The 922,746-nt window shown below is 45.6% G+C and carries 789 protein-coding genes, 10 tRNA genes, 3 rRNA genes, 5 pseudogenes and 3 riboswitches (1 of these 810 only partly in view); of the genes and pseudogenes, 334 read left to right on the forward strand and 473 right to left on the reverse strand.

Translation table 11 applies throughout. The features are described from left to right. Positions 1 to 97 precede the first annotated feature (97 nt). Positions 98 to 3,694: a hypothetical protein gene (locus SPEA_RS17950; RefSeq protein WP_012156621.1), complete on the forward strand. Its 3,597-nt coding sequence runs from the start codon at positions 98 to 100 to the stop codon at positions 3,692 to 3,694. Positions 3,695 to 3,804: 110 nt separating this feature from the next. Here the strand turns inward: SPEA_RS17950 and SPEA_RS17955 are convergent, their stop codons facing one another. Next, the gene (locus SPEA_RS17955) at positions 3,805 to 5,649 is read right to left on the reverse strand and encodes a toxin-antitoxin system YwqK family antitoxin (RefSeq protein ID WP_012156622.1); all 1,845 of its coding nucleotides are present in this window, start codon (positions 5,647 to 5,649) and stop codon (positions 3,805 to 3,807) included. Between the two features lie 457 nt (positions 5,650 to 6,106). After that, the gene (locus tag SPEA_RS17960; RefSeq protein WP_012156623.1) at positions 6,107 to 7,183 is read right to left on the reverse strand and encodes a linear amide C-N hydrolase; all 1,077 of its coding nucleotides are present in this window, start codon (positions 7,181 to 7,183) and stop codon (positions 6,107 to 6,109) included. A gap of 100 nt (positions 7,184 to 7,283) precedes the next feature. On the opposite strand from SPEA_RS17960, the gene SPEA_RS17965 reads away from it, so the two are divergent. Together SPEA_RS17965 and SPEA_RS17970 are read left to right on the forward strand one after the other, a co-directional pair. After that, positions 7,284 to 8,324, forward strand: coding sequence for a GGDEF domain-containing protein (locus tag SPEA_RS17965; protein WP_012156624.1), 1,041 nt, complete (start codon positions 7,284 to 7,286; stop codon positions 8,322 to 8,324). 225 nt (positions 8,325 to 8,549) lie between these two features. Continuing rightward, complete coding sequence (locus tag SPEA_RS17970) at positions 8,550 to 8,846, forward strand: hypothetical protein (RefSeq protein ID WP_012156625.1); 297 nt, start codon at positions 8,550 to 8,552, stop codon at positions 8,844 to 8,846. 157 nt (positions 8,847 to 9,003) lie between these two features. On the opposite strand, the gene SPEA_RS17975 is transcribed toward SPEA_RS17970, so the two are convergent. Next, positions 9,004 to 10,305, reverse strand: coding sequence for an NAD(P)/FAD-dependent oxidoreductase (locus tag SPEA_RS17975; RefSeq protein WP_012156626.1), 1,302 nt, complete (start codon positions 10,303 to 10,305; stop codon positions 9,004 to 9,006). Positions 10,306 to 10,722: 417 nt separating this feature from the next. Here SPEA_RS17975 and SPEA_RS17980 point away from each other — a divergent pair, with 417 nt between their 5' ends. Both SPEA_RS17980 and SPEA_RS17985 read left to right on the forward strand, forming a co-directional pair. Further along, positions 10,723 to 11,106 carry a DUF2541 family protein gene (locus SPEA_RS17980; RefSeq protein WP_012156627.1) on the forward strand — a complete coding sequence of 128 codons (384 nt, stop codon included), beginning with the start codon at positions 10,723 to 10,725 and terminating at the stop codon, positions 11,104 to 11,106. A gap of 167 nt (positions 11,107 to 11,273) precedes the next feature. Then, the gene (locus SPEA_RS17985; RefSeq protein WP_012156628.1) at positions 11,274 to 11,798 is read left to right on the forward strand and encodes a hypothetical protein; all 525 of its coding nucleotides are present in this window, start codon (positions 11,274 to 11,276) and stop codon (positions 11,796 to 11,798) included. A gap of 106 nt (positions 11,799 to 11,904) precedes the next feature. On the opposite strand, the gene SPEA_RS17990 is transcribed toward SPEA_RS17985, so the two are convergent. Further along, positions 11,905 to 12,432 carry a hypothetical protein gene (locus SPEA_RS17990; RefSeq protein ID WP_012156629.1) on the reverse strand — a complete coding sequence of 176 codons (528 nt, stop codon included), beginning with the start codon at positions 12,430 to 12,432 and terminating at the stop codon, positions 11,905 to 11,907. A gap of 130 nt (positions 12,433 to 12,562) precedes the next feature. Further along, positions 12,563 to 13,348 (reverse strand): AraC family transcriptional regulator, encoded by a 786-nt coding sequence (locus tag SPEA_RS17995; RefSeq protein WP_012156630.1) that lies wholly within the window; start codon positions 13,346 to 13,348, stop codon positions 12,563 to 12,565. A 100-nt stretch (positions 13,349 to 13,448) separates the two neighbouring features. Here SPEA_RS17995 and SPEA_RS18000 point away from each other — a divergent pair, with 100 nt between their 5' ends. After that, entirely contained in the window at positions 13,449 to 14,699 is a 1,251-nt protein-coding gene (locus SPEA_RS18000; RefSeq protein ID WP_012156631.1) for an MFS transporter, read from the forward strand. 74 nt (positions 14,700 to 14,773) lie between these two features. Here SPEA_RS18000 and SPEA_RS18005 read toward each other — a convergent pair whose 3' ends face one another. Next, positions 14,774 to 15,832 carry a DUF2955 domain-containing protein gene (locus SPEA_RS18005; RefSeq protein WP_012156632.1) on the reverse strand — a complete coding sequence of 353 codons (1,059 nt, stop codon included), beginning with the start codon at positions 15,830 to 15,832 and terminating at the stop codon, positions 14,774 to 14,776. 52 nt (positions 15,833 to 15,884) lie between these two features. After that, complete coding sequence (locus tag SPEA_RS18010) at positions 15,885 to 16,952, reverse strand: HlyD family secretion protein (protein ID WP_012156633.1); 1,068 nt, start codon at positions 16,950 to 16,952, stop codon at positions 15,885 to 15,887. 100 nt (positions 16,953 to 17,052) lie between these two features. Between SPEA_RS18010 and SPEA_RS18015 the strand changes: the two genes are divergently transcribed. Further along, a complete protein-coding gene (locus SPEA_RS18015) occupies positions 17,053 to 17,919 on the forward strand; it encodes a LysR family transcriptional regulator (protein WP_012156634.1) in 867 nt (288 codons plus the stop codon). Between the two features lie 75 nt (positions 17,920 to 17,994). On the opposite strand, the gene SPEA_RS18020 is transcribed toward SPEA_RS18015, so the two are convergent. The 4 genes from SPEA_RS18020 to SPEA_RS18035 form a co-directional block, all read right to left on the reverse strand. Beyond that, positions 17,995 to 18,459, reverse strand: a complete 465-nt coding sequence (locus tag SPEA_RS18020) for a GNAT family N-acetyltransferase (RefSeq protein WP_012156635.1) — start codon at positions 18,457 to 18,459, stop codon at positions 17,995 to 17,997. A 124-nt stretch (positions 18,460 to 18,583) separates the two neighbouring features. After that, positions 18,584 to 21,418, reverse strand: coding sequence for a TonB-dependent receptor domain-containing protein (locus SPEA_RS18025; protein ID WP_012156636.1), 2,835 nt, complete (start codon positions 21,416 to 21,418; stop codon positions 18,584 to 18,586). Positions 21,419 to 21,770: 352 nt separating this feature from the next. Beyond that, positions 21,771 to 23,153, reverse strand: a complete 1,383-nt coding sequence (locus tag SPEA_RS18030) for a Na+/H+ antiporter NhaC family protein (protein ID WP_012156637.1) — start codon at positions 23,151 to 23,153, stop codon at positions 21,771 to 21,773. A 369-nt stretch (positions 23,154 to 23,522) separates the two neighbouring features. Further along, entirely contained in the window at positions 23,523 to 24,485 is a 963-nt protein-coding gene (locus tag SPEA_RS18035) for a hypothetical protein (RefSeq protein ID WP_012156638.1), read from the reverse strand. Positions 24,486 to 24,741: 256 nt separating this feature from the next. On the opposite strand from SPEA_RS18035, the gene SPEA_RS18040 reads away from it, so the two are divergent. Further along, positions 24,742 to 25,812 carry a permease gene (locus SPEA_RS18040; protein WP_012156639.1) on the forward strand — a complete coding sequence of 357 codons (1,071 nt, stop codon included), beginning with the start codon at positions 24,742 to 24,744 and terminating at the stop codon, positions 25,810 to 25,812. Positions 25,813 to 25,876: 64 nt separating this feature from the next. On the opposite strand, the gene SPEA_RS18045 is transcribed toward SPEA_RS18040, so the two are convergent. Together SPEA_RS18045 and SPEA_RS18050 are read right to left on the reverse strand one after the other, a co-directional pair. Next, entirely contained in the window at positions 25,877 to 26,788 is a 912-nt protein-coding gene (locus SPEA_RS18045) for a LysR family transcriptional regulator (protein ID WP_012156640.1), read from the reverse strand. A gap of 98 nt (positions 26,789 to 26,886) precedes the next feature. Further along, a complete protein-coding gene (locus tag SPEA_RS18050; RefSeq protein ID WP_012156641.1) occupies positions 26,887 to 27,834 on the reverse strand; it encodes a LysR family transcriptional regulator in 948 nt (315 codons plus the stop codon). A gap of 464 nt (positions 27,835 to 28,298) precedes the next feature. Between SPEA_RS18050 and SPEA_RS18060 the strand changes: the two genes are divergently transcribed. Continuing rightward, the gene (locus SPEA_RS18060) at positions 28,299 to 33,305 is read left to right on the forward strand and encodes a S8 family serine peptidase (protein WP_041411619.1); all 5,007 of its coding nucleotides are present in this window, start codon (positions 28,299 to 28,301) and stop codon (positions 33,303 to 33,305) included. 261 nt (positions 33,306 to 33,566) lie between these two features. Then, positions 33,567 to 33,779 carry a ribosome alternative rescue factor ArfA gene (locus SPEA_RS18065; protein ID WP_012156643.1) on the forward strand — a complete coding sequence of 71 codons (213 nt, stop codon included), beginning with the start codon at positions 33,567 to 33,569 and terminating at the stop codon, positions 33,777 to 33,779. A gap of 59 nt (positions 33,780 to 33,838) precedes the next feature. On the opposite strand, the gene SPEA_RS18070 is transcribed toward SPEA_RS18065, so the two are convergent. The 3 genes from SPEA_RS18070 to SPEA_RS18080 form a co-directional block, all read right to left on the reverse strand. Beyond that, the gene (locus SPEA_RS18070) at positions 33,839 to 34,366 is read right to left on the reverse strand and encodes a DUF3465 domain-containing protein (protein WP_012156644.1); all 528 of its coding nucleotides are present in this window, start codon (positions 34,364 to 34,366) and stop codon (positions 33,839 to 33,841) included. 38 nt (positions 34,367 to 34,404) lie between these two features. After that, a complete protein-coding gene (locus tag SPEA_RS18075) occupies positions 34,405 to 35,283 on the reverse strand; it encodes a 3'-5' exonuclease (protein WP_012156645.1) in 879 nt (292 codons plus the stop codon). A 90-nt stretch (positions 35,284 to 35,373) separates the two neighbouring features. After that, the gene (locus SPEA_RS18080) at positions 35,374 to 35,973 is read right to left on the reverse strand and encodes a hypothetical protein (protein WP_012156646.1); all 600 of its coding nucleotides are present in this window, start codon (positions 35,971 to 35,973) and stop codon (positions 35,374 to 35,376) included. A gap of 232 nt (positions 35,974 to 36,205) precedes the next feature. Here SPEA_RS18080 and SPEA_RS18085 point away from each other — a divergent pair, with 232 nt between their 5' ends. Then, positions 36,206 to 37,483: a lipopolysaccharide biosynthesis protein gene (locus tag SPEA_RS18085; RefSeq protein ID WP_012156647.1), complete on the forward strand. Its 1,278-nt coding sequence runs from the start codon at positions 36,206 to 36,208 to the stop codon at positions 37,481 to 37,483. A 214-nt stretch (positions 37,484 to 37,697) separates the two neighbouring features. Here SPEA_RS18085 and SPEA_RS18090 read toward each other — a convergent pair whose 3' ends face one another. Together SPEA_RS18090 and SPEA_RS18095 are read right to left on the reverse strand one after the other, a co-directional pair. Beyond that, positions 37,698 to 38,234 (reverse strand): hypothetical protein, encoded by a 537-nt coding sequence (locus SPEA_RS18090; RefSeq protein WP_012156648.1) that lies wholly within the window; start codon positions 38,232 to 38,234, stop codon positions 37,698 to 37,700. A 10-nt stretch (positions 38,235 to 38,244) separates the two neighbouring features. Beyond that, positions 38,245 to 39,066 carry a cytochrome c3 family protein gene (locus SPEA_RS18095; RefSeq protein WP_012156649.1) on the reverse strand — a complete coding sequence of 274 codons (822 nt, stop codon included), beginning with the start codon at positions 39,064 to 39,066 and terminating at the stop codon, positions 38,245 to 38,247. 454 nt (positions 39,067 to 39,520) lie between these two features. Between SPEA_RS18095 and SPEA_RS18100 the strand changes: the two genes are divergently transcribed. Together SPEA_RS18100 and SPEA_RS18105 are read left to right on the forward strand one after the other, a co-directional pair. Beyond that, positions 39,521 to 40,273: a winged helix-turn-helix domain-containing protein gene (locus SPEA_RS18100; RefSeq protein WP_012156650.1), complete on the forward strand. Its 753-nt coding sequence runs from the start codon at positions 39,521 to 39,523 to the stop codon at positions 40,271 to 40,273. 56 nt (positions 40,274 to 40,329) lie between these two features. Then, positions 40,330 to 40,848 (forward strand): hypothetical protein, encoded by a 519-nt coding sequence (locus SPEA_RS18105; RefSeq protein ID WP_012156651.1) that lies wholly within the window; start codon positions 40,330 to 40,332, stop codon positions 40,846 to 40,848. Positions 40,849 to 40,967: 119 nt separating this feature from the next. Here SPEA_RS18105 and SPEA_RS18110 read toward each other — a convergent pair whose 3' ends face one another. Beyond that, a complete protein-coding gene (locus tag SPEA_RS18110) occupies positions 40,968 to 41,798 on the reverse strand; it encodes a hypothetical protein (RefSeq protein WP_012156652.1) in 831 nt (276 codons plus the stop codon). A 478-nt stretch (positions 41,799 to 42,276) separates the two neighbouring features. Between SPEA_RS18110 and SPEA_RS18115 the strand changes: the two genes are divergently transcribed. Continuing rightward, the gene (locus SPEA_RS18115) at positions 42,277 to 42,933 is read left to right on the forward strand and encodes a thiol:disulfide interchange protein DsbA/DsbL (RefSeq protein WP_012156653.1); all 657 of its coding nucleotides are present in this window, start codon (positions 42,277 to 42,279) and stop codon (positions 42,931 to 42,933) included. Between the two features lie 82 nt (positions 42,934 to 43,015). Here the strand turns inward: SPEA_RS18115 and SPEA_RS18120 are convergent, their stop codons facing one another. Together SPEA_RS18120 and SPEA_RS18125 are read right to left on the reverse strand one after the other, a co-directional pair. Then, positions 43,016 to 44,029, reverse strand: a complete 1,014-nt coding sequence (locus SPEA_RS18120) for a glycosyltransferase family 4 protein (protein WP_012156654.1) — start codon at positions 44,027 to 44,029, stop codon at positions 43,016 to 43,018. Between the two features lie 203 nt (positions 44,030 to 44,232). Beyond that, entirely contained in the window at positions 44,233 to 44,625 is a 393-nt protein-coding gene (locus SPEA_RS18125) for an SMI1/KNR4 family protein (RefSeq protein WP_012156655.1), read from the reverse strand. Positions 44,626 to 45,032: 407 nt separating this feature from the next. Here SPEA_RS18125 and norR point away from each other — a divergent pair, with 407 nt between their 5' ends. The 5 genes from norR (at position 45,033) to SPEA_RS18150 (ending at position 51,646) form a co-directional block, all read left to right on the forward strand. Further along, positions 45,033 to 46,583, forward strand: a complete 1,551-nt coding sequence (gene norR, locus SPEA_RS18130) for a nitric oxide reductase transcriptional regulator NorR (protein WP_012156656.1) — start codon at positions 45,033 to 45,035, stop codon at positions 46,581 to 46,583. A gap of 82 nt (positions 46,584 to 46,665) precedes the next feature. Next, on the forward strand, positions 46,666 to 48,084 hold the full coding sequence (locus SPEA_RS18135; protein ID WP_041411622.1) for a M16 family metallopeptidase: 1,419 nt from the start codon (positions 46,666 to 46,668) through the stop codon (positions 48,082 to 48,084). Continuing rightward, entirely contained in the window at positions 48,084 to 49,685 is a 1,602-nt protein-coding gene (locus SPEA_RS18140; protein ID WP_012156658.1) for an insulinase family protein, read from the forward strand. Before SPEA_RS18135 ends, SPEA_RS18140 begins: the two co-directional genes overlap by 1 nt. A 197-nt stretch (positions 49,686 to 49,882) precedes the next feature. Further along, on the forward strand, positions 49,883 to 50,896 hold the full coding sequence (parM, locus tag SPEA_RS18145; RefSeq protein ID WP_012156659.1) for a plasmid segregation protein ParM domain-containing protein: 1,014 nt from the start codon (positions 49,883 to 49,885) through the stop codon (positions 50,894 to 50,896). Between the two features lie 9 nt (positions 50,897 to 50,905). Continuing rightward, a complete protein-coding gene (locus tag SPEA_RS18150) occupies positions 50,906 to 51,646 on the forward strand; it encodes a hypothetical protein (protein WP_012156660.1) in 741 nt (246 codons plus the stop codon). A gap of 223 nt (positions 51,647 to 51,869) precedes the next feature. Here SPEA_RS18150 and dsdA read toward each other — a convergent pair whose 3' ends face one another. Beyond that, a complete protein-coding gene (gene dsdA, locus SPEA_RS18155) occupies positions 51,870 to 53,195 on the reverse strand; it encodes a D-serine ammonia-lyase (RefSeq protein WP_012156661.1) in 1,326 nt (441 codons plus the stop codon). Between the two features lie 18 nt (positions 53,196 to 53,213). Next, positions 53,214 to 54,551 carry a D-serine transporter DsdX gene (gene dsdX, locus SPEA_RS18160; RefSeq protein ID WP_012156662.1) on the reverse strand — a complete coding sequence of 446 codons (1,338 nt, stop codon included), beginning with the start codon at positions 54,549 to 54,551 and terminating at the stop codon, positions 53,214 to 53,216. Positions 54,552 to 54,761: 210 nt separating this feature from the next. On the opposite strand from dsdX, the gene dsdC reads away from it, so the two are divergent. Then, positions 54,762 to 55,733, forward strand: coding sequence for a DNA-binding transcriptional regulator DsdC (dsdC, locus tag SPEA_RS18165; protein WP_012156663.1), 972 nt, complete (start codon positions 54,762 to 54,764; stop codon positions 55,731 to 55,733). A gap of 611 nt (positions 55,734 to 56,344) precedes the next feature. Next, complete coding sequence (zapE, locus tag SPEA_RS18175) at positions 56,345 to 56,866, forward strand: AFG1/ZapE family ATPase (protein ID WP_012156664.1); 522 nt, start codon at positions 56,345 to 56,347, stop codon at positions 56,864 to 56,866. A gap of 293 nt (positions 56,867 to 57,159) precedes the next feature. Here zapE (SPEA_RS18175) and SPEA_RS18180 read toward each other — a convergent pair whose 3' ends face one another. The 5 genes from SPEA_RS18180 to SPEA_RS18200 all read right to left on the reverse strand — a co-directional run bounded on the left by SPEA_RS18180 (position 57,160) and on the right by SPEA_RS18200 (position 60,871). Then, positions 57,160 to 57,672, reverse strand: a complete 513-nt coding sequence (locus SPEA_RS18180; protein ID WP_041411437.1) for a hypothetical protein — start codon at positions 57,670 to 57,672, stop codon at positions 57,160 to 57,162. Between the two features lie 139 nt (positions 57,673 to 57,811). Then, positions 57,812 to 58,669, reverse strand: coding sequence for a phage exclusion protein Lit family protein (locus tag SPEA_RS18185; RefSeq protein WP_150102220.1), 858 nt, complete (start codon positions 58,667 to 58,669; stop codon positions 57,812 to 57,814). 150 nt (positions 58,670 to 58,819) lie between these two features. Continuing rightward, entirely contained in the window at positions 58,820 to 59,602 is a 783-nt protein-coding gene (locus tag SPEA_RS18190; protein ID WP_012155131.1) for a hypothetical protein, read from the reverse strand. Positions 59,603 to 59,768: 166 nt separating this feature from the next. Continuing rightward, positions 59,769 to 60,131 carry a hypothetical protein gene (locus SPEA_RS18195; RefSeq protein ID WP_041410914.1) on the reverse strand — a complete coding sequence of 121 codons (363 nt, stop codon included), beginning with the start codon at positions 60,129 to 60,131 and terminating at the stop codon, positions 59,769 to 59,771. Between the two features lie 533 nt (positions 60,132 to 60,664). Continuing rightward, positions 60,665 to 60,871, reverse strand: coding sequence for a helix-turn-helix domain-containing protein (locus SPEA_RS18200; protein ID WP_012155133.1), 207 nt, complete (start codon positions 60,869 to 60,871; stop codon positions 60,665 to 60,667). Positions 60,872 to 60,999: 128 nt separating this feature from the next. Here SPEA_RS18200 and SPEA_RS18205 point away from each other — a divergent pair, with 128 nt between their 5' ends. After that, the gene (locus SPEA_RS18205; protein WP_012155134.1) at positions 61,000 to 61,539 is read left to right on the forward strand and encodes a VspR family transcription factor; all 540 of its coding nucleotides are present in this window, start codon (positions 61,000 to 61,002) and stop codon (positions 61,537 to 61,539) included. Positions 61,540 to 61,544: 5 nt separating this feature from the next. Continuing rightward, entirely contained in the window at positions 61,545 to 62,963 is a 1,419-nt protein-coding gene (locus SPEA_RS18210; RefSeq protein ID WP_012155135.1) for a DEAD/DEAH box helicase, read from the forward strand. Positions 62,964 to 63,117: 154 nt separating this feature from the next. Here SPEA_RS18210 and SPEA_RS18215 read toward each other — a convergent pair whose 3' ends face one another. The 7 genes from SPEA_RS18215 to SPEA_RS18245 all read right to left on the reverse strand — a co-directional run bounded on the left by SPEA_RS18215 (position 63,118) and on the right by SPEA_RS18245 (position 72,385). Then, on the reverse strand, positions 63,118 to 63,930 hold the full coding sequence (locus SPEA_RS18215; RefSeq protein WP_012155136.1) for a hypothetical protein: 813 nt from the start codon (positions 63,928 to 63,930) through the stop codon (positions 63,118 to 63,120). 339 nt (positions 63,931 to 64,269) lie between these two features. Further along, positions 64,270 to 64,695: a hypothetical protein gene (locus tag SPEA_RS18220; protein WP_041410915.1), complete on the reverse strand. Its 426-nt coding sequence runs from the start codon at positions 64,693 to 64,695 to the stop codon at positions 64,270 to 64,272. Positions 64,696 to 64,778: 83 nt separating this feature from the next. After that, positions 64,779 to 65,147 carry a hypothetical protein gene (locus SPEA_RS18225; protein WP_041410916.1) on the reverse strand — a complete coding sequence of 123 codons (369 nt, stop codon included), beginning with the start codon at positions 65,145 to 65,147 and terminating at the stop codon, positions 64,779 to 64,781. Between the two features lie 740 nt (positions 65,148 to 65,887). Then, positions 65,888 to 66,271, reverse strand: coding sequence for a DUF6262 family protein (locus SPEA_RS18230; RefSeq protein ID WP_012155138.1), 384 nt, complete (start codon positions 66,269 to 66,271; stop codon positions 65,888 to 65,890). A 1-nt stretch (position 66,272) separates the two neighbouring features. After that, positions 66,273 to 68,315, reverse strand: coding sequence for an integrase (locus tag SPEA_RS18235; RefSeq protein ID WP_012155139.1), 2,043 nt, complete (start codon positions 68,313 to 68,315; stop codon positions 66,273 to 66,275). After that, entirely contained in the window at positions 68,315 to 71,005 is a 2,691-nt protein-coding gene (locus SPEA_RS18240) for a hypothetical protein (protein ID WP_012155140.1), read from the reverse strand. Before SPEA_RS18240 ends, SPEA_RS18235 begins: the two co-directional genes overlap by 1 nt. Further along, on the reverse strand, positions 71,006 to 72,385 hold the full coding sequence (locus tag SPEA_RS18245; RefSeq protein WP_012155141.1) for a tyrosine-type recombinase/integrase: 1,380 nt from the start codon (positions 72,383 to 72,385) through the stop codon (positions 71,006 to 71,008). A gap of 130 nt (positions 72,386 to 72,515) precedes the next feature. Between SPEA_RS18245 and zapE (SPEA_RS18250) the strand changes: the two are divergent. Continuing rightward, positions 72,516 to 73,415: pseudogene (gene zapE, locus SPEA_RS18250) on the forward strand (cell division protein ZapE); the annotation flags it as partial. A 501-nt stretch (positions 73,416 to 73,916) separates the two neighbouring features. Here the strand turns inward: zapE (SPEA_RS18250) and SPEA_RS18255 are convergent. After that, positions 73,917 to 74,933 carry an IS110-like element ISSpe2 family transposase gene (locus SPEA_RS18255; RefSeq protein ID WP_012153491.1) on the reverse strand — a complete coding sequence of 339 codons (1,017 nt, stop codon included), beginning with the start codon at positions 74,931 to 74,933 and terminating at the stop codon, positions 73,917 to 73,919. A gap of 278 nt (positions 74,934 to 75,211) precedes the next feature. Between SPEA_RS18255 and SPEA_RS18260 the strand changes: the two genes are divergently transcribed. Together SPEA_RS18260 and SPEA_RS18265 are read left to right on the forward strand one after the other, a co-directional pair. Then, positions 75,212 to 75,481 carry a hypothetical protein gene (locus tag SPEA_RS18260; RefSeq protein ID WP_012156666.1) on the forward strand — a complete coding sequence of 90 codons (270 nt, stop codon included), beginning with the start codon at positions 75,212 to 75,214 and terminating at the stop codon, positions 75,479 to 75,481. A gap of 179 nt (positions 75,482 to 75,660) precedes the next feature. Beyond that, positions 75,661 to 76,416 (forward strand): leucine-rich repeat domain-containing protein, encoded by a 756-nt coding sequence (locus SPEA_RS18265; protein WP_223296528.1) that lies wholly within the window; start codon positions 75,661 to 75,663, stop codon positions 76,414 to 76,416. Positions 76,417 to 76,539: 123 nt separating this feature from the next. On the opposite strand, the gene SPEA_RS18270 is transcribed toward SPEA_RS18265, so the two are convergent. The 4 genes from SPEA_RS18270 to SPEA_RS18285 form a co-directional block, all read right to left on the reverse strand. Beyond that, a complete protein-coding gene (locus SPEA_RS18270; protein ID WP_012156668.1) occupies positions 76,540 to 77,250 on the reverse strand; it encodes a hypothetical protein in 711 nt (236 codons plus the stop codon). Between the two features lie 285 nt (positions 77,251 to 77,535). After that, positions 77,536 to 78,048 (reverse strand): DUF3592 domain-containing protein, encoded by a 513-nt coding sequence (locus SPEA_RS18275; protein WP_012156669.1) that lies wholly within the window; start codon positions 78,046 to 78,048, stop codon positions 77,536 to 77,538. Further along, a complete protein-coding gene (locus tag SPEA_RS18280) occupies positions 78,035 to 78,502 on the reverse strand; it encodes a hypothetical protein (RefSeq protein ID WP_041411078.1) in 468 nt (155 codons plus the stop codon). Before SPEA_RS18280 ends, SPEA_RS18275 begins: the two co-directional genes overlap by 14 nt. Before the next feature lie 200 nt (positions 78,503 to 78,702). Beyond that, complete coding sequence (locus SPEA_RS18285; protein ID WP_012156671.1) at positions 78,703 to 79,401, reverse strand: hypothetical protein; 699 nt, start codon at positions 79,399 to 79,401, stop codon at positions 78,703 to 78,705. Between the two features lie 944 nt (positions 79,402 to 80,345). Between SPEA_RS18285 and SPEA_RS18290 the strand changes: the two genes are divergently transcribed. Next, the gene (locus SPEA_RS18290) at positions 80,346 to 80,600 is read left to right on the forward strand and encodes a hypothetical protein (protein ID WP_012156672.1); all 255 of its coding nucleotides are present in this window, start codon (positions 80,346 to 80,348) and stop codon (positions 80,598 to 80,600) included. A 284-nt stretch (positions 80,601 to 80,884) separates the two neighbouring features. On the opposite strand, the gene SPEA_RS22435 is transcribed toward SPEA_RS18290, so the two are convergent. The 3 genes from SPEA_RS22435 to glnE all read right to left on the reverse strand — a co-directional run bounded on the left by SPEA_RS22435 (position 80,885) and on the right by glnE (position 85,576). Further along, positions 80,885 to 81,427: a hypothetical protein gene (locus SPEA_RS22435; protein ID WP_049767985.1), complete on the reverse strand. Its 543-nt coding sequence runs from the start codon at positions 81,425 to 81,427 to the stop codon at positions 80,885 to 80,887. A 283-nt stretch (positions 81,428 to 81,710) separates the two neighbouring features. Further along, positions 81,711 to 82,436: a DUF4347 domain-containing protein gene (locus SPEA_RS18300; RefSeq protein ID WP_041411626.1), complete on the reverse strand. Its 726-nt coding sequence runs from the start codon at positions 82,434 to 82,436 to the stop codon at positions 81,711 to 81,713. A 281-nt stretch (positions 82,437 to 82,717) separates the two neighbouring features. Then, the gene (gene glnE, locus SPEA_RS18305; RefSeq protein ID WP_012156675.1) at positions 82,718 to 85,576 is read right to left on the reverse strand and encodes a bifunctional [glutamate--ammonia ligase]-adenylyl-L-tyrosine phosphorylase/[glutamate--ammonia-ligase] adenylyltransferase; all 2,859 of its coding nucleotides are present in this window, start codon (positions 85,574 to 85,576) and stop codon (positions 82,718 to 82,720) included. Between the two features lie 341 nt (positions 85,577 to 85,917). Here glnE and SPEA_RS18310 point away from each other — a divergent pair, with 341 nt between their 5' ends. The 8 genes from SPEA_RS18310 (at position 85,918) to SPEA_RS18345 (ending at position 92,804) form a co-directional block, all read left to right on the forward strand. After that, positions 85,918 to 86,877, forward strand: coding sequence for a hypothetical protein (locus SPEA_RS18310; RefSeq protein WP_012156676.1), 960 nt, complete (start codon positions 85,918 to 85,920; stop codon positions 86,875 to 86,877). A 13-nt stretch (positions 86,878 to 86,890) separates the two neighbouring features. Then, on the forward strand, positions 86,891 to 87,790 hold the full coding sequence (locus SPEA_RS18315; RefSeq protein ID WP_012156677.1) for a DUF350 domain-containing protein: 900 nt from the start codon (positions 86,891 to 86,893) through the stop codon (positions 87,788 to 87,790). Between the two features lie 115 nt (positions 87,791 to 87,905). Then, the gene (locus SPEA_RS18320) at positions 87,906 to 89,633 is read left to right on the forward strand and encodes a polyamine aminopropyltransferase (RefSeq protein ID WP_012156678.1); all 1,728 of its coding nucleotides are present in this window, start codon (positions 87,906 to 87,908) and stop codon (positions 89,631 to 89,633) included. A 91-nt stretch (positions 89,634 to 89,724) separates the two neighbouring features. Next, complete coding sequence (locus SPEA_RS18325) at positions 89,725 to 90,138, forward strand: YjfI family protein (RefSeq protein WP_012156679.1); 414 nt, start codon at positions 89,725 to 89,727, stop codon at positions 90,136 to 90,138. A gap of 12 nt (positions 90,139 to 90,150) precedes the next feature. After that, positions 90,151 to 90,840, forward strand: coding sequence for a PspA/IM30 family protein (locus SPEA_RS18330; RefSeq protein WP_012156680.1), 690 nt, complete (start codon positions 90,151 to 90,153; stop codon positions 90,838 to 90,840). Positions 90,841 to 90,851: 11 nt separating this feature from the next. Further along, positions 90,852 to 91,502, forward strand: a complete 651-nt coding sequence (locus SPEA_RS18335; protein WP_012156681.1) for a hypothetical protein — start codon at positions 90,852 to 90,854, stop codon at positions 91,500 to 91,502. 116 nt (positions 91,503 to 91,618) lie between these two features. Continuing rightward, positions 91,619 to 91,948 (forward strand): hypothetical protein, encoded by a 330-nt coding sequence (locus SPEA_RS18340; RefSeq protein ID WP_012156682.1) that lies wholly within the window; start codon positions 91,619 to 91,621, stop codon positions 91,946 to 91,948. Between the two features lie 58 nt (positions 91,949 to 92,006). Next, positions 92,007 to 92,804 carry a potassium channel family protein gene (locus SPEA_RS18345; RefSeq protein ID WP_012156683.1) on the forward strand — a complete coding sequence of 266 codons (798 nt, stop codon included), beginning with the start codon at positions 92,007 to 92,009 and terminating at the stop codon, positions 92,802 to 92,804. A gap of 104 nt (positions 92,805 to 92,908) precedes the next feature. Here the strand turns inward: SPEA_RS18345 and SPEA_RS18350 are convergent, their stop codons facing one another. Next, on the reverse strand, positions 92,909 to 94,396 hold the full coding sequence (locus SPEA_RS18350; RefSeq protein WP_012156684.1) for a CYTH domain-containing protein: 1,488 nt from the start codon (positions 94,394 to 94,396) through the stop codon (positions 92,909 to 92,911). A gap of 232 nt (positions 94,397 to 94,628) precedes the next feature. On the opposite strand from SPEA_RS18350, the gene SPEA_RS18355 reads away from it, so the two are divergent. The 6 genes from SPEA_RS18355 (at position 94,629) to SPEA_RS18380 (ending at position 105,620) form a co-directional block, all read left to right on the forward strand. Next, the gene (locus SPEA_RS18355; RefSeq protein ID WP_012156685.1) at positions 94,629 to 95,309 is read left to right on the forward strand and encodes a TIGR00153 family protein; all 681 of its coding nucleotides are present in this window, start codon (positions 94,629 to 94,631) and stop codon (positions 95,307 to 95,309) included. A gap of 24 nt (positions 95,310 to 95,333) precedes the next feature. Next, on the forward strand, positions 95,334 to 96,602 hold the full coding sequence (locus SPEA_RS18360) for an inorganic phosphate transporter (protein ID WP_012156686.1): 1,269 nt from the start codon (positions 95,334 to 95,336) through the stop codon (positions 96,600 to 96,602). Between the two features lie 192 nt (positions 96,603 to 96,794). Further along, entirely contained in the window at positions 96,795 to 97,340 is a 546-nt protein-coding gene (locus tag SPEA_RS18365) for a TIGR04211 family SH3 domain-containing protein (protein WP_012156687.1), read from the forward strand. A gap of 654 nt (positions 97,341 to 97,994) precedes the next feature. Continuing rightward, complete coding sequence (gene putA, locus SPEA_RS18370) at positions 97,995 to 101,189, forward strand: bifunctional proline dehydrogenase/L-glutamate gamma-semialdehyde dehydrogenase PutA (RefSeq protein ID WP_012156688.1); 3,195 nt, start codon at positions 97,995 to 97,997, stop codon at positions 101,187 to 101,189. 353 nt (positions 101,190 to 101,542) lie between these two features. Continuing rightward, entirely contained in the window at positions 101,543 to 103,423 is a 1,881-nt protein-coding gene (locus SPEA_RS18375; protein ID WP_012156689.1) for a methyl-accepting chemotaxis protein, read from the forward strand. A 367-nt stretch (positions 103,424 to 103,790) separates the two neighbouring features. Next, positions 103,791 to 105,620: a methyl-accepting chemotaxis protein gene (locus tag SPEA_RS18380; RefSeq protein WP_223296529.1), complete on the forward strand. Its 1,830-nt coding sequence runs from the start codon at positions 103,791 to 103,793 to the stop codon at positions 105,618 to 105,620. Between the two features lie 66 nt (positions 105,621 to 105,686). On the opposite strand, the gene cydC is transcribed toward SPEA_RS18380, so the two are convergent. The 4 genes from cydC to SPEA_RS22875 form a co-directional block, all read right to left on the reverse strand. Continuing rightward, the gene (gene cydC, locus SPEA_RS18385) at positions 105,687 to 107,426 is read right to left on the reverse strand and encodes a heme ABC transporter ATP-binding protein/permease CydC (RefSeq protein ID WP_012156691.1); all 1,740 of its coding nucleotides are present in this window, start codon (positions 107,424 to 107,426) and stop codon (positions 105,687 to 105,689) included. After that, positions 107,426 to 109,246 (reverse strand): heme ABC transporter permease/ATP-binding protein CydD, encoded by a 1,821-nt coding sequence (cydD, locus tag SPEA_RS18390; RefSeq protein WP_041411082.1) that lies wholly within the window; start codon positions 109,244 to 109,246, stop codon positions 107,426 to 107,428. The genes cydC and cydD overlap by 1 nt, the downstream gene beginning before the upstream one ends. Positions 109,247 to 109,600: 354 nt before the next feature. Then, a complete protein-coding gene (locus SPEA_RS18395; RefSeq protein ID WP_012156693.1) occupies positions 109,601 to 109,942 on the reverse strand; it encodes a DUF3622 domain-containing protein in 342 nt (113 codons plus the stop codon). Between the two features lie 204 nt (positions 109,943 to 110,146). After that, positions 110,147 to 110,347: a DUF3565 domain-containing protein gene (locus SPEA_RS22875; RefSeq protein ID WP_012156694.1), complete on the reverse strand. Its 201-nt coding sequence runs from the start codon at positions 110,345 to 110,347 to the stop codon at positions 110,147 to 110,149. Between the two features lie 406 nt (positions 110,348 to 110,753). Here SPEA_RS22875 and SPEA_RS18400 point away from each other — a divergent pair, with 406 nt between their 5' ends. Continuing rightward, positions 110,754 to 112,289, forward strand: coding sequence for a DEAD/DEAH box helicase (locus SPEA_RS18400; RefSeq protein WP_012156695.1), 1,536 nt, complete (start codon positions 110,754 to 110,756; stop codon positions 112,287 to 112,289). Between the two features lie 194 nt (positions 112,290 to 112,483). Here the strand turns inward: SPEA_RS18400 and dbpA are convergent, their stop codons facing one another. The 3 genes from dbpA to SPEA_RS18415 all read right to left on the reverse strand — a co-directional run bounded on the left by dbpA (position 112,484) and on the right by SPEA_RS18415 (position 115,305). Further along, positions 112,484 to 113,893, reverse strand: a complete 1,410-nt coding sequence (gene dbpA / locus SPEA_RS18405) for an ATP-dependent RNA helicase DbpA (protein ID WP_012156696.1) — start codon at positions 113,891 to 113,893, stop codon at positions 112,484 to 112,486. Positions 113,894 to 114,234: 341 nt separating this feature from the next. Further along, positions 114,235 to 114,930, reverse strand: coding sequence for a DUF3313 domain-containing protein (locus SPEA_RS18410; protein ID WP_012156697.1), 696 nt, complete (start codon positions 114,928 to 114,930; stop codon positions 114,235 to 114,237). Positions 114,931 to 115,095: 165 nt separating this feature from the next. Then, positions 115,096 to 115,305, reverse strand: coding sequence for a YheV family putative zinc ribbon protein (locus tag SPEA_RS18415; RefSeq protein ID WP_012156698.1), 210 nt, complete (start codon positions 115,303 to 115,305; stop codon positions 115,096 to 115,098). Positions 115,306 to 115,446: 141 nt separating this feature from the next. Between SPEA_RS18415 and SPEA_RS18420 the strand changes: the two genes are divergently transcribed. Together SPEA_RS18420 and SPEA_RS18425 are read left to right on the forward strand one after the other, a co-directional pair. After that, positions 115,447 to 117,357 carry an ABC transporter ATP-binding protein gene (locus tag SPEA_RS18420; protein WP_041411084.1) on the forward strand — a complete coding sequence of 637 codons (1,911 nt, stop codon included), beginning with the start codon at positions 115,447 to 115,449 and terminating at the stop codon, positions 117,355 to 117,357. 141 nt (positions 117,358 to 117,498) lie between these two features. After that, positions 117,499 to 117,972 (forward strand): TIGR02444 family protein, encoded by a 474-nt coding sequence (locus tag SPEA_RS18425; RefSeq protein ID WP_012156700.1) that lies wholly within the window; start codon positions 117,499 to 117,501, stop codon positions 117,970 to 117,972. A 118-nt stretch (positions 117,973 to 118,090) separates the two neighbouring features. Here the strand turns inward: SPEA_RS18425 and SPEA_RS18430 are convergent, their stop codons facing one another. Both SPEA_RS18430 and SPEA_RS18435 read right to left on the reverse strand, forming a co-directional pair. Beyond that, complete coding sequence (locus SPEA_RS18430) at positions 118,091 to 119,686, reverse strand: GMC family oxidoreductase (RefSeq protein WP_012156701.1); 1,596 nt, start codon at positions 119,684 to 119,686, stop codon at positions 118,091 to 118,093. Positions 119,687 to 119,867: 181 nt separating this feature from the next. Next, on the reverse strand, positions 119,868 to 120,386 hold the full coding sequence (locus SPEA_RS18435) for a hypothetical protein (RefSeq protein WP_012156702.1): 519 nt from the start codon (positions 120,384 to 120,386) through the stop codon (positions 119,868 to 119,870). Between the two features lie 166 nt (positions 120,387 to 120,552). Between SPEA_RS18435 and SPEA_RS18440 the strand changes: the two genes are divergently transcribed. The 3 genes from SPEA_RS18440 (at position 120,553) to SPEA_RS18450 (ending at position 122,799) form a co-directional block, all read left to right on the forward strand. After that, on the forward strand, positions 120,553 to 121,533 hold the full coding sequence (locus SPEA_RS18440) for a hydrolase (RefSeq protein WP_012156703.1): 981 nt from the start codon (positions 120,553 to 120,555) through the stop codon (positions 121,531 to 121,533). After that, positions 121,527 to 121,781 (forward strand): YheU family protein, encoded by a 255-nt coding sequence (locus SPEA_RS18445; protein ID WP_012156704.1) that lies wholly within the window; start codon positions 121,527 to 121,529, stop codon positions 121,779 to 121,781. The genes SPEA_RS18440 and SPEA_RS18445 overlap by 7 nt, the downstream gene beginning before the upstream one ends. Before the next feature lie 130 nt (positions 121,782 to 121,911). Continuing rightward, positions 121,912 to 122,799, forward strand: a complete 888-nt coding sequence (locus SPEA_RS18450) for a phosphoribulokinase (protein ID WP_012156705.1) — start codon at positions 121,912 to 121,914, stop codon at positions 122,797 to 122,799. A gap of 734 nt (positions 122,800 to 123,533) precedes the next feature. Here the strand turns inward: SPEA_RS18450 and SPEA_RS18455 are convergent. Beyond that, a complete protein-coding gene (locus SPEA_RS18455; RefSeq protein WP_012156706.1) occupies positions 123,534 to 124,316 on the reverse strand; it encodes a tetratricopeptide repeat protein in 783 nt (260 codons plus the stop codon). Between the two features lie 453 nt (positions 124,317 to 124,769). On the opposite strand from SPEA_RS18455, the gene crp reads away from it, so the two are divergent. The 4 genes from crp to SPEA_RS18475 all read left to right on the forward strand — a co-directional run bounded on the left by crp (position 124,770) and on the right by SPEA_RS18475 (position 127,927). Further along, positions 124,770 to 125,405, forward strand: a complete 636-nt coding sequence (crp, locus tag SPEA_RS18460) for a cAMP-activated global transcriptional regulator CRP (protein WP_012156707.1) — start codon at positions 124,770 to 124,772, stop codon at positions 125,403 to 125,405. A gap of 80 nt (positions 125,406 to 125,485) precedes the next feature. After that, a complete protein-coding gene (locus SPEA_RS18465) occupies positions 125,486 to 125,821 on the forward strand; it encodes a PepSY domain-containing protein (RefSeq protein ID WP_041411086.1) in 336 nt (111 codons plus the stop codon). A gap of 109 nt (positions 125,822 to 125,930) precedes the next feature. After that, entirely contained in the window at positions 125,931 to 126,605 is a 675-nt protein-coding gene (locus SPEA_RS18470) for a response regulator transcription factor (RefSeq protein ID WP_012156709.1), read from the forward strand. Further along, positions 126,602 to 127,927, forward strand: a complete 1,326-nt coding sequence (locus SPEA_RS18475; RefSeq protein ID WP_012156710.1) for an ATP-binding protein — start codon at positions 126,602 to 126,604, stop codon at positions 127,925 to 127,927. The genes SPEA_RS18470 and SPEA_RS18475 overlap by 4 nt, the downstream gene beginning before the upstream one ends. 71 nt (positions 127,928 to 127,998) lie before the next feature. On the opposite strand, the gene SPEA_RS18480 is transcribed toward SPEA_RS18475, so the two are convergent. From SPEA_RS18480 to orn, 43 genes are all read right to left on the reverse strand, one after another. Then, positions 127,999 to 128,799 carry a DUF1338 domain-containing protein gene (locus SPEA_RS18480; RefSeq protein ID WP_012156711.1) on the reverse strand — a complete coding sequence of 267 codons (801 nt, stop codon included), beginning with the start codon at positions 128,797 to 128,799 and terminating at the stop codon, positions 127,999 to 128,001. Between the two features lie 422 nt (positions 128,800 to 129,221). Then, positions 129,222 to 130,682: a succinylglutamate-semialdehyde dehydrogenase gene (gene astD, locus SPEA_RS18485; RefSeq protein WP_012156712.1), complete on the reverse strand. Its 1,461-nt coding sequence runs from the start codon at positions 130,680 to 130,682 to the stop codon at positions 129,222 to 129,224. Positions 130,683 to 130,691: 9 nt separating this feature from the next. Next, a complete protein-coding gene (astA, locus tag SPEA_RS18490; RefSeq protein WP_012156713.1) occupies positions 130,692 to 131,711 on the reverse strand; it encodes an arginine N-succinyltransferase in 1,020 nt (339 codons plus the stop codon). A 135-nt stretch (positions 131,712 to 131,846) separates the two neighbouring features. Further along, positions 131,847 to 133,064 carry an aspartate aminotransferase family protein gene (locus SPEA_RS18495; RefSeq protein WP_012156714.1) on the reverse strand — a complete coding sequence of 406 codons (1,218 nt, stop codon included), beginning with the start codon at positions 133,062 to 133,064 and terminating at the stop codon, positions 131,847 to 131,849. A gap of 665 nt (positions 133,065 to 133,729) precedes the next feature. Next, positions 133,730 to 134,872, reverse strand: coding sequence for an HDOD domain-containing protein (locus SPEA_RS18500; RefSeq protein ID WP_012156715.1), 1,143 nt, complete (start codon positions 134,870 to 134,872; stop codon positions 133,730 to 133,732). A gap of 612 nt (positions 134,873 to 135,484) precedes the next feature. Then, entirely contained in the window at positions 135,485 to 137,980 is a 2,496-nt protein-coding gene (locus SPEA_RS18505) for a S9 family peptidase (protein ID WP_012156716.1), read from the reverse strand. A gap of 691 nt (positions 137,981 to 138,671) precedes the next feature. After that, on the reverse strand, positions 138,672 to 139,244 hold the full coding sequence (locus SPEA_RS18510) for an anthranilate synthase component II (RefSeq protein WP_012156717.1): 573 nt from the start codon (positions 139,242 to 139,244) through the stop codon (positions 138,672 to 138,674). Positions 139,245 to 139,373: 129 nt separating this feature from the next. Further along, on the reverse strand, positions 139,374 to 140,738 hold the full coding sequence (locus SPEA_RS18515) for a tetratricopeptide repeat protein (RefSeq protein ID WP_012156718.1): 1,365 nt from the start codon (positions 140,736 to 140,738) through the stop codon (positions 139,374 to 139,376). A gap of 2 nt (positions 140,739 to 140,740) precedes the next feature. Continuing rightward, positions 140,741 to 141,379 carry an energy transducer TonB gene (locus SPEA_RS18520; RefSeq protein ID WP_012156719.1) on the reverse strand — a complete coding sequence of 213 codons (639 nt, stop codon included), beginning with the start codon at positions 141,377 to 141,379 and terminating at the stop codon, positions 140,741 to 140,743. Continuing rightward, complete coding sequence (locus SPEA_RS18525) at positions 141,379 to 141,780, reverse strand: ExbD/TolR family protein (RefSeq protein ID WP_012156720.1); 402 nt, start codon at positions 141,778 to 141,780, stop codon at positions 141,379 to 141,381. The genes SPEA_RS18520 and SPEA_RS18525 overlap by 1 nt, the downstream gene beginning before the upstream one ends. After that, the gene (locus SPEA_RS18530) at positions 141,773 to 142,291 is read right to left on the reverse strand and encodes a MotA/TolQ/ExbB proton channel family protein (RefSeq protein ID WP_012156721.1); all 519 of its coding nucleotides are present in this window, start codon (positions 142,289 to 142,291) and stop codon (positions 141,773 to 141,775) included. Before SPEA_RS18530 ends, SPEA_RS18525 begins: the two co-directional genes overlap by 8 nt. Beyond that, complete coding sequence (locus tag SPEA_RS18535) at positions 142,278 to 143,687, reverse strand: MotA/TolQ/ExbB proton channel family protein (RefSeq protein WP_012156722.1); 1,410 nt, start codon at positions 143,685 to 143,687, stop codon at positions 142,278 to 142,280. Before SPEA_RS18535 ends, SPEA_RS18530 begins: the two co-directional genes overlap by 14 nt. After that, positions 143,687 to 144,469, reverse strand: coding sequence for a DUF3450 domain-containing protein (locus tag SPEA_RS18540; protein WP_012156723.1), 783 nt, complete (start codon positions 144,467 to 144,469; stop codon positions 143,687 to 143,689). Before SPEA_RS18540 ends, SPEA_RS18535 begins: the two co-directional genes overlap by 1 nt. After that, entirely contained in the window at positions 144,463 to 145,290 is an 828-nt protein-coding gene (locus tag SPEA_RS18545) for a hypothetical protein (RefSeq protein WP_012156724.1), read from the reverse strand. The genes SPEA_RS18540 and SPEA_RS18545 overlap by 7 nt, the downstream gene beginning before the upstream one ends. Next, the gene (locus SPEA_RS18550; protein WP_012156725.1) at positions 145,287 to 145,979 is read right to left on the reverse strand and encodes a hypothetical protein; all 693 of its coding nucleotides are present in this window, start codon (positions 145,977 to 145,979) and stop codon (positions 145,287 to 145,289) included. Before SPEA_RS18550 ends, SPEA_RS18545 begins: the two co-directional genes overlap by 4 nt. Further along, entirely contained in the window at positions 145,976 to 147,310 is a 1,335-nt protein-coding gene (locus SPEA_RS18555) for an ATP-binding cassette domain-containing protein (protein WP_012156726.1), read from the reverse strand. The genes SPEA_RS18550 and SPEA_RS18555 overlap by 4 nt, the downstream gene beginning before the upstream one ends. Next, on the reverse strand, positions 147,310 to 148,356 hold the full coding sequence (locus SPEA_RS18560) for a FecCD family ABC transporter permease (RefSeq protein WP_012156727.1): 1,047 nt from the start codon (positions 148,354 to 148,356) through the stop codon (positions 147,310 to 147,312). The genes SPEA_RS18555 and SPEA_RS18560 overlap by 1 nt, the downstream gene beginning before the upstream one ends. After that, entirely contained in the window at positions 148,347 to 149,345 is a 999-nt protein-coding gene (locus SPEA_RS18565; RefSeq protein ID WP_012156728.1) for an ABC transporter substrate-binding protein, read from the reverse strand. The genes SPEA_RS18560 and SPEA_RS18565 overlap by 10 nt, the downstream gene beginning before the upstream one ends. 9 nt (positions 149,346 to 149,354) lie before the next feature. Further along, positions 149,355 to 151,391, reverse strand: coding sequence for a TonB-dependent receptor plug domain-containing protein (locus SPEA_RS18570; RefSeq protein WP_012156729.1), 2,037 nt, complete (start codon positions 151,389 to 151,391; stop codon positions 149,355 to 149,357). Positions 151,392 to 151,792: 401 nt separating this feature from the next. Beyond that, complete coding sequence (locus tag SPEA_RS18575) at positions 151,793 to 152,254, reverse strand: ClpXP protease specificity-enhancing factor (RefSeq protein ID WP_012156730.1); 462 nt, start codon at positions 152,252 to 152,254, stop codon at positions 151,793 to 151,795. Next, positions 152,254 to 152,883, reverse strand: a complete 630-nt coding sequence (gene sspA / locus SPEA_RS18580; protein WP_012156731.1) for a stringent starvation protein SspA — start codon at positions 152,881 to 152,883, stop codon at positions 152,254 to 152,256. Before sspA ends, SPEA_RS18575 begins: the two co-directional genes overlap by 1 nt. A 109-nt stretch (positions 152,884 to 152,992) precedes the next feature. After that, complete coding sequence (locus SPEA_RS18585; RefSeq protein WP_012156732.1) at positions 152,993 to 153,688, reverse strand: cytochrome c1; 696 nt, start codon at positions 153,686 to 153,688, stop codon at positions 152,993 to 152,995. After that, complete coding sequence (locus SPEA_RS18590; protein ID WP_012156733.1) at positions 153,688 to 154,902, reverse strand: cytochrome b; 1,215 nt, start codon at positions 154,900 to 154,902, stop codon at positions 153,688 to 153,690. The genes SPEA_RS18585 and SPEA_RS18590 overlap by 1 nt, the downstream gene beginning before the upstream one ends. After that, entirely contained in the window at positions 154,902 to 155,492 is a 591-nt protein-coding gene (gene petA / locus SPEA_RS18595) for a ubiquinol-cytochrome c reductase iron-sulfur subunit (protein ID WP_041411088.1), read from the reverse strand. Before petA ends, SPEA_RS18590 begins: the two co-directional genes overlap by 1 nt. Before the next feature lie 410 nt (positions 155,493 to 155,902). Continuing rightward, the gene (gene hflC, locus SPEA_RS18600; protein ID WP_012156735.1) at positions 155,903 to 156,781 is read right to left on the reverse strand and encodes a protease modulator HflC; all 879 of its coding nucleotides are present in this window, start codon (positions 156,779 to 156,781) and stop codon (positions 155,903 to 155,905) included. A gap of 3 nt (positions 156,782 to 156,784) precedes the next feature. Next, positions 156,785 to 157,936, reverse strand: a complete 1,152-nt coding sequence (gene hflK, locus SPEA_RS18605; protein WP_012156736.1) for an FtsH protease activity modulator HflK — start codon at positions 157,934 to 157,936, stop codon at positions 156,785 to 156,787. 49 nt (positions 157,937 to 157,985) lie between these two features. After that, positions 157,986 to 159,281 (reverse strand): ribosome rescue GTPase HflX, encoded by a 1,296-nt coding sequence (hflX, locus tag SPEA_RS18610; protein ID WP_012156737.1) that lies wholly within the window; start codon positions 159,279 to 159,281, stop codon positions 157,986 to 157,988. Positions 159,282 to 159,301: 20 nt separating this feature from the next. After that, on the reverse strand, positions 159,302 to 159,580 hold the full coding sequence (hfq, locus tag SPEA_RS18615; protein WP_012156738.1) for an RNA chaperone Hfq: 279 nt from the start codon (positions 159,578 to 159,580) through the stop codon (positions 159,302 to 159,304). Positions 159,581 to 159,673: 93 nt separating this feature from the next. After that, positions 159,674 to 160,600: a tRNA (adenosine(37)-N6)-dimethylallyltransferase MiaA gene (miaA, locus tag SPEA_RS18620; RefSeq protein WP_083766694.1), complete on the reverse strand. Its 927-nt coding sequence runs from the start codon at positions 160,598 to 160,600 to the stop codon at positions 159,674 to 159,676. Further along, positions 160,590 to 162,476: a DNA mismatch repair endonuclease MutL gene (gene mutL, locus SPEA_RS18625; protein ID WP_012156740.1), complete on the reverse strand. Its 1,887-nt coding sequence runs from the start codon at positions 162,474 to 162,476 to the stop codon at positions 160,590 to 160,592. The genes miaA and mutL overlap by 11 nt, the downstream gene beginning before the upstream one ends. 19 nt (positions 162,477 to 162,495) lie before the next feature. Next, complete coding sequence (locus SPEA_RS18630; RefSeq protein ID WP_012156741.1) at positions 162,496 to 163,818, reverse strand: N-acetylmuramoyl-L-alanine amidase; 1,323 nt, start codon at positions 163,816 to 163,818, stop codon at positions 162,496 to 162,498. Further along, positions 163,802 to 164,278: a tRNA (adenosine(37)-N6)-threonylcarbamoyltransferase complex ATPase subunit type 1 TsaE gene (gene tsaE, locus SPEA_RS18635; RefSeq protein WP_041411627.1), complete on the reverse strand. Its 477-nt coding sequence runs from the start codon at positions 164,276 to 164,278 to the stop codon at positions 163,802 to 163,804. The genes SPEA_RS18630 and tsaE overlap by 17 nt, the downstream gene beginning before the upstream one ends. 80 nt (positions 164,279 to 164,358) lie before the next feature. Next, positions 164,359 to 165,837 carry a bifunctional ADP-dependent NAD(P)H-hydrate dehydratase/NAD(P)H-hydrate epimerase gene (locus tag SPEA_RS18640; RefSeq protein ID WP_012156743.1) on the reverse strand — a complete coding sequence of 493 codons (1,479 nt, stop codon included), beginning with the start codon at positions 165,835 to 165,837 and terminating at the stop codon, positions 164,359 to 164,361. 195 nt (positions 165,838 to 166,032) lie between these two features. Further along, positions 166,033 to 166,488, reverse strand: coding sequence for a hypothetical protein (locus tag SPEA_RS18645; protein WP_012156744.1), 456 nt, complete (start codon positions 166,486 to 166,488; stop codon positions 166,033 to 166,035). Positions 166,489 to 167,151: 663 nt separating this feature from the next. Continuing rightward, positions 167,152 to 167,227: transfer RNA gene (locus SPEA_RS18650), tRNA-Gly, on the reverse strand. 20 nt (positions 167,228 to 167,247) lie between these two features. Then, positions 167,248 to 167,344 (reverse strand) — tRNA-Gly (locus SPEA_RS23175). 13 nt (positions 167,345 to 167,357) lie between these two features. Further along, positions 167,358 to 167,433: transfer RNA gene (locus tag SPEA_RS18655), tRNA-Gly, on the reverse strand. Positions 167,434 to 167,480: 47 nt separating this feature from the next. Continuing rightward, a tRNA-Gly gene (locus tag SPEA_RS18660) sits at positions 167,481 to 167,556 on the reverse strand. Positions 167,557 to 167,603: 47 nt separating this feature from the next. Continuing rightward, positions 167,604 to 167,703, reverse strand: a tRNA-Gly gene (locus SPEA_RS23180). Positions 167,704 to 167,718: 15 nt separating this feature from the next. Beyond that, positions 167,719 to 167,794, reverse strand: a tRNA-Gly gene (locus SPEA_RS18665). A gap of 16 nt (positions 167,795 to 167,810) precedes the next feature. Continuing rightward, positions 167,811 to 167,886 (reverse strand) — tRNA-Gly (locus tag SPEA_RS18670). A 48-nt stretch (positions 167,887 to 167,934) separates the two neighbouring features. Next, positions 167,935 to 168,010 (reverse strand) — tRNA-Gly (locus SPEA_RS18675). A 113-nt stretch (positions 168,011 to 168,123) separates the two neighbouring features. Then, positions 168,124 to 168,669 carry an oligoribonuclease gene (orn, locus tag SPEA_RS18680; protein WP_012156745.1) on the reverse strand — a complete coding sequence of 182 codons (546 nt, stop codon included), beginning with the start codon at positions 168,667 to 168,669 and terminating at the stop codon, positions 168,124 to 168,126. Positions 168,670 to 168,780: 111 nt separating this feature from the next. On the opposite strand from orn, the gene rsgA reads away from it, so the two are divergent. The 5 genes from rsgA (at position 168,781) to SPEA_RS18705 (ending at position 175,752) form a co-directional block, all read left to right on the forward strand. Then, positions 168,781 to 169,845 carry a small ribosomal subunit biogenesis GTPase RsgA gene (gene rsgA / locus SPEA_RS18685; protein ID WP_012156746.1) on the forward strand — a complete coding sequence of 355 codons (1,065 nt, stop codon included), beginning with the start codon at positions 168,781 to 168,783 and terminating at the stop codon, positions 169,843 to 169,845. Positions 169,846 to 170,010: 165 nt separating this feature from the next. Next, the gene (gene asd / locus SPEA_RS18690) at positions 170,011 to 170,874 is read left to right on the forward strand and encodes an archaetidylserine decarboxylase (RefSeq protein ID WP_012156747.1); all 864 of its coding nucleotides are present in this window, start codon (positions 170,011 to 170,013) and stop codon (positions 170,872 to 170,874) included. A gap of 15 nt (positions 170,875 to 170,889) precedes the next feature. Continuing rightward, positions 170,890 to 171,768, forward strand: a complete 879-nt coding sequence (locus tag SPEA_RS18695) for a DMT family transporter (protein WP_012156748.1) — start codon at positions 170,890 to 170,892, stop codon at positions 171,766 to 171,768. Positions 171,769 to 171,837: 69 nt separating this feature from the next. Continuing rightward, a complete protein-coding gene (locus tag SPEA_RS18700; protein ID WP_012156749.1) occupies positions 171,838 to 175,026 on the forward strand; it encodes a mechanosensitive ion channel domain-containing protein in 3,189 nt (1,062 codons plus the stop codon). Positions 175,027 to 175,050: 24 nt separating this feature from the next. Beyond that, positions 175,051 to 175,752, forward strand: a complete 702-nt coding sequence (locus SPEA_RS18705) for a glycerophosphodiester phosphodiesterase (protein ID WP_012156750.1) — start codon at positions 175,051 to 175,053, stop codon at positions 175,750 to 175,752. A gap of 79 nt (positions 175,753 to 175,831) precedes the next feature. Here the strand turns inward: SPEA_RS18705 and SPEA_RS18710 are convergent, their stop codons facing one another. After that, on the reverse strand, positions 175,832 to 176,176 hold the full coding sequence (locus tag SPEA_RS18710; RefSeq protein WP_012156751.1) for a DUF3392 domain-containing protein: 345 nt from the start codon (positions 176,174 to 176,176) through the stop codon (positions 175,832 to 175,834). 49 nt (positions 176,177 to 176,225) lie between these two features. On the opposite strand from SPEA_RS18710, the gene SPEA_RS18715 reads away from it, so the two are divergent. After that, entirely contained in the window at positions 176,226 to 177,152 is a 927-nt protein-coding gene (locus SPEA_RS18715; protein WP_012156752.1) for a D-2-hydroxyacid dehydrogenase, read from the forward strand. A 180-nt stretch (positions 177,153 to 177,332) separates the two neighbouring features. After that, positions 177,333 to 177,524, forward strand: a complete 192-nt coding sequence (locus SPEA_RS18720) for a bacterioferritin-associated ferredoxin (RefSeq protein ID WP_012156753.1) — start codon at positions 177,333 to 177,335, stop codon at positions 177,522 to 177,524. 433 nt (positions 177,525 to 177,957) lie between these two features. Here the strand turns inward: SPEA_RS18720 and parC are convergent, their stop codons facing one another. The 7 genes from parC to nudF form a co-directional block, all read right to left on the reverse strand. Next, positions 177,958 to 180,225: a DNA topoisomerase IV subunit A gene (parC, locus tag SPEA_RS18725; RefSeq protein ID WP_012156754.1), complete on the reverse strand. Its 2,268-nt coding sequence runs from the start codon at positions 180,223 to 180,225 to the stop codon at positions 177,958 to 177,960. Beyond that, a complete protein-coding gene (locus tag SPEA_RS18730) occupies positions 180,225 to 181,268 on the reverse strand; it encodes a PQQ-dependent sugar dehydrogenase (RefSeq protein ID WP_398353692.1) in 1,044 nt (347 codons plus the stop codon). Before SPEA_RS18730 ends, parC begins: the two co-directional genes overlap by 1 nt. Before the next feature lie 136 nt (positions 181,269 to 181,404). Next, positions 181,405 to 183,291 carry a DNA topoisomerase IV subunit B gene (gene parE, locus SPEA_RS18735; protein ID WP_041411629.1) on the reverse strand — a complete coding sequence of 629 codons (1,887 nt, stop codon included), beginning with the start codon at positions 183,289 to 183,291 and terminating at the stop codon, positions 181,405 to 181,407. 55 nt (positions 183,292 to 183,346) lie between these two features. Then, positions 183,347 to 183,919, reverse strand: coding sequence for a YqiA/YcfP family alpha/beta fold hydrolase (locus tag SPEA_RS18740; RefSeq protein WP_012156757.1), 573 nt, complete (start codon positions 183,917 to 183,919; stop codon positions 183,347 to 183,349). A gap of 27 nt (positions 183,920 to 183,946) precedes the next feature. Continuing rightward, positions 183,947 to 184,786, reverse strand: a complete 840-nt coding sequence (gene cpdA / locus SPEA_RS18745; protein WP_012156758.1) for a 3',5'-cyclic-AMP phosphodiesterase — start codon at positions 184,784 to 184,786, stop codon at positions 183,947 to 183,949. Between the two features lie 21 nt (positions 184,787 to 184,807). Beyond that, positions 184,808 to 185,242, reverse strand: coding sequence for a DUF1249 domain-containing protein (locus SPEA_RS18750; protein WP_012156759.1), 435 nt, complete (start codon positions 185,240 to 185,242; stop codon positions 184,808 to 184,810). 47 nt (positions 185,243 to 185,289) lie between these two features. Continuing rightward, entirely contained in the window at positions 185,290 to 185,901 is a 612-nt protein-coding gene (gene nudF / locus SPEA_RS18755; RefSeq protein ID WP_012156760.1) for an ADP-ribose diphosphatase, read from the reverse strand. Between the two features lie 293 nt (positions 185,902 to 186,194). Here nudF and tolC point away from each other — a divergent pair, with 293 nt between their 5' ends. Next, the gene (gene tolC / locus SPEA_RS18760) at positions 186,195 to 187,499 is read left to right on the forward strand and encodes an outer membrane channel protein TolC (protein WP_012156761.1); all 1,305 of its coding nucleotides are present in this window, start codon (positions 186,195 to 186,197) and stop codon (positions 187,497 to 187,499) included. 106 nt (positions 187,500 to 187,605) lie between these two features. On the opposite strand, the gene SPEA_RS18765 is transcribed toward tolC, so the two are convergent. From SPEA_RS18765 to SPEA_RS18775, 3 genes are read right to left on the reverse strand one after another with little or no spacing between them, the layout of a single operon-like run. Next, positions 187,606 to 188,343, reverse strand: a complete 738-nt coding sequence (locus tag SPEA_RS18765) for a TIGR04219 family outer membrane beta-barrel protein (protein ID WP_012156762.1) — start codon at positions 188,341 to 188,343, stop codon at positions 187,606 to 187,608. A 2-nt stretch (positions 188,344 to 188,345) separates the two neighbouring features. Beyond that, complete coding sequence (locus SPEA_RS18770) at positions 188,346 to 189,317, reverse strand: DUF2333 family protein (RefSeq protein WP_012156763.1); 972 nt, start codon at positions 189,315 to 189,317, stop codon at positions 188,346 to 188,348. 12 nt (positions 189,318 to 189,329) lie between these two features. Further along, entirely contained in the window at positions 189,330 to 189,809 is a 480-nt protein-coding gene (locus SPEA_RS18775; RefSeq protein ID WP_012156764.1) for a copper chaperone PCu(A)C, read from the reverse strand. 33 nt (positions 189,810 to 189,842) lie between these two features. Here SPEA_RS18775 and SPEA_RS18780 point away from each other — a divergent pair, with 33 nt between their 5' ends. Continuing rightward, the gene (locus tag SPEA_RS18780; protein ID WP_012156765.1) at positions 189,843 to 190,580 is read left to right on the forward strand and encodes an enoyl-CoA hydratase-related protein; all 738 of its coding nucleotides are present in this window, start codon (positions 189,843 to 189,845) and stop codon (positions 190,578 to 190,580) included. A 207-nt stretch (positions 190,581 to 190,787) separates the two neighbouring features. Here the strand turns inward: SPEA_RS18780 and SPEA_RS18785 are convergent, their stop codons facing one another. From SPEA_RS18785 to SPEA_RS18805, 5 genes are all read right to left on the reverse strand, one after another. Continuing rightward, entirely contained in the window at positions 190,788 to 190,988 is a 201-nt protein-coding gene (locus SPEA_RS18785) for a PspC domain-containing protein (protein ID WP_012156766.1), read from the reverse strand. A 128-nt stretch (positions 190,989 to 191,116) separates the two neighbouring features. After that, entirely contained in the window at positions 191,117 to 191,422 is a 306-nt protein-coding gene (locus tag SPEA_RS18790) for a hypothetical protein (protein WP_012156767.1), read from the reverse strand. 339 nt (positions 191,423 to 191,761) lie between these two features. Beyond that, positions 191,762 to 192,748 carry a tRNA dihydrouridine(20/20a) synthase DusA gene (dusA, locus tag SPEA_RS18795; RefSeq protein WP_012156768.1) on the reverse strand — a complete coding sequence of 329 codons (987 nt, stop codon included), beginning with the start codon at positions 192,746 to 192,748 and terminating at the stop codon, positions 191,762 to 191,764. Positions 192,749 to 192,972: 224 nt separating this feature from the next. Beyond that, positions 192,973 to 193,923: a LysR family transcriptional regulator gene (locus tag SPEA_RS18800; protein ID WP_012156769.1), complete on the reverse strand. Its 951-nt coding sequence runs from the start codon at positions 193,921 to 193,923 to the stop codon at positions 192,973 to 192,975. Further along, positions 193,907 to 194,884, reverse strand: coding sequence for a LysR family transcriptional regulator (locus SPEA_RS18805; protein ID WP_012156770.1), 978 nt, complete (start codon positions 194,882 to 194,884; stop codon positions 193,907 to 193,909). The genes SPEA_RS18800 and SPEA_RS18805 overlap by 17 nt, the downstream gene beginning before the upstream one ends. A gap of 419 nt (positions 194,885 to 195,303) precedes the next feature. Between SPEA_RS18805 and SPEA_RS18810 the strand changes: the two genes are divergently transcribed. Further along, entirely contained in the window at positions 195,304 to 197,445 is a 2,142-nt protein-coding gene (locus SPEA_RS18810) for an OmcA/MtrC family decaheme c-type cytochrome (protein ID WP_223296530.1), read from the forward strand. A gap of 600 nt (positions 197,446 to 198,045) precedes the next feature. Here SPEA_RS18810 and SPEA_RS18815 read toward each other — a convergent pair. The 8 genes from SPEA_RS18815 to dnaB all read right to left on the reverse strand — a co-directional run bounded on the left by SPEA_RS18815 (position 198,046) and on the right by dnaB (position 209,208). Further along, entirely contained in the window at positions 198,046 to 199,806 is a 1,761-nt protein-coding gene (locus SPEA_RS18815) for a flavocytochrome c (protein WP_012156772.1), read from the reverse strand. 194 nt (positions 199,807 to 200,000) lie between these two features. Beyond that, positions 200,001 to 201,677, reverse strand: a complete 1,677-nt coding sequence (locus SPEA_RS18820) for an HAL/PAL/TAL family ammonia-lyase (RefSeq protein WP_012156773.1) — start codon at positions 201,675 to 201,677, stop codon at positions 200,001 to 200,003. 428 nt (positions 201,678 to 202,105) lie between these two features. Then, entirely contained in the window at positions 202,106 to 203,326 is a 1,221-nt protein-coding gene (locus SPEA_RS18825) for a sensor histidine kinase (protein ID WP_012156774.1), read from the reverse strand. Further along, positions 203,313 to 203,987, reverse strand: a complete 675-nt coding sequence (locus tag SPEA_RS18830; RefSeq protein WP_012156775.1) for a response regulator transcription factor — start codon at positions 203,985 to 203,987, stop codon at positions 203,313 to 203,315. Before SPEA_RS18830 ends, SPEA_RS18825 begins: the two co-directional genes overlap by 14 nt. 3 nt (positions 203,988 to 203,990) lie before the next feature. Further along, complete coding sequence (locus SPEA_RS18835) at positions 203,991 to 204,758, reverse strand: LuxR family transcriptional regulator (RefSeq protein WP_012156776.1); 768 nt, start codon at positions 204,756 to 204,758, stop codon at positions 203,991 to 203,993. Positions 204,759 to 205,255: 497 nt separating this feature from the next. Beyond that, positions 205,256 to 206,518, reverse strand: a complete 1,263-nt coding sequence (locus tag SPEA_RS18840; protein WP_012156777.1) for a BamA/TamA family outer membrane protein — start codon at positions 206,516 to 206,518, stop codon at positions 205,256 to 205,258. Between the two features lie 113 nt (positions 206,519 to 206,631). Continuing rightward, on the reverse strand, positions 206,632 to 207,708 hold the full coding sequence (gene alr / locus SPEA_RS18845; protein ID WP_012156778.1) for an alanine racemase: 1,077 nt from the start codon (positions 207,706 to 207,708) through the stop codon (positions 206,632 to 206,634). Positions 207,709 to 207,801: 93 nt separating this feature from the next. Next, entirely contained in the window at positions 207,802 to 209,208 is a 1,407-nt protein-coding gene (gene dnaB, locus SPEA_RS18850; RefSeq protein WP_012156779.1) for a replicative DNA helicase, read from the reverse strand. 123 nt (positions 209,209 to 209,331) lie between these two features. Between dnaB and SPEA_RS18855 the strand changes: the two genes are divergently transcribed. Continuing rightward, positions 209,332 to 211,563 carry a S46 family peptidase gene (locus SPEA_RS18855; RefSeq protein ID WP_012156780.1) on the forward strand — a complete coding sequence of 744 codons (2,232 nt, stop codon included), beginning with the start codon at positions 209,332 to 209,334 and terminating at the stop codon, positions 211,561 to 211,563. Between the two features lie 634 nt (positions 211,564 to 212,197). Here the strand turns inward: SPEA_RS18855 and rplI are convergent. The 4 genes from rplI to rpsF are packed head-to-tail and all read right to left on the reverse strand — an operon-like array spanning position 212,198 to position 213,644. Continuing rightward, the gene (gene rplI, locus SPEA_RS18865) at positions 212,198 to 212,650 is read right to left on the reverse strand and encodes a 50S ribosomal protein L9 (protein WP_012156781.1); all 453 of its coding nucleotides are present in this window, start codon (positions 212,648 to 212,650) and stop codon (positions 212,198 to 212,200) included. Positions 212,651 to 212,677: 27 nt separating this feature from the next. After that, complete coding sequence (gene rpsR / locus SPEA_RS18870) at positions 212,678 to 212,905, reverse strand: 30S ribosomal protein S18 (protein ID WP_005497284.1); 228 nt, start codon at positions 212,903 to 212,905, stop codon at positions 212,678 to 212,680. Positions 212,906 to 212,916: 11 nt separating this feature from the next. Beyond that, complete coding sequence (gene priB / locus SPEA_RS18875; protein ID WP_012156782.1) at positions 212,917 to 213,222, reverse strand: primosomal replication protein N; 306 nt, start codon at positions 213,220 to 213,222, stop codon at positions 212,917 to 212,919. Between the two features lie 8 nt (positions 213,223 to 213,230). Next, complete coding sequence (gene rpsF / locus SPEA_RS18880; protein WP_012156783.1) at positions 213,231 to 213,644, reverse strand: 30S ribosomal protein S6; 414 nt, start codon at positions 213,642 to 213,644, stop codon at positions 213,231 to 213,233. 323 nt (positions 213,645 to 213,967) lie between these two features. Between rpsF and SPEA_RS18885 the strand changes: the two genes are divergently transcribed. Further along, positions 213,968 to 214,711 (forward strand): DUF481 domain-containing protein, encoded by a 744-nt coding sequence (locus SPEA_RS18885; protein ID WP_012156784.1) that lies wholly within the window; start codon positions 213,968 to 213,970, stop codon positions 214,709 to 214,711. A 74-nt stretch (positions 214,712 to 214,785) separates the two neighbouring features. On the opposite strand, the gene SPEA_RS18890 is transcribed toward SPEA_RS18885, so the two are convergent. From SPEA_RS18890 to zapE (SPEA_RS18930), 9 genes are all read right to left on the reverse strand, one after another. After that, positions 214,786 to 216,873 (reverse strand): prolyl oligopeptidase family serine peptidase, encoded by a 2,088-nt coding sequence (locus tag SPEA_RS18890; protein ID WP_012156785.1) that lies wholly within the window; start codon positions 216,871 to 216,873, stop codon positions 214,786 to 214,788. A gap of 212 nt (positions 216,874 to 217,085) precedes the next feature. Further along, positions 217,086 to 217,826, reverse strand: a complete 741-nt coding sequence (rlmB, locus tag SPEA_RS18895) for a 23S rRNA (guanosine(2251)-2'-O)-methyltransferase RlmB (RefSeq protein ID WP_012156786.1) — start codon at positions 217,824 to 217,826, stop codon at positions 217,086 to 217,088. Next, positions 217,827 to 220,286 carry a ribonuclease R gene (gene rnr, locus SPEA_RS18900; RefSeq protein WP_012156787.1) on the reverse strand — a complete coding sequence of 820 codons (2,460 nt, stop codon included), beginning with the start codon at positions 220,284 to 220,286 and terminating at the stop codon, positions 217,827 to 217,829. It abuts the gene before it with no gap. A gap of 42 nt (positions 220,287 to 220,328) precedes the next feature. Next, positions 220,329 to 220,952: a tetratricopeptide repeat protein gene (locus tag SPEA_RS18905; RefSeq protein WP_012156788.1), complete on the reverse strand. Its 624-nt coding sequence runs from the start codon at positions 220,950 to 220,952 to the stop codon at positions 220,329 to 220,331. Positions 220,953 to 221,136: 184 nt separating this feature from the next. Next, a complete protein-coding gene (locus SPEA_RS18910; protein WP_012156789.1) occupies positions 221,137 to 222,432 on the reverse strand; it encodes an adenylosuccinate synthase in 1,296 nt (431 codons plus the stop codon). A 66-nt stretch (positions 222,433 to 222,498) separates the two neighbouring features. After that, positions 222,499 to 222,687 (reverse strand): DUF2065 domain-containing protein, encoded by a 189-nt coding sequence (locus SPEA_RS18915; protein ID WP_012156790.1) that lies wholly within the window; start codon positions 222,685 to 222,687, stop codon positions 222,499 to 222,501. A gap of 264 nt (positions 222,688 to 222,951) precedes the next feature. Beyond that, a complete protein-coding gene (rpsI, locus tag SPEA_RS18920; protein WP_012156791.1) occupies positions 222,952 to 223,344 on the reverse strand; it encodes a 30S ribosomal protein S9 in 393 nt (130 codons plus the stop codon). A 14-nt stretch (positions 223,345 to 223,358) separates the two neighbouring features. Beyond that, positions 223,359 to 223,790 (reverse strand): 50S ribosomal protein L13, encoded by a 432-nt coding sequence (gene rplM, locus SPEA_RS18925; RefSeq protein WP_012156792.1) that lies wholly within the window; start codon positions 223,788 to 223,790, stop codon positions 223,359 to 223,361. Between the two features lie 365 nt (positions 223,791 to 224,155). After that, positions 224,156 to 225,259: a cell division protein ZapE gene (gene zapE, locus SPEA_RS18930; RefSeq protein WP_012156793.1), complete on the reverse strand. Its 1,104-nt coding sequence runs from the start codon at positions 225,257 to 225,259 to the stop codon at positions 224,156 to 224,158. 290 nt (positions 225,260 to 225,549) lie between these two features. On the opposite strand from zapE (SPEA_RS18930), the gene SPEA_RS18935 reads away from it, so the two are divergent. The 3 genes from SPEA_RS18935 to degS all read left to right on the forward strand — a co-directional run bounded on the left by SPEA_RS18935 (position 225,550) and on the right by degS (position 228,713). After that, complete coding sequence (locus SPEA_RS18935; RefSeq protein WP_012156794.1) at positions 225,550 to 225,906, forward strand: ZapG family protein; 357 nt, start codon at positions 225,550 to 225,552, stop codon at positions 225,904 to 225,906. 232 nt (positions 225,907 to 226,138) lie between these two features. Beyond that, positions 226,139 to 227,494, forward strand: a complete 1,356-nt coding sequence (locus SPEA_RS18940) for a DegQ family serine endoprotease (RefSeq protein WP_012156795.1) — start codon at positions 226,139 to 226,141, stop codon at positions 227,492 to 227,494. Between the two features lie 136 nt (positions 227,495 to 227,630). Next, positions 227,631 to 228,713 carry an outer membrane-stress sensor serine endopeptidase DegS gene (degS, locus tag SPEA_RS18945; protein ID WP_012156796.1) on the forward strand — a complete coding sequence of 361 codons (1,083 nt, stop codon included), beginning with the start codon at positions 227,631 to 227,633 and terminating at the stop codon, positions 228,711 to 228,713. Positions 228,714 to 229,004: 291 nt separating this feature from the next. On the opposite strand, the gene SPEA_RS23300 is transcribed toward degS, so the two are convergent. From SPEA_RS23300 to SPEA_RS18995, 11 genes are all read right to left on the reverse strand, one after another. Next, positions 229,005 to 229,169 carry a hypothetical protein gene (locus SPEA_RS23300; protein WP_190272083.1) on the reverse strand — a complete coding sequence of 55 codons (165 nt, stop codon included), beginning with the start codon at positions 229,167 to 229,169 and terminating at the stop codon, positions 229,005 to 229,007. 180 nt (positions 229,170 to 229,349) lie between these two features. Further along, the gene (locus tag SPEA_RS18950) at positions 229,350 to 231,020 is read right to left on the reverse strand and encodes an Ig-like domain-containing protein (RefSeq protein WP_012156797.1); all 1,671 of its coding nucleotides are present in this window, start codon (positions 231,018 to 231,020) and stop codon (positions 229,350 to 229,352) included. Between the two features lie 154 nt (positions 231,021 to 231,174). Beyond that, entirely contained in the window at positions 231,175 to 231,849 is a 675-nt protein-coding gene (locus SPEA_RS18955) for a response regulator (protein WP_012156798.1), read from the reverse strand. After that, on the reverse strand, positions 231,849 to 233,243 hold the full coding sequence (locus SPEA_RS18960) for a sensor histidine kinase (protein ID WP_012156799.1): 1,395 nt from the start codon (positions 233,241 to 233,243) through the stop codon (positions 231,849 to 231,851). The genes SPEA_RS18955 and SPEA_RS18960 overlap by 1 nt, the downstream gene beginning before the upstream one ends. A 144-nt stretch (positions 233,244 to 233,387) precedes the next feature. Further along, a complete protein-coding gene (gene murA, locus SPEA_RS18965; RefSeq protein WP_012156800.1) occupies positions 233,388 to 234,650 on the reverse strand; it encodes a UDP-N-acetylglucosamine 1-carboxyvinyltransferase in 1,263 nt (420 codons plus the stop codon). A gap of 21 nt (positions 234,651 to 234,671) precedes the next feature. Then, positions 234,672 to 234,923, reverse strand: a complete 252-nt coding sequence (locus tag SPEA_RS18970) for a BolA family protein (RefSeq protein ID WP_012156801.1) — start codon at positions 234,921 to 234,923, stop codon at positions 234,672 to 234,674. Positions 234,924 to 234,936: 13 nt separating this feature from the next. Then, positions 234,937 to 235,230, reverse strand: a complete 294-nt coding sequence (locus tag SPEA_RS18975; RefSeq protein ID WP_012156802.1) for an STAS domain-containing protein — start codon at positions 235,228 to 235,230, stop codon at positions 234,937 to 234,939. Beyond that, complete coding sequence (locus SPEA_RS18980; RefSeq protein WP_012156803.1) at positions 235,230 to 235,901, reverse strand: MlaC/ttg2D family ABC transporter substrate-binding protein; 672 nt, start codon at positions 235,899 to 235,901, stop codon at positions 235,230 to 235,232. The genes SPEA_RS18975 and SPEA_RS18980 overlap by 1 nt, the downstream gene beginning before the upstream one ends. A 32-nt stretch (positions 235,902 to 235,933) precedes the next feature. Next, positions 235,934 to 236,404, reverse strand: a complete 471-nt coding sequence (gene mlaD, locus SPEA_RS18985) for an outer membrane lipid asymmetry maintenance protein MlaD (protein WP_012156804.1) — start codon at positions 236,402 to 236,404, stop codon at positions 235,934 to 235,936. 72 nt (positions 236,405 to 236,476) lie between these two features. Further along, a complete protein-coding gene (mlaE, locus tag SPEA_RS18990; protein ID WP_012156805.1) occupies positions 236,477 to 237,262 on the reverse strand; it encodes a lipid asymmetry maintenance ABC transporter permease subunit MlaE in 786 nt (261 codons plus the stop codon). Continuing rightward, the gene (locus tag SPEA_RS18995; RefSeq protein WP_012156806.1) at positions 237,249 to 238,061 is read right to left on the reverse strand and encodes an ATP-binding cassette domain-containing protein; all 813 of its coding nucleotides are present in this window, start codon (positions 238,059 to 238,061) and stop codon (positions 237,249 to 237,251) included. The genes mlaE and SPEA_RS18995 overlap by 14 nt, the downstream gene beginning before the upstream one ends. Before the next feature lie 175 nt (positions 238,062 to 238,236). On the opposite strand from SPEA_RS18995, the gene SPEA_RS19000 reads away from it, so the two are divergent. The 12 genes and pseudogenes from SPEA_RS19000 to mgtE all read left to right on the forward strand — a co-directional run bounded on the left by SPEA_RS19000 (position 238,237) and on the right by mgtE (position 247,827). Next, positions 238,237 to 239,196, forward strand: coding sequence for a calcium/sodium antiporter (locus SPEA_RS19000; protein WP_012156807.1), 960 nt, complete (start codon positions 238,237 to 238,239; stop codon positions 239,194 to 239,196). A gap of 46 nt (positions 239,197 to 239,242) precedes the next feature. Continuing rightward, positions 239,243 to 240,220: a KpsF/GutQ family sugar-phosphate isomerase gene (locus SPEA_RS19005; protein WP_012156808.1), complete on the forward strand. Its 978-nt coding sequence runs from the start codon at positions 239,243 to 239,245 to the stop codon at positions 240,218 to 240,220. Between the two features lies 1 nt (position 240,221). After that, positions 240,222 to 240,773: a 3-deoxy-manno-octulosonate-8-phosphatase KdsC gene (kdsC, locus tag SPEA_RS19010; protein ID WP_012156809.1), complete on the forward strand. Its 552-nt coding sequence runs from the start codon at positions 240,222 to 240,224 to the stop codon at positions 240,771 to 240,773. Further along, on the forward strand, positions 240,770 to 241,327 hold the full coding sequence (gene lptC, locus SPEA_RS19015; RefSeq protein ID WP_012156810.1) for an LPS export ABC transporter periplasmic protein LptC: 558 nt from the start codon (positions 240,770 to 240,772) through the stop codon (positions 241,325 to 241,327). Before kdsC ends, lptC begins: the two co-directional genes overlap by 4 nt. 70 nt (positions 241,328 to 241,397) lie before the next feature. Next, complete coding sequence (gene lptA / locus SPEA_RS19020; RefSeq protein WP_012156811.1) at positions 241,398 to 241,937, forward strand: lipopolysaccharide transport periplasmic protein LptA; 540 nt, start codon at positions 241,398 to 241,400, stop codon at positions 241,935 to 241,937. Beyond that, the gene (gene lptB, locus SPEA_RS19025) at positions 241,934 to 242,665 is read left to right on the forward strand and encodes an LPS export ABC transporter ATP-binding protein (protein ID WP_012156812.1); all 732 of its coding nucleotides are present in this window, start codon (positions 241,934 to 241,936) and stop codon (positions 242,663 to 242,665) included. The genes lptA and lptB overlap by 4 nt, the downstream gene beginning before the upstream one ends. Before the next feature lie 136 nt (positions 242,666 to 242,801). After that, entirely contained in the window at positions 242,802 to 244,265 is a 1,464-nt protein-coding gene (locus tag SPEA_RS19030) for an RNA polymerase factor sigma-54 (RefSeq protein ID WP_012156813.1), read from the forward strand. Positions 244,266 to 244,295: 30 nt separating this feature from the next. Next, positions 244,296 to 244,583: a ribosome hibernation promoting factor gene (gene hpf / locus SPEA_RS19035; RefSeq protein ID WP_012156814.1), complete on the forward strand. Its 288-nt coding sequence runs from the start codon at positions 244,296 to 244,298 to the stop codon at positions 244,581 to 244,583. Between the two features lie 2 nt (positions 244,584 to 244,585). After that, positions 244,586 to 245,029: a PTS IIA-like nitrogen regulatory protein PtsN gene (gene ptsN / locus SPEA_RS19040; protein WP_012156815.1), complete on the forward strand. Its 444-nt coding sequence runs from the start codon at positions 244,586 to 244,588 to the stop codon at positions 245,027 to 245,029. A 207-nt stretch (positions 245,030 to 245,236) separates the two neighbouring features. Then, positions 245,237 to 246,104 (forward strand): annotated as a pseudogene (gene rapZ / locus SPEA_RS19045) (RNase adapter RapZ). Then, the gene (locus tag SPEA_RS19050) at positions 246,091 to 246,366 is read left to right on the forward strand and encodes an HPr family phosphocarrier protein (RefSeq protein ID WP_012156816.1); all 276 of its coding nucleotides are present in this window, start codon (positions 246,091 to 246,093) and stop codon (positions 246,364 to 246,366) included. The pseudogene rapZ and the gene SPEA_RS19050 overlap by 14 nt, the downstream one beginning before the upstream one ends. 96 nt (positions 246,367 to 246,462) lie before the next feature. After that, a complete protein-coding gene (gene mgtE / locus SPEA_RS19055; RefSeq protein WP_012156817.1) occupies positions 246,463 to 247,827 on the forward strand; it encodes a magnesium transporter in 1,365 nt (454 codons plus the stop codon). Positions 247,828 to 247,895: 68 nt separating this feature from the next. Here the strand turns inward: mgtE and SPEA_RS19060 are convergent, their stop codons facing one another. Both SPEA_RS19060 and SPEA_RS19065 read right to left on the reverse strand, forming a co-directional pair. Continuing rightward, positions 247,896 to 248,690, reverse strand: coding sequence for a molybdate ABC transporter substrate-binding protein (locus SPEA_RS19060; RefSeq protein WP_041411095.1), 795 nt, complete (start codon positions 248,688 to 248,690; stop codon positions 247,896 to 247,898). A 272-nt stretch (positions 248,691 to 248,962) separates the two neighbouring features. Then, positions 248,963 to 249,637: a YiaD family glycine zipper/OmpA-like lipoprotein gene (locus SPEA_RS19065; protein WP_012156819.1), complete on the reverse strand. Its 675-nt coding sequence runs from the start codon at positions 249,635 to 249,637 to the stop codon at positions 248,963 to 248,965. A 452-nt stretch (positions 249,638 to 250,089) separates the two neighbouring features. Between SPEA_RS19065 and SPEA_RS19070 the strand changes: the two genes are divergently transcribed. Further along, on the forward strand, positions 250,090 to 250,305 hold the full coding sequence (locus SPEA_RS19070; protein ID WP_041411096.1) for a hypothetical protein: 216 nt from the start codon (positions 250,090 to 250,092) through the stop codon (positions 250,303 to 250,305). A gap of 199 nt (positions 250,306 to 250,504) precedes the next feature. Here the strand turns inward: SPEA_RS19070 and SPEA_RS19075 are convergent, their stop codons facing one another. From SPEA_RS19075 to SPEA_RS19090, 4 genes are all read right to left on the reverse strand, one after another. Beyond that, positions 250,505 to 252,040: an FG-GAP repeat domain-containing protein gene (locus SPEA_RS19075; RefSeq protein WP_012156821.1), complete on the reverse strand. Its 1,536-nt coding sequence runs from the start codon at positions 252,038 to 252,040 to the stop codon at positions 250,505 to 250,507. A 110-nt stretch (positions 252,041 to 252,150) separates the two neighbouring features. Further along, positions 252,151 to 252,603 (reverse strand): GtrA family protein, encoded by a 453-nt coding sequence (locus SPEA_RS19080; protein ID WP_150102251.1) that lies wholly within the window; start codon positions 252,601 to 252,603, stop codon positions 252,151 to 252,153. Beyond that, positions 252,588 to 254,027: an ArnT family glycosyltransferase gene (locus tag SPEA_RS19085; RefSeq protein ID WP_012156823.1), complete on the reverse strand. Its 1,440-nt coding sequence runs from the start codon at positions 254,025 to 254,027 to the stop codon at positions 252,588 to 252,590. Before SPEA_RS19085 ends, SPEA_RS19080 begins: the two co-directional genes overlap by 16 nt. Continuing rightward, complete coding sequence (locus tag SPEA_RS19090; protein WP_012156824.1) at positions 254,027 to 255,064, reverse strand: glycosyltransferase family 2 protein; 1,038 nt, start codon at positions 255,062 to 255,064, stop codon at positions 254,027 to 254,029. The genes SPEA_RS19085 and SPEA_RS19090 overlap by 1 nt, the downstream gene beginning before the upstream one ends. A 129-nt stretch (positions 255,065 to 255,193) precedes the next feature. Between SPEA_RS19090 and SPEA_RS19095 the strand changes: the two genes are divergently transcribed. Beyond that, a complete protein-coding gene (locus SPEA_RS19095; RefSeq protein ID WP_041411634.1) occupies positions 255,194 to 255,874 on the forward strand; it encodes a response regulator transcription factor in 681 nt (226 codons plus the stop codon). 2 nt (positions 255,875 to 255,876) lie between these two features. Continuing rightward, complete coding sequence (locus SPEA_RS19100; protein ID WP_012156826.1) at positions 255,877 to 257,226, forward strand: sensor histidine kinase; 1,350 nt, start codon at positions 255,877 to 255,879, stop codon at positions 257,224 to 257,226. Between the two features lie 25 nt (positions 257,227 to 257,251). On the opposite strand, the gene SPEA_RS19105 is transcribed toward SPEA_RS19100, so the two are convergent. Beyond that, the gene (locus SPEA_RS19105; RefSeq protein ID WP_012156827.1) at positions 257,252 to 257,827 is read right to left on the reverse strand and encodes an esterase/lipase family protein; all 576 of its coding nucleotides are present in this window, start codon (positions 257,825 to 257,827) and stop codon (positions 257,252 to 257,254) included. 216 nt (positions 257,828 to 258,043) lie between these two features. Here SPEA_RS19105 and SPEA_RS19110 point away from each other — a divergent pair, with 216 nt between their 5' ends. The 4 genes from SPEA_RS19110 (at position 258,044) to SPEA_RS19125 (ending at position 262,757) form a co-directional block, all read left to right on the forward strand. Next, the gene (locus SPEA_RS19110; RefSeq protein WP_041411098.1) at positions 258,044 to 259,081 is read left to right on the forward strand and encodes a class I SAM-dependent rRNA methyltransferase; all 1,038 of its coding nucleotides are present in this window, start codon (positions 258,044 to 258,046) and stop codon (positions 259,079 to 259,081) included. A 607-nt stretch (positions 259,082 to 259,688) separates the two neighbouring features. After that, positions 259,689 to 260,858: an MFS transporter gene (locus SPEA_RS19115; RefSeq protein ID WP_012156829.1), complete on the forward strand. Its 1,170-nt coding sequence runs from the start codon at positions 259,689 to 259,691 to the stop codon at positions 260,856 to 260,858. Positions 260,859 to 261,106: 248 nt separating this feature from the next. Then, positions 261,107 to 262,243, forward strand: a complete 1,137-nt coding sequence (gene rlmC / locus SPEA_RS19120; protein ID WP_041411099.1) for a 23S rRNA (uracil(747)-C(5))-methyltransferase RlmC — start codon at positions 261,107 to 261,109, stop codon at positions 262,241 to 262,243. A 304-nt stretch (positions 262,244 to 262,547) separates the two neighbouring features. Beyond that, positions 262,548 to 262,757 (forward strand): TOBE domain-containing protein, encoded by a 210-nt coding sequence (locus tag SPEA_RS19125; protein ID WP_012156831.1) that lies wholly within the window; start codon positions 262,548 to 262,550, stop codon positions 262,755 to 262,757. Between the two features lie 119 nt (positions 262,758 to 262,876). Here the strand turns inward: SPEA_RS19125 and SPEA_RS19130 are convergent, their stop codons facing one another. The 8 genes from SPEA_RS19130 to SPEA_RS19165 form a co-directional block, all read right to left on the reverse strand. Continuing rightward, the gene (locus SPEA_RS19130) at positions 262,877 to 263,200 is read right to left on the reverse strand and encodes a hypothetical protein (RefSeq protein ID WP_012156832.1); all 324 of its coding nucleotides are present in this window, start codon (positions 263,198 to 263,200) and stop codon (positions 262,877 to 262,879) included. 107 nt (positions 263,201 to 263,307) lie between these two features. After that, on the reverse strand, positions 263,308 to 263,856 hold the full coding sequence (locus SPEA_RS19135) for a NifB/NifX family molybdenum-iron cluster-binding protein (RefSeq protein WP_012156833.1): 549 nt from the start codon (positions 263,854 to 263,856) through the stop codon (positions 263,308 to 263,310). A 2-nt stretch (positions 263,857 to 263,858) separates the two neighbouring features. Further along, positions 263,859 to 264,149, reverse strand: coding sequence for a DUF134 domain-containing protein (locus SPEA_RS19140; protein ID WP_012156834.1), 291 nt, complete (start codon positions 264,147 to 264,149; stop codon positions 263,859 to 263,861). A gap of 242 nt (positions 264,150 to 264,391) precedes the next feature. Beyond that, on the reverse strand, positions 264,392 to 264,988 hold the full coding sequence (locus tag SPEA_RS19145; protein ID WP_012156835.1) for an ATP-binding cassette domain-containing protein: 597 nt from the start codon (positions 264,986 to 264,988) through the stop codon (positions 264,392 to 264,394). Next, complete coding sequence (locus tag SPEA_RS19150) at positions 264,972 to 265,679, reverse strand: ATP-binding cassette domain-containing protein (RefSeq protein WP_012156836.1); 708 nt, start codon at positions 265,677 to 265,679, stop codon at positions 264,972 to 264,974. The genes SPEA_RS19145 and SPEA_RS19150 overlap by 17 nt, the downstream gene beginning before the upstream one ends. Next, positions 265,673 to 266,506, reverse strand: coding sequence for an ABC transporter permease (locus tag SPEA_RS19155; RefSeq protein ID WP_223296533.1), 834 nt, complete (start codon positions 266,504 to 266,506; stop codon positions 265,673 to 265,675). Before SPEA_RS19155 ends, SPEA_RS19150 begins: the two co-directional genes overlap by 7 nt. Then, positions 266,496 to 267,473, reverse strand: coding sequence for an ABC transporter permease (locus tag SPEA_RS19160; RefSeq protein ID WP_012156838.1), 978 nt, complete (start codon positions 267,471 to 267,473; stop codon positions 266,496 to 266,498). Before SPEA_RS19160 ends, SPEA_RS19155 begins: the two co-directional genes overlap by 11 nt. Further along, entirely contained in the window at positions 267,470 to 269,002 is a 1,533-nt protein-coding gene (locus SPEA_RS19165; protein WP_012156839.1) for an ABC transporter substrate-binding protein, read from the reverse strand. Before SPEA_RS19165 ends, SPEA_RS19160 begins: the two co-directional genes overlap by 4 nt. Positions 269,003 to 269,188: 186 nt before the next feature. On the opposite strand from SPEA_RS19165, the gene nikR reads away from it, so the two are divergent. Continuing rightward, entirely contained in the window at positions 269,189 to 269,599 is a 411-nt protein-coding gene (nikR, locus tag SPEA_RS19170; protein ID WP_012156840.1) for a nickel-responsive transcriptional regulator NikR, read from the forward strand. A gap of 184 nt (positions 269,600 to 269,783) precedes the next feature. Beyond that, positions 269,784 to 270,452 (forward strand): YoaK family protein, encoded by a 669-nt coding sequence (locus SPEA_RS19175; protein ID WP_012156841.1) that lies wholly within the window; start codon positions 269,784 to 269,786, stop codon positions 270,450 to 270,452. Between the two features lie 72 nt (positions 270,453 to 270,524). Here the strand turns inward: SPEA_RS19175 and SPEA_RS19180 are convergent, their stop codons facing one another. Beyond that, positions 270,525 to 271,016, reverse strand: a complete 492-nt coding sequence (locus tag SPEA_RS19180) for a peptidylprolyl isomerase (protein ID WP_012156842.1) — start codon at positions 271,014 to 271,016, stop codon at positions 270,525 to 270,527. A gap of 360 nt (positions 271,017 to 271,376) precedes the next feature. Here SPEA_RS19180 and SPEA_RS19185 point away from each other — a divergent pair, with 360 nt between their 5' ends. After that, entirely contained in the window at positions 271,377 to 272,762 is a 1,386-nt protein-coding gene (locus SPEA_RS19185; RefSeq protein WP_012156843.1) for an aminotransferase class V-fold PLP-dependent enzyme, read from the forward strand. Between the two features lie 105 nt (positions 272,763 to 272,867). On the opposite strand, the gene SPEA_RS19190 is transcribed toward SPEA_RS19185, so the two are convergent. From SPEA_RS19190 to SPEA_RS23485, 7 genes are all read right to left on the reverse strand, one after another. Continuing rightward, a complete protein-coding gene (locus tag SPEA_RS19190; protein ID WP_012156844.1) occupies positions 272,868 to 275,237 on the reverse strand; it encodes a putative bifunctional diguanylate cyclase/phosphodiesterase in 2,370 nt (789 codons plus the stop codon). Further along, positions 275,224 to 276,150, reverse strand: a complete 927-nt coding sequence (locus SPEA_RS19195; protein ID WP_012156845.1) for a transporter substrate-binding domain-containing protein — start codon at positions 276,148 to 276,150, stop codon at positions 275,224 to 275,226. The genes SPEA_RS19190 and SPEA_RS19195 overlap by 14 nt, the downstream gene beginning before the upstream one ends. 442 nt (positions 276,151 to 276,592) lie before the next feature. Then, on the reverse strand, positions 276,593 to 277,762 hold the full coding sequence (gene norW, locus SPEA_RS19200; protein WP_012156846.1) for an NADH:flavorubredoxin reductase NorW: 1,170 nt from the start codon (positions 277,760 to 277,762) through the stop codon (positions 276,593 to 276,595). Position 277,763: 1 nt separating this feature from the next. Then, positions 277,764 to 279,245, reverse strand: a complete 1,482-nt coding sequence (gene norV / locus SPEA_RS19205; RefSeq protein WP_012156847.1) for an anaerobic nitric oxide reductase flavorubredoxin — start codon at positions 279,243 to 279,245, stop codon at positions 277,764 to 277,766. A 348-nt stretch (positions 279,246 to 279,593) separates the two neighbouring features. Further along, positions 279,594 to 280,706: a cysteine synthase A gene (locus tag SPEA_RS19210; RefSeq protein ID WP_012156848.1), complete on the reverse strand. Its 1,113-nt coding sequence runs from the start codon at positions 280,704 to 280,706 to the stop codon at positions 279,594 to 279,596. Between the two features lie 186 nt (positions 280,707 to 280,892). Beyond that, positions 280,893 to 282,128 carry a pyridoxal phosphate-dependent aminotransferase gene (locus tag SPEA_RS19215; protein WP_012156849.1) on the reverse strand — a complete coding sequence of 412 codons (1,236 nt, stop codon included), beginning with the start codon at positions 282,126 to 282,128 and terminating at the stop codon, positions 280,893 to 280,895. 343 nt (positions 282,129 to 282,471) lie between these two features. Continuing rightward, positions 282,472 to 284,655 (reverse strand): immunoglobulin-like domain-containing protein, encoded by a 2,184-nt coding sequence (locus tag SPEA_RS23485; RefSeq protein ID WP_012156850.1) that lies wholly within the window; start codon positions 284,653 to 284,655, stop codon positions 282,472 to 282,474. A gap of 66 nt (positions 284,656 to 284,721) precedes the next feature. Then, positions 284,722 to 284,804, reverse strand: a riboswitch (cyclic di-GMP riboswitch). A gap of 441 nt (positions 284,805 to 285,245) precedes the next feature. Between SPEA_RS23485 and SPEA_RS19230 the strand changes: the two genes are divergently transcribed. Beyond that, entirely contained in the window at positions 285,246 to 285,557 is a 312-nt protein-coding gene (locus SPEA_RS19230) for a hypothetical protein (protein WP_041411102.1), read from the forward strand. After that, positions 285,554 to 286,585 (forward strand): HlyD family secretion protein, encoded by a 1,032-nt coding sequence (locus SPEA_RS19235; protein WP_012156853.1) that lies wholly within the window; start codon positions 285,554 to 285,556, stop codon positions 286,583 to 286,585. The genes SPEA_RS19230 and SPEA_RS19235 overlap by 4 nt, the downstream gene beginning before the upstream one ends. 95 nt (positions 286,586 to 286,680) lie before the next feature. On the opposite strand, the gene SPEA_RS19240 is transcribed toward SPEA_RS19235, so the two are convergent. Then, a complete protein-coding gene (locus SPEA_RS19240; RefSeq protein WP_012156854.1) occupies positions 286,681 to 287,361 on the reverse strand; it encodes a Bax inhibitor-1 family protein in 681 nt (226 codons plus the stop codon). A gap of 282 nt (positions 287,362 to 287,643) precedes the next feature. Between SPEA_RS19240 and SPEA_RS19245 the strand changes: the two genes are divergently transcribed. Beyond that, positions 287,644 to 287,895 carry a DUF2999 family protein gene (locus SPEA_RS19245; RefSeq protein WP_012156855.1) on the forward strand — a complete coding sequence of 84 codons (252 nt, stop codon included), beginning with the start codon at positions 287,644 to 287,646 and terminating at the stop codon, positions 287,893 to 287,895. Between the two features lie 126 nt (positions 287,896 to 288,021). On the opposite strand, the gene SPEA_RS19250 is transcribed toward SPEA_RS19245, so the two are convergent. Then, positions 288,022 to 289,332, reverse strand: coding sequence for a toxin-antitoxin system YwqK family antitoxin (locus SPEA_RS19250; protein WP_041411104.1), 1,311 nt, complete (start codon positions 289,330 to 289,332; stop codon positions 288,022 to 288,024). A 212-nt stretch (positions 289,333 to 289,544) separates the two neighbouring features. After that, positions 289,545 to 289,644: riboswitch (purine riboswitch) on the forward strand. Positions 289,645 to 289,748: 104 nt separating this feature from the next. On the opposite strand from SPEA_RS19250, the gene SPEA_RS19260 reads away from it, so the two are divergent. Next, positions 289,749 to 291,119 (forward strand): NCS2 family permease, encoded by a 1,371-nt coding sequence (locus SPEA_RS19260; protein WP_012156857.1) that lies wholly within the window; start codon positions 289,749 to 289,751, stop codon positions 291,117 to 291,119. Between the two features lie 68 nt (positions 291,120 to 291,187). Here the strand turns inward: SPEA_RS19260 and SPEA_RS19265 are convergent, their stop codons facing one another. From SPEA_RS19265 to SPEA_RS19285, 5 genes are all read right to left on the reverse strand, one after another. Then, a complete protein-coding gene (locus tag SPEA_RS19265) occupies positions 291,188 to 292,720 on the reverse strand; it encodes a TerC family protein (protein WP_012156858.1) in 1,533 nt (510 codons plus the stop codon). A 381-nt stretch (positions 292,721 to 293,101) separates the two neighbouring features. After that, the gene (locus SPEA_RS19270; RefSeq protein ID WP_012156859.1) at positions 293,102 to 295,669 is read right to left on the reverse strand and encodes an immunoglobulin-like domain-containing protein; all 2,568 of its coding nucleotides are present in this window, start codon (positions 295,667 to 295,669) and stop codon (positions 293,102 to 293,104) included. A gap of 373 nt (positions 295,670 to 296,042) precedes the next feature. After that, positions 296,043 to 296,819 (reverse strand): hypothetical protein, encoded by a 777-nt coding sequence (locus tag SPEA_RS19275; protein ID WP_012156860.1) that lies wholly within the window; start codon positions 296,817 to 296,819, stop codon positions 296,043 to 296,045. A 23-nt stretch (positions 296,820 to 296,842) separates the two neighbouring features. Then, positions 296,843 to 298,009: a BamA/TamA family outer membrane protein gene (locus tag SPEA_RS19280; protein ID WP_012156861.1), complete on the reverse strand. Its 1,167-nt coding sequence runs from the start codon at positions 298,007 to 298,009 to the stop codon at positions 296,843 to 296,845. Between the two features lie 268 nt (positions 298,010 to 298,277). Continuing rightward, positions 298,278 to 301,586, reverse strand: a complete 3,309-nt coding sequence (locus SPEA_RS19285; protein ID WP_012156862.1) for an HD domain-containing phosphohydrolase — start codon at positions 301,584 to 301,586, stop codon at positions 298,278 to 298,280. A 283-nt stretch (positions 301,587 to 301,869) separates the two neighbouring features. On the opposite strand from SPEA_RS19285, the gene ppnP reads away from it, so the two are divergent. After that, a complete protein-coding gene (ppnP, locus tag SPEA_RS19290; protein ID WP_012156863.1) occupies positions 301,870 to 302,151 on the forward strand; it encodes a pyrimidine/purine nucleoside phosphorylase in 282 nt (93 codons plus the stop codon). Between the two features lie 110 nt (positions 302,152 to 302,261). On the opposite strand, the gene SPEA_RS19295 is transcribed toward ppnP, so the two are convergent. The 3 genes from SPEA_RS19295 to SPEA_RS19305 all read right to left on the reverse strand — a co-directional run bounded on the left by SPEA_RS19295 (position 302,262) and on the right by SPEA_RS19305 (position 304,157). Beyond that, positions 302,262 to 302,666, reverse strand: coding sequence for a hypothetical protein (locus SPEA_RS19295; protein WP_012156864.1), 405 nt, complete (start codon positions 302,664 to 302,666; stop codon positions 302,262 to 302,264). 87 nt (positions 302,667 to 302,753) lie between these two features. Continuing rightward, positions 302,754 to 303,050 carry an SEL1-like repeat protein gene (locus SPEA_RS19300; RefSeq protein ID WP_012156865.1) on the reverse strand — a complete coding sequence of 99 codons (297 nt, stop codon included), beginning with the start codon at positions 303,048 to 303,050 and terminating at the stop codon, positions 302,754 to 302,756. A 450-nt stretch (positions 303,051 to 303,500) separates the two neighbouring features. Further along, positions 303,501 to 304,157, reverse strand: coding sequence for a Qnr family pentapeptide repeat protein (locus SPEA_RS19305; RefSeq protein WP_012156866.1), 657 nt, complete (start codon positions 304,155 to 304,157; stop codon positions 303,501 to 303,503). Between the two features lie 520 nt (positions 304,158 to 304,677). Between SPEA_RS19305 and SPEA_RS19310 the strand changes: the two genes are divergently transcribed. Then, positions 304,678 to 306,537 (forward strand): methyl-accepting chemotaxis protein, encoded by a 1,860-nt coding sequence (locus tag SPEA_RS19310; protein ID WP_012156867.1) that lies wholly within the window; start codon positions 304,678 to 304,680, stop codon positions 306,535 to 306,537. Positions 306,538 to 306,852: 315 nt separating this feature from the next. Next, a complete protein-coding gene (locus SPEA_RS19315; RefSeq protein WP_012156868.1) occupies positions 306,853 to 307,209 on the forward strand; it encodes a hypothetical protein in 357 nt (118 codons plus the stop codon). Between the two features lie 346 nt (positions 307,210 to 307,555). Here the strand turns inward: SPEA_RS19315 and SPEA_RS19320 are convergent, their stop codons facing one another. Next, complete coding sequence (locus SPEA_RS19320; RefSeq protein ID WP_041411640.1) at positions 307,556 to 309,175, reverse strand: BCCT family transporter; 1,620 nt, start codon at positions 309,173 to 309,175, stop codon at positions 307,556 to 307,558. Between the two features lie 419 nt (positions 309,176 to 309,594). After that, positions 309,595 to 310,098, reverse strand: coding sequence for a glycine cleavage system transcriptional repressor (locus SPEA_RS19325; RefSeq protein ID WP_012156870.1), 504 nt, complete (start codon positions 310,096 to 310,098; stop codon positions 309,595 to 309,597). Between the two features lie 474 nt (positions 310,099 to 310,572). Here SPEA_RS19325 and SPEA_RS19330 point away from each other — a divergent pair, with 474 nt between their 5' ends. Then, positions 310,573 to 310,773: a hypothetical protein gene (locus SPEA_RS19330; protein WP_049767987.1), complete on the forward strand. Its 201-nt coding sequence runs from the start codon at positions 310,573 to 310,575 to the stop codon at positions 310,771 to 310,773. A gap of 866 nt (positions 310,774 to 311,639) precedes the next feature. Beyond that, the gene (locus SPEA_RS19335; RefSeq protein ID WP_012156871.1) at positions 311,640 to 313,790 is read left to right on the forward strand and encodes a bifunctional 2',3'-cyclic-nucleotide 2'-phosphodiesterase/3'-nucleotidase; all 2,151 of its coding nucleotides are present in this window, start codon (positions 311,640 to 311,642) and stop codon (positions 313,788 to 313,790) included. Between the two features lie 130 nt (positions 313,791 to 313,920). Here SPEA_RS19335 and SPEA_RS19340 read toward each other — a convergent pair whose 3' ends face one another. After that, positions 313,921 to 315,099 (reverse strand): transglutaminase-like domain-containing protein, encoded by a 1,179-nt coding sequence (locus SPEA_RS19340; RefSeq protein WP_012156872.1) that lies wholly within the window; start codon positions 315,097 to 315,099, stop codon positions 313,921 to 313,923. 293 nt (positions 315,100 to 315,392) lie between these two features. Between SPEA_RS19340 and SPEA_RS19345 the strand changes: the two genes are divergently transcribed. Beyond that, positions 315,393 to 315,959: an excalibur calcium-binding domain-containing protein gene (locus SPEA_RS19345; protein ID WP_012156873.1), complete on the forward strand. Its 567-nt coding sequence runs from the start codon at positions 315,393 to 315,395 to the stop codon at positions 315,957 to 315,959. Between the two features lie 58 nt (positions 315,960 to 316,017). Here the strand turns inward: SPEA_RS19345 and SPEA_RS19350 are convergent, their stop codons facing one another. After that, the gene (locus tag SPEA_RS19350) at positions 316,018 to 316,221 is read right to left on the reverse strand and encodes a hypothetical protein (protein WP_041411107.1); all 204 of its coding nucleotides are present in this window, start codon (positions 316,219 to 316,221) and stop codon (positions 316,018 to 316,020) included. A 79-nt stretch (positions 316,222 to 316,300) separates the two neighbouring features. Between SPEA_RS19350 and SPEA_RS19355 the strand changes: the two genes are divergently transcribed. Together SPEA_RS19355 and SPEA_RS19360 are read left to right on the forward strand one after the other, a co-directional pair. Beyond that, the gene (locus tag SPEA_RS19355) at positions 316,301 to 316,861 is read left to right on the forward strand and encodes a hypothetical protein (RefSeq protein WP_012156874.1); all 561 of its coding nucleotides are present in this window, start codon (positions 316,301 to 316,303) and stop codon (positions 316,859 to 316,861) included. 1 nt (position 316,862) lies between these two features. After that, a complete protein-coding gene (locus tag SPEA_RS19360) occupies positions 316,863 to 317,300 on the forward strand; it encodes a hypothetical protein (protein ID WP_012156875.1) in 438 nt (145 codons plus the stop codon). Positions 317,301 to 317,654: 354 nt separating this feature from the next. On the opposite strand, the gene SPEA_RS19365 is transcribed toward SPEA_RS19360, so the two are convergent. Then, positions 317,655 to 318,626: a transposase gene (locus tag SPEA_RS19365; RefSeq protein ID WP_012156876.1), complete on the reverse strand. Its 972-nt coding sequence runs from the start codon at positions 318,624 to 318,626 to the stop codon at positions 317,655 to 317,657. 99 nt (positions 318,627 to 318,725) lie between these two features. After that, positions 318,726 to 319,342, reverse strand: a pseudogene (locus SPEA_RS19370) (transposase); the annotation flags it as partial. Positions 319,343 to 319,573: 231 nt separating this feature from the next. Here SPEA_RS19370 and SPEA_RS19375 point away from each other — a divergent pair. After that, positions 319,574 to 319,873: a hypothetical protein gene (locus SPEA_RS19375; RefSeq protein WP_012156878.1), complete on the forward strand. Its 300-nt coding sequence runs from the start codon at positions 319,574 to 319,576 to the stop codon at positions 319,871 to 319,873. Between the two features lie 111 nt (positions 319,874 to 319,984). On the opposite strand, the pseudogene SPEA_RS23535 reads toward SPEA_RS19375, so the two are convergent. Further along, positions 319,985 to 320,065: pseudogene (locus SPEA_RS23535) on the reverse strand (Mobile element protein); the annotation flags it as partial. 393 nt (positions 320,066 to 320,458) lie between these two features. Here SPEA_RS23535 and SPEA_RS19380 point away from each other — a divergent pair. From SPEA_RS19380 to SPEA_RS19395, 4 genes are all read left to right on the forward strand, one after another. Then, a complete protein-coding gene (locus SPEA_RS19380) occupies positions 320,459 to 321,520 on the forward strand; it encodes a nuclease-related domain-containing protein (protein WP_012156880.1) in 1,062 nt (353 codons plus the stop codon). A gap of 126 nt (positions 321,521 to 321,646) precedes the next feature. Beyond that, entirely contained in the window at positions 321,647 to 322,726 is a 1,080-nt protein-coding gene (locus SPEA_RS19385; protein WP_012156881.1) for a hypothetical protein, read from the forward strand. Further along, positions 322,723 to 323,073 (forward strand): STAS-like domain-containing protein, encoded by a 351-nt coding sequence (locus tag SPEA_RS19390; RefSeq protein ID WP_012156882.1) that lies wholly within the window; start codon positions 322,723 to 322,725, stop codon positions 323,071 to 323,073. Before SPEA_RS19385 ends, SPEA_RS19390 begins: the two co-directional genes overlap by 4 nt. A 1-nt stretch (position 323,074) precedes the next feature. Continuing rightward, positions 323,075 to 323,608, forward strand: a complete 534-nt coding sequence (locus SPEA_RS19395; RefSeq protein ID WP_041411111.1) for a hypothetical protein — start codon at positions 323,075 to 323,077, stop codon at positions 323,606 to 323,608. A gap of 576 nt (positions 323,609 to 324,184) precedes the next feature. Here the strand turns inward: SPEA_RS19395 and groL are convergent. After that, a complete protein-coding gene (gene groL / locus SPEA_RS19400) occupies positions 324,185 to 325,828 on the reverse strand; it encodes a chaperonin GroEL (RefSeq protein WP_012156884.1) in 1,644 nt (547 codons plus the stop codon). Positions 325,829 to 325,917: 89 nt separating this feature from the next. Continuing rightward, positions 325,918 to 326,208: a co-chaperone GroES gene (locus SPEA_RS19405; protein WP_012156885.1), complete on the reverse strand. Its 291-nt coding sequence runs from the start codon at positions 326,206 to 326,208 to the stop codon at positions 325,918 to 325,920. Positions 326,209 to 326,457: 249 nt separating this feature from the next. Here SPEA_RS19405 and SPEA_RS19410 point away from each other — a divergent pair, with 249 nt between their 5' ends. The 3 genes from SPEA_RS19410 (at position 326,458) to SPEA_RS19420 (ending at position 329,145) form a co-directional block, all read left to right on the forward strand. Continuing rightward, positions 326,458 to 327,819: an MATE family efflux transporter gene (locus tag SPEA_RS19410; RefSeq protein ID WP_012156886.1), complete on the forward strand. Its 1,362-nt coding sequence runs from the start codon at positions 326,458 to 326,460 to the stop codon at positions 327,817 to 327,819. A gap of 101 nt (positions 327,820 to 327,920) precedes the next feature. Continuing rightward, positions 327,921 to 328,577, forward strand: coding sequence for a Qnr family pentapeptide repeat protein (locus SPEA_RS19415; RefSeq protein WP_012156887.1), 657 nt, complete (start codon positions 327,921 to 327,923; stop codon positions 328,575 to 328,577). A 169-nt stretch (positions 328,578 to 328,746) separates the two neighbouring features. Then, on the forward strand, positions 328,747 to 329,145 hold the full coding sequence (locus tag SPEA_RS19420) for a c-type cytochrome domain-containing protein (RefSeq protein WP_012156888.1): 399 nt from the start codon (positions 328,747 to 328,749) through the stop codon (positions 329,143 to 329,145). 112 nt (positions 329,146 to 329,257) lie between these two features. On the opposite strand, the gene SPEA_RS19425 is transcribed toward SPEA_RS19420, so the two are convergent. After that, positions 329,258 to 330,208, reverse strand: coding sequence for a LysR family transcriptional regulator (locus SPEA_RS19425; protein ID WP_012156889.1), 951 nt, complete (start codon positions 330,206 to 330,208; stop codon positions 329,258 to 329,260). A 195-nt stretch (positions 330,209 to 330,403) separates the two neighbouring features. On the opposite strand from SPEA_RS19425, the gene SPEA_RS19430 reads away from it, so the two are divergent. The 4 genes from SPEA_RS19430 to SPEA_RS19445 all read left to right on the forward strand — a co-directional run bounded on the left by SPEA_RS19430 (position 330,404) and on the right by SPEA_RS19445 (position 335,605). Next, positions 330,404 to 331,486, forward strand: coding sequence for an efflux RND transporter periplasmic adaptor subunit (locus tag SPEA_RS19430; protein WP_012156890.1), 1,083 nt, complete (start codon positions 330,404 to 330,406; stop codon positions 331,484 to 331,486). Positions 331,487 to 331,548: 62 nt separating this feature from the next. Further along, positions 331,549 to 334,626, forward strand: a complete 3,078-nt coding sequence (locus SPEA_RS19435; protein WP_012156891.1) for an efflux RND transporter permease subunit — start codon at positions 331,549 to 331,551, stop codon at positions 334,624 to 334,626. Between the two features lie 202 nt (positions 334,627 to 334,828). After that, positions 334,829 to 335,200, forward strand: a complete 372-nt coding sequence (locus SPEA_RS19440; protein WP_012156892.1) for a hypothetical protein — start codon at positions 334,829 to 334,831, stop codon at positions 335,198 to 335,200. Positions 335,201 to 335,251: 51 nt separating this feature from the next. Beyond that, entirely contained in the window at positions 335,252 to 335,605 is a 354-nt protein-coding gene (locus SPEA_RS19445) for a DUF6677 family protein (RefSeq protein ID WP_012156893.1), read from the forward strand. A 76-nt stretch (positions 335,606 to 335,681) separates the two neighbouring features. Here the strand turns inward: SPEA_RS19445 and SPEA_RS19450 are convergent, their stop codons facing one another. The 5 genes from SPEA_RS19450 to SPEA_RS19470 all read right to left on the reverse strand — a co-directional run bounded on the left by SPEA_RS19450 (position 335,682) and on the right by SPEA_RS19470 (position 344,600). After that, positions 335,682 to 335,999, reverse strand: coding sequence for a hypothetical protein (locus SPEA_RS19450; RefSeq protein WP_012156894.1), 318 nt, complete (start codon positions 335,997 to 335,999; stop codon positions 335,682 to 335,684). 137 nt (positions 336,000 to 336,136) lie between these two features. Next, positions 336,137 to 336,574: a hypothetical protein gene (locus SPEA_RS19455; RefSeq protein WP_012156895.1), complete on the reverse strand. Its 438-nt coding sequence runs from the start codon at positions 336,572 to 336,574 to the stop codon at positions 336,137 to 336,139. Between the two features lie 149 nt (positions 336,575 to 336,723). After that, the gene (locus SPEA_RS19460) at positions 336,724 to 339,129 is read right to left on the reverse strand and encodes a zinc-dependent metalloprotease (RefSeq protein WP_012156896.1); all 2,406 of its coding nucleotides are present in this window, start codon (positions 339,127 to 339,129) and stop codon (positions 336,724 to 336,726) included. A 191-nt stretch (positions 339,130 to 339,320) separates the two neighbouring features. After that, complete coding sequence (locus SPEA_RS19465; protein WP_012156897.1) at positions 339,321 to 343,025, reverse strand: response regulator; 3,705 nt, start codon at positions 343,023 to 343,025, stop codon at positions 339,321 to 339,323. Positions 343,026 to 343,205: 180 nt separating this feature from the next. Continuing rightward, a complete protein-coding gene (locus tag SPEA_RS19470) occupies positions 343,206 to 344,600 on the reverse strand; it encodes a PhoH family protein (protein ID WP_012156898.1) in 1,395 nt (464 codons plus the stop codon). 329 nt (positions 344,601 to 344,929) lie between these two features. Between SPEA_RS19470 and rapA the strand changes: the two genes are divergently transcribed. From rapA to SPEA_RS22890, 3 genes are all read left to right on the forward strand, one after another. Beyond that, entirely contained in the window at positions 344,930 to 347,836 is a 2,907-nt protein-coding gene (rapA, locus tag SPEA_RS19475) for an RNA polymerase-associated protein RapA (protein ID WP_012156899.1), read from the forward strand. A gap of 138 nt (positions 347,837 to 347,974) precedes the next feature. Beyond that, positions 347,975 to 348,901, forward strand: coding sequence for a DUF3530 family protein (locus tag SPEA_RS19480; protein ID WP_150102253.1), 927 nt, complete (start codon positions 347,975 to 347,977; stop codon positions 348,899 to 348,901). Between the two features lie 57 nt (positions 348,902 to 348,958). Continuing rightward, a protein-coding gene (locus tag SPEA_RS22890; protein ID WP_086024287.1) for an IS3-like element ISSpe1 family transposase occupies positions 348,959 to 350,193 on the forward strand; the annotation gives its coding sequence in 2 pieces (ribosomal slippage) (positions 348,959 to 349,316 and positions 349,316 to 350,193; 1,236 coding nt in all). A 47-nt stretch (positions 350,194 to 350,240) separates the two neighbouring features. Here SPEA_RS22890 and SPEA_RS19495 read toward each other — a convergent pair. Together SPEA_RS19495 and SPEA_RS19500 are read right to left on the reverse strand one after the other, a co-directional pair. Further along, positions 350,241 to 350,732: a YqhA family protein gene (locus tag SPEA_RS19495; protein ID WP_041411114.1), complete on the reverse strand. Its 492-nt coding sequence runs from the start codon at positions 350,730 to 350,732 to the stop codon at positions 350,241 to 350,243. A 172-nt stretch (positions 350,733 to 350,904) separates the two neighbouring features. Next, on the reverse strand, positions 350,905 to 351,711 hold the full coding sequence (locus SPEA_RS19500; RefSeq protein ID WP_012156902.1) for a crotonase/enoyl-CoA hydratase family protein: 807 nt from the start codon (positions 351,709 to 351,711) through the stop codon (positions 350,905 to 350,907). Between the two features lie 275 nt (positions 351,712 to 351,986). Between SPEA_RS19500 and SPEA_RS19505 the strand changes: the two genes are divergently transcribed. After that, on the forward strand, positions 351,987 to 352,982 hold the full coding sequence (locus tag SPEA_RS19505) for a response regulator (RefSeq protein WP_012156903.1): 996 nt from the start codon (positions 351,987 to 351,989) through the stop codon (positions 352,980 to 352,982). Position 352,983: 1 nt separating this feature from the next. Continuing rightward, positions 352,984 to 353,946, forward strand: a complete 963-nt coding sequence (locus SPEA_RS19510) for a GGDEF domain-containing protein (protein WP_012156904.1) — start codon at positions 352,984 to 352,986, stop codon at positions 353,944 to 353,946. Between the two features lie 101 nt (positions 353,947 to 354,047). Here the strand turns inward: SPEA_RS19510 and rraB are convergent, their stop codons facing one another. From rraB to SPEA_RS22895, 6 genes are all read right to left on the reverse strand, one after another. Then, positions 354,048 to 354,461 carry a ribonuclease E inhibitor RraB gene (gene rraB, locus SPEA_RS19515; RefSeq protein ID WP_012156905.1) on the reverse strand — a complete coding sequence of 138 codons (414 nt, stop codon included), beginning with the start codon at positions 354,459 to 354,461 and terminating at the stop codon, positions 354,048 to 354,050. 29 nt (positions 354,462 to 354,490) lie between these two features. Next, positions 354,491 to 355,219: a 1-acylglycerol-3-phosphate O-acyltransferase gene (locus SPEA_RS19520; protein WP_012156906.1), complete on the reverse strand. Its 729-nt coding sequence runs from the start codon at positions 355,217 to 355,219 to the stop codon at positions 354,491 to 354,493. A 252-nt stretch (positions 355,220 to 355,471) separates the two neighbouring features. After that, a complete protein-coding gene (locus SPEA_RS19525) occupies positions 355,472 to 356,263 on the reverse strand; it encodes a metal ABC transporter permease (RefSeq protein ID WP_012156907.1) in 792 nt (263 codons plus the stop codon). 110 nt (positions 356,264 to 356,373) lie between these two features. Next, the gene (locus SPEA_RS19530; RefSeq protein WP_012156908.1) at positions 356,374 to 357,297 is read right to left on the reverse strand and encodes a metal ABC transporter solute-binding protein, Zn/Mn family; all 924 of its coding nucleotides are present in this window, start codon (positions 357,295 to 357,297) and stop codon (positions 356,374 to 356,376) included. Beyond that, the gene (locus SPEA_RS19535) at positions 357,281 to 358,468 is read right to left on the reverse strand and encodes a membrane protein (RefSeq protein ID WP_012156909.1); all 1,188 of its coding nucleotides are present in this window, start codon (positions 358,466 to 358,468) and stop codon (positions 357,281 to 357,283) included. The genes SPEA_RS19530 and SPEA_RS19535 overlap by 17 nt, the downstream gene beginning before the upstream one ends. A gap of 76 nt (positions 358,469 to 358,544) precedes the next feature. After that, a complete protein-coding gene (locus tag SPEA_RS22895) occupies positions 358,545 to 358,826 on the reverse strand; it encodes a hypothetical protein (RefSeq protein ID WP_012156910.1) in 282 nt (93 codons plus the stop codon). A 230-nt stretch (positions 358,827 to 359,056) separates the two neighbouring features. Here SPEA_RS22895 and SPEA_RS23460 point away from each other — a divergent pair, with 230 nt between their 5' ends. After that, on the forward strand, positions 359,057 to 359,182 hold the full coding sequence (locus SPEA_RS23460; protein ID WP_259650767.1) for a hypothetical protein: 126 nt from the start codon (positions 359,057 to 359,059) through the stop codon (positions 359,180 to 359,182). An 80-nt stretch (positions 359,183 to 359,262) separates the two neighbouring features. On the opposite strand, the gene SPEA_RS19540 is transcribed toward SPEA_RS23460, so the two are convergent. Continuing rightward, positions 359,263 to 359,481: a hypothetical protein gene (locus SPEA_RS19540; protein ID WP_223296534.1), complete on the reverse strand. Its 219-nt coding sequence runs from the start codon at positions 359,479 to 359,481 to the stop codon at positions 359,263 to 359,265. Between the two features lie 294 nt (positions 359,482 to 359,775). Here SPEA_RS19540 and SPEA_RS19545 point away from each other — a divergent pair, with 294 nt between their 5' ends. After that, the gene (locus SPEA_RS19545) at positions 359,776 to 361,392 is read left to right on the forward strand and encodes a mechanosensitive ion channel family protein (protein WP_012156912.1); all 1,617 of its coding nucleotides are present in this window, start codon (positions 359,776 to 359,778) and stop codon (positions 361,390 to 361,392) included. A gap of 78 nt (positions 361,393 to 361,470) precedes the next feature. On the opposite strand, the gene SPEA_RS19550 is transcribed toward SPEA_RS19545, so the two are convergent. The 3 genes from SPEA_RS19550 to SPEA_RS19560 all read right to left on the reverse strand — a co-directional run bounded on the left by SPEA_RS19550 (position 361,471) and on the right by SPEA_RS19560 (position 365,545). Continuing rightward, positions 361,471 to 363,183, reverse strand: a complete 1,713-nt coding sequence (locus SPEA_RS19550) for a formate--tetrahydrofolate ligase (protein WP_012156913.1) — start codon at positions 363,181 to 363,183, stop codon at positions 361,471 to 361,473. Positions 363,184 to 363,689: 506 nt separating this feature from the next. Then, positions 363,690 to 364,556 (reverse strand): MaoC family dehydratase, encoded by an 867-nt coding sequence (locus tag SPEA_RS19555; protein WP_012156914.1) that lies wholly within the window; start codon positions 364,554 to 364,556, stop codon positions 363,690 to 363,692. A gap of 104 nt (positions 364,557 to 364,660) precedes the next feature. Next, positions 364,661 to 365,545 (reverse strand): TraB/GumN family protein, encoded by an 885-nt coding sequence (locus tag SPEA_RS19560; RefSeq protein ID WP_012156915.1) that lies wholly within the window; start codon positions 365,543 to 365,545, stop codon positions 364,661 to 364,663. Between the two features lie 45 nt (positions 365,546 to 365,590). Here SPEA_RS19560 and SPEA_RS19565 point away from each other — a divergent pair, with 45 nt between their 5' ends. Both SPEA_RS19565 and SPEA_RS19570 read left to right on the forward strand, forming a co-directional pair. Then, the gene (locus SPEA_RS19565; protein WP_012156916.1) at positions 365,591 to 365,902 is read left to right on the forward strand and encodes a hypothetical protein; all 312 of its coding nucleotides are present in this window, start codon (positions 365,591 to 365,593) and stop codon (positions 365,900 to 365,902) included. A gap of 104 nt (positions 365,903 to 366,006) precedes the next feature. Further along, complete coding sequence (locus SPEA_RS19570; protein ID WP_012156917.1) at positions 366,007 to 367,749, forward strand: bifunctional diguanylate cyclase/phosphodiesterase; 1,743 nt, start codon at positions 366,007 to 366,009, stop codon at positions 367,747 to 367,749. 63 nt (positions 367,750 to 367,812) lie between these two features. Here the strand turns inward: SPEA_RS19570 and SPEA_RS19575 are convergent, their stop codons facing one another. Then, entirely contained in the window at positions 367,813 to 368,337 is a 525-nt protein-coding gene (locus tag SPEA_RS19575; protein WP_012156918.1) for a DUF3016 domain-containing protein, read from the reverse strand. A gap of 279 nt (positions 368,338 to 368,616) precedes the next feature. Here SPEA_RS19575 and SPEA_RS19580 point away from each other — a divergent pair, with 279 nt between their 5' ends. Together SPEA_RS19580 and SPEA_RS19585 are read left to right on the forward strand one after the other, a co-directional pair. Beyond that, positions 368,617 to 368,922 carry a hypothetical protein gene (locus tag SPEA_RS19580; RefSeq protein ID WP_012156919.1) on the forward strand — a complete coding sequence of 102 codons (306 nt, stop codon included), beginning with the start codon at positions 368,617 to 368,619 and terminating at the stop codon, positions 368,920 to 368,922. 300 nt (positions 368,923 to 369,222) lie between these two features. After that, complete coding sequence (locus SPEA_RS19585) at positions 369,223 to 369,531, forward strand: hypothetical protein (protein WP_012156920.1); 309 nt, start codon at positions 369,223 to 369,225, stop codon at positions 369,529 to 369,531. A gap of 113 nt (positions 369,532 to 369,644) precedes the next feature. On the opposite strand, the gene SPEA_RS19590 is transcribed toward SPEA_RS19585, so the two are convergent. Continuing rightward, positions 369,645 to 370,154: a DUF4240 domain-containing protein gene (locus tag SPEA_RS19590; protein WP_012156921.1), complete on the reverse strand. Its 510-nt coding sequence runs from the start codon at positions 370,152 to 370,154 to the stop codon at positions 369,645 to 369,647. A 166-nt stretch (positions 370,155 to 370,320) separates the two neighbouring features. Here SPEA_RS19590 and SPEA_RS19595 point away from each other — a divergent pair, with 166 nt between their 5' ends. The 5 genes from SPEA_RS19595 to SPEA_RS19615 all read left to right on the forward strand — a co-directional run bounded on the left by SPEA_RS19595 (position 370,321) and on the right by SPEA_RS19615 (position 373,470). After that, positions 370,321 to 370,716: a hypothetical protein gene (locus SPEA_RS19595; RefSeq protein WP_012156922.1), complete on the forward strand. Its 396-nt coding sequence runs from the start codon at positions 370,321 to 370,323 to the stop codon at positions 370,714 to 370,716. 95 nt (positions 370,717 to 370,811) lie between these two features. Next, complete coding sequence (locus SPEA_RS19600) at positions 370,812 to 371,609, forward strand: response regulator (protein WP_012156923.1); 798 nt, start codon at positions 370,812 to 370,814, stop codon at positions 371,607 to 371,609. Between the two features lie 136 nt (positions 371,610 to 371,745). Further along, on the forward strand, positions 371,746 to 372,018 hold the full coding sequence (gene hbs, locus SPEA_RS19605; RefSeq protein ID WP_012156924.1) for a non-specific DNA-binding protein Hbs: 273 nt from the start codon (positions 371,746 to 371,748) through the stop codon (positions 372,016 to 372,018). Positions 372,019 to 372,265: 247 nt separating this feature from the next. Beyond that, the gene (locus tag SPEA_RS19610) at positions 372,266 to 372,958 is read left to right on the forward strand and encodes a TorF family putative porin (RefSeq protein ID WP_012156925.1); all 693 of its coding nucleotides are present in this window, start codon (positions 372,266 to 372,268) and stop codon (positions 372,956 to 372,958) included. A gap of 332 nt (positions 372,959 to 373,290) precedes the next feature. After that, positions 373,291 to 373,470, forward strand: a complete 180-nt coding sequence (locus tag SPEA_RS19615; protein WP_012156926.1) for a PA3496 family putative envelope integrity protein — start codon at positions 373,291 to 373,293, stop codon at positions 373,468 to 373,470. Positions 373,471 to 373,561: 91 nt separating this feature from the next. Here the strand turns inward: SPEA_RS19615 and SPEA_RS19620 are convergent, their stop codons facing one another. The 5 genes from SPEA_RS19620 to SPEA_RS19640 form a co-directional block, all read right to left on the reverse strand. Beyond that, entirely contained in the window at positions 373,562 to 374,941 is a 1,380-nt protein-coding gene (locus SPEA_RS19620; RefSeq protein WP_012156927.1) for an alanine/glycine:cation symporter family protein, read from the reverse strand. A 486-nt stretch (positions 374,942 to 375,427) separates the two neighbouring features. Further along, complete coding sequence (arsJ, locus tag SPEA_RS19625) at positions 375,428 to 376,642, reverse strand: organoarsenical effux MFS transporter ArsJ (protein WP_012156928.1); 1,215 nt, start codon at positions 376,640 to 376,642, stop codon at positions 375,428 to 375,430. Between the two features lie 149 nt (positions 376,643 to 376,791). Continuing rightward, on the reverse strand, positions 376,792 to 377,805 hold the full coding sequence (locus SPEA_RS19630; protein WP_012156929.1) for an ArsJ-associated glyceraldehyde-3-phosphate dehydrogenase: 1,014 nt from the start codon (positions 377,803 to 377,805) through the stop codon (positions 376,792 to 376,794). Between the two features lie 111 nt (positions 377,806 to 377,916). Then, positions 377,917 to 378,954, reverse strand: coding sequence for an ACR3 family arsenite efflux transporter (gene arsB / locus SPEA_RS19635; RefSeq protein WP_012156930.1), 1,038 nt, complete (start codon positions 378,952 to 378,954; stop codon positions 377,917 to 377,919). A 45-nt stretch (positions 378,955 to 378,999) separates the two neighbouring features. Then, positions 379,000 to 379,344, reverse strand: coding sequence for a metalloregulator ArsR/SmtB family transcription factor (locus SPEA_RS19640; RefSeq protein ID WP_041411117.1), 345 nt, complete (start codon positions 379,342 to 379,344; stop codon positions 379,000 to 379,002). A gap of 198 nt (positions 379,345 to 379,542) precedes the next feature. Between SPEA_RS19640 and SPEA_RS19645 the strand changes: the two genes are divergently transcribed. Next, positions 379,543 to 380,826, forward strand: coding sequence for an alpha/beta fold hydrolase (locus SPEA_RS19645; protein WP_041411118.1), 1,284 nt, complete (start codon positions 379,543 to 379,545; stop codon positions 380,824 to 380,826). A gap of 520 nt (positions 380,827 to 381,346) precedes the next feature. Here SPEA_RS19645 and pmbA read toward each other — a convergent pair. Further along, a complete protein-coding gene (pmbA, locus tag SPEA_RS19650) occupies positions 381,347 to 382,687 on the reverse strand; it encodes a metalloprotease PmbA (RefSeq protein ID WP_041411119.1) in 1,341 nt (446 codons plus the stop codon). Positions 382,688 to 382,894: 207 nt separating this feature from the next. Between pmbA and yjgA the strand changes: the two genes are divergently transcribed. Both yjgA and SPEA_RS19660 read left to right on the forward strand, forming a co-directional pair. Next, positions 382,895 to 383,437: a ribosome biogenesis factor YjgA gene (yjgA, locus tag SPEA_RS19655; RefSeq protein WP_012156934.1), complete on the forward strand. Its 543-nt coding sequence runs from the start codon at positions 382,895 to 382,897 to the stop codon at positions 383,435 to 383,437. Between the two features lie 157 nt (positions 383,438 to 383,594). Next, positions 383,595 to 386,150 (forward strand): Ig-like domain-containing protein, encoded by a 2,556-nt coding sequence (locus SPEA_RS19660; protein WP_012156935.1) that lies wholly within the window; start codon positions 383,595 to 383,597, stop codon positions 386,148 to 386,150. Positions 386,151 to 386,707: 557 nt separating this feature from the next. On the opposite strand, the gene SPEA_RS19665 is transcribed toward SPEA_RS19660, so the two are convergent. The 35 genes from SPEA_RS19665 to SPEA_RS19835 form a co-directional block, all read right to left on the reverse strand. Then, entirely contained in the window at positions 386,708 to 387,862 is a 1,155-nt protein-coding gene (locus tag SPEA_RS19665; protein WP_012156936.1) for an ABC transporter permease, read from the reverse strand. Position 387,863: 1 nt separating this feature from the next. Continuing rightward, entirely contained in the window at positions 387,864 to 389,027 is a 1,164-nt protein-coding gene (locus SPEA_RS19670) for an ABC transporter permease (protein ID WP_012156937.1), read from the reverse strand. Positions 389,028 to 389,057: 30 nt separating this feature from the next. Continuing rightward, entirely contained in the window at positions 389,058 to 390,029 is a 972-nt protein-coding gene (locus tag SPEA_RS19675; protein WP_012156938.1) for an HlyD family secretion protein, read from the reverse strand. Then, a complete protein-coding gene (locus SPEA_RS19680; protein WP_012156939.1) occupies positions 390,019 to 391,410 on the reverse strand; it encodes a TolC family protein in 1,392 nt (463 codons plus the stop codon). Before SPEA_RS19680 ends, SPEA_RS19675 begins: the two co-directional genes overlap by 11 nt. A gap of 117 nt (positions 391,411 to 391,527) precedes the next feature. Further along, complete coding sequence (gene tldD, locus SPEA_RS19685; protein ID WP_041411120.1) at positions 391,528 to 392,976, reverse strand: metalloprotease TldD; 1,449 nt, start codon at positions 392,974 to 392,976, stop codon at positions 391,528 to 391,530. A 109-nt stretch (positions 392,977 to 393,085) separates the two neighbouring features. Continuing rightward, positions 393,086 to 393,925, reverse strand: a complete 840-nt coding sequence (locus SPEA_RS19690) for a carbon-nitrogen hydrolase family protein (RefSeq protein ID WP_012156941.1) — start codon at positions 393,923 to 393,925, stop codon at positions 393,086 to 393,088. Next, a complete protein-coding gene (locus tag SPEA_RS19695) occupies positions 393,849 to 398,168 on the reverse strand; it encodes a YhdP family protein (protein ID WP_012156942.1) in 4,320 nt (1,439 codons plus the stop codon). Before SPEA_RS19695 ends, SPEA_RS19690 begins: the two co-directional genes overlap by 77 nt. Beyond that, the gene (rng, locus tag SPEA_RS19700; RefSeq protein WP_398353693.1) at positions 398,168 to 399,634 is read right to left on the reverse strand and encodes a ribonuclease G; all 1,467 of its coding nucleotides are present in this window, start codon (positions 399,632 to 399,634) and stop codon (positions 398,168 to 398,170) included. Before rng ends, SPEA_RS19695 begins: the two co-directional genes overlap by 1 nt. A gap of 200 nt (positions 399,635 to 399,834) precedes the next feature. Continuing rightward, positions 399,835 to 400,431 (reverse strand): Maf family protein, encoded by a 597-nt coding sequence (locus SPEA_RS19705; RefSeq protein ID WP_012156944.1) that lies wholly within the window; start codon positions 400,429 to 400,431, stop codon positions 399,835 to 399,837. A gap of 79 nt (positions 400,432 to 400,510) precedes the next feature. Further along, the gene (mreD, locus tag SPEA_RS19710; protein WP_012156945.1) at positions 400,511 to 400,999 is read right to left on the reverse strand and encodes a rod shape-determining protein MreD; all 489 of its coding nucleotides are present in this window, start codon (positions 400,997 to 400,999) and stop codon (positions 400,511 to 400,513) included. Beyond that, positions 400,996 to 401,883 carry a rod shape-determining protein MreC gene (mreC, locus tag SPEA_RS19715; RefSeq protein WP_012156946.1) on the reverse strand — a complete coding sequence of 296 codons (888 nt, stop codon included), beginning with the start codon at positions 401,881 to 401,883 and terminating at the stop codon, positions 400,996 to 400,998. The genes mreD and mreC overlap by 4 nt, the downstream gene beginning before the upstream one ends. A gap of 41 nt (positions 401,884 to 401,924) precedes the next feature. Next, the gene (locus SPEA_RS19720) at positions 401,925 to 402,974 is read right to left on the reverse strand and encodes a rod shape-determining protein (RefSeq protein WP_012156947.1); all 1,050 of its coding nucleotides are present in this window, start codon (positions 402,972 to 402,974) and stop codon (positions 401,925 to 401,927) included. Between the two features lie 172 nt (positions 402,975 to 403,146). Continuing rightward, positions 403,147 to 407,295, reverse strand: coding sequence for a DUF8470 domain-containing protein (locus SPEA_RS19725; RefSeq protein ID WP_012156948.1), 4,149 nt, complete (start codon positions 407,293 to 407,295; stop codon positions 403,147 to 403,149). Continuing rightward, complete coding sequence (locus SPEA_RS19730) at positions 407,288 to 407,788, reverse strand: hypothetical protein (protein ID WP_012156949.1); 501 nt, start codon at positions 407,786 to 407,788, stop codon at positions 407,288 to 407,290. The genes SPEA_RS19725 and SPEA_RS19730 overlap by 8 nt, the downstream gene beginning before the upstream one ends. Then, on the reverse strand, positions 407,778 to 408,665 hold the full coding sequence (locus SPEA_RS19735; protein WP_012156950.1) for a PilW family protein: 888 nt from the start codon (positions 408,663 to 408,665) through the stop codon (positions 407,778 to 407,780). Before SPEA_RS19735 ends, SPEA_RS19730 begins: the two co-directional genes overlap by 11 nt. Then, positions 408,665 to 409,240: a type IV pilus modification PilV family protein gene (locus tag SPEA_RS19740; protein WP_012156951.1), complete on the reverse strand. Its 576-nt coding sequence runs from the start codon at positions 409,238 to 409,240 to the stop codon at positions 408,665 to 408,667. The genes SPEA_RS19735 and SPEA_RS19740 overlap by 1 nt, the downstream gene beginning before the upstream one ends. Continuing rightward, positions 409,227 to 409,703 (reverse strand): pilus assembly FimT family protein, encoded by a 477-nt coding sequence (locus SPEA_RS19745; RefSeq protein ID WP_012156952.1) that lies wholly within the window; start codon positions 409,701 to 409,703, stop codon positions 409,227 to 409,229. Before SPEA_RS19745 ends, SPEA_RS19740 begins: the two co-directional genes overlap by 14 nt. A 322-nt stretch (positions 409,704 to 410,025) precedes the next feature. Further along, on the reverse strand, positions 410,026 to 410,550 hold the full coding sequence (locus SPEA_RS19750) for a type II secretion system protein (protein ID WP_041411122.1): 525 nt from the start codon (positions 410,548 to 410,550) through the stop codon (positions 410,026 to 410,028). A 26-nt stretch (positions 410,551 to 410,576) separates the two neighbouring features. Next, entirely contained in the window at positions 410,577 to 411,113 is a 537-nt protein-coding gene (locus SPEA_RS19755) for a type II secretion system protein (RefSeq protein ID WP_012156954.1), read from the reverse strand. Positions 411,114 to 411,250: 137 nt separating this feature from the next. Then, positions 411,251 to 411,859: a type II secretion system protein gene (locus tag SPEA_RS19760; RefSeq protein WP_012156955.1), complete on the reverse strand. Its 609-nt coding sequence runs from the start codon at positions 411,857 to 411,859 to the stop codon at positions 411,251 to 411,253. A gap of 79 nt (positions 411,860 to 411,938) precedes the next feature. Then, complete coding sequence (locus SPEA_RS19765) at positions 411,939 to 412,430, reverse strand: hypothetical protein (protein ID WP_012156956.1); 492 nt, start codon at positions 412,428 to 412,430, stop codon at positions 411,939 to 411,941. A gap of 18 nt (positions 412,431 to 412,448) precedes the next feature. Continuing rightward, positions 412,449 to 413,669, reverse strand: a complete 1,221-nt coding sequence (locus SPEA_RS19770; protein ID WP_012156957.1) for a type II secretion system F family protein — start codon at positions 413,667 to 413,669, stop codon at positions 412,449 to 412,451. A gap of 2 nt (positions 413,670 to 413,671) precedes the next feature. Continuing rightward, positions 413,672 to 415,405 (reverse strand): GspE/PulE family protein, encoded by a 1,734-nt coding sequence (locus SPEA_RS19775; RefSeq protein ID WP_012156958.1) that lies wholly within the window; start codon positions 415,403 to 415,405, stop codon positions 413,672 to 413,674. Next, complete coding sequence (locus SPEA_RS19780) at positions 415,405 to 416,691, reverse strand: tetratricopeptide repeat protein (RefSeq protein WP_012156959.1); 1,287 nt, start codon at positions 416,689 to 416,691, stop codon at positions 415,405 to 415,407. Before SPEA_RS19780 ends, SPEA_RS19775 begins: the two co-directional genes overlap by 1 nt. Then, the gene (locus SPEA_RS19785; protein WP_012156960.1) at positions 416,688 to 417,596 is read right to left on the reverse strand and encodes an ExeA family protein; all 909 of its coding nucleotides are present in this window, start codon (positions 417,594 to 417,596) and stop codon (positions 416,688 to 416,690) included. The genes SPEA_RS19780 and SPEA_RS19785 overlap by 4 nt, the downstream gene beginning before the upstream one ends. Before the next feature lie 2 nt (positions 417,597 to 417,598). Next, a complete protein-coding gene (gene mshL / locus SPEA_RS19790; protein WP_012156961.1) occupies positions 417,599 to 419,269 on the reverse strand; it encodes a pilus (MSHA type) biogenesis protein MshL in 1,671 nt (556 codons plus the stop codon). A gap of 1 nt (position 419,270) precedes the next feature. Next, positions 419,271 to 419,609, reverse strand: coding sequence for a hypothetical protein (locus tag SPEA_RS19795; RefSeq protein WP_012156962.1), 339 nt, complete (start codon positions 419,607 to 419,609; stop codon positions 419,271 to 419,273). Continuing rightward, complete coding sequence (locus SPEA_RS19800; protein WP_012156963.1) at positions 419,590 to 420,246, reverse strand: hypothetical protein; 657 nt, start codon at positions 420,244 to 420,246, stop codon at positions 419,590 to 419,592. The genes SPEA_RS19795 and SPEA_RS19800 overlap by 20 nt, the downstream gene beginning before the upstream one ends. Continuing rightward, a complete protein-coding gene (locus tag SPEA_RS19805; RefSeq protein WP_012156964.1) occupies positions 420,243 to 420,851 on the reverse strand; it encodes a PilN domain-containing protein in 609 nt (202 codons plus the stop codon). The genes SPEA_RS19800 and SPEA_RS19805 overlap by 4 nt, the downstream gene beginning before the upstream one ends. Continuing rightward, on the reverse strand, positions 420,848 to 421,729 hold the full coding sequence (locus tag SPEA_RS19810) for a hypothetical protein (RefSeq protein ID WP_012156965.1): 882 nt from the start codon (positions 421,727 to 421,729) through the stop codon (positions 420,848 to 420,850). The genes SPEA_RS19805 and SPEA_RS19810 overlap by 4 nt, the downstream gene beginning before the upstream one ends. Positions 421,730 to 422,120: 391 nt before the next feature. Continuing rightward, positions 422,121 to 424,028, reverse strand: coding sequence for an RNase E specificity factor CsrD (gene csrD, locus SPEA_RS19815; protein WP_012156966.1), 1,908 nt, complete (start codon positions 424,026 to 424,028; stop codon positions 422,121 to 422,123). A gap of 225 nt (positions 424,029 to 424,253) precedes the next feature. Next, complete coding sequence (locus SPEA_RS19820) at positions 424,254 to 425,504, reverse strand: malic enzyme-like NAD(P)-binding protein (RefSeq protein WP_012156967.1); 1,251 nt, start codon at positions 425,502 to 425,504, stop codon at positions 424,254 to 424,256. A 204-nt stretch (positions 425,505 to 425,708) separates the two neighbouring features. Next, positions 425,709 to 426,482 (reverse strand): thermonuclease family protein, encoded by a 774-nt coding sequence (locus tag SPEA_RS19825; RefSeq protein ID WP_012156968.1) that lies wholly within the window; start codon positions 426,480 to 426,482, stop codon positions 425,709 to 425,711. A 196-nt stretch (positions 426,483 to 426,678) separates the two neighbouring features. Beyond that, complete coding sequence (gene rpmE, locus SPEA_RS19830; protein WP_012156969.1) at positions 426,679 to 426,891, reverse strand: 50S ribosomal protein L31; 213 nt, start codon at positions 426,889 to 426,891, stop codon at positions 426,679 to 426,681. A 219-nt stretch (positions 426,892 to 427,110) separates the two neighbouring features. Further along, on the reverse strand, positions 427,111 to 427,839 hold the full coding sequence (locus SPEA_RS19835) for a FimV/HubP family polar landmark protein (RefSeq protein WP_012156970.1): 729 nt from the start codon (positions 427,837 to 427,839) through the stop codon (positions 427,111 to 427,113). Between the two features lie 267 nt (positions 427,840 to 428,106). Here SPEA_RS19835 and priA point away from each other — a divergent pair, with 267 nt between their 5' ends. The 8 genes from priA (at position 428,107) to tsgA (ending at position 437,525) form a co-directional block, all read left to right on the forward strand. Further along, a complete protein-coding gene (gene priA, locus SPEA_RS19840) occupies positions 428,107 to 430,302 on the forward strand; it encodes a primosomal protein N' (RefSeq protein WP_012156971.1) in 2,196 nt (731 codons plus the stop codon). 124 nt (positions 430,303 to 430,426) lie between these two features. Then, positions 430,427 to 432,172, forward strand: a complete 1,746-nt coding sequence (argS, locus tag SPEA_RS19845; protein ID WP_012156972.1) for an arginine--tRNA ligase — start codon at positions 430,427 to 430,429, stop codon at positions 432,170 to 432,172. 10 nt (positions 432,173 to 432,182) lie between these two features. Further along, positions 432,183 to 432,758, forward strand: a complete 576-nt coding sequence (locus tag SPEA_RS19850; protein WP_012156973.1) for an SPOR domain-containing protein — start codon at positions 432,183 to 432,185, stop codon at positions 432,756 to 432,758. 150 nt (positions 432,759 to 432,908) lie between these two features. Beyond that, positions 432,909 to 433,433, forward strand: a complete 525-nt coding sequence (gene hslV / locus SPEA_RS19855; protein ID WP_012156974.1) for an ATP-dependent protease subunit HslV — start codon at positions 432,909 to 432,911, stop codon at positions 433,431 to 433,433. A 49-nt stretch (positions 433,434 to 433,482) separates the two neighbouring features. After that, positions 433,483 to 434,808 carry an ATP-dependent protease ATPase subunit HslU gene (gene hslU, locus SPEA_RS19860; RefSeq protein ID WP_012156975.1) on the forward strand — a complete coding sequence of 442 codons (1,326 nt, stop codon included), beginning with the start codon at positions 433,483 to 433,485 and terminating at the stop codon, positions 434,806 to 434,808. A 129-nt stretch (positions 434,809 to 434,937) separates the two neighbouring features. Continuing rightward, positions 434,938 to 435,333 carry a gamma-butyrobetaine hydroxylase family protein gene (locus SPEA_RS19865; protein WP_012156976.1) on the forward strand — a complete coding sequence of 132 codons (396 nt, stop codon included), beginning with the start codon at positions 434,938 to 434,940 and terminating at the stop codon, positions 435,331 to 435,333. Positions 435,334 to 435,551: 218 nt separating this feature from the next. After that, on the forward strand, positions 435,552 to 436,256 hold the full coding sequence (deoD, locus tag SPEA_RS19870) for a purine-nucleoside phosphorylase (RefSeq protein WP_012156977.1): 705 nt from the start codon (positions 435,552 to 435,554) through the stop codon (positions 436,254 to 436,256). Positions 436,257 to 436,355: 99 nt separating this feature from the next. Further along, positions 436,356 to 437,525, forward strand: a complete 1,170-nt coding sequence (tsgA, locus tag SPEA_RS19875) for an MFS transporter TsgA (RefSeq protein WP_086024327.1) — start codon at positions 436,356 to 436,358, stop codon at positions 437,523 to 437,525. A 209-nt stretch (positions 437,526 to 437,734) separates the two neighbouring features. On the opposite strand, the gene SPEA_RS19880 is transcribed toward tsgA, so the two are convergent. From SPEA_RS19880 to SPEA_RS19895, 4 genes are all read right to left on the reverse strand, one after another. After that, positions 437,735 to 438,406, reverse strand: coding sequence for a Crp/Fnr family transcriptional regulator (locus SPEA_RS19880; RefSeq protein ID WP_012156979.1), 672 nt, complete (start codon positions 438,404 to 438,406; stop codon positions 437,735 to 437,737). A gap of 181 nt (positions 438,407 to 438,587) precedes the next feature. Next, a complete protein-coding gene (locus tag SPEA_RS19885; RefSeq protein WP_012156980.1) occupies positions 438,588 to 439,643 on the reverse strand; it encodes an MJ1255/VC2487 family glycosyltransferase in 1,056 nt (351 codons plus the stop codon). A gap of 8 nt (positions 439,644 to 439,651) precedes the next feature. Further along, the gene (locus tag SPEA_RS19890; RefSeq protein ID WP_041411123.1) at positions 439,652 to 440,164 is read right to left on the reverse strand and encodes a phosphatase PAP2 family protein; all 513 of its coding nucleotides are present in this window, start codon (positions 440,162 to 440,164) and stop codon (positions 439,652 to 439,654) included. Between the two features lie 203 nt (positions 440,165 to 440,367). Beyond that, a complete protein-coding gene (locus SPEA_RS19895; RefSeq protein WP_012156982.1) occupies positions 440,368 to 440,619 on the reverse strand; it encodes a YgjV family protein in 252 nt (83 codons plus the stop codon). Positions 440,620 to 440,957: 338 nt separating this feature from the next. Here SPEA_RS19895 and rraA point away from each other — a divergent pair, with 338 nt between their 5' ends. From rraA to hemB, 12 genes are all read left to right on the forward strand, one after another. Beyond that, entirely contained in the window at positions 440,958 to 441,443 is a 486-nt protein-coding gene (gene rraA, locus SPEA_RS19900) for a ribonuclease E activity regulator RraA (RefSeq protein ID WP_012156983.1), read from the forward strand. 143 nt (positions 441,444 to 441,586) lie between these two features. Further along, a complete protein-coding gene (locus tag SPEA_RS19905; protein ID WP_012156984.1) occupies positions 441,587 to 442,621 on the forward strand; it encodes a formimidoylglutamase in 1,035 nt (344 codons plus the stop codon). Between the two features lie 203 nt (positions 442,622 to 442,824). Further along, positions 442,825 to 443,580: a bifunctional demethylmenaquinone methyltransferase/2-methoxy-6-polyprenyl-1,4-benzoquinol methylase UbiE gene (gene ubiE / locus SPEA_RS19910; RefSeq protein ID WP_012156985.1), complete on the forward strand. Its 756-nt coding sequence runs from the start codon at positions 442,825 to 442,827 to the stop codon at positions 443,578 to 443,580. An 11-nt stretch (positions 443,581 to 443,591) separates the two neighbouring features. Beyond that, positions 443,592 to 444,215, forward strand: coding sequence for a ubiquinone biosynthesis accessory factor UbiJ (locus SPEA_RS19915; protein WP_012156986.1), 624 nt, complete (start codon positions 443,592 to 443,594; stop codon positions 444,213 to 444,215). Beyond that, positions 444,212 to 445,861, forward strand: a complete 1,650-nt coding sequence (gene ubiB, locus SPEA_RS19920; protein ID WP_012156987.1) for a ubiquinone biosynthesis regulatory protein kinase UbiB — start codon at positions 444,212 to 444,214, stop codon at positions 445,859 to 445,861. Before SPEA_RS19915 ends, ubiB begins: the two co-directional genes overlap by 4 nt. 60 nt (positions 445,862 to 445,921) lie before the next feature. Continuing rightward, positions 445,922 to 446,191, forward strand: coding sequence for a Sec-independent protein translocase subunit TatA (tatA, locus tag SPEA_RS19925; protein ID WP_012156988.1), 270 nt, complete (start codon positions 445,922 to 445,924; stop codon positions 446,189 to 446,191). Positions 446,192 to 446,197: 6 nt separating this feature from the next. Then, complete coding sequence (tatB, locus tag SPEA_RS19930) at positions 446,198 to 446,593, forward strand: Sec-independent protein translocase protein TatB (RefSeq protein ID WP_012156989.1); 396 nt, start codon at positions 446,198 to 446,200, stop codon at positions 446,591 to 446,593. Positions 446,594 to 446,596: 3 nt separating this feature from the next. After that, positions 446,597 to 447,358, forward strand: coding sequence for a twin-arginine translocase subunit TatC (gene tatC, locus SPEA_RS19935; RefSeq protein ID WP_012156990.1), 762 nt, complete (start codon positions 446,597 to 446,599; stop codon positions 447,356 to 447,358). 190 nt (positions 447,359 to 447,548) lie between these two features. After that, a complete protein-coding gene (locus SPEA_RS19940; protein WP_012156991.1) occupies positions 447,549 to 448,052 on the forward strand; it encodes a hypothetical protein in 504 nt (167 codons plus the stop codon). Continuing rightward, entirely contained in the window at positions 448,052 to 448,846 is a 795-nt protein-coding gene (locus SPEA_RS19945; protein WP_012156992.1) for a TatD family hydrolase, read from the forward strand. Before SPEA_RS19940 ends, SPEA_RS19945 begins: the two co-directional genes overlap by 1 nt. Continuing rightward, a complete protein-coding gene (locus SPEA_RS19950) occupies positions 448,846 to 450,711 on the forward strand; it encodes a sensor domain-containing diguanylate cyclase (protein ID WP_012156993.1) in 1,866 nt (621 codons plus the stop codon). The genes SPEA_RS19945 and SPEA_RS19950 overlap by 1 nt, the downstream gene beginning before the upstream one ends. A gap of 24 nt (positions 450,712 to 450,735) precedes the next feature. Then, on the forward strand, positions 450,736 to 451,746 hold the full coding sequence (hemB, locus tag SPEA_RS19955; protein ID WP_012156994.1) for a porphobilinogen synthase: 1,011 nt from the start codon (positions 450,736 to 450,738) through the stop codon (positions 451,744 to 451,746). Between the two features lie 798 nt (positions 451,747 to 452,544). On the opposite strand, the gene rrf is transcribed toward hemB, so the two are convergent. The 8 genes from rrf to SPEA_RS19995 all read right to left on the reverse strand — a co-directional run bounded on the left by rrf (position 452,545) and on the right by SPEA_RS19995 (position 463,174). Next, positions 452,545 to 452,660: ribosomal RNA gene (gene rrf / locus SPEA_RS19960) — 5S ribosomal RNA — on the reverse strand. Between the two features lie 132 nt (positions 452,661 to 452,792). Beyond that, a 23S ribosomal RNA gene (locus tag SPEA_RS19965) occupies positions 452,793 to 455,687 on the reverse strand. A gap of 371 nt (positions 455,688 to 456,058) precedes the next feature. Then, positions 456,059 to 456,134, reverse strand: a tRNA-Ala gene (locus SPEA_RS19970). Positions 456,135 to 456,199: 65 nt separating this feature from the next. Next, positions 456,200 to 456,276: transfer RNA gene (locus tag SPEA_RS19975), tRNA-Ile, on the reverse strand. A 74-nt stretch (positions 456,277 to 456,350) separates the two neighbouring features. Next, a 16S ribosomal RNA gene (locus SPEA_RS19980) occupies positions 456,351 to 457,893 on the reverse strand. The 16S, 23S and 5S rRNA genes sit together here with 2 tRNA genes alongside, the layout of an rRNA operon. 206 nt (positions 457,894 to 458,099) lie before the next feature. Next, positions 458,100 to 458,797, reverse strand: a protein-coding gene (locus SPEA_RS19985; protein WP_223296535.1) for an IS1-like element IS1A family transposase whose coding sequence is annotated in 2 segments (ribosomal slippage) — positions 458,100 to 458,548 and positions 458,548 to 458,797 — 699 coding nt in all. Because the reading frame shifts where the segments join, the coding sequence is not laid out codon by codon here. 693 nt (positions 458,798 to 459,490) lie between these two features. Continuing rightward, entirely contained in the window at positions 459,491 to 462,214 is a 2,724-nt protein-coding gene (secA, locus tag SPEA_RS19990) for a preprotein translocase subunit SecA (RefSeq protein WP_012156995.1), read from the reverse strand. Between the two features lie 60 nt (positions 462,215 to 462,274). Further along, entirely contained in the window at positions 462,275 to 463,174 is a 900-nt protein-coding gene (locus tag SPEA_RS19995; protein WP_012156996.1) for a M23 family metallopeptidase, read from the reverse strand. A 27-nt stretch (positions 463,175 to 463,201) separates the two neighbouring features. Here SPEA_RS19995 and SPEA_RS20000 point away from each other — a divergent pair, with 27 nt between their 5' ends. After that, positions 463,202 to 463,654 (forward strand): DUF721 domain-containing protein, encoded by a 453-nt coding sequence (locus tag SPEA_RS20000; protein WP_012156997.1) that lies wholly within the window; start codon positions 463,202 to 463,204, stop codon positions 463,652 to 463,654. A gap of 7 nt (positions 463,655 to 463,661) precedes the next feature. On the opposite strand, the gene lpxC is transcribed toward SPEA_RS20000, so the two are convergent. The 15 genes from lpxC to mraZ all read right to left on the reverse strand — a co-directional run bounded on the left by lpxC (position 463,662) and on the right by mraZ (position 480,669). Continuing rightward, positions 463,662 to 464,582: a UDP-3-O-acyl-N-acetylglucosamine deacetylase gene (gene lpxC, locus SPEA_RS20005; protein ID WP_012156998.1), complete on the reverse strand. Its 921-nt coding sequence runs from the start codon at positions 464,580 to 464,582 to the stop codon at positions 463,662 to 463,664. 177 nt (positions 464,583 to 464,759) lie between these two features. Beyond that, the gene (gene ftsZ, locus SPEA_RS20010) at positions 464,760 to 465,947 is read right to left on the reverse strand and encodes a cell division protein FtsZ (protein WP_012156999.1); all 1,188 of its coding nucleotides are present in this window, start codon (positions 465,945 to 465,947) and stop codon (positions 464,760 to 464,762) included. Between the two features lie 31 nt (positions 465,948 to 465,978). Next, positions 465,979 to 467,214, reverse strand: coding sequence for a cell division protein FtsA (gene ftsA / locus SPEA_RS20015; RefSeq protein ID WP_012157000.1), 1,236 nt, complete (start codon positions 467,212 to 467,214; stop codon positions 465,979 to 465,981). A gap of 3 nt (positions 467,215 to 467,217) precedes the next feature. Continuing rightward, entirely contained in the window at positions 467,218 to 467,982 is a 765-nt protein-coding gene (locus SPEA_RS20020) for a cell division protein FtsQ/DivIB (RefSeq protein WP_150102255.1), read from the reverse strand. Positions 467,983 to 468,087: 105 nt separating this feature from the next. Next, complete coding sequence (murC, locus tag SPEA_RS20025; RefSeq protein ID WP_012157002.1) at positions 468,088 to 469,557, reverse strand: UDP-N-acetylmuramate--L-alanine ligase; 1,470 nt, start codon at positions 469,555 to 469,557, stop codon at positions 468,088 to 468,090. 1 nt (position 469,558) lies between these two features. Continuing rightward, positions 469,559 to 470,656 carry an undecaprenyldiphospho-muramoylpentapeptide beta-N-acetylglucosaminyltransferase gene (gene murG, locus SPEA_RS20030; RefSeq protein WP_012157003.1) on the reverse strand — a complete coding sequence of 366 codons (1,098 nt, stop codon included), beginning with the start codon at positions 470,654 to 470,656 and terminating at the stop codon, positions 469,559 to 469,561. 11 nt (positions 470,657 to 470,667) lie between these two features. Further along, positions 470,668 to 471,885 carry a cell division protein FtsW gene (gene ftsW, locus SPEA_RS20035; RefSeq protein WP_012157004.1) on the reverse strand — a complete coding sequence of 406 codons (1,218 nt, stop codon included), beginning with the start codon at positions 471,883 to 471,885 and terminating at the stop codon, positions 470,668 to 470,670. Continuing rightward, positions 471,875 to 473,194 (reverse strand): UDP-N-acetylmuramoyl-L-alanine--D-glutamate ligase, encoded by a 1,320-nt coding sequence (gene murD / locus SPEA_RS20040; protein ID WP_012157005.1) that lies wholly within the window; start codon positions 473,192 to 473,194, stop codon positions 471,875 to 471,877. Before murD ends, ftsW begins: the two co-directional genes overlap by 11 nt. Positions 473,195 to 473,244: 50 nt before the next feature. Then, a complete protein-coding gene (gene mraY / locus SPEA_RS20045) occupies positions 473,245 to 474,327 on the reverse strand; it encodes a phospho-N-acetylmuramoyl-pentapeptide-transferase (RefSeq protein WP_012157006.1) in 1,083 nt (360 codons plus the stop codon). Then, the gene (locus SPEA_RS20050) at positions 474,327 to 475,706 is read right to left on the reverse strand and encodes a UDP-N-acetylmuramoyl-tripeptide--D-alanyl-D-alanine ligase (protein ID WP_012157007.1); all 1,380 of its coding nucleotides are present in this window, start codon (positions 475,704 to 475,706) and stop codon (positions 474,327 to 474,329) included. Before SPEA_RS20050 ends, mraY begins: the two co-directional genes overlap by 1 nt. Then, entirely contained in the window at positions 475,703 to 477,169 is a 1,467-nt protein-coding gene (gene murE, locus SPEA_RS20055; protein ID WP_012157008.1) for a UDP-N-acetylmuramoyl-L-alanyl-D-glutamate--2,6-diaminopimelate ligase, read from the reverse strand. The genes SPEA_RS20050 and murE overlap by 4 nt, the downstream gene beginning before the upstream one ends. After that, positions 477,169 to 478,905: a peptidoglycan glycosyltransferase FtsI gene (locus SPEA_RS20060; RefSeq protein ID WP_012157009.1), complete on the reverse strand. Its 1,737-nt coding sequence runs from the start codon at positions 478,903 to 478,905 to the stop codon at positions 477,169 to 477,171. The genes murE and SPEA_RS20060 overlap by 1 nt, the downstream gene beginning before the upstream one ends. Then, on the reverse strand, positions 478,902 to 479,216 hold the full coding sequence (ftsL, locus tag SPEA_RS20065) for a cell division protein FtsL (RefSeq protein WP_012157010.1): 315 nt from the start codon (positions 479,214 to 479,216) through the stop codon (positions 478,902 to 478,904). Before ftsL ends, SPEA_RS20060 begins: the two co-directional genes overlap by 4 nt. Positions 479,217 to 479,232: 16 nt before the next feature. After that, entirely contained in the window at positions 479,233 to 480,180 is a 948-nt protein-coding gene (gene rsmH, locus SPEA_RS20070; protein ID WP_012157011.1) for a 16S rRNA (cytosine(1402)-N(4))-methyltransferase RsmH, read from the reverse strand. A gap of 30 nt (positions 480,181 to 480,210) precedes the next feature. After that, entirely contained in the window at positions 480,211 to 480,669 is a 459-nt protein-coding gene (gene mraZ / locus SPEA_RS20075) for a division/cell wall cluster transcriptional repressor MraZ (RefSeq protein ID WP_012157012.1), read from the reverse strand. A 516-nt stretch (positions 480,670 to 481,185) separates the two neighbouring features. Here mraZ and SPEA_RS20080 point away from each other — a divergent pair. Further along, positions 481,186 to 481,530: a hypothetical protein gene (locus SPEA_RS20080; RefSeq protein ID WP_012157013.1), complete on the forward strand. Its 345-nt coding sequence runs from the start codon at positions 481,186 to 481,188 to the stop codon at positions 481,528 to 481,530. Between the two features lie 19 nt (positions 481,531 to 481,549). Here the strand turns inward: SPEA_RS20080 and glpK are convergent, their stop codons facing one another. The 7 genes from glpK to leuA form a co-directional block, all read right to left on the reverse strand. Next, the gene (glpK, locus tag SPEA_RS20085; RefSeq protein ID WP_012157014.1) at positions 481,550 to 483,031 is read right to left on the reverse strand and encodes a glycerol kinase GlpK; all 1,482 of its coding nucleotides are present in this window, start codon (positions 483,029 to 483,031) and stop codon (positions 481,550 to 481,552) included. A gap of 12 nt (positions 483,032 to 483,043) precedes the next feature. Next, complete coding sequence (locus tag SPEA_RS20090) at positions 483,044 to 483,577, reverse strand: nuclear transport factor 2 family protein (RefSeq protein ID WP_012157015.1); 534 nt, start codon at positions 483,575 to 483,577, stop codon at positions 483,044 to 483,046. 609 nt (positions 483,578 to 484,186) lie between these two features. Further along, positions 484,187 to 485,473, reverse strand: coding sequence for an outer membrane protein transport protein (locus SPEA_RS20095; RefSeq protein ID WP_012157016.1), 1,287 nt, complete (start codon positions 485,471 to 485,473; stop codon positions 484,187 to 484,189). Between the two features lie 513 nt (positions 485,474 to 485,986). Continuing rightward, positions 485,987 to 486,592: a 3-isopropylmalate dehydratase small subunit gene (gene leuD / locus SPEA_RS20100; protein WP_012157017.1), complete on the reverse strand. Its 606-nt coding sequence runs from the start codon at positions 486,590 to 486,592 to the stop codon at positions 485,987 to 485,989. A 9-nt stretch (positions 486,593 to 486,601) separates the two neighbouring features. Continuing rightward, a complete protein-coding gene (gene leuC, locus SPEA_RS20105; protein ID WP_012157018.1) occupies positions 486,602 to 488,002 on the reverse strand; it encodes a 3-isopropylmalate dehydratase large subunit in 1,401 nt (466 codons plus the stop codon). 2 nt (positions 488,003 to 488,004) lie between these two features. After that, positions 488,005 to 489,099 (reverse strand): 3-isopropylmalate dehydrogenase, encoded by a 1,095-nt coding sequence (gene leuB, locus SPEA_RS20110; protein WP_012157019.1) that lies wholly within the window; start codon positions 489,097 to 489,099, stop codon positions 488,005 to 488,007. 85 nt (positions 489,100 to 489,184) lie between these two features. Beyond that, positions 489,185 to 490,756, reverse strand: coding sequence for a 2-isopropylmalate synthase (gene leuA / locus SPEA_RS20115; protein ID WP_012157020.1), 1,572 nt, complete (start codon positions 490,754 to 490,756; stop codon positions 489,185 to 489,187). A gap of 524 nt (positions 490,757 to 491,280) precedes the next feature. Here leuA and SPEA_RS20120 point away from each other — a divergent pair. Then, positions 491,281 to 493,071, forward strand: coding sequence for a nucleotidyl cyclase domain-containing protein (locus SPEA_RS20120; RefSeq protein ID WP_012157021.1), 1,791 nt, complete (start codon positions 491,281 to 491,283; stop codon positions 493,069 to 493,071). 65 nt (positions 493,072 to 493,136) lie between these two features. Here the strand turns inward: SPEA_RS20120 and recQ are convergent, their stop codons facing one another. After that, complete coding sequence (recQ, locus tag SPEA_RS20125; RefSeq protein WP_012157022.1) at positions 493,137 to 494,960, reverse strand: DNA helicase RecQ; 1,824 nt, start codon at positions 494,958 to 494,960, stop codon at positions 493,137 to 493,139. Between the two features lie 171 nt (positions 494,961 to 495,131). On the opposite strand from recQ, the gene SPEA_RS20130 reads away from it, so the two are divergent. Beyond that, positions 495,132 to 495,596 (forward strand): thioesterase family protein, encoded by a 465-nt coding sequence (locus tag SPEA_RS20130; RefSeq protein ID WP_012157023.1) that lies wholly within the window; start codon positions 495,132 to 495,134, stop codon positions 495,594 to 495,596. A 176-nt stretch (positions 495,597 to 495,772) separates the two neighbouring features. Further along, positions 495,773 to 496,660, forward strand: a complete 888-nt coding sequence (gene rarD, locus SPEA_RS20135; protein ID WP_012157024.1) for an EamA family transporter RarD — start codon at positions 495,773 to 495,775, stop codon at positions 496,658 to 496,660. Positions 496,661 to 496,712: 52 nt separating this feature from the next. On the opposite strand, the gene SPEA_RS20140 is transcribed toward rarD, so the two are convergent. The 5 genes from SPEA_RS20140 to radC all read right to left on the reverse strand — a co-directional run bounded on the left by SPEA_RS20140 (position 496,713) and on the right by radC (position 500,410). After that, positions 496,713 to 497,225: a PH domain-containing protein gene (locus SPEA_RS20140; protein ID WP_012157025.1), complete on the reverse strand. Its 513-nt coding sequence runs from the start codon at positions 497,223 to 497,225 to the stop codon at positions 496,713 to 496,715. 69 nt (positions 497,226 to 497,294) lie between these two features. After that, positions 497,295 to 498,617, reverse strand: a complete 1,323-nt coding sequence (gene argA, locus SPEA_RS20145; protein WP_012157026.1) for an amino-acid N-acetyltransferase — start codon at positions 498,615 to 498,617, stop codon at positions 497,295 to 497,297. A 573-nt stretch (positions 498,618 to 499,190) separates the two neighbouring features. Next, positions 499,191 to 499,364 carry a 50S ribosomal protein L33 gene (gene rpmG / locus SPEA_RS20150; protein ID WP_012157027.1) on the reverse strand — a complete coding sequence of 58 codons (174 nt, stop codon included), beginning with the start codon at positions 499,362 to 499,364 and terminating at the stop codon, positions 499,191 to 499,193. Positions 499,365 to 499,370: 6 nt separating this feature from the next. After that, on the reverse strand, positions 499,371 to 499,607 hold the full coding sequence (rpmB, locus tag SPEA_RS20155) for a 50S ribosomal protein L28 (protein WP_012157028.1): 237 nt from the start codon (positions 499,605 to 499,607) through the stop codon (positions 499,371 to 499,373). Positions 499,608 to 499,732: 125 nt separating this feature from the next. Continuing rightward, positions 499,733 to 500,410, reverse strand: coding sequence for a RadC family protein (gene radC / locus SPEA_RS20160; protein WP_012157029.1), 678 nt, complete (start codon positions 500,408 to 500,410; stop codon positions 499,733 to 499,735). 149 nt (positions 500,411 to 500,559) lie between these two features. Between radC and coaBC the strand changes: the two genes are divergently transcribed. The 5 genes from coaBC (at position 500,560) to folE (ending at position 505,934) form a co-directional block, all read left to right on the forward strand. Then, positions 500,560 to 501,753: a bifunctional phosphopantothenoylcysteine decarboxylase/phosphopantothenate--cysteine ligase CoaBC gene (gene coaBC, locus SPEA_RS20165; protein WP_012157030.1), complete on the forward strand. Its 1,194-nt coding sequence runs from the start codon at positions 500,560 to 500,562 to the stop codon at positions 501,751 to 501,753. Beyond that, positions 501,753 to 502,211, forward strand: coding sequence for a dUTP diphosphatase (dut, locus tag SPEA_RS20170; RefSeq protein ID WP_012157031.1), 459 nt, complete (start codon positions 501,753 to 501,755; stop codon positions 502,209 to 502,211). The genes coaBC and dut overlap by 1 nt, the downstream gene beginning before the upstream one ends. Positions 502,212 to 502,310: 99 nt before the next feature. Beyond that, positions 502,311 to 502,904: a nucleoid occlusion factor SlmA gene (gene slmA / locus SPEA_RS20175; protein ID WP_012157032.1), complete on the forward strand. Its 594-nt coding sequence runs from the start codon at positions 502,311 to 502,313 to the stop codon at positions 502,902 to 502,904. A 136-nt stretch (positions 502,905 to 503,040) separates the two neighbouring features. Continuing rightward, positions 503,041 to 505,005: an alpha/beta hydrolase family protein gene (locus SPEA_RS20180; RefSeq protein ID WP_012157033.1), complete on the forward strand. Its 1,965-nt coding sequence runs from the start codon at positions 503,041 to 503,043 to the stop codon at positions 505,003 to 505,005. A gap of 269 nt (positions 505,006 to 505,274) precedes the next feature. After that, on the forward strand, positions 505,275 to 505,934 hold the full coding sequence (gene folE, locus SPEA_RS20185) for a GTP cyclohydrolase I FolE (protein WP_012157034.1): 660 nt from the start codon (positions 505,275 to 505,277) through the stop codon (positions 505,932 to 505,934). Between the two features lie 523 nt (positions 505,935 to 506,457). On the opposite strand, the gene pyrE is transcribed toward folE, so the two are convergent. Both pyrE and rph read right to left on the reverse strand, forming a co-directional pair. Further along, positions 506,458 to 507,099 carry an orotate phosphoribosyltransferase gene (pyrE, locus tag SPEA_RS20190; RefSeq protein WP_012157035.1) on the reverse strand — a complete coding sequence of 214 codons (642 nt, stop codon included), beginning with the start codon at positions 507,097 to 507,099 and terminating at the stop codon, positions 506,458 to 506,460. 119 nt (positions 507,100 to 507,218) lie between these two features. After that, the gene (rph, locus tag SPEA_RS20195) at positions 507,219 to 507,932 is read right to left on the reverse strand and encodes a ribonuclease PH (protein WP_012157036.1); all 714 of its coding nucleotides are present in this window, start codon (positions 507,930 to 507,932) and stop codon (positions 507,219 to 507,221) included. A gap of 272 nt (positions 507,933 to 508,204) precedes the next feature. Here rph and SPEA_RS20200 point away from each other — a divergent pair, with 272 nt between their 5' ends. Continuing rightward, positions 508,205 to 509,068, forward strand: a complete 864-nt coding sequence (locus tag SPEA_RS20200; protein ID WP_012157037.1) for a YicC/YloC family endoribonuclease — start codon at positions 508,205 to 508,207, stop codon at positions 509,066 to 509,068. 100 nt (positions 509,069 to 509,168) lie between these two features. Here SPEA_RS20200 and SPEA_RS20205 read toward each other — a convergent pair whose 3' ends face one another. Continuing rightward, the gene (locus tag SPEA_RS20205) at positions 509,169 to 510,488 is read right to left on the reverse strand and encodes a type II toxin-antitoxin system HipA family toxin (RefSeq protein WP_012157038.1); all 1,320 of its coding nucleotides are present in this window, start codon (positions 510,486 to 510,488) and stop codon (positions 509,169 to 509,171) included. Then, positions 510,488 to 510,769, reverse strand: a complete 282-nt coding sequence (locus SPEA_RS20210; protein WP_012157039.1) for a helix-turn-helix domain-containing protein — start codon at positions 510,767 to 510,769, stop codon at positions 510,488 to 510,490. Before SPEA_RS20210 ends, SPEA_RS20205 begins: the two co-directional genes overlap by 1 nt. A 355-nt stretch (positions 510,770 to 511,124) precedes the next feature. On the opposite strand from SPEA_RS20210, the pseudogene SPEA_RS20215 reads away from it, so the two are divergent. Then, a pseudogene (locus SPEA_RS20215) lies at positions 511,125 to 511,394 on the forward strand (endoribonuclease YicC domain-containing protein); the annotation flags it as partial. 133 nt (positions 511,395 to 511,527) lie between these two features. Here SPEA_RS20215 and SPEA_RS20220 read toward each other — a convergent pair. Beyond that, positions 511,528 to 512,826: a restriction endonuclease gene (locus SPEA_RS20220; RefSeq protein ID WP_049768020.1), complete on the reverse strand. Its 1,299-nt coding sequence runs from the start codon at positions 512,824 to 512,826 to the stop codon at positions 511,528 to 511,530. A 584-nt stretch (positions 512,827 to 513,410) separates the two neighbouring features. Between SPEA_RS20220 and SPEA_RS20225 the strand changes: the two genes are divergently transcribed. Beyond that, positions 513,411 to 514,250, forward strand: coding sequence for a 5'-methylthioadenosine/S-adenosylhomocysteine nucleosidase (locus SPEA_RS20225; RefSeq protein ID WP_012157042.1), 840 nt, complete (start codon positions 513,411 to 513,413; stop codon positions 514,248 to 514,250). Between the two features lie 160 nt (positions 514,251 to 514,410). Beyond that, positions 514,411 to 515,679, forward strand: coding sequence for a NupC/NupG family nucleoside CNT transporter (locus SPEA_RS20230; RefSeq protein WP_012157043.1), 1,269 nt, complete (start codon positions 514,411 to 514,413; stop codon positions 515,677 to 515,679). 125 nt (positions 515,680 to 515,804) lie between these two features. Here the strand turns inward: SPEA_RS20230 and SPEA_RS20235 are convergent, their stop codons facing one another. From SPEA_RS20235 to SPEA_RS23305, 6 genes are all read right to left on the reverse strand, one after another. Next, entirely contained in the window at positions 515,805 to 518,774 is a 2,970-nt protein-coding gene (locus SPEA_RS20235; RefSeq protein WP_012157044.1) for a hypothetical protein, read from the reverse strand. A gap of 158 nt (positions 518,775 to 518,932) precedes the next feature. Then, positions 518,933 to 519,583 carry a GntR family transcriptional regulator gene (locus SPEA_RS20240; RefSeq protein ID WP_012157045.1) on the reverse strand — a complete coding sequence of 217 codons (651 nt, stop codon included), beginning with the start codon at positions 519,581 to 519,583 and terminating at the stop codon, positions 518,933 to 518,935. A gap of 81 nt (positions 519,584 to 519,664) precedes the next feature. Continuing rightward, positions 519,665 to 520,567, reverse strand: a complete 903-nt coding sequence (locus SPEA_RS20245; RefSeq protein WP_012157046.1) for a LysR substrate-binding domain-containing protein — start codon at positions 520,565 to 520,567, stop codon at positions 519,665 to 519,667. A gap of 93 nt (positions 520,568 to 520,660) precedes the next feature. Continuing rightward, positions 520,661 to 521,842 carry a UxaA family hydrolase gene (locus tag SPEA_RS20250; protein WP_012157047.1) on the reverse strand — a complete coding sequence of 394 codons (1,182 nt, stop codon included), beginning with the start codon at positions 521,840 to 521,842 and terminating at the stop codon, positions 520,661 to 520,663. After that, positions 521,839 to 522,174 (reverse strand): SAF domain-containing protein, encoded by a 336-nt coding sequence (locus SPEA_RS20255; RefSeq protein WP_012157048.1) that lies wholly within the window; start codon positions 522,172 to 522,174, stop codon positions 521,839 to 521,841. The genes SPEA_RS20250 and SPEA_RS20255 overlap by 4 nt, the downstream gene beginning before the upstream one ends. 189 nt (positions 522,175 to 522,363) lie before the next feature. Next, entirely contained in the window at positions 522,364 to 522,519 is a 156-nt protein-coding gene (locus SPEA_RS23305) for a hypothetical protein (RefSeq protein WP_190272084.1), read from the reverse strand. Positions 522,520 to 522,694: 175 nt separating this feature from the next. On the opposite strand from SPEA_RS23305, the gene SPEA_RS20260 reads away from it, so the two are divergent. Together SPEA_RS20260 and SPEA_RS20265 are read left to right on the forward strand one after the other, a co-directional pair. Further along, complete coding sequence (locus SPEA_RS20260) at positions 522,695 to 524,287, forward strand: BCCT family transporter (protein WP_049767988.1); 1,593 nt, start codon at positions 522,695 to 522,697, stop codon at positions 524,285 to 524,287. 3 nt (positions 524,288 to 524,290) lie between these two features. Continuing rightward, complete coding sequence (locus tag SPEA_RS20265) at positions 524,291 to 525,412, forward strand: mandelate racemase/muconate lactonizing enzyme family protein (RefSeq protein WP_012157050.1); 1,122 nt, start codon at positions 524,291 to 524,293, stop codon at positions 525,410 to 525,412. Between the two features lie 22 nt (positions 525,413 to 525,434). Here SPEA_RS20265 and SPEA_RS20270 read toward each other — a convergent pair whose 3' ends face one another. After that, positions 525,435 to 525,659 (reverse strand): hypothetical protein, encoded by a 225-nt coding sequence (locus SPEA_RS20270; protein ID WP_041411130.1) that lies wholly within the window; start codon positions 525,657 to 525,659, stop codon positions 525,435 to 525,437. Between the two features lie 425 nt (positions 525,660 to 526,084). On the opposite strand from SPEA_RS20270, the gene SPEA_RS20275 reads away from it, so the two are divergent. Genes SPEA_RS20275 through SPEA_RS20305 form a run of 7 tightly spaced genes read left to right on the forward strand, consistent with a single transcriptional unit; the run spans position 526,085 to position 534,885 of the window. Next, positions 526,085 to 526,945, forward strand: coding sequence for a DmsE family decaheme c-type cytochrome (locus SPEA_RS20275; protein ID WP_150102327.1), 861 nt, complete (start codon positions 526,085 to 526,087; stop codon positions 526,943 to 526,945). 6 nt (positions 526,946 to 526,951) lie between these two features. Then, positions 526,952 to 528,676, forward strand: a complete 1,725-nt coding sequence (locus SPEA_RS20280; RefSeq protein ID WP_223296536.1) for an MtrB/PioB family outer membrane beta-barrel protein — start codon at positions 526,952 to 526,954, stop codon at positions 528,674 to 528,676. Between the two features lie 10 nt (positions 528,677 to 528,686). Beyond that, positions 528,687 to 531,137, forward strand: coding sequence for a molybdopterin-dependent oxidoreductase (locus SPEA_RS20285; protein ID WP_012157053.1), 2,451 nt, complete (start codon positions 528,687 to 528,689; stop codon positions 531,135 to 531,137). Between the two features lie 10 nt (positions 531,138 to 531,147). Continuing rightward, on the forward strand, positions 531,148 to 531,765 hold the full coding sequence (locus tag SPEA_RS20290; protein ID WP_012157054.1) for a DMSO/selenate family reductase complex B subunit: 618 nt from the start codon (positions 531,148 to 531,150) through the stop codon (positions 531,763 to 531,765). Between the two features lies 1 nt (position 531,766). Then, complete coding sequence (locus SPEA_RS20295; RefSeq protein WP_012157055.1) at positions 531,767 to 533,854, forward strand: hypothetical protein; 2,088 nt, start codon at positions 531,767 to 531,769, stop codon at positions 533,852 to 533,854. Between the two features lie 54 nt (positions 533,855 to 533,908). Next, positions 533,909 to 534,529, forward strand: coding sequence for a TorD/DmsD family molecular chaperone (locus SPEA_RS20300; protein ID WP_012157056.1), 621 nt, complete (start codon positions 533,909 to 533,911; stop codon positions 534,527 to 534,529). Continuing rightward, on the forward strand, positions 534,520 to 534,885 hold the full coding sequence (locus SPEA_RS20305) for a hypothetical protein (RefSeq protein WP_012157057.1): 366 nt from the start codon (positions 534,520 to 534,522) through the stop codon (positions 534,883 to 534,885). The genes SPEA_RS20300 and SPEA_RS20305 overlap by 10 nt, the downstream gene beginning before the upstream one ends. Before the next feature lie 62 nt (positions 534,886 to 534,947). Here SPEA_RS20305 and SPEA_RS20310 read toward each other — a convergent pair whose 3' ends face one another. Then, positions 534,948 to 535,640, reverse strand: a complete 693-nt coding sequence (locus SPEA_RS20310) for a TetR/AcrR family transcriptional regulator (protein WP_012157058.1) — start codon at positions 535,638 to 535,640, stop codon at positions 534,948 to 534,950. 269 nt (positions 535,641 to 535,909) lie between these two features. Here SPEA_RS20310 and SPEA_RS20315 point away from each other — a divergent pair, with 269 nt between their 5' ends. Then, a complete protein-coding gene (locus SPEA_RS20315) occupies positions 535,910 to 537,643 on the forward strand; it encodes an OPT family oligopeptide transporter (protein ID WP_012157059.1) in 1,734 nt (577 codons plus the stop codon). 24 nt (positions 537,644 to 537,667) lie between these two features. Here SPEA_RS20315 and SPEA_RS20320 read toward each other — a convergent pair whose 3' ends face one another. The 5 genes from SPEA_RS20320 to SPEA_RS20340 form a co-directional block, all read right to left on the reverse strand. Next, positions 537,668 to 538,882 carry an OmpA family protein gene (locus tag SPEA_RS20320; protein ID WP_012157060.1) on the reverse strand — a complete coding sequence of 405 codons (1,215 nt, stop codon included), beginning with the start codon at positions 538,880 to 538,882 and terminating at the stop codon, positions 537,668 to 537,670. A 7-nt stretch (positions 538,883 to 538,889) separates the two neighbouring features. Beyond that, the gene (locus SPEA_RS20325) at positions 538,890 to 550,412 is read right to left on the reverse strand and encodes an Ig-like domain-containing protein (protein ID WP_041411132.1); all 11,523 of its coding nucleotides are present in this window, start codon (positions 550,410 to 550,412) and stop codon (positions 538,890 to 538,892) included. 459 nt (positions 550,413 to 550,871) lie between these two features. Further along, entirely contained in the window at positions 550,872 to 551,306 is a 435-nt protein-coding gene (locus SPEA_RS20330) for a hypothetical protein (protein ID WP_012157062.1), read from the reverse strand. Between the two features lie 37 nt (positions 551,307 to 551,343). After that, on the reverse strand, positions 551,344 to 552,786 hold the full coding sequence (locus SPEA_RS20335) for a pyridoxal phosphate-dependent decarboxylase family protein (RefSeq protein ID WP_012157063.1): 1,443 nt from the start codon (positions 552,784 to 552,786) through the stop codon (positions 551,344 to 551,346). A 190-nt stretch (positions 552,787 to 552,976) separates the two neighbouring features. Further along, entirely contained in the window at positions 552,977 to 554,236 is a 1,260-nt protein-coding gene (locus SPEA_RS20340; protein ID WP_012157064.1) for a metal-dependent hydrolase family protein, read from the reverse strand. A gap of 210 nt (positions 554,237 to 554,446) precedes the next feature. Between SPEA_RS20340 and SPEA_RS20345 the strand changes: the two genes are divergently transcribed. Continuing rightward, positions 554,447 to 555,145 (forward strand): SOS response-associated peptidase family protein, encoded by a 699-nt coding sequence (locus tag SPEA_RS20345; protein WP_012157065.1) that lies wholly within the window; start codon positions 554,447 to 554,449, stop codon positions 555,143 to 555,145. 15 nt (positions 555,146 to 555,160) lie between these two features. Here SPEA_RS20345 and SPEA_RS20350 read toward each other — a convergent pair whose 3' ends face one another. The 3 genes from SPEA_RS20350 to SPEA_RS20360 all read right to left on the reverse strand — a co-directional run bounded on the left by SPEA_RS20350 (position 555,161) and on the right by SPEA_RS20360 (position 558,486). Next, a complete protein-coding gene (locus SPEA_RS20350) occupies positions 555,161 to 556,228 on the reverse strand; it encodes a phosphotransferase enzyme family protein (protein WP_012157066.1) in 1,068 nt (355 codons plus the stop codon). Between the two features lie 97 nt (positions 556,229 to 556,325). Beyond that, entirely contained in the window at positions 556,326 to 557,231 is a 906-nt protein-coding gene (locus SPEA_RS20355; RefSeq protein WP_012157067.1) for a nucleotidyltransferase family protein, read from the reverse strand. A gap of 127 nt (positions 557,232 to 557,358) precedes the next feature. Further along, entirely contained in the window at positions 557,359 to 558,486 is a 1,128-nt protein-coding gene (locus SPEA_RS20360; protein ID WP_012157068.1) for a DUF805 domain-containing protein, read from the reverse strand. A gap of 337 nt (positions 558,487 to 558,823) precedes the next feature. On the opposite strand from SPEA_RS20360, the gene gmk reads away from it, so the two are divergent. From gmk to SPEA_RS20505, 28 genes are all read left to right on the forward strand, one after another. After that, positions 558,824 to 559,447: a guanylate kinase gene (gmk, locus tag SPEA_RS20370; RefSeq protein ID WP_041411657.1), complete on the forward strand. Its 624-nt coding sequence runs from the start codon at positions 558,824 to 558,826 to the stop codon at positions 559,445 to 559,447. 61 nt (positions 559,448 to 559,508) lie between these two features. After that, entirely contained in the window at positions 559,509 to 559,793 is a 285-nt protein-coding gene (gene rpoZ / locus SPEA_RS20375) for a DNA-directed RNA polymerase subunit omega (protein ID WP_012004474.1), read from the forward strand. Between the two features lie 13 nt (positions 559,794 to 559,806). Continuing rightward, a complete protein-coding gene (gene spoT / locus SPEA_RS20380) occupies positions 559,807 to 561,912 on the forward strand; it encodes a bifunctional GTP diphosphokinase/guanosine-3',5'-bis pyrophosphate 3'-pyrophosphohydrolase (RefSeq protein WP_012157070.1) in 2,106 nt (701 codons plus the stop codon). Positions 561,913 to 561,939: 27 nt separating this feature from the next. Further along, a complete protein-coding gene (ridA, locus tag SPEA_RS20385) occupies positions 561,940 to 562,323 on the forward strand; it encodes a deaminase RidA (RefSeq protein WP_012157071.1) in 384 nt (127 codons plus the stop codon). A gap of 141 nt (positions 562,324 to 562,464) precedes the next feature. Beyond that, positions 562,465 to 563,151, forward strand: a complete 687-nt coding sequence (trmH, locus tag SPEA_RS20390) for a tRNA (guanosine(18)-2'-O)-methyltransferase TrmH (protein WP_012157072.1) — start codon at positions 562,465 to 562,467, stop codon at positions 563,149 to 563,151. A 312-nt stretch (positions 563,152 to 563,463) separates the two neighbouring features. Further along, positions 563,464 to 565,119, forward strand: a complete 1,656-nt coding sequence (locus SPEA_RS20395) for an AMP-binding protein (RefSeq protein ID WP_012157073.1) — start codon at positions 563,464 to 563,466, stop codon at positions 565,117 to 565,119. A gap of 180 nt (positions 565,120 to 565,299) precedes the next feature. After that, positions 565,300 to 566,223 (forward strand): calcium/sodium antiporter, encoded by a 924-nt coding sequence (locus tag SPEA_RS20400; RefSeq protein WP_012157074.1) that lies wholly within the window; start codon positions 565,300 to 565,302, stop codon positions 566,221 to 566,223. A 217-nt stretch (positions 566,224 to 566,440) separates the two neighbouring features. After that, complete coding sequence (gene recG, locus SPEA_RS20405) at positions 566,441 to 568,516, forward strand: ATP-dependent DNA helicase RecG (protein WP_041411136.1); 2,076 nt, start codon at positions 566,441 to 566,443, stop codon at positions 568,514 to 568,516. A 141-nt stretch (positions 568,517 to 568,657) separates the two neighbouring features. After that, positions 568,658 to 569,521 (forward strand): DUF3014 domain-containing protein, encoded by an 864-nt coding sequence (locus SPEA_RS20410; RefSeq protein ID WP_012157076.1) that lies wholly within the window; start codon positions 568,658 to 568,660, stop codon positions 569,519 to 569,521. Positions 569,522 to 569,776: 255 nt separating this feature from the next. Further along, positions 569,777 to 570,502 carry a beta-ketoacyl synthase chain length factor gene (locus SPEA_RS20415; RefSeq protein ID WP_012157077.1) on the forward strand — a complete coding sequence of 242 codons (726 nt, stop codon included), beginning with the start codon at positions 569,777 to 569,779 and terminating at the stop codon, positions 570,500 to 570,502. Next, positions 570,495 to 571,313: a lysophospholipid acyltransferase family protein gene (locus SPEA_RS20420; RefSeq protein WP_012157078.1), complete on the forward strand. Its 819-nt coding sequence runs from the start codon at positions 570,495 to 570,497 to the stop codon at positions 571,311 to 571,313. The genes SPEA_RS20415 and SPEA_RS20420 overlap by 8 nt, the downstream gene beginning before the upstream one ends. After that, positions 571,310 to 571,564, forward strand: coding sequence for a phosphopantetheine-binding protein (locus SPEA_RS20425; protein ID WP_012157079.1), 255 nt, complete (start codon positions 571,310 to 571,312; stop codon positions 571,562 to 571,564). Before SPEA_RS20420 ends, SPEA_RS20425 begins: the two co-directional genes overlap by 4 nt. Positions 571,565 to 571,572: 8 nt before the next feature. Next, positions 571,573 to 571,821, forward strand: coding sequence for an acyl carrier protein (locus SPEA_RS20430; protein WP_012157080.1), 249 nt, complete (start codon positions 571,573 to 571,575; stop codon positions 571,819 to 571,821). Beyond that, positions 571,821 to 572,369: a COG4648 family protein gene (locus SPEA_RS20435; RefSeq protein WP_012157081.1), complete on the forward strand. Its 549-nt coding sequence runs from the start codon at positions 571,821 to 571,823 to the stop codon at positions 572,367 to 572,369. Before SPEA_RS20430 ends, SPEA_RS20435 begins: the two co-directional genes overlap by 1 nt. Next, a complete protein-coding gene (locus SPEA_RS20440) occupies positions 572,366 to 573,745 on the forward strand; it encodes an AMP-binding protein (protein ID WP_012157082.1) in 1,380 nt (459 codons plus the stop codon). Before SPEA_RS20435 ends, SPEA_RS20440 begins: the two co-directional genes overlap by 4 nt. Next, positions 573,742 to 574,128 carry an ApeI family dehydratase gene (locus SPEA_RS20445; RefSeq protein WP_012157083.1) on the forward strand — a complete coding sequence of 129 codons (387 nt, stop codon included), beginning with the start codon at positions 573,742 to 573,744 and terminating at the stop codon, positions 574,126 to 574,128. Before SPEA_RS20440 ends, SPEA_RS20445 begins: the two co-directional genes overlap by 4 nt. Next, complete coding sequence (locus tag SPEA_RS20450; RefSeq protein ID WP_012157084.1) at positions 574,128 to 575,885, forward strand: glycosyltransferase family 2 protein; 1,758 nt, start codon at positions 574,128 to 574,130, stop codon at positions 575,883 to 575,885. The genes SPEA_RS20445 and SPEA_RS20450 overlap by 1 nt, the downstream gene beginning before the upstream one ends. Continuing rightward, on the forward strand, positions 575,882 to 577,444 hold the full coding sequence (locus tag SPEA_RS20455; protein ID WP_012157085.1) for an HAL/PAL/TAL family ammonia-lyase: 1,563 nt from the start codon (positions 575,882 to 575,884) through the stop codon (positions 577,442 to 577,444). Before SPEA_RS20450 ends, SPEA_RS20455 begins: the two co-directional genes overlap by 4 nt. Further along, positions 577,444 to 577,893, forward strand: a complete 450-nt coding sequence (locus SPEA_RS20460) for an acyl-CoA thioesterase (protein ID WP_012157086.1) — start codon at positions 577,444 to 577,446, stop codon at positions 577,891 to 577,893. The genes SPEA_RS20455 and SPEA_RS20460 overlap by 1 nt, the downstream gene beginning before the upstream one ends. Continuing rightward, positions 577,890 to 578,636 (forward strand): outer membrane lipoprotein carrier protein LolA, encoded by a 747-nt coding sequence (locus tag SPEA_RS20465; protein WP_012157087.1) that lies wholly within the window; start codon positions 577,890 to 577,892, stop codon positions 578,634 to 578,636. Before SPEA_RS20460 ends, SPEA_RS20465 begins: the two co-directional genes overlap by 4 nt. Next, on the forward strand, positions 578,636 to 581,050 hold the full coding sequence (locus SPEA_RS20470) for an MMPL family transporter (RefSeq protein ID WP_012157088.1): 2,415 nt from the start codon (positions 578,636 to 578,638) through the stop codon (positions 581,048 to 581,050). The genes SPEA_RS20465 and SPEA_RS20470 overlap by 1 nt, the downstream gene beginning before the upstream one ends. After that, positions 581,040 to 582,329, forward strand: a complete 1,290-nt coding sequence (locus tag SPEA_RS20475; protein WP_012157089.1) for an NAD(P)/FAD-dependent oxidoreductase — start codon at positions 581,040 to 581,042, stop codon at positions 582,327 to 582,329. The genes SPEA_RS20470 and SPEA_RS20475 overlap by 11 nt, the downstream gene beginning before the upstream one ends. Beyond that, positions 582,317 to 583,012, forward strand: a complete 696-nt coding sequence (locus tag SPEA_RS20480) for a DUF3261 domain-containing protein (RefSeq protein ID WP_012157090.1) — start codon at positions 582,317 to 582,319, stop codon at positions 583,010 to 583,012. Before SPEA_RS20475 ends, SPEA_RS20480 begins: the two co-directional genes overlap by 13 nt. Positions 583,013 to 583,034: 22 nt before the next feature. Continuing rightward, positions 583,035 to 584,333, forward strand: a complete 1,299-nt coding sequence (locus SPEA_RS20485; protein ID WP_012157091.1) for a beta-ketoacyl-[acyl-carrier-protein] synthase family protein — start codon at positions 583,035 to 583,037, stop codon at positions 584,331 to 584,333. Next, a complete protein-coding gene (locus tag SPEA_RS20490; protein ID WP_012157092.1) occupies positions 584,326 to 584,802 on the forward strand; it encodes a hotdog family protein in 477 nt (158 codons plus the stop codon). Before SPEA_RS20485 ends, SPEA_RS20490 begins: the two co-directional genes overlap by 8 nt. 78 nt (positions 584,803 to 584,880) lie before the next feature. Then, the gene (locus SPEA_RS20495; protein WP_012157093.1) at positions 584,881 to 585,606 is read left to right on the forward strand and encodes a 3-ketoacyl-ACP reductase FabG2; all 726 of its coding nucleotides are present in this window, start codon (positions 584,881 to 584,883) and stop codon (positions 585,604 to 585,606) included. Continuing rightward, the gene (locus SPEA_RS20500; protein ID WP_012157094.1) at positions 585,603 to 586,850 is read left to right on the forward strand and encodes a beta-ketoacyl-ACP synthase; all 1,248 of its coding nucleotides are present in this window, start codon (positions 585,603 to 585,605) and stop codon (positions 586,848 to 586,850) included. The genes SPEA_RS20495 and SPEA_RS20500 overlap by 4 nt, the downstream gene beginning before the upstream one ends. Positions 586,851 to 587,464: 614 nt before the next feature. Continuing rightward, entirely contained in the window at positions 587,465 to 587,791 is a 327-nt protein-coding gene (locus SPEA_RS20505) for a rhodanese-like domain-containing protein (RefSeq protein ID WP_012157095.1), read from the forward strand. A 17-nt stretch (positions 587,792 to 587,808) separates the two neighbouring features. On the opposite strand, the gene SPEA_RS20510 is transcribed toward SPEA_RS20505, so the two are convergent. The 5 genes from SPEA_RS20510 to SPEA_RS20530 form a co-directional block, all read right to left on the reverse strand. Next, the gene (locus SPEA_RS20510) at positions 587,809 to 588,258 is read right to left on the reverse strand and encodes a thioesterase domain-containing protein (RefSeq protein ID WP_012157096.1); all 450 of its coding nucleotides are present in this window, start codon (positions 588,256 to 588,258) and stop codon (positions 587,809 to 587,811) included. A gap of 49 nt (positions 588,259 to 588,307) precedes the next feature. Next, positions 588,308 to 588,745: a D-aminoacyl-tRNA deacylase gene (dtd, locus tag SPEA_RS20515; protein ID WP_012157097.1), complete on the reverse strand. Its 438-nt coding sequence runs from the start codon at positions 588,743 to 588,745 to the stop codon at positions 588,308 to 588,310. 344 nt (positions 588,746 to 589,089) lie between these two features. Further along, positions 589,090 to 589,671, reverse strand: a complete 582-nt coding sequence (locus SPEA_RS20520; protein WP_012157098.1) for a M14 family metallopeptidase — start codon at positions 589,669 to 589,671, stop codon at positions 589,090 to 589,092. Positions 589,672 to 589,690: 19 nt separating this feature from the next. Beyond that, complete coding sequence (locus tag SPEA_RS20525; RefSeq protein ID WP_012157099.1) at positions 589,691 to 590,623, reverse strand: alpha/beta fold hydrolase; 933 nt, start codon at positions 590,621 to 590,623, stop codon at positions 589,691 to 589,693. Continuing rightward, complete coding sequence (locus SPEA_RS20530) at positions 590,623 to 591,645, reverse strand: virulence factor BrkB family protein (RefSeq protein WP_012157100.1); 1,023 nt, start codon at positions 591,643 to 591,645, stop codon at positions 590,623 to 590,625. The genes SPEA_RS20525 and SPEA_RS20530 overlap by 1 nt, the downstream gene beginning before the upstream one ends. Before the next feature lie 136 nt (positions 591,646 to 591,781). Here SPEA_RS20530 and SPEA_RS20535 point away from each other — a divergent pair, with 136 nt between their 5' ends. From SPEA_RS20535 to SPEA_RS20545, 3 genes are all read left to right on the forward strand, one after another. Next, positions 591,782 to 592,006, forward strand: a complete 225-nt coding sequence (locus SPEA_RS20535) for a hypothetical protein (protein WP_041411139.1) — start codon at positions 591,782 to 591,784, stop codon at positions 592,004 to 592,006. Positions 592,007 to 592,036: 30 nt separating this feature from the next. After that, a complete protein-coding gene (locus SPEA_RS20540; protein ID WP_012157102.1) occupies positions 592,037 to 592,684 on the forward strand; it encodes a DUF2959 domain-containing protein in 648 nt (215 codons plus the stop codon). A gap of 183 nt (positions 592,685 to 592,867) precedes the next feature. Then, complete coding sequence (locus SPEA_RS20545) at positions 592,868 to 594,082, forward strand: 4Fe-4S binding protein (protein ID WP_012157103.1); 1,215 nt, start codon at positions 592,868 to 592,870, stop codon at positions 594,080 to 594,082. Positions 594,083 to 594,417: 335 nt separating this feature from the next. Here the strand turns inward: SPEA_RS20545 and pdxY are convergent, their stop codons facing one another. From pdxY to typA, 3 genes are all read right to left on the reverse strand, one after another. Further along, positions 594,418 to 595,281 carry a pyridoxal kinase PdxY gene (gene pdxY / locus SPEA_RS20550; protein ID WP_012157104.1) on the reverse strand — a complete coding sequence of 288 codons (864 nt, stop codon included), beginning with the start codon at positions 595,279 to 595,281 and terminating at the stop codon, positions 594,418 to 594,420. Between the two features lie 289 nt (positions 595,282 to 595,570). After that, positions 595,571 to 597,025 (reverse strand): disulfide bond formation protein B, encoded by a 1,455-nt coding sequence (locus SPEA_RS20555; protein WP_012157105.1) that lies wholly within the window; start codon positions 597,023 to 597,025, stop codon positions 595,571 to 595,573. Positions 597,026 to 597,884: 859 nt separating this feature from the next. Continuing rightward, complete coding sequence (gene typA / locus SPEA_RS20560) at positions 597,885 to 599,696, reverse strand: translational GTPase TypA (RefSeq protein WP_086024330.1); 1,812 nt, start codon at positions 599,694 to 599,696, stop codon at positions 597,885 to 597,887. Between the two features lie 692 nt (positions 599,697 to 600,388). On the opposite strand from typA, the gene glnA reads away from it, so the two are divergent. The 4 genes from glnA (at position 600,389) to SPEA_RS20580 (ending at position 604,223) form a co-directional block, all read left to right on the forward strand. Next, positions 600,389 to 601,798: a glutamate--ammonia ligase gene (gene glnA, locus SPEA_RS20565; protein WP_012157107.1), complete on the forward strand. Its 1,410-nt coding sequence runs from the start codon at positions 600,389 to 600,391 to the stop codon at positions 601,796 to 601,798. A 205-nt stretch (positions 601,799 to 602,003) separates the two neighbouring features. Continuing rightward, positions 602,004 to 603,236, forward strand: coding sequence for a dicarboxylate/amino acid:cation symporter (locus SPEA_RS20570; RefSeq protein ID WP_041411140.1), 1,233 nt, complete (start codon positions 602,004 to 602,006; stop codon positions 603,234 to 603,236). Positions 603,237 to 603,431: 195 nt separating this feature from the next. Then, the gene (locus SPEA_RS20575) at positions 603,432 to 603,863 is read left to right on the forward strand and encodes a hypothetical protein (protein WP_150102256.1); all 432 of its coding nucleotides are present in this window, start codon (positions 603,432 to 603,434) and stop codon (positions 603,861 to 603,863) included. A 45-nt stretch (positions 603,864 to 603,908) separates the two neighbouring features. Further along, on the forward strand, positions 603,909 to 604,223 hold the full coding sequence (locus SPEA_RS20580; protein ID WP_012157110.1) for a helix-turn-helix domain-containing protein: 315 nt from the start codon (positions 603,909 to 603,911) through the stop codon (positions 604,221 to 604,223). A 66-nt stretch (positions 604,224 to 604,289) separates the two neighbouring features. Here SPEA_RS20580 and SPEA_RS20585 read toward each other — a convergent pair whose 3' ends face one another. Next, on the reverse strand, positions 604,290 to 605,300 hold the full coding sequence (locus SPEA_RS20585; RefSeq protein WP_012157111.1) for a WD40/YVTN/BNR-like repeat-containing protein: 1,011 nt from the start codon (positions 605,298 to 605,300) through the stop codon (positions 604,290 to 604,292). Positions 605,301 to 605,546: 246 nt separating this feature from the next. On the opposite strand from SPEA_RS20585, the gene SPEA_RS20590 reads away from it, so the two are divergent. Next, positions 605,547 to 605,852 (forward strand): hypothetical protein, encoded by a 306-nt coding sequence (locus tag SPEA_RS20590; protein WP_012157112.1) that lies wholly within the window; start codon positions 605,547 to 605,549, stop codon positions 605,850 to 605,852. Positions 605,853 to 605,896: 44 nt separating this feature from the next. Here SPEA_RS20590 and SPEA_RS20595 read toward each other — a convergent pair whose 3' ends face one another. Continuing rightward, positions 605,897 to 607,012, reverse strand: a complete 1,116-nt coding sequence (locus SPEA_RS20595) for an aminotransferase class V-fold PLP-dependent enzyme (RefSeq protein ID WP_012157113.1) — start codon at positions 607,010 to 607,012, stop codon at positions 605,897 to 605,899. Between the two features lie 4 nt (positions 607,013 to 607,016). Continuing rightward, on the reverse strand, positions 607,017 to 608,189 hold the full coding sequence (locus tag SPEA_RS20600; protein ID WP_012157114.1) for a PrnB family protein: 1,173 nt from the start codon (positions 608,187 to 608,189) through the stop codon (positions 607,017 to 607,019). A gap of 170 nt (positions 608,190 to 608,359) precedes the next feature. Here SPEA_RS20600 and SPEA_RS20605 point away from each other — a divergent pair, with 170 nt between their 5' ends. The 3 genes from SPEA_RS20605 (at position 608,360) to SPEA_RS20615 (ending at position 610,911) form a co-directional block, all read left to right on the forward strand. Beyond that, complete coding sequence (locus SPEA_RS20605) at positions 608,360 to 608,812, forward strand: Lrp/AsnC family transcriptional regulator (protein ID WP_012157115.1); 453 nt, start codon at positions 608,360 to 608,362, stop codon at positions 608,810 to 608,812. 159 nt (positions 608,813 to 608,971) lie between these two features. Beyond that, complete coding sequence (locus SPEA_RS20610; protein ID WP_012157116.1) at positions 608,972 to 610,129, forward strand: iron-containing alcohol dehydrogenase; 1,158 nt, start codon at positions 608,972 to 608,974, stop codon at positions 610,127 to 610,129. Positions 610,130 to 610,233: 104 nt separating this feature from the next. Beyond that, positions 610,234 to 610,911 carry a type 1 glutamine amidotransferase domain-containing protein gene (locus tag SPEA_RS20615; RefSeq protein WP_012157117.1) on the forward strand — a complete coding sequence of 226 codons (678 nt, stop codon included), beginning with the start codon at positions 610,234 to 610,236 and terminating at the stop codon, positions 610,909 to 610,911. 156 nt (positions 610,912 to 611,067) lie between these two features. Here the strand turns inward: SPEA_RS20615 and SPEA_RS20620 are convergent, their stop codons facing one another. Beyond that, positions 611,068 to 611,712 (reverse strand): MliC family protein, encoded by a 645-nt coding sequence (locus SPEA_RS20620; protein ID WP_012157118.1) that lies wholly within the window; start codon positions 611,710 to 611,712, stop codon positions 611,068 to 611,070. Positions 611,713 to 611,782: 70 nt separating this feature from the next. Then, positions 611,783 to 611,935, reverse strand: coding sequence for a hypothetical protein (locus tag SPEA_RS23310; protein ID WP_190272085.1), 153 nt, complete (start codon positions 611,933 to 611,935; stop codon positions 611,783 to 611,785). Between the two features lie 137 nt (positions 611,936 to 612,072). Here SPEA_RS23310 and SPEA_RS20625 point away from each other — a divergent pair, with 137 nt between their 5' ends. The 3 genes from SPEA_RS20625 to glnG all read left to right on the forward strand — a co-directional run bounded on the left by SPEA_RS20625 (position 612,073) and on the right by glnG (position 615,238). After that, entirely contained in the window at positions 612,073 to 612,618 is a 546-nt protein-coding gene (locus SPEA_RS20625) for a DUF4124 domain-containing protein (RefSeq protein WP_012157119.1), read from the forward strand. A gap of 152 nt (positions 612,619 to 612,770) precedes the next feature. Beyond that, on the forward strand, positions 612,771 to 613,811 hold the full coding sequence (gene glnL / locus SPEA_RS20630; protein WP_012157120.1) for a nitrogen regulation protein NR(II): 1,041 nt from the start codon (positions 612,771 to 612,773) through the stop codon (positions 613,809 to 613,811). 17 nt (positions 613,812 to 613,828) lie between these two features. Further along, positions 613,829 to 615,238: a nitrogen regulation protein NR(I) gene (glnG, locus tag SPEA_RS20635; protein ID WP_012157121.1), complete on the forward strand. Its 1,410-nt coding sequence runs from the start codon at positions 613,829 to 613,831 to the stop codon at positions 615,236 to 615,238. A 68-nt stretch (positions 615,239 to 615,306) separates the two neighbouring features. Here the strand turns inward: glnG and fieF are convergent, their stop codons facing one another. Both fieF and SPEA_RS20645 read right to left on the reverse strand, forming a co-directional pair. Beyond that, a complete protein-coding gene (gene fieF, locus SPEA_RS20640) occupies positions 615,307 to 616,176 on the reverse strand; it encodes a cation efflux pump FieF (RefSeq protein WP_012157122.1) in 870 nt (289 codons plus the stop codon). A gap of 159 nt (positions 616,177 to 616,335) precedes the next feature. Further along, on the reverse strand, positions 616,336 to 616,818 hold the full coding sequence (locus SPEA_RS20645; protein ID WP_012157123.1) for a Spy/CpxP family protein refolding chaperone: 483 nt from the start codon (positions 616,816 to 616,818) through the stop codon (positions 616,336 to 616,338). Between the two features lie 231 nt (positions 616,819 to 617,049). Here SPEA_RS20645 and SPEA_RS20650 point away from each other — a divergent pair, with 231 nt between their 5' ends. Together SPEA_RS20650 and SPEA_RS20655 are read left to right on the forward strand one after the other, a co-directional pair. Next, a complete protein-coding gene (locus tag SPEA_RS20650; RefSeq protein WP_012157124.1) occupies positions 617,050 to 617,733 on the forward strand; it encodes a response regulator in 684 nt (227 codons plus the stop codon). Further along, positions 617,734 to 619,110, forward strand: a complete 1,377-nt coding sequence (locus SPEA_RS20655; RefSeq protein WP_012157125.1) for an ATP-binding protein — start codon at positions 617,734 to 617,736, stop codon at positions 619,108 to 619,110. 15 nt (positions 619,111 to 619,125) lie between these two features. On the opposite strand, the gene SPEA_RS20660 is transcribed toward SPEA_RS20655, so the two are convergent. Beyond that, complete coding sequence (locus tag SPEA_RS20660) at positions 619,126 to 619,773, reverse strand: TetR/AcrR family transcriptional regulator (protein ID WP_012157126.1); 648 nt, start codon at positions 619,771 to 619,773, stop codon at positions 619,126 to 619,128. A gap of 121 nt (positions 619,774 to 619,894) precedes the next feature. On the opposite strand from SPEA_RS20660, the gene SPEA_RS20665 reads away from it, so the two are divergent. After that, entirely contained in the window at positions 619,895 to 620,782 is an 888-nt protein-coding gene (locus SPEA_RS20665; RefSeq protein WP_012157127.1) for a LysR family transcriptional regulator, read from the forward strand. A gap of 469 nt (positions 620,783 to 621,251) precedes the next feature. On the opposite strand, the gene dddY is transcribed toward SPEA_RS20665, so the two are convergent. From dddY to ardA, 3 genes are all read right to left on the reverse strand, one after another. Further along, positions 621,252 to 622,496: a dimethylsulfoniopropionate lyase DddY gene (gene dddY, locus SPEA_RS20670; RefSeq protein WP_012157128.1), complete on the reverse strand. Its 1,245-nt coding sequence runs from the start codon at positions 622,494 to 622,496 to the stop codon at positions 621,252 to 621,254. 279 nt (positions 622,497 to 622,775) lie between these two features. Further along, positions 622,776 to 623,129: an acrylate reductase cytochrome subunit ArdB gene (gene ardB / locus SPEA_RS20675; RefSeq protein ID WP_012157129.1), complete on the reverse strand. Its 354-nt coding sequence runs from the start codon at positions 623,127 to 623,129 to the stop codon at positions 622,776 to 622,778. A gap of 28 nt (positions 623,130 to 623,157) precedes the next feature. Beyond that, positions 623,158 to 624,678 (reverse strand): acrylate reductase flavoprotein subunit ArdA, encoded by a 1,521-nt coding sequence (ardA, locus tag SPEA_RS20680; protein WP_012157130.1) that lies wholly within the window; start codon positions 624,676 to 624,678, stop codon positions 623,158 to 623,160. A gap of 471 nt (positions 624,679 to 625,149) precedes the next feature. Between ardA and SPEA_RS20685 the strand changes: the two genes are divergently transcribed. After that, a complete protein-coding gene (locus tag SPEA_RS20685; protein ID WP_012157131.1) occupies positions 625,150 to 626,082 on the forward strand; it encodes a LysR family transcriptional regulator in 933 nt (310 codons plus the stop codon). Between the two features lie 317 nt (positions 626,083 to 626,399). Here SPEA_RS20685 and acuI read toward each other — a convergent pair whose 3' ends face one another. Further along, the gene (acuI, locus tag SPEA_RS20690) at positions 626,400 to 627,380 is read right to left on the reverse strand and encodes an acrylyl-CoA reductase (NADPH) (protein ID WP_012157132.1); all 981 of its coding nucleotides are present in this window, start codon (positions 627,378 to 627,380) and stop codon (positions 626,400 to 626,402) included. 257 nt (positions 627,381 to 627,637) lie between these two features. On the opposite strand from acuI, the gene exaC reads away from it, so the two are divergent. From exaC to SPEA_RS20705, 3 genes are all read left to right on the forward strand, one after another. Further along, the gene (exaC, locus tag SPEA_RS20695) at positions 627,638 to 629,158 is read left to right on the forward strand and encodes an acetaldehyde dehydrogenase ExaC (RefSeq protein WP_012157133.1); all 1,521 of its coding nucleotides are present in this window, start codon (positions 627,638 to 627,640) and stop codon (positions 629,156 to 629,158) included. 213 nt (positions 629,159 to 629,371) lie between these two features. After that, positions 629,372 to 630,925, forward strand: coding sequence for a YjjI family glycine radical enzyme (locus SPEA_RS20700; protein ID WP_012157134.1), 1,554 nt, complete (start codon positions 629,372 to 629,374; stop codon positions 630,923 to 630,925). A gap of 30 nt (positions 630,926 to 630,955) precedes the next feature. Then, complete coding sequence (locus tag SPEA_RS20705) at positions 630,956 to 631,834, forward strand: YjjW family glycine radical enzyme activase (protein ID WP_012157135.1); 879 nt, start codon at positions 630,956 to 630,958, stop codon at positions 631,832 to 631,834. Positions 631,835 to 633,776: 1,942 nt separating this feature from the next. On the opposite strand, the gene SPEA_RS20710 is transcribed toward SPEA_RS20705, so the two are convergent. Continuing rightward, positions 633,777 to 634,724 (reverse strand): LysR family transcriptional regulator, encoded by a 948-nt coding sequence (locus tag SPEA_RS20710; protein ID WP_012157136.1) that lies wholly within the window; start codon positions 634,722 to 634,724, stop codon positions 633,777 to 633,779. Between the two features lie 263 nt (positions 634,725 to 634,987). Here SPEA_RS20710 and trmL point away from each other — a divergent pair, with 263 nt between their 5' ends. Continuing rightward, complete coding sequence (gene trmL, locus SPEA_RS20715; protein ID WP_012157137.1) at positions 634,988 to 635,449, forward strand: tRNA (uridine(34)/cytosine(34)/5-carboxymethylaminomethyluridine(34)-2'-O)-methyltransferase TrmL; 462 nt, start codon at positions 634,988 to 634,990, stop codon at positions 635,447 to 635,449. A gap of 99 nt (positions 635,450 to 635,548) precedes the next feature. On the opposite strand, the gene SPEA_RS20720 is transcribed toward trmL, so the two are convergent. Both SPEA_RS20720 and SPEA_RS20725 read right to left on the reverse strand, forming a co-directional pair. Continuing rightward, complete coding sequence (locus SPEA_RS20720; protein WP_012157138.1) at positions 635,549 to 636,994, reverse strand: M16 family metallopeptidase; 1,446 nt, start codon at positions 636,992 to 636,994, stop codon at positions 635,549 to 635,551. After that, positions 636,991 to 638,322 carry a M16 family metallopeptidase gene (locus SPEA_RS20725; RefSeq protein WP_012157139.1) on the reverse strand — a complete coding sequence of 444 codons (1,332 nt, stop codon included), beginning with the start codon at positions 638,320 to 638,322 and terminating at the stop codon, positions 636,991 to 636,993. The genes SPEA_RS20720 and SPEA_RS20725 overlap by 4 nt, the downstream gene beginning before the upstream one ends. A gap of 273 nt (positions 638,323 to 638,595) precedes the next feature. On the opposite strand from SPEA_RS20725, the gene SPEA_RS20730 reads away from it, so the two are divergent. Continuing rightward, positions 638,596 to 639,264 carry a PilZ domain-containing protein gene (locus SPEA_RS20730; RefSeq protein WP_012157140.1) on the forward strand — a complete coding sequence of 223 codons (669 nt, stop codon included), beginning with the start codon at positions 638,596 to 638,598 and terminating at the stop codon, positions 639,262 to 639,264. Positions 639,265 to 639,338: 74 nt separating this feature from the next. On the opposite strand, the gene SPEA_RS20735 is transcribed toward SPEA_RS20730, so the two are convergent. The 3 genes from SPEA_RS20735 to SPEA_RS20745 form a co-directional block, all read right to left on the reverse strand. Then, positions 639,339 to 640,310 carry a hypothetical protein gene (locus SPEA_RS20735; protein ID WP_150102257.1) on the reverse strand — a complete coding sequence of 324 codons (972 nt, stop codon included), beginning with the start codon at positions 640,308 to 640,310 and terminating at the stop codon, positions 639,339 to 639,341. A gap of 72 nt (positions 640,311 to 640,382) precedes the next feature. After that, the gene (locus SPEA_RS20740) at positions 640,383 to 641,018 is read right to left on the reverse strand and encodes a class I SAM-dependent methyltransferase (RefSeq protein ID WP_012157142.1); all 636 of its coding nucleotides are present in this window, start codon (positions 641,016 to 641,018) and stop codon (positions 640,383 to 640,385) included. Between the two features lie 38 nt (positions 641,019 to 641,056). Continuing rightward, the gene (locus tag SPEA_RS20745; protein WP_223296537.1) at positions 641,057 to 641,422 is read right to left on the reverse strand and encodes a hypothetical protein; all 366 of its coding nucleotides are present in this window, start codon (positions 641,420 to 641,422) and stop codon (positions 641,057 to 641,059) included. A gap of 363 nt (positions 641,423 to 641,785) precedes the next feature. Here SPEA_RS20745 and SPEA_RS20750 point away from each other — a divergent pair, with 363 nt between their 5' ends. Continuing rightward, a complete protein-coding gene (locus SPEA_RS20750) occupies positions 641,786 to 643,930 on the forward strand; it encodes an EAL domain-containing protein (RefSeq protein WP_012157144.1) in 2,145 nt (714 codons plus the stop codon). Positions 643,931 to 644,192: 262 nt separating this feature from the next. Here the strand turns inward: SPEA_RS20750 and SPEA_RS20755 are convergent, their stop codons facing one another. Continuing rightward, positions 644,193 to 644,786, reverse strand: coding sequence for a tRNA-uridine aminocarboxypropyltransferase (locus tag SPEA_RS20755; protein ID WP_041411661.1), 594 nt, complete (start codon positions 644,784 to 644,786; stop codon positions 644,193 to 644,195). A 299-nt stretch (positions 644,787 to 645,085) separates the two neighbouring features. On the opposite strand from SPEA_RS20755, the gene SPEA_RS22440 reads away from it, so the two are divergent. Beyond that, positions 645,086 to 646,102 carry a hypothetical protein gene (locus SPEA_RS22440; RefSeq protein WP_012157146.1) on the forward strand — a complete coding sequence of 339 codons (1,017 nt, stop codon included), beginning with the start codon at positions 645,086 to 645,088 and terminating at the stop codon, positions 646,100 to 646,102. Positions 646,103 to 646,217: 115 nt separating this feature from the next. Here SPEA_RS22440 and SPEA_RS20765 read toward each other — a convergent pair whose 3' ends face one another. Beyond that, entirely contained in the window at positions 646,218 to 647,420 is a 1,203-nt protein-coding gene (locus SPEA_RS20765) for a multidrug effflux MFS transporter (RefSeq protein WP_012157147.1), read from the reverse strand. A 100-nt stretch (positions 647,421 to 647,520) separates the two neighbouring features. On the opposite strand from SPEA_RS20765, the gene SPEA_RS20770 reads away from it, so the two are divergent. Both SPEA_RS20770 and SPEA_RS20775 read left to right on the forward strand, forming a co-directional pair. After that, positions 647,521 to 648,489 (forward strand): LysR substrate-binding domain-containing protein, encoded by a 969-nt coding sequence (locus SPEA_RS20770; protein WP_012157148.1) that lies wholly within the window; start codon positions 647,521 to 647,523, stop codon positions 648,487 to 648,489. Positions 648,490 to 648,653: 164 nt separating this feature from the next. Next, positions 648,654 to 648,983, forward strand: a complete 330-nt coding sequence (locus SPEA_RS20775) for a hypothetical protein (RefSeq protein ID WP_012157149.1) — start codon at positions 648,654 to 648,656, stop codon at positions 648,981 to 648,983. 17 nt (positions 648,984 to 649,000) lie between these two features. On the opposite strand, the gene SPEA_RS23550 is transcribed toward SPEA_RS20775, so the two are convergent. The 3 genes from SPEA_RS23550 to SPEA_RS20790 all read right to left on the reverse strand — a co-directional run bounded on the left by SPEA_RS23550 (position 649,001) and on the right by SPEA_RS20790 (position 652,885). After that, complete coding sequence (locus tag SPEA_RS23550) at positions 649,001 to 650,269, reverse strand: hypothetical protein (protein ID WP_012157150.1); 1,269 nt, start codon at positions 650,267 to 650,269, stop codon at positions 649,001 to 649,003. A 342-nt stretch (positions 650,270 to 650,611) separates the two neighbouring features. After that, entirely contained in the window at positions 650,612 to 652,033 is a 1,422-nt protein-coding gene (locus SPEA_RS20785; protein WP_012157151.1) for a DUF4145 domain-containing protein, read from the reverse strand. A gap of 117 nt (positions 652,034 to 652,150) precedes the next feature. Further along, on the reverse strand, positions 652,151 to 652,885 hold the full coding sequence (locus SPEA_RS20790; RefSeq protein ID WP_012157152.1) for a hypothetical protein: 735 nt from the start codon (positions 652,883 to 652,885) through the stop codon (positions 652,151 to 652,153). Between the two features lie 183 nt (positions 652,886 to 653,068). On the opposite strand from SPEA_RS20790, the gene SPEA_RS20795 reads away from it, so the two are divergent. Both SPEA_RS20795 and SPEA_RS20800 read left to right on the forward strand, forming a co-directional pair. After that, complete coding sequence (locus tag SPEA_RS20795) at positions 653,069 to 653,587, forward strand: DUF2780 domain-containing protein (RefSeq protein WP_012157153.1); 519 nt, start codon at positions 653,069 to 653,071, stop codon at positions 653,585 to 653,587. A gap of 104 nt (positions 653,588 to 653,691) precedes the next feature. Next, positions 653,692 to 654,159 carry a tellurite resistance TerB family protein gene (locus SPEA_RS20800; protein ID WP_012157154.1) on the forward strand — a complete coding sequence of 156 codons (468 nt, stop codon included), beginning with the start codon at positions 653,692 to 653,694 and terminating at the stop codon, positions 654,157 to 654,159. Between the two features lie 527 nt (positions 654,160 to 654,686). On the opposite strand, the gene SPEA_RS20805 is transcribed toward SPEA_RS20800, so the two are convergent. The 5 genes from SPEA_RS20805 to SPEA_RS20825 all read right to left on the reverse strand — a co-directional run bounded on the left by SPEA_RS20805 (position 654,687) and on the right by SPEA_RS20825 (position 657,679). Next, positions 654,687 to 654,977 carry a cytochrome c3 family protein gene (locus tag SPEA_RS20805; RefSeq protein WP_012157155.1) on the reverse strand — a complete coding sequence of 97 codons (291 nt, stop codon included), beginning with the start codon at positions 654,975 to 654,977 and terminating at the stop codon, positions 654,687 to 654,689. 21 nt (positions 654,978 to 654,998) lie between these two features. Continuing rightward, the gene (gene nrfD / locus SPEA_RS20810) at positions 654,999 to 655,940 is read right to left on the reverse strand and encodes a cytochrome c nitrite reductase subunit NrfD (RefSeq protein WP_012157156.1); all 942 of its coding nucleotides are present in this window, start codon (positions 655,938 to 655,940) and stop codon (positions 654,999 to 655,001) included. Next, positions 655,937 to 656,620, reverse strand: coding sequence for a 4Fe-4S dicluster domain-containing protein (locus SPEA_RS20815; RefSeq protein ID WP_012157157.1), 684 nt, complete (start codon positions 656,618 to 656,620; stop codon positions 655,937 to 655,939). Before SPEA_RS20815 ends, nrfD begins: the two co-directional genes overlap by 4 nt. A 14-nt stretch (positions 656,621 to 656,634) precedes the next feature. Beyond that, positions 656,635 to 657,105: a multiheme c-type cytochrome gene (locus SPEA_RS20820; protein WP_012157158.1), complete on the reverse strand. Its 471-nt coding sequence runs from the start codon at positions 657,103 to 657,105 to the stop codon at positions 656,635 to 656,637. Between the two features lie 82 nt (positions 657,106 to 657,187). Further along, positions 657,188 to 657,679 carry a DUF2726 domain-containing protein gene (locus SPEA_RS20825; RefSeq protein WP_012157159.1) on the reverse strand — a complete coding sequence of 164 codons (492 nt, stop codon included), beginning with the start codon at positions 657,677 to 657,679 and terminating at the stop codon, positions 657,188 to 657,190. Positions 657,680 to 658,222: 543 nt separating this feature from the next. Between SPEA_RS20825 and SPEA_RS20830 the strand changes: the two genes are divergently transcribed. Continuing rightward, positions 658,223 to 659,188 (forward strand): LysR family transcriptional regulator, encoded by a 966-nt coding sequence (locus SPEA_RS20830; protein ID WP_012157160.1) that lies wholly within the window; start codon positions 658,223 to 658,225, stop codon positions 659,186 to 659,188. Between the two features lie 77 nt (positions 659,189 to 659,265). On the opposite strand, the gene SPEA_RS20835 is transcribed toward SPEA_RS20830, so the two are convergent. Next, a complete protein-coding gene (locus SPEA_RS20835; RefSeq protein ID WP_012157161.1) occupies positions 659,266 to 660,219 on the reverse strand; it encodes a LysR family transcriptional regulator in 954 nt (317 codons plus the stop codon). 235 nt (positions 660,220 to 660,454) lie between these two features. On the opposite strand from SPEA_RS20835, the gene menD reads away from it, so the two are divergent. From menD to menE, 4 genes are all read left to right on the forward strand, one after another. Then, a complete protein-coding gene (gene menD, locus SPEA_RS20840) occupies positions 660,455 to 662,164 on the forward strand; it encodes a 2-succinyl-5-enolpyruvyl-6-hydroxy-3-cyclohexene-1-carboxylic-acid synthase (RefSeq protein WP_041411145.1) in 1,710 nt (569 codons plus the stop codon). After that, complete coding sequence (menH, locus tag SPEA_RS20845) at positions 662,164 to 662,949, forward strand: 2-succinyl-6-hydroxy-2,4-cyclohexadiene-1-carboxylate synthase (RefSeq protein ID WP_012157163.1); 786 nt, start codon at positions 662,164 to 662,166, stop codon at positions 662,947 to 662,949. Before menD ends, menH begins: the two co-directional genes overlap by 1 nt. 55 nt (positions 662,950 to 663,004) lie before the next feature. Beyond that, positions 663,005 to 664,078: an o-succinylbenzoate synthase gene (gene menC / locus SPEA_RS20850; protein ID WP_012157164.1), complete on the forward strand. Its 1,074-nt coding sequence runs from the start codon at positions 663,005 to 663,007 to the stop codon at positions 664,076 to 664,078. Positions 664,079 to 664,158: 80 nt separating this feature from the next. After that, positions 664,159 to 665,613, forward strand: coding sequence for an o-succinylbenzoate--CoA ligase (gene menE / locus SPEA_RS20855; protein WP_012157165.1), 1,455 nt, complete (start codon positions 664,159 to 664,161; stop codon positions 665,611 to 665,613). A 63-nt stretch (positions 665,614 to 665,676) separates the two neighbouring features. Here menE and SPEA_RS20860 read toward each other — a convergent pair whose 3' ends face one another. Together SPEA_RS20860 and SPEA_RS20865 are read right to left on the reverse strand one after the other, a co-directional pair. Next, the gene (locus SPEA_RS20860) at positions 665,677 to 665,982 is read right to left on the reverse strand and encodes a DUF6804 family protein (RefSeq protein WP_041411148.1); all 306 of its coding nucleotides are present in this window, start codon (positions 665,980 to 665,982) and stop codon (positions 665,677 to 665,679) included. Continuing rightward, positions 665,982 to 666,263: a hypothetical protein gene (locus tag SPEA_RS20865; protein ID WP_012157166.1), complete on the reverse strand. Its 282-nt coding sequence runs from the start codon at positions 666,261 to 666,263 to the stop codon at positions 665,982 to 665,984. Before SPEA_RS20865 ends, SPEA_RS20860 begins: the two co-directional genes overlap by 1 nt. Positions 666,264 to 666,947: 684 nt before the next feature. On the opposite strand from SPEA_RS20865, the gene SPEA_RS20870 reads away from it, so the two are divergent. Continuing rightward, a complete protein-coding gene (locus SPEA_RS20870; RefSeq protein ID WP_012153491.1) occupies positions 666,948 to 667,964 on the forward strand; it encodes an IS110-like element ISSpe2 family transposase in 1,017 nt (338 codons plus the stop codon). 581 nt (positions 667,965 to 668,545) lie between these two features. Here the strand turns inward: SPEA_RS20870 and rpoH are convergent. The 4 genes from rpoH to ftsY form a co-directional block, all read right to left on the reverse strand. Then, positions 668,546 to 669,403, reverse strand: coding sequence for an RNA polymerase sigma factor RpoH (rpoH, locus tag SPEA_RS20875; RefSeq protein ID WP_012157167.1), 858 nt, complete (start codon positions 669,401 to 669,403; stop codon positions 668,546 to 668,548). A gap of 233 nt (positions 669,404 to 669,636) precedes the next feature. After that, entirely contained in the window at positions 669,637 to 670,602 is a 966-nt protein-coding gene (ftsX, locus tag SPEA_RS20880) for a permease-like cell division protein FtsX (protein ID WP_012157168.1), read from the reverse strand. Positions 670,603 to 670,611: 9 nt separating this feature from the next. Next, a complete protein-coding gene (gene ftsE / locus SPEA_RS20885) occupies positions 670,612 to 671,304 on the reverse strand; it encodes a cell division ATP-binding protein FtsE (RefSeq protein WP_012157169.1) in 693 nt (230 codons plus the stop codon). 93 nt (positions 671,305 to 671,397) lie between these two features. Then, positions 671,398 to 673,329, reverse strand: coding sequence for a signal recognition particle-docking protein FtsY (gene ftsY, locus SPEA_RS20890; RefSeq protein ID WP_012157170.1), 1,932 nt, complete (start codon positions 673,327 to 673,329; stop codon positions 671,398 to 671,400). 225 nt (positions 673,330 to 673,554) lie between these two features. Between ftsY and rsmD the strand changes: the two genes are divergently transcribed. Together rsmD and SPEA_RS20900 are read left to right on the forward strand one after the other, a co-directional pair. After that, complete coding sequence (rsmD, locus tag SPEA_RS20895) at positions 673,555 to 674,184, forward strand: 16S rRNA (guanine(966)-N(2))-methyltransferase RsmD (RefSeq protein WP_012157171.1); 630 nt, start codon at positions 673,555 to 673,557, stop codon at positions 674,182 to 674,184. Then, positions 674,185 to 674,466, forward strand: coding sequence for a DUF1145 domain-containing protein (locus tag SPEA_RS20900; RefSeq protein ID WP_012157172.1), 282 nt, complete (start codon positions 674,185 to 674,187; stop codon positions 674,464 to 674,466). It begins immediately after the preceding gene. A gap of 629 nt (positions 674,467 to 675,095) precedes the next feature. On the opposite strand, the gene SPEA_RS20905 is transcribed toward SPEA_RS20900, so the two are convergent. Continuing rightward, positions 675,096 to 675,659, reverse strand: coding sequence for a NapC/NirT family cytochrome c (locus SPEA_RS20905; protein WP_012157173.1), 564 nt, complete (start codon positions 675,657 to 675,659; stop codon positions 675,096 to 675,098). A gap of 389 nt (positions 675,660 to 676,048) precedes the next feature. Here SPEA_RS20905 and SPEA_RS20910 point away from each other — a divergent pair, with 389 nt between their 5' ends. The 6 genes from SPEA_RS20910 to SPEA_RS20935 all read left to right on the forward strand — a co-directional run bounded on the left by SPEA_RS20910 (position 676,049) and on the right by SPEA_RS20935 (position 683,492). After that, positions 676,049 to 676,477, forward strand: coding sequence for a hypothetical protein (locus SPEA_RS20910; protein WP_012157174.1), 429 nt, complete (start codon positions 676,049 to 676,051; stop codon positions 676,475 to 676,477). A 204-nt stretch (positions 676,478 to 676,681) separates the two neighbouring features. After that, positions 676,682 to 677,101 (forward strand): DUF2057 family protein, encoded by a 420-nt coding sequence (locus SPEA_RS20915; RefSeq protein ID WP_012157175.1) that lies wholly within the window; start codon positions 676,682 to 676,684, stop codon positions 677,099 to 677,101. 118 nt (positions 677,102 to 677,219) lie between these two features. Next, the gene (locus tag SPEA_RS20920) at positions 677,220 to 677,636 is read left to right on the forward strand and encodes a hypothetical protein (RefSeq protein WP_012157176.1); all 417 of its coding nucleotides are present in this window, start codon (positions 677,220 to 677,222) and stop codon (positions 677,634 to 677,636) included. A gap of 143 nt (positions 677,637 to 677,779) precedes the next feature. Further along, positions 677,780 to 678,394, forward strand: a complete 615-nt coding sequence (locus SPEA_RS20925) for a heavy metal-binding domain-containing protein (RefSeq protein ID WP_012157177.1) — start codon at positions 677,780 to 677,782, stop codon at positions 678,392 to 678,394. A 24-nt stretch (positions 678,395 to 678,418) separates the two neighbouring features. Next, positions 678,419 to 680,341 carry an efflux RND transporter periplasmic adaptor subunit gene (locus SPEA_RS20930; RefSeq protein ID WP_012157178.1) on the forward strand — a complete coding sequence of 641 codons (1,923 nt, stop codon included), beginning with the start codon at positions 678,419 to 678,421 and terminating at the stop codon, positions 680,339 to 680,341. A 13-nt stretch (positions 680,342 to 680,354) separates the two neighbouring features. Further along, positions 680,355 to 683,492, forward strand: coding sequence for an efflux RND transporter permease subunit (locus SPEA_RS20935; RefSeq protein ID WP_012157179.1), 3,138 nt, complete (start codon positions 680,355 to 680,357; stop codon positions 683,490 to 683,492). Positions 683,493 to 683,572: 80 nt separating this feature from the next. On the opposite strand, the gene SPEA_RS20940 is transcribed toward SPEA_RS20935, so the two are convergent. After that, entirely contained in the window at positions 683,573 to 683,836 is a 264-nt protein-coding gene (locus SPEA_RS20940) for a hypothetical protein (RefSeq protein ID WP_041411149.1), read from the reverse strand. A 192-nt stretch (positions 683,837 to 684,028) separates the two neighbouring features. After that, positions 684,029 to 684,811 (reverse strand): VOC family protein, encoded by a 783-nt coding sequence (locus SPEA_RS20945; RefSeq protein WP_012157180.1) that lies wholly within the window; start codon positions 684,809 to 684,811, stop codon positions 684,029 to 684,031. Between the two features lie 191 nt (positions 684,812 to 685,002). On the opposite strand from SPEA_RS20945, the gene SPEA_RS20950 reads away from it, so the two are divergent. After that, on the forward strand, positions 685,003 to 686,193 hold the full coding sequence (locus tag SPEA_RS20950; protein ID WP_012157181.1) for a GGDEF domain-containing protein: 1,191 nt from the start codon (positions 685,003 to 685,005) through the stop codon (positions 686,191 to 686,193). An 83-nt stretch (positions 686,194 to 686,276) separates the two neighbouring features. Here the strand turns inward: SPEA_RS20950 and SPEA_RS20955 are convergent, their stop codons facing one another. Together SPEA_RS20955 and SPEA_RS20960 are read right to left on the reverse strand one after the other, a co-directional pair. Then, positions 686,277 to 687,500, reverse strand: coding sequence for an HlyD family secretion protein (locus SPEA_RS20955; protein WP_012157182.1), 1,224 nt, complete (start codon positions 687,498 to 687,500; stop codon positions 686,277 to 686,279). Next, on the reverse strand, positions 687,493 to 687,840 hold the full coding sequence (locus SPEA_RS20960) for an MFS transporter (protein WP_012157183.1): 348 nt from the start codon (positions 687,838 to 687,840) through the stop codon (positions 687,493 to 687,495). The genes SPEA_RS20955 and SPEA_RS20960 overlap by 8 nt, the downstream gene beginning before the upstream one ends. 137 nt (positions 687,841 to 687,977) lie before the next feature. Here SPEA_RS20960 and SPEA_RS20965 point away from each other — a divergent pair, with 137 nt between their 5' ends. After that, a complete protein-coding gene (locus SPEA_RS20965; protein WP_012157184.1) occupies positions 687,978 to 689,006 on the forward strand; it encodes an AraC family transcriptional regulator in 1,029 nt (342 codons plus the stop codon). Between the two features lie 37 nt (positions 689,007 to 689,043). On the opposite strand, the gene mtr is transcribed toward SPEA_RS20965, so the two are convergent. Continuing rightward, complete coding sequence (gene mtr, locus SPEA_RS20970; RefSeq protein WP_012157185.1) at positions 689,044 to 690,300, reverse strand: tryptophan permease; 1,257 nt, start codon at positions 690,298 to 690,300, stop codon at positions 689,044 to 689,046. Next, on the reverse strand, positions 690,300 to 692,723 hold the full coding sequence (gene plsB, locus SPEA_RS20975) for a glycerol-3-phosphate 1-O-acyltransferase PlsB (RefSeq protein WP_012157186.1): 2,424 nt from the start codon (positions 692,721 to 692,723) through the stop codon (positions 690,300 to 690,302). The genes mtr and plsB overlap by 1 nt, the downstream gene beginning before the upstream one ends. Positions 692,724 to 693,131: 408 nt before the next feature. On the opposite strand from plsB, the gene lexA reads away from it, so the two are divergent. From lexA to SPEA_RS21005, 6 genes are all read left to right on the forward strand, one after another. Beyond that, positions 693,132 to 693,752: a transcriptional repressor LexA gene (lexA, locus tag SPEA_RS20980; protein ID WP_012157187.1), complete on the forward strand. Its 621-nt coding sequence runs from the start codon at positions 693,132 to 693,134 to the stop codon at positions 693,750 to 693,752. Next, a complete protein-coding gene (locus tag SPEA_RS20985) occupies positions 693,749 to 694,297 on the forward strand; it encodes a cell division inhibitor SulA (protein ID WP_012157188.1) in 549 nt (182 codons plus the stop codon). Before lexA ends, SPEA_RS20985 begins: the two co-directional genes overlap by 4 nt. Positions 694,298 to 694,774: 477 nt before the next feature. Beyond that, positions 694,775 to 696,349, forward strand: a complete 1,575-nt coding sequence (gene coxB, locus SPEA_RS20990) for a cytochrome c oxidase subunit II (protein ID WP_012157189.1) — start codon at positions 694,775 to 694,777, stop codon at positions 696,347 to 696,349. 9 nt (positions 696,350 to 696,358) lie between these two features. Further along, the gene (gene ctaD, locus SPEA_RS20995) at positions 696,359 to 697,963 is read left to right on the forward strand and encodes a cytochrome c oxidase subunit I (protein WP_012157190.1); all 1,605 of its coding nucleotides are present in this window, start codon (positions 696,359 to 696,361) and stop codon (positions 697,961 to 697,963) included. Between the two features lie 2 nt (positions 697,964 to 697,965). Next, positions 697,966 to 698,541 carry a cytochrome c oxidase assembly protein gene (locus tag SPEA_RS21000; protein WP_012157191.1) on the forward strand — a complete coding sequence of 192 codons (576 nt, stop codon included), beginning with the start codon at positions 697,966 to 697,968 and terminating at the stop codon, positions 698,539 to 698,541. A 2-nt stretch (positions 698,542 to 698,543) separates the two neighbouring features. After that, the gene (locus tag SPEA_RS21005) at positions 698,544 to 699,419 is read left to right on the forward strand and encodes a cytochrome c oxidase subunit 3 (protein WP_086024378.1); all 876 of its coding nucleotides are present in this window, start codon (positions 698,544 to 698,546) and stop codon (positions 699,417 to 699,419) included. A 20-nt stretch (positions 699,420 to 699,439) separates the two neighbouring features. Here the strand turns inward: SPEA_RS21005 and SPEA_RS21010 are convergent, their stop codons facing one another. Further along, positions 699,440 to 699,658, reverse strand: a complete 219-nt coding sequence (locus tag SPEA_RS21010) for a DUF2909 family protein (protein ID WP_041411150.1) — start codon at positions 699,656 to 699,658, stop codon at positions 699,440 to 699,442. Here SPEA_RS21010 and SPEA_RS21015 point away from each other — a divergent pair. The 6 genes from SPEA_RS21015 (at position 699,657) to SPEA_RS21035 (ending at position 703,894) form a co-directional block, all read left to right on the forward strand. Further along, complete coding sequence (locus SPEA_RS21015) at positions 699,657 to 700,391, forward strand: SURF1 family protein (RefSeq protein ID WP_041411151.1); 735 nt, start codon at positions 699,657 to 699,659, stop codon at positions 700,389 to 700,391. The two genes, SPEA_RS21010 and SPEA_RS21015, sit on opposite strands and share 2 nt — an antisense overlap. A 195-nt stretch (positions 700,392 to 700,586) precedes the next feature. Then, positions 700,587 to 701,129, forward strand: a complete 543-nt coding sequence (locus tag SPEA_RS21020) for a redox-active disulfide-containing membrane protein (protein WP_012157194.1) — start codon at positions 700,587 to 700,589, stop codon at positions 701,127 to 701,129. A 12-nt stretch (positions 701,130 to 701,141) separates the two neighbouring features. Then, positions 701,142 to 701,285, forward strand: a complete 144-nt coding sequence (locus tag SPEA_RS23315) for a hypothetical protein (protein WP_190272086.1) — start codon at positions 701,142 to 701,144, stop codon at positions 701,283 to 701,285. Further along, positions 701,275 to 702,258 carry a COX15/CtaA family protein gene (locus SPEA_RS21025; protein ID WP_012157195.1) on the forward strand — a complete coding sequence of 328 codons (984 nt, stop codon included), beginning with the start codon at positions 701,275 to 701,277 and terminating at the stop codon, positions 702,256 to 702,258. The genes SPEA_RS23315 and SPEA_RS21025 overlap by 11 nt, the downstream gene beginning before the upstream one ends. Positions 702,259 to 702,324: 66 nt before the next feature. Then, positions 702,325 to 703,230 (forward strand): heme o synthase, encoded by a 906-nt coding sequence (cyoE, locus tag SPEA_RS21030; RefSeq protein ID WP_012157196.1) that lies wholly within the window; start codon positions 702,325 to 702,327, stop codon positions 703,228 to 703,230. Positions 703,231 to 703,264: 34 nt separating this feature from the next. Beyond that, positions 703,265 to 703,894: an SCO family protein gene (locus SPEA_RS21035; protein WP_012157197.1), complete on the forward strand. Its 630-nt coding sequence runs from the start codon at positions 703,265 to 703,267 to the stop codon at positions 703,892 to 703,894. A gap of 63 nt (positions 703,895 to 703,957) precedes the next feature. Here the strand turns inward: SPEA_RS21035 and SPEA_RS21040 are convergent, their stop codons facing one another. After that, positions 703,958 to 705,004, reverse strand: a complete 1,047-nt coding sequence (locus SPEA_RS21040; protein ID WP_012157198.1) for a polysaccharide deacetylase family protein — start codon at positions 705,002 to 705,004, stop codon at positions 703,958 to 703,960. A gap of 18 nt (positions 705,005 to 705,022) precedes the next feature. Between SPEA_RS21040 and SPEA_RS21045 the strand changes: the two genes are divergently transcribed. Continuing rightward, complete coding sequence (locus tag SPEA_RS21045) at positions 705,023 to 706,354, forward strand: MATE family efflux transporter (protein ID WP_012157199.1); 1,332 nt, start codon at positions 705,023 to 705,025, stop codon at positions 706,352 to 706,354. A gap of 92 nt (positions 706,355 to 706,446) precedes the next feature. On the opposite strand, the gene nfuA is transcribed toward SPEA_RS21045, so the two are convergent. Beyond that, positions 706,447 to 707,025: a Fe-S biogenesis protein NfuA gene (gene nfuA / locus SPEA_RS21050; protein ID WP_012157200.1), complete on the reverse strand. Its 579-nt coding sequence runs from the start codon at positions 707,023 to 707,025 to the stop codon at positions 706,447 to 706,449. 210 nt (positions 707,026 to 707,235) lie between these two features. Between nfuA and SPEA_RS21055 the strand changes: the two genes are divergently transcribed. Further along, positions 707,236 to 709,776 carry a M14 family zinc carboxypeptidase gene (locus tag SPEA_RS21055; protein WP_041411152.1) on the forward strand — a complete coding sequence of 847 codons (2,541 nt, stop codon included), beginning with the start codon at positions 707,236 to 707,238 and terminating at the stop codon, positions 709,774 to 709,776. Positions 709,777 to 709,810: 34 nt separating this feature from the next. On the opposite strand, the gene SPEA_RS21060 is transcribed toward SPEA_RS21055, so the two are convergent. After that, positions 709,811 to 710,560, reverse strand: a complete 750-nt coding sequence (locus SPEA_RS21060) for a ComF family protein (RefSeq protein ID WP_012157202.1) — start codon at positions 710,558 to 710,560, stop codon at positions 709,811 to 709,813. A 21-nt stretch (positions 710,561 to 710,581) separates the two neighbouring features. Here SPEA_RS21060 and bioH point away from each other — a divergent pair, with 21 nt between their 5' ends. Both bioH and SPEA_RS21070 read left to right on the forward strand, forming a co-directional pair. Continuing rightward, entirely contained in the window at positions 710,582 to 711,349 is a 768-nt protein-coding gene (gene bioH / locus SPEA_RS21065) for a pimeloyl-ACP methyl ester esterase BioH (protein WP_012157203.1), read from the forward strand. Between the two features lie 122 nt (positions 711,350 to 711,471). Continuing rightward, positions 711,472 to 711,969 carry a hypothetical protein gene (locus tag SPEA_RS21070; protein ID WP_012157204.1) on the forward strand — a complete coding sequence of 166 codons (498 nt, stop codon included), beginning with the start codon at positions 711,472 to 711,474 and terminating at the stop codon, positions 711,967 to 711,969. Between the two features lie 56 nt (positions 711,970 to 712,025). Here the strand turns inward: SPEA_RS21070 and SPEA_RS21075 are convergent, their stop codons facing one another. Further along, complete coding sequence (locus SPEA_RS21075) at positions 712,026 to 714,374, reverse strand: Tex family protein (protein ID WP_041411154.1); 2,349 nt, start codon at positions 714,372 to 714,374, stop codon at positions 712,026 to 712,028. A gap of 153 nt (positions 714,375 to 714,527) precedes the next feature. Further along, on the reverse strand, positions 714,528 to 715,007 hold the full coding sequence (greB, locus tag SPEA_RS21080) for a transcription elongation factor GreB (protein WP_012157206.1): 480 nt from the start codon (positions 715,005 to 715,007) through the stop codon (positions 714,528 to 714,530). Between the two features lie 338 nt (positions 715,008 to 715,345). Between greB and ompR the strand changes: the two genes are divergently transcribed. The 3 genes from ompR to SPEA_RS21095 all read left to right on the forward strand — a co-directional run bounded on the left by ompR (position 715,346) and on the right by SPEA_RS21095 (position 719,583). Continuing rightward, the gene (ompR, locus tag SPEA_RS21085) at positions 715,346 to 716,071 is read left to right on the forward strand and encodes an osmolarity response regulator transcription factor OmpR (protein WP_012157207.1); all 726 of its coding nucleotides are present in this window, start codon (positions 715,346 to 715,348) and stop codon (positions 716,069 to 716,071) included. Positions 716,072 to 716,199: 128 nt separating this feature from the next. Next, the gene (gene envZ / locus SPEA_RS21090; RefSeq protein WP_041411665.1) at positions 716,200 to 717,516 is read left to right on the forward strand and encodes a two-component system sensor histidine kinase EnvZ; all 1,317 of its coding nucleotides are present in this window, start codon (positions 716,200 to 716,202) and stop codon (positions 717,514 to 717,516) included. A 126-nt stretch (positions 717,517 to 717,642) separates the two neighbouring features. Beyond that, complete coding sequence (locus tag SPEA_RS21095) at positions 717,643 to 719,583, forward strand: methyl-accepting chemotaxis protein (RefSeq protein WP_012157209.1); 1,941 nt, start codon at positions 717,643 to 717,645, stop codon at positions 719,581 to 719,583. Positions 719,584 to 719,675: 92 nt separating this feature from the next. Here SPEA_RS21095 and SPEA_RS21100 read toward each other — a convergent pair whose 3' ends face one another. The 3 genes from SPEA_RS21100 to SPEA_RS21110 form a co-directional block, all read right to left on the reverse strand. After that, positions 719,676 to 720,653 carry a LysR family transcriptional regulator gene (locus tag SPEA_RS21100; protein WP_223296538.1) on the reverse strand — a complete coding sequence of 326 codons (978 nt, stop codon included), beginning with the start codon at positions 720,651 to 720,653 and terminating at the stop codon, positions 719,676 to 719,678. A 179-nt stretch (positions 720,654 to 720,832) separates the two neighbouring features. After that, positions 720,833 to 721,591, reverse strand: a complete 759-nt coding sequence (locus tag SPEA_RS21105; RefSeq protein ID WP_012157211.1) for an outer membrane protein OmpK — start codon at positions 721,589 to 721,591, stop codon at positions 720,833 to 720,835. Between the two features lie 50 nt (positions 721,592 to 721,641). Beyond that, positions 721,642 to 723,432: an aryl-sulfate sulfotransferase gene (locus SPEA_RS21110; protein WP_012157212.1), complete on the reverse strand. Its 1,791-nt coding sequence runs from the start codon at positions 723,430 to 723,432 to the stop codon at positions 721,642 to 721,644. Positions 723,433 to 724,153: 721 nt separating this feature from the next. Between SPEA_RS21110 and SPEA_RS21115 the strand changes: the two genes are divergently transcribed. Both SPEA_RS21115 and SPEA_RS21120 read left to right on the forward strand, forming a co-directional pair. After that, positions 724,154 to 724,765, forward strand: a complete 612-nt coding sequence (locus tag SPEA_RS21115) for a thiol:disulfide interchange protein DsbA/DsbL (protein ID WP_012157213.1) — start codon at positions 724,154 to 724,156, stop codon at positions 724,763 to 724,765. 9 nt (positions 724,766 to 724,774) lie between these two features. Beyond that, a complete protein-coding gene (locus tag SPEA_RS21120; RefSeq protein WP_012157214.1) occupies positions 724,775 to 725,410 on the forward strand; it encodes a disulfide bond formation protein B in 636 nt (211 codons plus the stop codon). Between the two features lie 198 nt (positions 725,411 to 725,608). Here the strand turns inward: SPEA_RS21120 and SPEA_RS21125 are convergent, their stop codons facing one another. Next, positions 725,609 to 726,274, reverse strand: coding sequence for a TetR/AcrR family transcriptional regulator (locus tag SPEA_RS21125; protein ID WP_012157215.1), 666 nt, complete (start codon positions 726,272 to 726,274; stop codon positions 725,609 to 725,611). Positions 726,275 to 726,438: 164 nt separating this feature from the next. Here SPEA_RS21125 and SPEA_RS21130 point away from each other — a divergent pair, with 164 nt between their 5' ends. From SPEA_RS21130 to SPEA_RS21145, 4 genes are all read left to right on the forward strand, one after another. Continuing rightward, on the forward strand, positions 726,439 to 727,185 hold the full coding sequence (locus SPEA_RS21130; protein WP_012157216.1) for an outer membrane protein OmpK: 747 nt from the start codon (positions 726,439 to 726,441) through the stop codon (positions 727,183 to 727,185). Positions 727,186 to 727,199: 14 nt separating this feature from the next. Beyond that, positions 727,200 to 728,960, forward strand: coding sequence for an aryl-sulfate sulfotransferase (locus SPEA_RS21135; RefSeq protein ID WP_012157217.1), 1,761 nt, complete (start codon positions 727,200 to 727,202; stop codon positions 728,958 to 728,960). 68 nt (positions 728,961 to 729,028) lie between these two features. Continuing rightward, positions 729,029 to 729,640, forward strand: coding sequence for a thiol:disulfide interchange protein DsbA/DsbL (locus tag SPEA_RS21140; RefSeq protein WP_012157218.1), 612 nt, complete (start codon positions 729,029 to 729,031; stop codon positions 729,638 to 729,640). Between the two features lie 9 nt (positions 729,641 to 729,649). Further along, complete coding sequence (locus tag SPEA_RS21145) at positions 729,650 to 730,273, forward strand: disulfide bond formation protein B (RefSeq protein ID WP_012157219.1); 624 nt, start codon at positions 729,650 to 729,652, stop codon at positions 730,271 to 730,273. Positions 730,274 to 730,464: 191 nt separating this feature from the next. On the opposite strand, the gene SPEA_RS21150 is transcribed toward SPEA_RS21145, so the two are convergent. The 9 genes from SPEA_RS21150 to caiT form a co-directional block, all read right to left on the reverse strand. Further along, on the reverse strand, positions 730,465 to 731,355 hold the full coding sequence (locus tag SPEA_RS21150; RefSeq protein ID WP_012157220.1) for a LysR substrate-binding domain-containing protein: 891 nt from the start codon (positions 731,353 to 731,355) through the stop codon (positions 730,465 to 730,467). Positions 731,356 to 731,543: 188 nt separating this feature from the next. Then, complete coding sequence (gene lipP1, locus SPEA_RS21155; protein WP_012157221.1) at positions 731,544 to 732,482, reverse strand: LipP1 family hormone-sensitive lipase; 939 nt, start codon at positions 732,480 to 732,482, stop codon at positions 731,544 to 731,546. A 175-nt stretch (positions 732,483 to 732,657) separates the two neighbouring features. Then, a complete protein-coding gene (caiE, locus tag SPEA_RS21160) occupies positions 732,658 to 733,326 on the reverse strand; it encodes a carnitine operon protein CaiE (protein ID WP_012157222.1) in 669 nt (222 codons plus the stop codon). 79 nt (positions 733,327 to 733,405) lie between these two features. Further along, a complete protein-coding gene (locus tag SPEA_RS21165; RefSeq protein ID WP_012157223.1) occupies positions 733,406 to 734,257 on the reverse strand; it encodes a MaoC/PaaZ C-terminal domain-containing protein in 852 nt (283 codons plus the stop codon). A 93-nt stretch (positions 734,258 to 734,350) separates the two neighbouring features. Continuing rightward, positions 734,351 to 735,136 (reverse strand): crotonobetainyl-CoA hydratase, encoded by a 786-nt coding sequence (gene caiD / locus SPEA_RS21170; protein WP_012157224.1) that lies wholly within the window; start codon positions 735,134 to 735,136, stop codon positions 734,351 to 734,353. A 62-nt stretch (positions 735,137 to 735,198) separates the two neighbouring features. Further along, entirely contained in the window at positions 735,199 to 736,752 is a 1,554-nt protein-coding gene (caiC, locus tag SPEA_RS21175; RefSeq protein WP_012157225.1) for a crotonobetaine/carnitine-CoA ligase, read from the reverse strand. A 10-nt stretch (positions 736,753 to 736,762) separates the two neighbouring features. Continuing rightward, positions 736,763 to 737,989 (reverse strand): L-carnitine CoA-transferase, encoded by a 1,227-nt coding sequence (gene caiB, locus SPEA_RS21180; protein ID WP_041411667.1) that lies wholly within the window; start codon positions 737,987 to 737,989, stop codon positions 736,763 to 736,765. Between the two features lie 230 nt (positions 737,990 to 738,219). Then, positions 738,220 to 739,356, reverse strand: coding sequence for a crotonobetainyl-CoA dehydrogenase (caiA, locus tag SPEA_RS21185; protein WP_012157227.1), 1,137 nt, complete (start codon positions 739,354 to 739,356; stop codon positions 738,220 to 738,222). Between the two features lie 41 nt (positions 739,357 to 739,397). Continuing rightward, complete coding sequence (gene caiT, locus SPEA_RS21190) at positions 739,398 to 740,957, reverse strand: L-carnitine/gamma-butyrobetaine antiporter (RefSeq protein WP_012157228.1); 1,560 nt, start codon at positions 740,955 to 740,957, stop codon at positions 739,398 to 739,400. A 975-nt stretch (positions 740,958 to 741,932) separates the two neighbouring features. Here caiT and SPEA_RS21195 point away from each other — a divergent pair. The 7 genes from SPEA_RS21195 (at position 741,933) to SPEA_RS21225 (ending at position 750,147) form a co-directional block, all read left to right on the forward strand. Then, a complete protein-coding gene (locus SPEA_RS21195) occupies positions 741,933 to 742,706 on the forward strand; it encodes an electron transfer flavoprotein (protein WP_012157229.1) in 774 nt (257 codons plus the stop codon). Positions 742,707 to 742,716: 10 nt separating this feature from the next. Further along, positions 742,717 to 743,661, forward strand: coding sequence for an FAD-binding protein (locus SPEA_RS21200; protein WP_223296539.1), 945 nt, complete (start codon positions 742,717 to 742,719; stop codon positions 743,659 to 743,661). Positions 743,662 to 743,752: 91 nt separating this feature from the next. Then, positions 743,753 to 745,042 (forward strand): FAD-dependent oxidoreductase FixC, encoded by a 1,290-nt coding sequence (gene fixC, locus SPEA_RS21205; protein WP_012157231.1) that lies wholly within the window; start codon positions 743,753 to 743,755, stop codon positions 745,040 to 745,042. After that, positions 745,039 to 745,326, forward strand: coding sequence for a ferredoxin family protein (locus SPEA_RS21210; protein WP_012157232.1), 288 nt, complete (start codon positions 745,039 to 745,041; stop codon positions 745,324 to 745,326). The genes fixC and SPEA_RS21210 overlap by 4 nt, the downstream gene beginning before the upstream one ends. Positions 745,327 to 745,601: 275 nt before the next feature. After that, positions 745,602 to 746,960, forward strand: a complete 1,359-nt coding sequence (locus tag SPEA_RS21215) for an MFS transporter (protein WP_012157233.1) — start codon at positions 745,602 to 745,604, stop codon at positions 746,958 to 746,960. 219 nt (positions 746,961 to 747,179) lie between these two features. Next, the gene (locus SPEA_RS21220; RefSeq protein ID WP_012157234.1) at positions 747,180 to 748,319 is read left to right on the forward strand and encodes a hypothetical protein; all 1,140 of its coding nucleotides are present in this window, start codon (positions 747,180 to 747,182) and stop codon (positions 748,317 to 748,319) included. 409 nt (positions 748,320 to 748,728) lie between these two features. Next, the gene (locus SPEA_RS21225; protein ID WP_012157235.1) at positions 748,729 to 750,147 is read left to right on the forward strand and encodes a magnesium transporter; all 1,419 of its coding nucleotides are present in this window, start codon (positions 748,729 to 748,731) and stop codon (positions 750,145 to 750,147) included. 119 nt (positions 750,148 to 750,266) lie between these two features. On the opposite strand, the gene SPEA_RS21230 is transcribed toward SPEA_RS21225, so the two are convergent. Both SPEA_RS21230 and SPEA_RS21235 read right to left on the reverse strand, forming a co-directional pair. Next, the gene (locus SPEA_RS21230) at positions 750,267 to 751,526 is read right to left on the reverse strand and encodes a hypothetical protein (protein ID WP_012157236.1); all 1,260 of its coding nucleotides are present in this window, start codon (positions 751,524 to 751,526) and stop codon (positions 750,267 to 750,269) included. A gap of 252 nt (positions 751,527 to 751,778) precedes the next feature. Further along, the gene (locus SPEA_RS21235) at positions 751,779 to 752,543 is read right to left on the reverse strand and encodes a class I SAM-dependent methyltransferase (protein ID WP_398353699.1); all 765 of its coding nucleotides are present in this window, start codon (positions 752,541 to 752,543) and stop codon (positions 751,779 to 751,781) included. 277 nt (positions 752,544 to 752,820) lie between these two features. Between SPEA_RS21235 and SPEA_RS21240 the strand changes: the two genes are divergently transcribed. The 3 genes from SPEA_RS21240 (at position 752,821) to SPEA_RS21250 (ending at position 757,576) form a co-directional block, all read left to right on the forward strand. After that, entirely contained in the window at positions 752,821 to 755,115 is a 2,295-nt protein-coding gene (locus SPEA_RS21240; protein WP_012157238.1) for an OmcA/MtrC family decaheme c-type cytochrome, read from the forward strand. Between the two features lie 326 nt (positions 755,116 to 755,441). Next, positions 755,442 to 756,677 carry a winged helix-turn-helix domain-containing protein gene (locus SPEA_RS21245; RefSeq protein ID WP_150102260.1) on the forward strand — a complete coding sequence of 412 codons (1,236 nt, stop codon included), beginning with the start codon at positions 755,442 to 755,444 and terminating at the stop codon, positions 756,675 to 756,677. A gap of 56 nt (positions 756,678 to 756,733) precedes the next feature. Next, complete coding sequence (locus tag SPEA_RS21250; RefSeq protein ID WP_012157240.1) at positions 756,734 to 757,576, forward strand: 23S rRNA (adenine(2030)-N(6))-methyltransferase RlmJ; 843 nt, start codon at positions 756,734 to 756,736, stop codon at positions 757,574 to 757,576. Positions 757,577 to 757,757: 181 nt separating this feature from the next. Here SPEA_RS21250 and SPEA_RS21255 read toward each other — a convergent pair whose 3' ends face one another. Both SPEA_RS21255 and SPEA_RS21260 read right to left on the reverse strand, forming a co-directional pair. Beyond that, positions 757,758 to 758,015 (reverse strand): hypothetical protein, encoded by a 258-nt coding sequence (locus tag SPEA_RS21255; RefSeq protein ID WP_041411157.1) that lies wholly within the window; start codon positions 758,013 to 758,015, stop codon positions 757,758 to 757,760. A gap of 537 nt (positions 758,016 to 758,552) precedes the next feature. Beyond that, the gene (locus SPEA_RS21260) at positions 758,553 to 759,431 is read right to left on the reverse strand and encodes a LysR family transcriptional regulator (protein ID WP_012157242.1); all 879 of its coding nucleotides are present in this window, start codon (positions 759,429 to 759,431) and stop codon (positions 758,553 to 758,555) included. Between the two features lie 249 nt (positions 759,432 to 759,680). Between SPEA_RS21260 and SPEA_RS21265 the strand changes: the two genes are divergently transcribed. After that, positions 759,681 to 761,078: an MATE family efflux transporter gene (locus SPEA_RS21265; RefSeq protein ID WP_012157243.1), complete on the forward strand. Its 1,398-nt coding sequence runs from the start codon at positions 759,681 to 759,683 to the stop codon at positions 761,076 to 761,078. Positions 761,079 to 761,237: 159 nt separating this feature from the next. On the opposite strand, the gene SPEA_RS21270 is transcribed toward SPEA_RS21265, so the two are convergent. The 3 genes from SPEA_RS21270 to SPEA_RS21280 all read right to left on the reverse strand — a co-directional run bounded on the left by SPEA_RS21270 (position 761,238) and on the right by SPEA_RS21280 (position 763,657). Then, positions 761,238 to 761,981, reverse strand: a complete 744-nt coding sequence (locus SPEA_RS21270; protein WP_012157244.1) for a lytic transglycosylase domain-containing protein — start codon at positions 761,979 to 761,981, stop codon at positions 761,238 to 761,240. Beyond that, a complete protein-coding gene (locus SPEA_RS21275; RefSeq protein ID WP_012157245.1) occupies positions 761,978 to 763,000 on the reverse strand; it encodes a DUF3137 domain-containing protein in 1,023 nt (340 codons plus the stop codon). Before SPEA_RS21275 ends, SPEA_RS21270 begins: the two co-directional genes overlap by 4 nt. A gap of 87 nt (positions 763,001 to 763,087) precedes the next feature. After that, positions 763,088 to 763,657, reverse strand: coding sequence for a LemA family protein (locus SPEA_RS21280; RefSeq protein WP_012157246.1), 570 nt, complete (start codon positions 763,655 to 763,657; stop codon positions 763,088 to 763,090). Between the two features lie 1,091 nt (positions 763,658 to 764,748). Here SPEA_RS21280 and SPEA_RS21285 point away from each other — a divergent pair. From SPEA_RS21285 to yfcE, 3 genes are all read left to right on the forward strand, one after another. After that, entirely contained in the window at positions 764,749 to 766,368 is a 1,620-nt protein-coding gene (locus SPEA_RS21285) for an AbgT family transporter (RefSeq protein ID WP_012157247.1), read from the forward strand. Between the two features lie 534 nt (positions 766,369 to 766,902). Next, a complete protein-coding gene (locus tag SPEA_RS21290) occupies positions 766,903 to 768,522 on the forward strand; it encodes an AbgT family transporter (protein ID WP_012157248.1) in 1,620 nt (539 codons plus the stop codon). 300 nt (positions 768,523 to 768,822) lie between these two features. Further along, a complete protein-coding gene (yfcE, locus tag SPEA_RS21295) occupies positions 768,823 to 769,380 on the forward strand; it encodes a phosphodiesterase (protein WP_012157249.1) in 558 nt (185 codons plus the stop codon). A 367-nt stretch (positions 769,381 to 769,747) separates the two neighbouring features. Here yfcE and SPEA_RS21300 read toward each other — a convergent pair whose 3' ends face one another. From SPEA_RS21300 to SPEA_RS21310, 3 genes are all read right to left on the reverse strand, one after another. Then, the gene (locus SPEA_RS21300) at positions 769,748 to 772,906 is read right to left on the reverse strand and encodes an efflux RND transporter permease subunit (protein ID WP_012157250.1); all 3,159 of its coding nucleotides are present in this window, start codon (positions 772,904 to 772,906) and stop codon (positions 769,748 to 769,750) included. Positions 772,907 to 772,915: 9 nt separating this feature from the next. Then, positions 772,916 to 774,067 carry an efflux RND transporter periplasmic adaptor subunit gene (locus tag SPEA_RS21305; protein ID WP_012157251.1) on the reverse strand — a complete coding sequence of 384 codons (1,152 nt, stop codon included), beginning with the start codon at positions 774,065 to 774,067 and terminating at the stop codon, positions 772,916 to 772,918. Positions 774,068 to 774,432: 365 nt separating this feature from the next. After that, positions 774,433 to 775,122, reverse strand: a complete 690-nt coding sequence (locus SPEA_RS21310; protein WP_012157252.1) for a DNA-3-methyladenine glycosylase I — start codon at positions 775,120 to 775,122, stop codon at positions 774,433 to 774,435. A 142-nt stretch (positions 775,123 to 775,264) separates the two neighbouring features. Here SPEA_RS21310 and SPEA_RS21315 point away from each other — a divergent pair, with 142 nt between their 5' ends. Next, entirely contained in the window at positions 775,265 to 775,966 is a 702-nt protein-coding gene (locus tag SPEA_RS21315) for a glutathione S-transferase family protein (protein ID WP_012157253.1), read from the forward strand. 230 nt (positions 775,967 to 776,196) lie between these two features. Here the strand turns inward: SPEA_RS21315 and SPEA_RS21320 are convergent, their stop codons facing one another. Then, positions 776,197 to 776,769: a thioesterase family protein gene (locus SPEA_RS21320; RefSeq protein WP_012157254.1), complete on the reverse strand. Its 573-nt coding sequence runs from the start codon at positions 776,767 to 776,769 to the stop codon at positions 776,197 to 776,199. Positions 776,770 to 776,891: 122 nt separating this feature from the next. Beyond that, positions 776,892 to 778,931 (reverse strand): oligopeptidase A, encoded by a 2,040-nt coding sequence (prlC, locus tag SPEA_RS21325; RefSeq protein WP_012157255.1) that lies wholly within the window; start codon positions 778,929 to 778,931, stop codon positions 776,892 to 776,894. 275 nt (positions 778,932 to 779,206) lie between these two features. On the opposite strand from prlC, the gene SPEA_RS21330 reads away from it, so the two are divergent. The 4 genes from SPEA_RS21330 (at position 779,207) to SPEA_RS21350 (ending at position 783,616) form a co-directional block, all read left to right on the forward strand. Further along, a complete protein-coding gene (locus tag SPEA_RS21330; protein WP_041411670.1) occupies positions 779,207 to 779,989 on the forward strand; it encodes a hypothetical protein in 783 nt (260 codons plus the stop codon). Positions 779,990 to 780,147: 158 nt separating this feature from the next. Continuing rightward, entirely contained in the window at positions 780,148 to 780,630 is a 483-nt protein-coding gene (locus tag SPEA_RS21335; RefSeq protein ID WP_012157257.1) for a hypothetical protein, read from the forward strand. 302 nt (positions 780,631 to 780,932) lie between these two features. Next, positions 780,933 to 782,288 (forward strand): glutathione-disulfide reductase, encoded by a 1,356-nt coding sequence (gene gorA, locus SPEA_RS21340; protein WP_012157258.1) that lies wholly within the window; start codon positions 780,933 to 780,935, stop codon positions 782,286 to 782,288. Positions 782,289 to 782,387: 99 nt separating this feature from the next. Further along, a protein-coding gene (locus tag SPEA_RS21350; RefSeq protein WP_086024290.1) for an IS3-like element ISSpe3 family transposase occupies positions 782,388 to 783,616 on the forward strand; the annotation gives its coding sequence in 2 pieces (ribosomal slippage) (positions 782,388 to 782,739 and positions 782,739 to 783,616; 1,230 coding nt in all). 87 nt (positions 783,617 to 783,703) lie between these two features. Here SPEA_RS21350 and SPEA_RS21355 read toward each other — a convergent pair. Both SPEA_RS21355 and SPEA_RS21360 read right to left on the reverse strand, forming a co-directional pair. Next, positions 783,704 to 785,656 carry a BCCT family transporter gene (locus SPEA_RS21355; RefSeq protein ID WP_012157259.1) on the reverse strand — a complete coding sequence of 651 codons (1,953 nt, stop codon included), beginning with the start codon at positions 785,654 to 785,656 and terminating at the stop codon, positions 783,704 to 783,706. 567 nt (positions 785,657 to 786,223) lie between these two features. Beyond that, positions 786,224 to 787,324, reverse strand: a complete 1,101-nt coding sequence (locus SPEA_RS21360; protein WP_012157260.1) for an NADH:flavin oxidoreductase — start codon at positions 787,322 to 787,324, stop codon at positions 786,224 to 786,226. Between the two features lie 370 nt (positions 787,325 to 787,694). On the opposite strand from SPEA_RS21360, the gene SPEA_RS21365 reads away from it, so the two are divergent. Continuing rightward, positions 787,695 to 788,798: a hypothetical protein gene (locus SPEA_RS21365; RefSeq protein ID WP_012157261.1), complete on the forward strand. Its 1,104-nt coding sequence runs from the start codon at positions 787,695 to 787,697 to the stop codon at positions 788,796 to 788,798. A gap of 915 nt (positions 788,799 to 789,713) precedes the next feature. Here SPEA_RS21365 and SPEA_RS21370 read toward each other — a convergent pair. The 4 genes from SPEA_RS21370 to SPEA_RS21385 form a co-directional block, all read right to left on the reverse strand. Then, positions 789,714 to 790,868, reverse strand: a complete 1,155-nt coding sequence (locus SPEA_RS21370; protein ID WP_012157262.1) for a M20 aminoacylase family protein — start codon at positions 790,866 to 790,868, stop codon at positions 789,714 to 789,716. An 82-nt stretch (positions 790,869 to 790,950) separates the two neighbouring features. Then, on the reverse strand, positions 790,951 to 791,937 hold the full coding sequence (locus tag SPEA_RS21375) for a DMT family transporter (RefSeq protein ID WP_012157263.1): 987 nt from the start codon (positions 791,935 to 791,937) through the stop codon (positions 790,951 to 790,953). 39 nt (positions 791,938 to 791,976) lie between these two features. After that, complete coding sequence (locus SPEA_RS21380; protein ID WP_041411159.1) at positions 791,977 to 792,756, reverse strand: maleate cis-trans isomerase family protein; 780 nt, start codon at positions 792,754 to 792,756, stop codon at positions 791,977 to 791,979. Between the two features lie 65 nt (positions 792,757 to 792,821). Next, the gene (locus SPEA_RS21385; RefSeq protein WP_012157265.1) at positions 792,822 to 793,988 is read right to left on the reverse strand and encodes a M24 family metallopeptidase; all 1,167 of its coding nucleotides are present in this window, start codon (positions 793,986 to 793,988) and stop codon (positions 792,822 to 792,824) included. Positions 793,989 to 794,327: 339 nt separating this feature from the next. On the opposite strand from SPEA_RS21385, the gene SPEA_RS21390 reads away from it, so the two are divergent. From SPEA_RS21390 to SPEA_RS21405, 4 genes are all read left to right on the forward strand, one after another. Next, positions 794,328 to 795,008 carry a helix-turn-helix transcriptional regulator gene (locus SPEA_RS21390; RefSeq protein ID WP_012157266.1) on the forward strand — a complete coding sequence of 227 codons (681 nt, stop codon included), beginning with the start codon at positions 794,328 to 794,330 and terminating at the stop codon, positions 795,006 to 795,008. Positions 795,009 to 795,027: 19 nt separating this feature from the next. After that, entirely contained in the window at positions 795,028 to 795,411 is a 384-nt protein-coding gene (locus tag SPEA_RS21395; RefSeq protein ID WP_012157267.1) for a RidA family protein, read from the forward strand. Positions 795,412 to 795,518: 107 nt separating this feature from the next. Beyond that, positions 795,519 to 796,697, forward strand: a complete 1,179-nt coding sequence (locus SPEA_RS21400; RefSeq protein WP_012157268.1) for a diaminopropionate ammonia-lyase — start codon at positions 795,519 to 795,521, stop codon at positions 796,695 to 796,697. A gap of 600 nt (positions 796,698 to 797,297) precedes the next feature. Continuing rightward, positions 797,298 to 798,278: a YeiH family protein gene (locus tag SPEA_RS21405; protein ID WP_012157269.1), complete on the forward strand. Its 981-nt coding sequence runs from the start codon at positions 797,298 to 797,300 to the stop codon at positions 798,276 to 798,278. A 504-nt stretch (positions 798,279 to 798,782) separates the two neighbouring features. On the opposite strand, the gene SPEA_RS21410 is transcribed toward SPEA_RS21405, so the two are convergent. The 8 genes from SPEA_RS21410 to SPEA_RS21445 form a co-directional block, all read right to left on the reverse strand. Next, the gene (locus SPEA_RS21410) at positions 798,783 to 799,496 is read right to left on the reverse strand and encodes a DJ-1/PfpI family protein (RefSeq protein ID WP_012157270.1); all 714 of its coding nucleotides are present in this window, start codon (positions 799,494 to 799,496) and stop codon (positions 798,783 to 798,785) included. A gap of 207 nt (positions 799,497 to 799,703) precedes the next feature. After that, positions 799,704 to 800,888 carry an HD-GYP domain-containing protein gene (locus SPEA_RS21415; RefSeq protein ID WP_012157271.1) on the reverse strand — a complete coding sequence of 395 codons (1,185 nt, stop codon included), beginning with the start codon at positions 800,886 to 800,888 and terminating at the stop codon, positions 799,704 to 799,706. A 243-nt stretch (positions 800,889 to 801,131) separates the two neighbouring features. Then, positions 801,132 to 801,368, reverse strand: coding sequence for a hypothetical protein (locus tag SPEA_RS21420; RefSeq protein ID WP_041411160.1), 237 nt, complete (start codon positions 801,366 to 801,368; stop codon positions 801,132 to 801,134). Further along, positions 801,368 to 802,126, reverse strand: coding sequence for a DNA-binding protein (locus SPEA_RS21425; RefSeq protein ID WP_012157272.1), 759 nt, complete (start codon positions 802,124 to 802,126; stop codon positions 801,368 to 801,370). The genes SPEA_RS21420 and SPEA_RS21425 overlap by 1 nt, the downstream gene beginning before the upstream one ends. Before the next feature lie 84 nt (positions 802,127 to 802,210). Next, on the reverse strand, positions 802,211 to 802,747 hold the full coding sequence (locus tag SPEA_RS21430) for a hypothetical protein (RefSeq protein WP_012157273.1): 537 nt from the start codon (positions 802,745 to 802,747) through the stop codon (positions 802,211 to 802,213). Then, positions 802,744 to 803,415, reverse strand: coding sequence for an energy-coupling factor transporter transmembrane component T (locus SPEA_RS21435; RefSeq protein WP_012157274.1), 672 nt, complete (start codon positions 803,413 to 803,415; stop codon positions 802,744 to 802,746). The genes SPEA_RS21430 and SPEA_RS21435 overlap by 4 nt, the downstream gene beginning before the upstream one ends. After that, a complete protein-coding gene (locus SPEA_RS21440; protein WP_012157275.1) occupies positions 803,405 to 804,769 on the reverse strand; it encodes an ATP-binding cassette domain-containing protein in 1,365 nt (454 codons plus the stop codon). The genes SPEA_RS21435 and SPEA_RS21440 overlap by 11 nt, the downstream gene beginning before the upstream one ends. 17 nt (positions 804,770 to 804,786) lie before the next feature. Then, positions 804,787 to 806,739 carry a TonB-dependent receptor gene (locus tag SPEA_RS21445; RefSeq protein ID WP_012157276.1) on the reverse strand — a complete coding sequence of 651 codons (1,953 nt, stop codon included), beginning with the start codon at positions 806,737 to 806,739 and terminating at the stop codon, positions 804,787 to 804,789. A gap of 444 nt (positions 806,740 to 807,183) precedes the next feature. Here SPEA_RS21445 and SPEA_RS21450 point away from each other — a divergent pair, with 444 nt between their 5' ends. From SPEA_RS21450 to SPEA_RS21460, 3 genes are all read left to right on the forward strand, one after another. Continuing rightward, positions 807,184 to 808,536, forward strand: coding sequence for an isochorismate synthase (locus tag SPEA_RS21450; RefSeq protein WP_398353700.1), 1,353 nt, complete (start codon positions 807,184 to 807,186; stop codon positions 808,534 to 808,536). A gap of 217 nt (positions 808,537 to 808,753) precedes the next feature. Next, a complete protein-coding gene (locus SPEA_RS21455) occupies positions 808,754 to 809,413 on the forward strand; it encodes a 7-cyano-7-deazaguanine/7-aminomethyl-7-deazaguanine transporter (protein ID WP_012157278.1) in 660 nt (219 codons plus the stop codon). A gap of 122 nt (positions 809,414 to 809,535) precedes the next feature. Beyond that, entirely contained in the window at positions 809,536 to 809,994 is a 459-nt protein-coding gene (locus SPEA_RS21460) for a GNAT family N-acetyltransferase (RefSeq protein ID WP_012157279.1), read from the forward strand. A gap of 774 nt (positions 809,995 to 810,768) precedes the next feature. On the opposite strand, the gene SPEA_RS21465 is transcribed toward SPEA_RS21460, so the two are convergent. Both SPEA_RS21465 and SPEA_RS21470 read right to left on the reverse strand, forming a co-directional pair. Further along, positions 810,769 to 812,907 carry a sensor histidine kinase gene (locus SPEA_RS21465; protein WP_041411162.1) on the reverse strand — a complete coding sequence of 713 codons (2,139 nt, stop codon included), beginning with the start codon at positions 812,905 to 812,907 and terminating at the stop codon, positions 810,769 to 810,771. 31 nt (positions 812,908 to 812,938) lie between these two features. Continuing rightward, the gene (locus SPEA_RS21470) at positions 812,939 to 814,324 is read right to left on the reverse strand and encodes a sigma-54-dependent transcriptional regulator (RefSeq protein WP_041411164.1); all 1,386 of its coding nucleotides are present in this window, start codon (positions 814,322 to 814,324) and stop codon (positions 812,939 to 812,941) included. 276 nt (positions 814,325 to 814,600) lie between these two features. Between SPEA_RS21470 and SPEA_RS21475 the strand changes: the two genes are divergently transcribed. From SPEA_RS21475 to moaA (SPEA_RS21500), 6 genes are read left to right on the forward strand one after another with little or no spacing between them, the layout of a single operon-like run. After that, on the forward strand, positions 814,601 to 815,413 hold the full coding sequence (locus tag SPEA_RS21475; protein WP_012157282.1) for an ABC transporter substrate-binding protein: 813 nt from the start codon (positions 814,601 to 814,603) through the stop codon (positions 815,411 to 815,413). Continuing rightward, the gene (locus SPEA_RS21480; RefSeq protein WP_012157283.1) at positions 815,410 to 816,117 is read left to right on the forward strand and encodes an ABC transporter permease; all 708 of its coding nucleotides are present in this window, start codon (positions 815,410 to 815,412) and stop codon (positions 816,115 to 816,117) included. The genes SPEA_RS21475 and SPEA_RS21480 overlap by 4 nt, the downstream gene beginning before the upstream one ends. Positions 816,118 to 816,122: 5 nt before the next feature. After that, positions 816,123 to 816,869, forward strand: a complete 747-nt coding sequence (locus SPEA_RS21485; protein ID WP_012157284.1) for an ABC transporter ATP-binding protein — start codon at positions 816,123 to 816,125, stop codon at positions 816,867 to 816,869. Positions 816,870 to 816,921: 52 nt separating this feature from the next. Then, on the forward strand, positions 816,922 to 817,524 hold the full coding sequence (gene mobA, locus SPEA_RS21490; RefSeq protein ID WP_012157285.1) for a molybdenum cofactor guanylyltransferase MobA: 603 nt from the start codon (positions 816,922 to 816,924) through the stop codon (positions 817,522 to 817,524). 8 nt (positions 817,525 to 817,532) lie between these two features. Beyond that, on the forward strand, positions 817,533 to 819,332 hold the full coding sequence (locus SPEA_RS21495) for a bifunctional molybdopterin-guanine dinucleotide biosynthesis adaptor protein MobB/molybdopterin molybdotransferase MoeA (protein ID WP_012157286.1): 1,800 nt from the start codon (positions 817,533 to 817,535) through the stop codon (positions 819,330 to 819,332). 20 nt (positions 819,333 to 819,352) lie between these two features. After that, a complete protein-coding gene (gene moaA / locus SPEA_RS21500) occupies positions 819,353 to 820,339 on the forward strand; it encodes a GTP 3',8-cyclase MoaA (RefSeq protein ID WP_012157287.1) in 987 nt (328 codons plus the stop codon). Positions 820,340 to 820,484: 145 nt separating this feature from the next. On the opposite strand, the gene SPEA_RS21505 is transcribed toward moaA (SPEA_RS21500), so the two are convergent. From SPEA_RS21505 to SPEA_RS21515, 3 genes are all read right to left on the reverse strand, one after another. Further along, positions 820,485 to 821,489, reverse strand: coding sequence for a DUF2806 domain-containing protein (locus tag SPEA_RS21505; RefSeq protein ID WP_012157288.1), 1,005 nt, complete (start codon positions 821,487 to 821,489; stop codon positions 820,485 to 820,487). A gap of 874 nt (positions 821,490 to 822,363) precedes the next feature. Beyond that, a complete protein-coding gene (locus SPEA_RS21510) occupies positions 822,364 to 824,394 on the reverse strand; it encodes an Ig-like domain-containing protein (protein WP_012157289.1) in 2,031 nt (676 codons plus the stop codon). 356 nt (positions 824,395 to 824,750) lie between these two features. Then, positions 824,751 to 825,137, reverse strand: coding sequence for a hypothetical protein (locus SPEA_RS21515; RefSeq protein ID WP_012157290.1), 387 nt, complete (start codon positions 825,135 to 825,137; stop codon positions 824,751 to 824,753). A gap of 1,395 nt (positions 825,138 to 826,532) precedes the next feature. On the opposite strand from SPEA_RS21515, the gene SPEA_RS21530 reads away from it, so the two are divergent. Both SPEA_RS21530 and mutM read left to right on the forward strand, forming a co-directional pair. Further along, on the forward strand, positions 826,533 to 826,991 hold the full coding sequence (locus SPEA_RS21530) for a hypothetical protein (protein ID WP_012157291.1): 459 nt from the start codon (positions 826,533 to 826,535) through the stop codon (positions 826,989 to 826,991). Between the two features lie 69 nt (positions 826,992 to 827,060). Next, positions 827,061 to 827,876: a bifunctional DNA-formamidopyrimidine glycosylase/DNA-(apurinic or apyrimidinic site) lyase gene (gene mutM, locus SPEA_RS21535; RefSeq protein WP_012157292.1), complete on the forward strand. Its 816-nt coding sequence runs from the start codon at positions 827,061 to 827,063 to the stop codon at positions 827,874 to 827,876. A gap of 38 nt (positions 827,877 to 827,914) precedes the next feature. On the opposite strand, the gene SPEA_RS21540 is transcribed toward mutM, so the two are convergent. From SPEA_RS21540 to moaA (SPEA_RS21615), 16 genes are all read right to left on the reverse strand, one after another. Continuing rightward, positions 827,915 to 828,580 (reverse strand): TVP38/TMEM64 family protein, encoded by a 666-nt coding sequence (locus tag SPEA_RS21540; RefSeq protein WP_012157293.1) that lies wholly within the window; start codon positions 828,578 to 828,580, stop codon positions 827,915 to 827,917. Between the two features lie 91 nt (positions 828,581 to 828,671). Beyond that, entirely contained in the window at positions 828,672 to 830,171 is a 1,500-nt protein-coding gene (locus SPEA_RS21545; protein WP_012157294.1) for a capsule assembly Wzi family protein, read from the reverse strand. A gap of 6 nt (positions 830,172 to 830,177) precedes the next feature. Further along, entirely contained in the window at positions 830,178 to 830,657 is a 480-nt protein-coding gene (gene coaD / locus SPEA_RS21550) for a pantetheine-phosphate adenylyltransferase (protein WP_012157295.1), read from the reverse strand. 195 nt (positions 830,658 to 830,852) lie between these two features. Next, positions 830,853 to 831,542, reverse strand: a complete 690-nt coding sequence (locus tag SPEA_RS21555) for a TIGR01621 family pseudouridine synthase (RefSeq protein WP_012157296.1) — start codon at positions 831,540 to 831,542, stop codon at positions 830,853 to 830,855. Positions 831,543 to 831,591: 49 nt separating this feature from the next. Continuing rightward, positions 831,592 to 832,815, reverse strand: coding sequence for a sensor histidine kinase (locus SPEA_RS21560; protein WP_190272120.1), 1,224 nt, complete (start codon positions 832,813 to 832,815; stop codon positions 831,592 to 831,594). An 82-nt stretch (positions 832,816 to 832,897) separates the two neighbouring features. Beyond that, positions 832,898 to 833,575, reverse strand: coding sequence for a response regulator transcription factor (locus SPEA_RS21565; RefSeq protein ID WP_012157298.1), 678 nt, complete (start codon positions 833,573 to 833,575; stop codon positions 832,898 to 832,900). Positions 833,576 to 833,578: 3 nt separating this feature from the next. Beyond that, a complete protein-coding gene (locus tag SPEA_RS21570; protein WP_012157299.1) occupies positions 833,579 to 834,100 on the reverse strand; it encodes a PepSY domain-containing protein in 522 nt (173 codons plus the stop codon). Positions 834,101 to 834,142: 42 nt separating this feature from the next. After that, positions 834,143 to 834,493, reverse strand: coding sequence for a NirD/YgiW/YdeI family stress tolerance protein (locus tag SPEA_RS21575; RefSeq protein WP_012157300.1), 351 nt, complete (start codon positions 834,491 to 834,493; stop codon positions 834,143 to 834,145). Positions 834,494 to 834,624: 131 nt separating this feature from the next. Further along, positions 834,625 to 835,731 (reverse strand): ABC transporter ATP-binding protein, encoded by a 1,107-nt coding sequence (locus SPEA_RS21580; protein ID WP_012157301.1) that lies wholly within the window; start codon positions 835,729 to 835,731, stop codon positions 834,625 to 834,627. Then, the gene (gene modB / locus SPEA_RS21585) at positions 835,712 to 836,392 is read right to left on the reverse strand and encodes a molybdate ABC transporter permease subunit (protein WP_012157302.1); all 681 of its coding nucleotides are present in this window, start codon (positions 836,390 to 836,392) and stop codon (positions 835,712 to 835,714) included. The genes SPEA_RS21580 and modB overlap by 20 nt, the downstream gene beginning before the upstream one ends. After that, entirely contained in the window at positions 836,392 to 837,171 is a 780-nt protein-coding gene (gene modA, locus SPEA_RS21590; RefSeq protein ID WP_012157303.1) for a molybdate ABC transporter substrate-binding protein, read from the reverse strand. The genes modB and modA overlap by 1 nt, the downstream gene beginning before the upstream one ends. A gap of 43 nt (positions 837,172 to 837,214) precedes the next feature. Beyond that, complete coding sequence (gene moaE / locus SPEA_RS21595; protein ID WP_012157304.1) at positions 837,215 to 837,661, reverse strand: molybdopterin synthase catalytic subunit MoaE; 447 nt, start codon at positions 837,659 to 837,661, stop codon at positions 837,215 to 837,217. A 1-nt stretch (position 837,662) separates the two neighbouring features. After that, positions 837,663 to 837,914 carry a molybdopterin synthase sulfur carrier subunit gene (moaD, locus tag SPEA_RS21600; RefSeq protein ID WP_012157305.1) on the reverse strand — a complete coding sequence of 84 codons (252 nt, stop codon included), beginning with the start codon at positions 837,912 to 837,914 and terminating at the stop codon, positions 837,663 to 837,665. An 8-nt stretch (positions 837,915 to 837,922) separates the two neighbouring features. Beyond that, entirely contained in the window at positions 837,923 to 838,399 is a 477-nt protein-coding gene (gene moaC / locus SPEA_RS21605; protein ID WP_041411171.1) for a cyclic pyranopterin monophosphate synthase MoaC, read from the reverse strand. A gap of 80 nt (positions 838,400 to 838,479) precedes the next feature. Further along, entirely contained in the window at positions 838,480 to 839,004 is a 525-nt protein-coding gene (gene moaB / locus SPEA_RS21610; protein WP_012157307.1) for a molybdenum cofactor biosynthesis protein B, read from the reverse strand. Positions 839,005 to 839,101: 97 nt separating this feature from the next. Beyond that, positions 839,102 to 840,082 (reverse strand): GTP 3',8-cyclase MoaA, encoded by a 981-nt coding sequence (gene moaA, locus SPEA_RS21615; protein ID WP_012157308.1) that lies wholly within the window; start codon positions 840,080 to 840,082, stop codon positions 839,102 to 839,104. Continuing rightward, a riboswitch (molybdenum cofactor riboswitch) is annotated at positions 840,070 to 840,206 on the reverse strand. Its footprint overlaps the gene before it by 13 nt. 257 nt (positions 840,207 to 840,463) lie before the next feature. On the opposite strand from moaA (SPEA_RS21615), the gene SPEA_RS21620 reads away from it, so the two are divergent. Then, entirely contained in the window at positions 840,464 to 842,113 is a 1,650-nt protein-coding gene (locus SPEA_RS21620) for an electron transfer flavoprotein-ubiquinone oxidoreductase (protein ID WP_012157309.1), read from the forward strand. 119 nt (positions 842,114 to 842,232) lie between these two features. Here SPEA_RS21620 and SPEA_RS21625 read toward each other — a convergent pair whose 3' ends face one another. The 4 genes from SPEA_RS21625 to SPEA_RS21640 all read right to left on the reverse strand — a co-directional run bounded on the left by SPEA_RS21625 (position 842,233) and on the right by SPEA_RS21640 (position 846,494). Next, positions 842,233 to 842,583: a DUF4870 domain-containing protein gene (locus SPEA_RS21625; RefSeq protein WP_012157310.1), complete on the reverse strand. Its 351-nt coding sequence runs from the start codon at positions 842,581 to 842,583 to the stop codon at positions 842,233 to 842,235. A 43-nt stretch (positions 842,584 to 842,626) separates the two neighbouring features. Then, a complete protein-coding gene (locus tag SPEA_RS21630) occupies positions 842,627 to 843,325 on the reverse strand; it encodes an MOSC domain-containing protein (RefSeq protein WP_012157311.1) in 699 nt (232 codons plus the stop codon). Positions 843,326 to 843,434: 109 nt separating this feature from the next. Further along, on the reverse strand, positions 843,435 to 844,892 hold the full coding sequence (locus SPEA_RS21635; RefSeq protein ID WP_012157312.1) for a sensor domain-containing diguanylate cyclase: 1,458 nt from the start codon (positions 844,890 to 844,892) through the stop codon (positions 843,435 to 843,437). 759 nt (positions 844,893 to 845,651) lie between these two features. Further along, positions 845,652 to 846,494 carry a PfkB family carbohydrate kinase gene (locus SPEA_RS21640; RefSeq protein ID WP_012157313.1) on the reverse strand — a complete coding sequence of 281 codons (843 nt, stop codon included), beginning with the start codon at positions 846,492 to 846,494 and terminating at the stop codon, positions 845,652 to 845,654. A gap of 327 nt (positions 846,495 to 846,821) precedes the next feature. Here SPEA_RS21640 and SPEA_RS21645 point away from each other — a divergent pair, with 327 nt between their 5' ends. Beyond that, positions 846,822 to 847,007, forward strand: coding sequence for a hypothetical protein (locus tag SPEA_RS21645; protein ID WP_041411174.1), 186 nt, complete (start codon positions 846,822 to 846,824; stop codon positions 847,005 to 847,007). A 31-nt stretch (positions 847,008 to 847,038) separates the two neighbouring features. Here SPEA_RS21645 and SPEA_RS21650 read toward each other — a convergent pair whose 3' ends face one another. From SPEA_RS21650 to SPEA_RS21730, 18 genes are all read right to left on the reverse strand, one after another. Next, on the reverse strand, positions 847,039 to 848,367 hold the full coding sequence (locus SPEA_RS21650) for a coproporphyrinogen III oxidase family protein (RefSeq protein ID WP_012157314.1): 1,329 nt from the start codon (positions 848,365 to 848,367) through the stop codon (positions 847,039 to 847,041). 265 nt (positions 848,368 to 848,632) lie between these two features. Next, positions 848,633 to 849,616 (reverse strand): formate dehydrogenase subunit gamma, encoded by a 984-nt coding sequence (locus SPEA_RS21655; RefSeq protein ID WP_012157315.1) that lies wholly within the window; start codon positions 849,614 to 849,616, stop codon positions 848,633 to 848,635. A gap of 80 nt (positions 849,617 to 849,696) precedes the next feature. After that, positions 849,697 to 850,266, reverse strand: coding sequence for a formate dehydrogenase FDH3 subunit beta (gene fdh3B / locus SPEA_RS21660; RefSeq protein WP_012157316.1), 570 nt, complete (start codon positions 850,264 to 850,266; stop codon positions 849,697 to 849,699). Between the two features lie 29 nt (positions 850,267 to 850,295). After that, the gene (locus SPEA_RS21665; protein ID WP_012157317.1) at positions 850,296 to 853,169 is read right to left on the reverse strand and encodes a formate dehydrogenase subunit alpha; all 2,874 of its coding nucleotides are present in this window, start codon (positions 853,167 to 853,169) and stop codon (positions 850,296 to 850,298) included. Positions 853,170 to 853,187: 18 nt separating this feature from the next. Then, the gene (locus SPEA_RS21670; protein WP_012157318.1) at positions 853,188 to 853,385 is read right to left on the reverse strand and encodes a twin-arginine translocation signal domain-containing protein; all 198 of its coding nucleotides are present in this window, start codon (positions 853,383 to 853,385) and stop codon (positions 853,188 to 853,190) included. Between the two features lie 1,331 nt (positions 853,386 to 854,716). After that, positions 854,717 to 855,697 (reverse strand): formate dehydrogenase subunit gamma, encoded by a 981-nt coding sequence (locus SPEA_RS21675; RefSeq protein ID WP_012157319.1) that lies wholly within the window; start codon positions 855,695 to 855,697, stop codon positions 854,717 to 854,719. A gap of 75 nt (positions 855,698 to 855,772) precedes the next feature. Continuing rightward, a complete protein-coding gene (gene fdh3B, locus SPEA_RS21680) occupies positions 855,773 to 856,342 on the reverse strand; it encodes a formate dehydrogenase FDH3 subunit beta (protein WP_012157320.1) in 570 nt (189 codons plus the stop codon). 29 nt (positions 856,343 to 856,371) lie between these two features. Further along, complete coding sequence (locus tag SPEA_RS21685) at positions 856,372 to 859,227, reverse strand: formate dehydrogenase subunit alpha (protein ID WP_012157321.1); 2,856 nt, start codon at positions 859,225 to 859,227, stop codon at positions 856,372 to 856,374. Between the two features lie 18 nt (positions 859,228 to 859,245). Next, positions 859,246 to 859,443, reverse strand: a complete 198-nt coding sequence (locus tag SPEA_RS21690; protein ID WP_012157322.1) for a twin-arginine translocation signal domain-containing protein — start codon at positions 859,441 to 859,443, stop codon at positions 859,246 to 859,248. 637 nt (positions 859,444 to 860,080) lie between these two features. Further along, the gene (locus tag SPEA_RS23465) at positions 860,081 to 860,206 is read right to left on the reverse strand and encodes a hypothetical protein (protein ID WP_263053337.1); all 126 of its coding nucleotides are present in this window, start codon (positions 860,204 to 860,206) and stop codon (positions 860,081 to 860,083) included. A 111-nt stretch (positions 860,207 to 860,317) separates the two neighbouring features. Then, positions 860,318 to 861,325 (reverse strand): formate dehydrogenase subunit gamma, encoded by a 1,008-nt coding sequence (locus SPEA_RS21695; protein ID WP_012157323.1) that lies wholly within the window; start codon positions 861,323 to 861,325, stop codon positions 860,318 to 860,320. Positions 861,326 to 861,378: 53 nt separating this feature from the next. Beyond that, positions 861,379 to 861,966: a formate dehydrogenase FDH3 subunit beta gene (gene fdh3B, locus SPEA_RS21700; RefSeq protein WP_012157324.1), complete on the reverse strand. Its 588-nt coding sequence runs from the start codon at positions 861,964 to 861,966 to the stop codon at positions 861,379 to 861,381. A gap of 26 nt (positions 861,967 to 861,992) precedes the next feature. Next, positions 861,993 to 864,842, reverse strand: coding sequence for a formate dehydrogenase subunit alpha (locus SPEA_RS21705; RefSeq protein WP_012157325.1), 2,850 nt, complete (start codon positions 864,840 to 864,842; stop codon positions 861,993 to 861,995). A gap of 15 nt (positions 864,843 to 864,857) precedes the next feature. Continuing rightward, the gene (locus tag SPEA_RS21710; RefSeq protein ID WP_012157326.1) at positions 864,858 to 865,058 is read right to left on the reverse strand and encodes a twin-arginine translocation signal domain-containing protein; all 201 of its coding nucleotides are present in this window, start codon (positions 865,056 to 865,058) and stop codon (positions 864,858 to 864,860) included. A gap of 174 nt (positions 865,059 to 865,232) precedes the next feature. After that, positions 865,233 to 865,907 (reverse strand): TorD/DmsD family molecular chaperone, encoded by a 675-nt coding sequence (locus SPEA_RS21715; RefSeq protein ID WP_012157327.1) that lies wholly within the window; start codon positions 865,905 to 865,907, stop codon positions 865,233 to 865,235. 10 nt (positions 865,908 to 865,917) lie between these two features. Then, on the reverse strand, positions 865,918 to 867,597 hold the full coding sequence (locus tag SPEA_RS21720) for a 4Fe-4S binding protein (protein ID WP_012157328.1): 1,680 nt from the start codon (positions 867,595 to 867,597) through the stop codon (positions 865,918 to 865,920). 147 nt (positions 867,598 to 867,744) lie between these two features. Further along, positions 867,745 to 868,395: a DUF3306 domain-containing protein gene (locus SPEA_RS21725; protein ID WP_012157329.1), complete on the reverse strand. Its 651-nt coding sequence runs from the start codon at positions 868,393 to 868,395 to the stop codon at positions 867,745 to 867,747. After that, positions 868,392 to 868,859, reverse strand: a complete 468-nt coding sequence (locus SPEA_RS21730; protein WP_012157330.1) for a DUF3305 domain-containing protein — start codon at positions 868,857 to 868,859, stop codon at positions 868,392 to 868,394. The genes SPEA_RS21725 and SPEA_RS21730 overlap by 4 nt, the downstream gene beginning before the upstream one ends. 296 nt (positions 868,860 to 869,155) lie before the next feature. Here SPEA_RS21730 and SPEA_RS21735 point away from each other — a divergent pair, with 296 nt between their 5' ends. Both SPEA_RS21735 and SPEA_RS21740 read left to right on the forward strand, forming a co-directional pair. Then, positions 869,156 to 869,986, forward strand: a complete 831-nt coding sequence (locus SPEA_RS21735; RefSeq protein WP_223296541.1) for a formate dehydrogenase accessory sulfurtransferase FdhD — start codon at positions 869,156 to 869,158, stop codon at positions 869,984 to 869,986. A 47-nt stretch (positions 869,987 to 870,033) separates the two neighbouring features. Then, a complete protein-coding gene (locus tag SPEA_RS21740) occupies positions 870,034 to 870,939 on the forward strand; it encodes a substrate-binding domain-containing protein (RefSeq protein WP_012157332.1) in 906 nt (301 codons plus the stop codon). Between the two features lie 11 nt (positions 870,940 to 870,950). On the opposite strand, the gene SPEA_RS21745 is transcribed toward SPEA_RS21740, so the two are convergent. The 3 genes from SPEA_RS21745 to SPEA_RS21755 form a co-directional block, all read right to left on the reverse strand. Next, a complete protein-coding gene (locus SPEA_RS21745; protein ID WP_012157333.1) occupies positions 870,951 to 871,322 on the reverse strand; it encodes a nuclear transport factor 2 family protein in 372 nt (123 codons plus the stop codon). Positions 871,323 to 871,443: 121 nt separating this feature from the next. Then, positions 871,444 to 872,586: a 23S rRNA (adenine(1618)-N(6))-methyltransferase RlmF gene (gene rlmF / locus SPEA_RS21750; protein ID WP_012157334.1), complete on the reverse strand. Its 1,143-nt coding sequence runs from the start codon at positions 872,584 to 872,586 to the stop codon at positions 871,444 to 871,446. A gap of 57 nt (positions 872,587 to 872,643) precedes the next feature. After that, on the reverse strand, positions 872,644 to 873,045 hold the full coding sequence (locus tag SPEA_RS21755; protein WP_012157335.1) for a flagellar basal body-associated protein FliL: 402 nt from the start codon (positions 873,043 to 873,045) through the stop codon (positions 872,644 to 872,646). 151 nt (positions 873,046 to 873,196) lie between these two features. On the opposite strand from SPEA_RS21755, the gene SPEA_RS21760 reads away from it, so the two are divergent. Beyond that, a complete protein-coding gene (locus tag SPEA_RS21760) occupies positions 873,197 to 873,754 on the forward strand; it encodes a chorismate--pyruvate lyase family protein (protein ID WP_012157336.1) in 558 nt (185 codons plus the stop codon). Between the two features lie 54 nt (positions 873,755 to 873,808). Here the strand turns inward: SPEA_RS21760 and SPEA_RS21765 are convergent, their stop codons facing one another. The 4 genes from SPEA_RS21765 to SPEA_RS21780 all read right to left on the reverse strand — a co-directional run bounded on the left by SPEA_RS21765 (position 873,809) and on the right by SPEA_RS21780 (position 880,021). Next, on the reverse strand, positions 873,809 to 876,625 hold the full coding sequence (locus tag SPEA_RS21765; protein ID WP_012157337.1) for an immune inhibitor A domain-containing protein: 2,817 nt from the start codon (positions 876,623 to 876,625) through the stop codon (positions 873,809 to 873,811). Between the two features lies 1 nt (position 876,626). Continuing rightward, entirely contained in the window at positions 876,627 to 876,926 is a 300-nt protein-coding gene (locus SPEA_RS21770) for a hypothetical protein (RefSeq protein WP_012157338.1), read from the reverse strand. 143 nt (positions 876,927 to 877,069) lie between these two features. Further along, the gene (locus SPEA_RS21775; RefSeq protein WP_012157339.1) at positions 877,070 to 879,235 is read right to left on the reverse strand and encodes an MGH1-like glycoside hydrolase domain-containing protein; all 2,166 of its coding nucleotides are present in this window, start codon (positions 879,233 to 879,235) and stop codon (positions 877,070 to 877,072) included. Between the two features lie 189 nt (positions 879,236 to 879,424). Beyond that, a complete protein-coding gene (locus SPEA_RS21780; protein ID WP_012157340.1) occupies positions 879,425 to 880,021 on the reverse strand; it encodes a YhgN family NAAT transporter in 597 nt (198 codons plus the stop codon). 217 nt (positions 880,022 to 880,238) lie between these two features. On the opposite strand from SPEA_RS21780, the gene SPEA_RS21785 reads away from it, so the two are divergent. Both SPEA_RS21785 and SPEA_RS21790 read left to right on the forward strand, forming a co-directional pair. Further along, entirely contained in the window at positions 880,239 to 881,891 is a 1,653-nt protein-coding gene (locus SPEA_RS21785; RefSeq protein WP_012157341.1) for a hypothetical protein, read from the forward strand. An 86-nt stretch (positions 881,892 to 881,977) separates the two neighbouring features. Further along, a complete protein-coding gene (locus SPEA_RS21790; protein WP_041411674.1) occupies positions 881,978 to 882,748 on the forward strand; it encodes an NRDE family protein in 771 nt (256 codons plus the stop codon). Positions 882,749 to 882,977: 229 nt separating this feature from the next. Here the strand turns inward: SPEA_RS21790 and SPEA_RS21795 are convergent, their stop codons facing one another. Then, on the reverse strand, positions 882,978 to 883,400 hold the full coding sequence (locus tag SPEA_RS21795) for a YybH family protein (RefSeq protein ID WP_012157343.1): 423 nt from the start codon (positions 883,398 to 883,400) through the stop codon (positions 882,978 to 882,980). 134 nt (positions 883,401 to 883,534) lie between these two features. On the opposite strand from SPEA_RS21795, the gene SPEA_RS21800 reads away from it, so the two are divergent. Both SPEA_RS21800 and SPEA_RS21805 read left to right on the forward strand, forming a co-directional pair. Continuing rightward, positions 883,535 to 884,086: a lysophospholipid acyltransferase family protein gene (locus SPEA_RS21800; RefSeq protein ID WP_012157344.1), complete on the forward strand. Its 552-nt coding sequence runs from the start codon at positions 883,535 to 883,537 to the stop codon at positions 884,084 to 884,086. A 64-nt stretch (positions 884,087 to 884,150) separates the two neighbouring features. Continuing rightward, positions 884,151 to 884,777, forward strand: coding sequence for a LysE family translocator (locus tag SPEA_RS21805; protein ID WP_012157345.1), 627 nt, complete (start codon positions 884,151 to 884,153; stop codon positions 884,775 to 884,777). Between the two features lie 89 nt (positions 884,778 to 884,866). Here SPEA_RS21805 and SPEA_RS21810 read toward each other — a convergent pair whose 3' ends face one another. Continuing rightward, positions 884,867 to 886,120, reverse strand: coding sequence for a mechanosensitive ion channel family protein (locus SPEA_RS21810; protein ID WP_041411176.1), 1,254 nt, complete (start codon positions 886,118 to 886,120; stop codon positions 884,867 to 884,869). 191 nt (positions 886,121 to 886,311) lie between these two features. Between SPEA_RS21810 and SPEA_RS21815 the strand changes: the two genes are divergently transcribed. The 8 genes from SPEA_RS21815 (at position 886,312) to SPEA_RS21850 (ending at position 893,722) form a co-directional block, all read left to right on the forward strand. Further along, positions 886,312 to 886,851 (forward strand): TonB-dependent receptor, encoded by a 540-nt coding sequence (locus SPEA_RS21815; RefSeq protein ID WP_223296542.1) that lies wholly within the window; start codon positions 886,312 to 886,314, stop codon positions 886,849 to 886,851. Positions 886,852 to 887,220: 369 nt separating this feature from the next. Beyond that, complete coding sequence (locus tag SPEA_RS21820) at positions 887,221 to 888,372, forward strand: iron-containing alcohol dehydrogenase (RefSeq protein ID WP_012157348.1); 1,152 nt, start codon at positions 887,221 to 887,223, stop codon at positions 888,370 to 888,372. Between the two features lie 67 nt (positions 888,373 to 888,439). Then, positions 888,440 to 888,835, forward strand: a complete 396-nt coding sequence (locus SPEA_RS21825; RefSeq protein WP_012157349.1) for a cupin domain-containing protein — start codon at positions 888,440 to 888,442, stop codon at positions 888,833 to 888,835. A gap of 177 nt (positions 888,836 to 889,012) precedes the next feature. Then, positions 889,013 to 889,675, forward strand: a complete 663-nt coding sequence (locus SPEA_RS21830; protein ID WP_012157350.1) for a DUF3157 family protein — start codon at positions 889,013 to 889,015, stop codon at positions 889,673 to 889,675. Positions 889,676 to 889,926: 251 nt separating this feature from the next. Beyond that, positions 889,927 to 890,646: a sulfite exporter TauE/SafE family protein gene (locus SPEA_RS21835; protein WP_263053351.1), complete on the forward strand. Its 720-nt coding sequence runs from the start codon at positions 889,927 to 889,929 to the stop codon at positions 890,644 to 890,646. 80 nt (positions 890,647 to 890,726) lie between these two features. After that, complete coding sequence (locus tag SPEA_RS21840) at positions 890,727 to 891,746, forward strand: D-cysteine desulfhydrase family protein (RefSeq protein ID WP_012157352.1); 1,020 nt, start codon at positions 890,727 to 890,729, stop codon at positions 891,744 to 891,746. A 110-nt stretch (positions 891,747 to 891,856) separates the two neighbouring features. Next, a complete protein-coding gene (locus SPEA_RS21845; RefSeq protein WP_012157353.1) occupies positions 891,857 to 893,263 on the forward strand; it encodes a Na+/H+ antiporter NhaC family protein in 1,407 nt (468 codons plus the stop codon). A gap of 72 nt (positions 893,264 to 893,335) precedes the next feature. Continuing rightward, entirely contained in the window at positions 893,336 to 893,722 is a 387-nt protein-coding gene (locus SPEA_RS21850; protein ID WP_012157354.1) for a RidA family protein, read from the forward strand. Positions 893,723 to 893,855: 133 nt separating this feature from the next. Here SPEA_RS21850 and SPEA_RS21855 read toward each other — a convergent pair whose 3' ends face one another. From SPEA_RS21855 to hutC, 4 genes are all read right to left on the reverse strand, one after another. Next, complete coding sequence (locus tag SPEA_RS21855; RefSeq protein WP_223296543.1) at positions 893,856 to 894,767, reverse strand: LysR substrate-binding domain-containing protein; 912 nt, start codon at positions 894,765 to 894,767, stop codon at positions 893,856 to 893,858. Positions 894,768 to 895,164: 397 nt separating this feature from the next. Further along, positions 895,165 to 896,697 (reverse strand): histidine ammonia-lyase, encoded by a 1,533-nt coding sequence (gene hutH, locus SPEA_RS21860; RefSeq protein WP_012157356.1) that lies wholly within the window; start codon positions 896,695 to 896,697, stop codon positions 895,165 to 895,167. A 3-nt stretch (positions 896,698 to 896,700) separates the two neighbouring features. After that, a complete protein-coding gene (gene hutU / locus SPEA_RS21865; RefSeq protein WP_012157357.1) occupies positions 896,701 to 898,389 on the reverse strand; it encodes a urocanate hydratase in 1,689 nt (562 codons plus the stop codon). 131 nt (positions 898,390 to 898,520) lie between these two features. Then, entirely contained in the window at positions 898,521 to 899,225 is a 705-nt protein-coding gene (hutC, locus tag SPEA_RS21870) for a histidine utilization transcriptional repressor HutC (protein ID WP_012157358.1), read from the reverse strand. A gap of 163 nt (positions 899,226 to 899,388) precedes the next feature. Between hutC and hutI the strand changes: the two genes are divergently transcribed. Then, positions 899,389 to 900,633: an imidazolonepropionase gene (gene hutI, locus SPEA_RS21875; RefSeq protein ID WP_012157359.1), complete on the forward strand. Its 1,245-nt coding sequence runs from the start codon at positions 899,389 to 899,391 to the stop codon at positions 900,631 to 900,633. Positions 900,634 to 901,010: 377 nt separating this feature from the next. On the opposite strand, the gene SPEA_RS21880 is transcribed toward hutI, so the two are convergent. From SPEA_RS21880 to SPEA_RS21900, 5 genes are all read right to left on the reverse strand, one after another. Beyond that, positions 901,011 to 901,670, reverse strand: coding sequence for an HNH endonuclease family protein (locus SPEA_RS21880; RefSeq protein WP_012157360.1), 660 nt, complete (start codon positions 901,668 to 901,670; stop codon positions 901,011 to 901,013). After that, entirely contained in the window at positions 901,663 to 902,910 is a 1,248-nt protein-coding gene (locus tag SPEA_RS21885; protein WP_012157361.1) for an AAA family ATPase, read from the reverse strand. The genes SPEA_RS21880 and SPEA_RS21885 overlap by 8 nt, the downstream gene beginning before the upstream one ends. A gap of 468 nt (positions 902,911 to 903,378) precedes the next feature. Then, positions 903,379 to 905,799: an ADOP family protein gene (locus tag SPEA_RS21890; RefSeq protein WP_190272087.1), complete on the reverse strand. Its 2,421-nt coding sequence runs from the start codon at positions 905,797 to 905,799 to the stop codon at positions 903,379 to 903,381. After that, positions 905,747 to 906,454, reverse strand: coding sequence for an ABC transporter ATP-binding protein (locus tag SPEA_RS21895; RefSeq protein WP_041411178.1), 708 nt, complete (start codon positions 906,452 to 906,454; stop codon positions 905,747 to 905,749). The genes SPEA_RS21890 and SPEA_RS21895 overlap by 53 nt, the downstream gene beginning before the upstream one ends. After that, positions 906,447 to 907,718, reverse strand: a complete 1,272-nt coding sequence (locus SPEA_RS21900) for an efflux RND transporter periplasmic adaptor subunit (RefSeq protein WP_012157364.1) — start codon at positions 907,716 to 907,718, stop codon at positions 906,447 to 906,449. Before SPEA_RS21900 ends, SPEA_RS21895 begins: the two co-directional genes overlap by 8 nt. Before the next feature lie 171 nt (positions 907,719 to 907,889). On the opposite strand from SPEA_RS21900, the gene SPEA_RS21905 reads away from it, so the two are divergent. Both SPEA_RS21905 and SPEA_RS21910 read left to right on the forward strand, forming a co-directional pair. After that, complete coding sequence (locus SPEA_RS21905; protein ID WP_012157365.1) at positions 907,890 to 908,363, forward strand: hypothetical protein; 474 nt, start codon at positions 907,890 to 907,892, stop codon at positions 908,361 to 908,363. Between the two features lie 234 nt (positions 908,364 to 908,597). Then, a complete protein-coding gene (locus SPEA_RS21910; protein WP_012157366.1) occupies positions 908,598 to 909,647 on the forward strand; it encodes a murein transglycosylase domain-containing protein in 1,050 nt (349 codons plus the stop codon). Positions 909,648 to 910,148: 501 nt separating this feature from the next. Here SPEA_RS21910 and SPEA_RS21915 read toward each other — a convergent pair. Continuing rightward, positions 910,149 to 911,360 carry an alpha/beta hydrolase-fold protein gene (locus tag SPEA_RS21915; RefSeq protein WP_012157367.1) on the reverse strand — a complete coding sequence of 404 codons (1,212 nt, stop codon included), beginning with the start codon at positions 911,358 to 911,360 and terminating at the stop codon, positions 910,149 to 910,151. Between the two features lie 358 nt (positions 911,361 to 911,718). Here SPEA_RS21915 and mtnC point away from each other — a divergent pair, with 358 nt between their 5' ends. Next, the gene (mtnC, locus tag SPEA_RS21920; RefSeq protein ID WP_012157368.1) at positions 911,719 to 912,399 is read left to right on the forward strand and encodes an acireductone synthase; all 681 of its coding nucleotides are present in this window, start codon (positions 911,719 to 911,721) and stop codon (positions 912,397 to 912,399) included. 52 nt (positions 912,400 to 912,451) lie between these two features. On the opposite strand, the gene SPEA_RS21925 is transcribed toward mtnC, so the two are convergent. Beyond that, positions 912,452 to 913,405: a hypothetical protein gene (locus SPEA_RS21925; protein WP_012157369.1), complete on the reverse strand. Its 954-nt coding sequence runs from the start codon at positions 913,403 to 913,405 to the stop codon at positions 912,452 to 912,454. Positions 913,406 to 913,531: 126 nt separating this feature from the next. Further along, positions 913,532 to 914,293 carry a DUF4344 domain-containing metallopeptidase gene (locus SPEA_RS21930; protein WP_012157370.1) on the reverse strand — a complete coding sequence of 254 codons (762 nt, stop codon included), beginning with the start codon at positions 914,291 to 914,293 and terminating at the stop codon, positions 913,532 to 913,534. A 120-nt stretch (positions 914,294 to 914,413) separates the two neighbouring features. Between SPEA_RS21930 and SPEA_RS21935 the strand changes: the two genes are divergently transcribed. Both SPEA_RS21935 and SPEA_RS21940 read left to right on the forward strand, forming a co-directional pair. Next, a complete protein-coding gene (locus SPEA_RS21935; protein ID WP_012157371.1) occupies positions 914,414 to 914,842 on the forward strand; it encodes an acyl-CoA thioesterase in 429 nt (142 codons plus the stop codon). Positions 914,843 to 914,922: 80 nt separating this feature from the next. Beyond that, positions 914,923 to 915,171, forward strand: coding sequence for a GNAT family N-acetyltransferase (locus SPEA_RS21940; RefSeq protein WP_012157372.1), 249 nt, complete (start codon positions 914,923 to 914,925; stop codon positions 915,169 to 915,171). A gap of 37 nt (positions 915,172 to 915,208) precedes the next feature. On the opposite strand, the gene SPEA_RS21945 is transcribed toward SPEA_RS21940, so the two are convergent. The 5 genes from SPEA_RS21945 to SPEA_RS21965 form a co-directional block, all read right to left on the reverse strand. Beyond that, entirely contained in the window at positions 915,209 to 915,613 is a 405-nt protein-coding gene (locus SPEA_RS21945; protein ID WP_012157373.1) for an acyl-CoA thioesterase, read from the reverse strand. Between the two features lie 356 nt (positions 915,614 to 915,969). Further along, positions 915,970 to 917,766 carry an AMP-dependent synthetase/ligase gene (locus SPEA_RS21950; protein WP_012157374.1) on the reverse strand — a complete coding sequence of 599 codons (1,797 nt, stop codon included), beginning with the start codon at positions 917,764 to 917,766 and terminating at the stop codon, positions 915,970 to 915,972. A gap of 290 nt (positions 917,767 to 918,056) precedes the next feature. Continuing rightward, positions 918,057 to 919,361, reverse strand: a complete 1,305-nt coding sequence (locus tag SPEA_RS21955) for a hypothetical protein (RefSeq protein ID WP_012157375.1) — start codon at positions 919,359 to 919,361, stop codon at positions 918,057 to 918,059. Next, on the reverse strand, positions 919,358 to 920,200 hold the full coding sequence (locus SPEA_RS21960) for an ABC transporter ATP-binding protein (RefSeq protein WP_012157376.1): 843 nt from the start codon (positions 920,198 to 920,200) through the stop codon (positions 919,358 to 919,360). The genes SPEA_RS21955 and SPEA_RS21960 overlap by 4 nt, the downstream gene beginning before the upstream one ends. 45 nt (positions 920,201 to 920,245) lie before the next feature. After that, positions 920,246 to 920,620, reverse strand: a complete 375-nt coding sequence (locus SPEA_RS21965; RefSeq protein ID WP_012157377.1) for a GntR family transcriptional regulator — start codon at positions 920,618 to 920,620, stop codon at positions 920,246 to 920,248. A gap of 90 nt (positions 920,621 to 920,710) precedes the next feature. On the opposite strand from SPEA_RS21965, the gene SPEA_RS21970 reads away from it, so the two are divergent. Both SPEA_RS21970 and SPEA_RS21975 read left to right on the forward strand, forming a co-directional pair. After that, complete coding sequence (locus SPEA_RS21970) at positions 920,711 to 922,270, forward strand: alpha/beta hydrolase (RefSeq protein WP_012157378.1); 1,560 nt, start codon at positions 920,711 to 920,713, stop codon at positions 922,268 to 922,270. Positions 922,271 to 922,280: 10 nt separating this feature from the next. Further along, positions 922,281 to 922,746 carry the 5' portion of an ABC transporter ATP-binding protein gene (locus SPEA_RS21975; protein WP_012157379.1) on the forward strand. The gene runs 269 nt beyond the window's last position, so 466 of the gene's 735 nt are visible here — the first part of the coding sequence; it begins with the start codon at positions 922,281 to 922,283; the stop codon falls past the right edge of the window.

Genomic DNA, 922,746 nt, shown 5'->3' on the forward strand with positions numbered 1-922,746 from the left:
ACCTGTTCTTAAAAGGGTAATAGGCTATTATCCAATCAAAACCTAGCCGTGAAACCACTCTCGGCAGCAATCGATTCAGCGTTAATAGGACAGAAGTATGGACGCATTTAGCCAGCTACAAGTTATCGAATTTAACCGCCACGACAGCGCTAGTATTGAGCAAGCCTTAAAGGCATATCAAGCTCAATTAGAAGCGCATCAAGCCTTTGATAGAGGCGGTCTATTCAACTTGATGTTTATGGATAACAGCAGCGGCACGCGTGAACACCTGCAACTGGACATGCTACAAGATCAACAGCTTGCAATGGCAGCACTCTCACTCAATCCAGATGGCGGCCACTTAAGTAGTTATGTTGTCAGTGATGAACGTCTGCTGTATCTATCTGAAACCCTATTATTTGCCCTAGCGCTAGAGCATGAGTCGCTCACACCACAGCTACGCAAGACTGCACAAGCCATGGTCAACTACGCCCGCTTTGAAAACGACACCAGTGAGATGTGGCTCGATGAGACCCGAGTATTTGGCGCAGAACCCCTGTATATGATGGCGGCCAAAGACGCTAATGACGCCACTTATTTAGCGCAGTTTTTTATCCCCTATTGGGATGGTGACCATGCGGTAGGCTATGGCGATATGTTGCTAAGCCTACTCAGGAAACATGGTTGGTGCGAGGCGATGATGAACGCCTTTATCTGGTGTGACAATCACAGCTTTAGATTCGCTTTTTACGGCAGTGATTGGGAACAACCAGCTCCAAGATACCAGCCACTTGGGGATTATTTAAAAGCTAATCCAGATAAATACCCACGCTTTATTGAGCTGGTTAAGCAACGCTTTCATGCCCAGCCTGCACTGGTATATAGCCAACATGACTCGCTGGAAGAGCAAAAGCCGATCCTCAATTTATATATCACCTTAATTGCAGAGTGTTGTGGTCTAGACAGTGAAGGGATGAGCGCTGAGCTGGCTGAGCACTTTATTCATGATAGCCTTGAAAATGAGGCGATGGACCTGCAAAATCTGCTAAAACATGAGCTTAATGGCAAACTCAGTTGTTACGCAGGCAGTATTGCCCAGCAACGAAAGCAACGAATTGAGCGCGCAGAGCGTAAAGAAGCACGCGATAAGTATCTAGGCGGACTTAAGATGGTCAGCGAGTTTATGCTGAGCCTTGAAAATAGCCACGCTCTACTGTCTTACATATCTACTGGTGAAAATCCGGAGATCCTCGATGATATTGAATGCTTTAACATCATCCCTCATAGTGAAAAGCACGCATTAACCTTTTTTGAAGCCATCCATGAGTCTTGCTGGGATATGGACGATTTTGACCATGTGCGCGATAATTTCCATGAGGTGATGGAGCACCTAGCAAAAGATTTGCTACAAGATAATGATGAGGACATGAGCGAAGCTGCAATCAATGGCTTTATCAGTCGAGTCAATGCTCGTGCAGATACGCATTGTAATGATACGGAGCAGGCATCGGCTAACACTCAGCCGGCAAGCCAAGTACGCGACGCGCAAACCATGCTGCGCTTTGTCGACATTTTCTATCGTTTCTTTGGCCAGCAAGCCTTTAATGACGAAATGTGCGACCTGTTTACGGGCGAATCAGAATATCAAGCCATTATCAGCGTTGAACAATACTACGCCCGTTTCATGCCAACCGATGCCACACCAAAGCTGGGTTCAGATGTAAGCAGAACGGAGCAAAAGGCACTTGAAAGCCTGCTCGATGAATTTATCGATATGGGTTACAACCAGATCTCTGCTGAAATGCTTAAGCAAACTGATGAGCTATTTGCAAATCGCGCCTGCTTAGACTGCCAAGACTGGCCCGAAGATGAGCTAGGTATCGACGCGCTTTGCGCTTACTTGCTGTTGCAAGATAAACAGCAAAATCACAATGATGACTACACCCAAGCCTTGCGAGCAAAGCTAAATGGCGTGTTTGAGCGTGCATTAAACTTGATGCTAGAAAACGCCAACATTTTAGGTGATGGTCCCTTTACTGAAAAAGGCTTAAACGACGTTGAGCAAGCACAAATCAAAGCTTACTTTACCGATACTGATCCTGAGCTTAATCAGCAACAGATGATAGCCCTATTAAACCAGCACCTTTTTAGCCAAGATATCTGTCGTCAGGCATTTTTATATTTCCCAAAAATTAGCCCAGTGCAAAAAAGCTATAGCTTCTTAGATGATCATGACGATGACTATCAACGCGTGGTACTGATTTGCTTATGGCTAAAACAACTCGATATCCCCGAAGCCATTAACGCAGAGCGTATTTGGCAACTGCTAATCACTATGGCACCTATTAGAGTTGTTCATGTTATCGCTAAAGCCTTTAGCGAGCATAGCCGTAAATTCAAGTGTGATTCGCCGTTAGATGAAATCAACTTCTTCGACATGCTAAACAGCCACGGCATAGATAAAGCCTTCACCTTGACCTACCAGGTTGAGCAGTTTAGCACTAGCACCTCACGTACAGGTGATTACCTTAACTTAGTGGAACTGATTGGAGAGCTCGTCGATGAGGACTCCGCGATTATAGATCAGAGCATGCTGGCCGCCGCAAGACGTAGTGATGCCAAGGCGTTACTGCGCGGCCTAGATTACAGCTATCAACCAATAAAGCTAGATTTTCATAAGCACGTGGCGATGCGTTTTCCAAGCATGCCTTTTGCACTCGATAATGAACTAAAGCAATGCCTGAGTGACTTTATCAAGCTAAACCACAACTCGTGGGAAGAGGTGATTGAGAGCAAATTTACAGACTATGTGAGCTTCTCAGGCTTTGTCACTGACGCTGGCGAGCTACCTAAAAAGTTACGATTACCACTGACATTGCATCCTAATGCCGATCTGAGTCAAACCCGCAGAAACGATAGGATGGATTGGATATGCTGCGAGATCTTGCTGCAAGTTGGCGACGAGCTACAGGTGTTAGTGGCTGACAAAGATACCGTTAGAGAAGGCAATCTCTACCTCGGCGGCGAGGTGTTAATCCTTAACGACAAGGTAGACGCCCAAAGCGTTATTGATGCAGTCAAAAACTTACCTAGTCCAGAAGAGCGCCGAAACGAAATTAACCAGAACCTATGGGCATATCTGCAAGGCGAGCTAGATTATGCTGAGTTTGCGCCGCAATTTAACCAATATGTCAGCTATGAAACCACGGCCAATTTGAAAGAGTATCGTAGCCATGCGTTAAGCCAGTATCTGTGGCTACTCGATGATGAACGCTGTGGCCGCTTAGTAGAACTACTCGCAAACCATAGCTACGCAGCCTATAAGGTGTTTACCGATGGCCTTGTAGATAGCTATATGGATCAGCTTGCTTTGCAGGGCAAAATGGATTTGGCCACGCGCCTAGCATGTAATGAAGATGCCTATGAAGCGGCGGCCAATCAAGTGCTGCTAGATTGGCTATTTAGCCGAAACGTTAAACGTGAATATCTACTGCTATATATGATCAAAAACTACCATCCATGTATGGGCGATTATATTGCAGCCATGGCGCGCCGAGATGAAATCAAGCCACTGATGTCATTCTTGCATATTGAAACCAAGGCTGATTTGGTCGATATATTGGCGAGCCATCCCTATGAGAATGATTTTATGACGCTATTTGCTAAAGAGAAGTCACGTAAAATCCGTGATCGAGTTGAGGCGGCATTAAGCTAAGCAGCTTAAACCAACATCGTGAAGTCAATTAGTTTTAACGGTCACTTCAATGATGTAACTAAAAAGCGCTAGTCCATTTTTGCTAGCGCTTTTTATCATACCAATGCTAGTTAATCGGCCTTATCATTAACCAACCTAGGACCTGGGAAGGTCGGAATTTCAAGTTCATCCGGCAAGTTTGGCAGCAGCAATTGCACTCCCTCACGGCCACCTAACGCCTCAACAAACTTCCAGTTTGCGCCACTGTCTTTAGATACCCCAATCAAAGCCGACTCAGCCACTATATCGCCTACTGGCGAGCTCATATTGATTTCCATAGGCAGGTAACCGTAATATTCATCAAGCTCCTCCTGCATATAAATTTTTGTCGGTTTCTTGAATCTTGTCGACTCAAGCTTAAGACCTTCGCTTTGTAACTTATCCATCATTGCTGCTATCTCACGCTTCAATGCAGCTTCACCACCCGCGTTATCAATAACGTCACTAAGAGCAAAGCGCGTATAAGCGTCGTAATCCTTATCGATAATAGACTGCCTCATGACTTTAGCTGCAACTAACGCCTTGTCGGCAATAAGCTCACCGTTTTGATCGAAATATTTTTGCTCACCCGCTGCTTGCTGAGCAGCTAAAGTCGTCTGTGACTCATTAATCAATCTAGGCTCTGGGAAAATCGGGATCACAAGCGCATCCGGCAGGTTTGGTAGCAAAACAAGCACTTCCTCACGCCCAATGGAAGCCTCTACAAATTTCCAGGTTTGGCCGATATCTTTAGAGAACCCAATCAAAGCCGTCTCTGCAACACCATCGCCTATAGGCGTGCTCATATTGATCTCCATAGGCAGGTAAACGTAATATTCGTCCACCTCCTCCTCTTGCAGAAACATTTTTGTCGGCCCGTTGAATATCGTCGAGACCTGCTTAATACCATCACGCTGCAAGTTGTCTATTATTGCTGCTGTACCAATTTTAAATGCAGCTTCACCGCCCGCATACTCAATCATGTAGCTAAAGGCGAAGCGCATATAGGTGTCGTAATCCTTATCGATAATAGACTGCTGCATGACCTTAGCTTCAGTTAGGGCCTTTTCAACAATGAGCTCGCCATTTTCGTCGAAGTATTTTTGCTCGCCAGTAGGTTGCCGAGCAACCAGCGCAGTCTCCCACTTAAGTGCCCCGTTAGGCCAAAACTCCTGATGCATGCCATTACCATTGGCATCAAACAGTGTCTTTTCTTCTAGCCCGCCATCTTTAAAATAGCGCTCATTCACACCTATCAACTCGCCATCTTGGTAATTGCGCAAAGTGTCCAAGTGCCCATCGAAGTCATAGTTCTTAAACGTCCCCTGCTTTACCCCATCTTCAAAATACCCCTCTTCTAGGAGTAGGCCATCTTTAGAAAACTGCTTTTGCACACCACTGGGATGTTGAGAATCAAATCTTAAGCTGCCGTCATCAAAAAATATCTGCCAATGACCCACCTTATCGCCATCAAGCTTATAGCCCCGACTCTGCAACTGACCATTTTCATAAAAGTTCTCTACTAGCTCGGGCTTAGGCTCGACCTTAGGCGTTATGGGAAAGTCTGCCGTTTGGATGGTAAAGTTGATATGAATGCTATCGCCTCTTTCACGCTCAGCTTCGGGCAGTGCCTCCATAGTGACAAGTAGCGCCTCCATTGAACGCTGCAACTGCTCTTTAGCAATGGCATCAAACTCAGCAGAGCCACTGGACTCGTGAACCTTAGTGTGCACATCGCCGCCCGCGTCATAATCCACCGCCACAATCACTTTTAATTGGCTGAATTCGGAATTAGCCTGTGTCTCTTTCACTGCCTGCCCCAAGCTTAAATTGAAACACGTATTGAAGGTATCACACACCATTTGAGCGGGTTTATCACTGCAACCAGACAGCAACAAAGCTGCGGTAACGCTGGCAATAAGAGTTAATATTTTCATAAATTCACAGGCTTACTAAAAAGATAGCGAGCATGCTAGATGAAAACGTTAAATTTGGGTTATATCAGTATGCTTTATGTGTAGCGGTTCACAAACAATGCTCAACTCAATAAGAATAAGCAATAAAACCAAGTCACTAAATCAGAGAGACACAAGCTTAAAGAGAGACAAACTGCTCAGTGAAGTTAAATTGACAGAGAAAGTAAAGCTTAAACACTGCAAGAATTAGAACAGATCGAAGCGACATTTGAAGCCGCTGAAGACAGATGAGCCCCAAGCAATTAAAACACTGTAAGATTCAGCCAGCCAAAGCGGGCATGCCCGCTTTGGCTGAGTGACAGCGAAGTTTATCTCGATGCAGCAAGCCGTCAGCTCTCCCAATCCGTAGAGGAGGAGATGGCAAACTCTGTATGCATCGGATGTTGCTTCAGCTGCTATAGCTCAGCCCTTTCCTATGTTAGCTTCTGTACGGATCTTCACATGCCATTAAATGGCGACTCATTTCTCCCTGAAGCTGTTGATGGTTGTCGATTTCACCACTGTCATTATTCACAGAAATTAGCTTTACCCTCGCACATTGACTAGCGTCGGCATTCACTTCTAGCCAAACTGGCATCATATTCAGCGGGTTTAAGAAGTAATAAACGCCTGCTTTATGATCGCTAAGGTTTGTCCAGCGCGTACAAGTAGCCAGCTCCTTTTGACTTGGGTTAAACGCAAATGGGATCGCGCCATTTTGCATCAGCGCACGAGTTTGAGCTAACACATCAGTTGGGTTTTGTGCGGGATCAGAAAGGGTTAAATAAAACGCTGCTCGCTCAAAACTTTGGGTTGCCGATACGCCACCCGGAACAGAAAATACAGGCGTAGCGATTGCTGGCTTTGTTTGCCCCCATAGGTATTGCCAGTACTTTAAAATATCAAGCTGAGTTGGATAATCTGGTTCATTGGTGACAATTTGATTTTCTTCGCCCGCATAAACATGCAGCTCACCATTTTTAATCTCAATCACAGCAGAGTGACCATTAGAGTCAGACACTGCAAGGTGGATCTTATCCTGCATCAAGTCTTTCGCTTTACCGCCTTCGGGGATCTGTTCGCGGATCAGCTGTAAGGTGTTGCTCTTGGCATAGTTGACCACTTGGTCAACATTGGCAAAGCTATCTAATATATATTGCGGCCAGCGTAATATACTGATGTTACCGTTTTTAAGGTAATGCTTGGGCTTTCCATAGGTCGCTGGCGTGTCATATAACACATTAACCACTAGGCCCTCTGAGTTCATTCCATCAACGGTCGCATAACCTTGAGCCTCATCTCCCATCATGGATACGACACTGGCGTACTGCGACTTCCAGTGAAATATCACACTCGGATCAAGATCGCTCTTGTGCGCCTTCTTTGCTGATAGGCCTATTTTCTCAAGTCCTTGGGGGAATAGAAACAGATTGGCTTCTATCGGCCTAAACCAGTTCATATTCCTGCCCGTTACGGGATAGTTTGAATTGAGGTTATTTAATACTCTTAAGCACATATCAGTTCCTTTAATATCTCTTATCAAAAATGGTTATTTGAAATTAAAGCGAAATACAATAACATATAAGTAACACAATGGAGTTGGGCCTAATACGGATATGAAAAACATAGAGTTAAATAGTACCTACAACTTAAGGAGGGTCGTGTTAATTGGCATGTGCACGCTTTTAGGCTGCCTGAGTTTTCTACTCGGTATTATCAACCTCTCAATCGCTGCAAAGTGGATAACACTTGGTTTTATCGAACTATTCTACGCACTGTGTTCATTCACACTGGCGGTACTAGCAGTCAAAAGAAGACACCAATTTTGGCAAGTTATCCTGTATATTTTTGCCTTAACCGTTATCGTCATTTACGCCGTATCTCTCTCAAAAACCATAGGTTCAATGATCTGCTGGGTACTGGTTTTACCCACGGTTTACTATCTTCTTTTAGGTAAGAAGTTTGCGAATTTACCGGTAATTATTCTTTTCTCTGCAGTAGTTGCAGACATCATTGGTAAATATGGTTTTACCGTTAATCCGCTGCTAGTTAATTTCATTTTTAGTTATTTGCTTATTTGGGCTGTTTCTCATATTTACGAGAAAAACCGCGCAAATTCAGAAGCTAAATTACAAAAGCTCGCACTGCAAGATCCACTGACATTAAGCTATAACCGACTAGCGCTAACCAAGTATTTTGAGAATGTGGGTTCAAAGCCGTCTCTGCAAGAGCTTGACGAAGAGCTGCATCTACTGATCTTAGATATCGATTTCTTTAAACAGGTAAACGATGAGTATGGTCATGAGGCAGGGGATACGGTTCTACAAGAGTGCGCAAAAATTATCAGTCGCATTGCCGGTGATAAACAGACATTTAGGATCGGTGGTGAAGAATTTTGCGTAATGATTGAAAACAAAAAACAAGATGAAGCGATAGCACTTGCCCAGTTAATTAGAACAAAACTGGCTCAACATACTTTTAGACTCGCAGAGCAAGACAATATCAATATCACCGTCAGCATTGGGCTTAGCAATTATCAACCAGGTATGGCGTTACCAAGTCTATTACGCCAAGCAGATCAGCGGTTATATCGCGCTAAACACACAGGTCGAAACCAAGTGATTTACCACAACGCACCACTTGCGGCTTCGGCATAACAAAAATGGGACATGCTTGCAGCATAGGTAGATCCTGTTCGCCCTTGTCCAAAGTAGAAGCAGCGTTAAACTAACGCCTTTAGCCTAGCAAAGCTCGATAGCATGGGGATCACAACGTATTTTATGCTAAAATCCCTCATCAGCTTTATGAATGTGTAACAGATCTCATTTGTTTGACTGAAGGTAGTGAAATCCTACCGAAATAAACTAATGAGGATACGAGATATGAAAAAATTAAATGCCGAACAGCGCAAAGCCCGAGATAACGAACGTTTTGCACAACGAGTAGATGAACGCAGAACCAAGGGCGAAGATGTTGTCGCTTACGCACTTTCCAATGCAAAAGCCTATAAGTTTCTGACTAAACCAGAGAGACACGAGCTCAAGCAAAGACAAGCTGCCCTGCTCAATGAAGTTAAATTGACAGAGGAAGAAAAGCTTAAGCTTAGACATGAGCAAGAGTTGCAACAAATTGAAGCGACATTTGAAGCCGATAAAGACGCTTCAGCCTCAAGCAATTAAGACACTGTGAGTTTGAATCAATAAAAATGGGACTGCTTAGCTGCTGTCTCGGCATAATAAAAGGGAATAACTTCCCTTTTATTATTTGAGCTTGTAAATGCTAATTCAATCTCTAAATATAAGTGCAGCCTCTAAATATTAGTACCACTTGTAAATATTAGTGCAGCTTCATTCTTGGACGCACCACGCGCATCACCTTTTCAGCGCACCACAAAGCCACCGTTTTAAAAGTGCCGTGAATCGCTTGCTGATGCATACGGTAAAGCGAGATATACACTAAACGCGCGATCTTCCCCTCAACAAACATGCTGCTTTTTGTCAGGTTACCCATCAAACTACCCACAGTGCTGTAACGCGATAGGTTCACTAACGAACCATGATCGACATACATATAATCGTTCAGCGGCTCACCTTTTAGCTCGTTAAAGATGTTCTTCTCAACACACTGTGCCATCTGATGCGCTGACTGCGCCCGCGGCGGCACAAAGCTGCCATCGGCTTGCATGCAGGCACAACAGTCACCTATCACGTAAATATCATTACTTACGGTGCTGAGCAGGTTAGGTTTAACCATAATTTGATTAGCGCGGTTAAGCTCAAATAAACCGATATCCTTAATAAAGTCAGGCGCCTTAACCCCTGCAGCCCAAAGCATAATATTGGCTTCTATCAACTGGCCTTCAGAGGTAACAAAACCTGCTGCTGTCGCCTCGCTAATACGGGTGTTTTCCATCACATTGACGCCAAGCTTGCTCAGCTCAACTCTTGCAGACGTCGCAATGCGCTCTGGTAGCGCTGGAAGAATTCGCTCACCCGCTTCAATCAAATGAATATTAAGCTTATCGGCGGTCATCTTACTTAAGCCATAAACTTTAAGCATGTCGGTCACATGGTAGAGCTCTGCCGACAATTCAACACCCGTTGCGCCACCGCCAACAATGGCGATATTAAGCTCATTGATACTTTCTGATTGATGCACCCGAGTAAAACTATCTAAAAGCGCATTATGGAAACGATTGGCTTGCTGGTGCGAGTCGAGGAAGAAACAGTTTTCTTTGACACCAGGAGTATTAAAGTCATTACTGACGCTACCAATAGCAATCACTAACTTATCATATTGAATTTGGCGCTCAGGCAGCATTACTTTACCCGCTTCATCTACGATAGGAGCGACTGAAATCGACTGACTCGCTTCATCTAAACCACAGAAAGTACCAAGCTGAAATTGGTAACCGTGCTTAGCGGCATGAGCAGAGTACACAACCCCATCAAGTGCAGAGTCAAGAGAACCTGTAGCCACCTCATGCAGTAATGGTTTCCAAATGTGAGTCCGGTTTCTATCGACTAAGATGATTTGAGCTAAGTTTTTCTTACCTAACTTATGACCCAGCTGAGTCGCTAACTCCAAACCACCTGCGCCACCACCAACAATCACAATCTTTGGGTTTGCCGATCTCATTACTTCGTTCCTCTATCTAGGCCAACTGCTGAAGACCCAATTAGGCTTCAACATGGTAAAATACTAATTTAACGACCACTTACTTAATACTCGCTATGTTGACGCAAAACGAGACCTAAGTCACGCCAATAAAAACTAAAAAATTGACATAAATCAGTTGATTTAACCAGTAAAAACAAACATCGCAACAAGATCTACAACAAAGAGCCACAGCATCACCGCATTAAATATAAAATATATAAACAACCTGTTCTGTAACATCAAAACCTAATTGCTAACCAAGGTGACAAGAACAACAAACACTCTCTAAAACAGCCTGAATAATTGCAAGCTAGATCTAAATTCACTCAATATTTGCTAGCGCTAAAGCAAACAAAAGACTAATTTAGCCGCCCTTTTGAATCACTAAACGAAAATATGAACATAAAAACATTTGTGGCAAGCATCATAGTCGCTGCCAGCATGCTAGGTAGCAGTTCTGTCGCTATGGCGGATGAGCAGATCACTCTAGGTCGTACCATCTTATTGGGCGGCGGCGATCACGGCGCAAAAATCCCACTACTCGTTTGCCGTAAAACAGATGCTATCCGCGTTAAAGCTGAGCGTAATCTTCACCTAGAAAAAATTAAAGTGACCTTTAACAATGGTCAAACTAAGACTATTCACTTCTATCGTGATCTAAAGAAAAACAAATACACAGACTGGCGTAAATTCGCTTACCCTCGCTGTGTGAAGAAGCTTGAAGTCTTCGGTAACTCTGACGGTTCAAAGGCTGGTGTAAAAGTATTAGGCCGCAAGTAAACAGATAAAAAGTAGACGACTGTACTATTGACGGCTATTTTCACGATTGCTACTTTAGCGATCGGTATGAAGTGACTATTATTGATTCAATCTTTTATCTATTAAAATTTTTGAATTGTTATAGTCACTTTAAAAGGATTAGTGTTTTGACTTAATGGACTAGAAAAATGAAAAAGATTCTTCTTTGCACATTGGTGCTCAGCCTTAGCGCCTGCAAAAGCAACGACATTAAAAATATTGCGGATTCGGTTTCAGACATTGCCAGTATAGGTTCCTCCACTAGCGGTTCAGCGACCAGCTCTCCTAATCCTGGTTACAGCCACAGCCAACCGCAATACGCCAATAAATCAGAAAATATATACGCGCCACTGACTGGAAAAACCAGCCGAGATTACGGTGTAATTCGCTCAATTGAATCAGAAAAAAACCCTAAAGGCATGACTATGGTGCGCTTTCTTGCCTTTCATCAAGATAGCGGTGCAGCTCTGGAAGCCGACCAATACTTGTATACTATTGATGGAAATGGCTGGATGGCCGATAACAGCATTGCCGCCTATAACACCCGCACAAAAATGCTTAATAGCGGTCAATATTATCTAAAAGCTAAGGCTAAAGACGGTAAGTTTTACACCACAGGTATGCTAAATCTGGCTCCAGGTGTGACTAACATAGTGACGATTGACCTTGAATAATCCTGCCTCAGCCTTTTTATTTGCTAGTTTATAAAATAGCGAAAACAACAATGACCACTCAATGAGTGGTCATTTTGTTATTAGGCCCAAGTGATAGCTATCAGTACTAATTAGCTTGCTGTTGGCACTCTAGCAATAGCTGTTGAAAATGTGCACCTAAGTCTTGGCTAGCAAACTCTTCGCTAGCTGTTGCCATCTGTTGCAAGTGCTGTAACCCTTGCTCAACACCTTGATCGGCAATAATCTGCTTAGCATAAGCCGCCGCATCGGCCCCTTTTTGCAAAAGACTCGACATATTCTCCAAACTAAAATCTTGTTCCATCAAGGCTTCTAGCTCGCTAAGCAGCTCTGTAACCTTTGCCGACTCGACCAGTGCTCCCTCTACATTAACAAGCTCGCCAACTGGATCCATCTCTAGTTTGCTAGCGACACAAGCCGCCACACTACCGGCCTCAGCACCACTGGCAACGGCTTCGATACCTTGACTGCGGATCTGCTCAATGACCTGCTGTAACTGTTCATTTTTGGCTAACCAAGCTTGCTCTAACTGCTGCTTTTCATCACCGCCAAAATAACCACAACCGCTTAAGCCAAACGCCAAAACAGCCGGAACCATTACCGTCTTTAACTGCATTTATATACTCCAAAAATCAAAGGCTAATTAGCCACTGCCGCTAGTATACCTAGATAATGAAATAGCGACTTTTAAACATAATTAATCTTGCTTTCAGCACCGACTATAGCGGATTGAAATTAATCGTTTATCACTCTTTATACTTAATATATTGTTTCGGCGATTGACCTAAGGTTTTCTTAAAAAAAGTAATAAAGGCACTTACCGATTCATAGCCTAACTCTTCTGCAATACGTTGCACTGAATCCCCTGAGGCCAATTTTTGCAAGGCTAAAACAATATGTAATTGCCCGCGCCAGCGACCAAAGGTCATGCCTATTTCACTCTTAACTAATCTCGCTAGCGTACGCTCACTCATTGCAAACTCACACGCCCATTGCGCTACCGTACGTCTATCTTGGGGGGCTTCGATTAATGCGTTAGCAATAGATTTTAGCCTAGGCTCTGCTGGGATAGGAAAGTCATAATGCTGTGTTGGCATAATACGCAGTTGGTCGATAAGCACACCGACCAGATTATCTGTGGCACTACCTTGCTGATAAGCCTGTTCCTGCGCCGTTAAGTGCACGATTAGCTCTCTTATCAAAGGCGTCATTGACAAGGTGCAGCTCTGAACGGGCATGCCTTCAACATCAGGGTCAACAAATAGCATGCATACATTGGCATTTTTAGAGATCTGATTACTGTGAGGTACCTGGCTTGGGATCCACACCGCACAATTTGGCGGGACCATCCAGATAGCATCATCAATTTTACATTTCACAAAACCATTCAATGCCAATACCAATTGGCACTTTCTATGCTGATGAAACGGCGTCTCTGCATCTTCCTTATCACCAACGAGTCCCAATGCTACCACTCGCTGAGGGTAATGATCGGAATCAAATTCCGGTAATGATGGCGAGTTGAACTTCATAGGATGACCGTTTTTAGCAATATAGAGTCACTATAGCCCAATACTGCAATCAATTAGAAGCGTAAGCTAGCGAACTTTCATGACTTTAAAGGAGCCTATTGTGACGTTATCGCATCCTTCTCGTTTTGCCAGCAGTGCATTCTTGCTACTTGGCGTACTCTTAATCGCTATCAGCTTACGCAGCCCAATCACTGGCGTAGGACCGCTACTCGATGCCATTAGAGCCGAATTACACCTGTCTGCAACACAGGCCGGAATGCTAACAACATTACCATTATTAGCCTTTGCTTTTTTCTCACCTGTAGCCTCTAAAATCGGTGCAAAACGCGGCCTAGAACAGGGGCTAATGCTGTCGTTACTATTTATCCTTACTGGTCTAGTGGTACGTTCACTCGGTTCTACCAGCGCGCTATTTATCGGCACTGTGGTCATTGGTGCGGGAATCGCCTTCGCAAACGTACTACTGCCAAGCTTAATGAAACGTGACTTCCCGACTCGAATAACCACCATGACCTCCATGTATGTATTGATGATGGGGGCAGGATCAGCCATGAGTGCCAGTCTAGCCATTCCATTGACTGAGATGGCTAATCAATTGTCGATAACTGTGATCCCAAGTTGGGCATTTGCCTTAGGGGCTCTCGTGATATTCCCATTAATTGCGATTATAGTTTGGTTACCACAAATGCGTAATCACACCGCGCCAAGTCAAGATACCCAAGCATTCGATAGTCACAGTTATCTGTGGCGTAATGCTAGCGCCTGGCAGATCACGCTGTTTTTGGCGCTCAATTCCTTCTTGATGTATATCTTTATCAGCTGGTTGCCGACAATATTGGTAGACAGTGGCTTTAGCCATCATGAAGCAGGTGTGATCCACGGTGTGCTACAGCTATTTACAGCGGTACCCGCCTTAGTTTTAATTCCGTTTATGAATAAGTTTAACGATAAACGCCTGCTCAGCTTGAGCCTAACTTTGATGGCATTGATAGGCATTATAGGGCTAATCGTTAAACCTGAGTTTGCCATGATTTGGGGAATGCTATTTGGCTTTGGGGCTGGTGGTGGATTTATTGTGGCGCTAGCCTTAATAAGCCTTCGAACCACTAGTGCACAGCAAGCGGCCACATTATCGGGCATGGCACAATTCTTAGGTTACTTACTCGCTGCTACGGGCCCAATGATAATTGGCGAGTTACATGAGCTGACTGCTAACTGGCAGATACCGCTTATGCTCTGCGCTTTCTGCGCTGTGCTATGGAGTGTGTTCTCGGTTTTTGCGGCAAAGGATGAGCTCATCACCCCCTCAGAACATGATACCCCTGCCCCATTGGTCGAAAACCTCTCATAACATAAAGCTAGTCCGGGAGTCTTCGCTCCTAGAACTTGGCTGTTACGCCTTAAACTAATTGGTATTATTTACGCCTAAATCACCTGCGCTGGCGCTTTAGGCTTTATCAGCCGCACTAACAAATGATGTACGACCCAAATCATTAGCGAGGTAACCACTACTGCTACCACAATAGAACTAAAGCGATAACAGATAGAGAAGAAAGCATCTTGCTGCTCAGGCACAAAAGCGGTAGTCAGCGGTACAGTCAATGCAGACATCGCCGAGAAACCGATACCCGCTTTAATGCCGCCGATAGCCAGCCAGCGACAAAAAATAGCCGCAGCAATTGCGTAGCCGAGTACAAACAGCAACAGGTTATTAGCCAGACTGTATAGGGTTAGCTGCAGGAGCATCCCGGCTAAGCAACCAAGAAATGTACCTATAATACGAATTTTAGCCACCGCCATCGAGCCTATCAAGGTCATGGGAGCCAACACAATCAAAATTGAGGCTTGAGCCGATAAGGAGTCATTAAGAGTGGCTACCTGAAACAAGATAAATGCTGCCATTGCAATAATCCAACCCAGCGCCGCTTGCCTCACCATGCCCAGATGATCTTTCCGCTGATTATCAATATGACTACTCGCCTGATTGGTGTTGCCTAAGCTAGATAGCGGCAGCTTAATACTAGGCTCAGGGAACAAGTAAAAGGCCAGCGCAACAACCGGGGCAGTCAGCAGAGACGAAGCGATTAACCCCATCACAAAGTCTTCTAAATCGAAGCCTTGGTAGCTGGCATAGTTAAGTAGAATAGAGCCTATCAAGAGCCCAATGTAACCAAAGAGATAACTGCTCTTATGTGTCATCGCGATACACTTAAACATCAGCATAATTGCCACCGCAATCGCCATTAACAGTGGCGTTGACTGAAAGAAACCGACAATAAAACTGACCTGTATGCTGACCCAAGTGACGCCCACAATAAGCTGCACTATGATGCCACTATTCCACTTATCAATTTGGGTGAGCACAAACATGGGTAACAGCGCCGCAAACATACCGTTTGACCAGCCAAATACTAAGGAGGTGGCCAGCCCAAATACACAACCAAACCAGATCCGTTGGGTTTTTCTCAAAGTCTCGAATTGCAAAATGTAGCCTCTGGTCGTCAGCAAAGTTAATAACGAATGTTAATAACTAATGTTAATAAATGAAGTGAAGCCAACTCACGATCTTAATTTGAGTCTTGGCTAACAAGCTCCAAAAGGCATTATCATCTGGATAGATCACCACACTCGCACGAGAGCCAACAAATAGCGGATTAGGTAATGCACTTGGGCTGCTCAGGTTAATCCGCACTCGCTGGGCATCCCGCACCCAACGATTATTAGTCTCAACCTGAGTCAATTGGCCGTTAGGGCTTTGCTGAGCCGCCGCCACCCCAAAGTCACGGCTCTGCACATTTAAAGCAAATACCCGCCCCGGAAAGGCATCAAATGCAACCAGCCCACGTGAGTGACTGTTTATTCGAGCGACTGCTTTTTCACGAAAGTCTGCGGCAACCCAGAGTGAGTCTGTAGGAATAAAAGTCAGTAACGGCATATTGGCATTGGCAATGCTCCCTACCTCCAATTGCAAGTTGGTAACCACGCCATCACTCGGTGCAACCACTTGAGTATGGGAAAGATCTAGCTTCGCCTGTTTAAGTGCATTTAGAGCTGAACGGACACCACTACTCTGCCCAGGTTGACTACCAAGCTGCACGGTTAATGCCCGCAGCTCCTGCTGAGCAGCGCGTAGATTAGCTCCAGATGCATTATTATTTGCTAGAGCGTTATCTAACATAGACACCGAGACTAGCTTTTGCTTCGCCAGCTGACTGATCCGTCGATACTCACTTCTGGCATTATCAAAAGCGGCTTGATTAGTGGCGACTTTTGCCTCAGCCACCTCCACTTTGGCGTACATAGCCTCCTCCTGTTCATGGGCCTGCTCTAGCGCCAACAGGGCTTTCTCCAACGCAAGCTGATACTTACGCGCATCGATACGAAATAGCTTATCTCCCTTGGTTAACTTCTGATTATTGTACACCTGAACCTCAGTGACGCTTCCTGTGACTTCCGGGGCAATTTGGATCACGTAACCTTGCACTCGGCTCTCTGTAGTGAGTGGTGCATAGCGGTCGGCAATAACGATATAGCCAATCAAAATGATGAAGATAACAAGCAAGCTTTGCATCCAACGACGAAAAGCATGTTCTGCGGTTTGCATGAATGAGTCCAAGGTCTATCTGAGGGGCGACTATTATAGATATTGCTAATTAGATTAAATAGAATGACAAATAGCACACTTGAGACCTATAGGTAGGACAATGAATATTAGCTTAGATGATCTACATCTGTTTGTATTAACCGTGCAACATGGTGGAATTAGCGCTGCGGCAAAGCAACATTCGCTCCAACGCTCGAAAGTGAGTCGGCGCCTGCAGGAGTTAGAAAAAACCTTAGGTTGCCAGCTACTTATTCGCACGACTCGTCAAATTGAGTTAACCGAGAATGGCCGGTTGCTTTATCAGCAGGTCAGTCAGCCGCTAACCGAGGTCACCCAAGCCGCCAAACTCCTTAGCAATCAGCAGAAATCATTGCAAGGTGTGTTACGCGTCGCGGTCCCAGCAGCGCTTATCACCTCCAATATGTTTAGCCTATTAATCGATAAATACCTAGGCCAGTTTCCCGATGTCTTGTTAGAGGTACTACACTGTCAGGAGAGCGTCGATCTCAAACGAGAGAATATCGATATCCAAATCTTACCCGACGGAGTGAAAGTGCAAAATGAAGATTATGTACAACAAACCCTGCTGCGTTTTCCCAGTAGTTTAGTCGCATCAAAGGAATACCTTCAAAGCCACCAGCCCATTACAGAGTTAAGTGAGTTAGTCGCTCACCCATTAATGGTCAGTCGCTATAACCAAGCCTCTTTACCCGATACCCTAACCCTTAGGCTCTGCTCTGATGATCTGCGCTTAATTCAGCATATGGCGACAACGGGCAAAGGCATTGCGCTGCTGCCAAGTATTTTACTTAAAGACGCCCTTAAATCCGGTGAGTTAACCGCAATATTGGTCAACGAAAAACTACCTGAAATCAAACTGACGCTTATCTACCCTTCAAAGCAGTTTTTACCGGAAAAGACCCGAGCGCTAATCACACTGCTTAGAGATACTTTTAAACTCACTTAAAAAGCAAGAAACTTAAACCACAAGCGCTTTGCGGCTAAACGCTGTTAGACCAAGTACTGTTCAACTGAGCGCTATTTAATTAAGAACTTTAGACATAGGCACGCAAGCGAGCTCGAAACCCAGAGGGTGTATCCAAGTACTTGGTGCACTGGCCACATAACCTAAACTTTGGTAGAAACCTTGAGCATTCAAAGAGGAAGAGAGTGATAGCTTGTTAAGCCCAGAAGCAAGGGCTTGTCGCTCAAGCTCAATAGTCAGAGCTTTACCGACGCCTTTACCTACACTTTGCGGTGCAACAAACAGAGACTCAAGACTCGCGGTCTCCACATCGATAAAACCAAAGCCGAGTAGTTTGCCATCTTGTTCAAATACCAGCGCCTTAAGCTTTAGCAGTATCTGGTCGAACTCTTGTGGCATAGGCGAGTTAGCCCACTTGCTGGTGATTTCAGCGGAGTAATCAGGTACACATGAGGTTAAGATTGCCTCGGTCCGCAACTGCCACACTTTGCCTGTATCTGATTTTTTAGCGAAACGTATCATAAATGATCCTTTCTTAATTTAACGGCCCACTTTAGATAATAAAAAAGCCAGTAGCGATAAGCTACTGGCTTTTATCAATATCAATGTTCATTAGAACACGATATGACTCACTAATTATTTAATATTAAAGCTTATAGTTTGCACCTAGGAAGAATGCACGACCCGTGGTGTCATAGTACCCTGCGCCATCGTAAACATATGGGTTACGTGGTGGCTCAATATCAAAGGCATTCAAGACACCGAAGCGTAAAGATAGATCATCATTAAAGGCATAAGAACCAGTGAAGTCCCAAACTGTATGCGATGGAATATCGTTATAGTTGTTGTTCTCTGGCTTCCAGTCGTTGCTAGCAACGGCTGAATGACGGTAGTTCGATCTTGCTTCTAAACTTAGTGCGTCATACTTCCAGCCTAAGCTAAACATCGCCTTCCAACGTGGATCTGTGTACTCACCCACATCAACTTGTAAGTCTTCAGCAAAGCCTGTTGGGTTGGTTTGCCATTGCTCTAAGTAAGTAGCAATAACATGAACGCGGAAGTCACCAAAGCTATCAGTTGGAATATCGTACTGACCTTCGATATCTAGACCTTTCACATCAAACGATGCTGAGTTTACAGGGCTCTGTACGAAATCGACGATATCTCCTGATACTGGATCACGAGTAAATCGATCACAATAGACATTATCTAATGACTCAGAGTCATAGCAATAACGTACGGCTGTATCGACACCTATGTATTGAATCGCATCAGAGATCTCAAATGCCCAGTAATCAACTGTGATAGAGAATCCATCTAGGTAGCTAGGGGTATAAACTGCACCAACAGTGTAATCGTTTGAAGTCTCAGCTTTTAGGTCTGGATTACCTGCATTGCTTCCAGGATGGTTACTCAAGTACCAAGAATCTGATGGGTTCCAACCTTCTGGCAAGCCTGATGCTTGACAGTTTTTCTTACGGTTGTCATTTGGACCTAGTTCAACGTTGATCTTGTCACACACATCGGTGAAGCTTTCGAATGTCTGGCCTGCAGGACTAAATAGCTCACCAATATTTGGCGCTCGAACTGACTTTGAACGCGTTGCACGTAGACGAAGATCTTCGATTGGCGCCCAGTTTAGGCCGACCTTCCAAGCATCATCTTGACCCGCTGTGCTGTAATCCATCCAGCGATAAGCTAAGTCTAGAGCTAAATCGTGGGCAAGGAACATATCAGAAAGTAATGGAACATTAAATTCAGCTGCAAATTCAGTAACATCATACTCACCCTTCATAGGGTTAGCGCTGTTACCAAAAATAGTACCATCGATTAGCGCTTGATCTGGATTTGTTTCAGACTCTTCTTTACGGTAGTCGGCACTGAATGCCGCACTGACATAACCTGCAGGCAGATCAAACAGTGCACCACTAACCACTAAACCAGCACTTGTTTGTGTTGTCTTAGCCGTTTGGCCAGCACTAGTGCCAACCCAGTCGATTGACTCTTGACTTGCTTGGTTTACACCAAGTAAGTTCATTGGTACACATCCTGCTGCACGTGCATCTGTATCACGACAAACGATTTCACCGTCAACTAAGATGGCATCTTTTGCTTGCTCATAACGCTCATCCCAGATCTGGCCTTTCCATAATGTGGTTTCTTTTAACTGACCACGTTGAGCATGGAAAGAGTAATCCCAGTCATCGCTAATTGAACCTTCAAGCCCGACTAAGAAACGCATTGTCTCACGGTCTTGGTTATAAGTACGGTTACCAAACTCACCATCGATACGATAAAGATTGAAGTATTCCATATCTGTATCAGCCATTAGGTCCTGCGTTTCTTGTGGAAGAAAAGCATTATCAGCCATAATCGGATTCCAAGTATGGAATACCGGCGTGCTCTCACCGTTAGATGTGTAATCTACATAAGTAATTTCAGTGAAAACCTTATGGTTATCATTAATCTCGAAATCAGTATTTAAGGTAAATACCATACGCTCTAACGGCGTACGCACTAAACCGTAATCAACTGGATCATAACCTTCACAGCTTGGGCCACAATAGTTGCCGTTAGTACCTGGACCTGGGATTAGGCCTTCACCATAATCAAACTCTCTCATGGCACCATCTGAGCCGAAGGTATATTGGCCGCCGTCACCAGCAAAGAAAGTACCCGCCTCGTTGATCCAAGACAGTGGCTTTCGACCCTCATAAGGAATACGTGCAGGCGCACCTTCTGAAGTATCAGGGTTATAAATACTTGTGACAGGATTATCTAAGAAGTCTCTATCGGTATTGCGCAACTCTTGCTGCTCTGCATAGGTAAAGTTAAATACAGTCGACAATTTATCATCTAAGAAGTTACCACCCGCCGTTAACGAGAACTGACTCTCTTCACCACCGCTTTGCTCAGGCTGAATATAAGACGCGTCAAGTTCAACACCCTGAACATCGGTTCGAGTGATAATGTTAATAACACCTGCAATCGCATCAGAACCATATACCGCTGATGCACCACCAGTAATCACTTCAATTCGAGAAACCATTGCCGTTGGAATAGTGTTCAAGTCAACAGCAGAGTCACCATTAGAGCCCGCAACAAAACGGCGACCGTTGACCAAAACTAGCGTACGGTCGGTACCTAAGCCACGTAGGTTTGTTTGGTTTAGACCGTTAGCAAAAATAGTGTTGTTAGAAGTCTCTGGAGAGATACCAACTGTTGATGATGGAAGTTTATTCAAGATATCAGCCACGTTAGTGATACCCATATCCATCATATCTGCACCTGTGATTACAGTTACAGGAGTTGGAGATAGTTCACCGATTCGCTTAATTTTCGAGCCTGTCACCTCGATTCTTTCAATACCATCGCCCTCTTGCTCTTCAGCATAGGCTCCGGCACTTGTCATTAATGCTGCACTTGTCGTTGCTAAAAGCGCGACCTTTACTGCTTTAGATAAACGGCTTATTGACGTCATATTTAACATTCCCTTTGTTAATTGCGAACTCAATTGATTCAAATTTGTTGAGTTTTCTAATTTTTAAGCCAAGGTTGCTACCCTTAGCTAAGCAACAAAATTACAGGTTTGTTACCCTGCGTCAATACTTTGTCGTATTTTTGTTAACTAAAGCCGTGTAAAGTTAAATTTGCTAACAAATGTGTAAGCACTATCGCCTAACAAATACTCTATCCATGAAATAAATTAATTGTTAAATATTGATAAAAAATCAGACACTATAAGGTTTCTGTAGATAAAAAAGGCTGCACAAAAAGTGCAGCCTTTTTAAATGGCAAGTAACTAGTTACTTCTACAACTAATCTAGTAAGACTTATGCCATTAGTAAGAAACCAACAAAGGTTAAACCAGCTGCAATCAGTGCATAAGGCAGCTGAGTCACTGCGTGACTGACTAAGTTACAGCCCGAGCCTTGCGCCGCGAGCACTGTGGAGTCTGAATAGAAACACGCTTGACTGCCAAATGATGATGCCGACAGTAACGCGCCAATCACTAATGGAATATTTGCATCAACCGATTGAGCCAATGGCATCACGATTGGGATAGACACGGCGAAAATCCCCCAGCTAGAGCCGGTCGCAAATGCCAAAATCGACATACTTAAGAACACCACTGCGGGTAGCAATTGCGGTGTCATAAACGGGCTTAAGCTCTCTATCACATACTGTGGCAACATTAGTTTGTCGCACACGTCTTTAAAAATAAACGCCGCGATTACCGTACCTATTGCTGGCAGCATATTCTTAAAGCCATCAATCATCTGCTCCATCATCTCTGATAATGGCATCAGCTTTTGCAGCCCATAATAAGGCAAGGTGACCGCTAATGTGGCAATCAAACCTTTTAATACATCGATGTCAAAATAAACGGTAAAGCCAACTAACAATAAAATTGGTACAAAGAAATTATGCAGCTTACCGCTATCATCGGCGTGCTTAAACTCATCCTCAATGGCTTTTAGTGCATATTCATCAGAGGTTTGTACTTCATCTAAATCCATCTGCTTAATCGCAGGTTCGCCTTGAGCGGCAGCCAATTGCGCTTTTTTCATCGGCCCAAACGCTGGTACTATGCCTAAGATAACCAACAATACCATCGCCACAGCAAGCCATGCGTACAACATATAAGGAATCGCTTGCATATAAACTGCGACACCTTGACCTTCAGCAGCAATACCGTTATCGACTAGCAAACCACCAAAAAATACCGCCCATGTTGATAATGGCACAAGCACGCAAACAGGTGCAGCAGTTGAGTCGACCACATAAGCTAACATCTCACGCGAGACTTTAAACTTATCGGTTACGCGCTTCATGGTTGAACCAACCGTTAGCGCATTGAGGTAATCATCAATAAAGATAATCACACCTAAAATAAAGGTCATAAACAGTGATGACTTTTGTCCATTCGCAAACTTTAGCGCATAACGACCGAACGCCATCGATCCACCTGTACGCACAAGTAGAGCAATCAAGGCACCGAAGCCGCCACAGACTAAAATTAACCAACCGATCGTTTCATCGGCCATAACGGACAAAGACGTATCAGCAAAATTAGTCAATAGATTCTCTGGCTCATACATAGCCAAACCAACTAATGCACCGATAATCAAAGAGAGAATTGGGCGGCGTAGCACAATCGCTAACACCAAAACCACCACTGGTGGGATAAGACTTAAGGCTGTCGGTTCAGACATGCGCTAAGGTCCTTATAATGAAGTGCCAAAATGGCAATTAATCACCAAACTCAAACAATTATTTGTCGAGTCTAATTGCTGCTCTACTGTTGAGATACCTGCCGATATCTTGAATTTTACGGGCAATTTTTGAGGGCCCTAGTAAAAACATCGGCAGCAAAATAATCCCCATTGGCCCCTGAGTCAATCATAAATATCCTCTTTTACTGAATTTTTATAACACCACAAAATGAAAAAGTCGCAAACAGCTGAATTCAGTGGATTTAATAAAATGAAATTCAATAACAAATAAGATTTATTTTAAGCGAAGAAGAGTAAAAAACAGACCAACAATGGCGGTAATTTATTCAGAGTGCGTAAACTATGTTATTAATTCTCTTCCGATTTAGAAATAAACACCCGATTGAGATCATTATTCCATAATTGAATAATCTTGCGGGTTTTCGCTTTATTCCAAAAGCACTTGCCGAACAAGATAATCGCTGCGCCTTCAAAGTCTCGACGCTCATTCAAACCGAATCGTTGCTTTAATGGCTCGGCTATCTTATCGATAGGAATACCAACCTCTTTAGTATCGGCAGGATTGAGCCATAGCTGTTCTTTGTCGATATGAGATACCGTGCCCCAATACATCCGCGGTGAACCGTTTTCGGTGGGTTCAGCATCGGCAAAGTTGACGAACAAATTCTTGGCTCGCCAGCGATACTTATCATCTGTGTATACCCAAAGATCAGACTCTGCCAACTCACTACCGCGCATCAGGCTATTTAGTAACTTCTCTAAGCCCTCTTTCGCGATACGTTTGCTTGGCGTAGCTTGTTGCGCATCGCTTCGAGCGTTCGCTTCATGCCCAGATAGGGCAGCAGACTCCGAAGTTAATTGAGATGTTGATTGAGAAACTGATTGAGAAGCTGAGGCCGATTTAGCTTTCTGGCTAATATCTTCGTTAGCGGACTCATGCTTGCCGAGTTCATTCTTAGCTAGTTCACTCTTGATTAGCCTAGCCTTACTTTGACTTGGCTGGCGACTAAAGTCGATGATCATTGCATCACTATCGACCAGTAACTGATTGACCTCAATAGCATGCAGCTCTTCACGCTCTTTTGCCGCCGATGGCTTGAATTCGCGGCAATCGGCATTATGGTAACGAGAGCCAAAACAAGCCGCCTTACCGTCTTTAGAGGCTTTACGATAATAGGCCTTGCCAGCACAAGCTGGGCACACCAATGCTTGACGATACTTCTCGATATCGAGATCACTGAGTTTTTGAAACTTAAAAACAGAATAAGTGACAGGGTTCGAATCATCGAATAAACATATGGCGTCAAGCATGCTAACTCTCTCAATTACATTATTTTTTCATCATAGTGAATATCGTTACTGGCGACAAGCTACCCCGAACTAACCAAAGTGCCATCTATGTTATTGCGTATTCACCCCGATTATCATTCTCACAGTCATTTTCATGGCCATTTCCATGTTAATCGAAATAATGGTTGACTATTTTATGAATCGGACTATTATCTCTGCAAATTCGTTATTTCGATAAAACCAGAAATAACAAACAAAGCTTATTAAGGTAAATATTATGACTCCTGAAATCATGGCAATGGCCAAAGATACTGCCGGCATGTTTCTATTTCTCGCGGCTGAATTAACTCTGCTGTTTCTAGCGATTAGTTATATTGTCGGCATACTACAAGAATACATTCCGCCTGAAAAAATCCAGTCGATTCTGAGTTCGAAGAAAGGCAAAGGCTATATTATTGCGGCCCTACTCGGCGCTATAACACCATTCTGCTCATGCTCAACGATTCCTTTCTTGAAAGGCTTATTAAGAGCTAAAGCAGGCTTCGGCCCTATGATGGTATTCCTGTTCTCTAGCCCGCTATTGAACCCAATTATCATAGGCCTGTTTATCGTGACCTTCGGTTTTAAAGTGGCACTGTTTTACTTCGCCGTTGCTATGGTTGTTTCAGTCACTGCGGGTTATGTGCTGGAGAAACTAGGATTTGAGCGTTACGTTAAGCCTGAAGCTTATGAAGCAGCTGATAGCGCTAGTTGTGGTACTAGCTGTGGCGATAGTGCAAAAGTAGAAGCGAAAGCTGAAACGAGTTGCTGCACTGCGCCAAATAAAGAAGTGGCTCCAATTGCGAACACAAGCTGCTGCTCAGCTCCTGCCGAACCAGTTAGCTGCTGTGGTACAGCAACAAGCACTTGTGGCTCAACAGCAGTCGTAAAGGAAGACAGCCGTTGGATGCGTGTATGGCGAGCAACCTGGAAAGACTTTAAACAAGTTCTGCCTTACTTAATGCTGGGTATTTTGCTTGGATCATTTATCTATGGCTTTATACCAACAGATCTAATCGCTAAATATGCGGGTGAAGGCACCTGGTATGCGATCCCGATTGCAGCTGTAATTGGTATCCCACTGTACATTCGTGCAGAAGCGGTTATCCCATTAAGCTCAGCGTTAGTGGCTAAAGGTATGGCGTTAGGTTCAGTTATGGCACTGATTATTGGTAGTGCGGGCGCAAGTTTAACGGAAGTGATCTTGCTGAAATCTATCTTTAAGAATCAGATGATTGCCGCATTCTTAGCTGTCATCTTAGGTATGGCGATTACTGCAGGTTATCTATACACAGTTCTTTTTGCCTAAGTCTATAGTATCTCCTAACAACTAGCTTGCGAACATGCTTAATGCTCGCAAGCTCCCTTAACACTTATTTGAATTTACTATTAACACAGTCAATCACACACTGCTGTAACCACTCATCCAACGGATTACGACGCGACTTATTAGCATAGATTAATGCAAAGTCTGACGATGGCTGTTCTAGCTCAGGGTCAATATCAATGATTCTAAAGCGATCAGATAATGTTTTGGCTAATAACTTCGAGCAGGGTAATAACATATCGGTCAGCTCTAAACTGCTTAAGATAATATTCATTTTGCTACTTGATAGCTGCACTCTTGGCTTATAACCCAATTTTTTTAACGCTTCAACGGTAAAGTTTTTTGTTTCGTTCCAGCCCGGGACAATATGTGAGGCTAATGGATATTTCGGGAAGTCTTCAGCACCTATCACCTCCTTTTGGAATGGATGATCTTTACGGCAGAGTACAACGAAGTCATCACTGCCTAACTTCTCTTGGATTAGCTGCTTTGTCAGCTCTAATGGAAAATAGTTAATCGCCAGTTGAATTTCACCGTTAATAATTTTATCCGATGTACTCTCCTCCCAATTAGCCATGTAAATTTCCATATTAGGTGCTTTTTCGGTTAACGCTTTAATTAGCGGAGGCACTAGCCAATGAGCAATAAAGCCATTCACTGCAATTGTGACTTTACCACTATAAAACTGAGGCTCGAACTCCTCCTTAACATTAAGCGCTTCAAATAATTGATCCATGGCTTCAGGTAAACGTGAACCAATAACCAGCGCCTTCGAGGTGGGCTCGAGACCGTGAGCGCTTCTTACAAACAACTCATCACCAAAATAATCTCTTAAACGCCTGAGAGCACGACTCACCGCGGGCTGGCTTAAATGTAATATTTCAGCAGCCTTGCGAGTATTTTTTACTTCGATGAGTACACGAAAAACTTTTAATAGATTGAGATCAAGTTGGCTCATAAGTCTGTAATATCAAGAGAAAAGTGGCATCTACCTTCATTTGATATTAGATGGATAGCAATACAAAAGATACCCGAAGCCTAAACTCATCTAACGAGTTAAACGGTAACGAGCTCCGACTGCTGTCGAGTTGGCATGTTTTTTTGAGGATGACAATTCAATAGAAATTCAATAAAACCAGTAGTAACAGGACTTAGGCTTTTTGACTTAAGGTAAACAATGCTAAAGCAACTTGTTAGCTTTACCATATCCGATACAGGCAAACTCACCAGCCTTCCCTCGGCTAGCTCTTTTCGCACAGCGATCTCAGGCGTAATGGCCACCATATTGCAATTTAGAAGTGACTCTTTAATTGGATAAAATTGATCAAACTTAACTAAGCCACCAAAGTCATGACGATCTTTATCAAACAGATCACCAAACTGTGTCTGTACACTTGAAGGCATGGCGCGAGGAATGGCCAGAGGATATTCTCTTAAATCATCAAGCATTAACACTTTACTCATCATCAGGGGATGATCGGCCCTCACACAAAAAATAATATCGTACTCGGGTAAAGGTAAGGTCGCGAGCTCATCTCGCTTATCAAAATCAGTTGCTTTAGTCTCAGCAACAAACATAGATAATCCACCACCGATTAAGCGTTCATAGAGCTCTGCGGGTGACTCAACAATTAATTCAACGTTAATATGTGGATAGAGTCGAATAAAGTTTCCAATAGCCGCTCCTAGCAATGCATTTGAGGGAATCGGACTTGAACCAATCAAGATGTCACCTGCATCAAGGCCATTGAGTGAACGAATATCTCTGTACAAGAGATCCACATCATCGATAATTTTTTGCCCCTGCCTTACCACCAGCTCCCCAAACTCAGTTAACGAAACTGATTTGGAGTTACGCTCCAATAATTTAACACCTAGGCGCTCTTCCATCTTTTGAATGCTGCGAGACAATGAAGGTTGAGCCAAGTTAAGCTGCACTGCAGCACGATTAAAATGTTTAAGCTTTGCTAGAACTAAAAAGTGCTTTAAATGCCTCAACTCCAATGAAAACTCTCCTTACTTATCCGTTTACTTTCTGACCTGTTATCTTAATCTGTTCAGCTTCTGCTGGATAATGACTCTCTGGTATTCAAGAAATAACAAAAACGTATTGCCAAACTTTGTTAACTCACCAGCGCTTTCCCAGACAAAGATTATCAATTTGTATCCTTCCTTCATTCGACATCGCTTTAAGAATCTATTTTTATTTTTTCCTACACCGCCCATTTTTACGACTCTGATCTTCTACAGCTCTATGATTGGAAAGCTTTTTAAGCGGCATCCTTCTGACTGTTAATGCTAATTCGGTGAATAATAAGTAAGCCTTCCACATATTACCAATGCAAAAAACGCATCAAACATTGATTAATTTCGCATTAGCCAAATGTTGCACACTTGTTTAAAGATTGTATCGAGCAGAGGGTTTCAATCCCTCTCTAATAACAATAACGATAAGCGGGAGATTGACTGTGAAGTTAAATACTATTTCTATCGCAATAAGTAGTACCATCTATGGAGCGTTAGCTATGTCGAGTGCTCAAGCATTCGATGCTGAGCGCATAAAATCTATCAACATCATGGAGCTATACCAGGCTCAACAAGAAGCAAAGGCCAAGAGCAGCGAATTACCTATAAAGCCACTAAGACGCGGTGACATGAGTAATATCCACTTCACCCCCAAACAGGCCAAAGACAAAATTCAAATAGAGAAAGATCTCGTCGGACAACACACCTATATCGTGCGCCTACACGGCAGTTCTGTGGCAACCTATGAAGGTGAAATTCCTGGATTGCAAGCCACGAAATCAACGCTGAACTCTCAGAGTAAGAAACTCTTTCGTGCAGGCCAGCCAACCGAAGGCCGTGGCGCAGCCATCGATGCTTACACCAACCATCTGTTAAATAAACAGCAAGACTTTATCCAAAAATCTGGCGTTGAGGTAAAACAACAATTCACGCTGGCGGCGAATGCCGTCACCGTTGAAATGACGCAAGCAGAAGCTCTACAAGTCGCTAGCATGTCTGAAGTCGCTTATGTTCAGCGATCTAAAATCTATCAATTACATACCGATATAGGCCCTGAGCACGTAGGTGCAAGCGGTGTATGGGATGGCACCAAAACCAGCGATGGTAACGCTTATCTTGGTGAAGGCATGATCGTCGGCATCATAGATACAGGCATCAATACCGATCACCCCTCATTTGCGGCAGTCGATGGTGATGGCCATGCCCATACCAACCCTCTCGGCCAAGGTAACTACTTAGGTGATTGTGCCTTAGAAGAGTTTGCTAACCGCTGTAATGACAAGCTCATTGGGGTCTACACCCACAAAGACATTACCGCCGAATACAGCGATGAATGGGGTAATAAGCTAGCACCTGATTTTGGTGAAGACTTCCAAGGCCATGGTAGCCACGTTGCCAGTACTGTCGCAGGTAACATCCTCTATGATGTTGATGTTGTAGGCTCTCAATTAGGCGGTGGTGAGGGTAAGCCTATTGGGGTTCAGATGCCAAAAATATCCGGCGTTGCTCCTCGCGCTAATATCATCTCTTATCAAGTCTGTATGGTAAGCGGAGGCTGTTCTGGTGACGCTATGCTATTTGCCATTGAGCAAGCTATCAAAGACGGCGTCGATGTCATTAACATGTCGATTGGTGGCTCTGAAAGTTTTCCTTGGGATGACGCTTTTGAAATGGCTTTCTTATCGGCCCGAGAAGCAGGTGTTGCTGTAGCTCTGTCTGCAGGTAACTCTGGTGCCGCTTACGGCACAGACTCTCTATATACAGTCGATCACACCTCCCCTTGGGTGCTTAATGTGGCAGCCACGACCCATGCTCGCTCTATCGTTATCGAAGACAAAGCCCTAGATAGTTTTGTGGGGGGCGATGCCTCACTTATGCCCTCAAGAATAGAGGCTGCAGGGATCTCAAAGGCCTTCAGCGGTGAATTTGTTATTGCTGCGGATTATGGTGATGCTCGCTGTAATAGCCCTTTCCCTGCCGGCACATTTGAACCTACACATATCGTCATCTGTGAACGTGGCGACATTGCCCGAGTTGATAAGGCCGCAAACGCTGCAGCAGGTGGCGCTGGTGCGTTTGTTCTCTATAACACATGGGATGAAGGTGACAGTGTCGTCAATGATACCTATGTGATCCCCGGGATCCATATTTCGGCCAAACAATGGTACGGAAACTGGCAGGTAACGGGCCTTCAGCCTTGGCTGGCGTCGGGTACAGGTCTTGAAGGAACGATCACTGCTTCAAATGCGAACCGTGTCATTACTCCCGAAGATGCAGACTGGTTAGCCAGTTTCTCCTCACGGGGTCCATCGAGTACTGTCGATGAGATCTTCTCTCCGGGTATTGCGGCCCCTGGCGTCGATATTTTTGCCGCCTGGAATGATGAAAACCCATTGAACCCTCAAGCTGATACTCGTAACTACAACAGCATCAGCGGAACTTCGATGGCCAGCCCACATATTGCGGGCATTATGGCCTTAGTTCGTCAAGCAAACCCTAGCTGGTCCGCATCAGAGGTGCAATCGGCACTACAGATGACAGCTGATAGTCAGGCAATAAAGACCCATCACCCTCTTGATCAAAAAGTCGAAGTGGCGGGGCCGTATCGTGCAGGTCACGGTTTAGCTAATATCGAGCGAGCGATCAATGCAGGCCTTATCATGGATGAGTCTGCAGTTAACTTCCGCCGAGCTAATCCACAAAATGGTGGTCAGGTTCGAGAGCTTAATCTTCCACAATTAATCAATAAGGATTGTGGCCTAAGTTGTAGCTGGATCCGTACGGTTAAAGCAACTCAAGATGGTACTTGGACCGTTAACACCAACTACTCCGATAGAGATCCTCTCTACTGGAATTTCACCTTAGACCCTACCGCCAAAGTATCGGTGACACCATCAACCTTCACCCTAAAAGCGGGTGAAACCATAGATTTAACGGTAACCAGTCTGTTTAAAGAGTCTGATATGGCTTGGTACGATGGCACAGTACAGACGGCTGCGGGTTCGATTGAGTTTGTGTCGAGTGATACCAAGATCCCGAGTGCTCATTGGCCTTTCTTGACCACCTATAAAGGCAAAACCCTGCCCAACACGATCAACATCACCGCCCATGATGATGAGTCTAAGCATGTGATTGCCGATGTACCTTTTGGCGCACCGGGATCCAGCTTAACTGGCGTTGCATATACTCCGGTTGAGGCAACGACGACTGAGTTCAGCCTCTCTAGAATGCAGTTTGGGATCTCTATGATGGATGATGAGTTCTATTGGGATACAAGCCAGCCTAATATCAAGACTTTTGATGTAACGGTACCAGAGAACAGCGCCGTATTTAGAGCCGAACTACTGGGTCGAGTGAGTTCAGAGATAGATCATGCCCTCAATCAATACCTTGATTCCAGTATCTACATCTTTAAAGACTTCAATAACGATGGCCGCCTACACCAGTCTGAAGCCATTTGTGCCTCTATGCGTGGACAAACGACTAAGGGCGAATATTGTGCGTTAGAAAACCCTGAGGCAGGTGAATATACCATCATGGTGATGAGCGCTTACCCACTATTCCCTTGGGAAAACGTTGATACGATTGAGATGGCTCATGTGGTCATTCCCAAAGAGCAAACATCCTCTATCAGTCTTAACTTTGAGGACACGAGTGAGCGTAACTCTAACCTGACTATCGACTGGAACATGGAGATGGAACAGGGTAAGCGTTACTACTCTGCAGCCGCTATTTCTGCAGGCGATAATGCTGAAGGCTCTCTTGCCATGGTGCCTCTTAATATTACTCGCGGAGTAAATAGTGTCTCGGTCGAAAGCTCTCAAGACGCCGCTCGTGTTGGCGATATCATCGACATTAGCGTTACCGTACAGCCGAATCTATCGGGCAGTGACAGAGAAGTTGAACTATCAGCTGTGTTATCTGATGGCTTAAAGCTAGTACCGGGTTCCATCACTTCCGTTGAAGGGGTGACCGAAACCGAAAACGGCTTCTCTCTATTGAGAACTCAACTGAATACTGCAGCTAAAGAAACCAACTACAAGGTTACCACTAACCTTGAAGATGCAATGTGTCGAACTCCTCTCGATTTTAATTACCCAGACGGTACACCTATCGATGGTGGCTATGTAGACTTAGCAAGGTTTGGGTTTGACGTGACTTGGGGAAGCTTCTATGACGTCAATGAGTGGGGCTGGGGCAACTGGGTTCACGATACTGAGATCCCATTGATGGCTGGAACATTGGCACCGTTTGATAATGCCGATTACTTCACTACCGACAGTATTATTCTAAGCTCTAAAGGTTGGCTACAGCTGGATGTTTGGAACTATAACCCTTGGGACTATATTCCTATGGATATGTACCTAGAGTTACCTACTAACGATTACGCTACGCCACCGGATTTCATCGTAGCACCATTTTGGGGAGGTAAAGATGCAGCAGGCGATATCTTTATTGATCAGAAGTGGAACCTCGCCATGTATGAACCCAACTGGAACCCAAGTGAAAGTAAGGGTGTTACTCTCGCTTATGCCGATGACTACACCATTATCGAATGGAATAAAGCTGCCACACACGATAAGAGCTGGGATGAAAACTGGAACACGATTATTACACCACGTGAGGATAGCTACGACTTCCAGGTATTCCTAAAAGCGAATACCAGCCATAAACCTGGCGGATATGAGATAGTGATGGCCTATGCCAACATCGACTTTGCTGGCGAAGCGGGTGAAGGTTCTATCGGTGTTCGTGGTTACAATGGTCCTCGTGGTACCTATGGTCCTCTTAAAGGCCATACAGGCCAGAGTTACGCCTATAACGATCTGACCGATAAGGTCTCAAGTGATTTAGTTGTCTGTTATGACATCAGTGGTCCTAGCGACAGCATCGTGGTGGTTAATATGCAGGCTGAAGTCACCCATGATTCATTAGGCATAGACCAAACGGTAACAGTGACTGGCGAAGTCGAAGGGATCTCCGATGCCAATAGTCAGCAGGTTATCGCTGTTGCCTCTAACATCATCATGTCAGCCATTAGTGATAAAGTTGTCCCAGAGAATACAAGCCTAGAGGGCATTGTAGTGAGCTATGCGGATAACGATGGTGGACTGTCGGCCAATACCATTACTGTAACGGGTGAGAATATTACGGCACAGGTCAATGGCCATACGTCAGGCTCAACCTTTGATATCACGCCTAATGCAGACTTCTGGGGAGAAACCATGGTCACTGTTACTGTGTCTGATAATCTCTTCCCTAATGATGCAGCCTCTCAAAGCTTTATGCTGACGGTTACCTCTGACGGCGTAGAGCCAACACCGCCGCCGGTAACTGAGGAGCCCGCTCCTGCGCCAGAGTCTGACTCAGGTGGTAGCCTTGGATGGTTAGGTCTGCTCGCACTAGGCTTAATGAGCCTAAGTCGCCGTAAACTTGGCTCTGCTAAATAAAAGCTTCTGACGTCAACGGTTCCAGTATAAAGGCCTTCACCTGAAGGCCTTTATTTATGGCAGGCCTTTATTTATCAGCCCTCCTCAAAGCTCCCCCCTTTACTAGATTCACAATAGTGGCGGTCAAAATATGTACACACCGACATAAAGTCGCGTATAATTGCGCGTCGTTTATGGCGCGAGTATTCACTTGAGATACAGGGGCAATAATGGCGGTACATACCAAAATCACAGCTTGATAAAGAAAAAATAGGAGTATTGATGGCTAAACATCAAAAGCGAACACAGGTGCTTGAGCACGAAAGTGGCCGCGGAGTAATTAAAGATAATGCCTTAAAGGCTATCGTTACCAGTCGCTTATTTAGTACACGTACTGAGAAACCGAAAAAGGGCAAAGGGTCATATAACCGCAAACAACACAAGGGGCAAAAGCTGAAGGGCTTTGCCCCTTTTGACTATCTGGTACTCGCCTAAATTGTCATCAGGTTCAATATCGCTTCAGCCATCCCTTTCAAACATCAATGCACTCAAGATTATTGATAAGTTTGGCCATTATGTTTAAGCCAGCCACCAATATGATGCCCTCTAGGATCATGATGGGTCCAATGCACTACACCGCCACGATTGTTCCACTCGTATTCGCCGTAAAACTCAACACTATCGCCAACAGATAAGTTATGAATTCTCGGCGCGAGATCTATATTATGAGCAATAAGAATTGTCTGACCGTGGGGCAATTGCAGAATAAACCGTTGATGACGGCTGCCTTGATTATCATCCGCGAGCACTTTACTCACCACACCAACACTTTGCACTTGTAGGTTACTTTGTCCCTGTTCAAAGGCACGCTGTAATCTTAGCGATCCAGTATTAATCTCCTCTGATAACGCTCCCGCAGGGCCAGTTATCTGCGCAGCTTGCAACCCAATTCCGTTTGTAACAAATCGGTCATAGGCAAAGCTTGCAATCGCCAGTACCACCAGCATGATAGCAATTCGGTATAAAATGCCCTTAATCGGGTTCGCGTCTCTATTCTGCTTCACGGGTTCTCTCTTCGACATAGCGTCAAATCCTATAATGAGGGAATAAATCCCCTCTGTTACTCAAACAAGTCTGTTAAGCGTTGCTGCAAGGGTAATGGCCACAGCGCCCTATAGGGCCTTAACTGCTCGAGTAATCCGTACAAAATATCTAGCGCCACAAAGGCATCGGCCGCAGCATATTGTAACTGAAGCTCACTCAAGGGCTCGGCTAACGGTTTAGCCCAGTTAGACAGGGTGACCTTTTTACTCTTGGGTAGCTTTAGGGCTAATACAGTGGCAGCCATCTGTTGAGTGCCCAGTTGCTTGGGCGCACCGAGTTGGTTCATCAACCAGTTAAGATCCAGCATAGAGTTAACACTTATCTCAAAGTCTCGCTTCATGGCATTAAGATCGCTCCTAAGGCCTATACCCACTTTCAGCAATTTATCGCCACTCAAAATTGGCGCTAATGCAGCCATAAACGGAACGATATTCTCACCCTGCATACGAAACAGGTAGCTGTGTGTAGGCGTCGCAATTTGGATCAACGAGATAGGATTAGGATTACGCCGCCCCTTCTCAAAGGTTGCTGCGGTCTCAGTATCGAAGCCGATGCAAGTTTGCGCCTCAATATCGGCAACAGCCGCGGTCAGAGAATCCGGCGTGACCACGATAACCTGCCGAATCTGACCGTTCAGCTTGGCCGACACATTTTGAGTCAACTCAACATTGAAATCTCTTAATCGAGATAACTCTCTATCGTCAACACGGGTGTTCAAGTCTGTGCGTAGCTGTAACCAGTCGAGTTTGAGTCGATTATCCGCTGTGATAATCGAGCTAAAAAAGGCTTTCTCGGCCACCTGCATCGCCTCAAAGTAGCCATCGGCATCACGACCTAACTCACGGCGAATGGTGGCAGACTTGTCTGGGGATAGACCAAATTTAAATAGGCTCATCGATATACTCTATATCTGTTGTTTTGCTAGTTTATAGAACTAGTGAGTGCTTAGATATGCCAAGCACTTGAATGCAGTTAAATCAAACAATTACTGGGTGACCCACAGCAAACCAAACCCCTGTCTCTCAGCTTCACTCACCTTGGTATAAAAGCCTTGCCAACCTTGAGTCATCTCAAGGTATTCATCTTCTCTGGGCAGGTAATCGGGATTATGTTCAAGTAGCCAAGCATTAAACCTATCTCTAACAGTCTGCTCATCTAGCCTTGCTAGCAGGGCCGATAGCTCAGGGAGCATCAGACTTTGAAAGGCAAAAGACTCATTATCGGCATCCATTTTGATGGCATCGTGATTGTTGATATCGAGCCAGGTTTGAAACAAGCTGCCAGCCCCTTTCACCCGCGCTTCGGTATTGTTGAGGATGTAATGGTAAAGGTCGACATTTCTATGGTTCACATCAGGGCCAATCATCTCCATCTCCGTACTTGGCCAATCTAGAGGCAGAGTAGGCTTTTTAGCCCCACTCAAAAGCCGAACAAACTGTACAAGTAGAGGTTGCGGCTTAGCCGCGGCAAACGTTTGAACTGTCGGTATTTGCCCTAACAGGTAATCTTGCAGGGTTTGCGGCTCGTGCTTTAAAAATTGAATGTGCTCATCTGGTAATGACAACACATTTAGACATAGCGCCATGTGGGCTCCGTAAACCGTTTATACCTAACAGGTATATTTCAAGATAATGACTAAGAGTAAACAAGACTCATTGTGACAAGCAATAGTTTTACTCATCTCTTGGGACCTGCCCATGCTATCGATAGATTACATCTGCATCACAGCTTTCAGCAACAGAACTGACTCATAGGCGGTTAATGGTTAGTATTTACCGCCATGGAACATGCAGCCTTCTATCGAGTAAAGATAAATCATGACAGAGTCTTCTTTCGAACGCGCTAAAAGCGCCTTTATTAATGCTATCTGGGCAACGCTCGCCAGCGTGTCTCTGGGCTTAGCGTTTAAGATCTGGTTAGCCCAGTGGGTCGAAAAAAGTGACTTAGCTCTCTACCACACTGTCGTGGATATTATTTCCATGTCTCTTATTCTTCTCAGTGGCTTTCGCGCCTCCATGGTAGTGAGCTTTTCACAGACCAAGAACGATAGAGATATTACCAATATCTTCCGTTACTCCTTGATTATTATGGTGCTGTTTACTTGGGGATTAGTCCTGCCCTACATCAAGCATCAGCTTAATATCGATGTTGAATATATTCAGTTGGTAGGCATTATTCTCGGGATGGGCTTTAAGGTTTACTTTACCAACCAGATTGGAATGTATCGCCTGTACGACATCGCCAATAAGAGTATCTGGATAGAGCCATTAGTACAGATAATACTGTTTCTTGTTTGCTACTACCTGTTAGCGCAGACCCCTACCGCCTCACTCTTTTTCAGCTTAATGCTGTCGAACTTGGCCGCTGCCGCCTATATGTTTATCCAGCGCAGGAAGCTGATTGCCACCACGCCTTTAGCGCCGGTTCAACTCAATCCTGATATGAAAAACTTTGTCAAAAAGAGCGTGATGTCATCACTCGAGGTGGGGGCCAGTATTTTGATGGTCTACATCACTGTATTACTGACGATTGGCTACTTCACTATAGATGAACTCGGTGACTTTCAGGTGGTGGTTCGGCCGATGATTGCCTACTTAACCATGTTGTTTGTTTTCCCGGTATATCGTTATATTTTACCTGAGCTGGCTCAGTGCATCCGCAATAAAGATCATCAGCAGATAGCACTGATAAGGCGTTGGTTTATCAAGCTAAGCCTGACAATCAGCTCGGTATTGCTCATTAGCTTACTTATGTTTCGCCATGAGCTAGTCGATTTAGTCTTCCCAGAAACATACGCAAAGGCCGCGCCTATTCTGCTGCACTTCGGCCTCTTTTTTGGCTTTATGATGCTCAATGCCTATCAGATTGCCTATATCAAATCCCATGGTTTATTCTTGCAGAGTTTGTTGATCCGTCTACTTGGTGTGGTGACACTCTTGATCATGTTTTACCTGCTAAGATTACACACCGACAATGTGGTTGCGGTGATCTTAGCCTTAGGTTGTGGTTACTTCAGTATGTTTATCGCCTCAAGCATTATAGAGAGACGTTTGCTTAAGCAGCACAAGCTCAATCAAACTCAAGAAGTAAGCTGAATCACCAATCGATTAAGTAAAGAGTGAGGCATCGACTTACTGAGTTGGGAGCTTTAAGACTGAAAACAAAAAGAGCCGTAACTCAGAGGATGTTACGGCTTTGAAGGCTTAACTCAATCTAGGGAACAAGCCCTCCTGCATAGATTGAGGTTAGGCAGGGTGCTTATACTTATCTAAGCTGGTTTCTAATAATGAAAACTCATACGGCTGCGTATTACTCTTCGGCGGCAATAAGCTCTATCTCATTGCTAGCCTGCGCCCCATGGATCTGAATAGCTACTTTATATAAAGCAACCGCTCCAGCTGCAGCCTTACCTTCTAGATCGAGATCGATTGCATCGAAGGTGTATTGCCCCTTAGTCGCCGTCTCAGTCAAGATCCCTACACACTCTTCATCAGTACTAGTGTCACACTTATAGCCTTGGGTCACATGCCAGCGTTTCCAAGCCTTTGCCTTAGTCGAAGGTGAAGCGGGGTCCGGATAACCAAAATAGAAGATATCGTAATCGGTCGCCTTGGTAATGGCTTTATTATCACCATCTTTAAGGCTAAAGGTTAACGCTCCTGTAGCGGCATCGACACTGTCTAAACTCATCGCTATGGTGCTTGCCTCATCGATGTCGATCACCTCTTCAACTGGAGGCGGCACTACCACTGGCGGCTCAGTTACATCGTTGTTGTCATCATCGCTGCCACAACCAAGTAGGAGCATTGAGCTTGCCAACATGGCGCTCAGTAATTTGACCTTCATAGCTTACTCCTTAGTTAAAGTGACCTGTATGACAAGTAGTACACTCCATATCTGTCTTCACGCTAGCAGCAGGCCCCATGGTTTCAGTTACACCATGACAAGACTGACAAGCCTGCGCCTCAGCTGAAGGCTTAGCCTCAGGTAGAAGAGAAATATCTTCACCACCGTGCGCACGGTTGAGTAGCTCTACGATGTGATAGGCCAAACTGGCAGACAGGCGCTTACAGCGTTCACCTTTTTCCTTAAACACCTTACCCGAAGCGGCAGACCAATTACTGATTGAGGAGTGACAAAGCGGGCTATTGGCAATAGATGTGGCGCCCACTTCAAGGCTCTTTTCAGCAGTAGAGCCGATACCAGCGACAAATTCATCAGATGAAAGTGGCAAGTCTTCAGTTTCGTAATAACGAAATGTTGCGCCAATTACAGCATCATTTTGACCATTGATATCATCGAGAATATTGATCAACATACCCGCCGCATTTAGGTTACCGCAGATGGTGCCTTGACCAACGATACCTGCCCAGCCATAACCCGCAAGCGCTGTTGGAATAGTGGCAAACTTCTCGGCATCGACGCTATTTGATTGCGCTAACATAGTCACAATCGAATGGAATACTTGGTGCATACAACCACCACCCGTTTCATAGGCAAGCTTGGCTGTCGCCATTGCATCGAGTGGCACATACTTGAGTGTCTCTCCCATCTCTAAACGGTAGTTTCCGTCTGCATCTGTGGCAGCAAAGGCTGAGGTTCCCACCAAAGCGGCACCCGCAGCGGCTGTGCTTAATCCGATAATTTTAGTTAACGCCTGACGTCTATCAATACTCATAATAATCACCCTATATCCATCATTATTTTATTTTGGTCATAAGCCTTATGACCTATTACGGTTAGTAAACGAGTTCAAATTTTGGATAACGACTCGATGGGTTAACTTTAAGAAGTATGAAAAATAAAAGTGTGATTTAAAGCGAATGAAGCGGGAGTATAAAAATGCCGATAATTACTGCTAGCCTTAGTCAAGATTACTGCCTCAGAGACCGACAAACCTCATGTTTTCATGAACGATGTCACATTATTATTGGGCATTTGCGCTAATATTTATGTTTCAGTAGGTTAATTAATTGTATGAATGAGTGTGACTAACGTCTCATTTATCCATACTCACACCGGCATAGCACTCAAAATTGCCACGACGGCAGAACTTAAGCATCAGGATCACAGACTTCATTAGTTTAAGTTCATAGACTCACTCTATAGATGGTTCTAATGAGGCGACGAAGATGCAACTGGGGCATTGCAGATTTGATATTGATAAACAAGAGCTGACAAACCTAGACAGTGGTGATGTTTGGCACCTGCCTAGAGCCGAATTTCAAGTCTTATGTCTGCTGATTGACTATCAAGGCAAAGTCGTTGCTAAGCCGTTATTGAAAAAAGGCGATGGTGAGCAAGCCCCTCTGAGTGACTCCTCTGTGACTCGCGCCGTGTTTACACTGAGATCATTTCTCGGCCCACAATATGAATCGCTCATAGAAACAGTAAAAGGCCAAGGCTACCTGCTACGACATCACCGCTGCCGCAAAGAAAAATACTCGAGTTCAGATATAAACAGATTCTCAGCTAAGTTATTGGCGGGGGTAGCAGTGGTTTTACTTGTCATCTTCAGCTGTGGTTGGATAGTTTATGACTCCACTCGCATATCTGTATCGACTCCAGTCCCTTTGCAGAGCAACAAGGTTAAGACAATCTCAGGCCATACGGTCAAGGTTATTCTCTATGCCCACTCCAAAACCAATAATGGCTTATTGACCGAACTCGGGCAGACCATGTTGCAAAGCTTCAGCCAATGCAAACTCACCAGCTGGAAGAATGTCTATCTATCTCTGTCACACGATAAACAAGTCCTCAATGTCACTCTACGTGGTGAGCAATTTGGCCAGTCGATTATTCGCAACTTAAAAATTAGTGACCTACGCCAACCTAAACAGTTTATTAATCAGCAATGGCTGCAAGGTGTGGACATTTGTGACTAGAAAAATGCATTAGGTCACAGAGCTGGAATAACAACAGAGTACACAAGGAACTGATAATGAGCCGAACATGGCGCTGGGCGATTAACATCATTATGCTACTGATTTTACTGGTTTGCGTAGGAGTGATATATAAGCTTACCGCAAAACAGCCAAGCTTTATGCTTAGCTGCAGTTCAGAGCTGTTTAATCGACAGCAAGACGATCAAGACAGTAAGCATTATCTGTTGGTCGACCTATTTTCTAAAGATGGACAGGCACAGATAAACTATCGCTACTTCGACTTAGAAGGCAACTCGACAGGCTCGGTGTCGATGCAGGGGCAAGTAAACAGTGTCGACCTTGATAACATGCTCTACGACATTTCAGTCAAGACTAAGCAGGAGTATCCTCACTCCGAACTCAATCAAGCCCCGGAGCACTATAAATATCTTTCCTATGTCAGCAGCTTAAACCTGAATAAGAAAGGGATGCATAACTTGAGCGTTCAAGTATTAGAACGTGATGAAAATAAAGATTTTGCAGTGGTCTTGTTTCAGCCCAGCAATACGGTTTGTGGTTGCCGTTTAGTCAATTAAGCCTAATCTGAAGCAAGTGAGATATATCTAAGTATTTTAGCGAATAAAAAACCATGGACTCCATGGCTTTTCTGCTCACTTTTGAGTATTCACGTTTACCTACTAGCCTTCACGGCCGGTTAACCCCATGGCATGTCCACATAGATCCTGACTAAGGTATCTCTATCCCAAGGTAAGATGGGCATATAATCAGGTGAGGTTTTATCTCTATTATCATAGGGGTCGAGGTTGTACTCGCTGTGCTCCACGCTCAGCTTAATTTCACTGCCTTCAATCCAGCGGTCTGAGTGAAAACTCACTACGCCAGATATCTTATTTTCCAACCAATCGCTGCCATCATTCCAAGTTTGCGCCCCGGCGTAGAGATCGACCCCATCCCCCAATGGCAACCGAGTATCGAATGCGACTGAATAAGCCCCGGTTTTATTTTGAAAATCACCGCGATCATAGCCGCGATCCCTCGGCACATCGTCGTCAATTTCTAACATGTAATAACCAGCAGCGACCTCAAAGCCTGCGTAAACACTGTCATTATCGAATCTCGCCACTATGCCAGGAAAGAGTTTCACCTGCCTTTCTATCGAGCTCACCGTATTACTCTTGCTCTTTAAGCTGACTTGCCACTGAAGGTTCATCAGTTCCGAGAAACGATACAAGTTTCCATCGACAGAAAAAGCACTTTGAAACCAGATAGGAATATGATCGGGGTCGAGCTTATCTTTATCGTCATCGATAAAGATATCGACTTCACCTTTCCACAGCAGATCCCACTGCGATCTATGCTCGACAAAGAATCCGCCGTGAAGACCTAATGTTTGAGAGTCTGCCTGATCGACTATGGTGTCATGAGCACCGATTGCGATGCGCCAATCTGCCGCCAGTGAACTTGTTGACACTCCAGAAGCTAACAGCCCCAGCGTAATAATGAATAGCTTTGATTGATAATTCAATTATCTCCCCCCACCTCTGCTAGAGATAAAAACATAACCAACTGAATAGCAATAACTAATTATTAGGTAACAGTAAAATCTTATACTGTTCATTAAGATCATCTGATTAATCTTAGTCATCAAATTGGCTAAAAGCTTCAAAATTACCGCTTTAACTCGAGTTTGTTTTTTGCCTAAATCCCTTATCCCGAAAGGTATCGCTTAAAAAACCGAATTAGTTCCCTTGAAATGCTTATTTATTCGAAAATTCCACTCAGATTGTGAAGCTTGGCAAAATTTAAAATGAAAACTGCAGATTCCGCTTAAAATCACCATATTGGTCACACTCTAGGGCATGTATTGGCCGTCAAATTCAGTCATAATTAAGCATCTGGTCTTATTCTTAACAACATTATAATTTGCTGTAACGGATGAATAATATTTGTATTATTCGTTATCGCCTGACTACTTATACTAACGTCACCTAGAGGACACTAGTTTGATTAAACATATTGCTTTAGCGTTAACACTTGCCGTTGCTCCACTGAGCAGCTTTGCCGCACAATTTGTTGAAGGTAAGCACTTCACAGTTGTTTCAAATAAAGCACCAAGCAGCGAGCCAAAACTAACTGAGTTCTACTCGTTTTACTGCGGTAACTGTTTCAACATGGAAAAAATGTACTTAGCTGACATCAAAGCTAACCTTAATAAGCAGGTTACTTTTGACAGCAAGCACGTTGATTTTGCCAACACAGAAATTAACACTGAAGTAATGCGCTCTCTTGCGGTTATCCAAACTTTAGATAATCAAAAGCCACTAACTGACGCCATGTTTAAAGTAATCCAAGGCGACAATGGTGAAAAGCATGATCACAGCGCACCTGGCCACAAGCATGACGAGCCACTAAAAAGCCGTGACGACATCAAGGCAGTATTTGCTAAGTTCGGCGTTGACTCAGCTCAATACGATAAGATTGCAGATAGCAAAGAAACCAATGAGAAATTGGCACTATGGCGTACACAGCAACGTGAATTCCAAGTACAAAGCGTTCCAGCTTTCATCGTGAACGACAAGTACGCGATTAACATGGGCTCTATCCGTACACTAGGCGAACTAATCGACCTAATGAACTACTTAGCACTAGAGCACAAGTAACCTCAAACCCATTTTGAGAAATAGAAAAAGGCGCTGATTAGCGCCTTTTTTGATCTTTACAACCTATCTTAACAGTCAGTCACTATCTACGATGTTGCAACTGATTTTCTAAAACTGTCTGCCAGCTATTCAGCATCTGCTGCCATGCCTGCTCAGCCGACTGGCGCTGTTGGCAATTAATCCGTAACGGCTCAGCATCTAACACTCGGTTGATAGCCCTTTCGATCCCCTCAACTGATAAGTCATCGATTAACTGATATCCGCCGCCCTTCTGCTTGAGCCACTCGACTTGATCCCCCAAGCCATCTACATTTGCCAAGATCACAGGCTTACCCGCCGCGATAGCTTCTAAACAGGTCAAACCAAATGGCTCCCACCGAGAAGGGATGATAACCACATCGCCAGAGTCTAAAAATCGCGCGACATCTTGCACCTCACCGATTAGACGTACATGAGGAAGTGGCCTGGCTAAAGCATTTAATGCACTAGCCTCCTCACCCTCTCCAGCTAAGGTCAGGCTCACCCTATCAGCGGGTAACTTTACCATCGCCTTTATCAGTAAATCGAAACCCTTTTGCCGACTTAACCGCCCACAAGCCACCAGCTTAAGCGGTGAAGAGCATGCTCTGCTCGGTAAATGTCTAAACTTATCCAGCTCTTTTGCCTGACCCAGGCATACCCTTTTATCTGTTGCGAGGATCTTAAGCTCATCTAACCAATTCACTTGTGCTTGCGATACCAGCAACACCTTATCCATCAAGCCGTAGCCAAACTTAAGCATGCTATAGAAGCGTTTAGGATGAACCACACATTGCGCCACAAACTCACGGCTATAGTGATGCTCTTGATAGAGAATCGGCGTGCCAAAATTCGCGAGTTTAAGCGTCAACAGTGCCGGGAACTTTCGCCAGCTAAGTGCGCCGTGTACCACTATGATATCGGCGGTGTAACGTCTAAAGGAGGGGAATGAGAAACGTCTATGAATTAACTTAAACCTAAAGAGTTGATTCAACTTTGAGGCTGCCAGACTCTCTAGCGCCAAGTTGACGCCACCAAGTTTGTTATCATCAATAAGATGGATGACGGTTGGCTGCAAAGTGAATCCTTAATTAATCAGTTCCTTTTACTTAATACAAGTTAAGTTAAAGAAAAACTAACTCATTTGAAAGCATTGTTTTACTCAGTGCTCCTACCCGCTTCAGCAAATCGGCATAAGGCCACGCAGAAAGGAAACAGCCAAATCTTTGCAGCCTCTAATCTTTACCTTGGTGCTTTAAGGGGCGATATAAAATGACTTTTCTATAGCTTCTCTATGCCTCGAAATGAATCGGCTAACTCTTGAACTTCCCCTGTTTCGTGAAGCCATAGGTAAACGATATCTCTGAATTTGTCATTATCTCTCAGAAAAATCATTTGGTCGCCGAGACCATTTCCCGCTATTGCTAAAGCGCCCTCAGGGAAGCTCCCAAAGCCACGACACGAAGACGTTTCAACGATAATGTGGTTGCAGGTGCGAACTAGACGCTTTCTATCTGAGGTATCCTTTATTGGATATAACTCCCAATCATCTTCTTCTGTCGAAGCTTCACCACCGTTATCAGCCTTCATAGCCTCTCGGTAATCGTGGGGCAGTTTTGCGCCCAATTCTAATTCAGTATTCGATAACTGAACTTCTGATAGGTTAAAAGGCACCTATATCTCCTAAGCTATAACATTTTAATATGAGGCACACCCGTTTTGCCGATCGCTGCTGGGAAATGGCTACTAAATTATTAATTAAAACCAATTTAATAACAATAGCTTAGATGATAATTTAGAGTTGAATTTAAGATTCCTTTGGCAAAAATGCGCTTACAGACTTTGCTTGTCCTGTTACCACTGATACTCAAGCGCACACTTACATCTTTATGATTTAGCATATTTTTCATAACTCCCACTCTAGTCAAAGTGTAAAATTGACATTGATGCCACAGACCTAAATACTGTTAAAAAGACACACTCTAGTAGCCTATATGCATGCACTAGAAATCAGCACACTGGAATGTGCGCACTAGAAAACTCGCACAAGGTTAACGATTTAACCTGAAATTGGAGCACCCATGGCACTGAGTCAAAGCGACCTTACCCGTATTGCACTGGATATCACTTCAGGCTTGTCCGACCATGACAGATTCTCAAGGCTACTCGATACAGTGAGGCAAACTCTGCACTGTGACGCCGCCGCGCTGCTGCAATTTACTGGGCGACAATTTACGCCGCTGGCGATCGATGGTTTGAGCCCCGACGTGCTAGGCAGGCGCTTTATCTTAAGCGAGCATCCAAGGCTCGAGGCCATTGCTCGTGCTGGCGATGTGGTGAGATTTCCTGCCGACAGTGAACTACCCGACCCTTATGATGGTTTAATCCCTCATCAAGAAGATCATTTGATGGTGCATGCCTGTATTGGTCTGCCTTTAGTCGCTGACGGCGCGCTTATCGGCGCGGTCACTATCGATGGTTTCGACCCTGAGCAGTTCAACGATTTTAGCGATAAAGAGCTACGCACCTTAAGTGCTATCGCTTCGGCATCACTGAATAACGCCCTGCTTATTGAGAAGCTAGAAAAACAGGCGCTGCAGTCGCAAGAGCCATCATCATTTAATCACAGCAGCGACAGTGAAGTTGAAATGATTGGCCAATCACCTGCCATGCTAGCGATGAAAAATGAGCTTAAGGTAGTGGCCAGCACCGATCTTAACGTGTTGATTTTAGGTGATACAGGTACCGGTAAGGAGCTAGTCGCTAAATCCATCCACCAAGGTTCTCCCCGTTCAAGCAAGTCTCTGGTTTATCTTAACTGCGCAGCATTACCAGAATCTGTCGCCGAAAGTGAGCTGTTCGGTCATGTAAAAGGGGCCTTTACTGGCGCTATCAGCCACCGTAGTGGTAAGTTTGAAATCGCCGATAAGGGCACACTATTTTTAGATGAAATAGGCGAGTTACCGCTGTCATTACAGTCTAAATTGCTGCGAGTATTACAGTATGGCGACTTGCAAAAAGTCGGCTCAGATAAAAGCCTAAAAGTGGATGTGCGGATCATTGCCGCTACCAATAAAGATCTCAAACAAGAAGTGTTAGCGGGTCGTTTTAGAGCCGACCTTTACCACAGACTCAGTGTATTTCCCGTTATAGTGCCGCCTCTAAAAGAGCGCGAAGGTGACATTATTTTACTGAGCGGTTTCTTCGTCGAGCGCAGCAGAGGGAAATTGGGTCTAAAGAGCCTTAGACTCAGCCCAGATAGCATAAAATTGCTAAACAGTTACGACTGGCCCGGTAATGTGCGAGAACTCGAACATGTATTGCACCGCGCCGCGGTGTTAGCTCGCGCCCAAGCCCAATCTAACATTGCACTGATCACGCCGCAGCACTTTGATTTTTATAATCAACAAGCAAAAAATATCGCAGCAGTGCCCCCTAGTATCGGCTCTAAATCAGTCTTACAGTCAACAAAGACTGAGCAAACTCTTAAGCTGGCAACCGAAGCATTTCAGGCGCAATATATTCGCCAAGCATTAGCTGCCAACGGCCATAACTGGGCGGCAACCGCAAGGGCACTCGATGTCGACTCGGGCAACCTACACCGCCTAGCAAAGCGCATCGGCATAAAATAACTCGGACGTTAAAGAGGGTTAAAAGGAATTGAAACGATTAATATTCATCAACAAAGCGAAAAACTATATCACCACAGTGACTGTGGCAGCCCTGTCGACATTGGCGATCAGTTTACCTGTTAGTGCGCTAACCAAAACTGAGCCTGCTGCCTGCAATCTAAATAAACTCGCTCAGCCCCTCTACGAAGTTGAGCAGAGAATTCAATATCGTCAGCTGGATAATGGTCTGCAAGTGCGCACCCTGCCCCTTAAAAATACTCAAGCCGTGTCAATCGCTAGCCAGTTTGATGTGGGCTCGCGCAATGAAGTTAAGGGTCAAGCCGGTTATGCCCACCTGTTTGAACACATGCTGTTTAAAGGCAGTAAGCATGCACCGGGTGATAGCTATACCCAGACCATGAGCGCCTTAAGCGGCCAGTTTAATGCCAGCACCTTTTTCGATTTCACCAATTATTACTTAACCATCCCCTCCCAAGCACTCGAACTGAGCCTATGGCTAGAAGCCGACCGCTTTCGCTACCCAAGCTTGAATGAAACCACAGTTAAAAATCAACAAGGCGCGGTGCTTGAAGAGATGGCCACCAGCATAGATAACCAGCCCTATGTGCGCAAAGCGATGGAGTTTTTATTGTCTCAGGTTGAAGGGACGCCCTATGGTCATGCGGTTATCGGCAGTGTGGCTGATGTCAAAGCTGCCACACCACAAAGCTTAAATGCGTTTCATCAACGCTATTACCGCCCCGACGCCATGCAGCTAAGTTTAGTGGGCGATATCCCTAAGCAGACTCAGGATTGGATAGATGCGCAGTTTAGCGATTGGCAGGCGCCTGATATCGAGCTGACTCAAATGGATGATCTTAAGGTTTCGCCAAAGCCAGTATATGGCGAAATCGTCGACGAGCGTGGCCCTTGGCCTGCGGTGCTATTTGCTTGGCACACAGTTGGCTCAAACTCAAAAGATGCCGCGGGCCTTGCACTGCTGGAAGCTTATCTGTTTCAAAACAAGAGCAGTCTAATTCAAGGTACTAGCCTTAGCGATCCCGACCAACTGCTGAGTTACTCGATCCCGTTGACCATGACCCATCACGGCATGACCAATCTGGTACTCGTGCCCCGCGCCCGCACCTCCCTCGATAAGCTCAGTAAGAATGTCGAGTCACTGATAGCCTCTGTCGCCGCGCAGACCCTAGATGATGCACACCTATGCCAGTTAAAACAAATTTGGCTCAATAAGGCGTTATCCACTTTAGACTCCCCCTCTCGGCTAGCGAGAAGCCTTTCGGCAACTCAACCCCGAGATAAACTCCATCCGCTTACCGGGCCATGGCAACGTATCGATGCCGTTAGCGCTAAAGAGCTTCAAGCCATCGCCCAGAGGTACTTTATCGGCAATACCGTGCGGCTGGATCTGCTGCCCCCTTGGTATATTCGCGCCACTAAATCGATTCTTGAGTTGTTACCTAAAGAGATGAGCGATAGCCTTGAAGAGAGTGTAATGTGATGCAATCAATTAAAAATCTTAGCTTTTTAGCACTAGCTTGTAGTCTCATTATCAGTGCGCTTGGTTGCCAGCAGACTCAGATAGCCTTTACGCCAAAAGCAGCCCCCAAGTTACCTGTGTTTGACAAACTAACTGGCGCACCTGAAATTGCGCCGCTTAAGTTTCAGCAAACGTCTCTGTCTAAGCTTGTGCCTGTTAGCCCTAAACTGGATTTATATCTGTTTGATGACACCCTCTCGGGCCTTAACCACCTATCTTTAGTGGCCTACAGCAAGTTGCCTATGGAAAATCTAGATGTGTTGCTACAAGCCTTTGATGAGAAAAGGGCTTGGCTAGTACAGCAATCGACACTTGCCTGCGCCGAGAGCCTGAATATCCGCCCGACCATGCACAGCCTGACCATTAGCATTGACTGCCCCGACTCGCCAATCTTAGCCAGCGAGCTGTTGATGCAGTTTTGGCAAGCCGATGACGTTAATCAAATGGGCAGCTTTGATGAAATAGACATAGCTAACGTACGGCGTCAGCTCAAATTGGCCAAACACATCAACGCCTACAGCGGCGCCGAAATCGATGATGTGTGGGCCAAGAAAATCTTGGGTAAGCAGCATGTTTATAATCAAGCGCTCAACGATAAAACCCTTGCCGATGAGTTGGATTTAAGCAGCCTTAACCAAGTTAGAGACAAGATTTTAGCGCAGTCTAACTGGGCTTTTTTTGCTAATCGCAGTCTTGAACAAGACCAAGGGTTTACCTTGGCTGTGACTCAACAGTTTGAATCGTTAATGTCTATAGCGTCTAAGGCCGAACTATCAAACTCTAAAGCGAATTCCGAAGCTTATTCAGAAGCTAACTCAGAAAAAAGCACTGACTCTGCCACTATCTCCGGCTCAGCAATAAACACCAGAACCGAAACAAGCACCAGCGCAGATATTCCTCCGAGCAATAATAACAAGACCTTATACCTTATCGATGTGCCCGGCAGCGTACAAACACAAGTGCGTATAGGCTATCCTCTGGGGAACATGCTAGATGGCAGCGATAATGATAACGATAAAAGTATCGATAGCGCTCAAGACTGTAAGCTACTGGCCAGCTGGCTTGGGCGCAGTTTCTCAGGTCGCTTATATTACGACCTACGCGAGATTCGCGGCTTAACCTATGGCATCTATGGTCGCTGCTTCGACAATCCACTATCACGTACACTTAAGTTTTATGGCAGCACTAAACTTGAACACTCCGGTGCCTTTATTAGTGGCGTGCTCGACCATTTAGCGCTGACCACAGACTCAACAGCATCGCTTGATGAACTAACGGCGTTAAAGACCTACCTCACCAGTCAACAGATCCTGCGTCAGGCGAACTTTCGCGCCGTCGAGGCCGATACCATCAAGCAACTTATCCGCGGCGTTTCACCTGAGCAGGAGCTGGCTCAAAACCAACGACTCAGCAAGTTAACCCCTGAGCAATTACAACAGATTGCCCGTTCGGTGTTTTTAAACACGCCTTATATCGTGATCCGTGGTGATAGGGATAAAATAGAAGCCGACTTAAAACATAAGCTTGCCGATTGGAACATAGTCGAAGTCGTGGCTGACTAGTTTATGTGGCCATGGCCGTGACTGTTGCTGTGACTGTGACGGTTGCTGTTATGGCGATTAATCACCCGCAAAGTTCACCTTTTATTCAGCCAACAGTTGCAGCCCAATTAAATGCAATAATTTGCAAAATAGATTTCAGTTCCTGACAAACCCGGTCGCTCTAATATGCAAAATTGGGTTTATTTATAGGAACACTCATGCATTCAAGCATCATGAAATTCGCCATCGACGATGGCTCGACCAACGTTAAGATCAGCTGGCTTGAGGACGGTCAAGTGCGTAGCGTAACCTCGCCCAACTCATTTCGTAAGGACTGGAAAAGCGCGGCTTTGCTTAATGATCGTAAGGTATTCAACTACCAAGTTGCATCGACTAAATATACCTACGACGCCACATCCGATAAGGCACTGTCGACGACTCATGTCGCCTTCCAATATGACGATTTGAACCTACTTTCTGTGCACCATGCGCTATTACAGACTGGCGTAAAGCCTTGCCCGGTCAGTATTCTTGTCACTCTGCCGATCACTGAGTATTACCAGGCCGACGATTGCCAGAAAAACGAAGAAAATATCGCCCGCAAGAAAGCCAACCTGATGCGTGAAATCAGCCTAAACAAGGGCGAGCTATTCACTATCGTCGATGTTGAAGTCCTGCCTGAAAGCTTGCCTGCGGTGCTGACCACATTGATGGATTCTGGCGTAAATGAATTTACCAAGTCTCTCGTTATCGACTGCGGCGGTACCACGCTAGATATGGGCGTGATTGTCGGCGAGTTCGACGATGTATCAGCCGTTTATGGCAATGCCGAAATCGGTGTCTCTATGGTGACCAACGCTGCAAGAAAAGCCTTATCTGCTGCCGATAGCGATGCTAGCTACTTAGTCGCCAACGAACTGATTAAGCGTCGTCATAACCGTGAATTCGTTGAAGAAGTGATTAACGATATCAGCAAGGTAGACTGGGTACTTGAGCGTATCGAAAATAAGATTGCCGAGCTTGGTGCTGCTGTTGCGTACGAAGCCAAGACCTTCACCCGCAATCCAAACCGCATCTACTTAGTGGGTGGCGGCGCCATGCTGATTGAAACAGCTATTCGTGAAGCTTACCCGTCGCTGGGTGAAAAAATCGTCATGATAAAAGATCCACAAGAGGCGCTATCGCGTGAGATCTGTTGCTACCACGCAGCTGATAGCAGCGACGCGGCTTAAGAGGTAATTATGCGCATTCGATTCAATGTGGGCCTAGAGCCTGAGCTCTTCGACTCCCACAGCTACGCCATTAAGTGCTTAAGGCTTTGGCAGCAAGAGGAAAAAGCGCGCAATGATGAGACCGATACAGTGCTACAGCGCCGGATCCAGTTTCATCGTGACCTGTATCTGTCGGGCTTATTTCTGCATGAATTGGCGCCGCAGTTGCCGTCCATGCTCACCCAAACCTTGCTGCAGGATAAGGTGAACTGCCAAACCTTGGCATGCCAAATAAAATCGGCAGGCCTGAGCTTGGAGCCTGCTGCTGAGAGTGGCCTTTCAGAACCGCAGTGGCAAAAACTAAGCGCTATGCTAGAAGCCGCCAGTTCGGCTAAGCAGCAAAGCGAGCCGTCTAACTTAACTGCCATTGAGCAGCAATTAGCCCAGCTACAACAGCTAATGCTTGACGGGCAAGAACAGCTAAGCTCAGTGCTCACTCACGCCGAGGCAAGTCACGCTGCATCAAGTAACACAGAGTCAAATCAACCAGAGTTAGGCGCTGAAAATGGCCAGCAACAGGTAGATTTTACCAGCCAGTTTAATCAACTTAAGCAGGGCCAAGAAAAGTTAATGGCGCAGATGAAAAGCTTATCTAGCCAATTAGCTCAAGTATCTGGCACTGCTCTTGCTAATAAGCCAGCTAATGACACTCCCAGTTTAGAGACTCAACTGGAACGCGCTAGACGGGTAAAATCCAAAGGACTCTGGTAGCCATTCTTTGGCTTTATACCAAGCTTAAAAATAGAAAATCCACCTCGTTAGGGTGGATTTTTTTGGCTTGAACTTTGCGTTCTTTAGCGAGCAAAAAGCAGAGCCAATAAAAAAGCAGAGCCGAGGCCGAATATCATCAGCCCTGCAAGCTCTGCTCTTTTGACGTTAGTAATCTAGCTCTACTAACTCTACTAACTCTACTAACTCGAACTTATATGAAAAATTAGCTAGCCGATTGCCCTAGGTATTTCGCCATCTCTGCTGCTGGTACCATGCCGCCGCCTGTCGCCCACACTACGTGAGTCGCATTGCTCATCATCTCAGGTGTTAGCCCCATACGCGCCTGATACTCGCTATCGCCGCTCACCCTAAGTGCGCCCGGCATACCCGCAAGGGCCGATGGTTCAAGTTCAATACCTTCACTCTTAGCCAATAGGCCAAGTAGGTCATACATATGCTGATCGCTTAAGGTGTAGTAACCATCTAGCATACGCTCCATGGCGCGGCCAACGAAACCTGAGGCGCGGCCTACCGCTAAACCGTCGGCAGCTGTCACGTTGTCGATGCCTAAGTCCTGCACGGCGATTTCGTCATGCAGACCCGTGTGCACCCCTAGTAACATACAAGGTGAATGTGTCGGCTCGGCGAAGAAGCAATGAACGTTATCACCGAAGGCTAACTTAAGACCAAACGCCACACCACCAGGGCCACCGCCCACACCACAAGGCAGGTAAACAAACAGTGGGTGCTCGCTATCAACCTTAATGTCAGCTGCGTCAAACTGTGCCTTCAAACGCTCACCGGCAACCGAGTAGCCTAAAAATAGCGTGCGCGAGTTTTCATCGTCGATAAAGAAGCAATTAGCATCAGATTCAGCCGCCTTACGACCTTGCTCAACCGCTACGCCGTAATCTTGCTCATATTCAAATACATTCACGCCGTGGCTACGTAACTTGTCTTTCTTCCACTGGCGAGCATCTGCCGACATATGCACGCTCACGTTGAAACCAAGCTTGGCACTCATGATACCAATAGACATGCCTAAGTTACCGGTCGAACCTACCGCAATGCTGTAACCGTTAAAGAAGCTCTTCATCTCTTCAGTGAACAGCATTTGATAGTCGTCAGACTCTTTAAGCTTACCCGCAGCAATCGCTAGTTTTTCAGCATGGGTCAGTACTTCATAAATGCCGCCACGCGCCTTGATAGAACCAGATATTGGCAGATGGCTGTCTTTTTTCAACATCAGCTGGCCTGCGATCTTCTGGCCGTATTTAGCTTCTAGCGCTTGCTTCATCTGTGGAATGGCCACCACTTCAGACTCGATAATGCCATTCGATGCCGCCGTCTCAGGGAAGGCTAGCGCTAGGTAAGGTGCAAAGCGCTGTAAACGTGCGCTGGCATCGGCCACATCTGTGCTATCTAAGCCAACATAAGGTAATGCTTCGGCTAAGTTGGTCGCCTTGGTTTCAAACCAGCTAACTTCTTCAAGCTTGATAAGCTGAGTCAGCAAAGGGAAGTCGTTTATCAGTTGTTCGGTGTTCATCATTTCAGTTCCCCTTTAGGATTAAATAACATAAGACAGTGCAAAAGTCGCAGCCAGTGCCACAAGTGAGGCAATAAAGGTCGCGCTGGTGTAATACATAAATGTTTGTTTCATTGTGGCGCCGGTGTACTGCTTAACCAACCAGAACAAAGAGTCGGTGACGATAGTGCAACCTATAGCGCCAGAGCCGATAGCTAAGGTCACGATAACTGGGTTCAAATCTGGGTATAGCACTAATAACGGCGACACAATCGCGGTAGCGCCCATCATAGCAACCGTTGCCGAACCCACCGCCGCGTGCAAGATAATGGCCACTAACCAAGCCAGTAGCACTGGATGCATATCAAGGTTTGCCAAGATTTGCGCTAGGCTGTCGCCCATGCCGCTGCCACTTAATACGCCGTTAAACGCGCCGCCTGCACCGATAATCAGCAAGATGTTAGCGATAGAGGCGAAACAGTCTTCGGTTTTAGTCAGCAAGGTGCCCATGGTCATCTTGTTGCGAAGACCAAGCAGGTAATAAGCCACAAAGGCTGCGATAAACATCGCGGTGATTGGGTTACCAATAAATTCAAGGGTGGTATAAAGCGCAGTGCCCGGCTCCATGTACAGCTCGGCCACGGTTTTAACCAACATTAAAATGATTGGCAAAAGGATGGTGAACAGTGTTGTGCCAAGTGATGGCAACTCACTCTCTTTACGGGTTGAAACTTCACTAAACTCGGCAGGTACGCTTAAGTGTGGCAGCTTGTCGCCAAACAGCTTAAGGAATAGTGGACCACCTATTAACGAGGCCAATAGACCGATTAGCAGACCCCAGATAATTACCGAACCCACATCGGCGCCTAGTGCATTAGTCACAAACAACGCTGCAGGGTGTGGCGGCACAATACAGTGCACAGCCATCAAGGCGGTACATAGCGGAATGGCAAGTTTTAGCAAGGATGTATTGGTTTTACGAGCGATAGAGAAAGCGAGTGGAATAAGCAATACCACGCCCACTTCTACGAACAAGGTGATACCGCAAATAAGGCCCACCAGCACCATGATCACATCAGGGCTTAGGTAACGAGATTTTAGCAGGGTGATACCAATTCGCTCAGCGGCGCCTGAGATCTCCATCATCTTACCCAAGATGGTGCCCAGACCGATTACGATAGCCAAGAAGCCTAAGGTGCCACCAATGCCTGACTCCATCGCCTTGATCATTTCAAGTGGCGCCATACCCATCATGCCGCCCACAAAGAAGCTGGCTAACAAGAGTGCCAAGAACGGGTGCAACTTGAACTTAACGATGCTGATAACAATCAGCAAGATACTGCTAAGCAGAGTACCGATAATCCACAGTTGTGATTCCATTGTATTTCTCTATTAGTTAAAGGAGTGAAAAGGAATTAGAAAGTGGCGCTATTAAAGCCAATCAATGAAATGCTGACAAAAGATATAAATTGCGTTTCGCTTGAGCTAGATTGCGGCAAGCTGTATTCAATGGTCACAAAAATGGCTTTAACATGATCTAAGCTTCAACTGTGTTGATCTAATCAGCGTTAAAACGCGCCTTAGAGTAAAATGCTCACATCACAATTTGAGAAGTCAGTCATGTATTCCCAGCAAGATGTGTTCAGCAGAAGCCGCTTACTTAGCAGTTATCAACTGGCAAAACTGCATACCTTCGAAGTGGTGGCTCGTCACCAATCCTTTTCTCTCGCCGCCGAAGAGCTATGTGTCAGCCCCTCGGCCGTTAGCCATAGAATTAGCGCACTGGAGAGTGAGCTAGGCTTTAAACTATTTAGCCGCTTTCATCGAAGAATCGAGCTAACTGAAGACGGTAAACGGCTGTATTCAAAACTGAAAGACAGTTTAAAAAGCCTGAATCAGGAGGTGTTTGAGATTAAAAACCAAGAGGTGTCGGGTAAGCTGACTGTCTACTCTCGCCCCTCCATTGCCCAGTGTTGGCTAGTGCCTAAGATTGCCGATTTCAGCCGCCAGTATCCGGCGATCTCGATTAATATTTTGACGGGCAACGAGAATGTTAACTTCAACAGTTTTCATATCGACTTGGCGATCTACTACGACAATCGCCCCCGCAGCAAACTGTTTTGCCAGCACTTGATGGATGAGACCATCATGCCAGTCTGTAGCCCTGAGTACGCCGCCGAGCATGATCTTATCGGCAAGCCTGAGCACTTGAGCCGTTGCACCTTGCTACACGACAACCAAGCCTGGGAGTACGATTCAGATTGTGATGAATGGAAGTATTGGGCCGAGACCCAGAGCCTCAGTATTGAAGATAACCGCTCAATCGGTTTTGACCGCTCAGACTTAGCCGTCATCGCCGCCATGAACCATGCCGGTATCGCCATGGGACGTGGTCAACTGGTGAGTAAGCGCATAGTCAGAGGTGAACTCATCGCCCCCTTTGCTGGCCAACAGGTAAACTGTGAGCAGACCTATTATGTGGCTTCCCATGACAAAGAGCTCAACCCTAAGGCTAAGCTGTTTGTTGAGTGGCTAAAGCAACAAGCAAACCAAACTTTATAGTACGCCTCTGTCATGAGGCCACTCATTATTTAGTTAGTAGCAATCAAACTTCGTTTGATAAAAATCATTAAGTTAGACCTCATCTTACAATTAACGTCGTGGCGTTTCGACCACATGCAAGATTAAAAGCATCAGGCTTCACCTGACCAAGGTCGTGAGCTTCCAGCTCACACTCGGGAAAAAGGGGATCAACAGCAATCCCCTCTTTCATCTCCCCTGCCGCCCCGACGAAGTTACATGCATTAGATACAAGCCTCATACTTATGGATAAATAGCTAACGCTTCCGATGGGGCATCCTGCCCCGCGAAAGCTACGCCGACATCCCTGTCGGCATTACGCGATTTATTCCAACGTAATTCGGCAACTTCGATGGGGAATTAATGTTCTCTGTGAGTCCAATATAACCAACTAGCTTTTTAGCTTATGGCTAAAACAAGTCATATTAGGAGTGCCCTATTAACCCTTTAATTAATCTTTACTCAACCCCTAGCATTTATACGACTTTCAAATTGGAGCATAAATTATTAAATTTACTCACATTGACTGTTCCCCAATAGATGAGCGCGAGCTGATATAATCCTTAGCATCTCCAAGCCAGTAATGGAATGCTATGACCCGCCAAGCTGCTAACCTGTTGAGCCAACAGCAACAATTAATTGTCAGAGATGCTGAGACCAGTGTTGATGCCTGTACTGGTGTTGATCTTAATATTGCACGCCGCGGGCCCCTCGCGCGCTATCAAGACCTGGTCGAGCAGCAACAGATTATCGACGACGGCGCGCAGCACCAAGCCATAGCAGCACTGGAACGATTGCATCGGCAGCTCATTCAAGTGCCTCACACTCAGCAGCCTAGCCATGTTCATCCAGAGTGTCAGGGGATCTACATGTGGGGGGATGTCGGCCGCGGCAAAACCTACTTGATGGATCTGTTCTATCAAAGCCTTGAATGTGAAAGTGAAAGCGAATCTAAAACTGAAGTCCCCAAGCTCAGGCTGCACTTTCATCGTTTTATGGCGCGCATTCACAAAGAGCTGATTAGTGAGGCGGCGTCTCTAATCACATCTATCAAATCTCAATTAATGTTACACGTGTTGCCAGTAAAGGGTTTTACTGGTGTAACAAAAATATGACTTAAACTCATTGTCTCTCCATTCATATAACACCAATAAGTTAACTTTGTTACTAACTGTCGACTAACAATACAGTTTGATCAGATATGTACCTCTTTTAAGTTTCCCATAACGATATAAGCTTTAAAGTTTAATAATGTTGAGGCTCATTGATACTAACAAGGCTGCAACAAATGAATAAAGATTGATCAATCTCAGAAACGTGTTTGGACAGAAATTAGTTCGTGATAAAGCAGTCAAGATTATGAGTCTCATTAGGGAAAGTGGATATACGGTAACGCCTTGTTATGCGTTCACTCCCCAAGCACCCAATTTACTACGTTGTTTTGGTAATCCTTACTTGACTGTTGAAGCAAAGGCTCCTTGTTGAGCAGTGACAAAATTACAGAAATAGTGTAATCACCAGCAGCAACCTCTTGAATAAGTTGGATCACCTGAGATTTAAAGTTGCTCTCATCAATTTTTGTATCCAAGCACCCAGTTAAACCAATAGTTAAACTATGAGCTATTTCATTTCTCGCTTCTCTCGCAGCATGGAGGATATCTTTTACGGCATCAGCTATCGGAAGTGATTCAATATTTTTATATAGAACTCGGAATTTACCTATCAATTCTGTCGCATAAGCCTCGAATTCCTGTCTATCAACGACCATTACAAACGAGTTTTTTAGTTCAAGATATTTCGATGTATGATCGCACAAGTAATCAAAACGAGTTGCAACTATCAAACAACGTCCAAGTATTGCCTGTAGTTCTTCCGTATTTTCTGTAATTTCAAAATCATCTAAAAAGATATCTGGACTCACAATTTGCCCCTGACGCCGCATTAAGGTGTGAGCAACGCAACCACTGAACTTAACCATACCACTTTAAACACGAAACCCAACGATGGAATTAAAAATGCCAAGCTTTGGGAGTCACTCTTAAATGCTTGTTAGCTGAATTTTAACGCTTATTTACATTTATTTGATACAAAGCTTCTCCTAACATATCTGAGAAGTTCAGGTCGCTCATAGGAGCTATGTCTATTTTAGTCATAGATTGTAACGTCACGATACTCATTGCTTGACTGATTTCATCACCTATTTCAGAGTGTTGTGATAAGTTATCAAAAATACGATTACTCGCATCAGGATGAGTACCTTTAAAGCAAGATTTAGAATCTAGCTCTAAGCTCTGAATTGCTAACAATGCGATAGTTATACCAACAATACGTTTTTTTGATTCTGCTGCTATAGTAGAAGAACTTAGTATCCAATTGGTACTATATAAGTCAGCATCTTTTTCTTCTTGTATTGACAAGGTATTAATTTCTAGAGAACTATGACCTAACTCAATATGTGCAATTTCATGCCAAATAATCCATCCTAAAGCACAAAGGAATATTTCCGTTGCTACCTCCTGATCAATTTCCTCAACACTTATTAAAGCGCTAAAGTTTTTATTTGGGTCATAACTTTCCGCATATAGACTTTCTTTCAAATATTCAGTTAACTGACTTGTTCCAGCATAACCATTAATAGTTTCCAAGTCTAAGTTTTGTTCACCATTCAATTGTGCCTGAGCGTATGCTTGATAAAGTAACCAAGCTTTCAAACTAAACGTCCATAAATACTCCAAGCCGCCATAAGGGATCTTTATAACCTTTGTTTTTGTGTTAACACGAAAAGTAAAGCCTGACTCTTTCAAAAAAAGTAGCGAAAAGTCATGCTTGTTAGATAACTCCACTAGCTTACTTTCATTCTCAGGTGCAACTCGCGATGCAACTGCTGACATTAATTCAAAATGCTCTCTTGTAAACAATGTATTGCTTCCTCTGAACTATGCTAATTCTGCTAACGCCGCGTTAAGGTGTGAGCAAGCCACCACTTAACCTAACTATGCCACCTTAAATACGAAACCCAACGTGGAATGAAAAATACCATGCGTTGGGAATCTGTCTTAAACGCTTTGTTAAGTGCGATTACGAAGCTTGTCGAAAAGCTCTTTATCACGTTCTGTAAATTCTTTTCTTATTGAAACTGCGATCTTTTCAGCATCATTAGCGAAAGTATCAAGCTCTGTTTTAGTCATGACGGTTACTGAGGTCGAAACTCTTTCAGGATGATAAGAACTAAAATTGAAACAACTACGCTGTACTTCCTGAAGTTCCAACTCACCTGAGTCATTGAGAGAACATTCAAACAATGGAGAATCCACAACAATAACTGGAAAACAGTAGCACAACCTATCAGGCAAATCGTGAGTACGGTCTTGGATATAACCCAAACATGCTTTTATCACTCCAACAGCTGCACTATAGGCAGGATCATGATCACCTCCCATCGCTTGCCGAAAATCGTAGCCAGCATATTTTGACGTCTCTGTATAATCACGGATATGTTCCAACCCATGATCCATCAATTTGTCCACAAAAGCTTCTCTTCCTTTATCTGAAGCAATACAAAATGAATTTAGTCTGTGGTAACTATCTGACAATACTTCACCTTTGAGTACAACCCACGGTTTTTTAGAAGCTTTACATTCCATGACAAAAGAAACATCGGTTATGCCTGTGCTATTTTGGTCAATATGTATTGCCAATACATCGATTTCTCTGCCTTTGTCGCTATCATAATCTTTGTAACAATGAGATTGATACACATCAAAACTATGCTTTCTGAAACTAAGAGCTGTTTTCATTTCTAGCGGAAAGCCTGTCTTATTCATCCAGTCTAGAACTTTATTCGACAACATTTAATTATTTCCTCTTAGCAACTAACGCCCTCTTTGGGTATGAGTAACGCAATACCGCTACTTCCGCATACAACCTTAAACACTAAACACAACGCATAGTAAAAATTCCACGTATTGCGAATCCCTCTTGAACGGTTTGTTATGAACGTATTCAACTCATGCGATATTACTCATCGAGCTTTGTTGGCAAATCGACCGGTATTTCAAATTGAACACGATGAGCTGTATGAGATTCATCATGGCTTTTAGCCCCGCCCCCGATTGAAAGGACAGCTAGCTTCGCCTTAGCGCTAGTATCCACACCTGAGCTTTCTTTAACCTGTAGTGCGATATCGAATTTGATTGTTTGTTTATCAGGCCTTATCTTAAATTTTTGTGAGCTAATATGACTGCCATTACATGCTTGATATTCAGTATCAACACTCGCTGGATTAACTATACCGCCAAGAGTTTCTACTTCCTCGGAAGCATCTTTAACACCTTTGGCAATCTGCACTAAGGTTTCTTTTATGTATTCATCTAACTGCATTTTCACTCCGAGTTCATAACAACTTATTAGTGCGCATGCGCGTATGTTTGGCAAAACACGCATGCATATTTAACAACCTATCATTTAAGACCTGCCAAATTAAAGACTTTGATTTATAAGAACTATATCAGAGTGATGCTGGATAAACGAGCATAAGAATTTGCAGGGTGAGTATTGATATTAAGGTTGAATCGAAAGCTATAAATGACTGCTATTTATTGATGAGCATAAGTAGGTAAATAAGCTCGTCACTACTCTGAACAGCTTATTGCCTGTAACTAATAAAGAGGCAATAGAAGTTAGATATCAAACCTCTATTGCCTAAAGTCGTACAACAATTTTCGGTGTAGATATGGCAGCGGGCTTCGATGAAAAGGATGTCATCTCAGCGTTTCAAGGCTGTATCTGCATATACTCCAGCTACTGCGATTTCTAGCATCAATAAACCTGTCTGATTCATCAAGTTCATTATACCTGTAAAGAGTTACAGTTATTTAGGTTTTTATAGGAAGATTCTTTTCGGCCTTATCAGCTTATGGAAGTAACTCTCTGACGTCACATTCTAATACCTCAGCGAGCTGATAAGCTTTTTCTAACGTGATATTGACTTCTCCGCGCTCGATTCTCCCCCCATAACTGCGATCTATTTCAGCTAAAAGCGCCAATTTATCTTGAGACATTCCCAACTCTTTGCGTTTTTTTCGTAAATTGAAGCCAAATTGGATTGCTAAGTCTTTCATTTTTCATCTCGTTAAAGATAAAGACTATCCAAAGTTGCGGCTTATAAAGCCACGGATTATAATCCGCATTTAGTTTGTAATGTTTTTCTACTCCCTAGAGCTAGTGATTAACACCTTGTGAGAAAGTCATGCCAAAAGTTTCAATCAAAATATGCGCTACGTTGCATACTATTCTCCAGGATGAGAGCTTCAATAATTTCCAGGTCGTGCAGTTACGCGATAGATTTTTGTCTGCATTAAGTAGCAACCAAAGTGTTAGTGAAGCCTATAAATTTATTTATAGGCAGGTCTGTCGACTCGTTAAGAAGAAAGCCTTACGAAAAGTTAATAAGGAGAGCTCGAAAACGGTCACTTATCAAAAGACAGAGTTATTTGATCAAATCAACTTCGTCATAAATGACTCCATTGAGACTAGTAAGCCCTCGCAAAAATTACTAGATAAGACTGAACTCGCAGTTATTCAACAACTTCAAGAGCGCCTTAAACAAACAGAAGTCGATCTACTTACTAGCATTGGAGAGTCTGAAGAATATATGCGGCTATACAAATCTTTCCCAGAGATGAAGGAACACCTTGAGTCGCAGTACATGCTAGCTAGAGAAAGTAGCTCGAAGTTACTTGGTCAAATTAAAGCGATTAAATCGGTACTCTCGCACCAACAGAAGTAACTCAAATGCAATTAAGACAATGGCAATTAGAGTGCGTCAATCGCGCTCTAGAGCATTTTAATGCCAACCAAAGACACTTTCTCTGCTTAGCAACTCCAGGGGCTGGAAAGACGATTATGGCAGCAGAGGTTGCAGCTGAGTTATTCGAACAAGATCTTATTGATTTTGTATTATGCTTTTCGCCTTCTGTAAATATCTCGAAAGGCATTCAGAAAACATTCTCACATCGATTAGAGTGTCGCTTTGATGGAGTAATAGGTGCAGTAGGTTGTTCTTACACATATCAAGGAATGCTATCTTTTAAAGAAGACTTTTGGCAGCTACTAAAAAGGAATCGGGTATTGGTGATCTTTGATGAGATCCATCATTGTTCTGGCAGTACTCTTGAGGATGCGAATGCTTGGGGAGAGGAGATCTTACTAAATATACAAGATCAAGCACAATACACCTTGGCATTGACTGGGACGCCTTGGCGCTCTGATCAAGCCCCCATTGTTTTATCTCGATATCTAGACCCTGATAACGAAATTCAGTGTGATTATGTTTACGGCTTAAAAGAAGCTGTGAGAGATGGTGTTTGTCGGAATCCTAAAATAGTATTAATTGATAACGAAGAGCTTTCAGTTAAAAATCAGTATAATGAAATCCAAACTTTCAGCAGTTTTAATGAGCTTTTTAAAGGTTCATCAATTCCGTATCAATTAGTCATCAAAAATGATTTAGCTATTCATCATGTTTTGAGCTTAGCAATTGATAAGCTAGGTAGCATTAGGCAATTGAACCCCGATGCAGCTGGTTTAGTGGTCGCATCTTCAATCGAACATGCGTGCTTTATCTTAGAAATCCTCAAAAATACATTCAAACAAACAGCAACAATCGTAACTTATCAAGAAATTGCCCCGTCGGATACAATTAACAAGTTTCGGCATGATGATACACAATGGATTGTTAGTGTAGGAATGATTAGCGAAGGTACTGATATTCCGAGGTTACAGGTTTGCTGCCATTTAAGTAGAGTAAAAACCGAATTATATTTTCGGCAAATACTAGGTCGTATTTTACGAACAACTAAAGCACATGATCAACAAGCTTGGCTCTTCACTTTTGCAGAGCCCAAACTAACCGATTTTGCATATCGAATAGCGATTGAACTACCAGAAGGCTCAACTGTAATTAGAGAGAAGAAACCTAGAGGAAGTATGAAGTTAACAATATCGAATAATTGTAAAATAACTAATGAACCTCCGAGCCTGCCAAGTTGTTTTACACTTAGTATGGGTGATGCTATAGGTAGGAAACAGATTAATTCATTACCAAGTCAGGCAATTAATGATGCTCACTTAATCAGTTCAATGAACCCATCAATGCTGCTACTAGGCAGGTTTAGGGAGAAGGTCATTTCGACTTTTGATTCTCCATTTTAATACTTATTTATGGTGCATATACAAATAAGAATCAGTGTAATGGCCAGCTAAAACTGGCCACGGCTATATAGCATTTCTGAGTTAGGAATTATACTGATTTAGCAGTATCGCGGATGACCAAATGTATAGTACATTTAGCCCCTAAGCTTTCGGGTTAATCTTCTTTACAAAGCCGTTTATATTTCCGCTTTGCATTTCTTACTTGTAGATCATCGACTAGCTTATCAAATGGAATATCAAAAGCGACATTCGCAAAAGCAGCAATGGCTTGGTTCGATAATTCAAAATCATCAGGTATTTTAAAGTTGCAATAGTCTCCATCATTTTCTTTAGAAAACTGCACAGTTCTTAATATTGCCCTGATTTGATCTGCACTAGATGAGCGCTCAGTTCTTGTGAGAATCAGATCTAGTTCTGAACTAGTCTCAATTGAAGAATTTTGAGCATCAATCCCAAGTTGAGTAACTATTTGACTAATGGATGGGTAATACCTTAAGCCATACGGGCCAACAGTATTTCTCAACGGTTCTTTTAAATAACTCTCAAACATGTAATTTGATTGTCCAGCATCTTCTATAAGTTTGAATAGAGCATAGTGAGTATTGCTTGTAAATGAAGTACTTTCATGTAGTTGAGTTCTCTTATCCAGTTGTTCAGCTAGTTCAAATGCAAGCTTGTAAATTTTGTCATTAATCGCTTTCAACTCTTTGGGGACTGCTCTTACTTCCCCTACTTCACTCTCATTTCCGAATGCCACGGCGTCGATTACAAGGCCAATGAAACGATTCATTTGAGGAATTGTTAGGGCTTTGGACATCAGCTTTACATGTAGCTCAAGCTCTGAATACCGTTCTATAAGCCTCTTAATTACCGCATAGTCAGAACGGTGCCTTTTTCCCTCAGCGGCCTCCTTTAACTGCCCCTCCAAATACTCAAATGCATTAAGGTCTATAAATTCACCCATCATACTATTCTCCGGTCTTGTTAACTGGTGCTGTGCAAAGCTAATAGATCCCGAACCCAAAGTACCAATCTGAGTTAAATATTTTTTTGACGAACTGAGATTGGAAACCTCAATCTGAATCGCTACAATTGCTCTGGGACTGTAAAAGCTTGCTCAGGTGGTTTTATCAAAGTTTGGGGCATAAGTGAGTCAGCGCTGACTCGAAAATGGACAAAAGTTTGTTAGAGTTAAAGTTCTGGAAGTAATAATTGGTATTAGGGAAAGTATGGCAATCAAGTATGCGGTAATGCCGCACACAACCGTGGAGTAGTTGTCGGTTTGCTTGGTCTTGTTATGTTCCTGCTACTTACTGAATTTAAACGGTTTTACTTCCTGCAACGCATACACGGAACTTAGAGCACCTGCAGGATTAGGTGAAAAGCTATAGGTCTTACGGTAAAATTCACCGTATAGTCTCACTGTTTTGTGATTCCACTTAACATGAAAATCTTGTTGTATGTCCTCAGAAAAACTCACCGTTAATTCTATCGCCTCAGACACAATGAAATGCTCTGCTGAATAATTATTAGGGAAGAGGTACACTCTATAACCAGGCTGAGGATACCCTGCATCGGTAACCACTATTACTCCTGTTAAGCTCACCAAATTTGAATCAAACTCCTCGGGAAAGGTTATGAGCTGATACATCGAAATAGATATCCCTCTATCGGTGGCAGCAAATGCTGTCGTTTGCGATAAGATGAGGAGAAAAAATATAAAAAGTTTCACTGAACTCCCTTTGAAACATAACTCTGCGTTATGCGGTGAGTAATTGTTGGCTAAAATGTGAAGCGAAACCGAGCCAACTGTTATTAATCCGACTTTAAGGCCTTGTTAGCACTCAATTGCTTGTACCAATTCATAGCCCAATTACCCATTACAATTAGAAAGCCAACACTTAAATAACCTAAAAACAGTACAAAAGTGGTAGGAGTTATTTTTAAATCAAATCCAGATGCTATAAGCAATAATATGTTTGCAAGAATACTAGAAACAAAAATCATTATGCTTACAGAATTTACATTTTTAAGACGCTCAGCGGAAGCTTGGAGTGACATTAAGGCTACAACAAACCAGTGATGATTTGTATAAACTTCTTCCTTTGCAATAAGAATATAAATCATAGTAAAAATAAAACCGAGCATAGGTAACAAGGCAACCGAATTTAAAAATTTACTCATAACTCCCTCTTGAGTGTTAACATTTGTATAGTGCGCATGCGCTTATTAAACCTGTTATTTAAATCAAAACAGCATAAGACATTGATATTATAGCACAAACCTTCCTCCCTCAAGTATAGATGAGTATAATTCACACAACATTTCCCTAGAAAAACGAGCAAAGCAGATAATACTGTGTAAAGAAACTGTTTAAGAGTAACTTCCCATGACAGCTAAAAAAGCCCTTTTTTGGCTCAAGTTAGACATCAAGCAACACCAACCTAAATGAGTGCACCAATTACCCTGTGTAGATACGGCCGTGACCGTCCATGACAAGGTGAGAGATAACGAAGTTATCAAGCTTTCGAACTAGAGGCAGGATGTCGAACTAGCTTTTTAGCTGGGATGCTATTCGTCATGACCGAGCTTCCAAGGACCTTTCCGTTATTGAGAAGTACTGCGTGTCGCGAAAGTGTCTGCACATGCGTCCGCTGCAGGTGATTGATAGCTATGAAACTACAAGTTCAAACACTCAAGTTGGTATCACTCATCCAAAAAAAATGTAATCACCCTTCATTCAAAGGCTAACTCACTTTGGGGCATAAATGTTTTAGCTTGTCTGTCCCATACCTTCTGACACTGCTCAAAAGCAATCAAACTTTATTGGGTTCGTTCAGACTATATTGTTAGCCAACACTAACAGAGATGTTGGCAGTGATACTTGTAAAACATCGTGCTTTATTTCTTAAATTAGCAGTTAATTAGCTTTCCAATTCAAGAATACGTTGAGCAAAAGCGTTACGCTCCTCCAATAAAGAGTCATACATAGAGTAAAGCTCATGTATGTGTGCCATTAGCATGGCTATAGTTTCCTTATCGTCCTTCCCCTTTGCTTCAGCAAGCTTGCGCTCAAGGTTTTCGTTTCGTTTAAGTAGCTTCTTTGTTTGGTCTTTTTGCTGATCAACTAACGCTTGTTCTTTTTGTTTTTTCTTGAGGTTGTTGATCATCTCCTTGATGTCAGGGTGACGGTTGTAAATGAGCGAATGCGATAAACCACATTTGTGAGCAACTTTGCTTATGGTGATCGATTCACTGTTTTGTTCAAACTCTCTTACACAAGATAATAATTGCTCTCTGGTGTCCATATTAGCTCTCTACGGTTGTTTGCTCGTTAATTGGTGTGGTGGAAGTAAGGTTATTTATGATTTCATTAGCAGCGTTAAGGTTGTCTTCTAAGCCTGTTAAGAAGGACTGGTAGCGCGAAGTGTCAGGTAAGGTATTAATACGCGCTATCTTTTGCTCACAGCTATACTTAATCGCTTTCCAATAGGGCAAGTGTTTGGGGGTGGCATAGTATGTATCACAATACAAACAATGTGAGGGATCAGACGCATTCTTTATTTTACACCCTGCGCCTTTAGTGCAATAGCCATGCGGCAAACCTCTCACACTATCACTGTGGCGAGTGGCAAAATCAATTAACTCCTGAGTGCTATTGAAATGTGGTTGTTGGGCCGTTGTATAAATGACCTGTGATTGATTAACGTTTAACTTAGCAAGGAACTTGGAAAGCCTATCACCACCTCCTCCTGCTACCTGTTTTTGTTTGGCAGACTCTACAATGTCTTCAATGGCCTGTTTGTTGGTTAGCTCCTCAAAGTATTCAATGCACGTTCTAAGCTCACTAAGGGATTCATAACCACGCTCAGAATAAACAAACGTCATTACAGAGTTAAGGTGCTTAAACTGGTATTTAATGTCATCTAAATCACCTAATCGGTTGGCGATAATAAACCAAGCAAAAGTATGTCTAAATTGATGCGATGTTAAGTTAAATAAATCACCAACTTTATATTTTAAGCCTCGTTTGCCACTCAGCTGGCTAACTGATTGGTAGTTGCAGTTCATTTTTTCAAGCTGCTCGATGTCAATAGCTGTCACCTGAAATGAATGTTTGCTCATAGAGATACCACTGTTAGCGTCCGACGCTCTGGAAGCCTGCACAAATCTGGCGGTATTTTTAGTGTGTTGTATGCCAAACAACCGGTTGTCTTTAAGTCCTTTTTCATATCGGTCTAAATGACCTTTAGGCATCTTGTGCATATGGTGCTCAAGCATCAATCTAGCGCGCTCCCTGTAAATCTCGTTAACCTTACTCAGTAAGTCTACCGCTTCAAACACGATTTCATTTGCAACCCAATCCAGCTCAATCGTTCCCTCGGTAGTTTTTGATAGTTGACTTTTGATGGTGAATACGGTTTCGCCAGTTTCTACTCGTTGCGAGTGGCTGTTGTTTTTTAGCGCATAGACTTCGTTATCACGCATACCAGTAAACGCTAATACCAATGTGTAGACATGGAGGTTTAGGTCTCGTACTAAGTTGTAGCCTAAACCTAGTTCATTATCAAAATTACGGCAGGACGCCGCAATGATACTGCCAGGATTGCTGCAATTATTTCCTTCAATTCTTTTGTTGGCTTTTGTATGTGGTTCTATGAATAAGCCAATGTTGGACTTAACGTTGTTTATGTAGTCGGTTGATGACTCAATCACTGACTTCATCACCCCTGTTGGAATGATGGAATGCTTTAAACGGTGTTGTTCTTCATGTTTCGTGATTTTAGAAATGGTGAGTTCATCGACCAATGGAGCCAGTAGTGAGCTATTTACCAAACCATATGTATACAGAAAGGTTAATCCCTCACGGACGGTCTTAGCAGCTGAGGTGTGCTTCCCCTGCTCCATACCACCTTTTGATTTAGGAGCGTTCAAAAAGTCCGTGATTAAATTCCGAAGTTTCAACTCTGGTGACTTGTTTAACTCTCTAAAAGACTTGTAACCTTTTGTCTGCAAGAAAGAGCAAAAAGATTTTAATGTGCGAACCCGACTGACAACTGTCTTCCATTTATACGGTGTGCCGCCTTTTACTGTTCCAAGGTGTAATGCTGCAATCATCATTGTCTTAAGTTCGTAGTCGAACATTAGTGAGCTTGTATCAATTACAAGTCCTTTCTCCTTGGTTGACTGTCTAAAGTAGTTTCCACCAAATGTCATCGGCTTTTCGTCTGGTGTTTTGTCCCACAATACAAGCCGAGATAGTTCGTTAATATCACTGGTAGATAATTCCTTTACCACGATATCGTTGCTGACATTTATGATGGTTGAGATTATTTTATTGAGATCGGACATTAAGACTCTCCATTAACAATCGAAAAGGATGGGGTGGCGAATTCCCAGTCTGGATGAATGCCATGTTGCTTAAAGAGCGCAAAACCATCCTCTACTGCTTTACAGTTTCTCTCTCGTAGGTTCTCAATAATGTCATCTACGCGTTGTTTTAGAATATTGATATTGGTGATCTGATTGTCGGTATTGTCAAAGTCAATAACTGACATTTCCATATCTTGTAATATGTAGTTCTTATAACTGAGTAGCTTCCATACATGCTCGGCATCCACGACAACACGGAAATACTTACACCAAACGCAGCTAAGAAAATCTGCACACATTTTCTGATTACTGTCTTCATTAATTTGATGTAGTTTTCGATGCTCTCTAGCGTAGCGTTCTGCTTCTTCGTTTTGACCTTTCGCTGCACAAGTACCGGTAGGAACTATTTGATGCTGATTAGCGCTCATGTCTGTAATGATGTGAATGTCAGATGATACTTCCTTGCCAGCAAAGTAGTCAGACATTATTTTAGTTGCTTGGTTGAGAGAGTAGCGAGATTGTTCAGGGTTGATCCGCAAATAGTTAGACTCAAACACATCAAAAGAATGTTTGACCGTATCGGTGTACTTCTTGATGCTTTTATTAACTTTTCGATAGATATGATTCACACCACCTTTGCGGATTTTTTTAGCCACAAATGGAACACTGCATCCTGCTTTCTTTAGTATGCTGCTCAGGTGTTTTACTGTTGAGTATTCAAGTTTTAACACTTCATCATTGCGCGGGTAGATAAACAGGTAATTACTGAACTTTGTTTGTGCCCTAAGCTCAGTGGTGAGTTCATCGCGAATAATTAACAAATCTGATATTGCACTTTTCAGGGTATCTGATTTTAACTCTGATTTGTCAAAGGTATATGTGTCGCTTCTATAGCCAGCTCTGGCTTTTTGAAGAACAACGGCATATTCGGTTTTATTGGTGATTGGAGATACAACCTCAGCAATGTCGTCACATTCTAACTTAAGTAACGGACTAATGTTCCATCCAGTTTTCAGTATTACCTTACCAAAGGTAAGTAAGATCCTGTGATATAGGCTTGTACTGCCATCGCGTAATAGTTTTTCAATATAAAAGGCCAACTCTCGACACTGTAGCTCTGTGTAGAAGTCATCAGTATTAAGGCGCTGTTTATGTTTGACGGTTTTAGTATTCTTGATTGGGTAAATATTGTTAAACGGAATGTCAAACTCCCGCAAGAACCATGACAAGCTGCTTCTATATATTCTGGCAGTTGTCCTATTGAATGAAGCGTTGTTCACGCTTGATTGTAGTTCAGCTAAGAGGTGATTTTGAGTAAGTCCTCCATCTATACCAAACCCATTAATACCATGTTGTCTAAGGATACCTAGGTGTTGGTGGTTCAGTGTTCCGCTGTACTTATTCAGGAGCGATTTTAGTTGTTGGTAGTTGTGATAAACTGTGACCATAGAGTAATCCCTCAGGTCGATATCTACCTTGCATAACTCAAGAAAATTGGCTAAGTCTGTGTAAAGAGTATCAGAAATGGCTTTAATGGTTGAAAAGTCAGACAGTAGTTCACGATTGTTATCTATGTTAGGAAATGAAAACAAGTTATCTCGAAACGAATTTAGCTCAGGAGTGTTATCAGGGTAAATACAGGTGCAGATTTCATGTATTAAGAGAAACATCCAACTTGGTAAATTGGGGGAGTCATGAAGGCGCTTAAGTGTTTCATCGCTATTTAATAACGCCTTCAATCCTTCAGCTAGCATTGCCGAGTTTAAACTATCAGAGAGCTCTGCCTGTATAATCGGTAACGCTCTTTTGAATCCAAAAAGCTTGTCACGGACACTTGCTGGTTTAAGGTGTGAACTTATGGAGTGACCAATAATTTTTGAATACTGTTCAATATCGTTAAACAGAGATTGAGAGGTGCGGTATAACTCAGTAAAACTAACCTCATACTTGTCTTTCGCGACTACCGACTTTTGTATAAATGTTTCACAGTCGTAGTGCGACAACATAAGCTGAAAGTGAATGGAATTGTAACTATCCACTTTAGCTGCATCAGCCAGAATGTCAGTGTTGTTCACAAATGCGCCTAAGCCATATTTTGCTAACAGTTCTCGATAGCTGTCCTTTTTCATCAGTTGGGTAAGGGTGGCGTGAGTACTAGCCTTGATGTCCCTTAGCTGTTTTTGCGGTCTGTCGGTATCCAATACGTGAAACATAAAGTCGCGGTATTGGTTAAAAAGAAGATCGGAAGCACCATAAAGTTTCGCTAAATCGGTCACGTATCCCTTTAGGTCTATTCTACTTGGCGGCTTCAAGTCAATATCGTCATTGAACAGCCTAACCAGTGTTATAAATGCGTTCTTAATCCCTTTGCCTGTTCTTAGGGCTGCATACTCAAGGAGATCCCACACGGTATTGCTTTTAAGAGCCGATAATCCTTGTTCTAGCAATGCCTTTAATGATTCAGGGTTAAGTATGTCTATTAGTTTTTCAAATTTAGAGCAGATGTAGCGAATCTGTAATGCAATAGTCACCTCTGTCTTGTTCCATTTGGCTTTGTTAGCCATATAACGCTTGTGACAAAACTCAATATCATTAGCTAGTTGTTCGCTGTGGACTAATATCCTATCGAGTCGGATGTTGAGGTTTGGATTACTAAATGCAAGATACATCTATCGAACTCCTATCTCTAGCTCAGTTACTTCAACGCTTAACTCTTGCTCTAAACCTCCAAACACATCCTCAACCCAAGATTTCATGCGCTTGTCATAAGTAATGGTTCGTGCCAGATCGATGTATTTCTCAGTAGTCGAAAACTTAGAGTGACCCAATAAAGTCATAAGCCTGTATTGGATGAATCCAAGGGGTAAATCTTTCTCCAACAAAAAACGCGCTAATGAGGTAGCAAAAGTTGAGCGCAGATCATGAAACGACCTATAAAACTCAATTTTACTGGTGAGTAATTCTTTCGCAGCGTTGGACGTAATATTAGTGATCGACCCTTCATTTAGGATATTGCCAGAACGGTTAATGAAAAGAGGTTTGTCTATTTCTGCATTCTGGTTTGCCCCCCATTTGGCAGAGCGCTTTAGTCTTTCTGGTGAGTTCCTGTAGTTCCAGAGTCTCGACATCAAAGAACGTGGTACAAGTATCTGTCTATGCTTATTAAACTTGCCAAGTACATCAACGCTGTAAACTTTGGTATCGTCCAAGGCTGTATCAACAATTTCAGACTCCTTTAAAAGTACCACTTCAAAAGCTCGTAACCCACACAACAACGCTAAATCTGCCCATAGTCTGCGGGACTCTGATTGCATGTGGTTTGTAGAGTAGAAATCCTTTAACTCTTTTTGGCTATACGGGGAAAGTCCATCGTTCAACACCATTTTCTTTTGTCGATGCTTTTTAGGAATAGTTAAGTCATTAGTTTGAACTACCATCCCTCTGTCATAACTAAAGGATGCGAATATCAAATCAAACTCTGAGTTAGAGCGTTTTTTCCTAATCACCTTGTCGGTATATTTAAATGGCAGTTTTTCAATTCGACGTGTTCGCCAAGCCCATTCATACAATTGTCTAACATGAGATATGTACAAATTTGCGGTATCGAGCGATAGCTCATTATTCTTGATTCGGTCAATCAAGTGGGTGCGAAAGCGATAAGGCAGTAACCACTCTTTTGCTTTCTCTGATGCTGAGACAGCATATAGGTCTTTCCACTCTAATCCTGCGGCCTCTAGCCACACCAGAAAAACTTTAAGCGAGTTGGCAATGCTTTTAATTGTTTTTACCGTTACACCTCCTAAGAGGTTCTTATGACCTCCTCTAGAGGGGCGAAGAAACTTGCCTTTGTAACGATACTCAAGGAACAGGTTTATTTCTAAACAATCTTTTAATCGTGTATCACTGAATAGTAATGGGAATTTATCGACCTCATGGTGGCGTTGGTGGTTAATATTTCGGATCTGATACTCGCCTGCAATATCCAGTAACTCCCCATCAAACGATGGCAGTGAGCCTAAGTTAAGCTTTGTTTGAATAATAGAGATCATAGATAGTGTCCTGCCATATATAAACCACACGAGATTTAGTCTTCATTTTTAATCATGAAGTAACATAATTGCACATAAATATAGATGGGGTTAGTAACTAAGTAAAGAAGGTGTAACTAGCAATCGCGATCCACTTAAGCGCATTGCTAAACGGGTAGCGCAAGAGTGCCGAGTGCTGTGTTTCGATGAGTTTTTTGTCAGCGATATCGGCGATGCGATGATCCTCGCCAAGCTATTTGAAGCCCTGTTAGAGCAAGGTATTACCTTAGTCGCCACCTCCAATATTCCTATCGATGAGCTTTATAAAAATGGCCTGCAGCGACAGCGTTTTCTGCCGACTATCGAGCTACTTAAGCGCTTTACTCAAGAGATCCATTTAAGCGGATTGCAAGACCACCGCTTACATCAATCAGCGCACTTAAGCACGGAGCTAGCCACAGGCCAGCGTTACTTTGTAGACGCGTTTGATAGCGACTCGATTGAGTGGCCAGCAAGATTTGAGCAGGTTTTTAATGCGGGCCCTCCAAGCGAGACTGCGGCATGGATAGACGCACCGTTATTAGTCCATGGCCGTATAATCGATACCGTAAAATACAACCAGCGTGTAGCCTGGTTTGAGTTCGACGCCCTATGTGATGGCCCACGTTCCCAGCTCGATTATATCGAAATAGCCAGCCGCTTTAGCACGGTTATACTCACTAAAGTCCCCGTATTAGGCGGAGAGCCTCGCAGTTGGATTAGAGCGCGCGGCACAGAAGATGGTGCGCAGCCTTTTGAGACAGTAGCAATAGAAACTGCTGCTTTTGAAACAGCTGCTTTTAATACCGGCAACAGGCAACTGTCTTATGCGGTGAGTGATGACCCCGCGCGGCGGTTTATCAGCCTCATCGATGAGTTATACGATCAAGGTGTTGAGCTGTATATTCAAGCCTATGTGCCTATGGGTGAACTCTACAGCGGCGGCGCGTTAAGCTTTGAGTTCAGGCGCACATTGAGTCGCCTGACTCAGATGCAGAGTTTAGAATATTGATTTCCCCAATAACGGGGGAATTGGCTTTGGCCTCTAGAATTAACGTTAGACTTCGGCTAACAACCTAGATAAATCAAGCTCCGCTTGATAAAGGTCGTGAGCTTCCAGCTCACACACGGGAAAAGGGGAACAACAGTAATCCTCTCTTTCATCTCCCCTGCCGCCCCGACGAAATTGTTGATCCTCGCTCATTTTCGAAAATCGCTATCGCCTCATATTCGCCATATATGGACCCATCCGGTTTGCAAGATATTTAATATCGACTTTGAGAAGAGTTCATTGCACCCATATATTCGGCCTGTTATTGAGGTACTCCTCTGGCCCTGATGGATATTTGCTTCTACTTTCCTTATCATCCTTACGGCTTCTTTAGAGCCTGTGGCGAAGCAAGGTTTTAAGCAGAACAGTCTGACTGTCTCATCATCAAATCAATTATCTTGGCAACTTGGTGGTTAGCAAAACTTATGATTATCTCGTTAAGTTGACGCGTTAATGATTAATTTATACTGTGATACGGTATTCATCTTCTCTTGCTGCTATAACCCACGCTATTCGTGCAAGCTTATTAGCTACGGCAACACAAGCTCTGTTAAAGCCACGCCTTTCTGCAAGTGCGCTAGCCCAGCAACTAAATCTGTCAGTTTTATTAGAACTATGCTGTAAGACAGTTCTTGCCCCGTGGATAAATAGCGTTCTCAAATAAGCGTTTCCTCGCTTACTAATACCAAGCAAATTATTTTTCCCGCCACTACTATGCTGTTTGGGTACTAGACCGCACCATGCTGAAAAATGTCTCCCATTGGTAAAATCTTTACCTTGCCCAACAGCTGCATAAAATGCTGTGGCAGTCACAGGGCCAATGCCTGGTACGCTTTCTAAGCGCTGGCATACTTGGTTACTTTTCACCTCTTGTTGAACTTGGGCATCACAGTTTTTAAGTCGCTTCTCAATGTCATTAAACTCTTCATATAGTTGATAAAAAACACTTCGGCCTTTGACTGTTAATTCGTTATCGGCATTTTCTAGAATATCTGGTAGCTTTGTCCTAAAAGACGCTTTTCCTTTTGTGATGACAATGCCGTACTCAGCGAGCATACCTCTCACTTGATTTATCAGTGCAGTAGATTGTTTGTTTAGTCTTTCTCTCATTCGATGCAGCATCTGAATATCTTGCTGCTCTACTGGCTTAGGCTCTACAAAGCGCATGTTGGGGCGTTGTGCTGCTTCAGCTATCGCAAGTGCATCGTTATAGTCATTCTTATTTCCTTGTCTGTAGGGAACGACATACTGGGGTGCTATTAACTTAACTTGATGGCCAACTTTCTCGAACTCCCTAGCCCAATAGTTTGCACCGCCACAGGCTTCCATCACAACAAGGCAAGGTTCTATTTGAGCAAGAAAAAGCACTAACTCTTTGCGCTTAATTATCTTCTTTTTGACAAGCTTTCCGGCTTTATTAACGCCAACAAAATGAAAAACGGACTTTGCGATATCAAGACCAATTGTAGTAATGTTCATAGTGGACCCGTCCTCTTTCTGATGAGTTTAAGCAACTACATCGTGGCCCATTGCGAGGCCGATTAAAAGTGGATGGGTCCATTCCATTATCCATGACTCGCTCACGCGATTGTTCTTCAATGACCTCGGCAACTTCGATGGGGAAATAGGCGTTTCCTGCGAGTTTTGTAACTCACTTCTCTCCCTATTTACTTTATTCCTATTAAGGTTCGATTAAATCTATTGCTTGCATTGAGCTTGCGGCATAATGGCGCCAATTACATTACAGAGTCGTAAAAATGGACAATCAGCAAGACAGTTACATGACTGAAGAAACCTTAATTGAAACAGTCGAAAATCAGATCGCCGACGGTGAGCCTAAAAAGGTCAAAGAGACCTTGATGCGTTTGGTGATGACAGGTACGCCTCGCGAAGAAGCGATTCAATGGATGGCTTGTGCGCTCGCTATCGAAGTCAGCGATGTGATGCTAAATGGCGCCTCGTTTAACGAAAAGCGTTACAACCAGCATTTAGATGCCATGCCAAATTTGGATTGGATGGAAGACTGATTTTTAAAATCAATCGCTTTAGCAGCAACTTATCTCACAGGTTAAGTGCTGCTCTAGTTACCATGCTGCTTGGGCTTTCTATGACAGAAAGCTCAGCGCATCAAGCCGAGTTAACACTAAGTCCTACGACTAAAGCTACAACTACAACAACTACAACTACAACAAAAAGAGAATTAACAGTGAGCCAGCCACATACCCTTACATTAGATGACGTCTCATTTGATAAAAAACAAGGCAGGATTGATGTTTACAAGGGCAAGCATAAACATATCATCATCCCTGATAATTTTGACGGTATCCCCGTCACCAAGATCTGGGATTATGCTTTTTCAGAGGTTGAGGAGTTAAGCGAAGAATTCGAAGAGGTCCCAGAGAACCTAATAGCCAGCGTGGTTATCCCTAATACAGTCACCGAAATTGGTGAAGGCGCATTTCAGCGTAACGCCCTTACCGAGGTAGTGATCCCAAGTTCTGTGACTCGTATTGGTTACAAGGCCTTTGCTGAAAACGCACTTACCAGCGTGGACATCCCAGATTCAGTGACTGAAATTGCAGAAAGAGCATTTGCCAAAAATGCATTAACTCAGCTGAGCCTGCCAAATGCATTGACTAAAATTAATGATCGAGTGTTTCAATTTAATGCGTTAACCAGCATCACTATTCCTGATTCCGTGACTGAAATCGGTTTAGGCGCATTTAGGGGGAATGAACTTCAAAGCATCACAATTCCTGACTCTGTAACTGACATAGGTTCAGAAGCGTTTGCAGATAATGTCATAACCAATGTATTCATTCCGACTTCGGTCACTTACATGGGTAATGACGCTTTTACCGGTAACCCATTAAGGGGCAGGATTATCAAAGGCTTTGGCAACAAAAAGCCGCCCAAAGAACTCACTGACGAAGAGTGGCTCGAAGCCTATGGTGACTTATAAGCTAAAGCATTGCTGCGCGCACATCTAACATCTGATAGCGCGTAACCTTGTGAGCTTACTGCTCACAAGGTTTACAGCAGAGAAGTAACTGTCCCCTGTTATACCATCTACAACAACTTCAAGTTAATCGTACTCAGCTACTAGCATGACTTTCTTTAACTCTGGCTGGTAAAACACCATAAACTCACCGGCAAAGCCCAAGTACTCACTATCTCTGACCAAGTAAGCTTCATCTTTAAAGCTGCCTATGAAGGTATATTCTTTATTGTCTTTCTGATCCAGATAAACGATATCGCGAGTGCTCATATGTTCAAATTCAGGATGATTAAGGCTGCAGGTCACTTCATAGTAATGATCCAGCTCTGGGTTCTTTGCCAGTTCATTATATAAACATGAAGCCCAATTCTGGCCAAATCTAGGTTGGCCGCCCAAAGTGATTAATGGCAGCTTTTTGTCACGACGCATCAAACACTTATTGGCAGCAAATTCGTCCTGCGCTTGCTGATAGTTGTCTAAGTACTCGTCTTGCTCCTCAAGCGTATCATCATTGGCGTACTCGTCATCTAAGCACCAGCCTTGTTGCTCATCAATATACGAATAGGTGATTGGGCCATAATCACCATCGGGAATGCCTTGCAGATTAGGGAGTGCAATGAGTATTTTGTCGTCAATGCTTGCATCAAACATATTGAATGACAACAACCCAATTGGAATTAATTTCTCACGGTCAAAAACCACAGACTCAGCAGTTGGAAATGCAGCATAACCAGCTTCATCATGGAAGATATCGGTTTTAGCTACATTCAATTTGGTATCTTTAATTATAAACGCCATATTTAACAACACATTCCTTTTATTAATAGTTTAACCTGCTAATTCGCTAGCATTTTCCACAAGCGATTCATAGATTATTGATGCCAGTATACGCTCTTGTTAGGGGAAATTGGCGTATTCAAATACGCCGAAAATCACACTTTGAGAAGTCAAATTGAGTCTGATAAGAGTCATATCAATAACGCTACATTTTACATGCATAAATGCGCGAAAGCCTCCATGTACTATTAAGGAAGCCTCGTCATCCATGCCTCACACATCGGCGAACGGTTAGAATAAAATCAGTTACACATTACGAACGATAAAGCTGTCACGGCTTGAGGTCATCTGCAGATACATCAGATAACAGACGGGTATTAATATCAGGGAGAACACCACCAAAGCGATAATCATAAACAGATGCATTGTTGGCTTGATAACCGCTGTATCTGGGTTGCTGGGGTTGTAATGCACTTGGATCTTCTTACCACTAGGAAACTCAGCCACCAAGGCTTCGGCCTCCTCCCAAGAGTAACCCGGAATAGCACCAGTGATGTCGGTCTTATTACTCTTGTGGTAAATTTTACCGTCAACAGCATAAAAATACTCGATAGCCACCTCGTAATGAGATTCTGCGCTGCTTCTTTCATGATAGCGCTCAATACTCCAACAATTCACCACGACTCCTTTAGCCGTAGGCCAATTAAAAGAGGCATGAAACTGATGCACTGCGTAGGTTGCCACTCCAACAGCAGTGGAGAACATGATAAACATAAACCAGATTAATATTGAAACCTGCGACAGCTTAAAGCGCTTCACTATTATTCACCTCATTACCCTCACGACTATCCTCACAACTGCCCTTATAAATAACCATCAAAACTCGATAGCCTTTCACTAATCTAATCAATGGCCAAAGAGTGCCAATAATCAGCAATACCGCCCCAAGAAAACCAAAGCCAAGCAGGTAGCCAAACTCTTCAGCTCCAGTCGTTGAAAACAGCCCACCATAATTAAATCTACTGGCCACCATAAACGAGGCTAAGGCCGCTAAATGCAGCCCAAGGTAAATCCCTATCGACTGCAATAGATTCAAATAGCCTTGTTTAAAAACGGGGGAAGTAACGCGGTGCCAGCAACCCCCAGCCCAACTAAGCAAGACTAGCCACAGGGTCGCGGCAGGCCACCAAATCCAGCTAAGCAGATAAATTACCGCCGCGGCTAGGTAACTGTAACGCACCAGTGCTAGCAAAGAGCACTTTGAAAAGTCCATTATAAATCCTTATTTACAGCGACTTTAGATAACACGGCATTAGATAACACGGCATTAGATAACACGGCATTAGACTAAAGCGACTCTAGTTAGTCTTGCTGTAATACATCTTGGTTTTAATCTCGAGTATTAGGCCTTGATATCCAAGGGAGAGCCAAAAACATGCCATTAACAATGGGGGGCAATATTAGCATCCATTGCTAAATGTCAGAGGCTTTTGATTCGTAGGTTAAGGGGGGAAACTCACTGTGTTGTAATAGATAGACGACTTCCCACGGAGTTTTATCGGTTTGCCTGAATGTTTCAGCATAGTACATATGACTTTCAGCCAGCGCCTTGGGGGCCGGTGGTGTGTCTATCCATTTTGACCCGGTGATGTTATTGAATTGATAATTGAAAGGCAGGTGCAACGGGCTACGCAATGAAAATTTGGCAGTGTAGCCGGCATCGCGGTGTTTTTCTGTTATCCAGACGCTCACGTAAAAGGCCGGCGCGGTATCCCAGGTTCCCTGAATACGGTATTCCCAATCCCGGTCTTGTGTTATCTCCACTGACGCGATTTGTGGATGGTCCTGCAATACATCATTAAGACTGGTGTGTGGGTCAATACCGAATGCAGTCAGTTCCTCTATAATCATTTGATAGTGTGCCTGCCCACCGCCCTCTTCTATTTGTTGGCTTGAGAGTTGATGACTGTTGTAGATCATGTCCGCCATACTCATGTTCATTACGAATCTGGCCGGTGAGTTAATGTAATAGAGGGCAGCATAAGCCAGTGCAGCCAGAAGCGTGATTGAGCAGAACCGTTTCCAGTTTATCCTGACCAGAGTGCGTTTGAGTTTGCTTTTAAACAGGTTGTGGGTTTTGCGCTTAGAGAAAGGGGTGGGTTTTCGCAACATTCAGGATACCAACATTAGGCGTTTTGGCTTATTCAGCCGAATGGCGCACAGCGTAAAGATATATTGGAGCTGGAGCAAGTCAAATGTTTGATCAGGATACACTTTTACTTATATGGACTCCCCCTGCGCATGGTTAAAAATAAGCTAAAACATAAGCCCTCAATGCTAAATCAACAATAAGTGGCGGGCCAAAAACATGCTATTAACAATGGGGGTCAATACTGGATTTCTATCAAGCTTCGCTTGATAAAGGTCGTGGCTTTGCCACATATCAGGCTACGCCTGACTAAGGTCGTGAGCTTCCAGCTCACACTCGGCCAAGAGGGGATCAACAGCAATCCCCTCTTGGCCATTTCTTTCATAAAGAGTCCTGCCGCCCCGACGAAGTTACATGCATTTTATACGGGCCTCATACTTATTCGAAATAGCCTAACGCTTCCGATGGGACATCCTGTCCCGCGAAAGCTACGCCCACATCCGTGTGGGCATCACGACTATTTCTTCAACGTACTTCGGCAACTTCGATGGGGAAAGTGTGTTTCCTGTAGACCTACAAGGATTATCTAGCTTGTTAGTTATGGCTTAAGATAGAGGACTGCTACTTTAAGAACTAAACATCAACTCAGAAAGTTTACGCTGACCCCACTTATCTGCGGTAACTTAAGTAGAGAGTCGCTGTTATCTGCATGCTCAATATGAGCAACTCGCTATTGGTTTATGGCTACAGGCTACAGATAGAGCAACTGCTTATTGAGAACGAAGCATCGATTCAGAATAGTTCCCCCAGCCCCACACATCCTTGTTTTTATGACAATTTGTATCCACCAAACACTAGCTGTATACATGTCATTAACGGAATACGTACAATACGCTTCTCTTAATACCGCTTGTTTATCTTATTGGATTTAGATTCGACTCCGCTTTCGAGGCGCTAAAGGCTAACTATGCAAAAAAATAACTTTGATTACGATAAAGCCATAAAAAACATAACTTATTTTGAGATTCTTGTCGGAATATCACTAGCAATAGATATTGTATTTAAATTTTACGGAGCATCAAAAGGCATACTTAGCTGTGGTGCAGAACCATCACTGACTTGGCTCACCTTTGCAGCTCTCGGTAGGCTAATAGGACATAGCGCTAAGAGCATTCTTCAAGCATTAAAATCGAATAGTGAAAATAATAGGGAGCAAAACTGAGTCAAAAACTAACAGAAAACACCTGTTCCCCATCGGAGTTGCCGAAGTACGTTGGAATAAATCGCGTGATGCCGACAGGGATGTCGGCGTAGCTTTCGCGGGGCAGGATGCCCCATCGGAAGCGTTAGCGATTTATCCATAAGTACGAGGGAGACAACTTCGTCGGGGCGGCTCGGGAGATGCAAGAGGGGGTAGCTGTTGACCCCTTCTTGCCCGTGTGTGAGCTGGAAGCTCACGACTTTGGTCAGGCGCAGCCTGATAAGAAAACAGTTTTTAGACGAAGTCTAAATAAACATCGCAATCATGCCACCCACCGTGGCAGCTGCCTTAACATATTGGCCTGCAGAATATGAAGGGTCACCGTTCTCATCGATCTCCTCGGGATGATCGAGTCCTAAAGCCCCAAACACAAAAGATTCAAAATCGCCATCTTCCTCAGCTTCAGCCTTCGGTACAGAGCCATCAGCTTTAGATAAAGAGCCTTCAGCTTTAGGTAAGGAGCCTTCAGCTTTAGGTAAAGAGCCGTCAGCTTTAGGTAAAGAGCCGCCGGCTTTAGCAGCCGTCTGCTCATCGGCAAGCTTTTGCTGAGCATCAGCCGAGATAGCCACATTGGTGCTGGCACCCACATTGGGTAAAGGCGCTGCTTGATTCGCTGTAGAGCTCGCAGTAAGAGTCGCAGAAGTCGCCGCTTCATTGGCAACCGTCACGGGTGCATTGGCAGATGTATTAACCTGCGAATTACCCACGGCATTACCAAGGGGGGCGCTCACATTAGCACTTACATTAGCATTCACACCTGCACTAACACCCGCACTCACAGAAGTCATCAAACATTCCTCTAATTAATCCCTTTTACAACAGTGGGATATACAAGAGCAGATAGTAAGCAGGAAAGCATTAACCTCAAAGCAAATTTTGTCGAAAATTTGATACAAAACGTATCAAAGGGAACCTAGTCCAAATTGTTGTCAGCCCTTAATTAGGCTATACTTAATTAGGCTTTACTTGACTGGATTCTGTATTAGGCGCTTTATTAAGTTCTTTATGAAAAGAGGTAATCTTCAATGCAACAACTGGATGGAGCATTGAGGTAAAAATAAAAGATCAAACTTAAAAATCATATTGCTCTCGCTGTACCCATAGCGGATCGTAGTGCTGGCCCTGCATATAAATAACATCCACATTCATCTGCGTCAGCTCTTCAAATAAACCTATAAATTGGCCTCCACCATGGCTTGCAGTCAAGTTAGTGGTATATAGCGAAAGCGGGCTTCCGTTAGCAAACTGGCGGGAAAAAGTCGCTAAACTATGTTGATGTTCAAGTAAGTAATGTTTATCAATCCAGCGCCCGCCTAGGTAGATTGCTGAGCTTGAGGCCTTAGCGACAATACTCACATTCGAGTAAGGCGGCTCTTGGTATAGCGCCTGATTTATCTGCTCAAATGGCTCCATATTGTCTTCTAGAATAAGCAGATGCACCTCCCCACTAAAGCCTGACAATAACGCCTCGAGCTGCTCTAGCGAACTATCGACGATGATCAGGCTGACGCTTTGCTCGGCTTTCACCAATGAGCTCTTTATCTTAGTCAGCGTAATTGACTCAGCCTCAAACGCTGACTCAAACTCTGGCTCAAAGTTTGGCTCTGCTATGGCATCATTGATAAACAGCAGTAGGCAGAGTAATACTATCCAGTAGACGGGAAAGTCATGGCTGAGACGGCGCTTCGTTTTCTTGTTGGCGATAAGCCCCCTTATCGAGAGATCGTTAAAGATCGTCATGCCGGTTAAGCTATCGTTGAAGTTAGTGTAGCGGCTTGTCTGTTTGAGATAATTCATAATGAGCTCGAGCCGATAAACAATAAACTTACTGATGCATAGAACAAACCACATCGGTATAGCAAAAATGAAATTGGCTTTCACATTTGGATTCAATTAGTTAATAACGTCTCATTTCGCTTGTGGTTACCTTTTTAAATCCCGTCCAGCTCTGCAAATGAATTTGCAACGCATTTTGCTTGCGGCTTTACAGTGAAATATCCGTTCAATTAAACAAAAAGCCTCTTAGATTTAAATCTAAGAGGCTTTAAAACGGTCACGTTTATAATGGGATGAGAGGCTTATGAGCCACCTAAGATCGCTTGATAGATCTCTATGACTCGTTGAGTATGGAGCTTAACCGCTTCTACCGGCAACACGGTTCTCTTCTCTTGCAGTACTAATCGATGGTTTTCATCACGTAGGTGGCAGTAGGCTTGAGTCAGTGCCTGAGCGCTATCAAGCGGTAGCAGTTCAAGCTCAGCAAGCTCAGCGAAGATCCTCACATTATCAGACCAAAAAGACAGGGCCTTGTGCTCACTGGCGTTGGCTAAGACCAAGTACTGGGCAATAAACTCTATATCGGCAATGCCTCCACTGCTCTGCTTAAGATCGAACATATTTTCTTCGACTCTTAATAGATGATCGCGCATCTTAACCCGCATCTCTCTGACATCTTTGGCCAAAGCCTCTGTATCACGCGGGCTTTCAAGCACCTCGGCCCTAAGCTCATTGAATCGACTGGAGAGTGACATGTCACCAAACATAAAGCGCGCCCTAACTAAGGCTTGATGCTCCCATGTCCAGGCTTCATCTCGTTGATACTCGCCGAAGCGTTCAATCTCGCTCACCAATAACCCCGACGCACCCGATGGCCGCAGGCGCATATCGACTTCATACAATTCACCTGAGTTAGTGCGGGTCGAGAAAAAGTGCAATATACGCTGGGCAAGCTTTAGGTAAAAGTGTCCGATATCTATGGCTCTATCGCCATTGGTCTGCCCGGCCTGACTGCCGTTATGCAAAAACACTAAGTCGAGATCTGAGCCGTAACCTAGCTCGATGCCGCCTGCCTTGCCGTAGCCGACAACCGCAAAACCCATCTCATTATCTTTAAGGTTTTCAGGTACGCCATGGCGAGCACTCACCTGCGCCCACGCCTGATGAACCACCTGTTCGATAATCGCTTCGGCTAAGTAGGTTAAGTGATCGCTCACCTCCATCACTGGCAGTACTCCAGTGACATCGGCAGCGGCTATCTTTAGCTGCTGCGACAATTTAAATTGGCGTAGCGCTTCCATCTGCTGTTCTAAATCATCTTCTGGTACGCGTAGCAGGTACTGACGAAGCTCGCTGCCGTAGTCATCTAATGATGTGGTGTCATACAGCTGGGCTGGGTCTATCAGCTCATCGAGCAGCATGGGGAATTTTGCCAGCTGCAGGGCAATCCATGGGCTAGCAAGACACAGGCTAACCAGCTGCTGCCTCGCGCCAGGGTTTTCACACAAGAGCTCAAGGTAAGTGGTGCGAGTCAGAATTTGATCGAGCACTTTAGAGACTTGCTCAAACGCTTTAGAGGGATGGGGAAGATTGGTAAATTCGCACAGCAGCTTAGGCATGAGTTTATCTAAGGTTTCGCGCCCTCTTGGACCAATGGTGCGACGCACCACAGTTTCGTGCCAGCGGTTAAGCAGCGGCCACAGCTTTTCATCCTCAATCCCCTGCTCTTCTAGAATTGAGAGCGCATGCTCATCTTCATAAGCGTTCCATAAATGCTGAGTCCAGGTCTCGTTCTGATCATCAACAATATTGCCGCCAACGGTTTCCAGAAAATGGCTGTGGATCTGTCTCATCGCCGTCTCTATCTGTTGACGTAGATCCATCTCAGAATCAGCACTGAGGGCGTGGCAGAGGCGTTGCCAGTTGAGCTCATCACTTGGTAAGGTTTGCGTCTGTTCATCGTTAATGGCCTGCAGTAGGTTCTCTACGCGGCGCAGCAAGACATAGCTTTTCTTTAGCTCATCCACAGCCAAGTATTCCAGCTGACCTAACTGATACAAGGTATCTATTGCGGCAAAAAGACTCTGCTGACGCAATGCGGGCTCACGGCCACCACGAATTAACTGAAAACTTTGCACCACAAACTCGACCTCGCGAATACCGCCGGCGCCGAGTTTAATATTGTCGGTAAGCTTTCTGCGACGCACCTCTTGGGTGATCAGTCCCTTCATCTTTCGCAGTGACTCGATGGCCGAAAAATCTAAGTAGCGCCGGTAAACAAAGGGTCTGAGCAGATCGTGTAACTCATCTGAATCCGATGTCCAAGGGCCGAGTGCTCGCGCCTTTACCATGGCGTAACGCTCCCAGTCACGCCCCTGCTCTTGGTAATAATCCTCAAGACCACTGAAACTCACCACCAAGGGCCCGCTTTCACCGTATGGGCGAAGGCGCATATCGACCCGATACACAAATCCATCGACCGTGACCTGATTTAATAGATTCACTAGACGCTGCCCCATGCGAATAAAGAACTGCTGGTTCTCTATCGAACGGCGTCCACCAACGGTTTCTCCGTGTTCTGGGAAGGTAAAGATAAGATCGATATCGGAAGAGAAGTTAAGCTCACGCCCGCCAAGCTTGCCCATACCTAAGATCAGCAACTTTTGTGGCTTTCCTTGGCTATCGGTTGGCGTGCCTTGCTGCGCGCACATCTCGTGATATAACCAGTCTCGTCCAGCAATGACTAGTGCCTCTGCTAGGGCCGACAGGTCTAATAAGGATTCTTCTAATACGCTGTAATTAAAGAAGTCACGCCAAGCTATGCGCACCATCTGTCGGTTACGATATTGACGTAATACTCGTTTTGCCTGTTCTTCATCGCTGATCGATTCAAGTTGCTCTGCAAGCTCATGCTCAAACTCTAGACGTTCGATATTCTCGAGCTCTGAAGCGAAGAGTGCGGGGATCCATTGAGCATGTCGACACAACTGAGTGGCAATAAAATCACTTAATGCAAATGCCTGTTTTAATTCCTGTTGCTGCTCTTCGGTGAGTGAGCTGACCACCTCGGCCGCAGTGTCATTGAGCCGCTGCCAATATCGTTCTGCAGCCGCAGCCATTTGCGTGCTGACAGGCTGATTATCCAGTGAAGCCGTGCGCATAATAATCCCTAACAATTTAGTGCATCGACATATTATGTCGTTAATGATATAGATAGAGCGTAACCAATTGTGAGCAGCTTTGGTCGAGGATGTTGGCTAGTTGAGTCATTTGTCTCTAACTGAGCCATGAAAACAGGATCCTTGCTATTTTTATGCTCTAATAGGCAATACTATACTAAATGCGCTAAAACCAAATAATTTCTCTTGAGAATTCAATGTTTCAGCAAGTGAAAACTGGTTTAATGAGCTAAGATAGCAACAGCATTTTAGGCCAAGATATCCTGGTGTTGTGTAATATAGGTTTGGCCACTTTGAGTAAAATAACCGAATTTGGAGAAACTATGGCAGGAATGCTAATCCGCGTTCTCACCGTCTTAATGGTATTCGCCCTCGCAGGATGTGGCGATGATAGACCAGAGCAAATTGCTAAGTATCAGCAGCTCACTCAGCAACGCTTAGATACTCTTAGCACTATGCTTAATGACGGTCAGGTACGTAACGCTAATTTGCTCAAACAATACGTACAAGTATTGGAGAAGCAAAAGCCCGACTTAAGCCCTTTGCTTAATGAGTTGGCTATGGACGCAACTAATCGCGGACCTATGTTTACCTCGCTCACGCGGCGCTTAACCGATACCCAGAATCCGGCTAACTATATCGATCTCGATCAGCAATTGGCCGAAGTCGAAAACCTGTATCAAGCCGCAGACCCAAGTTTATACAACGATATGTTGTCTGATCCACTTAACGTGGTTGCCGACATGTCTGACGGGGCTCTGGCGCGAGTTAACTCCATTAGCCGTGAAGCCGCTGCTCTAGCCAATGGCGCGGAAGACTTTGGTGCGGGCAGTCAGCTTGTTGGTAATCCCTCTTACGGTAGCTGGCAGACAGGCTCTAATGGCATGTCATTTTGGGCTTGGTATGGCATGTACTCCATGTTCTCAAATCTGACCCGTGGCCCAATTGGCTATGACAGATGGTCGAGCCGTCGTAACTACAGTTACTACAACGATGTGGGACGCTACCGCTATACCTCGCCTAAGCAAGCTCGCGCGCAAACACAAACCTATGAGCGCACTAAGAAGCAGTTTAGTTCTCAAGGACGTAAGTTTGATAGCCCGTATGCTAAGTCGCGCACAGGCTCAACCAGTCTTTCGAGACAGAGTAGTAGTACCCCAAAAGCCAGTTCAACAGGACGCACTGCGAGCAGTAAAAGCAAGTTCCGCTCTAACTACTCCAAGGACAGCAGCTTCCGTAATTCCAGCAGTCGTACCACTCGCGGTGTTCGCCGAGGCAAATAATTAAGGAACCCTTATGACATTTTTAGAAAACTACGGCCTCACTCCAGATTTGATGATTATTCTATTCATCGATATCACTATTGCCGTGCTGCTACTGACATTAATGCGCTACCTGCAAGGGTGGACGGTAAAGGTCGATAGCCGCCATGAACTGGCTGAAAACGATAACTTTGCCTTCGGTATTAGCACCGCGGGTGCCGTGATGGCGTTGGGTATCGTGTTAACTGGCGCGATTACCGGTGAAGCCGCTGAGTCGTACTTAGTCGAGGCTATAGGCATGACAGCCTACGGCTTATTTGGTCTAATATTGATTAAACTCGGTCGTTTCCTACACGATAAAATTGCACTTAATAATATCGATAAAAACGCGCTAATTATTAAGGGCAACCTCTCGGTCGCCATCGTCGATGCCACAGCCGCGATCGCCACCGCAATCATCATCCGCTCGGTATTAATGTGGGCTGAAGACCTTACCGTCTACACCTTTATCGCCATCTTTAGTGCCTTTGCGATTTCACAGCTAATGTTAGTGTTACTGACGCGTGGCCGTGAGAACCGCTACGCCAAGCGTAACCAAGGTGCATCGATGCAAAAAGCGATTGCTGAAGGCCATGTTGCGCTAGCGATCCGCCATAGCGGCTATATGCTTGCCATGGCCTTTAGCTTCAATGCCGCGAGTCACTTCATCATCTTTGATCCACAAGCCTACGTGGCTAACTTGATCGGCTGGCTGATCTTCTCAGTGGTAATGCTACTTTCTCTATCGCTACTTATCACCTTGGTCAAGAAACTGGTACTGGCCAAGATTAACCTGTGTGAAGAAGTCGAGAAACAACACAACATAGGTTTAGCCTTCGTCGAGGTCGCAATTAGCGTCTCTATCGCGATAATCTTGGCAGCCTTGATGGCCTAAGCAGAATAATAAAGGGAGCGCTTAATACGCTCCCTTTTCTATTACTTATTTCGTCATCATCCATTAAAACGATCTCTCACAAAACCATCTCTAATAAATAAGCAACTGACACCCAATGCAAACCGACTCAAATAACTCCACCACCGAATCTAGCAACCCAACCATAGAATCAGGCAAATTAGGCTGGTTCGATGATGTGCTTCTGCTTGGCATCATGGCCGTGCTCGCTGGATGCGGCCTTATCTATGAGTATCTACTCTCTCATTATGCCGGACGCATTCTAGGCGCCCTCGAAGCTGCTATTTACACCATGATAGGTCTGATGATCGTATCCATGGGGCTCGGCGCCTTTGCCGCCCGCAAAATTCGCTGCGCCTTTACTGGCTTTGCCGTGTTGGAACTTTGCGTCGCGCTTTGTGGATCGCTAGCAATCTTAATTACTGCAGCCGTTATCGGCTTTGGCCAGCAGCTTCCCCTTGTTATCGCCAATACTCTTGGCCTACCTGCGGATCAACTGCCTGATGGTGGTTTTATTGGCACCTTGCAAAAGCTCAGTGAATATTTGCCTTATGTGTGGGGCGTGCTACTAGGCCTGATGATAGGCATGGAGATCCCACTGATCGCACGCGTGCGCCAAGCACTATCAGAGGCGCACTTAATGCACAACGCTGGCACCATCTATGGCGCTGATTATGTCGGTGCGGGTATCGGCGCTGCCATTTGGGTTGGTTTTATGTTGGCAATTGATATTCAGCTAGCGGCGGCGCTGACTGCCAGTTTTAATTTGTTAGCCGGCTTTATCTTTATTTGGCGCTTCTGGCATCAAATTCGCCATGTAAAACTGCTCCTCGTTGGCCACTTTATCGCAACGGGGATCTTAGTGTTATTGGCGCTACACGGGCCATCATGGGAACAGAGCTTTAATAACCTGCTCTATAAAGACAAGGTGGTTTATGCCAAGGCGACTCGCTTTCAACAGCTGACCTTTACTGAGCGTCTTAGAGGCAACGGTCTTGGCCCTGTGCATTCGCTGTATATCAACGGACGATTGCAGTTCTCCAGTAGCGATGAGCATATCTATCACTCTTTCTTGGTACACCCGACCATGGCGGCTAGCGCACGTCACGACAAGGTGTTAATCATTGGCGGCGGCGATGGCTTAGGACTTACCCAAGTGTTGCAATGGCAACCAGAGCAGGTGACGCTAATGGATCTTGATAAGGAACTGGTTGAGCTGTTTAAGCAACCCGCTAGCGATATGCCCGATCATTTAAGCCGAGCACTACTCGCACTCAACCAAGATGCGCTAAACGACCCTCGAGTAAGAATTATGTATGAGGATGCCTTTAACGGAGTTGATAAGTTATTAGCTAAGGAAGAGAAGTTCGATGTCATTATTGTCGATCTGCCCGACCCGAGTCATCCAGATCTTAACAAGCTGTATTCCGATGCCTTCTATTTAAAGCTCAAGGAACTAATGAGTAATGACGCTGCCTTAACCATACAGTCGACGTCACCTTATCACGCCCCTAACGCCTTTATTTCGGTAGGTAAGACCTTGGAGCTTGCTGGCTTTAGAGTCGATCAGTACCACCATAACGTACCCAGTTTTGGTGAATGGGGCTGGAGCATTGCTACCTTAGGTGGAAAAAGTGCCCGCACTAGGCTACAAAGTCTGCAGCAGCTGCCTGTCGATGACCCTTGGTTAACTCCAGGTCTAATCCATGCAGCCTTTGAGTTTCCGGGGAATTTTTACCAGAACAAAGCAGAAATTAAGCCCAATGTTTTAGGTTCAAGCCAGCTGTATCAATATCATCAGCAGGCTTGGTTAGAAAATCAGTAGAGTTTATTTTTGAATCGTAAAGATAGCCCTTGACATATTATGTCGTAGTGTTATCTTTAATCACAGACATAATATGTCAATAAGGACAAATATGAATATCCACACAATTGCCAACCACCTAAATGAACTTGGCGACAACAGCCATACTGGCTTTCAATTTGATTGTTATCCAATTAATGGTGACGTGGAAGTCTTACAAGTTAACGTAGTTGGTCGTGAAGAGATCCCGGTATTTGTATCGGTCACGGACAACCAGATCCTTTGCATCAGTTATCTCTGGGGCGAGGATGAAGTAAATCAAGAACGTCGTAGCGAAATGTTTGAGACCATGTTGGAGCTCAACATTCCAATGCCACTGTCATCGTTTGCAAAAATTGACGATAAGTACGTGGTTTACGGCGCACTATCAGTGCACTCAAGCATGCAAGAGATTGAGCAAGAGTTATCTGTTCTTTCTGACAACTGTCTCGAAGTTATCGACGAACTCGTCGACTACCTTAATTAAAGGAGCCACATTATGGGCATTCTAAACAAAATTCTTACGGCCTTCCGTGGCGGTGCTACTGAAGTTGGCCAAGGCATCGTTGATGCTAACTCTACACGTATTTTTGAACAAGAGATCCGTGATGCAGAGAAACACCTCACTAAGGCTAAGCGTGACTTAACTGAAGTGATGGCCAAAGAGATGCAAGCGAGCCGTGAAGTCGATCGCCTAAAGCGTTCAATTGCCGAGCACGAAGGCTACGTAACTCAAGCACTTGAGAAAGGTGACGAGCCGCTAGCACTTGAAGTGGCTGAAAAAATTGCTGAACTTGACCAAGAGCTTAACGATCAACAGTCGGCAAATGATAGCTTCAGCGCACACGCTACACGCCTAAAAGAGCTAGTACGTAAAACTGAGCGTCAAGTGACTGATTACCAGCGTCAATTAACTATGGTTAAAACCACTGAGAGCGTGCAGAAAGCGACGGCGACTATTACCGACTCATTTGCAGGCAGTAACTCTAAGTTACTTAATGCTAAAGATTCGCTAGAGCGTATCAAGGCTCGCCAGCAGTCATTTGATGACCGCCTAAAAGCCTCTGAAACGTTAGCTGAAGAGAACAGTGACAAGGCGCTGCACGACAAGCTAGCAGCAGCTGGTATTGGTGAGCAAAAGTCTAACGCTAACGCCGTACTTGACCGCATTAAAGCGCGTAAGGGCTAAAGGAGACTGACGTGGGATTTCTAAGCAGCCTATTTGGCAAAAAAGAGGAACCTAAACGTCAACTCGACCACCCAACAAAACTCAACAAGGGAGATATGATCTCCCTTGATGACAGTTTTGCGCTGCCGCCACAACTTCGTGGTCAGCAGCTGCGAGTTGAAGCGGTGAACACCTATGAGTACCAGCGTAAACAACAGACTGAGTGGGTACTAAAGGGTCACAGTGGCGATGCCATTTTCCTCAGCCTTGATGAAGATGACGAAACCTATCTGGCTCTCTCGATTAAGATCAGCCGCGGTCAGGTCGAACAGTTCTTCGATCTCGATCAGTTTAGCGATATCTTTGAAGAAGCTGGGAAAGCCGAGTTAGATACGCAAACTCTGTCACCAGACTTAAATGATTATGAACAGTGGTTATCGCCTCATTATCATCAAGTGACGACTGGAAGTTTTGGTTATTTCCATCGTCAAGATTATCGTGGCTTAAGACCTCCCCAAGACGCCGAAGGTGCAACGGGTGAGCCGTTTGAGTCCTATCAACTGCTTGACGATGACGAAGACAAGGCTGTCGATGTTGAGGTCTATGAAAGCGGTGACACAGATGTAATGCTGACGCTCTATCGTCCCTTGTCCGATATCAGAGAATATTGGCCAGGCGCATAAATTAATGGTTCTAGATGTAAATCTAGAACCATTTTTGTTTCAACTCCGATGAGTGGTAGCATAGGAGAGATCCCGTAGCTTGTTAATACGGATTGGTAAATTTAGGTATCGCACGCATGACCAAACAAACAAAGACCTTACCTGCACAGTGGCAACAGAACCAAAAAGCAGCCAAGGCGACACAAATTGCCTTCGATCTGGATGAAAAATTCCAATATGCTATTCGTAAAGCCGCGCTCGATGCAGGTGTAAGCCCATCGGATCAGATCAGGGAAATACTTGGCTTAACTGTGACTAAACGCCCTAAGCGTCCTCGCCTTACTGTATCGCTCAGCCCGACTGATTATGAAATGTTGGCCGAGAAATATAACCTCTCTGCCGATCAGCAACTTGAAATTAAAAAGTATGTGTTAGATGATTTAATACAATTTAGTGCTGATAAATAGGCACAAAACACGGTGCCAGATGGATATTAACTGGCGCCTCTAAAGATGGACCTAATCGATGGCAAATAAAAAGCGCTGGCTACTTCAGCCTGAAACGCCCCCTACCCCGATTCAACTTGCGATGATGTTACTGTCATTACTGTCGGTGATAGTGGTGCTAGTACTGACATTCGGTCGCGTCGATGGCGAAACCAAGCGCCTTTTGTTTATGATAGATTTCAGTATCTGTCTTATCTTCATGTCTAACTTCTTTTTTGAACTGTTCAAAGCCAACGAAAAAGCCAGCTATTTAAAGCACCACTGGATAGATTTCGTCGCCAGTATTCCCGCCATTGAAGCCCTTAGAATGGCGCGTCTGTTCCAGATCCTACGAGTTATCCGTCTCATTCGCATGAGCCGCTCATTGATTGTTCCTATGCTGAAACAGCGTAGGCAAGCGACGATAGCGAGCTTATTAGTTGCTCTCATCACCATTTTAACCTTTGCTTCAGTGCTAGTGCTGATTGTTGAGAGCGGCGTAGAAGGTGCCAATATCGATACCGCCGAGAGTGCAATTTGGTGGGCCTTAGTGACAATATCGACTGTAGGTTATGGTGATTATTACCCTGTGACGACAGCAGGCCATATCATAGGTGGTGTGGTGATTGTTTGTGGCGTCAGTTTCTTCGGTGTGATTTCAGGTTATATGGCATCGGTTTTTGTCGCGCCCGATGAAGCAGAGAAGCTCGATAGCCATACAGAAGAAATTCGCTCAGAGCTTAATACCAGCCTTGCGCGCATGGAGGCGAATCAAGAGAAGTTGATCGCCGAGCTCAATGAGCTAAAACAAGCCATCGAAGATAAGAAGCCTGAATAATTTAGGAAATCAGAAGCTGCTCCTGAATTTGTGTCTTTCTGAGTCTAAGTCGTAAAAAAGCCCACATCAATGTGGGCTTTTTTACGACTGCAGTTACCCGCACATTAACGCCAATATGGCTCATTGAGCATGGCGCTACGACGAGAGAACTCCATCGCCTGAACTAAACTTTGCTCTTTGTTCTCTAGCCAGCCACTAATATCTAAGTAAGCAGTCTCGCTAATCATCTTTAGCTGACGATAAGCAGCTAAGGTGCGGATCCCTAAGGCTAAGTCCTGCCAAGGCGCTCTAAACTGATCTCGTGATTTTTCGCTGTAGAGCCCACCGTAGGCGACACCAACAAAAATACTGTCATCCAGTGCCTTAGCAACCGATAAATAGTCGGAGCTACTCAACTCATTATCTCGCGGCATTACATCTAGAATTCTTTGCCATGAGTTTTCCTGTATCTTATCGGCGAAACTTCTCAAATCGAGCGCTTTATCTATAATGACCTTACCATCATTAAGCTGCATCAATAGGTCAACCAAGTGCACCTGTAGGCGGCCGTAGCAAATATCTCCAAGCAAAGCTTCAGCTTGCTCGATAATATTCAGCTGTTGCAATTTAACTAGAGCCACATCGACCAAAGCCTGATGCATAGGTAATTTAGCCACTAATGCCGCATCATTCTCGATGATGCTATAAAGACTTAAGCCTTCTTCAATAAAGTTAAGCCGCTGTTCAATACAGTCAAAGTCAGTTTGGAATGAGTCTTCAAGCAATCCGAACTGTTTCAGAGTATTTTTCAACAAACGGATACAGGCGCGTAGACGATAGCTCAGCATCGGCAAAGCCATGATGTTCTGTGTAGGCGCTAAAATCAGTGCTTCTATGGTCTGCCAGCGATCTAACCCTACGGCCAATAAGTTAATCGCGACATGCTTAAGACTTTGCTGAGGATCAATTTCAATAAACTTAAGTGCCTCAATAGACTCGATGCTAGATTGCCCCGCAAGTTGATAGCCTCGCTGTGCCTTGCTCGCTTTACCCAAACGCACAGGAATTGCTCGACTGACGATGCCCGCAAGGGTCAATAACGCGCTGGTATCACCTGCAATTAGCTCAAATTCTAACTCGCAAATGGGGTCTACGGCCTCACCGACGCGGATCTCCCCCATGTCTAAAGCGACTTCAACTAGGCTGTCATCGACAAAGACATGCCAACGCTGACGGGCAAAATCAGTATTAAACAGGCAGTAGAGTTCTGACTGGGTCTGTTCAACATTCGCACCTTCAGGCCAAATTTTATTCGGAAATAAATTTAATTGAGGAAAGTTTTGATCTATATCAATATTGTACTCAGGACGAGAATGGATCCCCCCTACAACCTGACCTTTTGTCTTAATTGTCTGCTCTAAATGTTGATTAATGCCTCTAATTCGTAGACCCATGTCCCATTTTCTTAAAGTTAGGTCTGGGGTATCAAAGTAACCATTTGTCAGTACTTCTCTACCTTTAGCATCGCAACTAGGTAAGCTATCTAACAGGTTTATAAGGCTTTTCTTTTCATTCTCATTAAAAAAGAGTTTCAGCTCAATCTCAGCGTCCATCGATGTATCTGCCACCTTGTCATCAAAAATTAATCAATCTGTCATTAAAGTTACACACTGTAATATTTCTGCAATAATATCGCCGTAGGATCCGCTTTGCAGTTAGGATATAACTAGCTAGAATAAAAAACTGTCAATTTAAATCGTAAAACACAGTTTTCTTACGCGGCCGCTTGGGTTAACATGCGCCCGCTTTTTCCAATAGTGGAATAACCAAAATAGGTACACGGCAATGCCAGTAAACTCTATTTTAGGCGTGTTTGCAAAATCGCCAATTAAGCCTCTTCAAGAGCATATCGACAAAGTATACGACTGTGCGTCATTACTTGTCCCATTTTTTGAAGCTACTGTCGCAGGAGACTGGGACAAAGCCGTTCAATTGCGTAAGCAAATTAGCTTTGCAGAGCAAGAAGCTGACTCACTAAAACGTGAGATCCGCCTAACTCTGCCTGGCGGTCTGTTTATGCCTGTTGAGCGCACTGACTTACTGGAGCTACTTACCCAGCAAGATAAGATTGCTAACAAAGCAAAAGACATTTCCGGCCGCGTCATTGGCCGACAGTTAGAGTTACCTCTAGTCATTCAAGAACCATTTATTGCTTATTTACAGCGCTGCCTTGATGCAGTTTCTCTGTCAAAAGAAGCAATTAACGAACTCGATGATCTGTTAGAAACAGGTTTTAGAGGTCGTGAAGTGGATCTTGTCGCTAAAATGATCGCAGAGTTAGATTCTATCGAAGAAGATACTGATGATTTACAGATTAAGATCCGTAGACAGCTTTTCTCCATCGAGTCTGAATTAAGCCCTGTAGATGTAATGTTCCTCTACAAGATAATTGAGTGGGTTGGTGACTTGGCAGATCTTGCTGAACGAGTCGGTTCTCGCTTAGAGCTAATGTTAGCTCGCGTCTAATCAAAAGATTATCAAGGTAACAACATGGTTGATGTATTAGTCACCAATGGCCCGTGGCTTATTGGTATTGCGGCTCTATTTGGTTTTTTAATGGCATGGGGTATTGGCGCCAATGACGTAGCCAATGCAATGGGAACCTCTGTAGGTTCGAATGCGATTACAATTAAACAAGCGATCATTATCGCTATGATCTTCGAGTTTGCAGGTGCGTATCTTGCTGGTGGTGAAGTCACCAGTACAATCCGTAACGGCATTATTGACTCTGCTTATTTTGTCGATTCACCAGAACTTCTGGTTTACGGTATGATTTCAGCATTGCTTGCTGCAGGTATCTGGCTCGTTTTTGCCTCTGCACTGGGCTGGCCAGTATCGACCACTCACTCTATCGTTGGCGCCATCGTTGGTTTCGCCGCAGTTGGTGTGGGTGCAGATGCTGTAGCATGGGGCAAAGTAGGTGGAATCGTTGGTTCTTGGGTCGTCACACCGGCAATATCTGGCTTTATCGCCTTTATGATATTCCAGAGTGTACAAAAGCTCATTTTCAATACCGACAATCCTCTAGAGAACGCTAAGCGTTACGTTCCATTCTATATGGCTCTTGCTGGCTTTGTTATGTCACTAGTGACTGTTAAGAAAGGCCTTAAGCATGTCGGCCTAGATTTCAGTAATGGTGAAGCGTATGCGTTATCACTGGCACTGGCAGTATTAGTCGGTATCGGTGGTATGATTGCGATTAAGCGACTTAAGATGGACAGCAAGGCTGACCGTCAAACACAATTTGGTAACGTTGAGAAAGTCTTCGCTATCCTAATGGTTGTGACCGCTTGTTGTATGGCATTCGCTCACGGTTCTAACGACGTTGCTAACGCAATTGGCCCATTAGCAGCAGTAGTCTCTGTTGTTGAAAGTGGCGGTGTGATCAGCAATAAAGCAGACCTTGTTTGGTGGATCCTTCCTCTAGGTGCTGTTGGTATCGTTTTAGGTCTTGCTATCTTTGGTCAACGCGTAATGCAAACCATAGGTAAGAACATTACTCACCTAACGCCAAGCCGTGGTTTCGCAGCTGAACTTGCTGCGGCATCAACCGTGGTTATTGCATCGGGCACAGGTCTACCAATCTCTACTACACAAACATTAGTGGGTGCAGTACTAGGTGTGGGTATGGCTCGTGGTATTGCGGCAATTAACATGGGTGTTGTTCGTAACATCGTGGTTTCTTGGGTTGTAACCCTTCCAGCGGGTGCTGGCCTTTCAATCATATTCTTCTTCATGATTAAAGGCATTTTTAACTAAATCCAAGCAACATCAGTATTACAAATACTGAGTAAAAATGAGGGAAGTTTGATAATTTTAGTATCAAACTTCCCTTTTGCATTTTATCCCTCTTTTGCCACTTGCATTACCCCCTTTAAATCCCTAGCATGTGGGCTAAATTTCGTAGATGAGAATAGATTAGTGTTAAGAATTCTAATTATTGTGGGAACGATGTTACTTTCCCCTTCTTTGCTTGCAGCAAACCAAACGCGCTACATCTCAGATGATGTTTACATCTACCTCCATGGTGGCCCAGGAACTCAGTTCCGTATCTTGGGCAGCATCGAAGCTGGCCAAGAGGTAACGTCACTTAAGGAAACCCAAGGCGACTACAGTAAAATAGTCGACCACAAAGGTCGTGAAGGCTGGGTTCAGAGCAAGATGCTAAGCGCTAAAATGAGCCTTCGTGTTCAGCTTCCTGCGATACAAGCAGAGCTTAAGCAAACCAAAGCTGAACTAGAGACAGCATTAAGCAGCGGCGATAACAATGCCCAGGAGCTGAGACAAGTTAAATCTCAACTTGCTGCGGCTCAAAAAGCCTTGGACAGCGCTAGCAACGAGCGCGATAGCGCCAAGGCTAAACTTGCGAGTATGCAGAGAAACGAACGTTTCGAGATGTGGAAGCAAGGTGGTTTTATCGCAGCGGGTGGTTTACTACTGGGTATCATCTTAGTCTATCTACCAAGGCCACAGCGTAAGCCTAAGAGCCGCTGGTAACTAATGATATTGCCGCTGCAGTCTACTGCTTAGCAACATTATTAGTTTAGCTATCTAAACAACAGTCACAGCGTAAGCCTAAGAGTCGCTGGTAACTAATGATATTGCCGCTGCAGTCTAACTGCTTAGCAACATTATTAGCTTAGCTATCTACCAAGGTCACAGCGTAAGCCTAAGAGCCGCTGGTAGTCGCTATCAGTCTAACTTAGCAAACTCCCCAATGAAGCCTGTGCTATCTATGCACAGGCTTTTTTATTGCCCGTGTACGGCTGAAATTACGCCGCCAAGAGTTCGACTAATCACTGCAAGGAAAATGAAAAGGGTTATCGATTCTAGGTATCATCTTGGTTTGCTTCATAAAATATAAAACGGCTAAAATTCGTCGGTAATAATTCAGTGAAACCGCATATAAAGCCGCTACGATTAAAACACTGTGTTATTTTTAATCTTTCGCTAGCCCGTACACCATAAGGGCTAGCGCACCTTACTCGCAGTCAAAATCAAACGCAGATCACACTAAATATGTCATTATTGCCACTCATCACATTTTATGGTTATAATCGGCCCCGCGAACGCCTTGGATTGTATACAAAAGAATAACAACAGAGGTTTTGTCGCAACACCTTACCCAAGCAATCGGCCCCTACGGCCTAGATGGAAGCGATTATTATGTTCAAAGCGAGTGAAGTTCTAGCTGGTCATTATGATACAGCCGATCTCAACGAACTGTTCCAAGCGATCAGCGATAATTACATTGTCGATGAAGAACAATATTTATCTGATTTGATAAAGCTAGTTCCTTCAAGTGATGAAGAGATCAACCGTGTGACCACCCGAGCACACGAGCTAGTTAATAAAGTCCGTCAATACGACAAGAAAGGCCTTATGGTCGGTGTTGACGCTTTCCTTCAGCAATATAGCTTAGAGACTCAGGAAGGCATTATTTTAATGTGTCTTGCCGAGGCGCTACTGCGTATTCCTGATGCCGCCACCGCCGACGCACTAATCGAAGACAAGCTATCGGGTGCTAAGTGGGATGAACATTTAAGCAAGAGTGATTCAATCCTAGTAAATGCATCCACCTGGGGGTTAATGTTAACGGGTAAAATCGTTAAGCTGGATCATAGTATTGACGGTAAACCCAGTAGCCTACTCAACCGCCTAGTCAATAAAGTTGGCGAACCAGTCATTAGACAATCCATGCTTGCAGCAATGAAGATCATGGGTAAGCAGTTTGTACTAGGTCGTACCGTTAAAGAAGCCCTCAAGAACAGCAACGACAAACGTAAACTTGGCTACACCCATAGCTACGACATGTTAGGTGAAGCGGCGCTAACGAAAAAAGACGCGCTAAAATACTTCGAAGATTACTCAAGCGCTATTGCTTCTCTAGGTGCTCAAGAATATGACACTAGCGATGCGCCTCGCCCAACTATCTCTATCAAGCTTTCTGCACTGCATCCTCGCTATGAAGTCGCCAATGAAGACAGAATACTCACCGAGCTGTATGACACGCTAATTCTGCTTATCAAGCAAGCTCGCAGCCTTAATGTGGGGATTTCAATTGACGCAGAAGAGATGGATAGACTTGAACTTTCTCTCAAGCTATTCCAGCAATTATATAACTCAGATGCAGCAAAAGGCTGGGGACTGTTAGGTATCGTTGTTCAGGCCTATTCAAAGCGCGCCTTACCTGTACTTTGCTGGTTAACCCGCCTGTCAAAAGATCAAGGCGATGAGATCCCACTGCGCTTAGTGAAAGGAGCCTATTGGGACAGTGAACTTAAATGGGCACAAGAGAACGGCGAAGGTGGTTACCCACTTTATACTCGCAAAGCCGGTACCGATGTTTCATATCTTGCCTGTGCGCGATACTTGTTATCTGATGCTACTCGCGGCGCGATTTACCCGCAGTTTGCTAGCCATAACGCACAAACCATTGCCAGTATAACGGACATGGCTGGCGATCGAGAGTATGAATTCCAACGTCTACATGGCATGGGTGAAGAACTCTATGACACGCTCTTAGCCGAAAGTGGCGTGAAAAACGTACGTATTTACGCGCCTGTTGGCGCACACAAAGAGCTTTTGCCTTACCTTGTTCGCCGCCTACTTGAAAATGGTGCCAACACCTCATTTGTACACAAGCTCGTTGATCCTAAGACCCCTATTGAGTCATTAGTGGGACACCCTTTGACAACACTTATGGGTTACAGAAGCCTGGCTAATAATAAAATCGTTATGCCTGAAGATATATTTGGAGCGGAACGTAAAAACTCCAAGGGACTGAACATGAACATCATCTCTGAATCTGCACCATTTTTTGCCGCACTCGATAAATTTAAAGACACCACTTGGTCAGCGGGTCCGTTAATTAACGGTGAAACCTTAACTGGAGAAACCAAGGAAGTTGTAAGCCCATTCGATACTAATTTGGTTGTTGGTAAGATAGCCTTCGCCAACAATCAAGCAATAGAGCAAGCACTATCGAGTGCCGAAGCCGCTTTTCCAAGTTGGTGTAATACACCTGTTGAAGTACGTGCCAATGCCCTACAAAAACTGGCCGACCTGCTTGAAGAAAACCGTGAAGAGCTTATCGTGCTTTGTACGCGAGAAGCCGGTAAGAGCATACAAGATGGCATCGATGAAGTTCGTGAAGCTGTAGACTTCTGTCGCTACTATGCTGTGCAAGCGAAGAAGATGATGGCTAAGCCTGAGTTGCTTCCTGGCCCAACAGGAGAGCTCAACGAGTTATACTTAGAAGGTCGCGGCATATTTGTTTGTATTAGCCCATGGAACTTCCCATTAGCTATCTTCTTAGGTCAAGTGACTGCTGCTCTAGCGGTAGGTAATACCGTAATCGCAAAACCAGCAGAGCAGACATCGATTGTTGGTTACAGAGCGACTCAGCTTGCACATGAAGCAGGTATTCCTAAGGACGTGCTGCAATTCCTACCAGGTACTGGTGCTACAGTCGGAGCGGCGATTACTTCAGACGAACGTATTGCTGGCGTATGTTTTACTGGTTCTACTGCCACAGCGAAGCTAATTAACCGTACACTTGCCATGCGTGAAGGTGCGATTATTCCACTGATTGCGGAAACTGGCGGCCAAAATGCCATGGTGGTCGATTCAACATCTCAACCAGAGCAAGTGGTTAATGATGTCGTATCTTCTTCTTTCACCAGTGCTGGGCAGCGTTGCTCTGCGTTACGAGTGCTGTTTTTACAAGATGACATCGCCGATCGCGTGATCGACGTGATGAAAGGCGCGATGGAAGAACTGACTATTGGTAATCCAAACTCAGTGAAAACCGATGTTGGCCCAGTAATCGATGCCGCAGCGGCTGCTAACTTAAATGCGCATATTGACCATATTAAGCAAGTGGGCAAGCTACTCAAGCAAGTCGAACTGCCTGAAAACACTAAAAATGGTTACTATGTAGCGCCAACAGCAGTAGAGATTGACTCGATTAAAATGCTGGAAAAAGAGCACTTCGGTCCAATTTTGCATGTTATCCGTTACAAGTCTTCAGAGCTTGATAAGGTAATCGCCGAGATCAACTCAACCAACTTTGGTCTGACTTTAGGCATTCACAGCCGTAACGAAGGCCACGCCCTCAAACTCGCTGATAAGGTGAGAGCGGGTAACGTTTATATCAATCGTAATCAGATTGGTGCAGTAGTTGGGGTTCAACCTTTCGGTGGCCAAGGCCTATCTGGCACAGGCCCTAAAGCCGGTGGTCCACACTACCTAACGCGCTTTATTACTGAAAAAACTCACACCAACAATATTACCGCTATTGGTGGTAATGCGACCCTGTTGTCATTAGGTGATAGCGAAGATTAGTGACCACTTAAGTCGCTAAACAGATAAAGGCGTTACGCCACTGTAATAAAGGCCGCTTACGATTGTAAGCGGCCTTTTTAATCGCCACCTTTCACGCACTATTGACACTGTAATAGACTCATATAAAACACAGGGCTCACCAATCTACACAGCTGCACACCACTCTAATTAACAAAGAGTTGGATTATTGTATATTATTTGAGACAATCCTCTCAGTTATTACATTATTGATATACTGAGTTTAAATAACTGCTCTATAATCCAGCTGATTTTTAATCTCTTTTTTGCTCTAATCTTCCATTACTCTTTAGCTTAAGCAACTTATTAAACTGATTTTATTAGCGGTAAATAAAATGAATCTCACAATAAAGCACAAAATTCAACTAGCCGTATTAATGACCATACTTGCCATCAGTGCCACGCTGGCCACTTTGTCTACTCGTCAGCTAACTCATGATACTGAAATGGCTATTTCAACTCGGTTTAAGCTACAAGCAGAGTCAGTGACTAACAATATTTTCAGCTGGTTAGAGGATAAGAAACGCATTGTTAAAGCTAACGAATCACGAATTAAACGCGGCCTAGACAGTGATAGAGAGTTATGGTTATCGATTAACAGCGGTGGCTTTATCGACGTATACGCAGGTTTTGATACTGGCGATATTATCTCTGGTGATAAGGCACAACCTTGGCCTGAAGATTATGACCCGCTCACTCGGCCTTGGTATAAGCTGGCTTATAACAGCTCAGAAATGATTATTACACCGCCCTACGTCGATATTACGGGCGCCGCCGTAGTGACATTAGCTCAACGTTTTAATGGCGCAATGAATGGTGTGTTAGCCGCAGACTTGAGTATTGGGTATATTACCGAGCAAATTAATAACCTGCAGATCGATAATGCGGGGTTTGCTTTCTTGCTAGATGAACACAACAAGGTCCTCGCCTATCACGACACTAATTACGCTCAAAAGGATGCCAATCGTCTAGCTCAGTCATTAACCGCCCCCAATATTGAGTCATTACGAGATCAAGGCGAAATCACCACGATTAAATGGCAAGACGGCAGTGAAAAGTTACTGCGATTAACCAAACTGAAGGGCACCAACTGGACCTTAGGCCTAGTTGAGGACAGAGATTTAGCTTATCAAGCCATCGAAGAGCAAGTCATCAACAAGCTAATTGTTGTTGTCATACTTGCATTTATCATCTTGATTATCGCTTCTGTCATCGTTAACCACATGTTTAAACCTTTGCAGCAGCTATCTAATGCGATTGAAGCTCTATCTAAAGGCGATGGCGATCTAACTCAACGTTTTGCAGCAAGAAAGCAAGACGAAATAGGTCAACTAGAGAGCCACATGAACCGCTTCCTAGAGAGTCTACAGCTAATGGTTAGAGCAATTTCTAGCGATACTGAGCTGCTAATCAAGCAGATCAACGAATCCTCAGACATTGCAGCAAAAGCCAGTGAAGGCGTTAACGGCCAACATCAAGACGTAGATCAAATCGCAACGGCAATCCACGAAATGTCAGCCACAGCAAGCGAGGTCGCTAATCATGCAGAGATGACAGCCAGCGCCGCTCAAGTATCAACTCAAGCCTGCGTAGAAGGTAACGAGGTGATAGTGAAAAGCAGCGACTCGATTGAGCAGCTTTCACAGCAACTTGGTGATGCATCGAAAGTGGTTTCGGCACTTGAAGAAAATGCCACAGAGATCAATCAAATCCTCTCAACCATTCAAGCGATTGCCGAGCAAACCAACTTGCTTGCTCTTAACGCCGCCATTGAAGCTGCACGCGCCGGTGAACAAGGTCGCGGTTTTGCTGTTGTTGCCGACGAGGTACGTGTACTGAGCCATCGTACTCAAGACTCTACCGAAGAGATTCGCTCCATGATCGCCACCCTGCAGCAAAACAGCCAGCATGCTGTGTCGTCGATGGCATCGAGTACGAATATTGCCAAGTCTAGCGTCGAATTTGCCAATCAAGCAAAGCACAGCCTAGAGCGGATCACCGACTCAATCACCGAGATCTCTGACATGGCAACCCAAATTGCAAGTGCAGCCGAAGAACAACGTGCAGTATCAGAAGATATTAGCCGCAACACCCAGGCGATCAGTGATACTTCCAATGAACTATCGCACCAAACGCAAGAGGTCAGTGACAACGCGCAGCTGATGCTGCAAACCTCAGGTGAGTTAAGCGAACGGGTCTCACGCTTTAAGATCTAAATCTACAGACCCTTGCCTCCTAATTAAGCCCTGTCATTCACAGGGCTTTTGTTTACCTCGCCCCGGTGTCAGCCCTCAGTGAACCAATATCTAGTCGACAAAAGGAATCTATTCCCCTGATGCTTGTTAAAACATCATCAATTATTTTATTGTGAGTTATTAATAGTTTGAGACTGAACTCTCACTGATGAGATGATTCAAATGCTCAATTAATTATCATCGATTATAATCCGCCCACTCTCAACAAGACCTAGCAGGTACTGACAAGCTTTAGCCGCTCTTGATTAAATGACTCGTCGGTCAATATTATAAACATATGAACCTTACAATTAAGCAAAAGATACAGCTCGCTGTCTTGCTGGTTATCGTGACGATAACAGCAGTTCTAGCCCTAATCTCAACTAAGCAACTAAACCAACATACCGAACACGCTATCGCGACTCGCTTTGCACTTCAAGGTGAAGCAGTCAGTAACAATATTTTTAGCTGGTTAGCAGACAAAAAGCGCATTATCAGCGCCAATGAAGCTCCACTTCAAAATGGCTTAGATAATGCCAAGGAACTCGAACTCAGCATCCGGGCTGGCGGCTTTATCAACCTGTATATGGGCTTAGATAATGGCAAAGTGATCTCTGGTGACAAGAGCGTTGAGATCCCTGCAGATTTTGACGGTAGAACCCGGCCTTGGTACCGAGATGCATTCAATAGTCATGAGATCATCACCACCTTGCCTTATGTGGATATCTCTGGCGATACCGTAGTGACCTTAGCTAAGCGTTTTAACGGGCAGTTTTCTGGTGTATTAGCGGCAGATTTGAGCATTAGCTATATCACGCAGCAGATCGACAACCTAAATATTGCCAACTCAGGTTTTGCTTTCCTACTCGATGAAAACAATAACATCCTAGCCTTTAGAGATAGAAGCTATGCTCAGCAAGACGCCAAGCGTTTATCACAACAACTGACTCAGTCAAATATTCAAACCCTGCGTAATAGCGGCGAAATTAGCACCATAGAGTGGCAAGATGGTCAGGATAAGCTAATCAGTTTAACGCAGCTTAAGGGGACAAACTGGACCTTAGGCTTAGTCGAAGACAAGAATCTTGCCTATCAGGCGATAGAACAGCAGATCCAACAGTCTCTATTTGCAGTAACAATATTGGCCATCATCATATTGCTGATTGCTTCTGTCGCCGTAAACTATCTGTTTAAGCCACTGCAACAACTTAGCCTTGCTATTGAAGCCCTATCGAAAGGCGATGGTGACTTAACCCAACGCTTTGCGGCAAATAGAGAAGATGAAATTGGTCAGTTAGAACGCCATATGAACCGCTTCCTAGCGAGTCTACAGCAGATGATTAAGGCGATATCAAATGATACCGAGCAGTTGATCAAGCAGATCCATGAGTCTTCAGACATAGCAGCCAAAGCCAGTGACGGCGTGAATGGCCAGCACCAAGATGTGGATCAGATAGCCACTGCTATCCATGAGATGTCGGCAACCGCGAGCGAAGTGGCCAATCATGCCGAAATGACTGCCAATGCTGCGCAAGTATCAACCCAAGCCTGTATCGAAGGCAATGACGTTATTATTAAGAGCAGCGACTCTATCGAGCTGTTGTCAGAGCAACTTGGTGATGCCTCGAAAGTGGTTTCTGCACTCGAAGAGAACGCCACCGAGATCAATAAGATCTTATCGACGATTCAAGCCATTGCCGAGCAGACAAACTTACTGGCACTTAACGCAGCTATTGAAGCTGCCCGAGCCGGTGAGCAGGGACGAGGCTTTGCCGTAGTGGCCGATGAAGTACGAGTGCTGAGTCATCGTACTCAAGACTCTACCGAAGAGATCCGTGCGATGATCACCACCTTGCAGCAAAATAGCCAACAAGCGGTAGCATCTATGGCATCGAGTACTGATATTGCCCACAGCAGTGTCGAGTTCGCTAACCAAGCTAAGCAGAGCTTAGAGAGTATTACCGATTCAATCACCGAGATCTCCGATATGGCGACCCAAATCGCCAGTGCAGCAGAGGAGCAGCGCGCCGTTTCAGAGGACATTAGCCGTAATACTCAAGCGATTAGCGATACATCCCATCAACTGTCATCTCAAACCCAAGAGGTGACCGACAATGCGGTGCAGATGCTACAGACCTCGAGTAGCTTAAGTGAACGGGTTTCTCGTTTTAAGATCTAAACGAACTGCTAGCATTAGTCATAAAAAGCCCTGAACATTCAGGGCTTTTTACTCTCTATTGATTAACTAGACTAAACGCTGGTACAGGCTCGCGTAATAGTCATCTGAATCGAGTAACTGTGCATGGTTACCGCTAGTACGGATCCCACCTTGGTCCATCAAGTGGATAGTGTCCATCTTGTTCATCGCGGTGAGTCGGTGGCTGATCATTAGCATGGTTTTTCCTTCAGCAAACTCGAACAACAGCCGCAGAATTTCACGCTCGGTGCGCTTATCTAGGCCCTCCGTTGGCTCATCAAGAAGCAAAATTGGCGCATCTCGGAGCAATACTCTTGCCACGCCGATCCGGCGTTGCTCACCACCAGAGAGCTGACGCCCCCCTTCTCCTATCCAAGTATCTAAGGGCTTTTCCCCCTGCAGTAAGCAGTCTAGTCCCACCTTTTGCAGCACTGCAATCAGCTTATCATCATCCTTACGGGTCGCTCCTTCAATGGCCAAGGCGAGGTTATCACGCAAACTTCCGCTGAAAAGGTAGACCCGCTGACTCACCACGGATATAGCTTGGCGCAGTTGCTGCTCGGTATAGTCCGCCACATCATGACCGTCGATAGTGATTAATCCTTGGCTTGGCAACCACTCCCGAGTTAGAAGCGATAATAGGCTCGACTTACCACAGCCCGTTTGCCCAAGCAGTGCGACCTTTTTCCCCGCAGGGATCTCAAGATTGAGTCCCTTTAGCACACATTGATTTTCCACATAGCCGAAGTCGACTTGGTTAAAGCCGATATTACCGCTAGTGATCTCTACGCTTGCTTGCTGAGCGAATGTAACGCTTGGGCTCTGCTCTACTACTTCATTGAGCCGTGTCGCCGCAGAGCTACAGGCCGACAGATGTTGGAAGGCGCCAGCGAGTGGCATCATCATCTCTATGGTTGCCATGGTTAAGAAGACAATCATGGCGAGCCTTGGCCCCGGAGGCACGGCACTGCCAACCCCCGTAGCAGCCAAATACAGCATCAGTAGCACAGCAAAGCCATGACACAGAATCAAGCAGGCTTGGCTTAGGGCGGTCACCCGGTTCATCGCATTTTGACTATTAATCATCGCGCTCTGCGCCTGATTGAGCCTGTCTCTATATGCCTTTTGCGCGCCAAACAGCGTGAGCTCGGCCTGACCTTGCAGGTATTCCAATAGCTGGACTCTTAACAGCCTCTTGGTCTCTAACTGAGCGATACCCGGCCAACGACCCAGAAAATAGAAGCTCGTAGGCAGCAATAACCAAACAGCTAACAGCAGGCTACATAAAGTGCGAGCCAGTTCTGGGTCGAAATGCCCCACAAAAAAATACAATGCCAACATCATCAATAATGATGCCGCTAACGGCGTGATTAAACGCAGATACAGATGATCTAAGGTATCGATATCGGCGACTAAACGATTAAGCAAGTCGCCTTGGCGCACACCTTGTAAATTCTTCGCGCTCAGCGGCAGCAATTTATTCCAGACCCAACAGCGTAGATCGGTCAGCAGGCTAAAGGTCGCCTCATGGGTTGCCAAACGCTCGCCGTAACGACTGGCGGTACGCACTATCGATAGGAAGCGAACGCCCCCCGCTGGTGAGAAATAGTTAAATGTTTGCGCCGTGGCCACAGTCAAACCAGCAACAGCGGCAGCCGACAGGAACCAGCCAGATAGAGATAATAGCCCTATACCAGCCATCAAGGTGGTTACGCTTAAAAACAAGCCGATAAACATCATAAACCATTGGCTTTTAAAGCGTTTAATATAAGGAAATAGTGCTCTCATTACTTATCTCCCTCAGCTTGTGTTTGCTGCATATGCGCGTCTTGAGTGTCGACTTTAAGCTCGAACTCACTCACACTTGCTGCTTCTTCTAGCATCTGTTTAAAGGTACCGGGCTTTGAGGCAAGCTCTTCATATGTCCCTTGCTGCACTATAATGCCCTTCTCCATCACCAAGACTTTATCCATGGCGCTCAGATTCTCTAATCTATGGGTAACCATCACACATGCCTTACCTTGCATGGCTGCCGTTAAGGCACTTTGTACCGCCTGCTCACTTAAGCTATCTAGACTCGCAGTAGGCTCATCGAGAATGAAGAGTTGCGACTGCTGAGCCAGTGCACGCGCCAAGGCTATTCGCTGCGCCTGACCCACAGATAATCCTGCCGTTTGCTCCCCAATAGGATAATCCAGCCCCAGTGGCTGCTGCTCAACAAAATCTAAGATCTGTGCCTGCTCTAACAACTTACAGATCGCTTCATCCGATAGGGCTCGTCCCATGGCAATATTGTCTCGTAAAGTGCCGTGGAAAAGCTGCGGCTCTTGCCCAAGCCATGCCAACTGCTTACGCCAATCTTCGAGCGCTAATTCGCTTAGCTCAGTACCTGCAATCTTAAGTTGCCCCTTGTAAGGCAAAAAACCCAGTAGGGCGTTAAGCAAACTGGTTTTGCCAGCGCCACTTGGGCCAACTATCGCCACATGTTCATTGGTCTCAATCTGGAAACTGACAGGCCCCAGTAATAGGCTGCCATCTAAGCTATAGACAGATACATCTTTGGCCTCAATCTCCACGGCGCCGTTCACTTGTTTATCACCCCCATATTGCTCGGTAGGGTGGTCCAGCAACGCCATTAGCTCTTGTGCCGCACCAATAGCTTGAGCTTTGGCGTGATAGTGAGTGCCCATGTCTCTAAGAGGCTGATAGAATTCAGGCGCTAAGATCAACACAAACAAACCAGTAAACAAACTGATTGAAACGCCATAGTGACCAAAATTCAGATGGTGTAAGTAGCTAAAGCCAAAGTAAACAGCGAGTACCGCTATCGATACCGCCGCAAAAAACTCCAGTACCGCAGAGCTTAGAAACGCCATTCGCAGCACCGCCATGGTGCGCTCGCGAAATTCTTCCGACGCCTTACGGATAACTCTTGCTTCTTTCTCGCCTTGATTGAATAACTTGAGGGTAGACAGGCCTTTTAGCCTATCCATAAAGTGGCCGCTTAAGCGAGCCAATGCACTGAAATTCTTGCGATTAGCATCGGCAGCGCCCATGCCAACTAAAATCATGAACATAGGAATAAGCGGTGCGGTCGCCAACAAAATAAGGCCCGCCGCCCAATTGATCGGAAATACCGCGACCAAAATGATCAAGGGAATGAATCCCGCCAACACCACTTGTGGCAGATAACGGGCGTAGAAATCTTGTAGATCTTCCACTTGCTCCAGCACGATACTGGCCCAGCTGCCAGCGGGCTTGCCCTTAATAAAGGCTGGGCCGAGCAAGGCTAACTTATCGAGCACCGCGCCGCGCATCTGAACCCGAAGCCTTGCTCCAGCCTGAAAACTGGCACGCTCACGAGCAAAAGCGAGTACACCACGAACTACCGTTAGTGCTAGCAGCGCCCAGAAGTGATTAATGAAATCGCTCTTAGGTAACTCATCAATAATAATCCCTTGCAGCACTGTTGCTATGAGCCAGGCTTGGCACATCAAGCTTAGTCCGGTTAACACACCGAAAAAAACCGACAGATTCAGATAAAAACCACAGGCTTTTTTCTGCTGTTTAAGCCATTTAGTAAGCTTTTTTTCTACTGTTTTATCCATGTTATTCCAGACTAACGACGATGGGAATGAGTTGATGCTTGGCATCTTTACTAATCGAGATGCGCACCTTGTTAAAGACTTTGATTCAGGGCTTAAGTTCAATAGCGATAAACGTAATAAAACGAGAATGCATCTTAATATTGTCTGAGTATCGCAGGCATTAATCGCAGAATAAAATGGGGTTGATATATTTGCTATCGGACTCACAAAAATTGAGCTAGATCAATAAAAGTGAGCTTATCAACTACTGTAGAACCTGAATGACGGATATAAAAAAACCGCATCAAGCTAGGCTTAATGCGGTTTCTCAATTTATTTAGCTATCGCTAAAACAAATAGACTTGCTAAGCAAGATTAACCTTCTGAGTCAGACTCATAATCTAGGTTATCTTCATCGAATCCAGACTCTTTGCTTGGACGCGCATTGCGCCATGCATCAGCAGCTAACTCTTTAGCTTCAGCCGCTTCGTTACGCTCTCCACGAGCCTTAGCCTTGCGTTCGTTACGCTTAATCAAGTTCTCTAAGAATGACTTAAGCTCAGTCTCGCCCCAAGCTTGCGCTTCTGCTTCAGTGGCAAAACCTTTCTTGCTCTTAGATACAACGATCTTTCTTGCCGTTTGACGACGAGTGATCTGACCGGTCCAAGTTGCGCCATCAGCGACTACGCGAAAATCATACTTCTTAGTTTGTGTCATGTTACTTTTATCCTAACAATAATTCTAATACTTGAGCCAAACAGACTATACACCCTAGCAGGCCCCATAGGAGGGAAGCCAATCCGATATAGTTATAGCTAAGCTCAATCAATACGCAAGACCAACACCCTAAGCATCACTCTCGCGTTCATAATTCTGTTTATCAACCACGTCGCTAATGATCACCTTTCATTGCCACGAGGCTTATTCCATTCCCGAGTCTAATTCACACAGCTTACAATTCAGCTTGTAACCAAGCATGGCATTTCTGCCTTCTCGATGAATTACCCAATCTCGTCGTTCCCAAGGAGGACGATGGCGTACGTGCTGAGTATGACCGCAAGACAAATTGGCAACCCAATGATTTTCATCATCTTGATGATAGCTCACGATAGGCTGCAGCATGACAAACCGCCGAATTAGGTATAATCCTTACCTAGATTTTGCTGGTAAAAATCGGTAGAGAAACTTTCAGGGGCGCGAGATTAACACATGCGGCGCTGATACAACATCTTTTAATTGCCCAAAAATCACACAATCGATATTTTTTTTCAAAATTAGTCGATTTCAGCGGCTAACAATTATCAATCCACTGCAATTCCACCAGGCCAAACGCCATTTAGTGCCATACTCATTTAACAACAAAAAACGATTGGCAGGCTGAGCTGATTATTTAGCGGCTGATTGTTTAATAATTAGCGCTTTTTAAGCAGATCCTGTAAGCTGCACGACCGCCAGCATCCGCAGGCCCCCTGAAACCGCTGCCAGTCGCACTTTAACGCCTATTTCGCAGCCGAAATGAGACCTATCTATGAGTTTTGCCTCACTGGGCCTATCAGCCCAAATTTTGAAAGCCGTTGCCAATAAAGGTTATGACACTCCTTCACCAATTCAGGCGCAAGCAATTCCAGCCGTACTTGAAGGTAAAGACGTGATGGCCGCTGCGCAGACAGGTACAGGCAAAACAGCAGGCTTTACCCTGCCATTACTAGAGTTACTTTCAAAAGGCACTAAGGCTCCAGCTAAACAAGTGCGTGCATTAGTATTAACCCCAACACGTGAGCTTGCGGCTCAGGTTGGCGAAAGCGTTGAAACCTATGGTAAAAATTTACCGCTAAAATCAGCCGTAGTATTTGGTGGTGTCGGTATTGGCCCACAAATCACTAAGCTTAACCGCGGTGTCGATATTCTTGTAGCGACCCCAGGTCGTTTACTCGACTTATATAATCAACGTGCCTTGAGCTTTAGTCAGCTTGAAGTACTGGTGCTTGATGAAGCCGATCGCATGTTAGACATGGGCTTTATTCACGACATTAAGAAGATCCTTGCGATTCTGCCTGCTAAGCGCCAGAACTTAATGTTCTCAGCAACCTTCTCAGATGATATTCGTCAACTAGCCAAAGGCTTAGTTAACAATCCAGTTGAGATCTCAGTTACCCCACGTAACGCAACAGCCAACACAGTGCAGCAGTGGGTTTGCCCTGTCGATCAAAGTCAAAAAACTGCAGTTTTAGTCAAACTAATTAAACAGAATGATTGGCAACAAGTATTGGTATTTAGCCGTACGAAGCACGGCGCTAACCGCCTAGCAAAAAACCTTGAGGCCAAAGACATTACCGCAGCGGCGATTCACGGGAACAAGAGTCAAGGTGCTAGAACCAAAGCCTTAGCAGACTTTAAGAGTGGTGCTGTTCGAGTGCTGGTAGCAACCGATATTGCAGCTCGTGGTCTTGATATTGACCAACTACCACAAGTAGTTAACTTTGACTTGCCAAACGTACCAGAAGATTACGTGCATCGTATTGGCCGTACAGGCCGTGCAGGCGCATCTGGCCATGCCGTATCGTTAGTGAGCAACGAAGAGACTAAACTACTACGTGACATTGAACTACTGATCAAGCAGAACTTAGAGCGTCGTGTAGTTGAAGGTTTAGAGCCGACTCACAACTTACCTGAAACTGATTTGACCGGTAAGTCTCATGGCCAGAATAGAGGTCCACGTAACAGTGGTAATCAAAGTCGCGGTAACGGACGTTCACGTAGCCCTAACTCTGGTGGAGCTGGTAACAAACCTCCTCAACGTCGCCAAAGCAATGGTCAGAATAATGCCCAAAACAGCAACGACGGTGCTAAAACTGAACATAGAGACGGCCAACGTAGTGGTGAAATGGCTCGCGGCCACCAGCCTAGTCCTAATTCACAACCAAGTAAGCCTAGACGCCAACGCAGACCAAATACGGCTAATGGCAACTCAAATGGCGGCCCAGAGCGCAGTCAAAGCAAGCCATCTGGTCAACGTCGTTCTAACGCTAACAGAAGTGCAAATAAGCCAAGCCAGAATAGCTAATCATTAGCTGTTAGCTCATTGTTCCAGGCACAAATACCAAGACTATCCATTGGTCTTGGTATTAGCGCCCTTGGCATAAGTGTTACAGACACAAAAAAAGCAGCGTTTATACGCTGCTTTTTTTATGGCTTAACTTTGTCATTGTCAGAGTGAATCAAATGGGTAGACTCACTCCAATAATAAAGAAAATGCGCTTAACGCATTTCCCATGCACGATATGAACGGCCTTTTAGCTTGCCGTTAGTAATTTTTTGCAGTGCCTTTTTAGCCACTTTGCGGTTAACCGCCACATAAGCGCGCATATCGGTGATTTTAATCTTACCGACTTCGCTACCTTCAATACCGTTCTCGCCCGTTAGCGCACCTAAGATATCACCAGGACGTAACTTCTGCTTTTTACCACCATCAATTTGCAAGGTGATCATCACAGGTTGTACCGGGAAGGTATCTAACAAGTGCTCTGAAGGTAGGGCTTCATTAACGATATCACGCTCTAAGTAATCTTCGAGTAGTGCAATCTTGTAGCCGTCTTCGTCATTGTAGAAAGTGTGCGCCGAACCTTTGCTACCCGCACGACCAGTACGGCCAATACGGTGAATGTGAACTTCGGTGTCATAAGCTACGTGATAGTTAATTACCGCGTCTAATGCGTCGATATCAAGACCACGAGCAGCAACGTCTGTCGCCACCATGATAGACACACTCTTATTGGCAAACTGAAGTAGTGTTTGATCGCGATCGCGCTGCTCAAGATCGCCATGTAGCGCTACAACGCTAAAACCGTCATTCTTCAGCTGCGCCGCAACGTCTTTGGTTTCACGCTTGGTATTACAAAATACCACTGCGCTCTCAGGGCGGTATTGCAGCAGCAATAACTTAAGCGCACGCATGCGATCGTTATTATTACCCACTTCATAGAAGTGTTGTTCAATGGTACTTGTAGCATGAGTCGAAGCCACTTTAACCAGCACAGGCTTGAACATGATCTTATCGGCAATCGACTGGATCTGCTCAGGGAAAGTAGCACTAAATAGCAGCGTCTGGCGCTCTATTGGCATGCGATCCATGATACCTTCGAGTTCTACTTGAAAACCCATCTCTAGCATACGGTCGGCTTCATCAAGTACTAAGGTATGCACATTTTCTAGATCTAAACGACCGCGATCTAAGTGATCGATAATACGGCCCGGCGTACCAACTATGATATGTGCGCCATGCTCTAGTGAGCCAATTTGCGGCCCCATTGGCACACCGCCACAAAGGGTCAACACTTTAATGTTGTGAATACCGCGCGCTAGTGTACGGATCTCTTTTGCCACTTGGTCGGCAAGTTCGCGTGTTGGGCATAAAACCAAACACTGAATACGAAAACGTTTAACGTCTAACTTGTGCAATAAGCCCAAACCGAACGCAGCAGTTTTACCTGAGCCAGTCTTACCTTGGCCAATAACATCTTCGCCATTAAGGATTGCAGGTAAGCTTTGCGCTTGAATCGGGGTCATAGAGTCATAACCCATTGTTTTCAGGTTATCTAGCAGCTCAGTCTTCAGCTTAAGGCTTGAGAATGGCGCTTGGCCTTCGGTATTCGGGACTGTTTGAGTCAAAGTATCTTTCCTAAGTATTCACTGCTCATTAGGGATCTTGAACTCGATACCTTACTAAGGCTCATCAAATCGCGCTTGGCAGTGATAAAATCATGGTGACAAGGCTCCAAATCATCAGGAGCAAAAGCTGTCGTTTTCTATCGCTATAAATTATAGCGCGCTATTGTAGCAGTTATTCTTTTAGTTGCAGCATATCGAATAGTGATTAGCGCTAAATATGCCTCATTTGGCCTGTTGCCTCAGTGATTTACTACTGCAGAGTTTCATTCCCAGAAAAAAGAGCATAAAAAAGCTGGCACAATTGAGCCAGCTTTTAATCTTGCTTGCTGTTTTCAGCTAATCTAGAGTGCCTCTCCACGCAAAGTTGAGCCTAAACGCTCAACCCACCAATCGACGGCATCTTTTGCATCATCAGTAGAATCTATCATGGTGCTAAAGTCTTTACTGCCCGCTTTTCGGTCGATAACAGCAACGATAGGTTGACCCGTTTTTGCATCGCTAATCATAAGTTCTATCGTTGCGCTGCCCACATTAGTATGCTCACCCGTCACAACCTTTGAGATACTCGAGATCCCAAGTCCTACAGGCAGAAGGCTGCTGGTAACGGCTAAAATCGGATTAGGGGTTTCAATATTGGTTAGGGCAACACTGACTCTTAAGGTTTTAGCGCTATCGCTGTTGAGCGTGTCTTGATCAATGACGTTAAAGCGCTTACTGGCTTTGTCTTTAATCTTACTCACCAAGTACCGCGACACTTCAATAATATCTTGCTCGTCTAAGTTGTCATATCGGGTCTTGTCATCTAATACCAACCAAGCCTGATCGACGATAACATTGTCGTATTGACCGAGGATGTGATTAAGATCTTCTAGACTCTTAATCCCCGGCTGCGCCCAAATCAAATCGCTGCCACCTTCAGGACCTGGACGAAAATCTTCGAACGAGCTAAACATCTGTGAGTTTCTATAATCCTGAACGACTCCACAGCCAGTTAATAGTAGGGTCATAGTCAGAATAAATATACGTGTGGCAGTCATTATGGTTACTCACTTAAAGTCTACGCCGACAGTCTTGCTAGCGCTAAAAGAACAAAGTTTACACGATCCCAAACACAAACAACAGCCTGGTACACAGATGTATAATCATACCTTGATTAAAAACCTCAGCATCTGCCTTGCCTAATATAGTCACACTATTAAGCACTAATCCGGATTAAACACACCAATCACTGCACCACTGGCCTTTTTCACAACTTTCTCTTCTGTCTGTTGCTCACGATAATCACAGTCGACACACTCAACAGTCTCGATGCCGTTTTCTTTAAATAGCACGATAGACTCTTTGGCCTGACACTTAGGGCACTTAGCGCCAGCCACGAAACGTTTTTTCACTTTTTTAGTTGTTGTAGTCATGATTTTACTTCCAGTCCATATATGTCTAACATTTTGCCACAAAAGCTGCGCTATGACCGTATTTTTCCCCGATGTGCGTAGATGTTGCTATGCCTTCTAGGCTATTATCCCTGCCAATATTTACTGTGTAAGCCGACTTCAATGATCACCATCTCTCAAGCTCAACTCGTTCGTGGCTCGAAAACCTTGCTCGATGAAACTTCATTAACCGTCTATCCAGGCCACAAGGTCGGTCTCGTTGGAGCAAACGGCAGCGGCAAGTCTTCATTGCTTGCGCTTATCTTGGGCAAAATCAGCCTAGATAAAGGTGAATTTACTATGCCTAGCGGTTGGCAGATGGCCACTGTGGCACAGGAAACACCTGCACTTGACGTATCGGCAATTGAATATGTGATCGATGGCGATAGCGAATACCGCGAACTTGAAGCCGAGTTACATGCAGCCCAAGAAGCCGACGATGGTCATAAGATTGCCCTATTGCATGGCAAAATTGATGCTATTGGCGGCTATGCCATTCATTCTCGCGCCGCAAGCTTACTTGCCGGCCTAGGTTTTAGCGAGCAAGAGCAAAGCAATCCAGTGAAGAGTTTCTCGGGTGGTTGGCGCATGCGTCTTAACTTAGCCCAAGCTCTGTTATGTCGCTCAGATCTACTACTTCTCGATGAGCCAACTAACCACTTGGACTTAGACACCATGTACTGGTTAGAGGGCTGGATTAAAGCCTATCAAGGCACGCTTATTCTGATCAGTCACGACCGCGACTTTATCGATGGTATCGTCGATGAAATCGTTCATGTCGAAAACACAAAACTGAACTACTACAAGGGTAACTACACCTCGTTTGAGCGTGTTCGTGCCGAGCGTATGGCGCAGCAACAAGTCGCCTTTGAGCGTCAACAAAAAGAGCGCGCCCATATGCAATCTTTTGTTGACCGTTTCCGCTATAAAGCCAGTAAAGCCAAGCAGGCTCAAAGTCGCTTAAAAGCGCTTGAGCGTATGGCTGAGCTACTGCCATCACAAGCCGACAGCCCATTCCATATGGCATTTAGAGAACCTGAAGCCTTGCCAAATCCACTGGTGACAATGGAGCAGGTTTCTATCGGTTACGGTGAAACCGAAATCCTTAAGAAAGTTCATCTCAACCTAGTTCCCGGTGCTCGTATCGGTTTGCTAGGTCGCAATGGTGCGGGTAAGTCGACCTTAGTAAAACTGCTCTCTGGCGAGCTCTCGCCGATGAAAGGTCAGTATGAAACAAATCCGGGCTTAAACATCGGATATTTTGCTCAGCATCAGCTGGAATTTTTAAGCTTAGATGACTCACCGCTGCAGCATATGGTGCGCCTAGCCCCAACAACTAAAGAGCAGGAACTACGTAACTTCTTAGGCGGTTACGGTTTTAACGGCGATATGGCATTGTCACCGGTTCGCCCCTTCTCTGGTGGTGAAAAGGCACGTTTAGTACTGGCATTGCTTGTATGGCAACGCCCAAACCTATTGCTACTCGATGAACCAACTAACCACTTAGATCTAGAGATGCGTCATGCGTTAACCATGGCTCTACAGACCTTTGAAGGTGCAATGATTATCGTCTCGCACGATAGACATCTATTGCGCTTAAGCTGCAGTGATTACTATCTCGTCGACCAGGGGGAAGTAAAAAGCTTCGACGGCGACCTAGATGATTATCATCAGTGGTTGCTCGATGCAGCTAAGACCGCTGGCAAGTCGGAAGAGACTGAGACTGGCAAGCCAGTTCAAGACAAGAAGCTACAGAAACGCTTGGATGCAGAGCTAAGACAGAAGCTGTCACCACTTAAGAAGGTGCAGACTAAACTTGAAAAAGAACAGCATAAAGCTAACGAGCGCCTAAAAGAGCTTGAAGATATGCTGGCCGATACTAGCCTTTATGATGCCGATAACAAGGCTAAACTCACCCAAGTACTCACTGAGCGTACAACGCTGACTCAAGGGTTAGAGGAGAGTGAAATGGAGTGGCTAGAAATCCAAGAAGAGATCGAAACCATAGAGCAAAGCGTTCGCGCCGAAGCCTAGCTTAGATTTCAGTTTAAGTCGGAGTTCGAGCCAAAGTTCGAGCCAAAGTTTTAGGCTGAATTAGACAAATGGGGAGCACGGCTCCCCATTTTGTTATCATGGCTTAATAATGAGTGAAACGATAATCAGAAGGTTCACCCTATGACATTGTCTAACCGTTTATCTCTTAGCTTGTGGAGTGATTGCGACCCCCTCTATATGCAGCATCAGAGTCTGTGTTTACAATTGCAAGATGACCACCAGCTCAATGTCAATTTGCTGCTATTAGCCCTTTGGCTCGATATGCATCACTACTTACTGCCCAAGCTACAATGGCGTCAACTACAGCAAGACACTCACAGCTGGGAAAGGAAGCTGTTACTGCCCTACAGACAATTAAGACGCCAAAGCAAAGCCTGTCTTGCAACAGGCGAATACCGACAGATGTTAGAGCTAGAGCTGATGTTGGAGCGAAAATCTCAGGCGATGATTTTAACTGCACTCAAACTTATGCCGCTAGAAGAGCAAACAAGCACTAGTACTAATATAAGTAGTTACCATAACCTCAGCCATTATTTAGCCCTGTTTAATTTAGATAGCCGCAATTACCCCTCATTGCAGAGCGCTTCACAATAGAAAAGCCAGCCCTAGCTTTTCTTCGCGTCCTCCGTGTAGCAAACCAAGTGAGCACTTCATGGTTTATCGCTTTTAAAGCAAAGAACTCAGTTTGTGCTGAGTTCATATTTTTTATCTATTAACTAGCTTGGGGCTTAAGCCTCTCAGCCAATCGAGTCGCGTTTCTGGCGGTAATACCATAGATAGACAACTGAGGATTGGCCCCTAGGCTGGTTGGGAATATCGAGCCATCCATCACTGACAGGTTATCAAAGTAGTGTGATTCACCAAAGCTGTTCACCATAGCTAACTTGGGGTCCTCACCAAATGGGCAGCCCCCCATCACATGAGCCGATGCCACTACGGTTTTCAGCGGTGCCAAATCCATTTCGCTAATAGCCTTTTTAGCCTCATTCCAGCTCGACAAGTAAGGCATACCCTCACTGATTGGCAGCACTTGCTGCGCCCCTGCCGCAAACTGCAACTCTGCCATGCTGGCATATGCACGCCGCGCCGCACGCCAAAACGCATCGGTAAGAGGGTAATCTAGGGTAAAGCCATGGTCTGTCAGCTTAACCTGCCCCCCCTGACTATTGTCATGATAACCGTCTCTTACTAATGCGATAGTGACCTGTAATTGGTTAAATTTCTCCATCAGCTGCGCGTGACTCTTGCCATAGCCAACAGTTTTTGAAGCGATCAGAATTGGGTGAATGGGTGGCACTTCAAGCTTGTAGCCTAGCTCTCCGTCGGCGCCATCTTGCCAGACAAATTCATCAGAATAGATAGACTGCGGCGCCCCGCTGTGACCATTAATCGGATCGCTAAAAACAGCACCGCTGAGCAAGGTCGGATGTAAGAAAGTACGCTTACCTATGATCTCATGAGGATCCGGTAGCTTGGAGCGCAGCATAATGCTTGGAGTATGAATCGCCCCGGCCGCAAGAATATAGTGCTTAGCCTTAAACATCACTTCCACAGGCATAGGCTTCATATTTTTATCGACCGCTTGAGCCTTAACAGCGAAGATCTTGTCGTTATGATGCTCAAGCTTAATGACCTGAGCCTGACTCACCAGTGTTGCACCGCGATCTAGCGCCGCGGGAATCGTGGTCACCAACATAGACTGCTTAGCATTTACCGGGCAGCCCATGCCGCAATAGCCCGTATTCCAACAACCTTTGACGTTACGCTTAATCACAGTGTGCTCCCAACCTAATGTCTCACAGCCTTGCTTTAAGGCTTGATTATTACGGTTAGGATCGTAGGCCCACTTGCTGATATTAAGCCGTTGCTCCATCTTCTCAAACCAAGGATCTAGCTCGGTGCGAGAGAGCCCTACAACAGATTTTGTCTGCGCCCAATAATCCAATGCGGGCTCTGGAGTGCGGATAGAAGTGGTCCAGTTGACTGTGGTGGAGCCACCTACGCCGCGGCCCTGAAAAATACCGATCGCCTTGTCGGTTGTCTTCATCCCCGCCGCTTGCTGGTAGAGATCTGGATAAGCGACTCGCTCCTCCATGACAAAATCTTTCGATGACTTTAGTTGACCGCCCTCAACGATGATCACAGATAAGCCAGCCTCGGTAAGAATTTCTGCCGCGACGCCGCCTCCCGCGCCACTGCCGACAATCACCACATCGGCCTCTAAGGTTTGGTTTTCACTGAGCTTAGATGCATTAATATGCGCCCATCCAGAATCGAGTCCGGTTACGATAGGATCTTCAATGGCCATATAGGCTCCCCTTCCCTTTTAGCTCAGAGTTAAGAAATAACTTCACTTCATATCCTCCAGACTTCATATCTTCAAGGAACGTCGGTTTAGCATAATACAGTCGGCTCCAATGCTCACGGCTAGAGCGCTCGGAGCTAGCGCCGTAAGCTAGATAGTTAACTAATCGCACCACTTCATGTCCTCAAGACTTCATATTTTCAAGGAACGTCGGCTTAGCATAATGCAGTCGGCTCCAATGCTCTGGGTTAGAGTAGTAACTCGCCATCACCAACTCCCTTAGTCCTTGGTAGGCGGTCACCATCATGTCCATATAGCTTGTTCGCCAAGCTTGTAGCATCTCTATCAGTTCGGCCTGGTTGCGCATCATCAAAGGCGTCATGCTGCCAGTTAATATCAACAGTCCCAACCGCCCCTCTAGCATCTCGAACAGTTGCTCCAGTTCATCAAAGGTGTCTTGGGGAAGAATGGAGATGGTGTGCTCGATAGCATCTAGAGTTCTATTTATCGAATCGCGTTTTAGCGTAGCAACATCGGGTAGCGCGCCATCTAAGAATACTGGCACCAGCACACTAAATAACAAACGGTGCTTGTCATCGAGCTGCTTATTAACGCCGATATAATCGGTCGAGTAATAATTAACGCCCAGCGCTAAGCATGCAGTACCTGCCAATGCGGTTGTGATAAAAGTCCGTCGCTCCATCGAGTCCTCTCATTCTTATAATTAAGTTCGTGTCGGCAAAACATCACGGCCCAGCCACTTACAACTGGAAACAAAGCGAATAAAAGACCAGTTTAAAATCTATGTTACACTCTGCTGACAATAACAATTAAACACACGTTTTAATTTTCAGCAATAGCCAATTATTATGAGCCAGATATTTTCTCCCCCTTGGTGGGCTAAAAACCCCCATATTCAAACGATTCTTCCGGTACTGACCAAAGTGGACAAACCACAGCTGCGACGTGAGAGGTTGGAACTCAGCGATGGTGATTTTATCGATCTAGACTGGCAAGGTTCGCCTAAAGACAATCAGCCAATACTGGTGATCATCCACGGCTTGGAGGGTAGCGCTCAATCCCATTACGCTCGTCGTATGTTAGCCGCCTGTAAGGCACTAGACTTATGCGCTGTGGTGCATCACCACCGTAGCTGTTCAGGTGAGCTCAATCGACTCGTTAGGGGTTATCACAGTGGCGATACTCAAGATTTGCAAACCAGCTTGAGTCACTTAAAGACCCAGTACCCCGGCAGTCGCCTACTTGCGGCAGGCTATAGCCTAGGTGGCAATGTGCTGGTCAAATATCAAGGCGAGCAACAAGAACGTAGCCTAATTGATAGAGGCGTTGCCATCTCGGCACCACTGCAACTCGGTTCCTGTGCCAATAGATTAGAGAAAGGCTTCTCTAAAGTTTACCAAAGCTATCTAATTAAACAGTTACAAGAAAAAATGCGTGGAAAGATAGCGAGGCCAGAGCTGCAAGCCTTAATGCCAATAAGTAAGAGGGATATTGAGCAGCTCACCACCTTTTATCTATTCGACGATAAGATCACCGCGCCGCTACATGGCTTTACCGATGTCGATGACTATTACACCCGCGCCAGTGGCTTGCCTTACTTAAGTCAGATCACTAAACCGACCTTAGTGATCCACGCTAAAGATGATCCCTTTATGACTCATGCGGTGATCCCGACGCCACTGCAGCTGTCGGCTCAAGTGCAATATGAACTGCACGATAATGGTGGTCATGTGGGCTTTATCGAAGGTGGTAGCCCTTGGCGTCCGCAGTATTATCTTGAAAAACGTGTATTAAACTTTTTAACCTCAATGGAAACATCAGTATGTTAGTGCCTTATGAGTCTTTAACCCAGTTACCTAGCGACACTTTTGACAACCTAGTTAAAGAGTATCTGATTAGCCAAGTCGAAGATGGCAGTTTTTCTGGCGATGGTGAACACAGCATGGATAGGGCCATGATTCAGTGTAAGACTGCACTCAAGCAAGGCCTTTTAGTGGTTGAATATAATGAAGAAGAGGAATCTATCGGTATTAGACGTAAAGAAGATATCGTCTCTCAAGAGAGTGCTTACGATTAAATTGACCTAAGCTAAGCGAGTCCGTATAACTGAAGATACTGAATCGCAATCTGCTTACCAAAGTCACTATCGTTAGCTTTTTTGGCTAGTGTACAGGTGATAGTTAACTCTCTATATTTTGGATAAAAAAATGTCAGCGAAACATCCTATTATTGCAGTAACTGGCTCCTCTGGTGCAGGCACAACGACCACAACAACGGCATTCAACCATATCTTTAGGCAACTAGGTATCAATGCAGCCATTGTTGAAGGCGATAGCTTTCATCACTTCACCCGACCTGAAATGGCGGTGATGATCCGTAAAGAGAAGACCGAGAATCGTAATATTAGCTACTTTGGCCCAGAAGCTAATGACTTTAACCGTCTTGAGCAGTGCTTTAGTGATTACAGTAATACAGGGCAGGGGGAGACTCGCGCCTACTTACATACCTTCGATGAAGCAGTTCCCTTCAATCAGATGCCTGGTACTTTTACCCAGTGGCATCCACTGCCTGAAAATACCGATATGCTTTATTACGAGGGGCTTCATGGAGGTGTTGTTACCGATGACTGTGATGTTGCCCAGCATGTCGACCTGCTCATAGGCATGGTACCTATCGTCAACCTTGAGTGGATCCAGAAGATTATTCGTGACACCTCAGAGCGAGGACATAGTCGTGAGAAGGTGATGGACTCTATTGTGCGTAGTATGGATGACTATATTAACCATATGACGCCACAGTTCTCCCGCACCCATATTAATTTTCAGCGTGTCCCCACGGTAGATACCTCTAATCCATTTAGCGCCAAGAGCATTCCAACTTCAGATGAAAGCTTTGTGGTGATCCGTTTTCGTGGCATGAAAAATGTCGACTTTCCCTATTACCTAAAAATGATCCAAGGATCATTCATGTCACGCATGCATACCTTGGTGGTCCCCGGTGGCAAGATGTCCCTAGCCATGGAGCTTATTCTAACTCCCCTGGTAAAAGACTTGATGGATAAGCGGCTAGAGCTAATTTCTGAAGATGGTGAGTAACTTTCGCTAAGCTTATTAAGATTAGTTTAAGCCTGATTATGTAGACTGCTGCTTATCGGGATTTCAGGCGAAAGAACGATAAGTTAGCATTCCCTTGGAGGTAAATTCCCCCATCTTGATCTGTTTACCTTCTTGGGATTGCTAGCTGACCTTATCTTATAAATATCTTCAAAAAACAAATCCATAAATAACCAACATAGTAAATTCTACATCCATGCTTGATCCGTTTACCTTCTTGGGATTGCTAGCTGACCTTATCTTATAAATATCTTCAAAAAACAAATCCATAAATAACCAACATAGTAAATTCTACATCCATGCTTGATCCGTTTACCTTCTTGGGATTGCTGACTGACCTCTCCTTAAAATACTCACGAAAAGCAAATTCTACCTTCACGCTTGATCTGTTTTTCTGCTTGGGATTGCTGACTGACCTTATCTTATAAACTCCCTTAAAAAGCAAATTCTACCTTCATGCTTGATCTGTTTATCTGCTTGAGATTGCTAGCTGACCTTATCTAGACCTCACCTTTTTTGTAAAAATACAAAAAGTAAATTCCACCTTCACGCTTGATCCGTTGTTCTTCTTGGGATTGCTAGCTGACCTCTCCTTACCTTAGTTCTATCATCGAAAACAAATTCCACCTTCATGCTTGCTCTGCTGCTCTTTGCGTTTTTCAAACACAAAAAAAGCCCCTATTTAGGAGCTTTCTATTCATGGGAGCTAATAATAACTAATTGTCGGTTAGCGGCAAGACTTCACGGTAAGGTTCGTAATTTTGATAAGTCTTAAGGCGCTGCTTGAACTCTGCTGTTTTACTTTGATCTTTACTAAGGTTAAGTGCCTTAATCGCCTTCTGCTGAGTCGAGATAGCTGCGTTGAAATCACCAATTTCGGCATAAGCGGCAGCAAGGTTATCTAAGTTAGTTGGGTCTTGCTCATCTGATTCTAGCAATGCTAAGGATAACTCTAGCGCTTTATTACCGTTACGATATTGTGCTTCTGGACAGGTCGCTAAAATCCAAGCCACATTGCCTAAAGAGATCATATCGCCCACGGCGTTAAACTGTTCGACCGCCTTGCCACAATTTCGCTCAATGCCTTGGCCGCCAGCGGCATAAATAAAACCGAGTCTAAAATTAGCCCACTTATTTCCCTGTTTGCTTAACTCGCTATACCACTGCTCGGCAGTCGCAATATCTCGCTCGATGAGACTACCTTCAAATGCCAAATCGGCAATAGTCTGCTGCGCTTTGGCATGTCCAAGCTCGGCAGCGTCTGTGAGCCACTGCAGCCCCAAGTCTCTGTCTTGTGCGACAAAACGACCAGATAAGTACATTAAACCCAACAGATACTGTGCATCTTCATCACCCTGGGTCGCTTTAAGTTGAATATGTGCGAGGCGGCTTGCTTCTTCGGCGCCTTTAGGTTGTGGGATCGAGAATGCACTAGCTCCACTGCTGACAGCTAAACACAAGACCACAACAGTATTTAAAATCCAAGGTCTACAATTCACGACGCTCTCCTACAACTCATAAAAATGACTGAAAACATGAACAATCGCCATCAGCCTCTTTAATATTATTCTGCCTCAAGTTAGCCAGAAATAAGCTTGAATGTCGAGTGTAAATACCACATTATTAGTAATGAGAATTGTTTTCATTGGTAACAACCCGCTGTTTAGCGCATAAAATACACACAGAAATCTTGCCCAGCATTCATACAAGGGAATGAGATTGTAACAAGATGTGATATAAGCCTAATTGTTAACTCAACAATTAGGCTTAGCTGCGGATTCAGTTGACATATATTGCTAATGTATCAGAATACGTATATCTAAATGGCTAGGCGGCTTTGAACGGGTAAGTCCAAACTAAGACTTCTATCAAGGTTTTAATAGCTTAATTGACGTAAGATGCTTAATTAGCATACTCTTACTTTATAATGTAATCAGCCGAGGAACATAGGCATGGCTCTGATTGGAAAGCCAAAACCAGATCCAACTTTGGAATGGTTTTTATCACACTGTCACATTCATAAATATCCAGCCAAAAGTACTTTGATCCACGCTGGTGAAGATTCAGATACACTTTACTACATAGTAAAAGGCTCTGTTGCTGTCTTGATTAAAGACGAAGAAGGTAAAGAGATGATTCTTTCTTACCTTAACCAAGGCGACTTTATCGGTGAGCTAGGTTTATTTGAAGAGCAAGCAGAACGTACTGCATGGGTTCGTGCTAAGCAAGCTTGTGAAATTGCTGAAATCTCTTACAAGAAGTTCAAGCAGCTAATTCAGGTTAACCCAGAAATCTTGATGAAGCTTTCATCACAGATGGCTTACCGCCTACACAGCACAAGCCAGAAAGTAGGTGATCTTGCTTTCCTTGACGTTGCTGGAAGAATTGCACAAACATTGCTTCACCTTGCAAAGCAGCCAGATGCAATGACGCATCCAGATGGCATGCAGATCAAGATCACTCGTCAAGAGATTGGCCAAATCGTTGGTTGTTCTCGTGAGACAGTAGGTCGTATCTTGAAAATGCTTGAAGAACAAAACCTTATCCAAGCGCATGGCAAAACTATTGTGGTTTACGGAACACGATAAGCCAGTATTAAGCTCGGTTTAAGACAGCTTCTATAAAGTGGCCTGAGATTATCTCAGGCCATTTTTTTTAGGAGTTCTGTGTGAAACTAGCATTATATCTATGCCTTATGGCTGCGATGCTACACTTGCCTGCTGCGGTCGCTAATCAAAAAGTTGAAGTTCAGCACTATGAAGCGCAGACTTTAGTCAAAAGCGGTCAAATACTCTCCCTTGACCTCACTCTTAGCAGTATTCAAGCCATGTGTCATGGCAAGCTCATTGATGCTCACTTATATCAACACCATGGCAAGTGGCGCTATGAAGTACAAATTCGTACTCTAAAAGGCCAACTCGTTGAACTAATACTCGACGCCAGCACTGGCCAACTTGCCAAACCCACTCAGCTTCCAGCCAGCTGTAACGCCGAACAAGTTTAATAATGACTTAAGAATCAAATCTAATTGCACTGGTGTGGCACTTTTGGGTTAACATGAACTAACTCTGTAAAACGCCTTCCACTCTACTAGGCATCATTGAGAGCACCCTATGAAATTACTTCTTGTTGAAGACAACACCTTATTAGTCGAAGAGCTAGTGAAACAGCTTAAACAGGCTGGTTATGTTACTGACAGCACAGATAAAGTCAGTGAAGCAGATTATCTAATCAAAGAAACCAACTACGACTGCGTCATTCTCGATATTGGCCTACCAGACGGTAATGGCCTAGAACTGCTTGAAAGCTGGCGTGAGCAAGGTATCCATACCCCTGTGATTATGCTGACCGCACGCAGCCAGTGGCATGAAAAAGTCGAAGGGTTTAACTCGGGCGCAGACGATTATCTAGGTAAGCCATTCCATACCCAAGAGTTGCTGGTTCGCATTCAGGCTCTTATTCAGCGTGCGCACGGCAAGGCTAACACCCCTAACAAGCAGCTCACCTATGCAGGCGTAGCTCTCGATGAGGGGCAGCAATCGGTAACAGTTGGCGAGCAAACGTTTGAGCTTACGGCCATGGAGTTTAGGTTACTCAAGATCTTCCTGATGTCTCCTAAAAAGCTCCTGTCTAAGGCACAACTGACTGACAAGCTTTATCAGTTTGACGATGAAAAAGAGAGTAATGTGGTTGAAGTTTACGTGACCCACTTACGTAAGAAGCTTGGCAAAACCGCCATCGAAACTCGTCGTGGCCAAGGGTATATCTTTCACGGCCTAACCCAATGATATCAATCCGCACCAAACTAAGCCTGTGGTTAACAGGCTTAGTGGTGATCTCCACTGCGGTGGGGATCATCTTTTTCGAGTCTATGCTACGCCAAGCTTTCCACGACTCGATCATCGCCAGATTACAAGAAGATCTGCAGCAAGTCTTGCTCGCCACTCACCTAGAAGATAGCACCTTTAGCATAGATGAAAGCCAACTTTCCAGCTTCTATCGTCCTGTTTATTCAGGGCGTTACTATCAACTAGACCTACCTGAACAAGAATTAAGATCGCGCTCACTATGGGATCAACGCCTCGAGGTGGTGGATCTAGAGAAAGGTGAAACCCGAGCTTGGCAGACTAAAGGGCCGCAAAACCACGATATTCAGCTGCTCTCTATCGGCCTGAGATCTGATACGTCTGGCCTTAACGCCACTCTTACGGTTGCGCAAGATCTGAGTATCGGACGCAAAGTTTTCTCCGAGGTCTATGGCACTAAACTCATCGTAAATCTGGCCATGTTACTGGCGATGATCACAGGTATATTCTTAGTTCTACGCCAATCGTTTAAACCTGTTCATCAGATGAAGGACACCTTGGCTAAATTGCGAGAAGGCGAAATATCCTCTTTTGACCTCAACTCTATTCCCTTAGAGCTGCAGCCTTTAGCCAAAAACTACAATGAGCTACTCGCCTACTCCAGCAAGCAGATTGAACGCAGCCGCAATAATTTGGGTAACTTAAGCCATGGCCTAAAGACACCGTTAGCTGTGATGCAGCAACAGGTAGAAGCTCTGTATTTAAAAGAGCCCGAATCCGCCGAGGCGCTACAAAAACAACTCAATTTGGTGCATAAGATGATTGAGCGAAAACTGGCTGCGGCGCGGATCACCGGCGACATGCTACCTGCAGCGCAGATGCAACTGCCAAAAGATATCGAAGACTTAGCCCAAACCTTAGACAAGGTTCATCGCACCAAATCGATTCACTGTCGCTTCGATATTCCAAGCGCCATCACTCGGCTCCCTATGCATCGTGAAGACGGCATGGAGCTATTGGGTAACCTACTCGATAACGCTTATAAGTGGGCCAGTTCAGAAATTCGAGTCTGCATTAGCAACCATGAACAGCAGTTAAAATTGACCATAGAAGATGATGGTCCAGGGGTTGAAACCGAGCAATTAGCCCAACTAACCCACAGAGGCAAACGTCTCGATGAAGCCACCATGGGCCATGGCTTAGGTTTGTCGATCGTTAAAGATATTGCCGAACAGTACAAGATTGAACTTAAGTTTGAGCACAGTCAGAGTCTACCAGGTCTAAAAGTGACGTTATTGTTCTAATCTTTATCCATAATGAGCAGCCAATAAAAAAACCGGACTCTGTCCGGCTTTTTTGTCTCTATCCGTAGATACTAGCCATTGACGTTAGTACTTTCGAAGATCTTGTCAGCAGAGGCCGCCACAAAGCCTGTGTAAAGCTCTCCATCCGCTTTAGGATAGCGCAATGCAAACTCATAAAAACAGCTAGGGATGTTAATCACAGCGTCTGAGAAGCTAACTGAGATCTTATCAGCCATAGTTGATGACTGCTCGAGTAACACCTCAGGTGTGCCCTTCACTTCACCGCCAGATGCATTCAACACAAAGCCTGCCGCTTTTAAGGCATGGTTCACTTCAAAAATAGTGTCATAGTCGGCTAGGTGATTAATCGACACCGTAAAGTGGTTAGCTCGATAGCCAAAAGCTGCGACCCAAGCAGCGTACTCACTCTCAGCTAATAAGGCCTCATAGGTCTTAGTGTCTAACTCCCAGTGACGACCAGAATACAAGAAATCGTCGGCAGTGGTTGCAGCAGTATCAATCTGCTCAATCAATCCCTTAACGGTTGATTGCAGTTCATCACTAAACTCTTCGACTAATAGCTCAGAGATAAACACTTTAGGCTGTGTACTGTCAGGGTGCTCAAAATGTTTAGCATTTAGCTTCTTAGCTTCAAACTTGTAGTCACCACAGGCAACATAGCCGATCGACTCAAAATGCTTAGCTAATACTTCAAGGTTAACCTTGGCAATATTAAAGGTTCTAAGTGCGATATGGTCATTGATAATCGCACTGCCTTTCGACAGCAGCTGGTGAACCTTAGCTGCCGATGGCGTCATTTCGATATAGTCTTGCCAAAGTGCTTCAAATAGCGTGTTTACATTCGTGTGCATTATTCACTCCTTTACGCCAGCGTGTTTACCTGCTTATTTATTTATCTATTTAGGTCACGCGGCTGTACACGTTTTAGGGATACTGCTTGCTTGTTTTGTCGTAATAATACCAATCAGTATAAGAAGTTGATCTACTCAGAGCGTTTTTTGGCAAACTAATTCAAGGCGAATAGCTGTAAGAATGGCTCTTCCCTTGTTAAGCTGTTCAACGCTGAAGTAGGCAGCCAAAAACGCTCCAGAATGGCGAGTTTTAGCGGCTCTGATACTGCGTTAACGAGCTTAACCGTAGAACAACTATGCTCTTCACTCGTTGCCTTGTCTCAGTGCCGCTAAACTATCGCTGAGCGACCAAATCTTTATACTGATTGGTATAAACAAAAGGGAAGCGCCCCGAGCGCTTCCCTTTCGATTTGTGCCTAAGGTTAAATACTCAAACCCGGACTCAATGTGGCTGGCAGACTGACTGCATCGGCTTCGACAGAAGCGACAGGGTATGCACAGTAGTCGGCAGCGTAAAACGCACTCGCTCTGTGGTTACCCGAGGCACCGACACCACCAAATGGTGCCGCGCCTGAAGCGCCAGTGATCTGCTTGTTCCAGTTGACGATACCAGCACGAATACGTGCAAGGAAATAGTCATAATCTTCACGACTATCAGCCAAAATACCTGCCGATAGGCCGTAACGCGTCGCGTTAGCTAACTTGATCGCTTCATCAAAGTCGCTATAACGTACCACTTGTAATAGCGGCCCAAAGTACTCTTCATCAGGCAGTTCGATGACACCTGTCACGTCGATAAGCCCTGGTGAAACTAAGCCTGTTCCCACCTCAAGATGAGTAAGCTCAACCAATGCGTTACCGCCTAGGTTTACAAGATTACGCTGCGCTTCAACCATGCCCTTTGCCGCGGTCTCTGAGATCATAGAGCCCATAAATGGTTGCGGCTGGGCGTTCCACGGACCGACTTGAATCTGCTTAACTGCAGCAACAAGCTGCTCAAGCAGTGCATCACCAGCAGCGCCTTTCTCAACATAGAGACGACGTGCACAAGTACAGCGCTGGCCAGCAGAAATATAAGCAGACTGAATGATGTCGTGCACGGCGGCTTTGGTATCTGCCACATCTTTGATGATAAGAGGGTTGTTTCCGCCCATCTCTAGTGCCAAGATCTTGCCTGGATCGCCTGCATACTGTTGATGCAGGATATGACCCGTGCGTGAGCTACCTGTAAAGAATAGACCGTCAATTTGCGGGTGAGCCGCGAGTGCCTTACCGGTCTCTACCTCGCCTTGAACTAGGTTAATCACGCCTTTCGGTAGACCCGCTTTCTCCCAAAGCTTAAGCATCAGCTCAGCCACTTTTGGCGTCAGCTCCGATGGCTTAAATACCACTGTGTTACCGGCAAGCAATGCAGGAACGATGTGACCATTCGGCAAGTGACCCGGGAAGTTGTAAGGTCCAAATACTGCAACCACGCCGTGTGGCTTATGGCGCAGTACTGCTCGGCCTGCCGGAGTGTCATTCTCTGAGGTTCCAGTACGCTTGTGGTAAGCGGCAACAGAAAGACCTATCTTACCTATCATGGCGCCCGCTTCTGTCGCAGTTTCCCATTGCGGTTTACCGGTTTCTTGAGCAATCACTTCCGCCATCTCGGCCTTGTTGGCTTCTAGCTGATCGCGATACGCTTCAACGATGGCGAGACGCGCATCAAAGCCAAGCATAAACCAATCAAATTGTGCATTACGTGCCGCATCGACGGCGACACCGACTTGCTCTGGTGTCGCTGTTTTACTGTTCCAGATCACTTTTTGGTTGGCTGGGTTAATTGATGTCACTTCGTGACCTAGGCCTTCAACCCACTTACCTTCAATAAATTGTGTCATTTTCTATTCCTACATTGGCAAGACGCGGATCTGATCACCCTCTGCGACCATTAGGCCCTCTGCAGTTTGGGGATCTAAGATCACGTCGTCACTGTCGTCGACTACAGCTAAGTTGACAGCTGTAGCACGGTAATTAGCTAATTGGGTATTTGAAACTATGTAGCTTGTAGCATCGCTTGGCGTCTCACCGATAGTGACTGTGAGCAAACGACTCTCACGCACGGAACGAATATCATGAAGCTGACACTCGACCGTTGGGCCTGCATCGAAAATATCGACATAACCACGACACCTAAAGCCTTCAGCTTGCAGCAGGTTAAGTGCTGGGCGAGTATTAGCGTGCACTTCACCAATCACTTTCTGCGCTTCTTTAGGCAATAGACATACATAGACTGCATTTTTGGGCATCATCTCTGCCATAAATGCTTTTTGACTCAGTCCTGATAGGTAATCAGCCTGAACAAAATCGATACCTAAGAAGTGCTCCTGTAACCAACCATAGAATGGCGAATTGCCCTCTGCATCGCTTTCACCACGCATCTCGGCAATGACTGTGTCACCGAATCGCTCAGCGTGTTGCGCCAGAAACAGGAATCGGCTTCTTGAGAGCATGCGACCATTATTATTCTTACGATAACTACTGCGTAAAAACAGGGTGCAAAGCTCAGCGGCTCCGGTGTAATCGTGGCAAAGGGTTAAGGTTTCAACCTCATTACGGACACCAATCTGCTCAGAGTGGTAAACTTCTGTACCGAGTCGATAATGGTAAAAAGCATCTTCCATACCTACTGCGGCCTCAAGACCGCACGTACCGACAACTTCACCAGTTTCAGTATCTTCAAGCACCATCAAATAGCCTTCATCGAAAGGCTTATCGATCTGCTTGGTAAATGAAGCTTCGACTCGAGCAATTTTGCTTCTGAGTAGATCGGCATTCACTGGCAGGGATGTGAACCCATGTCCCGACTCTTCTGCAATTTGATATAGGGCATCGAAGTCAGTCGATCGGATTGGACGTATAACTAGCATCTAGGAGTCTCCTCGCTATCACTTGCCGTTAGCTGTCAGTCTTATCAATATATGACAAGCACTGGTCAATAAACGTTCAAGTTATCCTAAAGACAAAAAAAGGAGCGCTATCATTGATAACACTCCGTTTGGCCTTTAGGCTTCGACAACTTTAGCGACTGCACGCTCAAAACGCGCTAGACCTTCGGCAATATCCGCTTCTGGGATCACTAGAGATGGCGTGAAGCGAACTACGTTTGCACCCGCAACTAGGCTCATTACGCCTTCGTTAATAGCGGCTACTAAGAACTCTTTAGCACGACCCTGGAATCTTTCATTCATGACCGCACCTAACAACAGACCTTGGCCACGGATTTCAGAGAACACATCATACTTTGCGTTGATCGCAATTAAACCATCACGCAATAACTGCTCGCGCAGCTTAACACCGTTCAATACTTCTGGCGTGTTAACCACATCCAGTACCGCATTACCTACGGCACAAGCTAGAGGGTTGCCGCCGTAGGTAGAACCGTGAGTACCTATCTTTAGATGATCGGCAATCTCTTTTGTTGTTAGCATAGCTGCTATCGGGAAGCCGCCACCTAACGCTTTTGCCGTTGTTAATACATCAGGCACTACATCACCACGCATGTAAGCGTAAAGCTCGCCTAGACGACCCACACCGGTTTGTACTTCATCGAATACCAATAATGCATTGTGCTTATCACAAAGGGCACGAACCGCCTTTAAAAACTCTGGATCAGCATCGATAATACCGCCTTCGCCTTGAAGCGGCTCCATCATGACTGCACAAGTCTTATCAGAGAAGACGGCTTCTAGGGCTGCGATATCATTGAACGGAACATGAGTAATGCTCTGTGGCTTAGGACCGAAACCGTCAGAATAAGCGGCTTGGCCACCCACACTCACAGTAAAGAAAGTACGACCATGGAAGGCTTTATCAAATGCGATGATTTGATCTTTTTCAACGCCAAATTTATCCATTGCATAACGGCGTACTAGTTTAAGTGCCGCTTCGTTTGCTTCTGCACCTGAGTTAGCAAAATAGACGCGGTCGGCAAATGTGGCATCGACAAGCTTAGTCGCTAGCTCAAGCGCTGGCTCGTTGGTCATTACGTTAGCAAGATGCCAAAGCTTTTCGCCTTGGGTCTTTAGCGCGCCAACTAAGGCTGGATGACAATGACCTAAACAGTTAACCGCGATACCACCAGCAAAGTCGATATACTCTTTACCTTCTTGATCCCAAACTCGGCTACCTTCGCCACGAACAGGAATTACTGCAGAAGGCGCATAGTTAGGCACCATAACTTCGTCAAATTGGGCACGTGTAAGATTCATTTTTGAGCTCATTGCTTCTCATCCTTCATAATTATCGACCTTTTAGCTGGTCGTTTTCCGCCCGGTGTCTTTATCTTGTGTAGGTGACACGGCGATTGCTTGTGTAACATGGAGGACATTATTAGCTAAAATGTGATCAAAATACCAGTTTTTAACAACATTCAGGTGAGCTAGGTCTGTAAATACTGCATAAAGATTTGAGTTTTGGAATTAACAAAGCGGATATAGCGGGGCTTTAAGCATAAATAGTCACAAAAAAGTTGCCTTGCACCATGAATTACTAGTTATTCACGCAAAATGAATAACTAACTACGCAATTATATCGATTTTAGTTAAACTTTTTATAAATTTGCCGAGTTCTTAACCATACCAACATAGGGGAGTGACAGGCAGTTCAAGGGCGGCGGAATTGTATACTATTTATCGAATCGATTAGCTGGGCTTTTTTTGTTTAATAAATACTGCATAAATCACAAAAAAGTTGCATCATCAGCCGGATGACAAGTATTAAAAGTTAGGTTAAAACCTTAGCAAAAACCAGTAAAGATACTAAGAATTTAAACAAGTTTCTTACACAAATACTGGTGAACGAACACTCAACACGACTAAACCATAGTTTAATCGCTCAATATCAAGTCGTGTTGGTTAACAAAATGAGTAAACTTAAAAGACTAAACTTAAAAGAGTACAAGCTTACTATAATTTTGCCCGCTCAAACGGATCTGTTCCTGCTCTGATATTTGATAATAATCAAACATTAAACGGCACTCTGCAGCAGTAATATTTTTAGCCTCTTTTAACAAATAGACTTTTGCATAACAGTTAGCCCGCTCGATTAAAGCAGAATCCTCATCCAGCTCAGCATATTTAATCTTAGTATCGATGGCCTTGTAGGTTTGGGTTAGACGGCTATTGTCAAACTTAAGCAGGCTGAGTAACTGCCAGTTAAGCGAGCGACTATGGCTCAACACTAGCTGATAGACATCATTGGCGGGGAACTCTGTTGCCATTACGGCATCATAAAGCTCTTTATCACGGCTAGCACTCGCCTCCCTCAACCAAGCTCCCCACATATCATCAAAAGTTTTTGCACATTGATTAATGACGCAAGTGACGCCCAGTTGGCTCATCAGGCTGCAGCTGTAAATAAAAGCTCTGTCTTTTTCATGTAGCTCGGCTAGCGCTTGAGCCGCAATCGAAGAGACCATGCTGTACCGCCATATTTTTCGCGTTAACCACAACATTTGTGGCTGGCCAGCAGGCATTAAATGCCTTAGGCAATAATAGGGAACTAAGGATTGTAAGTTTTCGATACCAATATAATTGAGCACCAACTTGATATCAGTAACCTGTACCTCTGATGATTTGGGCCGGCGATGCCTAAATGTTGGGCTATTGACCATATTGACCAAGTCCCGCTCTAACCATGGCAGTGCCGTTACTAATGGCCTTATACGGACTAAGTCAACCTGAGGTGAATACAATAGTTCCAATAATAAAATCTGTTTTTCATCGAGCTTTGACAGTTGCAGTACTTGCTCTGGAGAAGATAGCTGATGCTCGATATTAGCATTAACACTCGTGAGTAATTGGTTAGAGACAGCGTCATAAATGGCCTTAGCCTGATTCTGCTTCGCTAATCTTGCTTGAATTGCCTCACGTTCAATCTCGAGCTTATTGGCATCATCTTCTAGCTCAGGGCTAATATCATCAGCCATCACAACCGCTTTGCCCTTTCCAACAATTAATTGCTTTTGCAGTCGTTGCTCTACCTCTATGATTTGTGCAGGTTTAACCCCGCCTGCTACCGAAATTGCCACTGATTAACACGCTCCCTTTAACGATTATTACCAGTCTACCGATTAATCATAAGTTTGGCTAAAACTGACGGGGATAAAATACAGAATCCACCTTCTGAACGAATTAACTCGATATAGGAAAAGTAAAAGATCCACCTTCTGAAGAAGGTGGCTTTGCCCATCTGTTATAAAGCAGACTCCCTAAAAGGGAGCTTTCCTACCGTGCGTTAACAAGACGCCGTAAATATATCCCTATAGGCTCTACTAAATCACTGACTGCCATGGATTGGCGGAAATGCCAACAAATGTAGGGAACATTTGTGGCCCTGATTTAGAAGCTTGTACCGCACTATTAGCAAAGCTCACGTATCACTTGAGTTAATAAGCTATGTTTAAATGAACTTATAAGCCGTGTATCGCATGGATGCGATAAGCGAGCCTCCATGGACACTTTCTTTTCAAACAAAAGTCGGCGTGCTTATAAGTCATTAAACATTGCCTTACTCCGCAATGCCATTGAACGTACTTCAGGCAGAGCCTAATTGATGATAACCATCTACTGAAGTAGGTGGTTTAGGGCTGAAAACAAAAAGGCTCCCGTGGGAGCCTATAAATTAACAGCTAAATGCAGAACTATTTTTTTAGTTCCTGCTCAAATAGCTCATGAATGCGGCGGTATTCATCCAACCAGCTTGATGGCTGACGGAAACCGTGTGGCTCAACTGGATAAATTGCAGTTTCAAACATCGGCTTTTCAAGTTCAATCAAGCGCTGTACTAGACGCACACTATCTTGGAAGAACACGTTGTCATCAAGCACACCACTCATAATAAGCAGTGGCTTTTGTAAGCCTTCGGCATGCTCAATCGGTGAACTACGCTCATAGGCAATAGGATCGACATCAGGTGTGTTGAGAATATTAGACGTATAAGGTGCGTTGTAATGTGCCCAATCCGTTACCGGACGTAACGCAGCGCCAGCTTGAAACAGTTCAGGTTCATTAAACAGCGCCATAAAGGTTAAGAAGCCACCGTAAGAGCCGCCATAGGTACCTACTTTACCTGCATCAACATTAACGTTGGCCGCCATCCAGTTTACGCCATCTTTAAGATCTTCAACTTCTGGCGTGCCCATTTGACGATACACTGCAGTACGCCAATCGCGGCCGTAGCCTTTAGAGCCTCGATAATCCATGTCCATTACCACATAGCCTTGCTGCGCTAATAAGTTATGGAACATGAACTCTCTGAAGTAACCCGAAAAACCGTAGTGTGCATTTTGCAGATAGCCCGCACCGTGATTAAAGATCACCGCAGGGTACTTATCTGCGTTGTTTTTATCATAGCCTTGAGGCAAATAAACCCGCGCGTAAACCTCGCCCGCACCGTGAGTCGATGGCACAGCAACAACTTCAGGCGCCTGCCATGCATAATTGTTAAAGGCATCGCTGGTGTAGTTCGTTAACTGCTTAAGCTCACCACCTATCGCCTGCACAAACAGTTCAGCAGGCTGAATGCGAGTCGATGCGTTTAATAAAAGGGCCGTGCCATCAGGGCTTAAGGTGTAATCAAGCTGACCTTGCCACTGTGTTAGCTGCTCATCTTTACCTGTTGCAATTTCAACGCGGTAAACGTTATCCATACCAGGGTGAGTCTTATTAGCCTTGTAATAGATAAACTGAGCTTTAGGGCCTAAGGTGATATCACTCACCACAAATTTACCTTGAGTTAATGCCTTGGCTTTCTCGCCTTGCTCTTTTAGGTAAAGATGAGAAAAGCCAGTTTCTTCAGATAGGTAATATAGGCTGTCGCTATTTGGTAACCAACCATACTGATTAAAGTTGTAGTTAACCCAGGCATCATCGTGCAGACGATGTTGAGTCGTTAAGCTAGCTTTCTCGAAGTTAACCGTAGCTATCCAGCGATCTTTATTGTCTACGGCTTCAAGCATTACTGCTACGTTATCGCCTGATTCCGACCATTGAATAGCACTTTGCGACCAGCCCCAATCTTGCATCAACTGTAGCTTGCGTGGCGCTTTCTCACTATCGTAGCTCTCACCTTTGGCTTTAGCGTTCTCAGTTTTTACCGCCGCTAATACATCCTCATCAAAACCAGTTAAGCCTTCGATGGTAATATCTTTTTTTGCATGGGTATCAAGATCTAACAGCACTAGACGCTCACCCGGATTTTTATCTTCTGCAACACGAGCGCGGGCAGGAACAGCATCGACATAACCGTCTTTACCAAGATAGTTTGGCATGATGTCGTGCTCGCCACGCCAGCTATAACTCTTATCTTTTAATGCCAGAATCACGTAGCGACCATCAGGTGACAGGCTTAAGTTAGTAACCACTTCTTTATCACCTAGATACCAAGTCTTAGCCGACATGGTTGGATCGGCTTTAGTTAGCTCAGCTTTATAGTCTTGTTTCGCTTTGGCATTATCTTGCTGCATCGCCACATATTGGATTAGTCTGTGTTGCTGCTTAGCAATATAAGTCGATGGAGCTTGCACGCCTTTAGGCTCAGCGGCCATCTTGATGCTAGCAATCTCCTCTACCAATCCAGAACCTTGATGGATTTTAAAAATATTATCGCCTTGCCAATAAGAGATATCGCCATTATTTAAAAAGCGCACGCCATCTACAGCTGTATTTTGGCGGGTTAGCTGACTCACCTTGCCACTGTTTAGATCTTTAACAAACAAATTACCTTGATAGATATAAGCTTTACGCGTCTTGTCATTATTGAGCACACCGCGGCGTTGATCTGCACTATGCAATTGATTCAGTGCTAACTCACTTGCAGCTGTACCATCAATACTTTGCTGATAGTAAGTTTTGGTCGGTGCGCCGTGGGCCTGTCTAGCGAAATAAATAGACTGACCGTCATCGCTCCAGTAAGCACCTTGGGCAAATAGTCCCATCCAATCAGGATTAGCCATGATTTGATTTAACGTTAACGCTTGGTCGACCTGTGGAGGTGCCGATAAGGCAACTTGAGTAGTTTGGTTAGTACTTTGATTAGTCGTTTGAGCTTGCTCAGAAGAAACTGTGGTTGCACCGCAACCCGCTAATACTGCCAATGAAAGTGCACTTAAGCCGACATGACGAATGACGCTTTTCATATCCATCCCTATTATTATTGGTATTTTTGCGGACTTTTATACCACATTTCGGCAACGGGTTTATCTGAAAAAGCGGTAAAATTTGTAACAGATGGTAGCGATTTAGGTGTTCTTGAGCATGTTGGCTAACAGCTCGTGGCATTGTTCGGTCAATATCGATACTTAGACTGAGAATGAAACTGCACACCATCTATTTTGAGCAGGCTCGCTTACTTGATGCTTATACTTATAACAGAGGGCAAAAATTTAAGTAAGCTTGATAAAGTTTGCTAACAACTCATGGCCTTCTTCGGTCAATATCGATACTGAGACTGAGATTGAAACTGCACATCATAGACACCCTTAACAAGCGTGCTCTATGATTGCTATTTGAAGTTTGTGAAGGAAGGCAAAGAGGTTAGGTGATTTTAATAAAGTTGGCTAATAGCTCGTGGCCTTATTCGGTCAATATCGATACTGAGACTGAGACTGAGAATGAAACTGCACACCATCTATTTTGAGCAGGCTCGCTTACTTGATGCTTATACTTATAACAGAGGGCAAAAATTTAAGTAAGCTTGATAAAGTTTGCTAACAACTCATGGCCTTGTTCGGTCAATATCGATACTGAGGCTGAGAATGAAACTGCACACCATCTATTTTGAGCAGGCTCGCTTACTTGATGCTTATACTTATAACAGAGGGCAAAAATTTAAGTAAGCTTGATAAAGTTTGCTAACAACTCGTGGCCTTGTTCGGTCAATATAGACTCAGGATGAAACTGCACACCATAGATCTTCTTGGCAGGCATACTCATGGCCATAATTTCACGCCCATGCACAGGATCGTCGAACCAGGCATCCATGATAAAACCATCAGGAATAGCATCCACCAGCAGGGAGTGGTATCGAGTGACGGTAAGTGGATTATTCAATCCACCAAATAAACCGCCACCAGTATGGATGATTTGACTCGTCTTACCATGCATGACTCGCTTGGCTCTAACCACATTAGCACCAAATACCTGCGCTATCGCCTGATGCCCTAGACAAACTCCTAGAATAGGCAGCTTGCCTGCAAAATGCTCAATGAACGACAGCGACATTCCAGCCTCGTTAGGCGTGCAAGGGCCGGGTGAGATCACTAAGTGACTCGGTGCTAGAGACTCAATATCTTCAAGACTGATTTCATCGTTACGCTTGACTATAATCTCTTGCCCAAGCTGCTGGAAATACTGCACCAAATTGAAAGTAAATGAGTCGTAGTTGTCGATCATTAAGATCATAAAAGATCCAAAAACCTATATCGCTGTGTTTTATTGCCTCAAGCTTAGCCAGTGGGCCTGCTAAGTATGCTCAATAAAACTAAATGTGGATGAATTGGGCGCAGATGCTACCACAGCCATCATATTGGATCACCTGAGTTTATCTTCTCGCAGCGTGAATGACTCTAAACGCTGCCCAAAAGCGGCGGCGAGTGTTTCAAACCCAGGGGTTTGCGCCAACTTTCGGTAACTAGCCTGAGCCTCTGGCCATTGCTGCTCTAGCCAGTAACTCTGGCCAATTAACAACTGTGCTTGCCCCTGCAGCTCATTACGCCGCTGACGTGCGTGTTTGATCTCAGCTGCAGTGCCCAAAGGCAGAATTTGTTGACCAACTTTACTCCAGGCCTTGCGCGCATTATCGCCCTGTTTTAGCGCCGCATATAGCTGCCCTTGGAGCAGGTAAAAATCGTCTATTAACCTAAGTGAGCTTTTCATACTGTCATTATCGTCATTGAGATTCGTGTCTTTGAAACTAACGTGACCGAGGTTGCCTTGATTTAAGCGACCTCTGTCAACTGCAGTGCCATGTAAGTTATCACTATTAAAGGCTTGTAAAAAAGCTAGCCCTTGATCATATCGTCCCGATAGCCATGCATATTGTGCGCAAGCTAAATCTTGTGTATCAAACGCTTCGAAAGACAAGCTATTCGCAGTCAGAGTTAATGACGTACAAGACGCCGCAAGATTATAGGCTTTAATCTGCCCAAATAGCCCAAACCTATTTTGCAGGCTACGGCTCGCACTACTCAGCCCTTGCAACTGAGCAGAAACATCACTTGCAACAGCAGCCTCAAGCTTATTATCTAACCCTAGCTCAGCCCGAGTTAATACTTGCCAAGCAGTAAGGTTAGCGGGCTCAAAAGTAAGCCACTGCTGCGCACTTACTTTGCTCTGCTGCCATTGCTCAAGCGCAAGCTGACTGTAACTAATAATAGGCCACCAATGTAGTTTCACATCTGCAGAGTACAACAGATCAATTGCCGCTTGATATTGGCCTAACTGATAATGAGCATAACCTCGCATATAGCGTATTTGCGCTGCAATAGGCTCATCTAGCATCGATAATTTCAGCCGGGTTAATGTCGCGATAGCCGCCTTATATTGCTCAAGCTGTAATTGACTATGGCCTAAATTAATCGCGATTTGGCTTTGCTGCGGATAAAGTTGATAGCCTCTCAGCCAGCAGCTTAGCGCCTTAGTATCAGCACCTGTATCACCTAGAGTCTTACATACATATTGAAATACGACTTGGTGAGGCTTTGATTGCTCAAGTAGCGGTATCATGAGTTTAAGCGCGACATCCAATTCATTACGTTCTAATAATGCAGTCGCTTTACTTAATACACCTGACTCATATCGATTTAAATCCCGACCAACGCTAGTATTCACATCTTGCCCATGGCTGAGACTTGAGACCAGCAATAACATTAGTGCCGATAATTTGAGGTAATTCATTGTTAACCAACCTTAAAGTTAATCGGTACATCAACAAAGACTTTCACCGCTTCACCAGATAAAACGGCTGGTTTAAATCGCCACTTTCGTGCAGCCTCAATTGCTGACTGGTCAAACACTTGCTTAGGTTTAGCTTCTAACACTTCTGCTTGGCTAACGACACCATCAGCCTCCACTATGAGCCGTAACAGCACTCTGCCACCTTGCTTAAACTTGCGCCCAGCCAACGGCATTTTAGGTTGAATAAAACGTAATAACTCTGGCGCTTTGTCGACATCTTTAATTCCTGCTATAACAGGTGTAATGCTTGGCAGACTTAAACTATTAACTGTCGGAACCGCCATAATAGGCACCTGCAACGGCATATCTGCAACCGTTGGCATAATCGGTATGCTAGTGGACACTGGTGTTGCGGCGTTTGCAGTTACTGGTTTGCTTTGCACCTCTTTTGCCGTTGGTATTTTAGGTTTTTCAGGTGGCAACAGCGGCAGAGGTAGCTCCTTAGTTTGCTTGGCAAGGAACTGCCTTGGTTGATTATCATTGAGGCTGTTAGGCAAGTAATAACAGAGCAGTATCGTTACGACTATAGACAGCAAAAACCGTGCACTAATAACCAAGGCTCTATGGACGACTATGCTCATCAGTGGATCTCTGATGCTACGGAGCTAAAGCTTATTCCGGCCTGCTTGGCAATATCCAGCACTTTTATCGTTACCCCTGTTGGGCAGTTGGTATCAGCTACGACTAACAACTTAGCTTTAGGTGTTTGACTGGCAATCTGCTGCAACTTGCCTGGCAGATAATAGATATCAATCTCTTTGGATTCAAAATAGACCCGCCCAGTGGTATCAAGTGTCACTACAATTGGGCTGCCATCGACACTGGTGGCCGTGCTGGCTTGAGGGCGCTTGATCTCGACAGATGATTGCTGCACAAAGTTGGTCGACACAATAAAGAAGATCAGCAAGATAAACACCACATCAAGCATAGGCGTCATGTTGATTTCAGGATCTTTATCTTGTCTAAATCGATCGCTAAGCATTAGCGCCTCCAGCTAATAAATTAGTATCGACACGGTTTAATTTTCGCTGCCAAAAAAAAGCTAATATGGCGCCAGTTAAACCGACAAACAAACCGGTTTGTGTGGTCACCATCGCCATAGAGATCCCGGCAGAGATCACCGCAGGATCGTGAAACCCATAATTGCCCCCCGCATCAAACATGGCGATCATACCGCTCACAGTGCCAAGTAATCCTAATAACGGTGCCACCATAGCAAGTAACTTAACCCCTTGAAGATCGCCATACTGCTGAGCCTGTGCCTGTCTTAGTGCTAACGAGCGCAAACGTTGATTAAGCCAGTCACGCTCTGTTGTTAGCCCACTTTGCTTGGCTTCTAAGCTAGTCTCTTTAAATAAGGCACGACTGACTAACCATAACATCCATAAACAGCAGATAAATAGCGGCCACATCACTATGCCACCTAGCTCAATAAAGCCTAAAACGGCATGAAAAAATTGCTCTAATGACCCTATCAAACTACTTTGAGCCATGGCATTCCCCTTGCTCAAGGTTGAGCGCTAGTAACAAGGCTGATTGCTGCTCCATATTCAAACTTAAAGCTTGAGCGCGGCGCTTTAACGGGTAATGCAGCAATAACAGAGGCAGTGCCACCAGCAAGCCAGCCTGAGTGGTGATTAGCGCCTTACTGATCCCTTGAGATAGCAATTTAGGGTCGCTATTGCCGAACTCGGTTAAAGACTGAAATGTTTCAATCATCCCCGACACAGTTCCTAGTAAACCTAGCATTGGAGCCATGGCAGCAAGCAGCGCAATAAAGCCAAGACCTCGCTCAAATTGCGCCATCTGTTTCAGCATCAACTGCTTGAGCCGCTGATCCATTGCGTCAACACAGCTACCTTCAACAATGGCATTAGCTAACACTTTCGCTGCTGGCACTCGAGACACACTCTGTAGTTGCTGCTTAATCTTTAGCAGATCCGCTTTAGCGCTATCATCTTTTTGAAGCTGGGCTAATGGACGCCAATACAGCAAGATCACCGCGCGCCAAAGGGCGATCAGTAAGCCAAGCGCTGCTAAAATAAGAATTGGCCACAACACTTCGCCACCATCTTTTACCCATTGGCCAACGCTTTGCTTTTGCGCCAAGCTTGGCAACATGCGGCCTTGACTTAAATCCATTGCCAATAGTTGAGTTTCCCCATCTATCCACGCTTTTAGCTGCAGACTAACACCGGTATCAACAGGCGTAATTGCGGTTGGCAGTTTGTCAGTAAAGGCAATGAAACTCGGTAAATCCGTATCGGTTACGGCCATTAAACCACCAAATACGAGTAGCTCTTTTGTGCTAACACTGCCATCGGCTTGGCTTATTGGTGCAGAAGTACGGGCAACTTGTGCTGTCATCTGCATATCGTCAACGGCGTAACCGATAAGCTCATTAAGTTGCGACAGGCTTGGAAAGCTTGAGCTCGCCTTAGCGACAGCTAAACTTTGCTCTCGCTGCACTTCAATTAAGCTTGTAGAACTTTGCTGCCATTGCTGCGTTAAACTACTCAGCGCTTTTTGATAAGCCCCTTGAACCAGCTGCATATCATCAACAGCTAGTTGATAACTGCCAGTTAACTGCTGCTTTTGCTGATTAAGCGCGACTAGTTGCTCATTTAATGCTGCGAGCTGTGCGCGTTTACTGGCTAATCTTGCGCTTAACTCTTGTTGGTTAGATTTAACCTCATCGATCTCTTGTTTTAATTGATGCTCCCAAGCGCTATTTTGCTGACGGATATCAGCCACTCGGTTATCGATTTGTGCCTTTTGCTGCAGATAATTACCAGCAGCTTTGCTCACTTGAGTGTCTGCAACAGCTTGGCCTTGGGCAAAGACTTGAATAGAAGCACTAAAGAATAAAATAGCAATCACAGCCCTCATTATTTAGAACCTCCTAATGGAAGCTTCACAATCTTCGCTACCTGTTTATTGGCGGTGATAGCCATGGCTAATTTAATGTCACCTTGTTGATCGACAGGTAATGGCCGCCACTGGCGAGACTGCCCATCAAACCAACCTAAATGTTGCTCATCAGGCGTAATATAAAACCAAGATAAACGTCCAAGTCGCAATAAATTAACCTGCACTGGCTGCTCATCGACTGCGATAACCTCTTGAGTTAACTGCAGTCCATAACCATAAGCAACCTCTATGGTCATCACATCGAGTAAGCGCCTGAAACGCTCGGCTAATGGCAGAGCATTACTATCCATTGCGGTACGTAAAAATGCTAAGCGACGTTTACGCTCATCAAAGTCAAACGGAAGATCGCTGCTCACTTGACGCTCTAACATGGCATACCAGATCTCAAGCTGTGGCTCGAGCTCCTGCTTTAATGCAGTTATCGTGGCAATGTCTTGCTGCAACTGCGCAACCTCAGCTTGCAAGGACGCTAAATACCTTTGCTGTTTTTGCAGCTGATACTCAGTCCAGTAAAGCTCACCTAAGTCTTGTTGTTGCTGCGATAAAGACTGTGCTTTTTGCTGTTGCCATGCAGCCGCCTCTTCGCCAAGCTGCACTGCTTGTATTACAGGTTGTTGTATTTGTTCTAGCCAGCGCTCTGCTAACTGGCGATTAGAGTCACTTGCAACCGAAGTCGCACTGGCCGTTAGTGGCAACACACTAAAAGCTGCTAATAAACTGATATAAACTCGAGCTAGCATTTGCGGCCCCCTTTTTTGATTGAGCGACGCCAAAACACCAGCCCTTGTAACAGTAAACTCACCAGCAATAAGCAATAACAGATAAAGAAATAGTTAATCAGTGGGTTATGTACCGCTAACATCTTAACTTGCACGCCTTTTGCCTCTTGTTGATAAGGCACACGAAAGTCCGTCACAGTGATATACAGATCGCCCCAGTTAAATGGACGCAGGAAACCTGCATGACCACTGACTGTCTGCTCGCCGTTGCTTATCTCAAAATAAGCATTATTAATGCGCGGATCGAATACCTCTACGCTACGACGAGTGATACGGCCTGCCGGGCTAAAACCTTCTTCATCTTCGATAATTTGGCTGACATCATTGCGGTAATCCACTTTGACTAACTCGATTTGGTAACGACCACTGTTAATACGCTCACCTTGATGCAGCACTACGCTGTCGTGGCCATGAATAAACACTAAATCGACACCGTGGAAAATAAACACCAATAAGGTCAGAATATGGATCGGTAGCATCATGATCCGTGGGCTACGCCAGCGCTTATGGCGCCAAGTCGGCAGCAGATCGCGCCAAGAACACAGTGCGGTGTTTAGCCCAAGTAAAAACATCAAACCAAATAGGCCAACAAGCCAACTTGCCACAATAGGCGCATTAGCTAAACTCTGCATCCACTGCGACATTGGCAGATCGTTCAGTGAGCGCAGTACTTGCCGATAAGCATCTTGTTCACTCATGGCTACGCCAAGTGCAAACCACACAGACAACAGCAGTAGCAGCACAAAGGCTAACCGCATCGAAAATAACCAGTTCATTTTCATGACAGGCGATACCCCAACATCAATACGCAAATAAAGCCAAGCACTGCAGCCTTGCCTAAAGCCAACGCTTTGCCATTAGCAAACCAAGCTTTTGGTAAGTGAAACACTAAGATAAATAGCAGGTAAGTGAGGGCCGAGAAAAAGAAATGCCCACTCCAACTCCAGCTGCGTCCCCAGCCAATAAAAGCCCAATAGCTACCAGAGATTTCCCCACCAAGAAACGCGGTACCCGCTAATAAACTTAATAAATGGCTATGGTTCTCTAAACGAGGATCACGAGCAAACGCGTGCAATAAGTAACCCACACAGCCTGCAATGGCTAAGCCCAATGCAATGGGGCGAGAAAGAAAGAACAGCTGCGCCCACAGTGAAGTAAGCATGGCGCTGTCACCTATTGGTGGCTCAAGTGTTTTGCTGTAGATAAGCAGTAATAACGCTAAGACACACACAGACCAGACATAGTTAGCTTGTAAACTGCTACGGATAGGTAAAATGCAAACAGCTAGCAAGCTCACAATAGCAGTCACAACAAGGTAAGTTGCCACACTGCTACCCGGAAACAGTAGGCTATTAGCATTGATTAAGATAAGTGTCATAATTGATAATGCTAACAACACCATGCTTACTAAACGCGCTGCAATAAAGCCTTGTTCAAATGACTTAGCTTGCTTCAAACTGACATCATTCATTTGTTGGGTTCACCTGTTAATGCCGCATTGCCTACGCTAACAAACTGCATTAGTTTTTGCGGCAAATTAGCATCTTCAACATCAATAATTTCAGGATTATTAAGCGACCAGTGGCGGCAAACCTGCTCGATTAAACTTGGTCGCACCACCCAGATATGTCGGCTATTCGTCACAGAAAGCAGAGGCGCTATCTGCTTGCCAAAGCCTTGTCCACCAAGCTCCATCGGCCCTATTTCATCTACAATACAGATATCGCCTTGCATAAAGTGGATGTGGTCAAGCGCCCGTTTGCCTAATGCGATCCCCTCTTCGGTAAAGGTGAATCGAGTGCCGGTTTTCTTATCGAGTACTCCTGTGCGATGACCAAACAAGCACTTCTCACCTGTGGCGATATCGACAATATCGCTACTAAAACGTCGACCATCCTGCATCACTCCTGGACATAGCATTCCTTTAAGCGCTATCTGGTGTTGCTTACACCGCGCGATAAATGCCCCTAAGGCAGTGGTTTTGCCACTACCACTTTCGCCAGTAATAATGAGCACTTTACTCATACTGAGCCCCAATATATTTTGCGGCATAAAAAACTCCTGCTCGGCGACTTGATAGCTGGCCGTTGCCAAACCATACAATCGACTAATATTTTTGCTGGTCATCACGGCGTTACGCTCGCCATAATCCAACACTTTACCGTGCTCCAATAGCAGCACTTTATCAGCGTATAGCTGGGCTAAGTTTGGATCGTGCAATATGGCAATCACGGCGGTTTTAGATTCAACGCAGCTACGTTTAACCTGCGAAAGGATTTGATATTTATTACGGTAATCAAGATGGTTCGTTGGCTCATCGAGCAGTAATAATTGCTCACTCTGAAATAGCGCTCTAGCCAGTAACACCAACTGACGTTCGCCACCCGACAGACGGTTATAATCTGCTTTGGCCAAGGCTCCAACATCAAGCAGTTGCATCACTCGTTTAGCGTCATTAATATCTTGCTCAGAAGGAGACTCGAAGGTTGATAGAAAAGGGGTACGCCCCATTACCACCATTTCAAGCGCAGTAAAAGCAAAGGCAGTTTCTTGCTGCTGTGGCACCAAAGCCATCTGCTGGGCAATTTCGGCTCGGCTCATTTTCTCCAGCGGACGAGAATTAAGATGAACAGCACCTTTGCTAGGTTGATTGAGACCACATAGACAGTTCATCAATGTGGTTTTACCTGCACCATTAGCCCCTAAAACCGCTAAAAACTCGCCTGCTGCTAACTCGAAACTAATATCTTCTAATAAGCACTTGTCACCGACAGCGTAACTAATATGGTTAACCGATAGCATTAGTAGGCCCCTCCCTGACGGAAACGAAACAGCAAAAAGGCAAACAGTGGTGCACCAACCAATGAGGTCACGATACCGATTGGGATCTCCATGCTAAAGCTCGCCCGTGCCACACTGTCTGCGAACAGCAAAAATATCGCACCTACCGCAGTTGATAAGGGAATAAGCCGCATATTGTTAGCACCAGTAAAAGTGCGCACCATGTGCGGTACAACGAGACCAATCCAAGCAACTGAGCCAACGGTTGCGACACAAGAAGCGACGATAAACGAGCTAGTCACAATTAACACCATACGCAGTCTTGCAGGTTCCACCCCAAGGCTGCGGCATTGGTGATCGCCCAAGCAAAGTACATTGAGGCGATAACGCAGCGTATGGATAAGACCATAACCTAGAGCTACAGGCACAATCAGCTGCGCCACAGTACTCCAGCTGCTCACCGACAAAGATCCCATCAACCAAAAAACAATAGCTGGTAGCTCACCATAAGGATCAGCTAGCGCTTTTAACATGGTAAGGCCTGCGCCAAATATCGAGCCGACAATAATGCCGGTCATAATCATCAGCAGTAAGCTGTTACTACCAAAGCGCTTAGCCATAAACATGGCAGCACATGCTGCAGTTAAACCACAAATAAATGCCAGCAATTGCACCATAAGCCAACTGCTACCCGGTAAAATCAGCCCCATAGCCGCGCCAAACATACAGCCAGATGCCACACCTAAAATGTCGGGAGAAACCAGCGGATTACGAAAGACTCCCTGATAAACCGCGCCAGATACGGCCAGCCCGGCGCCAACAATCAGTGCTGTCAGTAAGCGAGGAAAACGGATCAACAGAATGACCCGCTCTTCCTGAGTCAAGTTATCAGGTACTTGGCCTGTAAGTATTAAACTACTCAGCACCGATGGCAGTTTTTGAATAGCGCTGAATAAATCGCTTGGGTTAATCGAGAAGCGCCCAGCACAAATACCAACTAAGCCAACCACAATGGCAATCCCGAGCCATTGCACAGGTTGTATCGCGCGTGTTTTTGCTACAAACATTGGCTCATCTCTTGTAGCGGTGAAAGGCAAGCGTCACCAAAGGCCACTTGATAGTAATGGGCAATTTCGGCATTTAGATCGATGTTTATAAATCTTTCAGGGTAAGCATGCGCGGCAATATATAAAGCACCCGCCATCGCCATCGGTGACGGCATATCCCAAAAGCTACCTTTAGGTATTTTGATGTGCGGCAACTGAGCGAGTTGGGTCATCAGTGACTTGTTCAGTTGCTCATCCACTTTAGTTGAATCATTAGACTCACGTACCAGCACCTGTGGCTGCCATAACAGGAGTTGCTCAGCATTCACTTTTGGATAGAAACCCGGTACGCCAGTGGCAACGTTTTCTACTCCAGCAACTGCCATCAGCTGATGCTGAAACATCTGTTCACTCGCTGTGCGGTATAGATCTGAGCTATTAGCATAATATGCACGTAGGCGTTGATCGTCACTAAGCCCTTTCAATCCTGTTTGAATAATTTCGGCTAAACGTTGGTTTTCAGCTGCTATCTTAGCCGCCTTGTCTTCCGTACCCGTGGCTTTCGCTAATAGCGACAGCACAACTTCACTATCTTTAAAACTTTCAGGTTGGATAACCAAGCTAGCAATGCCTAAAGAAGTCAGGCGATCCGCCAATCTATAACCGTCTTTCTTACCAAAGACTAAAACCAGATCCGGCTTCAATGCGACGATGGTTTCTAAACTCGTTCCAGCCGAACGACTGCCGATCACCACTGGATCGCGCTCAGCTAAAATACGGTTTATAAATGGAGAGTGCTTGGTGCTACCACCGATACCAACAAGTTGATCTGCAAGCCCAAGGCTTAAAGAAAATAGGTTAGCAGGTGTAAACGTCGTCACAATACGTGAGGCAGGCTTTTGCAGAACCACCTCACGGCCTTGTTGATCGACCAAGTGTATCGGCGCTGCCGATACACTTGAAAGACCACAAAGGAGAATGACAACAGCACTAAATAGTCTGTTTAGCATTCTGACTCCTTAGAAGCGGTACTTTACGCCCACTTCATAAGAGCGGCCTTCGTTTGGCTGACCGTATCCTTCGTAGTGCGACTCATCGAGTAGGTTGTTTAGATTAACGTAAGCAGAAAGCTGCGGTGTAATCGATTTCTTAATACCCATATCAATAGTTAACGTATCTGACTCCCACTCATCTGAACGCTCATCAATCATGATGTCAGTGCGGTAGCGAACGCGTAAGTTACTATCAATATCTAACCAAGGCTGATACCAGTTAACGATCGCAGTAACAGAGTCTTTTGGAATGTCACGGAAGTAATCCGAATCACGGTCAACACTCTTGTTACGTGCATGGGTATAAGTGTAATCCAGAGATAAGCTGATATTTTCTGTTAGCTGACTTAAGGTAGTGATCTCGATACCGTAAAACTCTGACTTACCAATGTTTTGGTAGATTTCAAGGTCCCAACCTGGATCCGTTGGATCAGGCATATAAGTAGAGACAATCTTATCGCTCACATCATGGTAGAACAGGCCGATATCGATACTGTTTAATAATTTATGGCTAAAATCATTCTTCCAGCCTAAGGTATAGCTAGTATTACGCTCAGGTTTAATATCGTGGCGCGCACCAGTGTCGTCATACATCTCAGTAAAAGTCGCAAAGCGAGTCTTTTGAGCAATAGAGCCATAAACTAAACCTGCGTTATCGAAGGTGTAGCTCATACCTAACATTGGATCGAGTGTATCCGAGCCATCTTCACCCGGTGCCGCATCGTTGCCACGGTCTTCAACCACCGTTTGTTTATGCCATGCAACACCTGCAACCACATTTAAAGCACCAAATGTCATGGTATCTTCAGCGGCCAAGCTAATGGTATCAAGCTGAGAACGCTCATAAGCGTGAGAGCGGTCAGGATCCACATAGGCAACATTCTTCTTCTTATGAACGTCATTCTTAAAGTTCACAGAAAGACTTAAACTGTTCCAATCGGCTAGCGCCATATCGGTAAACAGAGCGCCACCAGCGGTATAATCGCTAAAGCTACTGGTCGCAAGTTTTACCTCTTTCTCAGGATTGCTATAGGAGTCATAGCTATCGTTATGCATGTGGTAGTAACCTAAAGCACGCACTGTTAGCCAATCATTAACGCGGTGTAAACCGCTTAAATCCATACCGGTATCTTTGTATTCAGAGATATCAGCAAAACTACTAAAGTCACTAAACACCTTGTTATTACGGGTGTTGTATGGCAATTCGCGATCTGAATCTAAACTAAAAACACTAGCAAATAGTTCGGTACTTTCGTTGGCGTAACCACCACGGACCCAGATGTTAGTCGACTCGTAGGCTGAGTTTTCGCGCTTACCGCCATCTTCAACAACCATCTGCTTTGGCAAGTCGCCATATTTATCTCTAATGTCAGATAAAACAGGCTCGAAATCATTAGACATGCGCATCGCATCACGACCACGATGATCAACAGTTGCGAATAAGCTAAAGCCATTTTTGCCTAGGCTAAGTGAAGCTGACTCATGATTCTGGCCCATCTGCCCGAATGAAGCCTGAACATCACCACTAACACCATCTTGACCTTTCTTGGTGATAATATTGACGACGCCACCCATGCCATTAGGTCCATAAAGTACAGATGAAGCACCTTTAACAACCTCGATCTTGGCAATAATGCTCGCTGGAATTTGATTAAGATCTAGCTGACCGTAGTTGGTTTCATAGTAAGGCACACCATCAAGTAAAATAAGCACTTTATCTTGCTCAAACCCTTGAATGGTCAGAAATTTCTCACCTTTACTCGATTGAGCAACATGTACTCCAGGGACATAGTCGAGTGCATCAGCCGCAGTCTTTGCACCAATTAACTCAATTTGCTCTGCGGTCATAGTGTTGTTGATAGCAATATCTTTAACACCTGTTTGGTCTGACACGACGATTTCACCAAGTGAAAAAACATCGTTTGCTTCATTAGCCATTGCAGCAGGGCACGACAATAAACTGCTGATGATAACTGCTATTTTTGTATTTCTTGTTCTGATCACCTAAGACTCCGATCTGCTCGTTATAGTGACTAAGCAAACTTCCATACGAAAGTGTTAGCTAGTCATAAATTCGCGCGTATCTTAGTCTTAATCTGCTGTTACGAGTTTTTACAACACTAAACTCTAGACAGGTGTCACCCAATAAAAAACCAATTACGACGTAACAACCTATTGTTACAGCAACAAAAGGACAAATAGTCACAACCAGACAAGTTGACCAACCTAATATGTCTACAGTTAAACCTGTAACTCCTTAATAAATATAACCTAAATTAAGGAGGGCTAAGTTATCTCCATATTTAACGAACCATGCATTTATTTAAGGTTAGACCTAATAATTTTCCATAAAAAAAGCCAGTCCTAAGACTGGCTTTTTATTCGCTTGAAACTGACTTATCAGCTTATTTAACTAAGGTTAAATGACCGCGTCGTTTTGGCTCTTTAGCCTCCACTTTCTCGGCTTCTGGTTCGCTAGTTTCAACCACTGGCTCTTTCACAACTGAAAGTCCTGCTTCCTCTTCGAAGTCATCATCTAATTGATACGCTTCTTCGAGTTCGAAGACGGTACCAGCACCGTTCTCACGGGCGTAGATAGCAACAATAGAGGCCATAGGCAATAGTACCTGCTGAGGAACACCGCCAAAACGCGCACTGAACTCAATAAACTCGTTAGTGATCTGTAGTCCAGCTACAGCACTCTCGGTAATATTAAGTACAATTTGACCATCTTTAACATATTGCTGCGGAACTTGAGTGCCGGGCACATAAGCATCAACAACAACATGGGGCGTTAACTGGTTATCCATCAACCAGTCGTAATAGGCCCGCAGCAAATATGGACGGTTCGGGGTTAGCTCTTTCATTAGATACCCATGCGCATTTCGCGCTCAGTCTCAGTTAGAGAAGCTTTAAATGATTCACGATCGAATAAACGTGTCATGTAAGCTTTGATATCTTTAGCAGTACGGCTATCAAGTTCGATGCCTAATACTGGTAGGCGCCACAATAATGGACCAAGATAGCAATCTGCTAGGCCAAATTCTTCGCTCATGAAGTAAGGCACTTCACCGAAGATTGGCGCGATAGCAGTAAGACCTTCTTGAAGCTCTTTACGAGCCGCATCAGCACGATCGCCTTTGCGAATACGCTCAACAAGGGCATACCAGTCTTCTTCGATGCGGTGCATCCAAAGACGTGTTTGGCCACGTGAAACCGGATAAACAGGCATTAGTGGAGGATGAGGGAAACGCTCATCTAGATACTCCATAATGATACGAGAGTTATAAAGAACTAGCTCTCTGTCTACCAAAGTTGGCACTGTGTTGTATGGGTTTAGCTCGATCAAGTCTTCAGGGATCTCATTAGGATCAACCTGTAGTACATCAACCGTAACACCTTTTTCAGCAAGAACGATACGAACTTGATGGCTATAAAGGTCGTCTGCACCTGAATACAGGGTCATGATTGAGCGTTTATTGGCAGCAACAGCCATTGATACCCTCCGGGATTCACAAATAAAAAGCACAAAATGCAAACGTAAACGAGGAGCAAGGCTCCCCGTTTACAATTTGCGGATAATACATTCTAACCTTTATTTGAGGTTAGTGTACATCTTTCCAGTACTCTTTCTTTAAGAGGTAGGCCACAATAAAGAAAATGAACAAGAAGCCCATCACCCACCAACCTAGAGTTTCACGCTCAAGTTTGACCGGGTCGCCAGAGTAAACCAAGAATCCTGTGATATCACGAACCACTTGATCATACTCTTCAGCAGACAAGGCACCACCGGTCGCAACCAATGTTCCATCTTCCTGTTTAATCGGAAGACCTTGAAGGCCTTCAAGCACATGCGGCATACCTACCAATGGGAAGATTGTGTTGTTCACACCAAATGGACGGCTTTCATCTTTATAAAAACCGTGGAGGTATGAGTAGATCCAATCTTCACCACGTACTCGAGCAACCAAAGTTAAGTCAGGAGGTGAGGCACCGAACCATTTAGCCGCATCGGCATCAGGGATAGCATTCTCCATCAACTCACCAATTTTGGCACCTTCAGGTAAGTACTTAATACGCATCTCATCTAATGGAATGCCTAAGTCAGTCGCTACACGTTCATAGCGCTGATACTGAGTACTATGACAACCTGCACAGTTATTTTGGAATAAATCCAATCCACGCTGCAGAGACTCTTTGTCGTTTAGATCAATATTGGCCTTCTCTAGAGGTGCTCCACCTCCGGCTGCAATAGCCAGAGTTGGCACCAATGCAACTAATGCAATCAGTAATTTTTTCATTAGTGTGTCAACCTCTCTGGTACTGGCTTAGTCTTTTCATTCTTACTGTAAATCCATAGGAATAAGAAGAAACCAAAGTAAGTTAGAGTGAAGATACGTGCTGCTATTGTTAGCGCCGGAGTAGCAGGCACCGCACCTAAGTAACCCAGTACCAAGAACGAAACTGCAAACTGAGAAATGTTCAGCTTGTGAGTCATGCTACGGTAGCGAATTGACTTAACCTTACAACGATCTAACCATGGCAATACAAACAGCACTGCAATAGCTAAGCCCATGCCGATAACACCCATTAATTTGTCTGGGATAGCACGTAAAATTGCATAGAAAGGTGTGAAATACCAAACAGGTGCAATATGCTCAGGTGTCTTCATTGGGTTAGCCGCTTCAAAATTCGGCTTCTCGAGGAAGTAACCGCCACCTTCAGGCATAAAGAACAATACATAACAGAAGACAATTAGGAAGCCTGCGACGCCCATGATGTCTTTAACTGTGTAGTATGGGTGGAATGGAATACCATCTTTTGGCCAGCCATTCTCATCTTTGTTCTGCTTAATCTCGATACCGTCAGGGTTGTTAGAGCCCACTTCATGCAGTGCGATTAAGTGTAAGAACACTAAAACAACAAGCACAAGCGGCAGAGCAATAACATGCAATGCGAAGAAGCGGTTTAGAGTCGCCCCCGAAACAACGAAGTCACCTCGGATCCACAGCGTTAGGTCATCACCGATAACAGGAATTGCACCAAACAAGGAGATAATTACCTGTGCGCCCCAGTAAGACATCTGTCCCCAAGGTAGTAGGTAACCCATAAAGGCTTCTGCCATCAACACAAGGAAGATGAGCATACCAAATAACCACAACAACTCTCTAGGCTTCTGGTATGAACCGTAGATTAGACCACGGAACATATGAAGATAGATCACCACAAAGAAGGCTGAGGCTCCGGTGGAGTGCATATACCGCAGCAACCAACCGTACTCAACATCACGCATAATATATTCAATAGAAGCAAACGCACCTTCTGCTGTAGGTACGTAGTTCATTGTTAACCAGATACCTGTCAGCAACTGGTTTACCAGTACTAACATGGCTAGTGAGCCAAAGAAGTACCAGAAGTTGAAGTTGGTTGGTGTCGCATACTGACCTACATGACGATTATACGTAGCGGTCATTGGAATGCGCTCATCAATCCAGCTGATAATATTCTTAACCATTACGCAGCTCCTTTATCAACACCGATAAGCACGGTGCTATCATCAAGATATTGATGTGGAGGGATGACTAGGTTTAACGGCGCAGGTACACCTTGGAATACGCGACCAGCCATATCAAACTTTGAGCCGTGACATGGGCAGAAGAATCCTGACGCAACACCTTCAACTTGTTCACCAAATGTGTCTGGTAAGTAAGTTGGAGAACAACCCAAGTGAGTACATAAGCCAACGGCAATGAAGTACTCAGCTTTAATTGAACGCCCAGGGTTCTGCGCATATGCAGGTTGCTGCGGCTCAACTGAATCAGGATCGCGAAGCTGTGCATCAATTGCTGGTAGACCATCCAAGATCTCCTGCGTGCGACGAACAACCCATACAGGTTTACCACGCCATTCAACTCGAATAAGTTGACCTGGCTCTACTTTACTTATGTTTACTTCAACCGGCGCACCTGCAGCTTTCGCTTTGGCACTCGGATTCCATGACTTTATAAACGGAACCGCTACAGCAGCGGCACCAGCACCACCAACTACGGCGGTGGCTGCGGTCAGAAATCTGCGACGTCCGGTATCGACTGGCGCATTGCTCATCCACTTGTCTCCAGAGAGTGTTGGAATTTTTGTTTTATCTATCTTCTTCATAACTGATTCAAACCGGAATTTGAATCCAAGTTTGAGACGGAGCCCATTATAGCCAAAAATTAGAACCAGATCATAGTTAAAACACTCAACTTAGTTAACTATGTTGCCATTATTGCTACTTCTGCATAAAAAGCATGCATCAGAACTCACAAAAATGGTCATTTCCTGTAGCAGAACATTTAAATACTTTCATTCATATTCTTCTAAATTAGTGACTTAGGTGGTGTAAATTGATTTTTATTGGCTACAACTTGATAGTTGACTGAATAGGTAGGAATTAACGACCGGTCATAAATTGCGTATATCAGGCATAAAAAAAGGCCTAACTTATCGTTAGACCTTTTTATTAATCAAAAAGATTATTTTCCAGTAGAACTCTTCATATATCTAAAGAACTCACTGTCTGGTTCAAGCACCATTACATCTTTATCACCAGAGAAGCTTGCCTTATATGCGTCTAAACTACGCGTAAAGCTGAAGAACTCTTCATCTTTGGTGTAAGCGTCGGCATAGATCTTAGCCGCCTCTGCATCACCTTCACCACGAATAGTCAGAGCTTTACGCTCAGCTTCCGCAGTTTGAATGGTTACACTAGCATCAGTCTTAGCACGGATAATTTCCGCTTGCTCCTGACCCTGTGCACGATGTTCTTTAGCAACGGCTTGACGCTCTGCGCGCATACGCTGATAAATACTGGTACTGACGTTTGCAGGTAAGTTAATTTGCTTAACTCGAACATCGACAACTTCAACACCTAAGTCTTTCGCACTCTCGGCTGCATTTTTCAATGCATCCGATTGCAACTCATCGCGGCTACCAGAAACAATCTCTTTAATCGTTCTGCGACCAAACTCGGTACGAAGATCGTTGTTAATCTTACGCTGTAGCAAAGTTTCGGCATTAGCCTTAATACCACCATTGGTAGAAAGGTAATAACGTTCGAAATCTTTAATGCGCCACTTCACGTATGAGTCGACCATTAAGTCTTTCTTCTCAGAAGTTACGAAGCGGTCCGCTGCGCCATCTAGAGTTTGTACTCGCGAATCCATATACTTGATTTTATCAAGCATAGGTATTTTCAAGTGAAGACCTGGAGCATAAACACGCGTCACACCGTCGTCTTTAAGAACTTTACCGAAGCGTGAAACAATGGCACGTTCGCCTTCGTTCACAACCAAAAGTGAAGACAATGAAATCGCAATAAGCACCGCTACGATTATCGCTGTAAATCTACCCATCACTTAGTTCCTCCCCAACGAACGTTCACCTCTAGATGGGCGACCATCGAGAGGAATGCTGCTGTTAGTGTGAGTTGTACTATTAACTGACATCGCAGGCTTTGCCGGTTTAGTATTAGTGCTGGCAGACTTATGCGACTGGCTATTCTGCATCAACTTGTCTAATGGTAAATACATCAAGTTACCACTATTCTTGGCATCGATAAGAACTTTATTGGTGCCACTCATAACTTCCTGCATCGTATCAAAGTACATACGTTCGCGAGTCACTTCTGGCGCCGCTTGATACTCAGGCAGTAACTGTTCGAAACGAGCTACTTTACCTTTCGCTTCTAAAATCACTCGCTGCTTATAAGCAATCGCTTGTTGATCCATGCGCTGTACAGTACCACGAACCTTTGGCTCTAACTGACGTGAGTAAGCTTCAGCTTCACGAATGAAACGTTGCTCATCCTCTTGTGCTGCAATCGCATCATCGAAGGCATCTTTCACCTCTTCTGGTGGACGAGCTGGCAAGAAGTTCACATCAACAACTGAAATACCGAGTTTATACGGTTTGATAATTCGCTCGATTTCGTCCCATGTGTCACGACGAATTTTATCACGACCAGTAGTCAAGATATCATCCATAGTGTTATGGCCGATAACGTAACGTAGCGCGCTATCTGTCGCCTCACGCAAACTCGCATCTGCATCGACTACGCTATAGAGGTAATCTTTCGCGTTACTCACTCGATACTGCACATCTAGTTGAACAAGGACAACGTTTTCGTCGGCTGTTAGCATACTTCCAGAAGCTGGAATAGAACGAACCGTTTGTACGTTTACAGGCGTCACTTCATCAATAAAAGTGGCTTTCCATTGAAGGCCTGGATCGACTTCCCCGATATATTCGCCAAAACGAAGAGCAACACCTTTCTCAGCTTCTTTAACCGTATAGAAACCTGAAAGTCCCCATACAACTATTGCGATAACTAGAACAATGATTAAGCTGGCCGCACTAATGCTGCCTCCAGAACCATTACCCTTGCCACCGAAGCGCTTAGAAAGGTTACGAAAAACTTCATCTAAATCTGGTGGTCCTTTATCATTACCACCTTTATTGCCATTTCCCCAAGGGTCTTGACCCTTGTTACCGGGCTCGTTCCAAGCCATTTAGTACTCCATAAGTGTATGAAATAAACGAGATTACTAAAATACTTAATTATGCGACGACTGGGTCGACCACAAAAGTCTCTAATTCACCTTGGCTCTGTTTTACTAATCGGCGCCAATCGGCATCCAATAAGCGAACAGAGATCATACAGTTCCCCAGATCGTCATACTCTTTCTGCTGTATTACATCCAGTTTATAAAACTGGCCGAGATAATGCCCCGCCGAAGCTGGGATTTGCAAGGTTAGCTCTTGGATTGCTTTACCAACAAGTTGGTTAATGGCGTCCTCAACTAATTCCAAGCCTTTTTGCTGCTGAGCAGAAACCCAGACTCTAATCGGTGTCCCCTCGTCATCGTAGTCGATGCGTGGTTTCACCTCATCCAATAGATCGATTTTATTGCAAACGATCAACTGTGGAATATCTATGGCATCGATCTCTTTGAGCACTTTTTGAACTTGCTCAAAGTTATCGGCCATCTTTTCATCTGCACTATCGACAACATGCAGCAGTAGATCTGCCTGTCGTGTTTCTTGCAGCGTTGCTTTAAATGCAGCGACTAAATCATGAGGCAGATGCCTAATAAATCCAACAGTATCAGCAAGGATAACATCACCATCAGGCAATTCTAACTTACGTAACGTTGGATCTAATGTCGCAAAAAGCTGATCCGCAGCATAAACATCAGATGTTGTTAAGCCGTTAAACAGTGTCGATTTACCCGCGTTGGTATAACCTACCAAAGACACGGTTGACATATCACTGCGTTGACGTGCTCTACGGCTCTGATCACGCTGCTTATCAACTTTCTCTAAGCGACGATTAATTGTGCGGATCCTTCCTCTCAATAGACGCCTATCGGTTTCTAATTGAGTTTCACCAGGGCCACGAAGACCAATACCGCCTTTTTGACGCTCTAAATGCGTCCAACCTCTGATCAGGCGAGTAGACATGTGGCGCAATTGCGCTAGCTCCACCTGTAGCTTACCTTCGAATGTTCTTGCTCTTTGAGCAAAAATATCCAAGATCAAAGTTGTTCTGTCTAGTACACGGCACTCGCAAATTTTCTCAAGATTACGCTCTTGAGCCGGACTTAATTTGTGATTAAATATAACCACATTGGCATCCGTTGCCGCAACCATCGCAGCTAATTCTTCAGCCTTGCCCGAGCCAACAAAATATTTACGGTCCGGTGAACGACGACTTCCTGAGATCACACCAATTGACTGAGCACCAGCCGAGTCAACTAAAAGCTTTAGCTCATCTAAGTCTTCTCGGTTGTTTTCATCAGTAAAGTCGATATGGACAAGTACCGCTTTCTCTCCCGCCTCATAACGATCAAACAAAAAGCAATCTCCTTAACAAGTTACTTCTCGTCGCCATCGTCATGCTGAGCGTTATAGCCAGCTTGAGCATTTGTCGCTTGGTGGTTGCTCACGTTGAATGGACGTGAAGGCACCACAGTAGAAATGGCATGCTTGTAAACCATTTGGCTTACTGTATTTTTAAGCAAAATAACAAACTGGTCGAAAGACTCAACTTGTCCTTGAAGCTTAATGCCGTTAACAAGATAAATAGATACTGGAACGCGTTCACGACGCAATGCGTTCAAAAACGGGTCTTGTAAAGATTGCCCCTTTGCCATTTTCTAATTTCCTTTTTAATTAAAATTAATAGTTATTTTAATACAATAAAACTTTATCTTTGGTTTTAGTATTATACAGCAGCAGCTATTAAGCTAGCGACTATGTCGCATTACTGTTGCTAGATTATTTTCAGCCCCGCTTTCTAGCCAGATTAAATCGGGCCAACCGCGTAACCATGTTAATTGACGTTTAGCTAATTGCCTAGTAGCAACAATAGCTTTTTCAACCATAGTATCATAGTCAATTTCACCATCTAAATACTGCCAGCACTGCCTATATCCTACACAACGCATAGATGGCAGGTCTAAATTCAAGTCCGTTCGAGCCTTTAAACGCTCAACTTCGCTAGTAAACCCTTGTGCTAGCATGGCTTTAAATCGAGTCTCTATAGCCCTATGTAACACCTTTCTGTCACTTGGTGCAATCGCAAATTGCACCACATCGTAAGGGAATACGTCAGATTTGGTCTTAGTCAGCTCAGTGAGAGTTTGACCACTAACTCGATATACCTCCAAAGCTCTCGCTAGTCGCTGCGGATCATTCGGGTGAATTCGCTCAGCAGAAACGGGATCAATTTCGCGCAACTGATCATGCAGAGCTTGCCAACCTTGCGCTTCGGCTTCAGCTGCAATCTGCTCCCTTATCGCTTCATCTGCACCAGGTAGCGGCGATAAGCCTTCTAACAATGCCTTGAAATACATCATGGTGCCACCGACGAGTAACGGCGTCTTACCACGACTCAAAATATCTTCAATCTGAGCCAAGGCGTCACGTCTAAAGTCCGCCGCAGAGTAGCTCTGCGCGGGATCAATAATATCAATCAGTCGGTGAGGCGCTGCCGCTTGCTCAGCTGCATCTGGCTTAGCGGTACCGATATCCATATCTTTGTAGATCAATGCTGAGTCCACAGAGATGATCTCACAGTCATACTGCTTAACAAGCTCAATCGCTAATGCGGTTTTACCTGAGGCTGTAGGCCCCATCAAGGTAATAACTTTCTGTGATTTTTTATCGGTCACTCTGATTTTCTTTCATCCATTGCTCCCAAGGTAACTCTTGGGAGTGATTATAAAGCTCACACTGCACATCATCCGGCAATGCACTGAAGGCAAACCATGCCTCACTGGCCGAAGTAAATCGGTTTGCTGCTTGCTCTGCAAGCCACTTTATAACAGCGGCATCGCTTGGTAATTCTAATCTAATCCACTCTAGTAATTCAGGGATTAAGGCTGCCAGTTGACTATCTCTTAGATATGGGGGCACTTTCTTAATAATCAACTGCCCGAGACGAATAGAGAGCTCTATTCCCAACTTTCGTAATAACTGCTCACGATTATCGATAATCTCAGGCCAATCATCATCAACACTAATCGCTACAGGCATCAATAAAGGTTGGCCAATTATACCTTGTGCAAGCTTGGCTGCTATTTCTGCTTTCAATGCCGCCTTTGCTACCATGGCAATATCCAGCAGAGATATTTTATCCTCTTTAACTAGCACCCAGTATTGGCCCGCTATGACTGGCGGCATACTCGCCGCCCCATGAGAGGTAGACATCATGCCGGCTTGATGAGCTGCTGGACGTAGAGGCACATTCGTGCTTTGAGTCTGAACAGAGTCAGTACTCAAGAGCTCACCATATGCACGAATACTCGTCTGAGAGGGTAAACTTACCTCGGAGTTTCTAGAAGCTGGTTTAAGTTGACTCCTATAACTCCCCCCGCCCCCTGAGTAACCCGCTTGACTGGCGCTTGAGTGTCTTTCACGTACATCGAACACTGCCGATGGCTTACTCTTCGATTCGTCAACGTAGTGAGACGGTGCTACAGCTCCTCGCGTCGGGCTTGTTTGCCATGCAGTAGTCTGTTCGGACTCTGGTTCTATATCAACACTAAGTTGAGTCGATTGCGCCATCGCCGACTGCAGGGCTTGTAAAATATAGTCGTGTACGTAACGACTCTGATGAAAACGTACCTCATGTTTTGCCGGATGTACGTTCACATCCACTTGATGCGGGTCAAGCTCTAGCATCAGCACGTAACCAGGAGAAATACCCTCGGCATATTGCGAAAACGCCTGACGAACGGCGTGATTAACCAGTCTGTCTTTTACTAGGCGACCATTCACATAGAAATACTGGGTCTCACTGTAGCCGCTAGCAGCACTAGGTGATTGTAAGTAACCACTTAGTTTTAAGTCATTATGCTCACACTCTATACGCAGGCAGGTTTCTGCGAATGCTTTACCGCAGATTTGCCCCAAGCGCTGAATATACTGAATCTCGGTATTCGCAGGACGGTAATTGCGTACCGTCTTACCGTTGTGTTTTAAGGTGAAATGGATATCACGCCTAGCCAAAGCTATACGCTTGAGCCACTCATCAATATGGGTGAACTCTGTCTTATCACTCTTTAAGAAACGACGCCTTGCTGGGGTATTAAAAAACAAATCCACAGCTTCGACAGTTGAACCGACAGGATGAGCCGCTGGTAATACCTTAACGGCCATCTCGGTACCCTCGGCGTGCGCTTGCCAGGCCTCTGTTTGCTCGGCTGTTCGTGAGGTTAAGATAAGCCGCGAAACAGAGCTAATACTCGCTAACGCTTCGCCGCGAAAACCAAAGCTCAAAATAGCCTCTAAATCATCCAGCGATTTAAGCTTGGACGTGGCATGTCGAGACAAAGCTAGACTCAGATCTTCTTTTGGGATCCCTGAGCCATTATCGCGGATCCGAATAAGTTTAGCGCCGCCTTTTTCAATCTCGATATCGACGCGTGTAGCCCCTGCATCGAGACTGTTTTCAACCAGCTCTTTAATCACAGATGCAGGACGTTCGACCACCTCACCTGCGGCGATCTGATTAGCTAATTGTGGCGGTAATTTTTCTATTGCCATTGTGTACTCTCAAAAGCCCTTACGCACTCGGAATCTTTAATTTCTGACCAATTCGTAGGTTATTTGATTTAAGGTTGTTTGCCTTCTTCAAACGGCTTATCGAGATCTGGTAACGATGCGCAATAACCGATAACGACTCTCCACTTCGAACCTTATGCTCAACACTGCTCTTACTCGCTAGTAATGAGTTGACTGGAGGGTTAGCCTCAAAATACTTAACCACACCTTTGTGGATCGCCTTAGCGACATTATTCTGATGATCACGCTGTGATAATAGTCGCTCTTCTTTTGGGTTTGAGATAAAGCCAGTTTCTACCAAAATAGATGGAATATCTGGGGACTTGAGTACGGCAAAACTGGCTGATTCAGGTTTATGCTTATGCAGTTTAGTCACGCGTCCAAGGTTGGAGAGCACATCACCAGCAATATTATGGCTAATCGCCATAGAGCGATCCATAGACATATCTAACAATGTCATCGCAAGATACTGTTCATTATCGGTATTTTGAATTATCTCTCCCGCACCACCAAGTAGTTCGGAATGTTTTTCTTTTTGCTCTAACCAGCGACCAATTTCACTGTTTGCACGGCGCATGGATAATACCCATACCGATGCCCCCCTAGGCTGGGGTGAAGTAAAGGCATCCGCATGGATAGAAATGAGAAGATCAGCCTTACTATTGCGGGCGATGTCAGAGCGTTTATTCAAATTAACAAAATAATCGCCTGTTCGCGTCATTACAGCCCTCATACCCGGTGTGGCATTAATTTTTTGAGCGACTTTTTTAGATATCTCTAATACTAGTTTTTTCTCATAGATACCAGTCGGTCCGATAGAACCGGGATCTTCTCCACCATGACCCGCATCAATGGCAATCACCACATCTCTTAATTGAGTTTTTGGTTTAGTGACAGTAGGCTTTTTCGCTGTCGATCCTGCACCATCTAAATCAACCACCAAACGATTCCCGTATGGTGCGGTTGGAGGCAATGCAAACAAACTCGCCTTGACTGGCTTAACTAGATCGATAACCAACCGCAACGTGCCCTTCTCTGGAGGGGTACTCTTACGTACCTTCTTAACCAGCTTACTGTTATTTTTTATCTTATTGAGATCGACTCTATTGGAGGAGGTCTTCAAATCCACCACTAATCGATAAGGATTAGTAAGAGTGAAATAGCTATAGTCTGGAGACTGACTCAAATCGAAAACAAGACGAGTCGAGTCTGGCGCAGCCCAAATCCTTACGCTTTCGAGTTTATTCGCACTCTGCGCAAAGAATGAAGCACCAAACGTAACAAGAAGTAGAAATAATCTAAATATATTACTGTTTATTATCATTATTATTTAGGGCCGCTAGGATTTGTTCCCCTTTTGGAGAAAGTGCCTGTAACTCAACTTGCCTTCCAGTATTAACATATTCAATGTGGATATGTACATCAGCACAAGGTAATAAACCATGACCACGATCTGGCCACTCTACGATACAAAGGCTACGATCTGTAAAATAATCGCGTATACCCATAAACTCTAATTCTTCTGGATCGTATAAACGGTACAGGTCGAAATGATACACGTCTAACCCATCAAGCTCGTAAGGCTCAACTAAGGTATAAGTAGGACTTTTTACCGCCCCTTGGTGGCCAAGACTTTGAATAAGTCCACGACTAAAAGTCGTCTTGCCAGCACCTAAATCACCGCTTAAATAAACAGTTAATGGAGGCGTGATCAGCCCTGCTAACTCAGTACCTAGGTTAACCGTTTCTTGTTCGTCACTTAAATTTAATCTAATTGCTTGCATACTCATTTCGAATCGAAAAGCGTCCTAATAAAACCCTGCGTAGAATGCATTACTTTAACCTAATCACCTAACTTTCTAAACTAGATTTCATTAACTAACTGGCGAATATAGGGCATTAAGTCACTCGCTAGCATTCCACGCTCGCCCATTCTAGCCGCCAAATCTGCCGCACCACCATGGATCACCACAGCTAAACAGGCAGCCTCCATACTCGAGTAGCCTTGTGCCACTAGGCCACCAATCACGCCAGCAAGCACATCACCACAGCCTCCACTTGCAAGCCCTGGGTTACCAACTGGTGCTACCACACACTTATTACCATCATAAATTAGTGTGCCAGCTCCCTTAAGCACAATCACCCCGCCGTACTCCTGATGCAGCAGACTTACGGCCTTGAATCTGTCTTGCTCAATCTCTTCGATGCTTATGTCGAGTAGCCTAGCGGCTTCACCAGGATGAGGCGTTAATATCCAATCTTTTTGCCTCATAGGCATATCTTTCAGCAAGTTAAGGCCGTCAGCATCGATCACGCAGGGCTTATCGCTTAGATCCACCGCCTTGAGTAAATTATACCCCCAGTCATCAGTCCCTAGACCGGGGCCGATCACTAAGGCCGAAGCCCACCCTAGCCTTAAATACACTTCCATATCAACCAGCTCGCAACCCCAAAACATCAGTTCGGGACGAGTCGCGCTGACAATAAGCTGGTGTTCAGGTCTTGATATAACAGTAACTAAACCCGCTCCACTCCGCAGGCAACCCTCTGCAGCTAGCCTCACAGCTCCTGCCATACCGTAATCGCCACCAATGACAGAAACCTTGCCACAGTCTCCTTTGTGAGCATCTCTTTTACGGGGAACAAGCGCCTTAATACACTGATTACAGACAATCTGCGTAGCACTTGGTTCAGGTAAATAGCCCGTTAGTCCCAACTCAGCAATCAACAGCTCCCCACAATTGTGACGCGCCTTTCCCGTTAGCAAGCCTTGCTTTAAAGCGCCAAAGGTCAGAGTCACGTCAGCTTCAATCGCTGCGGTAGTGTAACTTCCCGTATCAGGATTCAGGCCCGATGGCACATCAAGACTTAGTACCCAGGCACTACTTTTGTTTACGGCGTCAATAACGATGGCCAGTTCAGCACTTAATTCACCAGTGATCCCTGTGCCTAACAACCCATCCACGATCACTTCAGCCTCTGCAATCTGAGAGCCACAAAACTTAACCGCCTCTCCTCCCGCTTCTAAAAATCGATGAATCGCACATGTAAGCTCGTCACTCGGATTGCTTGGTGTACTTGCTTGTAATTTAACGCAAAAGCCCGCTTCAAGTAACAAAGTAGCTGTAACATAAGCATCGGCACCATTGTTACCATGCCCCGCCAATATCACTATTCTGCTCGTATTTGCTTGCCTTTCACTTATAACTTGGAAGGCCGCAGCCCCGGCTCTTTCCACCAATTGATATAGGCTGACGCTACCACTATTTACGGCATTTAATTCAGCGGTTCTAACTTGCTCAGTTAGAAATAGGGATGTCGGTAATGAGTGTACTTGGCTCATATCACGGTTCCTAGAAGTTGGAGAGATATTAATCAATGTAATAGCTTAAGGGCTTAGGCTTAAGTGCAAATGAATCCTAGAAGCCAATAACTAGCCGAAGTTTGATCTTCAACAATTATAGCGGCTCAATCTGCTGCAATATTCAATCAAAAAAGGCACCTCACGGTGCCTTCGTTAACTAAGTCAAATTTAAGCTTAGATATCATCCATTCGAATGCTACTGTGAACAAGGCGTTGCTGTTGGATTTTTTCGACTCTCACGAGATCATCTAATGCGCCTTTTGTTTCAGCCGTAGCTGATGAGTTAGCAGTCTTCTCTAGCAGCCCGATTAAGCTGTTATCCAATTTTAAATGAAGTTCCAGCACATCATCTTCACTCATATTGGCTGGCAAAGTAAGCTTCTGGCAGTGTCCAATAAAATCTTCAAAAACAATATCTTTATACCAAGTGTCTAGAATTTTTCTCGGAGCTTCATCAATATAGTTTTCTAACTTTTCAGAGGTATTGCGTTCGTGTTGCTGAAAATACTCTAACATCAACTTTACCCTAGAAGAGTCAGCATTAGCATGCAAACGGCTATAGAGTTGCGCCATCTCTATGCGACATCTCGCCACATAATCTAGAAGTTCACTGAGTTGTTGAATACGCATTTTTCCTCTCCTTAGTCCGCCACATTAAGAGTGACACGGCCAAATATTAGTCATTTTTTATTATGGTATGAAAAAGCGACTTATTATTTGAACGCAGTCAAACTTTAGAAAAGCCAAAAGCACTTACTTTAGACATTATGAAAGAAACAAGCGCTCGATCACGTATTCCCCCTGTTAAGCCATGACGATAAATAACAACTGAGCTAATGCTGCATAAACATTTTGGTTTTTATTAAGGTTTGGATTTGAGATATTTCGGAATTTACAGGAGGAAGATTGGAGCGACTTTAGTTTTAACAAGAGTGATTTAAACAAGAGTGGGTTCGAACCAGCTGTTTACACAAGTTATGTCTATACCTTGGCAAAAAAAGAGGTATCAACATTTCTACGAGCGCAACTGAGCTAATGCTGCATAAACATTTTGGTTTTTATTAAGGTTTGGAGTTGAGATATTTGGGAGTTTACAGGAGGAAGATTGGAGCGAGCTTTTGATTTAATAGAGAGTGGGTTCGAACCGGCTGTTTACACAAGTTGTGTCTATACCTTGCCAAAAAAAGAGGTATCAACATTTTCTACGAGCACAACTGAGCTAATGTCGCATAAACATTTTGATTTTTATTAAGGTTTGGAGTTGAGATATTTGGGAATTTACAGGAGGAAGATTGGAGCGACATATCGGGTTCGAACCGATGACCTATACCTTGGCAAGGTATCGCTCTACCAACTGAGCTAATGTCGCGTAATCTTTACTTTGATTGAAACGACATATCGGCTTCGAAACAAACAACCGATGACTTATACCTTGGTAAGGTATCGCCCTTTTGCTCTCATAAAGAGTCAACTGAGCTAATGTCGCCTAATCTTTAAATTGGAGCGACATATCGGGTTCGAACCGATGACCTATACCTTGGCAAGGTATCGCTCTACCAACTGAGCTAATGTCGCGTAAATCTTTTTACTTACCGGACTTGGTGTTCCCATAAGCTTTAAATTGGAGCGACATATCGGGTTCGAACCGATGACCTATACCTTGGCAAGGTATCGCTCTACCAACTGAGCTAATGTCGCGTAAATCTTTTTACTTATCGGACTTGGTGTTCCCATAAGCTTTAAATTGGAGCGACATATCGGGTTCGAAACAAATAACCGATGACTGATACCTTGGTAAGGTATCGCCCCTTTGTTCTCATAAAGAGTCAACTGAGCTAATGTCGCACAATCTTTAAAATTTGGAGCGACATATCGGGTTCGAACCGATGACCTATACCTTGGCAAGGTATCGCTCTACCAACTGAGCTAATGTCGCATAAATCTTTTTAAATTGGAGCGACATATCGGGTTCGAACCGATGACCTATACCTTGGCAAGGTATCGCTCTACCAACTGAGCTAATGTCGCGTAAATCTTTTTAACTTACCGGAATTGGTGTTCCCATAAGTTTTAATTTGGAGCGACATATCGGGTTCGAACCGATGACCTATACCTTGGCAAGGTATCGCTCTACCAACTGAGCTAATGTCGCATTTCAACTTTTTCAATAATCACTAAGTTGGTGCTTAGCGAAAAGTTGAGGCCGCATTATATGAAAATTTCCCTACTCTGCAACCCTTTCTTTCAAATAATCTGTCTGATCGGTTAAATAGTAAATACTTTAGCTCGATAAAACTGCAATTCGGCGATAGATTCTTCAATATCTTGCAAAGCTTGGTGGGTGTTCTTCTTGCTAAAGCCCTCCATCGCAGATGGCTCCCAACGACGGACCAACTCTTTAATAGTGCTCACATCTATATTGCGGTAATGGAAATAACCCTCTAGCTCTGGCATATAACGGTTTAGAAAACGACGATCTTGGCCAATACTATTACCACACATAGGTGAAGCACCCGCTGGCACATATTGCGACAAGAACGCAATAGTCTCGGCAATTGCTTGTTCTTCATTTATCGTACTCGCTCTCACGCGATCAACTAGACCCGACTGACCGTGATGTTTCTGGTTCCAATCATCCATTAGAGCAAGCTGCTCATCGGATTGATGGATAGCAAAAACAGGCCCTTGCGCAATAATATTGAGCTCTTTATCTGTCACTATCGTGGCAATTTCAATAATTCTGTCAACGTCAGGCTCAAGCCCTGTCATTTCCAAATCGACCCAAATCAGATTGTTTTCATCTATAGCCATAACGCGACCTGTTTTCCTGTTAGCCTAAATTCAGGCTTTTTTATTCTAGACCGTGTATCATACTGCTTTTTTAAGCAACACAAAATCACCTTTATCATTGAAGACTAATACGTGAGTAAAAAGAAACCGCTAAGCCATGGTCAATTACGCAGAATGCGGACCAACCAAAAAAAGAAATTACAGAGCCACGATGCAGGTGAAACTACTGACTTACAAGACAGTATGTTAGGCCCTGAGCAACAAGGCACCATTATTTCACGCTTCGGCCAACACGCTGACGTCGAGACTGACTCTGGCCACCTTGCTCGCTGTAATATTCGCCGTAATATTAAGAGCCTAGTGACTGGTGATAACGTTATCGTTCGTTTAGCACTGACCAGTGAGTCAGGGGCTAGTCGTATCGAAGGTATTGTTGAAGCTGTGCATCCAAGGCACTCTCAGCTCTCACGCCCAGATCTTTACGATGGCGTGAAAATCATTGCTGCGAACATCGATCAGATTTTAATTGTCACTTCTGTAAAGCCAGCATTTACCACCCAGATTATTGATCGCTACCTAGTCGCGGCTGAAGATACTGGTATCGAACCTGTCATCATCTTAAATAAAGTTGACTTGATAACGCCAGAAGAAGCGCCTGAGATCGATGCAGCGCTTGAGAGATATAAGAGCATTGGCTATCGAGTCTATCGAGTGAGTAGCAAAACAGGTGAAGGTGTTGAACAGCTTCATGCCTTGATGAACGACAAAGTAAACGTGTTTGTTGGTCAATCGGGTGTAGGTAAATCTTCAATGATTAACGCCATGATGCCAGATGCAGAGCTTATTACTGGTGATATTTCTGAGAACTCAGGGCTAGGTCAGCACACGACCACCACGGCAAAACTTCTGCATATTTCAACTGGCGGAGATTTAATTGACTCTCCTGGTGTGCGAGAATTCGCGCTATGGCACCTGCCCGCTGACAGAGTCGGCTGGTGTTTCGTTGAATTTAGAGATTATTTAGGTACTTGTAAATTTAGAGACTGCAAACACTTAAACGATCCAGGATGCTCGATTACCGAAGCGTTCAATGCCGGTGAGATCACTGAAGACAGATACAATAATTACCATCGTATTATTGCCAGTCTGGATGAGCAAAGACACGCTCGTCACTTTAGAGCCGGTCCTGACGAGTAGTCAGTCGATACTAGTTAAGTAATTGAAGCAAAGATATTCAAACCAGCGATAAGCTTAAATATGAATTTTCCTGCGGCAATTTATGCCGTAACACAGTAAGCGGTTTGGTTTGATTGAAAATAGATAAGATTTCACCTCAGGTGAAAAGATTAAAGGATATTGAAATTGGATAAGATCAAAATTGCCCTGCAATACATCATGCCAAAGCACTTACTCTCTCGTCTTGTAGGTAAGCTTGCAGCGGCTCAGATGGGTTCTGTCACTACAGCCGCTATTAACTGGTTTATCAAACAATACAAGATTGATATGAGTGAAGCAGCTCAGTCAGAGGCTACTGCTTACGCCAGCTTCAACGACTTTTTTACCCGTGCACTAAAACCTGGAATTCGTCCACTATGTGAAGACAATGACTATATTGTTCATCCCGTAGATGGTGCCGTCAGTCAGCTAGGTCCAATTAAAGAAGGCCGTATCTTTCAAGCCAAAGGACATGATTATTCTTCACTTGCGCTACTAGGCGATCAAGCCGATGATGCTAAGCGTTTTGAGGGTGGTGATTTTGCCACCATTTACCTTGCGCCAAAGGACTATCATCGTATTCATATGCCGATTAAAGGCACCCTGTCTAAGATGACCTATGTTCCAGGTGAACTCTTCTCTGTTAACCCGTTAACGGCAGAGAATGTACCAGGCCTATTTGCTCGCAACGAACGTGTTGTAGCAATTTTTGAGACAGAAATTGGCCCAATGGCAATGGTACTGGTCGGTGCAACAATCGTAGCTAGTATCGAAACGGTTTGGGCTGGAACAGTAACACCACCAACAGGCAAGAAAGTATTCACTTGGGATTATCCAACTGAAGGTCCTAATGCTCTGACACTTGAGAAAGGCGCCGAAATGGGTCGCTTTAAACTCGGTAGCACTGTTGTGATGTTATTCGCCAAAGATGCCCTCGATAAATTTGCTGATGGAGTAGAACCAAAGAGCGTGACGCGTATGGGTCAAGCCTTTGCAAAAATCGAAGACTAATTTCTAAAGGCAGGCATGGACAATAAAAAAACAGGGCTGTTAGAACTACACTTTGCGGTACTACTTTTTGGTGGTACCGCACTATTCTCCAAGCTTATTCCCCTTAGCGCACTCGACATTACCTTACTACGCTGCGTCGTTGCTGCCATTGTGCTTGCGCTAATCGTAAAACTCAGCAAGCAACGTCTGTTATTAAACGCAAACAAAGACTACTTCATTGCAATAGGACTTGGCATCATCGTCAGTCTGCACTGGGTAACCTATTTTGCCTCAATGCAACTATCATCGGTCGCCATAGGCATGATTGCGTTCTTTACCTATCCGGTAATGACGGTGTTAGTCGAACCGATAGTCACAAAAACTAAACTCAAACTAGCGGATGTGATTAGTGGCATAGTCGTGCTCATTGGTGTGTCCTTGCTGATCCCAGAAGCAAACCTAGGTAATGACGTCACACTAGGAATCGCTATTGGCATTTTATCTGCCGCTTTCTTTACTGCTCGCAACCTACTGCACAAACGTTATTTCAGCGCATACAGTGGCAAACAAGCCATGTTCTATCAGACCTCTGTTGCCGTTTTCTTTTTAGCCCCCTGGCTAAGCGTTGAAATCAGTAGCATAGAACAAAATGTATGGTGGTTGATTATTTTACTCGGGGTGGTCTTTACCGCTGCGCCCCACGCTCTGTTTACCTCGGCATTAAGGCTCCTAAGCGCAAAAACCGTAGGCTTGGTCTCCTGCCTACAACCTTTTTACGGTGCCATGTTGGCGCTAATTTTACTGGGGGAAGACTTAGCGCTAAAAACGGTTATTGGCGGAACTTTAGTCGTTGCTACTGCACTATTCGAAACTCAGCAAAGCCACAGATCGAATAGGATAAAAAAGACTGCTTAGAGTGATTTATTTATCAGCTCAACTTGGCTAATATAACTGTGTCTTTTTTGCCTTATTCATACTCTTATCATGCATCGTTTTTTATTGCTTCTGCTGTGCCTATTTGCCTTATCGGCTAACGCTAACTCGCCACTTCAAATTGAAAAACGACTAGGGCTCTCATCTACAAATACTGAGTTAACCCCACAGGATCAATTAAGCCTGTTACAGGACAAGATCCATGAGTTAGCCCTAACAGAAAATAGCGCTCGCGAGCTGTTAAATAACTATGCCGAGCATAAGCAAAATTTGCTTAGTCAAATTCAAGATGCACAAAACACATTAAACGACTCTGATCAGCAGGATATCAATCAGCAGGCCTCACTCGCCTATCTACGTTTATCAGAACTCAAAGATGTTGAGATCAGCTTAGGGCAGAAAATCAATGCGCTAATAAAGTCTCACAGCCAGCTGCCAGATGCCTTAGTAAACGCCAGAGCCGCATTACAAAAGCACAAAAAAATTCGCATCGGTGAAGAGCAAACCATTAACAATCAGCTCATCAGCGCCCAAGGACAGCTTTATGAGCAAGATGTTAAAACACTCGAAGCCGTATTAGCCAGCAGCCAAAAAGAGATCGACTTAAACCAGCTACAGCTAAAGTTGGTGCGTGAACAATTGGCTCAACAAGAGCTACTGATCGAGCGCTTGAACCAAAAGATCGTCTTGCAGAGAGAGGCACGCACCGAAGCCGCCATTGCCGGCAGTTTATTACCCGACGACAAAAGCCACGATCCTATTGCTCAAGAGCTCAGCGATAGCAATTTAGTGTATGGTGAGAATTTAAAGCAACTGAATCAAAAAATCAGTCTTACCCTGACTCAACAAGAAAAAGCTGAAGCCCAATACCAGGCTCAGGCCAAACAGCTAACAACAATACAGCAGCAAATTGGCTGGATTAAGCTCAATTCAGCCTTCGGTGAACGCTTCTTACAGATGCTGCAAGCCCTGCCTAAGCCGCCAAGTCAGGAACCTCTTCAAAGCGAAATAGCTAACACACGACTCGCCCGATACCAGATTGAGCAAGCGCAAACCCTAAATAGCCAGCAAGTCACATCGATTGGCGCCGATAACTCGCTGCAGGCGAAACTGCTCTCTTCGCAAGGGCTACTACTGCAACAGCTATTACAGAGTTATGATCAATACATAAGCGAGCTGGCCGATCTTAGGGTCAGTTATGAGCAGCTAAACCAGCAATATTTGACCCTAAAGAGCACTCTCAATGAGCACCTGTTCTGGGTTCCTAATGCTAACAGCATAGGCGGTTTATGGATCACCGATCTACACCAGAGTATTCAGTGGATGCTGCAGCAAGCCCCATGGGGACAGATGCAAAGCTCCTTTGATGAACAAAGCACCCTATGGTCACTGTGGCTCATTCTGTTTGTTATCAGCATCATCACCCAAGATATTTTGACACCGAAATTTAAGTCAGCAATGCGTCGAGAGCTACCTTTTGTCGGCAATGTGACTCAAGATAAGTTCATCTATACATTCCATGTACTGAGCAACTCGCTGGGTTACAGCCTACTCAAGCCCCTACCTATCGTTTTGGCTGGCGGGATCTTCTACCTATCAAGCCATAACTTTGTCTCAGCCATAGGCATGGGGATCATGGCATTGGGTCTACTCTACCAACTCTACCGCTTCATCTATCTACTGGCGTTAGACAGAGGCTTGTTAATCAACCACTTTAAGGCACCCAAAAGCATGGTGCGTTCCGGACAGGAACGCTTTAGAAAGTTCACCATTATGGCAACACCTTTTCTAGCCATCATGGCCTTTACCGAAGTAATAGATACCTCTCTGGTTCGAAATAGTCTGGGCCGTGGTGCATTTATTATCTTCTGTCTTATGCTGTTTTGGTTTTACAAAGACATGCTCAGCCTATCTAACAAAGAAAATACCGCAGAGCACAGTAAGAATAAGAAGCTGCTGCAGAAGCTATTGTGGGCCATGCTGATTTTCATGCCCCTCGCCTGTGCTGTGCTAGCATTTCAGGGCTACTATTACACCGCATTCCAGATGTTCCTGCAGCTGCAGTTATCATTGATATTCGGTTTAGGCTTCTTGTTGCTGTTCAACTTAATCAAGCGTTGGATGTTAATAGAGCGTCGCCGTATCGCCTTCGAACGAGCTAAGGCCAAACGTGCAGAAGTGCTCGCACAACGTGAAAAAGGTGAGCTGAATGTTAACGAGCAAGCCGACACCTACGAAGAGCCGATCGTCGATCTTGAAACTATCTCTAGCCAGTCTTTAGGATTAGTGCGCTCACTGTTATTGCTGGCATTTTTAGCCAGTATCGTCGGCTTATGGACTCAGACCCACACCGCACTGTTCTCTTTACTCGACGGAGTCACCTTGTGGTCGAGTAACACCACAGTCAACGGTATAGACCAGCAGATCCCGATAACCCTTAAGTCCCTGCTTTTATCGCTAATCATCGTTGGTTTCTCGATGATGATTGCCACTAACCTGCCCGGTCTTATCGAGCTGACAATTCTACAAAGGCTAGATCTCAGCCAAGGCACGGGCTTTGCTTTAACCACAGTTAGCCGCTATTTAGTGGTGATGTTCGGTGTGCTGGCAGGTTTTTCTACTTTAGGCATGGAATGGTCTAAGTTACAGTGGCTGGTTGCCGCACTCTCGGTTGGTTTAGGTTTTGGCTTACAAGAGATCTTTGCAAACTTTATCTCGGGTTTGATCATTCTATTTGAGAAACCAGTGCGGATTGGCGATACCGTCACCATCCGCGATCTCACTGGTACCGTGAGTAAAATCCAAATTCGTGCCACCACCATTATCGATTGGGATAGAAAAGAGATCATCGTGCCCAACAAGGCCTTTATTACCGAGCAGCTAATCAACTGGTCGCTATCAGACCCTATCACGCGAGTGATAATCTATGTGTCTGTTGCCCGAGACTCTGATCCTGCACGAGTAGAAGCGGCGCTTTATCAAGCAGTGCAAGAATGTGACGATGCGCTACTCTCACCAGAGCCAGAGGTGTGGTTTGCAGGCTTTGGCCAACATACTCAAGATTTCGAAGTACGCGCTTATGCAAAAGATATGGGCACCCGTTGGCCGCTTAAGCACAAGCTGCATAAACAGATCAGTAAGAAACTGCGGGAGAACGATCTAGAGCTGGCTTACCCGCAGCTTGAAGTGCATCTTTCTTCTAACCAGAATAAAGACGTTCAGAGCTTATTGAGAACCTAAATTAGAGGCGGTTAAGACAGCATTATGATGATATTTGCCCATAGAGGAGCCAGTGGTTATCTGGCTGAAAACAGCCTTGCCGCCTTTGCAAAGGCCGTTGATCTTGGAGCCACTGCGGTTGAGCTCGATATCCACTTAGTCGAAGATGAACTGTACGTGTTTCACGACAGACGACTTGAACCTAAAAGCACGGGAAGTGGTCTTATTGAGCAATACACTAAGCAAGCTTTGAGTCTGATTACTATCGACGGGGAGCCTATTCCGACTCTGGTGCAAGTATTAAGTTTACTAAAACCTCACAACACCTTGGTCAACATTGAGCTTAAAGGATTGGGCTGTCTCGACGCCTTTATCGCCCTCTACCCTAAACTTATCAATGAACTTGGGTACGATAAAAACAAACTGCTAATGTCATCGTTTAACCACCCATTTCTCGCAACCTTTAAACAGCAATACCCTGCGGCGTTAATCGCCCCACTCATAGAAGGGGTACCGCTGAATTTTGCAGGCATTGTCAGCCAACTCAATGCTTACTCCATTCATCTTGGACTAAGCTTCACCACCCAAGAGATGGTTGATGACGCCCATAAACGCGGTGCCAAAGTCTATGTCTATACCGTAGATAATCTTGACGATCTCGATATGCTTAAGCAAATGGGTGTCGATGGTGTATTTACTAACTATCCTGACCGAGCGATTAGCTACCTTGGCCTAGATTTAGGTTAAATAAAGCCATCTACAGCGGGGATAAAATAGCGACAAGTTGCCTAAATTAATGAAAACAATCTACACTAAAATTAATAACTTAAACTTGTCTGTTGCGCTGCGCCCAGCTACCTATCGCGAAGAAAATAGCGATAACTAGAGCAAATAACCAATGAGATGGGATCTTAGCCATATTTTGCGCTAACAAAGGGCTTAAATGGATAATAATAAGTCCATAACCAAACGCATTGACGATGACAAAAATCAGCGTGCGTAGCAGAAAAGAGCGTCCCGCAAAGTAGCGACGTAGAAAACGATTGATATCGGCACCAAAGACCACAAGACAACAGGCTACAATTGCCGTGGAAACTTCTGGTAGCCAAGGGTAGATAAATGACCCTAAATAGTTAAAAAATTCAATAACCTTAGACATTGTATTAGACATCAGCCCTGCAGGTTTAAATCTAGGTGGATGTAGAATATAGGGAGTTAGTATGGGACACAAGCTACTATTACTCACCAGAGAAAATGAGCGATATCGTCAACTTTTAAATTCGTGCCACCTGCCAAATACTGAGATCTTAGACGATGATCCCCAAGGTATTTTTAATGCCGATATCTGGTTAGCCGAGCCCAAGCTTGCTGCGCCTTTGCTGCCCCACGCTGCCAACTTAAAGTGGATGCAGTCTACTTTTGCAGGGGTTGATGCCCTAGTAAAACCAAGACAACGTAAAGACTATGAGCTCACTAATGTTAGAGGTATTTTTGGGCCACTGATGAGTGAATACCTATTTGGTTATCTGCTGGCTTACCAAAGAGAACATAGAAAGTACCGCACTCAGCAAGATCAAAAGATTTGGTTACCGGGCAGCTTTAAGACCTTGCAGGGGCAAACCCTACTACTCTTGGGCACAGGCTCAATTGCCAAGCATATAGCTCAAACGGCTAAACACTTTGGCATGCATGTCATTGGCATCAACCGCGGGGCTAAGCCCACTAGAGGCTTCGACGAAGTCGACACCTTGGCCAATCTTACTCGCTACCTGCCTCAAGCCGATGCTGTCGCCAGCATTCTGCCTAGCACCCCAGATACCCGAGGCGCTCTCAATAAGCAGACTCTGTCACTACTGAAAGAAGAGGTGGTGCTGTTCAACCTAGGCCGCGGCGACGTTCTCGATTTAGACGCTCTGTATCAGCAATTAATCAAGCATCCTGAGCAGCAAGCCATTTTAGACGTGTTTAACCAAGAGCCGTTACCTGAAGAGCACCCCATCTGGTCGCTAGACAATGTCGTTATTACGCCGCATATCGCTGCGCCGAGTTTTCCTGAGCAGGTGGTCGAAATTTTCACAGAGAATTTTCACAAGTGGATTAAGGGTGAAAAACTCTCTCACAGAGTGCACTTCGAGCGTGGCTACTAACGCTATTAGGTGATACGCAAAATATGAGTGTTATATCAGTCTGCTAAAATATGTGATTTGGGCACGTTTTTTAATAACTGCCTTAGGCGATCCGACTAACAATTATTCCTAGCGGTTATTAGCATTGAGAATCATTTTCATTTATACTTCGAGCCATGTTCGATATAGAGATGATATTCCATGTACGTTTGTCTTTGCCACGCAATCACAGATACACAGATCAAAGAAGCCGTTAGCCAAGGTGACATGTCGTTAGCCGACGTTAAAAAGCGCTTAGGTGTGGCAGATCAATGTGGAAAATGTGCCAAGATGGCAACCCAGATCATTCAGCGACAAGTCGATATCGAACCTAACTACTACGAAGTAGCTTAATACCAATCAATATAAAGATTTGATCGCTCAGCGAGAGTTTAGCGGTCCTGAGGCAAGGTCATTAAATGCTCCTGCATTAATGACATTCACCACATCCATGTGGTTTGCAGCGAGTGAAGAGCATCGTGAAACTAGGTTTAAGCTCCCTTTTGTTCCTTAAGAGTCGCAGCATCAGAACCGCTAAGACTCGCCTGTAAGGAGTGTTTTTGGCTGCCTAATTCTGCGTTGAATGAACTCATAAGGGAACAACCATTATGTCGTCCATTCGCCTTGAATTAGTTTGCCAAAAAGCACTCTGAGTAGATCAACTTCTTATACTGATTGGTATAACTCCCCGAATTACATCTAAAAAAATGCAGCCACTTGGCTGCATTTTTTGTTTTACTTACTCTTATATGGACTTAGTCTTGTTGTAACTTAACCTCGTAAGAGCTTAGAGAACAGGCTCACCATCGCCTAGCTCTACACTGTCTACACGTTGCAGACCACGCGGTAACTTGGCACCACGGCGGCCACGCTCACCTCGATAATGCTCAAGATCACTCGGCTTCAAGGTTAGCTTGCGCTTACCCGCCCACAGGGTTACCGAAGTGTCTTCAGGGATAACATTCAGGTGCAATAACAACTCTTCACGATTCTTAGCTCGTTCACCTGGAATACCGATAATCTTATTACCTTTGCCCTTCGATAGCTGCGGCAGCGCATCGAGAGAAAACAGCAGCATTCGACCTTCATTAGTGATAGCTAGAATCGATTGAGCTTTAGACTTATCGACTCTCTGCGGGAACAACACCTTAGCATTAGCAGGTAAGCTCAAAAGTGCCTTACCCGCCTTATTACGCGATACCATATCTTTATTAGCACAGATGAAGCCGTAACCTGCATCAGATGCGAGTAGGTAGCATTGCTCCTCATCAGACAGCAGTAGGTGCTCCATGGTCGCTCCAGAAGCTAGATTGAAGCGAGTGGTAATTGGTTCCCCTTGAGAACGAGCAGACGGTAAGGTATGGGTTTCGGTGGCAAATGCTCGACCCGAGGTATCAATAAACACGCTCGGTTGATTGCTACGCCCTTGAGCGGAGCGTAAGAAGCCATCGCCCGCCTTATATGACAGACTCTTTCCATCAACCTCATGGCCTTTAGCGCAACGCACCCAGCCTTTCTCTGATAAAACGACAGTAACAGATTCAACAGGCACTAACTCTTGCTCAGTTAACGCTCTAGACTCTGTACGCTCAACTAGTGGTGAACGACGCTCGTCACCATAATCTTCACTGTCTTTGATAAGCTCTTTCTTGATCAGCGTCTTCATACGGCGCTCAGAACTTAGCAATAGTTGTAACTTATCACGCTCAGCTTCAAGCTCGCTCTGCTCAGCCTTGATCTTAAATTCTTCAAGCTTGGCTAAGTGGCGTAGTTTTAAATCAAGAATCGCATCGGCTTGCTTGTCTGACAGATTGAAGCGTGAGATCAATTCAGCCTTGGGATCATCGTTATAACGAATGATCTCAATCACTTCATCGATATTCAAAAATGCAATCATCAAGGCATCTAGAATATGCAGTCTCGATAAAATCTTGTCTAATCGATACTCTATACGGCGCTTAACCGTAGTCATTCTGAACGTGAGCCATTCAGTTAATAACTCTAGTAGGCCTTTGACTTGCGGCCGACCGTTTAGCCCAAGTACGTTTAAGTTAACTCGATAGCTTTTCTGTAAATCTGTTGTCGCAAATAGATGCGCCATCATCTGCTCACAGTCGACGCGATTAGAGCGAGGTACAATCACCATGCGAACCGGGCTTTCGTGATCGGATTCATCACGCAGATCCGTCACCATAGGCAACTTCTTTGCCTGCATCTGGCTGGCTATCTGCTCTAAAATCTTACCGCTACTGGCTTGATGCGGCAGCGCAGTAATCACGACTTCGCCATTTTCTACGGTATAAACCGCACGAGCCTTAATCGAACCACGACCCGTCTGGTAGATTTTAGTGATATCAGCCGCTGGCGTAATAATCTCTGCTTCGGTTGGATAATCTGGCCCAGGCACAAACTCCATCAGGCGTGCTAAATCGGCTTTAGGGTTATCCAGTAACTCAACACAGGCGCCCACCAGCTCTTTAACATTATGTGGGGGTACATCTGTTGCCATACCCACCGCGATGCCAGTGATACCATTGAGTAAAATGTGCGGCAAACGTGCAGGCAGCACTAACGGCTCTTTCATGGTGCCGTCGAAGTTAACGCCCCAATCCACTGTACCTTGACCTAGCTCGCTAAGTAGTACTTCCGAGAACTTAGACAGTCTAGCTTCGGTGTAACGCATGGCAGCAAAGGACTTAGGATCGTCGGGAGCACCCCAGTTACCTTGACCATCAACCAGTGGATAGCGATACGAGAATGGCTGCGCCATCAATACCATGGCTTCATAACAGGCACTATCACCGTGAGGGTGATATTTACCTAACACGTCACCGACGGTACGCGCTGATTTCTTATGTTTAGATTGAGCCGATAAGCCTAGCTCACTCATGGCATAGACAATACGTCTTTGAACTGGCTTGAGTCCATCGCCAATATGTGGCAACGCACGATCCATGATGACATACATGGAATAGTTCAGATATGCCTCTTCCGTGAAGCGGCGTAGAGGCATTTGCTCGACGCCATCAAGGCTTAAATCTATCGCATCACTCATTAATCATTATCCTGTGACTGATTTTTTGCTGATTCTTTATAAAACAAACGGTAGACGTTGCCCTTTAGATCATCAGAAATATACATAGCACCATCGGGTGCAGTGACCAATGCATATGGTCTAGCGACGGGAAATTCTCCGTCTAGAAAACTCACTACGGTACTTCTTTTGGCTACTTGGCCATTTTCAATCTCTAACATCACGACTTGATAGCCGACCTTACTCGAACGGTTCCAAGAGCCATTTTCGGCAACAAACATCTGATTATGGAAACGCTCTGGAAACTGGGTACCGCGATAAAAGTGTAGCCCCTTTGCACCAACATGGGCCGGTAACTCATAGGTTGGAGGCACCACTTTTAGGTTTTTAGGTTTGTCGTAAGCGGGCTCAATAATATCGGTGGCATGAATATAGGGAAAACCAAAATGACTCCCCTTGCGTTCGACTTTATTGATCTCATCTGGAGGTAAGTTATCCCCCATCCAATCACGGCCAAGATCGGCAAACCACAGGGTGTTATCTTCGACTGCCCAGTCAAAAGCCAATACCTTACGCACACCACTTACGATCTGCTCGCTGTTACCAGTTTCAACATCTATTGCTATGATACTGCTATAGGGCACTTCGGATTCACAGACGTTACAGGGGGCTCCAATGGCAATATATAGCAATCCATCGGGGCCAAACTGCATAGCGCGGCGGCTTTTCTTGCTATTGCCCGGCAATCGGTCGTAAATCTCTTTCGGGCGTCCCGGCCTACGTAGGCGAGACTCAATTTGATTGAAGCGTAAAATACGCTCCTCTTCAGCAACGTATAAAGCACCATCATGAAACGCGATTGCTTCTGGGTAATCTAAACCTTTTGCAATCACATAACGCTTATCGACCCGGCCATCATTGTTATCGTCGACTAAGGCGGTAATGCTACCGTCTCGATAAGAGCCGACAAATAAAGTGCCATTGTCACCCACCGCCAGTTGCTTAGCATCACCTAGGGCTGAAGCATACAAGGTTAAGCCAAAGCCTTTCGATACTGTGATCATGACAGGTTCGGCAGCAAATGCGCTGCAACTTAGGATAAAGTTAGCGCAAAGTGCAGAGATCCCAACGGCGAATTGATTTCGATAGTTTTCAAACGTCATTATTATTCTTTTGTCTGATGATAATCTTTTTAGCCGACTAGATCTGGGCGAGATCACCCTTAGTCTCTAGCCAAATTTTTCTGTCACCAGAACGTTTCTTGGCTAAAAGCATATCCATAAGCGCCAAAGTATCCTCGGCGTCATCTATGGTAAGTTGCACTAGTCGACGCGTATTGGGGTCCATCGTCGTTTCACGTAGTTGCAATGGGTTCATCTCACCCAGCCCCTTAAATCGTGTAACTTGGACTTTTCCTTTGCGTTTTTCTGCGGTTATTCTATCAAGAATACCGTTTTTTTCAGCCTCATCGAGGGCGTAAAATACATCTTTACCTATATCGATACGGAACAGTGGCGGCATAGCAACATAGATATGCCCCTGCTCTACCAGCACTCGGTAATGCTTCATAAACAAAGCGCATAGCAAGGTCGCAATATGCAAACCATCCGAGTCAGCATCGGCGAGGATACAGATTTTACCGTATCTCAGTTCAGAAATATCGGCACTATCTGGGTCGCAACCAATGGCTACCGAGATATCATGAACTTCTTGTGAAGCTAACACCTGAGAGGCATCGACCTCCCAAGTATTCAAAATCTTACCACGTAGCGGCATAATCGCCTGGAACTCACGATCGCGAGCCTGCTTAGCACTACCACCCGCAGAGTCACCCTCCACTAGAAATAGCTCGCCACGCATTGGATCTTGTCCGCTACAGTCCGTCAGCTTACCCGGCAGGGCTGGGCCTGAGGTAATACGCTTACGGGCCACTTTCTTGGCCGCTTTTAAACGCTTCTGTGCATTATTAATACACATATCGGCTAAGGCTTCAGCCTGTTCGGTGTTGGTGTTTAACCAAAGGCTGAAGGCATCGCGTACAATGCCCGATACAAACGCAGCGCACTGTCTGCTTGAAAGCTTCTCTTTGGTTTGGCCTGCAAATTGCGGATCTTGCATCTTGATCGATAAGATAAAGGTGCTGCGATCCCAGATATCTTCTGGGGTTAGCTTAATGCCTCGCGGCATCAAGTTTCTAAATTCACAGAATTCACGCATAGACTCGAGCAAGCCCTGTCTAAAACCGTTAACGTGAGTACCACCAAGCGGCGTAGGAATAAGGTTTACATAACTTTCGTTGAGATACTCACCACCTTCAGGCAACCAAGTAATCGCCCAATCTGCGGCTTCTAAATTACCGGCAAAACTGCCAACAAATGGCACTTCAGGCAGTGTTGGAACACCTTTGAAGGATGATCTTAAGTAGTCTTCTAAGCCACTTTCATAAAACCACTCTTGGGTTTCATTGGTCTGCTTATTAACAAATTTAATCCGTAGACCCGGACAAAGTACGGCCTTAGCTTTAAGTAAATAGGTCAGCTTGGAGATCGAGAAATTACCCGAGTCGAAATAACTCGCATCAGGCCAAAAATGCACGCTAGTGCCTGTGTTACGACGACCACAGGTGCCAGTCACATGTAAGTCTTCGACTTTTTCACCGTGCTCAAAGGCCATCTCATACACTTCAGCATTACGCCTAACGGTAATTTCGACTCGGCTTGATAGCGCGTTTACAACCGAGATCCCCACACCGTGAAGACCACCTGAAAACTGATAGTTTTTATTAGAGAATTTACCACCCGCGTGCAGCTTAGTTAGAATAAGCTCGACACCTGGGATCCCCTCTTCAGGGTGAATATCGACAGGCATACCACGGCCGTCATCGATGACTTCCAATGAATTATCGGCATGCAAGATAACGTCGATACGACTGGCGTGGCCCGCCAATGCCTCGTCGACACTATTATCTATGACTTCCTGTCCTAAATGGTTTGGGCGCGAAGTATCGGTATACATACCGGGGCGACGTTTAACAGGGTCGAGTCCATTTAGGACTTCAATAGCATCTGAGGTGTATTGGTTTGTCATGGCACACATATTATTTTGTTATTCAGGCCATGTTGCGGCCCTACGGGTCTATTTGTCAAGAAAACAGATATTCACAGATAGAAGCAAGCTGGTCCTCATAGCCGATAAAGCTATGGTCTCCACCAGGTTCTATTAAGAGCTTACAACAGTGATATTTCTGCACGGCCTGTTTATAGTCGAGCACTTCATCGCCTGTCTGTAACAGTACATAAAAGCGATCGGGATTGATAATTGCGGGCGTATTGTATCGCGCCACATCCTGCTTATGTTCAGCAACAACTTGGTAGGTTTCATCCGTATAGGGATTGTACTGAGTGCCAATGAATTCATCAAACAGTTCGAAAGGTTTTACCGCAGGATTGATTAAAACTGCGCGGCCGCCATAAGTTTCCGCCAAATAACTTGCGAAATATCCACCTAAGGAGGAACCAATATAAGTAAGAGGCTGCCCCTCTTTTTTGGCCTTTTCAACAATCTCAATCAGCAGTGCCATCGCTTCGAGTGGCTCACTGGGAAGTTGCGGCTGTTGAAAGTGTAAATCAGGATAGTTTCGCGCCATGAAGCGCGCGGTGACTAAACCTTTATCTGAAAGGGGTGAACTATTAAATCCATGTATATATAGCAGCATACTTCCTCACACTGCGGTTTCTGTTAGCTAATAACCGCCTGCATCTTTATCTGGTGAAAATGTTTCACCCGGCACCCGGTAAACATTAGTCAGAATGCTACCATCAGACTTCAGCTCCAGCAAACGATAGCCAGGTTGCAGTGCGTCGAGCGCAAAATAGGGCGACTTAGGCTTAAACTGAATGCAGGTTGACGGTGTTGCCATCAAATGCAGCGCTCCATGTGGCCCCATGTGTTTAGTGTCTATACTTTGGTGAACGTGGCCCCAGAGCAAGCCCTTTACTTGTGGGTACTGGGCGACTCTCTCTATAAAGCTTGCACCATTATCCATGCAATGCTGATCCAGCCAATTACACCCTGTTAGAACTGGGTTGTGGTGCATCACCAGCAGTACATTACGGCCTGGTTCTGCTTTTATCGAACTGTCGATAAGCTCAAGTTCCGCTTCAGACATATGTCCGCCAGGGCGCTCTCTTACAGTCGAATCCAACATAATAATCTGCCAATTTCCCGCCAAGATACGCTTTTGAGCAAAAATCTTGGGCCCTTGCATATGTAGATTCATGATGCGCGGGTCATCATGGTTACCGGGTAAGTAATGACAAGGTAAGTTAACAGGCTCAATAGCTTTAACAAAGCTGTGATATGACTCGTTTGAGTAATCTTGGCTAATATCACCGGTTGCTAGCATTAAGTGTGCAGGGTAATTAACTGCAGAGATGGTATTTAACACAGCGCCTAGACTATTAGCCGTATTAACACCTAATAGCTGGGCTTCGGGATCGGCAAACAAGTGAGGATCTGTGACTTGCACGATTCTCACACTCTCGACTTCAGAAATTGAATAAGAGATAGCCGCTTTCAACAAATTAATTACCTAATAATCAGATTAACTGACGAACTTAGTTAAGTTATCTATCTTCAATAACTCTTCTAGAAAAGCATTGACTTGGTACTTTTCATCCCGATGATGCATATGCATATTTGGATAATCATACACTGGTCGCAATTGGTAAATCTGTTGACTAGTTAACACTTCTGCTAATTTAGCGTCATGGTAAATGCGTACCGAAACTTTTGGCGTTGTTAGCCACTCATTGCCGCCCACACAGCGGGAAATCTGTACTAACTGGGTATATCGAGTGTTTTCTAGCAGGCAGACATCTAATTGACCGAACTCCCCTTGAACTAGCCATTGCTTGCCTTCGCAAGGTTCAAGAGTCAGCCACCTTTGAATATGCATATAATTACGCCCACAAAGTGCCAAGAACTGGCTGATATTAGGCTTATACTTACTTTTTTTCGCGAACTCGACGTTTGACACAAGTCTATCCTAACTCTCTCTAACTTCACCACTTGGGCAACTTGGCTTTAAGCGTGCTGCTTACCTATCTCTTGATAGTTTAATTGCAGCCACAGCAAGCCTATCACGGTAGATGCATTATCAATCCGCCCAGAGAGTAGCATCTGGTAAGCCTGCTCTCGGCTTAATACATGCACTCGAATATCTTCCTGCTCATGTTCTAAACCATGAACACCTTTAGCTTCTGCGGCGCAAACTTTAGCCCAGTAAAAGTCGAAACGCTCGCTGGTTCCGCCCGGACTTGAAAAGAATTCATTTACTTTGGTTAACTCTTGAGCAAATAGGCCTGCTTCTTCTTGTAACTCGCGGCGGGCAGCTTCGGCGGAAGTCTGGCCACTGTCGATCATGCCAGCAACAAGTTCGAGTAACCAAGGGGTTTTGCCACTTTCAAGCACTGGAATTCGGATCTGCTCTATTAATACAACCTCATCCGATATGGGATCGTACGGCAGAACCACGACAGCATGGCCACGTTCGAACACTTCACGACAAACCTCCTCGCTCCAACCGCCGTTAAAGAGACGATGTTTAAAGCGATACTCGTCCATTTTAAAGAAGCCTTTATAGAGGGTCTTCTTCCCCAGTAACTCGACATCATTACGATTAAATGTATTGTTCATTTCTCGTCCTAAATATACTTGTTTATAAAGGTATTAATGACACAATAAAGCCAAACAAAAAATATTAATACTATGATGAAAGCAGCACTAATCATAAGCAAAAAAAACTGTTACACTTCTTAGTTGACTTAGAATTTGTACATTTTTAATATTTAACCCACTAAGTTTAGATGTATTGGGAAGCGTCGGGAAGCGCAAACCGCCTTACTGCCTATGAGAAATTGTAAGGCAAGGCTAAACATAACAAGTTAAATTCGCTCCTCAATGGAGAATTTTGTCTAAAAGGACAGCAAATGAAATTCAAGATCCGTTCTCTATGTGCCGCATTAACCCTTGCAGCAACAACGCAAGTAGCTCATGCCGATGACCTTCTACAAATATATCAACAAGCATTGACCAGCGATCCAATTGCGCTACAAGCTAAAGCTCAACGCGATGCCTTGTATGAACAGATTGAAGAAAATCGTGCGCCACTACTGCCTACTATCAGTGCTAATATCGGTTACGATAAAGCTTGGAATGATCCAAGCGAAGACAGCAGCGGTATTGTTGGCGGCGTAACGCTTAATCAGGTCATTTACGATCACAGCGCGTGGGTAGGCTTAAGCCTAGCAGAAAAAGCAGCTTCTCAAGCAGACTCGGCATACGCCTCTGCATTACAGAGCCTGATTATCCGTGTAACCAATGCTTACTTTGACGTGCTAACAGCCAAAGATAACTACGAGTTCCAAGGTTCAGAGAAACGTGCAATTGAGCGTCAGCTTGAGCAGACTAAGCAACGTTTTGCTGTAGGTCTTACTGCGATTACCGACGTACATGAAGCGCAAGCGCAATATGACTTGGCTAACGCGACAGAGATCTTAGCCGAAAACACACTAGCGAACAGCTACGAAGCATTACGTGAAATCACGGGTATCGATCACAAGAGCATCAATATCCTTGATACTAACCGTTTCTCAGCAACATCGGTTGCACCAGCGTCTTCATCTGAGTGGATCAAGATGGCTGAAACCAACAGTGTTGACCTGATGACCACGCGTATCGGTAAAGATATCGCCGAAGAGACCATTACGCTTTATAAAGCTGGCCACATGCCATCGCTAAGCTTAAATGCCGGCTATAACAAAGGTATTGAGCAAGAGCCAGGAAACGACTTTGATAACGGCACTGTAGGCGTCACCCTAAGCATTCCTATCTTTGAAGGCTTCAAGGTTTCTTCTCGTGTAAATCAGGCGCAATACCAATACGTAGAAGCAAGCGAGAAGCTTGAACAGACTCACCGCCAAGTAGTTAAAAATGTTCGTAATAACTTTAACAACGTCGGTGCATCTATCAGCTCAATCCGTGCTTATGAGCAGTCAGTGATCTCTTCAGAGAGCGCATTGAAAGCGACTCAGGCTGGTTTTGAAGTGGGTACACGTACCATTGTTGACGTATTAAACCGTACACGTGACCTATACGATTCAAAGCGTAAGCTGTCTGATGCACGTTATGGCTACATCAATTCAATCCTAGCGCTTAAACAAGCTGCGGGTACATTGAACGAAGATGATGTTGCCTCAATTAACAACGGCCTTGTAGCTCCAACTGCTAACTAATCCCTGTTGTTAACGCTATAAAAAAACCGCCAAATGGCGGTTTTTTTATAGTTCATAATTACTACTAATAGCAGCGACTAACGAGAGCCGCTACTATTAAGGCAAATTAAAAGACTAGTTCAACACCAGCAAAGTAACCTTTGAACTGCATATCTGCCGTTACGCCATCGAAGCCGTTAACGTCAAACTTAAAGTCACGGTAACCCGCACGAATACGGTAATCTAGAGCGGTACCATCGAAGTTCCAGCCAAGACCCAATGAGTAATCGTATACGCTTGACTCATCGACGCCCATCATGATGTCTGCAAAACCATAAAGGCCCAGACCTGGAATGCCAACCTGCGCATCGACATAACCCATCACGATACCGCTATCGAGATCTTTAGTCTCTGGGTGACCCGCATCGGCTACACGGAACTTGCCATCCATCTTCTTGTAAGCTGCACCAAGATCAAGGGCTACGATATCATTATCTAAGATCTCGTAGTAAAGCACGAAATCAGTATTGCTTAGATCGCTAGTGCTGTTTACGTCACCTTTAAAATTATGACCATTATAGTTAAAATCCGCACCGCTCATCTTGCCATCGGCATCCAAGCTATTTTGTCTAATCTTAACATTTGGAATTAGCGGAATTGGATGCTCAACTGCAACCCAGATACTGCCTTGAGAAGATGAGTTATAGTTAAACTCTTGCTGTGGTTGACCCTTTTCAGCAAAAGTACCATTAGTATCAGCTTTCCAATAATCACCGCCAATTTTAAAACCGACAACGGTAGCAGCTTGAGCAGAAGTGCCCACTAATGAAGTTAATAGTGCACACGCCAATAACGTCTTTTTCATAGTTAACCTTGAGTCAATAAGTTAGTTAGATCGATAACCGCAGCATTTGCGCGGGAGATGTAGTTTGCCATCACCAAAGAGTGATTAGCGACAACCCCAAAGCCTGAACCATTTAAAATCATCGGGCTCCAAACAGGTTGTTGTGTTTCTTCTAGCTCACGAATAATCTGACGTAGACTAACCTGAGCATTTTTCTTTTGTAATACATCGGCAAAATCGACTTCAATCGCCTTCATAAAATTCAGTAGCGCCCAAGTTGCACCACGGGTCTCATAGAAAACGTCATCGATTTTCCACCAGCTGGTTTTTATCTCTTGTGCACCATAGCTAGGAGTCGATTGTCTTGCGGCGCTGTCGCCTGAAAGATCGGTGTTTAATCGCTCCTGACCAACACTCGCCGATAGTCTTTGCGACATGCTACCAAGACGCTTTTGCACCTCTTTAAGCCACTCATTGAGGTTATCGGCGCGGGCATAAAACTGTGCGTCTTGGTTTTCAGTTGCCATCATACGTGCGCGATAAAGCTTAAGTAGCTTAACCGCATCACGGTACTCACCCTCGGCACTTGGCACTAGCCAGCTAGTGTGTTCAATATTAAGTTTTGAATGCGCCGCAAGAAGATCTTTGTCAGCGGTCGATTGCGACTGGGAACGGCTGAACTCTTTACGCATGATCAGTGCTAAGTCTCGCGCCTGCTCGATGGCGCCAAATTCAAATGCAGGCATGTTATCCATAAAAATAGACGGAGGCGTAACATCATTAGATAACCAACCACCCGATTTATCCAGTAGGGCTTCGACAGTTAAGATCAGCGAGGTTGTCGTAGCATAACCGACGACATTCTGGCTGTTTTGCTGACTATAGACATTCTGCTCGATAGGATCAGGCTCAACACTCCACCAAACACTCACTAGATAGCCGATAAAGAAAACAATAACCGCGGCTGCTAAGACTTTCTTCCATGTCACCTGCATTTGACTCGCTCCTTAGTGGTGATGATGGTGGTGCGCACCATCGCTTTGCTCTGCTTGTTTCTTAACGGGCAGACTAATTTTTTGTGTCGTGCCATCGGCAAACTTTAGTGTCATGTCCACACTAGAATCGATGACTAATGGCGACGTTAATCCCATGAGCATAATATGATTTCCCGATTCTGACAGCACTAAACTCCCATGAGAGTCTATGTCAAACCCCTCAACTTGGCGCATTTTTATCATGCCATTTTCTTCAATTAAGGTGTGTAGCTGCGCTTCTTTGGCAAACGGAGCGTCGACAGCCACTAAACGAGTCGCATCGCCATGATTTTCAACTGTGATATAGGCGGCGCTATTGGGGACGGTTGGCGGCATCGCGCGCACGTAACCATCGACTAGCACCACTTGGGCATAAGCCGTGAAGGATAAACCGCTTAATAGCGCCAAGTTAAACAGTTGTTTGAATATTAGCTTCAATGTCTTAAACTCCATGTAAACCCAATTCGTACAACGAGGATATAACGAATGAGCACGATTCAGGTTAAGGACGATAATGGGGTACGTATCATTACGTTTAATCGTCCGGATAAGCGTAACGCGCTTAACCTACAAATGTATACACAACTAACAGAATACCTTATCCAAGGTGAGTCGGACAATGAAATTCGAGCCTTTATGTTTCGTGGCCAAGATGATTGTTTTACTTCAGGTAATGATGTCGCAGACTTCCTACAAAATAGTGGCTTAGGAGCCCAACATCCTGCTTTTCGTTTCCTCTTCTGCCTACTCGATCTACAAAAGCCTGTTGTGGCCGCCGTCACTGGCGCCGCCGTCGGCATTGGCACCACCATGCTACTGCATTGCGATTTAGTTTATGCGGACCAGAGCGCCAAGTTTCAACTACCATTCGTGCAGCTTGCATTAGTCCCTGAAGCGGGAGCTAGCCTATTGCTACCTCAGGTTATTGGTCAGGCAAAAGCCAGTGAGCTATTAATGTTAGGTGAGAGCTTTAATGCTGTTCAAGCCCAAAGCTATGGACTTATTAATGACGTTATCGACAGCGAGACTATTTTTGAGTACGCCTTGAGTCGTGCACATCAGTTAGCGACGCTGCCACCCATATCGCTACAAACTACCAAAAAATTAATTCGCTATAACAGGGAAGAAGTGCGAGCGCAGATGAAGAAAGAGCTTATCGAATTTGAAGCCAGGCTGGCAAGTGACGAAGCCAAAGCAAGATTTGCTGCGTTTTTAAAACGTTAATACAGCCTCGTTAAATACAGTCCCATTAAAGACTGTCTCATTAAAGACATTGAGTGCGGATGCTAAGCCTTGCTTGACAGCATCCGCATTTTATCGCGATTACCATGGCATTTTGATGCGCTTGATAACGACTCGAGGCGATGTATTTCACGGGAATGAGTACTCTCATTTGGATATCCTCTTTCTCATTATTTTAAAGCGCCAGCCTTAATAAGGCTTTTCCCATTTAGGTAACACTAAAGCCAACACAAAATAGGCCAATAAACCCATCGCAGGATTGCAGAATATAGCCACTGCACAAACGACTCGAGTCCACATGCACGACCAGTCAAACTTATCAGCCATCGCGGCGGAAACACCACATACCAATGAACTTGAATCTTTTAAACGCTCGACAAAATCAACCATAACAAACTCCCTCTTCTATTAATCTTCTAGCTTGTGCCACTCTAGTGAACACACTAAACAAGCAAACATCACTAAACTAATAACAGGCAGTAGTAGCAACATCATAAACTGAGCTAAGAACAACATGATTAATCCTTAGCTACCGCACTCGTCACTAATGTCTGTGGCTTGTTTTCTGCTGCAAGTTGCTCGTTAGTGACTTGCTCACTTTCCATATCAAACAACATCTCAGACATCTGGGCTTGAATAGAAAGACTCAGCTCTGTCTGTGCTTTTGCCATCATATCCTGCATCTGAGCAGAGATATTTTGCTCAATGTTGTTAGCCACATCGGTAACGATGGAGTTTTCAGCGTGGGCAGTGGCACTTACACCTAGGAGTACGGCTGTTAATACAGAAGCTTTAACGGTTTTTAATACAGTAGAGTTAAACATAATGGATTCCTTTTCGAGTTTTGCCTAATTGCATTGTTCTGAATAAAAGAGCTCTGAGTGACTAACTTTAAATTACAGACTTCTTAATTACAGATTAGTTAACTACAGATTTCTTAATTACAAGATTTTTTAATTACAAGATAACTAATACAAGCAGTGTGCCAACTTTTCGAAAACTGATTAAACCCATGTTTTACATTGGAATTTTACATTTGAAGGTTTTACTGGGGAGTGAGCGATATTTAAACATAAAAAGAAATTAGTGAAACTCACCATGCTCTGGCCAATTTCACTAATATAGATTCTCTAATATGGAATCACTAATGCAAATAACTAATACTATAGGCTCACAACCGAGTCCATCTCGGCTCTCGCCTGAGTTATCACCTCAATACCAGCGCCTTGCTTATGAGCATTTTCGCTTATATATCGGCGCCATACACGGGAGCCTACCTCACCTTGGAAAAGACCAATAATATGGCGAGAAATATGGTTAAGGCGTCCGCCTTGCTGCAGATGTTTCTCTATATAAGGAAGTAGTTTCTCCAAAACAGCATCTCGACTCATCACCGGCGCATCGATACCGCATAACTTCTGATCGACTTCTGCAAGAATATATGGATTTTGATAGGCTTCACGACCCACCATTACTCCGTCAAGGTGCTGCAAGTGAGTCTGACACTCCTCTAGCGTTTTAACACCGCCGTTAATCGAGATATTTAACTCTGGGTAATCTCGTTTAAGTTGATATACACGCTCATAATCTAATGGCGGGATCTCGCGATTCTCTTTCGGACTCAAACCTTGAAGCCAAGCCTTACGTGCATGGATAATAAATTCTTCACAGCCAGCAGCTTTTACTGTATCGATAAATTGAGTTAAAAACTCATAGCTATCTTGCTCATCGATACCAATACGAGTCTTAACCGTAACCGGAATATCCACCACTTGCTTCATTGCCGTCACACATTCAGCCACCAACTCAGGCTCAGCCATCAGGCAGGCGCCAAAGCGGCCATTCTGCACTCTATCCGATGGGCAGCCGACGTTAAGATTAATCTCATCGTAACCACGCTCGGCTGCGAGCTTGGCACAGGCTGCAAGATCTACTGGATTCGAACCGCCAAGCTGCAATGCTAACGGGTGCTCTTCTTGGTTATAAGCTAGGTAATCACCTCGTCCATGCAAAATCGCCCCGGTTGTTACCATCTCGGTATATAGCAAGGTCTGAGAAGACATCAGACGCGCAAAATAGCGGTAATGCCTGTCGGTCCAATCCAGCATGGGAGCGATTGAGAAGGTGCGATTGATTGGTCTAACTGACATAAACTAATTATCCAACTTTAAATAAAGACAGTTTTTGCCCTATTCAGGGTGACGTGCCTATCTGAAAAAATGCCCGACTTCAGCCTAACCCAAATAGGGCTTAGCAAGATTTACATCGAAGGAAGATAAATCGGCGAAGTGCAATAATCGCGTATTATAGCACTACATCAGCTAGGAGGATAAAGCTCTGCGGCTAATGTTTAACTTCTAAGTGTCTCGCGCCATTATTTATGAGATTTTACGATATACGACTCAAGGGTTCGCTGAAGCCACATCGGAGCCTGTACCTTGCCATCTAAAGCCCGTTTGAGCCATAAATAAACAGTCGGATAGGAGAAACCTTTCAGTAAAAACTGATCCTCGGCGTATTCCATTTTACATGCCTTGAGCCCGTTAATACTGGCTAAAAAATCCACAGCACTTTTAACACCAACAATCATAAAAGCATTGGAGTTTAATAAACTACTGGCGGCACTGCCTAAATCTGGAGCCGTAGCATAAGTCTGCATCGGCTTACCCGTGGTTTTTGCATATACGCCGATAGGAGATTTGTTGGCAGGAAATGGCATGGTCACCAGTTTAACCATTGGATAGTTAATCATATTATCGATTGTAGGAGACTGCCATAAAGGATGCCCTGCACGTGCAACTAAGTATCCACCACGATGTTGAATTATTGACTTTGATAACAACTCTTTTCTGGTTGAGGGCTTGAAGCAAATTACCGCGTCAATTTCACCATCAATTAATTGCTGCTCACTTCTCTCAGACCAAGCAACGGTGGATATCGGAATACTATCGCTGACACCATTGTTATCAGCCTCTTCAATAACCTGCTGAGCTAAACCAATTTCCAACTGAGGCACGGTACTAATGACAATATGCGGCTCTGGCGTAGAAATACTATTAATAACATCAGTTTCAACTTCGCCAGCACAAGATAAAATATCTGAAAATGAGTGATACAAACTATGTGCAAGCTCTGTGGCCACCATTTTATTATTCGTACGAATAAATAATGGCTCATCAAATACATCTCTTAGTGCATTTAAGGCGCGGCTCACCTTAGGCTGTGAAGTCCCCAGCGCAAGTGCCACTTCTTTGGTACTATTTTTAATGTAAAGTTGGCAAAATATTTCTATGCTAGAAAGACTAACACTACTTAATCTCTTCATTATAGCCTTCACTATCTGAGGTTATATTTGCTTGAATATAACGATGGATCTCTTTGCCTACCCAGCTAGGAGAAGCTGTATTCTTACGCATCTGCGTCAAATAATAATGGTATCGACCACTTCTTTGATTGATCGATTCACATAAGCTTCTCTCTAATTTTAATGCGCCAATATTGCCTCGCTGACATAAAAACTCAACGGCATCCAAATGGCTTAAAAGTGCAATAGCATCGCTCTGCTCTAGCTGCAGCATGAGATCAGCTAAAAAACAAACTTTCACAACTAACTTTAATTTACGTTCGACATCTAAGGCGTAGCACTCCAGCGGATCAATCACATCGTTGAGCTCATTACCTGAAAAACTTATGTATGGGTAATCAAATATATCATCAAGTTCCAAAGACTGTTGGCGGCTCAACAATGGGTGCCCTTGTTTGGCAACCAACACATAGTTACTTGATGTTGCAATTAAACTTGATGTCAATTGTTCAGTATTGTAAGCGCTATAAGTTACTGCAATATCAACATGTTGCTGCTTTATAAGCTCAGCCACATTGCTCGTACAAGGTTTAATATGAAAAAGAAAAGATTCTTGATCCTCACAGGCCCTAGCTTGTAAATGATTAAGCAGGTTTAGCGATAATGTCGGTGGGCAAGCAATAACCAGCTTACGAGTACGCAAGTTATCTGTACCCACTTCAATCTTTTCACAGTGTTTAGCAAGCTCAACGATACGCTTCATTTTAGGATAGATATCGTTTGCCAAGTCGCTGGCCTCAAACCCTTGTTGTTTACGAATAAACAGCGGCGCATTCAAAGAGTGCCTTAACGACTTAAGGCTACGGCTGATTTTAGAGCTCGGCACACCTAACGTTTGACTAACGGCAGTCGCATTGAGTGACTCATACAATAAAACAAAGACTTGAATATCAAATAGACTATTAACGCTTAACTTACTCATTTGCCCTCAAAGTAATGTGCTGAATCCCTAATTAAGCAATCTAAACCATTCACTATGCATTACGTATAAATTGCGTTTATTTTCGTGATTTTCATATTATTTAATACGTCATTTTGTGACTCATATTGGTTATTTTAACTATCTAATTCGATTCAAATTTAGGATTTGCAAAATATGAAATTTACATTTTCACATTCCGCAAACAGATAGATAACACCATGATTAAAGATAAAATCAAACATAACAACCAAGTGGCGGCGCCGCGACCAGACTTATAAACCAAGATTGAACACCTAACCAGCCATTCTAACTAATAAAGCAAGAATTCATCAAGTGATCCACTTCATATCAAAGGCCAAGCAAGATTAATAACATTTCAGCAACCGAGAATGGTTACCTTTAAGGAATGTATGATGATAATGACAAAAAAAACATCACTAGCTTTACTGATTGGCTCAGCGCTATTTATAGGCGGTTGCTCAGATGGTAAAGATGGCAAAGATGGAGAAGATGGCACACCTGGTGGCGGCGGAGAACCTGGCACTTCAGGCCTACACATAGATATGGCCGCTGAAGCCATCGCAACAATCAATAATGCCGTATATGCAGACGGTATCATCACCCTTGATTTTGAACTTGAAAACAAACAAGGCGTTGGCTTATACGGTTTAAGCTCAGACAACAAGTTTCACGATTTCCGCTTCTCACTCGCCCAACTACAAACCAACGATGGAGCAGAGCTAAAACAGTGGTTTTCACTATTAAACGCAGCAACAAATGACGCAGGAACCACCTTCGAGCAAGGGTTCGAATCAATTAAAGATTGCGCTGATTGCTTAGTTGACCATAAAGACGGTACTTACACTTATACTTTCAAGACTAATCTCACAACAGCTGACGACGCTGCAGGCATCGTTTTCGATCCAGCATTAACCCAGCGTATTGCAATGGAAATGCAGTTTGAATATGACTCAGGTCATGAGCTAGCAGAAAACGCCCATTACGATTGGATCCCTGCGACAAACGCAACTGACGGTGTTGAGACTCGCGATCTTGTGACCTTAGAGACATGTTACTCTTGTCACCAACCTGCTAGCCTAAAAGCGCACGGCGGCCGCCGCTTAGACATGGAAAACTGCCAATCTTGTCATAACGGTCTTGTTACCGATCCTAAGGCTATCTCGGTAGAGCTAGGCCATATGGTGCATGCTATTCATATGGGCGAAAACCGTGAAGGCAAAGATGCTGAAGGTAATGTAGTGCCTATGCCATACACCATTGCTGGCTACGGCGGCGATCATGCATTCGACTACCCAGCATTCCCAACTAAGCCTGTTATGGACTGTACAACCTGTCACGTTGAAGATGAAACCCTAGCAGATAAAGATCTGTGGTTGGCCAACGCCAATACCAATTCCTGTACAGGCTGTCATACAGACTCTCCTGCACAGCACAAATCGGATAAGAATCCTGAACTTGCTTGTACCGATTGCCACCAAGTTGACCACCGCAAGTTTAATAAGCCATACGAGTCAGCAGCCGCTTATGACGTGAAATTTGAAAATGTTAAAGTAGAAAACGGTGCTATTAGTTTCGAAGCAAAAGCCCTGGATAGTGAAGGCGCGATTGTTTCAGGCTTAAGTCACAAAGTTTATAAATATACCGCACCTGTGGTACAGGTTTCTTGGAATGTTGAGAACGACGGCGCAATTGGTGATGCAACAGCAGACTCTAGCCCATGGGCTCGCGAAATTGAGTTCCTTCGTCCAACAACGACTAACCCAACGCCAGATCATGTATTACCAGACAATGGTGTGATGACGGTTGATACGAAGGATATGGGTATTCCAGACGGCGTGTCTGTAGAGCTTATGCCAATCTTCAGCATCTGTTTCGATGCGCAAGGCGTTGATATTGACTGCGCTTCAGATAAAGTTGCAGGCAGTGCTTATATCAAATCAGAGCCACACCGCATCAATATGCCAACCGATGACAAAGGCGATGTCGTTGCACGTCGCGCCATCTTAGATGAAGCTAAGTGCCGCGATTGTCACAGCGCTGAAATTCGTCATAAAGATAACGGTCTTGTCGCCTGTGAGGCTTGTCATACCAGCGATCAAGGCTTACAAGATGATACGGTAGATGGCGTAAAACAGTTCCGTGGTGCAGGTTTTGCTTGGAAGGTACACAAAGCATCTGGTCACTATATGAATAAGAAATATGGTGGTTCAGGTACGGTAATGAAGACCGACTGTGCAACTTGTCACGTGACAGATGAAAGCGGCAATGTCGACGGTATCGAGTTAGGCCGTGCTAGCGAAGGCCGTACCTACGTATTCCCAACCACTAAGACTGATGGCACAGCTATGTACGCTTCTGCTGACGCTGGTGCTTGTATGACTTGTCACTGGGGTCATGAGAGTGACGCCATGCTAAGCCACTTCAAGAGCAATGGCGGCTACTATGGTCCAGATAAGGCTGATGCAATAAAAGGTACAGCTGAAGAAGCTTGCGCCGTTTGTCATAGCCCAGCCAAGTTGATGGAAGTACACAATAAGTAAACTGATTCAGCTTACTTAAGCAGTCTGAGGCGCCCTCGGGAGCCTCATCTGTTTACCTGATAAAGAGAAACGTCAGGTAAACACCACCTAGGATAAAGGGCACCGCCCTTATCTGTAATAGAGCGCCTAACTTGTCCCTAGGTCAGCTCTAAGTTACATCTCCCTGCAAAAGTCAAAGGCACCGAAAGGTGCCTTTTTTGCGCTTAGCACATCATCCACTTAGCAAGTGCGTTATAGAGCAATCAACGCAGCCAGAGGAGGCTTGTTCATCATTTAAATCTCTTTTTATATTATCCCCGATATCGGGTGCTCGTGAGATTAGGACAAGCCAAGCAAATAACTACTATTAGATTTAGTAGAAATAGACTCAGTTTTAGCGAGTTTGTGACTTGGATATTGAATGTTAAGCGGCGAGTGGCATTCGAAAAACAAGTTAAGTGTCTAAGAAATTATGGGCTTAACAGATGCACAATCTCAAACACATAAAAAAGCCGACCATATGGGTGGTCGGCTTACTTTTTACTTTTTACTTTTTACTTTTTACTTTTTACTTTTTACTTTTTACTTTTTACTTTTAACTTTTAACTTTTAAAACTGTAATTATTGTGCCGCGGCTTGCTGACCAGCAATGCGACCAAAAACGATGATATCGGTATAGGCGTTACCGCCAAGACGGTTAGAGCCATGAGTTAGACCGGTTACTTCACCAGCAGCGTATAAGCCTTTGATGATGGTGCCACTATTGTCTAATACTTCTGCTTTAGTCGTTGTAGCAACACCGCCCATTGTGTGATGGACTGATGGCGTTGCTTTTAAGATCCAGTACTTGCCTTCAGACATGTCAACAAGACCTGCACGGTTATTAAATGCTAAATCCTTGCCTGTAGCCGCATACTTATTAACATCACTGATAGTGCTTTGTAGCGCAGCTAAAGGAATATTGAATTTCGCAGCCGCTTCTTCGATGCTGTCAACTTCAAACATTAAACCACGTGAGTGTAGATCGTTGAATTCGCCAGGGTGCATGTCGATAGTCTTAGCAAGATCATCGATTTTTTGGTTCCAAATAACATAAGTGTATTTGCCCGTTTGGTTCAAGATTGCGTTAGAGATAACGTCACGGCGATCAAGTTCTTCTACAAAGCGCTTACCCTCTTGGTTAACCAAGATAGCACCAAAGAAACGCGCATCGGCGATTAACGCGATAGCACCTGTTTCAGGGTTACAGATTGGGTACGCTTGGATTTCGCCTAGGTTGGCAGTCTTAGCGTTAACCGCTTCAGACATTAAGATACCGTCACCGGTTGCACCTGAGTGGTTAGTTGTACCGTAGCGCTCATCGTATTCAGGGTTGAATTTCTTACGCATTTCGATATTTGCGCCAAAGCCACCAGCAGCCATTACCACCGCTTTCTTAGCGTGATAAGTGATAACCTTACCGTTCTTCATCGCCTTAACGCCTACAACGCGGCCTGTCTCATCTTGGATAAGGTTCTTTGCCGTTGTGTTCATATGAACAGGTAAACCAATCTCTTCAGCCTTAACAGCAAACTTGCTTAATACTTCTGCGCCAGTGTGTCCTTTAGGGATGACGGCACGTTTTACTGAGTGGCCACCAAACTGGAAGATTTGGTCTTTGTAGAAATCAACTTTGATATCGTCACGTAACCATTCGGCCGCTTCAACAGCATTATCAACCATTACCCGCACCATCTCTGGATCACCTTTATAGTCGCCGCCCTTTAACGTATCTTCAATAAACGACTCTTTGCTATCGGTGATGCCCATTCCTTTTTGAACCCAGCTACCCGCCACGTTCATTTCGCCGCCAGAGATAAGTGAGTTACCACCAATAATAGGCTGCTTTTCGATGATAACAGCAGATACGCCAGCCTCAACCGCTTCGATACCTGCAGAGAAACCGGCACCACCGGCACCAATAACAACAACGTCATAGGTGTATTCTGATGGCTGTGCATCAACTTTTTTACCATTGATTGCTGCTGTTGCGAGCAGTGTCACCCCTGCAAGCTCAGCCGACTTAGCAACCGCCTGCTTGAAGCCATCAGAAGTGGCCGTTGCACCAGAGATGCCATCCACGTTGACACTGTTGTTATCAATGATTGCTTGCTTTACGTCTTTATAAACGGCTGCGGATAGAACTTTATTCTCTTTTTGTTTTACGATATCAATTGCAGTAATTTGACCATTCTGGAACGTTGTTTCTACAGTAATATCACCATGTCGACCTTTAGCCGTACCTTGTGATTTGATCATTTCGCTTGTTACTGCACAACCAACTAATATTACAGGTAAGGCAATTGCCACGCCTAGCGCTGACTTTTTTAATTTGAAATTCATAGGGGTCTCTTTAAAAGTAATGAGTGTTCAATAGAACAATTAATTACGGTTTCACTAATTTTTTCATAGGTAAATGACATCAAACTAAAAGTTTGATGTCATTTATTAAGGCTTAATAGTTTAACTACTTATTATCTAGTACTTCTAACTTCACAAATAACTACTAATTTATTTCGTAAATACTTTATTGATTATTAGTATTTCATTAAGAATTTTTGTGATGCTTCAATATCAACAGTAAAAGTGCGAGTATCATCGGCATAGAACTTTACTGTTTCACGTAAGTCTTTTAATAAAGCCTTATTCGCATCAGACAAGTCACGGTCATGCACTTTCTTCTGAAGGTCTAGCGCTTGACCATAAGTCATTAACTCGAATGCGTAGATGTAAGAAACGCCATCCACAACTGTAGTTAAGTTCTTAGAAGCCTGATGGAAGTTACTGAAGTTATCTTCGATACCACCTTGGTTAGCCTGACCATAGAAAGATACTGGGTTAGACGCGTGAGCGATATCAACAAACAGCGCTGTAAAGCCATTCTGTAGGGTATAGAAACTCTGACCGTTAGTATCATCTGGGTTCACAAGTGCACGTGGTAGGCCTGTGAAGTATGGGTCAATCATCTTAATTTGACGATTCGATGAATACTTACCTAGCTGAGCCATCGCAATGCTGAAGGCTTCAGTTGTCGTTGCTAACTGAATGGTGTCGAAGTTAGCAGACGAGTTAATCGCGCCAGATACCCTGCCATCTGTGAAGTACTGCTCAACTTGTGGATACTTGTTGAAACGTGAGTGCTTAGCATTCAAGTATACCGTTGGATTATCGTCAGAGCTGTTGATCTGAATGTGTACCAACTCTTCAAGATTGTTGTACTGGCTAATAGCGTTAGCTACAGGCCAATGCGCGCCACGGAATGATAAGCTATCTTGTAGAGGACGCTTCTCATCACGTTGGAACAGATAACCGCCTTTCAGGTTTTTAAGAATGTCATTACCTACGTCTTGTACGTGTGGCATAGGACGGGCATCTAGCGTATGAGGCAGAATTGGGCTGATGTTGCCATTAATAGACTCAAGGCCCGCAGCAATCAGCTTTGGAGAGAATTCGATTAACTGCTCTGCTTGCCCCATCGCATGGACTAACTGCGCTGTTGATAGCGCGTTGTTAGAAAGAATAGATAAACCATCTTTACCGAATGGTACCAGAGGCTTAACACCTGCAGCCTTTAGTGCCTTAGCAGCTGGCATACGCTCGCCTTTATAGAACACCTCATGCTCACCCATCATTGCCGCACCAATGTGCGAAGCAAGCAGAATGTCAGAAAGGCCTACCGAACCATCTGATGGCACAACAGGAATAATGTTCTTGTTTACAAACTGCTCGTACAAACGAGCCACGTCAGGTTGTACGCCTACATGGCCAGTCGCGATCTGGTTTAGACGGATAGTCATAGCCATACGCACAACTTCTTGGGCGATCGGCTCGCCAGACGCTGCAGCGTGAGTGAATAGCATGTCACGGTTGAAGTCTTCAGACAGCTTTACCGCTTCATCTGACATCTTACCGTCTTTACCGAAAACTTCTGTATCCTTGTTCTTACCCACGCCAACCGTTAGACCATAAACTGGTGTGCCTTGGCGAGCTGAATCCATTAACAGATCGAAACTGTCTTGGATGTTCTGTTTGCCTTTTTTGCTGACAGTCACATTGGCTTCACCACTTTGAACTTTAAGCAACTGCTCAATAGTAAGATCTTTACCTGTTAGACTAATTGTTTCAGCCATAGCGCTGAATGAAGTCATAGGAACAACGGCACAGCTTAAGGCAATAGCCAAAGAGCTTAGTTTCAATTTATGTTTAACAATCATTTCCATTCCTTTATATAACTGTGTGATGCCACACTAGCCCACATAAAATTTGAGTTAGAACAATGACAAGATGTTTTATTAAAAACCTAAACAAAGATTAACCTATAACAAATATTATGAAGTGATATCGCTCACTATAATATTGCACTGCATCAAAACAGTGTGGGAACAAACAGTAGTTTTAATGAAAAAACCAAATAAAGTTCAATAAGTGAGCTGAAACGAGTAAACAAGCTCACTTTTAATACCAAACATTATTAACTCTGACTTATCACGATCCATTACCAACAATAAGTCAGCCATCACAGAAACATTAAAAACAATTGTCAGTTCAAATACCAAAACCACACTAAACACCATAACTCTGACTAATATCAAATAACGTCAACAATAATAACTGTGATCACAATATTATTTATTCTCTCGCGCTACAGACTCGAATGGATAATGATTCTTGCCCTAAAATAATTATCATCATCAATTGTTGAGTAATCCCAGTTAAGCTGCTTAGTTAACCTTTCCACTAACATCAAGCCCAATCCAAAACCGCTGCTATTGTGTTTTGATAAAGGATTAACAATATCAATTCGGTTACCGACTTGCTCAATGACTACCCCCTTAGCACCATGTTCTAAACTGTTACGGATCAGATTATTCAATACGATTGTCAAAGGCTCTTTGAGCACGTAAAGCTCGGTTTCATCGCAGATCAAGTCCACATTGATATCACTGCCCTGAGCATACTTTTGATCATCGACTATGCTCGCCAGTAAATGTGATAACTTCACATCACAACAATTCATTGGACTACAGTCTGAACTCATTAACCAAAGCAGGGTCTCCGTGATTGATTTCATCTGAGTTGTCGCTTGGCTAGCATGTAAAGTTGGCCCTGAGAGCTCTCCTTGTTGCAGCGATAAAATTTCAAATGATGACTGGCATATCGCGATGGGAGTTCTTAGTTCATGACTGGCAAATCGCAGAAAGGAAAGCTCCCTTTGCTGGGACTCTTTAAGTTGCTTAATCGAGCTGTCCAGTGCATCGACAATAGATTGGAGTTCGGCATAACATTGCTTTGGAAACCTAAGTTGCTGCATACCTTGCCAATCGTGTTGCTTGATTGCTTCACTGATCTGATGCACAGGTAAAATTACCCGACGCTGCAGATACCAGGCGAGAATGGCATTTACCGAGAATGTCATGATAACTAACAGGAGGATCGCTGCCATGTTCTTAGGAGCAAACTCTAATGCGTGAGTGGCGTTATAATGCAGCCAAACATAATAGGCTTTGCCCTCTTTGGTAGAGTAAAGCATCAGGCCATCGATAAATTTCCCATCTGAATGCTGATGCTTAACATCAAGTGCCTGCTCTGGAGGCAAGCCACCATTGATCGCCTTAACTTGATCTGGCACTAGATCCCAACTGGTGTAAACGGTAATATTTTCAGTTTCAATCGCATTTTGGCTTGCGCTTGCATAGACTTCTGCAGCTTGAGCTGCATTTCTCATGGTGATTTCATGCATGCTAAACATTCCCGCACACATCATACACAGAGGAATAAGGAAGTTTATAACCAAGGTGATAGCTAAAAAACATAAGCCGTAAACCTGATATACACGCTTCAAACTCAGCTTAGGCTTCATCATTTTCCACTCTTAAGCATAAGCCAACACCACGAATCGTATGAATAAGATGCTGTTCGAATGGCTTATCAACCACCCTTCGAAGCAGGTGTATATGACTTTTTAAGCTGTCGCTATCGGGAGGGCTATCTGGCCACAGTAATCGCTCTATCTCTTCCCGTTCGACGGTTTCAGGGCTTCTTCGAGCTAAAAATGAAAGGATCTGCCATCCTGTTCGTGACAAAGCAAGGTCCTGACCCTGACGATGTACCTGATGGGCACCAAAATCAAACTCGAGATCGCCAATAGTCAGCCGCTTTGGCGATGGACGCCGCTGAGATACAACCTTAAGGCGTGCGACTAACTCCGCCAGTGCAAAAGGCTTAACCAGATAATCATCGGCTCCGGCCTCGAAACCTGAAAGCCTATCTTGTAAGTTGCTCCTAGCCGTCAGCATAATGATTGGAGCCATAATGCATTGCTCTTTCCATCTCTGGCATGCTGTAATGCCGTCGCCATCGGGTAAATTAAGATCTAAAATGATCGCATCAAAGGTACTGCTAAATATTCTTTCCTCTGCCCGTTCCAGAGTCTCCGCATAGTCACATTCAATCTCATTTAACTCGAGATACTGAATAATATTTTTAGCCAGTAGGCGGTTATCTTCGACAAGGAGAACCAACATCTTCTATATAATTTCCAGTTGATGAGCGATATGAACTAAATTGGTCCTATTACTGGCAGACAACTTATTTCTTAAAGATTCAAGGTGGTATTCCACCCCACGAACGGTAATATCCAATTGCTCTGAAATCTCGCGATTATGTAATCCAATCGCAGCCATCCTCAATGCTCTTATTGCTGTTTGATTAAACAGGTTATATTGACGGTATGGGTTTATCTCATTATGAAAATGTTCAAATATCGTCAGTTGAGCTTGCTTTAGTGTCTGTTCTAATTCTGTAAGCCTTAACTCTTCATATGGATATTTTGATAATAATGTAAATCGACCACTCCAAGTATCTGATGCAAAATGCTTCAGCGGCCAACTAAGAACCGTATTAATACCGTGGCTATTGAACAGTTTTTGAACTTTAGTCGGCTGACCATCTTCACAAAGAACATAGTGATAGGGGGAATCGAGTCGCAAGGCGGCTGCAAAGTTAATATCGGTAGGCGCAACACGTGTTACGTATTGTTGATGCAGCTGCTTAACCGTCGGTGAAGAAGAAAAAACGCCGCCGCTGCTTCTTAGCACTTTACGTGTCAGTAGACTCTTACGGTTGTTACCTAAGTAGTCTTGGTAAGCGCTATTGGCGATTCCTTGAAACCAAAACCCACCGAAGCCCAAATCCGCAATTGGGGATTTAATACTATTGAGGATCTCTTCAGCTAATGGTGTTAAATCAGACTTACTTTCATCTATTAACCATGCACTGTTATTCATCTGTCCCATAATTCCGAGCCCAATCAAAACTATTTAAAGTCACAAGCGACCAAATCACTCAAGGTAAAGCCAGTACAATCAACTTTACTCAAATAGCCTTAACGGATAAACATTCTTAATGGAGATTTTCTAACCACCCAACAGAAACATAAAATTTAATTTAGAGAGTAGTAATTTTGACGCAATTTTGACGTTGCTTGCTCTATAATTATTTTAATTTACCAGAAATAAAATCAATTACTGAACATAAGCTTTAACTAAACAGTTTGTAAGTAAGAGAGACGTTTATTCAGAAGTAATACTCTATTTACGCATCTATATCGGTGCGCCATCAAGCTCACATTTTTCAGTATAGAATTGCAATATTCAAGGCATAACTCTTTTGTAGTCTATAGCCTAAAAGGCAGCAGTAGATCTCCCCCTAGACTATTCTACTCAAGAACAATTTTAGCTAGAGGCTGCACTTTAAACAGCCTCCCACCACAGGGATTAAAACAATAAGCCGCTTAGAATGGTTGATTCACCATGATCCAGAATTGATTCGATTCGGCGCTAAAAGCAAGCTCTGCACGCACTACGATACTTTCAACTTCAAATCGCGCTCCAAAACCTGCCGACCACTTCAAATCTTCATGTAACGCGCTGGCATTAAAGTCATCACTCACCTGCCCCGCCTCAGCAAAGGCAACCCACTGCCACCAAGGCACATCGTATAAGTTAAATACTGGCCACTCTTGCAATGGTTGCCATCTAGGTTGCACGCGATATTCTGCGCTATAGAGCACTGCTGAGCGGCCAGTGTAACGCTTGCTGGTGTAACCACGCAGGCGTTCAAATCCGCCTAAGCTTATCCCTGCAAAACTAGGGGGTTGATGCAAGTCATCTTCAGAACCTGAGGTCCAAGTTGGCGTATCGGCTAAATAAAAGTTAAACGCTAAAATTTGCTGACCAAACCATTCATTAGAATCGATAGACACGAAAGCGCTTTGCTCAAACTCCCAAGTGGTCCAACTATTGCGAGAACCGCTACCAAAGTCGCGAGTCACCTTGAAGCTTGTTTGTCCGCCTTGACTACTATTTTTGCCGTTATCACGGTTATCCCAATCTAGCTCTAGCGCAAGCCCCTTGGCCTCTTCGGGTAAAAACTCAAAGCCCTCTAACTCCCGACTCTGGCTAAAAGGGCTAAATTTTAGGCTGGTGACACCTGATTCGAGTGGGTTCCAACTAATATCGCCTCTTGCACGCCCAAGGCTACGCACAGTACCTTGACTACCACGTCCTATTGGCAAAATATATCTGGCATGAAACTTAGTATAAGATTCATCACCTAAGGTTATTGTTCGCTCGTTCTCTCCCAAGGCTCCAGCTTGCTGCGGCACATAATAGACCCCCTCTTGAAAGCGGGCTTGATAAGTTTCTATCGAGAATAACCATTGATCAATGGAAGGAATTTGGTAGTCGTTAAAACGCAGGTAACTTACCCAACTATTATTGGTGCTATATACACCAATACCCAATATCGAGGACTGGATCTGCCCGGCGTGTTTAAGTACACCGGCTCCACCAAAGGCGGTACTTAAACTTTCACTGGAAAAAGCGAAAGGCACCGCTGCAAACTCTGCTTGATAATCGGGTAGCTTATCATCGCCCTGCTTAGACTTGGCTGTAGCCTTAGGCGAAACAGATTCTATAATCACAGTTTCTTCGCCCGAACGCTGCTCTTTAGTTATCTCAGTCGAAGTTGGCGCGGCAAAAGCCAGTGGCGACATTAGCCCTAATGCGGTAAAAGTACGCAATAAATAAGTTTTCAATTTAAAAGATCTTCATTCTGATGAAGGGCATCCAGCCTCAATCACCACTACAGAATAAGGTGTTTATTTGCTCAATCTAGGCAAACAGCGACTCGGGGAGTCAATTTAGTCACAAGTTCGTAGGCGATAGTCCCAATATGCTCTGCCACCTCCTCTACCGGAAGGTCTTTCCCCCAAAGCACGGCTTTATCGCCAACATTATCCTTAGCACCAGCGCCAAGATCCACCGTCAACATGTCCATTGAGACGCGACCAACGATAGGTGCTAATCGACCGTTTATCAGTACTGGGGTTCCTAACGGCGCATTTCTTGGATAACCATCACCATAACCGATAGCAACAACTCCAAGTTTGGTATCTTTCTCTGCAACCCAATGACTACCATAACCAACGGGTTGTCCAGCTTTATGATCGCGAATCGCAATCAGCTGCGACACTAGCTCCATCGCAGGAATAAGCCCGTGTTTGGTACCTAGATCGCCAACCACAGGAGATACACCATAGAGCGCAATACCAGGGCGGATCCAACTTGCTTGGCTTTGCTGCCAAAAGAGTGCGCCAGCCGAGTTGGCTAGAGTACGATCGCCAAGTAAGTCTTTAGTTAGTTCTTCGAAAACAGCAATCTGCTTGGCAGTACAGTCATTATCTGGTTCATCGGCACAGGCAAAGTGGGTCATCAAGTTAATTGGCTTGGCGATATTGTCACAGGCTAATAGACGCTGATAAATCTGATGAAATTCATCAGGTACAAACCCGAGTCGATGCATACCAGAGTCTACTTTCATCCACACTGTGACGGGTTTGTTCAACTCTGCCTGCTCGAGCATTTCGATTTGTGACTCGTGGTGAACCACAGTTTCAATATCATGCTCAACTAAGGTGACTAAATCAGTCGCTCGGAAAAAGCCTTCCAATAATAAAAGCTTGGCCTTAACACCGCCCGCTCGAAGCGCTAATGCTTCTTCGAGCCGGGCTAGGCCAAAACCGTCGGCATTATCTAAACATTGAGCGACATTGAGTAAGCCATGGCCATAGCCATTAGCTTTAACAACCGCCATCACTTTACTCGATGGGGCTAATTCATGCAGCCGAGCAAGATTATTCTTCAATGCATGGCGGCTGATTTCTGCTCGTGGGAATGGTTTCAAGAGTAACCTTGTTTATCTAATCTAAAAATAAGAGCCTCATTGAGGCTCTATTGTATTTTATCACTGTGTAAAAAAAGTGATGATGACCAATAATTAATCTTCTTCGAATTGCGGACCTGCATAATTGTCAAAACGAGAGAATTGGCCTTGGAAGGTTAAGCGCACGCGGCCAATAGGACCGTTACGTTGCTTACCAATAATGATCTCAGCAGTACCTTTATCTTCAGAATCGTTGTTATACACTTCATCACGATAAATAAACATGATCAAATCCGCATCCTGCTCAATCGCGCCCGATTCACGCAAATCCGAGTTTACAGGACGTTTATCGGCACGTTGCTCCAATGAGCGGTTAAGCTGTGACAATGCTACTACTGGGATCTCTAGCTCTTTTGCCAAAGCTTTTAATGAGCGAGAGATTTCTGAGATCTCCAATGTACGGTTATCTTTTAGCGCTGGCACCTGCATCAACTGAAGGTAATCGATCATGATCATCGACAGGCCTCCGTATTCACGGGCGATACGTCTGGCTCGACTGCGTACATCGGTTGGGGTTAATCCTGAGCCGTCATCGATATACATCTTACCTTGCTCAAGCATGATCCCCATGGTTGAGGATACGCGAGCCCAATCGTCATCATCTAGCTGACCAGTACGAATTTTTGTTTGATCGACGCGACCGAGTGAGGCCAACATACGCATCATGATCTGTTCTGAAGGCATCTCCAAGCTGAAAATAAGCACGGGCTTGTCTTCATGCAGCGCCGCTTGCTCACACAAGTTCATCGCAAAGGTGGTTTTACCCATAGATGGACGCGCCGCAACAATGATCAAATCGCCAGACTGGAAACCTGCGGTCATTTTATCTAAATCGCCAAAACCGCTCGACACTCCGGTTACACCGTTGGTCGGGTTATTGTAGAGTTCTTCGATTTTATCGACAGTTTTCTCTAGAATCGCCTTGATACCTTCAGGGCCTTCGTTGGCGTTAGCACGCTGCTCTGCAATTTTAAACACTTTGGTTTCGGCTAAATCGAGTAGCTCACTCGAATTACGCCCTTCAGGGTTAAAACCTGCATCGGCAATTTCATTGGCCACCTTGATCATATCGCGAACAACGGCACGCTCACGCACAATACTGGCATAAGAGAGGATATTACCGGCACTCGGGGTATTTTTGGCTATCTCACCAATGTAGGCAAATCCTCCGACATCTTCGAGTTGGTCTTCGAGTTCTAATTGTTCAGAGACAGTAATTAAGTCAATCGGTTGACCCGCACTGACTAAAGACTCCATCGCAGTAAAAATCGTACCGTGAGCACGCGAATAGAAGTCTTCTTTAACAACTGCTTCAGCCACTCTGTCCCAAGCGTCAGAGTCCAACATCAAACCACCGAGAACCGATTGCTCAGCTTCAATTGAATGCGGTGGCATCTTCAGCGCGTCCATCTGAAGATCTCTTGGTTTCTCTTTGCCCTTAAAGGCGCGTTGTTGTGACATTAAATCTCCAAAATTCCAACGTTTAAGCAAAATGTGGTATAAAACCGTGGTAAAACAGAGCAGGCTTTTAACATCATACGACCTGCAACTAAAAATAAACTATAACAATATTAAGGAAAGAACATGCGCAATGCATTGATTGCCGCCATCGCTCTATCTTCGGGGATGCTGCCATCAGCCGTAGCATTGGCTGATGAAGGACAGTGGCAACCCTATCAAATGCCATCCATCGCCGATAAGCTCAGCGAACGTGGCATCGATATTCCGGCTAAACAGTTAGCAGACTTAACCAGCTACCCTATGAATGCTGTAGTCGGACTGGGCTATTGTACCGCCAGTTTTGTTTCGCCCCAAGGCTTAGTTGTGACAAACCATCATTGTGCCTATCGCGCCATTCAATATAACAGCAAAAAAGAGCATAACTATCTGGCAGATGGCTTTTTAGCGACCAGTAAAGATAAAGAACCGACAGCGGGGCCAAACGAGCGCCTTTATATCACCGAAGTGGTTACCGATGTATCAGAGCGAGTCAAAAAACAGATTGGTGACGATCCGCTTAAGCGTTATGAGAATATCCAAGCCAATCGCAAAGCCTTAATCAAAGAGTGCGAAAGCGATGATAACTATCGCTGCTCGGTAAGAAGCTTCCATAACGGTCTTGAGTATTACCTGATCAAGCAGCTCATTATTCGTGACGTGCGCTTAGTGTACGCGCCACCAGAAAGTGCAGGCGCCTTTGGTGGTGATATCGACAACTACGAATATCCACGCCACTCTGCTGATTTTACCTTTCTGCGTGCCTACGTTGGTAAAGACGGCAAACCAGCAGCTTTTGCTGAAGACAACGTACCTTACGTGCCTAAGAGCTATTTAAAGATTAATGCCGACGGTGTAAAAGCCGGTGACGGTGTATTTGTGGCAGGCTACCCAGGTTCAACCAGCCGCTACCGCTTAACCAGCGAACTTAAGTTTGCTAGCGATTGGCTATATCCAACGCTTGCGACGCGTTATCAGCTACGCATCGATACTATCGAAGCCATGAGCACAAACAATAAAGACGTTAAAATCAAGTACGCGGGCACGCTTGCTGGTATGGCAAACCGTATGAAGAAGTACAACGGTTTGTTAGATGGCTTTAAAGCGACTGATATAACGGGCATTAAGCAAAGCCGTGAGGATGATTTTAGCGCATGGCTTGCAAAAGACCCCGAGTACCAATCTTTCCAAACTCAATTTGATGAGCTTGAAACCCTGTTGGTCCAGCAACGCCAGCTACGCCAAGGCCGTTACTACTTTGAAAACGCCCAAAGCAGTGCACTGCTCGCTACCGCTAACAAGCTTTACCGCTTAGCCAAAGAGAAGCAAAAGAGCGATGCTGAACGTGAGGAGGGTTATCAAGAGCGCGACATGAAGATGTTTAAAGCGCGCCTTAAGCGTTTAGACTCGAGCTTTGCCATCAGCGTCGATAAAACCCTGTGGATGCAGGACTTAAAAGCCTACCTTGCCCAAGACAATCGCGTAGCAGAGCTTGATGCCATGCTCAATGAAGGTGATAGTGATAGTGATAGCGAGATCAGCCTGAGCGAAAAGCTTGATGCACTGTACGCGCTTAGCTCGCTAACAGAGAAAGACAAGCGTCTTGCCTGGATGAACGCCGATGCAGCAGAGTTTGAGACTAGCGCCGATCCATTTATCCGCCTTGCTGTTGCCCTGTACCCGCAAAATATGCAGGCAGAGAAAGATGCTAAGACGTTAGCAGGTAAGCTATCCAAAGCTCGTCCTGACTATATGAAGGCCATTATCGCTTACAACAAGGCCAATGGCTGGCCAGTCTACCCTGATGCTAACGGTACGCTACGTATCACCTATGGTATGGTAGACGGTTACCAATCAACTGATGCGCTTTATAAGCAGCCCTTTACTCGCTTAGAAGGCATTGTAGCTAAGCATACTGGTGTAGAGCCGTTTAACGCGCCAACAAAACTACTAGAGGCGATTGAGGCTAAGCGTTTTGGTAGCCACGCGGTAGAAACCGTTTATCAAGATCCTGCTTCTTGGTTATGCCGCCTATTCTCTTGTTTAGATAAGCCTGAGAACTTTGGTTCAGTGCCTGTTAACTTCTTATCGAGCGTTGACACCACTGGCGGTAACTCTGGCTCTCCAGTATTTAATGGAAAAGGCGAGCTAGTCGGCCTTAACTTTGACTCGACTTACGAAGCAATTACTAAAGACTGGTTCTTTAATCCAACCATCACCCGCGCCGTACACGTGGATATTCGCTATATCCTCTGGATGATGGATGAGGTAGATAACGCACAAAATCTGATTGAAGAGCTAGACTTAGTGAACAACTAATTCGGCTAGGCGACATACTTAAAAGGCATATGAGTTCTGCTCATATGCCTTTTTACTTGAACAGCTACTCATGCTCTACCTTGCTACTTTTCCTCGAGCTATCTCGATATCTAGATGGGTATTATACCAATCAGTATAAGAAGTTGATCTACTCAGAGCGTTTTTGGCAAACTAATTCAAGGCGAATAGCTGAAAGAATGGTATTCCCTTGTGAAGCTGTTCAACACAGAATTAGGAAGCCAAAACGCTCCAGAATGGCGAGTTTTAGCAGTTCTGATGCTGTGACTCTTAAGGAACAAGAGGGAGCTTAACCCTAGTTCAACTATGCTCTTCACTCGCTGCCTTGCCTCATAACAGCTAAACTCTCGCTGAGCGACCAAATCTTTATACTGATTGATATTAATGCCAACAAGCTTTTTGCATTGGATTGTATTTTCTTGCTTGAGCTAAACACTGAATATGCCCAATATTGACGGGCTAAAGCCCGACCTACAACAAATTGGCCTTTCCTGCCTTTCCTGCCTTTCCTGCCTTTCCTGCCTTTCCTGCAATGCCATTTTTCAGGCATAAAAAAACGCCGCACTAATAAATTAGTACGGCGTTTTTAATTAAAGCATTTGCTTAGAGCAAATTATTAAGCTTCTGCAACAACAGAAAGTTTAACGATTGCTTTAACTTCAGTGTGAACTTGAACTTCAACTTCGAATTCACCAGTAGTGCGGATAGCACCTAGTGGAAGACGAACTTCGCTCTTAGCTAGTTCAACACCAGCAGCTGTAACTGCATCAGCGATATCACGGTTGCCAATTGAACCGAATAGCTTGCCTTCGTCACCAGCTTTAGAAGCGATAACAACAGACTCAAGTGCAGAGATTTTCTCAGCGCGTTGAGTTGCAGCAGCTAGGTCAGCAGCTAACTTAGCTTCTAGATCAGCACGACGTGCTTCAAAAACTTCAGTGTTAGCAGTGTTAGCAACAACAGCTTTACCTTGTGGTAAAAGGAAGTTACGTGCGTAACCAGCTTTTACAGAAACTTGGTCACCCAAGTTGCCTAGGTTAGCGATTTTATCAAGTAAAATAACGTTCATTTTATATTCCTCTAAATTAATGCAGTATTACTGATGTAAATCAGTGTACGGCAGTAGAGAAAGATAACGAGCACGCTTGATAGCGCGAGCTAGTTGACGTTGATATTTAGCATTTGTACCAGTGATACGACTAGGAACAATTTTACCACTTTCAGTGATGTAGTTCTTCAAAGTTACGATATCTTTGTAATCGATCTCGGTAACGCCTTCTGCAGTGAAACGGCAGAACTTGCGACGACGGAAATAACGTGCCATGTGACAGTCTCCTAAGTTTTCAATTCGACATTTTCAGCGTGTAAAACCAAGCGATTTTGACCATTTCTGCTCTGTTGCAGATTAATGAAGCCCTCGACTTGTATTTCAACGCCGGCTGTTAAGTTTTTTGCAACGCCATTAAAGCGTTCACCACTTAATACAACTTGGATTTGGCAATAAACGTTGCGTAACATTCCTGCTTCGTAACGCTGCGATTTGTGTTCCAACATCACTACCGTATGGGCAATGCCTGCTGGACTATCAAACTGCCTAGAACGCGTAATGGTTCCCGCTAATACCAAATTGTTTGTGGTCACAAAAAAACTTACTCAGCAGTGTTTTCAGCGCTTTCTTCAGCTTCTTCAGTAGCTTCTGCACGAGGTGCACGCTCTTCAGATGAACGACGTGTGTCGCGCTCGTCTTTAGCTTTAGCCATTGGAGATGCTTCAGTGATGGCAGCTTTAGTACGCATAACCATGCTACGCAAAACAGCGTCGTTGAAACGGAAAGCTGTTTCAAGTTCTTCAACCGCTTCTGCAGTAGTCTCTACGTTCATAAGAACATAGTGAGCTTTATGCAATTCGATGATTGGGTAAGCCAATTGACGACGGCCCCAGTCTTCTAAACGGTGGATTTGACCGCCAGCTTGGGTAAGAATACCCGTGTAACGTTCGATCATACCTGGCACTTGTTCACTCTGATCAGGGTGAACTAAAAATACGATTTCATAATGACGCATTTTTTGCTCCTTACGGTTATCTAGCCTCGTTGTTGGCTCAGTCAAACCTAATAGAGGCAAGGAACTAATTAAAGTGACTGAATTAAGCCGCGGAATATTACATAAACCAAAGCAAAAATTCAAGCAATTATTAACCACTTTGATAATGGTCTAATGAATTGGAGCAGGTAACCCGGCAAACCTTCGCTAGTCTTGGGTCACGTTCTCCGCCTTATAGGCTGAAAAGCTAATACAATCTAGTTTGCGCCTAAGCTGATTCTAGGTATTATGTCGCTACGACAAAGTGATGATAAACCCCCCAAACAACATCAAGAATAAGAATAATGCTAAAAACTGTCTTCATTGTATTTGGTCTTTTGTGCTCCCCCGCTGCCTTCGCACTAGTGCCGCCTGATTATCAAGAGCCTCCGAGCGATCTTACCGCCGAAATTGAAGCGGGTTTTCAGCTAAATACAGGTAATACTGAGTCTAGTAGCTTCAACGGTAGAACCAAACTCGTTTACGACACCACTCAGACAAGGCAGGAAGGAACGGTTAAAGCCTACTTTGCTGCCGATAATGAGAAAACGACGGCAGAGAAGTATGACCTACAACTTCAGTCAAACTATAAGATTAGTGGTGGCTACTTTTTTGGTCGAGGTGACTTCACTTGGGATCAATTTGGTAGTTATACGCGTATATCAACGGTTTCAGGCGGTTATGGTTTCGATGCTGTTAGCACCTCAAAGACTAACCTCAGTTTAGAAATTGGTCCGGGTTATCGATATAACCTGCCGATTGCCACTGACGATGCCCCGATTCCCGAAGCCAATAAAGACCTTATTTTACGTACAGCGGCAAAATTTGAGATGAAGCTGCAGGAATACACCAGCCTTAATGCGGATCTCACCGCCGAAACGGGTGAAGACAACAATACACTGACGCTGGATATGAGCTACAAAAATACCCTGTTCCAAGACTGGGCATTTAAAATAGGCGTCAACGTGAAATACACCGAAGTGGTACCAGAAGGCTCGAAGCAAACCGATACTATAACCACCTTCAACTTGCTCTATACCTTTCAATAACCGCTAACGTCACAAACAATAAAGGGCAAGCTCTGTCGAGTTTGCCCTTCACAATTAATGGACCGAATTACAACTTACCTTAGTTGTTGCATAAGATAAGCGTATACCATCGACTTTAGCTCCGCCGCCTGATTATTATCAGCAGCGCCAGCGTGACCCCCTTCGATATTCTCATAATACAAGACATCAATGCCCATGCCTTCCATCTTAGCCACCATCTTGCGAGCATGAGCGGGATGAACCCTGTCATCACGGGTTGAGGTGGTGAAAAACACCTTCGGGTAAGCTGTATTCGCCTTTAGGTTATGGTAAGGCGAAAATGTCTTAATATAATCCCACTGGGCAGGAATATCCGGATCGCCGTACTCCCCCATCCAGCTCGCTCCAGCCAACAGCTTGTTGTAGCGCTTCATATCCAGTAACGGTACCTGGCATACAACTGCACTATAAAGCTCAGGTTTACGAGTAAATGCAGCCCCCATCAGCAAGCCACCATTACTGCCACCTTGGATCCCTAGATGCTCACTCGAGGTAATCTTCTTAGCTATCAAGTCCTCTGCAATTGCCTCAAAATCTTCATAGGCTTTATGACGATTCTGTTTCAGAGCCGCTTGATGCCAAGCTGGGCCATATTCGCCTCCACCACGAATGTTGGCTAGCACATAAACACCGCCTTGCTCCAACCAATTTTTACCGATTGTTGCCGAATAAGAGGGACGCAGAGAAACTTCAAAACCACCATATCCATAAAGCAGAGTCGGATTTTTGCCATCACGTTTAAGATCTTTCGCCATCACCACAAAATAGGGCACCTGAGTACCATCTTTTGAGGTAGCGAAATATTGTTTAGTTTCAAACTTTGAGGCAGCGAACTGCTGTTTCATGCCCTTAATCTTTTCGGCTTTCATGGTCACAGCATTAAAGCTATATAAACTTGAAGGCTCTAAGAAGCTAGTATAGTTAACGAAGAAGTCATCACTATCACGCTCGACATCAAACACGCTAATGGTGCCATTAGCATCGAACGGCGCTTGCATGCTTTTCCACTGACCGTTTTTTGCTTGAGAGTAACGTACCAATTTGCCTTTGACGTTATCTAACCAAGTAACGAAAATCGCACTCTTGGTAAATTTAACTTGTGAGATAGAAGCGGTTTCCGATGGCTCCACTAACACGTTAAATTGTGGCTTCTGCTCAATAAGCGTCTCTACCGGAGCATAGATAATGCTACCTTGCTTGAAGCTCTCGCTCCCTGTTTTAAGATCGCTTTTTAGCTCGATATACAGCTGGCCGTTAAAATAGCCTTTAAGTTCAGCATCTTTTGGTAGAGGCAATAAGGTGAGTTTTCCATCGCGGTAAACATAATGCTCGGCGGTATAGAAGGTCAACGCCTCTGACACTAGCTCCAAGGAATTATCGCCGTCAAACAGTACATAGCCTGATACCGCTACCGACGCTTTATCACCACTGAAAACCGTTGTTGCTTCAGAAAGCTTAGTACCACGCTCCCAAAGCTTAACCACCTTAGGGTAACCAGAATCCGTCATGCTATCGTCACCAAAGTCGGTGCCAACAAAGACGTTATTCTTATTAATCCAGCTCAGGCTCGACTTAGCTTCTTCGAGAAAGAATGCTTGTTGTTTTTCCCCCACAAAGGAGAGCGTATTGAGATCAAACTCTCGCACCTCAGTTGCATCGGCGCCCCCACGTGAAAGAGAGACAAAGCAACGATCATTTTCAGGGTAACGACAGTTAAAGCCCTTATAGACCCAGTTAACCCCCTCATCTTTGCCTAGCTTGTCGATATCGAGTACCGTTTCCCATTTAGGCGAAGTCTTCTTATACTCCTCCATGGTAGTTCTGCGGTAGATCCCTCTAACGTGGTTCTCGTCTTTCCAGAAGTTATATAGGTAATCGCCAATACGACTGGCGTATGGGATGCGCTCTTTGTCGTTTAGGATGGCCAGGCTATTACTCACTAAGTTATCGAAGCCTTCGAATGCCTTAATCTCTTTGGCCGAAATAGCATTTTGCTGTTTCACCCATTCCATCGGCTTTGCGCCTTCAACATCTTCTAGCCAGAGGTAGTTATCATCCTCTGCGTGAGCGGGTACGGCAGCAATTGCACCCAGTACGCACAAAGATAAAATTTGATTTCGCATGTAAACATCCTGTTTTAGAATTTGTCAGCTTAAGCTACTGCATAATGCGGAACAATTAAATAGAGCCTATCGATACAGTACTGGCTATGGTGTAACAAAGGGTTTCCTGTTTGTGTTTGTCTCTAAATAGCCAAGCGACAGATGCAAAAATGCCGATAAGGCGTTAACCCTATCGGCATTTAAAATCTAAGCCTAAACTGCAGACTCTTACGTTACGCCAGTCTCTGACGCACTGCTTCAAATAAGCAAACGCCGGTCGCTACCGACACGTTTAAGCTTGAAACGCTACCCGCCATTGGGATAGACACTAAAGTGTCACAGCTTTCACGTGATAAACGGCGAAGACCTTTGCCTTCTGCGCCCATTGCGATAGCTAACGGCCCCGTTAGGCTCGCTTGGTATAGCTCACAATCAGCTTCACCGGCTGCGCCAATAATCCAAATACCTTTCTCTTGCAGGCTACGCATGGTGCGCGCAAGGTTAGTCACTTGGTATAGTGGTACCACTTCGGCCGCGCCACAGGCAACTTTGCTCACCACTGGCGTTAAGCCAACTGAGTTGTCTTTTGGTACGATAACGCCGTGAACACCAGCGGCGTCGGCATTACGCAGACATGCGCCTAGGTTATGCGGGTCAGTAACCCCATCTAGGATCAGTAGAAAAGGCACTTCGGTCTTTTCTAGCATTGCAGACAATTCGTTATCGCTAAGAATTTTCGCTGGCTTAACTTTAGCAACGATACCTTGGTGTTGGCCACCGTCAGACTTATCATCCAACGCCTTACGAGAAGCATATTGCACTGACACGCCCCACTCGGCTGCCATTGCAAGAATTGGCGTGAGTCTCGCGTCATCACGACCTTGTAGTACCCACATTTCAATTACACGCTCAGGGCTGTTTTTTAGTACTGCTTCAACAGCATGCAATCCAAAGGTCATATCTTGCTTTTTCATCTATTTCTTACTCGCTTTACGCTTGGCTGACTTAGCTTTACTCGCTGAAGATTTTTTTGCCGAAGCTTTTGTCTTAGTCTTTTTAGCTGCAGCGCTGCTGCCGCTCTTATATTTACCGCCGCTCGACTTACGCTTTGCCCCTGACTTAGCCTCAGAGTCACCCTCTGCGCCTTTGCCTCTAGAAGACTCACGCTTAGCACCAAGCTTTGCACCTTCACGGTTCACTCGCTCACGCGCGGTTAATGGTTTGGTTGGCCTACGACGTTTACCGCCTGCAGAGTCGCCTTCCATCATCAAGTCAATCTGACGGTCATCAAGATTAACCCCAGCAACTTTGACCGTAACCGTATCACCAATCTGATAAACCTGTCCCGAGGCTTCCCCCACTAAACGCTGGCGCATATTATCATACTGATAATAATCACTACCTAGGCTTGAGATATGCACGAGACCATCGATAAACAGATCGTTTAGGCGAACAAACATGCCAAAATGTGTCACCGAAGCGATCACAGCTTCGAAAGTGTCACCGACATGATCTTGCATAAACTCACACTTAAGCCAGTCACTCACATCTCGAGTTGCTTCATCGGCGCGACGCTCGGTAGTCGAACACTCTTCACCTAACAGATCCAACTCTTCAATCTTATAATTAAAACCGCCATCTGCAGTCCATTGATCAGTTAAGTTACCTTCTTGCTTAGCAAGTAAATAACGGATCACGCGGTGCAAGATCAAATCTGGATAACGACGAATTGGCGAGGTAAAGTGAGAATACTCCTCAAGTGCCAAACCAAAGTGACCTTCATTATCTGGGGTATAGGTTGCTTGACGCATAGAGCGTAGCAACATTACCTGAATAAGCTCTGCATCGGCTCTGTCAGCAATTTGCTCCATCACCGCTTGGTAATCTTTAGGCTCTGGCTCTAAGCCACCTTCCATCGTTAAGCCACGCTCTTTAAGGAAATCCTTAAAGTTGGTTAGCTTTTGCTCTGAAGGCGCCTCATGCACACGGTATAACACTTCACCTTTGTGCTTTTTAACAAATTTAGCAGACGCAACGTTAGCCAAAATCATACACTCTTCGATGATCTTGTGTGCCTGGTTACGGTTACGCGGCACAATCTTGTCGATCTTACGCTGCTCATTGAAGATAAATTGCGTTTCAGTAGTTTCAAATGCAATTGCACCACGCTCTGCGCGGGTCTCTTCTAATGTCAGATATAGCGATTGCAATGTCTGTAGGTGCGGGAATATAGGCTTAAGCTCATCACTCACCTCTCCGCCCTCAAGCATGTCAGCCACTTGGGTATAAGTTAAACGCGCATGCGAGTGCATTACTGCAGGGTAGAACTTATAACCCGACAATTTTCCTACTGCAGAGATGGTCATCTCTGCAACCATGCATAGACGATCGACCTTAGGCATTAAAGAGCACAGACCATTAGAGATCTTCTCAGGCAGCATAGGGATAACTTGCGATGGGAAATACACCGAGTTACCACGAGCGCGCGCTTCTTTATCGAGTGCAGATTCTGTGCGTACGTAATGACTCACGTCCGCAATGGCTACCCATAAGCGCCAGCCGCCAGACTTTTTCTTCTCGGCGTAAACTGCATCATCAAAATCTCGTGCATCTTCACCATCGATAGTCACTAATGGCAAATTACGTAAGTCAACGCGACCTTCTTTGTCAGCTTCGGTAACTTCGTCAGGGATTTTACGCAGCTTCTTCTCAATCAGGCCTGACCATGTGTGCGGCAGATCGTAATTGCGCAGCGCAATCTCAATCTCCATGCCCGGTGCCATCTCTTTACCTAGCACTTCAGTCACTTTACCAGCGGCTTTGACGTAACGACCTGGACGGCGTGTTAGCTCAAGTACCACGATATCGCCTTGACGCGCGCCCTTGCGATCTTCTTCGGGAACTAAAATCTCTTGGGTGATGCGGCGGTCATCGGCAATCACAAAACCCATGCCAGCGTCTAGGTGAAAACGGCCCACTAATGCGGCGCTACGCTCTTCAACCAAACGTACAATACGCGCTTCACGGCGACCCTTACGGTCTACACCCGCTTTTTGCGCAAGGACTCTGTCACCGTGGAAATACATCAACATGTCACGGTTATTGATATAAAGGTCGTCGCCGCCCTCTTCTAATTTCAAGAAACCAAAGCCATCACGGTGACCAATCACGGTACCGGTTAACAGGTCCATTCTCTCAGGCAAGCCATATGACTGACCACGGGTAAACACTAGTTCACCGTCACGCTCCATCGCACGCAGGCGACGACGAATTGCTTCTAGCTGCTCTTCGCCTTCAATTTTTAGGGCTGTAGCAATATGTTCACGAGTTAATGGTGACGTTTGTGAGCGCAAGTAATCTAAAATGTACTCACGACTTGGAATTGGGTTTTCGTATTTTTCTTGCTCACGCTTAATATGCGGATCTTGTATCATTCATTTTCCAAATTATTGACATGACCTCTTTCTAGGGCATGCTTATTGTTGCGTTCTAAGGTGCTCTTTCTTTGCCCTAGCAACTGCGCTGGGCGGCATTTTTGCCTCTAACACCTTTAACAAATTAATTGCTTCGGCTTGCGTGGTCTCATCGCTAAACACTTCGTTATATAGCCAATGAAAACCCACTTCGTAATCTCGAGGACTACCATAGCCCTCACCAAATAACCGAACCAACATCATTCGCGCAGGCAGATCGCCTGTCGCGGCAGCTGGCAATGTATATTGCACAGCGCGTTGTTTATCTTCGATGACAAATTTACCATCGTGATAATACTCAGCCATTCTTACCATGGCTTCAGCACTCCCCTGCTCAGCAGAGGTTTTTAACATAGCAATCCCGCGCGGCGGATTCGCCTTTACGCAGATGCCATAATTGAGCATTTCCGCCCAAAGATACTGATACAAAGGCTGCTTTAGTACCTCAGCCCTTGCTTCAATATCCTGTACTATCTGGCAGTCATCACCTTTAACTTGTGTTAAATAGCGTTTAGTTCGAATTAGATCAACCAGTTGCTCCTGAGTATAGACATCAATAGCCTTGATAGTCGCAAAACTTGGTAGAGACAATATAGACAAGATTGTAATCAATACATAACGCAGCATAAGGATTCTCAATGACAGTAGGTTAATCTAATAGCCGTTCATCAAGCTACCAATAATAAAGGATAACTTGAATATACTCTATTTAATGTCATCGGCAGTATAACGTATTTCTTGAGTGCTACAGTCGCGATGTCGTCACTTGCAAGCAAGGCAATAAAAAGGCCGCTAATTGCGGCCTTTTCTATTAACTGAACGGATTCACTAGAATCATGGTCTCGTTTCTATCCGGACCCGTTGAGATAATATCGATTGGCGTTTCTAGCAACTCTTCAAGACGCTTAATGTAGTTCAATGCCGCTTGTGGCAATTGCTCAACAGAAGTTGCGCCGAAAGTTGACTCGCTCCAACCAGGCATAGTTTCAAGAACAGGGGTAACCTTCTCGTAACCTTCAGCCGCTAGAGGAGTCGTTGTCGCTACAGTTCCATCAGGATACTGGTAGCCAACACAGATCTTAACTTCTTCTAGGCCGTCTAGAACGTCTAGCTTAGTTAAGCAGAAACCGCTAACACTGTTGATTTGAACCGCGCGCTTCATAGCGACGATATCTAACCAACCTGGACGACGCTTACGACCAGTAGTTGCGCCGAATTCGTGACCCTTAGTACCTAAGTAATCGCCGATTTCGTTTTTCAATTCTGTAGGGAAAGGACCAGCACCAACACGTGTGGTGTATGCCTTCATAATACCCAAAACGTAGTCTAGATGACGTGGGCCAAATCCTGAACCTGTTGCAACACCACCTGCGGTAGTATTAGAAGAGGTTACGAACGGATAAGTACCATGGTCAATATCTAGTAACGTGCCCTGAGCACCTTCAAATAGAATTGGTTCACCTGCTTTACGCGCCTGATCAAGAAGTTCAGAAACGTCAGTGCACATGCTCTTCAAGTAATCAGCAATTGCTAGAGCATCTTTCAATGTCTCTTCGTAATCAACAGCTTCACACTTGTAATATTCAGTCAGCATGAAGTTATGGTAAGCCATCACTTCTTTCAGCTTAACGGCAAACAATTCTGCATCAAACAGATCGCCTACACGTAAACCGCGACGAGAAACTTTATCTTCGTATGCTGGACCAATACCACGACCCGTTGTACCAATTGCATTGTTACCGCGCGCTTTTTCGCGAGCAATATCAAGGGCACAGTGGAATGGTAGAATTAGAGGACATGCTTCAGAAATTAATAAACGTTCCTCTACAGGTACGCCACGCTCTTTAAGCATGTTAATTTCTGTCATCAGCGCGTCAGGTGCTAGCACCACGCCGTTACCAATAATGCACTTAACATTATCGCGTAAGATCCCTGACGGAATAAGATGAAGAACGGTTTTGTCGCCATCAATTACTAGAGTATGACCCGCATTGTGGCCACCTTGGTAACGAACGACATATTTAGCCTGTTCGGTAAGAAGATCGACTATCTTACCCTTTCCTTCGTCACCCCATTGGGTGCCGAGAACTACAACGTTTTTGCCCATTATTTGCTGCACGGTAGTGGTTAAAACGGGATTTTAGCAGATCTATGGGGGCTATAGGCAAGTAATTTATGAAAAAATAATCAACAGCACTATGCCTACGGTGACTAAGGAACCACCAAGTCTTTGCAAAAGTTGCTGATTTTGATTGGAAATTTCTTTTAGATAGGCCCGCCAACGATTTGGAAACAAAAGTGGACCAATTCCTTCAATTATTAATACCAAACCTAACGACAGCATGATTAACTCAAAAGACATAACAATGTGTTCCTATAGGTGAACAATCCAGCGGATAAAACCTAAAACTTGAACTTAAGTAGTTCAAAACGGTGCTACCTAGACTCGCTATAATGGGTCAGGAAACGGCAGCAAAGTGACACCAGATTGGTGGCATATTTATTAGTGTAAATTAATGTCGTTCAAAGCGATGAGTAAAGACGAGTGATTAATACAAAATAGCAGATTTTAGATAATAAAAAACCCAGCATATAGCTGGGTTTTTTGAACTCTGAAAGCGAAAAATTAACGCTTTGAGAATTGTGGCTTACGACGTGCTTTACGTAGACCAACTTTCTTACGCTCAACTTTACGAGCATCACGGGTAACGAAACCAGCAGCACGTAGAGAAGGACGTAGAGACTCGTCAAGTTCCATCAACGCACGGGTAATACCGTGGCGGATTGCACCTGCTTGGCCAGTGTTACCACCACCCTTTACAGTTACCATGATGTCTAACTTCTCAGTCATTTCAACTAGCTCTAGAGGCTGACGAACAACCATGCGAGAAGTTTCACGACCGAAGTATTCGTCTAGAGGTAGCTTGTTAACGATAATGTTACCAGTACCTACTTTAGCGAATACGCGAGCTGTAGATGTTTTGCGACGGCCAGTGCCGTAGTATTGAGTTGCAGCCATTGCTATAATCCCGTTTAGATATCAAGAACTTGAGGTTGTTGTGCAGCGTGGTTATGCTCTGTACCAGCGTAAACTTTAAGCTTACGGAACATGGCACGGCCCAATGGACCTTTAGGTAGCATACCCTTAACAGCCTTTTCGATAATCATTTCAGGCTTATGAGCTTGTAGCTTCTCAAAAGTGATCTGCTTAATGCCACCGATGAAACCTGAATGTGAGTAGTAAACTTTGCCTTTAGCTTTGTTACCAGTCACAGCAACTTTATCAGCGTTAATAACGATGATGTAGTCACCAGTATCTACATGAGGCGTATACTCTGGCTTGTGCTTACCGCGTAGGCGAGTAGCGATTTCAGTAGAGATACGACCCAAAGTTTTACCTTCGGCGTCAACGACGAACCAATCACGAGTGACTGTTTCTGGTGTAGCAGTAAAAGTAGTCTTCATTTTACAAAAACCCAATGTTAAAATTCTGTCTCACATGCTTATGCCATCATTGGCAAAAACACAAAAAGTGCCATTCCCCGCCCCTTCGAGCAAAGAATAAGCTTTACAACTTCCACCTAATTGGTGGATAACGAGGGCAGGTTGCGGATTATAGACAAAGCTGAGTTAAAAATCACCTAATTTTTTAGATTAATTCTTATCAGTTTTAATTTATTCCGCCCCCTTTTGCGCACTCATTGCAAAAAATACCAAGCAGACTGGTGAAAGATCCTTCTAGTAAGGCTCTTTAATGTCGCTGCAAACATTTTTGGCCGCGAACAATAAGCGATCCTGCTGCAGTTTTCTATTATTTTTAAACAGAAAATCTACGGGATATGCTCCAAAGCCAGATAATCATGAGATTGCATCTCAGTTAACCTAGAGCGGCAGCGCCTAAACTCGAAGCTTAATAAGCCTTCGGTATAGATCTCCTCAAGAGTAACCGCCGATGAGATAATCAGTTTTACATTACGCTCGTAAAACTCATCCACCATAGCTAAGAAGCGACGCGCGATATCATCACCAGTTAAATGTTCCCCCATCTGTTCGACATTACTCAATAGCACCGTATGGTATAACCTTGCCACTTCCATATAATCTCGCTGGCTTCTAGGGCCATCACATAAGGCTCTAAAGTCGATAAGCAACACCCCTTGCGCCTGCTGACGAATAGCTATGATTCGACCATCGATTTCCAAGCCTTGGGTCGATACTTCAGATTCCGGCGCGAGTTTCTCAAAGTACTCTTTTAGATTTTGCTCGGCTTTAGTGTCCAAGGGGGAATGGAAGATCTCAGCCTGCTCTAAAGTTCTTAAGCGGTAGTCGACACCTGAATCAACATTGAGCACATCGCAATGTTTATTGATGGCGGCAATCGCAGGCAAGAAACGCGCACGCTGCAGGCCATTACGATAGAGTTCATCAGGAATGATGTTAGAAGTTGCGACTAGAGCTACGCCTTCGGCAAAAAGTGACTCAAACAAGCTACCGAGCAACATGGCATCGGTAATATCTGATACAAAGAACTCGTCAAAACAGATCACCTGATATTGCGTCGCCATTTTCTTCGCAATAGCAATGAGAGGGTCTCTTTGCCCTTGTAACTCAGCAAGATCGATATGTAGTTGATGCATAAAACGATGAAAATGTGCTCGTAATTTTTTATCACTAGGCAAGGCATCGAAGAAAGTGTCCATCAGATAGGTCTTACCGCGACCTACCCCGCCCCATAAATATAAGCCTTGAACCCCTTGTTTACGTTTTTTGCTAAACAGAGAGAATAAGCCCTTACTCTGATTATCATTTAAGGCGATCAGATCATCATAGACCCGCTGTAACTGTTTTACGGCCAGCTCTTGAGCGGCGTCATATGAAAAATCATCTCGAGTTAGATCTTGCTGATAATGCTGCCATGGAGTTAATTGCGACACGTAAATACTTCTCTATTTATAGGGGAATACACAAATCAGCCCACTTAAATTAAAGACAGAGCCGTTTGATGAGGTATTTTTAATCATTCTCAGTCAATGGTATCACGCTAGAAAGCCACAATGCATCACCAATTCAGATACATAAATTATTCAATACTTGCTGAGGATGAATACAGTTCAGCTCAATTTTAGCCATTTGCTGACTTATTTTAAGTAAACAGTACCGCACCAGAAATTCGCAATGTATATTTGGTGCAATCAGCATCATATAAGTAAATTTAGGAGTCTATATGGAGTGGGCATTAACCTTTGCCGCGTTTGTGATTGGTGGCGTATTTGGCTACGTGGGCCATACTTTATTGGCTAAAAACAATCGTCATAAAAATAATAATGAGCAGTTGGAGCAAACACAGCTAGAACTCAGTCAATACAAGCAAGAAGTATCAGACCATTTCGATGACCATTATAAGCAGTTGGCAGAATTAACTGCCCAGTTAAATAGAGTCAATCAGCAGTGGAATGCATCTGCCAGTTTATTCACATCGCCAGTGACAGATAAACAACTACCTGAGCTAGGAGTTCAAAGTACAGAAAAGAGCGATGAGAAAATTGATTCTATTGAGGAACAAAAGCTAGCTCCAGCATAAAGATATGGGGATAAATTAACCTTTATTAATAATTGATGAACTTTTGATTCTCACTTGAGTCCGAATCAATATTGAATGAAACCGCGTACTGATACTCAGTAATTCGCGCAGTACTGGCTATAAGTAGCCATTCTCATTGTTTTTACAATTTTGGTTTTGAAAACTTGGGCTTTGAAACTTGGTTTTCAGACGGTTTTGAAATTTCAGTTTTGAAAATTGGAGCAACATATAAATGAAGACTAAATTATCCTTACTTTCAGCTGCGATATTGAGCGCAACCCTGACACTAGCCCCTGTTGCTTCTCAAGCTGCAATTCCTTTAGCCGTCGACGGACAAGAGCTACCAAGCTTAGCGCCCATGCTGCAAGAAACAACGCCAGCCGTAGTAGCAGTTGCAGTCTCTGGAACCCATGTTTCTAAACAGAAGGTCCCCGATGCTTTCCGTTATTTCTTCGGCCCTAACGCTCCACGTGAACAAGTGCAAGAACGTCCATTTAAAGGGCTAGGTTCAGGGGTCATTATCGATGCCAAAGAAGGTTATATCGTCACTAACAACCATGTGATTGAAGGTGCCGATGAGATCCTTATCGGGCTACATGACGGCCGAGAAGTCGAAGCGAAACTAATTGGCACTGACGCAGAGTCTGATATCGCTTTATTGCAGATAAAAGCCAAGAATCTGACCGCATTGAAACGCGCCGACTCAGATAAACTCCAAGTCGGTGACTTTGCTGTAGCCATTGGAAATCCATTCGGTCTAGGTCAAACAGTTACTTCAGGAATAGTCAGTGCCATGGGCCGAAGCGGTCTTGGCATCGAGATGCTAGAAAACTTTATTCAAACCGATGCCGCAATCAATAGCGGTAATTCCGGTGGCGCCTTGGTTAACCTCAATGGTGAGCTTATCGGTATCAATACCGCGATTGTAGCTCCTGGTGGCGGCAACGTCGGTATTGGTTTCGCTATCCCTGCCAATATGGTTAATAACCTCGTTAAGCAGATTATTGAACACGGTGAGGTTCGCCGCGGCGTGCTTGGCGTGATGGGACAAGATCTCACCAGTGAACTCGCCAAAGGTTTCGGTATCGAAACTCAGCACGGCGGCTTTATCAACGAAGTGATGCCTGACAGCGCCGCTGCCAAAGCGGGTATAAAAGTCGGTGATATTATTGTCAGCGTTAATGGACGCAGCATTAAGAGCTTCCAAGAGCTACGTGCAAAAGTCGCGACTATGGGCGCGGGCACTAAAGTGGAATTTGGTTTAATCCGCGATGGCGATGAAGAAACGGTTACCGCAGTACTCGGCGAGTCAACTCAGGCGGCAGAAGCCGCTGCGGGCGCAGTGCATCCTATGCTACAAGGGGCGAAGCTGGAAACGGCAAGTTCGTCTGGAGTTGAGATCACAGATGTAGCTCAAGGCTCTCCAGCTGCAGCAAGTGGCTTAATAAAAGGTGATATTATCGTTGGTGTTAACCGCACTAAGGTGAAAAACCTCAAAGCCCTTAAATCTGCGCTTGAAGATCAAAAAGGCTCAGTGGCGCTAAAAATTAAGCGAGATAACACTAGCTTGTATTTGATCCTGAGGTAAACACTCCAATCGTTAAGTAGGAAGCCGAGCAATTTGCTCGGCTCTCTTTTTGGATTTAAAGCGCTTTATCATGATTGCGTACAAGCTAGTACAATCATGTTAATATAATTCATCTTTTCAGTATTTATTCTCAGACATGATCATTAAAGACACTCTTATATATGTCGGTAAAGCCATTCTGTTTGGCCTTATCATGGCTGCAGTTATTATTTTTGTTTTGCCATTTATTACAGGGCAGAGCTTAACCAATGGCATCACTAGCCGTGTTTCGACAAGTAGCAACGAGCTATCTTTCTCGAAAGCTGTGCGCAGAGCTGCCCCTGCCGTAGTAAATATCTACAGCCTAAGTATCGATCAATCTAAACCGTTAAACCCTGGGTCTCTTCAAGGTCTAGGTTCTGGCGTGATAATGAGTAAAGAGGGCTACATACTCACCAACTACCACGTTATCAAGAAAGCTGATGAAATTGTCGTTGCTTTGCAAGATGGCCGTAAGTTCACCTCTGAAGTGGTTGGCTCCGACCCTGAAACCGATTTAGCCGTACTCAAAGTTGAAGGTGATAATCTCCCTGTTGTACCAGTCAATTTAGAGATCCCCGCACGTGTCGGTGATGTCGTTCTAGCTATTGGTAATCCATATAACCTTGGGCAAACGATTACCCAAGGCATTATCAGCGCGACAGGACGCAACGGTTTAAGCTCTGGTTATCTAGATTTCTTGCAAACAGACGCGGCAATTAATGCCGGTAACTCAGGCGGCGCACTAATAGATACCACTGGCCAGCTTATTGGTATTAATACCGCAGCCTTTCAGGTTGGCGGCGAAGGTGGTGGTCACGGTATTAACTTCGCGATTCCAATTAAGCTAGCCCACAGCATTATGGGTAAACTAATAAAGAATGGTCGAGTGATCCGTGGCGCCCTTGGTATTGGCGGTGAGCCCGTAGGTCCTGTTATGGCACAAATTTTAAACCTACCAGATCTAACTGGTGTTGTAATTACTAGCATTGACCGTAACGGCCCGGCCGCACAGGCTAAGCTACAACCTCGAGATGTGATCACTAAGTATGAAGGTGAGTCAATTCCAGGTGTTGAGATGCTGATGGATAGAATTGCCGAAACTACGCCAGGAAAGAAGGTGATGATGACAGTTATTCGAGATGGTAAATCTTACGAAGTGCCGGTAGTGATAGCCGAGAAGCCTGTTCATTATAATTAGGTTCTAGGTTCTAGGTTCTAGGTTCTAGGTTCTAGGTTCTAGGTTCTAGGTTCTAGGTTTGAGCATCAAACAAAACGCGAAAAGGCAAAACAGGTTCAGCTGTTTTGCCTTTTTCATTTCATGCGGCTCTCTTACTAAAGCGACTTTCTCGATCACCGCCTAGGCTTCACCGTCTTAGTTTTTCCTAGAACCTAGCACCTTTCTCTGCCTTTCCTAGGACCTGCCTTTCCTAGGACCTGCCTTTCCTAGGACCTGCTTTTCCTAGCACCTAGGATCTTTCTTAGCCCTTCCCTAGGACCTGCTATTTTGCCTGAACACGCCAACCCAAAATGTCAGCTCAAGCAGTACGCCAATAATAAGTAGCCCTGTCGCACCTTTTGCCATTCCAGCCACATAACAGCCTATCGCAGCACAAATCAACGCGGCTAAAATCGTGACTCTCATCCATAATGACATAATGCTCTCCCTTTCTACTTTCCATAAAACCTAAGCCTAACAAAGTGTAGCTAATCACTTATCTATTTAAGATTAAATGTTATTCACTCTCGCTGAGAGTTACTCAGTGCTTCGCCCACAAAAAAGCCACGCTAAATATGTTTAGCGTGGCTTGTCGGGAGGGACTAGTTAAAGATAAGCTTATTTATGGATTTTTGGCAGTGCCGCAGCTCTAGCTTCATAGTCCGCATGACACTCGCCGCAGGAGTACTGCGCTGTAGACCAAGGCATCTGGAACTTACCATCGTCACTGAACTGCTTCGCTGCAGGGTCTAAGTCGATAGTGAATAGATGAGACTTCACATCTCCAAACACCACACCATTCTTCTCCTTAGTTACAGCGCTCTTAGCAAGCTTTGGCATATGACATGTTGTACACTCAGCCGCCTTATGCGGTCCAGCAGCCCACGTATTCTCTGCAAACTCCTTATTATGACAAGCTGTACACTCTTTCACTGCACCTGCATGCAGGCCGTCGCTACTATCTTGATTGACAGTCGACTTGTGTGAGTCATGACAAGTTGTACAGCTCATGTCACGCTTAGGACCGATCTCATCACCCGCTTTATAACTAGCATGATCTTGTGGAACTACGCCAAGAACCTCATCGCCAGTTTGATGATGCTGCGCAAGACCACCTTTAGCAACAATACGACCACCGACTTGACTGCCATCAGGGAAGGCTGCGTTGTATGCACTCACATACGTAGGGTAATCCTTCTCGCCATCACGAGTATGACACTCGGCGCAGGTAACCGCTTTACCGTAAGCCATATCTTCGGCTAGGAAGTCTTCAGTAGTACGAGCCGTGGCGATTTTAGTAATGTTAGCTTGGGTCGGTGCCTTAATATGGTCACTACCTGCACCGTGACAAGATTCACATTGAATACCTTGCTCGGCAAAGGTCCCCCCCATGCCAGGCAGCTCATCTTGACGCTCTAGATTACGTATATCACCATCTTCTGTGGTCGTACGCTTCCAGCCTGTGGTATGGCAGTTACCGCACTTATACTGGTAGTTCATATCGCCCGTTTTATAATTACCCATCACATCGGGATCGTTTAAATGATTATCAGGGATATTCAGCTCACCGTCGCCATTGCGAATGTTATATTGAACATTCTCACCTGTGACTATGTAACCATCCGCATCCATCCAACGCATCTTCCAGTGGTAACCACCGACAACATAAGTTACATCGTCATAGCTTGTTGGCGCGCCGAGTGCATTGTTAGTCGTACCGTCACCCTCTGGGCCTGCAAATTGCAGTAGGCCAATTGACCCTGTAATCGTCTCTTCAGGAGTATATGGGAAAGCAGGCTGCTCACCGTTAGCAATCTTTTGGATCTTAAAGTTATGTCCCGTCTTGGCAAACGTCTTGTGCTGATCACTATGACAACCAGCACAGGCCGCGCTGCCTACATAAGTGAGTGGCTCAGGCTCGGGAGCGGCTTCAACCGTTATCGTCACAACGGCAGATGCTTCATCGGTGCCGTCGGTTATCGTATAGTTAAACTTCACCTCTCCCGCTTCAGCACCCGCAGTAAAGTCGACCTTGCCATCTTTTATCACGGCACTAGCCGAATCGACTGAAACGATTGTTAATGTATCGCCGTCGGCATCTGTATCATTGGCAAGCACATCAATCGTCACTACCTTTTCAGCTAAGACATTTGCAAAGTCAGCCACGGCGACTGGAGGGGTATTTTCAACGGGGAGATTTGTATCGTTATCATTATCGCTACCGCAAGCAACCAACATGGTTACCATGCTGGCTAGTAGTAGTTTTTTACATGGAATTTGTGCGTTCATAAGTTCATCCTCAACATTGCTATTCATATCGCCAACGTTGCAGGGAATGGCGATTGATATGCCTCTATGGACATGTTTCAAGTATTGAAGAGTTACTACTAAAGAGATAGATAACCAGAGTTCACCACTCATGGAAAGTTGTGAACTTTAGTTATCAACTACCAACTAAAACACTGTTTAAAAAGGAAATTCCCTCCTGCGAAATGTTATGATTTGTTAACACGAATTGGCCTGTATTTGTCAAAATGTAGAGCTTGTTCTCATTTTGCATCACAAGCCCCGCCTTTTTTAACTGACGCAGATGAAAATTAAACTTTGTATGATCCTCTATTTCAACTAGGCGGCATAAGTCCATAAACTTAACAGCCTTATGGATTGCCAGCACTGTAAGCGCCTTACGCCGATAAGGATTCGCCAGTGCGCTGTAGACAAGGTCAGGATCGAGATCGATACGACTCTTGAACAGCTGTTTTTCCGCGAGGCTACGCCTTATGGTGACGATAAGCTCGCTACTCTTAAACGGCTTGGTCATCACACTGTCGGCACCTTTTTTCATCGCATCGACGGCGGTATCGACGGTTGCATAAGCCGTGATAATAATGACGGCAATTAATGGCTGGTTTTGTCTTAGGTTCGAGATAGCTTCAACCCCTGTCATGCCCGCCATTAGCAAGTCCATCAGTGCGATATCAAAATGTTGCTTCTCACTCGCTCTAATCGCAGCCTCTGCACTTTCAACCGCGGTAACACTAAAACCCTCAAGTTCAAGAATTTCAACCATATTTTGGCTAAGCTCTCTATCATCCTCAGCTAGCAAAACTGTCACCATTAATCTTGCTCCCGATAAAAGGTTAGCTCCACACGAGTGCCCTTCTGTTTACTGCTCACAATATGCATCTTCCCATTATGTAGTGCGACTATCTGCTCACAAATCGCCAAACCTAAGCCAGTGCCATGGCCTAAGGCCTTGGTGGAATAAAATAATTCTGTCGCGTGAGCAAGCTCCTCCTCAGTCATGCCACAGCCTGAGTCCTCGACATACACACAGACCTTGTGCTCATCTTGCGTCGCACTCACGATAATCGAACTCTGCGGACTCGATGCATCAAGGGCATTACATAAAAGATTGATAAATAGCTCCTCTAACTTCACCTTCTCGGCATAGAGCACAATATTATCACTGCAATCAAACTCAATAGAATGCTGCTTAGTGCGGTGTGACAACAGCTTGGCTGCAGAATCTAACACCTCCCTCAAAGAGACAAAGCAGCGTCTGCCAGAGGCAGGCCTTGCGTAGCTGAGTAGCTCTTTACTTATTGAGGAGGCGCGCTCAATGCCTAGGCGAACACGGCTTAGGTAATCTGCTTCTGAGTCAGACTGGTGGGGATGCTTTCGCTCCCATAGATCCAAAGCCAATGTCGACGATGCTAAGGGGTTATTGATCTCATGAGCGACTCCCATAGCGAGCTGACCAATGGCTTTATACTTATCCGCTTCGATGGCGCGTTTAAGCTTTGCGGCTGTTGCCTGCTCCTTTTCTAAGTCAAACACTTTCAGCGCCTTAAATAGGGCGACTAAGATAAGACCACCCGCCAGTGTTCGATAGATTGGCACGCTGTAGTGATACTCTGTCGGCACGAGTCCCGACAGCACACCATAAACCATTAGGCCGAAACCACAGAGTGCAAAGTAAAGTCCGTAGCTATGCTCTTCTTGCCGCAAGCTATTGCCGTAAATCACCATACCCACACCCGCTAGCATCGCACTACCGAAGCCTATCAGTATTCGTGTGTACTGGCTGGCCTCAGCAAAACCAGTTTGATTAACCGCGAGATGATGCAAATCCGGGATCACTAAATAGGCATAGCAGAGTAATAGAGTGATAATCACACCATGGCCTATATGCGCTAGACGCTTATTATTGATGGTTAAGATCTGCCAAGCAAATACCATCAAGGCGGCGTAAGATAGAAATAATTTTGCCAAGCAGAGCCACTGTGTCAGCAGGCGATACTCAGGCGCGATATGGTCTGTAAAAATGAGTACATATAGCTCAGACCACTCATGAAAAGCATGGGAGAACCCGAAGGCGGCCAGCGCCCATAGCGTCGGTGCAACCTTTAATTGGCTATAGCGAAAATTACGAAAAACAACGGCACAGCCCATAGAGAAAAACACGAGGCCGTAAAAAAGGTAGATATTGAATGTGACAAATACTGGCATTAGATAAACATAACATCTACCTATAAAGTATGACTTGATCTGCTTCTGATTTTATAACTCAGCAATTTGCGCTAGTTCATAAAACAAAAAAGCCACTTAAGTGAATACACTTAAATGGCTTTTTTATTAGTAGGGGCTTAAAAGCTATGACTTAACACGTTCAACGTGTCCGCCTAAGCCTTTAAATTTGTCTTCAATATGCTCGTAACCACGATCTAAGTGGTAAATACGATCGACAATTGTCGTGCCTTCTGCCACTAGGCCAGCAATCACAAGGCTTGCTGACGCACGTAGATCCGTTGCCATCACCTGTGCCCCATTTAGCCTTTCAATACCGTGAATAATACAAGTATTACCTTCCAGCTCCATCGTTGCGCCCATACGGCTTAACTCTGGTACATGCATAAAGCGGTTTTCGAAAATGGTTTCGGTAATCGTTGCAGTGCCTTCGGCGAGAGCGTTAAGCACGCAGAACTGCGCCTGCATATCGGTTGGAAAACCTGGGTAAGCCACGGTCTTGATATTTACTGCTTTAGGGCGCTTGCCCTGCATATCTAGCTCAATCCAGTCATCACCCGTGGTGATGTTTGCACCAGCGTCTTCAAGCTTAGCTAATACCGCTTCAAGCGACTTAGGGTCTGCTTTCGTACAACGGATCTTACCGCGAGTAACCGCAGCTGCCACTAAGAAGCTACCAGTTTCGATGCGGTCAGGCATCACTCGGTAATCACAGCCTTGCAATGACTCTACCCCCTGAATGCGCACAGTATCGGTACCCGCGCCTTCAATTTTTGCGCCCATTGCAATTAAGCAGTTTGCCAAATCGACCACTTCAGGCTCACGAGCAGCGTTTTCGATAATGGTTTCACCATCGGCTAATGATGCTGCCATTAGCAAGTTTTCTGTCGCACCAACGCTGATCATATCCATAAAGATATGTGCGCCTTTCAAACGCCCATCAACACGAGCCTTAATGTAACCCTCTTGCACTTCAATTTGTGCGCCCATCTGTTCAAGACCTTGCAGATGCAAGTTAACAGGACGGGCACCAATCGCGCAGCCACCCGGCAAAGACACATCGGCGGTGCCATAGCGCGCAAGTAGCGGACCTAAAATAAGAATCGATGCACGCATGGTTTTAACCAAATCATACGGCGCACAAAACTCATTAAGGTTAGTCGTAGAGATACACACCTTGTCAGTGCCAGAGCGAGTCACTTCGGCGCCTAAACAGCGTAATAATTCGCAGCTAGTGTTCACATCTCTTAAATTCGGTACGTTAGAAACATTGAAGTCTGTCTCGGCCAGCACACCTGCCATTAAAATAGGCAATGCGGCATTTTTAGCACCTGAGATAACCACGTTTCCAGCAAGTGCACCACTTGCTTCAATTTTTAATTTATCCACTTTAACTCTCTAAATCCGCGATTACATATTAAAGACTTTTTCACGCTTCCACTGTGTAGGCGTGAAGGCATTAATCGTAATAGCGTGTAACTCACCGCTAGTAATGTGAGCCATTAATGGGCCGTAAATTGTTTGCTGCTGCTTCACTCGTCCCATACCGTCAAAGCACTCACCTACAGCAATAATCTTGTAGTGTGTTCCCTCTTGGGTCACTTTAACTTCCTCTAAAGAAAGCGCGTCTAAAAGGATGGTTTCAATTTCTTTGCATTCCATGGAACAGTTCACCTTACTTAGCTTCTTCGATAAAGAAGTCGTTTAAATCGTATAATATAATAAATTTCTTAAGCTGCTCTGAAGGGGATACCAGCTTTAAGCTCGCGCCTTTAGCAGCAAAAGTGCTGACTAACTCAAGTAAAAATGCCACGCCAGCACTATCACAATATTCAATTTCTGAAAGCCACAAAAATGCGGTATCAGGATCTAAAATACTACTGCGTCCATTCCATAGACTGCGCACCGCCTCTTGGTCTAAACATCCAGATACGGTGCAATTAATCCCTTGCTGATTAAATGAAACCACTAGCTCTTTTTCTCATTCGCGTCTAAATCGATATGTTGATTTGTGCGCTCATTGAGCATAGTAATCACAGACTCGATACCTTGTTGACGTACAAGGTTAGTGATTTCAGACTGCTTAGATGATAACAAGCTAACGCCTTCGGCAATTAAGTCAAATGCTTTCCAATTGCCATTTTTTAAACGACGCGCCTTAAACTGCAACTTGATCGCAGGACGTCCCTGCTCGATGATCTGCACATCAACGTTAACGAACTTCTCGCCAGCAAAGTCTACCGCCTTGGCATATTGTACCTTTTGGTCGGTATATTCCGTAAATGCTTGGGCATAAGTCGAGATGAGATAGCCCCTAAACGCTTCAACAAAACGGTCACGCTGATCTTTAGTGGTATCACGTAGATATTGACCTAATACCTTATAAGAAGCGTACTTATAATCAACATAAGGCATCAACTCTTCTGTCACGATAATTTTTAAATGATCGGGGTTCTCCGCGATGAGCTTCTCATCTTGATGAAAACGCGCAAAGGTCTTGTTAGCAACAGCCTCAACCAAGGTAAAAGGGTTGGTTTGATCGATATCGGTACTTACCTCTGCATGAGCACTAACACTCAAACTAACACTAAGCAGCGCCATAATGACTAACATCGCACTTCGATAAAAACCTTTAAACATTTTGAAATACTCCAACAACTTATCTTAAGAGGTTAGTCCTTTGATCCCGTGCTATACAGGAACTGGCCAATCAAGTCTTCTAACACTAGCGCCGAATGGGTATCTTCGATACGGTCACCATCGGCTAACAGCTCAATATCATCATCCATAAAGCCTGGTGTTAACCCTAAAAATTGCTCGCCTAACAAGCCTGAAGTTAAAATCGACAGTGTGCTTGTTTCTGGAAAATAGTGATAACGCTTATCCATCGCGATAGTTACCACTGGAATTAACTTTTCTGGATCTAAATTGATTGCACTCACTCGGCCAACCACAACCCCACCAACTTTAACTGGCGAGCGGACTTTGAGACCACCGATATTACTAAACTTGGCATACAGGGTATAACTGCTATCGCCTGATTTAACCTCGACATTGGCAACGTTAAAGACTAATACCAAGAAGGCTGCCAATCCGGACAATAAGAATAGACCGACTAGAATCTCAATTTTCCTTGTCAACATAACTTATTTACCACTCTATTCAATAAATCTAAATAATAATTAACGACTAGGTATGTACACTCGTCATATCGACTAACTACCAAACATTACCGCTGTCAATAAGAAGTCTAATGCTAAAACGGCTAAACTTGACTGCACAACCGTCTGGGTCGTTGCCCTGCTAATCCCTTCAGGGTTCGGGATCACATGATAGCCTCGATAAAGCGCAATCCATGTCACCACCACAGCAAATAACAAACTCTTGATAATGCAGTTAACGATATCTTCTCGCCACTCAACAGATGCCTGAAGTATTGACCAGAAGCTACCGCTATCAATGCCTTTCCACTCGACACCAACAAGGTGACCACCGTAGATCCCGACTGCGGTAAACATCAGCGCCAGCAGTGGCAAACTGATAACACCAGCCCAAAAGCGTGGCGCAATAATCTGCCTCAATGGGTCAATAGCCATCATCTCTAGACTAGATAACTGCTCGGTACTCTTCATTAGGCCGAGCTCAGCCGTTAACGCAGAACCTGCGCGGCCGGCGAATAGCAGTGCGGTGACCACAGGGCCTAACTCTCGCAATAAGCTCAGGGCAACCATGGGGCCCAGGCTCTCCTCAGTGCCAAAGCCTACTAAGATATTATAGCCTTGTAGCGCCAGCACCATGCCGATAAACAGCCCAGAGACTATGATGATCACCATAGACTGTACTCCAATAACATACAGCTGCTTTAGCAGTAACGGCGTACCTTTACGAAATCTTGGGCGATGCACAATGGCGCCCCACAGCATTAGACCGGCTTGTCCTAGCCCAATAACTAACTCAATTGCAGCCCGACCTAGTCGAGCAATATGATCAATCAAGCTCACCGATAAGTTCCTTCTTGTAATCTTGTGCAGGATAATGAAACGGTACTGGACCGTCAGGCTCACCACCAATAAATTGCTTTAATTGCGGATTATCTGATAAACGCAACTCCTCTGGCGTGCCTTGAGCAATAATACGTTTGTCAGCTAATACATAAACATAATCCGCAATGCCGAGCACTTCCGCCACATCGTGAGAAACCACAACCGATGTTAGGTTAAGCGCATCGGAAAGCTCACGAATAAGCTTAACCAGCACGCCCATGGAAATAGGGTCTTGACCGGCAAAAGGCTCATCGTAGAGCACCATTTCAGGCTCTAATGCGATTGCTCTCGCCAAGGCTGCGCGGCGCTGCATTCCGCCCGACAGCTCTGTCGGCATCAATTGTGCCGCCCCTCTAAGCCCCACAGCTTCGAGTTTCATCAATACGATGCGGCGAATAATCGCTTCCGGTAAGCCTGAATGTTCTCTAAGGGCGAAGGCGACATTATCGAATACATTCATGTCGGTAAACAAAGCACCGCTTTGAAATAACATGCTCATACGCTTACGCAGGACAAAAAGTTCGCTACGACTGCATTTATGGACATCGACGCCATCGAATAGTACCGAGCCACTGTCCGGAGTTAGCTGCCCACCAATAAGCTTAAGCAGCGTGGTTTTTCCTATACCACTAGGCCCCATAATCGCGGTGACTTTCCCCTGAGGAATAGACAAGGTCACATCTTCAAAAATGACATGGTTACCGCGGCTAAACGCCATATTTTGGGTTTTAACCAATGTTTTCGGGGGTTGAGTCATACACGCACCCTGCAGCTAAATTATAGAAACTTCCATTTTCCGTACCGGAAAGGGAGAAATTGTACGTAATTGGCCACAGGGGCACAACCAAATCGATACTATCTCGCCTCAATACTTTCATTTTTCTTCAATTACAGCGAAAATAGCCCGCTATACCCAAAAATACTAAGAATCGATGTTATTTAATATTTTTATGTTAGTGGCAGGCTTAGGGGCTCTCGTTTGGAGCGCTGATAAGTTTGTTTACGGTGCAGCCGCTTTTGCTCGTAACCTTGGCTTACCACCCATGTTAATCGGTTTAACGATTGTCGCCATGGGTAGCTCTGCTCCCGAGATGTTTGTTGCGGCCACAGCATCCCTCGAAGGCATGACCGATACCGCAATCGGCAATGTGCTGGGCTCTAACATAGCAAACATCACATTAATCTTAGGTATTACAGCCTTACTCGGAGCGATTTCTGTCAGTTCACAGACGCTGAAACGTGAAATTCCAATGATGCTGGTAGCCACCGTAATTGTGGGTTACTTCCTACATGATGGTTTCTTAACGCGTATCGAAGGTGTCAGCTTATTAGTGATGTTCATTGGCTTAATGGGCTATCTGATTTGGCACGGACTTCATAGTAAAAACCGTGACGCTTTAGCCGTAGATGCCGAAAATGAGATCCCTGCCGATGTGCCTACAGCTAAAGCGGTTTTATGGCTTGTAGTCGGCATGGTATTGTTACCATTATCGGCAGATTGGATGGTCCAAGGCGCAGTAGGGATAGCAAAGGCGTATCACCTATCGGATCTAGTGATCGGCCTAACTATTATTGCCGTGGGTACCAGCTTACCAGAGCTTGCCGCTTGTGTTGCCGGAGTCTTAAAAAAAGAAGACGACCTTGCGATTGGTAACATAGTTGGTTCAAACTTATTCAATATTTTAGCGGTACTTGCGATACCTGGCATCATAGCGCCAGGCGCTGTCGATGCGGCGGCGAGTACTCGAGACTTTTATATGGTGCTTGCCACGAGCAGTGCACTGGCAATACTTATCTTATTATCAGGCCGTGCTAGACAGTTAAAACCCTGGCATGGCGTAGTATTACTTATTACATTTATCGCATACCAAGCACTACTTTTCCTATCTTAGCTGTGGGTGCGGTACGTTAAGCAGAAATTTAAAGAGAGACCAAGAAATGGTAGATGAGAATCAACTACGCCAATGGGGTACAAAAGTTATCGATATCGAGAAACAAGCACTCGATAATCTATACCAGTACATCGACTCTTCAGAATTTGCCCAGGCTTGCCAATTAATTTTGCAATGCACAGGTAAAGTTATCGTGATGGGCATGGGCAAATCAGGCCATATCGGCAACAAGATCTCAGCCACATTAGCCAGCACAGGTACACCAGCATTTTTCGTTCACCCAGGTGAAGCTAGCCATGGCGACCTTGGCGTTTTGAGCGAAAACGATATCGTACTTGCGATTTCAAACTCTGGCGAATCGAGCGAAATCTTAACCCTAATGCCTGTGATTAAGCGCATGGGGTTACCTATGATCTCGGTAACCGGTAAGCCTGACTCTAATATGGCCAAGCTTGCACAGCTGCACCTTTGCATTGAAGTGCCAGAGGAAGCCTGCCCATTAGGGCTAGCACCAACATCTAGCACTACGGCAACCTTAGTAATGGGGGATGCCCTAGCGGTGGCACTGCTGCAAGCACGTGGCTTTACTCAAGACGACTTCGCACTGTCACACCCTGGCGGTAGCCTAGGTCGCAAGTTACTGCTAAAAGTTAGTGATGTAATGCATAAAGGTGATGAGTTACCTCGTGTGCAAGATAATATCTGCATCACAGATGCCTTATACGAGATATCGAAGAAAGGCTTAGGCATGACAGCCGTTGTGGACAGTAACAATACCTTAGTCGGCATCTTCACCGATGGCGATCTACGTCGAGTTATCGATGCTGACGTTAACTTAAGAACCACACCGATTGCCGATGTGATGACCAAAGGCTGCGTCACCATTACCGAAAATGTACTTGCAGCTGAAGCGTTAAAAGTCATGGATACTAAGAGCATTAACGGCCTAGTGGTGATTAATGACAAGCAGCAACCTGTCGGCGCATTAAACATGCTCGATATGGTCAAAGCAGGAGTAATTTAATATGTCTCACCAAGGCTTCTACGGCCCGATTAGCGATGATGTTTGGCAAGCGGCAAGCAAGATCAAACTACTGATTTGCGATGTTGACGGCGTGTTTTCAGACGGCTTAGTTTATATGAGCAACAGCGGTGAAGAGCTTAAGACCTTCCATACTCGTGACGGTTATGGTGTACGTTCAGTACTCACTAGCGGCATACAGGTAGCCATTATTACCGGCCGTAAGTCGCAGATCGTCGAAGACAGATTTACCGCCCTAGGCGTGACGCATATCTATCAAGGAGTCGATAATAAACTGGCTCCCTATAACGAGTTACTTACACTTTATAATGTAAGCCCTGAAGAAGTCGCCTATATTGGTGATGATATGGTGGACTTACCGGTTATGCTGAAAGTGGGTCTATCAGTATGCGTTGCAGATGGTCACCCTTATGTGAAACAACACGCTAAAATGACCACCCATATTAAAGGCGGTCATGGTGCCCTTAGAGAGCTAACCGACTTACTACTGTTAAGCCAAGACAAGTTTGACTCGGCCCATGGGATGAGTATATGAACCGCGTTACCCTAGCGATTATCGCTTTTTTTGGCACTGCACTTCTGCTCTATTGGCAGGTACAGTCTAAGAAAAGCGAACAAGAGCTGGATATCGATATGAGCCAGCGACCCGACTATATCATCGACGACCTACGCAGTATCGAATATAACGAATTAGGCTTAGTCAACAGCAAGGTCTCGGCTAAACACATGGAGCATTTTGATAGCGCCAACATGACCTATTTTACTGAGCCTGTTTACCTCATCTATCCTGATGATGGTCAAGCCCAATGGCGTCTGCAAAGCGCTAAAGGTAGCCATAATAAGCTCACAGGCAAGGTAAGTTTAGAAAACAATGTTATTATCGACTCAATAAGCCCAGAAGAGCCGATCCAGACGTTAAGTACCAGCTACTTAGAGCTTGATTTGAATACCATGATCATGACCTCAGATGAAATGATCCACGTCACTGGCAACGAATTCGTCATTCAAGGTTTAGGCTTGTACGCCGATCTGAATGCCCAGAGTGTCAAGCTGGTAAGCCAAGTCGAAGGCATCTACGAAGCTAAGTAACACTCATAAATTGAACACTTTTGCACTCATGCTAACTAAGCGAATCGCTTTAGCTGAGTAGAAGGACGCTATGAAATACAATAAATCTATCCTTGCTGGCCTTTTTTGCCTGCTAAGTTTCAGCTCTACAGCTAAAGTCGATGATCTACTGCAAGAAGTGAAAATTGCAGCGGCAAGCCAAGAAGCCGACATTAAGAATAATCAGGTTATCTTTTTTGGGCCTGTTGAAGTGACTCAGGGCTCTATTAAGATGAATGCCGATGAGCTACGTGTATTTTCAAAAGAAGATAAGAGCGGTAAAACGCTAGTGGCTACAGGTAATCCAGCCACCTACACCCAAATGATGGAAGATGGTCGCCCAGCGACCGCTAGCGCGAAAGAGATCCGCTACGAACTTGCGACTCGCACATTGACCTTAGTCGGTGAAGCGACCCTAGCGCAAGACGGCAGCCAAGTCACTGGTAACCGCATTAAGTACAACATTAGTCTACAACAGCTTATTGCTGAAAGTACTGGCAAGGGCGATGACAGAGTCATCACCATTATTCAGCCTGAAACCTACCAGGAAGAGAAGCCTGACACGCCAGTGAACAAGCAGGAACAGCAATGACCCAAATTACCTTAAAAGCGGCTAATCTTGCTAAAAGCTATAAAAACCGTGCCGTCGTACAAGATGTCAGTCTCACCGTAAAAACGGGGCAAATTGTGGGCCTACTCGGCCCTAACGGGGCCGGCAAAACAACAACCTTCTACATGGTGGTCGGCCTAGTACAGAGCGATAAAGGCAAGATCTTTATCGATGACGATGATCTCACCCTAGATCCTATGCACCTGCGTGCTCGTAAAGGGATTGGCTATCTGCCCCAAGAAGCCAGCATTTTTAGAAAGCTTTCGGTGCGTGACAATATCATGGCAGTGTTACAGACCCGCCATGATATCAATAACGAGCAACGTGAAGAGCAGCTCGAACATTTACTCGAAGAGTTCCACATCACTCACATTCGCGATAGCCAAGGCATGGCATTATCGGGCGGTGAACGACGTCGAGTAGAAATTGCCCGAGCATTGGCCGCTAATCCAAAGTTTATTTTATTGGATGAGCCATTTGCCGGTGTCGACCCAATTTCAGTTATCGATATCAAAAAGATTATTGAGCAACTCAAAAGCCGCGGCCTAGGTGTACTGATCACTGACCACAATGTTCGAGAAACCTTGGACGTTTGTGAACACGCTTACATCGTGAGTCACGGAAACCTCATTGCCGAAGGCACACCTGCCGAAATCTTGGACAACCAACAGGTTCGAGCAGTGTACTTAGGTGAGCAATTCAGGCTATAGTTAATTCATAGTATGGAAGCTGAAAAACTCAATATGGATTTACTTCCAAATAAAATCAAAGTGTTGAGTTTTCAAGCTACCTTCGCCAGTTCAGCGAGCTTTAACGTTTAACTACAGTGTAGGGAATAGCGGTAAAATGAAAGCGTCACTCCAGCTCAAAATGGGTCAGCAGCTCACCATGACTCCCCAGTTACAACAGGCCATTCGCCTGTTACAACTGTCTTCTTTAGAGCTGCAACAAGAGATCCAACAAGCATTAGACTCTAATCCGCTATTGGAATTAGATGAAGAGCAGTCAGACGGTGATTTAGGCGACAATGAAGACCAATCATCAAACGATGCCAATAGTGACCTCATCCAAGATAGCGCTAGCGTTGAAACCTCCGATGCCCTAACCCAAGACTCTATGCCAGATGATCTGCCAATGGACACCACTTGGGATGAAGTTTATACCGTCTCGTCAAACTCCAGCTCTGGAGTTAGCCGTGAAGACGATATGCCATTCCAAGGTGAAACCAGCGAAGGCTTATATGAACATTTAGAGTGGCAGAAAAACCTCACACCGTTTTCAGATAACGATCTTGCAATCGCCACCGCGATTATCGACGCCATTGACGAACGTGGCTACCTTACCCAAAGCTGCGACGATATTTTAGAAGCTATGGGCGATCCTGAAACCGAGCTTGATGAAGTCGAAGCGGTATTAAAGCGCATCCAGCATTTTGACCCTATTGGTGTCGCCGCGCGTAATTTGAGTGAATGCTTGCTTATCCAGCTGGCACAATATGCTGCAGAAACCCCGCATATCGACAATGCCAGATTACTGATAAAAGATTATTTAGACTTAATTGCAGGCCGCGATTTTAGGCAGTTAATGCGTAAAACCAAGCTTAAAGAAGATGAACTACGTGATGCGATAACACTTATTCAGACCCTTAATCCAAGACCAGGGCTGGCGATTGCTCGCAGCAAAGACGAGTATGTTATCCCTGACGTTTCCGTGTGCAAGAAAAAAGGTCGCTGGGTGGTTGAGCTTAATCCTGACTATATGCCTAAGATTAATGTTAACCAACATTATGCCTCTATGGCGCGTAGCACCACTAATCAGGCCGATGGTCAATTTATTCGTGGTCATCTGCAGGAAGCTAAGTGGTTTATTAAGAGTCTCGAGAGTCGTAATGACACCTTATTGAAAGTAACCAACTGTATCGTTAAATTCCAGCAAGGCTTCTTTGAGTATGGCGAAGAAGCCATGAAGCCTATGGTACTCAATGATATTGCCGAAGCAGTTGAGATGCACGAGTCGACCATTTCACGGGTGACTACCCAAAAATATATGCACACTCCAAGAGGTATTTTTGAACTAAAGTACTTCTTCTCAAGCCATGTCGGTACCGACGATGGTGGGGAGTGTTCATCGACCGCAATCAGAGCGTTTATTAAGAAGTTAGTCGCCGCAGAAAACCAGAAGAAGCCATTAAGCGATAGCAAGATGGCACAACTTTTGGCAGAACAAGGGATTAAAGTTGCTAGACGTACGATAGCAAAATATCGAGAAGCGATGCTGATCCCCCCCTCAAACCAACGTAAGAGTTTATAACTCAAAATTAGGCACTTGGAGGATCGATATATGCAAATCAACCTGACTGGACACCACGTCGAAATCACCGATTCACTGCGCGGTTATGTAGAAGATAAATTCACAAAGCTTGAACGACATTTCGATCAGATCAATAATGTGCACGTTATTTTGAATGTACAAAAGATGCAACAGATTGCCGAAGCCAAAATCCACCTTAAGAAAGGGGAAGTATTTGCCACTTCGGAACATGCGGATATGTATGCCGCAATTGACTCCCTGATCGATAAGCTCGACCGTCAGGTTATTAAACACAAAGAGAAACTAATTAAACACTAACGATGGAACTAAGTACCATCCTGCAGCCGGAATGCACTACCTGTGCCACTCCGGGCAGTAAGAAAAAGGTATTGGAGTTAATCAGTGATATTGCCGCTGTCCAGTACCCTACCCTTTCTTCACAAGAAATTTTTGAAAGTCTCTTGGCGAGAGAAAAAATGGGTAGCACGGGTATAGGTAACGGTATAGCGATTCCTCACGGAAGGCTGACAAATATAGAGCGCCCTGTTGCGGTTTTAGTTAAGTGTGAAGATCCAATCGCATTCGACGCTATCGATAAACAACCTGTCGACATTCTATTTGCGCTATTGGTGCCTTCCGAGCAGTGTGAGCAGCATTTAGCAACACTGTCTCTAATGGCTGAAAAACTCAACGATAAGGCGGTAGTCAAACAGTTGAGAAAAACCAGTAATGAGTCAGAACTATACCAAGTCATTACCCAGTAACCTCTTACTGAGGTCTTTAGATTCATCACCCACCTAAAAGTAGGTAGTGATAATTTAAAGGCCTAAGTAATTATTACAGCAATATTATTTCTTATAATCATCTGCTCAAATTCTTGCTTTCGGTTTTAAAAAAGTTAATCTATACACTTATACAAAATCGTCACAAACCACAAACATTTAGTTTAACCTCAATCAGGTAGTTATAAGATGAAGCTTGTTTTAGTCTCTGGTCGCTCCGGCTCAGGCAAATCTGTTCTATTAAGAATGCTCGAAGATCTCGGCTACTATTGTGTCGACAACCTGCCTTTACCTATGATGGGTACTCTGCTAAAAGAGCTATCAGGCAACACTAAGCTGGTCGCCATTAGCGTTGATATTCGTAACCTTCCAGAGAAAGAGAGCGAGCTGACCAAGCACCTTACCTTCCTACCGGATGGGGTCGAGCTATTAAGCTTCTTCCTCAACTCTACCGATGAAGTGCTGCTTAAACGCTATAACGAAACACGCCGCCTGCATCCTTTATCTCACGATAATGTATCGCTCAAAGAGGCGATTGAGCTAGAGGGCCGCTTGCTTGAACCGCTTGCTTGAACCGCTTGCCAATATTGTCGATCATTATATCGATACCTCAAGCTTAAACATCTACGATCTTAATGATCAGGTGCGTGAGATCTTACTTGGCAACCTTGATAAAGAACTGATGATCAATTTTGAGTCGTTTGGCTTTAAGCATGGTATGCCAACGGAAGCTGACTTTATGTTTGATGTGCGCTTTCTGCCAAATCCACACTGGGAACCTGAATTGCGGCCGATGACGGGTCTCGATAAACCTGTGCAAGACTTCTTAAATGAACGCCCCCGAGTCAATCAATTTATTCAGCAAATTGAAGGTCTGCTCGAAACTTGGCTGCCCGATCTAGAACGCAATAATCGCAGTTATCTCACCATCGCGATTGGCTGTACAGGTGGCCAACACCGCTCAGTTTATATCACCGAGCGCCTCGCGGCACATTTCAAAAAAGGCAAACATAAGGTCAACGCCCGCCACCGTGAGCTAAACAATGCCAACCATTAAGCGTGAAGTCACCATCTGTAACAAACTTGGTCTTCACGCTCGCGCAGCAACAAAACTGGTTGTTCTAGCCTCCGAATTTGACGCCGAAATCACCATCATTCAAGGTGAAAAACAAGCTTCAGCGACGAGTGTTCTAGGCTTATTAATGTTAGAAACTGGCATGGGCAAGACCGTACAACTCATTGCAACGGGAAGCGATGCCCAAGGGGCGCTCGACGCAATTTGTCAGCTGATTAACGCTAAATTTGATGAAGATAATTAATTCGTAATTTCCTGTTTGATTTCCTGTGTTAGCGCAAACAAATATCCAGTACTTAAGTTATGATAAGCGCCTTTAAAACTACCCTGTGAGGGAGCCATGCCGATTGAAGTCTTAGACAACGAAACAACAGATCAACGCCTCAATCAGCTAACAAAAGCATTGGGCAGCGGTATGTTTGTCCATGTCCGCAATATGTTGCAGGACATGGCTGCTTCAGATATTGCTTTTATTCTCGAATCTTCTCCACCTCGCACCCGTCAAGTGCTATGGCAGCTAATTGACCAAGAACACACAGGTGAAATTCTCGATGAGCTTGGAGAAGAGCTAAAAGATAGTCTGATCACCCAAATGAGTCCTGAGCGTGTCGCCAAGGCGGCCGAAAATATGGACACCGATGACTTAGCCTATATTCTTCGTAGCCTGCCTGACAGCGTATTTAGACAAGTCTTACAGTCGATGACTAAGCAAGACAGAGTTCGTGTTGAGCAAGCTCTGTCATACCCAGATGACACAGCCGGTAGTTTAATGAATACCGACACCGTCACCTTGCGCCCCGACGTCAATATCGATGTGATACTGCGCTACTTGAGAATTCGTGGTGAGCTGCCCGACGCCACCGATATGCTCTATGTTGTCGATAAGCAAGATAGAGTATTAGGCGGTGTACGTATCGCAGACTTACTCACCTGTGACCCTAATGCTTCAGTGCGTGAAATCATGATGTCAGATCTCGAAGCTATCCCGGTAGGCATGTCAGACAGCGAAGTCGCACAGTTGTTTGAGCGCCACGACTGGATGTCAGCCCCAGTTATAGATGAAAACGACAAGCTACTTGGTCGTATTACTATCGATGACGTGGTTGACGTAATTCGTGAAGATGCCGAACATTCCATGATGGGGATGGCCGGTATGGATGACGATACTGACACCTTTGGTCCAGTATTAAAGAGTACCTTTCGCCGTTCACTATGGTTGACCGTTAACTTATTTGCGGCGCTACTCGCGGCGTCAGTCAGTAATATGTTCGAAGGCACAATTGAGCAGTTTGCCACTATCGCGATTCTGATGACTATCGTACCGAGTATGGGCGGCGTTGCAGGTAACCAAACCTTAGCACTGGTTATTCGTGGTATTGCACTCGGTCAAATCGGCCAAAGTAACTCTCGCTGGCTGATTGGCAAGGAGCTTGCCATTGGCTTCCTTAACGGCTTGCTGTGGTCCATTTTAGTTTTTGCAGCTGTTTGGGTATGGAAAGGTGATATCGCCTTAGGAGCCTTGATTGCGGGCGCCATGCTTATCAATATGACGGTTGCAGGACTTGCTGGTGCCAGTATTCCACTCATATTAAAGAAGATGAATATCGACCCCGCACTCGCTGGCGGTATGGTATTAACTACAGTGACCGATGTTATTGGTCTATTTGCCTTCCTCGGCTTGGCGACAATTTTCTTAATGAACTAGCCGCTGAACACTGTGACATAATAAAGGCCGCAAATGCGGCCTTTTTGCTCTCTAATTTATGATGATAATTACTGCTTAAGCGGCGCATCAAAACCGTAATCTGCAAGGATGCTTTGTCCTGACTCAGACAGAATAAACATGGCTAACTTCCAGGCATCGGCTTGAGCATCGTCGAGTACAATCAAACCATAGTTAGCGCCAACCGCTAATGGTTCAGGCATCTGTACTATTTGCAGATCTTGCACCTCTTTTTGCGCCAATACCGCATTAGTACAGTAAGTTAAGAATAGGTCTGCACGCTTGTTTTCCATCACCCAAGCATAAGTGTTACGGCCCTTAGGGGCTTTAGCGCTATTCTCACCGCCAGTGAGCTGCAGTGCTTTATTCTCAAGTTTTGTTTGGGCACCAGCTTGTAACTTGCCCGCTTTGGCGAAAATCTTCCAAGCATAGTCTCCTGACGGATCGGCTTTTGGTGTCGATGTACCCACACGGATATTAGGATCGAGCATAACGGCGAGTAGCCCTTCACTGTCGGTATTGACATTTGGCTGTGCGAGGGCGCACATCTGATTACGGGCAAACATCACCACATTGTCACCTTTTCCTGAAGACTGTAACGTTAGCGGGTGCTTCATATTCGCCGACGCAAAGACTCCCACTTTTTCACCATCCTCGATACGCATTCTCAGCAAACCTGAAGGCCCAAAATCAGCATGCACATCTTTTTGAGCCACTTGCTGATAAGCCATAACAATATCATTCATGGCATTTTTTAAACTGCCAGCCGCTCTTAGCTCAATAGGCTCAGCGTTAACGACAAAAGGTAGGCTTAAAAGCGAAACTAGGATCCATTTTTTCATCATTTTTTCCATGGTTGAAATTAATTATCACGCAGGTGAATTAAAGTGTTAACCAATGAGAAAACATCTGCAGTCGAATAACAATGGCTTAGACTGAGTGTCTTGGAGCAAGAGCTTAACGCCGAGACTTGAGTCACCCCGCCCAAGGGTAGCGAAGACAAAAAGTCCCAACCGTAAAGCATAGCAATCACTACCTGCAGTCGCGTATTTAGAGCTGAAAATAAAAAGCCACCTTATGTAGAAGGTGGCTTTCATTACTCACGCAAGTTAAACAGTTAAGCGTTTGGCATTGGGCTTAAGATAATCTCTACACGACGATTTTCGGCTCGGCCCTGCTTGGTTTCATTGGAGGCGATCGGCTTGGACTCGCCCATACCATGAGAAGCCACACGCTGAGCTGGTACCTTCTGGCGGGTTAGGTAGTTTGCCACTTCACTGGCACGTACTTGCGACAGCCTTAGGTTATACGATTCCGCACCTGAGCTATCGGTATGACCCATCACGTTTAGCTTAGTCTCATCATATTCAAGCGCTACCAGTACCACACTGTTTAACACTTGCTTAGCACGCTGACTCAGGTCGGTTTGATCCACACCAAAAGTCACATCATTTGGCATGTTCAAAATAATATTGTCGCCACTGCGAGTCACACTCACACCTGATGATTGCAGCTGCTTACGAAGCTCGGCTTCCTGCACGTCCATGTAATAGCCAATACCACCACCTAATGCCGCACCAGATGCAGCACCGATCAAGGCGCCTTTAGCGCGGTCACTTTTACTCGATGACGCAACGCCAATCGCCGCGCCAGCGATTGCTCCAATCAAGGCACCGTTAGTCGCTTTGCCATTTTGAGATTCGTTGGTATAAGGATTGGTTGTCTGGCAACCAGACACCAACATGGCGGCGATAAGGCCACCAGCAAGAATAGAACTAGGTTTAACGCTCATATGTACCGCTCCTAACTGCTTTTGCCTGTCACAAAAGCGACTAATAAGTTGTATTTTTTTAGCAGTATATAAACCACAGTGAATTAGACAATGGTCAAGCTACTAAGTGGTTTAAAAATAAGCACTGCGAGAGCATTGATACGCACCGTCAGCGCACCACAATCGTGCATGATGCACCACTTTAGGGCGAAGTTATTAAGAGGTTTTGCCTCAAATTGGCACCACAAGTTTTAACCATCTGAAATATAATGATTTAACGTGTGGGAACAAGTTGGCACAGCTTAAGCATACTCATTATGGAGTACTCACTGACGATAAAAATAATTAATAACAATGCTCAGAGAGTCACGACAGGGCCAAGTTTTAACGCCTTGCCAAGGGAACTCCGTCACCACGCTCAAAGACGTACAAACCACTGATGTCTAGCCATAGAGTTTATAAAGAGAATGCCGATGGAAGCTATGAACCTTAACCTTAAAGTTATTAACGAAGTCAAAAATAACGGCCGTCTATTATCTGACGTAGCCAAAGATTATGGCCTGTCGACTAAAACCGTTTATCAGATTGTTCAAGAGAGTGAGCAGAGAAGCAATAGAGGCTCACTTCCTATTCTAAAACAGACTAAACAACTGAGCTTACGCATTAAACAGCTGCTTAGTCGTCGCTAGATTTAACAGGCTGTACCCTGTTAAGCAGAGGCGGAAAACACTATTTTCGCCTTAACGAAATCAAAAAATTAATGCGCTAACTCTATACAAATAAAATACGCTTAATGTGAATTTCGCCTCTGCACCCCATCACGTGCTGCAATAAAAAAGCGACCCGATTAGAGTCGCTTTATAGTTATCGATACAGGGACAGTATTGGCTAACTGGCTAATAACACCCTGAACTGCTTAGAGAGCTTTTTATCATCTTGGCGACCATACTTGATCAGCAGATCTTCTCTGCCATCACCATTTAGATCCTCCGCCTTTAACATGCCCCCTTCGATAGGTAGTTTCAGCTCATGCTCTTGTGCATCACGACTAAACAACCCATCACCACGCTTACCTAAATAGACTTTCAAGGTCGACTCATCCTCTGACAGCAACAGATCTTTTAGCCCATCACCATTTAGATCCGCAAGCTTGACCACAGGGCTGCCAGCTTGTCCCGAGCTAAAGCTAAAGTTAAGCTCCACCTCTTTTGTCACGTTGGAGTCGTCGCTAAAACGGCCTGTAGAGTCCATCTTAAATAGATGCACATCTTGGTCGATACTGCCCGAAAGCAACGCACCAATAATCTGTGACACACCGATATCAAAGCCTGCGACCATCACCTCATCTTTATCGTCACTGTCGATATCGACAAACTCCAGTCCAGTTAAGGTGCCTTCGGCCCTGATCACACTGCTAGCTTCTTTAGGGAAAACCAACACCCCCTTGTTGTTTTCACCGAGATAGATCTCATAATCGTTTACCCTATCGAATACGCCGCTACTTTTGGTATAGCGGATCACCATATCGGTAACACCATCGGCGTTGAGATCTTTAAGCTGCTCTACCTTACGATAAACAAGCTCGCTTTGATCTAATTGCTCACCAAAGGCGTCGCGTTTATTCCACCAATCGACACCACTAATAGGTTGGCGCACAGAGATAAACTCGGCAATAGGATCGAAGCCTCTAGCTTGCGTCTGCTTATAGACCTCTAACTCGCCCTCACCTATCTTAACGATATCCACCAAGCCATCTAAATTGATGTCAGAGACATAGAGTTTAGATTGGGTATATGTAGCGCCATCATCAAATAATCGAGATTGTGGCTTAATCGGTAGAGTTTGACGCCCAAAGCCTTGTTCACCCGCTAAGAATAGGTGCACCTGATTGAAATCATGGATCAAGATGTCATCACGTAGATCGCCATTAAGATCCTGAATAAAATCACCGCGGCTGATAAAGTCGGGCCGGTCTTTAAAAGATAACGAATTAATCTTGGCCACTGTTTCAATATACAGCTCAGAGCTATTTTCCTTGCTAACTAAGAGCTTGAGCTCGTCTTGAGATAGGAAATACAATTGCTGCAGTTCACCCGCTGTAGACTCTGTTATATCGAAACTGTGTAACTCTTGAGGAAGCTCTCGCTTCATTGCAAGTTGATATTGCCCCTTTTCAAATGCGTAAATAGCCATCCAACGATGACTTAAGCCATCTACACCCAATATCACCAGCTCTTTTCCCGGCTCAGGTAACAGGTCAGCAGCAATGATCGGGTGAGTCAGCTCAAAAGGTGCATCGATAGCCGACTCGGTAAAACTTAATGTCGCCCCCGAGGCCGCCAAAGCCGATAATGGCAATGTAGAACAGAGCAACAAGGCAGCGCCGCCTCCATTTAAAATCGATCTCATATTCGAAAAAATCATCCTAGCCATTACCTCTGCATTATTACTCTAGAGTATGAAACTAGCGGTTTTCGAGCAAGAGTAAAACCACTCGTTAACAGTTTGTAACATAAGCTTGGCTATTATGATAATTATTCAACGGCAACGGCCTTAAAGGTCCAGCGGTTAGCCCCGAACCAATTAATGATAAGCCCTGCCAATATGCCTAGGCTAAAACTAAGCAAGCCAGATAGCGGGCTATTACTTAACACCGTAGAGCATAGATAGAAAACCGTTAAATTCACCACTGCCGCTAAACTTGAAACCGCTGCAGACATCAGCAACTGCTGAGGTTTTGAAACTTGTTTACGCTCGACAAAGGTCCAACTGCGATTAGCTGCCCAAGAAACAATAACGACACAAGCAAAGGCACTGCAGCGAGCGAGCATCAAGGGCTGTTCAAAAACACTGAGCAAACCATAGAACAGCGCAGCATCGAACATGAAAACCGCGCTCCCCACCAGCAGAAAGCGAATGCCTTGGCCATGCTTTAACCATAACGTCTCTAGTTCAGGCACTGGGACTGTAGTTAATTTCGACGACAAAGCAGTAGCCCTCGATACTTATTGCGCGCCACCTCAACACAGCGAGAAAACTGCGGCAGATCTAGTTTGCGATTATCGGCCACTAAGTAAAAATCACTTATTGAGTCCACCTCCTGCAAACTATCTACCTTGTCAGCTTGGCCTGCGCTATAGAAACGCGCCGAAAACGGTTGCTTCTGCCAGTAATAGGTCGGTAAGGCTTCACTGCGCTGTGACAATAACCAGCGCTCACTCTTATCTTTCGCCGTACCTAAGTTCAGTACAACAACTGTAACCAATAGCAGCACAGGTATGCATAAGGCGATAGCATTTAGCCCAGGTAAGCGACTACTCCTCCAGGCTAACCCCAGCAGTAAGGCTAAACCTGGGATCCCCGGTAGAACATAGGCAGGAAGAATATTCCCCGCTAGCGTAAACAGCAGCATAGGGGCAATCATCCAGCAAAAAAGATAGCTAGCTAGACCTTCCCCAGTCTCTGACCCCGTTTCTGTCCCTGTCTCTTTACCTACCCCAGCCTCAACCGCTGTCGCCGCGCTTTTAGACTGCTTAACTAACTTGTAAATCGCTCTAGGCAGAAACAGTGACCAAGGCATCGCTGCGCCAATAAAATACAGCCAGATACTGCCTCTTATCTCGTCATGTGCCGAGCCATAGAGATCCCCTTGCCAGCCACTATCAACGAAGCGAGACCAATGCTCACCCACAATAAAGTAATTTAAAAAACCCGGGGTCGCCCGCTCCGCCATCACATACCAAGGCAGTGTAATCGCTAGCATCAGTAACGTCCCCGTCAGCAGGGGCGTACGCAGCCATAAAAGCCGCCACATCTTTTGCAAGCCATAGTTCCACATCAACCACAGCCCAGTGCCTATGGCGAACAAGACTAATGCCACAGGGCCTTTAGCCAGCAGGCCTATCGCCAGTCCGGCAAAGCCGATATAACCCCAGAGCTTGTCACCTTGCCAGCAAAGATAAAAACCCACCATTGCCAGCGTCATCCCAAGTGTCAGCGCCATATCTGTCATTACCGCGCCAGCACTGATAGTAAACACCACTGTAGAGGCTAAGATGATTAACACCGACATCACAGGTAAACGTAGACCCTTAGCAAAGTAACCCACAACCGCGAGGGTAAACATCGCTGCCAGCCAGTGAGGCAAGCGCACGGCAAACTCATTGCTCCCCAATACAGCTAAAGAGCTCGCACTCATCCAAGTATGCAGGGGAGGCTTGCCCCAAAACGGGACATTGTAATCAAACAGTGGCGTGACCCAATTTCCCGTCTCTACCATCAGGCGCGCCATCTCGCCGTATCGCGCCTCGGTGGTGTCCATAAGTGGATACCAAGGCAATAGTAATAACCGAGTGAGAACCACAATCAAGAGTACCGCTAACCCCTTTTGACTATCGCGCATACTCAACATTATTTAGCCCCCAAGTAACTTACGTTGTCCTGTTTTATATCGCTATTTCTGGCTTGTACTTGAGCTAATGAGTGTCGATAGGCGACCTCTTCAATTAAGTACAGAGGCCTTTGTTTCACCTCGACAAACACTCGCCCTAAATACTCACCAATGAGGCCAAGAGCTAAAAGCTGGATCCCCGCAAGCGCCAACTGCACCACCATCAGTGACGGGTAGCCCGCAACACTGCCGCCAAATATCAAGGTCTGAACCACTATCCAACCACCATAGCCAAAGGCGCATAAGGCCGTTAATACCCCACACCAGGTCGCCAATCTCAAAGGTTTAAAGCTAAAAGAGGTGATGCCATCCATTGCAAGACCGAACAACTTGCCGTAATTCCACTTGGTTTCCCCAATAAAACGTGGGTCTCGGTCAAACTCTAAGGTTTTCTGCGAAAAACCGGGCCAGCTAAACAGTCCCTTCATAAAGCGGTTGCGCTCAGGAAGCGCCTTAATACTATCGATAACCTGACGGCTCATCAGACGAAAATCGCCAACATTTTCTGGCACCGGCGAATCTGAAACCCAATTCATCAGCTTATAAAAACAACCCGCAGAGAAACGCTTAAACCAAGTCTCTCCCAAGCGCTTTCTGCGCTTCATATTGACGATATCGTATCCCGCTCGCCACTGCGCCAACATCTCAGGGAGCAATTCAGGTGGATCTTGCAGATCCGCATCCAGCATGATCACCACCAAACCTCTGGCATGTTCGATCCCAGCTGACATCGCCGCTTCTTTACCAAAGTTACGGCTTAACTTGATACACTGGTATTCATTGTCTACTAGCGGCAATTGACTCACCTGTGACCAAGAGTCATCACTGCTACCGTCATCGACAAACACGATTTCGCTACTATCATCAAGCCTTGAAAGCACCGCAGTTAAGCGTTCAATTAACGGCTTTATCATTTTAGATTCATTAAATAAGGGCACGACGACAGACAGGCAGATTTCGCTATGAGAATTGGTTTGATCGGGTGAGGAGTACGACATGTTTTATCCTGCAATGGCTTATTTTTCCGCTAGCATGCCTAAGTGGAGGTGAACAAAATGTCATTGACATTTTTTCCACATAAAAAGTGGTAATATCTAACCAGCACAATGGGTAACGGCCTATATACAATGACAATTAAACTACTGATTATTGAAGATAACAGCGATGTGGCGGGGATCCTTGGCGATTTCTTTGAAGCTAAGGGGATGGAACTCGACTTTGCCGATAACGGTGAACTCGGACTTTCTCTAGCGCAAGCTTTTGATTTCGACGCGATCATACTCGATCTAATGCTGCCTAAACTCGATGGTCTAAGTCTGTGTAAGGCTCTGCGATCTTTAGGATGTAGCACGCCTATCTTAATGCTCACGGCATTAGATAATAAAAGCGACCTGCTTACAGGCTTTGATTGTGGCGCCGATGATTACCTAGGTAAGCCTTTCGATCTCGATGTTGTTGATGCCCGAGTGCAAGCTTTGATAAAGCGTCACCGTGGCCAAGTGGCCCAAGGGGTGCTCAAGTTTGGCGATATCGAAATCAATATCGCTAAACACCAAGCATCAAGACACAATATGCAGCTTGCGCTCACCCCCATCACTTACCAGATCTTGTTGCTGCTGATAAAGAGCGCCCCCAACATCGTTAAACGCGAGCAAATCATTGAAGAAATCTGGGGACAAACACCGCCGAGTAGCGATATTTTACGCAGTCATATGTACCAGCTTCGCAATCAGCTCGATAAACCCTTTAAGCAGCCAATGCTTGCCACAGTACCTAAAATTGGCTTTAGGCTACAGCTGGGAGAATAGATTTGCTAAAGCGCTTACTCAACCGTGTGCCATCGGCATCTAAATTACCGCAAAAGCTGCTGATCTATTTCAGCAGTATTGCCTTAATGATAGGTCTGACTCTCTATATCTCTATGCTAAGTCTAATGCAGTGGATTGAAGATGAGGTCAACCAACATGAACTCGAGTCCAGCGCTCCCTTTGCCATTAGTCTATTTCAGCAAGGTGCAAAACAGCCATTACAGATAGGTCTGCATGTTGAGGCCTACTATTCAGCAGAGCTCATTCCAGAACAGTATGGTGACTTAAGCCAATTTCCAAACGGGTTTTCAGGAGAAGTTGTCGATCGTGGTGAGAGTGGGCTACTGCACGAGATCTTCAACTTTAACTTGTTAGTTAACGATACCCTTGGTGTCAACAATGAGTTATTCCTCTATCGCAGCGAATTTGAACTCAACGGCACCATGCAGCCTCTCTACCTTATCATGCCATCAGAGAACGTGGAGCTAAGCGATAGTGAATGGCGATCGATAAACCTATTCGTTCTCGGCTTCATCGGAATGCTATTCCTGCTTTTTGGCTTCGCCATTCATAAGCTAAGCCGCAGATTAGTCGAACCTGTGGAGCAACTCAGCAAACAGTTACAATCGCCCGAGATGCACAAGACCTTTAATGTACCGCCACAGTCAGCCGCCGAATTTAGTGAGCTTGCCAATAGCCTCAATGATTATCGCCAACAAAATGAGCAGATGATAAAGCAAGAGCAGGCCTTTGCTCGCTATGCCAGCCACGAGCTGCGCACCCCCATTACCGTCATTAGTGGAGCAGCTAAACTGCAAGAGCACAATAATGCCCCTGAGTTTCAGGCTCGCCAGCGAGATAGGATCCAGCGTGCCGCCTTTGAGATGCAACATACCGTCGATGCATTGCTGAGCATAGTTAAACAGGAAAAAGGCACAGAAAATAATGACTATAGAGCCCTAGAACTCAAAGAAATCGAACAGATAATCGCACCATTATTGCTGTTAGCTAATGCTAAAAATATCCACATTATCCTAGACTTCAAACAAGCGCCGCTAATTAAACCGAGTCCCGCCGTACTCAGGATGCTGCTCAGCAATGTCATTAGCAATGCAATCAATGCCAGTGACTCGGGCGAAATAGCCATCCGCATAGATAAAGAACAGATAGAGATTATCGATATGGGGCGTGGGCTTAGCTCGTCGGAAAACAGGAATGAAGAGGGTCACGGCCTTGGACTGCTGATTGTCGATAGCCTATGTCAGCGTTATCAATGGCAATTTAGCCTTATTGAGATCGCCCCTAAGGGGTGTTGTGCTCGACTCACTTTACCTGTAACCGAAAACAATTAAACACGCCTAAGGTACTCCCCGTTAGTCAGCCCTCAATCTCATTATTGATGGCCTTAGCAATGCGTCGACTGAAAATCACCGACAGATGCAAAATAATGATAAAACGTTTATTGTTGGCGACTCGCCAAAAAGAGCTGGAACTGGGAACAATCGTAAAATCGATAGGCGTCCAATAAGAGTAAAGCTTTACCCCTTCTAAAACCGCTTCCGATCTCGCAAGCTCTGCAAGCAAGGCACTCTTAGGCCTGAGTTGTTTAATGCCTTTTGACGGATAAGGTAGATAAGCTAAGTAACTGCCGTTATGGGGAGTCGATAGGCTGAAAAACTGGCTCACACGCCGCGCCCCACCAAGTTGCTGTAAGTAATAGCGCCCAACAATGCCTCCCATGCTAAACCCCACCAGCACTATGTTAGCGTCGACACCGTACACAGCATCAATTTGTTGGCTCAACTCTTTTGCCGCATGCTCGATGCCATGGCGACCATCAAATGGGCTTATCGTGGGCGAAAAGCATTGGTGACCGGCTTGCTGTAATCGCTTTTGAAGCAAGCGCATCACATGCCCGGTATTAAAAATACCATGCACTAACACCACTTTCATCGGTTTGCTCCTGACAAGACGCTATTACAGCGTACACTTTCAGTGTTTATTTGTGCGCCAATTTCCCCCTAGAGTCAAATCATATCAGCCCATGTGCAGAACTCCCCTAGCCCTATTCTCATCGCCTTATCATCAAGATTGAGGGTATTTATTTGTGCAATTTTGCTATCATTAGCGCCGTCACCTCTGACAGTATTTCAAATGAGCCCAATATTTATGTCGATCACTACATCGGACCCAGCTGCTTTATCTCTTCCTCAAGCATTGGCCCAAGCCATAGCCAAGCGTGCAGATTTCTTACAACAGGCTACTGCGCAGCAAACGGACTGTTACCGACTATTTCACGGTACCGTTGAGGGCTGTAATGGACTCAATATTGATCGCTACGGCAACGCATGGCTCATTCAAAGCTTCCATCAGTCACTAACTGATGATGAGTTAACTGAGGTGACCGAGCAGCTGACTCAACTCGCCGAACTCGCCGTGATCTATAACGATCGTTCAGATAAAAACTCTCGAGTGTTAAACCGATTATCAGAGGAGCGACAAGCCTTTGCCGAGAGCGAGCAGCAGATGCAAGAAAACGGCATCCAATTTACCAGTAAGCTGCGTCATGAAGGCCAAGATCCTCTACTATTTCTCGATATGCGTATCGGTCGAGAATACGTAGCAGCAAATAGCCAAGGCAAGAGTGTATTAAACCTATTCTCCTATACCTGCGGTATTGGCACCGCTGCGGCCGTTGGCGGTGCGACACGCGTGGTTAACGTCGACTTTTCCTCGTTCGCTCTGGCTGCTGGACGTAAAAATGCCGCACTAAACCAAGCTGAAGATGTGTGTGAGTTTATTCAAAGTGACGCTTTCCCTGCCTTAAGACAACTTGCCGGACTCAAAGTTGGCGGACGTCGCAATCAAAAACTGCCAGCCTATCCAAAACTGAGTGCGACTCAGTTTGACCTAGTTTTTCTCGACCCTCCTAGATACGCCAAGAGCCCATTTGGCATTGTCGACCTAGTGAATGACTATCAGGGCTTGTTCAAGCCTGCGCTACTCACCACTAAAGCTGGTGGCACTATCGTGTGCTGTAATAACGTAGCAAAAGTTGATCGCGATGAATGGTTTGCAAGCTTAGTCCGCTGCGTTGAAAAGCAAGGCCGTAAAGTCACTGGCCACACTTGGTTAGATTGCCACGCAGATTTTCCTTCATTTGATGGTAACCATCCACTGAAAATCGTAGCACTGCAACTGAGTTAACCCCGTTCGATTACCTGATAGAAGATAGCGACTCATTGATGACAACCTCTGTTGATGATAGCTATCCATTCCACTGAAAATCGTGGCGCTGCAGCTTAGTTAACCCCGTTCGATTACCAGATAGAAGATAGCGACTCATTGATGACAACTTCTGTTGATGATAGCTATTTATTCCACTAAAAATCGTGGCTCTGCAGCTGAGTTAATTGCAAAATATAAAGACGAATAGATTTAAATCAGTACGATAAAAAACACTACACGGTTAAAAAGGTGGGCTTTAAACCCTCCTTTTTAACCACCTATCAGCCAGCCAGCCCTCAACACCGTATAAACAACCGTTTACTCACTAGCAAATCGCCAATATTCAAGCCCTAACTAGGCCAGTATAAATACTCACTTCTTAACGCAAAACGCCTCCCAAGTTAAGCATAAGCTAATAAAATTAAAAAACATAAAAATCAGCCATATAAAAATAAAATACTCTAAAAATTAGTTTTTTAATTCTCCGTATATAAATTAAACTTTACTTTCCATATTAAAAGCATAAAATCCGCATCCTCAAACCAACATTCAAACCTTAAAAAGTATCATTCTATAGGAGATAGAGGTGGAAAATTCTGCCTACAAACCATATAAAAACAGTACGTTCGTACCTGTTGCTGGTTTATCATTTTTCGCAATTGCATCTGGCTTCTTAATGAGTCTAATTCCACTGTCATTGGCATCATTTGGCATGGATAGCTCATTGGTCGCATGGTTAGCGAGCATCTTCTATTTAGGTATTTTAGTTGGCACAACTTGTATTCAAAATATCGTGGCTAAAGTTGGCCATCGATTTTCTTTAATCTTGTTCTTAGCCATGCTAACTCTGACGATTGTTGCCATGCTTGTCATCCCTACGGCAACTGTGTGGTTAATTGCCCGCTTTATTGCAGGCTTTGCCGTAGCTGGCGTATTTGTTGTGGTTGAATCATGGTTACTCATGGCCGATAGCGCTAAGCAAAGAGCTAAGCGTTTAGGCTTATACATGACCTCACTTTACGGCGGCAGTGCACTAGGCCAGCTGGCGATTGGCCCCTTAGGCGTCAATGGCAACACCCCTTTTTACTGGGTTATCGGCTTATTAATGTTAGCAATCTTGCCCCCTCTTTTAGTTAAAAAGGGTCAGCCAGAGAGTATGGAACATCAGAAAATAAGCTTGCGTGAAGTTAAGAAAATTAGCCTGCCTGCGGTTATTGGCTGTTTAGTGTCAGGCATGCTGTTAGGCCCGATTTATGGCCTAATGCCAAGCTATATTAATGGCCAGTTTGCCAGTAACGAGCGTACTGCATTTTTAATGGCAATCATTATTCTAGGCGGCATGTTAGTGCAGCCTTTAGTGAGCTATTTATCGACTCGAATTAGCAAAAGCTTATTGATGGCGCTATTTTGCTTACTCGGCACTATTGGTATCGTAGGGATTGCCGATGGCACCTCAGTGTCTTTTGTTACCACTTGCTACTTCTTACTAGGCGCAAGTTGCTTTGCCCTTTACCCTATTGCGATTACCCTCGCCTGTGAGACGATGGCATTAGAGAAGATAGTTGCCGCAACCGAACTAATGCTACTTAGCTATAGTGTCGGCTCAGTATTTGGCCCTGTGATTGCAGAGCACAGCAGTACTTCGGCGCACTCGTTGATCACTTACTTAGCCGTAGTGTTAACGACTACGTCAATTTATATGCTAATTAAAAGCCTGCAAAATACCCGCAGTGGCCACACGCCTGCGATTGGCTAACAGCCACTAACTAATACACAAAGCGCAGCGAAAGCTGCGCTTTTGCTATCTATCGCTATGTCAAAAAATCCCCACGTACTACAGGGGGCGATTTTTTAGTGAAAAAGCACTAAAATACAGCCTGTATGGTTTTCCATGATAGATAACCATCATAGTTAGCCGACCCCCTTGCTAGCCATAGCTAGCAAAATTAGTCAGCAAAATTAGTCAGCAAAATTGTCGTCCCAACGCTTTAGAGAACCCAATCAGTGAAATGTGCCCACTTTGATCAGCAGCAGTGTCTTTCTTGCCGCCATATTAAACAATCCATGTCAGTGCAAGTCGCAGCTAAGTCGCAGGTGCTAAGCCAACTTCTGAGTGACTTCGAAGTTGAGCAGTGGCACGAGCCAGTATTTGGCCCAGACAGTGGTTTTCGTAATAAAGCTAAAATGGTCGTACTCGGCGCGGCCCATCAGCCAATCCTTGGGATCGTGACCCCGACAGGTGAGCCAGTAAGCTTATGTGATTGCAACTTGTACCCAGAGGATATGCAGCTGTTGCTGCATCGCTTAGAACAGTTTGTGCGCCAAGCAGGCATACCACCTTATAATGTCGACAAAGCAAAAGGTGAGCTTAAGTTTATTTTGCTGACCCGCAGTCAAATCAAAGGCGAATACCTACTGCGCTTTGTACTCAAGTCTCACAAGTCTATCGAGCGTATTGAACGCGAGCTACCAAAGCTATTAAGCGAGTACCCGCAGATCAAAGTGGTGTCGGTAAACATTCAGCCTGTGCATATGGCCATTCTCGAAGGTGAAGAGGAGATCTTCTTAACCGAAGAGACCCGCTTGTCTGAGCAATTTAACGATGTGCCACTGTTTATTCGCCCAAAAAGTTTCTTTCAGACTCATCCACAAATTGCAGCCAAACTTTACCAAACTGCTCGCGAGTGGGTTGCCGAGCTAAAACCTAGCTCATTGTGGGATCTTTTCTGTGGTGTGGGTGGCTTTGGTCTGCACTGCGCGTCAAAAACGATTCCATTGACTGGCATTGAAATCTCAAGCGAGGCTATTGCCTGCGCCAAAATATCTGCAGAAACCATGGGATTAACTCAAGTGGATTTCACCGCGCTTGATTCGACCGGTTTTGCACAAGGTTGTGATGCCACTGACAAGCCAGATGTGGTCATAGTTAATCCGCCAAGACGTGGCATAGGTGAAAGCTTGTGTCAGTCACTGTCAGATTTTGCTCCTAAAGCCATCTTGTACTCAAGCTGTAACCCACACACCTTAGCTAAAGATTTAGCCAATATTCAGGGCTACCATATTCAAAAGGTACAGCTATTCGATATGTTCCCGCACACGGATCACTTCGAAGTCTTAGTAATGCTAGTTAAGCCTAGTTAACTTCTGATTATCTCCTTGTAATGTCAATAGCACTCAGGCTTAGTTCATTTTGAAGCTAAGCCTACTTCTTCTTTTCTTCGCTCGATTTTCAAACAACAAAAATTCAAGTATCACTTACATTAATCCTTTATAAATTAGTATGATACAATAAACCACCCGCAAAACATGATCCAGTTCACAACAATCCCATCTTCAAACCGGCAAATGTGACTCAACCCAAGATAACGCGTCATATTGTCCAATATGAATATCATTACGCCTTGAAGCTCCTTATAATAATGTCTTTATTATTAAGGATATACTCATGAAAATCAGCGCACGCAACACCCTAAACGGCACTATCAAGTCAATCGAAGAAGGTTCTGTAAACAACGAAGTTGTTATCGAACTAGCACCAGGTGTTGAAATCACTTCAGTTGTAACTAAGAAGTCTTGCGAGCAACTAGGTCTAGTTGTTGGTGGTTCAGCTTACGCTATCATCAAAGCAAGCAACGTAATGGTTGCAGTAGACTAATACTAGTCAACATAAGCAAATGCTTAATAGAAAGCCGCCAACACATGAGTGTTGGCGGCTTTTTTGTTTTCTGTGATTTAAGGTATTAGAGGCCAATAGATATTAGAGACGAATTTATATTACAGGCCTGTCAGCGCACTAATCGAACCTATGATAATCAGAGAGATCCCCGCTAAGATGATGTACTTTACCCGGGTAGCACGTTTATAGGCCAGCAAACCAGCGTACTGAATATCTATGTTCTCAGAGTTTTCAAACCCTCGGCTCAGCGTCCAGCTAAATAGCGTCATACGATCAAAAGAGGAGATAAAACTAGCTTTAGATCCCTGCAAAGAATCCCATAGCGCTCTATCATGCAGCTTTAACACTCGGTTAAGCTCTGGCAAGCCCATAAAGGCTAATCCCAGAAACATAATCATAAAACCTAATGCCAGTACAGCCATAACGTCCTCCCTTGACGAAATACTCTTCTAACATCGGATATTTTTCGACAGATGTAAAGCCGACATTGGTTATCGCACGACTTCCTCAGCTCCTTTGACTGTTTTTACTATTTAATGCTTCTAAAGCTGGCGTATTGCACTTCGCCTGACAACTGAGTCGGAGACATCTTAACTAACCTAGGATCTAAGATGTTGCTCGATGCCGCTTTACCACTGCAACCACAGCCACTAGAAGAGCCACTAGAAGAGCCACTACTGCAACCACAGCCACCACTCGAACCACCACAGCAGCCACCCTTTTTCTCATGGTTTAACGAGGCACGACCTTGGCTCGCATCCACCAAACGGTGATTCAGATCTTTTGCCCTGCAGAGCAATTCGTCCAAGCCCAAAGTATTATCCGCCTGACTCACGCTAATGCCTGCATCGAGCAGCTTTCCTAGCATGCGCTCGCCAATATGCTGCACCACGACGATATCGGTTTTATGGTCGATGATAAGATTCAACATCGCCTTTTTGGCGCTACATCCACCGCTCATGGCTGGATTATCATAACTAGCAATGAGTTGCTGATGCTCATCATAAAAGCTTATCTGTGGAGCTTTAGTAAAGTGAGTCGCCAAACGATCTCGACTCATCGGAATAGCAATGACCATGATTAATCCTTGTTCGCAATTTGGGGAAGTAAAAGCGCTTGACCTTGGGTGACAGCCGTTGCCACTTTTTTACGAGCACTCGCCAATAAATAACCAAAGGTTTGCCGAGAGATCCCCATTAATGCTGCAGCATCCAGTTGACTCATCTTTTGTACATCCCCAAGATTCAGCGCTTCAAACTCATCAGCTTCTAATTGAATCTTCTCAAGCTGAGTCGATGGAATGCCATTGGGTTTGAATAAGCTATAGGGCACGCAGCAGCTTAGATGGCGGCACTTCTTGGGTCTAGACATTAGCAGCTGTTCCCTGACTATTTTGTTGGAATTAACTCGATATAAGCTATGGCTTGCGCTTTCACATTGTTATGCAGCGAATGACTGCAATACTAGTTATTGGCCTACGCCAGTAACTAGTATTATTGAGTATGTATTCGCTGCAAACTGAGGTGGGAATCACACTCAAAAATATTCACCAAGCCTAAATAATTGCTTGTTATATAAACATCGGCTACATAAGGCATAAGATGATTAAATGATTAGCGAGTACACGGCCACTCGATGACTCGATGACAAATAGCGTTGAGCAGGTACTCGTCGTGGGAGATCACCAAGAGAGCTAAGTTGCGACGCTTGGCACTCGCTAGAAGCTGTTGCCAGAATTGGGCTTGAGTCACCATGTCCAGATGAGCGGTCACTTCATCACAGATCAAATACTCAGTGGTCGGCACTAGCGCCCTAATCAAGTTAAATCGCTGCAACTGCCCACCAGATAACTGATTCGGGCGTCTCGTTAACCAGCTCTGCTCTAGACCATATTCTTGCAACAAAGCTAGATAACCATCACCTCTCCAGCTCTCGTTGAGCGATGCCTTTAATGTTAGCCGTGGATTAAAGGCAAACTCACTCTGCTGAATAAGCCATTGCACCGGGTTAGCTTGGTTAGGCAAGATTGTAGGCAGTTCTAGGCGCTCGGCATCGGCCTTAACCATACCCGCAAGTACACTCGCTAACGATGACTTACCCACTCCGCTAGGGCCCGATAGACCCAGCACTTCTCCAGACTGTAAGCTGAGATCGGGAAATGCGATCTTTTGCTCCCCGCGCCGTAAACAAGCATTACGCAGCGTTAGCATCTGTTACTCCCCAATGCTCCGGCAGCGCCGCCCATAAGCTTCTTGTATAGCTATGGCACGCTCCGCTGCGGATATTGGCACTAGTCGTTATCTCAACCAATTTGCCTTCTCTCAGCACTAAGATGCGATCCGCCACAGTAAGAAGCTGCCTTAAGTTATGACTAATCACCATCACAGCAACCCTTTCATTACGTGCTAAGTGACTTAGATGTTGGTAGATCCCTGCGGCCGCAGGTGTATCAAGACCACAACAAGGCTCATCGGCGATCATTATTTCACTGGCCTGCCAGCAAGCCTGGGCCAGCAGTGCACGCTTAGCCATGCCCCCTGATAGTTGATGCCGATAGCAACGAGTAATATCGGCTGCCAACGCAAAGGGCTTTTTGCGTGTCGCCCCTATAGGCACTCGACTTAAGACGTAACTTAGCTGGGAGGAGATCCGCCTTAAGGGATCGAGTACTGACGCCGACTGCGCCGCCAATACTCGTCTGTCCCCGCTCTTGTGCAACACTTGCCCCGTTAAATTAAATCCACTTGGCACTTGCCCTAATAACGCTTGTGCCAGCAGGCTCTTGCCGCTGCCACTGGCGCCCACCACCCCAAGCACTTCGCCCTTAGCGACCGAGAAGCTCAAGGGGGATAATAAACAGATATCGTTCGATGCAATACTGAGTCTATCGACGGTCAGCATGACGCCTCTCCTTTAACATGAGTCTGCGGCCCCTGGCGCAGCGCGACTAACAAACGCTGGGCAATAAAAGACAGCAGCAATAAGCAAACGAGTAGCATTAGCCCCGGGCATACACCCAGCCACCAATGACCAGTTAACACATACTGGCTGGCCTGCGCTAACAGCGCCCCCATAGAGGGATTATCAGGATTTAACCCAAAGCCTAAAAAGGTTAAGGCTGCCATATGAGTCAATGCATGGGGAAATAACAGTAAGCCGCCAATCCACCATTGAGGCAGAATATGCGGCAGCATATGTGTTCGTAGTCGCTGCCATGGCTTGCAGCCAAACTGCTCAGCGAGGCGGTAGTAGGGGGTCGATTGCACTTGCTGCATCTCGAAACGCAGCAGCCGCGTGAGCTTTGGCCAGTGGCTCAGGGCAATGGCGATCACTAAGCCCCCCTCTGCACCACCAAACACTAGCGAAAATAAGATCAGTAGCAGCAGGTGCGGCAGCGACATAAACAGATCCACCAGCAAGTCGACCACCCAACGGCAATAGGGGTGCAACATGGCAAACATCGCCATTGCCAGTGACAAAAGGCTACTCATCAGCACGGCAAGGCCCCCCACATAAATGCTCTGCGCCAGTGCCTGTAAGCTGCGGCTAAACAGATCTCGCCCTAGCCAGTCAGTGCCAAAGGGGTAAGCTATCGAGGGAGCCTGGTATTTATTGAGAAGGTTGAGTTCATCCCCCAACCAAGGCCAGAAAAAGGCTAATATCACTAAGCTTAACAAGCTGAGACTAGCCAAGATAAAACTCGGTTGGCGTAGGGCTTTATACATCATTAGCCTCTAGCATAAAATAACCTGACAGTAGGTTAGCGATCAGGTTGCCACTAAATACCAATAGCGCAGATATTAACGTGCAGCCCATTAATAAAGCCGTATCGCTAGCCAATCCCGCTTTCACAATACCAGCCCCGAGCCCTGGAAAGCTAAATACCGTCTCGGCAATCAAGGAGCCGCCAAACAACTCAGCGATGGTGGCAAACTGCAAGATAATCGCAGGCAGCAGACTATTGCGGATCACATGAAACAACACCACTCTAGATAAGCTATCGCCATGGGCTAAGGAGTACTGCACATAATCTGACTGCAATACATCGATCACCTTCTCCCGAGTATGCAGCATGATCGGCGCCATGCTCACAAGGGTCAATGTCGCGACGGGCAACATCAGGTGTAGCACCATGCTGCCTAACGACTGATCCATAAAGGTCATGCCGATCGGGGCGGCACAGCAAACGGGTGTCAGGCTAAGGCCGATTGAAAATAGGCTGATAAGCAGCATAGCTAGCCAGAACGACGGCATACAGACCATCAACCATGCCAGCTTTTGAATGATGCGATCTAACCAACCGCCGCGATAAATAGCCGCGACTAAGCCAAGCAGATAGCCGAAAACTAATGAGCAGATCCAGCTTAAGCCAATCAATAGCAGTGATAACGGTAACTGCTCTGCAATCACACTCGACACGGGTTGCTGATAGAGGCTTGAGTAACCAAGCTCCCCCTGCATTAAACCCGAAAGCCAATGCATCAAACGCTCACCGACACTTTGATCCAACGCCAACTGGCTCACTAACAGGGATTTTTGCGCTTCTGAGACGGCAAAAACATTGCCGCCAAGATAGGCATTAATCGGATCCAGTGGCGACCAACTTAGCAAAACATAGGCAAACACGACAACGAGAAAGAGCAGCAACAGCAAACGCAGGCCGGTGTGCAATATCGAGGAGGATAAGTTGCTCATCGACTCGGACACTGCCAACGCCACTGCTCGATATTATTGGCAAGCGGCCAACCATGTCCGTGGGCCTCGATGCCTGGTTTGGCAAGATCTAGGCATTCATTCGCCGCATAGAGGTGCTTTAAATTGACTAACCAAGTCCAAGGGCGATCTGCCGCGATCAAGGCTTGTGCCTGTTGCCAATAGGGTAATGATTCAGACCATGACGCTGCCGCCTGAGCGCTATCTAGTGCCCTATCGACCTCTGGGTTGCTATAGTAACCCGAGTTGAAATAGCCTTTGCCCCGACTCGCACTATGATAAACAGCCCTGACCTCGGTGGCACTGTGGCTACCAAAGCCTAACAGTACCGGCTGGCGATGCATCTGTAGATAGATCGCTTCCCAGCTCTTACCTTCAGGTTTTATCTCTATGCCTAACGGCTTAACCATCTGCGCGACCGCCAGCGCCAGCTGTTGACGCACAGTGTCACCCGCGAGGTAATAGAGGGTCATGCTGGCCGCCACCCCATCACGATAACGTCGCCCTTGTTTAACCTGCCAACCGTTTTGTTCGAGTAGCCGCTTAGCCGCAGCGAGATCTGGTTGGCTCGATTGTGTCTGTGCAGGCCCCCAAGGTAAACCATCGGCTATCGAATAGGCTGGAGTGGCAAAACCGTCGAGCAACTGCTGCACCAACACATCACGATCGACAGCCATATCCACAGCTTGACGGATCGCCGCATCGGATGTGACATCGTTGCCTATGTTATCTGCTTGAGTTGCCACCATGGGCCAAGCGATACCACGGTTATCGACGCTATCTATGCTCCACAGCTTGTAGCCCGGCGGTAATATCTTGGCGTAACGCGGTGCGATCGCAGCAAGATCTAACTGGCCAGAACGCAACCTTGCATAACGGCTATCCTCATCACTAAAGGTCACTATGACCTTAGAAAACTCAGGCTTTTGTCCGTAATAGTAAGGGTTCGGCTCCATGATAAGCTGCTGGTTTCTATCCCAGCGCACAAACGCTAGCGGCCCTGAACCAATAGGCTTTAGGCCATATTGAGCGCCATAGCTCGCCTTGGGAACGATAGCTAAATTAACCAAGTTATCAATAAAGGTAATGTCGGCCTGTTTAAGATAGAACTCAACACTGTAGTCCCCCTTGATCTCAACCCGTTCGAGCTGAGTTAAGTCATGCAACGAGGCACTTTGCTTGGCAGTATCGAAGCTAAATTTCACGTCGCTTGCGGTTAACCCAGTGCCGTCATTAAACTTAACTCCTTGGCGAAGATCGACAGACCAGACAAGGCGATCATCACTGAGGCGCCATCGCAGCGCAAGATCGCTCACCAAGGCTAAGGCGTTATCGCGTTTTATCAGGGTCGACTGAAACAATGGTCGATTATATTTACCCCAGCCATAAATAGGATCGAAACCCGTTTCAGGCTCGGCGCCTAAGGCAAGTGTCAGCACTTTATCTGTGCTGGCAACACTCGGTAGGGGCAATAAAGAGATAGATAGAATGAATAGGATTAACGACTTCACAAGTTCACCAACAATCCATTGAGTAATACTATTTTTAGAATCGTCACACTACACCCAATTGTTTAGTAAAACAGCTCCTCAACAAAACTAAATACAGCATCGTTGACCTAGATCAGTTTTCAAACAGTGCATCTTGATTACATCTATAAGATACTCAAAGTAATTAAGTTTTTAGGAATTTACCCTATGTCTAACGACACGATTCGCTTCACTGTTTCTATGCCAAAGTCTCAATTTGATGAGATTGAACAAGATCTATTACAACGAGGCTATCAATCCCGCTCTGAGTATATTCGCGACCTGTTCAGAGACCGCTTAGTCGATAAGCAATGGAACGAGAGTAAAGAGGATGTGGTCGGGGTACTGACACTCATCTTCGATCACCATCAACGCGGCCTGAGTGAGAAACTGATCGATATCCAGCATAACCATTTAGTACATGTCTTGTGTAGCACCCATGTACATGTCGACCACCATAACTGCCTAGAGACCATTATCATCAAGGGGCAAGCGGTCGAGCTTAACGCCATTGTGAATCGAATAGCGGCACTGAAAGGAGTCAAGGTCGCACGCTTAAGCCGCGCGGGAGTGGTATAGTCTAACGAAAATCCCGCTACTTTTGCGATCGACACGGCAGTTTAGTATGTTGGACATTGGCAAAATATGGACCTTAATCCAACAGCCTACAACTGGCGGGTTTCACATTACCCATAGCTCAATAGCCCGCATACTTCACACCTAGTAAGTATCGCTTTCTATTGGGTGCAACTAAGGCAATACAGTGATTTCTAGACTTCCTAAATGGGTTGAGTATGGCGCGTTTATTCTGGCTTTTACGGCGGGTAGCGTGAATGCAATCGGCTTGCTAGGCTTTGAGCATCAATCAGTCTCTCACCTCTCAGGCACGGCAACCTTAGTCGGCACTCAGCTTTTAAGTTCCTCACCCACTGTTCTGTTTCATCTTATGGGGATCTTAGTCAGCTTTATGTTTGGTGCCACGATTTCTGGCGCCTTTCTATCAGGCAGTAGCCTCAAGCTAGGGCGCCATTACGACACCTTGCTGCTTATCGAGGCGGGCTTGTTGCTGTTTGCCATCGATCTGCTGCAAGATGGCACCTACTATGGTCACTACATGGCATCGGCGGCTTGCGGCTTGCAAAACGCACTGGCAACCACCTATAGCGGCGCTATCGTACGTACTACCCACGTTACCGGCATTTTCACTGACTTAGGTATCATGTTAGGTGGTATCTTGAAGGGGGAAAAATTTGATAAGCGTAAGGCCGTACTGTTTATGCTTATCATCGCAGGTTTTATCTCTGGCGGCGCCTTAGGTGCTTACCTGTTTGCTAAGCTGCAATTCTTTGCCCTACTCGCCCCCGCCGCCATCTGTATAGCACTGGCGATGAGCTACCGATTTTATAAAGCATTAAATCGCCCGAAGCCCTAAAATCATTATCAATAGATACTAAAAAAGCGCCTAAAGCGCTTTTTAAATATCTAAGATAAGCCACTCTATCGACTAACAGATGGTGACTTTTTCGATGATGATAGTTTCTCTTGGTACATCATCATGGTCGCCTTTAGAGGTCGTTTTCGCGCGGCCAATCTTAGTGACCACATCCATACCTTTAGTGACTTGACCAAATACCGCATAACCCCAGCCCGCATTGGTCGTTGCGGTATGATCTAAAAAGTTATTGTCGGCTAAGTTGATAAAAAATTGCCCGGTAGCAGAATGCGGCGCATCGGTGCGCGCCATGGCGATACTGCCACGCACATTCTTAAGGCCTCGATTAGCTTCGTTAACGATAGCCGCTCGAGTCGGCTTCTCTTCCATCTCAGCAGTAAAACCGCCACCTTGGATCATAAAACCTTTTATGACGCGATGAAAAATCGTGCCCTCAAAAAAGCCATCTTGGCAGTACTTGATAAAGTTCTTAGCGCTAACTGGCGCCTTTTCCAGATCGAGTTCAATCTCGATATCACCTAAATTGGTAGTAAAAATAATCATAGTACTCACACTCTCATCATGCGCTTAATGCGGCCAAGGCAACATTTTACTCTTAGTTAAGAGGAAAATATATTGTTAGCTCACCCGCTAGTTTCTTAGACACTAAAACCCTATTTCAAAGCCATATAAACAGATAACACGAAAAATACACATTAAACGTCAAAAAAATGACTCTAGCGTTGATAAATAAGGATTTTTGTCAGAAACCACCAAACTCAAGTGTGGTGATAATCACGTTATAATCCAAGATAAACCGATAAAATCAAACCTAGCAAACCGCTTTAACCACCAACAAACAAAAATATAAAATAATAAATATAAATCATTATTTAAAAACATAAAAAATAACAAGGAAAAACAATGAACCACAAACCTGAAGCCAACTTGGCTAACGCTGGACGTCGAGGCTTTTTAAAGACAACCACTGGCGTTGCACTTGCTGCTGTCGGAACAAGTTTACTGCCAGCCACTGCACATGCGAGCAGTGACAATCATATTGAGCCTTTCCATGGTCATGGCTCTGGCCAGGGCTTCTGGAACAAGGTTCGCAATGAATTTATCCTAAACAAGCGCACTACCTACATGAACATTGGTACTGCTGGCACCATGCCAAAGCGTGTCTTAAAAGACTATAACCGCACCAATGAACAGATCTCTATTAATCCTTGGAACAGCAATATTCCAACTTTAGATTATGCCAAGCAGATAGCTCCAAGCTTCGGTGCCGATGAGCACGAATTAGTGCTATGTCGTAACACTACCGATGGCTTATGTACCATTATCAACGGCCTACAGTTTGAGTACGGCGACATCATCTTAACCACTAACCACGAACACCACGGTGTCACTACACCACTAAAGCATGTAGCACAGCGCTATGGCGCCGAAGTGATCGAGTTGGCTCTACCTGTTTACACGCCAAATAATGAAGTAAGCAGTGATGATTTCGTGCAGGTCTTTAACGATGCGGTAAGCCAATATGGCAATCGCGTACGCTTGATGGTGTTCTCTCACGTGACGTTCACCACTGGTACCACGCTTCCAGCTAAGCGTATCTGCCAAGAGGTCGCCATTCCAAATGGTATCATTACCTTAGTCGATGGTGCGCATACTCCCGGTATGTTCAACCTAGATTTCCATGATATCGATTGTGACTTCTACTCAGGTGCAGGCCACAAGTGGCAATGTGGTCCTGGTGCTACAGGCTTCCTATACGTACGTGATAACGCTAATCGTCTATTCGAATTCTGGAGCGATCGCGAAACACCGCTATGGTTTATCAACACCTCATCATCGGCTGCAGAAGTACAGACTAAGCTGCAATCTGTTGGCCAGGATAACTACCCAGCCAAACGCGCTCTAGCAGATGCTTGCGCACTTTGGGATGAGATTGGTCGTGATGCAATTGAAGAGCGCATTCTAGATTTAAGCGCACTATGTAAGAAACAACTAGCCAAGAAATTCCCTGAGGCGATGATCTTTGCTCCTAATATTCGTGAGCTATCTAGCGGCCTAACTACCTTCAACCCATTCGACGATCTAAATGATGGCGAGCTACTGACAGAGTTCCGCGACCGTTTACATGAAGAGTATGGCTACATAGTTAGAACCACCTCTTTCTACTTAGATCAGTACGATACGGTTAAGACTTACTCTCTACGCATTTCGACTCACCTTTTCCATGATGAAGATGATGTTAAGGGTCTAGTCAAAGCGATGAAGCAACTGCATCGTGAAATGAGATAAGCCATAAAATAAGCACCAATAGAAACGGCCCAGTTGTTATGATTTAAATAACAACCTGGGCCGTTTTTTTATCTTGAAATCGAGCAAAAATGCTTACAAATATCACTAACCAGCTCGTTCTATTTGTTCTGTAAAACTGGCCTCATTCTGGTCGCGAATTAATAGCTGAGTAAACTCTGCAGCCGGCACAGGACGACTAAACAGATAGCCCTGACCAAATTCACAATTGTGCTGCTGTAAAAACAGCGCTTGCTCATCGTTTTCAATTCCCTCAGCAACCACCTTAAGCTTTAACGATTTAGCCATCGCCAGTATCGCCGATACCAAGGATGCATCCGATGAACAAACGGTCATATTATTAATAAAGGCGCGATCAATTTTTAGCTTAGTAAATGAGAATTTCTGCAGATAACTTAACGCCGAATAACCGGTACCGAAATCATCGATAGATAGGCCTACTCCGAGCTGCTTAAGATAAGCGAGCATCTTCATCAAGGCATTATCTTGCTCTATCAGTAGACTCTCGGTCACCTCCATTTCCAGCTGGCTAGCAGGAAGCCCCGTTTGCACCAACACATCGACGATACGCTCTTGCAACGCCTCACAATACCTAAATTGTACACTCGAGAAATTGATGGCGATCTTGATCGGGCTGATCTGCTGCCAAGCTGCAGCTTGAGTACAAGCCTCAAGTAAGACGATGTCGCCGAGTCGGTGGATCAAGCCATTTTTCTCAGCCAAAGGAATGAAATCCTCTGGAGAAACAAAACCAAGCTCGCTATCGGTCCAGCGCATAAGGGCTTCGGCAGCGACGATCTTACGACTAACCAGATCTAAGATCGGTTGATAGTAGATCTCTAATTCGCCTTGCTGCACGGCCTGATGTAAACGTACATTGAGGGCAAAACTACGCTGCACATCTAGGTTCATCTGCTCATCGTAAAAGTTAAAACCGTTCCTGCCCATATCTTTAACGCTGTATAGCGCGGTGTCGGCGCGTTTCAGCAGAGTCGAAGCATTGGTACCATCTTTAGGGTAAACAGACATACCGATACTGGCCGAGACAAAAAATTCTTGCTGCTCAATTCGAAATGGCTTTTCAAACACAGATAAAATACTACTCGCTACCAACTTGGCAGAGTCTTGATGCTGGATATCTGGCACAATCACCAAGAACTCATCACCACCTAAGCGAGCGACAATATCACTGGTACGCACAGACTTTAGTAGGCGCTTACTGGCTTGCTTTAATAGCAGATCGCCAGCGTGATGGCCCACGGTATCATTAACCTGCTTAAAGTTATCTAGATCGATAAACAGCAACAGAATTTGGGTCTGTTTCACATGGGAACGACCAATCATCTCCTGCAAGCGAGCCATGCCATGGGTGCGATTGGCTAAGTTGGTTAATTCATCATGAGTCGCCTGATATTCCAGCTTACTTTCAGACTCCTTACGCTTAGAAATCTCTTCATGCAGCTGAGTGTTTTGCATCGCCAGTTTTTGTTGTTGTTCTGAAGATAACTCCACCTGAGTCTGTAGCACTAAGTTGGCGTTATTCACTCGCATCAGGTAGATCAAACCCAGAAATACTGGCAACGCCAGAAGAGAGATCCCCGCTATAAACCACGCAGAGGTGAAAATATCTTGCTCACTAACGGGCTTAAACCAACTCTCCAGCACCAGCGGCGTCGACGCGACCTTTTTCTCAAAATAGATGATCCTAGAATTATCGCCGTAATAGCTAGTCTTACCAATTTCAGTTTCAGTTTCACAACCTTGCAATGAATTCCAAACCAGTATGTCTCCGATGGGGGTTACCAAGGTCAAGCAGCTGCCGCTCTCGAGATGCTCCTGCGTCGAGAGAAGTTTAATCAGCAGATCGGTATTTAGGGTGGCAACTAGAATCGCAACGGGTTTATTCTGATGATAAATCGTCTGCAGTAACTGAATGGCGGTCCCTTCTACGCCTTTAACTACCTGAAGTTTATGGTCTTTTGTTTCCATCTCTTTCAGGGGGAGCTGGTTAATATCAAACGCCACCTCTGGTCGAGTATTAACAATAACGGTTTGCCCTATCCCGACAATCATCACTCTTGTGTAGATCTGCTGACCATCCATCATGTTTGATCGGGTAAAGTTTTCTATCATCTGAGTAAGACTAAATAGACTCGAACCGAGTCCATACTGCAGCGACATACCTGCCGCTAAATTTGAGAAATAGGTATTAACGTCACGCTTCTGACTCAGGTTGGCAATATTTTTTTCACTGGCATCGAAGAAGAAACTTAAGTTTTCGGTGTAATTACTGACTCTTAAATTAAGCTCGCTATTTTGTGACTCTTTTAAGCGACTCTGGCCTAAATTGGTCACAGTCAAAATAAGAATTAAGTAGCCGCTCAATAAGATGCCAGCAATGATGATCGCGGTTTTGCTGTTAAACCATTTAAAGTGTTTCATGTTACTTGTGAGCATCGGCTGCCGCTTGTTCAAAATAATCTTGATAATAATGAAAAACGGTCGGGTAATGCTTTTTCACTAACTTGTTATAGCTACCATCCGCGCGGATCTGCTTCAGGTAGCCATTGAAGACCTCCCTCAGCTGTGGCGAGTCTTTACGAAAACCTATGGCCATTCTCTGATCTTCAGAAATTGGACCGATGATCTTGATTGCATTAGGCCATTTATCTATTGCTATCAGAGAGTCGGCAACATCTAATAAGGTCGCTTCGGCCTCGATGCTGAGTAAGAAAGGCACCATCTCATTGAGCTGCAATTGTTTCACGGGCAGAATCACATTAGCCTGAGTCGCATAAAGATTGTATAGATCGGGGTCGAGGCAGGACTGCTTCATCGCCAGAATATCACGCTGTTTCAGCAACTCTTTTACCTGAGCAACATCGCCCGAAGTAGAGCCAGTTGGCTTGATAGGATTAAGTTCGGAACTGGTGCGCGCAACGAGCCATACCGCAGACGGGAAGTAGTCATCGGAGAAATCGACTAACTCTTCGCGCCAATCTAAAATGGTTAAGCCGTTGGCTATCACATCCCCCACAATAGGCTCCGGCTCGCCATAAACCACTTGGTTATTAATAAACTGGCCATTACGCCCAGTCAACATACCAAATACATTGCTCCACTTGGCTGGTACGAACTCATATTCGACACCAAGATAATCGGCGAAGTTTTGCATCAGCTCAATATCGAGGCCATTATGGGTTAACTTGTTTCCTTCTGAATACTGAGAAACGAAGTTTGCATAAGGTACACCTAGATGACGTAACACTCCTTCAGCTTTAATCTCGGCTAAATCTCTCGCCAAAGCATGATTCGCTGATAAGCCTAAAAACAACATTACGACTAGCTGAATGATGAATCTTGATTTCATTTGAGACACCTTCATAAGAGCCTGACGACTTGAGCATCGCTTAGGTAAAATTTGAGTCCACGGAGTATACCTTGAGTCAACGTTAAATCCACGACCTAGGCAGCAATTTTAGCAATCGTGATAGTATTTATTCACTTACAATAGAGAATATGAAATTAGCATTTTAAAACAAACAGATAAATGCTAATTAACAAGCTAGCATTCACAATTAAACAGCGTTAAAACATGTCAAAAAAATGACAAGTGACATAAAAAAAATGAGTGGCAAAAAGGCAATTAAAAAAGCCAGCTTAGCTGGCTTTTTATTAATCTATTTTATGCAGTAAAACTTATCCAACACGGCTAATTTTTGCTCTCTACTTTCTGGTTTTCGATAGCACAAAAGCGCAATGTAGATTATTTGATACAAAGCTAATTAATGCTTAAGTTAACTCGTTCAATCTTAGGCAGGCGCTTTTCCTAAACGCTTAAGCAAACCAAAAGCCTTACTCATGTGCTGCTCTGCAACCACAAAACCTTGTAACTGTTCATCAGTATCAAATGCTTGTACACAAGTCCCCTGTGCATCTATATCTAATTGCCAGCGATTAACCTGTTGCACGGCTTGCCCTGCCAACTGAATAGGATAAAGCGGCGTTTTAACTTTAACCAACATGGCAGGCAATACGACTGCCGTTAATTGGCCTAACAAGGTTTTAGCTAATGCATTGGCACAAACTAAAGCTGGCTGCAGATAGGCTAGCACCTTACCGCCAATCTCAGCGCAATCGCCTAAGGCATAGACATCCATTGCCGTGGTTTGCATTTGCTTATCCACCACTATGCCTCGCTTAACCGCCAAACCCGCTTGCAGTGCTAGCTGAGTGTTAGCCTGAAGTCCTGCGGCAGAAATGACAGTATCGACAATAAGCGACTCACCATTTGCCAGCTCTACCTGAAAAGCTCCACAATCTTCACTCGAGCTAATGCTACTCACTTTGTTATTCAGCGCTAACTGTACGCCTATTTGCTGCATCTGCTTGCTTAGCTGAGTGGCAATGTATTCGGGGAGTAAATTAGCCATCAGTTGATCGCAAGGATCGACAGTGATAACTCGCTTGCCTGCTGTTGCGAGATCCATAGATAACTCGGTGCCGATCAAACCGCCGCCTATTACCAGCACTCGCTTGGCCAATGCCAATTCTTGCTCGGCAACTTGATACTCTTGCAAACTATTGAGGGTCACAATGCGATCCACTGCGTTGCCTGAGAGCGGCGGCACAAAAGCCCTAGCTCCGGTTGCAATAACTAGCTTTGCGTATGGATACACCTTCCCTGCAACCATGATCTTATGTTGATCTGGCTCAATCGAGTCTACATAGGTATTGGCGTGCAGCTCAAAGTTAAGCTCCCGCGCTAGCTCATCGCCTGATGCACGCACAAGATCGCTTGCCAACTGCTGCTTAGACACCACATGGCTCAAGTCTGGTTTATTGTAATCATCACCATTATCAGCACTAAAAACCTGGATCTTAATGGTTTGATCGCTGCGTCGAATGGCTCTAATAAGTTGGTAAGCGGCAAAGCCACTACCAATGATGACGATTGGCGCATCAATTTGCTCACTCATCATATTATGCTCCTGCTATGGGTTGAAACACTTGTTTACCAATACCGCATTCTGGGCACAGAAAATCTTCCGCTACATCTGACCAAGTGGTGCCGGGGGCCACATCTTGATTTGGCTCACCAATGGCTGGGTCATAAACCCAATTACATACTGTGCACAACATCTTTTGACTATCAGTCACAGCAACGCTTGCGCTACTTTTTGTAGCAGGCGTAAACGACTCAACACTGTTATCTGCTTTAAGTGGTTCGCGGTTGACTATGTTTTGCTTTAGCGGTTCAGACAGATCTTTGAGTGCCCACTGCTTAGCAACATGTTGACCGTATTCGCGGCATTCACGCATGGCTTTACCATCTGGGCGCCACTTAGTTTTCATCCCATAGGTCGTTTCAAAGCCTGCATCGGTTAAACGCGTATGAATACGATCGACTGCACCACCATTCCAACCAAAACTACCGAAGGCAGCCGCCTTCTTATTCTTAAATCTTAAGCCGGTGATCTCTTCTAACATGCCAGCCACTTTTGGCATCATCACGTTATTCATGGTTGATGAGCCCACTAAGATCCCTTTCGATCTAAAGATACTGGCAAGAATGTCATTCTTATCTTGGCGCGATACGTTAAAGACTTTCACCGCAACGCTCGGATCAACATCATGGATCCCCTGGGCAATCGCATCTGCCATCATACGAGTGTTATTCGACATAGAATCATAGAACAGCGTAATGCGATCTTCTTGGTAATCATTAGCCCACTCAAGATATTGGTGGATGATCTGCGTTGGGTTATCGCGCCACACAATACCGTGGGACGTTGCGATCATATCAACCGGAACATTAAAGCTCAGCACTTCATGGATCTTCGCAGTCACCAAGGCACTAAATGGAGTTAAAATATTCGAGTAATAACGCAGGCATTGATCCATTAACTCTGTTTGATCGACTTCGTCGTTAAATAGACGTTCATCGCAATAGTGCTGACCAAAGGCATCGTTGCTATACAGCACTGCGTCACCCGTTTGGTAAGTCATCATACTATCTGGCCAGTGAAGCATTGGCGCTTCGATAAAGATCAATTGCTTGCCATTACCAATGTCTAAGGTGTCACCTGTTTTAACCACATTGAAATTCCACTCAGGGTGATGGTGGTGACCCACAATGGAGTCAACCGCATTTTCAGTGCAATAGATTGGGGTATTAGGGATCTTTGCCATTAGCGCAACTAAGGCGCCAGAATGATCTTCTTCGGCATGGTTTATCACTATGTAGTCGATTTGATTAAGATCGATCTCCATCTCAAGATTTTGAATAAACTGCTGGCTAAAACGATGATCGACAGTATCGATCAATACCGTCTTTTGCTCACGAATAAGGTAACTGTTGTAGCTAGTCCCTTTGGTCATCTTGTACTCGGTACCATGGAAGTCTTGTACTTCCCAGTCGCGTTGTCCTACCCAATGAATGTTGTTTTTGACATGGATTGTCATATTGTCACCTATTACTGAAATTCAAATAGTGCATTAACACTAAACCTGAAGCTGTAATAGCAGCGAACGTGCCAATATTTCACTATGTTGATTTTAAAGGGTTTAACAGGAAAGCAATCAAGTTAACACTGTCTTTTTGATAGCGACAATAAATGTCAAAGTGACATATAGCTGTCAATAAGACACCTTCAAACTCGAACATCTCTGGGTATTTATAACAGTGACCAAACGACTATATAACGACAAAATACGGCCTGAAGTGACTGGTAATCCAAGGTAATACAGAGCGAGTAAGCTCTCGGAAAGTACAGTTTACGGAAAATATTATCCAGAATGCTCTTTTATAAGCTACTCAAGCCTGTCGCGGGCATCAACTGAGACAACTTTTGATGCCGATTCTGCTTGATAGCGAGCAAACATTGCCGCTATGGCTTCACTGTCACCGCTGAAACCTTTATCGGTAAGAAACTGCTCATTGTAAAGTTTGCATGCTGAGCGCTCGGGAAGATCGCAATAAAAGGTCACTATGGTTTTGCCTTGGCCCATTTTAGCTGCGGCGTACAATGCCCCCGCGACATTAAGTGCTGCACTGCTGCCAAGCACTATACCGTCGTGCTCCTGCACATGGCGAGCAATGGCCACTAGGTCGAGATCCGGCAAGGTTATGGCTTTATCGATCTTGGCCTGACGGAAATTTTCTACCAAGCGCATGATACCGATCCCTTCGGTAAACGAGCTACCCGAGGCGCTGTATTTTCCATCCTTTAAATAGGCATAGATCCCTGAACCATCGGGATCCACCAGCCAAGTTTGTAACTGTGGATTTTGCTCTGATAAATAACGCGAGTTCCCCGCTATGGTGCCACCAGTCCCCGCAACCGAGACTAGGGCATCAATTTTGCCTTGAGTTTGTTGCCAGATCTCTGGTCCAGTATGAATAAAGTGAGCCTTGCTATTACTGATATTTTCAAATTGATCCGCCCACCAATAGTTATCATTAGCCTCACCTAGCCGCTTAGCCGTATGATAAAAATGATCGGGATCAGCAAACGGGCAGGCATCGACTAGCTTAAGTTCGGCGTCAAACAGAGTGATCATCAGCTCTTTTTCACGCGCCTGCCCCCTAGGCATCACCACCAACATCTTGAATCCCAGCGCCTTGGCAACTAACGCGAGTCCTATACCGGTATTCCCCGCAGTGCCTTCAACGATAGTCATCCCGGGGGTTAACTTACCCTCAGCGATCGCATCTTGCACCATCTGCAACGCGGCGCGATCTTTAATCGAACCACCAGGGTTTTGTTGCTCGCACTTAAGTAAGATCTCACAACCCGTCAAATCACTCAGACTATTGATCCGCAGCAGATCGGTATTGCCGATAAGCTCGGTAATATTGTTGGCAATGCCATCGGTAGCAGGTAATGGGCGTTCGGAATTTGAAGAAAATGAGGAAGCGGACATAGAATATAATCTCTGTTGCAGATACTCATTCAATATTAGGCACAGTTCTAATTTAAGCCAAGTCACTAAATTTAGGCAGATGAGAGTTTTAAGGTAACAAGTAGCTTTTATCGAGCTCACACTGCCTGTATTAAGTATTGCAATACTTAATACAGGCGAGCGGAATGGTTCAAAAACTATTCTTAGCTACACCCAGCCGAGTTCGCGAAACTTTGCTAAAGCCTTGCTGAAGTATTGCATCTGCGCTGGTGTGCCGATTGACAGACGGTTCCATCCCTCACCATGGTTAAATGGACGCCCGACTAAAATACCCGCCTTTGCCATGCGCTGCATATACAGCTCACTGTCACCATTCACCTTGTGGAAGATAAAGTTAGTTTCGCTCGGCAGATAGTCTAAACCGAGTTTAGCTAACTGCTGATACACCAGTGCCTTAGCTTGGTTATTGGATTGCAGACTTAGGCTTAACCATTGTGGGCTCTCAAGGCTGGCCTTAGCGGCAACACAACCGATTAGGTTGGCATTGTCGATACTGGCCTGTGCCTGCATTTGTTTGATTAAATCAGCATGAGCGACACCGTAACCGACACGTAAGCCTGCTAAGGCATAGATCTTTGAAAAGGTTCTGCAGACCACGATATGCTGCTGGCCTTGTTTAATCCGCTCAACCGCCGATGCAAACCCAGCTTGCGCGACATATTCCACATAAGCCTCATCGACGATAAAACTCAGCTGACTCGATGCCTGATCTAACCATTGATTCAATTCACTTTGCGGCAATAACAAACCCGTCGGGTTATTAGGGTTGCATAAATACACAATTGACGGACCACTATGTGCAGCCACTTTCGCTTTCATTTTGGCGAGATCGGTTTGCCACTGACCGTCGAGTTTCACCTTAAGAACTGGGATCCCACGCGCCATGGCATAATCGATGACCACTCCATAGCTTGGGTCTGGCATCACTAGCTGACTGTTGGTCTGCGCTAATGCATCCAGTGCCATTTTCAATACTTCTGACGAGCCATTTCCATAGATGAGTTGCGATTCTGCTACGGAGATACTCTCTGCAATAGCTGCCATCAACTGACTGCGCGCAGCATCTGGATAGCGCCATGCATTAGGTAGAGCATCAAGCACGGCTTGTTGCGCTTTAGGTGCCAGACCAAGTGGATTTTCATTAAAGTTGAGCGGGACCGCTTCATCCGCACTCATCCCGGTCGCTGTTGTCGAACTAGCAGCTGTAGAGACAGAGCTCGAACTACAACCTAAGGTGGCTAAGCTCGATACAGCTGCGCCAGCATAGAGAAATTGACGACGGCTAATTTTATTCAGCTTTGGTTTATTTAGCCCGGATTTATTTAGCTCTTGTTTGACTAACTCTTGTTTAACTAACTCTTGTTCAATTAGATTTGACTGCATATTTATTTATTATTATTGAATTATTACCTACGACAGATAATTATATGAAACTAACATTCCCGCTAGTTAAGCGAGAGGGATTTGCAATCAAGATCACAAATTATTGCTAGAAATGCGCAGAAAACAAACTGGTAACTACATATAAATCAAAGATAAACTTAGTATCACCTTACAGCAGCTTATTCATTGCATAAAAAAAGCCCCATCTGTGACGGGGCTTGTTAGGTCGACTATTTTAAGTCGACTAGCTAGAATCGGCTAACTGCGTAAGCAGTCACCAATATTGCATTGCTTAATGAGTTATTCGATTGTTAGCATGTAGACGGATTAACGTGCAAGCTGATTAATGAGCAAACCAGGCATCTTGCCAAGCACTGCCGGTGCCTGGCGCGTAATGGCTTGCTGAGCCGCTACACCAGCCACTGTTTGGCCAAGGCAGACATTCAAATACGCCGCCAGCATTAGTCACCACATCACCCGCTTGATACTGGGTACCCGCAGCGTAAGCAGGATAGTCACCGCCTTCACTATCTTCTTCTACTAGATTGATGCTAGTTCGGCTACTTAGTTGTTGCTCTTCGACGTTCACTACGATGTCATAACTCCCCGCAGTTAAATCGGTCGCCAGCAATGTGAATGACGCACTGTTGCTAACGCTCATTTCACTGCTAGCAAACACTGTATTGCCTTGCACTAAGCTGGCATTGATCACCATGGTTTGATTAACGCTTGCGCTAAACTCGATGTTCACGCTGCCTTGCTCAAGCACGTAACGTGGTGCAATACCAGTCACTTCAAGGCTTGGTTTAACAACCGGTGGTAAACCACCATCACAATCGCTATCACCTTGTGCTTTCCAAACGCCCCACTCACCCGTTGTGCCAGGCTCGTCACCTTGAGTCCACCAGCCGGCTAACCAGCTCTTACCTGCATGACTAACTGTTTCACCGCCAAGGTAAACTGTTGCATTGTCCCATGCGTTATCACATACCGCGCCTTGCTCTTTCACGGTAATAGTACGCAACACTTCAACCTGCTGGCCTGCGCTGTCGCTAACGCGGTAAGTTAGTGAGTACTGACCAAGAGTGTCGGTATCGACATCACCATCGACGCTAATTTGCGCCGTTAAGTCGCCATCTTCAGCATCGATTGCACTTACACCTGCCATCGCATCGAAAGCACTGCCCAGTAAAATGCTAGCATTGGCTACGCCTTTAATTTCAGGCTTAGTGTTATAGACTTCAACCGTGCGCACTTGCTCTGTTAGGTTATCGTCACTATCGCTAACACGATAAGTTAGTGCATACAAACCTAGTGTCTGAGTATCAATCGCGCCTTCGACTTGGATATCAGAGGTTAAATCGCCATCTTCCATATCTCGAGCCGTTACACCTGCTAGCGCATCAAACTGAGCACCGAGTTTAACGCGAGCATTGCTGACACCTGCAAAAATCGGCTTACCGTTATCCGGCTCTGGAGGCAGAATATCTTGGCCATGGATGAATGGACCGTAGGCCTTGATGAATGACTCGTTATAAGCCTGACCCGCAGAGTTTTTCCCCATGTCCCAGTTAACCGACCACGTCATTACACCGCGCAGTGGCTGGCCTTGGGCTTTTAGCTGCTCAAATGCCGCATAGAGTTTTTGCGGTTGTTTGATGTAACCTGTCGCGGCCGCGTCGATGTTGGTTGGAATACCAAAGACTAACTTATCGTGGGGGATCTTAGTAAAGCCGTTAGTGCCGTTCGCTAAGGCATCGGCGATATGGTAGATAAACTCTTGCTTAAGGTTATCGTTGTTCTGTGCAATCCAGCCTAGGCCTTCGATATAAATACCATCGCCACCTTGGTTATAGAACTGTGGGTTGATCCAGTCGTAATAACCTTCTAGCTCGGTGATATAAGGCACATACTTACCACCTGTTGTCAGATACGGAAACTCTGGCGCCATGGTGATTAGGAAGTTCTTCCCCTGATCACGGTAGTAATCTTTAACTATGCGTAGCGCCGCAGGAATAACAGTTTGGTTATCGGCAGCGGTCACAGCAGCCTGCTCAAGATCGATATCTAGGCCGTCAAAGCCATAAACCTCGACTAGACGAATAATTTCATCGGCGAGAGCCTGCTCTTGACCATTACGCAGTTCGATGTGCGCATCGGCGCCACCCAATGCGATTAATACCGAACGTCCTTGACGGTTAAGCTCGCTAATCTGCTCAATAAATTGGGCCTCTGATAGGCCTATTGCAGGGTCTAATTTAAATGTAGGAATCGTGCCTACGGCGCCATAAACCTTCATAAATGACACATCGACCACGTTATACTGCGGATCAACATCGGTTAAGGTTACACAAGGTGCAATGCCCCCCTTATAGCCAGAGCCGTCGCACCAGTTATGCCAATAACCCACAACCACACCGGCTTGCGGATTTACCATATCGGTACCATTGGCCATAGCTGGGGAAGAAATAGCCCCCATAGCAAGCGCAATGCTGGCACCTAGTAGATTCAGTTTTAGTGATTTCATTTATTTATCCCTTTTCATTAGATATCGAAAAGCAACAAACAGGCATGCAGTAGGGCCTGTGTCACTTGCGGTAGCGCCACTGCCATAGGTGTCCCCTTAGGCTGGATGCTTTGCGTCACCTGCTTTCACAGGTTTTGCCTTTTTCATCAAGTGCAACCAATGCACCCACAAAATTTCGTGGATTATTATCTGCTTACTTAATTTTGTAAATCAAAAAATAGCGTAAAAACACACATCTAAAGCAATAAAAACCACTAAACCATCAAAGACAAAATATTGACAACCAAGATATTGATTAAACTCAGATATAAATAAACATAACGAAAATATATCCAGCATTAAAGACAACTTAAAAACGAATCTAACAACAAAAACAACTAACTGAATAAACTTTCGAACAATAGCGACAGAAAGTATCAATAAACGGTTATAACGTCGATTTTTTGATGCTAATACCTGAGCAAACAATTTATTGGCAATAGCATAAAACAGTCTCAAGAGTTCAACTTAGGTTCAGCAAGCTAACGCTAAGATTGCCATCAGTTTATTTTGTGTGTGAGCACACGGGTTAGCCTAACTAAGAGAGTTGAATGAAGATCCATGACACCAATTTAACCTACGAAAATCTCCCCAGCGTAATGCTTCTACTCGACTCTGTTGCCTTTATGTGGGTCGTCACCTTAATCACTGTAGGTATTTTTAGCTGGTTAGCGTTGAAACTATGGCACCTACATTCTTTGCCCAAATACTTAGCCAAAGAGCGCGGTATGCGACAGGCCAAATTGGTTTTTTGGCTATGTATGTTAGGCCTATTTTGGAAGCCTCTTTGGGTACTTGCTGTGATTGCCATCGTTACCGATTGGGACCGAGTACAGGAATGGATTAGAGGAACCCGCGCATGAAAGAGATAATGCTGCCGTATATTTTTATCGTATGGTTACTGTTTAAGTTCAAAGTAATCAAAGCCAGACCACGAAACTACTTTATTAGCGTGTTTGTAGGTTGTTTAATTGCACTCACGCTATTTTTGGCTCATCGCTTTTATTCTCCATCCGATCTCACTAACTCGACGACAGTAAGGGCACCTCACGCGATCCTCTCACCCGCCTTTGGACAACAGATAGATAAAGTGGCAATCGATCATAACCAGCAGGTAAACAAAGGCGACCTGCTATACACCTTGGTCGACGACAAGGTCAGCAGCGCTATCGATGAAATAAATGCACGCATCAATGAAGTCGAACGCAACATAGAAGCCACTGAGGTAAAGCTGGCGCAAGCAAAGCGTACTCATTTGCGTAAAGCCAATCTTGGTGAGCATGTTAGCGAGCGAGACTTAGAGAACGCTGAAGATCACGTGGAAATTATTAAAGCAGAGCTTAAGGTGCAACACGCCCAGCTAGAGGTGAAATATGCTCAGCTAAGAAAGCAAGAATTTGAGCTAAAAAGGCTTGAAGTTCGGGCGCCATTCGACGGCATGGTGACCCATGTGTATATTGCCGATGGCTCAAGAGTCGGCGCTATGCACCTATGGGATACCGGCCGTAAATTTGTCGAGATGCGTATTCCCGATCAGTCATTTGCCTACATACAACCGGGTCAGTTTGCCGAGTTTTATATCAACGCCTATCCAGGTCAGATATTTAGAGCCAGAGTCCACAGTAAGGTTGAAGCCACTGGTGAAGCTCAAGGCGACATCTTGCCTCGCGAGCAGATGGTATCACGTCATATCAACTTAGGCTCAATGCCCGTGGGCAGAACCGTGGTACTTGAAATAGATGACGACACCATGGCCATGTTGCCGATTGGTGCGACGGGCTCGGCTTGGATAAGTGCCGACAAGCCCTCTTCACTTCTAGGCTTTCTCGATATCATTGGCGGGGCAACGGTGAGACTCACCGCAGTTAAGGCTTACCTTAACCCGTTATAACTACCGTGATTGAGAATGCCGACTCCTATGCTTAGCACAGAAACAAAAAGCACTGCTTAGGCTGTGCTTTTTGTTCAATCTCATTACGTGCCCAATTACGATCGCAACGATGCAATAAGATGCAAAATACGAATAAAGAAGTTAATGATATGCATATACAACATGCCACCAAAATCTATCGCTTCATCTAAGGTTTCACCGTACTCACAAGCAACAGCCCAAGTATAACCAATGTAACCACACGAGCTCAGTGCTACGATCAAATGGATCATATCGTGACTATGGCCAAAGAACAGTAGCCAAGTAAACTCAACCGTCACAATCCACCCACCAATCACGCACAATACTTTGCCAAAACTAAAAAAGAGCTTAGGTACCAGAGTTGCGGTGATGATCATTAACAAGGTGATCCCTGCGGTATACTCGACTGCTAACGCCACCTCAGCAGCGGTAAACCCTTGTAGGAATAGGCTCAGGGTAATACTGATACTCAAGGTCATAAGGTTGTAGCCTAAAAAACTCACCAAAGGCAGTGGGTACTTGAGCATAATCAAGCAGCCACCCATTAATGAGCCAAACACAACTACCAGTAAGACCCAAGGATTTATCCATTGCAGTATTTCAACCGGAAAATATGCAACGGCGAGATAATTAAGGCTAAATCCCCAGATTAACACTAAGCCAATCACTAAGTTGAACACTCGTTTGCTAACCTGTCTATCCTTTAAAAACAGCCCAGATAAGTAATGACTCAGGCCTGCTTGTGACTTTTCCATGAAAGCTTTTTCCTACCAATAATACGACGTTATACGCCAACTGCTGCGCAGCTTAACTAAGGTTGAAATTTAGCTGTATAACCAAAAGTTAACTTTGCAAAACACCTCAATAAACAGTGAGTTAACTGGCTACGTTTTATACTATGAAGTCAAAAAATATTACTACCACGGCGAATAGGCACTAGCGTGACGAGTCTTAGGCCATTAAAACTTACTGCCCTTTAAATATCGAGAGTGCTAGAATCTACGCCTATTTATTTTAGCCAACATAAAGGTAATGCAATGAACCCGATTCTTGCGATCTTAAAAGAGCATAATGTCAGTGACGAGCAAGCTAAAGAGCTGTTCCAAACGCTAACAGAGAACCCAATGATGGCGATGGCCGTTATTGGTCAGTTAGGTATTCCGCCAGAGAAGCTACAACAGCTCATGGGTCTTGTGATGCAAAACCCTGCCTTGATTAAAGAGGCTGTTGAAGAGCTAGGTCTAGACTTTGCAAAAGTTGAAGCGGCAAAAGCTCAGCTACAACAATAGCAAAAGCACCTAGCGACAGACGCTAACAATCGGCTCCATAGAAAAAGAGTAAGCTTTCGCTTACTCTTTTTTTGCCTGCTATTTATCGCCCTAATTGATGCTATATTGGTTTACACCGGATAAAGGCTATTCACTCCTCATATCTAGCAGTTTAGGCTCAGGGAATAGCGGAATACTCAATTCTCTTGGCAAACTAAACAGCACGGCATCAACCACATCGTAGCCATCGCTGGCATCAACAAACTTCCACGTTTTGCCGATATCTGTGGAGTAGCCAACTAAAGCTGATTCTCGAGCCATCATGCCTTCTGCGCTTGGTGTGCGAATTGTCATAGGCAAATAAGCGTAATACTCATCACCATCGATAAACATTTGTGTGGACTCAGTAAATGAAGCTAAGTCTTGACTAAAAGTGCCAGATTTCATTTTTTCGGTGAACTGCCAAATAATTCGCTGATAAGCGACTCTTGTGCCTTCAAACATTATCTCTTCATCAAGAATAAAGCGCATAAAAGTATCAATATCATTATCAGTAATGCTTTGCTGAAACACCTTGGCCGCTGCGATCGCCTTTGCAACCACCCGCTCACCTTGTGGGTCATAGTACTTCTGCTCACCACTAGGCTGACCATTAATAACGGCTGTGTCCCATTTCAGCTGTCCGTTAGGCCAAAACTCTTGTAGTGTGCCATTACCTCTAGCATCAAAATTGGCTCGCTGCTCTAGTGTGCCATCTTCAGAATAGGCTTCAGCGAAACCGACTATCTGACCATCTTTAAAGTTACGCTTAGCTCTTAGGTTGCCGTTGTCGTGGTAATCTGTAAACTCTCCCTGTTCGAGTCCTTCGTCAAAAAATCCCTCTTGTGCGAGCAGACCATTTTCATGAAAGCGCTTTCTTATTCCTGCAGGATGGTGCTCATCATAACGTAGCGTGCCATCCTCATAAAAAGTCTGCCAATGACCCACTCTATCAAACCCTAACTCATAACCACGGAATTTCAATTGGCCATTATCAAAGAAACCTTCAACTAAATCAGGCTCTGGTTCAATTATAGGCTCATCGGGATAGTCAGCCGTTTTCATTATTAAGTCAGTACTGAATGACTCACTTTTCTCTTGTTCCTCTACGGGCAGTGTCGCCAAAACGGGCAATAAGGCTGCCACTGAATCATGTAGCGACTGCTTAGCAAGTGCGTCAAACTCAGTAGAGCCACTCGACTCTTTAACCTTAGTTTGTACTTCCGTACTTTTTTGAACGTCATAATCTACTGCAATCACGACTTTTAATTGGTTGAATTCAGTATGGCTTTGCAGTGACTTCTGCCCCGCAATCAAGCTCAATATATAGCATCGTTCAAATGTGTCACAATCGATAGAAGGCGCTTTACTACCGCATCCAGACAGTAATAGAGCCGCAATAGCACTGGTAGTAATCATTAATAATTTCATGGTTTTATAAACTCACGATAAAGATAGTTCGCATGTTAGATGAAAACCTTGCACTAAGGGAAAGCCTACTTTCTTTATGTGGATTAGTTCACGTATTCAGCCCCTACGCATTGATCCCGAGTACACTCATTATATAAAGCTTGAACTAGTGCACATTTTACAGAGTGTTGCTTGCGCCGCTTTGATAGCCGCGTACAATCCGCGCCAACAATTTATTGTGCTGTATATCGCTGGAAATCTGGTCCAGAAGTCTCTACCACAAGACCTAATCTTGTGACTACAGCCCAATCACCGTCCGCTGCCAAACGTTTAAAACACTTGGCAGGCCAGTGGTATCTGCCAATAAATTTATTGAACTCTTCGCGTATAAGAAAATTAGCGCATCAATAAAATAAGGCATCACTGTGGCGATCTCTAGCTTACTTCAACGTGCGGGTAAGTCCCGTTTTCTGGACTCAACCTTCAAGCTTTCACAGCGCAAGGCCAATGTTGGCACCGAGCTATATGCAGGCTTTATTACCTTCTTAGCCATGAGCTATATTTTGGCGGTGAACCCAGCAATCTTAGGTAGCATCGATGGGATGGATAAGGGTGCGATCTTTACCGCCACCGCACTCGCCGCCGCACTTGCCACCTTGATAATGGGTTTTTTCGGTAACTATCCAGTGATGTTGGCGCCGGGCATGAGTATGAACGGCTTCTTTAAGGGCATGCTAGCATCGAGCTCTGTGGCACTTATCTGGCACGAAGCCCTGTTCGGTATTTTCCTGTCTGGTATCGTCTATCTAATCTTTTCGATGACTAAGATCCGCAAGCAGATGATTGAGTCGATCCCAGAAGATCTAAAACTTGCCATCACAGTGTCTTTAGGTCTATTTATCGCCTTCCTCGGGCTGAAGAACGCCGGCATTATTGTCGCAAACCCTGTAGTGATGGTCAGTATGGGCGATATCACCCAGCCACAAGTTGCCATCGCCTTTATCAGCTTGTTTGTCGCAGTCGGCTGCATGGTGAGAAATATCAAACTGGCCACCTTTATCGCCTTTATGACCTCAATAACTCTCACGCTTATCAGCGATGCAGTGCTAGGCACTAAATATGCGCCGATCCCTGAAAATTGGTTCAGTGTGCCGCCTAGCATAGAGCCTAGCTTTGGTAAGGTGTTTAACTTTGAATTTTTAACCGTCGACAAGCTATTTGATCTACTGTTTATCGTTATCATCTTCTTTATCGTCGACTTCTTCGACGGCTTATCGACGATTGTCGGCGTAGGTAAAGATGCAGGCATTATTGATAAAGATGGCAAGGTACCTAACGCCCGCGCAGCACTAGTAGCCGATGCTGGCGGCACGGTAATTGGCAGCGTACTGGGCACCACATCCATTACGGCGTTTTCAGAGTCTGGTATCGCCTCGGCGCAAGGTGCTAAAACGGGCTTAGCGGCAGTAGCCACCGCGATACTGTTCCTACTGGCTCTGTTCTGCTACCCAGTGTTCTCAATGTTCTCTACCGCTATCGTTGCACCCGCAATGATCGTAGTGGGGATTTATATGATAGGTCGTTTAGGGCAAATAAACTGGGATCATAAACCTTCGTGTATTGCCGCCTTCTTCACCATGATGTTCACGATTTTGAGCTTCTCACCAGCTAACGGCATGGCTATGGGCTTTATCAGTTACGCATTTGCCATGGTGGTGGCCGGTAAAGGCCGTGAAGTTCATCCAATCATCTATGGCTTATCACTGATCTTTATCACTTACCTTGTGATGCTCTAGTTGAGATAAGCCTTAGCCGCATAAAAAAAGGGTCTGCAATGCAGACCCTTTTCTTTGTTCCAAACCAATTAATTTACTGGTAGATGACTAACCTTAACTAAGGACACTTTAAATTCGTCAGCTTCAACGATTTCAAACTTCAGCTTGGCAAATTCAATCACATCACTGACTTTAGGAATCGTTGAGTTCAAGGTTAATAATAAGCCAGCCACGGTAATGTACTCCTGCTGCTTATCGATTAGCCCTAGTGTTTCAAGGCGCGACTCCAAGTCATGCAATGAGGTACTGCCTTTAACCAACCAACCGTCATTACACACACTGATCTCTGGGGTCTCACCAATATCCGGGAACTCGCCCACGATAGACTCGAGTAAGTCATGTAAGGTGACAATACCCTGAATACTACCGAACTCGTCCGCCAGCACAGCCATGCCCGCTCTTGACTCTCTAAAGCCATCGAGTAAACGGATCACATTAATACTATCGGGCACGATATAGGCAGGGAAAGCTGCCGCAATAGACGCTAAGTCTTCCCCGGCCTCAATGCCTAATAGTAAGTCTTTACTGCGTACAATACCGACTAAGTTATCCAGAGAACCAGTGCACACAGGGAAATTTTGGTGGCGGCTATTCTTAATTGTTTGCTTGATTTTATCGGTGCAATCTTCAGTATTTAACCAAACCGTCTCACTTCTTTGGGTCATCACAGTGCGAACATTACGCTCAGACAATGATAAAACTCCTGTAACCATTTCACGCTCGGCATCACCAAAGCTCACTGGCGCAGGCTCACTACCATCGTCGTCATCATGGATGTTGTAATGTTTATTACCCATTAAACGAAAGATGGCTTCAGTCGTGCGCTGACGCAGTGGTACTCGTTCAGCATTTTTAGCATGGCTTGAGCTGATCATTTGATTAAACATCTCAATTAAAATTGAGAAACCAATCGCCGCATACAAGTAGCCTTTAGGAATATGTAAGCCAAAACCTTCTGCAACCAGAATAAAGCCAATCATCAATAGGAAGCTTAGACACAATACGATAACCGTAGGATGCGCGTTGACGAAGTTAGTGATCGACTTCGACGCTAACAGCATCACAATCATAGACACGATAACGGCAATCATCATCACAGTTAAGCTATCTACCATACCCACTGCGGTAATGATCGAATCGAGAGAGAACACTGCGTCTAAGGCAAGGATCTGCGCGATGATCACACCAAAACTTGCGTAAACATTGGCGCCTTGCTGCTGATTAGCCTCCCCTTCAAAACGTTCATGCAGCTCATGAGTCGCCTTAAATAGCAGGAACAAACCACCGGTAATTAAAATCAGGTCTCGAGTCGAGAAGCTGAGGTCATAGATACTAAACAAGGGCTGTGTCAGCGTGACTAGCCAAGACACTATGCTCAGCAGACCTAATCGCATTATGAGTGCGAGAGATAAACCGATAGTTCTTGCTTTGTCTCTTTGCTCGGGAGGGAGTTTTTTAACTAAAATGGCAATAAAGACAAGGTTATCAATACCGAGTACGATCTCGATAATAATCAGGGTAATTAAACCAATCCATATTTGGGGTTCAAGCAAAAATTCCATCGTGTGTTTTCATTTTCCCAAAGCCGATGTCTAAACACCAGTTCGGTCAATAGCTCCAAAATATAACGCGTTTATAAAAGTTAAGCGCATTTATATTGGAGAATTGGTAAAAACGATAATTAATTAAATTTTAACTTTGCAATTTATATCGCAAAACGCCCAAAAAAAATTCTCTCCGCTCTATAAAGACACAAAAACAAGCCATTACTTTCAACAGCTTAAAGCCACAGGGTTCAATAATTATACTAATAAGAATAAGCAAGTGATCGACGCAGAGTGTTTTTGACAAACTAATTCAAGGCGAATGGCTGGGCAACAAGCTGCAAAAAAGCCAAGTGAAAATCACTCGGCCCTTTTGAAAATGATGTGACTATATAACGATTATTGAATTTCGAACTCGATGTCTAATTCTGATTCATTCAAACATGCGTCATCTGACTGCACCAATTGATCAATCTGGTAGTAATGACAAACATCAAGCTCACCTTGCGAGTCGAAATCTTTACGCTTCAGCCTATCTCCAGCCTTACTATACCAATAAACACTTTTTTGCTGGTAACCATTGCTACCATAACCATAAGTGACTACATCAGGCCCAGCATCGCGGCCATAAACCCAGTCACCTAAGTCATAGGTTTGCATCCAAGCTTGGTATTGAATATCACCATTAGTGAAATACTTAACCACAGAGGGCGCGTCTTCCTGTATGACATACAGCTCATTCTCAATCTTGGATTCCATCTCAAGTATTGGCTTACCCTCCCCGTCTAAAAGGTCGTAATAAGCAAACGAGGTATAGCCATCAGGGTGAGTATTGACCCCTTTGCGGAATGTCCATGCATGCTCGGGATTGCCTGATGAATAGAACCGAGTCATAGCAGGCTTGCATTGGTTATGATAGGTATACTGGCCACTCTTAAAATAGCCCGTTGTAACATAACCTGTGCTGTCCGTTTGCTCCTGAATGGGGTAAACCGTACCGTCATCATCAATAAAGTGTTGGCACTCGTTAATTGGCTCAATGATAGGTTGATCATTGGTATCGATAGCATATTGCCTATCTAAATCGACCTCGGTCTTAATATCTCCAGATCCATTATAAAGCTCGCAGTTACTGTAAAGGACATCTTGTTTACTATTTGGATCTAAATAACTGCACCATTGCGGACTACCATCTGGATTAAATACCTTCTCTTTTTCACGGGTCTGTGCAGCATCATGCCAAGTCATACTGCTGTACGTTGATGTTTCATCATCCGTATAAACAATTAAATCTGGACCAAATGCACGAATGAAAGACGAAGCTTCGCCAGCTATCCATTGTTTCACTCGGATCCTACCGCTAGGGTAATACTCATAGCCTGATGGTTGATCATCTAATACTAGGCTGTGACCACTCTCATCTTCACGGGACTCAATGTGCTTAATGGGATCGCCATAGGCATCAACCGCATCATAATAACGGGTATAAGAGATCTGCCCACTATTGTGATTAACACCATGTAAGTAATTTATTTCCTCGGATAAATTTCCGGAAATAAAGTATTGAATATAAGCTGGTTGGCAATCGTGATGGCGAATGAATTGCTGCTCAATTTCATAGCCCCAGATTTGGAGTTTTGCCCCAAAACCATCGATACTTTCCTGCATAGAGATCGGGTATATATTTCCCTTATCATCCACATAGTTTTCACATCGGTCGATTGGCGTTGACACTATGTTTTCAGCCTCTACGGCAACTTGCTGAACTTGTACTGTCAGTTCCCCCTCTTCCGTTAGGATGAACTCTTTAGATTGCTGATATGTTTTTTGCCCTGCAAAATCAACACTATGAGTTGTTAATATCAGCAACTTATCGGCGGGAACTTGCAACAAAACGCCACTCCACACTCCGTCAATATTTTCAAGTTCAGTGATCTGCTCTTTATCATCAAAGCTCACTTTGGCAAAAGTAGTAAAACTGGTGTCTTTGCCTTGCCCAATCGCTGGGACATTAGGCGCCGAAAAGGCACTCACGCCATTGGTGAGCTGCACAGGAACATCTAAATAAACCCTAAGGCCCTCAGGATTTGAAACAACTAAATCCACCTCAGCATCAAGGGCTGGGATCAAATCCAAGCCTTCCTGAATAACGCGAATAGTAAAAGAGCCAGCATTCAAAGGGGTAACTTCACCATTATCATCGACTTTGGCTATCGCCTCATCGGAGCTAGTAAAACTCAGGTCGTTACCGTTACCACCAGAGGTCACTAATCTGACTCGCTCACCAAATGCGGTCAACGCTGTATCTACCGTATCTATTGCCAATGGAGAGTAAACGGCAAGATTAACAATCTCAGAGCGACTGGCATAATCTGACTCTAGAACCAGCTTAAAACTTAATGTTTGCGCACTAATATCGCCAGGTACACTAAACTCTAATGTCTCCGATTCAGTATCGATGCTCTCAACAGTTCGCCCCGTCTCTTGCCCCCAAGAGTACAAAATCGGAAAAGCAGGTTCTTCGTCCAACTTAACTGCTAGGGTCACAACCTCATTAGCAATATAAGCCTCATTGGCACCGTTAACGGTCAAATCGGGGATGGCGGGATCGACCACATTCAACTTAATAGTAAGAGGCTGAGACTGTGCGCCCTTATCATCAAGCGCTATGACTTGGACATCATAGACGCCCTCTGTCATAGCCGAACCGAAAGTCAGTGATGAAGCGCTGATCACCACATCTAACTCCGTACTCAACAGCTTGTAACTCAACACATCACCATCAGCATCACTGAAGTATGTAGCTAACGGCAATGCGCTATTTTCTTGGCCTAATACCATCTCATGAGCTATAGCATTTGATATCAACATTTTCGGAGCGGTATTGGGTTGCGCTTGAGTAGCTTCATCACCGCCACCACAGGCGACTAATGATATTATTGCTACTGCTATTAGTGTTTTTTTCATCCTTAAAACTCACATAGTTAGTTAAAGCGAGTATCCATAAACCTCACACCAAGCTGTAACATACATATCACAACTGAAACAATCAATGCTCCCCCTTCTTTATAAATCAAATAATTAGCCATCCCACACAATACTATTTAGCAGCATCCGAGGAGTTCGAACGCAATGAGTCCTTAATCACAACGAACCTAGAGATAAAGCATAATGATTCAGCAGAGGTAGGTTCAGTCGTTAGTGATGTGATTGATGTGATTGATGTGATTGATATGGTTGATATGGTTGATATGGTTGATATGGTTGATGCAAATATTAAGTAAGTACGGCTATATCAAGTAACCTTACCCAATGAGATAAGGTTACTTATAAAAGAAGCTTACCTGCAGGTAGAGCTATAGTGATTTAGCTCGATAAGACCGCGCAATATGATGCCATGGTAGCGAGCTTGAATCAGTTGGTAATCCATTTCAGGAGCAAAATAGTAGGTCACCTCTTCTGCGCCGCTCTGCTCCACCGGGATCAATGTAAGCTCACCCCATGGAGCAATGTTTTTGCTGATGGGGGTTTGCACGTAATATTGATACGGCTCTATCGCATCTGACGCTTGCCTAATTAGCCTAAATTGCTGCCGCCCTTGCAGTAGAAGTTCACGCATTTGAATGGCTAAGGTGTCGACATCTCGCAGCGCAATACTATCGGAGCGGTAAGTTTCAATATCACCATCAACATCGACCTCTGAAACGCGGCCATTATCACTAAAGCTTGCTCGCATGTCTCTGGCGCGAAACCCTGTTACTTTTTGATGAAATTGCTCGGTGATCCACTCATTACTGACATTCGACCAAGATAGCTCGGCTCTTTGCTGATACTGAGTGCCTATGCCTAAGATACTGGCCTTGCTGGTTGAGGTCACCACCGCCGTTTTGCCACGCCAAGTCTCGGTGCGGCTCATGGTGCCTGTATGTATGCCACTAAGATAAATATCGTAGTCGGCACTGCGGCTACACTGTTGTTGCTGTGCTAGCTCTTGCTGAGCTAACTCTTGCTGCGCTAGCTGCGTTAACTCTTGAGAGTTAGCTTCGGTGGCTAATGCATGATTAGCCACAAAGAGCGCAGATATTAGGCCTATCATTCTCATCGCGAACTTAGACATAAAAACCAATAAACCTTTCATGGTTAGAATACTTCGTTCACATTGAGGTAGAAGTTAGTCTCGTTTTCACCCACACCAATATCTAGGCGTAAATTAATATTATCTTTGATTTTAAAGCGGAATCCTGTGCCGTAAGAGGTCAACAACTCTTCGTTTAAATCACTCACCTTGGAGGCCACACTACCTACGCCGCCCCAAAACACCATGCCGTAACGCTGGAAGATGGGTAAACGATATTCCACTTGGCCCATCATCATCTGCTTGTCACGGTAACGGCCTTTGATGTAACCACGCATCGCACCTGAGCCGCCAAGATCAGGCAACATGTTCCAAGGCACATCGCCTTCGGTAAAATGGCCCTGTACTTGCCATGCAATCAGCCCTGGCGCAGAGCTCAGTAAGGAAGTTGAGCTTAAGTCGATATAATTGGCGAGTTCGAGATCGTAAGTCGAGAAACTTGAGTACTCATCGTTTTGATACAGACCCGCATCGATCTGAAATAACCAACCTTTGGTGGCATTTAAGCGGTAATCACGAGAGTCATAGATGCTGGTTACCACCACACCCGAACTAAAATTATTCGGCAAAATATCCGCAGAATCCACAGGCAGCCCTGTGTCAACTAACTCTAACTTTTCAGCACTGGCGTAGGTAAAGTCAGCCCCAATACCGAGAAAATAGTTATCGGCCACTTCCGTCATCCAGCGGGGTTTAAAGCTGTATAACTGCTCTTCAAACTCATGATGATTGGCGTCGATATTGCCTTGTGCTATGCCTTGACCATAATAAACTGCCGCTTCGTTATGAAGCTCTAGCCCCAGCTGTAAACGCTGCTTACCGCCGTTGAAGAAGGTCATATTTTCCACTTCGACACCGTAAGAATTATTCATTGAAACAAATGAATTCAATACCAATGATGAAGGCTGCTCCTCGCTCGCTGCACCGTCGGTTTTATATAACCCCACCATCAACAGACCCACGCCAAACTTCTTCTCCGGCGTGTAATAAGCCGTTGGTAAGTAGCTCATGTCGATAGGCTTGCTCTGGTCAAACTCACCATCGGCACCAAACACAGACAAGATGTCGTCGACCCAAGTCGGCTGCATATCTTTAGGAGTGTCAAATAGAGGCTCGACTGCGACGGCCAGATTGGAAAAAGCGCACAGGGTTAACAGTAAAATCCGTTTCATAAATACTCGAATTAATAGTGGAGAACATAGATGTTTATAGGCGATATGTCGTGAAAAAAACGTGATGCCTCTGGCCGCAAAAGACAGCTGATGACTCTAGCCGCAAATCACTGAGCGCGCATTCTACCATTACAAGAGTATTCAACAATGACTTTTTTTGATTACGGATTAATCAGCTTAAATCTCTTAACAACTTGTCTGCCTAAGTAATAAAAACAGCCAAACCCTCTCAAAAATAGAATTTGGCTGCCGCAACGACTCTGTCGATTTAAGCGCTCTTACTCATAGATTCAGACTGTAAATACTTGGCCACATCGACCTCATTAATCTGTGCCGGAACCAAGAATTTATGGGCGTATTCCAAGTAAATGCCACTCGATAAAAACAGCTTAAAGATATCCATATCCAGATGTTCATCCAGTGCCATCTTATGCAAGATATCTATGGCGACACTGAGAGGCTTGGCCTTCTTGTAAGGCCTATCGGCCGCGGTTAACGCTTCGAATATATCGGCAACCACCAAGATCCGTTCGGGGATCGACAAGTCTTCGGCGCTAAGCTTACGTGGGTAACCCGTGCCTTTTAAGGTTTCGTGGTGAGTCGAGGCATAACGTGGCACCCTTGCCAGCTCGGGCGGAAACGGTAAGTTTTCCAGCATCTTAATGGTGCTGGTGACATGCTCATTAATCTTAAACCTGTCTTCAGTGGTCAAGGTGCCGCGAGAGATAGTGAGGTTATAGAGTTCACCTAAGTTATATTGATGCTGCGGGATCGCCATCTTAATACCAAATTTAGGGTCAAACTCCACCTGATTGATGCGCTTGATAATATGCTCAGATTTATCTCTTAGTAGCGGTTCGGTAACAGGATAGCTGAGCTCGCTAGCTTGCTCACTGAGGTTGAGTTCCTCTACCGGCGAGAGACCAAGCCTATCGTCGAAGTGACGCTGCCAAGTGATATCGGCAAGCTGGGCTAGGCGTGCTTTGGCCTCTTGCCCCATAAACTCACCACCGACATTGGCCTTGGCAATAAACTCAAAGTCTGCCGTTAATTGCTTGCGCTTTTCAGTCAGTTCAGCAAGATAAAATTCATTGGATTCGCTCCCTGAGGCACTTCGCTTCAGGTAATCAATTTCGGCATCACGCCAAAGCACCTCAAAACGCATCCGCACCTCATGAATACGGTTATAAACCGCCTCAAGCTTAGTGCCCTTATCGACAATATATTCTGGGGTGGTGATCTTGCCGCAATCGTGTAACCAGGCGGCAATTCTAAATTCTCTGTGCTCATCGGCCGAATGAAACTTGAAGTCTTTAAAGGGGGCTAGCTGCGACTTTTCAGCGGCATCAGCCAACATTAAGCCAAGCTCGGGCACGCGATTACAGTGGCCTGCGGTATAGGGAGATTTATCATCGATCGCTTGGGCGATAAGCTTGATAAAAGACTCCATCAACTCCTTTTGATTCTCCTCATAAGCTTGGATCGCGCTCGACATTTCCATCATAGATTCAGCCAGTTCATCCAGCTCGGTAATGTTGGACTCGACCCGTTTAACTTCGTCGTACTGGCGATTTTTTATCTTATCATTCTCGATGGCAAGTAGTTTTACTGGGCGAATAATAGGTGATGAGAACAGCCAAGATACAGGCAAGATAATTAACAAACAGATACTGGTGAGCAAGATAGATTGCTGCACCTTTTCAACACTCGTCGCCAATAACTGCTTGGCCGGAACCACGATAGCAAAGAACTCCTGACTTCCGGCTGAAGGCTTTTTACTTGCAGCTGAAGACTTTTTACTTGTAGCTGAAGGCTCCTTACTCCCAGCCGAGGGCTCGGCACTTGTGGCTAAGGGCTCTTTACTACTGGCTAAGGGCTCCCCAAGAGGGGTGACATAGAGGAACTCCTCAACACCGTTAATCTCACGACGAATCAGTCGTTTCTGGTTTTCAGGCTCGCTTGCAAGATCTATAAGCGCCTCAAAGGGAACGGTTCCTTGGGTCGATAGAGTCTGCTTCTCTCCTTCACCAAACCATTTAGCTCTTAATGCTTGCCGTTGCTCCGGAGTTATATTGGCAAGCGCCAGATTGATTATCTCGATAATGGCCGAGTCCTGATTAGGCATCACAATATGTAAACCGGTATTCAACTCTACTGGCGAGAAATCGAGTTGCTCATGGAATTGAATCTGTTCAACAAAAAACTGGTTCGCCGTGTAGTGCAAGATAATGCTACTGTCGAGCGCCGCAAAAACGGCTCCCTCTTCAACCGCATGCAATATGGCGTAGGTAGAAGCCATTTCAACGATTTCAATTAACGGATAGTTCTGCCGAATGACTTCGACAATAGACCAACCCGTAGGGATAGCAACTTGCTTACCGTTGAGCTGCTCAATATGGGTAATTTGTGGCACTCCCTGCTGGGTAACGAGTGCGTAAGGCAGCTCAAGAAACGGTTCACTAAACTCACCCAGTAAGAGGGTTTCATCGGTTTTGATTACCGAGTGCAGCATATCTAGCTCGTTGGCTTTATAATTCTCGGTTAACTCTTTCCAGCTAAAACCATTGATATAGCGCAGTTCTAATCCCGTCATATCCGCCACTAAATTCAACAGTTCGACACTATAACCTTGGGGCATGCCCGAAATAGCAAAATCAATCGGCGCCCAGTCTGTTTCATTAGAAACTAATATGGGCTCAGTATTTTCAACCATAGCCTGCTGCTTAGCCGTTAACCTTAGCGGTTTAGATTCCGGGATTTCAATGCCGGTTTTTCTATCTTGGTTCGATGCTATCAGCTCGCCACTCTGCTTATAGAGAAAGATTTTTTTATCTTCGAACTTCTTTGCGCCTCCCCCCTGCAACAGCAGATAATCAGACAGACTTGAAAGTGCAATATCTAAGGCGAGAACCGCACCCGAGTCAGCGAGTTTTATCGAATAAGTTTGCCCTGGTGATTGTAAGTGCTGGAACAAGTACGGCTCAGTCTTAGAAACGGCTTGGCTATTGGCATCGACAAACCAGGGTCTCACTCTGGCATCGTACTCACTAGGCTCGGAATGGGTAACACGCAGATTGAATTGCTCATCGAGATAGGACTGCTCTCTAAAGCGTAGACCTCCCTGGCCGCTTATTGTGATGATGACCCAGCGATCCAGATGGGATGCATTAAGCTGTTTTCTAATATTTGGATTGGCATCTAAGTTAATCAATTCATAAAAATCGCCATTGGGCATGCCTATGTAGATGGCATAAAACAGCGGGTTGATCTGCATGACTTCGGCGAAGGCCTGTCTCACCTCTGGATTAAAGGCGTCATCGATAACAATATCATCAAAATTTGACAGTAAACGTGTGGTATTAATCGCTCGATTATCGACTTGAGTGAGGTAACCACTGGTGTTGTTAGCTGTATGACTATAGAGCTTAACCGCAGCATCTGTAGCCATGGCTTTACTGAAGTAATATTGCAAACCTATGGCAATCGATGCGGTCAAAATTGTGGCTAAGATAAAAATCCCCACCACAGTCACCCGAATGGTAAATCGCTTATTACTGATGTTATCCAAACCGCCCATAGCATCCCAACTCTGTTATTCAATCCTTGAAAGGGGCATTCTATAACATGACTGCAACAAGTCAACGCGCACAAGTAGCATTAGGCTTTGAAATAATAGACAAAACACCCTCTACTTATGCGCTAAGACTGTATATGTTCCATTAAAACTCACCCACTAATAATCGCAGCTAATTTCAGCTTTTGGTAATAATGCAATTGGTATATTATCCCGCCGTTGAGCCGTTGAGCCCAAGACTCAGGCTGTTTAGCCGTGTTCAACATTCTTATCACGAGGAATAATAATGCTAGCTGTAAATGAATATTTTGAAGGTCAGGTTAAGTCGATTTCTTTTGCTGGTGCTGACAAACCTGCATCTGTAGGCGTAATGGAAGCGGGCGAGTATGAATTTGGTACTGCGGCACCAGAAGTGATGCAAGTGATCTCAGGCGCGCTTACTGTGTTATTACCAGGCCAAGCTGAATGGCAAACCTTTAGCGCTGGTGAACAGTTTGACGTAATCGGCGATGCTAAGTTTCAAGTAAAGGTTGCCACTCAAACTGCATACCTTTGCATTTACGGTTAATCTTGCACTTAGCAAGTAAACAGTAATACAAGTAAACCATCCACTGATTTCCACATACCATGGGCCAAAGTGGATGGTTTTTTATTAGCTTTTACAGTTAATTATCTCGACTAATCAACCCACATCACTAACTCACCCGCAGTTTTCAGACCATATTGCCTTTTAGTGAGTTTGCCTGATGCATCAAATAACAGCAGCTCGGCAGAGTCCGCACGGTGCTCAGCAATGAGCTTATCACCAGCTGGCGTGCCCGTTGTCGCAATAAGAAAATACACAGTGTCACCCAAATAATCACGGGCTTCGTTCATCTGTTCAGTCTGGCTATTGCTCATAGCTAAACCATTATCATAAACAAAAACAATTGCCGGTTTACCTGTACCTATCTCGTCATGGGTTGCCTTGAATCCTTTAGGCATCACCATAACTAGCACTGCGAATAAAGCCACTATGGAAGCAACAACTCCCAGCGCAATCCAAGGCTTACGACTGGTCGATTTTGAATTACCTGTATCCAAGATGATAAATCCTTCTTTTAATCAAAAAATAGACAACAAATCGCACCATAGTAACCAGCAAAACTGAGGCGGAACTTAAAATTGTGATTAATTTGCCTGAGGTGAAATCTCACATTGTTTGAACTCACTCCCGATACAGCGCTGACTAATAGTCTGTGCTTGCTGTAACTCTGCTTCGCTAAGTTTGGCGGCAATCAGCTTTAGCCGCTGCTTAGCCACTTCATTACCTTGTAAACTCGCCGCATCTAGCCATACATAAATTTTGATAAAGTCAGGCTCGCCATTGAATCCATTATATTCAATTGTCGCTAAATCGACTTGTGCTTCAGCCAAACCGAGAGCTGCCGCTTGCCTCAGCCACAGCATACCTTTAGCGACATCCACTTCTGCAAATGTTCACTCTATATATTAAAACAAATACAGTCAGTGTGATTAACAAAAATACTCGCATCTAAAAATCCACAAACAAAGCACAAAAAATCTTTAGTTACGGCAATAAGCAAGAGTACTCACTACCAGTATCGTTCGGCTGGCCAACATAACCAATATAACCCGGTGATGATAGCCAGACTCACCAAATAGTCACCCTCTAGAGCAGCGAGTTAAATAAATGGCTAAAAGCCAATGACGCCGCAAGTGAGTTCGACTGTATCTATGAAGATGAACAAGGTATTGCCATAATCGATAAGCTCAGAGACTTTGACCTAATGGCTTACGCCAAAGAAGTCAGGCTTTTGGCTGCTTAACCTCGTAGATAAATGTAGATAGCCAAGCCGAGCTCGGTATACAGCTCGGCAACCCCTTAATGCTGCCGAGCTACTCAAACTGCTACGGTTAGTCAGCCCCAACAATGACTCCAAGAGGCGCTAATAGCTGCTCCTGCTGCCACATACATATTTTGACATTACTGAGATCCACCTTTCTTGGGTCTAACCCTGATAGCTCAGCATAAGAAAGATCGCAGCCTCGCACATTAAACTGCCCCCAGGCATCACTGGAAAAATCCCCCCGGCTCAAATCTGATCCCTTAAACGATGCCCCATATAAATTTGCTCCAGTCCATTTGTTTTCAAATAGATCGCACTTCTCTATGCATTGACGCTCAAAATTAGCGTAAGACAAGTTACAGCCAGTGATATACACAGAACAAAAATAGGCTTGTCGACTGATCTGGTTGGCAAAGCTCGCCTTAAGAAAGTTAGCCCCCTTTAAGTCGCAGTTTCTAAACTCCACGCCGAAGCAATTAGCCCCAGTAAAGCTCACCATAGATAACTGACAACCTTTGAAGCTCGAATCTTGCAAGTTCGCATACTCAAAGTTGCAACCGCTTAGTGAACCGGACTCGATAAATGAGCAGTCGACAAAACGGCTGTCTCTGAGATCGGTATGATTAAAATTACAGTTATAAAACTTACATCGTTCAAAATGTGAATCACTCAAGTCTTGATGACTAAAATCATTCCCTTCAAATTGCTCATCTATTCTATTCATTTACGCCTCTTGCAACACAAAACCAAATCTGGAAATCGGAGACTAGCATTCACAACCTGAGAAACCAACAAAAATAAAACGAATAAAATCAACAGCTTATACATAACGCTATAAGCGATTTTAAGGCGTCAAAATGGCCCTTAGACCTAGGGAAAATTTCTAATGAAGACGCGAAGGATAAGAAAAAACTTTAGCTCAACCTAGGCGCTTACAGATAGCTAAGCAGATAGATTTGAGCGTAAGAGACAATACCGTTTCAGAAACAGCAGCACTAAAGCAGGCTTGGGCATAGGTGATAAAGCCATGATTTTTTAGGTTAGTTGCAGCAATTGGCGCATTAAGGAGGGAGAGAGCAACCGCCTACTTCTGCATAAGCAAAACAGATCACAATAAAGGATTCTATTTCCGATTAAGTTTTCAACCATATTGTCGCCTTAGGTAGAACGTCATTCTATTGATTAGATTTCGCTGAACTCAATTAATTATGACATCATAATTCTTATATTTAGGGCTTAGCGCTATGTTAAAAAAGATCACCACCTATTTTATTTTGACACTATCATTATTAATGGTATTAAGTTTTTATGTTAGTTATAACTTTTTTGAATCTTGGAAAAACGCGAATATACAGAAAGAAAACGACACTGTTGTCAATATCCTTAATGGCACTATGTCCAATGCTTTGGCAAACGCTGAAAATAGCGTTAATAGTTTAGCTAAAACATTTTCAGGTTTTGAGTTTGACGATGAAACCTTGAATATCATGCGCTCAATAGTGACAGAGTCAAAAGGCAAATACATGGGGGTTTACTTCAGTAAACCCGGCGGTGAAACATTCACCTACTCGAGTGAAGTCAGTGGACTAATGGAAGGGTTTAACGCTAAACATTTGAATAGAGAATGGTTTATTGTTGCAATGCAAGGGCGTAACATTGTTTCCCTTCCCTATGTAAGTTCAACTGGTGAAACAATTATTACGGTTTCGTCGCCGATTAGAAATAGTGTTAATGCCATTGTGGGCGTGTTAGGTATCGATATCGATATCACTGAAGAGCTTGAAAAAACAAATATTCAATATGTGATAACAAGTAAAGATGGCCATGTTTTATTTGCGGATTTTAGTGGCGAATCATGGAAAGGTAAGAACATCTATGAATTAAGACCGCTATACCGAAATGTGAGTCAGGTTCCATTTTCATATCAAAATGATAATGGCGATCACTACAGTGTATCAAGGCAAGATTTTAATAATCAATATGATGTATTTGCATTTACCCGTCAAAATTCAATAGTAGACAGCAGAAATGAGCTGTTAACGACAGTGGTAATACAATTACTCCTTGTTGGCGTGATTTTGGCATTAGTCGTATTCTTTATAGTAAGAAAAGAGATTGATATTAATCTAGGAGAAGAGCCTAGAGAGCTGGCTTCGAAAATCCGTATTTTTGCTGAAGGGAATTTGATGGGTGTTGATTTCTCTCGCACGGGCTTGGTATCTATGTCGCTACGGGATATGCAAGAAAATATCAGGAATATTACCCAGACAACAGGAGCGGTAACTGAGTCATTGTTAGAAAACCAAGCCTTAATAGAGTCGATTATTCAAGAGAATAAGAGCAATGCACAAAATGAATCATTAGAAGTAGACCAAGTCGCATCGGCAATCCTAGAGCTTTCGGCAACAGCTGCTGATGTCGCCCAAAATGCGGTGCTAGCAGATACTCAAACATCTGAAGCGTTAAATGTTGTCACATTAGGCTCTGAAACACTCAGTCGTTCGGAAGTGATTTCAGAGCAAGTGAACAGCTCTATTAAAGAGTCTGTCATCATAGTCAATGAGCTAAGAGCTTATGCAGAGAAAATTAGTAGCGTTGTACATGTTATTACTTCAATTTCTGAGCAAACAAACCTACTGGCTTTAAACGCCGCTATTGAGGCTGCAAGAGCTGGTGAACAAGGCCGTGGCTTTGCCGTCGTTGCCGATGAAGTGCGCTCATTAGCAGCAAAGACCCAACAATCGACCATAGATATTCAAAACATTATTAGTCAGCTGCAAGAGCAATCAAAAAAGGCCGACGAATCCATGATTAATAATTCTCACATGGTAGAAGAGTCAAACGTGATTGCTAAAGAGATCGCCACCGCCTTCAATGAAATTTTAATAAAAGTTGAATCGATTTCAGATATCAATAGATTAGTTGCTACGGCATCTGAACAGCAGTCAGCTGTTACATTAGATGTTTCTCACCGCGTAGAAAACATCAATGATACTGTGCAGGTTAGTTTGAATAATGCCCATACCATCAGCGATGTGAATCAAGATATTTCTAGCTTAATTCATAAAGTTAAACAAGAGATGGCATTCTTTAAAGTCAGTTAGTCCTACACATTGGCAAAAGCCTTATCACTGAACACTGCTGCGGTATCAATAACATTGTTGATACCGCACTTTATCTCCACACTCATAAAGCTACGCATCAATATATAGCTCCCCATACCAAGCTCACGTTTAACCTACCCACATACCCACATACCCAAGCTTTATATCTAATCCGTTCAAATTGACAGCCGATGACAGGGAACTATTATCCTAATATAGGCTCAAATTAAATACTCAAATCAAGCACTCAGCTTAACTGTACATATTAATTTTGCATGGGTGCAGATAGTTAACAACATAATGGGGCAAGATTTAATGAATATATTGAGCAAACTATTGATAGGTTCAACCATCAGCATCGCAGCATTAAGTGGCGTAGCGCAAGCTGGCGATCTGATATGTAAAGTGCAAGGTGGCGACGACGTTATCATGAAAAATATCGAAATTTTGCGTTCTAATGAGTCGCTAGTCAGTATCGACGGTAGTTATAAATCCCCGGTAATGGGAAACATATACCGAATAGATGGTGTTGATGGCCAAGATATCAGTGAAACCCCCACCTATATTGCCTACACCCAATACCCACTGGCAGATCACCAATTGCTCGCTACTGTGCAAGTTGCTGATCAACCCGCCTTTACAGGCATGTGCACCGTCACCGAAGAGATGTGAACCTGCCTGCTTACATCAGCAGTATTTTTATAAAAACATCATCCTACTACAGCACATACACTGCACATATATATAGCGCAATAGCTTGCATCTAAAGCCACTGATTCACCTAAGATGGCTGCAAGTGTTGCTAACCCAAGCATCTTCTTCCCCCCCCCCCACATAAAAATATCCTCTTTGATGAATCATGCAGCCAAGCATACTCAGCAGCAACACTCAGTCTAAACACTCAGTCTAAACTCTCGGTTAAAAACCTCGGGGCTAGCCGCAATAAAAAAGCCCCGATACTTATTCAGTAACGAGGCTTTAAAAAGCAATTTTATGCTGTGGACATTAGCTTTCTTGCCTACGAGCGCTCTGCTTGTTGATTAAGCGAGGCTTTGCCAAATTGCTGCTCCGCCATCGCTTTCGCCATTTTAGGCGCTTGCCACAAAGTAGGTAGTAGCACAAAAGAGACCGGAACGGCGGTGATCACAATAAAGGATTGTAAGGCGGAAATGCCGCCCGAGCCCATCGCAATTAGCGCGATAGCAACCAGCCCCATCAATATGCCCCAAAACGCACGCATTGCCCCACTAGGCTCGGTAGAACCGGTGACAACCACACTAATGGTGTAAGTCATCGAGTCACCCGTAGTAACAATGAAGGTAGTCGTAAGGATCAAAAACAGTATCGCTATCAGCGTCGGCATTGGCAGCTGTGAAGTAATCGCCAGCAACACGCCTGGTAAGTTAAAGCCTTCAAATGCATTAGCAATAACACCAGGGTTAGCGAGCTCAAATGCTAGACCTGAACCACCAACAACACTAAACCAGAAACAGGTGATTAGCGGTGCAATAATAGAAATCGACAGGATCAATTGGCGAATCGTGCGGCCACGAGAAATACGCGCAATGAAAATAGCCATCATAGGGCCATAACCAATAAACCAGCCCCAGAAAAATACCGTCCACCAACTTAGCCAGTTGGCATCACCACGATAGAGCGACATAGGCACAAAATCATTCACCATTCTCGCCACGCCTTGCATGTAACCATCAACAATAAAGCTGGTTGGGCCAAATAATAGAATAAAGATGATGAGTGCGACTGAAAGTAAAATATTGTAGCGGCTAACTAGCTGAATGCCGCGGCTAAGGCCGCTCAATGCCGACAAGGTATACATGGCGATAGCAAACACTACCACCAAACTTTGGGTGATTAAGGTATCTTGCACACCAAAAAGTTCATTGAGTGCGTAGCTGATTTGCAGGCCAAGGAAGCCGATAGGGCCAATGGTGCCCGCAGCCACTGCAATAATACAGAAAGTGTCGGTTAAGGTACCAACCCAGCTATTAAGCGCTCTGTCGCCAAAAATGGGATACAACAAGGTGCGAGGTTGCAACGGTAAGCCTTTGTCGTAGTGCAGATGCATTAACACGATTGCCGCCAAGCTACCGAGTATCGCCCACGCTAAGAAGCCCCAATGCAGGAATGATTGCGATAACGCATTGATTGCCAGCCTGCGACCTTCAGCTTCACCATAAAATGGCGGCGAAGAAACAAAGTGAGCGATAGGCTCTGCCGCCGCCCAAAATACACCACCACCCGCTAATAGGGTACACAGGATAATAGCCAACCATTTGAAGGTATCCATTTCCGGCGCTTTAAGGTTACCCAAGGTAACATCGCCAGTTCTAGCAAAGGCTAAGTAGAGACCAATCACAAAGTTAGCCAACAGCAGAACTTGCCAAAAAGGGCCAAACCATAGGGTCACTTTTGAGAATCCAACTTGAATGACGCTGGACAGAGCGGAGGTATCGAAAACAGCAAGCAGTACGAAGAGAACGAGAAAGCCGCCACTTAACCAGAGTACAGGACTGGCAAAGGCGTTAGTGGTTGATGCATCACTTCGCTCAGGCGGATGCGCCGCAAGGTAATTTTCATCAGTTGATTTACGCTCAACAGATTGTGTCAAATTCGACATTAAGTATTCGCTTTTATCGTCGTCAGCCATTAAATGAGCGCCGTTTAGCGCTACTATTTTTAAGCTGATTCGGTGAATTTTCCTCGGCTATCGCAAAGACTTATAGCGACTTTGTAAAGGTTGAGGCTGTAAAAGGGGCGATATTTTAACACATACGAAAGTCGAATAAAAATCACCCTTGGCAGCGCTAAAGTTGCAGCATACATTAGAGAGTAGTGAATTATTTCAGTTTCAATGCTATTTCAAGCGTTTAATCTGCCCCTGTACCCACGCCTTGCAAGGCAAATTGGGGCTTCGTAAACAAGGGGGGGCGATGGCTTTTATTGCGGGGGAGTCGCGTTATACTTACTCTAGATAAGTCATCTCAGAGCTGTGCATCCATATAAGCTCGAATGCACAGGCCCGATAACAGTAGTCAGTTAGATCTGGCTCACTCTCACATCATCACCTAAGCCTTCGAGTGACTCAATCACTCTCTTGCTGGTTACAGACTCCGGAATAGCAAGGGTTAAGGTTGAGGAAAATACCGGAGACCCCATGCCGATAACGGCTAGACGGTGACATTCCAACGACTCAACGTCGACCTCGAGAACAGCCAAAATACTGTCAATGTCTCGTGTTAAACCGGGGCGGTCATTACAATCAAATACAAATTTGGCGGTTTGATATGCGCTAGGGGAGCGCTCAGCGACTAGAGCGTAGGAAAAGTATAGCGCAGGGAAATGAGCCACAAAGTCAGACTCAAGTTGCGGCTGAGATTCAGCCTCGATAGCCACCTCAAACAGCGCAGTAAACTGTCCGCCGAGTTTAATGACTTTACTCATTTGCCATTCACCACCATGTTTACGGGTGATCTCGGCCAACGATTTAATTATGTCTGGTTCAGTCACACCGCTGACAGTGGTAACAAAAGTCTTCTTCATACCAAGTACCTCTCAATACAAAATATACAGTGAAAACGAATCGCTCACATACAAACTTATCGATAGAATCAATCTACCACAGCCACAGTGCTATACCAATCTCATTAACTGAACTTAACCTTTTTATCAGTGTGATTATCCACCCCGCCACACTTTAACAGGCTATACCGCCAAGACGCCCTCTTTGGAGGCGCTTCTTAGAGCTCAGCCACCCATTATTAATCAATAACATAATTGCCTCCCTTGTTTAATTAAGCCTACAGCAATTCTTCTTATCGAACTCGCTATCTAACACAAGGGTTAAATTAAGAGATTTATTTAGGGCGAGTGAGTTTAGCCTTGTAAGATTACCCTCCCCAAAAGAGCAGCAGCAATACCTGATTAAATTATTGAGAACATGGAGTTAACGTTGGGCTAATACTTTTTTGCCAGAGAAAACGTGGGCATTACCGACAAGATGAAGACGGCGACGAGATGATTCGTGGTATTCGCCACTTACGCATCGACCCTAAAGCTCAAGCAGAAACCGAGTTAGCGCGGCAATTAGCCTTTTTCGATCCCGCTTGGTACAAATACGTTTTCTTTCATAAGTCAGTGGTCGAGCAACTCAGTAAAATCAAGCTAACCGGCGTAGAGTTTATAGCAGCCGAAGGCTACTTAGACTCTGGCGGCTAAGGTGGCCCCGGCAAACGCCACAAATACCATTCATCATGGGGCACGATTATCTGGGCCAAGGAGCGGAGCCTAGGCTCTGAACTTGAGATTTCAGCCCCACCATGTTGCAATTATTTTAATTCGCCATAAAACTTGTTAATAAACCGATTTAATTTGAATAATTACAAATTAAATTTCCAAAGTGATTTAGCAAAAAAACCATCTCAACTTTTTTGTTTTAAGTCAGATTCGATTTATTTTGATCATTAGTAAGTAAAAAAAACAGCAAACAGCATCATAAATTTTTTACTTTAAACTTTACGACACAGAGATATAAATACCCCCCCTCCAACCTCATGACACACACCAATAATGTATATGGGTAGGTGTTTGTTTTTAAGGTGTTTAAATAAAAGCTTACTATCTACGTTTTATCTGGCGAACAAAATTATGATCAAGGGTTTATCTCTACGCCACAGTATCAAATTGAAAAACCTGTAAAGCCATTTACAAAAAACACCGTAAAAGCTTTAATGAAATGTAAGCAAACAGTGTTTGCCCGTAAATTAAATCACCAATTAAGGCAGTTACTAGTACAAACGTTGTCTCTTGTTGTTTTTTATCGAGCTATATAATACCCATTCATATAATTTTATTACTAGATTTGATTGAACAGTTAATTAAACCTTTATTTTAGTTTGTTAAAACCCGCGGTTAGACACATATTGCTCACTTTACTTCCTCATTAATTTTAATTAATTTACCTTGAATTTAGGATGTCCGACCTGTTTAGTTCGCGTATCCAACATCACTTAACCTTCCCAATTTAATAATTAAGTGTTGCTATCAATTTTAATAAAAAATAATAAATGGTTTTTGGAGTAAATATGAAATTAAGTACTAAGAAGCTTCTGCTTGTTTCAAGCATCGCTGCTGCTTTAGTGGGTTGTAACAGCTCATCAGACGATGATAATAATGTTAGTGACAACACCATCACTGTACGTTTGATGGAAACAACAGACATCCACACCAACGTAATGCCGTACAACTACTTTGTCAGCGAAGAAGTCAACGAAACTACGTTACCTGAATGGGGCTTAGCGCGTACTTCTTTGGTTATCGAAGCTGCACGTAATGAAGTTGAAAATAGCATGCTATTTGATAACGGTGACTTAATCCAAGGTAGCCCAATGGGCGACTATATGGCGTCACTGGGTACTGATCACGTTAAAGAAAATACCCACCCTGTTTATAAAGCAATGAACGAATTGCAATACGACGCAGCTAACTTGGGTAACCATGAGTTTAACTACGGTTTAGATTTCCTAGACGAGTCTCTTAAAGGTTCAGACTTCCCTTATGTGAGCGCCAACGTATGGAAAGTTGATAACTCGCTAGAAAAAGTAAGTAATGCCGCAGAAGAGTGTGAAGTTCGTATTACTGAAGAGTTTTATGAGGAAGCTGAACATAAGTATCAGCCATACGTGATCTTAGATCGTGAATTTAAGAGCAGCAACGGTGAGTCTTACTTAGTTAAAGTCGGTGTTATCGGCTTTACCCCACCTAATATTATGGGTTGGGATGCATCATTACTAAAATGTAATGTCATGGTGTCTGACATCAAGAAAACTGCTGAACATTATGTTCCAAAGATGAAAGCTGAAGGCGCAGACATTATTGTTGCTATCCCTCACTCAGGTCTAAATGACAATGACAATGAGTTTGCTGAAAACGCAACACTGCACCTTGCCTATGTTGACGACATTGATGCCATCATGTTTGGCCACGATCACCGTGAATTCCCTAATACAACCGGAGAATACGGCGAAATCGAAGGCGTTGATGCCGAGCTTGGATTAATTAATGGTGTTCCAGCTGTTATGCCAGGTTTCTGGGGCGCTAAGCTAGGTGTTATTGACTTAACGCTAACAACTAAAGATAACGGCGAAAGCTGGAGCGTTGACCATACTAAGTCAACATCAAAACTACGCTCACTTATTCCTAATAGTTCAAATCGTATTATCGAAGATTTAGTCGCTGATGAGCACCAAGGCACGATTGATTACATGTCTACATCTATTGCTTCAATCGATGTGAACATGAACAGCTTCTTCCCACAAGTGGTACCTGATTTATCTATTCAAGTGGTTAACGAAGCGCAACTGCACCAGTTAATGAAGTGGAAAGAAGCTGGTGAATTTGCCAATGCTGCTGACGACGCTATCTTCTTGTCAGTTTCTGCACCATTCAAGTCTGGCCGTAACGGTCCACAAGACTTTACCAACATCCAAGAAGGCGAGCTAACTAACGCATCTGTTGCTGATATCTATGTATTTGATAACAATACGCCAGCAGTGTTAAAGATGACTGGTTCAGATATGAAGAACTGGATTGAGTGGGTTAACTCAAACGCATACAACAGCCTACCTTTAGCGGCTGGTGAGCGCTTCCTAAATGAATCATTCCCTGGCTATAACTTTGACGTATTCTTCGGTGGCTTCAGCCAAGCTGGTGAAGGCTTACTTAAGTACACAGTTAACGTTGAGAATGAGTCAAAGTACATCGACATTAACGGTTTTGAGTACACAGAGACTGAAAATAAGCAGATCGACAGCCTAACTTATAACGGCGTTGAAATTGCTGATGACGCAGAAATCTATGTTATTACTAACAACTACCGTGCGTCTAACGTAAAAATGCCTGGTGTTGATAAAGCCGTTCTTGTTAAAGAAGAAGCGGCATTTAACAACCGTGAGTTAGTGCAATACTACCTAGAAGACTCGCTAGCTGATAATCAAGGTGACGCGTCATTAGCATTCCCGAATGCCGAAGTGTTCCAACTTATAGCACCAAACACCGATAGCGTTTGGTTTGCATCAGCAACACTTGATGAAGCATTCCGCTGTGTTGACAGTGGTATCACAGGTCTTTCTACTACAAAAGAAGAAGAAACTAAAGCGGGTACTGAAGGCTTTACTAAGTTCCACTTTAACTTTGACTACAACGGTGAGTTTAACTGTGCGGCTAAAGCTAAGTAACTAACACTAAGTTACTAACGCTAAGTAACTGGCACCAAGCGACTAACGCTAAGCAACTTAAGCCGCTTTAAACCGAGTTAGATTAAAATCAAAAATCCCTACTTAGCAATAAGTAGGGATTTTTTTATAGCTACTGGTAGCGCACCTCAGCGAAAGTCATGGGTCCAATAACGCCTTCGTTAGAGACACTTCTTACTTCAAACCGGTTGATACCGTTTTGCAATTCCCATGTGTATTCAGCAGCTTTATGCTCAATCCAATCATTTTGATTGGTTTTAAGCTGATAGTGAGAAAACTGCTGCATATTATTATACAGAGTCATAGCCACTTTGCCCTGCGCGGCAAAGCGCCACATATTATCAAGGTAATCTTGTTCTGATTCGATTTTGTTCTGTTGCATGACCGACTGAAAGCTCACGTCAGCATTAGGTAATGCAGACATAGAGAAAAATGTTTGATTCATTTTCGGGTAAGCAATTTCAACAGCTTTGGTAAACAACTTAGTCCTGTTAGACCCCATCCCCTGAAAAGTAAGAAATGGCTCTTTTGCCTCCATCATCAGCACTGTGCTCTGTTTTTTATCGCCAATCTGCTGCGACGCAACATGATAACCAAAGTAGTTCGTTAAAAATTGACTATAGCCCGCTTGGTTATCTTGCTGCTTGATATCATTCACTTTGGCAAAATTGCTGGTGACAATAAATGATATTTGTTCAAATTTACCCTGCCGCTTTAAGCGGTACATGTCATGAATGTTGAGGTACTGCCCCTCATATTGAGCATAGGTACTAAATTGTGGGTCGAAGAATACCCATTTGTTTAAGTCATTAGACCAAACCTCGGTAGCAACATGGCCTTTCCCCCAACCACCATAGGCGACATCGCTTGACTGCAAACCAATCTGCCGAGAATGATGCCCCATCGCAGACAAAATATCGGCCATCACCTTACCGTATTCAACACAGCGATACCTTGTACCTTGCTGATGCACCGACTTTAGAATGTCTAACGAACTCATCTCGCTCGGTGCTTCATTAAGCCCATCGTGTTGCCATTGGCTTGCAACCCAATCCATCACCTCAATAAACAGTTGTGGCTCTTGATACTGCTTGAATTTGGCCCGTTCAAACACATAAGCAACAAGTTCAGGATCTTGCTTAAAGCTCCCCTCTTTCGCCGCCACGACCATGTTAGTTTGATAATTATTGCTTGCTATCACTTCCACTTTAACCAGCTCATTTGCCAGCAATGTGCTGGGGAGCAGAGCCGCAATACATAGCACTTTCAACTTAAATAATGAGGGCAACAAAATTCAATTCCTTGTAAATGATGGATGAGTACCGACTGCGATAACAAGCTAGCCAACAAGCAGTCTGTCTTTATTTAAAATCAATAACATACTATCTAACTCTAGGCTTATCAACACTCTAGATTTACCTATCGATAGCTCTCAATAACACGCGAGCCGTGATTCGTTTACTTACTTAAATTTAAGTAAAAATTAATCAATTAGTTTGATCATAAATAAGGCAGACAAATCAAGTGTCGGGTAGTATCTTTCCATGAAATTTAAATTGGTGTAAATAAAGGAAGTTACATAAGATGCTCATGGAAAGAGGCGTGCTTGTTCGCTGGAATGAAGAAAGAGGCTTCGGCTTTATTAAGCCAGAAACCACTAATGCTAAAGATGTGTTTATTCATATATCGGCGCTAAAGCATATGGCTCGCAAACCCGTTGTGGGCGACCAAATTCTGTTTCATAGCGAGCGTCAAGCCGATGGCAAACTCAAAGCTAGTAAAGCCAATATTGAAGGCGTAGCCGTTGTTGCCAATAGAGCTACCAACAAATATCCCCACAAGCGCCAACACCAAGCAAAATCTTCGTCTTTCAGCACCATACTTATCCCTCTTCTAATTCTATTAGGCATAGGCACGTTGGGTTTAAAAAAGTATGAAGAAATGACTGCAACACCAGTACTGACTAATAAAGATGTTGAACAAATGAAGTTTAACCCTGTGCAGAGCTTTCGTTGTGAAGCAGGTAAAACCCATTGCAGTCATATGAGTTCATGCGATGAAGCCAAGTTTTACATCAAATACTGCCCCAGCACTCAAATGGATGGCGACAACGATGGTATCCCTTGTGAAAGACAACTTTGCAGTTGGTGATACTTATGTTTAGCCCTTAGTTTAGCCGTGCAACCAAACATTGTGCAAAATCAATGCATTACACACCAACATATGGCAAGATTGCTCTCTTAATAGGTAATGACATCAATTGTAACCAGTGCACTAAAAAACGCGCCGATGAAACAAGCTTCTCGTTCGAAAGTTCGATAACTAGGTTATCTCTCATCTTGTTTTCAACGGTCTCAGCCGTATCTACACGGATTGAGACAAGCAGTAAATTAAGACTGATGAGTTGAAACAATTTACTCTATTTCCATACCCCTAATATTTAACCCGTTCAGGTTGTAAGGTAATGGATCCCACATGCTAAAGGTTACAACATGAGTGATTATTTTTTTGCAAGAGAGAACCAGCTGACGCCAATATATGCAGTAGCTGAAGAGTTTGAAGAGGCGGCATTCAGTACTCGGTTTACTTTTCCAAGTGCACCTATACCTGTTTTTGCCACGCATAAACCAGCACAAGACTACGAGATCGCCGATATTATATTGGAGCCAGCACTCGCTATCGCTAAGCGCCTTTTTGATTCGCTACAACTAGAGCAGCTATATGGCGCAAACTGGATCCCGCTCAAACTAATTGATCAAGGCGAACACGATTTTATGATGCTGCAATTGGCACATGAGGTCGATGTTATTTGCCATGAACAGAGCACATTTAAGCGATTCAAACGCGGCTATATCACAGGTATGAAAACACTGGTTATTGACTCTAATAAACTTGCGCAGCTCCCGCTATACAAACGGCTGGTGTTTCGCGATAAATCTTGGGGGTTTCACACCTTTTATCATAAAGATATCGTCAACCAAATAATGCGTCACTCACCGAAGGGAATCGAATTCGTGCCAATTGAAACTTTTAACGAGTCGTGGGCAGGCTGATATGTATATTCAATTTAACCAAGAAAACATCAGCGCCTCGCTGCCCGAAAAAAGGCCTGACACAGTATTTGCCAACCCAGATTTGTTTATCGTTTTTGATAAAGCCGTGCGATTTGTACTATGGCAAGAGATTATCGAAAAGCTAAGCCCGCACTGGTTAGCAGGCAAAGACCTATGGGATAGCGATTTCGATTTTGGCAGCGAACCTGACGATGAAGACGGTGAAGACACTGAGGACGAGAGTGAGTTTGATGATTATCAAACCCTAGAGCTATTGCAGTTCCCAACCTTAGATACGCTAGATGTTGAAGAGGAATATGCGTTTGTGTACGACAGCAATAACACCCTCTACATCAGCGAAGATTTCATCAAAGAGCTGAAGTCTGCTGGGTGTAACAATGTTTGGTATAACACTACGGCGCCCTTTGGAAGATATTAAATGTGAAGCACCAAAATGGTGCTTTTTCATTAAGTCGATACTGATAATGCGCTCATAGCTTTGCCCCCTAATTAGGGGGACAACGTGATTACCGATAAACAGTCCATACCTAAAAATATTGGCATCCCCCAATTCTAAGCCACTCATTCCAAATCAATAACATATTAGCCTTTCTTGATAATGGTCTCATACAGGAGTTATTCAGCTCCTCTCTAAAGCTCCTGAGAGCACGAATAAAGATAAAATTTTAAGCAGAATGATTTAAGCGGCTAAATGATAAGATTTAGAAAAAGGGAGCCTGCATAGAGTGTCAAACCTATGGTCAATATTGAATGTGAAATTTAAACTGCTGAATTAGCCAAGATACTGGCAACTACTGGTAAAGTGCCTTCGTCGTTTTTCTAGATGTTCGCAGTAATTGGTTAACTCTTGCAGCGACCCAACAGGCCCGTGAAACAACTTGCCAAAATCTCTAGCCAACTTGAGCCAATTTTCACTAGGAATATTAAGCCTTTCCAATACCCTTTCAGCACTTTGGGAAATAGCACCTCGCTTATCATCACGAATGATTCGCCCAGTCTCGTCGACAAGAGTGAGGTAGTCCTGCAGCGAGAAATTAATGCCTTTTGATTGGAGCTTTGTCTCATTACCAATAAACGGTAATAACTTAGCAGGTTGTTTACCTTTTAAGGCTGCGTTCACTCGTAGTTGTAAGCTAGTAAAATCAGATTGTTCTGGGGTCTTAGCTATCTTGGCACGAATAGGATTGAGCTCAACATAAGCCATACAAGCCAACACAGCAGCTTCATCAAGTAATGCTTGGCTTTTAAATCGGCCTTCCCAGAAATGCCCCGTGCAATTGTCTTCATAGTTAGCTTGTCTTGCGATAGGCTCATTCAAGCAACGCATAAACCAGCTGATATCACTAAGGCGGGATCGGTATGTCGCTATCAAATGCTTTAGCGTGGCTACCATGCACTCTTCAATTACGTCTCCTTTAGCAAACTTCTGAGTTAAATCAGTGCCATTAAACAACATATGCCACTGTACTACTACTTCCCTATCAGACCAGTTGTTCACTGTTTCAAGGTCGATATAAAGCACCACATGCAGATGATTACTCATCACAGCATACGCAGCCACATCTATCGCAAACACCTCTGTTAATTTCAGTATCTGAGCCTCAACCCAACCACGGCGATGGTCATAGTTCTTCCCCGTGTATTTATCATCACCACACAAGTAAGCGCGACGAACAACACGACTACAACAGTGATAGTAAGGCGTATCTTCCAAGCTTATTAGCGTACTTCTAGCGCGGGGCATAACAACCTCCTACTTCAGCAATAACTAAACCAACAGTTAAAGCTTAGTAAGAGGCAGCAAAACATGCCATTGAGGATGGGTGTCTATAATGGGTTTTAAATCAGATTCTTCTGGGGTCTTAGCTATCTTGGCACGAATAGGATTGAGTTCAACATAAGCCATACAAGCCAGCACTGCAGCTTCATCAAGTAATGCTTGGCTTTTGAAGCGCCCCTCCCAGAAATGCCCTGTGCAGTTGTCTTCATAGTTAGCTTGTCTTGCGATAGGTTCATTCAAGCAGCGCATAAACCAGCTGATATCACTCAGGCGTGAGCGGTATTTCGCTATAAGATGTTTTAGTGACGCAACCATACACTCTTCAATTAAGTCACCTTTAACAAATTTCCTTGTTAAATCAGTACCATTAAACAGCCGATGCCATTGCTCGACAACTTCCCTATCAGACCAGCTGTTCACCATTTCAAGGTCGATATAAAGCACCACATGCAGATGATTACTCATCACAGCATACGCAGCCACATCTATCGCAAACGCCTCTGTTAATTTCAGTATCTGAGCCTCAACCCAACCACGCCGATGGTCATAATTCTTGCCTGTATATTTATCATCACCGCACAAGAAAGCACGCCGCACGACTCGGCTACAGCAGTGATAGTAAGGACTTCTTGTTAAATAGAGGGCTCTAAGCTTATTAGCGTACTTCTAGCGCGGGGCATAACAACCTCCTACTTCAGCAATAACTAAACCAACAGTTAAAGCTTAGTAAGAGGCAGCAAAACATGCCATTAAAGCTGGGTGTCTATGATTGTTCCATTATGGGTGTCTTGGTTATTGTAGGTTGAAGATGTTCTAATACTCATTCGTTTATAATTAGAGAGAGAGAAATGCGGCTATACCACACATCAACTGCACCAATTCTATTTTGCAAAGAAGGTAACTTGTTATTCATGAGTAAATATCCACCTAGTTACCAAGGGCTCCACGCATGGCATGATAAAGCTATTGCTAAAGGCAGAACTACATATGGCGACAATGATTTCCTGTACGAGTTCGATTATCCAATCGAATCTATTGACGGACTAGTTAGCGTTAATCACGTTGATATATTTTTTAAAGAGAGTGAACCCATTAATGAAATTGCGGTAAAACTAAAAGAAGATACGGGCTCTGGTGTCAACCAATACCACGTTGTGGTTCTTGATTATTCGCTAATAAGTAACTGGCGAAAGCTAGATGCAATACTCTGATAAGCGTTTAAATGAAGCCAACTATAAGCCTTCAGACAGTGTGCTTTTACAAGAAGAAAAAACAAAGGCACCCAATGTTAATCTTAACGATGGGTGTCTATGATTGGCTTTGGCACGACGAACTACACGACTACAGCAGTGATAGTAAGGCGTATCTTCCAAGCTTATTAGCGTACTTCTTGCGCGGGGCATAACAACCTCCTACTTCAGCAATAACTAAACCAACAGTTAAAGCTTAGTAAGAGGCAGCAAAACATGCCATTAAGGCTGGGTGTCTATGATTAGCTATTGTTCGGCTTCCATGCCTCTCGTTCGAAAGCTCAATAACTTCGTTATCTCTCACCTTGTTTTCGACGGCCTCAGCCGCATCTACACTAGGTTAGACAAGCGGTAAACTGAGGCTTATCAGTTAAAAGTTTAATATTAAAAAGCACTAAGACAATCTCCTCATTGATAGTCATCAAGCTTAAAAGCTATTAATCTCAGTAGCTTTTTCAGTCAAATAGCAGATAAAATAAGCTTCATAATTATCAAGCTGCTAGTTAATCATTTATAGCTAGACAGTAGAACGGATGCTATTGATAAATGATTCTAAAAACTAAATCCCCGCAAAATGCGCGATCCGCTCAAGCGATTGCAGGCCAGCAACAAGAACAAAATGTGGCGTTCTTTCTGCGCCGTGCCTATAAAGATCACCCACAGGTGTTAGTGATCAACGATTTCAAGTTTCGCTTTAACGACGAAGTCGCCCAAATAGACCATCTCATCGTGTATACCTACGGTTTTGTCTTAATTGAGTCGAAGAGCATCAGAGGTCAGGTAAAGGTCAATCAAAAACAGGAATGGACGCGCAGCCTAAGCACTTATCAAGGCAAGACTGACAAGTGGCAAGGTATGCCCTCGCCCATCAAGCAAGTCGAGCTGCAGCAAGCCCTGTTACTCGAATTATTAATGCATCATCGCAGTGAGATATTAGGCAAATTACTCGGCCTAAAACAGCAAGGCTTCAAGGGGCGATGCTGGGATCATCTGTGCGCTGTTTCTAGTGATGCTATTATCGATAGAAAATCCATGCCCAAAGCGGTATCAGACAAGCTTATAAAATCTGAATTTCTGGTAGAGAAACTCGACAAGGTGATGAACCTAAAGACTAAGTTTGCCAGATTTATGCATGCTAGCGATACACGCCCAGACTTCAACCAAGAAGAACTCGAATCTGTTGCCTCATTTCTTATCAAGCAACATATCGCACCTCATACGACCGCAACAGAAGCAGCAACTGCAACAGTAGCAAGCCAAACAGCCACCGAGCAAAGCACCGCATCACTAAAAACCACACCAGTAACAGTAGCTGCCAGCACAGCGCCTGCTCAACAAACGCTAGCAAAGACCACGCAACAAGAACCAGTAGAGAAAAGCCAAGCGATACAACTAGTTTTGCGCTGCAAACATTGCGGAGAATCAACGAATTACACCCCAATGTATGGCAAATTCGGCTATTACATCAATTGTAATCAATGCACTAAAAACACGCCGATGAAACAAGCCTGCCCACAGTGCAGCAGCAAGAATACAAGAGTTAAGAAAAGCAAAGAGACTTACACCCTAAGCTGCCAAGAGTGTGGTTGTGGACAACGGGTAATTTAGGGGTTAGATAAGGTTTACTCTAGTCTTACCTATTCATGTAAGAATCAAAAAATTATACAATACTATCAACATCTTGTTGTTAATATTTGCACCGTCATACAATATAATATTTTTTAGGGACAAAAGTTGAAGAAAAAAATACAGTTTTTTCATAAAACAAGAGCAAGAGTTATACAACGAAAAGCCCTAAAAAAGGCTCAACGAAAAACTAGAAGTAAGCAGACTTCTAGTACTGGTCGCCCAAAAAAACTCGGCGCAGCTGAAATAATTTATGCACCTCTCGAGTTTTCTATATATGAGCTAGCTGAAGGTGACACTCAAAAATACAGCGAAGCCATTGATTTTATTGAAAAAATAAAATCAATTGACCATTCTAAATCCTATATTATTGATTTTTCCAATACTGAACGTGTTACAGCGGCAGCTTTGCTACTTCTTTATGCTACGATAGATCAAAAGAAAGTTACTGGGCCAGTAAACTCCTCAATCGTATGGCCACATAGCGATTCAGCAAGAAGGGTTATAGTAAAATCAGGGTTAAATAAGTTATTGCAAAACACTCTAAATACAGAGGAACCTGACTTTTCAAATACTATTATTAGTGGTGTTGGTAATGATAAAGTTGAAAGTCTCATCGATCATATAGAGCAATCTGTATACAAAAATCAAATGGATGACGAGGTTGAATACCTATATGGTGATGCAATATCTGAAACAATTAATAATGTAGGAAGACATGCTTATCCCGAATCAAATGCATCTGATAAAAAATGGTGGATTCTTTGTGATGTAATAGGTGATAAACTATTTGTACTTATTTATGACTGTGGAATTGGTATCCCTAAAACGGTTGTCAAAAGAAACTGGTTTATTAGTTCTGTAGAAAAATTTTATCCTGAGCAATATGCCGAAGCCAAACAGGCTCCTGCGAGTCAAAGCAAATTGTATTTTTTTGGCTCTTTAAAGGACGAAAATCTTATTGATCTTGCGATGAAGCAAGATGTAACAGGAACTCTCAAAAGTAAACACGGTCAAGGAAGTAAGAGCATTAAAGCTCTAGTCAGCGAAACTCATAGAGGAAAGTTGTGGATTTACAGCAATAAAGGGCTTTTAACTTTTAAGAATGTTGACACCCCGGTAGACTTGCACACCCTCAACAAAGGATTTCCTGGAACTTTAGTACAGTGGAACATTAAAATATCATGAAAACTAAGAAGCTAAAGAATATTGTAGTTACAGATTTCCATCCAAAGCCTTACGGTAGGTATACAACTGATGGCCCTGGTTGTGAATTATCAAGTGGTGAGGTCTTTAGAGATAAAGTTTTAGCTCCAGCCCTAAGAGATTATGATTTAGTTCATGTAGACTTAACTGGATATAACAGGTACGGCCGGTCTTTTCTTGATGAAGCCTTCGGAGGGTTAATAAGGGAATCTGGCTTCAACTATCAAGAACTTAAAGAAAAACTAACATACGACCATGAATCTGTGAAAAGTATTTTACAAGTTATAGATGAACGAATTGAAGCTGCAGAAAGGGATAGGAATAGCTAAGATGTCAACATGGCAATTCAGCGTTCAAATCCTAAGTTGGCTATTCATTTTTTACTTACATATCAGAAACTTAAGGAAATCTGAAATATCTAAACTAAAAGAAAACATTTTAACTACTCTCGATAAACTACCCGAAACTTACTGCAAAAAACTCGATTATGACGAAATAAGTGTTCTAGATGCAGAGGAAACACTCTCAATGCTAGTTAATCGGATTGAGTTTCAGGTAATCAGCTTGAATAAATACGCAAACAAGATCATTTTTGAACCTTCTCGCTTATCAGTATTAAGAAGTATCGAGCTAACAGAGCATAACTTGAAGAAAGAAAGCATTGATAGGCATAAGCTAGAGAAGAGTATTCTAGAAAAAATAAGTGACTTAACCGAAGAAATTGAGAGTTCATACATTACTGAGACTTATAGCAAAAATCCATTAAGATCATTTATCGAAACAAGAAGGTATGAAATAAAAGGAGCAACTTTTGGAGCCCTCCTAATCTACGTATATAGTGTTTTTTTTCAAATAATATACTGAGATTTAAGTTAGCCTCACGTCAAAACATAACCGAGATTACAGTGTAACTAATTACGCATTAAATCCGATACCGTTAGGTATCGGGGCTTCATCTATTCACCAAGAGCTCTTTTACAAGAAATGGCTTTAAGCTTAAAGGCTATAGACCAGCAACCCTTTTACTAATTTTGCCCATTAAAAAAACCGACACTGTTGCCAGTCTCGGGTTTTATTTTTAGGTATTGCTCTTAGCTTTCAAACTAAAAACAGAGGCCTATGGGGTAGACGTTTTTACGTAGGATAAATCGTGTTAGAACAAGGCTTCTTGCCACGACGTTTAGTTTTCAGCTCTCAACCATTAAGAGTGGCAAAGCAACGCAAACACTCGCTCGCCAGAAAACAAAAAGCCCCGATACCGTTAGGTATCGGGGCTTTTTTGGCTTTAAGCTTTTGAGCTATAGACCAGCAGAGTATTTTTGCTAATTTTGCGCCGGATAAATCGTGTTAGTACAAGGCGCTGTGAGCGACGCGTAGTTTTCTTACGCGAGCGAGCAGCAACGCCGTAATCACCGATTTAGACCAGCAAAAAAGCAAAAATTACATCATGCCGCCCATACCGCCCATACCACCCATGCCGCCCATGCCGCCCATATCAGCTGCATCTTCTTTAACTTCAGCAACCATACACTCTGTCGTGATCATTAGGCCGGCAATTGAAGAAGCGAACTGTAGTGCGCTACGAGTTACTTTAGTTGGGTCTAGGATACCCATCTCTAGCATGTCGCCGTATGTGTCGTTACCTGCGTTGTAACCGTAGTTACCGGTGCCGTTCTTAACGTTGTTAGCAACAACTGAACCTTCTTCACCCGCGTTAGCCGCGATTTGACGTAGTGGCGCTTCCATTGCACGTAGTGCGATGATCACACCGTGCTTCTGGTCTTCGTTGATTACGTCTAGCTCACCGATTTTGCTTGCTACGCGTACTAGTGCAACACCACCACCAGCAACCACACCTTCTTCAACCGCTGCGCGAGTTGCGTGTAGTGCGTCTTCTACGCGTGCTTTCTTCTCTTTCATTTCAACTTCAGTTGCTGCGCCAACCTTGATTACGGCTACGCCGCCAGCAAGTTTAGCCATACGCTCTTGAAGCTTCTCTTTGTCGTAGTCTGAAGTAGACTCTTCTGCTTGAATTTTGATCTGTGCAACACGTGCTTTGATCTGAGTCTCTTCGCCGTTACCGTCGATGATAGTCGTGTCATCTTTAGTGATAATAACGCGCTTAGCCGTACCTAGATCTTCTAGAGTCGCTTTTTCTAGCTCTAGACCAATCTCTTCAGCAATAACAGTGCCGCCAGTTAGGATAGCGATGTCTTGTAGCATTGCCTTACGACGGTCACCAAAGCCTGGCGCCTTAACAGCTGCAACTTTAACGATACCGCGCATGTTGTTCACAACTAGTGTTGCTAGTGCTTCACCTTCAACGTCTTCTGCAACGATAAGCAGTGGCTTACCCGTTTTAGCTAGACCTTCAAGGATTGGTAGCAATTCACGAATGTTAGATACTTTCTTGTCTACTAGAAGGATGAATGGGCTTTCTAGTTCAACGCTGCCAGTTTCTGGCTTGTTGATGAAGTATGGAGATAGGTAACCGCGGTCGAACTGCATACCTTCAACTACGTCTAGCTCGTTCTCTAGTGCTTGACCTTCTTCAACTGTGATAACGCCTTCTTTACCCACGCGCTCCATCGCAGTTGCGATGATTTCACCAATTGACTCGTCAGAGTTAGCAGAGATAGTACCTACTTGAGCGATAGCTTTAGTATCAGAACACTCTTGAGATAGGTTTTTAAGCTCGGCAACAGCAGCAACTACCGCTTTGTCGATACCGCGCTTAAGATCCATTGGGTTCATACCCGCTGCAACAGCTTTTAGGCCTTCAGTAACGATTGCTTGCGCAAGTACTGTAGCAGTAGTAGTACCGTCACCGGCTGCATCATTGGCTTTAGAAGCAACTTCTTTAACCATCTGTGCGCCCATGTTTTCGAACTTGTCTTCAAGCTCGATCTCTTTAGCGACTGACACGCCATCTTTAGTGATAAGCGGAGCACCAAAGCTCTTGTCTAGTACTACGTTACGACCTTTTGGGCCTAGAGTTACTTTAACTGCGTTAGCAAGAATGTTTACGCCCGCTAGCATTTTTACGCGTGCGTCATTACCAAATAATACTTCTTTAGCTGCCATCTTTAATATCCTTTCAATTCTTTTTAGCCGTGGTTACACAGTTGCGCCAACAACGGCATTAATGATTTGTATGTTGCAAGAGTATGGGATTAACCCACTACAGCCATTAGATCTGATTCAGATAGGATCAGAACTTCTTCACCATCAATCTTCTCTTTTTTCACGCCGTAACCTTCGTTGAAGATAACGATATCGCCAACTTTAACGTCTAAAGGCATTAGGTTACCGTTTTCAAGAATGCGTCCATTGCCTACAGCAAGAACTTCACCACGGCTAGATTGTTCAGCAGCACTACCTGTTAGTACGATGCCACCAGCTGACTTTGATTCAACTTCTGAACGCTTAACAATGACACGATCATGTAATGGACGAATGTTCATCGATGGATGCTCCTATTATTTTTGTTTACCTGAACAGTGTGTCAGGCGAGTAAAGTTAGTAACGACTCGACTCGATTTCACTTAAGTAAAATCAAAACTGCCGCTTGATGTTCGATACATGGGGGTTAATGTCGCTAGATCCAAGTCCTATTTACAAAATAAATCCGTTTTTTTTGACCCGGCCGGATAAAATTTGTGGCAATCCTGATAGAATTCGCCCTCCGAGTAAAGACTAGGCAAGACTTCCCTATGAGAGACAGACACGGGCTGCTAACTCAGCCAATTGGTCGTGTACTGCTAAATATGAGCCTTCCAAACCTGATTGGTATCTTAACCATTCTCGGGTTCAGCCTCGTTGACACTTTTTTTATCAGCCAATTAGGTACCGAATCCCTCGCGGCCATCAGCTTTACCTTCCCGGTAACGCTTATTATCTCTAGCATTGCCATTGGCATTGGCGCAGGAGTGTCGACCAATCTAGGGCGCTTAATTGGCGGCGGCCACGCGGATAAGGCCAAGGTATTCTTGCACGACGCCTTGATGCTGACCTTTTTGCTAATTGCCTTTATCGCTCTGCTTGGCAGCCTGTGCATCGACCCACTATTTAGCCTGCTTGGGGCCAACGATTCGAGCTTACCGCTGATCCATGACTATATGTTTATCTGGTATCTGGGGGCACCGCTGCTAGTGCTGTTGATGGTAGGTAACCAAGGCCTGCGCGCCACCGGAGATACCCGTTCTCCGGCCAAGATAATGATGCTAGCGGCGCTAATTAACCTTATTCTCGACCCGCTACTGATCTTCGGTATCGGGCCTTTTCCGCGCTTAGAGATTGAGGGCGCGGCCATTGCAACTGTGATCTCTTGGGTAGTGGCATTGTCACTGTCGACCCATCTGCTGATCTTTAAGCGTCATCTTGTGGATTTCGTTGAGCCCAATATAAAGCGCCTCAAATGCAACTGGAAGCAGCTGGCACATATTGCTCAGCCAGCGGCGATGATGAATCTGCTAAACCCGCTGGCTAATGCCATTATTATGGCCATGCTGGCCCGCATCGATCACAGCGCGGTGGCGGCCTTTGGTGCCGGTACCCGTTTAGAGTCGGTGATGCTGATTGCGGTAATGGCACTGTCATCTAGCCTAGTGCCGTTTGTGGCGCAAAACTTGGGCGCGGGGCAAACTCAGCGTGCCCGCGGCGCACTGATGCTGTCACTTAAGTTTGTATTGGTGTTTCAAACCTTGCTGTATCTGCCGCTACTGTTTTTAGCCAAGCCGCTAGCCGAGCTATTTAGTAGCGACCCGCAAGTGATTGAGTGGCTCACCTTCTATATTCTGGTGCTACCCGCCGCCTATGGCCCACTGGGGATTGTGATTTTAGTGGCGACCTCGCTTAACGCTTACCACAGGCCAATGAGCTCGCTGGTGTTAAACGTGTGCCGATTATTCCTAATAATGCTGCCGCTGGCGGCTTTAGGCTCATACTTGGGTGGCGTTAAAGGCCTACTCTTGGCATTGCCTATCACTAACGCCATCATGGGTATCGCCTGTTATGTGTTGGCGACACGGATCTCTGAGCCAGAGAAAACCGATATTAAGGTGAGCCAAGCCTAGTTATGATAAGTAGCCAGAATAAATAGTCTTAATAAGTAGCCGCAATAAATAGTCGTAATAAATCAGCTTAAGGCTATCGCCAACCACTAAGGAGCAGCACTATGCACGCCGTCGATCAAATCTTTAATGATGAAGACTTTAGCGATCAAGACTTGCAAGATGCTCGCTTCGAGCGCTGCAGCTTCTACCACTGCCGCTTTAACCATGCCGATCTTACCGACGCAGAGTTTATTCAGTGTAAATTTATCGTACCCGGTGAAGATGAGGGCTGTGACTTTAGCTACGCCACCTTAACCAGTGCTAGCTTTAAGCACTGTAACTTGAGTATGGCGCTGTTTAAAGGCGCACGCTGTTATGGCCTTGAGATGCGTGAATGTAACTTGCAAGGCAGTGATTTTAGCCGCGCAAGCTTTGCCAATTACATTACCCCTAAGAGTTATTTCTGCTCGGCATACATCACCGCCTGTAACTTGGCTTATGCCGACTTGAGCGAGCTGTTATTAGAGGAGTGCGAGCTGTTCGATAATCGCTGGCGCGGCGCTAACCTGACTGGTGCGTCGATGAAAGGCAGCGATCTAAGCGGCGGTGAATTCTCTCCCGAGCAGTGGGGTAGCTTTGAGCTTAAGGGCGCTAACCTGACTCGTATCGAGCTCGATGGTTTAGATCCACGCGTGGTGGAGCTCGATGGTGTGATGATCAATCAGTGGCAGCAAGAGCAGTTGCTGGCGCCGCTAGGGCTGATAGTGACACCTGATTAAGCAAGCCTCTTTTCGCTCAAAGTTTGTCCAGCATCAAGCTTTCGGCTATCCCTAGCCAAAGAAACCGCTCACAAGCTCAAGCCTCAAACCATAAGCAGCAAGCGCGACTATACTTAAGAAAACGATAACCTAGGCTCGTATACACGACGCCTTACCTAAGGAGGTCCCCATGACCGCCCTCAAAGTCGTATTGTTAACCGCGATAATATTTTTGGTGTTCTTCCTCGGCCTAAAACCCAATATTAGCTTTAAACACCAAGTGCAGCCCATATTCCAAGCCTCCTGTATCGAGTGCCATTCAGGTAGCGGCGAAGGCTCGGCGCGCTCAGGTTTAGTGCTCGATAGTTATGCCAGCCTGATGCGAGGCACTAAGAATGGTCCGGTGATTGTCGCTGGCAGCCCAGCTTCCAGTACCTTATACCTGGCTATCGACCACCAGCTCGACACTTCGATTCAGATGCCGCCCCATCATGATGATCATTTAAGCCAAGGTGAAAGCAAACCATTAACTCAAGAAGAGATTAGCTTGATCAAAGAGTGGATTGAGGAAGGTGCCCAAGACAATTAGGCAAAAAAGCCAATGTCACTGAGAAGTGGCATTGGCGCTATTTTTGTCATTGATATTTTTGGACTTGATGGCTAACAATTCAAAGTTAGATTATTCATGTTAATCCTCGGTTTTAAATCATCGACTTGATCGCCCCGCGGATCTTCACTTCTCTGTCACATCGACCACTGCCACTACCCATGCACTCTTCCATCGCAGTCATCATATAGTCAATAAATCGTTGACTCGCCAAGCTAATAAAGCGTCTCGATGGATACACTAAGAAGCACTTGCCCTCGTAGGGCTCGACATCTTCAAACAGCATCTCTAGCTCTCCACTAGCGATATGCTCTTTAGCGAAAGGCAATGGCATCATGGAGATCCCCCGTCCCATCAGGGTCGCCTCTAAACAAGTCGCAAGGCTATTTACACACAAGTTGCCCTTTACCGACAGGGTGCGGTCTTTACCAAAGGGCACCTCATTAAAAATCCGCCCATTTGGGTAACGGAACAGAATGGAGTTGTGCTGCGGTAACTCATCGGGACTTGTGGGACGCCCCGCTTTTGCTAAGTATTCTGGACTGGCAAAGAAGTGCACCATTTCGCTAATGACGTGCCGCGCCACCATCTCGTTTTCATTGAAGGCATCTTCGAGCATAAAGGCCAAGTCGATGTTGTTGCGGATCATATCTTGCGGCTCAGTACTGACGATGATCTCTACCGTTAGCTCGGGGTGCAGATCCATAAACTCAAAAATAGCATGGGTAATATGGATAAGCTCTGGCACCGGAAAGATTAAGATGCGCAGGTGTCCCGTCACCTCCGATTCTTCACCGCTGAGCTCAGATAGCGTCTGCTCCAGCGTTGCCAACATAGCGGTACTTTTATCGTAGAAATGGCTACCCGATGCGGTTAAGGTCATGGCGCGACTCTGGCGATGAAACAGTTTCACATTGAGTTCGTCTTCGAGTGCCTGCAAGCGTCGGCTCAGGGTCGATTTTGGCAGGTTTAGTATGTCTGCCGCCTCGACTAAACTACCGGTTTCGACAATTCGATGGAATAGGGCAATATCTTCTGTTTTCATCTAAAAAATCTCTAGCATTTAACGTACTGACTACGGACAACTATCACTTTGCTCACAGTTGTGACGGCAAAGCAAGCAAAAGAAGTTCCATTTTTCGGAACTCATGATTCCACATAATTCCATTTTACTCAACTCAAAGTCCTGCTATCTTTGCTCCCCCTAAATATTGGCCTTTCGTTATATGGAATTTGCGTTATGAAAAACCTGACAACTACACTTTCACTCCTTATCTTGACTGCAGTCATTTCAGGTTGTAACGCAGAGTCTAGCGAGGCTGTAAAGCCTAGCGTGCGCCCAGTTAAACTGCTTGAAATCACCGATATCAATGCGGGTTCGCTGCGAAGCTTCCCTGCAAAAGTTGCTGCCACTAAGCAAGCAGAACTCGCCTTTCGGCTGTCGGGACACTTAGTAGAGTTTAATCTTGTTGAAGGTCAACAGGTAAATAAAGGCGCCGTATTAGCCCGCCTGGATAGACGTGATTCGCAAAACACCCTGCTTAACCGTGAGGCCGATTATGAATTAGCTAAGGCCGACTTTAAGCGTAAGGGCGAGCTGCTTCGCCGTGAGCTTATCTCACAGGCCGAATATGACTTAGCCTCGGCGCAGTTAAAGTCGTCGAAAGCCAACCTTGCCAGCGCCCAAGATCAGCTCAGCTATACCGAGTTAACCGCTCCCTATGACGGCACAGTCGCTAAGATCTCCATCGATAACTACCAGATGGTCCAAGCTAACCAGCCAGTGCTAGTGCTACAAAAAGACAGCGACATAGATGTGGTGATCCAAGTGCCTGAATCCCTTGCGAGCAAGGTGACTCAATTTAATCCCAACGCCATTACTCAACCTGTAGTGCGATTCGCCAACGACCCAAGCAGCAGCTATGCCGCGCTATTAAAAGAGCATGCAACCCAAGTGACCCCTGGCACCCAGAGCTATGAAGTGGTGTTTACCCTGCCCCGCCCTGCCAATATGACAGTGCTACCGGGTATGAGCGCCGAGCTGACTATGGACATTACACAGCACAATTCTCAAACCCTGGCTGCGATTCTGCCTGCCAGTGCCATTAGTAAACGCGACCAAGATGGCCAAACGGTTGTCTGGGCCTTTGACAGTAAACTAGGCAAGGTAACACAACAGATGGTGACCTTAGGTAAGGTGACAACCGATGGCATTGAGATTGTCGATGGCATCAAGGTGGGTGACCAAGTGGTTGTGGCTGGCGTGCAATATCTGTCTGAAGGGCTTGAGGTTAAGCCACTGCGTTGGCAACGAGGCGTGTAGCGCACCGCCTCAGTTCACCGTCCCCCAACCTTTTTGCCCCTGCTTTACAAGAGAGTTAATTGATGAATTTTGCTGAATATTCCATCACCCACAAAGTCATTAGCTGGATGTTTGCTCTACTGCTGCTCGTTGGCGGCAGCATCTCATTCTTTAGCTTAGGCCAGCTGGAGTTTCCCGAATTTACCATTAAGCAGGCCCTAGTGGTGACAGCTTATCCCGGCGCTTCTCCTGAACAGGTGGAAGAGGAAGTGACCTTGCCACTTGAGGATGCGCTGCAACAACTCGATGGCATCAAGCATATCACTTCAGTAAACAGTGCCGGTCTATCGCAGATAGAGATTGAGATCAAAGAGAATTATGACGCCAGCGAACTGCCACAAGTGTGGGATGAGGTGCGCCGTAAGATCAACGACAAGGCCGTCGAGTTACCGCCAGGGGTACATGCTCCGTCTGTTATCGACGACTTTGGCGATGTTTATGGCATCTTGCTCAATGTCAGTGGTGACGGCTACAGCGACCGAGAGTTACAAAACTACGCCGACTTCTTACGTCGTGAACTCGTGCTGGTCGATGGTATCAAGAAGGTCACCATAGCAGGCATAGTCAACGAACAAGTAGTGGTGGAGATCTCTCAGCAAAAACTCAACGCCTTAGGCTTAGATCAAAACTATATCTATGGCCTTATCAACAGCCAAAATGTGGTCTCTAACGCCGGTAGCATGTTGGTGGGTGATAACCGTATTCGTATTCACCCAACCGGTGAGTTTGATAATGTACGCCAGATGGAGCGCCTGATCATCAGCCCTCCTGGCAGTGCAAAGCTTATCTATCTTGGTGATATAGCCAAGATCTACAAAGACACCGAAGAAACGCCATCGAACATCTATCACGCCAGTGGTAATAAGGCGCTATCTATCGGCATCGCCTTCTCTAGCGGCGTTAACGTGGTTAAGGTCGGTGAAGCGGTCAATGAACGCATGAGTGAGCTTAACAGCGAATTGCCTATCGGTATGGCACTGGATACCGTTTACGATCAAAGCAAGATGGTGGACCAGACGGTCAATGGCTTTCTGGTTAATCTGGCCGAGTCGATTGCGATCGTTATTGGAGTACTACTTGTCTTTATGGGTGTTCGTTCTGGCCTATTGATGGGCTTAGTGCTGCTATTAACGATTTTGGGTACCTTCATAATGATGAATGTGCTCAACATCGAGCTGCAGATCATCTCACTTGGCGCCCTGATCATCGCCTTAGGTATGCTGGTCGACAACGCTATCGTGGTGACCGAAGGGATCTTAATCGGTATCAAGCGCGGCCAGACTCGCTTAGAAACCGCCAAACAGGTGATCTCACAAACTCAGTGGCCACTGCTGGGCGCCACCATTATTGCCATCATCGCCTTTGCCCCGATTGGTTTGTCGGATAACGCCACCGGGGAGTTTTGTGCCTCCTTGTTCCAGGTATTGTTGATCTCGCTGTTTATCAGCTGGATCACCGCCATGACCTTAACCCCGTTTTTCTGCAACCTGATGTTCAAAGATGGCATCGTTAGCGACGATGAAAATGACGATCCCTATAAGGGCTGGCTATTTGGTCTTTATCGCCACAGTCTCAATTATGCCATGCGCTTTAGAGGCCTGACACTGACCTTAGTCGTTGCCGCGCTGATCACATCGGTTATCGGATTTGGCTATGTTAAGAATGTCTTCTTCCCTGCATCGAACACACCTATGTTTTTTGTCGATGTGTGGATGCCAGAAGGATCGGATATCAAGGCAACCGAAAGACTACTAAGCCGAATCGAAACCGACCTACTCGAGCAGCAAAAGACGACAGATACAGGTCTTGTAAACCTAACTACTGTCATTGGCCAAGGCGCACAGCGTTTCGTCCTCTCCTATGTACCGGAAAAAGGTTATAAGGCTTACGGTCAGATCTTGTTAGAGATGACAGATCTGCAGGCGCTTAATAAATATATGCGGTTGCTTGAGCGAGAGCTCAGCCTTAAATTTCCCGAGGCGGAGTACCGTTTCAAGTATATGGAAAACGGCCCAAGCCCAGCCGCTAAGATTGAGGCGCGCTTCTTTGGTGAAGATCCACAGGTGTTACGTCAGCTAGCAGCGCAGGCTGAAACCATCTTAAAAGCTGAGCCGACAGCCGTGGGAGTAAGACACAACTGGCGTAATCAGGTGACCTTAGTGCGTCCGCAGCTAGCGCAGGCACAAGCTCGTGAAACCGGGATCAGCAAGCAAGATCTCGACACCGCCCTGCTAACTAACTTTAGTGGCCAGCAGATCGGCACCTATCGTGAGAACAGCCATCTGCTGCCGATCATTGCCCGAGCCCCTGCCGAAGAGCGACTCGATGCCCAGAGCATCTGGAAACTGCAGGTGTGGAGTCGCGATAACAATACCTTTGTACCAGTTACTCAGGTGGTTTCTGACTTTAGTACCGAATGGGAGGATCCCTTGATTATGCGCCGTGATCGTAAGCGAGTGATCTCAGTGCTCGCCGATCCGATTAACGGCGCAGATGAAACCGCCGACTCAGTTTTTAGAAAGATCAAGGCCGATATCGAAGCGATCCCACTGCCTGCAGGTTACGAGCTTGAATGGGGCGGTGAATATGAAACCTCAATGGAGGCACAGGAGTCGGTATTTAGTTCTATTCCGCTAGGTTACTTGGCGATGTTCCTTATCACTGTGTTGCTATTTAACTCAGTTAGGCAGCCGCTAGTGATCTGGTTTACCGTTCCGTTAGCACTGATCGGTGTGGTATCTGGTCTATTGCTATTCGATGCCCCCTTTAGCTTTATGGCGCTACTAGGACTGCTGAGCTTAACGGGTATGATTATCAAGAACGGTATCGTACTCGTGGATCAAATTAACCTCGAGCTATCCCAAGGCAAAGAAGCCTATCAGGCGGTTGTCGACTCAGCCGTGAGTCGCGTGCGACCTGTATTGATGGCCGCCATTACGACTATGCTAGGTATGCTACCACTCTTGTCTGATGCCTTTTTTGGATCGATGGCGATCACCATCATCTTCGGCCTTGGATTTGCGTCAGTACTAACATTAATCGTTTTGCCGGTGACCTACACCTTAGCCTTCAGAATTCCTTACTCAGGTAAGCACAGCTAAATAAGGAGGTCGATTCTTAAGTCGCCTATGTAAAAACTGTCACGGCAGTGACATCAACCCCAAATTGCTTCCCGGCGCCCTCCTGGCTCAGTGAATCACCACTGTGTCAGGAGGTTTTCTCTTTCTTGCTTAAACAAAAATTTATGAGTATTCCCAGCTATTGCCTGTTACTGTAATAACAAGTTTTAAAAGGGCTCAGAAAATGAATCATTCCTGTCGTAATCAAATTGCCAGCAGCCTATTTATATTCACTGCGCTGTTTGCTATTCCAGCCATGGCAACTGAGCCAACAAAATCTGACGAATATGCTATTGGAGTCATGGTCAAATCCCTCGATAATGCCATTGCTCACCCGTCGAATGAATCACTTAGCATCATCACCAATTACGGCACGGATTCGCGCTATTATGTGATGATTAGAGGCTGGTTAGTACAAGAACTGCTGGGGGCTGAGAGTCAGCTTGACGCTTATCACTCTGATGATCTGGATAACAGCCAAGCTGAGCAAAAATCTAAGCTGCAGCAGAAAGTCGATTTTCTTAAGCAAGCGATCCGCCGTATCGATCTAGAGTAAGCTATCTTCCGCCTTTTATAGGGCCTCGATTGAATCAATGACGAATAACATATGAAAACTTCAGTAAAGGCAGCACTGCTGTCAGCCTTTATCTGCCCCGGCAGTGGCCATTTTTATCTAAAAAAGCGCGCCATGGGTAACATCTTATTAGTTAGCAGCCTTGCCGCTCTCTCTTTTCTACTGTGGCATGCTTATCAGCGCGCACAGCAGATCTCGCAGCAAATATTAAATGGTGAAATACCACTGCAACTCGATGCCATCTATAGCGCAGTGACTCAGGCACCTGTGGGTAACGAGGCGCTCTATATCAATATCGCCACTATCGGCTTTATTCTGGCTTGGGGTATTGGCATCATTGACTCTTATCGGCTAGGTAAAAAACAAGATGATGCAGGGCTTCATTGATAACCCTCTTTCAGGACAATACACAGACATAAAAAAGGGCTACTCGTCAGTAGCCCTCTTCACTCACATCTAACCGTTACATACTTGCATCGAGCAGTGCTTCTGTTTTAGAGAAATCGTGCTGGCTAGAGGGATGTGTGTGTTTCACTGGCTCAACATGTGGATTCTTAGCAAAGTCATAACCACTGGTTGCGGCTAACGTCTTTGAAAAATCGTGTCGAGTTGAGGTGCGTTCAACTTTGTTAAACTGCAGGGATGCAGCGGATACATTTTTAGAAAAATCATAATCAGCACGTGCAGCTGATGTCTTCGAAAAATCTGGTCGTTCTGCCATTGCTGAGGTAGAGATACAGCCAATCGCTAGTGTTAAGGCTACGCTGGTTAACTTATTCATATACAACTCCAATCTTATTTGCCTACATTCGCTTAACAAACAGCCTACATGATCTATCTGTTTTAGAGAATGAAAAAGACACAAATATTGCATTTTGATACAATTTGAACAGGAAAATATCGGTTTAAGATGACTCGTTATGCAATTGGAGGGGGGGTAACAATATGAAGTTTAACGGTTTTAACCGACCAGCTCGGCCCGTCGATTCCACCTCGACTAATGTTCTGTTTTAGCGACAAAACACACATTGGACCTAGCCCTGGAGCGCAGCTACTGTGACTTGTGCAATGTCCAGAGGCCAACATCTGACAACTTGCCTCGCAAAGTGATGCACTCACTTGCTCACCAATTTCCGCAACTAAGCTAAATAGGCTCGAGGCCTTATTGGTGGCACTCACATCATTTTGCGCAAGCTCGTTCTTAACAAAGTTTGCCTCAATATCGGACAGAACAATGGATTGTGGCAGGTGACCTTCAAGCTGATGTAACTGATCGGGCAACGCCATAGCTGGGGTCAGTAGAAACTGCCCCAACAAGGAGATAAGTAATACCCAATGAGTTAAACGTCTGGCCATTAATGAATAGAAGGAAAATGAAATCTATCCAGTAGACCAAAGGATGCAAAGATAGTTTCAATGACGAAGCAATTAATTGATTTTTTATAAAAAAAGCGCGACCACTCGCGCTTTTTGCTATCTCTTTATATCGCTATTAATTACCGCAGTTAAATCGGTGATCCTGGCGGCAGTGCCAACGGCTGAGTAATCAGCTTGTACTTAGCATCCTTAAGCCCCTTTTCAATGCCTTGTTGTAACCAGGCATAATGGGCCGCTTCATAGGCACTCACTCGCTTCACCTTACGCTTAAGCTGCTTCACCGTATAGGCTAAACGCTCAGCCAATTGCGCCTTAACCTCAGGTCTTGTCTTAGGAGCATGGTAAGCCGCTAACAAGCTATCTATGGTCACAGTGTTAACTCGCATCCACACACCTAGCTCTGGTCCTGTCGGGATATCGCTAAACACTGTGCTTGCGAGCACCTTATCTGTCAGCTTAGAAACAGATAGCTGTTCTTTATCACTCAGGTAGGCCTGATTGACACGGTTCATACGCTCTGGGGCATAGATTTGCGTCAGGGTTAAACGGCTCAACACCTCCGCCATACCTAAGGGATCAGTAATCACTCCTAGGCCTGAATCGAAGCTCTCGCGAGTCTTATAGTAGTTACCCGCCTTAGGCACTAACACTTGCTCGAGACTCTCTTCCACGGCGAGTTCATCTGGCGATAGTGTCGCTAATAAGGCCTCTAGTGCCTGCAACTGCATGGCAGGGGCAACATAGTGCCAGCTTTTACTATCGACTCCATCACCATAGTCATAGGTGGTGCCGCCAATCATCTTAGCCGCAGCCGCAATCTGAAAGCGGGTTAGCAGATAGATAGGCACAAACGCATCTTGTAGTTCGCCTTGTGGCTGCTCAGCCAGTAGCGCATCGGCAGAGAAGTCTGCTATTGCCTTGGCGCGTACTTCACCTAGTCGCGTCAGTTCGGCTACAGGATCGTTACCGTTATCCCAAAGGCTGGCATAGGCATTACTCGCCCCCGCTGAGCGAGAATCTGCCTCGCCGATATATCTCAGACCTTGTTTAGCCACATCGCCTCTAAGCTTTGCAAGCCCTAGTGCTTCCTCTTCTGCAGCGCCGTACTCACCATAGCCATAGGCCACGGTGTATTTATCCCATGCACCTATGCCTTCATCGTAAGGCTTACTGATATCAATTTTATCGCCGTTGATGGTCACCATAGGGTGTGGATAGTCCATCACCGAGGCGTTGTTATTACTCGATGCAGAGAAGTTATGATCCAGCCCCAATGTGTGTCCAACCTCATGGGCTGACAACTGGCGAATACGTGCAAGCGCGAGTGCCATCGAAGCTTCGTCTGCAGCGGCTCGGTCTTCCCAGCCTGCGGTTAGTCCGCGGGCGATAAGGTGATCTTGGCGAACGCGTTGGCTACCAAGAGTCACATGACCCTTAATGATTTCACCTGTGCGCGGATCGGTAACCGCTGAGCCGTAAGACCAGCCACGAGTAGCGCGGTGCACCCACTGGATCATGTTGTAGCGTACATCTTGTGGATCGGCATCTTCTGGCAAGAGTTCGACTTTGAAACCATTAATAAAACCGGCATGAGTGAAGGCATCTTCCCACCAGCTTGCCCCCTCTAACAGCGCCGTTCTAATCGGCTCTGGGACACCGGGATCGAGATAATAGGTAATAGGCTTAACCACTTGACTTGGCGCCGAGCCTGGAGTCACCTTTTCGAGTCGGTGACGCAGCAAGAATCGCTGACGAATATCTTCATCGACACGGGTGCCGTAATCGAGATATTCATCCGATAAGTAACCGCTTAGCGGATGATAAGCGCGGGCCTGATAGCCCTCATCGGGTAGCGCGACAAAGGAGTAACGTAAGCGAACCGATAAGTGCTTGCCATCGGGTGTTACCTGCGCCACATAGTTACCCGCCTTGGCGGCATTGAAGGTTAACAGAACGTCGATATCGCTATTGCGCTCGAAGGATTTGACTCCTTCAGGCAAGATCAACGACTTTGATGGATCTAACTGATAGCTGCCCTGCTTAGTCTGCTCTAACACATCACTAATACCGTGCAGATCGTTAACCACTAAGTCGTTAATCGCCACCAGATTACGCTTACCAGTTACCAGTTTACCTCGCCATAACACAGACTCGGCAAAGGCTTCCTTTACCGCTCGCTGCTCGGCAGCATTTTCGGTATTGGCGCGATAGTGGGTATTGAGCTGCTTTAAAATCAGGTACGGGCCATGACGCTCAAATTGCACCATACGAGTGCGGCCAAGCTGACCTCTGTCTAGCCCTATATCATTGGATCCGACACCATGGGGCAAGCTAGTAAGCATTAAGAAGGGTTTATCTAGCTTATTGGCTTCTAGGTAAAGTTCCCCCGAGGCTTTGTCATAAAACAGATTGATGAAACCTGTCGCTGCCTGACTGTTTTTAATCAGTGTGGCGGTATTTGTGGTGGCAGCCACAGCGCTAGTCATAGGTACAACGGCGAGTGCGATAGCCAGCGCGAGCTTATAGGGTCTCATTCGATCTCCTTGATCTTTGTTGTCGCTATCGTATTCGCTTACTTACAATAGACTTTATTATTAATGAGTAGCTTGGAAGCTAATTTGACGTTTAGCTTAATAAATAGGCTTGCCCTTTAGCAAGCCCATCTTGGTCTATTTGAACAAGTATCACTTAGGTTAGGCTCAAGCCGCAGTTAAGCGGCTCCGATTTAAGACTTCCTGCCACACTCACCAATCCAGTGGCTCAAGGTGTCAAACAACTCGGTGAGCACGATTGGTTTAGTAATATGAGCGTTCATTCCTGCAGCCAAACTCTTCTCTCTGTCACCCGACATGGCATGAGCCGTCATCGCGATCACAGGTAACTCGTCGACAGGGTAGCGTTTTCTAAGCTCCTTGGTCGCAGTAAGACCGTCCATCACTGGCATCTGAATATCCATCAACACCGCGTCATACTTGGCCTTATCAAGCATATCCAGGGCAATTTGGCCGTTTTCGGCAACATCGACCGTGTAACCTGCACTCTTAAGCAGCTCGGTAGCTACCTGTTGGTTGATAAAGTTATCTTCCACCAGCAGCACATAGCCAGCGTCTTGGTCGGCTTCCTCTTCATTAGCCTCCGGTAACGGATTTAAACTCGGCTCATCGGCGAAGGCCGAGATAATCTCATCGAATAGCGAAGAGGCCTTAAACGGTTTCTGCAGCAGGGCGAAGACGTTGGCCGCCTCCACATCTTTTTGCATCGGCTCTGCGGTGTAAGCAGTCATCATGATGATAATGGGCCGCTTCTCTAAACGGCCATCGGCTACCATCTGATCGATCTGCTTGATCACCTCGACGCCGTCCATCTCTGGCATCATCCAGTCGAGCAATAGCAGATCTACAGGGTTCTTACTTAGTTTATATAAGCCCTCGGGGCCGCTGGCGGCGGTATCGACATTAAAGTGGAAGTCTCGCATCACACTCGAATAGATCTGCAGCGCCGTCGGGTTATCATCGATAACTAAGGTCTTTAGGTTACCTAAGGTCTCAGGCACCACTAGAGGTAGCACCTCGCCTTCTTCGGCAATCTCAAAGCTAATGGTGAAGCTAAAGGTACTGCCCACACTCATCTCGCTCTCGACCTGCATGGTGCCGCCCATCAGTGACACTAAGTGCTTACTGATAGATAAGCCAAGCCCAGTACCACCATATTTACGGGTGGTAGAACCATCGGCCTGAGCAAAGGCATCGAACAGCGTCGCTTGTTGCTCTTTACTGATCCCGATCCCGGTATCGCGGATCCAGAACTTGAGCGTAATACGATGATCTCTCTCGCCCACATCTTCACAGCCAAGTTCAATCTCACCGGACTGAGTAAACTTCACCGCATTCGACAGTAAGTTAATCAGTACCTGCCCGAGACGCAGCGGATCGCCTTCTAAGATCAAGCCTGCGGTCACTGGTGCATAAAGCAGTAGCTCGACTCCCTTCTCTTGCGCCTTTAGCGCGTTAAGATCCAGCGCATGATCCAACACCTTGTCCAGCGGAAAGGCTACGCGCTCAAGCTCTAACTTACCCGCCTCGATCTTAGAGAAATCCAAGATGTCGTTGATGATCCGCAGCAATGAGTGCGCCGAGAAGCCAGCCTTCTCTAGGTAATCTTTCTGCTGCGGCGTGAGCGAGGTGCGCTGTGCGAGCTGCAACATACCTATAATGGCGTTCATTGGCGTACGAATTTCATGACTCATGTTAGCCAAGAATTCACTCTTATACAGGTTCGCCATCTCAGCGTCCTGCTTGGCCTCGAGCATGGCGACTTCGTTGCGTTTATGGCGGGTAATATCCTTGTGAGTTCCCAACATACGCTTAGGTTGGTTGTTAGGGGTGTATTCCACCACTCGGCCACGAGAAAGTAACCAGTGATAACCGCCGCTCTTACCTAACATTCTAAATTCTATATCGAAAGCACCGACTGGATTAGCAAGATATTGCTCGCGATACTCCTCCACTCTTATACGATCGTCCGGATGAATAAGCTCATCGATAGTCGACACCAAGGCAGGGAATTCATTGACCTTGTAACCCAGCATCGAATAGTAAGCCGGATTACAGATGATCTGCTCCGAGTCTAAATACCAGTCCCACAGAACATCTTCTACCGCGTCCATGGCAAGATGATAACGCTCTTCCGATAGACGTAGCTGCTCTGCCGACTCGTACTCACGAGTCACATCACGCCAGACGGCAATCAAACCCAGTAGTTCGCCACGACGGTTGTAGAATGGGATCTTCAAGGTGTCGAGCAGTACAGGCTTACCCGCAAGCTCTACCTTCTCTTGGTAACGAAGCGGTGTTCTCTCGGTCAGTACCCGTTCATCTTCGGCGCGAATTCGTGCCGACTGCTCATCGGCCGTCAAGGCATCGGAGAACTGGCCGATCATCTCACTCTCGCTAAAGCCCAGCATGCGCTCCGCCGACTTGTTGCAGCCTAGGTAGCGACCCTCTTTATCTTTAAAGACAATCGCCTCTGGGATCGAGTCCAATAGCGATCGTAGCAAGACATATTCCTGCTCACGCCGCTCGGTGGTGTCTTTTAGCCTTTCGGTACGCTGGGCCACTAGCTTATCGAGTCGCCTGTTTTGCTCCGCCAAGTGGCGCGTATACTGTTTATTCTCTTCAAAAATCCGGCTCACCAGCTGGAACCAGGGAGCCCAACCTACGGTGATCTTCTCTGGCGGCTTAATAGGCTCGGCCGAGCACTCCTCTAAATGGGTCAATAATCTAGAGGCAGGGTTAACGAATGAGCGACGCGTCAGCCAGTGAACAATCGTCACCAACACCGATAACGCCATTACCACCAGCACGAAAGTGAGCTCCAGTTTTTCCCATGAATCTTTAAATAATTCATCGACATCTTGTAGATAGAGCAAGCGCCACGGTGCGTTATGTAGCGCCACCGAGTGGATATAATAGCCGTTACGAATAATGCCTTCGTGGGCATCGAATAACTCAGACTCTGGGATCGAATGCAGCTCAGATGGGATCTTCTGACTAATGTGATAGACGCGGTTTACATCTGAGGTATCGATATCACTATGGGTCAGAATATTGTTGTTTTGATCCAGCAAGATCACCGTGCCGGGCATTTTAAAATAGAGGCGAATTTGCTTACGCAATGAAGCAAGGGTCATATCTAAGTTAATCGAGCCGATAAACTCGTCTTCTAGATAGATGGGGATCCCTAGGGTGGTCAGCAATCCTTTCCCCGTAGCTTCAACGTAGGCAGGGCTCCAGGCGACACTGCGCTGAGGATTATTTGATGGTGTGACTAGCTGAAACTGCTTCTTATTAAGTAGTTCATCTCGAAAACGTTGTTCATCTGACGGCCACGGGAAATAAGACATGATGCGTCGTTTAGAGATGTAGTAAATCGATGAGGCTTTTGGCGCGGCTTCGTTAGCCACAGGGAACGACAGAGAAAGCTCAAACAGCATCTCAAGCTCTTGATAGAACTTGTCGCTACGACCATTTAGCGAGCCTGAACCGGTAATGCGGCCCATGTTGGTAAACGGCTCACCACTCTTGGCGTAGGCAGGCTCCAAGGTAAAGAACTGACCACTTTCATTAAACTTTTCATATTGCGGCAGTCGGTCTTTACGCACCAACTCGCCTAAACGTAAATGGTCGACAGCAACGTTACGCAAACTGGTAACGGCTTTCATACTCGACTCAAGCAGCAAGTCCACTTGTAGTACATGGCGCTCAACCATCTCTTCGGTCTGCTCGACCAACTGGGCCTTTTGGCGGTCAAATGACACCCAAGCTGTCGCCAAAGCCATGATGATTACGCCGATATAGGTGTAAAAAACCGCTCTGTTATAGTTCTTTTGAATCGTTGACTTTAGCTGAAGAGTCGGCTCAATCGGTTTCATTTACAACCCTTGGTATGCTCTGTTGAGCTTTATCTCAATATGCCATGCTAATACAGGACTTCTGAGTTAATAATATCAGTAAGATAGCTTTCAATAATAGCTTAAAAATGTAACTTAAAAGTTAAAAAAGACCTCAACGAGTGTGAGGCCCTAATCATTAGTCATATAAAATAATATTAGCTAGAGGTTTTCTTCTGCAAACTCGGCTAAACGAGAACGTACCACCCCATTTAGATAGATGTTTGCGCTGCCATCGAAGTCTTTAAAACGCTCGACGATATAGGTGAGTCCCGAAGTAACCGCGGTTAAATAATTTGAGTCGATCTGCGCCAGGTTACCACTACAAATTAGCTTAGTGCCTTCACCCATTCGAGTGATCATCGTTTTGATCTGTGACGCTGTTAAGTTTTGACACTCATCGAGGATAACCACAGAGTTTTGAATCGAGCGCCCCCGCATAAAGTTAATCGACTTAAACTGAATATTAGCCTTATCCATGATGTAGTTCATGCTGCCACTCGGGTTGACATCATTTTTATGCAGCACCTCTAAAGTGTCGGTGATAGCTGCCAACCAAGGGGTCATTTTCTCCTCTTCGGTGCCGGGTAAGAAACCGATAGACTCGGCAATCTCTGGCGTATTACGGGTGACGATGACCTTTTCGTACTTACCGCGCTCAACCACCAGCTCCAGTGCGGCCGCCATGGCCAGTAGCGTTTTACCACAACCTGCGGGGCCAGTTAAGATCACCAGATCTATCTCAGGATCCAATAAGGCTTGCATCGCCATGCCTTGATAGACGTTCTTAGGTCTTATACCCCAGGCTTCAAGGTTAAGCAGTCTTTCCTGACCGAGATCTAAAAACTTAAGCTCGGTAGGCGTCTTCTCGACGATGCGCCCACAAAACTCACCGCTGTCATCTAATAGGTACTGATTGGTGTAGAACATATCGTCACCGAGCTTATCGAGCGGCACACTATGCACCGTATGGCGACCGTCACTTTCGGTGGTGACATCATCGGTACGCTCCCAGAAATCGCCTTCGAAACGGTGAAAGCCTTTAGTGAGGAAGCGAATATCATCGATCAGTTGGTCGGTACGATAATCTTCTACCTGTTGAATACCCGCACCTTTGGCCTTTAGACGCATATTGATGTCTTTGGTGACCAGAACGACTTTACGGGGTTGGTGTAGCTGTTGTAGATGCAGCGCGGTATTGATGATGCGGTTGTCGTTATTATCACCGGGCATGCTGCCGATGGTGAACTCTATCTGATGGTCGGGGAAAATGGAAAGGGTGCCGGAAACGTCACCATGGTCTTCTCGTCTTGGTAACGGAACTCCCCGCACAATCTGCTCGGGTGTCGTCTGTCCTCCCAAAATATCTTCTAATGCTCTAATCGCCACTCTTGCGTCGCGACTGACGTCTCGTTTTCTATCCTTAATCAAGTCCAGCTCTTCCAGAACTGTCATCGGCACGATTACATCATGTTCCTTAAACGAATATATAGCTAAAGGTTCATGCAGTAATACGTTGGTATCCAGTACAAACAACTTTCTGTCGTCTTGTTCCATGGCGCCTCCAATTGTGCATTCATTTTTTGATTACGAGATCGGTTTAATTCCTTTTGTTGTAAATAAAATGTTAACCACAATCTCATATTGCCACCAATGTTGCTCGGCTTCAATGCTGCCGCCTTCTTTTTGACCAACAAAGCTTGATTCATTAATATCGATAGAATGTGACAGCACTGTGAAACAAAAAAATACTCCACTGCAACTGATTATTTTGTACACTATTATCTCAGATTGGGGTGAATATTAGTGGGTTCAATTTTCAATATGCTCGCGATTGGTATAACATACGCGCCCCTTGTGATTCACCCAGTATATGAGAGTTTTAAATGCCGTTTTCCTTAGGTCAACGTTGGATCAGTGACACCGAATCAGAATTAGGTTTAGGTACCGTAGTTGGAGTTGAAGGTCGCATGGTGACCGTTCTTTTCCCTGCAACTGGCGAGAATAGATTGTTCTCCCGTACAGAAGCCCCACTCACACGTGTTATTTATAACCCAGGTGATACCGTAGAGAGCCACGAAGAGTGGAAGTTGACGGTAACCGAAGTTGAAGAAAAAGATTCACTGATTATTTACCACGGCACCCATAGCGAAACTGGCGAACAAGTTAGCCTGCGCGAAACCTTGTTGAATCACAATATCCGCTTCAATAAGCCACAGGATCGTCTGTTTGCCGGCCAAATAGACCGCTTAGATAGATTCAATGTGCGCTACCAGTGCCAACTGCTACGCAATAAGTTAGCGACATCCGATCTGCTGGGACTGCAAGGGCCACGTGTTGGATTGATCCCGCATCAACAATGGATTGCACACGAAGTCGGTCAACGTTTTGCGCCTCGCGTATTGCTTGCCGATGAAGTAGGTCTAGGTAAGACCATCGAAGCAGGTTTGATTATCCACCAGCAGCTACTGACTGGCCGCGCCGAGCGTATCTTAGTTATCGTGCCTGACACACTGCGTCACCAGTGGTTAGTTGAGATGCTACGCCGCTTTAACTTGCGCTTCTCTGTGTTCGACGAAGATCGCTGTGTCGAGGCTTACGCCGATCACGACAATCCTTTTTATACCGAGCAGCTAGTGATCTGTTCACTGGATCTATTGCGTAAGAAGCGTCGTTTAGATCAAGCCCTAGATGCCGACTGGGATCTAATGGTTGTCGATGAAGCCCATCACTTAGAGTGGTCGGAAGAAGCGCCTAGCCGTGCTTACCAGATCGTTGAAGCATTGAGTGAAGAGATCCCAGGCGTACTGTTGCTAACCGCAACCCCAGATCAATTAGGCCACCAGAGCCACTTTGCGCGTCTGCGTCTACTGGATCCGGATCGTTTCTACGACTATGAAGCCTTCTTAAAAGAAGAAGACAGCTACAAAGACGTCGCGACTGCTGCCGATGCCCTAGCCTCTGGCGAGATACTGTCGGATGAGTCGATAGCCGGTTTAACCCAGCTTCTGGCTGAGAAAGATATCAGCGCGTCAATTACGCTAATTCAAGACGATGCGGCCGATGCTGACAGTCGCTTCCAAGCTCGTGATGAGCTACTGCAAGATCTGCTAGACCGTCATGGTACAGGCCGCGTGCTTTACCGTAACAGCCGTGCGTCGGTAAAAGGCTTCCCTGTGCGTAACTTGCATGTGCATCCACAAAAGATGCCAGAGCAGTATGTTACCGCTTACCGCGTTAGCTCTATGATGAACAAGCATTTAGACACTAATGCTAAAGTTCGCCAAGTATTAAGCCCTGAGAAGATCTACCAAGACTTTGACAGTGGCAGTGCGGCATGGTGGAAGTTCGATCCACGTGTGGATTGGTTGATCGACTTCTTAAAGAACAACCGTAGCAAGAAAGTACTGATTATCGCTAGCCAAGCCGAAACGGCATTGAGCCTAGAAGAAGCCCTGCGTACTCGTGAAGGTATTCAAGCAACTGTCTTCCATGAAGGCATGTCGATCATCGAACGCGATAAGGCTGGAGCCTACTTTGCGCAAGAGTCAGGTGGTGCACAGGCGCTTATCTGCTCTGAGATCGGTTCAGAAGGTCGTAACTTCCAGTTCGCCAGCAACCTAGTATTGTTCGATCTGCCGTTAAACCCAGATCTACTAGAGCAGCGTATCGGTCGTCTAGATCGTATCGGTCAGAAGAACGATGTTGAGATCCACCTACCTTTCTTAGCCAATACCGCGCAAGAAAGATTGATGCAGTGGTATCACCAGGGGCTAAATGCCTTTGAGTGCACCTGCCCAAGTGGTCACATTCTATTTAACGAGTTCTCAGGTGAGCTATTAGAGAGCCTGCTTAATAATGATGAAGCGGTTCTTGAAAGCCTACTCGATGGCACTAAGGCGCGTTATCAAGAGCTGAAAGTGGCGATGGAACAAGGTCGCGATAAACTGCTTGAGATCAACTCTCACGGCGGTGAGCGAGCCAACCAGCTAGTGAAAACTCTAGCGGATAAAGATGAAGATACCCAGCTTATTGGCTCTGTGATCCGTCTTTGGGACATTATCGGTGTCGAGCAAGAAGATAGCGGCGAGAACGCCATCGTATTGCACCCAAGCGAGCACATGATGTTCCCGACATACCCTGGTCTACCTGAAGATGGTATTACCGTGACTTTCGATCGTGAGATGGCACTGTCTCGTGATGATATCGCGCTAATTACTCAGGAGCATCCGTTAGTACAGACGGGGCTTGATCTGATCACTTCATCAGAAACCGGTACCACCAGCGTTGCAGTACTGAAGAACAAGGCGCTGCCAGCGGGCACTATATTCCTTGAGCTTATCTACCTAGCCGATGCATCAGCACCTAAGTCGAGCCAGCTTTACCGTTATTTGCCACCAACACCTATCCGCGTGTTGCTCGATAAAAACGGCAACAACCTGTCTGACAATGTGACGTATGAGAGCTTTAACAAGCAACTCAGTGCGGTTAATCGTCATATCGCCAGTAAGTTGGTCAATGCATCACAAGCTATCTTGCACCCACTTTTTGCTAAGGCAGAGAGCTTTGCGACGACTCAGCTTGAAACCCTTACTGAGTGTGCTCGTGAGAAAATGACTAGCCAACTATCTGGTGAGCTTGAACGCTTGAAGGCGCTAAAAGCGGTTAATCCAAATATTCGTGATGAAGAACTAAGTCACCTAAGCGAACAGATGGCTGAGTTAAACCGTTACTTAGATAGTAGCCAGCTACAACTCGATGCCATTAGACTGGTGTTAGTTAGCCACGCTTAAACTGCACGCTGACATCTGTCCAATCAAAAAAAGCCCTGATGATTCAGGGCTTTTTTATAGCCAAACTTTTTAACCACACTCTACAGCGAAACAGTTATACTGCTTGGCCTTCCTATCTCAGTGGATATGATCACCAGTATGAAGTTCTCAGCCATTTTAGTTCACCCCCTTACTCTTATTAGCCTTATTTGTGGCGCTTTAACTTACATTGGCTCATTTATAGCTTGGGCATCTAACGCCGATTACAGCTACCTTCCCGCTAGTGAGGTCAAGCAGCTACAGGTCGAGAACCAAAGCGTTCCCGCTCTATTACGACCCTGGATAGGCAACAAACAGCTAGGTTTAGCCATTATCGTGCCGGCCTTAGGCGAACACGCCGATGCCCCTGGATTACCCGGCTACCTAAGACGAGAACTAAATGAGGCAGGCTGGGCAACTCTGGCGCTAACGCCCCCTTCACTGCTGGCTAGCAAACCTCCAATTGGGCTAACTGACTCTGAACCTGAGCCTGAGCCTGCTCAACAAAATGTGTCTGCCAACAGTAAACAACTGAATCGTTCGGCTCAATCAACGGCTGCTGCATCGACTACGAGCATCGCACTTAGCGCTCAACAAACTCTGGTGCAGCAGCAACAAGATTTTATGCTCGCCTCCATGGCTCAGCTCGATGCGCTAGGTAAGCATTTTGCAGGCAAACGAATGCTCATTGTTATGGGCGATAGTGCCAACCTAATCATAGAGCTATTAGCCAGCAAACGTTTGCCTATGCCCGATTTGATGGTGATTGTTAATCCCTATAGCGAGCTGGAGTCGGCCAACAAAGCCCTGCCAGAAAAGCTGGCAGCGCTAGCTATTCCGGTATTAGATATTCAATCTAAAGATGGCACTGCGGCATCAATTGCCACTCAAGTGCAGAGAAGAAGCTCAGCGCCTGCTAATGCGCCGACTCGATATAGCCAGCAAGTCTTAGCGCTGGACTTAACCCTTGAGGTGGCTTGGGACAACAGCCTTGAATTAATCGAAGGCTTTGTCAGCAGGATCAATAAAGCCTATCCAAACGGATAGGCTTTATTTATAAAAGTGTCTTGTCCTGAAATGTGTTTACACATTTAGGACTTTATAATGACTACACCAATACCAGCCCGCGTTAAGCGAACACAGCGAGATTATTCGTTAGGCTTTAAATTACAAGTTGTAGCTGCCGTAGAAAAAGGCGATATGACTTATAAACAAGCTCAAACAACCTATGGCATCCAAGGTCGCTCCACGGTACTTACTTGGCTTAGAAAGCACGGTAAGATGGACTGGACTCAACCAGTGAGAATGACTATGCCAAAAACAACTAAAGCTAAAGAAACCCCAGCTCAAAAGATTAAGCGCCTTGAAAAAGAGCTGGAAGATGAGCACTTACGTAATCTATTACTCAATGAAGCCGTTGATATTATTGATGCAGAATATGGAGCTGGCCTTAGAAAAAAGTACTTAGCCAGGGAGCGAGAAGTCTTCAAAAACAGAAAGTAACGAGCTTAAATCGCGCTTGTAAGCTTCTGGGTATAACAAGACAAGCTATCTATCAAAGAGAACGAAGAGCGAATTGTAGAGCAATGGAGTTAGCCCCTGTAAGAGCGATGATACTAGATATCCGTCGGTTTATGCCTCGGATTGGTGGCAAGAAACTCTACTTTTTACTTAAACCTAAGTTCATCGAGAAAGGGATTAAACTTGGGCGCGATAACTTCTTTAGTTACTTGAAAAGTGAAGGCTTGTTAGTCAAACCTAAGCGTAATTATACCAAGACGACTAACAGTAAACATTGGATGAAGAAACATCCAAATTTACTGAAAGAGTTAGTGCCAACAGCACCTGAAGAGGTGTTTGTTAGTGATATAACATATGTGCAATCAGAGCAAGGCATACATTATCTATCATTGGTAACTGACGCGTTCAGTCGTAAAATAATGGGATATGAATTAAGTAATGAAATGAAAGCTACAGACGTAGTCAAAGCGTTAGAAATGACGATAAGTAATCGGCAGTATCAACATCGAGCAGTGCATCACTCAGACAGAGGGTTACAGTATTGCTCTGCCGTTTATCAGTTAGCGTTGCAAAGAAGTGACATCCGCGCATCAATGACCGATGGATATGACTGCTACCAAAACGCACTAGCAGAACGTATAAATGGGATATTAAAGCAAGAGTTTCTATTATCTCCTTGCTGCAACCTTAATGAGTTAAAGCAACTCGTTGAGGAGTCAATTTTTATATACAATGAGCTGAGACCGCACTTAAGCTTGGGTATGAAAACACCTAATCAAGTGCATAAAAAAGACCAGCAGCAGAAGCTACTGGTCTAGTAAAAACCGTCAACCTATTTCAGGACGGGACAAAGCGAAGTATGAAGTTAGTCTTTGCTAAGCTTCAAAGCTCCTGCGATCAATACTACGGTAATGCCCATATAGAGTAGCTCAAGCATAGAAGTTGGTTTCATTTCGGTAAAGAAAGAGAATACCTTAATGATCAGCATCATTAAGATCACCTTACCTAGCTTACTCTTTAATGAATCTATACTGCTAATGATCAGAATTTTACCGCCTGCTTCACTTGTACCGGCACTTTTCAGGTTACTAATAAATAGCTCGTATAAACCAAAAGCAAAGATAAGCAAAACTGCGCCTAATAAGAATGTATCTAAGATCTCCACCACCACCATCACTAGATCATTACGCACTGCATGGCTACCGCTAAATATATAACCCATAATCAGCTCAATCATGTGCACTACATCTCTCAGCCCCATGGCAAAAACGACAAACGCCGCCACAATACATGACAAGACACCAAACATGACCGATAAACGGCTGCTCCAGAGAAAACGTTCAAAAAGTTCACGCATGAGTAATTGAGTTCCAATACTAAAATAAGGAAGCCTTGATAAATGAATGCAAAGTAATAGCTCACTCATCAAAACCTTAGAATAGGCGGGAGTGTAGAATAAGCCCTTGCCTACTACAGAAAATTCACAACAATTCGTGAACCTGGTCACACTTCATCATCTTAGCTAAAAATTACCAGCCTGATTGCCTGTTTCTATAAGTTTTATCTGGTTTCTTAGTCTGTCTTAATGCTGCAATCACTCGATTTTTTCCCAATAATAAGCGCACCTGATACCAAGACTCACGCCCTAACAGCAGTCGAACGGGAGCCGACCAACTCTTATTTATACTGCGCTTAATTGCCGCATTGGCATCGGGAGAGGTTTGCGATAACTTACTCGCCAATTTGCTAGCTGCGGCCATAGGATTATCTTCCACAGCCGTAATCAAATTCATGGATAAGGCCTTTTCAGCAGAGATAACATCTGCCGACATTGTTAACATAAGCGCCTGATCTTTTGGCATTAACTCTCGCAAGCCCGCTAAGCCAGCCATATCAGGCACGAGCCCCCATTTAGCTTCCATTATCGACATCTTGCAATCTGGTGCAGCGATTCTAAAATCGGCACCTAAGACTATTTGCATGCCGCCGCCATAACAAATCCCCTCTAGCACCGCGATAACGGGAACGGGTAATCGTCGCCATCCTATAGAAACGCGCTGGGCGAGATTGGCGTTACCAGGAAGAAACTTAAACAGTAATTTAACCGCGTCTAACGGCGAGCTCATCACACTTTTTACATCCAAGCCTGAGCTGAAATTACCACCTTCACCAAAAAGCACTACGGCAGTAAGCGTTTTGTCTCGCGCTAGTGTTTTTATGCAGCGATCAATCTGCTTAAAAAGCTCGTAATTCAATGCATTATACTTATCTGGCCGATTAAGACTCACAAAAGCAATGCCATTCTCCTTGGTAATACGTACTAAATCATCAGTCATATTCGCGTCCTTCCTTGCCAAGTGGTCTGTCCAGAAAGCAAAGTTAACACATTTGGAATATTTCGTTAATAGCTATAACATACGTAGGAATTATGACATTGGTCATTTTTTTGTCGTCAAATAAGACTTTCTATTGGAAAGTTGATATTTAAAGCCGTAGCGCATCCCTTTCTCATAATGGATAATGTGACAAGGATTTCAAACCGCGGCAATAAGCGAGCGTTTAAGCTAGCCGTGAGTAACTAACAATGGATAAATAGGAAACAATATTAACAATGTCGCTGCCGATATTAATTTGTGATGATTCTGCGTTAGCCAGAAAACAGATGGCACGCACGCTTCCTAAAGATTGGGATGTCGATATCACCTATGCAACCAATGGCTTAGAGGGAATGGAGGCGATTCGTGAAGGCAAAGGGGAAGTGGTCTTTCTCGATCTGAACATGCCGGTAATGGATGGTTACCAAGTCTTAGAAGCTATTCAGAAAGAAGATCTGCCTGCGCTGGTTATTGTGGTTTCTGGTGATATTCAGATTAAGGCTCACGAGCGAGTCAGAAGTCTAGGCGCCCTCGACTTTATTCAAAAGCCTGTTAGTGCCGATGCGATTAGCCATATTCTGCAAGAATACGGCATCTTGGAATTAGCTCAGGGTGTTGAGCACAACCAAGCCCCCATGATCCAAGTCGATCTGCGTGACGCCTGCCAAGAGGTCGCTAACATCGCCATGGGCCGCGCCGCTGATCTACTCTCCAAGCTATTAAACGTCTTTGTAAAACTGCCTATTCCAAACGTTAATGTACTTGAAGTGAGCGAGCTCACCATGACGCTGAAGGCGACCGAAGAACAGAGTACGGTATCGGCGCTGTGCCAAGGCTTTATTGGTGCCGGTGTGGCCGGAGAAGCGCTATTACTCTTCCATGACTCTTCATTTCAAGATATGGCTAAGCTAATGAAGCTTGAAAACCCAGAAGATGAAGAGACTGAAGTCGAAGTCATGATAGACACGGCCAATGTGCTGATTGGCGCCTTTCTGAATGGGATATCAGAACAGCTACATATGAAGTTCAGCCAGAGCCACCCCGTTGTGCTTGGCAGGCATTGCAGCGTCAATAACCTGATCAGCGACAACTCCGATAAATGGAGCCGCACATTGGCGATGGAGATCAATTACCGCATCGAAGATCATGATATTCAGTGTGATTTATTACTACTGTTTACCGAAGACTCGCTGCCCACACTCAATTATAAGCTCGGCTACTTGCTGGATTAAGATGGATACAAATACAGATCTAACTGCAATGAACGAACTCCACTGGCTAATCGATATGGTGCAAACCATAGAGGTAGGCTTAGTCGTGCTCGATCGTGATTACAACATCCAGCTGTGGAATGGTTTTATGGAAAACCACAGTGGCGTAGCCCCTAATTCAATTAAAGGCAAAAACCTGTTTGAGCAGTTTGATTACCTGCCAGCTACGTGGCTGAAGCAGAAAATGGAGTCGGTTTACCTATTAAAGAACCGAGCCTTTATCAGCTGGGAACAGAGACCCTTTGTGTTCCAGTTCAAGAACTATCGGCCGATTACTGGCAGAGCGGACTTCATGTATCAAAACGTCACTCTGCTGCCGCTGTCATCACTCACTGGTGAAGTGACCCATATCAGTATGATCGTCTATGACGTCACCGACGTTGCGATCAATAAACTACAGCTAAAGTCGGCCAATGAACGCTTTGAGCATTTAAGCCAGATAGATGGACTGACTCAGCTATTTAATCGCCGTCATTGGGAACAGTGCTTACAGAAGGAGTTCGATCGCCATGCTCGCTATGGCAGTGACACCAGCTTAGTGATGCTCGATATCGATCACTTCAAGTCGATCAATGACACCTACGGTCATCAAGCAGGCGATAAAGTCCTTCAAAACGTGTCACACCTAATTAAAAAATCACTGCGTGAAACCGATTGCGCAGGGCGTTATGGCGGCGAAGAGTTTGGTGTAGTGCTAGCCAATACCCCTGCGGCTAATGCACGATTCTTTGCCGAACGTTTGCGAAAGAAACTCGAACAATTAGAGATCTGCTATGAAGAACACATCATTAAGATCACTGTGAGCTTAGGCATATGCGAAATCAAGCCTGAAATCATGGATAGTGATACTTGGCTGTCATTAGCCGACCAAGCCCTTTATCAGGCGAAAGAAGCTGGCCGCAACTGCACTATCGCTCACGAGTAATACCAATCAATATAAATTACTCATGGGCTATAGAAGACGCTAGAAACAAAAATGCCCATCATCTAGATGGGCATTTTTGTTGGTAAGCTTATGAGCGAAAACTAGTGCAGTTCTTCATCTTCATAATCGTCTTCATCTTCGTCTCTGACTTCTTCGCCATTTTCGTCGATGAAATAAGTGCCCCAACCGTCATAATCAATCTTCTGCTTAGCCGCTAAAGTGATCATTTTCTCGCAAGCTTCATCTAGAAGATCAGTCTCTAGTTCATGACTTGCAACTGCATCGAAGCAGTAGATCACAGAGCCATCTTCTAGCTCCATCTCTTCGGCGTCATTAACTTCATAGCCTAGCTTGAATGCATCGACAGCCGCTTTTTCTAAACGATCGAAGTTGGTCGATGAAAAGTGATGCTCGATTGTGTACTCGGCATCCGGTAATGAACCATCGGCAAGAATCGCTTCAACGATCTCACGGTTTTCTTGTTTCTGTTCGTTTAACTGACGTTCAATAGACATCGAAGACTCCTCAAAAATTTCGCGATCGATTATACCGCTTTAGTCATTAATGCAGAAGCTTCTTGGTTCAACTGTGACAACTTTTCCGACATCAAAGTATGAATCCGCTTAGAAAGTTCTTTCACTTGCGTCTTGTCGATACCCGTCGTTTCAATCGGATCCATCATTTCGATGATCACCACACCATTGTTCCAACGGTTTAGCTTGATATGGCTCTGATTAGAAGCCAGCACAGGCACCATAGGCACACCAGCCGCTATCGCGGTATAGAAAGCGCCGGCTTTAAATGGCAATAACCCTTTACCACGAGAGCGCGTGCCTTCAGGGAAAATCCACACTGACAAACACTTATCTTTAATCTTATTCGCCGTCGCCGCCATAGTGTCAAACGCCTTACTGCGGTTTTTACGATCGATCAAGATATTGCCTGACAACCAGTAGATCTGCCCAAATAATGGCATCCAGGCTAGGCTCTTCTTGCCTAAGCTTACCGTGCCTTTTGGCACAACAGCAGTATGGGTGAACATATCGAAATTATTCTGATGGTTCGCAAGGAAAATGCACGGCTTATCGCCCTGCTGTTGAGAGTTACGTACAATGACTTTGATACCCAATACAGGTGCGGCCCAAGAAAATACTTTGGCGAACATGTGTACGTTGTCTCGATGACGAGGACGTAAAATACAAGCTAAGCCACCGATAATAAAGGCTAATAGCAGCATGATAGACAAGATCAAACATCTAAGGATTAACAGCACTATAATCTCCCGCGATTTAATTGGCGCCAGTATATCACCAACTAAGTGCGACTCAATATAAATACGACTTCATTCAAATGAACATAAGTTTACACGTGTAGCCTGAAGGTAGACTAACGGTGATTCAAACTGCGCGACTCTAGCTGACATAGCTTAAGTGAACTTTAATTTCGCGCAGATTTAGCCGCAGATTTTAGCTTAGTTCCTTTATCCATAAGGTCTGACCTGACCATAATACCAATCAGTATACTGCTAGTTCCTCAATTCATTTTCCAAAGCCGAGTATCTGGCTTTCAGATGCAGCATCAATCTAAATAGTATTGCCGTCACCGCTAAGGTTGCCACTATGGCTGCGCCGCTTGGAAGATCTAGACTCGCAGACAAGACTAACCCCGCGACATACCCCACTAAGCCGACTAAATAGGCCCAGCCCAGCTTAAAACGTCCACTGAAGTGATTCACCGCGAGCGCAGGCAAGATCAAGCTACTAAACACCAGATATACACCGACTAATTCGACAGACAGAGTGATCACCACTGCGAAGAGCAGGTAAAAAGCTCGGCCCTCGAGTAAGGAGGGGCGATAAATCAGCGCTAGTAATATCGCCGAGTAGATACAGGCTGGCAGAATTAACTGACCCCAGCTTACCCATAAGATCTGGCCAGACATCAGCTGCTTGAGCATCTCTGCGCCATGGGGGTCGTTAGACAGCAGCAACATGGCAGCCACGGCTGCAAGCACATAGAAACAACCGATTATCGCTTCCAATTCATCAGCCATCCGCTTAGACAGCCAAGCGATGAAAGCAGCTCCCGCGATAGCAAATAGCGCAGGCATCCACACATTGGAAAATGGCAGGGCTTCTATGTCGTGATTTAAGTGGCCGACGATCGCACCTAGTGCGGCGACCTGAGCAATCGCCAGATCGATAAAGATAATGCCTCGCTTTAAAACCTGTTGCCCTAAGACAACATGAGTGGATAACACCAAGATCCCCGCTACGAAAGCAGGCAGCAAGATAGAGAGTAGATCGAGATCAAACATAGGTAATGACTCTTATCATAATTGATAAATCTAAAGCGGAACCCTTAATTGGGATCCGCCCTATTGATGCCTAATCTTGACCGATTAGGCTGCATTGCAATTAACGATTACTATTGCGCACTCAGCAATAGATCGATAGCGCTGTCGTAAAGTGTAAACAGATCGACGCTCTGCTCGTTACCTCCAACCGACATTGGCAATACTAGCACTGGAAGATCCGATCGCTCTGCTAACCACTCGGCGCCGCGCTCGCTCTGATATGAGGCGATGACGATCGCCAATATATCGCCCTGTTTAGCTCGGTTTAACAAGCTTGCTAGATGGGAACTGCTCGGCGGGATCCCAGGCTTTGGCTCAAGATCCGCAACCTGCTCTAGCCCTAGCCAATTAAATAAGTATTTAAAGCTAGAGTGATAGGCGATCACTTTACTGCCTTGTAAAGCTTGTGCCTTAGCCTCCCATTTAGGGATCGCTGCCTGCCAACGCTCGCTAAAGTTTATCAGTGCCGCTTGGTAATCTAGCTTCGATTCTGGATCGAGCTGAATAAGCTTGTTGGTTAAACTTTCAGCCACCAGCAGCAAACGATTGGGATCGAAATGCAGATGCGGATTGCCTTTTGCGTGTACATCACCCATAGAGCGATCCACAGAGGCAAGCTGATCCAGTGTGTCGATCTGTTCAGCCGCAAAGAACAAGCCTTGATCCGTCGATCGCACCTTAGCGTTTGCCGACTTCATCTGCAGCATAGGTAGCCAACCGATCTCTAGATCTGCTCCAGCGCAGATAGCCAGATCTGCCTGACGCATCTTAGCGATCAAACTTGGGCGAGCCTGAACCTGATGCGGATCTTGCATCGCCGTAGTGGCCGAATAGATCTTAGCGTCCGGTGCCAGCTCTTTCGCTAATGCAGCGTATTCAGGCTCACAAGCAAAAATATTTAAACCTGCAACCGCGTTGTTGGTCACACCGAGTGCGAATGCAAGTGTGAGGGCTTTTGCCCCTCTCGATAAAAACCGCTTAGAATTGATGCGCACCGTGAGCCCCCAGAGTCATGACATATTGTAGAGTGATGATGTTGTCATCTTCGAAGCCATCAAAGTTCGTGCCTTGTTGGTTGGTATACTGCAAACGCACGGTAGAGAAGTGACTGTGATGCCAAGCTAGGCTCACCTCAGTCTCTTTTAGCTTCTGCGGATCGAAGTGATCGCCATGCATCATTTGGGTATCGGCTTGGCCGTAACGTAGACCCGCCGACCAATGAGGCGACAACTGATAAACGCTGCTTAAATACCAGCCTTCTTGATAGTCTTTGCCTTCATCGCCATGCTCCTCGTGAGCATCATGTTCCTCTAGCGGCTTAAAGTCGGTAACACGGAAGTATTCTCCACTTAGAGTTAAATGCTGATATTTATAGTTACCATTAGGCGCCCACTTATAAACAAAGTCAGCGACATAGGTATTTTCACCCGTGTACTGCGCGCTGTGACTATGGTCATGATCGTGGTCATCTTGCACTTCAACATGCTCGTGCTCATCGGCCGTCATACGACCATTCTCGTTACGCAAGTAACTTAGACCCGCTTGCCAAGAGCCGTTAGCACCGACATCGCCACCAATTTTAGTAAAGGCGGTATACACACCCAAATTTTCATACTCACGCTCGCCGTGCTCGTCGGCGGCGCGCATGTTGTCACCCTTAAAAGCCTCAACACCCATGGTCCAATACAGATCCGTTGGTGCTACATAGCTCAAACGCACACCATCATCGAAATAGTGGCTGCCTAAAAATGCGCGGTAAGCCGCAGGTCTATCTGAGAACGAATCTGTATGTACGTGCTGATTGTTCAAGTAACCAATATCCGACAAGAAGCGGCCGGCGCGAATTGAGAAGCCACCTGGCATGGCTAAGGTCTGAATGAAGGCTTCTTCTAAACCAAGCTCAGTTTCACCGTCATGCATCTCGACCACGGCCGTCAATTTACCGTAGAACATATCGTCGATATTGGCACTCATGGCCAATTCGGTATGGCCCAGACCAAAGCCTTCGACTCGCTCTGACATGGGGCGTTCGCCACTTTGGTAATAGCCATCGAGCACAGCACTAATTGCTGGGTTGGTCAGGCTAGGATCGCTTGCTAGTGCTTGAGTTGAAACCAGCGCGCACGCTGCCGCTACGCCTGTAAGACGCATAGTTGAAATAGTCATTTTTTCTCCGAAATACAGCTAAGTCTTCCCCGTGGGAATACTATGAAAATTCTTAATCAGTGTTGTTAGTGAAGAACTAGGCTGAAGCGGGAGGGGCGCGGCTGTTAAAGAAACTCACATGACGTGAGTTAGACTGTGGAAGGATGTACTCTTGGCTTTCAACTCCCTGAAGCTCAACATCAATATGAAGCTCACAGCTAGGCAGCAGGTTATTGACCTGGTGTTGGTGATAACACAGAGTACAATGGTTTTTAGCGCCATCGTCCAAATGACTCAGACTATGAGCGGACGCTGCAAATGACAGACACAGGAATACGGCAATAAGCCCCATTACCAGTTTCAGCTTTACGCTACTCATTCGAATCACAGTGTTAACCTTTTGTGTTAAAACACGACAAGTTTATGTGGATGAAAATTGAAGTCAAGCCTTGATGTGAACGAAGGTTACAAACTGTTTGTGAAGCAGATCACCTAAACTTGAATAGCATTTAATACTGTCTTAAGCTCTAACATCTAATATTGCTAGCGTGAAATGATATCCATAGTGATATTAAACAAGAGTTTATATTTTATTAAGGCGCAAATATCATGCTTGAAGTAATTCGTAAGAACTTAAAGTTTATCATCATGACAACGCTATTTTTTGTTGCGATACTCGGCGGTATTTACTACGTGGAAGCTGCACTAGAAGCACAAGTTCAAGTTATTGACTAAATACCTGCTCTCAGCAAAGTAACCACACAGCGTCTCTCTGATGGCCTAACACCATCAGAGTGTATGTCTGGTAACCACGGTTAACGATACTTTTTTAGATGCTCGCTGTTATCAACAATCTCAACTTCTGGCGCTTGCCTTACTTTCAGGTTGTCCATGATATGACTCACCAACATCAGTAAAATTGCAAAAATAGCTACAGGTATACCAATATTTCTTACCTCAGTATCGAAATAGCTCCACGCAAATAGCACTGCGCCGGTATAAAAGCTAATAATTTTAATCCAAGATAAAATCACACTTTTTCCTAACCATGCCTGACAAAATGGGCATTGGATCTCGGTGCTTAGCCCTTTCCCTCTTTGGTTATCAATTTTATCTATCGCAAATGATTTAGAACAATGGGCGCATATCACTAGAGCAGCCTCTCTTAAGCTATGGATCGGATCGTTTGAACCCAATATTGGGCGAAAAAGTTTAGCAGATTTCGTCCAGTATTCGTTATTTTGTTTATCACTATTTCAATAACGAATCGACAGTTTTCCAATGCCGTAATATTATTACTTAATCTTGGGAACTATCGGACACAGCAAATGCATAAAATGCTCCCCCAAATTTTAATGCTTATTCTAAGCTTATGCTCATTTACAGCAGCGGCTGAGAATACAGAATTAACTAATAATTTAAATAAAATCCAAAGCCTTATTGATAATGATGTCAAAGCACTACCAAGCACTAAAGGCGAAATTAAGAGTTTTCTGGAATATCGCATAGGTCGCAATGCAGCTTTACTTCAGGACACCTTGAAGGAGCAAGTAGAAAAAACCGATCCAGATTTCGCTTTCCTAAAGCCTTATATTGTTAAGCAGTTAGCCTTTACTAATGAAGTAGAAGCTTACTTTGAAAAGCAGAAAGCCAGCCTGATGAGTCAAGTCGGTAGCGGTAGCGACAATAAAGTCATGGTTGGCCTAATGCAGATCCAGCGTGAGCAGGATAAGCTATTCACTGCAGAAAAAAGCCTATTAAACTGGGCCCAAAAGGCAGGAATCGATACCGACGCACAAACTAAAACCTTTATCGCGACCCTGATTACTCGTGCCGATGATCTCAATAGCTTCGTCTACTACAACCAAGAGCGCCTCACTCAAGCTGTAGCCGATGTTCAAGTTGCGGGTACCGATGTTAGCGCCGAGCAGAAGTCTCTTGTGGTAGACCTAAAAGAGCGCTTAGAACAGAGCTCTACTAGTCTTTCCACTACCATAGAGCTGCTCGATAGCTTGGACCAAGATACAGCTCTCTATAAGCAAACTCTGTTTAGCATTTCTGGTGATATCACCCAAGATGTTTTGAACTTAGATGTTGCCAGCAGCTTATTGTCTGAGTGGATGACTATCGCTAAGAATCAAGCGATGGAAAATGGTGCCAGCATTCTATTTAAGCTAATTATCTTCTGCCTTATCCTGTTCCTATCTAGCCTAGTCGGCAAGGTCGTTAAAAGTGTGGTGCAGAAGACGGTCAGCAACTCTAAGCTTAAATTTAGCATGCTGCTGCAAGACTTCTTTATCTCACTCTCGGGTAAAGCGGTTTTCGCACTCGGTCTATTGATTGCCCTATCTCAACTTGGCTTTGAACTGGCGCCACTGCTTGCCGGTTTCGGTATTGCCGGTGTAATTATTGGTTTTGCTTTGCAAGATACACTGTCTAATTTCGCTTCAGGCATGATGATCTTGATCTACCGTCCGTTCGACGTCGGTGATCTTATCAACGCAGGCGGCGTCACCGGTCGTGTCAGTCATATGAGCTTAGTATCGACCACGATTAAGACACTAGATAACCAGAGACTTATCGTGCCAAACAATAAGATCTGGGGCGACACCATCAATAACATTACCGTTGAGCATCAGCGTCGTGTGGATATGACCTTTGGTATTGGCTATGGCGATAATATCGAGCACGCAGAAAAAGTGCTTCACGATATCGTAATGGCGCACCCTCTAGTGCTTAAAGATCCAGAACCTATGATCAAGCTACATACCTTAGGTGAGTCTTCGGTGGACTTTATTGTTCGTCCTTGGGCTAAGCCTGAAGATTACTGGGATGTATACTGGGATATCACTCGCACGGTTAAAATGCGCTTCGACGCCGAAGGCATTAGCATTCCGTTCCCACAGCGCGATGTGCATATCTATCAAACGGCTATAGAGAAGTAACTCTTAAAGATAAAATGAAAAAAGCCCCGACAACCTAAGGTTGTCGGGGCTTTTTATTAGATTCGATAGCTAATACTTTTAGGCTAATCCAACAATCTCGCCATCATCGTTGATATCGACATTGAGATAGCCAGGCTTAATCCCCAGCCCTGGCATAGTCATCACTTTGCCCACAAGCGCCGTGACAAAGCCTGCCCCAGCATTAAGCCTTAGCTCAGTAATAGGCAGTTCAAAACCTGTCGGGATCCCTTTAATATCTGGATCGTGGCTTATCGACATCGGCGTCTTAGCGACACAGATAGGTAGCTCGCCATAGTTATGCTTAGCCAGCCAGTTTAATTGTGACTTAGCTTTATCAGATAGAGTGACGCTCGATGCGCCATAACCCACCTCTGCAAGCGTCATCAGCTTAGACTCAAGGCTAGTATTGCTCTCGTACAGCAAGTTAAAGTCAGATGGCGTCTGCGTCGCACGGTAAACCATATCCGCAAGCTTAGTCGCTCCTTCTGCGCCTTTACCAAAGGCTTCGCTTATCTCACTGCCGAAGGCCTTAGTTTGCTCAATAGCCTGCTTCAGCCACTCAAGTTCCTCGTCGGTATCGGTCGGGAAACGGTTAATTGCGACCACAACTGGCACGCCATATTGGCTGACGTTGTTGATATGCCATTCAAGGTTAGCAAAGCCGACCTTTAGACGCTGCGTATCTGGCTGGTTAATATCTTGGTCAGATTCGATGCCACTATTGGCTTTCAGAGCCTTCAGTGTCACTACCACTACAGATGCGCTCGGAGCGTAGCCCGATTCTCTCACCTTGATGTTACTGAACTTTTCAAAGCCCATATCTGAGCCAAATCCCGCTTCTGTCACGACAACGTCGGCAAGCTTAGCCGCGATGGTATCGGCAATAATCGAAGAGTTACCATGCGCTATATTGGCAAAGGGGCCAGCATGAATAAAGCATGGATCACCAGACAGAGTCTGCATCAAGGTTGGCTCAATCGCATCGGCCATAATCACCGTCATCGCACCTGCAACGCCTAGCGTTTCGGCTGTGATCGGCTCACCTTGATTATTGAGCGCCAATACGAGGCGACCAATACGCTGTCTAAGATCTTTTAAGTCTTGGCTCAGCGCTAGAATCGCCATCAATTCAGACGCTGCAGTGATGTCGAAACCCGACTCATGTACAGGGCCATTAACCGCACCAAAGCCGACTTTAATCTGTCTTAGGCTGCGTTCGTTATGGTCAACCACTCGGCGCCAAAGGATATTTTCAGCATCGATATTAAGCGCAGTTAAACCTGATTCTTGAGTAAAAGCTTCGGCGCCTAAACGTGTTTCATGGAATAGACGTGCGTCGATTGCGGCTGCCGCTAAATTATGGGCACTGCTAACCGCGTGAATATCACCGGTCAAGTGTAGGTTCAGCTCTTCCATCGGCACGACTTGCGCATAACCGCCACCCGCGGCGCCGCCCTTAGTGCCAAATACAGGCCCCATACTAGGCTGACGAATACAGGCGCAGGCTTTAATGCCGTTGAGGTTCATGGCTTGGGTTAAGCCGATAGTTGTTACGGTTTTTCCTTCGCCGAATGGCGTTGGCGTCACCGCAGTGACAATCACCAGTTTGGCATTTTCTCTGTCTGCGAGTCGTTTAGCGACCGACAGCGAAATCTTGGCCTTATTGGCACCACAAAGAGAGAGTTCATCAGGCTCAAGGCCTAAATTATTAGCGATATCAGTGATAGGTAAACAGGTGTGTTGGCGCGAAATTTCAATATCTGAATGCATTCGGATTTTCCACGTTTTATTTTTATGTAGGGTAGTTGCCGCTGCAATATAGGTGATATCAGATAGCGAGAAAACACAAATGCATTGTTATTTTAGCTTTTTGTAATCTACGTCAACAAACTGGTTATTTTTTTGCCGATTTTACGTTCAACTTGGCTAGATGAGCTATTTTCATGATGTAATACCAATCAGTATAAGAAGTTGATCTACTCAGAACGTTTTTTGGCAAATTAATTCAAGGCAAATAACTGAAAGAATGGTTGCTCCCTTGTGAAGTTGTTTAACGCAGAAGTAGGCAGCCAAAAACGTTCCAGAATGGCGAGTTTTAGCGGCTCTGATACTGCGACTCTTAATAAACAAAGAGGGAGCTTAAACCTAGTTTAACTATGCTCTGCACTCGTTGCCTTGTCTCAGTGCCGCTAAACTCTCGCTGAGCGACCAAATCTTTATACTGATTGGTATAAAAAAAGGCGCTTAAAGCGCCCTTTTATCGTAGAGATTGAGACTTATAAGAAAGTGATTTCGCCACTAAGATGTGGACGACGCCCTTTTTGGTCTCTGAGCTCAAATACGGTTTTCCCCTCAAGCTGCTCGGCCGCAAAACTGACGCTACTGGGCATAAATAGTGGTAGTTTAAATGTTACATCAATTTGGCAAGGGCGATCGCCGATACTAGGCATAAGCTGGGCGATACAGCGACCTTTGGACCACATACCATGCGCTAAAATGCGATCGAAGCCAAAGCGCTTCGACATCACAGGATGAAGGTGGATAAGATTATAGTCACCCGATGCCTTAGCGTAACGACGACCTAAATCTTCGGCTAGACTCCAGCTGACAGGCTCTTGCCACGCCATATCGTTAGCCTTAGGTGGGCGAACGCGCTTAGCCTTACCTTCGATACGGTATAGATAAGTCGACACAGACTCCCACACTAGCTCGTCGCTAACATAGGCCTTAGAAACCAAGTCAAACTCGAGACCTGAATCTGTAATACGGCTACTGGTCAGCGCGCATTGAATATTATATTTTTCATCAACGCGAGCACTACGGTGCAAGGTGATACTATTTTTAAGGTGGATCATACCTAGCAGCGGGAAGGTAATAGCGTCGTGGGTAAAAATAACCGCATGCAGCCTAAACGCCATCACATACAGGTATGTCGGTGGCAATGTCTTACCATCAAACTCAAATCCACAAACCTTGGCGTACTGAGCAACCTTGTCCTGTGACAAAGCCACGTTTTCGCTGGTCACTTTGATCATCGGCAGCGGCTGCTCATCCCAACCGGGCTTGCGTCCAAAAAATATCTTGCGATAAAGAGTGAATAGCGACGGCAACGCCTTTAAATCGATACAGTATTCTTTATTCAAACCGATAAAACCTTTCAAAATGACAGGAAAACCAAAATAGGCGGCGCATTATACCTCAAAACTGCCAAACTCGATAATTGCGCCCTGTGTGAAGAATTTTCATCTTATAAACACTGCTGTTTCCAACAGTTTTTAGCCTCTACCCCCAAAGGTAGTAAATAAGATTGAACACTCTTTTGGCCAACTAAGTGCCCCGCGCCCACGACAACAAACAGGGGCTGGGCGGTATCCGCTGACTGCATCAGTTTAACGATGCCTTGCGCCATGGTTTGGTTGCGTCCCCATAGCATTTTTTCAACCATTTCTGTTTCGCCTTCGCGGAGCATTTCCCCTTCCATCAAATCGGCTAACTCGGTTTCATCACCGCTGCGCCAGGCTGAAATTAGCTTAAGCATATCGGCATCTGGGGCCTCTATCGCCTCGCGCACCATGCTCCATTGAGTGTCTGCATCGAATGATGACAAGAGTTCAAATTGAAACTCGGCACTTTCCAGTTGGTATATAGGCTTGGTTCCCGCCTTTTCTACGAGTACGGCGTCAACCCCATAGTTCCCGCTATACCCTAACGCGGCATAGCGACCTATGCTGACCTGCATCGACTGTAGCCAGGGCGCATAGCTTTGAATTGCAGCGCAGAAGCTTAACTTATCTTGGCAATACTGGGAAAGTATCGACTGCGTTTCAGCATCCATAGGCAGCTGCTTTGAGCCATATTTTGCTAATAACGCTGGCACATTGGCATCTCTAATATCGGCCTCAACCACTAACGCCGCAGAGTTTTGATAAGCCTGTTCTATCTGATCAGCTAAAGGGAAAAAGTTAGCCTCGCCAATATGGATTGAGCCCAATAGATAAGCTATCTGCCCTTGATATGATATTTGATAAAACGGCGGTTTATCACCTGGATCAGCTTTAGTTGCTAATGACACAAACAGCATGGCTAGCCCTACTGATGTGAATAAACGCCTAACGACACTTGTTGCGATCATCCTTGCCCCTTATAATTCAGCAAAATGTCTAATTGAGAGGCTGTTATGCCACACACACAGGTTATCGAGCAACTTAAAGCCAGTTTGCAAACCGCCTATCGCCAAGCCATCGATGCTGACGCGAGACTGGATGAGCTAAAAAAAGCGGGCCACGTAAAATTTGATACCATCTTCAGTGCATCTGAAGGTTTTACCACCAAAAGCAACCGTTTTACACCTTATGTGCATGAACTCGCTGCCGAAATGGAAGGCTTTATTCAGGAGCCAGAGTCAATGGCTAAAGGCCTTGAAAGCTACATCCCGAAGCTTGGTTTATTGCTGCAAACCATGCAGGCTTTTCAATCCAACTCAAAGTAACTCTAGTCAATATCAATCCGTTATCAACGGATTGATATCTGTCATCTAACTGTCATACCTGTGTCATACACTTTGCTACCTAACACAATACCGGGTAGGAAAGGATGTCCGCAATCGATCTGCAACTAGAACTCTCAAAGATCATCGATAAAGAAAAAATCAAAGCGGTCTTTCAACCTATATGTAATATCTCTACCCACCAAGTTCATGGTTTTGAAGCATTAAGCCGCGGACCTGAGCATAGTCCACTATTTTCACCTGTACCATTATTTAAAACGGCAGCTTACGAGGGACGTCTATCTGAGCTTGAGACCCTCTGTCGACGGATCTCCATTCAACAGTTTAAAAACATCCAGCTGCCAGGCAAGCTATTCCTAAATATTTCACCTAAAGCGCTGTTAGAGCCTAATCATGCTAAAGGGCTCACCCTCAGCCTAGTACAAGAGCTCGGGTTACATCCATCTCAGGTCGTTATTGAGCTATCGGAGCAATATCCTGCCGACGATATCGATCTACTCAAGTCCTGTCTCAACCACTACCGTAGCCAAGGATTTCTCACGGCGATCGATGACTTGGGAGCCGGATATTCCGGTTTAAGGCTCTGGTCAGAATTAGCACCAGATTATGTGAAGATTGATCGTCACTTTATCGAGTCGATAGATAGCTCGTCAGTGAAGCAAGAGTTTGTTCGCTCTATCATCAATCTCTGTCAAAACCTCAGCTGCAAGGTGATAGCCGAAGGCATTGAGACTCAGGCAGAATTAGCCGTATTAAAACAGTTGGGAATTGTCTACTGCCAAGGCTTTCTACTCGGCCGCCCAAGCGACTCTCCCAATCGCTGTATTCCATTTGAACCCACTTTAGAACCGACAGCACAAAAGGTACGATTTGCCGAATCGGCAGAAAGCCTTTGCAGTCGAGCCACAACCAGCCAATTTGATCGTAAACTCAAGCAGATTGGCGAGACATTTAATCAGCAACCCAAGCTTCAAGCCATAGTGGTAATGCGACAGGATCTGGTGATTGGATTGGTGTTAAGAAGTCAGGTTATAGAGCTGTTTAGCACCCCATATGGTCGAGCACTATATGAAAACAGAAGCGTAGAAGAAGTATTAACCACTGAGCTCATTCGAATTGACGCAGAAATGCCGATATCTCAAGTTAGCCAGCGCCTAACCAAGGAGTCTACCGATCTTGTGGTGCAGCAATTTATTATTCTTAAACAAGGAAAGTTACTGGGGATCGGACACACCAAAGATCTTTTAGCTAAAATAACCGTTCAAAAAATTGCTATCGCGAGACACGCAAATCCGCTAACAGGGCTGCCTGGTAATATTCCTATTCAAGAAGAGCTACTGAGATTACGCCAACAAAAAAAGCCTTTCTATTTGGCTTACTTTGACCTATCTCACTTTAAACCCTATAACGATATCTACGGATTCTGCCGCGGCGATGAAGTGATTATGGAGGTTGCTCGCCTACTCTTATGTCTGCAAACCAGTAATAACTTTATCGGCCATGTGGGGGGAGATGATTTTGTCATAATCAGTACTTGTGCCAATATTGAGCCCCAAGCAATGAAAATTATTGATGATTTCGACGCAACGAAGTCATCATTTTATTCTAAGCAACATTGGCAAGATCAGAAGATGTTAGCTGAAGATAGAAATGGCCTGCAGTGCTACCACGACCTTATCTCGCTCAGCGTGGGGATACTCCCGCCCTCAATCACCATCCACTGTAATGAACATCAACTATCACTCTATAGTGCACAGGCAAAAAAACAGGCCAAACAAGCAAAAAATGCATTTAGCCTATTTTCACTAGAGACAGCTATTAGCGCATAAACCACAATAGGCTTAATGCGCTAATAGAACTTAACTCACTGACTCATGGAGAGCCAACCTTAGCTACAGATTGGGCTTAACAGTTTTTTTAAGCCAAGATGACAGCAGCTCATTTTCATATCGATATGGCTTGTTATTCATCTTATTAATTGAATACATAAAATTCATATCAGTCAGCTTCTCATCACCAGCCATAACCACCTGGTCACCTTGCAGAATTTTATAGCTAAAGGTAATGCGCGGCGGATAAATGTCTTTGACCACTCGTAAATCATTAGTCGTTGCGCCGAATGTCGGTCTCACATCGCCAGCCAGATCCAAGTCGGTCACCACCATCTCAAGCTTCTGATCAGGCTTAAGAATCTTGCTCGCCTCTTTATTTAAACTCTTGGTCATCTGCTCGAAGGTGCGCTGCTCGAAGCGTGATTGAATATCGCCACTTGAGCGGATATCACGAAAACTATCCGGGTCTTGCCACTCAACTTTTACCATACCATCTTCAGTAATTGGGTTTTCAACCGCTTCATCTGCCGCCCAAGCTGAGCTAGATGCCAGTATGCCCGCTACCAGTATATGTTTAACATTCATTTGTGCCTCCACGGTTGAACATAAGCGAATCATTAACAACTTAACTATATATTACAGAAGCTGAATCGCAGCTTAACTTGATAAGTTAGCCAATCTAGTTAATACAGTCATATTAGTAGACCATATTATAAACAAACTAGTTGCATCAAATTGCATCGACATTCAACCGCGCCGCCAAAAAAGATCCAGAATGGCGACCAAATATTTATACTGATTGGTATTGTACCTACCGGCTTAGCCGTTAAGCTAAAATGGTAATCAATCATCGGAAACCGCGTCATGCAAAAATTAACGCCTATCATCTTTGTCATCGTCTTATTTAGTGGACTAGCCGCTGCCATCTTCAGTATCAACCACTCAGAAACCACTTCACAGCCTGAAAGCTGGTCGGCTTTTATCTATAAAAACGGTTACAACTCTGGCCGATATGATAAGAAAGACGATTTTGACAACTACCCAAGCTGTAAAGCCTATGCCGAGCAGGAGTCTAACAAGCTTGACGGTGCCCCTTGGGAATGCGGCTTAAACTGTGGCTTCGATTCCATGCGCCAAGGCTTTCATTGCGAAACCATGACGAATGAATAACGGGCTAATGAGTAACAGCGAGTAAATAACGGCTAATGCATGTCACTCCACTTTAACGCCTACTTTACTTAGCGTTAAAGCAACCTTGTAGCCCTGCCCTCTGTTTGAACCAAAGCCGTCTGTAAATCCCCACCAACAAGCTGTTCGTTTTTCGTTCAGCTTGAGTACATGTTACATCCGCTAACATTCGTATCAAGTTAAAGCGTACCACCGAGGAAAGCTCTTAAGCCTGCCTACATTGATGCAGCTAAGAGTAAGGATTTCTGAAGCGGGTTACCCATTTATTATTTGGAGTCAAATATGAACTACTCGAATATTAGCAAAATCCCTTTTTCAGGCCGTATGGCATTTATCGCCGCGCTACTAGTGTCATTTAGCTTTATCGGACAGGCTAACGCCAATGAATTTACCGCTAAAGAGAAAGCCGCCATTACAGAGCACTACGAAATTCTGGCCGACCATCAAGCCGAGTCAGACCATGAACTAGAGTCAAAAATGCAGGCTGAATTTGATGAGCAAATGCAAGATTCTGAGCAAGAATTTATGGAGCTCACTTGTGCCACTCACGGACTAGAATTCGATAGTGAGTCTAGTGTCTGCCACGAATAACGCTAACTAATAACTGCTTCCCAATTAAATTCGGGATTCACATCTAATAAAAAACGAGGCCAAATGGCCTCGTTTTGCTATTTAACTATTTATCTCACCGCTAACGGCTCAACTTAGAACGGAAATGCCGCACTTAATTGTGGGTAAGCCGCCTTTAGCTGCTTCTTCTTATGAGAGAACTTTTTCCCCGCTGGATTTGCCTGCCCCGATGGCACATAAGGTAGCTCATCATCGGCGCGATCTTCATAAAGTTGACCCGCAATCAAGTCGTATTCATCGACGAAAGGATAGGCAGAACCGTCTTTCTCAGGCCATTGCGGTAAATTCCCCAGCTCATCTGGCGACTCAACCACTCTGTTGTACCACTCCTCGCCCAAGGAGATTAAGAAACAACGAAACTCGGCAAAAGCATATTCAGAATCACAACCTGTAATAATATAAGCTGCGCCCCAAACTGCCCAAGAATAAGAACGACGCATCTGCTGACCAAATATCTTGTCAAAATCTCGCAGGTCTTCATTACTCAAGGGACTCAATTTCTGTTTGAGTGCCTCGGCAAGCTCTGTTTGATCTTGCTGTGGTGATGTTCGGGTCACTAACGCCCAAAACTCAGATTCTGTCATCGGATTCTCTAATAGTACGGTGTAATACTGGCTATTCTAGCGCATTCCCCACCGCCTTAGCTAAACAATCTCACGGTTCAACAGGTTGTTGTATAGACGCGACCCGCCGTTTTTTTTAAACTCAGCGCAACAAGTATATAAAAAATACGGCGGCTCTCGGTACCCAATGACAAAACCACATCCACTATTAGCGATTTTGATGTTCCTTTACACGCTACTCGCAATTGCTGCCCTCTGGCGCACCTTTACCACTCAAGCTTTCGATCTATTAACCCTAGGGGTATTTCCTGTGCTTTATGGCCTGTTTATGCGCCAATTTTGGGCCGGAGTGGTGCTAAAGATCTATCTGACGATTCAAACTGTTGCTCTCCTCGCATTAGCGACAGCCGCCGTTATCGCTTATCAAATCACCCCTGAAGACGTCAAAGTAATCGTTAACGGTCAGAATATCCCTATCGGCGCCATTGTGGTTGCAGCACTTATTGCTATGACATTTCAGTTCTGGGTGGCATTTAGCCCCAAGACTCGTCACTACTTACAGCAAAAAGAAGTCACCGAATAAGTAATAATGGGTAATCGTTTGCATTTACGCTAGCACCGACTCATCAGCGCCAAAAAACCAAAATAGAAATAACAATTAAACCGGTACCTTAATTTATGCGCCATTTACAGCCAAGCGAACTATCAATCTTGTTGGTCGAGCCATCAGACACCCAAAGAAAAATTATCTGTCAGCGCCTCGAACAGGAGGGGGTTAAACAGATCCAAACCGCCAATAACCTTACCGAGGCTCTTAAGGTCATTAATCGTCATCAGCCCGATCTTGTTGCCAGTGCCATGCATTATGAAGATGGTACCGCATTGGAGTTGCTGCAACAGATCAAGTCATCGCAGCATTTTAGCGATATTCAATTTATGCTGGTCTCTAGCGAGTGTCGCCGCGAGCAGCTTGAAAGCTATCGCCAATCTGGTGTGGTCGCCATACTACCTAAACCTTTTACCGCAGAACATTTGGGCAAGGCATTAAATGCCACTATCGATCTTCTCAGCCATGACGAATTAGATTTGACCCACTTTGATGTGCAAGACTTACGTGTTCTGGTAGTCGATGATAGCAAGATGGCACGTAACATCATTAAGCGCACCATTACCAATCTCGGCTTAAGACTCATCACCGAGGCTGAGGATGGCCAACAAGCCATTGAACTGATGCAACAGCAGATGTTCGACTTAGTGATCACCGACTACAACATGCCAAGTGTCGATGGTCTGGCACTGACTCAGTTTATTCGCAACGACAGCCAGCAATCCCATATTCCTATCTTGATGGTGTCATCGGAAGCTAATGAGACCCACTTAAATAACGTATCTCAGGCCGGAGTTAACGCGCTGTGTGACAAACCTTTTGAGCCAAATACCGTGAAACAGATCCTCTATCAGCTGTTAGAAGAGTAAAAAACTGAGAAATCGCCCCTATTTTTGACTTTAAGGCCTATTTCATAGGCTTAAAGCGCTTTTAAAATGCAAAGGCTTGTGGCATGTTACATAACGCTACTAACAAATAAATCTACGGAAAGAAGAGACTATTCAAATGAATAAGACTGAACTTGTTGCAAAAATGGCTGAATCTGCAGAACTGACTAAAGCTGAAGCCGCTCGCGCCTTAAAATCTTTTGAAGAAACTGTTGCAGAAGCAATGAAGAATGGAGATAAAATCTCTATCGTTGGTTTTGGCTCTTTCGAAACTACGCAGCGCGCAGCGCGTACAGGTCGTAACCCACAGACTGGTAAAGAAATCCAGATCCCTGCGGCTACCGTACCTAAGTTCAAAGCAGGTAAGACGCTTAAAGATAGCGTTAACTAAATCACTGTTTCCGCAGTTAATAACTAAACCTCCCTTCGGAGGTTTTTTTATATCTGTAACTTATAAAATTACCCATATCGCTCTGCCCTATCACAGTGCTTGTTGCCCTAGTATGAATCATTCTCGCTCTCCCTCTAAAACCAAACATGACTAACAAACTGTTTTAATTGACATTATATTTTGGCTTAGAGTTTGCTAATCCTAATACGAATCAAAAAACAATAATGTTTCTGTAAAGGGGAATAGAATGAACAAGTTACTCATCAATAGCACAGTAATCCTTATTACATCGCTAGTCGGGACATCAGTCCAAGCCAGCGTTGAGGCCAATATTGGTGCGAGCTCTAACTATCTATGGCGTGGTATCACCCAAACCAACGATGCTGTAGCCGTTCAGGGAGGTATCGACTATAGCCATGACTCAGGCTTCTATGTAGGCACTTGGGCTTCTAATATCGACTTTGGCGATAACACAAGTTACGAGATAGATTTCTATACCGGCTTTGCGGGCAGCATTGGCGAAGAGTTCAAGTATGACATCGGCTACCTCTATTACGCCTATCCAGATGCAGGCGATAACATAGACCTAGGTGAAGTTAGTGCAGCGATCACCTGGAAATGGATAACAGTCAGTTACTCCCATCTAGTGAACGCTGGTAGTGAAGTGGTAACTGAGCCTCTAGATAATACTGATATGGGCTATCTGCAGACAACCCTCACATATCCTATCTCTGACACTCTATCTATTGCAGCCCATTATGGTTACTCAAGCGGCGATGTGGTCACGGCTTGGTACGACACTGACAGCTATGCCGATTACTCGTTAGTGCTGAGTAAAGACACGGATTTTGGCAGCATATCTTTTGCTGTCAGTGATACAGATCTTAAAAATGATGATGCCAAAGTTTTGCTCGGATATAACTACAGTTTTGAGCTATAACTCACTGTTCAAAAGGCTATTTACTCTATTATTTAGGGTAAATAGCCAGAGTCGCCTGTAGATGTTTTTGGTTGCTTAATTTCATTAAGCAGTTAAAAAATAGCTAAATTTATATTTTTTGAGCTAAAAGTGTAATTTTGCTACATAGATCGCATATTTTTAAATCACACCCTGCTAAATTCCAAATTAAGCACTCACTAATAAGGCTTAATCGAGTAAGCCAATGAGTGCAGACATTGTTTAGTTAATAACCATATGGTATCGACAGCATTTCCTTTTAACGCTAAGCAAGCGATTCGGAACAATGGATACCTAGCTAAGAGGAATTCGTGATGGCTCAGATTATTGACCTTGTGCCCAACGATGCAGAAATGGAGGCGTATACAACGCCTAAGAATCAGCAAGCAGCTGATGAGTTAGCACACAAAAAAGCGGTAAAAAAGCGCCTTGAAGACTATCTTGAACGTGCACAATTAAAGCGCGATTTAAGTGAAGACGACTTCTGGGCGTAAATAAGATTTAGCCCTGATGAAAAAAGCTCCTAGCATCATATCTAGGAGCTTTTTTAGTTTATGAGGATAGTGTAACCAAACTCATGATCAACTATTTGGCTTTTTGCGATTCTAAATCAGTCTGACGCTTCTTCAAGAAGTACTCTCTGGTAAGTGCAAATACCACAGGACTCAATAGTGCCAAGGCGATCAGGTTGGGAATTGCCATCATGGCATTGAGCGTATCGGCCAATAACCAAATAAACTCCAGCGAACTCACTGCTCCTAACGGCACCACTATGGTCCAAAGAATTCTAAATGGCTTGATGGCTTTAATGCCAAACAGGAACTGCACGCACTTCTCACAGTAAAAGCTCCAGCCCAAAATCGTAGTAAAGGCGAAAATACTCAGAGCAATTGCCACTACATAGTTACCCATAGGGAAAGCATGAGAGAAAGCAAAAGAGGTTAACGCTGCGCCGTTCTCACCCGAAGTCCAAGCACCTGAAACGATAATAGCCAAACCTGTGATACTACAAACAATCAAGGTATCGATAAATGTGCCTAGCATGGCCACTAAACCTTGTGCCACTGGATTGTTAGTCTGCGCCGCAGCATGGGCAATCGGCGCACTACCTAGGCCAGCTTCATTAGAGAACACACCGCGTGCCACACCAAAACGAATCGCAGCCCAAACCGCCGCTCCAGCAAAGCCACCTTGCGCAGCAACAGGGTTAAATGCGCTATGCAAAATCAGCTCAATTGCCGCAGGGATCTCAGAAGCGTAAACCACCAAAACCGCAACACCTGCGGCGAGATAGAAAATCGTCATCATTGGCACGAGCTTGCCGGCAACATCGGCAATACGCTTAATTCCGCCCATAAGTACAGCGCCAACCAGCACCATAAGTACCACACCCGTAATCCAATTTGGCACGCCAAAATTACTACTGAGTGCATCGGCAACCGAGTTAGCCTGAACCGTATTACCGATACCAAAACCGGCAAGAGAACCAAATAGTGCAAAGGCGGTACCTAGCCAAGCCCATTTAGCCCCTAAACCATTTTTGATGTAGTACATTGGACCACCAACGTGGTTACCATTGTCATCCACTTCACGATACTTAACCGCAAGCACGGCTTCGGCAAACTTAGTCGCCATTCCTACCAACGCCGTACACCACATCCAAAACAAAGCACCTGGACCACCAATAAAAATCGCGGTAGCCACACCGGCAATATTACCTGTACCTATAGTCGCCGACAGTGACGTCATCAAAGCATTAAAAGGGCTAATCTCCCCTTTCATGTTCTTATCTTTATCCGGAATACGCCCAGACCATAGCAGCTTAAAACCCGTGCCTAACTTTAAAATCGGCATAAACCGCAACCCAATGGTCAAGAGTAACCCGACCCCCAGAATCATAATCAACATCGGAGTCCCCCAGACCACGCCATTGATCATGCTTACAAAATTCGTAATAGCTTCCATTCAAACCTCGTCGATACAGAGAATTTATCGTTATTATTTATATTTATAATTGTGTTTTTGTCTCTAGGGCTTTTTGATCTTGCATTTTTGATCTTGAATTAGATTAGCAAGATCAAAAGGTCCTAATAAAGCGAGTAGGCTCTCAAGAATGATTAACCTACTCAAACTTTCAAACAGAGTACAACGAATTGTTAACCTTTGGAAAGGCTAGAAAACAAACTAAAACGGTCAGATGAAAAGTTGTCATAACGTTTTGCAACGTCATGACAACTAAGAATAATGCCAGTTAGGCCTATATCAGTGACTTATAGCAGTTGCTATTCATGCGCAAAAGTACGAGCTTATTTAAAGGAGATAGTTGAACGAGGTAATTTAAAGGAGATAACAAAAGTCACAAACAACATGGCTGCCGAAATAAACAAGCAAACCGACAACCCCGCCTCTTGATATACCCAAGCAGAAGACACCATGGCTAGATAGAAGCGATCAACTTTGAGTTCGAGGCAATTTAAAGGAGATAATAAAGGTAACAAACAGCATAGCAGCCGAAATAAACAAGCAAGCCGACAGACCAGCCTCTTGATATACCCAGCCGGAAAGCACTGTACCGAGTAAGCGTCCCATTGCATTCGCCATGTAATAGAAGCCAATATCGAGGGAAACGCCATCTTCTCCGGCATAGCTAACAATCAAATAGCTATGCAGTGAAGAGTTAATCGCAAAGATGGCACCGAAAATCATCAAGCCCACAATCAGGGCCAATTGTGGTGCCAGCCAGCCAGTAAACATCACCACAGCCAATATTGCGGTGACCAGTGTCAGTAGGCCGACCCACAGCGTAGCAACCTTGCCATCTGGCGCACGCTTTCTTGCGGTAAAAGAGGGGGCTATGGACTGCACCATGCCATAGGCGATAACCCAAATAGCAAGAAAAGCACCGACACTGCTATGTTCCCAGCCAAGTTGGCTGGCAAGAAACACAGGCAGTGCAATCACAAACCAGACATCTCGGGCGGCAAACAAAAATAAACGCGCCGCAGAGAGGATGTTAACGCTATCACTCTTAGAAAAGATCTCAGTAAACTTGGGTTTAGACTTAGCTTTACCTAAGTCAGCTTTCAAACTCACAAGACTGCCAAGCCAAACAATCAGTAACATTGCAGCCATTATTGCCACTGCGCCAGTAAAGCCTGCAACAGACAGCAACAGGCCACCTAAGAAGAATCCAGCACCTTTTAACGCATTCTTAGAGCCCGTTAATATGGCTACCCAGCGAAAAAGTTTATCTTCGGCATCTTTCGGCACTAAGGTTTTAATTGCACTCTTGGCACTCATCTTATTGAGATCTTTAGCGATCCCCGACAACGCCTGTGCCGCCATCACCCAAGGAACAGTCAGCATGGCTGCAGGTAGCAAAAGCATCGCAAGAGCCACTATCTGCAAACCTAGTCCAATATTCATGGTGCGATTTAGCCCTAGCCTTGCACCGAGCCAGCCGCCGATAAGATTAGTGACGACACCAAAGATCTCATAAAACAGGAATAACATGGCAATCGCCAGCGGTGTATAACCTAAGTCATAAAAGTGCAGTACCACCAGCATACGCAGCGCACCATCGGTAAGCGTAAATGCCCAGTAGTTCCCAGTAACAATTAAGTATTGCTTAACGCTATCAGGCAAAGAACGAAGTTTTGCTAACACTGCTTACCACCTTAAAAAAGGACCTAGGATGCGAGGACGTGGCTGCGCCACTACTAGGACGCTACGCTGCTAGGAAAAAGAAAAGGCTAGAACAGCTGACAGCCTCAGCTTTCCCGACTTTAACCGTCCCAGCTTGCATCGTCTTAGCGTTACTCTGCTTGGTCTATACGTCCAACCATAATCGCTAGCTCGGCAGTGCGGTTTGCATAGCCCCACTCATTGTCATACCAGACGTAGAGTTTAACTTGGGTACCGTTAACGACCATGGTCGATGGCGCATCTATGATGCTCGAACGCGGGTCTGTCTTGTAATCCACAGATACTAATGGGCGCTCTTCATAACCTAGAATGCCTTTTAGCTGCCCTTCCGCCGCTTGCTTAAGCAACTGGTTTACTTCAGCTTCGGTGGTTTCGCGGTTAAGCTCGAATACACAATCTGTAATAGAGGCATTAGCCAAAGGAACACGCACAGCATGACCATTTAACTTACCCTTTAGTTCTGGGAAGATATGGGTAATGGCCGTAGCACTGCCTGTTGTAGTTGGAATAAGGCTTAAACCACAGGCACGAGCGCGTCTTAAGTCTTTATGAGGCGCATCTAAGATGGTCTGGGTATTGGTAATATCGTGAATGGTTGTCATCGACCCATGCTTGATACCAATGTTTTCGTGGATCACCTTAACCACAGGCGCCAAACAGTTAGTCGTGCAAGACGCTGCCGTCACAATCGGATGAATGTCCTTGTTATAAAGATCTTGATTGACCCCCATGACGATATTGAGCACGCCCTCTTCTTTCACCGGCGCGGTGACCACGACTCTCTTCACCCCTTGGTCTAAATAGGCTTGTAGCAAGGCTTTGGTCTTCATTACACCTGACGCTTCAATCACCACGTCACAATCTGACCAATCAGTATCGGCAATCGCTTTATTACGCGTAGTGACAATGCGGCTTGCGCCAATCACTATGTTATCGCCGTCGGCCGTCGCTTCCTCTGACCAACGACCATGAATGGAATCGAACGTCAGCAAATGAGCCAATGTCGCCGCATCACCGGCCGGATCGTTGATCTGTACAAATTCAACATCGCTATTGTGCCATGCCGACCTTAGCGCTAAACGCCCCATTCTACCGAAGCCGTTGATACCTATTTTGATTGTCATAGTCGTCTCTTAATCTGTTATTAAATCGTTTAAGTTCAATCTAGAGTTAGAATTTATTTCTCAATGTAATAGCCGGATTTGATGCTCAGAGCATAAGCTCTGAGCTAGCGATTACGACTGAGTAACTGCATCTTCAGCAAATAGATGCCGACTGCGGTTAACTATCGCCACTAACGATAACATCACTGGCACCTCCACTAGCACGCCAACCACAGTGGCTAGCGCAGCCCCCGAATGCAAGCCAAACAGTGAGATGGCTACCGCCACAGCTAATTCAAAGAAGTTTGAAGTGGCAATCATACAAGCTGGCGCCGCCACTTTATGAGTTAGCTTCATCTTTTTAGCCGCATAAAATGCGATAAAGAAAATACCGTAAGTTTGGATCAATAACGGAATCGCAATCAGGGCAATATTTTGTGGCTCAGCAATAATTGTTTCAGCCTGAAAGCCAAATAGCAGCACCACAGTGGCAAGCAGCCCCACCATAGACCAAGGCTTCAGCTTAGCCACAAATGCGTTTACCTGACTATCGTCGCCCTTTTTCTGCAGCATATATCGGGTGATAACACCTGCAATCAATGGCAACACCACATATAAACCGACTGATGATAACAAGGTCGCCCATGGCACCTGAATATCACTCACGCCCAATAGCAATGCAGTGATTGGGGCAAATGCCACCACCATGATTAAATCATTTACCGAGACCTGTACTAAGGTGTAGTTGGGGTCGCCTTTTGTGAGCTGGCTCCAGACAAAGACCATAGCCGTACAAGGTGCGACGCCCAGTAATATCATACCCGCAATGTATTCACTCGCCGTTTGTGGGTCGACAAAATCGACAAAGAACACCTTAAAGAATAACCAGCCTAATGCAGCCATAGTAAAGGGCTTAATCAACCAATTAATTACTAATGTCAGTACTAGACCTTTTGGGCTTTTACCCACATCTTTCACTGCTGAAAAGTCGATTTGCACCATCATTGGATAAATCATCACCCAAATCAGTACCGCAATGACAAAATTCACATGAGCATATTCAAGCCCAGCTATCACTGTAAATGTGTCTGGCGCTAAGTTACCCAGAAACACACCAGCTAGAATAGCCAGACCAACCCAAACACTTAAATAACGTTCAAAAATACCCATTGTATGTAGCCTAATATGATTAAAAATAGTCAAACAAAATACCGATTAGCAGCAGACTTTAGTCCGTTCTGGACGAGAGCCCATCTGTAGGAGCTTATTTAAGTTAACTGCAATTATCTCGCTCTGTTCTTTGGCTAGCGTCAGTAAGATCTCATTAGCCCACACAGGTAGCTCTGGGTTAATACGATAAAAAACCCATTGCCCCTGACGTCTATCCACTAACAAACCAAGCTTACGCAGCTGCGCCAAATGGCGAGAGATCTTGGGTTGGATCTCATCAAGTGCCGTCATTAGCTCGCAAACACATAGCTCTGACTCCGCTTGAATCAGCAACAAGCTACGCAATCGGGTGTCATCGGCTAGCGCTTTAAAAAAAATTAAAGGTGTCATTATCATCTCTCGATAGACTCAATATTAACTGGACACAGAATATATGGAAAATAATATATATGTTTTTTCACATGTTCAAGTAGTGTTGAGATTTTCAGATAAAAATGGGCAAATGTTCAACTATTGAGTAAAAATACTGCTAAGTTATCTATATGATTTAGATGACATTGGCACTATTCAGCAAGGAACCACTTCGTCATGCAGAAACTAAAAATAATTTTCGTGGTGACCTTGATGATACTCACTGTAGGCTGCGCCAACTTTCGACATCTAGCGAAAGAAGTCGATATGCTCAACCGTGTCTATGTCGAATACCGAGTCACAATCCAGTCGCAGCATGAGACTGAATCTTTTGTTTTCGTGCAACTGCAAAGCCTAGACGCCGACACAATTGATGGTTATGAAGTCGTGATCGGCAATCAGCAAATTACCGTAACGGGCGACACTAACAGCCAATACCTGTTTACGTTTAACGACACCAATAACGATCTGCGCTTTCAAGTCGGTGAAGCATTCTCAATTAACCTTTTAGCCGAAGACACCAGTAAACCTCTGCTTCTGCGCCTCAGTAATACTCAAGACAACTACCCGAAAGCCTTAGTCGATACTCCTTTGAACAACTTGCTAAATGTGAATTTCAGTCCAGCCAAGATAGGTGAACAGGCCGATTTAGATGCGCCACAATTTGATAGAGAAATGGCAGAACTGGGCATGTGGAAACCCATAACCCACCTGAAACAAGGTAACAGCGGCGTGTTCTTTATCGATGATTTCGATACAAGCAAGATTCCAGTGCTGTTCATTCATGGCATGAACGGTACCGCACGAGATTTTGCACCACTTATCGCCAAGCTAGACAGGCAAAAATATCAAGTTTGGGTCATGAACTACCCTAGCGGTTTGTCTATCGAACTATTGGCAAACGGGCTCAATAGCCTGATAAAAATAATCGATTATCGCTATGACGTTAAGACCTTTCACTTAGTCGCGCACAGCATGGGCGGACTCGTCACTCAGGCCTACTTAGATCTGTGCCGCAATCAGCTTGGCTGTGATGATATCGCCAGCTTTACCTCAATATCGACGCCATTTGGCGGTGTCGAGTCGGCGCAAAGCGGTGTGGATTACGCCCCCGTAGTGATGCCCGCATGGCGTAACCTAGCACCAGAAAGTGATTTTATTGCCACGCTATTTACAGACAAATTTGCAGACAAGCATGCAGGCGATAACGACTCAAACCGTCCTGCACACCAACTTGTGTTCGGCTATAAAGTCAGTGGCATTATTAATAAGAAGAGCAGCGACGGAGTGATAAGCCTTGATAGCCAACTAAGAGACAAGGCGCAACAGCAAGCCGAACGTGTTTATGGTTTAAATGAAGACCACGTCAGTATTTTGAGTAACGACAATCTAGCAAACGCCCTGCATCAATTTTGGTTAAAGACTGAAAAGCAACACCTGACTAAGCATGACGGCTTATAGACAAAACTGATAGCAGTAAAAGATCTACCTTCTGAAGAAGGTGGCTTTGCCCATGTGTTACAAAATAGACTCCCTAAAAGGGAGCTTTCCTACCGTGCGTTAACAAGACGCCGTAAATATATCCCTATAGGCCTTTCTTTAAAGCATGGGCTAAATCACTGACTGCCATGGATTGGCGGAAATGCCAACAAATGTAGGGAACATTTGTGGCCCTGATTTAGAAGCTTGTACCGCACCATTAGCAAAGCTCACGTATCACTTGAGTTAATAAGCTATGTTTAAATGAACTTATAAGCCGTGTATCGCATGGATGCTAAGCTCGCCTCCATGGACACTTTACTCTCCAAACAAAAGTCGGCGTGCTTATAAGTCGTTAAACATTGCCTTACTCCGCAATGCCATTGAACGTACTTCAGGCAGAGCCTAATTGATGATAACAGCCCCTACTAAAGTAGGTGGTTTAGGGCTAAAAACAAAAAAGGCTTCCGAAGGAAGCCTTTTAAAATATTCAATAAAGACCCTAATTACCGGCGATCTTCATCTTATCCATTAAGATCCCGCCAGTGCGGATCGATGAACGTAGGTCACGATCTTTAGCCACCCCAAGGATATTCTGGAACATATCCTTAAGATTACCAGCGATAGTGATCTCTTCTACTGGGTACAAGATCACGCCGTTTTCGACGTAGAAGCCTGCTGCGCCGCGAGAGTAATCACCCGTGACCGTATTCACGCCTTGGCCCATAACTTCGGTAACAATAAGCCCGGTACCCATCTCTTTAACCAATTGGTCGAAGGTTTGGCCCGTAGTGGATAGGGTCCAGTTGTAGATCCCTCCTGCATGGCCAGTATTGGTCAAGCCAAGCTTGCGCGCCGAGTAACTGGTTAACAGATACGTCGCTAAGCGACCATTATCGATGATATCTCGCGCCTGAGTCGCAACACCTTCACTGTCATATGCTGAGCTTGCCAATGCACCGACAAGTAATGGATCTTCATGAATACTGAACCAATCAGGGAAGACTTGAGTGTCGATAGCATCGAGAAGGAAACTCGACTTACGGTACAGACTGCCACCGCTAATAGCGCCAACTAAATGCCCAATTAGGCCTGTGGCGATCTCAGGAGAAAACAACACAGGTAGTTGTGTGGTAGCAATTTTACGCCCACCTAATCGACCCGCGGTTTTCTCTGCCGCTTTCTTACCTATGATCTCTGGCGCAACCATTTCGCTAAACTTACGTGAAATCGTGTAGTCATAGTCACGCTGCATACCGCCTTCATGCTCACCAATCGCCACACAGCTTAAGCTGTAGCGAGAGCTGCAAAAACCATTGAGGAAACCATGGCTATTACCATAAACCTTAACGCTTGAATGGGCGTTGGCACTGGCACCATCTGAAGTTTTTACACGCGGGTCGGTGTCTAGCGCAGCCTCTTCGGCAAGCACTGCTAGGTGCGTCAACTCTTCAGGAGAGATCTCTTGTGGATGATACAGGTCAAGCTCTGGGAACTCGGTCGCCATCAAAGACTTATCAGCCAAGCCATTATATGGATCTGCAGAAGTAAAGCGTGCAATATCATTGGCTGCCTTTACCGCTTGCTGAATGGCAGCGGGGCTCAAATCAGACGTAGATGAACTGCCTTTGCAGCCATCTCTAAAGACAGTAATACCTAAGGCGCCATCTTTATTAAACTCAACAGTTTCAACTTCTTTCATACGAGTCGAAACTGACAGGCCTTGCTGCTTACTAATCGCAACTTCTGCACCAGAAGTGCCTAATGTTTTTGCATATTCCAGCGCCATCGAAACGGCATCAGTCAAGGAATCCAATTCAATATCAATGCTATGTGAAGACACAGATCTACTCTTTATTTGTCGGCAATAGCGATAGCATAACAAACCCAAAACCCAATCACATTAAATAATCCCTCTACGACAGCCACAATCTCGGTGCGAAGCAATAGACAAATCACCGCTTTAGCCAGCGCAACAACTAAAATAGGAAAGGAAATAAGCAAGTATAGATGTTATTATTAGCTCAGAATTTGTAAGAGATTTTTAGATATGAAGATTGTCGGTGACTCAGAACACTTCCACCAGCCCTATGATAAAGATGAGAACTACGAAAGTAGAGCGGACGCTAAACGCGAAATCGCCATCTATCAAGAATATGGCAATAGATTAGTTGCACTTAGTAAGACCCAGGTACAGAAGCTAAATCTTGATGAAACGCTTTATGATAATGTTTTGAAAGCTAAAACTATCAAAATTAATACCGAAGCGCACCGTCGTCACATTCAGTACATTGGTAAACTAATGCGTTATGTCGATCTCGAAGAGTTAGAGGTCGCGATTAAGAACGTGCTGAACCAAAACAGCAACGAAAGTGCTAGAACCAATGTGGCTGACAAGACACGTGATCAGCTGTTAGCTGAAGGTGATTCTGCAGTACAGGCCTTAATTGAGCAGCACCCTGAATTTGATAGACAGAAACTTCGTCAGTATATTCGTCAGACAAAAAAAGAGCTAACGAAAAACCCTGATATTGAAGCATCAAAGACAGCTAAAGAATTAAGTAAATATTTACGTAACGAGATCAAAGATTAACCGTTACATATATAGACATCACTTCTATATAACTACACAATAGCTCCCTAAGTCTTAACACGACTTTGGGAGCTTTTTTATTGGTCTGTCTTCGGCTTAATACGCAAGCGCCCATCCTAAACATACAGTTAAATTTGTAGCACTAAGGAATATGCAAATGCGCCCGCCCTCAAAACTGGCTTGCCTCCCCCTATCTTTATTCTGTCTTTCTTTACTCGGTGGCTGTAATGGCTCGTCGGATGATAATGGTGATACCGACAACGGCGGCACCTACGCTCTCTCATTAAGCTATAAAACCGTTGAAAATGGTGTTTGTGCCGAGCCAACAAATTCACAGGAATTTGCTGCCAACAGCAGTTTTTGCGCCGTCGCTCATTTAAAGCAAGGCAATAGCGATCGTAGCGGTCAGCTCATCTCTTTCTCGACAACTATTGGCGAGCTATCTGTCGGCAACAAACTTACCAATTCTAATGGCCAAGCCGAAATCATCGTCAGTAATCCTTCAGGCATCGCTGATGCTGGAAAATTAACGGCTAGCTTCAACGAGGGTGAAAACAGTGCTAATGCCAGTAAGAATTTTGAGTTTACCTCGGCAACGGCACCATCGGAGCCTAAGTTCAGCTTAAATAGTGCCATCATCAACGGCACAGCCGTTGTTACTCAATTCAAAGCAGATGAAACCGTACAACTACAAGCTCAGTTCTTAGATGAGCAGGGCCAAGGTATAGCAGGTAAGATGGCGAGCTTCACCGCGGGTAGTGCAAGCTTAAACCCGAGCTCAGCACTGACCAAAGAAAACGGTATCGCTCAGGTCAGCTACACACCTAGTGACAGTGAGCTAGGCGCGGCTAACTTCTCAGTGACCTTAGATGATAATGGCAAAACCTACCAAAGCTCAGGTCTCTATGAAGTGCTAGCAAAAGATGCCGTCAGTGACGATGGCATTATCGTTATCGGTCATTTCTCTACAGACGGTTCTCACTTCACCGAAAATGAACTAGCGACAACCTTACCTTTAGAGGCTGATAAGTACACCGTCAGTGCCGGCGGTACTTTCGGTGTGACCGCCGATTTAGCCACTAAAAATGATGATGGCAGCTACACCCGTTTACAAACCCCAACCAGCGTAAGTTTCAGCTCTAGCTGTGTATCAAGCAATAGCGCCAGCATAGACTCACCAGTGACTACACTGTCGGGTACAGCTAGCTCAACTTTCCAAAACACTAGCTGCAGTGGCAATAGTGAGCGAAATGACCAAATCATTGCATCAGTCGTTGCAGGTAACCAAACCCTAACCGCAGAACTTGATTTTTCACTCGCAAGCCAGACCTTAGCCAACTTAAGCTTTATCTCGGCGGAACCAACATCGATTCGTATCAAAGGCGCTGGCGGCACGAATTCAAGTAAATCGTCCCTAATCACCTTTAAGGTTGCCGATGCCAACGGCCAACCGATTGCCCAGCAAGATGTTGATTTCTCGCTCGACACCAGTGTCGGCGGTATTAAATTTGCCAATGGCGACACTAATACTAGCAACACCAGCAACTCAGCAGGTCTTGTAAGTACAACCGTGCTTTCAGGTACAGTACCAACGCCAGTGCGAGTGTTAGCTAGCGCAACCGCTAATGGCGAGTCGGTTACCACTCAATCTGAGCAACTCACTATCAATACAGGCTTGCCACAGCAGTTAGGCTTTAGTTTATCTAGCAGCTTATATAACCCAGAAGCGGATAATTATGATGGTGAAAAGGCCACAATAACAGCATATGCATCAGACAGCTTTGGCAATCCAGCACCCGATGACACTACCATTAACTTTACCGCCGAAGGCGGGCAAATCCATTCAAACTGTGTCACTGTTAACGGTACTTGTAGCGTTGAATGGACTTCTGCAGACCCACGTGTACCAGATCATCGAATCACAGTACTTGCTTATGCTCTGGGACATGAAACTTTCTTCGATACTAACGGTAATAACGTGTTTGATGATGCCGATGGTGGCGCGATTACAGATGCTTGTTTAAATAAAGATACAGGCCTTCCAACTCCATGCACGGGTAATGGTATGGATATTGAGACATACCATCCTCAAGGCTTTAGTGATTTAGGTGACGCCTTCCGTGATGATAATGAAGATGGGAAATGGGATGCTAAAGGTATCAATCCAGCTGAACCCTATTTTAACACTGCATCAAAAGGCGAATACCAAGCTGCCGACAAAGCATTCAACGGCCCGCAGTGTGAAGGCAGCAAGTGTGGCTTAGTTGAAGAGCAAGCCAACAAAACCTATATTCGCAAAGCATTAGTTATGACAATGTCGGGCTCTACGGCCTATTTTGAAATACGCCAAGGCAATGCTGACAAGCCTTTCTACAGCGATATTTCAGGTACGGAATTAGCCAATTTAACAGCAATCCCTGCAGGGACCTCATCTGTTTTTCATGTACGCTTCTTCGATAGCGCTAATCAAATCATGCCTGCACAGACCACGCTAACCACGACAGCAAGCCAAGGTGAGCTTGATACATCGCCGTTTACAGTACCTAATCGCAATGATAGAGGCGGCTCAGTAACAAGCTTTACCCTCACCAATGATATCGATCCTACAAGCGTTGGCGAGCTAGCTAAAAGCAGCTCGGTATCTATTGATGTTAAAACCCCAAAGTCAGTCGAATCAGGCATTGGCTTTACGGTTGAGCTAAGCGGCACCTAAACCTGCTACTTATCTCAACATGAATTGAAAAAGCCCGCTGTAACTTAAGTTACAGCGGGCTTTTTAGTCATCACGAGTTCATCTGACTCTATCGCCTAATAGCAATTTATACCAATCAATATAAGAAGTTGATCTACTCAGAACGTTTTTGACAAACTAATTCAAGGCGAATAACTGAAAGAATGGTAGCTCCCTTGTGAAGTTGTTCAACGCAGAAGTAGGCAGTCAAAAACGTTCCAGAATGGCGAGTTTTAGCGGCTCTGATACTGCGACACTTAATGAACAAGAGGGAGCTTAACCCTAGTTCAACTATGCTCTTCACTCGTTGCAAACCACATGGATGTGGTGAATGTCATTAATGCAGGAGCATTTAATGACCTTGTCTCAGTGCCGCTAAACTCTCGCTGAGCGACCAAATCTTTATACTGATTGGTATTAATTCAATGAATCTTACAGTCCAATGAAGATCAGCTTGGTATTGAGGGAGCAAGTATCTGCAGCATGGATGCTGCGGTTAAGCCCTCATGGATGAGTTCACGGCGTCTTGCGGAGTCAAATCAAGATGAGCCGTTAATTAAGCTGTCGGCTTTAAGCCGCTTGCTTACGCCCCAATAGGCTAAGCCAAAGTAAATAGCTACCATCGCCCATAATTGCAACCACTGCGGCATAATGCTCTGCCACGAGGCCCCCATTTGATTAAGCTCTAACATCGCCATAATAGCAGGGACCGCTGGTACCACTTGTGAAATGGCGACCACGACGTCAGGAATAAGCGCTAATGGCCACACAAAACCAGACACGAACAGAATAGGCATAGAGACCAGCAGTAAAACCTGAGTTGGCAGATCGCGGCGGGTAAACAAGCTACTAAAGGCTATCCCCGCAGCGCTGGTCGCAAGCAAGAAAGGCAACATCAGCAACCCAACCTGACCTAGAGAAGCTTGTAGGCTAACGTCATACCAATAATAACAATAGCCCACGTAATAACTGCTAAGCAGAGTGTAGATCAGCATAAAGGCCGCCATACGCCCGCATATTAGCTTAAGCGGGCTAACGTCACGCCAATAGCCCTGCCGCTTCCATTGGCTTGCACCTAATATTCCAGTGCCAATCAGTAAAGTCTGGTGCAAAATTAGTAGGAATAAACCCGGCACCACATAGGGGGTATAACCTAAACTGGGGTTAAAAGCGGGGATGCTATTGAGTTTAACCACATTGAGGCTCTGCTGTACTGCGCTCGCATTGTTCCCCTTGGCTAATAAGCCTAAACGCTGAATATCCTTACCTACATCTAAACCTGCCGAGATAAGCCCTTCAACAACCGCAGAGTAGATCAAGAAGTAGCTGGCATCGCCGCCATAGCTTAGCGTCACGCCTGTACCTAGTAATAGATCTCGCCTGAAATTAGCAGGGATCACCAACAAGCCATGAGCGCGTCCGGTTTCTATCCAGCGCTTTGCCTCATCGATTGACCCTAGCAGGGCTATGACCTCAATTTTAGGGCTAGCATTAGCATCACGAATAAGCTGACGACTTAATGACGAATGGTCATGATCGATCACCACCACTTGCTGCTCGGTAGGCACTTGATTTAGGTATGGCAATGGATAAAGGATCGAATAGAACAACACGCCACCAAACACAGTGATGACGATGGTTTTATCTGCTAGAACGGCTTTTATCTCGGCCCATATAAGTTGTAAGAAGCTCATATTATTGCTCCTTTGCCAATGTGATGAGCTCAGTGTCTTCAGTCTCAGCAAAGCCCTTTTTAGCCAAAATAGTGATAGGAATGAGCAGCAACAGAAATCCCCAGTAACTAGCCATCTGCGGCAGACTTGCGATCAAGCCTTGGCCATAACTCACCACAGCAATATGAGTTTCAATATAGTGGCTAGTCGGCATGATAACTCGCCACCACTGAGCAAGGACTGGCATCTCATGGACCGGGAAAGTCACCCCCATAAAAGCGAAGGCTGGGGCAAACATCGCGGTGCAGAAACTAATGACTCTAGCACTGTCTTTTAAGGCGAAGAAGATGGTCAGCACCATCAGCCAAACCGCTAGAAACATCAGGGTTTGCGCTATCAATAACACCGCAATACTGCCAGCAATAGGCAGTCCCAAATACAGGTAAATAAGCGCTAACATAAAGCCCCCATGTAGTAATACTAGCGGCGTGTAAAATAGCACCTTAGCCGCTACCACTTTCCACAATCCGAGGGCATACCACTGCTTAGTCGTATTCCAGCGTAACTCGCGATTAAGACTGTTAGCAAACACCATCATGGCCACCAACTGCAGCAGTGCAATCAACACCGGCGGTACTAAAAAGCCAACGTAGTTAGTATTACTGTTAAACAGCGCGGTGGTTTGACTATTAACTGGACTTAAGTTCACCGCAACTCTTTGCATAGGTACACCAGCCGCGAGTAGTTTAAGCTCACCTAGCGGTTTGAGACCATCGGCCATACTTAACTGTAACTGGCTCGATAATAACTTACCGACCAATAGAAATTGGCTGTTATAGCGAATATCGATAATGGGGGTTTTAGCCGTCAGCAGATCACGCTTGAGTCCATAAGGCAACACCAGCAAGGCGTAAACTTCGCCTTGCTTCATCGCCGCCTCGGCACTCGGGATCCCAGTATAACTAATTGGCTTAGTCACCGGATTGGCTTGCAGCTGCCGCGCTAATGCTCGGCTGGTCTGACTGTTATCTAAATCAACCACAGCAACGGGTAACTGCCTAGGTAGCCCCGCACTAAAAAGTAACCAAAGAGCAATGATGCTGATTAGCGGAATATAGCTTATTAGCGCCAGCTGCCATGGATCATCCAACAGCGCAGCTAGCTCTCTCTTGAGCGCTTTAATCAAAGCCCAGCTCCCATCTGAGTGATCCCCAGTCTAAAGGGTGAACAGTATCGACATGCCGACTCTTAGATCTTTGATCGTCTCATTGGGACGCAGCTCAACTTCGAAGGTACGCATATCGAAGTCATGACCGCTCTCTGTGGCACGCCAGGTGGCAAACTCACCCATGACGCCAATATGACTCACAGTGAACTCCACTTCTCGCTCGAGTGCAGGGATAGTCAACTTAAGTACATCGCCTTGCTTGAACTTTTTAAGCTGATCCTCGCGCACTTGGAATACCGCCCAAGCATCATTCATATCGATTAAGCTGACTACCGGGAAGCCACTTGGTGCTAATTCGCCAGCCTGCAGCAGTACCTCGCTGATCTCACCAGTTTTAGGTGAGCGCATTTGACTATCGGCAAGAATGGCAGAGACTTCGTTAACGGCACCTTCGGCCATACGCGCATTTCCGGCGGCTGCAGCCTTGGTTTCCACTCGTGCGCCTTCATCTGCCATCTGATACATGGCCAGTGCAGCTTGCTCGGTATACTTAGCCGCTTGCCACTGAGTAAAGGCTTCATCACGCTTCTGTCTTGCTAGCACGCCTTCATTAAATAGCACTTCGACGCGATCGAAGGTGGTGCGTGCTAACTTAGCCGCCGCCTGCGCTTTTAACCATTGCTCTTTAGAGGCGGCTATCTGCTGCTTACGTGCACCATTATCCGCTTCCTGCTGCATTGCCAGCGCCGCATCACGGCCGCCTTCTGCCTGCATCAATTTAGCTTTAAGTTCTGGGCTATAGATGGCATATAGCAGATCGCCTTCATTAACCTTGTCGCCGCGACGAACCAAAACCTCTTCGACTCGACCAGGAACTTTTGAGGAGATGTTGTACTCACGCGCCTCGATCTGCCCCTGCAGCAATTGTGGCTTAGGTGAATAAGCCAAGATTAATCCATATACCAAAGCGCCAATTAAAACGATGAATGCCACTGCTGCCAAGATGCGATTAGTACGCATTGGTGTCCCCTTGCTTAATACTTCTACCTATAAATTCATCAAGCTGACCGCTTATTGCCATCAGTCTTGCGTATGCTTGTACATATCGATATTGCGCCCCAAGCTGCCGGGTGGCGACCGCGTTAAGCTTAAGCTCTGCATCCACCTTTTCGATTGAGGTCGACAGGCCCTGCTTAAAGGCGATATCTCGAAGTCGCTTATTCTCTAGGGCTAGGCTCATGGATGTGTTTAGCGACACCACCTCTTCTTGCGCCTGCAACAGCTGGCGATAACTCTGATCCAACAATAAGCTCAGATCTTGTTGGGTCTGCGCCTTAGTATATCTAGCCTGCAACAACGCGCTCTTTGCCGCTTCCACCTTACCACCACGCCCATCACGGCTCAGTAGTGGCACAGTAACTCCCACTCCTAACATCCAGTCCGGTTCCATCTGGGAAAATAGGCTGTCATCTTCATAGAGGGTGTAATTACCGTATAGAAAAACCGTCGGTAAATAGCTGCCTTTCTCGACATCAACCAAGCCTTGAGCCTGCGCTTCTTTAGCCTCGAGCAACTTCAATGCAGGATGTTGATTAAGAGTGAGTTGCGTCAATTGCGGTAATGAAGGCGCACTATGCAACATAAATAACGGCGAAGTGGTATCGACCTCTCGCTCATGCAGCATTCTAGACAGAGCGATCATCGCCATTTCAGACTGGCGTTTAGCACTGCCATAACTGACGCGGGCATTTTCCAGTGCGACTTGAGCGTTGAGTCGCTCAACCTTGGCTATTTGACCTTGCTGTTCCAGCTTTTCGGCTTGAGATGCGTGTAACGTGAGCGAGTCCACCAGCTCAGATTGGGTTTGTGTTAGCGCCTCAGTCACTGCCACGGCATAATATCTGTCAACCAACTGCACAAATAGATCGCGGCTTGTTAGCTTAAGCTCTTGCTCTTTCTCGGCAACATGGGCCTCGTGGATCCCTTGGGCTGCAGAAATTTTACCACCTGTGTAAATAGGCCACATAGCCTGTAGGCTTGAGCGAAAGATATCTTGCTCGGTAAAGGGAGTGACAAACATTGAACCCGGGATCCCGGCGAGGGCGCCACCGAGGGCTGGCGGTAAGCTAGCAGGATCGAGGGAGGCAAGCGGATTAAGATCCCGCAGATCTAATTCTATCGGCTTTTCTAAACGTGTATAGCTACCAGTGAGGTTAATTGAGGGCAGGTTCATATCCTCACCCGCATCTCGTTCGGCCGCTGCGCGATTGACCTCTTGAGCCCCCGCTTGCAATTTATCACTGACATTAACCAGCTGCTGCCAAGCCTGATCGAAGGCCATGGTTTTAGCCTGGGCTGTTAACGGCAAGACTAGCAAAAGAGCACACAACGAACGTTTCATCGACACCTCTAGAGTATTTACTCTAATTAATTACTGGATTCTAGCATTGCTAAGTTTTGCTCGCTAGGATTTAGTCGATTATTTGCTCGCTAAATCCTAGCTTGTGCTGCAGTTTGACTAAGCAGTACCGCCAACGGTCAATTTGTCCAGTTTTAATGTAGGTTGGCCCACACCGACAGGCACGCTTTGGCCATCTTTACCACAAACACCCACGCCCTTATCCAGCGCTAGATCGTTACCAACCATAGAGATCTGGCTCATCGACTCTGGACCATTGCCAATCAGAGTTGCGCCTTTGATCGGCTGAGTGATCTCACCGTTTTCAATCAAGTAAGCTTCTGATGCAGAGAACACAAACTTACCCGAAGTAATATCCACCTGACCGCCGCCAAAGTTAGGTGCGTATACCCCTTTCTTAACCGATTTGATGATCTCAGCAGGATCAGACTCGCCCGCTTCCATATAAGTATTGGTCATGCGTGGCATAGGAAGATGAGCATAAGATTCGCGACGGCCGTTACCGGTAGACTGCTCACCCATCAAGCGCGCGTTGAGCTTGTCTTGCATATAGCCTTTCAAGATCCCGTTTTCGATCAGTACCGTCTTCTGAGTAGGTACGCCTTCATCATCGATAGATAATGATCCACGTCGATTAGCTATGGTGCCATCGTCAACCACTGTCACTAACTCTGACGCCACCTGCTGACCGACCTTGCCACTAAAGGCACTGCTGCCCTTACGGTTAAAGTCGCCTTCTAGGCCGTGACCCACGGCTTCGTGCAGTAGTACACCTGGCCAGCCTGCACCGAGTACCACAGGCATTTCGCCTGCTGGAGCGTCGATGGCTAGTAAGTTTACTTGCGCTTGGCGCACAGCCTCACGGGCAAAACCAAAGCAATATGGCAAACCATCGTCGCCATCTTCTAGCAACACACTGTAGTCGTGACGTCCGCCGCCACCAGAAGCGCCGCGTTCACGCTTGCCGTCGTCTTCTAAAATCACGCTACAGTTAAAGCGCACTAACGGACGAATATCTGCCGCTAAAGTCCCGTCACTCGCCGCGACTAAAATCTCTTCATGCACGCCAGACAGGCTCACTACAACCTGAATAATGCGGCTGTCTAGGCTGCGAATATACACATCGGCCTGCTTTAGCAGCTCAATCTTTTTCACCTCTTCCATCGCGGCGATAGGATCTGAGCTGATATAGAGCGCCTTGCTCTGCTGCTGCTTCCAGGCATTGACCTTACCTTCACCGCCGGCGATAGCAATACCACGCGCCGCTGTTGCCGCAGCCTCTAGTGCCGCTGGCGTAATCTCATCGGCGTAAGCAAAACCGGTTTTTTCGCCGGTAATAGCTCGAACACCCACGCCACGTTCAATATGAAAGCTACCGTCTTTAACGATGCCATCTTCCAGTACCCAAGATTCATGACGGCTGCCTTGAAAGTAAAGGTCTGAGAAGTCAATTTGATGCTGGTGGATCTGCTTTAAATAGCTTTGTAGATCATCTAATGCTAGCCCATCTTGCAATAAGCTCTGTCCAACTTGAGTTAAAAATGGCATCTCTTCTCTCTTCATATTGATTCGATAAAACATTTCGGTAAACAGAGTCTCACGCGTGAGCCTCAATTTACCTTAAATTTATGGTTCGACTTGCTCTTAGTATTTGGTCTTAGCTGTGCGACTTAAGTACTGGCTTGGCAAATCGATTATGCGTCATCACAGGCATCTTAGCGCGGATATCTTGCAAGCTTTGCAGCTCCACTTGCGCTTGTAGCCAACCGGTTCCCTGCAGCTTTTGCACTAGAATCTCTCCCCACGGGCTGACTATCATACTTTGCCCCCAGGTCTCTCGGCTACCCTGATTATGTTGCCCCCACTGGGCTGCACCTAAAATAAAGCACTGGGTTTCGATAGCGCGGGCCTGTAGTAGTATCTGCCAATGAGCTTGCCCCGTCACCTTAGTGAATGCGGCAGGAACGGCAATAAGCTCGGCTCCAGCTTCTCGCAGAGCCCTAAAAAGATCTGGGAAACGTATGTCGTAACAGATTGCCAGCCCCACTTTACCCATTGGCGTATCGACCACAACTATCTGCTCACCCGGGCAGAATGCATCGCTCTCGCGATACTGCTTAGTGCCATCAGTCACCTCGACATCGAACAGGTGCAGCTTATCGTACTGGCCCAATATGCTACCGTCTGTATCAAATACATAGCAGCGATTGTAGACCCGACCATCTTCGGCCAAAATCGGAATACTCCCCGCCACCATCACTACCCGATAGCGTTTCGCTAACTCAGACAGTGCCTGTCTAAGCGGGCTTTGCTCTGCGTCGGTCGCATATTCTAGTTGCTGGCTTTCATAACCTCCGAACAGTAGGCAACATTCTGGCAAAACCACCAGTTGCGGCTCATCGCTATGGCGCGGTAATTGATTAAGCTGCGACTCGATAAACGCTAGATTGTCCGCTACGTTGCGGCTGCTTTGACATTGCAGTAGGCTGACTTGCATCTACATCTCCCTCTAGTTTCCCGTCCGATGTCTGGTTCAATAACGATTCGTTCAATGGCGACTCAGCCAGTGATGACTCGCTCAATGATGACTCGGCTTGGATCTTGCTCTGCTCTACCTGCTCGCTCGGCTGACTCTCAACCACAGTTAGCTTTGCAGGTTCCTTGCGACTTTCAACAAAATCTGTGTTCGCAGGCGTAATCGCCTTAAGTTCGACGCCAGATACTGGCTTATCTTTGCCTGCTAATTCCTGTACCTCAGCTTTAATCTCTGTACCAAGCTCAGCTTGAACGCTCACTCCTGTGGCTGTTTTCCCCATGACTTGTGGGCCCACAGGCACTTGCTGACTCCCCGGCTCGACAGCCTTCTTTGGCAGCACAGATTCAGGGATCTCTATCTCTTTACTCTTACGCTCTAGCTCTTCGAGCTTAGGTTCTGACATGGTACCCGTGAGCCTAAAGCGGATCTCAGAGATCACCTCTATCACAGGCTCTAGCACTTTGGTCAGTGCAAATGCACCTAGACCAAACGTCCAACCGCCGGTACTGAGTAAGACAACTGTCGGCACACTAGAGGCCAACTGCGGAACGAAACGAATATCATAATTAAGGCTCTCGGTAGTCAAGTCGGTATAACCCCGCACTCGCATATTGCCCGCTACCGCCTTCATCTCAGTGTCCGTTGTCTTTACCACGCCATTATCTAGCTTTAACGTGCCGTGAAAAGAATCGAAGTAGAGGCCTTTACCGAAGACATCGGAAAAGTCTAATGACAGCTTTCTTAACAGCGAATCTAAACTAAATAGCGAGAAGATCCGCGCGCCTTTATCACTGACTTCAGAAAGGTGGCCCTTGCCTAGCTCAAAACTCACGTCACCATTAAGCGTCTCGAGCGAAAATGCATAGGGTGCTCCCGTCCAAGAGATCTCGGCTTTGACCTCTGTCGGCGCATTCTTAAGTCCAGGATCGATACCTAGCTGCTCTGACAGATAGTCAAATTTAGTAGCGTCTAAGTTGAGCTTAAATGAGGTCAAATTCTTGCCCTCGCTCATATCCCAATCCCCCGTCCCTTTAAGCTTCACGTTTGGTGTCGTTAAAGAAACTGTCTGGATCTGATAAGATCCGTCCTTTGGCGTACCCTGCAGTACCAAGTGGCCTAAGGAGCGACCGTAAAGGGAGAAGTCATCGACATCGACCGCCAACGGAGGCAAGTTAGCCATAATGGTATCTGACTTATAGTGCGCATTCTCTTCACTGCGCATTTTAGGCGCCATATGGAATTTACTCGCCACCAGTTTTAAGCCTTGATTGGCCCAGTCTGGATAAAAGTCGATACGACCATCAAACTGCTTTGAAGTCACGTCGAAACGCCATGCATGTTCGGTTGGCGCTGCGCTAAACGCCATATCTTCTAGTGGCTGCCCCATAAAATCAAATTGATTAAACTCGGCATCGATCGACGCCAAAGGCGGAAAGAACGCTGCCTTCTCTTGACCTATATCATCGGTCGCCAGCTTGGTTACATCACTTTGACTAACGAAGCCTTGAATGATTGGCAACCAAGGAGAAAACTCCGTGCTATCGAGATCGATCTGCAGGTGGCCCTGACTCTTGCGTAACTGATCTCCAGGCTTAAATAAGCGCCCTAAGAGTAGATCGAAATGCGCCAAGGCATTGCCCGAGTCGGCATCGAAACCACCCCAAAACTCCAACTGCTTATCGAGCTTAATGCCTAGAGAGGCCTGCTTGTTATCCCCGATCAGCTCTGCCACCAGCAGCTTAGCTTCATCCGGTTTCTTAGCAAAAGGGGCTGGTAGATTAAGCTCGGCGCCAACAAGATCTGTTTCTACCCGTGCTTGAACTCGATAACCTAATGGATCGAACACCAGCGTAAGATCGCCAGTCCAATCGACCTCACCCGAATAATACTCGCTCAATGGGTTATCTAACTCTGCAGGTAAGTCGGCTAACTGCCACTGTCCCTTAAGGCTCACATCGACACCGTAATTTTGGCTCATGCTTTCACTGTTAAAACTCAGCTGTAGTGGCTGCTTATACATGATGGCATTGAGATCGCTTCCTGTGACCACATCATTGATAAACTGGATCTGTCCTGTGAGCTTCTCTAGCTGGATCCCGGGCTCAGTGATGTAGACCGGGGTATCTTTAAAGTTAACCGTGCCTTTAATGATCTCAGACTCACCATCATAAAGCGGGATGCTTAAATCGATTTGACCGGTAATATCGCCTGCTATCTGCACCACATCGAGCGTGGCACCGACAGAGTCTACCAAGGGCGATTGCTGGATCACCTCATTAGCTGCTTCCGCTTTAGTCGCAAGATCGGCTTTAACCGTCAGTAGACTCTTTTCTCCCAAGGCCGGAATACCGATATATGCGCCATCGGCTTTAACGTCCAGTAGTTGTCCCTGATTAACCCAAAGATCCATGGCATCGTTTTCAAAGAGAGCCGACAAGTTAAGTTTATCTACGGCAGGCCAGGTATCTTGAAACTCAAACTCGGCCTCAGCTAAGGTAAAGCCCGCTTGAAATATGCCATCGTGTTGAGCATACGGGTAGCCGCTAAAGGCGCCGTGCCATACCACTATAGCGTCATCGGTTTTACCCGCCTTTAACGCCCCGGTAAGGTAAGTGACCAGATCCTTGCTCATGCCTTTCAATGGAAAATACAAGTGTGCCTTAGCGACATCATGGATATCGACATTAGCCAGTAACGCCATATGCACCGCATCGGCAAACTCCAGACGCACACCTGCGTCAATATCGAGATCTGAATTACTAAAATGCACCTTAGGTAAAGAGAGTGCTAAGTCGCTAAAGTTAAAGTCACCCGTCAATGCATCCCCTTTAAATTGAAGGGGCGCTGCAAAACCACCATTAAAGTCGATAGTGTACTGCTGCTGTGGTAGCTCAAAACTCAGTGAGTCTTTGCTCATTATCAAGCTGGCATCGACTGGCTTCAATCCAGCAATAGCGCCACTCGCCTGCCAGGAGATCTGATCTAAATTCAGTGCGACTTGCGGCTGCTCAAGTAAAGTGTCCCAATGCACTCGCAGCTCAGTCACCTTACCTGCAGGCTTTAGAGACTGCCAAGTATTAAGCCCATCGAGCTCGACGCCTGGGATCAAAGGCAGCAACGGCAATAGCCTGCTCAGCTCTAGTTGATTGAGGCTGGCATCGATCCCTTGCTCGTTCTGCCTCGCAAGAAGTTGAGCCTTAGGCCAGGGCTGCTCATTAGTGGAAAAGTTAAGATCGTGACTCGCTAACAACCAACCCTGCTGGTTAGGCTGCCAAGACAAAGTTCCGGACTCAATGGTAAATTGCTGTGGCTCATCATTTAAGAACCATTCTAGCCAACTTGGCTGAAACTCTACGGTCGCGCCATCGAACATCCGGTTGGAAAATCCAAGCCAAGCTTGTAGATTAACCACGCCTTCTAGGGGCAAACGCTTACTGGTATCGAAAGGATTTGGCTGTCTCGAGGCCCACTCGCCGATGTCGAGAGAGCGAGCGGCAAGATAGGCTTGCCCTATAAGAGATTCAGGGCGATAACCACTGCCCTTAACATCCACACTGAGTGCGAGCTGCTCGACTTCTGAGGCATCTTGGTCGAGAAACAACTTGCCCTCGCCGCGGTGACGATCATTAGTATTACGCCACTTCATATCTTTAATAAAGATGGGGCGATAGTCGTGTTCTTTGCTTAGAAGCTGAAATCTGGCGTCGGTTATCGAGAAACGATCTAACTGCTCAAGCAGTAACTGATACAGCCAGTCTGTTTGCAACTTGCTATCCGGATCCCGAGGTTCAAGTGCCTTCAAGCGATCAAGATCTAAAGCAATATTCACTCCATCAAAGATAACATCTTCAATCTGAGGGGTTGCGGTGATCAGCGTCTGCCAGAAATCAAGCTTCACATGTACTCGCTCAAAAAGCAGAGTCACCGGGAGGTTATCCTGTGCGGGTAAGACGAAGTTTTTAACCGTTAATGCCGGTCCATAGGCCTGCCACTCAGCTGCAAGCTGCCCCACGTCGACTTCGACTCCATATTCAGCTTCGACAAACGTAATCAGTTCCATACGGACCTGATCCAGCTGCGGTAACAGTCCTCTAAAGAGGCTAACCATTAGCGCAAACAACACTAGAATAATGGCTAAAAATTGCCAGCAAAAACGTGTCAAATTAAAGGAGCGCTTTTTAGGCGCACAGGTATCTGATGGCACTACATTATCACCACATCAAATTTGTTCTGCGCGTACATAGGCTCGCTCTGTAGTCTGACTCGCTTACCGATATAGACTTCTAATTCGCCAAGTAGATGACTCTCATCACCTTTCAGGCTTTGATACACATTGGGTGAACAGTACACCAAGAACTCATCGGCATCGTAACCACGGTTCAAGCGAATGATCTCGCGGAAGATCTCATAAGAAACCGTTTCTACCGTCTTTAAATTCCCCGTACCGAGACATGCAGGGCATTCACCACACAGCACGTGCTCTAAGCTCTCACGAGTGCGCTTGCGCGTCATTTCCACTAAGCCTAAGCCAGAGAAACCACTGATATTGGTTTTCACTCTATCTTTAGACAGAGCGCTTTCTAGACTGGCTAGCACCCGCTTCTTATGCTCATTGTTCATCATATCGATAAAGTCGATAATGATAATTCCGCCTAAATTACGCAGGCGTAATTGCCGTGCAATCGCATGAGTCGCTTCGAGGTTGGTATTAAAAATCGTTTCAGCAAGATTACGATGACCAACAAATGCCCCAGTATTGATATCGACTGTCGTCATGGCTTCAGTTTGATCTATGATCAGGTAGCCGCCAGATTTAAGCTCAACTTTACGCCCCAGTGCGCGCTGCACTTCATTCTCGACATCATATAGATCGAAAATCGGAATGGGTCCATTGTAGTGATCTAGCTTATCGGCGATCTCCGGCATGAACTCTTGCGCAAACTGCTGTAGCTCTTCATAGGTTTGGGCGGAGTCGACCTGAATTTGATCCAGCTCTGTCCCCACAAAGTCACGCACGATACGCACAGGCAAGGCGAGATCTTGATATAACAAAGACACGCCACGACGCTTACGACGCTCACTGACTTTAGCCCAGACGCGCCTTAAGAATCCGGCATCTTGCACTAGCTCATCTTCACCGGCACTCTCTGCTGCGGTACGAATAATAAAACCGCCATCATCATCGACAAATGGCTGAGTAATTTTTTTCAAGCGGGCTCGTACTTCTTCGGACTCAATACGCTGCGATACGCCAACGTGACTAGAGCCAGGCATGAAAACCAAGTAACGAGATGGCAGAGTGATATCTGTAGTTAAACGCGCGCCTTTAGTGCCTAATGGGTCTTTAACCACTTGCACCATGATATCTTGCCCTTGCCTAACAAGCTCGGCAATATCACGCACGACAAAGTTGCCTTTTTCAACATCGGCAACACATTCTGTATGGGGAACTATATCGGATGCATGTAAAAATGCGGCTTTATCTAAACCGATATCGACAAAGGCGGCCTGCATACCAGGCAAGACACGACTGACTTTGCCCTTATAGATATTGCCCACTAAACCACGCTTCATGCGGCGCTCAATATGGACTTCTTGTAAAACACCATGCTCCACTAGGGCTACTCGAGCTTCGGTTGGTGTTACATTGATTAACAGTTCAGAGCCTATTTTTTTCTGCACTCTGTTCTGCGCGAATCGACTTCTACTCACAACTCACCCCACTTAGGGAAATAGCTAATTTAAAAAGGATATGGCGTAGATTGTGATCCTGCTACTGGGAAAATACACACCAGCTAGCGAGTTAAAGTCTGCAATGATTGATGTTCTATAGCTTGGCCAATCTGACCTAGTTATTACTGTTTTTATGACTATAAAACTTGCATCTCACACAATAACGCACGGGTTTCTACCAAAGGTAACCCGACTACCGCGGAATAACTTCCCTCGATAGCTTCAACAAAACTTCCACCTAGACCTTGGATTCCGTAAGCACCAGCCTTGTCCATTGGCTCACCCGTGGCAATGTAAGCCAAAATATCAGCCTCACTTAGCGCACTAAACTGCACCCGAGTTTTAACCAATCGACTTACGGTTTTAGTACCATCGGTTAGGGCTACGGCGGTCATCACCTCGTGGGCTTTACCCGATAGGTTTGCTAGGATCTCGGCGGCATTAGCCTCATCGGTAGGCTTACCCAAAATGGTCTCGCCTAGCACCACGATAGTATCAGAGCCTAACACCACGGCTTGTTTACCGGTACCGTATAAGGCTAGACCTGCCATGGCTTTTTCCTGCGCTAATCGCAGTACAAATTCTTCAGCTGACTCACCAACTTGATGACTCTCATCAATATCGGCTGCCAAAATATCAAACTCGAATGGTGTGGCACTATTAGTATTTAAAAAAGCTAACTGACCTAACAACTCTTTACGACGAGGCGAGCCCGAAGCGAGTACTAACTGCATTTTGAGTACCTTTGTATGATGCTAACTAAGCAGACCAATTCAACGGTTAACCTGAATCGCTCAGCTAAAGAACTGGCGTCTATCTAACCTTGTACAGGCGTCTTACACGGCGTAATACCCAGAAGATCCATGGCCACATAATCAAGCTGGAAATTGCCGGGTAGAACAAGCTAATATCAAACACAGCAGACTCGGTAACAAACTGCACCCAAAATACCACTAGGTTATATACTGCGACCTGCATGGCCACCAATAAAGCTTGTTGCCACATAGGGAAATTACGTAAGCGCTGAAAGTGCAGCACGACCACATATACAACAACTGACATAGCAAAGGCACGAATACCTAAGGTTGCCCCGAGTAAGATGTCTAGCATCACACCGAGCACCCATGCCGTTAAAATATTATATCTATGAGGCAATGCCATCGCCCAATAGGTGATAACCAGTAATAGCCAATCCGGACGCCACGCCTCTACCACATCTGGCAATGGCATAATTTGAAACAGCATAGCCACTAATAGGCTTAACCAAACGACCCAGCGGCCATTTGCTACATGTAAACTCATTGAGTGCTCTCCTGACTCGCCTTCAAGACCTCTTCTATCTCCTCAGGCGGAGTAAGATCTTTTCCGTCAGACTCAATATCCGGCCAGAGTAGTAACAGATAACGAATTCTGTCTAAGGCCGCTAACGGTTGGGCGATAACGGTAGCGTAATTCTTACCATCATCTTTTTCGACACTCATGACTCGAGCCACGGGGTAGCCTTCAGGAAAACGCTTGCCAAGACCGGAAGACACCAGCAGATCGCCGACACGAACATCGGTACTCTTGGCCACATGTCTTAGCTCTAACTCATCGAGCACACCAGTTCCAAACGCCATTAAGCGTACATCGTTTCGGGTAATTCGCACCGGAATACCGTGGGTGGTATCGGAAAGTAATAACACTCGACTGGTGAGCTCACTCACCTGCACAACCTGTCCAACGACACCTTGAGCATCGACCACAGGTTGGCCAACAAATACGCCGTTACGTGAACCGTGGTTCAGTACCACATATTGACGAAACGGGTCGCTTGCCACTTCCATGACTTCGGCAACAACTTTCTTGGCATCCATATGCACTGGCGAGCCGAGTAATCCACGCAAACGATCGTTTTCTTGGCGAAGGTGTTCAAAGCGTTGTAAGCGTTCACTCATCAAGAGTTGATGACGTAATAACTCTTTATTCTGCTTAGCCAACATATTGCGCGTTGCGAGACTTTCAGCAGAAAGATCGAGTAAGGCACCGGGAATATTAGCCACATATTGCAAAGGGCTTAATAATGATGAGAGGGAATTACGCACAGGCTCTAGCCTGTCGTTAGCGACAAGCAGAATCACTGACATGATAACAGCCAGTGTTAATCGAAATTGGTTGGAAATACCGCGAGCAAAAATAGGCTTCATAACAAACTAGGGCGGTGTATTACCGCCCTTTTTAACCGTGGTTAGTTTTCTTCAGAGAACAGGTCGCCGCCATGCATATCGATCATCTCTAAAGCTCTACCACCACCGCGAGCCACACAAGTTAGTGGGTCTTCTGCGATCATCACAGGAATACCAGTTTCTTGCATAAGTAATCTGTCTAGGTCACGAATTAACGCGCCACCGCCAGTTAGTACCATGCCACGCTCAGAGATATCTGATGCCAATTCTGGAGGAGACTGCTCAAGGGCAACCATTACCGCACTCACAATGCCTGATAACGGCTCTTGCAGTGCTTCTAAAATTTCATTGCTGTTCAATGTAAAGCTACGTGGTACACCTTCTGCAAGGTTACGACCGCGAACTTCAATTTCTAACACTTCATCGCCTGGGTATGCAGTACCGATTGTGTGCTTGATACGCTCAGCCGTCGCTTCACCAATTAAGCTACCGTAGTTACGACGCACATAGTTGATGATCGCATCATCAAACTTGTCACCACCGATGCGTACAGACGATGAGTAAACCACACCGTTTAGCGAGATGATTGCGACTTCTGTGGTACCACCACCAATATCGACAACCATAGAACCCGTTGCTTCAGAAACCGGTAGACCTGCACCGATTGCAGCAGCCATTGGCTCTTCAATCAAATACACTTCACGCGCACCCGCGCCCATAGCAGACTCTCGGATTGCACGGCGTTCAACTTGCGTTGCGCCAACAGGCACACACACAAGAACACGGGGGCTTGGACGGAACACACTGTTGTTATGCACTTGCTTGATAAAATGCTGAAGCATTTTTTCGGTGACATAAAAGTCGGCGATAACGCCATCTTTCATCGGACGAATTGCTTGAATGTTTCCAGGAGTACGACCTAGCATCTGCTTTGCTTCAGTACCGACGGCCGCAACCGACTTCTGACCTGAACCGCTTCGCTCTCCACGAATCGCGACTACTGACGGTTCGTTTAGCACTATGCCTTCTTCACGGACATAAATTAGTGTATTTGCTGTACCCAAATCGATCGAAAGATCATTAGAAAAAATGCCGCGTAGCTTCTTGAACATGTAACCAGCCTGTCTCTGTGGAGTCGTAGAAAAAAGAAATCAGGTAACTTTATCACGCTTCTTAAAATCCACAAGACCAGAGAGGTTAACTATTGCTAATGAAACTGTATTTTTTGCGATATAACCACTAAAGAGCGAGTCAATAACTTGTCTCGCCCCCTGTTACTGACATTTAGTTAACTTCTCGCCAGTAAATAATACGATCATGGCCTCGATAAGTACCGAAATAGGCCGTTGCTCTCGGGTCTTGTAAATCGCTACTCGAGTCAAAATTCCAATACCACTGCAGCCATCTGTCGAGATGTTGTTGTAAGCCTACCTCACCATCTACATTAGGGGCTGGAAAATAGATAAAGCTATTGCCAAGACCAATAGTGCCAGCCTTGCCAGAGCCTCCAGAATGAGTAAAGCCTTGCACGCCTTCTAGCCCCGTATCGGGAGTTAAGTGCAGCCCTATATCGGCAGATTCAGTCGCACTGGTGGTATCGAATACTGAGCAGCTATCGCTAGTATTTGTGATCCACTGTGCTTTAGCGTCAATAACAGCATTTACATATTGAGTACCGACCTCGAGACGCAGCTCCTCAGACGATGGGCCGTAGGCATTTTGCATCACAAAGCGGCCGTAACGTAGCGCAAAGGCATCGTCTTTAGCGATATCCTCAAATTCAAACTCACGGCACTTATCGCTTGCGGTATCTCGATAACAAATACCATCTTTATCGGTCACATCGGTCTTTGACAGCGTGAGGTCAAACAGGCCATTAAACGGCACTGCAGCTGAGGCTGTTCGGGCATAGTGCAGCTGCGCACCGCTCAGATAAGCCCGCTGCACACTGCTATCGTCATTGATGGGGTAGTATTCGACAATGCCGGAGATAGGCGACTCATCCAACACTTGCAGCGCAGCACCATCCATCGATTTGGCGCCAGAGGTATCACTATAACTGCGATCTAACCACTGCTTGCCGTGATAGCGCCACCAGCCACCTATTTGATAGTTGCGTGTTTCAGCGCCAGCTTTATTTTTACCGATAATTGACAGCGTTGGCTCACTACCAGAACTAAAACCAAAGGGCTGATCCATGTAGGTGAAACTGCCGCACTGCGCTGCTAAACTCGGCTCATTCGCCGTCACGGTTAAGTAGTAGGGAGAGAAGCGACCGAATATTTCGCTACTTGAATTCGCTTGTGGAATCGTCGCGCCAAGGTAGTTCACCTCGCCATCGAGCGCTAAGCTGATTGCCCCCACCTCAGAATAGGTCTGATTAGTCACTTTTAGCGGTGCACTGTTTGCTTTGCTGAAACTCACACTTGTTTGCCCTAGGGCTCCAAGGCCGCCATCTTTGTCATCTCCATTAGCAACCAAGGGCGCTTGCAGCACAGGTTTTATTTTTAAGTCTGTGAATTGTAAATTTTTCAGTGGCTGTCGATCTTTATAAGGCGTGCCATCATCGGCTCCACACACCGCCTTAACACTCATGTTAAAGTCATCACCCGCTTTGGCAAATAAGTCACATCCCGCACCGCTGCAACCATTTTTACCAGACGTATTAAAGAAGTGAAAACCATCAGGCTTTGCAACAAATTGGTCACTGTGATCAAGCACCAGCGTCTCGCTTGTACTGCCATCTGGTGACTCAATCACTTCGGTTAATGTTGCCGCAAGCTCAACCTTACCCGCCTCAGGGTAGTTCACATTCAGCAGTGCCTTACCATTCGCATCAAAGTGAACCCGCAGTTCCTCACTCGAACCTCCCGCAATATCTTTAGTGGCAACTGGAGCGTTAAGGCTGTTAATGGTTAGCTTGGCAGCTTCATTAATCCCGCCGGCATCTGGGGTAATATAACTAAATGCCATCGAGATGGGTTTAGTTTGATTAGCAAATAGCGGCACACATTGCTGCGTGCTTTCATCTTTCTTAACCGCAAATAACTCAAAATTACTGGTGTTGTTACAGGCGGTAGAATCATCGATATCGAAGTAAATGCCACTGTTTTCAAAGTTGAGCTGACATTGAGCATTAGCAACGAGATTGCCATCGATATAACAGCTGTAGTCGGCACTCGGCACTGTTGCACTTAACCCAAGAGTGACTAATCCCCCCTGTGGATGCCAGACCTCGGTATTCGTACTGCCCGTAAATGTCTCGCTACTGTAGTTGGCACCGTTTTTAGTCAAGGTGACAAAAGCAGGATCGCTAAGCAAAGCGCTGCAATTATTGTCAGCACAAGCCTGAAGTGTAATAGATTTAGCTGCGCAGCTCAGTGCACCTGAATCGAAGTTAATACGGTAATGATTCACCGCTGGTGGCTCGGCTGCGTACTCAAATGCAAAATAACCTATGCTCTCAGCTAGGTGGCTACGTTCACCATCTGCATGTTGATATTCATCAAGAGCAAAGCTTAGCTGATTATTGAAACTCTCTTTAGTACAGCGGCGTGCCCAGCCGCCATCACCACCACGGCGCTGATTTTTATTAGCTATGGTTAAGGGTTGTGCGGTATAGGTTTGCTGGTAACTGTTATTAAAAGCACACTGTTGGCTCAAAGTACGCGTAGAGCTACCATTGCCATGGTTTAAGGCATTGGCAAACTCATACTTTAAGCTTTCGCCATTGACCGACATCACGCCTTGTCCCACACCTGCCACATAACCTAGAAGCTCACGCCGAGTTATCCCCGAGCTCATTTCAGAGCCTTCAATGGCAATATCAAATTCAGAACCATCTGCATCGACATTATTAATCACAGTGGTAATAAAGCGATTATTGTTATGAGACAAGGTTTGGCCAATCATGGCAGGTTGTAGACCAAAATCATGCTCAAATTCAATATTCTCATAACCTCGGCCCCAACTCGGTAAATTTTTACCTTGGTATAGCCGAGTTGATATGGTGCCTGCCTGTAGAGCCTTACCTCGCGCTAAGAAACGATAGCCCGGCTCCATGACAAAGTAATCCACCTTATCCATCTTTTTATCCAGTACTTGCGACACGCCAGAGTTAATCTGTTTTATTGCGGCATTGCCTGTGGTTAGGCTATCGATTCTAACTGTCGATGAACGGTCGGCATTGGCATTCGTACCATCAATGGTCGGCATCACCATCACCACTGGCGGAGCTGAGTAGGTGTTATTAAAATTGATCACTGCGTTGCCATTGGCATCGAGTTCGGCGCGGCCAAATTCAAATTGGGGGGCTGGACAGGTAAGTAACTGGCTCGCTGGAACAATCGTCAACGAATTAGCTGATGGAGGTTGCCAATACAACCTAAAAGCTTCAGCACCAAATGTTTCATGAAACCTTAACTCTATGGTGTGAGCCCCTTGTTCTAGCGAGACCTTACCTTGGTACCGAGTGCAATCACAAGTCGAGTGAACGCCGTAAAAACCTTTTATCACTTCACCATCGATTAATAGCTCAATGGCATCATCACCATCAATAGCAAAGGTATATTCACCTGTTTCAGGCGCTTCTATATAGCCTTCAAACACACCTAAATACAGATCTTGATCTGCCGCGGTGTTTGAATGTGGGTTAATACCATTCCCTTTCTGATTTAAATTTGTTTCGATAGACTCACCGATCTGGTAACGGGTTTTTCTCACCAAATTACTTAACGTCTCAAACTCGTTAGGGTTAGCAGGACTGTAGTTATCTGAGTACCAAGCACGCGAGTCATAGGTCCGATAGGTTAAACCTTGAACATTACTTTGCTCCGCAGGACACTGGGTCGGAATGGCAGGGTTTACAGGCTCGTTATTGCACATTCCGCCAAAGTCGGCATCTTCAATTGCCTCCTCGTCAAAATCTACATCACCGTTACCACCTATCGATAAACTACCACCAGCAGCAAGCGCACCATCAATACTCGCATTACCCGCCACATGTACGTTTCCGGCCACATAAACAATGCCATTTATACTATTCTGTCCTGCAATGCTAAAGTCGCCATAGACATAAATAATAAGGTCTTCCGTATTACCTGAAACATTCAGGTGCGCACCGTTAAGATTGAGACTGTCAAAATACAAGCGTGTGGTTGTACCATTGGTATAAATAAAATTGCCTTGTTTTAGGTCACCAGTACCGAAATAAAAATCTCCAGGTTGAAAAAAATCCGATGGATAACAACCACGCTTATTACAAGTAAGGTCACCTAAGTAGGGTAAGTCCGATGGCGGTATAAGTCCGGGATTGTGGTTTCCCGTAGGTGGATCAGTAAAGATTTCATCACACTGAGGAACCGCAAAAGCAGATGTCGAAGCGAACGCAACGACAGCGAATAAGCAGCCCCATAATAGCCTAAGTTTAATCACGGGCTTCGACCTCCACCTTACGGCTGACTCGAATACAGCTGGCATCGCTATCGCTGCCAGAGTCACATTGTCCGCTACTGCAGGTTGCTGTGCTGGTAATCAGATATTGAGTCATATTATTTTGCGGCAAGTTGGTGGTCACAGCAGAGCAAGTCATCTCGACTACGCAGCCATGAAAACCGACAAGATTGGTATCGTTTCCGATTTCCCAGGTGGTTTGAGGTTCACAGTTTCCATCGTCACCATTTACTGGAAACAGACTTGCTAAACTACGATCGGCGCCGCTATTCGCCGCCGCAAACGCTCGGGTTCCCCAGACCTCTATGCTGATCTCTTGATCGGCATCATCAAGCACATTAATCAAAGTCGCAGCCAATAGAAACATCACGGTAATAATGAACACACCGATTACCAAGGCACTTCCCGTTTGCTTGGAACGAGAGACTATATTACTGAACTGACTATTACGACAAAGCATTCGGTTAAGGGACATTAATCACCTGCACTTGATGATGATATTGAAAACTCTGCCCTTGCACATCAAATAAAGGGTTTAGGTGCACCATGGCGTTATTGCGCAGAGTTCCGGGGGTATACGCCATAGGGCTATTGCTACCGATAGTATTTACCACATTCTCGGCCATCAGCACCCCTGTGCCCATATCGGCTGGCGCAGGCTGTAGATTCGGGTGATTAAAGCCATAATCCGCGTAACGTTTTAATAAACTCAACTCAGGGGTTACTTGCTCGAAACAGTAGCTCACCGCGCTTTGAACACCAAAGTAGCGCTGTCTTGGCGAAGCTTCATCGAAACGCACCGCACGGCCAAAATCGATACTAATGTCATTCTTTAAATTATCTGCAGTAACGGAATCAATACTAAACAGCTTGCCTTGCGTGCCAGCTGTTGAGGTATAAACATCTGCAGGGCTGAGTGGATAAATCAGTAAAAATTGATCTGCCGTCAAGGGGGCTGCGGCACTCGACTGCATCAAGCTACCAAATTGTGAGGCAGGATCTGGCGCTATAGGCATATCCATATAAGAAGCACTTGAGATGATCGGCATCATCTCCACGCACTGCCAAGCGCCGTCACCGCTATCACGCACACGGATGCTGTTCGGCACCGCGTTACGCAGCTCTCGAGTCATACGCTCAATAGCAAAGCGACTCTGACTCATCACTTTGTCTACTGAGGTTGCATCGATAAAGATGCGCGTACCAAAAATTAGAAAGCTGCTGACCCCAAGCACCAATACTCCAAGAATGATAATGACGGTGACCATCTCAACCAAGGTAAAGCCTCGACCTCTCAGCTGTTTAAGCTTTCTCGATGGCAACCTAGAAGCGGGACGTATTAACGCTTGCATTAATAGTTACTCCGGATCGCATTGAAGGTCATCACCTCGCCGTTAGGCGTGGTAACATCGATAGTAATCAACTTAGTGTCTAAACTCGGTAGGTTGTTGTATTCAACCTTAACCGATAACCCATAATTGATATAACGCTGAGCATAGGTTTCACTGCTGTTGAGCATATTGCTATCTATGTTAAGCCCGACATAATCGTCGACATCGTTATAGTTATTGCGAGTCTCAACTACGCCATTAATCTTATCAGGGCCAAGACTACCCGGTGCTGTACAAGGAAGGCCTGCAGGCAAACCTAGACTGGGTTTAACAGGTGCACCACAAGCAGGGACGCCACCATTAGCATTAGTGTTTTGATCAAAGCGTTTGCCCCAGATCTCATTCAAAATTGAGTGAGCAAGCTCAGCGGAGCGTACTCGATGTAAGGTGTCAGCGGCGCGTTCTGCCTGCGGGAATAGCATGGTGCTTAGCAAAACGAAGGCGATGCTTATCACCACCATGCCCACGACTAACTCGATCAAGGTAAAGGCCTTCTGAGCTTGCCATTTTATGGCTGAGAATCTACTGCCCATCATGGATATAACCTTCTGATTCTATCGCTAGAAATAGGGTTTCATCGGCGATGATGCTGATGCAATTACCGCTGCAAGGTGCACCATCCACTAGCGGGACGCCTTGGAGATTGAATTCGATATTAAAACTGCTAGCACCGCCATTAAGCAAAGCTAGGCTAGCGCCACCTTGAAACGGTTGCGCGGCATCGGTACGCACAGGTGTGCCACTACAGGCGCCATTAAAGCGAGAAACTTGGTAATGGGTATCGGTGACCGATAAACGATAGCAGCGATCTTGATTGTTCATCGCCATGATCTGCACCTTGCGCAGCTCACTAATAAACTCATCTTGCAGGGTAAAGGCACTGTAACTTGAGCTGGTAAGCAGGCGAGGAATAACCACCACGGCGAGAATGGCAATAAGGATTATCGTGGTTACCAGCTCCACTAATGTAAAGCCTGCATGTTGCCGTGCTCTATGCATTACTCGTCCTGGTTGATATATGCTGCTGTAAGTTTTATTGATTGCCGCTTCATTGCTAAGACTAGAGTCAAGCTCTTAGCCACTAGAATCGAGAGTCTAGGGCGCCGCGTTGCGACGGCTAGAGCGGGCAACGCCCTGCTATAAAAGAATTAACGGCAAGCTGGTGTCTATTTTAGCTTTTCCGGCTTTTCCGGCTTTTCCGGCTTTTCACCATCTTAAACCTGATTTTCCAACAGTTTAATAATTATGGCAAATAAAGCCACAACTAACGCCCTAGATACAAAAAAGGCCTGCGAGGCAGGCCTTTTCAAAAGATTGCTAATTAGCAGTCGTCATCTTCAACAACATATTTAGGAGAAGTTGTTGCTGATGTAGCAGGTGTATACTCAATATAGCACTTCTTAGTCGCATCGCCGTAGCGAGGTGAGCCAGCTTGATAAATTTGAGAAGCTGAAGCAGGATTAGTTCCTTCTTTAATATACCAGTCAAAACCATCAGTCTCAGAGTCACTCATATTAACATCGAGAGCATTCTTCAACTGATCTGCAGTTGAAATTAAGTAGCCATAGTTAGTCGTAGCTTCGTTTCCTGCTCCTGTACCAATATCTACAGAACCTAGTCCCGTAGTACCATCAACAGAGCCTTTCTTCTCTTCACTAGCAATTGCAGCCTTAGAGAAAACCAGTGAGTTAGCACCTTGTAATGCACCTTTCATACCTTGAAGAGTTGATGCACGCGCATCGCTCTGTAAGTTGATAAATTTAGGTGCAGCGGTAACCGCTAAGATACCTAGAATGATGATCACGACCACTAATTCAATTAGGGTAAAACCACTTTGCTTTTGCATTTTCATTTTCTCTTCAACAGGTCAGCTTAACAGCCAGTGTCAGTAATTTCGTATGTAGGTACTGTGTTAGCATCTTCAGCTTCTGTGTAAACAAGTTGGCAAGATTTGCCGTCTGCAGGAGCTGGAGCACCATTTTGAGTGATAATGAGAGTACCTGCTGCAGTACCTGCAGCTACTTTCCACTCACTGTTAGTTGCAGTACCAAAATCGGCATCGATAGCATTGTTGAATTCGACTTCAGTTGCTTGAAGGTAACCAAATTGAGGTTGTGCATATGCTTCTGTACCGATATCGACTCCAGATGTTATGTTACCTACAGTCCAATCATCTTTATCTTTCTTCTCATCACCTGCTAAAGCAGTCTTGGCGAATACTAGGCCGTTAGCGCCTTGGATTGCGCCTTTAACGCCTTGAAGTGCAGAAGCACGTGCGTCGCTCTGTAGGTTGATGAATTTAGGCGCTGCGGTTACAGCCAAAATACCTAGAATAATAATCACAACCACTAATTCGATTAGGGTAAAACCATTTTGCTTTTGCATATTCATATTCATATTCATATTCATATTCAGATCCTCAATCACATATCAAATACAGCAAACAGATCAAATCTGCCTACCGAAAACTATTTACTATTTACTGTTTACATCAACTAATGACTTCAACGACTAACAATCACTTTAGTCAATAAATAACGATTATTTTAGTCAATAAAACTAGCAACTTGACCTGAACCTGGGTTGTAGGTCACCCCTTTGCCCGCCAAGTTACTTAAGTCGGTTAAATTCTCAGTCGGTTTACCGTCCTGTGGATTTAACACTAGTGATGAGGCTAGGTAATATAAACAAACATCAAGATCGCTAACAAGCTCGCCATCTATGCTATTTGAACTGCCACCCGCTCCTTTTGCCACGCTCACTACATATCTTGCTTTACGCGCGTCTTCTCCTGAAACGACGCTTCGTGGTGCATTTTGTAAAACAAGATCGAACACTTCTTGGCAAGAGTCTTGGCTCATGCCTTTAGCATCTGTATTACTCTGGCCCGTTGGATAACCAAAACGCGTATCCAGAGCTACCGTTGTTCCGTCCAGTAACACGGTATTATTTCGACGACCATCGACTTCCCACTGTGAACGCACAAAGCTCACTGCAGTACTTAGCCCGCCTGCGACACCGTCTACACTGGCGTCTTCAGCATCATCAGTTACGTTTAAGAAACGTGGGATAGCTGTTGCAGCCAACAGACCTAAAATCACGATAACTATGACCAACTCTATAAGAGAAAAGCCTTTTTGATACTGTTGTTTCATTTTACCCCCAATCTTGTATGCGGCTATTCTAGCAGTTTGTTAAAATTAGAAAACAGATAATTTCACTATTCAGGCACTCTTAGCGAGCCTGCGTCAAAAAAATGACCCGCCCAGAAGTGGTTTGATAGCTAATACTTTCGCCCGACTCGCCAAGATAACGGCACACGCCTGTATCTGGGTTGAATCGGGTGTCGATTTGTTTCATATAACCGGGACCCAACAATTCAATCAATAACCGTCGACACCCCGCAACACTTGTCTCGTCAGGAATAGGCCATCCACCCGCTGCCATACGCACTTGCCCTGTGGATGAAGCATGCTCTTGGCTATCGGAATACCAGTCAAGTAATAGGATATCCGGCTTACTGCGCATCAACCATTGCGACCTTGCTACACCGAGTACATTAAGCAAACGTGTGTGCTCTACTTGGATGCTTGGCTGGCCAAGCTGCTTAATGCTGCCAAAGTAATTAAAGCTTAAGTAAAACAATACAATTAGTAGAATAATTAAGGCTATAAGTTTGCCATAGACATTCAACAGCTCTGAATCGGCTTTATGTTGACTAAGCACGGGGCTTTTCCTGCTTCATCAGTTACCGCCCTTAACCACATTCAACATGTCCCACATAGGTAGGTAAATACCCAGCGCCAACACCAACACGATACAGGCGACAAAACCGATCAAAAGAGGCTCTAGCTTGGCAGTCAAATTCTTCAGGTCGTAATCGACTTCACCTTCATAAAAATCTGCAGCATCATTAAGCAACTGATCGATCTGGCCCGTTTCTTCACCCACTGCCACCATCTGCAGCACAAGTGGCGTAAATAATTGGCTGTTATTCGATACTCTTAACATCGACTCACCGGACTCGATACCACGACGCATCCCCACTATGCTGTCGTGCATATAAGCATTATCGACGGCGTCCGCCACAAGACTAAGGGCTTGGGTCATGGGTACACCCGCACTCAACATCATTGAGAAACTGCGGCAATAGCGCGAGAGGGTTGAACGTTCGATGATGCTACCAACAGCGGGAATATTTAACTTCCATTTATCCCACTGCTTCTCACCTTTTTCGGTGCTATGCCAATAGCGAATGCCAACGAATCCCGCCACCAGCACGAGGAGCATTAAAGGCCAGTAGTTAACAAACACATTAGAGGTATTAATTAATAGTTTAGTCGCCCAAGGAAGATCCGCGCCAAATCGGGAAAACATCTCGGCAAATTTAGGGATCACCATAATGTTGAGGATCACCATGGCTATGGCGATCGCGATTAATACAAAGATCGGATAACGCATCGCCGCTTTGATGCGTCTTCGAGTCTCCTGCTCACGCTCGATATAACCAGATAACTGAATAAATGCATCCTCAAGCTTACCGGTGTTTTCACCTACATGAACCATAGAGACAAACAGCGCATCAAATACATCAGGATGCTGATTCATCGCCGAAGATAGAGGACGGCCAGAGGTCAACTGTTCAGAAATATCATCGAGCGCCTCTTTCATGCGAACAGAATGTGTCGTCTCAGAAAGACCTGCAATCGCTCGTAAGATGGGAATGCCTGAACGTGTCAGTGAGTACATCTGCCGAGTGAAGATCTGTAACTCTTCTAACGCGACTTTACCTTTAAATAAAGTCTTAAGATTAAACTCCTTAACCTCTTTTGCTAACACGAGCTCGAGCGGGATCACCCCGCGAGACATCAGTTGATCGGCAGCCGCACTCTCAGAGGCTGCATCAACTAGCCCCTTAACCTGCTCACCTTGAGCGCTTCGACCGCGGTACTGATATGTTGGCATGCTTAAGCCTCACCAAATTCTAATTGAGTGTCACTAACATCTTCAACGAGTTTTGCGACCTCTTCGATTGTTGTCATCCCTTGAGCTAGGTACTTTAATGCCGATTCTGCAAGCGGCGTAAAGTTAGGGCTCTGATAAGCGGCGCGAGTAAAGTCCTGCGGGTTGCCCGTACGCATAGCCTCAATCATTGGTTCGTCGAGCTCTAAAATTTCAAATACACCTATTCGACCACGATAACCGCTGCCGTTACAGCTCTGACAGCCAGTACCTATCCTAAATGTCGCTTGCGAGTAATCGAGCTTGCTCACGCTAGATAGCCAGGCTTTATCCGGGGCAGAAAGCTGATAATCGATGGCGCAGTTCTGGCACACTCGGCGCACTAAGCGCTGAGCAATAATGACTCTAAGTGCGCTCGCAACCAGATAACTCGCCGCGCCCATGTCTAGCAAACGCAGGGCACTGGTCACCGCATCGTTGGTATGCAAGGTCGATAATACAAAGTGACCGGTTAATGCGCCACGAAGACCAATTTCTACCGTCTCTTGGTCACGCATCTCACCGACCATGATGATGTCGGGATCTTGTCGTAACGTGGTTCGCAGTACATTGGAAAAATCGAGACCAATCTTATGGTTTACCTGCACCTGATTAATACGCGGTAACTGGTATTCAACTGGATCTTCAACTGTGATGATCTTGCGATCTGCGGTATTGAGCTCACTCAAGACGCCATAAAGCGTAGTGGTTTTACCGCTACCCGTTGGGCCCGTGACTAACAGCATGCCGTGAGGACGCTTGATCTGCCGACGGATCCTCGCCAACATTTCTGGCGGCATCCCAGTTTCATTCAAGGTCAGTAGACCAGCAGATTGGTCCAGCAAACGCATCACCACAGATTCACCATGGTAAATCGGCATGGTCGACATACGAACGTCAATCTTATGCCCTTTAATCTCTATGTGGAAACGGCCATCTTGTGGCAATCGTTTCTCTGAAATATCTAAGCCCGCCATCAACTTTAAGCGCAATACTAACGCCGCTGCGATGCTAACTTCCGGTAGGATGTTTTCATGTAACTGACCGTCGATACGTTGACGAATTCGCAGCGCTTTCTCACCCGGTTCAATATGGATATCCGAAGCGCGCATCTGCACAGCATCTTCGAAGATAGACTGTAGCAGTTTAACGACTGTGGTTTCGTTATCACTGTCGCCATCGGTCAAGCTACCGAGATCGAACAGATCATCGGCGGCGTATTCCTCTTCGAGCTTACCTGCAATTTGAGCAATCTCATCGGTGCGTCGATAGAGATTATCAAACGCATCTAATAGCTGCTGCTCTGTCACTACAGCAATAGAGATACTCTTAGGTGCCAACTGCAACTCTAGATTATCCATCGCCTGTAGATCGGCGGGATCGCTCATGGCTACCAGCACGCCTTCACCATTATCTTCGACAACCAGAGCGCGATAACGGCGAGCCTGCACCTCAGGTAGCAGACTCACGACTTCAGTAGCGATGGCACGCTTACTAATATCGATAAAAGGAATGTTAAGCTGATGCGACAAAAATTGTAGTAATTGCTGCTCAGTAATACATGACAAGTCGATTAATGTACGACCAAGCTTCTTTCCCGTATTACGCTGTTCGCCTAACGCTTGCTGTAACTGCTCTTCAGAGATGATCTGCTCTTGAACAAGCAGATCACCGAGTCGCATCTTTAACTTGGGTTTCACTAGTATGCTCCTAACTGCAGCAATCGATTATCGACGTAAACTTTAGCCTGTACCGATAAGTTACCTTGGGATAAAGCTTGGTTATAGGCTGATTTCGCTTCGGTATATTTCTGCTGAGCATCTAACGCGTAAGCCAGTCCCATCCACCATCGACCTTGATTCGGTTCATGCTTGGCAAGTTGACGAAAGCTCTGCTCGGCAGTTGGAAAGTCTTTTTGCTTCTGCGCTAAATCACTCTGCTGATGCCACTTTTTCAACGCCAAATCACTACTGTCGGGGATCATAGCTAGGCTCTTTAATGCCAACTCACTTTGCCCACCCGCCTGCTGAACTCGTGCTAAGAGCAATGAAAACTCATATTCTTGCGGGAAGAGTAACTGCCCCTGTTCGAGAATTTTGGCGGCCTTAGCTAATTTATTCTGACCATAATACAGCGCCGCAACTTGCCGTCTCGCTTGGTGCAGTGCTGGGTTATACATAAGCGCTGCTTCGTAATAGGTTAACGCATCACTATGCAGCCCCTGCTGCTGAGCATCGGTAGCCAAAAGCATTTGCTTCTGAGCTAGCTGTTCAGGTGAAAGCTTAACTTCTCTCACCGCCATATTGCCGCTGCTATGCAGCTGGCGAGAACGGCTCGCAGGCGCAATATTTAACTGAGCAGGCACTGGCTTTTCCGTCTCAGCTACTGTCACATTAACTGCTTCGGTCTTTGCTGTTTTTGCCTTAGCGACTTCCGTCTCAGCTTTTTTCGACTTAGCTGTTTCCGCCTCAGCTATTTCCGCTTTAACTATTTCCGCCTCAGCTATTTCCGCTTTAACTATTTCCGCTTTAACTATTTCCGCCTTAACTGTTTCCGCCTTAACTGTTTCCGCCTTAGCTGTTTCCGCCTTAACTGTTTCCGCCTTAACTGTTTCCGCCTTAACTGTTTCCACTTTAACTGTTTCCGCCTCAGTTATTTCCGCCTTAACTGTTTCCGTCTCAGCTACTGTTGCATTAACAGCTTTGGTCTCAGCTGTTTCCGTCTCGGCTATTTTTGCCCTAGCAGTTTCCATCTTAGCTGTTTTCGCTCTAGCAGTTTCCGCGTTAGTCGTTTGCGGATGCATCAGGCTTAAACCAAAAAACATAGCAAAGCCACCGATGGCGAGAGAAACAATACTGGTCAACAATAAGGTTCGTTTCGATGACGACTTAGGCTTAAAAGCCAACTGCGGCGCGGCCATACTCTCGATACCATGAGGCTGTTGGCGCTCATCTAAATCTTTGAGCATCTTGTTGATTACGCTCATGCAACGCCTCCTTTAAACCAGTAAAATACAGCTAAACCGCTGCCAATAATGACCATAGTGGCCACTGACCACTTAACCATGCCATATTGATGCTTCAGGGCATCCCCCGTATCGGCAATAGCAGCATCGACATGATTAGGCTCAATGGTTTTAGCCCCTTCACCAAAACCTACAAGCAGGGCTTTATGAGATAACACGTTAATCAGCCTTGGGATCCCTCTCGCTGCTCTAGCTATTCGCTTAGCGTTAGAGTCACTAAATAAGCGTCCACTCGAGCTGCCAGCAACAGTTAAACGATGCTGAATATAAGCCATAGACTCCTCAACAGTTAACGGACGTAAACAATAGCTAAAGGTGATCCGCTGTCTTAACTGCCTAAACTTACTCTGCGCTAAACGCTCGTCAAGCTCTGGCTGAGCGAATAGGACGACCTGAAGTAATTTACGGCTCTCTGTTTCTAAGTTAGTAAACAGACGTAAGGCTTCAAGACTATCATCGGGTAGCGCTTGCGCCTCATCTAGCACTAAGATAATAGAGTGCCCATGTGCACTTAAGGCTAAAAGTTGCTGCTGAATAAGGCCTGTTAACTGTTGCTGGTTAATTTGACTTGAATGCTTTAGCCCCAGCTCCATCGCCACCGCCCAGCGTAGCTCATCAGGAGTGAGGTACGGGTTAGGCAGATAGGCACAATGAAAGCGCTCAGGCAGATCATTCATCAATTTACGACAGATGAGCGTCTTACCCGTGCCGACCTCCCCGGTAACCTTGATAAAGCCTTCGCCAGTTTGCAGCGCCGTTTGCAGCACTTGTAAGGCTTCGACGTGCGGCGCGAGACCAAAGAAAAATCCCGTATTCGGCGTAAGCGAAAACGGGGTTTCAGTTAATCCAAAATGCTGCAGATACAAGCTTACTGCTCCTCTGGATACCAGCGTTCTAGTAGCTCTTGAGAACGCTTAAGTTCGTTCTCCCAAGTATTGGCACCGACAACGATTGGTTTAAGCAAGATCACTAACTCGGTTTTAACCGTCGAATTGGCACGGTTAGTAAAGGCCTCACCTAGGAATGGAATATCACCCAGTAGCGGAACCTTAGAAACCAGTTCAATATTTTCACTCTTCATCAAACCACCAATCACCACAACATCACCGCTCGCGGCCTTTATCACAGTGTCTGACTCACGGATCTCACTCTGTGCTAGTGGTAGCTCAAGCGTGCTATCTGCGATCTTAATGCTCTTTACCTGCTCTTTAATATCGATCACCGATGGGTGAATATGCAGTAGCACGTTGCCCTGCTCATCAATCTGTGGCGTCACATCTAAGGCTATGCCAGAGAAGAAAGGAGTCAGTTCAACCTCAGGGGTCGTCACAGGCGTATTACCTGCCACTGTAGTTGAAGAAACGTCTGTAACAAAGTACTCGTCTGTACCGACTTTTATGACCGCTTTTTGGTTATTCGACGCTGTGACACGCGGACTAGATAACACATCAACATCACCCTGAGTATCGAGCAGGCTTATCATGGTGCTAAAATCTGAGCCCTCTAGCTTAATTGAGGTCACTCCGCCCAAAGCATTAGTAATGGTGTCCCCAAGCCCTGCTGCAGGGCTGGTGCCAAAGCTAATATCGGTACTACCTGCGTGACCTAATACACTTTCCCAGTGAATGCCTTGCTGGTAGCCGTCAGATAGGGTCACCTCGAGCACTTTGGCTTCTAAGATAACTTGGCGCTGCAGATGACTTTCCGCGGTCTTGATAAAGCTTCGAACCTGTCTGATCTCGTTAGGGTAAGCCCTAATGGTCACTAGACCGGCTTGAGGAGTCACTACCACTTGGCGTCCACCGCCGGTGTTCCCCACGATAGACACCAAGGTCTCTTTTAATTCACCCCAGAAATCAGACTTGGTCTTAGAGCGAATAAAGGTGCCGTTGGTTTGCTCGTTGCTATTGCTGCTATCAGAGCTAGAACTCGAGTTCGATGAATCGTTGAAATTATTATTACTGTTGCTATTACTATTGCTACCAGAGTTGGAGTTATTATCTGAAATACGACCAGAGTTCACCGAAGTCAAAGACAGCCCTTGACGCTCCATATACAGGTAATTTAACGAGAACGTTTCTGTGCGCATACCTGCAGGGAAAATACGCAATATGCGTCCTTCGCGGCTCACTTCATAGCCGTAAATATCTTCTACAACTTGTAGTGCTTCTTTTAAGGTCACGCTCTTTAATGACAGCGAGATCTTGCCTGTCACGTCTGGATGCACAGCGACACTTAAGGGGGTACCTTGAGCAAGGCTTGGGAAGAATACTTTAGCATCGACATTATTAGCTGACACATCGAAGCGACGTTCGCTGGGTCTTGCTGGGGCAAAGCCTTCTAACAAATTGTTTGATGACAGTTCACGTTGAACATCATCGGGCATCACTGCTGGCGGTGGCGTCACAGCAGCCACTTCTTTAGTCGTTAGAGATTCTGCCAGAGCTTGCTTAGACTCTACAGGATTGGGTCTGTCGACGGTTTGGCAGGCCACTAAACATAAAGACAGCAAAGGGGTGATATAGGTCATTGAGCGCATGTTAATTATGTCCCTTAAAGTCTGTAATCGCCTGAAACATTGTCAGTTTTCGGCCGTCGGCTAACGACACACTGTCTATACCAATATGCACAATTTTGACACCTTTTACACTTTCACCTAATGTGAAAATTTGATTATTTATCACAGCGTAAGCTGAGTTATCTTTCTTCACGATACTGTTCAGCACTAAGCTCTTATTTGTTGTCGTTTTCACCGAGGCTGATTTTCCTGATGAATAACCTGGCTTAGTCGGATCCCGCAGCGTAGCAGCATTAAGGTTTAAACCTAAAGTACTGCACAGGAACGCAATCAATAGCGCACTACTCTTTTTCGGCAACACTGATAAAGTCCTTATTAATACTCAAAGTATAAAGTTCTAATGAAACAGAGGCCTTAGGATAGGTATCGACTTGATAGTCCATGCTGCGCCAATACAGTTTGTTAGGCATATTCTCAACCGCTTCAATAAACCTCAGTACCGCAAAGTAATCCCCAACAAATTCGAGACGAATACCGTGGCTGTATAAGTTAACCTTCTTATCGTCACCCACCTCTAATAACGGAGTGGGGGCTATTGAAGTAAAGGATTTCAGCTTAATGCCTTTAATCTTTGAAAGCAGTCCCGCTAACAGCGTCGGCATATGATCGGCTGGGACCATATCGACCATCTGAAAAGCCAGTTGTTCATCGATAGCTTTATTCTGCTGGTTAATATTGTTTAAACGCTGACGGTAATCATCATCAGGATCTTTTCGAAAGCTTTCTTCATACAGCTGTATTTGCTGTTCAGAGATCCTGTTTTCACTTTCAATCGCTCGGATTTGCTCACTGAGTTTACCGTGCTGCTTTAAAACCGACTCGAGCGGTAGATAAAACAATAAGCCAGCAACAATCAGCGCAGCAACTGCCACTAAGACTCTCTCACGCTGACTTAAGCCGTCAAATTTCTCAGCGACTAAATTCCATTGTTGTTTCATTTAATCAACTCCTTACCCGTAGGAGTCGCATCGCTTGTCAGCTTAAAAGCAAGCGGCTGGTTTTCACCTAAATTCATCGTCATAGTTGCAAAAGCGTGACCTTTAAGCGTCGTTGTCGTTTTTAAGCGTTCAATCCATAATGGCACGCTCTCAGGGCTAGAGGTAAAACCCTCAAAAATATAGCTTTTCTCATTAACCTGAATACGTTCGAGCCAAATACTCGAGTCCGCTACGCTGGCAAGATCTGTCATTAATGGTGAATAGCCATAACTTGTTAATACCTCTTGCTGGCTAAGCTTACCAAACAGCTTCTGTTTCAATTCCAACTGCTGCGCTTTTAGGTTCACTTCGGCGACCAAAGCTTCACTCGGCCCCCGCTTCGCTAGCGCGGCTTCCAGATCCTTTTTCTCTGCATCGAGGGCTTGTTTGGTTTGCACTAGCTGCGCCTTGTCAGACTCAAGGCTAGTATTCAATCCAAAGACTAGTGCGCTCGCGCATAACAGACCCACTACAATCACCAGCGTAGCTTGATTTAATCTTAAGAAAGATAAGCGTAACTCTGGTGGGAATAATGTATCAGAATAGAGATTTACCCTTAATTTCATTGCGATTGACCTCGCATAGTTTCAGCTAAGGCCAGCTCAGCAAATGTTGCGTCAACGGAAGCACCTTTATGGGGAGTGACGGCTTGATTAAAATTGGCGCTAATTAGGTTCGCAAGCTGCTCACATTCACCATCGATGACAAGCTCAATTGATGAAACAGGAGCCTCACGAAGCTGACTCTCAAAGTAATCCATAGAACGCTGGAGCTCTAAACTTAAATTATCGGCGACGCCATAGGCTAAGTCTTCCGAGGAGATTTTATCAAGCTGTTGAAAGCCTCGAACTCGACGCTGCATAAAAACTTCACCGGCTCGAACAACCGTCAGCAGTAACTCTTGTCCTTCACGATGGCTTAATACCAGTCGGGCTTGATTGTCATTGAACAGGTTGCTCATCGCCATCTCTTCAATTGACACTCCCACAGTTTGAAAACCTGCGCTTTTAGCGGCCAACAACAAAGCGGTTAATAACGACTTTTCAGTGACAACCACATTCACTTTATTGCTGGTCTGTTTTGATGATTCGAAGTAATCCAAATGAATATTTGTAACAGGCTGAGTCACAATATCTTTCACAGACCAAAGCAACGCGGCGTTAAGCTCTTCGGCTTGTACATTTGGCTTATCGACCAGTAAAAGTTGATAGAAATCGGAGGCTAATACAATTTGAATTTTTGCTAAACCAAACTCTTTAGCCACTTGTGAGAATGCACTATCCCAGTCGTGATGCTTAAATGAGAATGCCATAGCTTTAGCGCCAATTTCAGCTACAGGCCCTTGAAAGACAGATATTCTTTCTGCGCATATATAAATGCCCAACTCGAGTGTCGGTACGGATTTGCGCCAAAACTGAATATTATCCAACAGGCTTTGTTTCATTTATCTATGCCTTAAAAAATTATCTAAAATCTTATCTAGATGAGCTCGTAAGATTGTTCTGACCACTTAAATTTATATATTTAATATTGTGAAGTCTTAATCTATACCCAAGCTACCTCAAGATGCTCGTTTCAGAGCTCCCGTAGGGCACGGCGAGAAGCAACATTTTTCTGTGTTATGAAATATTGAATTAGAATAACTAGTCCTACAATTTCATGCCTTGAACTCTGTCACTTCTCAAGATGCTGAATCCTGTATCTTGAAGTTGTTTGGGTATAAACAGCGCAAGGCACTTATTATGCCATTAGTGTAGCGAGTTATCCCTGATTATTATAGATAAAACCCCAATTTAGGAATGGTCCGCAACAATTGAATACAAATACAAAACAAACTATACCTCTTCGATCGGCTCACTAAAGAAACTTCCCTGGCCTGCACTCACCCCTAAAATCTGCAGGGTTTGCCACTCCTCGAATACCTCCACCCCTTCTGCACACACCTGTACTCCGGTCCGGAACAAACCTCCAATCAGGCTTCGAACAAACAGTTGGTTCTCGGCGCGCAGATGGATTTGATTAACGATAGAACGATGCAGCTTAATAATAGAGATTGGATAATGGTGAATATACTCTGTACTAACCACCTGTTGACCCACACGATCGACACTAATACTTGCGCCCATTTTATTGAGCATATTCAAGGGCTCTACCAGCTGTGCCTGATGATTCACTAAAATGTCTTCATTCACCTCAAAGATAAGCCTAGGAGCTAGATGGCGATACTCGAGTAATGTGGTCTTCAACCAGCGGACAAAAGCACGACTGACTAAGGTATCTAAGCTCAAATTAATACTAAACTTGAGGCTGTTATCTTTATGTTTTGGCAACAAATCAAACATCACCATCTCTATGACCTGACGCTCAATTTGTGGGGTTAAACCGCACTTTATCGCCATAGGTAGAAACAGTGTAGCTCTAACAAGGTTTCCCTGCGTATCTCGTAATCGACAAGTAACCTCTTGATGGTGAGCATGGGAGTCACTGTCTACAACTGGCTGAGAAAATAGGAAAATTCGCTTGCTGACCAAGACGTTTTCGAGAAAACTGCGCCAACGCACGGACCCTTTCGACAAGTCCCCATCAACGGCACCTTTATCATACATAAACCAACTACTGCTACCTTGGAACTGCGCCGAGCGCAATGCGAGTTCAGCCTCTTCGACTAAAGCATCTTTATCGTCTCCGACCTTAAAGTACGCGCCGCCGATATGGAAACAATCATCAGGTAGCTGAACCAGCGTATTCATCTGATTCAAGACTAAACGTAATAGCTTGGCCACCAGCTGATCCGCTTCGTTCTGTGAGATCTGCGGTACAACCACCGCAAATTGATTGTATGAGCGCCGGGAGAAAATACTGTTAGCCTTATCCCCTAAGATTTGATTAATGGTGGCGATAAGCTGAGATAGCAGTTCATCAATCTCGTACTCACCAAGCTCATTGCTTAACAAATCCAAATCTTCCATCTCTAATAAATATAATACCCCTGGGGTCATCATCCCCGAGTGATTACTCAGGGCATCGAGTCGGTTTTTCAAAAACAATCGATTACCAATACCAGTACTGGCATCGAGAAAAGTATTTGAGCGAATAAACTGATCGAAGCGAGCCCGCTCTTTATGGGCGTCATCTAACTCTAACAACAGATGTGTTAGCGCTCGATTAATTAACCTAGGCTTACCATCACCTTTTTCGGCCAGCGCCTTATCATGCTTACCCGACAGGATCAGGCTGGAGCGTAGCGCCAGATCTTCAATACCTGTGAGGTGCACCGCAAACCAACGAAAACCAAAGCGAACAAACGCAAATACGGCCGCGCAGCCGATAATGATAATTAAGAGTTCATCCCAACTCACATCATCTTTACTAAATGGCTGAGGCAGAGTTAGCTGCATCACTAACTTTCCATCGGCAAGAGAACTCTGGTAGTGAACGCCTCCCTCATTTTGTGTCGATGGCTGATATTCAAAAATGGGTTGGCTGTTTTGAGATAATGAAAAAGAATTTGCTCGATAGGCGCGTAGCAAAGGCGGCAGCCATGCGTCAAGGGGGCCACTTGCTTGCTGAGTAAATTGTTGCTCTATCAGATTCTCGAGTTCGGTCACCTTTTGCTGTTGAAAGGTGTAAGTTAGCTGGATAAAGCTGACCATGGCTGTCAAAAAGCAGATAAATGCGACACCAGCGAGTGACATCAGCCAAAAGCTAGTCAATTTTTTAGTTAGAATTCGAGTCAATTTCATCTGTCCGCTTCCTGCTAGATCTTTTTATTGTGTCTGAATCAGCCTTCTCCAAACTGAAAAGGTGGAAAATGGTGATAAAGCCAACCTTAGCTAGTTATCCTTCAGTTATACAGTAATCGAAAAACGCTCGGCAACAAAAAAGGGCCACTAGGCCCTTATTTTATGATGTATGCCCAAGCCACCTGAAGATACAGAATTCAGTCGCTTGAGTATGGCACCAAGTGATTAAGACTCCATGTAGCCTTCTGGTAGCTCTTTAATTGTCGCTACACCCGATTCAATTGCTGCAATAGCAACGGCTTTAGCAACGTTTGGTAGAAGACGTGCATCGATTGGTTTAGGGATCACGTACTCAGGACCAAACTCTAGCGAGTCAACATTTGGGTAAGCTGCAAGCACAGACGCAGGAACAGGCTCTTTAGCTAATGCTGCAATAGCATGTACCGCTGCAATCTTCATCTCATCATTAATACTTGAAGCACGAACATCTAGCGCACCACGGAAAATGAATGGGAAGCAAAGTACATTGTTAACTTGGTTAGGATAATCACTACGACCCGTCCCCATGATCAAATCTTTACGCACGTCGTGTGCCAGTTCAGGCTTGATCTCAGGATCTGGGTTAGAACAAGCAAAAATAACTGGCTTATCGGCCATCAATGCCACATCTTCAGCGCCTAATACATCTGGGCCAGAAAGACCTAAGAATACGTCAGCACCTTTAATCACATCCTGCAGGGTGCGCTTATCTGTATTGTTGGCAAATAGCGCCTTGTACTCGTTGATGTCTTCACGACGAGTATGAATAACGCCTTTTCTATCTAGCATGTAAACGTTTTCGCGCTGAGCGCCACAGTTCACAATCATAGTCATACAGGCAATAGCTGCAGCGCCGGCGCCCATACATACAAACACAGCCTCTTCGATAGACTTGCCTTGAATTTCCAGTGCGTTAATCATACCGGCCGCAGTCACAATCGCAGTACCATGCTGATCATCGTGGAATACTGGTACGTTACAACGCTCAATCAGTGCTTTTTCAATCTCAAAACACTCTGGTGCCTTGATATCTTCAAGGTTAATACCACCAAACGTGTCGGCAATCGCCTCAACTACGTTGATGAACTCTTCAGACGTTCTGTGTTTAACTTCAATGTCTGTAGCATCGATATTCGCAAAGTGTTTGAAAAGTAGCGCTTTACCTTCCATAACAGGCTTAGAGGCCAACGGGCCTAAATTCCCTAAACCTAAGATTGCCGTACCATTTGAGATAACAGCAACAGTATTGCCTTTACCTGTATAGCGGTACGCATTGTCTGGATTAGCCGCAATTTCACGGACAGGTTCAGCTACGCCAGGGCTATATGCTAGCGCTAGGTCCATGCTGGTTTCTGCGGGCTTGGTTAGGCAAACTGCTGTTTTGCCTGGAACTGGGAATTCATGATAATCGAGGGCTTGTTGACGAAGATCTGCCATTTTTCTAATCCTGAGTGCGACTAATAATATCCTGAGCGAAAGGTCGACAACTAAAAGGTTAATCATGCTGCTCAATAAAGATACATTTAAAAGGTTCTTTAATTGAACAAAAAACAGTTAGTTGATTCCCGCTAAGATACTTGAATCTCAGGTCATTTCAAATAAGTTCTTCTCATTTTTTAACTTTATCGCTATATATTATTCCTAAGGGCTATTTTTCATGGTTATCTGGGATGGATGCGTCGCATTTAGCCGATATTTACCGTAAGAAAAATACAGCTTACCTCGAACAACAACGCTAGTTTCGAGCAGTTCTAGCGTCAAAATGTTACTAAACTTACCAATATCTTGCTGAGACATCATCACAACTAAGTTATTGTCGATTTTCAGCTCAAAATTTTGACCTTTTCTTTCATAACCAGTAACAACACCTCTGACCTCTAGCCATTTATTGGCATCAATACGTGAAAGCGTATCTGTTGACTTGGCTTGGTAATCTTTAAGGCTCCAAAGCCCTACTCGATCTTCGCGAGCTACTTGCTCAATTTGACTCAAACACTGCCAAAAATAATCATTCTGATAGACCCTTGCCTTGGCATAGCCATTAGCTAGCATCAACTCTTGCAGATGCTGTAATTCTTGCGTGTAAACATAGGCAAGTGTGCGGCCGAAAGGATCTAAACGTCGCTTATCGAAAGCAAGTAACAGGGTCTGACCGGGTTTAATGCGATCCGAGAGAAAGGCTTTAGCTGAAGTCGCGTAAGGCTGAGACAGTGCAGGAAATTCAAAATCGATTTCGGGCGAGTCGACACCGATAAGGCGGATCAATCGACCATCGGTTAAAGTGATAGTATCGCCATCGTTGATATAGTCTAAAGTAACAGTTTCATCAAACTGAGTCGGCACACATTGACTCGCTTGCACAGCGAGTGCTTGCAAAGATAACAATAGCAACGCCAGTATTCTAATTAGCCCCATGTTATGGCTGCCTTATCAATTACTGTGTCTAAAGTGACGACAATAGATTAAAAAGTAAAAGTAACACGAGCCCATAACCGATAGCTACTTAGTTAACTAATGGGCTTACTTCCTTGTGAAGCTCAATCCGTACGGCATATTTCAGATAGCAAAAAGGCGCCAGAAGGCGCCTTTTTTAAATTCATTGCAGAAGTAATTACTTCTTGCCAAGTGCACCAAAGCGCTTGTTGAACTTGTCGATACGTCCGCCAGTATCCATAACTTTCTGGGTACCAGTGTAGAATGGGTGACATGCACCACATACGTCTAGGTGTAAATCTTTACCTACAGTAGAGTTAATCTTGATAACGTTACCACAAGTACAAGTTGCAGTGATTTCTGCATAATCAGGATGAATGCCTGCTTTCATTGGAATTACCTCAGTAAAAGGCCATGTCGCTCTTCCAACCCGAAGTCGGACACCACATGCAGTTAATAAAATTATTTAGGCGGCGAATACTACAGCATATAGATGATAGATTCAAGCAATGCAATACGTGATCAATAAATAATCTCTCGCCGCGGCGCAAAGCCTACCCTTAAGGGGACCTCAAGTCTATACGCCGTTCTCAAAACTGTTCTCAAAATGCTATTTTATTGCATCGAACTGCTTCTCAGCTGCCTTAGCATCGGCATACTTTTCCAACGTGCTCATCGATGGGCACTCCAGTTTCCCATTTGCTTTTAAGCCATGAATGCTATGCTGATTAAATGCCTTAGGGTTCGCCTCAAACAGAGCCAACATAGCTCCATAAGGGCTAATCCCCCATCGCTGAGACTGTCGATTTGCGATACGCCATAGGCTCTCTTTGCCGTCGAAATCAACTTGGCAGTCATCTAAACGGCTAACAATAACGTCTGCACCACTGACCCTAATTCCACTATTTAGCGCCACCGACTTTGCTTCTGACTGGGTTCTATTTTCGCTAGGTAACGAATGACTCGCGCTATGGTGACTGTCTATTTCGAGTTCCGGCGTATTCGCATTAAATAGACTCAATACTTTAACTTGATGCCAGCGGTTTACTCGATACTCCTTCACAATCAACAGCGCATCTTTATCAACGACATCATCAATACCCGTCACCTCAACCATAAAGCTAGTCAAAGGCTTAGAGATCAGCCGCTCTTCACCGCTCGCCTGACGAATAGAAAACTGGACCTTTTTCAAGTTACTGTGAGATGACACAATATTGAGTTTTAGACTGGGATGCTCGCCGAACTCAAACTGACGCTCATTAATGCTAACGTGCGACACCTGTGCGTGGGCTGTTGACAGCAGCATCATGCTAGCTAACGCCCATATGACTCTCTTCATTTAAAGTGCTTCCTAATCAAATCGTTTATTAGTTATTTTTATAAATCGTAAATAGCACCACTTCGGCTATTAACATCGGTGCTTTTCGCCTCTAGATGCAAGAGAATGCCAACTTTTCTACGGGCATCGTCCCAACGCTCCTGCATTCCCCCTCCCGTCTTAAACAGAGATAAGTAAGCGCAATAACTAATAAAATAAATTGCCGCTAGCTCTGATTAAATAGGCTCGGTACACTTAAAGGCAGTATCCTTTCGAGCCTGTAACCCTATGCCTTTGTTTGTTGAGGTCGCACTTCCTGTTCCAATGCGACAAAACTTTAGCTATCAAGTGCCTGAACATATCACCATTTCGCCTCAAAAGGGCATGCGTGTACAAGTGCCATTTGGTCGCCAACAACTTATCGGCCTGATTACGGCGACTAGTGATAGCTGCTCGCTGACGCCTAAGCAGATCAAGCCTATTGTTGCCATTCTTGATACCGAGCCGCTGTTACCTGATTCACTTTATAAATTAACCGCTTGGGCTGCAAGGTATTACTTTTGTAGCCTTGGGCAAATGCTATCACAGGCCATTCCAGTAGCGCTGCGTAAAGGCGCCGAAGTCAAAGCGTCGACCGTCAGCTATTGGACGCTAACGGAGGCGGGTAAAGAGGCTGATATCAATCAGCTAAACCGAGCCCCCGCACAACGTAAGTTACTCCACTCTCTACGCGAACGAGATTTAGAACTTGGCGAGATCGCCAGCCTTGAACTCAGCAAGGCGGCGGTAAAATCCTTAGATGAAAAAGGTTGGATAGAGAAGAAAAGCCGAACGCTTGATATAGACTTAAGCTGGCGCAACGAACTGGAGATGACAGAGGAGCCACACAGGCTTAACCCTGAGCAAGCAATAGCCGTCGCCACCTTAACTCAACAGCAAGGCTACCACTGCACCCTGCTCGAAGGCGTCACAGGTTCCGGCAAGACCGAAGTCTATTTAGCCCTGCTCGAAACCGTGCTAAAGCAAGGTAAGCAAGCTTTAGTGCTGGTGCCTGAAATTGGTCTTACACCACAAACCATTAACCGTTTTAGACGCAGGTTTAATGTTAAGGTTGCGGTGATCCATTCAGGACTGACCGACAACCAAAGATTAGACGCTTGGCGTCAAGCCAAATCTGGCGAAGCAGCCATCATCATTGGCACCCGCTCGGCGCTGTTTACCCCGATGCTTTACCCTGGGGTAATTATTTTAGACGAAGAGCATGATTCGAGCTTTAAGCAACAAGAAGGCGTTGGCTATCATGCTAGAGACTTAGCCGTGATGCGTGGTCACCTCGAACAGATCCCGGTACTTTTAGGAACGGCAACGCCTTCACTAGAAACATTACAAAATGCGCTCAATGGGCGCTACCAACATTTACATTTAGGTAAGCGTGCTGGTGCGGCCGAAAAGGTGCGTCAGGGGATCGTCGATATTCGCAATCAGCCACTGCGCTCTGGCATGTCGCACGCGCTATTAAATGAAATGCGTATTCACCTCGATGCGGGCAACCAGGTTATTCTGTTTTTAAACCGCCGCGGCTTTGCCCCTGCGCTGATCTGTCATGAGTGTGGCCACCTACACGAGTGCGACCGCTGTGACGCCTTTTTTACCGTGCATCAGGCCCTTGGCGAAATTCGCTGTCATCACTGCAGCAATCAATATGCGATTCCTAAACAATGCCACAGTTGCGGCAGCACCATGCTGGCAGGCCAAGGTGTGGGCACCGAACAACTCGCATCATTTTTAGAAAAAGAGTTTCCTAATCATCCTGTGGTGCGTATCGACAGAGACACGACCCGTAATAAGGGCTCACTCGAAGGCCACCTTAACGCGATCCACAAAGGTGAGTACAAAATCTTAGTCGGCACTCAGATGCTCGCCAAGGGGCATCACTTTCCTGATGTAACCTTAGTGGGCTTGCTCGATGTAGATGGTGCCCTGTTTAGCGCCGACTTTAGAGCACCTGAGCGCTTCGGTCAGCTCTACACTCAGGTATCTGGCCGTGCTGGCCGCGCGACTAAACCCGGCACAGTGCTACTACAGACTCATCAAAGCGATAACGCCATGCTGCGTGAACTGATGCATAAAGGTTATGGCGAATTTGCCCGCAACCAGCTGTTCGAGCGCACTCAAGCTCTGCTACCACCGGCATGGCACATGATTCTAATTCGCGCCGAAGCCCATCACGCTATCGACGCCGATAACTTACTAAACCAGATTGGAGCCTTACTGCCTCAAGATGAAGAATGCGAAGTGATTGGCCCCATGCCAGCGCCACTCGATAGGAAAGCGGGTAAATATCGTCGCCAATTATTATTTCAGACAAAAAACCGTAATAGACTGCAGCTAGAATTCGAGCGTGCACTGCCACAAATCGAACAATTACCGCTGGCTAAAAAATGTCGTTGGAGCATAGATAGAGACCCGCAAGATCTGCTTTAAATCGACTTTATCTATATCAATGCAGAAAAAGTTCGCTAGAGGATAGTAATTCACCGCCACTAGCGGCTAAAATAGTCGGTTACCCCTTATTATTTCTCTTTATGTAAGTGTCGATTAAACGCCAATGAAATCACATACTCAATCTTTACTCGCTGAATCTTTAAATGCCCTTAAACAACAAGGGATTGTTCCTGCAGATTTTGAAGCTCGTATTCAAGTCGACCGAACGAAAGATAAAAGCCACGGTGATTTTGCAACTAACTTGGCAATGATGCTAACTAAAGCTGCGGGCAAGAATCCACGTGAACTAGCCCAACTGCTTATCGATAACCTGCCTGAATCTAGCCATGTTGAGAAAGTTGAAATAGCAGGCCCAGGCTTTATCAACTTCTTTATCGATGATAATGCCCTAGCCAATCAGCTTATGGCTGCGCTTAACAGCGACACATTAGGTATCGAACTGCCAGCATCACAAACTGTAGTTGTCGATTACTCTTCGCCAAACTTAGCCAAAGAGATGCACGTAGGTCACCTACGTTCAACCATTATCGGTGACAGTGTGGTGCGCGCCCTTGAATTTATGGGTCACAAAGTTATTCGTCAAAACCACGTGGGCGACTGGGGAACTCAGTTCGGTATGCTACTTGCCTATATGGAAGAGCTTCGCGCTGCCAATGGCGAGCAAGCCAAAATGGAGCTGTCTGATCTAGAGACATTCTACCGCGCCGCTAAAGTCCGCTTCGACGAGTCTGAAGAGTTCGCTACCCGCGCACGTAAGCTTGTTGTTGCACTGCAATCGGGCGACGAGTACTGCAATAAACTGTGGCGCGAATTTAACGATATCTCACTAAGCCATTGTCATGAGCTGTATGAGCGTCTAGGCGTAAGCTTGACTCGCGCTGATGTTCGCGGCGAAAGCGCTTATAACAGTGACCTTGCACAAGTGGTTGCTGACTTAGATTCACAAGGTCTATTGTCTGAAAGCAACGGCGCAAAAGTTGTTTTCCAAGACGAATTTAAAAATAAAGAAGGCGAGCCTCTACCGGTTATTATTCAAAAAGCCGATGGAGGTTACCTATATGCCACCAGCGATTTAGCCGCGATGCGCTATCGCTCAAATGTACTAAACGCTGACCGCGCACTGTACTTCGTAGATTTACGTCAGGCGTTACACTTCCAGCAAGTATTTAAGCTAGCTAAAACTGCTAAATTTGTTCGCGAAGAGATGAGCTTCGAGCACATGGGCTTTGGCACCATGAACGGCGAAGATGGTCGTCCATTTAAGACACGTTCTGGCGGTGTGGTTAAGCTTATTGATTTGTTAAAAGAAGCCGATATTCGTGCACTTGACCTTGTTCGCAGCAAAAATCCAGATATGGATGAAGCTGAACTTGCTGAGATTGCTCGTGTTGTAGGTATCGCCTCTGTTAAATACGCCGATCTTTCTAAGAACCGTGCTAGCGATTACATCTTTAGCTTTGAGCAGATGCTGAGCTTTGAAGGCAACACTGCACCTTACCTACTTTACGCCTACACCCGTGTAGCGGGTATCTTCAAGCGTGCTCAAGACGTTGATTTAAGCGATGCGAAAATCATTCTAGAGCACGAGAAAGAGAAAGACCTAGGTACTAAACTGGCACAGTTTGGCGAAGTCATGGCTCGTATGGTTAGCAAAGGCCAGCCACACGCCCTTTGCGGTTACCTGTTCGAACTTGCTGGCGCCTTCTCTAGTTTCTACGAAGCTTGCCCTGTATTGGCCGCAGAAACAGAAGAGCTGAAGAAGAGCCGTTTACTATTGTCGCAGCTTACTGCTAAGACACTAAAGCAAGGCTTGAATCTTCTAGGTCTAGAAACATTAGAACGGATGTAAGCTTTAGCTCATGACAAATCGTGATTATGCAAACCGTAAGCCTGCTCGAAAAGGTAAGAACAGCGCTCGCAAAAAGAGCTCAAAAGGGAGCGCTCCTAAGCGCTTCCCTATTCTGCTGTTGCTTATCACGCTAGCAGGTATAGGTGGCTTTGGTTATTTACTGTGGATATTAAGCAGTAATGACGAGCCGACAGCTGCTCCGGTAGTGGTTGAACAGCCAAAGAAAAAACCTGTTAAGAAGGATCCTGACGCACTTCCTCCTGTACCAAAAGAGGAGTGGACCTATCTTGAAGAGTTAGAGAACAAGAAGGTAGAGGTCGATCTACCTGAAGTCTCAGACAAACCTAAGCGCCCTTATCAGATGCAGTGCGGCTCGTTCAGAAAAGAGTCTCAGGCTAATGAGCTAAAAGCGATTATCGCTTTCCAAGGTCTAGAGGCTCAAGTACGTAAAGCCAAAGGCAGCAGCGGCACCTGGTATAAGGTGGTGCTAGGTCCTTACGACAAGAAACGTGATGCAGAAAGACAGCGCCATGTGCTGCAGAATTCTGGCACTAACGGCTGTCAGATCTGGTTCTGGGAAAGTTAAACCGCTAACCTTAATAAAAACGCTGCCTCGTGCAGCGTTTTTTTATGGCTGCAGATCCAGCCTGCCCTTGATATTCAATTCCGCATCCCCATATCTCTATTATCGTCAACCAGCAGGCATAACGCCTCTGGCTAGAGAAGAGGATTTATTGTGACCACAATCGTATCAGTACGCCGAAATAACCAAGTTGTTATCGCCGGTGATGGCCAAGTTTCTCTCGGTAACACCGTTATGAAAGGCAATGCTAAAAAAGTTCGTCGCTTGTACCACAACAAGGTACTTGCGGGCTTTGCAGGCAGTACAGCCGATGCATTCACCTTATTTGAGCGTTTCGAAGCTAAGCTTGAAATGCACCAAGGTCACCTAATGCGCGCCGCAGTTGAAATGGCTAAAGACTGGCGCTCAGATAAAGTTCTACGCAAACTAGAAGCCCTACTTGCCGTGGCCGACGCTGAATCTTCATTAATCATTACCGGCAACGGCGATGTTGTTCAGCCTGAAAATGATCTTATTGCGATTGGTTCCGGTGGCGCCTTTGCCCAATCAGCAGCTACTGCACTACTTGAAAACACTGACTTAAGTGCATTAGAAATTGCTGAAAAATCGCTGACAATTGCGGGTAATATTTGCGTATTTACCAACCAATTTAAGACTATTGAAGAATTAAAGTACTAAGCGACTCAGTCGTTTATACGAAAAATGCTGCAAAGCATGAGGAAAGATTATGTCTGAGATGACACCACGTGAAATTGTTCACGAGCTAGATAGCCACATTATCGGTCAACAAAAAGCTAAGCGCTCTGTCGCTATCGCTCTGCGTAACCGCTGGCGCCGTATGCAGCTTGCTGCTGACTTACGTCAAGAAGTGACGCCAAAGAACATCCTAATGATTGGCCCAACCGGTGTAGGTAAAACTGAGATTGCTCGTCGTCTAGCTCGCCTAGCTAAAGCGCCATTTATTAAAGTTGAAGCCACTAAGTTCACCGAAGTAGGCTATGTTGGTAAAGAAGTCGAGCAGATCATTCGCGATCTAACCGATTCGGCTATCAAGCTAACCCGCGAAGAGCAAATCAAAAAATGTAAGTTCCGCGCTGAAGAAGCCGCTGAAGAGCGCATTTTAGATGCCTTGTTGCCTAAGCCTAAGGAAGATTGGGACAGCGAAAAATCAGATGGCAGCGCCACACGTCAAATTTTCCGTAAGAAGCTTCGTGAAGGTCAGCTAGACGATAAAGAAATTGAGATCGATGTCTCTGCGCCACAGGCCGGTATTGAAATCATGTCTCCTCCTGGTATGGAAGAGATGACTAACCAGTTGCAGAGCATGTTCCAAAATATGGGACCGGGTGCTAGTAAGCGCCGAAAAATGCCAATCAAAGAAGCTTATAAGCTATTGATTGAAGAAGAAGCATCTAAGCTGATTAATCAAGAAGACTTAAAAGAGCAGGCGATCGAGCTTGTTGAGCAACACGGCATCGTATTCCTCGATGAGATCGATAAGATCTGTAAGCGTGGCGAATCGTCAGGCCCAGATGTGTCTCGTGAAGGTGTTCAGCGTGATCTACTGCCTCTTGTTGAAGGTTGTACGGTTAACACTAAACACGGCATGGTAAAAACCGACCACATCTTGTTTATCGCCTCGGGGGCTTTCCAGATGTCTAAGCCATCGGATCTGATCCCTGAGCTTCAAGGCCGTCTACCAATTCGTGTTGAATTAGATGCGTTAACCGCTGGTGACTTTAAGCGTATTCTGACTGAGCCTCATGCCTCGTTGACTGAGCAATATATTGCTTTGATGGGTACTGAAGGCGTCACAATCGAGTTTACTGAAGATGGTATCGACAGCATTGCTGAAGCCGCTTGGCAAGTGAACGAGCGCACTGAAAACATCGGTGCCCGTCGTCTACACACTGTGATGGAGCGCTTGATGGAAGAGCTTTCTTATGAAGCCTCTGACAAGTCAGGTTCTGTTACCGTTATCGATGCGGCTTATGTTAAGGCAAGCTTAGATAACTTGGTGCAAGACGAAGACTTAAGTCGCTATATTCTTTAAGCTAAGGCTAAAGTATCAGCTTAAAATCGACACCAAAGTAATGGCAAAATAAGTGATAGCGGTTAAGGACAAGATTGTGCTTAACCGCTATTGTGTTTCTAATACTCTTTAAATCACTCTGGTTAATAGATGACTCAAGACAACAACACTCCTAATGTTTCGGCACTAAAGCTAAAACGTAAATCTCGCCAGCTTGAGGTGACTTTCGATAACGGTGAAATCCACCAGCTAAGTTGTGAGATGTTACGTGTTTATTCACCTTCGGCCGAAGTACATGGCCACGGCAATCCTGTGCTAGTCACGCACAAGAAAAACGTCAATATCACTGCGATTGATCCTGTTGGTAATTACGCAGTTAAAATTACATTTGATGATGGCCACAATACCGGACTGTTTTCTTGGAAAGTCTTGCATGACCTTGCCACCCACCAAGTGGATCTATGGGAAAAGTATCTCGCTCGACTTCGCGCAGCTAAAGCTAGCCGAGAGCCGCTTATTGATATGACGGTGAAGTACCACAAGTAATAGCAATTCGACTCAAAGAACGTGAGATTGCCTCTATCGGGGCGATCTCTTCTTCCCTTTTATAAGCCTTAGTCATATCCAGCCACCAGCGCCACAGCATCCCCTTTTTATGAACCCTGAAGAAAAACTGCCCATATATCGCTCTATGCGGACTTATGTCCTCTATGCATTCACCCATGGCAATTACTATCGCCTGTAATCAAAAAAGAGGATTACTCATGACTGCACATATCAGTGGCAAAGCAGGCGATTTTGCTGAAACTATCATCATGCCGGGCGACCCGCTTCGCGCAAAATACATCGCAGAAAACTTCCTAGAAGATGCGGTGGAAGTCACCAACATTCGCAATATGCTAGGTTACACAGGCTTCTATAAAGGCCAGCGCATCTCGGTCATGGGCCACGGCATGGGTATCCCGTCGATGGTTCTCTATGCACATGAGCTTGTGGCAGACTTTGGTGTAAAGCGCATTATTCGTGTAGGTAGCCTAGGTGCGACTCAGCACGATGTGAAAATCAATGACGTCATCCTAGCTCAAGCAGCAGGTACTGATTCTCCAACCAATGCTAAGCGCAGCAGCGGCTATCAGATGGCAACATCTGCCACCTTTGACCTGCTACACAAGGCCTACATGATTGCCCAGAAAAAGCAGATCAACGTTAAAGTGGGTAACGTGTTTAGTGGTGACATGTATTACGACCCTGACGAAGACATGATCCCAGCCCTTGAGCGTTTCGGCGTACTGGGTGTTGATATGGAAGTAGCTGGCCTTTATGGTCTTGCTCACCATAAGGGTTTTGAGTCCCTAGCAATTTTAACTGTATCGGATCACTGCTTAACTGGCGAAGAGACCAGTGCAGAGGCTCGCCAGTTAACTTTCAATCAAATGATCGAGCTGGCATTAGAAACAGCCTGTCAGTAAATCTGAATAAGCCGCTCGAAGCCTAGCTTCCAGCGGCTTACTTTTTATTTGCTAGTTTTTTGTAATTAGCTTTTGATACAGCAAAATTAGGAACAGATGATGAAAAACAAAATCTCCTTAACCTTGCTCAGCTTTCTCGCCAACTTCGTGATGGCGGGTTTTGCGACGCAGTTCGGTATGCTCATTGAACCTATTAGCGATAAGTTCTCAGCCAACGTCAATGAAGTTGCCTCAATATTCTCTCTACTTAATGGCGGCGCCCTAGCAGGTACCATTGCAGCCTTCTTCTTAATTGAAAGAATTGGTGTAAAACGCATTACCCTGCTTAGCTACGTCAGCATTGCATTGAGCGCAGCGGCGCTACACTTCACTGGCTCTCTGAGCGTAGTCATGGTGGCAATGACTGTGATTGGCTTGTGTGGCGGCGTAGGCCTTTGTATCGCGGGTACCATTGTGGTTTCGGTGTGGAAGGACAAGATCCAAAGCACTATGTTAGTGGTACAAGATGCCACCTTTAACGTCGCTGGCGTAGTATTCCCATTGATCACCACGTATGCACTAAGCAATGCACTATCTTGGAGTTACAGCTATCTAGCAGTGGGGGTTGTAGCCCTAGCCACAGCGGCTATCGCACTGGCAACTAACTTCGAACTTTGTGAATCCAAAGGCGATAGTGAGCAGAGCAAAGACGAATCTGAGTGGAACCTTGGCATCATCAGCGGCGGTTTAGGCTTATTCCTCGGTATGCTAGCGCTTTACACCTTCCTCACCTGGGCACCTATGTTCGTTAAGACTAAGTTCGACATCCCATTTGAAGAAGCGGGTAATATCATTACACAATACTGGTCTGCCGCACTCGTGGGCGCACTTGTCTCTACAGTGATAGTGACTCGAGTTAAGATCCAGTACTTCCTGATGGGTATTATTTCACTAGCGTTTGTTATCACCAGCCTTATCGTCACCACTGAAAACTTAAGCTGGATTGGCTACTTAACCTATGGCTACGGCTTTGCCTGTGCGGCGCTGTATAACGCGTTTATCGCTTACGGCGTATCGTTTGTGAAAAATGCCAGCAGCCGTAATGTGTCTTATATCTTGATTAGTGGTAGTGCAGGCGCCATGTTTAGCCCTGCAATCAGCTCACTATTTGAAAGTATCATTGGCCTACAAACGGTGATGTATGCAATCCCTGTGATCTACGGATTAATCATTGCAATGTTGGTGCTATCTAACCGCCAAAAAGTGACGTTAACTCAGCAGGCAGCGTAAGCAACTAAAGCTCGGCCGATAGCTCCAAGCCTAAACATGGGTTTGGAGCTACTCTATAAAGGCTTTTAATCCCTCTAAATCGCAGGTAATCAGTCCCTCTCTTTCGCGCTTAATCAAATTAAGATCTTCGAGTTTTTTTTACTGCACGGCGATAAACCCTATCGGTTGTCGCAAATCGCTCCGCTTCTAAATAACACTTAAGTTTGGAGCTACTCTATAAAGGCTTTTAACCCCTCTAAATCGCAGATAATCAGCCCCTCTCTTTCGCGCTTAATCAAATTAAGATCTTCGAGTTTTTTTACCGCACGGCGATACACCCTATCGGTTGTCGCAAATCGCTCCGCTTCTAAATAACACTTAGTAAAACCTTCTACAGGCTGATCTTTCAGGTACTGATGATACAGATCGTAGGCAATATTGTAGGCAATGGGATACAGCATTCGACGGGTAAAGATATCTACGGTGTCTTGATAGTCAATGGCGATTGCGCTAGCAAAAAACAGCGCAAACTGTGGAGTTTTCACTAATGCCTGCTGCAATTTATCGCCATTGATGATAGATATTTCCAACGACTCTTCGGCAATGATATCTAGCTGGCATAGATATCCTGTAAAAAACTCCATCTCACCAAATATCTGTGAGTCACAGGTCATGGTTCCTAGCTGAAAACTACGACCATTTCGGGCGGTATACCCCATAGAGACACGTCCATGATTCACCAAGATCAGCGCGTTAATCTGCTGACCTTGCTCCATCAACTTATGCTGCGCAGCCACCGTTTTGGTCTCGGTAATACACTCTCGCATGATCTGCTCAATGGCATCATGTTCTTGCTCCCACAGTGAGTGGAAACGGCCTTTAGCGAGTGGTTTTAGTTGCATAGTGATCTAATTGAAATTCAGGCGATAGATACTGTGATTATACGCCTATATAAGCGATAGGTAATAGTCCGCCTAAACTCGGGGTCTCGATACACACCACTTAATGCCTTTATTCGCACCGCTCGTGTCTTATTATTGGTGCAGCTAAAGACTTCTAAGGACAGCCCCCCCCCCCCCGCAGCTAGGGGCTTTTTTTCTGCCAACTCACTGGCAAGCAGACCTCTTGCCATAATGATAGACATAAAGCCTCTGGCTGCTCCCAATCCCCCTTTAACAGCCAAGTGACTAGCGCATCACCCACTTCGGGATAACAAATAGGCTCAGGCATGGGGGCTTTTAACCAGCGGCGCAGAGCGTCGGGCTCTAGACTCTGCTTCATACACTCTGCAGCCCCCAACAACTCAAGCGCAGCGACATTAGACAGCTGCTCAAACTGACCGAGTAACGGTTTTATTAGCAGCTTTTTCCCTAGGGTTAGCGCTTCGCTTGCCAGCTCAAATCCCGCATTGCCGATCACGCCACCACAGCTCGCCATCGCCGCCTTAAATCCATATCTATCAAAACCGTGCCACTGAATATGCTCAGGTGGTATTTGCGAAGGCTGGCTTGCATGGTAAACCAAGAAGGTATAGTCACCAAAAGGCGCGAGGAACTTGACGATCTCATCGGCAGACTCGAACGGCAAGTAGACTAATATCTGATGGGTTAGTAGCTGTTCGACCTTATCGACCTCGACAAACGGCGGCAAAATAGGAAAGCCAAAATGGTGCCAATGACAGCCCAATGCAACATCCACTGGTGCAAAGTAGTTTAGTATTGCATCACTAAGCCAATTAGCGCCGACTTTTGGCACTGCAAACTTCAATGCAGCCTGATGACTGATCCCTATCGAGGGTATGCCCTGATTTTTTGCCGCCCAAGCAGATACGGGTTCAAAGTCGTTCAATACCAGATCATAACCACTAAGATCGAGGTTATTTACGTCCTTAAAGAAACCAACCCAGGCATTGTCCTTTGCGGTTTTTGCGATGCTAACACGGCCATTTTCGGTTACAAATGTTAACCCTGACTGGACTCGATACTCGCCAAAACATTGCATATCGAAAAAACGATCCGGCGTACGGCCGGAAAAGAAGAAGTCGACTTCGACGCCTTGTCGCTGCAGCGCTTTTACCATGACTCGAGCACGACTTAAGTGACCATTACCAGTCCCTTGAACACCATAAAGAATTCGCAAACGGCCTCCTAGATGAATTGTTGGCTCAATAATACAGAAACAATCCCAAGAATTGCGCCGGCAACTATATCCATTGGGTAGTGAACGCCGAGCACTATACGAGCTAAGCCAATCGCTACTGCCCAAGCTACCGCGATATAAAACAATTGCGGGTAAACTAGGTAGATACTGGTTGCCATAACAAAAGCCGCCGCAGTATGACCGGACGGAAGGCTAAACTTGTCGGCAGGCTCGAAACTGGCAATTCCATCACTCAGGGCATGACATGGCCGCGGACGGCGGATCATATTCTTAAGCGCAAAATACAATGGGAGCTCAACAAGGTATGCAGCAACCAGAGCGTTTAATAACGCTTCGCCTCGACTATCTATGATGAGACACGCCACCGCTAAATATAAGTACACAGGGCCATTGCCCGATGCAGATAACTTTAATGCCAGCTTCTGCAGTCCGTGCTCTTGGCCTTTTTGCACTACATAGTAGTAGAGCTTTCTGTCAAACGACGTTATTGAAGTCATTATTCCCGCCTCTATCTGTTCTTATGATAGGAAGCTATGAAAACTCTATGACACGACAGTGACAGCCTATATATAGTTTTATGACACTGAATTTATGCGAAGGCTTGCAATACTAATCAGTATAATAAGAAGGGAGTGAAATGATTGACTCATGTTAACCAACCTAAAGCTGATGCAGTAGGTTGGCTTAACACAAATGACTTGGCTTATTCAGCAGCGAGTTTAGGGTTGTTGCGATTACGGTATAGCTTTAATAAGTGGTAAATGTTGATACAAGCAACAAAGGCGTTCATACCAGCCACTGGCCAAGCTTCGATTGAAGCGCCGTAAATGACAAATAAGCTACAGCCAGTAAAGTTCAGGCATCTCAACCAAATAATGTCTTTCATCATTAGTGAAATAGCCACCATCACTGAGGCGGCATAGCCAATGATTTCAATAGTATTAACAGCTTCCATAAGGCACCTTTTTTAGGCCCTATGCCTTCCCTAAGCTAACTGGGGGATCCGTGCCCCTAAAGCGGGTCAAAATTAAAGTTTAAGTTAAATTATCTGACGACATGCTAACAAAAATGAACGTCATTTGTAATAAAAAAACGTCTATTAATGACCTAAATCATATTTCAGTGCTTTTATTGAACAATTAGAAGAAATATTACTACAACAAATTCAAACCTTGCCTTAATCGACAATTGCGTGATTGATAACGCTTTTATTTTTAAGAATCCCTTATATACTGAGTGCAACTACTTGTTTGCTCGGACTTCTGAGCATCTCTATCTATCAGGAGTGTTCTTATGGAATACAACACCTCAGAACTTTGTGACACTTATATCGATGTTGTAGATGTTGTCGAACCCATGTTCAGTAATTATGGGGGTTCTAACTCTTTTGGTGGCTCTATCAGCACCATTAAATGTTTTGAAGACAACGGTCTTATCATTGATGCTGTGCAAGAAGATGGAGAAGGTAAAGTACTACTAATTGATGGCGGTGGTTCACTACGTCGCGCCCTTCTAGATGCAAGAATTGCAGAGGTTGCAGTAGCCAATAACTGGGAAGGCATTATCGTATACGGGACAGTCCGTGATGTTGATGCACTCGAAGATCTAGACATAGGTATTCAAGCATTAGCCTCTATTCCAGTAGGCGCCGACAGCAATGCAGTCGGCGAACTTGAGATCCCGGTAAACTTCGGTGGTGTAACTTTCCTACCAGGCGATCATGTTTACGCAGACAATACAGGTATCATCCTGTCGCCAGAGCCACTAGACATCGACTAATTACCGTCGCTGTAAATCGATTTTGAATAAGAGCCAGTCCTATGTGACTGGTTTTTTTATGTCGTAACCAAGGAGAGCTTGCAGCTAAATTTTAAGCGCTTAAACTAAAGCTCATATGATGAGTTCACTATAAGAATAACAAGATGCAGTATTTAAACCTCTTCAATGTCGCTAAGCTTTCTCTGCTACTCAACACCCGCGAGGGCGAGACTAAACTGGGGCAAGTCGTACAGTTGACCAACGCCTCACAAGATTTAGCCACGAATTTAGCCCAAGCAAAATCAAACGGCGTCCGCTTTGCAATTATCGGCATTGGAGAGGATATCGGTCCACGCGCCAATTTAGGCCGAGGTGGGGCAACCGATGCCTTCGATAGCGCCATGGGGCAATTCCTCAACTTGCAGTCGAACCGTTTCCTAACTGGCGAACAATCCCTAGTGCTGGGTCAAGTCGACACTCAAGATCTGCAGCTGCCAGCTAACGCCTCTGCCGACGCCTTAAGAGATAATGTCGAAAAACTCGATCAGCGGGTGATCCAACTACTCTCGGTGGTGTTTAGTGCTGGGTTAGAGCCTATCGTTATCGGCGGCGGCCATAACAATGCTTATGGTTTGCTCATGGCGGCAAAAGCCAGCCTTAAGCGCCCAATTGCCGCAGTTAACCTGGACCCACACTCAGATTTTAGACCTAAAGAGGGTCGACACAGCGGTAATGGCTTTAGCTACGCCGCCGCCTCTGGTGCATTGGCCTTTTATCACGTACTTGGCTTGCATGAGCTTAAAAATAGCGAAACCACACTAGAGCAACTTAAAGCTTTTGGCGGCCACTGGCATACTTACCAGCAAATTTGGGTCCGACGAGAGCAGAGTTTAGAAACTGCGTTAAGGAGCATCGCGAAAGATCTGAATAACACTCAACTTCCCGTTGCAATAGAGCTAGACCTCGATGCCATAACCAACATGCCGAGCAGCGCGTCCACTGCTGCTGGCATCCCCTTGCTGGATGCCTTATTTTACGTCAATTATATCGCTAAGCATTGCCCTGCCGCCTACTTGCACTTAGCAGAGGCCGCGCCAAGCTGCCACGTTGCCGGAACCCTTGCTGGTCACCGTGAAACAGGCCAAAGTATCAGTGAGTTGATCTACTCCTATATCAGTGGTCGTATTAATGCACTATAGCCATTAATAATTATTCAACAATGACAAATAGTGTGTTGTAATGCGCTGTCAATTTTGCGATAGCCCGCGTAATCACTCATTTTCTTATTATCATTAAGTGGATAGTTAACATTCGTCACAGACTGATAGATGAAAGATTCAGCAATCCGCTTCGATGGCTTACAATCGCACCAATTTAATTGCTAATGTATAGGAACAGATAGATGTCAGACGACTCTTCAAACAGCACTCACTTCGGTTATAAAACTGTCGAAGCTGAAAAGAAAGCCGACATGGTTGCTGGCGTATTTCATTCTGTCGCAGCAAAATACGACATTATGAATGACGTTATGTCTTTCGGTATCCACCGCATGTGGAAACGCTTCACTATCGAAAGTGCAGGTGCACGTCCAGGCATGAAAGTATTAGATCTTGCAGGTGGTACTGGTGATTTAACCGCGAAGTTTTCTCGTATCGTCGGTGAAACAGGCCAAGTAACCCTAGCCGATATTAACGACTCTATGCTTAAAGTTGGTCGTGAAAAGCTACGTGACAAAGGTATTGTTGGTAACGTTAACTACGTCCAAGCTAATGCCGAAGCCTTGCCTTTCCCTGATAATCATTTTGATATTATCACCATCGCTTTTGGTCTACGAAATGTGACCAACAAAGATGCTGCAATCGCTTCTATGTTGCGCGTACTTAAGCCTGGTGGAAAGCTATTAGTACTTGAGTTTTCAAAGCCTCAGCATGAGATTATGCGTAAAATCTATGACATCTATAGCTTTAAAGTACTACCAAAAATGGGTTCTTTAATCACTAAAGATGCAGACAGCTATGAATACCTTGCTGAGTCAATTCGTATGCACCCAGATCAAGATACCTTAAAGCAGATGATGGAAGATGCAGGCTTTGAACAAGTCAATTATACCAATATGACTGACGGTATCGTTGCCTTACACAAGGGTTATAAATTCTGATAGGGCTCACTATGTCTCGTGACTTGTCACTACTGACCTGTGCCGCGATTGAGATCAGCTTAAACAAGCTGATCTCTCAATCTCCTGAAGATTACGCTAAGTTGCGTAATCTTCATGGCAAAGTGCTATGCATCCAGCTTTCACAGCTTAGCTGGCCGCTATACTTTCTGTTTGCTAAAGAGATCCAAGTCTTCTCGCGCTATGAAGGCGAAGTCACGACCAAAGTCAATGCCGATGCTACCACCCTCTACCAACTAACTGAGGGGGCAAATCTCACCGAACTGATCAAACAAGATAAGCTCAGTCTCGAGGGTGATCTCAGCTTATTACAAACATTCAGCCATTATATGCAACAAGTTGAAGTCGACTTTGCAGAGCCTCTATCGCACTACATTGGTGATGCCCCGACCCACTTTATTCATCAGGGGCTCAAACAAGCCAAGCAAGATGTCACTAAGGTTCTACGTAAGACACGTTCACATCTTGGACAACTGACCACTGAAGAGTATCGACTCGCTCCCCATAAGCTCGAATATATCTATTTAAGTGATAGAATCGATGACTTAGCCGCCGATGTCGAGGCGACAGCTACACGGATTGACCAGCTTATCAACAGGGTAAAAACACAACCATGACAGTAAAAAGTATCAGGCGCGCTTATCACGTTATTCGTACTGCATTGCATTACGGACTGGATGATTTACTTCCCCCTAAGTTAACGCCTTGGTACTTCAAACTCTTAAGGTACTGCTTCTTTTGGCTACGAAATCAACACAAAGATAAAGTCGGTGGTGAGCGGTTAAAGCTTGCGATGCAAGAGCTTGGGCCTGTCTACATCAAGTTTGGACAGATGCTGTCGACTCGTCGTGACCTGTTATCTGATGAGTGGGCCGAAGAACTTGCCATGTTGCAAGATAGGGTGCCACCGTTTGACTCAGCAATTGCAAGGGAATCTATCGAGAAGGAACTCAATGCTCCAATCGAACGCTACTTTAACGACTTTGACGACACCCCGCTGGCTTCGGCCTCTATCTCTCAAGTTCATACTGCCACGCTGAAATCTAATGGCGCAGCTGTCGTCCTCAAAGTATTACGCCCAGATGTTGAGAAGAAGGTTCATGCAGATTTACTGCTGATGTCACAAGCTGCCGATTTTCTAGAGAGGCTGCTAGGTGCAAATAATCGCTTACGTCCTGCTGAAGTGGTTGAAGACTACCGTACGACCATAGAGGGCGAGCTCAACCTCAAACTCGAAGCGCTCAATGCCATAAAGTTACGCAATAACTTTATCGACTCCAATGCACTCTACATCCCCTATATGTATGAAGAGTTATGCTTCACGCGACTAATTGTTATGGAGCGTATCGACGGCATTCCAGTATCAGATAAAGTAGCACTAGAAGCCCAAGGCACTAACTTAAAGCTGCTTGCTGAGCGTGGTGTAGAGCTGTTCTTCACTCAAGTATTCCGTGATAACTTTTTCCACGCAGACATGCACCCAGGCAATGTATTCGTCAGTAGAGAGCATCCTAACGACCCTTTCTATATCGGTTTAGATTGCGGCATCATGGGTACGCTTACCGATGAGGATAAACGCTACTTGGCCGAGAATTTCTTAGCCTTCTTCAATCGCGACTATCGCCGCATTGCTCAGCTTTATATTGAGTCGGGCTGGGTCTCAGCCGATACCGATGTGGGTGCCTTCGAACAAGCGGTAAAAGTGGTTTGTGAGCCGATGTTTAACAAACCACTAGATGAGATATCATTTGGCCATGTGCTGCTTGAGCTATTTAGAACCGCACGTCGCTTCGACATGGTGGTGCAACCACAGCTGGTTTTACTCGAAAAAACCCTACTGTATATCGAAGGGCTTGGGCGTCAACTGTATCCGCAACTGGATTTATGGCAAACGGCTAAACCTTTCTTAGAGCAGTGGATGGCCGAGCAGGTTGGTCCTAAAGCCATGGCAGCAAAAGTTAAGCAGCAGTTACCTTATTGGGCCGAACACTTGCCTGAACTGCCAGAACTTATCTATGACAACTTGAAAATAGGTCGCGACCTATCTAAAAATCAAAACAAATTGTTAGATCGGTATCTCAAACATCAGCAAAAAGCTCATAAAAGTAACTATCTGTTGATTACATCGGCCATTTTAGTGATCTGTGGCACTATTTTGTTAAACCAAGACGCTACACTATGGCCCTCTTATGGCAGTATTGGCATAGGCATCACTCTGTGGGTGCTGGGATGGCGATCGAGACCAAAGAATCGCAAAATTTAGCTAGACCTAAATAACCAAAGGTTCATAATAGAACCAGTATCTAATCAAGAGGATTCATCCATGGGTGGCATTAGTATTTGGCAACTTCTTATCATTGCTTTAATTGTCGTATTATTGTTTGGAACTAAGAAGTTACGTTCACTAGGCGGCGATTTAGGTGGTGCAGTTAAGGGCTTTAAGAACGCCATGTCTTCTGAAGAAGAGAAGAAAGCTCTAGAAGAAAACGCAACTGACAAGCCAGCTGCTGACACTGCTAAAGTGACAGAAACTGCAAAAGTTGCTGAGACAGCCGAGAAAAAGGCTGAGTCTAAAGGTAAAGAACAGGCGTAATCGACTATGTTCGACGGTATCGGCTTTATGGAGTTGCTGCTGATTGGGATCTTGGGCCTAGTAGTACTTGGCCCAGAAAGACTTCCAACGGCTGTGCGCTCAATTTCTAGCTGGATCCGCGCCATGAAAAAAATGGCTAACTCGGTAAAAGACGAATTAGAGCAAGAGCTTAAAATTGAGCAACTGCACTCTGATTTGAAAAATGCAGAGAGTCAGGGTTTAAAGAACCTTTCTCCAGAGTTACAGGATTCAATCGATCAATTAAAAGAAGCGGCTCAATCTGTTAATCGTCCTTATCAAGTAGAAGACGTGCCTGCGGCGAAAGAAACTCCTGCCAAAGAAACACCAACTGCTGAAAAAAGTACGACTACAGGTGCTAATTCAGACAAACCTAACGGGTAGTCCATGTCACAACAGCAGCCATTAATCAGCCATCTGCTCGAGTTGCGCACTAAGTTACTGCGGGCAATTGGCAGTGTTCTTTTGGTGTTTATTTGCTTGGTATATTGGGCAAACGATATCTACCATTATATGGCCACCCCATTGATGCAGGCACTGCCTGAATCAAGCAGTATGATTGCAACCGATGTTGCTGCGCCATTTTTTGCCCCCTTTAAATTGACATTAGTTCTGTCGTTTTTTGTTGCAGTACCTTATGTCCTTTATCAAGTGTGGTCTTTTGTCGCACCTGGTCTGTATAAGCATGAAAAGCGCTTGGTTGTACCTCTACTAGCGAGCAGTACGTTGCTCTTCTATCTAGGTATCGCTTTCGCCTATTATATCGTTTTCCCTGTCGTATTTGGTTTCTTTACCAGCGTGGCCCCTGAAGGGGTTGAAGTTGCGACTGACATCAGCAGTTATTTGAATTTTATTCTAAAACTGTTCTTTGCATTTGGTTTGGCTTTTGAGATCCCAGTAGCGGTTGTCCTACTATGTTGGGCGGGTGTCACCACACCTGCAGAGCTAAAAGAGAAACGACCATATATCGTGGTCGGTGCATTTGTTATCGGTATGCTACTAACGCCACCAGATATCATCTCTCAAACTATGTTAGCGATCCCAATGCTAATTCTGTTTGAAGGCGGTTTAGTGGCTGCACGTTTCTACAGCAAGCCAGATGAAGATGAAGATGAAGATGAGACTGAGCAGGAAAAACCTGAGTCTTAGTACTATCAATCAGTAGTATTCTCAATAAATAGTCGTGTTTATAAAAGGTATTATCTTGTGATAACTCAACACAGATAATACCTTTTTTGTTTTCTACTCCCCGCTCAATCAATAACATTTGTGTTTCAATTGCCTCAATAAAATGTAAAATCAATCCGAACCTATTTATAAGGGATAAAGGAAGTTATTGATGATGAAAGCACAGCTACTCTTACTCACTACCGCGTCTTTAATGCTATCGAGCGCAGCCCAAGCATCTATCGAAACACAGTTAGCTAAATGCGCATCAATTGGAGACAAGCTCGAACGCTTAATTTGCTACGACAATCTTTCTTCATCACTTGGCACAAACACTGTCATTACCAAACAACCCGTCACAGAAACGGTCTCAGTTGCAGCCTCTACAGCCGTGGTTGTTTCGACTGAGAGTTCACATGATAACTTTGGCAAAGTGAAAAAAGCTGAGGCGGAAGAAGTCAGCAAGATCTATCTCGATGTGAGCAAGGTAGCTAAAGATCCCTACGGCGCAATGAAAATCCACTTTAGCAACGGCCAAGTTTGGAAACAGACTGACAGCCGTTCATTTAGATTAAAAGCAGAACAAACCGTCTATATAGAAAAAGCGGCATTAGGATCTTTCATGCTAGGCTCAGATGATCGCAATACAACCATTAGAGTAAAACGTTTAAAGTAATGCCAGAATATATGGATATAGCTGTCAACCTAGTTGGCAGCTCGCTTGAAAAAGACATTCAGCGAGTCGTCGATGATGCAGCGGCTCAGTCAGTCACCTCCATGGTGATTATTGGCAGTCACATCCAAGAGAGTGAACAGGCCATCAGTCTGTGTGAGCAGTTCCCAGGACAACTCTATTGTACCGCAGGTATTCACCCTCATCACGCCAGTGAATGGCAAACAGACAGTGCAGATATATTACGAAAATTAACCCTTTCTCCGAGCGTGATCGCTGTGGGCGAATGTGGTTTAGATTATAATCGCGACTTCTCCCCCAGAGATATGCAGCGCAAGGCATTTGCAGAGCAGTTGGCACTAGCCGTAGAACTCAAAATGCCTGTATTAATGCATGAGCGTGATGCCCATGATGATTTCCTAGCAATTCTAAAAGAATACCGTTCTGACCTGCCAGCGGCTCTGTTGCATTGCTTTACAGGCAATAAACAATCTCTCGATGCATATATAGAGTTGGATCTGTATTTAGGGGTGACGGGTTGGGTCTGCGATGAGCGCAGAGGACAAGAGCTAGCATCGCTCGTGCCTCACATTCCAGATGAGCGGATCTTGATTGAAACAGATAGCCCATACCTATTACCAAGAAGCATGCGCCCGAAACCAAAATCCAGTAAAAATGAACCTAAATATCTGCCATATATTGCTCAGTATGTTGCCGCTCTCAGACAGCAAAATATTAATGACTTTGCAGAGACAAGCTACAGAAATAGCCGTCGGTTCTTTGGTTTAGAGTATTAATGAAGGCCAAGCTTCTGCAACTTGTCCTTACCACATTATTGCTATTCTCTGGCTTAGTAACAGCTGGAGACCCCCTCATTATTACTAAGCATAGCGACGACAAAATTGAGCTAACATCCCAACTCTATATTACCCATGTGAATGCCACTATCGAACGGCTCGTGAACCCAGCCGTTCGATGGCAAAAATATGAACCAAAAGCGATGCTGGGCATTGGAGAAAAAGCCTATTGGGTTAGGTTATCCCTTAGCTATGAATCAGGTGTTTCTAGGCAGCAAATTATATCTATCGCAAATCCACATTTAGATCATATCGAGTTTTATCACTTCAGTGGCCCTACGCTGCTTAAACAATTACGAGCAGGCGACAGTTTGCCTTTCAACCAAAGGCCTATTATAAGCACTCATTTTCTGTACTCGTTTAATAACCACCAACAAGATAGCCATGATTTCTATTTGCGAGTGAAAACGTCCGGAACATTTAGCATACCGATGACCCTCTGGACTATCGATTCCTACTACCAAAATGCCGAACGACATTCGGTCTTTTATGGTTTTCAGATTGGCGTGTTAATAGCCATTGGTATCTTTAGCCTGTTAATCGCTGTGACTTCTCATTCATTCAGTTATAGCTATTATGCTGGTTTTGTACTCTCCATTACCCTTTTTGTTGCGAGCTTACACGGATTAGCATTTAGGTTTATCTGGCCAAATTTTCCGAGCGTGCAAGAGTTTGCTTTGCCAGCCCTACTGAGCCTATCTATGATGTTTGCCTTCTTGTTCTCAGAGAAGGCAATGCACCTTAAGTACCACAATCAGACTATGCTGCGACTCTGTCGAGCTAGTGCCGCAATGTCTTTAGTGCTGCTTTTAAGCGGGTTATTACTCAACTACTCAACTGCGTTAACGATCAATATTTACGCGGTAATGCTTTCCAGCATATTATTAATGTGCATGTCTCTCGCCCAAGCTTTCAAAGGCAATAAGCTAGCAAAGTTCTTTGCTATAGGCTGGGCAGGTATGATGTTAGGGGCATTGATATCTGGTGCTATATATCTAGGTTTGCTTCACTGGGACCTTCAAGCTAAAACTCCTTTTATGATTGGCCTAAGTTTAGAGGTTGTTTTTATGGCAGCCCTACTCGCGATCCGCTATAACGATGAACGCCTAAATAAATTAAAAATACAGAAAGACGCACTCATTCAAGCAAATAAAGCACAGGAGACCAAAGAAGAGGCGTTACGCATCGAAGCTAGAAGTAGCGAAAAGTTATCTCAAATGGTTCAAGAACGCACCCTAGAACTAGAGATTGCCCTACGAGAACTCAATGAGGCAAATCAGAAACTCACCGAACAGACAAGAGTAGACAGCCTGACAGGCGTTAAAAATCGCGCCTCATTCGATAAACGTATCATGGCCGAAGGTCGAATTAGTCGAAGACAGCAGACCCCATTATCAATTTTAATGCTGGATATCGATCGCTTTAAATTAATTAATGACTCCTATGGCCACCTAGCTGGCGATCAAGCTTTACGCGTAATCGCCGATAAATTAAAAGAAACTTTAAAGCGACCAACCGATCTAGTGTCACGTTTTGGCGGAGAGGAGTTTGCTATTATATTACCCAACACTGATAAAATAGGTGCACAGCAAGTAGCTGAGACGTTAAGGAAAGTTATCTGCGAACTGCCTATTAGTTGGGGGGAAGACAGTATCCCTCTAACAGTTAGTATTGGGGTGAGTAGCGAAATTATTACCTCAGAAGAACATACTACTTTATTATTAGAACAAGCAGATAAAGCACTTTATCAAGCAAAGAATGACGGGCGTAACCGAGTAAGACTCTACAGCCCCGATCAAGATTAATATCACCATCGTCTGGAGCCAAATGTGAATATTATTACTAGTGCCTACCCACAACGTAGAATGCGCCGTATGCGTAAACATGAGTTTAGTCGCCGTCTAATGGCTGAAAATCAGCTATCAGTAAATGACTTAATCTACCCTATGTTTGTCTTAGAAGGTAACAACCGCACAGAGCAAGTTGCTTCAATGCCTGGTGTAGAGCGCCTTTCAATTGACCTATTACTTAAAGAAGCTGAAGAGCTTGTTGAGCTAGGTATTCCTCTAATTGCATTATTCCCAGTCACTCCAGCTGAGAAGAAAACTTTAATGGCTGAAGAAGCCTATAATGCCGATGCGCTAGCCCAACGTGCAGTTCGTGCACTGAAAGAAGCATTCCCTCAGCTTGGCGTCATGACAGACGTTGCACTCGACCCATTCACGACACATGGTCAAGATGGGATTATCGATGATACTGGCTATATCATGAATGATATCACCACAGAGATCTTGGTTAAACAGGCCCTGTCTCATGCTGAAGCTGGAGCTGATATCGTCGCCCCCTCAGACATGATGGATGGCCGTATTGGTGCTATTCGTAAAGCACTTGAAGAAGCTGGCCATGTGAATACACAGATCATGGCGTACTCAGCAAAGTACTCTTCTAATTACTACGGCCCTTTCCGTGATGCAGTTGGCTCTGCAGGCAACCTAAAAGGTGGCAATAAGCATAGCTACCAGATGGATCCAGCAAATAGCGATGAAGCACTACATGAAGTTGCTTTAGACATCCAAGAAGGCGCTGATATGGTCATGGTTAAGCCTGGTATGCCATACCTAGACATAGTGCATCGCGTAAAGACCGAACTAGCAGTACCTACGTTTGCTTACCAGGTAAGTGGCGAATACGCGATGCATATGGCAGCGATTCAAAACGGTTGGTTAGCTGAGAAGGCGATCGTTATGGAATCGCTACTTTGCTTTAAGCGTGCAGGCGCCGATGGCATCCTAACCTATTTCGCTAAACGTGCCGCTCAATGGTTAAAAGAAGACAAATAATCCTGTCTGAATTTAAACCTGTCTAGTTCTAAAATAGGTTGACGGTTTTTATTAAGCCAGTTGGTATTCCCAACTGGCTTTTTTCATGCCCTACTCCACATGGTTATTGAGCCTCACCACGTTCAGGCTTCTATTTCCCCATGTGCGAGTGGTCAATTCTTACAATAATGAGCCCAGACAAAAACGAAAAAAGCCCGTTGCGTTAGCAACGGGCTTTATCGCTTCTCTTTCGAGAATAATTTGCGCCTGGAAATGACCTACTCTCGTAGTTCGCGCAGCGAACACATGGGGGCTAATACCAATCAGTATAAGAAGTTGATCTACTCAGAGCGTTTTTTGGCAAACTAATTCAAGGTGAATAACTGAAAGAATGGTTGTTCCCTTGTGAAGTTGTTCAACGTAGAAGTAGGCAGCCAAAAACGCTCCAGAATGGCGAGTTTTAGCGGCTCTGATACTGTGTTAACGAGCTTAAACGTAGAATAACTATGCTCTTCACTCGTTGCCTTGTCTCAGTGCCGCTAAACTCTCGCTGAGCGACCAAATCTTTATACTGATTGGTATAAGAAACCCTGCTTTGGATGCAACGCATTCAAGGGCTTTGCAGCGCGAGTAACTTGTTACGAAGCTGGAGAACCCGCTCAGCGGCGGGATGACGTCGGGAGTAGGCATTTATGCCTACTTAAGTGGATGAGCCACCTTAAAGGATAAGAAGCAGTTATAAGCAATATAGTGCTATTTTAAAAAGCTCCAAACGCAAAAAAGCCACCTTAATAAGGTGGCTTCTCTACTTAATTTAGCGCCTGGAAATGACCTACTCTCACATGGGGAGACCCCACACTACCATCGGCGATATTGCGTTTCACTTCTGAGTTCGGAATGGATTCAGGTGGTGCCACAACTCTATGGTTTCCAGACAAATTTGGTAAATTTAGAAAGCTGGACTCGCTATGCAAGTCTTAATAAATTGGGTTCACACTACATTAAGTGTTTTCTAATTCTGGTTTCTATAAGAAACATAGTTAACTCATAAAACCCATTAGGGTTGTATGGTTAAGCCTCACGAGTCATTAGTACAAGTTAGCTCAACGCCTCACAACGCTTACACACCTTGCCTATCAACGTCCTAGTCTCGAACGGCTCTTTAGAGGAATTAAATTCCTAGGGATGACTCATCTTAGGACTCGCTTCCCGCTTAGATGCTTTCAGCGGTTATCGATTCCGAACGTAGCTACCGGGCAATGCTATTGGCATAACAACCCGAACACCAGCGGTTCGTCCACTCCGGTCCTCTCGTACTAGGAGCAGCTTCCTTCAATCATCCAACGCCCACGGCAGATAGGGACCGAACTGTCTCACGACGTTCTGAACCCAGCTCGCGTACCACTTTAAATGGCGAACAGCCATACCCTTGGGACCGACTTCAGCCCCAGGATGTGATGAGCCGACATCGAGGTGCCAAACACCGCCGTCGATATGAACTCTTGGGCGGTATCAGCCTGTTATCCCCGGAGTACCTTTTATCCGTTGAGCGATGGCCCTTCCATACAGAACCACCGGATCACTATGACCTACTTTCGTACCTGCTCGACGTGTATGTCTCGCAGTTAAGCTGGCTTATGCCATTGCACTAACCGTACGATGTCCGACCGTACTTAGCCAACCTTCGTGCTCCTCCGTTACTCTTTGGGAGGAGACCGCCCCAGTCAAACTACCCACCAGGCACTGTCCCGAACCCCGATTCAGGGGCCGCGGTTAGAACATCAAAACTACAAGGGTGGTATTTCAAGATTGACTCCACTCCATCTAGCGACGAAGCTTCAAAGTCTCCCACCTATCCTACACATGTAGGTTCAATGTTCAGTGCCAAGCTATAGTAAAGGTTCACGGGGTCTTTCCGTCTAGCCGCGGGTATACGGCATCTTCACCGCAATTTCAACTTCACTGAGTCTCGGCTGGAGACAGCGTGGCCATCATTACGCCATTCGTGCAGGTCGGAACTTACCCGACAAGGAATTTCGCTACCTTAGGACCGTTATAGTTACGGCCGCCGTTTACCGGGGCTTCGATCATGAGCTTCTCCGAAGATAACCCAATCAATTAACCTTCCGGCACCGGGCAGGCGTCATACCGTATACTTCCTCTTGCGAGTTTGCACAGTACTGTGTTTTTGATAAACAGTTGCAGCCACCTGGTATCTGCGACTCCCGGCAGCTTAGAGAGCAAGTCTCATCACCGCTAGGAGCGTACCTTCTCCCGAAGTTACGGTACCATTTTGCCTAGTTCCTTCAGCCGAGTTCTCTCAAGCGCCTTAGTATTCTCTACCCGACCACCTGTGTCGGTTTGGGGTACGATTCCTGCTAACCTGAAGCTTAGAAGATTTTCCTGGAAGCATGGCATCAACTACTTCAGTCCCTTAGGACCTCGTCATCAGCTCTCAGCCTTAAGTACACCCGGATTTGCCTAAGTGTACAGCCTACAACCTTAAACGCGGACAACCAACGCCGCGCTAGCCTAGCCTTCTCCGTCTCTCCATCGCAGTTAGCAGAAGTACGGGAATATTAACCCGTTTCCCATCGACTACGCCTTTCGGCCTCGCCTTAGGGGTCGACTCACCCTGCCCCGATTAACGTTGGACAGGAACCCTTGGTCTTTCGGCGAGGGGGTTTTTCACCCCCTTTATCGTTACTCATGTCAGCATTCGCACTTCTGATACCTCCAGTGTGGGTTACCCCTTCACCTTCAACGGCTTACAGAACGCTCCTCTACCGCACCAGTGTAAACACTAGTACCCATAGCTTCGGTGTATTGCTTAGCCCCGTTAAATCTTCCGCGCAGGCCGACTCGACTAGTGAGCTATTACGCTTTCTTTAAATGATGGCTGCTTCTAAGCCAACATCCTAGCTGTCTAAGCCTTCCCACATCGTTTCCCACTTAGCAATAACTTTGGGACCTTAGCTGATGGTCTGGGTTGTTTCCCTTTTCACGACGGACGTTAGCACCCGCCGTGTGTCTCCCGTATAGTACTCATTGGTATTCGGAGTTTGCAAAGGGTTGGTAAGTCGGGATGACCCCCTAGCCTTAACAGTGCTCTACCCCCAATGGTATTCGTACGAGGCGCTACCTAAATAGCTTTCGAGGAGAACCAGATATCTCCGAGTTTGATTGGCCTTTCACCCCCAGCCACAAGTCATCACCGCATTTTTCAACATACGTGTGTTCGGTCCTCCAATTGATGTTACTCAATCTTCAACCTGCCCATGGCTAGATCACTCGGTTTCGGGTCTACACCTTGCAACTAAACGCGCAGTTAACACTCGGTTTCCCTACGGCTCCGCTATTCGCTTAACCTTGCTACAAAATGTAAGTCGCTGACCCATTATACAAAAGGTACGCAGTCACGGTCTCAAGAACCGCTCCCACTGCTTGTACGTATACGGTTTCAGGTTCTATTTCACTCCCCTCACAGGGGTTCTTTTCGCCTTTCCCTCACGGTACTGGTTCACTATCGGTCAGTCAGGAGTATTTAGCCTTGGAGGATGGTCCCCCCATGTTCAAACAGGATGTCACGTGTCCCGTCCTACTCGTTTTCACGTAAAGTTAGTTTTCATGTACGGGGCTATCACCCTGTGCCGCTGTGCTTTCCAACACATTCCACTAACACCCTCTACGCTTAAGGGCTAATCCCCGTTCGCTCGCCGCTACTAGGGGAATCTCGGTTGATTTCTTTTCCTCCGGGTACTTAGATGTTTCAGTTCCCCGGGTTCGCCTCACTACACTATGTATTCATGTAGTGATACATGCTTATGCATGTGGGTTTCCCCATTCGGACATCGTTAGCTCAAATGCTTGTTACTAGCTCGCCAACGCTTTTCGCAAGTTACTACGTCCTTCATCGCCTCTGACTGCCAAGGCATCCACCATATACGCTTAGTCACTTAACCATACAACCCAAATAAGTCTCTATGAGATTATCCGTTGTTCTGAGCGGGTAAGCTCACAACAGCCGTATCGTAACTAATGGTTTCTACTTTCGCCAAAATTAGAATTTTTATCTCATCATCCAACAAGTTAATGTTAAACAACGAGCTAAGACACTTAATGTTAAGTGTTTATAGAACTCAATTTTTTAATTTCGCGCTAATGCTATAAACAACAACTTACAAGTAAGTCACTGTCCCTTTCACATTAACACTATCAGCTTTCCAAATTTTTAAAGAGCGGGCTTAAAAAAGCCAAAGATAAATTCTGCATTTATCTTTGGCATCTCTTACCTGTGCATATGTCTTACTCTTACTGAAGAGAAAGATGTAAATGGTGGAGCTATGCGGGATCGAACCGCAGACCTCCTGCGTGCAAGGCAGGCGCTCTCCCAGCTGAGCTATAGCCCCATTTACATGCAGTCAAACAAATTTACGTTAAAACAAAATCTTTCTTTAGGAGAAAATAAAGATTTTGGTGGGTCAGAGTGGACTTGAACCACCGACCTCACCCTTATCAGGGGTGCGCTCTAACCAGCTGAGCTACAGACCCAACGTAATTTGCTCTTTCTTTACGACAAGCATATCTGTGTGAACACTCAACAACTATTAAGTTAGTCGTATAGGTAAGGAGGTGATCCAGCCCCAGGTTCCCCTAGGGCTACCTTGTTACGACTTCACCCCAGTCATGAACCACACCGTGGTAAACGCCCTCCCGAAGGTTAAGCTATCTACTTCTGGTGCAGCCCACTCCCATGGTGTGACGGGCGGTGTGTACAAGGCCCGGGAACGTATTCACCGTAGCATTCTGATCTACGATTACTAGCGATTCCGACTTCACGGAGTCGAGTTGCAGACTCCGATCCGGACTACGACCGGCTTTGTGAGATTAGCTCCACCTCGCGGCTTCGCAACCCTCTGTACCGACCATTGTAGCACGTGTGTAGCCCTACTCGTAAGGGCCATGATGACTTGACGTCGTCCCCACCTTCCTCCGGTTTATCACCGGCAGTCTCCCTAAAGTTCCCACCATTACGTGCTGGCAAATAAGGATAAGGGTTGCGCTCGTTGCGGGACTTAACCCAACATTTCACAACACGAGCTGACGACAGCCATGCAGCACCTGTCTCAGAGTTCCCGAAGGCACTAAGCTATCTCTAGCGAATTCTCTGGATGTCAAGAGTAGGTAAGGTTCTTCGCGTTGCATCGAATTAAACCACATGCTCCACCGCTTGTGCGGGCCCCCGTCAATTCATTTGAGTTTTAACCTTGCGGCCGTACTCCCCAGGCGGTCTACTTAATGCGTTAGCTTGAGAGCCCAGTGTTCAAGACACCAAACTCCGAGTAGACATCGTTTACGGCGTGGACTACCAGGGTATCTAATCCTGTTTGCTCCCCACGCTTTCGTACCTGAGCGTCAGTCTTTGTCCAGGGGGCCGCCTTCGCCACCGGTATTCCTTCAGATCTCTACGCATTTCACCGCTACACCTGAAATTCTACCCCCCTCTACAAGACTCTAGTTTGCCAGTTCAAAATGCAGTTCCCAGGTTGAGCCCGGGGCTTTCACATCTTGCTTAACAAACCGCCTGCGTACGCTTTACGCCCAGTAATTCCGATTAACGCTTGCACCCCTCGTATTACCGCGGCTGCTGGCACGAAGTTAGCCGGTGCTTCTTCTGCGAGTAACGTCACACCCAAACGCTATTAACGCTTGAGCTTTCCTCCTCGCTGAAAGTGCTTTACAACCCGAAGGCCTTCTTCACACACGCGGCATGGCTGCATCAGGCTTTCGCCCATTGTGCAATATTCCCCACTGCTGCCTCCCGTAGGAGTCTGGACCGTGTCTCAGTTCCAGTGTGGCTGATCATCCTCTCAGACCAGCTAGGGATCGTCGCCTTGGTGAGCCATTACCTCACCAACTAGCTAATCCCACCTAGGTTCATCCAATCGCGGAAGGCCCGAAGGTCCCCTCCTTTCCCCCGTAGGGCGTATGCGGTATTAGCAGTCGTTTCCAACTGTTATCCCCCTCGACTGGGCAGATACCTAGGCATTACTCACCCGTCCGCCGCTCGTCACCTCAGGAGCAAGCTCCCTTGTGTTACCGCTCGACTTGCATGTGTTAGGCCTGCCGCCAGCGTTCAATCTGAGCCATGATCAAACTCTTCAATTAAAGTTTTTTTTGCTTCTTCCACCTTACAAGTAAGGCTAAATCAGCGGCTCAACGAATTCTGTATTACATATTGCTATGAACACTCATTCATTAAGTCAATTTTTGATTGCCTCGTGAGAGACAATTTCGAATAACTTAATCTCTGTGAGTGTCCACACAGATTTGCTTGTCATATTGTTAAAGAGCGGTGCGGTAATGACTCCAACTTATTGATAGTGTTTTATGTTCAGATAATGCCCGATGACTTTGTCATGCAGCTCCACCGATTTTGAGAACGACAGCGACTTCCGTCCCAGCCGTGCCAGGTGCTGCCTCAGATTCAGGTTATGCCGCTCAATTCGCTGCGTATATCGCTTGCTGATTACGTGCAGCTTTCCCTTCAGGCGGGATTCATACAGCGGCCAGCCATCCGTCATCCATATCACCACGTCAAAGGGTGACAGCAGGCTCATAAGACGCCCCAGCGTCGCCATAGTGCGTTCACCGAATACGTGCGCAACAACCGTCTTCCGGAGACTGTCATACGCGTAAAACAGCCAGCGCTGGCGCGATTTAGCCCCGACATAGCCCCACTGTTCGTCCATTTCCGCGCAGACGATGACGTCACTGCCCGGCTGTATGCGCGAGGTTACCGACTGCGGCCTGAGTTTTTTAAGTGACGTAAAATCGTGTTGAGGCCAACGCCCATAATGCGGGCTGTTGCCCGGCATCCAACGCCATTCATGGCCATATCAATGATTTTCTGGTGCGTACCGGGTTGAGAAGCGGTGTAAGTGAACTGCAGTTGCCATGTTTTACGGCAGTGAGAGCAGAGATAGCGCTGATGTCCGGCGGTGCTTTGCCGTTTACGCACCACCCCGTCAGTAGCTGAACAGGAGGGACAGCTGATAGAAACAGAAGCCACTGGAGCACCTCAAAAACACCATCATACACTAAATCAGTAACTTGGCAGCATCACCGAGCGGTGCTAATCCTATTGAGAACGAGTCTCTCAGTTAGCAGCCTAGGACGCTAGGTCGTTGGCTTGAGGAGGCGTATTCTACACTCTCCAGTGTCGGCGTCAAGCGCTTATTTTAAGAAGTTTTTCAAGTGGCGATTTCTTAATCAGAAGTCGTTACCCGAAGCTCTTAAAGCGATTGTCACCTGAATCAAATCTCCGTGGAGTTTTAACTCTCTAACGCTGCTAGCTTGGCTAGTTGCCTGCTTCACCGTGTCAGTGGGGTCGCATTATAGGGAGATTCGAAAAGAGCGCAAGCGCTTTTTCTTAAAAAACCTCTCTTTTTTCAATGTTTTTATTTAGGCACAACTTAGTCACCACTTACCCTCAGAGTTATCCACAACCCAATGCCGATATGCTTACTTTATATGCGTAGAAGTCATTAGTGACGTTATGTATAAACATATCTAGCCGACTAAGTAGCGCTACTACACATTGCTATATAGCCAAAACCAATATCATGTAGCAAGTATATATAGCTTAACGTGATGAGTTCTGCCAATCGCGATCATGTGAATATCTATTACGACCTGTTAAATTCTCAGTAATAAAAAAGGGTGCCTCAATGAGACACCCTTTTCTTCTATTAAGTCTATGCGTTTAGCTTAGCTTACCGTGACACTGTTTATACTTCTTGCCTGAACCACATGGGCATGGATCGTTACGTCCCACTTTTTCGCCATCACGTACCGTTGGCTGAGTAGCCGCAAGCGCTGCACTTTCTTCAGCGCCAACGATGGCTTCAGCTTCTGCGTGTTGATAGTCACGACGGATTTTTGCGTCTTCTTGACGACGGCGCTCTTCCATCTCTTCAACATCTGACTGTGCCTGTACTTGTACTTTAGACAATACACTAATGACGTCATGCTTTAATGACTCAAGCATCTGCTGGAATAGCTCGAATGATTCACGCTTATATTCTTGCTTTGGATTCTTCTGTGCATAGCCACGTAAGTGGATACCTTGGCGCAAGTGGTCCATCGCTGAAAGGTGCTCTTTCCATAAACCGTCTAGCGTTTGTAGCATTACCGCTTTTTCGAATTGACGTAGCACTTGCTCGCCTACCATCTCTTCTTTAGCTTTGTATGCATTAACCCAAGTTTCAACAATACGCTCACGTAATGTTTCTTCGTGCAAGTCATCTTCTTTATCTAGCCACTCTTGGATAGGTAGACTCATTGCATATTCTTGTTGCAGACGTTTCTCTAGGCCTTCGACATCCCAAAGCTCTTCTACTGATTGACGCGGAATGTATTGATCAACTAAACCATTAACCACGTCTTCTTGAATATTGGTGATAGTATCTTGAATACTTTCGGCATCCATTAATTCATTACGCTGCGCGTAAACGACTTGGCGCTGATCGTTAGCAACATCATCAAACTCAAGTAACTGCTTACGAATATCGAAGTTACGAGCTTCTACTTTACGCTGCGCGTTTTCGATAGCACGTGACACCCATGGATGCTCAATCGCTTCACCTTCTTCCATACCTAGCTTCTTCATCATTGAAGAGACACGGTCTGAAGCGAAGATACGCATTAAGCTATCTTCCATAGATAGGTAAAAACGAGAAGAACCAGAGTCACCTTGACGACCAGAACGACCACGTAACTGGTTATCGATACGGCGAGATTCGTGACGCTCTGTACCTAAGATGTGTAGACCACCGGCTTCAACAACTTCGTCGTGACGAATTTTCCAGTCAGCCTTAATCTTGGCTTTCTGCTCGTCAGTTGGATTGGTTAGCGCTTCGATCTCCATGTTCCAGTTACCACCTAACACGATATCGGTACCACGACCCGCCATGTTAGTTGCAACGGTTACCGCTCCAGTACGACCCGCTTGAGCAACGATATCTGCTTCACGTTCGTGGAACTTAGCATTCAAGATCTCATGTGGGATCTTTTCTTTCTTCAGTAAGCTGTGCAGCAGTTCTGACTGCTCAATCGAAACCGTACCAACCAATACTGGCTGACCACGCTCACGACAGCCAACGATATCTTTAACGATCGCGGCATACTTCTCTTCAGCAGTTAAGTAAACCAGATCCGGATGATCTTTACGAACCATTGGACGGTTTGTTGGTACTACTACAGTATCAAGACCATAAATATGCTGGAATTCGAACGCTTCGGTATCGGCAGTACCCGTCATACCTGCAAGCTTTTCATATTGACGGAAGAAGTTCTGGAATGTAATCGATGCAAGAGTCTGGTTTTCATTTTGAATATGAACGCCTTCTTTCGCTTCAACCGCTTGATGTAGACCTTCAGACCAGCGACGACCAGGCATAGTACGGCCTGTATGCTCATCAACGATAACTACTTCGTTATCTTGAACAATATAGTCGACGTCTTTCTCGAATAATGTGTGCGCGCGTAGTGCTGCATTCACATGGTGTAATAAAGAGATGTTAGCCGCTGAGTAGAGTGAATCACCTTCGGCAAGCATGCCGCGCTCAGTCAATAAGACCTCAACCTTCTCTTGCCCACGCTCAGTCATATGAACTTGCTTTGACTTCTCATCTACAGAGTAGTCGCCTTCGCCCACATAATCTTCAGTATCTTCTTTCTCTTGCGCGATAAGGTTAGGGATTAGCGTGTTAATCTTGATGTATAGCTCAGAGCTATCTTCAGCAGCACCAGAAATAATTAACGGAGTACGTGCTTCATCAATAAGAATCGAGTCGACTTCGTCGATTAGCGCGTAATGCAATGGCCGTTGTACGCGTTCGCTTGGAGAGAACGCCATGTTGTCACGCAGGTAATCGAAACCAAATTCATTGTTAGTTCCGTAGGTAATATCAGCATCATAAGCCGCTTTCTTTTCTACCTGGCCAAGACCCGCAACGTTAATACCAACAGTTAAGCCAAGGAATTCAAAAAGAGGACGGTTATTTTCAGCATCACGGCCAGCTAGGTAGTCGTTCACTGTAATAACGTGAACACCTTTACCTGTTAAACCATTTAAATAAGCAGGCAGAGTTGCCGTTAGGGTTTTACCTTCACCGGTACGCATTTCTGCGATACGGTTACTATCCAAAATCATGCCGCCAATAAGCTGTACATCGAAGTGGCGCATATCAAATACACGCTTCGATGCTTCACGTACAGTAGCAAATGCTTCTGGTAAAACGCCTTCTAATGATTCACCACCGTCTAAACGCTCGCGGAAGTGGGCTGTTTTTGCTTTTAATTCTTCATCCGATAGCTTTTCGTATTCAGCTTCTAGCGCGTTAACCTTATTAACGACTTTACCAAATGCCTTAAGTGTACGATCGTTGCGACTACCAAATACTTTTGTCAGTAATTTACCAAACATCTGAACCACTTCTATGTTATTGGCCAAGTCCCTTTTAGAGCCTGAAAGCCTATTTTACGATTACCCTGCCTTGCGGTAGACATATTTTTGCGGATCTATTTGCTGTCCACCGCGCAACACTTCATAGTGCACATGAGGCCCAGTCGAGCGCCCAGTACTCCCCATAACAGCGATTTTTTCGCCTTTAGCGACCACATCACCCACATTTACTGACAAAGCTTTATTGTGACCATAGCGAGTGCTTAGACCATTTCCATGATCAATTTCAACTAACTCACCATAACCAAACATCTTGTCCGCCCATGTAACTACGCCACCTGCGGTAGCGATTACATCGACGCCCTCTTTTCCGGCAAAGTCGATACCTTTATGCATCGTACGTTTACCGTTAAAAGGATCATTACGTAAACCGTAGGGCGAAGATAACCAACCTTTCTGAATTGGTCGCCCAGATATATAACGTTCTTCATCTATATGGAGATTAGATGCTACCGTTTCAAGTAGTGAAAGCTGAACATTATTATTATCTATTCGAGATACTAGCTCATCCATATCGGCGATAAGCTGATCGAGTTCGATGTTAGTACCTAAATCACTGATACCGCCAACACCGACTTCTGAAGAGAAATCAAACTGATCTTCTAATTGATTATTTAAAGCAACTTGCTGACCCAAGGCTTCTAAGCGCGTGAGTTTAGCTTGCATACGAGCGACATGAGCTACCAACATCGAAAGCTGAGTTTCAGTCGCGCTCTTTAACGCGATCAACTCATCCTTTTGTTCTTCACGAGCCATACGCTCGCTATCGACATTAGCTTGTTGCTGTGTAAGTTGCTTAGCATTGTGCTGATAAAGGCCCGTACCCGCTGCTATGAGCAGTATCGGCAAAAGCAGCCAACGCTTTCCTGGTTGCCAGCGTGTGGCACCATTTCGACCTTGAATAAAAACTGTTACACTCATAGCCTAATTAAGCCATTTTATTATCATATGAAAAAGCCCCCTCAGGATCTCAGTCAATTACTGCATCAGCAAGGCAACATGCCTAATCTCGCTGAAAAAGCAGAGCTGTTATTACACTTAGATCACTACGTGAAACAAGTGTTGACTGGTCCAGTGACAGAGCAACTAAAGGTTGCCAATTTACGCCAAGGGATCTTGGTTATTGAAACAACCACGGCTGCTTGGGCGGCAAGAATTAACTTCCAAAAACCCAAAATACTACAATTGCTACAAGCCGAAACGTTACCCATGCTTACCGCAATCGAGGTTAAAGTCAACCCAAGCTTGTTAATGTATGAAACAAAACGTAAGCCTGCTCACAACCTAATTAGTGAAAATGCCGCCGCTCACATTGAAGCTTTAGCTGAACATACTGAGGGGACATTAGCGGTAAAACTAAAACGGCTGGCTGCATTAGCCAGCCGTTCAAGGCAATCTTAATTCGCTGTTAAGCGAATACAGCACCGGCTGGTACTGAGAAGCTGACAGGTGCGTCGGCTTCTTTTTCAAAGCTCACGATTTCCCAAGCATCTTGTTGTGCAAGCATGGCACGCACTAACTGGTTGTTAAGTGCATGTCCTGTTTTATATGCACAGAACTCACCAACAATCGCGTGACCCGCCACATACAGATCACCAAAGGCATCAAGAATCTTGTGCTTAACAAACTCGTCCTCATAACGCAGGCCATCGGGGTTGAGGACGCGATATTCGTCAAGTACAACAGCATTTTCCATGCTGCCGCCTAGTGCAAGATTATTGGCTCTTAAATATTCGATATCTCGCATAAAACCAAAGGTTCTAGCGCGGCTGATATCTTTAATAAAAGCAGACGATGAGAAATCCATCACCATATGCTGCTGACTACGAGCAATTTCAGGGTGATTAAAGTCAATAGCGAAATCGACTCTGAAACCTTTAAAGGGTTTCAACTCTGCCCATTTATCACCATCTTCAACACGAATTGGTTTAGTGATTTTAATATATTTCTTAGCTGCGTTTTGCTCTTGGATGCCTACTGATTGCAATAGGAAAACAAAAGGACTCGCACTGCCATCCATAATTGGAATTTCAGGCGCGTCAACTTCGATAACTGCGTTATCGATACCTAATCCGGCTAGCGCAGCGAATAGATGCTCAATTGTTGATATACGAACACCATCGTCATTAACCAAGGCTGTACACATAGTCGTTTCACGCACTTGATCGGCAACAGCTGGAATTTCCACTGCTGGTGACAAGTCGGTACGAACTAGCTTAATGCCGGTATTAACTGGTGCGGGCTTAATGATCAAAGTCACCTTGTTGCCGGAATGCAATCCAACACCAGTAGTCTTAACCATTTCTTTGACAGTTCTTTGAAAAATCATGTTTTTACCCGTTTATTATCTCAACAAAAAAGCACTAACCACACACTTTTTAGTCGTGCGTAGGCTATGCTGGTCGGATATCTTAGCATATCTTTGCAAATTCACCAAAATTCACTCAGCTTTTCGACAACACTTTAGTATTGCCTTATATTTGTTAACCATTTATTAACACTTGAGTTAATCAGCTTGCTTACGCAAAAATGCTGGAATATCCAAGTAATCAAGTTCGTTCTTTTTCTCTGTCACAGGTGTTGCCACTTGTGGCTGAGCTGCTTGTGCAGTATTGCCGTGCGACATAGTCGGTGCAATAGTATCTTCTGGTACGATATTCTCAACACGAGATTCAGCCGGAACAATTGGCTCTGGACGCGGAGCTGGCTTAGAAACAAGCTGAATATCAGGCTTCTTCTCTGCACCAATACCCGTCGCAACTACGGTTACGCGTAGCTCATCAGACATCTCAGGGTCGATAACCGCACCCACAACCACTGTTGCGTTATCAGATGCGTAAGCCTTAACGTGGTTACCCACTGTCTCGAACTCTTCGATGCTCATATCCATACCAGCTGTAATGTTCACAAGAACACCGCGAGCACCAGCAAGATCGATATCTTCAAGTAATGGACTCGCAACTGCAGCTTCTGCCGCTTCTTCAGCGCGATCTTCACCACTTGCAACACCGGTACCCATCATGGCATTACCCATTTCAGACATAACGGTTTTCACGTCGGCGAAATCGACGTTGATTAGACCAGGACGAGTAATAAGCTCTGCAATACCTTGCACAGCTCCAAGTAGTACGTTGTTAGCCGCAGCGAATGCATCTAATAAAGAAGTACCACGACCTAGCACTTTAAGTAACTTTTCGTTTGGAATCGTGATCAATGAATCTACGTGCTTAGCAAGCTGTTCAATACCTTGATCCGCGTAAGCCATACGCTTCTTGCCTTCGAATGGGAAAGGCTTAGTCACAACGGCAACAGTCAGAATACCTTCTTCACGTGCAATCTCTGCCACTACTGGAGCAGCGCCTGTACCGGTACCACCGCCCATACCCGCAGCGATAAAGATCATGTCCGATCCTTTAATCGCATTACGAATGTTTTCTCTATCTTCTTCAGCCGCTAGACGACCAATTTCAGGGTTTGCGCCAGCACCCAAACCTTTGGTCACATCACGACCTAATTGAATTGTGGTTGATGCAGCAGACTTACGCAGTGCTTGTGCGTCAGTATTTGTTGCTACAAACTCAACACCTTCGATGTTGTGTTTAACCATATGCTCGACAGCGTTACCACCGCCGCCACCGACGCCGATGACCTTAATCACCGCCTCGTCTGAATGACTATCCATGATCTCAAACATGGTCTTTTCTCCGTTCTGCCTGCGTTATTAACTAAAACTCGCCTTTAAACCAACTCTGGACCCGATTCCAAAGACTGGTGACCCCTTGTCGCTCAGGACGCTCGAACTGACGTTCGATCACTCTGCGCGCACCATAGTGAAGCAACCCGACTCCGGTAGAGTAAATAGGTTGATCCACATATTCATGTAAACCTTTTACTGGCAGCGGCTGTGCCATTCGTACTGGCATGCCAAATGTTGCTTCAGCGATATCCACAGCACCTTCAATCGATGCTGTGCCACCAGTGATCACTATGCCCGCTGCAACCTGATCTTCGAGCCCGCTATCGCGTAGCTGCTTTAAGATCAGTTCAAATAATTCTTGGTATCTTGGCTCCACCACTTCTGCCAACGTGTGACGCGACATACTGCGTGAAGGGCGACCGCCTACCGACGGAACTTCAATACTGTCTTCACGGCTCACCATAGCGCTACGAGCGCTAGCGTGCTGCACCTTAATCTGCTCCGCATGAGATAATGGTGTGCGGAATATCTTAGCGATATCGTTAGTCACCTGATTACCCGCAACCGGCACCACTGCACAATGACGCAGCGCGCCATTGGTATAAACAGCGATATCTGTTGTGCCACCGCCAATATCAACTAAACAGACACCTAAGTCTTTCTCATCATCTGTCAGCACTGAGTCGGCAGATGCAATCGCTGAGAACACTAGGTCATCAACCTTCAAGCCACAGCGCTCTACGCTCTTAGTGATATTCTTAGCCATATCATTAGCGCAAGTCACGATATGCACCTTAGCTTCCATACGCATACCAGACATGCCTATCGGGCTCTTAATGCCGTCTTGAATATCGATAGCGTATTCTTGCGGCAACACATGCAAGATACGACGTTCTGTTGGGATCTTTACTGAACGCGCGGTATGAATCACGTTGTCGACGTCTTCTTGCGTCACTTCTTCATCATTAATCGATACCATGCCGTTTTCATTCTGGCATTCGATATGTTTACCCGAAATACTCAAATAAACCGATGAGACTTGGCAATCAGCCATTAGTTCAGCTTGATCCAGTGCTCTTTGTACACTGCGAACGATAGAGTCGAGGTCGTTAACGCCGCCTTTATCCATACCTCTTGAAGGATGGTTTCCAAGGCCGACAATACTGATCTCACCGTCAGGCAACACTTCACCAATGATGACAGCGACCTTTGATGTCCCTATGTCCAATCCCACGATCAGATTTCTATCCAGATTCTTGGTCATTAATTAACGGCTCTCTTTCTGTGCATCATCCCAACCTACGGCCAAACCTGTGTCGTAGCGCAAATCCACAATCGCTACCTTCTTTTCTTGCTTAGCAAGTTGAGGGTAGACGTGGATAAATCTTTGTATCCTTGCCATCTTGTCTTCGCGACCGAGCTCCAGCTTAATGCCAGTATTTAGCTCTGCGTGCCAAGCATGTCTCGGGCTCAAACTTAAACTCTGTAAGTTAAAGCCATTAATTCTTAATAGTTCGCCTAACTGCTGGTAAGTAGTTAGTACCGACTTACCTTGCTCTTCAGGTCCGGTCAAGAAAGGTAAGTTAGGTATACCCTCTTTCGCTGGTGCATCAAATACTTCGCCATAAATATTGAGCCAAGCATCACCATTCCAATGCGCAACTGGTTTTTGTTCAACCAGATAGACCTTCAATTTAGCAGGCCACTCCCGGCGCACTGAGGCCTGATATACCCAAGGTAAGGCTTCTAATGCATCTTGTACCTGATTAACATCAGCGGAGAAAAAGCTACGCTGCATCAAATCTTGCAAGGCAACTTGGATCTCGCTGTCATCGGTATATAACCGCTTCCCGTTAATCGCAACGGCTTCAATAGGTAACGCATCGGCATCGTTTAATACCGAATCTAGCTTCATTACTGCCATCGACAAACCGATCAATACACACAGTAAAAACGCTAAACCGAAGCACAAATACCAATCGGCTTGCGAAAGCAAGACTCGAACACGCTGACCTTTCTCGCGCCAAGACACCTTCAGGCTTCCTTTTGCAACCATAACCCCGGAAAATCGGCCATTATATAGCCCTTATTCCAAGCGTCAAAATTTGATGTGTAACTTAAGCTATATCGCTCTAAATTACGCATTTTTTTCATCTGTAACCGCAGAATCAAAACCAAGGTTTGACTCGGCTAGACTGCGAGACAACAAGCCAATACTGCCAGCCCCTTGGGTCAACAGTAGGTCGCCATCTTGTAAGATCTCTGGCAATACAGTTTCTAGTTGTTCGGTACTCGCCACGAACACAGGCTCGACTTGGCCACGCACTCTAATCGAACGACATAATGCTCGACTATCGGCACCAGGGATTGGCGCTTCACCTGCGGCATAAACATCAAGCATCAACAAGCAGTCCACTTGCGATAAGACTTCCACAAAGTCTTCATATAGGTCACGGGTTCGACTATAGCGGTGTGGCTGATAGATCATGACTAAGCGACGCTCAGGCCAGCCTAATCTGGCAGCCTTAATCGTTGCCGCGACTTCGCTTGGGTGATGACCATAGTCATCGACCAACTTAATCTCACCTTTGGCCGTTGTGAATTCACCAATCTGTTGAAAGCGGCGACCAATACCCTGGAAGTCGGCTAAGGCGGTAATAATCGCCTCGTCTTCAATCTCATCTTCAGTTGCTACAGCAATCGCAGCCAATGAGTTAAGTACGTTATGTTCACCGGGTAAATTAACTGACAGCTGCAGATCATCCATACCAGCGCGGCGTACGGTAAACTCACAGCTATAACCTGTTTGCTTGAAATCTAATGCACGAACATCTGCATCTTCACTGAAACCGTAAGTCACTATACGACGACCGATACGCGGAATAAGCTCACGTACGATAGGATCGTCGATACACACAACTGCGACGCCATAGAATGGCAAGTTATGCAGGAAATCGACGAAGGTCGTCTTAAGCTTCTCTAGATCGCCTTCATAGGTATCCATATGGTCAGCTTCAATATTGGTCACCACACTCACCATCGGCTGCAGATGCAAGAAGCTCGCATCGCTCTCATCCGCCTCGGCAATAAGATAACGGCTATGACCTAGTCTTGCGTTAGTACCCGCACTATTTAACAAGCCGCCAATCACAAATGTTGGGTCACGCTCAGCCTGACCATAAACGCTGGCAATTAAACTTGTCGTAGTGGTTTTACCGTGAGTTCCCGCAACGGCAACACCGTGACGATAACGCATCAGCTCAGCCAGCATCTCGGCGCGGCGTACTACAGGGATCCTAAGCTCTTTTGCTGCAACTAGCTCTGGGTTATCGGCGCTAATCGCCGTAGACACCACAACCACATCGACATCTTTTACCTGACTTGCATCGTGGCCAATATAGATAGTCACGCCAAGTTGAGCTAATCGCTCAGTGACCGCACTTTGCGCGATATCTGAGCCACTTAATTTGTAACCCTCATTAACAAGCACTTCCGCTATGCCGCCCATACCAGCACCACCTATTCCAACGAAATAGATGTGCTTAACCCTGCGCATCTCAGGGATCATGGTTCTTAGCTGCGAATACTTCTCTGCTTTGTTACTCATCTCAACCCTTCTCAGCTAATCGAATACAGACATTAGCTACTCGCTCTGTCGCATCTAAAATGGCTACGTCTCGAGCACGCTGGCCCATATTGCATAATTCTTGTTTATCGGATGCCAGCATCGACAATTTTGTCATCAGTTTACTGGTATCCACTATTGGCTGCGGCAACAAGAAGGCTGCCCCAGCGTTAACTAAAACTTTGGCGTTTTTAGTTTGATGGTCGTCAACCGCATGTGGGTATGGCACCAATAAACTCGGTAAGCCTACCGCTGCTAGCTCAGATACAGTTAATGCACCAGAGCGACAAACGACCACATCGGCCCAACGATACGCCGCTTCCATATCATCGATAAACTCGGCAACACTCACACTGCCATCTTGGCCGAGTCGTTGGTACTCCGCCTTTACTGCCACAAGGTTATCACGGCCAACTTGATGCCAAACCGTCATAGAATGGGTTTTGCTCACCCCTTCTAAAACACTCGGCATCACGTCGTTAAAAATCTTTGCCCCTAAGCTGCCACCAACAACAAGTACCTTTAGAGAATCATCGTCACAACATGACTCTCGCTTATCACCAAGAGCAATCAGCTCTTTACGGATAGGGTTACCCACAGTTTCCGCTTTGATATCGGTAAAGGTGCCTTCAAAGGCACACAAGACCTCTGACGCAATACGCGATAGCAGTCTATTAGTCATGCCAGGAATGGCATTTTGCTCATGCAAAACAAGAGGGATGCCACTCAGTTTGGCTGCTACGCCACCGGGACCACTGGCAAATCCGCCCATGCCCATCACGACGTCAGGCTTAAAGCTCTTAATGACGGCGCGAGCCTGCATCACAGATCGCAGGATCTTAAAAGGCGCTGCCAATTTACGCATTAAGCCATTACCACGAACACCTTTAATATCGATAAAGTCGATATCGAAACCATGTTGAGGCACAAGCCTCGCTTCCATTCGCTCAGCCGTGCCTAACCAACGTACCTTCCAGCCTTGCTGGCTTAGATACTTAGCTACCGCTAACGCAGGAAACACATGACCGCCGGTACCGCCAGCCATAATTAAAATGCGTTTCTCTTCAGCTTGGTTAGTCATTATCTCACTCATTATTTGTTTGTCCGGCCTTCGATGGCCTGGATAACACTCAATCTTCTTTCATGGTCAATTCGGATAAGCATCATTGCTGCCGCCGTCATCACCCATAAACTACTACCGCCATAACTAATAAATGGCAGGGTTAATCCTTTGGTTGGCAACATACCGATACTCGCGCCGACATTGACCACAGTTTGGAAACAGATCCAAATGCCAATGCCGTAGGCTAAATAGCCTTCGAATGCACGCTCAAGTGCTAAACACATGTTGCCCAACTTTATCGCCCGCAGTGCCACAAATAGCAGCACGGCTAATACCGCAATAATGCCGATAAATCCGAGTTCTTCACCAATCACCGCAAAGATAAAGTCGGTATGCGCCTCAGGCAGATACTCTAACTTCTGAATGCTGTTGCCTAAACCTTGGCCAAACCAATCACCGCGACCATAGGCCATCAATGACTGCGTCAGCTGGTAACCACTACCAAATGGATCTTGCCATGGGTCAAGAAACGAGGTCACTCGTCGCATACGGTACGGCTCAAGCAGTACAAGCGCTACGAATGCCAAGATCCCGGTTAAGATCAGCGCGAAGAAATCCAGTAATCGCGCCCCCGCTAAAAACAGCAAGCCTACCGTACCAACAAATAGCACCACAACCGTACCTAAGTCAGGCTGCATCAAAATTAAAAAAGCGTATACGGCAAAAACACCAATCGGCTTATAGAAACCTTTGGCATTTTCCCTAATCTCTTGGTGACGACGTACCAAGTAACCCGCCATATAGATGGCAAAAGCAAACTTAGCTATCTCGGCCACCTGAATACGAATAGGCCCTATAGACAGCCAACGGGTCGCCCCGTTTACCGTAGTCCCCACAAAGAGTACTGCTACGAGCATTGCCCCGACCACAAATAGCAATAGCACGCTATATCTCTGCCAAATGCTTACCTCAACCTGTAATACCACTGCGGCAATGATTACACAGCCCACAAGGTAAGCACCATGACGCCATACAAAATGAAACGGGTTTCCCGTTAAAGTTTGCGCCTCAGGCATAGAGGCTGACATCACCATAACAAAGCCAAAACAGATCAACGACAAAACAGCAAATAACAATGCTCTATCGTACAGCTGCATCCCAGGGGCTGAGTTGTCGCTAAACAGATTCGGCAACGACCATTTTAAGCGGTTGCCAAATAAACTTAACTGCTTCTCGCTACTCGCCATGAAGCGCTTCAACCAGGCTACGGAATTCATCTCCACGAGCCATAAAGTTGGGGTACATATCTAAGCTTGAACAAGCCGGTGACAGAATAACAATATCACCTGCTGTAGCTAGCTCATGCGCTTTTGCTACCGCTTCAACCATATTGGCGACTTTTATCGCCTCCGGTTTCAACCCTGCGATTTTGTCGCCATCTTTACCTAAAACGATTAGCTGACTCACCTTCTCAAGCACGGGCTCTAACGGTTTAAAGTCAGCCCCTTTGCCATCGCCACCTGCGATCAAGATCAATTCACCTAAGTGCTCACTCAAACCATCAATAGCAGCGACTGTAGCGCCGATATTCGTGGCCTTCGAGTCGTTGACATAAGTGACGCCATCAATATCTGCAACCACTTCACAGCGATGAGCAAGGCCTAAAAACGTCTTAGCCACCTCAATCTGACACTCACGTTTAATCCCCGCCGCAGTGGTCAATGCCATCGCTGCAATAATATTGGCAAGGTTGTGGCTCCCTACGAGTGCGACATCGCTAATCGGCATGATCTGGCTACTACCTTGCACTATCATGCCGCCCGAAACGCCCCAATCATCGCCCTCTGGCGCATCTAAACCAAAGCTTTGTTGGTTAGTCGGGTTGTTCGGTAGCGTTAACGTGTCTTCACGATTAAACACCGCCATCTTGCTCTGCTCGTATAACTTAAGCTTCGCCTGACGATAAGACTCAAGATCGCTATAGCGATCCATATGATCTTCGCTAATGTTAAGACAAGTCGCCGCAACACACTGCAAGCTATAGGTTGTCTCTAACTGAAAACTCGACAACTCGAGGACATACAGATCTTTAGGTTCGAGCAATAGGTCAAGAGCTGGCACACCAATGTTGCCACCCACGGCGTAAGAGCTGCCGCTAGCCTTAGCCATCTCACCGACTAAGGTCGTGACAGTTGTCTTACCATTTGAGCCAGTAATACCTATGACCTTGGCTGAGGTTTGCGCGACTGCCCGTGCAAATAGCTCAACATCGCCAATCACTTCAATCCCCATATCAAATGCGACTCGCACTTCTGGCGTTTCGCAGGCGATACCAGGACTAATGACAATCTGCTGTGCCTGTACTAGATAGCGACAATCAAAACCACCAGTGACTAGCTCAACTTGAGGAAACTCTGTCGCCAAGCTATCAGCTCCCGGAGGCTGAGCTCGGCTGTCCATGACTAAAGGAACTATCCCTTGCGCACACAGGTAACGTACAACAGACAAACCTGTCGCACCTAAACCTAAAACTATGTGTGAATATTGCTGCGCCATATCAGACCTATCTAGTATCTAAGTTAAATGAGTTCGTTAATTTAAATCTGTTATCTCAGTTTCAAGGTTGCTAATCCAAGCAAGACTAAGAACAAAGAGATAATCCAAAAACGTACTATGACTCGTGGCTCCGGCCAGCCCTTCAACTCATAATGATGATGAATCGGTGCCATACGGAAGATGCGCTGACCGCGCAACTTATACGACCCCACCTGCAAAATGACCGATACAGTCTCCATCACGAAGACGCCGCCCATGATCACCAATAGGATCTCTTGACGAACTAATACTGCAATCGCACCTAATGCCGCGCCTAAGGCTAACGAACCAACGTCACCCATAAACACTTGTGCTGGATAGGTGTTAAACCACAGGAAGCCTAATCCGGCACCCACAATTGCGGTACACACGATCACTAGCTCACCCGCGCCAGGCAAGTAAGGCAGGTGTAGATAACTCGCAAACTGAACGTGACCAGAAAGGTACGCAATCAAGGCAAATGCAGCTGCAACCATTACTGTTGGCATAATTGCCAAACCGTCTAAACCATCGGTTAGGTTGACCGCGTTACTCGAACCAACAATAGTGAAATAAACCAATACGATAAAGAAACCGCCAAGCTGTGGCATGATATCTTTAAAGAAAGGCACCACTAGCTGGGTTTCACCAGGACTTTGCGCAGAGGCATACAGGTAAACAGCAATAACCAGTGCAGCCACAGATTGCAGCAAGTACTTCCAGCGAGCAATCAAGCCCTTGGTATCTTTACGGACCACTTTACGATAGTCATCGATAAAGCCAATCAAGCCAAAAGTGGCCAGAACAAATAGCACGACCCATACATAACGGCTACCAAGATCGCCCCAAAGCAATACACTGATAAACACGCCGGCAAGGATCAGTATCCCGCCCATAGTGGGTGTACCACGTTTACTAAAATGCGACTCAGGACCATCGTTACGCACGACTTGGCCAATTTGCATGACTTGCAAACGCGCTATCATCTTTGGTCCCCACCAAAGACTAAATACCATTGCCGTCATCAAACCAAGAATGGCTCGGAAGGTAACGTAAGAAAATACATTAAACCCAGTGTAAAATTGGGTTAAATACTCAGCCAGGTAAACCAGCATTAAACAAACTCCCCGCGACCAAAGGCCGTTGTTAAAGCTTCTACTACACGTTCCATTCTCGCACTGCGAGAACCTTTCACTAACACGGTAATTTCGGCAGGTAATTCATTAATGTATTGAATTAATCCTGCAACCAAATCATCAATATCTTGATAGTGTTTGGAACCAAAAGCATGACTCGCACCCTCGCTTAGCGTACCGACACAAAACAGCGAATTTACGCCTTTTGCCTTGGCTAACGCCCCAAGCTCGCGATGCAAAAGGGCGGCATTGTCGCCTAATTCGCCCAAATCGCCCAGTACTAAACAGCGATTTCCTTTAATTTCTTGAAGCCAGTCGATAGCTGCGCCCACTGAAGCCGGATTTGCGTTATAGCTATCATCGATTACCGTCACCCGCCCAAGTACACTTGGCAGCATGCGGCCCTTCACAGGTTTTAGTTGGCTAAGTCCTTGGCAAATATGAGCCAAAGACAAACCTAATGCTAAACAGATACTGGTCGCCGCTAGCGCATTAGACACCTGGTGACGCCCAGCCAACGGCAACTCAACTCTATGAACTTCTGCACCGTAGCAAAGGCTAAAGGCATAACGTCCGTAAGAATCTGCAATCAAATCTGTAGCAAAAACATCGAGATCTCTCGACGCTTCATTTTTAACACCAAAACATAACTGCTTAACGTGGCTAGACGCCTGAAGCATGACATCAGCAAATGCATCATCGGCATTAATCACTGCTGTACCGCCTACGGTAACGTGATTAAAGATCTCAGACTTAGCCTTAGCCACCCCCTCTAAAGAGCCGAACCCTTCAAGGTGAGCCGAAGCGACGTTATTCACCATGGCCACACTCGGTTTGACCAAACCAGAGGTATAGTCAATCTCACCTGCGTGGTTAGCGCCAAGCTCAAATACGCCAAACTCATCACCTTGCTTCAATCTCAGCAAGGTTAACGGCACACCAATTTCGTTATTGAAGTTACCCGCGGTATAGAGCACTCGATGCTGTTGCGACAAGATAGTCGCTATCATCTCTTTTACGCTAGTCTTACCATTTGAACCGGTTAAGGCAACACAAGTTGGCGCAAGCTGTTCACGCACATAGGCGCCAATTTCGCCCATCGCACGCTGGCTATTTGCCACGACAATTTGTGCGGCGTCTATCGGTAACTCTCTTTCTACCAACAATGCGTTCGCACCAGCATCGACCGCTGCCTGAGCGAAGTTATGACCATCAAAATTATCACCTTTCAATGCGACAAAAAGCGTCTTGCTATCTACTGCTCGACTGTCGCTAGAGACGCTATCGATTGGCAGATCATCTCCAATCAACTGGCCATTCAGGCGCGTCGCTAACTCGGCTAAAGAAACCCTAATCATGCGTTACCTTCGGCAATCGCTTTAGCGAATGCTCTTTCATCGTAATTTAGTTTTTTACCATTTACTTCTTGGTAAGTTTCATGGCCTTTTCCTGCAAGCAATACCATGTCGCCCGAGGCTGCCTGAGCGACGATCTCCTTAATTGCAACTTGGCGTTCAACTTGTGAAAGCGCCTGCTGTGGATGCTGCAATCCTGCCAAAATATCGCTAATAATGGCGTTAGGGTCTTCACTTCTGCAGTTATCGCTGGTCACCATGACGCGATCGGCAAACTGCTCGGCACTCGCCGCCATCATAGGGCGCTTACCTTTATCTCTATCACCACCACAACCGAATAAGCACCAAAGCTGGCCTTTACAATGTACTCGGAGTGCCTTTAACGCCTGCTCAATCGCATCTGGCGTATGGGCGTAGTCGACAACAAGCGTGACGCCATCTTTGCTAGTGAAGCGCTCCATTCGTCCAGCAACGGGTTCAAGCTTGGGCGCTAGTGCGACAAGCGTGTGCATATCTTCACCTAGTAGGTAAAGGGCACCGAGGGCGGCAACCAAGTTGGAAAGGTTGAAGTCACCCAATAGCGGTGAGTTAAGCTGAGCTTCACCAGTTGGCCACACTAAGGTGCAAGACACGCCTCCATCATGAAAATGGTTGTCTTTGGTATAAATGTCAGCCGTAGAGTCACCTTTAACACTAAAGCCTAACAACTTATCAGACGCTAGATCCGCCAGCCATTCACGGCCAACGACGTCATCGATATTGATTAAACCACCGCGTAAATTGGCGAACTGAAATAAGCGCTTCTTGGCGATTCCATATTCTTCCATCGTATGATGAAAATCGAGATGATCGCGACTTAAGTTGGTAAACACTGCGACATCAAAGGGAACGGCTTCGACTCTGCCTTGTACTAGGCCATGGCTAGAGACCTCCATCGCACAAGTATCTGCGCCCCTTTGCTCAACCCCCTGTAACTGCTTGATAAGCGTAATAGGGTCGGCAGTGGTGTTGCCGCTATCGACTAGCTCGCCCCAAAGGCCATTACCTAAGGTGCCCATCACTGCTGTTTGCTTACTTTGCAGCAACTGCAGTTGAGCTATTAGCTGAGTCACTGAGGTTTTACCATTAGTCCCAGTCACACCGACAATTTGTGGGCGCGATTGCGACAGAGGGTAAGCCTGTGCGGCTAAGGCTGAAATTTGTCGATTCAGCTGGAAAAACAGGATCTGTAATCCACCATCGTTAACCACAGTGCCGTGCTTTTCGGGAGAATCTGTATGTACTAAAGCAGCGCTTGCACCGCGCTCAAAGGCGGCGGCTATAAACTTGCGGCCATCGACTTGATAGCCTGGAATAGCAACGAACAGATAACCTGCTTGCACAGCACGGCTATCTAAAGTGATCTCCAAGAAGTCTTCGGCTCCCGAATAATGGAACCATGGCGCTAATAGATCGCGTATTAGCATTATTCAACACTCCTAGAATTTGCAGCTAAACGGACCTTCTCACGATTTGAAATAGGCTCAACATTTAACATTTGTAAAGCACCTGACATAACTGACGCAAAAACCGGTGCAGCGATATCGCCACCATAATAACGATCGCCTTTAGGCTCATTCACTACCACAGCAATGGCTAACCTAGGGTTATGCACTGGTGCAACACCAGCAAATAGCGCTACGTAATCTTCACCATAACCACCAGCGACGGCTTTACGCGCGGTACCGGTTTTACCTGCCACAGGATAGCCTTCAATATGTGCCTTACGTGCGGTGCCACCTTTTTCAGTAACCCCCACCAGCATCTCCATTACATCTTGCGCTACCTGTGGTGAAATGACTTGCGTGCCTTCAGGCGTTTGTTTTAGTTTCAAAATTGAAACAGGATACTGCACGCCTTTATTACCCAAAGTGGCATACATTCTGGCCAACTGCAGTGGTGTGGCCATTAAGCCATAACCAAATGATAAAGTTGCACGCTCAAATTCAGACCAGCGACGGCGGTCGTGAATAAGACCCGCACTTTCACCCTCTAAATTAATACCTGAATAGTTACCTAGACCCATTGTTTGGTAGGCGCCTAATAACTCCTGTACCGGCATAGACAAGGCAATTTTGGTCATACCCACGTTACTCGAATGCACCAAAATACCACTCAGAGAAAGGTCACCATAATTACGCCCGTCGCGGACAATTTTACCACCGATACGCAGGCGACCAGGGTTGGTCTTAATAATTTGATCTGTCTTAATCGTTCCGGCATCAAGTGCAGCAGCAACCACAAATGGTTTGATGGTAGAGCCAGGTTCATAAGCATCAGTCAACGCACGGTTTCGCATGCGATAACTTTGTAGGTTTTCACGAGAGTTCGGGTTATAGGAGGGCGTATTCGCCATCGCTAACACTTCCCCAGTAAGCACATCAAGCACCACGATTGAACCAGATGTTGCTTGGTTAACCTCGGTGGCCTTTTTTAGCTCGCGATAGGCCAGTTGCTGAATACGTTGGTCAATACTTAGCACCAAGTCATTAGGGCTCTCACCCTCTTGCACCATATCGAGACGCTCGACTACGTGGCCGTCGCGAGACTTACGTACTTTTTGCTTACTCGGCGTGCCAGTTAGCCAGTCATTATAAGTATTCTCTAAGCCCTCAATACCTTTGTCATCGATATTGGTGATCCCCACCAGCTGCGCGGTAATTTCACCCGTTGGATAATAGCGACGAGATTCAGGCTTAAGGTAAACACCTGGGAGTTTTAGCTGCTTAATATAATCAGCAACGGCAGGAGTCACTTGGCGCTTAAGGTAGGTAAAGCGCTTACGAGGGTTCGATTGAACTCGTTTAAGAATATCTTCTCTCGGTTCATGCAATACGTCTGCTAATGCTTGCCAACGGCGCATATCGGCAAAACCATTCTTGTCATGTACTACTTTAGGATCGGCGTAAACCGCTTTTACCGGCACACTCACCGCTAGCATATCACCATTGCGGTCAGTGATCAGGCCACGCTGCACTTCACGACTGGTAGTACGCAAGGTGCGCATGTCGCTTTGGTGGCGTAGCATTTCAGGCTCGACGATTTGAATATAAGCGGCTCGGCCAACCAAACTTGTAAACATCAGGCATACAAAAGCCACCACGACGTATAAACGCCATTGGATTAATTGTGGTTTTTGTTTACGTTTCGCCTGTTTGCTCATGGGACTCTTACCACAACCTCTTCTTTTGGTAATGGACGCTTCATATTCAGTTCTTTAGTCGCTATCCGAGTAATTCGGCTATGTTCCGACCGAGACTGCTCTTCGAGCAGCAAGTTACGCCACTCAATATCTAGCCTGTCTCGCTCTTGTAATAACTGCTCCCATTGACTGGTGTATTTTCTGCCTTCATAGCTGGTATACACCACCGCAATCGCATTCATCATGACAAGCAGCGCGAGTATCATGACCCATTTGTGATGCCATAAATCAAGCAGCACTATGCGGGTTAAATTCAATTGAGCTTTACTCACTTAAGTCTCTAATCGTTTATGCTTCGTAAGGTAAACGCTCGGCGATACGTAGCACAGAGCTTCGGGCTCTCGCGTTACGCTCAACCTCTTCTACCGAAGGCTTAATGGCTTTGCCCATTGCCTTTAGCTTGCGCGACTTATTGATCTCAGCCTCAGTAATAGGCAAACCATGAGGTACACTCTCACCTTGGCTATTACGGCGAATAAAGCGCTTCACCATACGGTCTTCCAGTGAATGGAAGCTAATCACAGATAAGCGGCCTTCTGGAGCCAACACGGCTAATGCGCCTTCTAGGGCTTGATCGATCTGCTCTAGTTCACTGTTGATGTAGATACGAATAGCTTGGAATACGCGTGTCGCAGGATGCTTATTACGCTCCTTGTTCTTAGTGATGCGGGCAATCAAATCGGCCAGATCTTTGGTACGTAAAAACGGAGCCTTTTCACGGTCTGCGGCGATACAGCGAGCGATATGACGGGAGTTTTTCTCCTCGCCATAAGTCTTAAACACCCATGCCATATCTTCAATTTCAGCGCGGGCAAGCCACTGAGCAGCAGTCTCGCCTTGAGAGTTATCCATACGCATATCTAATGGACCATCTCGCAAGAAGCTAAAGCCACGCTCGGCATCGTCTAACTGCGGCGATGACACGCCAAAGTCCAGTAATACGCCATCGATTTGGCCCTTTAAGCCTAAGTCTTCGACATAGTCAGCTAACTGGCCGAAACCACCATGAACGATCTGAAAACGACTGTCGTCTTTAAACTGCTCAGCCGCGGCGATAGCCTGCGGATCACGGTCGATAGCAATCAGTCTTCCATTCGGTCCAAGTTCCTCAAGAACTTTTCTAGAATGACCACCACGACCGAAAGTACCATCGATATAGATGCCATCGGGTCTAATGTTTAAGCCTGCAACGGTTTCCGCTAGCAGTACTGATAGGTGTTCAAATTCTTGTGTCATGGGTTTCTTCTACTATTTAAATATCACTGACTAAAGTGAAAAATCTGCCAAACGTTCATTGGCAGCCAAGTCTTCATTAAGAATCGCTATTCGACTCTGTTCAATCTGTTGCTGCCATGCAGCTTCGTCCCACAGCTCAAACTTATTAAGCTGGCCAACTAACATGGCCCGCTTATCTAAGTTGGCATATTGGCGCAGTGGTGGTGGTAACAGCATGCGGCCATTACCATCTAGTTCACATTCATGGGCGTATCCGAGCAACATGCGCTTAATTGCTCGTTCGGTGGGTTGTGTATCGGAAAGAGATGCGAGTTTAGCTGCAACTTGTTCCCACTCATGGATGGGGTACAGCAGTAAACAAGAGGATTGAATATCGACTGTGATCACAAGTTGGTTGTTATGGCAGGCATGCAGAGACTCACGGTATCGCTTAGGAATCGCGATCCGGCCTTTTGCATCAAGATTAATAGCGCTTGCCCCAGAAAACACCTTATGTCATCCCTGTTGGTCTATAAAATATCCCACAAATATCCACATTTCCCCACAACAGCTAAGTTTAGGGATAGAACGCAAGACTTGTCAAGGGAAGCTGGGATTTAAAAATCCAGTAACCAAGCGGGTTAGCAGCGAATTTAGATTAATTTTAACTAAAGCTCGTATTGGGGATTTATGTGGAGATTTAATACCATTTTCCATCTAAAAAGTAGGAAAAACAGGCAGAAGAGTGGAGTTAATCACAACAAACAATACCGTTTAGTGGACTTTTTTACCATAAAGCTTGCCTCAGCTCAGAGTTCGTTTTCCTAAATAAAGCAGTGAGCCCCGCAAAAGCAGCTCTATAAATACAGGAAAAATTAAACATAATTAACCGAATCTACCGCTAAAACCAATTATCCCTATTTATCTCCAACTCCTAGCTCTACTTTTACCCAAATAAAATACGACTAAATTTCAACCACACACTGCCGATATATTAGTAACCCCATTAAAAATGAGGAATGGCCAATGATTAGCTTAGATAGTGTATATGCCATGCTTGCTAAGCCTGTGACCTCAAAGCTTAAATCAAAACAGCAAGTTAAGAAGATTGATAATAGTGCAGCTATAACAGCTGATAGCCATGAAGCGCCACAGGCACAACTCCCCCCTCACTTAGAGAGGCGCACCTCTACGGATGATAGGCGCAAGAATCAAAAAATCGCCTATCGACTCGATCAAAATCTAGAGAGAAGAAAGGGCCCTAGGCGAGATAAGCCCGAACAAAAGGACAAGGAGCAAGCGTCATCACTAGAACAAAAAAGTGAAGATATTCCAGAGTCGATCCACACTCGGATCGACATCGATGTTTGACCGCAGGTATCACTCGCCCTTAACGTGTCCGGGTCACAGCCTCTTGCCAACCTTTGTATAGACTATCGCGCTTTTGCATGCTGATCTGTGGTGTAAAGTTACGCTCGATGCCAGCCTTATGCTTTAGTTCATCGGTAGAGTCCCAGAAGCCCACCGCTAGACCTGCCAGAAATGCCGCTCCCAGTGCAGTTGTTTCAGTCAGCTCTGGGCGCAAAACCTCAACGTTAGTAATATCGGCCTGAAACTGCATCAGGAAGTCATTCGCCACCGCGCCGCCGTCGACCTTAATCTGCTTCAGCTCGACACAACTATCTTTAGACATGGCATCCAATAGGTCGCGGCTCTGATATGCAATAGCCTCCAGTGCAGCACGAATAATATGGTTACGATTAGCCCCTCGGGTTAAGCCCACTAACGCTCCTCTCGCGTCAGGGTCCCAATAGGGAGCGCCTAATCCAACGAATGCCGGGATCAGATACACACCATTAGTATCTTCAACTTTTTTAGCAAAGTATTCGGTATCTTGTGCATCACGAATAAGCCCCAACTCATCCCTAAGCCATTGCACTGTAGCTCCGCCCATAAATACCGAGCCCTCTAATGCATAGTTAATTCCACCGTCGGCTCCAATCGCAATGGTGGTTAACAATCCGTGCTGAGACTGAACGGCTTCGACACCAGTATTCATCAGCAAGAAACAGCCTGTACCATAAGTGTTTTTTGCCATGCCTTCTTCGATGCAGAGCTGACCAAACAAGGCCGACTGCTGATCTCCCGCCATCCCAGCAATGGCAATGTGACTACCTTCCCCCGCTATACGGGTATAACCATAGATAGCCGACGAAGGCTTTACCTCTGGCAGTATTGAGCGCGGAATATCAAATGCATCTAGTAGCTTGTCGTCCCACTGCTGAGTATGAATATTGAATAACATGGTCCGTGAAGCATTGGTCGGATCGGTAACATGAACCTTGCCCTCAGTGAGCTTCCAAACAAGCCAGGTATCTATGGTGCCAAACAGTAGCTCACCTTTCTCTGCTCGCTCCCGCACACCTTCGACGTTATCCAAAATCCACTTAATCTTGGTGCCTGAAAAATAAGGATCGAGTACCAAGCCTGTAGTCTGCTTAATGTAATCTTCTAACCCTTGCGCTTTGAGCTCGTCACAAATGGCTTTACTGCGTCGGCACTGCCATACGATTGCGTTGTAAACAGGCTTACCCGTTACCTTGTCCCAAACGACTGTCGTTTCTCTCTGATTAGTAATGCCGATAGCCGCCACATCTTCACTGTGAATATCCGCCCGCGCTAATACTTCAATAAGAGTTGAGCTTTGAGACGCCCAGATCTCCATCGCATCATGTTCAACCCAACCCGGTTGAGGATACATTTGGCTAAACTCACGCTGTGAGCTAGCAACCATCTTGGTATCATGATCGAACACTATCGCTCGGGAGCTCGTTGTCCCTTGGTCCAGTGCTATGATGTATTTCTTTGACACTTTTTGCTTTCCTTATTGGCGCGTTTCTTTTAATAAACCAATTTCTGGTTGAACAATTTCAGGGCTTACCACTTCAACCCAAGGCGTCACATCACAGGCGTGGCTAGGGTAATACCATACCGCATTAATTTTATCGCCCGCTAGCTGATAAATACCTAGGCTACATTGACTATGTCGCTCACCATCATGACTCCAAGTCACTTCTTCGACCGTACTCACGTAATTAGCCGAAACCAAGATCTGCCTTAATTTGGCCTTGGCATCAGTGAGACTAGCAAAGTAATCGGTCATCGCAGCGCCAAGCTCTTGCTGAGTGGATGTTTCAATATCCATCTTGGTACCTGTTAAATTAAACCAGTGCACGTTTGGCGTCGTATGCTGTAATAACTGCTCTACACTATGGTTATTAAAACCTTGAATAAACTGCTTCACCACCAGCACAGATTTTGGCTGGTCTTCGAGCGGTTGCGGCTCTGCAGCATAGGCCGATGGTAATAGAGTTAAAAATACCGAACCAATAGCGAGTAACCAAATTTTGGGTTTCATGGTGAACCTCTTATTTATTTTGATGCTTTAGGGTGAATGGATAGAAGTGTACACAGCAAGGAGGTCTTATTACCTAAGCCGTTATCCTTTTTTACCACGAAACGCAGCACTCATCCAACTCAGCTGCAGCAGAGTCAAAATCAGCAAAAACAAATCCTCTCCTATACCATCCATGGCATTCGAGGATTCATAAATAGATAAGTACTTCCTGTACAAATCCTCTCCTATGCCATCCATGCCATTCGAGGATTCATAAATAGATAGTTACTTCCTGTACAAACCCTCTCCTATGCCATCCATGGCATTCGAGGATTCATAAATAGATAGTTACTTCCTGTACAAACCCTTTCCTATGCCATCCATGCCATTCGAGGATTCATAAATAGATAGTTACTTCCTGTACAAACCCTCTCCTATGCCATCCATGCCATTCGAGGATTCATAAATAGATAGTTACTTCCTGTACAAACCCTCTCCTATGCCATCCATGGCATTCGAGGATAAGTACTTCCTGTACAAAAAAGCCCCGCAGATGCGAGGCTTTAATAACAGTTAAGGCTGAAACAGCTTAGCTTTAGCTAAGGTTAGCCCCATACCCTAGCACTAAGTTTAGAAGCGGTAAGTCGCCTGAACACCAACTAGAATGATGTTGCCGCTAACTTGACCTTCGAAAGTACCACCAAACATAGCAGAATCTTCGTCATGCTCATGGATTGGAGACTCATCAGCAAAGATGTAAGTTGCGCCAAAATCAAAATCTAGGTTGTCACTGTACTGGTAACCATAACCCACGCTCAACCATAAACGATCAACTTCAGGAATAGTGGTTGTACGGTTAGCATCAGACACTGCAGCTTGGTCATAAGCAATACCGGTTCTTAGCGTTGATTTTTGTGATAACTGGTAAGTCGCACCTACTGCAAAGCGGTAGTTGTCTTCCCAATTTTCTTGCTTCACTAAGATTGGGTCTGCTGAGATCTCAGGGATCATTGCTTCAAGCTTTTCAAATGAGCTCCAATCCGTCCAGTTAACACTCGCATGAATAGCAAGTTTGTCGGTCAATTGATGGAAGCTAGCAATTTCTGCTGTTGCTGGTAGCGCTAATTCCATTGCACCATCGTAATGGCTAGAAGGCGCTTTACCTTGAGCGATCATTGCGAAATCAAAACCTAGGCCTCTCGCTTCGCCTTCAAGATTTTGGTCGACTTCTGAGCGATAGTTAAAGCCGATACGGTTATTAGCATTGATCTGCCACGCACCGCCTAACTGCCAACCCCAAGAGATATCATCACCTTCCATGTACTTAAGGGTGGTACCTTGCAGAGGACCAACTGATGTTGGCGCTTGTGCACCAAAGCTACCTTCCCCTAACACCAAACGAACACCCGCACCGACGCTAAACTGGTCATTAATGCGGTAAGCCACATTTGGGTTTACTTCAATAGCGGTAATTGATGCTTCATTACCAAACTGAGTACCAAGGAAGCTATCATCTAATTCAGTTGCCATACCAAAGTTGCTACCAAGCGCTAAACCTAGGAACCATTGGTCGTTTAACTGGTGTGACACATAAAAGTTAGGTACTACCGCGTCGCCAGCAATATCTTTTGCTGATGACGGAGTTGATTGACCCGCAAAACTCACCGTGCCGTCAACATCAATATTCGGCATAACCAAAATTGCGCCAGTTGTCATTTGCGTGCCTTCGAGATAAGTCAGCATAGCTGGATTACGAAATTGCGCCGCAGCGTTATCGGCCATGGCTGCTTCACCAGCATACGCACGACCTAAACCAGTTGCAGAGTATTCAGCTAATTGAAAACCAGCAGCTTGAACCTGTGTAACTGTCCCCAAAAGTGCCGTACTAACAGCAAGAGTTATTAAACGCTTATTCATTGGTAATCTCTAATTATGTTAACAAGAAGTAGAGTATTAACTCCACTTTTTAATGGCGGCGATTTTACAACTGCAGAATATCTTTTCAAGTACTTTATAAAAAACAGCATAAAACACTGGCAAAAACAGCTATGCACAGACGAAATACAGAGTAGATCACACTTTAAAGCATGAAAACAGTGTCAAGCTAGGCCATTAGCGTCGCTGAACAACATTGCAAACGCTACGCACAAAATCAAAAATAACCTTTTAAATCAAAAGAATGCACCAAGCGCTGGCGCGGTACGCATGTACCCTAGATATTTAGCCTAATAGCAGTGAAAATAACTAGCTATTTTGTCGCGTAATAGCTAATCAGAAACAAGGAAAACTTAAATACAACAAAAACAATAACTAAACTAATCATGCGAAGACTAAAATAAACAAAGCCATTTAGAAAAAATCTAAATGGCTTCATCAAAACTCAATAATGGTACATATGTACGCTAACTTTTAGACACGACTTTAATGTTATTAGCGTCTCCAAGATGGAATGTTAGCTTCATAATTAGCAATCGTATCGGCATGTGACAGTGTCAGACCAATTGCATCTAACCCATTTAATAAGTTATGCCTTGCCGATTGGGCAATTTCAAAATGGAATTGAGAGCCTGACGGGCTCGTCACAGTTAAAGCTTGAAGATCAACACTGATCTCCGCTCCCTCTTTAGCCTCAACCTCAGCCATAAGCTGTTTAACTTCGGCGTCAGCTAACCTAACAGGCAATAAGCCATTATTAATTGAGTTACCATAAAAGATATCGGCAAAGCTCGGGGCAATAATCACTTTTAAGCCAAAATCGGCCAACGCCCATGGCGCATGCTCTCGACTCGAACCACAGCCAAAGTTTTCTTGAGACACAAGAATAGAAGCGCCCTGATAGCGAGGCTTATTCAGAGTAAAGTCTGGATTAAGTTGATCGCCAGCGTCATCTAAATAGCGCCAATCGTGAAAAAGGTGAACACCAAAGCCGTCACGCGTCACCTTAGAAAGAAACTGCTTAGGGATGATCTGATCGGTATCCACGTTTGCACTATCTATGATAACCGCAAGCCCTGTATGTGAGATAAATGGTTGCATGCTATGCTCCTAGTATGGTTTGCGAATATCAACAAAGTGTCCGGCTACCGCAGCAGCGGCGGCCATAGCAGGGCTCACTAAGTGAGTACGGCTGCCACGCCCTTGTCGGCCCTCAAAATTACGATTACTAGTCGACGCGCAGCGATCGCCCGCTTCCAATTTATCGTCATTCATAGCTAAACACATAGAGCAACCCGGTAAGCGCCATTCAAAACCGGCATCAGTAAAGATCTTATCTAAACCTTCAGCCTCGGCTTGCTCTTTAACTAGCCCTGAGCCTGGTACAACAATAGCCTTTACCCCATCAGCGACCTTGCGCCCCTTGGCGTGAACCGCTGCGGCGCGAAGATCCTCAATGCGAGAGTTAGTACAAGAACCAATAAATACTTTATTGATACTGACATCTGTCATCAAGGTGCCCGCTGTTAAATCGACATACTCCAGCGCCTTCTCGATACTACTACGAACGGTAGAGTTGGTGGCATCGAGTGGGTTTGGCACTAACTGATCGATAGCAACCACCTGGCCTGGGTTGGTTCCCCAAGTCAGTTGCGGTGCAATATCTATGGCATCTAACACCACACTGGCATCAAATACTGCACCTTCGTCGGTTTTTAACTGCTCCCAAGCAGCAACGGCTTGGCTCCAGCTTTCACCTTTTGGTGAAAACTCACGACCTTCAAGGTATTCAGCCGTCGTCGCATCTGGGGCTATCATGCCTGCCTTTGCGCCCATCTCGATGGCCATATTGCATACTGTCATGCGGCCTTCCATGCTCAGCGCCTCGATTGCTTCACCACAGAACTCAACCACATAACCTGTGCCGCCATCCATGCCAATTTTACCAATAATCGCTAACACGATATCTTTAGCGGTGATCCCAGAAGCCACATGACCACGAACTTCAATCTTCATGGTCTTGGCCTTTAGCTGACGTAGTGTCTGCGTCGCCATCACATGCTCAACTTCCGATGTACCGATACCAAATGCAAGAGCACCAAAGGCGCCATGGGTGGCGGTATGCGAGTCACCACACACAATCACAGTTCCCGGCAAAGTAATGCCAAGCTCTGGGCCCATCACATGCACAATACCTTGATTCTTATGGTGAATATCATAGAGGCGAACGCCGAACTCTTTACAGTTTTGCTCTAGAGTTTCAACCTGAGTACGCGCCATAGGGCTAAGTGCATCTAAGCTTGCGCTGGTTGTGGATGTGTTGTGATCCATGGTGGCGAAGGTTTTCTGTGGCGCACGTAACTGTCGGCCAGCGACCTTAACTCCACTAAATGCTTGGGGTGAGGTCACCTCATGCACTAGATGCCTATCAACATAGATAATGGGCGCTTCGCCTTCAGGGGCGACAACCACATGGCTGTCCCATACTTTCTCATATAGTGTCTTAGCCATGATTACACCCCCTCTCTTACTAACTGAGAGATGTAATCTCCCATCTCGCTAGTCGATTTTGCATTGTGACGCTGCTCCGCAGGCAACAATTCCCCCGTCAAGTAGCCATCACTCAGCGCTTTTCCTACGGCGTTTTCAATGGCCGTTGCCGCGTCCTCAAGTTTAAGGCTATGACGCAACAACAAGGCTGCCGATAGAATTTGCGCCACAGGGTTAGCAATGCCCTGACCCGCGATATCTGGCGCACTGCCACCAGCAGGCTCATACAAACCAAAACCAGAGCTGTTCATGCTAATTGAAGACAGTAATCCCATTGAGCCTGTTAGCATAGCTATCTCATCAGAGATGATGTCGCCGAAAAGGTTTGAACACAGCATGACATCGAACTCATCGGGGCGGCGTAGTAGCTGCATAGTCGCGTTATCGATATAGATATGCTCTAGCTCGACCTCTGGAAACTCTTTAGCAACCTCTTCAACCACTTCACGCCATAACACCGAACAGGCGAGCACGTTGGCTTTGTCTACCGAAGTGACTTTCTTACGACGACCTTGAGCTGCCTCGAAGGCGATTTTTGCAATGCGTCTAATCTCTTTACGGCTATAACGCATAGTATCGAAGGCTTCTTCATTTTCGCCTTCACCTTGGCGCCCCTTGGGCTTACCAAAGTAGATCCCGCTTGTTAGCTCGCGAACACAAACCACATCAAAACCACGAGAAGAGATATCGCTGCGCAATGGTGACATATGCTCAAGACCTGCGTGTAATTTGGCAGGGCGCATATTACAGAACAACTCAAAATGGCCGCGAAGTGGCAATAATGCACCACGCTCAGGTTGATCGTTTGGGGCTAAGTGTTCCCATTTAGGACCGCCTACCGAGCCAAACAAAATCGCATCTGCAGCTTCACAGCCTTTTAGGGTTTGCTCTGGAAGTGGGCAGCCATGATTATCGATAGCGGCGCCGCCAACATCGTACTCAGAATATTCAATAGAAAGTGTAAAACGTTGTTCAACTGCTTTTAACACCTTACGTGCTTCAGCCATCACCTCTGGTCCAATGCCATCTCCGGCCAGTACTGCAATCTGATAACTCATACTTCGGCTCACTCCTGTGGTTTATTCTTCAATTTATTCTTTAGACATATTCTTGCGCTCAACACATTAGTATCGACTCTACGGCTTACACGCCACCGAGCTCTCGCTTGTTCTGCTGAATACGCTGCTTACAATCGGCGACTTTATCGGCGCGCCAAGTTAGGTTCATCACATGGACCAAAGCCTTGGCTGACGCCTCAACCACGTCGGTAGCTAAGCCAACACCATGGAAGTTTTGCTCGCGATACTTAGCGGTAATATCCACTTGGCCCAAGGCATTTTGCCCCTCGCCTTTTGCGCTTAACTGGTAACTGCTAATGTTGATTTCACAACCACTGGCCCGAGCAACGGCCTTATAAGCGGCATCGACAGGACCATTACCCGTCGCGGCTTCGGTAATGGTTTCACCGTTAACCGCAACCTTGACCGTAGCTGTTGCGCTGCCTTCTGTAGAGTCTGAATGTACTACTAGCTGCTGTAATTTATAGTGATCATCGGTTTCGGCTTGAGCTTCCATAAAGGCAAGCGCCTCTAGGTCATAATCAAACACCTGACCCTTCTTATCTGCTAGGGTCAAAAACTCCTCATACAAGACATCCATATTATAATCTTGCTCACCATAGCCCAGCTCACTCATACGGTGCTTAATCACATGACGGCCAGAGCGTGAGGTCATATTCAAGTTATTGCGATTTAAGCCAATGCTCTCAGGCGTCATAATCTCATAGGTGTTTTGCGCTTTTAGCATGCCATCTTGATGAATGCCCGATGAGTGAGTGAATGCATTCGCGCCAACAATGGCCTTATTCGCCTGCACAGGCATATTACAAAGTTGACTAACCAAGCTTGAGGTACGGTGGATCTCTTTGGCATTAATACCCGTCTCAAGTCCTAGCTCACCCTTGCGAGTCGATAAGATCATGGCGATCTCTTCTAGAGAACAATTACCCGCACGCTCACCAATACCGTTGACGGTACACTCTATTTGGCGAGCTCCGTGCTGCACGGCAGTAATAGAGTTAGCAACCGACAAACCTAAATCGTCATGACAATGCACCGAGATCACCGCTTGGTCGATATTGGGTACCCGATTAAACAGAGTCTGAATGATGCCGCCAAACTCACTCGGTACCGTATAACCCACAGTGTCGGGAATATTAATGGTACGCGCGCCAGCTTTAATCGCCTCCTCCACCATGCGACATAAGTTATCGATAGGTGTACGGCCTGCGTCTTCACAAGAAAACTCCACATCATCGGTGAAACGGCGGGCATACTTAACAGCGCCAACCGCCATTTCCAGCACCTGATCAAATGAGCGCTTTAATTTACTCTCGACGTGAATGGTCGAAGTTGAAATAAAGGTATGAATACGGAACTGCTCGGCCACTGACAAGGCCTGTGCAGCGGCATCGATATCCTTTTCTAATGCACGTGATAGGGCACAAACTCGGCTATTTTTAATAGTTTTAGCAATGGTTTGTACCGACTCGAAGTCACCAGGAGAAGAAACGGGAAAGCCAACTTCCATCACATCGACACCTAAACGCTCTAACGCGAGTGCAATTTGAAGTTTTTCCTTAACCGTTAAACTTGCTGCTAATGCTTGTTCACCATCGCGTAGGGTGGTGTCAAATATAATCACTCGGTTAGACATCTAGTTTCTCCATTGAACATCACTGTTCCGTTATGTGTTCACTTTGCTTGTTACGATTAAAATACAAAAAACCCCGCTCTATTTGCGGGGTTTATTAATGCAGGCTCATTTTAAAGCGTATAGCACTAAGTCCTCCGCGCAGGTTCTGCGAGAATGAGAATAAGGAGTCCTAGTAGTGCATCGGTATATTTCATCACTTTTTATTCAACCTAAATAGATAAATATGCTCAACACTGATGTTGAGTCGATTAATTTTTAACTTGCACAGCTGCCTGTGTCAACCATAAATTCGCTTACTAGAGTTATTTTCAAGCTACTTATTGCTCTAAAAAAGCGCAAGATAGATAGATAATGGCGTAAAAATGATCTTTTACGCCGTTTTACGTCTCAATAACGTACATATCACCAACATGTCGCAATATTCTCTCGCAACAAGCTTTTTATGCACATTTTATTTAGATTCGTTATAATGCGGCCCAAGTTGAAAGAAAGCGGATAAGGATTCCCCACTGAAGCGTTCAAAAATGGATTTGCGCATTATCATCCTCAGTTTTATGCTGTGGCTCTCGCCTGCGTATTCATTAACCTTAGAACAGCTTGAGCAACTCAATACCTTAGTCTTTCAATATCCTAGTAAAGCCCTCAATAATATTCATGGCATTGAACAAAACCTCCAGTCCTACTTAGATCCCAAGGTACTGCAACTACGCATGAGCGCCTTTAAGTGCGAAACCTATCTTCAGCTAGGTGAAAATGCCGCGGCTATAAACCTAGCTAGACTCAATGAAGCAAGAGCCAAGCAGTTGAAGTTAGATGAAGCTAGACCTTACTTTCTTAATTGTATGGCTCAGGCCTATGTTAATTACGGAAATTACCAGCAGGCGTTACCCTTACTTCACTCATCTATCGCCATGTCTCGTCGTTTAGAGCAGCCTCAGGCCCTGATTAATGGCCTATGGCTCAGAAGCCAACTAGACGCAAAGGTTCAGCATAACGACACCGCCATCGAAGACTTACGTCTAGCGCTAGACCTTTATCCGCAAGTTAAGCGCCATGATGCACAGTGGCTGCTAACTCCTATTGCATACTTAAATGCTTCTATGGCTAAGTTGTTGATGGACGTGAATGAGCCTAAAGAAGCTAAACTTTTTTTAGATAAGGCACTCAGAGATAAGGATTCTGCAGGAAAAATTGCGCTTAATTTATCAATTGCGGCCGCAAACTTAGCGCAATCAAATCGTCAAGCTAAGTTAAGAGATCACTATACTCAAATAGCAAGAAGTAACCTTGCCGAGCTTGGCAGCCCCTTTGAATTAGCCGTTGCTTACAAGCAAATAGCCTTTATTGATTTTAGTAGTGGAAAATACAGTAGCGCAGAGCAACTGCTTCATTTAAGCATTAATACCTTTAAGAAAGAGTCAAACGCTAGCGCAACCATTAGTGCCCTACATCTACTAGCACAAGTCGAGTTAGCTCAAGGTAAAGAGAAGCTAGGCCTAGAACTGATGAATGAAGCCGTAGCGACTGCCAAACAGAAAAAGCGCTATACGGATCTTAAGCTTTGCTATGCCGTGCTAGCCGATTACTTTGCCAAAAAGCAAGACTACGCCTTAGCCTATGATTACCAACTCAAGCAATTTAAGGCCTCTGAGAAAGAAAGCCTATTTATTCAGAAGATCTGGCTATCTCATTTAAAATCTGACTTAAGCCGTCAACAACAGGTCTCCAACAGACAGCAAAGTACCAGTGTTGCAGCCCTACCTAGCCAGCTTATCCCCAGGGAACTCTTACCAATACTGTTTATTCTGCTCAGCTTAATTATCTTTATCGCCTGGTATTACAGACAACCATCCAAATCTTCACTGGAAATTAAAGAGCCTATGCCGGTAAGGCCTAATGCGACGGGCAAGCAAAAACTAGAAGATATGCTTAGCGTAAGTAAGCACGCGAATTACCCTCTGTCATTATTAGTGCTCGATCCGAGCGGAGTATTGAGTAGTGAGATCCCGTTGATGATTGCACAACTCAAGACGAAGTTGAGGGTTCAAGATCTGTTGTTCCTGCAGGAAAAACAACAATTGTTAATCATGCTACCTCATACGTCTGAGGCTGCAGCGCTCAATGTCATCGAGCAGTTATCGGATACGGTGGCAGAGTGGCAAAACGACAGTAAGGTCAATATTGGCCTTGCCAGCATGCAGCAGTTTGATAATTTACAATCTATGATAAAGCGCGCCAACATCAGTCAGCTGAGAAGATTAAAGCCTGTTAGCCAAAATCGGCAGTATCAGCCATCAAGAAAGTCAGGATCTTAAAGGGCCAATTATACAGCTAAGCCGTTTATCTATAACAAGCATTCTCTGGACTCGCCTTCTTTGCATTAACCTTCCGCTAGATAATCGGCGATCTCATCGAGGAACTCACCACCAAAACGTTCGAGCTTGCGCTCACCGACACCGTTAACAGCCAACATTTCACCCGGACTTGTCGGTAGTATTGCAGCCATTTCCGCTAAAGTCGCATCGTTAAATACCAAGTAAGGCGGCACATCTAACTCTTCGGCCAACGTACGGCGTAAAAGCTTTAATCTTGCAAATAGCTTACGGTCGTAATTGAGTGGTGCACGCGGGTTATTACTGCGACGCTTAGTCGTTTGAATCACGATTCTAGGCTCAGCCAGCAGTAACTCAACCTCCCCCTTTAACACGGCACGTGCAGACGAATTAAGGGTTACCGAAGATCCGCGGGTGATGTCTTGGGTGGCAAGACCTAAATGGATCAACTGGCGGATCACACTAAGCCAATGCTCGTGGCTCTTTTCTTTGCCAATGCCCCAGGTAGATAACTTGTCATGCCCACGCTCAATCACGCTGGCCGACTTTGAACCACGCAGCACTTCAATAAGATGATTAATGCCAAAGCGCTGACCGATGCGATAGATACAAGACAACACCTTTTGTGCATCTTGAATACCGTTGTATTTCTTAGGCGGGTCTAAACAGATATCGCAGTTACCGCACGCCTTAAGCGCAGGTTCATCGAAATAGTGCAACAGCACTTGTCGACGACAGGTCTGCGCCTCGGCAAAGGCGGCCATGGTATTAAGCTTATGAAACTCCACCTGTTGCTGTGGACCCGGCTCTGACTGCTCGATTAAGTGTCTAACTCGGCCGATATCGGCAGGGTCAAATAGCATTAACGCCTCCGAGTCCAAGCCATCACGACCCGCACGGCCAGTTTCTTGGTAATAGGACTCAACACTCTTAGGAATATCGTAATGCACCACATAGCGTACATTCGACTTGTTAATTCCCATACCAAACGCCACTGTTGCCACAACAATATCTAGCTGATCTTTTAGAAATTTATCCTGAACTTCAGCGCGCTCTTCTTGAGTCTTACCCGCATGGTAGGCTTCGGCTTGATGGCCTTGCAAGCGCAAGCGCTCGGCAACCTCATCGACTCGACGGCGACTGCTGCAATAGACAATACCACTGGCCCCATTTTGCGCATCGACAAACTGACGCAACTGATTAGCTGCATTAAGCTTTTCAGCCACGGTATAGCGAATATTAGGTCGATCGAAACTGGTCAGTAAAGAGTGCGGTGTAATGGTTAAACGCTCGCAAATATCGGCTCGTGTAGCCTTATCGGCTGTCGCGGTCAGTGCCATAATCGGCACTTGCGGAAACTGCTGACGTAAGCGGCCTAATGCGGCATATTCGGGTCTAAAGTCATGACCCCATTGCGAGATACAGTGCGCCTCATCGATAGCAAATAAAGATACATTAAGCTCATGTAGCCTGTCGATAAAGCTCGCCTGCAACAGGCGCTCAGGCGACACATACAGCAACTTAAGTTCGCCATAACGCATCTTCTGCAACACCTGCAGGCTCTCTTCTCTAGGCAGAGAGGAATTTAAGTAAGCCGCAGACACTCCGGTCTGGATAAGGCTATCGACCTGATCTTTCATTAGCGAGATCAGGGGAGAAACCACCACGGTTAAACCGGGTAAGACTAGAGCGGGTAATTGATAACACAGGCTTTTACCGCCACCTGTCGGCATGATCACCAGGCAATCTTGTCCTGCGCAGATCTGCTCAATGACCTCCCTCTGACCTTCTCTGAAAGTACGGTAACCAAATACCGACTGAAGGGTGGAAGATAATTGATCGACTGAAGTATCGAGCGCCGCCTGATCCATAATGAACCTGTGTTAAAAATTGGGTCGACTATTCTAATAGAGGCGGAGGCTCTTGTCTCTCTCGAACAACACTGTTGAGTAAAATTTAAGCTTGCGCCTCGGTATCCATTAGCGATAGATTAAATACTCTAAAGCGAATAATGAGATTACTAATCGGCAAAAGGAAGTAAGATGAGTCAGCTTATTCAGCAAGAAACCCTACGCAGAGTGGCCGAAATTTTTGATCAGCACGTGCCGTTTCACAACCTACTTGGTATGGATATCAAACGTTATGATATGGATGGGGTCGAGATCCAAGTCACTATGAAACCCGAGTTAATCGGTAATATTCATCAGCAAATTTTGCATGGCGGCGTGACAGCCACTGTATTGGATGTGGTTGGCGGCCTCACCGCTTTTTCTGGGCTAGTTGCCAGTAGAGACGACTGGACGTTAGATGAATTAGAACACCGCATTAAAACACTCGGCACCATAGATCTGCGAGTTGACTATTTACGTCCTGGCCGTGGCGAAATTTTTACCGGCACTGGTACAGTCATAAGAGCCGGCAACCGAGTATCGGTATCACGGATGGAACTGCACAATGAAAAAGGTGACCATATCGCTTTCGGCACAGGCACTTACATGGTTGGCTAATAAGTGATAAAGCCGTAACTAAGCCGTAATTGGGTCGCTAAAGCCAGTGGCAGTAAATCTTTCCTTACTGTCAGTTTGGCATAACAGCGACTAGCTTTATTAAAACAGCTGCCAACTTGAGTCTAAGGTTAAGCAAGACTACAATCAGCGGCTACTTCCCTATTTAGCACATTCCAATGCAAGAAATTGAATACCGTAAAGGCATTATTTATGCAGTTTGCGCCTATACCCTTTGGGGCTTTGCTCCCATATATTTTAAATTGCTTGATAGCGTCTCTGCTGCCGAGATCTTACTGCATCGCGTGATCTGGTCATTTTTCTTTGTCACGATTTTAATCGCACTGTTTGGTGGTTTTGCTCGCTTGCGTCACCTACTCAAACAGCCAAAGCAACTTGCCGTGCTGTGTGTGACTTCCATACTTATTGCCGGTAACTGGCTACTATTTATCTGGGCGGTCAACAACGACCACATGCTAGATGCCAGCTTAGGCTATTTCATTAATCCACTGGTGAATGTGAGTCTCGCCATGATATTCCTCGGTGAGCGCCTGCGTAAACTGCAATGGGCCGCCGTGGCACTAGCGGCAACAGGGGTAATGATCCAGCTTATCTCCTTTGGATCCATTCCGTTAGTATCGCTGGGCCTTGCCTGTTCATTCGCCTTCTATGGCTTGCTACGTAAAAAAGTGAATGTCGACGCCAAGACGGGATTATTGGTAGAAACCGCTATTTTGCTGCCTATCGCGCTCATATATCTGTTTACGAATATGGGAGATTCATTAAGCCATCTGTTCACTAACGATTTGCGTTTGAATTTACTCTTAGTTGCAGCGGGGATCGTAACCACAGTTCCGTTACTGTGCTTTGCCTCTGCAGCCGTTAGGATCCCGTTTTCAATGCTAGGCTTCTTCCAATACATAGGCCCAAGCATCATGTTTATCCTAGCTATTGCCTTGTTTAACGAGCCCTTCGACGCAGAGAAAGGCATTACCTTTGCGTTCATTTGGGCAGCCTTGTTCCTCTTTACGCTGGACATGCTATACAAGCGAAAAGCTAAGAAGTAGCCCTGATTGGTGTTACTTCAACGGAAAAAGCGAACCAAATGGGTTCGCTTTTTTATCGCTGTTGATTCAGCAGCTTATCCGGCTCTTGTAGACTCAATATGATCCGGTATCCTCGTAACGTTGGGATCATCACCAAATTTTCTTCTTCGCTCATTACGACAAAGGCTTTCTGATTATTGGACAGCCTAAACCAGCCTAATTGATAACCTGACATCCCGACACCATTGTGACGAGACTCGAGTTTTAAATCGGGCTCCCGCTGCCAATCTAGACGCTGAATATCATTTATCTCCACCTCGGCAAGCGGCAGAGTCATCGCGTAAAATGGCACATCAAGGATTAACTTGTTCTCACCGATAATCAACTTAGAATCATCCGCCTTAAAGAACAACCAACTAAACGCAAACAGCATGAGCGTAAGTAAGCCAATACTGACAATTTTACTGATTTGGGGTAGCGTGCTGAAATAGATAAAAGTTAATAATCCGACTAAAACCGCCAGCAAAGCAATGAAGCTCCAATGACTCGCTGGCGTGAGTGGTGCCAATGCATAAACTTGAGGCATGGCGGCTCCTAATTTACGATGATAACCAGAGTTTTAGATGCCAACACTCTAGTCAGCCTCTAATACCAATCAGTCTAAGTCTAGCGCTAAAATCTTCGATTTGCGTTGATAGTTATACAGCTGCTTTTTCTTCTCTGGCAGCGCATCAACCTCGACCATATTAAAGCCGTGCTCTAAGAACCAATGGATACTGCGAGTGGTTAAGGCAAACAAACGCGAATAACCTCTCACTCTTGCCTGACTAATAATATTTTGTAGTAGCAAGCTACCTCTATCGGCATCACGGTAGTCGGGGTGCACCACTAAACAGGCAAACTCCCCCGCATTGTCCTCTTCAAAAGGATAAAATGCCGCGCAGCCTATGACCAAACTATCACGCTCAATCAGCATAAATTGCTCTATCTCCATCTCCAGTTGTTCACGTGAACGCCGCACTAAGATCCCTTTCTGCTCGAGTGGACGAATAAGGTCAAGCACGCCGCCAATATCGCTAATCGACGCTCTACGTAAACGTTCGGCACTCTCAGTGACAATTTGAGTACCAATACCGTCGCGCGAGAACAACTCTTGTAACAGTGCTCCATCATCGAGATAACTGACAAAATGGCAGCGACTCACCCCGTTACGGCAGGCATCGATACTGGCCTCTAAAAATGCCTTAGTACCTACACATAAGGGAGAAACCTCAGGGAAATCATTTAAGATTTTTTGCGCTTCGGTAGGCATCAGCTCTGCCATAACTTGTCCGTCGCTATCCAAAATCCCCTTCTGAGCACTAAAGCCTATCATCTTGTCTGCTTTGAGTTTTATTGCAATCTGAGTGGCTACCTCTTCCGCAGTCAGATTAAAGCTCTCACCCGTCACTGAGGCCGCTACAGGGCCTAACAACACGATACCGCCATTATCAAGCTGACGCTTCAAACCTTGGCTATCGATTCGACGCACCTTACCGCTGAGGCAATAATCAATACCATCCTCAACCCCTAACGGCTGTGCAATCACAAAATTACCACTGACAACGTTAATTTGTGCCCCCTGCATCGGAGTATTGCTGAGGCTCATCGACAGGCGGGCCGTGATATCAAGATGTAAGCCGCCAACCACTTGTTTAATCACTTTAAGGGCATCTTCATCTGTCACCCTCACACCATTGTAATATTCGGCTGCCAGACTATGCTGCTCCAGCGCTTCATCAATCTGCGGCCTAGCACCGTGAACTAAGACTATTTTGATCCCTAAGCTGTGCAATAGTGCAATATCATTGATAATCGCGCGAAACTGTTGCTGTGCCAGCGCTTCACCGCCGAGCATCACAACGAAGGTCTTGCCCCTATGGGCATTAACATAGGAAGCAGAATGACGAAATCCATCAACAAGTTCAGTAGTACGCACGCTAGAATCACCTTAAAATAAATAGATATTCACCTGAACAGCCAGCCATTACACATTAAGCCAGCAACTTACAAAGATGATATTGCATTTAAATTCATTTAAAAAGCATTTATTTTCACTTTACACTTTGAGTTTTGGTTAGCAAAGCATTCTCGCTCTATATCGTACTGAGAATTTATGAAGAGTTAGCGATGTGGCAGAATTTACAGCGGAAAAATATGAAGGGATTTATACCAATCAGTATAAGAAGTTGATCTACTCAGAGCGTTTTTTTGGCAAACTAATTCAAGGCGAATAGCTGAAAGAATGGCTATTCCCTTGTGAAGCTGTTCAACGCAGAAGTAGGCAGCCAAAAACGCTCCAGAATGGCGAGTTTTAGCAGTTCTGATGTGGCGTTAACGAGCTTAACCGTAGAACAACTATGCTCTTCACTCGTTGCCTTGCCTCAAAACCGCTAAACTCTCGCTGAGCGACCAAATCTTTATACTGATTGGTATTAGAGAGATACTAAATTTTAGGCAAAAAAAAAGCCCCTATAAATAGAGGCTTTTTCCAAGATGCTTAAACAAGTAATTACTTGATTTTAGCTTCTTTGTACATAACGTGCTGGCGAATAACTGGATCAAATTTCTTGATTTCCATTTTTTCAGGCATGTTACGTTTGTTTTTTTCAGTCGTGTAGAAGTGACCAGTGTTAGCGCTAGAAACTAGCTTGATCTTCTCACGATTACCTTTAGCTTTAGCCATGGTTTATTATACCTTCTCGCCGCGGGCACGAAGTTCAGCAATAACAACTTCAATACCTTTCTTATCGATGATACGCATACCTTTAGTAGATATACGTAGCTGTACGAAACGCTTTTCGTTTTCTAACCAGAAACGGTGGTTCTGTAGGTTAGGTAAAAAACGACGACGCGTTGAATTCTTCGCGTGCGAACGGTTGTTACCAACCATTGGTCGCTTGCCAGTTACTTGGCATACTCTTGACATGTCAATCTCTCCAAAACAATATTTAACGCTCGAGCATTAATGCACCTCGAACACGGCCGTCGCCTGAGGCACACAACAGAGGGCGCATTTTATACAGCATCTAAAATCAAAGATCAAGGAATAGATTAATCAATCCATCCCCTTTCAGCGAAAGAAACTATCTCTCGATCGCCCACAACCATGTGATCCAGTAAGGAAACATCAATAGTTTGTAGGGCTTGCTTCAACCGCTCAGTAATTCGTCTATCGGCTGTACTTGGTTCTGCAATTCCAGAAGGATGATTGTGACACACGATCACAGCCGCAGCCTTTTTTTCAAGCACCAAACTTACCACTTCTCGTGGATAAACTGACGCTGAATTTATTGTGCCTCTAAATAATTCAACGAATTGAATTACCCTATGTTGACTATCTAACAATAAAATAGCGAACACCTCATAGGCACGATCAGACAATTGTCTCATTAAATAGTCCCGAGTTAAATCAGGATCCGATAAAATTTTACCTCTTTTTAGGTTTTCTTGCGAAATTCGTGCACCTAATTCCACTGCGGCCTGCATTTGAGCAAATTTTACCGGCCCAATTCCATCTAATCGACAAACTTGTGCCTGAGACGCATTAAGCAAGCTTCTAAGTCCACCAAACTCATTTATCATGATTCGAGCCAGCTCTACAGCACTTAATCCTTTTAAACCCACTCTAAGCAGAACAGCTAATAATTCGGCATCCGATAATTGTTTTACCCCTTGGCTCAACAATTTTTCTCGCGGCGCCTCGCCTTCTGGCCAATCCTTTATCGCCATCACAACCTCCCTGTTGTTCTAATGTATGAGTATGGTCTAGATTTTCTGAAGTTGTTCATCACCATTTTGAGGTTTGTGATATCTTAGGCCAACTTCAGCTGTGTGACATAAAGTTTGGTCCACAACGTGATTATCAAAAAGAGTTAACTATGGGTCTCAACAACAAAAAAGTATTACTGGGTATTGGTGGTGGCATTGCCGCATACAAATCGGCCGACCTAGTACGCAAGTTAAAGGAACGCGGCGCCGATGTCCGTGTTGTTATGAGTCAAAGTGCACAAGAGTTTATTACTCCGCTAACTTTGCAGGCGCTTTCCGGTTATCCAGTGGCGACCGATCTGCTTGATCCTACGGCCGAAGCCTCTATGGGGCACATCGAGCTCGCACGTTGGGCAGACCTAGTCATCATAGCTCCAGCCACCGCCAACCTTATCGCTCGGGTAAATGCCGGCATGGCAGATGAGTTAATTACCACCACCTGCCTAGCCACCGAAGCCCCTGTAGTGATTTGCCCCGCAATGAACCAACAGATGTATCGCAACGCCGCAACCCAAGCTAACTTGAAGCAAGTAGCCGAGCGCGGTATCTACATTTGGGGGCCAGATTCAGGCTCGCAAGCCTGTGGCGAAGTCGGCCCAGGTAGAATGCTTGAGCCTGTGGCGATTGCTGAAAAAGCAGTTGAATTTTTTGGCCCAAAACTGCTGCAAGGCATGTCATTGCTGCTTACAGCAGGTCCGACTCGTGAGGCTATCGATCCGGTTCGTTATATTTCCAACCATAGCTCAGGCAAGATGGGCTTTGCCCTTGCCAAAGCCGCAGCAGCAATGGGCGCAGAGGTGACCTTAGTTGCCGGCCCGGTCAATCTAGCGACGCCCGCAGGCGTCACCCGAGTCAATGTTGAGTCGGCTCAGCAGATGCTAGATGCGGTAATGCCACAAGTTGAGATGCACCAAATATTTATCGGCTGCGCCGCCGTGGCCGATTACCGCATCGCAGAAGTCGCCGAGAGTAAAATCAAGAAATCGGCAGAGCAGATGCAACTTGCGCTAGTGCGAAATCCTGATATCTTAGCCAGCGTTGCCAGCCATGCTAACCGACCTTTCACCGTTGGATTTGCCGCTGAAACCAACGATGTAGAGCAATATGCCCGTGGAAAGTTAACAGGTAAAAAGCTCGACATGATTGCCGCTAATGACGTATCAAATAGCGCCATTGGCTTTAACAGTGACTCCAACGCCCTAAGCGTATTTTGGAGTGATGGTAGCACCGACCTACCCGCTGTTGATAAAGACACTTTAGCCAAGCAATTGCTTACTCTAATAGCGAACAAAATAAAAAACTGATGAAAACACCAATCGAATTAAAGATTTTAGACTCACGCATCGGCACCGAGTTTCCACTTCCTGCTTACGCCACACCAGGCAGTGCAGGCATGGATCTTCGCGCCATCACAGATACCCAACTTGTTATCCAGCCGGGTGAAACAGTGCTAATCCCTACGGGAATTGCCATTCACGTTGCAGACCCTAGCCTAGCGGCAATTATTTTACCGCGCTCAGGATTAGGCCATAAGCACGGCATCGTTCTAGGCAATCTAGTTGGACTTATCGATTCGGATTATCAAGGACCTCTAATGGTTTCTTGCTGGAACCGTGGCAGTGAGCCTTTTACAATCGAAATCGGTGACAGACTCGCGCAATTGGTCTTTGTACCGGTTGTTCAGGCTGAATTTAAACTGGTAGACGAGTTTAATCAGTCAGATCGCGGCGCAGGTGGATTTGGCCACTCAGGAACCAAATAACTGATTGTTTAGCTTTTTACGCAATCACTTTTAATGGATAGCATGGAGCAATGTTTCCTTGCCGTCTCGCTCAGTAGTAATCGAGTGAAGGACAGATAAATGGCTGCAAGCCCGAAAATAAACCGTCGTGAGCATATCCTCCAATGTTTAGCGACTATGTTAGAAACAAGCCCTGGACAAAGGATCACTACAGCTAAATTAGCGGCTGAAGTCGGCGTTTCAGAAGCGGCGCTTTACCGCCACTTTCCAAGTAAGGCGCGCATGTTTGAAGGCCTCATCGAATTTATCGAAGAGTCATTGCTCTCTCGCATCAACCTGATCATGGACGAAGAGAAAGACACCATGAAGCGTTGTCAGCAATTGCTGCAGCTACTACTGGTATTTGCCGAGCGAAACCCGGGGATCTCACGAGTATTAAATGGTGATGCACTGCTAGGCGAAAATGAACGTCTACGTAGCCGTATCAGTCAGCTATTCTCAAAAATTGAAACCCACTTAAAGCAAATCCTGCGTGAAAAAAGCTTACGTGAAGGCAAAGGCTTTGAGCTCGATGAAGCAGTGTTAGCTAACTTACTGCTTGCCGTTGCCGAAGGCCGAATCGCTCAGTTTGTTCGTAGTGAGTTTAAACTCAAGCCGACCAAGCACTTCAATGAGCAGTGGAACTTCATCCAACAGCAACTGCTTCAAAGCTAATTATTCTATAAAAATGGCAGCAGACCATACATGCTGCCATTTCCTCCTGCGACTATTGTTTCCCCTCTCATTTTCGTTTACTTTTCCAACAACAAACACCCGCAATAATTAACATTCGTTTCCACAAGGAAGTTGTATGAAACTAATTAAAATTATAAGTTTAGCCTGCCTAGCATTGCTAAATTGTAATGCATCGGCAACCACAAATGATGCCGCAAATTTATTCAGCCGTTCGGCGGAGTTCTCCCAAGTCAAAATTTCTCCAGGTGGAGATTATCTCAGTGTTATAACCAAAAATGATGGCAAAAACACCCTGCTTATCTTAAAGGCTGCTGATAAATCCCCTGTGCACGCCATATTTTTCGGTAGCAATGCACAAGTAGGCCACTATGAGTGGGTCAATGATGAACGCGTGGTATTACAAAAAGAATACCTCAAAGGCTGGAGCGATCACCCTCTCTACTATGGTGAGCTGATGGCGGTCAATGCCGACGGTTCAAACGCAACTTATCTATTTGGTTACAAAGGTGGTGAACAACAAACAGGCTCAAAATTCAAAAAAAACACCCCCATCCGCGCGACCGCTTATATTCTAGATCCGCTACCCGAAGATGATCGCTATATGCTCGTTCAGGCACTCCCTTGGGGAAGTGGTGGCAGCAACATGGCGGAGAATACTCAGCAAGTGTATCGCGTCGACGTTTATAAGGGCAGACGAAAAAAAGTCGCAAGCTCCCCAATCCCTTATTCAAGCTTCTTAACCGACCATGATGGTGACGTGCGTTTTGTCAGTGGAACCCGAGATTACGTAAATACCAAACTCTATTATCGAGACGATGGCAGCTGGATAGACACCGATAAGCTTAATCTTGGCTTAGATGGCATAAAACCCATTGCCTTTAGTGATGACAAAGACAGCCTATATGTCACCGCCAGCGAAGCGGGTCAACCTTCTGGCGTGTACCTAGTAAATATTAAAACTGGTGATAAAAAGCTCGTTAGCCAAGATAAAGTGGTTGATCCAAGTAACATCTGGATTAATGCAACCACCAAGAAGCTCTATGCAGTTGAATATGAAAACGGTTACCCAAGTTATGAGTTTGTTGACACTAAAGACCCTTCTGCAAAGTATATCAAGCAGTTATTAGCGTCACTTCCAGGGCATCAGATCCACTTAGTCAGCCAAACAACCGATGCCGATATAATCATTATTAAAGCCTTTAATGATCGTAACCCTGGCGACTACTACCTGTTTTATACCAAAGCGAAGAAACTTGAATATTTGGTGTCTAAAAAGAAATGGATCGACGCTAATAAAATGGCTGAAATCAAGCCGATTCACTTTACCAGCAGAGATGGCGTAGAAATACATGGCTACATCACCCTACCTTCAGGCGTTGAAGCCAAGAACCTACCACTGGTTGTAAACCCTCATGGTGGGCCACATGGACCTAGAGACTGGTGGGGTTTTGATCCGCAAAACCAAATGATTGCCAGCCAAGGCGCTGCGGTTTTACAGATCAACTTCCGTGGTTCTGGTGGTTACGGTAATGGGTTTGAAAATGCAGGCCACCAAAAATGGGGCACCAACATTCAATACGACATTATTGATGCCACTAAATATGTTATCGAGCAAGGTATGGTAGATAAAGACCGTATCTGCATTGTGGGGGGGAGTTTTGGTGGTTACTCAGCGATTCAGAGCTCTGCGATAGAACCGGATCTGTTTAAGTGTGCTATCGGTTTTGCCGGAGTTTATGATCTTCAGCTCATGTTCGAAGAGGGTGACGTACAAGGCCGCCGTGCAGGTAAACGCTACCTAAAAGAAGTACTAGGTGAAGATGAAAGTCTATTAAAGTCTATGTCACCGACCCACAATGTCGATAAGCTCAAAGCCAACATCATGCTAGTGCATGGTGGAGAGGACGAGCGAGCGCCTATCGAGCAGTTTGAAGCCCTTGAGGATGCCCTAAAAGCGAAAAAGTATCCCTTTAAAAAGCTGGTGATGGATGACGAGGGGCATGGCTTCTACGATGATGCGCACAGGGCTAAATACTATAATGAGATGCTAGGATTTCTAAAAGAGAACTTAAATCTATAATACCTATCAATATAAACAACGTAACCAACAAAGCCGATAAGAACTATCGGCTTTTTTGTCTTTCTATAACCGATTTATGGTATATATTTAAATCAAATAGCGGTATCCTCCCGTCCTCTCTAAATACAATGCAAATAGCTACCGCTATAATTTTCATTTTTTATGAGATAACTTGTTTTTATGAAATAACTTAGTCTCAATGAGACTGACGGCCCTAGTACACAGGATACGAATCTCACCACTCATTATTTATGGTGAAGGAGGAACTTATGACATCAAAAGAAGCAATCCTCAGTGAATCTGCTCAAATCGTACAATCTGCATTAATTGAGCGCGGCCTCGAGACGCCGATGTTGCCGAGTGAGCTAAGCGCTGAAGTACGCAAAGACAAGATTGAGCATCATATGCGTGAAATCTTGACCTTAATGTCACTAGACTTAAGCGATGATAGCCTAGCCGATACCCCGCGTCGTATCGCCAAGATGTATGTCGATGAGATATTCTCAGGCCTAGACTACGCCAACTTCCCCAAGATCACCGTTATCGAAAACAAGATGGGCTTCGATGAGATGGTAAAGGTGAATGACATCAGCTTAACCAGTACCTGTGAACATCACTTAGTGACTATCGATGGCCTAGCGACCGTAGCCTACTTACCGCGCAAGAACATCATTGGCCTGTCTAAGATTAACCGTATCGTACGTTTCTTTGCTCAGCGCCCTCAGGTGCAAGAACGTCTGACTCAGCAGGTTCTAGTGGCGCTACAGGCACTACTAGGCACTAAAGACGTGGCAGTTAAGATGGATGCGGTGCATTACTGCGTTAAATCACGCGGCGTGATGGACTCGACCAGCTCGACCACCACTACAGCACTAGGCGGCATCTTTAAGTCCAACCCAGCGACAAGAGCTGAGTTCTTAAGCAATTAGGTCCTAGGTCCTAGGTCCTAGGTCCTAAAAGATTAAAGCACCAAAACAAAAACGCTGCGTCATAAACGCAGCGTTTTTTCGTTTTCGGCGAAGCAAAAGACCGAGGACAGAACACTCGTAGACTCGTTCACGGATAACAGAACGGCCTTCGGCCTCACGGAAATCTAAGCAGATACGAACGCTTCGCTACTGTAGACGGAACGTTCGTAGACTCACTTACAGCACGCTCCTCGCTGACGGTAAAACAGCATAAAAAAATGCCGCGATTATATTTAACTATAATCGCGGCATTTATCTTTTCCGTTATCCGTAAGCGCAGCATTCCGTTATCCGTGAGCGCAGCGTTCCGTTATCCGTGAGCGCAGCATTCCGTCATCCGTGAGCGCAGCATTCCGTCATCCGTGAGCGCTGCGCTCCGTTATCCGTGAGCGCAGCGCTCCGTTATCCGTGAGCGCTGCGCTCCGTTATCCGTGAGCGCAGCGTTCCGTTATCCGTAAGCGCAGCGTTCCGTCATCCGTAAGCTTTAAATCCCATACTGGTCGCGGTAAGCGCTTACTGAAGCAAGCTGCGCTTCCATGCCTGATTTTTCAGACAAGTAATTGATCAAGTCTTCAAGCTTGATGATTGAAACGATGTCACAACCAAAATCACGCTCAACTTCTTGAATAGCAGAAAGCTCGCCCTTGCCCTTCTCTTGACGGTCTAACGCAATCAACACACCCGCAAGTGATGCCTTGTGCGCAGCAATGATCTCCATAGACTCACGAATCGCCGTACCAGCAGTGATCACGTCATCAACTAGCATTACGCGCCCTTGAAGTTCGCTACCTACTAGGCTGCCACCTTCGCCGTGATCTTTCTTCTCTTTACGGTTAAAGCAGTAAGGCATGTCGATATCGTGGTGATCACACAGTGCTACAGCAGTCGTGGTCGCGATTGGAATACCTTTGTATGCAGGGCCAAATAGCAAGTCATACTCAATACCAGAGTCAACTAGTGCCGCTGCGTAGAAACGACCTAGACGCGCTAAGTCACGGCCAGTGTTAAACAGGCCAGCGTTAAAGAAATAAGGGCTAGTGCGGCCTGACTTTAACGTAAATTCGCCAAATCGAAGTACCTGACGTTCTAGGGCAAATTCAATAAACTCACGTTGATAGGCTTTCACAATCTCTCCTTAAAAATGTAGGGGTAATACTCTATGTATTATTTAGTAGTATTTAGTATTAGTTGATTTTTTTTACTTACAAAAAGGACCCCGTAGGGCCCTAATAACAAAAACGATGATTAGCTCAATGACGCTTTCTGGATATCTACGATTTCGCGAATACCGTGCTTAGCCAAATCAAGTAGGCTCAATAGCTCTTCGTGGCTAAATGGCTCACCTTCTGCAGTACCCTGGATCTCGATGATCTTACCGGTTTCAGTCATTACCACGTTCATGTCAGTTTCAGCAGCGCTATCTTCGATATATTCTAGATCGCAGATTGGCTCGCCTTTATAAATACCAACACTTACCGCAGCAATAAGGAACTTAAGTGGGTTAGTCTTCAAGATGCCTTTACCACGAGCCCAGTTAAGCGCGTCAACTAATGCAACACATGCACCAGTGATAGCAGCGGTACGAGTACCACCATCGGCCTGAATCACGTCACAATCGATAACGATAGTGTTTTCACCTAGAAGCTTCATGTCTACCGCAGCGCGTAGTGAGCGACCAATTAGACGTTGAATTTCTTGAGTACGACCAGACTGCTTACCGCGAGCGGCTTCACGCTGCATACGGCTATGAGTAGAACGTGGCAACATGCCATATTCAGCAGTTACCCAACCTTGGCCTTGGCCCTTAAGGAAACGCGGTACGCCTTCTTCAAAACTAGCGGTACACAGTACTTTAGTGTCACCGAACTCAACTAATACCGAACCTTCGGCGTGAGCAGTAAACTGACGAGTGATAGTCACAGGGCGAGACTGTGCTGGAGTTCTGTTGCTTGGACGCATGATGAATTCCTGTATTTTAGGGCATGGGGTAATTTGGCTGCATATTATAGGGATATGTGCGCCACTATGCTATCTGAATCCATAAACTCAACAGAAAACAGCCTTCTGATTTTCCACATAAGCTCGCAATAACAACAATCGATTCCCAAAAGCCTAGCGCAGCGCCTTATCATCACCACTGCATGAGCAAAATTACCACTAAAGCCTGCACCTTAAATTTGTTTGGGTATATAATCACAACTCACTTAGACGAATCACACTGGAAATCATCCATGATCCAAAGCATGACAGCCTACGCTCGTATCGAGCACAAAGCAGATTGGGGCACCGCCTCTTGGGAAATCCGTTCAGTTAATCAGCGTTACTTAGAAACCTATTTACGCCTACCAGAACATTTCCGCAGCTTGGAGCCTGTTCTTAGAGATCGTCTACGTAAACGCCTAAACCGCGGTAAAGTCGAAGTAAACCTTCGCTATGACCTAAATGAAAAGAACGACAGCGAGTTACAGCTAAACCAAGATCTAGCTAAGCAGATTATCAATGCCGCTAACTGGGTGAAGAACGAAGCCGGCCAAGGCGAACTCAACGTGGTTGACGTACTGCGCTGGCCAGGTGTGATGTCAGGCTCAGAGCAAGACATGGATGCATTAGGTAAAGAGCTATTAAGCGCATTTGACGGCGCAATAGATCAATTTATCGAAGCTCGTGGCCGTGAAGGCGATGCGATTAACACCATGCTACAAACACGTCTTGACCAAATCGTTGAGCAGGTCACCATCGTTCGTGGCCACATGCCAACCGTTATGCAATGGCAGCGTGACAAGCTAACCAACCGTTTAGCCGAAATCACTGGTGAACTAGACCCTGCTCGTATGGAGCAAGAGATGGTACTACTCGCGCAGAAGATGGATGTTGCCGAAGAGATGGATCGCCTCGATGCACACGTAGCTGAAACGCGCCGCATTCTAAAGCAAGGTGGCGCACAAGGTCGCCGTCTAGACTTTATGATGCAAGAGTTTAACCGTGAGTCAAACACCCTAGCCTCTAAGTCAATCAGTGCCGAAGTCACCTCTGCAGCAGTTGAGCTTAAAGTACTTATCGAGCAGATGCGTGAGCAAATTCAGAACGTGGAATAAGATTTTTATCGATTTGAATTAGCCTGTCCAAGCCCAGTTTATCACTGGGCTTTTGTTTGCCTTTTGGAGTTAACCTTATTCTTTAGCTACAAAGTTAGCCTCAGTACGCCCCCGCCATCAGGCGCTTTGCTCTATCCTGCAAACCATCCAAAATCGAATCTCGTATATGTACAGGAAAGTCTTCGGGCAACTGAGTCTTAACCTTCATAATCACGTTATCTACTGAATCAGCAACCTCTCGCAAAATGGCTGCCATAGTAGCGAGATCAAAGCCAACCGCTTTCGCAGTTTCGATAAAGTGTTTAGGGAAAATCTTTACTATCTGATACTTCTTACCTTTGGTAGCTTTGAGCCCCATAGCAAGCTTGGCATCACGGATATTTAGGCCCTTGCCACCAATTACTGGATACATGGATATAATGTCGTAAAAGGGAGTTAATCGATACCCGCCGCCAACCTCAATAAATAGCGAGAAGTTTTTAGCATGGCCGTCTGTTGCCGCTAAAAGCCAGAACAGCACTTGCGACTTCATAAAGTTATACCTATCTTGCTCTGAGTTCATAGAGCCCAGTAAATAAGGTATGATATGCTCAACACCCGGCCCGCCGTGACTTTCATATTTTTTAGCCGATGGAATATTTAATGTTTGGCAGAAATCCTCTTGTGGCAATCGCATAATCCATTGGCCATCGCTAGATAATTTACGATCAAAACGTGCTACTGCCAGCGCCTTATTATCACCAACTTTAATTATTGAGCAATCTGGTACATCTAAGCCAAACTCCCTTACTATCATCATACACAGATATTCGTTTTCAACGCTGTCAGACATATCAATAGTGTATGAATGACTCTGTATCTCACCGATAGGCAACTTAATGATATGTGTAGTCGGTGTAGCTTTAATTGGAAGCTGCCATCGGCCATCTAAATTAAGTAAGGCGGTCTTCTCTTGGGCACCTGCAATCGATATTCGAAAATCATCTTCATCGCTTAGCATGCCTAATGGAATATCTGACTGATAACCTTTGAGCACTTTTTCCAATGCCTCATCAGATAAAGGTTTAGCTTCAATCTTTTTAACCTCAAAGGGTTGCTGCTCATGGGGTACTAACTGCAGTGCACCAACACTGTCTTGACCGACTTTAGCGAGTAGATCGAACGCTTGTGTCGATTGCGCATTGTGACGAGCAACAATCCTGTTTCTCACCTCCATGTTATCTGGCAGTAAATTATCAAAGAAGTTATAAACCTCATCGCCTTTATACGCTTGCGAACGCAATGGCATAGACAGTGAAATAGGACGACTGCCAGGCGTATCTAGCCATTGGGCTGCATACTTAAACAGATGAGAGCCTGTGGTCGATTTAGTAAACTCACCGACCAAATAGCCATTCATATAAACATCCAGAACTGCCATTACCACTCCTCCTTCCACTCTTGCTCGGAGGCGGTGCTTTTATCATCATTCAGCCGTTCCGCTAGTTCTGAATTCCTAACCTTTATATCCAGCTCAAGGTTCAGTGCTGATAGAATTTTAAACAGCGTCTCTAGCTTGGTGGAGTCAGGGTTCTGTTCAAAGCTTGAAACTGTATCCTGACGAATGCCGACTTTACTACCTACCTTGCTTTGCGAGAGCTTCATATTCAATCGTGCATCTTTGAGATATGCGCTAAGCTGCTTTGAGTTCGTCACCTTCATGCTCACTTTCCTGTAGACCTATTACTAGACCTACTTTACACGCTAAAGCAGGTAAATCAAGTTTCACACGCTTTAACCGTTAAATCACGCATTACACGCTAGAGGCGTTAAAATAGAGATTACACGCTACAACGTGTAATAGATGTACTAAGTTTTAATTTATTAATAGGTAAAACAAAGGAATACACGAACATTCAGAACAACAACTACATTAACTCGTTATTCCACATTAAGCTCCTAAACATAAAATAAGCCCGAGTGCATTTGTTGGGGATATTAACTTCTCAGCTTAATGCTAGGCTTTTTGTTGATTTAAGCGAAAACGTTTCTCCAAAGCCAGCTAGGACTCGCACATCTTCGTATGGAGCAAGAAATGGTACTACTGGCGCAGAAGATGGATGTTGCCGAAGAGATGGATCGTCTTGACGCCCACGTAGCAGAAACTCGCCGCATTCTGAAGAAAGGTGGCGCACAAGGTCGCCGTCTAGACTTTATGATGCAAGAGTTTAACCGTGAATCAAACACCCTAGCGTCTAAGTCAATCAGTGCCGAAGTGACGGCCGCAGCGGTAGAGCTTAAAGTATTGATTGAGCAAATGCGTGAGCAGATCCAGAACGTAGAGTAATTGATTCTGAGATTGTGAAAGTTGTTGTAAAAGACAAATAGTAAAATATAACAAGAGCCCAGCTAAATGCTGGGCTTTTTGTTGGCAAAACAGCCATAAAGTAAGGCTGTAAATTCAACGTAATAAAAACAAACTAAATATTCAAAACTTCTTCAGCTTGTCTTTGTTTCAGGCGCGTTGGATAGTCTTTATCCATCGCGACTAAAAAGCTATTCACACTCTCAAACTCTTCACTTTCATAGACAATTTTAGCCACCTCTTCAGCAATTCTTCGCCCATGGATCAAAATGATTGGATACTTATCTTCAATCACTTCACGCTGAACAGAGTCAGAGAAATAACTAGTAGTAACATATACACCTAGCCAGCCACGCTTTAGGCGGGCAACTGTTCGGGCAATATGATTGCCTCCCGTTGGACTATTTAATGCCTCACACTTAGCTTGCCCTAAAACAATCAATTCAACTTTTGAAAAGCCACTGCCTAAAGTCACCTTACCGACAAAGTCTGCGCCGCCATCACTAGAGCCTTGAGTCACCCAGCCTTTATGATATATACCGAACTCACGATCTATCACCCGCGCGGCGATTACTTCAGCAAGCGCCTCGAACCGGTGTTTTTTGTTGGCGTAATAGATATAGATTTCATTCAGAATACGATCGGATTCAGAACCCGGAATAGGTTTCTGGTTAACTGTCTTTTCAAGACTGAGTTTAGAAACACGGCGGCGCAGCTTATTAAGTGAATTACTTCCCTCAATAAGCCATTGACGCCAACTTTTAGGGGATGCTTTATTGGTAATAGATAGCGAAAATCCTTTCTTACGCCGGCTATTAATCCAATCCCACTCAAACTCCTCATGCTCACTAGCGATGCAAAGCACTGTGAAGTCGAAAGCATAATTAGTAAATGTGCGCGCTAACTTATTATCCCATTGAGTCACGAGTTCGACGCTATTGATGATCCCAAGTCCATAGAATTGTGGATAGCCTTTAGCTACACCGTTAATCACAGCACGTTTAAAGAACAATATTGGAGGAGTTAATGCCCTTTCTTCAGCTGAGTGAGAATGAGCTAATCGAAAGGCTTCGAGAAGCGCCTTGTTTCCCGGGGCTGTAGCAGGGTCTTTACCGGGTTCTTTGTTGTCACCAAAATAGCGAATATGACCATTATCGACATCGTAGAAATCTTCCCACGGTGTCTCAATAGAACCTTTCTTATTCGGACTACTAGAAACCAAGATAGCAGAACGAACAAGCTCACCAGAGTTAGTTTTTATCTTAGCTGAAGGATTAATTCCTTTCTCAAGTTGGAGATTATTAGCTTCTGAATGCTTTGTCAGGAAATGAAAATTAAGATGACCATCCTCATACATATTTACAGCGCAAGAAGGTTTCTTATATCTGAGTACTACACCAATTTGAATTTCCACTATGTTAATCACCCAAATTCATTCCCTTAGGGCCTACACTAGCACAGTGGCAAACATAAGATAATGATATTAATGGACTATTCAACAATTTGTCTCATTGGTTTGATATTATCACGATTTATTGAAAGCTACTTCTATAGCTAGTATCAAATACCGATACTGGCAGGCTCAGCATGTGCTCACAGACACAAGCCTTGAGCAAAAGCTTAAACACTCTCCACCAGCCTAACTTTCAACCATCAAACGAGTGGCTTTACGCCACTCATTCATCCAAGCAAACACACTCTTGACCATCTCAGGCCTAAACTAAGCCCCCAACCCAGCCCCTGTGACTAGCCTGTTTTTTTAAACACTGTTTTCTAATTTAAAGTCATTGAATCTCTTGCTGTGTTCAATAAATCAACTCATTTTGAAATTTCCTTACAAAACAAGTATTAACAAAACTTAATAATTGGATAATTCGACCAACAATCGTGCGATTTTTAGGCCACCGAAACGGCAACAAGTATTTTACTTTTCATTTCGTTGTTTAGGCTATTTCCCGTTGCTACCATCCGCGCACTTTCCATTTGAAGTTATTTGTCATGCCAACTTGCGAGCAGCTATTAGCTGAAAAGTTAAACTCTGAACACGTAAACTCTGAACAGCCACACAATGAAAAGTTACCCTCAAAAATTCTAAATCCTATCTTAGTTCAAGGCGCGATGGACGTTGAAGTCGAGACTCTTATTGCCGCTCTAAACGATGTAAAACAAAAGACATATGGTGCGTGGACTTTCTGGGAAGGTCTATTAGATGGCTACCCAGTTGTGGTATCACGTACCGAGATTGGTTTGGCTAACGCCGCCGCATCAACCACTTTGGGCATTGCGCATTACCAGCCAAAAGTTATCATCAATCAGGGCACCTCTGGTGGCCACGATCCTAAGCTATTCCGCTCTGACATCGTGATTGGTGAAACCAGCTTTAACATGGGCGCGTACAAAATTGAGTTCGTTGAAAAAGGCCAAGGCATACACCCAACAACTTGGCAGAACTTCGATATGCCAATGTACCTGCGTGAAAACGGCGTGGTGGTTGAGCACAATCACTTTAAAGCCGACCCTACCCTAGTTGAAATCGCCCTTTCGCAAGCAAGCAGCTACACCCAAGGCAAAGTGGTACTGGGTAGAATTGGTAGCTGTGACGAATGGAACCGCGAAGTTGACCGTATTAACTGGTTCCACGAAACCATGGGCACTTCAGTTGAAGAGATGGAAACCTCTGCGGCTGCGCAAGTAGCCGAAGCTTACAAGCTACCTTTTGTGAGTATTCGCGTGCTGTCTAATACCGACCAACATAAGCAAGACTTTGAGCCGCAAACGGCGATTGATTGTCAGGTTTATGTGCTTGATGTCATTAAGGCATTAATTAAGACCTTTTAGTAACGACGATGGGGATACAACTTGTATCCCCATCTCGTTAGTGCTCGCCTAAAAGTGCTTCATTTAATGCTTAACCGCATTAAAAAGTAGGCAGAGCGTTAGCTAATACCTTTCTTTAACTTATTTAAGTTATTAACTTATTTAGCAATAGACAAAATAAATGCAAATTTTAATCAGTATTGTTGGCATCATCGCCCTGCTTGCAGTGGCCTTTCTTGCGTCTGAAAATCGTAAAGCCATTAATTACCGCACAGTCGGAATGGCGTTTTTACTGCAGTTAATCATGGGTGCATTTGTCATCTATTCATCGTTTGGCCAAGCCGTTATTTTTAATATGGCAGAAGCGGTTTCGACCGTGATTGGCTACAGCAACGAAGGCATGTCGTTTATGTTTGGCGGCCTTGTTAGCGATAAGATGTATGAACTGTTTGGCCCAGGCGGCTTCGTTATCGCCTTTAAAGTTCTACCAATTATCGTGTTTTTCTCGGCGATTTCGGCGGTGCTGTACTATCTCGGAATTATGCAATGGGTGGTTCGTATTGTGGGCGGCGCACTGCAAAAAATCCTTAATACCAGCAAAGCGGAATCTATGTCTGCCAGTGCCAACATCTTCTTAGGTGTGACGGAAGCGCCACTGCTGATTAAGCCTTATATTCCTAAGATGAGCCGTGCTGAATTGTTTGCGGTAATGTGTGGTGGTTTGGCGTCAATTGCAGGCACCATGCTAGCGGGTTATGCCCAGCTAGGCATTAAGATGGAATATCTATTAGCAGCCTCGTTTATGGCGGCGCCGGGCGGTTTACTGTTTGCTAAGTTATTGATCCCGCAAACCGAGAAAGTAAACGATCAAGACCTAACAGTTGTAGAAGAGAACCCACCAGCCAACATTATTGATGCTGCCACAACTGGCACCATGAACGGCCTGTCACTGGCCATGGCTGTGGGCGCTATGCTGTTTGCTTTTGTCAGCTTAGTCGCGCTAATGAATGGCATGCTAGGTGGCATTGGCAACTGGTTTGGCTTTGACGGTCTAAGCTTACAGCTGATCCTTGGCTACCTGTTTGCCCCTATCGCTTGGCTAATGGGTGTGGCTTGGGATGAAGCGCTGTTAGCAGGCTCGTTCATCGGCCAGAAGATAGTGATCAACGAGTTCTTTGCATATATCAACTTGGCACCTTACCTAAGTGGTGATGCGATTGTTGAGGCAACAGGCATGCCTATGTCTGAGCGTACGCAAGTGATTCTATCGTTTGCACTGTGTGGCTTTGCTAACTTAGGCACGGTAGCGATTGCGATTGCCGGCATTGGTGGTTTAGTACCTGAGCGCCGCTCTGAAATTGCATCACTTGGCTTAAAAGCACTGTTTGCAGGTATCTTGTCAAACCTAATGGCAGCAACCATTGCTGGCTTGTTTATGAGCCTGGCTTAAGCAAGCAGCTTGTGATGCTGCAGCGCTCTGCATCATCTGGGTGATATTGACACCGCCTCGCTGTAGGCATAAAAATGGCCGCTATTAGCGGCCATTTTGTTTTCTATGTTTTCACTCTTGCTGTTTTACTTATGAATGATTAACCGCTCACCGGTCAGCTCATCGATGGCGTAAATCGCTTCAAGATCATAATCAACGATAAAAAATTGCTGAAGAGCACCAGAGTATACGCCGGTATCAAAATCAAATGGCGTTGCGCCGCTACCAACAAACTTGCCTGAAAGCTCAGTATATTCACCCGTTGATTGATCCACTTTATAGAGCCCAGAATTAGCATTACCATTGATGGCAATAAGCTCATTACCCGCCCAGATAAGACTTTCAATACTGTTTGATGATAAGTTTGGCATCAACTTGTCTTTTGAGAACCAAGTTAAACTTCCATCACCGGTAGAAATTTGAACTAAGTTATCATCCATTTCTACAATGAGTGCCTCACCATCGGGGCTGAGAGTCAATGAATCTATTCGATCATACTCAAACTCTGTGCCGATATAGTCTAAATTACTGCTAAAATCTGTGACTTCGCCACTATCAAGATTGATCTTTTTCCAGAAAAGCTCATCAATCCAGTTTTCACCGTCATAGTAATTATTTTCGGTTAAGGTGAAGGCTAAATTCTTGTCAAAATCGATAGCAAACTCAGACTGCATATCCTCAATTAAAGCAATATTGATAATATCCAGCGTATCGAATTCAAAAAAGTACAGGCCTCCAGCGTCATAATCTTTGGTCAAGTAAAAACCGGACTCAACAGGGTTTACAGTAACGTATTGTTCAAAGTAAAAGTTAGGTTGCTCATCGATGTCATTATTAACGGATAGATCGAATACTGTTTCTAACTGGCTATTATCGGTTGCATCAATCGGGAACCGATACATTGCAGGGCTCTCATCGCTGCTATAGTAAAGCGACTTTTCATCACTCGATAAAGCAATGCTTCTAGGGTACCTAGATAAGTTAATATTGACGCTGTCATTACCTGACGCAACAAACGCCCCACTATCTAAGTTATAGGTGATGAGCATCTGTACACCTTCATCCCAAATATGCACATCTCGACCTGCAACATGTGCACTTTCAACTTCTTCAAAAGGGGATATTAGGTTTCTAAAATCGGCAAAACTCTCGACGATTTGTAAGTTAAGGTCAAAGGTAATCGCCCCCTCATCGATAATCAGCGTCAGTTTATTGCCCTGTTCATCATAGATAAAGTCTTTATAAAACCTTAAAGAGAGGTCCAAGCTGTCGATATCAGCTTGATAATCACTCCCCTGCCATATAATGCTCATCTGATCATTAACTTGATCAATTTTATATAGCTTTGGCGTGCCTACATCTCCCCAGAGCAAGTCACCATTGTGATATTGCAGCTCGTAGCCCCTATCGACCTCGATTCCAAAATCTGACTTTGCCGCATATAGCTGAGTCTTAATCCCAGTAGTCAGGTCAATTTCAAAAATAGTACCGTCAGAGTGCCAATCAGGAATAAGCAGCTTGTTATTATCTCCATTAAACACAATGGAATTAAATGCCTCATAACGCAGATCTTGGAACAGCACGGTAGTTGTAAAACTTGCAAGATCTAATGCCACCACTGTTAATCCGTATGTCTCAACAGCCGTCTCTAAAGTCCCTGCTATCACTAATCGGTTGCTGGCTTCATCGACAACGGCCTGTTCAGGTTCAAAATCGAAATCTGCTGTAGCTTGAAAAATGATGCTTCGCTCATCTGTCACTAGGTTATGCTGAATAATCTGCTTGCTGCTGTCATTAATAAGGTAAACATGATCACCAAAGGCAGTGAGACTCTCATTTTCCAAAATGAATGGCTTAGTATGCTTAATTGTTCTTTCAAAATTCTTGTATTCAAGCGTTTGGGTTGGCAGTACGCTCGTTTCAGGAGTTATTTCTAGCGTTTCTAGCTCGGCAATCGGTAGCGTGACGGTCCAGTTAAGAAAGTTATCAGAGCTAGTAACTGCTTCTCCATTAACCATTAAGCTCGATAGCTCAAATGAGCTGATCCCTCTGATTACAGTTGATCTCGCATCGGTTATTGCGCTGGCAGGTGGGTAAACGAGAGTAACCTCAACAATATCTCTAGGTAACAGCGTTATAGCAAACTCTTTCTCCAGTGCGTTATAACCATCACTGACTTGAAGCTGAACAGTCAAGCTGACACTCTCTGCAATAGAGGAAGGCGTCGTTAGCTGCACTACACCATTCGAACTTGAAACTCCAAACCCATCGGCAGAATCCTTAAGCGTCCATGAAATTTCTAAGCTATCGCTGTCGCTATCGGAAACAGTAACAGGGAAGCTCAGATCTTCACCTAACTGGAAGCTGTAACTTTCAGTCTCTGCAGTGATTAATGGTACAAGATTAGGTTTAATAATGACCAAGAATTCTTTTGTCTGCGCGTTATACCCATCACTGACTTGAAGTACGGCGGTTAAACTTACACTCTCTTCAATATAGATGGGCGCTGTTAGCTGTACGCCACCGTCACTACTTGAAATATCATAACCTTCAGGTGAATCTTTTAATTCCCATAAGATATATAAGTCATCACTGTCGCTATCAGTAATCGTAACAGGAAAGCTCAGATCTTCACCTAACTGGAAGCTGTATGCATCAGCATCGTAGCTAATTTGCGGCGCAAGGTTTTGAGTAATTGATATTTGAGTTTGTAAGGAGACTTCACTACTTCCATCAGACACACTGACCTGAACGGTAACAAGTACCCCCTGTTCTAATGGGGCTGTAACAACAAGCCGAACTTCATAATCACTGAGTTTTTCAAGCGTGACTTGAGATGGAGCATCTACTAAAAGCCAAGAAACCTGAAAATCATCACCATCTTTATCAGAAGCTAATGCAGCTAAAGATATAACCTCACCTTCCTGATACTCAGTTTTCTCAACTAATAGCTGAATTTCTGGCGGTATATTGTCAGGGGTAGAACTGTCTGATGGACAGCCTGTTAGCAGTAAAGAAGTGAATAAAAATAGCGCAGTTCGGTAGGAGGAAATCATTGTGACCCCTTTGTTATTTACATTTCCCAAACAAAGGTATCACAACAAAACAATGATCTACATCAAAAAACTCTTCAGTTTTTGGTAAAACTGAGTCTGTTTTAGCGATTTTTTCCTAATAACGTACCTAGGCTATAGCTGCGAACGACGATTTATAATCAATTACTTTCTGACAGTTCACCACCACGCGTCATCGGCGTAATATTGGCTCGTGCTTGTTCAAAAGCGGTTTCGGCGTCACCGGAACAGATAGCTTGCACGAGTGCTTGGTGACTTGAGGCACTGTCAGACAGATCATAATCTTGGTGGGTAAGCGCAATATATGCCTGCAATGGATATAAGATCTGCTTATATTGGCTTTGCATGCGCACACTGCCGCAGATCTCAATGATCAACTGGTGTAATTGCCAGTCCATTTCGCTAATGCGGCGGGTGTCATCACTGTGTTGTAAACACAGCAATTGATATTCTTGAAAAAAATCGGCTAAACGGGTTTTGTCTGTTTTACTGGCCCACTTGGCTGCCATCGCGGCGGCTTCGCCTTCTAGGGCGACGCGTAAATGATATAACTCCCACAAGTCTTGCTCGTTAATCTCAACCACTTGCCAGCCTGAATAAGGCTTTTGGATCACTAAGCCTTCGTTCACTAACGAATTTAGTGCCATACGCACAGTGCTGCGCGATAACTCTAACTGCTTAGCTAACGCACTTTCCACCAGCTTTTCGCCTAACTTGATGTGGCCTTCTAATATATGCGTTCGCAGATAACGGATGGCTTGAGACTCTAAACTTTCTTTGGTGATTTTCATATCGTTTACTGATGGATCAAATAGTGATTGCGTATAATGTAAGTGATTGAACAAGCTAAATAAAGTTAAACCATGCAGGATTTACGTCAACATAGCTTCTCGGACAAACTGCATAAAACTATGGGCTTGTGGCGATAACGACTTATTCTTACGGGTTAAAATATAATAAGCGCGCTGATGACGCACCTTTAACTCAGGAAACGGCATCACCAAACGACCATCGGCTAACTCTTCTTGGATCTGCTGATAGGCACAAACAGCAACCCCTAAACCACTCATCGCTAGCGACATCACCACTTGGCTCTCACTGGCATAATGGCACTTTTGTAGCTCTAAGCGAGCCACCGGATAATAATTAAGCCAATACTTCCAATCGAAATTGTCTCGGTCATGGATAATGTTGGCCTTAGCCAAGTCTGCCGGTACAGTCAGAGGTTTGCGCTTGAGGTACTCTGGCGAGCACACAGGCACATAATCCAAGCTGCACAAAAACTGCGAATCAAAGCCTTCCCATTCACCGTCACCCCATTTTATCGCTAACTCAGTTTGCGGTAAAAAATCAAAGTGATTGGTGGTCAGCATCTGCCCGACCAATAAGTTAGGGTGCTGGGCTAAAAATTTCGGTAATAATTTACTGACAACCTGGCGGCTAAAAACCGGCTCCATCTCAATATGTAAGGTGTAATGCTCGGCATTATTATGAAAGCCATCCACCACGCCCATTAATTCTTGGATGGGCTGATTAACCTGTAACAGTAATCGCTGTCCATCTTCTGTTAGTTGGATGTGTCGTCCGCCACGATAAAACAACTTGGTACGTAGCACGGCTTCAAGCTTGGCCACTTGTTGGCTAATGGCTGACTGCGTAAGACAAAGCTCACGGCTGGCCTCGGTAAAGCTTTGTTTATCTGCCACCGCTTTAAATGCCATAAACCAAGATAACTGCGGTAAGCGGGCACTTGAACTAACTTGAGTTGTATTCATAACATCCTGCGATGGTAAGCCCTTAAACCTATATAAGTATAAGGGCGATGCTTAACTAGCTACTAGCGCTTAGCGGCTAGACGTTGAAAAAGCTTAACAGCCTGGCTTAAAACGTAATACTGTTTCTAAGCGTTGGTCTTTTTGATACAAGCTACAATAGCTGTAACCTATCTCTTCAATATTGGTCTGCTGGCCTTGGGCAACCTTGCTAACTTTGGCCACGATGCGCTCAGCTACACTTTCTACACCTTCTTCGGCGCGCATGATACCAGATGCGTCAATATCTATATCTTCATTTAACAAATATTGGTTACCGCTCACACGGATCACTGGCACGATAGGGTTATTAAAGCCTGCGCCGCCGGTAGTCCATAAAATCAGATGCGCGCCCAGTGCCGCAAAGTGCATACCTGCGCTGCCACATAGGTGAGTGGCTTCCGACAGATAGAAACCCGCTGTGGTCGGCTTTTCATGGACTAGATGATTAATCTGCAATACATCTTGAATTGCACGAGTACCGGTTTTGCTCAGTGCACCAAAAGACTTCTCTTCTAATGTAGTAAGGCCACCGACACTGTTACCAATACTCATGGTTTCTACTTCTGCGCCGTCAACATGCCAACGCGCCTCTTCTTGATGGATTAAGCGTTCTAATTTATCGGCCACCTCAGTGCTAACCGCGCGCTGACGTAAAATGGATTCGCAACCGACTAATTCGATAAGCTCACCGGCAATGGCGGTTGCGCCCATATCGACTAAGGTGTCGACTGCTCGGCCAACACTCGGGTTTGAAGCAATGCCCGAGCTAGTATCAGAACCGCCGCACTTAACACCGATGATCAGCTCTGAGATCGGCTTTTCTACGCGAGGAGCGTCTTGTGCTGCTTGCTGTAGTTGCTGCGCTAATTCTTTACCTTGGTTAATCGTGGCGCGGGTGCCTTGCTGTTTCATGCACACTAATGAAAACGCAGGTCGGCCAGTTTCACGAATTGGTGCAGCTACGATTTCAGGATCGATACTGCCACAGCCCATGGCGAGTACCAGCACACCGGCCACATTCGGGTTATTGCCCGTATGGATCATGGTGTTGATCATCTCTTCGTTACCACCATACATACAGGTGTTGTAGTTAGTGACCACGATACCGTTATCGATACTGTCGGCAATGGCACGAGCTATGCCATCACAACATTCATCTACCGCCATAATCAATACATGATTACGAATACCCACGCTGCCGTCTGTACGGCCAAAACCAATAAAGCTATTCATCATGCTTGTTCAATCCGCATCTGTTTAATAATTTCTTGAATGATGTTGTCGGGAATATCTAATCGTTGGCTACGCACATTTTGCACATGAGCTAACTCACCACGCGGTATTGCCTTAATGGCTACGCCTACTGGATAGCTTGCCTTAGTAATAAGCTGTTGGGCTGCTATGTCAGTTAGTGCCACTTTATTACCAAAAGTAATGGCTTGCAGGCAGGTCACAAGATCAATGACTTGGTTATTGGTTGAGATAATTTCTATCTCATCGCCTTTGACGGCATCAACAAGCAGCGTTGCGACGTTGTCGGCTGGATCGAGTTGAATGGCTTTTTTCATGCTTTCTCGCGCTAGATTGTAGGACAATCCTACAATCTAGCCTTTTTTTACTATTTATCAATCCACAAATGCGCTATTTGCGCGCTAAAACTAGCGGCGATTATATGAAGTGTGATGCAGCATCCATTTTAAGACCTATCTCTTTTGCTAATAACAAAGATAGGCTCTGCGAACGAGACGTCTGCTTTTTTAGCCTGCCGCCACCGAAAACCACGACTTCACCAGCAAAGAGCTAAGCCAACCCACATCATTCATCAACAATAAACACAAGCTCGCAACCCCCGTCACACCGTTATCACCTAACTTGAGTAACGCCACTATTTTACCGCGTGATTCAATAGTCACAGCATTAAAACCACATGCGTGATCCAGTTCAAACTATTACATTTGGTAATGAGGGAATAAGTTTTTATTGTTGTCACTCAGCGCCAACCTCGCTCAAAATCCGCCCGAATAAAATTCCCCGATGTGGCTTACACCCAAGCGTAAGCCGCATTACTACTTTTGTAAGGATGTAGTTGTGACTGATATAACAACGACCCCGGTGACAGATGAAACTGTTACTCAGCAATCCCCAGTTCAAAATGATAAAGTTCAAAACGACAAACTGCTGATCTCTGTGAGTTTGGCTGTTGTATTTGCTGTTGTAATGATGCTGATCTTCAATCCAGATCAGGTACAAGCTGCCGGCAAAACAGCCTTTGCTGCATTAACCAATACATTTGGCTCTTTCATCCAGCTATTTGCCTTTGCCTCTGTGTGTACCATGTTGTACATCGCAGTAAGCCGCTACGGCACCATTAAGTTAGGCGAAGGCCAGCCTGAATACAGCAACATGAGCTGGTTGTTCATGTTTATCTGTGCCGGTTTAGGTTCGGCGACCATGTACTGGGCGTTTATGGAGTGGGCTTACTACTACAACGGTATTGGTCTAAACATTGAAGGCCAAACCAACGAAGCACTGCGTACTAGCTTGTCTTACGTGATGTTCCATTGGGGTATTACGCCTTGGGCTATCTACGGTCTAGCGTCTATCACTATGGCGTACCACTTCCACGTTAACCGTGCTAAAGGTCTTAACCTGTCATCGCTAATGGTATCTATCCTTGGCATGAAAGAAGACAGCACTGCTAGCCGTGTTATGGGGCGCTCACTGGATCTTATCTTCCTATTCGCAACGTTTGGCGGTCTGATCCTAACGACTACCGTAACAGTGAACACAGTTTCAACTGGTTTCGCTGAGCTGTTCGGCATGGAAAATACCTTCGCAATTAAGGCTATCCTGCTGGCGCTGATCACCCTTACCTTCACCCTAAGCTCTTATATCGGTATTGCTGAAGGTCTGCAAAAAATCGCTCATGCCGCTTGTGGTATGTGCTTTGTGTTTGCTGTGGTTGTACTAGTTCTTGGCGACACAGGCTTTATCGTTGATTTCTTTGTTAACTCACTAGGCTTAACCCTGAGCAACTTCGTTGAGATGAGTCTGTTCACCGACGCAACTAATGAAGGCACCTTCAACAAAGATTGGACTGTGTTCTACTGGTTATACTGGTTCACTTACACACCTGCGGTAGCGATTTTCGTAACTCGTATCTCTAAGGGTCGTACTATTCGCCAGGTGATTTTAGGTCTGATTGCGGGTGGTTGTGGTGGTTGTTGGTTCTTCTTTGGCGCTCTAACGGGTTACTCTGTTGACGCTATGGTCGATGGTGTTGTGAATGCACCTGCGCTACTAAACAGCGCTACTGGTGACATCGCAGTGGCCCAGCTAATTGCTAACCTGCCATTTGGTACCATCTTGTCAGTGTTCTACTTCGTGCTAATGATGTTATTCCTAGCTTCTCACTTAGATGCTACAGCCTTCACCGTAGCAGCAGTAAGCACCAAGAACCTAAAACAAGGTCAAGATCCGACTCGTGAACTACGCGTGTTCTGGTGTGTGATGCTAAGTCTATTACCACTAGCCATGTTGTACATCAACGCGTCACTAGACACCTTGAAAACAGCGGTAACCCTAACTGCTGCACCATTTGTAATCGTACTGATGCTATGTATGTTCGGCTTAAAGAAATTCCTGTCAAACCACAAGTTTGACAACGTTTCAGAGAAATAAATCATGTTGAAAATTACCGATATTGAAGTGCTCCACCTACGCGTTCCAGCAATGGATGCCGATTGTGAATGGGGCGAAGACGCCGTCATCGTTAAAGTGCATACCGATAAAGGTATCGTAGGTGTGGGCGAAGCCGACTCTAGCCCGCTAGTGGTTCAAGCTTGTATCGAAGCGCCACAAACTAACTTCTACTGCAACGGTCTTAAGCGTCTGCTGATCGGTGAAAATGCGCTGGAAATCGAGCGCCTGTGGAACAAGATGTACTGGGGTTCAAACTACATGGGTCGTCGCGGTGCTGGCATCCATGCCATTAGTGCTATCGACATCGCTCTGTGGGATATCGCAGGTCAGTTCTACGGTGTACCAGTACACACGCTACTTGGCGGTAAGTACCGCGACAAGATCCGTTGTTACGGTACCTTTATTCCTGCCGACAAGCCTGAAGACAACGTGGCTATTGTGCAGGGCTTGAAAGACCAAGGTTTCTCTAGCATTAAGTTTGGTGGCGGCGTGATGGGCGATGACCCAGACACCGACTACGCTATCGTTAAAGCGGTGCGTGAAGCGGCAGGTCCAGAGATGGAAGTGCAGATCGACTTAGCGTCTAAGTGGCACACCTGTGGTCATTCAGCCATGATGGCGAAACGTCTAGAAGAGTTTAACCTCAACTGGATTGAAGAGCCGGTACTAGCAGACAGCCTGATCAGCTATGAAAAGCTGTCACGTCAGGTATCGCAAAAGATTGCTGGCGGTGAGTCGCTAACCACTCGTTACGAGTTCCAAGAGTTCATCACTAAGTCTAACGCCGATATCGTTCAGCCAGACATCACCCGTTGTGGTGGTATCACTGAAATGAAGAAGATCTACGACATCGCGCAGATGAATGGTACTCAGCTGATCCCTCATGGTTTCAGCACCGGCATTCTGTTGCATGCTTCGGTACACTTCTTAGCGGCTTGCGAGCAAGGTACGCTGATGGAGTTCTCTCAGAGCAGCAGCCCACTATTCACTAGCTTAGTGAAAAACCAGCTGCAGTTCGATAATGGCTTTGTGGCCGTATCTGACGCACCAGGTTTAGGTATCGAGCTAGACGAAGAGTTAATTGCCAAGTACCGCGTTAACTAGCACCGTGTAAATTAACATCGCGCTATCTAGCGGCGATTGATTTACCCGCTAAATAACAATGCCAGTAAGTTAAGCTTACTGGCATTTTTTTATGTCTGTTTTTTTGCTGACAGCGACTCAGGGCAATAGGTAAGTCATCTCCGACTTCCTTAGTACCTCCCGCTAAACAAGCACGTCGAGACTCATCATTCGCCTCATCTAAATCCTGTTGATTCACCATCAAAATAAAAATGAACCATGAGAGCATTTAACGTAAATGCCAAAATCTCGCTTAACTCCCCTCATGGTTCCAACCACCTTATTCACAAGGTGTATGCAGGTCCTGATTGCAAATCGTAGTAAATAATATGGAACAAAGTTTACAACTGTCAACCCACGGTAAAACCAAGGTTCGCATCTGAGACACACAACTCAAACACCGCAAAAAATAAGACAGGCATCACATTCAAACCTAGAAACCACTAAAGCCAAGTAAATAACGCATCGAAACAGATCACACTAATGCGTTATTTTTTGACCAACTGCAAACATAACACATGAAGGTACACACCTGTATATTTTAACGTGACATTCGTCACTACAAAAGTAAACACCTGTCTCTACAATTACCTCGAAATAAATACTAAAGATGTTAATCGCGTTTCTTTCGAAATGATAAGTGTGGAATAGATGATGAGAATCTTACTAAAAATCGGAGTGTTAATAGCCTTCTGCGCTACCACACTCCTTGCTGCGCCAAGCGCTCAAGCCGACCAAGTCGCTACTCCTTTAGAGCAGCAACTGGTTAATAAATTCACCGAGGCTAACTACTCTAAAAAAGGTGCTGACACCTGTCTTATGTGTCACAAGAAGTCTCAACCCGTTATGGCGATTTTCAATTCGCCACACGGTGATACCAACCAAGGCCCTATGGCTGGTCTTCAGTGTGAAGCCTGCCACGGACCACAAGGTAAGCACAAAGGTAAAAACGAGCCCATGCTCACCTTTGGTGATGAGCTATCCGTCGAAGGCCGTAACAGTGTTTGTGAGTCTTGCCACAGCCAAGAGCACACCCCGTTCCATGACCAAGCCTGCAGTGATTGTCACAACATTCACCAAGCACAGTTAACTGCAGAGCAACCTCAAGCGCAGTGCGCAAATTGCCATATGCAGCAAGAGTCTGCTCAATTTAAGCGCTCGACTCACTTAGAGCACTTAGTCTGCAGTGACTGCCATAACCCTCATGAAGAAGCGCCGCTATCAGTTAATGACACCTGTTACAGCTGTCATGCCGAGAAGCGCGGACCCGCCTTATGGGAGCACGCTCCTGTTGTTGAGGACTGCACCACCTGCCATAACCCTCATGGCTCCGTTAACGACAACCTACTTAACAGTCGTGCACCGCAATTATGCCAAAGCTGTCATAGCCAAGCTGGCCACCCAGGTGATGTGCATAACAACTTAGATGGTTTCACTCAGGGTCAATCGTGCATGAACTGCCACAGCAAAATTCATGGTTCGAACCACCCTGCTGGTCACTTATTTACAAAATAGGAGCTGATGATGAAGGCTAAACTCACTTTAGTAGCACTCGCTGTTCTCTCAGCCAACGCTACCGCAGCAAACTTCGCTGTGCCGCAACACATTGAAACAGACTATGCCTGTCAGCGTTGTGCTGCACCAGAGCACAACAACACTGCTGGCGTGATGACCGAGCAAAGTACTCACTTAGATAGTCAGTATGGTGCTAACGCCGATATCCAAAACAAGCACTACAGCGTAGATGCTAACAATGCGGGAGCTGATAATGGTCACTTAAAAGCAGCTGCTTACTATGGCGACTTTGCCTTGGAGCTGGCTTATGTTGACCGCTGGAACCTAGATGACAACGATATCGGCGCCGAGCGTAAGCAGTTATCTGCTGCTGCTAAGTATCAAACTCAGCTGGTTAGCGCGTTTGTTAAAGCAAGCTCGGAAGACAAACAGGGCCAGCGCATTTCATCAACAATGAAAGCTGGAGGGGTCAAAACAACTAACTATTTAGAAGCTATCGACCACACCACTCAGGTGATGAACGCAGGCGTGCAGTTGCACGGTGATTTTTGGAACCTAGGCGTTGCCGCCTTTAACTCTGACTTTACTGACAATGCTGGTATCGATGCCGATAACAGTGCCCAACAAGCTAGCGTCAAAGGGGCCCTTAATGTTGGCAGCACTCGCCTTAGTCTAAGTGCTGCCTCCGGCAAGATGATTCAGGATGATGCGATTGAGCAAGATAACTCGCTGGTACCTATCTCTAACTTCGATGGTGAAGTGGAAACCCTCGACTATAACGCCCGTATCAGCTCGCGCTTTGTTGGTATTAAGCTCAGCGGCTTTTATCGCTACAGTGACCGCGATAATGTCAGTGGCTCATATGAGTTTTTCGATGGCAATCAGCCACCCGTTATTAACACTCCAATCGACACCAGCAAGACCCAGTATGGCGTCGATGCCAGCTACCGTTTAGGCAGTGCTAAGTTCAGTGCAGGTTTTGAGCAAAACGACCGCACTCGCAGCGATAGTGACCGTGAAGAGACCCAAGAGAGTGAGCTGTTTGCACGCGTAGACTACCGCTTAGGCGCGCTTAATTCGCACGTTAAGCTCACCAACGGTGCACGCACTGGCTCTGACTACCGTATTGGCGAGGATATTTTTGAAAAGTACTACTTAGCCGACAGAGACCGCCTCAGCACTGAGCTTGGTCTGGGCTATAGCCACAATAACTATGGCGCAAACCTCAAAGTTATTTTAGCCAGCGATGACTACGCAAACAGCTCGGCACTGCAAGAATCTGATGAAGTGCTCGTTAACTTCGACGGCTTCTACCGCTTCAGTGAGCAGTTAGTGCTGAGCGCCTACGCGGGTACTCAGACCATCGACAGCTTAGAGCTACACAACACCAGTATCAGTGATGAGTTTAGCTATTTTGGTTTTGGTCTAGAGCAGTACCAAATTAACGACGATATCTCAGTCGGCAGCTCCTACACCTTCTCATTTTCTGGCAGTGACACCTCGGTCGATAGCACCGAGATGGGTGACTACTACCAGTACCAACACCTTGCTGAAGTCCATATGGATTACCGCATCAATGCGCGTTTCTCGACTCGTTTGGCTTACACCTACGAGCGCCACTACGACACGAATTACGCCAATCAACCGATTGAGAGCATCAACTCCATTGCTGACCTCAATCAGAATTACACCGACCACAAGATCGGTGTATTTTTCACAATCAAGCTTTGAGGTAATCATTATGGAACGTCGTACGTTTCTTAAATTCACCGCGGCGGCAGCGGCTGTAGCGACTGTTACAGGTTGTGACAGTAGCAGTGCCAGCGATCCTCTGCCGACTCCGAGCGAGCCAGTGCTTCCTCCAGTTGGAGAAGGTGTGACATGGGGCTCATGTGCCACGAACTGCTGGCAAGCATGTCCATTAAAAGTACACAGTAAAGATGGCGTGATCACGCGCATTGAAACTGAAGGCAAAGCTACGGACGATTGGGATAGTTTCGAGCATGAAATTCGCCCTTGCCCTCGCGGCCGCTCAATGCGTCAGAAGGTTTACAACCACGATCGTCTTAAGTACCCAATGAAACGCGTAGGACGTCGAGGTTCTGATGAATTCGTGCGTATTAGCTGGCAAGAAGCTGTCTCTAGCGTCGCCGCAGCGATGCAAAAGACCTACGCTGAATACGGTAAGAACGCCATTTTCATGCCTCTGGGCGGCGGTTCTCACGATCTAAATACTGGTGTGACTCAATCCAGTGTTCGTCTACTAAATATGGCTGGCGGATGCCTTTTCTTCCATAACGATTACTCTGCATCTCAGTACCGTGAAGGCTCTGCTGGTATGTACGGATACCTAGCATCTAACGATGGTGATACCGTCGGTTTTTGGAATACGGGCTCTAGCCTGCGTAGCCTAGAAAATAGCGATCTGATGGTCTGCTTCGGCTATAACCCAATGGAAGCCCGTTTGGGTGGCGCAGGTTCTGGTTATGAATATTTGAATGTTAAGAAGAAAAATAACTTCAAGACATACTATATCGACCCACGGTTTACCGATACAGCCGTAACCGCTACCGATGAGTGGGTGCCTATCCGCCCAGGTACTGACGCAGCATTATGTGAAGCATTAGCACATGTATTGATAGCAGATGGCTACGCGGATATCCCATTCCTTGAGCAGTACACTTTTGGCTACGATAAATACCAAGATTACATCTTAGGTGTTACCGACGGCATCGCTAAGACGCCAGAGCGCGCCGAAAGTATCTGTGGTATCCCGGCAGAGAAGATCCGTGAAATAGCTCAAGCAATTGGAGCCGCGTCAGCGCCATTCGTGACACAGGGTTTCGGTCCACAACGTCAAGGTAATGGTGAGAACAACGCACGTGCTGTGATGATGCTGCCGTTACTCGTCGGTAAGATTAGTGGCGCGGGGACTAACCACGGCGGCACCCCTGGTAACGATGGTTTATCCCATTACGCCATGATGCCGGCTGATTCGCTCAAAGATCTTATGAACATGAAGATCATGGACGTTACGATCCCAGCAGCATCACATCTAGACGCCATCGAGTTCGGCACAGAAATGAAGCCGAGCACCCATGATGTGCGTTATTCAGATAAGAGTCTGATGGATGCAGATACTCCGCTAGAAACTAACGTACGTTTCTTATGGTTAGCCTCATCCAATATGTTGGCTAACCAAAACGGTGATATCAACCGAGCTGACCGCCTACTTAACGACGAGAGCCTAGTGGACTTTGTTGTTGTAGTTGAACAGCATATGACGGCCTCAGCAAAGTATGCCGACATCATCCTACCGGAAGTAAGCTGGCTTGAGATGTATGACGTCATCCAAAGCTACAACAAGATGGACTGTGGTTCATTGATGTACGCCTACGGGATCACCCCTGCTGTGGACCCTATGTTCGAATGTAAGCCTGCCTATGACATCTGCCATATGATCGCCAACGAGCTAGGCATAGGCAGTAAATTCACCAATGGTGGCATGACCTACTTAGATCAGGTGCGTAAGGTCTTTACCGAGTTCAAGAAAAGCAATCCATGGATCCAAGGTGACACCTTCGAAGAGTTTGTTAGCTTTGGTCCTCAGCGCCAACCCGCTGGTGAGCACCCCAACGTAGGTAAGATCCGCGACTTCGTCGCCAACCCTGAACAAAACCCTCTAGGTACACCTAGCGGCAAGGTCGAGATCTACTCTCAATATTTCGAGAGTAAGCAGAGCCAAGCTGAAGGCACCGACGAGATCAACCCACTGCCCGTCTACTTTGCCTGTGACGAGTCATATGAAGATGCTACTGCTGCAGAATACCCGCTGCAGTGCATTAACTATCACGGTAAACATAGCGCTCACAGTATCCATGCCAGTACACCTTGGCTCAATGAAGTACTCGAGCATCACCTATGGCTAAACCCAATAGATGCAGGTGCTGCAGGCCTTATCAATGGCCAAAAGGTCATTGTTGAGAGCCGCAGAGGCAAGCTCGAAATTACCGCTCGCGTCACTCCTAGAATCGTCCCTGGTGTTGTGGCAATGCCTCAAGGCCAATGGCGTCGTATGAAAGGGGATATCGATGTGGGTGGCTGCGCAAATACCCTGACCGACAGTAAGCCTAGTCCGGTTGCTAAGTCATTCCGTTCTAATACTAACCGAGTCAGAGTTTACTCGGCATAGGAGAGAAAATATGCAATTAGGATTCTATGTTGATACAGCAATCTGTTCAGGCTGCAAGGCCTGTATGGTCTCCTGTAAAGATAAGAATGACCTGAATGTAGGTCGTAACTTCCGCCGCGTATATGAATATGCGGGCGGAAGCTGTACGGATAATGGTAATGGCGTATTTTCACAATCCGTTTTTGCCTACTACACGTCAATCTCTTGTAATCATTGCAACACCCCAGCTTGTACTACGGCTTGTCCAACTGGCGCTATGCATAAGCGCGCAGAAGATGGACTGGTCATGATTCATGACGACATCTGTATCGGTTGCTCATCTTGCTCACAGGCATGTCCATACGACGCGCCTCAACTTGATGAAGCCCGAGGAAAAATGACCAAGTGTGACGGCTGTATTGACAGACTCAACGCGGGGAAACAGCCCATGTGTGTTGATAGCTGTATCCATCGAGCATTGGACTTCGGCCCTATCGATGAGTTGCGCGCTAAATATGGGGATACAGCAGAAATTGCCCCGTTACCGTCAGCAAGCATCACCAAACCAAACTTAATTCTTAAAGTACACCCTGACGGTCAACCTGTAGGTTCAGGCGCCGGTTCAGTAGTAAATCCAAACGAGGTATAACATGAATACTAAACTTTCTCTTGTAGCTATCCTTCTTGCTGGTGCTATGGTAACTGGCTGTTCTGATGACGATTCAGAAACAATATATATCTGTGAAGATGGCTCTGAAGCCTCATCTCCAGAACTGTGCCCAGTAACAGAGCCTAGCGATCCTACGGATCCAGTTGAACCACCAGCAGTCGATGGACCATTCGTGCATGCTGGCCGTACTATCATTGATGGCGCATTCTATAGCGCCACCAGCCCGAGTAACGAATATGATCCGTTACGTGATTGGGAAAATACCATGCCAGCTGGATATAAAGAGATGCGTAACGCTTCGTATCCTTGGGGCACGACTGTTTATGATTCAGCAGACAATGGCGAAGAATTGTGGATGGGTACTATCTCAAACGGTTGGTGTGTATGGCCATACCAGAACATCGGCATGCCTATCGAGTTAACCACTTATGAGAGTGAGACTACTGGCTGTTCAGTGCCAGGGACTACTGGCACTCCATCACAGATCTTCATCTATAACTTCCGCACTGGTGCAAAAGAAGTGATTCATGAAGGCATGCTCACATCTGGTGGCCCTCAGTTTACTGAAGCTTTCGAGCCTATCAATAATACCTATGGCTTCCGCGCTGCGGGCACTGTTGGTGATCTGGTATTTGTTGCGGGTCACTACAAGAGTGGTGTCGATGCTAACCAAGGTCGACTACGGCTATTCGTATTCAATGCAAAGGAGCGTTCATTCGTCGGCTATCGTGATATCGTCGGTGATACCACACGTCGCTTCCGTACTCTAGAGCACGCTGACGGTACCACTGGCTTCTACACTATCGTAGGGGCAGAAACAGGTATGACTCAGACTGGTGACGGCCCAACTCAACTACTTCGCTGGGTAGGTACACAAGATGATCCTTTCGCTGGCGGTACAATTAAAGATGTAGAGAACCCACTTAACACCACAGGTTGGAGCAAGGTTTCGACTCAACTGGATAATGAAGAAACTCCAGGTGGCGTACAATACGGTATGATCGGTGACTGGCGTCAATTCACCCATAGCGATGGTACTGAACGCCTTATCATGTCTGCTTCTGCACACCCTTTCGTTTACAAGGAAGGCAAGCGTAATGATAAGTACAAAGAGTCAGTCATCCTGATTTCAGATCCAATTCCAGCTGCAGGTTACAGCGCAAGTGAGCAACTGACCTTCCGTGAAGTATTCGGTATGGATCAGTACGATCCTGATACTAAAGGTCGCTGGGGAGCTAAATGGGGGACGAGTGCAATTAACGACGGTTTCATGTATTTCGGTACTTACCACCAAGGTACAGATGCTGCTTATAAGCACTTTGCTAAGGCAGATCCTGAGTTATTCACCGACTTAACAGGTCTTGATGCACATGATTACTCAGTCATTGATGCAAATAAAGAAGCGGGTCATAAAACGTTTATGATCAACGAGTGGCGCGCCACTTCAATCTTCCGTATTGACCTTAAAAATATTGATGCGGTAAGCGCAGGCGACACCTCTAAAGTAGAGCTGCTTTACGGCTACGAAACCATGCAGGTTAATGATGGTAATGGTTGGAAGGCTATGCCAAACAAGTTAGGTCAGAAGCCTATTCATGGTGAAGCTGGTATGGGTAACCCAGGAAACGTCTACTCTTGGACCTCAATTGCCAAAGACGGTAAGTTATTCTGGGGATTCTTCGATGCATTCTCTGGCCTACATGACCTACTGTTCGAGGCATACGCTGGTGAGTACATGTTATTCGACGGTATCGTATTCCAGAACCCTGAGTGGAAGAACCAGATGGCTAACAACCCAGCCATGTGGATGTACGATTACGCTAAAACTGAGATGGATGCTAACGGCTTAGCCGAAGAGTTTATTCCAGGTGGCGATCTACTGATGATCGAAGCTGACGGTTCTGCACGTAAGCTTACCACTAACGGTTTCGGCAATGAGTGCTCTAACGGTATCCGTAACGTAGTCGATATCGACGACAAGCTATACTTCGGCACCTCAACTTGGTGTAACGTCGGTCCAACTTCTGGACTAGAGTTCTACCAATATGAGCCTAGCTTAGACAAGTAGGTATATCGTTTAAGGCGGCCTCTGGCCGCCTTTTCTTTTTATTTCGGAGTTTATATGAATAGAACACTGGCTGAAATCACCCCCACCTTAGCTGCCAATATGTACCATGATCCCAGCGATAAGATGCTAGAGGTCTATAAAGAGCATGACTTCAACGCATGTTACCCTCTGCTAACAGAGAGCCAGACCCGCAGCGAAGGCGTTGCACTAATTAGCAACTACATCACTCAATACACCAGTGAACAATTTCCAGCTCTATTATTGGATTTTAATCAGTTATTTATAGGCCCTGGTAAAATGAAGGTTCCATTATGGGGCTCATATTACTTGAGTGAAGATAACCTGCTGTGTGGGCCAAGCACACAGAAACTCCAAGAACGCATCGATGCACTAGGTATAAAACTCAGTACCTCAGATGGTGATAATCAGCCCGTCGACCACATATCTTTGGTGCTACAACTGGTGGAATTTACCCTTAATGAAGGGAAAACATTAGAGCTTAAAGTTATCGTAGGGGAGCATCTAGCGGTTTGGGGATATAGAATCGCCGAGCTCATCATTGAACATGCGCAGACTGACTTCTACTTAGGCTGGGGGTTATTGCTGAAAGATTACCTAGATGTGTTAGTCGAGTCTAACGGCGTCATAGTGCAAGAGCGAACGCTATGGGGGTAATCGATTCCTTAAAGCTACAATATAAAATCGCCAAGGTTGCCAGTTGGATTGAAGACTACATAAGCGCTTCTCTTGAGATACACCCAAGGATTTTTGCTCAAGTATCTATCGGAACCGTTAGCAACTACATCGCCTCATCTGCTCGAGATTATATCGACGAGGCCTACAGTGCCGATGTCGATATCGAGCCTTTTATCCATGTCTGTATGGGCAGCGCGATGTGCACCTTAAGCTGCAAAAGAAACGATGTACAAAATATTGTGATTTATGTTGTTAAGCAGGCTAATGCAAGGTGCCCTTTACTACAGCCTCTGATTGAATCAATCCCACAAAATAAAAGTACCAGCATGGTATAACAACACAGGGCCTAACGAAAACGGCTCTGTGTAATAAAACAAACTCAGCTGAGAGCTATTATCTAACAGGCAATCATGCCCTCTTTCTTATGCCGACCAATGCCAATCAAGACTTTCTCATAATCAACATCTGCGTGCTTTTCACACCAATTCAATGACTCTGTCGATTTCAACAGGTTCTCAAATACTCTCCTTAAAGGATAATGAATATGCTTACCAACGTTCATCACGCTTTGAGGGATAACAATACATCCCCTTTGATAAGGAAAGGTCAATGCCATCGCCTCTTCTAGCAACTCTTGAGCAACCCCCATATGACCTTGATTAAAGGGAACGAGCCAAAACTCGAGGGTTATCTGTCGTATTTCGGAGACGATCTGCTCAAGCCGCGCCTGCTGTTTATCGCTCGCATACATAAAGATCCCTGGGTTGGCACTTAACAACAAGGTGCCGGAACGATTTAATGTTTCCATCGAGCTTGCAACTGGAGCCAGCAAACTGAGTAAAATTTTCTCTCGATTATTAAGTGTAAGATCAGCCTGGATATCCACCAGCATCTGTTTTGTATTTTCTGCATCATGAACAAACAGACTCACCAATACATCTTCTTTGCCTGAAAAGTACTTATATAATGTGGCTCGAGATACTTCGGCACGCTTGGCAATATCGGTGAATTTAAACGATACCATGCCATATTCAAGGATCAATTCTCTGGCTATATCGAGTAACTTTACTTCTCTATCCCGTCTTATCATTAATCGCAAAACCCTAATTTTTCTATCTTGCTAATGTAGCAAATGGGGTACTATTTAACTTCCGAAGATGCATAAAGAGTGACAAGGATCAGTCATATTTACCAATACTTGCCTAATTAACCTTCTTAAGTTTCAAATGAGACCTTATCCCAAGAAGTGAAGCTAAATTTCAATTACCATTGAACTCTAATACCAAAATAAAACAATTTTTATATTATTCAAATTCTGCTTATTAACATTAATCAGAATTTAATGACCCTACTAGTAACATGATGCCCAATACACCTCAAATTAGCTCTCCTCCATTATCTATACGCGCGATAGTTACAGGCATGATCCTAGGCAGCATTCTGGTTCTGTGTAATCTATACATGGGGCTGCGTATTGGCTGGTCAATCAATATGTCGGTACTGGCATCCTTGCTCGGTTTTATTGCTTGGAAGGGGATCGGTGCGACTATCCCTTGCCGTGCTTGGAGCCCCCGTGAAGCAAACATACAGCAAACGGCGGCCTCTGCCGCGGGAGGCACATTATCGGCAGGACTCGTATCCGCCATCCCCGCCTATATGATCCTCAGTGAGTCTGAGTTTGATTATTGGCCGATGGTGATTTGGATGATAAGCATTAGCCTACTTGGGATCTGTGTCGCTTCAGCCATCAGACCCGCCATGTTACATAATGAGCGTTTACGTTTTCCCGCCGGGATAGCGACTGCTGAGGTCATTAATGATATGTTTAGTGGCGCACGCATTGCCCGCCATAAAACACTGGCATTACTATCGGCCATGGCCGTGACCATAGCACATCGCATCTTTATCCCTGTCAGCTACAAAATACCACTGGGGTTTTCCATACCAGGCCAGGGAGCGGTAGCTGGAAGCAGTATTAGCGCAAAAAACTTAGGCTTTATCATCGATCCCTCATACATGCTACTCGCTTTTGGCGCCATTATTGGAACCAAGTCGGCATTAAGCCTATTTGCAGGTGCACTCATCGCTTGGTTAGGACTAGGCCCCTATATTGTGGGACAAGGCTGGGAACAAGCAGGGCCTGCAGATGGTCATTGGTTCAGTTACTTAATTGACTGGCTCGTTTGGCCCGGCGTAGCAATGATGCTCGCGTCCGCCGTTACCACTACCGCGATCTCATTATTTAAGTCACAGAAGAAAGCTAGAATTACCTTGATGTGGGGCTGGCAGGAGTATTTACTACTGTCAGTATTAACCCCGATCCTCATAGGTTTGCAAGTTTATCTATTCGATATTAGCTGGTTTGCGGCAATGCTGGCCGTGCCTTTAGCGTTTATATTTGCAATCGTTGCAGCGCAAGTTGTAGGTGAAACTGGCATCCCGCCTATCGGCGCATTAGGTAAGTTATCACAACTGAGTTTTTCGGTGATCAGCCCAGGAAATCTAACCACTAACTTGATGACTGCTAATGTCGCCAGTGGCGCTGCGGGTCAAGCGACAGATCTTCTCAACGACTTTAAGGCGGGTCAGTTACTTGGTACAAACCCTCGCCATCAAATGTTTGCTCAAGCAATGGGAATTTTGGTTGGTTGTGTAACCAGCGCTGGGGTTTTCATGCTGTTAATTCCCAACCCTGCAGAACAGCTAATGACAGAGCAGTGGCCAGCGCCAGGCGTTGCAGCTTGGACAGCCATAGCCCAGGCATTGACTCAAGGGTTAGAGGCCATCCCTCAGTCGGCACGATATGCGATGTTTATCGGCATCGTGGTCGCGACGCTCAATGAACTTATGCTATTGGTAGTCAAACCCAAATGGCATCCTTACCTGCCAAGTATGTCAGCCATGGGATTGGCATTCGTACTGCCTGCTCAAGTCAGCATTATGTTGTGCATTGGTGCTTTACTGGCTTGGGTATTAAGACAACTGGCTCCTCGCTGGTCAAAACGATTCTTAATCGCCCTAGCGGCAGGCTGCATAGCCGGAGAGAGTATCGCCGGCGTATTAGGTTCACTGCTATTTATGATTAAGCCCTAAACAGCCCCAAGGCTCTCACTTAAATCATTGCTTTAACACTGGTAGATTGAGTTCCTCGTTAAGATAAACCTCAATGCGTCGATTTTGTTCTGGGATATGGCTGATAGGTTCAGACTCCCCCTTACCCACGGCTTTGATGATACCTGTAGCGATATTAAAGTCTGCCGCTAGCATTTCAGCCACAGATGCGGCGCGGCGCTCAGATAATTTTTGATTGTATGCTTGAGACCCTACAGCCGATGTATGACCAAATACTGTGATCTGTTTAATATCATATTGCTCGATAAAGTCGGCTAGCTTTTGGATTTTATCTGTGTTGCTTAGGTCGATCTTATCGCTGTCATTCTCATACAAGACTGTTAGCTTCATCTCGACCACTCTCGGGGCAAACAGAGTGCAGCCTCGGCTATCTACCGCATGAGTGCTCGGCGTATCTAGACACTGATCTTGCGCGTTAAACACGCCATCACTATCACTATCACCATCACTACCAATTTTAGCAAGCGTCGGCACGACTGCGGCAGGTAAAACTGGCGCGGCATCACGAGAATCAGAGCCAAACCAGTATCTAAGACCTAAAGCAAACACCCCGACTTCATCGGCATCAAGTGGCATATGCTGATAGCTAACATAGGCCTGCATATCATGATTAATTTGATAACCTAGCTCGGCGCCCAACCAAACTCCAGAGCCAGAGTGGGAGTCTGAGCCTACTTGACTGGCCTCATCTGCAATCGAAGAGGTGACGGCATCTAACTCCCAAGCAAAATAACCCAGCTTGCCTGTAACACTGAAGCGTTCGCTGAGGGGATAGGTCCCCAATACACTCAAGGACCAGCCATCACCGGTTTCAGGGTATACATGCTCGGCTAAATCATAATAAGCATCTAAATCGGTTGTTTGCCCAGAAAATTCGACGCTACGCTCGCCCAAATCAAGGTATCCCGCTTCCACACTAAAATATTGATTGAACTTATAACCTAGAAATAGACCATAACTCGCTCCAGAATCATCAACTTTAGTGCTACTCGCATCGATCCCTGCTTGCTCATATAGCTCATCTAATCCCGCGTTAGACACATTGGTTGTCGCTAAACCAAACTGTCCACCGAGATACCAACCCTGAGACCACATATGCTCGGTTTGTTGCGACTCATTTTCCGCGGCTTGTACCACTAGAGGGCAAAGTAGTGCTGTAATTAAAACGCTTGAAGACGAGCAAAACGGATAAGTTTTCATAAATATCCTAATCCTTACTATCTGATACTAAGAGGAGATGCTTTGCTCTACTGAGTAAAAAGCCGTTACGGCGATATAGGCAAACAAACATAAATAGGATTAACAGGCTCCATAGGTTCACGCTGCCGCCAGATGATTCAGTCTTGTCATGCACATTGATGACTTCTATCACCTTCACCTTTACGATGGCCTCGGCTTGCATGCCAAAGGCATCTTCGATCACGTAACGGATAGTGTCTTCGCCACTAAAGCCAGCATTAGGTGTATAAGTAATTAAGCCGTTAGCATCTAGCTGCACACTGCCATTTTCGGCCTCGGCGCTGACTAAACGTATAACGCCACCGTCTGGGTCTGAATCATTTGCCAGCACATTAATACCGACCTGTTCCCCCTGCTTAACCTCGGCATAGTCATCGACTGCAATTGGGGCTTGGTTGGCTAAAATGGTGATATTAACGATGCCATAAGCGGTGCCGCCATTACCGTCAGAGATGGCGTAGTCAATCAGATCACTGCCAATAAGGTTACTCAATGCGTGATAACGAAGCTGGCCGTCGACTATCTCCACCCGACCAAAGCGCGCACTGGCACTGGTAATCGTGAGTATGTCGCCGTCTGCGTCGCTGTCATTAACCAATACGTCGATATCATTGATGCTATCTACGCCAACAGTAAGCTGATCATCTTCTGCCACAGGCTGCTGATTACCGATAAGCAGCGTACCGACATAACCCGGGTCGATAATGGTGCCATTAACTATGCCGTCATCGTCGTTAGCTCCACCATCTTGGATAATCAGCTGCACACACCAATCGCCTTCATTTAGGCCCGGACGCCATAGAGGCGAGCCTGTTGGTGGGCAGTAGCCTGGCTCACCACTTGTGGACCACAAACTGTTATTGGCGTCTTCAACGAAGTCCCCCCAACCGCTTTCGCTACGATATTTACGGTATACAGCCGATTGCGGAATAGGCTTACGCAGTGGCGTGACCACACGGTAAGCTTGATGATTATCAGGTAAGCCGTAGGCAATAAAGTCCATGATGCCGCCGACATTGACTGCCTGAGAATCGATAGGTAGATAGTCAGCGTAGTCGCTGGCGTGATCAGAGATCAGTGCGCCACTAATATCACCGGCATAAGTTAGCTGACCACGACGCAAACAAACGCCGGGATCTCCCTCAATCAGGTATTGATTCTGGCTGTGATAGCTCTCAAACAGCACATTGCATTCAGAGACCCGGTCCAGATAGTCTGGGGTGCCATCGCCATCGCTGTCTGCATAGCCTTCGAGGTAATCAGGGATCAAGTCACCATCAGAATCGGCATCCGTTAGTACGGCTAAGCTCTCAACCACCTGAATATAGACGGTCGATTTATCTTGCAGTGCAGGCTCGCCACTGTCGGTTACCACCAATGTCACCGGGTAAACGCCCACCGCCACGGAGGCAGGATCGAAGCTAAATATCTCGGCTTCATCACTTTGATTACTCAACTGCGACTGCCACGCTAATGTCCAAGTATCTGCAATGTTGGCATCATAAATATGGCTATCAACCATCACCATGCCAGCTGTGCGACTCACTGTTAGGCGCGTTTCATCCTGCTGGGTGACGGTTAACGTCAGCTCAGGAGCAATGTTGCCTTCGGTAATGGTGATTTGGTGCTGATATTGAGCGCCACGATTAACACTAGGATCTAAAGTGAACACTATGGTTTCGTCAGCTTCCACCAGCTCATCCATCAAGATATCTATTCTGATCTCAGTATGGGTGCCAGACTCAATCACTAGCTCGCTCGTCACCACATGGTAATCACCACTGCTAGCGCTACCACTCAGCTGGTAAGGGATCGATAGTGGGTAAATTTCTGAGCGACCATTAAGGTGCACACTCACTGTGACCTCTTCGCCTTCGAGCACAGTTTGATCTTTTTGGAATGACACCAAAGGTCTAACACAGATATTCTGCGCCGCAATACTGACTCTCCCTTCGCTATCAGTTGCCTGCCAATATGCCTGACTCTGCCCCGGAGGGAACAGTAAGTTGTCGTTGATAATCGACACAGGTAGCGGATTGCCAAAGCTGTCAATCGCGGTTGCGGCTCCAATATCAACACGGGTATACAAGGCATTGGCATTAACCGTTAAGTCACCACAAAGATCTGCTGGGACTGAAATCACTGGGAACATGGAGTCATCGTCACTGTTAATCGATAGGCGGATATAGCCCACTGCGGTGAGGCCTTCTTCATCGGCTATCAGATATTCGATCACCACCTCGCCCATATAACCTTCAGCAGGGGTGTAGCGGATCTCATTGCCACTAATCGTTAGCTGACCAAAATCCACACTCGCTGACAATAAGCGAATATTGTCTCCGTCTGGATCGCTATCATTTGCCAGCGGCAGAATACTCAGTTGTGACCAGTCATTTACCACTATGATGTCGTCTTGAGTGACTGGAGGCTGATTGACAGGCTCCTCTTCAACAATCACTGTCACCTTAGCTTGCGCAGTCAGTGGCTCGATTTCATTGTTATCACTGATGGTGTAGCTAAAGCTCACTTCGCCAGACCAATCCGCTGGCGGCGTAATCGTCAATGTATTGTTAGGATTGACCACTACTGACAGCGACGATTGAGCAACTGCGATCACGCTTAAAGTGTCACCATCGCTATCACTATCGTTGCTTAGTACCGCGAGCATCACAGGCTGATTTATCTCTGTCGTCACCCGATCGTCCAGCGCCACCGGGCGATCGTTTACAGAAATCACCGTCACTGTAATGATCGCGCAATCGGTCAATCCCTGCGGGTCTTCGATACAGTAGCTAATTTGATCTTCACCGTGAAAATCCGCCTCTGGGGTATAGAGAATACTGCCTTCACTGCCAATCGTGACTGTGCCATGGCTTGCGCTCGCTGAGGTGATTGTCAGTGGATCACCGTCGGCATCAACGTCATTAGCCAGCGGAAAACTCACGCCCGTGCTGTCTTCTGTCAGAGTTAAACTATCATTACTCGCCACCGGCGCATCATTGACTGGAGTAATATTAATGGTCACAGTCACAGCATCGCTGTAGCTCGTGCCATCACTCACTCGATAACTGAAGCTATCGAGTGTGGCTTGAGCGCCATCATGTTGATAACTAAATGAACCATCGCTGTTAAGCGTCAATGAGCCGTGGCTGACACCGCTGACTAAAGTCACAATAAGCTCGTCACCATCCACATCGGTATCGTTACGTAACACGCCAGCCACTTTGCCTACATTCAAGGTCGCGCCTTCGGCTAGGCTATAGCTATCCGCAACCGCAGTAGGCACGTCATTCACGGCAATCACATTGACCCTTAATAAGGCCGAACTTAAGCCACCCGCATTATCGACAATGGTGTAGGTGACTTGGTCGGGGCCGTAAAAGTTGGCGGCTGGGGTATAACTCACTTTACCTGCAACAATACTGACCAGAGAGCCACTCGCTGGAGTCGATACACCAGTTAGACTAATGCTGTGACCTATATCGAAATCAATATCATTGGCTAGCACATCAAAGATTAGGCTCGGGCTATCTTCATCAATACTGCCCATGTCATCGGCCAAGGCAATAGGCAAGCGGTTGAGGAATTGCAAGGGCTGAACGACCACTTCTGAGGTCACGTTAGTATTAAGATGATCCACGTAGGAGAAGGTCGCTTGCAGCGGAAAATCTTCTGTCGCCATGGTCGGTACTAGGCCTGTTTCTTGTAAAACCACGCGTAATACATAGTGCTCAGTGTCATTATCGCCATCGGAGTTAATCACCGACCCAAATACGACGCTGTTAACTAGACCGTTAACGACAATGGCAGCACTGGCGTCAACAAAGGTGTCGCTAGCGGCGGTATTGAGGTTGGCAGGCGCCGCTGACGCCGTCAGTGCCGTATCAAAGATCCGCTTAAGCTGTGGGCTGCTCGGTTTAATCGCAAGGCCCTGCGGCAAGGTCAGGTTCAAGATCAGGTCGGCTGTGCGCCCCGTCGGCAAGGTCAATACCAAGTCGACTGTTAGCTCTTCACCTTGAATGAAGTCGCCCGCTGATGTTTCAGGCAGACTCGTTTCGACCAGATTTACCGCCAATAATGGCTGGCCAGCTTGGCTCGCGACACTGACCGTCAGCAGCGTCGGATTTAATCCATCGGCTGCCTCGGCATTGTCATCGCTTAATACCGGATTAAAGTTATTACCCGAGAGCTGTCCCTGATTGGCAATCACAGTCCCATTGGCGGTATCGGGAGCAATAGTGACGATGTAGCCCGCATTAATTACGCTGCCCGGTGCAATACCACCAAGGTTAAGCTCAAATGGCCCCTCATTGGTTACTAAGCCCTGACTGGTGTAACCGCTATTGGCCACTATCTTGCTGTTTGCAAGAATGTCGTTAACTAAACGGCTATTTTTGGCGGTTGTCGCACCACTGTTGACCACAGTGTAGTGATACTGCACTTGATCACCGGGATCGACCAAACCATCACCGTCGACATCGTTGATCAAGGTCCAATCGAGGTAAACCTCTACCTCAGGCTCACTAACGCCCCCGCTTACCGCGGTGTAGCGTACTGCCTGATAACCATCGGATTGGTTACCATTGCTATCACTAGCGATTTCACCAGTTTGATCACTGTTACCTATGGCACTATGGGTAAAGGTTTCAATGGTCGGTGTGGCGTCGCTATCGTACAAGGGATCATCAATGGTGACCTGATATTCGGCTACAATCACTTGCCCGGCAGCGAGACTGGCAATGGTCACCGCAATGTCGTCATCGAGCACATTGATGGTATTGCTACCAGCCACCATCGCCGTTGCAGCAACATAGGTGACTCCCCTTGGTAACACTTCATCTACCGACACATTGGTCAGCTCATTCGCCGATAAGTTCTGAATGAAATAACTGATTTTCATAGTGTCTTTCGGGGAGATGTCACCATTGGCGGCAAAATCGTTAATCCACTGCGCCGTCTGCTGAATATATAAGGCATCTAAACGATCAACCCTATCTTGTACATACACTATGGTTGCTTGATCGCCATTGCTGTCATTAGCATCGGCATCTGACAATTCAGGCACGGTTCGCTCAGAATCCACTGCGCCTTGGGCACGAATTTGGGTACCTGCAGTCACGCCATCGTCGACCACTACATGGTAGGTCAGCGTCACTGTTTCATTGGTATCCATAGCGCCAATATTGAACACCATATCAGGCAGACTCATCAGTTCGATTGAGCCTTGCGAGCTGCTCGCTACATTGGTCACATCGTAGTGAGTATTGTTAGGCAGCGCTTCGTAATACACCACCTCACTCGCCAAGGGGCCTTTATTCGTTATGGTAATGGTATATACCAAGGTGTCGCCCGCTTCGATCACGCCTGCATCACCGTTATCGACTGCGATATCCACTCGGTGAGCCACATCGATAAATGACAAACTCTTGGTAGTCACTTGAGCAGAACCGGTAAGCGGATACTGACGCTCAACCAGTGGCGTTCCCGGACGTGATGAGTAGCTACCGTTAGCAACAGCTATGGTTAGCACCTTATTAATATCGGCGCTGTTATCGACGAGAGCCTCAAAGGTAAATGACTTTTGATCTTCCACTTGCGTAATAGAACCAAAATCGATAGCTAAGACGCTAGGGGCACTATTATCGAGTGCACCGTCACCTGTATGGCTGTTAGCCACATAGCTCAATTCCGGCGGTAATATCAGTTCAAATTGGTTGTCGAATGCATCGGCGCTGCTGCCATCATGCTCCACCTCCACCGTAAAGCTCACCTTATCCCCTAAAGAAACTTGGTTTAGATCTGGAGTGATAATGATATTCAGCTGCGGCTCGGCAACGATAATCGTCTCGATATCCGGGCCGGCATCGCCCGCGGCTGTTGTCACTGAAACTGTGTTATCCAATAGCTTGCCAGCCGTATTAGCTACCTCGTCTTCAAGTAAGGCCACTACTCTTACGGTAAAGTTGTTATTATCGATATCACCATCGGCAGTATTACTCACCTCACCAAAGTCGAAGGTTAAGGTTCCCATGGGTGATTCTGCAGCCGTACCTGCTCCACTGTAACTAATATGAGAGCCAGCGATGACCTGACTCTCCACAAAGCTCATGCCAAGGGGAAGTACGTCGGTTAACACCACACTGTCACTGCTACCTTCGATCAGATCGATACGGATGTCATAAATCACCTTCTCACCGATGGCAAATTTGTTATCAGCCTGACCTGCAGCCAGAGATTGCTGCACGGAGATCAATGAGTCGACCGTTAGCGTTTGGGTCACTCGCTCGCCATAGTTGTTCAACTGGTCAATATTTAAATGCTGATCATCATCCATTGAATCACTCGCATCACGGCCACTGCCGTCAAGCAAACTGTTGTAGTGAACCTCAGCTGTATTAGTGAGTAGATCGCCCGCCAACACGTTATTGCTAATGACGATGTCATAGTCGATGGTAATTGTTGCTGTTGCTGGCAAAGTAAATAACGGCCAGCCTAGGGTATCATCGGCTAAGTTTGTCGTAGTAATTTGAGCATCGGCCTGACTTAGGCTGGCTCCGCCACTACTGAGTACCGCGCCTTGATCATTTTGCAAAGTAATATTGTTAAAGCTGATGCCACTACCACTGCCATCAGGCGCCCCGAGTAAGCCCGCAGGCAACACATCGGATAAGGCGACGCGATAAGCATTGGCATCGGTGGCTTCGTTAGTGAGCACGATGCGATAAGACACGGTATCGCCCGCATCGCTACCGGTTGCGCCGGCTGTAATCGTCTTGCTAAGGCTTAAGTTAGCCTCAATCACATTGATATCAATATTAGTTTGCGGCGGCGCCGACGCATTGTCGTAGCTGGCTGATGCGCCAACGGTCAACGCCTCTCCAGCTTGGTTAGCCAAGCTATTATCCACCTCGACTTCAATCTCGATGGCAATATTTTGCGCACCTGCTGCGCTGTTATGAATGGAGCCAAAATCGAATACTAATGGATCATCACCCCGAGTTAGCGCCACATTAGGTGACTTGCTCGCAACAAAATTGCTAGCGGGTAACTGTACATTTACTGGCGTACCAGTATAGGTAAGTCCTTCGGGGAGATCGTAGGTAAACACAAAATTGTCTGTGGTACCGACAGGGATCGCCATAGTCGCGGTGACTGTTGTCGTCGCGAGGATCGGCAGATCACTCGTCGCGGCACTGAGGTTAATACTCGGTTTACCCGCTGTAATTTTCGCAGAGCCACTCGCTAAGAGATCATTAACCTGCTGGCCAGAGTCATTATCTACACCGCTACCCGTTCGCTCACCATTATCGCTATTTGGCAATCCTGGTGCGGTAGAGCCCGAACCTTTACTGCCTGGTAACGAAGTCACTGTCGCCTTCAGTTTTGAGGTTATCCGCTCCTCAAAGCCGATGCTCGGATCGAGCGTGGCAGAATAGACTAGAGTGATGCTTTCGCCGGGAGCCAAATAGTGTTGTTCTGCGGTCAAGCAGCTAGCATCAGAGACAAGTGTATTACCACTAAAACTAAAGCAAGTGAGCAGGTCTTCGTCTGCACGAGAAAGTGTTGCGCTGGTTACCCTTAGATTTTCCAGGCGAGCAGACAACTCTGAGCTCACCGCCCACTCCCAACCTCGAGTTGCATCACTGCTGGTTTTATTACTGATAACCGAGGTAAATACCACTGGCTCACCGCCCGCGGCACTGGATGGTGACACTTGATTACTTACCTTTAAGTCGGCTTCAACGATGTTATATACTGAGGTTTGTGAGGCCGTCTGAGGATTAGCATTAACGTTTTGGTAATTCACATTGGCGATAACTGACTTAACGTTTGTCCGCTCGTTAGCAGCGGTATTATCCACCAAGAGTGAGAAAATTAACTGTAGCTGCTCGGTATCTGCACTATCACTGTCACTATTGGTCAGATCGCCCAGATCAAAACCAAGCACACCGTTACTGATTAGCGGTGTGATTGGCGCTACAGCGGTAGGGATCGGCGATAAACCGCCCGTCAGCTTAGCACCTTGTAATGTGGTCGAATTCACGGCGTTAATTGTCGAGCTATCTACTATGTACTGCGCACCATCGGGCAGATTGATATCAATAATGGCTTGGCTAACATCTGCAATGCTTACTCCTTGAGGCACATCTACCGTCAAACGGTAGGTAAGGGTTTCGCCTATCGCCGCCTCCACCCCATCGACGGCATCGCTTGTCCAAGACTCTGTTGAGTCAATTAACACCAACTCACTGATCGCCAACGAGCCGATTGCAGCCGTTGGTGTAGCGCTGTCATTACTGTCACGATCTGGATTGCTAATATCGCCTTGCTGGCTATCACCGACGACCGAGACGTTATTATCATAACTAGAACCGGTCACTACGCCTTGCTTGACGTTTGCGGTATAGCTGAAAGTTAAGCTTTGCCCTGGGGCGATTGCACTGCTGGTGGTATAGGTCACGGTTGGGCTGACAAAACTGTAGCTAAAGTTAGCTGGCGTAGTCGCTTCTAGTGCACTTGTCACATCAAACAAGTTAGCGTTTAACACATCGGTCAACACCACATCATAAGCGGGAGCCGTGCCTGTATTGCTAAGCTCAATAGTCACTTCTACTAAATCACCGGAAGCCAAGCCGCTAGCAGGCGAGAAACTCGCGCTAACTGCTAGCTTATGTTCAGTAAAGTCAATTGCAGCGCTATCTTTAATCGCCGTACCGGTTTGATCTTGATAGGTTAAACCAACGTCTAAATTACGCGATTGTGCCGACGTCAAGGCAGTTAGCGCACTACTGTTAGTCACTAATGCATTAATGCTAAAACTAAAACTGTTGTTACTCGTAAAATTGTCGTTATTGACTAAGGTATTCGATGGGCTGTCAAACGCCACGCTAAGAGACTGGCCGCTGTCGACTGCACCGCTAGTGTTGAGCGTTGGGCTGGTATCCACTGTGCCAGCAAAACCTGCTGTATTAACCGCAATAGAGCTATCTACATAGGCAAAACCCGCAGGTAAGTCCATGCTCACATTGAGCGCTTCTGTCGTACCTTCTGGCAAGGTCACTGTGGTGGTATAAGTGACCACATCACCCACTACAACATTGCCAATGTGTCCTTCAGGCGCCACAGCAGTCAGCTGCGTTGCAACATTAGGGAACTCCATACTGATGTAACTCATATCTTCAACTGCCGGAAAAAGCGTTGCACCACTGGCTGGTGCCCAAGTCACACCCGCCTCTGGTATCAAAACTTGATTTGGCTTCACCGAATTATCGAGCAGCACCTCGTAGGTAATAAGCACAGTATCGGTTGTCAACGGCGCGCCTATCGAACCATCGTTTTTAGGTAGGGGATCTGTCAGGGTTAAACCACTGCCAAACAGGTCGCCAGCGCTATTGATTGTCTTACCTTCGCCGTCGGTCACAGACACCAGAGATGCACTTGTCATCCCTGCAATCAGCGGCGCCGTAATAACGACATCATGGGCATTAGCGCCGCCAATATTTTCAGCGCTAATCACCAGAGTTAATTTATCCCCCGCATCAGACTGACTGATATCGCTATCAACCGGTGTACTAGTGACAAGGGTAGCGTTGGCAACTGCGTTATCACTTGCAGCGATACCATAGGTAAGTTGAAGCTCTGGTGCACGCACCTGCATATTGACTAGACTGGAGCCCTGCGCCACTAAACTTGGACTGTTTTCGGTACTGGCAAGAAAAAGCGTTGCCAATGTTAGGCCATCGGCAAAGGGAACGGCTGTGATACTGATATCGATATCGACTGCTAGGGTTTCACTCTTCACTGACGTGAAATTCGGCCACTCGATACGCAACTTATTGGTCGCCGCATCAATGCTGATATTTGTCGGTACTAGCGTAACTGTACTACTCGCGCCCAAGCGAATATCAGTTCCAAAATTGATGTTTAAACTGCTGACATCAAACACCGGCAGTGGCAGGTAGGTTTCAAAAACAATGTTATTGGTATCGCCAGAGGGAACCTGCAACTCTTGTCGGAAAGTCACAGTCTCATTAGGTACATATTCCGCCTGAGGTAATAAAATGCTTAAGTCGTTAGAAACAGGGGTAATCGATACGCTGCTATTAGTGCTATCGCTACAGCTAGAGGCCCCATCCGTTAAACTATAACTGGCTTGAGCACTAGCATTGAGCTTATCTGCAGCCAAAACAGCATCGCCAGCTTGGTACTCTTGGTTAACCTCTGCGCGATAAGTAATAGTTATTTGGCTTCCTGACTCTAAATTCCCTGTCACTGCATGAACATCGTAGCTAACAGTCGTGACAGCATTATTGCTTGTCACCATCGGCGCAATCGCCACAGTGCTGCCGTTAACTTGCATATTAAGATGCGAATCAAAACTCACGCCATCAGGCAGAGTATTGGTGACCACTAATGAGTCTGCTGTGCCATATTCGGTCAACGAGATGACATTGCTATAGGTAATAGTGTCACCCGGCGATACTTGGTTTGGCGAAACCCCTTGGTTAATGATCAGGTGTTTAGCGGTTAAGGCTAGGTTATCTGTAATCTGTGGCAGTGGGTTATTATCTGGGTGTTCGATATCCAAACTTGAATGGGTATTGAGTCGCAGCGGTGCACACTGACTTTCATCTAATATATCGGTGACGTAGGCCGAATAGCTCACCGACGCCTCGCTATTAGCCTTAGTCCCCACCACGCTGCTGAAGCTGCTAATCAAGCTGCCACCCGGGATGATGGTCGATGGCTTGGAAACCGCAGTAAAGCCACTGCCGCCATTATGGCTGCTGCCAATATATTGTAAGTTAGGATCTAAGCTATGTTGTAGGCTGACATCAAATACACTCTTACCATTGGCAACATCGATTGCATCAATAAACTGATTGCTAAAGCTAGGACCGGGTACACTTTTATTGTCACGTGTTTGTAGGCTCGATGAAAAAGCAACGACCGTAGTCATCAGGGTATCGCTAACCACTTCTCCCTCAATCGCGCCGTTAACTCCTGTCGTAGTATCACCGAACTCAAAAACACCTTGTGCACTAACAGTCAAACTAGTACCGACTGCAACCGCCGTGTCGATAGTGGAACACACCTGGGTGCTTAATGCCGGACCATTCGCGACGACGGAACCTAAGGGCAAGCTGACTAGAGACAAGCTTCGGCCACTGACAGAGCTAACAGTGTCACCAGTAATAGGATCCATTAGCAGCCCAGATTCGGGGAAGACACCTACAGACGTAATATCTACAGAGGCGCCAAAGAAACTGGCAGAATCCAGTGTCATTTCCATAGGTAAATCGAGTCGAATATAGGGACCAAAACCTGCCGAGCTTTCAGCATTACCCATGCCAATATCGAAACACATTTGCTCGCCCGTTTTGGCGGTAGTAGGCAGTGCAGTAGAAAGCACAGGCACAGCAGCCTGTAACGAAAACGAAGAAATGATTGCTGCGAATAACACAGAAGGAAGCAGGAGTTTTTTTAACATAGTGACTCTGATTTATAATTTTTATTTTGGCTGGGCTCTAGTTGCAGAGGTTTAGACGACACTAAACCATGACTGCAGCACTATTTGTAAGTCTTTACTACTAGTAATCAACACCAGCAATATAGAGCGCAACAAAAATACAACCATAACGACTTTTATGCAACACAAACAAAGAGATAGCGCTTACGTGATAGAAATTGAATTTAGATATTTTTCAGGATTTTATAGCATTGACCACCAATAAAACCCAAAAATAGTAATACTTTCGACTTACCTGAACACATATTTGGTTAAATACTCTAAATGTCAGCAGATGCGATTATTTGTAGACTCACGAACATTTACATAAAAGGAGAGTTTTTCTATTGAGAATGGAAGAGTTACTTAACAGCTAGAAAAAGTAAAACCGCCCTTACGGCGGTTTATTCCAATGCGGCATCACTGCACTTAAGTCTCTAGCTATGCAACTTTAAGCATTTTAGTGTCACCTAGTGCTGCATAGACTTTTGAAACCATAAATTCTGAAATTAAGATGGTAAACACAACGGCAAAGAAAGCGACGACACCATTGAAGGGACCGCTAAATGTGACCTTTTCGCCAAACATCACATTTATCGCTTCAAGGATCATAAACTTGCTGCCCACCAAGATAATGTAAGTGCTAATGCCTCGGTATACTTTTGCTGCCCTACCCGGTTTAGCCTTAAAAAAGGCGGCCACCTTATGCTCAGTTTTAATCGACAGCTTAAGTAGCGTCAGCAAAAGCAGTGCTGCAACAAGTGAAACGCTGAAGGACTCAATGGAAACCCAGTGCCAATACTCATTAAAGAAATTGAGCACAGTTAAATAAACCAATACCGCTAGGCTATAACCTACAAATCGTTGCTGAGTCATACTTCCTCCACTCTCTTTGCTCGTTGAGTTCATATCGTTAAGCCGGCTTAACAAATATCGCTTTTTCAGTGTTAAAAGCTTCAATAATTTTCATCGCTGAATTATCAATATCCTCTATCGATGTGTGATAATTCAGCACTGAAAACAGCATGGTCTTTAAGCCCTTGTATCCAGATGTAGAGGGGTAAAGGTAACCCTCTTGCTGCAGTCTATGTACCACACGGGCTGTTAGCTCGTTGCGATACTCGACATCACCTGTGCCAAATTGCGCAGAGAATCGATTCGATACCACATCATTAAGAATTGTGATGCCCTCTACTTCTCTCAAAATATCCGCCATGCGTTTGGCTAAGGCGCAGCAGTTATCTAAATGGTCAACGATGCCTTGCTTACCAAGCGACTTAAACGCGGCGTATACAGGCAGGCCACGGGCACGTCTCGATGCGGCAATACCAAAGTTAATCGCGTTACGATCAGGCTTCTCCATCGCATCATTAAGGTAATCCCCCATGTTTCCGCCCCCCATTGCCGAGGTGATCTTGGCAGGATCTTTCACTATCACCATGCCGCAGTCATAAGGCATGTTGAACCACTTATGGCCGTCGGTATCGATGGAATCCGCTCGCTCAATCCCTTTTAATAGATGCTTCTGCTTGTCGCTCGCAGCGGCCCACAGACCGATTGCGCCATCCACATGTAGCCAAGCATTACCATGATTAGCAACGGCATCTGCAATCTCATCGAAAGGATCGAATGCCCCTGAATCGATACAACCCGCTTGGGCACAAACCAGTGTTGGGCCGTTAATGTCGGCTAATACCCGCTCAAGCTCTTGTGGAATAAGGCGAAGATTATCGTCAGTCGGCACCTTAACTATGGTTTCAATCCCCAAACCTATCATCGAAAGCGCGCGCTTAATGGTTGAGTGAATTTGATCACTGACGACCACATTCACCTGTGGCGCGCCATACAGGCCTTTAGTGGCCACATCCCATCCTGCATTTTCTAGCAGTGAATTACGCGCGGTGATTAACGAGGTATAAATCGCTTCTTGAGCGCCTGAAGTAAAACCAACCGCAGAGCCCTTAGTCAAGCCAAGTAACTCTACCATCCACTCGGCTGCCGTTTCTTCGGCAACAGCCATTGCTGGGCTCGACACGTAGTAGGGCACATTTTGATCCCACGCACTGACTAGCCAGTCTGCAGCTAATGCCGCAGGGAACGTCCCGCCGATGGCATAACCAAAAAATCTCGGTCCACCAGAGGCGACAAGACCCGCATCGAGCGCATATGCCATTTCATCGATAACCTGCTCTGGCGCTGTAGCTTGCTGTGGCATTTCACCCGCAATTAAATCTCGTAGTTGCTGCGACGTGATCTCTTTAGCGACAGGTCGTTCATCTAGCGACTCAAGGTACGAGACAGCATGCTCTAAAGAACGCTCAAGTGAACCGCGGTAATCTTTAAAATGATGTGACATGTTTAATACTCTTCAAGTAGGAATGTCCGTCTAATATACCAGCAATATTTTTATAAAATGGCCATTTGGTGACAGCCAAAACAAAAGCGAACACCTGCAAAAGTGCGCTATATTGCAGATACAAAAACGGCACTTAGTTGTGTGAACTAAGTGCCATTTTTAGGCCGTTAAGTCGCAATGACAGTTCCTATTACAGCGTGTTTTTGTAGATGACGCCGTCTTTCATAATCACTTTTTGCTTACTGGTGTCAGCGACACTGGCGACTCCCTCAAATGGATTACCATCGATAATGAGCAGATCGGCATAGGCACCTTCAACCACTTGACCTAAACGGCCCTCCAGATACGGATGCTGATAGGTCGACATTTCAAATAATCGCCCACAGTTTGAGGTCACCATACGTAGCGCGGTAATCGTGTCAAAGGTTTGCTCAATGGCAGCAAGCTCGTTGAGCTGCGTTGCATGCACATTCGTTTCGCCTACGCAGTCGGTACCAAAGGCAATATTGTCGATCTGATACTTCTTGATTAACTCAGCTGACTTTAGCATCGCCTTACCCACACGCTCGGTTTTACGATAGGTCTCTTCATTTGGCAGCGGGATCTTACGCTCTGCGATCAAGGACGAGGTAAAGTAAGATGGGATCACCCAAATCCCTTTATCTTTAATCGTTTTAGCAATGTCATCGTCCATAATGGTGGCATGCTCAAACGACATGACTCCCGCCTCAGCGGCTCGGCGCATTGCGTCTGCAGTATGGATATGCGCCGCAACATAAGTGCCGTAATCTGTAGCCACCTCCACAGCGGCCTTCATCTCATCTAGGGTAAACTGCAGCGTATCGAGCGGGTCGAAGGTTGATGACGCGCCGCCACCTGCCATGATCTTGATTTGCGATGCCCCCATAAACAGTTGCTCACGTACCGCTTTTAATACCTCGGCACGGCCATCGGCCACCTTCATCGCCCCCAGTTTCATCATAGGCGAGTCTTCATGTTGGCCAATTCTTTCTTGCGCTTGGTTTTGGCGATAGTCTGAATGTCCGCTTGTTTGAGAAACGGCCGCCATAGACGGCAAGATGCGCGGGCCCTTTGCGTAACCGTTATCGATACTCTTTTTAAGACCTAAGGTATTACCCGCGACGTCACGAACGGTAGTAAAGCCGCGCATTAACATCTCTTCTGAAATTCGTGCAGAGCGAATAGCCACCTCTTCACGGGTCATGGTGTCGATAACATTGAAAGGCGCCGACAGGGTGATATGAACGTGCGCATCAATAAGCCCTGGCATTACAGTGCCGCCTTTAGCATCGATAACTTGGTCTGCAACGGATTGATCTATCTCACCAATTTTAACGATTAAGTTATCTTCGATAAGAATTGAGACGTTCTCTATTAGCGCATTGTCTGTGCCGTTAAAAACATTCGCATTAATGATTAGCTTGTTCATGTTTAATTCCTCGGTAGCATTGCTTCACTAAGATGATTTCATCTAACTGATGAACAAATCTTACCAACAGCCCTCTCAAATAAATGGCCATTTAGTGACACTAACAATTAACTATGAACCTCTACAGCTCATCCCCTTTTCAACTCACGCTATACTCAGTTCAAAATCGTTCATATACTCAATAGGGTGATTTCTTTACGGTAATGATTTATGTGCGGCCGACTCAATATTATCGATGACATGTTTGTACAAGCGCTGATGCAAGACTTGCGAGTGAAGAACGCTGAGGAGATGCTGTTTGGACGCTTTAAAATGCCAACCAATGACATTAGCATCGTCCGCGAAATCGATGGTGAGCGCAGATTACAAACCGCCACTTGGTGGTTACTGCTTGAGACTTGCTATGAAGGCTTCAAGCCCTGCCATTACACCTCATTTAACACCCGCTTTGATAAACTGAACACGCCCAATAGCGCAGGCTTTAAGCCATTTAGAGAGAGTCGTTGTGTAGTTGTAGCCAGTGGCTTTGGTGAAACTGAGAAGCGTGGCAAAGAGGTGTATTATCATGATTTTATCGCCGAGAACTCAGCGATAGTATTTGGTGGTCTGTTTCGAGAATGGCAACATCCTAAGACGGGTGAAACCACCACATCCTGTTCCATCATCACCAATCCACCGCACCCAGATCTACTGCCTTATCACAGCAAGGCTAGCCCGATGATTTTGCCGCAAAATGATGAAGTGATTGATGCCTGGTTAAATCCTGCTAACCAGCAGATAGAGATGTTTGATGACTTACTCAAGCCAGCTTTGAGGCATGACTTTATGGTGCAGCAAATAAATAAGCCAAGCCAGTATCAACCTATTGGTCAAACTGCTCGGCTTATTCCTAACGACTATTATGTCTAGGCCTTAACTGAACGTCTAGTTAAGATAAGCACTTAAGGTGTCTTGCTGATCCAGTAAACTTTGATACAAGGTAAACTGGTTGGCGGCGCGCTCTAGGTTATGCCCAGCATGGTGAATTTGAAAATAGACATCGCCATTGAGGTGGTCGGTTAAGAATCTCACCCCTATCATCAAGCACATCACTCTAGCACCTAACCATAAACTCTTACGCTCATCATCATTAAGCACTGCACCTAGCTCACTTAGGTATCCTTTACAGATGGCGCCAAAAATCGACTCTCTCACCTGCACCTTATCTAGCGCGATCGAGTCTTCCTCTTCAGGGCTACAGAAGGTTCGCACCATGTCGCCAAAATCATACATCAGATAGCCTTTCATGCAGGTATCTAAGTCGATAATGGCAAGGCTGGACATGTCTCGCTTATCAAACAACATGTTGTTAATTTTGGTGTCGTTATGGCAGATGCGGCGTGGAAGCTTAGCTTCGACCTCAACCAATTCTTGGAGTAACTCTGTCTGTGACATCACATACTCAAGCCACTGCTGACATTCGCCGAGTCGACCTTGAGGGTTACTGGCTGCCGCCTGAGCCAATAACTCAATGCGGCCAGGAAGATGATGAAAGTTGGGGATAACGTCTTCAAGCTGCTCGGCATCAAGCTCTGTTAAGGCGCAGGAGAAATGCCCGAAAGCCTTAGCCGCCATCTCAGCATCGGCTTCGCAGCCAACTACATCGATACTATGGCTATGGGGAAGATAATTAATCGCGCGCCAGAACCCTTGCTCGCCTAAGTCGACAAAAAGTGTGCCGTCGGCGGTAAGCTCGGGGGAAACCACCTGCAAACGATACTCATCGGCCGCGGCTTTATGCTGTAAATGCTGGCTAACCTTGTGGGCATTGTTAACCAAGGCTGACGGCGTCTTAAATACTTCGGTATTAATCTTTTGCAGCACAAATTCACTATCGATACCACGTACCAAAAAAGTATGGTTAATATGGCCATTCCCTAATGGAGACACTTTGGCGCTATCTGCATCAACACCAAAATGCGACAAAACATTTTGTCTTATAAAATCAATCACCCAACACTCCAGTTATCTCTGTATCTCTGCTATCTGGGCTTGTTTCTCCAGACCTTCCTTGCAGCTCATTGTTAAATATGAAATTAGCTTACCGCTATTAATCTTTGCTAAGGGTTTGCTGCAATTTTTCTCTTACCCAATTCACATCTTCTGGGTAGGTCACGCCGTACCAGGACTCCTTAGCAACGCTGACATTAACCACCTTGTCAGTTTGAGTCTCTGAGCGAGCATCGAGTCTAGCTTGCACCACAGTTGGCAAGTAACACTCGGCTTTCGGATGCTGACCATTATCCTTAAGGAAATGACTAAACTGCTGCTCAATCACCTCGAAAATATCGGGCTTAAAGCCCCAGCAAGTCATCGAAACCACGGCATCATCGGCAATAGCTAGACGCTGCTCATCTAACGTACCAGTTAACCCCGATGCTTCACAGCGAATATCAAGCCATTCGGCGACATCGACCAGCTTGCCCGCCTCAACCTGACATAAACCTCGGTTGACGCCGCCATTTTCAGACAGGGTTAGACCGATTGGATAGGCGACCATCATCCAGTCATTATCTGCTGCGGATAATCCTTCTGCGAGTAAACTAAAGGCGCTGTCACCATAAAAATCGTCGGCATTGATCACGGCCATGGGGCCGTGAACGTGATTTCTCGCACTCCAAAGAGCATGCGCTGTGCCCCAAGGTTTCTGGCGCTGGGCGACATCGACAAATCCACGGGCTGAATTCGGTAAATCATCCAGTGATTGAATGCAATACTCGCAGCTAAAGTCATCGGCTAGCTTTCCAGCAAGCGCCTCGTCTAGCATGTCAGTCAACTCGGGACGGATCACCAGCACTGCGCGACTGAAGCCAGCGTTATAGGCACTCTTTAACGATAGCTCCAACATGGTTTCACCATTAGGCCCAAGCTGCGCCAACTGTTTATCGCCGCCAAATCGGCTACCTAAACCCGCGGCTAGGATCACTAAGGTTAAATCCTGCTTGTTGTTACTCATGACTCTCTCTCAAACAATGACACTCTCTCAAGTGATTAAAGTGCCCACCACGACAAGGCGAAGCAGTTTAATGAGTCTACAGACTAATATCCAGCGCTAATCGACGCAGGCAAGCTCTGCACTAAGCTTATAAATAAGTGCGAAAAGCGGCTACCTTACCCAGTGCGGCTTGGCTGCCCTTCAGACTGAAGTTATAGCCGCAAAGGCTGACGTTACCGCCTCTTGCCATGTCGACAATAATCGCTTCGGTATCCAGAGGGGAAAATCGAGCTTCGGTGCCCGTATCTGCAAGTAGTTCAACCACAAGCGGACGATATTCGGTGCCGTCATTAAAGCGCAGTCGTGAGCAAGTTTTATCGCCTTTTGCCGTAGCCAAAGACCATAGTTTGCTTGGTGAACCGCTTTCACCGAGCCAGCGCATGATCAATAGATCATCTTCAAGCACTAAGCTAAAGCCATCTGGCATCGATGTCGAGATCCGCTCGGCCTGAGCAGTAGTATCTATACTGTTTTCAGGCAATGCCGCGGTTTCGACTTCGGGCTCAGAGCTAGGAATAAGTGACCAGATACTAGCAATAAGCATGACACTGACTAACACACCCGCGATGCCAAATAACCACTTCTGATTAATCTGCAGTGCCTGCTGCAGCTGAGCCATATTAAATGCTGCCGGTTTAGCCCTTTTGCGCAAAGGCTGATCATCCCTGCCAGAAGCATGATCATTTTGAGCGAGCTCCTGCTCCTCGGCCTGCATAAATTCGGTGCCGCTATTTGTCGCAAAACTGGTCGTCACATTCTCATCGCCACCTAAGGTCGGCTCGACTCTGACCCGCTGACTTGTCTTATCAATCGTTACTTTGCTCGAACTCATATCGACGGGACCAGAATAGCCCTGCACATAATTGGCGCCAGATTCCCCAGGTAACAAGGCTAAATAACCAATCGCTAGGCCTGCAACGACCAATAACGTCAACAACAGCATCATGCTGTGAATATGCACTAAGGTTATTAGCACCAACCAAAATGGCACCATTGTTAATAACATTAACTTTGGTGACTTTTCACTGTCACGTAGGCGACGCAGACTGGTCAAAGCCAATATAGGCGTGAGTAAAATGGCAACAAGATACAGGGGAGCCGAAGGGCTAAATAGCACCACGGCTAACAATAAGATGAAATAAATCAATCCACTAATGACAGAAAAACGCTGTCCATTATCGATACCATTAACACACAAGAATGACTTAAACTGCATATATTTACGACCTTAACAATGATCCACGATTCGGCAGTGCACCCTATCTAAGCAGTCACAGCACACCCAAATTTTATGCCCAGGCGAAAGCATAAAAGCAAAGAAGTAGACTACCGAATTTGCCTCTCAATGTCAGTGTTTTCGGGCAATTTTATCATTAAAGATAAATCAGACAGAGCAGAATAGGCCCAATAAAAATCCGATCTAACAAGATGATTTATCCTAACTGCGACTAGCGCAAATATCACCCTAGGCTGTATAATGGCTCGCTTAACCTTTTTACCGTCCAGTTTAGCTAACAACAGCTCTATTGGCACAAACATCGGATATGCAGCTAATGACCGCTCGCGGAAACCTATTTATCGTCTCGGCGCCAAGTGGCGCAGGTAAATCATCGCTTATTTCGGCCCTGTTACGAGACCAGCCTGTAGATATGCAAGTTTCAGTTTCGCACACCACAAGGCAGCCGCGTCCAGGTGAAGAGAATGGTCAGCACTATCACTTCGTTAATCAAGACGAGTTTAAGAGCTTAATTGCCGATGGCGCTTTTTTTGAGTGGGCAGAAGTATTTGGTAACTATTATGGCACCTCTCGTGTCACGATTGAGCAAACACTCGCGCAAGGTATCGACGTCTTTCTCGATATCGACTGGCAGGGTGCGCAGCAAGTTAAAGAGCTGATGCCTGAATCGATTGGCGTTTTCATTCTCCCGCCGTCAAAAACTGAGCTAGAACGCCGCCTAACAGGCCGCGGACAAGACACCGCTGAAGTGATTGCGGGCCGCATGGCACAGGCGGTTTCAGAGATGTCACACTACAATGAATATGACTTCGTTATTGTTAACGATGATTTCGACAAAGCATTAGCCGATTTATTAGCGATCATTCGCAGCCAAAGATTAACCTCTGCTAGCCAAATTCATACGCAGAATGGTATGATTAAAGATCTGTTGGCAGGCTAACTGTCTTCATGTACAATTTTGCGTCATTTTTTCAATCGATAAAACACTGGAGTTTCCAAACATGGCTCGCGTAACTGTAGAAGATGCCGTAAACCAAATCGGCAACCGTTTTGATATGATTCTGGTTGCAGCGCGTCGTGCTCGCCAAATCGCTGTTCAGGGTAAAGACCCTATGGTTGAAGAAGAGAACGACAAACCAACGGTTATCGCCCTGCGCGAAATCGAGCTAGGTTTAGTCACAGCTGATACTTTGGATGCCGATGAGCGCCAAACAGTTCGTGAACGTGAAGCAGCTGAAATCGCTGCTGTTGCTGCCATCGCTGAAGGCCGCAACAACGTCATATAAGGAGTAGAGTCACTTGTATCTGTTTGAAGGTCTCAAGGAGTCTGCCTCAGGTTATTTAGAACCTGAGCAGGTAGAATTACTCAAGCAGGCCTATCAGGTGGCGCGTGATGCCCATGAAGGTCAGATGCGCACGAGTGGCGAACCTTATATTACCCACCCGGTTGCGGTTGCCCGCATCCTGGCCGATATGCGTCTCGATCATGAGACGCTTATGGCCGCTCTCTTGCACGACACTATCGAAGACACCCCAGTAACCAAAGAAGAGCTGGCTGAAATATTCAGCGAGTCTATTGCTGAATTGGTTGAAGGCGTCTCCAAGCTCGATAAACTCAAATTTCGCGATAAGAAAGAAGCTCAAGCCGAAAACTTCCGCAAAATGATGATGGCGATGACCCAAGATATTCGAGTCATCTTAATCAAGCTTGCCGATAGAACCCACAATATGCGCACCTTAGGTGCTCTACGGCCTGATAAGCGCCGTCGCATCGCCCGAGAAACCCTCGAAATTTACGCCCCGATCGCCAACCGCCTTGGTATTCATAATATTAAGAGTGAGTTAGAGGAATTAGGTTTTCAAGCCTACTACCCAATGCGATATCGTGTGCTTAGAGAGGTGGTCAAAGCCGCTCGTGGTAATCGTAAAGAGCTTATCCTAAGCATTGAAGGCGCGATCAATACTCGCCTTGAAGATACTGGCCTAGAGGGCACAGTAAAGGGACGCGAGAAGAACCTTTATTCCATCTACAACAAGATGCGTAATAAAGAGCTGCAGTTCCAAGAAGTCATGGATATCTATGCCTTTAGAGTCATCGTTGACTCCATCGATACCTGTTATCGCGTCATGGGCGCCATGCATGGCCTTTATAAGCCACATCCTGGTCGCTTCAAAGATTATATCGCTATCCCTAAAGCTAACGGCTATCAGTCACTGCATACTTCGCTTTTTGGCCCTCACGGTGTACCGGTTGAGATCCAAATTCGTACCGAAGATATGGACCAGATGGCAGATAAAGGGGTTGCGGCTCACTGGCTGTACAAAAAAGGCAGCTCAGCCGAGCAAGGCACCACCACTCAGGTACGTGCTCGTAAGTGGATGCAAAGCTTGTTGGAACTCCAACAAAGCGCGAGTACCTCTTTCGAATTTGTTGAAAACTTTAAGACTGAGCTCTTCCCTGAAGAGATCTACGTGTTCACCCCTGAAGGCCGTATTTTAGAGCTACCAGTGGGCGCTACCCCGGTCGACTTCGCTTACGAAGTCCACACCGACGTGGGCAATACCTGCGTAGGTGCCAAGGTAAATCGTCAAGCTTACCCGCTCAGTCAACCACTGATCTCCGGTCAGACCGTAGAGATCATTACCGCAAATGGCGCCCGTCCAAATGCGGCCTGGCTCAACTTTGTAGTGACAGGTAAGGCACGAGCTAAAATCCGTCAGCTACTGAAAAGCCTGAAAGAAGATGATGCCGTACTACTCGGTAAGCGACTGCTTAATCATGCGCTCGGTGAAACTAAGTTAGATGGCTTATCTCAAGAGCAGATTGATAAGGTCGTTCGTGATACCAAGCATGACTCACTCAACTCGCTACTTGCCGATATTGGCCTAGGCAATGCCATGAGCATTGTTATCGCACAGCGACTGCTTGGGGATCAGCTCCATACAGAAGAGCACAAAGAAGTGCCTACCATGTCTATTCGTGGCGCAGAAGGCATGCTAGTGACCTTCGCTAACTGCTGTCGTCCAATTCCAGGTGACGCGGTGATTGCCCATGTAAGCCCAGGTAAAGGCCTAGTGGTGCACATGGAAAGCTGCGCTAACATTCGTGGCTATCAGGGTGAGCCAGACAAGTACATACCTGTACAGTGGGATAGTGCTGAAGGCGTCGAGTACCAAGCTAACCTTAGGGTTGAAATTGTTAACCACCAAGGTGCATTAGCCAAGATCACCTCGATTGTAGCCTCTGCAGGTTCAAACATTCATAACTTAACGACTGAAGAGCGTGATGGGCGAGTTTTCCTCATCAACCTACGTATTTCAGTGCGAGACCGCATTCATTTGGCTAACGTGATGCGTCGGATCAGAGTACTTCCAGAGGTACTTCGTACATCGAGAAACCGTTAATTTACTCAATAAAGACAAGGAAAGATCATGGCAGAGAAAATAATCATCGCGACCGCTAAAGCGCCACAAGCAATTGGCACTTACTCTCAAGCGGTTAAAGTGGGTAGCACAGTTTATTTATCAGGCCAAATCCCACTTGTTCCAGAGACCATGGAAATGGTTAGCGATGAGTTTGAAGCTCAGGTTGTGCAAGTCTTTGACAACCTAACTGCCGTTTGTGAAGCCGCTGGCGGCTCATTAAGCGATATCGTAAAGCTAAATATCTTTATGACTGACTTGAGCAACTTCGCTACCGTAAATGAAATTATGGGTCGCTACTTTGAGCAACCTTACCCAGCTCGTGCTGCTATTGGTGTTAAACAACTGCCAAAAGACTCACTGGTTGAGATGGATGGAGTGATGGAGATTTAATCCTCATCAGCCAACCATATGGGCGCTACGGCGCCCATTTTTTATTTAACGTTAGCTATTTAACGTTTGCCACGTTAAACCTTGTTTATCGCTCCAACAGCAACGAATAACTTAACCCAAAGTACAAAATAGAAGCCAATCATGAGTCCTGAACGTTTCGCCCGCATCAACCAAATGCTTGATAACCGCCAACCCGATCTCACCGTATGCCTAGATACCGTGCACAAGGGTAATAACATTGCCGCCGTGCTACGTACCGCTGATGCGGCGGGCATACATGAAGTCCATGCGGTTTGGTCCGAACTAGAAATGCGCGTATCGGGCAACACGGCGTCAGGCAGCCAACAATGGGTTAAGACTCGCGTACACCAGAGTATGGCGCAAGCTGTAGAAGCGTTTCGCGATCAAGACATGCAGATTCTAGCAACGACCTTTTCAGATACCGCTGTCGATTTCAGAGCGATTGATTACACCAAACCTACAGTGGTTATTATGGGTAACGAGCGTGATGGCGTCAGCCCTGAAGGCATAGCTGCTGCGGATCAACACATCATCATTCCAATGATAGGCATGGTTCAATCACTGAACGTATCCGTTGCTGCCGCACTGATTATGTATGAAGCTCAACGTCAACGCACTGAGGCAGGCATGTATGGCACGCGAAAATTGGATGACGCCTATTGCCAGATTAAGCTATTTGAGGAAGGGCACCCTATTTATGCTAAGGCTTGTCGCCGCAAGAAGCTGCCTTATCCAGCCATAGATGCAGAAGGCCAAATTGTAGCGGATGAAGACTGGTGGCAAAAAATGCGGGCTCCTTCTGAATAACTCCTTAGAACTATTACTAAGAGCCATTGCAAAGACTAGGTTCTAAGAGCCAGCTTTTGGAATAAATGCAAAACCTATAATCAATACCAGCTTGCCGCTGGTATTTTTATATCCCCTCCTGCTCGTTATAGTAATTTTAAGTATTCTCCTGAAAATCAATTCAACAAAATTGTAACACCCGTTTGAAAAAGTTTGTCTTAGATCACATTTTTCGCCATAATCAAGATTGCAACAGCTTGTTAAACGAACGATTAAAACAAAAGTACAGGTATAAGCTGAATTAGAACCGACAACAATCAATATGGAAATGCGATGGAATCTTCTATGAAAACCCCAATTGAAATGCTCGAACATTGGGTTGAAAAACAAGGTGATCAAGTTTACCTAAAGCAACCTATTGACGGCCAATATAAGACTTTTACTTGGCGTGATGTACAAACCAAGATGCAGCAGATTGCAGGCGCATTGAGACACCTTGGCCTCAATCCTGGTGACAAAGTTGCCGTGCTTTCTAAAAACTGTGCCGAATGGTTTATTACTGATTTAGCCCTGATGCACGGCGGCTATATTAGTGTCCCCATCTACCCTACCGCTAACGCAGACACTATTCGCTACACCCTAGAGCACAGTGAAGCTAAGGCAATTTTTATCGGTAAGCTCGATTATTGGGCCGATCAAGAAGCGGGTGTTGGCGGCGATATTCTGCGTATTGCTATGCCGTACGACACCATGCCATCTCAGTATCATTGGGATAAGATGCTCAATATGGGCCAGCCTTTAATTGATGCGCCGCTGCCAACACCTGAGCAAGTGATGACCATCATCTATACATCAGGCTCGACTGGTAAGCCTAAAGGTGCGATTCAAAATTTTGCCAGCTATGCCTGGACTTGCACAGCGGTAGTACGCGACCTTAAAACAGACGTCGAAGACAGATTACTGTCTTACTTGCCACTGGCACATATTACCGAGCGTGTCGCGATTCAAGGTTCTTCTTTCTACTCAGGTAGTAGTGTTGCCTTCGTCGAGAGCCTAGATAGCTTCGTTGCCGACGTGCAGCGTGCAAGACCCACAGTATTCTTCTCAGTGCCACGCCTGTGGAGCCTATTCCAGAAAAATATTATCGATAAGATTGGCTATAGCAAGCTTAACTTTTTGCTTAAAGTGCCGATCATTAGCAGCATAGTAAAACGTAAAATTCATCAAGGTTTAGGTCTAGAGCACTGCCACCTGCTCGGCTCAGGTTCTGCGCCGATCCCGCCATCACTGGTTGAGTGGTATCACAAGATTGGTCTCGATATCAGTGAGGCTTGGGGCATGACCGAAAACTGCGCCTACTCAATTATTAACTACCCATTTGATGCCCGTAAAATTGGCTCCGTTGGCCGTGCGGTCGAAGGCTGTGAAGCCAAGTGTTCGGATGTTGGTGAGCTGCTAGTTAAGAGCCCAGGCCTAATGCAAGGTTATTACAAGCAAGAGGAAGAGACAGCTAAGAGCTTCGATGACGATGGCTTCTTCCACACTGGTGATCTCTGCTCTATCGATGATGAGGGCAACGTCAGCATTACTGGCCGTGTTAAGGATAACTTCAAGACTTCGAAAGGTAAGTATGTTGCTCCAGTACCGATTGAGCGCAAATTGGCACAAGATCCTCACATAGAGATGATCTGTGTTATCGGCTCAGGCCTGCCACACCCAATTGCCTTAGTGCAATTGTCTGAAGGCGCTACACTGCAACCTAGGGAAGAAGTAAGGCTATCGCTGAAAAACACCATAGATGCGGTAAACCCACACCTAGAGTCACATGAAACAGTCGATGCTATCGTTATTGTGAATGAAGCTTGGGATGTTGAAAATGACGTACTCACTCCAACCCTTAAGATTAAACGCCATGTGCTTGAGAAGAAGTTTAGTGAGAAGGTCGACGGCATTCGTGGCGGAAAAGTTTGCTGGGAAGATGAAATCTAAGCTAGAGTTATTTTAATCGCCATGCATACGGCACTCTTCAGGGGTGCCGTTTTTATTTGCTGGATAAAAAACCATCAATTAACTAAATTTAATGACTAAGAAGCAGTTTTCTATTGCGCAATTTTTGAAAGAAACTATTCTTGCCATCCTTTCAGAAACATCCAATTTATAGAGTTAATCATGTTTATTTTATTGTCGATACTCGGCGGCTTTTTAATTCTGACCATAGGCGCAGAAGCCTTAGTTAGAGGTGCAAGCCAAATCGCACTTAGATTGGGGCTTACGCCTCTTATCATCGGCCTAACAATCGTTGCCTTTGGTACCAGTGCTCCTGAACTTGCGGTTAGCGTAAAATCAGCAATTGCAGGCAATAGCGGCATCGCCTTAGGTAACGTGATTGGCTCAAACATCGCCAACATCGGCCTGATTTTAGGTATCACAGCGCTTATTCGCCCGATTAAGATCGAGTCACAAATGGTACGCCGTGATATTCCAATCATGATTGGTGCATCGCTACTGTTCTGGAGCCTGCTACTTGATGGCGGCTTAAGCTTCTGGGATGGCGCAATTCTATTTGCACTACTTGTGGCTTACTTAACCTTTAGCTATTTCACTGCCGAAAAGCAGACTGACGATGATGTAGAAGATACCAAGCAAAACCCTATGCTATCTGTGCTATTTATCGTTATCGGTATCAGCATGCTAGTGGGCGGCGGGATCTTATTCGTTGATGGCGCAGTGGCTATGGCGAAATCATTCGGCATTAGCGAAGTGATTATCGGCCTAACTATCGTGGCTATCGGTACCAGCATGCCAGAACTTGTTACCTCGGTTGTGGCAGCGCTTAAAGGTCAGAGCGATATCGCGATTGGTAACGTGGTTGGCTCAAACCTGTTCAATATTCTAGGTATTTTGGGCGTTACCGCACTTATCCACCCGATTGTTGGCAGCGAAATTAGTACGCTAGACTGGATTTCAATGATTGCCTTTGCAATGATCTTACTGCCGTTTGCCTACACGGGTTTACGCATCGGTCGCCGTGAAGCAGCTCTGTTAGTACTAGGTTACCTAGTGTACATTGGCTACCTGGTTGCTCAAGTTTAATCCTGAAGTAACTCGATAGAAAAGGCCTAAATTGCAGTCGCAGTTTAGGCCTTTTTTGTGGCAGTCTATCCCGAGTCTGCTGACATGCTTCACGACTGTCGCCACCCAGCCCACATTAATTAGCTGCTTGACTCCCAAACCAATAAACGCCAAATTTGCGTAAACCGATAACTCTGATAATATATGTATAAATTTACAGTGTTTGAGTGCTAACAGTTTGCAAAGACTCGATCTTGTTCCTATCACAGATCTCAAAGGCGTCGCGAAGAAGATGGCCGAGAGACTAGCTAAGTTGAGCATAACAACAGTGCAAGATCTGTTGTTTCATCTGCCGCTGCGCTACGAGGATCGCACTCAAGTCTATCCTATTGCCTCGCTTTATCCCGGCAGTTACGGCACCATCGAAGCCATTATTCAGTCGAGCCAAATTATTCAAGGCCGCAAGCGCATGCTCACCTGCACCGTGCGCGATGATACTGGCAGCTTAACCCTAAGGTTTTTTAACTTCTCTGTTGCCCAGCGTAACGGCTTAGAGATAGGCATGACTATTAGAGCCTACGGTGAAATACGCCGCAGTAATCACGGCGTTGAAATTATTCATCCAGAATACAAGCTCATCTCACCGGGTGAAGACCTACAGCTAAGCGATACGCTGACCCCTGTCTACCCAACCACCGAGGGCTTAAAGCAAGCCAGTTGGATTAAGCTCACCGAGCAAGCACTCGCTATGCTAGACAATGGTGGCTTACAGGAACTGCTGCCCACTAACCTGCAGCCAAATAATTTAGATTTAAAACAAGCGCTACAGATCTTACATAGGCCCAATAATCAGGTTTCACTTTTCGAGCTGGAGCAAGGTACGCATCCGGCGCAGCAACGTCTTATCCAAGAAGAGTTACTGGCTCACAATCTGAGCATGTTACGACTGCGCCAGCGCAGCAACCGTGATAGCGCGGTCAGTATGAATGCCACGGGTCAGCTACTGAATCCATTTTTAGCCTCTTTGCCCTTTAAGCCTACGGGCGCACAGCAGCGAGTTGTCGCCGACATCACCCAAGACTTGGCCAAGCACGAGCCAATGATGCGATTGGTACAAGGCGATGTGGGCTCAGGTAAAACCTTGGTCGCCGCCTTAGCTGCACTGCAGGCAATAGAGAGCGGCTATCAAGTAGCAATGATGGCACCAACAGAATTACTAGCCGAGCAACACGCAATCAATTTCAAGAGCTGGTTTGAGCCTTTAGGGCTAAAAGTCGGCTGGCTTGCAGGAAAACTCAAAGGCAAGGCCAGAGCCCAGTCATTAGCCGATATAGAATCTGGCGATGCCCATATTGTGATTGGCACCCATGCTATTTTCCAAGAGCAGGTACAGTTTAATAAATTAGCGCTGATTATCATCGATGAGCAACATAGATTTGGCGTACACCAACGCTTAGGTCTGCGTGAAAAAGGCATTAGTCAGGGCTTTCATCCACACCAGTTGATTATGACGGCAACCCCGATCCCGCGTACTTTGGCGATGACCGCCTATGCCGATCTCGACACCTCTATTATCGATGAGTTGCCGCCAGGAAGAACCCCGGTAACCACAGTGGCTATTTCCGAACAACGCCGCGAAGAGGTCCTCGAGCGTGTCCGTCAGGCAGCAATTAACGACAAACGCCAAGCCTATTGGGTTTGCACCTTAATTGAAGAGTCTGAAGCCCTCGAATGTCAGGCTGCTGAAGATACGGCAGAAGAACTTAAACGTGCTCTGCCCGAGTTAAAAGTTGGCCTAGTGCATGGCCGTATGAAGCCCGCTGAGAAGCAGCAGATCATGGCAGATTTCAAAGCCGGAGAACTCAACCTGCTGGTTGCTACGACCGTGATTGAGGTTGGAGTCGATGTGCCCAATGCCAGCTTGATGATCATTGAAAACCCTGAACGTTTGGGCCTAGCCCAGCTGCACCAACTTAGAGGTCGTGTGGGTCGTGGCGCGGTAGCCAGTCACTGCGTGCTGTTATACAAGGCACCATTATCGGCAACGGCAACCAAGCGGATTGGGGTACTGAGACAAAGTAATGATGGCTTTGTTATTGCCCAGCAAGATCTGGAGATCCGTGGCCCTGGCGAAGTACTAGGCACCAAGCAAACCGGTATTGCCGACATGAAAATTGCCGACTTGATGCGCGATCAGGCGCTCATTCCCCATATACAGAAACTGGCAGCTCACGTTATGCAGCAAGCACCAAATAGTGTCGATGCCATTATTGAGCGCTGGTTAGGCGATAGAGAGCAGTTTGTACAAGCGTAAAGTGCTAATTTGAGCCGTTTTCCAAATTAAATATCCTTCATAGAGGCTTAGCCTATAGACAATCCGTTGGAATATTGCAAAATGGATTAAAGCTATACTTTATTATTCGTTGTATCACTACGCTGTCGCAGAGGAGTTAAAATGCAACTCAGTCAAGAAGATAGAATTTCCCCACAGGAAAAAAGTTCTGGCACCAACGGTCTGGCAATTCTGGCTATAGTTGCCGTTGTAGCGCTATCTGCTGGCGGCTACTACTACCTCAGTGGTAACGAAAAAATCGAAGAGCCACAAATCATTGCACCAGTGGTGATCCCCGATCCAGTTCCGGAACAGCCACTTGAAACTGAAGCCGTGCCAGAGCCCGAAATCGTCGAAGCCGTGCCTGTTCAGCTACCTGAAGTGGAGCCAGTCCCCGAAGTTGAGCCACTACCCGCGCTAGCCGATAGCGACACCTATGTGCAGCAAAAAGTGATCGAAGTTGCCGATGGTATGGCGATTGAACCTCTGTTGATTGAAGATAATGTAGTACGTCAATTTGTGGTGTTCGTTGATAACTTAGCGCAAGGTGAGTTGGCGCGCAAAACGGCTCCTTTAAAGGCGCCTAGCAATAGCTTCACCGTATCGGAAATTGCCAATAAGACCTATATCAACCCAGACAGTTACCACAGATATGACCTGTACGCCGACTTCCTAGCAAGCTTAAATGACCAAGAGCTCGCTAAGACCTACAAAGAGATGACGCCGCTACTCGGTGAAGCCTTTGCAGAGCTAGGCTACAGCGATATTTCGTTTGATGATCGCATGCAGCAAGCCATCGAAGTCATGTTAGATGCGCCGATTATCGAGCAGCCAATTGAGCTAGACGGTGTCAGCGTTAACTATCAGTTTGTCGACCCTAAACTAGAAGCACTGCCTAATGCGCAGAAGCTGATGATCCGCATGGGTCCTGAAAACTCACGTAAGGTAAAGTCGGCACTACGCCGCCTACAAAAACATCTTAACTAAGCCTGCAGGCAAATTATCCGCTTTTAAGAGCCCTGAATTAACAGGGCTCACATCTTGACCTAACATTTGCCACGCTAGCCTCACCTTTTGGCGACACTTGTATCGTAAAAGACGTATTGTACTCATGATTTATGTTGTAGAATGAGCTGTCAAAATGACGTTATATTTGAGCGACTCAGCGCTAGCGGTTTAATTCGCTCAAACATATCTTTCTACTAGTCAGGGCAATACGAAAGGATATTCGTATCTGGGGCGATGCATTTGAAGTTCAGCATTCTTTCATGGGGCGCATGGTCGCCACATTACCAACAAGCCAATGAATGGTTAAATTGGCCTACCACAGCCTTAGACCAAGGTGCAGAACCATCAGCAGTGCCTAAATTGGCTCATGTGCCAGCTATGCAGCGCAGAAGACTCAGTAAGCTCACCAAAATCATACTCGAGGCGATTAACCAGTGCGCGCCAGCGGAACAATGCCGTAGTATTTTTGCCTCGCAACACGGTGAGATTAATCGCACCATCGGCTTGCTGAACGATATTGTCGATGAGTCAGCATTATCTCCCACAGGCTTTAGTCAGTCGGTGCACAATACCGCCAGTGGCATCTACAGTATCTTAAGTGGTAACCGCGCAGCGTCCACCTCCATCGCCGCTGGAAAAAACACCTTTAGCCAAGGGTTTATCGAAGCCTTTGGTCAGCTTCACGCAGATCCTGAGCCGCTATTATTAGTCTATGCCGACGAGCCTGTGCCTCAAGTTTATCGTCAATTCTCAGCGACTCCCGAGTGGCCTATCGCCACCGCCTTTATGCTCGCTCCCGCCGACGATACACAAGATGCGTTAGCGACACTGACATTGACCCCAATAAATGAACAAGCCGACAATGAGCTCAGCCTTGGTCTACTGCTATCGAGTTTGGCGGCCAAACACAATATCAGCGGATCATTTTCCGGCTGGTATTGGGAGCTTAATTGTGACTAATCCAGCAATACACAAACAACCTATCGCCCCAAGACTCTCAGGTCTCGCATATGTCCCACGTTGGTTAGGCGGCACAGCCTGCTATATGGTGTTTGGACTCGGCGGCCTACTCAGCTCATTGACGATATTACCCATCCTCAGGTTTTGGCCTGGCACTCCCCAGCAACGCATCGAGCGTGTGCAGCGCGCGGTACACATCATGTTTAAAGGCTTTGTACGCATGATGACTTGGGTAGGTCTTATCAAGGTTACCCACGATGATTTAAGCCGCCTCAGCAATGCCAAAGGCATGATAGTCACGGCTAACCACCCAACCTTAATTGATGTGGTCATCTTAATCAGCTTAATGCCCAATGCCGGTTGCATCGTCAAGCAGAGCCTATGGCGCAACCCATTTCTACGCGGCGTGGTCTCATGTGCTGGCTACATTCCCAATCGCGGCGCCGAACTACTGCTTGATGACTGCAAATCTGTACTCGAACGAGGCACCAACTTAATCATCTTCCCCGAGGGTACCCGCACCGTTATAGGTGAAAAAATCAATGATTTTGCCCGCGGCGCCGCTAATATCACTCTGCGTACTCGTAGCGATCTGTTGCCTGTTTTTCTGAAAACCAATACTGTTGGCTTCAGCAAGCAACAAAAGTGGTATCAGCTACCTAGGCGAACCATTGGCATTGATATCGAAATTGGCGAAACATTGCCTTATTTACGCTATGATGCTTGCGCCGGTGGTGATGCAAAAATGGCACGGCAGATGACTCGTGACCTCGAAAACTATTATAAACAACAATTAGATAGATACTTATGAGCTTAGATAACGAAATTAAACAACTGATCATCGACTGTCTGGATTTAGAAGACGTCAGTATTGATGATATCGACTCAGAAGCGGCACTATTCGGTGAGGGCCTAGGCCTAGACTCAATTGATGCGTTGGAACTTGGCTTAGCGATTAAAAAGCAATTTGATGTGAAGATTGAAGCGAATTCTGACGCAACAAAACAGCACTTCTATAGCGTTGCTAGCTTGGTCAGTTTTATTGAGTCACAACGAGCCTAGGGGGCATTATGCAAAGTCGTGAACAGATCCTTGAGATGCTGACTCAAATCTTAGTCGACGAGTTCGAGGTGGATGCCGAAGATATCACCCTAGAAGCTTCTTTATATGAAGAGCTCGATTTAGACAGCATCGACGCCGTTGACTTAGTGATCAAGTTACAGCAGATGACAGGTAAGAAAATTAAGCCTGAAGAGTTTAAAGCCGTTAGAACCGTAGATGATGTGGTATCAGCTATCGAAGGCTTAGTTAAAGAGTAATGCGACTCTTTCTGCAAATAGTGACGACCATAGTGGTGATAGCTTATCCACTGGCGGTGTATTTTGGTCTGCACTATTTGCCTGCAGGCAGTATCGCGCTCGCCTTATGCGCCATTTTAGTCATACGGCTATTGTTGCAGCAGCAAAAAGTGAAGGCGTTAATGTTGCCTATCCTAGTCGGAATAGGTCTCACCGCCGGAAGCTTTATCGCGAAAGAGAATAACTGGTTACTCTTCTACCCTGTGGTGATTAACCTCACCATGCTGGGGCTTTTCGGCTATTCACTAAAACGTGGCCCCAGCATGATTGAAAGGCTTGCAAGGCTAAAAGAGCCCGACCTGCCCGATGAAGCTATCGGGTACCTCAATCGCGTCACCTTAATCTGGTGTGGATTATTCATCTTTAATGGTGCCATGGCGCTTTATACCGCGCTTTACACCAGTATCGAAACATGGACACTTTATAACGGGCTGATTGCCTACTTGCTTATCGGGTCGCTACTGGGTGGCGAATGGTTATACAGAACATTCTGGTTGAAAAAATCATGACGAATCTACTGAAATCTTGGCTATGCCAGGGACCTACTGCTCAGCAGCTAATTAGCTTCAATCACCACGACATTGTGACAGGTTCGGTATTTACCGCCCAAGTCGCCCAGCTAAAGCAACAACTCAGCGAATCGGACGCCAAGCGTTGGTTACTGAGCTGCGATAGTAGCGACCTGTTTGCCGTAGGTATATGTGCAGGCTTGCTCGCGGGCAAACAGATTATCCTGCCGGCTAACGCTCAGGCTGGCACCTTAAGCGAACTCACCCATGAGTTTGATGGCGTGCTTTCCAATATGCCAATTTGCGAAGGCAAGGCCTTCTTGCGCTTAGATAAAGATCATAATCCACCAAGCAGCAACTGGCCCGAGTCACAGGAATGGGGACAGCTAGTCCTCTTTACCTCAGGCAGCAGCGGCAAGCCTAAGCGAGTCGTTAAGACGATTGAACAGCTCGATGCCGAGGTAAGCGTACTTGAGCATACTTTTGCCCAGCACCTGCCCCACTGCAGCGTGATATCGACCGTATCCCACCAGCATATTTATGGCTTACTGTTTAAGATCCTTTGGCCGTTAGCCGCAAGCCGCCCCTTTTTAAGCGATCTGGTGGAATACCCTGAAACCCTAAGCTACTACGCCAACTTGTTCCCCAATTTATGCTTAGTGAGCAGCCCGGCTCAACTCTCTCGACTCCCTGATGCACTCGATCATGAACGACAACTGCGTGCGCCAAGCTTAGTCTTTAGCTCGGGCGGACCATTAAGTTATGAAGCCTCTAAGGGAGTAGCCAATTGTTACGGCCAAGCCCCGATTGAGGTGTTTGGCAGTACCGAGACTGGCGGTATAGCTTATCGCCGCCAAGATACCGCCAACTCTAGCTGGCAAAGCTTTGCCCCCATTGAGATTATGCAAGATGAGGCCGACGGTGCACTGCTGCTAAAATCCCCTTACCTGCCAGACAGTGAGTGGCTTAAGTGTGATGATAAAATTGCCCTGCAGGCCGATGGCAAGTTTACTCTTCAAGGGCGCTTAGACCGTATCATTAAAGTCGAAGAAAAACGCCTGTCATTGGTGCAGATGGAGTCTCTGCTAGAGAGTCACCCTCATGTCGCAAAAGCTGCATTAGTCATGCTTGAACAACCTAGAGTGCAACTTGGCGCCGCCATTGAGCTTTCAGCTGAGGGATTACTGCAACTCGAAGCAAACGGCAAGCTGGCACTCAATAACCAACTCAAGAAGCACCTGTTGTCGCAGTTTGAGCGCGTCACCCTTCCTAGGCGCTGGCGCTATACAGAGCAGTTACCCGTGAACCCACAAGGTAAACGAGTGCAGGCCGACATGTTAGCCCTGTTTGATATCGATAAGTTTAAGAGCAAATGATTAGATCTAAATTGCCCCCTATCATCGACTGTAAAGATGACCAAGATTCAGTAACTTGGACCATAGAAATTGCCGCCGACCTTGATTTTTTCTCGGGGCACTTTCCAGAGCAGCCCGTGTTACCCGGCGTGACTCAACTCGACTGGGCAATTAAACTTGGCTGCAAGCATTTCGGCTACCCCGTCAATGTCGCCACCCTTGAAGTACTCAAGTTTCAGCAACTTATGCTACCCAATAGCCGAGTCGAGCTAACCATTAGCCACAATCCGGCTAAGGCTAAACTCATGTTTGCCTATAGCGATGGTGACAAACGTTTCGCATCGGGGCGTATCGCGCTCAATAGTGAAACAACCCAAGTTATCAACAGCGCGGATAGCAACTAATGCGTCTTGCCCTCGTTATCCCCAACTACAACCATGCTGGTGCCATCGAGCAGACTCTCGAACGCCTGGCAGCCTTCGAGCTTCCCTGCTACCTCATTAACGATGGCAGCGATGATGAAACTCGTTTTATACTGATCGAGCTTGCCGAAAAGTACGACTGGGTGACCTTGCTACACCATCCGTTTAATCGTGGCAAAGGCGCTGCGGTGATGACGGGGCTACGCACCGCTTATGCCGATGGCTTTACTCATGCGCTACAGGTCGATGCCGATGGTCAGCATGACTTAGATGATATTCCGGCAATGATAGAGCGGGCAGAATTAGCGCCAGAGGCATTAATTTCAGGTCTGCCACAGTACGATGATTCCGTACCAAAGGGCCGCCTCTATGGCCGCTATATCACCCACTTCTGGGTGTGGATAGAAACCTTAAGTTTCGATATCCAAGACTCCATGTGTGGCTTTCGCATCTACCCACTAGCCGCGACTGAGAAACTGTTTTTAAGCCATGCCTTGGGCGAGCGCATGGATTTTGATATCGAAGTGTTAGTGCGTCTTTACTGGCAAGGGGTAAAGGTTATCCATCTGCCGACAAGAGTCATCTACCCCGAAGATGGGGTGAGCCATTTTCAAGGCCTCAAAGATAATGTGCGCATCTCTTTGATGCACAGTAAGCTCTTCTTTGGCATGTTATTGCGCCAACCTAAAAAGTTGTTTCAAAGGCTAAAGCATTCTCTCGTAGGCTCTAACCAAAACAAACATTGGTCCAACATGCGTGAGCGTGGCAGTTATTGGGGCATAAAACTGATCGCCGAAAGCTACCGCCTAGGCGGCCATTGGCTATGCCGCGCCATCATGTATCCGGTGATTGTTTATTTCTTCTTAACCGGTACTACCGCACGCGATGCATCGAAGCAGTTTCTAACTCATGTTAAGCACCAGCGCCCTAACCACCCACACTTAGGTGAGCCACTCAGTTGGCGCGATAGCCTGAAGCACTTTTTCGCCTTTGGTAACGCCGCCCTCGATAGAATCGATGCCTGGTGCGATCGCATCAAACTCGAACAGGTCGATTTCCCTAATCGTGAGATGCTCGCTAACCAATTACTAGCAGGTAATGGCGCCGTATTATTGGTCTCACACCTAGGTAACTTAGAGCTATGTAGAGCCATATCTATCCACCAGCGCCAAGTCAAAGTTAACGTCATGGTGCTGACACAAAATGCCGAGAACTTTAACAAGGTACTCAAGCAACTCAACCCCGATAGCTCATTAAACCTGATTCAGGTGACAGAACTCGGCCCGAGTACATCAATGCTATTGCAGCAAAAGATCGAAGCCGGTGAACTGGTGGTTATTGCAGGGGATAGAACCTCTTCGCAAACCGCTGGACGAGTTATCTATCAGGAGTTTCTAGGTGAGCAGGCCGCATTCCCACAGGGGCCATTTATTCTGGCGGGATTGCTGGACTGCCCGGTTTATACCATGTTCTGCCTACGTCAAAATGGACGCTACCATGTGCACCTAGAACATTTCGCCGAGACCTTAAAAGGCCCAAGGGCAGGACGCAGCCAACGAATTGAACAGGCCGTAAACGAATTTAGCCGGCGCTTAGAGCACTTTGCTCTGAGTGAGCCGCTGCAATGGTTTAATTTTTATGATTTCTGGCGCAAGGACGAAGAGTTCCAACGTGCAGATGTGCAAAGCAGTGAACGCTGTAGCAGTAGTAGCAATACTAAAGGACAAGCAAGTAAATGACCCAAGATAATACCTATAACCTTAGCCAGCAAACCGTTGAATTTGGCTATAACAGCCTATCGCTTGAAGATGTGGTGGCTATCGCCAAAGGCGCAACAGCCAAGCTGAATCAAACGACCGAATACCGCAGCTATATTCAAAAAGGCGCGCTGTTTATCGATAGCCTGCTTAAAGAAGAGGGCGTGGTTTACGGCGTCACTACAGGTTATGGTGATTCTTGTACTGTCACTGTGGGTCTTGACTTGGTTCATGAGCTACCGCTGCACCTGACTCGTTTTCATGGCTGTGGTATGGGTGAGATCCTGTCGCCGATGCAAGCTCGCGCCGTGATGGCATGCCGACTTAGCTCGCTAGCTGTCGGTAAATCTGGGGTCACTTTCGAGCTACTTGAGCGTATCGAAACCCTGCTTAATCTTAATATTACTCCGGTGATCCCCGAAGAGGGCTCAGTTGGCGCCAGTGGCGACTTAACGCCACTATCTTATCTAGCAGCGGTATTGATCGGCGAGCGCGATGTGATTTACCAAGGTGAACGACGCCCAACTAGCCAAGTGTACCAAGAGCTTAATATCGTACCGCTAAAACTTCGTCCGAAAGAAGGCCTAGCGCTAATGAACGGCACTGCGGTCATGACGGCGCTAGCTTGTTTAGCCTATGACAGAGCCCAGTACATGGCGCGTCTTGCCAGCCGTATCACCGCCATGGCATCACTGACCCTTAAAGGTAACTCGAATCACTTCGACGACATCTTATTTGCCGCTAAGCCGCACCCGGGCCAGAACCAAATCGCTGCTTGGATCCGTGAAGACTTGAATCATCATATTCATCCACGTAACTCCGACAGACTGCAAGACAGATACTCTATCCGCTGTGCACCCCATGTGATTGGTGTGCTACAAGACGCGCTGCCGTTTATGCGTCAGTTTATTGAAACTGAACTCAACAGCGCCAACGACAACCCAATTGTTGATGGTGAAGGCGAGCATATTCTACATGGCGGTCACTTCTATGGCGGCCACATCGCCTTTGCCATGGATGCGATGAAAAATGCGGTAGCCAATATTGCCGATCTTATCGATCGCCAGATGGCATTAGTCATGGATCAGAAATTCAATAACGGTTTACCGGCCAACTTATCGGGCGCTCAAGGCAGACGTAAGGCGATTAACCACGGCTTTAAAGCGGTGCAGATTGGCGTATCCGCGTGGACGGCTGAAGCCCTGAAAAACACCATGCCAGCCAGCGTGTTCTCACGCTCTACCGAGTGCCATAACCAAGATAAGGTCAGCATGGGCACCATCTCGGCTCGTGATTGTATGCGCGTATTACAACTGACCGAGCAAGTCGCTGCGGCGGCGTTACTGGCCATGTCGCAAGGTATTCGCCTGCGCATTGCTCAAGAGGAGCTCGTCGAAAGCTCGATTACACCTTCTTTAGCCAATACCCTTGCTCAAGTTGAAGCCGACTTTGAATTATTAACTGAAGATAGACCGCTAGAGCAGACCCTACGCTCTACCGTCGATAAGATCCAAAATGGCTACTGGGAAGTGTGCGGTTAATGAAAGGTATCTTATTCGCAGAGATGGAAGTTGAAATTCCATTTCATGATGTCGATTCGATGGGGATCACTTGGCATGGCAATTATCTACGCTATTTTGAGCTAGTGCGCTGTAAGCTGCTGGATAAAATCGACTACGGTTACCGCGCCATGCAAGACTCAGGGTTTAGCTGGCCGATTGTCGACGTGCAGATAAAGTATGTTCAGTCGAGTACCTTCGAGCAGACCATTATCGTCAAAGCGGCACTGGTTGAGTGGGAGAACCGCATTAAAATCAATTATCAAGTGCTTGATGCTCAAACGGGTAAGCGCATTACCAAGGGGCACACTATTCAGGCCGCCGTTGACATGCAGACTCAAGAGCTGTGCTTTGTCACGCCTGAAGTGTTTCAGCAAAAAGTTGCCCACTTGCTTCCCCAAACACATAGCAAAACAGAGCAAGTCGGATGAAGTGTTTATTAAGCCTAGCCCTTAGCCTCATGTTGCTGTGTAGCCCTAGCTATGCTGATTCGGACTACAGCGAACTGTTCAGCCAACATGCTAACAGTGCAGAACTAGCAAAGCTTAGCCAACAGCTATCACCTAGTGAGCAGGCAAAGGGGAAGTTTACTCAGAGCCGTTACCTTAAGGTACTGAAAAAGCCTTTGCTCAGTCAGGGCGAATTTATCTTTGCTAAAGATCTTGGGGTGATTTGGCAACAAAATAGCCCCTTCGCCAGCACGCTGATCCTAAAAGATAAGCAACTGATACAGATAGATAGTCAAGGCAATATTAGCGTCAATGATGCCGAGCAAGCAGGCAGCGGCAGTCAAATGAGTGAGGTGATGCCAAAACTGTTAAACGCCCTGTTAAGCGGTGATATTCAACAGCTAGAGCAGCATTTCAACCTCAGCCTAGTGCAAGCTCAAACTGGGGCAGGCGTTAATCACTGGCAATTAGGATTAAAACCAATAGATCCTATGATCGCCAAGGCCCTACCTAAATTAGTGCTAGTCGGCGATGCGAAGATACAAAGCTTGGTTCTGTTCAGCGCCAACGGCGATCGCAGTGAAATTGCATTTTCAACCATAGATGAACGTCCACTCAGCTCAAGCGATAAGGCACGTTTTAGCCCTTCAAAACCGCTTGAACCAGACGCGGCAGTGACTCCAGTAAATATAGACGCTCAGCTCAGTGAGAGTAAACAGCCATAATGAACTCCCTTTTGAGTCGTTGCTTAAGCCAAACCAGTAGCAAATTAAGATTTGCCCTCTGGCTCGCTCTCATTGGCATCACGCTAATGACGGGCTGTATGTTGTGGCAAAACGGCGCAAAAGTGCAAAGCGACATTCTCGCCATGCTTCCCAAGGTCAACGAAAGCCCTATGACCCAGCGCGCCATGGCGCAGGTCGAGCAGCAATTAGCCAATCGTGTCTATCTAGGTTTTGTCAGTGATAGCCAACAAGCAGCAATCGATGCCGCCAAGCTGACAATGAAATCGCTGCAGCGAGATAACGCAAGCGCCTTTGTCGATATTAGTAGCGCCGATATGGCACAAGCCGAGGCGCTAAACAGTTACTATTTTAAACATAGATTTCAGCTACTCACCGAAAAGCAGCAACGCCTGCTACAGCAAGGCCAGTGGCAACAGCTCACTCAAGCGGCATTAGAAAAACTCTATAACGCCTTTAGCTATGCTAACAGCAGCCTGCTGAGCCATGATCCCCTATTGCTTTACCCAGACTCCTTGATGGCGCTCGCACCGTCACAACAGTTAACGGTAAAACAGGGAGTGTTACTTGCCACTGTTGCGCCCTCGGCAAGTGAGCCACAGCCACGCTTTGCCGCTATCGTGATGGCAAAAGGCAGTGACAGCGCCTTTAATCCCAAGGCACAACAGAGCCAGCTCGCGGCGCTACAAACGGCTTTTCATTCGGTAAACCAGCAAGACGCTGACATCGAAATTATCAAAGCTGGCGCGCTATTTCACGCCGCTGCTGCGACCGAGAACGCTAAACAAGAAGTCTCCAGCATAGGGCTACTATCCCTTATCGGCGTCATCACCTTAGTCTGGCTAGCATTTCGATCGTTCATGCCGCTGACCATTGCCGTCATCACCGTCAGCACCAGCTTGCTATTTGCCGTTGTCATGACCACCCTACTCTTTGGTGAGCTGCATCTGCTAACACTGGTGTTTGGTACCAGCCTTATCGGGATCTCGATCGACTACTGTTTTCACTATTATTGCGAGCGCTTACACCACCCTAGCGATAGCAGCGAAAAAGTCATTCAAAAAATTTTTGCAGCGATCACCTTGGCACTTGTCACCAGCGTCATCGCCTATAGCGCAATAGGGATCGCCCCCTTCCCCGGCATGCAGCAGGTCGCCGTATTCTGTGCCTCGGGTTTAGTCGGCGCCTACTTGACCTTATTGCTAGCCTACCCAACCCTAGCAGCGCGTCCACTCAAAGAGGCCAACACGGCACTTAACTTAGCCAGCCAATATCAAGCCTTTATGCTAAATCGAGCTCTACCGACAAAGCCTGTTACTCGATTATTGCTAGCTGTGTGCAGTATTGGATTTATCGGCATCGGCATAAGCCAACTCACGGCAAATGATGATATCCGCCAGTTGCAGCACACACCGAGTGATATTCAAGCCGAGGAAGACCAGCTGCGCACCTTGCTGAGTGGCGGCACCGATAATCAGTTTCTGTTAGTCACGGCGACATCAGAAGAGCGGCTTTTGCAGCAACTCACAGCACTTGAACCGATATTAGAGCGCGCCGAGCAAGATAAGCTATTGGGTAATCATTTAAGTCTGAGCCGCTTCTTGCCAAGCCAGCAGACTCAAGAGCAGCACTATCAGTTACAAGCTCAGATCTATCTTGAGCACTTAGATGAGATTATTGCCACTCTAGGTCTAGATCCAGATATTAAGGCGACACTCATCGCCCAATACCGCGACGCTCACAACAAGTTTATCACTGCCGATAGTTTCTTAGGCCATCAAGCTGGCGTGAGCTTTAAACCGCTGTGGCTATCACCACAATCAGATGAAGACCAAGGCTATGGCGCAATCGTATTACTTGGCGGCATAAAGCAGCTCGATGCCCTTGCCCAGTTATTTGCAGCTAATAGTCAGGTTCAACTCGTCGATAAAGTTGGCGATATCTCCACCGTGATGGGGCATTACCGACAGCTCACCTTAGGCTTACTCGCTTTGGCCCTGCTAGTTGCAGGCATCATTTTCACCTTTAGATTTGGCGCAAAACTCGCGGCTATCGTAGTAGCCGTACCGGCTTTATCGGCCCTGCTGACCTTGGCCTGCTTAGGCATCACGCATAATCCACTCACTCTGTTTCATGCACTAGCACTTATCTTAGTATTTGGCATTGGTGTCGATTACAGCCTATTTTTTGCCGAGTCTAAGCAACAGACTCGCGGGGTGATGATGGCAGTATTTATGTCGGCTGTTTCGACCTTGCTCGCATTTGGCCTGCTTGCCTTTAGCCAAACTCCAGCGATTAATGCCTTTGGCTTAACCCTGTTACTGGGGATTAGTTTTACCTTTTTGCTCTCGCCCTTTATTCAAATTTTTACAAGGAAGTCCGTTAATGCCAACTGATAAAGCTGTTCAGAATGAGTTTGAAACGGATGCCTGTGAAAGCATCGATGTCGCCATTATTGGAGCAGGCCCTTCGGGCAGCATCGCCGCCAGCTTGTTACAGGCTCAAGGAAAGAAGGTAGTCGTGCTTGAGAAACAATACTTCCCGCGCTTCTCTATTGGCGAAAGCTTATTGCCCTGCTGCATGACGGTGATCGAAGAGGCCAATATGCTGGAAGCGGTAAATCAAGCTGGGTTTCAATTTAAAAATGGCGCCGCCTTTAAATACCAAGATAGCTATACCAGCTTCGACTTTACCGATAAGTTTACAGCGGGCCCCGGCACCACTTTTCAAGTTGAGCGCGCGCAATTCGATAAACTTCTAGCCGATGAAGCGGTAAAACAGGGGGTCGATATTCGCTATGGTCATAGCGTAGAGTCGATCGATTTAGCGGCTGAGCCAATGCTTAACATCATTGATGATAAAGGCGGCTCACAAAGCTTAAAAGCCAAGTTCGTGCTCGATGCTAGCGGCTTTGGCCGCGTGCTACCTAGGTTACTCGATCTTGAGAAGCCTTCTAGCCTGCCGACCCGCAGCGCCGTGTTTAACCACGTGCGAGACAACATTAGCGATCCGAACTTCGATCGTAATAAGATCTTGATAAGCGTGCACCCAGATAACCAAGATATCTGGTACTGGTTGATCCCCTTCAGCGATGGTCGCTGCTCGGTAGGAGTTGTCGGAGAGCCGCATCAACTCGAGGGTTTACATGACGGCGTTGACTGCGATATTGACGGCGATCTAAACAGCATACTCAAGACCATGCTCAACCAAGAGCCAGGGCTGAAAAAACTGCTGGCAAACGCCGAGTTAATTAATGAGTCAGGCCTGCTAAAAGGCTACTCAGCCAACGTCACAACCTTAGCCACGGATAAGTTTGCCCTATTGGGAAATGCGGGGGAGTTTCTCGACCCGGTGTTTTCATCTGGAGTCACCATCGCCATGCAGTCGGCGTCGATGGCCGCTAAGACTCTGATAAAACAACTCGATGGCGAGAGCGTCGATTGGCAGCAAGATTACGCCGCCCCTTTGATGAGAGGGGTCGATACCTTTAGAACCTATGTCGAAGCTTGGTACGACTGTCGCTTTCAGGATGCGATCTTCTTCAAGGATCCCGATCCTAAGATCAAACAGATGATCTGCTCGATTCTGGCAGGTTATGCCTGGGATGAGAAAAACCCGTTTGTTAGCGAGTCTAAACGTCGCCTTAATATGGTAGTCGAACTATGTCGCAGTTAAGCCAACGCATCATCCTCCTCGTCTTGGGCTCGGTGTTAATGACAGCCTGTAGCCAGACTCTGCAGCGGCAAACTTGTGTCGATCTAGCAGCAGATGTCAGCTATTGCTTAGCGCCTGTTTCTCAGCACCTATTGGGAGCCAAAGACTTGGTGGACAGCAAGCAAGCCATTAGCGCGACGCAAAAAGTCAGCATTCAGACCCAGGATAGCCAACATGAACTCTTGAGTCAGTTGGAGCTTAGCGGCCAAGAGCTAACCTTGGTAGGACTGGCCCCGCTTGGGCAGGCGCTATTTACTCTGACCTATGACGGTAATCAATTAATCAGCGAGCAGAGCCAGCTTCTAGGGGATCAATTTAAGGCCGAGTACCTGTTAGCAATCATGCAACTCATCTATTGGCCCGACGCAAGTGTAAACAAGCACTTACAAGGAGCGAAGATGCAAAGCTATGCCTGCGATGCCGCTTTGTGTCGAGGGCTATTTTTTGCTAACAATAAGGCTGAAAATGGCACTATTGACTCTGCAGCTGGCGACCTGCCGATAATAACAATACGCTATAACAACATAAGCGAAAACGGCTTAAATAAAAATGGCTCAAATAAGAGAGAGTTAGACAAGTGGCAAGCCGATGTTAATCTCAACATTCCTGCGGCCAACTTCAAGTTAGCCATTAGCCCGTTATAAACCTGACTGAGTGGATATTTAAGTGAATTCAACGACCCCAATTGCGATAACTCATTTAGGTTTATGCACTCCTTTAGGGCTGACGCCTCAAGCTGTGCTCGACAACTTAATCGCGGGCAGTATCAATGGCATGCAGTGGCGAGATGATCTATTGTTTGAGCGTGCCGTGTTGGTTGGTCAAGTCGATGTCCAATTGCCCGCTATTCCAGCAACTTTAAAGCGGTTTGATACCCGTAATAATCAGCTGACTCTGCTCATTGCCCAGCAAATTGAACCAGCCGTCGAGCAGGCCAAGCGCCAATATGGCAACCAGCGGATTGGCCTAGTTATCGGCACCAGTACATCGGGCATTGCCACAGGTGAAGCTGCGCTTGCAGTGCAACAGCGTTCAGGGGAGTTTCCTCAGGATTACGACTATGCCAAGCAGGAGTTAGGCGACACCAGCCAGTTTCTACAGGCCTACTTTAATTTGAGCGGCCCATGCTATACCGTCTCGACCGCTTGCTCATCAAGCGCTAAAGTCTTTGCCAGTGCCAAGCGCCTTATCGATGCCGGCATCTGCGATATGGTGATTGTCGGCGGCATCGACACCCTGTGCCAGCTCACCCTTAACGGCTTCTACTCCCTCGAATCTATCTCTAGCGGGCACTGCCAACCCTTTAGCGCCAATCGTGACGGTATCAATATTGGTGAAGGCGGTGCACTCTTTACCCTAGAAAAAGCAGTCCACAAGGGTGACAAAAAGGCGATAATTCTCAGTGGTATAGGCGAGTCGAGCGACGCCCACCATATCTCGGCGCCGCATCCTGAAGGACAAGGCGCCATCACTGCCATGCAAGCAGCACTTAATATGGCAGGTTTACAGCCAGAGCAGATCGATTACCTTAACCTGCATGGCACAGCGACCCCAAAAAATGACGCCATGGAGAGCCGCGCAGTGCAGCAAGTGTTTAGCAATAGCTTGCCAGCATGCAGCTCAACTAAGCCACTAACAGGGCACACCTTAGGCGCTACAGGTGCAATCGAAGCGGCGTTTTGTTATCTACTACTCAGTGATTACAATAAGCAGCAATATTTACCGCCACAGATTTGGGATCAAGAGCAAGATCCTAATGACCCTAGCCTGCCGCTGGTCGCAAAAGGCCAGCAGGCCAACATTCGCCACGTGATGAGCAACTCTTTTGCCTTTGGCGGCAGCAATGCCAGCCTGATCTTGAGCCGAAGCGGATCAAATAACGAAGCGCTAAAGAATACAGCACTAAAAATTAAAGCCTTAAAAAATATAGTCAGTGACGCAACAGAGACAAGCCAAGATGTTTGATATTACAAAGCTTGCAGAGCAAGAGGTGGAAAAGTTTATCCCCCATCGCCAGCCGATGATCTTAATCAGCCAGCTACTTAAGCATAGCCATGATAGCTTGCTAACCCAGACAGATATTTCAGCCTCAAGCCCCTACTTCGATGCCGATATTAACGGTGTTCCCAACTATGTTGGTATCGAGTATATGGCGCAAAGCATCGCCGCACTGGCAGGCGTTGAAGCCCATCTAAGGAATGATATTATTCGCGTGGGATTTCTATTAGGCAGCCGCAAACTTAAGATGCATATCTCACAGTTTGATGCAGGGCAAACCTACCAGACTCGCGTCACCCGCCTCTATCAGGAAGAGTCTGGATTGGCGGTATTCGATTGCCAGATATTACATAACCAAGTGGTCGTCGCCGAAGCCAATGTGAATGTGTTTCAGCCCCAAGATGCTCAGGCTTATATTGCCGGAACGACCGACTGATAAATTGACAAGACACAGCCGTAGCACCAAACATAACAACGTTTTCCAGAACAAGGCGGCTACGCAGGGAGTAACAGTATGACCAAAAGAGTATTAATCACAGGCTCAAGCCGCGGCATAGGCAAGGCCATTGCTCTGAAGTTGGCCGCCTCTGGCTTTGATATTGCGATGCATTTTCATAGTAATCAAATCGCAGCCGATGCCACTAAGGCAGAGCTTCAACAGCTTGGTATCAAGGTCAGCTGTCTGCAGTTTGATATCGCCGCCAGAGCCGCGGTAAAGCAAGCGATTGAACAAGATATCGAGCAACACGGCGCATACTATGGCGTGGTGCTCAATGCCGGCATCAATGCCGATACAGCCTTCCCTGCGATGACCGAATCCGAATGGGACAGCGTCGTTCATACCAACTTAGATGGGTTCTATAACGTTATTCATCCGACTGTGATGCCTATGGTGCAAGGTCGTCAAGGCGGGCGGATCATTACCCTAGCGTCGGTATCTGGTATTGCCGGTAACCGTGGTCAAGTGAACTACAGCGCATCTAAAGCCGGTATTATCGGCGCAACTAAGGCGCTGTCTTTGGAGCTAGCTAAGCGAAAAATTACCGTAAACTGCATCGCACCGGGTCTTATCGAGACCGACATGGTCAGTGATATTCCCAAAGAGATGGTCAATACTATCGTACCTATGCGCCGCATGGGTAAGCCATCTGAAATTGCAGGTTTGGCCAATTACTTGATGTCAGAAGATGCCGCCTATATCACTCGCCAAGTGATCTCGGTTAATGGAGGCATGATATGAGCCAAGCGTCTTTTCCCCGTCGCGTCGTGATCACAGGTATTGGCGGTATTTCGGCTCTAGGGCATGACTGGCCAACGATTGCTGAGAGCTTAAAAGCGAAAAAGAACTGTGTAGTGCGTATGGATGAATGGGACAGATTTGAAGATCTACACACCCGTTTAGCCGCGCCCATTACCGACTTTGAAGTGCCGAGCCATTACAAACGTAAAAAGATCCGCTCCATGGGCCGCGTATCTATTATGGCCACCCGTGCCAGTGAACTGGCACTGATAGATGCTAACCTGCTTGATGATCCTGTGGTCACCTCTGGCGCCATGGGCATAGCCTACGGCTCATCGACTGGCAGCACGGATCCAATTGTTGCCTTTGGCGACATGCTTAAAGACGGTGATATGTCGGGTGTTACCGCCACCAGCTATATCCGCATGATGGCCCATACAACGGCGGTGAACGTCGGTGTATTCTTCGGGCTCAAGGGCCGAGTGCACACCACCAGCAGCGCTTGTACCTCAGGTAGCCAAGGCATAGGTTACGCCTATGAAGCCATCAAGTATGGTCAGCAAGACCTCATGCTTGCCGGCGGCGGTGAGGAGCTTTGCCCAACAGAGGCGGTAGTCTTCGACACCCTGTTTGCTACCAGCACCAAAAATGATACGCCAGCGCAGACACCACGCCCGTTCGATAAAAACCGTGACGGTCTAGTAATAGGCGAAGGCGCTTGTACATTAGTGCTAGAGGAGCTGGAACATGCTAGAGCTCGCGGCGCCAAGATCTACGCCGAAATCGTCGGCTTTGGCACGAATGCCGACGGTCTTCATGTGACTCAGCCTAATAGCGCGACCATGGAAACTGCAATTCGTTTAGCGCTGAAAGATGCCGCCATCGACGCTGAAAAAGTAGGTTATGTGAATGCCCACGGCACCGCGACCGACCGCGGCGATATTGCCGAGACACAAGCGACCCACGCGGTATTTGGCCCTTCTCAGCCTATCTCGTCGCTCAAGAGCTACACTGGCCATACGCTGGGAGCCTGCGGCGCGTTAGAGGCCTGGGTCAGCATTGAGATGATGAATGAAGGCTGGTTCGCACCCACGCTAAATCTCAGCGAAATCGATGAAGAATGTGGAGAACTGGATTACATCAAAGATGAAGTCCGCTTGCTTGAAACTGACTATGTGATGAGTAATAACTTCGCCTTCGGTGGCATCAATACCTCGCTGATCTTTAAGCGGTTTAAAAGATAGGCTCTAGGAATAGAAGGTGCTAGGTCCTAGGAAATGCTAAGAAAGGTCCTAGGGAAAGCAAAGACGAACGTGACTAGGTCACTTACGGAACGCTTCGCTTAGGGAAAAGATGGGAAAAGCAGGTCCTAGGTAAAGCCGGAAAAGCATGTTTTTTCTGTAGGTTGGGCTTTAGCCCATCAAGCTTAGATTTCATATCAGATTTGACGGCATAAATGCCGACCTACAGAACCACTTTTTGCTGTTCCTAGCAGGGCGTAGCCCGTCCTCGAAGCGCAGCGTTCTAGGATCTAGGTTCGAGATCATAAGTTCTAGGTAACCCAGCATAAGCTGGGTTCTTTGTTTTAAAGCCATAAACCACGAAGCGCTCACTTCGCTCGCTACACAGAGACCTCGGAGAAGAGAAAAATCTCAAGGCTCTTTTCTTCGTGCTCTTCGCGTCCTTCGTGGTCCACTCTTATCTTTCGAAGTCATATTGTTAACGAACACAAAACAAGCATTAGGAAAAACTTATTGAAATTAATCTAATTAAAGGTTTAAATATCCGCACAAGTTTTGTTCAGATAGCTTCAAACAAAACCCAACAAAATCCAAGAGCATAATAAATAGAGGTGGATATGTTAAACACTCAAATTTCAAAGTTAACGACTAGACCAGCTGGTGAGCAGTGCTGGCAACTGATACAAGAAGGTGCAACGGTTATCGATGTGCGCTCGCCACAGGAGTTTGCAGGCGGTCATCTACCGCAAGCGATTAATGTACCTTTAGACACCTTAGATACTTGGCTGCACAAGCTTGAAAATCGTCAGCAAGTGTTTGTGCTTTATTGCGGAGCGGGCATTCGCGCCCAAAAGGGCTGCGATATTTTAATGGCGAATGGATTAGAGAGCGTGATTAATGGCGGTGCTTTAAAAGATCTACTCAGCTGTCAGCCAAAGCAGTAATACTAATCGAGATAAACTTACTTGGCCTTGCTAACATATAGCCCAGAGAAACTGGCGCACTGCTTATCTTTGCAATAAAGCTCGACCTCTATACGCACCTTTACTCGGCGACCTAATGCGAGCTTTGATAGGTCACACTCAGGCCATTTAACCTTAGCAATTGGCTGACTGTCGATGGGGGCAATATAACGCACATTGGCGTCAGCCAAGACGATATCACCATCCAGCCCTGCCAACTTCTGTTGCAGCCATAACATGCCCCAACCTGTCAGCGTCATAAGAGTATAAATACTGCCAGCAAACATGGTGTTATGCAGATTAATGTTAGGCTCTAGCGGAGCTGAAACCTCAAAAGTATCACCATCAAATGCCAAGGGGGCTATCTGCATAAACTCACTAACAGGTATGGTTTGATGCCAAGTCTGCTGCAGTTGTTCTAGCAAGGTTTGATGGTTTAAATCTTTCATCTGCTTTCCTGTTCTAGCTCTTATAATCCCCGTAGTCCGACCTAGATATCTAAACCTGCAAATTAAAAGTCACTGGGCCGTCGTTAACTAAAGACACTTTCATATCTGCGGCAAATTGACCGGTTTGGGTGTTGACCCCTTTTGATTTACAAAAATCGACAAAGGCTTCATAAAGTTCACGGGCTTGATCTGGTGTGCCGGCGCCTGAAAAGCTTGGGCGTAAGCCTCGGCCAGTATCGGCTGCCAAGGTAAATTGCGAGACCACAAGTAAGCTGCCACCCGCTTGCTCAAGGTTAAGATTCATCTTGCCATTCTCATCGGAAAACACACGGTAACTCATCACCTTAGTGGCCAACTTTTGCATCTTTTCAATGTTATCCTCGCGCTCAACACCGAGTAACACCAACAGACCTTTATCGATCTCACCGATAGTCGCGCCATCAACGACAACTTTTGCTTCACTCACACGTTGAATAAGGGCTATCACCTACACACTCTCCAAAAAAATTAATAACTGAAATGAAAAAGCGAAGACGAACGCTTCGCTTTAAAAGAAGGACCTAGATCCTAGGACGCTTCGCTTCGAGGACGGACTTAATAAACAAGGTACTAGGCCCTAGGGCGCTGCGCTTCGAGGACGGACTGCGTCCTACTAGGAAGAGCAAAAGCAAAAAACATCACCTTTGCCCTCTCTTAGCTTTTCCGGCTTTTCCCATCTTTTCCGTAAGCGCAGCGTTCCGTAAGGCCGAAGGCCATTCGTCTTGTACCGTCTTAGCCTTTGCTTTCCCTAGGACCTGCTTTTCCTAGGACCTTTCCTAGAACCTTCTTTCTTTAAATCGACTGAATATTCTGCATCACTGGAATTGGCTTAATCACATCTTCTGCGCCTTTAGGTAGAGACTCACCAACCTGACGTAAGCCTTCATCTGTCCATAAGATAAATCGACGCAACTCTTCCATGGTGATGGTATCTACGAATGTTGCCGCACCTTGTACCTGAATAACCGCACCTTGATCACGAATAACAAACTTGGCGAAATTAAGCTTCTGGTTCAAGGTGCCAATCATCAGCAACATCTCTTTGCTGCCAACATACTTAGGATGAATCGCATAAAAGCGGTTCATCATGATGCGGTCAATACCATCAGGGTTGATGCTAGGCTGCAGAATAAACTGGCTATTATCGAAGTTAACGGCAACGCCGTTAGGACCCGCCCGAGATGCTAAATAACTTTTACTTAGCAGTGCATCTAGCAGCTTAGTGGTCGCCTCTTCATTAGACAAACCGCCTAAATCCACACTGTCAGGCGCTTTGACTGCGACCTCTACTTCTGCTGTTTTTTCAGTAGAAGCACAAGCTGTTAGGCCCATAGTTAAGCCAATAGTTAAGCCTGTAAGAATCAGTTTTTTCATAGCGTCTATATTTCCTTGTTTATTGTTTGGCCATTTCCCGTATGGCATCCTTTACCGCTTTAGCCATCTTAACATCGGCCAAAGCGTGATACCCGCCTTTAATCTCTGTCACTTTAACTAACTGACTCGCCCTGCCTTTAAAGAAGTCTTGTAACACCTTAAAGGGGCAAACCCAGTCCATTTCACCTTGCAGTACGTATGTTTGACACTGAATCAAAGGCAATTTAACGATGAGTTTTTCAAATGCACCAAAGTAATCATTAGCTACATAATAAAGCTCTATGCTTGCTAGAGACTGACTGAAAGGTGTATTGGCCTCGCCGAGCATACTGCCCGGATAGGCTAAAGCCATTTCCCAACTGAGCCAGTGTGCGGTAGCATCATGCCGAATTTCTTGGCACTCATTCTCTAACTTTGATCGATAATGTGCGAGTAAAACCTCGAGCTCTTGGCATTCAACACCCTGAGTGAAAGCGCGATATTCATCTATAAACAAACGAGCTGCACCGCTATTACCATAGAGCCATTCTATGCCTGCGGGGTTAGGGATAAACAAGCCCCACAGCACTTGTGATATCACTCGATTAGGGTAACAGGCAGAATAAAGTAGGGCTAAGGTTGCACCAAATGAGCCACCGGCAAGCATCCATTGAGGAACATTAAGCCAACAACGAACCCGCTCTATATCATCCAGTAAAGTGTGCAAATTATTATGCTTAAGTTCACCGCGGGGACGAGAACGCCCCGCCCCCCGCTGATCGAGCAAAATAACCTGATAGACTGACAGGTCGAATAGTTTTAAATCTTCTGTGCTACAACCCGCTCCCGGCCCACCATGCAAATACAGCAGTGGTATCCCGTTCGGATTACCGTACTGGGCTACATATATTTGGTGGTCATCTCCAACATCTAGCCAGGTTCGGCTAAGGAGTGGCGACTGCACTGCAGACATTAATCCAGCTTGTCCTGTTTATCTTGGGCTGGCTCATCAGTTTTCTCACTGCCTCTGACGTTGTCTTGACCACTATCATTGCTACTATTTGGGCCATCATTCTTTGATTCAGTCACCGGCTCTTCGGTTTTAGTTTCTGCTTGAGATTCCGCTAACGCGGTTTCACGGATCAACTTACACTCATGCAGGTACTCAGGTAGTCCTGCGGTTATTTCTGCGCCGACGAGTACGATGACCCAAGAAACATAGACCCAAACAAACAGGATAGGAATGGTCGCTAAGGCACCATAAATCGCCTCGTAACTGGGGAATTGAGTCACGTAAAAGGCAAAGCCTTTCTTGCCTAGCTCAAACAGCATGGCTGCGACTAACGCACCTAGCAAGGCATGCAGAAACTTAACCTTTTTAATCGGAACGACCATATACAGGAGCAAGAAGGCGGCCACTGAAAATAGCATAGGTAAACGCTCTATCAGTATTGGCACCACACCTGAAAGCTCGGTTTCACTAAATAACTTTAATGACACAATATAGGATGTCGCCACCAAGCTGGCGCCCACGAGTACAGGCCCTAAAGTCAGCACCATCCAATACATGGAAAAAGACACCGCAGCCTGACGCTTCTCTTTGGTGCGCCAAATACTGTTGAGCGCCTTATCGATAGCCGAGATCAGCATCAGTGCCACCACCATTAACGCCACGATCCCCACACTCGTGCCCTTAGATGCGTTAGCGACAAATTCATTGATGTAGATCTGCACCGTATCGCCAGCGGCTGGCAGAAAGTTGTCGTAGACAAAACCCTCTAACTTTTCACGAATACCTGAAAATACGGGGAAAGCGGACAACATAGAAAACATCACAGCCACAATAGGCACCAAAGATAATAAGGTCACATAAGCCAAGTGCCCGGCCTTAATATTGACTTGGTCCTCTTTGAAGCGACTGAGTAGATGTAAGAAAAATGCCCAAATGCTCAGTAAAAAAGAACGAACCTGATTTATCGCTATCTTATTTTTCACTTGTTACTCTTGATTCTGTTAAAGTTGGTCTTAATCGGTAATACCAATCAGTATAAGACGATAAATGATCTGCGAATCATTATCTTGGTACAATAAAGCTTATAACCTTCTCTTTACAAGCATAAGGATTGAAATGATGTCTCAACAAGGATCTGCGGGCAATGTCATTGCCGCTATCGCGAGCTTTTTCTTCGCTGGATTAGGCCAACTCGTTCAGGGGCGTATACTCGCTGCCATTCTCTTTTGTTTAACCACCTATGCCGCATACGGTATTGCCTCTTTCACGTTAGGCATATTTTTAATTATCGCAATACCTTTACACATTTGGTGCATTATTGACGCAGCAAGATACCGTGCGTAGTCACTCACTAAATTTTAGGGATAAAACCAGATGAAAAAATTGATCACCAGCGCCATTGTTGGCACTAGCCTACTGCTTGGTGGCTGCCAGAGCGCTTATTACGGTGCGATGGAAAAAGTGGGTTATCACAAGCGCGATATCATGGTCGATCGCGTCGAAGATGCTAAAGAGTCGCAAGAAGAAGCCCAAGAGCAGTTCAGCTCTGCACTGGAAGAGATGCAGGCGCTGCTAAATCATGATGGTGGCGATTTAGAAGGAGCTTACAACAAAGCAAAAGATGAATATGAGTCGGCGCAAGATGCCGCCGATGATGTCACCAATCGCATCGACAAGGTAGAAGATGTTGCCGAGGCATTATTTGACGAGTGGCAAACAGAGATAGGTGAGATCAGCAAAGCCAGCTTGCGTCGTAATAGTGAGTCAAAACTCAAAGAGACTCGCCGTTCATACTCTCAGCTTGTTAAAAGCATGCGCCGCGCAGAAAGTAAGATGGAACCAGTGCTAACTGCGATGAAAGATAACATGTTGTATCTAAAGCATAACCTTAACGCTCAAGCTATTGGGGCGATTAAGGGGGAGTTCGCGAGCCTACAGACTGATATCTCAGGCTTAATCAAAGAGATGAATAAGTCTATTGATGAATCGAACAAGTTTATCGCTTCGTTAGAAAATAAATAAGCAGCATCTAAAGTGCGGTTCCTAAGCGTGAACGCTCAGGAACCAAACTTGTGATCTACTGCTGCCTTTTTCCATATCACAATTCCATTTTTTGATCTTCTCCACAAGCCGTGTAGCAACTCAGAACTTATTCCCCTTTGCAGTTTCTCAATTATATCAATCATATTTTAACTGACGCTATTTATGAGCTTTATTGAATCATTAACTCTTGCCCTAGCGCTGACCTATAGCGTTAGCCTACTTTATTGGAGCGGCAAGAAATGGGGCGCATTCGCCACTGGCGGGCTCATTACTGGAGCTATTATTTCTAGCCTATATTGGCCTCTCATCGCCGCGCTGGGTATCGCAGTTATCGGTATCGCGATAGGCCGCAAATTCCAACCTACAGTTGCCCAAGGTGAATTGCGCGCTAATCATATGCGAGATGGCGTGCAGCACTTGCTCGCCTTATCCATGCTACTGGTTGGCGTACAGTTTACGGTCAACAGCGCGCTGCTAAAGGCTGGGATAACCCCGTGGCTGATGCGACCCGATGTTGGCGATGCCTTCCTGCCTATTGCTGGCGGTATTGAGATAAAGGCGATTATCAGCTTGGGAATATGGGACCAAAATCATCCTGCTGCTGCGGTTATGCTAACGGTTGTTTTACTCACAGGCCTACTGTGTAAACGTGCCTTTTGCGGCTGGGCCTGCCCGTTAGGCTTAGCAGGTGAATATCTGTATAAGCTCAGAAAGCGTTTTATCAAGCAAGAGCTACTCCCTCCAGCTTGGATAGACTGGCCACTGCGGATGCTCAAATACCTGTTATTGCTGGCCTTGCTATACATTGTCCTCGGTATGCCTACCATGAGTATCCCCGGCTATTTAAACAGTAATTACCATAAGATTGCCGATCTTAAGATGGCGCTATTTTTCATCACCCCAGGCTTAGTCACACTTATCTGCTTCGGCATTATTTTGGGTCTAGCAGCCTGGCGTCGCCAAGGCTTTTGCCGCTATATCTGTCCCTACGGCGCGCTGCTTGGCCTGCTCAGTTTCTTAAGCCCACTTAAGATCCGTCGCAGTACCCAGCACTGCTTAATCGAATCAAAAGGCATGAATTGCGACAAGTGCAGCCGCGCCTGCCCGGCTAATATCTCGGTGCATAATCAGATAAACATTCGCTCAGACGAGTGCCAAGCCTGCATGCGCTGTATATCGGCCTGCCCTAAGAAAGAGGCACTACACTTTAGCACTCGCAACGGCTGGAAACTCTCGGCTCGCGGCCTAACGATTATGTTATTCGCCATCATGTTCCTATTGCCGCTTTTCGCTTACCTTGGTGGCTTCTGGCACAGTGAAACACCTGTTGAAGCACGCATGTATTTGATTCAACATCTGGATAGGATTGGGCATTAATGGAAGGTTCTAGGAATAGAAGGTTCTAGGCCCTAGGAAAAGCAGGGAAAGGCTAAGACGATAATAGCCGAACGGCCTGCGGCCTAGAGAACGTGACTACGTCACTTACGGAGCGCTGCGCTTAGGAAAAAGATGGGAAAGGTAAAGAAAGGTCCTAGGTGCTAGGGAAAGCTAAGACGGGAAAGTATATTTTGCAGTAGCTTGGGCTTTAGCCCGTCCTCGAAGCGCAGCGCCCTAGGAGCTAGGTACTTCTTTTAAAGCTAAGGAAAGGCCCGCCCATGGATGGGCAGGCTCATTACATTCCGCCTATTAATTTCTATACGAATAAACTTGAATTAGTTAACTCGTTTAGCCTGCTGCTTAATTGTCGGTGATGCTATGGCATCTTGAGCGGCGATTAATTGCAGCTCATAAGCGCCTTGGTTAAAGGTCTCCAATAACACGGCGTCGACTGAGGCATTAGTGCGCTCAAAGGCGTCTACCGGGCTAAAACCTGCTTGCAGGTTAGCTAACATCAAGCCACTGATTAAATCACCGACGCCCACAGGTTGTTTTTCAAATTCATATAAAGGACGCGAGACTAAGTAACTGCCTGTCTTTGTCACCAGCAGCATCTCAAACTGTTCTTGGCAAGTGGCGGCCTTAGCAAGGTGCTTCACCACTACCATCTCAAGCCCTTTTTCTAGCAAGCATTCACAAGCGTTAATCACTTCATCGAGATTATGCAGTTCTGTATCCGTTAATGTCTCAAGCTCTAACAGGTTAGGCGCTATAATGTCGGCTGCAGCCAAAGCTTGAGTTTTTAAGAACTCCTGTACACCGGGCGACACAATACAACCTTTTTCAGGGTGGCCCATTACCGGATCGCAAAAATAGATAGCATGCGGGTTAAGCGCTTTCATCTTTTTCACGGCTGCCGTGATTTCAATGCCTTGCTCTGCGCTACCGAGATAACCACTGAGTAAAGCATCGCAGGTCTGTAGCTGACCAATATTATCTAGGCCCTGTACCAACTCAGTGATCTGACCCGCAGGCATGATCATCCCCGCCCATCCTTGTGCGTACTGAGTATGGTTAGAGAACTGCACCGTATTAATCGGCCAAACCTCCATACCAAGACGACGCATAGGGAATACGGCACTACTGTTGCCAGCACAGCCAAATACCACATGGGATTGAATGGATAAAATCCGCTTCATTGGTCACTACCTTTAATTTTATTAGCGATGTTGATTGAGGGTGCTCTATTGCCGTTTATTGACAGCTAGCAGAGATTTTTAACGATTATACCAATTAGGCTAAATTAGTATTCTCAAACTTAATCAACCTGTGAGCTATTACACTGATATTTGTACTGGGATTTACACTGAAAGTAGGCAATAGCCAACCAGAGACGCAATATGGGGTTACTTGAGGCATAAAAAAGCCCTTAAGAATTAATTAAGGGCTTGGTATTCTCAAAGCAATTTATTGCATTGCTTTAAATGATTAATGCTGAACTTGGTAGAAGTTAACTCGGTTATTACCTTCCGCCGCATCTAACACAGCAAACTTATCACCCAGTAATGTCATTGCTTGTGGGTTATTAAGCCCTACGACATCGCTTGCTGCAACAACAGTATTAGTCTCTAAATTCATGGTTAGCAGTTGCTGGCCAGAATGGCTTAACAAGTAAGCTTTATCATCGATAACACTAATGCCAGTCACATTTGGATAAACCTGAGTATCAATGCTAATGATTGCTTCGCTGTTTAGCTCATAATCTTTACCGCTTAGACGTGAAACAACAAAGTTATTGCGCTGCTCATCTGGTAACGTGACCATTAGATACTCTTGAGTTTGAGCATCCCAACCTACGTCGGCAACATAGTTATACTTGGCACGTACAGTGGCAAAGCGACTGCGTTTAAGCTCACGAACCCCGTCAGTTCCTTCGATGAATCGTCCGTAAGTATCATCAAACTTCACACTTGGGTCGTATTCAACACGCACAAAACTCTTATGATCGGCAGTCACTAAGACTGATGTTTGACCGTCAAAAGTCACACCTGCAAGGTTAGATATTTCAGCAGAGAATGCCGCATCAATCTGCACCTTAGCCAAAATTTCAGTCAGCTCAGCATTCAGGAAATAAACCCAGTTATTACTGGTAACCACTGCAAATAGTTGGCTTTGAGGATTATAGCTAATGCCTGTTGCTAGACCGAAGATATCAGCTGGCAAAGTAACACTCTCAAGCGCTGTTAACTCGCCGTTAGCCGTCACTTTAGTCGCATCATCCTTTGTCATAGCCGCAAAGTCAGGCTTCTCGATTGAGTAAGCACCACGAGCCGATAGCTTTGACAGTGTTGGCCAATTAGCCGTAGACCAGATCGTTTTATTCGAATCGAAGGTCATACGCACAGGATCGCTTTGGCCGATATATGGGAATGGACCAGTCTGGGTAAATGCCTGAACGATATTAAAACAAATAATGACCAAGAATACGTTAACCGTTACCTTGTTCAGCAAGCTCCACTCACTGCTGTCACTCTTCTCAACTAGCTTGTCGCCTTGTAGCAACATTAGTACGCCAGCGAACAGTAAGATAATCGCAAACACTACGATCACCCAAACATAGGTGTGTACGCCAAAAATGGCCGGACCAAAGCCTTGGCCAATATCACGAAGAATATGTGCAGAGCTATGACGGTAACCCGCCCACAAGCCGTACACAGCAGTAATGATTAGCGCGCCAATATACTTAGGCTTTAAACCGTAACGCATGATAAAAATCGCGATCAGCGATACTAGCACCATAGCTGTACGCTCTTGCCAACAAAGGATACATGGCGTGTCACCCATACCAAAACCTAAGATGATACAGGCGATACCGACTGGTAAGGCTATCAGCGCTAAAGCCGCTAATGATACAACTCTGTTTAACGTTAATTCATTCATCATCGTGTTCTCACAAGTTACCGGCAGGGACTAACATGCCCCAAGTGGCTATCAACCAAATACCCATGCTCATTAAAATGCTCAGAGCTAAAAAAATATGCGCCATTTTTTGTTTGTGAGGTTTAAAGGCAACCAAGAAACAAGCAATAAAAATTAGGCAAAAAAGTAGAAATTCCACAACTTTCTCCAATAGAGTCCACTAGAACTCAATTCAAAAATGCACTTAGCAATAAATATGTCTGCGGCAATAAGTGCCAAAAATAGCAGCGCAGAGGTGCAGGTCCACTTGCTACTAAAGCACGGACTAAATTACGGCAAATCAAATTTAAAAAATGTGTCGCAACCGCCATACCCAAAAATGAGTATTAGTGCATTCTTATTTTTGCAAACTAGCTTCATTTATTGCTGAATTAGTGAGATTTAACGCGCTAAGCTACTGCTCTACCTAAGCAATATTCACACTCTGCAATTAGTTGTGAGCTGAAGCTGAAAGCACCGATTAATGCGATTTAAAGCCATATATTAAATGTTCTATATGATCACTAATGGTGTGGTAAATACGGGGTTGTGTAGCAACAAAGTAGTGCTCGATAGGAAGAGGAGCCTCATGGGTTGAGGCTATTCAATTGTAGAGATTAGCGCGATTATCACAGCCTAAAAACTCTCCGTAGAGCTGACAAATGAGTGAACTATATTCAAGTCGAACCATGGCTATGTCGGCGCTTTAGCACTGATATCACATTGAAAAATTTGGCTTTAACGAAAACACCCACAAGCTATATAACAAAAAGGCCCTGAACACTTACATGTTCAGGGCCTTTTTAATACTTAACCCATTAAGGGTTGAAGCTAAACGCGGTCATTACTTACGGTTATGACGCTTACGCTCGTTTTCAGTCAAGAAACGCTTACGAACACGGATGTTCAGTGGCGTTACTTCTACTAATTCGTCATCATCGATGAACTCAAGAGCTTGCTCAAGTGTCATTTCGATATGCGGAGTTAGTACTTGAGCTTCGTCAGTACCAGATGCACGCATGTTAGTTAGCTGCTTACCTTTCAAACAGTTAACTGTTAGGTCGTTAGCACGTGCGTGAAGACCAACTACTTGGCCTTCGTATACTTCTGTAGCGTGAGTAATAAACAGACGACCACGCTCTTGTAGACCGAATAGTGCGAATGTTAGTGCTTTACCAGTAGCGTTAGAGATCAATACGCCACGAGCACGTTGACCAATGTCACCACCTTTCAATGGACCGTAATGGTCGAATGAATGGTAAATTAGACCAGTACCAGAAGTCGCTGTCATGAACTCAGTTTGGAAACCGATTAGACCACGGCTAGGGATAACGAAATCGATACGTACACGACCCTTACCGTCTAACTGCATGTCCTTCATGTCACCCTTACGGATACCAAGCTTCTCGATCACTGCACCTTGATGTTCTTCTTGAACGTCAACAGTTAGTGTTTCGAACGGCTCACACATCTCGCCATCGATCTCTTTAACGATAACTTCTGGACGAGATACAGCTAGCTCGTAACCTTCACGACGCATGTTTTCAATCAAGATTGAAAGGTGAAGTTCACCACGGCCTGATACGCGGAAACGATCTGGGCTGTCAGTTTCTTCAACGCGCAATGCTACGTTGTGTACTAGTTCTTGCTGTAGACGCTCAAGGATATTACGTGAAGTCACGTACTTACCTTCTTTACCAGCGAACGGAGAAGTGTTCACCTGGAAAGTCATGGTTAGTGTTGGCTCATCAACAGACAATGGAGGTAGCGCTTCTACGTTAGTAGTTGCACAAACAGTGTCAGAAATTAGCAACTGGCCAAGACCAGTAATCGCAACGATGTCACCAGCAGTTGCATCAGAAACTTCATGACGCTCAAGGCCCATGTAACCTAATACTTGACCGATTTTACCGTTACGCTTCTTGCCGTCAGCGCCAAGAATAGTCACTTGTTGGTTAGTTTTAACACTACCACGCTTGATGCGGCCAATACCGATAACACCCACGTATGAGTTGTAGTCGATTTGCGAAATTTGCATCTGGAAATCACCTTCAGCATCAGCATCTGGTGAAGAAACTTTTTCAACGATCGTTTCGAATAGCGGCGTCATGTCAGCGCTAACTTCGTCTGGATCTAATGTAGCAAAACCGTTTAGCGCAGAAGCATAAACGATTGGGAAATCTAGTTGCTCATCGGTAGCGCCTAGGTTGTCGAACAAGTCAAATACTTGGTCAATAACCCAATCTGGACGTGCGCCTGGACGGTCAATCTTGTTGATAACAACGATTGGCTTTAGACCTTGAGCGAAAGCTTTCTTAGTCACGAAGCGAGTCTGTGGCATTGGACCATCAACTGCGTCAACTAGTAGTAATACTGAGTCAACCATAGATAGAACACGCTCTACCTCACCACCGAAATCGGCGTGACCAGGGGTATCAACGATGTTGATACGGTAATCGTTCCACTTGATGGCAGTGTTCTTGGCCAGAATCGTGATACCACGTTCCTTTTCAAGATCATTTGAATCCATCACCCGCTCAGTGGCTTCTCCTCGAGACTCAAGGGTTCCTGACTGCGCCAGCAACTTATCAACCAAGGTAGTCTTACCATGGTCAACGTGTGCAATAATGGCGATGTTACGTAAATTCTCTAACACGGCTAAACCTCTTACCATCGGTATAAAATATAGGGGGGTTACTGACAACGACTAAAACCAATCTAGTATAGTAGTTGCAATAAAAAGCGTGACATTCTACTCTAGCTCGGCGGTATCTCACAGGATTATTTTTAACCAATCGTTAAAAATAACTCTTTCGTATTCTTTTTTTTCGCCTTAACGCTCGCTTTTTATTCACTTTTTTATACTTTAGCTGTGTGACACTAGTTAGTATCTACTCCCTGGGTAAATTCAATTTTTCGCTAGTTTTAACCATGCTTAGCCAGATTTCATGGCCTATATTGACTGTAATTAAGTCCAATTCCACACTGTCTTTAATCTCAATAACACTTATCGAAAATCCGATGTTATTTCCTTGACTTACACCCTATAAAATTGGCCATTCCTTAGTTATTCTGTTTGCCAGTAAAAAGCGTGAGACCAAAGTGTATTCGAATAAGGTAGCTCGCTATTGCACTGATATGACGCGTGCACCATATAGATCCACAGAGCGCACCAAAATGGTGCGGCAATGATATCTCCAACAAGAGATAAAATTAACTACTCCATATTATTCAGTAAGTTAAATTATTGGCACGACTCTCGCTTTATGAAAACCAGAATCGCATTAAGCGCTAAACATTAAAGATAAAACAAAGGGACGACCCTTTACCCTACTCGGAGACTTTAGAATGTCAGCAGAATCAGTTTTACAACAACTAAAAGAATTAGAAGTTAAATTTGTTGATTTGCGTTTTACCGATACGATAGGTAAAGAGCAACACGTTACAATCCCAACTCACCAAGTAGATGCTGATTTCTTCGAAGACGGTAAAATGTTTGACGGTTCTTCAATCCAAGGTTGGAAAGGTATTAATGAATCAGACATGGTATTGATGCCTGATCCTGCAAGCTTTGTACTTGACCCTTTCACTGCAGAAACAACTGCAAACATCCGTTGTGACATTCTAAACCCAGGCACTATGACAGGTTACAACCGTGACCCACGCTCTATCGCTAAGAAAGCTGAAGATTACCTACGTTCTACAGGTATCGCTGACACAGTATTGGTTGGTCCAGAGCCAGAATTTTTCCTATTTGACGACGTTAAGTTCGGCGCTGACATGTCTGGTTGTTTCTACAAGGTTGATGCTGAAGAAGCGGCTTGGAACTCAGGCACTAGCTACGAAGGTGGCAACAAAGGTCACCGTCCAGGCGTTAAAGGTGGTTACTTCCCAGTAGCACCAGTTGACTCTTCACAAGACATCCGTAGTGCTATGTGTTTAGTACTAGAAGAGATGGGCCAAGTTGTTGAAGCGCATCACCACGAAGTGGCGACTGCTGGTCAGAACGAAATCGCAACTCGTTTCAACACGCTAACCCTTAAGGCCGACGAAGTTCAGGTACTTAAGTATGTAGTACATAACGTTGCTCACGCTTACAACAAGACTGCGACATTTATGCCTAAGCCAATCGTTGGTGACAACGGTAGCGGTATGCACGTGCATCAGTCTCTTGCCAAAGATGGCGTAAACTTATTCGCGGGTGACAAGTACGGCGGATTGAGCGAAACAGCTCTATTCTACATCGGTGGTGTGATTAAGCATGCTCGTGCAATTAACGCATTTGCTAACCCATCGACAAACTCATACAAGCGTCTTGTACCACACTTTGAAGCACCAGTGATGCTTGCATACTCTGCAGCTAACCGCTCTGCTTCTATCCGTATCCCAGTGGTACCAAGTGCAAAAGGTCGTCGTATCGAAATCCGTTTTGGTGACCCAGTAGCTAACCCATACCTAGCGTTCTCTGCAATGCTAATGGCTGGTCTTGACGGTATCCAAAACAAGATCCACCCAGGTGAAGCGATGGATAAAGATCTATACGATCTTCCTGCTGAAGAAGCGGCTGAAATCCCAACTGTTGCCACTTCACTAGAAAACGCACTTGAGTGTCTAGACGCAGACCGTGAGTTCCTGACTCGTGGCGACGTATTCACTAACGACTTTATCGATTCTTACATCAAACTAAAGTCTGCAGACGTTGAGCGTATCAACCAAACAACTCACCCAGTTGAATTCGAGCTTTACTACAGCTTGTAATCCTCTGAGATGACTCGCTAACCGCTAGAGCGGTTAGCCTTAAAGCCCTAAACAGTAATGTTTGGGGCTTTTTTATTGCCTTGTCTGCCCGCCACTCCCCTGTTGACCTATAGTTTAACTATCCCTATTCGCTTTCGTCTGCGAAATAGCTAATACCAACCGATATAAGCCTTCTATGGGTATAGCTCACAAATGGAATGACTTTATGTGGCAAAAAATTAAGCCCTATCGCTCCTCTATTATCTTACTTTCGGCCCTAATGCTGGGTGGGTTGATAGGGATCCTCTTTCCAGTGTTTGCTCTTAAGCTAAAGCCCTTGGGCCAGATATTTCTAAACTTACTCTTTATGATTATCGTCCCTTTAGTCGCCATCAGTGTTACCTCCTCTATTGCCCACATGACGGATCTAAAAAAACTCGGAGCCATCTTAGCCACTATTTTTCTCGTATCCATCATCATGGCGATTATTCCAACCTTAGGCATCATAGGACTCGCTTCTATTTACGATCCAGCCCAAGGGGTAACCTTAGATCTGCACCAAGGAGTCAGTACAGGCTCCGGAGATATGGATTTTGTTAACCTGCTGACCACCAATGACTTTGTTGGATTACTGTCTAAGTCCAACATTCTGGCGTTGATTATCATGTCAGTCATTTCAGGCATAGCCATAGGTCAATCAGGCAAGGAAGGCGAAAAAGTCTCGGCTATGCTCGATAGCTTAAATACCGTGATCATGAAAATCGTATCTATTTTAATGCTTGTCGCTCCGGTAGGGCTTGGCGCCTACTTTGCGTCAACCATGGCCAGCCAAGATACCGAATTATTAAGTACCTTTGCCCGCGCTATTGGCCTGTTTCTTATCGCCGCAGCACTCTACTACACCCTTGGTAGCACGCTGTATGCTTGGTTAGGCGGTGGTATTAATGGTGTGAAGCAGTTTTGGCGTAATGCCATTGAGCCCTCGGCAACCGCATTAGGCACCAGCTCCTCGCTAGCATCACTGCCGGTGAATATCCGAGCCGCTAACAAGATGGGGATAAAAGAGGAAATTGCCGACATCTGCCTACCCTTACTGGTTAACCTAAACAAGGGTGGCGCGGCCATGACCACGGCGCTAAAAATTGTGTTTATCTACTCGATTCTCGGCTTAGATTTTACTGCCGATGTGTTTGCTCTCACTGTACTGATTTCTGTACTTTCAGCCTTTGTTATTGGTGGCGTACCAGGTGGGGCTTTCCTTGGCGAAATATTTATCGTTACCACCTTAGGCTTACCGATAGAGGTGATCCCTATCTTGGTGATTATCGGTGCAGTCACCGATGCACCAGCTACCGTAATCAACGTGATTCACGACCTCAACGCCACCCAAATTATCGAACGGATTAACGGTAAGCGTTATGCAAAATCTAAAGTTCTAGATACAAAAGCGAATACCTGAGCTCACTCGTCACCTCCTCTTCCATTGAGATGTGCAAAACAAAATAAACCTATGATTACAGCATGTTAAGCATGTGACACATTAAGTGTCATATGCCTTTTTTACGCCTGTCACATCCATGACGCCGTCACCGAACAAAATTTATGTTGAACTTGCTCTCGTCAAGTTCAACTGTCAACATAGCAAGGAGCAGGTATGGAGAACTCAATCACTCGACACAAAATGGATAGTCAAATGGATAGCGTGACAATCACCAATGGATACTGGTATTACTTCAATGATCAGGATGTTCGCATCACCGCTCATGGCTCAGGATATTCAGGTAGAGAGACCATTTACGTCAATGATGAAGTTGTCAGTGATAGACGTAATTTGATAAAGATGGAGAGCTCTCATAAGTTTTGCCATCTAGGTAATGACTACCAAGTGAGATTTAAAGTCACTAGCCTAATGAAGGCCACCGTTGAATGTAGCCTCTATCGCAACGGCCAACATCTGGCGACCGAAACCAAGGCCTTTCTCAGCAAGGATAATCAATCCGTAAAAAAGCAGATATTTATGTGTTTTCTAGCGGGGCTAGTTTTTGGTGGGTTCTTTGTTTTATTTATGGAATATTTTTCAGGATAAGCACATACGTGTCACCACTTTCTAAAGGAGCTAGCGGAGTCAAATATGGAAATTAACCCCATCACGGTCAAATCATTACGGCAAGAAAAAGGCTGGACACAACAACACTTAGCCGATGCTTGCGCCATTAGCTTACGTACCGTGCAGCGAGTAGAAAAGGAAGGCAGCGCCTCTAACGAAACCCTATTGGGGCTTTGCGCAGTATTTGAGATAGAGCAAAAAAGCTTATTAGTCATACCTAAACCTAGCCACGCTCAGATGCAAAAAGTCTCTCTTTACGGCCAGTGGATATTATTTGCCTTAGCGACCTTGATTGGGGGCTGCGTGGGCGCCCTTATTATGTATCTTATTTTGGGGTAATCCTCTCCCAACATATTCATCGATTAAAAGCCCAAACTTTAGTTTGGGTTGCTGTAATAGACTCGACTATTCAAAAGTATACACGGCGACTCGGCCATCATGCCCACCAGCCACTAAGGTGTTACCGTCAATCGCGAGCGTAAAAAAGCCCTGAGCCTGACCATTGATCAACAGTGGCTGCCAACTGTAACCATGATCGATTGAAATATCTGACGATAGCTTACCGGTCGCGATGCAAATCTCTTGGTAACACGCCATGGCTGTGCGTAGGCCTGGTGTGGTACCCGGCGCTTTATGCCATACATAGCCTTTCCTGTAGACCATATTGGCATCAAACTTATCTCGTTGCTGATAATCTCCTCCCAGCACAAATAGATCACCTAAATGATTAAATGCTAGCGCATAGCCACCTGCGGTTTGGGTATCATCATAGAGAGCAATTGGACGCCGGCGCCAGTGCTGCCCCGAGTCAGCGCTACTATAAGCTGAGCTACTATAGCCTCCGGTGGTAAACCAAGCCCGCCCTCTTTTGCCAACAATTAATGTATTACCACTGGCGGCAAAGGCGACCTCTTTATCGAGCATTTCAGGCAACTCACCTTGGGCAACTCGTTGCCAGCTTTTACCACCATCAGAGGTACGTAATATCACATAGCAACCACCAACAGGATCTCCCAGCAGTAACCCGTTATTACGATCCCAAAAGGCAATTGAGTTGAAAAAGCCAAGCTCATCGGGATTATCAAACAAGAGTTGCCAGCTTAGACCCTGGTTCTGAGTGATATACAGCTTAGATAAGCCACCTTCACCCGCTCCCATCACAATCGCCGTATTGGCATCGAACACTTCAATATCGCGAAAGTCAGTCAAAGGCAGCCCCTTTACCGATACATCTTGCCAGCTGTTACCTGAATCTTTAGAGATATAGACGCGATTATCTGTCCCAGTCACCCAAACCACGCCATCCAAAACTGCGCTACCTCGAAATGAAACACCGGGGGCTAGGCTTTGAATATTCCATTCCATCGCCACAGTAGCAAAACTAAATAAGCTTATTAACAGCATGAATATCTTCATCTATTTCCTTTTTTAGAGCGTGTCCCTAACAACCACTATCGACCAATCAGCATAGATAGGCAAGCCGGAAAACCCTCCGGCTCCTGCAATCGAAAATCCGCAGAACGACCCAAGACTAAATTAGTGCAACCTAAACAAAGCAATATTAAACAACAACTTAATAACAAATAGTTCTGGACTCTGCCTAAAATATAGCCTAAATTAAAACTGTGACAAAGATCACTATTTCATAAAAAGGAACCTACTATGAGAAAAACAATTACTCATGCAGTACTGTTAGGCGCTGGATTATTATTCTCAACCGCTAGTGTTGCGGCAATGAGTCCGATTGCAGCTTGTAATGACTGCTCAAAGCAAGAAACTGAGCAAACTGCAAAAAATCTTCAAGATAGCAGCGTATACGTTGTGGATTTTGTGAATCTTACTGCACAGAAATTTGTTACCGATAAGCAGGGTGTAACCCTACTTAGCAAGCTTTCAATTGGTGAGCTTAACCGCATCAACCAGAAGTATGATTACCGAAAAGTTCACTTAAGAGCCGTTCAGCCTTAAGCTCTTTGATTTCGCTACAGGCTACCAGCCTGTAGCGGTAATTTTTATATCCCCTTAACAGCTGTAATTAAGTTTTCAATATCAGCCATATCATTATAGATATGCGGTGACACCCGAATACCTTCACTACGCAGATCCACACTCACATTAGCCCGCTGCAAAGCCGCCATTACCTGTTGCTGCTTAGCACCGAAATCCAAGATCATCGTGCCGCTGCGCCTTGATTCTTGCATGGGCGACACGAACGCCTCCCCCAGCTGCTCAGCCACAGCATCGATTAAGCGCTGATTATGCGAACGCAGTTTATGGGAACCGATATCGGTAAAATAACCTATGCTATGGGCCGCTATGGCATAGGGCGCAATCGATGGTGTGCCGCCCCAAAACTTAAGCGCCGTCGGATGATAACGAAAGTGATGAATATCAAACTCGAAAGGATTTTCGTGGCTGAACCAGCCCACATCTTTAGGCTGACAGCCCTCAATATGCTTCGAGTTCACCCACAAGTAAGCAGACCCTGGCCCGCCACAAAGCCATTTTACGCTCGACCCTATCATAAAGTCTGGCTGTAGATGACCTAAGTCTAGCGGCACTATGCCAGCAGATTGCGCTACATCGATAAGCGTTAGCGCAGCCTTAGACTTTGCAGCCTCGACGATGTCATTGACTGGTGCCAACTGCCCGGTGTTGGAATAGACATGACTGACAAATACCAAATCCACATCAGCCTTGATATGGGACTGCCAAACGGCGGGATCGGTAATATCGAGTGACTTAGGAATAAATCGCAACACGCAGCCTTGTGGCAGCGCTTTTTTCAGCGCAAACCCCATGCTGGGAAAATCGATCTCACTCATAAGTACCACGGCATTTTTATCGCCAAGTGCATCTAGCGACATAACCAGTTTTGTCAGTGCACTGGAGAGATTCACCTGAGGACAAAACTCTTCGACCCGGCCATTAAATAATTTAGCCAGATTAAGACAGAAGAGATCGACGACCTTTAGCCACTGCTGCCAAGGCTCGACGTTAGAGTCTTGCCAAGGTGCAAAAAACTGCTGAGCAAGAACCTGTTCGGCGCTCTTCAGTGGCCTGCCAACGGAGTGATTAAGCAGATAACTGCCGCTTGCTAAGCTAAAGTCTGCTTTGAAGTCCTGCATACTATTACGCCTCCATACTCGCGAGCAGCGATTGAATATCTTCATAGCGAGTACGAATATCACTGCGCTTAGCTGCGGCTCGTCTATCACGCAACTTCTCTAATGAATTAAGCAGCACATCCAAAGGTGGGCCACTCGCAGTCACCTTAGACATATGTTGCTGCTCCATGGTTTTCGAGGGCTGGGCGATATATTTAGCCACCAGCTCATTATGATGCTGAATGGCCGTCTCACCATGCAGGGCACACACCTCTAAAAATAGCTTCACGTTCTGCTGATACCAAGGCTCTGCACTGAAGTGGCTCAAGTTAAGTAACTCATCCATAAAACTAGTGCGGCGCATACAGTCACGTAATATGGCCTGATCTTCAGGCATCATATAGAGAAACTTATCCACCAACATCTGTGAGTAGCCTGGCTCATTTGCGCTGCATAAGCCCAGTAACATATCGATGACGTTAATACCGGCAAAGTCACCTGCATTGGCGCCGCGATAGATCTGACTCCCCACGCGATAAGGTTTGTAATAGGGTCTGACACAATAGAAGAAGTCATCGGCATCGAGTCGTTGAAACAGCACGCGATTCGACTCTATTACATCCCGCAGCGCGCGCTTAGCGACTAGTAGCAGATCATAGGCAATCGGATGGTCTATGCCTAATGGCTGGATCTTTAATAGCGCATCGGCGGCGCGTTTATAGGCCAATATGCCTTTGGTGTTGTAGTCGACAAATAACTGCTCGGCATCTAAATCGGTGAAGCGCTTATACAAACCTTGATGTGCACGGTTATGGGTGGTGAGGTGAGCGGTAGCAAATCTTGGGGTCACGCCAATAGACGCACCGATATGCATCGCGAGGGCTGAGGCTTCGGTAAGCGGTGAGACTCTCTCCCTAGAGGGCTCTGTGATCTCGTGTCTGCGACAGGCCGCCATATACAGGCCCACATTACCAAGCAGATCAAACGCATGATCAAAACCTTCGTCGGTATTCCCTTCTGCAAGCAAACAGGCAATAAGCTCGCGCCCTTCAGACTCAAGCTGAAATTTTAGATCTTCTCCCACCCCTTCAACATTCGCACGGTCAGCCTGCTGGGCGTAAAGGGATTCTAATTTACTGTTGAGCTCAACAAAGCGAGTACGGATCCAATGATCGAACGCTTGAGTATTACCCGTCATCTGCAGGTCCTTATTGTTATTTTGAAGATGAACCGATTCTAGTTAGCCTAGCAGCATACGTTCGGTGTAAATCATTAAATTAGCTCCGATAACTTTCAATTTAGATCGAAATCCCCTATAAAAAGCTTAGTTAATATTGATTTTCACCATAAGAATAAAAGGTTGTATCTATGGATAATAAGGATCGCAATATACTCGCCATATTGCAGCGCCAGGGCCGAATCGCAATTAGTGAGCTCGCAGCCAGACTCAACATGTCTGATACCCCCTGCCTGCGTCGGGTGAGAAAACTCGAGCAGACTGGCGTGATCAGTGGCTATGGGGCGCAAATCGATCCCAAAGAAGTAGGATTAAACGTGGTGGTTTACGCCTTCGTGCGTTTAAAAGAAAACTCAGATCAATATGCCATCCTCTTCGAAGAAAGCATGGAGAATTTAGAGCAGGTAATGGAGTGCTCCGTAGTAACAGGCGCCCATGACTATTTATTAAAAATCGTCGCCAGCGATCTACTCAGCTATGAAAGCTTCGTTAAAAAGTCGCTTGGCAGTCTAAACTGTATCGCGGGGATCGAATCGACCGTGGTGTTAAAGCAAAACTTCTCACGTAACACCTTACCCCTATAGTCATTTAAGTCAGGTGGCTAAATACGTGCTGTTTATGAACCCACTCAAGTGAGATAATTCAATCACTAGGCCTTAAGTAACAGCACTATGATCCACACAAGCATCCATACAAGAATTCACACAAGAGTCGGCTGATAGAGTCGACAGGCAGGAAAGATCATGTACAGCTTCGATTATTACAACCCAACTCATATCTGTTTCGGTGAAGGCAAGATTGCCGAACTCGATAACTTAGTCCCACCGGACGCAAAAGTCTTAGTGCTTTTTGGCGGCAACAGCGCCAGAAGCACAGGCACACTCGACGAGGTAAAAGCTGCGCTTAAGCAACGTAATGTCGTGGAATTTGGTGGAATCGAGGCGAATCCGACCTACGAAACCTTGATGCAAGCGGTCGAGGTGGTAAAACAGCAAAATATCGACTTTCTACTAGCTGTCGGTGGCGGCTCGGTTATCGATGGCACTAAGTTTGTCGCGGCGGCTACGCTCTTTGAAGGCGAGCCATGGGATATCCTATTAAGCTGGGGTGCAAACGTCACCCAGGCGATGCCCTTCGGTACAGTATTAACCTTGCCTGCTACCGGCTCAGAGATGAACAGTGCCAGCGTCGTCACTCGTAAATCGTTACAGGCAAAACTGTCTTTTATGAGTAACCATGTCTTTCCAAAATTCTCAGTATTGGATCCAAGCAAAACCTTCACCTTACCTGAGCGTCAAGTGGCTAACGGCGTAGTCGATGCCTTTATCCATATTACAGAGCAATATCTAAACTACCCAGTTAATGCACCAGTGCAAGACAGATTTGCCGAAGGCCTACTGCAAACATTAATCGAGTTAGGGCCAAAAGCTTTAAGCGAGCCAAAAGATTTCGACGTGCGCGCAAACCTTATGTGGGTGGCGGCCATGGCACTGAGTGGCGTAATCGGTAAAGGAGTACCACACGACTGGGCAACGCATATGATAGGCCATGAGATCACCGTGCTTTATGGTGTCGACCATGCCCGAACTATTGCAATGATTTTGCCTGGCATGCTCGATGTACGCCGTGAGGGTAAGCAAGAGAAGCTATTGCAATATGCCGATCGCGTCTGGGGCATTAACCAGGGTAGCAAGGATGAGATCATCGATGAAGCTATCGAAAAGACCCGTGAATTTTTCGAGGCCATGGGGATCAAGACACGCTTATCGGATTACGATTTAGATAGCAGCAGTATCAATGAGATAATTAATAAACTTGAAGCCCACGGCATGACAGCACTGGGTGAAAAGCAAGATGTCGATCTTGCCATGAGCCGTAAAATTTTAGAACGTAACCTATAAATCTACATTATCACCAAGATAAAAACTGTATAAGAGACCTCAGCTAGCTAACCGGTGTATCTCGCTTGTTAGCTGGCAAATCAACAGATAAAAAGGACAACAATATGAACGTATTAATGGTACTGACTTCACATGACAAACTTGGCGACACAGGCCTAAAAACTGGCTTTTGGCTCGAAGAGTTCGCCAGTCCTTTTTATCGCTTTAAAGACTGTGGCTTTACTATCACGCTAGCCTCTCCTGCTGGCGGCCAACCACCGCTAGATCCAAGCAGTGAACAGCCGGACTTCCAAACTGCTGCCACCGAACGCTTTAATCAAGATGGACAAGCCAAGCAACAACTGGCAACAACCAAAGTCTTGGCAGAAATAAACCAAGCCGATTACGACGCTATCTTCTATCCTGGTGGTCATGGGCCGCTCTGGGATCTCACTAATGATGTCCACTCTATCGCATTAATAGAAGCCTTCTACCAAGCACAAAAGCCTGTGGGGCTTGTTTGCCACGCACCTGGGGCGCTTAAAAATGTCAAAGCGGCCGATGGCACGCCTCTAGTCGCAGGTAAACGAGTAACGGGCTTTACCAACAGTGAAGAATCAGCAGTGCAGCTAACCGAAATAGTACCTTTCCTCGTTGAAGATATGCTGCAACAAAATGGGGCGCTATACAGTAAAGGAGATGACTGGAGCAGCTACCTAGCCGTGGATGGCAACCTTATCACAGGCCAAAATCCAGCATCTTCTGAAGCCGTCGCCAATGAGATCATTAAGCAGTTCAAGTAGAACAGTACCCGAGTATTGCGACTTACGCTAAGCAATTAGGCCAAATGCTTAGCGTATTAAAACAGACGATATTGAAGCTCCATGGCTGCTTTTGTCTTAAGCTAACCGTTATATGACCCCGGCTACTATATGACCCCGGCTAGGCTAACGTTTTAACTATTTGAGTAATTTACACTTATAGCTGTGATCAAAGAACTGCACGCTTGCTTCGCCCTGATGCTCCCAAAACTCAAAGTTACGCCCTAGGTATTTAGCGCCACTGCCACTGCGTACATTGGTCGCTAACAGTTGCTGATCGCCCATTTTCTCACTCGAAAAGGTAAATACCGCCGTAACAGGATCCACTTGGGTATAAAAAACAGCGCTTATCTGTGGTCGATTACCACAATCAAAAACTGCTGTGCTAGAAGGCTCAATTAAACGACCTTGAATTTGCAACTCAATAAGGCGGATTTGGTAATTATCTAGCGTGCACTGACGTACATCCTGCGCCTTCCAGCAATCATTACGCCCCTTAATCCAACCTCTTTGTGTCGCCTTAGGCTGCGCGGACGGCGGAATATTTACCATGGCTTGTTGGTATACCTGAGCCATCTCTCTATCTAACTTAGCTAACTCTGCGTCATCACAAATCAGGGTTTCAACTTTCCCTTGTGCCTTTGCGCAATCGAAACTCGGAGTAATCGTTGCGTGAGTCTCGTCCTTAACAGGCTGATCTTTCGTTGCCTCCGTTTTTTGATCCGCCACAGTACTGCAGGCTGTCAGTAAGATTAGCCAGCTTGTAAAAATGTATTTATGCATCAGCTTTCCTCTCTCGCTACTCTCTGTTTATCTTTTTATTCGCTTTTACCGCTATTCGAGCTTGTGGCAATTAACCACAGTCAGTGAGATCTAACTCGACACTAGGGAGTACGCCCATCTGGGTAACATTACTATCATTTTCGGTAAAGTAATACAGGTAGCAGCGGTCGTTATTAAGGTTGTTACCATGAGGGAAGATGACGAAACCGCGGCCCACTGTCACAGTGGTATAACCTTAAACATAGCAAATTTTCACCTGCCGCACTTTCGTCTTATTTCATCAAACATAAAGTCGATGCTTTTCTATAGAAAAACAGCTACTCTTCGAGTGATTACAACCCCGTAACAAAGGACGTCACGATGCGTGCAGGCTTAGTTTTACTACTGTTATTGGTCGCAACCTTGGCACATGCCACCGTTTATAAATGGGTCGATGAAAATGGCAAGGTTCATTTCTCTGACAAGCCGGTAAAGAATGCCGAAGTTGTCGAGCTCAATGAAAACACCCAAAACAGTATCAAATTGCCCGATCCGATCGTCTTACCTAGTCTTAACACCCCTGCCGATAGCGATAAAGCCAGTTACAAACTTAATATCGCCTCTCCCAGTGAAGAAGAGACGATCCGCAGTAACGAAGGCAAGATAACCCTTATCGCTAATAGTGATCCGCAGCTGTCATCAGCCCACGAATTCGTGCTCTATATGGATGGTCAGCAGCTAGGAAGCGCGCAGAAAAGTGGCCAGTTCAAACTCAGCGATATCGATCGCGGCGAACACAGCTTTGTTATTAAGGTATTGAGCAAAAACGGCAAACAACTTGCAGCAACTCCTCCAAGGAAGGTATTTCTTCATCGGACGAGCTTAAATCAACCTAAAGCTATTAGGCCTCAGCCTAGAAGCAATTAGTAAAAACCTTTGAATATAAAAACTTAGGATTACTTTGACTTAGTCTACATTCCGATGACCTTCTATTGCGCACTGCACCATTTCGGTGCAACATAGTGGTGTAATCGACTGAAATGCCCAAACTGGTGCATTTGCATAATTCGGAGTAGCTGATGGATACAAATTTATTGCTCAATCATTTAGTAACGGCGGTGCTCGTTATCAATGAAGAGCTTGAGTTACTCTATGTCAATACTGCTACCGAGCAATTGCTCGGTGTCGGCAGCAACCGACTCACAGAGCAACCCTTACCCGAGCACTATCAGTTACTCGGCGTCGACCCTCAAGTCCTAAAGCTCGCCATCTGCGACGGCCAAGGCCTGAGCATCAATACCGTGCCTTTAGTGACCATAGATGGCCAGCACCATACCGTCGATGTCACCCTGACACCGCTTGAACAAGAAAAGAATCTAGCCCTGATTGAGCTTCGCCAAGTCGATCAACAGCGACGCATTCACCAACAGTTAACCCAAGATGCTCAGCAGCAAGCGGCGCAATACTTAGTGCGTAATCTTGCTCATGAGATTAAGAATCCATTGGGTGGATTACGCGGCGCGGCGCAGCTATTGTCTCGCGAACTAAAAGACCCCGAGCTCAACGAATTTACCGATCTTATTATCGAGCAGGCCGACAGACTGCGTAACTTAGTCGACCGCTTACTCGGCCCACAGAAGCCGACCCAGCATAGCCTTTACAATATTCATGAAGTGATCCAAAAGGTGCTCAAGCTGGTAAATGTTACCCTGCCTGACAATATTGAATTGACCCAAGATTACGACCCATCCATCCCTGATATCGAGATGGATCCGGATCAACTGCAGCAGACCATTCTTAATATCGTACAAAACGCGGTACAAGCCTTAGAGCCAAGCGGCGGTCATATTCGCCTAAAGACCCGTACTCAACATCAAGTCACCATAGGTACCAAGCGCCACAAGTTGGTGCTTATGCTGTCGGTGATAGACGACGGCCCGGGCATTCAACCTGAGCTTATGGATACTTTGTTTTATCCTATGGTCACAGGCCGAGAACAAGGCTCTGGATTGGGCTTATCCATCGCCCATAACTTTGCCCGCTTGCACGGTGGTCGCATCGATTGTGACTCAACAGTCGGCCACACAGAATTTACCATTACCCTACCCATCAATAATTAATAAGAGGAAAACACTCGATGACAGAACAAGTTTGGATCCTCGACGACGATAGTTCGATACGTTGGGTACTAGAAAAAGCACTACAGAGCGCCAAATTTAGCAGCGCAAGCTTTGCCGCAGCGGAATCCTTATGGCAAGCCTTAGAGACGGCGCAGCCTCAGGTGATAGTGTCAGACATTCGTATGCCTGGCACCGATGGTTTAACGCTATTAGAGCGCCTGCAAAACCATTACCCGCATATTCCGGTTATCATCATGACGGCGCATTCCGATCTCGACAGCGCGGTAAGTGCCTATCAAGCGGGCGCCTTTGAGTATCTGCCTAAGCCTTTCGATATCGATGAAGCGATATCCTTAGTCGACCGCGCCCTGACTCACGCCAAAGAGCAGTCTTCGACCATCACGACCGAAGAGCCGATAGTCGCCACGCCAGAGATCATCGGCGAAGCCCCTGCCATGCAGGAGGTCTTTAGGGCCATTGGCCGCCTTTCTCGCTCATCCATTAGTGTATTGATTAATGGCCAATCTGGTACGGGTAAAGAGCTGGTTGCTAGCGCGCTGCATAAACACAGCCCACGCAAGGGTAAACCCTTTATTGCCATCAACATGGCGGCAATCCCTAAAGACTTAATTGAATCTGAGCTATTTGGCCATGAAAAAGGTGCCTTTACTGGCGCCGGTAGCGTGCGCCAAGGCCGCTTCGAGCAAGCCAATGGCGGTACCTTATTTCTAGATGAAATTGGCGATATGCCTCTCGATGTTCAGACCCGATTATTGCGGGTATTGGCCGATGGCCAGTTCTATCGCGTCGGCGGCCATTCACCAGTGCAGGTGGATGTGCGCATCATAGCCGCAACCCACCAAAACCTTGAGCAACGGGTACATCAGGGAGGTTTTCGTGAAGATCTGTTCCACCGTTTAAACGTCATTCGGGTACACCTGCCACCACTATCTCAACGTCGAGAGGATATCCCACAACTGGCACGTCACTTCCTGGTAATCGCCGCCAAAGAGATAGGCGTTGAGCCCAAGGTGCTGACCAAAGAAACTGCCAATAAGCTGTCACAACTCCCCTGGCCCGGCAACGTGCGCCAACTTGAAAACACCTGCCGCTGGTTAACTGTCATGGCCTCGGGGCAGGAGATCTTGCCACTGGACTTGCCACCTGAGCTACTGCAAGAACCTAAGCTGAGCCATGCTCAAAGCAGTGACTGTGATGACTGGCAAGGCGCATTAAAGCTGTTTATCGATCAACGCCTCAGTGACGGCGATAGCGATCTGCTTACCGAAGTGCAGCCAGCCTTCGAGCGCATCTTACTCGAAACCGCCCTTAAACATACCAATGGCCATAAGCAAGAAGCGGCTAAACGCCTAGGCTGGGGACGTAATACTCTAACCCGTAAATTAAAAGAGCTAGAAATGGATTAGAGGCCCTTCAATAGCGACTGAAAAAAAGGAGAGCCACAGGCTCTCCTTTTTTGCTTATACGCAAACCGCTACACGGGATCTTGGTGAATAATCACCTCCGAGTCGACAAACTCTTGCCGCACTCGCTCGGAGGTTTCAACGGCAATTTTATGAGCCTCATGTAAGCTCAAATCGCCATCCAGTTCTAGGTGGAACTGAATAAACATCGTCTTACCCGACTCACGAGTACGTAAGTCGTGGATGCCTCTCACCTGAGGATCGTACTTGGCAATTTCAGCGATTTTCTCTCGGGTCTCATCATCAAGCTCTCTATCTAATAGCGACTGCACCGAGCGGTAAGCTAATCCAATCGCTTGCTGGCCAATAAATAGCGCGATAAGCACGGCAAACAGACCATCGGCCCACCACCAGCCATATTGAGACAGGATAAGCGCCAGTAATACAGCGGCATTCAAAAATAGGTCCGACTTATAATGCAGCGAGTCAGCCTCAACCACAGTACTCGATGTCGCCGCTAAAGCTCTTTTCTGAAGCATCACTAGGGCAAAGGTCAGCACAATCGCGATAACCGAGACAATCACACCCAAGGTGGCATGTTTTACCTCTACCGGATTAATCAATCGCTCGCCACCGTGGAAAAACAGCAAAAATGCGGAGCCTAGAATAAAGGCCGATTGCGCCAACGACGCTAGAGGCTCGGCTTTACCGTGACCATAACGATGTTCCTGATCGGCGGGCACGATGGCATAACGAATCGCAATGAAATTGACGATTGAGGCCAAGGCATCGGCAAAAGAGTCGGTCAAAGATGCCAACATACTGGCCGAGCCAGAATACATCCATGCCGCAAGCTTGATGATAATAAGGGTTAAGGCTGTCGCAACCGCTGCACGGCTGGCCAACTTAACCCAGAAATCGTATTGGGAAGTGTCATTCATAAAATCTGTTTACTGATAAAGTAAGGGAAACACAGATCCTAAGTTTATAACAACTTGAGGGAAAATCGGATGATTTCCCTCAAGTTACTACCAATCAATCTAATAGAGTAAACCTATTAGGCTCAAGTTAGATTGAAAGGTATTCAAAGCACTGGCTAATTATCTTTTATGATGCTTAGCAAAACGCTGTTTAAATTTCTCTTGCTGCTCTGGTGTTAGCAACTGATACGCTTGGTTTTGTAACTTAATAATACCGACAGCCTTCTGTTGACGCGCCTCTTGCTTAGCGGCTAATGCCTGCTTCACATCAGCTTCGCTAAAGTTAGTCGTGGTAATAAAGTCTAGCATCTGCTGTTTTTGTGCAGCGCGTGCTTCTTTAGAAGGACGATCCTGTTTCATCTCGTCACGATGAGCACTAAATAGCGCTTTCATCTCAGTCTTCTGCTCATCGGTTAAGTCTAAACCGCGGAACATCTTGCGCATGTCATTATGACCAGCACGCTCACCTTTCATCTGGTGATGACCGTTTTTACCGTCGTGGGAGCCGTGGTTATTTTCACCGGCACTAACACCAGCGGTTAATAATGCTGTGCTGGCCACTATGGCAAGCAAACCTGCTTTTAACGTATTCTTTTTCATCATGGTAGCCTCATTTAAATTTGCTCAGCACTGCTAAGCTTGATTTGACGCTTATCAGTTTAGTCCGCTCAATGTAATGTTGGGTTTAGTTAGCGTAAAACTCTGTAAAGCAATTTAAATAAAGCCGTTCCATGCCTGGCTAGTGGGATCTTTACGTTGAATTACACTCCTAAACCGCAATTGACATCAAACAGGGTATACTCACCGCAGTAAAGGTAGAGTAAAAGGGTAAATATGAGCCGTATATTATTGGTAGATGATGACTTAGGTCTATCTGAGTTGCTTGCACAACTGCTGGAACTTGAAGGTTTCAAACTGACACTCGCCCATGATGGTCAGTCGGGACTCGATCTTGCTATTGAGCAACAATTCGATCTCATTTTACTCGATGTTATGCTGCCAAAGCTCAATGGCTTCGAGGTGTTACGCGCACTTCGCAGTAAAAAGCAGACTCCAGTATTGATGCTCACCGCCCGCGGTGATGAAATCGATCGCGTTGTCGGCTTAGAGATTGGCGCCGACGATTACCTGCCTAAACCGTTTAACGACAGAGAACTCGTGGCGCGTATTCGAGCCATTATCCGCCGCACTCATATACAACCGAGTGAAGCCCCTCAGGCTATACACCAGTATGGTGACATCCATTTAGATCCCGCTCGTCAGGAAGTGCACTGCCAAGATCAGCTCATCATACTCACAGGAACCGAATTCAGTCTGCTGTTTGAACTGGTTAAAAATGCCGGCGAGCTCGCGAGTAAAGAGGCCCTAAGCGAAAAGGTGCTAGGCAAAAAATTAATGCCTTTCGACCGCAGCTTAGACATGCACCTTTCTAACCTGCGTAAGAAGATGCCAGAGCGTGATGATGGCCGCCCTCGAGTGAAAACTATTCGTGGTAAAGGCTACATTTGGTTACCTTAAATGCAGCTAACAAAAACCCCCAACAATATATTCGTCAAGCTACTGCTGGGTTTTTGGCTGTGTAGCTCCTTGATCATAGCCCTTATCGGCATGCTGCCGTTATTACAGCAAAACCATGATCAATCTGCGATTCCAGCTCCGTTAGAACGTTTACTGGAAAAAAGTGCCAAACGCATCAGCCAAAACCCACAAATTCTTAATTCAGACAAGCTCACCCATTGGAGTCGCTTTAAAGAATTCAAAGGTCGCCCTGCCCGCATCTACTTAGTCGACGAATACGGTAAGGTGCTCAATAGCCATAAGTCATCACGTTCACTGAGGCGCTTTATGCTGATGGCCGATGAAGCGGGCCATCCAATTAAACATCAATTTAGGGATGAGCTGATTTTCGGCCCTTATAACTTTGAGATAAAAGGTAAGCCTTACAGCCTATACGGCCGCTTACCAGAACATCATCCAAGGCCTTGGTTCTTCTTCTTTATCGACAATAAGATCCTCACATTGAGCATTGCCATTATCTTATCTGGCCTGCTCTGCGGACTATTTGCCTGGCATCTCGGTAAGCCGTTGCGCTCACTAAAGCGCAGCGCCGATGCACTCGCAGCTGGCGACTTAAGCAGCCGTGTTGATATGGCAACAGCCCTGCGTAACGACGAAGTTGGCCAATTAGCTCAAGCCTTTAATGGCATGGCTAACTCGGTTGAAGATATGGTTAACAGCCAGCAGAGGTTGATTAGCGATATCTCTCATGAGCTGCGCACCCCGCTAACAAGGCTCAAGCTCTCTTTGGCACTGAGTCGTAAGAAGGGGCAAGAAACACCAGAGATGAAGCGAATTGAGTATGAAGCCGATCAACTCGAGCAGATGATTGCCGAGCTGTTAGAGCTGTCTAGGGTGAAGCTCAATGCCAACGAGAATAAACGCAGTCTTGAGCTGGCCGAAACCTTAAGCCAAGTCTTGGACGATGCCGATTTCGAAGCGCAGCAACAGCAAAAGCAGCTGCATATCGATATCGATGAATCTATCGTGATACCGCTTTACCCTAGGCCCTTATCTAGAGCGGTAGAGAACCTGCTCAGAAATGCGATTCGTTACGCCAATACCCAAGTCTCAATTCAAGCCATGGCCAGTGCCAGTGCCAGCGGCGTGCAGATTGAGATTATCGATGATGGCCCAGGCATTAGCGACGAAGCCGACTTAGAAGCGATATTCAAGCCTTTCTATCGACCACAATCGGCGCGAGAACGGGAGTCTGGCGGCTGGGGGTTAGGTTTGGCGATTGCCAAGGCGGCAATTCAAGCCCATCAAGGCAAGATCACCGCAGTCAATCAACAACCTAGCGGATTAAAGATCAACATTCACTTGCCTCAAAAGTAAGCGCTCTGCCAGCATCTAAGCTGCGTTTGCCGCAGGCTCAAGCCGGGCAAGCCAGCTGGCATAGTCCGCCAGCTTTGGAATGCGCTTATCTGAGTGCCCCATCAACTGGGTTAGCGCATAACTAAATTGGTAGTACAGGCTGGCGTCGTCATACTGCTTACCCGCATCATCACAATTAATCAGTGCGCCGCGTAGGTAATTACCCACTAGCTCGGCACGATTAAAGCCTTCGACCACACCGACGGCCTTTATCAGCTCCCTGTTCCAGCGAATATACTCGCCATAGATCTGTTCAAATGCGGCTCGATTTTCATCGGTCACCTGCTGTAGCAGCTCAGAATTGGGCATCACACGGGAGATGATAAAGCGATCATATAGCAGATCGTCTCGCAGGCCCCAGCAATGATGCATCAGAAATCGAGTCAAGTAATCAGCGTACAGCGCGTCATCGATGGCCGCTCTCTCTAGACGTTTTCTGTAATGAGCCGTCGCAACCGCCACCACCAGATCCGCCTCAGTAGGAAAGTGATTATAGATGGTGCCCTTAGAGATCTGGCTCGCCTCAACTAGGTGGGAGCGGCGCAGATCGAAGCTCTTATGGCCTCGCAAGCAACGCTCGGCGATATCGGTTAAGTAGCTCTCTCGCTGCTGCCAATTACTCATGTCGACCTCTTCACAAATCTAACAATCAGTTGAAATTCAGTTCACATTGATAAGGTAGCAGCCTAGGAGCAGAGCGGGTATTGAGTAATACTGATACCACTATGAATAAACTCAATAGCCCATGTTAAAAATCGAACTATTAGAAAGCTTCATTGCCGTTGTTGAGTGTGGAAACCTTTCCAAAGCGGCAGATAAGCTCTGTCGCACCCAGTCGACAATAAGTTTGCAAATCAAGAAGCTAGAAGAAAGTGTGGGTAAACCTTTGCTGTTGCGAGACAACAAAGGCGTCACTTTGACTGAATCAGGCAAGACGCTACTTAACTACGCCTATAAGATGCTACAGCTCAGTTCTCAAGCAATTGATGAGCTAAAAGATTGTCAAAATCGTGAAGTGATACGTCTAGGGGTACCGACCGACTACATCAATCGCTATCTTGGCAGCTTCTTACTAGAGTTTATTCGTGAGTTTACTTGTATCGAATTAGTCATAGATACCGATGTTAGTGGCAACCTCTATAAACGGCTGCATAACGGCGAGTTTGATGTGATTGTGGCAACCCACTGGCAAACACCGGCGGCTGGCCACGGCGAGTTACTGTTTGAGCGCCGCTTTCACTGGGTGGCGGCCAAAGGCGGCAGCGCCCATAAACGTGAAACCGTACCTATGGCGCTTTATCCAGAGAATTGTCCTATTCGCGCCCAAGTTTTTGCTAACCACCAGATCTCTATGCGTCCAATGAGTGTTTTGCTATCGACGCCATCTCCAACCGCCATGTGCATGGCGGTGGAAAATGACTTAGTGATCGCGCCCATCGCCGAATTCCGCATTAACGATAAGATGCAGATCATCGATCCGATTGAGCATAACATTCCACCACTGCCCACCTTCAACGAATCTCTGTACCTCAACCCAGAGACTCAAACGGCAGCGACTAACCAGCTAATCAACCTGATCAAGGCCAATGTGCAAGGGCTAGGTGAAGCCAACCAAGCCAATAAGATGAGTTAATTGGATTTGCTAGATTAAGTAAAAGATCCACCTTCTGAAGAGGGTGGCTTTGCCCATCTGTTATAAAGCAGACTCCCTAAAAGGGAGCTTTCCTACCGTGCGTTAACAAGACGCCGTAAATATATCCCTATAGGCTCTACTAAATCATCCCTGATTTAGAAGCTTGTACCGCACTATTAGCAAAGCTCACGTATCACTTGAGTTAATAAGCTATGTTTAAATGAACTTATAAGCCGTGTATCACATGGATGCTAAGCTTGCCTCCATGGACACTTTCTTTTCAAACAAAAGTCGGCGTGCTTATAAGTCGTTAAACATTGCCTTTATCCGCAATGCCATTGAACGTACTTCAGGCAGAGCCTAATTGATGATAACGGCCCCTACTGAAGTAGGTAGTTTAGGGCTAAAATTAAAAATGCCAACGAAGTCGTTGGCATTTTTCTATCTAATTTTAATCAGCTTACTAGCACTACCATTTAACTTTAGTTAAATCACATTGAATCACTTCACCGCGCTTAGCTGGCGTTCCAGGGTTTGCAGCTGATTCGCAAAGTAAGGTTGTACCATAATCATTACGGGTATCATGAGCGTTACTACGCGCCCAAACAGAGACAATGGCACGCTCTTCAGGCTTGGCTTCACAGCTACCATCAATCTCAAATGCATGAATGGTATTTTGGTGAAAATAGATCAGTGCATCTTGCTCGCTGCTACCAGATAACCACATAGTTTGTGAATTATGCTGACCTTCATCAAACTGCACTCGACGCATGGTGTCGTCTTCTTTAACCGTGGTAATCAATGGCGAATCTTCACGAATCGCCATGGTTTTAAACTGATTAGTACAGGCTGGCACACGCATGTTGTAGTACATTTCTGACACAGCATGATTATGGAACGGATATAGAGTATCCACTGCTTGCACAGTCATACCCACTTCAGCCCCTACCTTTTCGCCATTGATTTCATCAATACGCAATAGGCCCCAGTGACCGAAAATCTCGGCGTAGGCATAACCACCACGAATATTGTCAAAGTTCTTATCGTTACGCTTACTTTCTTCAGCGTACATAGGGAACCAGCCTGCTGTGGCCCAAAGATTTGGCAGAGAGTTTGCGCTGATGTCGTAAGGGAATACAGCTGGCATCTTCACTTCATCACCTGTCACCATCTTGTAGAAGTTCTTAGTAAGGCTATTACCGTACTCTTTAACCTCTTTATTTGTCACTTTCTCATCGAAAAACTCTTCAAAAGTAGTGCGTTTAAAATGCTGGGCTACTGGCGAGTGCTGCTCAAGTTCTCCACCTGGGCTATAAATCCAGCTTACATCTTCACGAGCGCCGAAACATTTTTTAGCTTCATCGGCATTATTAAGCACTTGATAGATATTTTTTACCATCAACTTCATATCGCGGCGATCCATCACGCACATGTTCTGGCCACCTTCGGTAGAATCTACCATCGCCGTGTCAGAGTTCAAACAACCACTATTTTGGTCATTGGTTAGCGCTGCGGCATAAGCACGTAAATAGGTCAAAGTTTCATCCCATAATATATCGATATACTTTTGATCTTCACCGCTATATTTAGGCGACTCGCCTAAACATTGGAATTGAGCATTATTAATATCATTAGCATCTAAAAAGTCAGGCAGTTCAGCTGCAGCCAGTCCATTTGATGCCAGTAAACATCCCAGTAGTATTTGGTATTTCATTATCATCACCCTATATTTGATTTTTATAAAACAGCTTATTAATTAAAATGATATAGGTGGAATTAATTCCAAAAATCTACCTCATCGAGACTTATAGCTTAATCCTCTTACCTGAGTCACAATAACAAGATAAATAGCCGCAAATTTAGATTATAAAGCTTGCAAACCAAATGCTTACAAGCAAAAAAGACCACTAGCGTGGTCTTTTTAAATTGCAGGATTTTATAAAGTAATGCTAAGAGATGAAGTTTAGCTATTACCCTTTAATGAACGACTAGCTTACTCTTTGTGCTTGTCATACTTAAATGTATGACAGTTGCTACAGATTGGCTTTTTAGCTTCGTGCTCACCATGACACTCAATACATGGCAGCTCTTTACCATAGTGCAAGTTGTTGTGTGGGTTTTGCCACTTATCTTCTTCACTACGTGCCGATTGCTCAGCTAAGTCATCAACATCGTGACACTGTAGACAAGCCTGATCTGATGGGTAATTTTTCATACCTTGGTCATGGCAGGCTTTACAGTCTTTACCGATCACTTCTTTGTGGTAGTCACGCTGTTCAATTGCTTGTGCAGACAAGCTAACTAATCCGGCTAAGACTAGGCCAAGCATCAATTTACATTTTTTCATTTGTCAGTCCTCTCGTAGGCCAGTTAGCTTATGCTTGCATCATAGTGCGGGCTGCGGTCATGCCCATCACCATACACTCAGGAATAGAGCAGCTACCTAAGCGGCTAACGCCGTGAATACCACCACATACTTCACCCGCTGCGTACAGACCAGGAATTGACTGACCCGTTAGGCTGTCTTTCACTTCGGCTTTAGTATTGATCTGCACACCGCCTTGGCAGTAATGTACTTTTGGCCACAAGCGAACCACTGTAAATGGCGCCTTGATGTACTTGCCCTTAGCTTCGGTCATGTTTTTACCAAACTGAGGGTCGTTCTGCGTTTTAACGTATTCGTTATATTCAGCAATTTGCTGCTTAAGTGGCGCCACTGGCACTTCAAAGTGCTTGGCTAACTCTTCAATTGAGTCAAACTTCCAACCCACATTGTACTTAAGCACTTTCTTAGTATTTGGGTGCTTTTTCGAGTCTTCATAACTGGTGATAAGAATTGGAGGTAATGGATTACCTTGTGCATCACGGCAGTTCAACTCAGCATCGGCACGGGTCTTACGATCAGCGATTTCGTTCATGAAACGCTTACCGCTTAAACGGTCAATCGCGATTGAATGCGGGAAGTTGTAGATAGAGTAGTTAGACACATAACCAAAACCACCTTCATCAGGTGATGCCCAAGGGCCAGACTGGAGATGTGCTAGGTGGACAGGAACCGCACCTAAACGGAACATTTCAAACATACCTTCACCAGTAGCGCCTGGTGCATTGGTACAACCTACTTCAGCTGTTAGGGTTGGATCTTGAGCCATACGCATATTAACGTTTTGCGCAAAACCACCTGTCGCCATAATCACGCCGCGCTTAGCTTTAATACGTACTAATTCGCCAGATTCAGGCTTGTCGAAGTAATAGCCTTCACGCATTTTAACGCCAACTACGCCACCTTTTTCATCTAAGATGAAGCCGTCGAACTTAGCGCGGTTATGGGTGTGAACGCCTATTTTGCGACATTCTTGCAGTAACGGCTGAGTAATACCGGCACCACAGCTCACTGTAGTTTGATAAGTACGCGCAACTGAGTGGCCACCAAGTTGTTGTAGGTAAGGGTGATATTCAGAGCCAGCATCTAAAGTCATCTGCAATGCTTCGACAGCGTGCTCAGCAACATGGCGAAGTAGCGCCTCATCGGCAATACCACGGCCTGCCGCTAGCTGATCGGCAACCATAGTGGCGACAGAGTCCTTAACACCCTCTTGCTTTTGCATTGGCGTATCAGGAGCCGCAAACAGGCCACCGTTAATGGCTGAGTTGCCACCAAAGTAAGACATTTTTTCAAAGATATGAACGTCTTTTGCGCCTTTGCGTGTCGCTTCAATTGCAGCAGCCAATCCAGCAAAACCTGAACCGATAATTAGGACTTCAACTTCTTTGTCCCATTTAACGCCATTTGCACTTTCAGAAACGGCCATAGCTGGTGCGGCGATTGCCACCCCTGCAGCTGCGCCAATTCCTTTAATGAAATTACGGCGTCCTAGCAGATCTTTATTGCTCATCTGTCATCACCCTATTAGTTTTTATTAGACGCAAGAATGATAAGACTGGAACCGATTCCAAAACGGGAGTTAAGCAGCTATTTACTAGATACAATAAAACAACATATCTGAACTAAAACCTAGCTCTAATGTTTGCGTTTTTTATTACTTTGGAGGTATTTTGGAACTCATTCCAAATGCAGAGCAAGTGCAAATTCTTTAGTGATAACTGCATATAAAACACTAACCTATAGCAAGCCAACGTGTTTTGATGGCTAGCCCGCCCATCCCTTTATAGGCTAAATTTATCGGCCAATAATCTATGAGCGTGGCCAAGTTGTATTTTTGTAATAACAGCAGAGTCATCCGCCTAGTGATTAGCCTGCTAATCGACACAGGAACTCGCGCCGAAAAAGCGCTAAACTCTCACACAGCAATCATGACTTTATACTGATTAGTATCATAAGCACTCACCGGAAAAGCCGACAAATTATGGAATTAGAAGAGATCTATCGCCAAGATCTAAGCCTGCTTATTGCACTACAAATTTTGGTAGAAGAACGCAGCGTGACTCAAGCGGCTAAGCGCTTACATTTGAGCCAATCTGCAACCAGTCGCATTCTTGCGCGCCTTAGAGATATGCTCGACGATCCGCTGTTCTCTCGTGTGGGTCAGCAGCTTGTACCAACCTCATTTGCACTCGAATGCTACCAACAGTTGCGCCAACCCACGGGCCAACTCATTGAATTACTCACGCCTAAAGCCTTTGTGCCACAAGAGTGTCAGCAGCAGTTTTCTATCGCAGTGACCGATTATGCCATGCAGGCATTAATCCCTTTCATTCTGCCAATCATCTATAAAAAGGCACCACAGATCCGCCTCGAAATTGTGCCAGTACAGCAAAAAGAGTTACAGGCACAGCTCAGTGTGAAAGGCGCAGATATGGCCGTTTGTAGAGCAATAGGTCAGACAGGAAATTTACAGCAGACATTTCTCGGCAAAGTGGGAGTCAGCTGTTTATTGTCACCCAACCACCCACTGGCAAATAGCGATATCACTCTCGATGATTATCTGCATTACCCCCATGCCACCATTGCCATCAGTGATGGAGTGAAAGCCCTGCTCGACGATGCCATAAGCCTATATCCAGCGCGTACCGAACTATTACGCACCCCACATCTGGATACTGCGCTGGCGTTGCAATCGGTTAATCCGCTGATTATTACCCTACCAGAAGGCATGGCCGAAATCGCCGCCCAGCGACATAAGCTCAAGGTAAAGCCTCTACCGTTTAAGCTGCAAAGTTTAGACTACAAGTTGTTCTGGCATTCGCGCTGCGATCAAGACAAGGCGCAGAAATGGTTACGTGAAGAGATAGCAACAGCGATCCAAGAGTTGTTATCGCAGACACCGCAAAATCTTTAATGAACTAAAAGCAAGGTACTAGATCCTAGGACGCTACGCTGCGAGGACGGGCTGCGCCCTGCGAGGAACAGCAAAAGCAAAAAAACACCGTCTTTGCATTTCCTAGCTCCTAGGACCTTTCTTTTCCGTAAGCGCAGCGTTCCGTCAGTGACGCAGTCACGTTCCCTAGGCCGCAGGCCGTTCGTCTTGGCATTTCCTAGGCCCTAGGACCTTTCTTAGCTTTTCCTAGGACCTTTCTTTTCCGTAAGCGCAGCGTTCCGTCAGTGACGCAGTCACGCTCCCTAGGCCGCAAGCCGTTCGTCTTTGCTTTAACCTATTTACAACTGAACTAACACTCGCCCTGTCACTTGGCCTTTGATGATGCGCTGAGCAAACTCAGGCACTTGCTCAAGCGAAATAGTCTCGCAAGCATCTTCAAAATAGCTAGCAGGCAGTAGGTTAAGTACCGCTTCCCACGCTGCTTGACGCTTGTCGAATGGACAAGCAACTGAGTCAACACCAAGAAGATTCACGCCACGTAGAATAAATGGCATCACGGTAGTTGGCAGTGCAAAGCCGCCAGCTAAACCACAGATTGCCGCCGCGCCGCCGTAATTCATCTGCGCTAACGCAGTGGCTAAGACCTTGTTACCCACGGTATCAACCACACCAGCCCAACGTTGCTTTTCTAGCGGACGCGAATCAGCTTCAAGCTCGCTACGGTCAATCACTTCGCTAGCACCTAGCTTAGTCAGCAAGGCACCGTTTTGCTCTACGCGACCCGAGCTAGCCACTACACGATAACCCAACTGCGCTAGCAAGGTCACAGCTACACTGCCCACACCGCCGCTGGCGCCAGTTACTAATACATCGCCGTCGCTTGGCTTAATACCCGCTTGCTGCAGTGCTTGTACGCATAACATAGCTGTTAAGCCTGCGGTACCAATCTGCATCGCTTTAGCCGCGTCGCAATTACTTGGCATAGGCACCAACCAATCCGCTTTAACACGGGCTCTCTCGGCTAGGCCGCCCCAGTGGTTTTCACCCACGCCCCAACCGGTAAGAATCACCTTGTCACCGGCTTGATAACGATCATCGCTCGACTCAAGCACGGTACCCGCAAAGTCGATACCCGGCACCATAGGAAAGTTACGAATGATTTTGCCTACACCAGTTACCGCTAAACCGTCTTTGTAGTTCAGCGATGAGCATGAAACATCAACTAAGACTTCGCCTTCAGGCAAGTCTGCTTCGGTTATTTGGGCAACATTCGCCAGCGTCTTCTTTTCTTCTTGGGTCAAAACAAGTGCGTTAAACATGACAAGTTCCTATTTAAACTGATGGCAGAATCATAGGCCATAAACCTCTATGATTGAAGTGCATATTTTGCATAGAAGTAATGCGCCATAGTAATGACCACAGAAGTAGTCATAGCGCTAATTAAACTCCGATGCCAAGCCTCTCCAATACTAGGTAGAACGACATCAGCAAGCTACTCGACTTTCTTCCTATCTACTCAGGTATAAATTATCTACTACACTGAGTTGTCGAAAAAAATATACAAGGAAGAGTTAGCATGATTTATAACAAGCCAGGAACAGCCGGCGCGATTATTAATTTCAAATCTCAATACCAAAATTTCATTGGTGGCGAGTGGGTTAAGCCCGTTAATAACCTTTACTTTGACAACACCTCCCCCGTAGATGGGCAAGTGTTCTGCCAGGTGCCGCGCTCAGGCTCTGTTGATATTGAAATGGCACTCGATGCAGCCCACGAAGCAAAAGAAAGTTGGGGCAAGACTTCTGTCACCGAACGTGCAAACATCTTGCTGCGCATTGCCGATCGCATCGAACAGAATATCGAGTCGCTAGCTGTTGCCGAGACTTGGGATAATGGCAAGGCGGTACGCGAAACCTTAGCCGCCGACTTACCGTTAGTTGTTGACCACTTCCGCTATTTTGCCGGCTGTATTCGTGCCCAAGAGGGCAGCGCCGCCGACATCGACGCCAACACTGTTAGTTACCACTTCCCCGAGCCACTGGGCGTAGTGGGTCAGATCATCCCGTGGAACTTCCCTTTGCTAATGGCAGCCTGGAAAATTGCCCCTGCACTGGCCGCCGGTAACTGCGTGGTGCTTAAACCTGCCGAGCAGACGCCAGTGTCTATTCTGGTGATGCTTGAGCTTATCGAAGATTTACTGCCAAAAGGCGTGCTCAATGTGGTTAACGGTTTCGGCGCCGAAGCGGGTCAAGCACTCGCCACCAGCAAGCGTATCGCCAAGCTGGCCTTTACCGGCTCAACTGAAGTGGGTCACCATATATTAAAGTGCGCCGCAGAATCCCTAATCCCATCCACCGTCGAGCTTGGCGGTAAGTCACCTAATGTTTACTTTGCCGATGTGATGGATCATGAAGATGAATATCTCGATAAGGCGGTTGAGGGCATGCTACTGGCCTTCTTCAATCAGGGCGAAGTCTGTACCTGTCCGTCACGGGCATTGATCCACGAGTCTATTTACGACAAGTTCATTGCTAAGGTGATTGAGCGCAGTAAAACCATTAAACAAAGTAACCCACTGGATACCGACACCCAAGTAGGTGCACAGGCCTCGCAGGAGCAGTTCGATAAGATCTTAAGTTACCTGCAGATAGGTAAAGATGAGGGCGCAGAGGTGCTGATTGGCGGTGATCTATGTAAGCTTGAAGGTGAACAAAGCCAAGGGTTTTACATTACACCGACCATCTTAAAGGGCACCAACGATATGCGCATCTTCCAAGAGGAGATCTTCGGCCCAGTGATCTCGGTGACCACCTTTAAAAATGAAGCCGAAGCCTTAGCGATTGCCAACGATACCGAATACGGTTTAGGCGCCGGAGTATGGACTCGCGATATGAATACCGCCCAGCGCATGGGGCGTGGCATTCAGGCGGGTCGAGTTTGGATTAACTGCTACCACGCCTACCCGGCTCACGCCGCATTTGGTGGCTATAAGAAGTCGGGCATTGGCCGTGAAACCCACAAGATGATGTTAGATCATTATCAAAATACCAAGAACCTACTGATCAGCTACGATGCTAATCCATTAGGCTTCTTCTAATTTGTTTTAGCTCAATAGTCGCTATACAGGCTGGCGCCTCGCCAGCCTGTCACTTTACGCCGTTAATCCCGCTAACCTGCTCACTTTCAAATAAGTTGAGAGCTTTCACTTCGAATTTCCAAATTGGAAATCACTGTTTACCAGCTTTTCACTATAAGAATCTACTCATCACACTTTAAAATATATCCATAAAATATTAGTGGATATTGAATCATGACCGTTAAAAATAGACTCGCTCAGATAACTCGTGACCCTAACCTTTCGCCAAAGCAAAAATCTAACTTCTTAGCCTTAGAAGCTGAGGCTAGCCTGCCCTATATGGCGATCTCCGATGCAGTATCTGAAGCTAAAAATAGCGGCATTATCTGTGATATGTTTGAAGGCAACGCACCATTCAAGCCAAGATATGTGCTACCCGATTACGCCAAGTTTCTTCAGAATGGTTCTGAGTACTTAGAGCTAAGTCCGGCGCAGGACTTAGATGAAGCACTTAATGCTCTGACGATTATTTATCACCACGTGCCATCGGTCACCAATATTCCCGTCTATCTCGGTCAGCTCGACGATATTTTGCTGCCATTCTGCCAAGGCCTAGAGCCTGAAGCTATTTACCGCAAGTTAAAGCTATTCTGGATCATGCTAGATCGCACCTTGCCGGATGCCTTTATGCACGTAAACATAGGCCCGACTGACAATATCGTTTGTCGTACCATTTTACGCGTCGATGCAGAGCTTAAGCAGATAGCCCCCAATCTGACTTTTATGTATGACCCAGAGATCACCCCTGATGAACTACTACAAGTCGCCGCCAGCAATATCTGTGAGTGCAGCAAGCCGCATATCGCCAACTACCCACTGCACGCCAATAGCTTCGATGACAAAGGCTTTGGTATCGTCAGCTGCTATAACTCACTGCCACTCGCTGGCGGCGCGAATACCTTAGTCAGACTGAACCTGAAACAAGTTGCGTTAAAAGCAAGCAGTGTGGGCGACTTTTTTACCCAAGTTCTGCCGCACTATTGCCAGCTGACTTACGAGTTAATCGATGCTCGCGCTAAGTTCTTGCATGAAGAGTCCAATTTCTTCAACAGTTTCTTAGTCAAAGAGGGCCTGATTGAAGAGTCCCGTTTCGCGCCTATGTTTGGCATCTACGGCATGGCCGAAGCGGTCAATATCTTGCAAGGATCGCCTGACTTTAATGAAGACAACATAGATAAGCCTAGCAGCCATTATGGCCATAATGCCGCTGCCAACGCGCTGGGCCACAAGATCTCCAAAGCCCTAGATGGCATAGTGAAATCGACTCAGGTGAAATACGGTTATAACGGCCTCGCCCTGCTACATTCACAGGGCGGGATCAGTATAGATAAAGATGTGACACCGGGTGTGCGTATTCCATATGGCACAGAACCAAACCCGATCGCCCATATTCAAGCGCTAGCCGAGCATCACCAGTATTACACCTCTGGTATTAGCGACATCCTCACCATAGATGAGACGGTAAAAGCTAACCCGCAGGCAATGATGCAGCTGTGTAAAGGTGCGCTAAGCCTAGGTTTCCGTGAGTTTACCGCCAACGTAGCCTCAAATGATTTGGTTCGCGTCACCGGTTATATGATCAAACTTTCAGATATCGCTAGCTTTAAGGCTGAGGGCTCACGCACCAACACCACCTGGTTAGGTGCTGAGGCTGCGCAAAACACCAAAATTTTAGAGCGTCAGCCAAGAGTTGTTGCCCATGAGCACACACCGGCATATAGCAAGTAATACAGATACGTAAGGAAGTAGAGCAAAAACATGGGCAGAGTCGCGACGGTTAACCAAATTATTCCCTTTTCTTGTGTCGATGGCCCAGGCAGCCGCTTGGTCATCTTCCTGCAAGGGTGTAATTTTAACTGCAAAAATTGCCACAACCCGTACACCATAGACATGTGTGACAGTTGTGGCGACTGCGTGGCCACCTGCCCTGTTAATGCACTCAGCTTAAACCTAGATAAACAGGGAAAGTCTAAGATAGTGTGGGACAGTGACAAGTGCACCCAGTGCGATATCTGCCTATCGACTTGCCCTAAGCAGTCTAGTCCAAAGATCCGCCAATACAGCGTAGAGCAAATGCTGGAACTGATCCGTCGCCAAGTGCACTTTATCAACGGCATCACCGTCAGCGGCGGCGAAGCCACCTTGCAACTGCCATTTATTATAGAGCTATTTCAAGCCATTAAAGCCAGCGATGACTTATCTCATCTGAGCTGCATGATCGACAGCAACGGTTATCTGACTGAGGGTGGCTGGCAGCAAGTCATGCCCTACCTCGACGGCGCGATGATTGATCTGAAATCTTGGCAAGAGCACACCCACCGTTATATTACCGGCCGCGATAATCACCGCGTATTTAGCAGTTTAAAGCTGCTCGCTGCAGAAGGTAAATTATACGAAATACGCCTACTGTATATTCCGAAGATCAGTGATATTGATAGTGAAGTTAATGCCATAGCAGGTTATTTAACTCAGCTACCTGATAGCGTTAGGGTGAAACTCAACGCCTTTCAACACCACGGGGTAACAGGCGAAGCCCGCCTTTGGGACACTTGCAGTGAACAGCAGATGTTGGAGTTAGCGGCACGGCTAACTGAACGTGGTGTTGGCAACTTAGTTTTACCCAATGTTTATTTGTAGGCGTTCTTGCCAGCCTAGTTGGGGCGCTTTGGGGTAAAGCAGTGAACCTTAGCTGTAAACTCATATGAGTCTTCAAACCAACTTCCAGCATTGGTGGTTCCAATGGCCTGCAGCCAGCGTTCCGATATGCGATTGCCGCCAACGCATGAGTGCTAAGAGAAATCTAAAGCAATGAACCTTTAGTTTATCGATGCTTAGGCCGGTTTGATGAATCTTCCAACATCAGTGGTTCCAATGGCTTGCAGCCGGCGTATGTGCAGATACTGCTGAAACACGCTTTACGCCATCCCTGGCCGCTCTGCGGTTTCATCCCTGAAACCGAAGGCTTCAGCCGTATCTACACTAGGTTAGAAAAGCACAAAATCGACCAAAAGTGTCCCCCATAGTAAAGTACTAATCTCACAATTAATTGAAGGTTTACAGAAAACACCCGTTCCCCATCGGAGTTGCCGAAGTACGTTGAAGAAATAACCGTGATGCCCACACGGATGTGGGCATAGCTTTCGCGGGGCAGGATGCCCCATCGGAAGCGTTAGGTTATTTAAAATAAGTACGAGGGAGACAACTTCGTCGGGGCGGCTGGGGAGATGCAAGAGGGGGTAGCTGTTGACCCCTTCTTGCCCGTGTGTGAGCTGGAAGCTCACGACTTTGGTCAGGCGCAGCCTGATGCATTACCAATGTGGGGAGAAGCGCCACGACGTTAATTGTTAGACGAAGTCTAACTTTAATACTCAAGTGCAACTTGATTAAATTGCATCGGCAATACCAAAACGCAAAGCAAAAAAAAGCATCCCGCTGGGATGCTTTTTTGTTTTACTGCCTAACTTAAAACTAAATTTGTTAGGCTTATCAAAGTTACCCGTGGGTAACTCAATGGGTATCCGATAATGTACTCAAGAGTCGGATTGAAAAGTAGTCCGGTCGAAGCTTCTAATAGCAATGCCTCAGCTCTGTCGAATCCGGCCCAGCCAGCGGAGCTAGCTAATGTCGAACTCCCAGTCGATTGAGTCTTCGCTATATCAATGAACACTCCGACCTAAACCGCTGAGTTCAAATTAGCAAGAAAACGTGACCCATGTCAAACTTTTATTTCTTTGCGTTTAAATGCTGATAACGTATCACTTCAAAACAGTTAACACTGCAGATTAACGTCAAAGCTACTGACGGAAGAACTATTCACCACGAAGGACACAGAGAACACGAAGTAAGAAACAGCTAAACTAATTTAGCAGCTCAATGTACTGCGTATCTACAAAGGCTTAGGGGATCATTTGCGTGAACCTAACTCAGGCTTTAAATCTAAAGCTGTGAACCTTTGATTTATCAATGCTTATACAGGTTTGATGAATCTTCCAACATCAGTGGTTCCAATGGCCTGCGGCCGGCGTATGTGCAGACACTGCTGAAGCACGCTTTACGCCATCCCTGGCCGCTCTGCGGTTTCATCCCTGAAACCGAAGGCTTCAGCCGTGTCTACACGGGGTTAGAAAAGCATAATAATTTCACCACAGCGTTTTTCATATAAAAAGAGGACTCAAAGGTTTCTCCTATAAGTACAGGAAACACCAATTCCCCATCGAAGTTGCCGAAGTGCGTAGATGACTCTTTACCTAAAATAGTGCCGTGGAACCATCATGGATGATGGTTCAGGCTCAGCGGGACATGGATGTCCCATCTGAGCCGTTAGGCGATTTTTATTGGAGTATGAGGCTCGTATCTAATGCATGTAACTTCGTCGGGGCGTCATGGTGGATGCAAGGAGGATAAGGACGAGCAGTCCTCCTTGCCCGGGTGTGGGATGGCATCCCACGACGTTGTCAGGCGAAGCCTGATGCATTACCAATGTGGCAAAGCCACGACCTTTATCAAACGAAGTTTGATGCGCCCTCAACCCAATGAACCAATAAACTTTTGGCCAAGTTTCCAAAACTTTTGGTTAAGTTTATTGAAACTCCATTCGAGTAAACTCCATTCGAGTAAACTCCAGCAACTGTTGATACAACCAGCGCAAAGCGGGGTCATTCATACTCTGCTTATGCCACACCAAACTGTAGGCCACCTCGCCATAGTCCAAAGGCATCGTCTTGGTCACCAAACCTTGGGCTTGAAACGCAGTTTCAGCCCAACGCCGCGAGCAGGTAAACAGCAGCTCACTGTGATGACACAGCAGTGCCGCACTTCCAAAGTCGGCCACCGAGATAGGTACCGCGCGATTGCGTGACTGCTGGGCTAGCTGCATCTCAAAAAATGGCGTATTTAGGTCGCTATCGCTAATACTGATATGGCTAAAACTTAGGTAATCATCAATAGAGATCTGTGCCTGACTCGCTAATGGATGCTCCGGATTCATCAGACACACCATCTCGTCGTTGAGTAAGGTCTCCCACACCAATTGCTGCTGGGAGATCGGCGGCTGACTTCTATCGTGGGGCAACAAGATAAAGTCTAAGTTACCTTTGACTAGCCCCTCAAAACCCACGCTGTCTTTAGCAAAAATATCTAAACGAATATTAGGTGCAAGCGTTAGCACATGGGCCATGAATTTAGCGGCCAATAACTCGAAGGTGCTTTCACGCATCGCTAAGGAGAAACGCCCCTTATACTCTGCGGGATTAAACGCTTCTTGAGTGACCAACTGATTCATGTCATTGATAATTTGATGCACACTCGGCCCAAGCCTGCGAGCCAGCGGTGTGGCCACCAGCTTGTTACCGTGACGATAGAACAACTCGTCGTCGAGACTGAGCCTAAGTTGACTCAAGGTTTTACTCACCGACGATGGACTCAAACACAGGCGCTCGGCACTGGCGGTTACACTTAGGGTATCGAGCATCACGTGCAGGGTGATCAGATGCTTCATGCTGATGTGAGAGAGTTTAGCGAGATCCATAAGTCTGCCTAAGAGAGCCGTCTATTTGTAAGCGGGAATAATATAGTCGTAAACGAGAATATAGTCGTAAACGGGAATATAGACGCAAATCTCTTTGCGGTATATTGCTAAGCCCAATATTCACGAGCACCATCGCATATCCTGCCAGCTCCTTTAGCTAGCGAGTAACAATAGCTGTTGCTAAGGCGCGCCAATAAGATGAATTTTCCGTGCTGGAATTTTTGCCGTATAATCTCGGCTCACCAATTTTTAGGCAGGCCAGCATGTTCCATATCGCGCTTTATGAACCCGAAATAGCCCCAAATACCGGTAATATCATCCGCTTAATCGCTAACAACGGCTGCAAGTTGCATCTGATTGAACCTCTGGGCTTCGATTTGGAAGATAAAAAGCTACGCCGTGCGGGTTTAGACTATGCCGATTTGGCCAATGTGACCCATCATAAAAATTTCGAGGCCTTCCTTGAAGCCATGGCAGGAAAGCGCATCATGGCCTGTACCACTAAGGGCAGTCGACCACACTCAGAGCTAACTTTTAAGCAAGATGATGTGTTGCTATTTGGCCCTGAAAGCCGCGGCCTACCAGCCGATATCATCGACTCGATTCCAACCGAGCAGCGTTTACGTATTCCAATGATGTCCACTAGTCGCAGCTTAAACCTGTCGAATGCGGTAGCCATTATCAGCTACGAAGCTTGGCGTCAGCTAGATTACGCAGGAATGTAACTGCGCCGACTTCAAGCATAAATGTTCCAGACACATAAAAGCCGCGAATATCGCGGCTTCTTTATGTCTGCACTTAAGCGTTTACAGCTCTAATCGAGCTTAGCCACCGAAGCCCACTTCTGTGATGCTCACTTGCTTTACCTTGCCATGCTCCTTGGCTATTGGCGCTATCTTTGCCGCGTTACCTATGATGACAAACTGTAGATTTTGCTTCGGGAAGTAAGTGTCGATTAACCGCTTAGACTCCTCTAAGGTTAAACCGTCGACCTTAGCCTGAAACTCATTGATAAAGGCATCGTCGAAACCATACAGATACATATCTGTCATCAGCCCTACTAGCTGGCCGCTGGTCTCATACTTAGGCGGAAACTGCCCTTTCACATAGGCCTTGGCCGAATCCAAGGTCGCCTGATCTAAGCCTTGTTGCCACAGTCTTGCGTAAGTCTTCAGCGCAAGGTCAATGGTTTCTTTAGTGGTGACCGTTTGGGTAAAGGTACTGATCTTAAAGGTACCTGCCGCGGAATAAGCACTAAAGCCTGAGCGAGCGCCATAGGTTAGCCCTGCATTAACTCGCAGCTCATCATTCAGCCATGAGGTAAAGCGCCCACCAAGTACAGTGTTTACTACCGTCAGCCCAACAAAATCTGGGTTGTCACGGCTAATGCCCATGCCACCAATCAAGAAAGTCGTTTCGATGGCGTCAGGCTTGTCCACTAACAGTACATCGGCTTCATCAAACTTAGGCAGATCCTTTGATAGATCGACTAAGGTAACTGGCTCAGAGTCTTGCCAATTTAAGAACAGCTTCTCTAGCTTGACCTTCATCTGAGCAGGCTCAAAATCCCCCACCACGCTAATGGCAGTATTCGATGGCTGATAGTAGCTCTTATGGAAGGCGCGCAATTGTGGGATTGTTAGCTCGGCTAGCGATTCGCTGTTACCCGATGTGGCATTACCGTAGGGGTGTTCAGCAAAAACCAACTTATCGAAGTAGCGACTAATCACCGCTCTAGGGCTCTCTTTGGCCTGAGATAATCCGGCGATTTCACGCTGACGTAATTTATCAAACTCTGTGGCGTCAAAATCAGGCGAGACCAGCATATCCTTAATCAATGGCAGCATTTTGTCGGCATCTTTCGCCATAAAATCGCTGCTGATATAACTGCCCTCTTTTCCTGCACCACTGCTTAGGCTGGCACCTAAGAAATCCACCTCTTGCTCTATCTCAAGCTTGCTCTTACCACCAGCTCCTAACATTAGACCTGTGGCGGTCATCTCCGCCACCCCCGCGGTAGTGTCATTCACAGCTCCCGCTCGTACGATAGCGTCGACGGTGATCAGCGGTACTTCATGTTGAGGCATCATATACACAGTTAAGCCGTTAGACAGGGTCACCTTTTGATAGGCTGGCACGCTAAAACTGCCAGTATCGACTGTCTTTGAGGTCTGCGTTGCCGCACAGCCCGCTAATGCCAGCGAACTGGCAACGGCCATTGCCGTCAGTAATTTTTTGGGTTGCATCAACCTTGCGATCTGAGTTTTCATTGGTCAGCCTCCTCGGTTGCAGCCAGCACGGCAACAGTACGGTTTGCACGTTTTAGGTAAGTTTGTGCCACGCGCTGAATATCTTCCGGTGTCACCTTGTTGTAAGCCTCTGGCGCATTAAATAGCTTGTCAAAGCTGCCAAAGAACAGCTCGTAGGTGCCTATGGTATTAGCCTTGCCGTTAATGGTTTCCATGGCTCGATAAAAGCCCATCAGCTTGATATTTTTCACCTTCTCAAGCTCCTCGACCGTAACGCCGTCACGGGCAACACGGTTGATCTCGCTGATCATCGCATCTTCTAACTCGGGAGCCGTTACCCCAGGATTAGCCACGCCCATAACGTAAAACAGATTCGGATCGAAAGACATTGGCATATAGGTGTCGACTTGAATCGCGACTTGCTTATCGACTAAGCCCTGATACATGCGCGAGCTGTTACCTGTGGTCAAGATTGATGACAATAGATCCAGCGCGTAATAGTCCGCATTTGAAGTTGCGGGGATATGGTAACCCAGCATTACATTAGGGGTGCTTACCGAGGCTTTTTGCACAAAGACTCGGCGCTCACCTTTTTGTAGTGGCTCGACGGTCTTCACCGCTCTCGGCGGAGCCTGTGCTGGAATGGGGGCAAAATACTTATCGGCCAACTGCTTTACTTCAGCCAGTTTCACATCACCAGCAATCACCACTACGGCGTTATTCGGCGCGTAATAGGTCTTGTGATACTCAGTTAAATCTTCAAGGGTCCAAGCGGCAATATCCGATTCATGACCGATTACCGACCAGCTATAAGGATGGGCTCTAAAGGCCGCGCCTTTGAGCTCCTCTTGCAGCACCCGCCAGTTAGAGTTTTCCAGTCCAGTTAGGCGTTCAGAGGCCACGACCCCGCGCTCACTCTCGACCATCTGCTCGTTAATATCCAAGTTCTCGATACGATCGGCTTCAAGATCAAAAATCGTCTCCAGCGCATTGGCTGGGAACCAGTCGGTATACACGGTGAGGTTTTCGGTGGTGTAGGCGTTGTTTGCCCCGCCCGCGGCTTCCATAGTGCGGTCGAACATCTTAGGCCCATATTTCTTCGAGCCGTTAAACATCATATGTTCGAAGAAGTGGGAAATACCGGTAATACCCGGCACCTCATTACGTGATCCGACCTTCCAAAATAGATACATATTGGCGTTAGGTATCGAACTGTCTTCCAATACCATTATCTTCATGCCGTTATCCAAAGTGAAACTCTGAATATCTTTAGCTTGCGTCGCTTGTGCCATTGGCGCTGCTAACAGCAGACCAATAGACAACAACAATGCCTTGGTATAGCGCTTCATTTTCCGCTCCTTGTTTAAGCACCCTTGCCATCTCTAATCTATTCCAGTCAGAGCATGGCGAATAGTGTATTTTGGTTGTGGCTGAAAACTGGTGTTACTCGATATTGTATTTACCACAATAAAATCAGCGTCCATCAAAAAGCAAATTGTGATGAAAATCAAATTAACTGGGGCAAACATTTGTAACTCAAGGTAAACCTGACATTAGAACAACACCATGCTACTTTTAATTAATCTTGTTTCAAAACCTGCTTCATTGACCAAAGGACGCTTATGTCATCGGAAAAGGATTTCAATACATTAGATAACCTCACCTGCAATACAGAGGTGCATCTACAACTGCTCACGCCGACAAAAACCATACGCCTACGCAGTCGCTTAATTGGGGTGGATCCGGGGCGAGCGGTGATCTTAGCTTATGGAAATGATAAGAGCTGGAGAGGCACGAGTGCATTTATCACCGACAGACAGAGCGTGGTGATAAGGGTCGTTAACAGCGATGAGCAAGATGCCAGTATCTTAGCTTTTAGAAGTAATATTCAACAAGTCATCTCCGCTGTGGGGCGCTGGATAATTGTCCGTTATCCAAAAGAGCTACAAACACTTTCCCTGAGACAACATTCACGAATTCCAATCAATATCAAAGCCAGCCTAACTACTATAGACTCGAGTGAGGTCCTCTCGACTGGGTATCTAAAGGATATCTCAATTAAAGGGGGAGCCTTTGTCAGCGAGGCGAGTGGTAACTTTAATGTCGATAATCAGTATCAACTTAAGATGGACTTAGGTGGCGAGGAAGAGAGCATCTCTATCACCATAAAAAACCAACAAGAGTTAGACCCCTCTTCGAGACTCGCTCAATACGGGTTTACTCTCGACGCTAGTGTTGAAGAAAGTGAGACGTTAGTGCAAAAAGCCATCTTGCACTACCTAAACCAATAGTCCTTAGCGTTGAAGGCTAGACGACTAAAACTCAGCATCTAGCTGAGCGTTAGCCTCTGTGCTAGGGGCATAAATTACTGTGCCAGAAATACCTGCTCAATCTTGTGCAGTAATTTAGGCGATTTAAGCTCTGTCTCTCCTGTCATCAGGAATGAGAAGTTCTCAGCGATGATCTCTTCGGGGTGAATAATGTAATTGGTATTACGACCGATCTGTTTAAAGAAACCTTTAAACTCCGAAACCTTCACGATTTGTGCGTTATCAGGATCGTAGGCTGCAATATTAGGCTGTTCATCGCCACCGACAATCACAAATTTAAATTCGAGATAATCAAAAAACTCGCCACCTTTCTCAAGGCTGTAACTTGGCAGGTCGGAATACAGAATCGGCACGACCCACACCATTTTTCCATCATGCTCCACTCTAATCGCGAAGTCATTTATGGGGGCATCTGGGTTAGTAATTTTTTGCTTGGCAATCGATGTAGGAAAAGCAATTTCACCTACTGGATAGTAGCCGATCGCTTGATAAAGTTGCTGCTTCACCTCTGGATTGAAGCGAGAAAAAACATGCAGTAGCTCATGGGCGATTAAGGCTGGCAGCCCTTGCTGATTATCAATCTGCTTCTGCTGCAAAATAATGGCCTGCCCACGAGTATAGGCGGCGCCGCCCTCTTCTAAACCTGTGGTTTTAATAAACTGAATCGGCTGTGGCAACACGACCTTTAATGCGCTCAGCTTAGGTTGCAGCTGATTAAAGGCTTGAGTGACTGCAACGCGTTCTTGCTGTGTCCAGTCTAAGGTCTGGCTTGCTACAAACGCTAAATAATCAGCTTTACTCGGACTAGTTTCACGCTTCATGCGCGAAGCCATATCGAATTGGCTAATGCCGCTGACAAAGTCATCTTCCAGAGTCAGCACCTTGGCGGCATCTGCTTTACTTAAAAAGCTGATAGCATCATGGCTTGCGGCCTGTGCGGGTCTCAACAAGATCACGCTTAAACAGAACCATACCGAATAGATAAATGCCCTAGTTGTTATTCTCATGTCGATCATTCCTTTGTTCATATTTAACGCCAGCCCTTACGCCGTCAGCCAGCACAGTTAAAGCTTGCTGACTTAAGCTTTGTTAAACAGCACCACATCATTACCCAACACTTCTAAAGTCCAATTATATTGCTTAGCAATCCACTCAAACGTCTCTGTCGCATAAAAGTTTATGTGAGTCGGGTCGCCTTTATAGTGCCAGCGGCTGAATGCCTCGAGATCGCCGGCACGTTTAGTCATAATCACCAGTAACCCACCCGGTTTTAACAGGCTATCTAATGTCGCTAATAAGGATTTGGCATCCGCGACATGCTCAATCACTTCGGTGATGGTGACAAAATCATATTGTTTCTGCAGTTTTTGAGGATCGTTGCAATAATAGAGATCGTAATTATCAACTTTAATGCCCTTTTCTGCCGCCATCACACTTATCGTGGGGCCGGGACCACAACCAAAGTCTAATCCCTCGGCGTCTTGAGAGACTCGCTGCAGAACCGGGTCCAATGCCCTTGATAGGAATTTACGGTAGCCGAGATCATCGGGGTTATTTTGATGTTGATCGTAAACGGCTTTTTCTTCAACAGCGTTAAGCAAGAAGGCTTCAGGCACACTGACCAGCAAACAATTGCCACAGCGCTGATACTCTCTAAACTTATCTTGATAAAAAGCCTGTAAACTCGGCTGCTGACACAAGGGACAAATACTCACTGGATATTCCTAACTCTACTAATTTTCGTAATAATTAACTATTCAAAAGGTTTAGGGATTTGGCGATCTTTGCTCGCCGCTTCCTTAGCTTCACGTAAATACTTCTCTTCTCGAGTCTCTCGCTGCTTAAATTGCTTCTGTGCCTTCTCTATTTGCTCGCTTTCCCAGTCGCCCGACTCTTGCCTCTCGAGTACTTTCTTCTCTCGGTCTTCTCTTTGCTTGGCGGCATCCCGTGCCTTTTGCAACTGCTCTTGTTCGACTTGTTGTTTTACTTTTTCCGCTTGCACTGATAACGAATCGGCGCGAGTCTTTATCGCTTCCTCAGCCGCCACTCCTGAACTTATCAATATCATGACGGCTATCACCGACACCAGTGGAAGCGATACGATATTTTTAATGGCCACTATTATTCCTTGGTTGCTTATCTCTGATGCCTATTCTAACCAATTCATTCACATTGGCATCGCCTTTTATTCGCCCCGTTATAATGACAAACTTTAAATACAAAAAAAATACTGAAGTTCAGCGACTTAGCCATACTGCCACCCATCAAGTATTTAACATAATTTCAAGAGTATCCTCTATAGTTTGTGAAATTATTTAATGTAAATGTTCTCTAGATTCAATTTTGTTACATCTTAATTGTACAGAGCGTCAAATAAAGGTATTTTTGACGCCAAATCGACTAAGCTATATCAAAATATAATTTTATTGTCGGAATAATCAGTAATTTGCCTCTAAAATGTCATGCCAAAAGGGAAGAGTGTATGAGTTTGTTAACCTGGTCTGAATTGTACCCCCGTGTATCCTCTACAGATCCGGCTCATTCCGAGCAATTCTTGCTCTGGCAAAATGAATCTGAATCAACCGCTCTGGCCATATTACAGGGGCACCACTTTCTTGCTGCCACCCCCGCAGCGCTCAATTATTTTGAAAGCCAAGAGCAGAACTTTATTCATGCCACCCCCTTCGACTTCTCTCCCAGACTGCAGTCTTCAGGAAGAAATAGTGTCGAGTATGGCCAGCAAATGATAAAAAAGGCGGCCAAGGGCGAGGTCGTCTCATTGAGTTGGTTGCATATGAGTCAGCAAGGTAAAGAGCTGCCTACCGTTTTAACCCTTTACCCGGCTCAACTCGATAACATTAAGGTGATGATAGTCTCCTTCAAGCCTTTAGACAGGCGAAAGCGCAGTAGAGAGAGTATCAGTAATGGCTTTGAAACCTTGCCTAAAGAGCTGATGTCGATAACCCTAGAAGACAGCGCCGAAGCCGTTTATATCACAGATGAAGATGATAGAATTTTGGCGGTCAATAAGGCCATGTGCCGGATCTGTGGCTATAGTGCCGAACATTTGCTCAGTAAGACTCCGAGCGATATCAAGCTAGAATTACAACACCAAAATCAAGCACCCGATAACCCTCTTAAAGGCAAGGGAAGCTGGCAAGGGGAAGTTTGGAAGTGTCGCTCAGATGGTTCAACATTCCCGGCATGGCAAAGTTGCCGACGGATCTACGCCGATAACACAGTATTTTACGTTAACTTGTTTAGCGATATTAGTGAGAAGAAGGCGCTCGAAAACAAGCTGACTCAACAAGCCATGTATGACAAGCTAACTGGGTTGCCAAATCGTTTCCATCTGATCCAATTGCTCAATAAGGCGATCAACAACATCAAGCAATCTCCCGACTCGATCGGCGCGCTGATGTTTTTAGATCTCAATGGTTTTAAGAATATTAACGACAGCTTTGGTCACTCGACCGGAGATAAAGTCTTACAACTCGTTGCAGCTCGTCTCGAAGCTTGTTGTATCGAGAATGCTGAAATCGCCCGCCTCGGTGGTGATGAGTTCACCTTAGTCTTACCTCAGTGCCACAGCAGGCAAGAAATTGAAGCATTTTCTGAGCTGATATTGTCATTGTTTGAGGCCCCCTTCGAGATTAATGGTCAGAAATTCTATCTTGGCACCAGTATTGGGATCTCGCTATTTCCGCAGCAAAGTGACGAGCCCAATCAGCTCTTAAGCATGGCCGACACCGCTATGTATTCGGCTAAAAATAGCCCTAAGCATATCCGTTTCTATAACGCGACCATTCGCGAAGCGGCCGAGAAAAAACTACATACTCTAAATGACCTACGCCACGCTCAAAGTCTTGGCCAATTCAGTTTAGTTTATCAAAGCATTGTCGATTTAGAATCCAATAGAACAGTGGCAATTGAAGCTCTATTGCGCTGGAATCAGAGTAATGGTGAGGTTATTGAAGCCCATGATTTTATTCCTCTACTAGAGGAAGCTGGCCTGATGGTCAACGTTGGCCAATGGGCGCTAGAACAAGCTTGCATTCAAATGCTGAAATGGCAACAAGACTACGACTCAGAACTTAAAATCAGCGTGAATATCTCAAGATCTCAGCTAGAACACCCAGACTTTATCTCCATGCTTGAAGGGTTACTGACGCGGACTTGCCTGCCTGCTAGCGCATTGATTATTGAGATCACCGAGAATGCTTTTATACACAGGCCTAAATTGATGACAAAAGTCTTAGCTCAGTTAAAAGAGATGGGTATTTGCATCACGATTGACGACTTTGGCGCTGGATTGTCCTCATTAAGTCGGCTCAGCAGCTTGCCTATCGACAGCCTGAAAATTGATGCAGGCTTTGCCCAACGCTTAGATTGCAATCAAGGTCGAAAGCTTTGCAAAGCCATTATGCAACTAGCGCAAACCTTAGAGATCAATTTTGTTGCTGAAGGGGTAGAAACTCAAGCCCAAAGAGATATGCTGTTGAGTCTAGGAAAAGGCATGGGCCAAGGGTATTTCTATAATAGGCCAACAGCGGCTGAAAACTTTACCCATGAGGTACTCGACCCAATCTACGCGACAACGCAGACTAAGAATCTAGCGGCAAGATGAAAGGTAGCTACGCCAGCACTCTGAATAAGTTATTCAGTGTCGCCCCCTGCAAAAGCTGTTGCCGACGTAGCCCCTCATTATCACCATAAGATGATGATGTTATTAAACCTTATTCATTGAAAAATAAGCGTGATATCTGCGGCGTTTTATCAAGGAATAGACGATTTGAATCACAAAAACTTACATCTGTATCTCGCCCAAAAACTGCAGTGAGTTTTTACACTTACTCAGCCAATATAAAAACCACTAAAAATAATAATGGTTATTGATATCTAGCCCGCACATCGGCAGGCATAGAAGCTAACCTTTGCTCTACCATGGCATCTAATGCCTTAGTTAGCGGCGCGACATCTTGCTCGTTATCTATGGCTTTTAACATCATGGCCGCGGCCTCTAATGTGGACAGACTATCGCTTCGGCTCGCCTTACGTATGGTGTAATTTGAAGCACTGTCCAAATCCAAGTGCAAGGCAGGATAAGCCTGTAACCATGGGTTAAGCTGCAGCAATTTATAGGCCTTTCTCCAAGTGCCATCTAAGAAGAGAAGGATCACTTCCTCTTCAACCTTAGTCTCATTTGCCGATATGCTGTTCTCTGATGGGTAAACTAAGTAGACAGGCTTATCGGATGCAGCCAATTGTTGACGCAGCGCAGCAAAATCATCGGCTGTTTCACCGACGACGACTTGAGTTTCAGCGATAACCAGCTCTAGCAGGCGCACACTATTCTTCGCATGCCCTACTTCACTGGGATCTTGCAAAATTATCAGCTCAGGCGTGACTTGCATAAGTTCGATACTGGCACACAAACAGGCATTTTGCGGATAGTGGCAGTTGGGACAAGTTGGACGGGACACGAGACCTCTGGGTAATTGTTTAAAATAGCCTGCAAATTGTAGCCGAGTGTTGATACAAATTACACGATAACTCGACATTACAATCTCAATAACTTTAGTGTAAATTTCAAGCAGAACTTATATGGACATCATTTTAACCAACTAATTCAGTGAATGAATTTGTTGCACACTTGGAGCTTAAAAGTGAGTTTAACTGCGCTTGCTAATGCAGTTGCTTCGCTATTTATCCCATAGGTGAACTAAGTCAGCTTAAACATCACAGGAGGCTAGCAAGTTAAGGCCTCAAACAAGGACGTAAAATGAACAACAAAACACTTTCGGTGGCTATATTATCCAGCCTCATTGCCTGTAACGCTCTCGCAAACGATATTCCAACTCAAACAAATAGCAGCTATCAACACGAATTAAATCTTGCCCTCGGTACCTATAGTGATGATTTTGGCGATGGTATATGGGACTTAGGTTATCGCTACTATTTTTCCCCAGTTGATATAACTAAAACCCCCTACGCCCTGAATGGAATCCTTGCACAAGCTTCAAATATCGGCGTTCAATACGCTCAAATGCAAATAATTGATGACGCAGACCTCTATCAAATAGATGCTACATATGTATTTGATTCAAAATGGTTTGTAAAAGGGATGTATGAGAAGGATGACAGTGACAGTCAATACACAACTCTAGATGAAAGCCAAGATAGCTATCATTTTAGCTTAGGCTACTATTTTAACGACACCTCAGAAGTTTCTATTTACTATGGAAACGCTAGGAGTTCAGATAATTATCATCATACAATTGACCTTAATGCATCAGAGGTCGGCTTCAGATATCAAGGTGATTTTGATTCCCAGACAGATACATATGGGGTACAGGCCCGTAGCTTTATGCCGATGCAATCATTTGCAGGCATAGAACTAGCAGGGTTTTGGCAATATAGTCAAAATGATCATCGTAATGCCACCAGCTATTACGATGGCAATTCAGAAGAGTCGGGAAGCTATCAATATGACTCAAATACAGATCGTCATTTAGTTCACCTTGCTACTGACTTTTATATTAACAAATCATGGTCAGTGGGCGGTGAATATTCATGGCAAAATTTTGACCGCAAAACTATATTTAATCACAGTCAACAAAGCGGCCCTTCTCGATATAGCGATGATGGTAGCGACAGCCTTTACGCCATCAATACCGCCTATTGGTGGCAATTCTCAAATCTTTTCACAGCCAACGCTTCTGTAGCTAAATACTTCGATGACGAAGGTGACTCGCCTGATGGAGTTTTCTTCCGTCTGGCCATTAACGCCCGTTTCTAATACCAATAATTAAAAAAAAGCCTGCCCAGATGGTTAGTCTGTGCAGGCTAAAGTGTTTCAGGGTGAAACAAAGTTAACTGTTACTGTTTACTATCGGGCACTTGCCCAACACAAACTAGTAAGCGTGTTGCTCTTGGTGCCAATGGTCAAACTTAGGCATAGCCATCATGGCAAGTAATGCAATCGCTCCCACGCCCATCAAGGCCGCTACCGCATACGGAGCAGGCAGACTCGTCTGCTGGATAAGTGCCGTCAGCAGTGAGGCGCCACTCATCTGAATGAAACCAAGCATTGCTGTTGCCGTACCCGCTCTTTCGCCAAAGGCCGAAAGCGCCATACTGGTTGCTGGGCCGAGTAGTAAGGCAAAGCCGATACAGAGCAGCATCATAGGTAACATGTAGCTATACGCTGCCATCAAGCCTGACTGCGGACCCACCAACTGCACAATAACCTGAGTGACTGCAGACGCTAGCATCAAGATTAACGCAGCAATAACGGTTGGTCGGTTGCCCAGCTTTTTAATCACTAGTGGTGCGGCAAAACAGGCAACGATATTCACGGCCGCGTTTAAGCCAAATAGGCCACTGAAAGTTAACTCTGATACACCCAAGTGACCGATAAGCCACACAGGTGCGTAAGACACATAACTCAGGATTGCAGCCATACCCGCCATACAAGCGATGGCATAAAACACAAAGTGCGGCTCAGTAATCACCGGCTTATAACGCGCCCAGCGGTATAGTGGCCCGTCACTGATGGTATTCTGTGGGCGAGTTTCAGGTAGACGCAGGCTCACTAAAGCCAGAATAACTAGGCCATACAAGGCCATAAAGATGAAGTTTGAACGCCAGCCAAATTGCAGCGCCAGCATGCCGCCCAAGGTCGGTGCTAACGCGGGAATAATACAGATCATACCGTTAAGATAGCTGTAGTAACGAGCGCTCTCTTTGGGTGAAAAACAGTCCCGCACCGCACTGAATACCACGATAGAGGTGGAACAAGCGGCTAAGCCTTGCATCACTCGAGCAATTTGCAGCCAATGAAACTCTACTGCAATAGCGGCCAATAGACTGCTAATCATATAAAAGATGATGCCACCTATGGCAATAGGTCGGCGACCATAGCGATCCGCCAGTGGACCAATCAATAACTGGCCAGTGCCCATGGCAAACAAGAAGAGTACTAACGTCGATTGGATTTCGCTAGCTGATACAGCAAACTCCGCTGCCATTGTAGGCATAGAGGGGAGATAAATATCGATAGCCAACGGGCTTAAAATCACCATTGGCAACAAAATGGGTAACAAACTACGACGCATGATCTTTCTCAGAATTAGGAAAACAGCGCTATAGTAATCAAACTATGGTATGAACAGAAATGATATTATTTCCATTGTGAATTTCCACTGAGGAATATCTTTGAAACTAGAAAATCTCGCACGTATCGATCTCAACCTACTGGTTATTCTGCAAGTGCTTTTGGAGGAGCAAAGCGTCACCCGTGCCGCCAATCGCCTACACCTTAGTCAGTCTGCTCTGAGTAAGAGCTTAAACCGCTTAAGGGAGACCCTAGGGGATCCACTTTTCCTGCGCACCGCTCATGGACTTAAGCCAACAGCCCACGCAGTACAGTTAGGCAAGATCCTCCCCCAAAGCCTACAAAGCTTGTATCAACTAACACTACCGCCAAGCTTTACGCCCCATAACAGTAACCGTCAGTTTTCATTTGCCATGGTGGAAAGCGCTTACGAAACTTTGCTGCCTTACTTTATCGGCACCTTACTCAATCGCGCCCCCAACCTTAAGCTCGATAGCTTTGTATGGAGCGAAAATTCGATGCAGGCGATTCAACAAGGGCAGATTGATTTCGGTATTGCCGGGCGTGAACTGCACCCACAGTCTGCCTTTCAGGTGGATAGGCTACCCGAAGGCATCGCCCATCAAACCCTGTTTACCGATCATCAGCTGTGTTTGGTTCGCCAAGATCACCCCATCCTCTCGGCCGTAGCTGCCGGCCATTGGGATCTGACTGTCTATCTCGAGATGTCACATGTGCAGGTACGCTGCGAAGGCAATGACTGGTGGGCACTGGACTATCATCTGGCCGATTTAGGTCACCATCGCCGTTTAAGCACTATCGTGCCCGATTTTTATGGCGCTGCGAGTGTTTGTGCCCATAGCGATCTGATTTTTACCCTACCCGCGAGCTTTGCCCAACATGCTAAGAAGCTCTATCCCTTAGTCGAGTTACCGCTGCCGATTGAATTTATTCCACTGGCCTACGTACTACTCTGGCATGAGCGAAGTGCTGAAGATCCAGGCCATGGATGGGTTAAGGAGATTATTTGTGAAAGCGTTGCCAAGGCGTTTTTAAACAGTCAAAATTGAAGCGAGTTAAATTAGATTAACCTTTATTAACGTGATCTTGGTTCAAATAAACGGCAGTATAATATTCAACAGTTAGCCTTAAGCATCACGAACAAAAGACCAAGCCATTCAGTCTTCATTCATCTTCTTCGTGTAAGCTAACATTAAGATATTTTGGAGAACATATGATTTATAGCCAATTTCAGAACAATCCGATGCAGAGCCGATTTTCAGGTACTCGCGGTTGGTTAGCATTCGTTATCGGTCTAGCGTTTATGACATTAGCTCTAGTCGCGCTGCCATTTTTACTATTGTTTGGTGCCATTACTTTTGTGGCCTTGAGTCTATTCGGTCGGGTATATCTCAAGCGTCAACTTGCTCGCTTTCAGAAGCAGCAAGCCAACAAAGAGTTTCAGTATAGCGAAGAGTTTCAGGAGTCGATTTATAAAGAAGCACCGACCTCTGCACCACACAAAGGCCGTACGTTCGAACACAATCCTAACGAGCCTATTTAACCTAATAGCTAATTAAGTTAAATAACCATATCCGACGCGTTTAGAGGTCTAGATAACAGGCTTTCGAAGCGCGTCCATTTTTCTGCTTTTGTGTCAGCTTTCGCCTCGACCCAAGCCGCTACGGCGTCTTCACCCACGCTATAATTAATCACATAAGAGCGATTACGTTCATAAAACTTAACGCGCTGTTTCGCACGTGAGTTAGGGTAAAGCGCGCCTTCGATTAGCATCTTTTCCGCCGCTTCAGCATCGACTCGCTTATCGGTTAAACACTGGCTGACGTAGTTCTCAAAATAACCCAGCTTTTTCACTAACTTTAATATCTTGTGAAACAGGGCAAGATCTCCGCTCAATCCTGCCAGCGGCATTAGCACGTCACGCTCAAAAGCCAACACCTCTTCATCGGACATGATCAGACTCAGCGCATAGTTAGCGCTGCCCTCTGACAAATAAGAGATCGGGCTGTATAACGGATAGATGGCATACTCTAGCCATTGCTTAGCCTTCACCAACTTCTGCTCTTGTAAAACATTGAATACATGATGCCCAGGGTAGCCTTCATGGGAGGCCAGCTCTAAGTAACGCTCAATGCCTAGGGGCTGATCTTGGTTCAACTGGATTAAGCTGTGAGAGTCGCCCTTGTACCAGTTATACGCTGTCCATACCTTATCGTTAACATATTCAATTTCAAAACTTTCGTTTTCGGGTAAGTCCATATGCTTGCGAGTAAGTTTTCGAGCAATATCCACCGAAGCGCTAAATACCTCAGCAGCCTTGTTTTTAGGCACAATAAATTGCGATTTAAACTCATTATACCGATCGGTGAGCATGCCCTCTCCCGGCAATAGAGATTCTATTTCGGCCAGTACTTGTTGATGTTCGAGCAAGGAGTAAGGGCTAAGATGGCAATCGTATAAAGCAATGGCTTCTTCATCGAAACTCAACTGTTTACCTTGTAAAAAGTTAAGGTAAGCGCCGATGGAGTACCACTGAGTCTTCAAAAATTGATAACGTTCATTGAGCTCACCCACTGTCAGCTGTAGCCCTAGTGTCGCCAATAGCTCGGAGCCAACTTGATGCTGATTTAACAGATCGGGGATAGGCTGCCAATAGGTTTCTTTCTGCCAATCTTTTGGACCATAGTAGGCGTCGACATAATAACTGTCATGCTGACCGACAGCTAAAGCTAACTTGATATAGCGTTCTGCAAACTTATTCAGGGCTTGCTGCTGAGCGCCATCGGATAATGTTGAAGCACTAGTTTGTTCAGTATCAAATTGTGGCAAGAGAACTCCTATCGAGTAAGCAGATAATCAAATTACCAACACAGTATACATTATACAATAACCGTGTCGATTAAGTAATTTGACTAACTAGTCACCCAGCATAGGAGGCAAAGATAGCGCTGCGCTAATGTTAAAAGCCTTTTATAGTAAAACGGGGGCAATTCAAAGCGGTTTAATATGAAGATAATTCATAAATCGAGCTCGATTCAGTCAAACTTACACTACCATAATCAACAATATTTTAGCTGTTATAGTGCATACTTATTCCTGAGGCATCAGCCTTGCTAGCGGAGTTTACTTGTAAAATGAGTCATCAATCCATCGATTGATGACTCTACGCCCTTAATCTTCGGGCTCAGATAACAACTCTGCCGCTTTGTTTAATGATAAAAGCTCTTGTTTTGAATTGGTAACGGCTAAAACGGCATCAACTTGCTGCGCCAATGAACTCCATAGCGGCAAAATCACATCCAGCTCAGTTTGATTGGCTCGCTCTCTCGCCATTTTAAGTAACGCTGCGGCAGACACCACATCGATGCGCCCTAAGATGCCATCGGCGAGTGCAATACTGAGTTCAATCATTGCCGGTACGCTATGACCATACTTAATCACCTCTCGCAGATAGGCTTCTGCTTGTGACAAGTCTTGCCCAATGGCGCTGTCATCATGCAGCATCCCCTGCGCACAGGAAAACATAGCATCCACCTGCCCCTGCTCAGCGGCCTCAGCCATCCAATAAGCACTCTTAATGCTGTCTTGCTCACAGCCTTCGCCACGTGCCAGCATCAAGGCTAAATGATATTGAGCGTGAGGGAATCCAGCCTGAGCCGCTCGATGAATATACTTATAGGCGCTTTCTAGCTCACCCTGCTGGTAATAGAGCACCCCTAAATTAGCCATTGCCTCCGATTGCTCTAACTTAGCCGCTTCGCTGAGGTATTGCTGCGCCAAACTCGAGTCAGCTTCAAACTGCTCACTGCCCACCAGATAGAAATAACCTAATAGCGCCATCGCATTAGCAATGCCCGCTTCGGCAGCCTTAGCAATTGCAAGCTCTCCTGCGATTACGTCGGTCTCTCCGCTGTAACCGTGGATCAAAGATACCCCGTGCTCGAACAAAGCGTTTAGATCTTTGATCGATGCCTGAGCAAACCAATAGCTGGCCTGCTTCAATGAAGCCGTCGAGCGCTCTTCTACCGCCTCATCACCACTGCCCTGCAGTGCGTGTTCCTGCTCACGCTGCATCAGAGCTCGGGTTTTTAATGACATCCCCACCAAATACTGCGACTCGGGGTCGCGATCCATGACGGCGCGATAGCACAGGTCTCGCCCCGCTAACGAGTCAAAATCTTCAAAGTAATATTCAGGCTTATCTTGCTTGCTCACACTAACAAACAGCGACTCCACCAAAGATAAAAGCTGTTTAATCGAACGCTCACTTAACTGCTGTAGCTGCTCGGGGGTGAGGTGATACTTTTCAGGATGAGCGCCACGGTTACCGTCGGCTCTGAGCTTGTGTAGTGCGCGGGTGGTTTTAACGTTGATGAGTCGATGCTGATTAAGCTGCTCGATTCGGTCATATAGGTTAGGGCTTTCGAAACGGATCTTCTTAGGCTCAGCCAGCAAACTCGTGAGCTTATGACTAAAACTGCGTACATGTAGCAGTGCCTGAGTCGGTACATCTTTTACATAACTTTTGGCCTTGCGATAATCCTCACCTAATTCAGCTGAGAACAGATTGACGAACTCAATATCGTTCAACAAGACATTTACCCCTAATCAAGAATAACCCTAAGCTTTTCAGATAACAGGCTAGGCATTGCAGCTATTACACAAAGTAAGTCGCTGCAATCCCAGAGAACAAATCCCTATTCAGGAATATTATTCTTCGTTTTGAATATTGCCCGGTGAATCAGGCGTTGGACGTGACACCATATATAGACGGAATAACGCCACGTTCACGAATAGGCCAAAAAAGGCCACGATGACTTCACCAATAAGCTGTGTCGGCATACCACCTAGCTGAGTTAGCTGCGCTAACATACCGCCAAATAGCGATAGAGGAATATATAGCAATAACACTAGTATCGTTTTAAAAGCGATAGGACCACTAAAACTAAAGCTGCGCTTAATCGCTTCCATTGGAGTAAGACGCTCAACCACGACCATAAAATTAACGAACGCCAAACGCGCGAACAGATAGATGCTACCCACTAAACCAATAATGCCCAGAGTAGGGTTAACTGCGAGCAGAATAAACACAGGCGCAAGTACCGCAAGACCCGAAAACACCCCTGCCAACAAGAGTGCTGGCACAAAGTTCAAACTGGTCTTCAAGATCAAGCCATTCGATGGACTATGGCCCTGAGAACGGATCTCTAAAAATAGCGTTAATGCCGCAATCAAGAACGAGAACACTAGCAGTAGTACCATCATGGCGACCATGTGGCTGGTACCAAATTGAGGGTTTTCGAAATCTGCGGCACTAATTTCTAAGCTTAGCCATAGCTGTATACCAACCTGCACAAATAAAATCGGTACAAACAAAAACGCTAACTGACTAATATTGTTTCGAAAAAAGTTAAAAGCTTGAGTCAATATTGCTGACAATGGCATAGGGCTTTCCAAAAGATAAAATTCAATAACACGAGTTAAAGCTAAGGATACCCAAGTTTGGAAATTAATGCACAGTTGAAATCACCAATTACTCGCTAGTGACAAACAAAAAATGCAAACGAATTGTTAAAAACGTTAGAATAAGTAATTATTCTAAGATTAGACGACACAAGGAAAGCCTCGATGAAATCAATGACTGCAACTCTACTTACCATATCCGCTTTATTGAGTTCCCCAGCCAGCGCAGGGCTCTTAGACCAACTAGGCCAAGCAACAGCGACAGCTAGTGAGCAAACCCAGCAGGCTCAATCGAGTGATTTAGTTGGCACAGTGATGTCGCAACTTGGCCTAAGCCAGACTCAAGCCGAAGGTGGATTGGGTAGCTTACTCTCGCTAGCGCAAAGCTCTTTAGGCAGCAATGACTTCAGCTCTATAGCCGATTCGATTCCAGGTATTGATGGACTGTTAAGTGCAACGCCTGAGCTCGATAGTGACTCCGGTGTGTCAGGGTTACTCTCCAAGGCGGGTGGCTTAGGTGAATCTTTGCAAGGTGGCGCTATGGTTTATAATGCGTTTGAGAAATTAGGCATTTCCAAAGAACTTGCAGCACCAATGATCGATATCGTCAAAGGCTACTTAGATACCAATGGCAGTGCAGGAACTTCAGATCTACTAATGAAAGGTCTTAATTCTATCTTGTAGGCCTAGTTTCTCCTTCTCAGCGATTGGATAATTGTTGAGAAGGAACTCTCTGCCATAATTAAGCTCTAATAAACTATCATGCCCATTAAGGTTTAGGAGCCAATATGATCGCCAAACTGAAACAATTTTTTGGTAACCCACAAGCCGTCCTTTCTGAGGAAGAGCGCCAAGAACACTTAAATCTGGCTGCCGCCAGTTTGCTACTAGAAGTTGTCATGGCCGATGAAAGCATGTCAGAGCAAGAGGCCAAATTGCTGCCTGATTTGCTAACTACCACATTGAATCTAAGCACTGATGACGTACAAAGCCTGATAAGCGAAGCGAAGAGATCACAACAAAAGTCGACCTCTTTATACGAGTTCACTCAAGCGATTAACGACAATTTTGATGTCAGCCAAAAACAACAGCTTATTTTAGCCATGTGGCAACTTGCTTATGCTGATGGGCATTTATGCCAATATGAAGATCAGATCATTCGTCGCACTGCTGAGTTATTTTATTTACGCCATAGCGAACTCATTCAAATGCGTAATATTGCGATGGAACAGCAAGCCAACCCCTCTCATGATTAGATGGCTTCAGGCTGACTAGATTGCAATCAGCACTTTATTCACATTAATACCAATCAGTATAGAGACTTGGTCTCTCAGCGAAAGTTTAGCGGCACTGAGACAAGGTCATTAAATGCTCCAGCATTAATGACATTCACCACATCCATGTGGTTTGCAACGAGTGAAGAGCATAGTTATTCTACGTTTAAGCTCGTTAACACCGTATCAGAGCCGCTAAAACTCGCCATTCTGGAGCGTTTTTGGCTGCCTACTTCTGCGTTGAACAACTTCACAAGGGAGCAACCATTCTTTCAGTTATTCGCCTTGAATTAGTTTGCCAAAAACGCTCTGAGTAGATCAACTTCTTATACTGATTGGTATAAGTTAACGCAAGAAGCCACCTTAATTTAAAGTGGCAATCGCATTTGGAGGTCGAGTACTTAGTAATTAATCACTAAGTTGCTAAAATGGCATCCTGCCCAGAAGCGTCCTTGCGAAGCATGGAGTTGTTTTTACAACTCTTTTCTCAATTTCTTATATAAAGACTTTTAGTGGCAGCTTGCACAGCTATCGTTAGCCGAAACCTCCTCGTGCACAACATGGCAGTCACTACAAGTAATGATACCGTCATGCTGCAGATGCATCTCACCATCAAGCTCTTTCAATGAGCCATGACAGCTCACACAGGTTTCATTCTCATATGTCATATCCGCCGATGGATCACCATCTTTATGGCATGACTCACAACCTGCCATCTCTGTATGTGAGTCAGCAACTGAAGTTGCCATCACTACACCCGAAAAGCTCAATAAAACTGTTAATCCTAAAACTTTAAGCATGTTCAAACCCTCAGTAAATAATTAAGCAACCGTCATTTGGCCGGTATAAAGAATGAAGTTACGCAGTAAAAGTACGCCGATTAAACTGCAGCTGGCAGTAATCGCCACATAAGAGAACTTGCGCTTAGAGGAGGCTTTCATAAATAGGTTAAAGGCCAGTGGCATACTCAAACCAACAACAACGATACCAGCCCAGAATATCCAGCCCCAGAAGCCTTCTCCAATTGCAGCAAATGCAGCCACTTGGCTCTGGCCTCCAGTTAAAATCAAGCCTGTAAAGAAGGTGAAGATAAGCACAATTTCCACCAAAATCATTGGGATCTCAATATTGTGGATAAAGTGCACTTCCTTACCATCAGGATTACCTTTGAGCAATACGCCGCCGAGTAGAGTCCCCGCAGCTCCCGATGAAAGCCCTGAGACCAAAAACAGCAAAGGCAATACCGGATTATTTAGCATTGGATAAGTCGTTAATGCCGATAGCAGGAAGCCAGTATATGCACCTAATGACAAGGCAAGGATCACCAAGAAGCCTGTAATGCTTGCTTCATGCTTAGCGATTGCACTAAATAACTTCTCAACAACTGGCCAGCGACCGTTACACCAAGAAAGCGCAGGCTCTTTAAAGACACAAGCTAACCAAGCGAACAGTGCAACCTGATAGACCATCAGTACAGCGACACCAACAGACATCACAGAAGTCGGGTTGTAGAACACTAAGATCTTCCAAAAATCGAACGGCTTAGTTAAATCGATAACTAAAATGCCAAGCCCTGCAAATACAGCCAACGGTGCAATAAGACAAGCCGCCTGGACAAAGCCTGATTTATAGGCATCACGTCCCAATTTAAAGTGTTTTAGCAATACAGCAAAGCAGATGGCTCCGGCCGATATACCCGCAAGAAATAGGTAGATGGCAATTGGCCATGGCCAAGTTAGGCTGTCAAAATGGAATGGACTCATAGTTTTATCTCCCCACTTTGTGATGCAATACGGAACAACTTAGGCCTGGTCCCGAGATCAGTTTTAGTTCGGTAGCTAGGGGCTGATTTAAGCACTTGTACGACTTGAGATTGCGGGTCAGTAATATCACCAAAAGTTAACGCTTTAGTTGGACAGGCAGTAACACAAGCAGGTAACTGACCCTCTTTAAGGCGAGTTTCCTTACAGAAATCGCATTTATCAGCCGCTTTAGTCACTGGATTAATGAAACGGATTTGATACGGACAAGCAGCAATGCAGTATTGGCAACCGACACACTTCCATTCATCGACACTTACGATGCCTGTTTTTGGGTCTTTATAGGCAGCCCCTGTTGGGCATACCTTTACACAAGGCGTATCATCACAATGCTGACATGATTTACGCGTAAATCGAAAATGCTGATTTGGATACTCACCAAATGGGCCTTCACGCTCGATCTCTAATCGGCTTACACCTTCTGGTACTTGGTTGACTTCACGACAAGCAATAGAGCAAGCATCACAACCGATACACTTGGTCTCATCATGTACTAAGGCATAGTTACATACGGGTTCAACGTCGCTACCAGCAGTCCCTTTGGCCGTTGCGATGGTGAAGCCGGAAGCCCCAACCGCCGCTGCACAGGCACCTTTTAAAAACAATCTTCTTGAGTTAGACATATAGATTCCCCTAATTACTTGGCCACGTGGCAACTGCTACACAGTTCACTACGCTCTTTTGCAGATACGCCTAGCACAGGATCTGTGTTGGGATGTAAAAGATGGCAGCTAGCACAATTCACCTTGTTAGAGTGAGCGTCATGGCTCCAATCACGTTCAGCTAATACGCTATGGTCGTGACACTTCAAACAGCTTTGAGTTTGCGTATTAACATCTGAGGCCGACTTATTACTAAAGCCGATTAAGTTGGATGCCTTTCTTGGATGTCCCTCTTTTTCACCATGACAATCCTGACAACTGATATCTAAGGCGTCATTGGCATGTACGCCGAGCATTTTTCCATTGCGCTTATGGCACATAATGCATTGTTTATTTTCATTAATTTTAAATTCTGCGGCAACAGCCTTGATAGATATCACCGAAGCGGCAACAACAAGTAAAATGCTCATCAACAAGGAAACTGAATATTTAAATAAGCTGGACATGGGGTGTCCTCACATTACTAAGTGATAAATAAAGAGAGTTGGGGATGAGGTGTTACAACTAATGTTGCAACACCCATTGATGTTATGCGACTAACGAGCTTTTGATCAGGTTTGCGTCACAGTCATTCTTGGCTAAGTGAAGTACTTTTACACCCATTTTGGCTAATGTATCGTCGATGAATCTGTTGCTCTCTTCAGAGTTATGCTGCGGGTCTGTAATAACGAGCTTTACCGTTGAAGATTCACTATCGACCAAAACATAATCTAGATGACAAGCTTGCAAGTAACTGTGAGCATCTTGCTCTTTTTCATTTTTATCAACGTCACAAAGGTTATCTAATGTTGTGCCATATAGCACATTGTATTTACCCACAACCAAGGCGTTCAATTTATTGATAAAGCTACCTGGCTGACTTTCTAATGAATTAGGCTTTAACTTAATATTAGATGCTACAAACTCGCTTGCTTTAAAGAACTTTATACAAGTCATTGTAAATGTCACTAAAACAAATGGCACCACAAGGAATAATACAAAGTACATAAAGGCATAACTAAAAATTACAGATGCACTCATAACGACCTCCAAACTAACATTTTAATTATAAAACTTATTTTAACGCTATTTAAGTATTGTTATTTAACCGATTAAAACATTGATATAAATCAAGTGTTTCAATCCGAACGTTTTATTCATCATAAAAATTAAAAGCAACTCTAATTAAGAAAATTCGCAATTTACAAATACAAAAATGGAATGTCTAAAATGTACATTTCAACTTTGTAAAAACAATAGGAATAGAAATTATAGATTTGAGTCGGTAAAGCAAAAAAACTAAGCAAAAAAAACAACAACACCTCAAACACAACATTAACCATTTGTGCACACTTATTGCAGTTTAAACATGGCTTTAAAATAAGCCTATTAAAAGTCATCACTGACCTTAGCCCCTTGCTAGCGCTAAGTCATGCTCGTTCTAGATATCCACTATTTAATATAGACATAACCCATTGAGTGACACAGGCTTCATTTTTAAAAAGCAATTGAAATAAATTAGTATAAAAAAATACAAATTGGTTATTATCAAATTTGGTACATACCAATAAAGAGGTATTTAATATGAGAGATATAAGTTTTAGTGACTTGGATTTATTAAGCATTAATATACTAGTTAATCTTTATGAGCATAAATCTGCTACTTTTGTCTCTCATAAGTTGAATGTTCCCGCACCAAAGATAAGTCGCTGTCTCAAACACGCAAGGGAAGTATTTGGTAATGAACTTTTCATTCGTAAAAAGCATGGATTAGTCCCCAATGAATTTGCAGCTAAAGTGTACCCGATTGCGAAAGAGATCATTGAGTGCTCTAAAAATTTACAGAAACTAAATGGTATTCATGGACTGAGCACTACACATCATTTCGAAATTGTGGCTCCCGATATAATCTCATCTCCTTTTCCCAAAGTACTACTTAACGCCATCAAGAATGCTGGCAAAGAGATGAGCTTCAACATTACACCTTGGACGAAGAACTCTATCAACGACATTATCAATGGTGAGGTCGATCTCGGCTTATGTTGTAGCAAGATGCTAGATAGTATTAAAGATACGAATGATTCACTAAACGCAATACCATTGAAGAAATTAAACAAAGTCTTCTTAGTTTGCCATCACGAACATCCAATATTAAAAGAAGAAATCACCTTAGAGTCCATTGCACACTATCCATTTATTAATAGCAATATGGGTCAATCAGAGCAGGAACAGAGTCCTTTTCAAGAATTTTGTCAATCACAACATATTAAACTAATCACTGAGATGAACTTAACTGGGTTAACAGGGCTATTCGAATACCTGCGTTCCAGCCAAGGGATCGCATTGTTACCTTACAGCTCTATATTTACAATGATTAATAACACTCCAGATCTGCATGCTTGTCGCTTATCTGACGTAGAATCTGAGCGTTTATACATGCATGTGAAAGAACCATATCTTTATTTGGTTTATAGTGATAGTAACAAAGACCCAAACTTACGTTGGATATCATCAGAAGTGAAAGAGTTGGTTGAGCTATTGTTACACTAACGAATAATCTAAATAAAAAAGAGTGCCTAAGCACTCTTTTTTATGACTGATAATTTAAATTAACTAGTTAACTGCTGCTATTCATACAGCTCTTGAGCAAGTTCCAACTTTTTTTGTAACAACTTAGAAAGCGCCGTTGAAAAATCATTATCACGAGATTGATGATACTGTAAGTAATAACTATATCTTTCAACAGTTCCATTTTTAAATCGTAGTTCTTCATAAAAATCGGTTACATCAATATAATCGATATCACTGCGACTATTAAAATAGAGGTAAGAAAGAATAGACGCAGTCCAACAAATATCATCGGTCTTCGCCACATGATTAAGCGCCATTGCTAGACTAGTTGTTTTGCAGCTCACTTTAATATCTAAGCATTGCTCCTTTGCATAGCTTTCAAGCCAGTGTTCCACCAAGCCCACTTTAGCGTAATTGATAAATACCAGCTTATGCTCCAATAAACTTTTCAACGTTAGCTCTTGCTTGAAGAATGGATGATTCTTCTTAGCAGTCACAAAGAAGTAGCGCACATCTCCTACCTTTACGCTTTTTACCGCCTCAGATTGCTTAGAGTTAACGGTAATAGCATAGTCAATCTTACCTTGTGCCAATAACTCCTGAACATTATCACTCCAAGGTTGAATGATCACAGATATGTCTCGATCTAAGCTCTGGCAGATTTCGGTAATTGACTCAACTAAGAATCCAGCCCAGTGTTCTTGAGCAGCGATAACTAAGCGATTACTATCTGGCGAATAGCTGGTTATTTCAGCCATCTGCTCATAGCCCTGCACAATAGACTTGACGATAGGGTACAACTTGTCAGCCATAAGGTTAGGCTCAACACCATACTGACGCCTGATGAACAAGTCATCGTGGATCACTTCACGCATATTGCTCAGAGCACGACTCACTTTAGGTTGAGTAGTGTTAAGTTTCTGTGCCACAACCGAGCCATTTTTAAACTCAACTAACCCAATAAACACCTTAAGAGTGAAATAATCTAACTTTGAAAGTTCCTTACGCATCAAACCCTAGCCTAAAAGCACATTTTATTAATTATTGTATACAAACTATAACACTGAAAAATAAACGGTTTTGCTACCCTTATCACATACGTACCCATTTATAGGTATTAGGAGGTAAAAGATAAGGCACCTCAGTTTCAACAACTGCCCAGTGTTAAAGAAAACCTAAGTGGGATCATACTCCTTTACCACAAAGCGAGTTAAACTATGGCTATCAATGATACGGTACTCATCTATGCAAACTGAACACACCGCTGAACTTAATCTGCTTTGGGGAACTTTAATTTTAGAGGAGTTGGCTCGATTAGGCGTTAAACATGTCTGTATGGCGCCAGGTTCTCGCTCCACCCCACTTACCCTTGCTGCGGCGAAGCAAACTAAGCTTAGCCAACACATTCATTTTGATGAGCGAGGACTCGGCTTTATGGCGCTTGGTTTGGCTAAGGCCAGTCAAGCACCTGTTGCGATAATTACCACTTCTGGTACCGCGGTTGCCAATCTTTACCCTGCAGTGATAGAAGCTTGGCTTACTCACGTACCGTTAATTGTATTATCTGGCGATAGACCTCCAGAGCTTATTGACTGCGGCGCCAATCAGGCGATCATTCAGCCTGCCATTTTTGCTCAGTATGCCAAACAGATAAATCTACCGACCCCAGATCTCAATATTGCTCCTCAGGCACTGCTAAGCCTGCTAGATGAAGCGATTTGCAACCAATCACAGCCGGTTCATATCAACTGTATGTACCGTGAGCCTTTGTACCCTAATGAACCTAAGGTAGATTTTGAGCATTACTTAGCGCCAGTTAAACAGTGGCAACAACACACAGCGCCCTATAGCCAATTTGCCAATCTAACTAGCGGCCTGATGCCAACAGCCGATGCACTCGCGCGCTTTGTACATGGTAAAGGTGTGATTGTAGCGGCAACCTTAGCCCCTGAGCAGAAGCCAGAGCAGCTGATTGAACTCGCGCAAAAGCTAGGTTGGCCAATCGTCACCGATGCCCAGTCGCAGCTCAGGCAGCATCCTGCAGCCATAGGTAATATCGATCAGCTACTGCATCAACCAAAATCTAAGGCTCTGCTCGCTCAGGCAGAAAGAGTCATCGTCTTCGGTGGTCGTATTCTTTCTAAACGGCTTATCGGCTATCTAGCTGAGCAGAATTGGAAAGATTATTGGCAGGTGCTACCACAGCAACAGAGGCTAGACCCGAGCCACAAACCTAAAAAGGTTTGGATTGCAGCTGCGCACCAATTTGCCAAGCTCGCTTGGCCAAGATCCTCACAGGCCAATTGGGCACTCAAGCTTGTACAGCACAACGATGATCTAGAAACGCTGTATCAACAGCAAATTGATAACGCCGAATTTGGTGAGGCGCAGACGATTCGTGCTATTGCTAAGCGACAAACCGCTGAGCAGCACCTGTTTATCGGCAATAGTCTACCAGTGCGCCTATATGACATGTTTGCGCCTATTACCACTTCAAGTGCCAATGTATTTACCAATCGCGGCGCATCGGGTATCGATGGCTTATTAGCAACGGCCTGCGGAGTCGCGGCAGCAGAGGGCAAGCCGACCAGCCTGATTATTGGTGATATATCGGCGCTGCACGATCTCAACTCATTAGCCATTGCACGCTCGGTCACCAGCCCGCTAGTAATCGTCATACTCAATAATGACGGCGGTAATATCTTTAACCTGCTTCCGGTGCCTAACGAGCAGCTCAGAACCGACTACTATCGCCTGTCTCACGGGTTGGAGTTTGGTTTCGGTGCCGCCATGTTCGGCCTTGCTTATAATCAAGTCGATTCAATTAGCGACTTTATTGAGTCTTACGAATACGCCATGACCTATTCAGGCCCCTCGGTTATTGAGGTTACTGTGGCACAAGACCAAGCCAGTGAGCAGATAGCTCAAATAGCTAGCTGGGTAAAACAGAGCTAATGCTAAGCTATCGCACCGCAGGGAAAGCTAGCTCTCCAGCCGTGGTATTTCTCCACGGCTTCTTAGGCAGTAAAGAAGATTGGCATGAGATCATCGAGCAGCTTCAAGATGATTTTTACTGCATTAGTCTCGACCTTCCCGGCCATGGCGATAACAGCGCGCTCAGCCTCGATGAACAGTACCTAGCCACGCCAGGGTTTAGCCGCTGTGCAGAACTCATTAACACTAGGCTATCGTCGCTTAATATTAAACATTATCACTTGGTTGGCTATTCACTAGGTGGCCGCATTGCGCTGCATATCGCCAAGTTATATCCGCAGCAGTTATTAAGTTTAGTATTAGAGTCCTGCCACCCGGGGCTACACAGCGAGGCAGACAAGTTAGCCCGCAAGCAAAACGATGCAGCTTGGGCTAATAAGCTCAGTACTCTGCCAATGAGTGATTTTTTGCGCCTATGGTATCAGCAGGCGGTATTCAGTGATTTAACCGCCGCAGAGCAACACGCCTTAGTACTTAAGCGGTCCAGCAATAACCCGTTAGCATTGGCGAATTGCTACCAAGCAACGTCGCTGGCAGAGCAAGATGATCTTTGGGATATTCCCACTCGATTAAAGGTGAATAGCCACTTTATTGCCGGGCATCAAGACAGTAAATTTATGGCGTTAGCAAAGCGCTGGCAGCAACAACAGCCCTTATCTTTGCACTGTATTCACGCCAGTGGTCACAATGTGCATTTAGCCGCACCGCAAGCATTCGCCATTAAATTGCGCGCGCTTTTCAGTTAGCATATATTCGCTAGAACTCATTACTGATATAACAAATAACCATGCAGGCAGGCCAATGACAACGACGCAACAGCAAGCAACGCCATTTACTCTAACGCACATAAGCCTGCATCAGTTTACTATCGATTTAGATAAACCTTTACCCGTTGGAAAACAGCGCATCGAAAAGCGCAGTGGCTTAGTACTCTCGGCAACCGCCAGCAATAATATGCTTCAGCGCCAAGCCTGTGTCGAGATCTCGCCGCTTTCAGGCTTAGATAATCAAGGCCAAACCTTAATAGGTTTTAGCCGCGAGACACTAGCCGAAGTCGCTGAGCAGTTAACGGCATTATTGCCACAATTACACCAGCAACCGAGTGACAACTTGCTCGCGTTGGCAGAGCAAACACCTTATCCATCACTCGCCTTCGGCCTTAGCCAACTGCATGGAAAACTCGCAGGCAAGTTCAACGGCCATAGCATTACCCCGCGCACTGTTCCGCTCATTTATCGCCAAAGCGGTGAACCACTCACCGCCGTAGCCGATCGCGTAAGCAGCTTGCCCAGCAGCGTTTATGCCGTGAAGGTAAAAGTTGCCCAAGACTCACTTGAAGATGAGATTAAACTAATTCATCAGATCTTAGCCATTCGCCCCAATCTAAAACTACGTTTAGATGCCAATCGCGGCTTTAGCCTAGAACAAGCCATAGAATTCGCCGCCTGCTTACCGCTAGATAGCATTGAGTACATAGAAGAGCCTTGCCACAACCCCGATGACAATCAGGATTTTTACCACGCGATAGCCATGCCTTGGGCACTAGATGAGACCCTCAACGATCCAACATACCAGTTTGAGCTGCAGCCAGGATTACGAGCACTGATTATCAAACCGACTCTATTAGGCAGTATCGAAAAGCTGCAGCATCTAATTGAGACGGCAGAGGAACATGGCGTACGCTGCATTCTAAGTTCAAGTTTAGAAGCAAGCCTTGGGATTGAGGCGATAAGTCGCTTAGCGCAAATGATGACTCCAGATGAGATCCCGGGAGTTGATACACTGGGCGCCTTTAGCCAAGATTTAGTGGTGAGTTCAGGCAAGGAACACAGCTTAAGCCTTGAGGAGTTAACGCCACTAATCAGCCTAAGCTAGTCAAAACCAGATTAGAACTAATCCTTGGTCAGTGTTAGTTTGGCTCAATCAAAAAGATAAATTCGATAACGGATCTCAGCATGCAAGCTCAGGCAATATCACCAATACATCAAGTTGCTCAGCGTAATAGCGCTGCACAGGCTTACCGGTTTATGGGGCAAAGCGTTAGCTACGGCTCACTTAGCCAAGGTGTTATTTCGTTAGCCGAGCAGCTATCAGCCATGGGCTTAAAACGCGGTGACCGCTTAGCTTGTATCGGCCATAACTGTCCGCAACTACTGCAGATCTACTGGGCTTGTGTCGATAGCGGTGTACTCTTCTGCCCCATCTCACCGCGTTTTACCAGCCAGCAAATTATCGAGCTGATGCAGACTCATAGTTATCACCGCTATTGGCTCGCAGCTGACACCCCGGCGGACTCGACACTGATTCAAGCCTTAAATCATCAAAACCAGTTTGAGTCAGTGACGCTAGATTTTACTCGCCAAAGCCAGCGGTCAGCGCCAGCCCTAGAGCCTCACATCGCCGTTAACGCTATTCTCACCTCCGGCAGCAGCGGTACACCTAAAGCCGCCGCCCACAGCCTAGCGAATCATATCGCCAGCGCCAAAGGTTCGAGAGAATTAATAAAGTTAGCAGCAGAAGATAGCTGGTTATTGTCGCTACCACTGTTTCATATCGGTGGCCTCGCGATTTTAAACCGCTGCGCCCTCGCAGGCGCCTGCGTGGTATTTGAAGACAAGCGGCTATCACTCGCCCAGCAGCTTGTTCGTGACAAGATTAGCCACCTCTCCTTAGTGAGCGCACAACTGCAGCAGCTGCTTGCAAATAGTGATAGCGAAAATGCCAATAACGACTGCTTAAACCAAGTCAAAGCCATGCTACTCGGAGGCGGCGCGATCTCAGGCGACCTATTAGCAGAATTAGCCAAGCGCGACATAAAGGCCTACACCAGCTACGGCATGACAGAGATGGGATCGCAGATCACCACAGGCATTGCCCGCACCGACGGATCCAGCGGCAAGCTGTTATCGGGACGAGAACTGAAGATTATCGATGGTGAAATATGGCTAAAAGGCGAGTGTCTGTTTCTTGGATATTTAAGCGAGGACGGTTTAAATTTACCGCTCAATAAAGACGGCTGGTTCTACACCAAAGATCTAGGCCACTTTGATGCAAACGCCAATCTCTGCATCGACGGCCGCGCCGATAACATGTTTATCAGCGGCGGCGAAAACATCCAACCCGAAGAGATAGAAGCCGCTTTAAAGCTGCACCCGTTAATCAGCGATGCCATCGTGTTCCCTGTGGCAGATGCCAAGTTTGGTAATCTCCCAGCAGCCATTCTTAAGTTAAATGAGAGTAAGCTGAATAACAGTTCAGCTAACCAGCCTTTGGAAGCCGAGCTAACAGAGTTCCTCGCCGACAAGATCGCCCGCTTCAAAAGGCCAAGGCAATATTACCCTTGGCCAGAGGTCAGCAGCGCCGGGATTAAGGTTGTACGCAAACAGGTGATAGAGGCAGTTAAGCGTTAGCGACTTAATCACCAGCGCTGCTTTGCGGCATCCAGCTTTTAAGGCACGAAGTGAGTTGACTTGTTAAGTGCTTTCATTGGATTGCTCTTTGATTTGTTTTTGGACTGCCAATAACAACATGCCAGCAGTAATATCAATTACAGCCCATAACTCTTTAGGGAGATGTATTTTTATTATTGGATTGAACACTATTGCACATAGACCAAACACCCAAGGCAAAACTTCATTTTTTCTCTGATGAGCTACTAGAGCTGCCCACACAAATACGACCGTTGCGACTAAACGAAGCAGCATATAATACCCGTAAGGTAATGGAGCAACTCCTAGAAATAGCAAAACTGATGCAATATATATAACAGCGACTGGCATTATCTACGACTCTCCAATACTCCAGAAACCATTGAAATAATTAAAATCGCTATAAATGGTCCCAAAAATAAACCGCCCGCCTGCAACCAAGACCAATGCCATACTGTTACTGCGCCGAACATTCCAACGACCGTACCAACTAAAGGAATATAGGCAATAACAAAAGCTAGTGGCGCGGCAATAATCCAATGTAGCCCCATCCAATCTTCAAGGCCACCCATAACTGCCGCTAGTTGAAATATGCCTAAAATGATGTATCCAACATATAAGATTGCTTGCATGATTTATCCTTACTTTGCACTAAAAGTTTGTATAGTGAACATGTATATTTAACAATCCAATTACCAAAGGCTTTTAAATCAGAACATATTGATTATTAAGACTATATCAAATTTAACTGACTGAGACGAGCACTCGTAATCAACACAATGTACATAGATATAGGCGCAGCTCTCACAACCACACAAAACTGACAGAAAGCAACTTAACTGTTCTGACTGTATGCCCAATTACCTCATTACTCACTTTCACTATCCAATGCAGCTAATTGCCTGCAGCAGGCGTATGTGTAGACACTTCCGTGACACGCAGCAAGTCCATCCCTGGAAGCTCGGCCATGACAAACAACATCCCTGCTTAAAGGCCAGTTCGGCATCCAGCCTCTCGTTCGAGAGCTTGATAACTCCGTTATCTCTCACCAAATCATGGACGGTCACAGCCCTATCTACACTGAGTTAGAAAAGCACAATAATTTCACTACTGAGTTCTTAATTTGAAAACACAAAATTAAAGCTCCCCGTTTTGTCACAGGAAACACTAACTCCCCATCGACGTTGCCGAGGTCATTGAAGATAAATCGCGTGAGCGAGTCATGGATAATGGAATGGACCCATCCACTTTTAATCGGCCTCGCAATGGGCCACGATGTAGTTGCTTAAACTCATCAGAAAGAGGACGGGTCCACTATGAACATTACTACAATTGGTCTTGATATCGCAAAGTCCGTTTTTCATTTTGTTGGCGTTAATAAAGCCGGAAAGCTTGTCAAAAAGAAGATAATTAAGCGCAAAGAGTTAGTGCTTTTTCTTGCTCAAATAGAACCTTGCCTTGTTGTGATGGAAGCCTGTGGCGGTGCAAACTATTGGGCTAGGGAGTTCGAGAAAGTTGGCCATCAAGTTAAGTTAATAGCACCCCAGTATGTCGTTCCCTACAGACAAGGAAATAAGAATGACTATAACGATGCACTTGCGATAGCTGAAGCAGCACAACGCCCCAACATGCGCTTTGTAGAGCCTAAGCCAGTAGAGCAGCAAGATATTCAGATGCTGCATCGAATGAGAGAAAGACTAAACAAACAATCTACTGCACTGATAAATCAAGTGAGAGGTATGCTCGCTGAGTACGGCATTGTCATCACAAAAGGAAAAGCGTCTTTTAGGACAAAGCTACCAGATATTCTAGAAAATGCCGATAACGAATTAACAGTCAAAGGCCGAAGTGTTTTTTATCAACTATATGAAGAGTTTAATGACATTGAGAAGCGACTTAAAAACTGTGATGCCCAAGTTCAACAAGAGGTGAAAAGTAACCAAGTATGCCAGCGCTTAGAAAGCGTACCAGGCATTGGCCCTGTGACTGCCACAGCATTTTATGCAGCTGTTGGGCAAGGTAAAGATTTTACCAATGGGAGACATTTTTCAGCATGGTGCGGTCTAGTACCCAAACAGCATAGTAGTGGCGGGAAAAATAATTTGCTTGGTATTAGTAAGCGAGGAAACGCTTATTTGAGAACGCTATTTATCCACGGGGCAAGAACTGTCTTACAGCATAGTTCTAATAAAACTGACAGATTTAGTTGCTGGGCTAGCGCACTTGCAGAAAGGCGTGGCTTTAACAGAGCTTGTGTTGCCGTAGCTAATAAGCTTGCACGAATAGCGTGGGTTATAGCAGCAAGAGAAGATGAATACCGTATCACAGTATAAATTAATCATTAACGCGTCAACTTAACGAGATAATCATAAGTTTTGCTAACCACCAAGTTGCCAAGATAATTGATTTGATGATGAGACAGTCAGACTGTTCTGCTTAAAACCTTGCTTCGCCACAGGCTCTAAAGAAGCCGTAAGGATGATAAGGAAAGTAGAAGCAAATATCCATCAGGGCCAGAGGAGTACCTCAATAACAGGCCGAATATATGGGTGCAATGAACTCTTCTCAAAGTCGATATTAAATATCTTGCAAACCGGATGGGTCCATATATGGCGATTCTGAAGCGATAGCGATTTTCGAAAATGAATGAGGATCAACAACTTCGTCGGGGCGGCTGGGGAGATGCAAGAGGGGGTAGCTGTTGACCCCTTCTTGCCCGAGTGTGAGCTGGAAGCTCACGACCTTTATCAAGCGCAGCTTGATTAATTCTGTTGTTAGACGCAGTCTAACTTAGAAGTCAGGCATCGCCTGATGACTTAAATGGGCTTTTGGCATAAATGTTCCAGACATAAAAAAACCTGCTTGGGTAAGCAGGTTTCATTTATTGCTAAAGCCATTGAGCACACAATGGAAACTAGGCTTCCATACAGCCTTTAAGCTTATTCATTGCATTCTTTTCCAATTGCCTAATACGTTCAGCCGACACTTGATAAGTCGCCGCTAAATCTTGCAATGTGGTCTTGTCTTCATCTAACCAACGCGCTTTTAGAATATGTTGGCTACGCTCATCGAGAGTCTTAATAGCCGATAACAAACGCGCTTGGTTATTCTGTTCCCAGTTGTCATTTTCAACTTGAGACGCTAAATCTGATGAATGATCTTCAAGGTAATGCATAGGAGCATAATCTTGTTCATCATCGTTGTCGCTAGCCAGATCAAATGCAGGATCTTGCGCCGCCATGCGTGACTCCATCTCGGTCACATCGGCTTTCGACACACCGAGACTCTCAGCTACCATGCCCACTTCACTATCGCTAAACCAGCCTAGACGCTTTTTAGCCTTACGCAGGTTAAAGAACAACTTACGTTGTGCTTTAGTGGTCGCCACTTTAACTATGCGCCAGTTTTTAAGCACATATTCGTGAATTTCAGCTTTAATCCAGTGCACGGCAAACGATACTAAGCGAACGCCCACATCTGGATCGAAACGCTTAACCGCCTTCATCAGGCCGATATTACCTTCTTGGATCAAGTCAGCTTGTGGAAGACCATAGCCAGAGTAACCTTTTGCAACATGTACCACAAAACGTAAGTGCGACATAATCAACTGTTTCGCAGCCTGTAGGTCACCAGTTTCTTGCAGACGCTTCGCTAGCTCATATTCCTTATCCGCTTCCAACATTGGGATGTTGTGTGCTGAATGAACATAAGACTCGAGGCTTCCACTACTTTGGGGAACCATTAGTGCCATTGATTGCGTTTGAACTGTCATTTACGCTCCTACTACTTCTTACAAATGTCTTGCTAAAATCAACTTTCTGGCCATTCCTTGCTGAAATGGACAATGAACTATCGACTAATTGACAAAATATGTCAACCATCCACTTTATCTAATATGCGTCAATACTCATTATTACTGACTAGAGTCTTACATCTAGTTATAGGCAGATCAAATGAAACAAAGTTCATCTTTTGGCCCATCTCCTGTCAGCAGTTAAACCTGAACTACGACGGCTCTATTGCTCTTAAATGCTGGCGAACAGAAAGATATGAACCTAACCAACCTAAGAAAGATGCCAACAACACCAATTGCCCTAATTCAGCAAAGGTGAGTGATTCCATTTGCAGCTGGCTACCATATAGGCCCAGTAGCTCACCTAAGGCCGAGTCTAAATATAAGACCAGTAGATTAATTATAATCCAAGCTAAAATCCCGCCAATGACTCCGTACCAGATCCCGGTATATAAGAAGGGCCGCTGAATAAAAGACTCTGTGGCACCAACTAGCTTCATCACCTCGATTTCGGTACGGCGGTTCATAATCGCTAAGCGGATGGTGTTACCAATCACGAGCACCACGGCTAGCACTAGCAGAGCGGCAATCGCCAATACTGTGCGCTCCAATAGCTTAACGACGGCCTGTAAACGCTCTAGCCACTCAATATCTAATCGGCCGAAGCTAACCTCCGGCTCCTGCTCAAGCTTACGCAGCAGTTCGCGCGCGCCTGCGGGGCTAGAATACTTAACACTGGGCGTCACCATCACTACGGCAGGCAGTGGGTTAGAGTCCAAATAAGATAGCGCCTCACCAAAGCCTGATAAGCGTTGAAACTCTTCAAGCGCCTGATCACGATCGATATAATTGACATCACTCACCTCAGGGTAAACCTTAAGGCGAGTAATCAAGCTTTGAATGCTGGTTTCGCTGCGGCCTTCATCAATAAACAAGGAGATTTCGGCGGCACTGTTCCAAGACTCGGTAATGGTTTCGGCATTTTTAACCAACACTTGCAAAGCCGCCGGTAAACTTAGACTCACGCCCAGAACGGCCATGGTCATAATAGACGAAACGGGGTTACGCCAAAGCTCGCCAATACTGGCCATCGCATGCTGAATATGACGAATAAAAAACATCACTATTCGACCTGAGAAGGGCAATTTACTACGATTTATCTGAGGTTGCTTGCTCATAGTTTATTCTCAGTTAATGCCGAGGCCGTCTTGAGCATTTAGCTCTTCAGCGCCGAGAACTCGGCCCTGTTTAAGGGTTAAGGTTCGATATTTCATTCGTGCAATCAAGCCTAGATCATGGGTTGCGATAAGTACCGTGGTCCCTGCATCGTTGAAGGTTTCAAACAGACGCAGAATATCCATAGATAGCTTAGGATCTAAGTTACCAGTCGGCTCATCGGCTAATAATAGTGGCGGCTTGTTCACAATCGCGCGAGCGATACCCACTCTTTGCTGTTCACCACCCGATAGCATGATGGGGTTATGGCGCTCTTTGCCATATAAACCCACCATATCTAAGGCTCCAGCAACACGTTTGCGGATCTCACCAATCGAGAAGCCCTCGATAATCAAAGGCAAGGCAACGTTATCGAATACACTCTTGTTCATCAGCAAGTGATGATTTTGAAAGATCATACCAATATCACGACGCAGGTAAGGCACCTGCGAGCGAGTCACCTTGGCGATATCATGACCATTAATTGAAACGCGACCACCGTTAGCTCTTTCGATAACGGTGATCAGCTTGAGCAGCGTACTCTTACCCGCACCTGAGTGACCAGTTAAAAAGGCCATCTCACCACGCTTTAGATGAAAATTCACATCCGCGAGGGCTTTTTGCCCGCCGGGATAGACTTTACTTACCTGCTCAAATCGAATCATTAATAAGATTTCTTGTTAGTTGGCATTAATAAAAGCACCCCTTGGGGTGCTTATCTTTAGCTATTTTTCAGCAACGCTGAGTATAAGCTAACGTTATTTGGCGTCTTTGTCGTCTTTTGTTTGGCTAAACAAGGCTTCGATAAAGTCTTTAGCATCGAACGTACGTAAGTCGTCGATCTGCTCACCAACACCGATATGACGAATTGGAATACCAAACTTGTCCGCAATAGCAAAGATCACTCCGCCCTTAGCAGTACCGTCTAGCTTACTGATAGTAATACCCGTGACACCTACAGCCTCTTGGAACAGTTGCGCCTGGCTAATCGCATTCTGACCTGTGCTCGCATCTAAGGTTAACATCACCTCGTGCGGGGCAGCTTCATCTTGCTTCTTCATCACACGGACAACTTTCTTCAGTTCGTCCATCAAATGAGCCTTGTTCTGCAAACGACCAGCTGTATCGGCAATCAGTACGTCAACATTACGAGCACGAGCCGCTTGTAATGCGTCAAATAACACTGATGCACTGTCAGCACCAGTATGCTGGGCAATAACCGGAATATCGTTACGTTGACCCCAAACTTGCAGCTGCTCAACAGCGGCGGCACGGAAGGTATCACCCGCAGCCAACATCACCGACTTACCTTGTTCCTGATACTGTTTAGCCAGCTTACCAATGGTGGTGGTTTTACCCACACCATTCACACCCACCATTAAGATCACAAATGGACCATCGGCATTTTCAGGGATCAGTGGCACAGATACAGGGTCTAGCGTCTTTTGCATCTCTTCACGTAGAAGATCGTATAGCGCTTCACCATCTTTTAGCTGCTTACGGCTTGCCTGCTCAGTTAGGTTCTTAATCAAACGTGTGGTCGTTTCGACGCCCACATCGGCGATCAATAGCTGTTCTTCTAACTCTTCAAAAAGATCATCATCGATCTTCTTACCGCTAAACAACCCAATAAAGCCGCTACCAATACTCTCACTGGTACGCTTTAGGCCACGCTTAAGACGGGCAAACAAACCTTCTTTTACTGGCTTAGCCTGTGGCTCTGGCTGTTGCTCTTCTGCTTGCTGTGCAGCGGCTTCTGCTGCAATTCTTTCTGCTTCGACTCTTTGAGCCTCGGCTTGTTCTGCTGCAATTCTTTCTGCTTCAAGACGTTCTGATTCAAGACGTTCAGCTTCTAGGCGTTCTTGCTCGATACGCGCAGCTTCTGCTTGCTCAGCTGCTAAACGAGCCTGCTCTGCTGCGACTCTTTCTGATTCAAGACGTTCAGCTTCTAGGCGTTCTTGCTCGATACGCACAGCTTCTGCTTGCTCAGCTGCTAAACGAGCCTGTTCTGCTACAACTCTTTCTGCTGCAACTCTTTCTGCTTCAAGACGTTCAGCTTCGATACGTTCAGCTTCAACTCTTTGAGCTTCGGCTTGAGCTGCTTGTGCGGCTTGTTCAGCTGCGACTCTATCTGCTTCGATACGTGCAGATTCAAGACGTTCCTCTTCAACTTGAGCAGCCTGCCCTGCTGCCAAGCGTGCTTGTTCGGCTTGCTCAGCGGCTAAACGAGCCTGTTCTGCTTCGATACGTGCAGATTCAAGGCGTTCGGCTTCAATTCTTTGAGCTTCGGCTTGACCTGCTTGCTCATCAGCTAATCTCTGGGCTTCAGCCTGCTCAGCAGCAACTCTTTGAGCTTCAACCTGAGCCGCTTGCTCACCTGCTAATCTCTGGGCTTCAGCCTGCTCTGCTGCAACTCTTTGAGCTTCAACCTGAGCCGCTTGCTCATCCGCTAATCTCTGAGCTTCAACCTGAGCCGCTTGCTCATCTGCTAATCTCTGAGCTTCAGCTTGCTCGGCCTCAATGCGTGCAGCTTCGGCCTGCTCGGCTGCGACTCTTTCTACCTCAAAACGCTCAGCTTCGATTCTTTCAAGTTCAAGCTTTTCAGCTTCTAGTTTCGCCGCTTCAGCAGCCTGCGCTTCTTCTTTAGATTTATCCTTGCGGAACCAGGAAAAAAAACCTTTCTTTGCCATGTGTTATACCGGTGCTCAAATAGCTGTACATAAATGCATTAGGGTGGAGGACGTTATATCAAAATCCAGCTCAAATTACGCTGATAAAAACAGCAAAAACGCCATTCATACGGATTCTATCGACTGCTTTTTACCTTTTAGCTGTGCTTTGATATAAAATAACGACCTAAATTCAGACGCCATAGTCTACCACTTTCTTTCATTAGGCAAAATCACGAGGACACCATGGTCAAAAAAAGACCTTCTAGCGGTCAAGTTAGGATTATTTCAGGCCAGTGGCGCTCTCGAAAGTTGCCCATTCACGACCTTGAAGGGCTACGCCCAACCACAGATCGCGTTAGAGAAACGCTGTTCAATTGGATTGCTAACGATGTGCGCGGTTCCCGCGTACTCGACTGCTTTGCTGGTAGCGGTGCATTAAGCCTTGAGTCACTGTCACGATATGCCAGCTACGCCAAGATTTTCGAGCTTCAGGCTCAAGCGGCGAAACAGCTTATAGCCAACCTAGCCACATTAAAATGCGATAACGCAGATGTCATCAAGGGTGACAGCCTAGCGTTACTGGCGAATAAGCCAAGCGAAGGCTTCGATCTAGTCTTTATCGACCCGCCTTTTAGAAAGTCACTGGCAGAGAAAAGCATTAGCCTTATCGATCAGCACCAATGGCTAAACCATGATGCGCTGATCTATGTGGAAACAGAGAGTGAAATATCGCTGCTTAACGTACCTGCTAGCTGGGCATTACTGAAAGAGAAAAAAGCAGGCCAAGTGATCTACCGTTTATATCAGTATTCAGCTGAAGCGGTTATTGAAGAGCTTAATGGCACGAGTCGCGATACAGAGGAAACAAACTAAATGAAAGTCATGCTAGTTCTAGGAAGAATTGTCACCGCGCTTGCTTGGTTGATGATGCTATATAATTTAATTTCGCCCTTTGAAGGCGGCATTGCAGTGGCTCTAAATATTCTGTTTGTAATGACAATATTGATGCACTGCTTTCAAACCTTTATTTTCCATAGCCTATTTAGCAAATTACTCGAATTGAAAAAGAGTGACTATTTGCAAGTATTCCTGTTTGGGGTCTTTAGCCTACTGCAGTACCGCAAGCAAGTTATGGATAAGCAGGCTCAAAGCTAGGTTCTAACAAAAAAGGGACTAGATCCTGGGACGCTTCGCTGCGAGGGTGGGCTGCGCCCTGCTAGGAAAATCAAAAGACTTACGGGCTAAAGCCCGACCTACAACAGTAAGATTGAAGCTGCTTTTTTGTCTTAGCTTTTCCGTCTTAGCTTTTTTCCGTAAGCGCAGCGTTCCGTCAGTGATGCAGTCACGTTCCCTAGGCCGCAGGCCGTTCGTCTTAGCTTTAAAAGAAGAACCTAGGTTCTAGGACGCTGCGCAGCGAGATTGGGCTACACCCAGCTAGGAACAGCCAAAGCCAAAAGCACCACCTTTTCCGGCTTAGCTTTCCCGGCTTAGCTTTAAAAGAAGAACCTCGGTCCTAGGACGCTGCGCTGCGAGATTGGGCTACGCCCTGCTAGGAACAGCCAAAGCCAAAAGCACCATCTTTTCCGTCTCTTAGCTTTCCCGGCTTTTACCGCCTTTGCTTTTCCTAGGACCTAGGACTTTAGTTCCTAAAACCTTTCTCAGCTCTTCCTAGCACCTTCTTTACTTTCCGACTCTTAAAAACAAAAAAGCCCCAATTAAGGGGCTTTTAGCGATTTAACTTGCCGACATTAAGTCAGGTTATGCTCTAGGCTTGTGCCTGAGTATTATCCCTTAGGATAAACGTGAGCAACACCTTTGTGACAGTCTACACAAGTCTTACGCTTGTCTTCATCTTTCTTGAAGTTGTTAGCGTGCATTCTCTTCGCCATCTTCTTCATAGTTTCAGGCTGGTTCTCGTAGATACGAGTGTGACAGTGCTGACAGTTAGCAGAGTCATTGCCTTTGAAATACTTAAGCGCTAGATCGGCTTGCTCTTTACGGTTTTCATCCAACCACTCTTGAGTGTTGAAACCGTCGATAGTTAGGTAACCGTATAGATCTTTAGATACGATGATCTTCTTAACTAGGTACTTAACTGGGTTGTGTGGAAGGTGACAATCTTGACATTGTACCGTGATACCAGCACTACCGCCGCCGTGAGCAGATGCAAGCACTTCATCTTTTAATGAATGATTGCTGTGACAGCTCATACAGAACTCATCTGTACTCGTTGCATGTAAAGTTTGCTGTGTAGCAAAGTAGCCAACAACACCGACAACGACACCGACAACCAATAATGCCAGAATCGAAAATTTTGCGCTGGGTTTAAATAGTGCTCGCCAGTTCATCACTCATCTCCAAGTATTTAATTTTTATATCGATGTAAGTTAACTTCATCTCTATTTATGCGTTCAGTATAAACTAGATCTTACTCATTTATCTGGAACTAAAAGTGCAAAATGAGACATGGCTCTAACTCTGTCTTTGGCGCCAACTTCTGCTTATATTATATGCACTATCACTAAAGCTACTCTAAGACCTTGATTATCGCAAGGTTAATACACTATCAACTTGATATAAGAGCGGTTTGAATTATTTTGTTTTAATTTCTTTTAGATCTGAAAGAGAGGCAAGTCACGGCCATAAAAACAAAAAAGTTATGATTTTTGAAACTATTTCAATAGAACTTAGGTCTATTGAATTACATCGGGTTTGTTACATCACTTTAAGGTCTGGCATGCGCAAGCAAATAGCATATTTAGTCTTTTTCATCGCACTAGTTGGGCAATTTATTTTGTCTCCAGCGATGGCTATGCCTAAATATTTACATGCTAGCTCCCATGCAGAACAACATATCGAGCCCCAAGCATCACACTTGCAAACTTTGCTAACCGATAGTTTCGCCTCATCCCTTGGCGCTGATGAGCAGATGAACTGTGACTCTGAAATGCCAAATTTAAGTCTAGTCAAAATCGACTGCGATGCCTTATGCGATATCTTAGGTGCAGGTAATTGTGTATCCCACTGTGTATCGGCGCCAGGGATTATCGAACAGCATCAATTGAGTCTGAACTATCTCAACTCGACAGCCAGTGTACAAACCAGCTTTTGGTCTCCTCAGACCGTTGAACTTTCGTCCGCGAATCCCCCTCCCATCAGTATTTAAGCTGTAACTCATCTTTAGCTATTTGCAAAGGCTAGTGACTAAATCCACTCTAAGTATTACCTACAAATAGCCATCTACAGAATCATCAGCCTGTGGTTATCAAATCGAAATTGATATCGAATTCTATAACTGGGCTAGGGCTATCAGTCTTAAGGTAAAGCACTGATTGCCATATCAATTATCTGACTTTGTTTGGAGTCTATTATGAAAAAATTTATCAGCGTAATCGCACTATCAATTGCAAGTTTCGCATCTCAAGCCGCCTCAGTGTCTTTTCCTGAATCGATTGAAGTCTTAGCCGTTAATGGATTAAGTAACGTCGATAGCCGTTACCTAGAGCTAGATCAGGGGCAGAACCTGATTGAAGTTCAATACCGTGACTTGTTTGAAACCAACGCCGAAGATTCGAACTGGGTAAGGTCTGAACCACTGTATCTCTATATCGACCTTGAAACTACGGCCAACTATAAGGCGTTCACACCGAATATAGTGTCTGAAGAAGATGCCTATCTATTCATCGACAATCCAACCATTAAACTTAACGATGGAATGGGCAGTGAGAAACAGGTCAGCCTAATGACTCACGGCCAACTTATGACAAAATTACTGCTATCAAAACAGTAAAGTAGTTATCTATTCTGAAATAGGGATGGCACATTGAGCCAACAAAATTGTGAAGTTAATCAATGTGTCACTCTTTTCCTATGGTAGACTTAACCCAGTTTATTATTTTGGATACACCATGCTTAGCATAATCCGTCGCCATACATTGTTAGCCTTTACGCTACTCGCTTTGTTGAGTCAGCTAGTGCTATCTAATGGATCGCTGATGGTACCCAATGCAATGGCTGATGATATGCCAATGATGAACATGCAATACGGAACAGAATGTCACCCAGTTCAAATGGATGAAGACACTCATTGCTGCGAAGCTGAAACACAAATGCAAATGCTTCCCGGCAACCCTCAGCCTTGCTGCAACGGCAATGGATCATGCCAGAGTGACTGCAGCCATTGCTTGGTTATTTCTGTAACAGGTACCCTGTTTAGTGCATCACCTTGGCCAGGGTTTAGCACTTCCGAAATTGTAATGGCCACTCCTATGCCTCATTTCCACTCTATTTCATTGCCACAAGATTTAAGACCTCCAATCGCTTAAACAGAGACTCTGTGTCTCTTGCGAATACCTATTCGCACCTAAAAATCGATATTAATCTTAATCAGCAATTATTTTAGCCGTTAATTGTTCTGTTGCTTATATTAAGCACAGCCATTCGGCCATCTATACGATGGAGTCGTGTTATGAAAACCCTTATAAATTTAGCCTTATCTACCCTGTTATTTCTGTCTTTGACGGGTACTGCAACAGCAAATGAACACCATCATGGTGCCCATAAAAACCAACACGCTGTGCAAAGCCAAGATTATGCTTGCCCTATGCATCCAGAAGTAACTGGCGTTAAAGGTGATTCTTGTCCTAAATGCGGCATGGACCTAGAAGCAGCCAAGACTGCAGCTAAAAGCCATGGCAAAAACTGTGACTCTTGCCCTAATAAAGAGTCGTGCCCTAATAAAGCTAACAAGCACCACAAACATATGAGCAAGCATACCCATGCATGCCCTATGAACCCAGCTATTACAGGTCAAGCAGGCGACAACTGCCCTAAATGCGGCATGGATTTAGAACCTATCCCTAAAGCCGATAATACTAAAAACTGTGATTCTTGCCCCAATAAAGAGTCGTGCCCTAATAAAGCTAACAAGCACCACAAACATATGAGCAAGCATACCCATGCATGCCCTATGAACCCAGCTATTACAGGTCAAGCAGGCGATAGCTGCCCTAAGTGTGGGATGGATCTAGAGCCTATCGCGACAAGCGACAAGGCCACTAAATCTACTCACATGCATCACTAAGACCTAGGGTGGAGATAAGGCATTATGAGTTTTTTTAAGCCAAACAAAGCGGCGACGCCGCTGATCTGCGCATTCAGTTTTATGCTTGTGGCTACGCCACAACAGGCATATAGCCAAACTGCAGAAACAACATATCAACACGCTCAGGCCCACCAGCATGAGTCAACTTACTACTGCCCCATGCATCCGGAAGTGACCAGCCATGAGCCCGGTCGCTGCCCTGAGTGCAAGATGTTCTTAGTTAAGGACGAAGAGCAGGACAGTTCGACTCACGACAATCATGCAACTGTAACTAAGAGTCAAGATTACTACTGCCCCATGCATCCGGAAGTGACCAGCCACGAGCCCGGTCGCTGCCCTGAGTGCAAGATGTTCTTAGTTAAGGATGAAGAACAGGACAGTTCAAATCACGACAATCATGCGGCTGTAAGCCAGAATTACTACTGCCCGATGCATCCAGAAGTGACCAGCCATGAGCCCGGTCGCTGCCCTGAGTGCAAGATGTTCTTAGTTAAGGATGAAGAACAGGACAGTTCAAATCACGACAATCATGCAGCTGTCACTAATGAGTACTACTGCCCGATGCATCCGGAAGTGACCAGCCATGAGCCCGGTCGCTGCCCTGAGTGCAAGATGTTCTTGGTGAAAGAGGAGGAAGAGGAGTCTGTGCCTGATGAGCACGCTGGCCATAACCACACGACTCAATCGACCTCCTCAACTCAGCAGTCTCAAGCGGATAAGATCCTAAGCCAACCTAAGCCGACACTCTCGCCTGCAGCCCAGAGCAGCGGTGATGGCAACGTAAAATATGTTTGCCCCATGCATCCTCACGTCGTCTCCGATGTTCCTGGCTCCTGCCCGATATGCGGCATGGACCTAGAGAAAGTCACCATAGGCGGCGTAGGTGAAGAAGTGGTCGTTGGTGTATCTGGCGGTATGCAGCAAGCATTAGGCATGCGCAGCGAGCAAATCACCGAAGGCACCCTTTGGAAGCTGGTAAAAACCATAGGCACGGTGGAGTATAACGAAAACGCCATCGGCCATAGCCATACCCGCGTTAACGGCTGGATTGAAACCTTAATGGTGCATAACGTCGGCCAGCGGGTGAAGAAAGGCCAATTACTTTATGAGCTTTACTCTCCAGAGCTGATTAATGCCCAAGACGATTATATGCAAGCGGTGGACTATCTAACCCAAGACAAAAGCCGCGGCCAAGGCTTACTACGCAAGGCACGCTTACGTCTTGAGTTACTGGGTGTGAGCTCCGACACTATCAAGCAATTAGAACGCACAGGTAAAACCATCTACCGTGTGCCCTTTTATGCCGAGCAAGATGGCTTTATCAGCAAGCTAACCGTACGTCATGGCATGTATGTGCAGCCCGGCGATACCTTGTTTGAAATCGTCGATTTAAGCAGTGTATGGGTGATTGCCGACGTATTTGAAAATGAACAGAGCTGGCTCGAACAGGGTCGTCCTGTAGAAGTCACCTCTGCTGCTCAAGGGCTATTCGATCTCGAGTCGACTATCGACTATATCTACCCTGAGCTTGACCCTGTATCCCGTGCAATGCGCGTGCGGATTAAACTAGACAATCCCGATAAACTGCTCAAACCCGGTACCTTGGTCGATGTAAAACTCTTCGGTGGCCCTAAACGTGAAGTTCTGGCGATCCCAACTGAAGCGCTTATTCTTACTGGCCGCGAAAACCGAGTCGTAGTGCAGCGTGATGATAACCGCTTTGCTTCTGTGCCCGTAAAAGTGGGCATGATTGCCCAAGGCAAGGCTGAGATTATCGAAGGCCTAAAGGTTGGCGACAAGGTAATTGTTTCTGGTCAGTTCTTATTAGACTCGGAAGCCAGTATCCAGGGTAGCTTACAGCGCTTAAGCGGTAGCAATAGTAGCGAAAACAATAACGCTGCTAGCGATCCACACGCAAACCATTAATCGGAGACTGACTATGTTAGAAAAAATTATCAGTGCCTCGATTAAACAGCGGGCGATGGTGTTAGTGCTTACTGCGGTGATCGCCTTAATCGGCTATCAAGCGATGCGCATGACGCCACTGGATGCACTGCCGGATCTGTCTGATGTACAGGTTATCGTCAAGACTTCCTACCCAGGGCAGGCGCCGCAGTTGGTGGAAGATCAGATAACCTATCCCTTATCCACCGCCATGCTGGCGGTACCGGGTGCGCAAACCGTACGTGGTTTCTCCATGTTTGGTGACTCCTACGTCTACATTATTTTTGAAGATGGCACCGACATCTATTGGGCGCGCTCGCGGGTATTAGAATACCTTTCCCAGACTCAAGGCCAACTCCCCGATAGCGTCACGCCAACCTTAGGTCCTGACGCATCTGGGGTGGGCTGGGTGTTCCAATATGCCTTAGTCGACCGTAAGGGTAAACATGACTTAGCCCAACTACGCTCGTTGCAGGATTGGTTTTTAAAACTGGAATTGCAAAGCGTTGAAGGTGTGTCAGAGGTGGCCACTATTGGCGGCATGGAACAGTCTTATCAGATCATCGTCGATCCTCATAAGTTGGCGCTGTACCAGATTGATTTGATGACGGTAAAAAATGCCTTAGATAACTCTAACAGCTCTACTGGCGGCTCGGTTATCGAGATGGCTGAAGCCGAGTATATGATCACCTCCAGCGGTTACCGCCAGACTTTGGCTGACTTTGAGGAGATCCCACTGGGTATAGTGTCAGAGTCTGGCACGCCGGTATTGATGAAGGATGTGGCACAACTGCGTACAGGCCCTGCCGCACGCCGTGGTATTGCCGAGCTTAACGGCGAAGGCGAAGTGGTTGGTGGTATCGTGGTTATGCGCTACGGCGAGAATGCCCTTGCCACCATCAACAATGTGAAGCAGAAACTCAAAGAGATAGAAAACGGTCTACCCGACGGGGTTGAATTAGTGATCACTTACGATCGCTCTGAGCTCATTCTCAATTCGGTAGACAACCTCAAGCACAAGGTGCTTGAGGAGATGCTTGTGGTCGCAGTGATCTGCCTTATCTTCCTGCTTCATGCTCGCTCGACATTAGTGGCCATCATCTCGCTGCCGATCTCGATTCTCATCAGCTTTATCGTAATGAACATGATTGGGGTCAACGCCAATATCATGAGCCTAGGTGGTATTGCCATCGCCATTGGTGCCGTAGTCGACGCCGCCATTGTGATGGTCGAGAACACCCATAAACACTTAGAGCACTATCGAGAACAACATAACGGTGCCACACCTACGGGCGAAGCGCACTGGGAGCTGGTACGCAAGTCATCGGTTGAGGTGGGGCCGGCACTGTTTTTCAGTTTGCTGATTATCACACTGAGTTTTGTGCCCGTTTTTGCCCTAGAAGCGCAAGAGGGACGCCTATTCCATCCGCTAGCCTATACCAAGACCTTTGCCATGGCGGCGAGTGCAATATTAGCCATCACACTGATCCCGGTATTAATGGGCTATTTCGTTCGCGGTAAGATCCCCGATGAGCGTAAAAACCCCATTAGCCGCTTCTTAATTGCGATTTACGAGCCCACGCTACGTCTGGTGTTACGCTTTCCCAAGATCACTATCTTGCTAGCAATAGTGACACTTGCAAGCGCAGTTTACCCTATGACCAAGATGGGCAGCGAATTTATGCCCGAGCTTGAAGAGGGGGATCTGCTCTATATGCCAACAACCCTACCGAGCGTCAGTGCTGGTAAGGCGGCCGAGATCTTGCAGCAAACCGATAGATTGATAAAAACCGTGCCTGAAGTGAAGCGAGTATTTGGTAAGGTCGGCCGCGCCATGACAGCAACCGACCCCGCGCCATTAACTATGCTAGAGACCACTATCATGCTTAACCCAAGGGACACTTGGCGCGAAGGTATGACACTAGAAGGCATCATCGCGGAGCTACAAAGAACCGTAAAAGTGCCGGGAATGACCAATGCTTGGGTACAACCGATCAAGACCCGTATCGATATGCTCTCTACTGGGGTAAGAACCCCTGTGGGTATAAAGATATCCGGCGCAGATATTGAGGAGCTGCAACGCATAGGGACTGAGATAGAAGCGGTAGTCAGTAAGCTACCGGGGACAGAGTCCGCCTTCGCTCAACGCACCAGTGGCGGCCGTTATATTGATATCGAGCCCGACCTTAAGAATGCCGCCCGTTATGGAATGACGCTCAAGGACATTCAAGACGTGGTGCAGATGGCAATTGGCGGCATGCAGGTGGGGCAATCGATTCAAGGCCAAGAGCGCTACCCTATCAATATCCGTTACCCGAGAGAATTACGCGACAGTATTGAGAAACTCGAAGATCTACCGGTACTCACAAAAACTGGTAAATACCTGCCTTTAGGTAACCTTGCTAGCATTAGCATCAGCGATGGCGCACCTATGCTAGCCAGTGAAAACGGCCGCTTGATCAGCTGGGTATTTGTCGATTTGAAAGATATCTCTATCGGTGAGTACATCACTAGCGCAAGAGCCGCACTAGATGAGCAGATCAGCTTGCCACCGCGCTACAGCTATAGCTTTGCCGGCCAATATGAGTATATGCAGCGGGTAGAAGCTAAGATGCAGCTAGTGGTGCCGTTAATGCTAGCGGTTATCTTCATGTTACTCATGATGACCTTTAGCTCATTTATCCAGGCATCGGTGATCATGCTAAGCCTACCTTTCTCACTGGTAGGTAGCGCTTGGTTACTCTACTTTCTGAACTTTGACTTCTCCGTTGCCGTATCTGTGGGGATGATCGCGCTGGCGGGCGTGGCAGCCGAGTTCGGCGTAGTGATGCAGGTTTATCTGAATAACAGCATCAGGGATCGAAAACTTGCAGGCTTATACAATAAGCGCAGTGACTTGAGCGAAGCCCTTATTCACGGCGCGGTAATGCGTATTCGCCCTAAAGCGATGACAGTGGCGACCATCTTCTTTGGATTATTGCCAATCATGTGGGGTAGCGGCACGGGTAATGAAGTGATGCAGAAGATTGCAGCGCCTATGGTGGGCGGCATGGTCACCGCTCCTATCCTATCGCTGTTTGTGATCCCGGCGATCTACTTGCTGATTTACGGACGAAAATTGACGAAAGACTAACTAGAACAGTAGCCTGCTTGTACAGCTATCATGTGTAATCAGTAGGGCGTTAACTGCCCTACTGATTTTACTATATATGGTTAACCACCCGACTCGCTCGCTACACGGCCTGAGCTCAGCAATCTTTGCGCTTCTCTTTCATCTCTATCCCTTTGCGCTTGCGTGGTACATTTACGAACTGGCATTCTAGAACCTGTCACCGTTACTTTCTCACAACGGTAATCACTGCTTTTTTTATTTGTTTCTGCAGTTGCGACCCCATCGGAGTTTTCACTGGTTGAGCCACAAGCAGATAGAAGCACTACGGATACTGATAATCCAATCCATTTCAATTTTTTCAACATTATTAACTCCATGGCTGAACGCCTTTTATTTTTGTTCGAAATGTATACAGTTCGGTATGAACAACCAAACTAACAAACACACTCATAATAAAAAACAGCCAGATACAAACTGACACAAGAAAAACGAAGGACGACTCACTAAAAAGCACGCCAATTGGCGTGCTTTTTAAGACCAAATCGGCCTTGATTTTATTAAGCCGTCATACGCAACTCTATAATCGAAAACAAACCACCGTTAGGGTCGTTAATCACCGCAAAACGTCCAACATTGGGGATATCCGTTGGCGGCACACAAATCTTGCCTCCAATCTCCTCGACCAGCTTCGCCTTCGCATCGCAGTCATCCACAGTGAAATAGGTCATCCAATGAGCTGGCATGTCGCACCATTCCTCGGTCATTGCCATCATGCCGCCAATATCTTGCGCGCCCACTTGCCACTCGGTGTAGTCCATGCCGTCCATGTTACTGTCTCGAGTCCCCCAGCCAAAAATGTGGGGATAAAACTGCTTTGCCTGCTCTGTATTACGGCAGGCTAGCTCCACCCAGCACAATGTATGAGTTTCAGCTGCGCGTTGCGCTCCGATGTGATTCTTAGCTTGCCACAGCGCAAATCTCGCACCTTCTGGGTCTTGAACTATGGCCATTCGCCCCGCCTCACCCACGTCATGGGGACCAATCAACAAAGTTCCACCCGCTCCAGTGACATCGACCAAGGAGGCATCTAGATTTTCTACCGCAAAATACACTGTCCACTGCGTCGTATCGCCGTTGGCAACCATCTCTTCTGGCAGTTGATACATGGCGCCAATATCGTCACCCTCGATAGCCAACATGCTATAGGTGCCTTGAGGAATGGGCATATCGACAATTTCCCAGCCAAATAAAGCACTGTAGAACGACTTGCTGCTATTGATATCCAAAGAGGCTAACTCTATCCAACAGGGCTGGCCCTGAAAATACTGATCAACTTTCATCTAAAACCCTATGATTAACGGCAACCTAATCCTTTGAGTTAAGACTGATTTAGTTCAACTGTCCAACTCACCGCAAAAAATCTCCTATCGTCTGCAAAAAGAGGCCTTAAGTATGCGCGATGAGGATAAGACTCAGGTTTAAGACTAATGGACTATAATCTAGATCTAGCCATCATCAAGGAGGATTAGCAGTGCCAGTATTAGAGCGAAGTTTGCGCTATCTGTTTATTCCTATTGTCATCACCTTTCTCTATATCGTGATCACCCAGCATCTATCGACAATATGGCAAGGCTGGCTACCTAAAATAAATGAGCTGCCCTATTTCTTACTCGGCATATCCGCAGTCCTAGCACTGCTGTTTAATTGTTGGCGTATAAGTTATCTGTCGCTACTCTTGCTTGGGTATTACTACTTTGAATCAAGCCCAGCGCTGCTCCCGGAGCTGGCATTGCTGAGCCAAGAGCAGGTGATCCTGACTGGTACCTTAATAATTACTTTCTTTGCCACGTTCAAAGACAGGGCACTATTCTCAATATATTTTTTCAAGACTGTTCTCGCGATAGGGCTATGCGTTATCTTAACCTTGGGCTGGAGCGCAGTGATTACTCACCTCAGCTCTGTCGATGCTGGATTGCTACCCAATACACTCAAACTGCTTACCTCTTTATATGCCCCTATCGGCATATCATGCATAGTACTTTGTATTTTTACGATTTGGCGTGCGACGGGTGTCGACTCCGCTATCATGGTTACACTCTTCATCTGGTTATTTCATTTCTATCTACCCGATGAGTTACCCCTGTCGATATTGCTAACCATACTCGCCCTAGCATACTTAACCTCTATCTTAGTCAGGAGCCATAATCTTGCCTACAGAGACGAATTGACTGGACTAGCCTCTCGTCGCTCTCTCAATACTTTGGCCCATTCACTCAATAAGCATTACTGCCTCGCTATGGTCGATATCGATCACTTTAAAAAGTTTAACGATACCTATGGCCATGATGTTGGTGATCAAGTGTTGCAATTAGTAGCAAAGAAACTCAGTAAGGTAGAAGGGGGCGGCAAGGTATTTCGCTATGGCGGAGAGGAGTTCACCATAGTGTTCACCAATAAAAACATAGAAGCTGTATTGCCTCTATTGGAAGAGATCCGACGTAAAATCAGTCAATACAATATCGTGCTGCGAAATCAGCGGCGAAAAAATCAGAGCAAATTAAATAGAGATGAGGGCCACAAAACAAACCCTGTGGTAAATATTACTATCTCGATCGGGGTGGCCGAACAGCACGGAGAAACCTCGTTTGAAAACACACTTAAACGTGCCGACAAGGCCCTCTACAAGGCAAAAAACAATGGTCGTAATCAAGTATTTGCCTAGCAAGTACTAGCCTTCTGCAGAAGTCGGTGACTTAGGGCTGATAATAAAACCCCCAAGCCTTATGGCTTGGGGGATAAATATAACTAAATAGAGTAGAAGTAGTAGATTTGCGACTTCATTCGGATGACAATTCCGCGGATCACATCTAAGAACGCTAAGAACTCTATCGGCTTAGTGCCAGAGATCCATGCGAGTCCAACTGAGCCGACAGGAATGTCGTAATCACCGCTTTCGGTCAGTTTAAGTCTGACAAAGTGATGCTTATTATTGAGGTTCTGCCCGGTAGTCTGCCTCACATTGTCATCTAAGGCGACTAAACGCCCCTGTGACTCTCCTGTCGCCTCGACTATACCCTCGACTTCAGCGCTAAATACTTTGCCGGGATAGACAGCAGAGGCGAACTCAGCCAACTGACCGACCTTGACGTTACGAATAGCCTGATGGTTCACCCGCATCAACACGTACTTTTCATTAGTGTACATCTGCATACGTGGCGCCACGCCAACATACTGGCCTTCACGCATGATAAAGTTTGTCACGTAACCATCGGTTGGCGCATAGATCTTGGTGTTGTCTATGTTCCATTGCGCTTGAGCGACATTTTCATGTTCGCTATTGAGATCTGACTGGCGACTCTCTACCGCCAAGCGAGACTTTTCAATATTCAGCAGCGCCGTATGCTCGGCCATCTGCGCCTTCTCAATTTGAGTTGAGTAGGTCTGCACCTGTGCATTAGCCAGATCGACCGCCGTTTGCTGCTCATCTAATTGGCTCTTAGTGATAGTGTCCGGCACGACACGATTCTGCTCAACAAAACGTGCCAATGTCTTCTGCTTCCAAGCGAGGTCTTTAGACGCTGCATTTAGCTGATTCTTGGTGATACTGACGTCGGCTATCGCCACTTCATGCTGCTTAAGCGCTAGCTTTACATCTTCTCTAGACAATGACAGGTTTACCTTCGCAGTTTCCTGCGCCACCAACGCCTTATTCAGTGCGATTTGATAGGGCTCGGCATCTAAGTCATAGATCAGCTGCCCAGCCTCGACCTTCTGGTTAGGCTTCACATAGATATTCTCTACCTTACCTCGGATCTGCGAGTTTGCCGGACGCAACTGAATGTGAGGTGATTGCACCAAAGAGCCACCCGACAGATCCATCGGGGTATAGTTAAGTAAACCCACCCAGACAAACATCAACCAGCCAGTACCGCCAAGGTAAGCAAATGCTTTACTGTAGGCATTCCAAGGCATACCTACGAGACGCAGAAGGTAGATAAATAGTGCCCATACTGCTAAGCCTTCAAGCATTGGTTTGCTCCTCTTTTACAGCCGGCTCATTCACTATCGCTTGCGGCTCTTTCTCGCGCCATACATCTCGTATTTGCCGCAGCGCCTTCTCGCCATCGACGAAGGCAACTATAACCGCAATGACCCATACCCAATGCCAAATAAAGCCGATCCAGGTGAGCGCGGTAATCAGCCCTATCTGATGATGCTGATCCTTGTGGGCCTTATTAATCGGCATCTCATGAACTTTCCAAAAACCATATGCAGCCGCAGCCACTGTTAGCACCATTACCACCGCAGCTACGCCATGCAGAGCGGTATCAACCCCTGAATCAACGAATGGCATACTGAACAAACTCATAGAGAAAAACCTCAGAAAAGTGTTTTGGCTGCGTAGTTTGCCTTTTCTTTTCATCGCCACAAGATGAAATACACTTATGTATCAATTATCACGCCTTTATGATTCAATTAGGTCACTTTAAGGTTAGGATATTCACTATGCTGCTCAACACCGCTTTTATTCGCTCTTGCTATATCTCTCCGGTATTAGAGGGAGTAGAGGCGCATTATGGCGTGACTTCTGATGACCTAGGCATTCCTAAGCTGGTACTCCAAGATAGGATGACGCTGATCCCTTTTACAGAGGTGTCAAAGTGGTTTGAACAGATTGAGCGGATAACTGGCGAAACTGATTTTATGGTCAAGATCCAGAGTTACCTGACTCTAGATGGGCTTGAAATCCCTGGGAATTGGTTCTTAAGTGCCCCCGATCTAGCAATGTCATTTAGGCGGATCAATCATGGGATCTGCAGCTTTCAATCTGGCGCTAGCTATTACGCTCAACAGTCGGGAAAAATCTTAAAGTGGTGCTACTGCAATGATTTTGTAAAGGGAAAGCCACGTTCTCATGATTCCCTAAGAGTGGCTTTTACCCTATTTAACGCTATTAAAAACTACGTTGGCGATAGCTACAGCCTACGTAAAGTCAGACTCAGCGGTCCACCCGTTCAACAGAAGCAAACAGAAGAACTCTTCGATTGCCCAGTGTCCTGGAATGCGCCACAAACTGAGCTGTGGCTCGGTATCGACAGCCTGCTTATGTCCACCGACGATTACAGTTACATCCCAGAGCCCCTGACCGCATCGATTCCGCTGTCTCAACTAGAAAAGTATCTGAATATGCCGCAACCAACAGATCAGCCAAAAGTTTTGTATGAGATGGTGAATTACTCACGCTATTACGGTTTACCCAGCGTAGATTCGGTGGCTGCGCTGTTTGGGATCTCTCGCCAACAGCTGCAGCGGCGACTGCAGAAACTCGGGTTCACCTTTACCTATCTATCAGGCTATATTCTGTGTAATCAGGCAATTAAATATATGTTGGAGGGGATGAATGTGGCTGAGATTGCGACACGTTTAGGCTATGCCAATTCACATAGCTTTAGTCGCTCATTCACCCGGTTTCGTCGTCAAACACCGACTCAATATTTGCATAAGCTAAATCTAAATAGCAAAAAGCCTCTTTAAAAGAGGCTTTAGTTTTTGATTGGCCCGCAGCTAACGACTAACCGTATAGCGGCAGCATATCCGCCATTGCCAATAAGTGACATGCAGCAGTAATCACACCAAACAGGATCACTATGGCGATCACCGCGTTGCCACCAGGTACTTTATAGCTGGTACTATCTGGATACATAGCCCTGACCTTATAAGCCATCATTGCCGGAACAATTGCTGCCCAGATAGTGGCTGCCAGCGCCGCAAAACCAATAGCTATGAGGAAGCCATTTGGAAATAATAGGCCAAGTAATGTTGGAGGTAAGAAGGTCACCGCTGCAGTCTTTAGTCGACCCGAGCGCGACTCATCAAATCCAAATAGATCCGCCAGATAATCAAATAGACCTAAAGTCACTCCCAAGAAAGATGAGGCTACGGCGAGGTTAGCAAACAGAGTAAGCATAGTCGTTAACCAATCACTGGTTATCACGCCTGACAGAGCGTTCACTAGCACGCCCATATTGCCGCCCTGCTCTATGATACCAATAAAACCAGTTCTAGAGATATTACCCATGGTTGCAACAAGCCAGCAGACATAGATAACCAATGCGATACCAGTACCAATCACTATCGCCTTGATAATGGTGCGGTGATCTTTACCGTAATATTTAACTAGGCTGGGCACATTGCCATGATAGCCAAAGCTCACTAGACCAAAAGGCAGCGCCGCTAGCATATAAGGCAGATACTTGTTTTCACCATCAGGGCTCAACAGCTTCACCGACTCGACGTCGAGTAACAGATTACCCACAGCGAGGAAGAAGGTAATAATCATACCACCCAGCATCACAGTGGTAATTCTATCGACCGCCTTAGTACTGATTATGACGATAGTTGCTAGCACACCAGCGAATACCAATCCGGCAACGCTTTGAGGCAGGTTAATCCCGAAGCCTTCAAGGCTATGATTTACGATTGAACCACCACCACTGATATAGGCATAGGTCAAAATATACAGAACAAACGCAATCGATAGGCCATTTACGATACGCCAGAACTGGCCTAGAGTGGCTTTGGTTAAGGTGTCGAAGCTCGCTCCAGGCTCGAAGTGCAGGTTAGTTTCAAGCAGCATTAGGCCCGACACCAACATACAAAGCCACACAACAGCCATCATCAATAGCGAGTAACCGAACCACATTCCAGCGCCTACAACAGGCAGAGAAAACATGCCTGCGCCGACAGCTGTGCCCGCAATAATCATGGCCCCACCTAACAGCGACTTACCTGCAACCTTGTTCTTGGCTGCATTCATATGATTTGCCATTAAGTATTCTGCTCCGCATGCACACTATCTACAATCGTTTGCCTTACGGACGAGCGTAACAGTAGATTCGCTCTCTCTTTAATACGTTTGATATCGCTGCACCCTTGATTATCAGCTAGGTAACCTAGCTCTTTTAATTTGACACTCAGCGTAGCGTATAGCTTCTTGTCATAAAACTCTGGTGCAGTAATACCGTGAAGTGCGCCTAATCTTTGTGCCAAGCGATGACTGTCTTTTTCAAGCTCTGAACGCTCCATATTTGGCTTAACTTCAAGCAAGTTAAACAAGATAGCGTAACGCTGCATGGTTTCACTGATAGTGCCAGAAAGCAGTAGCAATTGATTAATCTTGCTCTCCACAACTTCGAAGTGCTCTGCTTCAACCACAAGACCTTGAGCAACAAAGATGTCGAGGATCTGGCTTGCGTATTGAGCAGGGTCATCAATACCCATAAACAATTCGGCTTCAAGCAATGGATAGAAGTCATTCACAACACAGATAACATCTTCACGGCTGCAATTTTCTTTACGCAGCAAACATGCCGCAATCAAAGATGGCAACACCATAAGGTGGATGATGTTATTACGATAGTAAGTCATGGTGATCGCGATGCTTTGATCAATCGAAATGATATCGCCTAGGGGATCGCTTTCAATCTGCAACTTTTTAAGCTCTAAACCTTGAGAAACCAAGTCATGCCCCGTACCTTCTGGCACAGACGTATACTCGGTATATGGCTGCTCTTTTAATATGGTTAGATACAAGTCTAACTGCTTCTCTAGTTGAGAACGCTCAAGCGCATTTTGCTCAGAAGCGAGTAACACCATACTAGTTAAGGTCACAGAGCTCACCGCCGCCGCATCGTTGATGTTAGTCATCACACGATTAGCCAATGTGTTCACCACAGGCGTTAACCAGCTAGGCTTTTGGTCTGGGTCTTTAGCTATATCTTCACGCCAGCTAGGAGCCTGCTCGTTCAAGAAGTTATGCAAGGTGATCGGCTCACCGAAGTTAACGTAACCTTGGCCAAAGTTGCCTAGCTTACGAATGGCGCCAAATACCTGCCAAACTGACTCTTTCTTTTTCTTCTTTCCGCTCAACTCTTTATGGTAAGTCGCCACTTCCATTACATGGTCATAGCCTAAATACACTGGCACTAGCGTCACTGGGCGTTCAACACCACGCAGCACACTGTTTAGGGTCATAGCGAGCATTCCCGTTTTCGGCGCCAGCAGACGACCTGTACGCGAACGGCCACCTTCTGTGAAGTACTCTACAGAATAGCCTTTGGTAAATAGCTGATCTAAATATTCACGGAACACGGCAGTGTAAAGCTTGTTGCCACCAAAACTACGACGAATAAAGAAAGCACCACCACGGCGGAACGCAGGACCCGCAGGCCAGAAATTAAGGTTAATACCCGCTGCGATATGCGGCGGTACCATACCTTGATAATAAAGAATATAAGACAGTAGCAGGTAGTCCATATGACTACGATGACACGGCACATAGACAATCTCATGTCCGTCGTGGTGCAGCTGTCTTACCTGCTCGGCACCTTTAATGTTGATGCCTTTATAAAGCTTGTTCCACAACCACGTTAGAAAACGCTCTGCGATACGCACTAGGCTATCGGAGTAATCTGCAGCCACTTCATCAAGGTACTCCATCGCTTTAGCGCGAGCTTCGGCCTCGGTGATCTTCTTGCTTGCCGCTTCCTCTTTAATCGCCTTGGTAATCGAATCTGATTTAAGTAAAGCGTGGAACAGTGCCTGACGCTTAGGCAGCTGAGGCCCAGTCATCACTTTACGTTGGCGCTGAAAGTGCACTCTTGCGACACGAGCAAGCTTCTGTGCAATACGCTTATCAGTGCCGTGCTCATCAGCCATATAACGCAGTGAAACGGCATTAGAAAACTGCACGAAATTATGTCGACCCAAGAACAAGATCATGAGGCACTTGCGTAACCAAGTTGGGTTTTGGCGCTCGAGTACCGCTGCGCGCATAGTGTCGTCTTCTTTACCAGGGGTACGACCCCAATAAAGGCTCACCGGCACCAATTGAATGTCTAATTCGCGATTTTGTTTATGTACGCTAAGGAGTCTCTTGAAGCAATCTATGTACTGCTCACCACCTTCTCGCTGGCCGAAGAGAGGCTTACTCCCTTCTAGGCAGACCACTCGTGGTGCCTTAACCCCATTGACCTCCAGCTCCTCGTAAGGGCTTGGTAAACCAAGTTTCGCCGTCATTTCGCTAAGCGCAGCGATGTCACTGACAGATTCAGTCTTCATGACATAAGCGAGTGGTTTACTCGGATCTAAGTTGAGATCGTCGAATGGGTCGTGAGGCACAACGACAGTGTGAACTAATTGACGCTGTAACCAGCGTAAAGATTTGAACCAAAGAGAGTCTTGTTTGGACATGATTTATTTGCAATGTTAGTCGCTTCTAATAAGGCGCTAGAATAGCAGATATTGAAATAGTTTGCGCAATTCTCTTCTTACCGTACCGAATCCGGTTTGTACATTTATAGAACAATGACTTAGCTTAAAATTTAATAACTTAAGCCAATACACAATGATTAAATCGTGTTCATTTCAAATTCATTATCACTTTCAGTCACCCACCTTAATAAGCCGTTGGTATTAGATAAGACAAGATTACCGATGAATCGCAGATTTAAACCCTTTGCAACGAGTTTCATCTCGCTGGATTTATTTCATTTGAAACCGGATCCCACACAGCGAAAAAAAGTTATAACTGGTTATTACTTGCACTCACTAAATTACTGTATATACTAACAGGTACTGTATAGAAAGACAGGGTTAATAATGAGACCACTTACACCACGCCAAGCAGAAATTTTAGAGCTAATTAAACGCAATATTGCAGATACTGGTATGCCACCAACCCGCGCCGAGATCGCAAGGCGTTTAGGGTTTAAGTCTGCCAATGCTGCCGAAGAGCATCTAAAAGCATTAGCCAAGAAAGGCTGTATCGAAATTATGCCGGGCACGTCTCGTGGCATTAAGTTAACCCAAGAAAGTACTGAAGAGCCAGATTTAGGCTTACCACTCATCGGCCAAGTTGCCGCAGGTGAACCAATCTTAGCCCAAGAGCATGTTGAGCAGCATTATAAAGTCGACCCAGCTATGTTCCGCCCATCGGCTGATTTTCTACTGAGAGTCCGTGGTGACAGTATGAAGAATATCGGTATTCTCGAAGGTGATCTGTTAGCAGTACATAAAATAGAACAGGCTCGTAATGGTCAAATCGTTGTCGCTCGCGTCGAAGACGATGTCACCGTTAAGCGTTTCGAGAAGAAAGGCAACAAAGTTTTCTTACATGCAGAAAACGAAGACTACTCACCAATTGAGGTGGATCTAGCAAACCAAAGCTTAAGTATTGAAGGTTTAGCCGTTGGTGTGATCCGCAATGGAGACTGGCAATGAACAAACTATTAGGAGTTAGCCCACGTCACCCGGGGCTTTGGCAAGACAGACCGTCTACGAGCATGAGTGCAAACTCGGGCAATGAGATCACTAGCATGGTGACGAAGACTCAAGGCCGCGATGAGCTCACTCAGATTAGTGCTCAACTTTCACAGCTAAGCCAACAAGGCCGCTGGATTGTACTGATAAGCCCTCCTAATATTGGTTATAAACAGATGTTAGCGGCGGCAGGCGTTAGAATGGACCGGATTTTACTGGTCCACGCTAAAGACGAGGTTGAAACACTTTGGGCAATGGAAAAAGCATTGACCAGTGGCACCTCAAGCGCAGTAATCACCTGGACTAATTCGTTAGATGCTCGCGATAGCCGACGCTTACAGATTGTTGCTAAAAGCGCACGCGCTGTAGGCATGATTATCGAAAATGCCATTGAAAGCGCCGATGCAAACTCTACTGAAGTTAACAATAGCCATTTACTCGATAGTTCAGTAAGCGCTCAGGATTGTAGTTTTGTACAAGCGTCATTATTTGGCGCCATTCATTAATACACTCAGTTAACCCTCTTTCTAACGACCAAGTTTCAGCTAAAGACTCTTGGTTTTGCTAAAGCTCTCAATCGAGAGCTTTTTTATTGCCAAAAATTTATTTTCATAATAAGCAAATGAATCAAAAAGTGATCTTGATCAATATTTAAACACCAAGTAGTGTAGGAAGTGATAACAACGATATTTTGTTATATCCGAACGATTTAGTCGTCGGTCTTTGTTTCTGAACTTTAGATCCTGATCAAGAAACAAAGGCTGAAATCGGCCTGATATATTTCAGCCGTAAGTGCCTACGTGGTTACACAAACCAGTATTGAATACTGGAATACAATAGTCGCTGTCGTAATAACGACAAGTTTGACAAAACCACTCGCGCACTTTGAAGTCATCGTTGCTTTTTTGGGAACTGAAGAGTTTACATAGAGCAGAGACTTACTGTGTGACTCTTCTTTGTCTTGCTGACAGAGGAGAAGTCTAGTGAAGCAATTGTTGTATAGTGTACTGGCGTTGCTATTTACGCCCGTGCTTGTTGCATCAGAAATGCCACTCAATATGACAGAGGGTGTGACGGATATCAGTAACAGGGTTTATAACCTGCACATGATTATTCTCTACATCTGCTGCGCTATTGGCATCTTAGTATTTGGCGTAATGATTTATGCCATGATCAACCACCGCAAATCAAAAGGCGCAGTTGCCGCCAACTTTCATGAAAGTACTAAAGTCGAGATCCTGTGGACTATTGTACCTTTTATCATCTTGATACTTATGGCCATTCCCGCAACCAAAACATTGATTGCCATGGAAGACCCCAGTAATGCCGACCTAACGGTCAAGATCACTGGCTCACAGTGGAAATGGCATTACAGTTATTTCGATCAAGACATTGAGTTCTTCAGCCTATTATCGACACCGCGTGAACAGATAGATGGCGATGCAACCAAAGGCGAAAACTACCTGTTAGAGGTAGATAAGCCCTTGGTTTTACCTATCAATCGCAAGGTACGTTTCTTAATGACCTCAGAAGATGTTATCCACTCCTGGTGGGTGCCCGCTTTTGCTGTGAAAAAAGATGCCAATCCGGGATTTATTAATGAGGCGTGGACCCGCATCGACAAGCCCGGCACATACCGAGGTCAATGCGCAGAGCTCTGCGGTAAAGACCACGGCTTTATGCCGATTGTAGTGGAAGCACTATCGGAAGAGGATTTCGATGCCTGGCTAATCACTCAGCAACAACACGCGCAAAATGCTGAAGCGGCAGCTAAGACTGCTTTATCGCAAACCTTGACCATGGAAGAGTTAATGGCTCAAGGTGAGCAAGTCTACCTAGCAAGGTGTGCAGCTTGTCACCAACCTAACGGGGCAGGCCTTCCAGGTGTATTCCCATCCCTTATTGGCAGCCCGATAATTAAAGGAGCGGTAGCCAGCCATGTAGATATTGTTGTAAACGGTAAACCCGGCACCGCAATGCAAGCGTTTGCAAAACAGCTAACGGCCACAGAAATCGCTGCCGTGGTGACCTTCGAGCGGAATGCTTGGGGTAATGATTCTGGCGATATGATCCAAGCTTCGGATATCGACTCGGGGAGTTCAACGCCTGCGGCATCTGATGACTCAGACACAGCAATTGCCACCACATTACCGGCAACGTTACCTGAAACCCAGCAAGCAGACATACCGGCAACCGAGACTGTCGTAGAAGTGACTGAAGATGTTAAAGCCGTTGTTTTAGATGACTTAACTATGGATGAATTGATGACCATGGGTGAGAAGGTCTATATGACTAGCTGTATTGCTTGTCACCAAGCCACTGGCGCTGGCTTACCACCAGCTTTCCCGTCATTGGTTGCGAGCCCGATTATCAAAGGACCTGTTTCAGACCACCTTGAGATGGTCATTAATGGTAAGCCTGGCACGGCGATGCAAGCGTTTGGTCAACAGCTCACTCCTCAAGAAATTGCCGCGGTCATTACTTTTGAACGCAACGCATGGGGTAATGACTCAGGAGATGCTGTGCAAGCTTCTGATGTTGATGGTCACGGAAAGTAGGGGATTAACATGAGCACGATTACACAAGATTCACCAGCCGCTCACGACGATCACCATGATGACCATCATCATGGGGCGCCGAAAGGCATCATGCGCTGGATTTTAACCACCAATCACAAAGATATTGGTACGCTTTATTTATGGTTTAGCTTCATCATGTTCCTGACCGGTGGCGCCATGGCAATGGTGATCCGTGCAGAACTGTTTCAACCGGGCCTACAGTTAGTCGAGCCCAACTTTTTTAACCAGATGACCACAGTCCATGGCTTAATCATGGTATTCGGTGCGGTAATGCCGGCCTTTACCGGCTTGGCTAACTGGTTAATTCCGATGATGATTGGTGCGCCAGATATGGCGCTTCCGCGAATGAATAACTGGAGTTTTTGGATCCTACCTTTTGCATTTTCGATCTTGCTAAGCTCGCTATTTATGGAAGGAGGCGGGCCTAACTTTGGTTGGACCTTCTACGCGCCGTTATCGACAACCTATAGCCCTGACAGCACCGCATTATTTGTGTTTGCCGTTCACATAATGGGAATTAGCTCAATCATGGGTGCGATTAACGTGGTTGTCACCATAGTTAATATGCGCGCGCCGGGCATGACTTGGATGAAACTACCGCTATTTGTATGGACCTGGTTAATTACTGCATTTTTATTGATTGCCGTGATGCCCGTGCTTGCAGGTGTAGTCACCATGGTGCTGACAGATAAATACTTCGGCACTAGCTTTTTCGATGCCGCTGGCGGCGGCGACCCTGTGATGTTCCAGCATATCTTCTGGTTCTTCGGCCACCCTGAAGTCTACATCATGATCTTGCCCTCTTTCGGCATTATCTCAGCGATTGTGCCCGCCTTTAGCCGCAAACGTCTATTTGGTTACTCCTCTATGGTTTATGCCACGGCGAGTATCGCAATCTTGTCGTTCTTGGTTTGGGCACACCACATGTTTACCACTGGCATGCCGGTATTTGCCGAGCTCTTCTTTATGTATTGCACCATGTTGATTGCGGTGCCCACCGGAGTAAAGGTGTTTAACTGGGTAGCGACTATGTGGAGAGGCTCGATCAGCTTCGAGACCCCCATGTTGTTTGCAGTGGCATTTATTATTTTGTTCACTATCGGCGGCTTCTCAGGTTTGATGCTGGCGATTACTCCCGCGGACTTCCAGTACCATGATACCTACTTCGTAGTGGCGCATTTCCACTATGTGTTAGTCACCGGAGCCATATTCTCGATAATGGCGGCGGCCTATTACTGGCTACCAAAGTGGACGGGCAACATGTATAGCGAAACATTAGGCCGCTGGCACTTCTGGTGTTCAGTTATTTCGGTGAACGTATTGTTCTTCCCAATGCATTTTCTTGGGCTTGCGGGTATGCCACGACGGATCCCTGATTATGCGATTCAATTTGCCGATGTTAACCAGATAGTCTCCATCGGGGGATTTGCTTTTGGTCTGTCGCAGCTGATTTTCTTAGCCGTGGTGATTAAATGTATTCGCGGTGGTGAGAAAGCGCCAGCTAAACCGTGGGAAGGAGCCGAAGGTCTAGAATGGACAATACCAAGCCCCGCTCCCTATCACTCGTTTACTACGCCACCAGAGGTGAAGTAAACATGGCTGAGTTAAAGCGTAAATCCAATCGCAAACTGATCATAATGCTAATTATTGGCGCTGTGGGCATGTTTGGCTTTGGATTTGCGCTTGTTCCTTTGTACGACGTGTTGTGCGACGCACTGGGGATTAACGGTAAAACCCAAAATACCGCCAGCGTTTATCAGCCCGTTGTAATAGATAAAAACAGAACCATTACCGTAGAGTTTGTGTCTCAGGTGCAAAGTGATATGCCTTGGACGTTCAAACCAGAGGTTAATACTATGCAAGTTCACCCCGGCGAGCTTATACGGACTCATTTTGTTGCAACAAATTTGTCTGCAAACCATATTGTTGGCCAAGCGATTCCGTCGGTGTCTCCCGGGCAAGGCGCCGCTTATTTTAATAAAACGGAATGTTTCTGTTTCAATCAGCAAGTATTAAAGGCCAATGCCGAAGCTGATCTCCCACTGATATTTTTTGTGGATCCCGAATTACCAGATTCAATATCAACCTTGACCCTCTCTTATACGCTCTACAACATCACCGACAAAGGCTATGTCGCCAGCACTGCTGTAGAGCAAGGAGCTGCTAGATGACCATTGAAAATAAGCACGAAAATTATTACGTTCCAGAGCAAAGCGCTTGGCCGATTATCGGTGCAATTGGACTATTTCTGATCGCCTTTGGTGCTGGTAGCTATGTTTCACAACTGCAAGCAGAAGGCGGCAGCGGCGGCTATATCCTACTCGCAGGGATTGCCGTGATTATATTTATGATCTTTGGCTGGTTTAGAACCGTTATAGCCGAATCGATGGCAGGCCTCTACTCCAAGCAGATGGATCGCTCTTTTAGGCAAGGCATGAGCTGGTTTATTTTCTCTGAAGTCATGTTCTTTGCCGCCTTTTTCGGTGCGTTATTTTATGCCCGTATGATATCAGTGCCTTGGTTAGGTGGTGCATCGAATAACGCCATGACCAATGAAGTGTTATGGCCAACCTTTGAAGCTGTTTGGCCGCTAATCACTACACCAGACGGCAGCACGACCCAAGCTATGGGCTGGATGGGTCTGCCCTTGTATAACACCTTAATCCTATTGACCTCCTCTGTAACATTACACTTTGCCCACGTGGGGCTCGAGAAAGATAAACGTAAAGCGTTAACCATTTGGTTAGGCCTGACTATTTTATTGGGTATCGCTTTCCTAGGCTTGCAAGCTGAAGAGTATATTCATGCCTACCAAGAGATGGGACTGACTCTAGATGCGGGCGTTTACGGCAACACCTTCTTCCTATTAACGGGCTTTCACGGAATGCACGTCACCTTAGGTACCGTGTTTCTGATAGTGCTATTTTTTAGAGTGCTCAAGGGGCATTTTACCCCAGATAAGCACTTTGCCTTCCAAGCTGGTGCTTGGTATTGGCACTTTGTTGATGTGGTGTGGCTGTGTCTATTTATCTTTGTGTATGTACTTTAATCCAAGATAGAACTTAACCATTAATAGGGCCTGGAGTTAGGAGCAATGACTCCAGTCCCTAACGCCACTAGCAGTAAAAAAACGACCAATACAGAGAACAGAACCCGTCGACCTAAGAATTGGCTCATAGGAACTGATGTCTCTCCTTTCACCATAATAAACAGGGCGCGGCCTAGATTAAACAGTATGAATAGCAGTAGCAGCACTAGGACCAATTTAAAGATTAACAAAACAGACATGGGCTCTCCTCGTGTTAAGATGAATCTTGCTTGGTTATTTATTGTGCTTCTTACTGTGATAGTGTTTTCAGTTTTGGTCAAGTTAGGTTTTTGGCAACTTGAACGCGCCCATTTTAAGGCTAACTGGCAACAACAGCTGAGCGAAAGACAAGCCGCCTCTGTACTCAGCTATCCTCAGTTACTCAATATTTCTAAAGATGAAGCCTTAACTGGTTTTAAACTCAAAACTTCAGTGAGCCCAGTCTCGACAGATATCTTTCTGCTCGATAATCAGGTTTATCAGGGAAGAGTGGGCTACCTTGCTCTACAAGCTGTGCAAGTGAGTGAGCTAGAGCCTTGGTTACTGGTCGAACTCGGCTTTATCCCCGCAGGGCTCAGCCGCTCACAACTACCCAATGTAAAACCCATTAGTCAGCCAAGCGTTTTAGAGGGCCGCGTTTATCAAAAGCAGATAAACCCAATGAGCTCAGAATTAATGGCCGAAACCGCTTGGCCCAAACGCATCCAAAACCTCAATATTCCCCAGATAGCTCAATTGATTGATAAGCCTTTAGCCAGTGTAGTCTTACAGCCAAGTAACCTCGACAACACATACCCTCACCCGTGGCAGCCTATTCCACTCTCTTCACAGAAGCATCAAGGTTATGCCGTACAATGGTTTTCAATGGCGGGCGTGTTTGCATTGCTAATGGGATATCTGTTGTTTCGTAAACTAAAACAGCCTGATAGATAACAAGGTCATTAGCCTATTGCCAATGACAGATAGACACTGTAGGTTAGAAATTAAGCGACCTAGCCGTTCCGGGAAGCTCAATTCTGATCAATTATTTTGATGGATTATTCTCAACCGTTTTTTAGCCGTTAATGACTAACTATATGCGTTAGCAGGTGCGCTAAATAGGATGAAATAACAGAAAGAGGAGATGGAATGAACTCCCCCAAAAAGAACGGCAAGAAAACGCTAATGTTATTAATACTGGCTTTTGCCCTGCCCGTCATGGCGGCAAAACTAGTACTCAGTTTCAATCTATACAATGGTGGCGCGACCAATAAAGGTCAGCTATTAGATAGCGTCAGCTATACCAATCTAGCCATGGCTAATCCTCAGCCTCAAGAGTGGCAACTGTTATATCAATTACCTCGCCATTGCGATGTCATCTGTGAAGATAGGCTCTATATCTTACAGCAGAGCCATATTGCCCTCGGCCGTAATCAAGACCGCGTACACACCATCATTATGGTTAATCAGCAAAGTGATACTGCCGCATTAACAGGCTTCGATTTTGTTACTGCCACACCATCTAAGCAGCTTAGCCAATTACTCAACCAACAAGAATTCATTATCGTCGATCCCCTCGGCAGTTTAGTCATGAGCTATCCAATAGCCGAAGATCATCAAGCACAGATCATGCAAGGCAAGGCCTTAGTCGCCGATCTACGTAAGCTACTCAAGCTTTCGCGAATTGGCTAAAGGGGGGCTTTTATGAAAAATCAGTCTATGCAGATTAAGTCGTTATTAAAAGTCACCTTAGTGTTTAACTTATGCGTCATTATGCATAGGCAAGCCTATTCCCTATTAGCCATGACCAAATCCAGCCTTATTGGAGGTGGTTACCATGCAGATTAAGTCGTTATTAAAGATCACCTTAGTGTTTACTCTGTGTGTGATTTTAATGGGTGCCTACACTCGCCTATCTGATGCGGGCCTTGGTTGCCCAGACTGGCCAGGCTGCTACGGTATGCTCAAGGTGCCTACCGAGATCCACGAGTTAAATCAAGTTCAACAGGCATTCCCAGAACATACTGTCGAAACTGAAAAAGCTTGGCTAGAGATGATCCATCGCTATATCGCCGGCACCTTAGGCTTGCTAGTCCTACTAATTTTAGTACTCAGTCTTAAGACTGATGATGCCCCTAAGAAGCTGCCTATGTTTATAGCCGCGCTCATTATCTTTCAAGCGGCATTAGGCATGTGGACCGTAACGATGAAGTTGATGCCGATTATTGTGATGGCACATCTACTGGGCGGGTTTGCGCTATTTTCACTACTGTTATTGCTCTATCTTCGCAGCAAACCACTACGGATCCCAGGTGGTGACCCTGCAGCACGTAAACTGGCTGGCTTTGCCGCTATCTGTATCGGCGTTTTACTGCTGCAAATCGTATTAGGCGGCTGGACATCATCAAATTATGCCGCGCTCGCCTGCACCACATTGCCTTTGTGTGAGGGGAATTGGGTCGACAACCTAAGCTTTGCTAAAGCCTTCTCACCTTTTCAAGGGGATCATGCCAGCTTCGAATATGGCGTTTTAGATTACCCAGCCAGAATGACTATTCATGTGGCCCACCGCGTCGGTGCCATCATTACTGCAGCCATGCTGTTGTACTTAGCATTTAAGCTCATTACCACGGCAAAATCTACCACGATACGTAATGCCGCTTGGCTACTCATGGCACTCGTGTTCGTTCAAGTGGGACTAGGGATTGGTAATGTCGTCTTACACCTGCCGCTAGGTATCGCCGTCTCTCATAACGCTGGTGCAGCACTGTTGCTGCTTACCTTAGTATTTATCAACTACGCCTTATGGCGCAAAGCATAGAGGGCCTTAAATGACAACGACTAACGCCCTGATCTTACCGCACCAATACATCGCGAGGTTTCACTAATGGCAAAACAGATCGCATTACCAAGAAGCCAAACAAGCCCGCTATTTCAATGGCGCGCCTATTATGAAATGACTAAGCCTAAAGTCGTCGCACTTATGCTGCTCACAGTTTTAGTGGGTATGTGTTTAGCCGTCCCGGGGACCGTTCCACTCGTGCCATTAATTGCTGGCATGGCAGGGATTGGCATGATGGCAGGCTCTGCCGCTGCCTTTAATCATTTAATCGATCGCCGCATCGACGGATTAATGGCTCGAACCTACAACCGCCCACTGCCTAAAGGGCGGATCTCGATAATCAAGGCGATTAGCTTTGCCTCTATTCTAGGGACATTAGGTTTCATCATCCTCTATGCCTTAGTAAATCCACTCACCGCCTGGCTCACCTTTGCCAGCTTAATCGGTTATGCCGTGGTTTATACCGCTTACTTGAAACGAGCGACGCCGCAAAACATTGTGGTTGGGGGCTTGGCTGGAGCCATGCCCCCACTGCTAGGTTGGACTGCAGTAACGGGAGAGTTTCATGGTAATGCACTGCTGCTGGTGATCATCATCTTTGCATGGACGCCGCCTCATTTCTGGGCGCTAGCGATTCACCGTAAGGCCGAATATGCCAAGGTGGATATTCCTATGTTGCCGGTTACTCACGGCGTTGAATTCACCAAAACCTGCATCTTTCTCTATACGGTATTGTTAGCCATAGCCTGTTTATTACCAGTATTAGTCGGCATGTGCGGCCCGGTTTATCTAGTAAGTTCAACCCTGCTCAGTGCTGGCTTTATCTATAAAGCTTGGCAGCTCAAGTTCCATGAAACCCCTGGGCTTGCGATGAATGTATTTAAGTTTTCTATCTATCACTTAATGCTGCTATTTATCGCTTTACTGGTCGATCATTATTTATGGGTGTAACGAGAACAAGCCCGTTACCGAGCGAGGATAAACCATGAAACTCACCTGGATAATTGCGGCCGTGTTAATGGTAGCAGCGGGCGTATACGCAAGCATACAGTTAGCTCAGCCAAAGAACTTAGCGCTGCAAACCAGCTTCGAGTATCCGGCGCCGCTGCCATTAGCGCCTTTCTCGCTAACAGATCAACGGGGCAATAGCTTTAGCAATACCGACCTGCTTGGCAAGTGGAGTCTGTTTTTCATCGGCTACACCTCCTGCCCAGATGTTTGCCCTACCACCATGGGCAAGTTGAGCTCAGCCTACCCCAAGCTCACAGACAAAGCCGAGCTGCAGGTGATTTTCCTGTCGGTCGATCCTCAAAGAGACTCTACAGAAACCTTAGAAAACTATATTAAATTCTTTAATCCCGAGTTTATCGCCGTAACCGGAGAGCATAGCCAGTTGTTTCCGGTGACTCGCAGCTTAGGTTTCGTCTATGCCATGGTAGGAAATGGCCCTGATTATCAGGTCGATCACAGCGCCTCATTTGCCTTAGTTTCACCTCAAGGGGAGAAGATCGCCATCATCAAGCCGAAATCGAGTAGTCCGGGAAAACTGCCGCAGATCAAAAATAGCGATTTAATTCATGACGTCAATGCAATTATTGATAAGTATTCCGGTTAATACACATCGTAAAATTCGAGCAAAAAAAAACGCCAATGATGACGTTTTATTTTGCTTTAAAAGCTATTCAGCAATCCACTGACCGTTTGACTTAGGCCTAATCCAAGGCTGTGAGAACCAGTAGTAACTACCTTTACTCTTACTTGGCGCGGTACAGTTATAACGTGAGCGCCCCGCAGGCAAATCAAGCTCGGCCTGAATACTAAACTCATTATCAGAGATCCAACTTGGCTTCTTAGCACCTTGTCCCTGAATAAAGCACATCAGCTGTGACGCATTGATATCACTCATATCTAGGGTCACCTTAATCTCTGGTCGCCATTGGCCTTGAGCCAACTCAGGGTTGCTATTCGTTTGAGCCAGCACAGGCATATTCAAACTATGCAGCTTTACCTTTAGGCTGTTGAGGTCGGCATAAACACCTGCTACAGGAAAGCGAGGTAACGCGGTTAATGGCGAGTATGGACCTGCCGCTCCAGATTGCTGACCAAACGCCACAAAGCCGTGCTTGTCGAGCATATCTTCAATCTGCCGATTGTATTCACCGTATGGGTAAGCCAGCATTTTCAAGTTTTGCCCTGTCGCCTTAGCAATCTCGGCTTCAGTGCGCAAAATATTGCTCTCGATACGTGCTAGCCATTGCTTATCCGTTTCGCCCGCCTCTTTACGAATAAGGTGTTCATGCCCCCAACTATGGTTGGCAATTTCCGCTCCCTCGTTAGATAGCGTGATCAGCTGCTGCCAGCTCATCATTTCGCCATACTCTTTTAGGATCGGTTCAACCGAGACAAAAAGGGTGTAGGGGAATTTATATTGCTTTAAAATGGGGTGCGCTGTATTAGCAATGCTGCGGTAACCATCATCGAAGGTGATCGCAATCGTTTTTGCTGGCAGTGCTTTCTTAGCCTTAATTGACTCCACCACAGTTGAAAGTGGCACGACGTTGAAGTTGTTTTCCGCCAGATACTGCATCTGCTCTTTAAATTGCGCAGGAGTAACACTGGTGATCGCTGGCGTACTATCCGAAACATGATGATACTGTAGGATCACCGTCGCGTGAGCCGAAAAACCTGTCAGCGCAAGTAGCGCTAGCAACACGTTTTTAACCATAAATATTAGACCTCTAAAATGATTGCCTTACTGTTAAACCCACAAAAAAACCGACAACTGTTTGCCCTCGCACTACCGATGATTTTATCAAATATCACGGTGCCATTACTGGGACTTGTCGATACCGCCGTTGTTGGACACCTTAGTAACGCCTATTATTTAGGCGGTGTGGCAGTTGGGTCAACGATTATAACCTTAATTTTGTGGTTGCTAGGATTTTTACGCATGTCGACCACGGGATTAGTCGCTCAAGCCTATGGCGCCAACGACACCCAGCAACAATTTAAACTCTTGGTACAAGCAGCAAGTCTAGCACTCCTGTTTGGTATTGCCGCTATCGCATTACAGCTACCCATAGTGAATTTAGCCATGGCGTTGTCAGATGCCAGCGTCGAAGTCGAGCGCTATTGCCGAGAGTATTTCCAGATCAGGATCTGGTCGACCCCCTTCGCCCTAATGAATTTAGTGCTTCTTGGCTGGCTCCTTGGGCGGCAGCAACCTAAGGCCGCGATGTGGCAACTGATTGTGGCAAACCTAGTAAATATCGTATTAGATGTCATCTTCGTGCTAGGTCTTGGCTGGGGTGTGAAAGGAGCGGCACTCGCCTCTGTGTTCGCCGATATCTCTGGTTTCTTAGTAGCACTCACCATGGTTCGCAGTCAGCTTGGTAAGCTAGGTGATTTTAAGTTGCTACAACTCATCAAGCAGCTTTCCCTGCAAAGCTACGCCAAGATGATGAGCCTTAACACAGACATCTTTATTCGTAGCCTATGTTTGCAAGCATCATTTGCCTTTATGACTTTTTACGGCGCAGGCTTAGGTGATAATACCGTTGCAGCCAATGCCGTATTACTCAACTTATTGCTACTCATCTCCTATGCACTCGATGGCATCGCCTATTATGCAGAGGCCGAGGTGGGTCGAGCTCATGGCCAGAAAAATAGCCGTTTAATGCAGGAATCGGTGACATTAGCCTGGGCATGGTCAGCCATTGCCGCATTAGGCTTTACGCTATTTTTTGCCCTCGCGGGTTCGCAGATTATCGCTATGTTGACCAGCATCAGTGAAGTACAAGCAGTGGCCGAACAATATCTGATTTGGATTATATTCATCCCCTTGCTCGCCTTTGGCTCCTATCTTTTTGATGGTGTCTATATCGGTGCAGCTCAGGGCAAGGTGATGCGTAACAGTATGATTCTATCTACTTTTGGCGTATTTTTCCCGGTCTGGTACCTATTAGAACAGCAGGGTAACTTTGCCTTATGGGCAGCCATGAGCAGCTTTATGCTGGCCCGCAGTGCGTTACTTTCGCTGCATTACTGGTTTAGGCTCAGACTGATTTTAAACTAGCTTTTATATTTGCTTTCTTGAGTAAGAAACAAAAAACGCGACCTAGACTTAGAGCTAGAGCCGCGTTTTTTATGCAAATTCTGCATCCAGTATTACTGGTAAGAGTGCTCACCATGCTGGTGCTCGGTCACGTCTTTAACGCCTGATAGTTCACCTGGGAACATATCAAGTAGTTGCTTCTCGATACCATCTTTTAGAGTTACATCAACCATAGAGCAACCATTACAACCACCACCAAACTGCAATACTGCAATGCCGTCTTCAGTGATTTCAACTAGCATGATGTTACCACCATGGCTAGCAAGCTGTGGGTTAATTTCAGACTGGATAACATACTCGATACGCTCAGATAATGAAGCGTCATCAGACACTTTACGCATTTTAGCGTTAGGTGCCTTAAGCGTTAACTGAGAACCTAACTGATCGGTAACGAAGTCAATTGTCGCTTCTTCAAGGAAAGGAGCGCTTTTCTCATCAACCATGGCATTAAAGCCATTAAATTCGATCTCTGTGTCATCAGCTTCAACAGCGTCTGGTGGACAATATGATACGCCACACTCAGCCTGCGCAGTACCTGGGCTGATAACAAATACTCGAATGTGAGTTCCTTCAGGCTGATCTGATAACAATTTAACAAAATGCGCCTGAGCTGCTTCGGAAATGGTAATCATGAAAACATGCTCCGTCAGGGATAAACCTGAGTGTTTTAGTAAGAATTAACCCTATAATACTCTTACTCTGCATTCCTTTGTAGCCCCCAAGGCTCACAGATTAAGAATAAATAGCGATTGCGTCACAGTTTTTTATCTTCACCTAGAGTGGTTTTGTCGCCTCCGAGCTGTTAATTTAACCGCTATATTATAAATATAATGAAAAACTCCATGCTCAGAATCTGTCTTGTTTTTTTGTGTGCTTTTTTGATCTCATCCTCCTTTTTTGCCGAAGCAAAGAAGACGCGTTTAACAGACAGCCCGCTCTATGGTGTCAACACCACTAGCCCCGAAGAGTTTTTAGGCTACCCACTCGGAGAGCGCTTACTTAGACACGACCAGATTAATTACTACCTCAAACAGATCGCCACACAAAACCCCAGAGTATCGCTAGAAAATACAGGCCAAAGTCATGAGGCAAGGCAGCAGTTAACCGCCGTTATCACCTCGGTAAACAACCAGTCAAAGCTGGATGAAATCTTAGCTCAGAGACAGCAAGTCAAATATCTAGGTAAGCAAGGTGGACCACTAATTATCTGGCTTGCCTACTCGATTCATGGCGACGAGATCAGCGGCGCCCATAGCGCACTAAAGCTTAGCCATATGCTGGCCACCAGCGAAGATAAATGGGTTAAGGAGTTACTTGAGCAAGCAGTTGTACTCATCACCCCGAGCCAAAATCCCGATGGACTCGACCGATTTTCAACTTGGGCCACTGGCTATGCCGGCAAAGTTGTTGTCAGCGACCCGAATCATAAGGAGCATAAACAGGGCTGGCCTACGGGTAGAAGTAACCATTATTTTGCCGACCTTAATCGCGACTGGCTGTTTCTACGTCATCCCGAATCTCAAGGTCGTGTCGCCCTATTTCACCGCTGGCAGCCCCACTATGTGGGCGACTTTCATGAGATGGGCCATAACTTCACTTACTTTTTCCAGCCCGGCGTCCCCGAACGCACCCATCCACTTACCCCAGCTGGCAACCAGAAGCTCACTGCAAAATTGGCCGCCTACCACCAAGCCGCGCTAGATGATAATAAGCAGAGTTACTTTAGCCGTCAGTTATTCGATGATTTCTTCTATGGCAAAGGCTCTACCTATCCCGATATCAACGGTGCCATAGGGGTCTTGTTTGAACAGGCGAGCGCCCGCGGCCAACAACAGGACTCGGTCAATGGCATAGTGCACCTGCAAGAGGGCATAGAGAATCAATATGCGACCTCAATCTCAAGCCTCAAAGGTGCCTTGGCGTTAAAGTCGGAACTAGAGCAATATCAGGCCGAATTTTTTAAGGGTAAGCATCAGAAAGCGATGAAGAAAAAGCCTCGTCAGGCAGGGCTACTACTCACGACCAACAAGGATCCAAGCCGGATCCGAGCGCTCACAGAGCTGCTCAGCCAGCACAAAATAGAATATTACTACCTCACCAATAAACTCACTCAGTCTGGCATCGATTTTGGGGTCGATAGCAGTATTTTCATCCCCAACAAACAGGCACAGAGTGCGCTACTCGAGGCAATGTTTGACGACAGAAGCGAATTTGTCGATCCGACCTTTTACGATATCTCCACCTGGGATCTGCAACATGCATTCAATCTCAACCTGCGTCGCAACGTTAAACTCGAACTCAGCGTACTCAGCCAAACACCAGCGGAATTTGTGCCTCCGAGTTGGAACAAGAATGCTGTCGCCCTACTCATAGACTGGCGTGACAGCCAAGCAGCTTTATTGCTGCAGCAATTGCTCAAGCAAGAGATCAAGGTTAAATTTGCCGCCAAGCCGTTTAGCATATTGAGCACAAATGGCGAGATAGACTTTGCTGCTGGTACTCTGCAAGTGCCGCTAAAGCAAGATAACATCTCGGCAAGCGAGATAGGCCAGCGCGTGCAACAATTAGCGCAACAGTTTAAGGTGAATGTTATCGCGGCTAATACCAGCGCCGCTAGCAAAGGCATAGATCTAGGCAGCCCTGACTTTAACCTGATAAAGCCTATTCGCCCTCTCATCGTAAGCGGTAAAGGCACCTCTGTTTCCGAGGTCGGCCAGCTATGGTATTACTTAGATAACACCTTAGGCGTCGCCACCACTCTGGTCGATAGCAAGGATCTCACGTCGATAACATTAGCCGATTACAGTCATGTGCTACTAGCCGATGGCAACTACAAAACCTTAAGCGATCGTTTTGCCCGTAAGCTGGGTCAGTTTACCTCTGAAGGTGGTGTGGTCATTGCACAAAAACGCGCACTGAACTGGCTAAGTGATTCCAACTTACTTAAAACCGATCCCCGCAGTGAGCGATTCTATAAGCAGCTGTTTGATGCCGATGGTCTCTCGTTCGAGCAGAAATCAAATTTCAGTGCCAAACAACAGATAGGTGGCGCAATCGTCGAACTGAAACTCGATACTAGCCATCCCATCAGCTTTGGCCTCAACGGCGATCGTCTGCCAGTGATGAAAAATAAGGTATTGGGCTTCTCACAAACCACCAAAGCCTTTTCTGTCGCGGCAAACTACGCCTCTGAGCCGCTACTAAGCGGCTACCTTGCTAAGGAATACCAGAATAGCTTCAGTGATTCACCGGCGATTATCGTCGAGTCACGTAACAAGGGCGCCATCGTGGCACTAGCCGATAATCTGCTGTTTAGAAATATTTGGCTTGGCTCTGAGAAAGCTTATGCCAATGCGCTTTACTTCATTCCAGCGCTGCACTAATAGCCCCTTAACTGTCACTCGATAGCTATAGCATTTAGCGGCGCCCCGGTGCCTCGGCTCTAGCCAGGCACCAAACTTGAACCTGAGTGTGCTTTCGCTGCAATAATTTCGCGATCTCCTCTACCGTCGTGCCCGTGGTCACCACATCATCGATCAGCGCTACCCGCTGCCAGTTAAACTCAGGTGAAAGCTCAAAGGCGCCTTTAAGGTTTTTACGCCGTAACCTACCCGACAATCCCGCTTGCGGCTGAGTCTCTTTCATCCTAAACAGCATATTATCGACCAGTGGTATATCGAGTCGCTTAGACAGTGCCTTAGCGATTAGCCAAGCCTGATTAAAGCCCCGTTGCCGCAGCCTGCTCTTATGTAGCGGCACGGCAATCAACGCCTGTGGCAGCTGGATAAAGCCTAAATATTCTAGATAGAGGATCCGCTGAACCAGCGCGTCCACCAGCACATCGATCACCGCAAATTGCGCCTGATACTTAACCTGTCCGACCCAGTGACCTAGGCCATGGTGATAACTGCAGGGAGCGATAACGGTTAATGGCGTCGATGCCATGCAATGACCGCAGAAAGCCATGCTTATTAGCATCTCACCGCCACAGCCCAAACAGATGGGCGTTTGATAACGGCAAGCATGCAGGCAAACGGAACAGATCCCACGATTAACCGAATCAATATGTTGATGGCACAATAAACAGCGATTGGGTAAAATTGCCGATAACCACCGAGTCCAAGGTGTTTTGCTAATAATGAAATCCTTTTCATTGTTAAGTTTCAACGTTAACCCATGAGGCCCAAAATGAGTCAGAGCCAGCTACATATCGAATCTATCGGTCAAGGGCCCGATGTTGTAATGCTTCATGGTTGGGGGGTTAACAGCGCCGTATTTACTCCACTGCAGGGCGCATTAGCCAAGTATAGGGTTCACTTCGTCGATCTGCCGGGATTTGGCCATAGCCCAGCGGTCAATGGCGATATCTACGACTGGCTAAACGCCATCTTAGAAGCGGTTCCTGAGCAAGCGATCTGGACTGGCTGGTCACTCGGCGGACTCATTGCTACATTAGCCGCCATCCATCATCCGCAGCGTGTGTCGGCGCTATGCACCATAGCCTCATCGCCTTGCTTTATGGCGGGTGAAGACTGGCCGGGGATCCCGGAAAAGGTATTGAGCCAATTCGCCCAACAGCTGACTCAAGATCTCGATAAGACCATCGAACGCTTTCTTGCTATCCAAGCCATGGGTAGCGAAACCGCCAAGGGCGATATCAAACAATTACGTGAGTTAGTGCTTACTAAACCTCAGGCTCAACAGACAGCTCTGGCCCAAGGATTAGCGATGCTTGAACGGGTCGACTTACGTGCCGAGTTATCTCAAATCAACCAACCTTGGCTAAGAGTCTGGGGACGATTAGATGGGTTAGTGCCGCGCAGAATGATAAAAGCCATGCCACAGCTGCCGCAAAGCCAAGACCTATTACTTCACAAGGCCTCTCACGCGCCGTTTATTAGCCACCAGCAAGAGTTTCTCGACGGCTTCAATCTATGGCTCGACGAGCAAGTCTAGTTAAAACAACAAATTTGTTATTCTAAATTTGCTCAATCTAAAGCTAACCAGTCTAAATAGTTAGCTTTATTTTTCGCCTGCGATTGGTTAATATTTAAACATAACTTTTCGCGGGTAATTTTATGTTAGTGGTGACCAACTATCCCAACGTGCCGATTGCAACATCTAATGCTGCAACCGATTCTGCGCGCACAGATAGCCAGCAGCGCCCGCCTATTATTCCTCCGCAGCAGCCAACCAAAGGCCATGAAGAGCGTGCCTTTAATCCACAGCATGAGCGCACGGCCGATCAAACTCAGACCCAAGCTAAGCTGCGCGATTCGGTGCAAAACAAACAGCAAGGTCAGTCTCAACAACAAGAGCAATCAGGCCAAGAAAAGCAGAAACAGAGTAACGCACTCAACTTAAAACAGCTTCTTAGCCAGCGTGGTCCACTCAAGCGCAGCGATATAAAAATCCCCGAGCAAGCCGTTGCCAGTCCGGAAGTAAAAAGTGACAGCAAGCTAAGCTTGCCCAATGAAACGCTACAGTTTTATCAAGCGTTTGGCGTCCGAATTGAAGCGTTTTACCATCAGCGCACTAAGCCTGATAGCCCGTCAGACTTTTTAGCAACCGCATAAAAAAACCGACAAACTCAGTTGTCGGTTTTTTTGTATCGCGATTTTCGCTTTATCGATTACTTCTTCAGTTTAGCGAACGCATCGGCAAAGGCATTACCCATAGCGGCATTAGCCTGCTGCTTAGGTTTGTGAGTCTTTTGCTGGCCACGCTGCTGATTAGCGCCTTTATTAGGGGCACCTTTGTTTTGGTGGTTTGCTGGACGCGGCGCACTCTTAGGTGCATCGCCAGCCTTATCATCGAGGCGCATACTTAGGCCGATACGGCGACGTTCTGCATCAACTTCCATGACCTTAACTTTAACGATATCACCGGCTTTAACCACCTTGTGCGGATCGTCAATAAACTTGTCGGTCATCGATGAGATATGGACTAAACCATCTTGATGCACGCCCACATCGACGAAAGCACCGAAGTTAGTCACGTTAGTTACCACACCTTCTAAGATCATATCCAGTTTAAGGTCTTTGATCTCTTCAACGCCCTCTTTAAAAGTGGCGGTTTTAAATTCACCACGAGGATCGCGTCCCGGCTTATCCAGCTCGGCGAGAATATCTGTCACTGTGGGCAGACCAAATTCACTGGTGATAAAATCTTTGGCTTCTAGCGCCTTAAGTAGCTCTGAGTTACCGATTAGCTCGGCAACCGACACACCTTTAGCCGCTGCAATCGACTCAACTAATGAGTAGGCCTCTGGATGCACCGAAGAGCCGTCGAGTGGGTTATCCCCTTCACTAATACGTAAGAAGCCCGCTGCCTGCTCATAGGCTTTAGGCCCAAGGCGTGCCACTTTAAGCAGCGCTTTACGGTTGTTGAAACGGCCTTGCTCGTCACGATGGGTCACAATGTTACGTGCCAAGGTTTTATTAAGACCCGCAACCTGAGCCAGCAACGCAGCAGATGCCATATTCACATCTACGCCTACGCCATTCACACAGTCTTCGACAACCGCTTCTAGCGAGCTTGATAACTGACTCTGGCTTACATCGTGTTGATACTGACCCACACCAATCGCCTTTGGCTCAATCTTCACTAGCTCGGCTAATGGATCTTGCAGACGACGAGCAATCGATACCGCGCCGCGGATCGAAACATCGATATTCGGGAACTCTTCCGAGGCTAGCTCAGATGCTGAATACACTGAAGCGCCCGCTTCGCTGACCATAATCTTAGTCAGTCTAGGTAGCTCAGCCTTTACTTGGCTGATCAGATCGGCAGCTAGTTTATCGGTTTCACGTGAGGCTGTACCGTTACCGATAGCAATCAACTCAACCTTATGCATCTTCACAAGGTTAGCTAAGGTTCTTACCGACTTATCCCACTGGTTTTGTGGGGCATGCGGGAAGATAGTCGTGTGTGCCATCAACTTGCCGGTGTCGTTGACGATAGCGACTTTCACACCTGAGCGAAGACCCGGATCTAAACCTAGGGTCGCTTTAGCACCGGCAGGAGCTGCCATCAATAGATCGCCTAAGTTGCGGGCAAAAACCTTAATTGCTTCTTGCTCAGCGGTATCACGCATGCGACCAAGAAACTCAGTTTCCATTTGCAGGGCGATTTTAACTTTCCACGTTGCCGCAACAACGGTCTTTAACCATGTATCAACGGCGCTATCTGTTAAGCCTAACTTAAAGTGCTCGATAATAATCACTTCACAGTAACTAGCTTGCTTAGGCTCTTGATGCGGATCGGCATTGATATTGAGGCTTAACATGCCTTCATTACGTCCGCGTAGCATGGCAAGTGCACGGTGAGATGGCACTTTAGTCAGCTTTTCAGAGTGCTCGAAGTAATCTCTAAACTTAGCGCCCTCTTTCTCTTTACCTTTAACCATGCGGCTTTCAAACACAGCATTTTGTTCTACTTGTACGCGAATTTTTTGCAGTAATTCGGCATCTTCAGCAAAACGCTCCATCAAGATAAAGCGTGCACCATCGAGTACCGCCTTAGCATCGGCAAAGCCGGCCTCGGCATTGATATATTCGCTAGCAACCGCTTCGCAATCTACCTGTCGGTTTGCCAACAGGTAGTCAGCCAAAGGCTCGATCCCCGCTTCAATGGCGATAAGGCCCTTGGTACGGCGTTTTGGCTTGTAAGGTAAATAGAGATCTTCTAGACGCGTCTTACTATCTGCTGCATTGATTGCCGCTTGCAACTCAGGTGTTAACTTACTCTGGGCTTCGATGCTCGATAAAATCACGTTACGACGATCATTCAGATCACGTAGATAACCTAAACGGCTGTATAGAGTACGCAATTGCGCATCATCTAAGCCACCAGTGGCTTCTTTACGGTAACGTGCGATAAACGGCACTGTTGCGCCATCGTCGAGTAATGAAATGGTATCGATAACTTGTTGCTGACGAACGTTCAGTTCTTCAGCGATGAGCTGTGCAATATTTTGCATAAGATAGAGGTCGAGCCTAGTTGATAAAGGGGATTTTGCCAAAGATACCACAGCCCATGGCATTGGTTAATGCTAATACTGCGACAAATAGTGCAATTGAGCACTGAAACCCACTAAGGTATTAGTGGGTCAATCTCATTCGGTGTTATTTGACTATTCAAAGCCTTGATATGAGATGCGATTGATATACCAAACCTGCTCACCTGTCGGCGTCTTGATCACGGCTTCATCATCGACCTCTTTCTTCAACAAACCACGGGCCATTGGCGAGTCGATGGAGATATAGTCCTTACGACCAAAGATCTCATCATATCCGACAATCTTAAACGCTAGCTTGTTGCCATCATCATTCTCGATTTCAACCCAGGCGCCAAAAAACACCTTGCCCTCTTGTGCTGGCGAATAGTCGACAACTTGTACATTTTCTAGGGTTTTACGTAGATAACGTACTCTGCGGTCTATTTCACGCAGCTTTCGCTTGTTGAAGGTATAGTCGGCATTCTCACTTCTGTCACCTAAGCTCGCAGCCCAGCTTACAATTTTGGTGATTTCAGGGCGATGTTCACGCCAAAGATAGTTCAACTCTTTTTGCAGTTTCTCGAAACCTTCACGAGTGACGATTGCGGTTCTCATAGCTTCTACTTTTTAAAGGGGGGAGTAACAGTTCATGGGCAAAAATAATAGCATAAATCCAGCAAAGCTTAGCTAGAGGTATTGAGCTTATCGAGCCAATAGCTAGCTATGTCAATTTACTTACAATTTAAACTTGCTGACAAAGAAGCATTAAATACGCTTATATTCAAAAACTTAGACCAAGCATGCTTATGTTTAAGATCAGGCTTAGTGGCATTAGCAAAAATGCCTGCTAGTCATTAACATATTAAAACAGCTATATTAGAATGAATCACATTCAATATCAGCTATTTGCCTACTAATACAGAGTTGGCCGCCGAGTTAAAAGGACCTTAAGCATGGGACACGAAACCTCAAAAATTCTCGTCGTCGACGATGATATGAGACTACGCGCATTACTAGAACGTTACTTGATGGAGCAAGGTTATCAAGTGCGTAGCGCCGCCAATGCAGAACAGATGGATCGCCTACTCGAGCGAGAAAACTTCCACCTGTTAGTACTCGATCTAATGCTTCCCGGTGAAGACGGCCTGTCTATCTGTCGCCGACTTCGTCAAACTGGCAACCCAATTCCTATCGTGATGTTGACCGCAAAAGGCGACGAAGTAGATAGAATCATCGGCCTAGAGTTAGGTGCCGATGACTACTTGCCAAAGCCCTTTAATCCACGAGAGCTATTAGCCCGCATTAAAGCCGTTATGCGTCGTCAAACCCCCGAGGTGCCAGGTGCTCCAACCCAGCAAGAAGAAGAGATCACCTTTGGTGAATACTCTCTAAACCTTGCGACCCGTGAAATGCATCATGGCGAAGAGAGCATCGCACTGACTAGCGGCGAATTTGCCGTGCTTAAAGTGCTTGTCAGCCATCCAAGAGAGCCCCTTTCACGTGACAAGCTGATGAATCTGGCACGTGGCCGCGATTACTCGGCACTAGAGCGATCAATTGACGTGCAAGTTTCACGTCTGCGTCGACTCATTGAAAAAGATGCTGCCAACCCGCGCTACATTCAGACTGTGTGGGGCTTAGGTTATGTATTTGTGCCAGATGGCCAGTCACGCAAATAACTCGGCAACAATAATTAAGTGATAATGACTAAGTGATAATGACTAAGAGATAATGACTAAGTGACAATGACTAAGTGACAATAGTTAAGTGACTATAAACAAACGATGGTGGCAATAGTTAAGTGGCTATAAATAAACGATGGTGGCAACGCTTTTTGCCACGCAGCTCCTTCAGCCAAACCGTAATGCTAATTGGCTGTTTGCTGCTCACCAATCAGCTAGTGTCCTACATCTCTGTTGCCGTTTACTTCATTAAACCCAGCTATCAGCAGATAAACCAGCTGATAGCGAGACAAGTGAAACTGCTTTTCGTCGATGGGGTCGATATCGGCCGCGAACACCTCACCATAGTCGATGCCCTTAACGCTAAAGTGCGCGATGACACCATGCAGTTTTATAACCAGAAGCAAGCTCGCCAAGCTGGCATCGAGCGTACCACTTACTACAGCTTCTTATCTTCCCAAATGTCTGAATATCTAGGTGGCGAGGCTGAAGTGCGCATCGCTCAGGGAGAAGAGTTTGAGATCTGGATCCGCCCACCTCAAGCCCCCTCTATCTGGATTAGAGTGCCACTGACTGGACTCAACGAAAAAAATCTATCGCCGCTAACACTATATTTGATGGTCATTGGCGCGTTAAGTGTGGCCGGAGGATGGTGGTTTGCTCGCCAGCAAAATCGTCCGCTTAGACGACTGCAAAAAGCGGCCATCGCCGTGTCTCGTGGTGACTACCCTAAGCCGCTACCATTAAGTGGCTCGACAGAAATTGTCGAAGTGACCAACACCTTTAACCAGATGTCTCACAGCATGAAGCAACTGGAGCAAGACAGAGCCCTGCTGATGGCCGGGATCTCTCACGATCTGCGCACGCCTCTGACCCGTATCCGACTCGCATCAGAGATGATGGTGGAGGAAGATCAATATCTGAAAGATGGCATAGTTAACGATATCGAAGATATGGACGCCATCATCAATCAGTTTATCTCTTACATCAGGCAAGATCAGGAAGGCACACGGGAACTTGAGCAAATTAACATTCTAATTCAGGATGTTATTCAGGCAGAGTCTAACCGTGAAGGCGATATTGAATCAGAGTTAGTAACCTGCCCTATCGTGCCAATGCAAGCTATTGCCGTCAAACGTGTGATCAGTAATTTAGTCGAGAATGCCTACCGTTATGGTAACGGCTGGGTGCGCATTAACTCACAATTTAATGGGAAGTATGTTGGCTTTAGCGTCGAAGATAACGGCCCAGGTATTGACGAAGAGCAGATCCCCAAGTTATTTCAACCTTTCACCCAAGGCGATACGGCTCGCGGCAGTGTTGGGTCAGGTTTAGGCTTAGCAATCATCAAACGAATTGTCGATAGACACCAAGGCAAGGTGATCCTCACTAATCGCAGCGAGGGCGGATTACATGCTCAAGTCTGGTTGCCAATAGAATAGCCATTAATGTAATCGTCATAATCAGAATCGATTTTGTTCAAGTCATTTAAAATAAAGACTAATCTGTAATTTATTTGTAACGAAAAAGCCATATTCTAGCGCCATCTCAAGTATTTGGCATTCAAGATGAAAATCTCAACGCTCTCCCTTTCAGCCTCAATTACACTGTTACTCATTGCGGCGTTACTGGCTTCGGTGGTGCTGTGGAGCAACGACAAACGCCAACTCATCGAACAACAGACCTTGCAACTGCAACAGATCCAACAGAGTTTTTTAGTCGAGATAAGACGTGAACTCGATAGCTATTTATCTAGCGGAGACAGCAATAAGCTTAACAGCGCTAAAGTTAAACTTGAGCATATGCAGACGCAAATCGCTTCACTAAACGACCTAAAAACCACACAACTACAGCAAGTTGTAATAGCCTTTACCCAAGCCTTAGATAGTGATTACCGGGCTGCGGGGAAGTTAGCAGGCAACCCAAGACAGCTATTAGCCCACGCCGAATCAGAGATGCTTGATTACAATGCACGCTTAGCGGATTACGCCATCATAGGATTAGACGAACATCCGGCACTCGCCAATGAATACTTAAAGCTAACCCGGGGTTTACCGCCGCTAATCTATAACTTGTCGCAGATCAGTGAGAGTTACCTTGTCGGCAAAGAAGATCGACTCAAGTCGATATTAAAGAGCCAAGTCACCGAACTAAATGAGTGGAATGCTCGGCTCAATTCTCTCGCGTTAATCGGAGTTTATGAGGTACTTGAAACGGACGAGTTTACCCTTGGCGAAGATGAACCAGAAACCATAGAAATAGGAGAAGATGCGAGAGCCGAACTCCTTAGCCTGAGTAAACGCTACAGTAAAGAGATCGATAACACTCACGCCTTAATGATTGATAATCAACAATCACAACAATCATTAATTCAAGATATTAGCGTTATAGAGCAACAGTTATTAGCGCTAGGCATTCAACAGCAAGAGCAGAATGTGATCCTGAAACAAGAACTGATGTTTGCCATCTATACCATGGTCTCCATCTTGATTATTTTTGCCGCCAGTTACCTCATTTTATTGCAGCGCCGGGTAGTTAATCCGCTAAAACAACTCAGCAACGCATTCCACAAGCTCACCGAATCAAATAGTCGCGAACGCATCCCTATTCTCAGGCGCTGTGAAACGGGACAAATAGCCGCTTATTTTAATCAGTTACTCAATCGCTTTGAAAGTGAAGATGAGTTACAACGACAACAGATGACACAAGTCTCTGATTCGCTAACTCAACTGGTTAATCGCATTGATCATATTTCGGCAAGCACAGAGCAAACTCAACAAGTCGTCCTAACGGCACAGCAGCAGACCGAACACATTCGTTCCTTAGCCAAAGAGGTGTGTGACACCTCAGAGAAAGTTGAACACAGTGCTCTACAAACGCAACTGCAGATGCAACAAAGCCAACAAGAGGCACAGGCTGTACTCGATGCTACCGACGAGACCCGCTCTGCCGTAGACCATTGTCATCAAGCCTTAACTAGCCTATCGATTTCGGTTGCCGATGTGTCGCAAATCATCGATGTTATCGGCAATATTGCCGCGCAAACAAATCTGCTAGCACTAAACGCTGCTATCGAAGCCGCCAGAGCAGGGAAGCAGGGCCGCGGATTTGCCGTCGTGGCTGAAGAGGTGCGTAACCTATCTCAACGCACTCAAATATCGCTGCAAGAAATAATGGACATACTCAAGCAACTCACTCAAGCCAACGGCGATTTGGGTTCTAGAGTGGAAGGGATTAAGGATGCCACCGAAGTACAGAGATCTCGTGCAAATAGCCTGTGGCAAGTCGCCCAAAGTGTACAAACACAAGCCAGTGAAATGGCCATTACCGCCCAACAAGGCGCCCGGCATACTCAACAGCAAGTCCGTCATTTAGATGACTTTGCCAACGCAATGATAAGCCTGAAAAATCACGCCAAGGCAGCATCAGAGCAATCTGGCGTTATCGCCGCGGAGGTTCAGCAGAGTGTTGAAAATATCGGTAACAGCTTAGGGGTCAAGGTTGTTTAGGCAACGGTAGTGGGCTTTACTGCCTTCAATGAATCATAAGTGACGCAATAATATAGTGCCGGCAACTTATAAGCCTCTCAAAATCTAAAGCCTCAACACTTTCTAATTAGGGGCGCGACTTCGGGTCTTTCATACTTACCCAGCGCAAAACTCTTAAAAGAATTATAAAGAAACTCTATTAAGTAATTAGTTTCCTGCGAACCATAGCGTGTCTTACTAATATAAAGGCGATAGTTACATTCAACTTCATCAAGCGCAGGCGGCGCCTTGAGCAAAGTCAATCCAGAGAGATCCTTAGGTAGAGACACTGCTGAAGTATAGGTAATCGCATTACTGCCCTGTAACGCACTGAAAATACTATTCACATAGCCTAATCGCCCGACAAGATTCGCTTTAAGCCCATGGTTTTTAAGCACGGTTTCCATAACTGAGTGACCATTATTATTCCATCCAGCCAAGTCATTTAAAATTACCGGATACATTGCCAGATCTTCAAGAGTTACCTCTCCTTGTGACACCAGAGGGTGGCCGTCACGTACCACACATAGACGATAGCAGGGGACAACCTCGAGATCATAAATTCCTTTGATGCCGCTTTGCATTATGTGCAGACCAAAGTGTACGGCGCCACTGTCTAAATCTTTCAGTGCATTAAGGTACCAAGGACGAGCACACAGGTTTACCTTAGGCAAAGCTTTCTGCAGATCAACAAATAACTCCCCAAACCAACCACAGGCAGTATCATCAGCAATTAAACTAAGCTCCCGCTCAATATGAGTTGCCTCAAAATCATTGCCGTGGATCAACTCCTCTTCAACACGATTAATTAAGTCTTGAGCAAAATGACCGACTTGAAGACATCGCTCCGTAGGCTTAAGCCCTTTCCCCGTTCTTACAAACATCTCATCAGAAAATATGCTTCGCACGCGACGCAGATGGTAACTGATCGTCGATTGACTCATACCAAGCTCATCCGATGCTACGCAAGCGTTTCCATGCTTGATAAGACAGACGATTAGCTGAAGGTGAGCAACAGAAAGATCTTTAGCACTCTCATTGGTGTTCATCATACTTCCTTGGGATCTTTAGCAGGTATGGTTAGATATTAACCGTAAGAATATAAGCAAAGTAGCACCCAATACGTTATCTCATAAGGTGTTCACATATATTGAAAAGTTGGGATATGGGATACTCATTATTTATAGCTAAGTGTTTATAGCTAAAGATGTAAATGAGTATCCCACTCATCCTAGAAGTTATACCCCGCTTCGAATAGCAACTCTCCACCACCATTGAGTGCGCCACCCCAGCTTTGCCTATGCTTATATAACGTGCTGACAAACAACTGAGAATTGAACCTGTAATCTATGCCAATAATGGCCTGATGGCCGTATGAATCGAATCCAAATACCTCTCTATGTTCATCGCTTCGATTGAATTGAGCTTCGTAATAAGCTTTAGCAAACCAATTTGATGTCAAAGGGTAGCCCAGCATCATAGTCACCGCTCCACCCGAAGCCCCATTAAATGATTTTCCAGTAGGAGAAAAGCTACCGTAGGCATATTGTGCTCCGATACCCACTGTACCTTTGAGTTTGCCAACGGCAACATCATAGGAACCACCCAGATAGAAGTTTTGCTCCATCCAAGGTTTGTTGGCACAGGTAAACGACTGGCCCCAAATATTAAACGGCGAATCGCCAAGGTTATAATCCAGCTTTAGCCAAGCTTTAGTTGTTGCGCCTGCATCCTCGCCTTTCTGATTTTCAGAGCTGTCTAGTGGGTTTTCAAATCTCAACCACCCCGTGGCGCTTCCCCAATCAGCGACTGTTGTATGTCCTAATACAAAATAAGCCTGATCATAAAGATTAGGATTTTTGTCTTCTGCATCGAGTAAATACTCATATCCAAGAATCACATTATTTTGCTGGAAATGAACTTCTGCGCTAACAGAACTGATGCCGCCAATTCCCAAGAGTATTGCTAAGACAGATTTTGATAGTTTCATTGCGAACCTCCTAAATTAACGGGCTCTTACGAGCCCGAAATTCATTGTTTTTACAAACCAAATTGGCTAGTAGGGTTCACAATAATTGCGCGATAGTGTGGAGAGTTTGCCTTATCTGACAGAACGTCTATCTCCACCTTTACCTTCATATCGTCATAACCGATCTCATTAATTCGGCCAATGGTGCGCTCGCCTGGAGTATAGAGGTGAACTGAACCACCAAAACCAAACATGGTGTTCTTATCTTCCATATACTCCACGTTAGACGTGATCGGGCTGTACCAGTCATAACCACGATCTTTACCGTATTCCCATGTCTGCTGCACAGTCATGTTTTCGTCGTCAATTTTGTATTCGACGAAACGGGTATACTTCATAGTTGGTAGGGCTGGTTGCTCATGGGCACGACCGTCACCATTATCCAGAACCGTCAGATTGCCTGTGGTGTTATTTAGCCATGCCGTGTGCTGAGTGTAGGTAAAGTCGAAGTCACCATCACACACACCTTTATCGGTACACTTGATAGGCTTACCATTCTTATCCACTGGCTTAAGCAGTTTCTTTGAAAGCTCTTTGTTCCAACCTTCATAAGGTGCCAAGATCCACTTCACTTCCTTATCACGAGTCACTTTGGCTACACCTTGATGACGGAAAGAAAGGATAATAGAGTCATCTTTTGGATCATATTCAATAGAGTTGATGTGAGCCCAGTTACGACCGGGGGCAATACCTGGAATATCGCCATAAGGGGCATCAATTTCCATTTCTGCAGTTTGACCCATCTGATCGATATCGACGTTCAAACAAACCGCTCCCATATCTAAGGCTTCAAGCAATGCATCACGATATGGATCCATAATTTCGTTCAGGTTCCACACATCAACCAAGTTACCCTGTTGGTCAATCTGTAAAATATGGTCTCGTACGGTATGAACGATATCGCCTTGAGGGTTTTTATAGTTAGCCTTAGCCGCACGAACTAAAGAGTGGCCATTTGGCATGATGTTATGTTCATGGGAGGCGTCAACATATCCACGTGGCAAGCGACGTTGTTCAAAGTTACCTAACAAGTCAAAGGTGCCGTACTGCTGGCCTTGAACAAAGGTAATACGGCCTTCACCATTATCATGCAGTCCCATCAAGTATCCACGCTTGTTTACATCGATTCCTACACCGTCATAAACCGCATCCTGATCTAACCACCAGCGAATATCACCATTTGTATCAACGACATAAGTCATAGGGGCGTTATCGAATGGTAATGAACCCATGGCTGGCGAAGATTCAAATATACCTGCATCTTTACTCTTTTGACCTGACCAATGCAGATCTGAACCTTGCTGGTTGTAAGTATGGCTGTTGACCATATACAAGCGGTTTTCAAAGCCTTTGGCAACCTTCTTCACCTGAACTTCCTGCATAACAGTGATATTTCTGTTATCCATATATTCGTTAGTGATAGGTCCGGTTAGCACCTTATAGTCTTCTTTGACCTTTTTACCGTCTAGGTTGTATTTCACTGTCACTTGGTTGCTGTGATCAGCATATAAACCAAACAAGGGAATACCGTCATGGGTATTGATTGTTTGCTGACCCACAGGGTAACTAATATCAACTCCTTTATTGCCCTTACCATGGACTGTTACCGTCACATCGGTTGGGCGCTTACTGCCCAAATCTAATACCGCAGTTAGAGGTGAGTTACCATACGGATTAACAAGCACCGCACCTAGTTGGCCCGCTGCAGGTGCTGGTTTAAAACCAGCGGCATTTGATTCAAAAGAAACAACTGACTGAAATAATGCAGCAACAATAGCTGCAGTTAAAATATTACGTTTCATGACTTCTCCAATTAATAATTATTTTGTAATCACTGTAATCAACCCTAAAAACAATAATTAACTAGAACAACTTTATTTGAGAATGATGTCACAATAATCAAAGCACCAACTTTTTTCATCACCACAATATAACGACCAACAAATAAAAAACCATGAATTAAAGAAATGCGAATTTACATATCGATTATATAAATAACATAAAACAATGAACTTTATACATCTAAAACTTATCATTCATGAGAGTTTCAGCTAATAAAAGATAAACCAACAGGGATCAAACCTTATGGAAAACCAATGTTAAAAATATCTAAAAACCATAAAAAACAATAAAAAAACATCAACAAAATCAAGGTAACCACATATAAAACAACACATTACGGCCGCAGCAAAGGAAACCAATACAGAATGAACAGATCCAATGATATTGATTTTTTCCATAAACATAATTCAAAAACTAAAAATTGAATATCAAACTCCAGCCGACTTAAAATTAATAACACTTATAAATAGGACTGCAAATAAAACGTGACCACCATCACAATCAATATATGTCATTTAAAAATAAGATAGTAACGAAATAGCCAGCACCCAATATTAATCAAATTAAAACCTTATAGTTATAACAAACAATGACGTTTTATTTTTACATCGACAAAAACAATAACTATTAACAATATAAGTTTTCAAAATCCAACAAATTTAATATATCTTTGGAGATAACATGAAAAAAACACTTACCGCCATCGCAGCAACTCTATTTCTATCATTTGGTGCCCATGCAGCAACAGAGGGAGTTGAGTACCAAGTATTACCGGAAGTGGCTCAATTTAACGCCCCAAACCAAGTAGTGAAGATCTACTCGATTAACTGTCCTTTCTGCTACAAGTATGAAAAAGCAGGTATTCCTAACGATAAGTTAATGCCTGCTGGCAGCACTTTGGATCAGTACCATATCACCAGTAAACCACCTTTTGGCGTAGAGAAATCAACGGCATTGGCCATCGCTAAAGAGATCAAAGGCGAGAAGACATTCAAGCAATTAAAGGACAAGTACTACGACCAGTACCACGTCAAGAAGGTCAAATTTAAAGATGCCGATTCTACCATTGCATTTACCCTCGATACATTAGGCATGAGCCGCGCCGAGTTTGATACTTATGCTAAAGACCCAAAAGTAAAACAGCTAATGACCAAATGGGACCAAGGCGTTGAAGTCGCGAAAATTCAAGGGGTACCCGCAATTACCGTCAACGGCAAATACCTGATCAACACCAAATCAATCCGTTCGATGGATATGCTCAAAGAGCTTATCGCTGAACTGTCTGCTAAGTAAGGGATTATTATGTCATTGCAGCAACGATTGAAAGAGTTCTGGGGGCAGTTTAAGGCCACCCCTGCCGACAGCTTAACCCATATGCAAGACCATCGGCCCATCTGGTTAGTGATGGTTGGAGGAGCACTATTTCTTATTCTGTCGGCCATCTTCTATTTCCAACTGTTCTTGGCGATGGATCCCTGTGAGCTATGTGTTTACATTCGCTTTAGCCAGTGCTGTATCGTGCTTGCGGGTCTGATCATTCTGATCGATCCGAGAAATCACATACTCAAGTTCTTAGGTTTATTACTGGCGTGGTACGCAGTCATTCAGGGCTGGATGTGGTCTGTTGAGTTAATGAAGATCCATGATGCGGCGCACATGGTAGTCGATGAGACGATGGACTTCTTTGCTGCTGCAGGCGATGCTGCTGGCTCAGCTTGTTCAACCGATCCACGCTTCCCACTCAACCTACCACTTGATGAGTGGCTACCATTTGAGTTTGCTCCAACGGGCGGCTGTGGTGAAGATGATTGGACTCTACTGGGCATGAATATGGCACATTACTGCATAATCGCTTATACCGTATTTATGGTCTGTTTGGCGCCGTTGACCTTTGGTTGGGTTCGCTCACTGAAGAAGCTTCTTCCGCTTAAGAAGTAATGACTAATCAACCATGCGTTATTAAAAACTGTGGCCACTAACTTTAGTGGCCACAGTTAACAGTGACCAAAACATCGATAATTTAACTGATCTGTTACCCATAACCGTCGCCGCTGATAACTGGGATAACGGCATAACTTTACTTTCCCTGCATTGAGTCATACTTCAAACACATATGGCATTTTATGAGCAGTTCCGTTACCGAAGACCATGCTCTGTGATTAGGATATCTGCTTGTTGGATACAATGATTAATTAAATGGTATTCGAAGCCCACTTGCTTAAAACAAAATTCAATAATCCATTGGGTTGTGAGATTCGCTTCTGCACTGCAAGCTCTACCTACCTCAGCACAAGATACAACTTCCTGACCTCTGATAATCATAGAGATCAGTGCACACAGTCTAGTAATCGCTTGGTCACAGAGTTGACAACTCCCCTGCCCTCTAGCCTGCTGCAATAGCGCAATAGGTGTTTGCCAAAAACCATAGGCATTCTTATTCAATGCGCTGATATGAGGGTGAGCAGAACGACCGCAAATAAGCTGATTACTTGTTAGCGTTGACATAGATGAGTAAAAGGGAAAATCATGAGCGACATCTAACTGTAAAATATAATAAGCAATGACTTTTATTAGCGCATCACCTTCTAAATTTAACCACCACTTTTTATTTTTGGTGTTCATAAAACTTTTACTTGCCAAAGCAACCAATATATCTTCTTTATTTCCAAAGAACTTATATAAGCTAGTTGTAGAGATTCCAGCTTCTTTTGCTACAGTGCAAAACTTAAACCCGATCACACCATCTTTATAAATTAGCTGTTCTGACACATTTAAAATATATTCTAAAGTCTTGCTTTCCATTTTTTTGTGAATCCCATCTCTAAAAAAAATAATTTTTTATTTTTCATGCCTACAATCAAGGTTTAAATAATATAAAGATATTCTAATTTTTTTTTGTGAGCCTCCTCTAGTTATCATCGCGCTTCAATTCATAACATCGCAATCACTTTCAATAGAGGTGAGTTATGAATAAGAAATTACAATCAGGAATAGCTGCGTTAGCTCTCAGTATTTCCTTTTCTTCGAATGCAGCAATGTTAGCCGTTGAGACGGGCTTGATGGATTGGAGAAGTAGCGCATCTGACTACTTTGGTGAGTCAAAAAATAATAATCCATACATCAAAATGATAGGTGCACATGGCACTGCACTTGGCGATATCTATGGTCATGTCACATTGGAAAACTTCGATAATACAGACATTTATGGGACTGAAATAAATCTAGTCGGTCAAATAAATATTGGCGAAACGGATTTCAACTTATACGGCCAAGTGTTTGATAAATCAATGCCTGTCTGGGGCGAAACCAATACATTGCTTGGACTTAGCTGGGATAAAAACTATGACAATACTTATGTACAGCTAGCGTTCGCCGCACACATAGTGAATGCCACATATAAGGCTTTTGACTCTAATTTTGATGAGCAAGGTTTTAATGGTGGCTACGCGTATTTAAATATTAGTCATGATTTATCATTATTTGATCAAGATTTTAAATTTGTCTGGTGGCAAGAGTTTTATTTCGGCAGAAATGAACAATATTTGGAATTAGCAGGCGACATGGAAGACTTTGGTTTTAATGGTCAACTACGAGCAAACTGGATAATCAACAATAATTGGTCAGTGGGTGTCAGTTATCGTTACGCAGAAAATAACTTAGGTAAAAAAGGCTATCACGATGCATTTTTTTACTCAGTCCAATATAAATTCTAATAAAGGGATTAACTATGAAACTTAATAAAATAATGTCAGCGATTTTAACAGCCTCGGTGCTTACTTGCTCGGCAATTTCATTATCAGTAAATGCTGCGGGAAATTTACCAGGTACTTCATCTTCCGCTGTTGCTCAAGGACAATTAGGCTTTGTCTACGTTGACCCTTATGACTTTAGTCCATTGGTTGCAGTGATTGATTTGGGAGGTAAAACGATTACAAACGCCACGGTTTCCGTCAAAGGTAAAGACCGTAAAGGCATTGATATTGATTATCCCGTCAGTACTACTCAGTTGAATACACATAACGGGATTCCGGTGTTTGGTCTCTACCCTGACCACCTTAATGAAGTTGAAGTCTCCTACAAGCTTGATGGTAAAAAAATTAAAGAGACATATAAGATCCGTACCAATGATATACCACATCAACATATTGATGGTCAGGATAGAACTCAGTATGAATATGAACCGATTAAAGTTGCTAAGGGGTTTGAAGATAGATTTTATCTAGTCGATGGCCAAGTCATCACACCCGATCTGCGTGATAAGTGGGATTGGAAACCAACCCAGAATATTATTGATACCAACGGTGATGTACGCTGGCACTTAAGTGCCGATGTAATTTATGACCGTCCAGGCGGGTCCATGTCATTTAAACAAACCCGTGACGGTAAGCTTATCTTCGGTCAGGGCCTGATGTTTAATCAACATAATGGCTTCCTGTCACCTTACTATGCCAAGTACGACTTTATCGGCAAACCAATTTTCAAACGTGATCTTCCTCGCGGCTATATCGGTTTCTCTCATGAAGTGACTGAAATGCCAAACGGCAACCTGTTGCTACGTGTGGGCAAAAAAGACTATATCACTCCAACAGGGATAAAAGTTGACTCTATTCGTGACCATGTAATTGAAGTTAATAACAATGGCGAAGTCGTTAAGGTATGGGACTTCAATAAGATCCTAGATCCATTACGTGATGATGTATTGAGTTCATTGGATATGGGCGCAGTGTGTCTAAACGTAGATGTAGCCTCTGCGGGTAAGACAATGTCAGCAGAAGAGCTAGCAAATGAGCCTTATGGCGACGTTGCCGGTGTAGATACAGGTCGCAACTGGTTACATATCAACTCTATTGGTTATGACGCAGAAGACGACAGCATCATCATCAGTTCTCGTCATCAATCAGCAGTGATTAAGATTGGCCGTGACGATGAAGTGAAATGGATCCTTGGTACCCCTATCGGCTGGGAAGGAGATCTAGCAGATAAGGTACTCATCCCGGTTGATAAAAAGGGCAAAAAGTTAAAGTGTGATGCCAAAGATTGTGAAGGTGACTTTGACTGGACATGGACTCAGCATACCGCTTGGCCTGTACCTGAACGTGGCACAGTTACAGTCTTCGACAATGGCGATGGACGCTCTCTTGAGCAGCCAGCTCTACCGACAATGAAGTACTCTCGTGGTGTTGAATACAAGGTCGATATGGACAATATGACGGTTCAACAGACCTGGGAATACGGTAAAGACCGCGGCTATGAGTGGTACAGCCCAATTACCTCTATTACTGAATTCCAGCCAGATCATAACACCATGTTTATGGCATCAGCTTCAGCAGGTCTGCTAGAAAGTGATAAGGCTCCGGAGCATTGGATTACAGAGGTTGATCCAAAAACCAATGAAGTAAAAGTTGAAATCAAGGTTAAAACCCTGACTAAACACGAGCCGGGTTACCGCTCAACAGTAGTTCACCCAGAAGCCATGTTTAACCAGTAATAAACCAATGGCAGCGCCTTTTAAAAGGCGCTGACAGCTGTTAACCCTATTTTTAATGGAACTCACTCATGAAAAAAACACTTACCGCCATCGCAGCAACTCTATTCCTATCATTTGGTGCTCATGCCGCCACGGAGGGAGTGGAATATCAAGTATTACCAGAAGTGGCTCAATTTAACGCACCGAACCAAGTAGTGAAGATCTACTCGATTAACTGCCCATTCTGCTACAAGTATGAAAAAGCAGGCATTCCAAACGACAAATTATTGCCTGCTGGTAGCACGTTAGAGCAATACCATATCACCAGCAAACCGCCTTTTGGTGTAGAAAAATCCACTGCTTTGGCCATCGCTAAAGAGATCAAGGGGGACAAGGTATTCAAGCAACTAAAAGATAAATATTACGACCAATACCACGTTAAAAAAGTGAAGTTTAAAGATGCTGACTCAACGATTGCTTTTACCTTAGATACTTTGGGCATGAACCGCGCCGAGTTCGATACTTATGCTCAAGATCCAAAAGTAAAACAGCTAATGACCAAATGGGATAAAGGGGTTGAAGTCGCCAAAATCCAAGGCGTTCCAGCCATTACCGTTAACGGTAAATACCTGATCAACACCAAGTCAATCCGCTCGATGGATATGCTCAAAGAGCTGATTGCTGAATTGTCGGCTAAGTAAGGGGTCACTATGTCAATTAAAGAGTTCTGGGGGCAGTTTAAGGCTACCCCAGCCGACAGTTTAACGCACATGCAAGACCATCGACCGATCTGGTTAGTGATGGTTGGCGGAGCACTATTTCTTATTCTGTCGGCTATCTTTTACTTCCAGCTATTTCTGGCGATGGATCCCTGTGAGCTATGTGTTTACATTCGCTTCAGCCAGTGCTGTATCGTGCTTGCGGGCTTGATCATTTTGATCGACCCAAAGAATCACATACTAAAGTTCTTGGGCTTATTACTGGCATGGTACGCGGTGATCCAAGGCTGGATGTGGTCTTATGAACTGATGAAGATCCATGATGCTGCACATATGGTTGTCGATGAGTCGATGGACTTCTTTGCTGCTGCAGGTGATGCAGCAGGTTCAGCTTGCTCAACCGATCCTCGCTTCCCACTCAATCTTCCACTTGATGAGTGGTTACCGTTTGAGTTCGCACCAACGGGTGGTTGTGGTGAAGATGATTGGTCACTACTCGGCATGAACATGGCGCACTACTGCATGATCGCTTACACCGTATTTATGGTCTGTTTAGCGCCACTGACTTTGGGTTGGGTTCGCTCACTGAAGAAACTTCTTCCGTTTAAGAAGTAACTTCTGAAGTAACTGCGGATCACTCATGAGTGATTAAAACTGTAGCCACTAATTTTAGTGGCTACTTATACCAATACAAATTCTAACTGTTGCCCTTCTTTAACCCTCTTAAGCCAATATCCAGCAAGCCTTCTTCCTCAGCTTATTGAATAATGCCGTAAGCAGTTTAAGCAGATAGAGAAGAGTCCCGACTAAGATACGCTGCTCGCATATTCTGCAATTATCCAATCGACAATCTTGGTTATGCGGGCATCCCGTTTTCTTGAAGACTTAAAAGCGATGGAGTAGGTCCAACCTGTAAAACAATGGGGGAGCTCCAGCTTAACGAGATTTCCTGAGTCGACTTCAATCTGCAGGGTCTGCTCTAGACCCAAAACGATGCCTTGCCCAAAAATGGCCGCCTGAACCGCAAGCATATTGTGGTTGAATACGATTTTCCGCTGCAAGGGGCCCACAGCCACCTTGTTAAACCTGAACCAGCCTTCCCAATCGACACCATAGTCTTTGTGCTTCGAGTAAAGCAGCGTCTGCTCATGGAAGGTTTCTGAAGAGATATTAGGATGTTTCTCCAAATACTTGGGGCTACAGTATGCCACCAGCTTCTCTTCCACTAATGGGATGATGGTATAACCATCTTGGCATTCACGAGTAATAATAAAGATGTCGGCGAGCATATCGCTCATCTCGACATCATCTTGGAACATGCCTACATTAATATTGAACTCTGGGTGCTCCGCTCTTAGCTTTGCCATTTTAGGCACCAGCCAGCGAGCGGCTAAAGAGTTATAGGAGTGAACCCTAACCTCGTTAGACATATCCGGCACTAAGCTTGCGCAGACACTATTTAAATCATAGAAAACAGGTGCCAACCTCTGCCTAAGCTCAAGTCCTGATTCGGTAAGGGTGATCTTTCCCGCGTTGCGGTGAAATAGCTTTTCTAAGAAGTAATCTTCAAGCAGCTTTATCTGTTGTGAGACAGCGCTCTGGGTGATGCACAACTCATTCGCAGCAAGCGAACAGCTTTCCAACCTCGCGCATGATTCAAAAACCTGTAACGCCCTTAACGGAATGTTATTATTCATATTTTAGTACATGATTTAAGTGCCTGAGACTCGAGACTAGCATAAGGATTTAGAATAAAAATGTAACTATGGCCACAATAAGATACGAATTAATTTGAGTTAGGCGACTAGATGACAATATTTGGAACAAGCTCACGAAATTGTTTGTTTTGCGAGCAGTTCCAGATGTGATGTAAAATAAATTAAACCTAGATCTCTAACAGATCTTGCTTAAGTTCATCGAGAAACTCATCGGCCTGTTCGAACACCCCAAGCATCTTAATAAATCCATGGATCACGCCATCAAAACAGCGGTATTTCACTTTGATGCCAGAGCCTTGCAGTTCACGAGCATAGAGGTAACCGTCATCGCATAGTGGATCAAACTCTGCAGTGTAGATCAGTGTTGGTGGCAGATCTTTGTGGCTCTGAGCATTCAGCGGAGAACAATAGGGATTTATTGCATCGGCTTCGCTACGCAGGTAGTGGCCCCAATAATACTTCATACTGGCCTGTTGCAGTAGATAGCCTTCTGCATGAGCAATGGCCGATGGCGTCTGCCAGCCATATTGCACCGCTGGATAAACTAATACTTGAAATGCCAGTTTTGGTCCTTGTTCATCACGTAATCTTAAGGTCACAGCCGCCGCAAGATTACCACCCGCACTATCACCAAATATACCGATGCGGTTCGAGTCTAACCCCAGTAAACTTGCATGTTCAAATATCCACAGTGTCGACGCATAACAGTCATCCATTGGGATAGGAAACTTGTGTTCCGGTGCCTTCTGATAATTAATTGCGATAACAACCGATCCGGTACGATTAGCGAGGGCACGGCTAAAATGATCATTAGTCTCTATGTTCGATACCACCCAGCCGCTGCCATGAATAAAAATAATTGCCGGCTGTAACTCGCTCGTGTCACCTTTCGGGCGGTAGATCCTAATGGGCAGATCCGCCGTCGGCCCAGGAATAAAACTATGCTCTATTGCGGCCACGGGCTCTAACACTCGGTCGCCTTTCATCTTAGTCAGCTCATTCATATCTAAGCGCCTCGACTCTGCCGGCGTCATATCTTCATAGGCTTGTGCGCCAGAATCATGCACTTGCTGTAAAAACAGCGCAACTTTTGGATCTAACGGCATACTACTTCCCTTCTCTATTACAGTCTCCCAGCCACAGCTGTTCAACTGTCTATAGTTTCAATTAATCGTTTCAATTATTAGGTGTGCCGCCTGAGGCGCTAATCGGTTTAAGCGTTATTGGGGTCGCACTCCCCCTTAAACCTTGAGCCCCTATGGCTCACTCAGGCGGCTTGAATTATCCGGCTTGTGTTTGCTGCGCTTTGGGCTGCACCTCGGTCACCCCTTTTAATCTAGGCCTGTTAACTTCCTGCTGAGTTAACGGCGTAACAGGCTGCATTGTCTTCGCCGAGCGCTGTGCCAACACCTGATATTCCAGCGTATTAAGCCCTTTCCAATGCAAGTCCTGCTCAGTCACTTCGCGTACCATTTTGGCGGGTTGTCCCATCAACATCTGTTTAGCCGTACCTTGAAAGCCCGCTTTAACAAAGCTCATGGCGGCGACCATGCTATCTTCACCAATCACAGCGCCATCCATCACCACCGCATTCATCCCCACTAAGGCGTTACGCTTTATTACGCAGCCATGCAAAATAGCGCCATGACCGATATGACCATCAGGCTCAACAACCGTATCCATGTCGCAGTATCCATGCATGATGCAACCATCTTGCAAATTACTACCTCGCTGCAAAATCAAACGTCCATAATCACCACGCAGTGAAGCATTGGGGCCGATATACACACCAGCCTCGACAATGACATCCCCTATCAGCACAGCTGTTGGGTGCACATAAGCGCTCGGGTCGACAACAGGAGTTAATCCTTCAAATTCATAGCAGGGCATAAATTGTTTTACTCTTAATAGATCACACGGCTCACTACTTGGCTGTTGCGCCTCAAACATTAAGACGTCACAGCTAAATACTGACTTCGTTAACCTCTATTTCCTATCTAGATAGGAGGCGAAAGCCTCCTATAAAGGCTTACTTCCACTCAACTAAACCAAAGTTAAGATAGAAAGTGTCAGGATCGTTGGCATCCATCACTCTGAAATGGACACAGTTATCATCCCATTTCCAAATTTGAGTTTTGACCCTAGCGCCGGGATACAAGGATTTAGTTAGCCGCGTCTTAAAGCGTGTCAATCGCTCTGGCTCACCGGGAAACATAGCCTGAATCACATGACGACAGGCGACACCCGCCGTGCTCACACCGTGTAGATTCGGCTTCGGGTGGCCAAACTCCTGCGCATACTCCCAATCCACATGCTGGGGATGGTCATCACCGGACAAGCGGTAAATAAGCGCTTGGTTTAACGGAATATCTTGCTCTATTTCAAAGTCAGGTTCACGTTCAGGGATCTCAACGATATCTTTAGGTGCCTGAGGGCCACCAAATCCACCGTCATACAGGGCGCAATCCCAACTCTCATTGGTAAACAGTTTAGTGCCCGCCTCATCAAAGGTTTCACCTATGTGTTGCGCCAAACAGCCTCGCCCCTCACCTCTGTCGAACAATCCTTTTAGCAACACCTTAGTGCTCAGCTTGCCGGGATGGGTTGGTAATGGTTGATGAATTTGCAGATCAAAGCCCCAATGCAAGGATCCCCCCCAATTAAAACCATAATCGATAGTCTTAGTGACCTGGGCATCGACAATTTGGGTCGCCGCGAAGATAGGCAGTACCTTTAACTGCTTCTCATACACATAATCCAGATCGGTTTTCCCATCGCTACCTGCGCCGCAGCCCAGCGCGAATAACATCACATCTCTAGCGGTATACTCATTAACGAACGGGCCATAAGTTTGCCCCTGCATCTCTAATTTCAACGCCATTGGTGAATCCTTCCATTACCGACGAACACTTAAAATAAAACCCGATATCCCATGGGAAATATCAGGCTCTATTTCGATTGATAGTACTGAAACCTATCTACCCTTCCACACTGGGTCACGCTTCTCAGAGAAGGCTAATGGGCCCTCTAATGCATCTTCTGAACGCAGTACCGATGGGTAATTTTTCAAGCCACCAGCACGAATATGGCGATAACCCTCTTCCACCGATAGCTCGCTAGTTTCACGATAGATCTCTTTGATCGCTGCGATAGCTAATGGCGCGCCTTGAGCAATTTGCTGAGCCAGCTCACGAGCACTTTCCATCAGCTTGTCACTCTCAACCACGCGATTCACCACGCCCCAACGTAGGGCTTCTTCGGCGCCCATACCACGGCCTGTCATCATCAGTTCATTGACTATCGCAGGTGGTAGCAACTTAGGTAGACGCAGCATTCCGCCGCTATCAGGCACGATGCCTAACTTAGCTTCTGGTAGTGCAAAGCTGGCATTTTCAGAACAGATAATCATATCGGCTGCTAACGCCAACTCGAAACCACCACCGAATGCATAACCGTTTACCGCAGCGATAACCGGCTTATCTAAGTCAAAAATTTCTGTTAAACCCGCAAATCCGCCTGGACCGAAATCAGCATCAGGTGCTTCACCCTCTGCAGCGGCTTTAAGATCCCACCCCGCAGAGAAGAAGCGCTCACCGGCACCAGTAATAATCGCCACACGCAGTTCAGGATCTTCACGGAAAGCTAGGAAGACCTCACCCATCTCAAAACTTGTTTTTGCGTCAATCGCGTTGGCTTTAGGTCTATCAAGAGTAATTTCTAAAATAGCGCCATTGCGGGTAACGTGTAATGATTCACTCATGCTAATACTCCAATATAGAGCCACTTCAGACTCTTTTATTAAAAAGCTAAATTAAGTTAACTTCACATAAGAAGTTTTTTTTGTACTTTGCAGGTACAGGTTCTTGGGAAAGACTTTTTTATTTCAACAAAAGATGGAACTTTAAACTTCGCCATATTTTCAGCGCAATACTGCAAAATTTGTTCGACACTTAAAGACACACCCTCATTAAATATGACAAATGCTTTAACGGCTTCATCTCGAATTAAATCTGGCACACCAATAACTGCGGCATCGAGAATATAAGGGTGAGACATTAAAACTTTTTCTATTTCACTACTGGAGATGTTCTCACCGGAGCGCTTAATCATATTTGTCTTTCTATCGACAAAATAAAATAAGCCATTGTCATCTACATAAGCCTTATCGCCAGTGTAGAGCCACCCCTCGGCACTGAGTACTTCCTCGGTCGCTTTCGTATCTTGGTAGTAGCCCTTCATGATCGTTCTACCGGGCACACCTTTAACCCAGAGATCGCCAATCACATTCGGGGCAAGCTCTTGACCATTCTCATCGGCGATCTTAGCCTCATAACCTAACCCAGGTCGTCCAATTGACGGCCAGTGACGCTCCTCGGCTGGACTATCACCAATCAGTCCGACTAAGGTTTCTGTCATCCCGTAGGAGTTAAACAGCTGCACGTTAAAGCGTGTTTCAAAATCCAGTTTTTCTTGGTCTGATATATGTAGGAAAAACAACATATCACGCAGGCAATGATCACGTTCAAATGGTGTTGTAGGCTGTAACATCAAGGTACGCACGATCATCGGCATGCTATGAGTAATCGTGGCTCTATAGTCACAGATCTGTTTCCAGAACTTGCGGGCACTGTACTTCTCAAGCATCACTAACTTAGCGCCAACGGTGAATGTAGCCATGGCTGCATTACATTGAAAATCGATGTGAAAGCTTGGCATCATGGTCAAATAAATATCATCACTACGAAGGCAGGTTTGCCACGCCGTAAAGTAACCTGCAAACTGCAAGTTACAGTGGGTGATCTCCACGCCTTTAGGCCGTGATGTTGTACCTGAGGTAAATAATATTTCGGCCACATCGTCACTACTAATCGTCACGCGCTGAATTAATTCTACAACTTGCTGACTTAGCAAAGTATCGAAGTTCATCGAGTCCGATATCTCTGGGTTAGTCGTTCTTGTAACCAATATATTATTTATTGTGTTATCTGTTTCTTGTTTCATCCGTGTATAGATGGGTAGGAACTCTTCCTCAATAACAACAGCTTTAACAGCACACTTATTAATAATGTATTGGCACTCTGCAAACAGGTATTGGTTATTAATAGGCACGATTACCGCACCTATCTTAGCTAACCCAAACCAGCAGAAAATAAATTGTGGACTGTTATATAACTGTACAGCTACTTTATCGCCTTTATTAATTCCTAAGCTAAGGAATAAATTTGCCGCTCTATTTATTTCGGCATTTAAATGACTATAAGTATATTCTTGGACATCGCCAGCAGCATCCTCATAAACCAACGCTGTGTTATTACTGAATTTGCGAGCACGCTCTTCCCACATGCATCTTAATGTTTTGCTACCAACGATATCCATTCTTCTAGCCTCACTTACACTCAGATACTTTTGCTAAGCCTTTTTCGCTTAAGCTCTGAATTTGCTCTTGTGAGTAACCGATATCTTCCAAGATTGCTGCAGTATCCATACCGTGCTTTGGCATACCACGCCAAATTTGGCCTGGGTTGTTCTTGAACTTAGGCATCACATTAGGACCTCTATAGGTCTTACCGTCGATGTTCTTCCACTCTGTAATCGATTCACGGGCAATATACTGTGGATTGCTGTCGAGCTCTGGAATGGTCAACACTTTCGCACACGCTACGTTTAGCTCAGCAAAGCGTGCTAACACCTCTTCGATACTCTTGTGCGCTAAGTATTCGTCTAATGCATCTTCAACTTGATAGCCGAATGGACATTCAATACGATGAATGAGCTGGGTACCTTCAGGAACCTCCTCACCACCATATAAGTGCATGATATCCATATCCTTGAACATCTCTTTGATTTGCATACCGCCAACAAGCTCCATCACGATATAGCCATCTTCACACTTATATAGGCCACAACCTGCATAGTAAGGGTCTTTACCCTTGGTCATACGTGGGCAAACTTCGCCGCCGTTGAAGTGATCCATCATGAAGTACTGACCCATGCGTAGCATAACTTCATACATAGCCACGTCGATACTTTCACCTACACCGGTTTCACGTACACGGTATAGAGCCGCAAGTGCCGAAGTGGTTGCCGTCATACCTGAGAAGTAATCCGCTGTGTACGGGAAAGCAGGCATTGGCTGATCAACGTCGCCATTCTGAATAAGGTAGCCACTGAATGCCTGAGCAATCGTGTTGTAGGCTGGTAGATTAGTATACTCATCAGTGCCGTACTGGCCGAAACCAGATAAGTGAGCAATCACTAACTTTTTGTTCTGTTCCCATAACACTTCGTCGGTAATACCACGACGAGCGAATGCTGGGCCTTTACTGGCTTCAATAAAGATGTCAGTGGTTTCCATCAATTTCAGGAATGCATCACGGCCTTCATCTTTAAAAATATTTAGTGATAATGCGTGAAGGTTACGACGTGATAGCTCTGGGTAGTTTGGCTGTACACGGATAGTATCCGCATAGGCCACGTTCTCAATCCAGATCACCTCTGCGCCCCACTCTGCAAGCATTTGCGCCGCGAATGGACCCGCAATTTCAATACCTGAAAATACTACTCTCAAACCAGCAAGAGGACCGAACGCAGGTGTGGACAATTTATTTGACATGATACCCATCTCTCTTAATTTTCGAACAAAATTCATCACGGCTACTGTGCCGAGAAGACAGTCATTATTGGGATTGTTCTAACGCAACAGAGGTGAACGGCGAATAAGTTAGGATTTGAGTAGCAGTGTCGATCTGCTTAATATTAAAAGGCTCTCAAATCCCACACTAAACACCGTTCAGACTAAGTACTTACTCACCCAGTACCTAGTCTGTTTATCACCACGGTTGATTAGCGATAGCGCTTTAACACTTCACGGCCTAAAGTTAAGATCTGCATTTCATCAGAACCACCAGAGACACGGTCAACACGAATATCACGCCACATACGGCTGATACGGTGCTCGCCTGCAATCGCGTAACCACCTAGCACTTGCATAGCGGAATCGATGACTTCAAAACCTGCATTGGCGCAGTAGAACTTACACATTGCCGAGTCGCCCGATGTCATAGTGCCGTTGTCACACTTCCACGCTGCTTCATAGACCATGTTCTTCATGCTGTTTAGCTTGATAGCCATATGGGCAAACTTCTCTTGGATCAACTGGTAACGGCCAATAGCCTCACCGAACTGAACACGTTGGTTAGCGTACTTGGCCGCATCTTCGAATGCACAGTAAGCCGCACCGTAGTTAGTTAGGGCCACAAGGAAGCGCTCAGAGTCAAACTCCTCTTTAACACGCATGAAGCCATTACCTTCGATACCGAACATGTCTGACTCTTCTAGCTCAAACTCGTCAAATTGAAGCTCACAGCAGCTGTCCATCTTCAAACCTAGCTTTGGTAGCTTGCTCATCTTGATACCTGGCTTAGACATATCGACAAACCACTCGGTGAAGATTGGCTTCTCTGAGTCTGCATCTTTAGCCATAACCACGATGTAAGGCGCACCCGCCGCACTGGTAATGAAGCACTTACTACCGGTCAAATACACCTTGCCATCACGACGCTTATAAGTAGTTAACAAGCTACCCACGTCAGAACCTGCACTTGGCTCAGTGATCGCTGAGTTCCACATCTGCTTACCTGTGCCACGTAGTGTCATGATCTTATCGATCTGCTCTGGGCTACCGTGTCTTAGCATGGTAGTGATACCAGGTAGTTGGTATAGAACGTAAGTTGGCGCACCTAAGCGGCCTAACTCTTCCCAGATCACCGCTAGCGTTACCATGCCTTCGTTGAATCCGCCGTGCTCTTCTGGCAACAACAAGCTGTCGATACCCATTTCAGCAAGCTCTTTAACAAAACGCTCTGGGTACTGGCTGTTCTCATCGCACTCTGCGAAATAACTTTCCCAGTTTTCTTTAGCCATCAGGTCACGAATACCTGCAACAAAAAGCTCTTGTTCGTCGGTTAATTTAAAATCCATTATTTATTCCTCTAAATTTCAACTGTGGATCCCAGGTGTGGCTAAGCCTCTTCACCGACAGGTTTCCAATTATTTTTACGAGCATCTTTCAAGAAAGAGATGATGATCATGACGTTGACGATAATCAGTGGTGCACCACCGGCAATGATTGCCGTTTGCAGTGGCTTCAAGCCACCGAGTGATAACAGAACGATACCGATAACACCCACAAGTACAGACCAACCTACACGAACCCAGATTGGTGGCTCGTTGTCGGCGTCGGCGCCTTTACAGGTCGACATGGCTAAGGTGTAGGAACAGGCGTTAACTAGGGTCACTGTTGCAAGGAAACATAAGATGAAGAAGCCCCACATAGTGATAGTGCTGAACGGTAATGCGGCCCAGGTTTCGATAATGGCCCTAGCAGCACCATATTGTTCAATCAGTTGAGGCATATTGATGAGATTTTCATTCATCAAGTTCATGGTATTACTACCTAGGATGGTCCAAAGGAACCAGGTAGAAGCAGTCAAACCAGCAACCATAGTTAAACAAAGTTCACGTACGGTACGGCCACGAGAGATCTTAGCTAAGAAGATACACATCTGGATGCCATACACGACCCACCAAGCCCAGTAGAATACGGTCCAATCTTGCGGGAAGCTGCCTTCACTAACTGAAGCCGTGTTGAACAACATGCGAGGAAGTAGTTCCAACATGATGCCCACAGAGTCAGTGAAATAGTTCACTGTGAAACTGGTTGCGCCAATAAGGAATACCCAAACCAGCATGATGATGCTTAAATAACTTCTTAAATCACTGGCGATCTTAATGCCTTTAGTCAGACCAAAAGCGACACAGATAGCGTTGAATACAATCCATGAAGAGATAACGATAGTGTCAACTGCCGAGGTACGTGGAATACCAAATAACCATTGAATACACTCAGTTACTAGCGGAGTGGCCAAACCTAAGCTGGTACCCATAGCAAGGATCAATGCAACAACATAAACGTTATCGATAAAGATCCCGATAAAGCCTTTGTGATGCTTACCTAATACAGGCTCTAAAGTGCCACTTGGACGAACCACATCCATCTTCTTAACGAATAGGAAGTAACCCAAAGCAACAGTAAAGAAGCCGTAACCCATCCAAGGAAGTGGTCCCCAATGGAATAGACTGTATGCAAGTCCTAGCTCTTTGGCTTGAATAGACAAAGGCTCAATATCAAAAGGTGGGTAAGTAACATAGTAATAGACTTCTAGTGAGCCCCAGAACAACACCGCTGCGGAGGTACACGAAGCAAACATCAGGAATATCCAGCTTGCTGTACTAAATTCTGGTGCTTCTTGACCTAAGCGATTGTTAGAATATGGTCCCCAGGTCAACCAGGCCCAACCGGCTCCCATGAAGATCATGTACCACTCAAAAAGCCATCCCCAAGAGTGAGTTAAATAGTGGAAGACTTCGCTGATAGCTAAATTAGCGGCATCCAAGTCTCTTACCGTCAAATAAGACAGTAATATGACCGCAAGCAATGAAGGGAAAAAGATAACAGGGTCAATCGTGACCTTCTTCTTTTTTACTTCGGTGGCATTTACATCCATCGTTTTATCGTTCATATCAATACTTCTCCCTCTCTGTTTTAGGAGGATAATAGTTAAAGTTTTAAACTGAGTAGCTATCGAACCAACTTTATTTATTTTTCAGAACAAAATTCAATTAAATTTATACAACTAAAAAATAAAGCTTCTTATTAAATAACGAATCTAATTACTTAATGACCAGACCAGCCATCAAATAACAATTAATTATTTTCAATCCGCTGATTTGCGTAAGAATCATGCCAGCCAACTTTTTGCTATACAGTGATCGTTATCACGTTCAATTGAAATAGAAACTAATCGATAGAAAAGTCGATATTGTTAATAAGTTGCCATGCAAGATAACTGTGACCTAGCCCTCAAGATGCATGTCGTTAAACATCAGTAAACAAGCACTTCACGCCGCCCAACCGAACAGTAAAAACAATAATCAAAACAACGAGGTATAAACCAATGGCGTGACTAAAAGTGTCTAATACCTATAGAAAAGCAAGGCAATAAATCTATATAAAAAGCATCTATAAAAGGTAAAAAACTATAATTCTAATAACGATATTAGAATTACTTAACACCCAATTTCAGCTTAACTAATAGTGGTATTAGCCAAGCTTAAAACAAGGCATTAGCAAAGCTAATAATGATATTAAATATACTTAAAACAGATATCTCGATACATATTAGGGAAGCTAATATGCCTGTTAGAAAGACTAACTACAGAGCAAACAATTGTGTGATCTGTATAACATTAGAAAATTTATTTATGGTCATATAATTGCTTCAACTTACAACGAATGACTGCAGAATCACTCATTGGAATAGATTCAACATTATTCAATAATCGAAGTGACTTATATAAACTAACACAAACCAATACTTATTACATTGTCGTGGCTGATAAATTCAAATCAACATATAAAAGATAGAAGTATTAGTCTCGGCATTAAATTGATTTTGGGTATTAGGTTAAGTACTTAATATTTAACGGGAGAAATAATGAAAATTATTACGTGTTACAAATTAGTGCCAGAAGAGCAAGATATCACAGTAACGGCTGATGGTAACTTAGACACCAATAAGGCAGCCCCTAAAATTAACCCTTTTGATCTCTGCGCTGTAGAAGCTGGAGTTCAACTAAAAAGCCTAATTGAGGGATGCAGCATTACAGCAATGAGTGTAGGCGGCAAAGCACTAGAGAACCCGAAAGCACGCAAAGACATTCTTTCCCGTGGACCAGATGACTTAACTGTCGTTATTGATGAAAAGTTCGAGCAACTTTTACCACACCAAACAGCCAGAGTATTGATGGCAGCAGCACAAAAAACAGGTTTCGACCTAATCATTTGTGGTGATGGTTCAGGCGACCTTTACGCCCAGCAGGTTGGCCTACAGTTAGGCGAGTTACTCGGTGTCGCGAACATCAACGCCGTTAGCAAAATTAGCTCTGCAGAGCCAGGCAAACTAACAGTCGAACGCTCATTAGACGATGAAGTGGAAGTCCTAGAAATAACCTTACCAGCCGTAATCTCTGTATCTGCAGATATTAATGAGCCAAGTATTCCATCGATGAAAACCATTCTTGCCGCAGCTAAAAAGCCTGTTACTAGCCTAACGGCCACTGATATTGAGCTAGCTGAGTTCCCAGCCCTTGTTGAACTGGTCTCTGTTATCGCACCAGAACAAAAAGCACGGCAGAAGATCGTTATCGAAGGTGATGACGAGCAACAGATAGCCCAATTCGCAGAACACTTACGTAAAGCACTTAACTAATTAAGGATAAATGATGAGCAAACTATCTAATATTTGGGTATTTAGCGATATCGCTTCCCGTTTACCTGAAATGATCGCAGCTGGCGTAGCGTTAGGCGAAAAAGTATCAACATTTGTTATCGGTACAGAAGCCGAAATCAATGCAGCCTTCTCATATGGTGCAACTCATGTGTACTACCTTGGTGACAAAGACAGTCAAAAGATCATCGAAGATTACAGCCACACTATTGCGCAAACGATTTCAGCTACAACAGAAAACACACTAATGCTACTTGCGCCAACTAAGCGTGGCAAAGCCTTAGCAAGCAAGTTAGGCGTACAGCTTCAAGCTGGTGTTGTTAATGACGTTACTGAGATTGACATTGAGAACGGTGTTCGCGCTAAGCACATGGCTTACGGTGGCCTAGCTATCGCAGAAGAGAAAATTAATAGCCCTGTGGCGATTATTACCCTTAGCAGTGGTGTGTATGAAGCACAAGCTACGGATACGACTCGCACCGGCGAAGCAGTAAATGTTGCCTTTATTGAGCCAACAACGGCAATTCAATGCGTAGAGCGCCGTGCCAAGCAAGGCGAAAGCGTTAACCTAGGCAAAGCCAAGCGCGTTGTTGGTGTCGGTAGTGGTATTGGCAGCAAAGAGAATCTACAAGTTGCGGCTGAACTGAGTGCACTGATTGGCGCAGAGCTTGGTTGCTCACGACCAATAGCTGAAACCGAAAAGTGGATGGAGCGCGAGCGCTACATCGGCGTATCAGGCGTAATGTTAAAGCCTGAGATTTACTTCGCTCTGGGCATTTCAGGCCAGATCCAACACATGGTTGGAGCCTTAGGTTCACAAACAATCTTTGCCGTAAACAAGGATAAGAATGCTCCTATTTTCCAGTACGTTGACTACGGCATTGTTGGCGACATCAACAAGGTGATGCCAGCACTAATCAGTGCGTTAAAAGCCTAACGGAAACACAATTTTTATTGTTATTTCAATCGCCTTGAATCTCTGTAGAGACTAGAGGCGAATAGATAAATATACCTAGAGAGTGACGAGTATGTCAGAAGAATCATTTGACGCCATTATCGTAGGCGCAGGGCTTGCAGGTTGTGTTGCGGCGTACGTTCTTGCAAAAGAGGGAGCCGACGTTCTGGTAATTGAACGTGGTAACTATGCTGGTAGCAAGAATATGACCGGCGGTCGTTTATACGCTCACAGCCTAGAAAAAATTATTCCTGGTTTTGCCAAAGAAGCGCCAATAGAAAGAAAAGTCACTAAAGAAAAAGTCACCTTTCTAACTGATGATACAGGCGTCACTCTCGACTACCACAACGGTCGGGATCAAACTGCAGTTGAAGAATCTTATACCCTATTAAGAGGGGATTTTGACCAGTGGTTAATGGGCAAGGCCGAAGAGGTTGGTGCGCAATTCATTACTGGTATTCGTGTTGAGGAGATCTTAACCCAAGACGGTAAAGTCATTGGTGTGAAAGCTGATGGTGATGAGCTAACTGCCAAATCAGTAATTCTGGCAGAAGGAGTTAACCCGGTTCTTGGTGAACAACTTGGAATGGTTAAACGTGTTAAATCAGATGCTATGGCCGTTGGAGCAAAAGAGTTAATCGAGCTACCACAAAAGGTTATTCAGGATCGTTTTAACCTTAATGATGACGAAGGTTGTGCTTGGTTATTTGCAGGCTCCCCCGCCAACGGTTTGATGGGCGGTGGATTCATTTATACCAATAAAAGCTCAGTTTCATTGGGTATCGTCTGTGGTTTACATGATATTGGCAGTTCAGATAAAACTGTACCGCAAATGCTTGAAGACTTTAAAAACCACGCCATGATCAAGCCCCTTATAGAAGGCGGTAAACTGATTGAATACTCAGGTCACGTTGTGCCTGAAGCCGGTATTCATATGGTGCCAAAACTTGTTGATGACGGCGTATTAATTACCGGAGATGCTGCAGGCTTTTGCTTAAATATCGGCTACACAGTCCGCGGCATGGATCTGGCTATTGCCTCGGGTGAAGCAGCAGCCAAAGCAGTATTGGCCGCACGAGAGAAAAACGATTTTAGTGCGCAAGGTTTATCTTCTTATCAAACATTACTAGAAGATAGCTTCATCATGAAAGATCTCAAGTTGTACAAAGAGTTACCTAAGTTCATGGAGAACCCTCGCATCTTTAATGAATATCCAAAAATGGTGGCCGACATAATGCAAAGCATGTTCACCGTCGACGGCACTCCATCACAACCAATAAGAAAAACTCTCATGAAGCACTGTAAAGAAGTGGGTTACATGAATCTGATTAAAGATGGAATTAAAGGAGTGACTTCAATATGAGTGAAGTAGTTAACGTCGATGTCAAATTAGGCGTCAATAAGTTTCATGTCGATGAGGGGCATCCTCATATTATCTTAAAAGACAATCCCGATATGAACGAATATCGGAAATTAGTTAACGCCTGTCCAGCAGGACTTTATAAATTAGAAGATGATGGAAGTATTCGATTTGATTCTGCTGGCTGTTTAGAGTGTGGAACGTGTAAATTCCTTTGCGGCGAAACCATTTTAGAGAAATGGGAGTACCCAAGAGGCACATTTGGCATTGAATACCGGTACGGGTAAACCAATAAATTAATTCAAAACATTATAACTTAGGGCTGGGATTATTACCCGGCCCTTAGCCGTGTTCAAACGAATATATTAAGAAGCAAGATCACAAATACAAAAGCTTTATAAACAAACATAGTAAAACACTGTTTACATCACCGTTTTAATATTATTACCGGGTAGTATTCCATATAAGCTCATGAAATACACAGATGGAGCCTGATCTCCATAAATTAAAATACAACAATCATATAGTTTTATATTTAACATTATATTTGGTGGTAAATCGCATGAAACCAAGAACAAACTTCGATGATATGGAGTTCACTCCATTACACAGAAAAATAATGTTGTGGGGAAGTGGAGGTCCTTTTCTAGATGGCTATGTTTTGGTGATCATCGGCCTAGCATTACAACAGCTCACTCCAGCACTCGAACTTGATGCTCAATGGATAGGTTTAGTCGGTGCGGCCACACTCGCAGGCCTGTTTATTGGTACTGCCTTATTTGGTTATGTTGCTGATATTTTCGGTCGAAAATTGATGTTTATGATAGATATTATTGCTATCGCAGTGCTCTCTTTTGCAACCATGTTCATCTCCTCACCCATTGAGCTTGTCGTTATGCGTTTTTTAATCGGTATTGTAATCGGAGCCGATTATCCTATTGCTACATCTATGGTGGCGGAGTTCTCCCCCACTAAGAAACGTGCTTACACAATGGGCTTTATTGCCGCAATGTGGTACGTCGGAGCGACTGCAGCAAACATGGTTGGTTACCTACTATATGATGTAGAAGATGGTTGGCGCTGGATGTTCGGAAGTGCATTAATCCCATGTCTTATCATTCTACTTGGTCGCTTCCACCTTCCAGAGTCGCCACGATGGTTACTCAAGAAAGGTCGAGTAAAAGAGTGCAAAGAGACCATGGAAAAGTTCTTTGGGCCCGATGTAGAGATTAGTAATGAATCGGCAGAACAAACAAAATACAGCAAGCTATTCGAACCTGTTTATTTAAAAAGGATACTCTTCATCGGTATTATCTGGACTTGCCAGGTGATCCCTATGTTTGCCATTTACACCTTTGGGCCACAAATCATTGAGTTACTGGGGTTTACTGACGGAAAAGATGCCGCGTTAGGTAATATTGTCATCAGTTTGTTCTTTATGGCGGGATGTATTCCGGCTATGTACTGGCTCAATTCAATTGGCCGACGGCCACTACTAATAGGCAGCTTCGGCATAATGACTGCTTCATTAGCACTATTAGGTGTGGTGCCCGATCCAAGCATCTGGTTAATTATTGGCGCATTTGCCACGTACGCTTTCTTCTCTGGTGGACCCGGGATCTTACAATGGCTCTATCCCAATGAACTGTTCCCAACAGAGATCCGCGCATCGGCCGTTGGTGCTGTTATGTCACTTAGCCGTATCGGTACCATAGTCTCAACCTATGCTTTGCCTATTTTTATGACAACATATGGTATCTCTCCCACCCTATTAGTTGGTGCTGCAATCTCGTTATTTGGATTAATCATCTCTGTCTTTATGGCGCCAGAAACTAAAGGATTAACATTAGAAACCACAAGTTCAGCGGAATTTGAAAGTAAAGGTGCCGTAGTAGCATCTAATACATGCAAGACTATTTAATTAGTAAGGAATAATATCCAACCAGATTAAATACTCGAGTAACAATACAGACTTAGTCAATTAACAATTGGGTTAATTGACAACGAACTATATTAAACACTCAAAACTAGAGTTTGTATTAATTTCAAAACCACTAAGCATATGGACGCTAGATATTAACCATTAGTAACTGACACACAATAGAATCAAAACATAGCAACTTAAATACATTGGGATATTATGATTATGAAAACGAGAAAAACTTTCTGCCTGTCTATAATTACTAGTGCGATCGTATTAAGTAGTTTCCACACTATCGCTGCCGAACAAGAAGAAGATGGAATTAATATTCATGGCGGTGTACGAGTCAACTATGCCTATAAAGATTATAGTGAGACTTCAAAAGATAAAGGCGGTGATTTCACCTTTGATATGGCGTCATTACGATTCGACGCAAAACATGGTAACTGGGGCTTAAAATCGGACTACCGCTTTACCGCTAACACTAACTATATCAAGTTTGGTTATGGCTATTATGATTTCAACCCTGAGTGGCAGTTACAATTTGGTATAAACAAGGTGCCTTTCGGTAACCTAGGATATATTTCAAATAGTTATTGGTTTGGTTTGCCTTACTATCTCGGCTTTGAAGACGATCATGATATTGGTGTAAAGGCGGTATACGAGCATAATGGTTGGCAAACTGACATGGCGTTTTACAAAGGTGCCGAATATGGCCCAACAGAAAACAAACGTTATGCAGCCGATCTTTATAGCGGCACCATCAACGGTACCGAATATCACAACGAAGAAACTAACCAAGTTAACCTACGTCAAAGCTACACCATGGAACATCAAGGTGGCTCAACTACATTCGGCGCCTCTATTGAAGCGGGTCAGATCTATAACTCTGAAACCGGCAACAATGGCGACAGATACGCATTCGCAGCTCACTTAGACAGTACGTTTAACGGTTGGAACTTACAGTTGCAAGCGATGCAATATGAGTTCAATGCTGCCGACAGTGCAAACGATAACAAGATTGCTGTATCAGTTGTTAGCTGGCAGTTTGAGGTTGCATCCAAGGGGCAGGTTTACAGTGCCAACATCGCCAAAACAATTCCAACCGATTGGGGTAATGTTAAGTTCTACAACGACTTCGGCTTAATGACACCTGATGTCGATGACGATAGCTATGATAACAGTATGCAAAACGTATTAGGTGCTGCAATTTCTGCTGGCCCAACCTACACCCAAATTGATTTTATCATGGGTAAAAACATGACTTTCTCAACCGCCAACAATGACCATATCGGTCTACCAGAAGTGGGCGATGACTGGGATAAACGCTTCAACGTCAGTGTTGCTTATTACTTTTAATTAGCTCCACACTCATTTGTGGTACCCACATTCTACAAGCCACTCGTAAAATGTTGATTTAGCCACGTCACCCATAGCCTTCATTTTTATGAAGGCTTTTTTTGTACTTCGCACTCTTTACGAATTTTGCACTCAAAAATATCTTAAACCTGAGGAATAGTTTACTCAGGCTACAATACAAATCTTGCCTTCTCAGTATGATCAACCTGTATCGCTTCGTCACAGTAAAATGCTATTATTGGCCCCAGCTAGGTTAAACCATGACTAGCAAACTCATTGCGAGTCAGCAATTTAATCAATATATTTTTTGTACAAGCTTTATATTAGCTTTTTGTATTTACTTTCTTGCATTAGCATTCAAAAATCAGTCTCGCACTTTTTTAAAGCCTCAGTTTAAGGTCAGATAATCATGTCATTGCCAAAAGATGAACTCCCTATCGATAACAGCCAACATCACAGCGACGCAGACTATGAGACGCCTGAGTTAGCCATGGTAGAGGTGAGTCAATCGGTTGAGCAACTGACCAATGCTGAAGGTGAGCAGCAGGCCGAGCTGTTTCATGACATGCTAGAGGAAGCTGAACCTGGCACTGTGGCGCTGTTATTAGAATCATTACCGCTAGATGAGCGTTACGAGCGTTGGTCTCAAGTTGATGCAGGCGAGCGCATTGCTGTACTAGATCTCATGCGTGCCGACCCGCGTAATGGCATTTTAGATGAGATGCCTGAAGCCCAATTAGACCTGCTGTTCTCACAGATCTCAGCTGAGGATTTGATTGAGTGGAGTGACACGCTATCTGATGCTATGACCGAGCGTGCGCTGTCACAAATGGGTGAGCGCCAACGTCAACACTATGATCGCTACGATCAATACTCTGAAAATGAAATTGGTCGTTACGCCGAGCATCAGTTTTTAGCACTGAATCTGACATCGACGGTATCTCAAGCACAGCGCTTCTTCCGCCGCATTAAGCTCGACTGTAATGATCATGTATTTTTGCTCGATGAAGATGACAAATACATTGGTAGCGTGCGCCGTCACGATGTGTTTCGTGCCGCCCCAGAAAGCACCTTAGAAAGCTTACTTTGGGAAGACAGCCGTTCAATTCTTGCCGATGCCAGCCTAATTGAAGCCGCTGAAGCCATTGAACACAGTAATGAATTAGAAATTGCGGTCGTCGATGCCAACGGCATCATGATTGGCCGTATGACATTGCGCACCGCGACCGCACTCGTGCGAGAGCATTATGAATCACAGTTAATGGCAACCGCTGGTATGGACGAGGACGACGATCTGTTCGCGCCGATTACCGTCGGCGCGCGCCGTCGTGCTGTATGGCTGGGTATAAACTTACTGACCGCATTTTTAGCCTCGGCCACTATTGGCTTGTTTGAGAATGTACTGGAAAAAGTGGTCGCCCTCGCGGTTCTGATGCCGATTGTGGCCTCAATGGGTGGCATCGCAGGTAGTCAGTCACTCACTTTGATGATCCGCGGCATGGCCATGGGACAGATCTCCTCGGGTAACTTCATGTCGTTACTCAAAAACGAGCTGGGTATTGGTATCTTAAACGGTGTGCTGTGGGCGATAGTGATTGGCTTAATTGCCGGATGGTGGTTTAGCGACCCTATTATTGGCACAGTGATTGGCGCTGCCATTTTAATTAATATGGCGGTAGCGGCAATTGCCGGTGTGGTAGTACCGATGATCTTGCAGAAATTGAATCAAGACGCGGCGCTATCGGGCTCGGTGATCTTAACCACAGTCACTGACGTGGTGGGCTTCTTCTGCTTCTTAGGCTTAGCCTCGGTGCTGTATTTATACTAATTAACAGTCAATCACGAACAAAAAAGCCTAGCTAAAATAGCTAGGCTTTTTTAATGTTAGTTATCACCAATGCCTTACCCAGCTAGGTTTTGAGCGAGTAAATCCATAAATGTACTTGGCTACTCGACTTTTAGCTGATTATCTTGCCGTACTAATCTCACTGGCAGCCCCAGTTTAACTAAATGATTAAGAATGAATCGTCCGCTCCAAGCCCAACCATTTAATGAAATGAGTTGATTGTCATTGCCAATGAGCTTGATATCACCATCGATAGATAAACGCGGAGGGCCTACATCTTCCGCCCCTGCTTGAACATCAGCCCAGCTGATGTGAGCCATTTCAGCGCGTAATATCTCTCTCGATTCATGACCACTAATAGCGGGAGTTAGCAGCCAAATTGCATCTTTAGTGGTGCAAACGGCCTTAAAGGAGCGAGATTTAACGTCACTATAAAAGCTAAATAAGTAAGCGAAACAAGGTAAAGCGAGCATAATAAACATAATGACCATCATAAAGATCACTCCCAAATCTGACATAGATTCAGTCCGATAAATGACATCACCAAATTTATTTCGATAACGGCCCACGGGGAAGATTGCTTTAAACAAGTCAGGTAGCAAGAACACATAGGTGTATAGGCCAGCCATAGCAAATAGAAATGGTTTTACACTGGCTCGCCATGACTTTTTAGTCACAGTATTCCCTATTGTTATTGATAGATGCTGGTTTAGCTGTGCAATGATAGCCTCAGCATCATCACCTTCGAATGGTTCCTCTTCTAGTGAGATACTGCCTACAAACTCAATAGCTTGTTCAACGACTTCGCTTTGCGAAGTTAAAACCTCAGCTGCTTGCTGTACTTCTTCAATAGGCTGTTTTAATAAATAGATATCAAACCTTTGCAGCAGCAAACAGTTAGACTGCTTGTTCTTGAGCAATAAATACTTCTCAGTCAAAGGCAAAACAAGCTCATCTCGCCGATGCAACCGTCTGTAGACCGATGAAAATAGGCATATTTGATATGCCACAATACCAACCATTACCATGGTGATATTCGCCAAAGCATAGGTATTACTCACTGCGGCAATCACTATGGAAAACCCAAATACCCATTTATCAAAGCCAGACATTCGCGCCGACTTTAATACCCGCAGCGAATCACCTTTAAGGTAAATATGCTGTCGTAACTTAGGTTTAAAAGCAAAACTGACAATAACGTAAACAGTGACTAAACCAGTCAACACTATCGAGAAAGCCTGAGCATCATAAAAGCAGGAGCAAATCAGTAACCCTAAACCAATAACTAGGGATGCTTTTTGATAAATACTTCGAGTAAATGGTGTTAATACTGCATCTTGAATACTAGCCGTTATGTTCACTTATTCTTCTCACATTAATCCCGCCGCTTGCTGTATTGCTTTGCTGCAGACTCAAGCATCTTGAATATAAGCATTATTTTTTATGTTCTCATAGTGTCAGCTAAACAATAATGCTTAACTGTTATCTCGCGCATTAATAACCTGACAATAAAAAGCCCCTTATTAGCTAATCTAACAAGAGGCAATTTTTACGAAAATTGGCAGATTCGAGTGTTATCAAACGCCAAAACGTTACGCTTTATATCATCTAAACTAGGCCGTCATTGCCGCTTTCACATAAACATCGAAGCGGTTTTTCTTGGTGGCAATCACCATACTTGGTTTCACGCCATCTAAATCGTCGGCGTAATCTGGGCGCTTTACGACTACGCGCTTAGTTGCGAGTGCCATGGCAGGTGCAAGTAAGCCATCGGCATCGAGATCGGCGCCGACTAATGACTGAAATACACGCATCTCTTTTTTCACTAACGCCGACTTTTCACGATGTGGATACATGGGATCTAAATACACGACATCCACTTCGGTATTAGACGCTTTAGCAGCATCGGCTAATGAGTCAATGCTCGAACCATGAAACAAGCTCATGCGCTGTTGCATCCAGCCACCTATTTCAGCGTCTTCATAGGCGCGGCGAAGGCCATCTTCCAATAGCGCCGCCACAATAGGATGACGCTCAACCATTAGCACCTTGCAACCTAAACTCGCCAACACAAAGGCATCGCGCCCAAGACCCGCGGTACCATCGACCACGGTAGGCATAACGCCTTGCTTAAGACCAACGGCCTTTGCAATTGATTGACCGCGGCCACCACCAAATTTACGACGATGGGCTACGGCGCCAGAAACGAAATCAACTGAGATCCCTTTCAACTTAGGCTCATCACGCTTGATTAGCGTCAGGATATTATCTTCAAATACCAACTCAAACTCTGCATCAGGATCATAAACCAGTCCCCAGCGCTCACAGGCGGATTCGATTGTTGGATAATGTCGATTAAAGAAAATGCTGGTCACAATTAGGCTCTATGTTTGAGTGTTAACTAGCAGATAATACCACTCCTCACCAAGAAACCATATCAACCGCCAATGGCTGTTTTGCATAATTCAGGCTTCTTTTGTTCAATTTAGCCCCTCAAAAAGCCTCAAAACAGCTCAAAGCAACTGAAAAGTGCCTAAAAAACTTCAAGATAACTATAAATAGGTATCTGTTCACATCCTAGTCGATCCGCTTAGGGCACACTTTTTACGTCGTTGATAAATCAAACGGCCCTAAAAAGAAATAAGCAGGATAAAAATGATGATGAATCCAAAAACATTCAATAAAAAGCTGTGCTATGCCACGCTTTTAGCTGCATGCTCAATCGGTATGACAGCCTGTTCTGGTGATGATGGTAAAGACGGCGAAGATGGTCAGCCCGGCGGCAACACCAGCACCCAAGCAGAAGTATTAACGCTTACGCTAACAAGCACCACAATCACAGATAACATTCTAAGTATCGATTTCAATGCCGAGAACGAACTAGCTATTCCGGTAATCAAAATTGCCGCGATTAAAGTCAATGCAGCGCAGTTATTGCCACAAATTGAAGGCGAGCGCTCACAATGGCAAAAACTAGCAGGTGAAACTTGTTCGCCAGCTAAAGGCTGTGAAGGCACCTTAGTTGACAATATGGACGGTAGCTATCGCTACACCATGAATGCGCCGCTATCTATGGGCGAAGTAAGCCATAACAGCGACTTCACCCAACGTGTACTTTTTAGCGTATTAGCAACTGACAACCTACCAGCGACCGAAGTTATCTCTGACTTTAAAGTCGATGGCAGCGAAATCGCCGATAACCGTAGCATTATCGATGCTAGCTCATGTCTAAGCTGTCACGATGATATCGCCTCTATTAAGCATGGCGGCGCTAACATTGAAAACTGTGCCAGTTGCCACACTAGCAACAACATGGACAACCCGGATATGGTTTGGCCGGTACTGGCCCACACCGCACATATCGGTATTACGCCACAAGCGCTAGGTAACTGTACCACTTGTCACGCTAAAGAAGTCAGCGACACAGAATTACAAGCGACCAACTGGAACCAAGTGCCAACTCGTGAGACTTGTTCAAGCTGTCACGATATGACTACAAATCCAGTGTACGACCATAGCACTCAACCTGATAACGCTAACTGCTTAACCTGTCACTCACCTGAAAATACTTACGATGTTCATATGAGTAAGTCAGAAAAAGCGGTAGCAGAAGATCAGCGTAATATCGTTAACATCAGCCTAGAACAAGCCAAACTGGTTGAACAAGATGGTGAACATTACGCAGAGATAAGTTTTGCTCTGCTTGATCGCCAAGGCGATCGTATTGTGGTAGCAAGCAACAACCCAGCCGATGCTGACTGGATTAAGAACCTACAGCTTTATGTTAACTGGGGTACCTCAGTAGACTTTACCACCAGCCGTGGTTACAGCATTTTTGTTAAGAGTAACAAAAAAGACATTACCCAAGATGGCAGCGGCAATACTCCAGCAGGTGAGCGTGAGCGTACGCCTTTGCATAGTGCACAAGACAATGTGTTTACTTACCTAATGGGGCCAATCGTCACTCAAGACGCCATCTCAGGCGACCTAATTGATGACGCTGGTTTTATCACTAACCGCTTTATCTACTGTTTCGATGACGCGCAAAATCTAGTGAGCTGTGACCAAGCAGGCCACACTAAAAACGCCGAAGCAAACAAGCGTTGGTTCTTCGACAAAGATGGCCTAACTGATGCGCCTGAAGCTAAGCGCCCTGTTATTGTCAGCAACAAAACCTGTGGTTCATGCCACGGTTACGACGAGTTTAACGACAACTCAGAGCTTGCTTGCCGTAACTGTCATAGCCGCAATACTGAGATCAACAAAGAGCTAGCTGACACCACCTGTTTCTCTGGTCACGACCACGATGAGCTTGGTGAACATGTTCGTCCATTTGAAGAGCGCGCCATGGTTGCTAAGGGTAAGCCTGGCTTCTTAAGTTCAACAGCAGATATCGTCGATCCGTGCTTAGCTTGTCATAATCCGAATACGCCACCAACTCAGGCCATTCGTGAAATGCACACTAAAGCAAGCGACTGGGATTATGTTGAGCAGCTAACCGTAAGTCACCCAGACCATAAGGTATGGATGCACTCACTGCATACTAACCAACGTGCCACTCAAGATCGTGAAAACGGTGTGCGTAATATTGAGTTCCCTGCAGATAAAGCTAACTGTTACCGTTGCCATGAAGGCGATACCTTTGGTGTTGACCGTTTAACAGCTGTTGGCCGTCCATTAGCACTCGATTTGGACTACAACCCAGATTCACGTGCTCACCCTGCAACCGATATCACGGTTGATGCCTATACTTCACCAGTATCTGCAACTTGCTATGCCTGTCATGCTAAGCAAGAAGATGCCAGCGGTAAGCTAGTGATCAACAAGGCTGTACGTGCGCATATGGAACAAAACGGTGGCCGATTCGGTGTTACCGCTAACGAGCTGCAAGTTGAAGCTTGTGCCGTGTGTCACTCGCTAGACAACCTTAAGCAGGTGCATAACCTTTAAGGTTAAACCCAAAAAGTAATTGATGTCCCTGCAAGTACATCAAGCCGCCTAGTCAATTGGTTAGGCGGCAACCTAGATACAGAGCAGGAGGCTCAATACGTAATTAAAGAGTACCAGCAAGCAGTCCACCTAGCCCGCAGTGAACATTTAGCCTGAATTAAGCACCTATATACATAAATTGATTTTCTCATCCCTACAAACCTGTTGCGCTAGATGGCAACCTAGATATAAATCCTGAACTAGATCAAAGTTTACAGGCTTCAATTTCCCCAGCTATAAACGTCAGAATATACTCAATTAGATATCTGTTTTATTAGAGAGTGCCCGTGCAACTAACGCCAACGCTAAGCTTAAACGTGGTTCAGCAACACCTTGTTGATGCTGAAGATTCGTCACGTATCGAACTCAGCTTTGCCGAGACCGCAGTGTTACAGTTGATGCTCAAGCATCAAGGTACCCTAATTACTCGCGAAGCCTTACTCGAGGCGGGCTGGCATGATCGCGTGGTTTCCGCGTCATCATTACAACAATGTATTAGTGTGCTCAGAAAAAAGCTGGCTAACTACCCAGAAGTCGAGCTTAAAACGATTCCAAGACACGGTTATGTGTTGCATCTTGCTAACCAAAGCAAAAACAACTACCGCTTTAAAAAGCCAAAGGCTACGTTGCTATTTGCAGTCGCGGTTATCGCATCACTGCTCTTGCTCAGCTACGCTTATATCAACCACAACCAAGCGCCTTATAACGAGAGCTTAGTAAACAGTAAGCTAAGCAGTGTTGCTGGTAATATTCACGTATTTACAGCTGCTAAGCAGCCAAAACAGTCAGCCGATGACACCAATAAACGCCTAAAAAACCAAATAAATGATGAGCCGAACTGGCAAGCGCCATTTACTAGCTTTACCAGCTTTGGGCTACTCAGCGACAAGATGGACAGCTTTGCGATTTGCCCTGACTACCAACAAAATCAATGCAGTGGTAAACAGCTGATCAATATCAGTAGCGAAACCAAACACGGCGGCCAACTAGAGCTATCTGATTTCCTAACCACCAAGATCAGGATGGAGCAGAAGACCTATAATAAATTAGATCTACCAGAACTTAGAAAGCATCAAGGCGATCTCAAAGAGCAGATCTATCATGGCGATTTGTACTTTTCGATCGATGATCATCGCTTAGTTCGTAGCGACATTCGAATTTCATTAGTCGATCTCGCGCCTGACAGCGGCATATTTTATTTCGCAGCCTGCATCACCGACGAAGACTGTTACACCACACCAATCCGCTACGAGATCCGCGGTCATTTCAAACGCACCACAGAAAAATGGCAACAACGCACTGTTGAACGCTTTGATATCGAGGTCAGCAAAACCACGCTGTCGTCACCCAATGCACTGTCTGATACTGCGCAAATCATCTACCTTGCCCTCAGGAAGCAGCATTTAACCCAAGAACAGCTGAGTTTCTATCGCATCTATCAAGACGATGGCACCGCTATCTGGCAACTGCCGTTAGTGAACGACAATATTATGTGGATGCAACGACAGACACTCAAATTATGATCCCTTGCCTGAGTTGTTATATAATCTAGTCTCTGTTCCTTTAGGCTAAAAACTCAATGTTAAGTTATCGTCACGGCTACCACGCAGGCAATTATGCCGATGTTCTCAAGCACGCTATTTTGCTGCAAGTGCTCAAACTAATGCACAAAAAAGATAAGCCTATGGCTTATATCGACACCCATGCGGGTGCGGGCGGCTATGCGTTAACCGATGAGTTTTCAAAGAAAACCGGCGAATACCTAGATGGCGTAGCCAGACTGTGGGAAAGAACCGACCTGCCTGAATCACTGGTGCAGTACATCGAAGATGTGAAGCATTTTAACCAAGGTAAAGCAGAACTCGAGTTTTACCCTGGCTCACCTGCTTTTGTTGATATGAACATGCGTGAAAAAGACCGCATGGTACTGCACGAGCTACACGGCACTGACTTTTTGACCTTAAACGAGCAGTTTACGGGCGATCGTCACGTGCGCGTCATCAAGGGTGATGGCCTTAAAGGTCTGATTGCTGCCGTACCACCACTTGAGCGTCGTGGCGTGATTTTAATTGACCCTAGTTACGAAATTAAAACCGACTATCAAGATGTGGCTAAAGCCATTATTAAAGCCCATAAACGCTTCTCTACTGGCGTATTTATGTTGTGGTATCCGGTTGTAGATCGTGACCAAACTGAAGGCATGCTTAAGCTATTAGCCGAAAGCGGCATCAAGAATCAGTTACGTATCGAACAAGCGATTAAGCCTGATAGCAATGAGTTTGGCATGACAGCAGCAGGTCTGTGGATCATTAACCCACCTTGGCAGTTAGACACCACAGCCAAAGAGATGCTGGACTATTTAGAGCGTCGCATTGGCCATAACGGCGGCAAGACAACCGTTAGACAGGAAGTGGCGGAATAAAAGATAGATCCTAGGGACGAGGTTCTAGGTCCTAGGAAAAGCCAAGATTTAAAAGTGCCCTATCTTTTAGCTTTTCCTAGTAGCCAACTTGTTGGTGTCCTAGTAGGTGCGCAGCACCGTCCTCGCAGTGAGCCTGCGAACGTCCTAGAAACGAGCCTGCGAGTGCCCTAGCACCTAATGCTTATAAACACTCTTCATCATCGTTAATTTGACGAGCGAAGACTCCAAAAATAGCAGATAAAATTCCGACTTCGACATCTTTATTATTCTGAGTTGATGCAGCCGAACTCCCGCCTATTGATTCCCTCTGCTCTCTTTGCTGTTCGTTACCATGTGCACCGCTAACAAAGTCACAGCCCGCATTTGCCACTGAGCTTGATGAACAGCCCATGCTGCTCAATGTCAGCAAAGCCAGCCACACAACCAAAATCCGTTTCATATTATTCCTTTCTAATTAGTCCATTATTAAACATTAACACTTTCCAACTGTTAGATTCTAGGTCCGAATAAAATTAAGACGAGAACGGGCTTCGCCCTGCGAGACGTGACTACGTCACTTCGAGAGCGCGACCTTGTCGCTTCTAGGAAAGGCTGAGACGAAAAGGCTTAAAAGATAGGTCCTAGTTGCTAGGGAAAAGCTAAGAAAGTAACAGCCGGATAAGGCCGGAAAAGCATAAAAGCAAAAGATAACAATGTGCTCGATATTGATTGTATAGCAGGACGAAGTCCGCCCTAGCCGCGAAGCATCCTAGCAGCGAGCTTGCGAGTGCCCTATCTTATATGTTGGCGTCCTCGCAGGTGCCTAGTACCGTCCTAGCAGTGAGCCTGCGAACGTCCTAGAAACGAGCTTGCGAGTGCCCTATCTTATATGTTGGCGTCCTCGTAGGTGCGTAGCACCGTCCTAGCAGTGAGCCTGCGAACGTCCTAGTACCTAGGACCTATCAGGACGAAGTCCGTCCTCGTACCTTCTTTATTATCATTGCAACACCGAATGTAACTCATCAAACAACCAGTGCATTATCGGGCCGATTTGCTTGTCACGACGATTAACTACCCCCATCTCCACCAGCAAAGGCTCGGTAATATATTCTGTGGAAAGCTCACAAAGGTCATCAATATACCACTCAGATTTAGCCACGTGTTCTGGCACTAACGCCCAGCCCACGCCCTGCAAAACTAGCGCGACAATGTAATAGTAACTATCGATATACCAATAATTTGCCGATAAAGGCGGCGTCTGTGATTGCCCGGTAATGTCGCAAATAGCTAACTGCCGATATTGCATCAACAGCTCTAAAGTCGGCGCTGGGGTCGATGCTAATGGATGGGATGGCGCGACCACTAAGCTCTGTTTAAACTGGCCAATCGACATGAAATCTAGGGAGTCTGGTAGCAATGTGTTGCTATGGAACATAATGCCAATATCGGCGCGCCCGGCATCCACCCAAGCGGCAATATCCTCTTGCGATCCATTAATGATAGTGAGTTTAAGCAATGGGAATTGCGTCGATATACGCTGAAATAACGCTTCAAATGCAGTAACCGGTACCGCTTCATCCATAGCCACGGTAAGGGTGATCTCCTCACCTGAGGTGACGGTCATAGCACGCGCATTAAGGCGCTGACACTGAGCCAGAACCGATTGCGCCTCAATAAACATCTCTTCGCCGAGTGAAGTGAGTACAGGAAGTCTTGCGCTGCGGTCAAATAACTCAAAACCTAAGCCCGCTTCTAAGTTACTAATCGCGGTACTTATACGCGATTGAGCTTTCCCCATCTTTCTGGCTGCCGCCGAAAATGAGCCTAGCTTTACCGAATTTACAAATGCATTGAGCTCATCAATCGTCCAATTCATAGCCAACCTATTTAAACACCTACTCAAACAGCCATCTTAAACAGGTGGCTCATACAACTACCTTAAACAGCTACCTTAAACAGCTATCTTAAACAGCTACCTTAAACTGCTATCTTAAACTGCTATCTTAAACTGCTATCTTAAACAGCCATGTCCAAACCTTATCTCAAAAACAGATAGTAACTAACTTTATTCAATCTCAAATACAGAGTAACTTGCCAAGCTTTATTGTTCAATATTGATATCCCCATGTTAGATCCAAGCATAGAAAACACACAGACTCAGTCAATTAGCCGTACCTTTTGGCGTTACACTCTGCCTGCCATTGCCGCCATGTTAGTTAACGGTTTATACCAAATCGTTGACGGTATTTTTATTGGCCATTACATCGGCTTTGAAGGACTCGCAGCTATCAATATGGCCTGGCCTGTGATCTACTTTATGGTTGGTTTTGGCATCATGGTCGGCATGGGTAGTGGCAGCTTGCTATCGATTCAACGGGGTAAAGGCGATACTCGCGCGGCACCGACGATATTGACCAGCAGCTTAGTACTCATGCTTAGTCTAGCCATAATCTCTACCTCGATTTTAGTCATCTGCAGCGACTTTTTTCTTGAGGCTCAGGGCGGTGCGGGCAACACCTTGGTGATGGCGCAAGAGTATATTAGCGTATTCACTTGGGGAACTGCGATCACTGTGATTGCTTCAGCCTTGCCGTTGCTCATTCGTAACGATGAGAGCCCCAATATCGCTACCGGTTTAATGGTATTAGGCGCCTTTATCAATATTGCACTCGACTATCTATTGATAGGCGTATTTGACTTCGGCTTGCTTGGCGCTTCGATTGCCACCATTAGTGCACAGGCGACTGTCTGTGTTTTAGGTCTTATCTACTTTTGCTCTCGATTTAGCAGCATTAACTGGTCGGCAAAATTTAGTTGGTTTAACGCCTCTTTTGCTCAACAAATCACGCTGTTAGGCTCATCAAGCCTATTTATGTATCTGTATACCAGCTTTGTTTTTGCACTGCATAACCGACTCTTTACAGAGTATGGTACACCGCTAACCGTAGGCGCCTTCGCCATTGTTGGCTACCTGATGGTGCTATATTACTTAGTCGCCGAAGGTGTGGCCGAGGGTATGCAGCCTCCTGTTAGTTATTACTACGGCGCCGAGCAACATGAAAACATCAACAAGATGCTTAAGCTGTCGGTAAAGGTGACTCTGATTGCGGGTACCAGCTGGGTATTACTGCTAAACCTAATGCCAGAGACCATGGTTGGACTATTCAACAATGATGATCCCTTGCTAATTGCAACCGCAATTGATGGTATCAAAATGCATCTGTTTGCTATGCCGTTAGATGGCTTTATTGCACTTTCGTCTGTGTACTTTATGGCGACTAACCAAGGCGTTAAAGCGTTAGTCATCGCCTGTGGCAATATGCTAATCCAGCTGCCATTCCTATATTTCTTACCTAAGGTTATGGGAGTCGAAGGTGTGTGGATGGCGATGCCGCTCTCCAACATAGCACTGTGCCTTATTGTGGCGCCTATGGTTTGGTTTGATGTTAAGTCGAGAAAGAAGCAATCAAGAGCGCAGCAAGATAATCCGTTAACTATCGATACAGCGGCAATCGTAAGTTAAGCCTTGCAGCTAAGTCTTTAAGCCTTGCGATAACGTTTGAGCAAGATCTGCACCCGCTCAACATAGGCTTGGGTCTCTGTGAGTACTAATGGAGTGCGGACGCCTTAATATCGCCCAGTACTTTATCTTTATGGTTTGATTTGACGTTAAAACCAGAAGTTAAGCCTTGCGGTAGCGCTTGAGCAAAATCTGTACCCGTTCGACGTAAGCTTGGGTCTCTGGGTACGGCGGGATGCCTTTATACTGCTCTACTCGGGAGGCTCCGGCGTTATAGGCGGCGCAGGCCAAGGCAATATCACCATTAAAGCGTTTCAGTAGCTGAGCCAGATAACGGCTACCCGCCAAGATGTTTTGCTCTGGATGGAAGGCATCACGCACCCCCAGCTCATTGGCCGTAGCGGGCATCAGCTGCATTAGACCCTGCGCCCCAGTTTTAGATAGCGCCTTGGGCTTAAAAGCCGATTCGGCATGAATAACGGCCCGAATGAGTGCAGGATCCAGCCGATATGTTCTGGCCGCAGTGGCGATCAGCTGCTGATATTGTGAGGTAAACAGAGGGATTGATTTCCAATTGATATTCGACTCAGGTTTGCAGGCGTAGCAGTCAAATAATAACACCTGATAATGCCCCTCTTGCGGCGCTTGATCGCTAAAAACCAAGACTCCATCGGCGGTGAGGTAGTGGTAAACCTTTTCTCCTTGTTCAACACTAGCTCCCAAGCTCTGAGTCCCGCTAGTTAAGCTATGATTAGTAACGGCTTGACCTAACACACTCTTATTCGATGGTTTGGCAACAAAATGTGGCTTACTCGTCTCTGCCGCCATGGCTGTAGGAGTTACAACTGCAGAAGTCACAGCAGTAGACAAGCACAGTAAACTAAACAGGGGTGCTCGCTTCATCATAATCCGGTCGAACTATCCAATTGCAGTACATCAACGATAGCAAATAACTGCTTCATCTCTTTGTTTATCTGACTAAATTCATATTCGAATGTTGCCGCCTTAAATATCGACGCCATCTCGAAGCGATTCTCTTTACTACCAAGCATGATCAGTAATTTATTGCGATAGAAAGCACATTGGATCTTGTTGCCAAAACTGGCAGATAGCTCCTGCAAGCGCTCCATAAAAGTCACAGTTAACAGATAACGCGCCTCTATTTGATCGGTCGAGAACACATCAAACTGCTTCTCAAAGATAGGATCCTCCAGCTTCACCCGTTCAAGGCCTTTAAAGGAGTCCGAGAGGAAATTAACCAAGCCTCCGCGGTTCTTCACCACCACGGTATGGCCACGAAAATCTTTATGGCTACTGAGCTCAATCATCACCCCTTTAAAGACGGTAACCGTGTCGGTCGACTTGTCACGCTTAACCTGTTTAGTTAGCTGCAACTCATTGATAGCGATCTCAATATTTTTGTAGGTACCCTGCACATAATCGTCAAAGCTCGCAGATTCATAATAAGGTAGCAACTTGGATGCCTTCAGCGCACTAAGGCTCATCTTATGCTCTTTGCAAAAGATAAAATCATGACCAAAGTACTTAAAAATAAGTGGATAAATCTTCTGTTTCACATCGGTTTTATAATGCTTAATAGGCCTAAATACCCACCAAGCAAACGGCAATGTCAGCAAGACTAAACCGATAAGATAAACCATCAGCGGATCGGAAAAATTCAGATATGGCATAAACATAAATGCCAAGATCGCGATACCAATATAGATGGCAGCACACAGGTACAAACGCTGACGACACGCTTTTAGACTCGCAACACGGGCATTTTCAAACTTGCTGGTAAGTGGCTCAAGATGCTGCTGATAATACTGCTTAAATTCATCTATCTCAGATGGCGCGGCAACGAGGTGATCAGTGTTACGTATAGGCTTTATCGATGCGCCAAACAAGAAGCTAAATAGATTCATATTATTGCTAACTCACTCAAGTGCAGTTTAGTAACGAGTCATTACCGCAATAATCAGTATTACGGTAATTGAGCGAATACATTTAAGCTATTTTAGATAATCGGCAGCATCGACAGGTGCTTTAGACGCCTCGTCGGCTTCATAGAAAGGCATCACCTTCACACTCGCCATAGAGGCTATGATAGAGCCAGGGAAGATCTCAACCGCGGTATTCAGCTCAGATACTGCCGAGTTGTAGAAACGACGCGCAGCAGACAGCTGAGCCTCGACTTCGTTGTAGGTCTGCATCGCTTGCAGCATGGTATTGTCTGACTTCAGCTCAGGATAGTTTTCAACACTTACCATCAGCTGTGACATCTTCTGATTCAGTTTTTCTGATACCTGAAGATGAGCTTTAACTGAACCTGAGTCACCATCGTCATACCCCTTAACAGCCAAAGTTCTTAATTCGGTGATCTCGGTCAGCAGCGACTTCTCATGGTCCATGTACTTCTGTGCAATCTTGAGGATATTCGGTACTAGGTTAGACCGCTTCTTAAGCTGAACGTCTATTCCCGATAACGCTTCACGCCCCGCATTACGCTTCTTGATTAAACTGACATACCAAAGATAGGCAATAATCACCACTAAGCCTGATCCCAACAATAACCCTTCCATCTGTGTGTCCTATTGTTCTTTTTATTTAAATGGCTAGCGCTAGTCTCTATCCAGTAGACTAAAGCCAAAAAACGATTACGCTATTCTTATATAACTCATACTGTTACTTATTTAAGCAACGAAATCCAGCCTCAACACAGATAATCAGCCCCAGTCACGGCGTTACTTTTTAATCAGCGTAGCAAAAAAGTGGCAAGAACATCGAATAAAACCTTGAGCAAACAATGACTAATCGAACTCTTGTTAAATAAACTCGCTAAACAGCATAAAAATACAACTAGCGTTCACTATTTGCTCACCACAAAAAATAATAGCCCTGTATATCAACAACTAAAATTATGCATCACGGTGTGATTTTTTGAGCTAAGTAGAATTCACCCTAAACAGTTTCCGCCATAAAACCCCTAAACTAGTCAAACTTATTCACCCTTTTAGTTAACTTTGTCATTAATCATAAGTTTGTAGAGTTTTCTGTATCACCTAGTCTATTCCTTGCTTCTCTCCAGCTTTCTCGGGATTAGCTTTGCTCATTATTCATTCAGCTTAGATACAGTATCCCCTAGTTATAGCTATCACATCCCTTAAGGAAACGTTCGACCCAATCATCCCCTTCGGACTCATTTAATATGAGTCCTTTTTTTTGGCCGAAAATTGTAAATTACCCATTAATATTAGTGCATTGGATTAATCAAAAGCTGGATTCAATAAAGGTTAACAAGAGTTAATCGAACTCCTTTTCACCGTTCAGCTTTGATACAGCTAACCCTAGTTATAGTAATCCCAATCCCAACGGAAACTGTTATTCAATCCCTTTTGGACTCATCCTATATGAGTCCTTTTTTTTGCCAAAAATTCACTGGTCATTTCACAACAAGAACCCTGCAAAGCCTTACAGTTACTCAGGAGTCGTCAATATAGCTGATTAATAAAAGAGCCAAATTTAAGGTTTAATTAATTTTTCAGACCCATCATGCTACATTGGATTAATAAATATTTAATGCAATTGGCACAAAAGTAGCCCCACATTAGCTGTCACTCCAGCGTACCAATAACAAAAACAACAAAACGAAAGCATATTGAAGGAAGACACTATGAGCAGTAATGACGGCGATAGCTTGCCTCTATCTAGCCAAGCCCCCTTAGATCCCAGTAACAAGCCTGGTGGCTTGTTTGTCCGCTTCCTAAACGTAGTTGAAAGACTCGGTAACTTACTACCTCACCCCATCACTCTTTTCGCGCTATTTTGTGCCGCTGTTGTGGTTATCAGTGGCATCGCCGGTTATTTTGAATTAACTGTAGTCGACCCAAGACCCGAAGGTGCATCGGGCCGCAGCGCCGATGGTCTAATTCATGTAGTCAGCTTAATGAATGCCGAAGGCCTCCGGATGATCGTCTCCAACTTGGTGACCAACTTTACTGGCTTTACCCCATTGGGCACAGTGCTTGTCGCCTTACTCGGTGTGGGTATCGCCGATCGCTCGGGCTTGCTGTCTGCCGCTATGCGCTTATTAGTCATGGGCGCTTCAAAGCGCTTAGTCACGCTAACTCTAGTATTTGCAGGTATCGTTTCTAATACTGCATCTGAGCTAGGCTACGTGGTGCTTATCCCAATGGCAGCGATGATCTTCCACTCCTTGGGTCGCCATCCGCTTGCAGGTCTAGCCGCTGCATTTGCCGGTGTATCCGGCGGCTATAGCGCTAACTTACTACTCGGCACCGTTGATCCACTGTTATCTGGGATCACCGAAGCTGCAGCGCAGATGATCGATCCTGACTACCTTGTTGGCCCAGAAGTAAACTGGTACTTCATGTTTGTCTCCACCTTTTTAATCACCTTCTTAGGTGCATTCGTTACCGAGAAAATCGTCGAACCTAAGTTGGGCAAATACGATGCTAGCGAAGCGGCGATTGACCTTAGTGAACAGAAGATGGATACGGTTAGCGCACTGGAGAAAAAGGGCCTAAAAATCGCAGGCCTTGCGGTATTAGTGATGTCGGCAGTGCTTGCTTTAACTATTATTCCTGAGGGTGCGCCACTTCGAAACCAAGAAACTGGCTTAGTAGCTGGCTCTCCTTTCTTAAAAGGGATTGTGGCCTTTATCTTTGTTTGCTTTGCTATTCCAGGCCTAATTTATGGCCGTGTTGTGGGTAGCATGAAACGCGATATCGATGTCATCAACGCCATGTCACACAGCATGAGTAGCATGGGCATGTATATCGTCTTGGTATTCTTTGCTTCGCAGTTTGTCGCTTTCTTTAAGTGGACCAACTTAGGGGCGGTACTGGCAGTATCTGGCGCAGATGCACTTAATGCTATTGGCTTAACTGGGCCGCTAGTATTCGTACTGTTCATCATGATGTGTGGCTTTATTAACTTGATGCTAGGTAGTGCTTCAGCGCAGTGGGCTGTAACCGCACCTATCTTCGTACCTATGTTGATGTTGGTGGGTTACGCACCCGAAACCATTCAGGCGGCATACCGAATTGGTGACTCTGTAACAAACCTAATTACGCCAATGATGAGTTACTTCGGCCTTATCCTGGCCGTCGCCTCGCAGTATAAGAAGAATCTAGGTATAGGCACATTGGTTGCGACCATGCTGCCATACTCAATCGTGTTCTTTATCGGTTGGACCTGCTTCTTTTTCATCTGGGTATTTGTGATTGGTTTACCCGTTGGCCCGGGTGCAGCAACTTATTATACGCCTTAAAAAAAGAAGGACCTAGGTGTTAAGAAGAGCTAAGATAGGGCGGGCTTCGCCCTGCTAGGACGCGACTTCGTCACTTCGAGAGCGCGACGTTGTCGCTTCTAGGAAAGGCTAAAACGGAAAGCAAAAGAAGTACAACTATCATCTTTAATCTTTTCCTAGTAGCCAACTTGTTGGCGTCCTCGCAGTGAGCGTGCGAACGTCCTAGAAACGAGCTTGCGAGTGCTCTGTCTTTTATCTTTTCCTAGTAGCCAGCTTGTTGGCGTCCTAGCAGTGAGCCTGCGAACGCCCTAGGTCCTATCCCCTAATGACCTTTTTCCTACAAAGCCGTGCTGCTGCTCACTATTGCAGCTTTTGCTTTATTAATAAGCGATTTTTTTAAGGTTCAATTAATTTTGCTTATCCATGATGCCAGCAGCTTCGATTAAACAGAAGTCAGCATCTTAGCGCCAATCAAACGCTATTCCTGCCGCAGATATACCCAAAAGCAATACCAAAATAATTAAAATAATAACAATATCTTGTAAGGAAAAACCCATGAGCAGCAATAACGGAGATCGCCTGCATCAGTCAGGCGGTGCCTCTTTAGATCCTAATAATCAAGTCAGTGGTTGGTTTGTTCGTTTCCTCAACATCGTAGAAAGGCTCGGAAACCTGTTACCTCACCCAATTACGCTATTTGCAATTTTTTGTGCCGCCGTTGTCGTTATCAGTGGCATAGCCGGCTATTTTGAATTAAGTGTTGTCGACCCTAGACCCGAAGGTGCAGCGGGGCGCAGCAGTGACGGTATGATCCATGTTGTCAGCCTGATGAATGCTGAAGGCCTGCGGATGATAGTCTCCAACTTAGTCACTAACTTCACCGGCTTTACTCCGCTAGGAACGGTACTTGTCGCCTTACTTGGTGTCGGTATTGCTGAGCGTTCAGGATTGCTATCAGCAGCAATGCGCTCACTGGTTATGGGAACATCGAAGCGTTTAGTGACTCTCACTATCGTGTTTGCAGGTATCGTTTCAAATACTGCTGCGGAGCTTGGATACGTAGTACTTATCCCTATGGCGGCGATGATTTTCCATTCGCTAGGTCGTCATCCGCTTGCAGGACTCGCGGCAGCTTTTGCTGGTGTGTCTGGTGGCTACAGCGCAAACTTGCTATTAGGCACAGTCGACCCATTATTATCAGGGATAACCGAAGCCGCTGCGCAAATGATTGACCCAGACTACACAGTTGGCCCAGAAGCAAACTGGTACTTTATGTTTGCATCCACCTTCATCATTACCTTTTTAGGCGCCTTCGTTACCGAGAAAATTGTTGAGCCTAAACTGGGGAAATATGATCCGAGTCAGGCAGCCAATGATCTTGGCGAAGCCAAAATGGAGCAGATTAGCGCTATTGAAAAGCGTGGTCTAAAAGCCGCAGGCATCGCTATTTTAGTCATGTCTGTGCTATTAGCACTGACAGTGGTACCAGAAGGTGCGCCTCTTAGAGATCCTAAAACCGGATTAGTCTCAGGCTCGCCATTTCTAAAAGGCATCGTTGCCTTTATCTTTATCTGCTTTGCCGTTCCAGGATTGGTTTATGGCCGTATCGTTGGCACCATGAAGCGCGATATCGATGTGATTAATGCTATGTCACACAGCATGAGTAGCATGGGCATGTACATTGTTTTGGTATTCTTTGCCTCACAATTTGTCGCTTTCTTTACCTGGACTAATTTAGGTTCGGTATTTGCGGTTGCAGGCGCTGATGCATTACAAGCAATTGGCCTAACAGGCCCCTTGGTTTTCGTTGTGTTTATCGCTATGTGCGGCTTTATTAACTTAATGCTCGGTAGTGCATCGGCGCAATGGGCAGTCACCGCACCTGTATTCGTACCTATGTTAATGCTAGTGGGTTATGCCCCGGAAACCATTCAGGCTGCTTATCGAATCGGCGACTCCGTCACTAATCTAATTACGCCAATGATGAGCTATTTTGGTCTTATTTTGGCCGTCGCGTCGCAATACAATAAGAACCTAGGTATTGGCACCTTAATCGCGACTATGTTGCCATACACCATAGTATTCTTTATCGGTTGGACCAGCTTCTTCTTTATCTGGGTGTTCGGATTCGGATTACCTGTCGGGCCGGGGTCGGCAACTTATTATACGCCTTAAAAAAGAAGGGCCTAGGTGTTAAGAAGAGCTAAGATAGGGCGGGCTTCGCCCTTCGAGGACGTGACTGCGTCACTTCGAGAGCGCGACGCTGTCGCTTCTAGAAAAAGATAGGTCCTAGGTGCGAGGTTCTAGGACCTAGGAAAAGCAACAATCAAAAGATATTAGCTTTTCCTAGCAGCCAACTTGTTGGTGCCCTAGCAGTGAGCCTGCGAACGTCCTAGCTCCTAACCTATCTTTTACTAGCTTTATCGACAAACGAAGCTATATTGACGATCTGACTCATCATTCTAGCCATAGTCCATGAAACTTTTTATTGCCTCCGATCTACACGGCTCTGTTATAGCCACTCAAGCCATGCTGACTCGCTTTGAGCAGTCTGGGGCTCAATACCTTATTCTGCTCGGAGACATGCTTAATCACGGCCCGCGTAACGCCATCCCCGACGGCTACAATCCCACGGCCTTAGCTGAAACGCTGAACCAGTATGCCGATAAGATTATTGCCGTTCGCGGTAACTGCGACAGCGAAGTAGACCAAATGCTACTGCAATTTCCGATCACCGCGAGCTTTGCTCAAGTATTGATGCCACAAATGCGTTTATTCCTCACCCACGGCCATATTTATAATCCCGATAACCTGCCACCGCTACAAGCTGGTGATGCACTAGTCTATGGTCATACCCACATTGCAGTGGCTGAATATCGTGACGATATTTTATTGTTCAACCCGGGTTCAACCACCATTCCACGTAATGGTGCTCGAGCTTCTTACGGCTTAATCACTGACACAGAATGTCAGGTACGCGCCATAGACAACGATGAGCTACTACTCAGCTGTCCGATACGTCATACAAGATAGGTTCGAGGGTCTAGGGAATGCTAAGACGAGGACGGGCTTCGCCCTGCGAGGGCGTGACTGCGTCACTTCGAGAAAGGATTAAAAGATAGGTCCTAGGTGCGAGGCTCTAGGACCTAGGAAAAGCCAAGATTTAAAAGAAACAAGCAACAGATTCAGGCTCCATGAATAGGCTTTGTCTTTGCTCTTAAGCTATTAGCCTTTCCTAGTAGCCAACTTGTTGGCGTCCTCGCAGGTGCGCAGCACCGCCCTAGAACCTATCAGGACGAAGTCCGTCCTAGAAGTGAGCCTGCGAGCGTCCTATCTTTTAACAACAAAAAGCCCAGCATTTGCTGGGCTTTTTAGTGTCTAGCGCGTTAGCGATACAAGATTATTTGTTCGCTTTAGCTGCTTTGGCTTCAGCCTTTATTGCTTTCGCGGCATCTCGCTCGCGCTTGCTGAACATACGCTCAACAATCACGAAGAAGATTGGGATAAAGAAGATCCCCATAAAGGTCGAGCTCATCATACCGCCCAGTACCGCTGTACCGATGGCGTTCTGGCTACCAGAACCTACACCGCTACTGATGGCTAGTGGCACAACACCTAGACCGAATGCTAAAGACGTCATTAAGATTGGACGTAAACGCACTCGAACCGCGTGTAGTGTGGCTTCAACAAGACCTGCGCCTTTCTCGTAGAATTCTTTAGCAAATTCCACAATCAAGATGGCGTTCTTGGTTGCTAGACCCACAGTCGTCAATAGACCTACCTGGAAGAATACGTCGTTTGGTAAACCACGACCATTCATCGCAATCAAGGCACCGATAATACCCAGAGGCACAACGAGTACTACCGCAAATGGTACTGACCAGCTCTCGTATAGTGCTGCAAGTACTAGGAATACCACCACAATCGACAAGGCATATAGCATTGGCGCCTGATTACCCGATAGACGTTCTTCATAAGAAAGACCGTTCCATTCGATACCAAATCCTGGTGGTAGCTTCTTAGCCATAGCCTCGATGTCATCCATCGCTGCACCTGTACTGTAACCTGGTGCTGTACCACCTTGGATATTCATAGCTGGCAAACCACCAAAACGCTCTAGACGCGGTGAACCATATTGCCAACTACCCGATGCAAATGCCGAGAAAGGTACCATTTCGCCTTTGTCGTTACGCACATACCAAGAGTCGAGATCTTCTGGCTGCATACGGTATTCAGCTTCACCTTGCACGTAAACTTTCTTCACACGACCACGGTCGATAAAGTCATTCACGTAATTACCACCCCAAGCTGTACCCAGTACGCTATTGACTGAGTCAATATCAACGCCTAATGCACGTAACTTACCGTGATCGATATGAACTTGATAAAGCGGTGCATCTTCCTGACCATTTGGACGAACGCCCACTAGGTTAGGGTTCTGTGCAGCCATACCCAGCAACATGTTACGTGCTTCAACAAGCTTGGCATGGCCTTGGCCATTCTTATCCTGCAAGTAGAAGTCGAAACCGTTAGCCGTACCCAGCTCGATAACTGCTGGCGGTACAAAGGCGAATACGAAGGCTTCTTTCATCCCCATAAACATACCCATGGCACGGTTAGCAACTGACTGTACGTCTTGACCCGGTTCGCTACGCTCAGCCCAGTCTTTAAGGCCGACGAACGCAATACCCATGTTTTGACCATTACCCGCAAAACTGAAACCCGATACGCTAAATACTGACTTAACGTTCTCGCCTTCTTCATTCAAGTAAAAATCAGTAACACGCTCAAGTACTGCCTTAGTTTCTTGCTGCGTCGAGTTCACAGGCAAAATAGCCTGAGTGAACAAGATACCTTGGTCTTCGTCTGGTAAGAATGCGGTAGGCATACGCATGAAGATCCAACCCACTGCAACCGTAATTGCTAGGTAAACCATCATAGTACGGCCAGTACGCTTAATCATTGCCGCAACACTTGACTCATAACGAGACGTTAATGCATCAAACTTACGGTTAAACCAACCAAAGAAACCCGTTTTTGCGTGGCTTTCACCTTTTGCAATCGGCTTCAACATGGTCGCACAAAGTGCTGGAGTTAGAATGATCGCCACCATTACAGACAGCGCCATTGCAGACACAATCGTAATCGAGAACTGACGATAAATAACACCCGTTGAACCAGACATAAATGCCATTGGAACAAATACCGCTGAAAGCGTTAAACCAATACCCACTAGCGCACCAGTGATTTGGTCCATCGATTTCTTAGTCGCTTCAACGGGACTCAGTCCCTCTTCTTGCATTACACGCTCAACGTTCTCCACTACAACAATCGCGTCATCCACCAGAAGACCAATTGCCAGCACCATAGCGAACATGGTTAGCGTGTTAATCGAGAAGCCTGCAGCGGCCAAAATAGCAAATGTACCCAGTAGTACTACTGGCACCGCAATCGTTGGGATTAGCGTTGCACGGAAGTTCTGCAGGAACAGATACATAATTAAAAATACTAAAACAACCGCTTCCAGCAGGGTATGTACAACGCCTTCAATTGATTTCTCAACGAATGGAGTTGTGTCGTAGGGATAAACCACTTCCATCCCATCAGGGAAGAATGGCTTCATCTCATTGATTTTTGCACGCACGCCTTCGGCTGTTGCCAATGCGTTAGCACCGGTTGCTAACTGAATACCAACACCCGCAGCAGCTTTACCGTTATAAAACGACTCAACCGCATAGCTTTCTGCACCCAGTTCAACACGAGCCACATCTTCAAGGAATACTTTGGCGCCTGAAGTGTCAGCTTTGATGATGATCTTTTTAAATTGATCCGCTGTCTGTAGACGACTCTGAGCCGATACCGTTGCGTTAAGCTCTTGGCCTGCAACTGATGGTGCACCACCTAACTGGCCTGCTGACACCTGAGCATTTTGCTCTCTAATTGAAGAGATAATGTCTTGGCTGGTCAGGTTATATTGAGTCAGTTTTAGTGGGTCTAGCCATATACGCATCGCATATTGTGCGCCAAATAGCTCGATAGTACCCACACCAGGAACACGACTTAGCGGATCCTGAATATTAGAACCTACGTAATCGGCGATATCGTTTTTATCAAGTGAACCGTCTTGTGATACGAAAGCCGCTACCATCAAGAAACCCGCACTCGACTTACTTACGTTAACACCTTGCGCCTGAACTTCTTGCGGTAACAGCGGCATTGCAAGCTGTAGCTTGTTCTGCACCTGTACCTGCGCGATATCAGGATCGGCTTCAGCATTAAACGTTAAGGTAATTTGCGCATTACCAAAGCTATCACTGGTCGATGTAATGTAGCGAAGGTGGTCAATACCTGTCATTCGCTGCTCAATAACCTGAGTTACCGAGTCTTCCATCGTCTTAGCCGAAGCACCAGGATAAACAGCACTGATCACCACCGACGGCGGTGCAATGCTCGGGTATTGCGATACCGGTAAGCCCACAATTGAGAGCACACCTGCCAGCATCACAATAATAGCGATCACCCATGCAAAAATAGGGCGATCGATAAAGAAACGTGCCATAACTCTGCCCTATTTCTGTTGTGTTTCTGGTTTCTTGTCAGAGACCAAAGGACCCGCCTTTACTGGGGCGCCTGGACGAATTTTTTGTAGACCTTCAACGATTAGTTGATCGCCCACTTTCAAACCATCAAGAATACGCCATTGGTTATCAATCACTTCAGCAGTTGTCACAATACGTGCAGCCACTTTGCCATCATCAATAACCATAGCTACCGCTTCACCTTTGGTGTTACGAGTAATGGCTTTTTGTGGTACTAGAATCGCAGCCGGATCGGTACCAGTATTAAGCACAGCACGCACATACATGCCCGGCATTAACACGCCTTCCGGATTAGGGAATTCGGCACGAATAATCACAGAACCCGTGTTTTCATTAACGGTAACTTCAGCAAACTGCAGCACGCCTGTATGACTATATGGAGTGCCATCTTCAAGGATTAGCTCTACATTCGCATTTGCAGCGGCTTCAATTTGACCACGCTTAAGTTGAGACTTAAGACGCAACATTTGCGCGCTCGACTGGGCGATATCGATATTGATTGGATCTAACTGCTGAATTGTCGCTAATGTTTGGCTTTGATTAGCTGTAACAAGTGCACCCGGTGTCACATCAGACTTACCGATACGGCCAGAAATTGGTGCTGTTACCTTAGTATATTCAAGGTTGATCGACGCTGTGTTAATCGCAGCTTTTGCTACGGTTACACGTGCCATAGCCTCTTTATAAGCCGCATCAGCTTCATCGAAGTCTTGTTGACTAATAGAGTTCAGCTTGATTAGTTTCGCAAAGCGTAACGCTTTAGCTTTAGCCGAAACCAATGCCGCTTCAGCGCTGGTAAGATCAGCTTTCGCACTAACTAGTGCAGCTTCGTAAGTAGAAGGTTCGATCTGGTATAAAGACTGACCTTGCTCAACATCTCTACCTTCAGTAAAGCCGCGGGTCATAATGATACCGCTCACCTGTGGACGTACTTCAGCTTCTAGATATGCCTTACTACGACCTGGTAGTTCAACCATAATCGATTGAGGTTGGGCTGTAACTGTTATAGCGCCAACTTCCATAGGTCCACGTTGTTGTGGCCCCTGCTCAGGTTTTGGCTCACAGCCAGTTATCCATAACGCCACACTTAAAACAGAGGCAATTTTCACTATTTGCCGCATGAGAACTCCTAATAAAAGCCATCTACTCGGTAATCATTTTTTGAAAGCAGATAATGCCGTCAATCCCACCTTTGGAAGCATAAATTTTTGTCGAATATTTAACGCACCTTTATCTCACAATGTCTATTCGTCAACAAGGAAAACTCCTAGTTTAAATTGTAAGGTAATGAAAATTTCCGCATGAAATCAGCTATATATGTTTACTTAATGTTAATGAGCGGTCGTGGAGGTGCAACATGTTAATCAGGTGTTCAAACAATCGTTGCTAAACGCTTGATAATTAACATCGAACTAGCATGGCGGATTAATTGGCAAGTCTTTTGTGCCACCAGCCTAGATGTAGATAATACTAGTAGAACCTATGCTTAAATACGATTGTCGCCAACGCTACAAGCTAGTACTCGGCTTATATCGGCGAGACTTCTACCCGACTCCTGCTGCCAGTGGTTAAATACACTCTGCACCTGCTTTAACCCCGCCTTAGAGCTAAAACCATAATCCACTAAGCCGTGGCTCTTCAGATAACCTTGCACGTCATTGGTAAGCAAAAAGCTGTCTTTACCCATGGAGCGAAGAAAATAAGGCCCAGTATTGCCACCCAATCGAGTCCCTTTACGCTTAAGTTCGGCCCAAAGTCCAGTAATATCAGTACTCGGCCAGTCAGCAATAAATTTAGCAAAACTGCCGTGCTCAGCCGCGAGATCGTTAACCATGTGGGCATTGTCGTAAATCGACATGGTCTTTTTCAGGTGACGGATCAATTTAGGATCACTGGCGCGATCTTGTAGCTGCTCCGGCGACAGCATCAAAACTTTAAAAGGCTCAAAACCAAAGAAGGCTTTCTCATACTCAGGCCATTTAGCCTCAACAATTCGCCATACGAAGCCACTTTGGAAGACTTTCTTGCTTATCTCGGATAGCAGCTGCGCATCGGTAAACTGAGTCAACTCCTCATCCGCCAATCCCGTCGGCAATAGACTTTCTAAACTCTCATCACCACCCTTTCTCTGCGATGCTCTGGCGTAGATAGCGGCAAACTTTTCAACTTGAGCCATAGTTCTCTCTCAGTACTTATTTAAACAACAATTAAATTAAGCTATCACTTATATTCATTAACCATTTGAAGCTACATCTTTTTACTCATCGAAGCTATCATCTCCCCCAGAAAACTGCGTTTGCGTGACATTGAGGCAGCGAGTGTTAGCGACTAGAGTTAATAGTAACCTTGTATTTAATGAACCCACTTTAGCTATGGATCTGTATTACCACCCACTGGCTCGCCAGTCTCAAAAAACACTGATTGCCCTCTATGAAAAACAGGCAAGCTTTAGCCCGCATATCATAGATCTGAGCAATGCCTTTAGCAGACGTAGCTTTGGCCAGATTAGCACTTCAACCCAACTTCCTCTGTTACAGACCCGCACCGGGGAGTCGTTTAACGACGCCACGATTATTATCGAGTATCTGGATAGCTATATAAGCTCTGGCACTCAGCTAATTCCAATCGATAAACATCAAGCCTTACACGTTAGGCTCTACGACAGATTAAGCGACAATCAATTAGATAAAGAGATAGATGCTTGGTTGCTTGCGATTAATACCAGCAATAACCAGATCCACATCAAGCAGTTAGAAAGAGCCGTGCTAAGCACCTTAGCGTATTTTGATAAGCGTCTGGCCAATAACCATTGGGTTTGTGGCGACAGCTTCACCCTCGCCGATTGTGCATTTATCCCCTGCCTTAAAGCACTCGAGAGTCGGCTGCAACTATTAGATTACGAACATATAGGTCGCTACTGGATCCAGGCAAAACTCCGGGGCGCTGTCAGTCAAGTTATCGAAGAGATAGAGCTCACCCTTGCCACCATAGGCCAGAGTGAGCTAGTAGTGCACACTTAGCCACCACAGGCCAGAGTGAGCTAGTAGTGCACACTTAGCCACCATAGGCCAAAGTGAACTAGTGGTGCACACTTAGCCACCATAGGCCAAAGTGAGATAGTGGTGCACACTTAGCCACCGTAGGCCAGAGTGAGCTACTAGTAGTGCACACTTAGCCACCGTAGGCCAGAGTGAGCTACTAGTAGTGCACACTTAGCCACCGTAGGCCAAAGTGAACTAGTGATACACACTTAGCTCGCTGATCTAAACTCTATCGGTTCACTTGAGGGAATTGGCAGATTGCACTCTTTTTTAAGCTGTAAGAAGCTCTTCCATTTTATCACCTCGGGTGGCAATTGAGGTGCAGGTTCATTGAAGCCGACTTCAGCCAACATAGTGGCAATTGGTACTTGTTTACGTTTACAAACAAATACTCCCCGCACATGGGCGATACAGTGCAAACCTCGCTCGCTAACGAAGCGCTGCTCAATATAAAAATACTTCTCATCCCAGCCCACCAGCTTAGTTTCTATCTCAAACTTGGCGAACGGCTTGATATCACGAATATAGGTAAATTCGGCCGCATTAACGATAGGCATCCAACCTAACTTTAAGAAACGTTTCAGAAACCCCATCTCAGCCATCATATAGGTACGCGCGAGATCCATAAAAGCAGGATAGCGAGAATTTGTTAGATGAAAGTTGATATCGCAGTCACTAGGTAACGCGCGATACTCCAGTCGGCTAGTGTCTAAAAAGTCGATTTTCTTACAATGGCGGCTTCGCCATACAAATAGCCAAAACAGCCTAAAATAGAGATTCATTTACAACATCCTTGAATAACGAATCGCAAAGGCTAACAAAGGTCATACCAGATAACAAGCTTGAACGAGAACAACAAAAAAGGCGCTTAACGCGCCTTTTTTATTGGGTTTACAAGCTAATTTTAGCCGTTAATCCCGCTGTGTCTCAATAGCGCATCGGTTTGTGGCTCACGGCCACGGAAACGTTTAAACAATTCCATCGGCTCCTCGCTGCCACCCATTTCTAGGATATTCTCAAGGAAGCTTTGGCCGGTATCGGCATTGAAGATCCCCTGCTCCTCAAACAAGGAGAAGGCATCGGCCGACAACACCTCTGCCCACTTATAGCTGTAGTAACCCGCCGCGTAGCCGCCAGCAAAGATGTGAGCAAAGCTATGTTGGAAACGGTTAAACTCCGCCGCCTTAATCACCGCCACTTGCTCACGCACCTCATCAAGTTTTTGCTGGATCTCGGCGCCCTTAGCTGGGTCAAACTCTAAGTGCATTTTGAAATCAAACAGTGAAAATTCAAGTTGGCGCAACATCATCATGCCAGACTGGAAGTTTTTCGCCGCTAGCATCTTGTCTAACATGGCTTTTGGTAACGGCTCGCCAGTTTCGTAGTGGCCTGAGATCTCGGCTAACGCCTCTTCTTCATAACACCAGTTTTCCATAAACTGGCTCGGTAGCTCTACCGCATCCCAAGGTACACCGCTGATCCCAGATACTCCACCCACATCGATTTTAGTCAACATATGGTGAATACCATGGCCAAACTCATGGAACAGTGTGGTCACTTCATCATGGGTAAACAGTGCAGGCTTGCCCGCCACCGGCGCATTGAAGTTACAAGTTAGGTAAGCCACAGGATCTTGCATACCGCCGAGTGTCTTACGGCGGGCACGACAGTCATCCATCCAAGCGCCGCCACGCTTACCTTCACGTGCATACAGATCCAGATAGAAGCTACCGCGATGCTCACCGCTGCTGTCAGTAATATGGAAGAAACGTACGTCTTTATGGTAGCTATCGAACTCTTTCTGCTCTTCAACCTTGAGGCCAAATAGGCGAGAGACGGTGTAAAACAGACCCGATAACACCTTGTCTTCAGGGAAGTACGGACGCAAGATCTCTTGCGAGATCTCATATCTATGATGCTTTAACTTTTCGGCGTAGAAACTCAAATCCCAAGGCTCAAGCTCCGTCACGCCACACTCTTTTTCAGCAAATTCTTTAAGTTCTGCCAGCTCGGCTTCGCCTTGCGACTTAGAACGCGCAGCCAGCTCAGTTAGGAACTCCAGCACCTGCGCAGGAGATTCTGCCATCTTGGTGGCTAACGACTTATCGGCAAAGCTTTCGAAACCCAATAGATTGGCCAGCTCATGACGCAATGCCAAAATCTCATCCATCAAGGGACCGTTATCGAACTCTCCGGCATTCGGACCTTGATCCGATGCACGAGTGATAAAGGCGCGGTAGCACTCTTCGCGCAGCTCGCGGTTTTCGCTATACATCATAACTGGCAGGTAAGACGGAATGTCTAAGGTGAATAACCAACCGTCGAGCTCTTTAGCCTCGGCCATCGCCTTAGCAGCAGCAACCGCAGACTCTGGTAGACCTGCAAGCTCTGCTTCATCAGTGATTAACTTGCTCCAGGCCTGAGTCGCATCTAATAGCTGATTAGAGAAGTTACTGGTGAGTTCAGACAAGCGCTTAACCAGCTCGCCGTAGCGCAACTTATCGCTATCGCTCAGGCCAATCCCCGAAAGTTCGAAGTCTCGCAGGCTATTCTCAATCAGTTTCTTCTGTGCTTGCGAGTAAGTGGCAAATTCAACCGATGCCGCTAATGATTTGTAGGCCTCATACAGTCCCTGATGCTGTCCGACAAAGGTGCCGTACTCAGATAGTAAAGGTAAACAGGCATCATGAGCCTTGCGCCACTCTTCGCTACTCACAACCGAATTCATGTGCGAGATAGGTGACCACATCTTGCCGAGTTGGTCGTCCACTTCCTCTAGCGGCGCCACAAGATTATCCCAAGTGAACTCACCTTGATGCTTAAGCACCTCTTCGATCTTGTGGCGACAATTGGCGATACCTTGCTCAACAGCGGGCTGAATATGTTCAGGCTTGATACTTGAAAAAGGGGGAAGCGTGGCACTGCTTAGCAAAGGATTGCTCATCGATGATTCCTTAACATTCTATGTTGATAAGTAAAGAGATAAGGGCTAATGCCACAATATTCAATCTATACAGCATAATTGTTTATAAACTAAATGCGTCCTAACAGTAAAAAACCACCATATCCGCGATCTTAATCAAGTTTTTTCAGAGCAAACTTTATACAGAATTAGTATTGCAAACCATGTCGCAAATACGAGCTATTATCATTTACATTCATATATATAGTTCTAGTATGCAAGGTGTTAATTCTTTCGCCTATATTTTGAGTTTCATCATGAATAAAATCAGTCAATGCACCGCCTTAGCGGCGCTAATAATGAGTACCGCAACCTTTGCCGACGAAGCGGCAAATATAGATGATTCCCACAGTACTAAAGTCATCCAACAAATTCCTGCAGACGAAAGTACTCAGATTCAGGGATTGATCGATCTTGGTTGGGACTCTGAGTACATCTCCGAGGGCCGTAATAATCTAGATAAAGGTGGTATCTATTGGGCGACAGCCGCGATACAGAAAGATAATCTGGCGGTTTATGCCACGGTGGGGCGTGGTGATAGTCAGCATTATACCGAATGGAACTTCGGTCTAGAGTATGGCTTCGATTTGACTGAAAACCTAAGCAGTAGCGTAGGCTATCAGCGTCTAGAATTTTATGGCGACGAGCGCGCCCATGACAACGAGCTATTTAGCACACTCGAATATACTGCGGTAGACTGGCTAGTGCCATCGGTTAGCTACACTTACTCTACCGAAGCGGCAGGTTATTTCGTCGAGGTCAGCCTACATAGCAACTGGGAGCTGGCTCAAGGCTTCACCGTTAGCCCCTATGTTACCCAAGGCTTTGACTTTAATTATGTTACCGAAGAACATGATGGTGCCAATCATTTTCAGTTTGGTGTAGAGGCCGAGTATCTATTACCTAATAACTTAGTCATTTCTGGCCATATCAGCCACACCATAGCCCAGGAAGATATCAAGCTTGAGGCCCGCAACGATGGCGTGACTGGCAGCCTAGATCAAACCTATGCAGGCATTCACTTAAGCTGGAACTTTTAATCGATTCTATTGAGTCAACTAGAGTTAGCTATACTGGGTTAATCACCGATAGCTAACTGCTTTTGCTCGGCTACACTTCGCCATGCAAGAGATAATTCAATATCTTAATATGCATAACAGATTACACGGACAGTAATCTTAAATCAGAGGAACAGGGAATGTTACTTCGAACCCGCCTAGTCATAGGCTTTAGCATTATCATCCACAGCCAGCTTGGCTTTGGCACACAAGCCGATAACCCAAGCCTCGAGTTAGGCAGCGTGCTTAACGATAAGGGACAGCCCATTCGCGTCCCCAGCGAAACTCACAGTGATTTCAATTATTCGCCGCCGACCATTGAAGGTTCCTCGCCAGCCTCAACGCAAATCAACAAGAGTAAAAAGAAACCATCTAAGCAGGCCAAAGCTAAGAGTCGCAAACAACAGCTCGCCAGTCGCAGCAGCGTAGCCAACAACCCGAGTTGTCGCTGGCTTAATAGCCGCATGAACAGCCTAGAGAAGCATCTTAGTGCCGGAGTGAACTCACGCAATAGACACTATCAACAGGAGCTCGACATCCGCCAGCAAGAGTGGCAGTGCATGAAATGCGGTGCCGAAGGGCCTGAGCAGAGCGATCACGCATCTTGTCAGTACAGGCGGTAGCAGCACAATATACAGAGTCTATTAGCTCAATGAGCTGACTTGAAGCAGGCATAGGACGTCCCCATTTAATAAGCTAAGAGCGAGCATTGTTCAGCGTGATTAAAGTCGTCAGCATGGGGCTAGCTGGATCACAAAATTACCTCTACAATGGCTTGTTCTTGAACTGGCGCACGCCAATAAATTAATACGTCATTGATTGTTCACCTTATTGAAACAATGAATGTGTTAAACATAATTACAGGTACAAAAGCCGCTATTTCTCTGCTTTTGTCCAACAGTTCGCAACCTTATTGGAGATACACATGGCTCAACATTTTGATTATATCTGTCTTGGCGCAGGTAGCGGCGGCATTGCATCGGCTAACAGAGCAGCCATGCGCGGCGCCAAAGTATTGCTTATCGAAGCAAAAGAGCTTGGCGGCACTTGTGTCAACGTAGGTTGCGTTCCTAAAAAAGTGATGTGGTACGGCGCTCAAGTTGCTGAAGCCATGCACCTGTACGCTAAAGATTATGGCTTCGACGTAACCGTAAATAAGTTTGACTGGAGCACGCTGGTTGCTAGCCGCGAAGCCTATATCGACCGTATTCACGGATCTTACGATCGTGGCCTAGAAAGCAATGGTGTCACCTTAGTGCGCGGCTATGGTCGCTTCGTCGATAGCCACACCATTGAAGTGAACGGCGAACACTACACTGCCGACAATATCTTAATCGCCACCGGCGGCGCGGCGACAATTCCGAACATTCCAGGTGCTGAACACGGTATCGATTCAGATGGTTTCTTCGCGCTAGAAGCACAGCCTAAGCGTGTTGCCGTGGTTGGCGCGGGTTACATCGCCGTTGAAGTCGCAGGTGTATTACAGGCGCTAGGCAGCGACACCCACCTATTTGTACGTAAACATGCACCACTGCGTAACTTCGACCCTATGCTAAGTGAAGCACTGATGGAGTCGATGGCGACTGATGGACCAACGCTACATACTCACAGCACCCCTGAGTCGGTCACCAAAAATGATGATGGCAGCTTAACCCTTAAAATTGAAAATGGTGAAAGCTATGATGTTGATTGCCTTATCTGGGCGATCGGTCGACTTCCATCAACGGCTAATATCGGCCTTGAAAACACTAAGGTTGAACTCGATGCCAAGGGTTATGTGATCACCGACGAGCAGCAAAACACCACAGATGCTGGCATCTACTGTGTTGGCGATATTATGGCTGGCGGTGTAGAGCTAACGCCTGTAGCGGTTAAAGCCGGTCGCCTACTGTCAGAGCGCTTATTCAATGGCATGACTGATGCCAAGATGGATTACAGCGTTATACCAACCGTGGTATTTAGTCACCCAGCAATTGGCACCATGGGTCTAACCCAACCAGAAGCTATTGCACAGTTCGGCGAAGAAAACGTAACCGTGTACACCTCAGGTTTTACCTCTATGTACACAGCGGTAACTGCACACCGTCAGGCGTGTAAGATGAAGCTAGTGTGTGCGGGTGACAACCAAAAAGTAGTCGGTATTCACGGTATCGGTTACGGCATGGATGAAATTCTGCAAGGCTTCGGTGTAGCGATGAAGATGGGCGCAACTAAGGCAGATTTTGATGCCGTCGTCGCGATTCACCCAACGGGTGCCGAAGAATTTGTTACCATGAGATAATCTTCTGAATCAAAATAAAAAAAGCCGCTAAGTTAGCGGCTTTTTTGTATTCAAGGTTTGTCCCGTCCTGAGATAAGTTGACACATTGGAGACTTATCTATGAAACCTTCAGGTTCTATCAGCAATAAACGTACTCAGCGTGATTACACATTAGGCTTTAAATTAGCCGTCGTCAGCCAAGTAGAAAAAGGCGAGCTGACCTATAAGCAAGCTCAAGACCACTATGGTATCCAAGGAAGAAGTACCGTCCTTACATGGTTACGAAAGCATGGTAGATTAGACTGGTCCCAGCCTATTGAGCACTCTCCTATGTCTAAATCTAAAGAAACGCCAGCCCAGAAAATTAAGCGATTGGAGAAGCAAGTCTCTAATCTAGAAATGAAAAACATGATTTATGGCGATATGGTCGAGTTGCTTAAAAACGAATACGGCATCGATTTAGAAAAAAAGTACTTAGCCGAACGCTCTGGTTCGCCAAAGTAAAAGGCACCATAAAGTTAGCCACAGCGAGTCGGCAGTTCAACTTATCTAGACAAGCAATTTATCAATGGAAACAACGCAGAACGGCAAAAGCTGAAACGCTTAAACCTGTGATGAAGATGGTCATGTATTGGCGCCAGTTTATGCCTAGAGTGGGGACGCGCAAGCTCTACCAGCTCATCAAGCCACAACTGATAGAACAAGGGATAAAGCTCGGTAGAGATGGGTTATTTCAGTATTTGAAGCAACAAAATATGCTGGTAAAACCCAGAAAAAATTACACTAAAACGACCAATAGCCATCACTGGCTAAGAAAGTATCCCAACTTACTAAAAGACAGAGCGGTCAAGCGTGTTGAAGAGGTGCTCGTTAGCGATATCACCTACGTGAAATCAGATGAGGGGACGCACTATTTGTCTCTGGTAACAGATGCGTACTCAAGAAAGATAATGGGATATGAGTTAAGCCATGAAATGAAAGCTTGTGACGTGGTCAAAGCATTGAATATGACGATAAAGAATCGTCAGACAACAGGCGATGCCATTCACCACTCAGATAGAGGGATGCAGTACTGCTCAGCTGAGTACCAGGAGACGTTAGCGGCAAATGGTATTACTCCGTCCATGACAGATGGATATGACTGCTACCAAAATGCACTTGCAGAGCGGGTTAATGGGATTTTGAAGCACGAGTTTTTGCTTTATCGCTGCCGTACGATGAAGGAGCTCGATATGTTAATCAAAGAGTCGATAGAGACTTATAACCATTTAAGGCCGCATCTTAGTTTAGGGATGAAAACCCCTAATGAAGTACATAAAAAAGCCAGTCGGGAGTTCCAACTGGCTTAATAAAAACCGTCAACCTATTTTAGGACTAGACAGTTAGCGCTTAATGCCTGACAATCCATTCTCAGGCATTAGTCGTTAGAGTCACAATTAGCTAGGGGTATTCAATCGTGCTTGAATAGCCTGCTTAACTTCTTCCTGAGCTAATAATGCCTCTTCCTCTTCCTTGCTACGCATTAGCGCATCGAAGGCTACACGTGCTTCTTGTGCAAGCTCTGACGCCGCAAGTTTAGCTTCTTTAGCTTTCATCGAGTCATCAGTTAACTGGCGTAGTTTTTCGATGATCTCATCAGGTGCATCGCCCAAGTCAACACTAGATTCGCCACGTGATAATGCCTCTTTACGTAACTGCTTCTTAAGCATCCAGATAGCATCGTTAGCTTCACGCTCAAGCTCTGCCGCTTCGATAGCGTTATCACGTAGTCCTTCAAAACGAGCCAATGCCTGACCTTCTTTGCTCCAAGGGTCGACATCAGGTAGATCTGAAATATTAATCACAGGATCGACGTAATCATCTTGATGCGCTAAGTCTAATGTCGCCGCCTTAACACCGGAGATCATTAACATCACCGCGATAGTCAGAAGTGGTAAACCACCTACAATCGCCGCCGTTTGCAATGTTGCTAAGCCGCCCATAAACATCAGTGCCGAAGGCATAAATGATAGAGTGAAAGCCCAGAACAGACGGTTCCAACGCAAAGGATCTTCAGTCACGTTAGTTTGTACAACTGACGCTAAGATGTAAGAGATAGAGTCGAAAGTCGTCGCGGTGAAAATCACACATAACAAGGTAAATACAGCAATGACCAAGGTACTAAATGGCAGTGTTTCTAAAATTGCGAAGATTGCGCGAGTCGCGCCTTCTGCATTCAGAATGCTCACCACATCGAGTTCACCAGACAACTGCAGTGATAAACCGTAGTTACCAAGAATGATGAAGTACATTGAACAGCCTAGTGAGCCGAAGAATACCGCACCAGACACCATCTGCTTAATCGTTCTACCACGTGAAATACGTGCAACAAATAGACCCATACTTGGCGCAAATACTAACCACCACGCCCAGTAGAAAATCGTCCAATCTTGTGGGAAGTGGGTATCTTCAAACGTACCCATACCACCGAAAGGCTCAGCCCAAGTCGCCATAACAAAGAAGTTAGACAACATACGACCGATTGAATCTAAGCCTGTTTCCAACATGAAGATTGTTGGGCCACAAACCAGTACAAACAGCAGTAAACCTAAGGCACCCCAGAAGTTAATGTTACTTAAAATCTTAATGCCTTTGTCCATGCCCATGTAAGAAGAGTAAGCAAAGATACCGGTACATACCATTAGCACTAAAATTTGGCTGCCAGTCGTCGCAGGAATACCAAACAGGTAGCTAATACCTTCGTTAATCAATGGTGCCGCTAAACCTAACGTGGTTGCCGCGCCGCCCAATAGACCGAAGATAAATAGCACATCAATGACTTTACCTAGCTTACCAAAGCTATTCGCTTCGCCAATAACCGGCATTAAAGCAGCAGAGACTTTTAGTACTGGCTGCTTACGCACATAGAAGAAGTAAGCAATTGGAATCGCTGGGATCATATAGATACACCAAGCAATTGGTCCCCAGTGGAACAAGCCGTAAGTGGCAGCCCAACGCACCGCCTCTTCACTGCCCGCTTCTAGCTGGAATGGTGGGTTTTGGTAGTAATATGCCCACTCAATAGTACCCCAATACAAAATACTGGCACCGATACCACCACAGAATAACATTGCCGCCCAAGACGCCAACGCAAACTCTGGCTTTTCATCAGGATCGCCTAGTTTAATCTGACCGATATCAGAGAAAACGATATAGATCATGAAGAAAAATGCCGCTAAGCCTAAACCTAAATAAGCAAAGCCTAGTTTGTCTGTCATAAATGTTTTAGCAACTGCAATCCACTCAGCTCCTTCTGCTGGAAATAACAGTAAGGGAATAACAACTGCACAAAGCAGTAATAGTGCGCCGAAAAAAGTCGGCTTATCGATCAGTTCGAAGTGTTTTTTCATTTTTATTGTCCGCAACAACTAAACACAGATTTGATTGAGTGCACTCCACAAGCTCCTCCCCGTACTGAAGGCCAGACAGGTTTAACTGAAGTTAAAATAGGATGAATATTGTGTGTGAACGTTTTTTTTGTAGAGCTAATAACACTCGAAAGTTGCCCAAATTACGATTAATAGGGGTCAAGGATAAAATAATGTTAAACGAGGGTTCTGTCGACAAACTTATATCTCGAATCAATCAAAAATGTGATACAACTCCCATATGGTTATAGGTGTATATTATCTAAGAGTTTTTAATGCTGCAAAAGTCGCCTAAACGCCTTTATGGCGTGCTTTCAAAACAATTTCGTATCTTGATATAAATGATGATTTTTAAGACTGACAAGTAACAAGAGCATCCAAGACACCACACTCGAGGCAACAGCTATAAACAGAGTGATAAGCAGTAAAAAAGAGAGAAGAAAGAGAGAAATCGGGACCGACTCATACAAATCAAATACTAATCAGTATTAAGAAAGCATAACAATGAGGCCCAAGATTACTGCGCCTCATTGTTGCTAGTAATAAAACTTAAGCGGCGTTACGCTTCTTATATACCACACAGAAGTTACCGCGCTTAGTACGGCACTTAGAACATCTTTCACAATCCACTTCAGCAGCATTGCCCTCCTTCCAGCGCTTAATAAGCTGCGGTTCGGCCAGTAATGGGCGTGACAGTGCAAAAAACTGAATATTAGTGCTATTGGCAAGTTCTTCAATGGCGCAGATATCAGCTAATCCGCCTACGGTAATAATTGGCAGATTAACTTCCTGACTGACCACGGCGCCATATTCACGGAAGTAACCTTCACTTTGAATGGTATAACCATCAAATTGTTCACCCACCACAGTATTGGCATTACCATGGATGTTGCCAGAGATAATAATCGCATCGACGCCAATCGACTCCAGCGTTTTACAAATGCTGCGGGTGTCAGCAAAAGTTAAGCCGCCATCAAAAAACTCAGAGGCGGTCAGCTTCACTAAAATAGGGTAATCATCACCAACAAGTTTGCGGATCTCTGCGTAGATCTCCAGCAAGAAGCGCATACGGTTCTCAAGGCTACCGCCATATTCATCTTCACGCTGATTGTAGTATGGGCTTAGAAACTGATTAATCAGATAAGTGTGCGCCGCATGGATCTCAACGCCATCGAAGCCTGACTCTTGTGCGCGGCGACTCGCCTCGGCAAACGCCTTTACGATGTAATCGATCTCAGCCTTAGTCATCGCCTTCCCCATGGTTTGAGTACCACGCTCAGCAATAGCACTCGGGGCAAAGATCACTCGCTCCCCGACGTTGTAAGTGGTCTTAGTGCCACCATAAGCCAGCTGCATCACGATTTTCGAGTCATAGCCATGCACCAAGTCTGTCAGCTTCTGGTATTCAGCAATAAACGAATCGTCATACATACCCATCATGCCAGCGTTAGGCTTTTCTTCGGCAACGATGTTAGCGTAACCCGTGACAATCAGCCCCACCTCACCTTTAGCCAGCTCTTCATACACAGAGTACAACTTGTCGGTCATATGGCCAATTTCAGTCGCCATATTTTCCCAGGTCGCGCTTCTCACAAAGCGGTTTTTCAGTGTCATCTTGCCAATACGGCTAGGTGAAAACAAAGTGCTCACGTGCAATCCTCTTAAAATCTTATTCAGTACTAACCAACAAAAATAGCAAACAGTAAAAACACAACAGCCACACTTTAGAAAAGCATGGCTGTAGTCAGTCGTTCTTCATCAACATAAAGAACGCAGCAGGCGCGGGATATTACGCGCAAAATATAAGAATTACCTTAAACTAGATTCAGCTTTTGAGAATTAGCCTGGCTAGCGGAAATTGAAAACTTACTTTCTAGAGAGACCACGATTACAAAACTTGCGGAACGTTTTGATTTTAAATAATTAACCAGCTAATGTTGCCGCTCAAAATATCGTACTAACGATTAATCTAATTAATCCCTTTTTCAGGCATTTTTAGACTTTTTCTGAGACAAACCCTATGTACCATCGCATGTTGCCTTATATTTTCGCTTCACTACTTTCAAGCATTGCTTTGCCAGTATTCGCCTCCGATGACTTAAGCGGGATCTGGCAAGGTACTTTAGGTAAGAGCAAAATCCGCGTCTGCTTTAATGAGTACGGCACCGGCAGTTATTACTATCAGCGTTATTTAACGCCGATAAGACTCGAACAGGTCGATAACCACTGGCAAGAAGACAAGCAAACTGGCTTCTGGCAGTTTGATAATGTGAGCGAGCAGCAACTTATTGGCCGCTGGTCTAATAAAGAGTGGACTTCTACGGATCCATCTAAGGCACAGCCGTCAGCCTCTAGCAAATCATTAACCATCAAGCTTGAACGCCAAATCAGTCCAGACGCCATAAATGATTGCAGCAGCGATGCTTTCAACCAGCCACTAGAAATAGCGCCAAGACTTAGTCGTGGCAAATGGCAACCGTTTGATAATACCGACTCGATTGCCCCCAAAGCTCACCAGCCTCAGCAAATTAACTACCGTCAACTCAGCTATGGCACAGAAATCAGCCTAGAGTTTAAAGGCGAGCAAACTGGCATACCAGCAATTAATCAGTGGTTAAAACAGAAACTAACGAGTAAGACTCAACTTGAAGAAACCTTTGAAACCCGCCGCAGAATGTTGGCGCAAATAGGCTTGCCAATCACAGATGAAACCGGGGCAGAACCAAGCTTTATTAATCAGCATTGGTTAAGTGTGAGATTTTACCGCTGGGCAGCAGGCTATGGCGCCGGCGGCATCAACCGTTCATTCACCAGCTTCAATCTTAGCGATGGCAAACCATTCAATCCATGGCAATGGTTTAGCGAAGACGTCGCCCTCGATGAAATGCGTAATCAACTGCCACCCGCCCTACGCGCAAAGCTGTTTGCCGATATGGAAGTTGTTGAGGATTGCGATAACTCAGACGGCTCAGGTTATTTCTACCTAACCCTCAGCCCAAAAGGCATCGAAATTTGGGAAACACCCAACGGCAGCGGCTGCGAAAACGAGTTCACCCTCAACCCACAAGAGGCGATGCCGTTTGCTACTGAGTACGGCAAGAGTCAGCTTAAGCTAATGGAGTAAGACTCCATTTCCAGGTCAAATGGTGGAACCTTGAAGCTACCTTTGAGTGGAAACTCAAATCTACTTTCAGTGGTTGCAATTATCAGGGACTGTGCTGGACAGCATGTCCGAATGTCGTGAACACATGGATGTGAATGAACGACCTTATGTTCAGAACTTAGAAGTTCCCCCAAAGCAGAGAACCTTTTCTTCATCAATGCTTAGGAAGCATTTGATGTATCTTCCAACATCAATGGTTCCAATGGCCTGCAGCCGGCGCATGTGCAGACACTTCTTAGGCTCGCTTTTCGTCATCCCTGACCGCTCTGCGAAAACAAACAACATCCCTATTTAAAGGCCAGTTCGGCATCCCTGCCTCTCGCTCGAGAGCTTGATAACTTCGTTATCTCTCACCTGGTTTTCGAAGGCCTAAGCCGTACCTGCACGGGTTTAGAAAAGCATTCCCCCCCCCCCTTTGGTGCTTCACATAAAAAGAAAGATTCACTAGCAAATGTGAAGCTAACAGGAAACACCAGCTTCCCCATCGAAGTTGCCAAAGTCATTGAAGACAATCGCGTGAGCGAGGCATGGATGCCGAGGTAGCCTTAGGTGAGTCAGGGATGGCGAATATGAGGCGATAGCTATTTTCGAAAATGACTGAGGATCTACAACTTCGTCGGGGCGGCTAGGGTGATGCAAGAGGGGGAAGCTGTTGTCCCCCTTTTGCCCGAGTGTGAGCTGGAAGCTCACGACTTTAGTTGTTAGACGAAGTCTAACTTTGAGGTCAGGCGCAGCCTGATAGAAATATCAAACGAAGTTTGATTAGTTATAAAATGCGCCCGCTTGGCGCAAAACCAAGTAACAAAAAAGGCTATGAACCTAAGCTCATAGCCTTAATCTAAACACTGCTAACTATAGCAAATAGTTTATAACGAACTACTTAGCCAAACACTGTTCAACAAGAGTCTGCCAGTATCTCAGACCAGATACTAAGATATTGTCATTGAAGTCATAAGTTGGCTTGTGTAGCGCCACGCTACCACAACCACAGCCAGCGCCGTTACCCACTAAGATGTAACAACCTGGTGCTTCACGTAGCATAAACGAGAAGTCTTCACTGATAGTGAATGGCTGGCAGCTGCCGTTAACTTTATCTTCGCCAACAACAGTCTCAGCAGCGCGAACCGCATAAGCCGTTTCAGCTGGTGTGTTGATAGTCGATAGGAAGCTGTTGTTAAACTTGTAAGTGTAATCAACGCCAGCTGACATACACTGACCCGCGACTACACGCTCAAGGGCTTTTTCAATCTTGTTTAATGCAATATCGGTGAAGCTACGGGTATCACCAGTGATAGTCACTTTAGTTGGGATAACGTTAACCGTACCGTTAGTAGCGAATTCTGTTACCGAGATAACTGCTGTTTCGTCAATCGCGCTTAGGTTACGCGATACGATAGTTTGGATTGCAGTCACGATTTGCGCGCCAACCACGATCGGATCGGTACCCATGTGTGGCATTGCCGCGTGTCCGCCCGTTGCAAGTACTTCGATTTCGAAGCTGCTTTCACTTGCCATAACAGAGTGTGGACGCGTCACGAAGTGACCTGCTTCAATACCCGGTAGGTTGTGCATTGCGTACACGCCGTCGATTTTCCAACGAGTGAATAGGCCGTCGGCAATCATAGCCTTAGCACCTGTGCCACGCTCTTCATCAGGTTGGAAGATGAAGTAAACAGTACCGTCGAAGTTCTTGGTTTGTGCTAGCTCATGGGCTGCAGCAAGTAGCATTGCCGTGTGACCATCGTGACCACAAGCGTGCATTGCGCCTTCGTTTACTGAGGCGTAATCGAAGGTGTTTTCTTCATGAATATGCAGTGCATCCATATCGGCACGTAGGCCGATTGAACGATCGCTATCACCACACTTTAAGATACCCACAACGCCAGTGCCACCAATGCCAGTGTGCACTTCGATACCAAACTCTTCTAGTTTGCTTGCTACAAATGCTGCAGTCTCGTGCTCTTGGGTACCAAACTCTGGGTGCTGGTGAATGTGATGACGCCACTCAATAACTTTCTGTTCGATATTCATATGCTTTTCTCTTATAACAACAAACCGGTGACTAGGTCACCGGTGATAAAAATTGATTCAATTTGCTAACTGAATTATTCAGTTACTGGCTGCGGCAAGGCTTAGGTGCTACAGCTAGCTCAGCTTCAACTTCTTCTGCTTTGGCCTTGTTCTTGTTGCCAAGCTTCATGAAGGCGATCATCGAGGTAATAACCACTGCGATAGCAACTAAGCGCATCGGCGTTACCTGCTCACCTAGTGCGAATACCGCTAGGATGAATGAAGATAGTGGCATTAGGTTTAGTGCCATACCGGTACCGTCAACACCTACACGCTCCATACCGTAGATGTAAACTAGGTAGCTCATACCTGAGATACACACACCTAAGATAACGATACATAGGATACGTAGTGGAGAGCTGAATACGTTCAATGCAGAGCTAAAATCAGCGCCTACAACGAACAGGTACAGACCAAAGCCTAGTGATGCAAATACAAACTGGTGGAACATAGTCGCTACTGAACCGTACTTGTCTGCTAGTTTTGCACGAGCGTAAGCCATACATGCAAAGCTTGCTGCTGAACCGAAACAGATCAGGTGACCGATGTTGAAGCCTTTAGTTTCAGACTGTGGGTCCATTACTAGAATCGCCACACCTAGGAAAGCACCTAACGCACACATGATTTGCATAACAGTGAAACGCTCACCGTGGCGTAGGAAACCAACACTCAAGATAAGGATTGGGATCAAACCTTGGATCACGCCGTTTTCAGAGGCGGTAATATAATCCAAAGATAGGAATGATAGGAAGCTGAAAGAGCCTTGACCAATGATACCGCAACATGCAGCCCAGAAGATGTCATTACGGTTCTGCCAGTTAAGTTTAAAATCGGTTTTCTTCTTCATCTTGCCAGACGCAAGACCGATGTTGAAAATCAAACCTAGGGTCACGAATGCAACGGTATAGCGTAACCAAACTAGTACTTGTGGATCCATTACTTCAAGAATCGGTGTACCAACAATCCACGGGATACCCCATAACAGACCAACGAAAATCGCAGCCATCCAACCTTTTTGTGTATTAGTCATTTTTATTTTTCCAACAATTTGTAATTGGTAGTCAACAGCTTAAGCTGTTTGATTATTAAGTAGTTTGCCGTAACCTGGGCATTGAGCCACGTTGCCGGTCAGGTGCATTGCATGCCAGAACATGGCAGAGTTACTGCACACTACTGGAATACCGAACTTGGCTTCGATCTCTTCGATGTAATCAAGCACGCGTAAGTTGGTGCATGACATAAATACTAATTCTGCGTCTGAGTCCTTTAGCATCTGCTCTAGCGCTGCGAACATAGATTCTTTAGCCACTAGGGTGATGTCTGTATCGCGTTCGATACCCAATGAACCTAGAGTGACTACGTCAAAGTCAGCATCTGTTAGCTGCTGATATAGCGGGTAGTTAACGCTAGTTGGGTATGGAGAGAACACCGCGATTTTTTTTGCGTTCAAATGCTTGAATGACGCTTTTGCCGCAGTCCATGGGTTAGTCGCTGGGATGTCACCACGGTTTTGAGTCAATAGACCCGCGACCTTCTCTTCGCCGATAATGATTGAAGCTGATGTGCAGCCAAATGCCATCACATCCATAGGTAGACCTGTTGCGATCAAGTCAGACGCTTCAACGATTCCGCTAGCGATTTTATCGAGTGCTTCAGGAGTCATTTCGCTTGAGTAGTAGACGCGAGAGCTGAATACGCCTGCTTGGGTGCCGAGTAACTTAGCCCAGTCCATTTCTAGACTGTGGTCTGTGCTTAACTGCACTAAACCAATGTGTACGCGGTTAATTCTTGGTGCCTGCTTGTGCTCAAGCGGCTGTTCAAACGAGGTAAAGGCTTCAAAACTCATCATAATGAGATGCTCTTCAGTAATGATTTCTCCGGCTCCCTCCGGAGAAATCAATGGCTATATTAAAATTATTTGATAATCAGTAGTTCTGGTTCAGCGCGTTTGCTTAACCACTCGGCACCGTTTTCGGTGATCACGATATTTTCTTCGTGAACCATAGACTTACCAGGTGCGTAAACCATGCCTGGCTCTAGAGTCATGATCATGCCTGGCACTAATATTGTGTTGTCTGTTGCTGTGTTAGATGGACGCTCAGTAAGCTCGATACCTAGGCCGTGACCTAGACGACCTACGTCGTTACCTAGTGCGCCGTTAGCTTCTAGTACTTTCCACATTGCGTTGTAGATGTCTGAAGTGGTGTTACCTGGACGTGCAGCTTCAAAGCCCATAGTGGTTGCTTCGTAAGTTGCGCGGTAAGCGGCTTTAGTCTGCTCACTTGCGTGGCCAAATGCCCAGTTACGGTCAAAATCTGAGAAGTAACCGTCACGTACTGCACCCGTGTCGATGATTAGTACGTCGCCGTCTTCGATCACGCGGTCAGTTGGACCCATGATGATGCTGTCGTAACCGTCTTGGCCTGAACCAGCGATGATGTATGGACATTCATCGGCGCCTTCCATCAGCATATCGATACCGAACTGCTTACAGATTTCACGCTCTGTCATACCGGCCTTTGCGTAACTAGGGATCTTGTCGAAACCTACGTTAGTGATGCGACAAATTTCACGCACCTTTTCAATTTCAGTCACAGACTTAACTTGGCGAATGTCGTGAATCGCTAGTGAAACGTCAACAAACTCTTTGCTGACTAATGTAGTTAACTGTAGGTAGTTAGCCACTGGCATACGTAGGTGAGATTCAATACCTAGTGTTGCACCTACACGGCCAAAGCGTGAAGGTAAGCTATTAAGTACGCTAGCTACGATACTGATACCGTCGTCATCAGGACGTGGTGATGCCCAAGTACGGATATCATCAACCCAAGTACCCGCCATACCGCTTGCGCCGATTTCAGGAATAACCGCGATTGGCTTACCTTCAGCAGGTAGGATTAGGAACCATGGACGAGTCGGGCTGTGCCAGAACTGGGTGTGGAAGCCTGAAAAGTAACGCACGTTAGGCTCGGTAGTTAACAGTATCGCGTCGACTTCTAGCTCACGCATCTTCTGCTGTGCTTTAGTTGCACGCATTTCAAATTCAGCTGTTGTAAATCCACGCTGTAATATGCTTTTCATTTTTATCTCCACATCCACACAACTGGCCTATTTGCCAAAAGGTCACTAAAGTGACCGGAAATCTGCTTTAGTCAACTATCGTTAACTTGGTGCGCATCATACTGTTTGCTGAATTTAAAAATGTGACATATATCTCATAGTCAAAATCTGTTAACTCAGGATATGCTGTTAAACAAAAAAACCATGACCAAAGTCAAATATTTTAAACCATAGTTAAATTTAACTTGCGTAAAACCGCAAAAAAACGTCCCATAGTTACATAAAGTTGATTCAAGGGTTGAATTATAGACCCAAAAAGTTGACAATAACGGCATCTATAGTTCACAAAAGTAATCTGAAATGATCAAAGCGGCAGAACAGGCATTTAAAACGGAATTTACACCTAGAGATCGTGAGTTACTGCAAAGCTATTTCCATCTAGCTGAAAGCATGGCCGATCTTATAGGCCCTCACTGTGAAGTCGTGATCCATTCATTAGAAAGCTTTGAACAGTCAGTAGTAAAAATAGTTAACGGTCACCATACCGGTCGCAAAGTGGGATCGCCGATAACAGATTTAGGTTTAAAGATGCTGCGCCAGTACGAACAAACTGGTGAGCTAACACCTAAGAGTTACTTTAGTAATAACAAGGGTGGTGAGATGTTGAAGTCGAGCACCTGCATATTACAGGGCGAGAAAGGCAGACCAATTGGCATGTTTTGCGTCAATATGAACTTGTCGTATCCGTTCCCAGAAATTATTAAGACCTTGATGCCAGATACAACCCAGCATCACAGTTTTGATATGACAGAAAACTTCAGCGCATCGGCTGGAGATGTGGTTGAGCAAGCGCTAAACCACGCGATTGCAGAAGTGGAAGCTGATGACAGCGTCAATCTGAAAGGTCGCAATAAAGCTATTACTAAGGTGTTGTTTGATAACGGCATCTTTGAATTGAAAGAAGCTACTAACATAGTTTCTAACCATTTAAGCATTACCAAGCATGCGGTGTACAAGTACATCCGTGAATTTAAATCCTAATTATCGAGATAACAACGCTATGAAAACTGTAATCCATACTGAAAATGCTCCTGCTGCAATTGGTCCATACTCTCAAGCTCTTGCTTTCGACAAGTTAGTATTCACCTCTGGTCAGCTACCTCTTGATCCAGTGACTATGGCTTTCGTTGAAGGCGGCGTTAAAGAGCAAGCTTACCAATCTCTAAAGAACCTTAAAGCTGTTCTAGAGCAAGCTGGCGCGGGTACTGACACTGTACTTAAGACAACTTGTTTCCTAGCTAACATGGAAGACTTCGCTGTATTCAACGAAGTGTACACTGAAGTATTCGGTACTGAAGCGGCTCCAGCTCGCTCATGCGTACAAGCTGCTCGTCTTCCAAAAGACGCACTAGTTGAAGTTGAAGCGATTGCTTTCATCAAATAACTTAAATTTAGGTTATTAACGACCTATTTAAGTCAATCTGACTGTCCATTTGCCAACATGGGTTAAGTGGACAGCAGTCCTCCTGTTCAAAATTTATAGTGGTTACCATGCTAAAGCTGACTCAAAATGATTTCTTTAACGGCGAGACTTCTGAACTTTTCACTGCTCAAGTCGCTGAACAAACTCGTCAATTCCACCAGCAGATCGAAGCTTACCAGCCAACACCGCTGGTCTCTTTAGAGCAGCTTGCTGCACGCTTAGGCGTTAAAGCAATTCTGGTTAAAGACGAATCTTACCGTTTCGGTCTAAACGCTTTTAAAGTACTGGGTGGTTCTTACGCATTAGGTAAGCAACTTGCTGAGCACTTAAATGTAGATATCAGTGAAATTGATATGAAAACTGTTGCCGCTAAATTAAGCGCGCCATTGGTTTTCGCTACTGCAACTGCTGGTAACCACGGCACAGGTGTGGCTTGGGCTGCACGTGAAATGGGCCAAAAGGCTGTTGTTTACATGCCAAAGGGTTCATCTCAAGCGAGTGTGACTCGCATTCAAAACTTAGGTGCTGAGTGTATCGTTACTGACTGTAACTACGACGACACCGTACGTATTGCTAACCAAACCGCGACTGAAAACGGTTGGATGCTAGTACAAGATACTGCATGGGAAGGTTACGACAAGATCCCAACTTGGATCTCTCAAGGCTATATGACTATGGCCGTTGAAGCGCAAGAGCAAGTTGAAGCCATGGGTCTTAAGCCAACTCACCTAATGCTACAAGCAGGTGTTGGTGCAATGGCTGGCGGTCTATTAGGTTACTTCGCTGACAAAGTTGGCGCGACTAACTTCAAGACTATTATTGCTGAGCCTGCAAAAGCAGATTGTATCTACAACTCAGGCATTAAAGGCGAAATGGTTGCAGTAACTGGCGAGTTAAACTCTATCATGGCAGGCCTTGCATGTGGCGAGCCTAACCCAGTCACTTGGCCTATCCTTAAGCAATGCAGCAGCTTCTTCGCATCAGTTGAAGATGAAGTAACCGCGACGGGGATGCGCGTTCTTGGTAACCCACTAGCGGGTGATACTAAAGTTGTTAGTGGTGAGTCAGGTGCACTAACTCTAGGCCTACTTTACATGCTAGCAAGCCGTGAAGAGTACAGCGAGTACCGCACGCAGCTTGGCCTAGATCAAGATGCCGTTATCATGCTGTTCAGCACTGAAGGCGACACTAACCCAGACCGTTACCGTCAAATCGTTTGGGAAGGCATGCACAGCACTGCTAAATAAGTTCTTCGAATTTAGATAACAAAAGCCACTTACATAGTGGCTTTTTTGTTATCTAAAAATAGGTTCTAGGTTCTAGGACGTTCGCAGGCTCACTGCGAGGACGGTGCTGAGCACCTACTAGGTTAAAGATAGAGCGCTCGCAGGCTCGCTTCTAGAGCGGTACTTCGTACCTACGAGGACGCCAACAAGTTGGCTGCTAGGAAAAGATTAAAAGCAACGCCATAACGGACTCGTTGAGCCTAATATTTTTTGATTGTTGCTTTACCGTCTTAGCTTTTTCCGTAAGCACAGCGTTCCGTCAGTGACGCAGTCACGTTCCCTAGGACGCAGGCCGTCCGTCTTAGCTTTTCCTAGGACCTAGGACCTATCTTTTAAGCTTTAACGCCTTTGCCTTTCCTAGAAGCGACAAGGTCGCACCCTCGAAATGACGCAGTCACGCCCTCGCAGGGCGTAGCCCGTCCTCGTCTTGGCTTTACCGTCTTAGCTTTCCCTAGGACCTTCAATTATATTTACGCTAACTATCAGCACTATTTAATTTATCAAAACAAGTGCAAGCGCTATACTTTAAAGCCGACCCGCCTTTTTCTGCAGCCTTAATTGATGACAGCTAAAACCCAGAATCCCCCACAGAAACAACTCCAGAATCAAGCCCAGCCTCCTAATAAGCTTCATTTAGTCGTCTTTATTATTGCTGGTCTTTTCTGCCTGTTACCTATGGTGTCATCACCTGTGGCGTTGATCTTGGGCTTCACTTTGGCCAGCATTGGCTGGGCGCCGGATCAAATACACCTAGGGGCACTGACCAAGAAGCTTTTGGCTTACTCGATTGTAGGTTTAGGTTTTGGTATTCAATTAGACGCAGCGGTCAGAATCAGTCTGCAAAACTTGCCACTCATTCTGGGCTCGATTGTATTGACCTTGATACTAGGTTTGGCACTCACGCGATTGCTCAAGCTGGATCATAAAACTGGCTACCTGATCGCCTCAGGCACCGCCATTTGTGGTGGCAGCGCCATTGCCGCGGTATCACCAGCAATTAGAGCGAACAGTGAACAAACGGCTATCGCCTTAGCCACGGTATTTATCCTTAACTCTGTCGCGCTGTTTGTGTTTCCAGCCATCGGCCATGCACTCTCTATGAGTCAGCATGATTTTGGCGTGTGGAGTGCGATTGCCATCCACGACACCTCTTCTGTGGTTGGTGCAGCCTCGGCCTATGGTAATGAAGCGCTGACCACTGCCACCACGATTAAGCTAGCACGAGCGCTATGGATCATCCCTATCGCGTTAATCAGCGCCATGCTGTTTAAAGGCGATAAGAATAAGATGGCCATCCCCTACTTTATCGGCTTCTACTGTTTAGCTATCGCCATCGCACATTTTGTGCCAGCGGGAGAAGCAGCCTACAGCGCAATATTTGAGATATCCAAGCGAGTGTTGGTGGTGTGTCTATTCTTGATTGGTGCAGGAATTACCATTCAGAAGATGAAAGCCACTGGCCCTAAGCCACTGATTTTAGGGGTGCTACTGTGGTTAGCCATTGGCAGTGCTTCACTGACTTATATTCTGTTGCTGAGCTAGCTGAAGTGATTATTAGTAGCGTACTTAGTTTTAATTGCTACCAGCATTCAGAAAATGAAAGCCACCGGCCCTAAACCGTCCCTCTTCAAAGCCTAGGCATACTGTTATGGCTTGCGATTGGCAGTAGCTCACAGGCGTATATTCTGGCAAGCCATTAGCTAGCAGCACGCTGATTTAGCCATAACATCTATATAAAAACAGCGCCTATGAGCGCTGTTTTTTGCCATTGTCTCGCCAAAATAATAACCCCAATAAACAACTAAATGCGCCTAAATCGATTAACGCACGGGTGAGCCCACTCGTCAGTAAAGAGGCGGCAATTAACACTGCACAACACAATAATATTAGCCAGTTATTCAATGTCATCTCCCCTCTTAGGCAGGCTGAATAAATAGCTAGTATTGATGCTTATGGCGAACACCGCCAAGATCCTTTATTACTAATTAATAGCTTATTTGGATAAGACTAGATTATTTGCTTATATCTAGCTGGCTTTTAAACCGGTTAACCGACGGCATAGGGGTCATTATGCGGATTATCATTCCAGTCGTATTCCGTCAGGATCTGAATTCGCTTGGCTTCCTGATCGCCATGTAGCTGTTTGATCCAAAACAGTGCCGCATCTGTTCCTGCTGATACGCCTGATGAAGTTAAAAACTTGCCATCAAATACCCAGCGAGCCTTGGGCTGCCATTGTGGATTATCGTTCAGCGATGTCACCCATTCATAGGCCATTTTATTGGTAGTCGCTTTACGGTCATTGAGTACCGAGGTCATTGCCAGCAATGCCGTGCCTGTACAAATGGTAAATACATTCTGGCTACGTGCGATCTGCGCGATTAACCATTGGCGCAGCTCTGTGTCATTAACTAAGGTTCGTGTACCCAGTCCCCCAGGAATTAACAGTAGGTCACAGTCATAGGTTTGCTCGGTTAAACAGTCAGCCAGCACACGCGGTCCCTGGTAGCTGCTAACAATCTCCTTAGCGGCCACCAGCTTTATCTCGGTATTTGGCATATGGCCTAGCATCTCTATTGGACCATGTAGATCTAAGGTTTCGTAATCATCAAATACCAACGCCAGTACTCGATATTTACCTGTGGTAAACGGTGTTTTAGCGGCTGATAACGGCGAACTCGTTTTAGCCTGTAGTGTGGGTGCGATAATACTGGCGGCCATCATCAATGAAGCCCCTTTTATAAACTGTCTACGTTGCATCTCTTTCCCATCTATCCCATTATCTTGTGCTGACTTAGTCTGCGCTAACAATAATTAATTCAATGATTTTCAAACCAAAACAGCATCCGTTCATCAAAAATAGAGACCGCTCAAATTTTGAAAATAAATGGGAGGTATCACTATACAAAAAAGCGCCGAGTTGAACTCAGCGCTTTTGTTAGTGGCGATAGGCAATTAAGACAGTGCTTAATAAAAAGGGGTGGGATCGATCTCTAGGCTACTCGGCGATATGCCTTTCTCGATATTTAATGACGATCTGAGCAGGTCGATGATCTCAACCTTGGTGTAGCACTTATGCTTTACCGAATAGAAGCACTTCACCTTAGGATTTAGCGCATTGCGCCCTTTTGCTTCCCAGACGATACCGATACGGCCATCGGACAGCTGCACTAAGGAGCCAACAGGGTAGACGCCGATACAGCGGATAAACTCATATACGAGCTGTTGATCTAAGTGGTGAGGAGTCAGGCTAAGTAAGATCTTAAATGCTGCGGCTGGGCTCATCGCCTCTTTATAACAGCGAGTGGCGGTTAAGGCATCGAAGATATCGACAATACAGCTCATACGGCCATGGGTAGGTATTTCATCGCCCTTGAGACCAAGAGGGTAACCATTACCATCGAGTTTCTCGTGGTGCATCAGGCTAATATCTTGGCTGATCTGGGATAAGCCTTTAGTCTGCCCCATGATCTCAACTGCATAAGTTTGGTGTAACTTAACGTGCTCGAACTCTTCCGGAGTGAGTTTGCTTGGCTTATTTAAAATCTCGCTGTCGACCTTAATCTTACCGATATCATGCAAAATGCCACCGATGGCCATCTGGCGCAGCATATCGGTATCAAACTTGAGGTAACGACCAAAGGTAATAAGCAAAAATGCCACATTGATAGAGTGCTCTAATAGATAAGCATCTTTGGAACGCAGGGCTGACACACATTTAAGCGCATCGGCATCGAGCATAACAGACTCAATTAAGTTGTCGGCTAACGCCTCGAAAGGTTCAACCTCTACCGCTTTGCCCTCGAACGTTTCAGACAGCACCTTTTGGATGAGATCTTTTGCCTCAACAATAAGCTCTTTAGCCTGCTTCTGAGTCGTAGCACGTTCAACACTCACTTTTCTTGCCACAGGTTTAGGCGCCGATACGACTTTACCTAAACCTAACTCTGGCAGTGAGCGCTCGCCGTTAACCCACACATGACTGACATTGCTTTTATGCAATCTCAATATGGCTTCGGCGCTGCGAATTTGTCCCGCATTGGCGATGTTGACTAGACTCTTATCTTTGTCGATGGCCTCAACAAACATACCTAGCTTCAGCTTGGATACAGGTATTTTTATTAAGTTACTTGATTCAATTGAATCACCCATTATCTCTTAGGTCCCCGGATGACTTAGCCTAAATTACAGTGACAATATTCAACTGTACTCTTCACAGTGGTTTTATGTTGTGACTCAGTTTACACCAAGCCCATTTTTATCTTCTGTGAAAGCTAGCTATTCTATTCCGAGCGCTGTTAAATCACCATAGACAAAGTTAATTAATCTCTTCTAATGCACAACAAATACGCTGCAAACGCTAATATAAAATACAAATACTTAACGCGGTTCGCGCTACTTTTTTACTCGGGCTTTATAGCATTGGAAACTACTGGGCTGCCAACGACGATACATACAGTTGTAACAAGAGCGTAGAACATTATCCGTGTGTTCGTCTTCATCATCGCTAATGAATTTCTGACAAGCTGCTGCAGCCTCACGTGCGGCCAAATAGTCTTCTACACCGAAATTAAATTGCCAGAGGTCGTTAACTTGAACAAACCACTGTTGCATACCACTTCCCTTGTTCATTAATAAGCCTTTAATTGTTGTTTAGTCGCGTTGCGCCACTCACCTGACTCATTGCTAACTAATAAAGCAAACTGATGTTGGGTGTACACAGCCTTGATTTGACCAGCCAAACTAACTACCTGCTCATGACTTAATACTTCACCTGTAGTCGCAATAGCCGCTTGCAACCCAGTCTGTTTAAGCACTTGTGCTACCGATAGCTGCACAGCTAACGACTCATCAATGTCCGAGCCAAGTCTTAGCTGCCCCTTAACTCGACCATCTTGACCACTTAGGCGTAAGCCTAAACCCGCCAATGCACCAATAATGCCCTGACCCGTGCCGCCATGTTCAGACAAATCAACACCGATCTCGGCCGCCAAGGCATAGGCTTGCTCTTTGGTTTTAACTTCCACTTTTGACTGTTGACCGAACGCAATTAACTGCTCAACATTGTAGTCGGACGCTAAATCCAAAATCGCCAGCCCCGGATCTGATGCGCTAGCGGATTCTTGCAGTAAGTGAGCAATACAGATACTTTTTATCTCTGTAAAGTCGAGTTCTGTTTCAACTTGAAAGCACATAGCACTATTGTGCGACGTATAAGGAATATCTGGGTGTACGAATAGCTGATGCCGTGTGACGAATCGGGTAATAGGTTGTTGTCCACCTTGTAGTGTTAGCGGCGTCAATTTCGCTGCAATCTCTTCAGCGATTTCGCCTGTACCTTTAGTGCCAATATCATCAGTATCATCAATGCAGATCAACCAAGCTTTCATCTAAAACCCTTATTATTAATGTTATGTTTCTACGTCGAATGAGTTCTTAACCGCGTAAAATAGCTATGCTTATCTTTTACGTCGTTACTCAGGCCTTTTCGGCAATAAATCGTGTGCGTGCAAACGGCTTAGAACCGTTGGAATTAATAGCGCAGCGGCCACAGCAAACATGCCACCTTGAATAAAGCTAAGGCCAAATTCAGCCAGTGCAACTTGACCACTCATTCCTACTAATAAGTTGCTTATCAAACCTTTGCCTGACCACGCCAAACAACCAATTATCGCCAATACTATGCTCTGCCAACGCAAACTAAATGCCCCAGCCATAAACAGTAACGCCAAGTCCATTGCCATTGCTGGCAAACCAAACTTAAGCAAGATCATTGGGCCCCCTTTACCAACACTCAGCATCATGGCCACTAGCCCAGCTAATAAACCACATGCTGTCATAGCGCCAACGCGATTAACTACGCCGTAGCAAATAAGGTAGAAAAAGGTCATCAAAAACATTGAGTGGCCACTTAAGCCAAGCTTGAGTCGCAACATGCTTTTTAAAACCACCAACAAGGTGGCACAAAAACCGATAAATAAGGCGTCTTGCAGATCGAATTGAGACTTCATTCTTCCTCTCTTTTTGCAGGCCAATGGGTTGGCTTATTTACTTTGCCGAAATGACGCAGTTTGGCGGCTTTCGCCATCTGTTTTGATAATTTAAGTAGCTGAATTAGCACTGGCAGCACTACGCAGTAGATCAGTTCCGGCCAATTTTTAGGATTCCGTAAGGCTTTAGGAGTGATATTGGCGCCCCGTAAGCATTGAATGGCATAAATTTCTTTGGTTTCTTGCAGCATGTACGGCAATAAACCTATCGAGGAGGCAATCACAAACGCCCATTTAGCGGGTAAACCCCAGCTCAACACCTCGCCAATTCGCTCTGGCTTTTGCGTGGCAGACAACCACCAGCCAGGCAGCAATGCTAAGAACACTCGTAGCACCACGATTACGCCTTCGAGCATTTGCCCTTCGCCGTGAATAAGGTAATAAAGCGGCAAGGTTAATGCCAGTTGCGCTAAGCCTAACCGCAGTAAAGCGGAGATTTTATTTTTTAGGTATACGCCGTGAATAACCAGCAAGATATCAATTATGATCAGCCCGCCAAGCGCGCTATTAGGCAAGAAAAAAGCGCTACTCGATAACACTAAGCTCAGCAGTAATGCGCAGGCACAATATTGGGTGGCAGTAATACGAAAGTATGCCATTTTGGTTGCAATGCGCCCTTTAGCCCACATTTACTTGCTCTGATATTTGTGCGCCATCACGCAGATGACCGTTTTCAATAAGCCAGTAACGGTCTACTTCTAAAAATGGCAAGCTACGATGACTCGAAAGTAAGATGCCACAGCCTTGAGCGCTCAATTGCAGTATAATCTGCACAACTTTGGCCACATGTTGTTTATCTAAGCCTGCAAAAGGATCATCGAGCAGTAACAGCTTTGGCTGCAAACAAACTAAAGAAGCCAAAGCAATAATATGTTGCTGACCATAAGACAGCTTGTGTGGGGAGCAATCTGCTAATGCCTGCAAATCCAGCTCAGCCAAGATCTGTTCTGCCCGCACCAAAGGTAACTTGAAGCGTTTTAAGCTAAATTGCAGTTCGGTTAATACCGTTTGCTCAAACAATTGCCGATTAGGTCGCTGCATTAATAGGCCTAAATCGCTGCCATAAATCCCCAGCTGTGGTCGTTTATTCATTACCTTTATCGGTAAATTAGCGATGTTGGCCTGAATGCCTGCTAAGGTTTTCAGTAAGCTACTTTTACCCGCGCCGTTATCGCCAACTAGAGCTACAGTCTCACCGCGATGCAGCGATAAGCTCTGCTCGCAATTAAACAGTGGCTCTTGGTCAACAAAACGAAATTGATGCGGCGCTATATTCACCACACAATCACGATGACGGGATTTAACACTAGCTCTTATGTTCACGAGTTCAGCTATGGCCGGAGCATGCTGACGCTGCCCAACTCTAAGCTGGCCGCCCTCAAGTAACCAGAGGTGGTCAACTAAGCTCGCAAATGCGCTGGGATTATGCTCGACCATGACTATCGCCACGCCATCATCTAGTAAGGCTTTTAGTACGCTATTGAGCTCTTTCACGCCATTATCATCGAGCTGCGCCCAAGGCTCATCGAGTAACAGTAGCGATGGCTTAAACACTAACTGTGCCGCTAACATCAGCCGATATTTCTGCCCTAGCGACAGCACTTCAACAGGCGTATCTAGGCTGATATACAGGCCGACTCGCCGCAGTGAATGCTGCACCTTTTCAACCATGGAGTCGGCTGCTATGCCGAGGTTTTCCAAAGCAAAAGCAATTTCAGCGCCGACACTTTGGCGTAGAACCTGTACATTGGGATCTTGCATGACCAGGCCGACCAACAATGAGGGATGACGATATACGTCCCCCTCATAGGGTCGAGACAGCTCCCCTGCGAGTAGATGCAATAGACTGGATTTCCCCGAGCCTGTTGGACCATTAATGCAGTGGCATTCACCCGGATTAACAACCAAATTGAGATCATCCAAGATCTCGCTTTGGTTCGATCCATAGCCGAAATGAATCCCTTCTAGCGCTATGAGTTTCATACTCTTCCCCGATAGCCCTATAGCTGCCAGTTAATACCGACAAACACCTGACGACCCGCTTGCGGCATAAAGTCACTTTGATAATAAAGCTCATCAAACAGGTTTGTAGCTCGGACATATAGCTCTAAATTGTCATGCCAAATATTTTGACTCAAACTTAGATCGACTAAGGTGTAATTATCTAATTGAACACCTTTGCCGTTCACTTGATCAATAACGCGCTCAGCGTTTAAACGCGTCGTTAAACCAAAGGAAAAGTCATAACTCGCTTGCAAGCGCAGATTGTGCGTAGGACGGTATTGCAAACGTTCATTGGTAGCACGATCTTCTGTATCGATATAGCTATAGGCAAACGTTAACCCTAGGCTATCGAAGTATTGATTAGTCATCTGCAAATCAACACCCATGAAGCGATAATCACCAATGTTTTGCTCTTGGTTGTTATCATCTTTAGCAATGTAGTCATTGGCATCAGTAATATAGCTACTGATATCTAACTGACTATCGAAAGGTAAAGATTGCTGTAAACCAAGTTCAAACTGGTTAGCTACTTCAGCTTTTAGGTTCACGTTACCGCTGTTAGGTGCGTATAGATCGCTGATCGATGGGTAACGCACTTTTCGTGCCAGACCAGTATGGATGCGGCTTGAGTCAGTAACTTGATAAAATGCAGATGCTTGCGCTGAAAAATCTGTCTCACTGTTAACATCAAGATCGTAATTATGTACCGCTGCACCTAAGCTGTAGCCATACTTACCGTCATCTTGATATTGGTACTCTGCAGCACCGGTATAAACCATCAAGCTTTCATCGATATCGCCAGAACCGCCTTGACCGCCGCCAGTGCCGCCACCGCTACCATTGCCTTTTACGACGTTACGTAATGAAGTTGTATGCGATGACCAATCTTGCTTTTCAACAATGGCTGAAGTGGTTAACACAGCGCCATAATCAAACTCACTAATAAATTGAATATTCGTACCACTGACTTTAGAGGTACTTTCGACAATACTATTTAAATTATTTAATCTATGATTATAGAAGTTCTCAACCATATCTGTTTGGTTATAGTAGACAAAACCACGAACAACATACTTCTCGTTTATTTCATGCGCCGCACCAAGCTGCATGCTTTGCTCATTGAAGTCTTCAATTCTTGATGGGGTTTTCTTGCGGTCAACAGTAGGCGACTTTCCCCACTCACCATCACGTTGAGTATAGTTAGCCATCAACTTAGTTGAATCGTTGATAAAGTAACTGCCTTGCGCATAATAGTTAGTTAACTTTCTGTCGGAGTTAAAACGTACATCACCGATTTGATTGCGCGTATCTTCAAAATCATCAGGCATAGGCGTGCCATCAGTTTCTTGATGAGTAACGCTCATAATACCTTGCCAGTTGTCACCTGAACCCGCCGCACTAATATCAGCATTCAGAGTATTGTCAGCAGCGGCTTCAACTTTACCTGACAGAGAAGCTGATTCATCACCTTGCTTGGTAATAATGTTAATAACACCCGCACTTCCGCCAGGGCCGTACAGCACAGATGTAGGGCCTACAGAAACATCAACTCGGGCAATTTGATTTGTTGGAATAACACTTGGGTCAAACTGACCGTCTTCAGTGCTACTTGCAGGCACGCCGTTAATTAAGAAGGTAATGTGGCGCGTTTTTAAGCCTCGAATATCGACACGCGGAGTTGAATCGCCACCGACTCGAACATATATTCCCGGGACGTTTTCAAGTACTTGATCTAAGCTCTGTGCTCCTGATGCCTTGATCTCTTCAGCATCTACACTCCAGTGAGTGGTTGCAGCTTCGGTAACAGAGGCACGTTCACCATGCACCACAATCACATCTGTTACATCAAGAATAGGGTCTCGTTCTATCTCATCAGCCTGCACTTGATAAGCCATGCTCATTGCCAATGCTAAGGTGGATACTTTCAGCGCTTTTTGTTGTTTTTTCATTGAATCTCATCATCCTAACGATATTTTTGCGGTATTTTCAAAAAGCGCTAGCTAACACTCAAGCAAATAAAATCATAAAACAAACTTAGATCGACTAATTTGAACAATGGGAAAAGAAACACAACCCAGTGCGCGACAAAATGACCCACGAAACATCCTAAAAGGACAAAAGGGCCAATTAATCTCACAAATTTGCCCTAGTGCAATTGCGGGTAAAACTCAGTGGGGGATGAATAATTGGATTTGATTTGGTTATTTCAAAAGCATGTCGATTAAATAGTCAGTGAGAGTTCACACAGGCGGAGTAATCAACTTGACACTGTATCCACAGACTATTACTTTGTGGTAAAGATTCTTATTACCAATGTGCGATGGGTGTATCCCAATTAGAGGCAGCTCCTCTAAGCAAGCCCTTATGATATTTGTTTGGAGTACTTATTGACCATCCCCTTGCTGCCTCAAGCTATTAAGTCTTTAACCGACAAAATCAAATCCTTTACTCTCCAACCAAACAGCGACCCAATTGCACAGCTGTCTGTGGTGATTTCGCCGATCCCGGTTATTGCCTGGCTATCGGCGCAAACAACTTACCCGAGAGTGTATTGGAAGGGACGTGATACCGAAGAAGAGGTAGCCGCCATCGGTTGCTGTAAGGACTTTTTCTTTAATGATGATGTCGATGATATAGAGCTAGCCGCCGAGTACCAAAAACAGCGAGCACTCACCAGCAATCAGGAGATCCGCTACTATGGTGGTGTCGCCTTCGATCGTCGCAATGAAAGCTGGCCGGAGTTTGGTAAGGCGCACTTCGTGCTGCCTCGCATCGAACTACGCCGCAGTGGTAACGAATATCGACTCTTGGTTAATCTTAACTTTAGCGAGAATAGCTTCGCTGAAGAGATTGAACTGGCTGTGCAGTCACTGCAGAAATTAGACTCACCTAAGCCACTCTCCCCGCCTAATAAAGTGGCACTTATGGGACGCAGTGATAGACCCGACAGATACCGCTGGAACGAGCTGGTTAATCGTGTCACTCATCCTAAATTTATCCAAGATACGCCTAAAGTTGTTCTGTCTCGAGTCACCCAACTTGAGATAAATGAAGAGGTGGATCCTTGGATGCTACTCGCCTGCTGGCAGGGCCGTAATCCAAATAGCTTTCAATTTGGCTTTCAATTTAGTCCAGAAAGCGCCTTTATCTCTTGTACACCAGAGCGCTTATATCGTCGTCGTCAACGAGAGCTGTTTACCGAAGCCCTCGCAGGCACCACGGTTCGAGGCCTGAACCAAGAACAAGATAAAGCACTGGCACAAGCACTGCTAGATGACAGCAAAAACAGCCATGAGAATCAGCTGGTTCGGCAGCATATCGTCGATGTGCTCAATCCACTGAGTAACTACGTGGGCGCAGAAGAGACACCGACTATATTTAAGTTAAGCCATATTCAGCATCTGCATCGCTCTATTCGGGCCGAGCTTAAAGCCGGTGTCAGTGATTTTCAGGTGATTCAGGCACTGCACCCTACTCCTGCGGTCGGTGGACTCCCGAAAGAGTCTGCGATGAGCTTTATTCGTCAGCAAGAGGGCTACGTTAGAGGTTGGTACGCAGGTGCTTGCGGCTATTTCAACAAGTACGAAAGCGAGTTTGCCGTCGCCATCCGCAGCGCGCTTATCGAGCCTGGCCGTATTAATCTATTTGCTGGCGCAGGTATTGTCGCGGGTTCAGAGGCCGATAAAGAGTGGGTCGAGCTAGAGAATAAACTCACTACCATCTTGTCTATCTTGACAGAATTGTAATTCCTCAAGGTAAAATCAATTACTTAATCAAGTTCGACGGCCGATCTTTATCGGTCGTCAAGATTTCCTCTTGCTCAAATAAAAATCTTCTCTATAATTTGCCGCCCCTAACTCGCTTAGGGAAAACCACTTTGTTTAACCAAAATTGTAAAATTATAGCGTTTAGCGCTATTGCGGGTTCCCTCACCCCGCCCGATTAACTTAAAAAGGCCACAAGATGTTGATGTTGACCCATGCACAGGTTCGCCGTGCATTACTGCTATTAGCAGGCTTTCATATTGTTATTATTTGTGCGAGTAACTACCTTGTACAACTTCCCTTTCAAATATTTGGCTTCCATACCACATGGGGAGCATTTAGCTTTCCATTTGTGTACTTAGCGACTGACCTTACGGTGAGAATTTTTGGCCAGCAAGCTGCGAGAAAGATCATCTTCCTTGCCATGCTACCGGCCCTCATCATCTCTTACTTGATGGGGGTGATCTTTCACCAAGGCAGCTTTCAAGGTGCTGAGGCGCTGCTTGAGTTCAATAACTTTGTATTCCGTATTGCCTTTGCAAGCTTCGCGGCATATCTAGTGGGCCAGCTGATGGATATCTTCGTATTTGCCAAGCTTAGAGAGACTAAGTCTTGGTGGGTCGCACCATCAGCTTCCACTATCGTTGGTAACCTGATAGACACGATTGTGTTCTTCGGCCTAGCTTTCTACGCCTCAACAGATGAGTTTATGGCAACACACTGGCCTGAAATTGCCACCGTTGATTACGGATTTAAGTTAATTGTTAGCTTAGGCCTATTTTTACCAGCCTACGGTCTGTTATTAAAGTTCTTACAAGATAAGATCTTACAAGATGCCGCTCGTAAAACCGCCATCTAACGCCAGTTAACGCTTAACAACAACTGGACTGACCTGTTATAATTTCGCCAATTCGTTCACCTTTCAGCCTATTGGTTTGGCTGCATCACAGGGTGAACTGGCGAAGTTATTGAGAAATTAAAATGTACACCATTGAAATTGAAGCTATTACCGAGTTCACTCCAGAAGTCCTCGAACTTATCCAAACCAGCTATTCAAGTATTCCAGAATTTGAGCGAGGCTATGCTAGCCAAGAGGTTGCTCAACGCTTACTTGCAGGCCCAGCATTATTGCTGCTTGCTAAAGTAGAAGGTGAAATAGCCGGTTTCAAGTTGGGCTATCAAATCGAAGATCAGGTTTTTTATAGCTGGCTAGGTGGTATTGCCCCCGATTTCCGTGGTCTAGGTTTAGCTAAGAGCCTACTTGAATACCAAGAGAAATGGGCTAAAGAGCAAGGTTACCAGCGAATTGACGTTAAGACCCGTAACTGCTTCCCAGCCATGCTCAATATGCTTATTGGTAATCAGTACCAGATCACCGCCATGGTTAGCGATGCGCAAAACCATAGCCAAAATAAGCTACACCTACAAAAACAGTTCTAACACTCGTTTTGTATAAGATTACAGAAGTAAAAAAATTAGCAGTATGTGAAAAAGTTGTGCGATAAAGCTTGCAAACCCAAATGAGAATGATTATTGTTAACACGCGTTCCAGAACTCGGATTAGCAAACAAAGTTCTCATCATCTTTGTTTGTTAAATGAGTTTTTACAGCACGACATTGCTCACACACTCTTAAGTGGCCGGGATATTTTCCCGGCTTTTTTTTGCCCGAAAGATAAAGAAAACACAAGCTCACATTCGCTTTAATCGCCAAGGATTATTATCCAGGCTATTTTTTCCGCTACTGTTAACGTACTTATTGCAGTTACTTTTCTTCGTGTAGTGTAGCGCTTCGTTACCTTCGTGGTGAATCGCTTTGATCGCAGATTTTTTTGCCCGAAAGAAATGAACCAACAGATTGAAATTCCTGCTCGTTTAAAATCATCAATAGCTAATGTAAACGATTCAAGTGTAAGCCGCACTTAAACCATTGTTTATAAGTGATTAAATTTTCTTTACTAAAATATTAAGCACTTTTTTACATTTCTACTTGCAAGACTAAATGATAATGATTATTATTTACATGCGTTCCAGAACTCGCTAACACTTAAAGGCATCTCATCTCCTGCAAGTTAGAGTTTTTTAAGCACGACATTGCTCACACACTCTTTGGCCGAGATATTATCTCGGCTATTTTTTTGCCTGTGATTTGAGATTAGGTCAACTTATATGAATTGAAATGAGAGAGTAGCCGAGGTACTTTCCGGCTCTCTAACTAGTCTCGCGACATGTCTGAATGTTTTCCGCAAAATTGCAAACCTTCATAGGGGGTATTACTCTGGTCTTCAATGGCCTTGTGGTATAAGCCTATGGTGAATAGACTGCCCTTGCCTACGGTAGAGTTGACTTCTATGGTGCCACCAATACGCTTAATGATACCGTAACTCAGCGATAGCCCCAGTCCAGTGCCGTCTTTACGGGTAGTGAAAAACGGATCGAAAATGCGATTGAGCTCCTCTTCTGGGATCCCTTTACCTTCGTCTTCAACTTCAATCTTGACGCCAACAGGCTCTCCACGTTGTACCCAATCATAGGTTCTTATCCAGATCTGCCCCTTACCATTCATTGCGTGAGCCGCATTAACGACGAGGTTAATCAGTACCTGTAGTAGCTGCGGGCGATTAACCTGAATCGGGTAGCTAGCGTTAAGCTCTTGATTGAGTACCACCTGCTGTTTCTGGATAGAGTGACGCACCAATACCAACATCTCTTCGATAATCGGCGTGATCTGGTGCATCTCAAGCGGTGCATTAAACTCACCAGGGCGGCTGTATTGCAACAGACTGCGAATAATGGTGCTAATACGGCCTACTTGCTGAATAACCAGCTCGATCTCTTCTTCGACATCGGCCGCTCTATCTCCAAGCTCATACTTAAGCAGCTCCATATTACCCAGAATCACCGCCGTAGGGTTATTGATCTCATGGGCAATACCCGCAGTTAGCTCACCTAGGGCAGTCAACTTCTCGTTGATCACCAGCTGCTGTCGGGTTTCATTGAGTAGAGCGACGTTAGCCTGCAGCTCTTCTGTCTTCTCTTGTAGGCTGCGAGTTCGTTCTTCGACTTTGACTTCAAGCTGCTCAGCGGCAGCTTGGATCTGGCTGTTACGCATCTGCAGTAGATCCAACATGCGGTCAAACTGCTCGGCCAGATTAGATAGCTCATTATCGCTGTCTAAACCCAGTGAACCTATACGTAGATTACGTCCAGACTGCACCGCTTTCACCACGTGGTGGATGCGTTCAATAGGTTGTAACAAGCTATAGGCACCGCGGTATACCAACCAGCCAGAGACCAGCAACACCAGCATCAAGATGGTGCCCAGTTCGATAATATTGAGCAGGTAGTTATGGATAAATGGAGACTCAGAAAATCCGGTATAGATCATACCGATCCGCTTACCGTTAATATCTTCCAGCGGTGAGTATGCCGAGATAAACCAGTCATTAAAGACGAAAGCTCTATCGACCCATAGTAGCCCTTGAATCAATACCTTTTCGCGTACCTCAGATGAGACTAAGCTGCCTAAGGCACGCCCTTGCTGATCACCTCCTTGAGGAAAGAAGTGCAACGGCACATTGGTACTGATACGGATATTATCGAGGAAAATAGTCACGGTACCGATTGAGCGCTCCGGCAGCGTGCCCTTGTCGTACACCAGATCACGAATATGGTCGACAATGCGGGTATCGCGATTAAGCATGATGCCGCCATCTAAGTACCAGGCGACATTACCATTCATGTCGGCAACAGGCAGCAAGCTGCGACTTAACAGGCCACGCTTCTCTTCATGTTTACTGGGCTCTTGAGCTCGCAAGGTCTTCATTACAGACACTTTGGCCCTATCGGCGAGTACAGGGTCGATGCGAGCCAATCGACTCGGTTCAAGCACCATCAAGCCAGAGAAAGGGGCTAAACCTTCGATATGCGGCAACATCTGCCGCAGATCAGGATCCGCCGCGGCCTCCGCAACACTGACTAGGCGTAAGAAATCTAAATTAAGATCTTTCTTCGCTTGTTCTAGTACCAGCTGCAAGTTGTCGCGAGGGAGCTGGGCGCCGTTGCCAATTTTCCTGAAATCATTCTGGAACTGCCAAGACTCCATCACCAACTCTAGCTGGTTCTCTTGGTTTGTTTGCACGGTCACTAGGGTGCTGTTTGCAACGGTCAAATCGGCTTTGACCTTCATAAACAGCTGTTTACCTGTGTAGCTAATATTCCAATAGATGGTAATAAAAACCAAACTCACAAGAGTGAGCAAGATGGGCAACAGGGTTAAAATCAGGATGCGATAGCGCACCTTAGCCTGCATTTGTTGCCAACTAACACCAAACATATTGGAAAAAAAAGACACCTACACTCCCCTAGAGCAATCTCAATATTGTTTAAGATTCTTCTTTGTCGGCTTCACCGCCGAACCATTCTTTATATTTTCGATCTAGAGTCTTTCGTGATACCCCCAGATCCCTTGCTGCTGCCGACTTATTGCCACCATGTAGGTCAACAACGCGAGTCACATGATCACGCTCAACATCTTTAAGCGCCCACTGTAGTGGATAACCTGACTCGCCTGCAGCCTCAGTCTTTGGCTGCACTTTCCAGTATTCAGCAGGCGGCTTGCCCAATAGGATACAGCGTTCAATCATATTTCGCAGCTCACGAATATTACCTGGCCATTCGTGTTGTTGCAGCTTCAATAGATCTTCATGACTCCACACCACCTCTTTCACGCCTAGCTCTGCCGCTAATTGGCAAGTGAAGTGATGAGTCAGCTCAACGATATCTTCTGGGCGATCACGCAACGGCGGGATCACTATATCGAGCACATTGAGGCGATAATATAGATCGCGTCTAAAGTTACCCGCTTCAACCTCTTCAGATAGCTTACGGTTAGTCGCTGCCAACACGCGCACATCGATATTGATCTCTTTCTCGCTACCGACGGGACGAATGGTACGCTGCTCAAGCACGCGCAATAGCGCCGTTTGCATTTTCAGCGGCATCTCGCCAATTTCATCGAGGAAGATTGTACCACCAGAGGCAAAACTAAATAGACCTTCTCGGTTACCCTTCGCGCCTGTAAATGCACCTGCAGAATGACCGAAAAGCTCGCTCTCTAAAAGTTCTGGGGCGATGGCGCCACAGTTAACTGGCACAAATGGTCCTTGGCGACCACTAAGAATATGCAACTGACGAGCAACCAACTCTTTACCCGTACCAGACTCACCCTCAATCAAGACTACGGCATTGGTTGGCGCCACACGTTCAATAACATGCTTCACCTCAGTCATCGCATCGCTTTGGCCAATAATGGTAGAAGATTGATTGAAAGACACTTCACGACGTAGCATCAAGTTTTCACGCTTAAGCAAGCGTCGCTCGATACAGCGGTCAACCGCCTTCATCATCTGTTCAAGGTGGAAAGGCTTCATAATGAAATCAGATGCACCAGCGCGTAGTGCCTTTATTGCCACATCCATATCGGCGTAGCCGGTCATAAAGATGATGTCAGAGCGCCTTTCTTGATCATTTAACGCCTCATGCCATTCAATTCCCGAGCGCCCAGGTAGGCGAATATCGACAATTAATAGATCAAAATGGCAGCGTGAACGCAATTGCTCAGCATCTTCGACACTCGAAGCGGTTTCAACCAAGGCAAATTTCTTCGCTAGCGCTTTTTTCAAAAAACTGCGCATGCCCGGTTCATCATCGACAATCAATACAGATACAGCTGAAGGAAGTGGCTTCATATTATTCATTCTCTGTCCCACCTTGTCTTATAGAGGGACATTTTGACTCATTATGGAGCAAGTCTATCATCTAACCAGTCGAAATAGGTCACTATGAACCATGTAATCGCGACCTTGGGACATAATGTCTGTGCTTTTTCTGCGAGTGATGGGATCGAGATCACACAAGAGTTACAAATGTGAACTTAAATAATCCAATACAAGCATGGCATTAAACTTGCTTTTAGAGAGGCTGATTCGATTTTTTAACAGGCCTCAGGTATCGAGTGGCCTATTTTATTTTTCCAAGGAGTTAAAATGCTAAACCTTAAACGCGTTGTTGGCCTTGCGGTTACCGCTGCACTATTTGTTGGTATGCCAGCCCAAGCTAACGAAGTTATTAAGCTTGCAACAACGACAAGTACTGAAAACTCAGGCCTACTAAAAAACCTACTACCTAAGTTTGAGGCTGAATCAGGCTACAAGGTACAAGTTATTGCTACTGGTACAGGTAAGGCGCTAAAGCTTGCTCGCCAAGGCGACGTTGATGTGGTCATGACTCACGCTCCAGGCGCTGAAGCAAAATTCGTTGAAGAAGGCTACGGTCGTCTTCCACGTGGCATCATGGAAAACGACTTCGTTGTTCTAGGTCCAAAGAACGATCCAGCTAAAATCCGTTCAAGTAAAACGGCTGAAGAAGCATTTGCTAAAATCGCTAAATCAGGCGTGCCTTTCATCTCTCGTGGTGACAACTCTGGCACCAACATGAAAGAACTGCTTGTATGGAAGAATGCTAATATTACTCCAGACTTCAAAGGTTACACTGCGGTTGGTCAAGGAATGGGCAAAACCCTATTAATGGCTAGCGAATTAGAAGCTTATACACTATCTGACCGTGGTACTTTTGTTGCTTATTCAGGTAAAATAGACCTAGCAGTAGATTTCGATGGCGGTCCAGCACTAGCTAACCCATACCAAATCATACTAATCAGTGAAAGCAAGTACCCAACGCTAAATCATAAGGGTGCTCAAGCATTGAGCGACTGGCTGATCGGCGCTGAAGCGCAAGGCATGATCAACAATTATAAAGTTCAGGGTGAACAATTGTTCAAGGCAACATATAGCGAATGAATGAAGGCTGGTTAGCCCTTATACAGCAGGCATTAAGCCTGCTGTTTTCATTGGACCCCGAAGTGTGGTCCATTATCTCTGTCTCTTTTGCAGTATCATTTGCGGCACTAGCTATCACGCTGTTGCCTTCAATGGTACTGGGCTTTCTCTTGGCCTTTACACGCTTTCCGGGCCGATGGTTAGTCACCAATCTTATCCAAACCCTACAGTCCATTCCTACGGTTGTAATCGGTCTATTGGTCTATCTACTGCTGACCAGAATGGGGCCGTTAGGGGATTTAAAGTGGCTGTTTACCCAAAAAGGTATGATTCTCGGGCAGATGATGATCTGTGCCCCGGTACTTGTCGCCATGAGCCAAGCCGCCTTTACCAGTGTCGACCGCAGGGCATGGGAAACCTCCCGTACCTTAGGTGCACCAGCACTGAGTGCGATATGGGCGGTCTGCAGAGAGCTTAAAGTTCCACTATTATTAGCTATTATCGCCGCATTTAGCCGCATTTTAACCGAGATAGGTTGTTCGATGATGGTGGGCGGCAACATAGCAGGAGTGACACGCAACATTCCTACCGCTATCGCACTCGAAACCAGTAAGGGTGACTTTGCCCAAGCGATTGCACTCGGGCTTGTATTACTCGTTTTAGCACTGATTTTAAATTTTGCTCTGGGTACATTAAGAGGCAAAGCCGAGCCGAGGAGTCATTAACTCAAATGACAGTGACTAATACTAAAGGCAATGCCAAAATCATTGCTCGAAACCTTGAGATGCGCTTTGAAAACAAGCATCTCTTTAGTACTCGTGAATTAGTTTTTGAGCAAAACCGAGTGATCCATCTGCAGGGTGACAACGGCTGTGGCAAGACCACCTTGATGAAGTTACTCGCAGGCTTTATCCAGCCAACAGCAGGCTCCATTCAGGCTCAAGGTTTCTCTATTGCCCCTTGGTGGCGCAGCAAATCTATTACGGGTAAAGCTATCTATCTACATCAACACCCTTATCTTTTCGAAGGCAGTGTGATGTATAACCTCACTTATCCATTAAGGTTTTTGGACCGAGATCAACAGCTTCTCAAGGCCCGTACCGAGCAGGCTATTGATATGGCACAGTTGCGCCACTTGCTCACTCAGGCCGCCTCGAGTTTATCCGGTGGTGAGAAACAACGTTTAGCCATAGCCAGAGCCTGGATTATTCAGCCTAAACTATTGATGCTAGACGAGCCGACTTCCAATATGGATAAGCACTCGCAACAACTGGTGTTACAGATGATTAGCGATCTAAAGCTGCAAGGCACTGGCATGCTAATTAGTAGCCACCAGACTTGTATGCTGACCAAAGTATGCGATCATGCTTGGCTAGTTTGCGATAACACGATTACCAGCAGTAATATTAGTGCCAATCAGGATATGACTGATTCTCCCGCTGATATTTCAATGACATTGAATGTGTCAGTTGGGTAAACTCATTGGCAATTTTTAGATAAAACTGCGAACAAACAATAGGATAACAGTGATGGCAGCACAAGTTGATGCAGTAATCCTTGCAGGCGGTATGGCCAGACGCATGGGTGGAAACGATAAAGGTTTAGTCGAACTGCTAAACCGCCCCATGATAGAACATGCAATCGAGCGGATAAAACCTCAAGTTAAGGAGATCCTGATCAACGCAAATCGAAACCAAAACCGTTATTCTGAGTTTGGTTTTAAGGTGTTCAGCGACCAAGATTCAGGCTATTTAGGCCCATTGGCTGGCATGATCACCGCGATGAGCAATACCGATGCGGAATATTTATTAGTGGTTCCTTGCGATTGCCCACTGTTACCGACAGATTTAGTCGCTAGAATGCTAGCGAAATTAACGGCTGAAGACGCCGAACTTGCAGTAGCAAGCGACGGTAAACGAGAGCAACCTGTAGTCATGTTGCTAAAGCCGAGTTTACGCGAGTCTATGAAGGCATTTTTAGATGCCGGTGAACGCAAAATCGATTTTTGGTATGCCAAGCATCACTATGTCGTCGCTGAGTTTTCCGATCAGCCAAATGCGTTTGTAAACGTGAACACACCAGAACAAAAGCAGCAGCTAGGCGAAGCCATAGCTAATGAAGAAAATCACTAGAGGTGTAAATGAGCATACCTTTTACTAATCCGTTACCTATTCCTGTACTCGGATTCTGTGCCTACAGTGGCACAGGCAAGACCACATTATTGAAGCAATTAATCCCAGAGCTTAATCGCCGCGGTGTGCGACTCGCAGTCATTAAGCATGCTCATCATAACTTCGATGTCGATATTCCCGGTAAAGATAGCTACGAGATGCGTAAAGCAGGCGCAAAGCAGATGCTGGTTGCTTCTCATGTACGCTGGGCGTTAATGACCGAAGACGCCAAAGATGGCGACCCTGAACTACCACATTTGCTAAAACAGATAGAAGCCGACAAGGTCGATATCGTCCTCGTTGAAGGTTTCAAAAAGCTCGAACTCCCCAAGATAGAACTGCACCGCGCCGCTCACGGCAAGCCTTTCATCCACACTCATGATGACAATATCCAAGCTATCGCCTGCTGTGATGACACCGAGCTACCAAGCGAACTACGCCGTTTAGATATCAACAATGTAGAGCAAATCGCCGACTACGTTGGTGAATACATTGCCGCGTGGAAGCCTTGCCCAATCGATCTACCTATGGCACCCACTTGTGGCTGCGAACTGGATAACAGCAGTACGCTGTCAGTGCGCCAAGGTATCGACAAGATCCTATCTTACGTCAACCCAATCAGCGCGACAGAGTCTGTCGAGCTCGATGAGCTTGAGAACCGCGTATTAGCTAGCGATGCCATCTCTCCGGTTGACGTGCCACAACACACCAATTCAGCGATGGACGGTTACGCGTTTAAATTAAATGACCAGCCAGACGCCTCATACAAGATGGTTGGCGAAGTGATGGCCGGCCATGCTTATGCTGGCACTATCCAAGCGGGCGAAGCGGTACGCATTATGACTGGCGCACCAGTGCCAGCAGGTGCAGATACTATTCAGCTACGTGAGCTTGCCAACGAGCAGGACGGTGAAGTTCGTTTCGAAGGTGAGATGAGCCTAGGGCAACACATTCGCCTAGCTGGTGAAGACATTGCCCAAGGCGCAACAGCCTTAGCCGCACATTCACGCCTACACGCCGCCGAACAAGGCCTGTTAGCCTCATTAGGTTTTGGTGAGTTACCGGTATTTAAGCGTCCAAAAGTAGCCGTATTTTCAACAGGCGACGAAGTTTGTCAGCCAGGCGAGCCGTTAAAAGCCAACTGCATTTTCGACTCTAACCGCTACACCATTAAATCGATGGCGAAGAAGTTAGGCTGTGAAGTGATCGATTTAGGCATCATTCAAGATTCAGAAGCCGCACTAGCGCAAGCGCTAAAAGATGGCGCAGCACAGGCCGATATCGTCATCAGTTCAGGCGGTGTATCTGTTGGTGACGCCGACTATATCAAGACGGTACTAGAGCAAGTGGGCCAGATAAACTTCTGGCGTATCAACATGCGCCCGGGTCGCCCGTTAGCTTTCGGTCAAATCGATGATGCATTATTCTTCGGTTTACCGGGTAACCCAGTAGCGGTTATGGTGTCGTTCTTACAGTTTGTGCAGCCAGCGATTCGTAAACTTGCAGGCGAACAGAACTGGGCACCGACTATGGTGCCAGCAATTACCGACAAGCCACTGCGCAGCCGTACAGGCCGCACAGAATTTACCCGTGGCATGTATCACTTAGGTGCTGACGGCAAGCTACATGTAACCACAACCGGTGCTCAGGGCTCAGGGATGCTTAGCTCTATGGTAAAAGGAAACTGTCTCATCGTGATTGGCGAGAAAGATGATCAGTTAAATCCAGGTGACACAGTTTACATTCAACCTTTTGCCGACCTCCTTTAGAGGCCGTGTAGGTAGCTAGCATGAGTTTAATCGTTGACACTTTTGGTCGCACGGTAGAATACCTGCGACTATCCGTTACTGATCGCTGCGATTTTCGCTGCGTGTACTGCATGAGTGAAGATCCCTGCTTTTTAGGCCGGGAACATGTACTCAGCCTAGAAGAATTAGCCTGGGTCGCCCAAGCTTTTACCGAACTAGGCGTTAAGAAGATCCGCTTAACAGGAGGTGAGCCGTTAGTGCGCACCGACTGCGATCAGCTAGTTAAGCTATTAGGTAAGTTACCGGGCCTTGAAGAGTTGTCGATGACGACCAACGGTTCTCGCTTAACCCGTTTCGCGCAAGAGATGCATGATTCAGGCTTGAACCGACTCAACATCAGCTTAGATACCTTAAAGCCAGATCTGTTTACCAGTCTTACTCGTAACGGCAAGGTCGACCGCGTTATTGCCGGTATCGACGCCGCCATTGCAGCAGGTTTTAAAAAGATTAAGATCAACGCGGTGATTTTACGTGGCCAAAACGATGATGAAGTCTTAGATTTAATCGAGTTTTGCCGCGAACGCGACTTAGATATCGCCTTTATCGAAGAGATGCCACTAGGCGTGATTGATGAGCGCAAGCGCAGCCGTCACTGCAGCAGTAAAGAAATTCAAGACATCATCACTGAGCGTTACCCGCTAATCCAGTCAAACCGCCGTACAGGTGGCCCAGCGCGTTACTTCACCATGCCCGGCAGCGACATACATGTGGGCTTTATCTCGCCCCACAGCAATAACTTCTGCCACGAATGCAATCGCGTCCGCGTCACGGTAGAGGGCAAACTGTTACTCTGCCTAGGCAACGAAAACTCAGTGGATCTCAAAGCTATTGTCCGCGAATTCCCCGGTGATATCGAAAGGCTAAAAACCGCGATTCTAGACGGCATCCAGCACAAACCCAAAGAGCACCATTTCGACCCAAATGGTGAAACGCAGATCTTGCGCTTTATGAATGCAACGGGTGGCTAACTGTTGCTTGAACAGTTTTGTCGCTGATGGTGGTCTGGTGTTTTCTGTCACCACAGTGGTTAACTGTTAGCTTGGAGTTAGCTGTACGCTAGATACATAAAACCCGACGTAAATGTCGGGTTTTGTTATCTGACTGATACAGGTTTTAAACTTTAACTTCTTGAGGGTTTAGAATTTGACCTCGTGTTGCATTCAAAGGCCGCCAATCTCCTAACTTTACTTTATAGCCTTTTTTTACATAATCTTGGGCAATAGAAAGTAAATAGTCGTCTCTTGAACCAAATGAAGCCAAGGCTAATACTTGCCTACCCACACTAGTTAATTGGTATACCCCTGCATCAGCTTTTTTATTAACATCATCATGCTCTAACACTATTACCTTATTGTTAGATACTAATGCTTTCATATAGCTATTAGGTAATAAAGAATTCCACGTTACATGTAAACCTGTAGCTTCCACACCAGCAACGACACCAATTTCTTGTAAAAATAACAATGTATTAAAGCTAATGCCACTTTGCTCTAGGAAAGTATCTTTATGCCGAAAAATTGAACCGTCAACTACAAATTGCGCAAGCTTACTAATTAATTCAGCCTCGTCTTTAGATAATCCTTTTAGAAACTCCATTGTTCTAAAAGAGTAACTACCCGGGTTTTTAATTTCTCCCGCTAAAATTCGCCCCCAAAGATCCTGTAATTCTTCCGATGAGACTTTACCGGCATTTTCTCTCCATGAGTACAACCAATCATCTTCTACATTTTGAGTTGGAACTTCCTGCTCTTCATTAGCCAATATGTTCTCGGCAGCAAGGACGGCTTTACTTACGTTAACTTCTTTCCTAATGGTTTCTGAAACATTAATATTGGCAGCTGTAATTGCTATATCGGGAAGGCTAATAGTTGGCTCTATTCTTTCTTGCGCAGACACACTAATTAGTGGAGTAGTTGTGTCAATAGGTTTCAATCTACCCGCTTTTATATCGGCAGCCATTTTTTCAGCTTCAGCCAACATTATAATCTCATTACGCCTTACCTGATTTTTTGCTTCTCCTAGACGTTTTTCATGCCAAGGTTGCAGCGCTGAACCAATTCCTTTTTCAGTTAGAGTCTCCCACATTTTTATAACTAACTTTTCGCCTGGAAATTCCACATTTACTCCATTAAATATCTATCAGCTTATTGAGCAACACAGATATTCGTTATCAGTGTTCCACATTTAATTATTATCAATGCGTCTTAATAATGTTCGCCACTCGAATATAACCTATTGTTTTAAAGCTTCATATCAAATCATTTAAGGAATTATTGATGCGGTTTTATATGTGTTTAATAACGCGATGACAGCAGCTTAACTGTTTCTCTTTTTATATCGAATTACCTCCGATGCGGCTTCCTACACTGAATGCAGCTAATGACCTGCGGTCAGCGCATGTGCAGATACTCCTGAGGCTCGCTTGTCGTCATCCCTGACCGCTCAACGAAAACATCCATGTTATCGACGGCCTCAGCCGCACCTACACTGGGTTAGAAAAGCAGAACTCCTAACTTTTAGCGTTAGCCATTGAAAGAGCTAAACCTACTTCAACGCAGAGCATACAGAAAACAACAGTTCCCCATCGAAGTTGCCGAAGTGCGTTGGAATAAATTGCGTGAAGCCGACAGGGATGTCGGGTTAGCTTTCGCGGGGCAGGATGCCCCATCGGAAGCGTTAGTGATTTATCCATAAGTATGAGGATCAACAACTTCGTCGGGGCGGCTCGGGAGATGCAAGAGGGGGAAGCTGTTGTCCCCCTCTTGCCCGAGTGTGAGCTGGAAGCTCACGACCTTTATCAAGCGGAGCTTGATTAGCTGTATATGTGGGATGGAATCCCACGACGTTAGCTCAGGCGTAGCCTGATAAATTAATCAAACAAAGTTTGATTGATCGAATTGTTAGACAAAGTCTAACTTAAAACTCAAGCGCAGCTTGAAAACAAAAAAGGGTGCTATAAGCACCCTTTATGGTTATCAAAAAAGACTAATAACTAATGAATGGTGATTGGGATAGTTGTTACCAAAGTATCCACACCATTTGGCGTTTGCACCTCAATTAACAGCGCTCCGGTGTTTGCGGTGTCTTCACCCTTCACCAAGATACCAAAACCAAGCCCTCCCGGCGCATTCGTCGAAGGCCAAACGAAGCTGCTCTTGCTCACTACCGTTCCCGCCGTAGCAGAGATCTCCACCTTAGTCCCAGCAGGCATCTGTTGCCCATTGATATCTTTAATGATTAATGAAACCTGTCCCGTCTCTTTACCATATAGGTCTAAGACACTGTCGCCGTTATCATTTGAGCTGTCCACAACAGTGAGGTCACTTCCAAATGCGGTACTTCCAGACATGATCAGCACTAGGCTATCTCGAACATTAATCGACTTAGAATCGGAGACGCCATCGGCACAACCACTATGTACCGGGTCGCTACACAACACACCGTTATATATACCATCTCTAGCGGTAAATGCACCGTCACCATTAAAGTCTATTAACTCTTCTAACCCATCTTCATTGAAGCTGCCATCTTCGTTGTAATCGTTAAAGGCTTCATCCATATCATTGGAGCGCCCTGCTACATCCGTTGCTAAAAAGGCGGCCATCTCAGCGGCATCGAAACGACCATTACCATTAGAGTCAGGGAAAGACTCTTCACCAATAGCTGTGGCGGTAATGGTTGCCCGACCATTTAGCGGGCGTGGGTTCTGGCTAGACCAAGTCACGCTACACTCGCCATTAGCCGTGAAACAGGAAGAACCGATAGCACCACCTTCGGTGACAAAGGCCACAGCAGTTCCGTCTGGTGCGAGATTATTAAACGCATCCGCTAGCCTAGCAGTGATCTTGACCTGCTCGCCGTCATAGCTCCAGCCCTCGGCATTTAATATCTCTGCAGACAATGAAAAGCTATCTTGATCTGGGATCCCGGTTGATACCACTAAGGTGCTCGACTGACTCGATAGGAGTGGATTACTGTTGTCGATGCTTGCCGTTACCCTTACAGGTGTGGCCACTGTACCTGATGTCACTATGGTTTGGACTATACCGCTGCCATTGGTGCTTGCCGTAGTCGGTTGAATTTTTAGCCCACCAACTTGGGTATTCAAAGCAAAACTCACCGCAGCATTACTGACAGGATTACCGTTGGTATCTAGCACCTTAAACAGCACTGTGGATGACTCATCCCTGCCCGAGCCCAAAATGCCAATATCACTCGGTGTCGCCGATACAAACACAATACTGCCCTTCTCTGCGGCTAGAACATTAATACTTCCAGTGGCAAATAGATTGATGCCACCGGCATTGGCACTGATATTAATGGTATCGTCGCCAACGCAGCCCTTTGCAAGATAAGTACTGGTCGCGACCCCCTTTACTAACATTACCGGCGAACTCACCTCAGCTAATGGCGTAGACAGCAACGAACAACCAGAGCTAAAGAAAACATCTATAGCTTCATTGAAAGGCTGCCCTTGTTCATCGACAATCATCACCGACACGCTTGCAGTTCCGCCCGCCGATAGCGAAGCGGTACTCACCTCTGCGACACCGGACTGCAGTGGGTCACCGCTACCCATCTCTAAGTTGGTGGCACCAATGACTAAGATCGCCATATCTTGTTCACCAGAAACAAGGCTCGCAGTTACCGAACTCGCTCCTAACTCGTTACCCGCGTAGATAACCACACTGGCATTGCCATCACTGTCGGTAACCGCCGTGGTAATAGGGAGCTCCCCTAGCGTGCTAGCAAAGCTAACGATAGTCGGTTCAGTGATGCCGCTAACATTAGCAACCAGCTTACCTGGATTGACCGAAGAGATAGATGAGATCTCATTGCCCTCGGCATCGGTAATGGTTAACGAAACCTCGTAAATCACAGCCGCTGTAGGCGCAGCGTTATCGTTGATTAATTCACAGGGGACATTTGAAGGACAAACCGGACCATCACCGTCATCTCCACCACAAGCTGCTAATATGAAACTTAAAAAGACGAGAGCGAATATTCTACTGAAGGGCACCATATCTATCTCCATATAAAGCTTAGGTGTATACAAGGTGTATAAAAATCAGGCACTCAATAGGTATAGGTGAATATCCGCAATATTTCACATTTAATTTTACTAAACAGCAGAGTATCAGGCCCTCGTGTTTCTGAGCTTCACAGCCCAATTCCTATGCTTTATAAAACCCCTCGGATGGATAACGGCTCTTGCACAGTCCAGTGCAGTTAATGGTTTGAATTAGTCGACGTGGTGAACTACTGACTGCGCCCCACAAAGCACAAAACCCGACATAAAAGTCGGGTTCTCTTTATCTAACATAGATGCAGATTAAGACTAAAATTGCCAAGCGTTTTGAGTCTCATTCTAATGCTTTGTTATATATTTGGCTGAAGGGTGCATATTTTCCTAACTATTGCTTCCGATAAATCTTTGGGGAGATATTCTTGCGTTTCTTCTTTGGTTAACGCCATAGAGCCAAAGAGTAAACCAGCCCCATGAATAGTTATCGCTTCTCGTTTGCAATCAATCTTAATCGAAGTCTCTAACGAGCCAGACTTGCCCTCACGATAAAGCTTTAAGTCGTTTAAATTATTCAAGTTGCCATCAAGGTACCACTCATCAAAATACGGCCCTCCGACCATATCTTTATATACAAAAACACCATCTAAGCCGAAAGAGCCTTCTTCTGCAGAAACAGACGCTTGCAAGCAATTAAGCAGCAAGATCGCCGCAGCAATTTTAATTACCTTATACATTTTCATCTCAAACTCTGATTACACATAGCAGCTAATTGAATAGCAGCACTGATGCCAGTGTTATCTATGCTGCACTTTTAATCTTTATCATTGCAACTAGACTTACTATAGCTTCTAGATAATGTCATTCATTCGAATATAACCTATTGTTTTAAAAGATCACATCAAATCATTCAGGGCATTATCGATGCGCGTTTATGTGTTTTTGATGGGTAATAACAGCTGCTTAACTGTTACGATTTCAGTAGCTAATCTCGGCATTAGTCACTGCCCACATCTGATGCAACCAATGGCCTCCGGCCGCGTATATACAGAACCTAGAAGTTCCCCAAAAGCAGTGAACCATTGCTTCATCAATACTTAGGCTGCATTTGATGTAGCTTCCCACACCAGTGGTTCCAATGGCCTGCGGCCGCGTATGTGCAGAACCTAGAAGTTCACCCAAAGCAGTGAACCATTGCTTCATCAATACTTAGGCTGCATTTGATGTATCTTCCTACACCTGTGGTTCCAATGGCCTCCGGCCGCGTATATACAGAACCTAGAAGTTCCCCAAAAGCAGTGAACCATTGCTTCATCAATACTTAGGCTGCATTTGATGTAGCTTCCCACACCAGTGGTTCCAATGGCCTGCGGCCGCGTATGTGCAGAACCTAGAAGTTCACCCAAAGCAGTGAACCATTGCTTCATCAATACTTAGGCTGCATTTGATGTAGCTTCCCACATCTATGGTTCCAATGGCCTGCGGCCAGCGCATGTGCAGAACTTAGGATTCCTTCCAAAACAATGAACCTTTGCTTCACCAATGCGTAGGCTGCATTTGATGTACCTTCCAACATCTGTGGTTCCAATGGCCTGCGGCCAGCGCATGTGCAGACACAGCTGAAACACGCTGCAAGCACATCCCTGTGAGCTCTACGGTTTCATCCCTGAAACCGAAGGCTTCAGCCGTATCTACACCAAGTTAGAAAAGCGAAATAACTTCAGTTCAGAGTTCTCAATATAAAAACTGAAGTCTAAAAGGCTCCATCAATAACCACAGAAAACACCGACTTCCCCATCGAAGTTGCCGAAGTGCGTTGGAATAAATTACGTGAAGCCGACAGGGATGTCGGATTAGCTTTCGCGGGGCAGGATGCCCCATCGGAAGCGTTAGCCATTTATCCATAAGCATGAGGATCAACAACTTCGTCGGGGCGGCAGGGGTGATCCAAGAGGGGATTGCTGTTGATCCCCTCTTGGCCGAGTGTGAGCTGGAAGCTCACGACTTTTTGTCAAACGAAGTTTGATTAAAAAAAGTGTCCAACGGTCACCCTACCATTTCCCAAATTTGTTAAATCCCCACCTAACAGATACACTTATTAGATACCCAATATTCAACACAAAGCTGAAGTAACAACCATGGCTTTATCCCGCAAGAAGTGGAATACCATCATCATCCTCGCATCAGTCTTGATGATCTCAGTCCTGACCGTGATCGAGAGAAATAGCCAGCAAACACCGATGCAGACTCAGGCGCTATTCGACATATCGGCTCCACTGTCACAGCTGCAATTTGGCGAGCACTGGCTGCAGAAACGCCAGTCAGGCTGGCAATGTAGCAGCCGAGTGCTTAATTGCTTAGAGTGGGCCAATGCGTGGGAGCAAGTGCATATTTCGGCGCTAACCGATAAGCCTGAAACCACTGGAGAGCCTATCGAGGTGGTGATCCAAGTGGATGACCTTATCGATGCCCAGCTATGGATTATGTTTAGCGAGCAAGGCTTGTTAAAGTCACCAGCTGGTAATTGGTATCAAGTGCCACCGAGTTTACGTGAGGCGTTAAGCCCTATCCTGCGCGCACAGGTCAACGCTCGCTAGCTCTAGTCCATAGCCCATAGCCATCATCAAGCTATTTATAACAATAAAAAATAACAAGAGAGAGAAGACATGCCAGAACTCCCCGAAGTTGAAGTGACTCGACAAGGCGTATCCCCCTATCTCATCGACAACACAGTTACCGACTTAATCGTGCGTAATCCATCACTCAGATGGCCTGTGCCTGAGATAGCCAAACAGATCATCGGCCAGACGATTCGCAATGTGCGCCGCCGTGCTAAATACCTTCTTATCGATACCGATGCGGGCACCACCATTGTGCATCTGGGGATGTCGGGCAGCTTACGAATACTGCCTGCTACCACACCGGCAGAGAAACACGATCATATCGATCTGGTGCTAGCGAGTGGTAAAGCCCTGCGCTTTAACGACCCGAGACGCTTCGGTGCTTGGCTATGGTGTGAACTGCCTGAACAAGCCCATCCATTATTGTCAAAATTAGGCCCAGAACCTCTCACTGACGCTTTTAACGCTCCTTACCTATTAGAGAGTTTGGCCAATAAGAAGAAGGCCATAAAGCTGTGCTTAATGGACAATCATATCGTGGTTGGCGTAGGTAATATTTACGCTAACGAGGCGCTGTTTGCCGCTGGTATTCATCCGCAAGCAGAAGCAGGTAAAGTCGATGCCGAGCGTATCGAGATCTTAGTCAGTGAAGTAAAACAAATCTTGGCGGGCGCGATTAAACAGGGCGGTACAACACTTAAGGACTTTACCAATGCCGATGGTAAACCGGGCTACTTTGCCCAGAAGCTACATGTTTACGGCCGCGGCGGCAAAACCTGCACTCAGTGTGGCCACATGCTCAGTGAAATTAAACTCGGCCAACGGGCAACGGTTTTCTGTAGCTTGTGCCAGCAAAGATAACCGGCTAGCACATAGCAAGTAACAGCTGATAAGCAAGGTTATTTCTCTTCAATAATCTCGCTGATCTGCTGTCTTAGCCGAGTCTTATACAGATAAAAAGCAATTATTGATGCACACAAAAATAGGCCACCACTGATTAACAGACTGGTGTTATCAGACAGACCCACCCCAGCTCCTGCAAAGCTAAACACCATCATTTGCGGGATAAAACCTATGCCGCTACCGGTGAAAAAGCGCCAAGCACTTATGTGGGTCGAGCCCGCCACTAGATTAGTGAGAAAATTGCTGCTGAGCGGCAAGATCCGGATCATGATCATCTTCAATATGGTGCGGTGAATGATCAAATTCTCTAAGCGCGTTAATTTGGATTGAAAGCGCTTTTTTAAGCTACTTCTAAAAACCCAGCGCGCAAAATAAAAGGTGATCACGCAGCCAAGTAGCGCGGATAGGCTACCTATTAGTGCGCCTTTTATACCGCCCAATGCAAAGCCAAAGGCAAATGCCATAAACTGTCTTGGTCCACCAACACTGGTATAAGCCGCGCCAATGAGGAACAGTACCACAAGCCCCTTATCACCCTGCTCGGCTAAATAGTCGGCAATCCAATTACTATCGGCAACGGTAGCAAACGCGCCTTGTTGAAACGCGTATATAACCAGTGATAACACGGTAATGATGGATAATATTTTCGCAAAACGCTTCATAGCCAATCCGCAATCATTCTCTTAATGCTTAAGCTGCATTAGCAAAAAAGCCAACGTATCAACGTTGGCTTTTTCATTGCTTAAGCGTTAGTTAAAACTTGTATTCATAAGTGCCAAATACTGTGGCATTGGTGTCATTTTCTTGCACTTCAAACTCTGACTGAGACACTGTGCCACCAACGCTCATCATGCCGTACCAAAATGGCATACGATAGCTGAGTTCTAGCATCAACAGGTCTTCTTTAAGAGGTTGCGGTGCCCAGCCGTGACTAGGGCTCTTACCATCTTTATTCAGTTGGGCGTAGCGCAGCAGCGAAGTAAAGCCTCTGCTATTGGCGAACTGGCCAATCAAACCTAAAACATACACATTGGCATCGCTATCATAGGTGCTGCCTAACGCGCGGTCATAATAACGTGAACCACTCTTGTAAGTTGAGTGCTCGTAGAAACAGTTGAAGGCGTTTTGGTCTTCACCACAAGCCACCATGGTATCTGTGTACTCGAGGAACACCTTATACTGCTGACCATCTAAGTTAAAACGAGTATCGGCACCAAATAGCTTTGAGCAATCGACGATATCCCAAGGTGCCGAACTCTTAGCATCTTCACAAGTTCTTTCGTAGTACACACCGAACGGCACGTTGTACCAAGTATCGCTGAAGCGGATGTCATATCCCGCCATCTGGTTGCCGTAATTAGAACAACCTACTTCATCGACGTTATCGGCGCGGCAGTCTCGCTGACCTGTGATCGACTTAAACGCACTTTCCCAAGTACATTCTTGGCCATCGCCACAAAATTGCGTAGTCCACGATAAGCCTAACTCTAGCTGTCTAAATGGACGAATCGAACCTCTAACGTTCCACAGCAGCGTATTGGGAGCATATCGATCTTCCTCGAACATGCTAACACCTGCGGTAAGTGTCCAAGGTCCCATCCAAGAAAGCCAAGGGGTCTCAAATGCCTGAGCATTATTACGGCTCAGCATGAGTGACGGCATGGGTCTGGCGTTATTCGACTTGTGTAGCGCTGAGTCAAACCCCGGTCCCCACCACTGCTCGACGGCGCCAAAGGTGAACATCCAGTTGCCTAACGCCATGGCAAGGTAAGAATCATCGAAACGAAACTCTTCATCATCTGCAGGATCATAATTCGCCGATGCTGAAACCTTGTAGGCAAAACGCTCACCTAAATACTCGTAAGAGGCCGTTGCCTCGCCTTGCTCGCGATAGTCTGAACCAAAGTGCTGAAAACGCGCCGGGTCACTAGCTGCAGCCATTTTTAGGCTGATGTTGCCACGGTTATCGACCGCATTGCGATAGTAATAATTGACTCGCGAAAAAGCCTCGACCAATCCAGGAGTCAAGGTCGAAGGCTCAACCTTGGCCAAGTCGCCACCAATTCCCGACCACATTAGCGGATAGGTATTCACCGGGACGGTAATAACGCCAGCATCGGCAAGTGCCTGAATATCGGCTCTCAAATAGATGTCAGAGGTATCGACCCAAGGCGCAGCAATACTGGCCCCTGAGAAGATTAAGGCTAAAATCGATAAGAATCTAACAGTATGAAACTGGATAAACTTAAGCATGGACAACTATTTAGCCTTTTTTGTTAATGCATTCGCGACTTCGATATGGACAAACTGACTCACGTCGCCTCCATGAAGCGCCACCTCTTTAACTAAGGTTGAAGAGATAAAGGAGTTCTCTTCCGCTGGCGTTAAAAATACGCTTTCAAGATCAGGACTCAGACGACGATTCATGTTGGCTAGCTGAAATTCATATTCGAAATCTGATACCGCACGTAAGCCTCGAACCAAGACGCTGGCATTTTGATCTTTAGCAAAATCAACCAATAGACCACTAAAACCGACGACTTCGACATTATCGAGGTGCGCGGTGACCGTTTTCAATAACTCGACTCGCTCTGCAAGGGTAAATCTTGGCTGCTTGGAAGGATTGGCTGCAATACCGATAATCACGTGCTCAAATAAATTAGCCGCACGCTCAATCAGATCGGCATGACCATTGGTAACAGGGTCAAATGTTCCTGGATATATGGCTCGCTTATGCACGTTTAAATCTACCCTTAATGATGTAACTCAGCGGTCTGAACTACCATAAAATTCATAGTCCTAGAATATGGACTTTTTAGGGGCACTATCCTACTCGTTCTAGAGTGAATTGTGAATGCAAAAGCTGAGATAAGCGACAAGGTTCATCAAGTTGTTAACTTATCTCAAAGCTTAAAAAACAAACGGGCAACCTGACTAACTCGTACTGGCCTTTTTCAGCTTAGGCCAGAGTATTTGATGGGGCTGTTGCCAAACTGCAAGTTGTTGGCTTACAGCAATATCTTGAAAGTGTTGGCCGATACTTGGCGCAACGGTAAATTCGTACTCTTGGCCCAGGTAATCAAAATGCAAACTATAGGCATGCAGATAGCCTCTATCGGCACTCAAACCACCGTACAAGGTATCGCCTAAAATAGGCACGCCGATGCTGGCCAATGCCACTCTCAGTTGATGAGTCTTACCGCTATGAGGTTTGAGTAGGTACAAGCGCTCCCCCTCTGCGATAGAGTGAGAGAAAAACTGCGTAATGGCGGGATTTTCGGTAGTGCGAAGCAATTTATGCATACTGCGGCGAGACTTGGCCATATCGCCAATCACCCAGCCCTGCTTCTTCTTCGGCTTTCCCTTAGCCAAGGCAAGGTAGTATTTCTGCACTAAATGAGCCGAAAACATGCGGGTAAACTCGGCGGCAGCACTGCTAGACTTAGCTAAGATAATCAGCCCAGACGTCATGGTATCTAGCCTGTGCACGGCGTAGAGCTTGATACCGAGATCGGCTTCGGCTTGAGCCACGACGCCGGCGTTGCCATCTTGGCTATGAAAATGCACTTCGGCGGACTTATTAATTACAATAAAGTCGCGCTCATCGGCAATGACTCGATACATAAATAAAGCTTCCACTAAGCCACTCTAAGGCAGCTTAGCTATCACAAGACTAAAAAGTGATAATCACCTTTAGGCCTGGCTGATTATCGGTTAGCGCTATTTTAGCATTATGTCGCGATAGAATCGCCTTCACCATAGATAAACCTAACCCTGTGCCCTTATGATGACGGCTAGGGTCTAGGCGCACTAGACGCTCAAATACCTTGTCACGAGAGCCCTCGGGGATCCCAGGACCATTGTCTTGAATCGAAATCACATTGCGATTTTGTGAAATACTTATCTCTGCGCCTTCACCGGAGTATTTGATTGCGTTATCAACTAAGTTAAACAAGGCTTGGAACAGCAAGTATTTGTCGCCGCTGACCTGAAACTCTTCACCGGTCGTCAGCTTCAACGACTGATCATTAAACTCTGCCATCGCCTCCGCCATCTCAAACAAGTCTTGGCTAATCGCAATTAAACTCACATCTTGCAGTTCTAAGGTTTGCTGGCCCTCTTCGATACGGGTTAGTGACAACATGGCATCGAAGGTCGCTAAACAATGATCGAGTTCTTCGGTAAGAATGGCGCAGCTTTCCTCAAGCTCCTCTTTAGGCTTGCTCGGTAATTGCTCAAGCCCGATTCTAAGATGAGACAAAGGGGTACGCAGATCATGGGCGATATTGTCAGTGACCCCCCGTACTGCTGCTAAGTTCTTCTCTAGTGCATCGAGTACACCATTAAATTGCTTAGCCAACATATCAAATTCGTCTTGACGCCAGCTCACGGGTAAACGTGTCGAATATTGTCCTCGCTCAATCTTCTTACTTAAACGGTTATACTGTACTAAGCGACGTAAAATGGCTTTAGAGAATAGATAGCCAAGCGCTAAAGTCAGCACAACGGTGAGCATCAAGGCGGTGATCGCAGCATTGGTAAATTTATCGATAAGCGCGCCGAGCTGGTCGACACGGGTCGCGATCAACATGGGGCCATAGCGAGTCATCACCATGCCACCGGTTAAGATATGCAGTTTTTCAGGGCCACCAGTAAACACCGGAAACTCGCGTTTCTCTGGTAGCATAGGCATATCGTCGGGGATCATGCTCAAAGAGCCGATATAATCTGAGGAGTCACGCCAAACAATCAAGGTGACTTTGGGGTCGGCACTGCGCACTTGAGTCGCAAAGCTGCGCTTATCTAGGGTCAATGCCATCTGTTGATAGCGGGTCTTTTCGGCGTCTAGATGCAAGTCCAGCTGATACTCTTGCTCATTGATCAGCTGGCGATACATTCCCAGTAACAATGTGCCAATGATGACAGTTACCAGGGCCGAGAATATGATGGTAATGCGCCAGGCACTACTCTGATAGGGCTTAATGCCCTTGGCGTAACCGATACCCAGCACCTCGAACAGTTTCGATTAATTCACCGTGGCCTAGCTCTTCAAACTTACGTCTCAGTTTGGCGATATGCACATCGATGACATTGGTACGAGGATCGAAGTGATAATCCCACACAGCTTCAAAAAGCAGGGTGCGACTAATTACCTGATTAACATGTTCCATCAGGTATTTAAGTAGCTGAAACTCTTTTGGCTGCAGTAAGATTTCTTGCCCATCGAGAGTCACTTTACGAGTCAACAACTCTATAGTTAACGGACCCACATTAAGGTCGGTAACCGCTGGCTGTGATTCACCACGCTGCATCAACTTCTCGGCACGAACCAACAGCTCAGAGAAGGCGAAAGGCTTGGTCATGTAGTCATCACCACCCGCACGTAGTCCTTTTACTCGCTCATCGACATGGCTTAACGCAGATAAGATCAATACTGGCGTTTGACTGCCAGTAGCGCGTAGCGCCGCTAACAACTTCAAGCCATCTAGCTGTGGCAACATACGATCTAAAATGATTAAGTCGTACTTCATGCTGGTTGCAAGCAACAAACCTTGATGGCCGTCTGTCGCAGTTTCTATATTGTGCCCTTGCTCAACAAATCCCTTTACGACATATTCGATGGTAGTCGCGTCATCTTCAACCATGAGTATTTTCATGTTTTAGTCCCATTTGAGCAGTGGTAATAATTGTTTGTTTTCAATATCGAAGGCCAACTGACGTTTACCATCAATATCAAGGATTTCTAATTCTATATAACTGATCCCTAGATCATTGTCGACTTCGGCTTTCACTATGTAGCCGCTACTTTCTTGATTTACTAGGGTCAACATTTCCGATAGCGAGTGGCCATTTTGTTGCAGCATCAGTACACCTGAAAGCTCATCTTTGTCGTCATTTTTTAGACGAGAGACTTCACGTTCTTTCAAACTGCCATCTATCGCTCGATATTCATATTCTGTGATGGTTTTTGCCTGAGGATCGATCATCTTGAATTCGTAAATTAACTCGCCATTTTCGATATCCGCTTCAAATTCGGAGATCACGCCCTCATGTTGCTGCTCCAGCTGTTGCATCATCTCTGCTGGCATAGGGTAATTCCCCGTAGACAACAATGAATACAAGCCTTGGCTAGCAAACGAGCTACCAGATACTAATAACAAACCAATTAGCCAACGAGCCATGGCTCCTCCGAAAATAAAACGCAAAACTACTTTTTTAAAGGATTATTCAGAAACCAGACGCAAGCTGTCAATTTCTATTTCAATACCTTGCCACTCGTCGTCGACTTGACCCACTAATTTTACCTTGCTCTCACCAGTGATCTCAATATCACGCATTAATCTGTTGTCGATCTCGACTTTAATGTCACCACTCTCATCACGAAACAAATAATTTTCATCGCCGAGGCTTTGTACCAAGTAGCCCGTCAACTCAACAGGGGTATCGTCCTTTGCGTTAGCAGCATCGGCGGCAGTATTAACATGGCTTGCCACACCGGGGCCATTATATGCAGCCATTGCCGGCATAGTTAATACTGCTGATAAAATGATTAAACCTGTTAATTTCTTAGACATAAAATAGCACTCCTCTCAAATATAGGGGCTCAGTTTATGACATTGTGTATAACATCTAGATGGATCAAAGATTAAACTTTGATCATACGCTTAAAGCTTAGATGAATAGCCATAACCTCTCTATAAAATGGCTATTTTTCCAGTATATGAATGAGCTCAGACTTTAACGCCACAGTCGTTTGTGTGCCTACCGCCAATTCCAGCTGCTGCGCCAAGTATAATGGCACCTCGGCATGGATCTTATGCTGCACGCCTGTCACGCTTGCCAGTACACGCACCGTTTCGCCCATGATTAACATTGAATCGACGGTAATATCGAGCTTATTAAAGCTGCGGCACAAGCGCCCCTTCTTAATAGAATTGAAGCGTACGCCTTGATTTGGGATCACCCAACGTACCTTAGTACCCACATCTAAGCTTTCAAAATAGGTACTGGCAATCAGGTGTTCACCAAACTTAAGCCAAGTGATCTGTCGCTCCTCTTCCTGCGCGATCACATAGGCATCGAAGATATTACGCAGACCCATCTGCTTAGCGACGGCTTCATTGCGTGGACGTGTAAGCACCTCTCGCGGACGACCTTGCTGCAACATCTTTCCTTGACTGATCAAGATCATACTGTCGGCCAACAACATAGCTTCATTTAAGTCATGGGTCACCATAACGACCGGAATAGCCAACTGCTCCTTGAGTCGAGCCAACTCTAAATAGAGTCGCTCACGGGTTTCTCTATCGACCGCAGAAAAGGGTTCATCCAACAGTAACACCGAAGGCTCACGGGCCAGTGCTCTTGCCAAGGCGACGCGCTGACGTTGACCGCCAGAAAGGTGCGCAGGCAACCTATCGGGTAGACCGTGTAAGTTGACTCGCTCGAGCCAATCTTTAGCCCGTGACTCTCGCTCGGCTTTAGGAATATGATCCAGCGCCGCCACCACATTTTCTAACGCGGTTAGATTAGGGAACAGCCCAAAGTGTTGCGGCACATAGCCAAGGTGTCGTTGCTGCGGCGTTAGCTGTATTCCCTGAGGGCCGTCAAACCAAGCCTTATCGCCATAACGGATCTCGCCGTCTTCGGGTTTAGTTAACCCGGCAATCATTCTTAATAATGTTGACTTTCCACCACCGGAGGGCCCAACAACCGCCAAGACTTCTCCGGCCTTACAGCTAAACTCAGCATCGAGCTTAATATGCTTTGCCTGTTTAATGCGGCAATAGAGATCAGCGACGATTTGCGACATGCTGACCTCCAACACGGCGCGATAGGCTGGTTGTTAACGCCAATACCGTAACCGCAAACAGTAAGAGTACCAGCGACATATTGCCCGCACTGGCAAAATCGAATGCCTGTACGCTGTCGTAAATTGAGATGGCAATGGTCTTGGTTTCGCCAGCAATATTACCGCCCATCATCAGCACCACACCAAACTCACCGAGTACATGAGAAAAACACAATACGATGGCGGTTAATACGCCCGGCCAAACCATAGGCAGTTCGATCTTAAATAGCACCTTAAGTCGGCTCATACCGCAGCAGGCCGCGGCGTCACGCACATCTTCAGGCACAGCTTCAAAAGCACGCTGAATTGGCTGAATCGCAAAAGGAATATTGACTAAGATGGAGGCAACCACCAGCCCTGAGAAGTGAAATACCAGTTGGTGGCCAAGCAGTTGCTCTAACATGCGGCCAAGCCAAGATTCGCTACCGAGCCCCACCAGCAGGTAGTAGCCGATAACCGTTGGTGGCAACACCAGTGGCACCATGACTAAGGCTTCGACCCATGACTTACCGGGAAAATGCCGATAAGCCAGAAAACGCCCCGCTAGAATCGCTAACGGGATCAAGATAAGCACAGTCACGCTGCTGAGCTTAATCGATAGCAGTAACGCTTCCCAATCCATTAATTCATCGCTCTCGCAAAGCCGTAGTCGGCAAACACACTCTGAGCGGCCTCAGACTGCAGATAGGTATAAAACAATTTGGCGGTTTCGCCCGCTTTTAAGGTCAGCACCATACGCTGATCGAGTGGCGTATAATATTCCTGCGGGATCACCACGTAATTTGCGCGCGCCTTAAACGGTTTTGCTACAGCTAATGACAGAGCCACTAAACCACCTTGGGTAGCACCACTCACAGCAAATTGTGCCGCTTGAGAAACGTTCTCACCAAAAACCAAATTCGGCTGAATATCTTGCCAGAGACCCAACTTTTGCAGTACTTCTTTAGCGCGTTCGCCGTATGGAGCATGCTCAGGGTTGGCGATAGCAAAGCGCTTTAACTGCTTGGAATCTAAAAACTGTTTAACCCCTTCTAAATTTGCATCTAGGGGTAAAGGTGAAGACTTAGGGGCGGCAATCGCCAGCTGACCCACGGCGTAAATCACGCCTTGATCAGGTGTTTGCTGCGCTTTGGCTAATTGAGTGATATAGCGCTCATCTGCCGAAAGGAACAGTTCAAATGGCGCACCATTGCGGATTTGCGCGACAAAGTTACCCGAAGAACCATAAGAAATTCGCACCTTACGGCCTGTCTCTTGGGTAAATTGTCTAGCGATATCGTCGAGGGCAAACTTAATGCTCGACGCTGCTGCAATCACGGGAACATCTTGCGCTGCTAAAACCACTTTATTCATTGCTAAAAAGGGCAGCAATAATGCCAGTAACATCACCCTTAACTTCATTTAGCCAATCTCCTTGCGTCCTTAACAGCGCTAATTTTACGCTTTATTTATCCCACATTTTTGCGGCTTGTTCGTCGGCGTCACGGGCTTCAACCCAGTTAGAGCCTTTGTCACCAGCTTCTAGTTTCCAAAACGGGGCTTTGGTTTTTAGAAAGTCGATCAAGAACTCACAGGCAGCAAATGCCGCTTTACGGTGCGCGCTAGTCACGCCGATAAATACAATCTGCTCGCCCAGCGCCATAGCGCCGACTCGGTGAATAATGGTGACATTGTTCAGCGGCCAACGCTCACGCGCCTCGGCTTCAATCTGATTCAGCACTGCTTCTGTCATGCCAGGGTAATGCTCAAGCGTTAAGTCGGTTACCGCGCTGCCATCGTTAAAGTCACGCACTTTACCGACAAAGGTCACCACAGCGCCATCGCTGTTATCTTGGCTGATTAAGTGATATTCCTCTGGAACATTAAAGTCCTGAGTCTGTACACGGATCATCTTAACCTCCAGTGACTGGTGGGAAGAATGCGACTTCATCACCATCTACAATAGGTGTATCCCACTGGCTAATGGTTTGGTTTACTGCAACTAACAGCTTGTCTGATGCCAACACTTTGGCCCACTTGTCATCGGTTGCGGCTAACGTTGCACGTAGGCCTTCGGCTGTTTGCGTATTTTCACCTGCTTCAACTTTTACGCCTGCAGTGCCAATAAGCTCTCTAACTTGTGCAAAAAATAGTACGTTAATCATATTGTTCTCTATACCTTAAAGTGCCCAGACTTACCGCCACGTTTCTCAGTTAAACGAACCTGAGAAATCACCATATCTTTTTGGACTGCTTTACACATATCGTAAATAGTCAGTGCTGCAGTAGAAGCCGCCGTTAATGCTTCCATCTCAACGCCTGTTTTACCCGATAGCTTACACAGGCTGCGGATCCATACGCGGTTATGCTCAGGCTGCGCTTCTAGCTCAACTTCCACCTTAGTTAACATCAATGGGTGACAAAGTGGAATAAGATCAGAAGTCTTCTTAGCGGCCTGAATGCCGGCGATACGCGCCGTGGCAAATACATCACCTTTGTGGTGGCTGCCACTCATGATCATCTCTAGAGTTTCACTTGCCATCTCAATGTAAGCTTCGGCACGCGCTTCACGCTCGGTAACAGACTTATCGGTTACATCTACCATATGAGCGTTACCGTCAGCATTAATATGGGTAAAAGCATTGGTCATTGGGTTTACGCCTTCTAATAAATTTGGTTCAGAGTAACAGCACCGCAAAACAGTACTGTAAAACATGCCTCAGTTGAGGCTTATTCGGTGATTTTTTTCACATGCATCACAAAGTTACAAGGACGATGAGTTGCATCAAGTTGTTCTTTTATCAGCTTATTCCAACCGGTTTTGCACGCGCCCGTTGAACCCGGAAGACAGAAGATAGCCGTTTTATTGGCGATACCGCCTAATGCACGCGACTGCACTGTAGATGTGCCAAGCTCGGTATAAGTGATATGCCTAAATAGCTCACCAAAGCCTTCGATATCTCTATCAAATAACGGCTTAACCGCTTCTGGGGTGTTATCTCTATCGGTAAAACCTGTACCGCCAGTGGTGATAATGACCTGCACATCTTCGGAGGCGATCCATTGAGAAAGCACCGAGCGAATTTGATACTTATCATCTTTGATAATCTGACGTTCGGCAAGCTTATGCCCCGCCTCTAATAGTGCTGTTGCAAGAAAAGCACCTGAGGTATCAGATGTGAAATCTCGGGTATCAGATAAGGTTAAAACAGCAATGTTTAGTGCCGTAAACTGGCTTTGAGTGCAGTGTCCCATTATGGTCTCTTATTTGTCCGATTCATTTCGTACTGAGTCATAGCGACAATTATACCTAGCTTCTGACGCAACTTAGTTGCGTCAGATCAGAGTTTAATTAGCCGCCGATAGAAGCGAGGTGCTGCGTGACGCCTGTGATGCCGTCATGCAGGAAGTGGGTTTCTTTTTTCTGTGCAAGCTGACCATGCAAGCGTTCAATTAATTCAGCTTGTTGATCTGGAGTTTGCAGCAAGTCACGCAAGTCGACACCATTTTCGGTAAACAGACAAAGATGCAGTTTACCTTTGGCTGATACTCGCAAGCGGTTACAACTGGCACAGAAGTTTTTCGCGTAAGGCATGATGAGCCCGATGCGGCCTTGATAGTCTTGATGGCTGAAGTTTTGCGCAGGGCCGTCGTCAGCCGCTGGGGTATCGAATTGCCAACCCGCCTGCTCTAGCTGCAACTTGATGTCGTTACCCGCTAGATGATGAGCCTTAAAGTAATCGTGGCCTAGACCCGTTTCCATTAACTCAATGAAACGTAAGTCAATCGGGGTGTTCTTAATCCAATGTAAAAAACGTGGCAAGTCTTTATCATTCAGGCCTTTAAGCAGAACAGCATTGATTTTAACTCGCTCGAAACCTGCCTCTAGCGCCGCATCGACACCACGCATCACCTCATCAAACTTATTCTCACCGGTGATCTGGTAGAACATTTTCGGGTCTAAACTATCGACCGAGATGTTGATGCGCCTAAGCCCTGCGTCATACCACTCTTGGGCATGCTTAGCTAAACGGTAACCGTTAGTAGTCGTGGCAATGGTTTTAATCTTATCGTTGTCTTTAACGATGCGAATGATGTCGGTGAAATCTTTACGCAAAGAAGGCTCACCACCGGTAATACGGATTTTTTGGGTGCCTACTTGTGAAAAAGCCGAAACCAGATGCTCGATTTCATTGAGATCGAGGAATTTAGGCTTACCGTCTGGGCGGTAGCCATCTGGGAGGCAATACGTGCACTTAAAGTTACATACGTCAGTCACTGACATACGCAAATAATGAAACCGTCGACCAAAATTGTCTTGTAGTTGGGACATGATCACCTTTCCAAGTAAGGGGAGGTGAGATCATTTCTTTTCTCACCCCGGTGGCGTTATTGCCACGGCTAAAAACCCTTATCTGTCTCGACGTAGGGTAAGAAGCTCGGAGAACCGTCAACCTTGATTATAGGCGTATTTTTGTGACAAACCATACCCTCAAGCCCACATTTGCCGTCAAAAACCAACACATATAAAGTTTTTGTGACAGTTATCACGGCATAAGCTGCTTAAAATATCTTCGCTACAAGCTTGTAAACGCTGTGCCCTTGAGCAATTTTCAGGTAAGGTGAACTAAAATATTAAAACACCCGTTTATAGGCTGCTTGATTCAATCGGCACTATTGTCATCGGGGGAAAATAAGAAGGAAAGGTGATCTGATGGAACGCGAATCGATGGAATTCGATGTAGTAATCGTGGGTGCCGGCCCAGCGGGCTTGGCAACGGCATGTCGTTTAATGCAAATATCTAAAGACACTGGCCAAGAGCTCACCGTCTGCGTCGTCGAAAAAGGCTCTGAAGTCGGTGCACATATCTTGTCTGGCGCAGTGTTTGAGCCCAAAGTGCTCGATGAGTTATTTGACGATTGGCGCGATAAGAATGCTCCCCTACTTACGGCCGTGACCCATGATGAAATCCATATGCTCAGCTCGGCAACCGATGCCCGCGCCATGCCTAATGCCCTCGTGCCTAAAACCATGCACAACGAAGGTAACTACATCATCAGTGTCGGTAATCTCTGCCGCTGGCTAGCCGAACGCGCCGAAGAGCTTGCTGTCGAAGTCTTTCCTGGTTTCCCTGCAAGCGAGTTACTGTTCAACGAAGACGGTAGCGTCAAAGGCATTCAAATTGGCGACATGGGCGTAGGTGAAGATGGCCAGCCCAAAGATGGCTATGAGCCAGGCATGGAGCTACACGCTAAGTACACAGTATTTGGTGAAGGTTGCCGCGGTCACTTAGGTAAACAGCTTATCGAGAAGTACCACCTCGACAATGGCAAAACCCCACAACACTATGGCTTAGGTTTTAAAGAGATCTGGACAGTACCGAGCGAACAGCATGAGCTCGGTAAGGTCGTGCATACTGGCGGCTGGCCGCTTACCGAAGGTGCCTCTGGCGGTGGATTCATGTATCACCTGGAGAATAATCAGATCGCCGTCGGCTTGATTATCGATCTTAACTATAAGAATCCACACTTAAGTCCATTCGATGAGTTCCAGCGTTATAAGACTCACCCTGTTATCGCTAAGACGCTAACTGGCGGCGAACGTATCGCTTACGGTGCAAGAGCCATTACTAAAGGTGGTCTAAACTCTCTACCTAAGCTGACATTCCCTGGCGGCATGATTATTGGCTGTGATGCTGGCACGCTCAACTTCGCCAAGATCAAAGGCACACATACGGCAATGAAGAGCGGTATGCTGGCTGCAGAGACACTCGCTCAGGCTATGATGGCAGGTGTTGAGGCGGGTAAAGATCTTGACTGCTTACAAGACAGATTCGATGAAAGCTGGCTCAAAGAGGAGCTATACGCCTCGCGTAACTTCGGTCCTGCTATGCATAAGTTCGGTACCTACCTAGGCGGCGCATTTAACTTTATCGATCAAAATTGGTTTGGCGGCAAACTGCCTATCACTCTACGCGATGAGAAGCCTGATTATGCGCAGATGGCTGAGGTGAGTGCTTACAGCAAGATTGATTACCCTAAGCCTGATGGCAAGTTGAGTTTCGATAAGCTGTCTTCAGTTTATTTGTCTAATACCTTCCATGAAGAAGATCAGCTATGCCATCTACGCTTAAAGGATGCGCGCATCCCCATCGAAGTGAACTTAATCAAATTCGATGAGCCGGCACAGCGTTACTGCCCTGCTGGCGTGTATGAGATCGTCGAGGAAGCCGGTGAGAAAAAGTTTGTCATCAATGGGCAGAACTGCATTCACTGTAAGACCTGCGATATCAAAGATCCAAGCCAGAATATCACTTGGGTTACTCCCGAGGGTGGCGGTGGACCAAACTACCCCAACATGTAGTAGCGCTCCGCCAAGTAAAGAAGCCGCCTTATGAAGAAAGTGGTTTAGGACTGAAAACAAAAATGCCTATCGAATATAGTCGATAGGCATTTTGATTTTAGGCATTCGATAAAAGAAGATTAATAGGTCCTAGGCTTAATAAAATTAATCGTTAGTGGGTATTTATAACTCTCACCTTCACTCGCCTTAATCGCTGCAATAATGGTCACTATGATATCGAAGATGGCTAATAGGCCGAACACTATGAAGCCGATCCCAACCAACATTAATATTCCGCTGATAATAAAATAGATAATCATGCTGATCTTAAAGTTCAGGCAGTTTCTGCCGCAGCTTTCTACAAATGGAAATTCATCGCGCTTCATCAGCCACACAATCAATGGCCCCAAAATGCTACCTAATGGCACTAGGTAACCTGAAAAGCTCGCTAGGTGTACCAACACGCCCATATTCTTTTCGTCTCGGGTCATACATTCCACTCCTTGAGGTCACTTGTGTCCATTAGCTAAATTTTTATCGCTTTTGCGGCCCATACAGACGCATCTGCCAATCTTCGATGGCACTGTTTTCTATGCGGCGCTGCAAGCTATTCACCCAAGCCACAGCTAAGCCTTGGCAGTCCATTAAACGCTTATATTGCTCGGCGTTAAACTCAGGTAAGAAATAGATCTGCATCGCCTCGGCGACACTGATATCGCTCAGGCGCTCAAGCAACAAAACTGTATCGGTCTCATAGATAGTGCCTGGCTTGAGTACTCGGTAAAACCAACCGCAACGTCCGCTTTGCTGCATTGCTAGCGCAAACTCTTGATGACCAAACTGTAGATTGAGCTTAAAGCAGGGAGAGCGCGGTTGAGTCACTTGTAGTTCAACTTCACCAATCTTAATGATATCTCCAATATGCACTTGGCTCTCATCCAGCCCTACCGTACTAATATTCTCACCCATGGCTGGCGCATCTTTAAAGCTACTCATGAGATCCCAGCGACGATACTGGCCATAATGCTCACGAGGGAAATGATGCAACACCCGATCTAGCCCGCCGTGATGTTTGGGATCGGCTTGAGCATCTCCGACAACAGCTTGAACACCGACGAGTAACTCTGTGGCGCGTCCCTTATGATTGATCCCTGAAGTTACGTTACCGAGTTCAACTATCGCTTCACCATGGTATAAGCCTGAGATCTGCTCGACTAATGTTTGCTGTGCCATCAATATCTACTCTGTTGAAAAACTTAAACTATCCTAACACCCTCACCGATAGATGCAGCAACTTGATCCAACTCCAATAGAAATGATGTCAGATCTCATCATCAAGCCGCTAATAAGACATGACCACTCGATTACGTCCCTGCTCTTTTGCTTGGTAGAGTGCGATATCGACACGATTAATCAGCTCTTCAGCCTTTTCAGATGTTCTGCACTCTGCCACGCCACAGCTTATGGTGATATTGATTTCACAACCATTTATGGTGACCAGTCGGGCCTCCACTAACTTTCTAATCTTTTCGGCAATATCACTACCTTGGCTTAAGCTACAACCGGGTAGCAAGATCAAAAACTCCTCGCCGCCCCAACGACACAGAAGATCATCATTCCTTAGCTGGCCTTTCAGGAGATGGCTTAAGGTTTGGATCACTAAGTCACCAATATTATGGCCGTGGCAATCATTGACCCTCTTAAAATGGTCAATATCGAGCAGCAGCACTGACATTGGCGAGCTTTCTAATATCGAATTAGCTAAGGATTTAGCGAAGTAGTCTTCGAATGCTTGGCGATTAGCCGCACCTGTAAGCTTATCGGTCGAGGCCATCCTCTCTAATTTTCGCTGATACTTACCTAAGGTCATATTGGCGATAAGTAAAATAGCGATAGTAATTAATAGGCTTAAACCTATGTTGACCCAGAAGGTCGTCAATAGCTTTTGCTCGCCTCGATCTTCCTGTTGCTCAACAATCAGATGCCACTTGAACTCCGATACTAGGCGGCTGTTTAAATAGACCGTCTCTCCCGCTTTCTGATACGAAAATGAGGCACTAGGACTGGTGAGAATTCGAGTGGCGAGAGATTCCAAGCCAGAGCTCGTTTGCAGGCTAGCCGCACCATTGTATTGTTCACTGTGCAAGGTGACGTTACCTTGCCTATCGGTAAAATAGACGCTGCGGTTATAGCGAGCCTGATATAACTCAATCAGGCGTTTAACGCTTTCAACCGCTAGACCAACCCCGGTCACGCCTATGAAATTACCATCAAAATCAAATACCTTGTAGTTAACATAGATCACTGTCCGGTTTTTATCCGCCGTATCGGGGTCGATATTCACTTCATAATGCTCATGCTTAGGTAAAGAACGCACTCGAAAGTACCAGGCATCCTCCGGTTCGATATCTTCTATCTGCTTTAATACACCGCTAGAGTGGTAATATTTGCGTGAAGCTTCGGAGACAAAAAAGCTGGTGACTGTAGCGTACTTATCCTGGATCTCTTTGAGATAACGGATAAGTTTATCTGGCGTCTGCTCACGGTTAATGGTCCAGTCTCTGACAAACGTATCCTGAGCCATTAACGAGGAGATAAAAATCGGTCTAAGCAGGTCTTGCTGAATTTCGGAGTAAATATTATCGCTAGTGAGCGGCAGAGTATTCTCTTTAATCTGTGTACTTAATGAGTCATGGGCAACTTGATAACTGATCCCGCTAGTCACCGCAAAAGCCACTAGCAGCAATAGAGATAGAATCCATATAAAGCGCTTTTTATCATTCCAAACTCTATTGCCCATACTCCATCCTCACTCAACATCAGTGAACTGCTGCAAGCCTAAGCTCAGCAGTTGTTAAACTTTTGTGAATGGTAACTGAAAAGCATGGGACTCGCATCGAATTTTATCTATTGCTGCAATTTAAATACAACAAATAAAAAATCCACCTTCTGAAGAAGGTGGCTTTGCTACCGGTTCCAAATAAGACTCCCTAAAAGGGAGCTTTCCTACCGTGCGTTAGCAAGACGCCGTAAATATATCCCTATAGGCCTTTCTTTAAAGCATGGGCTAAATCACTGACTGCCATGGATTGGCGGAAATGCCAACAAATGTAGGGAACATTTGTAGCCCTGATTTAGAAGCTTGCACCCCACTATTAGCAAAGCTCATGCATCACTAGAGCTAACAAGCTATGTTTAAGCCGTGTATCGCAGGGATGCTAAGCTCGCCTCCATGGACCCTTTTTCTTTCAGCAAAAGTCGGCGTGCGAATAAGTCGTTAAACATAGCCTTACTCCCCGAATTCATTGAAAATATTTCAGGCAAAGCCTAATTGATGATAACCACCTACTGAAGTAGGTGGTTTAGGGCTGAAAATAAAAAAGCCTCGCTGAAGGAGCGAGGCAAAATATACAGCTTAGGATTGGAAGTTTTCATTCAGGGTGTATCTGCGGGCTATCCTAGACGCTGAAGATGACACTTGTATGTCACAGAGATGACATCGATATGATTTAGCCATGACTTAGATATCGCTTAGATATGGCTTAGTTATAACCAAGGACTACTCCGGCGATAAATGCTGTTTCAAGCCCTTACCCGGGATAGAGCTGTTACACGCCACAGCAAACCCTGACCAAACCGCGGCTTCCTGCATCGACTCTTTCATGGTTTGTTGACTGACTAAGCCATGAATAAGTCCTGCGGCATAAGCGTCCCCAGCACCAGTGGTATCAACAACTTGGCTTGGCACTGCTGCTACGTGTATAGGATCGTTTGAACTGTACGCCGTGGCACCATGCTCACCATCTGTTACCACAAAATACTTTAGTTTTTTACCCGCTATCGCTTGAGCAAACTGCCAAGGATCCCCCTTGCAACGCCCCTGCATATCGCTTAACGATGCGATAAGTACATGACATGGCCGCGCCCGCTCATCTTTTGCTAGCTGAGCCACCACCCAACAATGAGGCATGGCCGTTTTAGACCAACTCGCCGCGCCTTCAGTTGAGGAGTTGATATACAGGGCATCGACATCTGTCCAGCTTGGCGGCAAAGGTAACTCGAATTTTGGTCGCTCAGGTCTAATAATCGTGCGCTCGCCATCAGGGGTCATCATCAACAACATCTCACAGGTATTACCTGCTCGGCGTTGGATCTGGCTACAGTTAATCCCTTGGGTACTCGCCTCGGCTATCAACCAATCGCCAACCTTATCTCGGCCAACCTCTGTCACTAAGGATACCTGATGCCTAGCCCAGACTAACCCGATACCAGTATTGGCACCGCCTCCACCTAGACGTTGACCACCATCTTTATAATGAAATCGACCGCCGGGTTTAAGCGGATGGTTGAGCAAAAAAATACGATCACAATTGAGGTTTGCTACCAGTAATATATTCGCCATGACTTTTCGATAAGAAAGATAATTAGACCGATAGTAAGAGATTTACGAGCCAGTTCCAAGCTGTTGGATAAACATGTGTCATAAAGGGCAAGTCGTCGCATTTATTCCCCTTCATGTAGGCGATCTCTCAAGCTCATGTAAGCCCCCGCAAGCACTACTTCCTCTTTAATTCTCACGCTTAATGACTAACCATATGAAAGTTAACAAAACAAATACAAGGCTCGGCAAAGCCTCATCATGATTAGATTTAGCTGTTCAATAATGTAATAGCAAAAATAAGATTTACGAAAGTAGTATATAGCTAAGCATCTAAGTAGGAATGATTGAATGGACTCAATTATTGGTGTCAACGAGCAAATGGAGTTTGGGGCAACGCCAGAGGCCCAGCTTGCTAGGTATCAAATCTGTTTGTCTGAATTCGAACAGCTACAATATACCGATGAATACGTATTGCAGATCAAAGAAGATATCAAAAAGCTACAGGCACTGATCGCAAAAAAGGGTGGGCGCTAACGCGGTCACCCTTTTTAACTTGTTTACAAGGCTACATGTCGCAGGCTTTTAGTGGCTTACGTAACTGCGCTCGTACGTTATCCATGCCTGAATAGAACTCTTTCATCATCAGTAGTCCCATCATCTTGCCGTTGTCGGTAACAATCAGGTTATCAGGGTCAGTTGGGTCGTTCTTAATCGCACCAATCGCCTTCATCGAAGTCATCTCTTTAAACAGCGCTGTGTCTAGGTTAACGCCAAATGTCTCACGGAAATACTTACGCGATAGACGACCTGAGAACATGCCTAGCAAGAAACGATACTGCATCACTTCTTTACGACCATAGTTCTTCTGCTGGTCAACACCCATCTGCCCATTAGCGATACGCTCTTGGTACTTGCGTAACGAGAAGGTATTCACATAAAGCGTGTCATTCAAGAAACTGAATGAGCCTGAACCTACCCCTAAGTATTCATCAAAATCGATCACGTACTCATCGAAGCCCTCATCGTTTGCTTTACCAAAAGCCCACGCTGATAACTGATTGTACTGACCGTTTAAGCTATTCAGAATCTGGCGGTATTGACGCGCCATATCGCCCTGAGGTGCAGCTAACTTACCTTTTACGCTCTTACGAGTTTGGTGAGTGATCATCAATGGATAAGTGGTGATCTGGCGAGGATCTAGCTTTGACGCCATGTCCAAGTCATGTTGGATCACTTCATCAGTTTGGCCACGGAAACCGAAAATAAGATCGACGTTGATGATCGGAAATAACTCTTTTGCCGCCATGATCTTATCGAAAGTCTGTTGTCCAGAACCGAACTTCTCGATTCGATCTGTCATGGCAAGAATATCGTCATTGAAACTCTGCACGCCGATAGACATACGATCCACTAAGCCTTCAAGCTGCTTAAAGCCAGGACTATCAAGGTGCTGTGGATCCGACTCACAAGACACTTCTTTAATGCTCGGGAATAGCTTCTTAGCGTGCTCGATAGTGCGTGCAAGCTCATCTTCAAGCACGGTTGTGGTACCGCCACCGATATACATAGACTCGAAGTCATAGCCTAAGGCTTTAACCATATCCATCTCTTTACGCAAGGAGATGAAATAAGCGCGCGCCTTATCTTCTTTAAACAGAAAACGATGGAAAGTACAAAATGAGCACAAGGTATGGCAGAAAGGGACATGTGCATACAGCATGTACTTTTTGCCTTCAATTGGATTTGGCATCATCTCTGCCGAAACCGTATCGAGTCGTAAATTACGGTCCACATAAAACTGCATGACTTTTTCCATACCGCTAATCATCCAATCGGGCGTGGTGATATTGGCGTTATAAGGTTGAACAGAATCAGGCAGAATAATTGACGACATATAAGTTCCTATAGAAGAATGCTAATTACAAAAGAACCGGGAAATTGGAATGCACTAGCGGTGAACAAAATTAGCACTTTAAATAAGCATAAAACGTGATTAGGTTATAACTTAACGTTTCCTATCAATGAAATGTAGTTTTTTTTGTTAAGCGGATCATACTTTAGCGATTGCGCATAAAACATACAGGCTGTATTTTGCAGCAGATATAAAAACACCCCAGCTATTACTAGCTGAGGTGTTTAGCCATTAAGTGTAAAGAAGATTATTCTTTGTACTTAAGGGTACCGTTTTCTTTGATTTCATCGAACCAAAGGTTATGGTGTTGGCTTGCCCATGTTTCGTCACAGTAGCCAGAAACCATACACTCCATACCACCTTCAGACATAACCGTTGCCATGAAGATATGCACGATTGAGAAAGCAGTAATGATGATAGCAGCTACAGAGTGAAGCACTAATGCGATTAGGCTTAATGTGCGGCTAGGCTCGAACAAGTTCGGGAATAGCAACAACATACCTGATGCAGAAATCACTAGACCGAACACAGCGAATGCCCAGAACCATAACTTCTCACCCGCGTTAGCAAAACCAGCGTCAGGGTGCTTACCTTTGAATGGACCGAAGTTGATGTAACCACCAACAACCATCATCCACTTAAGGTCATACATTTTAGGCATCTGGTTCTTAGCCCATAACGTTACCATAAGCGCCCAACCTAACATGAACGGGATCGCCATGATGTCGTGGATCTGCTTAGCAGCGTTAACTAGGCCAGCCCATAGGCCTTCACCGATGTACGGCTGAACAAAGTAACGTCCAGCAATTAGCATTAAGCCTGTTAGGATCAATAGCAGACAAGGGATCGCACCTAGCCAGTGAATTGATACGTCAAACTTAGACCAACGGTATACCAGCTTGCCTGAATAACCACCGTGAAGCTTAGAAATGCCATTCACTTTGATAAACAGAACAAAAATAATGATCATGCCGAAAAGGGCTGCCATTAACGCTGGAGCAAGAATATCACTACGCAATTCAAGCACACGTAGATCATAGGTGTTGATTGCTTGACCGTGGAATTCACTCGTTGAAGTTGTACGACCTTCTTCGCCCGCTTTTAGCTGAGCCCAGATTTGGCCGTTGTTAACTTCAATAGTGTCGCCCACTTTGTCAGTAGCGTTAGCAAAAACAGACACACTGAAAAACAGTGCAATTGCCACGCCTATGTGTTTTAACCATTTGTTCATAATACGTCCTCTATTACCACTAGGTGGCTCAAACTAATGAGCCACTCAGGGTACGCTGGAAGTTAGTCAACCTAAGTTGATTAACCCCAAGCTGCGTTTTTAGAACCACGGTATGCAACACGCTCACGGAAGATTGCAGAAACAATCTCAGCATCACCCGCTAGTAGCGACTTAGTTGCACACAGCTCAGCACACATAGGTAGCTTGCCTTCAGCGATACGGTTTGCACCGTACTTCTGACGCTCTGCATCAGAGAAGTTCTCTTCTGGGCCACCCGCACAGAAAGTACACTTGTCCATCTTACCGCGCGCACCGAATGCACCCTGTTTAGGGAACTGTGGCGCACCAAATGGGCAAGCGTATAGGCAGTAACCACAACCGATACAAGTATCTTTGTCGTGAAGTACGATGCCATCTTCTGTCTTGTAGAAACAGTTTGCTGGGCAAACAGCCATACAAGGTGCGTCGTCACAATGCATACAAGCAACAGAGATAGAGGCTTCGCCCTTCTCACCGTCATTGATAGTTACTACGCGACGACGTTGAATTCCCCACTCAAGAGCAGAGTCGTTTTCGTTCTTACATGCTGTGACACAACCGTTACACTCGATGCAGCGCTTGGTATCACATAAAAATTTCATTGTAGCCATTCTGGCAATTCTCCTAGCGAATACTGCAATTATGCTTTAGCAATCTGACAAAGTGATGCTTTAGTTTCCTGCATCTGAGTCACTGGGTCATAACCATAAGTCATTACCGTGTTTGCTGACTCACCAACAATGTAAGGTTTAGTGCTAATGCCACCCGATTCTGGGTATTGCAGATCTTCACCGTGCATCACACCCGCAAAGTGATAAGGCATCCAAGTCACACCTGGCTTAACGCGTGGAGTTACCATCGCCTTAATTAGGATACGACCACCTTCAGCGCCTTCAACCCAAACGTCATCACCGTCACGTAGACCGCGATCAGCAGCGTCTGCAGGGTTGATTTCGATGAACATTTCTTGCTGTAGCTCTGCAAGCCATGGACAAGAACGAGATTCTTCACCACCACCTTCGTACTCAACCAAACGGCCTGAAGTTACGATTAGTGGATACTTCTTATCTAGATCATCAGAGATCACTTTGTCTTGTAACGTCTTGAATAACGTTGGTAGACGGTGAACTTGCATGTCGTTGTGAGTTGGGTATTTCTCAATTAGATCACGACGTGAAGTGTAGATTGGCTCACGGTGAACAGGCACTTCGTCTGGGAAAGTCCAAACGCGACAACGTGCTTTAGCGTTACCGTATGGCACCATGTTGTGTGCTAGCGCAACACGTACGATACCGCCGCCTAAGTCAGTAGACCAAGTACGGTTTTCAGCTAGTGCTTTCTCTTCAGCAGTTAGCTCGTCCCACCAGCCAAGTTGCTTCAGCATCTTGTCATCGAATTGTGGGTAGCCGTCTTGGATATCAGCACCAACAGAAGCTGAATCTTCAGCTAGAATGCTAACGCCTTCATGCTCAACACCGAAACGTGCACGGAAGTTACCACCACCTTGGTTAACGTTCATACCTGTGCGGTATAGAATCTGTGAACCAGGGTGCTTCTGCTCTGGAGTACCCCAACATGGCCAAGGTAGACCGTAAGTTTCGCCCTTGTTCACGCCACCTGGTGCTTCTAGTGTTTCAGAAGAGAAATCACCCCAGTTCATGGTGTGAGCACGGATACGCTCTGGGCTCCAACCTGTGTAACCGATTGAACGCATACCTTTAGCGTATTCACGCATGATGTCATCAGGATCAGGCATGTTGCCGTTAACCTTGATGTGCTTAGTCCATGTGTCAGCAATGCCTACATGCTTCGCGATGCGGTACATGATCTCTAGGTCATTCTTAGACTCGAATAATGGCTCAACAACCTGTTGACGCCACTGTGCACTACGGCCAGAGTTGTTTACTGAACCTTCACACTCAAACTGAGTTGCTGCAGGTAGAATGTAAACGCCATCTTGACGACGGTGCATAACACCCGCCATTGTTGGGTATGGGTCAACAACGACTACTGTTTCTAACTTGTCCAATGCGTCACGCACTTCCATCTGACGAGTTTCAGTGTTGATTGACTGACCCCAGAAGAATGCTAGACGTAGGTTATCTTTTTGAGCAAGTTTATCTTTAGCTTCTAACACACCATCTTGCCAGCGTGAACATGGCATACCTGGAGTAGTCATTGGGCTACGACCTAAGTAAGACTTTTGGTCGAAACGTGCTTTTACAGAATCGAATGGTAGATCCCATACGCGAGACCAGTGGTGCCATGCGCCTTCACCAACGCCGTAGTAGCCTGGTAAGTTGTCGAATAGCAGACCCATGTCCGTTGCGCCCTGAACGTTGTCGTGGCCACGGAAAATGTTAGTACCACCACCAGACACACCCATGTTACCTAGCACTAGCTGCAGGATAGAGTACATACGCGTGTTAGCGTTACCAACGTGATGCTGAGTACCACCCATACACCAAATTACGGTACCAGGACGGTTAGTCGCCATCTGCTTAGCAGCAGCATAAACTGCATCGCGAGAAACACCGGTAACGTTTTCAACTTCTTCAGGAGTCCAACGCGCAGCTTCTTCACGGATCTTGTCCATGCCGTAAGCACGTGTGCGGATGAACTCTTTATCTTCCCAGCCATTTTCAAAAATGTGCCACATTAGACCGTAAACCAAAGGAATATCGGTACCTGGACGTAATGGAAGGTGGATATCGGCGTGAGCCATAGTGCGAGAGAAACGTGGATCGGCAACAGTAATTGTCGCGCCGCGCTCTTTAGCGATCATGATGTGCTGCATCGCAACTGGATGCGCCTCTGCTGGGTTTGCCCCAATCAGGAAGATATTTTTTGCGTTACGAATATCGTTGAAAGAGTTGGTTTGTGCACCGTAACCCCAAGTGTTCGCAACACCAGCAACTGTAGTTGAGTGACAAATACGCGCTGAATGGTCAACGTTGTTTGTGCCCCACATTGCCGCAAACTTACGGTACATGTATGCACCTTCGTTTGAGAATTTCGCACTACCCATGAAGTAAACTGAGTCAGGACCAGATGTTTGCTTGATCTCAAGCATCTTATCGCCGATTTCAGATACAGCTTGTTCCCACGAAAGCTTCTTCCACTTACCGCCTTCAAGCTTCATTGGGTACTTAACACGCTTATTTGAATGCGTGTGGTAACGTAAGCTCGCGCCTTTAGCACAGTGGCCGCCAGAGTTGAATGGGTGGTCAAATGCAGGCTCTTGACCTGTCCAAACACCATTTTGAACTTCAGCGTATAGACCACAACCTACCGCACAAGCACTACATACAGTACGCTTGATTTCAGTTGGTGCATCATAAGCAACAGTTTGCACTTTAGCTTCAGCTTTACGCATCATGCCTGTGCCTAATAAAGAAGCTGCTGCGATACCACCAGATGTGATACCTGCTTGCTTCATAAACTGACGACGGCTGATACCTAGAGTCTTTTTCTCTACAGTAGGTGCCGCGTTGGATTGGCGAGTTAACTTCATCGCTGTACTTCTCCTAGACTAGCCGCGTAAGCTATTGTAATAACTGCGAATATGTGCAGTTTCATGATAGCCGTTTTCATTTTTTGTGCTGACTTTCGTTTCACTTGCTTGAGCAACACTTACGCCAGTAGCGGCGATAGCGACACTTGCAGTGCCACCGATAGTTAATGCTTTCAGCAAAGATCTGCGGTTCAGATCAGGCTGTTGCTTGTTCATTTTCACTCCTAGTAGGAAGGAATAGTTTTGTTTATAAACACTTAAGATAGATCCAATAACGCTACGACTTGCAACGCAGGTTAATCGTCTGTTACCCAAACGCTTAACATTGTAAAAAGTGTATATTCATTAGAGCTACCCCCAATATAGCTCGCGTAATATAAAGAGTTTCAATGTTTGAAAAGTTGATCTAAATCCGATTAAACACCCGATTTTAGCGCGATCGAACAAAAAGTGTTAACTAGAGCATGTTTTAAGACACCAACTAACGCACAACCACAAATAAATGCGCAACCAACTGAAACCACCACACGTAAAAGTAACTAGCCATCAGCAACTTACACAATAAACCACCAATAACACCACTTTATAACACGTGTTACCTCCAAACCAGAATTAAGCAGTGATAACCACCAACATACTCACTTTGTGGTGTAAGTTTGTTGTTTTTTGGTGATAAACAAACAGGCAATTATGTAGAAAAACTTGAGCTACGCATGCTCTTAACACCCTTTAACGTTAGCGAACATAAAGCGGCTGCCAACGTGGTGAAATCAAGTATTGAGAGCTGTTTTATATGGGGATTTAACTGTGCGTTTACATAGTTTGAGTGGCTGTAAGGTAAACATGGCTTTCATATACCAATAACCGCTGGCACTGAAGACTTGCGCTAAGGCTACTGCTAGCGAAAAAGAGAGATGACTCAAGCTTGGATGATTGTAACCACTATAGATAGATTGCAGCTGAATGCCGCCCCAACTGTGTTTAACAGCGCCATAGAGACTTGGTTAATAATAGTCTCAAAATCTGCGACACTCGTCGTTGTAGAGCGTCCTGGCAGGTACTAGATATTGAATCACTTTAGCAACAGACTCTAATACCAATCAGTATAAGAAGTTGATCTACTCAGAGTGCTTTTTGGCAAACTAATTTAAGGCGAATGGACGACATAATGGTTGTTCCCTTATGAGTTCATTCAACGCAGAATTAGGCAGCCAAAAACACTCCTTACAGGCGAGTCTTAGCGGTTCTGATGCTGTGACTCTTATGGAACAAGAGGGAGCTTGAACCTAGTTTAACTATGCTCTTCACTCGCTGCAAACCACATGGATGTGGTGAATGTCATTAATGCAGGAGCATTTAATGACCTTGCCTCAGGACCGCTAAACTCTCGCTGAGCGATCAAATCTTTATACTGATTGGTATAATCCCGACGCTGTTTGCCTTAAGTTATACCAATCAGGATATGATTTTGCTGTACTCAGCGATTTTTAGCTAAAAAAATGCCCCGACATAGTCGAGGCATTATTTAGACAATATTCAAACGAGTACTAGTCTTTGTACTTAAGGGTACCGTTCTCTTTGATCTCATCGAACCAAAGGTTATGGTGCTGGCTTGCCCATGTTTCATCACAGTAACCAGAAACCATACACTCCATACCACCTTCTGACATTACCGTTGCCATGAAGATATGCACGATTGAGAAAGCAGTAATGATGATAGCGCCAACAGAGTGAAGCACTAGTGCGATTAAGCTTAGTGTACGGCTAGGCTCGAACAAGTTCGGGAATAGCAACAGCATACCTGATGCTGAAACTACTAGACCGAACACTGCGAATGCCCAGAACCATAACTTCTCACCGGCGTTAGCAAAACCCGCGTCTGGGTGCTTACCTTTGAATGGACCGAAGTTGATGTAACCACCAACCACCATCATCCACTTAAGGTCATACATCTTAGGCATCTGATTCTTAGCCCACAGCACAGTCATCAGCGCCCAGCCAATCATGAACGGGATCGCCATGATATCGTGGATCTGCTTCGCACCATTAACTAGGCCAGCCCACAGACCTTCGCCTATGTATGGTTGGAAGAAGAAACGTCCAGCCAGTAAGGTTAAGCCGGTCAGGATCAATAACAGACAAGGAATAGCCCCTAGCCAGTGAATCGATACATCAAACTTAGACCAACGGTAAACCAGCTTGCCTGAAAAACCACCGTGCAGCTTAGAGATACCGTTCACTTTGATAAACAGTACAAAGATAATGATCATGCCGAAAAGGGCAGCCATCATTGCTGGCGCAAGAATATCACTACGCAAATCAAGTACACGTAGGTCATAGGTGTTGATTGCTTGACCGTGGAACTCACTTGTTGAAGTGGTATAGCCTTCTTCGCCCGCTTTTAGCTGAGCCCAGATTTGACCATTCACTTCATTGGTGTCACCCACTTTAGGGGCGTCTTGGGCAAATACAGACACACTAAATAAAAGTGCAATTGCCACGCCTATGTGTTTGAACCATTTGTTCATATCACCTCCTGATTGCTGCAAGCAACCTCAATGAGGCAGCTTGCAGCGATTATGGACTAACGCAATATTTGAGGCTTAACCCCAAACATTTTTGTTAGAACCACGGTATGCAACACGCTCACGGAAGATAGCAGAAACAACTTCTGCGTCACCCGCAAGTAATGACTTAGTTGCACACAACTCAGCACACATAGGTAGCTTACCTTCAGCGATACGGTTTGCACCGTACTTCTGACGCTCTGCTTCAGAGAAGTTCTCTTCTGGGCCGCCGGCACAGAAAGTACACTTATCCATCTTACCGCGAGCACCAAAAGCACCTGATTTAGGGAACTGTGGCGCGCCAAATGGGCAAGCGTATAGGCAGTAACCACAACCGATACAGGTATCTTTGTCGTGCAATACGATGCCATCTTCTGTCTTGTAGAAACAGTTTGCTGGGCAAACTGCCATACAAGGTGCATCACTACAGTGCATACATGCTACTGAGATTGATGCTTCGCCTTTAACACCGTCATTGATAGTCACTACGCGACGACGTTGAATTCCCCACTCTAGAGCAGAGTCGTTTTCGTTCTTACATGCTGTGACACAACCGTTACACTCGATGCAGCGCTTGGTATCACATAAAAATTTCATTGTAGCCATTCTGGCAATTCTCCTAGCTAATTCTGCACTTAGGCTTTAGTGATCTGACAAAGCGATGCCTTGGTTTCCTGCATCTGAGTCACAGGATCATAACCATAAGTCAATGCAGTGTTAGCCGATTCACCAATAACGTAAGGGACCGTACCTTCTGGGTAGTTAGCCGCCAAGCTTTCGCCGTGCATCTCACCCGCGAAGTGATAAGGCATCCAAGTGACACCAGGCTTAACGCGTGGGGTGACCATAGCCTTAATCTTAATACGACCACCTTCAGCACCTTCTAGCCATACAGTGTCGCCATCGCGAATGCTGCGATCTGCCGCATCAGCTGGGTTGATCTCAACAAACATCTCTTGTTGAAGTTCAGCCAACCATGGGTTAGAGCGAGATTCTTCACCACCACCCTCGTACTCAACGAGACGACCAGAAGTCAGACCTAGCGGGTATTTAGCTGCCGAGTCTTTATCTTGAATAGTCTTGTAAAGTGTTGGTAGACGGTGCACTTGCATGTCAGCGTATGTTGGGTACTTAGACACAAGATCACGACGTGGCGTGTATAACGGCTCACGGTGAACAGGGACTTCGTCTGGGAAAGTCCAAACTATACAACGTGCCTTAGCGTTACCAAATGGAATACAACCGTGCTTCATTGCCACACGTTGAATACCACCTGAGATATCTGTCTTCCAGTTCTTACCTTCAGCTAGCGCTTTTTCAGCCGCTGTTAGGTCGTCCCACCAGCCGAGTTGCTTAAGCATGTCAGCAGTGAACTCTGGGTAACCATCTTGGATTTCAGCGCCTTTAGAGAAGCTGCCTTCGGCAAGTAGGTTCTTACCTTTATACTCAACACCGTAACGAGCACGGAAGTTACCGCCGCCCTCAAGTACGTGTTTGTTTGTGTTATAAAGGATCTGTGTACCAGGATGCTCTTGCTCTGGCGTGCCCCAACATGGCCAAGGTAGACCGTAAGTGTCACCTTTAGCAGGACCGCCAACAGCTTCAAGCGTCTTGTTGCTGAACGTACCCCAGTTTTGAGTATGTAGCTTCAGACGCTCAGGGCTTTGACCTGTCATACCGATTGTCCACATACCGCGGTTGATTTCGCGAGTCACGTCTTCGATAACAAGAACGTCATTGGCGTCTTTAGCGATACGCTTAGTGTACTCATCAGCAAAACCAAGCTTTTGAGATAGACGGTACATGATCTCAAGATCAGTCTTAGATTCGAATAGAGGCTGGATAACCTGCTCACGCCACTGCTGGCTACGACCAGAGTTTGACACAGAACCTTGAGTTTCGAACTGAGTTGCAGCTGGTAGAAGGTAAACACCATTCTTACGGCGATGCATCACACCCGCCATTGTTGGGAATGGATCCACAACCACGACAGTGTCCATCTGATCGAGTGCATCACGCACGTCGCGCTGACGGGTTTCAGTGTTAACTGATTGACCCCAGAAGAATGCCATGCGAACGCGGTCTTTCTGCGCTAACTTCTCAGGCGTTTCTAGCACACCGTCGTGCCAACGTGAACAAGGAATACCCGGCGTGTTCATTGGAATGCGGCCTAGGTATGAGTTTTGGTCGAAACGAGCCTTAACCCAATCGTAGTCCAAGTCCCAAACGTTACACCAGTGCTTCCAAGAACCCGTCTTAAGACCGTAGTAGCCTGGTAGAGTATCGAACAGTAGACCTAAGTCAGTTGCGCCCTGTACGTTATCGTGACCACGGAAAATGTTAGTACCGCCACCAGACACACCCATGTTACCTAGGGCTAGCTGAAGGATACAGTATGCACGAGTGTTAGCGTTACCCACGTGATGCTGAGTACCACCCATACACCAAACAACAGTACCTGGACGGTTGTCTGCCATTAGCTTAGCGGCTTGGTAAACTTCTTCTTCGCTACAACCTGTGATGTTCTCAACTTCTTTAGGTGGGAACTTCTTCACTTCCTCACGGATGGTGTCCATTTCGAATACGCGTTGCTCGATAAATGTCTTATCTTCCCAACCGTTTTCAAAGATGTGCCAAAGCATACCGTAGATGAATGGAATATCTGTACCTGGACGCAGGCCGCAATGAAGATCTGCGTGAGCAGCTGTGCGAGAGAAACGTGGATCAACTACGATGATCTTAGCGTTATTCTTCTCTTTCGCGATCAAGATATGCTGCATGGCAACAGGATGCGCTTCAGCCGGGTTTGAGCCGATGAAGAAAATTGCGTTTGCATTCTGGATATCGTTGAAAGAGTTAGTTTGCGCACCATAACCCCAAGTGTTTGCAACACCGGCTACAGTGGTAGAGTGACAAATACGTGCAGAGTGGTCGACGTTGTTCGTACCCCACATTGCCGCAAATTTACGATACATGTAGCAGCCTTCGTTCGAGAACTTAGCACTACCCATGAAGTAAACTGAGTCAGGACCAGATTCTTTGCGAATGGTCTGCATTTGGTCGCCAACTTCGTTGAAAGCTTGCTCCCAAGATAGTTTCTTCCACTTGCCATCAACAAGCTTCATTGGGTACTTAAGACGCTTCTCACCGTGACCGTGTTCACGTAGTGCAGCACCTTTAGCACAGTGACCGCCCGCGTTGAATGGGTGATCGAAAGCTGGCTCTTGACCTGTCCACACGCCGTTTTGTACTTCAGCGTAAAGACCACAACCTACCGCACACGCACTACATACAGTACGTTTGATTTCAGTTGGCGCATCATGTGGGATATCTTTGGCTTCTGCACGACGCATCATGCCTGTACCCAACAAAGAAGCTGCCGCAATACCACCAGATGTGATACCTGCATGCTTCATAAATTGACGACGACTAAGACCTAGAGTTTTTTTCTCTACACTTGGTGCCGCATTGGATTTGCGAGTTAACTTCATCGCTTAAATTCTCCTAAACTAGCCGCGTAAGCTATTGTAATAACTGCGGATATGTGCAGTTTCATGATAGCCATTGTCATTCTTTGAACTGACTTTAGTTTCACTTGCTTGAGCTACACTTACGCCAGTTGCGGCGATAGCGACACTTGCAGTGCCACCAATGGTCAGTGCTTTCAGCAAAGATCTGCGGTTCAGATCAGGCTGTTTCTTGTTCATTTTTACTCCTGGTAGAAAGGAATACTCTGGTTATTAAATCTTAAGATGAATCTAATAATGCTAACGTTCACAATACGAATCAGGCAGTTGTTAAACCTATGATCAACAATGTAAAACTTGTTTACTTATTAGAGGTGTCCAACAAATTTACAGGGGTAATATAAAGAAAGTTAGCTTAAGAAAAATTGATCTGAGTTAGGTTAAATTTGGACTATTGGGAGGGAACTGGCCAAAGTGTTAACTAGCGCATATTTAAAACCGAAAAAACTGTGTAGTAAATCAAAATAGCACAGACAGCTATACAACTGATTGCAGCTGGAAGTTTAACAAATACAAAACATTAAAGGATTCGCTTATATAAATGCTAATTATTAACATTTGCCCACCAGCAAGAATGTTTTTTATGCTAAATGACTCATCAACTCATCACTGGCTCATATTCGCATCGAAATAGGCAATACAGATTTGCTACCAAAAAACAACACTCGTAATAATACCAATCAGTATAAGAAGTTGATCTACTCAGAGCGTTTTTTGGCAAACTAATTCAAGATGAATAACTGAAAGAATGGTTATTCCCTTGTGAAGTTGTTCAACGAAGAAGTAGGCAGCCAAAAACGCTCCAGAATGGCGAGTTTTAGCGACTCTGATACTGCGTTAACAAGCTTGAACGTAGAATAACTATGCTCTTCACTCGCTGCCTTGTCTCAGTGCCGCTAAACTCTCGCTGAGCGATCAAATCTTTATACTGATTGGTATACATTGCACTATCCACCCATTCCTAATATGGCTGCAGCTAATATAACAAGTTGAAAACCAACAAAAACAAAAATGCCCCGACTGAGTCGAGGCATTTTTACTGATAACTAAAGCGCTAGTCTTTATAAACTATGCTATTGCTATCTTTCAGTTCGTCGTACCAAAGGTTGTGATGCTGGACAGCCCAGTTCTCATCACAATAACCCGACACCATACACTCCATACCACCTTCACTTAATACCGTTGCCATCCAAATATGGACGATAGTAAATGCAATAATGATAATCGCGCTTATGGAATGGATTAACAGCGCGGCCATAGAGGCTTCACGTGGCAGATCTAGGCCCGGCAATACCAGCATTAACCCTGATGCGGCAATAAAAAGGCCGAATAAGGTTAACGTCCAGAACCACATTTTCTCACCGGCGTTAGCAAATCCACTATCAGGATGCTTACCTTTAAATGGTCCAAAGTTGATGTAACCACCAACCACTAAAAACCACTTTAAGTCATACATCTTGAAGGTTTGCATCGGCATCCACTTCACAACACACAAGATCCAAGACACGATAAATATCGGCCCAACCCAATCATGTATGGTCTTGCTACCATAAATCAGCCCGGCCCATAGACCCTCGCCAACATAGGGTTGCAATACGTGTTTGCCCAGCATGATATTGAGTCCTGTGAATATCAGCGCCAAACAAGATGTCGCTAATACCCAGTGGATCCACAAATCTGCTTTAGACCAACGTAGAACCATTTTTCCAGAAAAGCCCTTACTCAATTTAGAGGGACCATTCACTAGGTAGAAAAATAGGAACGCTGCAAATACGCCAACAACTGTAATACCCATCACAGGGGTTAAATACTCGTTGCGAACAATTTTGCCTTCGTTGCCAATTACATTGATTAGCACACCAGTCTCGATGCCTTTTGCCACGGTGTAACCTGAGTCACCCGCCTTAACCGCGCGCCAAAGATCGGCGTCGTTGGTTGCAGCTTGTTGTTGGCTAGTTTGATCATCCGCAGCCATTGCCGAAGCGCTAAGTCCCAACCCCATTGAAAGCATCAATGGAATAACTAGCAATGCAAACAGGCTGCGCAGTGATTTCATAAACATACTCACTCCTTTATCGGGCTACAGACCAAAGTCCGTAGCCCTATTCAGCCAGACTAGCCAGTTGTAGGGGTGTAACCCCAGATAGCACCAGGTGCACCACGTGCAGCAGAGCGTTCACGGAAGATATTAGAAACAACCTCCGCATCGCCTGCTAACAGTGCTTTAGTCGCACAAAGCTCTGCACACATAGGTAGCTTACCTTCGGCAATACGGTTTGCACCGTAAAGCTTACGCTCAGCTTCTGAGAAATCAGGCTCTGGGCCACCGGCACAGAAAGTACACTTATCCATCTTACCGCGACTACCAAAAGCATTCTTCTGAGGGAACTGAGGCGCTCCGAAAGGACAAGCATAGAAGCAGTAACCACAACCGATACAAGTTTCTTTGTTGTGTAAGACGATGCCGTCTTCGGTACGGTAGAAACAATCTGCCGGACAAACGGCCATACAAGGTGCATCGGTACAGTGCATACACGCTACCGAGATTGACGCTTCACCTGGCTCACCATCATTAAGTGTAACCACGCGACGACGCTGGATCCCCCAGCCAATGGCTGAGGCGTTTTCATTTTTACATGCTGTGACGCAACCGTTACACTCGATGCAGCGCTTGGTGTCACATAAGAATTTCATGACTGCCATAATGGCTTATCTCCTCATCAAGTTAATTAGGCTTTGCTGACCTGACACAAGCTCACTTTCGTCTCTTGCATCTGAGTCACAACATCATAACCATAGGTCATTACTGTGTTGGCAGCTTCGCCAATTACGTAAGGAACCGTACCTTCTGGGTAGTTCTTCTCTAGGCTCTTGCCTTCGAATACACCCGCAAAGTGATATGGCATGAAACATTCGCCTGGCACAACTCGTGGAATGACCATAGCCTTAACGGTGATTTTCGCACCCTCTGGACTATGTACGAACACATCATCACCATCACGAATACCACGATCGGCAGCATCTGCTGGATTGATCTCGATAAACATCTCTTGCTGAAGTTCTGCAAGCCATGGGTTAGAACGTGTTTCTTCACCACCACCTTCGTACTCAACCAAACGGCCAGTTGTGATGATTAATGGGAAACCTTTACTGAAATCCTGCTCCTGAATCGACTTATACAGGGTAGGAAGACGAGCAACCATACGGTCTTCGTATGTTGGGTACTTAGCAACCAAGTCACGACGTGGCGTATAAAGTGGCTCACGGTGCAGAGGAATATCATCTGGGAAGTTCCAAACAATACAACGCGCTTTCGCATTACCGTAAGGAATACAGCCATGCTTAATGGCTACACGCTGAATACCACCAGAGATATCTGTCTTCCAGTTCTTGCCTTCTGCATGTACTTTCTCTTCAGCAGTTAGGTCGTCCCACCAGCCAAGTTGCTTAAGCATTTTGTCGGTAAACTCAGGATAACCATCTTTAATTTCACTGCCCTTAGAGTAAGAGCCTTCAGCTAAGATGTTCACGCCATTATGCTCAACACCATAACGAGCACGGAAGTTACCGCCACCGTTTTTAACTTCACGACCTGTGCGATACAAGATCTGTGAACCTGGGTGCTTCATCTCAGGCGTACCCCAACATGGCCAAGGTAAACCGTAAGTTTCACCTTTAGCTGGACCACCTGGTGCCTCAAGAGATTTAATATCGAATGTGCCCCAGTTTTCTTGGTGCATCTTCAGACGTTCAGGGCTTTGACCTGTGTAACCAATGGTCCACATACCCTTGTTAAATTCGCGAGTCATATCTTCAATCAACGGCTCATCACCATTCACCTTGATATGTTTGCAGAACTCTTTCTCGATACCCCATTTCTTGGCAAGCTTATACATGACCACATGGTCAGGCTTAGACTCGAATAGCGGTTCGATGACCTTGGTACGCCACTGAAGTGAACGGTTTGAAGCCGATACTGAACCGTAGGTTTCAAACTGAGTACATGCCGGTAGCAAGTACACGCCATCGGTGCGCTCATGCATGACACCAGCCATTGTTGGGAATGGATCCACAACCACTACTGTTTTCATCTTGTTCAGTGCTTCACGCACTTCACGACCACGAGTTTCAGTGTTAACCGATTGGCCCCAGAAGAATGCCATGTGAATATTATCTTTCTGAGCAATCTTAGACTTATCTTCGAGTACACCATCATGCCAACGTGAACATGGGATACCTGTTGAGGTCATTGGATCTTGGCCTAGATGTGGCTGTTGATCAAAGCGGCTCTTAACCCACTCATAATCTAAGTCCCACACATTACACCAGTGCTTCCAAGAACCCGTCTTAAGACCGTAGTAACCCGGTAGGGTATCGAACAGAAGACCGAAGTCGGTTGCGCCCTGTACGTTATCGTGGCCGCGGAAGATGTTAGTACCACCTCCTGACACGCCCATGTTACCAAGGGCAAGCTGAAGGATACAGTAGGCACGAGTGTTAGCGTTACCCACGTGGTGCTGAGTACCACCCATACACCAAACAACGGTACCCGGCTTAGTCTCTGCGAGTAGCTTAGCTACGCGGTACATCTGCTCTTTAGTCGCGCCGACAATATTTTCAACTTCTGCAGGGTTGTACTTCTTAGCCTCTGCACGGATACGCTCCATGCCGTAAACACGCTGATCGATAAAGGTTTGATCTTCCCAGCCGTTTTCGAAGATGTGCCATAGCAGACCATAAATGAAAGGAATATCCGTACCAGGACGAATATGCACGAACTCGTCAGACTTAGCTGCAGTTCGGGTGAAACGAGGGTCGACAACGATAATTTTCGCGCCGCGCTCTTTACCTTCCAAGATATGTTGCATAGCAACAGGGTGAGCTTCACAAGGGTTAGAACCGATAAACATCATCGCCTTAGCGTTGCGAATATCGTTGAACGAGTTGGTTTGCGCACCATAGCCCCAAGTGTTTGCAACACCGGCTACAGTGGTAGAGTGACAAATACGTGCAGAGTGGTCGACGTTGTTCGTTCCCCACATTGCCGCAAATTTGCGGTACATATAAGCTTGTTCGTTTGAGAACTTTGCACTACCCATGAAGAATACTGAGTCTGGACCCGATTCTTTACGAATATCTAGTGCTTGTTGGCCAACTTCTTCAATCGCTTGATCCCATGATAGACGCTTCCACTTACCGCCTTCTAACTTCATTGGATACTTAAGACGCTTTTCACCGTGTCCATGTTCACGTAATGCTGCACCTTTGGCACAGTGTCCGCCTGCGTTAAATGGGTGATCAAATGCAGGTTCCTGGCCTGTCCATACGCCGTTTTGAACTTCAGCATAAACGCCGCAGCCTACAGAACAGTGAGAACAGATGGTACGTTTGGTTTCGGTGGGGGTGTCGTGGGGAATATCTTTAGCTTCTGCCTTGCGCATCATTCCTGCGCCTAGCATTGATGCCGCTGCAATACCGCCTGTCGCGAGGCTCGCGGACTTGAGGAATTGGCGACGGTTTAAACCTAAGACTGCCTTGTTGCTTGTAGCAGCTTGGTCTGTTTTGCGGGTTAATCGCATCACACTCTCCTTTAATTATTTACTGCGCAATGTGTCGTAATAACTACGAACATGGTCAGACTCTTGGTAACCGCTGCCTTTTTTCGCTTTAGGTGCGATTTCTGGCTGTGCGGCAAGAGCTTGTCCACTTGCAGTTGCAACTGCGCCAGCCGCACCGCCGATAGCCAATGCCTTAAGCAGTTGACGACGGCCCATGTCGGAAGCTTGCTTCTTCATAGTGTCTCCTTAGATTTACTGAAATTAAGATAGGAAGTTACTGTGAACTTCTCTATCCAGTTCTTGTTGGGCTCTTGTTGAGAAGAATCCCATTTTTTGTCTATGTCAGCTCAGGCGATAGCAGTTAACTACGAGCACTGAACTGACATAAATCCAAACCTCTACCAATAGCGCTTAAGACGCTAACTCGTTGGTAGCAGGCTCAATCTTTTCTGACGCTTCCGCTTCACTGCCAGGGCAGTTAACAGGAATGTCTAGACTCAATTGCTCAAACTCTCTCGCTTCGATAACGAAAAACGCCTTAGCCAATTGAGCGACTGTGGCATAGAAGGCGGCGCTTGGCGCCTTAGCTAAATTGTCACAGAAGCGTTCAATCCAGCTACCCATGTGGCGCTGGTAGAAGGCAAGCTGACGGTAACCTGGAGCTTCTAAAATCAAAGTGCCCATTACTTCACATAGTGCAGCCACGTGATCTTCAGGCTCTTTCACATCTTCTTCACGCTCAAAACCTAACTGCATTAGGTCGTTACGTAATAAGGCTAATGGCTTGTCCATCAAAGAACCTGTCATAAACCAGCTGCCGTAAGGCAGGATTTCGCCACAGCCTACGCCAAGGAACACGTTGAAATACTCATCTTCAAGCTGTTCTTCGCTAAATTGCTGTGCGGCTAATTTAAGTCCAACCCAAGCTTTAGTCATGTCGCTGTCGTCGTCAGCATCAATTTCTAAGCCCGATAAGAACGCAAGCAACTCTGGGCTTGGTTGGCGACGTAATAACGCAGCTAACAACTGATAAATATCGGCTCTTAACTGATCGTTTTCTGAAACTTCTCTTACTAATTCGGTCATGGTTAAACTCTTATCGCAGTTGCTTTTCAGGATCTTGAAGAATGTCTTCAAACATGTCTTTAACTCGACAGTCACCACACATCTTTAGACGCTCTGTGTTGGCACTGAAGGCACTGTGGGTTCCAACCACATCTAACATCCGTTTCACCATGGATTGCGTTGCGAACGGAGTGCCGCAAGTAATGCATTCGAACGGGGCTTCCTCATGCAGGGTTTGACGCTCCTGACGCGCAGCTTTGTCGAAATTAACCTGAGGCGTTAAGCTGATGACTTTCTCAGGACAAGCTGTTTCACATAATCCACACTGCACACAATCTTGCTCAACAAAGTGCAATGCAGGACGGTCACCACCGTCTGTTAATGCCATTGTTGGACAGGTCGCCACACAAGACATACACAAGGTACAGTTCTCTGTGTTAACGCTGACTTGACCGTATGGGATATTGCTTTGAGATAAACAGGTATCAACCGATGCAGCTTGCTCATTAAGATGATCGATTGCGTTGTAAATCGTTTCACGCTTGGTTGTGGCTGCAAATTCAGCAGGCACAATCACAGGCCAGCTAGCGCTTGTATTAAGTAGCTCAGATAGCTCGCTAGCACCCGCTTCATTCAAATGCGCTTCGGTGATGAGGCTAATGCGTTGTGGCTGGCCCATTTCATCAAGAATATCGTTGGCTAATGAAAGCTCACCGTTAAGCATCTGGGTTAATGTTGGTGCAGTCACATCAGTTTGCAAAACCAAAATTTGGCGCGCGCCCCATGCTAGAGCCGAGAACCAATGATCCATACTAGCAACGGTGATCTCTTCCATTTCGATTGGAATGATGTCACCCGCTAACGTTTCGGTCACCAACTGTGCGCCTTTGCCCATATCATGGAAAAGGATTACCGGTGCGACCTGCGCTTGAGCACGGAACTTAGTCACTAGCTTTTGCAGATAAGTATGCATAGCTTGCGGCGTTGGCAAGTCATAGCTAATCGCGCCAGTTGGACACGCATTAGTACAGCTACCTGCGCCATGACAAAGGTATGGGTCAATTTCGATCTTCTTCGCGACGCTAGAAATCGCATCAGCTGGGCAGAAGTTTAAGCAACGCGTACAGCCTTCATTACCATTACGGTTATGGGCACAGATATCGCTGTTAATTTTAACGTAACGAGGCTTATCAAATGAGCCTATAAGATCTGGTAACTGTTCAAGCGCATCTTCAAGCTTAGCTTGGTCTTGACCCACGTAGAAATAGCCTGGAGGCAACATTTCTAGGTTGATACAAGGGCTCATACTCAAATCAAGGATCAAGTCGAAATGTGCTTTACGGATTGCCACCGTACTTAAATCAGCGTTACCGTTGTCGTGCTCAACCTTGACTTGGAATTGGCCTAAGAAACCTTTGATTTCGACTAGCTTGTTGTAATAACTTTCTACGTTTTCAGCAGCGTTCATTACTTTTTCAAGGTGGGCTTCATCTTGGCTGGTAATAGGCTCATTTGCCAGAATGGCACACTTACCCATAGTCGATAACTTATCAGCCGCTAAGCGAGCCAAATCTTCTGGCCCGATAACGAGGACGTTACCCTCGGTGGTGTAACTTACGGTCGGTGGGATCAGGTTTTGAATGACCTGAGTCCCAGCAAGGACCTTCTGTCGAATCTCTTTGAGTCCAACTTGTGCTTCACTATTGCTCACATTGCGTTCCTGAACAGTTCTTTGGCTGTTTCTGTATATGAGTGTTGCCGTTTTTTATATGCCTATAATTGGCACCAGCTTTTATTACTCACTATTACAGCAATTCACATACCAAATTTGTGGAATTAAAAACACTCTATAGTGACGTTAAACAACTTTGTTTGTGGTAGCGTCACTGCTTTCTGGTTCATTTTGGGGTAAGTCATCTTGATGAGCGTCCAAAATGTCCGATATTGGTTCGGCATCATTTAAAGATTCATTTTGAACTGATTTTTCAGCCGCGATCATCTCATCTGATGCAGCTTCCAATTCATCTTGCTCTTCATTCACATCGTCTTCATCTTTAACCATGTGACGGAAGACTTTCTTAGCGAGTTCCGCCGACACATCAGGTGTTAATAGTGGCTGATTACTGTAATCCAATGCATATTCAAGCAAGCCATCTATCTCACTATAGTGAGGTTGCTTCCAGAGCGCTTTTAATGCTGCAGATTTAGCGGCCGGATCGACATTAGCGCCCATAAAACTAGCAAAACTGCCACCAACCTCAATTTTTTCAGGGTCAGGAAGATCTTCTGCCGTTAATATCTTGTCTGTGGGCTCTTCAGCTACAGCATCATCGTTAACTGACGGTGTGGCTTGCTCTGTTGTTGCTTCAGTTGCAGCTTTTTGTTGTGCAGCAAGCGCCTGCTCTTCAGCTAGTTTTTGTGCCGCAGCTTCTTCTGCCGCCACATTGGCTTCGCCTTCAGCCTCAACTTGTTGCTTACGCAGATTCCAGCGAGATAGAAAACCACTCATAGTCGTTCTGCCGTATGATCAGTGCTTGGGCCTTCATTCTTACGACGATTAACATGCTTACGACGATGGGCACAAATCTCTACTTCACCATGGCGAGTAATAAAGGCTTCAATCCAACAAGCGATCGCCTTAGGCATTGGGATATTGAGTACTGGGGTATCGGCTTCTAGACAGCCTGCTGCGACATTTTGATCTGCAGAAATAGCGACCGGTTTCCATTCACCGTCTTCCGTTTCGTCACAGACGATATAAAGCATGGCATTATCCATATCAATATTGATGCGATAGCTGCCACGCTCATCTTTGTGTAGTTCAAGTAGGATTAGGTTGGCACCCTCAGGTGCGGCGTGGGTAGCAGGAAGCATCTGGTCGACTTCCCACTGTACTGAGGTCCATCTTCCGACTTGTTTCTCAATTTTCTTAAGAGAAACGTACATTGGCCATTGGCTTTCGGTATGTTGCATTCAGTCTCCGTCTTGCCTGAGGTGGCTGCCAATATGGCAGGCCCACAAAATAAATACTCCCTTTAACAAAGCAATTAGTGTGCCACACAGTATCAATTAAATAGTTTGAACTAGATCAACTATTCCAAGCAAAGACTAGGACATTTTGTCCAAATAGCAATTAACGATAGGACATAAAAGGGCGACCCACCCGCAATAAGTGTGATCGACCACTAACTTTAACACCCTATTCAATTAGGTATAGATATTGCTTAGTAGTCAGCGTATTGATTCCCTTTTAACTGATGATGACCCATATGACTGCAAACAAAAGCAATCCAACGTTAATCAAAACCAGCACCGACGTCCCCCTTACGATTGCTGTCACCGCAATAAATGAGAATGGCGAGAAAGTGGATAAGTTCATTGCTTGCGAACGCCCTCTCACCGTCTACCTTAACTGGCAGCCTATTGTGACCTTGATGACACTGGGTGCTCGAGCAGAAGCGTTATCGTTGGGATACCTTAAAAACCAAGGTTTTATATCTGACATCAACAAGTTAGAGTCTGTGATTGTCGACTGGGATGTAAATTCAGCCGCTATTCTGACCAGTGAAAAAATCGAAAATTTAGACGAAAAACTGTCTGAAAAAACCGTTACAACTGGCTGTGGTCAAGGTACGGTTTACGGTGACTTTATGACTGGGCTCGACGATATCGATTTACCGACCCCGCAGCTAAAGCAAAGCATGATCTATAGCTTGCTAAAGAATATCAGCGCCTACAATGAAACCTATAAAAATGCCGGTGCAGTGCACGGCTGTGGCTTATGCCGTCAAGATCAAATTTTTGGTTTTGTTGAAGATGTGGGTCGTCACAATGCAGTCGATACTTTAGCAGGTGAAATGTGGCTTAACCAAGATAGCGGTAACGACAAGCTGTTTTACACTACAGGGCGCTTAACTTCTGAGATGGTTATTAAGGTCGCTAAAATGGGGATCCCAGTCGTACTGTCGCGCAGTGGTGCCACCCAGATGGGACTAGAGCTTGCACAAAAGCTCGGAATAACCATGATAGCCCGTGCTAAAGGTCGCCACTTCTTAATTTATAACGGTGCTGAGAATATTGAATTTGATGCACTTTCTTAAATCAATCGACCTGAAAACAACCATAAATTGCGTGACAAGGATAAAAAATGACCGAGCCGACTGAGCTGATCTATATGAGTGCCAAACAGGTATCCGAGTACCTAGATCTCAATGAGAAGAAAGTCTACTCAATGGCCAATGACCGTATTCTTCCAGCGACTAAAATCACGGGTAAATGGCTGTTCCCAAAGATTTTGATCGACAGGTGGGTAATGGACTCCTGCCATAGCGGCATGCTGTCTGACCGTATGCATATCACCGGAAGTGATGATCCTCTATTATCTATGCTTGTGGCGAGAATGATGTCACAGGTGGGTAAGAGCGAGCTTATCAGCTATAGCTCAACGGGCTCTAGACTGGGGCTAGACTTGCTGTCTCGTGGCTACGCCGACGTATGTACATTGCACTGGGGTAGCGTTGAAGAACGCAGCGTTCGTCATCCAGCATTATTGCAGGGGTATGCCAATCACCAGCAGTGGGTAATGGTGCACGGTTATACCCGTAAACAAGGCTTGATGATGCGCCCTGATATGCATCATCGCTGCCAAGAGTTGGACAAAGTGTCTCAACAGTCTTGGCGCTGGGTAGCTCGCCAAGCTGGTGCGGGTAGCCAGCAACACCTTGAGCAGTGGTTAATGAAGCAAGGCGCCTCTTTCGAAGAGCTTAACTCAAATATTGTTGCCCAGAGTGAACGCGAACTCGCAGGCTACATTGCTCGCAACAATGCCGATATCGGCTTTGGCTGTCAGTCTGTGGCACTCGAGAGCGGCCTAAGTTTTGTGCCACTGGTTACCGAGTCTTTTGATTTCGTTATGCCGCAGGGGATCTACTTTAGACGCCAGCTACAAAGGCTGTTTAACCTGCTAGCCGAGCCACAAACTCAGCAGCTCGCAGCAACCTTAGGCGGTTATGATTTAACTGACTGTGGCAAGCTACTGTGGAATGGTCAGTAACAGCTTAAACGCTAAAAAGGCTTACACTGAGTGCCTTGGTGAAACACTATTTGCCAACTCTCTCGGTGTTTTCTCCAGATAGAGCTGCGTATTGAAAAGCCGATGACATTGTCATCGGCTTTTTTTAATTTTGCGCGGTAGGTAATCTGACAAACATCTGCCGATAGTTCTCTCACAGTAAACAGACTCGCTTCTATGTGAGGCTGTCGCTCATCGGGCAGCCTCGCCAACACCTCATCTTTGCCAAATTGGTGGCCAGTGGCCGCAAACTCAAGAAAGTCATCACCGATAAGACGCTCAAGCTCGGTACGAGAAGCCCGCACCTCTGGTTTTTGTAGATAGAGTTCTAGCTCAACGAGTAAGTTATCTAGTTTGAAATTCACAAAAGCATCCAAGAAACCCAATATAATTACATCTTTTGAGTCTAGGATAAGTTTTTAAACTTTTGAAATCACATGAGTAGTTATTTCGCTTCCATTCTAACGACAAGCGTCTAAAACTCAATTATTGGGCATCTCGATACTGCACCCAAAGCTCTCGCTGCTCAGGTTTAAGAAAGGTCCAAGCCAACACTCGAGTAATTTTATTGCCCTGGTGCATCTCTATCTCTTTCACCTCTTCAGCTTTTATCTTGGCCAATAAGGCCTTTGCCGGGTTAAGGTTTTCCTTTTTAGACACTAAGGTAGTGAACCATAAACACTGGCTTGCAAAGTCATGACTCTCTTCGATCATAGTCCGTAAAAATTGCAACTCGCCTCCCTCACACCACAACTCGGCTTTCTGGCCGCCAAAGTTAAGCACGCCATGGTTTTTATCTGTGGCAGGCTTCACTTTCCCAGAGGGCTGAACTTGAGGTGACATAACCTGAGATGATTTGGCTCGATTGGCAGCAAGATTTTTAAGTTTTCGCGCAGTGCCCTCACTTGCCTCGGCTAAGGAAGCATGAAATGGTGGGTTGCATAGGGTCAGGTCGAAGCGCTCATTTGCCTCAATTACCCCATGAAATACGTGTTTAGAGTCAGCTTGCAGCCTAGAGCTAAACTTATTAGCAATATCGGAATTGCCGGCAAAAATCTGCTGTGCATTAGCAATCGAGAGCGGGTCGACATCGCTGCCAACAAAGTCCCAACCATAGGATTGAATACCTAGTAGCGGATAGATAACATTCGCTCCGGTACCGATATCTAATACTCGAACTTTCGGGCCTTTAGGAATGCGCTTCTTACTCGACTTTTTAACCGCCAGCAGATCGGCCACATGATGGATATAGTCGGCCCGTCCAGGGATAGGCGGACATAGAAAGCCATCGGGAATATCCCAATGGCCAACGCCATAGTGAAACTTTAGCAACGCCGCATTTAGCATTTTAACCGCTACAGGATCGGCGAAGTCTATCGACAAATTGCCATAGGGGTTAGGCTTCACAAAAGCCTTAAGTTTCGGAAATGCCGTCACCAACGCGGCAAAATCATAGCCATTGTTGTGGGCATTTCGTGGGTGCAGCGCCTTACTCTTTTGGAGCTTGGCTGTCGCAGTAGGCTTGCTCACCTTTTTCTGTAAACTCGATTTTGAAACGACTTGTCGTTGAGGTGCCGAAGACTTGCCAGCCTTGCGCTCTTGAGTGGTAGATTTAGTTTTATGACTCATGTTTTAACGCGCTAGCACCTGTAAAAGAGCAAACATTACTGACGTTTGCATTGAAAATTAATCGTATAGATATTTGGTGAAAAGTAAGTTCACCACCAAAGGCTCACCTGTTTCTTGCTCTAAAAGCTGATTCACTTTTTCATAGCACTGACGACGGATCTCTTCTTTTCCGGTTAATGACTTCACCTTATCTTCGGTCTGGTTACCTAAAATCTCGACGATTGCCGCCCTTAACAGCGGGTCATGTCGCTCCAGACTCACTAACTGTTCAGGCTTTTTAACCATCAGCTCGACACTGAGTCTGACATAGCCAAGTTTCTTTCGATTAGAGATATAGTTGGTCACAATCTCAGGTTCGAAACCATAATAAGCATACTCTTCCAATGGCTTATTATCTGCAGCAAACGTGCTAAAACTACTGCATAGCACTAAAAATAATACTGCGATTAGTTTATTCATCTTCAAACTTACTCCCTAGTCGATAATCGATGAGATAGACTCCCAATTTACATTGTCACGTCAGCATTCTAAGTAGACAATCTCTACCTGCGTCGACAGCGGCGTGCTAGACTGCTTCGGTTTGCTGTATTGTACCGAGAATTAGACGACTATGACTAGGTTAAGCTTCCCTTATGGTGAATCAATCGAATGGTTTTCGCCAGAACAAATCTCCAATTTACCTGCGCCACCTCTTAAGGACTGGCTGCTCAGCACATGTAGCTTAACCCAAAAGCTAAAGAAGCAATGCGCTCACTTTGAAGTAAAAATTCTTGGAGAAGATACCCTCTCTTTGCAACCTGAAGACTCATTTGGCAGTGAAACTATCTGGGTTAGAGAGGTCTTACTCATTCTAGATGGCACCCCATGGATCTTCGCCAGAACCTTGATCCCTGGGCGTCTGCTAGAAAAGAAGCAGCAGGAGTTTTTAGGTTTAGGCGTTAGGCCCTTGGGCGAACTACTCTATTCGACCGATGCGTTTATTCCCGGGCGAATCGAAGTGGCCCATTTTGAAGCCTGTTGTAAGATAGCTAAACTTGCCGAATCGCTGCAACAAGACGTGACCCAACCGCTATGGGGACGTCGTCGCTATTTCCAGTATGACAACGAGCAATTAATCGTCAGCGAAGTATTTCTGCCCGCCGCTCAGCAAGCCATTGCCAAGCTATAAACATTGGCTGTTATGTAACAGCTAAAAAAAGCCCGTGAATTGGGCTTTTTGTATTTATGATTGTTGGCGTCGGTGCGCACTCAACAAGCCAAGCACCAATACAGAAAGCCAACCTAAACTCCCTCCACCCGATGATTCACCACCATTATCGACAACTGCAGCCGCGGTTACCGTTATGGTGGCACTCTTCTTCGCCGTTTGCCCCATACTGTCTGTCACTGTCAACATCACGGTATAGCTACCAGCTGTACCATAGGTATAGCTAGGTGAAGCTGCCGAGCTAGTATTACCATCACCAAACTCCCACTGATAGCTCAACTCGCCATTGCCGCCTGTAGATTGATCCGAAAAACTCACCTGCAAGTTAGAGATACTATGAGTAAAATCGACCTCAATAGCAGAGCCCACTACAACATTGAGATGATTAATAAAGCTTGCCCCATTACCGTCAGTCACAGTTAGCGATACTAAGTAATTACCATCTGTCGCATATGTATAGCGAGGAGATGCCTCTGTGCTAGTCGCACCTGTGATACCAAAATCCCAAGTGTAAGTATAATGACCATCACCACCGCTGGCATTGGCGGAGAAGCTAGCCTCTCGACCTTGTAAGCTATAACTAATGCTTGTATTCAGCTCTTGTGAATCGGGCGGCGTTTGACTGGTATACCTAAGCTGCACTGTAGCATTGCTGCTATTACTCGATTGAGCCATCACCTCCATAGTGAGTCCAAGCTCTGGTAATACCGTTCCTGATTCTGGTTGTAGCGGCGCACTATAATCATTGGCATCATCGAATAGCTTGGCGCCACTTAAGTGATCATCGTTAAAATAGCTCGACTGGTTAAATAGACTGAAAGCGGCATCTCTCACCTGTACACTAGAGTCATTGCTGCCAATTAGATTCTGGTCGGCATCGACCACACTAATTAAGCTATAACCTGGATGATTACTGACTTCATTATCGCTGTACTCTTGGTTTTCAAACCAGAGTACGACTCCAGGATCATAAGATTCAGATTTAAGCCCTTTATCAATCCCTTGTTGGCTTCTTAGCTGGACAATGTAACGCCTGTCTTTACCCGGACGCGTATTGCCCACCCGAATAAATCCCGCATAGGCAATATCTTCATCCAGCTCGGCGCCATTAGAGAACACCGTTTCGGTATCATCGTGTTTGATATTAATGTCATCAATCACTATGCCATAGTCCCCCACAGCTGGATCGGTCACGTAACGAATAGAAAGCCGTACCTCTCTTCCTGCATATGGGCTTAAATCATAGGAAAGATTAACCCAAGCATCGGTACCTTCAGCTGCAGCCAAATCACTAGACTTACCGGTAATAATGTTGCGTTCGTGATTACGCAAGTTACTCGCTTTAGTGTAAAGCCCTGCTATCGCAACACCATCGACCATCACCTGAGCATAATCATAATCTTCCTCAATGCTCCAGTGTGCCTGCATGGTTAACGTAAGCGGCGACACTGCAGGTAGATCGATATCAAATGACATGGCATGATTTATCATATGGCCTTGAGCAGAGTAATACTGATACTTGCCGCTATAGGGCTCCTTAAAATCAATATCAACAGCGGGCACGGCAATCGATATCTGATTAACCTTATCGTGATTTATGGCTTCAGCGAGATTGAGGTCTAAGCCTGAACTGGTGATCGAATCTAATGCGACTGTCTGCTCTGTGACCCAGTTTCCACCGTAGATACTCTGCAGATAAGAGCGAGCATAAGGACTAAAACCTGTAGGTAAGGAGCCTGCAAGCTCACCCGCCCAACTTCCGCCTGCCATAATTGACCAGAAGCCTACAGGCGAGCCTTTACCTAGCGATGTGGTGTCATATTCATCGGGCAGTCCTAAATCATGGCCAAACTCATGTACACACACGCCCAGCGCGGCGTCGATAGGCTGAATGGTATAGCCGGAAAGCTTCATTGCAGTCCCGGGTAAGCGATAACTACCGCCATCGACAAAAGAGCGATGGGACCAGATCGCATCGGCGCCCAACATGCCCCCACCCGCCTCTTCGCCTATGCTGGAGTGGAAAATCATCACATGGTCAATAATGCCATCGGCTTCATTGGTTATGCCGTTATTATTTGAGTCAAAAGGATCTTCGATATCGTAACTGGCTAACTCTGCATCACTCATACCTGCAACGGCTGCAGCAACAGCCTCTTTGACTAAGTCAGAAACCGCAATATCGTTATCATTATCGTCGGGATCATTGCCCCCATAAAACGCCGCATTGCTTGCTGCGCGGTACCAGCCTTTAACATCACCAGTAAAGAAGAAACTGCCGCCTGATTCAGCCAGATAGTATTGATACCCTGTCATCAAGGTTTGCCCTTGAGGGCCTTCATAACCTGAATTTGAAAATAGCAGTGAGCGATAATGTTCAACGGAATAGTCGTTATAAAACATTTGGGTATCGCTGCTAGTTAAGCCATTGTCATCGTGGGGCAGGTCAGGAAAATCGATAAGAACGGTAAGCACCTTGACCGTTTTGCTCTTAAAGCCTTCTACCTGGCTATCGGAATAACTCATCGACTTAGAGCGCTTTTCAACTTGATCTAAACGCTTTCTTTGCTGCTGCGCCTGAATAAGCGGTAGCTTTTTGTTACCATTTGCTCTCTTGGTAAATTCGGCAATCGCTTGCTCTTTTTCCGCATCCGTTGCACTAGCAGCAAGCTCTCCACGCTTAATTAACCAATAAAGAACCTGCTCCTTATTGATAATATTGGCATCGGCTGTCGTGCCACCAAACATAGGCGCTGCTAGAGCGGTAGGAGAGAATGAAATTAATGAGGCAAAAGCTGCTGCCAACAATTTAGTGCTAAGAAGTTTATTCATGCTACTGACTTCCTTTTTTACAATCTTGGAATGCCTGCTGACGCTTGCGGATGTATTCGATAACCACCGCTTCCGCTTCAATTTCAGTCATCTGTTCGGTAATCAAGCCTCGCTGCTTAAGGTTAGCCTCGAGCTTAGCTGTATCTTTGATTGGTGGTGTCGAACTACATAAAATATCTTTACGAGGAACATCACTATGTGGATCCGTCACAGCAGGCTGCTCTATTTCTTGAGAACGGCTGTTGCAGGCCGACACAAATACAAAACTAAGGAAAACAAATACTAGAAGAGAAACTTTCATAGGCTACCCAACACTACTGAATCACAAAACAATAACAACAACAGTAGAACATTAACAGTCGAATTAATGTATTTAGGCAGCCTATTTTAAAACATCAGAATTATTGGCAAACTTTCATAATGTTAGCAATTAAAGCTCCATGACTATTCATCACCAACGTCGGTTAACCATGACTGATAAATGAGCAACAATACCGAAGCTGACCAGCTAAAGTTGGTGCAGTGCAACCCTTCTCCTGTTAGCGGGTTATAATTTTCACGAATTGGACTCTGCCCAAGGATCCCCTCTCCTTGCACCACCAATTGCTTAGCTAAACTCTGGGCTTGCTCATGATAACCGTAGCGCTCGACCCCTTGTAGACCGAATAATGCCTGATCTAACCATACTGGACCTCGCCAATACTTAGCCGCCGCAAAATTAGGACTATCGGCACTCACCGTCGGGAACGGAATTAAGGTGCCAAATTGCGTCTCATTAAGATGTCGCTCTACGATAATTTTGGCTTGGGCCTCACTGGCCGCTCCAGCCCAAAGCGGGATCCAGCCCTCGACGCCTTTACCTTGCTTAACCATCAACTCGCTACCGGTTGGCGTATAACGAATATCATAGAAAAAGCCTGACTCGGCATCATACATCTGCATCTGAATTTGTTTTGCTAGCCGAGTGGCTGCAAGGTCCCATTTTTCTGCTGCGCTTTCATCGCCGAGTACAGCCGCGATCTGCTCTAGAAAACGTTTCTCCGCATAGAGATAAGCATTAAGATCCACCGATTCTTGGGATACAGAATAACCAACGAGCTGGCCCCCTTGGCGGTTTTGCCATATATCTAAGGCGTCATCCATATCGAAGCGCGGCGCATTATCCATCCCCGACTCCCAAGCTGCGGCTTCGATCACCGCTTGCGGGTTAATCGATCCATCCTCATTGAGGTGCATAGGATGGAGATTGGCACCATACTCGGCTAGGCCATTATCATTGTTGTCACGATTGCGATACCACCACTCGTGATAGGCCACAAGCTTGGGATACATAATGTTAAGAAAGGCTTCATCTTTATCCTGCAGATAAATTTGCCACACGGCCCAAGCGGATAGTGGTGGCTTACCATTGCGCTCATTCCAATTGCCGCCCTCACCACCACGTTCGCGGTCTTTATTATAAAAAATAGCATCGGGAAGATTGCCCGCATCTTGCGGTCTCAGCGGATCCTGCGACGTAAATTGATAATCGAACATGGCTAAAACATTAGACTTGGCTAATTCGGGATCGAATCGCGCTAAGGCGACGGCTTGCTTCCAGCTATCCCATGCCCATACACCGTTAAACCACTTATAGGTAATCGAAGGCGTTATCGCATCATGTTGTAGCGCGCCCGCCGGACTGCGCCAATTGTGCACTAGGGTTAGCATGCTTTTTACTGCGAGTTGACGAGAGCTCTTATCTCCTCCTTTGATCGCCCTATCGAGCCTGGCTTGCCACTTGGCCTGATTATCCAGCAACTGACTGTCAATCTTGCTCCAATCGGGCGCTTGATGCGCCGTTCGCTCGGCTTGGGTGTGGAAATAGCGCTGCGCCGATATAAACGTATGCTGCTGCCCCGCATCTAGAATCATGGGCTCAGCAATGGCGCGATAACCCGATTGCTCATCGAGGGTAATCTTCATATCTCGATCGAACCACAACTCATACTCGGCATCGGCTAGCTGAATTCGCCAAGTTTCCATGATTGGATTGAGCTGCCAACTAACATGGTTAGCGCTCACTTCAGCCTGTTTGATTAAGCGGTAATCGGCAAGTGAGGGGTGAGAACTAAAGGGTGTACCGTGCCAGACGAGCTGCCAAGTTTGAGGCTTGTTAGATAGGTTAACTAACTCGGTGCGGATCACCGCGGTGCGATTATCGCTATAGCTGAGAGATAAATTAAGTTGAAAATCAGACCAGGTAAACGACTGTACTAAGGCGTCTGGCCTGCTATAGATCTCGATTCGACTGGCGCTATCCAGTGACACAAATTCATCTTTATCTATGTTGATCAGCTGCAAACGTTGCAAGCTGTCACTCAAGTGCAGGCTGTACTCTTGGGCGATAAACAGCGGGCCAGTAAAGCTGCCGTAATAATCGGCATTATCGGGCAGGTGAAAACCATGCCAAGCACCTTGGTCGGTATAAACTGAGCCTATGGTGAGATTGCCCTTATTATCACGCTGCTCCATCGAGGTTGGCGTGCCTTGATAAGGCAGTAGATTTTGATAATCGGCAGAATCAAGCGAAGAGAGGCTAGCGATACAGAGTAAGAGGCAATTCAGCATGAGTTATTGTTATTTTTGAATATAATATCCTAAGTATTACAGGCTAAAATTTAATCTGCAAGCGCGATTAACTTTAGATTAACAAACTAAAATAGCAATCCAGCTCATATTTCAACCAATAAACGTCAACGAATTCATCTAAGCGACTACGGTGCAATGTGGCAGCTTAATATAGGTCGTCATAGACGTTTATAGCCCGGTGTGGCTAATGTAATTGGCGACACCATCGAGAAACATCTGCACCGAGATCATCACTAATACCATGCCCATCAAGCGTTCAACGGCTGTCAGCCCCTTTTCGCCTAGAACCTTAGTGAACACCTTGTAGAAGAGTAGAATTACCGCACTCACGCCCCAAGCAGACACTAAGGCGATGGTCCAATCAAACATGCGCTCATTGTCTGTGTGTGCCAATAGAATCAAAGCCGCTAGCACCGAGGGACCTGCCATTAATGGAATGGCCATCGGCACAATAAATGGTTCTTCTCCCGCGGCCAGTCCAACCACACCACCGGGCTGAGGGAAAATCATTCGAATCGCAATTAGGAATAAAATAATACCGCCGGCAATACTCACTGACTCGGTACGCAAGTTAAGGAAGTTAAGAATCGCCTCTCCCGCAAACAGGAATAACATCATGATCACTAAGGCGAATAGCAGTTCACGGATCAAAACTCGACGACGCTTCTTCGGTTCAATATGGCGCAAGATAGACGCAAATATGGGTAAATTCCCCAGAGGATCCATAATGAGGAATAACATGACTGCCGCTGAAAAAGTATCCATAGATAAATGCTTCTATTCGCCGTAAAAAATACTATTCTATTATCTTTAGCGACAAACTAACAAATGAGCATCAAAAAAAACCATTTAATACCACAACACATGTGAATTTAATACCAATTGAATATCAATGTAAATTCAATATAGGCCTCTGCTAATTATCCACAAGGCTGGTATACTATGGCGCTTTTCTCGCTCTCGCGGTTTAAATTGGAACTCAATGCTGTATCTATTAGCTAGCTGCATCGCACTATTATTAGGCCCACTGTTTTATCGATTCTTTTCGACAGGCAATGGACTACAAAAAGGCCTAGACGGATTTATATTCGTTTCTCTGGGCGGTTTAGTGCTGGTTCATATTCTTCCAGAGCTATTAGAGCATGGCGGGTTTCTAGCGATTGTGTTTGTGATAATCGGTATATGGGGCCCCACCCTTAGCGAACGACTTTTCCACCGCTATTCAGAAGTCACCCATAACCTCACCTTAATCTTAGGTATTGGCGGACTATTACTGCATACCATCACAGATGGTGGCGCGATGATTTTGGCTCAACAAGAAGGTAACTCCCCCTTGTTGGCGCTGGGGATCATCTTGCATAGGCTGCCTGTCGGTGTAGCCATCTGGTGGTTACTCAAGCCACAAGTCGGCAGTCGCTGGGCTATGGTGGTACTCGCCGCAATGATGCTACTCACCGGCTTCGGTTACTTTGCCGGAGAGCAAATGCTGTCTCACTTAAGCCTTGAGAATACCGTTTATTTACAAGCTTTTGTTACGGGCTCCATCCTGCATGTAGTGCTACATCAGCCCCATGGCAACCCAGTAACTGACAAGCAAGGCAAGTATGAATACCACGCTGGGATAGGTAGTTTACTCGGTATCGCTCTACTATTTTTACTGCTGATGATGGATTCAGGCGGTCATGACCATCATCACAGCCATAGTCACTCAACCGAGCACCTACTCGATTGGATGCTGACTATCGCGCCAGTTTTACTCCTCAGTTATGCCGTAGCGAGTCTGCGTTTCCACTTTGGACTCACGCCTCACAACGACCAGCTGAGCAAGCTTTGGCTGCAAAGATTACTCGGCCCAGAAGCTATCATCATTACCGGCTTACTACTTGGCCCGATGTTTGCGCTGATCCAAGCGGTCTCGGTGGCGATAATTGGCTGGCAGCTCACTCGCTGTAATGTCGAACCTACCGACCCCCATGATGCTCTGCCTGATTCGGCTTGGCGTTTTGGTTTCGCACACTTGGTCGATCGTAGTGCGCCATGGATCTTGTTGAGCCTAGTACTAGCAAATCTCATCGGTCACCCAGCCGTACCACTATCTAGCCCGTTAGTGCAGGTGTTAGTGCTGTTATTGGTATTTTTACCGATGCGATTCTGTAATTTAGGTGCCGCAGTGTTGTCTTTATCTCTGGCATACAGTGGCTGGACAACGACGGCCGTGCTCTTGCCATTAATCGCCGCACCAATATTTAATATTGCCCAGTTAAAACTGATGAATTGGACTCAAAGAATCAGCTTATTTGCACTTCTGATAGCATTGCTTGGGGCTATTGAGTTATTGCATCCTAAGTGGCAGGCCTTAGTGCACCTGCCTGCGACACTTAACAATATCTGTTTGATCATTGTGGCCATCTTGTTTGCCACCAGCTTGTTACGCCTTGGACCACGCAAGTTCCTAAGCCGACTCATGCTGCTTAAGCCGAAGGCTCATCACCACGATCACAGCCACTCGCACAGCCATGAGCCTAAGCATGAATATGAGCATAGCCATGCTCCTAAGCACGAGCATAGCCATGAGCACGGTCATAAGCCTAAGCATGAACACCAGCATAGTCATGATCACAAGCATCATCATTAATAGTCGCAGTCTCTAGTCAGCTGCCGCTAGCTTTTCTAAGTCATGGGCATTAACCTGTATCCATGACTTAGATTTGAGCTATGTTTATGTGCATTCTATTTGTTGCTCTGCAGACTCACCCCGAATTCCCCCTTATTATCTGTGCAAATCGTGATGAATTTCATCATCGGCCCACCCAAGCCGCTCATTTCTGGCCCACGTCGAACTCGTCAAACAAACTGTTAGCAGGAAAGGACTTAGAGGCCGGTGGAACCTGGCTCGGGGTAAATCAGCAGGGGGAAATTGGCGGATTAACCAATATTCGCGCACCAGAGCTCAACCAAAATGATATGAGAAGCCGTGGTGAGCTAGTGCTAAAAGCCTTAGGTGATGAGGGCATAAATCAAGATTGGTTGCAGCTGCATAGCCGTTTCTACAATCCGTTTAACTTGCTCTTTGGCGACGAAAATAAGCTGCAATGTTTCGATAGTCGCAGCCAAAAATTGAAGCAACTCTCGCCAGGGTTTCACTCGATAAGTAATGGTGCACTCGATGATATCTGGCCCAAAATGGCGCGCGGCAGCCAGGCGATAGAGCAACATATTTCTAGTCATAGCACTCCTGATATCGACGCACTACTTACGATTATGATGGATAACACCCAAGCACCCGATAGCGAACTTCCGCAAACAGGGGTCAGCATTGAGTGGGAGCGGCACCTGTCTTCAATCTATATCCGGCATGAAGAATACGGCACACGTTCGACGAGCATTATTTTGAAAGACAAGCAGGGCAAGATACATTTCACCGAGGTGAGATATGACGGCAAAGGCCGTAATTTAGGTCGAGACGAGTTTACGATAGCATCGGGTGAATAAACGCACGCCAGACTCGTTTGCGTTACTTTTTAGCGTGTTTGACCAGATAAATTGAGCCGACAAGCAACACTACAGCAGGAATAAGAAACACCATACCTTTCTCCTTGTTTATCAATTAACATTCACTATAGCTTAACTTAGCTCTGTTTATCAAAACAGAGCCAAATGCGCCAATATTGCAACTTACTATTGCAAAGATAGCAGAGCTATTTAAGAAGCAGATGCTTCACTAATCAGAGGTGTGGTCATGAGTGATCACCCAACGGTCATCGATTTTCTCGACCAAGAGCGTGAACACGCCATTAGGGTTGTCTTTAGCGCGATCCAGTGACCAACGGCCGACAACTATAGCCGCATAGTTGCTGAGCATCTTGATCTCTTTAATCGTAAAAGTCAGCGAGCCTAAGGTCGCTTTATCGGGATAATGTTTCTTATAGGCGGCAAGTGTTTCTGCCCAGCCATAACGGAATTTACCATTGGAAACGAAGCGCATTTTGTCACTGTTCCAATAGCCCTGCATATAAGCATCTAGGTCACCGCGATTCCATGCAGCTTCCTGCTCGGCCAAAATATTTGCAATATCATCGGTTGGCACGGCATGAACGTTAAATGCCAAGCACAACAATAAGACACTGATTACTTTTTTAAACATTGCCTCTCTCCAATCTGGCTCTATTGGGTGTACTATACCTCAAATATCTATCCGGGGTATTACAACCAATACCTATTGGCTAAAGCCCCTGAAAGCAACAATACTCATATTAAAGGCTGGACGGTTTTCGTTATATGTTTCAACTATTTTGGAAAGGGCTGCTAAAACTTATTGGCTGGAAAATTTCCGGCGAGCTGCCAAATGATAAACAATTTATTGCCATCGTTGCGCCACATACCAGTAACTGGGACTTCATCATTGGTGTAATTGCCCGTGGTGCATTAGGCGCTAAAGTAAACTTCTTAGGAAAACATCAATTGTTTATCCCACCTTGGGGTTGGTTTTTCCGCGCCATCGGCGGCACACCTGTTGATAGGCGTAAAAGCAATAATCTAGTCGATGCTGTGGCTGAACTATTTAAGACTAACCCTAATTTCCGCCTAGCCTTAGCGCCAGAGGGCACCCGTAGTCCCGTGTCTCGTTGGAAAACAGGCTTTTACCATATCGCCAATAAAGCTCAGGTGCCCATCATCACAGTGGGACTCGATTTTGGTCGAAAAACCGTAGTGATTGCCGAAGGCAAAATGCCAACGGGCGATATTCGACATGAAATGAATGAGATAGTCGACTTCTACCGCTCGATTCAAGGCCGTCACCCAAAGGTCATTCCAGACTACATTCCTTAGCATATTGCCTAAATAATATCTGGCAGCTATAGTGCTGCCAGATATTCCAAATTGTATAAAATTTATGAGCTTCGATACCTGGTTACTCTACCTATTCGCCATCCTATTGATTGCAGTGTCTCCCGGCACTATGGCTGTACTGTCTATGGGCCACGGTATTCACTACGGTAAGAGCCGCAGCATTGCGACGGCATTCGGTAGTGTAAGCTCGGCGCTGATCCTTATGATGGCCTCAGCTGCAGGCCTAGGTGCTTTGCTAAGTGCCACCGAGTATGGCTTTACTGTATTAAAGTGGTGTGGCGCAGCTTACCTGCTGTTTCTTGGCATTAAGTTATTGCTTACTAGAGGTGATGGCAAAGGGCTGGAACTCAAAACCACCCAAGGTAAAGGCACACCAAAACAGCTATTCAAGCAGGCCTTTCTGGTCGGCATTAGTAATCCTAAAGATCTACTGTTTTTCGCCGCTCTATTCCCTCAGTTTATTGATATCAGTGCACCGCAAGGGCCGCAGCTTGCTATCCTCGCCACAACTTGGGCCGTGGTCGATTTTAGCTTCGTGATGATCTACGCCAGCATGGCCAATGTGCTTGCGCCAACATTGAAGTCGAGCAATAGACTGCATTGGTTCGATAGAACCAGCGGTGGGGTATTTGTGGCTCTGGCAGCGATTTTAGTCAGCCGCGAAAACTAGTTTATCTGTAAGCCACAAAACAAAAAGCCAAGTTTAATACTAAAATACTCATTAGTTTTAACTTGGCTTTTTAGTGCGAGCTTAACGCACTAATGCTTTAAGCTGCGCACATCCGCTCCTGTAGGCCCTTGGAATACTCGCAAGCCAAACTCTGGCAGAATCGAAAAGATATGATCGAAAATATCGGCTTGGATCCCCTCGTAAAATTCCCAGCGGGTATCGTTAGTAAAGATATAAAGCTCGATTGGTACACCGAGTTCGGTCGGCGCGAGCTGGCGTACCATCAGTGTCATATCTTTACGGATCTTATCGTGCTGTTGCAGGTACTCCTGAACATAAGCTCTAAAGGTACCTAGATTGGTTAGATGACGACTATTCACGTACATATCCGCATCTTCAACTTGAGCGTTATATGTAATGATCTCCGCCGATTTAGCAGAGAAATAGTCCTTAAGATGATTGATCTTGCTTAAACTGCGCATATCCTCTTCAGTTAAAAAACGCACCGATTGAATATCTATCTGTAGCGCGCGCTTAATTCTACGGCCACCGGATTCAGACATGCCACGCCAGTTTCTAAAGGAGCCAGAAGTTAAAGCGTAAGCTGGTAGCATGGTCAGTGTTTGGTCAAAGTTACGTACCTTAACCGTGGTCAACGACACCTCTTCAACCGTACCGTTAGCGCCAAAGTTATCCATCTCGATCCAGTCTCCGGGGCTCACCATACGGTTAGCAGCCAGCTGAATCCCCGCCACAAAGCCCAAGATAGTATCCCTAAATACCAACATGACTAAACCGGTTGCAACACCTAAACCACTTAAGAAATAGACTGGCGATTGGTCTGCTAAAACCGAGATTGAGATGATGATAGCGACGAAAAACATGAAGAGTTTAGCCAGCTGTACAAAGCTCTTAATCGGCAACCTACGGCTGACTAAATTATAATCGGCTATCTCATTAGCTGCGTCCAAGGCGCTATAAACCGCGCGAACAAACAAGATAACGATAGTCACATCGAGCAGGCGATCGCTTAGACTGCTAAGAACCTTGTGGTCATTCAAGGCCAGCGGCAACAAAATATTCAAGATAATAATGGGTACAAGTATGGCTATCTTCTCCAATACTTGATGACGCATAAAGATGTCATCCCAATGCGCCTTAGAACGCAGAATAACCATATTCATGGTGGTCACCACTCCGCGTTTTACGAAGAAATAACCGATAAAAGCCACCACAAAACATGCCAGCACCATAATCGCGCTCGACACGCCATCAGACGGTTGAGTGTTGATGCCAATATTAGTTAACCACTGAGCAATCGCAGCGCGTAATTCCTGATCCAAAGTCATTCTCCAATTCTTGCGCGCTCAAATGAGCATTCAACGAGTCAAAACCTATCAACATTAACCTCGATAGGTTGAAACATAACCCTTACAAACATCTATTATACAAGTCATTTTAGCACTCTTGGTTGACTGTAAACCAAAGATTTAGAACAATCTATCACCATCAGCTAGCCATTTTAATTGAGGGAATGATGATTCGATACTTGATAGCCAGCCTATTTGCGCTTACTTGCCACGGCGTCATGGCAAATGACTTCAGTCTAGAACCTGAGACCAAACCCGCTCCAGTTATGGCTGTAACTCTAGACTATATTCCAGCTGCAGAAGATATGTATGGCGTTACCTTTGCGCCTCGTCACTACGACCGAGATTATGCCGATTGGGGTTATTACATAGGCTATGCTCAGAGTAAAAAAGAGGATGTGTATGTTGAGCCCCCAGGAGAAGCCTATACCCAAGACTCTCTCTGGCGCTTTGGCGTTAGCTACTCACTGACTAGCGAGCTCAGCCTCTATGGTGGCGCGACTGCCTACATCACTGAGTACTCCTCCACCACCAATATCGTGCCTTATGTTGTCGGCGCAGAGCCTGTCTGGGAAACCGATAAAAATACGACTTGGGGAGCAGAAGTCGGCCTACGTTACGTTCTCGGTAAACACCTCACCCTTGGCGCTGGCTACAACTCAGCGACCGAATCAGCAATATTTAGTATCGGCTATTCGATGTAAAAGCGTTTGCTATCACTCGCATACAAGCCCAGCCCTCTCACGCTCCATAATCATTAGAGGGCTAGTACTAGATACTCATAGCTAGCCCACTAAACCTCAGTAACCAATTACTACTAATCAGCATTCCCCCGCCATGTTGCACCAACAAGGCAAGTTGCCTCTGCCAGCCGATTATTACTATTTGGTAAAAATCATTTTCAATTTTAGCTAATTATCATTTTAAACGTAAAGAGTAAACTCTCCTCATCGATTAAGCACAGGCAATTAGTACTGATGCCTTCAAACGATAAAAATCACTTTTATATTATCAACCTCTTTAATTTTTTTATTTAACAATTTGATTTTTAACTTAAATTTTAGGAAAACATTATGAGCAGCGTATTTTACATGCCTCCAATGACTCTTATGGGTCAAAACGCAATCCAATCTCTAGGTTCAGAGCTAACAAGCAAAGAGCTAAAGAAAGCACTTATCGTTACCGACGGTGTACTCGTTGAAATTGGCCTAGTTAATCGCCTAACTGATGAACTAAAAAGCCACAACATCGACTTTGCTATCTATGACGGCGTTAAGCCAAACCCAACTGAAAAAAATATCGAAGATGGCCTTGCCCTACTAGCGCAAGAAAACTGTGACTTTGTTATTTCATTTGGTGGTGGTTCTTCACACGATGCAGCAAAAGGTATTGCATTAGTTGCTGCAAACGGTGGCCATATTCGTGATTACTCAAAAGGTGTGCATACATCTAAGAAACCACAGCTTCCACTAGTGACCATTAACACAACTGCTGGTACGGCTTCAGAAATGACAGTATTTGCCATCATTACTAACGAAGCTGACGAAACCAAATACCCAGTTGTTGATAAGCATTTCACTCCAATTATTGCTGTAAATGACTCAGAACTCATGGTTGCTATGCCTAAGTTCTTAACTGCAGCAACAGGTATGGACGCACTAACTCACGCTGTTGAAGCCTATGTTTCTACTGCAGCAACACCTATTACTGATGCCTCAGCTATCAAGGCAATAGAGCTAATTTCACAAAACTTAGCTACTGCAGTTGAGAACGGTGAAGATCGCCAAGCACGTGATGCAATGCAGTACGGTGAGTACCTTGCTGGTATGGCATTCTCTAATGCTTCGCTCGGTTATGTTCACTCTATGGCGCATCAGTTAGGCGGTGTTTACGACTTAGTACATGGTCTATGTAACGCAATTCTTCTACCTGAAGTTTCACGTTTCAACGCTGTAGCAACCCCAACACGCTTTGTTGATATAGCCAGAGCTATGGGTGTTGATGTATCAAACATGACCCAAAAGCAAGCTATCGAAGCCGGCATAGAGGCAATTGAAGCCCTATCTCGTCAAGTAGGCACAGCACAACGCCTAAGTGACTTAGGTGTTACTGAAGAGAAACTCGCATTCATGGCGCAAAACGCGCTAAACGATGCCTGCTCTCTAACTAATCCACGTAAAGCGAGCCTTGAAGAAATCATCACTATCTTCAGAGCGCGTTTGTAATTCAGTCTTAAATCCATCAAATAAGGGGGGGATAAGCTTCCCCCTCATTCATTATTCTAGGATCCCCATGACAAGCTTAACCAGTCAAAGCAACAAAATTACCCTGATCAAATCAGGCTCATTCGCACTTAATGATTTAAGCCAGTTATTAAATATCGAAAACCTAAAGAGTGATATGGCTGAAGTAAGTGTCACTAACAACAGCAACGCCCTCACTATTGGCCACTTTACTATGGCGCCAGGTACTGAATTTGAGTACTTCTATGATTCTGTTGAATATAAGGTGATCACCAAGGGAAAAATCATCGTACGTGATACCGACAACGTGAAATACGTTGCAGAAGTCGGTGACGTATTACTTTTCTCTCCTGATGTAACCGTCATTTTTGATGCAGAGAGTGATGGCGAAGCCATCTACACAGCTCATCGCCTAGCTGCAGCTGATTTTGCCCCAAAAGCTTAACCACTGACTTTATACACCAACCCGACTTTTATCTTCGGGTTGGTGTTTTACGACCAATAAACCAAACTTCTCCCTCTGTGATCCTGCGATAACACCGCCTTATTCTGACTAACGCCTGTATTAATCCCGCACGACTTTGTCTATGCTAGGGCAATCAACTTAAACAGGTTATTTCCCATGTATAAAGCTCTGCGTACCTACACCTCGATTGCATTATTACTATTTTCTATACCGGCATTTTCCGAAGAGGTGGCGCGAGTCACTCTAGAAAATGGTGCGACGGTCAAATTAAACGATGACTTCACTTGGGAATATGTGATTCTCGAGAGTCAAATCAAACCTGATACCGCAGTGCCAGTTACCTTACCAGCTACAGTCGGCACGGTTGTGGCTGTAGAGAGCGCAGCTCCAGCAATATCCGAAGCACCAACAACAGCAGTGCCGTCGACATTGCCAGCAAAAACAGAAACGTTAACCTCTTCAGCGATAGCCCAATCGGCACTACTAAAATCAACCGCTAAAGGCGGCGTCAAAGTCAGCTTTCTTGATAGCCAATGGGATGATGATGGCCGTTTAGGGCTCACCTTCGAGCTTAATAGCAACAGCCCCGAGCACTACGTAATGATAGAGCTAGAAGTCAGCCTATTTGCCGACTCTGGTGCATTAATAAAGAAAGAGACGGTTAAAGTTTGGCAAGCGGTATTTAGAATGCCTGACACTTACCTACGCAAAGGTCAGACTCGTGACAGTCGCGTATTCTGGATTGAGGACTTAGATCCTAAGCTATGGACTAAAGAGTTGATGAGCCTGAAAATCGGTGAGATGGACTCACGCATGTAACCTCAACAATAGTCGTTAACCAAGCCGTAAGGGCTCAACCCTTACGGCTTTTTTCGTTTAAATGGGCCGTAGAAAGCAGATAGCGCTCTAAACTTTTGCCATTAAACCTAACCAGATGAGTTTCAGCATAACATTTAGTTATAGCTGAGAAATATTTAATCAATTGACCAAAATGGGGGGCGTAAACATATAATCCACCCATAGATTAAATATATTATTCCGGTTGTATTATGGAACTCTCATTATTATTAATGACAGTGTTTTTTGCAGCAACACTACAAGCTGCAACAGGTTTTGGATTTGGATTAATTGGCGTAAGCTTCTTATTGGTTTTATTACAATCTAATTCTGCTGTTCAAATTGTTATTATATTAACATTAGCCATGTCGTTAGTTCATTGGGTTAAAATTCGCAAAATCGCGCCAATGGAACTGGTTAAAAAAATAATGTTAGGTTGTGCCTTAGGCTATCCAATTGGCATTATTATTTTCAGTAATTTCGACCTTACAGGGCTAAAGATAGCCGTTGCTATTCTCATTCTGGCTATCACTGCACAAAACATCTTAGAAATGGTCAAAGTCCGCAGAGGCCGTGAAGCCGTCCCAGCTAGCATGGGCAGAGGTTCATGCTTTGGAGTCGGCACCATGTCTGGCGTGATGGCCAGCGCCATGGCCATGCCTGGCCCTGTGGTTATTGCCTATCTAACTCGTAGTCCACTGGCTAAAGATCAAATCCGTGCAACGGTAATCACCTGCTCCACCTTCTCCTATATTGTCGCTTTAGGCCTACAAGCCTCATTCGTCGGCATTGAAGTCGCTACTTTTAAAACATCCATGATGTTAATTCCTGCGACTTTTGCTGGAGCCTTCTTTGGTGATTACATATCAAAATATATTAACCAAGAATTATTTAAAAAAATAACACTCGCAGTTTTACTGGGCAGCGGAATAAACATCCTGCTCAATATATAAATACAAAATAAAACCAGACATTAAAAAGCTATTCTTATAAATATTGATAAAAGAATAAATTAATATAAAGGAATCAAAACATGCTTACTGATAAATACCCTAAAGCTCAATTAGCTCACACTCCAACCCCTTTCGAATTTATGGCCAATATGACCAAGAAATTCGATGGCCCTAAATTATGGATTAAACGTGACGATGCAACTGGCTTAGCCATGGGTGGTAACAAGGCTCGTCAATTAGAGTTTTACGTTGGTAAGGCTCAAGCCGATGGTTGTGACACCCTACTCACCACAGGTGCGGTTCAGTCTAACCACGTTCGTATGACTGTTGCAGCAGCACGTAAGATGGGCTGGCATGTTGAAGTACAGCTAGAGCACCGTGTTGATGGCCGACTACCTGAGTACGAAGATAGCGGTAACCCATTCCTAGATAAATTAATGGGCGCAAAAATTCACAACTATCCAGTAGGTGAAGATGAGAACGGTGCGGATCAGGTGATGTATGACAGAGCCGACGAGCTAGCGGAAGAGGGCTACAAGCCGTTCGTTATTCCACTAGGCGCTGTAGGTAAAACACCTTGGGGCGCACTAGGTTATGTTGACTGTGTTGAAGAGTTATTGCTTCAAGCGCAAGCGACTGGCATGAAGATCGATGCCATCGTATTACCAACAGGCTCAGCTAACACCCACGCAGGTGTTTTAGCTGGCTTAATCGCGCTAAACAGCGATATCCCAGTATATGGTTTCTGTGTTCGCCGCGATAAAGTAGCTCAGTTCGAGCGTGTATTAGTTAAGACTCGCAAAGTACTGCAACTGCTTGGTGTTGATGAAAATAAAGCGACTCACGACTTAGTTAAGTGTGAAGATTGGGTGCTTGGCCCTGGATATGGCCAATTGACGACTGAAGTTCATGAAGCAATCGAGATTTTAGGTCATGAAGAAGGGATATTATTAGACCCTACCTACACAGCTAAGAGCATGGCTGGCATGATCGGCATGATCCGCGACGGTCAATTCACTAAAGATCAGAACGTCGTCTTTTTACACACAGGTGGTACACCAGCCCTATTCGGCTACCCAGAACTGATTGCCAATAAGTAAAAACTAAATAAAAAAACATGCCTGAGGGTCTTCTCAGGCATTTTGGCCAAATTTTCATTCCTCGTCGCCACTGTCCCTACAGCCATGACGAAGGAATAGGTAGAATCATTATGTCTCAGTCAACTAAGCTTGAGTTTCATATTGGAAAAATTGGTGGAATGGTTCCACTATTGACCATGGTCGGTCTAATGTTATTGCTTACCTTTAATGGTGTGGGTGGCCCTAAAGCCGCTTGGGCACCTGGCTTTATCGCCATTATTTTAGGTATGTTCCTAGTTAAGAGTAAGCGCGATTATTTTCAATCTATTTTAGACGGCATCGCCGATAAAACCGGTGTTGTGGTGATCACAGCCTGGATCTTCGCAGCCGTACTCGGCTCCTTAATGAAGGCCGGCGGCCTAGTAGACGGTATCTTGTGGTTTGGCATGTCGACCGGTATTCAAGGCAGCATGTTCCTTATCATCGTCTTTATGTCTACCGCTATCTTCGCCATGGGCACAGGTTCTTCAAACGGTGCTAACTTAGCACTCGCGCCAATTTTGTTCCCAGCGGGTGTTTACTTAGGCGCAGATCCTGCCTTCGTTGCCCTAGCCCTACTATCGGGTGCGGTATTTGGCGATAACGTTGCCCCAATTTCAGATACTACCATCGTAGGCTGTACCACACAGGGAGCCGATTTCGGCGCCACGGTTCGCCAACGTATGCCGCTTTCACTAACAGCCGGCGCTATCGCACTGGTTGCCTTGGTAGTCTTTGGTCAAGGTGATGGCTTAGTCGAAGCTGCCACTCAAAATGGTGACAGTGCACGCCCAGAAAGCTTACTTATGCTGCTCTCAGTTGCTGCCGTTGTGTTCTTTGCACTGAAGGGGCGTCACCTGTTAGAAGCCCTAAGCTACGGTATCCTTGTTGCGACAGTTGTTGGACTTGGCATTGGTGCTTTCGCGGTATCGGATCTGTTCACCGTTCCATCTGAGCGCGGCGTATCGAATGGCATCATCGAAGATGCGATTGCTGGCGTGACGGGTGCAGTGGTCTTCGTAATCCTAATCTTAGGTGTTATCAAGATTTTCATGAATAGCGGCATTATGGATGACATTCTTGCCTTCATCACCGAGCGCGTTTCAAGCAGCACTCGCAGCACCGAGCTATTAATGTTCTTCTCGACTTCAGTGTCATCACTATTAGTTAGTTCGAACGCACCATCTCAACTGCTAGTTGGCCCAACTCTGGTTAAGCCATTAGGAGAGAAGAACAACATTACTCCTGAGCGCCGCGCTAACCTAATGAGCGCCTCAGTATGTTCTATCTTCTACATGATGCCTTGGTGTCTTGCGGTGATGGTTTGGTACTCAGCGGTAGAAACATCAGCCATCTCTTCTGGCTTAGCGGTTCCGAGTGCCTCGATCAGCTTTATGGCACCTTACCCTTGGGCGCTACTGGGTGTGATGATGTTCTCTATCATCACAGGTTGGAAACGCTACGGTAATCAGGCTCAAGCTCAAGTACAGCCAGCCTAATTAATTGCATTAAACCAATAACAATAACTGTGGCGGCGCAGTCCGCCACAAGTAAGAAAATAGGAAATAGAAATGACTAAAGCACTTAACACTGAATCAGCACCAGCAGCAATCGGCCCATATGTTCAGGGTGTTGACCTTGGTAGCATGATCTTTACCTCTGGCCAGCTACCTATCGATCCTGCTACAGGTGAGATGTCTGCCGATGTTGCTGAGCAGGCGCTACAGTCACTGAAAAACGTACAGGCTATCGTAGAGTCTGCGGGTCTAACTATGGCTAACGTGTTTAAGATGACAGTATTCGTCAAAGATCTAAACAGCTTCCCAATCGTTAACGAAGTTTACCAAAACTTCTTCGACAACTTAGGCGCTGCTTACCCTGCACGTTCTTGTGTTGAAGTTGCACGTCTTCCAAAAGATGCGCTAATCGAGATCGAAGCGATTGCAGTAAGAAGCTAATTAGCATTACCTCCTCATCCCCCTATAAAAATACCGCAGTTTGCTGCGGTATTTTTTTGCCTGTTCTTCATATTAGCTTTCAGGCTTTTTATTGCGCTAAGGGCTCTTTATTTCGCTAAGGGCTTATACAAAGCTAAGGGCTTTCAAAATACTCAAATAAGATCTCTAGGAAAGCATTCACCATCCTAGGAGTTTGAATGCCTTTTGCCTGAACCACGTGGTATTCCCACTCTGTCACAGGCTCAAATGGTCGACTTATAATGCCGTCGGCACCAGAATGCAGTACAAAGGGGTCTAAAATTGCGATGCCAACTCCCTTTCTTACCAACTGAAATAGCGTACTCTGCTCTCTCGCTTCGAGAATAATATTGCGCTTAACGCTCTGCTTCAGAAACGCATCCTCGACTCGGGTTCGAAACGGGCTACCATAGGCCAAAGTCATAAAGCGTTCATGTTTCAGATCGGTCGGTGAAAGTGAATCTTTATCTGCCAGAGGGTGCCCCTCATGGAGCAAGACCACCGCCCTGTGCCTGCGTAAGAATCGACAATCGAACTCATCCTCATCCGCTTCAACATTGGTGGTTATGGCGATATCAATTCTATGACTACGCACCATATCCAACAGCTGAATTCTCGATGCCGACTCCAGCTCAATAGATACATTGGGGTGCAAACTTAAAAATGCCGCTATCACATCGGGCATAAAGCTGTTAGAACAGATAGGCATGACTCCGACACGCAATCGCCCCTGATTATTACGGGCAATGGCATCGGCCGAAGAGGCTAGACTATTCATGCCAATAAAGACGCGGTTAACATCCTTATAGAATAATTTTGCCTCCGGCGTTGCCTCTAACTTATTGTGTGTTCGCACAAAAAGCGGAAAACCTACTCGATACTCCAGCTCAGATAAGAGTCGGCTCACAGCGGGTTGAGAGATATACATAAGCTCGGCAGCGCCCGTTACCGTGCCCGATAACATAAAACAGCGAAACGCTTCTATCTGGCGAATTTTAATTTTCGAATCTGCTGGCAATGATTTCACCTAATGAGATACAGCTATAGTCAGGTGATAGTAGCGAAAAGCACAATAAACTACCGAGCAGCGCCTCGCAAATCCATCATCTTACATAGTGAAAAATCAACAAAAAATTGCCCTTAAGTAATGATGCTCACTTAAAAAGTGACTTAGGAAAAATTCGATTACTTCTAAAGATAATAATGGACCACGGAGGACACGAAGAGCACGGAGAAAAGCAAGGTAAAACTTTGTCTTCGGGCCCTCTGTGCAGCAAACGAAGTGAGCGCTTCGTGGTTTATAAGCTTTTAAAGCAAAGAACCCTACATATGCAGGGTTCTTAGTTTTTTACTTATTAATCAAGTTGGAGCTTATCTTATCAGTATTATGCCCTCAGGCCCTTTTTACTCACTACTGACTAAACCTATAGGCTTGGCAAGATCTCTGCTGGCAGGTAAGCGTTATAGCTTGCCGTTAGCAGTAGGTCAGTCGCCGCTTCGATATCTGGGCCGAAGAAACGGTCCTTATCGTAGTAACTCACTAGCTCACGTAACTCGCCTTTGGCCTGTGCCACAGCCTTGCTAGGTTGTAGTGGCGCACGGAAATCTAACCCCTGCGCCGCAGCCAATAGCTCAACCGCTAAAACCCCACGGGTGTTTTCAGACATATCGCGTAAACGACGCGCCGCGAAGGTCGCCATAGACACGTGATCTTCTTGGTTAGCCGATGTTGGCAAACTATCTACCGAGGCTGGGTGGGCGTAGGTCTTGTTCTCAGAGGCCAATGCCGCCGCTGTTACCTGGGCAATCATAAAGCCTGAGTTTACCCCGCCGTTTTCCACCAAGAATGGCGGTAGCTTAGACAGGTTAGAGTCGATAAGCAGCGCAATACGACGTTCTGCAATCGAGCCCAATTCTGCAATGGCAATCGCCAAGTTATCAGCCGCCATGGCAACAGGTTCGGCGTGAAAGTTACCGCCCGAGATAATGTCGCCCGTGTCTTGGAACACTAATGGATTATCGGTAACGCCGTTTGCTTCTGTGCCTAGCACTTCGGCCGCATGACGAATTTGAGTCAAACATGCGCCGAGCACCTGTGGCTGACAGCGCAGTGAATATGGATCTTGCACCTTTTCACAGTTGACGTGATCTAGGCTAATCTCAGACTCACCACCCAGTAAATGACGGAACACCGCTGCCGAATCGATTTGACCTTTTTGCCCGCGAGCCGCGTGAATACGTGGGTCAAACGGGCTACGACTGCCCATGGCCGCTTCAACGCTCATGGCACCGATTACCGAGCTTGCGGCAAACAGATCTTCTGCGTTAAATAGGCCTTCAAGGGCTAAAGCCGTTGACGCTTGCGTGCCGTTAAGTAGCGCTAGACCTTCTTTCGCGGCCAATTCGATAGGCTTAAGGCCTGCAATTTCGAGGCCCTCAGCCGCGCTGATGAGCTGACCTTGATAGCTCATCTCGCCTTCGCCAAGCAGCGGCAAACACATGTGTGATAGCGGCGCGAGGTCACCCGAAGCCCCTACAGAGCCTTTCTCTGGTACACATGGATAAACACCCGCGTTAACCAAGGCGATAAGGAAGTTGATCACCTCTAAACGAATGCCCGAGAAACCACGGCTTAGGGAGTTGATCTTCAATACCATCATCAAACGCACGGTGGCGTCTTGCATATATTGGCCGGTACCCGCTGCATGAGACAGTACGATTGAGCGCTGCAACAATTGCAGATCGTCGGCGGCAATCTTAGTGTTAGCGAGCAACCCAAAACCTGTGTTGATACCGTAAACAGTGCGGCCTTCATCCAATACTTGCTGCACTAGGCCTGCGCTAGTGTTGATATCTGCGATAGCACTTTCGGCCAGCTCTAAAGTGACCTTGCCACGGCTGATTTCACGGATTTGCGCTAGGGTTAAGGTACCCGGAGTTAATACTAAATGGCTCATGTTCTACTTACCCTCTGTTGTGGCTTTCTCTAGCATCGGCAGGTCTAGACCCTGCTCTTTTGCACAATTTTTAGCGATATCGTAACCCGCGTCAGCATGACGCATTACGCCGGTTGCAGGGTCATTCCACAGTACGCGACCTAAGCGCGCAGCCGCATCATCAGTACCGTCTGCCACAATCACCACACCTGAGTGCTGGCTAAAGCCCATACCCACACCACCACCGTGGTGTAGTGACACCCAAGTGGCGCCACTAGCCGTATTCAATAGTGCATTCATTAATGGCCAGTCCGATACCGCATCAGAGCCGTCGAGCATAGATTCGGTTTCACGGTTAGGGCTAGCAACAGAGCCTGAGTCTAAATGGTCGCGACCAATCACAACCGGCGCTGAAAGTTCGCCATTTTTAACCATCTCGTTAAAGGCTAATGCTAAGCGAGCACGGTCTTTTAGACCCACCCAACAGATGCGTGATGGCAAACCTTGGAAGGCAATACGCTCTCGCGCCATATCCAGCCAGTTGTGTAAGTGCGGATTATCAGGAATAAGCTCTTTAACTTTAGCGTCGGTCTTGTAGATATCTTCAGGGTCGCCAGACAGCGCCACCCAACGGAATGGTCCAATACCTTCACAGAACAGAGGGCGCACATAGGCAGGTACGAAACCTGGGAAATCGAATGCGTTTTCTACGCCTTCTTCAAATGCCATTTGGCGAATGTTGTTACCGTAATCGGTGGTTGCCGCACCAGCTGCTTGCAGTGCTAGCATCGCCTTAACTTGAACCGCCATCGACTGCTTAGCCGCTTTAACTACTGCAGCTTCATCAGTCTTACGCATCTCGATAGCTTGTTCTAACGTCCAGCCTTGTGGCAGGTAACCATTGAGCGGATCATGCGCCGATGTTTGGTCGGTTACTACATCAGGGGTAATACCGCGCTCTACTAGCTCGGCAAATACGTCAGCAGCATTAGCTAATAGGCCAACAGAGACAGGCTTGCCGCTCTTGTTAGCTTCATCAATCATCGCCAAAGCTTCATCAAGGGTGGTGGCTTTTTTGTCGACGTATTTTGTACGTAGGCGGAAATCGATACGAGTCTCATCCACTTCACAGGTCAGTACCGAGTAACCCGCCATGGTGCCAGCTAGTGGCTGCGCGCCCCCCATACCACCAAGGCCGCCGGTTAAGATCCACTTGCCAGCAGATGAACCATTAAAGTGCTGTTTAGCCATAGCAACGAAGGTCTCGTAAGTCCCTTGAACTATGCCTTGCGAGCCGATGTAGATCCAAGAACCCGCCGTCATCTGGCCATACATGGCCAAACCTTTCTTATCTAACTCGTTAAAGTGCTCCCAGTTAGCCCAATGTGGCACTAGGTTAGAGTTAGCGATGATCACCCGCGGTGCATTGTTGTGAGTCTTGAACACGCCAACTGGCTTACCAGACTGTACTAATAGCGTTTCGTCCTCTTCAAGGCGTTGCAGAACCTCAACGATTTTGTCGTAACATTCCCAGTCACGGGCAGCACGGCCAATACCACCATAAACCACCAAGTCTTCAGGGCGCTCAGCCACATCAGGGTGCAGGTTGTTCATCAACATGCGCAATGGGGCTTCGGTTAGCCAGCTCTTACAACTTAACTCTGTTCCTGTCGGCGCGATAATGCGGCGGCTTGGATCGTGTCTCTTATCCATGGGGACTACCTCGTTCAATTTGTTTTTATGTTTTTCTTATTCGCTTATTTTTAAGCTTTATATTTACTGTCTATTTATTTTGTAAATCATTTGGTAAATCGTTTTACTGCTCATGCTGTAACTTAACTGGCTTAACTAAAAGTCAGGTGGCCACCGAGTCTAAATCGACTTCCTGGGTGCACTAAACGTGCAAAACTCACCACACCTTGGCGTGACCAAGTGCGGCGAGTGATCTGTAAACAGGGCTCAGTGGCGGCGATTTCAAGTAGCGCTAACTGCGTCACATCGGCCATTTTGGCTTCGATGGTGTGCTTAGCTTCGGTAAGCGGTGCCACCATCGATAAATATTCATGGGGAGTTTGTTTAGTAAAATCTTGGGATAAATACTCAGGCACCAGTTTAGGATTAACGAAGCGATCTTCTAGCTGCAGCGGCGTACCCTGCTCGCAATGTACTAATACCGACTGGTAAACCGTACTGCCTTCTTCCAGCCCAAGCGCAATCGCAATCGCGCCAGTTGCTACCGTTTGCGTGAGCAACACTTGTTGCACACTATAACCATGGCCACGGTCTTTTATCTCATCGGCAATATTACGGATCGCCATCATTGAAGACTGCGATTTTAAGCCAGCAACGAAGGTACCTAAGCCTTGTGAACGCTCTAAAACGCCCGATTCGGTTAACTCAGTTAACGCTCGACGCGCCGTCATACGGCTACAATTAAATAGTTCCGCCAACTGATTTTCAGACGGTACGCGGCTATCTTCCGCCCATTCGCCAGACTCAATTTGCGCTAAAATATATTGCTTAATCTCTTCAAACTTTGGCGTTGCCATTAACCGTCCCGTTACCGCTAAACTACTCACCGACTATTTACTTGCTTAAAAACTCGGCTACAATCCTAGCTTGTATATACAAGTAAACACAAGCTAGCTCACAAATTATTTTTAGTGTTAGTATTCCCTCATCGCAATAAGCAACCAAAAAGAGAACCGCATCATGTCGTGGGATCAAGTCTGGATAGATATCAACATCGCTACAATGTCGCCTAATATTTCAGAGCCTTACGGCGCAATTACCGATGCCGCGCTCGCCGTTCAAGACGGTAAAATTGCCTGGGTAGGTAAACGCAGCGACCTGCCAGAATTTGATGTATTCGCCACGCCAATCTACAAGGGAAAAGGTGGCTGGATCACCCCAGGCCTTATCGATGCCCACACGCACTTAGTATTTGCGGGTAATCGTGCCAACGAGTTTGAACTGCGCCTCAATGGGGCCAGTTACGAAGAGATCGCTCGCAGTGGCGGCGGCATTATTTCCACCGTTAACGCCTGCCGTGAAGCCGACGAAGCCGAACTATTTGAGCTAGGTCGCCAGCGCCTGAACGCATTAGCAAAAGAAGGCGTCACCACGGTAGAAATCAAGTCAGGTTACGGCCTAGATATCGAAACTGAACTGAAGATTTTGCGGGTTGCCCGCGAGCTAGGAAAGCACCACCATGTCGATGTGAAAACCACCTTCTTAGGCGCCCACGCCATTCCGCCAGAATATAAAGACTCTCCCGGCAGCACAGAAAGGAGTGACGCATACGTCGACTTAGTGATCAACGAGATGTTGCCAAAGGTGATTGCAGAGAACCTAGCCGATGCCGTGGATGTGTTTTGTGAGAATATCGCCTTCAATCTTGAGCAAACCGAGCGAGTACTCAGCGCAGCAAAAGATGCAGGACTCGACATCAAGCTACACGCCGAACAGTTATCTAATATGGGCGGCTCAGCCATGGCAGCGAGGCTTGGGGCAAAGTCGGTGGATCATATCGAATACCTAGATGAAGACGGCGTAAAAGCCCTGAGCGAAAGTGGCACCTGCGCGACCATACTCCCCGGCGCGTTTTACTTTTTACGTGAAACCCAGCATCCGCCAATCGATTTACTGCGCAAATACAAGGTACCTATGGTGGTCGCCAGCGATTACAACCCCGGCTCATCACCACTTTGCTCAAGCCTATTGATGCTCAACATGGCCTGTACCTTATTGCGCTTAACCCCAGAAGAAGCGTTAGCGGGTATGACGCGCAACGCCGCCAAAGCGTTAGGGATTGAGGACCAAGTCGGCGTTATCGAAGTCGGCATGACCGCAGACTTCTGCATGTGGAATATCAGCACCCCAGCAGAGCTGGCCTACACCTATGGCGTGGCCTCATGTGTGGATGTGGTGAAGAACGGCCACCTAGTACACCAATAGTTGGGAATGCCTGAGCGATGAGGCATGTTCATCGTTTTGGTGTTTAGGGTGCCACCATTTGGCTATGGTGGCTCCAGCCTTTTTCGGCCTGCTGGCTACGGTGTTTCCAATATGGTTTCTCCGTTGCTGATAGCATCCGATGCAACTAATTGCCTGCAGCAGGCGTATGTGCAGACGCTTCTTAGGCACGCTTTACGTCGTCCCTGACCGCTCTGCGAAAACATCCATGTTTTCGAAGGCCTAAGCCGCATCTACACTGGATTAGAAAAGCACAATCTCTAGGTTTCTGTGTTCACTGATACAAACTACAGAACTAAAATTAGCCACTAAATTTACAGGTAACTCCAATTCCCCATCGGAGTTGCCGAAGTGCGGCACTAGTTGATCAAAGGTCCAAGTAATTCATTCAAGTCTTCATCATCAAGAATACACCACTTGATAAATGCTGAGTATTGAGACTTATCAGACATAAGCACTTGAATTCTCTCTAATGCATCTTCACGCTCAGCTTCTAGCGCATCCTCGGCATAATATACATTGAGCCATTTGTGAAATAATGCAAACTGCGTATTTATTTTTTTCCTCAAATAGCTTCCTGTGACAGCTTTATTAACCGTATGCTCACTGTTATAAATTTTCTCTAAAAGCTGTTCTGTTTGTATAGACCTAGCATCTTCACTCTGTCGTTTTACAACTAATTTCCTTGCACCAGGAGTTCTAGGTGGCAAAAGTTTTATCTCTCGAAACACATCCTGATCAGGGGCGCAGCAGTCTAATAGGTTGTTGAAATAATGAAGCTTTATGTTATTGCAACGCCCACAGGAAAAATACAAATTATTCCAATCGTACTTTAAATCGTCATTATTTTGATGAGCGACAAAATGTTCAACATTAATATCTTGTGGCTCTTTCGTCTCACAAAGATAACACTTCTTATGAAAAGCACGTTCAAGCGCTTTTACCACATCTTCATCTTTGTAGCTTCTTCGTGCTGCAAGTGAAGCGGGGATTTCATCTCCTCTCTCTACATTAAACATCTGTACTTTTCGCCTTAGCTTTAAGCACTGATAGTTGAGCAGACTCTAAGAAATATAATGACTCTGAATCCAACTTAGATTCATTCTGTCGCAGCTCTGAAATCAAAGACTCAACCTTGCCGATATCTAGTTGAAGTTTTGTTGCCTCTTCATTTAGCTCTTTTACTTTTGCGTTTAATAAATCTGAACTAGATGAAACTCCAAATAGCCCATCTAAGATAGATTCATACGAATACATTGATAGGTCATCAATTTGTTCGAGCTTTGATAAGTCATAAATGACAGCATCACTTACTGATGAGACAACAAATGGTGAGTGAGTAGTAACAATAAATTGAATCTTAGGAAATGACTTAGTCAGAAATGCAAATATCTTACGTTGCAATGAAACGTGCAAATGAGCATCAATTTCATCGATAAATACAACACCTTCAATTTCATCAGGCGTTATCTCGCTTAACTGAATAGTTGTAACTAAATGAGCATACACAGCAAGAATTGAAGAATAACCAGATGAAAGCTGTTGAAAACGAAAGGCTTCTTTATGATCTTGCTTTATATGAAAAGCCTGAAGCTTAGAATCAAATTTAAGCTCGAGAGTTTCATCTTCAAACAGATACCTCAAGTTATCCTGTAAAAACTCAAACCAACTTTTTACTTTAGAAGCTAATGCAGGATCATTATCGATACTCGGGGATTCAGCATAAGCTTGCACCGTTTTATAGCTCACCAGATATTGCTCAAACAATGAACCAACTGAAACCTCTTCATAACTGCTATTCACTTGCTCTACGAGTGATGAGACGCTTACCGCTGAAGTTGATTCAGTAATATTAGCTTCTCGAACAGCCTTAAATATCGTTAGTAAAGCCTTCTTAGAGTGATAATTTATAATATAGTTTTTTAAACCATTCAAAGACAACACTGGGGCTTCAAGGTCTATAAGTCTTTGTTGAGCAAGCTCTAGGTTGTACTTATTATTCTCAAAGTTACCATCACTTTCTCCGTATTGTGCGACTACCTCTGAGTAATAAGAAATATCACGATGTATATCAAGTGGATCATAGTTCTCTCGCTCTACAACTCTCTTAGTTAAATACTCAAATAAGTGATTTAGAAAGTTTGTCTTACCACAACCATTCCCACCAGTAAGAATTAAGCTCTTTCCTTGTAGATCTATATTGATGACCTTATCAGTGAAAGGTAGCTTTGTATTGATACCTTGAATATAACCCGTCATAAAATCTCACATATTTGTTATTGCATTGCACCAAGAGTACACCTTGTAAAAATCAATATAAATTAGTTATTTAAATCATCATAGAAACATAGTCCTCAAATTAACCTCCTTAATCAAAGGAAGCACCGATTTCCCCATCGGAGTTGCCGAAGTGCGTTGGAAATTCTTTATAAACCAGAGTCACGTGATGCCGACAGGGATGTCGGCATAGCTTTCGCGGGGCAGGATGCCCCATCGGAAGCGTTAGTGATTTATCCATAAGTATGAGGATCAATAACTTCGTTAGGGGCGGCTCGGGTGATGCAAGAGGGGGAAGCTGTTGTCCCCCTTTTGCCCGAGTGTGAGCTGGAAGCTCACGACTTTAGTTTTTAGACAAAGTCTAGCTTAGAGGTCAGGCGTAGCCTGATGCATTACCAATGTGGGGCGAAGCACCACGACTTTGCTCAAGCTCAGGCGAATGTGAATATCTTAACCCCGAAGTAATACACTGATGTTTTGTTTCAGTAAGCCTCTGGCTGCCCATAGGGTGATCACAACAATGAAAAGCAGGGTTAAGGCGATGCAAACAGCCCATATTAACGGTTGAAATAAAGAGACATTAACGAGTGACTGAGTATAGCTCTCTAGTAATATAAACACGCCTAAAGTCAGCAAGATAGATACCATGGCCAATAACGCGTTGGCCCATACCATTTGAGCCATTAAGGCTTCTTTTTTTCCTCCAACGGCTAGCATGATCGCCCATTTCATTTGTTCACTTTTAACGGCATAGCTAAACTTGTTATAAAGCGTAAATATGACGAGAAAAATGATCAGTAAAGCCATGGAACTTGACGTCAAAAATAGCAGTTTTCCAGCAGTATCCGTGTCTTCAATCTGCTTAACGACACTTTGCCCTTTCACATAACTCAGCTTGGGTGATAACAATAAGGCCCAGTCATTTAAGTGAGATGCTATCACCTCTTTATTGCCCCCCTTACTATAAAAAACTGGAGCAATACGACTGGAAAGGAGTGGATTTTGATCTTTAAGGCTCAAGTAAATGAGTGGTTTCGCCTCATTGGCAATACCAAAATGGGCCGTGTCACTCACAATCCCTGCTACCCGAACATGCTTTTCGTAATAAAAACCAGAAACCTTTAACGCTAAGCCCTTAACGGCTCTCCAATCATTTAGGCCTAACTCTATTGCTAACTGTGATGCCATAGAACGGTTAATCATTACCGTATTTTCGGCTAAATCACCTCGAGATAAGAGTGGAATACCTAATAAACGAAAGAAGTTATGAGAAACATATAAACCATTAATCGGCTTTTCTAGCGCAACTCCAGATTCCGATTGATATTTTAATGATGGCGCACCTAATTGAGTGAACGGAGCTGAAGATAATGCGATGGGTGAACCATCGACTCGCCATTCACCATCGAGCTGCTCAGAGGTCAACATTACACTTAAACGACCATCCACTTTAGGTTTGTAACTGGTAACGTCTTTGGCGATAACCACTGACGAATATTTCTGTAACTCTTGATACATGAGGCTTAACGATACCAGCAAAACACCAGTAATAACCGCCAGTTGCAACACCAATACTAGTTGCCTAACACCTTGCTGCATCTTGGTCATATGACCCTGCTTGCCTCGAGAGAAAAGTTTATTGATTGAGCCACTAAGAGGAAACAAGGCACAACAAATGAATAACCAAAGCGAGCAAGAAACAGCGACCAACCAAAGCCAAAAATTAAACTTAACTCCTTCGACAAAGTATTCTTGATACACACCAATTGTGCCAACATAGTGGGTGACAATCAGCCCGAGTAAAGGGCTAAGCCCTCCGACTAAGACTAGAGCGGGGATGTTCTCTCTCAATAGCTGGCCCATGAGCCCACGCCTGCAACCACCTAAAGCCAACTTCAGACTCATTTCAGCACTGCGCGTTATGCCTTGCTGTGTGTAGGCGGAGACAATGCCGCTAAAAATAATAAAGCCGAAACCAACGAGTAGAAGAAGGAGTATCCACGCCTGCCTTTGCAAAATATCACGGCCATTAGGGTTGAGCTCCACCCCACTAATCAACCAAGGATGATAATAATTGTCAGAAAACCCGCTATCAGGCCAAGGAGTCTGTTGTCTTAAATTGATATATGCATCTTGAAGTGACTCAACATTCGCTTGCTCACTTAATTGTGCAAAGCCGTAGCGGTTACTTCTAGTCTTTAAATAAGGCTCCGGATTATCAACAAACATATCCGGAACCCCAAGCTGCAAATAAGTATCAGGGAGCCAAATATCAACACTAACGTCACCCAAGCGCAGCATAGTTTGCGGCGCAATACCGGCAATAAGAAAAGCGCTATCTCGATAATATAAGCGACTTTCTTTTAATGAAGAGTTTGATTCTAAATGTTGTTGCCAAAATCGCTGTGACACTATGCCTTTTCTCGACTCAAAGTTTTGCATCGAAAATGGTGCGGCTAACCCGAGTAGTTCGATAGTATTTTGTGAATAGAAACCAATAGTTACCCTTGGCAACTCCTTTAGTCCTATTGTCACTAAGCTGGATTGAATCGCTATACTCGCGACACTTTCTACACCTGTAAGCCTCTGCACTAAATCAATATCATAGCCAGAAGTCGGTTGTAGATTGCCACTAAGGTCTTTACTAGCAATGGTGATCATAGATTGCTGATTGCCTACCCACAGTGGGCGATCGCTACTCAACAGCCAAAATAGGTTAACCACCAAACCGATTAAGCAGCAAAATAGACAGAGGCTGACAACTAACAAGCACCAGAACCCACGCTGACCTTGCCACTTACGCCAACCATAAATCACATCAAACAGCATGTTTAAACTCCAGAGGCGAAACTGCGGCAATTTCTCCATCATGAATTTTGTACGCTTTTTGGCAATAGGCTGCGACGGCTGGATCATGGGTAATAATCAGTACCGTCTTACCCTCTTGGTGCAAAGTACTCAGTAACTCCATCACGTTATTTGAATTACTCGAGTCTAAGTTTCCTGTTGGCTCATCACATAAAATAATGTCAGGTTGACAGATTAGCGCTCTGGCAATTGCCACCCTCTGCTGCTGTCCACCGGAAAGTTCTGCTGGGTAAAAAGCGGTTTTCTCTCTTAGACCCACTTCATCTAATACTTGGTTAATCTTTGCCTCATAGTCCGCTTGCTTAATTGATGAGTTAAAACGCAATGGAACCGATAAATTCTCGGCAACCGTCATATCGGCAATCAAATTAAAATTCTGAAATACCCAACCAATATGACTGTTTCGAAGTTGACTCATTTGGTAAGCAGAGAAGCTGCTTACGTCCTGTCCACAAAGATGATAGTGACCCGAATCAGCCGTATCTAGTAAGCCCATTATGGATAACAAGGTCGACTTCCCGCTGCCAGACTGACCTAAAATAGCGACCATCTCGCCGCTATATACCGAAAAATTCACCTGCTTCAAAACATGATTGCTGCCAGCGCCATTAATAAACGATTTATTTAAATCGGTCAGACTGATTACACAGTTATTCATAAACATCTTCCGTCATAATTTGAGAAGAATTGACCAGATGTTTAGGGACATTGAGTAAAACTGTGTCCCCAAGATAGAGGCCATCTAACACTTGCATCTGATCGCCAGCAATATCACCGACCAATACATGACGACGCTGGAAGTGGGAATGGGTCTGATCGAGCACGAACATAGGGTACTCACGATGAGCGCGAACAACCCCGACAGGTCTATCGACGACAAGCGTATTGTGATGCTCAGCAATATCAACCCGTGCGGTCACATCGATATTAGGTCTAACCGCTGCAGGCAAATCACCACTAAAACTAATATCAATTTCAACGCTACCATTATTCACCGTTGGGTCGACACGAGAAACCAGCCCCTTTATTTCCACTCCCTTAAACTGAACCTGAGCCACTAAACTTGGACTGACATATTCAGCATCGGCAGCGGTAATATTGATACGGGCATAATAAGATGAAAGATCCGCGATCATGCCCACCGCTCGTCCCTCTTCAACATGGCGACCTATCTCGAGTTCATCGGCTAACTCCGTCAACATACCTGCCATGCTCGCACGAACATCAAGCTGCTCAACCTCCGATAGCAACAGCTCTTGCTGCTTAATGGCTTTCTCCAAACGATACCGAGTGGAGTCCTCAATGGCTTTGCGTGTTTTCTTTAGGGTCTGAAAACGACTCAACTCCATCTGTAGCATGGCATCTTCCTGTTCCCAGGCAACCAGTGCTTTATGCAAGTCTAAGGTCGAGATAACTTGGTTATCTTTTAGTTTTTTATGGGCAATCAACTCGGCATCCGCTAGGGCGAGTCTTACTTTTGCAAGCCGGATTTTGCCTCGTTGATCCTCTAATTCTTGGGCTGACTCCGCCATGACCCTTTGCTGATTTGCCTGCTCTTCTAATAAGGCCAGCTCACTGGTTTCAAGCAAGCGAAGTAATTTAGGATTATTAAGGCTTAAGATGATTTCGCCTTCTTCTACCAAGTTTCCGGGCTTTTTAAACACCTCAACAATGTGGCCACCACTGAGCGCATTGATACCACGCTGAGTTCTTGGAACAAACTTGCCATAACCCGAAATGGTAATATTTAGGGAAGCATTTTTGACGCTTGAAACGAGGGAATCACTATTGGCGTGATTAGAAGAGAAGGCCTGACGGCTCGCTAAAGAAATAATAAAAATCGCGCAGGTAATTCCAATAACGATAAATAAAAACCAGCTTGTTTTATTTAACCGACTCCTATCCTTAGGGATATCGAACATAATCAAATTCCATTTAATTTTGTTATCAGCTCCCAACAATACGGAATAACCAATAAAAAAACAACACAACAACAAGCTCTTGACAGCATGCTCGCAACATCGCTAGTTTAGAAAATGGAGATAGGGATGTACTCCAAAATATTATTAAACCAAATAATTCAAGGATGAAACGTGCGTATTATATTTCTATTCATTTTTATACTTATCTCTACCGGCGTAAACGCGAGCTCTCCCCAACTAACAACTATTGGTCAGCATAACAAATCCATTATTTTGGAAACGGTATCTCCGGATCAAAAACACAAATTTCCAGCACTCTATATTTACGATACCGAGCAACAACAATTTCTAAGCAAACAAGACGCTGCCGCCTATCTACAAACATTAGATGCAAGTCCTCTTTTGCCAGAGCTTGCTAGCCAATGGACTAAAAGCACCGAACAGTTCTCAACCAACAACAACGCGCTAGCCAAATCACTACCTATGTTGCAATTAGATAGAACCTATTTAATCTTGTACGATAATCTGCCGGCTCCCATGCTAACGCAGCTCAAATCGATGGACCCTGAGTTAGAGCTCAAAGACGCCCTGCTTAGAAAGGTGTTAAGCCAATTAACCAGCGCTAGAAGCTATACCACCTATTAAGCTCATATAAGGCTTATCACTTTCAAGCTCATCATTATTTATTGCTAGCGTTACTGGTAGTGTTAGTGATGTTGTTATTGATAAGCCTTAAACGCATACTTCTGCCGCTTTGCTAGAGGTTGCTCACCGATAAAATCAAAACTTAGACACAAGCTAACAATCCAGCCATTTCACCTGAATAAATTCTGCTTACCCATGTATAATCAAGCCACAAAAACTCTAACCCACTGATAAATGTCTAAATACCTATCCCAGCTACTGATACTCGTGCTCAGCGTAATCGCTATAACCATAGCGAATGTCGCTAACGCTAACAGTAGTGAATTAGACCTGAGTGACTACGATGCCGATGTAGCGGCATTGCTACTGGAATATCAGGGGCAAGACTCCTACTCACGACCAATAGTGCCATCGGTGTTGGTGTATAAAGAAACCGAGCAGGCTTCAACTTATGTCGACTTTAAACGGGGTTTGATCTTGGTGGAAACCCGCACTAAAGCGCAGCTTAAAGAGGCTGTGGTGCAAGTACTGTTAACCCAGATAGATCCTACTATTATCGACGCGCAAACTGCAGAGGACTTTGGTTTAATCAGCAAAAAGAAGAAGCCATTCTTCTGGGGGCAAGTGCTCGACAGAGACGGCAAGGCGATTGAGTTTGAATGGCGCGCATCTCGCTATGCCGACGGCTTGGTCGCGAAAAGCAAACGAGTGAACTCGCGCTTTCAAGTAGCCATTCACATGGTGAAAGAGCACACCACCATTGCCGGTAATAAGTATATAAACTACGCCCGTAGCGCTAGCCGTAAACACGGCATCAGTACCGATCTCATCATGGCGATTATCGAGACTGAGAGCTCGTTTAACCCACTGGCACGCTCACGTTCTAATGCTCTAGGCTTGATGCAGATTAAGGCTAATACCGCCGGGCGAGATTATTTCAACTTAATCCAGGGCTATAAACACACGCCGTCATCGGCCTACCTTTATGATCCGGCCAAAAATATTGAGGTGGGCACTGGCTATCTAAAGATACTTTCAAGCCGCTACCTTAAAGGGATCACCCACCCTAAGAAGCGTGAGTATGCGGTGATCTCAAGTTATAACGGCGGCGCAGGAAACCTGTGGAAAAGCTTAGATCCGCGCGGTAATCGCACCAAGGCCTTAGCGCGAATTAATAAGATGACGGTCAGTGAGTTTTACTGGTTTTTAACCCACCGCCATAACCGCGAAGAAACCCGTAACTACTTAAAAAAAGTCAGTAGTCGACAGAAGAAATACCTGTAACGGCATCTAATACCAATTAGTATAAGAAGTTGATCTACTCAGAGCGATTTTGGCAAACTAATTCAAGGCGAATAACTGAAAGAATGGTTGCTCCCTTGTGAAGTTATTCAACGCAGAAGTAGGCAGCCAAAAACGCTCCAGAATGGCGAGTTTTAGCGGCTCTGATACTGCGTTAACAAGCTTGAACGTAGAATCACTATGCTCTTCACTCGTTGCCTTGTCTCAGTGCCGCTAAATTCTCGCTGAGCGACCAAATCTTTATACTAATTGGTATAAAGATCACTACAGCGCTAGCCACAAGGCTAGCATTTTAGTTTGCGAGAAATAAACACTAAAGCTTGCTCTTCTGCTTAACCATCACAACCGCGAAGAAACCCGTAGCCAATTGAAAAATCACCCGAAAAAGGTCAGTAGTAGGCAGAAGAAGTACCTGTAGCAGCACCTGAATATAAGCAAAACGATAGCCACAAGACTATCGTTTTACCTTGCAGCCAAGACGAACTAAAGCTTGCTCAGCTCCTTATACTTGGCCAATTTGTTAGTGTACTTATTTTGATAAAAAGGGTGATCGGTAATATCTAGCGCCAAAGCCTGATATTTTATTGCCAACTCTATTTCTCCCTGCTTCGCGTAGGCGTTAGCAACCGCATCATAGGCTGTATAAGCTTTGGCATCGTCACTAATCGCAACCTTGTACACCTCGACAGCCTTACTTGGCTCAGTTTCAAGATAGGAATCACCTAGCTTAATCAATGAGCTGGTTGCGGGCACTTTAAAGCCGTACTTCTGCTCAGATAAAAATTGATAGTGCGCCAAAATAGCTTGCGGGCCTTGCTTAGCAATCTCTGAGTCTGCGGCTAACACTCGATGATAATCATCGAACAGCGCTTCAATAGCATAAGCCGCTGCCAGTACAGGTTGAGTCATATAGTAACTGCCATCGAAACGCTTTATCTGGTAGTCCAGAGTCTGATTGGCATTAGCTTTTACAATGGACTCCACCTGGGCAAACGACGCGAGTTGTCGCTGTTCAAAGCCACTGTCGCTGGTACTCATAAATAAGAATCGCGGCTTGCCCTGCATGGCTGCGAGCTTTTTAGGGGCATCTTTAATCACATAAGCAAAATCTTTGCTCAGCACAGGACTTGCCACAAAGTAGGCGTTAAACAGACTAGGACGATTAATCAGAGTGTAAAGCCCAAGGCCTGCATTACCGGTAAAGCCATTTAAGATACGAAAGCCATTGGTGCGGTAGGTTTTATCAATCGCAGGCAGCAGATCTTGCTCAAGGTAATCTAACAATTGTTGATTGCCCGGCTTTTCAATGGCTAATGTTTTTAACTCTCCCAAGCCTTGATGTCCATCTGGCGCGGTAACAATAATGGTCTCGAGCCAAGGCCAATCACCGTTATGACTCATCCAGTCATGCATGCCTGCGAGTAAAGCTTGGCTTCTTGGATGAAAATCAAACAACACCACATAGCTCTTGTTTGGTTTTTTGCCATAGCTGGCAGGGAGCGTCACCTTAAACTCAGCGGTCTCTATCGAGTCAGAAGTAATGGTTAATGACTCTAGCGTTAAACCCATCACCTTAGCTTTAGTCGCCGCCTTAGCATCCGCCTCTTTTGCGCTGGCATGACTACTAACTAAACCCAAACTCAAACTTAAAGCCAAGCTTAAAACCAAGTAAGTCATCACATGTGTTCTAATCATCTATCTCTCCCTGAATGTTATCCCTTTAACCCTTGAGCCTAGCCATATGCTACATACAGGCATCAATTAGTTAAGCAAGTTATGAACTTAACAGCAGAGTAAAAATAGAACAACTCTAAAACCAGCCAATAACCCAGCCAGATAGCCGCAAGGCAGGCATGGCTTTAATCAATAACTATCAATAACTCTGGCTCGAGCATTAATATCGAGGGCAAAGCATCACCAAACCGATAAAACGGTAAATTTAGTACAAACTGAGATGCAATTACACTAGCCAAAGCAGGCAATTCAGCTTAGGATCTGAGCAATAAATCGATCTCGAATACAAGTAATCCACATTGCGGAGTAACCAAACATTATGGGTATCAGAGCCATCGTCGTTGATACAGCCGGTACGACTACCGACCTTAACTTTATTGAGGATGTACTTTTTCCTTATTCAGCTAAGGCCTTACCCGCTTTTCTTGAAGAAAATCAAAATAATGTACTCGTAGACAACTGCATTTGCGATGTGCAAGATATTGCCCTCGAGCCAGATGCCAGCCTTGCTCGCGTGACTGAAATTTTACTGCAGTGGATTGAAGAAGATCGCAAAGCCACACCACTGAAGACCATCCAAGGTTTGATCTGGAAACAGGGCTATGCCAATGGCGAGTTTACCGGGCATATCTTCCCTGACTTTATCGAAGCACTCGATGGCTACAAGCAACAAGGTCTGCGGGTTTATAGCTTCTCTTCAGGTTCTGTTGAGGCGCAAAAACTGTTGTTTAGCCACAGCGATGCAGGCGATCTAAACGATAAGTTTAATGGCCACTTCGACACTCGCACCGGTAACAAGCGTTTCAAACAGGCTTACAGCAATATCGTCAACACCATCAGCCTAAGCCCGAAGCAGATCCTATTTGTTTCTGATGTGCTAGAAGAGCTAAAAGCGGCCAACGAAGCTGGATTACATGTGGTACAGATGGTTCGCGATGACAGTCAGCGTACTGGCGATTTTAAAACCATTGCTAGCTTTGACGAGCTAAAGATAGATTAAGTTAATGCTAAGTAACAAAAGGGCCTTAAAGGCTCTTTTGTTACTTTTGCTGTCAACTGTCGCTTGGAAAAGCGGGCGAGATACACTTTTTAACCTCGAAACGAAAACCATCGTTCAGTGTCTTATCGCGATATATTTCGATCAGTTCATAGTCGTTTAATTCAACCACTCTTGAATCGGGATCCTTCTGGCAGCGAGACTTACTGTCAGCTTCAAACTCAAATGCAAAAAGCGCAATCATCTGCCGCACAAATGCTTGGTACTCATACCGCGTTTGCAAATACTCATCTGTCATCCCCTTTAGCTCTGCATCCTCGGCGCTTATAGTGGTCGTCGTCGGTACCAAGCCAGCAGTGATATCGCTAGTGATAGTTTGTTGTGACTGTTCGACTCCAAGCTCTGGCAATACATATAAAACAAGGTGAGCGAACAAGCCAGTTGCCAACATCAAACGCAATAGCCAAGTGAGTTTTTGAAAATGAACATTTTGAGTCAACTTAGGCAGTTTAATGCCTAATGGCGCGAGCATTAAAGCAAGTATTAAATAGAAAGGCACCAGCAACTGCGCGGCGAGAATAACCAGGGCGGTGATAAACACAAACCACACAGGGACATACAGTAAAATCGCCAAATTATGAGTATAGGCAACATTCGTGGCAGACACCCCAATCACATCATTGACGACCCCAGCAGCCCAACCCAACGCAAAGTTAGCCACTAAGGCATAAAACAGCAACAGCACAGCTTTACCAACTAAGCTATGCCAAATTCGCTCAAAAATAGGTAACAGCTCTATCGTTAACGCCAACACAGTTAACACTACAACCCAACTAAATGAGTCCGCAAAAATTGCAATCAATCCCGCTAACACATATAGGTATTGCGCAAAAGTCAGTACTGACAGCTTTTGCCCTAAGCCTGAAATTCTCTTTTGGTAGAAGCCCTTAACCGAAGATATTATGACTTGCAAAGCTGCGGGAATTGTTATTATTTTTGTTGCCGTCATAAAAAACTGGCCTCACTCATTATTAATCGCACAAGAAGCGACCACCATAAACGTTTGCTAACAATTTACCAACATTTCCGATTGCTATAAGTAAAAACGCTTAGTATTTGCCAACTTTCAAGTGCATTATTTTGCTAAATAGCGGCTTTTTAACCTCTCCCAATTATCATTTTGACGAGCGTACTCCTGTTCACACATCGCCCCTCTTTCTGTGGCTTGTTCTGCGTCTTGTTCAGAGCCTGCTAGCAGACTTGCATATTTGTCAGGATCGCTGCCATAAATTAAGCACACAGTTGCGTGGTAACGCTGGGCGTCTAGGCTATGTTCATCACTAAAGTCATCTTCAACCAGTTCATCAATGTCTTCATCTTCAAGGGCAAACAGATCTGCGGCACTTAGCGCGATTTCGGCGCCGTCTTCGAACGCGTTTATCAATAACAATGTGGCTAAGGTGTCGACAGCATCCTCTTCACGGCCCAGCACTATCACTTCATTGGCATAGATATAAGCATGGCCATACTCATGCCCTAGGGTATGTAAAATCGCATCTTGAGTTGCGGTTTTCGGTGTTACGCCAGTTTTTTGATATTCATCTTTAGTAAAGCGACTAAGCACCTCAGTGACGAAGTGATAAGGAATTTGAATTTGCATTAACTCAGGGGCAAACAAGGGGCCGTCTTGCGCGCCATAAACCAAGGTTAAATCTTGCTGCATAGGCAGAGCCAGAAATAGTTGCTGCAACTGTGGCTCAATGCTTTTAATTAATCGATATGCCCGAAGCTCTTGGCGTGTTTCTGCTTCAATAAACTGACTTATTATTGCGGCTTGAGCTGTTTGCCCAATGCATAACATCAAGCCTGCGATTAGCAGCTTTACCATTCTGTGCATATTTCGCCCCCTCCTTGTTGCTAGATAAACATACTGTTATGCTGGCTAAAAGTTAAACAGCCGTTTAAATACATGTTTAAGCAACCACAGTAATCAATTAGAGAACAACTAGGGATCATTATGGACAAGTTTCTCGAGCAATACCCAATCAATACTCAAATTGCAGTGGCTTGGGGAGAAATGGATGCCCTGCAACACGTCAACAATGTGGTTTATTTCCGCTATTTTGAAACTGCCCGAATCGACTTTTTCAATCAGATTAACCTGCTCGACGATCTACAAACCACATCTATTGGCCCGGTGATAAGCGAAAACCAAGCACGCTACAAGCGCCCAGTTACCTTTCCCGACACCTTAGTGGTAGGCGTAAGCATAAGTGACATTAAAGATGACCGGTTTATGATGCATTACAGTGTCTATAGCCATAGTCAGCAGGCCTTGACGACACTTGGCTCGTCGCAGGTGGTGATGTTTAACTTTAAAACCGGACAGAAAGCCAAGCTAACACCTGAGTTAATCGATGCCTTAAAAACTTATGAGCAGGCTTAGAGTCATAGCGCTCAAGTAATCCAAGGCGCAATTAAACCAAGGCCCAAAGCAACTGAGTTGCATACAGGAGAGCCACCAAGATGACTGAAGTGATTCATCTAGCCGATGAAAGCCGTTTCGTGATTAACCAAGATGGAGCTCAGGCTGTATTGGCCTATGAGCTTTATGATGCTAGCTGTAACTTCAACAATACCTATGTCCCGCCAGAACTACGTAGCAAAGGTTTAGCCGAAAAGTTGGTGCGTCATGGGCTAAAGTGGGCCAAAACAGAGGGCTTTGAAATTGAAGCGAGCTGCTGGTATGTGCAGAAGTTTTTAAGCAACACCTAACAGCTCATGCGATAGCATATTGGTTATTCGCCAGTAGCTATTCACCAATAAGCAGTGCCAGTTGCTGACGAATACTCTCGCTCAATGGCTGACTCTTTTCGTTGGTGTAATCGTAATGCACCATGGTGGTTTGCGCTTCGGCGGTCTTCTTGCCGTTCTGCCAGCAACTTTGAGTCAGTTCAAAACTACTATTACCGATACGACTCACCCAAGTTTTTACTGTGATATCGCTGGCAAAGTAAGTTGGCGCATTAAAGGCGATGGTGAACCCCGCCACAATCAAGTTCCACTTAGACAAGTCTTGCGTCGGGTTAAAAATCTTGAAAATCGGCTCACGTGCGGCTTCGAACCACACAGGGATCACTGTGTTGTTGATATGTCCTAAGGCGTCGGTTTCACAAAATCTTGGCTGTAGGGTTAAGCTAAATGCAGTTTCAGACACAGGTTATAGTCCTTGTTGTTATCGTTATTGCTGTGATCGTTATTAGAATTTAATCGCCACCATTCTACCGATAAATTGCCAGCTTAGAAGCGCATCGAGCCAATTGGTACTGGCAGTGCTGGAACTAAAAATTTGCAGGGCTAGAAAGATAATAATTTACCACAGAGGACACGAAGATCACGAAGAAGTGCCACCAAGTGCTTTTCTTGGTGTTCTGTGTGTAGCAAGCGAAGTAAGCGCTTGGTGGCTTAAGGCTGAAAAAGTAAAAGATCCACCTACTGAAGTAGGTGGTTTAGGGCTGAAAACAAAAAAAGGATGCCTAAGCATCCCTTTCTATTCAACCTGTTAAGCGCGTATTAGCGGCTATACATCTTATCGATTTCACGAGCGTACTTGTTGTAAATCACCTTACGACGCAACTTCATCGTTGGGGTAATAAGGCCTGCTTCCATAGAGAAAGCATCTGGCAACAAGGTAAACTTCTTAATCTTTTCAAAGCCAGCTAGCTCGCTTTGCAGAGTCTTAAGGCGTTGCTCAAAGTGTTCAACTACGTGAGTATGACGCAATAGATCCAGCTGCGACTCGTAATGTACGCCCTTCTCTTTTGCCCAAGCTTCTAATGACTCAAATGCAGGTACAATCAAGGCTGTCACATAGTTACGCGCATCGGCAACAATCGCCACCTGCTCTATGAATGGGCAGCAACCTACCTTACCTTCGACACGTTGCGGCGCGATATACTTACCATTTGAGGTTTTCATCAGCTCTTTAATACGGTCTGTAATAAACAGGTTGCCGTTTTCGTCGATACGACCCGCATCACCCGTCTTCAACCAACCATCTTCGAATGCTTCGGCAGTTTCTTCAGGGCGATTGAAATAGCCACGCATTACGGTATCACCGCGTACTAGAATTTCGTTGTCTTTACCCAGCTTAATCTCGGCTTCTGGTATGACTTGGCCGTTAGAGCCTGGCACACGGTTACCTAAGGTATTACAGGTCGTTGTTGCAGTGGTTTCAGTCATACCGTAACCACATAGCACTGGGACATCGATGCTTTGGAAGAAGGCACTGACGTTTGGATCTAAAGCTGCACCGCCACAAGGCATAAACTTAAGACGGCCACCTAAAACCTGCTTTAATTTACTGAAAACCAGCTTATCTGCCAGTTTCCACTGTAGGTTTAAGCCCAATGATGCTTTATGACGACCTTGACCGACTTCAGACTGTTTATGACCAACAGACATGGCCCAAGTGAACATCTTCTGTCTCAACTCTGGTGCTTTAATCACCTTATCTTGCACGGCGCTATACACTTTCTCTAAGAAGCGTGGCACCACACATAGAGTATGCGGGCGAACTTGCACAATCGCCTCTTTCACTGCCATTGGGTTAGACAGGTAAACGTTATGACCACCGCGACATAAAACGTAGAAACTCCAACCGCGTTCAAATACGTGGCTCAATGGCAAGAATGCCAATGACACATCGCCCGGTGTGAACGGTAAGAATTTGTCGTGCTGACGCACCATAGAAGCAATGTTGCGGTAATCGAGCATTACGCCCTTTGGATCACCCGTTGTACCTGAGGTGTAAATTAGCGTCAGTAGATCATCTAAATTCTTATCGTTCAAACGCTTTTCAAGTTCAGCATCTGCAGCGCTATCAATTTCGCGCTCCAATAGATCATCTAGATAAAAATGATTTTGTAGATCTTGCAGTTCAACAGATTTGTCGAAAACTACTACGCGAGTCAGGCTGTCACACTGGGCAACCAAATCACACGCCATGGCATACTGAGCAGCGTCGCCAGCAAAAATCAATTTCGCTTCGGCATCGTTAACTATGTAAGCAGCTTGTTCAATTGTGCTAGTCGGATAGATAGGCACAACTATCGCTTTAGCCTTTAATAGGCCTAAATCGGCACAAGTCCACTGCGGACAGTTCTGTGACAAAATAATTGCGCGGTCTTGTGACTCAATACCAAATTGAATCAACACTCGTGCAATTTTAGAGGTGATGGTATCGAATTGACTCCAGCTCACCTGATGCCAAGGCGCTGCAGTTTCGAATCCTTCGAGCGCAATAGCATCGCCAAGTGCTTGGCTCTGTTGCTGTATTAATCGTACTACGTGATATTGCTCGAGCGACATAAAATGGCTACCTTTTAGCTTACAAGTGTTCCGCTTTTTCGCAAGTTTACTCGAAGAAACTATAAACACTAAGAGTTTTTGCTCTAATTTTGTTAACTAACACACAAAAAAAGGCCTTTGTGTGGGGTCAAATGCCTACATTTAACAACAAGTCTTTTAAGCTAAGCATATCAATTAAAACAGAAATATTTCATTAACACTTGTACGTATTTCCTGCGCACAACGAGACAAAATAAAGATTAATTTTTAATCATTATGTCTATTTTACCTCAAGAATCTAAATTTTAGTCCTATGACCGCAGCAGATCGCCTCGCCATAAGCGCCGCTTAGCAAACCATAATGTAAATAGAGAGAAAACAACGAAGGCGAGATCCCAGTGAACTAAACCCCACACTTGCTCACCGCGTTCAATATCCGCTAACCCAACCGACACCCAGCCCGACAGCAAACCAACCAAGAAGATTAAACCCGAGATCTGCAACGAACTTCGGCACATAGAGCCAAGTCCTAAGCTCAAGCTACAACCAAACAGTGTGGTTAATACGATATGTAGCCAGATAGAGGCATTGATAACGGGATTCAACAGACTCACTAAGCTTGCGGTGATCACCATACTGGCCACCAATATGAATAACAGCCGATATTGCGCCTTCATAAAGGCATTAATCATGCCCTGCTTGCCATCAAACCCTGGAAGAATGAACAGGCTTTCTACTGCGCGCCAACGCTGAATACGGCTCCAGTGCAACATGCCACATAAGATACAATTAAACTGCACCAGCAGCACCAACACAGGTAACTGCACAGCCATATAATAGGCAATCACGGCTAGCACTAAGGTGATCAACGGCATCGCCAATAGCATGACGCTAAACACAGGGCCAATAAAGTAATTTGCCGGATGCAGGCTGCGTTCGAGCCGGTTTAATAACTTAAATGATTGTGGTGACGGTAGCCAGAGCCAGCCCACCTCGAGTCCATTTAAATAAACACTGCGCGCCCTACTGTTCCACGTTAACTGCGACAGTTTTTGCCACAGGAACACCGCTAACACTAAGACGGTAAACAGCAATATAAAACTGCCACCTTGAGGTAAAAAACCAACTAAAACAGGCTGCATAGGTAGCGAAACATAGAGTAAAAATGATAGATAAAAAGCGTGACTGCTTATCAAGCTCAGATAGATAAAACTAAAGCTAAATAGCAAAGTCAGCAGCACCTCATCAGCCTTATCTATCGCATCATGGGCCAACAAAAAACCTGTCGCGATCATGATGCTGCTCAACAATAAGCCCAGGGACTGCAAAAACACACTCAGCCGATACTGAGGGACTAACGTTGCCCACTCTGTCGCTGCCAGACGATTCATCTGCCACGCAATAGCAATGCAAGTGGAGGCGACAAACATGTTCATCAGCAAGATCAGGGTATCGACTTCTCGCTCGGCGTCATCGGCCAACAAAAAAGGCAGGCCTAAGGCCATAATTAGCCCTAACAAGCCCACCCCGAGAAAACTGACACAACCTAAATCAAACAACCACAGACGTACGCTGCCCTTTAGCCACGCTCCAGAGGTGATAAACGCTCTGTTCATGTGTGCAGCTCCATAAATAGCTGCTCTAAATTGAGTGGCTCAGCCGCCACAAGCCCATCAAAGCTCTGGCGATAGTTGTCCACCAACACCTTATTACCCTGCCGATTTAAAACATTGAGATCATCGGGTAGCTGGGCTTTATCTTCGAGACAGAGCAATTTGACCTGTTCACGCAGTTCATCGATCTCTTTAAACATCACCAGTTCGCCTTTTTTAATCAGCGCGAGATGACTGGCGACACGTTCAAGATCTGAGGTGATATGGGAGGAGAACAACACACAGGAGCCGGATTCGATGGCAAGATCGAACAAGTCAGCCATAAATTTACGTCGCGCTATTGGGTCTAAACTGGCGACGGGTTCATCTAAGATCAGTAATTTGGGGCGATAAGACATGGCCATAATCAAGGCCAAAGATTGACGCTGTCCCACAGATAGGCGCTGGACTTGCTGTTTAGCATCGAGATCGAAACGTTGCAGCCATTCGGTCTCTAGCGCCATGTCCCACTCGGGATAGAAGCTGCGGTGTAGATCTAACGCTTTGGCCACACTAAAACCTTCGTAACCAAAAGGCTGCTGCGGTACATAGCCAATTTGCATCTTCAGCTTTGCGCTTAACTCTTTAACTGACGACCCCAGTACATTAACTTCACCAGACGTAGGCTCCATAATGCCTAACGCACAGCGCATCAAGGTCGATTTACCCGCACCATTTTGCCCTAGCAGGCCAACAACCATGCCGGGATAGAGACTCAAGCTCAAAGATTTTAAGGCACTCTGGCCATCAAAACTCTTGCTTACCTGTGTAAATGCTAAGGTCGGCGTTTCGTTCATTTCCATCGAAAATTGTCCTTTAGTCCTGCTTATCACTTATGCAGCTTGGTGCTACTTTTGCCAGCGTTCTCCCAGCAAGGTTTGTAACCCTTCTAAATCTATCCCTAGCTGCTGCGCTTGCTTAATAAGTGCATCTACTTGAGGAAAGATGAGTTGGCCACTGTTATTAGTTTCATTTTGCTCTCTTTGAGCCACCCGAGTGGGCTGACCACGGCGACGTTCCAACCAGCCTTGTTCGACGAGTTGCTGGACCGCACGCGATACCGTCATCGGATTAACAGTAAGGTGTTCTGCCATCTGGCGCACAGACGGTAATACTTGATCACTTTGCAGCTGGCCGCCCACAATCAAACGCACAATCTGCTCGCTCAATTGTCGATATATGGGTTCACCACTACTAGGGTTGACATTTAGTTGTTCTAACATTAGCCTTCAGTTACTGTATTAATACATTGATACACCGATACAGTACAAAGTTAACATAGATACGCAAAATTGCAAAAAGGAATCAGTATCATGCTCCATGGAATGTACTCTCAACTACGCGCTCGGGTTTCACCTTCGTTCTGGCGTCATAAACCCGCAGCCATTGCCGTGCTACTTGGAGCTGGCCTAGTTATTCCTGCTGCACAGGCGGACACTTCAGCCAACACTGCTCAGGTAACGCCTAACAATCAACAAGCCTGTTACGTCGACGGCCTCTCAGAGCAGATGCAGTGCGGCTCTATCCTGGTTCCAGAAAATTACGCCAAGCCAGACGGTAAGCAGATTCAAATTCACTATGTGGTGATGCCCGCCATTAAGCCCAGCGACAAGGTCGAAGCCCTTTTAGCGATTGCTGGCGGCCCCGGGCAATCGGCAATCGAGAATGCTCAAGGCTTCGATCGTATGCTCACTAAGGTACGTCAGACTGAAGATGTCATTCTTATCGACCAACGCGGTACGGGTCAGTCAAACCCGCTGCAATGCATAGGTGATGGTTTTGAAAGTGCACTCGCTATTAATGAAAGTGATTTTGATACCCGGGTCGAAACTCAAAAATGTCTCGAGAGCTTAGATGCGGATGTCACCCAATACGGCAGCCTGAGTGCACTTAAAGATTTTGAAGCAGTAAGACAGCACCTTGGCTACCAGAAGCTGCATCTATACGGCGTATCCTATGGCACACGCATGGCGCAGCTCTATATGCGTCACTATCCAGAGCACCTAGCAACGGTCACCTTAGATGGCGTAGTCCCTATGCAGCAGAGCGTACTGGCCATCGGCAATGCTATCGCTCGCGCCTTCGATCTTCTGATTGAAGACTGCGCTAACAACGCCCTCTGCCACACACAGTTTCCAGAGCTAAGAGCTGATCTTGAAAAAGTCGATGCCGAGCTAGCTCAAGCCCCCAGAGTCAGCCAAGTACCGGATCCACTGACGGGCGAATTGACCCAGCTGACCATGACCCGCAGCAAGTTTAAAGGCGCACTACGCATGGCGCTGTATTCTCCAAGTACGCGTTCGCTTATCCCCCATGCGATTCACCAAGCAGCCAATGGCAACTTCCAACCTATCACTGGCTTATACGCCTTAGGGATCGATAATGCCGGCATCGCCATGGGCATGCATGCCTCTGTGGTCTGTGGTGAAGATTGGCAGCGACTGTCGCCTGAGTTGCGTGCAAAAACCAGTGAGAGCTACTTTGGCAAAGAGATGCTAAAAACCTTTGCCGAGTCCTGCGCCGTATGGAGTGTGCCAGCGGTGGATGCCAGCTTTAGCGACCCCATCGCCAGTGATATCCCCACTCTTTTACTCTCGGGCGAACTCGACCCTGCCACACCGCCAAGCTGGGGCGAACTTGCCATGGAAAAGCTCAGCAATGCTAAGCACTTTATCGCCCCCTATGCGACTCACGGCGTTGCGTATCAGTCCTGTGGTAATGATCTTATTGCAGAGCTGGTAGAGCAAGGTTCGGTCGCCGAACTCGATGCAGAATGCCTCAATGAGGATATTCGCCGCAACTTCTACCTTAACGCCAGCACAGTAGAAGCGATCCCGTCAGCTACCGACGAACAAACAGCCCTGATTAAGTAAGGAAACCACCATGATACAAGTATCAAATCTATCGAAACGCATCGGAGATGTGCAGGCGCTGAACGATTTAAGCTTTTCAGCACTCGATGGCCAGATCACAGGTCTGCTCGGCCCCAATGGCGCGGGTAAAACCACCTGTTTGCGTACCGTGTTCGGCCTGCTTAAGCCTGATAATGGCATTGCCGAGATCGATGGTATCGATATCGCCAAATCGCCGGTAGCGGCTAAGCAACAGTTAGGCTTGTTCCCCGACCCTTTTGGTCTGTATGAGCGCTTAACGCCACGGGAATATATCAGCTACTTTGCCGAGCTAAATGGCTTAACACGCAAAGAGGCTAAGCTGGCAACGAGTAATGTGATTGAACGATTACACCTAGCCGATATTGCCGATAGACAGTGTAAAGGCTTCTCTCAGGGTCAAAGGATGAAGACGGCATTGGCGCAAGCAATTGTCCACCAGCCAACCAATATCATTC

Origin of the sequence: Shewanella pealeana ATCC 700345 (assembly GCF_000018285.1) — a bacterium.
Taxonomy (GTDB): Bacteria; Pseudomonadota; Gammaproteobacteria; order Enterobacterales; family Shewanellaceae; genus Shewanella; species Shewanella pealeana.

Excerpts from the sequence above, each read along its gene's own strand:
- SPEA_RS17950 (WP_012156621.1), top strand. The coding sequence starts at position 98 with ATGGACGCATTTAGCCAGCTACAAGTTATCGAATTTAACCGCCACGAC.
- SPEA_RS17955 (WP_012156622.1), bottom strand. The coding sequence starts at position 5,649 with ATGAAAATATTAACTCTTATTGCCAGCGTTACCGCAGCTTTGTTGCTG.
- SPEA_RS17960 (WP_012156623.1), bottom strand. The coding sequence starts at position 7,183 with ATGTGCTTAAGAGTATTAAATAACCTCAATTCAAACTATCCCGTAACG.
- SPEA_RS17965 (WP_012156624.1), top strand. The coding sequence starts at position 7,284 with ATGAAAAACATAGAGTTAAATAGTACCTACAACTTAAGGAGGGTCGTG.
- SPEA_RS17970 (WP_012156625.1), top strand. The coding sequence starts at position 8,550 with ATGAAAAAATTAAATGCCGAACAGCGCAAAGCCCGAGATAACGAACGT.
- SPEA_RS17975 (WP_012156626.1), bottom strand. The coding sequence starts at position 10,305 with ATGAGATCGGCAAACCCAAAGATTGTGATTGTTGGTGGTGGCGCAGGT.
- SPEA_RS17980 (WP_012156627.1), top strand. The coding sequence starts at position 10,723 with ATGAACATAAAAACATTTGTGGCAAGCATCATAGTCGCTGCCAGCATG.
- SPEA_RS17985 (WP_012156628.1), top strand. The coding sequence starts at position 11,274 with ATGAAAAAGATTCTTCTTTGCACATTGGTGCTCAGCCTTAGCGCCTGC.
- SPEA_RS17990 (WP_012156629.1), bottom strand. The coding sequence starts at position 12,432 with ATGCAGTTAAAGACGGTAATGGTTCCGGCTGTTTTGGCGTTTGGCTTA.
- SPEA_RS17995 (WP_012156630.1), bottom strand. The coding sequence starts at position 13,348 with ATGAAGTTCAACTCGCCATCATTACCGGAATTTGATTCCGATCATTAC.
- SPEA_RS18010 (WP_012156633.1), bottom strand. The coding sequence starts at position 16,952 with ATGCAAACCGCAGAACATGCTTTTCGTCGTTGGATGCAAAGCTTGCTT.
- SPEA_RS18015 (WP_012156634.1), top strand. The coding sequence starts at position 17,053 with ATGAATATTAGCTTAGATGATCTACATCTGTTTGTATTAACCGTGCAA.
- SPEA_RS18020 (WP_012156635.1), bottom strand. The coding sequence starts at position 18,459 with ATGATACGTTTCGCTAAAAAATCAGATACAGGCAAAGTGTGGCAGTTG.
- SPEA_RS18025 (WP_012156636.1), bottom strand. The coding sequence starts at position 21,418 with ATGACGTCAATAAGCCGTTTATCTAAAGCAGTAAAGGTCGCGCTTTTA.
- SPEA_RS18030 (WP_012156637.1), bottom strand. The coding sequence starts at position 23,153 with ATGTCTGAACCGACAGCCTTAAGTCTTATCCCACCAGTGGTGGTTTTG.
- SPEA_RS18035 (WP_012156638.1), bottom strand. The coding sequence starts at position 24,485 with ATGCTTGACGCCATATGTTTATTCGATGATTCGAACCCTGTCACTTAT.
- SPEA_RS18040 (WP_012156639.1), top strand. The coding sequence starts at position 24,742 with ATGACTCCTGAAATCATGGCAATGGCCAAAGATACTGCCGGCATGTTT.
- SPEA_RS18045 (WP_012156640.1), bottom strand. The coding sequence starts at position 26,788 with ATGAGCCAACTTGATCTCAATCTATTAAAAGTTTTTCGTGTACTCATC.
- SPEA_RS18065 (WP_012156643.1), top strand. The coding sequence starts at position 33,567 with ATGGCTAAACATCAAAAGCGAACACAGGTGCTTGAGCACGAAAGTGGC.
- SPEA_RS18070 (WP_012156644.1), bottom strand. The coding sequence starts at position 34,366 with ATGTCGAAGAGAGAACCCGTGAAGCAGAATAGAGACGCGAACCCGATT.
- SPEA_RS18075 (WP_012156645.1), bottom strand. The coding sequence starts at position 35,283 with ATGAGCCTATTTAAATTTGGTCTATCCCCAGACAAGTCTGCCACCATT.
- SPEA_RS18080 (WP_012156646.1), bottom strand. The coding sequence starts at position 35,973 with ATGGCGCTATGTCTAAATGTGTTGTCATTACCAGATGAGCACATTCAA.
- SPEA_RS18085 (WP_012156647.1), top strand. The coding sequence starts at position 36,206 with ATGACAGAGTCTTCTTTCGAACGCGCTAAAAGCGCCTTTATTAATGCT.
- SPEA_RS18090 (WP_012156648.1), bottom strand. The coding sequence starts at position 38,234 with ATGAAGGTCAAATTACTGAGCGCCATGTTGGCAAGCTCAATGCTCCTA.
- SPEA_RS18095 (WP_012156649.1), bottom strand. The coding sequence starts at position 39,066 with ATGAGTATTGATAGACGTCAGGCGTTAACTAAAATTATCGGATTAAGC.
- SPEA_RS18100 (WP_012156650.1), top strand. The coding sequence starts at position 39,521 with ATGCAACTGGGGCATTGCAGATTTGATATTGATAAACAAGAGCTGACA.
- SPEA_RS18105 (WP_012156651.1), top strand. The coding sequence starts at position 40,330 with ATGAGCCGAACATGGCGCTGGGCGATTAACATCATTATGCTACTGATT.
- norR (WP_012156656.1), top strand. The coding sequence starts at position 45,033 with ATGGCACTGAGTCAAAGCGACCTTACCCGTATTGCACTGGATATCACT.
- SPEA_RS18140 (WP_012156658.1), top strand. The coding sequence starts at position 48,084 with ATGCAATCAATTAAAAATCTTAGCTTTTTAGCACTAGCTTGTAGTCTC.
- parM (WP_012156659.1), top strand. The coding sequence starts at position 49,883 with ATGCATTCAAGCATCATGAAATTCGCCATCGACGATGGCTCGACCAAC.
- SPEA_RS18150 (WP_012156660.1), top strand. The coding sequence starts at position 50,906 with ATGCGCATTCGATTCAATGTGGGCCTAGAGCCTGAGCTCTTCGACTCC.
- dsdA (WP_012156661.1), bottom strand. The coding sequence starts at position 53,195 with ATGATGAACACCGAACAACTGATAAACGACTTCCCTTTGCTGACTCAG.
- dsdX (WP_012156662.1), bottom strand. The coding sequence starts at position 54,551 with ATGGAATCACAACTGTGGATTATCGGTACTCTGCTTAGCAGTATCTTG.
- dsdC (WP_012156663.1), top strand. The coding sequence starts at position 54,762 with ATGCTCACATCACAATTTGAGAAGTCAGTCATGTATTCCCAGCAAGAT.
- zapE (WP_012156664.1), top strand. The coding sequence starts at position 56,345 with ATGACCCGCCAAGCTGCTAACCTGTTGAGCCAACAGCAACAATTAATT.
- SPEA_RS18190 (WP_012155131.1), bottom strand. The coding sequence starts at position 59,602 with ATGTTGTCGAATAAAGTTCTAGACTGGATGAATAAGACAGGCTTTCCG.
- SPEA_RS18195 (WP_041410914.1), bottom strand. The coding sequence starts at position 60,131 with ATGCAGTTAGATGAATACATAAAAGAAACCTTAGTGCAGATTGCCAAA.
- SPEA_RS18200 (WP_012155133.1), bottom strand. The coding sequence starts at position 60,871 with ATGAAAGACTTAGCAATCCAATTTGGCTTCAATTTACGAAAAAAACGC.
- SPEA_RS18205 (WP_012155134.1), top strand. The coding sequence starts at position 61,000 with ATGCCAAAAGTTTCAATCAAAATATGCGCTACGTTGCATACTATTCTC.
- SPEA_RS18210 (WP_012155135.1), top strand. The coding sequence starts at position 61,545 with ATGCAATTAAGACAATGGCAATTAGAGTGCGTCAATCGCGCTCTAGAG.
- SPEA_RS18215 (WP_012155136.1), bottom strand. The coding sequence starts at position 63,930 with ATGATGGGTGAATTTATAGACCTTAATGCATTTGAGTATTTGGAGGGG.
- SPEA_RS18225 (WP_041410916.1), bottom strand. The coding sequence starts at position 65,147 with ATGAGTAAATTTTTAAATTCGGTTGCCTTGTTACCTATGCTCGGTTTT.
- SPEA_RS18230 (WP_012155138.1), bottom strand. The coding sequence starts at position 66,271 with ATGGACACCAGAGAGCAATTATTATCTTGTGTAAGAGAGTTTGAACAA.
- SPEA_RS18235 (WP_012155139.1), bottom strand. The coding sequence starts at position 68,315 with ATGTCCGATCTCAATAAAATAATCTCAACCATCATAAATGTCAGCAAC.
- SPEA_RS18240 (WP_012155140.1), bottom strand. The coding sequence starts at position 71,005 with ATGTATCTTGCATTTAGTAATCCAAACCTCAACATCCGACTCGATAGG.
- SPEA_RS18245 (WP_012155141.1), bottom strand. The coding sequence starts at position 72,385 with ATGATCTCTATTATTCAAACAAAGCTTAACTTAGGCTCACTGCCATCG.
- SPEA_RS18255 (WP_012153491.1), bottom strand. The coding sequence starts at position 74,933 with ATGAACATTACTACAATTGGTCTTGATATCGCAAAGTCCGTTTTTCAT.
- SPEA_RS18260 (WP_012156666.1), top strand. The coding sequence starts at position 75,212 with ATGGACAATCAGCAAGACAGTTACATGACTGAAGAAACCTTAATTGAA.
- SPEA_RS18270 (WP_012156668.1), bottom strand. The coding sequence starts at position 77,250 with ATGGCGTTTATAATTAAAGATACCAAATTGAATGTAGCTAAAACCGAT.
- SPEA_RS18280 (WP_041411078.1), bottom strand. The coding sequence starts at position 78,502 with ATGGACTTTTCAAAGTGCTCTTTGCTAGCACTGGTGCGTTACAGTTAC.
- SPEA_RS18285 (WP_012156671.1), bottom strand. The coding sequence starts at position 79,401 with ATGTTGCGAAAACCCACCCCTTTCTCTAAGCGCAAAACCCACAACCTG.
- SPEA_RS18290 (WP_012156672.1), top strand. The coding sequence starts at position 80,346 with ATGCAAAAAAATAACTTTGATTACGATAAAGCCATAAAAAACATAACT.
- SPEA_RS22435 (WP_049767985.1), bottom strand. The coding sequence starts at position 81,427 with ATGACTTCTGTGAGTGCGGGTGTTAGTGCAGGTGTGAATGCTAATGTA.
- SPEA_RS18300 (WP_041411626.1), bottom strand. The coding sequence starts at position 82,436 with ATGAATTATCTCAAACAGACAAGCCGCTACACTAACTTCAACGATAGC.
- glnE (WP_012156675.1), bottom strand. The coding sequence starts at position 85,576 with ATGCGCACGGCTTCACTGGATAATCAGCCTGTCAGCACGCAAATGGCT.
- SPEA_RS18310 (WP_012156676.1), top strand. The coding sequence starts at position 85,918 with ATGGCAGGAATGCTAATCCGCGTTCTCACCGTCTTAATGGTATTCGCC.
- SPEA_RS18315 (WP_012156677.1), top strand. The coding sequence starts at position 86,891 with ATGACATTTTTAGAAAACTACGGCCTCACTCCAGATTTGATGATTATT.
- SPEA_RS18320 (WP_012156678.1), top strand. The coding sequence starts at position 87,906 with ATGCAAACCGACTCAAATAACTCCACCACCGAATCTAGCAACCCAACC.
- SPEA_RS18325 (WP_012156679.1), top strand. The coding sequence starts at position 89,725 with ATGAATATCCACACAATTGCCAACCACCTAAATGAACTTGGCGACAAC.
- SPEA_RS18330 (WP_012156680.1), top strand. The coding sequence starts at position 90,151 with ATGGGCATTCTAAACAAAATTCTTACGGCCTTCCGTGGCGGTGCTACT.
- SPEA_RS18340 (WP_012156682.1), top strand. The coding sequence starts at position 91,619 with ATGACCAAACAAACAAAGACCTTACCTGCACAGTGGCAACAGAACCAA.
- SPEA_RS18345 (WP_012156683.1), top strand. The coding sequence starts at position 92,007 with ATGGCAAATAAAAAGCGCTGGCTACTTCAGCCTGAAACGCCCCCTACC.
- SPEA_RS18350 (WP_012156684.1), bottom strand. The coding sequence starts at position 94,396 with ATGGACGCTGAGATTGAGCTGAAACTCTTTTTTAATGAGAATGAAAAG.
- SPEA_RS18355 (WP_012156685.1), top strand. The coding sequence starts at position 94,629 with ATGCCAGTAAACTCTATTTTAGGCGTGTTTGCAAAATCGCCAATTAAG.
- SPEA_RS18360 (WP_012156686.1), top strand. The coding sequence starts at position 95,334 with ATGGTTGATGTATTAGTCACCAATGGCCCGTGGCTTATTGGTATTGCG.
- SPEA_RS18365 (WP_012156687.1), top strand. The coding sequence starts at position 96,795 with ATGTTACTTTCCCCTTCTTTGCTTGCAGCAAACCAAACGCGCTACATC.
- putA (WP_012156688.1), top strand. The coding sequence starts at position 97,995 with ATGGAAGCGATTATTATGTTCAAAGCGAGTGAAGTTCTAGCTGGTCAT.
- SPEA_RS18375 (WP_012156689.1), top strand. The coding sequence starts at position 101,543 with ATGAATCTCACAATAAAGCACAAAATTCAACTAGCCGTATTAATGACC.
- cydC (WP_012156691.1), bottom strand. The coding sequence starts at position 107,426 with ATGAGAGCACTATTTCCTTATATTAAACGCTTTAAAAGCCAATGGTTT.
- cydD (WP_041411082.1), bottom strand. The coding sequence starts at position 109,246 with ATGGATAAAACAGTAGAAAAAAAGCTTACTAAATGGCTTAAACAGCAG.
- SPEA_RS18395 (WP_012156693.1), bottom strand. The coding sequence starts at position 109,942 with ATGACACAAACTAAGAAGTATGATTTTCGCGTAGTCGCTGATGGCGCA.
- SPEA_RS22875 (WP_012156694.1), bottom strand. The coding sequence starts at position 110,347 with ATGCTGCAGCCTATCGTGAGCTATCATCAAGATGATGAAAATCATTGG.
- SPEA_RS18400 (WP_012156695.1), top strand. The coding sequence starts at position 110,754 with ATGAGTTTTGCCTCACTGGGCCTATCAGCCCAAATTTTGAAAGCCGTT.
- SPEA_RS18410 (WP_012156697.1), bottom strand. The coding sequence starts at position 114,930 with ATGACTGCCACACGTATATTTATTCTGACTATGACCCTACTATTAACT.
- SPEA_RS18415 (WP_012156698.1), bottom strand. The coding sequence starts at position 115,305 with ATGACTACAACAACTAAAAAAGTGAAAAAACGTTTCGTGGCTGGCGCT.
- SPEA_RS18420 (WP_041411084.1), top strand. The coding sequence starts at position 115,447 with ATGATCACCATCTCTCAAGCTCAACTCGTTCGTGGCTCGAAAACCTTG.
- SPEA_RS18425 (WP_012156700.1), top strand. The coding sequence starts at position 117,499 with ATGACATTGTCTAACCGTTTATCTCTTAGCTTGTGGAGTGATTGCGAC.
- SPEA_RS18430 (WP_012156701.1), bottom strand. The coding sequence starts at position 119,686 with ATGGCCATTGAAGATCCTATCGTAACCGGACTCGATTCTGGATGGGCG.
- SPEA_RS18435 (WP_012156702.1), bottom strand. The coding sequence starts at position 120,386 with ATGGAGCGACGGACTTTTATCACAACCGCATTGGCAGGTACTGCATGC.
- SPEA_RS18440 (WP_012156703.1), top strand. The coding sequence starts at position 120,553 with ATGAGCCAGATATTTTCTCCCCCTTGGTGGGCTAAAAACCCCCATATT.
- SPEA_RS18445 (WP_012156704.1), top strand. The coding sequence starts at position 121,527 with ATGTTAGTGCCTTATGAGTCTTTAACCCAGTTACCTAGCGACACTTTT.
- SPEA_RS18450 (WP_012156705.1), top strand. The coding sequence starts at position 121,912 with ATGTCAGCGAAACATCCTATTATTGCAGTAACTGGCTCCTCTGGTGCA.
- crp (WP_012156707.1), top strand. The coding sequence starts at position 124,770 with ATGGCTCTGATTGGAAAGCCAAAACCAGATCCAACTTTGGAATGGTTT.
- SPEA_RS18470 (WP_012156709.1), top strand. The coding sequence starts at position 125,931 with ATGAAATTACTTCTTGTTGAAGACAACACCTTATTAGTCGAAGAGCTA.
- SPEA_RS18475 (WP_012156710.1), top strand. The coding sequence starts at position 126,602 with ATGATATCAATCCGCACCAAACTAAGCCTGTGGTTAACAGGCTTAGTG.
- SPEA_RS18480 (WP_012156711.1), bottom strand. The coding sequence starts at position 128,799 with ATGCACACGAATGTAAACACGCTATTTGAAGCACTTTGGCAAGACTAT.
- astD (WP_012156712.1), bottom strand. The coding sequence starts at position 130,682 with ATGACACAATTTATTGAAGGTAAGTGGGTTGAAGGCCTAGGTCACGAA.
- astA (WP_012156713.1), bottom strand. The coding sequence starts at position 131,711 with ATGCTAGTTATACGTCCAATCCGATCGACTGACTTCGATGCCCTATAT.
- SPEA_RS18495 (WP_012156714.1), bottom strand. The coding sequence starts at position 133,064 with ATGAGCTCAAAAATGAATCTTACACGTGCCCAATTTGACGAAGTTATG.
- SPEA_RS18505 (WP_012156716.1), bottom strand. The coding sequence starts at position 137,980 with ATGAAAAGCGTCATTCGTCATGTCGGCTTAAGTGCACTTTCATTGGCA.
- SPEA_RS18510 (WP_012156717.1), bottom strand. The coding sequence starts at position 139,244 with ATGATCTTAATGATCGACAACTACGACTCATTTACTTTCAATTTGGTG.
- SPEA_RS18515 (WP_012156718.1), bottom strand. The coding sequence starts at position 140,738 with ATGAATTACCTCAAATTATCGGCACTAATGTTATTGCTGGTCTCAAGT.
- SPEA_RS18520 (WP_012156719.1), bottom strand. The coding sequence starts at position 141,379 with ATGAGCATAGTCGTCCATAGAGCCTTGGTTATTAGTGCACGGTTTTTG.
- SPEA_RS18525 (WP_012156720.1), bottom strand. The coding sequence starts at position 141,780 with ATGCTTAGCGATCGATTTAGACAAGATAAAGATCCTGAAATCAACATG.
- SPEA_RS18530 (WP_012156721.1), bottom strand. The coding sequence starts at position 142,291 with ATGGCTCAAAGTAGTTTGATAGGGTCATTAGAGCAATTTTTTCATGCC.
- SPEA_RS18535 (WP_012156722.1), bottom strand. The coding sequence starts at position 143,687 with ATGAGGGCTGTGATTGCTATTTTATTCTTTAGTGCTTCTATTCAAGTC.
- SPEA_RS18540 (WP_012156723.1), bottom strand. The coding sequence starts at position 144,469 with ATGCTAGCTCGAGTTTATATCAGTTTATTAGCAGCTTTTAGTGTGTTG.
- SPEA_RS18545 (WP_012156724.1), bottom strand. The coding sequence starts at position 145,290 with ATGAAAATGAACTGGTTATTTTCGATGCGGTTAGCCTTTGTGCTGCTA.
- SPEA_RS18550 (WP_012156725.1), bottom strand. The coding sequence starts at position 145,979 with ATGAATGATGTCAGTTTGAAGCAAGCTAAGTCATTTGAACAAGGCTTT.
- SPEA_RS18555 (WP_012156726.1), bottom strand. The coding sequence starts at position 147,310 with ATGCTATCGGTTAACCATATTAGTTACGCTGTCGGTGACAAGTGCTTA.
- SPEA_RS18560 (WP_012156727.1), bottom strand. The coding sequence starts at position 148,356 with ATGTTTGTAGCAAAAACACGCGCGATACAACCTGTGCAATGGCTCGGG.
- SPEA_RS18565 (WP_012156728.1), bottom strand. The coding sequence starts at position 149,345 with ATGCTAAACAGACTATTTAGTGCTGTTGTCATTCTCCTTTGTGGTCTT.
- SPEA_RS18575 (WP_012156730.1), bottom strand. The coding sequence starts at position 152,254 with ATGAAAGAGCTAACCCCGAACCGTCCATATTTGCTGCGGGCCTATTAC.
- sspA (WP_012156731.1), bottom strand. The coding sequence starts at position 152,883 with ATGGCTGTTGCTGCCAATAAACGCTCAATCATGACCCTGTATTCAGGT.
- SPEA_RS18585 (WP_012156732.1), bottom strand. The coding sequence starts at position 153,688 with ATGAAAAAATTACTGATTGCATTAGTTGCATTGGTGCCAACTCTGGCT.
- SPEA_RS18590 (WP_012156733.1), bottom strand. The coding sequence starts at position 154,902 with ATGGTTAAGAATATTATCAGCTGGATTGATGAGCGCATTCCAATGACC.
- petA (WP_041411088.1), bottom strand. The coding sequence starts at position 155,492 with ATGAGCAATGCGCCAGTCGATACCGGACGTCGCAGATTTCTGACCGCA.
- hflC (WP_012156735.1), bottom strand. The coding sequence starts at position 156,781 with ATGGGTAGATTTACAGCGATAATCGTAGCGGTGCTTATTGCGATTTCA.
- hflK (WP_012156736.1), bottom strand. The coding sequence starts at position 157,936 with ATGGCTTGGAACGAGCCCGGTAACAAGGGTCAAGACCCTTGGGGAAAT.
- hfq (WP_012156738.1), bottom strand. The coding sequence starts at position 159,580 with ATGGCAAAGGGGCAATCTTTACAAGACCCGTTTTTGAACGCATTGCGT.
- mutL (WP_012156740.1), bottom strand. The coding sequence starts at position 162,476 with ATGGCAATAGAAAAATTACCGCCACAATTAGCTAATCAGATCGCCGCA.
- SPEA_RS18630 (WP_012156741.1), bottom strand. The coding sequence starts at position 163,818 with ATGATAATAAACAGTAATATATTTAGATTATTTCTACTTCTTGTTACG.
- tsaE (WP_041411627.1), bottom strand. The coding sequence starts at position 164,278 with ATGCAAGCAATTAGATTAAATTTAAGTGACGAACAAGAAACGGTTAAC.
- SPEA_RS18640 (WP_012156743.1), bottom strand. The coding sequence starts at position 165,837 with ATGAGCCAAGTACACTCATTACCGACATCCCTATTTCTAACTGAGCAA.
- SPEA_RS18645 (WP_012156744.1), bottom strand. The coding sequence starts at position 166,488 with ATGCGTATTCAACAACTCAGTGAACTTCTAGATTATGTGGCGAGATGT.
- orn (WP_012156745.1), bottom strand. The coding sequence starts at position 168,669 with ATGGCTATAGATGAAAACAATCTGATTTGGGTCGATTTGGAAATGACA.
- SPEA_RS18695 (WP_012156748.1), top strand. The coding sequence starts at position 170,890 with ATGGACAATAAAAAAACAGGGCTGTTAGAACTACACTTTGCGGTACTA.
- SPEA_RS18700 (WP_012156749.1), top strand. The coding sequence starts at position 171,838 with ATGCATCGTTTTTTATTGCTTCTGCTGTGCCTATTTGCCTTATCGGCT.
- SPEA_RS18705 (WP_012156750.1), top strand. The coding sequence starts at position 175,051 with ATGATGATATTTGCCCATAGAGGAGCCAGTGGTTATCTGGCTGAAAAC.
- SPEA_RS18710 (WP_012156751.1), bottom strand. The coding sequence starts at position 176,176 with ATGTCTAATACAATGTCTAAGGTTATTGAATTTTTTAACTATTTAGGG.
- SPEA_RS18715 (WP_012156752.1), top strand. The coding sequence starts at position 176,226 with ATGGGACACAAGCTACTATTACTCACCAGAGAAAATGAGCGATATCGT.
- SPEA_RS18720 (WP_012156753.1), top strand. The coding sequence starts at position 177,333 with ATGTACGTTTGTCTTTGCCACGCAATCACAGATACACAGATCAAAGAA.
- parC (WP_012156754.1), bottom strand. The coding sequence starts at position 180,225 with ATGAGTGATGCGATAGATTTAAGCCTTGATGGCGTCGAGCAAATGCCT.
- SPEA_RS18730 (WP_398353692.1), bottom strand. The coding sequence starts at position 181,268 with ATGATCACAGTATCGAAAGGCTTTGGCTTAACCTTGTATGCTTCAGCC.
- parE (WP_041411629.1), bottom strand. The coding sequence starts at position 183,291 with ATGACAAACCAATACACCTCAGATGCTATTGAAGTCCTAAATGGACTC.
- SPEA_RS18740 (WP_012156757.1), bottom strand. The coding sequence starts at position 183,919 with ATGCTGCTATATATACATGGATTTAATAGTTCACCCCTTTCAGATAAA.
- nudF (WP_012156760.1), bottom strand. The coding sequence starts at position 185,901 with ATGAACAATACATTTAATCGTAATGATGTCGAGTTACTGGGGAAGAAG.
- tolC (WP_012156761.1), top strand. The coding sequence starts at position 186,195 with ATGAAATTCAAGATCCGTTCTCTATGTGCCGCATTAACCCTTGCAGCA.
- SPEA_RS18765 (WP_012156762.1), bottom strand. The coding sequence starts at position 188,343 with ATGAAAAAGACGTTATTGGCGTGTGCACTATTAACTTCATTAGTGGGC.
- SPEA_RS18770 (WP_012156763.1), bottom strand. The coding sequence starts at position 189,317 with ATGCAGGTGACATGGAAGAAAGTCTTAGCAGCCGCGGTTATTGTTTTC.
- SPEA_RS18775 (WP_012156764.1), bottom strand. The coding sequence starts at position 189,809 with ATGGAGTTTAAGACATTGAAGCTAATATTCAAACAACTGTTTAACTTG.
- SPEA_RS18780 (WP_012156765.1), top strand. The coding sequence starts at position 189,843 with ATGAGCACGATTCAGGTTAAGGACGATAATGGGGTACGTATCATTACG.
- SPEA_RS18785 (WP_012156766.1), bottom strand. The coding sequence starts at position 190,988 with ATGGTTGATTTTGTCGAGCGTTTAAAAGATTCAAGTTCATTGGTATGT.
- SPEA_RS18790 (WP_012156767.1), bottom strand. The coding sequence starts at position 191,422 with ATGTTTAACTCTACTGTATTAAAAACCGTTAAAGCTTCTGTATTAACA.
- dusA (WP_012156768.1), bottom strand. The coding sequence starts at position 192,748 with ATGTCAGTTAGACCAATCAATCGCACCTTCTCAATCGCTCCCATGCTG.
- SPEA_RS18800 (WP_012156769.1), bottom strand. The coding sequence starts at position 193,923 with ATGAAGAGATTAAGTAGTGTTAGTCTTTCTAGCATAGAAATATTTTGC.
- SPEA_RS18805 (WP_012156770.1), bottom strand. The coding sequence starts at position 194,884 with ATGAGTAAGTTAAGCGTTAATAGTCTATTTGATATTCAAGTCTTTGTT.
- SPEA_RS18810 (WP_223296530.1), top strand. The coding sequence starts at position 195,304 with ATGACAAAAAAAACATCACTAGCTTTACTGATTGGCTCAGCGCTATTT.
- SPEA_RS18815 (WP_012156772.1), bottom strand. The coding sequence starts at position 199,806 with ATGAATTTCAAATTAAAAAAGTCAGCGCTAGGCGTGGCAATTGCCTTA.
- SPEA_RS18820 (WP_012156773.1), bottom strand. The coding sequence starts at position 201,677 with ATGATTGTTAAACATAAATTGAAACTAAGCTCTTTGGCTATTGCCTTA.
- SPEA_RS18825 (WP_012156774.1), bottom strand. The coding sequence starts at position 203,326 with ATGATGAAGCCTAAGCTGAGTTTGAAGCGTGTATATCAGGTTTACGGC.
- SPEA_RS18830 (WP_012156775.1), bottom strand. The coding sequence starts at position 203,987 with ATGTTGGTTCTCCTTGTCGAAGATAACCGCCTACTGGCTAAAAATATT.
- SPEA_RS18835 (WP_012156776.1), bottom strand. The coding sequence starts at position 204,758 with ATGGGACAGATGAATAACAGTGCATGGTTAATAGATGAAAGTAAGTCT.
- SPEA_RS18840 (WP_012156777.1), bottom strand. The coding sequence starts at position 206,518 with ATGTCGCCACTGGCTTTTGCCGCGCCAACTTCGACTGAGATAACTAAA.
- dnaB (WP_012156779.1), bottom strand. The coding sequence starts at position 209,208 with ATGTCACAACAACGCGCCTTTAAGGGCAAAGAGAAACCAAGAGATCTT.
- SPEA_RS18855 (WP_012156780.1), top strand. The coding sequence starts at position 209,332 with ATGCGCAATGCATTGATTGCCGCCATCGCTCTATCTTCGGGGATGCTG.
- rplI (WP_012156781.1), bottom strand. The coding sequence starts at position 212,650 with ATGAACGTTATTTTACTTGATAAAATCGCTAACCTAGGCAACTTGGGT.
- rpsR (WP_005497284.1), bottom strand. The coding sequence starts at position 212,905 with ATGGCACGTTATTTCCGTCGTCGCAAGTTCTGCCGTTTCACTGCAGAA.
- rpsF (WP_012156783.1), bottom strand. The coding sequence starts at position 213,644 with ATGCGTCATTATGAAATCGTATTTTTAGTTCACCCTGATCAGAGTGAA.
- SPEA_RS18885 (WP_012156784.1), top strand. The coding sequence starts at position 213,968 with ATGCTAAAAACTGTCTTCATTGTATTTGGTCTTTTGTGCTCCCCCGCT.
- SPEA_RS18890 (WP_012156785.1), bottom strand. The coding sequence starts at position 216,873 with ATGCGAAATCAAATTTTATCTTTGTGCGTACTGGGTGCAATTGCTGCC.
- rlmB (WP_012156786.1), bottom strand. The coding sequence starts at position 217,826 with ATGAAAAAGCAAGATATGACCTTTGGATTGCATGCTGTTGAAGCAGTA.
- rnr (WP_012156787.1), bottom strand. The coding sequence starts at position 220,286 with ATGATACAAGATCCGCATATTAAGCGTGAGCAAGAAAAATACGAAAAC.
- SPEA_RS18905 (WP_012156788.1), bottom strand. The coding sequence starts at position 220,952 with ATGCTGCGTTATGTATTGATTACAATCTTGTCTATATTGTCTCTACCA.
- SPEA_RS18910 (WP_012156789.1), bottom strand. The coding sequence starts at position 222,432 with ATGGGCAAAAACGTTGTAGTTCTCGGCACCCAATGGGGTGACGAAGGA.
- SPEA_RS18915 (WP_012156790.1), bottom strand. The coding sequence starts at position 222,687 with ATGTCTTTTGAGTTAATCATGCTGTCGTTAGGTTTGGTATTAATAATT.
- rpsI (WP_012156791.1), bottom strand. The coding sequence starts at position 223,344 with ATGGCTGCAACTCAATACTACGGCACTGGCCGTCGCAAAACATCTACA.
- rplM (WP_012156792.1), bottom strand. The coding sequence starts at position 223,790 with ATGAAGACTACTTTTACTGCTACACCAGAAACAGTCACTCGTGATTGG.
- SPEA_RS18935 (WP_012156794.1), top strand. The coding sequence starts at position 225,550 with ATGGAGTGGGCATTAACCTTTGCCGCGTTTGTGATTGGTGGCGTATTT.
- SPEA_RS18940 (WP_012156795.1), top strand. The coding sequence starts at position 226,139 with ATGAAGACTAAATTATCCTTACTTTCAGCTGCGATATTGAGCGCAACC.
- degS (WP_012156796.1), top strand. The coding sequence starts at position 227,631 with ATGATCATTAAAGACACTCTTATATATGTCGGTAAAGCCATTCTGTTT.
- SPEA_RS23300 (WP_190272083.1), bottom strand. The coding sequence starts at position 229,169 with ATGTCATTATGGATGAGAGTCACGATTTTAGCCGCGTTGATTTGTGCT.
- SPEA_RS18950 (WP_012156797.1), bottom strand. The coding sequence starts at position 231,020 with ATGAACGCACAAATTCCATGTAAAAAACTACTACTAGCCAGCATGGTA.
- SPEA_RS18955 (WP_012156798.1), bottom strand. The coding sequence starts at position 231,849 with ATGGTGACAGTTTTGCTAGCTGAGGATGATAGAGAGCTTAGCCAAAAT.
- SPEA_RS18960 (WP_012156799.1), bottom strand. The coding sequence starts at position 233,243 with ATGCCAGTATTTGTCACATTCAATATCTACCTTTTTTACGGCCTCGTG.
- SPEA_RS18970 (WP_012156801.1), bottom strand. The coding sequence starts at position 234,923 with ATGGAATGCAAAGAAATTGAAACCATCCTTTTAGACGCGCTTTCTTTA.
- SPEA_RS18980 (WP_012156803.1), bottom strand. The coding sequence starts at position 235,901 with ATGTTTAAAGGTTTTTATCGAAGTGCGATGTTAGTCATTATGGCGCTG.
- mlaD (WP_012156804.1), bottom strand. The coding sequence starts at position 236,404 with ATGTTGACAAGGAAAATTGAGATTCTAGTCGGTCTATTCTTATTGTCC.
- SPEA_RS18995 (WP_012156806.1), bottom strand. The coding sequence starts at position 238,061 with ATGACTCAACCCCCGAAAACATTGGTTAAAACCCAAAATATGGCGTTT.
- SPEA_RS19000 (WP_012156807.1), top strand. The coding sequence starts at position 238,237 with ATGTTATTTAATATTTTTATGTTAGTGGCAGGCTTAGGGGCTCTCGTT.
- SPEA_RS19005 (WP_012156808.1), top strand. The coding sequence starts at position 239,243 with ATGGTAGATGAGAATCAACTACGCCAATGGGGTACAAAAGTTATCGAT.
- kdsC (WP_012156809.1), top strand. The coding sequence starts at position 240,222 with ATGTCTCACCAAGGCTTCTACGGCCCGATTAGCGATGATGTTTGGCAA.
- lptC (WP_012156810.1), top strand. The coding sequence starts at position 240,770 with ATGAACCGCGTTACCCTAGCGATTATCGCTTTTTTTGGCACTGCACTT.
- lptA (WP_012156811.1), top strand. The coding sequence starts at position 241,398 with ATGAAATACAATAAATCTATCCTTGCTGGCCTTTTTTGCCTGCTAAGT.
- lptB (WP_012156812.1), top strand. The coding sequence starts at position 241,934 with ATGACCCAAATTACCTTAAAAGCGGCTAATCTTGCTAAAAGCTATAAA.
- SPEA_RS19030 (WP_012156813.1), top strand. The coding sequence starts at position 242,802 with ATGAAAGCGTCACTCCAGCTCAAAATGGGTCAGCAGCTCACCATGACT.
- hpf (WP_012156814.1), top strand. The coding sequence starts at position 244,296 with ATGCAAATCAACCTGACTGGACACCACGTCGAAATCACCGATTCACTG.
- ptsN (WP_012156815.1), top strand. The coding sequence starts at position 244,586 with ATGGAACTAAGTACCATCCTGCAGCCGGAATGCACTACCTGTGCCACT.
- SPEA_RS19050 (WP_012156816.1), top strand. The coding sequence starts at position 246,091 with ATGCCAACCATTAAGCGTGAAGTCACCATCTGTAACAAACTTGGTCTT.
- mgtE (WP_012156817.1), top strand. The coding sequence starts at position 246,463 with ATGCCGATTGAAGTCTTAGACAACGAAACAACAGATCAACGCCTCAAT.
- SPEA_RS19060 (WP_041411095.1), bottom strand. The coding sequence starts at position 248,690 with ATGATGAAAAAATGGATCCTAGTTTCGCTTTTAAGCCTACCTTTTGTC.
- SPEA_RS19065 (WP_012156819.1), bottom strand. The coding sequence starts at position 249,637 with ATGAGCGTTAAACCTAGTTCTATTCTTGCTGGTGGCCTTATCGCCGCC.
- SPEA_RS19070 (WP_041411096.1), top strand. The coding sequence starts at position 250,090 with ATGGAAGCTATGAACCTTAACCTTAAAGTTATTAACGAAGTCAAAAAT.
- SPEA_RS19075 (WP_012156821.1), bottom strand. The coding sequence starts at position 252,040 with ATGATTTTTTCGAATATGAGATCGATTTTAAATGGAGGCGGCGCTGCC.
- SPEA_RS19085 (WP_012156823.1), bottom strand. The coding sequence starts at position 254,027 with ATGTTGAGTATGCGCGATAGTCAAAAGGGGTTAGCGGTACTCTTGATT.
- SPEA_RS19090 (WP_012156824.1), bottom strand. The coding sequence starts at position 255,064 with ATGTCGTACTCCTCACCCGATCAAACCAATTCTCATAGCGAAATCTGC.
- SPEA_RS19095 (WP_041411634.1), top strand. The coding sequence starts at position 255,194 with ATGACAATTAAACTACTGATTATTGAAGATAACAGCGATGTGGCGGGG.
- SPEA_RS19105 (WP_012156827.1), bottom strand. The coding sequence starts at position 257,827 with ATGAAAGTGGTGTTAGTGCATGGTATTTTTAATACCGGGCATGTGATG.
- SPEA_RS19110 (WP_041411098.1), top strand. The coding sequence starts at position 258,044 with ATGTCGATCACTACATCGGACCCAGCTGCTTTATCTCTTCCTCAAGCA.
- SPEA_RS19125 (WP_012156831.1), top strand. The coding sequence starts at position 262,548 with ATGAAAATCAGCGCACGCAACACCCTAAACGGCACTATCAAGTCAATC.
- SPEA_RS19130 (WP_012156832.1), bottom strand. The coding sequence starts at position 263,200 with ATGGCTGTACTGGCATTAGGTTTTATGATTATGTTTCTGGGATTAGCC.
- SPEA_RS19135 (WP_012156833.1), bottom strand. The coding sequence starts at position 263,856 with ATGGTCATTGCTATTCCGATGAGTCGAGATCGTTTGGCGACTCACTTT.
- SPEA_RS19140 (WP_012156834.1), bottom strand. The coding sequence starts at position 264,149 with ATGTCTAGACCCAAGAAGTGCCGCCATCTAAGCTGCTGCGTGCCCTAT.
- SPEA_RS19145 (WP_012156835.1), bottom strand. The coding sequence starts at position 264,988 with ATGCTAACGCTGCGTAATGCTTGTTTACGGCGCGGGGAGCAAAAGATC.
- SPEA_RS19150 (WP_012156836.1), bottom strand. The coding sequence starts at position 265,679 with ATGCTGACCGTCGATAGACTCAGTATTGCATCGAACGATATCTGTTTA.
- SPEA_RS19155 (WP_223296533.1), bottom strand. The coding sequence starts at position 266,506 with ATGATGTATAAAGCCCTACGCCAACCGAGTTTTATCTTGGCTAGTCTC.
- SPEA_RS19160 (WP_012156838.1), bottom strand. The coding sequence starts at position 267,473 with ATGAGCAACTTATCCTCCTCGATATTGCACACCGGCCTGCGTTTGCTG.
- nikR (WP_012156840.1), top strand. The coding sequence starts at position 269,189 with ATGTCTAACGACACGATTCGCTTCACTGTTTCTATGCCAAAGTCTCAA.
- SPEA_RS19180 (WP_012156842.1), bottom strand. The coding sequence starts at position 271,016 with ATGATTATTTTTACTACCAATTTAGGTGATATCGAGATTGAACTCGAT.
- SPEA_RS19185 (WP_012156843.1), top strand. The coding sequence starts at position 271,377 with ATGAACCACAAACCTGAAGCCAACTTGGCTAACGCTGGACGTCGAGGC.
- SPEA_RS19190 (WP_012156844.1), bottom strand. The coding sequence starts at position 275,237 with ATGCTCACAAGTAACATGAAACACTTTAAATGGTTTAACAGCAAAACC.
- SPEA_RS19195 (WP_012156845.1), bottom strand. The coding sequence starts at position 276,150 with ATGAAATCAAGATTCATCATTCAGCTAGTCGTAATGTTGTTTTTAGGC.
- norW (WP_012156846.1), bottom strand. The coding sequence starts at position 277,762 with ATGATGAGTGAGCAAATTGATGCGCCAATCGTCATCATTGGTAGTGGC.
- norV (WP_012156847.1), bottom strand. The coding sequence starts at position 279,245 with ATGACAATCCATGTCAAAAACAACATTCATTGGGTAGGACAACGCGAC.
- SPEA_RS19210 (WP_012156848.1), bottom strand. The coding sequence starts at position 280,706 with ATGTCCGCTTCCTCATTTTCTTCAAATTCCGAACGCCCATTACCTGCT.
- SPEA_RS19215 (WP_012156849.1), bottom strand. The coding sequence starts at position 282,128 with ATGCAGTCAAATCTAATTGAACAAGAGTTAGTTAAACAAGAGTTAGTC.
- SPEA_RS23485 (WP_012156850.1), bottom strand. The coding sequence starts at position 284,655 with ATGAAATCACTAAAACTGAATCTACTAGGTGCCAGCATTGCGCTTGCT.
- SPEA_RS19230 (WP_041411102.1), top strand. The coding sequence starts at position 285,246 with ATGAAGATCCATGACACCAATTTAACCTACGAAAATCTCCCCAGCGTA.
- SPEA_RS19235 (WP_012156853.1), top strand. The coding sequence starts at position 285,554 with ATGAAAGAGATAATGCTGCCGTATATTTTTATCGTATGGTTACTGTTT.
- SPEA_RS19240 (WP_012156854.1), bottom strand. The coding sequence starts at position 287,361 with ATGGAAAAGTCACAAGCAGGCCTGAGTCATTACTTATCTGGGCTGTTT.
- SPEA_RS19245 (WP_012156855.1), top strand. The coding sequence starts at position 287,644 with ATGAACCCGATTCTTGCGATCTTAAAAGAGCATAATGTCAGTGACGAG.
- SPEA_RS19250 (WP_041411104.1), bottom strand. The coding sequence starts at position 289,332 with ATGATTACTACCAGTGCTATTGCGGCTCTATTACTGTCTGGATGCGGT.
- SPEA_RS19265 (WP_012156858.1), bottom strand. The coding sequence starts at position 292,720 with ATGGAATTTTTGCTTGAACCCCAAATATGGATTGGTTTAATTACCCTG.
- SPEA_RS19270 (WP_012156859.1), bottom strand. The coding sequence starts at position 295,669 with ATGAAAAAAACACTAATAGCAGTAGCAATAATATCATTAGTCGCCTGT.
- SPEA_RS19275 (WP_012156860.1), bottom strand. The coding sequence starts at position 296,819 with ATGTCTAAGTTCGCGATGAGAATGATAGGCCTAATATCTGCGCTCTTT.
- SPEA_RS19280 (WP_012156861.1), bottom strand. The coding sequence starts at position 298,009 with ATGAAACGGATTTTACTGTTAACCCTGTGCGCTTTTTCCAATCTGGCC.
- SPEA_RS19285 (WP_012156862.1), bottom strand. The coding sequence starts at position 301,586 with ATGGGCGGTTTGGATAACATCAGTAATAAGCGATTTACCATTCGGGTG.
- ppnP (WP_012156863.1), top strand. The coding sequence starts at position 301,870 with ATGCTAGCTGTAAATGAATATTTTGAAGGTCAGGTTAAGTCGATTTCT.
- SPEA_RS19305 (WP_012156866.1), bottom strand. The coding sequence starts at position 304,157 with ATGAATAGAATAGATGAGCAATTTGAAGGGAATGATTTTAGTCATCAA.
- SPEA_RS19310 (WP_012156867.1), top strand. The coding sequence starts at position 304,678 with ATGTTAAAAAAGATCACCACCTATTTTATTTTGACACTATCATTATTA.
- SPEA_RS19315 (WP_012156868.1), top strand. The coding sequence starts at position 306,853 with ATGAATATATTGAGCAAACTATTGATAGGTTCAACCATCAGCATCGCA.
- SPEA_RS19320 (WP_041411640.1), bottom strand. The coding sequence starts at position 309,175 with ATGTCGAATTTGACACAATCTGTTGAGCGTAAATCAACTGATGAAAAT.
- SPEA_RS19325 (WP_012156870.1), bottom strand. The coding sequence starts at position 310,098 with ATGAAGAAGACTTTTGTTACCACTGTCAGCGGTGTGACTGAACCAGAC.
- SPEA_RS19330 (WP_049767987.1), top strand. The coding sequence starts at position 310,573 with ATGATTCGTGGTATTCGCCACTTACGCATCGACCCTAAAGCTCAAGCA.
- SPEA_RS19335 (WP_012156871.1), top strand. The coding sequence starts at position 311,640 with ATGAAATTAAGTACTAAGAAGCTTCTGCTTGTTTCAAGCATCGCTGCT.
- SPEA_RS19345 (WP_012156873.1), top strand. The coding sequence starts at position 315,393 with ATGCTCATGGAAAGAGGCGTGCTTGTTCGCTGGAATGAAGAAAGAGGC.
- SPEA_RS19355 (WP_012156874.1), top strand. The coding sequence starts at position 316,301 with ATGAGTGATTATTTTTTTGCAAGAGAGAACCAGCTGACGCCAATATAT.
- SPEA_RS19360 (WP_012156875.1), top strand. The coding sequence starts at position 316,863 with ATGTATATTCAATTTAACCAAGAAAACATCAGCGCCTCGCTGCCCGAA.
- SPEA_RS19365 (WP_012156876.1), bottom strand. The coding sequence starts at position 318,626 with ATGCCCCGCGCTAGAAGTACGCTAATAAGCTTGGAAGATACGCCTTAC.
- SPEA_RS19375 (WP_012156878.1), top strand. The coding sequence starts at position 319,574 with ATGAGTAAATATCCACCTAGTTACCAAGGGCTCCACGCATGGCATGAT.
- SPEA_RS19380 (WP_012156880.1), top strand. The coding sequence starts at position 320,459 with ATGATTCTAAAAACTAAATCCCCGCAAAATGCGCGATCCGCTCAAGCG.
- SPEA_RS19390 (WP_012156882.1), top strand. The coding sequence starts at position 322,723 with ATGAAAACTAAGAAGCTAAAGAATATTGTAGTTACAGATTTCCATCCA.
- SPEA_RS19395 (WP_041411111.1), top strand. The coding sequence starts at position 323,075 with ATGTCAACATGGCAATTCAGCGTTCAAATCCTAAGTTGGCTATTCATT.
- groL (WP_012156884.1), bottom strand. The coding sequence starts at position 325,828 with ATGGCAGCTAAAGAAGTATTATTTGGTAATGACGCACGCGTAAAAATG.
- SPEA_RS19405 (WP_012156885.1), bottom strand. The coding sequence starts at position 326,208 with ATGAACATTCGTCCATTACATGATCGTGTCATTGTTAAGCGTTCAGAA.
- SPEA_RS19410 (WP_012156886.1), top strand. The coding sequence starts at position 326,458 with ATGAGAGACAGACACGGGCTGCTAACTCAGCCAATTGGTCGTGTACTG.
- SPEA_RS19415 (WP_012156887.1), top strand. The coding sequence starts at position 327,921 with ATGCACGCCGTCGATCAAATCTTTAATGATGAAGACTTTAGCGATCAA.
- SPEA_RS19420 (WP_012156888.1), top strand. The coding sequence starts at position 328,747 with ATGACCGCCCTCAAAGTCGTATTGTTAACCGCGATAATATTTTTGGTG.
- SPEA_RS19425 (WP_012156889.1), bottom strand. The coding sequence starts at position 330,208 with ATGAAAACAGAAGATATTGCCCTATTCCATCGAATTGTCGAAACCGGT.
- SPEA_RS19430 (WP_012156890.1), top strand. The coding sequence starts at position 330,404 with ATGAAAAACCTGACAACTACACTTTCACTCCTTATCTTGACTGCAGTC.
- SPEA_RS19435 (WP_012156891.1), top strand. The coding sequence starts at position 331,549 with ATGAATTTTGCTGAATATTCCATCACCCACAAAGTCATTAGCTGGATG.
- SPEA_RS19440 (WP_012156892.1), top strand. The coding sequence starts at position 334,829 with ATGAATCATTCCTGTCGTAATCAAATTGCCAGCAGCCTATTTATATTC.
- SPEA_RS19445 (WP_012156893.1), top strand. The coding sequence starts at position 335,252 with ATGAAAACTTCAGTAAAGGCAGCACTGCTGTCAGCCTTTATCTGCCCC.
- SPEA_RS19450 (WP_012156894.1), bottom strand. The coding sequence starts at position 335,999 with ATGAATAAGTTAACCAGCGTAGCCTTAACACTAGCGATTGGCTGTATC.
- SPEA_RS19455 (WP_012156895.1), bottom strand. The coding sequence starts at position 336,574 with ATGGCCAGACGTTTAACTCATTGGGTATTACTTATCTCCTTGTTGGGG.
- SPEA_RS19460 (WP_012156896.1), bottom strand. The coding sequence starts at position 339,129 with ATGAGACCCTATAAGCTCGCGCTGGCTATCGCACTCGCCGTTGTACCT.
- SPEA_RS19465 (WP_012156897.1), bottom strand. The coding sequence starts at position 343,025 with ATGAAACCGATTGAGCCGACTCTTCAGCTAAAGTCAACGATTCAAAAG.
- SPEA_RS19470 (WP_012156898.1), bottom strand. The coding sequence starts at position 344,600 with ATGGAACAAGACGACAGAAAGTTGTTTGTACTGGATACCAACGTATTA.
- rapA (WP_012156899.1), top strand. The coding sequence starts at position 344,930 with ATGCCGTTTTCCTTAGGTCAACGTTGGATCAGTGACACCGAATCAGAA.
- SPEA_RS19480 (WP_150102253.1), top strand. The coding sequence starts at position 347,975 with ATGAAGTTCTCAGCCATTTTAGTTCACCCCCTTACTCTTATTAGCCTT.
- SPEA_RS19495 (WP_041411114.1), bottom strand. The coding sequence starts at position 350,732 with ATGCGTGAACTTTTTGAACGTTTTCTCTGGAGCAGCCGTTTATCGGTC.
- SPEA_RS19500 (WP_012156902.1), bottom strand. The coding sequence starts at position 351,711 with ATGACTGATGATTTAGTACGTATTACCAAGGAGAATGGCATTGCTTTT.
- SPEA_RS19505 (WP_012156903.1), top strand. The coding sequence starts at position 351,987 with ATGTCGCTGCCGATATTAATTTGTGATGATTCTGCGTTAGCCAGAAAA.
- SPEA_RS19510 (WP_012156904.1), top strand. The coding sequence starts at position 352,984 with ATGGATACAAATACAGATCTAACTGCAATGAACGAACTCCACTGGCTA.
- rraB (WP_012156905.1), bottom strand. The coding sequence starts at position 354,461 with ATGTCTATTGAACGTCAGTTAAACGAACAGAAACAAGAAAACCGTGAG.
- SPEA_RS19525 (WP_012156907.1), bottom strand. The coding sequence starts at position 356,263 with ATGTTTGATCTCGATCTACTCTCTATCTTGCTGCCTGCTTTCGTAGCG.
- SPEA_RS19535 (WP_012156909.1), bottom strand. The coding sequence starts at position 358,468 with ATGACTATTTCAACTATGCGTCTTACAGGCGTAGCGGCAGCGTGCGCG.
- SPEA_RS22895 (WP_012156910.1), bottom strand. The coding sequence starts at position 358,826 with ATGAGTAGCGTAAAGCTGAAACTGGTAATGGGGCTTATTGCCGTATTC.
- SPEA_RS23460 (WP_259650767.1), top strand. The coding sequence starts at position 359,057 with ATGCTTGAAGTAATTCGTAAGAACTTAAAGTTTATCATCATGACAACG.
- SPEA_RS19545 (WP_012156912.1), top strand. The coding sequence starts at position 359,776 with ATGCATAAAATGCTCCCCCAAATTTTAATGCTTATTCTAAGCTTATGC.
- SPEA_RS19550 (WP_012156913.1), bottom strand. The coding sequence starts at position 363,183 with ATGCATTCAGATATTGAAATTTCGCGCCAACACACCTGTTTACCTATC.
- SPEA_RS19560 (WP_012156915.1), bottom strand. The coding sequence starts at position 365,545 with ATGATCGCAACAAGTGTCGTTAGGCGTTTATTCACATCAGTAGGGCTA.
- SPEA_RS19565 (WP_012156916.1), top strand. The coding sequence starts at position 365,591 with ATGCCACACACACAGGTTATCGAGCAACTTAAAGCCAGTTTGCAAACC.
- SPEA_RS19570 (WP_012156917.1), top strand. The coding sequence starts at position 366,007 with ATGTCCGCAATCGATCTGCAACTAGAACTCTCAAAGATCATCGATAAA.
- SPEA_RS19575 (WP_012156918.1), bottom strand. The coding sequence starts at position 368,337 with ATGAATGTTAAACATATACTGGTAGCGGGCATACTGGCATCTAGCTCA.
- SPEA_RS19580 (WP_012156919.1), top strand. The coding sequence starts at position 368,617 with ATGCAAAAATTAACGCCTATCATCTTTGTCATCGTCTTATTTAGTGGA.
- SPEA_RS19585 (WP_012156920.1), top strand. The coding sequence starts at position 369,223 with ATGAACTACTCGAATATTAGCAAAATCCCTTTTTCAGGCCGTATGGCA.
- SPEA_RS19590 (WP_012156921.1), bottom strand. The coding sequence starts at position 370,154 with ATGACAGAATCTGAGTTTTGGGCGTTAGTGACCCGAACATCACCACAG.
- SPEA_RS19595 (WP_012156922.1), top strand. The coding sequence starts at position 370,321 with ATGACAAAACCACATCCACTATTAGCGATTTTGATGTTCCTTTACACG.
- SPEA_RS19600 (WP_012156923.1), top strand. The coding sequence starts at position 370,812 with ATGCGCCATTTACAGCCAAGCGAACTATCAATCTTGTTGGTCGAGCCA.
- hbs (WP_012156924.1), top strand. The coding sequence starts at position 371,746 with ATGAATAAGACTGAACTTGTTGCAAAAATGGCTGAATCTGCAGAACTG.
- SPEA_RS19610 (WP_012156925.1), top strand. The coding sequence starts at position 372,266 with ATGAACAAGTTACTCATCAATAGCACAGTAATCCTTATTACATCGCTA.
- SPEA_RS19615 (WP_012156926.1), top strand. The coding sequence starts at position 373,291 with ATGGCTCAGATTATTGACCTTGTGCCCAACGATGCAGAAATGGAGGCG.
- SPEA_RS19620 (WP_012156927.1), bottom strand. The coding sequence starts at position 374,941 with ATGGAAGCTATTACGAATTTTGTAAGCATGATCAATGGCGTGGTCTGG.
- SPEA_RS19630 (WP_012156929.1), bottom strand. The coding sequence starts at position 377,805 with ATGACAATCAAAATAGGTATCAACGGCTTCGGTAGAATGGGGCGTTTA.
- arsB (WP_012156930.1), bottom strand. The coding sequence starts at position 378,954 with ATGGGTATTTTTGAACGTTATTTAAGTGTTTGGGTTGGTCTGGCTATT.
- SPEA_RS19640 (WP_041411117.1), bottom strand. The coding sequence starts at position 379,344 with ATGACACCTTTAATTTTTTTTAAAGCGCTAGCCGATGACACCCGATTG.
- SPEA_RS19645 (WP_041411118.1), top strand. The coding sequence starts at position 379,543 with ATGCAGAAACTAAAAATAATTTTCGTGGTGACCTTGATGATACTCACT.
- yjgA (WP_012156934.1), top strand. The coding sequence starts at position 382,895 with ATGAAGATTGTCGGTGACTCAGAACACTTCCACCAGCCCTATGATAAA.
- SPEA_RS19660 (WP_012156935.1), top strand. The coding sequence starts at position 383,595 with ATGCGCCCGCCCTCAAAACTGGCTTGCCTCCCCCTATCTTTATTCTGT.
- SPEA_RS19665 (WP_012156936.1), bottom strand. The coding sequence starts at position 387,862 with ATGAGCTTCTTACAACTTATATGGGCCGAGATAAAAGCCGTTCTAGCA.
- SPEA_RS19675 (WP_012156938.1), bottom strand. The coding sequence starts at position 390,029 with ATGCGTACTAATCGCATCTTGGCAGCAGTGGCATTCATCGTTTTAATT.
- SPEA_RS19680 (WP_012156939.1), bottom strand. The coding sequence starts at position 391,410 with ATGAAACGTTCGTTGTGTGCTCTTTTGCTAGTCTTGCCGTTAACAGCC.
- tldD (WP_041411120.1), bottom strand. The coding sequence starts at position 392,976 with ATGCCATTTTTAACTCAAGTTGGACAGAGCTTATTGCAAGATGGGCTA.
- SPEA_RS19690 (WP_012156941.1), bottom strand. The coding sequence starts at position 393,925 with ATGCAAGTCAGCCTACTGCAATGTCAAAGCAGCCGCAACGTAGCGGAC.
- SPEA_RS19705 (WP_012156944.1), bottom strand. The coding sequence starts at position 400,431 with ATGCAGTTAGTACTCGCTTCGGGCTCGCCTCGTCGTAAAGAGTTGTTA.
- mreD (WP_012156945.1), bottom strand. The coding sequence starts at position 400,999 with ATGAGTTTACATGTAGCAAATGGCCGCTGGGTCGTTTGGTTAAGCCTA.
- mreC (WP_012156946.1), bottom strand. The coding sequence starts at position 401,883 with ATGAAGCCTATTTTTGCTCGCGGTATTTCCAACCAATTTCGATTAACA.
- SPEA_RS19720 (WP_012156947.1), bottom strand. The coding sequence starts at position 402,974 with ATGTTCAAGAAGCTACGCGGCATTTTTTCTAATGATCTTTCGATCGAT.
- SPEA_RS19730 (WP_012156949.1), bottom strand. The coding sequence starts at position 407,788 with ATGTCCCTTAACCGAATGCTTTGTCGTAATAGTCAGTTCAGTAATATA.
- SPEA_RS19735 (WP_012156950.1), bottom strand. The coding sequence starts at position 408,665 with ATGCAAGCGTTAATACGTCCCGCTTCTAGGTTGCCATCGAGAAAGCTT.
- SPEA_RS19740 (WP_012156951.1), bottom strand. The coding sequence starts at position 409,240 with ATGATGGGCAGTAGATTCTCAGCCATAAAATGGCAAGCTCAGAAGGCC.
- SPEA_RS19745 (WP_012156952.1), bottom strand. The coding sequence starts at position 409,703 with ATGCATAGAGCACGGCAACATGCAGGCTTTACATTAGTGGAGCTGGTA.
- SPEA_RS19750 (WP_041411122.1), bottom strand. The coding sequence starts at position 410,550 with ATGCAAAAGCAAAGTGGTTTTACCCTAATTGAATTAGTGGTCGTGATC.
- SPEA_RS19755 (WP_012156954.1), bottom strand. The coding sequence starts at position 411,113 with ATGAATATGAATATGAATATGAATATGCAAAAGCAAAATGGTTTTACC.
- SPEA_RS19760 (WP_012156955.1), bottom strand. The coding sequence starts at position 411,859 with ATGAAACAACAGTATCAAAAAGGCTTTTCTCTTATAGAGTTGGTCATA.
- SPEA_RS19770 (WP_012156957.1), bottom strand. The coding sequence starts at position 413,669 with ATGCCAACATATCAGTACCGCGGTCGAAGCGCTCAAGGTGAGCAGGTT.
- SPEA_RS19780 (WP_012156959.1), bottom strand. The coding sequence starts at position 416,691 with ATGAGCGTAATCAACAAGATGCTCAAAGATTTAGATGAGCGCCAACAG.
- mshL (WP_012156961.1), bottom strand. The coding sequence starts at position 419,269 with ATGCGCTCAATGACCTATATCACCCCTTTGCTGTCTTTATGTTTAGTG.
- SPEA_RS19800 (WP_012156963.1), bottom strand. The coding sequence starts at position 420,246 with ATGAAACAACAATGGAATTTAGTCGCTGAGAAATTTGACGGCTTAAGT.
- SPEA_RS19805 (WP_012156964.1), bottom strand. The coding sequence starts at position 420,851 with ATGAAATTAAGGGTAAATCTCTATTCTGATACATTATTCCCACCAGAG.
- SPEA_RS19810 (WP_012156965.1), bottom strand. The coding sequence starts at position 421,729 with ATGAAACAAAGCCTGTTGGATAATATTCAGTTTTGGCGCAAATCCGTA.
- csrD (WP_012156966.1), bottom strand. The coding sequence starts at position 424,028 with ATGAAATTGACTCGAATTCTAACTAAAAAATTGACTAGCTTTTGGCTG.
- SPEA_RS19820 (WP_012156967.1), bottom strand. The coding sequence starts at position 425,504 with ATGGCAGATCTTCGTCAACAAGCCCTCGATTATCATGAATTCCCAGTT.
- SPEA_RS19825 (WP_012156968.1), bottom strand. The coding sequence starts at position 426,482 with ATGGGGCTAATTAGAATACTGGCGTTGCTATTGTTATCTTTGCAAGCA.
- rpmE (WP_012156969.1), bottom strand. The coding sequence starts at position 426,891 with ATGAAAGCAGGCATTCATCCTGATTATGCAGAAATCACTGCAACTTGT.
- SPEA_RS19835 (WP_012156970.1), bottom strand. The coding sequence starts at position 427,839 with ATGAAGAGAGTCATATGGGCGTTAGCTAGCATGATGCTGCTGTCAACA.
- priA (WP_012156971.1), top strand. The coding sequence starts at position 428,107 with ATGCCTTTGTTTGTTGAGGTCGCACTTCCTGTTCCAATGCGACAAAAC.
- argS (WP_012156972.1), top strand. The coding sequence starts at position 430,427 with ATGAAATCACATACTCAATCTTTACTCGCTGAATCTTTAAATGCCCTT.
- SPEA_RS19850 (WP_012156973.1), top strand. The coding sequence starts at position 432,183 with ATGACAAATCGTGATTATGCAAACCGTAAGCCTGCTCGAAAAGGTAAG.
- hslU (WP_012156975.1), top strand. The coding sequence starts at position 433,483 with ATGTCTGAGATGACACCACGTGAAATTGTTCACGAGCTAGATAGCCAC.
- SPEA_RS19865 (WP_012156976.1), top strand. The coding sequence starts at position 434,938 with ATGACTCAAGACAACAACACTCCTAATGTTTCGGCACTAAAGCTAAAA.
- deoD (WP_012156977.1), top strand. The coding sequence starts at position 435,552 with ATGACTGCACATATCAGTGGCAAAGCAGGCGATTTTGCTGAAACTATC.
- tsgA (WP_086024327.1), top strand. The coding sequence starts at position 436,356 with ATGAAAAACAAAATCTCCTTAACCTTGCTCAGCTTTCTCGCCAACTTC.
- SPEA_RS19880 (WP_012156979.1), bottom strand. The coding sequence starts at position 438,406 with ATGCAACTAAAACCACTCGCTAAAGGCCGTTTCCACTCACTGTGGGAG.
- SPEA_RS19895 (WP_012156982.1), bottom strand. The coding sequence starts at position 440,619 with ATGGAAGCTGTTAATACTATTGAAATCATTGGCTATGCCGCCTCAGTG.
- rraA (WP_012156983.1), top strand. The coding sequence starts at position 440,958 with ATGGAATACAACACCTCAGAACTTTGTGACACTTATATCGATGTTGTA.
- SPEA_RS19905 (WP_012156984.1), top strand. The coding sequence starts at position 441,587 with ATGCAGTATTTAAACCTCTTCAATGTCGCTAAGCTTTCTCTGCTACTC.
- ubiE (WP_012156985.1), top strand. The coding sequence starts at position 442,825 with ATGTCAGACGACTCTTCAAACAGCACTCACTTCGGTTATAAAACTGTC.
- SPEA_RS19915 (WP_012156986.1), top strand. The coding sequence starts at position 443,592 with ATGTCTCGTGACTTGTCACTACTGACCTGTGCCGCGATTGAGATCAGC.
- ubiB (WP_012156987.1), top strand. The coding sequence starts at position 444,212 with ATGACAGTAAAAAGTATCAGGCGCGCTTATCACGTTATTCGTACTGCA.
- tatA (WP_012156988.1), top strand. The coding sequence starts at position 445,922 with ATGGGTGGCATTAGTATTTGGCAACTTCTTATCATTGCTTTAATTGTC.
- tatB (WP_012156989.1), top strand. The coding sequence starts at position 446,198 with ATGTTCGACGGTATCGGCTTTATGGAGTTGCTGCTGATTGGGATCTTG.
- tatC (WP_012156990.1), top strand. The coding sequence starts at position 446,597 with ATGTCACAACAGCAGCCATTAATCAGCCATCTGCTCGAGTTGCGCACT.
- SPEA_RS19940 (WP_012156991.1), top strand. The coding sequence starts at position 447,549 with ATGATGAAAGCACAGCTACTCTTACTCACTACCGCGTCTTTAATGCTA.
- SPEA_RS19945 (WP_012156992.1), top strand. The coding sequence starts at position 448,052 with ATGCCAGAATATATGGATATAGCTGTCAACCTAGTTGGCAGCTCGCTT.
- SPEA_RS19950 (WP_012156993.1), top strand. The coding sequence starts at position 448,846 with ATGAAGGCCAAGCTTCTGCAACTTGTCCTTACCACATTATTGCTATTC.
- secA (WP_012156995.1), bottom strand. The coding sequence starts at position 462,214 with ATGTTTGGTAAATTACTGACAAAAGTATTTGGTAGTCGCAACGATCGT.
- SPEA_RS19995 (WP_012156996.1), bottom strand. The coding sequence starts at position 463,174 with ATGAGTGTAACAGTTTTTATTCAAGGTCGAAATGGTGCCACACGCTGG.
- SPEA_RS20000 (WP_012156997.1), top strand. The coding sequence starts at position 463,202 with ATGAAAAAGCCCCCTCAGGATCTCAGTCAATTACTGCATCAGCAAGGC.
- lpxC (WP_012156998.1), bottom strand. The coding sequence starts at position 464,582 with ATGATTTTTCAAAGAACTGTCAAAGAAATGGTTAAGACTACTGGTGTT.
- ftsZ (WP_012156999.1), bottom strand. The coding sequence starts at position 465,947 with ATGTTTGAGATCATGGATAGTCATTCAGACGAGGCGGTGATTAAGGTC.
- ftsA (WP_012157000.1), bottom strand. The coding sequence starts at position 467,214 with ATGACCAAGAATCTGGATAGAAATCTGATCGTGGGATTGGACATAGGG.
- murC (WP_012157002.1), bottom strand. The coding sequence starts at position 469,557 with ATGAGTAACAAAGCAGAGAAGTATTCGCAGCTAAGAACCATGATCCCT.
- murG (WP_012157003.1), bottom strand. The coding sequence starts at position 470,656 with ATGACTAACCAAGCTGAAGAGAAACGCATTTTAATTATGGCTGGCGGT.
- ftsW (WP_012157004.1), bottom strand. The coding sequence starts at position 471,885 with ATGGCGAGTAGCGAGAAGCAGTTAAGTTTATTTGGCAACCGCTTAAAA.
- murD (WP_012157005.1), bottom strand. The coding sequence starts at position 473,194 with ATGGCGCAGCAATATTCACACATAGTTTTAGGTTTAGGTGCGACAGGT.
- mraY (WP_012157006.1), bottom strand. The coding sequence starts at position 474,327 with ATGCTGGTTTACCTGGCTGAGTATTTAACCCAATTTTACACTGGGTTT.
- SPEA_RS20050 (WP_012157007.1), bottom strand. The coding sequence starts at position 475,706 with ATGATTAGGGTTTCTTTAGCCGAGTTAGCGACGCGCCTGAATGGCCAG.
- murE (WP_012157008.1), bottom strand. The coding sequence starts at position 477,169 with ATGCTAATACGCGATCTATTAGCGCCATGGTTCCATTATTCGGGAGCC.
- SPEA_RS20060 (WP_012157009.1), bottom strand. The coding sequence starts at position 478,905 with ATGAGCAAACAGGCGAAACGTAAACAAAAACCACAATTAATCCAATGG.
- rsmH (WP_012157011.1), bottom strand. The coding sequence starts at position 480,180 with ATGACACAAGAATTTGAACACCTATCAGTACTGCTAGCGGAAACCGTT.
- SPEA_RS20080 (WP_012157013.1), top strand. The coding sequence starts at position 481,186 with ATGATTAGCTTAGATAGTGTATATGCCATGCTTGCTAAGCCTGTGACC.
- SPEA_RS20090 (WP_012157015.1), bottom strand. The coding sequence starts at position 483,577 with ATGAAACCCAAAATTTGGTTACTCGCTATTGGTTCGGTATTTTTAACT.
- SPEA_RS20095 (WP_012157016.1), bottom strand. The coding sequence starts at position 485,473 with ATGAATAAGCGTTTAATAACTCTTGCTGTTAGTACGGCACTTTTGGGG.
- leuD (WP_012157017.1), bottom strand. The coding sequence starts at position 486,592 with ATGCAACCATTTATCTCACATACAGGGCTTGCGGTTATCATAGATAGT.
- leuC (WP_012157018.1), bottom strand. The coding sequence starts at position 488,002 with ATGGCTAAGACACTATATGAGAAAGTATGGGACAGCCATGTGGTTGTC.
- leuB (WP_012157019.1), bottom strand. The coding sequence starts at position 489,099 with ATGAGTTATCAGATTGCAGTACTGGCCGGAGATGGCATTGGACCAGAG.
- leuA (WP_012157020.1), bottom strand. The coding sequence starts at position 490,756 with ATGTCTAACCGAGTGATTATATTTGACACCACCCTACGCGATGGTGAA.
- SPEA_RS20120 (WP_012157021.1), top strand. The coding sequence starts at position 491,281 with ATGGATTTGCGCATTATCATCCTCAGTTTTATGCTGTGGCTCTCGCCT.
- recQ (WP_012157022.1), bottom strand. The coding sequence starts at position 494,960 with ATGGATCAGGCGGCGCTCGATACTTCAGTCGATCAATTATCTTCCACC.
- SPEA_RS20130 (WP_012157023.1), top strand. The coding sequence starts at position 495,132 with ATGAGTCAGCTTATTCAGCAAGAAACCCTACGCAGAGTGGCCGAAATT.
- rarD (WP_012157024.1), top strand. The coding sequence starts at position 495,773 with ATGCAAGAAATTGAATACCGTAAAGGCATTATTTATGCAGTTTGCGCC.
- SPEA_RS20140 (WP_012157025.1), bottom strand. The coding sequence starts at position 497,225 with ATGCCTCAAGTTTATGCATTGGCACCACTCACGCCAGCGAGTCATTGG.
- rpmG (WP_012157027.1), bottom strand. The coding sequence starts at position 499,364 with ATGGCTAAAGCTAAAGGTAATCGTGAGAAGATCAAGCTAGTTTCTAGC.
- rpmB (WP_012157028.1), bottom strand. The coding sequence starts at position 499,607 with ATGTCAAGAGTATGCCAAGTAACTGGCAAGCGACCAATGGTTGGTAAC.
- radC (WP_012157029.1), bottom strand. The coding sequence starts at position 500,410 with ATGGCGATAAAGGATTGGCCAGAAGGCGAGGCGCCGCGAGAAAAATTG.
- coaBC (WP_012157030.1), top strand. The coding sequence starts at position 500,560 with ATGGGTCTCAACAACAAAAAAGTATTACTGGGTATTGGTGGTGGCATT.
- dut (WP_012157031.1), top strand. The coding sequence starts at position 501,753 with ATGAAAACACCAATCGAATTAAAGATTTTAGACTCACGCATCGGCACC.
- slmA (WP_012157032.1), top strand. The coding sequence starts at position 502,311 with ATGGCTGCAAGCCCGAAAATAAACCGTCGTGAGCATATCCTCCAATGT.
- SPEA_RS20180 (WP_012157033.1), top strand. The coding sequence starts at position 503,041 with ATGAAACTAATTAAAATTATAAGTTTAGCCTGCCTAGCATTGCTAAAT.
- folE (WP_012157034.1), top strand. The coding sequence starts at position 505,275 with ATGACATCAAAAGAAGCAATCCTCAGTGAATCTGCTCAAATCGTACAA.
- rph (WP_012157036.1), bottom strand. The coding sequence starts at position 507,932 with ATGCGTCCAAGCAACAGAACTCCAGCACAGTCTCGCCCTGTGACTATC.
- SPEA_RS20200 (WP_012157037.1), top strand. The coding sequence starts at position 508,205 with ATGATCCAAAGCATGACAGCCTACGCTCGTATCGAGCACAAAGCAGAT.
- SPEA_RS20205 (WP_012157038.1), bottom strand. The coding sequence starts at position 510,488 with ATGGCAGTTCTGGATGTTTATATGAATGGCTATTTGGTCGGTGAGTTT.
- SPEA_RS20210 (WP_012157039.1), bottom strand. The coding sequence starts at position 510,769 with ATGAAGGTGACGAACTCAAAGCAGCTTAGCGCATATCTCAAAGATGCA.
- SPEA_RS20225 (WP_012157042.1), top strand. The coding sequence starts at position 513,411 with ATGCCAACTTGCGAGCAGCTATTAGCTGAAAAGTTAAACTCTGAACAC.
- SPEA_RS20230 (WP_012157043.1), top strand. The coding sequence starts at position 514,411 with ATGCAAATTTTAATCAGTATTGTTGGCATCATCGCCCTGCTTGCAGTG.
- SPEA_RS20235 (WP_012157044.1), bottom strand. The coding sequence starts at position 518,774 with ATGATTTCCTCCTACCGAACTGCGCTATTTTTATTCACTTCTTTACTG.
- SPEA_RS20240 (WP_012157045.1), bottom strand. The coding sequence starts at position 519,583 with ATGAAAATCACCAAAGAAAGTTTAGAGTCTCAAGCCATCCGTTATCTG.
- SPEA_RS20245 (WP_012157046.1), bottom strand. The coding sequence starts at position 520,567 with ATGAATACAACTCAAGTTAGTTCAAGTGCCCGCTTACCGCAGTTATCT.
- SPEA_RS20250 (WP_012157047.1), bottom strand. The coding sequence starts at position 521,842 with ATGATGAATAGCTTTATTGGTTTTGGCCGTACAGACGGCAGCGTGGGT.
- SPEA_RS20255 (WP_012157048.1), bottom strand. The coding sequence starts at position 522,174 with ATGAAAAAAGCCATTCAACTCGATCCAGCCGACAACGTCGCAACGCTG.
- SPEA_RS20265 (WP_012157050.1), top strand. The coding sequence starts at position 524,291 with ATGTTGAAAATTACCGATATTGAAGTGCTCCACCTACGCGTTCCAGCA.
- SPEA_RS20270 (WP_041411130.1), bottom strand. The coding sequence starts at position 525,659 with ATGCTCTCATGGTTCATTTTTATTTTGATGGTGAATCAACAGGATTTA.
- SPEA_RS20275 (WP_150102327.1), top strand. The coding sequence starts at position 526,085 with ATGAGAATCTTACTAAAAATCGGAGTGTTAATAGCCTTCTGCGCTACC.
- SPEA_RS20280 (WP_223296536.1), top strand. The coding sequence starts at position 526,952 with ATGATGAAGGCTAAACTCACTTTAGTAGCACTCGCTGTTCTCTCAGCC.
- SPEA_RS20285 (WP_012157053.1), top strand. The coding sequence starts at position 528,687 with ATGGAACGTCGTACGTTTCTTAAATTCACCGCGGCGGCAGCGGCTGTA.
- SPEA_RS20290 (WP_012157054.1), top strand. The coding sequence starts at position 531,148 with ATGCAATTAGGATTCTATGTTGATACAGCAATCTGTTCAGGCTGCAAG.
- SPEA_RS20295 (WP_012157055.1), top strand. The coding sequence starts at position 531,767 with ATGAATACTAAACTTTCTCTTGTAGCTATCCTTCTTGCTGGTGCTATG.
- SPEA_RS20300 (WP_012157056.1), top strand. The coding sequence starts at position 533,909 with ATGAATAGAACACTGGCTGAAATCACCCCCACCTTAGCTGCCAATATG.
- SPEA_RS20305 (WP_012157057.1), top strand. The coding sequence starts at position 534,520 with ATGGGGGTAATCGATTCCTTAAAGCTACAATATAAAATCGCCAAGGTT.
- SPEA_RS20310 (WP_012157058.1), bottom strand. The coding sequence starts at position 535,640 with ATGATAAGACGGGATAGAGAAGTAAAGTTACTCGATATAGCCAGAGAA.
- SPEA_RS20315 (WP_012157059.1), top strand. The coding sequence starts at position 535,910 with ATGATGCCCAATACACCTCAAATTAGCTCTCCTCCATTATCTATACGC.
- SPEA_RS20320 (WP_012157060.1), bottom strand. The coding sequence starts at position 538,882 with ATGAAAACTTATCCGTTTTGCTCGTCTTCAAGCGTTTTAATTACAGCA.
- SPEA_RS20325 (WP_041411132.1), bottom strand. The coding sequence starts at position 550,412 with ATGTTAAAAAAACTCCTGCTTCCTTCTGTGTTATTCGCAGCAATCATT.
- SPEA_RS20330 (WP_012157062.1), bottom strand. The coding sequence starts at position 551,306 with ATGACTCAGCAACGATTTGTAGGTTATAGCCTAGCGGTATTGGTTTAT.
- SPEA_RS20335 (WP_012157063.1), bottom strand. The coding sequence starts at position 552,786 with ATGTCACATCATTTTAAAGATTACCGCGGTTCACTTGAGCGTTCTTTA.
- SPEA_RS20340 (WP_012157064.1), bottom strand. The coding sequence starts at position 554,236 with ATGAACAAGCTAATCATTAATGCGAATGTTTTTAACGGCACAGACAAT.
- SPEA_RS20345 (WP_012157065.1), top strand. The coding sequence starts at position 554,447 with ATGTGCGGCCGACTCAATATTATCGATGACATGTTTGTACAAGCGCTG.
- SPEA_RS20355 (WP_012157067.1), bottom strand. The coding sequence starts at position 557,231 with ATGAGTAACAACAAGCAGGATTTAACCTTAGTGATCCTAGCCGCGGGT.
- SPEA_RS20360 (WP_012157068.1), bottom strand. The coding sequence starts at position 558,486 with ATGCAGTTTAAGTCATTCTTGTGTGTTAATGGTATCGATAATGGACAG.
- gmk (WP_041411657.1), top strand. The coding sequence starts at position 558,824 with ATGACCGCTCGCGGAAACCTATTTATCGTCTCGGCGCCAAGTGGCGCA.
- rpoZ (WP_012004474.1), top strand. The coding sequence starts at position 559,509 with ATGGCTCGCGTAACTGTAGAAGATGCCGTAAACCAAATCGGCAACCGT.
- ridA (WP_012157071.1), top strand. The coding sequence starts at position 561,940 with ATGGCAGAGAAAATAATCATCGCGACCGCTAAAGCGCCACAAGCAATT.
- trmH (WP_012157072.1), top strand. The coding sequence starts at position 562,465 with ATGAGTCCTGAACGTTTCGCCCGCATCAACCAAATGCTTGATAACCGC.
- SPEA_RS20395 (WP_012157073.1), top strand. The coding sequence starts at position 563,464 with ATGGAATCTTCTATGAAAACCCCAATTGAAATGCTCGAACATTGGGTT.
- SPEA_RS20400 (WP_012157074.1), top strand. The coding sequence starts at position 565,300 with ATGTTTATTTTATTGTCGATACTCGGCGGCTTTTTAATTCTGACCATA.
- SPEA_RS20410 (WP_012157076.1), top strand. The coding sequence starts at position 568,658 with ATGCAACTCAGTCAAGAAGATAGAATTTCCCCACAGGAAAAAAGTTCT.
- SPEA_RS20415 (WP_012157077.1), top strand. The coding sequence starts at position 569,777 with ATGCATTTGAAGTTCAGCATTCTTTCATGGGGCGCATGGTCGCCACAT.
- SPEA_RS20425 (WP_012157079.1), top strand. The coding sequence starts at position 571,310 with ATGAGCTTAGATAACGAAATTAAACAACTGATCATCGACTGTCTGGAT.
- SPEA_RS20430 (WP_012157080.1), top strand. The coding sequence starts at position 571,573 with ATGCAAAGTCGTGAACAGATCCTTGAGATGCTGACTCAAATCTTAGTC.
- SPEA_RS20435 (WP_012157081.1), top strand. The coding sequence starts at position 571,821 with ATGCGACTCTTTCTGCAAATAGTGACGACCATAGTGGTGATAGCTTAT.
- SPEA_RS20440 (WP_012157082.1), top strand. The coding sequence starts at position 572,366 with ATGACGAATCTACTGAAATCTTGGCTATGCCAGGGACCTACTGCTCAG.
- SPEA_RS20445 (WP_012157083.1), top strand. The coding sequence starts at position 573,742 with ATGATTAGATCTAAATTGCCCCCTATCATCGACTGTAAAGATGACCAA.
- SPEA_RS20450 (WP_012157084.1), top strand. The coding sequence starts at position 574,128 with ATGCGTCTTGCCCTCGTTATCCCCAACTACAACCATGCTGGTGCCATC.
- SPEA_RS20455 (WP_012157085.1), top strand. The coding sequence starts at position 575,882 with ATGACCCAAGATAATACCTATAACCTTAGCCAGCAAACCGTTGAATTT.
- SPEA_RS20460 (WP_012157086.1), top strand. The coding sequence starts at position 577,444 with ATGAAAGGTATCTTATTCGCAGAGATGGAAGTTGAAATTCCATTTCAT.
- SPEA_RS20465 (WP_012157087.1), top strand. The coding sequence starts at position 577,890 with ATGAAGTGTTTATTAAGCCTAGCCCTTAGCCTCATGTTGCTGTGTAGC.
- SPEA_RS20470 (WP_012157088.1), top strand. The coding sequence starts at position 578,636 with ATGAACTCCCTTTTGAGTCGTTGCTTAAGCCAAACCAGTAGCAAATTA.
- SPEA_RS20475 (WP_012157089.1), top strand. The coding sequence starts at position 581,040 with ATGCCAACTGATAAAGCTGTTCAGAATGAGTTTGAAACGGATGCCTGT.
- SPEA_RS20480 (WP_012157090.1), top strand. The coding sequence starts at position 582,317 with ATGTCGCAGTTAAGCCAACGCATCATCCTCCTCGTCTTGGGCTCGGTG.
- SPEA_RS20490 (WP_012157092.1), top strand. The coding sequence starts at position 584,326 with ATGTTTGATATTACAAAGCTTGCAGAGCAAGAGGTGGAAAAGTTTATC.
- SPEA_RS20495 (WP_012157093.1), top strand. The coding sequence starts at position 584,881 with ATGACCAAAAGAGTATTAATCACAGGCTCAAGCCGCGGCATAGGCAAG.
- SPEA_RS20500 (WP_012157094.1), top strand. The coding sequence starts at position 585,603 with ATGAGCCAAGCGTCTTTTCCCCGTCGCGTCGTGATCACAGGTATTGGC.
- SPEA_RS20505 (WP_012157095.1), top strand. The coding sequence starts at position 587,465 with ATGTTAAACACTCAAATTTCAAAGTTAACGACTAGACCAGCTGGTGAG.
- SPEA_RS20510 (WP_012157096.1), bottom strand. The coding sequence starts at position 588,258 with ATGAAAGATTTAAACCATCAAACCTTGCTAGAACAACTGCAGCAGACT.
- SPEA_RS20520 (WP_012157098.1), bottom strand. The coding sequence starts at position 589,671 with ATGAAAAAACTGATTCTTACAGGCTTAACTATTGGCTTAACTATGGGC.
- SPEA_RS20525 (WP_012157099.1), bottom strand. The coding sequence starts at position 590,623 with ATGTCTGCAGTGCAGTCGCCACTCCTTAGCCGAACCTGGCTAGATGTT.
- SPEA_RS20535 (WP_041411139.1), top strand. The coding sequence starts at position 591,782 with ATGTCTCAACAAGGATCTGCGGGCAATGTCATTGCCGCTATCGCGAGC.
- SPEA_RS20540 (WP_012157102.1), top strand. The coding sequence starts at position 592,037 with ATGAAAAAATTGATCACCAGCGCCATTGTTGGCACTAGCCTACTGCTT.
- SPEA_RS20545 (WP_012157103.1), top strand. The coding sequence starts at position 592,868 with ATGAGCTTTATTGAATCATTAACTCTTGCCCTAGCGCTGACCTATAGC.
- pdxY (WP_012157104.1), bottom strand. The coding sequence starts at position 595,281 with ATGAAGCGGATTTTATCCATTCAATCCCATGTGGTATTTGGCTGTGCT.
- SPEA_RS20555 (WP_012157105.1), bottom strand. The coding sequence starts at position 597,025 with ATGATGAATGAATTAACGTTAAACAGAGTTGTATCATTAGCGGCTTTA.
- glnA (WP_012157107.1), top strand. The coding sequence starts at position 600,389 with ATGTCAGCAGAATCAGTTTTACAACAACTAAAAGAATTAGAAGTTAAA.
- SPEA_RS20570 (WP_041411140.1), top strand. The coding sequence starts at position 602,004 with ATGTGGCAAAAAATTAAGCCCTATCGCTCCTCTATTATCTTACTTTCG.
- SPEA_RS20575 (WP_150102256.1), top strand. The coding sequence starts at position 603,432 with ATGGAGAACTCAATCACTCGACACAAAATGGATAGTCAAATGGATAGC.
- SPEA_RS20580 (WP_012157110.1), top strand. The coding sequence starts at position 603,909 with ATGGAAATTAACCCCATCACGGTCAAATCATTACGGCAAGAAAAAGGC.
- SPEA_RS20585 (WP_012157111.1), bottom strand. The coding sequence starts at position 605,300 with ATGAAGATATTCATGCTGTTAATAAGCTTATTTAGTTTTGCTACTGTG.
- SPEA_RS20590 (WP_012157112.1), top strand. The coding sequence starts at position 605,547 with ATGAGAAAAACAATTACTCATGCAGTACTGTTAGGCGCTGGATTATTA.
- SPEA_RS20595 (WP_012157113.1), bottom strand. The coding sequence starts at position 607,012 with ATGCAGGACTTCAAAGCAGACTTTAGCTTAGCAAGCGGCAGTTATCTG.
- SPEA_RS20600 (WP_012157114.1), bottom strand. The coding sequence starts at position 608,189 with ATGACGGGTAATACTCAAGCGTTCGATCATTGGATCCGTACTCGCTTT.
- SPEA_RS20605 (WP_012157115.1), top strand. The coding sequence starts at position 608,360 with ATGGATAATAAGGATCGCAATATACTCGCCATATTGCAGCGCCAGGGC.
- SPEA_RS20610 (WP_012157116.1), top strand. The coding sequence starts at position 608,972 with ATGTACAGCTTCGATTATTACAACCCAACTCATATCTGTTTCGGTGAA.
- SPEA_RS20615 (WP_012157117.1), top strand. The coding sequence starts at position 610,234 with ATGAACGTATTAATGGTACTGACTTCACATGACAAACTTGGCGACACA.
- SPEA_RS20620 (WP_012157118.1), bottom strand. The coding sequence starts at position 611,712 with ATGCATAAATACATTTTTACAAGCTGGCTAATCTTACTGACAGCCTGC.
- SPEA_RS20625 (WP_012157119.1), top strand. The coding sequence starts at position 612,073 with ATGCGTGCAGGCTTAGTTTTACTACTGTTATTGGTCGCAACCTTGGCA.
- glnL (WP_012157120.1), top strand. The coding sequence starts at position 612,771 with ATGGATACAAATTTATTGCTCAATCATTTAGTAACGGCGGTGCTCGTT.
- glnG (WP_012157121.1), top strand. The coding sequence starts at position 613,829 with ATGACAGAACAAGTTTGGATCCTCGACGACGATAGTTCGATACGTTGG.
- fieF (WP_012157122.1), bottom strand. The coding sequence starts at position 616,176 with ATGAATGACACTTCCCAATACGATTTCTGGGTTAAGTTGGCCAGCCGT.
- SPEA_RS20645 (WP_012157123.1), bottom strand. The coding sequence starts at position 616,818 with ATGATGAAAAAGAATACGTTAAAAGCAGGTTTGCTTGCCATAGTGGCC.
- SPEA_RS20650 (WP_012157124.1), top strand. The coding sequence starts at position 617,050 with ATGAGCCGTATATTATTGGTAGATGATGACTTAGGTCTATCTGAGTTG.
- SPEA_RS20655 (WP_012157125.1), top strand. The coding sequence starts at position 617,734 with ATGCAGCTAACAAAAACCCCCAACAATATATTCGTCAAGCTACTGCTG.
- SPEA_RS20660 (WP_012157126.1), bottom strand. The coding sequence starts at position 619,773 with ATGAGTAATTGGCAGCAGCGAGAGAGCTACTTAACCGATATCGCCGAG.
- SPEA_RS20665 (WP_012157127.1), top strand. The coding sequence starts at position 619,895 with ATGTTAAAAATCGAACTATTAGAAAGCTTCATTGCCGTTGTTGAGTGT.
- dddY (WP_012157128.1), bottom strand. The coding sequence starts at position 622,496 with ATGAAATACCAAATACTACTGGGATGTTTACTGGCATCAAATGGACTG.
- ardB (WP_012157129.1), bottom strand. The coding sequence starts at position 623,129 with ATGAAAAAATGTAAATTGATGCTTGGCCTAGTCTTAGCCGGATTAGTT.
- ardA (WP_012157130.1), bottom strand. The coding sequence starts at position 624,678 with ATGAGCAATAAAGATCTGCTAGGACGCCGTAATTTCATTAAAGGAATT.
- SPEA_RS20685 (WP_012157131.1), top strand. The coding sequence starts at position 625,150 with ATGGAATTAGAAGAGATCTATCGCCAAGATCTAAGCCTGCTTATTGCA.
- acuI (WP_012157132.1), bottom strand. The coding sequence starts at position 627,380 with ATGTTTAACGCACTTGTTTTGACCCAAGAAGAAAAGAAGACGCTGGCG.
- exaC (WP_012157133.1), top strand. The coding sequence starts at position 627,638 with ATGATTTATAACAAGCCAGGAACAGCCGGCGCGATTATTAATTTCAAA.
- SPEA_RS20700 (WP_012157134.1), top strand. The coding sequence starts at position 629,372 with ATGACCGTTAAAAATAGACTCGCTCAGATAACTCGTGACCCTAACCTT.
- SPEA_RS20705 (WP_012157135.1), top strand. The coding sequence starts at position 630,956 with ATGGGCAGAGTCGCGACGGTTAACCAAATTATTCCCTTTTCTTGTGTC.
- SPEA_RS20710 (WP_012157136.1), bottom strand. The coding sequence starts at position 634,724 with ATGGATCTCGCTAAACTCTCTCACATCAGCATGAAGCATCTGATCACC.
- trmL (WP_012157137.1), top strand. The coding sequence starts at position 634,988 with ATGTTCCATATCGCGCTTTATGAACCCGAAATAGCCCCAAATACCGGT.
- SPEA_RS20720 (WP_012157138.1), bottom strand. The coding sequence starts at position 636,994 with ATGAAAACTCAGATCGCAAGGTTGATGCAACCCAAAAAATTACTGACG.
- SPEA_RS20725 (WP_012157139.1), bottom strand. The coding sequence starts at position 638,322 with ATGAAGCGCTATACCAAGGCATTGTTGTTGTCTATTGGTCTGCTGTTA.
- SPEA_RS20730 (WP_012157140.1), top strand. The coding sequence starts at position 638,596 with ATGTCATCGGAAAAGGATTTCAATACATTAGATAACCTCACCTGCAAT.
- SPEA_RS20735 (WP_150102257.1), bottom strand. The coding sequence starts at position 640,310 with ATGAGAATAACAACTAGGGCATTTATCTATTCGGTATGGTTCTGTTTA.
- SPEA_RS20750 (WP_012157144.1), top strand. The coding sequence starts at position 641,786 with ATGAGTTTGTTAACCTGGTCTGAATTGTACCCCCGTGTATCCTCTACA.
- SPEA_RS22440 (WP_012157146.1), top strand. The coding sequence starts at position 645,086 with ATGAACAACAAAACACTTTCGGTGGCTATATTATCCAGCCTCATTGCC.
- SPEA_RS20765 (WP_012157147.1), bottom strand. The coding sequence starts at position 647,420 with ATGCGTCGTAGTTTGTTACCCATTTTGTTGCCAATGGTGATTTTAAGC.
- SPEA_RS20775 (WP_012157149.1), top strand. The coding sequence starts at position 648,654 with ATGATTTATAGCCAATTTCAGAACAATCCGATGCAGAGCCGATTTTCA.
- SPEA_RS20790 (WP_012157152.1), bottom strand. The coding sequence starts at position 652,885 with ATGCCATTGTCAGCAATATTGACTCAAGCTTTTAACTTTTTTCGAAAC.
- SPEA_RS20795 (WP_012157153.1), top strand. The coding sequence starts at position 653,069 with ATGAAATCAATGACTGCAACTCTACTTACCATATCCGCTTTATTGAGT.
- SPEA_RS20800 (WP_012157154.1), top strand. The coding sequence starts at position 653,692 with ATGATCGCCAAACTGAAACAATTTTTTGGTAACCCACAAGCCGTCCTT.
- SPEA_RS20805 (WP_012157155.1), bottom strand. The coding sequence starts at position 654,977 with ATGCTTAAAGTTTTAGGATTAACAGTTTTATTGAGCTTTTCGGGTGTA.
- nrfD (WP_012157156.1), bottom strand. The coding sequence starts at position 655,940 with ATGAGTCCATTCCATTTTGACAGCCTAACTTGGCCATGGCCAATTGCC.
- SPEA_RS20815 (WP_012157157.1), bottom strand. The coding sequence starts at position 656,620 with ATGTCTAACTCAAGAAGATTGTTTTTAAAAGGTGCCTGTGCAGCGGCG.
- SPEA_RS20820 (WP_012157158.1), bottom strand. The coding sequence starts at position 657,105 with ATGTCCAGCTTATTTAAATATTCAGTTTCCTTGTTGATGAGCATTTTA.
- SPEA_RS20825 (WP_012157159.1), bottom strand. The coding sequence starts at position 657,679 with ATGAGTGCATCTGTAATTTTTAGTTATGCCTTTATGTACTTTGTATTA.
- SPEA_RS20830 (WP_012157160.1), top strand. The coding sequence starts at position 658,223 with ATGAGAGATATAAGTTTTAGTGACTTGGATTTATTAAGCATTAATATA.
- SPEA_RS20835 (WP_012157161.1), bottom strand. The coding sequence starts at position 660,219 with ATGCGTAAGGAACTTTCAAAGTTAGATTATTTCACTCTTAAGGTGTTT.
- menD (WP_041411145.1), top strand. The coding sequence starts at position 660,455 with ATGCAAACTGAACACACCGCTGAACTTAATCTGCTTTGGGGAACTTTA.
- menH (WP_012157163.1), top strand. The coding sequence starts at position 662,164 with ATGCTAAGCTATCGCACCGCAGGGAAAGCTAGCTCTCCAGCCGTGGTA.
- menC (WP_012157164.1), top strand. The coding sequence starts at position 663,005 with ATGACAACGACGCAACAGCAAGCAACGCCATTTACTCTAACGCACATA.
- menE (WP_012157165.1), top strand. The coding sequence starts at position 664,159 with ATGCAAGCTCAGGCAATATCACCAATACATCAAGTTGCTCAGCGTAAT.
- SPEA_RS20860 (WP_041411148.1), bottom strand. The coding sequence starts at position 665,982 with ATGCCAGTCGCTGTTATATATATTGCATCAGTTTTGCTATTTCTAGGA.
- SPEA_RS20865 (WP_012157166.1), bottom strand. The coding sequence starts at position 666,263 with ATGCAAGCAATCTTATATGTTGGATACATCATTTTAGGCATATTTCAA.
- SPEA_RS20870 (WP_012153491.1), top strand. The coding sequence starts at position 666,948 with ATGAACATTACTACAATTGGTCTTGATATCGCAAAGTCCGTTTTTCAT.
- rpoH (WP_012157167.1), bottom strand. The coding sequence starts at position 669,403 with ATGACAGTTCAAACGCAATCAATGGCACTAATGGTTCCCCAAAGTAGT.
- ftsX (WP_012157168.1), bottom strand. The coding sequence starts at position 670,602 with ATGAGCAAGCAACCTCAGATAAATCGTAGTAAATTGCCCTTCTCAGGT.
- ftsE (WP_012157169.1), bottom strand. The coding sequence starts at position 671,304 with ATGATTCGATTTGAGCAGGTAAGTAAAGTCTATCCCGGCGGGCAAAAA.
- ftsY (WP_012157170.1), bottom strand. The coding sequence starts at position 673,329 with ATGGCAAAGAAAGGTTTTTTTTCCTGGTTCCGCAAGGATAAATCTAAA.
- rsmD (WP_012157171.1), top strand. The coding sequence starts at position 673,555 with ATGGTCAAAAAAAGACCTTCTAGCGGTCAAGTTAGGATTATTTCAGGC.
- SPEA_RS20900 (WP_012157172.1), top strand. The coding sequence starts at position 674,185 with ATGAAAGTCATGCTAGTTCTAGGAAGAATTGTCACCGCGCTTGCTTGG.
- SPEA_RS20905 (WP_012157173.1), bottom strand. The coding sequence starts at position 675,659 with ATGAACTGGCGAGCACTATTTAAACCCAGCGCAAAATTTTCGATTCTG.
- SPEA_RS20910 (WP_012157174.1), top strand. The coding sequence starts at position 676,049 with ATGCGCAAGCAAATAGCATATTTAGTCTTTTTCATCGCACTAGTTGGG.
- SPEA_RS20915 (WP_012157175.1), top strand. The coding sequence starts at position 676,682 with ATGAAAAAATTTATCAGCGTAATCGCACTATCAATTGCAAGTTTCGCA.
- SPEA_RS20920 (WP_012157176.1), top strand. The coding sequence starts at position 677,220 with ATGCTTAGCATAATCCGTCGCCATACATTGTTAGCCTTTACGCTACTC.
- SPEA_RS20925 (WP_012157177.1), top strand. The coding sequence starts at position 677,780 with ATGAAAACCCTTATAAATTTAGCCTTATCTACCCTGTTATTTCTGTCT.
- SPEA_RS20930 (WP_012157178.1), top strand. The coding sequence starts at position 678,419 with ATGAGTTTTTTTAAGCCAAACAAAGCGGCGACGCCGCTGATCTGCGCA.
- SPEA_RS20935 (WP_012157179.1), top strand. The coding sequence starts at position 680,355 with ATGTTAGAAAAAATTATCAGTGCCTCGATTAAACAGCGGGCGATGGTG.
- SPEA_RS20940 (WP_041411149.1), bottom strand. The coding sequence starts at position 683,836 with ATGTTGAAAAAATTGAAATGGATTGGATTATCAGTATCCGTAGTGCTT.
- SPEA_RS20945 (WP_012157180.1), bottom strand. The coding sequence starts at position 684,811 with ATGAAAGTTGATCAGTATTTTCAGGGCCAGCCCTGTTGGATAGAGTTA.
- SPEA_RS20955 (WP_012157182.1), bottom strand. The coding sequence starts at position 687,500 with ATGCTTGAAGGCTTAGCAGTATGGGCACTATTTATCTACCTTCTGCGT.
- SPEA_RS20960 (WP_012157183.1), bottom strand. The coding sequence starts at position 687,840 with ATGAGTTTGTTCAGTATGCCATTCGTTGATTCAGGGGTTGATACCGCT.
- SPEA_RS20965 (WP_012157184.1), top strand. The coding sequence starts at position 687,978 with ATGCTGCTCAACACCGCTTTTATTCGCTCTTGCTATATCTCTCCGGTA.
- mtr (WP_012157185.1), bottom strand. The coding sequence starts at position 690,300 with ATGGCAAATCATATGAATGCAGCCAAGAACAAGGTTGCAGGTAAGTCG.
- plsB (WP_012157186.1), bottom strand. The coding sequence starts at position 692,723 with ATGTCCAAACAAGACTCTCTTTGGTTCAAATCTTTACGCTGGTTACAG.
- lexA (WP_012157187.1), top strand. The coding sequence starts at position 693,132 with ATGAGACCACTTACACCACGCCAAGCAGAAATTTTAGAGCTAATTAAA.
- SPEA_RS20985 (WP_012157188.1), top strand. The coding sequence starts at position 693,749 with ATGAACAAACTATTAGGAGTTAGCCCACGTCACCCGGGGCTTTGGCAA.
- ctaD (WP_012157190.1), top strand. The coding sequence starts at position 696,359 with ATGAGCACGATTACACAAGATTCACCAGCCGCTCACGACGATCACCAT.
- SPEA_RS21000 (WP_012157191.1), top strand. The coding sequence starts at position 697,966 with ATGGCTGAGTTAAAGCGTAAATCCAATCGCAAACTGATCATAATGCTA.
- SPEA_RS21015 (WP_041411151.1), top strand. The coding sequence starts at position 699,657 with ATGGGCTCTCCTCGTGTTAAGATGAATCTTGCTTGGTTATTTATTGTG.
- SPEA_RS21010 (WP_041411150.1), bottom strand. The coding sequence starts at position 699,658 with ATGTCTGTTTTGTTAATCTTTAAATTGGTCCTAGTGCTGCTACTGCTA.
- SPEA_RS21020 (WP_012157194.1), top strand. The coding sequence starts at position 700,587 with ATGAACTCCCCCAAAAAGAACGGCAAGAAAACGCTAATGTTATTAATA.
- SPEA_RS23315 (WP_190272086.1), top strand. The coding sequence starts at position 701,142 with ATGAAAAATCAGTCTATGCAGATTAAGTCGTTATTAAAAGTCACCTTA.
- SPEA_RS21025 (WP_012157195.1), top strand. The coding sequence starts at position 701,275 with ATGCAGATTAAGTCGTTATTAAAGATCACCTTAGTGTTTACTCTGTGT.
- cyoE (WP_012157196.1), top strand. The coding sequence starts at position 702,325 with ATGGCAAAACAGATCGCATTACCAAGAAGCCAAACAAGCCCGCTATTT.
- SPEA_RS21035 (WP_012157197.1), top strand. The coding sequence starts at position 703,265 with ATGAAACTCACCTGGATAATTGCGGCCGTGTTAATGGTAGCAGCGGGC.
- SPEA_RS21040 (WP_012157198.1), bottom strand. The coding sequence starts at position 705,004 with ATGGTTAAAAACGTGTTGCTAGCGCTACTTGCGCTGACAGGTTTTTCG.
- SPEA_RS21045 (WP_012157199.1), top strand. The coding sequence starts at position 705,023 with ATGATTGCCTTACTGTTAAACCCACAAAAAAACCGACAACTGTTTGCC.
- nfuA (WP_012157200.1), bottom strand. The coding sequence starts at position 707,025 with ATGATTACCATTTCCGAAGCAGCTCAGGCGCATTTTGTTAAATTGTTA.
- SPEA_RS21055 (WP_041411152.1), top strand. The coding sequence starts at position 707,236 with ATGCTCAGAATCTGTCTTGTTTTTTTGTGTGCTTTTTTGATCTCATCC.
- bioH (WP_012157203.1), top strand. The coding sequence starts at position 710,582 with ATGAGTCAGAGCCAGCTACATATCGAATCTATCGGTCAAGGGCCCGAT.
- SPEA_RS21070 (WP_012157204.1), top strand. The coding sequence starts at position 711,472 with ATGTTAGTGGTGACCAACTATCCCAACGTGCCGATTGCAACATCTAAT.
- SPEA_RS21075 (WP_041411154.1), bottom strand. The coding sequence starts at position 714,374 with ATGCAAAATATTGCACAGCTCATCGCTGAAGAACTGAACGTTCGTCAG.
- greB (WP_012157206.1), bottom strand. The coding sequence starts at position 715,007 with ATGAGAACCGCAATCGTCACTCGTGAAGGTTTCGAGAAACTGCAAAAA.
- ompR (WP_012157207.1), top strand. The coding sequence starts at position 715,346 with ATGGGACACGAAACCTCAAAAATTCTCGTCGTCGACGATGATATGAGA.
- SPEA_RS21095 (WP_012157209.1), top strand. The coding sequence starts at position 717,643 with ATGAAAATCTCAACGCTCTCCCTTTCAGCCTCAATTACACTGTTACTC.
- SPEA_RS21100 (WP_223296538.1), bottom strand. The coding sequence starts at position 720,653 with ATGATGAACACCAATGAGAGTGCTAAAGATCTTTCTGTTGCTCACCTT.
- SPEA_RS21105 (WP_012157211.1), bottom strand. The coding sequence starts at position 721,591 with ATGAAACTATCAAAATCTGTCTTAGCAATACTCTTGGGAATTGGCGGC.
- SPEA_RS21110 (WP_012157212.1), bottom strand. The coding sequence starts at position 723,432 with ATGAAACGTAATATTTTAACTGCAGCTATTGTTGCTGCATTATTTCAG.
- SPEA_RS21115 (WP_012157213.1), top strand. The coding sequence starts at position 724,154 with ATGAAAAAAACACTTACCGCCATCGCAGCAACTCTATTTCTATCATTT.
- SPEA_RS21120 (WP_012157214.1), top strand. The coding sequence starts at position 724,775 with ATGTCATTGCAGCAACGATTGAAAGAGTTCTGGGGGCAGTTTAAGGCC.
- SPEA_RS21125 (WP_012157215.1), bottom strand. The coding sequence starts at position 726,274 with ATGGAAAGCAAGACTTTAGAATATATTTTAAATGTGTCAGAACAGCTA.
- SPEA_RS21130 (WP_012157216.1), top strand. The coding sequence starts at position 726,439 with ATGAATAAGAAATTACAATCAGGAATAGCTGCGTTAGCTCTCAGTATT.
- SPEA_RS21135 (WP_012157217.1), top strand. The coding sequence starts at position 727,200 with ATGAAACTTAATAAAATAATGTCAGCGATTTTAACAGCCTCGGTGCTT.
- SPEA_RS21140 (WP_012157218.1), top strand. The coding sequence starts at position 729,029 with ATGAAAAAAACACTTACCGCCATCGCAGCAACTCTATTCCTATCATTT.
- SPEA_RS21145 (WP_012157219.1), top strand. The coding sequence starts at position 729,650 with ATGTCAATTAAAGAGTTCTGGGGGCAGTTTAAGGCTACCCCAGCCGAC.
- SPEA_RS21150 (WP_012157220.1), bottom strand. The coding sequence starts at position 731,355 with ATGAATAATAACATTCCGTTAAGGGCGTTACAGGTTTTTGAATCATGC.
- lipP1 (WP_012157221.1), bottom strand. The coding sequence starts at position 732,482 with ATGCCGTTAGATCCAAAAGTTGCGCTGTTTTTACAGCAAGTGCATGAT.
- caiE (WP_012157222.1), bottom strand. The coding sequence starts at position 733,326 with ATGTTTGAGGCGCAACAGCCAAGTAGTGAGCCGTGTGATCTATTAAGA.
- SPEA_RS21165 (WP_012157223.1), bottom strand. The coding sequence starts at position 734,257 with ATGGCGTTGAAATTAGAGATGCAGGGGCAAACTTATGGCCCGTTCGTT.
- caiD (WP_012157224.1), bottom strand. The coding sequence starts at position 735,136 with ATGAGTGAATCATTACACGTTACCCGCAATGGCGCTATTTTAGAAATT.
- caiC (WP_012157225.1), bottom strand. The coding sequence starts at position 736,752 with ATGGATATCGTTGGTAGCAAAACATTAAGATGCATGTGGGAAGAGCGT.
- caiB (WP_041411667.1), bottom strand. The coding sequence starts at position 737,989 with ATGTCAAATAAATTGTCCACACCTGCGTTCGGTCCTCTTGCTGGTTTG.
- caiA (WP_012157227.1), bottom strand. The coding sequence starts at position 739,356 with ATGGATTTTAAATTAACCGACGAACAAGAGCTTTTTGTTGCAGGTATT.
- caiT (WP_012157228.1), bottom strand. The coding sequence starts at position 740,957 with ATGAACGATAAAACGATGGATGTAAATGCCACCGAAGTAAAAAAGAAG.
- SPEA_RS21195 (WP_012157229.1), top strand. The coding sequence starts at position 741,933 with ATGAAAATTATTACGTGTTACAAATTAGTGCCAGAAGAGCAAGATATC.
- SPEA_RS21200 (WP_223296539.1), top strand. The coding sequence starts at position 742,717 with ATGATGAGCAAACTATCTAATATTTGGGTATTTAGCGATATCGCTTCC.
- fixC (WP_012157231.1), top strand. The coding sequence starts at position 743,753 with ATGTCAGAAGAATCATTTGACGCCATTATCGTAGGCGCAGGGCTTGCA.
- SPEA_RS21210 (WP_012157232.1), top strand. The coding sequence starts at position 745,039 with ATGAGTGAAGTAGTTAACGTCGATGTCAAATTAGGCGTCAATAAGTTT.
- SPEA_RS21215 (WP_012157233.1), top strand. The coding sequence starts at position 745,602 with ATGAAACCAAGAACAAACTTCGATGATATGGAGTTCACTCCATTACAC.
- SPEA_RS21220 (WP_012157234.1), top strand. The coding sequence starts at position 747,180 with ATGATTATGAAAACGAGAAAAACTTTCTGCCTGTCTATAATTACTAGT.
- SPEA_RS21225 (WP_012157235.1), top strand. The coding sequence starts at position 748,729 with ATGTCATTGCCAAAAGATGAACTCCCTATCGATAACAGCCAACATCAC.
- SPEA_RS21240 (WP_012157238.1), top strand. The coding sequence starts at position 752,821 with ATGATGATGAATCCAAAAACATTCAATAAAAAGCTGTGCTATGCCACG.
- SPEA_RS21250 (WP_012157240.1), top strand. The coding sequence starts at position 756,734 with ATGTTAAGTTATCGTCACGGCTACCACGCAGGCAATTATGCCGATGTT.
- SPEA_RS21255 (WP_041411157.1), bottom strand. The coding sequence starts at position 758,015 with ATGAAACGGATTTTGGTTGTGTGGCTGGCTTTGCTGACATTGAGCAGC.
- SPEA_RS21260 (WP_012157242.1), bottom strand. The coding sequence starts at position 759,431 with ATGAATTGGACGATTGATGAGCTCAATGCATTTGTAAATTCGGTAAAG.
- SPEA_RS21265 (WP_012157243.1), top strand. The coding sequence starts at position 759,681 with ATGTTAGATCCAAGCATAGAAAACACACAGACTCAGTCAATTAGCCGT.
- SPEA_RS21270 (WP_012157244.1), bottom strand. The coding sequence starts at position 761,981 with ATGATGAAGCGAGCACCCCTGTTTAGTTTACTGTGCTTGTCTACTGCT.
- SPEA_RS21275 (WP_012157245.1), bottom strand. The coding sequence starts at position 763,000 with ATGAATCTATTTAGCTTCTTGTTTGGCGCATCGATAAAGCCTATACGT.
- SPEA_RS21280 (WP_012157246.1), bottom strand. The coding sequence starts at position 763,657 with ATGGAAGGGTTATTGTTGGGATCAGGCTTAGTGGTGATTATTGCCTAT.
- SPEA_RS21285 (WP_012157247.1), top strand. The coding sequence starts at position 764,749 with ATGAGCAGTAATGACGGCGATAGCTTGCCTCTATCTAGCCAAGCCCCC.
- SPEA_RS21290 (WP_012157248.1), top strand. The coding sequence starts at position 766,903 with ATGAGCAGCAATAACGGAGATCGCCTGCATCAGTCAGGCGGTGCCTCT.
- yfcE (WP_012157249.1), top strand. The coding sequence starts at position 768,823 with ATGAAACTTTTTATTGCCTCCGATCTACACGGCTCTGTTATAGCCACT.
- SPEA_RS21300 (WP_012157250.1), bottom strand. The coding sequence starts at position 772,906 with ATGGCACGTTTCTTTATCGATCGCCCTATTTTTGCATGGGTGATCGCT.
- SPEA_RS21305 (WP_012157251.1), bottom strand. The coding sequence starts at position 774,067 with ATGCGGCAAATAGTGAAAATTGCCTCTGTTTTAAGTGTGGCGTTATGG.
- SPEA_RS21310 (WP_012157252.1), bottom strand. The coding sequence starts at position 775,122 with ATGGCTCAAGTTGAAAAGTTTGCCGCTATCTACGCCAGAGCATCGCAG.
- SPEA_RS21320 (WP_012157254.1), bottom strand. The coding sequence starts at position 776,769 with ATGAATCTCTATTTTAGGCTGTTTTGGCTATTTGTATGGCGAAGCCGC.
- prlC (WP_012157255.1), bottom strand. The coding sequence starts at position 778,931 with ATGAGCAATCCTTTGCTAAGCAGTGCCACGCTTCCCCCTTTTTCAAGT.
- SPEA_RS21330 (WP_041411670.1), top strand. The coding sequence starts at position 779,207 with ATGAATAAAATCAGTCAATGCACCGCCTTAGCGGCGCTAATAATGAGT.
- SPEA_RS21335 (WP_012157257.1), top strand. The coding sequence starts at position 780,148 with ATGTTACTTCGAACCCGCCTAGTCATAGGCTTTAGCATTATCATCCAC.
- gorA (WP_012157258.1), top strand. The coding sequence starts at position 780,933 with ATGGCTCAACATTTTGATTATATCTGTCTTGGCGCAGGTAGCGGCGGC.
- SPEA_RS21355 (WP_012157259.1), bottom strand. The coding sequence starts at position 785,656 with ATGAAAAAACACTTCGAACTGATCGATAAGCCGACTTTTTTCGGCGCA.
- SPEA_RS21365 (WP_012157261.1), top strand. The coding sequence starts at position 787,695 with ATGTACCATCGCATGTTGCCTTATATTTTCGCTTCACTACTTTCAAGC.
- SPEA_RS21370 (WP_012157262.1), bottom strand. The coding sequence starts at position 790,868 with ATGAATATCGAACAGAAAGTTATTGAGTGGCGTCATCACATTCACCAG.
- SPEA_RS21375 (WP_012157263.1), bottom strand. The coding sequence starts at position 791,937 with ATGACTAATACACAAAAAGGTTGGATGGCTGCGATTTTCGTTGGTCTG.
- SPEA_RS21380 (WP_041411159.1), bottom strand. The coding sequence starts at position 792,756 with ATGATGAGTTTTGAAGCCTTTACCTCGTTTGAACAGCCGCTTGAGCAC.
- SPEA_RS21385 (WP_012157265.1), bottom strand. The coding sequence starts at position 793,988 with ATGAAAAGCATATTACAGCGTGGATTTACAACAGCTGAATTTGAAATG.
- SPEA_RS21390 (WP_012157266.1), top strand. The coding sequence starts at position 794,328 with ATGATCAAAGCGGCAGAACAGGCATTTAAAACGGAATTTACACCTAGA.
- SPEA_RS21395 (WP_012157267.1), top strand. The coding sequence starts at position 795,028 with ATGAAAACTGTAATCCATACTGAAAATGCTCCTGCTGCAATTGGTCCA.
- SPEA_RS21400 (WP_012157268.1), top strand. The coding sequence starts at position 795,519 with ATGCTAAAGCTGACTCAAAATGATTTCTTTAACGGCGAGACTTCTGAA.
- SPEA_RS21405 (WP_012157269.1), top strand. The coding sequence starts at position 797,298 with ATGACAGCTAAAACCCAGAATCCCCCACAGAAACAACTCCAGAATCAA.
- SPEA_RS21410 (WP_012157270.1), bottom strand. The coding sequence starts at position 799,496 with ATGCAACGTAGACAGTTTATAAAAGGGGCTTCATTGATGATGGCCGCC.
- SPEA_RS21415 (WP_012157271.1), bottom strand. The coding sequence starts at position 800,888 with ATGGGTGATTCAATTGAATCAAGTAACTTAATAAAAATACCTGTATCC.
- SPEA_RS21420 (WP_041411160.1), bottom strand. The coding sequence starts at position 801,368 with ATGAACAAGGGAAGTGGTATGCAACAGTGGTTTGTTCAAGTTAACGAC.
- SPEA_RS21425 (WP_012157272.1), bottom strand. The coding sequence starts at position 802,126 with ATGAAAGCTTGGTTGATCTGCATTGATGATACTGATGATATTGGCACT.
- SPEA_RS21430 (WP_012157273.1), bottom strand. The coding sequence starts at position 802,747 with ATGAAGTCTCAATTCGATCTGCAAGACGCCTTATTTATCGGTTTTTGT.
- SPEA_RS21435 (WP_012157274.1), bottom strand. The coding sequence starts at position 803,415 with ATGTGGGCTAAAGGGCGCATTGCAACCAAAATGGCATACTTTCGTATT.
- SPEA_RS21440 (WP_012157275.1), bottom strand. The coding sequence starts at position 804,769 with ATGAAACTCATAGCGCTAGAAGGGATTCATTTCGGCTATGGATCGAAC.
- SPEA_RS21445 (WP_012157276.1), bottom strand. The coding sequence starts at position 806,739 with ATGAAAAAACAACAAAAAGCGCTGAAAGTATCCACCTTAGCATTGGCA.
- SPEA_RS21455 (WP_012157278.1), top strand. The coding sequence starts at position 808,754 with ATGTTGATGTTGACCCATGCACAGGTTCGCCGTGCATTACTGCTATTA.
- SPEA_RS21460 (WP_012157279.1), top strand. The coding sequence starts at position 809,536 with ATGTACACCATTGAAATTGAAGCTATTACCGAGTTCACTCCAGAAGTC.
- SPEA_RS21475 (WP_012157282.1), top strand. The coding sequence starts at position 814,601 with ATGCTAAACCTTAAACGCGTTGTTGGCCTTGCGGTTACCGCTGCACTA.
- SPEA_RS21480 (WP_012157283.1), top strand. The coding sequence starts at position 815,410 with ATGAATGAAGGCTGGTTAGCCCTTATACAGCAGGCATTAAGCCTGCTG.
- SPEA_RS21485 (WP_012157284.1), top strand. The coding sequence starts at position 816,123 with ATGACAGTGACTAATACTAAAGGCAATGCCAAAATCATTGCTCGAAAC.
- mobA (WP_012157285.1), top strand. The coding sequence starts at position 816,922 with ATGGCAGCACAAGTTGATGCAGTAATCCTTGCAGGCGGTATGGCCAGA.
- SPEA_RS21495 (WP_012157286.1), top strand. The coding sequence starts at position 817,533 with ATGAGCATACCTTTTACTAATCCGTTACCTATTCCTGTACTCGGATTC.
- moaA (WP_012157287.1), top strand. The coding sequence starts at position 819,353 with ATGAGTTTAATCGTTGACACTTTTGGTCGCACGGTAGAATACCTGCGA.
- SPEA_RS21510 (WP_012157289.1), bottom strand. The coding sequence starts at position 824,394 with ATGGTGCCCTTCAGTAGAATATTCGCTCTCGTCTTTTTAAGTTTCATA.
- SPEA_RS21515 (WP_012157290.1), bottom strand. The coding sequence starts at position 825,137 with ATGAAAATGTATAAGGTAATTAAAATTGCTGCGGCGATCTTGCTGCTT.
- SPEA_RS21530 (WP_012157291.1), top strand. The coding sequence starts at position 826,533 with ATGGCTTTATCCCGCAAGAAGTGGAATACCATCATCATCCTCGCATCA.
- mutM (WP_012157292.1), top strand. The coding sequence starts at position 827,061 with ATGCCAGAACTCCCCGAAGTTGAAGTGACTCGACAAGGCGTATCCCCC.
- SPEA_RS21540 (WP_012157293.1), bottom strand. The coding sequence starts at position 828,580 with ATGAAGCGTTTTGCGAAAATATTATCCATCATTACCGTGTTATCACTG.
- SPEA_RS21545 (WP_012157294.1), bottom strand. The coding sequence starts at position 830,171 with ATGCTTAAGTTTATCCAGTTTCATACTGTTAGATTCTTATCGATTTTA.
- SPEA_RS21555 (WP_012157296.1), bottom strand. The coding sequence starts at position 831,542 with ATGTATCGAGTCATTGCCGATGAGCGCGACTTTATTGTAATTAATAAG.
- SPEA_RS21560 (WP_190272120.1), bottom strand. The coding sequence starts at position 832,815 with ATGTATCGCCAGCTGATCAATGAGCAAGAGTATCAGCTGGACTTGCAT.
- SPEA_RS21565 (WP_012157298.1), bottom strand. The coding sequence starts at position 833,575 with ATGAAAATACTCATGGTTGAAGATGACGCGACTACCATCGAATATGTC.
- SPEA_RS21570 (WP_012157299.1), bottom strand. The coding sequence starts at position 834,100 with ATGGCTCGTTGGCTAATTGGTTTGTTATTAGTATCTGGTAGCTCGTTT.
- SPEA_RS21575 (WP_012157300.1), bottom strand. The coding sequence starts at position 834,493 with ATGTCTAAGAAATTAACAGGTTTAATCATTTTATCAGCAGTATTAACT.
- SPEA_RS21580 (WP_012157301.1), bottom strand. The coding sequence starts at position 835,731 with ATGTCGCAAATCGTCGCTGATCTCTATTGCCGCATTAAACAGGCAAAG.
- modB (WP_012157302.1), bottom strand. The coding sequence starts at position 836,392 with ATGGATTGGGAAGCGTTACTGCTATCGATTAAGCTCAGCAGCGTGACT.
- modA (WP_012157303.1), bottom strand. The coding sequence starts at position 837,171 with ATGAAGTTAAGGGTGATGTTACTGGCATTATTGCTGCCCTTTTTAGCA.
- moaE (WP_012157304.1), bottom strand. The coding sequence starts at position 837,661 with ATGATCCGTGTACAGACTCAGGACTTTAATGTTCCAGAGGAATATCAC.
- moaD (WP_012157305.1), bottom strand. The coding sequence starts at position 837,914 with ATGATTAACGTACTATTTTTTGCACAAGTTAGAGAGCTTATTGGCACT.
- moaC (WP_041411171.1), bottom strand. The coding sequence starts at position 838,399 with ATGACCAATGCTTTTACCCATATTAATGCTGACGGTAACGCTCATATG.
- moaB (WP_012157307.1), bottom strand. The coding sequence starts at position 839,004 with ATGGGACACTGCACTCAAAGCCAGTTTACGGCACTAAACATTGCTGTT.
- moaA (WP_012157308.1), bottom strand. The coding sequence starts at position 840,082 with ATGTCCCAACTACAAGACAATTTTGGTCGACGGTTTCATTATTTGCGT.
- SPEA_RS21620 (WP_012157309.1), top strand. The coding sequence starts at position 840,464 with ATGGAACGCGAATCGATGGAATTCGATGTAGTAATCGTGGGTGCCGGC.
- SPEA_RS21625 (WP_012157310.1), bottom strand. The coding sequence starts at position 842,583 with ATGACCCGAGACGAAAAGAATATGGGCGTGTTGGTACACCTAGCGAGC.
- SPEA_RS21630 (WP_012157311.1), bottom strand. The coding sequence starts at position 843,325 with ATGGCACAGCAAACATTAGTCGAGCAGATCTCAGGCTTATACCATGGT.
- SPEA_RS21635 (WP_012157312.1), bottom strand. The coding sequence starts at position 844,892 with ATGGGCAATAGAGTTTGGAATGATAAAAAGCGCTTTATATGGATTCTA.
- SPEA_RS21640 (WP_012157313.1), bottom strand. The coding sequence starts at position 846,494 with ATGGCGAATATATTACTGGTAGCAAACCTCAATTGTGATCGTATTTTT.
- SPEA_RS21645 (WP_041411174.1), top strand. The coding sequence starts at position 846,822 with ATGGACTCAATTATTGGTGTCAACGAGCAAATGGAGTTTGGGGCAACG.
- SPEA_RS21650 (WP_012157314.1), bottom strand. The coding sequence starts at position 848,367 with ATGTCGTCAATTATTCTGCCTGATTCTGTTCAACCTTATAACGCCAAT.
- SPEA_RS21655 (WP_012157315.1), bottom strand. The coding sequence starts at position 849,616 with ATGAACAAATGGTTAAAACACATAGGCGTGGCAATTGCACTGTTTTTC.
- fdh3B (WP_012157316.1), bottom strand. The coding sequence starts at position 850,266 with ATGGCTACAATGAAATTTTTATGTGATACCAAGCGCTGCATCGAGTGT.
- SPEA_RS21665 (WP_012157317.1), bottom strand. The coding sequence starts at position 853,169 with ATGAAGTTAACTCGCCAATCCAACGCGGCACCTACTGTAGAGAAAAAG.
- SPEA_RS21670 (WP_012157318.1), bottom strand. The coding sequence starts at position 853,385 with ATGAACAAGCAACAGCCTGATCTGAACCGCAGATCTTTGCTGAAAGCA.
- SPEA_RS21675 (WP_012157319.1), bottom strand. The coding sequence starts at position 855,697 with ATGAACAAATGGTTCAAACACATAGGCGTGGCAATTGCACTTTTATTT.
- fdh3B (WP_012157320.1), bottom strand. The coding sequence starts at position 856,342 with ATGGCTACAATGAAATTTTTATGTGATACCAAGCGCTGCATCGAGTGT.
- SPEA_RS21685 (WP_012157321.1), bottom strand. The coding sequence starts at position 859,227 with ATGAAGTTAACTCGCAAATCCAATGCGGCACCAAGTGTAGAGAAAAAA.
- SPEA_RS21690 (WP_012157322.1), bottom strand. The coding sequence starts at position 859,443 with ATGAACAAGAAACAGCCTGATCTGAACCGCAGATCTTTGCTGAAAGCA.
- SPEA_RS23465 (WP_263053337.1), bottom strand. The coding sequence starts at position 860,206 with ATGTATACCAATCAGTATAAAGATTTGATCGCTCAGCGAGAGTTTAGC.
- SPEA_RS21695 (WP_012157323.1), bottom strand. The coding sequence starts at position 861,325 with ATGTTTATGAAATCACTGCGCAGCCTGTTTGCATTGCTAGTTATTCCA.
- fdh3B (WP_012157324.1), bottom strand. The coding sequence starts at position 861,966 with ATGGCAGTCATGAAATTCTTATGTGACACCAAGCGCTGCATCGAGTGT.
- SPEA_RS21705 (WP_012157325.1), bottom strand. The coding sequence starts at position 864,842 with ATGCGATTAACCCGCAAAACAGACCAAGCTGCTACAAGCAACAAGGCA.
- SPEA_RS21710 (WP_012157326.1), bottom strand. The coding sequence starts at position 865,058 with ATGAAGAAGCAAGCTTCCGACATGGGCCGTCGTCAACTGCTTAAGGCA.
- SPEA_RS21715 (WP_012157327.1), bottom strand. The coding sequence starts at position 865,907 with ATGACCGAATTAGTAAGAGAAGTTTCAGAAAACGATCAGTTAAGAGCC.
- SPEA_RS21725 (WP_012157329.1), bottom strand. The coding sequence starts at position 868,395 with ATGAGTGGTTTTCTATCTCGCTGGAATCTGCGTAAGCAACAAGTTGAG.
- SPEA_RS21730 (WP_012157330.1), bottom strand. The coding sequence starts at position 868,859 with ATGCAACATACCGAAAGCCAATGGCCAATGTACGTTTCTCTTAAGAAA.
- SPEA_RS21735 (WP_223296541.1), top strand. The coding sequence starts at position 869,156 with ATGACTGCAAACAAAAGCAATCCAACGTTAATCAAAACCAGCACCGAC.
- SPEA_RS21740 (WP_012157332.1), top strand. The coding sequence starts at position 870,034 with ATGACCGAGCCGACTGAGCTGATCTATATGAGTGCCAAACAGGTATCC.
- rlmF (WP_012157334.1), bottom strand. The coding sequence starts at position 872,586 with ATGAGTCATAAAACTAAATCTACCACTCAAGAGCGCAAGGCTGGCAAG.
- SPEA_RS21755 (WP_012157335.1), bottom strand. The coding sequence starts at position 873,045 with ATGAATAAACTAATCGCAGTATTATTTTTAGTGCTATGCAGTAGTTTT.
- SPEA_RS21760 (WP_012157336.1), top strand. The coding sequence starts at position 873,197 with ATGACTAGGTTAAGCTTCCCTTATGGTGAATCAATCGAATGGTTTTCG.
- SPEA_RS21765 (WP_012157337.1), bottom strand. The coding sequence starts at position 876,625 with ATGAATAAACTTCTTAGCACTAAATTGTTGGCAGCAGCTTTTGCCTCA.
- SPEA_RS21770 (WP_012157338.1), bottom strand. The coding sequence starts at position 876,926 with ATGAAAGTTTCTCTTCTAGTATTTGTTTTCCTTAGTTTTGTATTTGTG.
- SPEA_RS21775 (WP_012157339.1), bottom strand. The coding sequence starts at position 879,235 with ATGCTGAATTGCCTCTTACTCTGTATCGCTAGCCTCTCTTCGCTTGAT.
- SPEA_RS21780 (WP_012157340.1), bottom strand. The coding sequence starts at position 880,021 with ATGGATACTTTTTCAGCGGCAGTCATGTTATTCCTCATTATGGATCCT.
- SPEA_RS21785 (WP_012157341.1), top strand. The coding sequence starts at position 880,239 with ATGCTGTATCTATTAGCTAGCTGCATCGCACTATTATTAGGCCCACTG.
- SPEA_RS21790 (WP_041411674.1), top strand. The coding sequence starts at position 881,978 with ATGTGCATTCTATTTGTTGCTCTGCAGACTCACCCCGAATTCCCCCTT.
- SPEA_RS21795 (WP_012157343.1), bottom strand. The coding sequence starts at position 883,400 with ATGTTTAAAAAAGTAATCAGTGTCTTATTGTTGTGCTTGGCATTTAAC.
- SPEA_RS21800 (WP_012157344.1), top strand. The coding sequence starts at position 883,535 with ATGTTTCAACTATTTTGGAAAGGGCTGCTAAAACTTATTGGCTGGAAA.
- SPEA_RS21805 (WP_012157345.1), top strand. The coding sequence starts at position 884,151 with ATGAGCTTCGATACCTGGTTACTCTACCTATTCGCCATCCTATTGATT.
- SPEA_RS21815 (WP_223296542.1), top strand. The coding sequence starts at position 886,312 with ATGATGATTCGATACTTGATAGCCAGCCTATTTGCGCTTACTTGCCAC.
- SPEA_RS21820 (WP_012157348.1), top strand. The coding sequence starts at position 887,221 with ATGAGCAGCGTATTTTACATGCCTCCAATGACTCTTATGGGTCAAAAC.
- SPEA_RS21825 (WP_012157349.1), top strand. The coding sequence starts at position 888,440 with ATGACAAGCTTAACCAGTCAAAGCAACAAAATTACCCTGATCAAATCA.
- SPEA_RS21830 (WP_012157350.1), top strand. The coding sequence starts at position 889,013 with ATGTATAAAGCTCTGCGTACCTACACCTCGATTGCATTATTACTATTT.
- SPEA_RS21835 (WP_263053351.1), top strand. The coding sequence starts at position 889,927 with ATGACAGTGTTTTTTGCAGCAACACTACAAGCTGCAACAGGTTTTGGA.
- SPEA_RS21840 (WP_012157352.1), top strand. The coding sequence starts at position 890,727 with ATGCTTACTGATAAATACCCTAAAGCTCAATTAGCTCACACTCCAACC.
- SPEA_RS21845 (WP_012157353.1), top strand. The coding sequence starts at position 891,857 with ATGTCTCAGTCAACTAAGCTTGAGTTTCATATTGGAAAAATTGGTGGA.
- SPEA_RS21850 (WP_012157354.1), top strand. The coding sequence starts at position 893,336 with ATGACTAAAGCACTTAACACTGAATCAGCACCAGCAGCAATCGGCCCA.
- hutH (WP_012157356.1), bottom strand. The coding sequence starts at position 896,697 with ATGAGCCATTTAGTATTAACTCCGGGTACCTTAACCCTAGCGCAAATC.
- hutU (WP_012157357.1), bottom strand. The coding sequence starts at position 898,389 with ATGGATAAGAGACACGATCCAAGCCGCCGCATTATCGCGCCGACAGGA.
- hutC (WP_012157358.1), bottom strand. The coding sequence starts at position 899,225 with ATGGCAACGCCAAAGTTTGAAGAGATTAAGCAATATATTTTAGCGCAA.
- hutI (WP_012157359.1), top strand. The coding sequence starts at position 899,389 with ATGTCGTGGGATCAAGTCTGGATAGATATCAACATCGCTACAATGTCG.
- SPEA_RS21880 (WP_012157360.1), bottom strand. The coding sequence starts at position 901,670 with ATGTTTAATGTAGAGAGAGGAGATGAAATCCCCGCTTCACTTGCAGCA.
- SPEA_RS21885 (WP_012157361.1), bottom strand. The coding sequence starts at position 902,910 with ATGACGGGTTATATTCAAGGTATCAATACAAAGCTACCTTTCACTGAT.
- SPEA_RS21890 (WP_190272087.1), bottom strand. The coding sequence starts at position 905,799 with ATGATGGAGAAATTGCCGCAGTTTCGCCTCTGGAGTTTAAACATGCTG.
- SPEA_RS21895 (WP_041411178.1), bottom strand. The coding sequence starts at position 906,454 with ATGAATAACTGTGTAATCAGTCTGACCGATTTAAATAAATCGTTTATT.
- SPEA_RS21900 (WP_012157364.1), bottom strand. The coding sequence starts at position 907,718 with ATGTTCGATATCCCTAAGGATAGGAGTCGGTTAAATAAAACAAGCTGG.
- SPEA_RS21910 (WP_012157366.1), top strand. The coding sequence starts at position 908,598 with ATGTCTAAATACCTATCCCAGCTACTGATACTCGTGCTCAGCGTAATC.
- SPEA_RS21915 (WP_012157367.1), bottom strand. The coding sequence starts at position 911,360 with ATGATTAGAACACATGTGATGACTTACTTGGTTTTAAGCTTGGCTTTA.
- mtnC (WP_012157368.1), top strand. The coding sequence starts at position 911,719 with ATGGGTATCAGAGCCATCGTCGTTGATACAGCCGGTACGACTACCGAC.
- SPEA_RS21925 (WP_012157369.1), bottom strand. The coding sequence starts at position 913,405 with ATGACGGCAACAAAAATAATAACAATTCCCGCAGCTTTGCAAGTCATA.
- SPEA_RS21930 (WP_012157370.1), bottom strand. The coding sequence starts at position 914,293 with ATGCACAGAATGGTAAAGCTGCTAATCGCAGGCTTGATGTTATGCATT.
- SPEA_RS21935 (WP_012157371.1), top strand. The coding sequence starts at position 914,414 with ATGGACAAGTTTCTCGAGCAATACCCAATCAATACTCAAATTGCAGTG.
- SPEA_RS21940 (WP_012157372.1), top strand. The coding sequence starts at position 914,923 with ATGACTGAAGTGATTCATCTAGCCGATGAAAGCCGTTTCGTGATTAAC.
- SPEA_RS21950 (WP_012157374.1), bottom strand. The coding sequence starts at position 917,766 with ATGTCGCTCGAGCAATATCACGTAGTACGATTAATACAGCAACAGAGC.
- SPEA_RS21955 (WP_012157375.1), bottom strand. The coding sequence starts at position 919,361 with ATGAACAGAGCGTTTATCACCTCTGGAGCGTGGCTAAAGGGCAGCGTA.
- SPEA_RS21960 (WP_012157376.1), bottom strand. The coding sequence starts at position 920,200 with ATGGAAATGAACGAAACGCCGACCTTAGCATTTACACAGGTAAGCAAG.
- SPEA_RS21965 (WP_012157377.1), bottom strand. The coding sequence starts at position 920,620 with ATGTTAGAACAACTAAATGTCAACCCTAGTAGTGGTGAACCCATATAT.
- SPEA_RS21970 (WP_012157378.1), top strand. The coding sequence starts at position 920,711 with ATGCTCCATGGAATGTACTCTCAACTACGCGCTCGGGTTTCACCTTCG.